Genomic DNA, 752,818 nt, shown 5'->3' with positions numbered 1-752,818 from the left:
AATATTCATCTTACAACATATAGAAAGTGTGAACATCTTCATGAGAATAAACTCCAAAGTCATCTACATTACCTTAATTATCGTTATTCTGTTGTTAGTGACGAATAATACCTCTTATTATTGGTATACGAAATCACTGTTAACAGAAGCATTATCGATGAGGATGGAGTCGACGGCCAACCAAATACGAACTTCCATTGAACTATCAGAGGAAGGATCCTTCTTCGTGGAAGATTTAGTTGGAGAGAATCTGCGCTCTGTCGCCGTATTCGCCGCGAGCAAGCTTGATCCAGATATCGATAAAGTATCCAATGAACAATTGGTTCAGCTTGCCAAACAAGCGGGGGTCGATGGTTTTTCGCTGATGAAGCGGAGTGGTGTTGCAAACGATATCATGGTTGGTAAGTCTTCAGAACCCAAAGAACTTCAAATCAAAAGCACCATCCCTTTCGGCTACTGGTTTACTGCCTTTGATCAATTGATGACGAACCATAAGGTTACGATTCCCGAAGGTCAGAAGCTGCAGAATTTCTGGTCCGGTATTTACGAGGTTCCAGCATCCGGCTCAAGCAATGTCAGTAAATTTGGTTACTATTACGATGGTTCAACCAATTATATTATCTGTGTGTTTGTGAATGCTGATAAAATTCAGCGCTTTAAAGAAATTGTAGGTGCAGATACGGTAGTAAAGAAAACGCTTGCGGCTAATCAGGATATTTTGGAAATTTCCGGTTTGCATGGGGTTACATTTGGTACAAAGCCAATTGAGTACAAAGGCAGTGACGGTACAGCTTTCATTTCGGTGTATGATCGGCCGTTGCTGTTCGGTACGTACAACATTAAGAATGACAAAGATTTGAAATATTATAAAGAGTCCATTGAAAACAATAAACCGGTTAGCATTGTGGAGAGTTGGAATGGTAAGCCGATCCTCAAAACATTCGTCTACGTTCCCGTTAAGAAGAAACTGACCGAAGTCCAACGAGAAGTTCCTTATGTCATCTCAATTACGTCAGATTATCAATCGATTCAAGAGACTTTAAATAAACAGCTCGTTCAGCTTATGCTTATCGTTGTTCTGTTTACTGTTTGCAGCTGCATTTTTATTTATTTTGTATTCCGATTTATTACCAAAAGCCGAGAAACCGCGGTTCAATCTACGCAAGAAATGTACATTCAAAATGTGGATTTGATGTTTGCAACGATTCGCAGTCAGCGGCATGACTTTTTAAATCATGTACAGACCATGTATGCGCTTCTTGCGAATGGCAAGAAGGAAGATCAAATGAAGTACATGAAGGAATTGCTGGAAGAAATTAACGAAGTAAATGATATTATTCGTATTGGCCATCCGGCGATTGCAGCTTTGATTCAAGCGAAGTTTGCGCTTGCTATGCGTACGAAAATTGATTTTCATTATGAATTTACGGGACTTGATGGCTTAGCACTAGGGGTCAAATCCGTTGATCTCGTGAAAATTATCGGGAATTTGATTGATAATGCTTTCGACGAGGTTAATAAGTTCCCGCCAGGCGAACGTGAGGTCAGTGTGAACGGTTGGTCAGAGTCGAATCAAGTGACGATTTCCGTTTCCAACCCTGTACTGCCGGACTTCCAGGTCGAAGACTACAATCAAATGTTTACGATTGGCTACAGCACCAAAGGTGATGGTGAACATCAAGGATTAGGTCTATCGGTTGTAAAAGAGCGTATTGAGCACTACAAAGGCACGATTGAAGTGTCTGTGGAGGATGGCTGGATTTGCTTTAAAATATCAATTCCAATGCAGTAAATAGAAAGAGGCTGCCCCTAGGTCATTCAATGACTTTCGGGACAGCCTCTTCTTTCTTTAAAGAACGGGATACACATAAAGCTTAAATGGGATTAATAAGGTGATTGCCAAAAGCAGCCAACGGAATACGGTTTCGCTCGTAGATCCAGTATCAATGGCAATGAATTTCGGCAGCAGACGGATTTTCATAGGAAGAGGCCAAAATAGTTGAATGCCTCGTTCATTGAGCAAATCAATGAGGGGATGAGATGCGTAAGACACAATGAAAACCCAGAAGTACAAGGACGACATCGGCAATGAGATCATCATCAGCAGAAGAATAAAGATAATGGAGTGGGTTAACGTCCGATGGCGCACCTTCAGGATTCGAAGCAGGGCAGATAACGGGAATAGAACTTTGGCCATCGTCGAGCCCGGTTTGTCGACATCAGCCAGCGTCCCTGCTAAGCAGCCCAGCAGAAGGGCTCCAGCCGTGTCCCAGGAAAAGAAGTTTACATGTTGATACGCGAGTACGAGTTCTGCCGAGATGAAACCGGCAATACTGTGTGTTTTTTGCAGCATAAGTTAACCCCTAAGTCTAAATTATTTATAACTGTATAGCATTCGAAGCCGAAACGATTTTTTAGTCGGAATCCGCTCACACAAAGCATATGCAACAAACAATGTATCACATCCTAGTGAATGATGGGGCCATTTCTTTTGAAAAGGTAGGAGAAATGCGAGATTAGGGTGTTTGGAACTAGGAGCAGTTACCTACCATGAGTCAATAAGGAGGGGCTAACTAGTCTATGAGCACTTTTTGAATATAGTTTTATACGTTATAATAGACATATAGTTGAAATAGTGAAGGGGCTAACTCCGATGCCAGTCTTTAATGCCATGGAAACGATCGTCGTCAATATGTTTGATGAGTTTCAGAAAAAGTATGAATTGAAATGCGATTGCAATAAGTGTAAAGATGATATGCTAGCTTTGGTTTTAAACAAAATTCCGTCCAGATATACATCAAGTGAAAAGGGAACGTTATTCGTAAAAGGATTATATATCAATCCGCAGCTGCAGTCCGATGTCATGCGTGAATTAATGGAAGCAGCGAATATCGTCGCTGATCATCAGCATCATGAAGTCTAGCAGCAATGTTGAATAGTGAGCTGGTCTCCATTTCGGGGGACTGGCTTTTTTATATGGCATGTCATTCGACAATATAGTATAATTATCGACGGGTTTCCGTATATTTCGAACATAATTCGTTAACATTGTCGAATGAAAAAAATACTTTGACTAAATCCGAGTTATTTAGTAGGATATACAAAAAGAATGTTCTATATAAAAATATTTTCATCAAGGGGAGAGATTCATATGAAAAAAGCTTTAATTTCCATGTTTGCTGTTACAGTACTGCTAACAGGCTGCGCAACGGCAAAGACAGACACGGCAGCACCTAACGCTGAAGCAACGAAAGCAGCTACAGCTAAGTCAGATAAGAAAGTCATCCTTATTACGCCAGAGAAGATTGGTTTGAATCCATTTTTCGCGCAAGAAGATGAAGGTGTTAAGAAAGCTGGTCAAGAGTTTGGTGTTACAGTAAAAACGGTAGAATCCACCGATGCAAGCGCAATTGAGCAAAATTTACGCGCTGCTGTTGCTGATAATTATGATCTCATCATTACAAGTTCCTTCGAGTCTGAAGATGCTCTTAAGAAAGTAGCAGCTGAGAATCCGAAGAAATCCTTTGCTATTATTGATACGGTTGTTGATCTTCCGAACGTTCGCAGTGTCGTTTTCCGTGAGCACGAAGCTTCCTACTTGCTAGGCGCAGCTGCCGGTCTTGCAACTAAGAAAAATGTCGTAGGTATGGTTGCGGCACTTGATATCCCGCTCATTAAGAAGTACACGGTCGGCTTCCAAGAAGGTCTGAAGTCAACGAATCCTAATGCTAAATTCATCGTTAACTACGTAGGTAGCTTCACAGATCCAGCCAAAGCGAAAGAATTAGCGTTAACGCAATTCTCACAAGGTGCAGATTTCATCGCTGCCGCTTCTGCTGTTGGTGATCTAGGCGTGTTCGAAGCTGCGAAAGAAAAAGGCTTCTTCACTTCCGGACAAGATATCGACCGTACAGTAACGGATCCACAGCACATCGTCCTTTCTCAATTAAAAGGAACAGATGCTGTAGCCTACCAAACGGTGAAAGATTTCGTTAATGGCTCGTTTAAATTCGGATCCGTTGATTACGGTTTGAAAGAAGACGGCGTTGGTCTTACTTTCGTGACCAAAGATAGCAAATCAACGTTAAGTCCGTTCATTGGACAAGACGTCGTGACGAAAGTTAAAGCGATTCGCGATGATATCGTTTCTGGCAAAGTGAAAGTTGAGAATCCAGTTAAATAATGAGTACGATCATTTCATATTGACCTTGGGAACTGTTTACGGAGACGTAAACAGTTTCCTCATGTCTAGACAGAGGAGCGAAAAACCGTCATGCTGCTTCAAATGCGTCAAATTACGAAAACATATGGCAGTTTAACAGCGAATTCAAATGTTGATTTTTCGCTGCGTCAAGGTGAGATTCATGCATTAGTGGGGGAAAATGGAGCTGGAAAAACAACGCTAATGCGTATTTTGTACGGCATGGAGCAGCCAACGGCTGGCCACATTCTTTTGAATGGCGAGGAAGTGGCCTTCACGAATCCTACGGATGCGATCCGTCATCGAATTGGCATGGTGCATCAACATTTCATGCTCTTTCCTACTTTTACAATCGCCGAGAATATCGTTATTGGTAACGAACCTAAGTCAGGGCTCAAATTCGACCGTAAAAAGGCTGTTAAGCAAGTGGAGGCGTTGTGCGAGCAGTATCGCTTGCCGATTGATCCGAATAAGAAAGTGGCGGACATTCCACTTGGGATGCAGCAGCGTGTGGAAATTTTGAAGGTGCTGTATCAGGGTGCGGACATTATTATTTTGGATGAGCCTACGGGTGTATTGACGCCGCTTGAAGCGAAGGAACTTCTCGTTATTATGAGAAACTTGGCCAACCAAGGGAAAAGCTTCATTATCATCACGCACAAGCTTCATGAAGTGATGGAAATCGCTGACCGGGTTACTGTTCTTCGTGACGGGAAAGTTACGGGGGAGCTGGATGCAGGGGCAACCAATGTAGAGGAATTGTCCAAGCTGATGGTGGGCAGAGAGTTGCTGCCGACGACCAAAAGCGATGTGAAGCTGGGTGAGACCGTTCTACAGGTCAAGGATGTTTCGATTATGGGGGACAAAGGCAAACCTGTGCTAGATCAAGTCAGCTTTCAGGTCAAGGCTGGGGAAATTGTTGGCATCGCAGGTATTTCAGGAAATGGTCAATCCGAACTCATTCAAGCTATTTCAGGACTCCAGTTAATTGACCGCGGGGAAATTCGATTGCTTGGCGACAATCTGAAAGGGCGTTCTGTACGGGAAATTAGAGACATTGGTCTTTCACATGTCCCAGAGGATCGTTATCAATGGGGTGCAGCGAAAGAAGGCACGGTCTTAGAAAACGGAACGATGGGGCATCACAGAACCCTCAGCCGTAAAGGTTTTTTGCAAGGAACAGAACTTCGACAAATGGTGGGTGGCTTCATTCAGCAATTTCAGATTAAAGCAGGCTCACAAGATGCGAAGGTGAAGTATCTATCCGGCGGTAATTTGCAAAAGCTGATCGTAGCGAGAGAAATTGCACAGAAACAACCATTTTTAATTGCAGCAGAACCTACTCGTGGCGTTGATATTGGAGCTATGGAGCTCATTCACGAAGAATTGCTTCGCAAACGTAACGAGCAAGGCGCAATATTGTTGGTATCCTCAGAGTTAACAGAAATTCTCAAGCTTTCGGATCGTATTCTTGTCATGTACGAAGGACGAATAGCTGGCGAGATTTCTGCAGAGAACGCAACGGAGGAGCAGATTAGCTTGTGGATGGCGGGAGGAGTTTCTCATGCTTAAAAGTCGTTTCCCTATGAGCGCTTGGGTCCAACCGCTGCTTGCCATCATCATCGGATTATTGGGCGGTGCCATTGCGATTTCTTTGATTGGCGGATCCGTTATTGACACCTATGCACAGATGTGGAAAGGTGCTTTTGGTAATTTCTTTTTCATTACGAATACGTTAACCCGGGCGACGCCGCTGATTTTGGTAGGGTTAGGCGTATCGATTGCTTTCCGTGCAGGATTTTTCAACATGGGATCAGAAGGACAGATGATTCTTGGCGCATTATCCAGTGCAATGATCGCTCTGTATTTGCCTGGGCCTGCGCTATTTAAATTGTTAGCGGCTATACTGGGCGGAATCATTGCCGGTGGCATTTGGTCGGCTTTTGCAGGGTGGCTGGATGCCAAGTTCAGAATGAATTTGATTATTACAACGCTATTGATGAATTATATAGCTGCTTTATTTGCTGGCTATATGGTCGCTTATCCTTTTAAAGATAAAACAGGCTCAGCCGCTCTCGCTCAAACAATGATGATTGAGAAAGGGGTCTGGCTGCCCAAATTATTTCAAGGGATGAGTATTCACGGCGGATTTATTATTGCGATTGCACTCGCTGTTCTCCTCTATTTGTTTATTAAATATACAGTTGCCGGTTATGAAATTCGGATGTTAGGGTACAATCCGCTTTTTGCTGGATATGGGGGCGTAAATAGAGGGAAAGTAATGCTGACCAGCATGTTTGCCAGTGGAGGTTTTGCTGGGCTAGCTGGCGCTATTGAAGTACTTGGCATGCAGTATCGCTACACAGATGGAATGATAACGAATCCTGGTTATGCGTGGTCTGGCATTATGGCAACGCTGCTATCCGGCGCTCATCCATTAGGTACAGCCATCGCGTCTGTTCTTCTTGCAGCTTTGCAAACCGGAGGTATGGGTGTTGAGCGAAACACGAGCATTCCATTAGAGATTTCAAGTGTTATTCAGTCTTTGCTCATCTTGTTCGTTACTGCGAAGTTCAGCTATACCCTTTGGAAACGACGGAAAGGAGGTAAAGGCGATGCAGCATCTTCTTGATGTGTCTTTATTCAGTTCGATGATTCGGATGGTGGCGCCCATCCTGCTTGCTGCACTCGGCGGGGCAATTTGTTCCAGGGTTGGCTTGTTTAACGTGGGCTTGGAAGGTTTCGTGTTAGTTGGGGCATTCTCGGCGATTGTGGGCAATTTTTACACAGGAAATGTTTTGGCAGCTGTTCTTATTGCCGTTGCGGTGACGATGCTCTTTTCATTGATTTTTGCTTATATTAGTATTCATTTGCAAGCGAATGTCATCGTTGTTGGTATTTCGTTTAATTTCCTGGCGCTGGGGTTGACTGCATTTAGCTTGCGAGCGATTTTTCATGTCAAAGGCGCTTTCTATGATAAAAATATGATCGGACTGCCGAAATGGGATATTCCGTTCATCAAAGATATCCCCGTAGTTGGGGAGATTATTTCCGGGCATTCACCGCTTGTCTATTTGGCCTTTATCCTTGTATTCGTCCTACAGTATTTCCTGTTCAAGTCCGTACTAGGATTCCGCTTGATCGCGGTTGGGGAGAATCCAGTTGCCAGCAAAAGCATTGGCATCAAGGTAAATCGGATGCAATACTTGGCAGTGCTAATCTGCGGGGTGCTCTGTGGATTGGCTGGGGCTCAGCTTTCACTGGGGCAAGTGACGATGTTTACGGAAGGGATGACAGCTGGAAGAGGGTTTATTGCTCTTGTAGCCACGATGTTGGGCCAAGCTAATCCAATCGGTGTCATGGCTTCCAGTTTGCTATTCGGTTTGATGGATGCGTTTAGTATTCGATTGCAGGGCTTCTCCCTGCCAACCCATTTTACACAAATGCTGCCTTACGTTGTGACACTGCTGGCGATGCTTTTCTTCCGGAGAAGCAATTATTTGGCTGATGCACAGAAGGCGAATGGCAGTTCCAGATAAGGAAGTAACGGAGGATGACAGATGCACAAAGATAGCAAAGCAGAGCGCATCAAGCGCATGAATATTCCTGCAGTAGAGGTTCCCGAGGAGATTGCAGACAGAGTTCCGCCAGGGCAGGTTGTGACGGAAAGATTTCCGATTCTTCACGAAGGTGAAGTGCCGAAGTATGATATGTCCACGTGGTCGTTACGTGTGTTTGGTGAGGTTGCGGAGGAGAAGTCGTTCAGCTACGAAGAATTGCTCGCGTTACCGCGAACACAAATCGTATGCGATATTCACTGTGTAACGCGTTGGTCCAAGCTGGATACAGCTTGGGAAGGAGTACTCTTTCGAGATTTCCTTAAGTTGATCAATGTGAAACCAGAAGGTAAGTACGTCATGCTGCATGCAGATAATGAGTATGAAACGAATGTTCCACTCGAAGACCTTATGGGCGATCATATTTTACTTGCCATGAGCTTTGATGGCAAACCGCTTACGCCTAAGCATGGTTGGCCGCTACGTCTTGTAGTACCTCATTTGTATTTCTGGAAAAGCGCGAAATGGATTCAGGGCATCGAATTCATGAAGGAAGACCGTGAAGGATTCTGGGAGCGCAATGGTTTCCATAATGTAGCTGACCCTTTTGAAGAACAGCGATTCTCAGGGGAAGCCATTCCGATTCCGGAAGACGAGTGGGTCAGAAAGGAGTTCGATTAATTTGAAATTATCCATTTTACAGGTAAATTCAGAGGATTTGAGTCCATACGCGATTGTCTGTGGAGATCCATTTCGAGCAGAAGCGATCGCACGCAAGCTGGACAATGTTCGCGAGCTGGCATTTAGCAGAGAATATCGGACTTTCGTCGGCGAAGCATCTGGCGTAGCGATAACCGTGGTCAGTCATGGCGTTGGATCTCCGGGAGCCGCTGTCTGCTTTGAAGAATTGATCAAAGGCGGCGTAAAGACGTTGATTCGCGTTGGAACAGCGGGCTCTTACTCGGCGGACGTTCCGCCAGGAAGCTTGGTAGTGAGCACAGCAGCGGTTCGGGAAGACGGCTTAACTCGTCAGCTAGTACCGCTAGGCTTTCCCGCTGTAGCCGACTCAGACGTTGTGCAAGCGTTGTTTGAAGCTGCAAGTGAGACAGACGGTCTTGTGAAGAAGGGGATTACGGTTACGCTCGATGCCTTCTTCCAAGGTGTGGAAGAATTCCCGCATCAGAAATATAAGCGGGCAGGCGCTTTGGCCGTTGAGATGGAAATCTCTGCGTTATACGTCATTGCATCGCTCCGCGGGGTGCGTGCGGGTGCGATAGTCGCATTGGATGGTTACGCAGATGCGGATCTTAGAGAAGTGTATGACCCACACACGGATGTGGTTACCGGTGCCGTTGAGCGGGAGATTGAGGCTGCTATTCGTGCCATTGTCAAGCTGAACCAGTAACATGTGTGAAATAGAAAGAGGCTGTCCCGCGCTTGGGACAGCCTCTCTTTTATGAAGCTCAAGTGATTAGCGGGAAAAACTCCAGTTATTTCAAGGATTTTCAGCTTTTAAATACAAATAACTGGAAAAAATAGGCTTAATCCACACCAACTCCGCTACTTCCTGACGCAATTGTGCCCATTAACAGGATAAATTCCATTTATCCCCTCTAATAACTGTATTACTCAAATAAATAGCGTTAGTATTTCCCGTTAATCTAGGGGCACGTTCCCCAAACTAGTCCCTCATTCACCCCGTTTCAATCTAAAGACTGAAGCATCTATTTCCTTATCTGCGATTAGAATCGAAAATATGCTTGAACTGATTAAACTTATCAACTGCTTGTGCACGCGATTTGACGCCTAATTTTTCGTAAATTTTGCGAACATAATTATCGACAGTACGCTTGCTCATATGGACTTCGTCTGCCATCTGTTCGTTGGTTAAGCCTTGTACAATCATCGTCATCATGTTCACTTCATCGTCGTCCAGTAAATCCGTCTGATGTAAATTCCCACTGGATACTCTCATTTTGTGAAAAACAGGTACAGGTACTACAGTGAAATTCTCCATCAAGAGGGTTACTAGGCTCTTAATAAGCGTCCCGCTGGATTCCTTTGAAATGACTGCGCTAACCTCCAGCCCAATCAGATGATTGTAGAGATGGGATAATTCGATGCCTGAGAAGATCACGAGATGTGTGGCCGGATATTTTCCTTTGATAATTTTGGCAACTTCATCACCGTACTGGTCTGGCAAATTAAAGTCTAGAAATACAATGTCTGGCACATGCAAATCCATGAGTTCTAGGCACTGTTTGGCATTACCAGCAATCCCAACAATTTGTACACCGTCAATCTGCTTCAAAGTACTTGAAGTTGCCTCAGCCATTAAGGGGTGATCATCTACAATTAAAATTTTTGATTGCTTGTTCATGCAGTACTTCCTTCCTAAGTAGGTATGGGAATTCGAATGGTGAGCTCAACGCCGCTTCCTTTATCTGATAGAAACTCTAGATGTCCACTCAAATGTAGGACTCGGCTTTTCATCTGTTCTAATCCAAAGCCAGAGTTGGCAATAGTTAGAAGTCTTTTGTCCTTGGCGAGGGCTTGTGGATCTATCCCAATCCCATCATCCTTATAAAATAAACATAAGTAATTCTCAACGACAGTTAATTTAATGATGACGTTAGAAGCATTGGAATGCTTCTTGGCATTGTGCATAAGCTCTTGAAAGATACGGAAGATGTGCTTCTTGATGTCGATATCAAGCCTTTCAATCATCATTGAACCTTCGACTTGGAAATCAGTTTCATATTCGTTTAACCCAATATCCAGATCCAATGTTGCTTGAATGGTTTGGATTAATCCAATATTTTGAAGCAGGTGTGGGTTTAGCTCAAAGCAGCTTTGACGCAAGCTTTCATTGACCAAGTCCAGATGCTTGATAGCTTGAATCACCTGCTGGTGATCTTCGTTATTATTGATAAAAGAAATTAATCTTCTACGCACTAATAAAATGTCCTGCATAGTCGTGTCATGTAGATCCGTAGCAATTCTATATCGCTCTTGTTCCTGCAGCTCAAAAAGCGATTTGCGAAGCCAAACAACGTCCTGTCCAGCTTCCTCATTAGGAATCTGAGAAGCTAGATCATGTAATTTGACCGTTAGCTTGCGGATTAAATAGATGTTTTCCAAGCTTACAGCCAGATAAGAGATGATCAGACTTAACCACTGACGTTCCTCTAGACTTAGCAGGGTATTCGTCTTTTTCCTTGCCGTGACTAAATAGCAGGAATACTCTTCGTTCTGATTAATAACAAAAATAGAATACTTCGAGTCATCCAAGCGATTTTCACGCAGATATTGCTCGATTTCGTTTAAATCCAAAACTCCCTCGCCAATCGTTTCCATGGAATTCGGATATTGAAAAACGATAGCTCCACCGTAGACGTTGAGTGTACTTACGATATCTACTAGAATGATATCTTTTAATTCGCGAAAACTCGTAATTGTCCGCAAGTTTCTGGCAATTTTCTTGAGTGCAAGCTGCAAGTAAAACTTTTTTGGAAACATGATGGCATCCAGCTTGGTTACAAAATATTCAAGTACATAAAGCAAGAAGGAGATCGTTGTTAAAATAAATAAGAAGCTTAACGACATATTTTTCACGGTAACTTCTTTGCTGAAGATCAAGGCGATCATAAGAACAATTAGTATGCTTGGCACCATCGAAATAAGCGTCGTATACAGTATTCGGCGAAGCAAAATATGAATATCAAACAATTGCTTGGTTACGATCATATAAGTGAATGATAACGGAAATAACACGACAAAATATCCGGTGTAAAGTGGTTTAACAAGCGGCGCACCTGTGAACAAAATAGGTAGAAAGGAAAGAAAGGCTAACGGTGCGCTAGAAATAAAGAGGGCGAACCAGACAAGTTTAATGATGGCTTGAATGGAAGAATTCTCCCTGTGATACTTGAAATACACATAAAATAGCAATCCGATATTAAATAAGAATCCGCACATGAATAAAAGCAGGACAGAAATATAGTCTAGTGTATAAAACTTGTATGTGTCCAGCGGCGTGAAATAGATGCATCTTCCAATGAAACTGAGCAGCATAAAGCTATACACATATTTCAAATAGGTGGTCGGCAGTGAAACTCCGCTCTTTTCTTTGAAAAACAGCGTCAGAAAATGAACGAAAATAAACGGCATGATCATTACAAGATTACTGATCAGCACTTTCGCCAAACTATCTCCGCGAGCGGACGGAGGGATGCACATGAAAATGATGCCTACAATGAGAAATACAAGCGACAGTATACGAGCTGATTTGGAATAGGGAATTTTCCACAAAATCATAAATGAGATGCAGAGACAAATAATTTCTCCAAACAAAGAGATAAAGTCGAAGGCTGGCTGAACGCGCTCTTCTAATGAAATCGTTACTTGCTCGCCATCCCTAGTGAAGGTAATCGTATCAGCTTGCTCGATCGTGGCCCATTTTCGGACGATTTTATTTTCGTTTGGATCTTTTCCGTTCACGTATATAATTTTGTCGCCAATCTTAAGCCCCAGATCCGACTGAATTTGTTCAATTTGAAAGGATTTGATACGCCATTCCATTTGTTCATTTCTTTCTAATTGAATGCCAAAAAACGTGTGCTGAAAGGTAACATATAAAAACCAGACCTGCATGCCTAGTAAACAAAATGATAGAAGAATTTTATATAATTTGTGATTCAACCACTATATCTTCCTCTCAATCACTGCTATAATAGCAGTTGTTACTTAACTTAGGTTAATAAGGGGGTATGTGTATGATTAGTGCAACATGGTCACCAGATTTATCAACAACAATTGCTTCACTGAAAAAGTTGGATGTAAGCGAGAGATTGTCTGCACTTAAAGGTCTGACTGGTGTCTCAGATCACGAAAAACAGACAATTATGAAAACGTTTACCAATTCTAGGAAAAACGAACCAAAAGAAGATTTTTGGTTTTAATTCATATCATCTTTACTTGATTTTACCAAATCTCTCAAAAAGATTGCAATTAGATTTTTAAAATCTAGCTGCAATCTTTTTTTTGCGCAAAAAAATGTGCGTTTTTTTGAGAATTAGAGGTGTATTTACGAAAATAATTATTGCGCTGATATTCCGAGCGCTTCGATATATGATGTAAGTAGGTGATTTTCCAAAATCATGTAAATAAGGAGGGATTTCATAATGAATAACGAACAGTTTGAATTTATGTTTGATACGGTGTTAACGGATGTTGTTAATCAAACCTACAGCACGCTTTCCCTGCCCTCAAAAGAACAAATCCAAATTTCCATGAAAAAGATGATGGATATCATTGAAGCCAATCATCGGTGGAATACAGGGAATGAGCGATAAGAAGATGAATCGGTGGAGTACTTACGAGCCTCTCGCTGCTATACTTTCAGGTAAGCAAATCGCCGACCTCGTCGTAACGGGTCATGCTCATTCCCGCTTTGGGGAACGCGTTACGCATGAAAAAACGAATCTCGAAGAGGTTAACTTATTTGTACGAAAGAAACTTGAAGACGAACGTATTAGGCTCAGTGACCGCAACGAACCGACGATGTTTATCATTGATGATGATGTGGAAATGGTTGCTGAATTTGAGTTGATGGAAGAAAAAGAGCTTCAATCAGGCCATTCACAATATAAAATGATCGTCGTTACCTTCTTAGGGCGGTTATCTGATAACAATGAATATACGGATTTACAATCTTAATATAAATTTCTAAAATGGTTGGGCAGAGCGGATCTGTCTGATCATTTTTTTTGTTAAGAGGACTTTAGAACTAAATCAGTGTTGGTTGAAGAAGGATTTTCCAATTCATTGTCGAAAATAAATGTCGAAAACAATCGAAAAGATGTTGACGACAAAGGGGAATATCATATGTTGCATAGTGTTCGTTGGTTCAGAAAACACTTGGTGGTTCGTATTGTAGCCGCTGTCATGATCGTAATTTTGGCATTATCTGCTGGTTATATCACAATGGAATTTCGAAACGCCAAGCATGCGGGGATGGAGGCGATATCTAGTTACGGTATTCGGCTTTCAGATAGCTATACCAAAGGAATGGACATTGGTCAATTAGAACAGTTTTTGAAAGATCCTAAGGAAAATGATCTCTATTGGCAAATCAGACAGCAACTGGACACATATCGTACGCAAATTGGAGCGCTGTATGTCTATGTGGTGCGTTTCGATGATCAGAAGAGGCCTCTTATAATGATTGATGGACAACCTAAGGGCTCGGATGTCGCTTCTCCAATCAATGAGGAGACAGACATCGCTGCAACGGAAGTTGAGACGCTGTTGAAGGGTGATTCGGCAAGCTCAGCGATTATCGATAATCCGAAATATGGCAAATACATTTCAACCTATTCACCAGTGAAAAATAAAGAAGGCAAAGTCATTGCTGTTCTTGGGATAGATACCGAGGCAGGCGTGACGGAGCAAATATCCTCCAGTGTCCTGAAAAGCAATCTGCCGATTTATGGACTGATGCTGGTTCTCACAATTCTTGGACTTGGACTCGTCATGCTCGTTGTAACCCGCGCCCTTCGTCCGCTGCATTGGATTGGGGCAGGTGCGGAGAGCATAGCTAAAGGTGATTTTTTAAGCGCAAGGAAGCAATTAACTGCTAACCCGGTGAACTCTATTGACGAAATTGGTTCGGTATATCGAGCGATGATGAAGATGTCTAACGACATCAACGATATGCTCCGTACGATTGTATCCAATGTTTCGCATACATCAGAACAGTTTGTGGTAACCACTCAGCATTTCAATGTACAGGCTCATCGTTTGCTGGAGATGAATACGAATGTGAATACGTCACTGCAAGTTGTAGCGGATGGTGCGAATACCGTACAATTCAGTACCAATGAGAGCGCTCGCTCCATGGAAGAAATGGCAACGGCTATTCACCGGATATCCGAAGCTTCTTTGACCGTTGCTGATGCTTCTGGCAACGCGCTGCAAAGTGCGCAATCGGGGCAAGCGATCGTTCAGAACATGAATGGACAATTCGTGACGATCACTACAACTACGGATGAAGCCCTTCGTCGAGCGGTTTCCCTTCGTGGTCATTCGAAGGAAATCGGTATTGCCTTGTCTTCCATCTCCGATATCTCGGAGCAGACGAAATTGCTGGCCTTGAATGCTTCAATCGAAGCTGCGAGAGCCGGAGAACATGGAGCAGGTTTCGCGGTAGTAGCTGGAGAAGTACGTAAGCTAGCGGATAACGCAGCAGATTCGGCTAAGCTTATTGCGTCTTTATTGCAGAATATTCATCGTGAGATTGAGCGCATGGGAGAGGCGATGGAAGCAGGGCGGAGCGAGATTCAGACGGGCGCTGACCTTACTATAAAAGCGGAAGAGTTTTTCCGTCATATTGTGGAACAATTCCGCTTCGTATCTCAGCAGATTCAAGAGATCTCTTCGGTAACAGAAGAAATGTCCGCTGGTTCCGAGGAAGTCGCGGCCTCTGTTGTCGATATCGCGCATATTGCGAAATCGTCATCGGACGGCACCACGAATATCCATAAGCTGACCCATGAACAGCTCAAAATTGCTCAGGAAATCGCTGATTCAGCAGATGCGTTAAGCGGACTCACAGATGAAATGCGGAAGTCTATCGAGCAAATCAAGGTATAAGTTAGGTATAATCAATTTCGGTATGAAGCAATTGGTCGTCAAGTTAGATGAGAAGAGGCTGTCCCGAAAGTCATTGAATGAATGACTAAGGGACAGCCTTTTTGAGCTTTTGGGAGCCTCTTTAGATGGACTGGAATTACTACCGCTAAATCGCCCAATAACACACTACAGACATGAATAAATGGAATTTCTCCTGTTAATGCGGCTGATTGAGCTTGGAAACAAGGTGAAAGGAGAAAATTAACGGGAAATTTTCCAGTTATTAGATTTATCTAGAGGGACTTGATTGAAATAAAGGGAGTTTTTCCAGCTATTCGATTCAGCTCCATAAGAAAGAGGCGATCCCAAATCATCCAATGATTGAGGGAGCGCCTATTTCTTTCTTCTTAAGGTTTTACTGACTTTCCTTACTCACCCAAAACGTCACAACGTCACCTTGCAGTCCTTTAGTCCCAGGCTGAGGATCTTGCTTAAAGACCGTTCCGCTTTGGGAAGTGCTTGCTTCGATGACATATTTGTAACGTATTCTCAAAGCTAAGGCTTGTTGTTCGGCATCAGCAAGTGTTTTCCCGACCAAATTGGGGATCTCTACCTCCACAGGCTGCTCATTGGTATCCCCACCAGATTTCGTTGGGATAGGCGTAGGTGAGGGGGTACTTGGCTGTGGAGTCGGAGTAGCGGTTTGCACAGGCGTACTGACAACCGGCTGCTTCTCCTCCGAAGATGGCCAAAGAATCCAACCAGCAATAACAACAACGAGAACGGCTGATGCTCCGATACCAACCTTACGTAGCCGGCTCTTTGTGTCATATTGCTCAGTTTCTTCTTCCTCATCCATGTCCTCCTCCACGTGGGCGATCTCCTGAGCCTTGTGGGACCGGGAAGGACGCTGAATGGATGCAGCTAAGGTTTCTTCCTTAAAGCTGGATGGCTGCAAGCTGCGCAAGCCAAATACGAAGGAAGACAAGGAGGCTTGGCCTTGGCACATGAGCTTCACGAGCTTAATAAGTGCAGCTTTCTGCTCGGGAGTCGCAGATGGGATAGGCGTGCGCTCTAACTGCGTATGGATCACTTCAAACGGGGTTGTGCTCGGCTGTGTACCGCTAAAGAGCTGAAGCATCAGACGGCATAGACCGATAGCGCCTTGTGTCTGCGCATCCCCCTCGTCCCAATAATTGATAACAGTAAGCTTATGGTGATCGTCTAACCACAAGTTTTCGGCGGCAACGGAAAATCCAGTTATCCGCTCCTCCAAGGCGTCCAGCAGGGAGACACCCAGATCTGCAATCATGGCAATATTTTGATGGAACGTCCACGGCTTCTTATTGATTATGCGGGAAAATAAAGACCCAGGCTTTGCTTGTAAAATAATGGTTACAGAATCTTCTTCTACGGAAGTGTCCAGAATATGCTGAAAACCGTCATGGATGAAAGCAGCCTTGTGATGAAGGGTTCTCATATAATCTGCGCCAATCTGTCCGGGAGCAAGTTTTATGTTATAAAGAAGAACTTTACGAGTCAGAAATACATCTTCTCCATCATGAAGAGTGCCCTGAGGTAAACTGATGATCCGGGTTCCCGGTATGTATCGTGTACCCATCTTGTTATGCATGGAAAATCCATCCTCTCTTGATGGCATCATTTGAGCATTGCCTATATTATATATGATTCGGTGAGATATAGGAATTTTGGTAGTCTGTTCGTAAAAAAGAACACGTAAAGCCGAATTTTTTGGCTATATCAAATCAAAATTGTTCGGATTAGAAGGGGTGAAAATAGGAGTATAGTCGAGTTAAGTTCCTGAGGTGAAGCTAATTACTTCATTGACTTTACTGTACACCTTTTCGCCCAGTTTTGGAACAAGGCTTTAGCAAATTAAACGAGAATTTTATAATTCTTAGCTTATCTAGGCTACAATAATTACGAAAATAATGACAAGACCCAATTCTGCTGAAAAACAGTGCTGTTTTTCGGTTTTTTTCTATTTCTATTGAACTAAAAGTCTATGATTCAAATTGCCTAGATGGTATGATAGATTACAGATTATTTTACAATATGATCCAAAATGAGGGGGAATTATGGTGAAAAAAGTCGCAATTTTGGGTGGCGGCGTCGCAGGAATGAGCGCAGCACATGAATTAATTACAAGAGGTTATGAGGTATCGGTCTATGAGTTTAAGACTATACCCGGCGGGAAAGCAAGAAGTATGCCTTTTGTAGGAAGCGGTGTCGATGGGAGAAGAGATCTTCCAGGTGAGCATGGCTTCCGGCTGTTTCCACGTTTTTACAGACATGTGATTGATACTTTACAACAAATACCCTATGAAAACGGAACCGTGTATGATAATTTAATGGAAGTGACGAGGCTGGATATTGCGACTTTTACAGCACCTTTGCTCCCTCTGCTCGCGAAAATTGAGTTTAGCCTTGATAACTTCCTGGTTGTTATCCGCGATCTTTTTGATAATAATTTGGGCTTGACGATGGATGATATGGAGCAATATGGACGAAAGCTATGGCAAGTCATGACTTCTAGCGAGGAGCGTATCCGCGAGGAATATAATCTGATCGATTGGTGGACGTTCATCGAGGCGGAGCAGCAATCCCCTGCTTTCCAGAAAATATTCGCTGGTTTCACCAAAACCCTTGTAGCATGCCAGTCCAAGATCGCTAATACACAAACGGTGGGTCCAGTAGCCGCACAGATGACACTAGACATCACGACACCAGGTACAAGCTTTGTTCGACTTTTGAATGGTCCTACGAATGACAAATGGGTGAACCCTTGGTTATCCTTTTTAACTGAAAAAGGTGTTGATTATCATTTGGCTGCCAAAGTTGAGAGCATCGATTGTGTCGATGGTGTCATCAGAAGCGCGAAGGTAACGGAGAACGGAGAAACTTTCGACGTCGAAGCGGATTACTACATTGCCGCATTCCCGGTAGAGGTGATGGGGAAATTCATTACTGACGCAATGTTAGAAGCAGACCCAACTCTTGCTGGTGTTCAGAAGTTGGTTGATTCTGTGGCTTGGATGAACGGGATCCAGTATTATTTGACAAAGGATATTACAATTACGCATGGTCATGTGATTTATTTGGATGCTCCTTGGTCGCTCACATCTGTTTCACAGAAACAATTCTGGCCAGATGTTCATCTGAGCGAATATGGCGATGGCAAAGTTCAAGGCGTGCTGTCAGTAGATATTTCTGATTGGGATACACCTGGGATTCTATACGGTAAGCCAGCCACGCTTTGTACAGCTGAAGAGATTAAAGAAGAAGTCTGGGCACAGATGAAGAAAAGCTTGAATGTGGATGGAGCCGTTATTTTGGAAGACGAAGTCCTGCATTCCTGGTTCCTGGATACGGATATTCAGTTTGATAACCCTGAACATGCCTGTACGAATATGGAGCCACTGCTTATTAACCGTGTCGGGACTTGGGATGACCGCCCAGAAGCATATACGGCCATTCCGAATTTGTTCTTAGCGGCTGATTACGTTCGTACAAATACGAACCTTGCCACGATGGAAGGCGCAAACGAAGCAGCGCGTCGAGCGGTTAATGCGATTCTTGAACGAGATGGTTCGAAGGAAAAGCCATGTAAAATATGGGACATGTATACCTTTGAGCTGGGGCATCTCGATATATTGAAGCCTTATCATGTGCATGACAAGCACCGTTTTGAGAAGGGACTTCCTTGGGACGGCAAGATGATAGGTTGGTAATACATAGTAGGCAATCAGGTAATACATAGCAGATAATACATAATTCCAGGCCAACGCGCTCCTTGATTGCTAAGGGGCGTTTGTCTGTGGAAGTACCTGGCAGCAAGTTTTACTAGGAGGATTTTATGTTAATTTTGCCGGAATATGAATTGATCAGACAGATTTACCAAGGCGACCGGACCGTGCTGTTCCGTGCCATCCATAAGCCGACTATGGAAAAAGTAATTATCAAAACCCTCCGGTCGGATTTTCCGGTTTCTGCGGATGTAGCACGACTGAAGCGAGAATATGAAATTGGCAAAATGCTTGATATATCCGGTATTGTGAAACCGCTGGGGCTGCCGAAATATCAGAACAGCATAGCGCTTGTTCTGGAGGACTTTGACGGCGATACCTTGTCGGCTTATTTTCCATTGTTTCGCCAGTCGCTTCAGGCGTTCTTAACGGCAGCCATTCAATTGGTCAAGATCGTCGGAAATATTCATCAGCGTTACGTCATACACAAAGATATTAAGCCCAGCAACATTATTATTAATCCCGACAAAAAGATTATGAAGCTAGCGGATTTCAGCATCTCGTCCTTTACTAGAGAGCGACAGGAAATGCTAGATCCAAATCAGCTTGAAGGAACACTAAGTTATATGTCCCCAGAACAAACAGGCCGAATGAATCGGATTATCGATTATCGCTCTGACTATTATTCCCTGGGGGTTACTTTTTACGAAATGCTCACGGGCCGGCTTCCTTTTCAAACAGAAGATCCCGTGGAGCTTATTCATTGCCATTTTGCTGTAACACCCGTTTCTCCGGACAATATCAGGATGGACATTCCAAAGCCGCTAGCCGAAATTGTGATGAAACTCTTAGCCAAAAATGCAGAAGATCGTTATCAAAGTGCTTATGGGATCATTCAGGATCTTGAGCATTGTCTGATGATGGTCAAGGCGCCAGATGAAATCCAGAATTTCACTATTGGCCTCTACGATATGACCGATATGTTCCAAATACCGCAGGGGTTATATGGGCGTTCGCAAGAAATTGAAAAGCTGCTGCACGTCTATTCGCGTGCTATTCACGGCTCAGTAGAAGCAGTCTGGGTAACAGGGGAGTCCGGTTACGGCAAATCGTTCCTCATTGCAGAGACGATGAAGATGGTGATGAAGGACAATAGTTGGTTCTTGGCCGGACGTTTTGAACCTGGTAAACAACATGTCTCTTATCATGCGCTATCGAGAGCACTTCGGCAGCTGGTCCGTCAGCTTCTGACGGAGAAGGATCAACAAATTGAAGAGTATCGCGTGCAATTACTCAAGGTGCTTGGAACGAGCGGTAGAGTATTAACCGATCTCATTCCAGAGCTTGATCTGCTGATTGGCGAGCAGCCTAACGCGAAGCAGTTGCCACCGCAAGAAACGCAAAATCGTTTGCATTTTCTATTGCAGCAGTTTCTACTCATCTTTTGCTCAAAAGATAGACCAATCGTCCTGTTTCTCGATGATTTGCAGTGGGCGGATGCAGCCTCCTTGCAGTTCATTGATCTGCTTTTAAACGACTCGCAGATGCGGCATTTCCTATTCATTGGTTCCTATCGAAGCGAACACGACACCAATTGGTTATCTTCCACGCATGTTCAACTGCTCGACAAGCTGCCAGAGCGGCTTGTTTCCGAACGCATAGTGCTCAAGGCGCTGGAAATCAGCGATGTCAAACAATTGGTTGCGGAGTCGTTAAAGACGGAAAACCAGCAAGTAGCGGAATTGGCACAACTGGTCCTGCAAAAAACAGGGGGCAACCCTTTTTTCGTTAAGCAGTTCCTAACGGCCTTATATGAACAAAATTTGCTAGCCTACAGCTATGAAGCCAATCGGTGGATCTGGGATATGAATGAAATCCAAAGGCTGCGAATTACCGACAATCTCATGTTCCTTTTGGCTGAGAAACTGCTGCGAATGCCGTCCAGAACGCAATATTTATTGCGGCAGGCAGCTTGCTTGGGGGCAACCTTCGATCTCGAGGCGCTTGGGATCATAGCGATGACGTCATTTGAAGAAGTCTTGCAAGAACTGGAAATTTCTATCCAGACAGGTTTGATCATCCCTGTTGGAACGGATTATAAGTTTTACACGGATTCTCAAGGCAATTCAGCGGCTCAGGACATTCGCTTCATGTTCGTGCATGATTCCATTCAGGAAGCTGTATATGGTTCGATCGAACAATCTGATTTGGCTGAGACACATTTGCACATCGCACGCAGGCTGCTGAAGTGTTTGCCTGAAGCACAAATAGAGCAGCGCTTATTCGATGTCATCAACCATATGAACTTAGGTTCTGATTTATTAAAAGAGCGTCAAGAGCTTGTCAGTCTGCTTGAGTTTAACTTGCGAGCCGGCCGCAAAGCCAAATCCTCGAATGCCTATCGTTCAGCGCTGCAGTATTACAACAAAGCTCTGGCGCTGCTGAATCTGGTGGATAATAAGGAGATGGAGGATCTCAGTTTCTCGATTCGGCTTGAGAAGTCCGAGGTACTCTATTTGAATGGCCAAGCGGATGAAGCGGAGACTTCCTATGAGCAACTGCTCCTGGATGCCCGAACGAATGAATTGAAGCTTGAAGTGTATAACTTACAAGTTATTCTGTACACCAACGTAGGGAAGCAGCACAAAAGTGTCGAGGTTGGCTTAAAAGCCCTCGCTGAACAAGGAATTCGCATACCTAGTGAACCAACGAGCGCGAACATTTTTCTAGCCTATCTTAACCTTAAAGCGAAAATTGGGCGCAAAAATACGCTGCAGTTGTATGATTTGCCAATCATGGAAGATGAATACCGCTTCAAGCTGATGAGTTTGATGATGAGTATTGCCGTTTCTGCTTATTTCGTAAATACGAACTTATTCGTACTTTTCATGTTCATCATGACCAAACACGCTTTGAAATACGGCAATACACCAGTTATGGCCTACGTGTACGGCTCCTATGGATTAATCCTGGGTTCTGGCTTCGGAGACTATCAGCTTGGTTACCAGTACGGACAGCTTGGCGAGAGATTGAATGCCCGTTTCCAATCGCATCAATACCGCAGTAAAAGCCACTTCTCCTTCGGACTGTTTGTTACACCTTGGGTCAAGCCGCTGCAGGTTAGCTTGGAGCATCTGAATGAGTCATTCAAAAGCGGAATCGAAGACGGAGATCTCGTTTTCGCAGGTTATGCGCTGACCTATCAGGTGCTGGCGAAGGATTTCCAAGGCGTAGCGCTGCCAGAAGTACAAGAGGATCTGAACAAAAACTATCGTATCCTGGAACAGACCAACCATCATGACACGCTGCTTATGTTAGAAATGCTGCGCATGGTGATTCAGAATCTGGAAGGAAAAGGCGGTAATCCCTTGATCGTCGGCACAGATGAAGAAGCGGAAGAGCGCTTTGTCCAGAAGCTGATTATCCATCCGAATCAAGTGATTTTACATGAATACAAAGTTAAAAAAATGATGCTGTATTACTTGTTCGGTCAGTACGATGCTGCTCTAAAGACTGGCAAAGAAGCTGAACCCATGCAGTCTGTCTCTTTCGGATTGTTCCACATTCCTGAGAACTATTTCTACTATACTTTGTCCATTGCTGCTGTCTATAAGGATGCTACCATTTTTGAGCAGAAGACTTTCGCCAAGATGGTGGTTAAAATGCAGCGCAAAATGGACAAGTGGGCAACCCACTGCCCGGAAAACTTCTCGCATCTTAGCTCCTTGATGCGTGCGGAGTGGAGCCGTGTCACGGGGAACTTCCAGAAAGCTGAGCAGGACTATGAATTGTCCATACGGCAAGCAAGGGAGCAGGGCTTCATCCAGCATGAAGCGATCGCCTGCGAGCTGGCGGGAAGGCTGTACAAAGATGCAGGCCGGGAGAAGATCGCTAAAACGTACTTCATTGATGCGTATTATGGCTACTTAAGCTGGGGAGCCAAAGCCAAAGCGGATGAGCTGAAGCTGCGCTATCCGAACTATCTGACCTCACTGAAGGAGCAGCAGGACTGGAGTACGACGAATATTAGCGATTACTCACTGCAGGCGCTGGATTTTATGACTATCATGAATACATCCAGGTCCTTATCCAGTGAAGTTAATTTGGAGCAGTTGATCAAACGATTAATGGAAATTGTAACTTATTCATCAGGTGCAGAGCGTAGCATCCTTGTTCTGAAGGAGAAAGAAAGCCTGTATGTCGAGGCGGAAATGCTTGCAACCGAAGGCAAAGATTCCTGCACAGTGAGTTCGGTTGCGCTGGAAACACGGGAAGATCTCCCAGCCGCGGTTATTCATTTCGTTGCAAGGACCAAGGAAGGCGTCGTTCTGGATGATGCCGCGAACAACGGAATCTTCACGCATGATCCTTATATTCGCGCAGCTGAAGGCAGGTCGATTTTCTGTGAGCCTATTCTGCATCAAGGCAATCTCGTTGGTGTTTTTTATCTGGAAAATAATTTGATCCGCAATGCTTTTACGTCCGACCGCCTTGATATTATCAAGCTGCTGTCTGCTCAAGCGGCGATTTCTATCGAAAATGCCAGACTTTATAACGATTTGGAGTCAAAAGTCAAAGAGCGCACGAATGAATTGATCCTGATGGAGACCTCGCGACGCGACTTGCTGTCCAATATTTCGCATGATTTGGGTACGCCGCTGACTTCCATTCAGGGTTACGTAGAGGCGATTCTGGACGGTGTGATTCAGGAGCCGGAAGAACAAAGAAAATATCTCTCGGTTGTGCATATGCGCATTGTCGGTATCCAGCGATTGATTACCGATCTCTATCAGCTGAGCCGTTTGGAGACGAAGCAGTTCCACTTCCAGCTTGCGCCTACCTCATGTCAAACGATGGTGACCCAGTTATTTGCCAAATATGAGCTGGATTGCGCCAATGCAGGAATCACCTACACGCTGGATATGGCGAACTCGGAAGATGAAGAAATGCTGTTAACCGTTGATACCGATCGCATCGAGCAGGTGTATGCAAATATTATATACAATGCCATTAAGTTTTCAGCCAAAGGCGGCTTCATTCATGTGCATGCAGACATCAAAGGTGATCCGCGCGAGCTTGTGATCAGAGTTACCGACACGGGCGTGGGGATTAGCGAGGAAGACTTGCCGCATATTTTTGAAAGGTTCTACAAGGTTTCCAAATCACGCAGCACATCTGGCGGAAGCGGGCTTGGTCTTGCTATTGCCAAAGAGATTGTCCAATATCACGGAGGGCAAATCTGGGCTGAGAGCCGGCTAGGTAAAGGCTGCAGTATCTCATTCTCTTTGCCTGTACACCGGATTTAACGAACAAGGAGCTAAGGTGCTTGCTAGCGCTTAGCTCTTTTGCTTTTGTATATACCTGTTCGATAACGATCACGTTACACGTTAGCGTTTTAGAGGCGAATCGTCACACGAGAGTTGATAGGCACGAGGGATGCTAGCTCAAGTACATCCTCATTATGCATTCGGATGCATCCATGCGAGACGCGTTTGCCAATGGAGGAGGGGGCATTCGTGCCATGAATGCCATAATGCGGTCTGCTCAGCCCCATCCAGAAGGCGCCAAAGGGTCCGCCTGGATCCGCCTGTTTGTTGATAATCGTATACTCGCCTACAGGTGTTCGGGTTACCATCCGGCCGATCCCAACCGGGAATCCCCGCACAACGCGATTGACATCGAGCAAATATAATTGGAAGTCGGACAGGTCGATAATAATGCGATAATTAGGCATAGTTATTCACCTCAGTTTAGCTTATGTGGGTATATAGGAAACGAACAGGGCGCTTAAACTTTTTCGAAAATAAAATGGACTTGTGGTATACTGCTTTAGTTAGATTAGATATCAGTCATCCAAGGGAGCTACAGTCATGCAATCTTTTTTACAATTCAATCCAACGAAATTATGGTTCGGCAAAGGGCAAATAGAGCAGCTAACGAAGGAGCTTGGCACTCCGGGTAAGAAGGTACTGCTCGTGTTTGGCGGCGGAAGCATCAAGAATAATGGCGTCTACGAGGCTGTTAAACAACAGCTTGACCATATGCAAGCAGAAGTGTACGAAATGTCGGGTGTTGAGCCGAATCCGCGGCTTACGACAGTGAAGAAGGGGATCGAACTGTGCCGGGAGCACGGAATTGAGCTCATTCTGGCTGTGGGCGGAGGCAGCGTGATTGACTGTGCCAAAGCGATTTCCGTTGGCGTTTATTATGAGGGAGACGTTTGGGACATTATTACGCGCAAAGCGGTCCCTGCCAAAGCACTGCCGTTCGGAACGGTGCTAACCATAGCCGCTACGGGTTCCGAGATGAACAACATTTCCGTCATCACACACTGGGATAAAAATGAGAAACGTGGCTGGAGCAGCTCGCTTGCCTATCCGGCTTTTTCAATTCTGGACCCGGAGTTTACGTATTCGGTGCCTCTAGACCAAACGGTGTACGGCATAGTAGATATGATGTCTCATGTGCTTGAGCAGTATTTCCATCTCACAGAGAACACGCCAATGATGGACCGTTTCATGGAGTCGGTGCTCTTGACGGTCATAGAAGCTGCGCCAAAACTGCTTGAGAACCTGCATAGTTATGAGCACAGAGCAACAATCATGTACGCGGGAACCACGGCTTTCAACGGGCTGTTATCAAGCGGAACCGATGGTGGAGACTGGGCATCTCACCAGATCGAGCACGGCTTGTCCGCCGTCTATGATATTCCGCATGGCGGAGGTCTTGCCATTATTTATCCGAACTGGATGAGACACTGCGCGGAGGCTGACCCATCACGGATGAAAAAGCTAGCGATGGCAGTGTTCGGTGTTGATGGGGCAGGTAAAACGGATCACGAAATTGCCTACGAAGGCATTGAGGCGCTGCGTCAATTCTGGAATTCACTAGGTGCACCGAATTGTTTGGCGGACTATAACATTAGTGATGCTAGGCTTGAGGAATTAATTCATAAGTCCTTCATGAAAGAGCAAGTGGGAAGCTACAAAATCATGACGCGAGATACGGTCAGAGAAATCCTGACGAACTCCTTATGATGAAATATTATTTATTCGTGCTGGCTGGCGCGTGCAGTTTCGGATTGTTATCCACATTTGTTAAAAAAGCTTATGAATCAGGCTTCCATGTGGGGGAAGTGGTTGGCAGCCAGAATTTGTTTGGTGTACTGATGATCTGGCTATTAGTTCTCGTTACTGCCAAATCCAATCGAGGCGGTTCAGCGGAGACCAAGAAGTATAAAGTGGCACCGCGGCAAGCGATATCGCTTATGGCGGTTGGAACAACTTCCGGATTAACCGGTATTTTCTATTATGCAGCTTTGCAGTATATCTCGGCTTCCTTTGCCATTATTCTGCTGTTTCAATTTACATGGATTGGTATTCTACTTGAGGCAATAACGGAGCGAAAGCGTCCGGGGAAAGATAAAGTATTTGCGCTCATTATTTTGTTTGTCGGAATCATCATGGCGAGCGGATATCTGAGTGGGGGTCATGAAACACCATCCTTGATGGGGATTGGTCTAGGACTTCTCTCTGCTCTGACTTATGCCTTGTTCATTATGTTTAGCGGCAAAGTTTCTAGCAGCGTTGCGCCAATCACACGCAGCGCTATCATGCAGTCAGGATCGTTAATCTTGGTTATGCTGGTGTATCCGCCGCATTTTCTGTTCAACGGATCCTTGCATGAAGAGCTTCTGCCTTGGGCGCTGCTGCTTGCTTTCTTCGGCGTCGTTATACCGCCACTGTTTTTTGCTATTGGGGTCCCGCGCATTGGCGGTGGACTGGCCACAATTATGAGTGCGGCTGAATTGCCGACTGCGGTCATCATGTCTTTCGTTGTGCTTCATGAAACCGTTAATGGCGTGCAGTGGCTCGGTGTTATTATTACAATGCTTGGGATAGCTCTGCCAGAGCTCATGAAGTTACGGAAGCGGCGGAGACAAGTGGGTGTGAATTAGAATAAGGTGAACTCTGCATCGTGATGATGAGGGAGTTCACCTTTTTTTTAGGCATCAAAGTATGATTTTTTAGATATTGTATGATTTTTTAGATCCGTTTTCTGATGAAAAGTGCGATCTTGTTACGTTATTTGCGATTTACCCCTGATAGCCGCGGGTGCTAAGCTGTGACTAGTCAGGAGGAATGAAGATGAAGAAACGAAGCAGCAACCCCGCATTGCTAATGATGACACTACCCGGACTCGTCTTATTGATCGCCTTCCATTACTTGCCTATCGGCGGTATTTTGATTGCTTTCAAAGATTTCAGCTACTCGGGTGGAAGCTTTCTAAAGAATTTCGAGAACAGCTCCTGGGTTGGGCTCAAAAACTTCGAGTTTTTCATCCAAACACCGGATGCGTACATCATCACACGAAATACCATCTTGTACAATCTGGTGTTTATCGCGCTGGGGACAGCAGCGAGCGTATTTCTCGCTATTGCTCTTAATGAACTGAGGCATCGCCGGGCGGCAAAAATATATCAGACGTTTATTTTGCTTCCTTATTTTTTATCGTGGATTGCCGTCAGTTATCTATTCTTTGGCTTTCTAAGCGCTGATAAAGGCATTATCAACAGCATGATTCTTCAGTCGCTCGGCGCAAAACCTGTGGAATGGTACAGTCAGCAGTCGTATTGGCCTTACATTTTAGTATTCGCGAACCTATGGAAGTACGCAGGTTATAACGCGATCGTTTACTTGGCGGCCATCACAGGTATCGATCCGGATTACTATGAAGCGGCATCGCTCGACGGAGCCTCCAAATGGCAGCAAATCCGCCATATTACCATCCCGTCCATCTCAACAGTAATCACGCTCATGGTACTGCTAGGTATCGGTCGCATGTTTTTTGCCGACTTTGGCCTCTTTTACCAAGTTCCGCTTAATTCTGGTGCGCTCTTTGAGGTCACAAACGTTATCGACACCTATGTGTACCGTGCTTTGATGAACAGCGGCGATATCGGAATGTCAGCAGCAGCCAGCACCTTCCAGGCGTTCGTTGGATTCGTGCTTGTCGTATTGTCCAATTGGATTGTCCGCAGAATTGATAAGGAAAAAGCGATTTTCTAGAAAGGGGAAGACAACGAATGAAGTCGTCAGGAGGCCACATCAATGCCATCCCGAAGCCCGTCAACGCCGTTTTTCATCTTGTCTTTATACTAATTAGTCTTACCTGCATCATACCGCTCATCCTTGTTGCCGTTGTTTCCATCACCGATGAAAAGAGTGTAGCCGCAAATGGGTATCGTTTTATCCCGGATTATATCTCGCTTGAAGCATATCGGTATCTGTGGCAGCAGGGGAATGTTATCCTTCATGCCTATGGGGTTACGCTGTTCGTTACGGTGGTGGGGACAATGATGAGCCTGCTTATTACCGCCATGTTTGCTTACCCGCTATCGCGGAAAGATTTTGCTTATCGGAAGCTGTTCGCTTTCTTGGTGGTATTTACCTTATTATTTCACGGCGGCATGGTTTCCTGGTACCTGGTTACAACGCAAATCCTGCATTTGAAAAATAATATTTGGGCGCTAATCGTTCCTTATCTCTTTAATGGCTGGTACGTGATGATTTTGCGAACGTATTTTGCAACCACGATCCCTGACGCCATTGTGGAGTCAGCCAAAATCGATGGAGCTGGCGAGTACCGTATTTTCTTCTCCATCATTCTTAGGCTCTCGCTGCCTGGGCTTGCGACAGTAGGTTTGTTCAGCGCTATTGTTTATTGGAACGATTGGTGGCTGCCGCTGATGCTCATTCACGACGACAAAATCATGAATATGCAGTACCTCATGTACAAAGCGCAGAGTATGTCGGACTTCCTTTCCTCAGCTAACGCACAAAATTATGGCGCTACGATGGGGATCGCACCACCCTCCTTAACACTGCGAATGGCGCTTGCCGTCATTGGAATCGGTCCAATAGTGCTGGCGTATCCATTTTTCCAAAAATATTTCGTTCAGGGTTTGACCATTGGGGCAGTGAAAGGCTAATCTAAGGCTAATCCCAGGGAACTGGATAGCATATAAATGACTCAGGGAGGTTTTTGAGCATGTTAAAGGGGATTAAGGTGACTCAGCTCACCGTAACAGCAATTGTACTGATGTCTATGCTAGTGGCAGGATGCAGCAATGGGAGCAAGCCGGCAGGAGAAGCGAGCACTCCTAGCACGAGCACTACAACGACACCAGATAAGAAAGCGCTTGCGCCTTATCAGATTGATTGGTATATCATTGGGCCAGGACCTCAGCCGGACGGCGAGTTAGTAGAAGCGGAAATCAACAAAATCACGCAACCCAAAATCAATGCAACGGTTAAAATGCATATCATCCCCTTTGCCGACTATGATGCAAAAATGACAGCCCTGCTTGCCACAGGCGAGAAGGTCGATCTGATGTTTACGTCAAATGGAAATATGAACTACAATACGCTGGTCGGTAAAGGCGGGTTAGTCGATATCACGGATAAATTAGATACGCTGGCTCCTGATGCCAAAAAGCTGCTGTCAGATGGGTTCCTGCAAGCAAGCGCTATTAAAGGGCGCACCTACACGATGGCAGCTAATAAAGAGAAGGGCTCCTGGCTCGGTTTCCTTGCTAACAAGACGATGATGGAGAAGTACAAGATTGACATTAGCAAAATCAATTCGCTGGAAGAGCTGGAGCCTGCGCTCAAAACGATTAAAGAGAATGAGGCTGGTGCTATCCCGCTTCTGGCTCCAGGTGCAAGCCGCATACCGAACTTCGTTAACCGCAATCTTTGGAACGTTTCACCTATACAATCGATTGTGCTGAAAAAAGACGCCAGCGGGTATACGTTAGAGCTTGATGAACCCGAGTATTTGAAAACGCTTAAAACGTTGAATAAATTTTACCAAGCCGGCTATATTTCGAAGGATGCTGCTGTTATGAAGGCGACAAACAGCGATCGCGCCAAGTCTGCGTTTATTTTCGGACAATTGAAACCGTATGTGGATGTGCAGGTATCAAATGCTTATGGAGCACCGTTTATTTACCATAACTTCGGCAAGCCGATTACCACAACGAATGATTTGGTCGGCTCCATGATGGGCATTCCAACGAACTCCAAAGATCCGGATCGCGTGTTGATGTTCTACAATATGATGTACACCGACAAGCAGTTAATCAATCTCGTGGGTCGTGGGATCGAAGGGAAGCACATTGTGAAGACGGCTGAAAACAGGATAGAATATGCGCCAGGAACGGAAAATGGGAAAAAGTCCGGTTACAATCCCAATGAGACATGGGCATACGGGAATCAATTCCTTACGTATTTGATGCCTGGTGAGCCGGATGATATTTGGGAGCAGTTCAAGAAGTTTAACGGCGAATCCGAGATCATGCCGGACCTGGGTTTCAACTTCGACAGTTCAGCACTGAAAACAGAGGTTGCTGCCATTAAAAACGTCGAAAGTGAATTCCGTCCGATTCTGGAAACGGGCTCCGTTGATCCGGATTCAACGATTCCGAAGTTCAAGGAGAAGCTGAAAGCGGCAGGAATCGATAAGGTTCTCGAAGAAATGAATAAGCAATATGCACAGTGGAAAACCGCTAACAAGAAGTAAAAATCAGGGAACAAGAGGGAGAACGAATGAAACTGCCAAATCGCATGTCGGAAAGCCGTTATTTCTCCAGCTTGTTCCTTTATTCCTCGACGCTAACTGCTGTGATCGTGCTTGCTGTGACCTATATTCTATATGTCAATTTCGTTCATATTGAACAGAAGAAAATCTACTCGTATTCGGAAGAATCCTTATCTCAAATTAGTTCATCCGCAGATGCCATGCTGGAAAATGCGAAAATGGCGATTGCCCAAATTTTGCTCGACCGAGATATGCCCAAAGTATTTTATCAGTCAGAGACGGACCCTGTTGAAACGAAAACGATTACTGATCGGATTAATTTAATCGGCTCCATGCCTTTTCTGCATTCCGTGTATCTCTATAATGGAAAACTTGATTTATATTACACCTCTACAATTGGCTTGCAGAAGAGTGCCTACTTCGCCGATCAAGGAATCGTTGAAATCATGAACGATTATAACAGCAACATGAATTTGAAACCGATTACACGTACCATCAAAAATGCGTCAACTGTCGGTAACATGGACTATAATGTGTATTCTTTTATCTATTATGAAAATTCCGGTTCGGGAAGGGGCAGCGCCATCATTCTGAACATTTCTGATACTTGGATGAAAAAGGCCATTGCCACAATAGATAAAAGCCAAAGCGGAGGCATCATCATCCTTGATTCAGGTGGCGTGCTGGTTAGCAGCATTTATAAGGATCAAATGCTCAGCGACTTGTCGCATCAGGCTTTCGTGCAGGACATTTTGCATGCGGGGGAGAAATCGGGTCATTTTATTGGGGATGTGGATGGGGTGAAATCATTAGTGACCTATGCGTCCTCCGAAGCGCTTGATTGGAAATTCGTCCGGTACACCCCTTATAAGGTTGCGGTAAAAGAAGTCGACAAGATGAGAAGCAGAACGCTGCTGCTTTGTTCCATACTTATTGCGCTTGGACTTTCGCTGGCTTATCTAACTTCCCGTCGATTGAATCGTCCATTCGCTGAGATGTTGAAAAAGTTGGGGGTTCAGGATCAAGCGATAAGAGAAAATTCCTACAAGGCTAAGCAAGAATTTATGAAGCAATGGGTCATTGAGGGGGGATCGTTTCCTCCGAATGTGCTGCAGAAGCGCTTTGAGAGCCACGAGATCAAGCTGAATTTACAGGATGAAGTGCGAGTGCTGCTTTTGAAAATGGATCGATATAAGGACATAAGCCGTCAATTTGAGTGGAATGATAGAGGGTTATTGCGATTTGGGATGATGAACATTGCCTTGGAGATTATGAGCAAACAGGTTCCTTGCGAAGCGGTGGATTCTGGTGAAGATCATGTGATCCTACTCTTTCACTGGCTCCCAATCGATGAGCTCGAAAAGGACATTGCACAAATTGGGCAGGAGATTAAGAAATATCTCAAATTCTCCGTAACTTCGGCTGTAAGTCGAGTGGGCAAGGATGTGACGCTGATCCAAAATTGTTATTTGGAGGCGCAGGAAATCTCGAAATTTCGGGTATTTGCTGGATGGGAAGCTCATCTTGACGCCGATCAGACATCGGAAGCGATGAAACGATCCTACCGGTATCCGATGCAGAAGGAAGAGCTTTTGACTGATGCTCTGATGCTTGGCAAGATGGAGGAAGTTAAACAGCTCTGCCAGTCTATTTTGGATTCGACGGAAGGATATTCGTATAAAGATCTGAATTTAACTGTGCTGCGATTGTTTTTCTCCATCAATATGGTGGTAGATACACTTGAGAAGGCTTCCGGCTATAGCTTCGGCATTCCGTTTAATGAAATGTTTGCGCACTTGGCAGAACTGGAAAGGTTATGCGATATTAGCGACAGCTTCATGGAGATGTTCGGTCAAATGGAAGGTAAGCTCGGGGAGAAGAAAAGCGCCAAGTATGAAGAGCTGATCCGCAAAATATATGCCATCATTGACGTTGAATATCGCAAGGAAGATCTGTGCTTAGATCATATTGCAGACATTTTAAATATGTCACCGGTTTATCTCGGCAGGTTGATCAAGAAACACACATCAAAGTCAGTGACGGACTATATCAATGAAGTTAGAATAGAGAAAGCTGCAGAAATGCTGGAATGCAGCGATAGGCTCATTTCTGAAATTTCAAGCGTCACAGGATTTGCCAGCACAAGTTACTTCGGTCGGGTGTTCAAGAAGATTCACGGCATTACCCCTAATGAGTATAGGCAAAAAATGAGGGCGGCAGCGAGTAATTTGTGAGTGTGCCGTTCATGGAGGCGATGAGGAATGGTATCGCAAACGGGTGCAGACCTAATAAGCAAAACAGCACTTGTCACAGGAGGCAGCCGTGGGATTGGCAGGGGCATTGCTTTCGTGCTCGCAGAGCGTGGGTACGATCTGGTTATTAGCCATTGGCAGGACGAAGTGAATGCGAAGGAGACTTCAGAGCTTATCAGGCATACGTTCGGTCGATCCTGTGAGGTGTTTGAAGGAAATCTGGCAGAGGAGAACGAGCCGGTTAAGCTTGCAGAGCAAGCGATTCATGTTTTGGGTCGCATTGATGTTCTGGTGAACAATGCAGGTATTACGCTTTTTAAAGCCATCGATAAGATTGATATTCTTCACACGAATCGGCTTCTCCATCTGAATTTTCGTGCGCCGCTTCTTCTCATGCAAGCCATCAGTCAGCATATGATTGAGCTGGGGATTCAAGGAAACATCGTGAACATTACCTCAACTCGCGCAGAGCGCGCCTATGCGCAAGATGCTGTGTACGGCGGTGTTAAAGCGGCTTTGGCAAGGGCGGCAGCATCCGCTGCCATTGATCTTGCTCCTCATGGCATTCGGGTCAATTGCATCGGACCCGGAGCAATTGATACAAGAGATGGAAGTTTGGAACCGCTTCACGTCGTCAATCCGGGTGTACCGCTTAATCGTTCGGGCACACCCAAAGATATTGGCAGAGCAGTCGCTTGGCTGGTGTCTCCGGAAGCCTCTTACATGACGGGCACGACGCTGCGTGTGGACGGCGGACTTATTCTGCCAGGTACCCCTCATTAGCTTAATAACTTAAGGGAGATGAACGAAAGTGTCACAATTACAAATTCGCGATGTACGCGTGATCTTGACTGCTCCGGATGGTATTAATCTTGTTGTTGTTAAAGTGGAGACGACTGAACCTGGCCTATATGGAATCGGCTGTGCTACGTTCACCCAGCGTCATTTGACTGTGGCGAGCGCGGTTGAGCGGTACATGAAGCCGTTTCTTGTGGGGAAAGATCCGCGTCGTATCGAAGATATATGGCAAACGTCCATGGTCAGCTCTTATTGGCGCAACGGCCCTGTACTGAACAACGCTATTGCCGGCGTCGACATGGCACTGTGGGATATCAAAGGCAAGCTTGCGAATATGCCTGTGTATGAGCTGCTCGGCGGTAAATGCCGCGAAGCAGCGGCGGTTTACCGCCATGCGGATGGACGAGATCCGCAGGAAGTCGAACAAAATGTTCGCGCTTTCATCGAGCAAGGCTACCGCTACTTGCGCTGCCAGATGGGCGGTTACGGCGGTCGCGGCCATCAATTGCATTCGCCGGAGAATGCGCAGCCCGGCGTGTATTTCGACCCGCAAGCGTATTCGCGCAGCGTGCCTCGTCTGTTCGAGCACATGCGCCTGCAGCTGGGCAACGAAATTGAACTGCTCCATGATATCCACGAGCGGCTGGTGCCGATCGAGGCTGTTCGGCTGGCGAAGCAGCTTGAGCCGTACAGGCTTTTCTTCCTCGAAGACGCGCTGCCCCCTGAGCAGCTTGATTGGTTTGAAAATCTGCGCAGCCAGTGCGCTACGCCGCTTGCGATGGGCGAGCTGTTCGTGCATCCGGCGGAATGGATGCCGCTTATTTCGCGGCGTCTCATTGATTTCATACGCTGCCACATCAGCGCCATCGGCGGTCTGACGCCGGCTAAGAAGCTGGCTGCGCTTTGCGAAGCTTTCGGCGTGCGAACCGCTTGGCACGGGCCGGGGGATCTTTCTCCAGTGGGGGCAGCGGCTAATATCCATCTCGATTTGGCCAGCCCGAATTTCGGGATACAGGAATGGACCGAATATTCCGAGCAGGCGAGAGAAGTATTTCCCGGTTGCCCTGAGGTTCGAAACGGCTATGTCTACGTCAACGATAAGCCAGGGCTTGGGGTCGACGTGGACGAGAGCAAGGCTGCACTGTACCCTTGTCATGATAAGCTGCCGGCCTGGACATTAGCGCGAATACCGGATGGTACAGCCATTCGGCCTTAATGAATGGAGTGAGTGCGGTGGAAGTAAAGAAACAGAAGCCCCTCTATGTTTGTGAACAGGTGGAAGTTGACCGTTCTCCCTCGTTTGACGATCTCGTTTGGGAGGGACTGCCTGCGATCAGCCTTTGTGACATCGTGACAGGAGAACGCCCAAGATTGTCCACGGATGTTAGAGTATGTTGGAACCGATGGCGTGCAGCCATCTATTTCCGGTTCACATGTGAGGACGATCACGTCATAGCTACCATGACGCATCATGATGATTCCCTCTACGAAGAAGATGTCGTGGAGGTATTTATTTGCGAAACGTGCAAGCTTTCGGCATACAAAGAGTTCGAGGTCTCTCCGGTGAATGTGAAATTTGACGCCATGATTCACTATGATCCTGCCCATCCGCCCATACGGGTAAATCGAGAGTGGCACGCACTTGACTGGAAAACGGAGACTCGCGTTAGGCCGGGCAGTTATGTGTCCATTTGGGAATTGCCGCTCCACAACTTTGGGGGAGGTGTTCCCTCAGTAGGGGATGTATGGCGGCTGAACTTCTTCCGCATCGACCGAGGGTGTGGCTGGCCGGATGAGTTCTCGGCATGGTCGCCGGTGGGCACGATGCAGTTCCATACGCCGGAGAAATTTGGCTTCATGCAGTTTGCTTGAGAGCTGTTTTCGTGTAAAGTTAAATGTGAGTACCTTAACTGATGTCATTTTATATGAATCTATCGAAAAGGCGAGGTTGATGAAGTTGGATTTGAAAACGGAACGATTGGAACTGCATATGGTGGATATCTCGGGTTCAAAGTTTAACAAAGTGAAAGCGGAGCGTCTCGTTTTTGATAATGTGAACTTGGCCAGCACGAACATTCATAATGCAAATATGAGTGAGATCGAGCTCGATGATATTAATATGCAAAAGTCAAAGATCACGAATACGAATCTTTCGAGTACGCGTATTCATAATGCCAACTTCACCAATGTTCAGATGGAGAATGTCCATCTAGTTGATACCTCAATTACGAAATGCAATCTGAAGAACACGAGGATAGAGAACTGTGATTTGACCGATGTTGAGCTTACGAATTGTGAACTCAGAGGCATGAAAATCAATGGGATTCTTGTTGAAGATTTACTCAAAAACTATTCAGCCAACTAATAAGTCAGGAAGATCAGCAGGAGGTACGAATGCCATTCTTACAGCGAATTACCTTGGATTGGTCTGAGCTGCCCGAAGCGGATAAGGAGCAATTTCCGTTTAACATTAGGCCCATTCGACAAATTGATGAGCTCAGGTTTCGCTCGAATGTTACCTTTTTTATAGGGAATAATGGTTCGGGGAAGTCTACGCTGCTGGAGGCAATCGGTGTCTCCTGCGGCTTTAGTGTGGTCGGGGGCAGAGATTTAACGATCAAGAAAGAGAAAGATAATGAATCGCTAGCCAATATCATGAGACTGTCCTGGCTCCCCAAAGTTAGCCACGGACTTTTTTTCCGTGCGGAGACCTTTGATACGTTTGCGGGTTATATCGATGAGCTTGCGAAGGATCCGTATATTGGATTTCAAGCTTACGCGCCATATGGGGGCAAATCCTTAAATGAGCAGTCACATGGACAAGCATTTTTAACCTTTTTCCAAAATCGGTTAGGCCGCAAAGGGTTGTATTTACTGGATGAGCCTGAGTCGGCGCTTTCACCACAGAACCAGTTGGCTTTCCTAAGCATGATTCGGGATTTGGAGAAATCAGGCAATGCGCAATTTATTATCGCGACGCATTCTCCGATCATCATGGCGTATCCAGGCGCGCAAATTTTGCAGTTTACTGAAACCACTCTCGAGCCTATCTCGTATGAAGATACGGATCATTTCAATTTAACGAGAGATTTCTTGAATCATCGGGAGCGGTATTTTCGGGCTCTTTTCGATGATGGGGAAGCGGAGGAGTAATCATGTCTTTTTTTAAGAAAATGATGGCTAAAGTAGGGATTGGGAACATTGAAATTGATACGCAGTTTCATACGGAGTCCTTCATTCCGGGGCAATTGGTAGAAGGGGTCGTCGTTGCCAAAGGCGGCAGTGTTGAGCAGAAAGTAGACAAAATCTATTTTCAAATCATGACAGAATACCTCAAGCCCGCACAGAACGATGCGAATCGGATGCACAGAGAAACGGTTGTGATCGCGAATATTCTGCTCGGGGAAAGCTTCGTATTTGAACCGGGAGAATCCGTCGAAATCCCTTTTCATTTTGTGCTACCGCATGAGACGCCTATTTCTATTGGTGTAAGCCCGATCTGGATCCGTACAGGGATGGATGTGGATAACGCGGTTGATCCATCCGATCGTGATCCGATTGAGGTGCTGGCCCACCCGCATACGTCGGTTATTTTCGAGGCGCTGGAGGAACTTGGTTTTCATTTACATAAAGCAGAGAACGAATATTATCCGCAGCGCAATTATCATCTGCCTTTTATTCAGAACTTTGAGTTTGTACCTTATCAAAATGGTGAATACCGAAGTACCGTTGATGAGCTGGAACTTGTCTTTTATCCGGATGAGAACGGCGTTGAGGTCCTTCTGGAATTTGATCGCAGAGCGCGGGGCTTTGGCGGACTTTTATCGGATATGTTCGATACCGATGAGTCCCATCATCGTTATTATTTCAGCACTCAGGAGCTGGAAGAGGGCGCTGAATCAGTGGCGAATCAGTTCCGTGGTATTTTTGATGATTTGTTAGATGTGTAAAAGCTGTGAAAAACCCTTCTCTCCTTGGCAATCAAGGGGTAGAAGGGTTTTTTAGTATTTAAGCCCCTTATGTAAAATGCTGAAGACGCAGGTCTTGAGCAAGTCTTCGAGCTTTTTAGAAGATCGGTACTCTTGCTTTGTTGCCGTCTTTTGAATAAATAATGGCTTCGGAAGTGAATAAATCGACGCTTTCTATGGATTTAATTAAGTTCGTCATTGTTAATCGGTTGTTTTGTAAAGCATTCAGCAGTGCAGGGAGTAATTTGTGGTCTGTACCAACGAAATTTACCAAAACGGATTTCTTGTTAAACAAAATGCTCATGCGCATTCATTCATCCCCTAAGAAGTATTTTAATAAAGTCTATGAGTCAGTCTTTGAAAAAATCTTGAAAAATGTGTTCGAAATGTGAATGTTTTTTCAAAGATTGTGTAGGACAAAGAGCAACTTGATTAGAATAACATGCCCAGTATGAGAAGTTGGTCGAAACCTAGTGTCAGAAAATGACTTTATTTGTAGAGCGCATAGTGTCCGATTGGTGGGAAAATGGGAAATGAACTGTGGATGGGAACTACAAGGCGTTATTTCTGCGAAAAGTTGAAGATTCGATGATGAAGGGGAACTAGGGGGAGCTATTCTGGGGTTTTTGCTCAAGAAGGGCATGTCTTGGGGCGAATAAGACCCTGTAGTTCCGCTTGCGGGCAAAAGAGGCTGGATATTGCGGAATAAGGGACCGGAGTTCCCTTTGCGTGGAGTGTTGCTGAGGATGGTTTGCAGGTGAATAGTTGTGGAGTGATGTGCGTGGAGCGTTTGTTTAGAGGGTTTGCTGTGGAGTAGTTCGCTTGAAGTGATTATTTGTTGGAGTGTTCGTTTAATGTGTTGTTGTAGATAGTGTACTCGATGTGTTACAGAGAGAGTTAGCTGGGGAGGGCGCAGGAAGGATGTGCTATGGAGGAAATACCAGTAAACAGAGCAAAGAGGCTGCCTAAAAGGTTCATCTAAAGGGCAGCCTCTTTGCTCTGTTTAGTTGCCGTAGAAGTCAACTTCCGTTATGGAGTTCCACCCGTTGCCGGATGAATTACCGTGACCGACGATACGGACGTAGCGGCCAGCTGTATCTGGAAAGTCGTACGTCACCTGCGATAACATTGTGCTGCTTACTTTGTTCGTCAACAGAGTTGTCCAGTTCGTGTTGTCGCTAGAAATTTGGACGTCAAAGGTTGTCGTGCGGATGTCGCCTTGATGGAAGGCGATGGAAGCATAGGCGATGGTTTTGGTGGCACCCAAATCATACTGAATCCATTGGCCATCGCCTTGAGAGGACCAACGTGTGCTTAAGTTGTTGTCTAGTGTATTCGTGGCGACATTCCCGTCGTTGCCGCTATCGCTAACGGTTGAAACCGTCAAGAGGGATGGCGTTGGCGTCCCGCCCGTGCAGGATGTGTAAGTAGTCACCCCAGCAGTGTACATATTACCGGCAGGCGTGCGAGTATTGTTGCAGGCTTTGGCAGAACCGCCGTTAACCAGCACGATATTCGGGGTAGCGTTATCTAAATTGGCCGTATTGTTGTAGAAGTCATTGTTATAACCCCAACCCGGTGAACGTTCGTGCACCTGGAAGGCGTCGACGATGATGGAGTTACCATTGCGGTTAACGATATTATTGCGAATGATGGAATTATTGCCTTTGACATCCATAAAGCTATCTGCCGCATTGGCGCCGCTGATGCCTATACCGTTGAAGGTGCTGTTCTCTACAATGGTGCCAGTTGTGCCTTCTTTGATGTCAACGGATTCAGCGGTGACGTTAGGTCCAATCGTTACATTCGCAATACGATTGTTATTCGCTTCCTTGACGTAGGTTCCCCATTTGCCGACATCAGAACCAACGTAAAGTCCTTCGCCATAGTCGGCAGTAACTTGTCCGGTGTCGTGTACACTGGAATTTTGAATGACGTTGTTAGAGCTGCCATCACGGTAATGAACGCCTTCTTCACCAATATTGTAGACTTCGACACCTTCAATTAAGCCGTTGTTCGCATTGTCAATCATGATGCCTTTCTTGGCACTCGTAATCTTCAGGTTCTTCACTTGGGTGTAATCCCCAGTCAGGTAAAGCGTGTAGCCGCTCGAAGTTCCTCCGCCATTCAGTATGGCTTTGTTGGTGGCGCTGGCACTTTCAATCGTGATCGGACTCGATGCCGTGCCGTTTACACTGGATACGAAATTGCCCGTGTAGGTTCCTGCGGCAAGTATGATCCGGTCGCCGGGGGCTGCATTCGCCAGTGCCGTTGTTAGGCATGAAGCTGTACTGCAGTTAACGGTTGCTGCTCCAGCTTGCGCTGGTAGTGCAAACGCAGCTAGGATCACCGAAACGAGCAACAGGCGGGTGGATCTCCTCCTAAACACGTTGGATAAGTCGGCTGGTCTCATTAAAAAATAAGTCATTACCTCATACCACCTTTCCCATCATGTAATCGCTTACAAATCAAACGATAGCACACAGCCTCAATTATTTCAAACATTTTCATACATAAAAAATAGAAAAGAAACATCCGCGCCTGCATGACACAACGAAAAAGAGGCCCTGAGGCCTCTCGCAGCGCGTTACGCATGTGCTAATTGTTTAATCTCAAGCTTAGTCGTAGTTAAATATGTAAGCTCCGGCGTCGCAAACCTTTCCGCTAACTGCCGAAGGCGCATATAAATTGTTCTTAGTATTACGCAATCCATCTGAGTGATCAGACAGCGGTTCGCGATGAAATCGTGCATGCTTACTTTGATTAGATCGTCGCTGCGCCGCAAATCGGTGATCTTTTGTTTAGTTGGATGACCGAAATGAACGACATATTGCGTTTGGAGTATAGCACTTTGAAACAACTCGACACATCGCTTTGATACGTGTACTTGCTTTTTTGCCCCGAAGGCATCCGTGACCGTGAGCAGTTGCTTTTTGGCGTCTAAGGAGCTCCTTTTTAAATAAACAATTTCGTGGGCCTCGATGCCCTCGACCAGCAGGCGGATAATAATCGCGTCTTGCGCATTGGTACAGCCAACCTCAATGTGTTCAATTTTCTCCAGTGTAAGAATACGAAATCAACTTCCCTTCCCAAGTGAAAATGATTTTCTGTAAATGTTTCATGCGGCTTTCAGTAATAAGCAACTATATAAACTATGCAGGTGGCGGGAAGATTTATGCCGGATTACAAAAAAAATAAATTTTCAGAAAATTAGCAGGGAATGTCGACTACATGAAGAATTTGGATGATAACTTTATGAATATAGTCGTGGGGGGATGTCAACGTGGCGAATGAAGAGATAGATTTGAAGAAGGTTTTAGGGTTAAAAGACGCGATTGGTATTGCCATTGGTCAAATTATTGGAGCGGGCATCATGTCCATTACAGGGATAGCCATTGGATTAACGGGGACTGGGGTACCGCTTGCATTCTTGCTTTCCTCGATTTTTATGCTCATTATTACGATTCCTCTTGCGGTATTAGGTTCTGTGCTGCCCACAACAGGCGGTATGTACACCTACACAAGCCGGCTGCTGTCTCCGAATGCGGGGTTTGTTTATCTGCTCTTATTCACCTTCGGTCATTTGACCATTGCGGTCTATGCGATCTCTTTCGCCCAATACTTACAGGGACTTATGCCGGAGGCGCCCGTTATGTTAGTCGCGTTCATCATTCTCACATTTTTCTATCTTATTAATTTGTTCGGCGTGAAATTTATGTCCTCTTTGGGTAAATGGTTGGTTGTGATCAAACTGCTTTCGCTGCTTGTCTTCATTATGTGGGGAGTCTCGGAAGTGGATTACTCCGTGTTTCATCCTACAGAGATGATGCCAGGTGGATGGACGGGGCTGCTGACGGCAGTAGGGATGACTTCCTTCGCTTCCGGCGGCGCTTATGCCGTTGTTGAGATGGGAGGGGAGATGAAGCGCCCTCATCGGGATATTCCGCTTGCGATCCTGATTAGCAGTGGGATCGTTGCTCTTTTGTACATTGGCATAGGCATTGTAGCGACGGGTGTTTTGCCGGTTAGCGAGGTTGCGGGAGAGTCTCTTGCTGATGTCGCCAGAGCGATACTACCCAATCCGTTGTTTCTGTTCTTTATCGTTGGGGGAGCGATGTTCGCGTTAGCTTCAACGTTGAATGTGACATTCTCTTGGGTGACGAGGGGGATGCTCGTTGCCTGCCGGGATGGTTGGCTGCCTGCGGCATTTGGTGCCGTCAATCGCAAATTCGGCACACCGCATTGGTTGCTGACCTTCTACTATATCCTCGGCGTCATACCCATCGTGACGGGCATTTCCTTAACGACGATATCTCAGCTTGGTGTCGGTATCTTGCTCTTTTCTAGCATTTTCCCTGTCCTCTCGGCTGTTCAGCTGCCACGCAAGCACCCGGAACTTTACCGTAAAGCTCCATTCACCATGAAGCCAACACTGCTATATATCATTGTCGCGATAGCTGTTATTTTACTTGTGTACCAGGCTTATTTACTGCTCAGCCGGCTGTCAACTCCCTTGATTATCGGGAATATCGTGTTATTCGCAGCTTCTATTCTTTATGTGAAAATTGTTGGCAGACGAAGACGTGGTCGATTAGAAATTAATTTAACGCAATAATAGCTTTTAATTCCTTGGCAAATTCCCTGGATGCGATGGATTGATGCCGATTTTTTAATCGGATGGAGCAGAAAACGACATCCATGTCTTCTCCGGTGATTTCTAAGGCAATTGTGTTGCCTGTAAGTATGTAGGGGTCATATTTCAAACCGAGTTCGGTATAAAAGCCAATGGCAATGCCCTCGGCAATCACGCGTTTTGCCGCTTCCGAGTTTCCAAGTTTGAATAAAATGTTCGGTTCCCCGTACTTTTTGAGCTTTTCGATTAAGTACTCGGAATTGAGCAGAATAGGCTGATTCGCTAGTTCCTCAATGGAGATGCTTGTCCGATGAGCGAATGGCGAATTTTTGCCTACACAGGCCATGATTCGGTTATCCATCAGCTTTTCTACAGTTAATTGCTTATTGTTCTCTTCATGCTGCTTGGACAAAGCGATTAAACCCATGTCGACGTTGCCAGAAAGAACCTCTTGTTTGATCTGCTGGTAATCAAGCTCAAGCATTTCTAACTCAACCTCAGGGTGTTTTCCTTTGAAAATCGCTAACGCTCCTGGGAGCACGCTTAAGCACAGACTGGGTACGGACGCAATGGAGAGGACTCCGGTGAGCTCTTTGTCATGATGATTGACAGACTCCCGGAGTTCCTCGACTTTGCTTATGATTTCTTCTGCTTTACTTATGATCAACTTGCCTTCCTCGGTAGGTGCGGCGCCAAAACGTGAACGGTTAAAAAGCTTAACGCCAAGTTCCTCTTCTAAAGAGACGATGGCTTGTGAAATATTCGGTTGGGAAACATGCAGCTTCTCAGCTGCAAGGGAAATAGATCCTGTTTGGTTGATTTCGATCATGTACAGCAGTTGTTCGATACGCATAATTCACCCTTCCCCTGTAGGATATATAGGAGTAAATATATCCCATACATCAAGGGAAGGCAATGATAGTGAAGGCCTATTTTAATAGGAAGGGACCTCTGCGTTTAGTTTGTTGCTTTCGCGAATTTGTGCGTTATAAACGAAGCGGGAAAGCACAACGCTGATTTCATATAAAGCAAACAAAGGCACTGCAACCATCAGATGTGAAATAAGATCAGGCGGTGAAATGAGGCTGGCCGTGATAACGAGCACGAGGTAGGCGTACCGGCGAAATTTGTGCAGCAGCTTCGGATTAAGAAGCTTGATTCGCGTCAGGAACATCACGACGATAGGGAGCTCGAAAGCGATGGACAAGGGGAGCACGATGTTCAGCATGAAGCCGAAATATTGAGCAACGCCATAGGTTTGGGTTAAACCAAGGTTTTCCGTAATCCGAACCGTGAATGTCATACACATCGGGAATACGACGAAGTAGGCGAAGGAAAGACCGATCATAAAACAAAGAAAGGTATAAGGAATATAACGCAGCGTAGCGCTTTGCTCTTCCTTGGTAAGACCCTCTTTAACGAAACCCCATAATTGAAATAGGATAAAAGGCAGCGTGATCGTCAGCGAAATGACGAAGGCGATCATCATATAGATGCGAATGCCATCCATAGGGGAGAAGACATGCCAACTCATATCAGAAGCCGGGGGTGTTTCTTTGAAGTAAAGGAGAATTTTCTGGGCTGCGAGAAAGCCGCCGATCATCGTAAGAACAAGGACGACCAAAATTCGAATGATGCGCGTACGAAGTTCGGACAAATGGTCAACTAGTGACATCATTTCTTTTAGTTGCATAGAAGGCGCCTCCAACTCTCAGTTTGCCTTACGAACCTGCCAGCATGCGCTTGAGCTCAACGGTGTGGAAGCCATCCGACATTTTCGTATGTATATCCATGATTAATTGAATATCTTCAAAAGAATATTTGCGAACGCCACCCTTGCTCCTCTCCGGAAAAATAAGTTTCCGATCCTCGTAGTAGCGAATTTGTCTTTCTGATAATCCGGTTAATTCACTGACTACTCCAATTTGTATCACTTTCTTTTGCGTCATCTTCGTTATCATCGTCATCCAACCTCCAGTTATGTAAGTTAAACTAACATGCAAGTGACGTAAACATAAGTAAACTCTATCATTTCGGCAAAAACAGATCAAATAATCCATTTTTATCCTAGTATAAGTTTAATTTATGTAATGTTATCTTACACAAAGTAATGACGAAACCGTTTTCCGTTGGTATGTTTGATGTGCGGTTATCCAAACACGAACGAGGAGATGGGAGCATGGAGAAGACACCGATTAAAGAAGATCAAATTACACGCAGACAATTTTTGACTACAGTCGGGAAAGTAGGAGGGTCAGCCGCACTTTTCAGTGTAATGGGTACATTAGGTTTGTTATCCCCAGAGACAATGAAAGCAGCCGACTATACGCCTCCTTCAGGCTGGGATCTCACATCTACCAATCGCAACGGCAAGAAAGTGATTATTCTAGGCGGAGGGATTGCAGGTTTAACAGCTGCTTATGAACTTGGAAATGCGGGGTATCAATGTACCATTCTAGAAGCTAGAGCTCGTGCGGGTGGTAGAGCGTGGTCGGTTCGCAGAGGAACAGCGGTCACAGAAATTGGCGGCAGCAAGCAAGTGGCCCGCTTTGATAATGGGATGTATTTTAACGCGGGGCCGATGAGGATTCCTCAGTTTCATGTAACGTTGGATTATGCCCGTAAATTTGGCGTAGCACTCGAACCGTTTAACAATGTGAACGAAAGTGGTTACTATTACAATGAAAATGTTGGCGAACTTTCAGGTGTGAAAATTCCGAAGCGCCAAGCCAAAGCAGATGTGAGAGGTTATGTAGCCGAGATGCTGGCCAAAGCCGTTAATCAGAAGGCGCTGGATCTCCCGCTGACAACAGAAGAAAAAGCGAAGCTTGTCGCGTATTTGAAATCCGAAGGGGATCTTAATGCGGATCTGTTCTATAAAGGTTCGGAGCGGGCCGGATACACCGAGGAACCAGGCGGTAAATTCGACTCAGGCGTTCGAAAAGATCCTTTTAGCTTAAAGGCTATCATTAATTCCGGTTTCGGACAATATTTTAGCAGCGAATATTCCTATGATCAGCAAATGATGATGTTCCACCCGGTTGGCGGGATGGATATGATTGCCAAAGCTTTTGAGAAGCGTGTCAGCGACAAAATTGAATTCCATTCCGAAGTGCAAGAAATTAAACAATCATCCGATGGCGTAACCGTTCTGTATAAAGATTTGAATACGGGTGCTGGCAAAGAGATTTCTGGGGATTTCTGTATCTGTACGATTCCGCTCCCTGTTCTCAAAGATATTAAGGCTGATTTCTCCGCTGAAATGAAGACCGCTATTTCCAAAATTGCGTACGCATCTGCAGGTAAAATCGGTCTTCAATTCAAACGCCGCTTCTGGGAGGAAGATGAATTCATCTACGGCGGAAGCTCGCTGACGAATATGGATATTTCCAGTATCTATTATCCGCCTACCGAATATTTTGCCAAAAAAGGGCTGCTGCTAGGCTACTACGCCTTCGGCGGCAATGCGGATAAACTTGGTAAAATGACACCTGCCCAACGTGAAGACCACGCTTTAAACCAAGGTGCCAAAATTCATCCGCAATATCATAAAGAGTTCGAAGCCTCGTTCTCCATTGACTGGAAGAGGATCAAATATAATCTGGGCGGATGGGCTTCGTATACGGCGGATGACCGTAAAACCTACTATCCGACGTTGTGTAAGCCAGACGGCCGCATTTATTTGGCAGGGGAGCACATCAGTTATATTACCGCTTGGCAAGCAGGGGCTATCGAGTCTGCCAGAAAAGTGGTCACCGAGATTCATGAGCGCGTCATGAAAGAGTAGACAAAGAGGAGCGATGAACGATGATCTTAACTAAAAAAGTGAAAACAATTGCAGCTGCCACCATAGGTTCATGCCTCATTTGTGTTAGCGCTTATGCAGCGGGAGCTGAAAAGACGAATAAATACGCAGCGGAACCAATTAATGAAGTCGAGTTCTACGGCAATCCGAGTTCCTCAATTTCTGCGGGTGTATCCGTCCCGGCCGGTTCTTCCTATCTATTTACAAGCGGTACGGTGCCGCCGGTTATTAATAAAGACGGCAAAACCGTCTATGAGCGTTATGGGGATACCAAAACGCAAGGTATCGGTATTTTGAAAGAAATTGAGAAGCAGTTGAAGGAGAAAGGTTTAACGCTTGCCGATGTCGCCTATCTGCGTGTTTATGTGACGGCTGATGCCGCCAAAGACAATAAATTTGATTATCAAGGCTGGTTTGATGCTTATGCCCAATTCTTCGGAACCGAAGCAAATCCGGTTAAACCGGCACGTTCCACAGTTGGTGTTGCAGGTCTCGTCAGCTCTGACTGGCTAATCGAAATCGAAGCGGTAGCGGTATATCCGAAGCATCATAACCAAGACTAATGAAACGGAGTTGATGATCTATGCTGCAAAATATTGGGTTTCCAGGTCTGATGTTAATCTTAGTTGTTGTGCTGGTGCTTTTTGGACCTTCCAAGCTTCCGGAGCTTGGTCGCGCTGTAGGCCGCACACTGCATGAATTTAAGAGTTCTGCCAGGGAGCTTGTTTCTGATGGCAAAGAAACGGCTGACCATATTGAGAAGGATGATAAGCTGCTTGATAAAGCGAAGGCTTAACCTTCAGCACGAGTAAAAGAAACGGATAAACAAAATCAATAAACAAGACCAGAAAAACCTGTAACTGCGGTCCTCATCATTTGTGAGGGAAGCAAGTGCAGGTTTTTGTTTATGCAAGAGAATGAAGCGGCCAACAAATTGGACGTCTCCTAGCAGGTTTCATCCAAAGAAACGAGAGGGGATTAAAAAGTCGGGGTTATGGGCATGTATGAGAATGAATGCTCTCGCTTCACTTTTGCATATCGACAATGTGAGGTTTGTGTGGGATTATGTAGGGTAGTGATTGGGGAGATGAGGGGGCGGCGACGGTGAGTACTGCACGTGGAATCGCACTGGTGACAGGCGCATCCAGCGGATTCGGCTTATTAACATCAATAGCGCTGGCTCAAAAAGGGTACCAAGTGATGGCGACGATGCGTGACTTGAACAGAAGCGATTCTTTGCTGCTGTTAGCTGAAAAGGCAGGTGTAAGCTCATCTATCGACACCCTGATCTTAGATGTAACGATTCAGACATCGATTGAGCGGGCTATTTCTGCTATCATGAAGAAGTATGGACGAATTGATGTGCTGATTAACAATGCCGGCTTCGCTGTTGGCGGATACGTGGAAGATGTCCCGATGGAAGCATGGCGGTCCCAACTGGAAACGAATGTGTTTGGGGTCATTGCCACTACCAAGGCTGTTCTACCTATCATGCGTGCTAGTCAGTCAGGCTGCATCGTTAATGTGAGCAGTGTGAGTGGGCTGTCGGCCTTTCCTGGGTACGCACCGTACAGTACATCCAAGTTCGCGATCGAGGGCTTTAGCGAATCCCTTCGTTTGGAAATGTTGCCATTTGGCATTCGTGTACATCTTGTTGAACCGGGAGCTTACCGCACGGAGATTTGGCGAAAAGGTTTCGAAGCTATTCATACGACTGAAGCATCGCCATACTGGCAGCAGCTCAGCAAGGTGCTGGCTTATTCACGGAAAGCGTCCATGACTGCGCCCGATCCACAGGAAGTCGCAGACGTAATCGCGCGGCTGGTGGACAAGCCCGGGGCTAAGCTTCGCTACCCGCTTGGCCGTGGCGTGCAGATGGGGCTGTGGGCAAGAAGTTTTTTGCCATGGAAATGGTACGAAGGTCTATTAAAACGGTTGTTGAAATGACAGCAGCAACAGGGAGTCCAGAACGCAGAAAACCAAGGAGTGAAATGAATGTCTCGCAAGTGGGAACGAATGGTCAGTAAAAATGCTAAGAAAATAAATAAGGACAGGTCCAAAAGAGGGATTGCCCCTATTTCAACAGATCCTGATCGGGCTGAAGTATTTAAGGGCAGAAGCATTATGTTAGCTTTGTTTTTTGTACTGATTTCCGTCTTTCTATTGTTGACCTTAACTAAAACGAGTGGGGACAAAATGTATTGGTATACAACCTGCGCTTATATGGTTGTTGGTTTGTTCGTTTATTTCATTCGCCGGCCTTATCTGAAGGTGAGTAAGACGAGTCTTTCGAAGCGTGGTTTTGCCAGAGAACTGGTGCTTAGCTCGGATAACATTAACGAGATCGTCTATGCGCCTGGGCAAGTAGTGATTCATCTAAAAGGCAAGTCTCCGCGCTGGGTTTACAACAGAACGCTGAATCGTTTTGATGTGGCAGCAATGGCGGGCAAATTGAAGAAGTTCGCAGAGCAGAATCAAGTTGCTTTTGTAGATAAAACCGTGTAGACATAAGAAAAGAAGCTATCCCAAAAGTCAACAAGACCCAAGGGATAGCTTCTTTTTTTGAACTTGTAAGACAGCCGATTGTGCTTAATCATACTTTTCCTCGTCGACTCGGAGAACATTATCCATGATCAAATCGGCTTCTGTCTCAAAGTTGAGGTGGAGCGGTGCGGGGAGATGGTCCAGGATGTCCTGGACCATCTCCATATCCATCAGCTCTTCAATGGTTTGTGGACGTGGATCTAACGCTTGGACCCATTCGCGGAAAGCATCGATGAATAGATAAAAAGATGATTGGAATTGGTCCGCGACCGCTTCCTGCTCATCGTTTCGCGAGGCCGACATGGCGTTCCAGTTGTTGATGGTCGTTTGCAGGGCTTGTTCAACGTTAGGATTCATGTGATCTCCTTTGACAACTCGTTTATTCGCAATATAGCGCTGCGAATGGAGTTCTGTCAAGGGCATGAAACACATATGGAAATAAGGCGGTCTTCGCCAAACTCTGGCTCTAGTAGAACTTTCATACCAATGCTTGTGTAGACGAGCGAATGAGCAGCTCCGAAGGCAGAATCATCTTCCGATGCTCCTGCGCCGCTTCACCTTCAATGCGCTCAATGAGCAGTTGCATGCCAAGTGCCCCGAATTGGTACGCAGGCTGCGAAGCTACGGTCAAGAAAGGATTTAAGACGTCTGTGTGGCCAAAATCGTCGAAACAAACGACAGAGAGATCACGAGGAACCTGCAGTCCGCGCTTTCTCAGTGCTTGAATGGCGCCGATTGCCAGCATGTTGTTGGCTGCAAAAATGGCAGTAGGAGGTTGCTCGTGATGGATCAAAGCATCAAGCGCAGATTCGTCTTGAAAATCGCGGAAGTTTCGATGAATCACAAGCGAATCCTCTACACCGAGCCCGCTCAGCAAATGCGCTTCGCGATATCCTGAATACCGTAATCGGGCAGTAGAGACGTCAGGGGTACCGTTAATCATAGCGATACGACGATGCCCGAGCTCGATCAAGTGCTCGACGAGCTTTCTGGCACCTTCTTTGCTATCGCCAAGTACAAGATCAGCTTCAATCCCCGGGATTTCACGGTCAAGCAGGACGAAAGGGATGTTATGCTTTTGCAGCTGCAGCAAGTTCTCAAGCGAGTGATCCCCGGTCGGAGCGAACAGGACGCCATCTACGCGAGTAGATAACATCATATCGACGTAGCCTTTTTCCTTCGCATAGTCCTCATCGCTATTGGCGAACAGCAGTCGGTATCCAGCCCGTAATGCCGCATCTTCAGCCCCGCGGGCCAGTGTCGTGAAGAACGGGTTCCTAATATCAGTTATGAGCAGGGACAGAATTTTCGTCTTTTGAAGCACCAGGCTGCGAGCCATGGAGTTCGGAATATAGTGGAGTTCTTCCATGACCTTCTTCACGCGCTTACGCGTGGCCTCGCTGATGCGGCCCGTGTTATTGATAACTCGGGAAACGGTCATAGCCGAAACGCCGGCTTTTTCAGCGATATCATAAATTGTAATCAAATAGCTTCACCTTTTCATTCATGTATTTGTCTATTGTATAGAAATTAAAGATTGACAGCAAGGTTTAAAGTTGATAATTTTGAGTTATCGATAACACTTATTTTTAGAGGAGGATTTGAATATGCTAAAAGGAATACCTTCCATTTTGTCGCCTGAGTTATTGAAGGTGTTGATGGAGATGGGACATGGTGATGAAATTATTCTAGCGGATGGAAACTTTCCTGCAGCAAGTCATACGAATCGTCTGCTTCGCTGCGACGGCCATGGCGTCCCGGAATTATTGGAAGCGGTTTTATCGTTGTTTCCCCTGGATACATACAGTGAACAGCCGGTTGCATTAATGGCCGTTGTCCCAGGTGATCAAGTCGAAACGCCGATCTGGGGCGTATACGAAGAACTTATTCAAAAGCACACAAAACCTGAGATTGAGTATGTAGAACGATTTGCTTTTTATGAAAGAGCTAAAAGAGCCTATGCCATTGTAGCAACAAGCGAGAAAGCGCTATACGCGAATGTCATTTTGAAAAAAGGTGTCATTAGCTCTTGATTTGAATTACCGATAACTCTAAATTTTACGTGAATCAGGACAGCATAAATTGAAATAACCTAATACCGAGGAGGATAGCAAAATGGCAAGCAGTAACCACAGATGGAATCAGGAATTCCCTAAGATTGGGATCAGACCAGCGATTGACGGCAGAAGAAAAGGGATTCGCGAATCCCTAGAAGAGCAGACGATGAACATGGCTAAAGCCGTTTCCGCACTCTTGAGTGAAACTTTGAAGTATCCAAATGGCGAGCCTGTCGAGTGTGTCATTGCAGACACTTGTATTGGCGGGGTGGCTGAAGCAGCTGCGGCAGCGAACAAATTCACGAAATCCGGTGTAGGCGTGTCCATTACGGTTACTCCTTGTTGGTGCTATGGAACAGAAACGATGGATATGGACCCGTCCACTCCGAAAGCGATTTGGGGCTTTAACGGTACAGAGCGTCCAGGCGCAGTTTATCTGGCTGCTGTTTTGTCTGGTCACGCGCAAAAAGGTATTCCTGCCTTCGGTATTTACGGGAAAGATGTGCAGGATGCCGGTACGACGGATATTCCGCAGGATGTTCAGGAGAAATTAATTCGCTTCTCTAAGGCTGGACTTGCAGCCGCTTACATGAAAGGCAAATCGTATTTGGCGATTGGCTCCGTTTCCATGGGAATTGCAGGTTCCATCGTGAATGAGGAATTATTCCAGAATTATCTTGGCATGCGCAACGAGTATGTGGATATGTCGGAGCTTGTTCGCCGTATTGACGAGGAAATTTTCGATCCGGAGGAGTACCAGTTGGCATTAAGCTGGGTCAAAGAGAATTGCGCAGAAGGACCGGATAAGAATCCAGCCGCCATCCAAACAACCCGTGAAAGAAAAGATCAAGATTGGGAGACCGTTGTGAAAATGTCCTTGATTGTCAAGGATTTGATGATAGGCAATCCGCGTCTGAACGATCTTGAATTTGGCGAAGAAGCACTTGGTCACAACGCGATTCTCTCTGGTTTCCAAGGTCAGCGCCATTGGACAGATCATTTCCCGAACGGCGACTTCATGGAAGCCATCCTGAACACGTCCTTTGACTGGAACGGCAAACGCGCGCCTTTTTTAGTTGCAACTGAGAATGACAGCCTTAACGGAGTAGCGATGCTTTTCGGTAACCTGCTGACGAATACAGCGCAAATTTTTGCTGATGTAAGAACCTACTGGAGTCCTGACGCCGTTAAACGGGTAACGGGGCACACATTAAGCGGTGCAGCCAAAGACGGCATTCTTCACTTAATCAACTCAGGTCCTGCAGCACTCGACGGTACCGGTGAGATGACGCGTGACGGTCAGCCTGTTATGAAGCCTTTTTGGGAAATCACCGATGAAGAAGTGGGCAAATGTCTGAAAGCGACATCTTGGCGTCCAGCTTCCGTCGAATATTTCCGCGGTGGCGGGTACTCGACAGACTTCCTGACGAAAGGCGGAATGCCGGTAACCATGTCCCGAATCAACCTTGTGAGGGGGTTAGGGCCCGTCCTGCAATTGGCCGAAGGCTACTCGGTGGATCTGCCTGAGGACGTTCATCAGACATTAGATGAGCGCACGGATTCAACATGGCCGACAACTTGGTTTGCTCCTATTTTGACTGGAGAAGGGTCATTCACAGATGTGTACTCCGTTATGGATAACTGGGGTTCGAACCACGGTTCAATCAGCTACGGTCACATTGGCGCAGACTTGATCACGTTGGCAGCTATTCTGAGAATTCCGGTTTCCATGCATAATGTGGCCAAAGAGCAAGTGTTCCGTCCGCGCGTTTGGAGCAATTTCGGAACGTCCGATCCTGAGGGGGCAGATTTCAGAGCGTGCAGCGCCTTCGGTCCTTTATACAAGTAAGAGGATTTGAGGTGGCCTTGTAAGTACGCACCCTTTGAATATCGGCTAGCAGTGGCAGATCGATGCTGGGGCGGTGGAACGGCTCACAGCTTACGGTAGAAGAGTACAGAGAGATTCAAGGCTTGGAAAGTGAAGCTTACCGCGTGAATTTATTGCAGCAAATGAAATAGAATTGTAGGTTGGCAAACCCGTTCTCATCGGTATCCGATGGGGCGGGTTTTTATGTGTTGGTTTGTTTTGGTTGCTTTGGAGAAGTGATGGCTGCTTTGGAGGGGGGATGGTTGCTTTGGAGGAGTGATGGTTACTTTGTTAAAGAGTTGTGGTTAAAGTGGCAGCTACAAGCCCAACTCATTGGACGATTTCCAATGAAAACCCAATTACAGGTGCTAATTCGTCCTTATCGTTGGACAAAATCCAACCAACAGACGATTTTAGCTTGTTTTAGCCTCATTTTTGTCGATCACGTTGGATTTCATCCAACGAGACGAGAAAATGACCCATCTAAAAGCCGTTCCCATTGGAAATCATCCAATGAGAACTGAATGCACGGGAATATCTAAGGTATCGGAGACCCAAAACGGTGTGTGGCTTCGATCTTCCACTCGTGAAACAAGTGTGAAGAATTAGAAGTAGCAGTCAACACCAAGTAGAACAAAAAGGGAATGGATATGGGGTGGAAAAACGTAGCGCCCGTATTTGAAATCGTGTTCCAACCATAAAAACCAATTCAAAGTAACACGATTTCAAAAAACGGTTGGAACCCCATATCCAATTCCCACCCCACGCGCAAACGTTGAAGGTTAGGCTCAGTCATTGACACTGTGTGTTACTCGTACACTCTGCAGGCGTACTCACTCACTCTATCGGTCTAATCATTCAACATGTGGGTCACACAGTTACATCCGACACAATAACCGTAATAAAAACCATAGAAAAGCCAATTGTTGTACAATAAAATGAAGAGGATGCATGAAACGAATGCCGAGGTGACCCATGGTAAATATTTTAGTTGTCGATGACGAGCCGATGATTTGTAAGGGTGTTGCAACGATTTTGAAGCAATCCAAACTGGATATTGGCGAGGTTTTTATTGCCTATAACGGATTTGAGGCGCTCGATTTCATCCATTTGGAGAAAATTGACCTCGTGTTTACTGATATTCAGATGGAAAAGATGAATGGCATTGAATTAATTGAGAATATATTCATGGAAGATCCATCGATCCCGATTGTCATTTTATCCGCCCATGGCGAGTTTGAATATGCCCAGAAAGCGATCCGTTTCGGCGCTAAGGAATATTTGGTTAAGCCAATTACGCCGCCCCATCTAATTGCTGTAACAACGAAGCTGCTGAAGGAAAAGGAAGAACGGCAGCAGCATTTTTCCAATTGGGAAGGCAACCGAACATTGGCCGACATTACAACGCTCGAAATGAACTATTATTTGAGCGAGATTGTTACGGGGACCATTCATGAATCTGAAGTGCCCGATATCAGGGAGAAGCTCGGAAATCGTGTGTCAGGTACGCATTACAGCATGTTGGTGATCAAATTATTTTTGAACCGTGGCGGCATTAGAGATGAGGAGATTGCGACACTGAAAGACCGTAGTCTTCTGAAGTACGCCGCATTGAATATTATCGAAGAGACCGCAAGCCAGTGGAACCACCTTGTTTTCAATACGCACAATTCCACTTTTTCCTTATTGATGCAAATCCCTGAGGAGGAGAAGCAAGGAACGAATCAGATGTTGATGGTTGCACAAATGGTGAATGCAAATTTGCAGAAATATGTGAATGTCAAATGCCAAATCGGCATCAGCCGCATTCAGGAAGGCATCATCAAGTGGCCGGTCATCTATAAAGAAGCGATGGATAGCTTGACGTGGGGCGAGACGCAGAAAGACCACTATATGTTTTACATAGAGGATATCGGGAAGACGACGAATGAGCAGAATTTAACGAACACGCAGGTGGACGAGGCGAATAATCGCATAGTTTTTGATACGAAAACGTATATTGACCATCATTTCTGCAATAAAGGGCTGAAGCTGCAGGACATCGCAGACAGTGTGCATTTGAGCCCCAATTATTTGAGTTATCTGTTTAAAAGAGTGATGGGCCAGGGAATCTGGGATTATGTGACCCAGCTGCGCATGGAAAAAGGGAAACAGCTGATTCTCACAACAGATAAACGCCGATATGAGATTTCGGAGGAAATCGGGTACGAATCGCCGGAGCATTTTAGCAAAATATTTAAAAAGCATTTTGGGATGAATATTTCGGAGATCAAAGTGGCGGGACCGTAATATGCGACATGATAAGCGTAACAAGGCACATCGCTAGGCTGCCGGGGACCCCTTATAATCGGAATTGTAGCAGCAAACGTAACTAACATGATGTTGAAAGGGGAACCAACGATGAGAGGTAAAAAGACATCCGCAATCAGTGCAATTGCACTGACTGTCCTACTGGCAGGATGTGGCGCACCATCAGCAACAACGAGCACGCCAAGTGCTAGCCCGGCTAGTCCGGCCGCAACAGGGTCAACGAGCGCCTCTACGGCAGCGCCTGCCGCCAAAAAGGTGACCATCACCGCCCAAGGCTTCAAGCCGGACCAGAAGGAGAAAAATGATCAACTGGATCAACGGATCGCCCGCTTTAAAGCGAAGAATCCCAATGTTGAATTTAAGAAAGACGACTGGCAGTACAATCCGCTTGAAATCGGAATCAAAATGGCTTCGAACAGTGCTCCGACCGAATACACAACCTATGCGACGGAAGGTAAAGTGCTCGTTGACAAGAAGTGGGTAGCGGACATTTCCGACTCCATGAATGCCTGGGAACATGCGAAAGACATGAATGATCTCCTCTCCAAACCGTTCGTTGTGAATGGAAAAACGTATGGCGTTCCGATCGATGGATACGTGATGACGATTACGCTAAATAAAAAGCTGTTTAAAGAGAAAGGCGTCGAACTGCCGCCAATGGATTGGACGTGGGATGACCTGCTCGCAGCTGCGAGAAAAATCAACGACCCAGCCAAAGGTATCGCAGGTTTTATCCCCATGGGGAAAGGTCCGGAAGCGGGTTGGAACTGGACGAATTTCCTCTATGCCGCAGGCGGGGATGTACAGAAGCTTGATGGCGGCAAAGTCGTAGGCATTTTCAATTCAGACGCGGGTTTGAAAGCGCTTGAATTTTATAAAAAGCTGAAAGATGAGAACTTGATTCCGCAAAACTGGGCACTCGGCTACGGCGATGCACTGAGCGCATTCTCGCAAGGACGCGGTGCGATGGTGATGTGCGGAAGCGGCAATGCTGCGGACGCTGCGATTAATGAAGGCGGCATTTCCAAAGAAGACATGGTCGTGTATCCGATGCCAGCATTGACCAAAGGCGGCAAGCATACAGGCGTTCTCGGCGGCAACTACCGCGTAATCAATCCGAAGAGCGACAAAGATCAGCAGGCTGTAGCTTTCAAATGGATTACAGATGAGTACTTTACGGACGATTTCTTAAACTCCACGAAAAAAGAAATTGAGGACCGTAAAACGAAAAACCGCGTGTATATTCCACAGCCAATTAACTACTGGAAAGATTCCTCCGATTTCGGTAAAAAGTACACGGACTTGTTAGCGAAATATGACAACGTCTTCAAATACGATCCGCAGCTGCTCAGCCTCTGGGACGGCAAGCCGGAAGCCCAGTACGAAGCTCAAAAGTATTACACAGAGATGGCCAATGTGATCCAAAAAGTGTTCACAACCAAAGAGCTAGATTTGAAAAAGGCTCTGGCAGATGCGTCGAACAAAGTGCAATCAGAAGTATTTGATAAAGTGAAAGTCGAATAGCGACCGGAACAGTCGGATCTAAGCTGCCTTTGCGGTTTAGGTCCGATTTCATAAGGAGTGTTGGAGATGGATGCAGAGTTAAGTGTACAGCCTGTCGCAGCAGCAAGCACGATCAAGAGGAAGATCAATTGGTATTTGTGGGGAACGCTCTTCATCATCCCGGAAATTGTGCTATTTATTATTTTCTTGTGGGTCCCGATTATCAAAGGTATTTTCTATAGCTTCTACACGATTGATTTTGTGGACGGCAATCATTTTATTGGCCTTGCAAATTATCTAAGTATTTTTCAGGATGAGCTATTGCTGATATCTGTCAAAAATACCTTGTTTTATATGGCGCTTGGTATCTTGATTGGCTTCTGGGTTCCTCCGCTAATTGCTATCGCTGTTTCGGAATTGAAGTGGTTCCAAGGGGGAGCGCGCATTATTGGATACCTGCCAAGTGCGATTCCCGCTATCGTCCTATACGGCATGTGGCAGTGGTTCTATGATGCAGTAGGTCCGATCAACTCCTTTTTACAAACATTAGGTATCCCTCAGCTGCAATTCTTCAGCCCTAAGCTCGCCATGGGTTCCATTGTATTGCTTGAAACGTGGCAAAGCTTTGGGGCGGCTACGCTCATCTATATCGCTGCTATCGTAGGAATCCCAAGGGACATTTATGAAGCGGCGGAGATCGACGGGGCCAGCGTGTGGCAGCGAATTCGCTACATCACATTGCCAAGTATCCGCACTTTGATGCTGCTTCTGCTGCTTCTGCAGGTGATTACAACGTCGCAGGGCTTCCAGGCGCAGTTATCCATGACCGATGGCGGGCCGAACAATGCTACATTAACGTACCTGCTATGGCTTAATCATACGGCATTCCGTGATCTTGATTTTGGCAAAGCAAGCGCGATGGGCAGCTTCATGTTTTTTGTCTTAATCCTGTTGTCCGTATTATACAATCTGCTGCAGCGTAGAGGTGAGAAGGCATGAAGCCAGAAGAACGCGGCATTATTTCTAGATTTGATATGAAAAAAGGCACGGTACGCACGGGCTACGCCCTCATGGTGGTGCTGCTGCTTGTGATGGGTGTAACGATGTTGTACCCGTTTTTCAACACGTTTTTTGGTTCATTGAAAACGCGGGAGGAATTTTTCGCTTTCCCTCCAACCTTCCTCCCGAAGAGTTGGGTCTGGACGAACTATAAGGACGCTTTCACCGGATTTGATCTGCCTCTGCTGACATTCCTCAAAAATACCGTGATCATCTATGTCGGCAACGTCATTGTTTCCCTGCTGTTGATCGGATTAGCGGCGTATGCACTGTCTCATTTAAAAGTTCCTTTTAAACGATGGGTAACGCTGTTTTTCTTTTCTACGCTCCTCATTCCGCCGGCCACGTACGTTGTACCTAACTTGCTCAATCTGAAAAGCCTCGGTATGTTGAATACCTACTGGGCTTTCTGGCTGCCGGCAGCGGCTAACGCGTATTTCATGCTGCTGCTCAAAAACTTCTTTGACGGCATTCACAAAGAGATTCTCGAAGCTGCGAGGATAGATGGCGCAAGCGAATTCAGCTCTTTCATCCGGATTGCTGTTCCGCTTTCTACACCGATTATCGGTACGCTGTTGATGCTATCCTTTTCGGCAACGTGGAACGATTTCTACTGGCCTAGTCTCGTGATGACGGAGAGAGGGATGTATCCACTCGCTACTGGGATTTATCTATATGTCGTATACTCGACATCGGTTATCCCGTGGAGTGTTCGCTTTGCGGTATTGACGATGGCGATGCTGCCGCCGGTGGTGTTTTTCCTCGTTTTTCAAAAATTTATCATTCGCGGCATTTCGGTTTCCAGTGTAAAAGGATAAGCGAATAACGTCCATCAGAACGATTTCTGGTGGCGTTTTCTTTTGCTTAAAGGAGAAAGTCTCCGCGATCGCGAAACTAGGTGAAAGCAAGGGATATCGGGCGAATGACCCTGATGAATAGCTGGAAAGGAAAGGGAATCAGTATGCGAACAATGCTGCGTAATATGAATCTGATGAAAAAGCTGATCGTCCTGCTCATCTTATTCGTCGTCATCCCGATATTGGTCTTGGATCTGGTTGTCGCCAAAAAGCTGGAGTCCATTACAGAAGAACAAGTGGGCAATGCCCTGCTGCAATTAGTGCGGGGAAGCCACTTGACGCTGGATAGGGAAAGCAGCGATTTTGAGGAAAAGACGGAGAAAATTATGATTTCCCAGGAGATTCAACAGCTCGCAAGCATTCCATCCTCATCGGAATATGAGCGGTTTGAGATCTTCAAGACGCTTGATAAATATTTGAGCAATTATTCAACGAATGCGATTCGCTATTCCATGTTCTTTTCGGACACGGATAAGCAATATTCGTTCGTGCCGAATTCGGATATTTTGAACAACGGGATCTTTTATGCAACGGATTTGAATGCGCTCTCTTGGTACAAATCGGTCAGTCAAGCGAAGGGAAAAGGGGTTCTTCGCGTTATTGACAAGTTCGGCTATAATCCGAATAACGTGAAAACCGTTGCTTATTTGCGGCAGCTCAACAGTATCTATAATGGCGAGACTGTCATCGGTTACTTGCTTGTGTCAGGTATTGAGTCGCCTTTGCAGCAGGATTTCTCGCCGTTTGATAAGTATGCGGATGGCCAAGTCATGCTGCTTGACCAAGAAAACACAGTGCTCGCAAGCAACACGGAGAAATTCCAAATCGGCTCCAGTGTGGCTGCTGCAGCAGATAAAGTAGAGGGTGTTTATAAGCTGAAGGAAGCTGGTGTGGAGTATATGCATGTGCTCCATACAAGTGAGGCTACAAACACGAAACTGCTCATGAGGGTGCCCGTTCAATCCATTATTATCGATCATATCAGTGTGCAGCGCCTCGTGGATTGGATTATGTTTATTTATTTTTTCATTTTATTTTTGGCGAGCATGTATTTTATTCAATCCATCTTGAAGCCGATTTCGAGGCTCGCTCGAATTACCAATTCGTATCATCCAGGCAGACCGCTGGCGATTTCCATGCATTCGGAGAGTAAAAATGAGATCGTGCTGCTCAGCAACCATTTCATTCGGATGACCGACCGTTTGAATCAGACGATTTATGATCAATACGAGCTGGAATTAAAGCATAAGGAGATCGAACTCTCGATTCTTCATACGCAAATTAATCCGCATCTTCTGTATAACACGTTGGAGTCTGTCTATTGGCATACTTTTATGGAAGGTGCTACGGAGTCAGCCGAAATGATTAAGGATTTATCGCTTATCATGCGGATCGGGCTGAGCAAAGGAAAGCTGCTGATTCCAGTTATGGAGGAAATGAATCACGCGGAGGCTTACGTCCGCTTGCAATTATTCCGCTACGAGTACGCTTTCCAGGTGCATTGGGACATTGAGGAGGAGGCCAAAAAGTACCTCGTGCCGAAGGTCATCCTGCAGCCAATCATTGAGAATGCCATTCTGCATGGCATTAAACATATGAGTCAAGACGGGGAGTTGTGGATCAGTGTGCGAGTGCGCAAGGGTCTCATTCTTATCAGCGTAGAGGATAACGGTTACCGGCAGGCGGATATCGAGATGCTAAATGCTATTCTAAAAGGCAAAGAAAACAATCGCGGGTTCGGCATTATTAATGTTCAGAAGCGGATACAGCTGCATTTTGGCAGCAGCTACGGCTTGCATTACAGCCGTAGAGAAGATCAAGGCGTGCGCGCCTGGATTGAGATTCCGGCGATCCTTGATGAGAACGAATGGAAGCAGCCTCCGGCGTGAGTCTTGGGTTGCAGGTGATGCAATCGTCCAACCGTGCAATCTCCAACCACTTTGCGTCGAGGGAACTACAGGCTGCTATTTCCCAGAAAAGGCAGGCTTTCCGACTATGATGGGAACTGCGTTCCTTTATTAGGCCAATTTCATGTGGAAAACGTGCCAAGGAGGAGAAATAAGGAGCTGTAGTTCCGCTCCGGGAGGACATAGCTCGAATTCCTCTAGAATAGAGGCCTCCAGTTCCTCTGAGAAAAGATGTAGCGAAAGTTATCGCTAGATGACCTGAAATTCACCACAAAAAGAACCCAGCGGTATCCAGATACCGCTGGGTTCTTAGGTGTGAGGCTATGTTTAAGTTTAGTTTTGCGGAAAACCAAACTCGCTATTCGTTGATGTGTTGGGATCAGTAATATCCACATATTGATCGACCGTATCCAGGACCTGGCTCAACTGCCAGCGGCTAAAAATAACATGGTCTGAAGAGATAGCATTATAAGTGCTCTCTTCTTTACTAATCTTAAAGCCTCGGTAATTCTCATAAATGGTTCTCATTCTGATCTCTCCCTCGCTTTGATGTATATCTTAAACTATCATCAAACGCGGATTTTTGGTAGAGGTGTAAAATGATAGATATTGTCAAATCTTGGCTTATTTCATGTAAATATCATGAATTGCTTCTATTTTGCTGCCTATAGACGGTTGGGGGCATCCCAATATGCTTCTTGAACGCTTTAGAAAAGCTAAATAAATCAGGATAACCAACGGAATTCGCAATTTCTGAAAGGGTATAGGCCGTTTGCTCCAATAGAAGTTTGGCTTCATTCATTTTCAAGCTTTGAAGGTACTGCATCGGTGTAACCCCGTAGGTTTGTCCGAATTGTTTGGTGAAATGAGTTCTTTCCACGCCAACATGCTCTGATACTCGCTGTACAGTGATTCCCTCGGCGTAATGGATTTGCATATAGGAAAGGCCCATTTGCAGCCAGCTAAGCGCGCGGTTTTCATGATTAGCGGCGGGGCGGTGCATGCCGGACAAGGAATCGAAAACTTGATAAAGATGATTAAGCCTCGTTAAATCCGTTGCCGGACGTTCACCTTCGCTGACTGCGCTTATGAAATTCCACATCAGACTGGTGGCTTGCTCTGTGCCTGCGCTTGAGAGATGAGGCGAGTGGGGGCTCAGCCCTATGCGTTCCAACAGATGAAGCGACTGTTTCCCGTCAAAAGCCACGAAGATTTTCCGCAGCGGATTGCTCGCGACCGTCACATATTCATGCGTCACCTGCGGAAATAAGCAAAATATATCTCCTTTGCCAAGTGAAAAGGTTTGATTGTTCTGAACAAACGTTCCTTGGCCATCCAAAACGAAGATTAAATAATAATAGGGCGTTGTCCTAGGACCGATATGATAATTTGATTTTGCGATATTATGACCAATACGAATCGGCCAGACATTGCCGGCTTTTTCAAATTCAGAAGGTGTAAAATAATAAATTTCCAGATATTCATGATGATCTTCACGCATGTTTTTCCTCATCGACTACACCTCTTTTTCACATGCCCAACATACCTTATATTCATGAAGGAAGCAGATCCCCAACTCCATAATAAGATCAAAACCCACAAATTGACAAGTTAAAAATAACGCGAAATGACATTGACCCATGCCGTAGTTCGTTGTTATGATACTAATACATTCTATTCCTACCTTTTTTGTAGGATATTGACCAGACAACTGGAAATAGCAACATATCAAATAACATCAAGTCGACAGGAGAGCCTGAGATGACACTTCATAAAGAGATTGAATTTGGTTGGTTTTTGCCGACATCAGGTGATGGCAAGTACGTTGGAGTAGCCCCGGAGCGAGAAGCTACGTTAGATTATTTAATCGATGTTGCGCAAACGGCAGAGCGATCTGGATTTGAATTTGTCCTGATCCCAACCGGCGGCGCTTGCTTGGACGCTTGGGTTGTGGGCTCTGCCGTGATGAGTCATACGACTACATTGCGCCCGTTAGTTGCGGTACGTCCTGGACTTGTTGCCCCTGTTCTGGCAGCACGTATGGGAGCCGCATTGGATTTGCTTTCCGGAGGACGGGCCATGATTAACGTTGTAACCGGATCGTCCGTGCAGGATTTGGAGGAACTAGGAGATCCATTAGCGCATGCCCATGATGAAAGATACGAGCGTGCTAAAGAGTATGTAGAGGTTATGCAGCAGGCTTGGACGCAAACAGAAGTCCTCGCGGCTTCCGAGTTTGCGGATACATCGAAGGGTGAAGCGGTTAAAGAGAACAAACTTTATCAAGGCAAGTACTATCAATTCAATCGTCCCGTTTCGTCCCCTTTAACGATTCAAAAGCCTCATCCACCTTTTTACCTAGGAGGAAGTTCTCCGGTTGCGAAGCGATTGGCGGTTGAGACTGCTGACACCTATCTCATGTGGGGAGAGCCGCATGATTGGATCCGTGAGCAGATCAATGAGATAGAAACCGTTCGGGCCGAGTATAAGGCAGAAACAGGTGTCGATCGTCCTCTTCGTTATGGATTAAGAGCACAGGTGCTCGTTCGTGATACGGAAGAAGAGGCTTGGGCAGCAGCTTGGGAGAGTATCTCCAAGGTATCGCCGGAAGCCATAGAGAAAGCGCAAGCGGCGTTTGCCAAAACAGATGCTACGAATCAGCAGCGGCAGAACGATTTAAGAGAGCTTTCGAAGGACCAACAATTCGTTGTAGGACCCAATTTGTGGACCGGTTTATCGCTGGTTCGCTCCGGCGGTGCCATCCTCATTGTAGGTACAGCCGACCAGGTCGCGGATCGTTTGATTGAATATGCCGAACTCGGTATCTCGTCGTTCATCCTGTCTGGTTACCCTCATCTGGAGGAGGCCGAGACATTCGGTCAAGCCGCACTTCCTTTATTCCGGGAAAAATGGCAGTTAAAGCTGGCAGAAGCCGAAGTAGCATCCAACGTGTAAATGAAGCATCAGCTTTCATGAACAAACAATCAGGAGGTCTTTCCATGAAAAAATATAAAAAAAAGAGCGGGTTCCTCGTAGCAACGGTTACACTGTTATCCATTCTTACGGCAGCTTGCGGATCAGCTACGGACACTGCATCGACACCAGGAGCATCAACTGGGGCTAGCGCCACCGCTGCTTCAGGCAAACCTGTTACCATTAGCTTCCTGCATTGGCGTGGAGAAGATGTGAACTCCTTGAACGGCATTATTGCCAAATTCCAAGCTGAGAATCCGACCATTAAGGTCGAAATGCAAACGATGCCCTCGGAACAGTACCAATCCACAGCCCAAGCCAAGCTGGCAGATGGTTCTGTAGGTGATGTTTTTACATCCTTCCCTGGCGCGCAGTTCGAAGCGTTATCCAAAGCAGGTATTTTCTCGGATTTATCCTCGGAAAAGTTTCTAAGCAATTATAATGATACCCTTATTCAAGTGGGCAAAAAAGACGGTAAACAAGTGGCTGTGCCTTACCAGCTGGTTTACAACGATCCGATTTATAATGTCAAACTGTTCCAAAAGTTTAATCTGACTCCGCCCAAGGACTGGGAAGGCTTTCTAGCTTTATGCGAAACGTTGAAAAAGAACGGCATCATTCCGATTGCCTTCGCGGGTGCGGATATTGGCCCTGGGCAATTTATGAATACGATGGTCATGAACAATGAACCAAGCACGGATATTTTCACCAAAGTTGAAGCGGGTCAAGCGAAATTAACCGACGAGTTCTGGGTCAAAACTTTAACTCAGTTCAAGGAGCTTAACGATAAAGGCTATCTACAGCCTGATGCGCTTGGGACGAAGGACGCGGCAGCGGGGGCTCTTTTTATACAAGAAAAAGCAGCCATTCTGGCTAGTGGATCTTATCAATTAGCGCAAAATAAAAAGCAAAATCCGAATCTGGAGCAAAAACTGCTCGCTCCAATTACGGTTGCTGCAGATCAAGCAAAATTCGAAGGCGTACACACCAGTACATTTATGCTAGCCGTAAATAGTAAATCCAAACATCCGGCTGAGGCTAAGAAATTCATTGAATTTCTGAGTCGCAAGGAGATTGCGGGTACTTATGCGAATGAGACAGGGCAAAATGTAACGGTCAAAGACGTTCAGTACACAACCCCTGAGCTTCAGGTAGCGACAGAGTGGGCAGGTAAGAAAACACTCTTCCAGCCTCGCTTCAGCATCACGAGTGCTGATAATCAGAAGGCCGTTACGAATTCGATTCAGGCCGTGCTCAGCGGTAAATCACCTCAGGATGCTGCGAAAGAAGCGCAGGCTATAATCGATCAGCATCTAGTCAAATAAGATGACACATAATCGCCGTGTGCTATGGCTGTTCCTTCTGCCGGGAACGCTGCTGTACTTGTTCTTATTCGTGGGGCCGACATTAACCGGATTGTTTTACTCGTTTACAGATTGGGACGGCGTATCGCCGTCCTATCAGCTTGTCGGAATGAACAATTACGCCAAAACGCTGCACAACATTGTCTTCCAGAAAGCGCTCTGGAACAATACGAAATTCATGCTGACGGTTGTGATTGCCCAAACGCTAGTGTCTTTGGCGCTAGCCATGCTGCTTGTGAAAAACACTAAAATTCACGTGCTCCTGCGTGCGCTTTACTTTTTCCCGACTATCCTCTCGTCTGTGGCGGTGGGGTTGATCTGGTCGTTTATGTACGATCCGTCCCTTGGACTTATCAACACTTTGCTGAGCCAAACAGGGCTTGGGGCATGGGGGCAAAACTGGATTGGCGGGGTCAAAATCGCGCTCTACGCCATTGCAGGCGTTCAAGTCTGGGCACATGCCGGGCAAATGATGATTGTATTTATTGCAGGCTTGCATGCGATTCCAGAAGAGTTGTATGAGGCGGCGAAAATGGATGGGGGCACCAAGTGGCAGGTATTCCGTAAAGTAACCTGGCCGCTTCTGGCTCCGTCAGCGACGATTGTTGTTGCTTATACGACAATCCAGTCGTTTAAAGCTTTTGATTTAATCTTTACCATGACGGATGGCGGCCCTAATTATGCTACCGAAATTTTGACCACCTACATTTATCACACGGCTTTTGCTAATTATTCGTTTGGCATGGCTTCTGCCGGTTCTGTTTTGTTCCTGATTTTGTTGTCTATTTTGACGATCCTGCAGTTCAAAGCGCTGCGTGCGGATCGTGTTTCGTATTAATCCAAAAGAGGTTAACTAATATGGGAATGAAATGGTTCGGTCGCGTTGTGTTGCTGCTGTATGCAGTCATCATTACAGCACCTCTATATTTTGTTTTTATTTCGTCGTTTAAGTCGACGCAGCACTTTTTTGCTTCGCCGCTAGGGTGGCCGAAGCCATTCACACTTGCTAACTTCACGTCCATGTTCAAAGGCCAGACGATCGGCAAGTATTTTTTGAACAGCGTAGAAGTGACGCTCGGCACGGTGCTGATTGAGCTGCTGTTAGGCAGCTTGATCGCCTATGCGATCTTCCGATTGGGCGGTAAAATCGCAGCAGTTTTGTTCGCATTGTTCATTGCAGGACTCATCGTCCCGTCTCAAGTGAACATGCTGCCCATTTATTCGTTAACGCACAAGCTTGGCTGGTCAGACAGTTTATATGGCTTAATTCTCGTCTCTGTCGCCATGCTGATGCCTCTAACAGTCTTCATGCTGAAAGGTTTCATGCAGGTTCTCAGCAAAGAGATTCTGGAAGCTGGCAGCATCGATGGTGCAGGCGAGTGGAAGTTGTACTCACGCATTGCACTGCCTTTGTCGGCGCCTTCACTCGCCGCTACGGCGACCTTCTTGTTCGTCATGGTATGGAATGATCTGCTCATTCCGATGCTGCTCATCAACAGTAAGTCGAAGCTCACGCTTCCGCTTGCCATGCTGCAGTTCCGCGGTGAATACGTGACGGATTACCCGATGTTGTTAACTGGCGTTGTGATTACAGCGGCACCGATGGTTGTCCTGTTTTTGTTCCTGCAGCGTTATTTTGTTGCTGGCGTGATGGCGGGGTCATTGAAGGGGTAGGCAGATGACACAAACTTACCATAGGGAAAATATTCAGTGCCAAACGGCTGCGGGAAGTTGCATCATTAAGTCTTTAATAGCAGACATTAACAGTCAAGGATTGAGGCTTGACTGTTTTTTGCTATTCTGTGCTTTCTTGTGTTACAGTTAGAGATGAGGTGATGGACGATGTTTAAATTGGGTATTTTGGACCAATCACAAATAGGGGAAGGCCGCACGGCGGCTAGTGCGTTGGCCGAAACGACAGAGCTGGCGCAAGAAGCGGATAAATTGGGATATTCGCGCTATTGGGTTTCGGAGCATCATGCTTCGCAAGCGTTAGCGCATTCAAGTCCAGAGGTGCTTATTGCACATTTGGCTGCCAAAACTAATCGTATACGATTAGGATCAGGCGGCATTATGATGCCTCATTACAGTGCTTATAAAGTAGCAGAGAACTTCCGATTGCTGGAGGCGCTTCATCCGGGGCGGATTGACGTCGGTCTCGGCCGCGCACCAGGCGGTATGCCGATATCCACACGTGCTTTGCAAGAAGGAAAATACACAAGTGTAGATCAATACCCTCAGCAGGTTGCTGATCTAACGGGTTACTTGTATGACTCGCTGCCGCCGAGCCACCGTTTTGCGGCATTGCACGCGTCACCAATTATTGAAACTGCACCTGAAATTTGGCTCCTAGGTTCTTCCTACGATAGTGCCCGAATTGCTGCTGATCAAGGGGCTGCTTTTGGTTTTGCGCAATTTTTTGGCAATGCAGACTGCGAGCAGGCTTTGCGTATTTATCGTGAGCACTTTAAGCCATCGATCCTTAATGAAAAAGCGCACTCCCTAGCAGCAATTATGGTTATTTGTGCAGATACGGAAGAAGAGGCCAAACGTCTTGCTTCCAGTTCGGATCTGTTTTTCCTGTCACTTGGCCGCGGCGCACTGCTGCCATCCTTTCCTTCTGCAGAGACAGCAACGAATTATCCCTATACGCCTGGGGATCTCGCAATGATCCAAGAGCGTCAGCATAAGCGGGTCGTCGGTACACCAGAGCAAGTCAAAGCGCAAATGATTAAGCTTAACGAAGCGTATCAAGCTGATGAATTAATGGTCGTTTCGCCTATTCATGATGTGGCAGCGAGAATTCATTCCTACAGGTTATTGGCTGAAGTATTTGATATGAAGGGCTAATCTATTTGGTTTTTAGCGCAAAAATTTGCGTTTTTTTGCTCTTGCCTTTACACTTAAACCTAAAATGGAGTGGTGAAATGAGCAAGAACAGAGTTTGGAATAAAGGAAAACGTAATGGCGGCGGTGGGCCGGCACCTGGAACCGGCTATAAAGAGAAGATCGCTGAGGCAGCGAAAGCGGAAGGCAAGAATCCCGAGATTGATTACAACAACCCGATCAATCAAGTTCGGCCAATGAAACGTGAGAACTGGGTCGAGCGACCTGTTCGCGTTATCCGTGAACAACCAAAAACATAAATAAAAAACCTATTCGATCTTGTTAGGATCTGGATAGGTTTTTTTGTTTGGTTTTAAGGCATAAGACTTCTAACATAATGAAAGGCATCGTTCATGGTTTCATCCGTAAGCTGCTCTAACGAGATGTCAACGCCTGGTTTTACGCGGTGAAGCTTCTCCAGAAATGATTTGGTTTGGAAAATTCCTTCGCCGGAACGCACGGACTTGAGATTACCGTCTTGAACAACAACATCTTTCAAATGCGCAAGAACGATGCGATCTCCGAATGCTGCAAATGCGTCATCCAAGAACTTCTCTTGTGCATCGATGGCCGTTGGTGGAAGCAAATTGACGGGATCAAATACTACGCCCAAGTTGCTTGATGGAACTTCTTTTAGAATACGGACCATTTTTTCTGTACTGGATAATGTGTGCGTGAAAACAGGTTCAAGACCAATGTGAACACCCCAACGCTCCGCTTCCTCGGCTAATTCCTCAACGGTTTGCTTAAGAAGTTCCCAACCGATGGCTTCATAACGCTCAGGATCCTGCGTGAGATAAGTAGTGAGATCAGCCGTTTCCGTTGCTACGATAGACGTTCCGAGATCTCTCGCGTAACGCAGATGTTCTTTGAATCTGTTGATTTCATGGCGACGCTGCTGCGGATCTGGATGAATCGGATTGATGTAGCAACCGAGTACGCCAATGCGGACGCCAGCGCGCTGGAACTGTTCGCCAATATGGCATGCGAGCCCAGGGCTGAGTTTGCCCAAACTTGTGTCGATATCGCTGATAGCTTTGCTAAGAGCCAACTGCACGAAGTCGATGCCTCGACCGCGCAGCTTCTCTGTTAATTGACTCAGTGGCAGATGACCAACCGTGTGAGCTAGCGTCCCGATTCCCATCTATCTCGCCATCCATCCGCCGTCCACGCATAATACGTGTCCGTTCATATAATCGGAAGCACCCGAGGACAAGAAAACGACAGGCCCTTTGAGGTCTTCAGGTGAGCCCCAACGGCCGGCTGGGATGCGCTCTGTAATGGATTGCGTGCGCTTCTCATCTTTCAAGATTGGTGCTGTGTTATTCGTCGTCATATAACCAGGTGCGATGGCATTGACTTGAATGCCTTTGCCAGCCCATTCGTTGGCTAATGCTTTGGTAACACCTGCGATTGCATGTTTGCTGGCTGTATAACCAGGCACGTTGATGCCGCCTTGATAAGTCAGCATGGAAGCGATGTTGACGATTTTGCCGCTGCCGCGCTCGATCATGTGACGTCCAATCAGCTGGCACAGGAAGAAAGCGGAGTTCAAGTTCAGGTCGATGACATCGTGCCAGTCTTCACGAGAGTGGTCGACAGCTGGTGTGCGACGAATAATTCCCGCATTGTTCACAAGAATATCGATACCGCCATAAATGCCGACAGCTCGGTTCACGACATCCTCAAGGATGTCTTCGTTGCTTAAATCAGCCGCGATCAGCTCAGCTTTACCGCCTAATGCGCGAATCGATTCAACGGTTTGTACGCTTTCGGAAGAAGATACAGCAATGACGTTAGCGCCTGCTTCTGCAAGCCCAATTGCCATTGCTTGCCCTAGTCCGCCTGAAGCTCCGGTTACGAAAGCTGTTTTTCCTGCTAAGTTAAAAAGTGTCATGCAACATACTCCTTTTCACTAGTGAGTGACGATTTGGATACCGGCATCACGGTATTGCTTGGCCGTTTCTGCAGGCAGGTTACTGTCGGTGATAATCATGGCGACTTCCGACAAAGAGGCAAACGTGCGCAGGGCACATTGGCCGAATTTGTAATGATCAGCAACGCCATAGACGGTTGCACTGGAAGCAATCAACGCACGTTTGTAGTCGGCGTGATCACTCGTATAAATCGTAAAGCCGTGCTGTAGATGAACGCCGGTCGCAGAAATGAACGATTTCTGAATGTTAAGCGAATTCACATAGGCAACAGCTTCTGGCCCAGCGAGCATGTTCCGCGTTCTGTAGCCGCCAGGTACAACGAGCCGGATTTCTTCCTTATGAACGAGCTCGGAAATAATGTACAAATCATTGGTCACAACAGTAAGCGGCTGATTGTCCAGCCGCCTAGCAATTTCAAGCGTTGTACTGCCGCCGTCGAGGGCAATGATGTCCCCTGGCTGAATGTATCGAAGGGCGATCGTCGCTATCTCCGATTTTTGATCGGCATGTTTGACGATCGGCTCCTTCGTCGAAAGAATACCCAGTTGATCGCTTTGAGCGAGCATAGCGCCGCCATGTATGCGGACAAGCAGCCCTTTTTCCTCCAGCTTGGCTAAATCTTCACGAATTGTTTTGCCTGTTACGTCCAGTCGTTCACTGAGTTCGTTAACCGTGACTTCTTTCTGTGCCAGGAGTATTTCCATAATGGTTTCGTATCTACGTAAAGGGTTCATCGATGATCATCACTTTCCAAATGAGAGATTACCGATTATTTTAAATCTTTCATAGCCACGGCGTCCATATCGTCGAACATTTGATTTTCGCCAGCCATGCCCCAGATGAATGTATAGTTATTAGTGCCTACGCCGCTATGAATGGACCAGCTTGGGGAAATGATCGCTTGCTCATTGCGCATTACAACGTGACGCGTTTGTTGCGGCTCTCCCATCATGTGGAAAACAACAGCATCTTCCGGCATATCGAAATAGAAGTAAACTTCGGAACGGCGGTTATGTGTATGAGATGGCATCGTGTTCCACATGTTGCCTGGTTTGAGCAGGGTCATACCCATAACGAGTTGACAGCTTTGAATGCCATCCAAGTGGATATATTTGTAGATTGTACGTTCATTGGAAGTATTGATGCTGCCCAGATGAGCTGGAGTAGCTTCGCTAATTGCTGCTTTGACAGTTGGGTATGTTTTGTGAGCAGGCGTTGAATTGAAGTAATATTTAGCTGGATTAGCGGCATTTTCGCTGGCAAAAGTAATGTCCTTCGAGCCTAGACCGATGTAAATGCAATCCTTGGGATCCATGTTGTAAACAGTTCCGTCAACGGTGATTGTTCCACGGCCGCCAACATTGATGATACCGATTTCACGACGCTCTAAGAAATAATCAGCCGCCATTTCTTTCTTATCCGCTTGCAGCTGCAAGGAACCTGTAATCGGCAGAACGCCACCAATGATAAAACGGTCAACGTGGGAGTACACGAGTTTAATTTCATTTGCTACAAATAAATCATTGATTTGAAACTCGGATTGCAAGCGCTCTGTGTCAAATTGTTTAACTTCGTTAGGGTGTGATGCGTAACGGATATCCATGTGATAATCGCTCCTCGGAATGGTTTATTTGAGTTGATATAGGTTCATATAGGTTTAATTTACTCCAATAAGCAGGATTAAGCAAGTGTTTTCGGAGGATGTAACAAATCGTTCCCATGAAGTGAATAAAGAAGAAAGATTAGGGAAAAAACAACCCTACAGGAGGTTATGTCTATGGATAAAAATCATTATTTCGACCACGTCTGCAACGATACAATCCCGACCAAGCCTGAGGAAGAAAATACGACGCCAACCGATTTGGTCAGTGAGGCCGTCGAGGAGATTATGGACAATATCAAAAGCGCCTTCTCGACCAACGAGCGGGATTAAGAGAAAGGACGATGCAGGGCTGCTGCTTCGTCCTTTTTTCGTTTTGTTAGCTGTGGGGGTAGCTGAGCGCAGCCGTTGATGGGAACTACAGGGCGCTATTTCAGTGAAATGCGCCCATTTTTATAAGGAAGGGGAACTACGGTCCGCTATTTCAAGGTCTTTGGCGGAAATTCCGCCTAAAACATTGAAATAGCGCCCTGTAGTTCCCCAAGGTTTAACCCATTGTCGCTTTTCTGCGAAATAGCGCCCTGTAGTTCCGCTAAGGTGGCAGTGTCCGCCACCTCAGCTCTTTTCTTGAGGCTGCACGCCCCCTCGATGCTTAGTGTGACCAGTGATTTCATCAGCGCTCACACGCTCAACCCCTCCAAAAGTCTCACATAGCTCGCTCTTAAACTAGCATAAACAATGGAGGGGGGCGATTGCCGCCCTCTCAAGCATCCCGTCGGTGAGCGCAGCTGCTGATGGGAACTACTGTTCGCTATTTCAGCGAAATGCGCCGTTTATGCAAAGAAGCGGAACTAGGGGCCGCTGTTTCAAGATATTTGGCGGTAGTTCCGCTACTGACTCATCCGCCACTGAACAGGCGTCATCCCAATGATGCGCTTAAACACAGTGGCGAAATGCTGGGAGGACGCGTAGCCCAGCCTATTTGCGATCTCGGTAATTGTAGCGGTGCTCTCAGCCAGCAAGCTGCAAGCTTTTTTGATCCGCATCCGCTCGATATAACTCATTGGAGGCAGTCCGGTGTACGACTGAAAAGTCCGGAAAAAGTGGGAGGGACTGACGCGGACAATGCCCGCCAATTCTTCAACGTCCGGCCGCCATTCAGACTCATCCTCGATGCGGCGAAGCAGCAGGTCGAATTGATCCGTTAGATCGTCCGCAAGCGAAACCATTCGCTCATTCGGCTGCACGAGGGCAAGCAGCAATCCCAAAATAGCCTGCCGAATGGAGGTGGAACGAAGCGGGCTGCTGCTGTTTATTGCATCGCCCAGGTTCCGGAAGCCTTGAACGGCTTGCAGGCCGAGATGGCGAACTCGCGGGAGCATCTGCAAAGCGCTGGTGAAGCTCTCGCTTTCATGCCAAGGAAGCCGAAGCCAATCCTCCCGCTGGGGAGGTGTGACGATGAACCACCAGAACCGGCTCGGTTCTATGACATTAAAGCCGCCGCGATGCAGCTCGCCAGGGCAAGTGTGGAACACATCGCCGGCCTTGGTTTCATAGACTTTTCCATCTAGTTCCCAACTCGCTTTCCCGCGTTCTACCAGAACAAATTCATACCCATCATGTTTATGATAGGAGAGGGGAAGTGCCGATTTGATTTCATCGAAGCCGAAAAGGACCAGCTCTGGAACGTCGATAATCTTCTCTTGTATAGCAGCATCATAGGTCCAGCGGGGACTAAGTTTAGCAACCACAATAAAGCCTCCTTTTCCGAACGTGTTCTTATTTATCTTCTATGTTTCTCATACTACTCAGCAGGTCTATGAACGTCAATGACGAGCGGAAACCGTATGATAAAAGCAAGACGAATAAGGAGGCATGTTGACATGACCCTGCAAGCAGAAAGAACTTACAAAATTACAGATCAGGATAAGGAAACTTTTGAACGGGATGGCTATTGGATTTCGCCGAAACTTCTGGACGATGGCCAGATTGAACGACTTCGTGAAGCGCACGAACGAATTTGGAGCGGTGATTATGATGGGGACGGACTTCCGATGAACCATTATCGGGCAAATTCCAACCCAGACGCCCTGCGTAAGCTGGACAATGGCTGGTGGATTAATGATGAAGTTCGTCGTACCGTCACAGATCCGTTGATCGGCGAGCTGACAGCAGACTTACTTCAAGCAGATGAAATACGTCTGTGGCATGATCAGGTCATCTATAAACCAGGTATCGGGGATAAAGCCACAGCGGTAGGCAACGTGGGCTGGCATCAAGATTATGGCTACTGGCAGTGTTCCAGCAATCCGGGCATGGTGACCGTGTGGATTGCGCTTCAGGACACTGACTTGACAAATGGCGGGATGAAAACGATCGTTGGTTCGCATAAATGGGGGCTGATCCCGGATAGCAACACGTTCTTCAATCCCAACATGGAAGAGCTCAGGGATAAATACGCAGCTGGCCGCGATTGGGTGGAAGAGCCCTGCATTTTGAAGGCAGGGCAGGCTAGCTTTCATCACGGACTAACGTTCCACGGGTCCGGTGCGAACACAACGACGGAGCCTCGCATGTCAGTCGTCGCACATCTGATGCCAGGCGGCACAAGCTACCGAGCAGGTGTTCAGCGGCATGACAATATCCGGCTGTTAGGGCCGCGCCCGCAGCAGGGTCAGCCTTTTGCGAACGCGTATTTTCCCGTATTGTTCCAGCGTTAATCGCCTCTGTAAATTCGATCCATCACGCTGCACAATAGGCTCATCATCTCGTCGATCTCCGCTTTGGATACAATCAAAGCGGGCATCAGACGAATGGTACTCGGACTAGACGCGTTAATCAGCAAGCCAGCATGCAGGCAAGCGGATACCAACTCGGCACCACGCGGCTCAGGAAGATCAAAGGCTAGCAGTAATCCCTTTCCGCGGATATCGGTTAGTCCATAGCGCTCCTGAATCCCATGCAGCTGTTGCAGCAAATAAGCACCTTGTTCTGCAGCTTGCTGAGGAAGTTTGCGCTGAAGCACCTCGCCTACGACAGCAAGGCCCACGGCCATTGCGAGCGGTTGCCCTGTGTAGGTTCCACCCTGGTCGCCTGCTTCAAAAAGGTTATACGTTTCTTTCGCGAGCATCGCCGATAACGGAAACCCGCCGCCAATTCCTTTGGCAAGTGTGAGAACATCCGGGAGTACACCGTAGTGCTCATAAGCGAACATGGTTCCAGTCCGCCCAATTCCGGTTTGGACCTCATCAAACATGAGCATAATCCCTTGTTCATCGCATAACGTGCGGAGTTCCTGAATGTAGGAGGGAATTGCTTCATATACCCCACCCTCGCCTTGGATGAGCTCCACTAGAATAGCGCAAGTATTCGGAGTAATCGCTTGCTTTATTGCTTCAATATCATTAAAAGGTACTTTCACAAAGCCGGGCAGTTGGGGAGCAAACATGTGCTCCCAGCCGGCTTTTCCTGTTGCCGCTGTAGTCGCCAATGAACGCCCGTGAAAGCTGCGTTTCGTTGTAATAATTTCGAAAGCGCCATTTTTTCTGACAGCCCCATACTTACGAGCAAGCTTAATCGCACTTTCATTCGCTTCCGCCCCAGTACTGCCAAAAAACACTCGCTCCAGTCCCGATAATCCCGTTAACAGGCGAGCAAACTCAACCATCGGCTTGTTGTAAAAGCCTGGACTTGCATGAACGAGCTTGCCAGACTGCTCTAGCAAAGCATCGCTGATGACTTTAGGAGAATGGCCTAAGCTGGTAACCGCCCACCCCCCGATAAAATCCAAATATTTGTTTCCGTCTGTATCCCACAGGTACATCCCTTTGCCATGCTCCATGACGACCTGAGGCCTGTTGGCAATAAACAGAATGGACGCATTCGCCTCTTCCAGCCATTCATTCGTAACCGTTTTTACTTTTTCCATGCAAGGACATCCTCCCTAATAAAAATAAGAAATAATGAATAATTATACACATATACGTATTTTTATTCAATACGTAAAATGCCATGATTGTCCATATTTATTTGGCGAAGGTACACCCTGCGTGTAAGGTATGCCTAATTGGCTGCAAGAGGATTTTCTTTTTATAAATAGGCGGTTACAATGTCGTTAGGAATGACAGCATGTTTGTGGAAGGGAAGGAGACAATTATGCCTGATAACGCATCGTTATTTCCGGCTCTTTTGATGGGAGCGAATGGTCACCCGCACGTGATGGCGTACTATTTTAAACAATGGCTAGGCTTTGAAATGCCCTTTCACCGCCATGATGCCACCGAGATTATGTATACAATCCAAGGTTATTGCGAAATCGAGATTCAATCACAGCCGTCACATACCGAGAAGGTCGCACTTAAAAAAGGTGAATTTATTATTATCAACGCCAACGTCGCCCATCGTTTGCTCGTAGACGAAGCTAATCCATGCAGAATGCTGAATGTAGAGTTTCGGTTCATACCTAATAAAGGGGTATTTCCGTCCATTCAGCAATTGGCCGCCGAAGATGATCTGCTGTTCGCTTTATTGGCGTCAGAAGCTCCCTATTTGGTGCTGCGGGATGGGGACGAGGTTTACCATATTATGAAAAGCTTAGTGTTAGAGCTCGATAAAGCAGCAAACAAAAGCGACTTGATGGTTCAGCTTCTGATCACACAGCTGCTGATTCGAATTGCGCGAGTTTGGCGTGAAACGGTCAATAGTGGTGAGGCGCAGAGTGAAAGATATGTCAAAATTTCGATGGAGTACTTGCATCAGAACTATGATCGCGACATTCAAGTGAAGGATATTGCCGGGGCCGTTAATTTGCATCCTGGGTATTTGCAACGAATTTTCAAATCCCTGACGGGTCAGACACTAATGGCGTATTTAACCGGTATTCGGATGGAAAAAGCCAAGATGCTGCTACTCGAAACCGATGTGCCCATTTCCGATATTTGTGATTACATCGGCGTAGGAAGCCGGCAGTATTTTCATATGCTTTTCAAAGATTATACGGGGCTGACTCCAACGGATTTTCGTAAATCGATGTATGCGGAGAAACGGAATTATCCAGAAAGAAGTTAGAATTTTTGACAAAAGTGAGATGAGGAAGTTAGAAATTTGATAACGGTTTCTCTTTCGTGCTTGATACAATGTGAAAGGTAGAGAACACGATAGAGAGGGCGATATACATGTCATTTAAAGTAGCTTTTATTGGAGCAGGAAGCATCGGATTTACACGCGGATTACTAAGGGATTTATTATCAGTTCCTGAGTTTAAAGATATTCAGGTCGCTTTTACAGACATTAATCAACATAACTTGGACATGGTGACGGAACTGTGTCAAAGGGATATTACGGAGAATGGACTGAACATCCAAATTCAAGCAAGCACGGACCGCAGAGAAGCGTTGAAAGACGCAAAGTATGTCTTGTGTACGATTCGTGTCGGGGGTCTGGAAGCATTTGCAACCGATGTAGATATCCCGCTCAAATATGGCGTAGATCAGTGCGTTGGGGATACATTATGCGCTGGGGGCATTATGTACGGTCAACGTGGAATATCGGAAATGCTGCGCATTTGCGGGGACATTCGCGACGTAGCTTCACCTGATGTGCTGCTGCTGAACTATGCGAATCCGATGGCGATGCTGACATGGGCTTGCAATACTTACGGCGGGGTGCGGACGATCGGGTTATGTCACGGCGTGCAGCACGGACATCGTCAAATTGCTAACGTGTACGGTTTGAAGAAAGAAGAAGTTGATATTATTTGTGCAGGCATCAATCATCAAACTTGGTATATACAAGCCCGCCATGAAGGCAAGGATCTGACACAAGGTCTGCTTGAAGCGTTCGAGAATCATCCGGAATATGCCCGCACAGAGAAAGTGCGCATCGACATGCTTCGTCGTTTCGGCTATTACAGCACAGAATCCAATGGGCATCTTAGCGAGTATGTGCCTTGGTACCGCAAGCGTGCTAGCGAAATCCAAGACTGGATCGATCTGGGGAGCTGGATTAACGGTGAAACCGGCGGCTACCTTCGCGTATGTACAGAAGGGCGGAACTGGTTCGAGACTGATTTCCCGAACTGGATGAAGGAAAAGGCGACGGTTTACACTGCGGAGAAACGCAGTGAAGAACACGGTTCTTACATCATCGAAGGACTTGAAACCGGACGAGTATATCGCGGACATTTCAACGTAGTGAACAATGGCGTAATCTCGAATTTGCCGAACGATGCCATCATTGAAGCGCCAGGTTATGTGGATGCGAACGGCATTTCGATGCCGCATGTTGGTAATCTTCCATTGGGACCTGCTGCTGTATGTAATGTTAGTATTTCTGTGCAGCGTCTTGCAGTCGAAGCGGCTGTGCATGGAGACGATAAATTGCTTCGTCAAGCATTCATGATGGATCCTCTCGTTGGGGCTGTCTGCAATCCGAAAGAGATTTGGCAAATGGTGGATGAGATGCTCGTTGCTCAAGAGAAGTGGCTGCCGCAGTACGGAACTGCGATTGAAGAAGCCAAAGCTCGCCTTGCCGCTGGCAATCTTATCCCAACCCGAGGGGGCTACGAAGGCGCAGCACGTTTGAAGGTGAAAACGGTGGAAGAAATGAAGCTGGACCGTGAAGCAGCTAACAAAAATGCAGGCGAAGCAGACAAAGGGAAAGATCGCGCAGCTGTTTCCTCGTAACATGTCGTGTGATGTTCGTTTATTTTCAAGTATGTTCATTTGGGTTCTTTTGGGTTATAATTAGTTTTGCTAAGTGAAGGGTCGCTTGCGGCCCTTTTTTATTTATCTACGATTGCTCAAATGGGAGAGGGGAAAGTCAGATGTCGAATATTGGCGTATGGGAACCGGCTGAGCCGGGCGTTAAACGCTGCATTTTGAAAGCTGAAGTTGGGTTAATGATGATGGAGGTTCACTTCGAGCCAGGAGCCATAGGGTATCAGCACAGCCACGTGCATGAACAAATGTCCTATTGCTTACAAGGCAAAATTGAGTTTACGATAGATGGTGTTGTGACGGTCATCGAACAAGGACAAACGGTTTACATCCCTAGCGGAGCGCAGCATGGCGTAACAGCTTTGGAAGCATCTGCTTTGCTGGATGTATTTACACCGATTCGTGAAGATCTTGTGAAACGTTAACCAGTTGCTCTTGCGACTGGTTTTCTTTCTTTTGATATATGAATGCGTTTACATAAGGAAGGGGAGGAGGCTAACGATGGGGAGAAAAAGCCGCCGAGCTTGGACCTGGTTCTATAGGAGCTTGTTTTTGCGCGATCGACCTTTGACTGTCAAACTACTTGTGTATTCTGCTATGCTGGTCGTAATTCCGCTGCTTATCGTCGGACTCATTTCGTATCAGAAGTCATCGGAAGTGCTGCGCGAGGAAGCGAGTTTAAGCAACGAACAGATCATCGAACAGGTGAAGCTGCACATCGAATATTATATTCGAGATTTCGAAATCGACTCTATTCGGATGCAAAATCACCCCTCGATGCAGCAGTTTCTTCGTATGACGAGTGAGCAGGAAGTGAGCGAATCGGGCATTCGCGAGCCGATGATGCAGCTTCTGAAAGATACAGCCTACTCCCGATCGGACATTTCCCGGATCATGCTTATTATGGAAAATCAAACGGTGCTAGACACGAGTATGAACAAAAATGTGACACCAGCACTGCAGCTGATACAGGAGCCATGGTTCGCCAGTGTGCCTGCTAACAGCGACATTATGCTCATTATTCGCCCGCCTTCTGAGCGATATGAGCTGGAGGATGTGCCGGTCCTGTCCATTGTGAAGCGATTGGTCAGCCCCAATACATTAGAACCTGTAGCTACTCTCATCATGGAAGTAAATTTCAAGCGTATTCAAGAAATTGCTGAACGAGTAACGATTGGAAGAACGGGTTATTTATCGATTCTGGACCCGAGTGGAAGGTATATTTATTCCCCAGAGTATGCGGAAATTGGTCATTTGGCGGCGTGGGATCAGCTGGGTTATATTCTGCAGCAGGAGAGCGGTTCCTATCAGGCGTTGACTGGCGATAAGCCTTTTTATACGTTTAGCCGATCGTCCTATTTGAATTGGCGACTGGTAACGACAATCCCTGAGCACGAGCTGACGCGTGGAACACAGTATATCCGGCAAACCATTTGGTGGACGGTCGCTGTGACACTCGTTATCGCTTATTTAATCGGGATTGGCTTTGCGACAAGCATCGTCCGCCCCGTGCGGGCTTTGCAATATTTTATGAAACGGGTAAAAGAAGGGGATTTCCAGGCACGGGCTGACATCGAATCGAAGGATGAGATCGGTCAGTTGACGAATGATTTTAATAAAATGGTGGAAAAACTGCAAATCTTGCTTGATGAGATTTATTATTCCCAGCTGCGTGAGAAGGATCTCCAGCTTCGCCAGAAGGAAACCGAGCTTAAAGTGCTCCAATCCCAAGTGAACCCGCATTTTCTTATGAATGCCTTGGAAACGGTGCGGGGGATGGCGCTGGAAAAAGATATGACCGACATTTCGGTGTTAGTCGCGTCCTTGGCGAGGCTGCTGCGCTACAATTTGAATCATGCGGGAGCAACGAGTTCTGTGCAGCAGGAAATTCACATCTGTGAGATGTATTTGCGGATACAGCAGTACCGTTTCGAGGAGAAGCTCAGTTATGAGTTTCAAATTCCACATTGGGCAGAGAATCAGACCATTGCGAAGTTTGCCCTGCAGCCCTTGGTTGAAAATTGCGTGATCCATGGCATCGAGACGAGCGACCGTCCGGTTCATATTGTTATAGCTGCTAGACAGATGGATGGACATCAATTTGCCATCGAGATTCAGGATACCGGGATGGGGATACCGGCAGAAAGGCTTCGTGCTTTGCAGCTCGATTTGCTTCAGAAGGACATGGTGGCAGCCGTTTCACAGATAGGGATCGTGAATGTGCATCGGCGCATCGCCTATTTATTCGGGGAAGCTTACGGATTGGAACTGGAAAGCAGCGCAGGAGAAGGAACGACCGTTAGCTTGAAATTGCCGCTGGGACTTGGGCTGAGGGAAGGGGCATAGGGACCGTGTACAAAATCATTCTCGCCGACGATGAAAAATGGGTTCGCATTGTGCTGCGCAAGGCGGTGGAGCAAACGAAGCTTCCTGTTACGATTGTGCAGGAGTGCGCCAACGGCCTTGAAGCGTTGGATGCGGTGCAAAAGCATGCTGCAGATTTAGTAATATCCGATGTGAAAATGCCGATTATGGACGGCATCGGGTTGGCTGAACAGATGGCGCTGATGACAGCCAATCTGGTGCTTGTGAGCGGTTATGACGATTTTCAATTCGCGCAGAAAGCAATACGCTACGGGGTCAAAGATTACCTGCTAAAGCCGGTGGAAATGGAGGCGATGGCGGATTGCTTGGAGCGATGGATACAAGGCAGAGAGCTGTTGAAGGAGGCGATGGGAGACGCGAATGCTTCACTTCAGACGGAGAAGGCGGAAATGTCTGCCATCGAACAAGTGCAGCAGTTTGTAGCTGCTAATTTAGCGAAGGAGATTACATTAACCGATGCGGCAGCGTTGGTTCATCTGAATCCTAGCTACTTGAGTCAGTTGTTTAAGCAGCAAACGGGTGGCAAGTTTGTTGATTATGTCATCGTCATGCGGATGGAAGAAGCGAAGAGGCTGCTGATCAAAACAGCTTTGCGCGTATCCGAAATTGCGGAGAGGCTGGGGTATGGCGATATTGCTTATTTCAGCAATACGTTTAAGAAGCTGACGGGTTGCTCTCCATTGGAGTATCGGAAAAGTGGAGGGAAGCCGTAACAGAATCGAAAGGAACCTGAGAGGGACTCAGGTTCCTTTTGGCTTTGTGTACTTGGTCTAAGAAGGCGATTTTGTCCTGTTTGCGGCGATATAGATGGAGTTTCTCCTGTTATTATGCGTTCTGTTACTTTCCGGCGGAGATTAACAGGAGTTTTTCCATTTATTTGGTAAGTGAAATCGGGTGGACAAGATTCGGAGAACAAGATTAAGAGAAGAGAACAAACGGCTCTACTTTCTAGCCTTCTCAATGGCTTCCAGCGTTTCTTTGTACTCTGTGCGGTATTTCTCGATAACTGGTTTTACCGCATCCTGCCATGGTTTGAGATCAGATACGTCGGTGATCGTGACTCCAGCCGCTTTGACTTTGGCCTCGGAGTCTTTCTCGAATTTATCCCATTCGGCTTTCTGGGTTTTGACGGACTCGAGTGCTGCTTTTTTGATCAGCGCCTTGTCGTCATTGCTCAGCTTATCCCAAGCGACTTTGGAGATCAAAAGCACTTCCGGCACCCGTTGATGCTGATCAAGAATGAGATTTTTTGCCTGCTGAAAATGATTGGAGGAGAAGTAGCTAGGATAGTTGTTCTCAGCGGCATCGATAACACCTGTCTGCAAGGCGTTGAACACATCCCCATACGGCATTGGTGTCGCATTCGCTCCAAGCGCATTCATGAGATCGATGTTCACTTTGTTTTGAATAACGCGAATTTTCAGCCCCTTTAGATCTGCGATGCTTTTGATCGGCTTCTTGGAGTAGAAATGACGCGCTCCGGAACTGTAGTAGGCAAGCCCTTTCATACGCGAGGATTCCAAGCTATCCAGCAGTTTTGTGCCTTGCTCACTCTCAAGGAACTTCCATTGATGATTATCATTGTCGAAAATATAAGGCAAGCTGAACACTTCATATTGTTTGTTGAAGCCGCCAAGCGCTCCGGTGCTGACGCGGGTAAACTCAATCGCACCCAATTGCACCTGTTCAATAACCGCTTTCTCTTCACCGAGCTGGGAAGCTGGGAAGACATCGATTTTGATGCGGCCATCGGAAGCTTGGTTTACGAGTTCGGCGAATTTCTTATCGCCAAGTGTCGTCGGATAATCAGCAGGATGCGTTTCTGCTAGACGAAAAGTCAACTTAGGGCCATCGGCTTTCTTCGTTGCTGCCGGGCTAGCTGCTCCAGGTGCCGTAGTTGAGGAACTGGTTGTCGGAGTGCTTCCGCCGCCGCAAGCGACTAGCAGTAGACTTGCACCGAGCATTGTGCTAAATGCGGTTATATATGATTTTTTCATTTTCATATGGGTGATCACTCTTTTCATCGATTTAGTTGGTTATTTCATAAGATTCGGCAGCCACATCACTAGGCCAGGGATATAGGTCAGGATCATGAGAACGACGCACATGACATAGAAGAAGGGCATCATCGCTTTGGTGCCTTCAGATATGGAGATATTCCCGATAGCCGAGCCGACGAATAAAACGGTTCCAACAGGAGGCGTCAGCAATCCGATGCCTAAGTTTAACATCATAATGATACCGAAGTGAACAGGATCCATCCCAAGAGCGGTGACGACAGGCAGCAGAATCGGTGTCATGATCAGGATGAGCGGAGCCATATCCATAGGTGCGCCAAGCAAGAGCAGCAATACGTTGATGATCAGCAAAATAACAATGGGGCTATCGGTGATGCCAAGCATCCAATCCGTTAGCATGCCGGGAACTTTGAGAAAGGCGAGTACATAACTGAACGTAGCGGAGGCGGCAATGAGGAAAAGCACCATCGCGACTGTTCGGAACGTGCGTTTCAGGATGATCCACATCCGGCTGATCGGAATATCACGGTATACGAGAAAGGTTAGGATAAAAGCATACAAACACGCTAACGCGCCGCTTTCTGTAGCCGTGAACCAACCCGTGAAAATTCCGCCAAGAATGATGACAGCTGTCAAAAGAGAAAGCAGGCCGTCGCGCACAATTTTGGGGATGTCGCGCATCGGGACGGCTTCGCTTTTGGTATAGCCGCGTTTAATGGCAATGAAATAACTTGTAATCATAAGCGATACGCATAGGATCAAGCCGGGAACGATGCCAGCGAGAAAAAGCGATGCAATTGAAATGCCGCCTCCAGCTGCCAAAGAATACAGCACGAGATTGTGGCTTGGAGGAACGACGACGCCTTGAATGGCGGCAGAGACAGTGACACCTACGGCATAGTCGGTGTCGTAGCCTTTTTTCTTCATCATGGGAATCATGACGGAGCCAATGGAGGAAACATCTGCAATGGCGGAGCCGGAAATGTTCCCGAAGAACATGCAGGCAACGCAGTTGACCATGGCTAGACCGCCGCGAATGCCGCCTACGAGAACTTGGGCGAGATTGATGAGGCGCAAAGCCATTTGGCCTTCGCTCATGATTTGGCCGGCCAGGATGAAAAACGGGATGGTCAGAAGCGAGTATGAATTCATCCCTTGAATCATCGTCTGACCTACCGTAGCCAGCGGGACTTTCAGGTAAAGCAGAGTAAGCAGTGAAGAACCGGCTAAAGCTAGCGAGATCGGGAAGCGCAGGATGATCAGACCAACGAAGACGATGCAAAGAATGAGTATGGCAATGGTCGGATCCATTAGTGGTTGCCTCCTTCCTGAAGATTAACATGCCGCTTCGTATCGATCCCGAACAACTGCAGCAGCGCGTAAGCACAGGTCATAACGCCTGTTATCGGCATGATGACATAGAGTGTGCTGTTCGGCAGGCCTGTGGCTGGCAGTTCAGATTCATTCATCATGACGGTGAAATCCCAACCATAGAACACCAGATAGATGCCAAAGGCGAGAATGACCAACTCGATCGCTTTATCCAAAGCTTTGTTAATGGGCGCTGGAAGCTTGTGAGTAAAGGAGTCAATGCCAAGATGAAGCTTTTCTCGAAAGCCAATCGCGATGCCCATGAAGGAGAACCAAACGAGCAGCAGCATGGTCACTTCTTCTGACCAGAAGAATACGAAATCGAACAGCTTGCGCGTCATCACCTGCACAGTGACGATGATGATCATGCTGAGCAATCCGATGAGAGCGGCTGATTCGATGAACGTATCGATGCCTAGCGCTATTTTGCGAAGTAACCGCATCGTCAAGCGACCTCCCTTCTTTTGTTTTGTAAGTGCTTTCATTTGGGTTGACTTAAGTATAGCCTTCCAGAGTTTGAGCTGGAACGCCATTGCTTTTAGGTTTTTTTGTAGTTTTTTTAGGAGATTGAGGAAAGTGTGGGGTGAGAATGGAGAGAAGTTGAGGAGATGAGTGAGGGAGAATGGAAGGGAGGGGAGTGAAGTTGTGGAGATGAGTGAGGGGGAACGGGGGGGAGAGTAGTTGTGTAGATGAGTGAAGGGGAATAGAGGAGAGAAGTTATGGAGCGAGATGAGAAGTGAGGCGAGGTGGAGAGGCGGACAGATTACTTAAAAACAAGATGTTTAGTTCAAAGGTTGGTGCTGTTTTGAGAACCAGTTAAGCCTTGTGGGTTTTATGCTATGGCTAAGATTTTTGGCAGCGGTACTTGGTGTCGCATCGCACTATGTTGCATTTTGTACAACCATATGGGTGTCTATTTGGCTCATTACTTCTCTATGTTGTAGTTTGTACAACCATTTCGCATGAAATAGGTATTTCTTTGTTATTTAGAGCTCGAATGATTGTATGTTGTACAATGAAGATAAAATTTCAGCGTAAAAAGCGCCTGCATGTTGTATGAAATGCAACGTGAAGTTGGCTTTTATGTGTTCATCGTGGAGGTGAAGCTGCTCCACCTATTGGTGCAGATCACTATTTCCTCCCCCAAAAAAAATCTCATTGGACATATTCCAATGAAACCGCCTCTTGGCCGCGTAAATTCTACTTTTCATTGGACGTATTCCAATGGGAGGACTGATTTCAGCGCTTTTTGAGGTCATTTTCTTAGTGTCTCTTGGATTTCATCCAATGAGATGATACATTCTGCGCTGAATTTGCCCAGTTCATTGGATTTCATCCAACGTCCAGCAACGATTGTGTATAATTCCAGCTTGAATCAACCTGCAAAGGTACTATTATACTCTACAGGCGAGTGATCCACACAGATACACCTGACCTGACTTGACCTAGCCGCCCCGCCCGCCCCTCACTGACAGCACGCACTGCACTCACTCACGCACTCGCTGCACCGCACTTACTCACTCATCACTCACTCACTCACTGCACTCACGCACTGCACGCACTGCACGCACTCACTCACTCACTCACTCACTCACTCACTGCACTCACGCACTGCACGCACTCGCTGCACCGCACGCACTCACTCACTCACTCCCCAATTCACACAAAATGCAAACCCATATAAACGGCTACGCCCCATATCATGCAAGCCGACACTTTATTCAATCTCGTGATAAAACGCCCGCTTGTATCGTGTTTACCAACGAGCCGCCCTGCAAAGGCTAATCCAAAAAACCACAACCAAGACACACACACGATGCTGATGAGGAACACCCATTTCTCCCCGCCAGCATAGTTCAAGGAATTTGTTCCAATAACGCCGACTGTATCCAAAATAGCGTGAGGATTCAGCAAGGAAACAGATGCCGCAAACAGAATTTGCTTTTTCGGCTGGCGGACTTCCATTTGCTGTGAAGAAGAAGCGGTGCTCGGCTTGCTGTGCCAAAGCACCCAGCCCATGTAGAGCAGGAATAAGCAGCCAATTCCGTACAATGCCGCTTGCAGCCATGAAAAGGTTAGCACGATAAGGGAAACCCCAAAAACCGCTGCGAGAATAAGGAAGGTATCACAGAGGGAAGCTGTGAGAATAACTGGCAATGCCCCAAAGTAAGAGCGCTGGCTGGCGCCTTGATTAAACACAAAAACATTTTGCACCCCAACAGGTAAAATGAGCCCAAAGCCCAAAACAACCGCATGCACTATCGTTTGTAACAAAATCATCGCCCCTATCTAGCTGTCGAATTCTTTCTTAGTATAGAGGGAATCTGATCGTTGTCTCCGTCCAAATGGATGGAATTGACCCCAACCAAATGATATAGTGGAGCTGTAAGGAAGGAGGCAACGATGGATTGGAAACCTGATTTATCATCTGAAACTCCGTTATATCAACAGATCAAAGAGTTTATAATCCATAAAATATCGCTGGGGGAATGGGCCGTTGGTACCAAAATTCCTTCACAGCGGGCTTTGGCTGAGCATTTTGGTGTGAATCGCAGCACGGTTGTAACGGCAATCAGCGATTTGATTGCTGATGGATTATTGGAAGGCAACACCAAAGGGGGAACGAGGGTTATTAATAACTCTTGGAACCTGTTAACCGCTTCCCCTCCTCCAGACTGGAGCTCGTATGTACAAGCTGGAGCACACTATCCCAACCAGCCAACGATCCAGCACATTAACCGTGCTGAGTTTCAAGAAGGTATCATTCGGCTTGGGACCGGAGAGCTTTCACCCGATTTGCTGCCATCTGAACAGATGAAGGAGATTTTCGCCGAAAGCTCGACGAATTCGTTCCTCTTGGGCTACGAAGAACCGAAGGGGAATCTTTATTTACGCAAGCAGCTCGCAGCTTACCTGCAAGGAATTGGCGTCAATACTTCGCCATCGAACATCCTGATAGTCTCTGGAGCTCTCCAAGCGTTACAGCTCATTTCCATCGGATTGCTGCCGCGGGATTCTTCCATACTTTTGGAAAAGCCATCGTACTTGTATTCTGTCCATGTTTTTCAGTCAAACCGCATAAAGCTTGTAGGCTTACCTATGGATGAAGATGGCGTGCTTGCGAATCAGATTGGACGTTACAAAAAGGGCTATAATGCTTCGCTGCTCTATACGATACCAACTTTCCATAACCCAACAGGCACTTTGATGCCCGAGAGCAGGCGTCAGGCGCTAATGAACGCTTGCGCCGACGAAGGTCTCCCGATTATTGAAGATGACGCGTACAGGGAGCTTTGGTTCGATGAGCCGCCGCCTCTGCCTCTTAAAGCGAGGGATCCACATGCATTGGTCCTATATCTGGGGACGCTGTCCAAGACGTTAAGTCCAGGTCTTCGCATTGGTTGGGTGGTTGCTCCTGAGCCCGTGATCGATCGATTAGCGGATATCAAAATGCAGAATGACTATGGTTCGAGCTCTGTCTCTCAATGGGCTGCCGCGGAGTGGTTGGGAAGAGGCTTGTATCAGAAGCATCTTGTTACGATCAGAGCGCAATTGATATTGAGACGTGACAGTACGGTGCAGCTGCTCCAAACTTACTTCGCTGGTATTGCCAGTTGGTCGGTACCAACGGGAGGTTTCTATATTTGGGTTCAGCTGACCGTCGACGTTCCGATGCAAATCCTATTTGAACGCGCTTTGAAAGAGGGTGTTTTGTTAAATCCCGGTTCGATTTATAATCGACATACAGGCAACTATTTACGAATCTCTTACGCCTATGCCAAGCTGCACGAGCTTGAATGGGGCCTTAAGTGTGTAGCGATTTTGATCCGAGATTTGGTTGATAAAAAAAGATTGGAAAGGTGAGCGAGAGATGTCAACGAATGACACGCGAACAACGAAAGAAGAAGAGCAATCAGACCTGCCTAAACTTTCAAATCCTGCACTTCGTGCACTCGCAGGTGCCGGATATTACCGGCTTGAACAGCTTAGCAAGACGACTGAGAAAGAAATTATGAAGCTGCATGGCATGGGACCGAAATCGCTCGACCCGCTTCGCCGTGCACTAGCCGAGAAGGGACTGACATTTGCAGATGAATCTTAAGAGCAGTAATCCCAAGCAAATAGCCGCTGAACAGGCAGTCGAATATATTCAGGATGGGATGACGGTAGGCTTAGGCACAGGATCCACGGCTTATTGGGCTATCCAACAGATTGGCAAGAAAGTTCTTAACGGACTTCAAATAAAGGCAGTAGCAACCTCCATACAATCAGAGAACTTGGCGAAGGAGCTTGGAATTCCGTTGATCCCTTTTTCTGAAGTAGAGGAGATAGACGTTACGATTGATGGCGCTGACGAAGTAGACGGTGCCTGGAATCTGGTGAAAGGCGGCGGAGGTGCGCTGCTGCGTGAGAAGATTATTGCTTCTTCCAGCAAACAGCTTATTATCGTTGTTGATGAAAGCAAGGTTGTCACTCATTTGGGGAAATTCCATTTGCCAGTTGAAGTTGTGAAGTTCGGTTTCGAGCTTACACGCAACAAGCTTAGCGCGCTTGGATGCGAACCAAAGCTGAGAATGGTAGACCAGCAACCTTTTACGACAGATAATGGCAACTACATTCTTGACTGTGATTTTAAGCAGATTAACAGCCCAAGTGAATGCCATGACGCCATTAATAACATCCCAGGTGTTGTCGATAATGGGTTATTTATTGGGATGGCTGCGAGGGTCATCGTTGGTTATCAAGACGGATCTGTGAAAGAGCTGAAGCTTGTCTAATAACTAGGAATGGTGGGAGAGTGGGAGATGTTGTTGAACAAGGCAGTTTGTGTAACCGGAACGGACAGAGGGATTGGGCTTGCAATGACGGAGGCTCTTTTGCATCAGGGATTTACCGTTTATGCTGGAGGCATTCTGGGAAATAATGAAGAGCTCAGCAAACTCGCCGTACAATTTCCGAATCAACTGCACGCTTTCAAGCTGGACGTGGGATCTGACGAGAGTGTAGGGGAAGCAGCCCGTTATATTAAAAGTAAAACAAATCAGTTGGAACTTTTGATCAACAACGCTGCCATTCTCGGAGATACGGCGAAAACGATTGAAGATGATCTCGATTTTGAAGAGATTCAGAAGGTGTACAATGTGACAGCTCTGGGCGCCATTCGGATGTCAAATAGTTTGATAGAACCGCTCATGAATGGCGGCAAGCTGATTGTTAACATTTCCTCTGAAGCGGGCAGTATCACGAACAGCCATCGAGATGCATGGTTCGGGTATTGCATGGCCAAATCAGCTTTGAATATGGGCTCTACCGTCGTTCATAACAAAATTCGCAAAGAAGGCGGGCGTGTCCTGCTGATCCATCCTGGATGGGTCAAATCCTTTATGAGCGGTGAGTGGAATCCAGCGGGCACCTTTTCTTCGGAAGAAGCCGCCGCGAATATTTTGAAGCGGATTGAAGAGCACAAGGACAAGCAGTTGGAGCTGCCGCTGTATATCGAAGCTGACAGTGGAAGAGAGCTGCCCTGGTAAATGGGAGAGGAGAAGGACATATGCGTGAGATACAAACCATGTTGATTGGTGATAACACGGATGCTCCTTGGCATCCACTGGAGCCTGCTCGAAAGCAGCTTGCCGCCATTCTAGGCAGCGAGTTTGCGTTAACAGCTACGGAAGACTATCAGACCTTCGCTGAACTTGACCACAACCAGTTTCCATTGTGTATTTCCTATACGGACTGCTGGAAGCGGGATCTGACACCGCAACAAACCGCGGGTCTGCTGCGCTATGTGGCAGGGGGAGGCAGCTTGCTGGTTATCCACAACGGTATTTCACTTCAGCGCAGCTACGAGCTGCTGCAGATGATCGGCGCCAAGTTCACCGGTCATCCTCCTTACCAGCCTTTAGCTTATTATGCTTCAGCGGCAAGCCATCCGTTATTGGAAGGTGTCGAGAATTTCAACTTGGAAGAGGAGCCTTATCTGTTCGAATTTGATCCTTTTACGACGAAAACGGTTTTTATGGAGTTTGAATTTGAAGGGAAAAGGTATCCCGCGGCATGGGAACACACTTACGGTCTAGGGAAGGTTGTGTATCTGCAGCCTGGGCATCATGCCCCTTCTTTTCAACCCGCATCCTATCGGCGTCTCGTGCTGAATAGTGCGCGTTGGTTGAGCCGTCAGGCGTAGATAAAAGCCGCTTAAATCGCTGTTTTTCCATATACTCCCTAGTTGGGAATTGTGCTACAATAGGCCAAAAGAGTCGCTAAAGGAGTGAGGATGTTGGAACATTATTTGTTCAAGCAGTTGGCATTCGTTAGAGATCAAGTCTTGCAAGCAGTTGAAGAGGTTTCGGAAGAGAAAGCAGATCAGATTCCGGATGGATTCCGCAATTCAATCCGTTGGCAGATGGGGCACATTTATGTCGTGATGGAAAGGTATGCTTTTCAATACATGGAGCTTCCTCTTCATTTACCGCAAGGGTTCAAGGAGCAATTTGAGTACAAGACTTCTCCTTTAACTAGGCCAGCAGGCATTGTCGTTCCTACTCTCTCAGAGCTGAAAATGTTGCTAGGAAGGCAGATTGAGAGAATTCAGAGTGAACTAGGTGACCGCTTGCACGACAACGTGACGCCTTATACAACTTCCGCAGGGATGAGACTCGAATCCTTAGAGCAGTTCCTCAGCTTTAATTTATATCACGAAGGCATGCACTTAAGTGTTATCAAAATATATAAAGTATTATTATCGAAATAAATAACAGGTAGACGAATGGAGGATCCTCCAATGCTGAGGTTCATCAAGTTCGCAAGACCTCCCTGCTAAGACGTAACCTTACGTTGTTCACGAGCTCCGCCGATCTGGTTGTGTCCACACACCCAATCAGATAACGGAGAGGAGCTCCACATGAACAAGACAATGAATATACGAATCCTATTTGCGCTTCGCTTTTTTTCCAGTCTCATCCCAGCCTATGTCATCGAGAGGTTGTACTGGGAGGAGCGGGGCATGACGATTCAGATGGTCGTGTATACGGAAATAATATTTGCCCTGACCATCGTGCTGCTTGAAGTTCCAACAGGTGTACTAGCAGACAAGTGGGGCAGGAAAAAAATGCTCGTACTAAGCGCCCTGCTAGGAAGCTGCGAGTTTCTAATTTTGATCGTTGCGACGGAGTTTTGGCATTTTGCGCTTGTTGTCTTCTTGGCCGGTATTTCTCGTTCGGCAAGCAGCGGCTCCGAGAACGCACTGTTGTATGATACATTAATGCAGCAAGGGAAGGCAGCCCAGTTCGAGAAGCTGCTTGGACGATTGAACGCCTGTGATTTGCTCTCAGCTATCCTTGCGGCACTTTGCGGAAGCTTGCTCGCTGGGAAATTCGGACTTGAACTGAACTACTGGCTATCGCTAGTCAGTTCTGGCATTGCCCTGGTATTAGCCTTCCTGCTGACCGAGCCGCCGATGGGGGGAGAGGGCGCGGAGGATACCGAGGGTGCCATTCCTTTCAAAACGTATGTTACGGCATCGCTGCGTTTTTTCAGAAAAAATCCTAATGTTTCTCTCGTTATGCTTTCTGGCATGGTCACAGGTGCTTCGATGAGTTACATTGAAGAGTTTTGGCAGTTGTACGCGAACCGATTAGGAACCCCGGTCTACTTTTTCGGGATACTGTCATCTGTTATTATGCTTTTGCAGCTGCCTGGCAATTTAATGGCCTATGCGCTTTTGCGGCGAATTAGCTATAGGAAGCTGATCGTCTTTATTACGGCGATCATCTCGATCGGCTTCCTGTGTGTTTCTATAAGTCATAATTTCATCGGACTGGCAGCCATGCTGATTATCTGCTTATTCGCAGGCGTCATGCAGCCGCTTGCCTCTGGTTATTTGCATCACCGCATAGACTCGAACATGAGGGCAACGATCGATTCCTTCCAATCGCTGGGGGAGAATGTGCTGAGCACGTTCGCAGGGCTTGGCTTTGGCTATTTCGCTGCTCGTATTGACGTATTTGGTGGCTATGGGTTTATTGCTGGGCTTTGTTTTGTTTCTTTTGTCTGGCTCGTTTGTGCTTCTCGCACAGTTAAACAAATATAAAAGCGAAAAAACGGAAGTCCTTGTGACTTCTTTTTTTTGTTTATTTTTATTTTGAGGAGGATGAGCATTGACTGGACAGGGCTAGCGCGGTAAAGTAAAAGTAATCGGTTATCCAATTTATGGGGAGAGGGTGTAACGCATGACCACTAGCGGGAAGTTCGCATGGACATGGACGATTCGGGAGGAAGTTCTGGAGGAGTACGTCCAAATGCATTTGGCGCCTTGGCCAGAAATTATGGAAGAACACAGTAAAGCAGGAATCAGGGATTACTCCATTTTCCAAAATGGCAATCAATTCTTCTATGTCTTTCTATGCGATGATGTGGAAGCCGCTTTTGCCTACTTGGCTGAAAGTGAGCCTTGCAATCGATGGAACGCGATTACGAGCAAAATGGTTGTTGGATCCTTTGATTTCCGTGAAGCCGTACCGATTCAACCGATGCGCGAAGTTTTCTTTTTGAAATAGTACATAACTCATAGAAGAGGCTGTCCCAGAAGTCATGACAATGACGGAGGGGTAGCCTCTTTTTGCGGTTTATCGCTTGCAGTCTTCTATACTTCTTTGCTGCGGACCCAGCAGCCGTTATGATGCCAAATTCGACTGGATATGAGGTGCTATCGGACTGAGGGGGCGTTATGTTTGGATTTTGTCGCTGTTTGAGGCCAGTTCATGGTCAGTAGCGGCTCCTGAGTCCGTTAGATGCTCCTCCTCTTTCTAAAGCAGCAAATAGAGTCATCTCGGTCCGTTAGCTGACAGGAGCTGTCCGTACTATCTCTTCTCTACGAGGATTTCGCCTGCTGAATCACAGCTTCGATATAGGCTCTAAGTGTTTTGATAAAAGTCCGCATAGCATATCCGACATATCTGTCACTGCGGTAAATCAGACAAATATCTTGAGAGGGTGTAGGATGCCGCAGACTCACGACCTTAATGTCCGGATTGGGAAGGGTATCCAGCAGCAAGCGTGGCAGCACACATGCACCAACTCCGCTCTGCACCATTTGGAGAAGGGAAGATAACGTTGTTGTTACCATATGTGGCTGCAGAGTAAATCCTTGATCTGTGCAAAAGCGATCGATCAGCTTGCGACATTGATGGTCGGTAGGGAACAGGACCATTTTCAAGTCTATTAGCCTGCTTAGCGGGATGAAATTCTCGTTAGCAAGGGGATCATTCACACGGACGGCCAGTGAGAATTCTTCGTGAAATAGAGGGATGGATGTGAGTCGTTCATCGCTAACAGGTCCGATGGTGACTCCAACATCGATGCTTCGGTCCAGAACCTGTTCGGTTACTCGCGTGGTTTCCAAAAGTGAAAGCGAAATAGTGGGATAGGTTTGATGGAAATTCAGCAGCAAGGCATTGAACATAAGGTCCGCATCCCCAGGTAAGACACCGATGGATAGTGAGCCGCCTTGCATTTGCTTCAAGTCAGCAATAGCATCGCTCGCTTGCTTCAGATGCCCGAACACAGCCGCACCATGTTCTTGCAGAATGGCACCGGCTTCCGTGAGAACGATGGTTTTGCCCACTCGATCGAAAAGGAGGACGCCTATTTCTTCTTCCAATCTCCTAATCTGTTGACTGATGTTGGGAGCACTGACGCCCATCTTATCGGCGGCTCTCGTGAAGTGAAGTTCTTCACATATCGCCATAAAATACTGCAGCTGCTTTAACTCCATAGCTCACACTCGCTTTCAAAGGCATTGCTGAAGGCAGTTTCAATCCTTATTGTTGCTTCATCTTCTTTCTCTGTCAATGCCTAATCGTTAACTTATACTTAACGTTCCGGTAAGTCGCACGGCATTGATGGTACCTCCCATGAAATCTATACTAAAAGCATATAAAATGCTTCTCAATTCTAAGGAGGTTAACCCTATGTCAGAAACCATTATCGGTACGGCAAAAACAGTACATCAAGTGGCACTTCACAAGGTGCAGAGCATTTCAGAAGAACTATTTGATCTACAACCAGATTCGTATAATAACACGATTCGCTGGAACGTGGGACACATGATTTATTGGATGGATGCCTACATGAAGCTTGGTTTCTCGAAGGATTCGGCCATACCCGAAAGTTATGCAAGTTTCTTTAACTCCGGTACATTACCGGCTAACTGGAATCAAACACCACCGTCGAAAGTTGAACTCATCGAGCAGTTATCTGCCCAACTTAATCAAATAAGTGAATTATCCCCTGAGAGTCTTGAGGCACCGTTTGAAACACCACTGCAATTTGGACCCCTCACGTTTCATAAGGTGGGAGAGCTTCTCAACTTTGGAGTTGTTCATGAAGGGATGCATCTTGCAACCTGTGATTGCTTACTTAAGGTGATTGAAAATAATTCCAAGTAAGCGAGTCAGGTATTCACATATGAAGACAAAAGCCGAAGCATGGCTCAGCTATGCTTCGGCTTTTTGTAATGAAGTAATCTCAGCTCTCCGTAACAACCGGGAACGAAATCTCAACCTCCGTGCCAACGCTGGGAACGCTGCGATAAATGAGGCTGGCTGATTCACCAAAATAATGGCGAATGCGCTCAAGTACATTTTTCACACCGTAACCGCTGCCCCCGATTTTACTTCGGCTAATTCCCATCATGATGTCTTCGATCTGTCGCCCATTCATGCCTACACCATCGTCCTTAATGAGCAATTGTATGTTGTCTTGTACGAACTTGCCTTGTATCGTTATGGTTCCCTCGCGCCCAGCGCGTCCAAGAATGCCATGGAGGATAGCATTTTCAACGAGTGGCTGGAGAGTGATCTTGGGTATGGCATACTCAAGTAGTTCATCCGGCACATCGATCTGGAAGTTGATTTTATTTTCAAAACGAATATTTTGAATCTGCACGTAGAACGAAACATGCTGCAGCTCCTCGCGCAGCGAGATGATATCTTTGCCGCTGCTCAAACTTACTTTATAGAAACGAGCTAGCGCTTTGACTACTTTTTTGATATCCGTGTTCAGTCCGCTGTCAGCCATCCAGTTAATGAGATCCAGAGTATTATACAGAAAGTGCGGGTTAATCTGCGATTGGAGCGCCTTTAACTCCGCATTTTTCACTTCCTGCCCGAGCCTGTAGTGCTCCTTATTCATGGAGCTGATCTGTTCAACCATGTAGTTGTAGGTTTGAATCAACTCGCCAATTTCATCTTTCCCCTGAGTCTGTGCAAGTGCGATCAGATTTCCATTTTGCACATCCCTTAGACGGCTCGTTAATTGCGTAATTCTCCTCGTTACGGAGAACGAAAATAAATAAGCGAGCAGATACGCGATTGCGCTGACGATTAGTAGAATCACAAGTAAATCATTACGCAGTTGATGGCTTTGCTGGACAACTTGATCCAGCGGAATAACAGTGAGCATTCCCCAATTGGAAGGGAGCTGCCGGTATAGGTAGTAATTATTTTTGGTCTGCCAAGTGATGGAGACCTCATCTCCGGCGCCGATGGTATTCGGCAGCTCGACTGTGGTGTCAGCGACGGGTTCGGAGGAGAGGACAATTTGATGATTTTGATCAACCAGGAAAGTGGTACTATTCTTGACAACGTTTGCTTTTCGCAGCATAGACCGAATGGTCTCAGCTTGCACATCAACTCGAAGCTGTCCAATAGGCACAGAGTAATTGTTCGGATCCAGGATACTTCGAACCACATAGAGAGAGGAATCGTCATGCGTCGCATTTTTACCTAGCTCAGGTGATGAGCACCATAGGTATTTGGCATGAAGCTCTTTCAATCGGTCAAAGCAGGGACTCTGAACGGTCTGATCCATGGGCAGGAAATTCTCGGTTTCATTGGAGAAAATGAATGTTTTGGGTACATACAAAATAACTCGCGAGATATCGAGACTATCTTGCATGGACCTTAGCAACTGTTTGAGATTACTGTAATCTTGCAGTTCCCGATTGATATCTTGTGTTGCATTCGGATCTAGTAGAATACCCGAGATGGTGGAGTTAGACACCAAAATATTCGTTGTTTCGGCTATTCGCTGTACCCTGTAATTAAGAAAGGAATACGTTTGATCAAAGCCCATCTTGGCGGAGTAAGTCACATGATTAATAATGATGTCGGACATTTTGTCCGAGGCGATGAACTGATAGAATCCCAGAGGCAGCATGATCAGCAGCAGGTATGTGTACATAACCTTATGACGCAGCTTGGTGTTATACAGCCATTTACGCAGAACTTGAATGAAGGAAAAGATCATGGCTGACAACGCTCCCGATAGTCGGAAGGGGTCATCCCTGTTGATTTGCGAAATATTTTGGCGAAATGCTCCCCGTCCTTATAACCTACTTGTGAAGCTACATCCAGCACCTTCAGTCGATTGTTGCGCAGCAAATCTTTCGCTTTCTCCATACGATATTCCGTTACGTACTGCTTAATTGTTTTTCCAGTTGCTTCTTTGAAAATCGAAATGAGATGCGAAGCCGTCATCTGCATGTGGTCGCTCACGTCCTGCACCGATAAATCGTCGTCCGCAAAATGAAGATGGATATAACGAGTAATCCGGGAGCTAGTGGATGACATGCCACCGTTACTCCGCTCGATAAGCGCGTATTTCAGCTCTTGAAGCTTAGTGCTTGTCACTCGCTGAATATCGTCCAAATAGTGGCACTCTTGAATGAGCTTCCAAGGGACATCGTTTTCTTCTGACGCATCGAACAGTCTCATATTTCGGCTTTGGGCAAATTTGTCCATTTCCAGAATGAAACGGTAATACAGTTCTTTCACACTTACAATCAATGTTCCTGGATGCTGACGAATATCAGATGTAACGGTATGCAGCAGTTGATCAAGTTCATCGAAATTTTCTTCAATCAACGCTTTTTGGAAAGAGTTCAACTGCTCAGGCGGGGCTTGATAGTGCTGGGAACTTGCCTCGCTGCCATGATGATCATGAAGGATGATCGAACAGGGCTTATGAAAAAAAGACGCTTGTAAGCGAAGGACCGCGCTTGTGTAGGATTCCTGCAGTCTTTTGGCATTCGGCACTATTTTCCCAGCAGCCATGGAGAAAAGCTCATATTCACGCTTCAATACGAGTGATAGCTCATAGCAAATTTGATGCAGAGTATGGTTATCGATGTCGTCATTGTAATGTGAGAACAAGTGGATGATGACATGGTGATCATCTTTGGGTGCGTATAAATAAGGTTTGCCGCAAGGGGCTAATAGGGTGTCCAAGATGATCCCTAATTGATCTTTGGAAGGTAGTGGTGACACAAGCTTAATCATGACCGTCACTGCTGGCCCTTGCAGGGCAGCCTCAAAATCTGCAGCTGCAAGGCGATTGTGCAGGTTCTCATCGTCGAATCCTCCACGTATAAGCTGCAGAGCTGCTTCTTGCTTGATGTAGCTTTTGTTTTCTCTGGCTACCGAGTCATTAACGAGATGCCGCTGCTCTTCCTGACATAAGGTAATCGCAGCACGAAGGGCTTCTTCCAGCTCTTCAATATCGATCGGCTTCTCTACATAGCTAACGGCTTTTAACGTGATCGCTGCTTTTAAATAATCTTTATCGGCATAACCGCTCATAAATACAATTTTGCACTGGGGGTATTTCCGGCGAAGGTGAAAGGCAAGCTCAATGCCATCCATCCGTGGCATGCGTATATCTGTAAGGACAATGTCCGGTTTGATCTGCTCAGCAATCGCTACAGCCTCTAGACCGTCAACGGCTTCGAAAAACTCCGTAATTCCGAGTGACTGCCAAGCAATCGACTTGCGAATGCCATCTCTAGTAAATTTCTCATCCTCTGCAAATAGAAGCTTCATTGTAGGGCCCCCTTTTATGTAGCTATAGATTATCGCAATTTGGACGGCAATACTACTACCTGAGGAGGGGATCTGCAAAACTTACAGGGAATCGATATTTTGTCGGGTTATCACGTCTTATCGAACCTGATAATTTAGATACAGGAGAGTTAACCAATAACCGACACACAACCAGAATCGAATGGGGGAATGTAGAGAGATGAGAACAGGGCTCCTGTATCGAATGAAGTCCAAAAAAACACTCTTGTTCATGATTGCGCCTGCAGTCTTGTACTTCTTGCTTTTTAGCTATGTACCGATGGCTGGGATCGTTCTTGCCTTCAAGCAATATCGGTATGATCTAGGCATACTAGGCTCGCCATGGGTCGGATTTGAAAATTTCAAATTCTTTTTTATGACGGGAGACGCCTTCAGAGTCACACGCAATACGATGCTTTACAACGCTGCATTTATTCTAATCAATAATGTCCTGCAGATTGCTGCTGCTATTTTCATGGCCGAAATCGGCTCCAAGCTGTTTCGTAAAACCGCGCAAACCTTGATGTTTCTGCCGTATTTCCTATCGTGGGTGGTAGTAGGAGCTGTTGCGTATAACTTGTTTAATTACGAGCATGGTACCGTCAATACGCTGCTGCGCATGCTGCATATTCCTGAAATCGATATCTACACAACTCCGGAATATTGGACCTATATTCTCGTGTTTTTCTCAGCTTGGAAAACAATTGGTTACGGCGCTCTCTTCTATATGGCCTCTATATTGAGTATTGATCGCGAGACCTATGAGGCTGCTGAAATTGATGGCGCGAATGTCTTCCAACGAATACGGTTCATAACGCTGCCATCGCTGCGTCCAACAATTACGATTCTTGTCTTGCTGGCCATTGGCGGGATTTTCCGTGGAGACTTCGGCCTCTTTTATCAGCTAGTAGGCAATAATGGGCTGCTCTATCAAACAACGGATGTTATTGATACGTATGTCTATCGTTCTTTGCTGGTAAACAATGAAATCGGGATGTCATCCGCTATTGGATTCTATCAATCGATTCTTTGCTTTGTGACCATTATGCTCACGAATTTCCTCGTGCGTAAATCAGATAAAGATAACGCGCTTTTCTAAACTTACAGCATTTTGCGGGGTGAACCTATGAATACGACGAGTGTCAAAAAAAGCCGCATCGACCAGCGGACGTTGGATGTAGTGGGCTATGTGTTTATCAGCTTGATTTGCTTAGCTTGCCTAATCCCATTTCTACTCATTATCAGCGGATCGCTGACAAGCGAATCCTCCATTACAAGCGATGGCTTTCGCTTATGGCCGAAAGAATTTTCTTGGGACGCCTATACCTTCGCACTGAAGCATCCTGAGCAGTTTGTTAAATCCTATTTATTGACAATCGCTCTAACGGTTACAGGTACGATTATAGGGTTGTTTATCTCCGCTATGGCTGCCTATGTGCTGCAGCGTCAAGATTTTGAATGGCGTGGTGGATTTTCTTTCTTTTTCTACTTTACCACGTTGTTTAATGGCGGTCTTGTTCCATGGTACATCTTAATGGTTAACTATTTGCACATGAAGAATACGTTCTGGTCTTTGCTCTTGCCACCGCTATTGAACGTGTTCTACATTATCATCTTACGCACTTTTTTACGCAGCATCCCTGATGCAATTACCGAGTCAGCGAAAATCGATGGCGCAGGGGATTTTACGATCTTCCTTCGATTGATTTTGCCGCTCGCGAAGCCGGGACTAGCCACCATCGGTCTGTTTACGGCGCTGAATTATTGGAATGATTGGTTTAACTCGCTGCTGTTTGTCCAAAATGAGAAGCTGTACACCCTGCAATATTTGCTCTACAAAATGCTTGGCAATCTCGAAGGAATCCGTAAGGTGATGGCCATTACTGGTATGCAAGTGACCGAATTACCTGGGGAAAGCCTGAAAATGGCGCTTGCCATTCTTGTAACGGGACCTATTATTTTCTTGTATCCGTTTGTCCAACGCTATTTTGTGCAGGGCTTAACTGTTGGTGCTGTAAAAGGGTAACCCCGGGAAGTCAATTCCCGGTTATCATATAGGTATTCATTTGTTCATAAGGGGAGAATAAAATGGTAAAATCCAAGAAATTTGCTAAGCTCGGTTTGGCATCGCTTTTCGTGATGGGGACCGTGCTTACGGCATGCAGCACCAAGGAGACAGCACCGACACCGGCTGCTTCTGCGGCACCTCAAGCAAGCGCTTCCGCAACTTCTAACGGACTGGATACGAGCAAGGAAGTTAAGCTTAAAATGGTTTTACTCGGCTCTAAACCCAAAGCGTTCGATGAGGTTTATGGTGAAGTCAATAAATTGATGAAGCAGAAAATTAATGCCACCCTGGATGTGAGCTTCCTCGACTGGGGCGAGTATCAGCAGAAATATCCGCTCATGTTTGCAGCGAATGAAGACTTCGATCTCGTGTTCTCAGCCACTTGGTCCTACTATGCGCAGCAGGCTACCAAAAATGGCTTCATGGAATTAACGGAAGATATGATTAAGAAATTCGCTCCGAAAACGTGGGCCGAAGAGCCCAAAGTAGCGTGGGAGCAGGCGAAAATCAACGGTAAAATTTATATGGTTCCGCAAAATAATTTCGAATACAGCTATCATATCGTTGGCATTCGCGGAGATTTGCGCCAGAAATACAATCTGCCTGAGCTAAAAACGTACGATGACTACGTAACTTACATGAAAACGATTGCTGAGAAAGAAAAAGATTTCAAACCAAGTATTGGCGTCAGTGAATTCAATGCCGTAGAATTGATTCAACCAAATGAGTGGAACTTCGTCGTGCCGCAGCTGCCAGTCACGTATAAAGTGACGGATCCATCCAGTAAATTATTCAATTATGTTGACACACCGGAATTTGCTGAGTTTGCTAAGAAAATGAATGAAACACAAAAAGCAGGTGCCTGGTCCAGAGACGCCATTGCCAACAAAGTGGATAAAACCCAAGCATTCAAAGACGGTAAATTAGCTTCCGTTGAGTGGAACTTAGGAACATTGCTGCGTACCAAATCTGAAATGCAAACCACGCATCCAGACTGGAAAGTAGAATTATATGATTTGAGTGCAGACAAAAAGCGTCTATCTAATCCATTTATCAATAACGGAATGTCTATTCACGCTGGTTCCAAGAATTACGAACGTGGTTTAATGGCGATTGATTTGCTTCGTTATGATCCTGAAATTCATGACCTTACGAACTATGGCATCAAAGGCAAGCACTATGAGCCAGTGGGTAACGATCAATTCAAACCGCTGCCAGCTTCTGCTGATTTCCCGCCGTCCGGTACGGATCCATGGGGTTGGAACTCCTTGCATGAGCGCCTAGATTCCACAGTTGCCGCTGAAACGCAGAAATTCACTGAAAACTGGAAGAAAACGGTAACGGTGAATCATCCGTTAGAAACGTTTACCTTTGATGATAGCAAGGTGAAAAATGAGGTTGCAGCAGTAAGCAATGTGATGGATACTTATGGTAAGCCGTTGTTCTATGGTTTAGTTGATCCGAATGATGCAGCACATGGCTTGAAAATATTCAATGATAAGCTGAAGCAGGCTGGCATTGATAAGATCGTGGCAGAAATGCAGAACCAAGCCAATCCTTTGATTGGAAAAAAATAAGTCAATGATTGTTCCGCTTCCTGGCATCAGGAGGCGGAAATTGGCTTTTACAGGTCGAAATCCAAAAATATCCAAGAGGTGAACAGCTTGTCACACAAATATCCGCCGGTTAGTCCGAAGCTGCCTGTATTCATGCATGGCGCCGATTACAATCCAGATCAATGGCAGCATGATCCTAAGGTGCTTGAAGAAGATATTCGTTTAATGAAACTTGCCAAATGTAATGTAATGGCTATCGGCATTTTTGGCTGGTCCGCTCTTGAACCGGAAGAAGGCGTGTTTACCTTCGAATGGTTGGACCGTGTGCTGAATGCCTTTGCCGAGAACGGCATCTACGCCTGGCTGGCAACGCCAAGCGGGGCAAGACCGGCATGGATGGCGGAGAAATACCCGGAAGTACTGCGTGTTGGCGCTAATCGCGTGCGCAATCTCTTCGGTGCGCGCCATAATCATTGTTATACATCTCCCGTGTATCGTGACAAAGTAGCGCTGATGAATCAGAAATTAGCTGAACGGTACTCGCAGCATCCAGCTGTTGTAGGTTGGCATATCTCCAATGAATATAGCGATGATTGCCATTGCGACTATTGCCAGGACGCATTTCGCGGGTGGCTGCAAAGCAAGTATGGAACGCTTGATGCGCTGAACATGGCATGGTGGACAAGCTTCTGGAGCCATACCTATACAAGCTGGTCGCAGATCGAATCTCCGGCACCACACGGCGAGAAGCTTGTGCATGGCATGAATCTGGATTGGAAGCGCTTCGTGACAGACCAGACCGTTGATTTCTGCCGTCATGAAATCGCACCACTGAAAGCTATCAACCCAGAGCTTCCAGTTACAGCCAATCTCATGGACGCTTACGAAGGATTGAACTACTGGAAATTCACGGATGTGCTGGATGTGATCTCATGGGATGCATATCCGACTTGGCATCATGCGAAGGATCAAAGCAGCCTGGCAGCCTGGTTCTCGCTCAATCATGACATGTTCCGTTCCTTGCGAGGCGGACAACCGTTTCTGCTGATGGAAAGCACGCCGAGCTTAACGAATTGGCAGCCTGTTTCCAAATTGAAGAGACCGGGCATGCATCTGCTATCCTCTTTGCAGGCTGTCGCTCACGGCTCTGATTCGGTTCAATATTTCCAGTGGCGTAAAAGCAGAGGCGCCAGCGAGAAGCTTCATGGCGCTGTTGTTGATCATGTCGGGCACGAGCACACTCGCGTATTTCGCGATGTTGCAGAGCTTGGCGGCCACCTTGAGAAGTTGACGGAAGTCCTAGGGACGACAGTTCCAGCGGAAACCGCGATTATTTTCGATTGGGAGAATCGTTGGGCCGTTAAAGATTCACAAGGTCCGCGCAACATGGGAATCAACTATGAGCAGACGGTACTAAGTCATTATCAAGCTTTCTGGGATCAGGGAGTTCCTGTTGATGTCATTGATATGACTGGCGATTTTAGCAAATACAAGCTCGTTGTTGCTCCAATGCTTTATATGGTTCGCCCGGGCGTCGGAGAGCGGATTGAGCAATTCGTTGCTGGCGGCGGTACTTTCGTAGCTACATACTGGTCAGGGATCGTAGACGAGAACGATTTGTGCTTCCTTGGCGGGTTCCCAGGGCCGCTTCGTCAAACGCTCGGCATTTGGTCAGAAGAGATTGATGGGCTTTATGATCATGATGAAAATCAAATCATCTGCTCGGAAGGGAACTCGCTAGAACTCACAGGGTCCTTTAAAGTACGAGAGCTGTGCGAGCTGATCCACTTGGAAGGGGCAGAGGCCCTTGCAGTCTATGGGGATGACTTCTATGCGGGCAGGCCAGCCCTGACGGTTAATCAATTTGGGCAAGGAAAAGCGTACTATATCGCAGCTCGCGCAGAGCAATCGTTCCAGAGCAGCTTCTATAAGCAGCTTATAAAAGAGGCGAATATCGAGCCAGCTTTACGAACGGATCTGCCTCACGAGGTTACAGCGCAAATTCGAACAGATGGCGATAGTGAATTCATTTTCTTGATGAATTTCAGTGACCAAGATCAGGTGATTATGCTCGATGAACGTACCTATTCGGATATGCTTGCTGTTGATGGCACAGCTGGTTCTGGCGCCGTCAGCTCAAGCCTAGTGCTTCAGCCATACGGGGTGAGAGTTCTGAAACGAAGCAAGGTGTAGACAATTAATTGGGTGTTGGGAATTAATCCCAGCACTCTTTTTTTATAGAGTTAAAGGGAATGACACCATCAACCGCGAAGAATCAGTGCAACAAGACCTTACATAGGAAGAAAAGTGGTGACCTTACATGAAGACGGGCTTCCGCCTCTGGTTCGATGAAATCCGCAATATGCGGATCAAAGCGAAGCTGTTTCTGCTTATTACCATTACGATGGCTGTTAGCTCAAGCATTTCACTCGTAGGCTTACAGATCGGCTTTTCGATGTATGATCAGCAAATTTACGAGAAATCGTCACAAGTTCTGAATCTTTCCTCTACGTTGATTGAGAATGAACTGAATAAAGTGGAGCGGCTGACGTTCAGCATCATGTCGGATGAGCAGATTCAGCAGCATCTGATTGTGATGAATTCGAATGAATCGGATTATATCCGCATTCAATCCCGCGCCAAGCTCGTAGACCGGTTAGTGCAGTATATCAACTCAGAGACGTATATTTCAGCGGCTGATATTACCGATGTGAATGGAAACAGCTACTCCAGTGGAAATTTGACAACGCTTTCTCCGGAGCGGAAAGAGCTGATCCAAGAAACATCGGATCGCGGAGCGGGCAGCTTGGGTTGGGTGAATCCGGATGCGCAGGATTACAGCCTCATTGCGACGAGGCAAATCCGATCCTCCGACAATTTGGAGCTCAAGAAGCTCGGCAGCCTGGTGCTGCATGTCAATTTGGACAAGATGGTGAATCAATATGCCAGAGAAGCTGTGACCCGAGACGGCGAGCTCATAATTGTCTCCAAGGGGACTTTAGTATACCCGAGATCTGTGAGCATGAAATCATTGATAAGCGAAGACAGTCCAATAGGATCTTCCTTGAGGGGATTTCGTATTCTCGAACAGGATGGAGAGAAATATTTCGTGTCGCATATTCATTCCGACTATTTGGGCTGGACGTACTACAACACGCTGCCGTTCCAAACGATTTTCTATAACCTTACGCTGATGAAAAATTGGATGATCGCCGCATTCCTTATTTCTTTTTTTCTGCTGGTCGGATTCGGTATGGCGGTTGCGCGAAGCGTCACGCGTCCGATCGAAGGCTTAATAAGCAATATGCGAGGGCTTCAAATCGGCGATTTGGAAAATTCCGAGCTTCCGCCGATTGCGCCGATTTCTCAGCAGATGGATGAAGTTGGACTGCTTCAGCGGACGTACCGCATGATGATTGTGCGGATTCAGGAATTGATCAAAGAAAACTATACGAAGCAGATCATTATCAAAGAGACCGAATTCCGATCCTTACAGGCACAAATCAACCCGCATTTTCTGTATAACACGTTGGAATCCATCAACTGGATTTCTAAGATGAATGGGCAGAAGCAAGTTTCGCAAATGGTGGAATCGCTTGGTTTCCTGCTTCGTTCATCCATTAGTTTAAAGCAGGATATGATCTCGATCGAAGACGAGCTGAAGCTGGTGCAGCATTATATCACGATTCAAAAGGTTCGCTTTGAGGAGCGGCTTGACTTTCAACTGGACGTTCCTGACGCTTTGAGAGGTTATTGCATTCCGAAATTGACGCTGCAGCCTTTGCTGGAGAATGCAATTAAGTATGCGGTCGAAGTTATGCTCGAACCCTGTATCATCCACATCACGGGGCGGGAGGAAGGCGATTCTGTTCTTCTGCTCGTTGAAGATAACGGCCCCGGTATCGATGAGGCTTACTTAGAACAAATCCTGACGGGCGAACGCCAATCCAGAGGCACAGGCATCGGTCTGAAAAATATTGACGAGCGGATTAAGCTATCGTTTGGCGAAGAGTTTGGCATTCAAGTAGAAAATCGTACGGATGGCGGCGCACGTATTACCATTCGGATACCGATGACGAAAAGAGGGTAACGACCTATGTACAAAGTGTTACTGGTTGATGATGAACGGATGATTCTGGAAGGGATTTCATCCATTGTGGATTGGAAATCTGTCGATACCGAGCTAATAGGAACTGCCCGCAACGGGATAGAAGCCTATGCCTTTGTCTGTGAGCACGAGCCCGATATCGTCATCAGCGATATTCGGATGCCGGGTATGGACGGCTTGCAGCTAGTCGCCAAAGTCAAGGAAACGCATCCCCATACGCGTTTTATAATGCTCTCCGGTTTTGATGAATTCGAATATGCGCAAATTGCCATGCAGCATGGCGTTAAGCATTACTTGTTGAAGCCGTGCAACGAGAACAGCATTTTGAAAGCGCTCAGTGAACTTGCTGCTGAGTACAAACAGGAAGAGAGCAAGGAAGGTTTCATCGAGTCGATGAAAGCCAATTTACAGAAGGTGCTGCCGCATGTCAAAGAGCAATTCTTGAAGGAATTCGTGACGAATAAATCGTATGGCAGCCGAGATTGGGAATATTATCAGGATTTATTCGGACTGCATGTCAGTGGAAGGAAAGTTCGTTTGTTGTTATTCCGGCTGGAGGACAAGTTCGAATATGAGCATTTATTTGCCGTGAAAAATATTGCCGAAGATATTCTCGATGAACCGCTCCTAAGTTCGACTATTGCGGAGCAAATATTGGTGATGATCGAGGATACGGACGATATGAAGCGGCTGCAGGAGCAAATTGAAGAGATCCGGCGCATTTTTATGCTGTATTACAAAATAGATACAACCGCCGCTTTAAGTGAAGCTGGGGAAATCGGGGAAGCCAGAAAGCTCTATTTGCAGGCGATTGATTGCTTAAGCCATCGGTTCTATTTAGGGGAAGGCGGGCTCATCACGATGCGCGACATTCTGGGTTCTGCGCAGCCGAGCAAAGCCCAGTTTGTCTTCGATGAAGATCGTATTCTATTTCCGATTCGCGCAGGAAATTGGGAAGAAGCTGAAGCGAGTATTGAAGCGTTTCAAGTTCTTCTTGTGAACTCCCGATTAGATATTCAGACGACGAAATCGTATGTGATTCAAAGCTTTATTTCCATGACAAGATTATGTGCAGAACCGCAAATGCACCAATATATGGGGCTGATTGGCCATATTTCACAGCTGGAAACCCTGCAGGCCAGCATCCAACTGCTGAAGCAAACTGCTTCTGAAATTACACACGTGATTTTCGAACAGAACAGAAACAAGCATTCCCAGGTCATTCAGAAAGTGATCGATATTGTGAATGCGGAGCTTTCGAACGCCGAGCTGTCGCTCAACTGGGTAGCGCACAAAATGCTGTATATGAACCCGGATTATTTGGGGAAATTGTTCAAAAAAGAAACGGGCGAGCGCTTCTCTAACTACGTCGTCACAGTGAGGATCCGCAAAGCCATGGAGCTTATTAAATCGAATGATGATGTCAAAATGTTCGAGCTAGCTGAGCAATTAGGCTTCGGCGATAACCCGCAGTACTTTTCGCAGGTGTTCAAGAAGATTGCTGGCTGCGCTCCTTCCGAGTACAAGAAGCTGACCTTGTAGCCTCGTATTCACTGTTTTTTGAACATTTAACGCGGTAAATTAGATTCAACTTTTGCTCCTGCAAGCCCATAATAAGAGTTGTGGGGCGCAGGGTACACAGGAGGACGCTAACAATGAAACGCAGACTATTCCCAGCCATGCTTCTAATTCCCATGATGTTCTCCCTAATAGGATGCAGCGCGAAACAGCCATCTACGGATGGAAACCCGAGGACCATTGAGACTGAGAATAGCAGCGCCAAGCAAGAAGTTAAGCTGCGAATTGCCTGGTGGGGCGGTCAATCGAGACATGATTACACGTTGAAGCTGATTGCCATGTATCAGGAGCTGAACCCGAACGTGAAAATTGATACGGAATATGCCGGCTTTGATGATTTCTGGAAGAAGCTAGCTCCGCAAGCGGCGGCCAATCAATTGCCCGATATTATCCAGATGGATATCTCGTATCTGACCCAATATGCGACGAAGGATCAATTGGAAGACCTGTCTGAGCTGGCGAATAATGGCACGATCGATGTGCGATTAGCATCGCCCGAGACAATTGATTCCGGACGAGTCGACGGGAAGTTATACGGCATACCGTTAGGTGTGAATGCGATGGGTACCACCTACGATGCAGCGATGCTGAAGGAGGCAGGGGTATCTGCCATCCCGAAGAGCTGGACTTGGTCTGATTTGGAGCAAATCGCCAAGCAGATGAAGGCAAAAGGCAAAGTGCTCGATCACATGCGCTTCGATCAGTTTTTTCCTTATTATCTGCGCACGCAAGATCAGCACTATTTTAGCCAGGATGGTACGAGTCTTGGATTTAGCGATCCGCGATATTTTATAGATTACTTCACCATGTATCTTCAGTGGTACGAGGCGGGCTATATGCGTGACTGGGGCAAAGAGTCATTGTCCAAGCTGACGCCCGAGGAGAATCCGATTGCTCTTGGAGACGGTTTCATGACGATGGCGTGGTCGAATCAATTCACGTCGCTGCAGGAAGCCGCCAGGAAACCTCTTAATTTAACCGGACTGCCGGGACCGAATGGGAAACTAGGGCTGTACTTGAAGCCCACCATGCTGTTCTCCATCGCCAAAAGCTCCAAGCAAAAGAGCGAAGCGGCCAAATTCATCTCATGGTTTCTCAATGATTTGGAGGCCAATAAACTGATCAAAGGCGATCGGGGAATTCCTATTTCCTCGAAGGTCAAGGACGCGTTGAAGCCAACGCTCTCTGAAGAAGAATTGAAAGTGTACGATTATGTGACTTGGGTGGAGAAGAACAGTAGTCCTATGGATCCGCCTGATCCGATCGGGTCAGCAGAGGTTAGCAGGCTGCTCCGTGATATGCAAGAGCAAATCCTGTTTCGCAAGATCACGGTGGAAGAGGCAGCTGCCAAATTCATGAGTGAAGCCAACGCCATTTTAGCTAAAAATAAGAAATGAACCTGGATGAATACGACACGCTGTACATGTATAAAAGGGTGACGCTCTAGCAGTCGCCCTTCCAAATACACAGAAAATGACAAGCATAAAGGAGTGGAATTATGAAACTACGTGAAAATGATCACATAGTCGGCTATGTGTTTGTCTCACCTTTCATTCTTGGATTTTTGATCTTCACGCTGTTTCCCATGTTTTCATCGCTCTACTTCTCATTCACGGAGTATGATTTATTGTCTGCGCCGCGATGGGTAGGATTTTCGAATTACGAGAAGATGTTCACGAATGATGACAAAATCATAGATTCGATTCGTGTGACGCTAACCTACGTGCTCACATCCGTTCCGATGCGTCTAATCATCGCGTTATTGGTAGCCATGCTGCTCAATCGAGCTGCAAGAGGAATAGGGTTATACCGGGCTACGTATTACTTACCTTCGCTCATTGGCGGAAGCGTAGCCGTATCTATCATGTGGCGTCAAATTTTTGGGGACAAAGGGCTGATCAATGCCTTCCTGGGCAGCATAGGTATCCATACCACGACCTCTTGGATTGGCTTGCCGGCTACGGCGCTTGGTACATTGGTGCTATTGTCCGTCTGGCAGTTCGGTTCTTCGATGCTTATCTTTCTTGCGGGGCTCAAAAACATCCCAGGCACTTACTACGAGGCGGCAAGCGTGGATGGAGCGGGACCTGTTCGCAAATTTTTTCACATCACACTGCCCTTGTTAAGTCCAATCATCTTGTTTAATCTCATTCTGCAAACGATTTCGGGCTTCTTAACCTTCACGCCGGCTTATATCATTTCGAATGGTGAAGGCGGACCGCTTAATAATACACTGCTATATTCGCTGTATTTATTCCACCGGGCATTTGTTTTCTTTGAAATGGGCTATGCCTCAGCAATGGCTTGGTTCATGCTCATCTTAATCGGGCTCATCACCTTGGTTATTTTCAAAACATCAAAATATTGGGTTCATTACGAGAGCTAGGAGGGATCTGACATGGTTTTTCGAGCGAAAAATATGAAAACAGTGCTCTATCATTTAGTCGTCTGCCTTATCGCGCTTACAGCGATTTATCCGATTCTCTGGCTGGTCGCCAGCTCTTTTAAGCCAAATGAGGAGATCTATACAACAGCTACCTCTCTGATCCCCAGCAGGCTGGAGTGGGGCAACTATGTGTCCGGTTGGAAGGGATTTGCAGGCATTACGTTTGCAACCTTCATGAAAAATAGCTTCATTATCGTCATTCTTTCGACCATCGGCGCCGTAGCTTCATCCGCTGTTGTTGGATACGGCTTCGCTCGCATCAAGTTTGCCGGGAGTAAGTTCTGGTTCGCCATGGTGATGCTGACGCTGCTGCTGCCGCAAGATGTAACCATTATTTCGCAGTACATTTTATTCGCCAAAATCGGCTGGTTATCGAGCTTTAAACCGATTATTGTGCCGCAGTTTTTCGGAATTCCGTTCTTTATTTTTCTAATTATGCAATTTATCCGCACGATTCCGCCTGAGCTTGATGAAGCCGCAAAGATGGATGGCTGCAGCAAATACAGCATTTTCTACAAAATTATTATTCCACTTATCGTCCCGGCTCTCGTGACATCGGCAATCTTCTCCTTCTACTGGAGATGGGACGATTTCTACACGCCGCTGCTCTATTTAAATAATGCTGAGCTTTACCCGGTATCATTAGCTCTAAAGCTTTTCTTGGACAGTGAGTCCTTAAATAACTGGGGCGGCATGTTCGCCATGTCGACGCTATCCTTAGTCCCGATCTTCGTTGTGTTCATGATTTTCCAGAAATACATTGTTGATGGAATATCGACGAGCGGCTTGAAAGGGTAACGAGCATGAGCACTCACTTAATGAATAACCGTCTACAGGGAGGAAATGAAGAGATGCCAGCTTTACAATTCGATCCAGATGAAATTCGTCAAGTCATTGACCGCGTTGTGCATAGAACGTTCCGTATGGACTTTAATTGGGATTGGCCGGGTGGCGTAGCTTTCTACGGTGTGAGTGAAGCTTATGAAGCGACAGGCAATAAAGAGTATCTTCATCTGTTAAAAGAATGGGTGGATGAGAAGCTGGAGGATGGGCTGCCCAAGCTGTCCGTTAACGGCATCTCGATCGGTCACTCTTTGTTAACCTTGTACAAGGAAACTGGGGAAGAGCGCTATATAGAAATCGCAACGCAAATGGCGGACTTTCTGAAGCATGAGGCGGAGCGGTTTGGAGAGGGCATTTTCCAGCATACGGTGAACTCGGAGACGTACAATTTCCCCGAGCAGGCATGGGTGGATACGATGTTCATGGCGGGTTATTTCCTAGTGCGTATCGGCTCGATGCTGAATCGTGAGGATTACTTCGAGGATGGCTTGAAACAATACCACGGTCATGAAAATGTGCTGCAGGATGCGGCAACGAACTTGTATTACCACGGGTGGGATAATCTGGCGCAAAATCACATGTCAGGCATCTATTGGGCACGCGGCAATTCATGGGCGGCCATTACGATGGCGAGGGCATTGAGACTCGTCCATGTGACGCATCCCTCTTTTATGATTATTGAAGGTTCTTTGCGTGATCAATTAAGCGCACTCGTGCGTTTGCAGGATGAAAGCGGGTTATGGCATACCGTTCTGACGGATAAGGATGCGTATTTGGAAACATCCGGTTCGGCTGGTATCGCGGCGGCACTGATTGGTGCAGGTCCGCTATACAATAAATATACAAACAAGTCGATTAAGGGTATTCTTGCGCGCATCACAGAGGACGGTACTGTTGCAGGCGTATCTGCTGGCACAGCGGTCATGCGGGATAATGAGGGCTACAAAGGGGTTCCTTACAAACGAATTCAGGGATGGGGTCAAGGTCTGGGACTCATCTTCTTATCTTCCTTGCTTAACCGCAAGGACTGGTAGAGGTTAAACATGATGAACATCCATATGAAATTTGATTTTGGTCCTGAGCAAAGTGGTGCGAAAGAGGGTTATACGAAAATTAGCCATGATTCTTTCTATCATGAGAGTAGTGGCGGGGGCTTTGGCTTTGTGGCAGGCTCTGAGGTATATGAGAGAGATCGCGGTAGATCGGGAGCGCTTCGTCAAGACTTTTGCATTCCCGCCCGCGCTGTGTTCATCGTTGATTTGCCGAATGGCAATTATACGATTCATACGCTCATGGGGGACCTGATTACAGCGACTGCAACGGGTTTGAAGGTAGGACAGGGAAGGCTACTACTGTCGGAATGCCAAACGGCAGCGGGCGAATTCGTGTCTAACAGCTTTAGCGTCCATGTAACAGATGGACAATTAAGGCTTGCTTTCTCGGGCGTTGCACCTCGTATTAACGCGTTAGAGATCATTTCGGCGCCTCAAGCGGCTACTTTGTATTTGGTTGGCGACTCCACCGTAACGGATCAGCCGCAGGATGGATATCCCTACACAGGCTGGGGGCAGATGCTCCCGCTTTTCATCAAAGCCGATGCTGCGGTGGCGAATTATGCGCTGTCAGGACGCAGTTCCAAGAGCTTTCTGAATGAAGGGAGTTTTGCGCCGATTCTTGATGCGATGACAGCGAATGATTACTTGTTCATTCAATTTGGGCATAACGATCAAAAGCTGGACGAGGAGCGTGCGACGTCACCATTTACAACGTATAAAGAGCATCTAATGATCTATATTCAGGAAGCTCGGACGCGGGGCGCTGTGCCAATTCTAGTTACGCCTGTGCAGCGGAGATTTTTTGATGGAGCGGGTCAAATCACCGACACGCACGGTGACTACCTTACGGCGATGAAGCAGTTGGCGGAAGAGGCGGACGTTATTCTTATTGATTTGGCGGAAGAAAGCAAGCAATTGTTTGAGACGCTGGGTCCTGAGGAGACCAAATCCTTGTTCATGTGGGCTTGGCCCGGGGAGTTTCCTAATTTCCCAAAAGGGGCTGAGGATAACACGCATTTCCAAGAAAAAGGCGGCATCGCGATCGCCGAATTAGTCGTTTCCTGTATCCGCAAGCAGCAAATACAGCCACTTTGGCGCTATCTTCGATAAGCGTTGGATGAGCTTGGAACCAGGTGGACCCGTCTGAGAAGACGTGGTTTGCCTGGTTCTTTGTGTTTAGGTGGAATTCGTTATTTTCTGGGAAATAATTCTGACAGACGCAGGCTAGTGGAGAATTCCACAATGGCAGATCATAGAGGAACTGCGGTCCTCTATTTCGAGGACATGGTGCAATTTCCGCGAGGGAGCGGAACTACAGGGTCTTATCCGACCGCCGTGACAGCTATTTCGGTCGAAATCGGCGAAATAGCGGACCACAGTTCCAGTTCCACCCGGAAAACAGGCGTTTTTTGAGAAATAACGCCCTGTAGTTCCAACTAAGCCATACGGGAGCTCTCTATCCGCTGCTATCCAGTCCATTTTACTTGAAAGCGATACAAGTCTGTAGCATTTATACGAGTCTTGCATATTTTAAACATAAAGCATAGTCCTTACGAAGAGATGGTGATAGGTTTGGAGATTCGAAACTGGCTACTTGCGCATAACGGAGGGATATACGAATGAAACGTCTTCATATTGTTCAAGTGATTTCTAATTTTCCGGATGCTCAGAAGCTGCCGCCTACGAATCAGGGAGGGACAGAGAAGATTGTTCATGAACTGACCGAAAGTCTTGTGCAAAGAGGCCACCAGGTGACGATTTTCGCGACGCAAGGCAGTCGGACAAGCGCTAAATTGGTTCCTTTTCCGATGGGTCTTCGTGATCAGGGGATCGCCAGTTATGTTTTGCGAAATATGCCGCCAGACGTAGATGTCATCCATGATCACACATTCACTTCTGCTCTAGGGATTCGAAAGCTGAGCATTCCAACGGTTTGCACGATGCATCTTCCTGTGAAACAACGCGTGAAGCACCCGGTATATGTTTCTAAACGAGCGAAAACAGTGATGGGCAATAATCGAGGGGACTTCGTCTATAATGGCATTAATCCAAGTGAGTATGAGTTCAGTACAAGGAAAAGCAACATCATGGTGTTCATGGGACGAATTTTACGGGAAAAAGGAGTTCTGCATGCCATCGAAATCGCGGAGAAAACAAACCGCAAGCTGATCATCGCCGGTCCAATTAAGGATCAAGCCTTGTTTCGCAAGGAAATCATGCCTCGTATTCAGAACAATCCTAATATTAAATTCGTAGGTCCTGTCGGGGGCAAAAGAAAACAAAAGCTGCTCAAATACGCAGCTTGTCTCTTATTTCCTACGGTCTGGGAAGAACCCTTTGGGCTTGTTATGATTGAAGCGATGGTGTGCGGTACGCCTGTGCTTGCTTTAAATCGTGGCGCCGTCCCAGAGGTCATGGCGGGGTTCCCTGAGCTGATATGCCGCTCCGTTCCCGAAATGATTGCCAAAGTTAAGCAAGGGCGCTACCCCGATCCTGCTGCGCTTCGCAGTTATGTGATCAGGCGGTTTGCCACATCCCTTATGACGAGCAGATACTTAGCTATTTATCAGAAAGCGATGAAAAAATAATTAGATTTGCCACGCGCGCATGCCCTAAGGGTATGCGCTTTTTGCACGCTCCTGCCTATGGGTGAATACACTGGAGTACAATTCCACAAACGGGCAATGGGGAGGAAAACAGATGAGAAGGAAGTTAACGGTAAAGCGAGATCAACGTGACTTTCGTGACTATTTTTACCGAAGCGTCAATTATGTTCGTGAATCTCAGCTGCCCCGCAGAGTCGACTTACGGAGTAAGCTTTCTCCAATTGTCAATCAAGGGAATTTAGGTTCTTGCACGTCCAATGCCATTGTAAGCGGACTGCGTGAATATTGGCTTCGTCAGGAAAGCGATTCATCGCTTCGGTTATCCCGGCTTTTTCATTACTGGCATGAGAGACAGCTAGAAGGCACGGTAAACAGGGACTCTGGCGCAACAGTCCGCGACGGTATGAAAGTGCTTCAGAAAACCGGTGTTTGCCCGGAAAGCGAATGGCCTTACCAAATTGCCAAATTTAAAGAGAAGCCTGATGCTGAGGCTGAGCAAACGGCAGGGAATTATCGGATCGGCAGCTATCATCGTATTCATGATCTGGCAGGAATCAAAGCGGCTTTGGCGGATGGTCAGCCAGTTGTTTTCGGGATCTATTTATATGCTTCCTTCGAAAGCCTAGCTGTTCTCAAGACCGGACGGGTTCCGTATCCAGACCGTAAAAAAGAAATGCTGCTGGGCGGGCACGCCATGCTGGCTGTTGGGTATAGGGATGGCAAGAAGAAGGGACAGGGTGTGGTGATCGCCCGAAACTCTTGGGGAAAAGGCTGGGGTGACCAAGGCTACTGTTATTTGCCCTATTCGTTCTTCAAAAGTAATCTTCTCACCTTTGATTATTGGACCGGCAAATAGCGTGTGCTTCTAGGAGGGATTAAGCAGTGAGTGTTGAAGACGCTAATAAAATCATTGCCTTTTTATCTGCGGCCTACATGGCAACAGAAGATCCGCAAGCAAGAGAAGAATTTCACCGGTTAGCGAATGAATTGAGGAAAGCTTCTAACCAACCAACACAATAGCAACAATTTTATCCGAAATGATCTGAAACAAGGGGCGGCTCGCATGCCAAAAGAAGATAACCTCAAATTGCTGATATTAGTGCTTTTTGTCCTTCTTACGCTAATTCTCCTCATGATGTATTAAAAGGATTAAAAGCAAAAACAGCCGGTACACGAGAACTCGTTCTCGTGAGTATCGGCTGTTTTTGTGCTTCAATTAGAAGCCTTTGTATTGTGGTTCTTCGTTCTCCAATTGCTGCACCCTGGAGGAAACTTGATTCACGATGTCTTGCGCGGCCATCGCGGCTGTTTCATACAGCTGTTTAGCTTCTTGATTCTCTGTGCTTAACGCAAAGGTCTCTAGGCTGGCTTGCGCGCTTTTGAGGGAGGCTAGTGTTGTTTTTACTTGAGCAGCTACAGTCATGGTAGACACCTCTTCATTTGAATTTGGATTGCAACCCAAGAGAACATCATGATTTCACTTGTTTGCGATCATTAATATGCCCTGTCTCTTCTTTCTCATAATTGACAATTAAATACAAACCAATTCAATGATAGCACTCGCTTATTTTGCACATAATGACTTTGTTTGGAGCACTACGAAGGAGAGGGGAACAGGCCCATGGCAGATTGGGTACATATCATTATTAGAGCGTTCAGCGCGCTAGTTATTTTGTTTGTACTGACACGAATCCTTGGGAAAAAACAAATATCTCAGTTGACTTTCTTCGAATATGTGATTGGAATCACGCTTGGTGACTTGGCGGGTGTCATTTCAACAGATGTAGAAAGCAACTTCATGCATGGGATTATCGCCATATTAGTATGGTGTCTTGTGCCTTTTATATTGGAGCTGCTGACACTCAAGAGCAAAACGCTGCGCATGTGGTTTGAGGGCAAAGGCACAGTGCTCATCAAAGATGGGAAGGTTCTTGAGGATAATTTGAAAAAAGAAAGATATACAGGGGACGAGCTTCTCGAGCAGCTCCGGACAAAAAGTGTATTCCGGCTGGCGGATGTGGAGTTTGCGATGCTCGAATCCAGCGGTGATCTGAGTGTTTTGCTCAAAAGTGAGATGCAGCCTCTGACGCCCAAACATCTAGGGATGAAGCTCGGAACAGAAAAACCGACCCAGACGGTCATTATGGATGGTGTGATCCAAAAGGAGCCCTTGGCTGCAGCAGGCAAAGGAATGGGATGGCTGCAAACGGAACTGGATAAGCTAGGAGTAACGAAAGAAAATGTGTTTCTTGGCCAAGTGGACACCAATGGGGAATTCACCGTTGATCTCTATGATGACAAGCTGCAAGTGCCTCAGCCGAGCGAAAGACCAGCTCTTCTAGCAACTCTGAAGAAATGCGAAGCGGATCTGGAGCTGTATTCCTTAACAACGAACCATCCTGATGCCAAAAAGATGTATCAAGATTGTTCCGTGATGATGACGAAGGTCATTCAGGATCTTCATACCCTGTTAAGATCCTAATTAAGCAGGAGGGAAAGTATGGCCAACAATAAGAAGAAAAATCTAACAATGACCCAACAGGAATATCAGGAATTAGCCAAACGAATAGAGCCCAAGAGACCTGTTTTGAAAAATTGCTGGAGAGCTTTTTTAGTTGGCGGCACGATTTGTTTAATTGGCGAATGCTTTATGCAAATGTTTATCAGTTGGTTTGGGTTTACAGAAAAAACAGCTGGCAACCCGACGGTGGCTGTCCTGATTATTATTTCAGTCATTCTTACAAGCTTCGGCATCTACGATAAAATCGCTCAGTGGGCTGGCGCGGGCAGTGCTGTTCCTGTTACAGGGTTCGCGAATTCCCTTTGTTCGGCTGCGATTGAGCACCGTGCTGAGGGACTGGTTCTCGGTGTAGGCGGAAACATGTTTAAACTAGCGGGTTCTGTCATTGTTTTTGGCACCGTGGCTGCTTTCATTGTGGGCCTCTTGCATCTAATCATAATGGGTGGGGGTTGATTATATGCTGAAAGGGCATCAAAGCTGGGTATTCGAGAACCGTCCTGTGATTCTGTCAACAGGGACAGTCGTTGGGCCTGATGAAGGCGAAGGCCCCCTTGCTGAGGATTTTGACATCGTGCATGGCGATCTGACCGTCGGCCAGAAGACGTGGGAGAAAGCAGAGAAGGCGCTGCTTGAGGAAGCCGCGCAGCATGCGCTCGATAATGCCGGACTCACGGGCGGCCAAATTCAGTTCTATATTGGAGGCGATCTGATGAATCAGATCATCTCCAATACGTTCGCGGCACGCACGCTGGGCATGCCGTATCTTGGCATCTTCGGCGCTTGCTCGACGTCGATGGAAGGGCTTGCGCTCGCCGCGCAGCTGCTCGACTCTGGCGCCGCCAATTATGCCATGGCAGGCACCTGCAGCCACAACTGCACGGTGGAGAAGCAGTTCCGCTATCCGACAGAATACGGATCGCAGAAGCCGCCGACAGCGCAGTACACCGTGACTGGCGCTGGGGTGGCGGTGCTTGGGAAGACGGGGGATGGCCCCGTCATCACTTCGGCAACGATCGGCAGGGTTGTGGATATGGGAATCACGGACCCTTTCAATATGGGCGCAGCGATGGCTCCGGCTGCGGTGGATACCATTCAGGCTCACTTTCGCGATTTGGGCCGTGAGCCGGGGTATTACGATCTCATCGTAACCGGGGATCTTGCTGCGGTCGGTTCCGAGATTGCACGTGAACTTTTTGAGAAGCACAAGGTTCCGATTGAACAAACGACGTATGATGATTGCGGCTTAATGATCTATCAGCGGGACAAGCAGAATGTGCAAGCAGGTGGCAGCGGCTGCGGCTGCTCAGCAACCGTCACATATGGGCATCTCCTCAAGCGTATGAAGAAAGGGGAGCTGAAACGCATCCTTGTTGTTGCCACAGGCGCATTGTTGTCTCCGCTCTCCTTCCAGCAAGGAGAAAGCATCCCGTGTATCGCGCATGCAGTTTCTATTGAGTCTGGAGGGTTGTACGCATGAACTTTTTTTGGGCTTTTGTCATTGGCGGCGCTATCTGTGTCTTCGGTCAGCTCCTGATGGATGTTGGGAAGCTGACGCCGGCACATACGATGAGTACCCTTGTCGTTCTTGGTGCTATCGCAGATGGTTGCAATTTGTATGATCCATTCATTGAATTTGCGGGGGCGGGAGCGACCGTGCCGATCACCAGCTTCGGTAACGCCTTGGTCCATGGGGCGCTAGAGGAGCTGCATAAGGATGGCTACATTGGGATTATAACCGGGATTTTCAAAGTAACCAGCGCGGGTGTCTCGGCAGCGATTATTTTCTCGTTTATTGCCGCTGTGTTTGTTAAGCCAAAGGGATAATAAGATCTTCCAAGAGGGAGCGCCTGGGCACTTAATCCATATTGGATTCCAGAGATAGGAACAGGATTTCCCTCGAAAAAAGCCAAGGAGCTAAGCGCATTCAAACCGCTTAGCTCCTTTTTCAATTGCCCAGTCAAAGTGCTGATGTGGTGTCCCGTCCGACCCCAGCCCCACAAACTGCAAAAAGTACAGCAAATGATCTCACTTTTGCCGTTTCTACGATAAACATGTAAAAAGTACATGTTATTCATGGCTTTTTACCCGACATACGCAAAAATCATCCATTTAGCTGCACTTTTTGCAGGAGATAAGTCCAAATCAGAGACTTTCGCCAAATTTAGCTGCACTTTTTGCAAGATCTGTATGGCACAAGACATCCGTCTACACTCCGCTAACCAAACTCGCGGCGCCCGCAACAACATTCCCCGCCTCGCCTGCGCATACTGTTCAACCAATCAAAAGATACCCACTTTTTTCCTTTCTCAAACTCCGCTCAAACCCTAATAAAGTCGCCAAATCCACATGGGTAATTTTAACAAATAAATTTAGAGGAATTACAAGTATACGGACGAAAAACTTTGCTGTAAACTGGATTTACGCACTTTTCTCTTCTATTTTAAGAATTACGGTCTTTTTGGCGATTTTTTGCCTGACGGTCGTGATAAGATGAGGTTTTAATGCAATGCAGCAAACGCTTACGAAAACTAAGCTCATGCTTACAACGTAAGTATTCTAGTGATAACCATCAGCGCTTACGAAGTAAGTTTTCTTACGAAAACTCAGCAGTGCTTACGAAGTAAGTTTTCTTATGAAAACTCTAAGGAGGATTAAGTCATGGAAACTGCCACCCATCATCATGTAGAAGTTTTAACAAGACTGAAGACGAATTTAGAATCATGCATTCTCGGCAAGAGCGCTGAGATTGAATTACTTTTGACTGCAATGCTGGCCGGCGGTCATGTGTTGCTCGAAGATGTACCTGGTACGGGCAAGACCGTGCTGATCAAAGCTCTCGCCCGTTCCATTGACGGCCAATTCCGTCGCATTCAGTGTAATCCCGATTTATTGCCTTCCGACATTACCGGTGTTTCCATATATCATCCCAAAGAAGAGAAGTTCCTGTTTCGTTCAGGACCGATTATGACGAATATTTTACTAGTCGATGAAATTAATCGCGCAACGACCAAAACACAGTCGGCTCTGCTGGAAGCGATGGAAGAGCAGCATATTACGGTAGACGGCGATATCCATGAGCTGCCATCTCCTTTTCTCATGCTGGCCACCCAAAATCCCATTGATTTCGAAGGCACATACATCCTGCCGGAAGCGCAGCTTGACCGCTTTATGATTAAGCTAAGCTTAGGTTATCCGAGTGAAGCTGCTGAGAAACAGATGATTGCGTCCCAGAGCAAAGCACATCCGATGGAAGCCTTGCATGCCGTGATGGATACGACCGAAGTATTAGCAGCACAGGAGCAAGCTCGTAATGTACATATGGATGAAGCGGTCTCGGATTATTTAGTCAATATTACCAGAAAAACGCGCGAGCATCAGGCTGTATTTCTAGGTGCAAGTCCGCGTGCTACGCTTTCACTTGTACTAGCTTCCAAGGCATATGCGTTCCTGAAAGGCAGAGAGTATGTCATTCCTGATGACATCAAGTACCTTGCGCCTTTTGTGCTCGGCCATCGCATGATTCTTCATTCCGAAGCCCGCATGGATGGAGCTACCGTTAACTCCGTGCTCGGTTCGATTTTTGAGCAGGTCCGCGTGCCAGTTCGATTGGAGAAGTGAGCCTATGACTCGACCGGTATTCAAACGATTCGGGGAACGCCCCCGGTTTCCGGCTCCTTTATGGCTACTGATCTCCTGCTTCACGGCTAGCTTATTCTTCATGTTATTTCAAGGGGGCAAGCTCGCCTCCATGCTTTTTATTATCATCACCCTGTTGTCGATCTATTTACTCTCAGGCAACTGGAGCGGAATCAGGCGCGCTCAAGGTACACGCAAGCTCTCCCTTCCAGGGCAGGACGCGCAGCTTGAAGCAGGTCAATCGCTGCAAATCGGCATTGGCGTACAAATTCCTGGTTTTTGGCCGATTCCTTATATGATCATTAAAGATCAGTTCATCCGTCAGAGCGGCGAAGAAACCATCTTCGAAGCTTCGCTGATTCCGGATTGGAAGCGGCGAGGGGAACTGTTGTACAGCACACCTCCGCTGAGAAGGGGATACTACCGCTTTGGTGATACGGAATGTCTCACTGAGGATATTTTTGGCTTCTTCCAGCACAAAGGACGCTTGGAACTGCAGCAATCGATTACGGTGTATCCACAAACCGTTGCGATTCGGGAATGGGCGCAATTCCATCAAATGCTCAAAGGCATGCAGCATCATTCCACGACGACCAGAGCGCACCGGGAAACGACGCAAATCAACGGTGTCCGTGAATATATTTACGGTGATCGCTTATCCCGTATTCACTGGAATGCAACAGCGAAGACAGGGACTTGGAAGTCTAAGGAGTTCGAGCGGGAGTCACTGCCCAAAACGATCATTTTATTGGACAGATCAGCTCGTGCTTATGGTGACGCTGCTGAATTTGAACTAGCTGTCTCTGTGGCAGCATCCTTGTTCCGCTATGGAGCCGGCCGCGATTTGGCGCTGGGATTGCTTTCGATTGGGAAAGAATCCACCTATTTTGAACCGAAACAAAGCCAAAATCACCACAAGCATATTCTAAAGCATTTGGTTGGGGTTGAAGCTGATGGCTTTCACTCTTTGCAGCAAATATTAAAAGAACATGCGCGGGAGCTGCCCGCTGGCTGTTTCTTTGTACTTATTTCCCCGCAAAAGGGTTCTGTCATGATGCAGGTGCTGACGCAGCTCGAGCATCTCCAAATGAATCCTTGTCATATGTGGATTCATGCTGAGCCTTCACATGCGTTCAAACTGCAGGGTGCGGTTCAGGAAAGTGCAAAGGACGATTGGATAAAGGCGATTCGCTCACAAGGTTACATGGGGTATGAGGTAAGTCAATTAACGGATTTGCCTAACCTATTGGGAGGGGCGAAACGATATGCTTAGCTCATTCTGGAAAAGAATTGTTTTCACCGACTGGGAAGAGCGCATTAGCGCGCTGCTTACAGGCATTTATTTGTATCAATTTATTATTTGGATCATGAAGGAAGACGGCTTATGGCTCCCTGAAACGGTCGTTTTTGCCACAGGAACATTAAGTCTAGTCGCGGTTACGTATCTGATCCCGCATCTTCGCCACATCTGGCGCGTTCTCATTCAGTTTGGCTTGGTTATCGCTCTTCACGTCATTGGGATGGGTTACCATTTCGTTGCTGTGCAGGTGACGACTTGGAAAGGCGCGCTCCGCTGGATCGCATTAAACGCAGGTCAGCTAGAGCCGTATATTTGGTTTAGCTTAGGAGCTTGGCTGACTTATTTGTTTGCCATGTGGTCAGTGAAATCCAGGCTGCGGATTTTCGTTCTCATCGCTGTCAGTATTTTGTTCTTTGCAATACGGGATTCTTTCAGCACAATTTTCTTATGGCCGCAAGTAGCGATGGTTATTTTCTGCGGATTCTCACTACTGATGGTTCGTCACTTCGCTAAACTGAAGAAACGGGCACCTGTTATTTGGGAGACAATTACTGACTATCCTTCATCGCTTCTGCTTCCAGTGGGGCTGATTGTGGGTGTCATAACGCTTGTTGGGTTATTGGCTCCTACGGTAGAACCAGTCTTAACCGATCCTTATACGGCTTACAAAGTCAGTCGGGGAGAATCCGTACCTCTATTAGGAAAAGGGGTAAGCGTCACGGCGTCAACCGCAGATACTTCATCGGGCTACAGCAGAGATGACAGTCGGTTAGGCGGAGGATTTCAATTTGACTATACGCCTGTCATGACGGTTGAGACTAGCAAACGCAGCTATTTCCGTGGCGAGACGAGAGCTCAGTATAATGGAAAAGGATGGGAGCTTAGTTCGAATGAGAAAAAGCTTCCAATGAATCGGGTCAATTTGAATCCACTGCCTCTTGATCCAAGGTTTGATCTCTCACTTCTGAAAACGCAGGAAGTCACACAAACCGTTGTTATGCAGAGAGAGGATGTTTTTCCGGTTCTCTTCGGCGGGTATGCCATCCAGCGTCTGGTGGAAGTGAATCAAGGTGAGAATCCGTTCCAGCGAATTTTATGGTCGCCTCGGCAGTCTGAGCTGCGCTTCACAGGCAGAACGAACTACCCCAAAGAGTATGCCATTATTACTCAGGAGCCTATTTTGGATGTAGCTCAGTTGCGAGAGGTCAAAAGTGACTTTACGAATAAACCGGAATGGGCGGAATATCTGCAAATACCGGCGGATCTACCGGAACGCGTCAAACAACTTGCGATCGATATCACCAAATCAGCGACAAATCCTTATGATAAGGCCAAGCTCATTGAGGCTTATTTATCGGAGCATTATCCGTATACGAACACCCCGGACGAAAGCAAAGGGAAAAGCAAAGACTTTGTAGATCGTTTCTTGTTTGAAATCAAACAAGGATACTGTGATTATTATTCCACATCCATGGCTGTGCTTACGCGTTCAATCGGGCTTCCGACCCGCTGGGTTAAGGGGTACTCATCAGGGACCTCACCAGAGTCTGATCAGATGCGTGAATTGGGTATTTTGAGTCAACTGGGTGAAGACATCGATGCGGATGCTGCCGGCACTTATACAGTCCGGAACTCCGATGCTCATTCCTGGGTTGAAGTGTATTTTGAGGGGTTCGGCTGGATTCCTTTTGAGCCTACTTCCGGTTTTGCGCTTCCGAATGTGTTCCCTGAGGAGACACCTCCACCAGTTGATCTCTCGACAGAGAGCGATCCGGTTACGGTGCCTGAAGAAACAGAGCAAGCTCCAAGTTTTACTTGGCTATGGTTGACATTAGGTGGAACTGGTGCAGCTCTTGTGATTGCTGCTGGTGCTGTGTTCTTCCTCAGAAGCAATTATTGGCGGACATGGCGCATGCACAGAAAGCAATTGAAAGCCGTTAATTTTAATCAGAAAATTATTGTGGAATTTGAGAAGCTTCTGCGGATGAGCAGGCGTAAGGGCTACACAAGATTAGAGCATGAAACGATGAGAGAAGCGACTGCTAGGTGGTCAAGCCAAAGCAAGTGGATGAAAAAAGATTTGGAAACTGTACTAGAGCTGTTTGAACGAGCAAAATATAGCCAAAGTGTTTCTACCGAAACCGATTATCAAACCGTGAGTCAATCGATTACGAAATTGAAAGAACAAATGAAATAGGTGAAGAGAGCCACTCCCCCTTCCAGGGGGGTGGTTTTCCCTATGAGAGGAGCATTGTCAAATGGCTTTTATCGATTGTCATTTTTATTCAGATTCCCTTGGTGTCTCAGCTTCTATGTATGTTATCTTGCCGCAGCCGGCACAAAATCAGATCGGGATGGCCTCAGCGAGCTATGGGACTACAAAGCATCCTACGCTTTACTTATTACATGGCTTATCTGACGATCACACCATATGGATGCGGAGAACGTCCATCGAGCGCTATGCGGCCAAGTTAGGGATTGCCGTTGTCATGCCGGCTGTTAATCGCAGCTTTTATACGGATATGGCAGCAGGTCCGAAGTATTGGACGTTTATTAGCGAAGAATTACCAGCAATTGCGAGATCCTTCTTCCCGTTGGCAGAAGAGCGCGAATTGAATTATGCTGCGGGTTTGTCCATGGGTGGATATGGCGCGATGAAGCTGGCTCTTACGCATCCGGACCGGTTTGCAGCCGCTGCCAGCTTGTCTGGATCTGTAGATATTTCGCATAGAGCATTGAACTTTCCAGATGATTTCAAGTTGATTTATGACGATGTGAAGACGATCAAAGGTAGTAAGAATGATTTGTTCTATTTGGCAGAGCAGGTGCATGCCAGCAAGGGGCCGAAGCCGAGCTTATTCCAGTGCTGCGGTACGGAAGATTTCCTATATGAAGATAATATCCGTTTCCGTAATTATTGCAGGGAATTGGGTCTAGACTTGACCTATGAGGAAGAGCCTGGAGAACATGAGTGGGGCTACTGGGATCGTAAAATTCAAAATGTCCTTAACTGGCTGCCGCTTCCAGCCCGCACCTAGTGGGAAAATATGTTCTTTTCTTTTTGCAACAAACGGGTCACTATGGTATAGTTTCTCGTATATGTCGAGGAAGCAGTGGAGGGAAATGGTTTGCTGAAAAAGCTCGTACCCAGACAGTCCGTGCATACAATCTATGATATTGATGCCAATCATCTATGGGGATTTGGTGTTCGCGGTATCATTACCGATCTCGATAACACACTCGTAGGCGCGCGCGATCCGCATGCGACTCCAGAGTTAATAGAGTGGTTGAACCGATTGCAGAAGATGGGCTTCAAGGTCGTCATCGTGTCCAATAACAATCATGGGCGCGTAGCCGCCTTTGCGGAGCCGTTAGGCATTCCATTCATTCACAGAGCCAAGAAACCATGGAACGTTTCATTTCACAGAGCTATGAAGCTGCTTGGTACGAATGCGAGACAAACAGCGGTCATAGGCGATCAAATGCTGACGGATGTACTTGGCGGCAATCGAATGGGGCTTTACACGATTCTGGTAAATCCGATTTCCATTAATGACGAAGGTTTTTTCACACGAATCAACCGGCGTATTGAGAAATGGGCGAATGCCAGGATGAAGAATTAGGAGGTTTCATGAGTATAGAAACGATTAATCATTGTGCGGGATGCGGCGTATTGCTGCAAACAGAAGACAAAAACAAGCTCGGATTTATTCCAGCTGAAGCGCTGCAGAAGGAACCGGTTATTTGTCAGCGCTGCTACCGGATCAAGCATTATAACGAATCTTCAAGCATCACGCTGCAGCAGGACGACTTCCTGAAATTGCTTGGACATGTCGGTCAAACCAAGGCGCTAGTTGTGAAGATTGTCGACATTTTTGATTTTGAAGGCAGTATGATCAGCAGTTTGAGTCGTTTTATCGGCACGAATCCGGTGCTGCTTGTCGTCAACAAGATTGACTTGTTGCCGAAAGTGACGAATGCCAACAAGATCATCAACTGGGTGCAGCGTAGAGCCAAAGAGGCCAACCTTAAGGTTGTTGATATTGTGCTCTGCAGTGCGAAGAAAAACATCGGCTTCGATCGCGTGATTACGGCTGTGCAGGAACACCGCGGCGACTTGGATGTGTATGTTGTTGGTGCTACGAATGTCGGCAAATCGACGCTTATTAACCGTTTAATCAGCGATTACAGCGATTTGGAAGCGGAGCTTACGACATCCCAGTACCCAGGCACAACGCTGGATTTGGTCAAAATCCCGCTTGACGATGGCCGGTTTATCGTAGATACGCCAGGGATAGTATACGCGCATCGTTTAACCGAGGTTGTGAAGAAACGTGATTTGGCCCGTATCATGCCAGATAAGCCGCTTAAACCGGTTGTTTTTCAGTTGAATGAAGAACAAACGTTGTTCTTTGGTGCGTTAGCTCGGTTTGATTTTATAAAAGGGGAACATCAGTCGTTCACTTGCTACACGTCCAACGCGATCCAAATACATCGCACGAAGTTGGAGCGGGCAGATGATCTGTACGCCGATCACAAAGGCGTCATGCTTGCGCCTCCGAATGAAGCGGACTTGGACGAGCTGCCTCCACTTGTGAAGCATGGGCTTAACATTCCAAAGGGGAAACAAATGGATGTGCTCATCTCTGGTTTAGGTTGGATTAAAGTGAACAGCCTAGCTGGCTCACAGCTTGCCGTTCATGCACCGAAGGGGATCAAGGTTATCACACGCGAGTCATTGATATAGGGGGACCAGAGGAAACCATGGAGAAGAGCCGGGCGATTGATAGTCATACGATTCTATATGGGGTATTCGGAGATCCAATTCGGCACTCCCGTTCTCCCATTATGCTGAATCGCGCTTTTCAAGAGGCAGACATTAACGCAGTTTATGCTGCGTTTCATGTCCGTCCTGACGAACTTGGGGATGCAGTCCGTGGAATTCGGGCACTGGGGTATCGCGGGATTAATGTCACGATTCCACATAAAGTAGAAGTTATGCAGTACCTGGACGTCATTGACGAGGGAGCTCGGGTCGTCGGCGCGGTAAATACAATCGTGAATGAAGATGGCAAGCTCATCGGCTACAATACAGATGGTATTGGCTATGTACGGTCGCTCAAAGAAGAAACGGGTATCGATCTGTTGGGGAAAAACGTTCTTGTACTCGGAGCAGGCGGAGCTGCTAGAGGTGTTGCTTATGCGCTCGCCAAAGAGGGAGCAGGCTGCATTTATATTGCTAACCGAACCAAAGAGCGTGCTTTGGAGCTGGCGGACACAATCAGTGCTTTTACGAAAACAATCGGTCTTGGGCTTGATGAGATCTCGAATGTCGTTGATGAAGTGGCTTTCGTATTGAATACAACCTCGGCTGGTATGCATCCACACACGGACGAGCTGCCGATGCCGGTTGAACTTTTAAGAGAACATCATCTCGTTAGTGATTTGATCTACAATCCGCGAATTACAAGGTTTCTTCGAGAGGCTGAAACTCTGGGAGCCCGCATTCATGGCGGACTGGGTATGTTTATTTATCAAGGGGCTTATGCTTTTGAATACTGGACTGGTAAACCTGCGCCCGTTGCGGCGATGAGACAGGTGGTAGAACAGTCGTTAGCTGAATAAGAATGAATAGAGGGACATCAATGTTAACAGGCAAACAGAAACGTTATTTGCGCTCGCTTGCGCACCATGTAGATCCGATTTTCCAAGTAGGAAAAGGCGGCGTGAACGAACACTTAATCCGTCATATCCAAGAAGCACTGGAAGTTCGTGAGTTGATCAAAGTTACCGTGCTAAACAACAGCGGGGAAGATCGTGCTGAAGTAGGCGCTGAATTATCCGAGAAATCCGGTGCTGAACTCGTACAAGTGATCGGTAAAATCGTCGTGCTTTACAAAGAATCGCGTGATAAGAAAAAGATTGAACTGCCGAGCTAAAGAGGTGTAAGCATGCTTGTCGGAATTATGGGTGGAACCTTTGACCCGATCCATACCGGTCATTTGATCGCTGCGGAGCGGGCGAGGGTGGAAGCAGGTTTAGACGAAATATGGCTGATGCCGGCTAATGTGCCGCCGCATAAGTCCAATGCGCCGAAGGCCACTTCGCAGCAGCGCTGGGAGATGGTTTGCCTTGCTGCGGAAGGGAATCCTTTTTTTCGTCCGATTGATATCGAAATCACCAAAGGCGGCGTATCCTATAGTATCGATACGATTGAATTGCTGCGCAAAGAATATCCCACTACAGAATTTGCTTATATCATAGGTGCAGATATGGTTCAGTATTTGCCGCAGTGGCATCGCATTGATGACATCGTGCGGCATATTCGCTTTATCGGTTTAGCCAGACCTGGCTACGAACTGGATATAGCGCATATGTCGGCTAACATCCGCTCGCAAGTAACAATTGTCCCTATGCCGCTTGTAGAAATTTCATCCACAGCTATTCGCCAGGAACGAGGGCAGAAGCGATCGGTCCGGTATCTTGTTCCAGAAGTCGTGAACGGCTACATGGAGGTGAACCAACTGTATGAAGCGTGAGAAGCTGATCGCCGCAGTGAAAGAACAGATGCCCGAGAGGCGCTGGCTCCACACACTTGGTGTCATGGAAACAAGCGTCATGCTTGCCGAGCGATTCGGCGGAGATCCTGTCAAAGCTGATCTTGCAGCTATTTTACATGATTATTGCAAGTATTGGCCTGTGCAGGAGCAAGCTAAGATTATTCGCGAGAATGGGCTGCCGCAAGATTTATTGGATTTTGACAAGGAACTTTGGCACTCCCATGCTGGGGCGTTCATTGCCCAGTCGCAATTCGGTATTCAGGATGAGGAGATATTGGATGCTATTCGGTATCATACCTCAGGACGCGAACGGATGACGCTGCTCGACAAAATCGTATGTTTAGCGGATTATATGGAGCCAGGCCGTGAATTTCCAGGGGTTGAGCTCATCCGCGAAGAAGCCAAGATCAGCTTGGAGAAGGCGTTAGTTGTCGGTTTTGATTCTACAATTCGGTTTTTAATTGAAAAAGGAAAACGAATTTATCCGCTTACCATTTTGACACGAAATGATTTGATTCAACAAATAAACACCTAACTTATGGAGGTTGATTGAATGAGTAAAAGCCCAGAGGAAGTTTTAGCATTTGTCGTTGAGGCGGCTGAGGACAAAAAAGCAGCGGACGTGGTGACTCTTAATTTGCAAGGTGTATCCATGATTGCGGATTACTTCGTTATTTGCCACGGAAATTCGGAAACACAAGTGCAAGCGATTGCGAGCGAAGCTAGAAAGAAAGCTCATGAATACGGCGTTACGATCAGAGGTTACGAAGGTATTGATACGGCAAGATGGGTTCTGCTTGATTTAGGAGATGTTGTTCTGCACGTTTTCCACCGCGATGATCGCGAATACTATAACATCGAAAGACTTTGGTCCGATGCCAAAGTTGTGGAGCGCGTATGAGACTGGAAGCAGGATCCCTCGTTACCCTTGAGGTAGCGAGGGAAGTTCCGCCCAACGGTTATTTCCTAAGCGATGGCTATCAGGATGTCCTTTTACCGTATGCGGAGATTGTGGGCAAGATCAAACCGGGAGAGCACGTGGAAGCCTTTTTATTCCATGATACGCAGGACAGGCTGATGGCTACCATGAAACGTCCACTCATCCAGATGGGCGAAGTGGGGCTACTCGAAGTTGTCGATATTCACCCGAGATTTGGTTATTTTCTTGAGATGGGATTGGGGCGCCATTTGCTTCTTCCGTACCGTCATGTGCCAGAATTGGAGGAAGTGCGACCTCAAGTAGGGGACAAGGTGTTTGCAACGTTAGCTCACGACCGTCAAGGACGCTTAATTGCGAAGTTGGCTCTGGAGGACGATTTGGCTCCACTCTGTGTGCGTGCTCCTTCAAGCTGGAGCAATCGCTGGGTGAAAGCCCGTGTGTACAGACCGCTGCAGATGGGCACTTTCGTTATTTGTGAAGCTGGCGTTCTCGGTTACGGGGTAATCGGGCTTATCGTTCCTACGGAGAGAACTCGTTTACTTCGTGTTGGTGAGCTTGTTGATGTACGCGTCGCTTTCGTTCGCGAAGAGGATGGCCGCGTGAACCTGTCGATGAGACAGCCGAAGGAGAAAGGCATGGATGAAGACGCTGAGAAAATTCTTAGTGTTCTAGCGTCACGTCCTGGAAATGCCATGCCATTTTCAGATAAAACGTCTGCTGATATCATTAAGGAGCGGTTTGGCCTAAGCAAAGCGGCATTTAAGCGTGCGCTTGGCAAGCTGATGAAAGACGGGCTCATCTATCAGGAGGACGATTGGACCTATCTGAAACAAGAGGAGAATCCTAGTCACGATGAGCTATGAGAAATTTGCCTATACGTATGACCGACTAATGAACAGCATGCCTTACGAGGATTGGCTTCGTTTCGTCAAAGAGAGCTTTGAGCGGTTTGGCGTAAAGCCGGTTTCGATCGTTGATCTCGGCTGCGGTACTGGCAATTTGACGATTCCGCTGGCGCTGGAAGGTTATCACATGACAGGAATTGACTTGTCGGAGGATATGCTGGCTGTAGCTGAACAGAAAGCAGGACAACAGACTCAACTGGCGCGCAGTGGGTCCGTTCGCTTGCTTCAGCAGGATTTGCGGGAGTGGGAACTGGGGGAACCGGTTGATGCTGCTCTATCATTCTGTGATAGTCTGAACTATTTGCTAGAGGAAGAGGACATCGTAGATGCTTTCCGCCAAACCTATGAAGGGCTTAAGCCCGGAGGGTTATTCCTGTTCGATGTGCATACGCCTGAGCAGCTGTTTGCTTATGCGGAGTCTCAGCCCTTTTTCTTGAACGAAGATGATGTAGCGTACATTTGGACAAGCGAATTGGATGAGGAAAGAGTTCAAATCCAGCATGATTTGACCATCTTTGTCAAAGAGGAAGGCGGCAGGGAACTATTCCGGCGCATTGATGAAACGCATGAGCAGCGTGCTTATGCGCTTGATTGGCTGGAGCAGATGCTGCGAGCGGCTGGCTTTCGTGAAGTGCACAAGGCTGCTGACTTTACATGGGATCAGCCTACCAAACTGACAGAGCGGGCTTTCTTTATTGCGAAGAAATAACAGCATAAGGAGCCCCGCCGCTTGACAGTACGGCATTATTTTACATATAATCAAAGCTAATCAGATGATCACAAAGCTTGGAAGAGGATTAGTAACTTGTACAACATCTCGCAGAGAGCCGGTAAAGGGTGGAAGCCGGTAGATGTCCGTCTAGTGAACTCGCCTTGGAGCTAGATGGTGAATCGCCACGCACGTGGGCGCTAGCCGGATCGTTTCACCCGCGTTAAGGGGCAGAGTGAACACAGGCAAAGTATGCCTTGTGTTAACTAGGGTGGTACCACGGGAATCTAACCTCTCGTCCCTAGCGATATCCGCTAGCGATGAGGGGTTTTTTGGCGCTTATAGCCGTACACAGGGAGGAAATTTCAGATGACACAGGAAACGAAAGAAACAAAGGAATTACAAGGCTACAATCCGCAAGCGATTGAGCCCAAATGGCAAGGTTATTGGGATGCCAAGAAAACTTTCAAAGTGCTGGAAAACTCGGATAAACCGAAATTTTATGCGCTCGATATGTTTCCATACCCTTCAGGAGCCGGTCTGCATGTAGGTCATCCGGAAGGTTATACGGCAACGGATATCGTCTCCCGTTTTAAACGGATGAGAGGTTACAACGTTCTTCACCCAATGGGCTGGGACGCGTTCGGACTTCCGGCTGAGCAATACGCGCTGGATACGGGGAATGACCCTCGTGATTTTACGAAGAAAAACATCGATACGTTCCGCCGGCAAATTAAATCGCTCGGATTTTCCTACGACTGGGATCGCGAGATCTCCACGACAGATCCGGAGTATTACAAATGGACACAATGGATTTTCATCCAACTGTATAACAAAGGACTTGCTTATGTAGATGAAGTACCTGTGAACTGGTGTCCAGCTCTAGGAACAGTACTTGCCAATGAAGAGGTCATCGACGGGCTGAGTGAACGTGGAGGCCACCCGGTCATCCGTAAACCGATGCGTCAGTGGATCTTGAGAATTACGGAATACGCTGAGCGTTTGCTTGAGGATCTGGAGGAGCTTGACTGGTCAGAGAGCATTAAGGATATGCAGCGCAACTGGATCGGGAAATCGACTGGGGCTGAAGTTCAATTTGCTATCGAAGGGCATGAAGAGAAAAGCTTAACTGTATTTACAACACGTCCAGATACTTTGTTCGGAGCGACTTATTGCGTACTTGCACCTGAGCACGAGCTTGTCGAGCAAATTACAACGGACGGGCAAGCGGCAGCAGTAAAAGAGTATCAAGAAAAGGCATCCCGCAAAAGCGATCTGGAGCGTACAGATTTGGCGAAAGACAAAACAGGCGTATTTACAGGTGCTTATGCGATTAACCCAGTAAATGGCGGGAAAGTGCCGATCTGGATCGCTGACTATGTACTTGGCGGTTACGGTACGGGAGCCATCATGGCTGTACCTGGACACGATCAACGTGACTGGGAGTTTGCGAAACAGTTTGATCTGCCGATTATTGAAGTCGTGCAAGGCGGCAATGTGGAGAAAGAAGCTTACGCTGGTGATGGTGCTCATGTGAATTCCGGACCTATTGACGGAATGAACATTGAGCAAGGGATCAGCCATATGATCGCTTGGCTTGAAGAGGGCGGCAAAGGCCGCGGTAAGGTCACTTATCGTTTGAGAGACTGGTTGTTCAGCCGTCAAAGATACTGGGGAGAGCCGATTCCGATTCTTCACCTGGAAGATGGCACGATGAAGCCAGTGCCGGTTGACCAGCTTCCACTTCTGCTTCCTCAAGTTGATGAAATTAAACCTTCGGGCACAGGGGAATCACCGCTTGCGAACGTATCGGAATGGGTGAATACGATCGATCCGGAAACGGGGATGAAAGCTCGCCGCGAGACGAATACGATGCCGCAATGGGCTGGCAGCTGCTGGTATTACCTGCGCTTCATTGATCCGCGTAATGATCAAGAGTTCTGCTCACAAGAGCTTCAACAGCAATGGCTGCCAGTTGATCTATATATCGGCGGCGCAGAGCATGCGGTACTTCACTTGCTGTATGCCCGTTTCTGGCATAAAGTGCTTTATGATCTTGGATTTGTTCATACCAAAGAGCCGTTCCATAAGCTAGTAAACCAAGGGATGATTCTTGGCGAAAACATGGAGAAAATGAGTAAATCACGCGGCAACGTTGTAAATCCCGATGATATCGTGAGTGATCAAGGTGCGGATACATTGCGTATTTACGAAATGTTCATGGGACCACTTGAAGCGACCAAACCTTGGAATACAACGGGTGTAGACGGAATTTACCGCTATTTGAACCGTGTGTGGAGGCTGTTTGTGGATGAGAACGGTCAAGTTCAATCCAAAATCAGCGCGGATGAAACGCTTGGAAGTGACACGTTCAAGCGAACATGGCATCGTTCCATCAAGAAGATCACAGAGGATTTCGAAGCGCTGCGGTTTAACACGGCGATCAGCCAAATGATGATTTTCGTCAATGAAGCGTACAAAACAGAGCGTTTACCGCTTGAAGCGATGAAAAACTTCGTTCAGATGTTGTCTCCGCTTGCGCCGCATTTGGCGGAAGAACTGTGGGAGAAGCTTGGTGGCACAGAGTCGATTACGTATGAACCATGGCCGACTTATGACGAAGCTTGGACCGTCGATAATGAAATTGAGATCGTGGTACAGGTCAACGGCAAAATTGTGGACCGTGTGTTGATCTCAAAAGACACCGATGAAGCTGCAATGGAGAAAATCGCTTTTGATCTTGACAAAGTCAAAGAAGCGACCGCCGGAAAGGCCGTTCGCAAATTGATTGTTGTAAAAGGGAAATTAGTGAACATCGTTGTAGGCTAATCAAGAAAAAGACTATTGAGAAGACTGCTGCTTGATTGTTAATTGCTGCTCAGTCTTCTCAAGGTCTTCTTGATATTTGGTGTGGGTAGCGCGTATAACGCGGGAGAAAACACCGGAAAGTTCTTCATCCAAAATGCGCAATCCTTCGGCCGTAATACCGCCGGGCACGGAGACGCGTTTTTGCAGGGTCACAGGGTTAAGTCCGCCTGTCGTCAGCAGTTTACCTGTTCCAAGCGTCATCTCACTAGCAAGCAGAGTTGCTTCTTCAGGGGAGATGCCTGTTTCTTCAACGGCTGCATCGATAAAGGACTGAATGAAATTGGCAAGAAAGGCTGGACCGCAGCTGGATAGGTCTGATGAGATGCGTGTATAATTTTCAGAAACTCGTATAGGAGACGAGATATGGGCAAATAAGTTTTCAAGCCATTCTTTATCCTCAGGTTGCATCCGATTACCGTGAATACAGAGTGTAGCACCGCTCAATACATAGTTCGTAATACTTGGAATGATTTTACTTATTTTGGCCGGCAGAAGGCTTTCCAAATGCTTGATCAGCACAGGACTCGTGATGGATACGATGAATTGGGAAGGAAGCAAGTCCTCTTTAATTTCATCAATAACCTTTTTAAATTCAGAAGGCTTCACACAGAGGAAAATAATATCGCTCTCCAGCACGACTTCTCTATTCGATTGGGCTACCAGAAGCCCAGGGTATGTCTCCGCAAGAAGCTCAACTTTACGTATTGTTCGATTTCCTGCAATTATTTCCTCCGGATTGAAAGCCCCAGAATGAATGAACGCTTCAATCAGAATACTTCCCATACTCCCAGTACCGATGAATCCTGCTTTCATCTAGTAATCCCTCCCGAAAAAAATCAGTCACTTTCATTAATATTTATAGAACGGGGTCAGTTTTGGATGCCATTCGGATGCTTTTTCATGTATATGCATGCTTCTCAGCCATTATGAAAGATTAGCATGTTTTTTACTGTGCAATTTTTATTTTCAATGTTAGGAGGGAACTTGTGACTGTATTTCGATATCGAAAATTTCTGTATGTTTCTATGATTGTTTGTTTTGTCTTCTTTGTCGTGTGGCCTTATGTGACAGGAGGACGTTCATCGATGATACAGACGGGTTTTGAACCGGTGAATGCGCAAATAGAAGCTCTCATTGTGGAAGGGGAGGAAACAGCACTGGCGGCCTCATCTGCTTCTGCAACTCGGTCAACCCCTGAAGCCTCCGCTGCCCCTAAAGTCTCAAGCCCAGACGTAGCCCCGGCTACTTCAACTACAAACATACCTGCAGAATCGCCGTCATCATCTCACGGTTTGTTGGATTTGAATACGGCAACACTTCAGCAATTAAATGATTTGCCTGGGATCGGTGAGAGCAAGGCAAGAGCCATTCTGGATTACCGTATGAGCAAAGGAAAATTTAGGAAAGTTGAAGAATTAACAGAGGTGAAGGGCATTGGGGATAAAATGCTGGAAAAGCTGAAGCCTCTTGTTTACGTAACTTCAATATAGTCCTTTCTTTCATTTTGAGATGAAGTATGAGAGAATACTAGAAATGAAAAAAGGAATATAAAGGACACATGGGAGGGGGAGCTTACGATGAGCGTCCGTAAAGATTGGGACACTTACTTTCTAGATATTGCCTATATGGCTTCCACGCGCTCCAGATGTAATCGACGGCACGTAGGGGCTGTGCTCGTTCAAGGTAAAAAGCTGCTCGGAACTGCTTACAACGGCGCTCCGATGGGGGTAGCTGATTGTACAGAAGCAGGCTGCATGCTTGTCGAAGAAATCGAGCTGAAAGTAGTGGAAGAGGTAGAGGAAGTCGTGCGCAAGCAGCGCTGTATCCGCACCATCCACGCCGAGCAGAATCTTCTTCTGTTTACAGATCGCGAAGATCGCGAGGGCTCTACCGTCTATGTCACCGATCAGCCCTGCTGGACTTGTGCAAATATGCTCGCAAACAGCGGTGTGACCGAGATTGTCTTCCATCGCGGTTACCCGAAAGATCATGAGAAAGTCATTCAGTTAATGTTGGCTAGAGGCATCAACTTCCGATCCATGGAAGGGTACGAGCCTCCACCAGGTACAGTATCTGACGTCGTGAATTAGATCCAATTAAATCGATAGTGAGGAAGAACCTCATTTCAGCAGCAGCCTATTCAAAAGGCTCATCTGAAATGAGGTTTTTTTAGTCTGAAGGGAGGAATCTGCTCAAAATGAAACGACCAGTTGTTCTTGGATGCTGTCTGTGGATAACTGGCTACGTGCTCGCGCTCTATAGCGAGCTGCCGTGGCTGTCGATGACGACGAGCGCGCTAATGCTTGCCGCGCTCGTCGTCATCCAGCTGCTGCGGCTGCCCGGCAGACAGCCGCTGTGCGCTCTCCTGCTGGTCGGAGCAGCCTACGGCTACTTCCAATGGACCGACCAGCGCAACGTCACAGCCCTGCTGCCCCACGCGCAGCAGGCAAACCCGGACGGCCGCGAAGTCACGCTGCTCGGCCGATTCAGTTCCCCTGTCACCGTCGATGGCGACAGGGTCAGCTTTACCGTGGAAGCGGAGTCTATCCGCTTCCAGGAGGACCGCGCTTTCCCGCTCGGCGGGGAAAGCGTACAGGTCTCGCTGCGCTTGCTGGCGCAGGCGCAGCAGGAGGTGGCGTCGGCGTGGCGCCGAGGCGACGCCCTGACGCTCACGGGGACGCTGCGCAGCCCGTCCCCGGCACGCAACTTCGGCGGCTTCGACTACCGCCGATATCTGCGCCTTCACCACACCCATTGGCAGCTTACAGCCAAAGGGGTGGATCAGGCGCAGGTGCAGCCTGCGGCTGCACGCTTCAGCGCAGTTCAGCTGCTGCGCTGGAACGACATGCTGCGGGAGAGCCTGAGCCGCCGCATGGACCTGATTTTCCCCGCGCCGCAGGCGGGGTTCATGAAGAGCATGCTGATCGGGTTGACTGACGATCTGGATCCAGAGCGCTTCCAGCAGTTTTCGGAGCTGGGACTTACCCACATTTTAGCCATATCAGGATTGAATGTTGCTGTGTTTCTAGGCGCTTGCTTCTGGGGCATGCGACGCCTAAAGCTCTCCAAAGAAACTTACTTGCGCATATGCTTCTGGTTGCTGCCCTTCTACATTCTGCTGACAGGAGCATCCCCTTCCATTGTAAGGGCGGGGCTTATGGCCATGGTGGCACTGTACGCGGCAAGGAAAGGAGCAACGAAGGATGTGTTGCATAGCATGGCGATCGTCGCCTGGATCATGCTGATCTGGAATCCTTATTTCTTGCTGGACGTCAGTTTTCAGCTTTCTTTTCTAGTCACTCTTGGACTTATTCTCGGTGTGCAGCGTGTAAACAATTTGCTGGAAGGATGGATGACCTCAACTGTTTTAAGAAACACAGCATCCATTACACTAGTTTCGCAATTCGTTTCCTTTCCAGTATCGATCTATTATTTCAATCAATTTTCCTTGCTTTCCTGGTTGGCTAATGCCGTTCTGGTTCCAATTATCAGCTTGGTTGTCTTTCCTGCTGGCATTGTGGCAGTTCTAGCGGGACTTCTCTATTTGCCGGCAGGGAGAGGGATGGGGTGGCTCATATCTTGGTTCAATGAAGCCATTTTTTGGTCGACAGACAGGCTGCAGCAGCTGCACCAATTTAAACAGATTTGGCCTACTCCGAGCTTGGCGTGGATTGTTTTTTATTACCTGCTCCTGATTGGCATTTATGGATTTTGGCGGAGATGGCTTCTCGTGAATAGGAGTGAGCCCCCGATTAGGTTAGAGATTTTAGAAGATCGATCAGGCGGGAAAAGGTTAATAGGCTTATGGCTTGCTGTAGGAGGCTTCGTTATTCTATTGTGGATTGGTTATTCTCCTGATCGACTCGAGAGGACTGGACTTGTTCAATTTATGGATGTAGGTCAAGGGGATGCCATATTGGTTCGGACGCCGTATGGCCGGAATCTTCTTATGGATGGCGGGGGAACAATTACGTTCAGCAAAGCTGGCGAGGGTTGGAAAGCGCGAAAAGATCCTTATGAAGTAGGAAAAAAACTGCTGGTTCCTTTGCTCAAAAAACGTGGTGTTCATCAATTGGATTTACTCGTGCTGTCACATGAAGATGCCGATCACAGCGGTGGGCTTCAGGCTGTTATCGAACAAATTCCGGTTAAGCAATTTATGTTCAACGGTACCTACAATCCGAATAAGGGCATAGAGAAGCTATTCCGAACAGCTATAGATCGTAAATTTGCGTTGCTTGCTGGAGAGCAAAGCGATTGGATTCAAGTGGATCCTGTAACCCGACTACGGGTGCTGTATCCTTTTATAGAAACAGTGGAATATGCAGAGGTTGTGGAGGATCAAAACGAGTTTTCCGTTGTAATCCTGCTGGAAATGATGGGGACGAAGTGGCTGTTTACGGGGGACATGGGGAAAGATTCGGAGCTGGCACTGCTGAGTCGTCTGAAAGAGAACAAGGAGCATGGTGATCGTCTCGATGTTTTAAAAATAGCTCACCACGGCAGCAAATACTCATCTTCGCAGGAATGGCTGGATTATTGGCAGCCCCGAACGGCTGTAATTTCAGTAGGAGCCGGAAATCTATATGGTCATCCTGCACCAGATGTCTTGGACCGTTTAAGCAATATGGGAACGCAAATATTTCGAACGGACCAGATGGGAGAGGTGCAGTTAGAAGTGCGTAAGGAAGGCATAGTTTCGCGTACCAAAATGAATGAAGCAGACTGAAAAGCAATCGTCTTCCCTGTATGATCATTAAGGCTTAGCCTCCGGGCTCTTTGATTGCTGCCGATCAGTCTCGTTTGGCTGCTTCCAGGGCGGGTCTCCGTTTTTGTGAAGGAGCTGATTAATGAAATAAGTACCAAGTGGTACTACAAAAGCTAAGATTGTACAGATTAAAACCAATCCAGAAGGCATTACGCCTAAAAATGTTGACCACATGGCGGACTACTCCTTTGTTGATTCGAAAATATTGCCAATCCGTCGGATAATCACTTTGACTTGTACGTCGACCTGTGCTTGGGTAAACAAGTTCTCACCCGTTTCCCAATTCTCAGCAAGCGGTTTCCACATTTTATTATGATCCTGGAATAGATAAGGACCTAGGCCGAGTGCGTCTTTTTTGTAGGAATGCTGCAATTTTTTGATTGTTTTATTGGTCGTGGATGTAAGCTTGTCTTCCAAGCTTTGCTCTAGCGCCTCTACGGTTTTCCCGTCAGAAGGATCGATGTTGGTGATAGACTTATCCAAAGTTCCTTCGGCTGTAATTTTAATTGTAAATTTCATATGCCCCGGACTTGTTTGTTGGACGTAAAACTTTCGATTGGAGCGTTCAACTTTAAAGCCGACGATTTGATCATTGATGTTGGATTCAAGGATTCCGCCTTTCACTCGTTTCGTAATAAAGTTTAGTCCTTGGGTTTCTTCTCCGGTTAAGAAACCGAGCAATTGCTTGGAGGTTCCGTCGAATAAGGCGCTTCCATTTAGAGTTACGCCCCCATCTTCCTTTTTAATTGTCTGTAAGACAAAGCTCTCATGTTTAATTAAAAATTCGTGCACATCGCCAATCCGTGATTCGGGAAGCATATAATTCGTTTTTTGATTGTTCTTGGCTATCGAGGAGATATAATCAATTGGCGTTGATTCATTGTTTGGGAAAATGCCGAGTATGTCGGAGGCTTTCCCATCGGCGATCAGAATTTGCACACCACGCCGCATTTGGCTATTTCGCAGGAAAAAATCAAGCACATCGGGAAGATTCGATTTATTTTTAGCTACATCGCTAGAAATGATGATCATTCGCAAGTGTTCAAAATAAGGGGTTCTGCTAGTCCTTCCTGATATTCTAGAAGCAATTGCTGGCATTGAATTTTCTGTCGTAGCGATATTAAAATAAGCCTGTCCGGCATGCGGATTCATGTTGTTGCTTTGCCCGGTGGTACTGCCGCTGCTTTGTTTTAGGCCGCCGGGTACAATCATTTGATAGGTACCTTTGTATATATTTTTTGAGTTATCCCTCTCCGGTTTGTCAATAGCGACTCCAACGACAAAGCCTCGTTGATTAATTTCCACGCGGTCCCAACAGCCTGTCAGAATTGACAATGTGCAGCCGAGACACAGCGTGCAGAGAATTTTCTTAGGATGCATCACTCTTCACTCCTCGAAGCTTGGCAACTGCATGAATGAGTATTGGAAACAGAATGCTCACCACTATACCTGTGTAACTAATGAGGGTGCTCATTTTACTAAAATCAGATAAATTTTTCGGGTACATACACAATAGATAGATGATTGGACTAAGGATAAATACCCATGTCTTATGCTTAGGCTTGGTAAATAAAGAACGAAGGCCATAAATCGTACAATCATAAGCCATTACGGTTGTTGTAAACACAGCCATAATCCAGATGGTAAAAAAGATGGATTCAAACCGTTCAAAGAATTCTCCTGGAATCGTCATTTCCTTAGCAAGTTCTACGGCAGGATAGGTGATTTCCGGCAGTGCGAGTTGAGAAAAAACACCTACACAGACAAGATAAATGGATGTATAAAGCACGAGAGGGATAAGCACTCCAATAGCAACTGCTTTGGGAGCATCTTTTGGTCGATTCATCATCGTAATGTAGAATAGGATGACTTCAAAGCCTAAAAGTGAGAAAGCGGTCGTTTTCGTGGCAGAGGCTAACGATTTCCAGTCCGTCGTAAAAAACGGTTTTAGTTCTTTCACATCGACCATGCCAAGGCTAAAGAGGAGAACGAGCACCGTGACAAAGAGTACGATCGGGATAAATAAAATATTTAAACGAATTAGTCCTACGCGGCTGCCGCTAACGGCATATACGTTTACCATTAAAAAAGCAAAGGCAATGACCTCTACAGGCGTTGTTTCAAATAAGTATTGTTTGGCAATATTCGCGATAGCCCTAACTTCAAAAGCGCAAAAGGAAAGAAAGTAGAGTGATAAGAATAAAATGGCAGCAAAGGCAATCGGCTTTGTAACCGCGGCAGTTGCATAGGCATAGTAACCTTGAGTGCTGAAATGCGTTGCAATTTTGGCGAGTATCCAAGCGACCCCGATGGCAAGTATGCCTGCTGAGATCATAGATATCCAACCGTCCGATCCTTGGACTGTTTTCGCTAACTCGCGTGGGAGCATCAGAATGCCAACGCCAATAATCATTGATGTCACCGTAATGGAAATATCCAATAAGCCGATCTCTTTATCCCCGTATTCAAAAGACTTCATTCTTTATTTCTCCTTAACTTTCATTCTGTCCTCGTTATTAGTTTGAAGCATTTGCGGCCGTTTCTTCATGAAGTGAAGAGGAGCACGCAGGACGAGATCTTTCCAGTCGCGAATGAACAGAGGCGCAAAGGGTGTGGAGTACGGAATTCCAAAGCTTTTTAGATTAACGATATGGATGTTGATCATGATATAAGCCAGAATGATGCCGTACAATCCAAGGAATGCCGCGAACAACATGATGCCGAATCGCATGACGCGCAGGGATATGGCAAAGGAATAGGAAGGCAGCGAGAAAGAGGCTATGGCAGTGACAGCAACAACAATAACCATGACGGGACTAACCATACCGGCAGCCACCGCGGATTCTCCAATCACTAAACCGCCTACGATTCCGATCGTTTGGCCAATGGGTTTAGGCAAGCGCAGCCCTGCTTCTCGTAACAGCTCTAATGTGAATTCCATGACGAATGCTTCGATAACGGCTGGAAACGGCACGCCTTCTCGCGCCCCGGCAATAGAGAAGGCAAGTTTGGAAGGAATCATCCCATGGTGAAATTCAAGTAATGCAATATACAGCGCAGGCAGGAAGGTGGCAATAAAAGCTGATATTAATCGCAGAATCCTAGTTAGCGTTGAGATCAACCAGTTTTGATAGTAATCCTCAGGGGATTGCAGGCTGGATGAAAACGTAATCGGCAAAATGAGCGAAAAGGGATCACCGTCAACTAGAATGGCGACACGTCCTTGGAGGAGAGCACCGGAAACTTTGTCAGGTCGTTCTGTATTCAAAATGACTGGGAAGGGGCTTAGAAAACTATCCGTGATCCATTGCTCCAAATAGCCGGAACCTTCAATATCGTCTATATCAATACTATTGATGCGCCGCACAACCTCTTTTACTAGATCCGGATGTACGATATCAGCAATATAGGTGACAACGACTTTTCTTCTGGCTCTTCGGCCGATTTGAAAAGTGTCAAAAACAAGATTGGTTTCTTTGATTCGTCTTCTGAGCATCGCGGTATTTGTTCGTAAATCTTCTGTGAAACCGATCCGCGGTCCACGGATGATGGATTCCGTCTGCGGTTCCTCAATACCTCGGGATTTCCAGCCGTTGCTAGTAACTATGATGTACTGAGATAGATTGTCCAATAAAATCAAGGTGTTTCCGGAAAGGATCTCTAAAAGTGCTTCATCGAGGAGTTCACCTGTTTCGATCTCAAAAGAAGTTAGAATTTGCTGCGTCAAGGTGTTTAATAGCTCCAAGGCAGAGCCTACAGGCTGCAGGGCGGAATGAAGCATCGGATTAATAAGCTGTTCATTAACAAGCGTCGTATCTACAAGTCCATCAATGCAGACGATTGCGCAAGGATACTCTTCTTGGCCAACCGTAAATTGTCTTATAATCAGGTCGCTGGGCTGGTGCAGCAGTGTTCTTATCGTATTTAGGTTATCCTGCAGAGTAGGCAGCATGACTTTCGTTTGATCTGAAGATGACGTTTTGGATTGGGATTTCGTTATGCTGCTGTGAGACATGCGTCTTCTTCCGAATAGTTGTTTGAACACGGCAAGCCCTCCGCTTATAAGTAGCTTCTCAGTAATATTTACCACTTTAGTTAGAAATAAACGGTTTTTGTATGGTACTACACAAACATAGTACTTTTCGAACTTCGAAAAAGGCTTAGAATGAAGAGTAATTTGACCAAAAGCAGAAAGGGGATGAGCGAAATTCATCCGCATGGATTAAACTAACACGCTTCTTTTACGTCTAAGAAGTGTATTTATTCGTGAAAGTTTGTTATTCTGGAAGTTGCAAACAGCCTTTATATTTTTTATTCTAAAATACTGCAACATTATGAGACGTTGCTGCGTCTGTAAGATTGCAAGAGGGAGGGATCCCAGTGGTAGCACCCGAACTGGTTAAAAGAGCTCAGGCCGGTGATCGTGATGCACTCATTACCCTATTGCGAGAAATTGAGTCTCACGTCTATCGAACCGCTTATTATATTTTGAATAATGAACAAGATGCCCTCGATGCTTCACAGGAGGCGCTCCTTCGGATTTATACCAAAATTAATTCATACGAAGAAAAGGCGTTGTTTAAGACGTGGGTACAGCGGATTGTAACGAACATCTGCATCGATAAATTTCGCAAGGCGAAACCTACGGTTTCTATTGATGAGCATGATATGACGTTTACTGCAGAGCAAAATGTTGAATATGAAATTATGTCTGGCTATTTAGCCAAAGATATTCGAGAAGCAATCGATAAGCTTCCCGAGCACCATCGGTCTGTTGTTGTACTCCGTTATTTGCAGGACTTTTCGTATCATGAAATTGCCGAATCTTTAAATTTACCGCTAAATACGGTGAAGTCTTACTTATTTCGAGCTAGACAGCAGTTACAATTGTTGCTCCAAGAATATCAGAAAGGAGGTGTTCGGGGATGATTTGTCAAGAGGTGATGGAACTTATGCAAAGGCAGCTGGATGGAGATCTGAACTCGCAAGAGGAAGCTGAGCTCCGTGCTCATTTAGCCTATTGTCTGGACTGTGTACAAGTGTTTGAACGTTTACAAAGATTATCGGGTGAGTTGGCCCAATTACCGAAGGTAGTTCCTCCATACAGCTTGGTCGATGCCATTCTGCCGCAGCTAGATGAGATTGATAAAGAAGCCGCGGCGTCCATTACCGACAAGGCAGCTGTCTTCAGCGCAGAAGTTAGCCATATCGAACAAGGACAGCGCAAGAAACTCCCTTGGACACGCCGATTTGGATCGCAGTTCTCTTGGAAATTCGCAAGTGGCGTCGTTGCCGCTGGACTCATTATTGGTTTCTTTGGCTTTAACATGAAACATCCTGTCATGGATAACGCCGATGGTTTGCTGCCGATGGCAGCTACTAAACAAGGGGCCGAGCATCAGGAAACGAGTACTCCAGAAGTGAAGTTGAATCGAGAAGCACCAGATCAGAAGAAAGTCTCAGGTAATCCAGGCGCTAACGAGTCGCCTGCTCCAAATGCTGATGTTTCTACATCTAACTCGGGGGCAGGTCAGGAGTCACAACCTTCAGGGTCAAATGTAGCAGTACCACAAGCTACAACGAATGCACCACTGGAAAAGCCGGATACCATTAGTCCGTCCACGCCCGCGGAGTCTAACAACACATCCCGCATGGGTCCTTCAACTTCAGAGCCAGAACGCATGAAAGATCCAGATCCTTCAGGCGGTAATGAGCAGAAAGCAGCGGGTCAGAATCAAACGAATCCGAATCCGGCGCCTATTGCTGCTAATAAAGCTGAGAATGATCAGAAGACAGCAACTACACAGCCTTCACCAACACCTACTCCAACTCCTAATGCAAAAAGAGGGGCAGAGAGTGATGCAGGACCTGGCGTATTTGCTTTAACCGTACCGGTCACTGATAATTTCATGAAGTCTGCAACAGGGAAGTTGACAGCGGCAGTTGAAGATCATCACGTGGTGATCCGGAATAGCGAAACTCTGGAGATTGTATTCGAGTCCAAGCAAGTTTGGAAGACTGAGGATCAGATTACATTGGTAGAGTGGTCCAAGGATGATAAATTATTTTATCAAGTCCAAAGTGGGGGCACACTTCATACGATTCGCATCGATGTGATGCTCAAAAAGGAAGAATCTCCTTAAAAAACTGAAATGAACGCACCATTAGCGGGGCTCTTGCGTATGTTATACAAAGGGAAGCAGGAGTGTGCTATGGGGTTCGCCCACACGGTCTAAGGTTTCTAGAGCCTTGAGCCGGTGTTTAAATAGACAGACAAAGGGATTACTTCAAGGTCTTAGGACTTTGACGTAATCCCTTTGTTGTTGGTAAAATGAAGGCGAGGAGTGAACGCCAGCTATGGACGCAAAGAGAGCATTGAAAGATATACAGGCAGGGCGGCAAGCACCCGTGTATTTGTGCTACGGTCCTGAGAAATATAAAATGAGAGAGTTCATACAGGTGTTAACAGATTCACTCATTGAGCCGGAGCATAAGGAATTTGCTGTGAGTAAATTCGATTTAAGTGAGATTTCGCTTTCTTCTGTACTTGAAGATGCGGAGACTCTTCCTTTCATGGTGCCTAAGAAGCTTGTTATCGCCAAAAACGCGTTGTTTTTTACAGGAGCCAAGGAAAGCACGAAGATAGAGCATCACTTAGACCGACTAACCGACTATTTGAAATCGCCTGCCGAGCACACGGTTGTTGTGTTTACCGTAGATGCGGATAAATTAGACGAGCGCAAAAAGATTGTAAAAGCGCTCAAAGACATGGAGGCGGCTGTTCCTTTCCTATCGCTAAGTCCAGAGGAACTGCAGCACTGGGTGGCTGCTAGGGCGCGTCAGCGTGGGTTCTCGTTCACCGGGGAAGCAACGGACCAACTGATTCTTTATACAGGGGGAAATTTGCAATCGTTGTCGGCAGAAATTGAGAAGATCTCTTTGTATGTGGGGGCTGGGAGCGAGGCTACAACGGATATCATTGACCAGCTTGTTGCTCGAAGCACGGAGCAGAACGTATTTATTCTCATTGAAGACATTGTGAATGTGAGATTGGAGCGTGCCTTCGTCATCTTGGAGGAGCTGCTGAAGCAACGGGAAGAGCCGATTAAGATTGCCGCTCTTATTGCAAGGCAATTTCGCATCATGCTGCAGGTCAAAGAGCTTAGCAAGCAAGGTTATTCCCAACAGCAAATGGCGTCTCAGATTGGACTGCATCCATTCGCGGTGAAGGTGGCTGAAGGTCAGTCGCGTAAATATAGTATTGAGAAACTGAGCGCTATCATGTCCCAGCTGGCTGATCTTGATTTTCAGATGAAGACTGGGAAAATAGATAAAGTGCTAGGTTTAGAAATGTTCCTTCTTAGGCTGGCTGCCTAGGGAGGTTTTTTTACGTAAAAGGAAAAAAGCCCAATTCTCCGAAGAGAACTGAACTTTTGTTTTTATGTCCTGTATTACGCTTGGGCCGTAAGAGCGTTCAGCTTTTTAGCCAGACGGGACTTCTTGCGGTTAGCGGCATTTTTATGGATTAAACCTTTAGAAGCTGCTTTGTCTAACTTTTTGGAAGCGTTAATTAGAGCTTCTGGGCTTACAGCTGTTTCGAAAGCTTTCACAGCAGTACGCAGAGCGGACTTTTGGGAAGCGTTACGAAGACGGCGCTTTTCGCTAACTTTTACTCGTTTAATAGCGGATTTAATGTTTGGCATGAAATTCACCTCCTACTTACAAAACACGGTTCAACGTTACATTTGTATGTTTGCTGACAACTTTAAGTATTCTACCATGCAACTATTGAAAATGCAAGACCTGTCAATAGGTTTTCAGTGGTTTTTGCATTTGCATAACCGCCCTAGATTCGTCACACACTAAGAGATGCAAGGCACCTCAGAAAGGGGAACTTCTATGGACTTAAGCTCTTTCACAACACATACGGATCTTGCGCTAGATGCAAGGGATATGGCTCATGCAGCGAATCAAGGGCAGCCAATACCTGGTATTGAACAGGAGTCGACTCGTGAAAATGGGATACGCGTTACCAAAATCAATGTGAAAAATGAAGAAGGCTCCAAAGCCCTGGGCAAACTATTAGGACATTATATAACAATAGAAGTTCCTGCACTACGGGAAAAAGACAGCCAATTGCAGGACCGGGTGGCGACGAAGCTGGCTCAGGAATTTGAGCAGTTTTTACGGGATATCGGAATTCCCCAGAACGCCAAAGCGCTCATAATTGGGCTCGGCAATTCCAATGTCACTCCCGATGCGCTCGGACCCCTTGTTGTTGAGAATATCATGGTTACTCGGCATTACTTTGAACTGATGCCTGAGGATGTAAGTCCTGGTTATCGCCCCGTCAGTGCAGTAGCTCCTGGGGTATTGGGTACAACGGGGATTGAAAGCAGTGATATCGTGCTCGGGATTGTAGAAAAATCCAAACCAGATTTCATCATCGCGATCGATGCGTTGGCGTCCAGATCGCTCGATCGGGTGAACACGACCATCCAAATTGCAGATACAGGTATTCATCCGGGTTCTGGTATCGGCAATAAGCGCAAGGGGCTAACAAAGGAGAACCTCGGTATTCCTGTGGTCGCGATTGGCGTACCAACCGTTGTTTATGCCTCGACGATAGTCAATAACGCTTTCGACCTCATGCAGAAGCATTTTAGCGAACAGACAAACAATACGGGACAGATCCTAGGGCTGCTGGACAACATTCATGAAGAGGAGCGCCTTCAGCTCGTCAAAGAAGTGCTGAACCCTGTAGGCCATGATTTGTTAGTCACTCCTAAGGAGATTGACCAGTTTATTGAGGACATTGCCAATATCATTGCCAGCGGCTTGAATGCTGCTCTGCATGATGCGGTAGGCGTCGAGAATGTAGCGGCTTATACACACTGAATGAACCAGAACTGTCTCTCGCGACCATCGTGGGAACAGTTCTTTCTTTTGCCTATTTTTATCCCAAACTGGAAGGAAAAAGATGGCAGACGTCGAAGTAACTGACGATCACCATAAAATAAGGAAGTGGTTCTGTGAGCAGCACGCAGCTGGCAAAGCTATTCATTGGGTCATCTGCTGAAAGCATTGAAGTAGCAGAGGCTTTGCAGTCTAACCTCCATTTCTCCTGTGATGTCACAGTTTGGAGCCAGTTATTATTCCCGCCTTCACATACAACTTTAGCGCCTCTAATTAAGCAGGCTCAAGCAAGTGATTTTGCTATCTTTGTGTTTCAACCCAATGATTTAACGTTATTGAGAGATTCGGTGGTCAGTACCGTTCGCGATAACGTTATTCTGGAGCTGGGTTTATTCATCGGACAAATTGGCCTAGAAAGAACCTATTTTCTGATTCCGGAAAAAGAAGACTTACATATTGCCTCTGACCTTTTGGGATTGACACCGCTTACCTTTAAGGCCGATCATCCTTCAGGCTTGATGGCGGGTCTGGGACCGGCCACCTATACGGTGAAACGAATGCTGAAGGAGTTAGGATTGCGAATCAAATGAAACCTAAAATCTTTATTGGTTGTTCGTCTGCAAGTCTACTATGGGCTGAATTCTATCAATCGCAGCTAGCTTCCACGGCTGATGTCACCGTCATTAACCAAGGCGTCCTGACGGCATCCCAGCATAAATTAAAAATGCTGAAAAAGCATATTGAAGAAACGGACTTTGCCCTGCTGATTCTGACTCGTGAGGACATACAGCATGGGGTGACCTATGCCAACCTGTTGGTACTCATTGGTCTTTGTATTGGTGAACTAGGGCACAGCAGGACATTTATTGTGATGTCGAGCGACGGTGAGCTGCCCGATTATCTCGAAGGTTACAACCCGCTGCGACTCGATGACACGCAGATCAATAGAGAGATTGGGGAATTGGCAGGCCCTCATCTGTATCCAATGAAGAGCAGCATTGCTGCGCATAAGAAACGTATGAAGCCATCGGATATGAAAAAGAATGATGCCATCCGCAGTTTCCTCTTTGATGCGCTTGATTCACTGAGTGTCTCCAACGTGGATTATGACCGTGTTCTAGACAAATTCCATAAGACATTTGATACCAATTGTGGTATAATTGAGCTTCAAGAAGTGACGGCGGCAACATTGTTTGAGCTTCTGGATGACGGCGTTACTTTGCAGCAGTTTGGCCGTGCGGGGCAGGTTAGCAATAATCACAGCTTTAACGTGAATGACGCTACCAGTTACCTAGCGGAATGTTACCGCGGCCAAGATACGAACATCTACCTCGGGCGAGCCAAGGATAAAGAAGATGGTGAGTTTGAATATATATATTGCGTGAAGCTGCATCCAACGATCGTTTCCTCCATACATTTCAAAACAAGAGCGGATATCCCGCAGCGCAATCACCATCAAGTCATGATGGAGTTATCGGAAAGAAATGCGAAGCTCGTGTCTTCACTCAAATCCATTGTGAAAGGAAGGATTCTCTATGCTGAAGCACATGAAGAAAGTTCGTAACCGACTAACCGCCAAACATACACCCAAAACTACCGATAAGAGCTTGCTCAAAACATATAACGGCCCCACAGTTCTGAATAAACCAAGCGGGGTAACAATCGTAGCCAAAGGATCATTCGATTTCGAATCCCTAGCTTAATCCTATTTGGAAGATCCAAGAACCCCTTGATGGGGTTCTTTTTCTTTTTTTATTAGCCCAGCCTGAGGGTGCACTTTATTTTATGTTCTAGGGTGTATGACAGGACAGCGATTTCTATTGTTTGTAATCGCGCTGAGAGAGGACTCAGATGTATAACGGCAGTTCATGATTCCAGCTATTTCAGGTGTGGTGCATTAATGGAGAGTCTCCGTGAAACTGGGTAACTGAGCGATGGAGCATCCCCGCGGCCTTGGGCAAAGTGAGTAGTGCGGCATCTCCGAGGATCTGAGCGGGTTGCAGATTGGATTACTTTTAAGTAACGCCGATTTCTCCAGCTAATTTCTATGAATGTGCTGCTTACACTCACATAACTGGATTTTCTACCTCTAATTTCGCTGATATTGGAAGATTTAGGGTGGGTGGCGATGTTTTAGCTGGAGTTTTTACCGTTAATTCGTTCCCCGCCACTGAGAAGCTCCGATTAACGGTAGATTTTCCAGCTATTTCAGCTGTGATGCCTTAATGGAGCGTCTCCATGGAACTGGGTAACTGAGCAATGAAGCGTTCCTGCGGAACGGTAGATTTTCCAGCAATTTCAGGTGTGATACCTTAATGGAGCATCCCGCGGCCTTGGGCAAGCGAGCAATGGAGCGTCTCTGCGGATCTGGCGAGTTGTCGATTGGATCACTTTAAGTAACGCCGATTTCTCCAGCTAATTTCTGCGATGTGCTGCTTTTACTCAAATCGCCTTTATGTCATAGCAGGATCACCCAAAAGGTGTCAGCGACTCAATCGCTGACGCTTTTTTCATTCCCTATTGACTAGACTATCAAAAAAATCTATCGTTTCGGGTTCTATCGACGGGGCTCGTTTCATAGATTGAATTAAGATAGTTTAGGAGGAATCAGACTATGAAATGGACTTCAGCCACACTCAATCTCAGCCATGTTCGCAAAACGTTTCAGAGCGCCAGTTCCGTCGGAAAAACGTTCTTTATTCTCAGCACGGCAACGTTAGCCATTTTTGTTCTAATTGGTGTAGGGGGCTATTTGCAGAATAAAGTCATAACGACCTCGCCGGTTTCGTCGATGAAAAGTTTAGCTGCGTCCGTCACCAATCAATTTTTTATCGATATGCTCGGCATGGAAGTGCCTCATCTAAATAAAGACCAGAAGAAATTTACATTCTCTCAGCATAATGTCTTCCATTTTGCTTTCCAGTTCCTGACGGACATTAATCCAAGCGATCCGAAGAGTTTGGTGGCCAGCGAAGTACCTGGTATGGATACCAACAAATCAACTGTTCTGGTGAAAGGGAGCGAAGCGAACCCAAGCGACCCTGTTGATTACAACCCTGTCTCCACCAATCTGGAGGCAGAGGCCAAAAATCCCCCGAGCTCAACACCTGAACCTACACCTACAGGAACTACAACCCCTGTGGTCAGTCAAACAGGTCAGCCGCCCAAATCAGCAGGAGACAATGTGGCTTTCATTTACCAAACTCATAGCAATGAATCTTTCCTGCCGGAACTCAAAGGAGTTACGGATCCAGACAAAGCTTACAGCGATAAAGTTAATATCATTTCCGTCGGCCAACGGCTAGCGCAGAATCTTGAAAAAGACGGTATAGGAGCCGTTCATTCACAAACTATATATCCAAGCACGGTTAAAAATTTCGAATATCCATATTCTTATAAATATTCCCTTAAGACTTTGCAGGAAGCAGCCGTCAAGCATCCAGATTTACAGTATTATTTCGATCTCCATCGTGATTCGGCTGCCCGTAATAAAACAACCGCGACAATCAATGGCAAGGATTACGCACAGGTGTATTTCATAATCGGCGGCAAGAATCCAAATTGGAAAAAGAACGAGGAGTTCGCCAACAAGATTCATCAAGTATTGGAAGCTAAACATCCTGGAATCTCCAAAGGAATCCATGCCAAAGAAGCAAGTGAAGGCAATGGCTTATACAATCAGAACTTTTCGCCAAACAATATATTGATTGAGGTAGGCGGTCCTTACAATACACTCGAGGAGTGCTACCGCACGACGGATTGGCTAGCCGAAGCGATTTCAGAAGTCATTTTGAATGCGAAGAAAGTGGATGCTCCTGCGGCAAGTCCCAAACAATCTTAAGCTGCTCGAAAAAAATAAAGCAATTTCATGGAATGAAATTTAAAGGAGGCTTTATCATGAAGCTGAGGCACTTTTATATCAAGGTGAGCTTGTTCGGATTGCTGCTGCTGTTCTGCATTTTATTCGGTGTCAGCTTAGCATCCAGCGGGATGGAACGTATACAAGGTCCTCAGCCTTCTGCTAAAGCCGCTGTTCAAGAGCCAGTGAAGCCAGCGGGCAAGGGGACAATAGCAGCAGCTGCGAGTGGTCAGAAAGCAACCCCATCTGCCGCCCCAAAAGGTGGCACGGGAGCACAAGCAAGTGCAGGTGCAACCTCAAACGTGAAGCCTGAAACCGATAAGAAGGCAGAACCCGTAGCGGATCACGACAATTCTTTGAATCATGTGGGCAATAAACTCGGAGACTTGCTGCAGATTGCATCGCATCATGGAATTAAGCTGTTCGTGTCGATATTTGACGCTATACTCGGCAAAGGATAGGGCTGTACATTGCCGCAACTTCCCACAACTGCTATAATGAAAATTATTTGCATGTTGTGGGGGTTATTACGTTAGCATGACTGACATTCGCGAAAGACAATCAAGAATTCGAAACTTTTCAATCATCGCTCATATTGATCACGGCAAATCAACACTTGCCGACCGCATTTTGGAATATACAGGTGCTCTGTCGTCCCGTGAGATGCAAGAGCAGGTACTTGACCAAATGGATCTGGAGCGGGAACGCGGGATTACAATCAAGCTGCAGGCGGTAAGGCTAAGTTACCGTGCGGATGACGGCATAGATTATATCCTCAATCTGATTGATACACCAGGACACGTCGATTTTACGTATGAAGTTTCCCGAAGCTTAGCGGCTTGTGAAGGGGCTTTGCTGGTAGTCGATGCTGCACAAGGTATTGAAGCTCAAACGCTGGCTAACGTGTATCTAGCCCTGGAAAATAACTTAGAAATATTACCTGTTATTAATAAAATCGATTTGCCAAGCGCCGATCCCGACAAAGTGAAAAAGGAAATCGAGGACGTAATCGGGCTCGATGCCAGTGAGGCGGTACACGCTTCTGCGAAAGCAGGCATTGGCATCAAGGAAATCATCGAGCAAGTTTGTCAAAAGGTGCCGGCTCCGCAGGGCAATCCGGATAATCCGCTCAAAGCGTTGATTTTCGACTCCCACTATGACGCTTACAAAGGTGTTATCGTGTATGTGCGTGTTGTGGATGGTTCGATCAAGGCAGGTTCCAAAATTAAGATGATGGCAACCAACAAAGTGTTCGAAGTCATTGAGGTCGGAGCTTTCAAACCGAGAATGTCCTCGGTTCCATCGCTCGAAGTCGGAGATGTTGGATTTATCGTTGCCGGCATCAAAAATGTAGGAGACACGCGTGTCGGGGACACAGTAACCGAAGCGGATCGTCAAGCGCCAGAAGCGCTGCCAGGCTACCGACGGATCAACCCGATGGTATTCTGCGGACTGTATCCGATTGAAACAACGGATTACAATGACTTGCGTGAAGCACTTCAGAAATTGGAGCTTAATGATGCATCGCTTCGCTTCGAACCTGAAACTTCGACAGCGCTAGGATTCGGCTTCCGCTGTGGATTCTTGGGGCTGCTGCACATGGAGATCATTCAGGAACGTATTGAACGTGAGTTCAACATTCCGCTGATTACGACGGCGCCAAGCGTTATCTACCGCATTACATTAACGAATGGCGATGTGATGGATATTGATAATCCATCGAATTATCCAGATCCACAGCGTATCGATTTCGTTGAAGAGCCTTACGTGAAAGCTTCCGTCATTGTACCGAATGATTATGTAGGTACGATCATGGAGCTGTGCCAAGGCAAACGCGGCGAATACTTGAATATGGAGTATTTGGATACCAATCGTGTCACATTGACTTATGATATTCCATTGTCCGAAATCGTTTATGACTTCTTCGATATGTTGAAGTCCAGAACCAAAGGGTACGCGTCCTTCGATTACGAGTTGTCTGGATATAAGAAGTCGAGCCTCGTGAAAATGGACATTTTGCTCAACTCCGAGCAGGTCGATGCGCTCTCCTTCATTGTTCACCGTGATACCGCCTATCACCGCGGCAAAATCATTTGTGACAAATTGAAGGATTTGATTCCTCGCCAAATGTTCGAAGTGCCGATTCAAGCGGCTATCGGACAGAAGATCGTAGCTCGTGAAACCGTGAAAGCAATGCGTAAAAACGTCCTTGCCAAGTGTTACGGCGGTGATATTTCGCGTAAGCGGAAATTGCTTGATAAGCAAAAAGAAGGTAAAAAGCGCATGAAGCAGGTCGGCAGTGTTGAAGTGCCGCAAGAGGCATTCATGGCTGTACTCAAAATAGACGAATAGTTTGCAATGAATAAGAAGCTGGGGTGGCAGAGTACTCTGCCCCTTGGCTTCTTATCAGTTGATAACCTTGACAGACACGCCTGTCCATAAGGACGACGCAATCGGCTGTCCAGGATAGAAAGGAAATACCCCTATGTTAGTTACTTATGCAGCTCCAACTGCTGTGTACATTCATATCCCATTTTGCACAAACAAATGTCATTATTGCGATTTTAACTCCTATGTTCTCAAAGGCCAGCCAGTCATGGAATATTTAGACGCGCTGGAACGCGAAATGGAGCTTACCGTTAAGAATAATCCGCCAGCAAAAGTAGAAACAATCTTCGTAGGCGGTGGCACACCGACTGTATTGCTGCCTGATCAAATGGAACGTTTCTTGCGAATGGTCCGCACCTATTTCCCGGCTGACGCGGCAGAAGTCGAGTTTTCGATGGAGGCTAACCCGGGAACAACGGATGAGGATAAGCTGGCCGTCATGAAAGAAGGCGGCGTCAACCGCATAAGCTTTGGCGTGCAGTCTTTTAATAACGACCTGCTTTCGGCCATTGGCCGAATTCATAATACAGATGATGTGCATAGAAGCATCGAGAATGCCAAGAAGCTTGGTTTTAATAATTTGTCCATCGATTTAATGTTTGGTCTGCCCAAACAAACCGTCGAGATTATGCAAGCAACCTTGGATGAAGCCCTATCGCTCGATCTTCAGCATTATTCCATTTACAGTTTAAAAGTGGAAGAAAACACTTTATTTCATACGTTGTTTAACAAAAATCAGCTGCCGCTGCCAAGTGAAGATGAAGAAGTCGATATGTATGAGCTCATCATGAAACGTTTGGAAGCAGCAGGATACAAGCAATATGAAATTAGCAACTTTGCGAAGCCAGGGCGAGAAAGCAGACACAATACGATGTATTGGCGCAATCGCTCTTACTATGGTCTTGGTGCAGGCGCGCATGGTTATATGAATAGACAGCGTCATGTTAATGTGAAAGGGATTCAGCCTTACATCGATGCCACTAAAGTTGGCTTGCCAATCACGGAGCAATTTGAAGTCACGCGGCAAGAAGCTATGGAAGATTTCATGATGGTCGGTCTGCGGCTGCTGGAAGGTGTTCGAAATGTCGATTTCCAAGAACAGTTTGGCGACACAATCGAAGCGCACTTCGGGGAAACAATTAAAGGCTGGGAACAGAAAAAACTGCTGGAGCAAACCCCGGACGGGTATCGTCTCTCCAAACATGGCATCCTGCTGGGCAATGAAGTGTTTGCCTCTTTCTTAACTTAGGTCACTATAGGGCTTTACTCTGAGCCGGGCAAAAAATCCCTTGTGCAAATATACGCTATGTTGTATATTTATACATGAATCCACAAGCGTTTCAGCGGTTTGGCTGTGATGACGCTAGCGTGGGTTTTGTGCATTTTTGTTGCGATTGGTGGGATGACAGTGAATTCATCAACTACAGTGTCCGTTAGGAAAGCATCGATAATCGATATCGAGAAGCTTTATGAAATTATACAAGGCTATGCGAAGCAGGGCATTATGTTGCCGCGTACCAGAGAAATGTTGGAGGAGCAAATTGACTCCTTCGTCGTTGCTGAGCACGATGGTACATTAATAGGCTGCGGCTCCCTTACAAGGCTTGGGCCAGATCTTGTTGAGATTCGCTCACTAGGCATGACCCCAGGCTTCAAAGGACAAGGAATTGGCGGCAAGCTGGTTGATTTCTTGGTTGAAGAAGCAAGAAGCCAAGGCATTGTGAAAGTAATGGCCCTAACGTATGAAGTTGCTTTTTTTCAGAAAAATGGTTTTACGCTGGTACCAAAAGAGATTTTTCCAGAGAAGGTTTGGAAAGATTGTATGCATTGCAAAAAACAGTATTGCTGCGATGAAATCGCCGTACTCAAACGATTGGATTGACTTGACAACAGACCTTAGGGTCTGTTATTTTTGTATTAGGATTTAGCACTCACTAAATACGAGTGCTAACGAAAGTGATCATAGAGCGATTGTGAAGAGGAGGGGTACTTGATGTTGACGGATCGGCAGCGCATGATTTTGAGTGCTATCATAGATGATTATGTTCGTTCAGCAGAGCCAATTGGTTCAAGAAGTATTTCGAAACGAGGCAATGTCGGTTTTAGTCCGGCTACGATTCGTAACGAAATGTCCGATCTCGAAGAGATGGGTTACTTGGAGCAACCTCATACGTCCGCAGGCCGTATACCCTCACACAAAGGTTATCGTTACTATGTCGATCATTTGCTCCAGCATGGAACTTTACATGAGAATGATTTGAATTCAATGAAGGGTACCTTTGCGCAGCGCATTCAAGAGATGGAAGGAGTCATCCAGCATGTCGCTGGTGTGCTGTCTTCTCTGACGAATTATACGTCGATTGTGCTAGGGCCGGAGGTATTCAGTACGACGCTGAAGCATTTGCAGATCATCCCTCTTACAGAGACGACCGCTGTTGCCATCATTGTCATGAATACAGGGCATGTGGAGAACAAAACGATTACGATTCCTGAAGGTATTCGAATGTCTGACATTGAGAAGGTTGTCAATATTCTGAATGCCAAGCTGCAGAATGTACCGCTAATTCAGTTTAAATCCCGACTGTATAATGAAGTTGCCAGCGAGCTCGGCAAATACGTGAATGGCTATCAGGAGCTTCTTTCGGTCGTTGAGAGCGTGCTTCAAAGTGATGAGAAGGATCGCGTGTTTCTTAGCGGTATGACCAATATGCTGACACAGCCTGAGTTCAAAGATGTCGAGAAGGTTAAAAGCATTTTTGATTTATTGGAAGAAGCACCTACACTTATCAAGTTGTTTACTCCGTCAAATGAAGGCATGGAGATCAAAATCGGTGCTGAAAATAGTATTGAAGCCATTAATAATTGCAGTTTAATAACGGCCTCCTATTCGATTGGCGGCCAACCTCTGGGTACTATAGGGATCTTAGGGCCAACGCGAATGGAATATGGTAGAGTCATTAGTTTAATGAATCATTTATCGAAGCAAATGGAAGACGTGCTGGGACGTTGGTACGGCAAATGAGCGGTATCAAGACGGGACACAGCGAGGGCGAAGAGCGTTACTCTACATTAGTTAACAATGCATCAGCCGTTAGGGCTATTTGTTCTGCGGTTGAGGGCACACTGGGTCCTAAGGGACTTGACACCATGCTGGTTGGCGGGCAAGGCGATGTGATTATCACCAACGACGGGGTCACCATTTTAGAAAAAATGGACGTTTCCCATCCCGCAGCCAGATTGATGATTCAAGTTGCGCGGAGCCAGCAAAGGCAGATTGGCGATGGCACGACGACAGCGACAGTCCTTGCGGGTGCGCTGGTGCAAGAAGGTGTCGCGCAAGTGACGCGCGGCGTACCGGTCGCCAAGGTCGTCAGCGGGATGCTGCAAGGCATCGAGCTGGCGGTAGAGAGCCTAGAGCGCCGAAGCCGCGCGATTACGGGTCTGGGCGATGCTGCCCTGAAGCGCATCGCGATCACGGCAGGCCGAGAGCAGACCGATATCGCGAGGCTCATCGTTCAAGCCGCCGAAGCGGTCGGCGAGGCGAAGCTTCGCGAAGACGGGTATCGCTTCGCAGACAGCGTGATCGCCCATGAAGAGGCGAGCAGCGAGGTCTGGACCGGCATTCTGCTGAACCAGAAGCCGATGAACCTTCATCTCGACCAAGAGCGCCGAGATGCCCGAATTCTTGTGCTGCATGATGCTTTGGAGCCTGAGGCGGTCAGCGAGGAATCGCTGGTCACCGAGGCAGGCTTCCAGCGCTACATGCAGCTGAGAGAGATCTTCCGCAGCAACCTTGTGTCGCTGCTGGAGCTTGGGGTCGGACTCATCGCCTCCGACCGTGGGGTAGACCCTGAGGCGGAGCAGTTCTGCTCCGACCATGGCATTATCGTGCTGCAGCGCTTGTCCCGCAGGGACTTGCAGCATCTGAGCGAGCACACCGGCGCTCGGCCGGTGCGCCGCACGGCGCTGCGCAAGAGCGCGCCGGAGCTTGACGCGGCGCTAGGCCGCGCGGGCTACGCCGCGTACGACGAGCGCCTGGGGCGCGTACGCGTAGCCGGTGGTCACGGTGAGCAGCACGTGACCGTGATCGTCGGCGCCGCGACGCGCGAAGCGGCGCATGAGCGCTCGCGCATCGCGAAGGACGCCGCTTCGGCTGTGCAAGCCGCCGTGCGCGGCGGGTACTTGCCCGGTGGCGGCGCCGCGGAGATGGCAGTCGCTCATGATCTGGAGCGCGTTCGCGAGACGATGAAGGGCATGGAGGGCTTCGGTGTGGCCGCTGTCGCGGGAGCACTGCGCAAGCCGCTGGCTCAGATCGTTGTCAACGCGGGTTACAATCCGCTTGAGAAGGTTGAGGAGCTCAAAGCAGCGCAGATCGCGCTCGAAACCGACAGCCTTGGAATCGATTGCGACACGGGTCAGGTAACGGACTTCGTGGAAGCCGGCATTGTAGACCCCGCAGATGTGAAAATTCACGCGTTGCAGGCTGCAGGAGAGGTTGCTGCTGCTGTACTGCGTATTCATACAGTTATTAAGATGAAGCAGCCTTTTGAAGAAGAGTAAAGCTGGGCAAACTGACGATAACGAAAATTTGTTGTATTATGTTGAGGAGGTGAAGGACAATTGAGTACTGATAACAAAACAGATGAGCAAGACGTGAACACTACATACGCAGCCGACAACGAGCAAACCGCTGATAACCAGGAAGATGTGGCAGCTCAAGACACTCAAGCTGAAGCTTCTCCAGAAGCAAGTGAGCTAGAGAAGGCGCGTGTACAAGCCGAAGAAAACTACCAACGTTTATTGCGCGTTCAAGCGGACTTCGACAACTTCCGCCGCCGCGCTAGAGCGGAGAAGGAAGATTTTGCTAAATATGCTTCACTGAAATTGATTGAGCAGCTTTTGCCGATTGTAGACAACTTCGATCGCGCGTTAGCGTCAAGCAAAGAGACGAAGGATTTCGACGCATTGGCCAAAGGTTTGGATATGACGTACCGCGGAATGGATCAACTGCTGACGGCCGAAGGCTTAAAGCCGATCGAAGCCGTTGGTCAGCCGTTCAACCCCGAATTCCACCAAGCGGTTATGCAAGTTGAATCTGACGAGCACGAGGAAGGCATTGTCGTTGAGGAGCTTCAAAAAGGCTACATTCTTAAAGATAAAGTCATCCGACCAGCAATGGTGAAAGTTAGCGTGTAGATCTTATCATTTTAAAAATAAAACGATCTAAATCTATTTAAAATGCTCTCCAGGAGCAAAAGGAGGAAGCTTTAACATGAGTAAAGTTATTGGTATTGACTTAGGTACAACAAATTCTTGCGTAGCTGTTATGGAAGGCGGAGAAGCCGTCGTAATTCCTAACCCGGAAGGTAACCGCACGACACCATCCGTTGTAGGTTTCAAGAAAGATGGCGAGCGCGTAGTCGGTGAAACTGCGAAACGTCAAGCGATCACAAACCCTGACAAAACAATCAGCTCCATCAAGCGTCACATCGGTACGAACCACAAAGAAAACATCGATGGCAAAGACTACACACCACAAGAAATTTCGGCTATTATTCTTCAAAAGCTGAAAGCTGATGCAGAAGCTTACCTGGGCCAAACAGTCACACAAGCTGTTATTACAGTTCCAGCTTATTTCAACGACAGCCAACGCCAAGCTACGAAAGATGCTGGTAAAATTGCTGGTCTTGAAGTACTTCGTATCGTCAATGAGCCAACAGCTGCCGCACTAGCTTATGGTTTGGAGAAAACAGAAGATCAAACGATTCTTGTTTATGACCTTGGTGGCGGTACGTTTGACGTGTCCATCCTTGAACTTGGCGATGGCTTCTTCGAAGTTAAAGCTACAAGCGGTGATAACAAGCTAGGTGGAGATGATTTTGACCAAGTCATCATTGACTACCTCGTAGCTGAATTCAAAAAAGAGCAAGGCATTGATCTTAGCAAAGATAAAGCTGCTGTTCAACGTTTGAAAGATGCTGCTGAAAAAGCGAAAAAAGAGCTTTCTGGTGTACTAACGACAACTGTTTCCCTTCCGTTTATTACAGTAGCTGACGGCGTGCCTCAGCATTTGGAGTTAAACCTTACTCGTGCGAAATTCGAAGAAATTTCCGCACACTTGGTAGAAAGAACACTTGGACCAACTCGTCAAGCTTTACAAGATTCCGGGCTTTCCACTAGCCAAATCGACAAAGTCGTTCTTGTCGGCGGATCCACGCGTATTCCTGCGGTTGTAGAAGCGATCAAAAAATTGACAGGCAAAGAGCCTCACAAAGGCGTTAACCCGGACGAAGTTGTTGCACTTGGTGCAGCTGTTCAAGCTGGTGTTTTGACTGGTGAAGTAAAAGACGTTGTTCTTCTTGACGTAACACCACTTTCCCTTGGTATCGAGACAGCAGGCGGCGTGTTCACGAAAATGATCGATCGTAATACGACGATCCCAACAACGAAATCACAAGTGTACTCCACTTATGCAGATAACCAAACTAGCGTAGAGATTCACGTGCTTCAAGGTGAGCGCTCCATGGCTAGCGGCAACAAAACACTGGGCCGTTTCATGCTTGGTGATATTCCTCCGGCTCCACGCGGCGTTCCGCAAATCGAAGTTAGCTTCGATATCGATGCGAATGGTATCGTGAACGTGTCTGCATTGGATAAAGGAACTGGCAAAAGCCAAAAAATCACGATCACTTCTTCCAGCGGCTTGAGCGATGCAGAAGTTGAACAAATGGTGAAAGACGCGGAAGCACATGCTGAGGAAGACCGCGCTCGTAAAGAGCTTGTTGAAGCTCGCAACGAAGCGGATCAACTCGTATATTCCGTTGACAAAACGATCAAAGATCTTGGTGACAAAGTAGACCAAGGCGAGATCGACAAAGCAAATGCTGCCAAAGAGAAAGTTACAGCTGCTCTGGCTGGCAACGATCTTGAAGCAATCAAAACAGCAACGGCAGAGCTGACAGAAGTGATCCAACAGCTTTCTGTGAAGCTGTATGAGCAAGCTTCCGCGGGCCAAGGTCCAGATGACGGTGCAGCAGGCGGCGGCGCTGGCGAAGCTCCTAAAGGCAGAGAAAATGTTGTTGACGCAGACTACGAAGTTGTTGACGAACCAAAAAAATAAACATATCCTATAGTAATGCTGGATGTGTAGAAACGTACGAGTCAAAGCCAAGGGGGTTCCCCGTGGCTTTGACTTTCCGTTTGTAGTCTTGAACATGGGAGTGGAACAATGAGTAAACGTGATTATTATGAGGTGCTCGGGGTCGACAAGGATGCTTCGCAAGAAGACATCAAAAAGGCTTACCGTAAAATGGCGCGTCAGTATCACCCTGACGTGAACAAAGCTGCTGATGCGGAAGATAAATTCAAAGAAGCAAAAGATGCTTATGATGTGCTGAGCGACGATCAGAAGAAAGCGCAATATGATCGTTTTGGTCACGTTGATCCGAACCAAGGGATGGGCGGCGGTCAGGACTTCAGTGGCGGCTTTGGCGATATTTTCGATATGTTCTTCGGCGGTGGCGGCGGTGGAAACCGTCGTAACCCGAATGCGCCGCAGCGCGGAAACGATTTGCAATACACGATGACAATTGAGTTCAAGGAAGCGATTTTCGGTAAAGAAACCGATATTCATATTCCGCGAACTGAAAATTGTGATACGTGTAGCGGTTCTGGCGCAAAGCCAGGAACGAAGCCAGAAACTTGTGGCGGCTGTCATGGCAGCGGTCAACAGGAAGTTGTACAAAACACGGCGTTCGGCCGTATTGTGAATCGCCGCGTATGTACACAGTGTAATGGCTCGGGTAAAATCATCAAAGAAAAATGCGGAACGTGCCACGGCGCTGGAAAAGTGAAAAAACAACGCACCATTCACATCAAGATTCCAGCTGGTGTGGACGATGGCGCACAACTTCGTGTTTCAGGCGAAGGAGAAGGCGGAACTCGTGGAGGCCCGTCGGGCGATCTTTACGTGGTTATCCGCGTGAAATCGCATGAATTCTTTGAGCGCGAAGGCAATGATGTTTATTGCGAAGTGCCACTAACCTTTATGCAGGCAGCACTAGGCGATGAGATCGAAATCCCGACGCTGACAGAGAAAGTGAAGCTCAAAATTCCGGCAGGAACACAAACCGATACGTATTTCCGCTTAAAAGGAAAAGGGGTTCCACACCTGCGCGGCTTCGGTCAAGGTGACCAGCATGTGAAAGTGATCGTGGTAACGCCAACGAGCTTGAGCGATGATCAGAAGGATTTGCTGCGCCAGTTTGGCAAGCAATCCGGTGAGCATACGCATGAGCAGAGTCAATCGATTTTTGAACGTATGAAAAGAGCCTTCTTAGGCGATTAATTTTGTATCTCTCTTGTAAGAACTTTTGTAAGACTTCTGCAAGAACTGGAACACTCCCTTGACGGTTTCACAGATCCTTCATCTGTTGAAAACGCCAAGCGGAGTGTTTTTTGTTTTGCTTGTTAACACTCAGATAACAGTATATGGAATTTTTTACATAGCGAATATGTTAAGATAACTTCCTCTTAATCTATGAAAGTTATGCTAGATCTCGTGAGATATTAATATTTGGAGGGAATACACCTTGAAAAAAAGCTTGAAACAAATCATGGGTTCCGGTCTAGCAATTTCCTTACTAGCGTTAAACGTAGCAGGCGTGGCATCAGCTGCTGAAACGACTCCGACTACCGTACCAGCGGAGCAACCGCAATCCAAAAATTTGATTGTACTTATCGGGGATGGAATGGGTCCAGCTGAGGTAACAGCAGCAAGATACTACTCCAAAAAATTTCTAAATAAAGACCGCCTAGAACTTGATGGCGGATACTATGTTGGTAAAGCAACTACATACTCGCAACCAGGTCCCTACACGACGGAATCCGGTGCTGTAACTGACTCAGCAGCAGCAGCTACTGCCTTCTCGACAGGTAACAAAACGTACAATAATGCAATCAGCGTGTCCAACGGCGATGTTGCCAAGCCTTATGCTTCGATTATCGAAGCAGCAATGAAGCAAGGCAAAGCTACAGGTCTTGTTTCTACAGACAATATTACTGGAGCAACACCTGCGGTATGGGCATCCCACGTTCGTCAACGCGGCAACCAAAATGCCATTGCCACACAATACTTAGCTAGCGGAGTTAATGTTATCTTCGGCGGCGGTAAAACAAACTTTGTTGCAAAAGATGAAAAAGGCAAGCGCACTGACAAAAATATCATTCCTGATTATGAAGCAAAAGGCTTCAAAACAGCGTTTGATAAAGCTGGCTTAGATGCAATTCCAGCTACAGCAGACCACGCGCTTGGACTTTTCGCAATGAATGAAATTCCATACGTATTGGATCGCGATGCAAATACACCTAGCTTGCCGCAAATGACGCAAAAAGCGCTTGATATTTTGTCCCAAAACAAAGATGGTTTCGTGCTATTGGTTGAACAAGGACGTATTGATCACGCGGGTCACGCTAACGATCTGCCAGCCAACATTCAAGAAATGCTGGAGCTGGATGCAACTTTCAAAACATTAGTAGATTTCGCTAAAAAAGATGGTAATACATCCGTTGTTGTGTCTGCTGACCATGAAACAGGTGGATTATCCTTGGGGATTAACAATGTGTACGAATTGAACGTAGACTTGTTTAATAAACAAAAGCATTCCTACGAGTACTTGGATGCAATTTTGAAAACAGCTCAAACGGCTGACGATGTTCGTAAAATCGTTGCTGATAACGTTGGTTTCACAGACTTGTCAGACGAGGAAATTGCTTTGATTCTGAAAGGTGACGGCTCTTCCTACGGACGCGCTGGCGGTTACAACGCTGTAGTATCCAAGCGTTTGGCTATTGGCTGGACAGGACATGGTCATACTGGCGTAGACGTTGGTGTGTGGGCTTACGGACCGATCGCTTCTTTGGTTAAAGGCGACATCGATAATACGGACATTGCAAAAAGCGGTGCAAAAGTAATTGGCGCTGACTTGACTGCAGCAACGAAAGAATTGCAAGATAAGTACTTGTACCCATTGTTCAAAGTGACTCGCGACAACAAAACTATGTTTACTGCGAAATCACTTGCTGAAGCATTAGACATTCAAGTTGTTTGGGACGAAGCGACGAAATCCGTTACGCTTTCCAAAGACAGCCAAAAGTTGTCCGTACTTGTTGAAACAGGTGCTATCACGGAAAACGGCAGTGCAAGCACACTTGTTGGCAATGTTGACAATGGCAAGCTATACCTGCCGCTGGAAGCCTTCAATAAGCTGACTGGTAAAACAATGACATGGGATTCAATCAATGAGCGCATCGTGAAAAACTAAAAAGCTCTGGCAAAGAAAGGACAGGGGATCACGCTTCCCTTGTCCTCTTTTCCTATCTTTGACCTATGAATTTGGAGGACAGCTATGATTGAGTTGAACAATATTTCAAAGTCTTTCACGATGCATGGCCAAAAGCTGAAGATACTAAGCGTTCCTTCGTGGCGTATTGAACAAGGGGAACGAATTGCTTTACTCGGCCCGAGTGGAAGCGGGAAAAGCACACTCCTGCACTTGCTCAGCGGCGTCATGGTTCCTGACGAAGGTGAAATACATGTGAACGGTTTACCGCTCCATACATTTTCACAAGGCAAAAGAGACCGTTTCCGTGCGGAGCATGTCGGTTACATTTTTCAGGATTTTCATTTGATCTCATCATTGACTGCCAGACAAAATGTGGAGCTGATTGTCCCGCATACCTGGAGCAAGAAGCAGACAAAAGACCAGCTCGATGACTGGTTCGAGAGAGTCGGCTTGAAGGATCGCCAACATCATATGCCTTATGAGCTGTCGAGGGGGCAGCAGCAAAGAGCCGCCATCATTCGTGCCATCTTGACGAAACCGCAGCTTGTGCTCGCGGATGAGCCTACCGGCAGTTTAGATTGGGAAACGGCTGGCGATGTCATGTCGCTATTGCTGAACATTTGTGAGACGGAGAAGCTCACACTCGTTACCGTTACGCATGATTTGCATTTGGCGGAAATGTACCCAACACGTGTTCATATTGGTGAGATCAATGAGGTATCAAGGAGAAGCGCTGTATGAGATTAGTGGCTTTAGTCTGGAGAAACATGCTTCATCGTAAGACACTTTCACTGCTTACCATTTTATCGGTGACGATTACGGCGGCTCTGGTCGTCTTTTTGCTGCTTTGCAGCGAAGGGCTGGAGCAGGGGGCTGAGAAGGGCTATGGTCCCTTCGAGGTAACGATTGGCGCCAAAGGAAGCGCGTCACAGCTTGCTTTGAACACCTATTATCATGTAGGCGCTCCTACTGGAAATGTCCCCTATACACTTGTGGGCGAGCTTCAAAAGGATGAATCCGTTGACCGCGCCTATGCGATGACAACGGGGGATAACTATAACGGATTTCCTATCGTAGGAATTGAACCTGGTTATTTTGCTTCCCGCTATGGAACGGAGAAGCAGATGGCTGAAGGGAAAATGTATGGGAAGCTTGGCGAAACCATTATTGGATCGCACATTGCGAGCTCGTTAGGCCTTCATATCGGAGATAAATTTCAAGGCGCACACGGCTTGATCAAAGGGCTCGAGGAAGCAGAAGGCGAAGATCACGAAGATGAATCGGCTGAAGAGGAGCATCATCACAGCTTTACATATACCGTAGTTGGCATCTTGCCGCCATTATTCACTTCTGATGATAGAGCTGTTTTCACTACCTTGGATTATGCTTGGGCTGTGCATGAAGGGCAGGATGCTGAGCATCGAGAAGTCACTTCCATTCTCATTAAGCCAAAAACACTGATTGGTGCACAAGCGATCAAAACGAAATACGGACAAATGAACAATGTTCAGGCGATTTATACAAGTAAAGCAGTGGCAGATGTAGTGAATGTCATTGACAAAGGAACTGGGGCGCTAACTGTTGTCACGATAATCTGCATTTTGCTTGCCGCAGGCACCATCCTTCTGTCGCTTGTTGCTGCTGTGAATGAACGGAAGAAAGACGTTGCTTTACTGCGTTTAATTGGAAAATCCAAAGGATTTATCTGGTCTTCACTGATTGGAGAAGGACTGCTGCTAACGGTGATTGGTCTTGTTTGCGGGATACTGGCTGGCCATTTTGGCGGTTATTTGAGCCGCGAAGTTGTATTTGAATATACAGGTCTACAGCTGCAATCTTTTCAGTTCATGCCAGGAGAATGGTTGTTAATCGCAGGAACATTAGGTATTGGCGTTCTTGCTTCAGCTGGTCCGGCGCTGCAGGCTTATCGAGTAGACCCTTTGCAATTATTTAAGTCATGAAGTCTGAGGTGATGAAAATGAGAAAAATGCTGTTCACGTCTGTTTTGGTTGTCGTCTTGCTCGTTTCAGGTTGTGGTCAAAAGAAAACGGACACGGCAGGTCAATCGTTCGGCAGTATAGATCAGACGACGATCGCGAGCTCCGTGCCTTCCGCGACGCCAGCTCCAAGTACACAACCGGTCTCATCTGCTTCGCCGGACAAAGCAGTTCCGTCCGCATCGCCAAAGCCTGAGACAGAAGCTGTAGAAACAACAGCCGTTAAAGAAACGCAGCCTACACCGCTTCCGACTCCCAAAGTCTCGGAGCTGCCAAAAGCTGTACAAAGCGCGCCTCCCCAAGCTGATGCTGCGAATGTCAAAGCGGATGTCACGCCGTCGCCCAGCATGCAACCGAAGCCTACAGCAGGAACCGAACCAAGTAAAGCTGTAAAGCCTTCGACGCCATCTTCCAATGAAATAAACTGGGACCAGTTTTTTGACAATGAGAAACAGGATACGCCTTCGGATCGCTTCTGGGATATGAGTGGTAAAACGGTGCAAATCAAAGGCTTTATGGGTGAAGTACTCTCCTTTGATAAGCATTGGTTTCTGCTGATTCCCAAACCAGGGGCAGAGTGCCCTTTTGATAATGGGGATGAAACCTACTGGAATAAGATCATGATCGTATTCGTGCCTGATGATGTCAAACTTCGATACACGTCGGGTCCGCTGCTCATCACAGGCAAGCTGGATGTAGGCGTGAAGCTAGATGAATCGGGCTATAAGACGATGTTCCGACTCTATGATGCGTCATTCGAAAAAATAAAGGAATAGCTGATTTCGCATAATAAAGATTCGTTTAGGCAAACTAAAAACTGGATTTTACTATGATAGCTTTTAGGAGGTCAACCATGAATGCGAAGCAAAACCAAGGGAAGCATAGTCAATTACCAGTTGCCAAAAACGAGGATGTAGAATTTGCGGCTGAGGTAGCCGATAAGGACGATTTCGAAGCTGCTGAACGGGCGAAAGCCGCAGATCATAGACAGGAAGACAATTAACATGGCGGAAAAAGCAATACTTGCTTATTTTCATTCACCAGAGCAAGCCGAAGGTGCAGCAGCCAAGCTAAAAGCGCTCAGGGCTGCTGATGTGCAAGTGGACCGGTTCAATAATGATATTGGCCGCGGCTTTGAATCTGCGATGGCGGATAGTATGTTAAGTGTAGACGGGGATATGAAGTCAGTAGGCCTAGATATCATCCTGGCTGCAGTTATTGACGACTCTGTCTATGATCAAGCTTGCCGTGTGATTGAGAGTGCCGGCGGTTCCATATAACACAACAAAAGCATCTGTTACCCGTGTATGACGCGAGGAATAGATGCTTTTGTAGTTTTGGAATACATTAATGGACATTCATCAAGCGAATGAGCTGATCTGGCGTGTCTGTAATAATACTTGTGACACCGAGTGCCAGCATACGCTTCATCACCGGTTTGTCATTGACCGTCCAAACGTAAACTTCTTTGTCATGCGAAGCGGCTTCTTGCATGAATTCCTCGTTGACCAGCGGGAATGCCGCAGAGATAACGTCAACATCTTGATTTTCCCAAAGAGAAGAAGTATCTGATTTTTGGCTAACAATTAGCCCTGTTTTTATATGAGGATTCATTTTCTTAACGGTGTGAAGCAACCCGGCATCAAAGGATGTTACGGTACATTGTTTTTCAAACCCATGAGCGCCAATGATTTCAACTGCTTTCTCCGCAAGCCGCACCCCGTGCCCATTGTTTTTCAACTCTATATTTAGTTTAATCCGGTCCTTAGCCAGCTCGATCACTTCATCAAGGGTGGGGACGCGGTCACTATTAAATTTTGGACTGAACCAACGGCCAGCGCTGACGGTCTTGAGCTCAGTTGAGGTGACTTCCCACATGTTTTTGTTGATTCCCGTCGTGCGTTGAACACTGTCATCATGCATGAGCATAACGACTCCATCCATCGTTTCTTGCACATCAAGTTCGGCGAATCCAGCTTTATCCGCAATGGCTTGGCGGAACGCGCTCAGCGTATTCTCAGGCGCTTTCTTGGAGCTGCCGCGGTGAGCGGTCACTTGGCTGTAGTTGTCAGCCAGCAGGGTGGCACTAGCAAAAGGTACTGAGAGCTCCAACAAGGCAATAATAAGAAAAATAAGTAAAGTTCTTACCATGGAAAGACTCCATTCTAGGATAGTATAAGGGTGGTTATGGCCATTGATAATTGCTGTCCACCTGTAATTAAATGTACCACGAATTTATTAGGAGATTATTAAGAAAATAAAAAATTATAGCGCTTACATTCAGGTTATTTTACCCAAGAAGCGAAGTGTAGTACAATGATCCTTGTGAAAATAGCCCTGATGGGCTTATTTTTGCGAAGGTGATAACCGATAGGAGGAGCTCTACCGATGCTTTGGCAGGAATTAACCGTACATACGACAGAAGAAGCAATAGAAATGATTACGAACTTTGTTCATGAATTAGGCGCTGGGGGCGTCTCTATTGAAGAATCAGGGACATTAAACAAAGAACGGGATACGTCATATGGTCAGCTATACGAAACGCCTTTCAATGATATCCCGGAAGGAAGAGCTGTGATTAAAGGCTACTTCTACCATGGGACAGACATGGAGCCCGTGATGGCGAATTTAAAGGCTTCGGTCGAACAGCTCAGCGATTTTGATATTGATACAGGCAATCCAACTTATGAATTAAAAGAAGTGGATGATGAGGATTGGGCGCACGCTTGGAAGCAATATTTCAAACCGATTCGAATTACAGACCGTCTAACGATTAAACCGACCTGGGAAGAGTACACGGCTTCACCTGGTGAACTGATTTTGGAGCTTGATCCCGGTATGGCATTCGGAACAGGTACACACGCGACAACATCACTATGCTTGAAAACGCTGGAGAAAGTGCTTAAGCCAGGGGATGATGTCATAGATGTTGGAACGGGTTCAGGGATATTATCCGTTGCAGCTGCAAAGCTTGGGGCTAAACATGTCCTTGCGGTAGATTTAGATCCTGTAGCAGTTACAAGCGCTGAGGATAATACGAAACAGAATGGACTCGAGACTAACATTACGGTGAAATTGAGTGATTTGCTTGGCGTCCTGAAAGAAAGCGAAACAGAAGGTGCTGACAAGCTAGGCGTCACAATTCCAGTGCAGCTGGTCGTCGCTAACATTTTGGCAGAGGTTATTGTTACTTTCGTTGATGATGTTTATGAAGTTCTGCAGCAAGGTGGCTATTACATTACGTCTGGTATTATTACCGCTAAGGAAGAGCTCGTCGAAAAAGCGCTGGTTGCTGCCAAATTCACAATTGTAGAGAAAAACTATGATTCGAATTGGGTTGTGATCGTAGCTAGAAAGCTGTAGGTGTTCACCCATGGGAGGATTATTGTTTTATGACTGGAATACCCTGCCTTTCGTTATTCTGGTCCTCGTGCTTTCGTTCACGATTCATGAATTCGCACATGCGTATAGCGCTTATAAATTAGGAGACTCTACGGCTTATCAATTCGGCAGGGTTTCCTTGAATCCGATGGTTCACTTAGACCTCTTCGGGACCATCATGCTGCTCATTGCCGGGTTCGGTTGGGCGAAGCCGGTGCCTGTCAATCGTGGGAACTTCAAAAGCCCCCGTTTAATGGGGATTATCGTTACCGCCGCAGGACCGATAAGCAACTTGATTCTTGCATTTATCAGTTTATTTGTATTTGTGTTATTTCAGAAATACGGCTGGCTCGAAAGCATGTCAACGGGAAGCGCCAGTGCTATTCTAATCTTTTTAAAATTGATGGTGAGCACGAACCTGACTTTGTTCTTGTTTAACCTCATTCCAATTCCGCCGCTCGACGGGTACCGTATTATTCAGGATCTCGTGGATTTGAGATACACAGAGTCTTTGCAAAAGTTTGAGCAGTGGGCATCGGTTATTTTCCTGCTTGTTGTATTCGTCAGACCGCTGCGTCAGGTTACATTAGATCCTTATTTAGGATTAGGGAATAATATTATCGAGCTGTTTGCCAAGCCGATCGCGTTTATTCTTGGGATGTAGCAGCCTAGCTGCCAGTTTCATCCCTTTGTAGCTTTTCTGATCCAAAAAAGGTATGATGGTGAGTGGAAGATTCACTTAGGAATCCAATTTACATGGAAATGAACGAAGATAGAGAGGCTTTGACTATGCAGCGTTATTTTCTCCCGCCGGAGCAGTTCCATCTTAGCAGTCAGACCGTTACCATTGAGGGTGACGACGCACATCATCTGATGAGAGTGATGCGGGCAGCTATCGGAGACGAGGTTATTTGCAGCAATGGCTTGGATCGCGAAGTGCTCGTACGGATTTCTCAGTTAGATAAGGGGCTTGTGACCGCGGAAATCGTGGAGGAGCTGCCTATGAACGCTGAATCAGCGGTTCAGGTTTGGATTGCTCAGAGCCTGCCCAAAGGCGATAAGATGGAAACGATTATTCAAAAGGGGACCGAGATCGGGGCAGCCCGGTTTCTTCCTTTTTTATCAGAGCGTACGATTGTGCAGTACGATGCCAAGAAAGAAGCGAAGCGAACAGAACGTTGGCAGAAGATCGCCAAAGAAGCCGCTGAGCAAGCACATCGAAATCGTGTGCCGCAGGTAGAAGCCGTTTATTCGTGGAAGCAGCTGCTGCAGCAAGCCAAGGAAGCGGATGCTGCTTGGATCTGCTACGAAAAGGAAGATGGGCAGCAGTTGAAGCCAGCCATCCAAGAAGCGCTTGCCGCGGGTAAATTGGGACAAGGAAGCAAAGTCGTTATTGCAGTAGGGCCGGAAGGCGGATTTACGGAGCAAGAAATTAAGCAGGCTGAAGAGGCTGGTTTCCGTTCCGTATCGCTAGGGGCTCGTATTTTACGCACGGAGACTGCTGCTATGGTAGGTCTTACGTGCCTTTTCTATGAAACCGGAGAGATGGGAGGATAAGCGTTATGGCAACGGTAGCGTTTCATACATTAGGATGTAAAGTTAATTTCTATGATACAGAGGCCATTTGGCAGCTTTTCAAAAATGAGGGATACGAACAGGTTGATTTCGAGCAAACGGCAGACGTTTACGTCATCAATACCTGTACGGTAACGAATACGGGGGATAAAAAGAGCCGCCAAATGATTCGCCGGGCGATTCGCCGCAATCCAGAGGCGATAGTTGCCGTAACAGGCTGTTATGCGCAAACTTCTCCGACTGAGATAATGGCGATCCCTGGTGTGGACATGGTTATCGGTACACAGGACCGGGAGAAGATTATTCCGATTGTGAAGCAATTTGAAACGGATCGTCAACCGATTAATGCGGTTCGCAACATCATGAAAACACGTCAGTTCGAAGAATTGGATGTGCCTGATTTTGCCGATCGGACAAGAGCTTTTCTGAAAATTCAAGAGGGCTGCAACAATTTCTGTACATTTTGTATCATTCCGTGGTCTCGCGGGCTAATGCGCAGTCGTGACCCTCTGAGCGTTATTGCACAGGCGGAGCAGTTAGTGGCTGCCGGCTATCAAGAAATTGTCCTGACGGGTATTCACACCGGCGGTTATGGCGAAGATATTGAGGATTACAGCCTGGCTAAGCTATTATGGGATTTGGACAAAGTCGAAGGCTTGAAACGTATTCGTATTTCTTCGATTGAAGCCAGTCAAATTACAGACGAAGTGATTGAAGTTTTGAAATCCTCGGACAAAATGTGCCGTCATCTGCATATTCCTTTGCAAGCAGGAGATGATCGTGTATTAGCGCGCATGCGCAGAAAATATACGACAGCTGAGTTTGCAAGCAAAATCGAGCGCCTGCATGAAATTATGCCGGATGTTGCCATCACGACTGACATTATTGTAGGATTCCCGGGTGAAACCGAGGAAATGTTCCGCAATGGCGTAGCCTTCATGGAACGCATGAAATTCTCTGAGATGCACGTCTTCCCATACTCCAAGCGGACAGGAACACCAGCTGCGCGGATGGAAGATCAAGTGGATGAGGAAATCAAAAATACGCGTGTTCACGAATTGATCGATCTTTCTGAGAAGATGCAGCTTGCTTATGCTCAGCAGTTTGTAGGTCAAGTACTGGAAGTAATTCCAGAACGAACTTACAAAGGCGCGCCAGACAGCGGCTTGTACATGGGTTATTCGGATAACTATGTGCAGCTTGTTTTCCAAGGTTCCGAAGACATGATTGGCCAAGTTTGCCGCGTGAAAGTTACGGAAGCAGGCGTGAATGAAAGCAAGGGTCAATTGGTACGCGTGTTAGAAGCAGCATCCGTTGTAAACTTGTAGACATATTTGTAGTCGATAACATCTACCTCTAAGCGCGGTCTCTCATCCTGATATGGCCGCGATAGAGGTTTTCTCTATTAGCAGAGCAGCAGGCAGTGAACAAAAAATAATTGATGAGGTGCATCAAATGACTTTGAATGCGAAAGAAATTGCCAAATATATCGACCATACGCTTTTGAAACCAGACGCAAGTACAGCAGCTATCCACAAACTATGTGAAGAAGCAGCTCAGCACCAATTTTTCAGCGTGTGCGTGAACTCTCAGTTTGTAGGCGTCGCTAGCAAAGCGTTGGAAGGAACTGGCGTGAAAGTGGCTGCAGTTGTAGGCTTCCCGCTTGGCGCAAGCTTGAGTGAAGTGAAAGCATTTGAGGCTGCGAAAGCAGTGGAGAACGGTGCGGCTGAAATCGATACCGTACTTCCGATTGGTTTGCTGCTTGAAGGTCAATATGATGCTGTACGTTCAGACATTAAACAAGTCGTAGATGCTGTCAAAGGAAAAGCGATTGTTAAAGTGATTATGGAAACGGGCTTTTTGAATGATGAACAAAAGGTAGCGGCTTGCAAGCTTTCAGAAGAAGCAGGAGCTCACTTTGTAAAAACATCCACAGGCTTCGGCCCTGGCGGTGCTACAGTTGAAGATGTACGACTTATGCGCGCAAACGTATCAGATACAATTGGTGTCAAAGCATCGGGCGGCGTAAGAGATTTGCAAGCGGCTGTTGCGATGATTGAAGCTGGAGCCACTCGTTTGGGCACTAGCTCAGGCGTAGCTATTGTGAACGGAACTCAAGACGCTTCCACATACTAAGATAACAAAAGGGCAAGGCGATCAGTGAACAGGCGACATTGAATATTGTCTGTGAGCGAGCAATTTGTGACGAAGCATCATCCGCCAGCAGGGCTGAAAGGCTGGCAAGCTGATGGATGAAGGGGTAAAAGAGAACGGCGCCTCCCACATTGAGCAGGATATGCGACCAAGCGACGTATCGCCCGGCGCGGGAGGAACTCATCCCGGCGATCAGTGCCGTCACACAGGTGCCAACATTGGCACCGATTGTGATGGCAATGCCCAGCTCGACGGGGATGCCTTGAATCGCGGCGAGGCCCATCGCCATCGCGATAACCGCTGCGCTGCTGTGCACCAGAGCGGTAACGGCTGCGCCGGCGAGGATGCCCCACAGCAAGCTCTGCCTGGCTTCCGTGACAAACCAAGCGAAGAGCCCACGGGACTGCAGCGCTGGCCCGATCGTTTGCATGATCTCGATGCCGAGCAGCACGAGAGAGAAGCCCGCCACCGCCAGCGATCCGTAGCGGACGCTGGGCAGCCATTCGCGCCCGATGGCCGGGGCGGCTGATTCTTGCCCTTGCGCCTTGAATCGCGGCAAGGGGCCGGCCAACCAGCTCGCCATCCAGATGGCGGCGCTCACAAGCAGGATCGGCACGCCGATCCCCCCGAGGCTGAGTCCGATCAGCTCGGTGGTGAGGCAAGTGCCGATGTTCGTGCCGAGAATGACGCCGAGCGTTCTCGGGAAGGTCAAGACGCCTGCGCCGACAAGGCCGATGGCGATGACCGTAATGGCGGTGCTGCTTTGCAGAGCCGCCGTGAGCACGGTGCCGGTGATGAGGCCACGCACCGGCGTTCGGGTAAACCGCTCCAGCCAAAGCTGGAGGCGGGGGCCTGCCCACATTTGAAGCGATGTTTCCATCAGCTTCATGCCAAGCAGAAATAAGACTAACCCTGCAAGCACAGGTAGGATAATGGTAGTCATCATCATAGCATTCTCCCTCGCAAATGAACTTTTCATTATCACTCAATATATGTGACCGTACAGACAAGCATGACAAGCACCAGAGAGACGGAACGTATCACACAAAGGACGGCTAACTGACATATGGCAGCAGTATTTTTACATAAGAAACGTAAAGCTCGTTTAGAGCAAGGTCACCCATGGGTGTACAAAAGTGAGATTGAGCGGGTAGACGGCGAAGTTGTGCCGGGGCAGCTCGTTCCAGTGCAAACGCATCTGGGTCAATATTTGGCGACGGGCTATTACAATGAAGCTTCGCAAATAACGGTCCGAATTGTATCGTATAAGCCGCTTGAAGCCATGACGACGGACTTTTTTGTTGAGCGGTTCACACGCTGCTTGCAGCATCGCAGCCGTTTCGTGAAAGAGGCGAAATCTTACCGGTTAGTCTACGGTGAAGCAGACTTTTTACCAGGGCTTATTGTGGATAAGTTCGAGGATACGCTGGTTGTGCAAATTCTCACACTCGGGATGGATCGCTGTCGGGAGCAGATTGTTGCTGCACTCGTCCAAGTTGTAAAGCCGACAGGCATCTTCGAGCGCAGCGACGTGTCGATCCGCGAGCTGGAAGGCTTGGAACAAACCAAAGGCTTATTGTACGGCGAATGTCCCAAACATGTGGATATTCTTGAAAATGGCCTGCGCATCCGAGTGGATATCGAAGAAGGCCAAAAAACAGGCTACTTCTTCGATCAAAGAGAAAATCGTGCAGCCATTGCTCCGTTGATGACAGGCTGGGGCCATCGCAGCGGCATCGAGCTGCAAGAAGTGGAGCACGAGGGCGCTGTCCAAACGCTGCCAGTTAATGCGAACGGCAAAGTCGTGATATTCCCTCACTGGGATGGCGCCTCCGTGCTGGAGTGCTTCTCCCATACCGGCAGCTTTACCCTCAACGCGTGTAAATTCGGCGCCAAAAAAGTGACCTGCCTGGACATTTCCGAGCATGCCATTGAAAGCGCGAGAACAAATGTTGGTTTGAATGGTTTCCAAGACCGTGTGGAATTCGTTGTCGCGGATGCATTTGAATATTTGAGAACCCAAGTTAGAGGGTTGGATGAACGGAAAGTGCGTGCTAACGCTGGAAGCTCCGCTCAAGGGAAGAAGATCGACACGTCTAAGCCGGTCGCAGAGGGCGGCAGGACTTGGGATGTCGTCATTCTGGATCCCCCGGCTTTTGCCAAAACCAAAAGTGCAGTTGAAGGCGCATGCCGCGGCTACAAAGATATTAACCTGCACGGCATGAAGCTTGTGAATGAAGGCGGGTATCTGGTTACGGCAAGCTGCTCGTACCACATGCATCCAGAGCTTTTCCTGGAGACGATTCATGCGGCGGCGATGGACGCAGGCAAGATCTTGCGTTTGGTTGAATTCCGCGGGGCGGGCATGGATCATCCGCGCATTCTCGGTGTGGATGAGGGGCATTACTTGAAATTCGCGATTTTTGAGGTGCGAAGCAAATAAGTAGGGATGAGCGGGGCCATTGTGGTCTCGCTTTTTTTAGTTTGAGGTGCAATACCTATTCGGCTCCACGCATTCTTTAGCTGGCCAGACTGTTGAGTTACGGAATATGATAAATATTTGATTGTAATGTTATACAACTTAGTGCTAGTCTCACCGCCCTAATTTGTAATATAATGGTTAATATGGGAGAGTGGTGAGGTGGGTCTAAACGAAGATATCGTGGCATTGAAAGAAGAAGTTGCAAAAATACTTGATGGTTTTAATAATAAAATGCTCAAAGAAATCACCAAACCTGAGATTTATTTGAATCATTTAAAACAAAGGATTAATTTCTTAAACTGGACTTCTAGAAAATATAACTTACTATCCGTTGGAGATCCTGAAACTGTACTTCAAAGAGATGTTTTTTATTGCGAATTTGGATTTAATGTGGGCAGTGAGCAGCAAGAAAATCGTCCTGCAGTAATTCTGCAGAATGATCGAGGTAATGCGTCTTCCAGGACAACAGTCATAGCGCCAGTTTCAACACATAATCATTGTGCTTTCTTTGAAGACAGAGGAAAGAAATATATAAAATTTACTAACGACATTGGAGAGGAAATAACTAAGAAACTTGATTACTATGAGATTCTCATTATCCTAGAAGAGGAATTTGGCGAAAGAGTTAAAGGCTATATAAATGTAGCTCAGATTAAAACGATTAGCAAAAAGAGACTGAGCAGAGTTCCCGTCGGCAGGATAACCACAGGTAATTTTGAGGTAGTTAAGCGAGCAATAAATAGGTTGATTTAATTTGACTAAGGATGGAATTATTGTTAAAATTATTTTTACAACGAAAGTTGATGACTCTAAGCGATGCTTGGAGCAGTAATCTACAAACAAAATATGAGAAAGTACAATGTGCTTTCCAAAAAGGACTCCACTTTAGTGGAGTCTTTTCTTCTTTTAGTTCAGTTCACTTTCCTAATTGTTGCCATCCGGAAAGCTTAAATACAAGAACTGGGGCTATAGAGAGGGAGAGCGTAACTTTCATTTTTATAAACAAATGTAATCACTAAACTTCCGCTGAAACATTTTACTTATCACAATGAAAGAAAACACGAATTGGATGAAGATGCCATATCCGAATATGATGAAGAAAAGCAGTTTCACGCTGCACATCGAAAGGAAAATGACGATATGGCATCGGTAACCGGGTTGGACGGCATTGTGGCAGCAGAAACAGAATTGTCCTTGGTTGATGGAAAAAACGGGGTCTTGGTTTATCGCGGATATGAGGCGAAGGAGCTTGCCTTGCATAATAGCTTTGAGGAGGTTGCCTATTTACTGTGGCATGGGGAACTACCGTCCACGGAGGCCCTGAACGCTTCACGCAAGCATTGGGCGGAACAACGCAGATTACCTGCCGAACTGAAGGCAGTACTGAATTTGCTGCCTTTAGAAAGCGACGTGATGAGCGTGCTTCGCACAGCTACCTCTGTTTTAGGCACCATTAGCCATCAGGAGGCTGAATGGCCACTGGATTTTGAGAGGATTCTCGCTAATACCCTCATGCTGCCAACCATTATTGCTTATCACTATCGACGATCGCAAGGGCTGACGCCAATTGAGCCTGATCCGCAGTTAGATCATGTTGCCAATTATTTGTATATGCTGACAGGTACCGTCCCACAGCAAATTCATGTGAAAGTATTAACAGCGTATTTGATCCTCGCTATGGAGCATGGGATGAACGCTTCCACATTTGCCGGACGTGTTGTGTTATCGACACAATCAGACCTTGCTTCTGCGCTCTGTGCTTCCATAGGCGCAATGAAAGGACCTCTGCATGGTGGGGCGCCATCGGAAGTGCTGCACATGCTGGATGCCATTGGAAACAAAGAGAATGCGGAGTCGTGGCTGCGTGAAGAGCTGAAGGCAGGCAGAAAGCTGATGGGCTTTGGTCACCGCATTTACAAAACAAACGATCCTAGAGCGGAAGCACTTCGGCACCTCATGACTGAACTGGCTGCGGAGGATCCATGGTTCGATTTGGCCATCCACGTAGAAAAAGTAGCTGTCGAGCTGCTGAATGAATATAAGCCCGGCCGAAAATTGTACGTAAACGTGGAATTTTATGCTGCGGCTGTGATGAGAGCAATTGCTCTTCCGACGTCGCTTTTCACGCCGAGCTTCACACTTAGCAGAATGGTAGGATGGACAGCTCATTTGTTGGAGCAAACAAGCTGTAATCGTATTTTTCGGCCGCAATCGGTTTATATCGGCGCATTGCCGGTGTCGCTGCGAAATCGCTCCTAATCAGCAATAGATTTTCAAGTGAAAAGCCATCTTCCCTGTCATGACTACTCATGTAATTGGGGGGAGGCTTTTTTGTTAAGCCATCGTAAGCCCATCATCTGCCACGCCTCTTTTCTACCAAAAGTATGATAGAATAGATAAGATTGATATCTTTAGAGATCAGCTTGAAGGAGGCCCTGTATGTCTATTCGTTTCGTGATCGGCAGAGCCGGCAGCGGAAAAAGTGAACGTTGTTTAGTAGAAATGAAGCATCAGTTGGCGGCAGAACCAGAAGGTGACCCGCTCGTGTTATTGGTGCCGGAGCAGGCGACCTTTCAGGCTGAGCATGCCATTGTGTCAGATCCCGGTATTCGGGGGATGATTCGTGCTCAGGTGTTAAGCTTTCACCGTTTGGCTTGGCGTGTTATGCAAGAAGAAGGCGGTACAGCGAGACTGCCGATTGATGATATGGGTAAGAAACTGCTGCTTACAAGCATTTTACATAAACAGAAAGAAAAGCTCCGCTTATTCGGCCACTCGGCTGAGCAAATGGGTTTCGTAGATCGTTTAAACCAACTCTTTACGGAGATGAAAAGATATTGTGTATCGGCTAAACAGCTCGAAGAGCATGAGCAGAAACGGGCTTCTGTACTTGGGGAGAGCGGTCTGCTTCGAGATAAAATGCATGACATTCAGCTGATATATCGCCAATTTGAATCGGAGCTATCCCGGCAGTATTTGGACGGTGAGGATTATTTGACATTGCTGGCGGAGCAGATCCCGAATTCCGCTTATTTGCGGTCTGCATCTGTGTGGATCGACGGTTTTCATGGTTTTACGCCGCAGGAGTTTGCCGTACTTGGTGCGTTATTTGCGACCTGTAAACAGGTGACTATTACGCTGTGTCTTGACCGGGAGCTGCAAGCCGGGGATACACCGGATGAGTTGGATTTATTTCATCCTACAGCGACGACGATGGTTCGGCTTCAGGAGCTTATTTGGCAGCTCGGATTGCCGTCAGCCGAGGTTCATTTATTGGCGCCGGATCGTTCGCCACGTTATGACGATAGCCCGGTACTTGGGTATTTGGAGCGCAATTTTGACCGTCGGATTGGCGGAGGGGCTCAGCGTTATAAACCGGCTGCAAATGAGAAGATAAGCGATCAGCTCGTGATTGCAGAGGCTGTCCATCGCCGTGCTGAGGTAGAAGGCGCAGTGAGGGATATGCTGGATTTGGTTCGTGAGCATGGCGTACGTTGGCGTGAAGTTGCTGTCATGGTTCGTAATATGGAAGGCTATCAGGATTTATTAAAAGCGGTACTAACGGATTATGAAATTCCGCACTTTTTTGACCAAAAAAGGACGGTACTGCATCACCCGCTCGTTGAATTTATTCGTTCAGCGCTGGAGGTTGTTCAGCATAATTGGCATTATGATGCCGTATTCCGCTGCGTCAAAACGGATTTGCTGCTGCCGAGTGAAGCTGCCGACCAGAGAACGGAGCTCGATAAGCTGGAGAACTATGTGCTTGCATTCGGTATCCAAGGCTACAGATGGACGGACGGCAAGCCATGGAGCTACAAATTCCGGGCCAACCTGGAGCAGGCTGATGAAGGTGTTCAGGAGCAAACGGCTGAATTAGCTGCATTGAATAGAAGCAAAGAGTGGGTGGTGAGGCCGCTTCTCGCTTTTGCCAAACGTCTACAGCAAGCAGGTTCTGTTAAAGAGCAAGTTGAAGCCCTTTATGAACTGTTGATTGCTGTACAGGCTCCTGAGAAATTGGAAACATGGAGTCAGCAAGCGATTCAAGACGGCAAACCGGAAAAAGCACGTGAGCATGGCCAAATGTGGAACAGTGTCATGGAGATGCTGGATCAGTTAGTCGAGACGATGGGGAACGACGACCTGTCCCTTGAGATATTTAATAGCCTCGTTGAGACAGGCATGGAGAGCATGAAGCTTGGACTGGTACCACCCTCGATGGATCAATTATTGATCGGAAGCATGGATCGGACGCGGTCAAGCGGTATTCGTTATGCTTACATTTTGGGTGTGAACGATGGCGTTATCCCTGCGCAAATGCTGGAAAAAGGAGTCCTGACAGAAGCAGAACGTGGTGTTCTGATGGAGTCTGGTCTCCCGATGGCAGACGGAAGCCGGCGCAAACTCCTAGATGAGCAATTTATCGTATACACCTCTTTAACCGTACCAGGTAAAAGATTGTGGATGAGCTATCCGCTGGCGGATGAAGAAGGCAAATCGCTTCTACCATCCGAGTTGATTAAACAAATGCGTCAGTTATTTCCCGGGACCGAGACACCGCTATTGCTTGCAGAACCGGCTGCTGAATCTCCGGAAGATGAGCAGGCTGCCTATATGGCACACCCGAATCAGGCCATTTCCTATTTGGCGGTACGCATGAAGCACTGGATGTTAGGCGGCCGTATGGCGGATCTATGGTGGGAGACCTACAACTGGTATGCAGAAAAGCCTGAGTGGCAGATGAAGCTGCAATCGGTGGTTCAGGCGCTTCGTTATACGAATAAAGAGAACAAAATATCTTCCAAAACAAGCAAGCTGTTATATGGACAAAATCTGCGGGCGAGTGTCTCTCGTATGGAGAAATATGTGGCTTGTCCTTTCTCCCACTTCGTATCCCACGGCCTAAGGCTGCAGGAAAGGCGAGTGTACCGGCTGGATGCTCCAGATATCGGGCAATTGTTTCATGCAGCATTGAACCAGTTTGTTCAAAGACTGCAGCAGGATCAGCTTGATTGGGGGTCTCTGTCGGCAGAGGAGTGCATGGAGCGTTCCGCTCAGGTAGTGGATGAACTTGCGCCAAGACTGCAAGGGGAAATTTTGCTTAGCTCCAGCAGATATGCCTATATCGCAAGAAAATTGAAGCAAGTCGTGGGCAGAGCAGCTGTTGTGCTAGGTGAACATGCGAAGCAGGGTCAGTTTGAACCATTAGGTCTGGAAATTGACTTCGGTCCAGGCAAAGAACTGCCGCCTTTAACCTTTGATTTAGAGAATGGCTGCACCATGGAAATCATTGGGCGAATCGACCGAGTGGATCGGGCGGATGGGGAGCAAGGCGTATTGCTGCGAGTCATTGATTACAAATCAAGTTCGACCTCTTTGCAGTTGTCTGAAGTGTATTACGGGCTGTCCCTGCAAATGCTCACCTATCTGGATGTCATCATTACCCATGCGGAACGTTGGCTGGGTATTGCAGCGAAGCCAGCAGGCGTGCTTTATTTCCATGTGCATAACCCGATGCTTCAGCAAAAAAATGCCTTGGACCCTGCGGCCGTAGAGAAAGAGCTGCGGAAACGTTTTAAAATGAAAGGTTTGATCACGGCAGATGCTGAAGTTGCTGGATTGATGGACAGTGAGCTGTTGAAAAGCGCGGGTCACTCGCAATTAATTCCAGTGGCTTTGAAGAAGGACGGAAGTTTCTATTCAAGCTCCTCCGTCGCCACAGATGAACAGTGGGATACGCTCAGGAAATATGTGCGTAAGCAGGTGAAAGGAATCGGAACGAGCATTACCGATGGTCATGTGGACATTGCTCCCTATCGACTAGACAAAAAAACAGCCTGCTTGCACTGCTCTTATAAATCGATTTGTCAGTTTGATCCGTTGTTTGAAGGCAATGAAATCCATGTTCTGAAGCAGCGTGGGAAAGACCAGCTCTGGAACGAATTGGAGCAAAATGTTAACCCGTGATGAAGATGGAAAGGAGTGCAAAACGAAGTGAATAATCAACAACAGCCTAAGCCTGTGGGCAGTACTTGGACGGACGATCAATGGGACGCCATTACTCTCAAAGGTCAAAATATGCTCGTTGCCGCTGCGGCCGGATCAGGTAAAACCGCCGTACTTGTGGAGCGGATTATCCGGCGAATTTCCGATGAGTGGGAGCCCATCGATGTAGACCGATTACTGGTCGCAACCTTTACCAAAGCGGCAGCTTCGGAAATGAAGCATCGCATACGCGAAGCGCTGGAGAAAGAGCTGATGAAGCAGCCGCACTCGCAGCATTTGCGCAAGCAGATCGCGCTGATGGGGCGCGCCTCGATTACAACGCTCCACTCCTTCTGCTTGGAAGTTGTGCAGCGTTACTTCAGCCTCATTCGTCTTGATCCCGGCTTCCGAATAGCGAATGAAACGGAAGCAGAGCTTATGCGTCAAGACCTGCTCGGCGAGATGTTAGAGGAGTATTACGCGGAAAGCGGAGAGAACAGCGCCTTCTGGCGGCTGGTCGATTCGTTCAGCGGCGAGCGGAATGACGACGCGATCATGCAGCTTATTCAGAAGCTGTATGATGTGTCGCGCAGTCATCCGTGGCCGGAGCATTGGCTCAGAGCGACGGCATCGATGTTCGGGGCGCCGGAGCCCGCACCGCAGGAGGTGCCGGATGAGGCCGCCGCCGTTATGCTGGAGGCGCTGCCTTATGTTGCTGCTGCGTCAGCGCCCGCAGACTACGCGATCTGGGAGCAAAGTCTAATCCGCGACCTTGCTCTGGAGCTCGAAGGAGCCGCTGACTTACTGCGGCAGGCGATAGAAATCGCCGATTCACCAGGCGGGCCAGCTCCTTACTTGGACAATTTACGAGAAGATTTGCTGCTCGTAAATAACTTACTAGAAACGACTACCTATCCGTGGTCCGTTCTGTATCTTGGTTTTCAAACCGTCGAGTTTGGCAAGCTCAAAGCATGCAAAGGCGACGATTACGATAAAGAGCTGCAAGAAGAAGTGAAAGAACTGCGCAATAAAGTCAAAGAGCAAATTAACAAAATGCAAGAAGAGCTGTTCGGCCGAACTCCTGAGCAGTTTCATCAGGAAATTGCCGACATGGCACCGCTTCTACATACTTTAGTAGATTTGGTTGCGGATTTCGGACATCGTTATCAAGCTGGTAAGCAAGCTAAAGGTTTAATCGATTTCGCTGATTTGGAGCATTACTGCTTACAAATTCTAAGCGCACCAGGCTCCATTCCAGGTGAATTAATGCCTTCAGAGGCAGCTCAGGCTTATCGGAAGCAATTCGCTGAAGTATTGCTCGATGAGTATCAGGATACGAATCGTGTGCAAGAAGCGATTGTGGAATTGATTTCGAACGCAAACCCAGGTAATCGGTTCATGGTCGGCGATGTGAAGCAAAGTATTTACCGGTTCCGACTTGCGGAGCCAGGTCTTTTCCTTGAGAAATATAAAGAGTACCGCTCCAACAAAGCGGAGCCGCAAGAAGCGCCGTCCGCGGGCGGCAGAATAGATTTGGCGCGCAACTTCCGCAGCCGGATTGAAGTCGTGGACGCAGTTAATTTTATTTTTAAACAAATGATGAATGAAACCGTCGGCGAAGTCGCATATGATGAGCGGGCTGAGCTTGTATATGGAGCGGGTTATCCGCCCTCTTCCTCAGATTGTTCGGTTGAGATGTTGATCATCGATCGCGCAACAGATGTGCCTGACCCGGGCGAAGCCTATTCGACGGATTCAGAAGAGAATGAGGAAATGAATGCTGAAGCTTTACCCGAGGGTGCTGTTATTGATCCCGTTTTGGAAGCGCAGGAACTGGAGACCGCACAATTAGAAGCGCGAACCATTGCTCGCCAAATTCAAGATCTGATGGGGGCCGGCGGGAAGGAAGCTTTTCAAGTATTTGATAAAAGAACCGGTGGTGACCGCCAAGTCACGTACCGGGATATCGTCATCTTACTGCGCGCCACACAGATGTGGTCGCCGATTCTCATTGAAGAACTCAAGAAAATGGGCATACCTGCTTACGCCGAACTAAGTACGGGGTATTTTTCCGCGACAGAAGTAGAAGTCATGTTATCTCTTCTGAAAGTCATCGATAATCCGTATCAGGATGTGCCGCTTGCTGCTGTATTGCGGTCACCGGTGGTGCAGCTAACAGCCGAGGACTTAGCACTGATTCGTATCGCAGATAAGTCGGTGCCTTTCTACGACTCTGTCTTGCAGGCTGCGAGCGAAGCGAAGACCGAAGAGAATGAGGTTTTGCTGCAAAAGCTGAACTATTTCCTGGAGCTGCTGGAAGCATGGCGGACTGAGGCCAGACAAGGCTCTTTGGCGGATTTAATCTGGCATATTTACAGACAAACAGGTTACTACGATTTCGCAGGTGGTTTACCGGGTGGCGTGCAAAGACAGGCTAACTTAAGAGCTTTGTATGACCGTGCCAGACAATATGAAAGCACATCCTTGCGCGGGTTGTTCCGCTTCCTCCGTTTTATCGAAAGAATGAAAGAAAGCGGTGGGGATCTGGGCACAGCACGTGCGCTTGGGGAGCAAGAAGACGTTGTAAGGATCATGTCGATTCATAAAAGTAAAGGGCTCGAGTTCCCTGTCGTTTTCGTGGCTGGCATGGCCAAAATGTTTAACCAACGAGATCTGAATGATTCCTTTCTTCTGCATAAAGAGCTTGGATTTGGCCCGCGGTTTGTAGACACATCACTACGTGTAAGCTATCCAACCCTGCCTTCCCTTGCCATTAAAAGAAGAATGAAGCTGGAGCTGCTTGCGGAGGAAATGCGGGTGCTCTATGTAGCCCTGACAAGAGCCAGAGAGAAGCTTTATTTGCTCGGTACAGTCAAATCACTGGATAAGCTGTTGCGCGGATGGGGCAGGCATCTGTCCAGAACGGAATGGTATTTGCCTGATTTTGAGCTGGCGAAAGCCAAAAGTTATCTCGATTGGGTAGGCCCAGCCCTGCTTCGGCATCCGCAGGCGAGCCTATGGAGAGAGCGACTTGGCCTAAGTGAAGCTTCTTCAGGGGTGCGATTATTGGATGATCCTTCGGCATGGAAGCTGACCGTCATCAAGCCCGAAAGCTTGCTAGCGGATGAAGCCTTAGAAGAGCACAACATGGCTCCTGACGGAGATCGAATGGACAGCATTCGCCGGATTGAGGCCGTGACGACGTCAGGTGAGTGGCAGGATTGGTTAGATGACCGGTTATCCTGGTCGTATTCCTTCCCAGAAGCGCCTAAACTTTTTGCGAAGACAACGGTATCCGAAATGAAGCGTTTGTCAGAGCTGAATCGAATCGCGGATGAGATGGAAATGCCGGCAGCAACAGAAGTTGCAGTTCCAGGAGTGGCGACGTCATCTTCCAGCAACGGCAACAGCAACGGAAGGTCCATGATTTGGCGCAGGCCTAAATTTATGGAAGAGAAGAAGCTGTCAGCAGCGGAAAAAGGAACGGTTGTCCACGCTGTCATGCAGAATCTTTCCTTGCAGGAAGGGCCGACAGAGGAAAGTATTCGAGGGACACTTCAAGATATGTTAAATAAGCAAACGTTGACTACGGAGCAAAGTGAAGTTGTGGATATTCCGGTTGTGCTGCGCTTTTTCGAGACAGAGGTTGGACAGCGGATGCTTCAGGCCAAGAATGTACAACGCGAGGTACCCTTCAGCTATGGACTGCAAGCCGATGAGGTTTACACGGGAACTGATCGTTCAACGAGCGGTGAAACGGTACTGATTCAAGGAGTCATCGATTGTTTGTTTGAGGATGAACTTGGCCTCGTTTTGGTTGATTATAAAACAGATGCGGTAAAAGGTAACAGCGATACGGAGTTAAAACTGCGGTATGAGCGGCAAATTTCCCTGTATACGCGTGCCGTGGAACATATTTGGAAGCGTCCAGTTCATGGAAAGTTTCTGTATTTCTTCGATGGAGCGAAGCTGCTCGAAATGTAAGGTGGAGGATGAAGCATGCGAATATTACACACGGGTGACTGGCATTTTGGCCGAACGCTGGAAGGGCGAAGCCGTCTGGAGGAGCAGTCTGCTTTTGTGGACGAGCTGGTAGGTATCGTACAAGACCAAGAGATTGATTTGGTCTTGATTGCAGGTGACATCTATGACAGTGTCAATCCTCCTGCAGCTGCGGAACAGCTTTTCTATGAAAGTATTGCGCGTCTCGCAGATGGAGGGAAACGTCATGTTGCCATCATCGCAGGCAACCATGATCATCCGGACCGAGTCGCTGCAGCGGCACCGCTTGCGGGCAAACAAAGCATTACTTTGATCGGCATGCCTGTGCCACAAATCCAGTCCATAGGAATCGCTCGAACTGGGGAGATGGCGCGTCTTATTGCACTTCCTTATCCATCGGAGTCGCGTCTTAAAGAGCTTCTATCGGAAGCTGCGGAGGAGGAAGCGCTGCGGAGCAAATATTCCGAACGAGTTGGAGCGCTTATTCGTAAACAGGCCGCTTCTTTTGAGGCTGGAACTGTTAATTTAATCATGAGTCACCTCTATGTGCTTGGCGGTCTTGAAACAGAGTCAGAGCGACCGATACAAGTAGGCGGCGCGTATACGGTAGATACAACTGCCCTGACAGCAGGGGCACAGTATGTGGCGCTAGGCCATTTGCATAGACCGCAAAATGTCAAAGCAGCTTCGCCTATACGCTATTGCGGATCTCCGATCGCTTATAGCTTCTCGGAAGCCGGACAAGCCAAGTCTGTCACTGTGCTCGACCTACAGCCTGGGCAGGCGGCTGAGCCTAAGGAGATTTATCTAACGTCAGGACGTCCGCTCGTCAGCTGGAAAGCCAAAGAAGGTGTAGGACAGGTTCACCAATGGCTGGAAGAGAAGCGGGATGCTGCGGCTTGGATTGACCTCGAGATCAACATGACGGAAGCGATGTCCATAGAACAAATTCAGTCGCTGCGCAAAGCCTATGACGGTTTTATTCATATTCGTCCCATTTACCCGGAGATGGAGGCTGTCAGGACCGCAATGCCGAAGGCGGATCTGTCCATGGAGGAGCATTTCACGCGCTTCTATTCTCGGCAAACCGGAGGTGCCCAGCCTGAGCCTGAGCTGATCCGGCTGTTCTTGGAGCTCCTGCAGGAGAAGGATTTGGCAGATGCGTCAGGGGAGTAGGAAGCGCCTGGGTGGGCTGATTTCAGACATTTACGTGTAAAAAGTGCAGTAAATTCGCGGAATTCCGGTGGGTTAGGTAGCTATCATGTATTTTGTACATCAAAACGATGAATGTTGCCCCTTTGTTAAACCAAATCTGCACTTTTACTGTGCTTTTTGCATGATTATGGACTTCATTGCACTTATGAGTAAAAATTTACTGCACGTATTACATCTTGTACCACTAGGAGGACCTGAATATGCGTCCAATTGAGCTGCAAATGTCTGGGCTCCAGAGCTATCGAGAACTGCAAACGATTGATTTTAACCAACTGGTAGGAGCGGGCGTATTCGGTATTTTTGGACCGACGGGAAGCGGGAAATCGTCAATTCTCGACGCGATTACGTTATCTTTGTACGGCAAAGTAGAGCGAGCCAGCGGAGGTACGCAAGCGATCATGAATCATGCGGAGCAGACACTGTTCGTTTCTTTCACTTTTGAGCTCACGAATGCAGCGGGCACAGAACGTTATCGCGTAGAGCGGCAATTCAAGCGTGGGACGGAGATGTCCATTAACGGAACGATTGCCAGACTGCTCCATTTGCAGGATAAGGAGACCATTGTACTTGCGGACAAAGCAGGCGAAGTTAATCAAAAAGTGCTGCATATCCTCGGATTATCCATGCAGGATTTTACGAGAGCGGTCGTATTGCCGCAAGGGAAATTCGCCGAATTTCTGACTTTGACGGGCAAAGATCGCAGGCAGATGCTGCAAAGACTTTTCCACTTGGAGCAATATGGGGATCAGCTGAGCGCTAAGGTAAGCTCCAAAGTGAAAGAAACGGATAGTAGGGTGAAACAGCTTGCAGCCGAACAAATGGGCTTAGGAGATGCTTCGGAGCAAGCTCTGCAAGCAGCCAATGAGAGGCTTCAAGAAGCTGAAAGTGAAGCCGTGAGAAGCCGCCAGCATTTGAGCGAGCAAGAAAAGGGTTACGAGGAGCACAAGCAGATTTATCACTGGCAGCAGGAGCAAATCGTGCTGGAAGCGGAAGCGCAGAAACTGCAGGAGCAAGAACCTCAAATCCGTGAGAAAGAGCTTCTAATCGGGCATGCGGAGCTAGCTGAAAAAGTTAAACCCTATCTGGAGCAGCATGAATTAGCAGTTAAGGACGTACAAACGGGACAATCGAAACTAGACACTTCGAAAGTGATCCAGCAAACCACAGAGGCAGCTTACCAGCTCGCAACGGAACAATACGAACAAGCTCAGCAAGAGCTTTCGTTGAAGGAAGGTCCTCTGTTACTCCGGTTAGACCAGTTACAGCAGGCGCTCGTTATTCAGCAGGAGTTGGATCTTGTTGGGCAGCAGGCCAAGCTTGCTCAGCAGCAAGAAAATGAAGTGAAAGCAGCGTTAGCAGCGCTGGAACTAGACATTAAGAAAAGCAATGAGACGAAGCAAAAAGCGGTTTTGAAACAAACAGAACTGAAGGAACAGCTCAGGCAAACGGATACCAATACAGCGATTACTCAACTGTTGCATAAAGCACTTCAGGAGAAAAAAGCGATTGAACAGCTTCAGCTGCAAAAGGAAGGCGCTCAAAAAGCGTTCGATGAGAGAGTTCGTTCGCATGCTGCGCTTGAACATAATCATTTGCAATTAGCAGATAAGCAGAAAGCACTGATGGCAAAGCTTCACATATGGCTTGAGCGTTCAAATGAAATCAGCTTGGAGGGGCAGAAGCAGAGTGACTCTTTCAAAGGTTTTATTCCTGCCTTGCAAGCCCTGTTAGAGCAGATGAAGCTGCGTTGGAAAATGCAAGAGCGCCATGCTCTGGCAGCGATATTGGCAGGTGAGTTAGGGGATGGAGATCATTGTCCTGTGTGTGGAGCAACTGAGCATCCTTCCAAGCTCATTCCAACAGCAGGAGCGGTTACTGGAGAAGAAACCGAGCTGCAGCTTCAACAGGGAGAAGCGCTGCTTCAAAGAGTCAAGGAGCGCATGTACACCCATCAGCAGCGATTACATAGAGTGGCAGCTGTTAGGCAGCAAGCTGTTGAACTAGCGTCGCAACAATCACGATCTCGTTTGGTTGAACTTGAAGTAGTGGGACAAGCATGGAAGGAAGCAGCAGCAGGACTAGAAGGAACAGCAGCTCTGCGTGAGGCAGAGTTGCATGAAGGATTTGAACTCTCTGGTTTACAACAGAAATGGATGGAAATGGAAAATGATGCGAACTCAGTTGTGTCCCGTGCCGATGAGCTCGAGCAGTTATTCCAAGTCTTATTAAAAGAGTATCATGCCCATGAACAACAGATTGTGCAGGTGACTGCTCAGCAGCAAGCGGCTGCAAGTCTATTAACGGAAGCAGAAGCTAATCTCACAGCTGTTCAATCAACGATGAACGAACAAATGAAGATATGGCAACAGACATATACCGAGCTTTCATGGGATGAGATAGATCATCAGTTGGAAGAGCGGCTTGCCAAAGAAAGGCTCGCTGAGGAGCTTCGCGGACGCATCGAGAAGAGCATCCCCTTTTTGGATGAGCTGATTGTGAAGATCGACGAACTCCAGCGTGCCGCAACGGAGCACGATCGGACCGCACTGCAGCTGCACGAGCGGCTGCAGGGGCTTGCGCAGCTCGCTGCCGACAAGTCGCGGCAGCTGGCGCAGCGCGCGCCCGGCGCGGCTGTGCCGCAGCTCATCGCGGAGGCGACCTCCGCGCTTGAGCAGCTGCGTCTCGCCGCGCAGCAAACCAAGCTCGCGCACGCTGCGGCGCAGCGCGAGCAGTCCCTGGCGGCGCAGCGCTATAGCGCCGCCGCCGAAGCCGCTGCCGCTGCCGCGCGGCAGCTGGCACAGACGGAGCGCGCGCTGCATGGCGCGCTCGCGGAGAACGGCTTCGCGTCGCGCGAAGCCGCAGAAGCGGCGGCGCTGGCGCCTGAGCAGCGCCGCCTGTGGGCTCGGCTCGCGGCGGAGCACCGCGAGCGCGAGCAGGCGCTGCGCGCCCAGCTGGCGCAGCTGGCAGCGAAGCTGCAGGGCCGCGTGCTGAGCGCGGACGCGTGGGCGCAGACGCAGGCGCTGCTGAGCGCCGCGAAGGCCGCCGCGGAGGCTGCGCTTGAGTCGCGGGCCAAGGCGGCCCAGGGCGCAAGCGAGCTTGCTGCGCGGCATGCGCGGTGGTGCGAGCTCGAGGCGCAGCGCGCCGAGCAAGCGAAGCAGCTGGAGCGGCTGGGCAAGCTGCAAGCCGTGCTGAAAGCGAACGCCTTCGTCGAGTATTTGGCCGAAGAGCAGTTGATGCAAGTCAGCCGCGCTGCTTCTGAACGGCTGGGTGAATTAACACGGCGACGTTATGCGATTGAAGTCGACTCAGGCGGCGGGTTTGTCATCCGTGATGATGCCAACGGCGGCGTCAAGCGACCGGTTAGCACGCTGTCAGGCGGCGAAACCTTCTTAACTTCGTTAGCTCTAGCGCTCGCACTCTCCGCGCAAATTCAGCTCAAAGGCGAATATCCGTTGGAATTCTTCTTCCTGGACGAGGGCTTCGGCACTTTGGATCAAGAATTGCTGGATATGGTCATTGGCGCTTTGGAAAAGCTTCACATGGACAGTTTAGCGGTTGGCGTCATTTCTCACGTACCTGAACTGCGTGCTCGTCTAGCCCGCAAATTAATCGTTCAGCCAGCGGAGCCATCTGGCCGCGGGAGCCGTATTGTGCTCGAAGAGCAGTAGACGCTTTTTATTCCTGCGTGTTAGGTAAAATCATCAAGCCGATTCGTACAAGTTGGCATACACTGCTACATCTTTTACGAAGAGGAGAATGGTGAATGGCTACATTTCATGAGGCTCTGAAACATAAGAATAGAATTTCACCAGTATTGTTGAAGCGTGCGGAGGTTGTCGCTGTTGGTGTTGGCTATATGGACCCAAGCAAGCCTGGACTTGGCTCTGGCGTCATTGTGTACACCCAGAAGAAAATCGTTCCCTCTAGCATGACCAGCCTCAAAGGAGTGCTTGCCAAAGCGGGTTCGACAGTACCTATTCGCTTCGTTTCTTCTGGGGAATTCAAGCGGCATGATGCAGCTCCCAAACCGAGAGCAGTGAGAATAGGCGGCTATCAAGGCAAGCATCGTCCTATTCCCGGAGGTGTAAGCTTGGGGAAAGTGGATCCGGATTCCACAGGAACGGGCGGCCTCATCGTCACGAAGAACAATCAGTTGTATATCTTGAGTAATAACCATGTTCTTGTCAAAAATAACTCCTCAGCGACTACCATTATCGTACAACCAGGCCCAGCGGATGACGGTCAAGCACCTAGAGAGACCATAGGAAGCCTTTTTGATTTCACCAAGTTAGTCCCGAACGGGATCAATTTCCAGGATTCAGCGCTTGCTAAGCCAACTACGAACAGCTTGCTGAATCCAAGATATATGATTAGCGGATCCGGTCGCCTTGTTACAGTTCCAGGTCATATATCGACTTATCCTGTCGGGCTGCAATTAATGAAGTCAGGTCGTACAAGTGGGTTTGCCAGAGGAAAGATTGAAGCTAATCATGCAGACGTGCGAGTGAGTTATGGAGGAACATTGGGCGATCTGACATTCCGTAACCAATTGGTCATTCGTGGAACTAGAGGACCTGTTTCTTTACCGGGGGATTCCGGCTCCGTATGGCTGCGCTCCAGTGACCGCTTTGCTGCGGGGCTTAATTTCGCTGGGAGTGATAGTGGCATGATTTCGATCAGTAACCCAATTCATGTCGTCATGTCCCGCTATGGCGTGCGCACCGCAGTTCCTGCTGCCAGAGGTACTTTCAAAGCAGGTGTCGTTAAAAGACTTGCGGCGCGGGGAAGCCATGCGCTCGTAAAGCCCCTTTCTGCCGGACAGGGCAAGCGAATTCGCGCCGTGAGGGCCACAGCAAAGTAAGTACACAGACGAAGTAGATAAAGAGCAGGTTTGGATGCATGTCCTATCCTGCTCTTTTTTTTCAATAGATGCTACTTTCTGGACGTGAGCACGTATCAAGTATAGGAGTATTGCCACACCACTTACCATAAGGCTGAAGGGAGTCACTTTTTCTTGAAAAAAATGAAAAAAAGAATCAGTATCATGACGATTGTCGTAGGCGTATTAGCAGCCAGTTTCGCTAGCTCGCCTGCGCCTGCACATGCAGATATCGTATGGGATCACTGGCAGCAAGCAGAGTCGTTAGTTGCCCGCGGCAATAAAGCGGAGGCGGTCTCGCATTGGCAGTTTCTTGCAAATCACTATGCTAGCATCGGAGATTGGGAGAATACAGCTCTGTTCTACGGGAAGTTAGATTCTTATTTCGATGCGATAGGAGATTATGACCAAGCTATTCACTATTACGAGCTGGAAAATGAGTACTGGCTCAAAGCAGGCCGAGATTGGGGAGCTGTTAAGCTGCAGAGAGCCGATCAAATCCGAACAACAGTTGAGCTATATAGACAGGAACGTGATCAGTCCACCATTCGGGAGCTTGCTTTACCTTCAAGCGGTAAGCTGGCCAAGTTTGAACCAGCATACGGTACCTATCTAGGGATTTATTCGGAACAGGATCCCAAAGTAGGTAACATGTTTACGAAGACAGAAGCTGTATATGGCAAAAAGCATGCGATTTATTTGGCCTATGCGCATTGGGGGCAAAGCTTTCCAGCGATGTATGCGAAAAGAGCCAAAGATGCAGACGGTGCGCTGCAAATTGCATGGGAGCCTGATGATGGCTTGGACCCGGTAGAGGATGGCGCGTATTTACGGAAATGGGCGCAAGAGGCAAAAGCGGCGGGTATCCCAATCTTCTTGCGTTTTGCTGGAGAAATGAATGGGGCTTGGGTCAAGTGGCACGGGAACCCCGCTCAATATATAGCGAAATTTCGTATGCTGCATGATGTATTTGCGGCTGAGGCGCCGAATGTAGCTATGGTATGGAGCCCTGGTGATGTGCCTGCGAATGATATCGACCCGTATTATCCGGGTGATGCCTATGTAGACTGGGTGGGTGTCAGTTTATATATTGAACCTTATGAAAATGGGGACCCATCGCTGCCTTCCATGTTAGCTACAAGCAATGTAGAGAGACTGACCAGGCTGTACAATACGTATTCCGATCGTAAACCGTTAATGCTTAGTGAAACGGGAGTTCCGCACTACCAGCATGCGGCTGGGGAAGATTTTACAGAATGGGCAAAGTTGAATCTGCAGAGGCTATACGAAATTATGCCTTACAAATATCCGCGACTGAAAGCCATTACTTACTTTAATGTCAATCAGGGGATGAACAATGCCAAAAACGATTATTCCCTTTCCAGTTCGTCTGATATCCAGAATTACTATAGCAAACTGATTGCAAATCCGTATTTGCTCTCCAAAGTGAGCGATTCAGCTCAGCCGGTAGATCGGGTAGGTTATGTGCCAGTCGATGCTGACCATCAATCATTTACGAAGAAAACGAAGTTCGTTCCTTTTATTAAAATACCCGAGGTCTACATTGGGAAAGTCGAATATATCCTCAATGGACGATTAACTGCCACGCAAACTGAGCTGCCATATGGTTTGGAGCTGCGTGCAGGAGAGGTGCCTGAAGGCTCTGTCCTTCAGATACGTGTGTTGAACAAATCCGGTAAACAAGTCTCGCTGCGTACCTTTGGTGTATCGTCTCAGGTGTCCGTGGACATTGACGGAAAAGATCAGGTTTTCGAGCAGGCTCCAGCCATCGTAAACGGATCTACACTAACACCGCTTCGCGCCATCTTTGAAGCCATGGGAGCGACGGTGGAGTATGAAGCAGCGACTAGAACAGTCAATGCGAAAAAAGGGGGCACAACCGTGCGCTTGACGCTTGACCAGAAAACGGTGTATGTGAACGGTAAAGCCATGCAGCTGGAAGAGCCGGCTCGGCTGGTAAACGGCTACACACTTGCTCCAGCTAGATTCGTAGGGGAAACATTTGGCGGTAAAGTAGCTTGGGATGGCAGCAGTCGAACCGTCACTATCGCAACTAAATAGTTCTGCATAGCAAAAAAGGCTTCAGCCTTGACATGTCGTCAAAGCTGAAGCCTTTTTTACTATGCAACCTTATACGCCTTGAAGAGCTTGCTCTACTTCTTGAACAACCGACAGGGCAGCTGTGCGTGCGCTCGAGAATGCGCGTTCAGCTAGTTCTCCTTTGCCCGTACAACCGTCACCGCAGAAGTAAAAAGGCACATTTTCGACGCGGATAGGGAGGAGATGGTTCGTCGAAATGTTTTTCACGCTGGATACCATGGCTTTCTTGGACACCCTTTTCACCGCGGTAACATCGCGCCAGCCCGGGTAATGCTTATCGAACAAAGCTTCCATCTGCGTGTTTTTACTTTCGAGATAAGCCTTGCGTTGTTCATCACTTTCGAATTGATCGCTCAAGTAAGCGATACCCTGCAGCAGCTGCCCGCCTTCAGGGACTAATGTGTGATCCGTTGCGGACACATCACTGATGAAGAGCTTGTTGTCCATATCGCTAATATAACTGAACGGTCTTGCAACCACTTTGCTAAGTCCTACGTCGTATACCATAACTTCTGTAGCTGTGTTGGATTCGTAAGGTGCCAAGAATGGCTCCCATGCCGTGCCTTTCAACAACTTGACGACTTGCTGAACCGGCATTGCGAAAATCACTTTATCAAAGGATTCTTCGCGGTTTTTCGTTTGAAGCACGAATTTCCGGTCAGCATAACGCAGGCTTTCTACGCCTTCTTGAATAGCGATTTCCCATCTGCCTGATGAGGTGAGCTTTTGCTTAAGTTGGTTGGTGATAACAGCCCAGCTTCCTAGAATATAGTTAACCGGCTTCGAAGAAAGGAACAGGTTATGGTAGTACTCGCTGATCACTGCACCGGATACATTGCGTGCATCTTCAGGGGTGATGAAAAAGTTGGAGCAAACGAGATGTTCCCACAATTCTTTGACATCTTCATCGGCATTGGATTCAGCAAGATAATCAGCTAGGGTAGCATAATTTTTTAGGTTATGGATGTTCGCGATAATGGCGGCAATTTCACCAACGAATCGAACTTTCTGCGCAGTGCTAAGTAAATCCGTTTTCAGGAGGTTGATGGCATCTAGTGGAGCTGTAGTAAGTTGATTGTGCTTCGCATAAACAACTTTCCGTTTATCTACTTGCTTGGATGAGAAAGACAATCCCAGTTCCCGCTCCATGTTCGTGATGGTATGACGATCTATTCCATAAATGGCATGTGCGCCGTAGTTGAGTGTGAATCCTGCTTTTTCATAAGTAAATGCACGGCCGCCAAGTTGCGGGCTGCGCTCAAAAAGAATACCTTCGATATGCGGGTTCTCCGATAAATAAGCGGCCGCGGTTAATCCGGCTAAGCCTCCACCAATAATAGCTACTTTCATTTTGTGTTCCTCCTTGGGGACTGGTTCTACTTGCAGTGGTGTATTAGGCTCGTTTCCACGAATGCCTACCCACATCCAAGCTAAGTTGTTTTTCATCATATCGACTAAATCTGAGTGCTCTTGATTGCACCATGTTCGAATCGTGCCGTTATACATACATACGAGGAGTTCTACTTTTTTCGGTTCAGGCAGCCAATGCAGCAAGCTCTCAGAGAGTACGTTCAAGTGGCGCTGTTCTTCCGTTTTTACGGTTTCATTTTGCAAGGATAAGGCTTGTAAACTTCGTATTAAGAGAGGTATCACGCGAATGTTAGACGATAAGTCTAAAAATAAGCGGTTGATATGTCCTTCAAGCGACTGCACCTTGGAAGGAGGCATCTGTACCCATTCTTGAATCAGTTGGATCTGTTTGCTGAAAAGGTCAGCAATGATGGCGTCTTTACTTTTGAAATAATGGTAAAAAGTTCCCTTGGAAGTCCCCGTTGCTGTGATGATGTCGTCAACAGATACGTTCTCGTAGCCCTTTTCCATAAACATCGATAAGGCGACGTCCATCATGACATCACGCTTTTTGCGGGTGGTGGCCCTCATGAATTGGCTCATCCGCTCACTCCATTCCAACCATCGATTTATTCCTATTATATGCAAAATTAGACCGATAGTCTACAAGTGAATTGACCGATGTATTAATTGTTCGCAGGAAAAAATAATCTAAACAATTGTTTACCGTGTGATGGTGATATACGTAGTCTATACTTCTAATTAGAACCACATGAGAGGATGAATTTTACACTTGACTAAAGAAGAATTAGGCTGGAATTTGTTTTTTGAAAAAGCATTCGAACCTTACCTTGAAGAAGGGTACCAAGCTGGGCGGGTATCCTTGGAACATAAACATATGTACCGCGTTCAAACCGAATCTGGTGAAGCATTAGCAGAGGTTTCAGGGAAGATGCGACATCTTGCAGTTCACCGTGAAGACTATCCCGCTGTAGGCGATTGGGTTGTTGTCTCTGTGCGTGAAGAGGAGCAGCGAGCGACGATTCATGCTGTTCTGCCGCGTAAGAGTAAGTTTTCCCGGAAAGTTGCCGGTCAAGTCACAGAAGAGCAAATTGTAGCTACCAACGTGGATACTGTCTTTCTGGTTACTGCTCTAAATCTGGATTTTAATGTTCGGCGTATTGAACGGTACTTGGTATTGGCCTGGGAAAGTGGTGCTAATCCCGTAATTATCCTTAGTAAAGCAGACTTGTGCGAGGATACGGAAGCACTAGCGGCTGAGGTCGCTGCTGTTGCTGTGAGCGTACCTATTCATATCATCAGCTCTGCCGTAAACAGAGGACTTGAAGAATTAGCTGCCTATGTGGCACCTGGACAAACCGTCGCACTGCTTGGATCTTCAGGCGTGGGCAAATCGACCCTGGTGAACCGCATTTACGGGAAAGAAATTTTGGTAACGGGAGATATCCGCGAAGGCGACGACAAAGGGAAGCATACGACAACACACCGCGAGTTGATTACACTTCCTGGAGGCGGTATCCTGATCGACACGCCAGGTATGCGCGAGCTGCAGCTTTGGGATGCGTCTGAAGGTTTGAGCACGTCCTTCCAGGATATTGAGGAGTTTGCGCAGCAGTGTTATTTCCAGGATTGCAAGCATGAGAATGAACCCAAATGTGCTGTCAAGGGCGCTTTGGAGGACGGCACACTTCCGCAAGAACGGTTTAACAACTATGTGAAATTGCAGAAGGAACTGGCTTATTTGGCGCGCAAAGAAGATAAAGGTCTTCAAGCAGCTGAGAAAGCGAAGTGGAAGAAGATTCATCAGTCTTTGAAAAGCCAGATTAATCGCTAAGAAATCAGTGCAAATCAATCATGCGAGTAGCCTTTTGCCTAGAGCTGAATATGCTGTAGGAAAAAGGAGGCATGAGCCCATGAAACATCCCGAAATTCATGAGATTTGCAAAAAACATATGTACCGTTATGTCAGTGTAACAATGACGAATGGAGCTGTTTACGATGGCATTGTCGAAAATGTAGATGATGACAATCTATACTTAGCTGTACCAATCGGCGGTATGGATCATGAACAGATGAGAGCATTCCTGCCCTATGGAGGTTATCCGTATCCGTATTATGGCTACCCGTATCCTGGGTATGGATATGGCTTTGGACGTAGGAGATTTGCAAGGCAAGTACTGCCATTAGCTGGTTTACTAGCTTTGTCATTGCTTCCTTATTATTAATAGAAAACCAATTTCTTGTCGAGAAATCCCTCCGTTTCACGGTGGGGTTTCTTTTTTTTGCTAGTATTCCTTGGAATAGGACGGATTGGGTTGGATTTTTTCGCCCATTTCCGATAAAATTAAAGGTATAGATGATTAAGAAGTGGAGGGGACTAGCCGATTTATGAGTGATTGTATTTTTTGCAAAATTGTTGCGGGGGAACTGCCCTCGAAAAAAGTGTTCGAGAACGATGAAATTGTAGCTTTTCATGACATCCAGCCAGCCTCGCCGATTCATGTACTTATTATTCCTAAGAAGCACATCCCATCATTAGCTGACGCCCAAGCGGAAGACTGGACTACTATTGGGCAAGTACAGGCGGTTGCCGCGCAAATTGCTAGAGAACTAGACATTGAAGAGTCAGGTTATCGTGTCATTACCAATGTTGGTGCAAATGCAGGACAAATCGTTCACCATATCCATTATCACTTGATGGGCGGGGCGCGTTTAGCTCCTTTAGGGGTCCATAATTAGGGTCAAGTTTCTAGAAACCTAACTATTCGATTGACACCCTAATTACTATCACCTATAATGAGATTTGATGAACCGTTTGATCCTAGATGGTCTGTTCGGAGGGAGGGAAATCTGTTGTCAGAAACTCGAGTTCGTAAGAACGAAACTATAGATGCTGCACTTCGTCGCTTTAAGCGTTCCATCGCTAAGGATGGCATTCTAGCAGAAGTTAAGAAACGTAAACATTATGACAAGCCTAGCGTTAAGCGTAAGCTTAAATCTGAGGCTGCTCGCAAGAGAAAGTTCTAGGAGGCAATATGAGCTTAAGCGATCGATTGAACGAAGATATGAAGCAAGCGATGAAGAGTCAGGACAAGTTCAAACTCTCTGTAATTCGAATGGTTAGATCAACAATTAAGAATTCTGAGATTGATCTGAAAAGATCCTTAGATGACAATGAAGTGCTTGACGTACTAACTCGTGAAATCAAACAGCGTAAGGATTCCCTCCAAGAATTTACGAAGGCCGGCAGAGATGATCTGGCCGAGAGCCTGAAGGCTGAACTTGTTATTCTAGCTGAGTACATGCCGCAACAGCTTTCTGAGGAAGAAGTGAAAGCCATTGTACAGCAGACCATCGAACAAATTGGTGCTTCTTCCAAAGCGGATATGGGCAAAGTGATGACGGCATTGATGCCTCAGGTTAAAGGACGCGCTGATGGGAAACTTCTTAATCAGTTGGTCCAACAATTATTGGGATAATACTTAAATATGTTAGTATGACAAGACCGAGCGGATCATGATATCCTCTCGGTCTTTTTATTTTCCTGCAAAACGAAACAGTTCATGGCATATGACGTACATATTAGTGATAAGGAAGAATCAGGAAAGGAGTGAAAGATGATGTTTGCAGAAAACTTATCGACCTTTCTGACCCATCCAATTACAGCGACCGTGTTGTTGATGGTCGGCATTATTGGAATCGCTTTAGAACTTCTTTTCTTCAGCAGCGGTTTACTTGCACTGGCAGGCGTCGCTGGTTTTGGACTATATTTTCTTGGGTTTTATTTGGCGGGATTTGCTGGGTTCGGCGATTTGGCCGTGTTTGGCATCGGGTTAGTGCTGCTTATCTTGGAACTGGTCGTTCCTAGCTTCGGTATTCTAAGTGTGCTGGGTGCCATTTGCCTCTTTGGCGGGGTGCTGCTCGCTTCTTCGAACCCTATGGATGCCGCGGTCATGCTGGGAATAGCGTTATTGGTAGCCATTATTGTTATTGCGTTTGCCATTAAGACGTTTAAGCACCGCGGAGTGTGGAATCGATTTATTTTGAAGGAGCAGCTAACAACGGACAAGGGCTTTACCTCCAGCCCAGACAGAACGCATCTAATAGGGCTCACAGGACAATCGATAACGCCCCTAAGGCCTGCTGGCACAGCGATCATTGAAGGAGAACGAGTAGATGTCGTGACGAATGGGAGCTTTATTTCGAATGCGAAGGAAATCATTGTTGTAGACGTTGAAGGGGCTCGTGTTGTTGTTAAAGAGATTGAAGCTAATCAGGCTACTAATTCTTAGGAGGAAAAATCAATGAATATTGAACCAGGGCTCTATTTGGTACTTCTTGCGGCAATCATCATTATTGTGCTTTCGATACTGCTCAGTGTTGTTCCGGTCATGTTGTGGATTTCAGCGCTTGCATCCGGAGTGCGCATCAGCATTATTACTTTAATTGCCATGAGGCTGCGCCGCGTTACACCAAGCAGAATCGTGAACCCGATGATTAAAGCGACCAAAGCCGGTCTTGATTTAAGCATTAATCAGTTGGAAAGTCACTTTCTTGCAGGCGGTAATGTCGACAGAGTCGTTAATGCCTTAATCGCGGCTCACCGGGCCAAAATTCATCTGGAATTCGAGCGCGCGGCAGCTATCGACTTGGCAGGCCGTGATGTGCTGTTAGCTGTACAAATGAGCGTCAATCCGCGAGTGATTGAAACGCCCAACGTTTCTGCGGTTGCTAAGAACGGGATTGAAGTCAAGGTTATTGCGAGAGTCACGGTACGCGCTAATATTGAGCGTTTGGTCGGCGGCGCCGGGGAAGAAACGATCATTGCTCGCGTTGGCGAGGGGATTGTCACCACGGTTGGTTCCAGTGACTCGCATAAAGACGTTTTGGAGAATCCGGATCTGATTTCCCGCACTGTTCTAGGCAAAGGTTTGGATGCCGGAACGGCTTTTGAAATCCTGTCCATCGATATTGCAGACGTAGATGTAGGGAAAAACATCGGTGCACATCTGCAAACGGAACAAGCGGAGGCTGATAAACGCATCGCCCAGGCGAAAGCCGAAGAAAGACGTGCGATGGCGGTTGCAGCCGAGCAGGAGATGAAAGCTAAGGTCGTAGAGATGCGTGCTAAAGTTGTTGAATCGGAATCGCAAGTGCCTCTAGCCATGGCAGAAGCACTGCGCAGCGGCAAACTCGGCGTTATGGACTATATGAATCTCAAAAATATTGAAGCAGACACTCAGATGCGCTCAACGCTCGGTAAAGTTAACGACGGCAAGAGCGAGAAAGACTCCTAGCCCATGAGGTGATTGCGTGGAACAGCTTATTGCATTTCTATTTAAACATTGGTATTTAGTGATTATAGCCATAACCTTTTTGTATCAACTTCAGAACAAAGGGCGCCGAGCGAGTCAAAAAGCGCAGCGAATGGGCATGCCAACATTCGGCGAGTCGCCTAGCCAAGCTCAGCGGCGTCCTGAAGCAGGGGAACTGGAGCGGAAGATAGTTGAGCCATCCCAACTATCAGGAGGCTTACGAGACGAGTTTGGCCGTCCTAGCGCGGAGTACAAGGCAGCCTCTACTCCAAAGGCGAAAGTCTCTCCATTCAATTCTCCTAAGCAGACAAATTTAGATAGTTCATCTATCTATGCAAGCGATCTTACACTCGCAAGCCCTTTCCCAGAGTCACCTAGTCAAGACCAGCTTCTGCAAGGCGTTGTGTGGGCTGAGATTCTTGGTCCTCCCAAGTCAAAAAAGCCTTATCGCAGATAACACATGAAGAAACAGGCGCCCCCTCGAGCAATCGGGAAGGGCGCTTTTTGTTTTCCAGTTTTTTCACATAAATCCGGCGCAAACCGCATAATTTGGTAGAAAGCTATGCGACTTTTCTGTCGTTATGATCATCTAGTTAGAGGGGGTAGTGCCCAGCTATGCGTCGCTTGAGCCGCAAATGGAACCAGTTCACGGCCAAAATTCTGGATCTCCCCCAGGATGTGGTGCAGGACTTGCCGCGCATCACGATGATCGGCAACGTACAGCTTTATGTGGAGAATCACCGGGGCGTGCTCCATTTTTCCAGTGAAAACCTAAAGCTTGAATTAACAAAAGGGACGCTAGAAGTGTTCGGTAAAAACTTGGTCATTCGAGCGATTCTCTCGGAGGAAGTTTTTATTGAAGGCTTGATCGACGATGTCAGATACATGCCATAGATGAATGTGTGGGAAGGGGTGCTGGGTTATGAAACAATCGATGTTCATTGCCCGTTTGCGCGGGTACGTGCGTATTCAAATTCGGGGAAATGGGTGTGAAAGGTTGATTAATCCCATGATGGAGAAGTCGTTCTCCATTTGGGATATTCAAGCTACCGAGGATGGCAAGCTAGAGCTTAATATTATGATTAAAGATTTCTTCAAACTTAAGCCGCTGCTCAAACGGACAGGCTGCCGGGTGCATGTCCTAGAGCGGTACGGGCTTCCTTTTTTTATGGAAAGATTGGGGCGTAGGAAAGTTTTTCTGGGTGGGATCGCTGCCTTTATTATCGGAATATACATATTGACATCCCTAGTTTGGCAAATCACGGTGGAGGGCAATGACCGCATTTCCGAAGCGGAAATATTACAGGCTGCCTCCAAACAAGGCATACATGTGTATCAGTGGAAATTCAGACTGAAAAAGGCTGAGGATCTATCTCGGGACATTCAAGGTATGCTCCCAGGAACGGCGTGGGTTGGCGTTGAGATTCGCGGTACCCATATTACGATTAAAGTCGTTGAAGCGACAATACCGGATAGACAGGAACTCAAGAATCCACGGAATTTAGTTGCAGCCAAAAATGCGCTTGTAACTGAGATTTTATCCGATAAAGGAAAACCGATGGTGAAGCCCAATACGTATGTGAAAAAAGGGGACGTGCTTATCTCGGGCACGATCGGAGATGAGCAGAACAGCCAAGTGGTCGTTGCGAGTGGCAAGGTAAGAGGTATTGTTTGGTATACCTCCCGAATTGAATCGCCGCTTACGAAAACCTATAAAGCATACACGGGAGAGTCAACGAATCGCAATTATATGGTTTTCGGTACGAGAGCTTTACAAGTCAGTGGCTATGGGAAGCTTGGTTACGAGCATTTTGAAACGATTCCGGAGCGTAAAACACTGGCTTGGCGTTCTTTCACACTACCTATCGGCTGGTTGCATGAGAAGGTTATGGAAGTTGAAGTCGTAGAGGAACCTATTGATCCTGCGATCGCCAAAAAGACAGGCCTGGAGCAGGCTAGAGCGAAGCTACTCGCAGCTGCAGGGCCTGATGCTAGACTCGCAGGTGAAAAAATTTTGCATGAAAAATCAGAGAATGGTAAAATTTATATAGACGTGCATTTTGAAGTCGAAGAAAATATCGCCGAAGAGCAACCAATTGTCATACGAGGAGAATGAGACCTGTTGGTAGAAAACGCACAATCCGTCAAGCTAACTTTGAAAAACCCAGCCGAAGGGCTGGCATTGTTTGGTCCGCAGGACAAATTTCTGCATGTGATTGAGAGAGAGATTAACGCGCAAATTTTTACGCGCGAAGCCGAAATAACGATTCAAGGTCCGGCTGCGGAAGTGAACTCGCTTCAGCAGCTTTTTGAGGTTCTTCTGCAGCTCATCCGCAATAACTATACGTTGACAGAGCGAGATGTCCTGTATGCCGTAGAGCTAGCCAAGCAGATGAAAGCGGATCAATTGCTGGATTTGTTCAAAGGTGAGATTACGTCTACGCATCGTGGCAAACCGATTCGCGTCAAAACAATTGGACAGCGGAAATACGTAGAGACGATTAAGAAGAAAGATATCGTTTTTGGGATTGGACCTGCGGGAACTGGCAAAACGTATTTGGCTGTCGTGCTCGCGGTTACACGCCTGAAAGAAGGCGCTGTCAAAAGGATTGTTTTAACGCGGCCAGCTGTTGAAGCAGGAGAAAGTCTTGGCTTTCTGCCTGGTGATCTACAGGAAAAAGTTGACCCCTATTTGCGCCCATTGTATGATGCTCTTAATGATGTCTTGGGACCTGATCAGGTAGCGAAATCATTAGAACGTGGACTAATTGAGATTGCTCCTCTAGCGTATATGCGCGGGAGGACCTTAGACGATTCATTTATAATTCTAGATGAAGCCCAAAATACGACACCTGAACAAATGAAAATGTTTCTGACACGGCTCGGTTTCGGATCCAAAATGGTCATTACCGGTGACGTGACACAAATTGATTTGCCACGCGGCAAATCGTCAGGACTTGTAGAAGCTGCTCGTATTCTCGATGGGATTGAGGAGCTTGGCTTTATTTACTTTGATGAGCAGGACGTTGTGAGACATTCACTCGTTCAGAAAATCATTGTGGCCTACAATGCTGAGAAGGAAAAGTAACTGTGCTGGTTTGTCAGGTAGAGAGGAATGACCTTCCGTGATGAAAAATGAAGTGCAAATGAAAGGTAAATTTCATTACCAGCTGAACGGATGGAAATACAGTACCGGCATTCGAATACTGTTGTTTCTCTTGCTGGCTTTAGTTTTCTATATATCTCTTTATGCTAAGCTCGTGCCACAGGTTTATGACATTGAGTTAGGAACAACCAGTGAAACAACGATCTATGCGCCAAGACAAATTGAGAACGCTATAGCGACGGAACAAGCGAAGGAAGATGCGGCGAAGCGGGTTCAACCTGTTTATCGCATCGTAAATCTCAAGAATGATGCAATGATTGACGCCATTTATGATAAATTATTACAAATTAATGCCGATGAAGAAGTGAAATTTGATGACAAAGTAAGCATTTTCCGTCGTGTGATTCCTCAGTTGATCAGTGATTTGGAAAATCAGTCGATCAAATCGCTCAGTACAAGCGGTCAGTACAACGAAACACTGATTGAGCAGATCCAGCAAGGTCTAGCTGAGCAGCAGTATCCGCTGCCTGAGGAGTCTTACTTCAAGCTTCCGAGGTTGACCAAGGATGACTTGACGGCGATGCGTCCTGTAACGAAGGATATCGTTACGAAATTGATGAACGATCAAATTCTTGATGCTCAGACGGCAAGGGCTAAAGTCGCCGAAATGGTGAACACTTCGAACCTGGCTAAGAATACGATGCGTGAAATGGTTACAGAGATTGCAAGGTCCGTTATCACGCCGAATAAGTTCTTTGATCAGAAGGGTACTGATGATGCCAAAGGACAAGCCAGAGAGAATGTTAAACCCGTGTACATCAACAAAAATGAAGTGCTCGTCAAGGTCGGGGATGTTATCACCGAAGAGATTTATGCAAGATTGGACAAACTGGAATTGCTCAAAAGCAAAGCGAATCACTTGCCGCAAATTGGTTTAGTGATTCTCTCCGCCTTATTGTCTTTTGTCGTTTCGATGTTCGTCCGGCAGAGCTTGCTTGCGATTAAATACAATAATTCTCAGCTTGTGATGCTGATCTTGATTTTCATTATTAATATCACGTGTATGAAAATCATCTCACTTGTCCAAAACTTGGACTATCCGTTTATCGGTTATCTAGCTCCGACCGCATTAGGAAGTATTCTGATTGCCATTTTATTGGATGCTCCGCTGGCTTTTATTTCATCGGTCTTATTCTCTCTGATGGCAAGTATTATTTTTAATGCGGAGCATACGCTGCTTTTTGACTTCCGGTACGGATTAGTGTCTCTGGTTATTTGTTTCAGTGCTGTATTCACGATTCAACGTGCAAGTCAGCGCGCTACGATTTTGAAAGCGGGCTTAATGATTGCCTTTTTCGCCATGCTTACGATCACTTCCATGCTGCTTATGGAAGATCATTTTCAGCAGCGCGAAGCGATCATGTCCCTTTCATTCGCTGCTGCGGGTGGATTGTTAACCGTTGTTTTCGTTATTGGCTTGCTGCCGTTCTTCGAGGTTGCTTTCGGAATTCTTTCGCCGCTGAAATTGGTGGAGCTTTCGAACCCGAATCATCCTTTGCTGCGGAAGCTGCTTACGGAGACTCCTGGCACTTATCATCACAGTGTTATGGTCGGTAATTTATCAGAGGCCGCGGCTGAGTCCATCGGCGCAGACGGACTTCTCTGCAGGGTCGGCTCTTATTATCATGATATCGGGAAGACCAAACGTCCGAGTTATTTTATCGAAAATCAGACCAATATTGAGAATCCGCATGATCGCATCGATCCGAATTTAAGTAAATCCATCATTATCGCCCATCCGCGTGATGGCGTCGAAATGCTCAAGGATTTCAAGATGCCCAAAGCGATTCGAGATATTGCCGAACAGCACCACGGTACAACCCTGCTGCACTTTTTCTATCATAAAGCGGTGAAACAAGCCGAAGAAGAAGGCAGTGAGAAGGAGATTCGCGAAGAGGACTTCCGTTACACAGGGCCCAAAGCGCAGTCGAAGGAAGCCGCTATTGTAGGGATTGCTGACAGTGTTGAGGCAGCTGTTCGTTCACTGCGCAATCCGACCTTGGAGCAGATTGATTCCATGGTGCACAAAATCATCAAATCCAGATTAGACGATGGTCAATTCAATGAGTGTGACATCACGCTGAAGGAATTGGATAAAATCGCCAAAACATTGAATGAGACCTTGCTGGGTATTTTTCATGCGAGGATTGAGTATCCAAATGAACTGTCGCCGAAGAAAACAGGGACATAAAGAAATGACAGGAGGGTGCCGCATATGGCAAGTATGGATTTAACGCTAGAGTGGAGCAGCGAGCAGGAAGTGAAAGAAATCACGCCAGCTTTTATAGAGAAAGTCGAGGAACTGCTGCGGTTAGCCGGCGAGCTTGAAGGTGTTACAGTTGGTGAAGTTGCTCTTACGTTCGTCGATGATGAGGCGATCCAAGAGCTGAACAAGCAGTATCGCGATCTGGATAAACCAACGGATGTACTGTCTTTTGCCATGAGCGAATTCGGTGAAGACGAGATTCAGATTAACTATGAAGATAATGAGCTGAATAGCGCTGAGGGTTCCCAAGATGATGAAACGGCGTCCGAAGCATTCATTGAACCACTTGGGGATATTATTATTTCGGTGCCGCGTGCGATTGCTCAGGCTGAAGACTATGGGCATTCCGTAGAACGGGAACTTGGCTTCCTGTTCGTTCATGGATTCTTGCACTTGATCGGATACGATCACCAAAGCGAAGAGGAAGAGAAAATTATGTTTGCTAAGCAGGAGGACATTTTGCAGAAGGCAGGTTTAACCCGCTAATGACCAACGGCTTCCGTAAATGGCGCAGAAGCTTCCGATATGCCTACGAAGGAATCAAATATGCCTTAGATACGCAGCGCAATATGAAATTCCATTTTTGCGTTGCTTTTCTTGTTTTATTGGCTGCTTTGTTTGCACGATTGCCCAAAACGGATATCCTGTTTATCTTGTTAGCCGTTACCTTGATGATTGTTACAGAGTTGATTAATACGGCTGTGGAGAAGACCGTGGACCTGGCGATGCCAGACCGCCATCCGTTAGCCAAAATCGCTAAGGACGTCGCCGCGGCGTCCGTCTTGGTGTCTGCTGGTTTTGCCGTCATCGTTGGGATGATTGTTTTCTATGAACCAATTGATCAGCTTCTACGTGAATCTAGGACGCAGGATACGCAGATTTCCGCTGGGACGATCTGGGTACTCATCTCCTTGGTTATTTTGACCGTTATTGTTATCGAAACACGTTTCTCGGACAAAGGGAAATTAGTTCGCCCAAGTTTGTTGACGGCGATTGCTTTCTCCATATCGACCGTTATTGTCATATTCGTCACACAGACAATTGTCGCGCTGCTTGCTTACACGCTCGCTGCACTTATATTTATTATGCTGTACGACAAGAAGACTCGCCCATTTCCAGCGCTTTTTCTAGGCGCACTTATTGGCACAGTTGTCACAATCCTAGCTTTATCCTGTCTAAACATGTTATAACGTTACTAATACAGAAAGAAGGATGATGGCCATGAATCAACAAGAACTCATTCAACACGCTAAAGAAGCGATGAAGAGAGCCTATACGCCATATTCCCATTTTAACGTTGGCGCGGCTCTTCTGGATGCGGATGGTCATGTTCATTATGGCTGTAATGTGGAGAATGCCGCATATGGTCCTACGAACTGTGCTGAGCGAACTGCGCTTTTCCGCGCAATTGCAGACGGGCACAAAGCAGGTTCCTTCCGAGCCATTGCCGTCATGGGCGACACGGAAGTTCCGATTTCGCCTTGCGGCGTATGCCGGCAGGTACTAGTTGAGTTATGCGAGCCGGATATGCCGGTTTATCTCGGTAATCTCAAAGGTGATTTTGCAGAAACAACGGTTTCCGCTTTATTGCCTGGCGCTTTTACAACGAAAGATTTGCATTCAAATGGAGGATAATTAGAAGTGGCTAAAAAAGAATTTAAATCAGGCTTTGTCGCAATCATCGGACGACCGAACGTTGGGAAATCAACGCTAATGAACCAAATTATCGGGCAAAAAATCGCTATCATGTCAGACAAGCCTCAAACAACCAGAAACAAGATTCATGGTGTGTACACGTCAGCAAATGGCCAGATCGTATTCTTGGATACGCCGGGTATTCATAAACCGACTTCCAAATTAGGTGATTATATGAGTAAAGTTGCTCATGGCACCCTTGGAGAGGTAGATGCTGTGCTTTTCCTGGTTGATGTGGTTGACGGAATTGGCGGCGGAGACAGATATATTATTGAACAGCTAAAGCACGTGGAGACACCGGTTATTTTGGTCTTAAACAAAATTGACCTTGTACAGCCAGAGGCGCTGCTTGCTATCATTACACAGTACAAAGATCTATATAATTTTGCAGAAATCGTACCCGTTTCCGCGCTTAAAGGCAATAACGTAACGACGCTTTTGGAGCAAATCATTAAATATTTGCCCGAAGGACCTCAGTACTATCCAGCCGATCAGATTACGGATCATCCAGAGCAGTTCGTGTGCGCGGAGCTTGTTCGCGAGAAAATACTGCATTTGACCCGCGAAGAAATCCCGCATTCCATTGCTGTCCAAATTGAAGATATGCGTGTTGAACCTAACGGTGTTGTGCATATTTCAGCGGTTATCTTTGTTGAACGCGATTCCCAGAAAGGTATCGTAATTGGCAAGCAAGGAAGCTTGCTCAAAGAAATCGGCAGGCAAGCCCGCAGAGATATCGAGACACTGCTTGGCTCCAAAACCTTTTTAGAACTTTGGGTGAAAGTTAAGAAAGACTGGAGAAATCAAGACAGAGTGCTGAAGGATCTAGGGTTCCGCCACGATTAATTTGAGATTACCTAAGTGTTCCAGTTATTTCTCCGCATAGAGAAGCTTTCTCTGCACATCCTATGAACATCACGTTCGATGGGGAGGATGCTGAACATGAAAGACTTTTCGTGGACGTATTTTTCAAAGACCGGTGATGTAGACGCCTACCTTTTGTACAAACAAGTTACCGGGCAACCCGGCATGGACACGGATGTACAGGAAGAGGATCAAAGTAATGAAGAGCCGCTCGAAGGTCTGAATTTGTAAGTGAACGATTCGTAAACTCAGAGCGGCATACATGGGGGAAATCATTTGCTGCGTAGTGTACAGGGGATCGTACTCCGTAGTATGGACTATGGAGAGGGGAACAAGATCATTAGTCTGTTCACCCCCGAGCTGGGTAAGGTTGGAGTCATGGCTCGGGGTGCGAAGAAAGTGAAAAGTAGACATGCCGCCGTTACGCAGCTTTTTACGTACGGCGATTTTGTTTTTTTCAAAACGCGTGGTCAGATGGGATCTTTGAATTCTGCCGAAATTATCGAAGCTCATCACGCTTTGCGAGAAGATTTGCACATGTCTGCCCACGCCTCTTATTTGGCCGAAATGACGGATCGTATGCTAGGTGATGAAGAAGGCAGCACGTATCTGTTTGAACAGCTGAAAGCAGGCTTAATGGCGATTGAAGAAGGCAAGGATATGCAGATCGTAGTTCACCTCTATGAAATGAAAATGTTTGAGTTAGCTGGTTATTTGCCTGTGACGGACGCTTGCGTTTCTTGCGGTGAAACATCAGACATCACACACTTCAGTCCTGCTATGGGCGGAACTTTATGCAATAGATGCCGATATAAGGATACCGTCGCCATTCGTGTTGGGGAAGGCGCACTCAAGCTGCTTAAATTATTTCCGCGAATGGATATGCGCAGACTCGGCGCGGTTCAGGTCAAGGATGAAACGAAAGCACAGCTTAAAACATGTATGAGGACTTATATGGATATACATATTGGAGTGAAATGGAAATCAAGAGACTTTATCGAACAAATGGAAAAATACAATATATGAACTTGGTCTAATTTGACATGTGTTGTTCGCTTTGATATGATGTGGTGGAAAACACCTCGCCTTTGTGCTGTCCGCATATCGGTGAGTTTTTTTATGCTTACGTTCTGTTCAAATCTACTTCACATACGAATGCTAATGTAGGGCCTGGTCCCTGCTGATATGGTTGAAAGGGGCTAAGGGAAAATGGATCATCCATTACCTACTCGGGTTTATGTCGTTTCTGATTCAGTTGGGGAAACAGGGGAGTCTGTGGTACGCGCTGCTGCTATGCAGTTTCATCCGGTTCCAGTGGAGATTGTGAGAGCGCCGTTTATCCATGATATTGAAGGCATCGATAAAGTGATTAATGCGATTCGCATTCATGGCGGCATCGTTGTCTTTACCTTGGTCATACCGGAACTCCGTGACGATCTTATTGCGAAAGCAAAAGAGCATGGTATCCCGCATATTGATCTTCTTGGACCCGTGGTGAACACCTTAGGGCAGGCGCTGCGCCAAGAGCCGCGCAGACAGCCTGGTATGATTCATCCGCTCGATGAGGACTATTTTAAAAAGGTTGAGGCGGTTGAGTTTGCCGTTAAATATGATGATGGCCGAGATTTTAGCGGCATACAAAAAGCAGACATCATTCTTCTTGGCGTGTCCCGAACCTCCAAAACTCCTTTATCCATGTATTTAGCTCACAAAAGATTTAAAGTGGCTAATGTACCTTTAGTGCCAGAAATGCAGCCTCCTGCCGCTATCTATACCGTTGCAAAAGATAAAATCATCGGACTTCGGATCGATCCGGATAAGTTGAATGTTATTCGCCAAGAACGGCTTCGCACACTCGGACTTGCAGAAAATGCAACCTATGCGAATGTGGAACGTATAAAAATAGAACTGGCCTTTGCTGACAAAATTATGAGCAAAATCGGTTGTGTGATTTTCGATGTTTCAAATCGCGCTGTCGAAGAAACGGCAAGTTTGGTTATGGATCATATTGAACGGGTTCAATAAGGTTTTATGTTTCTACTTGCAGGATTTTTTAGAAGTTCATCGTATATAATAGTACGGTGAGATTTCGTTAAAAGGGCGTGGGCTGAACCGTATGGGTGCGAGGAATATAATCGTTGATGCCGATGCTTGTCCCGTTAAAACTGAAATAGAAGAAGCAGGCAGGCAGTTCGGTGTACAAGTTGTGCTAGTTGCTTCGTTTGATCATCGGATGAAAGAGAATCCAGGTGTTAAGGTCGTACAAGTGGATCGCTCCGATCAATCTGTTGATTTGTACATCGCCAATCAAATTAAGTCTGGTGATATTTTGGTGACGCAAGATTTCGGTCTTGCAGCGCTCGGGTTAGCGAAAGGTTCGTATTGTTTGACGAATCGGGGTCAGGAATATACGGACAGCTCAATAGATTTCTTATTGGATCGTCGTCATACTTCAGCAAAAATGCGAAGATCGGGCAAGCATTCGAAGGGGCCAAAACCCTTCACAGACGAGGATCGCAAATATTTTCTACATGGTTTGACAAAACTTTTAAAAAAATTGCAGGAAATCGAAATTGAATAGCGAATAGTACTTAGTCGGAAAAGCGACCTGAATTGTGGGTGGAAATAACATGAGGTACGGACGCATACCTGAAGAGGTCATTGAGGCTGTACTGAAACGCCATGACATCGTCGATGTGATTGGCAGGCACGTACATTTGAGTAAACAAGGGCATTATATGAAAGGGCTATGTCCTTTCCATTCAGAAAAAAGTCCTTCATTCACAGTTACGCCGGAAAAACAAATCTATCGTTGCTTCGGGTGCAATGTAGGCGGGAATTTAATTCGTTTCGTTATGGAAATAGAAGGCCTAAGTTTCTCAGAAGCCATTACTAAGCTTGCGGAGGAAGCGGATATCCCGATTACATGGGAAGAAGCGTCCGAGGAGCAGAACGAACAGCAGCAAGAGAAAGCAGCCCTGCTGAAAGCTTATGACTTTGCAGCTAAACTTTATCATTATATCTTAGGCAATACAGAGCAAGGCAAAGTGGCTAAAGGGTACTTGGCTTCAAGAGGTATTTCTGATAAGCTGATCGATACGTTTCAAATCGGTTATGCTCCTGCGATGTGGGATACGTTAGTTCAACAACTCGTGAAACGTGAGTTCGATCTTACGTTGATGGAAAAGGGCGGATTAATTTCGGCCAAACACGAAGGAACAGGCTACGTTGATAAATTCAGGGAGCGCATTATGTTCCCTATTTGCGATGCTACCGGCAAGGTCATTGCGTTTGGCGGGAGATCAATGGGCGATGCTCAGCCCAAGTATCTAAATAGTCCTGAGTCTACTCTTTTTAATAAAAGCAGGACCATGTACAATCTTCACTTGGCTAGACCTAATATGCGAAAACTGCAGCAAGCGGTCCTTTTTGAAGGCTATGTAGATGTTATTAAAGCTTGGGAAGCAGGAATTAGCAATGGGGTCGCTACGATGGGGACTGCACTGACCAAAGAACACGCGGCGCTGCTGAACCGTAACGCCGACCAAATCGTCGTATGTTACGATGGCGATAATGCAGGACAATCGGCTGCTTTCAAAAGCATTCCGATCCTGGAAGAGACAGGAAGCCGAGTTACGGTAGCGATGCTGCCGGATGGCAAGGATCCTGATGATTATGTGAAACAATATGGTTTTGACCGATTCGTGCGGGAGATTATTGAACCTGCCGTACCATCGATGAAATATAAGCTTTTGTACATCCGCAAAAATTTTAAGTTGCATGAGGACGGTGACCGACTTCGTTATCTGCAATCCGCTGTGAAGTTAATCAGTGAATTACACTCTCCGATGGAACGCGAACATTACTTGAAGCAGTTGGCTTCTGAATTCCCAGATTCCTCTTATGAGGCGATGAAGTTAGACCTTCACGAAATCTTGCTGCAATCGGAAAAAAACCGACCGGATGGGGATAATAAACCAATTCTGTGGAATAATGTTATGAATAATGGGAGAACAGCGGAACGAACACGCAAGAAAACGCCTTCGCTTTTGCCAGCTTATCACAATGCTGAACGATTGATTTTGGCTGTTATGATGCATGATCGCGATGTTTGCGGACATGTCGAAGAACAGTTAGGAGATCAATTCAACGTTGAAGCTCACGCAGTCTTAGCTGCTTATTTATATGCTTACTACGCTCAGAATGCTGAGCCGGATGCAAGCCGATACATTGCCATGCTGCAAGACGAACAGCTGGAGAGCTTGGCCAGTTCCATCGTTATGATGGGAGCGGGTCATGGAATGAACGAACAAGTGATTGACGACTATATTCGCCAAATTCGTAAAGTTCCAATGCAAGAAGAGATTGAACGCAAGAAAGAAGAACGTGTTCGCGCCGAGCGCGAAGGCGACCATCTTCGAGCAGCACAAATTGCAGTTGAAATTATCGCCCTAGAAAAACGATTGAAGTCAACGTAGAGCTACTGAATTGACTAGGGAGGAGGGAGTCCGTACTATGGCGAATGATCAGCGTACAGAACTAGAGACAGAGTTGACCTTGGACCAGGTGAAAGACCAGCTTATAGAGCAAGGTAAAAAGCGGTCTTCATTAACTTACAAGGATATTATGGAGAAATTAGCTCCCTTCGATCAGGATCCTGAGCAAATCGATGAGTTTTTTGAGCAGCTATCGGAGCAAGGGATCGATGTAGGGAATGAATCGGATGACGATTCCATGAATCCTGAAGAAAATGATCGCGATGAATTTAACTTCGATGATGATCTGGCTTTGCCGCCAGGGATTAAGATTAATGATCCAGTTCGGATGTATTTGAAAGAAATTGGTCGTGTGCCTCTTCTTTCTGCGGAAGATGAAGTGGGTTTAGCCAAGCGGATTGAGAACGGGGACGAAGAGGCGAAGCGACGCCTGGCAGAAGCGAACCTAAGACTCGTAGTAAGTATCGCCAAAAGATATGTAGGCCGCGGCATGTTGTTCTTGGATTTGATCCAAGAAGGGAATATGGGACTTATTAAAGCTGTTGAGAAGTTTGACCACACGAAAGGTTACAAGTTCTCTACCTATGCAACTTGGTGGATTCGTCAAGCTATTACGCGCGCGATTGCAGACCAAGCGAGAACGATTCGTATTCCTGTACATATGGTCGAAACCATCAACAAATTGATTCGTGTTTCCCGTCAATTGCTGCAAGAGCTTGGGCGCGAACCTACGCCAGAAGAAATTGCAAAAGAGATGGACTTAAGTACGGATAAAGTACGTGAAATTATGAAAATCGCACAAGAGCCTGTATCTCTGGAAACACCAATTGGTGAAGAAGATGACTCGCATTTGGGAGATTTCATTGAAGACCAAGAAGCGCTAGCGCCGGCAGATGCTGCTGCTTATGAACTTCTGAAAGAACAACTAGAGGACGTATTGGATACGTTGACAGAGAGAGAAGAGAACGTGCTTCGCTTACGTTTCGGTCTTGATGATGGTCGTACACGCACACTAGAAGAAGTAGGAAAAGTATTCGGTGTTACACGTGAACGGATTCGTCAAATTGAAGCAAAAGCATTGCGCAAATTGAGACATCCTAGCCGTAGCAAACGCCTGAAGGATTTCTTGGAATAAATCGCTGTGAGAAGGGCCCTGCCAGTTTCGGCGGGGTCTTTTTTATTTGAAAAGTACTAAAACCTAAGCATGAAATCACCGATAAAGTAGTAGGAAGGTGAGAGATGATATGGATACAGATAAACGAAAAGTAATAGTCAGAGAAATTGATCATTGGCGGAGAAGCAAATTGCTTCCTGAACATTATTGTGATTTTCTGATGAATTTGTACATGGATGAAACAACCCCGAAACCTGCTTCTATCATGGGGGTTTCTGCCTCTTCAATTGCAAACAGTTCTTGGAAAATATGGTTAGTCATTATGGCGGTCATAGCCGCTCTGGCCTTATCTGCTCTTAATTTTAACTCTTTTGGAATGCCAATGCAAATTGGAATTTCCGCACTTTTTGTCATCGTTTGCTATGCGTTTGCGTATCGTCAATTTCATAAATCCCCAGTGATTTCTTATCTGCTTTGCGGTGTTTCTTCTATAGCTTTGCTGCTGCTGGGACTATATTTAATGGATATGTATGAAGTAAGTTCTCCTTATACATATATCGGTTATTTAGCTTTTTGTAGTGTAGTTTGGTTAATCAACGGTGTCATAGGGAAAATGGGAATTTTCCAATTTTGTGGCTGGATAGGACTTGTTGGAACTTACGGTTGGCTGCTTTTGCAAAAAATGAACATGCCAGGTTGGTTCTCTCTTGAAATTAGTTGGATTCCAGTTAGTATTGTACTTATATGGATTGCTTGGCTTGCGCATCATACCAATAAGCAAGCAGCAAGTGTGCTTTTAGTTGTTGGCGTTTTGGTTTGGTTTATTCCTGAAGCGATGACATTTCTTACGGATGTTGATATGAGTTCCCGCGTCATACAATTGTCGTTTACAGGGAAATTAGTTTCTGCGGGCGCGGCATTTTTCTTGCTGCGTAAAAAATGGGTAGAGTGGGTTGTTTAACAGATGGTAAAATTATCAAAAAGATTGCAAATGATTGCAGATCGTGTACCTCTAGGATCAAAGGTTGCGGACATTGGGTCCGATCATGCTTTGCTGCCGACCTATTTGGCGCAACAAGGCATTATTGTGTTTGCCGTAGCAGGTGAAGTCAATCCAGGTCCGTTCGAGGCGGCAACACGTCAAGTGCTTGAGAGCGGTTTGTCTAAAAAAATAAGTGTAAGATCCGGTGACGGCTTGGCAGTCATTGAACCAGGTGAAGTGAATGTGATTACGATTGCCGGTATGGGCGGCAGTTTGATGGCAAGTATTTTAGAAGCCGGTAAACAGAAACTTGTTGGTGTTACACATCTGATTTTACAACCGAACGTCGGGGAAGATCAGGTCCGCAAGTGGCTGCTTGCAGAGGGCTGGAACTTGGATGCGGAAGCCATACTTGAAGAAGATGGGAAGATTTATGAGATTTTGACGGCAACTGCTGGTCGTATAGTTGTAGGCGAGAACTCACAGCAAGCTCTCTATGCTGAACGTACTTTGACAGGCGGAATTGTCGTGAGTAAGGAGCGTCTGCTCCAGATGGGGCCGTATTTACTTGAGGAAGCTCCCGAAGTGTGGTTCAGCAAGTGGGATAGCGAATTGAAGAAATTGGCGATGATTGAAGGGCAACTTAAGCTTTCAACAGCGGAAGCATCCGCGGCAAAAGCAGAGCAAATCGCCCAAGAGATCAAGGAGATAAAGGAGGTACTCGCTTGTTTGCAAAAGGTCAAACCGTAATTCAGTTGTTTGAACAGCTGGCACCCAAGCATTATGCGATGCCTGATGACAAAATTGGCTTACAACTGGGCTCTTTGCAAAAAGAGATCCAGAAGGTGTTAGTAGCCCTCGACGTCAATGATGAAGTGGTGGAAGAAGCGATTCGCCTTGGGGCTAATCTCATTATTGCTCATCATGCGATCATTTTTAGAGCGCTTGCGCATCTTCAGACCGATACTCCAGCAGGCCGCTTATATGAAAAACTAATCAAAAACGACATTGCCGTCTATATCGCACATACGAATTTGGATGTGGCGGAAGGCGGCGTCAATGATATGATGGCCGATAAGCTTGGCCTCAAAGAGCTGACTCATCTGGAGGATGTGCATACAGAGAAGCTTCAGAAGCTGGTCGTCTTCGTGCCTGAGACGCATCATCAAGCCGTGCTGGATGCCCTCTTCACCGCGGGAGCGGGGTGGATCGGGCAGTACAGCCACTGCAGCTTCAACATCCCCGGAACGGGGACGTTCCTTCCGCAGGAAGGGACTCACCCGTATATCGGGGAAGCAGGGAAGCTAGAACGCGTACAAGAAGTACGCGTTGAGACGATCGTAACCGCCAGCGTCCAGCGCAAGGCGGTACAGGCTATGTTGAAGGCCCACCCTTACGAGGAGGTGGCCTATGATCTCTACCCGATGGATCTCAAGGGTAGAGTATTCGGTCTTGGGCGCGTGGGCAAGCTGCCGGCGCCAATGACGCTCCGCGAGCTGACGGAGCTCGCGAAGACGGCATTCGACGTGCCGATGGTGCGCGTCGTCGGTGATTTAACACGGCCCATCCGCAAGGTGGCCGTGCTTGGGGGTTCCGGCGGCCGCTATATGCGGCACGCCATGTTTGCTGGCGCCGATGTGCTGGTCACCGGCGACATTGACTACCATACCGCGCATGATGCACTCGCGGCAGGTCTTACTCTGATCGATGTTGGACATAACGTCGAGAAGATCATGAAGCGCGGCGTGGCGGATTATCTCGCCGCGCAATTAACCAAAACGGATACACAAGTGCTGGCATCCGAAGTGAATACGGAACCTTTCCAATTCATCTAGGAAATACCCAGTTGTAATTCGTAGTCATTCCTAGTATACTATCAAATGCATCGGAAAGTTTGACAGACAATCGCTGGCTGTGGGTAAGCCACAGCGAGAGGAAAGTCCGGGCTCCATATGGCAGGGTGCTGGATAACGTCCAGTCAACGCGAGTTGAAGGATAGGGCCACAGAAATGGACCGCCGATGGCTCATCTTCGGATGAGATCAGGCAAGGGTGGAACCGTGGTGTAAGAGACCACGAGGTTCTATGGTGACATAGATCCTGGTAAACCCCACTTGGAGCAAGACCTAGAGGAACGCTAGCCGTCTTCGAGACAGCAGTCTTCGCCTGAGACGCGTTCGGGTTGGTCGCTTGAGCTGTGCAGCAATGTATGGCCTAGATAGATGATTGTCGCTTCAATGGTGGCAGGGGACAGACGCCCGTTATGACCACCGGAAGTACAGAACCCGGCTTACGGCAAACTTTCCATACTGTCGGTTACCCGCTTGGCTTCGGCTTAGCGGGTATTTAATTTAAACAAAAAGGCCACCCTAGGTATCGAGAATTCGAAACCACAGGCAGCCTTTTTTTAATTTGTTATTTATTTTGCTGTTTGCATAACAACTCCTGCATATTTCTTGGAAACAAGATTCATCTGCCGAAACCAATGGGATGGCCAATCGAAACCGATGCTCGGTTGTTCTTCGGCTTTTTGAACAGCTTTGACAACATCAATTAGACCATACCCGAAATATTTGTCATGACCCTTGGTGCCAATATCTTGCGCTGTATCCCTCATAATTTGATATACTTCCGTATTTTTCAAATTAGGATTTGTAGACCGGATGAGAGCTGCTAGTGCCGTCACGTGCGGGCTCGCCATGGAAGTACCTGATAATGCAGCATATTGATTATTTGGATAGGTACTGGCAATACTCACGCCTGGCGCCGTCACATCGATATAATCTCCATAATTAGAAAAGGGAGCTTTGTTGTTCTCAGAATCGCTGGCTGCGACAGCGAACACCTCCGGATAAGCGGCCGGGTAGCCCGGGCGTTCCGTGTTGTCATTTCCGCTCGCCGCGATTAAAGCCACGTCCTTGTCGTACGCATATTTGATGGCATCATGCAGAAATCCAGAGTCTGCATAGTTGCCTAAACTTAAATTCATTACTTTGGCGCCATGATCTGCAGCCCAGATAATGCCCTGAGCAACGGAATACGTGCTGCCTGCTCCTGTTTGATCCAATACTTTTACAGGGAGCACTTTGTTATACCAGCTAATTCCAGCTACCCCCAAATTATTGTTAACTAGAGCAGCGATGACTCCTGTCACGTGAGTTCCATGTCCAACATCATCTTGCGGTTTATCATCTCCACTGATCACATTATAGCCTGGCAGAAGCTTGTCCTTGAGATCTGGATGCTGTAAGTCCACGCCTGTGTCTACAACAGCCACAATCACATCCTTGGTGCCCCTGTTCACCTGCCAACCTTGTTCAGTCTCAATAAGTGGCAGATTCCATTGATAACGACTATACAAATTATCATTCGGTTTAAAATTCGGCGCAATGCTCGTTGTTTCATCAGGGCTTGTTGTATCTGTGCTGTCTGTGTAGTCACTTGAATCCTTATTATCGGCTTCCTCTTGATCATCGTAGTAATCATTGGTCAAATACAAGAAATGAGGCTCAACATAAGCAACATCCCATTTTTTAAAATAGGCCATCAAAGCTTTAGCTTCCATGCCTTCCGTACGGAAAACATACGTATAGCCTAGTTTTTGCATCGAATTGGCTTTGATTTCTGATTTTATTTGAGACAGCTGAGCATCGGTAGGGTCCTTTTTGAACTTAACGACAACTTCGTTCTGATGATAGTGGCTTGTGCCTTGATTATCCTCTGGATGATCCACCACTTTGTCTTTTAACGTATCGGTATCTACAGACTCAACTTTCCAACGATTTTCGTTCGGATAAGGCTCGAGACGTAAATTTTTCATCTGATGGTCGGTTACCTGATGAAGAATATCCTGATGAATAACACCAATAAGCGAAGAGTTACCGTCTGTAGATGGAGTTCCCTGAACGAAAAACACTTGCTGTGCAGCCCCAAATTTCGGGGACTGATAATGCTTGCCAGATTCCGTAGCTGCTTTTGCTTCTGCTAAATAGGTACTTGCTTGTTCCTTGTAGGAAGAGGGAATTTCTCCGACTTTTATTCCTTGATCTAAAGTCTGTTTATTTTTTGACCAGATTAAAATATCCATTTTTTCATGCTGAGTCTTCATATCTCCGAGCACTTGAGCCGCTGATTCACCTGACTCAATTTGGGATATCATTTTTGTGTAATCAATCGAGCACTGGGATCGGCACAAATCGTCCGTTAACTTGACATCCTGCTGCAGCAAGGACAACTTCTGATCTGTCTCGTACTTCGCGCTGTAAATTTCAGGACCAGGTGTATTCTCATTGTTAGAGTGGTGGGGAAATAGAACGATACCTAAACCAAGAACTAGACTAATAGAAGATAAATAACGCCACATCGATAGTCCTCCTTCTTAACTCGTTTCTCCGCTTCTGTCAGCAAACGCAGTATCTTAGATTAGAGTGAGGTTCTGAGGATACTTTTATGCATGGAATCGGGAGTTTTACATATACCTTTTCAGGTTAATTTATGGTAGGATAGGAATAGCGCAATTAGAGGAGGTCTTCATAAATGGCTGTTTTTAATGTAAAAAATATTTGTGATTCAACGCGTACGAAGCTAAAAGAAACTACCGCCAAAATGGAGCTGTTTCTGAATCAACATTCGCTTTCACAACTCAATGTAGAGAATGATCCTGCTATGGATGAATTTTATCGTGGTTATCTCCAAGATACGCGTCATCTATTAGTTTTCTGTGAAGTGGCATATGAGAAATTGGGCGTAAGTTTGAGACGTCCAACTTTTAACGTTGATTTTTCGGAAAAAGTTTTGTATGAGGTATATCATACTTGTGTGAATACATTTTTCTATCCTAAGAATGAATGTTATTCCGAGGATGGCCGCTATGCTTATACAGGACAAGATGCCATCCGTTTCCGTAAAAAGCCTTCTCGTGAAGTGCGTGATTTAACGATTGAATTGTCCAAAGTATTCGAAGAGCTTCGCGAAGATCTGGCCTATTATGAGACAGATTACATCACGCAGCGCCGTATGCAAGGTGAAAAAGTATAATTGTAAGGCCAAAATACAAAAGATATAAGGGATGCGGCTAGCAGCGCATCTCTTTTCTTTTAAAAGGGGACATGGTGCATGCAGCGTGAACAGTTAATCAACCACTCGATCTCGATTATTACATGCAATCAACATCCTCGCGGAGGTTACATAGCATCTCCACTTTTCCCTCCTTATGCATACAGCTGGCTGCGAGACGGGACGTTTATAGCAAATGCAATGGATCGCGTAGGCGAGACGGATAGCTCAGCACTTTTTCATAGATGGGTTGCTGGAGTCTTGAAGAACAAACGTTCGTGTGTAGATACACTTATACATAAACATGAAAACAAAGAGTGGATCGATCGTTCTGAGTTTTTGGGAACTCGCTATCATCTGGATGGCCGGGACGATGTTTCCGAATGGGGTCATTTCCAACTTGATGGATATGGGGCTTGGCTGTGGGGACTTACTGAGCACGTGAAAACGACCGGAAATAAAGGGCTGTTGGAAGAACTCAGGGAGAGTATTGAGATTACAGTTGATTATTTGATGACGTTCTGGCACTATCCGAACTTCGATTGCTGGGAAGAGTTTCCTGACTATGTTCATCCTGCAACACTAGCCTGTGTATATGGCGGATTGAAGGCACTTGGAGAATTAGAGGAGCGTTCTGATTTGCTAGATAAGGCATCTATGGTTAAGGATTTCATTCTTAGTCATTGCATCTATGAAGGCCGCTTCGTGAAGTCTGTGCATTGTCTAGATGAAATATGGAAACCGGCTTTAACAGGTGTAGATGCAAGTTTGCTATGGCTTGCAGTACCTTTTGCTGTGTGCGAAGTTGATGACCCTATTATGCGGAATACGGTAGAAGTGATTGAAAGTGAACTGAAACATGGAGGCATTCAGCGCTATGTGGAAGATCGTTACTATGGCGGCGGTGAATGGCTTCTGTTGACGGCATGGTATGGATGGTATCAGAAGGAGCTTGGAAACCGTGAAGAGGCACAGCGGTGTCTGGAATGGATCATAAGCAAAGCTGACCACCTGGGACGCCTTCCCGAGCAGGTTCCTGATCAACTCAGAGAGTCTTCCGCGTATTCGGAGTGGCTCAGTAAATGGGGGGAACCTGCGCTGCCGCTGCTTTGGTCTCACGCGATGTTCTTGGTGCTATCTGACAGTCTTGCCTGAGCATAGCTCACCCCAATAGCGGGTAAATTGTTAATGGGGTGATGACTATGCCAGATGTAAAATGTTCAGTTGCCAACTGCGAATATTGGACGCAAGGTAACAACTGCAACGCAGGAACCATTATGATTGAAATAGATCAGCATGCCAACGCGAATTACAATGAAGAGTTTGCAGGGGAATCATTCGATACCGATCATCATGATGCAGCGAGCAAAGCCGCGAACACTTGCTGCCACACCTTTCAAGCAAAGAAGAAGCAGTAATCATGCGCCAGCATGGAGGCAATTTGGATAAAAGCACCAAGGAGCGGTTCCAGCTGGATCAACTTCGGACCGAAAGTGGTCTGAACAGCAAGGAAGAATATGCAACCGAGATTACAGCGCCCTCGCGGAGAATTCAATATGCCGAGCCCTATCAAGCGAAACGTGCAGAGGTCCAGAAGTCGGATGTTACCGATGAGGAGATCGATGATCTAGTTGAAGCTGTTACGCGAAATAAGGCGGTTGGCTATATCGCTTTATTCGTTGCATTAGCTTCACTCTTTGTATGGCCTGTATTGCTTGGCGTATCGGGCATTGTGTTAGGGGTTATTGCATTCCTTATGGGCAACAAGGGAATCGGTACCTGGTCTGTCGTGCTTGGTTTTATTGCTGTTGCTGCCTATTTTTTACTGTTTCCATTTTATTCTTAATGTTGGAGAAGAGGCTGTCCCTGTAGATAACTAGGGATAGCCTCTTTCGTATGTAACCGAATCGTATAGCTGGAAAAGGGGCGCTCCCCAAGTTCAAAAAAAGCCTTTCTCTCGGTCATTAAATGATTTTCGAGACAGCCCCTTTTCATTTTCAGAAGAAAATCGGGTATATTCGTGTTTTAGATGGATAATTAGCGGTTTAAGACTCGTTATGGCATCATTTTAAACCCTATACTCCCGTTTGCTCGTACTATTTGGCTTCAAGAGTCATATTCGCACCTTTGAATGATTACAGTATTATTATATAATGAAAAGTGATAATTCAAATTTAAATTAAAATTAAGGGAGGTGTACCTACTCTCCTTGGTGCGGAAACCGTGCTTGACAGGGGATAGGTAAGGTATTGGAAGATCCTTTGCCCGAAACGTTAATTAGCTTTCTATTAATGTTTGGACTGGTGTTACTGAATGGTTTTTTTGTCGCAGCTGAATTCGCAATGGTGAAAGTAAGAGGTAGTCGAATTGATTCACTTGTAGATGAAGGTCGCCGTAATGCGAAATTCGCACAAGGAATTATGAACAATCTCGATGCGTACTTAGGTGCTTGTCAGCTCGGGATTACACTTACTTCGTTGGGACTTGGTTATGTCGGGGAGCCGACCTTTGCAAAAATTTTGGAACCACTATTCGCTCCGCTGAATTTGCCAGATTCGGTGTTCCACACGATTACCTTTATTATTGCCTTTTCATTGATGACTACTTTGCATATTACACTGGGTGAACAATTCCCCAAAACATATGCAATTCGTAAAGCTGAGCAGATCACATTGCTTTCCGCGGGACCGATGGTCTTATTTTACAGAATCATGTATCCATTTATTTGGTTGCTTAACGGGATATCCAACTGGATGCTTCGCCGCGCAGGCATTGAGCCGACAACGGAACATGAATCGGCGCATACGGAGGATGAAATCCGTGTCCTCATGAAAGAAAGTCACAAAAATGGACTTATAGATAATACAGAGCTTACGCTTGTTGATAATATATTCGGATTCGCCGAGACAACAGCCAGAGAAATTATGATTCCCAGAACCGAGATGGAATGTTTGTATGCTGGACTTTCCTATTCAGAGAATCTAGCGATAGCGATTAAGGAAATGCGTACGCGCTACCCGGTATGTGATCCGGACAAAGACAACATCATTGGCTTCGTCCATATCAAGGATTTGCTCAAGCCGGATGCGAACTTGAAAGGAATCAAGAAAATTATTCGCCCGATTACGACGGTGCCGGATTCCATTCATATCAGTGATTTGCTGAAAATGATGCAAAAAAGAAAAAGTCAGATGGCGCTGCTAATTGATGAATACGGTGGAACATCAGGACTTGTAACTCTGGAAGACATCATGGAAGAAATCGTTGGTGAAATTCAGGATGAGTTCGATGAGGAACGTCCAACGATCGAAATCAAAGATGAGCACACGTTTTCCATTGATGGTCTGCTTTTGATTGATGAAGTGAATGATTATTTCGGGCTTGATATCGAGTCGGATGACTATGATACAATTGGCGGCTGGATCTACTCGCAGACAGAGATTCCGCCTAGCAAGAATCAACAGGTGAGTTATAACGATGAGTTCTTGTTCATTGTAGAAGAAACAGATCACTTGCGAATCTCAAGATTGATTGTTAGAAAAATGACGGAACAAGATGAAATTCTACAACAGAATATTTCTTGAATAGATAGAGGGACAGTCCAATGACTGTCCTTTTTTTATTTTCAGGAAAATTTAGGATGGTCGGAAGGGCACAAAACGTGTACAATAAAAACAACGAATGATGATAAGAAACGAGGTCTGACGGATGAACAGCACGAACAGCATTGATCCAAGAGTGATGAAGGAGCTGCTGCAGCTTCAAGTGATGGGGAAAATTAGTTTGTTATCCGGGGATTCCGAAACATCCAGTACGGACGATTCCAGTGATTTCAGCTCATTGCTGAACACATTGATGGGACAAGTTTCTGGTTCTGGGCTAGACAGTCAGTCCTTGATTAATCCTACGTCAGCAAATAACGTGCCAGGATCCCTGGGCGCTTTGAATAAAGCCTATACACCGCTCCAGAGCTGGAGTCAATCCACTTCTACATCACAGTTTGACACTTTGATTCAAGAAGCTAGTGCCAAATATGGGGTCGATGAGTCACTGGTGAAGGCTGTTATTCAACAGGAATCCGATTTCAACCATCAAGCGGTCTCTCCCGCTGGCGCCAAAGGCTTAATGCAGCTTATGGATGGCACGGGACGCGGCTTTGGCGTGACGAATCCGTTTGATCCTAAACAGAATGTTGATGCAGGTACGCATTTCCTAAGCAATCTGATTCAGAAGTACAATGGGAACGAAAGCGTTGCTCTTGCTGCTTACAATGCCGGTCCAGGACGTGTGGATCGCTTGGGCATCAAGAATGATCAGGACCTATCTAATAAATTGCACCAATTACCGAAGGAAACGCAAGCGTATGTCTCTCAGGTTTTGGGTCATAAGATGAAATTTTCACTGTAAGCGGCAATTTCAAGGAGCTGATTTTCGCATGAGTCATGCGGAGATCAGCTTTTTGTGTTCTAGTGCATGCTTGAGTTATGCGCGGTTTTAGGCTTTAATGATGTAAGGAAATTATTTCGATTGCGCAGCTGCAGGGCAAGGAAAAAGGGGAATCAGCAAGATCATGTTATATCTGGATAACGCGGCAACTACGCCGCCATATAACGAAGTTATCGATACGATCGCAGAAGTGATGAAAGTGCACTATGGAAATCCATCCTCCATTCATGGATTAGGTGTGCAAGCAGAGAAGCTGCTGCAGAGCGCTAAAGAAGTGATTGCGGGAGCTTTGGGCGTCATGCCAGCTAGTATTATATGCACATCCGGAGGAACGGAGAGTAATAATCTAGCAATTCGAGGTGCTGCCTATCAATATCAGAATCGGGGCAAGCATCTCATTACAACTCAAATTGAACATCCTTCCGTGAAGGAAGTTTTCCTTAGTTTGGAACGCGAAGGATTTCGCGTAACGTATTTGCCTGTTAATCGGAATGGCTGTCTAGAAGTGCAGACGCTTCAAGAAGCCCTATGTGAGGATACCATTTTGGTTAGCGTGATGTATGTCAATAATGAAGTAGGCACAATTCAGCCGATTCAAGCAATCGGGAAGTTACTTGCCAAGCATCCGAAAGTGGTATTTCATGTAGATGCTGTGCAGGGCATCGCTAAGCTCCCTTTTTCCATGAAGGAATGGCGCGTAGATTTATGCAGTGTTTCTGCGCACAAGTTTCGCGGACCCAAAGGGGTTGGCTTTCTGCTTCGCAGAGAGGGCGTACAGCTCAGGCCGCAACTCGTTGGCGGAGGGCAAGAAAATGGATTTCGCTCAGGAACGGAGAACGTTCCGCTCATCGTTGGGATGGCCAAGGCGCTACGCTTATCCATGCAGAATTTGCCGGAGAAGCTGGAACATAGATATCGTCTAAGACAGCATCTTGTTAACGGTATTCTTACAATTCCCGAACTAACGTTAATGGGATCTGAACGTCATGAGGAGATGGCACCACATATTGTTCATTTTGCTTTTACCGGAATGAAAGCGGAAGTTGTCGTACATGCCTTAGAGCAAAGACAAGTCTATATTTCAACGAAATCCGCGTGTGCTTCGGATGCATCTGATCCCAGCGAGGTTATGCTGGCTTTAGGTTGTACGCGTGAGCAAGCGGTCAGCGGGCTCAGAGTCAGCTTTTCAGATGAGCATCAAATAGAAGATATGGAACAATTTTTGCTAGCACTTAGGGATGTTGTGAATGAACTTTCTCCCATGTTAAGCAAATCAACAGCCAGAAAGGGGCAGCAAAAATGAAACCGGATTGTTTAATCTTGCGTTTTGGTGAATTGACACTGAAAGGCAGGAATCGTAAGCGTTTTGAACGCAGCGTTATCACGCAAATTCGTAAAGTTTTAGGGGCATTTCCTGATTTGAGGTATATTCCGGAGTATGGGCGCGTATATGTGGAGCTAGGGGGAGCGGCGTACGAAGAGGCTTCAACAGCATTGCAGCGTGTATTTGGACTTGCATCGTTCAGTCCGGCCTACCACGCACCGATGGAGTCTGAGGCCATAAAAGAAGCTGCACTGCGCATCATGCAAAATTTGCCTAAAGCTCCAAAGACCTTTAAGGTGAATGTCCGCAGGGTGAATAAATCTTTTCCGCTAGACTCCCAACAAATGAATTATCTCGTCGGTGGTTACATTCTTGAAGCAATTCCTGGTCTGCAAGTGGATGTTCGTGATCCAGAAGTCGAGCTTCGAGTGGAAATTCGTGAAGACCAGGTACTTTTGTATGCAGAAGTGATTGAGGGAGCGGGAGGATTTCCGGCAGACACAAGCGGAAAGGCACTGCTGATGCTTTCTGGAGGGATTGACAGTCCTGTAGCGGGTTGGTTAGGGATGCGAAAGGGGCTTACCATCGAAGCGATACACTTTCATAGTTATCCTTATACAAGTGAACGTGCAAAGGATAAAGTGATAGAACTGGCTCATCAGCTTGCTGGGTACACGGATTCTATCAGGCTGCACCTGGTACCTTTTACAGAAGTGCAGACGTCCATACACCGTGAATATAAGGATAATTTATTAGTTACGCTAATTCGAAGGGCCATGTATCGCATAGCTGAGCAAGTTGCTGATCGTGAAGGTCTAAGTGCGTTAGTGACCGGAGAAAGCTTAGGACAGGTAGCTAGTCAAACACTGCCAAGCTTGAATGTCATTGGACGCGTTGTCACCTTGCCGATTTTGCAGCCGCTGATGATGATGGACAAGCAAGAAATTATACGAATTGCCGAAACGATCGGCACGTTCCCGATTTCGATTTTACCGTATGAAGATTGCTGCTCTTTATTCCTTCCTCCTTCTCCGAGCACCAATCCGAATCTGCAATTGGTAGAACGAATCGAGAACAGCATGGACTTTTTGCCGGAATTAATCCAGAAGGCTGTGGAACAGACGGAAACAATTGAAATTGTACATGGTCAAATGAAGAAGGTGCCCGATCAGCATTTCTTCTAAATGCTTTTCCGGTGCCAAGCAGTTGGTGACTTCATCACCACTCTTCACCAGCTCGCCATGCACTCCGGGAGGGAAGTAAAGCATGATTGATGCGCTCATTTTGTTTTTACAAATTATGTTGATCAATATTGTGCTTAGCGGCGATAATGCGGTAGTTATTGCACTCGCGAGTAAAAATCTTCCCGTTGAACAGCGTAAGCTAGCCGTGTGGTGGGGCGCTTTCGGAGCCATTGCTTTGCGGTTGGTGCTGACGTTAGTGGCTGTAAGCCTTCTCGATATTCCCTATATTCAAGCGGGTGGATCGATCTTATTATTCTGGATTGCCATCAAATTGCTGACTGATGATGACAGTCATGCGAATGTGAAAGAGGCTTCGACGCTTGGCAAAGCGATTTGGACGATTATCGTCGCGGATTTCGTGATGAGTCTAGACAATGTGCTGGCGATTGCGGCCAAAGGCAATGGTAACAATACAGTAATCATATTGGGAATTGGACTCAGTATCCCTATCATTATTTGGGGAAGCACGCTGGTTATGAATTTGCTGCACAAATATCCGGTTCTTGTTCTTTTGGGGGCAGGTATCCTCGGCTATACGGCCGGTGAAATGTTTGTAAAAGACGAGAAAATGATCGATTGGTTCCTTCACGATTACGAATTTCTGCATGTTTGGATCCCGATTGTAGCATCTGCGCTTGTCATCGTGGTTGGTGTATCAGTGAAGTGGCTTAGGGTCATGCAGTTAAAAACAAGAAACGAATAGGAAATAGAAACCGCCTTGCTGGTCTTACACAGCGAAGCGGTTTTATTTATAGTTAGGGGAACTTCAGATCAGCGACTTGGTACGCTAAACCAGTTATCGCTGCGGAAGGCGTACGCTGCGCCAAACGTGCCAAAAGCTCCAGCCATAAATAAGCAGAAACACAATAATAAGCATGGTTGAGAAGCGGTACATGAGTGCGTAGCTCCCACTGACATTCGCTAAGGCGCCAAGAACCATGGCTCCAAGTCCTATGCCCAAGTCGTTGGCGGAAAAGAAGGTGCCGTTCGCTGCACCGCGTCGATTAGGGGCTGCGCGAGCAATTGTCCATGCCTGCAAGGCAGGCTGTATAGAACCAAAGCCGATACCATAGCATAAGGCTGCTACGGCTAGGCTGAGCTCAGTGTGAGCGTATGAAAGCAGGAGCAGTCCAGTTATCGTGAAAAGTGCGCCCGGCAGTAGCACCCATTCAGGACCTCTGCGATCAAAAAGCACACCGGTAATAGGCCGCACAATAAGCACCATCGAGGCATTGCATAGAAAAAACCAACCTACATTTGAAATGCCGGCTTCATGGCCAAACAAAGTAATGAAAGTCACAATCCCTCCATAACAAATAGCCGTACACAGCAGCAAAGCTGAGGGGAGCAAAGCCGTGCGTTCCCATAAACGGTCAATGAGTTTCGGGCGCTCAGCCGACTTTTCGAGAGGTACAGGTTTAACATAGGAAATAAAAAGTGAACTAAATAAGGAAAGGACGGCTAGCAGCGTCGAAATCAAAAGAACACGATGGAATCCATACGTTTGCATGATCCATAAACCGGTGAGCGGCGCAAGCGCCATGGCAAATGTATTGGATAATCCGTAATAACCCATACCTTCACCGCGGCGTTCGGGCGGAATGATATCAGCGATTACCGTTCCTAAGGATGTCGTTGATATGCCCCAACCAATTCCATGAACGAAGCGGGCTGCTAGAATGAGGGTAATGACAGCCATGTACGAATAGCCTGCTATCGTCAGCGCGCAGATAGCTAATCCTACGAGCAAGACGTGCTTTCTACCCAGCAGATCAAGAGCTCGGCCGGCAAAAGGACGGGTTAGAAGGGATGAAATCGTAAAAATACCGATGACGAGCCCAACTTGCAGGTCATTGCCTCCTAACTGCGATATATGCGTAGGGATGGTTGGTATCAGCATTTGAAAACTAAAAAACAGCAGTAAATTGGATAGCGATGTGACGAGAAAAGCTTTCGTCCAGAGCGGTTTCCGTTTTTTCTTTTCATTCTCAGACAAAGATTTCATGTGACCTCCCATGTTGGATGTAGGCAAACCAGTAAGATAGAGGGAAATCAGGCAGCACGCCTTTCAGTATGCCCAGAGGAAGCTAATTGAACGCAACATGTGCTATTCGCAAGAGGAAGCGGGCTGTGGTTCTGTTTGTAGCGTCTGGCGACTATCCCGAATAGTTATCTGTGGATAAGTCTACGTAGAGGCTTCAGTGGCCCGGCAGTGGCCGCAAATAGCGTACAGGCTAGCAATTTGGGGCAAGGTACGATAAACTACTTGTTGAATGGTGTCGAAACCGACATCGAATTGACAAGTGAAATAGGAGGGAATTCTTATGGCTAGAAATAGCTATTCCATCGGTATCCTGTTAATTGGCCTGGCCGTATTATTGCTTCTTGGGAAATTAGGCGTTATACACTTTATTTTTTCCTTCTTCTGGCCTCTTGTTTTGCTTGCACCCGGACTGCTCTTTCACATCTTGTACTTTAACCGCACGTGGCCGGCGGGCGTACTCGTCCCTGGAGGAATCTTGACGACGTATGGCTTGATGTTCTTTTTCTGCAACATATTTGGTTGGGGGTCCATGAGCTATCTTTGGCCTGGATTCATACTGGGCGTAGCCATTGGATTGTATGAGCTCCATCTGTTCGATCGTGGAAGTGACCGAGGGGTTTGGATAGGTGCACTAGTGCTTGGCATCATTTCAGTGGTGCTTTTCGGAATCACGTTGCTTGTCAAATTAGGGATATATGTAATCGCTTTGATCCTTGTTGCAGCGGGGCTTCTTATGATTTTTCGCAGGAAAAATGTGTGGTAATTTGTATGTGTTTTATGTAAATGTTTGACGTTGCTTGTCATTTGCCTTGCATAATGTCGAGAAACTGCGTATAATAAACATAAATGTCAAGCGTCGGCGCTTTTGTCCGACGCTTGTTTTATGAACAGAGACGAAAATTATAGGGTAGAGAGGGTTTGACATTCATGCAAGCAAGAGAAAAGATCCGCAATATTGCAATTATCGCTCACGTTGACCACGGCAAAACAACACTCGTAGATAAATTACTACAACAATCCGGTACATTCCGTGACAATGAAGCGATCCAAGAAAGAGCGATGGACTCAAACGATCTCGAAAGAGAGCGCGGTATTACCATTCTTGCAAAAAATACAGCTATTAATTATAAAGATTACCTAATTAATATCGTAGATACACCAGGACATGCCGACTTTGGCGGTGAAGTAGAGCGTATCATGAAGATGGTTGACGGCGTTTTGCTCGTTGTTGATGCCTTTGAAGGTACAATGCCGCAAACAAAGTTCGTTCTTCGTAAAGCCCTTGAAAGTAACCTTAAGCCTGTTGTTGTCGTTAACAAAATTGACCGTCCGAACGCTCGTCCAACGGAAGTTGTGGATGAAGTTCTTGACTTGTTCATTGAACTTGGTGCAACAGATGAACAGCTTGATTTCCACGTGGTTTACGCTTCTGCGTTACAAGGGACTTCCAGCCTTGAGGCTGATAAACAAGATCAGAACATGGAAGCTATCTATGAAACGATCGTTCAGCATATTCCTGCTCCAACCGAAGATGTGGATCAACCGCTGCAATTCCTCGTTACACTGATGGATTACAACGAATACTTGGGTCGTATCGGCGTAGGTCGTGTGAACCGCGGTAAAATTCGTCAAGGCCAAACAGTTGCAGTTATGACTCGTGAAGGCGGACAAAAGCAAGCAAGAATCGAGAAACTTTTCGGATTCACAGGCTTGAAACGTATTGAGATTGAAGAAGCAGCAGCAGGAGACATCATTGCTATTGCCGGTATCAAAGATATCAACATTGGTGAAACGGTAGCAGATCCTGCGAATCCGGAAGCTTTGCCAGTATTGAAAATCGATGAGCCTACTCTACAAATGACATTTATCGTGAACAACTCACCTTTCGCAGGTCGTGAAGGTAAATGGGTTACTTCCCGTAAAATTCGTGAGCGTCTATACAAAGAACTTGAAACAGACGTAAGCTTGCGCGTTGAAGATACTGACAGTCCTGATGCTTTCATCGTATCTGGCCGCGGTGAGCTTCACTTGGGTATTTTGATTGAAAACATGCGTCGTGAAGGGTTTGAATTGCAAGTATCCAAGCCGGAAGTTATCATCCGTCTAGTTGAAGGTCAAAAAATGGAGCCGATCGAGCGTTTGATCATCGACGTTCCAGAAGATAGCATGGGTTCCGTTATGGAGAGCTTAGGTTCACGTAAAGCGGAAATGGTTAATATGATCAACAACGGCAGCGGCAACGTTCGCCTTGAATTCTTAATTCCAGCACGTGGTTTGATCGGTTACAGAACGAACTTCTTAACATTGACTCGCGGTTATGGGATTATGAACCATGCTTTCGACAGCTATGGTCCATACCAAGGAGCAAACGTTGGTGGACGTCATGAAGGCGTACTTGTATCCAGTGAAACTGGCGTTACCACGCTGTATGGTATTCTTTCCGTAGAAGACCGCGGTATCCTTTTCGTTCACCCGCAAACGGAAGTTTATGAAGGTATGGTCGTTGGTGAGCACACACGCGACAACGACATCATCGTAAACATCTGTAAAGAAAAAGCGGTAAACAACATTCGTTCCGCGAACAAAGAAGAAACAGTAAAAATGAAAACTCCTCGCTTATACTCTTTGGAGCAAGCTCTTGAGTATCTGAATGATGATGAGTATTGCGAAATTACGCCGAAATCCGTTCGTATTCGTAAAAAGATCTTGAACAAAAGCGAACGTGAACGTGCTGAGAAGCAACGTAAAACGGCTGAAGCTAACGTCTAGTTCACAAAGAGTTCTTAATAGGGGAAATGTCAGCCGCCCGGCTGCATTTCCCTTTATTTATTTCCGTAATTGAGCGATAATGAGGAAGTTGACTTTACTTTTTTAAGCGAAATGGAGTGTATGGTATTGACAGCATTAAACGAATGGTTTGGAAATCACATTTACATCACCTATTTGTTAATCTTCATATTCATGTCTTATGTGTATAACAAAGTTTTTCGCACTCGGAAATTACCAGTCCTTAAGACAGCCGTAGTTTACTTGCTTATGGCGATCGGCTCGATCATGCTGCTAGGTTTTCAGCTGGTGGGATTGCCAATTGTACTTTGCTTGACCGTAGCAATTTCACTTATGTTTCTAGTTCGGATCCGTTATTTTATTGAAAAAAGAAGCGGGAGCCGTAATCCGGAATGACAAGATACTGGCTAACTCCAATTGTCAATTATTCGCCAATCGTGCTTGGTGCTGATCGTATGGATTGTACGCCGCTGAAAGCTTTGGAATCGTTCCGAGAGTTGGCGAATAGGAGGCATCCCAGATTGCTTGCGATGTTCAAAGCAAGTCTGCTGTTAAGCGATGATGAGGAATTATGCGGCTCAGAACTACTAGAACTTGATTTCGAGCAGTCTGAGGCGATCAGTTTTGATGGTAAGCCCTTTCATCTCTCGCATTGCGCAGAAGCCTTTCTTGATCGTCTGCTTACGCGTAAGGAAGCTCTGGAGCTAGTCTCGTCTTTGCATGAATGCGATGCAGATCCAGATCAAAGCAGTTGGAAGAATCAATGGCTTCGCTGGTTGGAATCAGGATATGATGTCATATTACTTAGAGAGGATGGGCATTAAGATGAATCTCCAAGATACGTTTTTTAATTGGCTGCAAATGCAGATTGTCAGCGAAGCTAGACCAAGTGATGAGGCTGCCAAAGAAACGCAAGATTTTTTCGCAATGATGCTGCATGAGGACCATGGCGTTAGCGATATTGAACTTGTTGACGAAACAGATCCAATGAAAATTCATATTTCCTACGTACGTGAGGGGAGCAAAAGCAAGATGAGCTTCGATCGGGAATCCGCCGAGAAACTATTGGATGATATTAATGCCAATCCCATTTACAATAATCAATAGGCTGGAATTTTGGACATAACTTTTTTAATCCGACGTACAATAAGGTATATCTGGGTTAAAAAGGAGTGTTCGCATGACCTGAAAATAGATACATAAGGGTGGAACGCTTGCCACCAGCTATGCTATACTGTAAGTGTAAGTAGCGTTTTCAACCACCTAGTAGGAGGCGCAAGCGATATGGCTGAACACATCACAGCTTTACCGGAGCAATTGATTGAACGCGCCCCAATGATGACAACAGTTGAATATGAGAAAACTTTTGCGTGCCGAGTATCCGTCAAGCCACCCGGCCAAGTTTTTGATGCGATAAAAAAAGCCTAGATCTGCTGTGTGCAGTCAGGCTTTTTGTTATCTTTCCGCGAATTATGGATTTGGATTCCCGGCCTGGTTCGCGTCATTAGGTCCTGTATTGTCTTGGGGATTGCGAATATCACGCGGCAGTTGAGGCATAGCCCGACCCATGATATCCGCCATTTGCTCAGCGAACCCGGTAATCGGCCTTCCTGCTTTTACGTTATCCCGAATGTTGCGCAGCCGTTGATCGAGATCAAGATCTGCTGTTACGATGGCATTCACACCGTAGGGATCTTTCTTGAGTGCTTCTGCAACTGAATATTTGACGGTGCCGACTCTCGAACGATCCAAATCTTTTTTGAGGTTGATGCCAACGACAGCGGTATTGCCGAAAACAACACAATGCGCACTTTCAACTTGCGGGATACTGGTGGCTAGGCTTTCCAAGCGATCCGCAACGGCTTTAGAATCTTTTATCTCTAGCTTTTGTGGAGCAATTTGTTGTACCTTTACTTGTCTTTGATTTGTATCTTGAGAGGGGGCACCGCTTTTCGGCGCTTGACTACAGCCAACCGCGAGGGCCAGTACCAACGAAAATACGCACAATAGTCTCACTTGAATCGATCCTTTCCTTGAATCTCGCGTTTAGTTTGTCCTGCACAGCTAGGTTGTATGTATGAAATATAACCAATGATCTGACGCCAAATCTGGGAGGGGACACACCAATGAAAAAAATTTACGTGTTAGATACCAATGTACTGCTTCAGGACCCTAATGCATTATTCGCTTTCGAAGATAATGAAGTAGTCATACCCGCCGTGGTGTTGGAGGAAATCGATTCTAAGAAACGAAATGCGGATGAAATAGGCCGAAATGCGAGACATGTCTCCCGATTACTTGATGGCTTAAGGACGAAAGGCACCTTATCTGACGGCATAAGCCTTGAACGAGGCGGAAGCATCAAAGTAGAGCTTAACCATCGAAGTTTTGCGAAACTGCAGGATACTTTCTCAGAGTTAACCAACGATAACCGCATACTCGCCGTCGCGCTCAATTATCATCTGGAAGAGCAGGCGAATGATATTCCAAGACCTGTAGTCATTGTTAGTAAAGATACACTGGTGCGGATCAAAGCTGATGTGCTTGGCATTCCTGCACAGGACTATTTAACCGATCGCATTGTAGCTCAAACTGATATGTACACAGGCTGCATAACCTTATATGTTCATCCGTCTGTGATTGACGAATTTTACTCATACCGTTTCTTAACCGTAACATCCTTGAATTTGACTTATATGCTTCACCCGCATGAATTCGTTATCTTACGGGATGAGTTGGGTTCTTCTAAGTCCGCTCTGCTGAAAGTAACGACAGATGCCAAAAAACTTGAGCCGCTCTTTATGAGTAACGATCCCATCTGGGGAATTGCCGCGCGTAACGCGCAGCAGCGCATGGCTCTTGAGCTTTTGCTCAATGACGATATCCCGCTCGTCACCCTTACTGGGAAAGCGGGTACTGGTAAGACGCTATTAACGCTAGCTGCGGGACTGATGAAAATTGAAGATGACCGCAAATACAAAAAGCTGCTTATTGCTCGGCCAGTTGTTCCTATGGGCAAGGATATTGGTTATTTGCCTGGTGAAAAAGAAGAGAAGCTGCGCCCCTGGATGCAGCCGATCTATGATAATCTCGAGTATTTATTCGATACGAAGAAACCGGGTGATATTGAGAAGGTGCTGGCTGGTCTCGGCAGCATTCAAGTCGAAGCACTCACTTACATTCGTGGGCGTTCCATCCCTGGGCAATTCATCATTATCGATGAAGCGCAGAACTTATCCAAACACGAGATCAAAACGATCGTTTCTCGAGTAGGCGAAGGCAGTAAAATTGTTTTATTAGGTGACCCGGACCAAATTGATCATCCTTATCTCGATGCATCAAGTAACGGATTAACCTATGTCGTTGAACGATTTAAACAAGAGGGCATCAGCGGTCATATTACGCTGGAGCGAGGCGAACGTTCACACTTGGCCCAGTTAGCGGCCGATTTGCTCTAACACAAATAAACCCCCTCTTTCCAGATTGTCTGGGAAAGAGGGGGTTATTTTGTGTTAGGCGAGCACTTCGATGCGGCATCGATAAGCCTTGGCGATGCCTTGCATAAGCTCTTCAAGCTGACGATCGACAACATAAATGTCACGCCCATGATCCTTGTATAGCGCGAGCATATGCTCTTCCATTTGGAGTGATGCTTGATCGAGGTCCGCTTGCTTGCAATCCTCCGCAAAGCGGAAAGAGACGACGAGCTTTGCGTACAAGTAGTTATTCTCACCTTCGCTCGTAAATCCATAATCACTGAAAAGATCCGTTAACTCGGCATCAGGAGGCAGTAGGAGCAAGTCCATCTGATCCGTATTCACGTTGAGCCCGGCCATAACCTCAATAACAGTGAATTTCTCAGCTTCTGTGCTGACAATTAACATTTCGTTGTCTTGATCGAAAAGGTGTGCTTTGCCTGTTAGAGCCTTTTCAATCTGAGCATAAAATTCAACCAACTTACCATCAGGTACATCCATTAAAAGACCGATTTTGGGTTCCATTGTTACGTCCTCGCTTTATTTAATGATCCATAGCTAGTTTACAGGGATAATTTGAGTTTCACAACTGCCGTACCATTTTTCGTTTCTACACTGACGACATCCAAGTAGCTAACGATTTTTTTCGGGACGAAGCCAAGTTGGAATTCCTTTGAGAAATCTTCAATTGTGGTATCGGGCAGCTGGAAGTCATTGAATTCAAGTTTATCCACGGCAAAGCGAACCTCATTCATATCGGGATTTTCCTTCAATAAGAACCGTCCTTGGATTGTGATTTTGATTTGATCCTTTTGACCTCGAGCTATGATAGAGCCGTCTGCGAACTGAAAATTCAAATTTTGTAACTGCTCATTTTTGCTATGCAGATAAGCGTTGAAGTCCGCATCGCTGATCGTAATAACTGGATTTTTAATAGAAGATAAGTCCATAAATTTATTTTCTTTCGTTACATATTGCGGAAGCTCCCGAAACGCCGCGGACAAATTGGTTAAATACTCACGGAACAAAGGAACGCCTTCTGATTTCCATTGATCATTTAAACTCTTGATTTGTGCTTCGATGACACTGGCTTGAGCACTGACAGCGAGTTGTTTGTCCAATTCTTCTTGGAGCTTTACAAGTCTTTCTCGCTGTTCAAGATATTTATCTTTGGTCTGCTGCAGCTCTACACGGGAAGTTTCCAGCTCGCTTTTTAAGCTTTTTAACTTATTAAATGAATCTGTAAAAGCTGTTAAGGCGCGATGATCGTTGGATATGATCATTTGTAAGTACTCGAACATCCGTAGAGCATCCGTAAAAGAACTAACGGAAAACAGCAGCATCCAGATCGAATCTCGGTCTCCTGTGTAATAAGCCCTCATCACATTGGCGGCATGTTTGCGCGTGCTGTCAACCTTACTGCTTTGCTTCGTGATGTCTTGCTCATTTTGCTTAATTTGCAGGACGATTTTGGCGTCTTGCTCATTAAGTCGACTTACTTCCTTATCGATTTCAAAAATTGTAAGTCCTTTCTGGACGAGTTCCTTAGTTTCGTCGACTCCTGGCTTATTCTCTTCAGCAAGCACGGTTTGGAGCGGCAGCGTAAGTTGTATCATCAGCAGCAGGGACATCATCATTGTTACGAATCTATGTGTCATTGAACGCATTCTCCCCCTATGAACAGATTATCATATTTCTATTAGATGAAGCACAAAAAAATACTTACCTCGGGGGACGAAGTAAGTATTTCCTATCTTGTCTTATTTTTTGGGAGGTGCTATGAGCTTCAAGATCTCATCAAAGCTTTTGACATTCTTCGGTACTTCTTTCGTTAAAGCAGTCGCTTGATTGATTGCGTCGTACGTTTGGTGTAGGACGATGTGATTATCTTGAGGTTTGCCATCTACGGTCATCTGAAATACAACATCAATGGATTGGTCTCGAATAAAACCGGTGTCGTCGATAGCCACGACCATTTTACTTGGAGCCTTTAGCTGAATGGCAGCAGGCTGCGATTTTTTGAGCTGATCCGCTTTGTCGGCCGTTAAGAAGCCGTTATTTTGAAGAGTTCCGATAAACTCAGGTAGCTTAGTTTGAAAGACGGTATTGATGTCTTTTTCATTTTTACTTGTAAGCTCAACACTAATGGATTTGGCTGAGGATCCGTCTTTCAGTTTGACAGGCTCCTTGGCTTCTTTGTACCATTTTGGATCAATGCCGCTAAAAACTAGATTGCCTAATGAAGTAGAGAGCTGTGAAGTGTTTTTGAGTGTATCTAGCGTTAAAGGACTCTTGCTGGCTTGGCTCATTTGCTGCAAATCAATTGCATAGTACTCGTCAGCTGTCTTATTTAATGCTGGCATATTAAAATACATTTTGCTATCTTTAATGAGAATTGGTATCTCGAAAGATGACGTAGAGCCCTTAGGGGTTATTTTCAAATCAGTTTGGAATTGGAGCGGTTCTACATTGCTGATTCCTTTCCAATCCATCGTGCTGTCTTTGACCAAAGATAAAAGGCCAGTGGTTAAAGCGTTAGATGATTTCAATAAGCCGTCTCCGATGGCAAGCGTTGTGCTGCCTTCAAAGGTGTAAGATTTCATTTCCTTTTGTTTACTGAGAGATTGTTCCAATGTTTCTTTTACTTTGGTGTTGTCTGTACAAGCTGTCAACGATAGCAGGCTGATTGCTGTTACCGCTGTAAGGGTTATCCACTTCTTTGACATGCGTGTTTTGTCTCTCCTTCCATGATCCTAATTCATTATAATGGTTTCCAGCTGCTTTGTCTTTAAGTAAAGAAATGGAGGTAGGTTCAATTTGGAACTTAAACTCGGTCATCCGGACGTGGTTTCAACCATCATTCAAGCTATTCATTCCACAGAAAAACAAGCGATTACATTCCGTGACTATATGGACCTATGCCTTTATAGTGAACCACACGGGTATTATCGAAATGAAAGCCTCAAAATCGGGAAAGAAGGCGATTTCTATACTAGTTCCTCCATCGGCTCTGTCATGGGCGAAATGATAGCCTCCTTTATTGGAGATGAGCTTCAGAGACGGGACATTCTGGACTCAGAAACGCTGCATCTGGTTGAATGGGGCGCGGGAAATGGTCGAATGGCTCGGCACCTTTTGGATGAATTAAAAAGAAGTACGCCAGCTGTTTACGATCGTGTAACCTATACGATCATTGAAACTAGCGCTTATCATCGTGGGCTTCAGCGTGCTGCTCTGACAGAGCATGAAGATCTTCTTCGGTTTACAACTGAGTTGGCATGGATGGATGAGGAACCTCAAGAGCATATGTTCATTATTGCGAATGAGCTGCTCGATGCTTTTCCTGTCCATCGAGTTCGTTATAAAGATGGGGCTTTTCAAGAATCTAATGTCACGTGGCAGGGGCAAGATCGGGTTTTCGCGGAAGTCTGGCTGCCTATTAAGTCCAAGCCTCTATTAGACACCTTAGAACGCATAACGGTTCAATGGTTAGATGGTCAAATTGGTGAGATGAATGTTGAAAGCAAGACGTGGATTTCACGAGTATCTCGGCGAATGACTAGCGGCAGCTGCCTTATTATTGACTATGGTGACATTGAGGCTGAGCTATTCGCTGCTCACAGGCAGTTAGGCACTTTGATGTGTTATCGAAAGCACCAGGCGCACGAAAACCCGTGGATCTATCAAGGGGAACAGGATCTAACTTCCCATGTAAACTTTAGTGCACTGCAAGCAGCCGCGCAGCAGAGTGGTTTTGCACAATGCCGTCTTCAAACGCAAAGGGAGTTTCTAGTGCAACGTGGTATTTTAGAAAAACTGCAAAATCATTACGATCCCAATCCCTTCAGTGAGGTCTCCAAGCGCAATAGGGCTATAAGGCAACTGCTGCTTAGCGATCAAATGAGTGAACTGTTCAAGGTGTTTATTGCTGTGAAATGAAAAAAGGTGAACCGATGGATAACCGTCGGCTCACCTTTTTGTTTGTTTGTTGTCGTTTTTGAACTAAACGGACATTTTGAAAAATGACCAGTACGTAAACCCACTGAAGGAAATAATCATATATCCCCAGAACAACAATATGTAAGTTCGTTCTGACAAGCGCATATAGCCTAGAATGACGAATACAGCTGTTTGGAAAAAGAAAATCAGAGACATAGGTATCATATCGCCAGCTAAACTCATCAGTGCGATAACAAGTGTCCAAAAACCTAGAACCCGAAACATGCGATCCATTCTCGTAACATCCCCCTCTCGTACCACGTTGCACTTTAACTACAACACATTATACCTTTTGAACTGAATAGTGTAAACCGTCAAACGGTGACGAAATTGCAAACATTTCATCATATAGATGTAGTATGCCTTTTTATCGGAATCCCATGTATGAGTGTCAAAAAATTTGGCAATACCATTTAGTATCAAATAGATTCTATGAACTCTAGTACGGGCATAGAAATAGTAATAATGGCACGAATCAATTTATACACGGGTACTCACGAATTGATTCTTCTTTATTCATACTGGAAGATGTCCCTTTGAATCAGGGGTTCACCTCTTTCAGTTCGTTGCATCTGTACATTATGTTAGGAGGTTTAACCTTATGTCGGCTATAAGACAAGATGCTTGGAGCGATGAAGACGATTTGATCTTAGCGGAAGTGACTTTGCGTCACATTAGAGAGGGAAGTACGCAATTATCTGCGTTTGAAGAAGTTGGGGAACGTATTGGACGTACGGCTGCAGCATGCGGTTTTCGATGGAACAGTTTTGTGAGAAAAAAATACGAAGCAGCCATCCAAATTGCGAAAGCGCAGCGCCAAAAAAGGACACAGCTTAAGAAACATGCTGCTGTATCCATCTCGGGATCATCTTCCATTGGTTTGTTGGATGCTCCGGAGTTGTCGACGGGTAAAACGGAAGTTTTTACAGAAGAAACGTTATCCATTGATGCAGTGATCAGGTTCTTGAGACAATGGAGAAATACGTATCAAGATATGAATCGTCATATTAAAAACTTAGAAAAAGAACTGCAGGACAAAGAAGACGAATTAGATAGACTGGGCAGAGAAAATAATAAGCTCAATAAGCAAGTGAACGAAGTTGAAACGGATTATCGGGTTGTCAATGATGATTACAAAGCGCTGATACAAATCATGGACCGTGCACGGAAGATGGCGTTTTTGGTGGAAGAAGAGGAAGAAGAGAAGCCGCGTTTCAAGATGGATGCGAACGGCAATTTAGAAAGAGTAGAGTGAACTGGCCTGCTCCTCCATTGGAAGAAGAAGCTTCAGCTCAAGGTGAATCCTTGGACTGAGGCTTTTTTGTTGTATAATGAGGACGTAAGCTATGAGTGGAGGAACTAGAATGCGAATTATGATAATCGGAGCGGGCTCATTGGGGCTTTTATTTGCTGCAAAGCTGTCCTCTTTTTGTGAACATATGACGGTAATTACAAGAACGAAAGTACAAGCCGATCATCTTGCGCAGGAAGGCATATTGCTAGACGGAAAAAGCGAACGTCTTAGGACAACTCGCGGTGGTTTCATAGAATTTCACTATTACCAAGAAAGCGATAAGTCTTTGACTAGTGGGATAACTCCTGTCCAACCTTTAGATTATATATTTCTCATGGTCAAACAACCTGCAATTACGAAAGAACTTACGCAATTTATAGATTCTAGGCGTTCAGAGAGCACTTATTTAGTTAGCTTCCAGAACGGAATTGGCCATGAGGCAGTGTTAATCGGAGGGCGTAGCAAGAAAAAGCTGCTGCTTGCTGTGACGACAGAGGGAGCTAGACGAGAAAGTCTCACGGAGGTCTCTCATACAGGTCATGGTATAACGTACATAGGCGCATCTGAACACATAAATCTTGATCACGAAAATTCTACGCACCATTTGTTAGTAAACTTGCTCGAAGAGGCAGGATTTCAGACGTTGATGTCGAAGAAGATGGAAGAAAGAATATGGAGTAAACTGATAATTAATGCTGTGATTAATCCCCTTACAGCTATTCTGCGTGTGAAAAATGGGGAGTTGTTGCAGTCAGCGTGGACAAAAGAATTGATGCAAGACCTTTATCGTGAGGCTTGTCTAGTGGCTGAAGGCAAAGGCATCAAGCTGCCAGACGAGTTATGGCAAACCATTATAACGGTTTGTGAGGCTACAAGTAGGAATCATTCATCTATGCTTCAGGACATCGAACAGTCCAGACCAACTGAAATAGACCGAATTAACGGAAGCCTATTGCAGATGGCGAAGGAACTGAGTCTCGATCTTCCTGTACATCATACTGTGTACCGATTAGTGAAAGCACTAGAATAATTAGGTGGTTGAAGATGATGGATGTTCTGATGAGTTGGATTTCTACACTTTATGCAGTCCTGGCTGTTGCGCCTTTTATTACTTTTGTTTTATTATGGTTTCTAGTGTTTTACTTTCTTCGCGACAAGAAGATGACGACTAGGCTGACCATGGATGTTACGACCTTTTTTCTGCTTGGTTCGGTTTCTTTGATGTGGAATCAATTATTTCATACGAACTTTGGGTTCTGGATGATCGCACTTATTCTGCTAATCGCTTTTGGCATTATTGGTGGTTATCAAACACACTTGAAAGGTAAAACGGACTTGTTGAAAGTAGGCAGAGTGGTCTGGAGGATTAGTTTTTTAGGGCTTTCGACGCTTTACATTTTGCTTTTTTTGGTTCACATTGGCAAAAACTATATATTTTCGACATAAAATAAAGTCTCTTTTGTTGAAATTTCACGAACAAAGAGACTTTTCTGTTGTTCTTTGTAATATTTATTTGAGATTTGTAGAAAATAACAATGAAAATCGTCTAGATTTTATTGACCGATGGTTGTATAATTAGAATCCGGAAGACACTATATATTCGAATGTTTCTAACATTTATTCTTACTAAGGTAAATTAAGTATGGACAAAGCGTCGTTATATGTTATAATTCCTTGCGTAGAGTCTAGTAATTTTTTTTACCAGAGGTTGGCGTGAGATATTATGACATGTCTGAAGCGGTTTCATTTATTTTCGGGTGAAAGGTGTTAGGTTGATGTTAATAAAACTATCAATCATGCCTAACCATAGATATTCTAGACATACATAATTTTAGAGGAGGCGTTTTATGAAAGCGACAAAGTGGGTTACAACAGCAGTAGCATTAACGCTTATGGGTAGTGTAGCAATTGGTTGCGCGAAAAGTGAGGAAAAACCTTCTGCATCCCCATCTGGAGACACGAAAGGTACTACTGCACCAGCTTCCAACAAACCGCAAGAAATTAAAATCAACTTTACTGCAGAGCCGCCGGTAATGGATAGCTCCAAAGCAACTGCAAATGCTGCTTTTACATTTATCAGCGCATTTAACGAAGGTCTATATCGTACTGACAAAGACGGTAAAGCACTTCCTGGTCTTGCTAAAGATGCTCCGAAAATTTCTGCTGACGGTTTGACTTACACAATCGACATTCGTGATAACGCGAACTGGTCTGATGGTCAACCGGTTAAAGCACAAGATTTCGTTTATTCCTTTAAACGTACATTAGATCCTGCTACAAAAGGGCAATATAGTTTCGTAGTAGCTTGGATTAAAGGTGGAGAAGCTGTTACTAAAGCTAAAACTCCTGAAGAAGTAAAAAAAGCTCAAGACGCTCTTGGTGTGAAAGCAATTAGCGACAAGCAACTTGAAATCACGCTTGAGAAACCAGTTACTTTCTTTACACAAATGCTTGCGTTCGGAACTTTCTTGCCACAACGTGAAGATTTCGTAACAAAAGCTGGCGATAAATACGGGGCGGAAGCTGACAAAGTTATCGGTGCAGGTCCATTCATCCTTAGCAAATGGGATCACGGTCAAACACTTGAGCTTGTTAAAAACGAAAAATACTGGGATGCAGCTAACGTGAAAATCACGAAAGCAACAGTTAACATTGTAAAAGATTCCAACACGGGTCTTAACCTGTACGAAACTGACGCTGCTGATTTGACTGAAATCAACCGCGATCAATTGAAACTTTACGCTGGTAAGCCAGACAATCTGCCTAAACCAGAGTTGACTAACTCCTACTTGATGTACCAAACGAAAAAAGTTCCTGCCTTGGCTAACAAGAAGATCCGTCAAGCGCTAGGTATGGCAATTGATCGTCAAGCTTACGTTGATACAGTTCTTGCTAATGGTTCCGTACCTTCAACAGGTCTAGTACCTGGTGGTACTTCTGATGGTGCAGGTGGCGACTTCCGTAAATCTGCTGGCGATACGCAACCGAAATTCGATGCAGCTAAAGCAAAACAATTGCTTGCTGAAGGTTTGAAAGAAGCTGGCTTGACAGCTCTTCCAAAAATGAAAGTGAATGCAGATGATACTGAAACTGCAAAAAAATCACTTGAGTTCATCCTTGCACAATGGAAACAAAACCTTGGATACGAAGCAGAAGCGAACCCAGTTCCACACGCACTGCGTATCGAATTGTCTTCCAAACATGACTTCGACATCGTTCTTTCCCTATGGGGCGCTGATTACAACGATCCAATGACATTCTTGGATATGTGGGTAACTGGTGGAGAATTTGATGAAGGTGATTACAGCAACCCTGAGTATGACAAACTAGTTAAAGCTGCTCAAGCAGAAGTTGATCCTTCCAAACGTGCAAAATCTTTGATTGATGCTGAGAAAATCCTGATGGATGATCAAGGTGTTGCTCCACTTTACTTCCGTACTCGCGCTTACTTGAAAAAGCCAAATATCGATGGATTGATTCTTCCTTCCTTCGGTCAAGAGTGGGAATTGAAATGGGCTTCTGTTAAGTAATTATCGAAATATAAAGTTTTGAATCTAAGGAAGGGGCCGTTCGCACCTCGTGGGAGCGGCCTCTTCTAAATTTCTTAGAGCTTTAAATTATTAAAGGAGGAGCAATATGGTCAAGTTCATTCTTCGCCGTTTCTTATACGCGCTTATCACGTTATGGCTGATCGCATCATTTACATTCGTATTGATGAAAAACTTACCAGGGAATCCACTAGGAGAAGGCGCTGAAAAGATTCCTAAAGCAACGAGAGATATGCTGATGAAGCAATACGGATTAGATAAGCCGTTATGGGAACAGTATTTGACTTTCATGAACAATATCATCCATGGCGATCTAGGAGCTTCCTTTCAATTCCCTGCACACAAGGTTACAGATATTATCAGACAAGCATTCCCATCTTCCTTGGAGCTTGGTTTGATTTCAATCGCAATTGCGATTATTGTTGGTCTAACATTAGGGATTATTGCGGCGCTTAAACATAACAAAGCAGGCGACTACACCGCTATGTTTATCGCAATTTTGGGAGTTTCCATCCCATCATTCGTTCTAGGTCCATTGCTTTCGTATTACGTTGGCGTTAAATGGGGTATTCTTCCGGCAGGTTTGTGGAAAGGGCCAAGCTATCGTGTTTTACCGGCCATCGCGCTTTCTTTCGGAACCATTGCCATTTTGGCTCGTTTGATGCGTACATCGATGTTAGATGTTCTTAATCAGGACTATATCAAAACGGCAAAATCAAAAGGTTTATCCAACTTTACGGTTGTCGTGAAACATACAATTCGAAATGCGATTTTACCGGTTATCACGATTATCGGCCCAATATTTGTAAACGTTATTACAGGTACCCTTGTCGTTGAACAAATTTTCTCAGTACCAGGTTTGGGTAAACATTTCGTTTCATCCGTTTATTCGAACGATTACACCATGATTTCTGGATTGACGATTTTCTATTCGGCCATTCTTATTTTGGTTATCTTTATCACAGACATTGTGTATGGTTTTGTAGACCCTAGAATTCGTCTTGGGAAAGGCGGGAAATAACTCATGCAAACTCCGAATAACGCAACAGAGACTAGCTACAAGTTTGCACCCGTTGCAAAAGAAACATTAACTGGCGAAAGAATCGTAAGACCTTCGCTTAACTATTGGCAGGACGCTTGGAGACGACTTAAGAAAAATAGACTGGCTATGGCTGGCTTAATTATATTGGTTGCTTTAATCGTACTAGCGATTATCGTTCCATTTGTTTCAAGCTACGATTATCAGACGCAGGATCTTAAAATAAAAAATATATCTCCTAACGCTCAACATTGGTTCGGTACAGACGACTTTGGTCGTGATGTCTGGACACGTGTATGGTGGGGAACTCGTATCTCATTATTCATCGGGATTGTAGCCGCGTTAATTGACTTAGTTGTTGGTGTTATCTATGGTGGTATTTCTGCTTATTACGGCGGAAAAGTGGATGAAGTGATGCAGCGTGCAATTGAAATCGTTTATGCGATTCCATTCTTGTTGATCGCAATTCTCCTCATCATGGTTATTGGTTCAGGTATTTCTTCAATTATTTTGGCTATGGCAATAACGGGTTGGGTTCCAATGGCTCGGTTGGTACGTGGTCAGATGCTCACGCTCAAAGAACAAGAATTCGTACTTGCTTCTCGTACACTTGGTGCATCGCCAATGAGAATCATTTTGCGCAGCTTGATTCCGAATGCGCTGGGGATCATCATTGTACAAATTACATTCGTAGTTCCATCTGCCATTTTTACTGAAGCATTCTTAAGCTTTATCGGTCTTGGTGTAAAGCCGCCGCTGGCATCGCTTGGTAACTTGTTGTCTGACGGCGCCAACTATATTCGGTTATATCCGCATCGCCTCATTTTCCCGACAATCGTATTCAGCTTAATCTTGTTAAGCTTCAACTTGCTCGGCGATGGGCTTCGTGATGCGCTTGATCCAAAAATGCGCAAGTAAGAAGGGGTGAATAATGATGAGCACCAATAACAATTTGCTTGAAGTGAAAGATTTGCGAGTTTCATTCCGCACATATGCGGGGGAAGTTCAAGCTGTTCGCGGCGTATCTTTTTCTTTGAAAAAAGGTGAAGTGTTGGCGATTGTAGGTGAATCCGGTTGCGGTAAATCCGTAACGGCACAAACGCTCATGCGTTTAATTCCTACTCCGCCTAGTTATATAAAAAGCGGCTCTATCCTGTTTGACGGAAAAACAGATATTACGAAACTTTCCAACAAACAAATGGAAAAAATTCGCGGATCCGAAATCGGTATGATTTTCCAAGATCCGATGACTTCTCTTAATCCGACGATGAAAATCGGCGATCAAATTACAGAAGGTCTTATCAAGCACGAGGGATTAAGCAAAAAGGCAGCTACTGAAAAAGCGATTGAAATTCTTAAGCTTGTTGGTATCAACTCGCCTGAAGGCCGTATCCATCAATATCCGCATGAACTCTCAGGTGGTATGCGTCAACGTGTTATGATCGCGATTGCGCTAGCTTGCTCACCTAAGCTTCTTATTGCGGATGAGCCAACAACAGCTCTAGATGTTACGATTCAAGCTCAAATCATTGATTTGATGAAAACAATTTCCGTGAAGACGGACTCATCTATTATTTTAATTACGCATGACCTCGGTGTTGTAGCGGATATGGCGCAGCGCGTTGTGGTTATGTACGCAGGTAAAATTATCGAGCAAGGAACAGTAGATGAAATTTTCTACAATCCGCAGCATCCATATACATGGGGCTTGCTACGCTCTGTACCGCGTTTGGATACAAATGCGAATGAAGAACTTGTACCGATTCCTGGTACACCGCCAGATCTATTTGCACCTCCCAAAGGTTGTGCATTTGCAGCAAGATGTCCATATGCAATGAACCAATGCTTGGAAGTAGATCCGGAACACACTACGCTCTCCGAGACGCATAGTTCGGCTTGCTGGCTGTTGCATCCTGATGCGCCGAAAGTTGAACGTCCTGTAGGAGTGGGAGGTCATCAACATGTCTAATGCCGATAAACCAATTCTGCAAATTCGCAATATGAAGAAGCATTTTAATCTTGGCAACGGGAAAGTGTTGAAAGCCGTTGACAATTTTTCGATCGAAATCAACCGCGGTGAAACGTTCGGTCTCGTAGGGGAATCCGGATGTGGTAAATCCACGGCTGGTAGAACGATTATTAAGCTTTATGATGCAACAGAAGGCGAAGTTATTTTCGACGGCGAAGATGTCCATAAGCTTAAGGGCAAAAAGCTGAAAGAATTTAACCGGAATATGCAAATGGTATTCCAAGATCCTTACGCATCCTTGAATCCGCGTATGACTGTTGGGAATATCATTGCCGAAGGTATCGATATTCATGGTTTATACAGCGGCGCTAAACGTAAAGAACGCGTAATGGAACTGCTTCGCGCAGTAGGTCTCAATGATGAGCATGCGAACCGTTTCCCGCATGAGTTTTCCGGTGGTCAACGTCAACGTATCGGGATTGCCCGTGCGCTTGCGATTGAACCGAAATTCATTATTGCGGATGAGCCGATCTCGGCATTGGACGTTTCCGTACAAGCTCAAGTTGTTAACTTGTTTAAGAGATTACAGAAGGAAATGGGTCTGACTTACTTGTTTATCGCGCATGATTTGGCGATGGTTAAGCACATTTCTGACCGTATCGGGGTTATGTACCTTGGTAACCTTGTTGAAGTTACAACTTCGGATGATCTTTATGCGAAACCTTTGCACCCGTATACGCAATCGCTGCTTTCGGCGATTCCGATTCCAGATCCGGAGATCGAGCGTACACGTGAGCGCATTATTCTTCAGGGAGACGTGCCGAGTCCGCTCAACCCACCAAGTGGTTGCCCGTTCCGTACACGCTGCCCGCAAGCGATGCCGCAATGCGCGGAATCCATGCCGCCAACCAAAGAAGTGGAACCAAATCACTTCGTGGCTTGTCATTTGTACTAAGCTATTATCAGCCGTCCCGAAAGGGGCGGCTTTTTAACATTTACCTGCTCAATTGTAATTAATTGAAATACAGTTTTGACGATTTTCTGCCTACCGTGTACAATCAAAGATAGCTGTTTTATTTGGTATGAAGAGGGGACGCTAGTCACATATGCAAATGGAAACTTTTCATTGGAAAAAGAGTCAGAAACTAGCTGAGGATTATATTCAACAATCAGCAGAAGCTGCACCATTATTTCCATATCATTTTGGAAATCAAGAAGATTGGCAATCTCGCGTTAAGTGGTTAGACGAAGGGCATTCCGCACGGAAGGCTGACCGCGGCCGTCTGGTGGAAGTGCTGAAAACATACAACGTGAGAGTTGGTAATACCGGGGCTGCCTTGGATCAGATTACTGCGCTCGCTAACCAAGAGGCACTTGCCATTGTTGGAGGACAGCAAGCAGGGCTGTTCGGCGGATCGCTGCTCGTTCTATACAAAGCCATCACGATTATTCAGCTTGCTCGTGAGTGGAGCTCTAAATTAAATCGTCCGGTTGTTCCTATTTTCTGGATCGCTGGCGAAGACCATGATTTCGACGAAGTAAATCATATGTACGTCCTGTCAAATGCGCAGCAGGTTGACAAATTTAAGGTGGACCACCCAACTGGGAAGCGCACGTCTGTCAGCAAGCTCCCACTTGAGCCTGAGGCGTGGAAGGATGCCTTGGCGGCGCTGGACCAGTCTTTGATGGACTCGGAGTTCAAAGCTTCCCTGATGGCGAAATTAGAAGGCACTACGGAAGGCAGCGCAACACTGTCTGATGCTTTTGCACGTTGGATGGCTGTCTTGTTTGGCGAATATGGTCTAGTTCTGATTGATTCAGACGAGCCTGCTCTACGCGCAATAGAAGCTGAGATGTTTGAACAGCTTGTACGGCAGAACGAAGCTCTCGCAGCATCGTTAATGAAGAGTCAAGACGATGTGCAAGGAGCAGGATACAGCAGTCAAGCGGAAGTCGTGAACGATGCCGCTAATCTTTTCGTTTATGCAGGAGGGCACCGTTTGCTTCTGCATCGTGAAGGTGAGTATTTTACCGATAAGAAGAAGGAATATCGCTTCACCAAAGAGCAATTGCATGATTTGGCCGTAACGAGCCCTGAGCAATTGAGCAATAATGTCATGTCCCGACCGCTTATGCAGGAGTTTTTGTTCCCTGTGCTGGCAAGTGTGTTAGGTGCTGGTGAGATTGCCTACTGGGCTCTTACGAAGCAGGCATTTGAACAGTTTGGCATGAAAATGCCGATCGTTGTTCCGCGTCTGGAGTTTACCTTGATTGAAGGTACCGTTCAGAAGCAAATGCACAAGTATGATTTTAGCTTTGAGGATGTTCTGTATCGTTTTGAGCAAAAGAAACAGGATTGGCTGGATGCGCAAGATACATTGCGGCTCGCTGATCAGTTCAATAAGGTGAAAGCCGAGTTTGAGACCAGCTATGCACCCCTTGTTGAATCACTCGCAGCCATTAATCCAGGCATCAAAAAGCTCGGAGATACGAACTTGACGAAAATTATTGAACAGATAGAATTCCTGCAAAATAAAGCTTCGGATGCTTACAAAACACAGTTTGATGCGACCTTGAGACAATTAGAGCGCATTCGATTAACCATAATACCATTAGCAAAGCCGCAAGAAAGAGTGTATAATGGGTGTGTTTATATGAATCGGTATGGGAATGATTGGCTGCGTGCGCTTGTCGAGACGCCGATCTCCGTGGACGGTTTGCACCGTGTTTATTATTTGTAGGAGGAAATATACATGACAACTGTTGAAAAAAGTATTGTTACCGATATGACGTTGGCACCTGAAGGCCATTTGAAAATTGATTGGGTTCAGGCGCATATGCCTGTTTTGAACCGTATTCGTGAGCAATTTGAAAAAGAACAGCCTTTCAAAGGACTGAAAGTAACCATTTCCTTGCATTTGGAAGCCAAAACAGCTTACTTAGCGAAAGTGGTAAAAGCGGGCGGAGCGGATGTTACGATTACAGGCAGCAATCCGCTGTCTACACAAGATGACGTATGTGCTGCGCTTGTAGAGGACGGCATTACGGTATTCGCGAAATACAACCCTAGCCCGGAAGAGTACAAGGAATTGTTGATTAAAGCGCTGGAAACGAAGCCTGATCTCATTATTGACGATGGTGGGGACTTGGTATCCATTCTTCACTCCGAGCGTAAAGATCTTGCTGCTCAAGTTCGCGGTGGTGCTGAGGAAACGACAACAGGTATCCTGCGCTTGAAAGCAATGGAAAAAGAAGGAAAATTAGAATTCCCGATGGTTGCTGTTAACGATGCTTTCTGCAAATACTTGTTCGACAATCGCTACGGTACAGGTCAATCCGTTTGGGACGGCATTAACCGTACAACGAACCTGGTTGTTGCTGGTAAAACGGTTGTTGTTGTCGGCTATGGCTGGTGCGGTAAAGGCGTTGCGATGCGGGCAAAAGGTCTCGGCGCAAATGTTATCGTTACTGAGATCGATGCTATCAAAGGCGTTGAAGCTTACATGGATGGTTTCGCGGTAATGCCGATGGTTGAAGCAGCGAAACTGGGTGATTTCTTCGTGACAGTAACAGGGAACCGGGATGTTATCCGCGGCGAACATTATAAAGTCATGAAGGATGGCGCTATTCTTTCAAATGCAGGCCATTTCGACGTAGAAGTCAACAAGCCTGAACTTGAAGCACAATCTGTGTCTAAACGTACAGTTCGTCGTAACATTGAAGAGTATCAATTGACAGATGGCCGTAAAATCTATGTGCTGGCTGAAGGTCGTCTTGTGAACTTGGCAGCAGGTGATGGACATCCAGCTGAAATCATGGATATGACGTTTGCGCTGCAAGCGATGTCTCTGAAATATGTGAATGACGAATATAAGAATTTGGGTAAAACGGTTGTCAATGTGCCATACGTACTGGATGAGCAAGTAGCAAGATTCAAACTGGAATCGCTTGGCACAAGCATTGATTCCTTAAGTGACGAGCAAAAGCTATACCTGGACAGCTGGGCAGAGCATTAAAAAATAAGAGAGCCTTTCAGACCGCTTTAGGGTGGTTTGAGAGGTTTTTTTATTTGTAAAGATTATGCAACAATTCGAGTTCGATATCCGTTTATAGGGTGTATAACCTATATTTGGTAGCGAGGGGATGGCAAGATGGGGGTCGAAAAGTGGGGGCAAAAGGTTTCAATGCTGCTAGCGGTATGTGTATTGGTGGGCTGTTTTTTGGCAGGATGCAGCCAATCATCCAGAGATGAAACAACAGCGTCTTCAGACCAAAAAATGAGCTCAAGCAGTGGGGCGTTGTCGAAGATGGACGCGCCGCGCGTTGAAAGTCAACAAGCAGCTGCTCCTGCTTCTGAGGCACAGACAGGGAGTGACCTCAAGGGGAAAGCCGCAGGCGCTTTGACGGCTGAGCCGCAGCCTGACAGCAAAGATGCTGCGATAACTGTTATGCCGGCCATTGGCAGCGATGAGGCAGCAGGTTTTAATCGTAAGCTGATTTACCGTGCTAATTTGGTTATGCCGGTAGAGGACTACGGGAAGGCTCAGACGGCGCTTAGAGACCTTGTGACTTTGAGTGGAGCCTACATCCTGCAGTTTTCGGAGAACGCCAATACAGGAGAGAGAGGCGGCACGTATACCATCAAAGTGGCGGCAAGTGGTTTTGTTTCTCTGTTGGATGGCTTAGAGAAGATTAGTCCATCTCTGCAAAGGAACGTTCAGGGGCAGGATGTAACCGAAGAATACGTGGATCTCAGTTCACGCTTGAAAGCCAAACAGCTGGTTGAAACGAGGTTGCTCGGTTTTATGGAGAAAGCTTCAAAGACAGATGATTTGCTGGCATTCTCGAATGAACTCTCGAAAGTGCAAGAAACGATCGAGCAGATCAAGGGTAGAATGAGGTATTTGGATCAAAATGTAGCGTACTCCACGATTGAAATACGGATGTATCAACAAACAGATAAGAAGCCGCTTCTTTCGGATCCAAGTAAACTCAGCCTGAACGAACGCATCCAAAAAGCGTGGAACTCTAGCCTAAATGTACTAGTAGCCGTGCTGCAAGGTATACTTGTATTCCTGGCGGCAGCATTCCCGATCATCGTTATTGCGTTGTTGATCGGTATTCCGATTTGGGTATACAGGCGCAAAAGAAACAAGCAATTGGAAGCGATGCGAAATCAACTCAAAGAACAAAATGCATCTTTGAACTCACTTGAAGATGAGAAACAAGGAACAAAAGACGCAGAATAGACCTAAAAATGAAAATTTTTTCACAAATCCTGCTCAAGAAGCAGGATTTGTTGCGTTATTGGCGAATTAACTTTAAAAAGTGGTGAAAAGTGGTACGAAGTGGAGGGAAAGGGGGGCGCCATGCTATGTTCATGGGGGAATATCAACATAGCATAGACGAAAAGGGTCGTATGATCATCCCGGCCAAGTTTCGTGAAGCCCTTGGCGAATCCTTCGTTATCACTCGCGGTCTAGATCAGTGCTTGTTCGTGTACCCTCGCTCCGAATGGACTGTACTCGAGCAAAAGCTGAAGGCATTGCCGCTGATGAAATCAGATGCTCGTGCATTTACCCGCTTTTTCTTCTCCGGTGCAACGGAGTGCGACCTTGATAAACAAGGTCGGGCTAATATTCCAGGCAATCTCGTCGATCATGCCAAGCTTGAAAAAGATTGCGTCGTAATCGGTGTTTCCAACCGAGTAGAGATTTGGAGTAAGCAAATTTGGGAAAGCTATGCCAATGAATCGGAACAATCATTCAATGAAATAGCTGAGAAACTCGTCGACTTTAATTTTGATTTATAGATGGTTTAAAGACTACGCTTACGAAGAAAGCTTTGCTAAAGCAAAGCTCTAGGAGGACACCAAGATGTTTCATCATGTGACGGTACTAAAAGAAGAATCAGTTGAAGGTTTACATATAAAGCCTGATGGCGTATACGTGGATTGTACGATGGGCGGAGCAGGGCATAGTTCCCTGATAGCTTCTAAATTAGGTCCTAATGGCTTACTGATAGCCCTTGACCAAGACGATGTTGCTCTGGCTAATGCTCAAACCGTACTCGCTCCCTACTTAGATCGTGTGAAAATCGTAAAAAGCAACTTCAGAGATTTAGAGCAGGTGCTTATGGATGAGCCGAGAGCACTACGTGATGGGAAACCGCAAGTTGATGGGATTCTCTTCGATCTTGGCGTATCTTCCCCGCAGCTGGATGATGGAGAGAGAGGTTTCTCTTACCATCAAGATGCAGAGCTAGATATGAGAATGGATCGTGAAACGGAATTAACCGCCAAAACGATTGTTAATGAATGGGCTCCTGAGCGAATTGCGAAGATTTTGTTCGAATACGGGGAAGAGAAGTTTTCACGACGTATTGCAGGCGTCATTGCTGAAGCTCGTACCAAGGGACCTATCGAAACTACAGGTGAGCTTGTTGAGCTGATCAAGGAAGGAATTCCTGCAGCAGCGAGAAGAACAGGCGGCCACCCTGCTAAGAGGAGCTTTCAAGCGCTGCGCATAGCTGTTAACGATGAGTTGGGTGCTTTTGAACAGGCTTTGGAGCAATCCGTGAGATGTTTGGCACCAGAGGGCAGAGTAGCGGTTATTACTTTCCATTCGCTCGAGGATCGTATCTGTAAGCAGTTTTTCGTTAAAAATGTGGAGAAATGTACGTGTCCGCCAGCGTTTCCGATGTGTGTTTGCGATAAAGCCGGTGATCTTAAACTCGTAACACGTAAGCCGATCATTCCAAGTGAGCATGAACTTGAGGTGAACCAAAGAGCAAGATCCGCCAAATTACGTATTGCAGAAAAGCTTTGACACAAAAGGAGGAAGTTGATATGCCATCTTACATCCAGGGGAATTTAGCGCTTGACCAGAAACGAACGGTTCCTGCAGCTAAGGTTAAGATTAAGGAGACAACGAAGGTTGTTTATCGCAATAAATCTCTGCCGACCCAAGAAAAAATGTTGTATCTGTTCACGGTTCTCCTCTGTGTCCTTGTCGCAGGAGTGATCATTTGGCGGTACGCGTCCATCTATCAAATGAATGCAAGCATATTGAAAATGCAAGGAGAAATTCGCGAGATTCAAGCTCAGAACAGCGCTTTGAAACAGGAAGTAGAGAAATTGCAAAGCCCTGATCGCCTCAAAGATGAAGCCGTTCGTCTCGGGTTTAATTTAGATGATGAGAAGAAGGTAAGCTTGGTGACTCCAGCCAAACCGAAGACAAGTACAAGCAGCAGCAAAAATACTAAAGCTGCTTCTAAACCGTAACGGGCAGGTATTGATATGACAAAAAAAATTAAGCTGCGTTCTTTACTCATTGGAGGGTTCTTCACCCTTCTTTTTGTTGTCCTTATTGCTAAAGTCTATTGGATTCAAGTGGTGGATGCCTCTTGGTTGCTAGCACAAGCCGAAGAAAAATGGGAGACGGACCGAATCATTGCGCCAGTTCGCGGGACCATTCTGGATCGGAATGATAAGGTGCTTGCTGAAGAAGGAACCGCCTACACGGTTACACTTAATCCCAAAATGATCGATAGCCTGCGTGCATCGGATGATATTTCCAGGGGTTTGGCGGATATTTTGAAAGAGTCTGATCCAACCAAGGCGACGCTTGAAAATAAGATTCGAGAGCTTGCAACGAGAAAGAAACCAGATGGCAGTGATTTCGCTGTCAATGTCGAAATACGCAACGAAGGTTGGAAAATTGACAAGGAAAAAGCGGATCAAGTTCGTGATTTCATTACAACGATGCAAACGCGATTGAATAAAACGGCGAAAGCGAACATCGGAATCGGGATTATCGAAGAAAAGAAACGGTATTATCCAGGTGAAACGCTAGCTTCGCATATTCTAGGCTACACGAACAAAGAAGGTAAAGCTGCACTTGGTTTAGAACTGAAGTTAGATGATACGCTTAAAGGTGTCCCTGGTAATCTAAGCTATGAGAAAGACGGCAAAGGCGTGGAATTGCCAGATGCAAAAGTTGATTTTAAACCGGCGGAAGACGGCAATAATGTACGCCTCACCATTGATAAGAACATTCAATTCTATTTGGAGAGCGCGCTGGCCAAAGTCAATGAGAAGTGGCATCCCAAAAGCTTAACGGCTATTGCCGTCGATCCCCAAACAATGGAAATATTAGGTATGGCCAATACACCGACTTTTAATCCGAATAAGTACTGGACCATCAACGATCAAAGTGATTTTAAAAATAATGCCGTTGCTTCTCGTTATGAGCCTGGCTCGACTTTCAAGATTGTCACTTTAGCCGGTACGGTAGAAGAGGGATTATTCAATCCTAATGAGATGTACCAGTCTGGTATGATTCGTGTGCAGGATAGAGAGCTGCATGACCACAACCGTGTTGGTTGGGGCAAAATTTCTTATCTCGATGGACTTAAGCGTTCTAGTAACGTAGCTTTCGTGAAACTAGGTATTGAGAAACTCACACAACCTAAACTGCAAAGTTATATTGAAAAATTCGGATTTGATACAAAAACGAATATCGACATGCCGAATGAAGTATCGGGCCTTATCGATATGAAATACCCTTCTGAATTTGCAACAGCCACCTACGGACAAGGGAAAGTCGTCGTAACGGCGATTCAACAAACAGCAGCCTATGCAGCTATGGCGAACGGCGGCAAGTTAATGTGGCCACATATTGTGAAAGACATTGTAGACCCCAAAACAGGGAAAACGATCCAATCCTTTGCCCCGCAAGTCGTGCGTCAAGTCGTAAGTGAGAAGACTGCTGCTACGGTTAGCGGATATCTGGAGCAAGTCGTTTCTGACCAAGATATTGGGACAGGTAAGCTGGCCTTCATGGAAGGTTATCGCGTAGCCGGCAAAACAGGTACAGCGAACTTGGTACTTCCTGGGGAAAAGACGTATTCAACGAATAAGTGGGTTATCTCTTTTATTGGATACGCACCCGTTGAAAATCCCAAAATACTCGTTACTTTGATTGCAGATCAGCCAGATCTTGACGGTAATTACCATTTGGGCGGACAAGTTCTAGCGCCGGCATTCAAAGATATTGTTGGTGAATCCCTGCAATATATGGGGGTTAAGTCGAGCAAGCAAACGCAAATGGTGCCCAAAGAAGCGAATAAGTTAAAGGTGCCTAATTTCATGGAAATGACATCTGTGAATGCAAAAGCAGCGGCCAAGGAGAGCAACTTAGCTTTGGAAGTTTTCGGCAAGGGAGACAAAGTTGTCGATCAATTCCCCAAACCGGGAACTGAAATCTTATCAACGCAACGAATATATGTGGCCATGCAAAACGTTAGTGATATGCCCCTCCCTAATCTAGTGGGTCGATCTTTGCGTGATGCTGTAGAAGCTTGTTCCTTCTTCAAAGTGGACTGCCAAACCTCTGGTGAAGGTTACGTCTCGGATCAAACGAGCGCAGGAGAGGGTGAAGGACGCAGTGTAACGCTGCAGCTTAAACCGCTAAGCGATAAATCAGCAATAGCAAGTACAAAGTAGCCTTAAAGCGATAGGCTTGTTCTAAGCCCTGTTTGTCCCGAATAGTCATGTTAGGAATGAGACTGACTTATTTGGGAAGGGAGATTGAACGTTCATGCGTGCTTCTAACGTTACTGTTCGCCGCAGATTGTTTACTGCGCTCATCATTGGCACGATCATTTTCACTGCACTTATTCTCCGCTTGGCTTACGTCCAGCTATGGATTGGACAAGACTTGGCGAATAAAGCGGAGGATAGCTGGAGGAGACAGATTGAGTTTGCGCCGAAAAGAGGAGAAATACAGGATCGCAACGGGATCACTTTGACTTATAGCATGAGCACGCCTACGATCGTAGCGATACCTGTACAAATTCAAGATCCTCAAAGTACGGCGGCTAAACTAGCAGAAGTGCTGCAAGGAAATGCGGATGATATCTATAAGCAAATTACGAAAAAAACGTCCCAAGTCGATATCAAGCCGTCTGGACGAAAAATAACGATTGAGAAAGCGCAGGAAGTTCGCAATTTGCACCTTCCGGGGGTTGTCGTCGCAGAAGATAATAAACGATATTATCCTTTCAGCAGCTTGGCGGCACACATCCTTGGTTTTGCTGGTATAGATAAAGGTCTTACAGGGATTGAAGCGAAATACGATAAGGAATTGACGGGAATCCCAGGCAACATTTCGTATATGACAGATGCAGCAGGCAGGCCTCTAGCAGGGACAACGGATAAGTATACGAGTCCGAAAGATGGGCTCAACGTTAAGCTGACGATTGATAGCCATTTGCAGTCTGTGATGGAAAGAGAATTGGATCAGGCGATGGTCCAGTATCAAGCACAGAATGTCGTCGCAATTATGATGGACCCTAACAATGGAGAGATATTGGCCATGGGCAGCAGACCGACCTATGAGCCAGGCAATTATAAGAATTATCCGACGGAGACTTACAACAGGAACTTGCCTATTTGGAAAACGTACGAGCCTGGTTCGACATTTAAAATTATTACGCTTGCTGCGGCTTTGGAAGAAAAGAAAGTGGATCTTAAGAACGAACCATTCTATGATCCTGGTTTCATCGAGGTTGGAGGAGCAAGACTGCGCTGCTGGAAACGTGGCGGTCATGGCAGCGAAACGATGCTTCAGGTCGTTCAAAACTCTTGTAACCCAGGCTTTGTTGTTATGGGGCAACGACTCGGCAAAGAGAAGCTGTTTGACTATATCTCCAAATTTGGCTTTGGCAAAAAGACGGGCATTGACCTCGGAGGGGAAGAGAACGGGATTATGTTCAAACCTTCTCAGGTTGGCCCAGTAGAACTTGCTACTACCGCATTCGGTCAAGGGGTTTCTGTAACGCCAATTCAACAAATTACCGCTGTATCTGCGGCGATTAACGGTGGTAAACTGTTTAAGCCTTATGTAGCCAAATCGTTCTCGAACCCAGACACGGGAGAAGTCGTTAAAGTTACTGAACCAGAGCTTGTCCGCAATGTGATTTCCGAGGGAACCTCGAAACAGGTGCGAGAAGCGCTCGAAAGCGTTGTAGCGCTTGGTACAGGGCGCAATGCCTTTATCGACGGTTATCGGGTCGGCGGCAAGACAGGGACCGCTCAGAAGGTTATCAATGGTCGCTACTCACCGGATGAGCATATCGTATCCTTCATCGGATTCGCCCCGGCGGATAATCCCAAAATTGTTATTTATGCGGCTGTGGATGATCCCAAAGGGATTCAATTTGGTGGCTTGATCGCAGCGCCTTTAGTTAAGAACATGATGGCTGACGCTTTGCGCTATATGAAGGTAGAGCCGAATAAGCAGCAGCTCGATAAAGAATACCGATATGGGGAAACGCCGGTTGTTGAGGTGCCGGACTTGGTTGGAGCGTCAGTTGATGATATATTAGAAGATCTGAACATGAATTTTAAGCTGGCGAAGTCCGGCAACGGGAAATATGTCATCAGCCAGGCGCCGAAAGCAGGCACACGGGTGGACCAAGGTTCAACGATTCGAATCTTTTTATCGAACAATGCCCCGCCTCAATAGGGAGTTATCTTTCCACTGAAAAAAAAGATTTGCAAGTAAGACATGTTTAGCTTTTCCATATGCATAAAATTGTCCATAATAGATAGGAAAAATGTTAAGGAGAGGGTTGCTCATGAAACTGCAGGAGCTTGCTTCCGCACTGCTCATTACCCACATACATGGAAATGCGGATACAGAGATTACGGGGATTGAAGCAGACTCTCGTAAAATAAAACCAGGTGATCTATTTTTGTGCATCCCTGGACTAACGGTTGACGGCCATGATTATGCCCCAAAAGCCATTGCGCTTGGGGCTTCTGCGCTTGTCACCGAAAGAGTGCTGGACTTAGCTGTTCCCCAGTTGGTGGTGAAAGATGCCAGATATGCGATGGCTGCACTGTCTGCTCATTTCTACGGATATCCGAGTAAAGAATTAAAGTTAATCGGAATTACAGGGACCAATGGCAAAACGACTTCTACCTATTTGCTAGAACAAATATTGCGCGATCAAGGTTTTACCACGGGTCTAATGGGCACGATTCAAATGAAAATCGGTGATGCCTACTTCGAGATGGAGCGTACAACACAAGAATCCGTTGATCTCCAGCGCAGTTTCCGCAGCATGTGCGAGGTAGGGACGGATTATTGCATCATGGAAGTTTCAAGCCATGCTCTAGAGCTTGGACGTGTGAAAGGGATTCATTTCCACTCTGGCATTTTCACGAACCTGTCCCAGGATCATTTGGATTACCACAAAACAATGGAAGCTTATGCAGCAGCCAAAGGACTTTTATTCTCCCGATTGGGCAACGGCTTTTCAGGCAATTCCAAGGATCGTCAATATGCGATTCTGAATGCGGATGACGCCGCATCGGCAACGTTCGAGAGACTTACTTCCGCACAGGTTATTACATACGGGATTGAGCAGCCATGTGATGTTCGGGCGACTGACATTCGCATTACGGCAAAAGGCACAGCCTTTAAGCTAGTCTCCTTTGCTGGAGAAATGTTCTTCCGAATGAAATTGGTCGGCAAATTTAATGTATACAATGCACTTGGTTCAATTGCAGCGGCACTAGCTGAAGGTATTTCTCTTGAAGCGATTAGGGAGAGCTTAGAAAGTATTGCTGTTGTTGATGGACGGATGGAAGTTGTGGATGAGGGCCAGGATTATTTGGTTCTGGTTGACTACGCCCATACGCCGGATGGACTTGAGAACGCACTGTCTACGGTTCGTGAATTTGCTGAAGGCAAAGTCATTACTGTATTTGGTTGTGGAGGAGATCGTGACAGAACGAAGCGACCTATGATGGGGAAGGTTACAGCAAGCTATAGTGATTATTTGTATGTGACTTCAGATAATCCTCGTACGGAGAACCCGGATGCGATTCTTCAGGACATTGTTCCTGGTCTGGCGGAAGTCAATTATCCCGAAAATAACTATGAATTGATTCCAGATCGCAAAAAAGCGATACAAAAGGCTATTGATGGGGCAGGCCCCAAAGATGTAATATTGATAGCGGGAAAAGGCCACGAAACGTATCAGGATATCATGGGGGTCAAGCATGATTTCGATGATCGTTTGGTGGCTAAGGCTGCGATAAAGGGGAGAATGCAATGATCCAGCGTACATTAGAGCAAGTTGCACAAATGTTGGGGAGTGAGGTTCGAGGGACAGAAGCGGCCTTGAGCATTGCAGGCGTCTCAACCGATACCCGCTCGATTCCGGCAGGCAGTCTATTCATCCCGCTGATTGGTGAAAAGTTTGACGGGCATGCTTACGCAGAGGAAGCTTATCATAAAGGGGCGGCGGCTGTTTTATGGCAGGAGGATCATGGTGAAGCACCAGAGGGTGTTCCCTATATCCCCGTGTCAGATACGCTGGCAGCCTTGCAGCAATTAGCTAAGGCCTATCGGAAGCAACTGACTGTACGCATCATAGGTATAACAGGCAGCAACGGCAAAACAACGACCAAAGATCTGGTCGCAGCGGTTTTGGGCAGTACGTATAAAGTGCATAAAACCAAAGGAAATTTAAACAACCATATCGGATTGCCGGTTACGCTGCTACAACTCGAGGAGACGACGGAATTTGCCGTTGTGGAAATGGGAATGAGCGGCCGAGGCGAGATCGAGCTGTTAAGCGATTTGGCCGAGCCGGATGCCTCCATCATCACGATGATCGGCGAGTCCCACATGCTTCAGCTGGGATCTAGGGAAGAAATTGCCCGGGCGAAAGTGGAGATTGTAAGCGGCATGCCAAGCGGCAGTCTGCTTGTGTACAACGGTGACGAGCCACTAATTGAGATGGCCCTCGCGGAACGCAGCTTGCCCGAAGGGTTTCGCCACCTCCGCTTTGGACACAGTGAGGACAATGCGAAACACCCGACTGCGATCCGTATGGATGCAGACGGCGCGCACTTCCAGATCAATTCATCGGGCTATCCGGAATTGTACATTCCTTTGCTCGGCACGCATAACGTCATCAACGCGTTAGCAGCCATCGCCATCGGCGAAGCCTTCGGCGTTCAGCCGGAAGCCATCGCAGCGGGGCTCCGCTCGCTGGAGATGACAAGCATGCGCATCGAGAAACTGACGGCAGCCTCTGGGCTGACCGTGCTGAACGATGCGTATAATGCCAGCCCGGCCTCCATGCGGGCAGCCATTACACTGACCGAGCAGCTAGGCGGCTTCGGTCGGAAGTTCCTCGTGCTCGGCGACATGCTGGAGCTTGGCGAGCACGAAGAGCAGTTCCATCGCGAAATTGGCGCGATGGTATCTCCGGAACGTGTAGACTATGTCTTCACGTTCGGTCGTTTGGGCCGCTTCATCGCAGAGGAAGCGGCGGTGCGCCTTCCGAAGGACCGCGTGCTGGCCTTCGAGGACAAAGAGCTGCTCGCGAGCGAACTGGCAGCTATGGCACAGCCGGAGGACATTGTGCTTGTGAAGGGCTCGCGCGGCATGCGTCTTGAGCAAGTAGTGAATGCTTTACTATTATGAAACAGTAGATCGTTTTCGGATAACGGAAACGAGCAGGGGGAACCAACGTGGAAAACGCAATTTTATTAACGATGGGCGTTGCATTTGTGCTTGCGCTTATTATGGGGCCGCTTTGTATTCCGATATTGCGGCGCATGAAATTTGGCCAACAAATCCGTGAGGATGGCCCACAGGGACACTTGAAGAAACAAGGGACACCAACGATGGGCGGCATCATCATTCTGATTGCCCTTGCACTCGCAAGCCTTCGTTTTGCTGATAAAAATACAGATCTTCTTATCTTGCTAATTGCCTCACTGGGCTACGGCCTTGTTGGTTTTCTAGACGATTACATCAAAATTATTTTCAAACGCTCGCTGGGACTTACAGCAAAGCAAAAGCTGTTCGGGCAACTGCTGATCTCGGCTATTGTTTGCTACCTGCTTGTGAGGGAAGGACATAGCACGGACTTATATATCCCTTTTGTAGAGTTCCACTTCAATCCTGGTTGGTTGTATTTCCCTCTGATGGCGATTCTCATGCTTGGCGCGTCTAACGCGGTGAATTTTACGGATGGGTTGGATGGTTTGCTCGCAGGAACAAGTGCTATTGCATTTGGCGCGTATACGGTGATTGCGATGAACAATACACAACCGGAGGCAGCGATTTTCTCAGCGGCAATGGTTGGTGCGGTGCTTGGTTTTCTCGTATTCAATGCTCATCCAGCGAAAGTGTTTATGGGGGATACAGGCTCCCTTGGCATCGGCGGCGGTTTAGTCGCTGTTGCGATTCTTACGAAAGCAGAGCTGCTTCTGGCGGTAGTCGGCGGAGTGTTTCTGGTTGAGATTTTATCGGTCGTTATTCAAGTCGTTTCTTTCAAGACCAGAGGAAAGCGTGTTTTCAAAATGAGTCCGATTCATCACCACTTTGAATTAGTCGGATGGTCGGAATGGCGTGTCGTAATCACATTCTGGGTTGTAGGTCTTGTACTTGCTGCACTCGGATTATATATGAATGAGGTGTTGTAGAACATGATGCATCCGCGGGAATATCGTGGACTTGAAGTGGTTGTTTTGGGCTTGGCTCGCAGTGGTGTCGCTGCGGCTAAGCTTTTTCATCAACAAGGAGCCCTGGTCACTGTCAATGACAAAAAAGAGCGGAGCGCATGCCCTGAAGCCGACGAATTGGAGGCTCTGGGTATTTCTGTTGTATGCGGGTTTCATCCGGAGTCCTTGGTACATGAGGGCATTGCACTCGTTGTCAAAAATCCGGGCATACCGTATTCCGTAGACCCGATTCGCAAAGCCTTAGAGCTTGGCATCGAAGTCGTTACAGAGGTTGAGGTTGCCTATCAGTTCTGTGAAGCGCCGATCATCGGGATTACAGGTTCAAATGGGAAGACTACAACGACGACATTGATTGGATTAATGCTGGATGCAGCTGGCTTGTCGCCTGTAGTGGCGGGAAATATCGGGCGTGCTCTTACAGAAGCGGCGCCAGAGGTTACGGCTGACAATTGGATGGTTGTAGAGCTTAGCTCTTTTCAACTGAAAGGGACGACTTCGTTCCGTCCGAAAATTGCGCTGTTTTTAAATTTGTACGAAACTCATCTGGACTATCATGGTTCGATGGATGACTATATGGCCTCAAAAGCGAAGCTGTTTGCCAATCAAACGGAGGAAGATACGGCTATATTAAATTGGGATCAACCTGTATGCCAATCGCTTATTCCTACGTTAAAAGCGAAGCTTTTCCCATTCTCCAGGAAAGAAGCATTGTCTTACGGTGTTTATTATGACCAGTCATCGGGCAGCCTTGTTTATGCGAATGGCCAGGGTGAAATTGTGCCGATTATGCCAGCACGCGAAATGGGAATGCCAGGCAGCTTTAACATTGAGAACGCATTGGCGGCAGCGGCAGTAGCCCTCACAGCAGGCGTAGAGCCACACATTATCGCAGATGTGCTTAGAAGCTTCAAAGGCGTAGAACACCGTCTAGAGTTCGTGAGAGAACTAAATGGAGTCACTTTCTACAATAACTCGAAAGCGACAAACGCAGTGGCAACGATTAGCTCGATTGAAGCCTTCGAGCAGAAGTTAGTTTTAATTGCGGGAGGCTTGGATCGAGGCTCTGATTACATGGAACTGCTGCCTACGTTCCGTGAGCGAGTGAAAGGGATTGTCACACTCGGGCAAACAAAAGAGAAAATTGCTCATATTGCTGAGCTGGCAGGGATTAGCCGCATTCAAACCGTCGATACTGCTAAGGATGCAGCGGATGCAGTTTCGCAAGCCGTTCAGCTTGCTTGGCAGATGTGCGAAGCGGGAGATATCGTCCTACTTTCACCAGCTTGTGCAAGTTGGGATATGTTCCCCTCCTTTGAGGACAGGGGACGCATGTTTAGGGAGTCCGTGCATAACCTTTAAATAGGGCTTATCCACATGTGTTTGCTGGCAGGTGACGGTTGTCTCCTGCTCGGCTATTCATCCTTTGGATGTGGCCCAGAACACATAAAGAGGTGTCTGTTATGGGTAAATCACGTTCTGCTCCTGATATTTGGATTATTATCCCAACCTTGCTGCTTTTGACAATTGGCATTATTATGGTTTACAGTGCGAGCAGTGTACTTGCCTTTCGGGAATTCGGCGATTCCTTGTATTACCTCAAAAGACAGTTGATCTTTGCTGTTTTAGGGATAGTTGCGATGTTCTTTACCATGAATGTAGATTATCTCGTTTGGAAAAAGGTCGCAAGAATTACACTATTCGTTTGTTTCTTCATGCTTATTATTGTGCTAATTCCCGGTATCGGGGTTGTGCGCGGTGGAGCTAGAAGCTGGTTGGGGATTGGCGCCTTCGGTATACAGCCGTCGGAGTTTATGAAGATGGGGATGATTCTGTACTTATCTAAATTGTTGTCTGAGAATCAGTCCAAAATCGCGCAATTTACCAAAGGGTTGCTGCCCCCGCTAGGAATTATGGGGTTAGCTTTCGGTTTGATTATGCTGCAGCCTGATCTTGGAACCGGCGCTGTTCTGGTCGGAGCCTCTCTGCTTATCATTTTTATCTCAGGCGCGAGATTGCTTCATCTTTCATATCTAGGTATGATAGGGATTGCTGGTTTTATTGGACTCATCATTGCTGCTCCGTATCGGTTGAAACGAATTACTGCTTTTCTAGACCCATGGCAGGATCCGCTTGGTGCAGGTTATCAATCTATTCAATCTCTCTATGCGATTGGTCCCGGTGGCCTAGTAGGTTTAGGACTTGGGATGAGCCGTCAGAAATACAGTTATTTACCTGAGCCCCAAACCGACTTTATTTTCTCCATCATCGCAGAAGAACTTGGTTTTATTGGCGGCACTTTGGTGCTTTTATTATTTACCATACTAGTATGGCGCGGAATGCGGGCAGCTATTACAGCTCCGGATACTTTTGCGAGTTTAATTGCTGTTGGCATTATCGGCATGATTGCTGTTCAGGTTATTATTAATATTGGTGTAGTCATCGGTATGTTTCCAGTTACTGGTATTACATTGCCATTCATAAGTGCAGGTGGTTCGTCATTGACGCTTATGCTGACATCAGTCGGCATCCTGCTCAATATATCCCGTTATTCGAGGTGACAAGGGAATGAAAACAATTGTCTTCACCGGAGGAGGCTCCGCAGGACATGTTACGCCTAACATTGCTCTGATGCATAAGCTGAAAGAGTTAGGTTGGGAAATTAAATACATAGGCTCGGCAACAGGCATCGAGAAAGACATCATCGAGCGCGAAGGTGTTCCTTTTTACCCGATATCATCTGGGAAATTGCGTCGATATTTTGATCTCAAAAATTTCAAAGACCCTTTTAGAGTGATGAAAGGTGTGTATGAATCTTATAGATTGCTCCGTCGCCTGAAGCCCGCCATCGTCTTTTCGAAGGGCGGGTTCGTTTCCGTCCCGGTGGTTTTGGGCAGCCGTATGAACAAGGTACCTGTCATTATCCATGAATCCGACATGACGCCAGGACTTGCTAACAAAATATCGATTCCTTTGGCAACGAAAGTTTGTGTAACCTTTCCAGAGTCTATGCAGCACGTCAACAAAGAAAAAGCAGTTCTTACCGGGTTACCCATTCGCGAACATATACGAAGCGGGAAAGCCTCCCAAGGCTACCAGCTTTGCGATTTTCATAAACAGAAACCTGTTATTTTGATCATGGGGGGAAGCCTGGGCTCACAGGTGATCAACCAAGCAGTCAGAGGAAACCTGCCTCGTTTACTGGAACAATTTCAAATTGTTCACCTGTGCGGGAAAGGCAACATTGCGGCAGAATTGGCAGGTACGCGTGGATATAAACAGTTTGAGTACTTGAATGAAGAACTCCCGGATGTATTAGCCATTACAGATCTTGTGATTTCCCGTGCAGGGGCTACATCTATCTATGAGTTTTTGGTATTGGAAAAACCAATGCTGCTTATTCCGTTATCTTTGCAAGCGAGCCGTGGTGATCAGATTCTGAACGCCAAGTCGTTTCAGAAAGCCGGCTATGCGGATGTTATGCAAGAAGATGAACTTACAGCAGAATCGCTGCAAACGCGCTTGGAGGCTCTCTACGCAAACAGAGAAACTTATAAAGCAGCTATGCAATCCCGTAACGACAGCGACGCTGTTGCTGCGATCGTTAAATTGATTGAATCCTACAGCTTATCGCGTTAGTTTTTCGAAAGCGAATAGGCGATTGTCACACTCTATCCGATTTTACATAAACTATACTATAACCGTGACAGACACCTAAGGCTTGATATGGCGCCAAAGTTTGAAGCCCGGCCATCTTCGACTTGGTCCGTATTATTGAAATTATGGAGCTTAAGATTTGCCGATAATTTCGCCCTATGTTCTGTGAAGGAGGTTTTCCCATGCAGCAGTTAATATCCGACTTAAAGGCAGCAAATATTGGCGAGATTCGAACGAATGAGCGACTAGCCCCTTATACGACTTGGAAAATCGGTGGTCCGGCCGATTGCCTTATCCTCCCAAACACGAAGGAGCAGGTTGCAGCGGTCATCCGCTTCCTGCATCAACGTGGAGTACCATGGACGATTATCGGTCGAGGCTCTAACTTACTTGTCAGTGACAAAGGAATTAGAGGGGTAGTTATCAAACTTGGCTCTGCGCTGGAAACTTTGCGCTTTGATGGTGCAACCGTTTATGCGGGCGGTTCCTATTCGTTCATTAAATTGTCTGTGCTAGCGGCCAAGGAAGGTTTAACCGGACTGGAGTTTGCTTCGGGCATTCCCGGTTCTGTGGGAGGCGCCGTCTACATGAATGCAGGGGCTCACGGGTCCGATGTGTCACGCATACTCAAGCAGGCTGAAGTCATCCTGGACACAGGGGAATTGGTCACGATGCAGGCAGAGGATTTGCAGTATGCTTATCGGCATTCTATTCTGCACACTCTACCCGGCATAGTCACAGAAGCTGTCTTTGAATTACAGGTTGGAGAACGCAAAGAAATCGCGGGAGCCATGGCGGCTTACCGGGATCGGCGTCTTCGCACACAACCGCTTCAATTAGCTTGTGCTGGAAGTGTTTTCCGCAACCCCGCAGGGGGATTCGCCGCAAAGCTCATCGAAGAGGCTGGCCTGAAAGGCAAACGTGTCGGTGGAGCACAAATCTCCACGCTGCACGCCAATTTCATTGTGAACACCGGAGATGCTAAAGCCGAGGACGTTCTCACTCTCATCGCAGAAGTACAGCAGATCGTACAGAATCAGTACGGCATATCGCTAGTACCGGAAGTTTTGGTGATGGGTGAGAGGTAAATCGGAGGTGGAACTTTGGAGAAGCTCGTTATCGAAGGTGGAAGACCTCTCACGGGAGCCATCCAGATACACGGCGCTAAAAACGCCGCATTACCAATCTTAGCAGCATGCATCCTGGCTAGCGGCACTCATACTCTAAACAATGTTCCTAATTTGCTCGATATCGACACCATGCTGCGCATTCTACGTGCGCTGGGCTGCCGTGCCGAACAGCAAGGGGATACGGTATCCATTACAACATCCACAGCTAATTCCTCGCATATTCCAGAAGAATTGATGGGGCAGATGCGTTCTTCCATCTTTCTAATGGGACCGCTGCTCGCTAGATTTGGCAGTGTCACCGTGTATCAACCCGGAGGCTGCGCAATCGGCGAACGCAAAATCGATTTGCACCTGAAAGGGCTGCAGGCTTTAGGAGCCAACATCGAAGAATTCGCAAACAAAATTGTTTGCACAGCCGAATCACTTCATGGCAGTGAAATCGTTCTTGATTTTCCGAGCGTCGGAGCTACGGAAAACATCATGATGGCTGCTGTGAAAGCGGAAGGCATCACAACGATTTATAATGCGGCCCGCGAACCGGAGATTCAGGATTTGCAGAACTTCCTGAACGCCATGGGCGCCGACATTATTGGGGCAGGAACAGATACCATCACCATTCGTGGTGTGGAAACTCTTTCACCTTGCACCTATCGCATCATCCCTGACCGTATTGTGGCCGGAACCTTTATGGTGGCTGCTGCTGCAACGAAAGGGAGCATTACCTTAGAAAAGGTTAACCCTGCTCATTTAACCTCTGTGATCCATGTCCTTAAGCGCGCAGGTGTTCAAATCATCTCTGACGGTGATATAATACATGTAAGCTGTCCGACTAGACCGAAGGCCGTCGAACGTATTGTGACTTCGCCGCATCCATCCTTTCCAACTGACTTGCAATCACAGGTCATGGTGCTGCTATCATTAGCAGACGGGATGAGCGTAATGAAAGAAACGATATTCGAAGGTAGATTCAAACACGTAGATGAATTGTCCCGTATGGGGGCAGATATCCGTGTGGATATGAGTTCAGCCTTTATTCGAGGCGTTCCTAGGTTATATGGAGCGACAGTGGAGGCGACGGATTTGCGTGCTGGCGCAGCACTTGTTATCGCCGGTCTGGCTGCGCATGGTACGACGATCGTTGAGCAAATTCATCATATTGATAGAGGCTATGATAGAATTGAACATATGCTTTCAAGATTGGGTGCTTCCGTGCATCGACAATCTCCTGTTCCAAGTGAGTAAGCGAACAATTGAATGATTTCCGCGCATCCCTTCCTGGATACAGGCGGGGATTCACGGTTTCATGCGACTGGTTACATACAAGACTGTAAATTTTAACCTTCATTCGAAACTATTAGGTGGTGCCCATCTTGTCTGACGACCGCAATGTGCCCGCTCTGCCGCCCGTTCCAAAGCCACGAGCCCGTACCAATAGAAAATTGCTCATCTTCTTATTTATTTTTTTCATCATTATATTAGTCATTTTGTTCTTTCAGTCTTCTCTAAGCCGTGTAAGTGTCATTGAAGTTGAAGGAAATGAGCTCATGACCTCAGAAGCCATTGGACAAGCTAGTCAGGTTGCTGTTGGGGACCGATTTTTTGCTTTCAGCTCCCAGTCGGTAACACAGCGTATTTCATCTCTGCCCATGATTAAGACAGCAACGGTGAAGAAGCATTTTCCAGGTAAAGTTTACATTACCGTGCAGGAATATCCCAAGGTTGCTTTCCAGATTGGTGCAGATGGCAAAAAGCAAGCTGTGCTTGCTGATGGGGCTATCGTCGAACTGCCTGCTGATAGCAGTGTCCCGCTGGATATGCCCATTTTGACGGGGTGGACGGACGGTGATCCGAATAAAGCAGCACTTTGTAAAGTGCTTGGAGAAATTCCGGCGAGTGCGCTCTCGGACATTTCTGAAATCAAACCGGACCCGTCGGAGCCGTATCCCGACAAAATCAAGCTGTACACGAGATCCCAGTTTGAAGTGTACACGACGATTGCGTACTTACCTGAGAAAATTGACAATCTGCCTGCTTATATAGCAAGCTTACAAGAGGATCATATTACTAGCGGCGTTATCAAAATGCTAGAAGTAGAATATCATGCTCCTTTCGAGCCAAATGAAGACACGAAGAATGATACGAATAATACGTCCGGGCAAAAGGCTGGAAGCAACGCAGCTGTAAGTCCAACGCCCGATCCTAACAAGGATGGGAGCAAGCCGACACCTAAGCCGACGCCAAAAGCGACCCCGAAACCGTAATCCCAGAAATAGCGCGTCCTTCCTGATAAAAAAACGGTTTAATGGACTACTCAACCATGAAAATTAATGTTAAAATTAGTTTTATGGTTAAATAGAATTCTATTAGCCAATTGAAGTGTACAAGCAAGTACTAGACTAGATTTATCCCTATCTATTGAAAATTAACTGTTTAAAAAAACGACTTTGTTTCCGTTAAAAAAAATGTTGAAAAAAGAGGGAATATGGCGGTTGTGTGGAATACGTATTTATGTAATTGTAATGTAAACACAATATTATCCAAGTTATAGGAGGTGCCAGGGGCTTGAGCAACAATGATATCATTGTTAGTTTAGACATCGGTACATCCAAGGTTCGTGCTATTATTGGGGAAGTTGTTAATGGAACCATTAATATAATAGGTGTGGGATCTGCCGAGTCAGAGGGTATTCGTAAAGGCGCAATCGTTGATATTGATCAAACGGTTAACTCCATTCGGAGCGCTGTTGATCATGCTGAACGTATGGTCGGCGTACAAATTTCCGAGGTTTACGTAGGAATTTCAGGTAATCATATTGCTCTTCAATCGAGTCACGGTGTTGTCGCTGTTTCCAATGAAGACCGAGAGATCGGGGAAGAGGATATTGATCGTGTTATTCAAGCGGCAAGAGTCATCGCATTACCTCCCGAACGTGAAATTATTGGAGTCGTACCTAAGCAATACTTAGTTGATGGACAAGAAGGCATTAACGATCCTCGCGGCATGATCGGCGTTCGCTTAGAAGTGGAAGCAACGATAATCACAGGCGCGAAGACGGGGATACATAATCTGATCCGTGTTGTGGAAAAGTCCGAACTTAAAGTCGCTGGCCTCATCTTGATGTCGCTTGCCTCTGGACAGTTAGCTCTTTCCAAGGATGAGAAAGCAGTTGGAACAGTACTGGTTGATGTTGGTGCAGGTGCAGCGACGATCGCTGTGTTTGAACAAGGGAATCTGACAGCCACATCAACGATTCAAATCGGCGGTGAGTATATCAGCAATGATATCTCGATAGGCCTTCGTACTCAGCTTGAAATCGCAGAGAAAATAAAGCTGAAATACGGTTGCGCATCGGTAGATGACTCAGCCCCCGATCAAATGTTTAAGGTTACACGAATGGGAAGCAATGTGGAGAAAGAGTTTTCGCAGATTGATCTCGCGAATATTATTGAGCCCCGCGTTGAAGAAATTTTCCAAATGATACGTGCAGAAGTGCACCGTCTGGGATATGGCGATTTAGCTGGTGGGTATGTGCTCACAGGCGGAACCGTTTGTATGCCAGGTGTACTCGCTATTGCACAAGCTCAACTCGCTACGTCTGTTCGTATTGCCGTTCCTGATTTCATCGGAGTGCGTGATCCTTCTTACACAAGTGGTGTTGGTATCATACAATTCGTCTCCAAGTACATGAAGAACCGGAATTCCGGTTTCTCGAAGAAAGTGGCATCAAAACCAGTAACAAAAAAATCCTCCGAGAGCTCAAAACCTGGTATTTTGGAACGTGTAAAAAGTTTTTTCAGTGAATTTATTTAGTGAACGCAACGTTAGGGGGATATGACTCGCATGTTTGAATTTGATATGGATATGGAACAGTTAGCTCAAATAAAGGTCATCGGTGTTGGTGGCGGCGGTAGTAATGCAGTAAATCGAATGATCGAGAACGGGGTTAAGGGTGTTGAGTTTATTACCGTTAATACGGATGCTCAAGCTTTACATCTCTCCAAATCGGTGCATAAATTACAAATCGGGGACAAACTGACGCGTGGTCTTGGCGCAGGCGCAAACCCAGATGTCGGGAAGAAAGCGGCAGAAGAGTCAAGGGAGATGATTCTGAACACGCTTCGCGGCGCAGACATGGTATTCGTTACTGCAGGAATGGGTGGCGGTACTGGAACTGGAGCTGCACCTGTCATTGCTGAAATCGCAAAAGAAGTGGGCGCATTAACGGTTGGTGTTGTTACTCGTCCGTTTACATTTGAAGGTCGCAAACGTTCTTTACAAGCCGAGCAAGGGATTGCTGCATTGAAAGAGAAAGTGGACACGCTTATTATTATTCCTAATGACCGTCTTTTGGAAATCGTAGATAAGAAGACGCCTATGCTCGAAGCTTTCCGCGAAGCGGATAATGTCCTTCGTCAAGGTGTTCAAGGGATCTCCGACTTGATCGCGGTTCCTGGTTTGATTAACCTGGACTTCGCCGATGTGAAGACAATCATGACAGAACGCGGCTCCGCCCTGATGGGAATTGGAGTGGCAACTGGGGAAAATCGTGCGGCTGAAGCAGCGAAAAAGGCGATTTCCTCGCCACTACTGGAGACGTCGATCGAAGGAGCTCGTGGGGTTCTGATGAACATCACAGGCGGTGTGAACCTCAGCTTGTACGAAGTCAACGAAGCGGCAGATATCGTGGCATCAGCTTCCGATATTGAAGTGAACATGATTTTCGGTGCTGTTATTGATGACAAGCTCAAAGACGAAATTCTGGTAACTGTTATTGCTACTGGTTTCGAACATAGAGTTTCACCGCATGCTCAACCAGCCAAACGTCCCGTAGCTGGGCAACAAGAGCAGCCACAATCCTCGTCATCCGTTTCTTCTGACCGATTGAACAACCTCAAACCATTTGGCTCACAGCCATCCAACGATCAATTGGATATTCCGACGTTCCTGCGCAATCGCGGGCGGAATAACGACAAATAATTACACGAAACTTGTAAAGAGACCGAAGTCCTACGCTATGTAGGAGCTTCGGTTTTTTGTTGTTTTGAAGGCTTTTCTAGTTAGCCAAAGGCCGCGTCAACTGACAAAAAAAGTAGAAGCCTACTAGCAAGTTTAGACAGACTTTGAACTAGGATTGCCCTATACTGATTTAGAACCTTAAAGTTTCGTCAGGAAAATGGTTGAAAAAGCATCTATCATGGAGGTGAGGACATTGTGATCGTCTACGCGGATCTCATTTTCCTGCTGAACTTTCTGATGGATGCGGCCATGCTGATCGTAACGGCCAAAACGCGGAAAATATCGTTCAAGTGGTGGAGAATCGTAGGTTCGTCGTTCTTAGGAGCCTCCTATGTCGTCATTATGTTCTTGCCGATGCCTTTGTTTCTTTTTACATTTTCTGTGAAATGTATGTTTTGTATAGGGATGATTATGACTGCTTTTGGGTTCGGTTCTTTACAAAATTTATTAAGAAACCTCGGAACGTTCCTCTTAGTAAATTTTGCTGTCGCTGGCGGGATGTTTGGTATCCACTATGTCCTTGCTTCGTCTTCTGATGTGATGAAAGGTATTGTATTTACCCAATCGGGTGTGGCCATGTTCCAAATACAAATTGGCAGTGTGCTCTTTGTTCTCTTGTTACTTATTCCTTTGCTATGGTGGTTCAGAACTGTGCTGCAAAGTTCAAAACAACGCGAGGTGCTGACCGCCTATGTGGCGGAGGTTACGATTCATGTAGGCGACTACACGGCCTCTTGTAAAGGATTAATTGATACTGGAAATCAATTGTATGATCCATTAACGCGCACCCCTGTGATGGTGATGGAAGTGTCGGAATGGGGCGATGTACTGCCTGTAGAGTGGCTGCAGCGGATTCGGTCGGCTGATGTTGACCAAATCATTAGCGGTTTGGGTGTAGAAGAGTTTATTTGGCAGGACCGCTTGCGTCTAGTACCTTATAGAGGCGTCAATCGGAACACCCAATTCATGCTGGCCATTAAACCGGATAAGGTGGTGATTACCCATAATAGTACGCGAATTGAAGCATCCAAGGTGCTTATCGGACTTGACGGAGGCAAGCTTTGCAGTGACGGCACCTATCAAGCGATTATTCATCCAGCATTAATTTCTGCTGGTTAGCGCTTTCATTGCATCTTCGACGTCGTCTGTTCTGCATACGCAAAACTTAGCTTATGCTTACGAAGTAAGTTTTCCTACGGAAAACTCTTAGGAGGAAACTAACATGCTCTTGAAGTGGAAAATGCTCTTTCAACTAGCGTACTATCGAATTTTGATGCTCCTTGGTCTTAAGGGAGAAGAAATCTATTACATAGGTGGAAGTGAGGCTCTACCACCACCGCTAACGAGAGAAGAAGAAGAATACTTATTGGAAAAGTTACCGTCCGGGGATGCCGCTATTCGAGCGATGTTGATTGAACGCAACCTGCGGTTGGTTGTTTATATAGCCAGGAAATTTGAAAATACAGGGATCAACATCGAGGATTTGGTTTCTATAGGCGCTATTGGTTTGATAAAAGCCGTCAATACATTTGATCCGGAGAAGAAGATTAAACTTGCTACATACGCTTCAAGATGTATCGAGAACGAAATTCTCATGTACCTGCGGCGTAATAGTAAAATTCGTACAGAAGTATCTTTTGATGAGCCACTGAATATCGATTGGGATGGCAATGAACTGCTATTGTCTGATGTGCTTGGAACAGAAAACGATACGATTTACCGCAACATTGAAGAACAAGTGGACCGAAAGCTGCTGCACAAAGCGCTTGATAAGTTGAGCGAGCGCGAGCGAATTATTATGGAGCTTCGCTTTGGTTTACAGGATGGCGAGGAAAAAACACAAAAAGACGTTGCTGATTTACTTGGTATTTCGCAGTCCTACATCTCCAGGCTGGAAAAACGGATTATTAAAAGGCTTCGCAAGGAGTTTAATAAGATGGTGTAAGGAAAAAGAGAGCAATGGGATGAGGTCGCGATCCCACCTCTCTTTTTTTTGTGAAAAATATTTTTGGGCTGGCGATGTCGAAATTATTCAGGCGTCACAGGGGGGAGCGAGTCGGAGGCCTTTTGTCAAGTGGCAGAACAGGGGGCTCGGCAGGAATAAATCACTCACTCAGGGGGATAATTAACATTAATGTTTCTCCTTGGGAGGTAATCACGGTGACCCGAAATAAAGTTGAGATATGTGGTGTTGATACCGCCAAACTGCCTGTTCTGACCAATGCTGAAATGCGCGAGCTGTTCGCTGATTTGCAGACCAAGCAGGAGCGATCGGCAAGAGAGAAATTGGTGAATGGGAACCTCAGATTGGTTCTAAGTGTGATCCAGAGGTTCAACAATCGCGGAGAGTATGTGGACGATCTCTTCCAAGTTGGTTGTATCGGTCTGATGAAAGCCATTGATAACTTTGATTTAAGCCAAAATGTCAAATTCTCAACCTATGCTGTACCGATGATTATAGGTGAGATACGCCGCTACTTACGTGACAACAACCCGATTCGCGTTTCTCGTTCCTTAAGAGATATTGCTTACAAAGCACTGCAAGTCAGAGACAGCCTGACGAATGCGAACTCGCGCGAACCTACGATTTATGAGATCTCCGAGGCGCTGAATGTCCCCAAAGAGGATGTCGTATTTGCGCTCGATGCGATTCAGGACCCGGTCTCGTTGTTCGAACCGATTTATCATGATGGCGGAGATCCGATTTATGTCATGGATCAAATCAGTGACGAAAGAAACAAGGACATGTCCTGGATTGAAGGAATCGCGCTTCGTGAAGCGATGCGCAAGCTGAATGCGAGAGAGAAAATGATTCTCTCCATGCGCTTTTTTGAAGGTAAGACACAGATGGAGGTTGCCGATGAGATTGGCATTTCCCAAGCACAGGTTTCGCGACTTGAGAAATCAGCCATCTGCCAGATGCAGAAACATGTGAAATCGTAATTTCTATACATAAAGACCGGAGCAGCTGTGACAAGCTGTGACGGTCTTTTTTTGATATTCAGGACATTTTGCCCACACCGCACATATACTAGTACAAAATCAGTTAAAATCCTATGGATTCGTGGTGAAAAGCCTCATGAAAATATCTGATTTCCAGACGAAGGATGTCATCAATATCGTGGACGGTAAAAAGCTCGGTCAAATCAGCGATCTGGAGCTGGATTTGCTGCAGGGACGGATCGAATCGATTGTCGTGCCGAACCAAAGCCGATTCTTCGGATTGTTTGGTACAGGAACAGACGTCATCATACCATGGAAACATATTGTGAAAATCGGCGCAGACGTTGTGCTCGTGAAGCTCGAAGATGCCAGGTCGTATCGTCAAACCGATGAAAATGAAGGTGTCTATGAGTTCAACAGACAGTTCCGTAACTAACTTATGACACACGAATGCAGGCTGATTCCCCACAAACAGCCAAGAGACAATCGTGTGTCTTTTTGTTTTGTGCTAAAGTAGAGAGAGATGAATGCAAGGGAGTGGAAAGATCGTGGAACCATTTGTGAAACAAGTCAAAGAGGGGCAGCCTGCACTCTTTACAATAGCGAGTTGGATGGACCAGTATGAGGAGCTAACGGCAGGTTTTACGTCACGACACGGCGGGGTGAGTGAAGCGCCCTATTCAGCGCTGAACTGTGGTCTGCATGTGCTGGATAAACCTGAGCACGTGATCAGGAACCGTGAGCTGCTGGCTGAGGCCGTCGGTCAGCCGTTCGATGCGTTTACCTATGCTGAGCAGGTACACGGCAACGAGGTGACTATTGTATCCCTTCAGGAGAAAGGGATAGGCAGAACGTCGAGAGAATCAGCCATTCAAGCGAAGGACGGCTTCATCACGAAGGAGAAGGGGATCGTGCTCTGTGCGCAGTTTGCAGACTGTGTTCCGCTGTTTTTCTACGATCCGGTTCAGCATGTCGTGGGTCTTTCCCATGCCGGCTGGAAAGGGACCGTGCTAAACATTTCCATGGCTACAATATCCTTAATGACACATACTTTTGGTAGTCAGCCTAAGGACATCAGGGCAGCTATAGGACCGTCCATTGGTGTTTGCTGCTATGAGGTAGATGATACCGTAGCAACACGTGTCTATGCGGTGCTGGAAGAGATGAGTGCAGCGCCAGATGAACAGCTCACAGTTATCCGTGGCAAAGAAAACGGCAAGTACATGCTGAATTTGCAAGAACTGAACCGAAAATTGTTGGTACAAGCAGGAATTATGTCGTCCCATATCGAAGTAACACAGTTATGTACGAGTTGCCGTTCAGATGACTTCTTTTCCCATCGAAAAGAGGGCGGTTCAACAGGTAGAATGGTTGCTTGGATTGGTCTTCGCTAAGGAGAACAAGCAAGCAACGTTTGGAATTGAGGTGTTTACATATATGAGTTTACTAGCGCGTAAAGAAGAAGTTGAAGCTCGTGTTGCCGCAGCTTGCCAGCGGTCAGGACGAAATGAGCATGAAATCAAGATTATTGCTGTGACCAAATATGTGTCGTTGGAGACGACCCGAAGTGTACTGGATGCTGGGCTGCTGCAGATCGGGGAGAACCGCTGGCAGGATGTGAAACCTAAGTGGGAAGCCCTGCATGATCGGGGAACTTGGCATTTCATAGGTCATTTGCAAACGAACAAGGTGAAGGATGTCATTGGCAAATTCGGTTACATTCATTCACTCGATCGGATGTCGTTAGCCAAAGAATTGGACAAGCAGGCTGCGGCGCTTGGTATGAAAGTTAACTGTCTGCTGCAAGTTAACATTTCTGGAGAAGAGTCTAAGTATGGCATGGCCCCTGAGCATTTCTTCGAATTTGCTGAAGAAGTCAGCAAACTGCAGCATATACATATCTCCGGTTTAATGACGATGGCGCCTTATGAGATGGAAGCCGATGCAACAAGACCCGTGTTCCGGGGTTTAAGAGAGCTGAGAGACCAACTAAATGAGCGAAACATTTTCTCCTACGAGATCAAGGAATTATCCATGGGAATGTCAGGGGATTTTGAAGTGGCGATTGAAGAAGGAGCTACTTGGGTGCGACTAGGTACTGTTCTGGTTGGAAAAGAAGCATAAAGGTTATATAGGATTGAAGAAGCGGATAGGAGGGAATTATAATGGGAGTTTATAACCGATTTATGAATTTTCTTGGCTTACAAGAAGAGGAAGAAGTTGTGGAGCGTGAGCGAATCGTGGAAACACCGGAAGAACCTGAAACCAATCCTTATGAATTACGTAATAAAAATAAGGCGAATGTCGTCAGCATTCACTCACAGAAGAACGCGCGTGTTGTGCTGAGCGAGCCTAGAACGTATGAAGAAACGCAAGACATCGCAGATCATCTTCGTTCTCGAAGAGCGGTGGTTGTCAATCTTCAGCGAGTTCGCGGTGATCTAGGCATACGCATTGTAGATTTTTTAAGCGGAACAGTATATGCTTTGAATGGGTCTATATCCAAACTGGGACCGAATATCTTCCTTTGCACCCCTGATACAGTTGATATTCATGGCCACATCTCAGAGATGATGGGTGAGGAATAGGCGCATATCCTAACACAGAGGTGGATGCGTACGTGGATTACGTTCACTATTATCTTAGTATTTTGATGGAAATTTATTATTTCATGATTATCGGTTACTTAGTACTATCCTGGTTCCCTAATGCACGAGGTAGTTTTATCGGAGGTCTGTTGGGGAAATTAGTTGAGCCGTACTTAAGTCCTTTCCGAAAAATAATTCCAAGCATCGGGTTCATTGACTTGTCGCCAATCGTTGCCCTTATCGCCCTGCGATTCGTGGTTATGGGGATTATTGCTGTTCTAGATTTCATTGTAGGGATGTTTTAAAATTGCCTAAAGAACTCTATAGTCATTTTCATTCAGACGAACATTACTTTGTAGATAAAGCCTGGGATTGGGTGGAGCGGGCAGCACAGAACCACGCCGTGAAGCTGACTGATTACCTGGATCCCAGACAAGCTTTCATTTTAACCTCATTGGTGAATCGGCATCCAGATGTCCAATGCCGGTTCGATGGCGGCTATCCAGATGCGGAACGCAAAAGGGCGTTAATCGCCCCTGATTATCGGTCTTTGGATGAGGAAGATATGGAGATGGCTGTCCTCTCCGTTTCATCCGGGGACGGCAAATTTCTAACATTAGAACATGGGGATTACATGGGCGCCATTCTTGGACTCGGCATGAAGCGGGACAAGGTTGGCGATATTCATGTTATAGAGGGTGGCTGCCACTGCTTAGTTACCCGTGATGCTGCGGACTATTTGCATATGAACCTATCACAAGTTCACAGAGTGCATGTCCAGACAGAGCTGCTGCCGCTGGATAAACTGGAGTTAGCCTCTGTGAATCTGGATGAGCTGACGTTATCTGTGGCCTCCATGCGGATGGACGGAATTGTAAGCGATGTATTCAGGCTTAGCCGTGCCAAAGTACTTATTCCTATTCAAGCTGGGCGCTGCCGTGTCAATTGGAAACCGGAAGAAGATCCAAGTAAGCCGCTGAAAGAAGGCGACATGGTTTCTATGCAAGGGTTCGGCAGATTCAAGGTGCTTGAAGTCGAAGGTGTAACGAAAAAAGGTAGGATTCGTGTGAAGATCGGCAAGTTTGCGTGAACGTGGATAAATTATCCACGAACCATGCAGGAATTGCTAATTTTCTGTCGAACTGATTCAGTATAGATGTGCGTATTGCTGTGCAAAACGCAAAGGAGGGGCACTGATGCCATTAACACCGTTAGATATACATAATAAGGAATTTTCCCGCTCTTTTCGCGGATACGATGAAGACCAAGTCAATGAATTCCTCGATCAAGTCATTAAAGATTACGAGGCATTGATTCGTGAGAATAAAGACTTAGCTAATCAAACGGTGGCCCTGCAAGAACGTCTGGATCATTTCACGAACATCGAAGACTCGCTAAGCAAAACAATTATTGTTGCCCAAGAAGCAGCGGATGAAGTTCGAAGCAACGCCAAGAAAGAAGCACAGTTGATCTTGAAAGAAGCTGAGAAGAACGCAGACCGGATTATTAACGAATCCTTGACGCGTTCACGCAAAGTTGCTCTTGAGATTGAAGAGTTGAAGAAACAAGCATCGATTTATCGCACGCGCTTCCGGACACTGCTGGAAGCTCAACTAGAGCTTTTAAACAATGAGGGCTGGCAGAGCATGCAGTTTGATCAAAAAGAAGAAGCTTAAGAAGATGGCAGCTAGGTAGCTGTCATATTGACTATGCCCAGCGAATTCGGTATACTCCTGTTAAAAGTATCTCAGCAAAGCTATGACTGGAACGAGTAGGACGTTAAAGCAGTGTCAGCGAATTAGGGTATTGGTGTGAGCCTAATCTCTGCAGCGTGCCGAATATCCCCCAGGAGCGTCTCTTGAATGAAGTAGAGAGAACCGGGTCATGCCGTTACACATGATCGAGTGAATAAGCGAAGAATTGTGCGCGATTAGCGCGTGTTTTCGGTGGCTTATTAACGAGGGTGGTACCGCGAGCAGAGTTTCTCGTCCCTTTAGGGGATGAGGGGCTTTTTTTGTTTTTCTGGAAGATAAAATGGGTGAAGGTAAGAATGGAGTGGTGGAAATGGATTATGGCAAAACATTAAATTTATTACAAACCGATTTTCCGATGAGAGGGAATTTACCTCAAGCGGAGCCTAAAATTCAAGAACATTGGGATGCCGAAGACATCTATGCCAAAGTGCAGGAGAGTCGCAAAGGCAGAAAGAAATTCATTTTGCATGATGGGCCTCCATACGCAAATGGGGATATTCATATTGGACATGCACTTAACAAAGTTTTGAAAGATGTGATTGTTCGCTTCAAAACGCTGCAAGGCTATGACGCTCCTTATGTGCCAGGCTGGGATACACACGGCTTGCCGATTGAGCAAGTGATTACAAACAGCGGAAAAGTCGATCGCAAGAAAATGACGATTCCTGAATTCCGTGAATATTGCAAAGAATATGCGCTGCAATCCGTGGAGAAACAGAAGAGCCAATTTCAACGTCTAGGTATTCGAGGCGACTGGAAAAATCCTTATATTACGCTGCAGCCGGAATACGAAGCGGGACAAATCCGTGTATTCGGTAAAATGGTGCAAAAGGGTTACGTTTATAAAGGTTTGAAACCTGTTTACTGGTCCCCTTCCTCCGAAAGTGCGCTGGCTGAAGCGGAAATCGAGTACAAAGAGAAAACGTCCTCATCCATCTATGTGGCGTTCCCAGTTAAAGACGGAAAAGGCAAGATTCCACAAGATGCAGCAATCGTCATCTGGACGACGACAGCTTGGACCCTTCCTGCCAATTTGGGAATCTCCCTGCATCCGGAATTTGATTATGCCGTGGTGCAAGCGAATGGGAAGAAGTACGTGCTTGCGAAAGGCTTGCTGGAAGCAGCGGCCAAAGAAATCGGCTGGAGCGATTATGAAGTGTTGTCTACCGTGAAAGGTAAAGAGCTGGAGTACGCTACTTGTCAGCATCCTTTCTATGATCGTGAATCACTAGTGATGGTCGGTGAGCACGTAACGCTTGAAGCTGGTACAGGTTGTGTCCATACGGCTCCGGGTCACGGGGAAGACGACTTTGCAATCGGTCAGCGCTATAACCTCGGTGTCCTTTGTCCTGTGGATGACCAAGGTCATTTTACAGCAGAAGCACCTGGATACGAAGGTATGTTCTATGAAAAAGGCGGCAAACTGATCATTGAGAAGCTGCAGGAGTTAGGCTTGTTGCTCAAAGCAGGGGAGATTCAGCATCAATATGCGCATGACTGGCGCACGAAGAAGCCTGTCATTTATCGCGCTACGGAGCAGTGGTTCGCTTCGATCGATAAATTCAGACAAGAGATGTTGGATGAAATCAAGAAAGTGACATGGACACCAGAGTGGGGAGAAGTTCGCCTGCACAACATGATCGCCGATCGTGGAGACTGGTGTATTTCAAGACAACGTTCATGGGGTGTGCCAATCCCGATTTTCTACTGCCGCAGCTGTAATGAACCGCTCGTGAGTGAGCAAACGATCGAGCATGTTGCACAGCTATTTGAGCAAGAAGGATCGAATGCTTGGTTTATCAAAGAAGAGAAGGATCTGCTTCCTGCGGGAACTTGCTGCTCGAAATGTGGTCATGGCGAATTCCGTAAAGAAACAGACATCATGGATGTTTGGTTTGATTCCGGCTCCAGCCACGTGGCAGTGCTAGAAGCTCGTCCTGAGCTTCAGTGGCCAGCAGATCTATATTTGGAAGGTTCTGACCAATACCGCGGTTGGTTTAACTCCTCTTTGATTACAGGTGTAGCGACGAAGGAGCAATCTCCGTACAAAGGTATTCTAAGTCACGGTTTCACACTGGACGGAGAAGGACGCAAGATGTCCAAGTCCATTGGGAACACAATTGATCCTAACGTGGTTTGCGGCAAATTAGGCGCTGATATCCTGCGCTTATGGGTGTCCTCTGTGGACTACCAGTCAGACCACCGGATTTCGGACAATATTTTGAACCAAACGACGGAAGTTTATCGTAAAATCCGTAACACGATGCGTTTCTTACTCGGGAACTTGAGTCATTTCAATCCGGAGACAGATCGTGTAGCTGTTGAAAGCTTGTCTGAGCTTGACCGCTATGCATTGATCCGTTTGAACCGTATGGTCGAAAAGGTTATTAAAGCTTACGATTCCTATGAGTTCAACGTTGTTTATCAAACGATTCATCATTTCTGTGCAGTTGAGATGAGCTCCTTCTACTTGGATATCATCAAGGATCGCTTATATGCCAATGCACCGCAAGATCCTGCACGAAAAGCTTCACAAACGGTGTTGTATGCTTCATTAGTGGCAGTGACTAAGTTAATTTCGCCAATTTTGGCTCACACGGCGGACGAAGTGTGGAAGTACATTCCTGGTGTAGAATTAAGCAGTGTTCAGTTGGCTGAGCTGCCAGAAGTGGATTCGAGCTTGTACAATGAGGAATTGGAAAATAAATGGAACAGCTTCCTCGATGTTCGCGATGAAGTGCTGAAAGCACTTGAAGATGCGCGTAAAGAGAAAGTTATCGGCAACTCCCTAGGGGCTGCAGTGCACTTATATCCAAGTGAAGCTACGTATAGCTTGCTTACCCAGCTTGAACAGTTGGATCAACTGTTCATCGTGTCGGCTATAACTGTGCATCAGCCAGGTACATGTGCGCCTGAGGGAGCACATCAGACGAAGGATTTGGCTATTGCCATTGTTGTTGCAGACGGCGAGAAGTGCGAGCGCTGCTGGATAGTGACTCCAGAGGTTGGGCAAAGTAAAGAACATCCAACCCTATGCGTCAGATGTAATGATGTGGTTACTGCTCATTACCACGAGTAAGTAAGGAGCAGGAGCAAACGAGCTTACGCTGCAATAGCGAAGCTCGTTTGTCCTGTTTATTTTAGAGAGGCTCGTCATCCAGGGAACGGTTTTCCGGCTCAAGAAAAGGGTCGCCTTCCTCGCTGTGCATATAATCTTGGTAAGCTTTACTACGCACAATGGTGACATGTTCACCATATAAGTCCGTGGCTACGAAGCTTTCGAATGATTCAACATAGCCGACATTCTCATCAGCTTCAATATACATTTCGTCGTAACTTCCAACGTTAGGGTCTTCTGCGAATGCAGGAGTATTGGAGGTACCCCAGCTTTCAACGATTTGCCAAGCGTCCTCACCATCAAATTCGGTTTCGTCATCACGTTCGTCAAAGCTTGTCCGGCCAAAAGGCGGATAAAGAACTTGCTCCTCAACAGGTCTTCTGAAGGATTGTTCAGGATCAGGCACATGTTCTTTGCAGTAAAGTGTGGTAGGGATAGCTTGCAAACGCTCAAAAGAAATCGGGTTATGGCAAAAGACGCATTGACCATAATCTCCTTGTTCCATATGAGCTAAGGCTTCATCAACCTGTCTCAAATGAAATTCAGCGTGCTCATTGAGCGAGATATCTTTTTCACGTTCGAAAATCTCGGAGGCCACGTCAGCTGGGTGATTATCGTACATGGATAGCTCACCTGTGCTGTCTTTGAAAGAGTTGGCTAGGCCAAAATGATCGTTCGTGGCAAAATGTTGTTCAAGACCAAGCTTTTCCTCCAATAATTGCAGATATAATTGTTTTGATTGTTCTTCGGTTAAATGGCTCATAGGTCGTACAGCTCCCTTCTTACAGCTGATCCTTACCGTTATAATGCCGAGCAGCCGCGTTTTTTAGTGAGGTAATTCCTTGAAAATAAGGGACATTTCTTGCTTACGGATATATGTGAATGTTTATGAAGTGGGTTTTTGCAGAGGCAAAGCTCTTAGGAGGAAAAGATTATGAAGTATTTGAAGTATTATTTCTATGCGCTAATCGTGTTTATTTTGGATCAAGTGACCAAATGGTTCATCGTAAAAAGGATTCCGCTCGGCGAGGAAAGGTCTGTACTAGGTGAGTTTTTCATGATCACTTCGCATCGAAACCGGGGGGCAGCATTCGGTATTTTACAAGATCAAAGATGGTTTTTCATTATCATTACGACTTTTGTGTTGATCGGTATTGTATGGTACATGCGCCGGACTATTCGTGAAGGTAAAACGTTGTTGACATGCGCGCTTAGCTTGCTTTTAGGCGGAGCTATCGGAAACTTTGTAGACCGCGCGCTATTCGGCGAAGTGGTCGATTTCCTCCAGGTTACTTTTGATTTCAGCTTTTTCGGTAAGGACATTTATTACATTTATCCGATTTTCAATATCGCTGATTCCGCCATCGTGATCGGGGTTATCCTCATTTTCTTAGATTCAATTCTGGCATGGAGAAAAGAGAAAAAAGGAGCAACTCATGAGCACAAATCAGACCTCGTCTGAAATAGCATCGCAAGATGTTATGGAATGGACAGTTGACAAAACGTATGCAGGTGAACGGATCGATAAATTCATCACGGAAGCCTTGGAAGAAGATGTGTCCAGAACCTTGGTCCAGCAATGGATCAAAGACGGGCATGTTAAGGTAAATGAGAAAGCGATCAAGCCAAACTATAAGCTTTCAGAACATGATGTCATCATGCTGCAAGTTCCAGAGCCGCAAGGCGTCGAGCTTATTGCTGAAGACATTCCGCTAAATGTCGTGTATGAAGATGCGGATGTTATCGTGATCAACAAGCAACGCGGGCTCGTGGTACATCCAGCGCCAGGGCACTATTCAGGTACATTAGTTAATGCCTTGATGCATCATTGCAAGGATCTTTCCGGCATCAATGGAGAGCTGCGTCCCGGTATTGTACACCGCATCGATAAGGATACATCAGGCTTGATTATGTCAGCCAAGAATGACAAGGCCCATGCCAGTCTAGCTGAGCAATTGAAGGCACATACCGTTAATCGCAAATATATCGCGTTAGTCCATGGGAACCTTCAGCATGATCAAGGGACGATTGATGCGCCGATTGGACGCGATTCACATGATCGTAAGATGTACACGGTGACGGAGAAAAACAGTAAGCATGCCGTGACACACTTCGTCGTGATGGAACGTTTCGGTGATTTCACGTTGGTTGAGCTTAAGCTTGAAACGGGGCGAACGCACCAAATTCGCGTGCACATGAAATTCATAGGACATCCGTTGGTCGGAGATCCGATGTACGGCAAGAGCAAAGGGATGTTGATGGATGGACAAGCGCTCCATGCCGCGATTCTAGGCTTTGAGCATCCACGGACAGGGGAATGGCTGCAATTCGAAGCCCCGATTCCAACGGACATGGATCACCTGTTGCAAACTATTCGAACATCCTAGGGTTCATCTGATGGGGAGAGGAGCGAATCATATGGAGCATCTAATTAATCCACAAGTAAAAGATATTCAAATTTCGGGTATTCGTAAAATCTCCAATCTGGTCAGCACCATTCCAGGTGCACTGACACTGACGATCGGACAACCAGATTTCCCGACGCCGCGGCATATTATTGAAGCGGGGCAGAGGGCGCTGGACGAAAATAAAACCGTCTATACGCAAAATCCAGGCCTGCTGGAGCTTAGAGAAGCGGTATCTCACTTTGTCAAAGTGAAATATGCTCAAACGTACCGTGCAGCAGATGAAATTATTGTAACTGCAGGGGCAAGCCAAGCTGTGGACATCACACTGCGAACCATTCTTACGCCGGGCGCGGAAGTCATTTTGCCAGCTCCGATTTATCCAGGGTACGAACCTTTGATAAGACTTGCTGGCGGGGTTCCCGTCTATGTGGACACAAGGGAGAATGGCTTGAAATTAACAGCCGAGCTGCTAGCGCCATATCTTACGGATCAAACGCGCTGCGTGATCTTGTGCTATCCGTCGAATCCGACAGGACAAGTGTTGTCCAAGCAAGAATTGAATGACTTGGCGGAGCTGCTGGAAGACCGTGAATTGTTCATTTTATCAGATGAAATATACAGTGAGCTCGTCTATGGGGAGTCGCATCAATCCATTGCGACGATCGGCAGGCTGCGGGACAAAACGATTGTCATTAATGGCTTATCCAAATCACATGCTATGACAGGATGGCGGATTGGCTTCACCTTGGCGCCTGCTAACATCACTGAGCATATGGTCAAGGTACATCAATACAATGTCACCTGCGCCAGCTCAGTAAGCCAGTACGCGGCGTTGGAAGCATTGACAGCTGGGATTGACGACGCACTCCCGATGCGGCAAGAATACGAAGCACGTCGGGACTATGTCTTCGACCGTTTGGTGGCAATGGGCTTTGAGCTTGAGAAGCCAGATGGGGCGTTCTATTTATTCCCGTCCATCGCCAAATTCGGATTATCTTCGCAGGACTTCACCATGAGACTGCTGCAAGAAGAGCATGTCGCGGTTGTGCCTGGGGATGCTTTTACCTCTTACGGGGAAGGGTTTATCCGTATTTCCTACGCTTACTCGCAGGAAGTATTGGAAGAGTCGCTGAATCGTGTGGAACGCTTTATCAGCAAATTGTAAGAAAAAAGAGGTGCTCCCTCGGTCATTGGATGACTTGGGACCGCCTCTTTTTTTATGGAGCAGAATCGAATAGCGGGAAGCGGTAGTATTTCCCGTCCATCTACAGAGGTAAAAAAAAGGCTGGCCCTCGGTCATGAAATGACTTTCGGGATAGCCTTTTGGTATTAATCTTACTGCGTTTTAAAGTTGAAGTAAGCGGTAATGGTATGAATAGCGACTTCAATCGCGCGCTCATCCGGGTCAAGCTTGCCATTGTGCAATCCGTGAGGGGTGTCTACCCCTAACCAGAACATGAAACCGGGAATTCGCTCCAGAAAGTAGCCGAAGTCTTCGCCAGTCATTGCTTCTGTACATTCCACAAGCTGAACTTGATCGTTTGTTCGCAGCCACGTCATGAACTCCCCAGTCAAAGCAGGATCATTAAAGACTTGACGGTAGTTTGAGCCGTAATCGATCGTTACTTGGCATTCAAAGGAGCTTTCGATGCCAGCGGCGATACCTTCGATCCGTTTCTTGATCTTGTCCATTGAAGCAGCGGAAAGCGTGCGAATCGTGCCTTCCAAGCGTCCCTTTTCGGCGATGATGTTCTGCTTCGTGCCAGCTTCCATTTTGCCGATGGTAACCACAGCCGAATCCAGCGGATTCACATTACGGGACACGATGGTTTGCAGTTGGCCAACCATTTGCGTTGCCGCGATAATCATGTCATTCGCTTGATGCGGATAAGCCGCATGTCCGCCTTTGCCGAGGAGGTCGATGAACAACTCCGAAGTGTTGGCGAACAAAATCTCAGGCCGCGTGGCAATGGTACCAACAGGGTACTCAGGTGCGATGTGGAGGGCAACCATTTGATCCGGCATCCAATCCTGCAGTTCTTCCGAAGCTAGCATGGGCATTGCGCCCCCAGGACCTTCTTCAGCCGGCTGGAACAAGACAACTAGATCATCTCGCATAGGCTGCTGCACAAAATGAGTGATAACACCCATGCCGATTGACATGTGAAAATCATGTCCGCAGGCGTGCATGTATCCCGGATGCTGCGAAGGAAACGGAAGAGAGGTCTCTTCCGTAATTGGCAGCCCGTCCATGTCCGCGCGATAGCCAAAACGTTTGGTCGGATTTGTTCCTTTGATATAAACCAAAATGCCTGTCCGCCAAGTCCGGATGTTCATCCGATCCTGAGGCAATTTAGCAAGTTGGTCTAAAAGCAATTGCTGCGTCTTGAACTCTTGAAAACCCGGCTCCGGGATTTGGTGAAGCTCACGACGCAGTGCAATGAAAGGACTAGACATAGCTGTTCCTCCAGATGGTCTTACAGGGTACGCAGATCTTGTAAGATTTCTGTTTTGGATTTTGTTTTATCGTCAACTTTCTTGATAACACGAGCAGGAGCTCCTGCAACAACGGTGTACTCTTCTACATCTTGTGTAACGATAGCGCCAGCAGCTACTACGGAACCTTTTCCGATGCGTACGCCTTCCAAGATAACCGCATTAGCGCCAACAAGTACATCATCTTCGATTACGCAAGGTTGTGCGGAAGGAGGCTCAATTACGCCTGCAACAACTGCGCCTGCACCGATGTGACACATTTTACCGACTTGCGCTCTGCCGCCAAGAACAGCGTTCATGTCGATCATTGTGCCGTCGCCTACGGATGCACCGATGTTGATGAGCGCGCCCATCATGATAACCGCATTGTCTCCGATATGTACTTTATCGCGAATAACCGCACCTGGCTCGATACGAGCATTGATCCCTTTCAGGTCCAGCATAGGAATTGCGGAATTGCGGCGGTCAGCTTCAACCACATAATCAACGATTTGTTCTTTGTTTGCTTCAAGCACAGGGGAGATTTCGCTCCACTCGCCAAACACGACGCCGCTTCCGCCGGAAATGAAGGATTGGCTGCCTTCGCCGAATTCAATGCCTTCCAGGTTTCCTTTTACATATACTTTAACTGGCGTTTTTTTCTTGCTTTCTTTAATAAACTGGATGATTTCTAACGTATTCATTTCACTCATGGTGACATCTCCTTAAAATTAAATTGACTCTCCTATATTATCAGATAGGGGGCGACGTGAAAAGGACCGCGTATCGAGTCGAATCAACTCGAATGCGCGGCCCCCTATTTATGAGATGGCTTTTGAGGCAAATTGGCTGTTATACAGGTCGGCATAAAAGCCGTTTTGAGCTAAAAGCTGTTCATGCGTTCCCTGTTCAATCACCGTTCCGTGATTCATCACAAGAATGAGATCAGCGTCGCGAATGGTGGATAAGCGATGGGCAATGACGAAGCTCGTGCGGTTCTCCATCAGATTGTTCATTGCTCTTTGAATGGAGACTTCCGTCCGAGTATCTACTGAGCTGGTTGCTTCATCTAGGATCAGAATAGCTGGATCCGCTAATATCGCTCTAGCGATGGTAAGCAGTTGCTTTTGACCATGCGAGAGATTGGAAGCTTCTTCATTTAAAATGGTGTTGTAGCCGTCCGGCAGCGTTCGGATGAAGTGATCGGCATACGCCGCGCGAGCCGCATTCACGATATCTTCCTCGGAGGCGCCGTTTCGGCCGTACGCGATATTATCGCGAATCGTGCCGTTGAACAGCCACGTGTCTTGAAGGACCATACCGAACAATCCCCGAAGGTGGCTGCGTGACATTTTACGAGAATCAATGCCGTCAATGGCTATCGTTCCGCCTTTTAACTCATAGAAGCGCATGAGCAGGTTTACAATAGTTGTTTTCCCCGCGCCGGTAGGGCCAACGATGGCCACGGTTTGACCTGGCTCCACTTCAATATTCATATGATCAATGAGCGGCTCATCCGTTTTATAGGAAAAAGCAACCTCGTTGAACTTCACGTGCCCACGCACATGCGTTACGGACTTACTGGCCGTCTCCTCCAGCACTTCTTCAGGTTCATCCAACAGCTCGAAAATACGTTCCGCGGCAGCGATTGTGGACTGAATAACGTTTGCGATGTTAGCAACCTGCGTAATGGGCATCCCAAATTGTCCGGAGTACTGGATGAAAGCCAAAATATCTCCAATTTTAATCGAGCCATTCGTTACCATGATCCCGCCAATGACGCTGACAAGCACATATCCGATATTTCCGATAAATGACATGAGGGGGAATATCATGCCGGAAATAAATTGCGCCTTCCAGCCTGAATGATACAATCGATCATTGATGTCATTGAATTTCTCGATAGATTGATGTTCACGCCCGAAAGCTTTGACAATGGTATGACCCGTATACATTTCCTCGACGTGGCCATTGAGCTCGCCAAGCGTTTTTTGCTGCCCTTTGAAATATTTCTGCGAACGGGAAGCTATCATTTTCGTTCCAATAATACTTAAAGGCAGTGTGATAATGGTTACCAAAGTCAACAAAGGGCTAATCGTAAGCATCATAATAATAATCCCGAGCAAAGTGACAATGGAGGTAATTAGCTGTGTTAAGCTCTGCTGCATGGTAGAAGAGATCGTATCCACGTCATTCGTGGCGCGACTCATCGTATCTCCATGACTGCGAGAATCAAAGAAGGAAAGGGGAACCCGAGCCAGCTTGTCGCTAATATCTTTGCGGAGGTTAAACACAATTTTCTGTGTGACACCTACCATGATCCTTTGCTGGATAAAAGTTAAAACAGAACTGAAAACATAAAGTGCAGCTAATATCAAAACAATTTGCAGCAGTGCATCAAAATCGATGTGTGCGCCAGGCACACCTTTCAGCTTAGCCATGGAGCCTTCGTATAGCTTCGTCGTCGCGTTCCCCATGAGTTTGGGACTAACGATGCTGAAAACCGTACTGAGTACGGCAGCTATAAAAACAGAAATGATGGATACCCGGAAAGGTTTCATGTAGCTGGAAAGCCTGCGCAAGGTGCCTTTGAAATCCTTTGCTTTTTGAACGGGCATACCCATCGCACCCATGCCGCCTCGGCCAAAATGAGCTGGATTCACACCCTGGGAGGAAGGGCGCTGCCCGTTCTTCGGTTGATCGCTCATGCTATTTCCTCCTCTGATAGCTGGGAAGCTACGATTTCTTGATAAACGCCGCAGGTGCTCATCAGCTCGGCATGTGTGCCGATCCCGGCAATACGTCCGTCTTCTAGCACGATAATGCGGTTGGCATCCATGATCGTGCTGACACGCTGAGCTACGATGATTTTGGTAGCTTGCGCGGTTTCAGCCTTAAGTGATGCTCTTAGTCTAGCGTCGGTTTTGAAATCAAGTGCAGAGAAGCTGTCATCGAAGACGTAGATTTCCGGTTTGCGAGCAAGGGCTCGGGCGATAGCCAACCGCTGCTTTTGACCGCCGGATAAATTCGTGCCTCCCTGAGCGAGGACTGATTGATAGCCGTCTTTCAGATCAGCAATGAAATCAGCGGCTTGCGCCGTCTGTGCAGCTTGCTTAATCTCTTCATCTGTCGCCGTCTCGCGTCCAAACCGGATGTTGTCAGCGACAGTACCGGAGAAGAGCGCTGCCTTTTGAGGGACGTATCCAATTTGCTGTCTAAGGCTGTCTAGCTTCAATGTAGGCAAGGGATGACCATCGATTGTAATGCTGCCTTCATTAACATCATAAAAGCGCAGCAGTAAATTGATCAGTGTCGTTTTGCCAGAACCTGTGCCTCCAATAATGGCTGTGATCTCACCTGGCTCTGCGCGGAATGAAATATCACGGATCGCAGGTTGCTCGGCACCTGGATAACTGAAGGTTACATGCTTAAATTCAATCGCAGCTTGATCGGAAGGGAGGGTCATTGCCTCTTTGGTATTATGAATCGTTGAGGTCAACGTCAGAACTTCATTAATACGCCCTGAAGAAGCGGATGCTCTTGGAATCATCATGAAAATCATCGTCATCATGAACATCGAAAACATAATTTGCATCGCATATTGAATGAAAGCCATCAAATCGCCAATTTGCATCTGATTGCTATCAATACGTATTCCTCCATACCAAAGGATGACGACAATCCCCAAATTAAAGACCAACATCATGATCGGCATCATAGTTGCCATGATGGTATTCACTTTGATGGCCGTTTGCGTATAATCCAAATTTGCTTTTTCAAACTTCATCTGTTCATGGCCAGATCGGTTAAAAGCGCGAATGACTCGGATACCGGTCAAATTCTCGCGAAGCACGAGATTGATGGCATCGATTTTGACTTGCAGCACTTTAAATAGAGGGAGCCCTTTGAACATGATTCCTATGATGGCTAATGCGAGAATCGGAATAACAGAGATGAGGACAATTGCGAGATGGGCATCCTTGTAGGTCGCCATGATGACACCACCGATAAGCATGGTCGGTGCGCCAATGAACATCCGCATCATGACAATGACTTGCTGAACCTGAGCGATATCATTGGTGGTTCGTGTTATAAGGGAGGAAGTGCCGACCTTATCAAATTCATGTAATGAAAAGCTTTCAACATGGCTAAAAAGCTTGCTGCGCAAATCTCTACCGAATCCAGTAGCTGTCCGTGCTAGCAAGTAGCTGGCGATCATAACGCAAACCATCGCGCCCATAGCTACCAAAAGCATGTAAGCCCCATATCGTAGAATATAGGCAACATCACCATGTAAGACCCCGACATCCACAATGTCTGAGAGCAGAGTAGGGAGATACAATTGGGATAGTGACTGAAGGAGCATTAAGGCAATGATGGCTACAACTGAAAATTTGTACGGGTTTAAAAGTTTAAACAATTTGAACAAATGTTTTCCTCCTTAAAGAATCGTGAGTAAGTGTCACAGTTTGATTTTGATATGTAAATTATAACACATGATAAAATATCTGTTCAAAAAATCAATCATGTTCATATTGACTTATTGTGTCGAAAGTGGCATAATTCTTTTAATTACATATGTACCTTTAAAAACAGTCCAGAGAGGCTGGCAAGGTAGTCGATAAGAAAAGACGGGATAAACCGAATCGCGGATTCAGTTTATGAACAAGCTTGAGGATGTGCGCATCCTTATGCCCCGCTCTGTATCTTTATGCACGCTAACTCCTTGCCAATGAATGGGCAAGGAGTTTTTTGGTGTGTTTTAACCTGGCCAAAACTCAGCTAATGCTTACGATGCCAGTTTTCCTACGGAAAACTCTTAGGAGGCGAATCAAATGAACGAAGCAGCCGAACACACGATTATAGACGAAATGGGAATTCGCCGTGCGCTTACGCGGATTGCGCATGAGATACTTGAAAAGAATAAAGGGGTAGAAAATTGTACCCTAATTGGGATTCGGACAAGAGGCATTTATTTAGCGAAGCGAGTCGCAGAGAGAATCTTAGAGATCGAAGGCGTGCCCGTTCCTGTTGGCGAGATTGATATCACCTCTTATCGAGACGACCGGGTCAAAGTGAAATCGGTCGAGAACGTCCAAGAAGGCGGCCGCATCCAAATTCAAGATCGTAAAATTATACTGTTCGATGATGTCCTGTTTACAGGGCGCACCGTGCGGGCAGCCATGGACGCTTTAATCGACTTGGGCAGGCCGCAAATGATTCAATTGGCTGTGCTTGTGGACAGAGGGCATCGCGAACTGCCGATTCGACCAGATTATGTAGGAAAGAACGTGCCTACCTCCAAAAGTGAGAGCATTGAAGTGCTGCTAACGGAAATCGACGATAAAGACGGCGTCATTATACTTCAACAGAGGGGGAAACAGGAGTGAGCATGGTGAGTACACAAACGAAACATTTTCTAGGATTAAAAGGGGTTAGCGCAGATGAGATCACAAGCATCCTTGATCGCGCGGCTCACTGGGAGCAGAATCCTGCGAGAGTGACCAATCAATTTAACGGTAAATTCGTCTCTAACTTATTTTTTGAAAATAGTACAAGAACACGCTTCTCTTTCGAACTGGCGCAAAAACGTCTAGGCGCGGATGTGCTTAACTTCTCAGCAGCGGAGTCCAGCGTACAAAAAGGTGAGTCGATCTACGACACCGTACGCACATTGGAATCCATGGGCATCGACGCCGGTGTCATCCGCTTGAAACCGAACGGCGTGCTCCAGGAGCTCGCAGAGAAAATCAAAATTCCGCTCATTAACGCGGGGGACGGTAACAACGAGCACCCAACGCAAGCACTGCTCGACTTCTACACGATGCGTAAGCAGTTCGGCGCCATCAAAGGGCTGACCGTCTCCATCGTCGGGGACATTCTGCACAGCCGCGTGGCACGCTCGAATCTGTGGGGACTGCTCGCACTAGGCGCGAAAGTACAATTCTGCGCGCCAGCTAGCATGCAGGCTCCAGAACTCGCCGAGTTCGCGCCGTATGTGTCCTTCGACGAAGCGCTGAAGGCAGACGTTGTCATGATGCTGCGTGTGCAGCTGGAACGCCACGACTCAGGTCTGCTTCGGTCCGCGGAGGAATACCGCGAGCAGTATGGTCTAACCGTGGAGCGCGCAAGCCGCATGGCTCCTCATGCGATCATCATGCATCCGGCTCCGGTAAACCGCAACGTGGAACTGGACGATGAACTTGTTGAACATGAAAAATCAAAAATTTTCACTCAAATTGCTCACGGTGTGCCGATCCGTATGGCCGTCATCGAACGAGCTTTATCATAAAACAGGGGGATTTCACCACAATGGGCATTTGGATTCTAAATGGATTTACAGTTGACGCAAATAATGTACAAGCGAAGAAACACATTTTAGTTGAAAATGATAAAATCGCTCAGGTTCTGGACGCAGATGGCGGTTCAGCTCCGCAAACAGAAGGGCATGAAGTAATCGACGCAGCAGGCAAATTGGTAACACCTGGCTTTATCGATATGCATGTTCACTTGAGAGAGCCTGGGTTTGAACATAAAGAAAACATTGCAACTGGAACACGTTCCGCAGCAAGAGGCGGGTTCACAACGATTGCTTGTATGCCAAATACAAGACCCGTCATCGACACCGTTGAGACGGTGAACTACATATTGGATAAAGCGGCTACAGAAGGCGTCATTCGTGTCCTGCCCTACGGTACGATCACGAAAAACGAGCTTGGCCGCGAGTTGACAGACTTTGCCGCGCTGAAAGAAGCGGGTGTCATTGGTTACACAGATGACGGCGTAGGCGTACAAAGCGCGCAAATGATGAAGGATGCAATGACGCTTGCGGCATCCATCGGAATGCCCATCATCGCTCACTGCGAAGATGATACGCTTGTTGTCGGCGCTCCAGTCAGTGAAGGATCTTTCGCGAAGAAGCATGGGCTGAAAGGCATCCCGAACGAATCCGAAGCGATTCACGTTGGGCGCGATGTGCTGCTGGCTGAAGCAACGGGTGTTCACTACCACGTGTGTCACGTTTCCACAGAGCAATCGGTTCGCTTGATCCGTCACGCGAAGCAGTTCGGAATTAAAGTGACCGCAGAGGTATGCCCGCATCACCTTGTGCTGTCGGATGAAGATATTCCAGGGCTTGATGCGAACTGGAAAATGAACCCGCCGCTGCGCACACCGCGCGACGTGCAAGCGGTCATCGAAGGTCTCCAAGACGGCACAATCGACATTATCGTTACGGATCACGCCCCGCATTCGGAAGAAGAGAAAGAAAAGGGCATGATGCTTGCGCCATTCGGTATTCTTGGTTTCGAAACAGCCTTCAACTTGCTGTATACGAAATTTGTCCTGACAGGCGAGTGGACGTTAGGCTTCCTGGTAGATCGAATGACGAAAAAACCTGCTGATGTATTCGGACTTCCATACGGAACTTTGAATGTAGGCAGCGTAGCGGACATTACGATTGTAGATTTAGAAACAGAGCGTGAAGTTCTCAAAGAAGAGATTGTTTCGCGCAGCAAAAACACACCGTTTATCGGATGGAAACTGAAGGGCTGGCCAGTTGTGACTATCGCTTCAGGAAAAATCGTTTATTCATAAAAACGACACGATCGATCTGTACGGCAACCCGAAAATCGTGTATATTTATACAAACTGATCATTTTTTATGCAGAAATACGTATGAATGATAGTAAAGAATTAGCATGACATCTGCGGTTCGTAGAATCGTTGACAATAGTGAAGGAGCTGAACATACATGCAGGCAAGATTGTTGCTGGAAGACGGCACGCTTTTTACAGGAAAATCGTTCGGTAGTGAAGGAGAGTCCGTGGGTGAGGTAGTATTCAACACGGGGATGACAGGGTATCAGGAGGTTCTTTCCGACCCTTCCTACTGTGGTCAAATCGTAACGATGACGTATCCATTGGTGGGGAACTACGGTGTGATTCGTGATGATTTTGAATCCGTACGCCCATTCATTCATGGCTTCGTCGTTCGTGAGCATGAAGAGATTCCAAGCAACTGGAGAGCTCAATACACGCTTGGCAGCTTGCTTAAGGAATACGGCATCGTAGGCATCAGCGGCATCGACACGCGTATGTTGACTCGTAAGATCCGTCATCACGGTGTTATGAAAAGCTTGCTGACAACTTCCAACAAATCCGTTGCTGAGTTGACTGAAATCCTGCGAGGAACTTCCCTCATGACGGATCAAGTTGCTCGTGTCTCCACGAAAAGCGTGTTCGGAGCACCGGGTCACAAAGAGCGCATCGTGCTCGTTGACTTTGGAGCAAAAAGCGGAATTATCCGCGATCTGAGCAAACGCGACTGTGACGTCGTTGTTGTGCCTCAAGATGCAACAGCAGAACAAATCCGCCGCCTTGCACCAGATGGTGTCCTGCTCTCTAACGGCCCTGGGGATCCAAAAGATGTTCCTCACGCTGTCGAAATGATTAAAGGTTTGCTTGGCGATATCCCGCTTTTCGGAATTTGCTTGGGTCACCAATTGTTCGCACTCGCTTGCGGCGCTGACACTGACAAACTGAAATTCGGACACCGCGGTGGTAACCACCCTGTTAAGGATTTGGCTTCTGGCCGCTGCTATATTACATCGCAAAACCATGGCTACACTGTTAAAGATGAGTCCGTCGCTGGTACTGATCTTGAAGTGACGCACATTAACAATAATGACCGTACAATCGAAGGTTTGAAACATAAGAAATTCCCAGCTTTCTCGGTTCAATACCATCCGGAAGCCGCGCCTGGACCTTTTGACTCCAGCTATCTGTTCGATGACTTCATCTCGATGATTCGTCAACACAAACTTGATAACCCCGAGCAGCCGCGCCAAGCGCAAATGCTGGCTCAGTGGAAAGCGTCCACGGCATCGACATCTGTAAGTAAAACTTACGAAGCAAGTTTTGCTGACGCAAAACTCTAGGGAGGAACGGTAATATGCCTAAAAATAATACACTCAAAAAGATCCTCGTTATCGGTTCCGGTCCGATCGTTATCGGTCAGGCTGCGGAATTCGACTATGCGGGAACGCAAGCTTGCCAAGCATTAAAAGAAGAAGGCATGGAAGTTATCCTGATCAACTCCAACCCGGCTACGATCATGACGGATACGAACATGGCAGACAAAGTATATATCGAACCCATTACACTTGAATTCGTTACACAAATCATTCGTCAAGAGCGTCCGGACGGCTTGCTTCCGACTCTAGGCGGTCAAACAGGTCTGAACATGGCTGTAGAACTTGCTCGCGCAGGAGTTCTTGAGAGCGAAAATGTGAAGCTTCTAGGCACGCAGCTTACTGCGATTGAGAAAGCGGAAGACCGTGATCTTTTCAGAGACTTGATGAGAGAACTAGAGCAGCCTGTACCGGATAGCGTTATCGTAACAACAGTTGCTCAAGCGGTAGATTTTGCTAACGAAATCGGCTTCCCGATCATTATTCGCCCAGCCTACACACTTGGTGGTACTGGCGGCGGTATCTGTAACACAATGGAAGAGCTGACTGAAATCGTAGCTTCCGGAATTCGTTACAGCCCAATCGGACAATGTCTCGTTGAACGCAGTATCGCAGGCATGAAAGAAGTCGAGTATGAAGTCATGCGTGACGCGAATGACAACTGTATCGTTGTATGTAACATGGAGAACTTTGATCCGGTTGGCGTACATACAGGAGACAGCATTGTAGTAGCGCCAAGCCAAACATTGTCGGATCGCGAATATCAAATGCTTCGCTCCGCTTCCTTGAAAATCATTCGCGCTTTGAACATCGAAGGCGGTTGTAACGTACAATATGCGCTTGATCCACATAGCTTCCAATATTATGTCATCGAAGTTAACCCGCGTGTAAGCCGCTCTTCGGCGCTTGCATCCAAAGCAACAGGGTATCCGATTGCCAAAATGGCAGCTAAAATTGCGATTGGTTACACGCTCGATGAGCTTGTGAATCCAGTTACGGGTCAAACGTATGCTTGCTTCGAGCCAGCACTTGACTACATCGTGTCCAAGATCCCGCGTTGGCCATTCGATAAATTCACGGCTGCTAACCGCAAGTTAGGTACACAAATGAAAGCAACTGGCGAGGTTATGGCCATCGGACGTACATTCGAAGAGTCCATTCACAAAGCGGTTCGCTCGTTGGAAATTGGTGTACATCGTTTGTTCCTGAAGGAAACTGACCTCCTCGATAAAGAAACGCTAGAATCCCGTTTGCAAAAACCTGATGATGAGCGCTTGTTCTTACTAGCTGAAGCTTACCGCAGGGGCTATTCCGTGGAACAATTGCAAAATTTGACGAAAATTGACTGGTGGTTCTTGAACAAACTTGAAGGTTTGATCAAATACGAGAAAGAAATCGCAGCAAGTGAATTAACGGCTGAGCTGATCTTTGAGATTAAGCGTAAAGGCTTTACAGATCGCGCAGTTGCTGAAATTCGTACACTTGCAGGCTGCACAACATTCATTAACGAAGCGGATGTAAGAAATTATCGCTTGAAGCAAAACATTAAACCTGTGTACAAAATGGTTGATACTTGCGCAGCGGAGTTTGAAGCTTCGACGCCATACTACTATTCAACTTATGAGCAAGAAGATGAAGTAACAGAAACAACGAAAGAGAAAGTGGTTGTACTTGGCTCTGGTCCGATCCGTATCGGTCAAGGGATCGAGTTTGACTACTCGACGGTACACGCTGTATGGGCGATTCAAGCTGCTGGCTACGAAGCGGTTATTATCAATAACAACCCAGAGACAGTATCCACGGATTTCAATACATCCGATCGCTTGTACTTCGAGCCATTGTTCTTCGAAGATGTTATGAACGTAATTGAACGCGAGAAGCCAATCGGGGTTATCGTACAATTCGGTGGTCAAACCGCTATCAACCTGGCAGCTCCTTTACACAAAGCAGGAGTTCGCATTCTAGGTTCCGACCTGGAAAGCATTGATACAGCGGAAGATCGCAAGAAATTCGAAGCTCTGCTAAGCAAGCTTTCAATTGCTCAGCCTCCAGGCGGCACAGTAACTTCGGTGGATCAAGCGGTTGGAACGGCTGCGAAGTTCGGCTATCCGGTTATCGTTCGACCTTCCTATGTCTTGGGTGGACGTGCAATGGAAATCGTCTACTCCGATGAAGAGTTGCTAAGCTACATGGAATATGCCGTGAAAATCAACCCTGAGCATCCGGTTCTGATCGACCGTTATATGTTAGGTAAAGAGGTAGAGGTAGACGCGATTTGTGATAGAGAAACGGTCCTAATCCCTGGGATTATGGAACACGTTGAACGTGCTGGTGTTCACTCCGGCGACTCCATCGCTGTGTACCCGCCGCAATCGCTCTCTGATCATATTAAAAAGCAAATTATCGAGATTACGACAAAAATTGGTCTAGAGCTTAACGTAGTTGGCTTGGTAAACATCCAGTTCGTTATCCACAACGATCAAGTGTATGTAATCGAAGTTAACCCGCGTTCCTCCAGAACGGTGCCATTCTTAAGTAAAGTAACAAACATTCCGATGGCCAATGTGGCAACACGCGTTATTATGGGACAAAAGCTGACGGATATGGGTTACCAAAGCGGTCTATGGCCGGAAGATAGCTATGTCTCCGTGAAAGTACCGGTATTCTCCTTTGCGAAACTTCGCCGCGTAGACACAACACTCGGACCTGAGATGAAATCAACAGGTGAGGTAATGGGCCGCGATACGAACTTTGCTAAAGCTCTCTACAAAGGCTTAATCGGTGCAGGCATGAAAATTCCAGCAGCTGGTTCCGTTGTTGTAACGGTTGCTGACAAAGACAAAGAAGAAGCAATTGAGATCTTGAAAGGGTTCTACCGTCTTGGCTATAAAATCATTGCGACTGGCGGAACGGCAACAGCTATTGAAGAAGCTGGGCTTCCAGTAACAACTGTGCATAAATTGAGCGAAGGCTCACCAAACATTTTGGACTTGATCCGCAGCGGGGACGCGCAGTTTGTTGTAAACACGCTCACCAAAGGTAAAACGCCTGAGCGCGACGGTTTCCGCATTCGTCGTGAAGCTGTAGAGAACGGTGTGGTTTGTATGACATCGCTCGACACAGTAAGAGCACTCGTTAATATGCTCGAAGCCATCAACTTCTCCTCACGCGCAATGCCAGTTCATGTCTAAGAAAGAGGTGACGGACTTGTCAGTATTAACTCGTACGGATGTTGCAGGACGCATTATGGTCGCGCTCGATTATGCGAATGCGGCAAGCGCCGAAGGGCTGCTGAAGCAGCTCGAAGGGATTCCTTGCTACGTGAAGGTGGGCATGCAGCTGTTCTATGCTGCAGGTCCAGCTTTCGTCGCGAGCCTGAAAGATCGCGGCTATAAGGTGTTCCTCGATGTGAAGATGCATGACATTCCGAACACAGTCAAAGGCGGGGCAGAAAGCGTAACGCGCCTAGGGGTGGATGTCTTCAACGTCCATGCTGCCGGAGGCAAGGACATGATGGTAGCTGCCTTGGAGGGTGTCGACAAGGGACTAGCCGCAGGCGCTGCACGCCCGATTGTCATCGGCGTGACGCAGCTGACCAGCACCTCTCAAGCGGTGCTGAACGAAGAGATCGGCTTGACCGGTACGGTTGAGCAAGCCGTCATTCGTTATGCCCGCTTGGCGCATGCCGCTGGGCTGCAGGGCGTCGTCGCGTCACCGCTAGAGGTGACGGCGATTAAAGCGGCGTGCGGTGACGGCTTCGTCACCGTAACGCCGGGCATCCGCCCAGTAGGCGCGGATGTAGGCGACCAGTCGCGCATCATGACGCCAGGAGAGGCGTTCGCGCAGGGAACGGACTACGTCGTGATCGGCAGACCGATCACAGGCGCGGCAGATCCAAGGGCTGCGATGGAATCGATTATTGATTCCATCCTGTAGCACCTAACAACGGAAGGAACGGTGGAAGAAACATGAGTCAACTCGAAACGATTGCGAAGCATGTCGCGGCTTCCTTATTAGATATTGAAGCGGTCGCTCTTCGACCGCAACAACCTTTTACATGGACATCGGGCTTGAAATCCCCGATTTATTGTGATAACCGTCTGACGATGTCTCACCCGGCTATTCGCGAAGCAATCGCTGACGGTTTCGTCAGCTTAATTCAAGAGAAGTTCCCGGATGCTGAGGTTGTCGCTGGTACGGCAACAGCTGGCATCCCTCATGCTGCATGGGTAGCTCAGAAGCTGGGTCTTCCGATGATTTACATTCGCGATAAAGCGAAAGGCCATGGCAAAGAGAACCTGATTGAAGGTTCTGTGAAACCAGGCCAAAAGGTCATCGTTATCGAGGACCTGATTTCTACAGGCGGAAGCTCTTTGAAAGCAGCAATTGCTGTTAAAGAAGCGGGAGCTGTTCCACTAGGCGTACTTGCGATTTTCTCCTACCAATTGGACAAGGCAACGGATGCTTTCCAAGCAGCAGAGATGCCGCTTCACACGCTTTCCAACTACTCTACGCTGCTTGAAGTAGCATTAGAGAAAGGTGCAATCCAAGCTGAGGATATGGCATTGCTTCATTCATGGAGAGAGAACCCTGCAGCGTTTGGCGTGTAGAGGAACCTCGAAGTTTATTAGGTACAGCTAGCTGGTTACCGCATCGGCGGCGCCGCATTTGGATGGCTATCTCGCCATTCGCGTATAAATGAAATAGGAAAGAAGCCCTACCTTTTCGAAAAGGAGGGCTTCTTTTTTTGTCTTTATTCCTTCGGGCTGGTCAATAGTTCGATGAATGTTTGCAAGGGTTGGGAGATCCACTTTTTGGGGTGGAGCAGCAATTGGATATCTAACTTTAATTCTTCATGTGAAAAAGGCAGGGAAACGAGCTTATGTTGTTCGAGCTCGCTCTGAACTACAATCTGAGGCAGCAGGGCAATGCCAAGTCCATTCATGACGCATTGTTTAATCGCTTCTAAATTCCCTAGCTCGAAGCCGATTTGAAGCGGAATGGCGTGATCTTTGAGCAGCTTTTCAAACATGCCCCGATAAATGCAGCTTTCTTCTGTCACAATAAATTCAGTTTGCCTAAGATCGGTCAGACCAATGTGGTCTAGCTGTGAGAGCGGATGAGTCAATGGAGCAACGAGCATTAATGGTTCTTCTTTTATCTTCGTACAAGTCAGGAGGGGATCAGCTGGATATCGGTCCAACAGCAAACCCAGATCATAATCGCCTTCTCTGACTTTGGTGATAAGCGACGCTTCGCTGTCAGGGTATAATTGAATGTTAAGTCCGGGATAAAGCTGCTTCAAAGCTTGCAAATAAGGAGGCAGGTAATAGGCAGCAAGTGAGTTAATCGTGCCAATCGTCAATGTACCTGTGACCTGGCTTGCGACCATTTCTTTGGACTGATCATAGAGATCAAGCATCTGTACAGCCAGCTTCAGCAGGCTTTCACCAGATGAGGTTAACCGCAGCTGCCGGCCATACCTTTCAAAAAGGGGCACTCCGTATTCACGCTCAAGCTTCTGAATTTGCATGGTAATGCTGGACTGTGCATACCCTAATTCTTCGGCGGCTTTGGTAAAGCTTTTTCTTCGGGCAACCTCGCGAAAGGTGCGGAAATACGTTAAGTCCATGGCAGCCCCCTAGTTTTACATCAAAAATATTGATGAGTAGTATCACTTATTATAGCTAACTGTGATGATATATTCCATGCTAAAGTGTATGTACAACATCAAATTAACGGGGAGATGGCTCTTATGTTAAAAGAAAAAGATTTGCATGGTGTATATGTTCCTATTATTACGCCTTTTGATGAGGAGGGCGAATTGGATGCTGCCTCTCTTTATAATCATGCCTACAATTTGTTTCAAGATGGGATTGATGGACTTGTTGTTAATGGTACGACAGGGGAGTCACCGACGATTACAGGTGATGAGCTTGGCGTCATGTTTGCGACAGCTCAAGCTGCTCGGGATGCAGCACATGTGCAGGTACCACTCGTCGTAGGTACAGGTACGAATGATACGCGCTCCACGGTGCGTAGAACAGAAGAAGCTGGAAAACTTGGTGCCGACGCAGCTTTAGTTGTGGTACCGTATTATAATAAACCTAGCCAGCAAGGGATTATTGAACATTTTCGCCGAGTTGCTAGTGTCGGTGTGCCTGTGATTTTATATGAAGTGCCGCATCGCACAGGGGTGAAATTAGAGTTGGATACCATTAGGGCCATTCTCGAACTAGAGGGTGTAATTGGAATGAAAGACAGTACACCTAACACACAGGTAGTCTCTGAGCTTGCTGGAATGGGCTCGAAGCCGATTCTGTGCGGAGAAGATTCACTGTTGTATAATGCTCTTCAATCTGGAGCAAAAGGGGTAATGAGCGCATCTGCGAATGTGGAGACAGAGCGGTTTGTAGCGTTTTACCGATATTTTCTGGCAGGTCAGCAGGAGAAAAGCAAGGAGCTTTATGAAGAATTGCTTCCACTAATTCGTCTTCTTTTCCAGGAGCCGAACCCAGCTCCCCTCAAATGGCTGTTAGCACAGCAAGAGGTCATAGAATCGGGAACGCTTCGGCTGCCGCTTTTGCCAGTAACAGAAGGTCTGCGCGCTAAGCTTGCATCTTATTTGTAATAGGAGAGTTGACTGAACTATGACTCGAACAAGAGTATTTACAGGCTCACCCTGGGAGCCAACGGTAGGTTATTGCCGGGCAATCAGAGTAGGAAATCGCATCGAGGTAGCTGGAACAACAGCGATGAAGGATGGGGAAGTAGTTGGCGAAGGCAATGCTTATGAACAAGCGCGCTTTGTGCTGGAGACCATAGAGAAAGCACTCATCGAGCTTGGTGCTGCCATGTCGGATGTTATACGTACACGCATGTTTGTGACGGATATTTCTTTATGGGAAGAATTTGGCCGTGCGCATGGGGACTATTTCCGGGACGTTCAGCCTGTGGCGACAATGGTTGAGGTGAAAGCATTAATTGATCCTAGGTTAATGATCGAGATTGAGGTTGAGGCGCTGAAGACCGAAGGTTAATGGGGCATCCAAGCAAGTTTTGAATAGAATAGCGCTTTTCCATCTTGTTATCGGGTAGCATGTCCCTGACAAGAGGAAGAAGCGCTATTCGCATTACTTACTGTTACCTGTTAACCTACCCGTTTACCAAGAATAATCAGGTCTCGTTCGATGCCATCAAGCTCGGCAATACCGGGCAGATGCGCCCAATTTTCAAAGCCAAATTTACGAAAAAGCTGCAAACTAGGTTCATTATGGCCGAAAATAAAGCCGAGCAAAGTTTTAAGTCCTAGCTTGGGACAAGCCTCCAAAGCCTGCTCCATGAGGTATCGGCCAATTCCTTGGCCGCGGCATGCTTCGTCTATGTAAATACTCACTTCAGCTGTAGCATTGTAGGCTGGGCGACCATAAAAGGATTGAAAACTAAGCCATCCGCATATCCCGCTGCTATTTTCGAGTACCCATAAGGGACGGAAGTCGGCGGAGTGTTCGTGAAACCAGCCTTCACGACTAGCTGTCGTAACAGGTTCCGTATCTGCGGTGACCATACGTCCTGCGATAGTTGAATTATATATGCGTACAATGTCCGCGAGATCTTCCAAGTTGGCATCGCGAAGAGATAAATTGGTTATGCTCATGGTGATTCTTCATTCCTCTCATGCTTTCTCATTTCGTTCGGCTAGCTTCAGCCAGAAGCGGCTGATTGTCTCCGTTCCCTTATCCCAATTGATCAAATGGAAATGCTCATTAGGTGCGTGCAGGTTCTCGCCTGGCAAGCCGAAGCCCAGCAGAACAACAGGGGCATCCAGCACGCGGCCCAACACTTCCACGATTGGAATCGATCCGCCGCTTCGCGTGTATACGGGCCAAACGCCATAGGTATCTTCATAGGCTTCAGCGGCAGCAACCATCACAGGCTCATCGATTGGCGTAATGAACGGATTGCCGCGCAATTGACGGTCGAGGGTTATTTGAACGCCAGGCAAATCTTGGGCATGAATATGGGCTTCAACGGCCTCCATGATTTCATCCGGTACTTGCGCGGCAACTAGACGGCAGGCAATTTTGGCCGAAGCACGGTTAGGGATAATCGGCTTGATGCCTTCTCCTTGAAAACCGCCACTCACGGAAGTGATTTCCAAAGTGGGTCTCGACGTTGTTTGTTCATAAAACGAGAACCCTTTTTCCCCATACAACTTGTCTACCTTTAGATCTGTACGGACCTTATTTTCATCAGGCTCAACTTGTTTAAATGCCTCACGTTCCTTATCTGAAAGCTCAATCACTCGATCATAAAAGCCTTTGACAGCTACTTTGCCATCCGCATCATGAAAGGAGCTCAGCAGCTTCGTTAGAGCGTGAATCGGATTTTGCACAGCACCGCCAAATAATCCGGAGTGCAGATCACTGTTCGCACCATCGATCGTAATCTCGAAACCAGCAAGGCCGCGCAGGCCATACATGAGCGCTGGTTTGCCAGGTCCATGCATCTGAGTATCCGAGAGCGTAATCGCGTCGGCTTGTAATTTATCTTGGTACTTTTCTACAAATGGAGGCAGGTTTTTACTCGCAATCTCTTCTTCGCCTTCAATGCAGAATTTCACATTCACGGGGAGGCTGCCTTGTGTGCGCAAGAAAGCTTCAACCACTTTGACATAAAGCAGGAGTTGACCTTTATCATCTGTGCTGCCACGAGCAAAAAGCTTCCCGTCACGAATGACTGGCTCGAAAGGCGGGGTGTCCCATAGATCCAGTGGTTCAGCAGGCTGAACGTCATAGTGACCATAGATTAGCACCGTTGGTTTACCCTCTGCATGCAGCCAGTCCGCATAAACGACAGGGTGGCCGCTTGTTGGCATAATTTCAATATTTTCTAGGCCAGCTTTCCTCAGAGATTCAGCCGTCCATTCTGCGCAGCGCTTCATATCAGGTTGGTGTTCGGCAACAGCACTAATACTTGGAATCCGCAGAAACTGCATCAATTCCTCTATGTGTTGATCCCGTTGCTCTTCCAAGTAGGTTTTGATTGTTTCAATCATGTCGGTATTCTCCTTCTTTGTAAGCAATTCTAAATAAACTACTTCTCTTAACTTCCCCAAAGGGAGGTAAAATCCTGCAAATACATGCTAATAAATGACGCTGTTTCACATTTTACAGGAGAGTTGCATGCAGCTTAAGGAAGCGGGTATTATTGTAAAGCCGAATAAATGGAACCATTACGGTTAAGGAGGAGAACATATGCAGCTGGTTTGTAAAACAGAACGAATGTCCTTGGTTCGTTTAGATCCAACTTCCGCTCAGCTGGTGCTTGATTATGTGAATCGCAATCGGGCTTTTTTGAAGGAATGGGAAACCGAACGCAATGAGTTGTATTATACGAAGTCGTATCAAGCTGATTTGCTTGAAAGTGAAGTTAAATTAATCGAGGACGGGCTGTTGCAGAAAGTATGGATGTTATATGAGGACAGGATCATTGGGTCTATTTCCTTGAGCAATATTGTTAGAGGTGCTTTTCAATCCTGCCATTTGGGTTACCGAATGGATGGAAGTCTCGTCAATCGCGGATTTATGACTGAGGGTGTACAAGCGATGATTGACTATGCTTTTGAGGTTATGGGGCTGCACCGCATCGAAGCCAATATCATGCCGCGTAACACGGCTTCATTGAAGGTTGTGGAGAAGCTAGGTTTTTATGATGAAGGCTTAGCGGTCAAGTATTTGAAAATTCACGGTGTTTGGGAGGACCATATTCATATGGTGCTGCGAAATACTGCTATGGAATAAAAGCTGTCGATTTATGAAAGAGGCTGTCTTAAAAGTCGGAAATGACTTTCAAGATAGTCTCTTTTTGGATAAAATAGGTATTTTGTTGCATGACATTTTTTTACAAAAGATAGTATATTTTAATAGATTCATACAAGAGAACGTTCGTGCTCAAAAACTTTCAGGAAATTTTCAGTTTCATGGAACTTTTTGAATCCGTCTACCGTCTAATTTATCATACAGCTGATTTGGAAATGAAAGGAAGAAGTACCATATGGCGAATTGGTTTCGCAAAGAAAGCACAGCTGAGCCTACTTCTACTGAGGAGAAGGCGGACCTCTTCGAGATGCAAGCATCTTCGCGCGCACTGAGTCATTCGCCGCTATTAACGGTTTCCGGTGTGCATCGCTCCTTTCAAGTTGGCGGCGAGCGATTAGAGGTACTCAAAGGGATTGAGATGGAACTCAAACCGCTACAGCTTGTTATGCTCAAAGGGCGCTCAGGCTCAGGTAAAACAACACTTTTGAATTTAATCGGGGGGCTTGATCAGCCTAATGAAGGAGAAATTATGTTCTTGGATCATGCTTTTCATTTAGGAAGTGACGATGAGCGAACGTTAGTTCGCCGCAAGGAGATTGGCTTTATTTTTCAATCGTATGCTTTAATGCCGCTGTTGTCAGCTTGGGAGAATGTGGAGCTTGCGCTCCGCATGGCAGGTGTTCCTCGGTCTGAATGGAAAGAAAGAGTGGCTTATTGTCTGGAACTCGTCGGGCTTGGTAAGCGCATGTACCATCGTCCTTTTGAACTGTCCGGCGGTGAGCAGCAGCGTGTTGCGATTGCCAAGGCGATTGCGCACCGGCCATCATTGATTTTGGCCGACGAACCGACGGCTGAGCTGGATTCCCAGATGGGGGCACAGATCATGTCCGTTTTCCGGAGTATGATTGCAACAGAGCAAGTAACGATTTGTATGACGACCCATGACCCTACGATTTTGGAGGTTGCCGATCATGTTTACGAAATGGTGGACGGGAAATTCGTCTCCTAGCTGGAGAAAGCCCGTAACTGCACTACTTTTATGTTCTACACTTATACTATCTTCCGGCTGTACACTGCTGCCGAAGGAACAAGAGGAAGAGGCACTTCCGAGCATTAACCCGCCCAAGCTTTCCAAGAAGCCTGAATACACGGTGAAAACAGAAACACTTGAGACGAAAGTAAGAGGGAGCGGGCGTCTTATGGCGCTGCAGGAAGAGAAGCTGTTCTTCTCTGAAGATATGACCTCCAAACGGATTAGTGCTATTCTCGTGAAAAATGGCGATACGGTTGAGAAGGGTCAGCCAGTTGCTGAACTGGATGTTTCGGATATGGATAGCGATCTGAAGCGCAAGAAGCTAGAAACCCGCAAAGATGAGCTAACGATGATCGAAACGCTGCGGAAAGCGGACGAAATGACGCCCGAGCAGATAGAGCAGGCCAAGATTGATTTTGAACTGAAGCGGGAGGAGCTCACGAAGCTAGAAACGCAAGTGAGTAAAGCGAAGCTTCTCGCACCGTTTAGCGGAACGATTGTGACGGTTACAGCGAAGAAAGGTGACACCGTGAAATCGGAGGAGTCCGTTGCAACTTTGGCGGACTTGAATGAATTGACAGTGGCAGCAAGCATAAGTGCAGACGATGCGAAGAAAGTTTCCATTGGAATGGATGTCCAAGTGGATATTAACTCTGCTGGTCAGCACAAGGGGAAAGTCAAGCAGCTGCCGAATCCGCAAGCGACAGGGAATAATAATGGCAACTTCCCGGGCGGCGGACAAGATGGCAAACAAGATTCCATTGATCAATATTTAGTCGTTCAGTTGGATGAATTCCCCAAAGGAATGAATCGGGGAACACCACTTAGTGTGACGATCATTACACAAAGAAAAGAAAATGCGACTACGATACCTCTGGCTGCGCTTCGTTCCTATTCGGGCCGGAATTATGTGCAAGTGGTTGATAATCAAGGAAATAAGAAGGAAGTTGATGTGGAAATCGGTCAACAGACGTCAACGGATGTAGAGATTGTAAAAGGCCTTACCGCCGGACAGAAAGTAGTGGGTCGCTAATGTCTATCCCCATGCTGCGGTTTTTATTTCGAAAAATGTGGAATACCCGCTGGCTGACGCTCAGCACATTACTTGGTTTGATTATGGCTGTTGCTTTCACCACCAGCATACCGATGTATGCGGACGGATCGCTGAAGCGTGTCGTAGCCAAGTCGCTTGAAGAGAAGAGCAGTGGACTTCCGGCAGGCTCTGTGCTCATGCGGTATCAAGCGGTAGGAACAGAGCGTGCAGGGTTAGACGAGCTGAAAGACGTCAATGAGTACATAGGACAAGAAATTCCCAAAGAAATTGGATTTCCCATTGAGACGTTCGCCAAGAGCTACACGATCAAAGCAGCTCAAATAACGCCAGTTGATGCCTCGAAAGTAGATCCCAGCAAGCGACGGCAAATGGCGCTTACCTCGTGGAGCGAGCTGAATAAGCACGTTGAATGGTCCATTGGCCAAATGGCTTCGGATCAAGTACAGAACGGGATTCTGGAAGCTGTTGTTTTGGATGAAGCCTTATACCGGAATGATTTGCACATCGGCGATGTGTTTAATTATTCGGTCTCTGGTGCAGGCGGCAGCCAACTGCTTAAAGTAAAGATTGTTGGCTCATTCAAGCCACAAAATGAAACGGATGCCTATTGGTTTCAAGGTTTAGAGGGGCTACTTAACTCACTTATCGTAAGTGATGATGTGTTTATGAAGACGTTGCTAACAGAGAAGAAAATTCCGCTTCAGCTCGCTAATTGGTATTATGCTTTCGACTTGCGGGATATTCAAACCAGTCAACTGTCTCCGTTAGATCACCGTCTGGAGAGGCTGGACATTAACCTATTCCAGAAACTCAAAAATACGAAGGTCGATGTTTCATTCAAGCCGATGCTTGCTGAATTTAAGGCACAAAGCTTGCAGATGCAAATCCTACTCTTCACGTTAGCAGCACCTATGATTGCTATGGTTTTCTATTACATTGTTATGAATGCCAGACAATCGCTTGATCGGCAGCGGGGAGTTATTGCCACTCTGCGAAGCAGGGGGGGCAGTACAAAGCAAATCATAGGGATTTACTTTCTGGAGGGATTATTGCTAGGAATCATAGCGTTAGTCGTAGGGCCGTTCATGGGTTGGTTCATGGCCAAGAGCATAGGTTCTTCCAGTGGATTCCTAACCTTCGTTGACCGGAAATCAATTCCTGTCAGCTTTACCAAGGAAGCATTGCTGTATGGCGGGCTTGCTGTGCTCATCGCGATACTGGCCAGTGTAATTCCTGCGATTCTGTTCGCTAAAGCTTCGATCGTGAACTATAAGCAGCTCCTTGCACGATCTGATCGATCTCCGCTTTGGCAGCGTTGGTTTATTGATATTGTGCTGCTCGGAGTTGTTGGTTATGGCTTTTACTTGTTTGATCAGCGTCAAGTGTTGTCTGTGCAGACTGGCTTGACGACCGATCAGCTGCAAGTACATCCGTTATTGTTTTTCGTGCCAGCACTCTCGATTTTCGCGTTGGGATTATTCTTTTTACGAGTTTTCCCATGGTTGCTGCGCTTTTTTGGATGGCTTGGACGAAGGTTCCTGCCGGTACCTCTCTACTTAACGCTTGTGCAGCTTTCCCGGTCAGCCAAATCCTACTACCCGTTAATGCTATTGCTGATTCTTACATTGGGACTCGGAGTATATAATTCTTCGGCCGCACGTACGATTGATCTGAATTCCACAGAGCGAACGCTCTACCAATATGGAACGGATGTGGTGCTGCAAACTGTGTGGGAAGGTTTCTCCGATGATCTACCTAAGGATCCTAATGCAGGAGGAAATTCGGGCGGCGCTCAAGGTGGTGGCTCAGGAGGTAATAACGGCGGAAACGCAGGTTCCGGTAATGGTGGAGCTGGTGGTAATGGGGGTCAAGGAGGCCAAGGTGGTCAAGGCGGTGGAAATCCTGGAGAGGAAACACCATCGAAGATTCGTTATGTGGAACCGCCGTTTCAAGTGTTTCGCGAGCTTGAAGGCGTTCAAGCAGCGGCAAGAGTTCTGCAAACCAAAGGAAATGTCGTGGTTTCTGGGAAATCGACAGGCCAAGGGCTCGTCATGGGCATTGATAATGTCGATTTTGCCAAAGTTGGATGGTTTCGCCCTGATTTATTTCCAGCCCCTCCGTATCAATATTTGAATTTGCTTGGCAGCTATGAGCAAGCCGTTATTATTCCTTCTAATTATGCAAGCAAGTATGCGCTGAAAGCTGGTGATCTGCTCTCAATCACAATTAGCCAGCAGCCTGTGGAATTCGTAATTGTGGGTATTCTTCCTTACTGGCCAAGTCAGTACCCAGATCAGATGCCATTTTTCATTACAAATTTAGATTATGTGTATGATCAAGCACCTATTGTTCCTTATGAGGTTTGGTTGAAAATGAAACCAGACGCGAAAGTAGCGCCAATTGTAGCTGCCTTGCAAGAAAAGGGGATCGAACTGGCTTCTGTCAAGGATGTTCGCAATGAGCTCATTGTTCAGAAGAAGCTGCCGGCCAGAGGTGGTGTGTTCGGGATTCTAAGCTTAGGCTTTCTTGTATCTGTCTTTGTGTCCTTAATTGGCTATATGTTGTACTGGTTCTTTAATCTGTCAAGCCGAGTTGTGCAGTTTGGGGTTCTTCGCGCAATGGGGCTCTCCCGTAAGCAATTGACTGGCATGCTGCTGCTAGAGCAAGGCTTTACAGCAGGTTTATCGATTGCGTTAGGAATTGCAATAGGTAAACTTACGAGTTATTTCTTTTTGCCTTTCTTACAAACTTCTCAGAATGTGAAGACTCAAGTGCCGCCATTTCGGGTAGTTTTCGATTCCAAAGACACTTATCAGCTCTATTTCGTTGTTGCTTTCATGATGGGAACAGGAGCTTTACTGCTGTTCTTGCACATTAGAAGGCTGCGAGTTCATCAAGCTGTGAAGCTCGGGGAGGAGAAATAGAATGATTACTTGTGATGGTTTAGTCAAAATTTATAAATCAGACGAAGTTGAAGTTGTCGCTTTGCAAGGATTGAACATCCAAATTGACGCTGGTGAACTCATGGCCATTATCGGGAACAGCGGAAGCGGCAAGTCCACATTGTTGAACATTTTAGGTGGCCTAGATCGTCCTTCCGCAGGTCAAGTGAAAGTTGGCGATTGGGATTTATTGAAAATCACAGATAAGCAGCTAGTTGAATACAAGCGGCATACCGTCGGCTTCATCTGGCAAAATAATGCCCGAAATCTCGTTTCATATTTAACTGCGCTCGAGAATGTAGAAATGCCGATGATGCTCAGCGGGAAGTATGATCCCGCCTATGCCAAGCAATTGCTGGAATGGGTTGGGCTTAGCCATCGACTGAACAATAAACTGCAAGAGCTGTCAGGAGGCGAACAGCAGCGTGTAGCCATTGCCATTTCACTGGCAAACCGTCCAAGGCTGCTGCTCGCCGATGAACCTACGGGGTCCGTAGATTCGAAAACAGCGGATATGATACTTCATATTTTTCAGCGGCTGAATAAAGAATTGGGGGTTACGATCGTCATTGTTACCCATGATTTATCCATGGCTGGGAAAGTGGGGAGAGTCGTTGCCATCAGGGATGGTATGACTAGCTCAGAGTTTATTGCGAGGAGTCCGTCACTTGTAGGCACGAATGGTATTTCAGGCGGGTTTGCGAATAAGGATCATGAAGAGTTCGTTGTATTGGACCGAGCAGGACGCTTGCAAGTTCCGAAAGCTTATCTGAATGCCTTGCAAATCGAGGGCAAAGCAACCATGGAGTTTGATGGGGAGAAAATTATGATTAAAGCGCCAAAAGCCATGCCGGCTTATGGGGGCAAGGAAATGAATTCACATGCTGACGGAGGTAAATCCAAATGAAATTAATTACACGTAAAATGGTCGCTACATCTTTGACCCTGGCCATGGTCGTACCCCTTGCAGTTGCTTGCACAAAGGGGGAGAAAGCTGACGATAAACAGGAGCGGGTGCTCAAGATCGCTACCTCTATGGGTTTCGGCGATGATGAGTATTTCAGACAACAGTTTACGGAAATTTTTGAGTTCGCGAACCCGAATATTAAGATTGAAATGATTCCAACGATGGACGACAAGTATCGGTACGGCGGCGTACAGCCTGGCGAGAAAATGCCAGATCCAATGGAGAAGCTGAAAGAGGTAATGCAGGGAGATAATCCTCCTGATGTTGTAATGGTTGGTTATGAGCAGCTGCCAGACATCATTGAAAGCAATATGCTGACTCAGTTGGATCCGCTAATTACCAAAGATAAATTCGATACAACCGGAATTGTACCTGCTGTCATTGACGGTATTAAGAATGCTGGCAGCGGTAAGTTGTATGCACTTGCACCAACGTTCTCGTCTTCTGCCTTGATTTATAATAAGAAAATGTTCACAGATGCTGGGGTTGATTTTCCGAAAGATGGTATGACGTGGGATGAGATATTTGACCTTTCCAAACGGCTTACCAAAGGCGAAGGGGAAAACCGTTTGAACGGTTTCTCATTCTCAACACAAGCTCAAGGTGATTTGTTCTATGGCTTGCAAATGTACACTGCTCCCCTTCAACTCAAAATGTTTGATGATGCTGGAGAGAAGATGACGGTGGATACGGATCAGTGGGAAAAAGTATGGACGAAAATGGCGCAGCTGCAAAAAGATAATGTGTTCCCTGAGCTGATGGATCCACAGAAGGGGATGAATCGGAAATTCGATCAAGAAAATCCTTTTGCCTATGACGATTTCATGTCGAACCGCTTGGCCATGGGAATTATTAATTATGGACAAATCCAACAAATTACGAATGCGAACAAAAATGCTGCCAGCTACAAAGGATTTACACCTATTGATTGGGACGTTGTAACAATTCCTTCTCATCCTGAAGCGAAAGGAGTAGGCGGTTCCATTTATATGAATGGTATTATGGGGATTAACGCAAAAGCACAGAATCCTGAAGATGCCTGGAAGTTCATTAAATTCGTGAATGGCGATGACTGGGCAAAATTAAAATCATACAGCTCTTATAACTTAGTTGCCCGTTCCAAGTATTTGAAGCCTAAAGACGGCTTGGACTTCCACATGGAAGCTTTCTATAATGTCATTCCTGCGCCATCGGATAATAACATGAAGATTTATCGTGATAAGCCGAACATTTACCAAGTCCAAGAAATTGGGCACCAAATGTTTAATAACGTTTTACAAGGGAAAACGACAGCTCGTGAGGGGCTCAAAGAGTGGCAAACCCAAGGCGATGCGATGTTGAAGCAAATGAAGGAAAATCCAGGTCAAATGCCGAATCCTATGTCTATGCAAGCTGTGCCTGCCGGTTAAAAAGCTCAACTCTATGATGATATTTACAATCCATGAAGGAGGCAAAACACAACATGAGGATCAAGTTCGGTTATAAATATGCGGCTACTATTGCTTTGTCTGCTACGATGGCATTTGGTGCTATGACGCCCGTTTGGGCAGATAGCAATCCAACCGCGATAACGATGGCGATAGGTAAGGTGCCGATTACCAATAACAGTTATTTTGAATTAAAACAAATTCATGTCTTACCTGATCAAAGTGGAAAAATCGCGACTTTCACGATTACCATTCATAACGAAGGCAGCAGTGAACTGCAATTTATTGATTACTGGGCTAGGTTAAAGAGTAAATCTGGCAATCAATACTCAGCGCGCTTGCTGCCTGCTGATAAAGATAAGAACCGGGTAGCCCCCGGTTCTACAACCGATTTAACGTTCTATGCGACGGTGAATCCAAGTACGAACCTGCAGGACCTCGTTGTGCAATTCATCAAGTGGGATTTCAGCCAAACGAATTTCGAACGGGTGCTTGGTGAGGTAGCCGTACCGGATAATTATACAGATGTCATTCCTTCTGATGGTACAGGCACTATTTCAGTTGGCGGCGTTGAAGTACATGCGTCTATTAAAAAGTTCATTAGCAACAAAAATGAAAAATACCATGTTCCCACTGTCTACTTGACGCTAGAGAATGCAGGTAGTCATGCTGTGACTATTCCAGCTTACTTATTCTCAATAAGGACACAGGATGGTCTCCTGTATCCCTTGGAAGCCAAAGGTCTGAAAGATTTGAAAATTAATCCCAAAGAGAGCAAGGAAATTCAACTCTCCGGTTCCATTCCAGTAGCGGTAACCGCGGATGCTTGGCAGCTGGCTGTTGCGGACACGATTGCGGATTTGAAACTTAATGTAGCTGTAGCTAATTTTCAACTACCAGCAGTAAGTTCTCAGGAAGGCGGATCCATTGGCAAGGAGTATTCTTTCACCAATAAGTCGGGCGTTTACACAGCTCAGCTTGGCGGCCTTCATCGCCTACCTTGGGAGGATCAAGATTTATTGACAGCCGATTTAGTTCTTAGCAATAAGGGAGATGAGTCGCTTCCAATTCCGAAGTTGTCTGGTTACTTCCTGCTGGACGATGCGGTCAAAATCGATGCGAAGCTTATCCAGACGGCTAAAGTGATTGGGCTTGGTGCAGGTACAAGCATTAATCTGCAGCTAGCTGGCAAATTACCGTATACGTATGAATTCTCTCACGTGAAGCTTGTACTCCAAGAGAACGAGGGAGAGGCACCAGCTACGGGTACAGACACTACGGGTACTACGAGTACTGCAGCAACTGACGTGCTGGAGTTCTCGACACAAGCTGAGCTTCAAGCAGTTCCTACCGTTGGACTGGGCGAAACCTATTCGTCGACAGACGTTGGGCGTAAAGCGAAATATGCGATTAGGAACGTATCGACCTATGAGGACAAAACGAGTATCATGTACTCAGCAATGGTTGAAGTGACAAATTTAGAGAAAAGATTCACGAACGCATCCAAGCTTGTCGCGAATTTCCGGTCGCCAGACGGTACAGTATTCCCTGCTTCTGTTGCGGAAGTGAAGAACAAAGTTTCACCATCAGGAAAAGCGCTGCTTAACGTCTGGGCGCCTGTGCCGAAAGGTTTTTCTACGGAGAATATGAGCTTACTCCTCGGTGAAGCCGTAACGGATGGCAAGCTATCGGAAGGCGACAAGGCAGTAGCTGATTCCTACGTTAATCCAGTTTCGTATTCGCTGCCAGCGGAGAATACGAAAGTGGCAACTACACTTAAAAACGTGGACTTATTCCCTTATTCCATTAGTATTGATAAAATTGCGACGAGTATTGAGAATCAAGTATTTACACTCAAATTCAACTACGAGTTAACAAAAGAGAAGTTGACGGAAATTAATACCGAAGGTCATAACTTACTCCTTGTCTTCGAGGATGGTGGCGGTCTTAAACGTTTTGAGAAAAAATTTGATTTTAAAGACTTTGATGTCTTCAATGGAGATTCAACTGCCGATGAAGATACGAAGATTCGACTAGGGAAAAGAGAGAATTTCAAAATTTCGATTTCGGATCCCGGACTTATTTTTAATACTAAATTTTTAGAGAAATATACACTTAGTGTATACGACGAGTTCCAAGGGCAGAGAAAATTAATTGCTTCTCAGAAAGCCGATTGGTTTATTACAACAGATTAAACATACTTCAAGGGTTGTCTCAAATGGTCTGTAAAAACCTATGAGCAGCCCTTTTTTTGCGTTCAGTCATAAGAAGTCATAATTGGATTGCCCTATTTATGACCAATATATGACTGAAATATGACTTCACTCACCTGTTTTTATACATAGTGCGAGATATAATAAATCCAGACCGAAAAAAAAAACATAAAATTTTCAATACTATTTTATGTTTTGTTAAGAAATTCCAAGTATGATGGTTGAGTGAGCATTTCAGAGTATTAAAGCTGGTGATAGGGGAGAAGTGAGAATGATTAAGTTAACCGAGTTTTCAATGAAAAATGTAGCAGCGATTTTCATCCTCATGCTGCTGTTGGTCGTAGGTGGGACGTATTCCACAACGACGCTCAAGGTAGAAAGCTTTCCAGACATTACTTTTCCGGTCGTCATTGTAAGTACTACATACGTAGCGCCTCCAAAGGATGTGCTAGACGAAATTACGAAGCCGCTCGAAAAGGCGGTAGCAGGATTAGACGGGCTAAAAACGCTCAGCTCAAGCTCGCAGGATAATTACTCACAAATTATTTTGGAGCTGGATCAGGATAAGAAGCCTGAAGACGTCAAGAAGGACGTTGAGAGTCTGATTTCCAATGTGAAGCTTCCGCAGGGCTCTGAGAAGCCGAAAGTGTTAACAGCCGGATTCGCATCCGAACCAGTTTACTACTTAGCTGTATACGGCGACGAGAGTATGAACCAAGCAGAGCTGGATAATGCGTACAAGGATACAATTTTACCAGGCTTAAATGGGCTTAAAGGGGTCGACCATGTAGACTCTGTCGGTAACCAGGACGCTGTGCTCACGATTAAGATGGATGCGCCAGCGATTAACAATTACGGCTTAACGCCGGCAGATGTTTCTGGAGCGATTAAGGCAGCATTGGTATCTAGTCCAGCAGGTACAGTAGATTTCAATGGTAACCAGCAGATGGTTCGCGTCAAAGGTGAAATGGATAGCATCTACAATTTAGACAATTTGAAAATCACTACGAAAACAGGCGATACTCTGCTTCTTAAGCAAATTGCTAAAGTTGAAGCCATTAGCGAATCCAAGTTTATTGCCAGATTAGACGATAAACCAGCGATCGGTGTGCTTCTGTACAAAACCAAAGCTGCGAATGCGGTAGAATTTGCAGATAGCGCAGATAAGCTAATGACAGAGTGGACGCAGACACTGCCTGGCGTCAAGTTCCACAAAATTTATAATTCAGCCAACGATATTAAAGATTCTATACACGGAATGGTGCAAGAAGGCGGTTTAGGCGCAATTCTGGCATCGGTCATGATCTTACTGTTCCTTCGTAATATACGGATGACATTGATCGTACTCGTTTCCATTCCTCTATCCATTCTCGTCACGTTGTTAGTCATGGGGCCACTGGGAATTTCACTGAATATCATGACACTTGGCGGTATGGCGATCGCGGTTGGTAGGGTAGTTGACGACAGTATCGTTGTTATTGAAAATATTTATAGTCAGCTGCAAATTGCTCAACAGCGTAACGAATCCGTTATTCGGTTAGCAACTAAACAAGTATCGAGTGCGATTACTTCCTCAACGATTACAACAGTAGGTGTATTTGGTCCGATCGGCTTCGTAAGCGGGGTTGTCGGGGAAGTCTTCCGTCCTTTTGCAATTACGCTGGTTGTAGCATTATTATCTTCCTTAATTGTTGCTTTAACTGTTATCCCAATGTTGGCGAAGTTAATGGTGCTTAATTCCAAGAAACTTACCAATCACGATGAGAATCATGTTGGTCCTATGGGTGAGAAATATAAAAAAGCACTCATCTGGTCTCTGAATAACCGCATCAAAACGCTTTTGATAGCCGGTGTAGCTCTTATTCTTTCTATTGTTATTACTGTTCCGAATTTAGCGGTGGCCTTCATGCCAAACAGTGAAGCTGTTAAACAGGGTGCCATTGATATCAAAATGCCTCGCGAAACATCCATTGAGATGATGAATGAAAAATCCAAAGAGCTTGAAAAAGATTTGAAACAGCATAAAGATAAATTGGGCAATCCTGCTTTCAAATATATCGAGACTCTAGTAGGTTATATCCAAAGCAGCGATCGGTATGCGTATAGAGCAATGATGTTCTTTGAACTAACCGCAGACACGGATGCGACAGAGGCTGTCAAAACCTACAAAGAAGACATGTTGAAATTGATGCCTCCTGGCTCGGAAGTCAACGTTCAGTTGTTTACGGGTGGACCTCCAACATCAACAGGTGCTGACTTTTCTTACTCGCTCAAAGGTGATGACCAGCTGTATCTCCAGCAAGCCGCACAGATGGTAAAAGAAAAGCTGAAAGAATTTCCAGAATTGAATGATATCGAAGATAGTTTGAGTGATTCCAAAACCGAAGTTGAGATTACAGTTGATCAGAACAAGGCGCGTTTATATGGACTATCTTCAGCGCAAATTTTGCAAGCTGTTAATTCTTGGATTGCGGAAGAAAAGCTGGGAGATTTGAAGTTTAATAATGTAACTTATGCAACCAAAGTTATGCTCAATCCGATTTACAAAAATTCCGTGGATAAACTAGGTACATTCCTGGTTAAAACGCCAACGGGTCAAACGATTCAGTTAAATGAAATCGCTCGTATCGAGCAAATTGACGCACCAAACAGCATTAGTCGTGAAGATGAAGAACAAATTGTAAGTGTGAAAGCAAAAATTGATAGCACGGATAAAGGCGGCGTAAGCCAAAAAATAACGGCTGAATTGGCGAAGCTGGAGCTGCCGTCTGGGGTCTCTCGTGAAGTCAAAGGGGTTTCAGATGATATCAACAGAAGTTTTATGCAAATGTTTATCGCGATCTTTGCATCCATTTTCATTGTTTACATCGTCATGGTAATCGCATTTGGTAACGCGCGAGCGCCGCTAGCTATTCTTTTCTCACTGCCACTTGCGGCAATTGGGGGACTTCTAGGGCTCCTGATTACAGGCGAATCCATCAACGTTACTTCACTCATCGGGTTCCTCATGTTGATTGGTATCGTTGTAACTAACGCGATTGTACTCGTAGACCGTGTACAGCAGCTTAGGGAGCAAGACTATTCCATTCGTGACGCACTTATTGAGGCAGGGATTACACGTTTAAGACCAATCATTATGACGGCAGGTGCAACGATTATTGCTCTCTTGCCACTGGGATTAGGCTTATCCAAAGGAACCATCATTTCCAAAGGATTGGCGGTCGTTGTTATTGGGGGCCTTACAACGTCAACGTTGTTAACACTTGTTATTGTACCGATTATGTATGAGTTTTTATTTAAAAAGAAAGATCGCCGTTGGTTCAATAGAAAAGGGAAATCATCATCCATACAATCGGAGCAAGCACCATCTGCGCTTCAATAAGCTGAATTGGGGAAAAGGAGAAAATGAATATGAAACGTCAGTTGTTTACAATTAAGCAAAGTGCCAAGTTATTCGGTGTCGTCGCGCTCAGCGCGGCGATATTCGCAGGATGTTCCGCATCACCTGCTGCAAGCCCAAGCGCAACGCCGGCAAACGCTGCCGAGCAAGGGGTTAAGGTCGTGAAGACGGCTAAAATTACCAAACAAAAAATTGGTAATCCCGTTGAGCAAGTAGGAGACATTGTTTCTTCCGTCCAATTGGATGTGGTAGCAAAGTCCGGTGGGGAAGTTATTGAAATTCTTAAGAAGCGCGGAGATAAAGTTGAAAAAGGCGAAGTGCTGTTCCGCTTGGATCCGACCGATGTTTTGATTCAAAAAGACTTGAATGCTGTGAGTATTAAGGGGGCTCAGGCTGGACTTGTCGAAGCCAAACAGAAGACATCCAATGGCATTGCAGATGCCAAAGACGCGGTTTCGAAACTAGAGACAGCCGTTAGCGATCTTGAGAAAGCCTATAATAAGGCTCGTAATGAATACGATCTAGGTACGGCAACGAAAACGCAGTTAGAACAGGCCGAAACAGCTCTAACGAATATGAAAAAAGATCTGGAGAGCGCACGTAGATCCCTGAAAACTGCGCAAGAAACGAATTCACTTGCGCAAGTGGAAACTAGCTTAGAGTCAGCACAGGTCAGCGCGCGCAGCATCGATAGAACACTAAGTAATCTCGATGTAAAAGCGCCTACTTCCGGTGTGATAACGGACCTTAACGTGACAGTTGGTGAAACTTTAGCGCCAGGCGGCCGCGTCGGTGAAGTGCAGCAGACGAATCCGATTAAAATTAAGTCCCAACTGACTGAAGCATCGGCGGCTCTCGTTCGAGGGAAAGGTGAACTTATTTTCTACATACCCGGCGTTACGGACAAAGCCAGCGCTAAAGTAACGTATTTATCTGATGTGATCAATGGACAATCGAAGGCTTATGATCTGGAGTTAGAGGTCCCGAATCCTGATGGCAAGTTGAAACCGGGATCCAAAGCTCAAGTCGAGCTTACCAAAGATGATGAGCAAATCGTACCGGTTATCCCGAGTCTTAGCATCGTCCGCGAAGGCGGTGACAGCTTTGTTTATATCGTAAATGGTGAAACGGTTCAGAAACGCAAAGTTGGACTTGGTCGTTTAAATGAAACAAATCAAGAAGTGTTATCTGGTGTTAAGGAAGGCGAGATGCTCGTAATTTCTGGACAGCACCAGCTCAAAGATCAAGATAAAATTAAAGTGAGCAACTAGCAGGGGCTCAAGGAGGAGAACTACGTGAATAAGAAAATGAAGAGATCGCTTGCCACCATTGTACTATCCGCTGCACTTTTAACTACCGCTTCTTTTCCTGCATGGGCTGCGGAGGGTGTGAGCTCGGCAGTTTTCGCTCAAACAAGTACGAACACCAGCTATTCGCTGACAGATAAAGTTGAAGTGGAGATTAAAAGCATTCTCAACGAGCATGAAACGGATACAACGAAGCTAGGAGCAGTCATTCGCATCAAAAATACAACTGATAAAATAACGCGTGTGCCTGATTTTGAATTGCGCGTTCGTATGGCGGATGGTATTGAATATACGCTGCAACCAAGTGCTAGAAATCCAAAATCTATTCTGCCAAAGACACAGCAAGAGATTAGTTTTCTGACGAATGTAGAACGTAGTGATGATGCTGAACTTAGCGAGCTTAGCTTTGTAGATGTTGATATGGAAGTGTATCCCAAAAAAGAGACAACACTGCTGAGCCTACCAGTTGACACGGCGCTTGTGTGGAAAGGCAGTGACAGCACGATCACCAAATCTTCCGCACTTCTGAAGTGGGGCGAGGCTTTCACACTGCCATCTCTGAGGTCATCTGTAGGTTTCATCCCTGTGGATATCCATAAGGAAATCACAGCCAAAGGCGTATCGACGGTTGTGCAAATTCAAGTAGTAAATCCAACGAATGAACGTCTAACAGTTCCGAATTTCGGAATCGACGGAAAAACAGAAAGCAAGGTATATTCTGGGAATCGTGCGGAAGCTACCGTTGTGCTTGATCCAGGTGAGAAAAAGTATATCCATATTGTCATCCCAACCGATTTGGACGCAGAATTCACGAGTTTGAATGTCGTGACGCCTGAGAGTTTCTTCGCCTTGCAGGGCGATGGCAAAATACAAGAAGAAACTTACCGTGTAGGGCGTGCGAACATTTTACTTCCTATCGGAGCAGCCACACAAGGTGTTATTCCGGCTCCAACCTACACGTTAGGAACGCCAGTCAAGCTCGACTCAACGAATAAATTTGTGCCGTCGAATGTCGATGTGTCGCTCGTTGAGCTGCATGTCACAAACAATGAAGATGATGGGTTCAATACAGCAGTGGCCAAATTTAAACTAACCAATAACAGCGATCGTCCGATTCCTATTCCAGCGATTCAAACCGAGCTTGTAAGTAAAGACGGTTATGCTTATGGAGGCAAAAGACAGGCGGAGACAGCTCTTAGCGTTGTTCCTAAGGCTTCCTATGTTGTCAGCTACTCCTATTCTCTTCCTGCTTCAGAAACAGGCGAGGGCTTGAAGATGAACCTTTACAGCCAGCAGGCAAGCGGTGAGACGACGTACAAATCATTGCTCGCAACGGCGAAAGTACCCGTTCAAACAAATGATCTGACGAGTAAAGTTCTTAACGTATACCCGTACGAGATCACGATTAGGGACTGGAGCCTCACAGCTATTTATCTTGCTGCATTGTCATTCGATTACAAGTTGAAATTGGATCTGGACATCCAAACGGATAAACAGGTGACAGTGGATAAGTTTAACAGCAAACTTTCCTTCGAACTCTTTGATAATGTCGGTAATCCGATTGGGAAAACGACGACAGACTTATCAGGTGAAGGAAGAATGTACAGTGGTTCGAACACCATTGACTTTAATGCAAGATCTAGTCAACTAGACTTTCCGATTCAAGTCAAAGTATATGAAACATTTACGAACGAATTTGGAGAAACGGTCAAACGTTTCCTGACATCTTTCAAACAATAATGCGTTTATGGATAAACCGCTTGGTGGTGCATGAGGCACCGCTAAGTGGTTTTTTTGTTTTTATTGCGCAGTCAGGATGTTCATAAGGTGTGACTCATAAGTCTGCCTAGTTTTGGATAAGATAGGTTTATCGATTCAAATAAAACGGAGTGATTGCGATGAACTGGATATATTGGGCAAAATTATATGATTCCAAGTTTCAAGCGGGCTGTCTGGCGAAAAGAATGGAAGAAGACTGGTGGATTTACGGGTATGAGTGTCCACAAGAAGTAGAAGTTTTCAAGTCGAAGAAGGGACGTTTCGGCGTTCGTTACAATACGTAATTTCCTGCATTTTATCTAAAAATTAACGCTTGACTTACCACTCGCGCTTAGTGTATATTTATTTTTGTCGCTGTTGAGCGGCACACATGACGCGGGGTGGAGCAGCTCGGTAGCTCGTCGGGCTCATAACCCGAAGGCCGCAGGTTCAAATCCTGCCCCCGCAACCAAATTTTATTTGGGCCTATAGCTCAGTTGGTTAGAGCGGTCGGCTCATAACCGATTGGTCGGGGGTTCGAGTCCCTCTGGGCCCATACGATCAAAACCCTTGATTTATAAGGGTTTTTGTTATTTCTAGACATGAAACAAGCCTCTCATTCTCATCATGATTCTGATGGAAATGAGGGGCTTGTGTTTTGAATGCCTCGCAAGCAGATCAGATTAACAATGTCACGGTTCATGTTTGTAATCCCTACCTAAATGCTTGCGTATGAACTTCAGCATGCCGATATTCATCAGGTAGACGGCAATATATACGGGGAAGGAATAGACAAGCCTCCAGCCTTTGTAATGAAATACGCCAGCCCATACGGATAGTCCCTCTAGGCCCGTTGTAATTAGGGCGCAGACAATCAGATACAGGACGAGTCTCATCCCTTTTATATTCCATCGATCATAGAAGTAAATGATCACATAGGCGGAAGGTGGGTAGCAGAACATATACAAAATAACATCGAACCATTCATACTTGATTGAGTCATTGACATCATACAAGTCCAGTGGCGTCGTGGCTATGCTCAAATCGACCACAAGTCCAAGATAGAAGTTGAACAGGAACACATACCAAATCACGATCGACGGAAACCGCCGCTTTAAAAGCAGCATAACCAACATGGATACCAGCGAGGCTGCAATAATGAACCATTCATTCCGATCGAAGGGTTCGGGTGGGACTAATATCATGATGCGCTACCTCCATTCTTGCGTAATGGATATAGCTGCAATAGCCAATCGAACATTTCAGTCAGTATGAGAATACCTGCGTAGGCCAGAATGTTATACAATCCTTTCCAACCCGTATAATGCAAGTAACCGAGGCTCTTAAACAGGAATGTTATAAAAGATAATACAAGGGCGCAAATAAGTAGGCTCAGTAGACGTCTGCCCTGCATTCTCTTCACATTTGTCATGTAATAAAAATGCCAAGCTATGATCATTGGAAAAATAATAATTTGACTGATTCTCATCATAGTGACATCCATCGGCTGTTCGGATATATCTTTTAAATTCAAATTGATGTCAATGATATAGATGGATTGCTGCAGCATGACCGAGGCGAACATAATAATCGCTATCAGTTCAATGGCGTGAAGTCTACGCCTAAGTTTGGGCCATGAGAAGACCAAGAAGACGATCTCAACTAACAGAACCAGGTATAAAATGATCGTAACGAACATCGGGGTCCTCTTTCATAATTAGGTTATATTGGTAAAGTATTTGTGCTATGTGATTTTTTTATGCTTGTATATCTTATTTTGTAAATTAGTTGGTAAGAGTCGTCAGCGCATGTTATTTTATTTTTATAACATTATCTTACGATCAATCATTCAAAAAAACTTGCAAAGGAGCTGCTTGTTATGTGCCGTAATATAAAGCCGCTTTTTAATTTCAACCCAGTAGCTACAGATACTGAGATTCAGGCAGCATCTCTACAATTCGTTAGAAAAATTTCTGGTTTCACCGCACCTTCCAAGGCCAATGAGGAAGCTTTCAACCGAGCTGTTAATGAGATAACGCTGGCTGCACGTCAATTAATGGATTCACTAGTAACTAATGCAGAGCCGCGCGATCGAGAAATCGAAGTTGAGCGTGCCCGCGCTAGAAACGCCAAACGATTCGGAACCGTAAAAAAACTGGAGTCCTGAACAAAAAGGCTTTTACCTTCTTAGGTAAGAGCCTTTTGTTACTTTCCTTTAATAAGCAACTCATTTGAAGTGTAGCAATCTATTGTCTACGAGCATATGATGTAACAAACTAGTAGAAATTAGGTGATAGAAAGTGACTAAAGGTTTTGATTGTTCAACACCTTTAACGGCGCAAACCGCCGCAGCTTTCGTCAAAGATGGATACTCGTTTGTGGCCAGATATCTCGTCCCGAGCGGGTATAAGGCTTTAACGAAAAGTGAAGCGCAGCGGATTAGCCAAGCAGGTTTGGAAATCGTATCTGTTTTCGAAACTACGGCAAGTCGAGCTCTCGGCGGAAGAAATGCAGGATTAGCTGACGGGGCTACCGCAGTACAGGTGGCTCATCAACTGGGACAGCCCGCAGGAAGCTGTATATATTTTGCCGTCGATTTTGACGCGACAAGCGCTCAAATGGCTACGGTAGTTGCCTACATCCGAGCGGCAAGTGAAGCGACCCCAGAGTACACCACAGGGGTATATGGATCGTATGCGGTTATGGAAGCCGTGAAGAAGGCAGGGGCCTGCTCGCGGTTTTGGCAAACCTACGCTTGGAGCGGAGGTAAAAAATCTACTTTCATAAACATTTATCAATATTTGAATGATGTTTCAGAGAATGGTATCCAGATCGATCATGACGAATCGTACGGTAGTGAAGGCTGGTGGAACACGCTGCCACCTGTGACCTATCCACTCTCTACGCATGATGCCAATGTCATCATACCTTTTCTGTCTGCTGGCTATGAAGCGACAACTTCACTTCCAGCTCGAGCGGAATTCAATCGCTTAGCCAATGAGCTGCGCAAGGCGTCTGGTCAGCCGCAGCAGTAAAATCAAAAGCCCGTTCACTCTCGTTTCATGGGAGAGTGAACGGGCTTTTGTCATTGCATGACCGCGCTGCGAATGTACCAGCGCGAATCAAGCGATGCTCTTTCGAGCCGAAAGAGCATACGCCTGTGTGCAGGCGCGGAAGCACGTGCCGGTGTAACCGTAACGTCGACCGCAGCCTCAAGCTCAAGGAGCTGGGATACGTCCCGCTCCGGGAACTTGGACAGGCGGCGCATGCTGCGCACGTGCATCGCCTGTTCTTGCCCTGTGGTGACCTGCAGCAGCTGCAGGTCACCTTGGTTGGCGCCGCTGATCCAGACGTCAATCAGCGCCCAAGGCGAAAGCTTGCTGATGTAGGACGTCAGCAAGCCGGCTGCCCGGTGCACCATGACCTGGTGCGCCGGATCCGAGGAGTGGGAGCCGTGCGTCACACTCCCGAGGAAGTGAATACAGAAATGACCATCGAAGTCATTTCCGGGAATGCCGTCTCCGCCATGCGGCATGCCGTGCATGGAGCCGGCCAGCGTGCGGCCGTTGAACCTTACGAGGACCGCTTTGCGGTCCCAGCTCCAGGCGCCGCCATAAATCGTTTTGAGCGTCGCTGAGTCGCTCTTCGTCAGCGGCTGGACATCCGCATGGCTGGAGCCTGCGCGTCGCTGCCCTTCAAAGCTAAGGCCGCTTTCCACGTCGGTAATCGTGAATTTACTATATTTAGGGATGACTTCGCTTGCGTCTTGCCAAGTTAGGATTTCGCCATAGTGCTGGGCTCTAAGCGCTTGAACTTGTGTGCGAAGCGTTTCTTGAACGCTAGTCGACACTGCATAGATCGATTTGGTCATAGGATCAACCAACTCTCCGTTTACCGTGACGCCGTAGTTTAACGTCTGCCCCTTTTTGTGATAGATGAGGGTGGTATCAGGCGGCAATGCTTCGGTATAAGCAGGCCCAGCAGTTAGTTGCTCAATTTCTCGTTGTAACTTTTTATTTTCAAAAGATGATTCTGATCGGTAGGCTGCATGAGGCGATGCCTGGACAACCAGCAGGAAAGTATTCATATTCGTCGTTTCCGGAGAGCTAAGGGCTTGGACATAGGAATGGCCAGGACATAACGAACTAACGGACATCACAGAAAGCAACAGGGTGCAGATCAACGTTCGGAGCAAGCGAGTTGCTCGGGCATGATGCATAGGTAAGCTTCCTCCTGAATTGATTTTAGTAGCGGTCCACATTTGAATTGCAGAATAAACGCCACAGTCAAGTTTTTGCTAATTGCCATAAATTTATGAACAATTGATCGACATCATCTGTCAGAATTGCATTTGTGTTAAAATATAGCAGTACTTAGGAGAGGGAGGTTAACTTATGCAACCAAGTGAAGGTAAGGCATTTGAGCTACATATAGCAGAGAATCGGATTGTCAGAGGAGATTTCTATGGAGCGGCGTCACAGCCGGCTCTGGGGACAATTATCATTTGTCATGGGTACAAAGGGTTTAAAAACTGGGGAATGTTTCCATATGTGGCGCACTCGTTAGCCGCTGATGTAAACGTGTTGGCAATCAATTTCTCTCACAATGGCGTTGGCGAGGACCTGCTTGATTTTACAGAGCTTGAGAAGTTCGCACGTGCTACCTATTCCAGAGATCTTGAAGATTTGGATGAAGTTGTGAAGGACATTCGGCGCAGCGAAAGTTTTGCTGGTTCTGCTGCCGGGGAGAAACCGATCCTGCTTATGGGCCATAGCAGAGGTGCGGGGGTCTGCCTGATTTACGCGCTCGATCATCCCGATCAAATTGCCGGTGTCATTAGCTGGAATGGCATTTCAAATGTCGATCTGCTGACAGAGGATAATAAAAAAGAGATGCGCACAGCTGGAAGAACATTCACGTTAAACGGTCGTACGAAGCAAAATATGCCATTAGATCTTGAAATCCTTGAAGATATGGAAAGCAATAGGGGGCGTTTTGATATTATAGGCAGAATTAGCGGCGCAGCGTTCCCAATTGTGTTAATTCAAGGCACTGAGGATGGAGAGAGGCTCATTCGAGGCTCAAAACAGATGGTCGAACATAATCCAGCTATCCAGTGGATCCGAATTCCTGAGGGCAATCACACCTTTGGTTCTGTGCATCCATATCAAGGAGAGTCCGAGCCGCTGAAGCAAGCCATCCAAGAGACCCTGACTACGATTCGAGAGATGTTAGGATAAAATAACACATGTTAACGAATAGACAACTTGGCGTAACGATACTTATTACTATTCTTGGACTCGCTGCCGCATATGTGCTGCATATCGCTCTGGCGATAGGTTTTTCATTTGGACTGATAACATTGGTAGTCATCGTTTGGCGAAGCGGAGCCGCCTTCAGGGGCATCCTGCGAAGTATGTGGGAGGGTATCAAGCATACCAAAGAGGTCATGTGGATTCTCGCATTAGTTGGCGTTGTAATCCCAACATGGACAGCTAGCGGGACTATTCCCTATATGATTGATCTAGGACTTCGAGTTGTGGATCCTAGCTTCTTTCTTACATTTTCATTTGTTCTTTCTGTGTGTATTTCCATGCTGCTTGGCACCTCTACGGGAACGCTAAGCTCGGTTGGAATACCACTAATTGGTCTTGCTTTGCTGCTCCAAATCCCATTGCCGATGGTTGCAGGGGCCCTTGTTTCCGGCGCTTTTGTAGGCGATCGAACTTCGCCTTTTTCAAGTGCAAACCGTCTTGTAGCATCTTCTACAGGTGTTTCCGTCAAAGACTTATTTAAAGCGCTGCTGCCAACTACGATTGGGGCTGGATGTATCACATTCGCTTTTTTCTTGTTTTGCGATATGAGTCGCGAGTGGCATCACGGGGAAAAAGATTTGCTTCGCGAGCAATTTGGTACTGGTTTTAACTATAGCATTTGGTTGTTATTGCCTGTGCTCCTATTATTACTTTCGATTCTCCTGAGGTTTAAAACCAGAAACGGATTTCTCCTTTCCATCGCTAGTGCAATAGGAATTGGCATTATTTTTCAAGGAGTTACTTGGAATCAGTGGCTGCATGCGATGTGGTTTGGATACCATTCCAGTCTGTTTGACTCGCTGCAAACCAAAGGTTTGTTCAATATGGTTGAGCTAATTGTACTTATCGGACTTGCAGGAGCGTTCAATGGTATTTTAGAGGAAAATCGAGTTTTAGAGGCTTATATGCAAAAATTATTGGGAGGTAGCTCGACTTCCTTATTCGCAGCTACTTTTCGAACCGCCTTATTTGGCTTAGGACTCGGCATGGTTTCGTGCACACAAACCCTTCCGATCATGATGTCAGGCAGGAGTTTGTTACCCTTCTGGGAAGAACGCTTCCCGCGCAGTCAGCTTGCCAGAGTTGTCGCCGATTCTAGTCTCATTTTGGCTGCTATGATTCCTTGGAATATGCTGGCCATTGTATGTGGAACAATTGTAGGAGTGCCAGTTGAGCAATACGTCAGTTATGCGCCGTTTCTTTGGGCTTTGCCAATATGTACATTAATTTGGTCGTATGGGTGGAGGGACCGTAGGAAAGTCGTCGGAAATTGAATCGAAGGGGAGTTGTGAAATGTCTACAACTTATTTTATTTCAGATCATCATTTTGGTCATAAAAACATCATTGACTTCGAAAACAGACCCTTCTCAGATGTTGACGAAATGACATCGAATATGATTGCCAAATGGAATGCGGTCGTCCGTAAGGAGGACAAAATTTTTCATTTAGGCGACTTTTCTTTTTTGAATAAAGAGCGCACTCAGGAGATTGTTTCACAGCTGAACGGGTACAAAATCCTCATCCTCGGTAATCACGATCGGGGGAGACCGAGAACCTGGTGGCTTGAAGCTGGCTTCGATGAGGTAAGTGAGTATCCTCTCATTTATATGAATTTCTTTTTTCTCTCCCATGAGCCGATGTATATGAATAAACAAATGCCCTATTTGAACGTTCATGGCCATATTCATGGTCAGAAATATGAGGGGCGGCATTATTACAATGTGAGTGTGGAACAATTGGATTACACGCCTGTTTCTTTTGAGCAGATTCGTGATTCAGTTGTGGTGGATGAGGAGCAGGCGTAGATGTAGAGTAGTTAACGTAATAGAATAGAACGCACATGAGAGTAGGCACCTGAAATGATTCGGGTGCTTTTCTGTGTCTGGTGTCGAAGAAGCAAGTTTTAAGGATGATAAAAGGTGGGAATAATGAGATTAATTGTTCGAGGAGGTTGAACTTATGTTAAACGATAATAACGCGTATTTAAACGAGGGTGAAATCGAAATCATTTTGAATGCGATTGACTTATCGAAGGATGCCCTGTTGAAAGTGTATACGAAGGATTGGCTTGAGACAAGAATTAGTGACATAACAAATAAGCTCGATGCCCAGCAGAAGGAACTTGAACGGAATCGGAGTGAATGATAGATGAATGAGTAGAAGCCCGTGGAAACGTATCCTCGGGCTTTTTTCCTATTATAAAACCAATGTAATTCAATATCAGTAACGAATAGCAGTAACGATATAGCTACTTCTTCTTTTTCCTGCTACCTTGATTTGGTTTGTTATCTTTTTGATCTTTTAAGTGATTTTCTTGTTGTTGGTTGTTTGCTGACATGATAGTTTACCACCTTTAGAGTTATTTTGAAGCACTAGTATTGTGTGCATTTGAGGTGGGGGCAATTCCTGCGGTGTTTTAAGATGAATGCTAGGAGCTCCTCGTATTCGGAAGAATGGAAGCGGACAAGGGGGGAGTAGCTTTTTTTCACTATGTCGGCAATAACTAAAGCATCTTTTTTGTCGTTTTTAGAGTGTGTATTGTCGCGGTTTTCTTTTTGGGCTTCCTGAGCAATGTCTACGCCAACTGGTTAAAGATAATGATTTTCAATGAGTTGATTTTGCTTATCTTGTGATTTAAACTTCATAGTAGAGCGCCTTCATGGATGGGATTTTTTAGGCAATGACCTCGTGCGTAACCCCATCGTACCGAGGCGCTCGTTTTTTTACAAAGCTGAAATTTATCCATCTACAGGAATCTAACGGGCAGTTATCTTCAGTTAATTATGTTAAAATGTGGTTTATTGTCGTGGTGTAGTTACGATAACTCCTAAAACTAGACGGGAGGGATTAATATTCAAACTATATATGTCCGAGTTCGACATTGGTCATTTTGGTATGGAGTTTATGGATTCTGCATCAAGAGTTGTAATGATGAAATTGCACTTTATTCTGATCAAGATCAAAAAAACTATCTAGGTTATTTTGAACTTACAACCGAGACAGGTTTAAAAAACCTATTGAGATACGATATGGATATTATAGGCGATGATAAAGAATATTGTGACGATATTGAAAATTTCATAAGTGGAAACAAAGATACTCATTACTCTTTCATTTACCCAAGAAATTTAGAAGATGTTTCCAGACAAGTTTCTCATTTTGCCCCTTCGAATATTGATGGTTATAAACCTGTATATATTGATATGTGGACGAAATTATCTAAATCGTGGGACATTGATGAGATTAAGAAAAATGTGAGAATACTTGCAAAAGATTTTTTAGACTTGAATATAAAAAATGTTGAGATGATTGATGTTCCAACGTATGAAGAAACAAAATTGTCATACGAACAAGATTATAAGGCTTTCATGCAGGAAAGTTGACTGAGCTAACGAGAAAGTATAACGCATGAGCTGCACTGAAGCAGCTCTTTTTTATTTCATTATTAAAGTAACGGACAGTTTACGCTAATACGTTATTGCTCAAACTCTTCTGCAGACACATCAATTTTAGATGAAGAGGTAAACAAAAAAAATGTTAGAACTCTAATACTATGGTATAATTTAGACACATGAAAACATCGGGAGAGATTGAATTTGTTACCTTTATACGGAAAAATTTCCGTTGCTGTCTTTATTATAATTATCCTGTTTAGTGTTTTTTTAATGCTTCGTTTCCAACAATCAAAACCTATTTTTAGTGAAAGAGTTCAGTGGACACTTTCACCAATAATGGTAGTGTTATTAATTTTATCTGTGGTGTTTGTACTCATAGCTAAAGACCAGAAACATAGATCTGAAATTGCAAACTACATTAAAAATAAAGGGGCAGTGGTAATTTCAATTGAATCTTCGAGTAAGAGTCTAACACCGTTTAAAGATCTGGATAAAGGTAAGGCACACCCCAAGGATGATTACTACATCGTCACATACTCTTTGGAAGATAAATTGAAAATGGCATGGTTCAAAGGAGATAACTCTCTCTACAAAGGGACACCAACGACTGAGAAGGAAAAATGGATTTTTGACGGTCCATAAACTCTACAGCTGCGATATCATAGTCTGATCGTTGAACTAACGAAAGAACGTTATTTGAGTAGATGTAACAAGAATGAAATCTTATTTTCATATGGCTTTAATGAATCAAGCCTATAATAAAACTGCCCCCCTTTTAAATATAAACCTGAGACCCTCAGCCCGTTGCTGTGGGTCTCTTTTTTGCTATTCAACTAAGGGGCAGAATAGTTACAAATAAAGCGAATAATTCTAATGCTTAGAATAACTTCATAAATACGTTTTTTGGGTACACACTTGTGGATATCAAATGAAGTAAATTGCCGATTTCCACCTGATTTTAAGTGAAGAGTAGATTTTTTACGCAAGAAGAAGGAGGTAGGAAAATACTTCCTAGACAAGGATATAGAAGTGATTTTGCTTTAGAAGGGGATTTTTTAGAGACAGGGATTGAGTTGAGAGTCATCCACCCTGAGTTCGAAGATGAGAACGGAGACATAATTATTAATGAGACACGTTCTGTATTAGAATCAGGCACCGCCAGAATGTGGATAATGTTTCCTAAAGCGCGAGAGGAAAGACATATTCATGATATTAAAGTAGGTCTTAAAGGATATTTCATGGAGGGACCAAGACGTGTTGCTGAAGCAGGGATTATAGAAATTATCGGTTTATTTACAAACCCTAAAACTGAATAGAGATGGCTTTTATGTTACGCTAACGAGAAACGTTAGTTGAATAACAACAGCGGCAGTCTAAGACTTTATTTTTGAAGTCTTGTTCTGCCGCTGTTTCTTTTAATAGATCAGTCTAAAACTTATTTTTCAAAAGCTAACCATTCTTCAATTATTAAATCAAAGGCTCCAGTCAAATTCTTTATGTTCCTAGAACAATAAGTTCAAGGGTGAATACCTATGGCTTATTGTTCGATATTTTAGTTTGTAAATGAAGTTACAGTAATTATTTCACGACGTATTTTGAACTATGATAAAGTATTTGGTACCCAATGCGTACCCAAGTAATAAAAAAACAAAATAATACATGCACTTTTTGAAGACTGTACTAATAAACAAAACCCGCATAGCACAGGGCTATGCGGGATTCTGTTATATATGACCTGTAGTGGGCTCGAACCACTGACCCCTACCCTGTCAAGATAGTGCTCTCCCAGCTGAGCTAACAAGTCGTTTTTGTGAAGACAATTAGTAATATACCAAGAATTTTTAAGTGTGTCAATACATATGATGGTTATTTTGTAAACGATTAGCTCCTCCAAAATCGAAAAAGCTTTGAGAGAATATGGTAAGTTTTACGCTTCTTTTTGGACCTGGGCATGAAGGAATATTCACTAGATGAAGTTTCTAAAGTTGTTATATGACCTTTACCCAGAAGCATGGATAGCTCATCGTTAGTTACGCCTTGCGTTGTCATGGATTTGTCAACCTTTCTGCTCAATCATGTCACTAATATATCAAAAAAGTAGTCGCTTTGATATAGGACTTTCATATTAGCGGAATTTATGGTAACTTGGTGTCATTAGAGTTTGGGAGGAACAGGCATGACAAAGCAGCAACATCGATGGAATTTGCGTTTGAAGAGCAGTAATGTGTATCTAGGTACCGTATATTTGGGTGATCCGCTTCCTGAAGTGGAAGATGTGATTATGATTGGCGAAAAGAAATATACGATTCTTGAGCTTGGAAGTAATCGTGATGCAAGCGATGTATTTGTAGAAGAAGTGAAAAAGAAGTAACTCATGACAAAAAGCGCTGTGTAGGTGGGGTCATCCATCTAAACAGCGCTTTTCATTTTTTGCATGAACTAAGTAATGTTGTAAAGGGAAGCCAGGCAATCCACGAACATTTTGTTATATTCCTCACGGGTATAGTCTTTATTGCAGGCAATGTCTCTTCCTAGGAATTGAAACCAGGTGATTTCAGTTTGCGCTTTTTTGTATACAAATTTGTCGTGCTGAATGAGGAAGGTGTCATTCTCGTAATAAGGCACGTTGTCAAACTGCAGCGTTGTTTCACCTTTTTGTTCGCTAACTAATGTAGCCAATAGAATAAGCATGCGGTACGGATCACGGAAAATTTCGTATTGTGGGTCAGTCATGGTTACCACTCCTTTTGTATGTAAGGGATAAAGCCATCATACTAAAGAGGTAATCTGAAGAGAATATGCGAGTTAAAAGTCGTGAGGATATCAAAGGAACAGATGACAATATTGAAGAAAAAGAAAAAAGACTGATGGTCACTCTAAGGAGGATCGAGTGAAATCAGTCTTTTGGAGTTTGCTTTTACATCAGAAAATTAACGTTTAAAGCTGGAAAGTTGTTGTTCAGCGATTTGTACCAAACGCTTCGTGATGTTTCCGCCGATCGCGCCAGCATCACGAGTTGCCAAATTACCGTTGTAGCCAGAAGGGGAGAGAGGGACACCAATTTCCTGAGCGACTTCAAACTTCAGTTGATCTAGTGCTGCTTTTGCTTGTTGTACGACCAAAGTGTTGTTACTAGCCATCCAAAATCATCTCCTTTTTTATGGTACACAAGTATTATTTGAATGTTCAGAAAATTTATACTTACAAAATATAAAATATCTATAAAATCAATAAACCCCCAGCCAGTTGACTGAGGGAGGATTTATTATAAATAAGGAGCAATTATTCCTCTTCAGATGCAGCAGCTTCTTCAATAGCCTCTACAACTTCTTCAGCCGCCTCTTCGTTCACCACTTCTTCTGTGGACTCTTCAGCGATTTCTTCTTCGTTTTGGGATACAACTTCTTCCTCTTGGCTCATTCATTGTCACCTCCTCATGTTATGAATACTCTCATTTTATCCGCTTCTATCAGGGTATACAAGAGGTTGAAAGGGCTTTCAATAGATTTAATGAAACCTTAATATGTTTGTCATATACTGCTGAACTGGGATTGCAAAAAATCACGGTTTTTACCTAAAAACGGCTTATTTTCGCCGGATTTCACTAATGAGCATGTTTTATTTTTCTATGAATATACATGAGGCAAGCAGCGAAAGTTTATGATTGGATAAGCTGAGCTGATGCTTACAAAGATAGTTTTCTTACGAAAACTCTTAGGAGGAGTCCGAATGAACCGGTCGGATGTTATTTTGGAATTACAGTTAGTACCTGAGCTGCTCAAACAAGCTGAAGCTATCTATGTAGATGCGGTATCTGAGCTAAGCTGGGCCAAGCACGAACTATTGGCGAAGGAATGTGAGGTTATTGGCGATGGCGTGGTCACGGGGAAAAATGAGCAACAGCGCCAAGCTGAAATGTGGCCTTACACGAAAGATTTGCAGCAACAAGTATTACGAATGGAAGATGCGGTAGAGCATACGAAGGTAGAGTTCCATTTCTACAAGCGTAAACTTGAGAATCTTCAAATCATAGCCAAATTGATGACCATTTTATAAGGGGAAATAAATGATGAAATGCCTGCGATCGAATGATTGCGGGCTTTTTACTATTTCTGAACAAATATGAAAATTTTATTCTTGTCATACGGTTACAGCAGAAGTCAGTTGTGCATCCTAAGGGTAGATTATGTAAAATGCTAAGTTTTCGGGAGGACAAACTGTTATGAAATCATTAAAAATTGTTGTGACTGTGAGCTTGGGACTGCTCGTGCTTACTGGCTGTCAGAGCGTGAAAAGCACAGCGACAGCAGAATCCGACTCCTCGCCGCCTCTACAGGTTACATTAATTGGAGCAAGTGGACAAGCGGTTGGGAAGGCGCAATTGGCAGCAGTTCCAGATGGGGTACAAATTGATCTTCAAGTAAGCGGTCTAACGCCTGGTGCCCATGGTTTTCATATTCATGAAAAATCCGCTTGCGATGCGCCGACCTTTGACTCGGCAGGTGCACATCTTAATCCGATGCATAAAGAGCATGGTTTTCTTAATCCCAAAGGTGTTCATGCAGGGGATCTTCCTAATCTGGTTGTGGATGAGCAAGGAAATGGCCGTTTGAGTACGGTGACCAAATCCGTGGTGCTGCTTCCTGACAAACCGAATTCGTTATTTAAGCCAGGAGGAACTTCACTCGTCATTCATGAGAAAGCTGATGATCTGAAGACAGATCCATCCGGTAATTCTGGTAAACGAATCGCCTGCGGTGCCGTGAAATAAAGGAAGGAGCAATCTTGACAACATGATCAAAACACAGGATCTCAAGCTGCAAATGGATGAACTCACCAAGCAAAATGATTTGGTGTTAATTGAGCTCGAACAAGTAAAGAAAATGTTGTTAGGCGGATCCCAGAACTCGCAAGGTGGCCAAAATCAGCAGCAGCAAGCTTCGGACTCTGGTCAACAGCAAGCGCAGGGAGAAGATCCAGCACAAAGTCAGGATCAAGCTCAGAGCCAAGGTCAGGGCCAAGGACAAGATCAGGGCCAAGCTCAGAATCAAGGCCAAGGCCAAGGACAAGGACAAGGACAAGGACAGGGACAGGGTCAGCAAGCCGGACAAAACGGTGCCAGCGGCCAACAAGTCTCAGACTTAGCCAATGAATTATTGAAAATTAAGGATTTGGTTGAAAAGCTTGAACAAAAAACATCCCAATATGTCAGCAGCCAATCTAACAATGGCACATTAACAGAGAAGGACGCTGTCAACTTGATTCTGACATTAATGAACGGCATGGTCGATTGGGCAAGCGAATTTGTATCATCCAAAGCATCCTCGAGCGGACAGCTGCAGTAATTGAAGATGTCATCACCCAAGTATAGAGGCTATCCCAACAAGTTCAAAAAAAGGCGCTCCCTAAGTCATTGGATGACTTGGGATCGCCTCTTTTTTATGGAGCCGAATAGAATACAGGGAAAAACTCCCGTCAATCGTCCGCATGAACAGGAGAAATTCCATGTATTCCTGCCTGTAGCTGAGTTATTAGGCGATTTAGCGGTAGTAATTCCCGTTCAACTAAGGTGGTGCTGACTCAAAAGTTCAAAAAAAAGGCTCTCCCTAAATCATTAAATGACTTTCGGGAGATCCTTTTCTTCTTTTTGTCGAAATACAACCTTTTTAATTTGTTTTTTCGGTGATACGTTTTATCGATTCTTTAGGCGATTCGACAATATGCACTTATTTACATAATCGAGTCTGACCGATAAAGTAAAGAAGAGTTATACAGAAAGAGACAAACCATAGATGGGGTGTAGTGTATGAGAGAGATAGATATTCATCATCTGATGAATCAACTCGGAATTCAGCCTGATCAATTGCGTAAATGGATGTCTGACCAAGGCAATGCAGGCAAGGTGGAAGAGTCTCGCAAAGCCGATCATTATTTGATCACGCCAACTCCTTCGAGCTTCATTTCAACTCCTACACGGAACTCCAATTCGGGATAGAGAGCTTGCCATGTACGCCATTCCTCTTCGACCGTTCCAAAGTGATGTGATCGATACTTCAGTCCGAAGGCGAGAGGATCCAGCTTGTTGTCTCGTAATTTTTTCAAAAGCAGGACTATTTTTTCTTGAATGTGTTGGCAAATTGCTGCTTCATATTGGGGGAGATGTTCGATTTCGAGGGAGCCTAATGCCGATTCTTCAATGACACCTCTCATTTTAATATGCATATCCACATAGGCCGGGCCATTCTTGGGAGTGCGAATATGGTAATTTGAATTAATATTATCCACCGAAACGAAAAATTTCGAACCCTGATAGGGCGCTCCAATTTCAACTTTATTTATACTCGCCTTCATGATATTAAAGAGCCTGGTTTCACTCGGGTTAAGTGTGAGCCTAGGGTTCTTCTTATCAAAAACGACCGCAGTGTTAATGGTAAAATGGTTATTAGCCGATTCCACAATAGGGAGAATGGGATCTAATCCTAGTTCTTTTTTTTTGCGATAAAAGTTGAATAAGTACTCAGATACCACATAACCCGATTCTACCCCCGTCTTACCAAAGCTTAGCAGCAAGGAGTTGCCAGGCATCCTCTCATGAGAAATTTTTGTTCCCAATACAGCTTCTGCTGAAGGTTGTCCAACAGCAACCCAGGACACGAGTTGGATATCTCTGCGACGATTGAGCCAGTCTAACTCGTTGATCCCATTTTCCTTCAAAAACGAATAGCCAAAAATAATGATTTTTGCATGACCGAAATCCAGTTCTTTATCGACCTTAGACTTCAATAGTCGAACACCTTCGGTGATGGAGTTGGCATCCTGTGTAATCAATTCGTATTGTGCAGAACTATAATCGAGGCTGCTCCCAGGGACGGCTAATTTGAGGGAAATCCGATATTTCATATCTTTTTTTTCAGATTTATCAATCCCGATGGAAACAACGAAAAATCGTTTGTCAATATCCTTGAAGCCGCAACCTCCGCACAGGCACAGGAATAGGCATAAGAGCAAAAGGATGATGAGCCATTTTTTCACGCGATTTTCCTCCTGGCCAAAATAACAATGATAATCACCAAGGCAATTTCAGAAACCAGTCTTATATTTAGATAAAGAGTGCCAAAATTGAATAGGGAATTGTCGTTGAAGAAGTAGCTGAGCAAAAAAGTGATCCCACCCATTGCGGCGACTACGGCCCAAGTGAAGTAGGTTTTTTCTTTCTGGCTGGGAATCAGCTCTTTAAAAAATTCTACACCCACATGCCAATGGATAAAGGAACCAGCCAAACTAATATTGGTATACAGCAGCATGAAAATAAATAAGACCCTTTCTACTAAACCAAATTCTACACGCATAGAATCTGAGGTTGAAATCCAAGGGTATATGTAAGTATTTACCGCCATGGTGCCATGGTAACCCACTGGAATCAAAAAACTTGCTAGCAAAACACAGGTTCCAACAATCGGAATTGTCCAGAGTAAGGGAATTTTTTTATTTGGCTTAAGGAGCCTGTTGAAGATAACTAAATTCGTATATCCAGTGAAAATGTAAGTGCCAGCTGATATTGAATCCCACGTTGGCCTATTCAGTATATGGGTAGCTATTTCGAAACAAGCATCATAATGCATAGCTTCATTCGTTACAGCTTTATACAAGACCCAGGCAATAATGGGGACATTGGTAACCAGCAATATTTCCATGCAGAAAAGAACGGATTCTGATTTTAAACGGGCAATCATGCCAACAACAATCACGAAAGCTAAAACAATTAGCATCGACGAAATATCGGGATTAATATACTTTTTGGTGATCTCGCTAAAGGCAATCAATGTTATCATCCCGGCTAAAAACCAATTGGCAATAAAATAGATCAAAATGAAGATACACACCCATCGCGGCGCGTGTTTTTTTAATATTTCCGGGAAACCCTGTCCAGGGAACTTCGAAATACTTTTGACGAAAACATACAGGAGGGTGAAACCGATCGGAACAGATAAGACCAGCGACATCATACTTCCTTCGAATCTGTGTGCAAGAAGAATACGAGGGACAAAGAGGATGATGTTCGCCAGCATATTTAATAAAACTAAATAGTAAAAATAACGGATCATCGGTGCAATCTCCCCACTCAGGTAGGACTCGCCCTATTTACGATAGAAAAATAAGCGTAAATAGGGAACGCCAAAGCTTCTTAAATTTGACATATAAGCCGTCATGCCAATGAGCCCAAGCACAACTCCCGTGATGCCCAACATGGACGCGAGCAGGACAAGGGGATATTTCATGATTCTCATCGCGAAGCTCATTGAATTTATGGGAACGACAAAGTTGGAGATCGCTACCGTGGATACGATAATAATCATGATATTGCTGATTAAGCCTGCGGAAGTAGCAGCTTGTCCTAGTATTAATCCGCCAACTGTAGTAGCTGTGGAACCTACAGATTTCGGTAAACGGATGCTTGCTTCAAGCAGAAGCTCCATTAGGATCAGCATGAGCAGGACTTCGACATAGGCCGGATAGGGCACAGAAGCTCGGCTGCCAGCGATGGACAGGGCGACTTGGACTCGGAATATTTCTGGATTGTAGGCGGTAAGCGCGACGTAGGCTGCAGGTAAAATTAAACTCAATAACAAAGCAATGTAACGCAAGATAAGCAGGAAATAGCTAACTAAAGATAGCTGATAGTTATCATCCATAGCCGAGTAGAAATCATAAAACACGACGGGCAAAATCAGAACAAATGGCGTTCCTTCGAGCATTAATATGACTTTTCCTTGCGATATATTGAGAATGGCTCTGTCAGGACGCTCTGTCGTTAGGAAGGTGGGAAAGATAGAAAACTTCTGTTTGTTTAACAGTTGAGTTAGCTCATTAGCTGATTGCAAGGTGTCAACCTTGATCTCATCAATCGCTTTTCTTACTTGATCAAGTATCTGATGGTCGACTTGCAAATCGTCATACATCATGCATAGCCTAGATTTGGATAACCGTCCGATCTCCAGACACTCCACGCGCAATGAGTTGTTCTGGTAACGGAAGCGGATCAGGTTGATATTCGTATCAATGTGCTCGCAAAAGCCCGTTTGTGGTCCTTGAATCGTTGCTTCCACTTGTGCATCACTGAGTGCAGCGGCCTTTATTTGGGCGGCATTGAAAAGCAGGATGCGTTCTCTGAACAATATGGCAATATGGCCCGCTGTAATTTTGTTCAGAGCATCAACATTGGACGCAGGTCGCACGCAGCCAGGAAAAGAGAGTAAATAATTTTCATATTCGGCTTCCTGTTTCATCTGGAAAAACGGTTGGATGATATCGTCTCTGATTAAGGTGCTGTCACAAATATTGGTGATAAATAAAATTTCGACCTGAAAATGATTGGATTGGATCAAACGATGCTCCAAATCGTCGGAAGGGCCAAGTTTATCTAATAGCCATTGCTTGTTCTGGTTCATTGGATTCAGGGATATCCTTCCTTTCAAAGCAAAGTTTTCCTCTTAGTCTGTCTCTGGAGTGCGAACCCTATCCACGGCTTTAGGCAACTGGTTTATTTAGGAGGCGAAGAGGGTATGCTTGGAATTAGTCTGGCTAGAAGGCCAAACCTCACATAAGGAGGGAGCAAGTTCTGTGAAAAAGCTTGCCATCATTCCAGCATACAATGAAGAAAAAAGTATAGCGCATGTCGTGGCGGCTATTCATTGTGCACAACCTGAGATGGATATTGTGATCATCAATGATGGATCCAAAGATCAGACATCGCGGGTTGCTCGAATGACACAGCAAGCAACGGTGATTGATTTACCCGTCAACCTAGGCATCGGAGGGGCTATGCAGACGGGTTATTTATATGCGCTAAGGCATGGGTATGACATCGCTGTGCAAATTGATGCAGACGGCCAGCATGACCCTGAGGCGCTGTCTTATATTCTAGGGCCAATTGAAGAGGGGCAGGTAGATTGCTGCATTGGCTCTCGATTTCTGGTGAAAACAAGTTATCGATCAGCCTGGAACCGAAGAGTAGGCATTCTATTTTTCACATGGATGATTGGGTGGATGACCGGCAAAACGTTCACAGATCCAACCTCAGGATTCCGTGCGGTGAATCGGCCTATCATTGAATTTTTTGCCGAGGAATATCCGGAGGATTACCCAGAGGTTGAAGCTATTGTGCTGCTGGTAAGAAAACGCTTTAGAGTGAAGGAAGTATCCGTGCTGATGCATGCAAGGAAAGCAGGGCGATCATCCATTACGCCAGTCAAATCGCTCTACTATATGCTTAAAGTATCTTTAGCTGTATGTATTTCAAGAATCCGTGATGTGAGTTGATCGAAGATGAATGTCTATTTAATGGCCGTAGCCTGTTGCTTAGTGTTTATATTCATTTCTGTAGAACTGATACGCAGGCAGAAGCTGCAGGAACAGTATGCCATTCTGTGGCTAATACTTGGATTTATGATGGCTTTGTTCAGCCTATTTCCAAGCTTACTGGATGTAGTATCACACAAGCTGCATGTTCATTATGCGCCTTCTTTATTGTTTCTAGTGGGATTGTTATTTTCACTTGCGTTTATTATGCATTTGACACTTGTCATTTCGAAGCTTCATCGTAAATTAACCCGGCTAGTTCAAGAGGTAGCTCTGTTAGAGGAGCAGTTACGTGGAGGTGGCTCAAAATGACCCTGTTACAGCAACCACTAGTCGTTGTGTGCCTGAATGTCGTTTTGCTAGTCTGCGGTCAAATTGTCTGGAAAATAGCGCTTACCCGAATGCCGCTAACGGGACTAACTAATTTAGGAGCTGTTTTGATGCAGCCCTATATTCTGGCAGGATGTTTGTTATATGCAGTGGCAACGCTGATTTGGTTTTATGCATTAAGCAAATTCGACCTCAGTCGTGTCTATCCGCTACAGTCTATAGCTTATGTTTTTGGAGCGTTGTTCGGTTGGTTGATATTTAAAGAATCATTTTCGTCCTCGCAATTGGTGGGGCTGTTCTTGTTGGTGGGAGGCGCTTTTCTACTGGCGAAATAAGAGGAAAAAGGGGGAGTCACGAAATGAAACGTGGTATTGGGGTCTTGTTGTTTGTCATCATGGCAGTGGCCTTGTATCTCCGCCTGCACTATGTGCTTGAAGCGGAGTATCCCCCACTTGAGTGGGATCAGCTGGAGTATACGAAGACAGCTGTGCAGCTATTAGACAAGGGCATTTATGCCTATCGGGATACCGTGCCCAATTCACTCGTTACACCGGGTTTTCCGTTGTTTCTAGCGGCTATTTTTAAACTTACAGGCTATGAGTCGCTGGAATCCGCATTTATGGTTGTTCGTGTCTTGAACTGTTTTATTGCATTGGGTGCTATAGGGTTCCTATTTCTAATAGGCAAAAGACTGTTTCATCCGTTAACAGGACTTATCGCAAGCGGCTTTGCCGCGGTATATCCGTCCTACGTTTGGTCAACCTCTCTGATATTGACGGAGGTACCGTTTTTGACGGTTTTTACAGCCTTAATCTATGTTCAGGTGCGAATGATACAGGATAACAAGAGGAAGGATCATCTATGGATGGGGCTGCTGCTTGGCCTTTGCGTACTTATACGACCGAATGTGCTGCCGCTTGGCCTCTTACCTTATCTGCTGCTTTGGGGAAAAACGAAGAAAATCGACATCACCTATGCTTGGTACGCAGCTGTTGCATTTGTCTGCGTAATGATGCCTTGGTGGATTCGGAATTGGCTGAGTTTCCATCAATTTATTTTCATCGCCAAAGGGGAAGCGGGCAATCCGTTCCTGGGAGGAACGGACCCGTACTTCCGAGATTCCATTGATTGGGACCATATCGATAAAGATCATCAATTCGCAGAGGGAATGAAAAGGATCAGAGATGGACTGATCACAGAGCCGCGATTATGGCTGAAATGGATTACAATTGGAAAATTACAAGTGTTTTTCAAAACGATGTGGGTCGGACCTTATCCGTTTTCCGTCCCTGCTTGGTATATGTCCATGATGACGCATCTACACACCTTTGTGATCAGTGCGGGGAGCATTGCCATGATGACTTTCATCCGCAACCAAGCAGTCCAATACCTTGCCGCTGCATTTCTCGTTATTCTAGGTGTTCATATGGTATTTATTCCAGTTAATCGTTATGTGTATGCCATGCTGCCATTTCTGATGCTGGCGAGTGCGCATGTGATGACTCAAATCGTCTACCTGATCAGACATGCTGTGACTACCTCTCTCCTGCAGCGGAGGGGGATTTGAACACGACTTGTTTTGCGCAATATTCGATGATTTCACTTCTTCGCACAATGCCGATAAACTTATCGGAATCATCAACAATCGGCACGAAGTTTTGCACTTTGGCTAAATCAATGAGATCTACCATGTCTGCATGGATATGAACGGGTTTATTTTGGACGCGCAGGGGAACCTCAGAAAGCAAATGACGGTGGGCGTTCTCGAATGAAACACCTTCTGAATTTTTCAAGAACCATAACAAATCGCCTTCGGTAACGGTACCTACATAATGACCATCGTCGGATAAGATCGGCACCGCCGTGTAACGGTGATATTCCATACGCTCAAGTGTTTGACGAAGTGTTGTTTGTAAGGTTGTTGTAATAACTTCGGATTTTGGTAAAAGGAAAAAAGCGATATTCATCATTCACACTCCTTAAAGTTTTCAAAAGAAAACTGACGTTGCTAGCAAATGCATGGAGTTTTTCGCAGGAAAACTTTCTTCGTAAGCTAACACTCCTATTGTATCAAAATTTACGAATAGAATCTAAACCTGTGTTGGATGCTACAAGTGAGGTGAGCAGAATGAATCGAGCACTTGTAACAGCATTGCTAGGAATTGGTACCGCACAGGCGATAAAAATTCCTCTTACTTATATGACGGCGAAGAAGTGGGATTGGTCGCAACTCATTCAAACGGGTGGAATGCCAAGTTCGCACTCCGCGGGCGTGTCGGCTTTGGCTACTTATATCGCTATGAAAAGAGGGCTTTCTGCCATTGATTTTGCCATTACCTCTGTTTTTGGAGCCGTCGTCATGTATGATGCCATGGGAGTGCGTCTTGCAGCAGGGGAAATTGCTGTAGAAGTCAATGAAATTGATGAGCAAGTGGAGCGATTAGCTAAGCAGCATCCAGGCTTATACCATACCCGCAGACGTAAAGCGTTGAAGGAAAGGCTTGGGCATTTGCCGCGGGAAGTTTTGGGCGGTGCGATTTTGGGGGTAGCAATTGGGGCTTCCAGTTATCTGCTGGAGAAAAAAAAGTAGACTTTGGGCGCATGTGGACATCTTTTCATGAATGAGATAAGATCAAGGAATATTCATTGAAAGGAAGAAAGTCCACATGGAAATCATTCGCGTTACACATCAAGATCAACTGAAAGAATGTTTTAAGGTTCGTTTCAAAGTATTCGTAGACGAGCAGCAAGTGCCAGAACACTTGGAGATGGACGAGAAGGACGAATCGCCGGAAGCCTGCCATCATTTTCTTATTCTAGACGGCGAACAACCTGTCGCCACAGGCCGTTGGTATGAATACCAGCCCCAAACTGCCAAGTTGCAGCGCGTAGCTGTTTTGAAAGAATATAGAGGCCAATCCCTTGGCAAGCAAATTATTCTAGCCATGGAGCAGCAAGCCCGCGAATTGAACTGCACGTCATCCATTCTCGATGCGCAGTGTCAAGCAGAGGGGTTCTATGATCAACTGGGATACAAAGTCATCTCGACAGAACCCTTCTACGATGCAGGGATTCTGCACGTAAGAATGAAAAAGCCGCTGTAAATACAGCGGCTTTTTCTATGTCGATGTTATTGCGCCAAAGGGAAAGTGATGATGAATCTTGTGCCGGTTCCAAGCTCACTTTCAACCTCCAGCGTTCCTTGGTGATCTTGTACGATTTTGTAGCAGATCGATAAACCAAGTCCTGTGCCAGATTCTTTCGTCGTAAAGAAGGGATGGAAGATCTTTTCTAACTGCTCACCCGGAATCCCAGGACCATTATCTGCAATTACGACGGTCACGTTTTTGGCATCAGACGTCAATTGCATGTGCACGACACCATTTTCTTCCATAGCTTCACAGGCATTTTTAACGATATTGAGCAGTAATTGAATCATTTTATCTTGATCCATCAAAACAAGAAGGGGATCCACCGCTTCTTTGTAGTGGATTTGATGACCGAATCGGGTTGCTTCCGACTCCATCAGTGCAATGACCTTGAGCACACACTCGTGTAAAGAGTAAACTCGGAAATCGATGCTATGCGGCTTGGAGAATTGCAGGAATTCACCGGTTAAGTCACTCATGCGATCAATTTCTTCCATAATCAAGCTGTACCAATTTTCGATATTGTAACCGTTTGCTTTCGAGATTTGTAAAAATCCTTTGACCGTTGTAAGGGGGTTCCGTATTTCATGAGCCATGCCAGAGGCCAATTCGCCGATGACTCTGAGCTTATCGGACCTAAGCATGTGTTCTTCACGGTTTAACCACGACTCACGTTTCTTCGTGAATAAATTATTCTCAGCTAATAGGATTAGATCATCTTTCGTCAAGCCATCTAGCGGGTAGGAGGCAATTCCATATGTAATTTGAATCCCGGTTAACTTAGGCAGCTCAGAATCAAGCTTTAGCTTTAACGAGGAATTGGCTGATTGGTCTGCAACCAATGGCATCACCACCGCGAATTCATCACCGCCGTATCTTGCGATAAAGAGCGCATCTTTAAACAAGATTTGGAGGAGCTCAGCCATCTGCTTCAGAATAAAGTTTCCAGCCTGAAAGCCGCGGCTTGTATTCATCGCCTTCAAATCCGTACAGTCGATAAGGATCAGAACCAATCCCTGCTTCTGACGAATGAGCTGTTCAAGCCGGCGATGGGATTCTTCGTAGTTGTAAAGGCCTGTTAACGAATCCTGCTGCGAAAATAAATATCGTTCTTTCTTTAATCGATCAGCCTGTTTGAGAGTGGAGTATGTCGCTTTCGTCAGTAAGGCAACAGTCGTGAAATGCAGCAAGCATTCAACGACATAAATCCAAAGCAGGTCATAGATCCCTTTAATGAGATACACATTACTTAGAAAAATGAGCGCGTAGGAGGCGGCAAGCACCCACGATTTTTTGCGATTTTCTTCTGTATAAATATCATAGAATAGCGTTAGTATGTATAGAGGGAGAAGCAAATTCAAATGGCCGATGTAATGTATAAGGCCAATGGTCAATAAGCGAAGCCAGGGCATTGCAGCATGTTTGGCTTGAAAACGGAAGCTAGTCATGTACAGTAAAACGAGAAGGATTTGTAAAGGAGTATTAATGGAAGTGTGAAGAATTGTCGTATATAGCATAAATACAAATGCGTAAGCAAAAAGAATCCAATTGATTATCAAAATATCATCTCCTGCAAGTAACGATGTCCAGTATTAGCACTATGGAGACATGTTCTCTGTCTGTTTACCCAAATCCTGCTTTCAAGCAAAAAGAATAGGAAATAAACACGGATTTTCGACGAAAAAAGAACCTTTAGGGCATTGGAGTCCTAAGGTTCCGTGATGAACATTTATTCTGGAAGATCCATAATTTCGTGCTGGACAACGAATTGCATGCGACCGGTTTTACCAATGAAGTCGCTCATGTTGTCAGCATAATGCATGAGGTATACCCGCTGCTGGATATGCTCTGGTAACGTTAGCAATTCTTCGAGCGTAGCGTGTATGAAGCCCTGGCCGCTTAATTGACAATCATGAAAGATGGTATGGCAGTTTCTTTTATCAATGACTTCGTGAAGGAGCAGTTCTTCGCTGAAACGGGTATCTGCGCTATAGAAGATGCGGTCGTTGATAAACAGCGAATAGCTAGGTTTGCGGGGAATATGCAGAGTTGGTACAAGTTCAATGGCTAAACCCGGACCTATGACAACAGGCACTTGTTCCTCAATCACAATGACGTCAAAATAATCTTCGAGGGAATGATAACCGTCTTCCGGATTATACATGCCGCCTTTCAGCGTGTTCTCCCATAAGACGTTTGCGATCGCTTTGGTCAGGTACAGCTTTGTTTTCTTCTGATTGCTTTCATATAATAAGCGGAAAGCCATTTCTTCCAATCCGCCAACGTGATCGGCATGAATATGTGAAATAACGATGCCATCGATTTGATCGGGTTGTATTTGTATGTCGTTAAGCGATCTTGGCGTTGTTGAACCGCAGTCGATGAGTATATTCAATTCGTTTGAACGGATTAATGCGCTTGTATTATAAAATGTTTTGGCAAAAGCACTGCCGGTTCCCAACATTTGAATTTGCAAACTCATTCAGCCGCCCCCATTTTTCGACAAAAAACATCTTTTTCTAATGTAGCATGGGAGGTTGCTCGATTTCAACCATTATATGTCTGACATATAAGCTTAAAGTACGATGCTTACCTATTTTATTTTATCTAAGGTGATGATATGGCGATGATTTGGTATTTGATTGGCGCGCTAATCGTGACGATTGGCTTGATTTTGATAGGTATTTCTACCTATGTTGGCTGGCAGTTAACACATCCGAAACGAAAGATCGTCGATGAGTTTCCAGAGCAATACGGCTTGCAAAAGCAGGATATTACATTTCCTAGTCAGTTGCAGGATGTTGCGCTGGATGGATGGTTTTTCAAATCTCCTTTCGCACCTGCTGGTGAGTTGGCAACGACGGTTATCATGTCACATGGGTATGCGGGTACACGACTTGAGAAGGGACTGCCGGCGCTTGCCTTAGCGAAGGCTATTGTTGATGAAGGTTATCATGTACTTATGTTTGATTTTCGCAATTCGGGCAATTCCGAGGGCAATTTGACGACCGTGGGCTACTTGGAGAAGCAGGATGTGCTTGGTGCAATTAAATGGGTGCAGGAGCATGTCCCTGGTAAAATTTGCCTGCTGGGTTTTTCAATGGGAGGGAGCACATCGCTTTTGGCGGCTGCGGAAGAATCCACCGTTGCGGGAGTCATTACGGATAGTGCTTTTAGCCAGCTAAGTCCTTACTTGAGAGATAATTTGCCGGTGTGGTCGAAGCTGCCGAGGTTTCCATTCACACCTCTGATATTGGGGATTTTGCCAAGGTTGATCGGGATTAATCCCCGTCATGTAGATGCGCTCGCTGCAGTCGACCGTATTTACCCTAGGCCAATTCTTTTCATACACAGCAAGGATGACGATGCCATTCCATGGTCGAATAGTGAGGGGATGTGGCGCCGGCATCCGGACGTTTTTGAGCTGTGGCTTACACAAAAAGCGGGGCATGTTGGGTCCTATCATTTGCAGCCAGAGGCGTATAAACAGCGTGTTCTATTATTTTTATCAAAATTATAAAATCATCGCAACTCTTTTTAACCTTCGGAGTATAAAGATGCAGACATAAAGTTTACTAACGAGAGCTGGAGGTTATTTAAAATGAAAGTTGTTCAGCGGATATTTACGTTGATGCTGGTGTTTTTTGTTCTAAGCACGGCTGCAGTGGTGGCCTCATCGATATGGGGGGATTTTAAGGGTTACAACATTGCACGTCTGGTCGTCAACGATACGACATCGGAGTTCGGGGAGTCGGACGTTCCGCCACTTATTGTTGAAGGGAGTACTGTTTTACCTTTGCGCGCTGTTAGCGATGCCTTGCAAGCGTTGGTGAAATGGGATAATTCCAACAAGACGGCCTATTTGTACAAACCGAACGTGCACTTGTTCTTTACAACGGAAGTGCGGAAAGATTCTGCTATTGTTCCATTCGGCGTTGTTGAGCGTGGTAAGCAAGCGGATTTCATTGTATTTGCACAGGTCGATAATTTGAAAACAAGCATTAACTCTGTCCAAGTTTCCATCGTATCGCCAAGCGGCAAGAGCGTAGTTACACCTGTCGTGAAATCGATCACGGATTCCAAAGAATCTTTCTGGCTGAAAGTGCCTTTGTATGGCGTATCCTTTGACGAAGCGGGCACTTATGTTGTTAAATTTGCGATGCAAGCGACAGGCGCTAGCAATTATTCCGTCGTTTCCGAGAAGCAAATTCAATCCGAATAGGATAAGCTCATAAGAAAGTGGTTTGACCTCTGAATATGAAAATGTTAGGATGATTACGTAAGTAATTATTCGACGAAATGAGGTTCTGCCTGTGAGCGATGAGAAGCACGATCATGTACACGGCCCGGACTGTGACCACGATCACGAGCATGGGGAAGATGTTTTTATCGTAACGGACGAGAACGGTGAAGAGCACGAGATGGTTATGGTTTATACCTTCCAATCTCAAGAGCAAGCTTATGCAGTATTGCTTGATCGCAATGATCCTGAAGCGGACGGCGTAATTTTCCGAGTTGAGGAAGATGGCGACGATGCTTTCTTAGTCAACATTGAGGATGAAGAAGAATGGGAACGCGTAGTGACCATTTACAATGAAATCGTAGCTCAAGAAGGCGAAGAATAAGAGCTATACATAAGAAAGGGCTGCCCATGAAGTAGGTAATCTACTGTAGGGCAGCCTTTTCACTATGGATATAAAACGGGGCTGTCCTGGAGGTTGGAATTAACCTTCTCGGACAGCCCCGTTCGTGTAAGATTTCATTTTCGAGGATTGAAGTACATGATTCTGCCATTAAATAGATGAAGTTCAGCTTTCAGCAGTTTACCAAGGTATTTGCAGAACTCATTGCCTTTGCTCTTGTCGCCATGTGTGGCGTCGTCAGGCAATACAACTTGGACATAATGCCGATCTTCCTCTTGATTCTTCTCACTGCCGACACCAATCACAATATATTTGTATAAAGGATTGATACCTTTCAGATAGAACCATTTTCCTTCGCCTTCCGGCTTCGTCTCAATGGTATAAGGGAATCCGGCCTCATCATATTCCCAGCCAAGCTGCTTGGCTGTTAGACTGAGCTGCTCACGGTAATGCAGAAGCTTGTCCTTCAGTTCATCCAAGGTGAGTGCGGATACTTGGGAACCTGTTACGAATTTTATATAAGCGCTTTGAGCCATTCCTTGTTCACCTCATTCGCTAAACATCACCAACATCATAGCATCATGTAAACGGTTTTACAATAACTTCCTATCACTCAAAACGCTAGAATATCGCTTGTGTCTCAACGATAACCTTGACATTTTGAACACTGCGATCCTCAGGGCCTTTGACTGGAAGTCCAACCTCAACATGCTCGACGATGTAATCAATAAGTTCTTGCGTGATGACTTCACCTGGAAGTAAAATCGGAATTCCCGGTGGATATACATAGATGAATTCAGCGATGATACGGTCGGCGGAATCTTTGAACGGCAGAATTTCGGTCTCGCCATAGAAAGCATCACGCGGCGTTAGCGTTAATTGAGGAATAGCAGGGACTTTAATAACAACCTCTTTGACCTCGACAACGTCGTCATTCATATGCGAGAGTTTGCGCAGAGCTTCTAGTAGAATCTCAATGTTCTCTGGCGTATCACCCGGTGTAACGAGGCAGAGGATGTTGTACATATCACTCATTTCGACTTCGATATTGTAGTGCTCACGCAGCCAATTCTCGACTTCGAAGCCCGTGATCCCAAGCTTGCGTACATGGACACATATTTTCGTCGGATCATAAGTAAAAGTAGCTTCTCCGCCTAGAATTTCTTCCCCGAAGCAGTAAAGGTTCTCAATTTCATTGATTTGCTTTCTGGTGTACTGAGCAAGGGCAATTGTACGTTCCGCCATTTCAGTGCCATTCAAAGCTAAATGCCTGCGCGCTGTATCTAGCGAAGCTAGCAAGATATAAGACGTAGAAGTCGTCGTTAACATGGAGATAATCGTTTGGATCCGCTTAGGATTTACGCGATTGCCTTTCACATTCAAGACGGAACTTTGTGTCATGGATCCACCTAGCTTATGAACGCTTGTTGCTGCCATATCGGCGCCTGCTTCCATAGCGGACATTGGTAGCTTGTCATGGAAGTGAATGAGCACGCCATGCGCTTCATCAACAAGGACAGGCATGTTATAGCTGTGCACCAGATCAACGATCTCTTTTAGATCCGTACATACACCATAATAAGTTGGATTGATAACTAATACAGCTTTGGCATCAGGATGCTTCTCAAGCGCTCTGCGGACAGAACGGGTTGGAATACCATGGTCGATTCCTAAGTTTTTGTCACGTGCGGGCTGGATAAATACCGGCTTAGCGCCGACGAAAATAATCGCGGCAAGAACGGATTTATGTACATTTCGCGGAACGATAATTTTATCGCCTTCGGAACAGACCGTCATAATCATCGTCATGATGGCTCCACTTGTCCCTTGTACGGAGAAGAACGTATGGTCTGCACCATAGGCGTCCGCAGCCAGCTTCTGGGCTTCCTCAATGACACCCATCGGTTGATGGAGATCATCCAGCGGTGCTATATTGATGAGGTCGATGGACAGGGCATTGTCCCCAATAAAGGAACGAAACTCCGGGTCCATGCCGACTCCTTTTTTGTGGCCAGGAATGTGAAACTGAATCGGATTTTTTTCAGCATGCTCGAGCAATGCAGTGAACAGGGGGGTACGGGTATGATCCACCTGATTATCGCTTCCCTTCTATCGTGGATTGCTTGTCGAAAGATGCAACAAACAAAATGAGTATATCAAACTAGAGATTTCATGCAAGCTAATTTTTTGAAAATAGTTTGTGCTAATTGGGGAAAAACTAACAATACTTGTTAAAATACGTCCAAATAAGGAGAAATCACATGATTTTGTTGCAAAAATGGCGGAAAAACCAGCTGTTTTCCCCATTTGTGATCGAATTGTTAATTATTATGTTTATCGTCGAATTTGTGAAGGGCGCACTGCTAATTACGATATTGCCGGTCTACATGAAAACAGGGCTCGGGGCTTCGGCCTTTATCATTGGATGGACGCTTGCGGCTCAATATATTGGCGATAATGTGCTGCGCACGCCTGTCGGCTGGATCATTGATAAGCTCGGTTATCGTACAACTATGCTCACAGGTGTGCTGTTGACCTTTGTTTCTGTCATCCTTATGGCAACAACTTCCCAATATATTTGGATGATTGTCGGCTGCACGCTGCTTGGCTTTGGTACAGCCCCGCTATGGCCATGCGTGATTACAGGGACGACGGAAGTGGCAGGGGAGGATGGCAAGGCGACGATCATGAGCGTTGTTTATATGGCATGGTTATCGGGCGTTGGTCTTGGGCCGGTGGCCATTAACTTTTTTGTAGGTGAAAATCGGTACACGATTGCATTTCGTTTATTGATCGCATGCATGACAGTTGTAGTGCTCGTAGCGCTAATGCTGCCTCGGAAAAGTTCAGTGGGGATAGAGAAGGCAGTAACACACGCTAAACCTGAGAAAGCTCCACTCGTTGAGCGAGTTTCGGCCTATCTAGGTGAAGTAAGGCGATCACTGTCTGTTAGCCCACTCATGTTTCCCGCTATGTTCGCACAGACGTTTGCTCTCGGCATATTGACACCTATTCTGACTCTGTATGCAAAAGAGGTGCTTAAGCTTTCCTCCTTTGAATACAGCATGTTTCTGGTTGCAGGAGGAGCTGTTACGGTCATATGTTTAGTACCCATGGGGAAATGGGTGGACCGCCGCGGCATACGTCCGTTTTTGATCACGGGTTTCACCATAAGCGCTGCAGCTCTGCTACTGTTTACATATGCCAAGTCTATGACCATACTGTATGTATTGGTTGCCCTGCTTGGAGTTGGCTACGCTTTTATCATACCGTCCTGGAATGCGCTGATTGCTTCGGCCATACCCCCTGAGAAGAGAGGGGCTGTATGGGGCTTCTTTCTAACGATTGAAGGGCTTGGCATGATTATCGGGCCGATCGTTTCCGGCAAGCTATGGGATGTCTATGGCTACCATGCGCCATTTTTGATGAGCGGTTCAGTCCTCGTACTGTTACTTGTTCTTCAAATGTTCATTTCCATCCCCAAAAAAGGTATGGTACGATAAGGGAAAATGTTTGGTTTGGAGGCTCATAAGCATCATGAATAAACAGATTGGAATCATCATGCTGTTGTTGATGACCATTTTCGTAGGTTTTGGCATTATCATTCCCATCCTGCCGGAAGTAGTCAAAGGAGCCGGCTCTGAGTATCATAACGCGTTGTTGCTATCGGTTTACTCTGCGGCTTCCTTCCTGATGTCTCCGATTTGGGGCGCGCTCTCGGATCGTATTGGACGCAGACCGATTATCTTAATTGGCTTGCTGGGCTTTAGTATTAGCTTTCTGATTTTTGGATTCGCGGACGGACATTTGTGGATCATGTACGTGTCTCGCATCTTGGGGGGCTTATTCTCAGGAGCTGCAACGGCCTGCGCTGTTGCTTACGTGGCGGACATTACAACGGCCGAGAATCGGACGAAAGGCATGGGAATGGTGGGCATGTCGATCGGTTTAGGTTTTATCTTCGGGCCCGCGATTGGAGGGATTCTAAGCCGTTGGGGGACTTACGTGCCTTTCTTCGCAGCTTCAATCCTGGCGTTTGCCTCGTTCCTTTTTGCTTTTGCGATCCTCTCGGAGTCGCTGCCAGCGAATAAGCGAACTTCAGTGAAGGAGAAGGCTCCATCGAGGTGGAAAGCATTCTCTGGAGCATCCAAGTATTTGTATGTGTTATCCTTTTTCGTTTCATTTACACTCGCTGGCCTAGAAGCGACGCTGCAGTATTACCAAATGGACAAGATCGGCGCAACGCCATTTGATATCGGCATGATGTTCCTTGCCAGCGGCATCGTTGGCGCCTTGATCCAAGGCGGTGTCGTTCGCCGCTTGGTCAAACAGGGTGCCGAGCAGAAAGTGATTGGCATCGGCTTATTGCTCTCAGCAGCTGGTTTCTTCCTGCTGCTGTACTCCAGCAGCGTTGTCACCGCTGCGATTTACTTGTCCGTATTCGGCGCCGGGAACGCGCTGATACGCCCTTGTGTGACGTCGCTGATTACGCAGCGTACGAAAGTGGGACAAGGCGTCGCGACGGGCCTCAGCTCCTCCATGGACAGCCTGGGCCGCATCGCGGGCCCGCTACTTGGCGGAGCGGTGTTCGCCATCGCGCATTCCTTGCCGTTTATTATCGGCGGCGTGCTTTGCTTGGCGGCGATTCTGCTGCTGCAGCGCTTCGTGCTTGTTGATCGTCAGACGCGGGTTCAACAGCAAACGGCTTAGCACCAATAAAAAGCTGTACACTAGCTTTCTCAATGGAGAAGGCGGGTGTACAGCTTTTTTTGAATCCTTCATGTTTTTGCAGCTTCCAAGGAACTACAGTTCGCTATTTCATTGAAAAGGTATATTCTTCACAGGCAAGCGGAACTACAGTCCGCTATTTTACCGATTTCACCTGAACAACACTCCATGGAGGACAAATAAGAGCCTGTAGTTCCTTTCAGAAAGAGAAACAACCATTTTTATCCAAAATAGAGGACTCCAGTTCCTTGTCAGAACGCCATAGTCCCATTCCTTTTGTTAAATTACCGCCTAGTAGCTGTAGTTCAGCTACCCCTAGGATTTACGTGGCGCTAATCCATGCAAAATGAAGTTAATCGTATAATCGATTTCCTTCTCTTCATCCCACTCGGATTCCGGTACCAATAAAAATCGGGTAATCAAAAGGCCAATAATGCTCGAAACAATCAGCCGCATACTCGTAGGAGCAGGGATCTCAATGAGCTGGCCTCCCCCTTGAAAGTGCCGGATTGCTTTATAAGCTTTTTCCAGCACCATATCAGCTACGGTTTCCTTGAACTGTTCTCGGAGCTCCTTGTGAAACGGGATTTCGTGCATGAAAATTTTGATCACAGGAAAATGCTTGCGGGCAAATTCTAGTCGGTTGACCGTAATGGCACGCAAAAATTGTTCCACGGTGGGATAGTCGGCTTCAAGCACCTTGGTAAAGTCTTTTACAGCAAAGGGAGCGATAAGCTTCGTCATCATCGGAGCAACGATCGAGAGCAGCAGCTCTTTTTTGGTTTTATAGTGTCGGAAAATCGTTCCTTCCGCTACGCCTGCTTTCTGAGCGATCTCGCTGGTTGAGGAGCCGGCAAACCCTTTCTCCGAGAAAATTTCCACGGCCGCTTGCACAATTTTGATTTGCTTATCGGTCATTTTCTCTTCCTCGTCGTTTAGGCGCAGCAGTTCTTTCAGCCATGGATCGATTGCAATGTCGGACACGGCATTCACCTCCTCGGTTAGTCGTCGCATCCAACTATTATATCTTACGATGCTTCCGCAGTGCCAGTATGTTCAAGATCATGAAGATGAACGTGAAGGCTGCAAGAACGGCGACGTCCATCCAGATGCGATCCCATCCCGCGCCGCGAATCATAATATTGCGCAGCGCGTCAGCGCCGTATTTTAGGGGCATGACGACCCCGATCCATCGCAGGTATACAGACATCGTATCCAAGCTGAAAAGGCCTGAGAAGAACACCTGAGGGACGATAATGAGCGGTATGAATTGAATCATCTGGAATTCGTTGTTTGCGAAAGCGGAAATCAGAGTTCCGAGCGAAAGTGCCGCTAGCGCGAGCAGAACAGTAATCAACAGGACATACCAGAAAGATCCGACCATCATTAAACCTAGAACACTTGTTGCAAACCAGGCAATTAGTGTTGCTTGCAAGGTTGTGAATATGCCGAAACCGAGAATATAACCGACGACGATTTCCCAGCGGCGCAGCGGAGTAGCGAGGAGACGCTCCAGCGTTCCGCCAGTTCGTTCCCTTAGGAACGATACACCGGAGAGCAGGAAAACGAAGAAGAATACAAAGAAGCCAATCAGCACCGGACCAAAATTGTCAAAAGCGGCCATATCAGCTGAGCCATGCAAATAGGAGATGACGGGAGCCTGCAAACTAGTGTTGGCCGGGATAGCGGATTGCAAAGCTTTTTGCATCAGAAATAATACGGCTTTGTTTTTGCTGGGGTCACTACCCTCTAGAGCGAGCTGAGCAGCTGCTCCATTCATGGTAATAACCGCATCCAAATGGACCGCTTCAAGTTCAGCTTGTGCTTCTTCAGCCGTATAGCTCGTAACTTCCGCATTCAATTCCTGAAGCTTCTGAACGAGCGGAGCGGGAACATTCACGGCGCCTAGCTTAGGGACATAGGTGTCCCCATTAAACACTAATGACATCATGAACAGAATGAGCATTGGTGCGACAAGCATCATCATAAGTGTCCGTTTATCATGGAAAAATTGCCGTAAAATCCGAATGACGATGGCCCGAATTCTCATGCTCGCGCACCTCCATAGAATAAGAATGCTTCTTCTATCGTCGAAGAGGAGGTCGCTTGTTTCAATTCATCCGGCGTTCCTACGGCAGTCAGTCGACCGTCGCGAATCATTCCGAGCTGATGGCATTTATCGGCCTCATCCATGACGTGCGTGGTGAGGAGGATCGTGGTGCCTTTCTGACTTAAAGAGGAGAGTTCCTCCCAAATCGATTTACGCAAGACAGGATCGATGCCTACCGTAGGTTCGTCTAGAATTAGAATGGCCGGCTCATGCAAAAGCGAGATCGCAAGCGATAGGCGGCGTTTCATGCCCCCGGAGTAGTTCGATACTTGCTTTTTCAAGTGATCTCCCAGATCTACGAGCTCCATCACATCCAGGATGCGTTGTTTACGCTTTGCGCCTGCGAGCCCATATAAGGCTGAGAAAAACTCCAAATTCTCCTGTGCCGTTAATTCAGCATACAGAGCATCAGACTGCGCCATGTATCCGATGTTAGATAGCATAGCCAACTGCGGCATGCGCTCTCCGAGCACCTCGACTGTGCCGGAAGAGGGGGCATCAATACCCGCAATGAGCCGCACGAGTGTTGTTTTACCAGATCCGGAAGGGCCGAGAAGTCCGAAAATCTGCGCTTTAGGAACTGCCAAGGTGATGTCCTGCAAAACAACTTTCTCTCCGAACTGCTTGCCGACATGCTGCACTTCGATGGACGTGTTAATAGCCATAGACCGGCACCTCTTTCTGAGTGAGTAATCACTCATTATTCATTCAAACTCATCATACGTCATCTGTATGTCGTTGTGAAGTGAGTAATCACTCATTAAGCAAAAAATAATAGCGAAAAGAAAAAAAGACTGCTCCAATGCCATCTTAGATGACATTGGGCAGCCTTTTTCATGTGCACTTATTCCTTAGCTTTCATATCTTTCTTGTGGTCAACCCACTTCTCAATGGATGGGGTTAACTGATCTTTAATGGACGCGACGAGCTTGTCCTTGGAAATGCCTTTGGACTGTGCGATTTCGGTGAGCGATTTGCCGGAGCGAAGCTGGGCATGTAGTTCATCCTTGCTCAGTCCGAGCGTTTTGGCGAGTTTTTCCGTGTCGGGCTTCAGTCCGAAGCGGTGCCACTTGCTTCTGCCATGGCTGTCCAGGAGGTTCTTCTCGTTGAGGATGAACTTCAAATGTTCGCCGAGCTTTTGCTTCATATGCTCGCCCTGGTCGGCTGTCAGCTTGCCATCCTTCACGGCTACTTCAATCTTTCCGGTACGGAGCTGCTGTAGCTTTGCCGTGAGGTCGGCTTCGCTTACGCCTTTGTCGGCTGCTGCTTCCACAATACTCTTACCGCTCTTGAGCGATTTCACGAGCACTTCTTTGTCAACACCAATGACATTGGCAGATTCCTCGATAATCGGCCACTTGCGGTTATGGCGCCCGTGCCCTTTCTCATCGGTTTGCTGAAGAGAAACGATCTCTTGCCCATTAGCGGATGGTGCCTGAGCCGAAGCGGATAGCGAAGGGAGCACAGCAGCTCCCAAAACGAACGAGAGGGCCATCGTGCTCACCAGCAGTTTTTTCTTATAAGGCTGATTCATGTGTAGGCCTCCTTTCCCAAAAAATAGGAATTACAGAACATAGTCTGTGCAGGAGGGATTAATTTTAGTTTAAAATAAGCTTAGTTTTACATAAAATTTCCACAATTCGAGTTATTTCGCATCAACAGCTAGTTGATACAGAGGAATCAGCTTCTCGAACGTTGATTTAATCAACGACTCAAGTTCATCAGGTTTTGTAAGCACCGGATCTTGGAAATGAAGGTTTCTGCCGATCAGCAGTTCAACTTTTTTGACATCGCGGAAACGTATCAAAGCGTCATTCCAAGCATTGCGGTCTAAATCAGCCAGCGGTGTGACATCCTTTTTCATATGATCGAAGGAGAGAACGAAATCGGCTGGTATTTCCTTTTGAATGCGATCGATCTGATTCATGTACGTAGTGGCGATATTGCTTTTATTAGGGAGCTCATAGATGAGTGCAAGCCAGATAAATACGCGATCATCAAACAGGCCGACCTGGAAATGAGGAACTTGCTTATAACCTCTTTTATTCGGGCAGATGGCCATCCAAGTATCCACTGGCGGGTTAATTTTGCGTCTTAAATGCTTGGCAATATGTAAAAACATTTCGGTTCCGGCAAAGAGCGAGAGATCCTGCGCCAAAGAATCGCCTAACGCTTTAAACTTAGGTTGAATGCGCTCGCGAATGGCTTCCATTCGTCCATCCAAACCTTCTATGGCAAATGTATCGAAATCATGCTGTGTAAATCCAGTAAAGCTCATAGTTAGGTGCCTCTTTTCAACTTACGTTTTTCAATTATTTTAAATTAAAAGAGTGAGCTCTGCAATGTTTTACGAGTTTCGTAGGATGGAAGTAGGAAGAATGTCCCATTTTGTCAGAAAAAGGAGGAATAAATAAGAGTTTGCCGAAATATGTGGAATAATCTATTGGAAAAGACAGGAGAATTCTGCTATGAAAATGAAGAAATGGTCCGCGGTCGTACTATTGGGCTCTTTAATGGGAACTTGCTTTACGGCAGGCGTCTATGCAGAAGATGTTCTGCAACGTGTGGATGCGTATTTAAGAAATGATTTCAAGGTAGTTGTTAACGGGCAGCAAGTGAAGCTTAATAACCCGCCGTTGATTTATAACAATAGCAGCTACTTGCCAGTGAAAGAGATAGGTAACTATCTAGGGGCAGTCGTCAATTGGCAGGAAAGCACCAAAACGATTTATATGAATCCGCGCATCAATCCCGGCCAACCTGCTGAGGGGAATGAGACAGGGTACACGGAAATTGTGTTCCAATACCCCTATGTGCAGTACTTTGAATACCGAGGTGCCACCTATCCAGTGGTCACGAATATGACGGAACAGACGTACTATCGATTAGTGGATGTGGAACGAATGGGAGTGCCAACAGCCGGATTACGCAAAGCAAAGGAGAAATATTCGCAAGAGCTGTATGTCGGAGAGGAAGAATTGAAGAAAGCTTGGGGGAGCCAGCCCCCGCAAGTATCGTATTCGAATACGGATGGTGTTCCCATTACAGGAGAGAATGACCCAGTCAAGCTAAAAGCACTCAAAGATTATGTGGAAGACTTCCGATTCTACGAAATCAATAAGATGCCGTTTATCTCGAGTCCTATCGTTATTGATGCTCTGCCTGAACTCGATACTTACAGCTATTTGCTTACTGAAAACGGGCATTACTTCCGCACGACACTCAAGCTGACTCAAGTTAATGGTATCAATAATCAGCTTGGTTATGTGGTGGGAAGTTCCTCCAAGGAGGATATCGAGGTTACAAAAGTAAATAACAACTAAACTAATTTACTCCGGATTGTTTTTTTAAATAGAAGATGGCAATTTGCGTACGATCGCGGAGATTCAGCTTGCTAAGAATTTCAGTTATATAATTTTTGACCGTGCCTTCGCTCAGGAAAAGCTCCTGGGCGATTTCTTTGTTCGACAAGCCCTCTGATATTTTCTCGACCACCGCTTGTTCGCTGGCCGTTAATCCGTATTCTCGTAGTGTGGTAGAAGCGGGTGCGCTTGGTGCGGGAGCGGGACTAATGAAGGTTGCCAATTTCTTAGCAATGTCAGGATGTATTAGCAAATTGCCTTGCTCAACCATTTTTATGCCTTGAATGATACGGTCGGGGGAAATGTTCTTCAGTAAATAGCCGCTGGCTCCGTTGCGAATCGCCTGAACAATAAATTCATCATCGTCAAATGTCGTTAAAATTAGAATAGAAATCTCGGGATTTGTTTGTTTGATCTTGCGTGTTCCCTCCACGCCATCGCAGATGGGCATTCTAATATCCATCAGGATGACATCGACTTGAACACCACTTTGGATAATAGCTAAGGCCTCATCGCCATGGGTGCACGTTCCAACAACAGTAATATCTTTGTCAAGCCCGATAATTAATTGTAAGCTTTCTCGTATAAATGGATCATCGTCAGTAATAAGAACATGTATCATAGTTGTTTCAACCCTTTCTTTCTTCGTTTGCCTTAGTGTGTTTGGCGAAAAGTGGGCAAGACCGTTGTCACCGTAAACCGGGAATCCATTGTCACAAGAAGCTGACCGCCTATAAGTTTGCTTCGCTCTTCCATGCCCGTCATTCCGAGTCCTTTGGCGGTTTGACCAGTAGGAACCTGCCCGTTATTCGAAACGCTCATTGTAATTTGCTTGGTTTCATAAATTAATTGAATCTGTACAGATGTAGCACCGCCGTGACGAATCGCATTCGTGATGGCTTCTTGGGCGTTGCGGTATAGAATGAAGGCTAGACTAGGATAAAGGACATAGGGCATACCCTGAATATCAACCTCGATCGCGATGCCTTTCTCTTTGGTCAATCCTTCAATAAGCCGATCAAGGGTAAACGACTGCATGGAATCGTCATCCGGCTTCAGCTTACGTACAGTTGATCGTAGTAGTTCCATGCTTTCAGTTAGCTGGTCCCTAACGGAGGTTAACATCTCCATGCCTTTACTCATGTGCGTTGGCATAATCCGCAGCCCGGCTTCCATCATCATTTTGAGACGAATCAATTGGTGTCCCAAATCATCGTGAATATCTCGTGAAATCCGGTTGCGTTCATCGAGCTGAGCAATATTCTCAACCTGTCTAGCGTAGTCCAATAACTGCATGCGAGCTTCATCGAGTTCATAATGCTGTCGCCGCAGCTGATCATAAAGCAGTTCGATGTCCACTTTGTTTTGTGCCACTTGGTTCATATGCCGAAGCAGCAGCGCCAGGGTAAAAAAGAGGAGATTAGCTAGCACGTAATAGCTGCTAGATTGGCCCTGTAAGCTCAAGTTTAGTGCGATCAATTGAACACCTAAGAAAGAAAGTCGGATATGACGATGGAAGGCAGGAAGATAAGTTAGCAGAGTGGAGTAAAAGATGATGAATAATAAGCCGTCAAACGTATAGCAAAGCCATCCGCTAAACCCGATTTCGACCAATAGCATCCCTATAGATTTCTTGAATATCGTTCTCCTCAGCTCTGCGACCCAAAAGAATAGAAGAATAAAGAACACATAGGTGCCATTTGACGCGTAACTTTCGAGATACATGGAAGAAATCGCTGGAATGAGAATAAGTATGTAGCGGGTTATAAGCAGTAAAGGTAACAAGTGATTCCCTTCCTTTTCAAGCGTATAGCCAAATTATAGCATAATTGGCAAGTGAGTTGACATGTTTAAAGAAGCGTTTATGACTTTTGTCACCTTGTCAGATGACTTAATCTACCTGTAAATGTATGTTGATTGAAGTACAATAAGTGTAATTCAAGCCGTCGAGATAAGGGAGAGGATCCAAGTGAGCTTTATACAAATTAAGAATGTTGTAAAAAAATACAGTAATCAAATATCCGTTGATCATTTGAATTTATCCGTTCAGCAAGGTGAAATATTCGGGTTGCTGGGCCCAAACGGAGCAGGTAAAAGCACCACAATCAAGATGCTAAGCGGCTTACTCAAAATGGATGGAGGAGAAATGATTGTAGACGGGTTGTCCGTTGCAAAAGACACGCTGGAGGTTAAGCGACTCATTGGTCTTGTTCCACAGGAGCTTGCCATCTTCGAAAGTTTAAGCGCTAGGGAAAATGTTACGTTTTTTGCCAGACTTTATGGCTTAAGAGGCGCTCTCTTGCAGAACCGTGTCAAGGAAGCGCTGGAATTCGTCGGGCTATCAGATCGGGCTAGCGATAAGCCGAGTGCTTTTTCGGGTGGGATGAAAAGGAGATTGAATATTGCTTGCGCAATTATGCACCATCCTAAGCTCATTATTATGGATGAGCCGACCGTGGGAATCGATCCGCAATCTCGGAATCACATCCTGGAGTCGGTCAAAACCTTGAACCGTATGGGTTCAACGATCATTTACACATCACATTACATGGAAGAAGTATCGGCGATCTCGACACGTGTCGGCATCATGGATCACGGACATTTGATTGCTTGCGGTACGCAAGAGGAGCTTCGTAGCAAAGTTGCACAGGATAACAAGATTATACTCCAAGTAGCAAATTTAACGGATGATGCGGTTAAGGAACTTCGTGAACATCCTAGAATCAAGCAGGTGAACGCCCAAGAACAAGCGCTTGAATTGCTTGTTGGATCGTCGCAAGCTTATTTGCAAGATATCCTGTTCATTTTATCCAAGCACAATGTCAAAATTCAATCACTCGCGCAGGTAGAACCGGATCTCGAGGCATTATTCCTGTCGTTGACCGGTAGAACTTTACGGGATTAGGGGGAGAGCGCGATGCAATTATGGATTATTGCAAAATATGAAGTTTTGCGAATGCTTCGCATGCGATACGTAATGGCCATCCAGTTTGCGATGCCTCTCTTGCTCATTTTCATCTTGGGATCGGCACTTTCTGGAGCTTTCAAAGTGGAAGATCGGACTATCAATCCCGTGAAAGTGGACGTTGTACAAGGAGATTCGGGTGAGCTGAAATCGAGCATAGAAGGCTTTCTGCACTCGCCTGACATTGGGAGTTTGCTTCAAACCTCAAATGTGCAGACACGCGATGAAGCTGTCAACAGGCTTAAATCAGGGGACTCTGAATTTGCGCTTGTTATCCCTAGTGATTTCAGTTCACGTGTGATGACGGGGAAGGAAGCAGAGTGGGAAATGATTCTTGGGAACAATTATGAGCAGAATTTGACCGCTCAAATGGTACTTCGTTCTTTCTTGGATAGCGTGAACCACAGACAGGCAGTCGGGATAACGATTGGCCCTGAGGCAGCAGCTTCCATGCAGAATCAAGGTTCATCTGATCATGTCAAGCTAGGCAATCTAGCAAAGGGTAATTCCCAGTATTCCGCTATGCAGTATTACGCCGCATCGATGCTGGTCATGTTTTTGTTATATTCCGGTTTGTCCACGGCGATGACACTGCAGGGTGAAAAGGATAAACATACGCTAGCCCGTCTGAATGCGATGCCGGTTCGTGAGTATACAATTTTACTCGGCAAGGTGCTCGGCAACACCTTTATTGCGATTTGTCAGGCAGCGATCATTGTCGGAACGACCGTTATTTTTTATCATGTCGATTGGGGAAATTCGTATGGGGTACTGGCACTAATCTGCTTTTTCGTCATCATAGCGTCCATGAGTCTCGCTGTTTTAATAGCTCTGATTGTGAAATCGTCCAAAGGGATCTCAACCATTTTCCAAATGATGGTGATGGTAATGTCCTTTCTAAGCGGAGGCTTTACACCGCTGCCTGATGGATTACTCCATCAGCTTGGTAATTTTACGCTGAATCACTGGGCTATGCAAAGTATGTATCGCATCATGCTGGGCAGTGAACCCTCCGTCTTAGGGCATCATTTGTTAGTCTTGGGATGCATTAGCGCTGGCATATTGCTCATTTCTTTCATCGTTTACCGAAAGGCGGGATATCATGAATAGCTTGTATATCGCCTATAATATGCTTCGCCGCACGCTTTTGCAAAAGCGGGGTTTGCTCATGTACCTCATCATCCCGGTAGGCGTAGTTTCCTTGATTATTGGTGTACTCGGACAGCAGCAGGAGCACCAGGTTGATATCGCTTATATCAATATGGACCGCGGACCGCTAGGGGCTCACTTGGTTCAGGAGTTGACAGGGTTGCCCGATTACAGTCTGAAGGAACAGGCTTCCAGTGCCGACTTGAAGGAAGATGTTACGAAGCAAAAGGTCGGAGGTGCGTTCGTCATTCCGGAAGGATTCAGTGAAACGTTATTGCAAGGTTCCGCGCCGCAAGTAGATATGTATCAGCTCAGTGTGAGTGAAGCGACCATTACGTTGAAAATAACGCTGAATAGTATCCTTGCAGGCTATCAAGGAACTGTTGATGTTCAGCGGAAACAAGGACTTCAGGACAAACCGCTTCAGGACGCCGTGGAGAAGACATTAACCCAGTTGGAGAAGCATCAAGTTAAGGCGCGTGTTACGGATCTGAACTTGTATGTGAATCCGAATATGCATCTCGTCATTGGCTTTATGCTGATGTTCATGATGGGAGTCATCAACAATACGATTTCCGTCATTATGGAGGACCGGAGAATGCGGACCATGGCAAGGACCTTCACGGCTCCAGTTCGCTCCATCGAAATTATGCTAGGCAATTTTATCGGCAGCTTTTTTGTAGGAACCTTGCAAGTGCTTGTTATCTTGCTCATTACCCGTTATGTGGCGCTATATGATTATGGGCTGCCATTCTTCTCACAATTTGTCATGTTGGAATTTTTCTTATTAGCGAGTATGGGGATTGCCAGCGCAGTCGCAGGTTTGGTGAAGAATGCGTCCAATATGAGCATGATCAACTCGTTAATCGTTACCCCTACCTGTATGCTAGGCGGCTGTTTCTGGCCCATTTCTCTGATGCCGGAGTGGATGCAGAAAATTGCCAATTTCGTTCCCCAGAAATGGGTCATTGAAGCAATCCAGCTTATGGCTTCGGGGCAGTCTTTGTCCCACATGTGGATGCACATGGGTGTGCTTACCCTGTTTGCGCTGATTCTGCTTGGCGTCGGGACCGTGATCTTGAGACCCGAGGATGCTGAGGTGGGTTAGACCATTCTTAATACGGGATTCACCAAACCACTCACTTAAACGTGTATACGAATAAAGGGCTGCTGGCAGAGTTGCCAGACAGCCCTTTCGTATTTGAAGTGGATTAGATAACGAATGCACTAGAAATAATAACTAATAAAATAAAGAGAACCAAAATTGCAGCAGCGGAATTATAACCGCCAACACCAGCTACACCAGCTCCATAACCCATCCAAAATCACCCTTTCGTTTATTCATTCTGTTCGTTTATCTTACAGAGATAGCATATGGTGTTCCCCCTAGGAATGAATGGGCTAATGGGCTAGTAAGGGGATGATTGTGCTCCTGTACCTATTCGATCGATAAATGTAAAGAGAATATGTTACAATGGAACGATTGATTCAAGTTATTGGACAGGGTTCAATTATTAATAACACGTGAAATGAAGGAGAGAACGGGAATGGCCGTTACGGCGAACGAGGTTGCAGAATGGATGCTGGAGCAGTTGAAATCCGCAGGGATTTTACATCAGAAAGAAGCAGTTGACTATATTATTAGCCATTATGGAGAATCCTTTATTTATGTCAACGAAAATGGGAATCAAGCGATATCCAAAGAAGTCAAAAAAATATTTAAGAAACTTCATGGCGGCAAAGCAGCCTGGGAGCGCGACGGATTTTTCTGGGGATGGCATTAAATTGGATACTTCTGCATAGCGGAATCCGCCTTCCATTTTTTGCTAGGCTGACGCCGCGATCAAACAGGCATCAGCTTTTTTTGTACGTTTTTCCTTAAAAAAATGTCAATAATCCAAGTTGCTAAAACATAGAATTCATAATAAGATAAGGATAAGAAGATAAGTTGTCTGAATATTTAAATAAAACAAACGCACCAATTATGGAGGGGATTGCCGTGAGTAAGAGTCATGAAGTGGAGTACTGCAACCTAGAGTTACGATTTGATCGCCGGCTAATCCGGAACTTCATTAAAGCGCTCATTCAGGAAGGTTATTCTCTGTATTGGAACGAAAGTGAGCTGCAGTTCATCATTTCCATTCGTACAGGACGGAAGCTGATTAAGCTGAAGTTTGAGCGAATTGGTGAAAAGTATAAAATCGTGGGTAATTATTCGTTCAAAGATGAGAAGCTCGCGGAAATGATGGAAAAATTGATTGGTGACACACGCGGTCATGCGGTAGTAAAAAGATTCAAAGATCGGCAAATTCTCATTGAGAATATTATGTTCGGGGAAATTATTCGCATGGTTGAAATTAGCGGCATCGAACATAAAGTGCTGTATCAGAAGGAGCCAGCCGTGACAGTAGAAGAAGTCATGCAAGCGCTGCGATCCAAGCGTACAGATGAACGAATTCCTATTTTGCGCATGGAACTCGATTATGAACTGGCCACCTTACATGATGCTATAGCATCTGGGGATGCCAAAGCGATTATGGAGAGTAAAACCAAGTTGCTCGAAATGCGTCAAGAAATGCTCTTATTGGAGATGTGAGAATGAATAGTGGATTTAAATAAGAAGAGAGCCTGTATTTATACATACGGACTCTCTTTTGTGTTTCTTCGTGTTTCTGAAAAAGGATAGGCGTATTTACTTGGATTTTTTGCTTAAACTAACAATAGACGGCTCCTTGGAAAGGGAGTTTTTTAGTTGAAAAAGACTATTGTTAACGTGTGCACGATTGTGATATGCTTCTGATAGAGGTGAAGGAATGAGCGTAACGATTAAGGATATAGCCAAGCTTGCGGGTGTGTCCCATACGACTGTTTCCAGGGCGCTTAATAATAGTCCGCTTATTCAAGAGGAAACGAAAGAACGTATTCGCCTCATAGCCGAGCAACTAGATTATACACCCAATTACAGTGCAAAGAGTTTAGTGCTTGATCGGTCGTATAATTTGGGACTGTTCTTTACCACACTGAGTCAAGGAACTTCAGCAGGCTTCTTCTATGAGGCCATTCGCGGCGTCAACTCGGTCATTCAGGACCGGTACCAACTGATTGTCAAGGGGATTGATGATTATTCGAGCTTTCAATCCATTACCCGCAAAAGCTTTGACGGGATCATCATTGTCTCTCAAAGTGATGACGACCAGTCCATTATTGAACATATCGCAAGTAAAGGGATCCCGCTTGTCGTTCTCAATCGGCCAGTCTCTACGGCTGGCGTGCTGAATATCCTGTCTGACGAAGAGCAGGGCGCCTTCCTGGCTTGTTCCTATTTAATCGAACAAGGCCACACGCGCATCGCGTTGATTGAAGGTCGTAAAGGTTTTAAATCCGCCCAAAATCGGAAAGACGGCTTCGAAAGAGCCATGAAGCATTACGGAATAAGCACTCCGCCTATTTACAGAGTGCCAGGCCTCTATGATCTCGAAAGTGGTCATAAAGCTATGCAGCAATTTCTTGCTTTGGAAGAGCGGCCAACCGCTGTTTTTAGCTGTAATGATGAGATGGCGCTAGGCGCAATGAAAGCGATATCGGAAGCCGGCATGCAGGTGCCAGCGGACATTTCCGTGGTTGGGTTCGATGATACAGTGTTTGCTGCCTACGTCACGCCTGCCCTAACAACTGTCCGTCGGCCAATTGAACAAATTAGTAAAGAAGGGGCTGTACGGCTCCTAGGTAATATTGAAAATAAGCAGCACGAGACAGAGCAGGTGCTTTTGAAGACAGAGCTCGTCGTGCGGGAGTCCGTAAAGAAGCTGTCCACATAAAGAAAGAGGGGAATACGCGATGAGCATATTAAGAGAACTGTTAAATGATATTCCGATCCCGCAAGTAGTCAAAATTCGTCAGAAGTTCGACCGCACGATTCTGGAAAATCCAGAGCAAGAGCTTGCAGAGAAACTTGCAAGCAGCGGAGTTATGGAGACTATTCTTCCAGGTCAGCAAGTTGCTGTAGCCGTAGGGAGCAGAGGGATTGCGAACATCGCTGGATTTACCAAAACGACGATTGATGCCATTAAGGCCAAAGGCGCGTTCCCGTTCATCGTGCCTTGCATGGGCAGCCATGGCGGAGCAACGGCAGAAGGACAAACAGATGTGCTGCTGCACTTCGGCATCACGGAAGCGTCGATGGGCGCTCCGATTCGATCCTCTATGGAAGTCGTGAAAATTGATGAACTTCCCAACGGTTTACCGGTTTATGTAGATCGCATCGCCTCGGAAGCGGATGCAATCGTCGTAATTAACCGCGTGAAGCCGCATACAGCGTTCCGAGGACGCATTGAGAGCGGCATCATGAAGATGATCGCGATCGGGTTAGGGAAGCAAAAAGGCGCTGAAGCCTGCCATCAGCTTGGCTTTAAGTATATGGCGGAGAATGTGCCGGCCATGGCTAATCTGATGATTCAAAAGCTGCCAATCGTATTCGGTGTTGCTCTCGTTGAGAATGCGTATGACGAAACTTGCCGTATAGAAGTGCTTCCTGCCGCTGAAATCGAAGAGCGCGAAGAACAGCTGTTGATTGAAGCGAAGGCGCGACTTCCGAAGATCTTGTTCGATGAGATTGATGTGCTAGTCATTGATTATATCGGCAAAAATATTAGCGGCGACGGCATGGATCCTAACGTAACAGGCCGCTACCCGACGCCTTATGCGCATGGTGGCCCGGATGTTGCGAAAATGGTTGTTTTGGATTTGACACCAGAAACAAAAGGAAATGCAAACGGGGTAGGAACGGCCGATTTCACGACTCAACGCTTAGTTGATCAAACAAACCTGGAGTTTACGTATGCTAACGGACTAACCTCCACCGTATGTGCGCCAACGAAGATCGCAACAACGCTGGAGAATGATTTCTATGCTATCAAAGCTGCCGTAAAAACTTGCAACATTCTAGATTACACGAAGTGTAAGCTGGTTCGAATCCAAGATACGCTTCATCTTGGCGAAATCGAAATTTCCGTGAATTTGCTCGACGCCGCGCGTGTGCATCCGGATATTGAGATTTTAACGGAGCCATATGAGCTTTCATTTAACGCAGAGGGGAATATTAGCAAATGACAGACCAATTAAGTACCCTCAAGCCTTACATCATCGCGGCTGATATTGGTACGACAAGTACCAAAACGTTAGTTATTTCACGCGATGGGAAAGTTCTTGGGTCTCACTCCATTGAATATCCTCTGTTTACACCGGCTGCTGATCGCGCCGAGCAAGACCCGGACCAAATTTTTGATGCTGTTGTGCAAGGGATTGGCGAAGTTGTTCGTAAGGTAGGCGTCAAGCCTGAGCAAGTGCTTTGCGTCTCCTTCAGTTCAGCTATGCATAGTCTCATTGCTGTTGATAAAAACACGATGCCGCTGACCGCTTGTATTACCTGGGCTGACAATCGCAGTGCCATGTATGCGGCTGAATTAAAGCGCAGCGGTCTAGGGCAGCAGATTTATTCGCGAACAGGCACGCCAATCCATCCTATGTCTCCACTGCTTAAGCTAATGTGGTTCCGAGATAATGAACCAGGGCTGATGAAAGAGACGTACAAGTTCATTGGCATCAAAGAATATGTCTTCGCGAAGCTTTTTGACCGTTATGTCATTGATCATTCCCTTGCCAGTGCGACAGGATTATTCAATCTGGAGAATTTGGATTGGGATGCGGAAGCGCTAGGCCAAGCTGGGGTTACACCGGATCAGCTTTCAGAGTTAGTGCCAACAACCTACCGCGTTGAGGGGCTTAGTGCTGCTTACGCTTCTGCGATGGGACTAGCCAAGGACACGCCGTTTATTGTCGGAGCCTCCGACGGTGTCTTGGCCAATCTGGGCGTTGGCGCTTTTGAGCCTGGCGTTGTTGCTGTCACCATTGGAACCAGCGGCGCCGTGCGCAGTGTAGTGACGAAGCCGCAGACAGACCCGGAAGGCAAGCTGTTCTGCTATGCGCTAACTGAAAAGTTCTGGGTCGTTGGCGGACCGATCAATAATGGCGGCATTGTTTTCCGCTGGGTAAGAGACCAGATTGCTACTGCCGAGGCTGAAGAGGCGCGCCGTCAAGGGATCGATCCTTATGATTACCTGACCGAGCTGGCTTCTCAAGTGAAAGCGGGATCTGATGGGCTGTTATTCCTGCCGCTGCTTTCAGGCGAGCGCGCGCCGTACTGGAATGCGAATGCGCGCGGCGTTTATTTCGGGCTTTCACTTAGCCATGAGAAGAAACATATGATTCGCGCTGCTCTGGAAGGCGTCATGTTCTCCATTCAAGCTGTCGCAACATCGCTTGAGCGGATTATGGGGCCAGCTGAGGTCATTCGAGCTTCAGGCGGTTTCGCTAGATCCGAATTTTGGCGCCAGATGATGACGGACATGCTCGGCACTTCCGTTACGGTGCCAGATTCCATCGAAAGCTCTGGAATTGGGGCTGCACTGCTTGGTTTACTTGCTATGGGCGAAATCGATGATTTGGCTCATGCGCACAATTGGATTCAGGTTGGAACGGCTCACGAGGTGAATGAAAGCAATTATCGCGTATATCAACAATTGACATCTATTTATACAAGCGTATATCATCAGTTAAAAGATCAATTCGACGCGATAACCGCCTTTCAAGGTCAGCACCTTCGGAGCCCTCAATCATAAATAGCTTAAGCAAGCATAATGCTAGAGGGGATGAAGACAAATGAATTTATTCGATCTTTCAGGGAAAACAGCAGTAATTATTGGCGGTAACAGTACACTTGGAGGTTCAATGGCGATTGCTTTGGCCGGTCATGGCGCGAAAGTAGCCATTGTCGGACGTAATCAAGAGAAGAGCGATCAAGTTCGTCAAGAGATCGAAGCGATCGGCGGCGAAGCTCAAACTTTCCAAGCAGATGCAACGAAACGTGAAGATTTGGAGCTTGTGCTTAAGGAAGTTATCGCTTGGTCTGGCCGTGCAGACATTTTAATGAACTGCCCAGGGAAAAATAGTGCTACGCCTTTCTTTGACATTTCCATGGAAGAATGGGATTCTATTATGGAGGTAAATTTGAAAAGCGTCGTGCTAGCTTGCCAGGTGTTTGGGAAATATATGATTGATCGTGGCGAAGGCGGAAGCATCATCAATATTTCGTCTGTATCGTCTGATCCGCCTCTATCACGTGTATTCACTTACTCCGCTTCTAAAGCAGCTGTTAATAATATCACGCAGAACATGGCGCGTGAATTCGCTCCGAGCCGTGTGCGTGTGAATGCGATCATTCCTGGTTTTTTCCCAGCTGAGCAGAATCGTAAGATTTTGTCGCCTGAGCGTATCGAGTCCATTATGCGTCATACGCCAATGAACCGATTCGGTGAGGCATCTGAGCTACAGGGTGCTGCTGTGTTCCTTGCTTCTGAACAAGCTTCCAGCTTTGTTACAGGCTCTGTTTTAAGAGTAGACGGCGGTTTTGGCGCGATGACGATTTAAATATTTATATATCGGAAGGGTGTATGAGAGACGTGTCTAAACAACAAATTGGTGTAGTTGGATTAGCGGTAATGGGGAAAAACTTAGCGTTAAACATCGAGAGCAGAGGTTTCACTGTATCCGTATTTAACCGTTCTGCCGAAAAAACAAAAGAGCTTCTTGAAGAAGCAGCAGGCAAACAACTAGTTGGTACATACACGGTAGAAGAATTCGTACAATCTTTGGAAGTTCCGCGCAAAATTTTGATCATGGTCAAAGCAGGCGGTCCAACAGACGATACGATCAACCAATTGCTGCCGCACCTTGAAAAAGGTGATATCCTGATCGACGGAGGCAATGCATTCTTCCCTGATACGCAGCGTCGTAACAAAGAACTTGAAGCACATGGTATTCGTTTTGTTGGTACAGGTGTTTCCGGCGGCGAAGAAGGCGCGCTTAAAGGTCCATCGATTATGCCAGGCGGTCAAGAATCCGCTTATAAATTGGTTGAGCCTATCCTTACAGCCATTTCTGCCAAAGTTGGCGACGATGCTTGCTGTACGTATATCGGACCAGACGGTGCTGGACACTATGTAAAAATGGTGCATAACGGTATCGAGTATGGCGACATGCAATTGATCTGTGAAGCTTACCAACTCTTGAAAGATGTCTTGAATGTAAGCACAGAAGAGCTTCATGAGATCTTCACAGAGTGGAACAATGGCGAACTTGACAGCTACCTGATCGAAATTACACGTGATATCTTCACGAAATACGACCCTGAAACTGGCAAACCAATGGTTGACGTTATCCTGGATTCCGCTGGTCAAAAAGGAACAGGAAAATGGACCAGTCAGAGTTCTCTGGACCTTGGCGTGCCGCTTTCCATCATTACGGAATCCGTATTCGCCCGTTTCATCTCTGCGATGAAGGAAGAACGCGTAGCGGCTAGCAAAGTACTCAAAGGACCTGATGCTCCAGCTTACACAGGCGATCGCAAAGCATTTATTGAAGCTGTGCGTCAAGCGCTATACGCAAGTAAAATTTGCTCCTACGCGCAAGGTTTTGCTCAAATGAGAGCAGCTTCTGATGAATATAAATGGGATCTGAAATATGGCAACATCGCAATGATCTTCCGCGGCGGCTGCATTATTCGCGCTAGATTCCTTCAAAATATTAAGGATGCGTATGACCGCGATCCGGGACTGAAAAACCTTCTGTTGGATACTTACTTCACAGATGTGGTTGAAAACTATCAACAATCATGGAGACAAGTTGTTGCAGAAGCTGTAACTCGCGGTATCGCGGTTCCTTCTTTCGCATCGGCACTTGCTTACTACGATAGCTACCGTACAGAAAGATTGCCGGCTAACTTGCTGCAAGCGCAGCGTGACTATTTCGGCGCTCACACGTTCCAACGTGTGGACAAAGAAGGTTCCTTCCACTTCAACTGGATGGAAAACTAAGAGGGCAGGGGCGTTACGCCTCTCCCTGCAAACCGTAAGCCGCTTCGCGCAGCCACATTTTCAGACGATCGGCTTCTTGATCGAAGCCGTTCCTTCTGTGAATGAGCATCAAGGAGACTTCGGCAAAATAACGGAAATTTTTTAACAATCGTGGTTGAGCAAGACCTTGCATGCGAGGGTCTTCTTCAGCCACTTTTTTCTTAATAAACTCCAATATCCAAACAACATCCTCTTTGCACAAAACATAGCTCGGGTGTAAGATTTGCTCCAGTTTGCCTTGCGTGTGGTTGGAATAGGCAACAGTTGGGTTCAAAACTTCATCTCTCCTTGTCGGCAGTAGGTTTCTCTTAAAATCTTAACTGTTTGTGTTGGAATTTATTCACACTACTATATGATTTTCAATTGGATTGTATTCATGGCTATTCGGCTATGGTATGATGTTGGGAAAGTTTGTATGAACAGCATATGAGAAAAGGGGATCAACGTGACTACAAGCAATCTTGTAATTGTAGGTTTCATGGGGACAGGCAAATCAACCGTCGGGAAGCTGCTCGCTGAGCGTCTGGGATGGAAGTTTCAAGACTCAGATGCCGTGCTTGAAGAAGCGCAGCAGACGAGCATTGCTGATTTGTTTCGTCAACATGGGGAAGCGCATTTTCGTTCATTGGAGAGTAAAACTCTTGAAAGTTTATTGGCTCATCGTGGGCAAATTGTGGCAACAGGCGGGGGCGCTGTGTTAGCTGAGGAGAATAGAGCGTGCATGCTGCGTAATGGCTTTGTCGTGGCGCTGACAGCTTCACCTGAGGCCATCATTCATCGCGTAAGCACCGATATAAGTCGCCCTTTGTTGCAGGGGAACCTGGAAGAACGCGTTCACACCCTGCTTGAACAGAGGAAATCGGCGTATGATTTCGCGCATACTGTGATTGATACAACGGAGCTAACAACGGACCAAATTGTAGATTTAATTATTCGGCAAGCTAATCTTTAAGAGGAGGGACAAGCTTTGAGCTTAGTCCTCCCACTCCAACATACCGCCAGTCATGTTCTTAAGACCTTTATAGCCTTGTGCTTCCAAAAAGCCAAGTGCTCGTCCGCTGCGATTGCCGCTGCGGCAAACTAGAATCACTTCGTCCGCCTGCGGGATTTCGCTTAATCGCTCCGGCAGTTGGCCTAACGGAATATGAATGGCACCTGCAATCATGCCTTCAGCCACTTCTTCGTCTTCCCGAACATCGATGATTGCCAACTTCTCGCCACGGCTTAATCTATCTTTGACGGCGGATGGTAAAATCGTATCCATCGTAGTACCTCCTTATTTTGAAATGCGGGGTAGAATCCCCATCACAAGTAATGATAGAAACATTAAGACAAGATGTCAAACCTCGGGCATCACCGGGAGTTGTTAACATGTTAACTATAGGTTTAGCTGGTATTCTTGGAGCACTTGCGCGCTTTGGACTCTCCACGTTATGGAACCCGACAACCGCGACACTTTTTCCTTGGGGTACTTTTATCTGTAATTTACTTGGTTGTGTATTGCTTGGTTTTATTACCTATACAGACAGGCTTCCGATACCTGTGAAACTTCAGCTGCCAATTACGACGGGGTTCATTGGCTCTTTTACTACATTCTCTACGTTTAGCTATGAGACGGTACATATGTTTCACCAAGGACATCCGTTCCTCGCTCTTATTTATGTGCTTGGCAGTTTGTGGGGAGGACTTGCCTTTACTTGGTTGGGTGTCCGATTCGCATTGCGTTCTCATAGGGGGGAGCAACTTTCATGAGTACTTGGTTATGGCCGATATGCTTAGTAAGCATTGGTGGATTTTTGGGGGCAATCAGCCGATATGGACTTGGCACGTACATGGCGAGAAGGTTCCCAAGTGCTATTCCGTATGGTACACTGACAATAAATCTTCTGGGCTGTTTTTTAATAGGAATTCTTATGAGATACCATGCGTTTGACGATTGGAAGCTATTGATTGGGACAGGTTTTATGGGAGCTTTCACTACATTTTCTACGATGAATTTGGAAAGCGTTAAGCAGCTCCGCACAGGGCTATGGAAAGCTTGGATGATCTATACAATGCTCAGTTATACCGGTGGAATTCTATTAACATTCATCGGATATTACATATAAACACATGCGAAGGAGATATTAACCACATGAAAGCCATTGTGAAACCTACTGCAAACCTACAAGGAGAAATTAACGCGCTTTCCTCCAAAAACTACACAACTCGCTATTTGCTAATCGGTGCACTTGCGAATGGAACAAGCACGATTTATTACCCAGCACATAGTGAAGATAGTGATGCTATGAGACGCTGTGTACAAGATTTAGGTGCTGTCATTGAAGAAGATGATGAAAAAATCGTCATTACAGGCTTCGGTAATAATCCTAAACACGTGTCTGAGCTAAACGTAGGAAACGCTGGAGCTGTTCTGCGCTTTTTGATGTCTACAGCAGCATTTTGCCCGGATGTAACATTCGTTAACACGTACCCTGAATCATTAGGTAAGCGTCCGCATGATGATTTAATCGAAACTTTGCAACAAATGGGTGTTGAAGTACAACATTCTAACGGTCGTTTGCCGATAACTATTAAAGGGGGCAAACCTCGTGGCGGGAAACTTACGGTTTCCGGCAATGTCAGCTCGCAGTTCCTAAGCTCTCTCTTATTCATGACACCTCTGCTTGAAGAGGACAGCGAGATTGAAGTGCTTCATGATTTGAAATCCAAAATTATTGTGGGCCAAACGCTCGAAGTGCTTGAACAAGCTGGCATTGTTGTTCATGCAAGCGAAGATTTGATGCACTACCGGATTCCTGGTGGACAATCTTATCAAGCCAAAGAGTATGTCATTCAAGGGGATTATCCTGGTTCTGCGGCCATTCTGGCAGCTGCGGCAGTTACGAACTCCGATGTGCGAGTTCTTCGTCTAGAAGAAAATAGCAAGCAAGGCGAGAAAGCTTGTGTCGATGTATTACGTGCTATGGGTGTTAATTTAACGCATGATAACGGTGTTGTGCATGTTCGCGGCAACCAAAAATTGATCGCAGGGGAGTTTGACGGCGATCACTTCACAGACGCTGTATTAGCGATGGTTGCGGCAGCTGTTTTTGCTGAAGGGACTTCTCGTTTCTACAATGTCGAAAATTTACGTTACAAAGAGTGCGACCGAATCACTGATTACTTGAACGAGTTGCGTAAAGCAGGCGCTGACGTGGAAGAACGTCAAAGTGAAATTATCGTCCACGGCAAGCCGGAAGGAGTTACTGGCGGTGTCGAGATCAATGCTCACTTCGACCATCGCGTCATTATGGCTTTAACCGTCGTTGGTCTTCGTTCCGAGAAGGGCTTGACTATTCGTGATGCTCATCACGTGGCCAAATCTTATCCGCAATATTTTGACCATTTGCGTTCTATCGGTGCTCAGGTTGAACTTGTGAAGGAGTAATTTCATTCCATAAACAAGGATCGGGTGAGTCAGCATGAGGATTATTTGGCAGGGGCTAAAGGTGACGTTTGGATTATTCCTCGTTGCAGGACTTGTGTTTGCCAGCAGTGTTTTTGCTGTATTGCTATATGCCAAAGCTACGGGGAAAGAGCCGGCCTTATTTGCTGCTAGCCCTATTGTGCCTATGGCTAAGCCAGCCGCACCTGTTCAAGCAGTGGAGGTTTCTTCGCCACAACCAACGGTCCAGACAAAAAAATCAGCAATGATTGATGCGCCTGTTTTTGCTCAACTGCCTGAACTGCCTGCAGGTTGCGAAATAACGAGTTTAACGATGCTGCTGCATTACTATGGAATTACCAAAAGCAAGATGGAACTTGCTGCCGAGATGCCAAAAGATAATACACCTATTAAGCTTAATGCGGACGGATCACCTGCTTATTGGGGAAATCCGAACATAGGCTTTGTAGGTGATGTTACCCGGAAGCAAAGGGGATTTGGTATTTACCATGCCGGTCTTTTCCCGCAGCTAAAGTCCTACATCCCTGAAGCCATCGATATTACAGGTGAGTCCTTCGAGCTATTTGAACAGCAGGTGGCAAGTGGGTATCCAGTCATTACATGGACGACAATCGATTATAATATTCCCTATAAATGGGTGACTTGGGACACTCCGATAGGACCTCTTCAAACGACTTATGCAGAGCACGCTGTATTATTGGTCGGGTTCGATGAGAATAATGTATACTTGAATGATCCATTAAGCGGTAAGAAACAGCTGCAAGTGAACAAAGCGCAGTTTATCGATAGTTGGACCGCTATGGGGAAGCAAGGCCTTACTTACTTGAAAAAATAGGAGGTACTACTGATGACTTTTGAAAATCCGTCCAGAGAGCACATTAAGGAGATTCTTGCGAATGCAGGTAACATTGCGGTCGTAGGTTTATCCGATAAACCTGATCGCACGTCTCATATGGTCGCTGCTGCCATGCAGAGCAGAGGATATCGGATCATTCCAGTTAATCCGAATGCAACGGAAATTTTGGGTGAGAAATGCTACGCTTCTTTATCCGATATTCCGGAGCCAGTAGATATTGTCAATGTATTCCGCCGGGCAGATCAAGTCGTTCCTGTTGCGGAGGAAGCCGTGAAAATCAAAGCTAAGGTCTTTTGGCTACAGCTTGAAATCGTGAATGAAGAAGCAGCCCGTATCGCAAGTGAGGCTGGCTTAGAAGTCATTATGGATCGTTGTATTAAAGTTGAGGATGCAATTCTTAATCCACGAAACAACTAATTTCAAACTCAAAAAAACCGCTTTTCTCAGACCGTTATGGTGAGAGAAAAGCGGTTTATTTACGTTACAGCTTACGCTTTTAAAACATCGTGATCGACGTAACGAGCTCCATTCAATTCACTGATCACATTAATAGCCACTTTGGCGCCATCTCCGGAAGTAACAATGGTGTGCATGGAAACACCAGCAATTGTGCCAGCTGCCCATACACCTTTGAGGCTTGTGTTACCTTGTGCATCAGCATCGACAACGGTTTTGATACGAGGCTCTGTACCAGGCTTCGTTTGAATGCCTGAGACTTCTGCAAGGTCAACAGATAATCCAGTAGCAAGAATGACATACTTACCTTCATATGTACCATTTTCTGTTGTTACTTGAAAGCCCTCGCCAGCTTGACTTAATTGAGTAGCTTTTCCTTGTACGAATTCAGCGCCGAATTTAGTCGCTTGTTTCTTCCCGATTTCAACTAGATCAGGACCTGTAATGCCATCTACACCATAATGATTTTCAATCCATGCGCGTTTTGTCACGCTTTGGTCACTGTCGATAACTAGTGTTGATTTGCCAGCCTTAGCTGAGAATAAGGCTGCACTTGCTCCAGCAGGTCCTGCTCCAATAATAATAATGTCATAGGCCATGTCCGTATTCCTCCTTGTAAAGAGTATGGGGTACTAAGAAATTATGGCATATTAATTTCCTGTTAGTCAACTTATGTGTTTAGAAAGTATGTTATCTCATTTCAAACCATTCCTCGGCTCACAAAATAAAAATAAATAAAATACGGTGGAGCGGAGAGAATAAAAGAGGCTCCAAAAAGGTGACCAAAAACTAGAAATTTGAAGGAGGATTTACACATGTATAACAACTTCAACAATAACAACAACAACAACAACGGTACATCATCATTCGGAAACTCTTCTCAAGGTATCCAAGGTGTACAAGCTTCCCACAGTAATCAAGCAGCACAAGGTTATCAGAGCAACACAAACACGTCCCAATATCAAGGTTACCAAAAGCAGTATCAACCAGTAGGTTATGTACAGTCATTCTATTCTCAACCGGTTTCTAGCAGTGCTGCTCAAGGTTATAGTCAAAACAACACTCATAACCAAGGCTACAATCAAGGTCATGCTGCTACAGAATCTTTCCATATGGCGAACTACCGGGAGAACCAATCTGGCAATAACAATCATTTGCGCAGCGATTCTTCCATAACATCGCACTATCAACCATCCAGCTTTCAAAACGCTTATTCTACCTATAACAGGACGAATAACCAAAGCAATACAATCACCTCTAACTACTCTCAACCGTCAACCCATTCCTACAGTCAGCCAGCGGTTACGAGTCAATACACTAACTCTTCGCAAATGAACCAACAGCCTAATGCTCAAAGCTATGTTTCGCCTAACGCCTACCATACGGCTAATTATCGCGGAAACCAGCCAGGTCACGATGCTTATCTGCGTAGTGATTCGTCTGTGTCTTCTACACAATCCTACCAGCCCAGCTACACATCTCAACAAAGCACACAACAAGGCTTTCAGCAGCAAGGCTATCAACTACAAGGACAACAAGGACAACAAGGACAACAAGGACAACAAGGTCAGTCAGGTTATCAAAGCTACCAACAACAAAACACACAACCATATAACCAAACTTTCAGCAGCACTGGCATGGGACAGCAATACGGAAATAATTTCTCTAACTAATTGCCTTACGCATATTAACATTCATAAGCGGGTCGATCCTCGACCTGCTTATTTTGTTTTGACAAACAGGCAAACAAGCTATACGATTTGATAAGAGAGGTTTATGCTCACCATGTAAGTTTTTTGGAGAACACTAGGCTTTGGCTTACGATGTTGGTTTTGTTTAAAGCAAAACTTTTAGGAGGTAGCATACGTTTGAACTGGATGGGGAACTTACAACAGCTTGGCCGATCATTAATGCTGCCCACCATTGCGCTTCCTATTGCTGCTGTGCTGCTTAGTCTGGGGAATCTACCTTGGGATGGGATTCATGCATCCGGCTTTGGGGATATGCTGCTGTTAGCGGGGAATACAGTCTTTGACTATATACCCATCATATTCGCTGTTGGCGTGGCGCTTGGTCTAACAGAAAGTGCCGGAATTGCCGGACTGTCTGCCATGCTGGGCTATTTTATGTTTACGAGGCTCATCGAACATTCACTTGGATCCCATTTTCAGTTGGGTGTACCAGGCGGGATCTTAATCGGCTTGCTTGCAGCTATTATTTATCATCGCTGTAAAGAGATCAAGCTACCTGAATACATACAATTTTTCGGTGGTCCTCGGATGGTGCCCCTCATCATGGGGATGTGCACGCTCATTGTGTCCTATGTCATGATTGTGATAGGACCATTTTTGGAAGATGGGATGGGCAAGCTTTCGAATTGGCTGCTTGGTCTTGGAGGGTTTGGTGCATTTGTTTACGGGATCGCACATCGATTGTTAGTACCGTCAGGATTGCACCATATTTTGAATAACTTTTTTTGGTTTCAAGTGGGCGCTTACAAAACGCCATCGGGCCAAATGGCTTACGGGGATTTACCGCGTTATTTCGCCGGTGATCCTACGGCTGGCATGTACATGGCCGGCCTATACCCGATCATGATGTTCGCTCTTCCTGCCATTGCATTTGCCATCATTGGGGAAGCACGTGAGGATTTGAAGCCGAAGATTAAGGCGACATTTCTGACAGCGGCGCTAGCCTCTTTTTTGACAGGCGTCACGGAGCCAATCGAGTTTGCTTTTCTATTTGTTGCACCTTATTTGTTCATTATTCACGCTATTTTATCCGGCGTGGCCATGTGGTTGGCTTATGAGCTGCATATTCAACATGGTTTTTCATACTCAGCAGGAGCCATAGACTACGTTATTAATTTGCATTTATCGCATAATGGCTTGCTTCTAATCCCGATTGGGATTGTGTATGGACTGGTATATTACTTCATGTTTCGCTGGGCGATTAGAAGGTTCCAGATCCCGACGCCAGGCAGGGAAGAAGGTTCTTCACTCGAAGAGTGGGCAGGCGATATTCCGTATCGCTCACCATTAATTTTGCAAGCCCTAGGTGGGAAAGACAATATTAAGAAGATTGAAGCCTGCATTACCAGATTGCGCCTTACGCTTGTTAATGATCGATTGATTGACATCACGGCATTACGACACTTAGGAGCTGCAGGCGTCATCCGTCTTGGAGGAGGCAATGTTCAGGTCGTGTTCGGGACATTCTCAGAGCTAATTCGTGAAGAAATTATGAAAGTACTGCGCAAAGACATCCATGTGGTACTGTTTACTTCGCCGATGCAAGGGCGCATGATCCCAATTGAGGACGTGCCTGACCGCATATTTGCCTCGCGCTTGGTGGGGAACGGCGTTGCTTTCATCCCTGAAAAAGGAGAGCTGGTCTCGCCTGTTGCAGGTACCATTATGCATATTTATCCGACCATGCATGCTCTTGGCATTTTGACGGATGAAGGATTAGAGGTCTTGCTCCACATTGGTATTGATACGTCAAGTTTGCCGGGGAAATGCTTTAATGCCGTGGTAAAAGAAGGCGATCGTGTAGAACCAGGTCAGCTTCTAGTTAAATTTAATTATAATAAAGTTAAAAAGTTTGCTTCATCTTTGGCGACACCGATGATTATTACAAATCCGGATCTTGTTAAGTCTTGGAGCTTTGCTCCGTTCAAAGCTGTAAAAAAAGGCCAAGGTTCTGTGATGTCCGTCGTCTTAAAGCCTACTAAATCTACGGGGGGGATGAACGGATGATCAGAGGGATAGGCGCGTCTTCAGGCATAGCAATGGGTCAGGCTTTTGTCATTCCTACGTGGGAGTGGGATTTTCCTGAGAAAATGATCGATGTGACAGATTTGGCTTATGAATTTGAGCGATTGTATGATGGCATCCGCTCTTCTAAAGATGAATTAGAGTTAATTAAGCAGGAAATCAAGGAAGTTGTCGGGCAAGATCAGGCGTATATTTTTGATGCCCATTTGGCGATTCTGGAAGATCCCATTTTTATGAATGAAATTCAGGGGATTATTGAGCTCCAGTACAAAGCCGCCGAAGTTGCGGTGAAAGAAGTTATCGATAAATTTGTCGGAATGTTCAATATGATCGACGATGAGTACATGAAGGAGCGGGCGCTTGATATCAAAGATGTGGGGAACAGGCTTCTGAAGCATTTGCTTGGGGATACCAGCTCAACGGTTCCGCCTATTGATCATCCTTATATTTTGGTCGCAAAAGAGCTTACACCTTCGCAACTGGCCCATCTAGATCCGACTAAAGTGCTAGGGCTTCTAACCATTCTAGGAGGCACGCATTCGCATGTATCCATTATGGCGAGAGCTATGTCTGTTCCGTATGTTTTAGGCTTGGAAGGGAAGCTTCTACGCCCGATTCAAAACGGTGATTTCTTGATCATTGATGGTCAAGAAGGCACCTTGTATATCAATCCAGATAAGCTCACGATTGAGCGTTACCAAGCTCGCAAAAAGAATTGGCTCGAATTCAAAGAGAGTTTACAGGAAATCGCAGATGTTGCGCCTGTCACTGTGGACAACAGCTACGTGAATCTGCATGCTAACATCAACTCGGTCATGGAGATCGATCAGGTTTTGCGCAACGGGGCTTCTGGGGTAGGTTTGTTCCGTACGGAGTACTTATATATGGACCGCGATTCGCTGCCTGGCGAAGATGAACAGTTCGAAGTGTATCTTCATGCTGCCAAGCAATTAAAAGGTCGTCCTATTGTCATCCGAACTCTGGATATTGGTGGGGACAAAAAGCTCGATTACATGCCGCTTCCCAAAGAAGATAATCCGTTCCTTGGATACAGGGCCATTCGGATCTCGCTGGATCGTAAAGATCTTTTTATGACACAGCTAAAAGCTATTCTTAGGGCAAGTCATTACGGGAACGTGAAAATCATGTATCCAATGGTCACTTCACTGGGTGAGGTGCGTCAAGCCAAGGCCCTTCTGGAGAAGGCGAAAGCTGAACTCAGTGCCCAAGGGGTTCCTTACAATGCCAAAATTGAAGTTGGTTTAACCATTGAAGTACCTGCTGCAGCTCTTATTGCAGACGTGCTGGCCAGTGAAGTTAATTTTATGAGTATCGGAACCAACGACCTTGTTCAATATGTGCTTGCTGTAGACAGGATGAACGAAAATATTGCGCACTTATATAATCCTTATCATCCGGCTGTAATCAGACTGCTTAAACATGTTATTGATGCTGGCAAAAGTGTGGGCATCCCTGTTGGCGTCTGCGGTGAAATGGCGGGGGACGTCCGCGCACTTCCTATTTGGTTGGGACTCGGTATTGAAGAACTGAGCATATCAGTACAAACTCTTTTACAAGTCAAACACCGTTTATTAAGCAGTGACGCTAAGAAATGCAAGGAATTGGTAAGTGAAATTTTAGTTTGCAAAACAAGCGATGAAATTATTGAGCTGCTAGCGCAAACCGAACAAACAGAATCCATTGTAGGAGGTAGTTAACATGGAATTGAAGGGTACGAAAGTATTGGCATTTGTTGATGAAGAGTTTGAAGATTTGGAGATGTGGTATCCCGTTTTGCGTTTGCGTGAGGCTGGTGTTGTCGTAGATATCGTCGGGCCAAAAGCGAAAACTGTATATCATGGTAAATATGGTGTGCCGATTACAACAGATTATGCTTTTGATGAAGTGCAGTCCTCGGATTATATCGGTCTGTATGTGCCAGGAGGCTGGGCACCTGATAAATTGCGCCGTTATCCAGATGTGCTTCGCCTTACACAGGAGTTTCATGCCGCGGTGAAGCCGATTGCTCAAATTTGCCATGCCGGCTGGGTGCTTATCTCAGCGAAAATCGTAAATGGCTACACAATGACCTCAACGCCAGGCATTCGAGATGACCTCGAAAATGCAGGAGCAACATGGGTTGATGAAGAAGTAGTGGTTGACCGTAATATCATTTCAGGGCGTCGTCCGCCAGATCTACCGGCATTTTCCAAGCGTTTTGTGGACGAGCTCGTGCAATATCATAACCATCAGGAAAAGTAACAGGACGCTTCCATTCGTGGCAAAAACTACTACTCTTCTTTCGGCAGGAAATCGTATAGAATCGTAGAATATCTTTATTACAAGAAATTCATGTTCATGCCGCCTGCCAGTGAAGGAGTGTTAGAATGCAAAAGTTTTGTAAGTGCGGACGCACGATGAACCTTCGTCTGCGTACGGTTATTTATCAAAGTAAAGTCGATATTGAAAATGTACCTATTTATTCATGTGAGGCTTGTGGGCGAAGTGAAGTTGTTCCTCATGTTAAACCCGAGCTTACCGGTTTAATCGGCAAGCTGGGGAGTAAGCCTGAGAAACAGCAGTTGTTTTTTCATGAGCTATCGGAAGTGGCTTTCTTGCTGCTCAAGGTAACCGAGAAAGAACATATGAACGATTCCATGGAAAAGATTGTAGAAGAACGTATTAATGAGCTTCTGGACATCTTACTGCTGGCACAATCGCTTGGTGACGAGCCGTGGGCAGAAGAAATTCGCAAACGGCTATCTCAGATCACGCAGAGCGCAATTTCGACATAAGCAGGATGCGGCCAATCCCTTGCGGATTGGCTTTTGTACATATTTGTACAACTTTTGAAAACAAAATGAAATTATTTTCAAAGTATTTTCATTTTTCATTGCAAGATGGATTAATTTGTCGTATCATAACGGTAATATACTAGGCTCGCAGAATACTTTTGAAAATGGAGAGAGTAACCGTGACCGTAACCATTTATGATGTAGCTAGAGAAGCAGGCGTATCCATGGCAACCGTTTCCAGGGTTGTAAACAACAATCCGAACGTGAAGCCGCAAACGCGCAAGAAGGTTTTTGAAGCCATTGAACGTCTCGGCTACCGCCCTAATGCGGTGGCAAGAGGATTGGCAAGCAAGAAAACGACAACCGTTGGTGTCGTCATTCCCGATATTTCGAACTCAATTTTCGCAGAAGTGGCACGCGGAATTGAAGATATTGCGAATATGTATCATTACAATATTATTTTGTGTAATGCGGATAAGAAGAAGGAAAAAGAAATTCGAGTCATTAACACGCTTTTGGAAAAACAAGTCGATGGCTTGCTCTTCATGGGTGGCGTGGTGACAGAAGATCACATTCAAGCTTTCCGTACCTCTTCCGTTCCCGTTGTATTGTGTGGAACGAAGGATGAGGCACAAACGATGGCTTCCGTGGATATCGATCATGAGAAAGCTGCATTCGATGCGGTTAACGTGTTAATCGCAGCTGGACATCGCGACATCGCAATGATTTCCGGAACGCTGCATGATCCAGCTAATGGATTCGCGCGCTATCAAGGGTACAAGAGAGCCCTCGATGAAGCAGGAATTGAGCTGCGCGATGAGTATGTTCGTATCGGCAACTATCGATATGAATCCAGTGTCGACGCTGTTAAATATTTCTTGGAGCTTTCACCTCGTCCAACCGCAATTTTCTCGGCAACAGACGAAATGGCGATTGGCGCCATTCACACGATTCAAGATAGCGGACTTAAAGTACCGCAAGATATCGCTGTAATCAGTGTAGATAACATTCGCATGGCTTCCATGGTAAGACCTACACTTACGACAGTTGCCCAACCGATGTATGATATCGGAGCAGTGTCGATGCGTCTACTGACGAAGTTGATGAACAAAGAATCAACAGATAACATGCAGGTCATTTTGCCGCATGAAGTAATTAACCGTAACTCTGTTACGCAAGCCTAGTGAACTTAAGCCTCTAAGCGAGCTATTCCTTTCGAGGATGACGCCGCTTAGAGGTTTTCTCCTTTATACATAACTGAAATGAGGATCGATGACATGACTTGGAATAAACTTGCACTAATCGGTGCGATGAATGAAGAAATTGAACTGCTTGTTGCGCATATGTCGAATGTGCGTGAAACGGTGAAAGCGGGAATTACCTTCAGAGAAGGGACGTATTTCGGAAAAGAAGTCGTCGTATGCCGCACTGGCGTAGGGAAGGTTAACGCTGCCGTAACCACTCAAATTTTGATTGATAAATTTGGTGTTGAAGCTGTTATATTTACAGGTGTTGCTGGCGCATTGGATCCTGAACTGAACATCGGTGATCTTGTTGTTTCCAGTGAATGCATGCAGCATGATATGGATGTTACACCGCTCGGTTTCGCGCGAGGCATCATTCCATATGAGGCGAAATCTATTTTTGAAGCAGACAGCAAGCTGGTGGAGTTGGCGGTTGCTTCGGGTGAGAAGCTCTTTGCTGGTAAAGTGAAAAAGGGGAGAGTACTCTCCGGCGACCAGTTTATTGCTAGCCGTGAAGTAGTAGCTAGCCTTAATACGGAGCTTGGCGGCGTTTGTGTGGAAATGGAAGGGGCATCCGTTGCACAGGTTTGTTCCATGAATGCAATTCCATACGTCGTGCTTCGCTCGATGTCTGATAAAGCAGATGGCTCTGCTCATGTGAACTTTGGGGAGTTCACGGTTCAAGCATCTGAGAATTCTTATAAGATGGTTGAGGATATTGTGAAGCAGCTGTGAGAGACTGAAGCTGAAGAGTTAGCTGGGCAATAGGGATGAACGTATAGGGGAATTATCGTTGGGCCAATAGTGAATGCCAACTGGTGACGTTATCGGGAACTATGCTCCCTTATTTATGCAATAATCAACGATTATGCCAATCAGAGGGAACTCTGTTCCTCTATTCATAGCTTTCTCAGGCGGATAGGTGGTATCGGCAACGCTTAAGACCCTGTAGTTCCTCAGCGAACCTGAAAATAGCCTATTCGAATTAAATAGCGTATTGTAGTTACTCTATTTGAAAGCTGCTAGCGGAAGGTAGCCTGTTTAAACGGGAACATGCAAAAAAAGAGTTAAGCAGGTATACCTTGCTTAACTCTTTTTTGCATCCTATTTCAAATACATCATAGAAAGATCCTTCGTTTGTCGGTTCTTTTCTGTTATGACCTGGCGCCTCGGAATCGGCGCCCAAGCATCCACAGGGTCCAGCCACGTATTCACGAGCTGGACCGGGCTCTTGCTCTGCCAGGCGTCCAGCCACGCCTGGGGAAGCTCCAGCTGCGGCTGCGCCGCCAGCTGGGGCAAAACAGCCTGCTCGCTCATCGCGAGCCAGAGCAGGCTCCAAGCCCGTGGTACGACACGCCAGATGTCGTACCCACCGCCCCCGAGCGCAACCCACCGCCCTTCGCACCATTGGTGCGCAAGGGAGTGGATGAGCTCGGGCATAGCCTTGTACACGCGCATGGAGCAGTGCACATGCGCGAGCGGGTCGAACGCATGGGCGTCGCACCCATGCTGCGAGATAATGATGTCCGGCTGGAAGCGGGCAATCGTCTCGGTTAGCACCTCGCCGAAGCATTCCAGCCACGATTCATCCTCGGTGTAAGGTTCCATCGGGACGTTAATGCTTGTTCCGAACGCGTCGCCTTCTCCGCGTTCGTTCACGGCTCCCGTACCGGGGAAAAGAAATTTCCCCGTCTCATGAATGGACAGCGTGCATACCTGGGGATCGGCGTAGAAGCTCCACTGTACGCCATCCCCATGATGCACGTCCGTGTCGACGTACAGCACCTTCGCGCCGTACGTCTCTTTGGCGTGCGCAATCGCCGCTGAAGCGTCGTTGTAGACGCAGAAGCCCGCGCCTTTGCTTTGCAGCGCGTGGTGCAGCCCGCCGCCCAGATGAAGGGCGTGCGGGGCTTGCCCGGACATTACCAGGTCTACTGCGGTAATGGAACCGCCAACAATCTTCGCCGTGATGTCATGCATCCCGGGGAAGAAAGGCGTGTCATCGGTATCGAGTCCGAAGCGTGCCGCTTCTTTGACCCAACGTTCCTCTGGCACGGAAGCGCTAAGCGCTTTCACAGCTTCGATGTAAGCCGGTGCGTGAACCCGCAGCAGCTCGTTGTCTGTGGCAACGCGAGGCGAACATAGCGCGCTGTCTGGAAGCGCACCGGCTTTGCGAAGCAGATCGACCGTCATGACAAGCCGGTCTTGATTAAAAGGGTGATTCTCATTGAATTTATACTGAATTTCTTCGTCATCATAGATAAAGACAGGATTTGATGCCTTCTTGTTCATATCCCACATTCCCCCGAATGAGCTAACATGCGTGCCTGAAGCCTTAGAAATCCAAAGATTCGTCTGTCTTAGTACATGAATCGCTGTTGAAAGCGAATACGATCAAACTGCTCTATGGAAGATATAGGAACTTGCTTGCCTATACGAACCATTAAACAATTGGCTGGGTGCGAACAGATCTCAGGATCATCCGTAGCGAACCAGATCATATCGACGCTTTTCATTAACTTCTCCATCATTTGCCGGTATTCCCAAACGGTGAGCTTGCTATTTTCCAAGTCCCAATGCCAATAATACTCTGTAGTAAAGCATATGACATTCTCCATCTGTTCGTCCTCGAAAGCAAGGCGAATCATCCGTTTGCCGAGCCCCATTGTGCGATAGTCATCCGCAACTTCTATAGCACCGAGCTCTATTAAATCTTGCATATGTCCTTGTGACCACCGCTCAATTTCATCTGGATAATGGAAGGTGACATAACCGACAATGGTAGTGCCGTCTCTGGCTATGATGATTCGGCCTTCCGGTAATTCTGCAATTTCAACTAGTGCTTCCAGTTGTTCCTTAGGTCTGCGGAAGGCATCTAATTTGTTATGCATGATGAGACTCTTCAAGCTGTCAGAAGAAACAGGACCTTCTATCATAATTTCTGGTTGATCGGGAGCTGCGCGCAAGCGAGATGAGTGATATATTTTGGTATGCTGCATAATCTTAGCTCTCCTTTTGAAAAACAGCATGATGAGTGATTCCTTTTCCGTTCGGTCATAGTCCCTTTATACCAAATTTTATTTGGAAATAAAAGCGAACTTAGGCGTAGGCGAAAAATTCTTCGTGTGATATAATAGAATATGTCAAAAATCGATCACATTTTGCTCGAAAACATCAGTAAAATGAAAGCGGTTTATCTCGTGAGGAGGGTTTTACGTACATGGATCAAATGAAAGTTGAACTCGTTGAAGCGGTAGCTGCAAATCCTAATATGAAAAATTATGAGGAAACACACGCTAATTTTGACTGGAAAGACATCGAAAAGAGCTTCTCTTGGTACGAAACTGGCAAAGTGAATATGGCTTATGAAGCTATAGATCGACATGCTGAATCATCGAGGAAAGATAAAGTTGCTCTGTATTACAGCGACAATCAAAGAGAAGAAGCTGTAACATTTGGACAGATGAAAGACAGATCCAATCAATTCGGTAATGTGCTTCGTGGTCTTGGTATCGGCAAAGGTGAGCGCGTCTTTATTTTCATGCCACGTACGCCTGAGCTGTACTATGCTTTGCTTGGAACACTGAAAGTTGGAGCTGTTGTAGGGCCTTTGTTTGAAGCTTTTATGGAAACTGCTGTGAAAGATCGTCTGGAAGATAGTGAAGCTGTTGCGATTGTGACGACGCCAAGCTTGCTTTCCCGGGTTCCTTCGAGTGAACTTCCTAACCTGAAACACATCATTGTAGTTGGTGAAAATGTGGAGCCTGCAGAAGGCCATGTTGATTTCTACAAAGAGATGGAAAAGGCTTCAACTGATCTTGAAATCGAGTGGTTGGACCGTGAGGATGGACTCATTATTCATTATACATCGGGTTCAACAGGCAAGCCGAAAGGTGTTTTCCACGTACAGAATGCAATGATTCAACATTATTATACGGGTAAAATCGTACTGGATCTCCAGGAAGACGATATTTACTGGTGTACAGCTGATCCAGGCTGGGTAACAGGAACTTCTTACGGCATTTTTGCTCCATGGTTGAATGGGGCTACGAATGTAATCCGTGGTGGGCGTTTTAGTCCTCAAGATTGGTACAATACGCTGCAAAAATATAAAGTAACCGTTTGGTACAGCGCACCGACAGCCTTCCGCATGTTGATGGGCGCAGGTGATGATGTTGTCTCCGGTTTCGATCTTTCTTCGCTTCGCCATGTGCTGAGCGTTGGTGAGCCATTAAATCCGGAAGTCGTTCGTTGGGGACTCAAAGTGTACAACCAACGGATTCATGACACGTGGTGGATGACCGAAACAGGTGGACAACTCATCTGTAACTATCCATCCATGACGATTAAGCCGGGTTCCATGGGACGTCCGATTCCGGGCGTTGAAGCGGCTATTATTGATGATGCAGGGAATGTCTTACCTCCGAACCGGATGGGGAATCTAGCCATCAAGACACCATGGCCGTCAATGATGCGCAAGATTTGGAACAATCCTTCCAAATATGAAGAGTATTTCAGATTGACAGGCTGGTACGTATCTGGTGATTCAGCTTATCAGGATGAAGAAGGATACTTCTGGTTCCAAGGCCGCGTTGATGATGTAATTAACACGGCTGGTGAGCGGGTAGGTCCATTCGAGGTTGAGAGCAAGCTTGTTGAGCATCCTGCGGTCGCAGAAGCAGGGGTAATTGGCAAGCCTGATCCGATGCGTGGCGAAATCATCAAAGCGTTCATCGCGCTACGTGAAGGCTTCACACCATCGGATGAGCTGAAAGCGGACATATCCAAATTTGTGAAAGAGGGGCTTTCTGCCCACGCTGCTCCACGTGAAATTGAATTCAAAGACAAGCTGCCGAAGACGCGCAGCGGCAAAATTATGCGCCGTGTCCTCAAAGCTTGGGAGCTTAATCTCCCAACAGGTGACTTATCCACGATTGAAGACTAATAGAAAAGAACCTAGCGATGATCATCATCGCTAGGTTCTTTTTTTAGTCATTATAGGCAATGGAAGCAGATGCTTTGGACTCACCTGAGTCATTGACAGCTGTTACTTTGTAGAAGCCATTGTAAGCCGCTGCATAATAATGAAATTCTGTGCCGCCGTCTACCGAGCCGAGCTTGGTATAGGTGCCTTTTTCCTTATTGCTATAGTAGACGTTGTATTTCTTGACTTTCTCTTTCGAAGCATTTGCTTTCCAAGAGAGCGCAATGCCTGCTCCGTCTGCTTTGGCTTTAAGTCCAGTTGGAGCGCCTGGTGCATCTTTCACTGGGGTAGATGGCGGTTCAGTTGTGCCAGCAGGTGAATTGGTTGAGCCAGGAACTTGTGTGCCCTCTTCAGAGGGGACGAATAGGGAATCAAGCGAGCTTCCGTCGGTATAGGCCGAACGACTTGGTACGGATTCTTTACCGGCAACATCGACAGCAGTCACGTAGTATCCCATTAAACTTGATGCAGGAATTGTATCAACAAACTTTGCATCCGCCCCGGCCAAAACAACCTTGCCGCCTAATAGTTGGAACTTGCCGCGGTTATCTGAGCGATAGATGCGGTAACCAACGATATCCGCGTTCGTGCTTGGTTGGAATGTAATGGAGGCTGTTTCTCCGGACTTCGTTGCTGTTATGTTCGTTGGAGCGGATGGCTCTTTGCCGTCATCAACCCTTGGGTCTGTTTCTGAAGGAGCATCGTCATCATAATCGGTCGGTTTGTAATTATCGATTGACTTTCTGCTCTTCTCAGGAAGCTTGTTCATAGCATCTTGGACCTCTTTGAGCAGTTGGGAAATCGATTTTTGCCGTTTAATAACCGTTTTTTCTTGAACGAAATCTGCCGGCGTTTGATCCTGTGCCATGTAATTCAAGCCGTTATAGGAGCTGATTTTCATCCGCACCATGACATTGTCGACTTCCGTAGGCACATATTTTTTGTTGAAAATATCAGTCACTTGAAGGTTCGAACTCATCGTTAATTCGCTTGGCAGCTTGCCAGACAAGCTGGACACGGTAGCTGACACGATACCATCAGGTTTGGCGAACGTTTTGGTAGGGAAGAGCTCAGGTTTCTGTTCAATCGTCTTATTCATGATTAAGGCCCAAACATCTTTGGCGTGATTCGTTTGCAGCGTTTTGGCAGAGAGCTTATTAATCGGCTGGTCATAGCCAATCCAAACGCCCACAGTAATGTCCGGTGTAAAGCCCATGAACCATGCATCGGCATCATCTTGAGTAGAACCTGTTTTACCTGAAATCTCGATCTTGCCGTAAGACTTATATTTCTTCATTAAATCGGTAGCCGTACCTTGGCTAATTACCGTTTTCATCATATCCGTAATTAGATAGGCACTTTGTGGGGAATAGACTTGTGTTGCCTTTTGATCATGTGAATATATAACTTGACCGTTCGAATCTTTGATTTCACGGATCATGAATGTTTCATTGTATTGTCCTTTGTTCGGAATAGAAGCGTAGGCTCCTGTCAATTCTCTGACAGAGGTACCGCGACTTAGCCCGCCAATTACGCCGGTTTGCGCGTAGTAATCTTCTTTTTGAATCGAAGTGATCCCCAGCTTTTTCGCAAAATCCCAGGCGTCGTTAATACCGACTTTATTCAAAAAGATATCAATAGCAGGGATGTTGTAAGACTGGTTCAATGCTTTTCTGGCTGTCATCAATCCGTGGAACTTATGATCCCAGTTCTCTGGCAGATGGAAGCCTTTGACGCCGTCTTTTAGAATAATTGGAATGTCATCCACAATACTTGCCGGTTGAACAGCTCCTTTTTCTAAGGCAGGAATGTATGCGGCGATAGGCTTCATGGTTGAACCAGGCTGTCTATACGCTTGTGTAGCGTGATTCAGCTGTTCGTCGAAGAAGTTCCGCCCTTCGATCATTCCCTTGATGGCACCAGACTTAGAGTCAATCATAATCGCGCCAACTTGCTCAATGCCTTTTTTGTCATCGGTTGGGGCAAAGTTTTTATCGTTGCTTGAGATTTCGTGCATGGAATCATAAATGGTTTTGTCGATTGTCGTATAAATTTGATAACCGCCGCGTAACAGCTGGGTATGTATGCCTTTCAAAGCTTCATTATAAGCGGCCTGATTTTTGGTTGGATCAAGGTCTGGCTTTTGAATTTTCAGCAAAATGTCGGCTGCTTCCTTTTCCGTCTCAATCATCAGATACGGATAGGTTGTGTAAGCTTTTTGAGCCGCAGATGGCATAGACGCTTTAAGATCAAATTTGATGGCAGTTTGATATTGTTCATTCGTTATTTTTTCTTCTTCCAGCATTCGTTTCAGCACAAGTTGTTGCCGGACAACAGCCTTTTTGAAGCCATCTTCATCAAACTCCGGTTTACTTGTAAATGCGGAGTACTGAGAAGGGGATTGCGGTAGTCCAGCTAGATAGGCTGCTTGGGCTACATTAAGCTTGCTTAGATCATCAATGTCGAACAGACCTTTTGCAGCAGCTTTAATCCCATATAGGTTGTAACCTGTTGAGCCATTCCCGTAAGGAATTTTGTTCAGATAGGCGAGCAAAATCTCATCTTTGGACATAAGGCGTTCCATTCGCAGGGCGAGCAGCAGCTCTCTTGCTTTACGGCCATCATCTCGATCAAGCGTTAAGAATACCCGTCTGGCGAGTTGCTGCGTAATCGTACTTCCTCCGGTTTGGACTTCTTCATTGAGCAACTTCTGCGTGACGGCCCGATAAAGCCCGCGGAAATCGATTCCGTGATGCTTGTTGAAGTCTTTGTCTTCAATTGAAAGAACAGCATCTAACAAAACTTGCGGAATATCATCCAATTGAGCAAGACGCCTGTCTTCTTCGGTTCGCAATTGCCCAATGACGGTATCGTCATTAAAGTAAGCGAAGCCGGTTACGGCATTTTCCTGCATCTGCTGGCGAATGGCTTCTTCGCTGCGGACAGGATCTTTCTTAACCAGTGCACTGACATATCCAAATGCCGCGGAGCCGCCAACGATTCCTGCTAAAAAGACAGAAATGAGCGTCCATTTTAACGTGATTCCTATTACTTTGAAGGTCGTTCTTACCCAAGGGCGATTCATTTTGGCGAAAAAATTGCGCATAAGTTCCAATATCCTCCTTACATGAACCCTAATAGTATACCATAATTGCCCTGCTAGCGGTAATGATGTGTCGAAGAAAGGTGGTTGCATCGTTTGACAATGGCCGGAAATCTATGATATAAATTGAATCAAATGCGTAGATTGATCAGCAGTAGGTAGCTTGTGGATGCTTTCAGAGAGCCGGTGGAGGGTGCGAACCGGTACCTGCAGGTTAGTGAATTACGGTCAGGAGCAGTAAATAGGAACATACAGCAACAGAAGCTGTATTAGTAGTATTTACCGATTAAACCCCGTTACAGGTTCTTGAGTGAAAATAGTTAGCCGTACACGGATGATTTTCCTATAGATGTACGTAACTGCTGTTTTAATTAGGGTGGTACCGCGAGTCAAGTCTTCTCGTCCCTTGTGGATAAGAAGGCTTTTTTGTATGCCCACATAACAAAGGAGATGGATGAATATGTCGATTTTGAAGGATTTGGAGTTTCGTGGATTGCTTCATCAAATTACGGACCGCGAGGGCTTGGACAAGAAGCTAAGCGAAGAGCGAGTCGTGCTGTACTGCGGATTTGATCCGACAGCGGATAGTCTGCACATCGGTAGTTTGCTGCCTATTTTAACTTTGCGTCGCTTTCAATTAGCAGGTCACGTTCCTCTGGCGCTCGTAGGGGGAGGCACGGGGTTGATTGGCGACCCAAGCGGCAAAGCGAATGAGAGAACCCTGAATGGGCCAGAGACGGTTGAAGCGTGGTCGCAAAGCATTAAAGATCAGCTATCTAGATTTTTGGACTTTTCATCAGCTATCGAAAATAGCGCGGAGCTGGTCAACAATTATGATTGGCTTGGGTCCCTGAACGTTATTGAATTCTTGCGCGATGTAGGTAAAAATTTTACGGTGAACTACATGCTTGCTAAGGATTCCGTTGATTCAAGGATTACAAAAGGGATTTCTTTTACGGAATTCAGTTACATGATCCTGCAGTCTTACGATTTCTTGAAGCTGAACGAAACCAAAAACTGTTCTTTGCAAATTGGTGGAAGCGACCAGTGGGGCAACATCACAGCCGGCCTTGAGCTTATTGGCAAAACGACGGAGAGCAGAGCTTACGGCGTAACATTACCGCTTGTGACCAAAAGTGACGGACAAAAATTCGGTAAAACAGAAGGCGGAGCGATTTGGCTGGATGCAAACAAAACATCCCCTTACCAGTTCTACCAATTCTGGCTAGGCACGGCAGACAATGATGTTATTCGCTTCCTGAAGTATTTCACTTTTATTAGCCACGAGGAAATTGAGCGCTTAGAAGTTGAAGTGCAAACACAGCCGGAGAAGAGAGAAGCGCAGAAATTGCTTGCTCGTGAAGTAACGAAGCTTGTGCATGGGGGAGACGCTCTAGAAAGCGCGATTAATATTACAGCGGCCTTATTCAGCGGCAATATCCAAGAACTATCTCGCACAGAGATTGAAGAAGCCTTTAAGGATGTTCCATCTTCGACCGTAGAACAAGAGGATGTGGCTTTGATAGATCTGCTTATTTCCGTAGGGGCTGCACCGTCCAAACGCCAAGCTCGCCAAGATATTGAAAGCGGAGCTGTGACAGTTAACGGGGTCAAAATAACAGAGCTTGATGCGGTTGCCAAAGATCTGGGCAGGCTCGGAGAGTCTTACATCGTTATTCGCCGCGGCAAAAAGAACTACTATCTTGCGCAGTTTAAATAGAGACAAAAAAAACCCCTTAGGGAAATCCCTGAGGGGTTTAGTTTTATTAACGGCTGTAGAACTCGACGATTTGTTTCTCGTCAATTTCTTGTGGAAGCTCAGCGCGCTCTGGCAAACGGATGTATTTGCCTTCTACTGCTGCATCGTTGAACTCAAGGTAAGTTGGCAAGTGGTTACGGTTAGCAATAGCTTCTTTCACTGCGGAAAGACCTTTGCTTCTTTCGCGAAGCGCGATAACGTCACCTGTAGATACGATGTAAGAAGCGATATCTACTTTTTTGCCGTTCACAGTTACGTGACCGTGGGAAACAAGTTGACGTGCGCCTGCACGAGAGTTGGAAAGACCAAGACGGTAAACCAAGTTGTCCAAACGGCTCTCAAGCAAGATCATGAAGTTCTCACCGGAAATACCTTTAAGTTTGGAAGCTTTATCAAACAAGTTGCGGAATTGCTTCTCGTTCAAGCCGTACATGTGACGAAGTTTTTGTTTTTCATTTAATTGAACGCCGTAACCGCTCATTTTTTTACGTTGTCCTGGGCCATGTTGACCTGGAGGGAATGGGCGTTTCATGTCTTTGCCGTTACCACTTAAAGAGATACCAACGCGGCGGCTTAATTTGAACTTAGGTCCTGTATAACGTGACATTTAGGAAAAACTCCTTCTTTTTAACAAATAGTTTAGTAGATAGCATCTAGATGTCAGGGTGAAGACAAGTGCCTGTTTTTGCTTACGAACCATAATGTGATTCCCTGACAAGAGTAGTTCAGCCGCTGTCTTGGCAGGAGCAAAAGCAGTGAGGGTGATCACAAATGGCATTCACCGAAATCATGTTGTTACTCGACTTCTAATTTTATTAAAAAGCGGGGCAAGTGTCAAGTCTCAATCCGTTAGAACAAATTGAAAATGTCGTGCAATAACAGTCGAAAAATAGTATGATAAATGAGGTAACATTTAGCCTGGATCAAAAGGACTATAGTTTGTTAGTGAGGAGAGCCTATGAGTGAACCACTTCGTAGTATGAAACAACATAGCCAGGCAGAGCACTTCGAAGAGTTTCTTCGCCAAGGACTTGTTCTTTCTAGCAACTTTTCCTATGGAGAATTCAATGCTGATCAAGCGCTGCAAGATGCGTTTGAGTATTGGGTTTATCAATTTGGACAAGCGATGCTACCGCACCAAACCGCACTGTTGTGCGTAAATAGGGATCTTCGTGTCATGAATGCCTGTTTAAATAAAGCCCCGTTTATGGATGAATACTCGCAAACAGGCATGTCTTGGGACAAGGCTGAGCGGGAGGACAATCCTCTAGCAAGGTGTTTAGCAATTCCCCAATTACATGTAATGACTGGCGAAGAAATGAACATTTCTAGGCAGAATTCTATTACAGCTGCCGCCATTCCGATCTTGGACCCACAAAAACAACCCATTGCCTATCTGGGACTATTCTCCCATTTTCTTACAGAGCCTGACGGGCTTGCCCAATGGCTTTACACCTTATCGTTCTCCTTCCTTAGTTGTGTGCAAAGCATTGAGGATCGTCGCAGATACGACCAACTGCTGCTGCAGAATCATCAAAGAGAGCTTGATTTTAAAAAGCATGACATCTTGTTTGAGGCGTCAAAGAAGCTGCATGCCAAGATTGATGTCGACTCCGTGCTGACGGAGGCAATTGAATGCATGTACCGCGTATACCCTCATATTCAAGTTGATTTGCTGCTTTCACAAGACAATGATTCAACCAATCTGTCTGTCAAGCCATTGAATTTTCAAAGTATAGAGAATGATATATGTACACGTGCTTTCATGGAAAGCACTGTGGTCTTTGAACCGACTAAGGGCAGCGAAGGCCCAAGCACGGGCAAAGTAGCGGCGCCTTTATCCGGTAAACAGGGCGTGTACGGAGTCTTATATATGCAATTCGAGCATGATTTGATTACTGCGACCGATTTACAATTCATCTCATTGCTCGCGGATACGGCAGGTTCAGCATTTGAAAATGCGAAGCTGTATGAGCAGTCGAATGTCATGATTAATGAACTTCGTTTAATTAACGAAATCACCAAACAACTTAATCAGAGCTTGCGATTGAACGAAATTTTCAGTTCAGCTTCCAGTGAGATTTTAAGCATCTTCGGCGCTGATTTCTGCTGCATTTTACAAACAGATCATGATTCGGACAAATTAATTGTACAAGCAACGAATCTGCCTGCGTTATTCCATGAGACTTTTACGATGGATCAAGGCTTCTCCGGGCAAATCTACAGGACCAAAGAACCAGTTATCATTTCGGACTATCTGTCAACCAATAAGGTGAGATCGAAGACCATGCTGTTAAGTAACGCCAGGTCGCTCATCGGGTCGCCAATTTTGGTGAACGGCCGCGTAGAGGGCGTCATTCTTGTGGCGCATAGCAAGCCGAATTTCTTTTCTTATGATAATTATAAATTGCTGCAAGTGCTTTCCGGACACATTGGTTTGGCCATGACGAATGCCTCTTTGCATGCGGAAGTGAAACGGATGGTTATTACGGACAATTTAACCGGTCTCTATGCCCGTCACTACTTGGATGAGCAAGCGAATTTGTTGCAAAAGAAGGATTTCTGCGGCTCGTTAATCGTGGTAGATATCGACAATTTCAAACGTATTAATGATACGCATGGTCATCAAATCGGCGATAAAATATTGATTCAGGTGAGCCAAATTATTAAGACCTGTATTCGTGAGAGTGACATCGCCGCTAGATGGGGTGGAGAAGAGCTTGCCGTTTACTTGCCTCAGGTGGCCAAAGATCAGACGATTCGCATTGCAGAGCGCATACGTACGAGAGTCCTTAAAGAAACTAATCCGCAAGTTACAGTTTCCTGCGGGGTGTCGGATTGGAACTGGGAAGAGGATAAGATTAGTGTCGAATCTTTGTTCTATCGGGCAGATATGGCACTGTATCAAGCTAAAAATAGCGGGCGTAACCAAATTAAAGTTGGCTAACTCTCAGTACGAACCACTTGTCCTTGGATAGGTGGTTTTTGCTTTTCATAATGTTGCAAAATAGAGGGTAGACTAGCTTAAGACACGTACACTTTTGCCCGACTTTTCTCTTCTCGAACTAACGGTAACATGTTACAATGGTTTGGTTAAGGGAAGGATGGTCGAAATTTGTCAGTGGCTAACAGAAAGCGGATACTTACAATTCTAATTATTTTAGTTTTAGTCGTTTTTTTGGTTTATTTTTTCTTTTTTAACCCCATAGGTATTAAGCTCGCTCACAGCAATATGAGACAGCTGTCTGATCATTTGAGGGATCTTGGCTGGCCCGGCAAAATCATCGGAATGGCTTTGATAGTTGCTCAAACTTTTTTTCCCTTTATTCCGTTTGTGCTGGTAGCCGGGACGAATGTTGCGATCTTTGGGATTAAAGTAGGATTTCTCGTGAACTATATCATGTCCTGTTTAGGAGCAATTGCCTCTTTTTATTTTGCTCGTTATTATGGACATGCTTGGGTTGAGAAGAAATTAGAACGATTTCCGCTTGTTACTCAGTTCAGCCGCCGCATGGAGCAGCGTGGATTTATCTATGTGCTATTAGGCAGATTGATTCCGATTTTACCGTCATCGGCAATTAACTTTGCTGCAGGACTCACTAGAATACGGTTTACGCAATTTCTATGGGGCACATTAATTGGGAAACTTCCAATCGTTTTTTTAGAATCCATGATTGCTCACGATTTATTTCATTTTCACAAATATAAAGGAAGACTTCTCCTTTTGCTCGGTATTTTAGTCATTTTAATTCTTATAGGTAATGGCGTGAAGCGGGTGCTGGCACCCAAATCCAAATAGGAACTGTTGGAGAATGCAGGAAATTTTCTAGTTGCGCTTTGTCACCTATCCAAGTTATCATATAGAAAGCAAGGCGACCAACTCATACGTTAATTAAATGGAGGAATGAAATATGCCAAGTGCTAATAACGCCGCAATTGTTGAAATTTCACAAACAGCTAATAAATTTAGATCATCCATCGTTCTCCAATATGATAATAAGTATATCGATGTGAAAAGTATTTTGGGGTTGTTCACAACTCTACTTAGCTCCAGCAAATATGATTTGCATGTTCATGGTCCAGACGAGCAAGAAGCGAAAGTCGCTATGGCCGAAGTTTTCGCTAAGCATGACCTGGGAGTTAATGTTGTAGAAGACTAGTTTAGTGCCTAAAGAAGGTACTCTCAGAATCTCTGAGGGTACCTTCTCTTGTATATTGGAGCAATTTCGCTTAATATAGATACATATAAGGACGGATGACTATGCGTATAGGGGGAAGTGGAATGTCTTCATCTGATCTGTTGTTGGACATGAATCAAAAAGCGCTTAATCTTCTTCAAGAAGATGCAGATAAAATCGAAAAGCTGATCGAAGTACAAATGGAAAATTTGACAACACGTCAATGCCCGTTGTATGAAGAGGTTCTAGATACGCAAATGTACGGTCTGTCTAGAGAAATTGATTTTGCCATTCGTGCGGGACTTATTTCCGAGATGCCAGGCAAGCAAATTCTCAATAAGCTTGAACGTAACCTTGCTCAGCTATATGAAGCGCTGAATAACAAAAAGTAACCCATCATGCGGGTTACTTTTTTTGTTATGCGTATGTAGAGAGAGTTAACTGAACGTTAGACGAGGAAGAATACGACGCCAAGGATGATGTAGACAAAGAGCAGGAGGAGACCTTCATACCAATTGGTTGAGCCATCCTGTGTGATCGATTTGGTTATGAAGACGGCTACCCCGATGGCGGCTATCTCATAGGTCGTGAATACGATATTCATTGGCGTGCCGCTCATGATGAAGCTGATCAACACGAGCACTGGAGCTACGAATAGCGCAATTTGTAAGGAGCTGCCGATGGCAATTTCGACGGCTGCGCCCATTTTATTTTTCATCGCCATCATAACGGCTGCACTGTGTTCGGCTGCGTTTCCGATAATCGCTACGAGGAAGGCTCCGACGAAAAGCTCAGAGAATCCGAATTTGTGAGTAACTTCATCTAAGGTGCCGACTAGCCACTCGCTCGTGAAAGCAACCATGACAGTGGATAGAACCAGGAAGAGAATGGAGGTTGATTTGGACCAAGCAGCCTCTCCGTGCTCAATTGCTTCATCAGAAAGTACGCTTTTGTGAGTAACCATGGAGAACAGAAGCCAGAGCAGGTAGGCGGCTATTAGTATAATCGATACAATCATGCTCATATTGGATGTCTCATTCGTCGTTAAGCCTCCTGAGAAAATCGCAGGAATGAAAAGCGCCACGACGCCTAGGATCATCAAGGACGAATTGTGAGAAGCCAGCTTTACGTTAAACGTCTGCTCTTTGAATTTGAGTCCGCCTGCAAAAATACTAAGTCCGAGTACCAGCAGGAGATTCCCGATGATAGCCCCGGTAAGGCTGGCCTTAACGATATCGTACAAGCCGTCCTTCACAAGAAAGATGGCAATGATTAGCTCGGCTGCGTTACCAAACGTGGCGTTAAGGAATCCACCAACCCGTTCGCCTGCATAATGGGCCACGCTTTCAGTCGCTTTGCCTAGGAACCCAGCGACGAAGATAATCGCGATACAGGCAATGACGAATTGCAGGGTTGTATCCATATGCGCGTAGTGCGCAATCCCTGTCAATACAAAAGAAATGATTAAACCCGCATAAAACAATTTTCCTTTCAATGTACACCCTCCGACTCTTGAAATATTGGTACTTTTTTACTTCTTTTTACTATACCCACTTTGCCTGATAAAGTAAATTCGATTTGGACATTTGCAGCAGTTCTTGCTTTCATCTATTGAACTTATTACAATAGATTTATACCAGAGTGGAGAAGTTTGGCATTCCATTCAAAGAACCCTATAATAGGAGTTGATCCATATGTCCGAAGACAATCAAACCGGTTTAATTCGTATTTCTGATGATGTAGTATCCACTATAGCAGGTCTTGCAGCTCTTGAAACAGCTGGCATAGCAGGAATGTCAGGTGGCATTTCAGAAGGCTTAGCTAAGCGCTTGAGCGGTAAAAACGTGCAACGAGGCGTATCAGTAGAGGTAGGTCAAGTGGAAGCGGCCATCGATTTACGCGTTATCGTCAATTACGGTTCCCGTATTCAGGATGTATGCAGGGATCTCCAAGAGAACGTTCGGGAAGCTGTCGAAAATATGACAGGCTTAAATGTGGTTGAAGTGAACGTTAAAGTAGAAGGCGTTGCTTTCAGAGAAGATGAAGCTCTAGACGATCCTAATCGTGTAAAATAGGAAAAAGACCCAATCGAAGTTTCCTATCGATTAGGGTCTTTTTTTGGTAGCAGGTTCTTCTTTGCGTGTTTGTTCCCGAGATATGCTGAGTATAATACCCATACTGATCAGTGAGACCATCATAGAAGATCCCCCTGCTGATATAAACGGAAGGGTTACCCCAGTTAGAGGGATGGTGCCTGTGACGCCTCCAATATTAACAAAGGCTTGAAAGCCGAACATCACCATGATACCGACACCCGCAAGCATGCCGAACATATCCGGACTGCGAACAGCAATAAGGATGCCCCGCCAAATGAAGAAAATGAAAACAAGTATGAATAAAGCACTTCCTATGAATCCTAATTCCTCACCGATAATGGCAAAAATAAAATCGTTATGAGCCTCAGGTAAATAGTGCAGTTTCTGAATGCCTTGTCCAAAACCAGCCCCGCGCAAGCCGCCATGTCCGAATGCGTACAAGGATTGGACAACTTGATGCCCAGAGCCCTGGGGGTCTGAAAAAGGGTCCAGAAACGAAGTCAAACGGTCAATTCGATAGTTAGTGCCCTTGGCGCCGCCTTTTAACATGTATAGGGCTACACCGATTGCACCAAGGGTCAGTAAGCTTGTCCCCAGCAAGAAGATATGCTTCAAATTTGAACCGCCAACCATAATCACAATCGCCGAGCAAATAAAAAGAATCATGCATGAACCAAAGTCCGGCTGGAGCATGATCAGAAAACAGACGAAGCCAACAACAATTAAGGCAGGGAGCAGTCCCTTTTTGAAATTGCGGAATTTTTCGTCCTTGTTGCTGATTAATGAAGCCAAATACAGGATGACAATCAACTTGGCGAACTCTGTTGGCTGAATGCCGAATTTACCAAGTGTGTACCAACTGCTGGCCCCGTTAGCACTGGTTGTGAAGATAACGAAGATCAAGGCAATCACGATCATGAAGAACGCAGGGATGACAAGCTTTTTGAGCTTCGTGTAATGGAGATTCATGCAAAAGAGCATGCCGATGGTTCCAATTCCAACTGCAATTAGCTGCTTTTTCGTGAATGCCCAGGGATCTCCGTAGTAGGCGCTTGTCATCGAGCTTGCGCTGAAAACCATGGCCAGACCGAAGCATACAAGCACAAAGGTTAATAGAAGCAGCAGAAAATCCGGCGTTCCTCTTCGAGGTGGATTCATGCTGTATCCTCGCCTAGTCCGCCAACGCTTGCTTCAGCTGATCCAATTTTTGTTTGGAAAGTTTGAGCACGGATTCAGGAATTGCTGAATCGTAGTCCAAGCCATGTGGGAATGTTTCTCTGCCTATGTATGCATCCTCTAGAAACAAAATCGCGTAAGGAGATTCCAGTTTGCCCGTTTCTACACGTGCATTGACGCGTAAGAAGTAGACGGAGTTGCTTGCTTTATCTTCCATTTTGAAATCATAAGTAGCACGAGTGTATTCCCACTGCCAGCGCACGAAACCAAGCTTCGTCGTTACTTCATCCAGGTGAGCCAAATCGCTTTTTAAGCCTTTTAGGCCAGTTGCTTCAATAATCACTTATAACGCCTCCATATTGTACGTATGCATTCTTTATTCATGATAGTATGTTTCTAATGGTTCTGCAAGTCGATAGCTTCGTCTAATTTCTAATATTTGATGGCACTTTGGAGATGAAACTAGAGCATTAATTTGGTAGAATAGGTTCAATCACCAAGGCAAATAGGAAATACCAAGATATAAGGACGAGCGGAGGATTTATCTATGATTGATTTTCAAGCGGACTTACAAGCCATTTATGAAGAAATGGTTGGCTGGAGGCGCTATCTGCATCAAAACCCTGAGCTCTCCTTCCATGAATACAAGACGGCTGATTTCGTAGCGACTCATCTTCGCAGTTGGAATATCGAAGTTCGCCAAGGTGTTGGCGGCAACGGAGTTGTCGGACTGCTTCGCGGCAGTGGAGACGGACCAACGGTTGCTCTGCGTGCTGATATGGATGCTCTGCCTATTCAAGATGAGAAAGACTGCTCGTACACGTCGCTTACCAAAGGGGTTATGCATGCTTGCGGGCATGATGCCCACACATCAACACTGCTCGGAATCGCGAAGGTAGCTAGTAAGCGCCGGGCTGAGCTGAAAGGAAATTTGGTTTTCTTGTTCCAGCATGCGGAGGAGATCACCCCTGGCGGCGCAGACTCCATGATCCAAGATGGAGCCCTGGAAGGTGTTGATGCTGTGTTTGGCGTGCATTTGTGGACACCATTCCCAGTAGGCAACGTTTACTCCAAAGCGGGTCCATTGATGGCAGCTCCCGACGAATTTACAATCCAGATTCAAGGTAAAGGCGGCCACGGTGGATTGCCTCATCAAACGATTGACAGCATCTACGTTGCCTCGCAATTAGTTGTGAATCTGCAATCGATTGTAAGCCGTCAAGTAGATCCGATCGAACCCTGTGTCGTAAGCATCGGTTCCTTTCACGGAGGGACGAGCTTCAATGTCATTGCAGAAACGAGTGCGTTAAGCGGGACTGTCAGGACCTTTAACGCGGAGCTTAGACTAGATGTCAAGCAGCGCATCGAACGGATCGTGCAGTCCACTTGCGAAATGTTCGGAGCTGCCTACGAAATTGATTACAAGCTGGGCTATCCTACGGTAGTTAATGATGCGAACGAGGCTAGTCGATTCTTTAAGGTAGGTACGGCCCTATTTGGGGCAGAAGCTACGCAGGAATCTCCACTTATTATGGCCGGAGAAGACTTCTCTTATTATTTGCACCATAGACCGGGTTGTTACATGTTTGTAGGCGCGGGCAATGTAGAAGCGGGCATTGTACATCCGCATCACCATCCTAAATTTGATATCGATGAGAAGTCTATGCTGAATGCAGCTGAATTGCTGCTAGGAATGGCTTTGGATTATATGGCATGAATGCCGTAGCCCCTTTGGAGAATGCTAATGTCTGCAAGATAACTCTAGGGGAGGGATCATTGATATGGCTGGTAAAACAGTTCGAGAGATTATGAGCAAAGATTGCGTGACAGTGACTTTGCAGGATAATGTATACGAAATTGCTTTGAAAATGAAACAGCACGATATCGGATTCGTTGCCGTTGTTGATGGTAGGAAGCTCATTGGTGCTGTTACCGACCGAGATTTGGTAGTTCGCGGATATGCGGAAAAGCATTCAGGTTCAACGGCCGTTGAGAAAGTGATAACGAAGGATATTGCAACGATAGATCCGAATACTTCAATTGAAGAAGCGGCTAAAATCATGGCCAAAAATCAAATTCGGCGTCTGCCGGTGGTTGAGAACGGTGAGCTCGTGGGCATCGTAGCCATCGGGGATTTGGCTGTACGCGGTAGTTTCGAAGATGAAGCTGGTCAAGCACTTGGTAAAATCTCTTCTGATAAAACGCCGGTTGGAGCTAGATAAAACGCATATTCTGAGTAATTAGGACCGGGAATCCGGTCCTTTTTGTTCGTTAAAATAGATTATCTGTCAAAGTTCGCAATAAGGTAGTCAATCTGCGACAAGATGCGGACTGCATAAGTATGCTACATTGATAACGTATTCAATTTCGAATCTGACAAGAAAAAGGTGATTACATATGGAAAAGGTTAGGATTGGTATTATCGGTCTGGGCAATATGGGAACTGGACATGCCAAATATTTGGTGAAGAACGAAGTAAAAGGCGCTGAGTTAACAGCTATATGTGAATTCAGAGCAGATCGTTTGGAATGGGCGAAAGAAAACCTAAGTCAGGACATCCAATTATTCGACAATCTTGATGCATTCCTGAACTCAGGCGTTATTGATAGCGTACTGATTGCGACGCCACACTATGATCATCCCGAAGTAGCGATAAAAGCTTTTAAAGCTGGACTTCACGTATTGTGTGAGAAACCGGCTGGCGTTTATACAAAACAAGTGCGTCAAATGAATGAGGCAGCTAAAGAGTCAGGCAAAGTATTCAGCATGATGTACAACCAACGTACGAATCCTTTATATAAAAAGCTAAAAGATCTCGTAGAATCTGGTGAACTCGGCGAAATCCGCAGAACAAACTGGATCATTACGAACTGGTATAGATCCCAAAGCTACTACGATTCAGGCGGCTGGCGCGCAACATGGGCTGGTGAAGGCGGCGGGGTTCTGATTAACCAAGATCCGCATCAGCTTGATTTGTGGCAGTGGACGATTGACATGATGCCGAAGCGTGTTCGCGCATTCTGTTACTTCGGGAAACACCGCAATATCGAGGTAGAAGATGATGTAACAGCATTCGTTGAGTACGAGAACGGCGCAACTGGGTTGTTCGTTACAACGACAGGAGAAGCTCCGGGAACGAACCGTTTTGAGATTTCCGGTGATCGCGGCAAAATTGTCATTGAAGATGGCAAGCTGACATTCTGGCGTTTACGCGTTTCCGAAAGAGAATTTAACGAAACGTTCAAAGGTGGGTTCGGCCAACCAGAATGCTGGAAAATCGACATCCCAATCGAAGGCAAAGAAACAAGTCACATGGGGATTACACAAAACTTCGTAGATGCAATTCTACATGGTACGCCACTTGTTGCTCCAGGGGAAGAAGGCATCAAAGGCTTAATGCTTTCCAATGCGATGTTGTTATCCACTTGGACAGACAACTGGGTTGACCTGCCGATTGACGAAGAGCTTTTCGAACAACATTTGCAAGACAAAATCAAGAATTCTACTGCTAACAAAGAAGCTGGATATAAGACGTTCGACGTTTCCGCTTCAAGATAAATCACACAAACCATTGACCCTGTCGAAACATGGGTAAGATCGTGGAGGAATTCGGATATGCAAAAAAGCGATGGAATGAATTATGCACCAAAAGGTAAGCCGAACATCGTCGTGCAAAAAGGGGAGTTCGTCTTCGCAGCTATTGCCTTAGATCATGGTCATATCTATGGGATGTGTAATGGTTTGCTGGAAGCTGGGGCAGAACTGAAGTGGGTCTATGACCAAGATCCTGCGAAAGTAGCAGCTTTCATTGCGAAATACCCACAAGCGAAAGCAGCTTCTTCGGAGCAAGAAATCTTCGATGATGCTGAAGTAAAGCTGATCGCTGCGGCTGCCGTTCCTTCGGAACGCGGGCCATTAGGTATTCGGGCGATGGAGAAAGGTAAAGACTACTTTACGGACAAAACGCCATTTACCTCGCTGGATCAGCTTGCCGCTGCCAAAGCAAAGGCAGAAGAGACTGGCCGTAAATATGCGGTTTACTTCAGTGAACGTCTGCACGTAGAAAGCGCTGTGTTTGCTGGACAATTGATTGAAGAAGGCGCTATCGGACGCGTTGTTCAAGTGATCGGTCTTGGGCCGCATCGACTGGGTGCTGCAGGCCGACCTGATTGGTTTTTCCAAAAAGATAAATATGGCGGTATTCTGTGTGATATCGGCTCTCATCAAATTGAACAATTTCTACATTATGCGGGATGTAAAGATGCTACCGTTGTAAGCAGTAAAGTGGCGAATTACCATGCGAAGGATTATCCTGAGCTGGAGGATTTCGGTGACGCTACACTCGTTGGAGATAACGGGGCGACGAACTATTTCCGTGTGGACTGGCTAACACCGAGCGGTCTTGGGACATGGGGCGACGGACGCACGCTGATTCTGGGAACAGAAGGATATATTGAGCTTCGCAAATATATTGACATCGCGCGTGATCCACAAGGAGATCAGTTGTATCTGGTCAATCAGCAAGGTGAGAAACACTACAGTCTTCATGGACAAGTAGGTTTTCCTTTCTTTGGCCAATTGATCCTTGATTGCATCAATCGGACGGAGACTGCGATGACGCAGGCTCATACGTTCAAAGCAGCAGAGCTCTGCTTGCTTGCACAAGAGAAAGCAATTCGCGTTGAATAGAAGTTATCAAACGGGTAGTCAGGCGATCGTCGCCGGGCTGCCCGTTTTGCTTGTTCGTCAATAAACGGATATGCCCAGGTAGGTTTAAATCCCTTCCTTTCTTTTCATACTAGAGAGAAAGGAGATGGCAACCAATGAAAGTAGATCCTACCCGTCCTCTGATCGTACAAAGCGACTTGTCTGTCTTATTGGAGACGCATCATCCTGAATTTGAGTCGGTTCGGGGGGTTCTCTCCCGTTTCGCGGATCTTATCAAAAGCCCGGAGCATCTGCATATGTATCGGATTACACCTTTATCTTTGTGGAATGCTACGGCTGCAGGTATGCCAATCGAACAAATGTCAGCTTGCCTGCAGCAGCATGCGAAATTCGGTGTTCCTTCTTCCGTGCTTAGCGGAATTCGTAAATACGCAAACCGATATGGCATTCTACGCATGGAAGACGTCGGTAACGAACTCTATCTCGTCAGTGATGATACGGTCGTGTTGAAAGAAATACGGGCGCACGATTCGCTGAAAAAATATTTAGAAGATACCCGCGGCGAGCGGGCTATTGCTATTTCTCCGGCTTATCGCGGCGTGTTAAAACAAGAATTGATCAAACTCGGTTATCCAGTTGAAGATTTGGCCGCCTACCGAAGCGGTGAATTTCTTCCTATTCAACTGCGCGATGAAGAAACAATCGAAGAGCCTTTCCAGCTGCGCGATTATCAAAAGAGTGCCGTTGATGCCTTTCATCGCATCGGAGAAGGGGGAAGCGGCGTTCTTGTGCTGCCTTGTGGGGCAGGCAAAACCGTGATTGGCATCGCCGCAATGGCAAGATGCAACTGCGCGACGTTGATTCTTACGTCGAATGTCACATCTGTCAAGCAGTGGAAGCGGGAAATTTTGAGCAAAACAGGGCTGAAAGAAGACCAGGTTGGCGAATATAACGGAACGACGAAGGATGTACGGCCAGTCACTATAGCAACGTATCAAATCCTAACACATCGTGGGAATAAGAAAGACGACTTCGCTCATATGCGATTGTTCAGCGAAAGAGAATGGGGATTAATCATTTATGATGAAGTGCATCTGCTGCCAGCTCCTGTCTTTCGGGCTACGGCGGACATTCAGGCGACCCGCAGACTCGGTTTGACCGCTACCCTAATCAGGGAAGATGGCCGAGAGGAAGATGTTTTCTCCCTAGTAGGGCCCAAGAAGTTTGATATGGCTTGGAAGGAACTTGAGTCGCAAGGCTGGATTGCTAAGGTTACATGCCAGGAAGTACGTGTTCATCTATCTGAAGGCGATCGCGATCTGTATGGAGCTTCTGGCGCCAGGCAGCAATTCCGGATTGCAGGCGAAAATACGGGTAAACAACAGGTGATAGATCACTTGCTGCGACTTCATGTCGATGAACCAACATTAATTATTGGCCAATATATTGATCAGTTAGAACAGATTTCATCTCACACTGGTGCCCCGATGATCAGCGGTTCTATGGCGTATGAACAGAGAGAGGAACTGTATGATCAATTTAAAAAGGGGCAGCTGCCGCTATTGATTGTCTCCAAGGTTGCTAATTTTGCTGTAGATTTGCCAGATGCCGCGGTAGCTATCCAGGTATCGGGCAGCTATGGTTCTCGGCAAGAGGAGGCCCAGCGGCTGGGGCGCATTCTTCGCCCGAAGAGCAGTGGTGCGAATGCAGCCGTATTTTATTCCATTATTAGTGAAGATACGAAAGAGCAGGATTTTGCCATGAAGCGTCAACTGTTTCTGGTCGAGCAAGGGTATGAATACCGCATTACACGTTGGAGTTCTGAGACGAAAGATCGAAAAGGAGAACAGCATGAGATATGAGCAAGTAGTAAGTCGAATGCCGGAGGCGCTGAAGCAGCTTATTTCTAGCCAAACTTGGTGTTCTTCTTACATCAAAGAAGGAGTTGCGTTGCCTGAACTGCTGACTAACCGAAACTATCTCCTAAGATTGCTCTCCCATCTGTCCGTAGATGAGAAAAATACGCTCCGCCTTATTCTTTCCGCGTTTGGCTGTGAATCGTTCACGAGCGCTGCGCTTGAGAAGCAAGCAGGCCTTCGGATGGCTGGCGCACAAGTAGCCATTGGCTTGGTAGGTCTTAGACGCGCAGGCGTTATTGCCGCTTTCCGCAAAGCCTGGGGAGAGCGGCTTTTTGTGCTGCCTGAGGACGCTTTTGACGCATGGCAGGGACTGCTTTTTCCTTCTGTAACGCTTGAGACTGATACGGATGAAGGTACGCTAGAGCCGCTGCCAGCAGGGGTTATCCAAACGAATGGTTCACAGCAGGAAGAAATAAGCGTACACCCGAGAGGTCTTGCTCAGCAGCTTTTTCATTTTATTGTGGCCTGTTCGCAGCAGCCCTCACTTCCGCTAACCAATAAAGGGACCTTACATAAAAAACAGATAGTGAAGCTCACCGAGCATCTTGCTCTTCCGAACGATCTGCTTCGTGCTGCGGGTATTACTTATGCGTTCAGGGATATTTACGATGATGGCGCAGTACTAATGCTAGAAATGGCTATACGCATGGGTTTCATTGCGGGGAATGGTGATCAGCTAGTCGTGTGCAAGGAGCCTTTCCTAGCTTGGTTGGATGGTCCCTATGAGAGGCAGCAGAGGACGCTCTATGGCGTTTGGAGTCAATTGCTGCTTCCTGCCCCCGTCTGGCTACAGCATGGCTTAGCGCTGATGGAGAGGGCAGAGAGGGGTGGGTGGGTTGAAGTAGGTGCCGTAGTGAGAGCGATTATGACATGCTGCGCGGAGAGCGGTCAGATGAAAGAGGCTGATTCTCTTACTCATGCCCTCCTTTCTGGCTGGATTGAGCCGCTGTCGAGCTTCCGTTTTGTCGAGCTTGCTGCAGGCAAAGAAGGCGGCATTTGGTTTCGATGGCTGATTTCACCGAAGAGCGAATGGGAAGATGAGGCTGTGGAAAAACCGTTGAAGACTCCTTCGTTTTATGTGCAGCCTGACTTTGAAATTCTGCTGCTTCCAGACGCATCGCTCCGTACAGAATGGGAGATCGCGGCGTTCGCCGATCTTAAGCAAACGGATCATGTCCGTACTTACCGTATGACAAAAGAAGGCTTTCATCGCGCCTGGGAAATGGGGCAAAGTAGTGAAGAGATCATCTCCATGCTGCAAGAGAATGCTTATTATGAAATTCCTGAGCCAGTAGCTGTGACCCTTCGTCAATGGGGTGAGCAGACTGGCAAAATTCATTTTGAAGAAGTAACACTGCTTCGCTGCCGTTCGAACGAAATCGCAGATGCCCTGCTCAGAAACGAGAAATGCCACCCTTTTCTTAAGAATCGTATCGGCGCCGTTGACTTCATCGTGCCCAAAGCGCATTTTGCTCAGCTTACTAAATGTTTAGAGAATATGGGATATAACCCTAAAAGCAGCCGCAAAGAGGCAAATAATCTTGGCATCAACGCAGAGAATGCACCAGGAAATCAGACGTCCGGTTTATGTTATTCCAGAGATTCGATTCAACTTTATGAAATGGATGCCGAGCTGCCGGAAAGAGATGGCTTGTACCCGGATATGGCGGATATCCCGTTAAGCTGGCTGCAAGATTTCCGTTTGTACCATGGTTCCACGCGCAAAGAAATGATTCGTAAGGCCATTGAATGGAAGAGCTGCTTGCAGCTGCGCAAAGAGGGGGAGAGCCGCTTCATAATCCCTCGAAATCTGCGGGAAGAACGCTCAGGCTGGATCTTGGAAGGTCTAGAAGAGCTACAAGAGATTGCATGGTCTGGTGAGGACTGGGAGGAAATGAAATTGATTTTGCCAGGAGTTAATGACGAGGGAGTATAGAGAAAAGGAAGAAACTCTTGAGGAACTGTGGTATAGTAGAAATGTCAGATACTCTTTAAGAGGAAGGAAGTTGAACATAGGTATGTTACAGACAATGGAAGCAGAAACGATCGATATGTCGGCCGTTCTTATGCAGGCCTATGACATGGGTGACATGATTAATTCCTCTGCTGAAGTGGCAGATTATTTATATTGGAAGAACGCTGTTGAGAACAGTGCGGAAGTGAAACAGCTTAAAGCCGTCTTTGCAAGAAAGAAAGATGCTTTCGAAGAGTGTGAGCGTTTCGGGCATTATCACCCGAGCTATCATGAAGCTTTGGCTGCTGTGAACGAGGTTCAGGACAAGTTGCATCAAGTCGAGGCTGTTCGCAGATTCAAAGAAGCGGAGGATCGATTGGACGATTTATTGTTCACCGTGTCCACGACGATCGCTCACGCCGTATCTGATTCTATCAAAGTTCCGAGCAATAACCCGCTCCCAACCGGCAAAGGATGTTCCTCCGGTGGAAGCTGCAGCGGTAATTGCGGTTAATCGATGCTACAACTGGAAATCGGGGCGGATAATTCCGACCTCGGTTCCTTGCCAGTTATGAACAGTAGGCGTGTGGAAAGCAGCAAGCTGACTGACTTCGGCTGCCGAAAGCAGATCTAACTGCTTCAGCGCTTCAATAACAGCTGGATATAGCGCTCGTTGATTACCGTCTTCAATTTTTAGCACCAGACCGAGCCCCTTATCAGGAACCGTTAGTGCGAAAATGCCCTCAGCACCCATTTTGCCGATGATTCGGCCCTGCGTGACTTCGATTAATTGCGTATCGAAGCGATCGCTGCCTGCTAGGTATTGAGGATATTTTCGCACCGCGGCGACAATTCTCTGGCAAGCGTTTGCACGGAGCTCGGGCAGCGCTTCCGGGCTTCCTAGCCTTGCGAAAGCAAGGGCGAGATGGTTGATTGGCATGCCGAATACCGGCACTCCGCAGCCATCGACTCCGAGCTCCATCTGCGATTTCGGGATGTCAGACATGGCGCATACCGCGTCCAGCATGAGCTGCTGCACAGGGTGCTGCAGGCTCATATAGGTATCCGGCGATGCGCCGAGATGCGCACAAAGCGCCAGCATGCCTGAATGCTTGCCCGAGCAGTTGTTATGCAGCGTGGTCGGCGCTTCTCCCCGCTCGCGCATCGCTTGTGCGGTCGGCGCGTGGTAGGGCTCATGAGCACCGCATTGCAGGTGCTCATGATGGAAACCGAGCTTGCCCAAGATACCTTGGGCAGCGTTCACGTGCTCAGCTTCCCCGTTGTGGGAAGCGCAGCACAAAGCAATTTCGGCATCTCCGAGGCCGAAATGTTCTGCCGCGCCGGATTCGATGACCGGCAGCGCTTGAATGAGCTTCGCCGTCGAACGGGCGAAGGTTAGGAGCTGCGGATCGCCTGCTGAGTGCAGCAGCGAGCCCTTGGTGTTAACAACCGCGAGATGAACGCGGTGAATACTTTCCGTTATGTTTCCGCGGTACACGCGGACAATGGTGTTAGAAGGCTTCATATAAGGGTATCACTCCATACTAGGATTATTGAAAAGAGGTTGCAATCATGATGATTGAGCGTAGCGGGTTAATCATTTGGGTTAACGATATCAAGGCCGCCAGAAACTTAGAAAGATTCGGTTCGCTTCATTACATATCCAAAAAAATGAATTATGCCGTTCTTTATATACATGCAAGCAAAGTTGAAGAGACGACACGCAGCTTGCTTAAGCTGCCCTACGTCAAAAAAGTAGAAAAGTCTTATCGCAACGAAATCAAAACCGAATACAGTAGTGATGTGCCGGACAAAACTAGATTTTACACCCTTTGAGGCTGTAGTGCAAAACGAAAGCTTCGGAAGAAGCTTTTTTTATTTTTTGAATTTTTAGATAATAAGCATTTTTTCAGGAATTCACAAATATTTATTAATAATTTTATATATTCTTACATGGGAAAAGAAGTTATAATCAAGTAAACTATAACTTACATACATTCATGGAATAGGTACGCGGACTCATTTTTGTAGGAAAGGGGGTGTGATCATGAAAGACAAAGTAATGGGGAGATGGAGTACTTATGAACCATTCTTCGTGCAGCTGGGTGACAAGAAAGTGGCGGATGTCGTGATCACGAATCATGCGAAGCTGAGATGGAGCGATCGTGTTTCTAGCGAAAACAACTCACTGGAGGAAATCTGTGCTTTTCTATGGGAAAAGCTTAAAAATGATAACATCGTCCCTTATTATCGAAATGAAGAAGATGTTTATTTGATTGATGATGACCTAGTCGTTGTTGCAGAGTTTTCTCACCTGGAGAATGAAACGGATCTAGTGGGCAATCCGCTGCATAAGATGATCATCGTCACCTTCCTCGGAAGAATGTCCGAAACCATGGAGCTCCGCGATTTGAAATCATATTATTCTTGGCTTAGGCATTCACGGCGCATGACGTTGATCAAGAACAGCCGCAAGCGCCGATAACTGGCTAATAGCTGGATCTAGAGCGTGTCCATCGTGGCATGCTCTTTTTTATGTCTGAATGGACTGTGCGCGCGCAATTTCATATAATGGTAGCAAAGAGAGGCGGGTTTTCATGGCACTTAATTTTCATCAACTTCACATTTTTTATACCGTTGCGGAAAAAGGAAGTTTTTCACATGCCGCCGGAGCGCTTCATATGACCCAACCTGCCGTTACGATGCAGGTTCAATCGCTTGAGGATTATTTCGGCGTGAAGTTATTTCACCGCAGCACCAAGAAAATTGAACTTTCTGAAGCGGGAAGAGCTCTGATGCCATTTGCTAAGAATAGTATTGAGCTGATCCGGGAAACGGACGTTGCGATGTCCAAGTTTACCAAAATGATTGAAGGCCGGCTGCAACTTGGCGCGAGTTTGACGATGGGTGAGTACATCTTACCTCGTCTCCTGGGCCCATTCAGTAAAGATTACCCGAACATCTCCGTTTCCATGAAGGTTATGAATACGACACAGATCCTAGATGAGGTTCTTGGGCATCAGCTGAATTTCGGGCTTGTCGAGGCGCCGATTCATCATCCGGATGTTCATACGGAAGCGATTCTAAGCGATGAGCTTAAGCTCATTGTGCCAGCAGACCATCCCTTAGCAGACATGGAACTCGTTACACTCGAAGAAATGTTGAAATATCCATTTGTGCTTCGTGAGCAGGGTTCCGGGACTAGACGAGTAATGGAAGAGGAATTCGCCCGCTGCAATATGGATTGTTCCACGATGAAGATTGTCATGGAGCTAGGCAGTACGGGCGCTATCAAATCAGCCGTTGAAGCCGGGCTTGGTATATCCATCCTCTCGCAGTCTTCGGTTAAGCATGAAGTGACCCTAGGGCTGTTTAAAGTGAAGACGATTGAAAATATCAGGTTTGAACGCAGCTTCTATGCGATCTACTTAAATTCCACACTGCTTCCTATATCCGCAGTAAGTTTTATGACCTTTTTACGGCAGGAAGAATTGAGCCGTTTTCTGTAAAATGACGGTGAAGGAAAAGGGAATAAAGGAGGGACAGAAATGACAGTGAAAATGGAAGCGGATTTACATACGCATACTACGGCTTCGGACGGGACACAGCGCCCTGCTGCTAATGTGCAAATGGCCCATGAAGCTGGACTGGCGGCAATTGCCATCACGGATCATGATACCGTTTCTGGGGTGGATGAGGCGCTTGCAGAGGGGGCGAAACTCGGCATTGAAGTCGTGCCAGGGGTCGAGATCTCAACCGTTCAGGGTGGTCAAGACATTCATGTGCTGGGGTACTATATTCAGATCGATGATGCTCAGTTTCTCACAAGATTGGCATCATTGCGCGATACCCGCAATACGCGCAATGACATGATTATTGAGCGCTTGCAGCAGTTAGGCTTGGACATTACGATGGATGACGTGCTCAAAGAAGTAGCGAATATTAAGCGCAAAGGGGATACCGTGGGAAGACCTCATATTGCTGCTGTGCTGCTGAACAAGGGTTATGTTTCCTCTATAAGTGAAGCTTTTGACAAGTATTTGGCTACAGGTGCTGCCGCATATGCCAATCCGCCACGGATCACACCAGAAACGGCTATTGCGTGGATTCACGAAGCAGGTGGCAAGGCCGTTCTTGCTCATCCAGGCATATACCATGATGATGCACTCGTTGAGGCTATTACGCAGCAAGGATTAGACGGCATTGAGGTATACCATTCCGACCACACGCCGGAAGATGAAGCGAGATATCTTGCACTTGCCCAGCGCACAGGACTTCTCATCACTGCAGGCTCAGATTTCCACGGCGAACGGGGCGGCGTCGTATTTCATGCGCCTATCGGCTCCAAGCGAATTGGGATTGAAGTTTTGCAAAGCCTACAAACCGAGAAGGAGCAGCGTTAATGCAAAAGATTCGCAAAGCCATCATTCCTGCGGCTGGTTTAGGGACACGATTCCTGCCAGCCACGAAAGCGCAGCCGAAAGAAATGCTGCCCATTGTGGACAAGCCTGCCATTCAATACATCGTGGAAGAAGCCATTGAGTCTGGGATTGAGGATATCATCATTGTAACTGGCCGCAACAAACGTGCGATTGAAGATCATTTTGATAAATCTGTTGAACTCGAAATGATGCTCGAAGAAAAGGGCAGTACACAATTGTTGGACATTGTACAGTCTGTCTCTAATCTAGCAAATGTCCATTATATTAGGCAAAAGCAGCCCTTAGGTCTCGGTCATGCCATCTATTGCGCGCGTAAATTTATTGGGGATGAGCCGTTTGCCGTACTTTTAGGCGATGACATCCTGCAATCTTCTACACCTGGACTCAAACAAATGATAGAGATATATGAACAGACAGAAACATCCGTTATCGCTGTACAAGAAGTGCCTTGGGAAGATGTAAGTAAATATGGGATCGTATCCCCTGCTACGAACTATGGCAGCTATCGTATGATTGAAGATTTGGTCGAGAAGCCTGACCGTGACCAAGCGCCTTCGAATTTAGCGGTAATCGGCCGTTACCTCATCATGCCGGAAATATTCGGCATCTTGGAACGCCAGGAGCCAGGCCGCGGAGGAGAAATTCAATTGACGGATGCTCTCCGTGTCCTGAATAGAGTGCAGCAAATGTCCGCTTATTTGATGCAGGCGAACCGTTACGACGTTGGTGACAAATTCGGATATATTGAAGCGACTATCGAACTTGCCCTCCAGCGGCCAGATTTGCAGAATCAAATGAAAGCATATCTCCTCAATCTGGCTAGAAAGCTAGAAGCGGAGTAAAACAAAAAGAACCTAGTGCAGGAAGGCTGCGCTAGGTTCTTTTTCTATTTAATAGAGAGTTTCATTTGCTTGATGTCCTGTTCATCTGGTGTCACGAACAGCGTTTTCTGATTCACATAGATCACGAATCCAGGTTTGGAACCATTCGGTTTATGGACATGTTTGATCGTTGTATAGTCAACAGGAACTTGACTGGAATGCTTGGCTTGGCTGAAATAAGCGGCTAATTGGGCAGCCTCTCGCAGCGTTGTCTCGGAATAGCTGTCGCTCCGGATGACGACATGAGAGCCAGGAATGTCCTTCGTATGCAGCCAGGTATCCGATGAAGAAGCAAGCCGATTTGTTAAGAACTCGTTTTGCGTATTGTTTTTGCCCACATATATCGGAATTTGCTCACTCGACATATAGCACGCCAAAGCAGGTTTATCTTTTTTCTTCTTTTTGCGCTGCTTCTTGTTACGGTCGCGTATATAACCTTGTTCCATGAGTTCATCGCGGATTTCTTCGATATCCGTCATAGAAGCTACGCCTAGCTGCTGCAGTAAGGAGTTCAAATACGTAATTTCCTGATGCGTTTGTTCGATTTGTTCTTCGACAATTGCGGTACTGTTTTTCATTTTTGTGTATTTTTTAAAATAGCGCTGCGCATTTTCAGACGGGTTCAACAAGGGATCCAATGGAATTGTGATCAGAGCCTGATCTTCATCATAGTAATTGATTGTCTCAAGCTCGCGATCCCCTTTGTTCACGGCATGCAGGGAAGCTGTCAACAGCTCACCAAGTATCCGAAATTTGTCGGCATCTTTGGAATCGTCAACAGTCTCTTGCAGTTTTTCTACTTTTTTAACATTTTTATTGCGTTCATTCTGTAAAAAACGGAGCAAATCCGCTACGCGCTGTTTGACGGTATCTCTTTCGGCTTTGTCTCCATAGAACAACTCCAAGCATGCACTAGGCGACCGGAACGTCTTGGACGTGCCTTCAATGTGCGTGAGCGGTGTCATGGCGAAGAACAATTTGCCGGTACTTGTCTGCTCGGTAATGACAGGTTCGTAGCGGTGCTCTCGCACTGCTGTCATAATACCGTCAAAAGAGTGCCATAAATCGCTGATATCGAACATTTGTTCGTTGTCACCATTTTTGTGACTGCGATATACAATCTCTTTGGCAATTAATGGGCTCAACCCGCTGAATGCAGCGACTAGCCTTTGCTCGGGTTTATCCGAATTCGAGGACTCGTCTCCAGACATTGGAGCCATCGTATCAAGGAAGGTAGCCTTATCCACGTTAAGTGGGTTTTGCTTATCCTGCGCTGGCGGCGTGACATACTTGCTTCCTGGCATCACAACTCGGTAGGAGGAGATGGCAGGGGTTACGTGATGAATGCCGTCCACAATGGTGTCAGTTGCCGGATCTAATAGAATGATATTGCTATGCCGTCCCATAATCTCCACAAGGATCTGTTTGGTGCTCATATCGCCTAATTCATCTCGGTGGCGGATTTGAAACCGGACGACACGTTCCATACCCATTTGTTCCACGGCTTCAATAACCCCGTTCTCACAGTGCTTGCGAAGGAGCATGCAGAACATCGGAGCATCCATCGGATTTAACGATGTTTGCTCGGTGAGCTGGACCCGTGGGAAGGTGGGGTTCGCTGAAAGAAGAAGCTTGAGATTTTGCCCTTGTGCCCGGATTTGCAGGATAACGTCATTCTCGCTGGGCTGGTGAATTTTATTAATGCGGCCTCCAACACACGATTGTAATTCATGAACAATCGCGTGCAGGACTAGTCCGTCTAAAGCCATGATACATACAACTCCATTCTAGGTGAAAACTTTGCTAATCTCTATGATGCCATACTTTTCACAAAAACTTAAGTCTTAGCCACCGGGAAAGATGATTTCAGGGATATTTTCCGGCTTGTCTGAATACATTTACGTATGAGTGAGAGGCAAGATCAAGTGGGAAGTGGGAGGGAGAAGGGCGAATGAGTCAGAATAAGTGGTACCAGTTGACATCGGAAGAAGTCCTGCAGCTACAGCAGGTGGACACGCAGCAAGGGTTGCCCTGGGAAGAAGCCTGGAAGCGGCAGGGAGAAGCAGGTCGCAATGAGCTGACTGAAGGGCATCGCGTCTCTCCGATTACGCTGCTATTGAATCAATTCAAAGATTTCATGGTGCTGGTGTTATTAGGGGCGACTCTGATCTCTGGCTTGCTGGGCGAATATTTAGATGCGATCACGATCGTTGTTATCATTGTCATGAACGGTATCCTTGGCTTTACCCAAGAATTCCGCGCCGAACGTTCGCTGCGCGCACTTAAAGAACTATCAGCACCGAATGCGAACGTGTGGAGAGAAGGCGCCATTCATCAAATACCAGCTCGTGATTTGGTGCCTGGCGATATTATTTTGCTTGAAAGCGGGGACCGGGTTCCAGCAGATGTTCGTTTCCTGGAAACGAATGGCGTTTATATTGAGGAATCAGCACTAACAGGCGAGTCGGTGGCCGTCAGTAAGCAAACAGCAGCTATTGCGCATGATGAAGTACCGCTTGGGGATCAGCGCAATCTAGGGTTTATGGGGACGATGGTTTCAAGAGGCACGGCGAAAGCCATTGTCGTTCGAATTGGAATGAATACGGAAATGGGTAAAATCGCAGATTTGATTCAAAATACGGAATCCATGGAAACACCGCTTCAGCACCGCCTAGAACAGCTTGGTAAGATACTGATTATTGTAGCAATCGCGCTAACTGTTCTCGTCGTCGTGGCCGGTATTATGCATGGACAACAACCTTATGCCATGTTCTTGGCAGGAGTGAGTTTGGCCGTTGCCGCAATCCCGGAAGGCTTGCCTGCTATTGTGACTATTGCTTTGGCACTTGGCGTGCAGCGAATGATTAAACGCAAAGCGATTGTAAGAAAGCTGCCTTCTGTTGAAACATTAGGATGCGCTTCAGTGATCTGCTCCGATAAAACAGGAACACTCACACAGAACAAAATGACCGTTACACACTTATGGGTTGGCGGTGATGTGCTGGAAGTGACGGGTGACGGCTATACACCGGTAGGGGACATTCAAATTGGCGGGCAAAGCGCAGATCTGCTCAAAAATCCTTCCTTAAGCAGGCTGCTCCATGTGTCCGTGCTATGTAATAACGCAACCTTATATGAGGAAAAACAGGAATTGAAACGGAAGAAAGGCAAGGATACCAAAGAGAACGTCGTCTCTGTCTGGAATATCAAAGGGGATCCGACCGAAGGAGCGCTAGTTGTTTTGAGCGCGAAAAGCGGTATCACGCAAGAATCGCTTAGTGATAAATATAAGCGGATCGCTGAATTCCCTTTTGACTCTGAGCGTAAACGGATGTCAGTTCTTGTGACTTCGGAAAATGGGCGCATGGCTTGCACCAAGGGAGCTCCTGACGTTCTGCTCCAGCACTGCAGCTACATTCTATGGGATGGCAAAGTCATTCCATTCACGTCTACGCTTAAGCAAAAAGTAATGGCGGCCAATGAAGGCATGGCAAGATCCGCCCTACGGGTGCTTGGCATCGCCTATAAGGAGTTAAAAAGCACGGATCGCTACGACGATTATGAAACGGTGGAAACGGGCTTGATCTTCATCGGGCTCACAGGCATGATTGATCCACCTCGTAAAGAAGTGCGCGAAGCCATCTCCAAATGCCGCAAAGCAGGCATTAAAACGGTTATGATTACCGGCGATCATCAGACGACGGCAGAGGCAATTGCCAAACAGCTCGGCATGATTCAGGGCAGTAGCGTTAGCTTGAGCGGGCAGCAGCTTGCCTCCATGTCGGACGAGGACCTGGAAGCCAGGGTTAATGATACTTACGTATATGCAAGGGTATCCCCTGAGCATAAGCTGCGTATCGTCAAAGCCTTGCAGCGGAAAGGACATGTTGTCGCTATGACAGGTGACGGGGTCAATGATGCTCCGGCGATTAAAGCAGCGGATATCGGAATCGCGATGGGGATTACGGGGACGGACGTTTCGAAGGAAGCTTCTTCCTTGATTCTCAGCGATGATAATTTCTCCACGATTGTCGCAGCGATTGAAGAAGGACGGGGGATTTACGAAAACATCCGCAAATTCATCCGATATTTGCTGGCATCCAATGTCGGCGAAATCATGACGATGTTTATCGCGATGATGGCAGGTTTGCCTTTACCTCTGGTACCGATCCAAATTCTCTGGGTGAATCTAGTGACGGACGGGCTCCCGGCGATGGCACTTGGTGTTGACCAAGCCGAGAAGGATTTGATGCAGCATAAGCCACGCTCGTCCAAGGAGAACATCTTCGCCAGACGGCTCGGCTGGAAAATCATCTCCCGCGGAATTCTCATCGGCGTTTGTACCTTGGCGGCCTTCTGGCTCGTGCTGCGGGTGGATCCTTCTGATGCCGCAACCTTATTGAAAGCGCAAAGCGTCGCATTCGCTACGCTGGTAATGGCTCAGCTGATCCATGTGTTCGATTGCCGCAGTTCTCGCTCCATTTTTCACCGCAATCCATTGCAAAATCGGTACCTTGTTCTTGCGGTATTATCCTCGCTTATCTTGATGCTCGCAGTTATGTATGTGGATACGCTTCAACCGATTTTCAAAACGGTTCCTCTCGGCTGGAAGGATTGGATTCTTGTGCTGATCGCCGCTGGTATTCCGACCTTTCTCATGGGGCTGGGCAGCGTACTTTCACCGAAGCGTACCAAAGGTTCTCGTCCCGCTTCTTATACGTCATCCAAGGCAAGTTTCAGATAAGTTTAGATGTGAGGCTGTCTCTAGGGTCTTTAAGACCTCTGGGATGGCCTTTTTCCTATTTAACGGAACTAAAAACAGGAGAAAGGGCTATGCATTCAATCATTTTTGCGCTATGATATTGGCTAAAACACACATTTGGAGTGCTGATTACAATGAAATTCACGAAATTGCATGGTTTAGGCAACGATTTTATTGTCATAGCTGGTGAAAAAGAACTTCCTGCCGATGTGGATCAGCTTGCGATCCGGTTGTGCAATCGCTTCTTTGGGATTGGCGCTGACGGCTTAGTATATATTCTTCCTTCTGAGAAGGCAGATTTCAAAATGCGCATTATTAACTCCGACGGATCTGAAGCTGAGCAATGCGGCAATGCGATTCGTTGCGTGTCTAAATATGTTTACGATCACAAGCTCACTAATTCAACAGAGATTACTGTTGAAACTTTGGGAGCGGGCGTTCAAAAGGTCCAACTGAATGTGCAAGAGGGGAAAGTTGCGACGGTCCGAGTGGACATGGGGCAGCCGATTTTGCAAGGACTCGAGGTTCCTACGACGGTAGATGAGGCCAAAGTCATCAATCATCCGATTGAAGTGGACGGCAGAGAATTCCGGTTTACAGCTGTTTCGATGGGGAATCCGCACTGTGTCATTTATGTGGATGATGCGGTTAATTTCGACCTTGCCGTATGGGGGCCGAAGCTGGAAGTACACCCGATGTTCCCGCGTAAAATTAATGTGGAATTCGCTACGGTGAAGAATCGCGCGTTCACGGATATGCGTGTCTGGGAACGGGGGGCAGGTCCTACGCTTGCTTGCGGAACCGGTGCTTGTGCAACGCTGGTTTCTTCCGTTCTTAATGGGCTTACTGACCGTCAGGCTACGGTTTCGCTGAAAGGCGGCGATCTGTTCATCGAATGGAACGAAGAGGATAATCACGTTTATATGACGGGACCTGCTGAAGAAGTGTACCAGGGGACGCTGGACTAGCACGGTATTAGAATTATTGATTAAGGTTTGTCTTAATATCTCCCATCATTTGTGATACAGTATAACTACATTTTTTTAGTAAGCGGGGAGATTATGATGAAACTGGATCTTCGATCGACACTGCAGCAGGACATTTTGACTGGTGACGGCGCGATGGGGACTTATTTATATCAGATGGGATTTCCGGTAGGCATTTCTTATGAAGAGCTGAATCTACTCAGACCGGAAACGGTCGCTGAAGTGCACCGCCGCTATTTTGAGGCAGGTGCTCGACTTATTGAAACGAATACGTTTTCGGCTAACCGTGAAAAATTATCTAAGTATGGGTTAGAAGGAGATGTTGAAGCGATCAACCGTGCAGGGGTAGAGCTTGCTCGGAGGGTTGTCGGAAATGAAGCTTATGTTGTTGGGGCGATAGGTTCGATCCGTGCGGGCAAACGCAAAAATGTTCGCACCGCCGATGTCGAAGAATCGCTGCATGAGCAGATCTCCATTCTGCTGGATTCATCGGTTGACGGGCTCATGCTCGAAACCTTTTATGACTTGGAAGAGCTTCAGCTCGCGCTGCGCATCATCCGCAGCATGAGCGATCTGCCCGTGATTTGCCAGTTCGCGAATGAAGGAACTGGGAGCACGCAGGACGGAGTTCCGCTGCAGGAGGCGTTTCTGCGTCTGCGTGACGAAGGTGCTGACGTCATCGGCTTCAATTGCCGCGTCGGCCCGAACGGGATTCTCCGCTCGATGGAGAAACTGACCCCGCTGGCCGGCGTGCCGTTCTCCGCGTTCCCGAACGCGGGACTGCCCGACTATGTCGACGGGCAGTACACGTATGCGGCGACGCCCCAGTACTTCGCCGAAAGCGCGCTGCGCTTCGCGGACCTCGGCGCGCGCATCATCGGCGGGTGCTGCGGCACCACGCCGGAGCATATCGCCGCAGTCGCGAAGGCGCTGCAGGACTACGTGCCGGCAGCGCCGGGCACGGCAGGTCCTGCGCGCGCTGTGCGCGTGCTAGAACCAGCGCCGGCGAAGCCTGCGCCGCCGGCTGGCAAACCTTCGCTGCTGGAGATCGTGAAGCAGCGAAAAACCGTCATTGTCGAGCTGGATCCCCCGCGGGATCTCGACATCGACAAATTTATGCAGGGCTCGAAGGCCCTGCAGGATGCGAACGTCGACGCCATTACGATGGCCGACAATTCACTCGCGGTGACGCGGATGAGCAACCTGGCACTCGGCCACCTCGTGCAGGATAAGCTTGGCGCGCGTCCGCTGATTCATATCGCGTGCCGCGACCGCAACATGATTGGGACGCAGTCCCATCTCATGGGGCTTCACGCGCTGGGCATCGACCATGTGCTGGCCGTGACCGGCGATCCCGCCAAATTCGGCGATCTCCCTGGGTCCAGCTCCGTTTACGACCTAACATCCTTCGAGATTATCCGGATGATTAAACAGCTGAACGAAGGGATTGCGTTCTCCGGCAAACCGCTGAAGCAGAAGGCGAACTTCGTGGTGGGGGCTGCTTTTAATCCGAATGTCAAGCATTTGGACAAGGCCGTTCAGCGTTTGGAACGCAAGATTGAAGCTGGCGCCGATTACATTATGACGCAGCCCGTGTACGACGCTAAGCTGATTGAACAAATCTATGAAGCGACCAAGCATCTGAACATTCCGGTCTTCATCGGGATTGCACCGCTCGCGAGCGGAGGGAACGCGGAGTATTTGCATAATGAAGTGCCAGGCATCCGATTGTCGGATGAAGTTAGAGCGCGCATGAGTGGACTGAAGGGTCCAGAGGGCCGTGCGATGGGCGTGGAGATTGCCAAAGAGCTGCTGGATGCAGCTATGCCTTACTTCAATGGCATCTATCTGATGACCCCATTTCTAGCGTACGAGATGTGTGTTGACCTGACAAAGTATGTGTGGGAAAAGTCGAATCGTCATGATTTCCACTTGTACCCACTTTCAAAATGAATTAAAATAGGGTAATGGATGTGATTAGGATGATTTGCAGTATGACCGGATTCGGACAAGCGAATCGTTCTTTTGCGGGATACAATGTGTTTATCGATGTGAAATCGGTCAATCATAGGTATAGTGAAGTGTCGATTCGAATGCCGAAGGAATGGGCGGTCTTTGAAGACGCTTTGAAGAAAACGGTGCTGCAAGCTGTGAGGAGAGGGCGCGTTGACGTCTTCGTTACAGCGGAACGTGAAGCGGCTTCCACCAAGAGCGTCACGGTTGACTTCGCTTTGGCAGATGCGTATTTGCAGGCTGCAGAGGAGTTGAAGGGGCGTTATGGATACGCCGAACAGGTCGGTCTCAAAGATTTATTAAGACTACCTGATCTCATTCAGATGAAAGAGCTTCGTAAGGAGCCAGATGAAGAGATCGAACAGGAATTGTGCGCCTGCTTGCAGGAGGCCGTTGCCAAATTATCCGATATGCGGATGCGAGAAGGAGCATTTCTGGAACAGGACATTCGTGAGCGTCTGGTTGAGCTGAAACGGATCCATGCGGAACTGGAAGCTTTAGCGCCTGGAGTCGTGCAAGATTATGCGGCTAAGCTTACGAATAGAATTCAGGCTCTTCTGCAGGATCAGACGCCTGTGGATGAACAGAGGCTGGCGACAGAAATTGCGATTTTCGCAGACCGATCTAACGTAGATGAGGAATTGACTCGTCTGAAGAGTCATTTTGGGCAATGTGATCAATTGCTTTCAGAGAAAGAGCCTGTCGGACGAAAGCTAGACTTCTTGATTCAAGAAATGAACCGGGAAGTGAACACGATCGGATCTAAGTCGAATCACTCGGAGCCTACGGCTAGAGTCATTGCGATGAAGGCAGAGCTTGAAAAGATGCGCGAGCAAATACAGAATATCGAGTGAAGCGGCATGAAGCTTCGCGAGGAGGAAGCCCTAAATGGCTATCAAATTAATTAATATCGGGTTCGGCAACATCGTATCGGCGAACCGCATTATCTCGATTGTGAGTCCGGAATCGGCTCCGATCAAGAGGATCATTCAAGAGGCGCGTGATCGTCACATGCTGATTGACGCTACATATGGTAGAAGAACCCGTGCCGTTATTATCACGGACAGCGATCATGTGATTTTGTCGGCAGTACAGCCAGAGACGGTAGCGCATAGACTTTCCAACAAGGACGATGATCATGACGAGTAATACGAACACTCTTGAGCGTGAGAGAGGTATTCTGATTGTTTTATCCGGCCCATCTGGTGTCGGTAAAGGTACCGTGTGCGCCGCGCTGCGCAAATGCTCTCCTGATATTGTATATTCCGTATCGGCGACAACCCGTTCTCCAAGACAAGGGGAAGTCGACGGTGTCAACTATTTCTTCAAAACGCGGGAGCAATTCCAACAAATGATTGATTCGGATGAAGTGTTGGAATGGGCAGAATACGTAGGTAATTTCTACGGGACACCAAGACGTTTTGTTGAAGAAACGCTGCGCTCTGGCAAAGACGTCATTCTGGAGATTGAAGTTCAGGGTGCTTTGCAGGTGAAGCAAAAGTTTTCCGAAGGCGTGTTTATTTTCTTACTGCCTCCTTCGCTGGATGAGCTTGAGAATCGAATTGTCACGCGTGGTACAGAAACGGACGAAGTTATCTGCAGTCGCATGTCGATAGCGATTGACGAAATCCGTTTAATGGAACACTACGACTATGCCATTGTGAATGATCATGTAGAATCAGCTTGCTCCAAAATACAAGCGATTCTTACGGCTGAACATTGCAAAAAAGAGCGTGTGTATCCCAAAATCGTACAATGGATAGATGAGGTGAAATAAATGTTATACCCTTCAATTGATAAATTGCTAGATATCGTAGACAGCAAGTATTCGCTAGTTGTCGCTGCATCCAAAAGAGCGAGATCTCTTCGCGACGGCGCAAAATCAGATTTGAAAGGCCAAAAAGCTCATAAGCATGTTGGTGTGGCGCTTGAAGAGCTGTATGGCCACTACATTGGCTATGAGAAAATCGAGCCGACAGAGAACGAAAACGAGAAATAAATCGCTTACCCAACAACCCTTTGTGGTTGTTATTTTTTTCTCAGAATAGCAGATAGAAAGGGGGATACCCATGAGTGTTTTGCAGGGAAAAACAATTGTACTTGGTGTGTGCGGAGGGATTGCTGCCTATAAAGCCGCTGCGCTCACGAGCAAGCTGACTCAAGCGGGAGCCGTGGTTCGTGTCATTATGACAGAATCCGCTGTTCAATTCGTGGCGCCGCTAACGTTCCAGGTTCTGTCTCGTCATCACGTATTTGTGGATACCTTTGATGAGAAAGATCCTTCTGTTGTTTCCCATATTAACTTGGCGGATAGTGCCGATCTCGTGCTTGTTGCACCAGCGACAGCGAATACGATCGCCAAAATAGCGTTAGGGCTAGGCGATGACATGCTCAGCACAACGCTGCTGGCAACGACTGCGCCGATCTGGATAGCGCCCGCGATGAACGTGCATATGTACGAAAATCCAGCTGTGCAGATCAACATGCAAACTTTGCTTAGCCGTGGTGTACGTTTCATCGAGCCAGGTGAAGGACAGCTTGCGTGCGGGTATGTCGGCAAAGGCCGACTTGCGGAGCCGGAGGAGATTCTTGCTGCGGTGGAGCGGCATTTTAAGGGAGAAGTACGCCGTCTTGAAGGACAGCGCGTGCTTGTGACGGCCGGAGGCACCGTAGAACGTATTGACCCCGTTCGTTATATTACGAATGATTCTTCCGGTAAAATGGGTTATGCCATTGCTGAGGAAGCTGTGCGTTTGGGAGCCAAGGTGACTCTGGTCTCGGGTCCTAGCGCATTACCTGTACCTGCTGGTGTTGAGCTGGTATCTGTTCAGTCCGCGCTGGATATGAGAGAAGCGGTCTTATCCCGTTTTGAGGAAAGCCATGTGGTCATCAAAGCTGCTGCGGTCGCTGACTACCGCTCGGCTGTTATTGCAGATCAAAAAATCAAGAAAAAATCGGATTCAATGACGCTTGAGTTGATTAAAAATCCAGATATTTTACAAGAACTGGGTACGCTGAAAAAGCATCAGTTCGTTATCGGCTTTGCTGCGGAAACGGAGCGGCTCGATGAGCACGCGCTCGACAAGCTGAAGCGTAAAAATTGTGATCTGATTGTCGGGAACGATGTATCGCAGGAAGGGGCCGGCTTTAGCGGAGATACGAATGTGGTGCGTATTTTTGACCGAAACGGGCTCGTAGAAGCGCTACCTATCCTGAGCAAGAAAGATGTCGCACGCAGACTGCTCGAGTTGACAGCGGATCGTTTACCAACTAAGGCGAGTGAATCCTGATGTACGCGAAGGTCATTGTCGATGTTCCTGCGAAACAAACGAACCGTGCGTTCGATTATGAAGTTCCCTCGGCTCTGAGGAAGTGGGTCGAGGTGGGGAGCCGTGTGGGCGTACCTTTCGGGCCACGAGTGCTGCAAGGTTTCGTTGTGGAACTGCAAGAGAACACACAGCTTGATGTGAAACGGATTAAACCCATACAGAACGTCCTGGATTTGGTGCCTCCTTTGACAGATGAGCTTGTGATGCTTGGCAGATGGATTAGCCACATGTATTTATGTCACGAAGTCACAGCTCTTCAAGCTATGCTGCCCGCTGCACTCAAAGCGAAGTATGAGCGGGCGATTGGGGTTGGTGAGGAGTTTGGTGAACAGTCGCTCTTGGACATGCCGGATTTGCAGGCGATTGTAGCCTATGTGAAGTCCAAGGGGTCTGTTCCGATGGATGCGTTGATGGAACGCTTTGCGGCAGACGGTGCCCTCATCAAGCAATTGCTTGGCGCGGGTATTTTGACGGAAGTCCAGGTGGTTAAGGACCGAATGAGCACGAAGAAGGCGCTAACGGTATTTCCCCCTGCGGATGGCAGCGGGCTAGAGCAGGCCCTTTCTGAGCTTCCGGCGAGAGCCAACAAGCAGCAGGAAGTACTGCGGTACTTGATGGAGCATCCTCACGCCATTCGGCTTACGGAACTGATGGAAACGGTGGAAGTAGGCGCTTCAACGGTTAAAAGCTTGGCCGATCGCGGATGGATTGAGCTGCGCGAAGTCGAAGTCATGCGCGACCCTTATGCGGGTCGTGCTTTTGCGAGGACGAAGCCGCTTCCGTTAACAGAGGAGCAGAGCCGTGTTTTTGCGGAAATTCGCGCTGCTGTCGCTGAGGAGCGCCATGAGGTCTTTCTTTTGCATGGCGTCACAGGCAGCGGTAAAACGGAAGTTTATTTGCAATCCATCCAGCAATGCCTGGATATGGGGAAAGAAGCGATCGTGCTCGTACCCGAAATTTCGCTGACACCGCAAATGGTGGAACGATTTAAGGGACGATTCGGTGATCTTGTTGCTGTGCTGCACAGCCGGTTATCGAATGGGGAACGATACGACGAATGGCGCAAAATTACGCGCAAGCAAGTGAAAGTGGTTATTGGAGCTCGCTCCGCAATCTTTGCTCCTTTTACCCAAATAGGACTTATTATTATTGATGAGGAACATGAGTCTTCTTATAAGCAGGAAGAGAGTCCCAAATATCATACGCGCGATGTGGCGGTTAAGCGTGCAAGCATGCAGGGATCCGTCGTTGTGCTCGGTTCAGCGACACCTTCGCTAGAGAGCTTGGAGAGAACGAGGCGCCGACAGGATCGGGCTGAACCCCCCTACAGATTGCTCACGATGAAAGAGCGGGTGGCCAGCAGGCCGATGCCTCCTGTTGCCATTATCGATATGCGCGAGGAACTGAAAAGCGGAAATCGCTCGATGTTTAGCACAGCGCTGTATAAAGCCATTGAAGATCGGTTACACAAGAAAGAACAGATTGTTTTGCTGCTGAACCGGCGAGGGTATGCGACTTTCGTCATGTGCCGTACCTGCGGGTACGTCTCCACATGTCCGCATTGCGATATTTCGCTGACGTACCATCAGAGCTCGCGTATGCTGCGCTGCCATTATTGCGGCTATGCGGAGCGCGAGGTAACCGAGTGTCCTAGCTGTCAATCCAAGCATATTCGCCATTTTGGCACAGGCACACAGCGTGTCGAAGAGGAACTGGGCAAAATATTCCCAGGTATTCGCGTTATTCGAATGGATGTCGATACGACGACAGAGAAGGGTTCGCACGAAAAGTGGCTGACGATGTTTCGCGAGAAGCAAGCGGATGTGCTGCTTGGGACGCAGATGGTCGCAAAAGGGCTCGATTTTCCCGATGTGACCCTAGTTGGGGTTATTGCTGCAGATACCGTACTGAATATTCCGGATTTCCGTTCGGCGGAGCGAACCTTTCAGCTTCTAACACAAGTAGCGGGGCGTGCGGGCCGACATGAAAAGCAAGGGGAAGTGTTCGTCCAGACTTACACGCCTGAGCATTATAGCGTACAATACGCAAGTCAGCATGACTTTATCGCTTTTGCCAACCATGAGTTGGATGTACGGGCAAATTTAGGCTATCCGCCTTACCAACGATTGATTTTGGTCACTTTTTCACATGAGCAGGTACCGCTTTTGGTGCGCTTCGCGGAAGCATTTGTCACGAGGCTTAAAGAGATCGCGCTTGAGTATTCTACGAAACAAATAGACCTGTTTGCAGATGCTGTTTCCAGGGACAATTCCTTCCAAATGGACGTGCTGGGCCCAGTCGCATCGCCTATTTCCCGAATCAAAGATAGATATCGATTCCAATGCGTGGTAAAATATCGTGGGGAAGATCAGGCGGCAGAAATTGTTGGCCGGACGGTGGCCTGGTTTGAAGAGCGCTCATCGAAGGAAAAGCTGCTGATCAGTGTGGATGTTGACCCGCAATATTTGATGTAAGAAATCCCAAATAGAGAAGACTCAAAGGTAGGTGCACGTTATGGCTATTCGTATTATTGTCAAAGATCCAGATCCTGTGCTACGGGAAAAAGCAATCACTGTGACCAAATTTAATTCCAATCTGCATAAATTGCTCGACGATATGGCAGACACGATGTATGAGGCAGAGGGCGTAGGCCTTGCAGCTCCACAAATCGGTATTCTCAAACGCGTGATTGTAATGGATTGCGGCGAAGAGCATGGCGGATTGATCGAAATGGTCAACCCAGAAATCGTTTCTTCCAGTGGCGAACAAAACGGACCGGAAGGCTGCTTAAGCATCCCTGGGCTCCGCGGCGATGTTTTGCGTCCGATGAATGTTACGGCCAAAGGCCAGGATCGCAACGGAAATCCAATAGAAGTTACGGGCACTGAGCTGCTGGCTCGCTGCATTTTCCATGAAATTGATCACTTGAACGGGATTCTGTTTACAGACCTGGCAACCAAAACATACACTAGCGATGAAGAGGAAGATTCTGAGTGAATATCATTTTCATGGGTACACCGGATTTTGCAGTGCCCTCCTTGCAGACTCTCTTGGAGGAAGGCTATAACGTGACGACAGTTGTCACACAGCCGGATCGGCCGAAAGGACGCAAACGCGTCCTGACGCCGCCGCCGGTGAAGGTGGAAGCGGAGAAACACGGCATTCCGGTGCTGCAGCCCGAGAAGCTGCGTCAAGCGGATTCTGTGGAGCTTCTGCGCCAGCTGAAGCCCGATTTGATTGTGACAGCTGCTTATGGTCAGATTTTGCCCAAAGCTGTTCTTGATCTGCCGCAGTATGGCTGCATTAATATCCATGCGTCCTTGCTGCCTAAGTACCGCGGCGGAGCACCGATTCATCACGCTGTGCTCCGCGGCGAAGCAACGACAGGAGTCACGATCATGTATATGGCCGTTGGACTGGATACGGGCGACATGATTTCCCGTGTGGAGCTTCCAATTGAGGATACCGATACGACAGGGACTTTGTTCGAAAAACTAAGCATCGCCGGCAGCGAGTTGTTGAAACGCACCTTGCCGGATCTACTGGCAGGACGTATTCAGGCTGTCCCTCAGAATGAGGCTGATGCGATCTACTCCCCGAATATCCGCAGGGAGGACGAGCTGATTGACTGGTCGCGTTCAGCGGTGGAGATTTGGAATCAAGTGCGTGGCCTGAATCCTTTCCCTGGGGCTTACACCCTCTGGAATGGGGAAGTCATGAAGGTTTGGGAGAGCACGAATCCGAAGGAAACAACAAGCCGCAGCTTCGCAGAAGCTCCTGCTCCCGGAACGGTTCTTGGCAGCAGTGAGCACGGGATTGAAGTGATGACCGGCGAAGGTACGCTATGGCTGACCCATATTCAACCATCTGGCAAAAAGGCGATGCCCGTCTCTGAATTTATTCGCGGCGTGCAAATCGCAGTAGGTACGACATTCGGCAGTGTGGGCGAAGATCAGCCATAACTTAACAAAAATGAGGTATTCGATTTGTCAACGCAAAAACCAAACCGTCCGCAACATCGATCCAACCAAACACAAGGGGCTCGTAAGCCCTTGTCATCAAAAACCTCCGGGGGCGCTGCGAAGAGCAGCGCTGTTAAGCATTCTGCCCGCGAAGCGGCGCTGGATGTATTGATTCGTGTTGAAGAGAATCAATCGTACAGCAACCTTCTGCTCAATCAGGTTTTGCAGAAGCATGCGCTTGAACGGGCTGATGCGGGGCTGGCGACTGAACTTGTATATGGAACCATCGGACGTAAAAATACGATTGATTTCTTTTTGGAGCGTTTTGTGAGCAAAGGGCTCGCGAAGCTGGAGCCATGGGTCAGATGCTTGCTGCGGCTGAGCTTCTACCAGCTGCATTATTTGGACCGCATCCCTGATCATGCGGTCGTCAGCGAAGCGGTCAATATCGCGAAGCGCCGAGGCCACCAAGGCATCTCGGGCATGGTCAACGGCGTGCTGCGCGCAATCATCCGCAGCAAAGATGAGCTCACGCTTCCGGCGGCGCTCGGCGACGTGAAGCGCATCGCGCTGGGCCACTCCCATCCGGAGTGGCTCGTGCGCCGATGGATCCGTCAGCTAGGTCCTGAGCTGACGGAACAGATCTGTGCGGCGAACAATGAGCCGCCGCACGTGAGCATTCGCGCGAATGCGAGGCATCGCAGCCGTCTGGAGCTGCTGGAGCAGCTCCAGGGCAGCGGCCTCAGCGCGGAAGCGTCAGAGCTGGCCCCGGCCGGCATCCTTGTGCAGGGGGCCGGGAACATGGCGTTGTCCCCCGGTTTCTTGCAGGGGGACTTCTCGATTCAAGACGAGAGCTCCATGCTCGTCGCCGAAGCTCTTGAGCCGCATCCAGGCATGATGGTGCTGGACTGCTGCGCCGCCCCTGGCGGCAAGACCGCTCACATCGCGGAGAAGATGGATGATAGCGGTAAGATCTGGGCTTGTGATCTGCATGAGCACAAGCAGAAGTTGATTGCAGACCAAGCAGAGCGTCTGGGACTGTCGTCGATTCAGACGCTGGTGATGGATGCTGCGAAGCTGGACGAGCATTTTGCGGCGGAGTCGTTCGATCGCATCCTGCTCGACGCGCCGTGCTCCGGCTTAGGCGTTATTCGCCGCAAGCCGGACTTGAAGTGGGCGAAGCAGGAAGCTGAGATCGAGGCGATCAGCGAGCTGCAGTACGCGATTTTAAGCCGGGTCCACCGACTGCTGAAGCCTGGCGGCGTGCTGGTATACAGCACATGTACGATTGAGCATGCGGAGAATGCAGGCATGGTAGAGCGTTTCCTCGCGGAGCATCGCGATTTTGAGCTCGCGCCGCTGCCGGCGGAAGCATTCGCGAGCATTGACCCTGCGGCTGCTGCCGCTGGGATGGTGCAAATTCTGCCGCAGCAGTATCATTCGGACGGCTTTTTCATAGCGCGGCTGCGCAAGCGTGCGTAGCTCCAAGAGGGGGATGTGTGTTCGTCCCCGCTTTGTGATAAAATAGACAGGATTAGCAATAAAGCTGGAACAAATAACAACAGGTTGTGATAAATAGTGTCTAATAAACCGTATTTGAAAGAAAAACCATTTGTATATGATTTAAACTGGGATGAGTGGCAGAGCTGGGTAAAAGAAAACGGCGAGTCCTCATTTCGAGCTGGGCAAATTTTTGACTGGCTGTATATTAAGCGTGTGTTTAGCTTTGACGAGATGTCCAACTTGCCGAAGGCGCTGCGCGACAAACTGAAGGATCAGTTTGAATTCGTTACACTGTCTGAAATTGCGAAGTATCAGTCGCAGGACGGTACTGTCAAGTTCTTATTTGAGCTTGAGGATAAGAATGCAATTGAAACGGTCGTCATGAAGCATAACTACGGCAACAGTATTTGCGTCACTACGCAAGTAGGCTGCCGGGTTGGCTGTACCTTTTGCGCGTCTACGCTAGGTGGTCTTAAGCGGGATTTGAGACCGGGGGAAATTGTCGCTCAGGTCGTTAAAGCTCAGAAGCTGCTGGATGAGACGGGGGAACGCGTTTCTTCTATCGTGATCATGGGAATCGGTGAGCCATTTGAGAATTATGAAGCGACGATGAATTTCTTGCGCGTGATGATTCATCCGAAGGGCTTGAACATTGGACAACGTCATATCACGGTTTCGACAAGCGGAATTGTGCCAAACATTTATAAGTTCGCAGATGAGAATCTACAAGTTAACTTGGCGATTTCTATTCATGCTCCGAATGATGCGCTTCGCTCGAAACTCATGCCGGTCAATCGCAGATTTCCTTTCGTTGATTTGATCGAAGCATGTAAGTATTACATTGCCAAAACCGGCAGACGCATCACGTTCGAATATGCCCTCATGGGGGAAGTGAACGATCAGGCTGAACATGCAGAGGAACTGGCGCAAGTGTTGAAGGATATGCCGCTTAGCCACGTGAACCTGATTCCTGTGAATTTCGTGGCCGAGCGGGATTTCAAACGTACGCCTAGGGACGATATTTTCACCTTCCAACGTATTCTTGAGAAGGCCAAAATTAATGCCACCATACGTCGTGAACAAGGCAGTGACATCGCTGCTGCCTGCGGACAACTGCGCGCGAAGCATATGGAGAGCAAGTCATGAGGTGAAATCAGGATGAAGATGGTAAGCCGTACCGACATCGGTAAAGTCCGTTTAGTGAACGAGGACCGCGCCGCCATACAGCATGAGCTGAATGGCCTTTCTTTGGCTATTGTCGCTGATGGTATGGGGGGACACCAGGCTGGCGATATCGCCAGCCAAATGGCAATTGATATGATCAGTAATGAACTCCAATCCATTCACTGGGGAATGCCCGTTGACGCATGCAAGCAAGTGCTGAAGGAAGCGATCGAGAAGGCGAACGAGAAAGTTTATGAATTTGCCTCTGGACAAGAGAGCTATCATGGCATGGGGACGACAGTTGTCGCCGTGATTGCTTCCCAGGAGCTGCTGATTATCGGTCACATCGGTGACAGCCGTGCATACAAGATTGCCGGCGATTCGATTACTCAGCTAACGGAAGACCATTCCCTGGTGTATGAGCTTGTGAAGAACGGGCAGATAACCCTTGAAGAAGCGGATCATCATCCCCGCCGTAATTGGATTACCCGAGCGCTGGGCACAGAGCCTAGCGTAGAGGTAGATTTATACGAGTATTCGTGGCGGCCTGGGGATACGATTCTGATCTGCTCTGACGGTTTAAGCGGATTAGTGGATTCTGGTGATATCTTACGAATCATCAAATCGCATGCTGAGCTGGAGGCTGCTGCGGAACACTTGATTCAAAGCGCGCTGAGTGAAGGTGGAGACGATAACGTAACGGTTGTTTTACTTGCGCACGATTCTGATTCGGACGAAAAAAGGGGTGATGGGAATTGATCGGTAGAAAGCTTGGGGGCCGCTATGAAATTCTAGACCGTATTGGCGGAGGCGGCATGGCTTTAGTTTATAAAGGGCATGATCTTTTATTAAATCGTAAAGTGGCTGTAAAAGTACTGCGACAGCAGTATGTACATGACGAAGAGTTCATTCGTCGTTTCCGCAGAGAAGCTCAAGCAGCCGCTTCCCTTTCTCATCCTAATGTCGTCAGTATTTATGACGTGGGACAAGAAGAAGATGTGCATTACATTGTCATGGAATACATAGAAGGCACTACTTTGAATGATTTAATTAAGGAAAGAGCACCATTGCAGGTGGAAGACGCTGTGCATTATGCCAGCCAAATTGCCGATGCGCTCGATCACGCTCATCATAATGAAATTATTCATCGGGATATTAAGCCGCACAATATTTTGATCGGTAAAAACGGCCGCGTCAAAGTGACGGATTTCGGTATCGCGCGGGCTGCTACGTCTTCCACGATTACACAAACGGGAGCCGTTGTCGGTTCTGTGCATTATTTCTCGCCGGAGCATGCGAAAGGTACCAACACGGGCGAAAAATCCGATTTGTATTCCCTCGGTATCGTGATGTATCAAATGCTGACGGGCCGCCTGCCTTTTCTTGGGGAAAGCCCGATTTCTGTGGCTTTGAAGCATTTGCAGGAAGATGTGGAAGATCCTCGTAAAGCAAACCCTCTCATTCCGCAGAGCGTGGAAAACATTATTCTAAAGGCCATGCGCAAAAAGCCCGATGAACGCTACCAGTCTGCGAAGCTGATGATGGCGGATCTGGATACGTGCTTACACCCGGATCGCCGGAATGAAGCGAAAGTGGCTTTTTGGGATGCCGATGGCATGGACGAGGAGCGTACCTTGGTTATGCCAGCCATTCGTGCGGATCAGCTTGCGAGCTTCGATGACGACGATGAGCCTGAAAAGTCATCTTGGCGCGAGGAGCCTGCTCCCAAGAAGGGGAAGGGTTGGATTAAGCCGATTGTATGGATCGTCATTTTGCTGATGATTCTTGGCGCTTTGTGGTACGCTATTGGATATGTGAAAGGGATGTTTGCCATTGAAACGGTGGAGGTTCCTAACGTGGTGAACAAAACGCTAACCGAAGCGCAAGCTGAGTTAACAGCTGCCAAGCTAGGTTCTACCGTGGAGATCGATGCGGAGAGCAAAGCACCTAAAGATACGGTTATCCGTCAAAATCCTAGCGGTATGCGAATGAACGTCGGTACCAAGGTGACGCTGTATGTGAGTAAGGGCGCTCCTAAGATCAAGATGGAAAGTTATATTGGCCAGCAACTCAAGGACGCGAAGCTGAAGCTGCAAGCGCTTGGGATTAACGATGATCAGATTACGTTCACCCAAACGACGACGGATGATCCGCCGGACACAATCCTGAAGCAAACGCCTCTAGTCGGAGATGAATTTGAGCTGGATAAAGCAGCAATTACTTTCGTCGTAAGCAAAGCGAAGGAAACCTTCAAAATGCCCGATCTCGTTGGCATGACGGAGGCTGAAGCGAAGGCGCAAATCACTAAGCTGAACCTCAAGCTGCCTGCAAACGGCATTACACGCGAGAAAAGCTATAAGGTTGCCAAAGGGAAAGTAATCAAGCAATTTCCATTTGATAAAAACACGGATGTCTCCGTTGGCTCCGAAATCTCTTTGATTATTAGCGATGGATTGCCGGAAGATGCTGGACAGCTAACCGTCAGTGTCCCTGTAAAGCCGACCACGGAAGGCAAAGATTCCGAGTTTAAAATAATCGTTAGCGATGCGCAGTATGAGAACTTCGAATACAAAACGGAAAAAGTATCGAAGCCTCAGAATCTGGATGTCAAAGTCATCGTTTCTCCGGATAAGAAAGCCGTCATTTTGATTAAAGAAGGAGACAACTTGGTTAACTCCATTACGCGCACCTATCAAGATTATTTAGATCAAAAGAATGGCAAGAACGTCTCGCCGAGTCCTAGTATCTCGCCTTCCTCATCGCCTAAACAGCAAAACAACGGGCCGGCTATTCCGGTTGGGGGCAATGGGCAAGGTCAAACAGGTGGCGCTGCCTCCAAACCACCTACTGGAGGCACAAATTAATGCCGCAAGGAATGATTGTTAAAGCTTTGAGCGGTTATTACTATGTTCTGCCCGAAGGGGCGGAACTTCAGGATGTTAATACGATTACTTGTCGCGGTAGAGGCGTGTTTAAGAACAGGAAGATAACGCCTCTTGTCGGGGACAGGGTCATGTTTGAGGAGACCGAGAATGGGGAAGGGACTGTTACTGAAATCCTGCCCCGCTCTTCAGAACTGATCCGTCCTCCGATTGCCAATGTGAACGTGGTTGTACTTGTATTCTCAGTTACAGAGCCTGTTCTGAATTTACAGCTGCTAGATAAATTTCTTGTTCATATTGAAAACACAGGCATCGAGGTTGTACTTTGCTTCACCAAAAGTGATTTATTGTCAGAACATACGCATCCTGCCGCGCCCAAAGAAATGACGGTTGCGGAGCTGGAGCGGATTACGAAGCTCTACGAGGGGATCGGTTATACCGTGCTTAAGACGAGTTCTCGCCAGAGAGTAGGTGTGGAGTCGATTCTGCAACATCTCGAAGGCGCGGTCAGCGTTTTCGCCGGGCAATCCGGTGTAGGCAAGTCCTCTTTGCTCAATGAAATGATTAGCGGTCGCAACTTGGAAACCAATGCAATTTCTCAACGTTTGGGCCGAGGGAAGCATACGACCCGCCATGTTGAGCTGCTTCCTTTGAACAATGGCGGTCTCGTAGCGGATACGCCGGGATTCAGTCAGCTCGACTTCATGGAAGTCGAGGCAGAAGGGCTTAGCAGCTGCTTCAAAGAGTTCGCTGAAGTAGCGGAGGGCTGCCGGTTTAGGGGCTGTCTGCATCTGCATGAGCCGGATTGCAAGGTTCGTGATGCCGTAGCCGAAGGAACGATTGCCGCTTCGCGGTATGATCATTACTTGTTATTTTTAGGGGAAATCAAGGATCGGAAGAGGAGGTATTAGGAACGAATGGTACACGTAGCACCTTCTATTTTATCAGCTAACTTCGCTAGACTTGGTGAAGAGATTAAAGACGCCGAGCTTGGCGGAGCAGATTGGATCCATGTGGATGTCATGGATGGCCATTTCGTGCCCAATATTACGATTGGACCACTTGTTGTTGAAGCTATACGCCCAGTGACGAAGCTGCCGCTGGACGTCCATTTGATGATTGAGGAGCCTGACCGCTATATTCCTGACTTTATTAAAGCAGGCGCAGACCTCATCTCCGTGCATGTAGAGGCTTGTACGCATCTGCATCGGACGCTTCATCTGATTAAGCAAAGCGGCATCAAAGCAGGGGTTGTTCTTAACCCTGCGACCCCGATTTCGCTTATTGAACACGTGCTCGATGAGCATCTGGATCTTGTTCTTATTATGACCGTCAATCCGGGCTTTGGGGGACAAGCGTTCATTCCCGGCATGCTGAGCAAAATCCGCGCACTGCGCGAGCAAGCGAACGCTAAGGGGTTGAGCGGCCTGCACATTGAAGTGGACGGCGGTATCAACGAGGTAACAGCTCGCCAAGTGATCGAAGCGGGAGCCGATGTGCTCGTCGCAGGCAACGCTGTATTTGGTCAGTCCGACCGCGCCGATGCGATTAAACGAATTCGGGGGTAGAGGAGAACGGGACGATGAGATTTCTCTGGCTGTTTCTGTACAGTCTAGTTTGCGCCGTGCTTCTTGCGTGTTTTTCTAACATACACGATTTCACGAAGTATATTTTTTCACTCGGTGCTTTGTATCTGGGGATGCGTTTCTTCCGGCGGTTTGAGGGACTCGGATTTCGAATCTGGTTCATCGTGATCGCTGTGATCTTGTATTTCATGTTCAACTTAATTTATGCGCTATACACGCAGACGGGTATAACTGCACCTTAGCTGCATACATATAGTTACAAGAGCGATGCGCTCTTGTAGCTTTTTTTGCTTTCTGGAAGCAATAGATCGGAGAAAGTAAAATAGAAGGTACTTTTTCACGACTGGGGCATATACTGTTGTAATGATGTTAGTGCTCACGAAGTCGAAGTCAGTCTTCGGGCATGTGTCCGTTTGCTGACTAAACTCTAAGGAGGGGTAGAGAATGAAGTTCTACACAATCAAGCTACCAAAATTTTTGGGTGGGTTCGTGAAAGCTGTACTTAATACGTTTAGCAAAAACTAAAGTTAGCTAACACATACGAAGTCCCAATTCCCAGAAATGCAAAAAAAGCACCGGAAGGTGCTTTTTGTCTTTTTACATAAAGTATAAGTATCCGAAAATTAAACGCGAGCCACTTTACCGGACTTCAACGCACGAGCACTTACGTAAACCCGTTTTGGTTTACCATCAACGAGGATGCGAACCTTTTGAACGTTAACTCCCCAAGTACGCTTATTTTTATTGTTAGCGTGGGACACGTGGTTTCCTGATTTAGGACTTTTACCTGTAACGAAACATTTGCGGGACATGTTTGACACCTCCTTCGGCAGTATACAAAGCAGCCTGGGTGGCAAGCCTAAGCTTGACATGACAGCTTTCCTCAAATTTAGACTTTGCTTCTTGCGATTCTTATAATAACCAGCAAAAACACACTTAAATATAATAGCATAGCAAAAGGAGCAGAGTCAACGAATTACCTTCTTTTTTGCCGTTTATTTATTAAGTATGTTATAGTACAATGAAGATTAGCCCACCTTTCCGAATACATAATCTTTGACGATTTGGCGTCGACTTTGCTAAAGCAAAGCTGGAATGGGAATACTTACATAATTAGTTGCTAAAGTGAAACATGAAGGAGTTGTACAATAATGCCAATTGAACTCACAACCGAGTTTGGAAAAGTGTATATTACCAATGAAGTGATTTCAACTCTGGCGGGATCCGCTGCGTTAGATTGTTATGGACTTGTTGGCATGGCCACTAGAAAGCAATTGAAAGACGGAATAGCAGAACTGCTAGGACGGGACAATTTAAGCCGCGGTGTCGAAGTTCGTCGTGAGAACGGGCGACTCGAGATTGATCTTTATATTATTGTCAGCTATGGAACCAAAATATCCGTAGTTGCCGGCAATGTCCAAACAAAAGTCAAATATATTTTGAACGATGTCGTAGGGCTTCATGTAGACGATGTGAACATTTTTGTTCAAGGCGTTCGTGTAGCCAAATAAAAGCCCGATAACCAGGAAGGGGAATCACTTTGAGTAAGCGCTTTATTTCAATAAATGGAAATGACTTCACTGCCATGGTCTTGGCGGGTGCGGATAACCTTCGCAGAAATGTAGACAAGGTTAATGGATTGAACGTTTTCCCTGTACCCGATGGAGATACCGGCACCAACATGAATTTAACACTCACAGCTGGTTGTGAGGAACTGAAAAAGAAGCCATCCTCTCATATTGGGAAAGCAGCTGATGCATTGTCCAAAGGGTTACTGATGGGCGCCCGGGGTAACTCTGGGGTTATTCTGTCACAGCTGTTTCGCGGATTCGCGAAGCATGTGCACGATCTTGAGAATGTGAATGCACAGCAATTCGCGGCTGCGTTGCAGCAAGGGGTAGAGACAGCGTATAAGGCAGTCGTGAAACCGGTAGAAGGCACGATTTTGACCGTGTCCAAAGAAGCAGCCAAACATGCCACGCAGTATAGACGCGGCGGCGATCTGCTCGATCTTATGCAGGAAGTTTTGAGCAAGGCGAACGAAGCCCTCGCTAGAACGCCTGAGCAGCTTGCTGTGCTCAAGCAGGTTGGGGTGGTAGATGCAGGAGGCCAAGGGCTTGTCTGCGTCTATGAAGGCTTTGTCACAGCGTTAAGCGGGGGGCTGCTTCAGATAGAAGAAGACTACGCAACGATGGATACAAGGCTTGATACAGTTTCAGTAGTTCCAGGCTTGAACCTGGCCAAAGAAGTCCATGCACATCTTCCGGCACAGGCGCACTTGGCTACGGAAGATATCGAATTCGGTTATTGTACAGAATTTATGCTAACGATTGAACCTGGCAAGGTGGCAGGGCTTGTTTTCGACGAAGGCAGGTTCCGCGAGCAGCTTAGCAAACTGGGAGATTCTTTGCTTGTCGTTGCCGATGAGGAACTGGTCAAGGTGCATATTCATGCCGAATATCCAGGTGAAGTCATGAACCAAGCGATGAGTTTCGGCGCACTAAGCCGCATCAAAATTGAAAATATGCGCGATCAGCATTCACATATATTGGAAGAGATGACCACGGAAGGTTACGAGGCAGCTGTTCCGACTGCTGTAACAGAAGCAGAACCAGGCAAGCCATATGGCTTCGTTGCAGTCGCTTTGGGTGAGGGCATTACAGAGATTTTGTCCAGTGTAGGCGTTGATGTCGTATTGTCCGGTGGACAAACGATGAATCCGAGCACAGAGGATATCGTGAATGCGGTTAACAGCATTCATGCGCAAACGATCTATGTGCTGCCGAACAACTCCAACATCATCCTCGCAGCGCAGCAAGCAGCTGATCTGGTCGACAAAACGTTGATCGTCATTCCATCCAAATCCATTCCCCAAGGTCTTGCAGCCATTCTGGCGTTCCAAGAGAAAGCAGATGCCCAAACGAATACGGAAGCGATGAATGCCTCACTTCGTCGTGTGAAATCCGGTCAAGTGACGTATGCGGTGCGTGACACGAACATGGACGGTATTGACATCAAACAAGGGCATTTTATCGGTATTCAAGATGGCCGGATTGTGTCTTCACAGCCAAGTTTGATGGATGCTTGCAAGAAGCTGCTCGAAGAGATGATTGATGAAGGCAGCGAGATCGTAACAATCCTCACTGGAGAAGATGCTGTGAGCGCAGAGACCGAAGAACTTGAGGCTTTCATTCAGACGGTTTATCCTGAGATTGAAGTCGAGCTTCACCCTGGCGGACAGCCATTGTATGCGTACCTGTTCTCTGTAGAATAAACGATCATCCCTTAGGTGGATTAAATTCGGGAAATGGAGTGAGCCCTGTTGACACATATTCGTATTGTAACGGACAGCACGGCCGACATACCTCTGGCAATTAGACAAGAGCTTAATATTGAGATGGTGCCGCTTAAGATTCATTTTGGAGAGGAACAATTTTTGGATGCGGTGACGCTGAAATCCGAGGAGTTTTATCCTAAGCTGACCTCGTCACCTCATTTTCCTAGAACTTCACAACCGTCTCCTGCGGAGTTCCTGAGCTTGTATCAGAGTTTGCTAGAAGAGCCGAATACGGAAATCATTTCAATTCATTTATCTTCTGCACTGAGCGGAACGTATCAGTCGGCTTTGCTAGCCTCAACGATGCTGGAGGAGTCTACCGGCAAGGTACATGTGGTTGATTCCCGCACGGCTTCTTATGGTATCGGCGCTCTTGTTGTGGCTGCGGCGAAAGCGGCCAAAGCTGGGCAAAGCTCAGCTGAGATTATAGAGTTGGTACAAAGGATTAGAGAGAACTTTTACATATATTTTCTTGTGGATACACTCGAATTTCTGCAAAAAGGTGGAAGAATCGGCAAAGCGTCGGCATTGTTTGGTTCTCTGCTGAATATTAAGCCTATTCTCTCGATAGATGGTGAGGGGGAAGTGGCGGCAATTGATAAGGTTCGGGGTCAAAAGAAAGCGATCGCGCGCATTCTGGAGCTGCTTGCGGCTGACGTGCCGAATCGGCGTATTCCGTCCATACATATTGCCCATGCCAACAATTTGGAAGGCGCTCAGCTGTTGCGAGAAGTCATTACGCAGCAATTTGAAGTGGAGCATGTTGATTATATTACACTGGGGCCTGTCATTGGCGCGCACGCTGGACCCGGTACGATCGCAGCATTCGTCAGTGCGGTGTAAGTGATGGATTTAAATCAAGTTGTCGTACGCGAAGTCCATGGAGTCGGCGCTCAGAAAGCACTTGAGCTAAACGCCATGGGCATTTTTACGGTTATGGATTTACTGGAGTATGTGCCATTCCGGTATGAGGATTACACCGTGCGCGATCTCGCTAGCGTGAAAGACGGCGACCGTGTCACGGTGAAAGGATATATCATTGGGGAGCCGGTGCTGCAGCGCTACAGCGGCAAGTCTCGACTCTCCTGCAAGGTGATGGTCGATGACTTTCTCCTGACGGCGGTGTGGTTCAACCGCCACTTTTTGAAAGATCGCTTGCGGCCGCAGCAGGAGATTATCCTAACCGGCAAATGGGACGGCAAGCGGAGGCAAATGAGCGTGTCCGATTCCGAGTTCCCCGGACAAGGCGATTCGAATACCGGCACCATTCAGCCGGTCTATTCGGTTGCAGGCTCAATTACGCAAAAGTGGATGCGTAAAGCCATTCAGCAGGCGCTGACACAGTACAGCGCCATGGTCACTGAAGTGCTGCCGCCGGGCATTACCGGCAGATACGGGTTCATGCCGCGCAGCAAGGCGCTGGCTGTCATCCACACGCCGAGCGGTGTGGAGGAAGGCAAGCAGGCGCGCAGCCGCATGGTGTATGAGGAGCTGTTCCTATTCCAGCTCAAGCTGCAGGCTTACCGCGCGGTGACGCGAAGCCGCGCGGACGGGGTGAAGCAGCAGGTTGACCTACCTGCTGTGCGCGCCTTCGTGCGCGCGCTGCCCTTCCAGCTGACGGAGTCGCAGAAGAAGGTTGTGGGCGAGATCCTGCACGATATGCAGGAGCCGTACAGCATGAACCGGCTGCTGCAAGGCGATGTCGGTGCAGGGAAGACGATCGTCGCGGCCATAGGCCTCTACGCGACGTTCAAGGCCGGCTACCAAGGCGCGCTGATGGTGCCGACGGAGATCCTGGCGGAGCAGCACAAGCGCTCGCTGGACCGTTTGTTCGAGCCCTACGGGCTGCAGGTTGCGCTGCTGACAGGCAGCTCGACAGATCGTAAACGGCGGGATCTGCTCGCTTCCTTGCAGATGGGCATGATTGATGTGCTGGTAGGGACGCACGCGCTTATTCAAGAGGACGTCTACTTCCGCCAGCTGGGGCTGGTCGTGACGGATGAGCAGCACCGTTTCGGGGTGAATCAGCGCAGCATTTTGCGGCGCAAGGGGATGAACCCCGACGTGCTGACGATGACGGCGACGCCGATTCCGCGAACGCTGGCGATTACCGCTTTCGGCGACATGGATGTGTCGACGCTGCGGGAGCTGCCCAAAGGGCGTAAGCCGATCAAGACGTATGCTGTCCAGCACGCTATGCTGGAGCGAGTACTTGGTTTCATCCAACGCGAGGTGGCGGCAGGGCGACAAGCGTATGTGATTTGTCCGCTCATCGAAGAGTCGGACAAGCTGGACGTGCAGAATGCCATCGACGTCCATATTCAGCTGCAGCAGCATTTCCCGCATATGCGGATCGGTCTGCTGCACGGGCGTATGAGCGCGCAGGAAAAGGAAGCGATTATGCGCGCATTCAAAGAAGGGACCGTGGAGGCGCTGGTGTCGACGACGGTCATCGAGGTTGGCGTGGATGTGCCGAATGCCACGCTGATGGTCATCTACGACGCCGACCGCTTCGGCCTGTCACAGCTGCATCAGCTGCGCGGGCGGGTTGGACGCGGCGAGCACCAGTCCTTCTGTGTGCTCATCGCCGACCCGAAGACCGAGGTCGGCAAGGAGCGCATGAAGGCGATGACCGAAACCTCCGACGGCTTCGAGATTGCCAGGCGCGATCTGGAGCTGCGCGGGCCGGGGGACTTCTTCGGCACGAAGCAGAGCGGGCTGCCGGAGTTCCGTGTCGCCGACATGATGGCGGACTTCGAAGTCATGGAGCAGGCGCGTGATGATGCTGCCGAACTCGTTGGCGATTCATCGTTCTGGACAGGCGCTTCCTTCATCCCCTTAAGAGCTTACTTGGAGCGTGCTCATATTTTTGATAGCGAAGTGCTGGATTAATCGTTTGGAAGCTTACTATGAAACAAAAACGCTAGGATAGACTGATTTTTTGTCAGTCGTGATCCTGGCGTTTTTTTGCAGGCAGAATGTTAATTATATGCTAATTGAGGTTAGTTTCGTACCTGTCTATTGCCGATCAGTCTTAGTAGAATAAAGGTAGAGGCTTAGTGGGCTCACCGCTCGAAAGAGGACCTTGGGAGCGCCTAGCATTTTAATTGCGAAAGGTGTGTAGGAAATGACAAATCCGATTATTCAAGAACGAACAGAGCGCACTCAGTGGTTTTTGCAGGATCGATTCGGTATGTTCATTCACTGGGGACTGTATGCTATTCCAGCTAGGGGAGAATGGGTGCGCAATGCGGAGCGTATTTCGGTAGAGGACTATCAAACGTATTTCGATGACTTTGATCCTGTTCGTTATGATCCTAAAGCTTGGGCGCGTGCAGCCAAGCAAGCAGGCATGAAGTATGCGGTATTGACGGCAAAACATCATGATGGTTTTTGCTTATTTGATAGCGCTCTCACGGAATATAAATCAACGAACACCAAGGCTGGGCGAGATTTAGTGCGCGAATTTATTGAAGCTTTTCGGGCGGAAGGTTTGAAGGTGGGGCTCTATTATTCGTTAATTGATTGGCATCATGAGGACTACCCGGCTTATGGAGATCGTCACCATCCGATGCGGGGGAACGAGAGCTATGCAAGAAATCCAGAGACGTTCGACCGATATTTGGCCTATATGCATGGGCAAGTCAAAGAACTGCTCACGAATTATGGCAAGCTGGACATCATGTGGTTTGATTTCTCCTATGATCAGATGAAGGGGGAGACCTGGAAAGCAACAGAGCTGATGGCGATGATTCGGTCTCTGCAGCCGCATGTCATTGTAGACAACCGATTGGACGCGAGCGGTGAAGAGGGCGGAAGTATTTATACGAACAATCCACTTAGCTATTCGGGCGACTTTGCTTCACCGGAACAAATCATTCCACCGCAAGGTGTGACGGATCATGAGGGCAATCCCATTCCATGGGAGGCTTGTATCACGCTGAATAATAACTGGGGCTATGCAGCTCAGGATTTCCAGTATAAATCCCCGACCACCGTCATTCGAAAACTGGTAGAGTGCGTCAGCAAAAATGGTAATTTGCTCTTGAATGTTGGTCCTAATGCGCTCGGCGAGATTCCACAGGAGTCATTGGACATTTTGTCAGAGATTGGCGACTGGGTGCAAAAAAATGGGAACAGCATTTATGGCTGTGGGCAAGCCGCTTGGCCGAAGCCGGAATGGGGCAGGTACACGCAAAAGGGCAATCTGCTCTATGCCCACTTGTTCGAAGAAAGTGTAGGTCCCATTAACTTGAACGGTTTGGCTGGTAAAGTGAAGAAAGCTAGGCTGCTATCGGATGGCTCCGAGGTGTTCCTAAGCCGCCCTTGGAATGCTGCTCAGTACCCGGAGGATGCGTTCATTAGTTTCGGTAGACCAGAACACTCCAGCTATCCGCTTCCGGATAAGAGAGCGACTGTTGTGGAGCTTACGTTACTTTAATTTTTAAATTAACATTTGACCACGCCCCCATTCGATTTTAAGATAATAGTAGTTCTATTATTATTTTGGAAACGAAGGTGCCATCATTTGACTTATTTTCTTGTATATTTACTGCTGATGAATATCATTACTTTCATAGAAATGGGTCACGACAAGGGGCAAGCCAAAAAAGGCGGCCGCCGAGTCCCGGAGAAACGGCTGTTTATGTTTGCTGCACTCGGTGGCGGAATCGGCGGTTGGCTTGGCATGCGGGTTTGGCGGCATAAGACGAAGCACACCTCATTCGTTATTGGCATGCCGCTGCTTGTAGCGCTGAATTGTATCTGTGTTATTCTGATCGCCATTTATATGTAGTCAAGTTTGTGTTCGTTCCCTCATATGTATAAAGCATGACGGGACATCGGAGGTACGAACATGAGTTATCAGCTGTATGGCATCGATCCTGCGTTGATTGAGCGAGTCAAGTTCAAATTAAGAAACCCAGTGATTAAGGAACGCCTTATCATGCTGCTGCAAAGCGTTACGAAAGCTGATTTGCAGAATCGTACGAAGGTCACACAGCTCATTGGGATAGCCTCTGGCATTCTCGGCGAGAACCTGACCGGATTTCAGACGAATCAGATTTTGGAGTTCATTCTTTCTCAAAAAATCGATCCCTCGAACACGTTTCACTTGATTAAACTGTGGTCCATGTTTCGATAAGTTAGCCCAAAAATGCCGCCTGCAAGGTCTAAGCGACCTAGTCAGGTGGTATTTTTTTACTTTCCAAAAAAACCACTTGCATAACGAATACGTGTTCGGTATATAATAAGTAACACGAATATATGTTCGCATATGGTGGTGGAAAATATGAGTGTTCATGGAAGAATTGAGACAGAAGAGGATGTTCAAATTATTAAGGAATATACGCTGCTGCCCATTTTACTCGATATGTTGGCAAGGGATATGGAGGAACTCAAGGTTTATAAGGATAAAATTGTGTACAATCATATTCTTTTTTACCTCAGAGAGGTGGAGACCGCCATTTATCCTCAATTACAAAGTATTAAGAGTGTTATGAAGAAAAGAGATATTAAAGTGATTCATACCGAAATGAATGCCTTAGGGATTAACGTAGAGTACAAAGTCCGAGGCTACATCCATCACTTCACGATGCTTCGCAGCTTAGTTAAAGCAGAACTCATGACTACGCTGATGAATATGCGGGGGGGATTACGGTGAATAAAGGGAAGGAGCGGACGATATTTCTGGCGGATTGCCAGAGCTTCTACGCAAGTGTAGAGAAGGCGGATTATCCGGGAGTCAGGGATAAACCGGTTGCGGTCGCCGGAGACCCTGCTTTGCGTTCAGGTATCATTCTGGCTGCTTGTCCCATCGCCAAATCATTTGGTGTTTCCACAGCCGAGCGGCTTGGGGAAGCTCTCAAGAAATGTCCGGAACTGGTCGTTATGCGCCCACGCATGCAGCATTACATTGATGTTTCACTTATGATTACTAAAATATACGAAGAATTTACCGATCTCGTAGAGGTTTTCAGTATTGATGAGCAGTTTCTAGACATTACGGCAAGCTTGCCTATTTTCGGGGACCCAGATACGATTGCGATGGCGATTCAGCGCAAGGTGCTGCAGCAAACGGGAGTGAAGGTCCGCATAGGAATTAGCTCGAATAAAATACTGGCGAAGATTGCAACGGATATTTGGGCCAAAAAGAATGAAAACGGCATTTTCACGCTGCGCCCGCCCGCTGTAGAGGAGCATTTATGGGCGCAGCCTGTAAGTAAAATGTTTGGTGTCGGTTCACGGATGACCGCACATTTTGCCAGACTGGGCATGTATACAATCGGTGATGTGGCTAGAACGCCGCTGCCGGTGCTCAAGGACAAATTCCGTGCACGCTTCGGCAAGCAATCCGATATTCACGCGGAAGTGATGTGGCGAACAGCAAATGGGCTGGATGATAGTCCAGTTACGCCTGGTACGTTTGATACGCCTCCGAAGTCTATAGGCCATATGATGACTCTCCCTAGGGACTATGCGGAATCCGCTGAGGTGGATACCATCCTGCTCGAGCTTACCGAAGAGGTATGCCGCGATTGCCGGCGCAAGGGATATATGGCGTCCATTGTGACCGTTAGCTGCATGTGCAGTCCATTTGACGCTCCGACAGGTTTTTCACGCCAAATGAAGATGCCCGATCCTACGAATCATACAAGAACCGTTTTTCAAGCCGTTAAGCAGTTGTTCTACAAGTTCTGGGACACGATGCCCGTCCGCCGTGCCGGTGTGATGCTCAGCCAATTTGTTGATGATGATACGTATCAGCTTACGCTTTTTGAGGATCAGGTCAAGGCGAGGGCGCTTGAGAAAGTAACCGACAGCCTCAAGGACCGCTTCGGCAACGCAGCGATTGTGCGGGCTTCCTCGCTCACGACAGCCGGTCAAGCACAGAACAGAGCGCTCAAAATCGGGGGGCACTATAAATGAGTAAGAAACTGGAAAAGAACGGTTTATGGGAATCCAGCAGGATGATGCTGCCGCAGCACCGGGAAGCACTGCAAAATTTGCGCAGCGACAAAGCTGTTCCGGCGAATCGTCCTACAGCGGAGGACATTGGCATTATGCGAGATTACGTGCTGCTGCCCTTGATGCATGGGATGATCAAAAGAAAGGCCGCCCAGATAGAAAGATCTGCCGAAACGCTTAGACAGCTCTATTCACGCGCTGCCCACGCGCTTGCAGCCCAAATTCTAGCTGATTTAAGTGAAACCAAAGCGAAAATGATGCACAGAAGCATTCAAATATTTGAAGAAGAGAAGAATGATCGGGCTATTCACTACCGCTATGTTTGCCGCGGGCATGAAGACACGCTGATTATTGCGAAAGACTACATGCGGGCTGAAATGAGCGTGCGAACGGCCAGATACATTGATCACTTCGTCGCAAGCATGTACAAAAAAGGTGACGAACTCAAAACTTAGTCCATGATGTACACAAAGAAGATATGACGCAACGCGCAGCCCGCTGGAGAAACCCTCCTCGGGCTGCGCGAATTGACGTGAGTATCTCTTTTTCACATAATGGAGAAGAGAGATTGTAACGTTAGACAGCGGGAAGTGGGAAATAGAGACTCTCGCTAGGAAATATCAAGGCAAAGGATGTGCGGCCATGTGCGGACGTTATACAATAACCGTGACAATAGAGGAGCTGATGCTGCGGTATGATATTTATTACAAATATCCTGCGAGATACAGCCCCAAATACAATGTGGCGCCCGGTCAGCAAGTCATGGCGATCGTGCACGACGGTGAGAAAAATAAGCTAGGCGAGCTGCGCTGGGGGCTCGTTCCGGAATGGGCGAAGGACGAGAAGCTAGGCTATTCGATGCTGAATGCAAGGTCGGAGACGCTTGCGGACAAGCCTGCGTTCCGCAAACCTTTTGAACGCAAACGCTGCTTGATTCCGGCAGATTCCTTCTATGACTGGAAGGGAACGGGGAAGCAGAAGCAACCGATGCGGATTATGCTGCGCAGCAAAGAGGTCTTCAGTATGGCGGGGCTGTATGACACCTGGACATCTCCGGATGGCACCCGAATATCCACTTGCACCGTGATTACTACGGAAGCGAACGAAATGATGGTTGATATTCATGAGCGCATGCCGGTTATTTTACCGCGCGAGGCAGAAGCGCTTTGGCTGGACCGCAGCATAACGAACACCGATGTGCTGCGCCCGCTGCTGAAGCCATACCCGTCTGACGACATGTATGCGTACCCCGTGTCTAGCCGGGTGGGCAACGTGCGCAATGATGATGAGTTATGCATAGAACCGTTAAGCCTGCTGCTGTAGGCGGATTGAGAGAATGGGAGAGGTAAAATGAGAATACGTATGGTTCTAAGCATCACGCTTGTATTTGCTATTATTTTCGGGTTGAACGGTTACATCGGCTGGCACGGTCAGGTCTTTCTAACGAATCAGTTGGGTTCTTGGTTTCATCCTGGCATATACTGGGTTGTCTTCTGGATTGTTGCCTTGTCGTATCTACTAGCATGGGCCGGTTCCAAAGTACTGCCTGCTGGAATGAAAATGGTATTGAAAGTTGTCGGTTCTTACTGGTTTGCCCTCATGCAGTTCGGTTTTCTGCTGCTGCCGTTGACGGACTTGGCCGCAGGAGTGCTTCATCTGGCATCTGTACCTGCTGCTACATTTACGCCTATCCTTGGGTGGATAGATGTAGTGATCATTGTTCTCGTCATGATTCGTGGTTCCTATAATGCGCGAAGCCCTATTGTAAGAAAGTATGAGATTACGATTCCGAAACAAGCAGGCGACTGGGAACAGCTACGCATCGCCGTGGCTTCTGACATCCATTTGGGATCAATAGTGGGTAATCGTCATTTGCGAAAGCTGGTGAAGCATGTCAATGGCTTAAAGCCGGACTTGATACTTCTGCCAGGGGACGTTATTGATGATGATATTCGACCGTTTATCCGCTATGATATGGGTACAACGATGCGAGAACTGCAAGCTCCGCTTGGCATTTATGCCGTATTAGGCAATCATGAATACATTGGTGGTCACATTCCTGCCTTCATAGAACAGATGGACAAAATCGGTATTCGTGTACTCATGGATGAAACTGTGCATATCCAAGATCGGTTGTATCTCGTGGGCCGAAAAGACAAGGCGGCCGAACGAACGGCCGAAGGGCGAAGAGCACTTGCGTCGCTACTCGAGGGGACTAATCTTGGCCAGCCTATTATTGTCATGGACCATCAGCCGTATCATTTAGATAAAGCGGAAGCCGCAGGCGCTGATGTCATGCTTTCAGGACACACGCACAGGGGGCAAATTAGCCCGAATCACCTCATAACAAGAAGACTTTTTGAACTTGATTGGGGCTACTTAAAGAAGGGGAATCTGCACGCCATCGTTTCCTCAGGCTTTGGTACGTGGGGGCCGCCGGTTCGTCTAGGGAGCCGTTCCGAAATCATTGAGTTAATCATTCATTTTAAAAGCAACGAGAGAAAAGAGGAGTAATCTATCATGCAAGATGCGGAAAAAAAACAAATTACACCGGCTGAACTAGCTGCAGCTATGCTGCAGTTTACAATGAAAAGCATCGAAAATAGCTGGGATACCCTAAGGCCGGCAGTTGCCGCTTATTTACAGGATCCGGTTTTAACACAAGATAAAGAAGATGAACTCATAAAAGAGATTTACATAGCGGCTTTGGCGCTAGAAATTTATTGCATCCCTCATGCTTTCGATACGGAAATTGCTGGCTTGGTCAAATCGGGAATGGGAGAAATAATGGCTTCAAGCAACTTATCCGAGCACCGATTGTCTGAATCCATTAGTCATTACTATCTCCCTCGTTTGGCAACCGTGGAATTGTCCACAACAGCGGATCTGGCTATGGCGCTCGCTCAAGAAGCTGCAAGTATTCTATATGACCGCTTAGAGCTTCCGCTCAAGCCAATTGACCCGACAAACAGCTTGTTGTGGGTCAAGCTGTTTCCGTTTCTCGTGCAGCATGTAGGGAAATGGCCGATTCTATCTACGAACTTCGAAGTTATTCAGGAGCGGAGGTAGTTATGGCGATGATGGCACAGAAAAGAGTTACCGTTTATCTATTATCCGGCTTCCTAGGGAGCGGGAAAACGACCTTATTAACCAAAGCGATTGATCATTTTACCGAAGCGGGTCGAAAGCCAGCCGTCATCATGAATGAGATCGGTGAAGTGAATTTGGACGGGCAGCTGGTTGCAAATGAAGTGCCGATGTCCGAGCTGTTGGGCGGCTGTATCTGCTGTTCGAGTCGAGGCGATCTGGCAACAGCTCTTCACGAGCTAGTAACTGGAGAACAGCCTGACTTGATTTTCATAGAATCGACAGGTATCGCGAATCCAATGGAAATCATTGATGAAGTAACAGATGCTTCGCTGATTATTCCAGTGGAGCTCAAAGCCGTCATCACGGTTGTAGATGCTCCGCAATTGCTGGAGCTTAACCGGACAAGCAGGGGCAAAACATATCGCCTCATGAAGGAACAAATCCGCTGCGCGAACTTGCTTCTTCTGAATAAAACAGATCTGTTGACGGGAACAGCACTTGAGGAAGTGGATGCGCTTGTGCGCGAATGGAATCCATATGCCACTAACCATTTTACAGTTTTTAGTCAGATTGATATGAGACTCGTTGAAATGCTCGAAGAAGAGGGACGTGAGGCAATTCATTTGCTTGATGAGCAGGGTTCACATGATCACGAAGCAGATAGTCGTACTTCACACGAAGAACATGAACATGAACATGATCATGCGCACGAGCACGGTAGCCACCATCATCATTCTCATAGTCATGTGATGGCGTATACGCATTTTTTTGAACGAGCCGTAGATAGTAACGCTTTCGAAGAGTTTGTCAGTAAGCTTCCCCAAGAGGTGTATCGTGCTAAAGGAATTCTTAGCTTCTCTGATACTTCAAGCCGGTTCTTATTTCAATATGCGTACAGGGAAATGGATTTCGTCAAAATTACGCCAAAAGGCGAGGTGCCTGACGTTGCCGTATTTATTGGGGAAAACTTCTCTAGAAATGCCGTACGAGATGCATTGCTGAAACTGGAATCCATGTTCGATAGTGACACCAAATCATAAGTGTAATTTTCAAGGAGAATCCCAGCACTTGAAGCTGTGGGTTCTTTTTGTTGTCAGAAAATGCGTTATTAATCATAATTATTACTATTATGTGCTATAATGAGTGGGAGGCAAATTGGACGAGATTGTCGAAACCTGGATGGTCAGCTACTTGACGTAGGATGCCAATTTGCTGCACTATGTTAATAGAACAATTCATGACAGAGGAGTAATGCAAGTGGGCACTCATACACATACGATTGACGAGATGCTGAAGGCCATGGCTCAGCAGGGCTGGAGAATTACAGAGCAGCGCAGGAGTTTGGCAACATTATTTGCGGAATCTGGAAGTTATTTATCGCCAAAAGACGTTTATGAATACATGAAAATCAAATATCCAGGTGTGAGTTTCGATACGGTGTACCGCAATCTTCGACTGTTGAGTGAGATGGGCGTGCTGGAGCAGTTTCATTTGGCTGACGGTTTGAAATTTAAAGCGAGCTGCTTGTCCCACCATCATCACCATATGATCTGTGTGGGTTGCGAGAAGACGGTGACATTCGAATTTTGCCCGATGAAGCTAGTCAAGGATTTGCCGGAGAGCTTTGAAATTCAAAGTCATCGGTTTGAGATATTTGGTTATTGTGCGGAATGCAAGCCGTCGGCCGTTGCTGCACCAATCGAACATTGATAAAGTCATGGAACTTTCGTTCCGTGATTTTTTTGCGGAAAGAACTGCCGGAAGCGCACCCTATGGGGTGCGTTTCTCGGTTTATTTGCTTTTGGCTACGTGAAGCAGTTCAGGTACAGTAACAAAGGTGTAGCCAGCTGCCTTGAGCTTCGTGATTAACGGCCCGATGGCCTGAACGGTGCCTGATAAATCTTGGCTTTCAGCTCCACCCGAGTGCTGCAGGATGATAGAACCGGGCTTCGTTTGCTGCATAATATTGCTCAGCACCTGCTCAGAATTCAGTGATTTCCAATCGAGGGAATCGACATTCCAGTTCACGATTAAATAATGATGGTCAGCAACCCATCTGACCTGCTCCTCATTAATTGCTCCGTAGGGAGGGCGAATAAGCTTAGGGGCGTAACCAATTAAGCCTTGCAGCACATTTTCCGTATTCATTATCTGGTTTTGGAATTTGTCTACTGATAATTTTGGTAAGTTCGCATGGCTGTAGGAATGATTGCCAACGACATGGCCTTCACGAACAATTCGTCTAATCATGTCAGGGTGGGTACTAGCCTGTGAACCCAGCACGAAAAAGGTTGCCTTTACTTGGCTAGCTTTAAGAGCGTCAAGCACCTTAGGCGTAAACCTTGTGTCAGGCCCATCATCGAAGGTTAGGGCGACCTTCTTCTCCTGGCCAGATCCGCGCAGTTTGAAGGTGTCTGGATATTTGACTACAAGTTGTGAAAGTGTAAGTTTCTTCTGAGAAATTCGGACTTGGCCTGAGTTTTTTTGAACGGGAACGGAGGGCTTCTTAGAACCGGATCCTTCAGGATGCGCGGCTTTCTTTGGGTTGCTTCTAGGTGACGGGCTGGGTGTCGCGGCCGTTGGCGCAGATTTAGGTGGTACGGTAGCCAGAGGTGTTGTCGTCGGCACTGGTGTTAATGCTTCTATGTTCCTCGGGCTAGGCAAAGGTTCAAAATCAAATACGCTGTCATCGAGACTGGACTCTATTGTTGCTTCTTGCTCACCGATATGTGCATTTTGCGCTGAGTGCTGATCTTGATATAGCTTGCTTTTGGGCACACCGCATCCAGCAGCTAGCAGGCAAACGATGGCAGCGGAGCACACCCACTTGGTGGTCATGGCAATCCCTCCGAGCATTATGATATGCTCTAGCTTTTGTAATGAAGGGACAGCCTATCCTGTGAAATAAAGGAATAACATCTATTGGAAACCATGGACATGAACTATTTGGAGTCATAGACCGTCATTACATATACTTAAACCGGAAAACGTGAAAGGAGCGAAGATGAGGACATGATAACCCTGCTGAACAACAAAAAAATAGTGATTTTGATCGTTTTTGTGCTGTGCGCAGGTTGTTTTCATGAAAAAGCCTCAACTCTGCCAGCAGCTAACCAAACGAATAAACCAGACAGGCAAACTAGCGGACTATCGGTCATTCCTGGAGTAAATATACAAGTGCATGATGAAAATGCACATAAGCAGAGTGTCGCTACCAAGGCCATTACATTTGTGGATGAGATGCAAGGTTACGGTATCAAGTCTGATAACGGAAAAGCTTCGCTCATGCAAACAAACGATGGCGGGATGACTTGGAAGGCTCAGAGTGGAATAGCCACTTCACCAGCGCAAAATAGGCTTTCTTTTCTGGATGCTCAAACAGGATGGTTGCTGACAAATGAATCAAAAGACCGAGGATCGGAACTTAGCTTAACCGCGGATGGAGGTCAAACATGGGAAGTGATAGCCAAGGATCTGCCGGTGCTTGGGGAAGCGAAGGAGATCGTGTTTTTCCGGTTCTTTGATCGACAAAACGGATTGATTGCCATTCGAAACGGCAAAGATCTGGTACTTCTTCGTACGCAAGATGGGGGAATCACTTGGTTGGCATCAAATCGTATCGCTTTGCCAAGTGAAGGTGTCGTTACGTTTCTTTCATCCTTAGAGGGATGGTTTATTGGTTCTAGCTCATTCCCAAGTCCAAGTGAAAAAAACAAGGCGGTTGTAACGTTTTACCATATGACAGACGGGGAATCATGGGAAGAAGCGGGGAAAATGTCGACGCCTCTCCTGCCGACGGCACTGTCTTTTGTAGATGCAGGACTTGGTTTCGTGCTGCTGCAGTTGAACCAGACAAATCTTGCGCAAGAGCAGGTGCGGCAACTGCTTCGTACAAGTGATGGCGGCAAAACATGGAGCCAGCACGCGTTTCCCGCCGCGTTCCAGCCGGTTGATAAGAGCTTACAAGTTAGCTTCCTTACATCAAACAGCGGCTGGCTCTGGGATGCCCGAAATGTATGGAAAACGCAAGATGGAGGCTTGAATTGGCAGCTGTTAACGCCTTAGAATTTCAAATGATTCTCTGATACGTTACGATATCAAGGAATTTGCCCCATTTGAAACCAACCTCGCGAAAGTGAGCGCACTGGGTGTAGCCATTTTTCGAAAACATATGAATACTAGGTTTGTTATCTGCGCAAATCGTAGAGATTAAAGAATGAAAACCTTGTTCTTTCGCGAACATTTCAATATGTTGTATGGCGGCCGAGCCGAGCCCTTTGCCTACGCAACCAGGCTGCAAATAGATCGTCACTTCTCCAGTGGTGGCATAAGCTTGCTTTTTCTTGTGAGGCATTACTTGAACATAGCCTTGGAGTTCTCCATCCAAGGTAATCACAAAAGTTTGAAACCGCGGGTTCGGATGAATAACACTTTCTGTGAACTCGATGATATCAACAGGTTCCGTATGAAAAGAAGCGGTCGAATTCATAACGAAGTAATTGTAAATTTCCATTAAAGCGGGAATATCTGAGGTTTCTATTGGTTTATACACAATCGTAGACATATAAGACTCCTTCTCTTCTTTTTCAAATAGACATCTAGCATCATTCCATGTATCTTAGATATAATATCTTACTATTAAAAGAAGATAAAGTTGAACATCGCAAATAGGGGGAGTCACATGTCGGGCAGTTCAGGTTACATTCTCGTGATTGTTATAGGAGTCATTGTACTTGCAGGTCTTACATTTATGAATCTTCGCAAGATTAGCAAATCCACAGCTGACTTGACGCAGCTCAAAAAAAGAACGCTTCTCTGGAGTGAAATCTCGCTGGCGTTGTTTGTATTGCAGTTGTTCTTCCGTGACCGCCAGGGCGGATTCTTGCTATTCTTTGGAATTCTGACTCTATTTACAGGGGCTCACTACCTTGGTGTACTGTATTATTCGAGAAAAAGAGGTAAATAACAAAAGGAGAGAGGCTTTCCTAAGTAGTCAGGGCTACTGGTGGAAAGTCTCTTTTTTATGGGGTGATTACTCTTTCCAGCTTGTTGGTTGTGTTTTCGTTGGCAATTTCAGCTTCTGGTACCACTTCTTCTTTTTCTTTTGTTCTAGTAACGTTCGTAGTTGCAGCATAACGAGCTTCGCCCTGTCTTCATCGGCATATTTGTCTCGTAGACGTTCAAAAATTGTAGGATCTTGCATTGGATTTGGATACCTTCTTTTCTGACTGTAAGATAAATGCGAAAAAAGGAGAATATACGTTCTTGTTTGACTATTATAGCATATGAGTTTTCGAGATGCTAGTCCACTAGCTCCATGAGGAAATTTCTCGCGGGGGCTATTTTTATTTGCCTTTTTTAGGTAAGCGTTTAGTTCGAATCCCCTGGTCTTCGCATTAAATGTAGAGTACCTAAAGATAAAGAGGTGAAGACAATGGCTCGAGCAAAAGCAGTTCGTAACCCTGATTTCATTTTGATTACTTGGGCAAGAAATCCGCTTACCCCAGGTGCTGCGCGCAGAATCACCGCCTCTCGTGTGATAGGAAATGCCTCGCCTTGTACGTTTACGTTAGCTCCTGGCAGGCTGTTAAATAATGCGTTTGCCTGTTTGCTGGATGCAGATATCGGTTTCAGAGTGGTGTATCAGAATAATACGTCGAGAAATAGCGGCGTAGTGCTGTTGCGTCGCAATCGTTAACTTCATAGCTGATATAAGTGATTGAAAGCCACCGCGAGGTGGTCTTTTTGCTTTTTTGCATTTTTTGCTTATCAAAATACGGCTCACTCTCGTGGACATGCAAAGTAAGGAATGGTAAAATTTAACCATTATTACTTTGGGGGTTAAAGCGGATGAAAATAGCTTTTATTTCAGATATACATGGAAATGCAGTCGCTCTTGAAGCGGTTTTAAACGATATCAAGCAAAATGAAATAGATAAAATTTATGTGCTAGGCGATCTTTGTTACCGAGGACCCGAACCCAAACGATCTCTAGAATTAATTCGATCTTTGAATACTGAAGTGATTAAAGGCAATGCAGACGAGTGGGTGGTCCGCGGCGTTCGCGAAGGGGAAGTTCCGCAAAAAGTGATCGAATTAATGAACGTCGAGCGTGATTGGACCTTTTCCAAACTTGAAGCATCTGATATTGCCTATTTAGCAAAACTCCCAACATCAATTAATTGTGAGGTCAATGGAATTCGAATAAACGCTTTCCATGCAACACCGGATAGTTTATTTGAAATCGTCCTGCCAAACGTCGATGACGCTGGATTGCAGAGCAGCCTGATGAGCTCACAAGATGCGCAGATCTATGTGTATGCACACATCCATAAAGCTTATATAAGACACTTGAATGGTAAGGTTCTAATGAATGTTGGAAGCGTTGGGCTTCCGTTTGATGGGGTCACTAAAGCTTCTTATGGTCTGATTGAAATTGAAGAAGGTAAACTGAAAACATCGATACAACGTGTTGATTTTGATGCGGAGAGAGTAATTGAACTTTATAGGGATGTAGACTATCCTAATGCAGAAATGATGTCGGGGATTGTTCGAAATGCTAGAGTTTGAGTCGTTAATGACCGAGAGACAGCCTTTTTTGAGCTTTTAGGAGCGCCTCTTCAGATTAACTGGAAATACTACCGCTATTTCGTGGTGTAACACAGCTACAGCATGAATAAATGGATTTTCTCCTGTTAATATGGACGGTAGAGCTTGGAAACAGGGCTGAATGAGCTAATTAACGGGAAATTTTCCAGTTATTAGTTTTCAAAAGCAAGGGCTTGCCAGAAATAAAGGGAGTTTTTCCAGTTATTCCATTGGCAATGCATACGCCAAATATACCGTGTACACTGGCTCAATGTGTATTACGGAAATTAAACCATAAAGTAGAGTCGGCTGCTTAGCAGTCGGCTTTGTTTTGGTTATCGAATGGATTCCTACCAAACGATTGGGAAAAAAAGCAGACATATAGCTGCTATTGAAAGAAAAGTGGTGAGAGTCCGCGGTAATTTTTTGTTTTTTTCAGATTTAAACCAGCCTCGAAATTGAAATACATTTCTGTACAAGATAAATAAGATAAGTAAATTACCAAGCAGATAATATAAAAAGTAATTGTCAATTTTAATTCTAAAAGGAGAATAAATAAGTTGTTCTACCCATCCTAATATTCCATAACCAATAGCCAGAAAAATAACTATTCTAACTAATTCCAACAAAAACAAAATGGGTTTAGTCAAAGTTATCAACTCCAAGAATTATTTATATACTAATATATAGTCTATTCTATTTATTCCACCAATTTCCAGTTTCAATAAACTGAATAAAGCCTCGTGGGGACATTATAACCCACAAGGCAACTTGTATAAACGATAGATTCCTCTTATCTACTATTAATTTCCATCTAAACTTGCGCGGCATGTCTCGGGTGTTGTTTCTGCCTTGATGCGGTCATTCATATTTTCAACTTCACCTGAAGTGCCTAAAATTTTTGTTGTTAAATTCTGACTAAGATCATTTCTTTCATCTGTAGATTCATGCTCATTCTTTTGTGTCATTCTGCATCATCTCCATTTCACTGTTAGTTGGTATCAAAATAAAAAGACTTCATTACACCTGGAGGAGGCTAGGTGGTTAGAAGTCTTTTTTTGCAAGCTTACTTGTACATCAAAAACTTAACGTTGAAAACCTTGGAGCTGTTGCTCAGCCATTTGTACTAATCTTTTCGTAATGCTGCCACCAATAGAGCCTGCATCGCGAGTCGCGAGATTTCCATTGTAACCGTCTGGTGAAAGAGGAATTCCTAGTTGTTGAGCTACTTCAAATTTCATTTGATTTAAAGCTGCTTTTGCTTGAGGAACCACTAATGTGCTATTGTTTGCCATGGAAAAAATCACTCCTTTTCTTGGTGTAGTCATATCATTTGGAGTGGAAGGAATTCTTATGCATCCAAAATCAAAAAAACTTTTCGTCTGAATTGAAAATTACTGCTATAATGCCCTTGTTAGGTTAACTATGTACTGCTTTACACGGAGGATCGAATGTTATCTCACTTTAATGATCATAGTCTTCTTTTACATGCATTTGAAAAATCTCCAATCGGAGTGGCTTTTTTAACTTTTGATGGAAGCCTTTTTAAGGTTAATCCCTCTTTCTGCAAAATGTTAGGATATAGTGAAAATGAACTAATAAATCTTGGTGTTCCATCTGTCACTCATCCTGAAGATTTAGAAGCAGATCAGGAATTGTGGCGCCAAGTGGTGCAAGGTGAAAGTGATGGTTACCAATTAGAAAAAAGGTACATTCATAAGTCTGGGGCCATAATGTGGGGGCTTCTAAATGTTACTATAGTTAAGAACCAACAGGGATTCAATGCTAATAGCATACTCATCTCCCAAGTTGTAAATATAACAGAACAAAAAAAGAAGGAAGAAGAGCTCAAGAGGATTGAAGAACTACACAATCTTATTTCCGAACATTCACAGGATGTTATTTTGCGTTTAACGCCAGGCGGTATTATCTCATATGTCTCGCCAGCTATCCGTAACCAACTCGGTTATGAGCCAGATGAACTTATCGGAACATCTGCCTACGATTATTGGCATCAAGAAGATTTGAACTCTAACTGGTTAAAATACGGTTATTATAATAATTCGGATAGCAGAATATTTGTTTATCGTGTTCGGCACAAAAGTGGTCATTATATATGGCAAGAAGCGCACTCTAAGAGAATAAGAAATGCTGCAGGAGAGATTCAACATGTTATCAGTATGGGGCGTGATATAACAGAACGGATGCAATCTGAAGAATTAATCCGCAGGTCCGAGAAACTTTCCTTAGTAGGCGAACTTGCAGCTGGAATCGCTCATGAAATTAGAAATCCTTTGACTAGTTTACGAGGATTTATGCAATTGTACGTGAAAGAGGATATTGAAGGTATTAAGAAAATGCGCAATGAAGTCATGATATCAGAAATTGATCGAATCAATGAAATTGTAAGCGAGCTTTTGGTGTTAGCTAAACCTTCAACGGAGGCAACTGAATTAAGGGACGTGGTACATGAGTTAGATCACGTTACACGATTATTTGAAGGACAAGCAAACCTGTACAACGTTCAAATAAATAAAGAGTTGGATGCCAATTTACCATTCATTCAGTGTCAACGCAGCATCAATCAAGTATTTATCAATGTTTTGAAGAATGCTATTGAATCCATGCCTAAAGGCGGACAAGTGACAATAGAAGCCAAGCAAAAGAACGATGAACTACACATTCGAATTAATGATACAGGACATGGAATCCCACAAAATGAAATATCCAAGATTGGAAATCCTTTTTTTACTACAAAAGAAACAGGAACAGGGTTGGGATTAATGGTCTCGATGAGGATCATCCAAAATCATCAGGGGACTATGCGAATTGAAAGTGAAGTTGGGAAAGGGACTATGGTGGAAGTTATTTTGCCAATAAATGAATAATCATAGTGACCCATAAAATAATAACGGCGACTGCTTGTGCAGCCGCCTCATGTGAGTAGACAGCAAGAGCCTTTGTTGGGTTCTGCTATAATCGGAAAAAGCCTTGAAATATAAGCTATGCGACGCGCGGCAGTGTATAAAGCGTGACGCTCTCCCCAGGCTGACAAAGTCGCAATAGCTGTTGTGGTTTCACGTTCAGCTAGGTCACGGAGAGATATAGTCCATGTCAATTGAGAATTGATTTTTCTCACGGTACAATTGGTTTTTATCCGCTGAATACCAGTTGATATCTACCTTGTTGCTATCATTATGAAAGGTTAGCAGCATCAGCATAGCGTATCCACCGTATTGCGAGTCCAGGCCTTGCGCATCCGTATGCAGTTGATTCACCCGATTGCCGTGCACGCCCGTGTCTACCCGCTTAACGATGTCCGGATAACCGATATGGCCGGACAAAACAAAGATGACATTCTTATGCTTGCTGGCAACTTCACTCCAGATCTCGTCGCCATTTTTGGCATCGCTAAGTTGCTTGGAAGCGTAGTCAAGGTACTGGTTGGAGAGATGCTCCCCGTTCCAGTACATATAGGCATGCGTCGCAAGAATAACATTTTTCTCAGGATGCGCAGCAATTTGCTCGTTGACCCAATTCAAAATACTTTCATTTGGTCCATATGCGAGACTGAAAATCATATATTGCTTGTTGCCTACCGTGACATTATAGTAGACATTGCTCATATCTCCTACTTTGTATGCGCTGCCAAAATGAGGCATAGAAGAAAATTTAGCGTAAGGGAAATATTGGTTATAAAGAACGGCTTCGCGGTTCAGTTGCATTGGAAAGTCATGGTTCCCCGGCAGAGGCATATAGGGAACGACGCCATCCAGGATGTTGTAAGCATTCTGTGCGACCTGCCACTGTGCCCCACTGTCCCATCCATCCACGATATCCCCCAAATTCATCACAGCCTTAATATTATAGGAGGACTTGTTATTCTTAATCCAATTCATCATATTGTAGAATTTATTTGGATACGATTTGGCAAGAAATTGCGTATCCGGTAGAACAACCATACTGTAATCGCCTTGAGCCAGTGAAGGGGCAATCCAATCTGCGAATGACGAAACATCGTTTCTATGCGGCGATTTGTCTGCATAGACGCCATTCACCATCTCTTTAAACTGCCAACTGCCAAGCAAACCTGCTTGATTCGCAGGTTCGGTCACCATGTTAGCTCCGATTTGTTGTTCGGTGCGGACAGTTGACCACATGCGAAGAGAAGCGATTTCGCCTTTGAAATATTGCGTGTTTCCTGCACGATAATCGCCGCCAATCTTAAGCGGCATCGCCGGAATGTCCGGTTGGAAGGCGGCGTTGGTTCGAGTCGCTACCAGCACGCCGTTCATATAGCATTTCACCTTATCCGTAGTTTCATCGAACGTCATGGCGACATGTACCCATTTGTCCTGACGCAAATTTACGCCAGTAATGACGATGTCCTGATCATTTGTGTTGTGGTTCAAATTCTTCTTCCAATAAAGTCTAGGCTCTCCATTTGCGGTCACTTCAAAGTTGACATAAGGCAGATCGTAGTCATAGTAGCCTGCAGCCATGAAATTGCTGGCAATAACGCCGCCCAGATTACCTTGTGAAGGGAGCTTGATCACCGCCTCGAAGGATCGCGGGATATCCGGCAGCTTATTTTTCATGGCATATTGTATGTTGCTGTTTGCAAAGCGAACACCAGCAGCTTTGAATGCAAGCGGAAAGCCCTCCGTTGTGATCTTAATCGGATTCGTAATTACGAAATCGTTGAAGGTAGTAGTGGTTGGCGAAGTGCCCGTATCATCGCTTAGCAACCAAGCATGAGCTAAGCCAGGCTCACTGCCTGTCAACGCAGTCGTTACGTATTGACTAATCTGTGCGGGTGTCCGCATCTGATTCCACAAACGGATCTCAGATATTTCTCCGTTCAGCCACATACTTTTTCTGTAATCCGTACCTACAAACATCGGGAGTGAAGAAGGCGTATTGTTAGGTGCAATAGTGGCATTGGTTCTCTCGAACACTTTTGTACCATTCTTATAGAATATAATCTTCTTGTTCGCAACATCGCGTACAACGGAGAGCAGTATCCACTCATTCGTTGCCACGTCAACACCTGTTACGTATAGATCGTTAATGTCTCTTCTTGTACCTTGCGCATCATAATATTGTTCCCAATAGCGAAGTCGATTGTCTACGGTTAGCTCTAACGACCAACTGTTTTGGCTGCCGTCTTTATAATTGCCGAAGATAATTTGACGCTTATTTACATTTGGCAGCAACTTGACCCACACTTCCATGGTCGTTGGAATGCTCTCTATGGGCTTGTCCATGATGCCATAGTTGCTTGTCTGAAAAGCAAGGCCTTCACGTACAGCAGTACTTGTAGCGGCAGATAAGGTTCCTGTCAAGAATATCATGAAAGCGATTACTAAAATGGCTGGAATGCTGCGCCTCATCATACGTTTAACCTGCAACATAAAAATATCCTCCTCAATTGGATTCAAATTTAAATGTATATTAAGCTCATTTGGATCACTTACGTTCTCGCGTGGCAGCAGCTCCGGAAACTGCGCAAAGCTAGACACACCTATCCAGAGGAGTCGAGCCACAGACTGACCCCCGCACAGTGCTTGCAACAAGTGACAAGTTGTGAGCGTATAGGAAAAAAATGAGTTTGCCAGCGGAAATTAAAAACCATGAACAAATTTGATGAAATGTAAAGTCATACCAATTGTAAGCTGTAGAAGTGCAGAAAATCAATATAAAAATGCAATACTCCATATAAAACCAATAAATAATGCAGCTATATGCTGTTTAAAGCAAATAAAAACAAAACAAAAACCCGATCCCGACAAGGGGTCTGCACTATCGATGGGAATATGACTGCATAGAATCCTAAATTTGGATAAAAATATTTTGAAGGGGATGGATGTTTTAAAAAAAGTCGGGGTGGTCAACTTGTTGCAAAATCTGATTAAAAAGATTCTTGTATTTCTGTTGATTGTTCCTTTGCTTTCGGGATGCTGGGATCGCCTAGAAATTGAAGATCGTGCTGTCGTTCTAGCGATTGGAGTTGATGAAGCAAAGCCTGGTGATGAGAAGGAAACCAGCAATGCAACGCAAATTCTTAACCTGAATCCTAGAACAAATAAAAGATTACTTCGGATTACGGTTCAGATTGCCGTTCCAGGAAGGATTCCGCTCGGTACAGGCAGCGAAGCTGGCAGTCCATCCGGAGAAAAGCCAGTTTGGGTACTATCCAGTGTTGGATATACAATTGAAGATTGCTTAATGAATTTACAGCAGCAGCTCGCAGATCGGTTGTTCTATGGCCATTTGCGGGTCATCGTGCTTTCGGAAGCAGTTGCTAAAAAAGGGATTCAGAACGAAAATGATTTCTTTCGCCGTCAACCGCAAGTTCGAAGAACGGTCTGGATGGTTGTCTCGAAAGGGGAGGCAGCGGATATCATGCATGCCATGCCCCAATTGGAAAGGGTACCTACACTTTACTTGCTCGCCACTTTGGATCATGCCAGGGAAATGGGCAAGCTGCCTAACAATTTCTTAGGCGTATTTTTCAGTCAATCTTCGGCTAAAGGACAGGAAGGTTCGGTTCCTTATGTGCAGTTAAAGAAAGAGTCCAATATCGAACTCTCCGGTTTAGCTTATTTTCGGGACGATAAAATGGTGGGCACTTCGACTGCCCTGCAGATCGGCCATTATATGTCGATTAAAGAGATTAACCCTGGCGGGTATAGTGTTATGCATGAATTACCGAGTGGCACAAGGGTTATATTTAAAGCGACACATCGGACATCAAGAATAACCACAACCATTCAAAATGGAAAAGTACACGTCAACATAAATTGCCAGATGGAAGGGGATTTAGAGGAGAAATCAGACAAGCATTTCAGCATTACCAACGAAAGCCTTAAAAAATTGGAGGTCAAAATCGAGAGAGATGCCAAACAAGGATTTGAAAAATTCATTCAGCAAACCCAGATGGATGGCAGCGACATTTTCGGTTTCGGTGAATATGTTCGTGCTACACAGCCTGGTTATTGGAACAAGCAAGTCAAGACCAAAGAAGAGTGGCAGCGTCAGTACGTAGACATAAACATCGATGTTAATATGTTCGTCAAGATCAGGAGGATCGGTACAAAGAGCCAATCAAGAAATTTGGAGGTGACAGAAAGAGGATCAGAAGAAGTTGATTAAGATGGATATGGAGTTGCAGAAGGATGAATTTTAGAGGACTTTTAATTATTGTGAAGAATAGAAATATTTGTAACAAGTAATTGAAAGGACTGATTAGATGAATTCAATTGTTATTATAATCGTTATGTTCGTTATTTTTTGTTTAATTGGCATGTTTAGTAATAAGAATAGAAGAGGTAGCTCTACCCATCATCACAATCATAGTGCTAATTTCTTTAATAATAATTCTTCTGGTCATGATATTGATCGACACCACCACAATCATCATAACAACCATAGTCATACTCATCACGACCACCACCATAATCACCATCACCACAATGATTCCTCCAGCGGAGGAGGAAGTGACAGTGGAGGTGGCAGTGATAGCGGAAGCGGGAGTAGCAGCAGCGATTAGTTGTGTGAGTCAGACTGCCTCTCTTATATTTCGGAAGTGAAGTGGATGAATAAATTTCTTCATCACCTCTAATAAGGGTACAATTTAGGGTTTTAGACGACGATTAGGGTTTTAATAGAAGAAGTTGTATCTTGTACTTCTAAAATTTGGAAGTTGAATAAAAAAAGCGCAGCCTTTTGGGAGGCTACTACTGTGGGGCACAAAGAACAATGAGAGAAACTGCCGCAAAGTAAAATACGGGCAGTTTTTTCTAATTGTTCTTATTATAAAAAAAGTCACCCTTAATTTTAATCTCAGGGTGACTTTTTTTATGGTAATTGAAGGTGACACATGACATGAGTAAGCTGCTGGGTGCTCAATATATAAGATTCAAGTTTAAAGATAATGCGTGGGCACATAGCAGGAATTTGTGGATATTATTTCTAGGTGTTATAAAAAGGTATTTAACCCGGTACTGAATGAGTCGAACACTGTTCGACTTAATTGTTCAGCTATTTTGAAAAATGCAGATCGGGTATCCAGTGGTACAAATTCACAAGCATAAACATAGCTGCCGTCACTGACCTTCCGAATTCTTTATTACGGATGCTGGCTATCCAAACAATCAATTTGGTACATTCGTCCAATCACTCACTAGTTAACGAACATATCTTATACCGTAGTGACAAATCACCAGAAGGGAATGAGTATACATGGGCGCAGTAGGTTATGGTGGTAGTTGTGCAGGTTATGGTAACAATGCAGCAGCTGTTTTGGTTCTTTTTATTCTTTTGGTTATTATCTTAATGACTTTTGCAATTTAAACCAATATCTAAAAAACAAAAACGGTCTTATCGCGAAATAGATGCGAATAGAGACCGTTTTTTTCATTGATCGCTTCATAAAAAAAGTAATCCTTAATCTTACCGGGATGCTGAGGTATAGGGCTGATATCCTTGTTTGTTGCGCAGAACTAATAGACCTATAAAAAGAAGGACGCACAAACGCCATTCTCACACACCGAAACACTCCCGGTGAGATTATGTTTGCCGTGGCCATGGATATGCGAACATACGATCTCTTTTTCCTTTTAACGGATGACGGGAGTGTTCGCAATTGAAAGATGAAAATACGAACGAAGATAAGAACTGCTACTCAAACATGAACTTGCATTGATTGAGGGTAACATGTTATTTGAGAAGCAGAGGAAGGTTCTGCAGGAGAGAATTACTGTAAAGGATGTTCAAACCGTTCATGATGTAAAGAGCGGCCTAACCAAAAGTGTAGTTGTTCCAATTGATAAGCTGGTTACGACGAAAGTTGAGGAATCTGATATTAGGATGATCGATAATCTTCTTCGCCTGGAGGAAACATTGACCCGGGTGCAGGATAAAAATTTGAAAAAATTCTGAAATCAGATGAATTTTTGTTCAGCTATCGATACATAAAATTGTTGGTGAGTAGGAAAAACATGGAGGCCGTGAGGTGATGAAAATAATAGCTGAATTGCTTATTAATGAAGAAAAATTTTAACTGCTCAAAGAAAGTCATCAACAATAGACGAAATGAAATAAATTTGGTCACCAAGTGTCAAAAATACTCTCTGCACTATATGGATTCTTCATACTGTTATACACAATAAAAACCCTTATTACATAAGGGTTTCAGAAAACTGTCCTATAAATTAATACGACGGCCCTTTTACAGGCCGTCTCATGGGAGAGGAGAAACCGGACGAAGAGCTTATGGGGAAACGTAAGTCTTCTCCGCGGTTGTCTACGACATTCTCTGATGTCGATAGTTCAAGGATGACCGTTTTACAGGAAATTTATACATGGCAGGCACAAAATTTTTGTGTCAGAATAGGGCTTGTGGTACGATAGCAACAGAATGAACCAGTCAGAAGGGGAAAAGCGCAAGATGAGAGTGATTTCAGGCACTGCCAAAGGCAGGTCGTTAAAGGCGGTACCCGGTACCAGCACACGGCCAACAACGGATAAAGTGAAAGAAGCGATCTTCAGTATGATCGGTCCTTATTTCGATGGAGGACAGGTACTCGATTTGTTCGCAGGCACGGGCGGGCTAGGTATCGAGGCGCTGAGCCGCGGGATGGATAAAGCGGTCTTCATTGATATCGAGAAGAAGAGTATCGATACGATCCAGCACAATCTCCAAGTGGCCGGTCTCAAAGATCAAGCCGAGATTTACCGGACAGATGCGACTCGGGCACTGAAGGCGTTAGCAAAAAGGGAGCAGCAGTTCCAATTGGTTTTTCTAGACCCGCCATATAAAATGAAAGTAATCGTGGATCTGATCAACACTATGGAAGTACAAGCTATCGTTGAAGCGAACACCACGATTGTCGTGGAGCATGACTCGAAGGATGTTCTAGACGACGTCATTGGCGGATTTAAGCAACAAAGAAGAGCGGACTATGGAGACACCGCTGTTACAATTTACAAGCAATCTGTAGGGAATGAATAGGCTTTTGAGAGGAGATGACAGCATGATGAAACAAGAACACGGCATTACTGTAGCTGTATATCCGGGAAGTTTTGACCCGGTGACATACGGCCACCTTGATATTATACATAGAGCAGCGAAGGTGTTTGATAAGCTCATTGTTGCCGTACTGAATAACACATCCAAAAACCCTCTGTTCACGTTGGAAGAAAGAATGGATCTAATCCGCAGAGTAACGAAGGATCTGCCGAATGTAGAGGTGGATGGGTTCAGAGACTTAATGGTGAACTATATGAAGCACCGCAATGTGCGTCTGATTGTGCGCGGTCTTCGGGCTGTTTCTGATTTTGAATACGAGCTTCAAATGGCTTCAACGAATCACAAGCTTAATTCGGATGTGGAGACTTTCTTTATGACCTCGAAGCCCCAATATTCCTACTTGAGCTCCAGCATCGTCAAAGAAATTGCCCGGTTCCATGGGCCTGTTGTAGATTTAGTTCCACCCGAAGTGGAAGAAGCGCTTCAAAATAAATTCCCAAGAGCTTAAACCGCTATCTATTGTGCTCTTTTTCGAAATGTACTTACAAAGGCAGATAGGATTAGCATGGCGATGATCAGAAGAAGGAATTGAAAAAGTGTAATGCCCCATAAAGCCCATATCGAGCCGCCGTTCAGCTGAGATGCGAATAGTGTGTTCGTGTTTGATGTTTGATCCAACCAGAGAAAGCTTGGTTCTGTATCTAGTTCTGTATTTATTAGAAGGAACTGTACAGGTTTCCAGAGTAGGATGGTACCTACAAAGGCGAGGATGGCGTGCAAGATACGGGACTGGAAGAAAAAACGGTACCGTGCCTCTGTTTTTTGGTGAAAACTAGCAACCTGTGCATGAGCTGACAAACCTCCCCAGCCAAGGAATGCGCTGATAAGGGCCATTTGTGGAAGTAAGGAAACACCTTGGACTTGGCTCCAGGAATAGGCTCCAAGATGAATCTCCATCAATCCCGTAATCCATTGTGGTGAGGTATCTGTGTGGACATTCACAAAGCGTAATAAGAAGGAAATCAGCGGTTTAATGGCCTCTGTAAGATGGGTAATGGTAACAACATTAATCAATACGGAAAAGATCATCATATATCCGCCGATCAGCATTAACGTTTGGACAGAGGAAAGCACTGCATCGCCTAGGAGCTTGCCGAAAGCACGGCCATCGTGCAGATAGGCTTGTCGCATGGTCGAGAGGGCTAGTTTCCAGATGGAACCTGATGACGACTTACGATCAGAATTCAGTAGATCATCAGAAGGCTGTTGAGATACTTTAGACAATCGCATCAAGAAACCTGTGGTGATGGAAGAAGCGTAATGGACGATCGCAAGTACAAGACCAAGCTTCGCACTGTGCAGAAAGCCGATCCCCACAACCATAATTAAGAACAAAGGGCTGCACAGGTGAGATAGCGCTGTTAAACGTTCCGTCTCATCTCGCGAGATGAGTTTTTTTTCGCTGAGGGTGGCAGTAATTTTGGCTCCGCTAGGAAATCCTACAATGAGGCCTGATGCTAAAGCCCAACCACTCACTCCGGGCAACCGGAATATCACTCTCATTAGTGGGTCAAGCAGAACGCCTGTCCCTTGAATGACACCAAAGCCAATCAACAGCTCGACCATAATGAGAAAAGGCAGCAGTGCCGGAAAGACAAGTTTCCACCAGATCGTAAGTCCCTCAAGCGAAGATTGAAACGCTTTGTCAGGGAAAAGTATGATAGACACAACTACAAGGGCAGCCAGAGAACCCAGTACCAGCGTCGTCAGTTTGGGAGTGTAGCTTACTTTTGAAGGCTGCATGGTTTCACCTCATCCTTTAACATGCTTCATTTGTACGCGAAAAGACAGAGGTTTAGACCAAGCTTTCATTCTTGTCAGGTGGAAGAGAGTCATTACTTGTAGTAGGCATCAGGAAGGGGAACCTGCATGGAAAACGAAGATGAGAATCGAATTCAAACGTGGTCTAATGATTCCTATCGATATCCGAGAAGATCGTCCACGAGACGTTATTTAGTCTCAGCGCTTGTCGGAATTGTGATTATTTACTTGTTGTTCTTTGTGCGTTTACCATTTTTTATTTTCATGCCGGGAACAGCGGAAGAAATTAAACCGATGGTGACAATACCCAGAGGCTCTGATTCGGAAAAAGGAACGTTGATGCTCACGACAGTACGTGTGGCAGATGCCAATATGGTTAATTATTTAATTGGTCTTGTACATCCTTATGAAGAAATTCAGCCCAAAACGAGCGTTTTACGCAAAGGTGAGTCCGAGCAAGAGTATACACAGCGTCAAGAATATGTCATGTTAACCTCCCAAGCGAGTGCCATTCAAGCAGCGTACACGCATGCGAAAGTTCCTTTTCACATCAATCACGAGGGCGTTATGGTGCTGCAGACCTTGCCAGGCTTATCGGGAGAAAAGGTGCTCAAACCCGGCGATGTGCTTTTGAAGGCTGGGGAGAAAGACGTGAAAGTGGCTCAGGATTTACTTGATGCGCTGAAAGGGAAGAAAGCCGGGGAATCCATCACCATTACATATGCTAGGAATAAGGTGGAACAGCAGGCGTCATTGGCGTTAGGAGCGCTTCCTCTCCAGGAAGGCGAAACGGGTGAACCTCGTGCTGGCATTGGCGTCGTTCCGGCTGATATGCAGTCAGTTAAATCAGATCAAGAAGATCAGCAGGTCTCCATTAAGGCTGGAGAAATCGGGGGGCCTTCGGCTGGTTTGATGTTCTCGTTAGAGATTTTTAATCAACTAGTTCCAGAGGATATCACAAAAGGCTATCGCATTGCAGGAACAGGGACCATAGAAACAGATGGCACTGTAGGCCCAATTGGAGGCATTCAACATAAGATCATTGCCGCGGATAAAGAGAAGGCGGACTTTTTCTTTGCTCCCAAAGATGTGACGTACAAAGATGGAACCAAAGTCACGAATTATTCAGATGCCGTGCAAAGAGCAAAACAAATTAAGACAAAAATGAAAATTGTTGAGATCGGTACGATGGATGATGCCCTTAAATATCTAGCGGCGCTGCCTCCCAAGTAAGCTCTCAGGAATGAATACAAATAGATTTATAATTGACAAGAGGCAATAAAACTGGATATAATAATCTTTGTTTGTTTGGGGTGAAAAAGATGCAGATTCGTTTTAGAGAGCTTTCTCTTAAAGGACAACCGGTCCATATGACAGAAGTGATGGATTTGACGACTCCTTTTGAAGGGCGTCAAGATGTTCTTGGTCATGGTCCAGTACGTGTCGATCTTCTTGCATCGCATGAAGATGGAGTAGTAAAAGTTAACGGAACGTTAACGCTAGACTTGGAGTTAAGCTGTTCACGATGCTTAACGCACACTAATCAAACAATCGAACTTCCTTTTGAGGAAGTCTTCATGCAAAAGCCAGAGGAAGAAGACCCGGAACTTGACGAGGATATTCATTTGGTAGTTGGAGATAAAGTCGATTTAGAGCCGTACGTTGTAGAAAATGTAGTGGTCGGTATACCGTACATACCACTTTGTGACGAAGCGTGCAAAGGTCTCTGTCCCGTGTGTGGAGAAAATCGCAATCTGACAGATTGCGGCTGTAAGCAGGAGAAAATTGATCCTAGGCTTGCAGGTCTCGCGGACTTTTTTAACAAAGAATAAGGCAACGCCCGAAATTCGATGAAGGAGGTGTTTTGAATATGGCAGTACCTCAAAGGAGAACGTCCAAAACTCGTCGCGACAAGCGCCGTACTCACTTTAAATTGGAAGTTCCAGGCATGGTGAAATGTGAACAATGTGGAGAACTGAAGCTGGCTCACCACGTGTGCAAGTCTTGCGGAACTTACAAAGGTAGAGATATCGTAAAAGCATAAGAATAAGCATAGTACTTCATCCTAGTGTGAGGTGCTATTTTTTTTGCTTTCTTTTTGGTTCTAAATTTAATATACTACAGTTTAGTATCTGGTAATAAGATGAGATCTCACGAGATAAGGTGGTGCTAGCCATCGAACGCCTTCCTAAACGACAAAGGCAGCAGCAATTGCTTCAAGCAATTGAAGCAAATCCTTTTATGACTGACGAGGAACTGATGCGAACGTTTCAGGTTAGCATCCAAACCGTCCGGTTAGACCGATTGGAACTAGGTATTCCTGAGCTGCGGGAACGCATGAAGCACATGGCTGTCAAAACGTACGATCAAGTGCGTTCACTGTCCATTGATGAAGTCATTGGTGAAGTGATCGATTTACAGCTGGACAAAAGCGGTATTTCGATTTTTGAAATTAAAGAAGATCATGTTTTCTCAAGAACCAAGATTGCAAGAGGACATCATATATTCTCACAAGCAAACTCCCTCGCCGTTGCCGTTATCGACGATCCGATCGCCTTGACAGCCTCAGCAGATATCCGGTTTATACGTTCTGTAAAGCTAGGAGAGAAATGTATCGCCAAAGCCTATGTGCGTTCTGTTTCCAAAGGGAAAGCAAGAGTTGAGGTGTCTTCCTACGTTGGCGATGAGGCTGTGTTCCGAGGTAATTTCGTGATCTTTCATTCGAAGAAAGAGCAACATCTAGAGAGGGAGGATAAGCTGCATGCGGATCGCGATTGATGCCATGGGCGGCGACAATGCCCCGAAGATTGTAGTGGAGGGTGCGCTGGCAGCGGCCAAAGAGTGGAAGGATGTACATATCATTTTGGTCGGTAACAGCGCCGCAATTGAAGCCCACCTCACGGAGAGGCCGGCAAATATAAGTATCCGTCACACGGAGGAAGTTATTGAAGCGGAAGATGAGCCTGTGAAAGCCGTGCGGCGCAAAAAAGACGCGTCCATGGTTGTGGCAGGTAAACTAGTACGTGAGAAAGAAGCGGAAGCTATGATATCCGCTGGGAACACAGGAGCGTTGATGACGACAGGCTTGCTCGTGGTTGGGAGAATCCCAGGCATTGAGCGTCCCGCTCTGGCGCCGATGATCCCGACAATGGATGGCAATGGTGTGCTTGCCTTAGATTTGGGTGCGAATATGGATGCTACACCGGAGCAATTGCTGCAGTATGCCATCATGGGCAGTATTTACCGCTCCAAAGTGCATGGTATTGCTAAGCCGCGAGTAGGCCTTCTCAATGTAGGAACCGAGGCTGCCAAAGGGAATGAATTAACCAAAACGGCATATCCTTTAATGGAGAATGGGCCTATTCATTTTGTGGGCAATGTCGAATCTTCTCAAGTCCTGCGCGCCAAATGCGATGTTATCGTATGCGACGGTTTTGCGGGGAATATTATGCTGAAATCGATCGAGGGCGCTGCGTCCGCCATCTTTTCGGCACTGAAACAGGAATTTACAAAAACAATATTTACAAAGCTCGCAGCAGCTGTTCTGAAGCCGGGCCTAACTCAATTTCGTAAAAAATTGGACTATAATGAGCACGGGGCAGCACCATTCTTGGGGATTGATGGATTAGTCCTGAAGAGTCATGGTTCCTCTGATGCAAATGCCATTAAAAATGCAGTTCGCCAAGCTAGAATAGCTTTGCAAAATGATTTGGTTGGCACGATATCTGCCGAAATAAGCCATGGGAAGAGAGATACAACAACATGAACCTAATACCAGTTGGGGTACTTGGTACAGGTAAATATGTACCTGATCGTATATTAACGAATCAAGAATTGGAAACGATGGTTGAGACGAACGATGAATGGATCGTAACAAGAACCGGCATCCGTGAAAGAAGGATTGCAGCGGAAGGACAAGCAACGTCCGATCTTTGTTATGAGGCTTCTTTGATCGCTCTGGCCAACGCTGGCATTACTGCGGACCAACTTGATTTAATTATCGTTTCCACTATTACACCGGATATGTCATTCCCATCAACGGCTTGCATCCTTCAAGAGAAGCTAGGCGCCAAAAGGGCAGCGGCATTTGATTTATCTGCAGCTTGCTCGGGCTTCGTATATGGACTAGCTAATGCTTCCAATTTCATAGCAACAGGAACTTATAAATACGCCTTAGTAATTGGCGCAGATTGCTTATCCAAGATAACAGATTATACAGATCGCAATACGTGCATTCTGTTCGGCGACGGTGCAGGAGCTGTTGTGATCGGCGAAGTGCCTGAAGAGAGAGGCTTTAAGTCTTTTGAACTTGGTGCTGACGGTACAGGCGGACCACTGCTGAAAATTGAGGGCGGGGGATCACGCAATCCTGCTTCGCAAACATCGATCGATCAACGTATGCATTACATCTACATGGCTGGCGCTGAAGTTTTCAAATTCGCTGTGCGGATTATGGGGAACGCAGCAGATGAAGTTCTGCAAAAAGCAGGTTGGGACAAATCGGATATCGATTTACTAGTCCCGCATCAAGCAAACATGCGAATTATTCAAGCTTCTTTAAACCGACTAGAAATGACTGCAGATAAATGTATGATTAATCTTGATAAATACGGAAATATGTCGGCAGCCTCCATTCCTGTAGCGCTTGCAGAAGCAGCAGAACAAGGCCGATTAACGGAAGGCGACCGTCTCGTGCTTGTTGGTTTTGGCGGAGGTCTAACTTGGGGCGCAACCGCGCTCGTTTGGTAGTCCAACCCATTTCATAGATCTAATTCATCTATATTATTTAAAATCTATTGCCAAAGGGGATCCTATTCTCGTATGGGTAAAATTGCTTTTGTTTTTCCTGGCCAAGGCTCACAGTCAGTTGGGATGGGTCATGATTTATACACGAATCATCCGGCTGCTCAAGCTTATTTTGACCGCGCAGATGAAGCGCTGGGCTTTGCTTTGTCTGATCTGATCTTCCAAGGTCCAGAGGACCAGCTGAAGATCACCTACCACACGCAGCCTGCTCTGCTGACAACAAGCCTTGCTTGTTTGGAAGCATTTAAGGCTGCGGGCATTACGCCAGACTATGTCGCTGGACATAGTCTCGGTGAATACAGCGCGCTCGTCGCAGCCGGCGTGCTCGCTTTTGAAGACGCGGTCCGCACGGTGCGGGCCCGCGGTGAGTTCATGGAACAGGCCGTCCCTGGCGGCCTGGGCGCAATGGCGGCCGTGCTTGGAGCCGAGCGCGAAGCGCTTGCGGAGCTGTGCAAGGCCATCACAAGCGGCGGCACTGTCGTCGAGCTCGCCAATGTGAACTGCCCGGGACAGATCGTCGTCTCGGGCAGTAAAGAAGGCGTGCAAGCGGTTGTTGAACGCTGCAAGGAAGCTGGCGCGAAGCGGGCCATACCGCTCGAAGTGAGCGGACCTTTCCACTCTTCACTCATGAAGCCGGCTTCAGAGCGTCTCGCTGAGGTGCTTGCTGCCATCGAGATGAGTGAGGCAGCTGTACCTGTAGTTGCCAATGTTACGGCACGTCCTGTTACGTCTCCAGCCGATATTCGCGGTTTACTTGTCGAGCAGGTGTACTCCCCTGTATTATGGGAGGATACGATTGCTTACTTGATCAGCGAAGGTGTAGATACGTTTATTGAGTTGGGATCAGGAACGGTGCTTGCCGGTCTGATCAAAAAGGTCGATAAAACGGTCAAAACCGTTTCAATTGGCGGCCAAGAGGCATTGGCGAAGTATTTACTGGAGGTGCAAGAGCATGCTAACAGGTAAAGTAGCACTGGTAACCGGGGCATCCCGAGGAATCGGCCGAGCGATTGCCTTGCATTTGGCTGAGCATGGGGCAGATGTTGCTGTGAATTATGCAGGAAGTGAAGCCGCTGCTGGAGAAGTAGTAGCAGCGATTGAAGCAATGGGGCGCAAAGCCATTAAACTTCGTGCAGACGTAAGCAGTTATCAGGAGTCTGAAGAATTAGTTAAGCAAACCATTGAAAAGTTTGGTAAGATTGATATTCTTGTGAATAATGCAGGTATCACAAGAGACAATCTAATCATGCGAATGAAGGAAGAAGAATTTGATCAAGTCATTGCTACGAATCTAAAGGGTGTATTTAACTGTGTTAAAGCTGTTACACGTCCTATGATGAAGCAACGATTCGGTCGAATAATTAATATATCTTCTGTAGTTGGTGTGCTCGGAAATCCGGGTCAGGCCAACTATGTAGCAGCCAAAGCCGGCGTTATTGGTTTAACCAAGGCTACGGCGAGGGAGCTTTCCACTCGGGGCATTACCGTGAACGCGGTGGCGCCTGGTTTCATCGAAACCGATATGACTGACAAATTGTCGGCCGAGATGCGCGAGCAAATGTTAAAGCAAATTCCGTTGGAACGCCTTGGTCAACCTGAGGAAATCGCGAAGGTTGTTCGTTTCCTTGCGTCCGATGATGCATCCTACATGACAGGCCAAACACTTCATGTGGATGGCGGCATGTACATGTAAGATTCACCAAAAAGAGAATCTCCAAATTGCCTACTGGCAATCTGACTAAGATTCTCGTATAATACCAAAGAGGAGGTGAACCGGATGTCCGACGTATTGGATCGTGTTAAACGAATTGTAGTCGATCGTCTAGGGGTTGATGAAGCTGAAGTCACCCTCGAAGCATCTTTCAAAGAAGATCTTGGTGCTGATTCTCTCGATGTAGTAGAATTAGTAATGGAATTAGAAGATGAGTTCGATTTAGAAATTTCAGATGAAGATGCTGAGAAGATTACGACAGTAGGAGAAGTTACGAATTACATAAAATCTCATACGTAATAGTCTACAGAGTCCCGTTTCTAATCAAGACGGGACTTCTCTCCATTCTCACCCATTAAAAAATGAAGATTCACTACTATAGAAGGTGGTACAGATGAAAAGAGTTGTAATTACAGGTATGGGCGTAGTTACTGCCCTTGGTCAAGATTTGGATACGTTTTGGGGCAATTTGACGTCCGGTAAGTCCGGTGTCAGCTTGATTGAGAATTTTGATGTAAGCGAATACCCAACACGCATTGCAGCGGAAGTGAAAGATTTTAAAATTGAGGATTATGTAGATCGTAAAGAATCCCGTCGGATGGACCGTTTCGTACAGTTCGCCGTTGCGGGCGCTCTAAACGCTCTGAAGGACGCAAACTTGAATCTGAAGGAAGATACGGATCCTGAACGCGTTGGAGTTTCTGTAGGCTCTGGAATCGGTGGTTTGAACACTTGGGAAGAGCAGCATAGAATACTTTTGGAAAAAGGTCCAAAACGTGTATCTCCGTTCTTTATCCCAATGATGATCGCGAATATGGCTTCTGGCCACATCTCGATGGTTACAGGGGCTAAAGGACCGAACTCCACAGCGGTTACAGCTTGTGCGACAGGAACGCATTCCATTGGTGATTCCTTTAAAATGATTCAACGCGGCGACGCGGACGTAATGATCTGCGGAGGAGCAGAGGCGACAATTACGCCGATTGGTGTGGCTGGTTTCTGTGCGCTGCGCGCGATGTCTACTCGTAATGATGAGCCGCATTTGGCAAGCCGTCCGTTTGATACGGATCGTGACGGTTTCGTTATGGGCGAAGGATCAGGCGTCTTGATTCTGGAATCCCTCGAACATGCTGAGCAGCGCGGGGCGCGCATTTATGCGGAAGTAATCGGCTATGGGATGAGCGGTGATGCTTATCACATGACAGATCCGGATCCGGATGGAGCAGCACGTTGTATGGTGAAAGCGATCAAGGATGCTGGCATTGCACCAGACGAGATCAATTACATTAATGCACACGGAACATCAACACCAGTTGGTGATAAGTCAGAAACAACAGCGATCAAAAAAGCGTTCGGCGATCATGCCTACAAAGTAGCGGTTAGTTCAACGAAATCGATGACAGGACATCTGCTTGGGGCTGCCGGAGGCGTTGAAGCCGTAATCTGTGGTCTGACAATCGCTAACAGTTTGATTGCGCCTACGATTAATCTGGTAAACCAAGATCCAGAATGTGATCTGGATTATGTACCAAACCATGCACGACAAGCAACAGTTGATATTGCGATGTCCAATTCCTTTGGTTTTGGCGGTCACAATGCAACGATTATTATGAAAAGGTTCCAAGCATAATTTGCCTGCCTGCGAAGAAAGATAACGAAATAGCATTCTCTCTGGGTGGTGAATTAAGCAATGAACCGCAATGTTAAGGAATTACAGCAGCGGATTGGTATCACATTTCGTAAATCAGAGCTGCTGAAGCAAGCTTTTACCCATTCTTCTTATGTGAATGAGCATCGCATTGCTGGACATAAAGATAACGAGCGTCTGGAATTTTTAGGAGATGCCGTTTTAGAATTAACCGTTTCGGAATTTTTATATGATTCTTATCCTGGGCGTTCGGAGGGCGAGTTGACGAAGCTGCGAGCATCCATTGTTTGTGAGCCGTCACTTGTTACGTTTGCTGAAGATCTGGATTTCGGTGCTTTTGTGTTACTGGGCAAAGGAGAGGAATTGACTGGCGGACGTAACCGCCCAGCTCTTCTTGCTGATGTTTTTGAATCCTTCATTGGTGCTTTATATTTGGATCAAGGCATAGATGTTGTAAAAGGTTTCTTGAAGAAATATGTATTTGCCAATATCTCCAGTGAAGGTAAGTTGCTCGTTATTGATTACAAGACTCAGCTGCAAGAGCATACTCAGCACCACGGAATGGGTTCTCTGGAATACCGAATCGTGAATGAGCGAGGACCTGCTCATGAGCGTGAGTTTGTAGCTGAAGTACACATGGATGCCGACCTTCTAGGAACCGGAGCTGGACGTTCCAAGAAAGAAGCTGAGCAGCAGGCTGCTGCGCAAGCTTTGTTGAAATTGAATGTGACCGTTCAGCGGTAAGTCATATAGCACAAAGAGGCAGCTGCGGCTGCCTTTTTTGTTTTTTTCTCTTATTTTTAGAAGGGATATGTTACAATAATTTCTGAGGTGAGACCATGTTTTTAAAACGGATTGAATTATCCGGGTTTAAGTCTTTCGCAGACCGGACGGAGCTGGAATTTGTGCGCGGTATCACCGCGGTTGTAGGTCCGAATGGGAGCGGGAAAAGTAATATTTCCGATGGTATCAGGTGGGTACTGGGGGAACAAAGCGCGAAGTCTTTGCGTGGCGGTAAAATGGAGGATGTTATTTTTGCAGGTAGTGATGCGCGCCGGGCTGTCAATTATGGCGAAGTATCGCTGACACTGGATAACACTTCACAATCGCTTCCGCTTGATTTTAATGAAGTAACGGTTACTCGCCGCGTACATAGGAGTGGGGAAAGCGAATATTTAATCAACAAGCAGCCCTGCCGCTTGAAAGATATAACGGAATTGTTCATGGATACGGGAATCGGGAAAGAAGCCTATTCCATTATCGGACAAGGACGTATTGAAGAAATTTTAAGTACGAAATCAGAGGATCGTCGAGGTATTTTTGAAGAGGCTTCGGGGATTGTTAAATATAAATCGCGTAAAAAGGAAGCAGAGAAGAAGTTAAATGATACCGAGCAAAATCTTCTCAGGATTCATGACTTGGTTTCAGAGTTAGAGGATCAGATCGAACCTCTACGGGAGCAGTCGGAGAAAGCGATTCGCTACAAAGAGCTGCGCGAAACGCTCAAAAGCAGTGAAATTGCTATGTATGTACATCAGATTGATCAGATATATCTCTCTTGGAATGAAGCTTCGCAGAAGCTGGAGAAGCTGGTCAAGGAGCAAACAGAGCTCTCAACCATCGTGAATCAGCATGATGCGCATTTGGAGAAACACCGGTGGGAAACTCGCAGGCTAGAAGAGGAACTAGAGAAGCTGCAGGAAAGCTTGCTTGTGCTGAGCGAGGAATTCGAGAAATGCGAAGGACATGGTGAGGTACTCAAAGAGCGAAAGCGAAACTATGTGGCTAATCAGCAGCAGCTTAGCAGCACGATTGCCTTGCAGGAACAACGGAAAATAGACAAGGAAGCAGAACTTAGCGAACAGCGTGAGAAAATCATTCAAATTGGTGCTCAACTCTTTGAGTTTCAGGCTAAGCTGACGGCTGAAGAACAGCGCCTGCTTGGGGTTAATGGAGGAATTAGCTCTTCGCCAGAAGATCAGCTAAAGGGTGAACTCTTAGAGACCTTAAATCGGATGGCGCAAGCAAGGAACGAAATTCGTTATGCGGAGCAGCAAACGGAGAGTATCGGACGCAGGCTGGAAAGGCTTGATGATGAGCGCCAGAAGTGGGCAGATCAGCGGGAGAAAATCACTGTTCGAAAGCAGGAATTAACGGCAAAGCTTGAAACGACTGTTAAAGAAATTGAAGACATCAGACAGCAGTATGTCCAGCTGACGCAAAGCTTGAAGAATAAGCAGGGCTTGCTTGATGATGCTTTAGGCATGGTCCGCAAGTGGGAGCAGAAGCTGGATGCGTTGACATCACGCCGCGACACCATGAAGGAAATGGCCAACGATTACGACGGCTTTATGCAAGGTGTTAAAGAGGTGCTTAAGGCGAAAAGCCGCAAGGATTTGCGGGGAATCCGCGGTGCTATTGCTGAACTCGTGAAGGTGCCGGCAGATGTGGAGATCGCGATTGAAACCGCTTTAGGCGGGGCTTTACAAAATATCGTGGTCGAAACTGAAGCTGATGGACGTGAAGCGATTTCTTTCTTGAAACGTCGTCAAATGGGACGAGCAACGTTCTTGCCGATGAATGTCATTCGCGGGCGTTCGATTTCGGACAACGAGATCAGCTCTCTAAGATCGGCAAAAGGCTTTATAGGTATCGCAGTAGATCTGGTGACATTCGACTCTACCTATCAGAATATTTTCTCTAGTCTCCTTGGTAATGTGGTTGTTGCCCAAACGTTAGAAGATGCGAACCATATTGCTGCAAAAGCACAATATCGTTATCGGGTTGTAACGCTTGAAGGCGATGTAGTTAACCCCGGTGGATCGATGACGGGGGGAAGCTTGCAGAAGAAGACGACGAATCTGCTTGGCCGTCAACGCCAAATCGAAGAGCTGGATAATGAAATCAAACATTCTGAGCAGCAGCTCAGTGGTTTGCGTAGTCAATCCAGCGTGATGAAGCGTGAAATTACGGATGAGATGATGGCCGTCGAGCAGCTTCGCCAGCAAGGTGAGCACAAGCGTATTGAGGAGCAGCAAGTTCGTGCGGAATTAAATCCGCTGGAGGCAGAGAGCCGCACGGTGGAGGAACAGCTTTCCCTGGATAGCCAAGACAGGGGGGCTTTGCTTGAAGAGCAAACTGATCTTGCACGCAGGAAAACGGAGTCCGAAGCTGCGCTTGCAGAGTTGCAGCAAGAGGAAGCTTCCTTGCAGCAAGCGATTCGAGATGCTGAGCACTCACGGAAAGCTAGCGAATCCGAGAAAGAAGAGCTTCAGGGCCAACTGACGGATCTCAAAGTGAAGGTGGCATCGATTTCCCAAGAGAAACAGTCTCTTCAGGATCAGCAGCGGCGGTTGCAGCAGGATCTTAGCGAGTCCGATCGTGAGATGGAGATGAACCGCGGGCTTCTGCAGCAGCTGGAACAGGACATGAGTGCTACTGAACAGGAAACCGTTCTACAAGTAGAATTGCTTAATGATCTCAAACTGAAGAAGCAGCAGTGTACAGAAAGCATAGATTTCAAACGTGCGGAGCGAACCGAATGGTTACATAAGCTTGAGCAGGGTGAGAATGAAACGCGGGCACAGCGCGTACAGTTAAAACAAGTGGAAGAGAGCTTGCATCAAACTGAAGTGCGTGTCACACGTCTGGATGTTGAACTCGAAAACTTGTTGAAAAAACTTGGCGAAGAATACGAGCTAAGCTACGAGTTAGCCAAAGAGCGATATCCAGTTCCCGAGGATATCCAGGGCACGCAGACTAAGGTGCGTGAGATCAAACGCGAAATTGCTTCGCTCGGCGATGTCAATCTCGGGGCGATCGAGGAATATGCGAGGATCTCGGAGCGTTATGAGTTTTTGAACGCGCAGAAAAATGATTTGATCGAAGCCAAAACTACGCTTTATCAGGTCATTCGTGAGATGGATCAAGAGATGTCCAAGCGCTTTAAGACAACCTTTGATGCGATTCGATCGCATTTTGGCGTTGTATTCTCCAAATTGTTCGGCGGGGGACGGGCAGATCTGATCCTGTCCGAGCCGGAAAATATGCTGGATACCGGGATTGAGATCGTCGCCCAACCACCAGGCAAAAAGCTGCAAAATCTACAGCTCTTGTCGGGGGGAGAGCGCGCGCTTACAGCGATTGCGTTGTTGTTCTCAATCATTCGCGTAAAGCCGGTTCCTTTCTGCGTATTGGATGAGGTAGAGGCTGCCTTGGATGAAGCGAACGTATCCCGTTTTGCGGAATACTTGCGCGAGTTCTCCGAAATGACGCAATTTATCGTCGTTACACACCGTAAAGGGACGATGGAAGAGGCTGATGTTCTTTACGGTGTAACCATGCAAGAGGGCGGCGTCTCCAAGCTCGTTTCTGTTCGATTGGAAGATGAAGAAGCGGAAATGTCCGCATCATAATAAGTTTAAGTTATCCTTGGGAGGAACTATGAGTTTTTTTAAACGATTAAAAGAGAGCATTTCTAGCAAGGCCGAAGCGGTAACGAATAAGTTCAAAGAGGGACTAACGAAAACGAGAGATGTGTTCGTTGAGCGTGTTGACGACTTATTCAGTCGCCGCAAGAAGATTGATGAAGATTTCTATGAGGAGCTGGAAGAAATTCTGATTGGCGCCGACGTAGGCGTTAATACCGTTCTTAAGCTCATTGATCAGCTTCGCGCAGAAGTGAAGAAACGTAAAATTGAAGATCCCGCTGAATTGCAGCCGATTCTTTCTGAGAAATTGATCGAGCTGTTGAAAGGCGACGCCGATGCAGGCTTGAATTTAAACCCTAATGGCTTATCTGTTATCTTGTTTGTAGGTGTCAATGGGGTTGGGAAGACAACGACAATCGGCAAGATGGCGCACATGTTCAAATCTCAAGGGAAGAAAGTGCTAATGGCTGCTGGTGATACGTTCCGTGCCGGTGCGATTGAGCAGTTAGAGACTTGGGGCCAGCGTGTCGGTGTTGACGTGATTAAGCAGCAATCCGGAGCCGATCCTGCAGCGGTTATGTTTGATGCTGTCCAAGCAGCCAAAACCCGCGGCGTTGATATTTTGCTCTGTGACACAGCAGGTCGCCTGCAGAATAAAGTGAATCTGATGGAAGAGCTAAACAAAATTTACCGTGTTATCCAGCGCGAAGTGCCAGATGCTCCTCATGAGGTCATTCTTGTGCTTGATGCAACGACGGGCCAAAATGCGCTCAGCCAGGCTAAGCTATTCGGAGATAAAACCGGTCTGACCGGATTAGTGCTCTCCAAGCTAGATGGGACTGCCAAAGGCGGTATCGTTGTGGCGATTCGTCAGGAATTATCGCTGCCAGTGAAGTTCGTCGGTCTCGGTGAAAAAATGGATGATCTTCAGCCCTTCGACTCCGAGCAGTTCGTTCATGCCTTATTTGGCAAATGGATTGGCGAGCAAAAAGAAGAATAAGGACGAAATTCTCCTCAGCCACTAGTTGGTTAGAGGGGGATTTTTTTGTTTGAGAACTGACAAGGTAAAATGCTTGACATTCATCCTGGAATTCAGTATGATAGGTTCTGTTGTGCTGGTGTCAAGGGTGCAACCTTTACGGAGGTGGGTTCATGACTGTCGATCAAATGCTTGCGAAAACAAATCGCATTAATCTGCTATTTGATTTCTATGAACCACTTTTAACCGAGAAGCAGAGAACGTTCCTTCAATTATATACGCATGATGATTACTCGCTCGGAGAGATTGCCGAGAATTTCGAAATAAGCCGCCAAGCGGTATATGAACATATAAAACGAGCAGAGTTGACTTTACAGGAATATGAAGCTAAGCTGCATTTGTTACATAAGCATGAACAACGCATGAAGCTGCGCGCCGAGCTGGATGTTAGGCTAGATAGCTGCGATCCAGAGCTAAAGAGGAAAATGGCCGAGCTTTTTGATACAATAATAGGGATCGATTAAAAAAGTCTAAGCAGGAGGTGAAGCGCATGGCATTTGAAGGATTAGCAAACCGATTACAGAACGTATTCGGCAAGCTGAGAAGCAAAGGTAAGCTGACGGAAGAAGATGTAGGCGAAGCGCTTCGCGAGGTGAGACTCGCTCTGCTTGAAGCGGACGTTAACTTTAAAGTGGTGAAAGACTTTGTTGCTAAGGTGAAGGAACAAGCTATCGGACAAGAAGTGCTGAAGTCCTTTACACCAGGCATGGTCGTTATCGATATTGTTAACAAAGAGCTCACAGCATTAATGGGTGGCACACAGAGCAAGCTTGCTCGCTCCAATCGTCCGCCAACTGTCATTATGATGGCAGGCTTACAAGGGGCAGGTAAAACGACGACGTCTGGTAAACTGGCGAAGTTGCTCGTTAAGCAAAATCATAGACCGCTGTTGGTTGCGTGTGACATTTATCGTCCCGCTGCAATCAAACAGCTAGAAGTACTCGGTGAACAGTTGAAAGTGCCTGTTTTTTCACTAGGAGATCAAGTAAATCCTGTTGAAATTGCTAAAGCAGGACTTCAACATGCGAAAGATAACGGCAATGACTATGTGATCATTGATACAGCAGGTCGCCTGCACATTGATGAGAACTTGATGGATGAATTGAAAAATATTCGTTCAGTCGTTGAACCTGATGAAATCCTCCTTGTTGTAGATTCTATGACGGGTCAGGATGCTGTCAACGTAGCTGAGAGTTTCCATCAGCAATTGGAACTCACAGGTGTGGTACTAACCAAGCTTGATGGCGATACCCGCGGTGGCGCGGCGTTATCTGTCAAGGCAGTTACAGGTTGTCCGATTAAGTTCGTAGCAAGCGGCGAGAAGATGGACGCGCTAGAACCATTCTTCCCGGATCGTATGGCGTCAAGAATTCTTGGCATGGGCGATATGCTCACATTGATTGAGAAAGCGCAAGCTGGTATCGATATGGACAAGGCGAAGGAAATGGAGCGCAAAATGCGCAACGCCGAATTCACTTTCGAGGATTTCCTTGATCAAATGGAGCAAGTGAAGAAGATGGGGCCGCTTGATCAAATTCTGGAGATGCTGCCAGGCGCGAACAAGATCAAAGGCATGAAGGATATGAAAGTCGACGACAAACAGATGGCTCGTGTTGAAGCAATTGTGAAGTCGATGACGAAGGAAGAGAAGCGCAAACCTGAGCTGTTGAATGCCAACCGTCGCAAACGAATTGCACTAGGCAGTGGTAACTCGGTTCAAGAGGTCAACCGTTTCATTAAACAGTTTGATGATATGCGCAAAATGATGAAGCAGTTCTCAGGCATGATGGGGCCGAAAGGCGCCAAGGGCATGAAGAAGTTAGGCAAGGGATTTAAATTTCCCTTTTAAATCATGTTTTTTATTCTAAGTAGGAGGTGATTTTTCATGGCAGTACGTATTCGTCTTAAACGTGTAGGCGCTCATAAAGCTCCTTTCTACCGTGTGGTGGTTTCGGATTCCCGTTCCCCGCGTGATGGTCGTTTTATCGAAGAAATCGGAACTTATAACCCGATCGCAGAACCAGCAGCTGTAAACCTTGATGAGGAAAAAGCGCTGAAATGGCTTCAAACTGGCGCTCAACCGTCCGATACAGTTCGCAGCCTGTTTTCCAAAGCAGGTTTGATGACTAAGTTTCACGAGCTGAAATTGCAGAAGTAATCTGTTATCTTTCGGAGGGTGGGTTCATGAAGGATCTTATCACCGTTATTGCTAAGGCTCTTGTTGATCATCCGGAAGAAGTACGTGTCGTTGTCGTGGAGAAGGATGACAAAATTGAGTACAGGCTGTCTGTTCACCCCGACGATGTCGGTAAAGTGATCGGGAAGCAGGGCAAGATCGCGAAATCGCTCCGCACAGTCGTCACGTCAGCAGCAGTGAAAGAAACGAAGCGGGTAGCCGTTGAAATCGTTTCATAAGAAAGTAGGTTAGGATTCAGTTCCTAGCCTTTTTCTTGTATGGTCTTGAAAGGTAAATTATAGTGGAGGTTGGGCAAGCGCAAATGACCGAGAAACTAATAACTGTTGGTTTAATCGCAAACACGCACGGGATTCGTGGAGAATTGAAAATAGTTCCAGAAACTGATTTTCCAGAACGTTTTGATAAAGGAAATTCTTTAATTATCGTTGATCCTCAAAATAAGCAAACGCCGGTGACGGTTCAAACCTCCCGCTTACATAAAAACGTATTTATCGTCCAATTTGCACAGTTCAGCAATATTAATGAGGTTGAGAAATTCAAAGGTTCACTGCTAAAAATCGAAGCTAAGAATCAACAGCCCTTGGAAGAGGGAGAATATTATTACCACGAGATCATTGGCTGTAAGGTCGTAACGGAGGAAGGCCAAGAACTAGGACTTGTTTCTGAAGTTTTGACACCTGGCGCCAACGATGTTTGGGTTGTGAGCTTGCCTAAGGGCAAACAGCTTCTGCTTCCTGTGATTGATGATGTGGTTCTGGATGTAGATATTGCTGCCAAAACAATCCGGATTCATTTGATGGAAGGACTAATGGAATGAGAATTGATGTATTAACCTTGTTTCCAGAAATGTTTGACGGGGTATTTTCGTCGAGCATTTTGGGGAAAGCTCGTGACAAGGGAATTGTTAGTCTAAACACCGTGAATTTTCGTGAGTACTCCAATAACAAACATAATACCGTCGACGACTATCCCTACGGTGGTGGCGGTGGAATGGTTCTAAAGCCGGAGCCAATTTTTGCGGCAGTGGAGGATTTACCTAAGCATCAAGAGGCCGGACAGGAACCTGCAAAGCCGCGTGTCATTCTCATGTGTCCTCAGGGTACGCCGTTTTCACAGAAAATTGCCGAAGAACTCTCGAGCGAAGAGCATCTTGTGTTCATTTGTGGTCACTATGAGGGCTACGATGAACGCATTAGGCAGTATCTCGTGACTGATGAGCTATCCATAGGTGATTATGTATTAACTGGTGGGGAATTGCCTGCTATGGTCGTTATAGACAGCGTAGTGAGGCTGCTGCCAGGTGTACTGGGCAATGAGATGTCAGCGGTGACGGACTCGTTCTCCACAGGCCTGCTGGAGTACCCTCATTATACAAGGCCGGCTAAGTTCAGAGAGTGGGAAGTGCCTGACATGCTTTTATCAGGACACCATGAGAACGTGAAGCGCTGGCGCCGCAAGGAATCCATCCTTCGTACCCTTGAGCGTCGTCCTGATTTGCTTGAAGGTAGAGAGTTGTCCAAAGAAGAAAAGGTTTGGATCATGGAATGGCGAGAGAAAAACAAATGAAGTAGCCCCCAAAAACTTCTCTATTGAATTTCTCTTCTGACTATGATAATATATATTCTGTTGTGAATTTTTCAACAGTTCGAGTCTGGTGGTCCTCTACGCATAACAACTAAGACATACTTTTTAGATAAGCGGAATGAACACCTGTGTGGAAGGAGGGAGTCAACTATGAATCTTATTCAAGAGATTACGAAAGAGCAACTCCGTACGGATATTCCTAATTTCCGTCCAGGAGACACACTTAAAGTACACGTAAAAGTTATCGAGGGTACACGTGAGCGTATTCAGCTGTTCGAAGGTGTTGTTATTAAACGCCACGGCGGTGGAATCAGCGAAACGTTTACAGTTCGTAAAATTTCTTACGGTGTGGGTGTGGAAAGAACTTTCCCATTCCATTCTCCGAAGATTGAGAAGATTGAAGTGGCTCGCCGTGGTAAAGTTCGTCGTGCGAAACTTTATTATCTGCGTGGTCTTCGTGGTAAAGCAGCAAGAATCAAAGAAATTCGATAAGAAAACGGGGGGCTTGTTCAGGCAAGTCTCCTTTTCATTTTTGTAGGGCAATCTAATACATATAACCAAAACTGGAAAAGAGGCAATCAGTGATGGAACAGAATGAGCAAGATCAGCCTAGAATAAGCTCAGTTACAACCGCGGAAACTACACCAGCAGCACCTGCTAAAACAGCAAAAAGCGAAACTTGGGAATGGATCAAAGCGTTAGTAATCGCGGGAGTGCTCGTTATTATCATTCGCTGGTTCCTATTCTCACCTTTCATAGTCGACGGTGACTCCATGCGTCCGAATTTTTTAACCGGCGAACGACTCATTGTCAATAAAATTGTTTATGACATTCGCGCACCGAAACGGGGAGAAGTTATCGTTTTCCACGCACCGGAGGGGAAAGATTACATTAAACGTGTGATCGCACTACCAGGTGAAACCGTTAAGGTAACAGGTGATAAAGTATTTATTAATGGTCAAGAGATCGATCAGGCATTTATCAAGGAAGCTATCGAACAAGCGAATAAAGAAGGACATGCGTATAATACATTGTCGGATTTCCCTGAAACCAAAGTACCAGATGGGGAGCTTTTTGCAATGGGAGACAATCGTCCGAACTCGAAAGATAGCCGTGCTAAAAGTGTAGGCTTCGTTCCATTCGAAAAAGTCGTTGGCCGTGCTGAAGTCATTTTCTGGCCGCTGAACAAAATTAGTTTTATACATTTTTGAGGTGAAATAGAATGACCATTCAATGGTTTCCCGGTCACATGACCAAAGCTCGAAGGCAGATTGAAGACAAGCTTAAGCTAATTGATGTCGTCATTGAGCTCTTGGATGCCCGCGTACCGCTTTCCAGCCGGAACCCGATGGTAGATGAAATTTTGAAGGGCAAACCTCGGTTGGTCCTTTTGAACAAAAATGATTTGGCGGATCCCCAAGTGACAGCGCAGTGGGTTAAGTATTTTGCAGATCAAGGTCTGCCTGCTTTACCAATTGATGCAGCCACTGGAACTGCGACCAAAGAAATTTTACCGCGCGTAAAACAGCTGTGGGCACATAAAATTGAACGTCAAATCAGCAGAGGGATTAATCCTCGTGCTGTAAGGGCACTCATCGTCGGCATTCCTAACGTTGGGAAATCAACGCTCATCAATCAGCTGGCGGGTAAGAAAATCGCAGCCACGGGCGATAAGCCAGGTGTTACCAAAGGTCAACAGTGGATTAAAGTCGGAACTGAAATGGACTTGCTGGATACGCCAGGTATTTTGTGGCCGAAATTCGAAGATCAATTGGTAGGTCAACGACTTGCAGCGACTGGTGCGATCAAAGAAGAATTGCTGCATTTGGATGATATTGCGCTTTTTGTTGTGCGCTACATGGTTGAACATTATGGTGCAGCTCTTCAAGAGCGATTCGGAGTAACCGACCTTCCAGAGGATATGGAGAACGTACAGGAAGTGGTTAAGGTAATGGAAGCAATCGGTCGAAAACGCGGAGCCATTGTAAGCGGTGGTAAAGTGGATTTAGATAAAGCTTCCTTAATTATCATACGTGATCTTCGAGCAGGTAAAATGGGGCGTATTTCCTTGGAAAAGCCTCAGTGATACAAAGTAATAGCCACTTCAGACCTAGCTGGCAAGGCGGGACTGTAAGTGGTTTTTTGCTTTTTAGGCAGAAAAAAATGGGTATAGCTTGACGAAGCGGCAATCCCTTATAATGATGAGATGGAAAGGGGCGAAAGTCATTGCTGGAGCACGAAAAAGAAGTATGGGAGCAAGGATTCAGCCTTGTTGCCGGGATTGATGAGGTAGGAAGAGGTTGTTTATTTGGTGATGTCGTTGCGGCAGCAGTGATTCTTCCTCAAGGCTATGTATTAGAAGGAGTCAATGATTCCAAGAAACTCTCTGAGAAAAAACGGGATGCCCTCTATGAACAGATCATGGAGGAAGCTCTGGCTGTAGGGGTTGGCATCGTTGATGTTGATAAGATAGAAGCTATTAATATTAAACAAGCTGCTAGATTGGCTATGAAGATGGCTGTCGAGCAGTTAAGCCAAATACCGGATTATTTGCTTGTGGATGCTGAAATCGTAGATTTGGACATTCCACAAACGGCTATTATACATGGAGATGCGTTAAGTCAATCCATTGCAGCGGCATCGATTATCGCCAAAGTGACGAGGGATCGGATGTGTGTTGATTGGGATGAGCAATATCCTGAGTATGGACTTGCTGTACATAAAGGCTATGCCACCAAACACCATAGAGAGATGCTTTTGCGCTATGGTCCGACGGTTCTTCACCGAAAATTATTTATACGCAAAGTGATGGCGCAGCTGGAAGAGAAAGAAACGCAGCCGCAGTCTGAACAGTTGGAACTGGATTTCATCTGACCGCATCTTATTAAGAAATCGCTAGAAGCAGCCGATAATATACATAAGTGTTAGAGAGACTTGAGGTGAACGGGATGAACATTAGTGGTTTAATTCGCAGTCTGGTGGGTGATTTAACCGCTTCGGATAGCAAAGTGCTTGAACTAAAAGTTGGACAAGTTGTGAAAGGCGTCGTTCTCCAACTGCTTAGTGATCAAGAAGCATTTCTTAATATAGGCGGTGTACAGGTCAGAGCCAAGCTGGAAACACCTCTTAAGCAAGGAGATGTGACTTACCTGCAGGTTCAACCGGAATCAAGCGGCGGACAAATTATGTTAAAGCCGTTGACGGCATCGGGCGTACAAATCACAGAAGATTCTTTGGGTGATCTTCTTAAGGCCTTTTCCGTTAAGGACACGGCAGGCAATCGGCAAATGGTGCAGCACATGCAGCAGGAAGGTGTTCCTGTAACCAAGGAATCCGTTAAAGCATTTGAAACTTTGATGAGTAGCGTGCCTGAAGGTGTGAATAAGGAAGAGTGGGCGCAAGCCGCAGTTCTTGCCTATAAAAAAGGATTACCCCTTACACAGGAAACGGTAGGAGCTTTGAGGCAGGTTACTTCCGGTCCTACCGTAGGGAAGGTGCTGGAACAGCTGGAACAGCAGGCAGCAACCTTGCTCGAGCAGGAGCCGCAGCATTCTGCGGCCGACACCGCGAAGCAAGTGGTCGCGCTGCTAAAAGAGCTGCGGGCTTCCGCCGCAGCTGTCTGGCCCGCGCGGCCGCCGGAGGCGCCGGCCGCGGCCACGGCTCCGCCAGCTGCTTCGCAGGCTGGCGCCAGTGCGGCGGCGGCTCCCGCAGGGCCGCCGGCAGCTGGCAGCGCGCCTGTGGCCGCTGCCGTAACAGCACCGCCCGCTGCAACGCCAGCGGGCGGGGAGCTTGTCGCCGCCCCGGCGCAGCCGGCGGCGGAACCGCAGGCCGCCCGCGCCAGGGCGGCGGCCGTGCCAGAGGCTCAGGCGCGCAGCGCTGAGCCTTTGAGAGAAGGCGAACCGCCGGTGGCGGGTTCGCCTGTGCCCGTGCAGCAGCCGCCTGCGAAGCAGAAGGCGGCGGAGCCGTTAGAGGCGCGTAGCAGCGCGCCTCAGGAGCCAGAGGCTGATCCAGAGCCTAACTGGATCAGCAGGATGCTCAAAGCCGTCGGCGTTGAGCATGAGGCTCATCTGGCAGCGAAGCTGGATGAGCGTGGAGAGATCATGCAGCGCGGCCGGCTCCCTAAGGACGATCAGCTGCCGAATCTGATCGCCATGACGACTCAGCAGGATGATACAGCTAAGCCTGCTGCTACAGAGACACTGAAGAGCCTGCTTTTACAGCTCACAGCTTCTAGCGATACACCCGCGCCTCTGAGAGAGGCAGCGCAGCAAGCGCTTGGGCAAATCACGGGTCAACAGCTGATGTTGACAGGGGATAAATCCGCCATGTTTGCCCACATGACCCTATTTGTACCTTTTATGGATGGAACAGGTCAGCAATCTGCAGCGATTCATATCCAATCTCGCAAAGGCAAACGCGGTGAAGTAGATGCAAGTAACTGTCGCTTGTTATTCGATCTGCAGATGAAAATCATGGGAAATACATTAGTCGATGTACACGTCGTAAATAAAATCGTTTCACTAACGATTCATAATGATCATCCGGCATTAGCGCCTATGATGGAGGAGTCCAAGGAAGAAATAACATCGGCGATGAACAAGGCTGGCTACCAGTTTATTTCATTGAAGTGTTCACCCTATCCACAGCCTGTCATAAACGAAGATGAGGGAAAAGTGAAGGCAGTGACAGATGGTCGAGCAGATCTTCGAGCTCTGTACCTCCCAAAAACGTACAAGGGAGTGGACTTTCGGGCATGACCAAGCAAAGGAATACGGCTGGAACACCTGAACCCACGCCGATCAAAAAGGCAGTAGCGCTTCGCTACTCCCCTGAAGCACAGAAAGCTCCTACCCTTATTGCCAAGGGCAAAGGGCATGTGGCCGAAGCTATCTTACAAAAAGCCAAGGACAACGGAATTCCTGTTCAAGAAGATTCTTCACTAGTTGAGGTGTTATCCAAGCTGGACCTGGATCAGGAAATTCCTCCTGAGCTGTATCAGCTGGTGGCTGAAGTGCTAAGTTTTATCTATCGATCTGATAACCGGATGCGATCCCAGAGGGGCGGATAATGAAGGGACAAGGCAAAGATAACAGAAAAGAGCTGGGCAAGCTTGGTGAAGATGCGGCATTGGCATTTTTGAACAACATGGACTATCGGATCTTGGAACGGAACTGGCGCTGCCGCACGGGAGAACTCGATATCATAGCAGAGCAGGCAGGTACGCTCGTATTTATTGAGGTTAGAACAAGACGTACTACTGGGCATTACGGGCTTGCCAAAGAATCCGTTGATATCCGCAAGCAACTTAAAGTGAAAGAAACGGCACAATTTTACATGCATCGCTTTCAAAAATATGAGAATTCCGTTCGTTTTGATGTCATCGCTGTCGAAATAACCTTAGACGGAGTTACGCCTCAGATTGAACATATTCAAGGAGCCTTTTGAACCCGATCGTTGTTAAGACGAACGGGGCGAAGGCTCTTATTTGCGTCAACCCTCTTGCTCTTTTTGCTGCTTATCAAGATTCCGGTATTGGATGGCCTCAGCTAAGTGATGGGACAGAATACGATCGCTCTCTTCTAAATCTGCAATTGTAAGGGCTAAGCGAAGAATCCGATCATGAGCTCTAGCACTAAGTCCAAGCGCCTCAAAGGATGCACTTAGCAGTTGCTCGCCTTCAGCAGTTAAATGGCAGATTTGCCTCATCCGGTTCCCACTTAATTCATTATTATGCTGAATGCCAGTCCCCGCATAGCGCTCTTGCTGTCGCCTATGAGCAATTAAAACTTTCTCCAACATTTCCGTGGATGATAAAGGATTATTTATTGTGTGTTCCTTTAGTTGAGCATAGCTTGGTTTAGGTACCTCGACATGGAGATCGATACGATCGAGGAGAGGACCCGATATTTTGGAGCGGTATTGAACAATTTTCGCATGTGAACATATGCAAGCATTTGCTTCGTTTTCAGCTCCGTAATAACCACAAGGACAAGGATTCATTGCAGCAGCTAAAATAAACTGCGAAGGAAATGTGTACACGGCTCGTGCTCTAGCTATTGTAACGAAGCGCTCCTCAAGTGGCTGTCTAAGGACTTCCAGTGCATTTCGTGTAAACTCCGGCAGCTCGTCTAGAAATAGAATTCCCCGGTGAGCTAAGCTGACTTCGCCTGGTTTCGGTATGGTTCCACCTCCGACTAGTCCTGCAGCCGATATGGTGTGGTGAGGAGATCGAAAAGATCGCGTGCGCATCAGCGAGGAGCGATCTATGAGCTTACCTGAAGCACTGTATATTTTGGTGACCTCAAGCGCTTCATGATCTGACATGGGGGGTAAAATGGAAGGCATGCGCTTTACCAGCATGGTTTTTCCGGTTCCAGGAGGGCCGATTAAAATGATATTGTGCATGCCAGCTGCAGCTATCATCATCGCTCGTTTGACTTGATGCTGCCCGTTAACATCGGCATAATCGTCGACATCAGGGTGAGTTGTCGAAAAATTTGTCGAATCTCTATGCTGGCTACTCGTATTCATATTATATAAATACTGTTGATGAGATTGCCTACTCCAATTTCTAAAATCTGAGAGATTGGTTATCCCGCAAACTTCCATACCATCTATTAGTGCGGCTTCAGAGGCATTGGAGAGAGGGACGCAGACTCGGTTGATGCCTAACTTTTTCGCTGCATGCGTCATGGATAACACGCCTGGGATGGGTCTGAGTGAGCCGTCCAATGCTAATTCTCCCAAAAATAAAGTCATCTGCAAGGATTCACTGCTCACCTGACCCGTAGTTAGTAAAATAGCAACAGCAATAGCCAAATCGAAAGATGAGCCCTCTTTGCGCAAGTCTGCTGGTGCTAGATTCACAGTGATACGATCCATCGGGAAAGTAAATCCGCAATTTTTGATAGAAGTGCGAACTCTCTCCACAGATTCTCGGATGGCGGAGTCCGGAAGCCCCACCAAGTTCATCTGGGGCAAACCGTTTGAGATATCTACCTCTACTTCAATTGTTCTTCCTTCTATTCCTTGCAAGCAGGCGCTCCAAACTTTGCCGTACATACAATAAAACACCTTCCTCTCCTTGAATAGAGCAGCAGCTTAAACTACTGTTCATGAGGATAAAAGGTGCTTCCTTATTGATCCGCTTAATTTCCTCTATTGTATAGAAAATGGAAAATTTACGCAATCCAAAAATGGTTTAAGAACGTTTTAAATAAAATCAATATGCACATACTGGAAGATGAGGTGATGATATGCAGGAGAAGCCGTATTTTTGTCCAAACTGCCGTTCTAATCGTATCAAATTCAGCGTGATTACCAGCTATGCGCAGTCGTTTCTGAAGGATGCTTTGTCCGGAAATATAACGGAATTCAATGATCCTGACGCAATTCCTGAGGAAGAACCGATGATTCAATGTCTTGTGTGCAGTTTTACAGGGAATGAATTGCGATTTATCAAACAAGCAGAGCGCGAACCGCGTATGAACACGCCGACAACGCCACATTATTGACAAATAAAAAGTTGGACGTATTTTTCAAGTTTTGAGAAATACGTCTTTTTTATGAGGAATTTTGTCATTTAAACACATATGAGGGCGTTTAATGGGGATAAGTGATAGCTAAAGTTTTTCAGAGTGAAAGGAAAATTTGAATGGATTAACGAAAAAAATAAGGAAACTGTCGAAAATTAGTGATACAATGGTTAGGGCTTGTGAAGAAGTGTGATACTAATTCCGGCAGCAAGATTTATTTCGTGCACAACACACATAGGAAATTACACTTTTTCCCCTGTATAGCACGTATAGAAAGTCCATACTGATAGGAGGATTTTAGGAAATGAATATCCATGAGTATCAAGGCAAAGAAGTCCTGAGACAGTACGGAGTCAGCGTTCCTAACGGGAAAGTTGCTTTCACCGTAGATGAAGCTGTTGCAGCTGCAAAAGAACTCGGAACATCCGTCGTCGTCGTTAAGGCGCAAATTCATGCCGGAGGTCGCGGTAAAGCAGGCGGCGTTAAGGTAGCTAAAAACCTCGACGAAGTTCGTACATATGCTAGCGAAATTCTTGGCAAAGTGCTTGTCACTCACCAAACAGGTCCTGAAGGTAAAGAAGTTAAACGCCTTTTGATCGAAGAAGGTTGTGACATTAAAAAAGAATATTATGTTGGTGTTGTTGTTGACCGTGCTACAGGCAGCGTCGTTCTGATGGCGTCTGAAGAGGGCGGTACGGAAATTGAGGAGGTTGCTGAGCATTCTCCTGAGAAAATTTTCAAAGAGGTAGTTGATCCTGCGATCGGTCTTCAATCTTTCCAAGCTCGCAGACTTGCTTACTCAATTAACATTCCTAACGAGCTAGTTAACAAAGCAGTTAAATTCATGCTTGCGCTTTACAAAGCGTTCGTAGAGAAAGATTGCTCCATCGCTGAGATCAACCCATTGGTTGTTACTGGTTCCGGCGACGTTATGGCTCTTGATGCTAAATTGAACTTCGATTCTAACGCTCTTTTCCGTCATAAAGACATCGTTGAACTTCGCGACCTTGAAGAGGAAGATGCGAAAGAAATCCAAGCTTCCAAATATGATTTGAGCTACATTGCTCTTGACGGTAACATCGGTTGTATGGTTAACGGCGCAGGACTTGCGATGGCTACTATGGACATCATCAAGCACTACGGCGGAGATCCTGCTAACTTCCTTGACGTAGGGGGCGGTGCTACGAAAGAGAAAGTTACAGAAGCATTCAAAATCATCCTGTCCGATGAGCAAGTTAAAGGGATTTTCGTTAACATCTTCGGCGGTATCATGCGTTGTGACGTAATTGCTGACGGCGTTGTTGCTGCAGCTAGAGAACTTGGTCTTTCCCGTCCGCTTGTTGTTCGTCTTGAAGGAACAAACGTGGAACTTGGTAAAAAGATTCTTAACGAATCCGGCTTGAACATTGTTGCAGCTGACTCCATGGCAGACGGCGCTCAAAAAATCGTTGCACTTGTGAAATAAATGAAACCCGTGCGGTTTTTAAATAATATAGGGGATGTGAACAAAAGATCATGAGTATTTTGGTCAATAAACATACAAAAGTCATTACTCAAGGGATTACCGGCGCTACGGGTTTGTTTCATACCAAAGGCGGTCTTGAATACGGCACACAAATGGTTGGTGGCGTAACCCCAGGTAAAGGCGGAACAAAAGTAGACATCACACTGGAAAACGGTGAACTTGTTCAACTTCCAGTTTTTAACACAGTCATCGAAGCAAAAAATGCAACTGGTGCAACAGCATCTGTTATTTATGTACCACCTGCTTTCGCAGCAGAATCCATTATTGAAGCCGTTGACGCTGATCTTGATCTCGTTATCTGTATCACAGAAGGTATTCCGGTGCTTGACATGGTTAACGTGAAGCGTTACATGGAAGGCAAAAGAACAGTTCTTATCGGACCTAACTGCCCAGGCGTAATTACACCAGGCGAGTGCAAAATCGGTATCATGCCGGGTTACATCCATACACCAGGTCACGTAGGTGTTGTTTCCCGTTCCGGAACACTAACTTACGAAGCTGTTCACCAATTAACAACTCGCGGTATTGGACAATCTTCCGCTGTTGGTATCGGTGGAGACCCTGTAAAAGGTTCCGAGTTCATCGACATTCTCAAACGTTTCAATGAAGATCCAGACACTTATGCTGTTATCATGATCGGTGAGATCGGTGGAACAGCAGAAGAAGAAGCGGCTGAGTGGGTTGCTGCCAACATGACGAAGCCAGTTGTTGGTTTCATCGGCGGTAAAACAGCGCCTCCAGGAAAACGTATGGGCCATGCCGGTGCGATTATTTCCGGTGGTAAAGGTACAGCTGCTGAGAAAGTTGCAACTATGGAAAGATGCGGAATCCGCGTAGCGGCTACTCCATCTGAAATGGGTTCAACACTTGTTAGCGTCCTTGAAGAAAAAGGCATGCTTGACAAAGTTATCACAAAAAAATAGTCTCATCTTTTCGAAGGTAAGCAACCTTCCATCTCCCTTAAACAGGGATTTGGGAGGTTTTTTGTTTTTCTAGCTTTGCAAAGATTTGTCATTCGAGTAAGGAGTGTATATACTAATGGATAATCGAATCATTTTATTTGGCCTTCATGAACTTGAAGGGGTCGGCTGGAAGACTATGCTTCAGCTCGTTAATCGGTTTCCAGACCTACAAGTTTTATTTGAGCTCTCCGCATCGGAAATTGCTGCTCAAGGTATTCGTGCTTCCGTAGCTGAGGGAATTGCCTCGCAATTTACTCATGCCTTCATTGAGGAAAAGCTTCAATTATATATGAAGCAATCCATTCAAATTCTCACTATTTTGGATGAGGAGTACCCTCAAATATTGAAAGAAATTGCGCAGCCCCCTTGGGTTCTATATGTGAAAGGTAAACCTGCCCTACTGAATGGACGACTCTTAGGAATGGTAGGTACCCGTACGCCAACGCTTTATGGGAAAAAGATTGCAGAGGAATGGGCAGCTGCACTTTCGCGAGCTGGATTCGGTATTGTCAGCGGATTAGCAAGAGGAATTGACAGCAAAGCTCATATCGGTGCTTTACAAGGAAAGTCAAAAACGGTAGCTGTTCTTGGTTGCGCTATCAATCAGATCTATCCGCGTGAGAATGCTTTATTATTTCAAAATATTGAGCAAGAAGGAGTTATCATTTCTGAATATCCGATTGGTACAGGGATGAAACCTGGTATGTTTCCGCAACGAAACCGCATTATAGCGGGATTGTCATTAGGCGTCACAGTCGTTGAGGCCGCTGAGGACAGCGGATCGCTGATAACAGTAGAGTTTGCCCTCGAGGAATCACGGGATGTATTCGCTATTCCAGGGCCCATTAATTCCCGTGTTAGCAGTGGAGTTCATAGGCTTTTAAAGGATGGGGCGAAATTAGTTACCCGTGTGGAAGAGATTGTAGACGACTACAACTATATGATAAGTTCAGATGAAAAGCGTGCATTAAACAAGCCGTTGACATTATTTTCACTTTCGGACGAGGAAGGCGAAATTTTCCGTAAGTTGTCGAATGAACCCATTTCGATTGATGCCCTAATGGAGGACGGACAATTTACGTTTGGACATTTGCATGGAGTTCTGTTATCTTTACTATTGAAAAAGGCGATTAAACAGCTTCCAGGTTCTACCTACATCCAAGCATAGGCTATTCAAGGAGTTTTTCTTCTCGCCAATAGACTTAACCTTGAAACTAAGAGGGGAGGAAGGACGATCATGGCAGATTCATTAGTGATTGTTGAGTCACCAGCTAAAGCCAAAACCATCGGCAAGTATTTAGGCAGCAAATTTATCGTAAAAGCCTCGATGGGTCATATTCGCGACCTTCCGAAAAGCCAAATTGGCGTTGAAGTAGATCGTAACTTTGAGCCTAAATACATAACTATCCGTGGTAAAGGTTCTATATTAAAAGAATTAAAAGATGCTAGTAAAAAAGTGAAAAAAATATATCTCGCAGCTGACCCGGATCGTGAAGGGGAAGCAATTGCTTGGCATTTAGCGCATTATTTGGATGTTGGTCCAGATGAGCTGTGTCGTGTTGTGTTTAATGAAATTACGAAGGATGCTGTGAAGGATGCTTTCAAGACACCTCGCCGCATCAATCAGGATCTTGTTAACGCACAGCAGGCTAGGCGGATATTGGATCGACTTGTAGGTTATAAAATAAGCCCGTTACTTTGGAAAAAAGTAAAAAAAGGTTTATCGGCTGGCCGTGTACAGTCCGTCGCGGTCAAACTGATTCAAGATCGAGAGAATGAAATTAAAGCCTTTGAGCCTGAAGAGTACTGGTCCATTACAGCACTGTTGGATGCGGGAAAAGCAGGATTCGAAGCGAAGTACCACAGCATTAACGGCGAGAAGAAAGAACTTCACTCGCAAGAGGATGTTAACGAGATCTTGGCCGCAATGGGCAACGGGAAGTTTACTGTCAAAGAAGTGAAAGAGAAAGAGCGTGGACGCAATCCATCTCCTCCATTCATTACGAGCTCCATGCAGCAAGAAGCGGCACGTAAATTGAACTTCCGGGCGTCCAAGACGATGTCAGTGGCGCAGCAATTATATGAAGGAATAGATTTGGGGAAAGAAGGAACGGTTGGTTTAATTACGTACATGCGTACGGATTCAACACGGATTTCACCCGTCGCCCAAGAAGAAGCTAGAGAGTTTATTCAGACGAAATACGGCGCAGCATTTTATCCAGAAACACCCCGCGTTTACACGAAAAAGAATGCAAACACACAAGATGCGCATGAAGGAATCAGGCCTACCTCTGTGCTACGCGAACCTGAACAATTGAAAGAGTTCCTTAGCAGAGATCAATATCGTCTTTACAAACTCGTATGGGATCGTTTCGTTGCTAGTCAAATGGCATCAGCCATCCTAGACACGATGACCATCGATTTGACAGCAGGTGAAACTGTATTCCGGGCGAATGGCTCCAAAATGAAATTTGCCGGATTTATGAAGGTCTATGTTGAGAGCAATGATGATGGAACGACTGAAGAGGATAAATTGCTTCCGCCATTATCTAAAGGTGATGTTTTGGACAAACAAAGCATTGACCCGAAACAACACTTCACTCAGCCGCCTCCACGGTATACGGAAGCCCGTTTAGTGAGAGCTCTAGAGGAAATGGGCATTGGCCGACCAAGTACGTATGCACCGACGCTGGAAACGATACAGAAGCGGGGTTACGTTGCGATCGAAGACAAGAAATTCGTTCCTACTGAGTTAGGCGAGCTTGTCATCCAATTAATGCAAGAGTTCTTCCCAGAAATCCTCGATGTTGAGTTCACCGCACATATGGAAGAGGAACTTGACTTTGTAGAAGAAGGCAAAGAAGATTGGGTAAGAGTCTTGGATACTTTCTATACTTCCTTTGAGAAACGGCTTGAATTTGCCGAAGAAGAAATGAAGGAAATTGAAATTCAAGATGAAGTGTCTGATGAAATCTGCGAGAAATGCGGTAAGCATCTTGTTTATAAAATGGGACGCTTCGGTAAGTTCCTGGCATGCTCTGGATTCCCGGATTGCCGTAACACGAAGCCAATCATTAAAGATATCGGCGTCACATGCCCAACCTGCCATACAGGTAAGATTGTAGAACGCAGAAGTAAGAAGGGCAGAGTATTCTACGGCTGCGATCAATATCCAACTTGTGATTTTGTCTCGTGGGATAAACCGGTTAATAAGCCTTGTCCGGTTTGCAGCTCGATGATGATCGAGAAAAGAAGTAAGAACGGCATCAGCATTCAATGTACGAAATGTGACCATAAAGAAGAAGTGAATGAAGATCAGAATGACGATATGAAAGATTAGAGGTGTCCGATTTTGCCAGAATACCCAAGAGTAACAGTCATCGGAGCAGGACTCGCTGGTAGTGAAGCAGCTTGGCAGATTGCACGACAAGGTGTTCCTGTTACTTTATACGAAATGCGTAATGTCCGTAAAACACCAGCTCATATAACCGATCAGTTTGCAGAGCTGGTGTGCAGTAACTCCCTTAGATCCAATGGTTTAACGAATGCAGTTGGCGTATTGAAAGAAGAGATGAGACGAATGGACTCCTTGATTCTCTCCTGTGCTGACCAGCATGCTGTACCAGCAGGTGGAGCTTTAGCTGTTGACCGTGATGGGTTCTCACAAGCTGTTACACAAACGCTGCGGAACCATCCGCTAATTGAAGTCATCAACGAGGAAGTTCAAGTTTTGCCGGAAGGCATCACCGTCGTAGCCTCGGGTCCGTTAACTTCACCAGATTTGTCTAACCAGCTTAAAGGACTGATGGGTGAGGAATACTTGTACTTCTATGATGCGGCAGCGCCGATCTTAGAGAAAGATTCCATTGATATGAATAAAGTTTACCTGGCTTCTCGTTATGACAAAGGTGAGGCGGCCTACCTTAATTGTCCAATGACTGAAGAGGAATTCGATGTTTTCTACGAAGCCTTAATAACGGCAGAAGTAGCAGAACTTAAGGAATTCGAAAAAGAGATCTATTTCGAGGGCTGCATGCCCTTAGAGGTAATGGCTAAGCGCGGCAAGCAGACGGTGTTGTTCGGGCCAATGAAACCGGTTGGACTGATTAACCCGCACACTGGAAAGCTGCCACACGCTGTCGTACAGCTTCGTCAAGACAATGCCGCGGGAACCTTATATAATTTGGTTGGTTTCCAAACCCATTTGAAGTGGGGCGAGCAAAAACGCGTTCTGTCTTTGATTCCTGGCTTGGAACAAGCAGAGTTCGTCCGTTATGGTGTTATGCATCGCAATACTTTTATCAATTCACCGAAGCTTCTTGAGCCGACTTACCAGTACAAGCATCGTGAGAATCTGTTTTTTGCAGGACAAATGACAGGTGTTGAAGGTTATGTGGAATCTGCCGCATCCGGTTTAATCGCTGGACTTAATGCGGGTCGAGTAGCAAAAGGCCAGCCTTGCTTGGTACTTCCTCAGGAAACAACGTTAGGCAGCATGGCAAATTACATTACGACAGCTGATTTTAAACATTTTCAGCCGATGAATGCTAATTTCGGATTACTTCCACAACTTCCGGAACGAATTCGGAACAAAAAGGAAAAATACGAGAAGCTGGCTAATCGGGCAATTGAGAGTATTCAGAATTTTTCGAAAACAATAGCTGAATAGGTTGTAATCTAACTATTTAGTGTGTTACTATAATAATGTTTTGAATTATTATTCATTCGTTTTCTCATACATTTACCTCTAGATGCGGTCTAATTTGTGAAATTGACCTCGCTAGAGGTTTATCTCTTTTTATTAGGTCGAAACCAAGTCAAGAATTTGTTTACACGGTGTATGATTCCATTGGAGGGGTGAGAAGAGATGGATGCCAGTCAAGCGCAATTTCATGCGACAACTATTTTTGCCATTCGTCATCAAGGTAAAGGTGCAATAGCCGGAGATGGTCAAGTCACTTTTGGCAACAGTATGATTATGAAGAACAGTGCCAAAAAGGTGAGGCGTTTACATAGAGGGAAAGTTATCGCTGGTTTTGCAGGATCAGTAGCCGACGCGATTACCCTTTTTGAAAAATTCGAAGGCAAGCTCGAAGAACATCATGGTAATTTACAGCGTGCAGCAGTCGAACTCACGAAGGATTGGCGGCAAGACCGTGTATTACGTCGATTAGAAGCTATGATGATTGTTATGGATGCTACTGGTTTATTGCTTCTCTCAGGCAATGGGGAGGTTATTGAACCCGATGATGGTATTCTGGCAATTGGTTCTGGCGGCAGTTTCGCATTGGCTGCTGGAAGGGCATTATATCGTCATGCACCAGCGCTCAGTGCCAAAGAGATTGCACATGCTGCACTCACAACAGCCGCTGAAATTTGTGTGTTCACGAATCATAACATTATTGTCGAAGAAATCGAGTAAGTCAGAATTGATTACGCACTTTTTTAGGAGGGTACCCGAATGGCAAACAGCTCCCTAACACCTAAACAAATTGTCCAGGAATTAGATCGATACATTGTAGGTCAAAAGAAAGCAAAAAAATCGGTTGCTATTGCTTTGCGGAATCGTTATCGGAGAAATCTGGTGGATGAAGCTATGCGGGATGAAATTGTTCCCAAAAATATTTTGATGATTGGGCCAACAGGCGTAGGTAAGACTGAGATTGCCCGCAGATTAGCTAAATTGGTTGGAGCCCCTTTTATTAAAGTAGAAGCAACCAAATTCACAGAAGTAGGTTATGTCGGCCGTGACGTCGAATCGATGGTAAGGGATTTAATTGAAACCTCTATTCGTATGGTTAAATCGGAACGCATGGAAGCTGTGAAAGACCGTGCAGAGATGTTAGCTAATGAGCGAATTGTTTCTCTATTGGCTCCGAGTCCATTACGCACCAAATCGCAGCGTAATCCGTTTGAAATGTTGTTTGGGGGCCAGAATCAACCCGAGCAGGAAGAAAGTGCGCCTGATCCAAATCTAGCGACTAGAAGGGCCCAGATCGCAGATCAATTGACTAGTGGTAAATTAGAAAACGAGATTGTTGAGATTGAAGTGGAAGACTCTTCACCTTCCATGTTGGATATGCTTGCGGGGCAAGGAAACGAGCAAGCAGGCATGAATATGCAGGAAATGTTCGGTAGTCTGATGCCCAAAAAAATGAAGAAACGCAAGCTTCCCGTGAAGGAAGCAAGAAAAGTTCTAACCCAAGAAGAAGCCCAGAAGTTGATTGACATGGATGATGTTATCCAAGAGTCTATTCATCGCGCTGAGCAGTCGGGGATCATATTTATCGATGAAATCGACAAAGTAGCCAGCAGTTCCCGCGGAGGAAACGGGCCAGATATTTCCCGTGAAGGCGTACAACGAGATATTCTCCCTATCGTTGAAGGTTCTACAGTTGTAACCAAGTATGGACCGGTGAAGACGGATTATGTCTTATTCATTGGTGCTGGGGCGTTCCATATCGCTAAGCCCTCGGATTTAATTCCGGAGCTTCAAGGGCGCTTTCCCATCCGAGTAGAATTGAGTGATTTAACGCTTGAAGATTTCGTTTCTATTTTGAAGGAACCCAAAAATGCACTAACGAAACAGTACACGGCTTTGTTACAAACAGAAGGTATAACAGTTGAATTCGCTGAGGAAGCTATCCACGAAATAGCCCGAATCGCAGTAGAAGTCAATCAGAATACAGAGAATATCGGAGCACGTCGTTTGCACACGATCTTGGAGAAATTACTTGAGGATCTTTCCTTTGAGGCCCCAGAGATTACATTGGAATCTTTCGTAATCAATCCAGAATATGTACGCGAAAAGTTGAGCGACATAGTTCAAAATAGAGACTTGAGTCAATACATTTTATAATGAGCGATTGCAGGGTTACGTAAGTAGGAGGCAGTTACATGAGTTTATTAAACAAAACAAGAAGGCTAAATCGATTGCTGCAAAAGGAAGCAGGGAATGCGGTTAGCTTTATGGATATGGCAGAAGTTCTTCGTGATATTGTTATAGCAAATATCTATGTGGTTAGCCGTAAAGGGAAGATTCTAGGTTATGCAACAACAAATGATCCCATTTCATCTGAAATGAATCAGGCGATCTTGCTTGAACGTAGATTCCCTTCTGAATCCAACAATCTTCTATTGAAGATAGAAGAAACGACGTCGACGTCAGAACCAAGCAGCCCGTATTATTATTACACTGAACAAATGAAAGACATGTTCCCATACACCCACACGACGCTGGTACCTATTATAGGTGGTGGCGATCGATTAGGAACATTAATTCTAAGCCGCAATGAAAGCCTATTTATTGATGATGACTTAATCTTAGCTGAATATGGTTCGACAGTAATCGCTATGGAGATCTTGAGAGAAAGAGCGGAAGAGATCGAAGAAGAAGCAAGAAGTAAAGCTGTCGTTCAAGTAGCTATAGGCTCTTTATCATTTAGTGAGATGGAAGCTGTAGAGCATATTTTTGAGGAATTAGATGGCAAAGAAGGGCTTTTGGTTGCGAGTAAAATCGCTGATCGCGTTGGAATTACGCGTTCTGTTATCGTGAATGCACTACGTAAGCTGGAAAGTGCCGGAGTTATAGAGACACGCTCGCTTGGTATGAAGGGCACTTATATCCGAATTTTAAATGAACAGTTAATCCAGAGTATCGAACAGATCAAGACAAAACTATAGTCGAAATGATTGAAAGCCCTGTCTGCAAAAAGATAGGGCTTTTTTCTTATTGTAACTTAAGCTAATATCTTAGATGATTAGAAAGGTAATGAACTTACAAAATTCTACAACAGGAAACTTTTTCTATTTATTTTGTGAAAATAATGTCGAAATAAGAAGGAATACTTACTTTCTTTGTGGAAGTATAGTGTCGAATACTCTATTGAAAGGGGGTAACGTGTATGTCTTTGTTGGACAAACCCAGTTGGAACATGATGGAACGTTCGCTCGACGCTTCGACGCTTAGACAAAAAGTGGTAGCGAACAACGTCGCCAATGTGGACACACCTTACTTTAAGCGGTCAGATGTATTGTTTGAAGAGTTATTGCAAGGTGAAATGAATTCATCAACGCCCTCTATAGAAGGTTATCGGACAAACCCTAAGCATTTCTTTATAGGCAAATCGACAAATTTACCGAATTCAGAAATTAAAACCGATGAATCGACAGCAATTAACAACAATTTGAACAATGTCGATATGGACTATGAAATGTCTTTAATGGCTAAAAACCAACTGAAATACAATACGATGATTCAGCAAATGAACAGTGAATTCAAAAAAATGCGTACAGTAATAGGGGGGAAGTAATAACCAATGAGGCTTACTAACGGATTTGACATCAGTTCATCAGCGCTGACCGCACAACGTTTAAGAATGGATGTCGTCTCTTCAAATATTGCTAATGCGGATACAACACGTGCTAAGTTTCTGGACGGGAAATGGGTTCCTTACACGAGGAAGTTAGTTGCATTTGAAACAAAGTCACAACCGAGTTTCGCACAGTCTTTGCAATCGGCAATGGGAGACGGAACAGGCGAAGGGGTTAGAGTTAACAAAATTTTCGAAGACCAGTCGCCGCTGAAACAAGTATATAATCCATCACATCCTGATGCAGATGCAAATGGATTTGTTTACATGCCCAATGTTGATGTACTTAAAGAGATGGTTGATATGATTTCTGCGACAAGATCTTATGAAGCTAACGTTACCGCGCTTAATGCAAGTAAATCAATGATAACAAAGGCATTGGAGATCGGTAGATAATTAATCGGGAGGTTGCAGATGATTGACAAAATTAGTTATAGTCCATTAAATATCATGAGCTCAGTTCAACCCAAAGACAATTCAGGCGAAGGGGCTGCCGATCTTGGTAAGCGATTTGGTTCTTTTCTGAATGAAGCAATGACGAATTTAAACACTCAACAACAACAAGTTGATCAGCTTAATCAAAGTTTCATTAAAGGAGAGCTTTCAGACGTCCATCAGCTCACGATTGCTTCCGAGAAAGCATCGTTAGGTCTGGAACTTACCGTGCAGGTTAGAAATAAAGTCCTTGAAGCATACCAAGAAATGATGAGAATGCAGCTATAATTAACGAGATGCTGCTAAAACTTTGGTTCGATGGGGTGACGGAGTGAACGAGAATCTCCTCCAGTACTGGGAAAAAGTTAAACAGTATTGGAATCGATATAGTAGAACTACAAAAATTACATTTATCGCAACGGTTGCCCTTCTAATTCTTACTGCTGCAATTATAAGCGTTAATTTATCTAAGACGGAATATTCCTTAGCATTTACCGAACTTCAGCCAAGTGACGCGGCTGCGATCAAAGGTTATCTAGATACAGCTAAAATTCCATACAAGCTTAGTGCTGATGGTAAAAGCATCGAGGTGCCTACAAATGAAGTTGCAAACGTGAAACTCGGTGTTGAGTCACAAGGTTTAAACAAAAATGGTTCTCTAGGATTCGGTGCTTTTAGCAACAGTAGTTCATTTGGCATCACAGATAACGAATTTAAAGTGAAATATTTAAATGCGATTCAAGGTGAGTTGCAGCAGCTTATTAATTCCAATCAAGCCATTTCGGGTTCAAAAGTTCTTATTTCACTTCCAGAGGATGGGCCCTTCTTGCAACAGCAGGAAGAGAAAGCGACAGCTTCTGTTGTTCTTCAAATGAAACAAGGCTACACACTAGATCAAGGTAAGATTGACACCATCTATAACTTGGTTTCACACAGTATCAAAAACCTTCCTGTCGAGAATATCACGATCTCAGATCAGTATGGGCAAAGCTTAGTTTCTTCCAAATCAGGAGGTCAGTCCTCTTCGAGCTTAGTGACTAGTCAGTCCGACATTAACGATAAGTTTCAAAAAGATCTGCAGAGAAATATTACGAACATGCTGGGAACTATGTTTGGACGCGATAAAGTAAATGTGAGTGTATTCTCTACCATGAACTTTGATCAAAAGAAGAGTAAAGAACAGCTCGTCTCCGCGCCAAATCAAGTGGATCAAAAGGGCTTGGAAATTTCCTTGCAGGAAGCTAGCGAGTCTTACCAAAATAATGGCGCAGATACTGGCGGCGTTCCTGGTACTGGCACGACGGATGTACCTGGTTACCCAGGAGCGTCAAACTCAGGGAAATCGAATTCAGAGAAAAACACGAAGACAGTAAATTACGAAGTGAATCGGATTACGAACGACATTGTTGCGACACCGTACATAGTAAAAGATCTAAGCATTAATGTCGGAATTGAACCGCCGGTTAAAGATGATCCGACTTCTTTGACTGCTGAAACTAAAACTGCTGTACAAACCGCTTTGGTTAGTATTGTTAGGACTGCACTTGCAGATAACAAAGCTACATATACTGACGATGAATTGCAGAAAAAAGTTACAGTTCTTGCACATTCTTTTGCACGACCTGCAGATACACTTGCTTCCAAAACAACGACGTACTTAACTTACGCTGGTTTGGCCTTAGCGGCGCTTGCGATTGGTGCGATTGCTGGATTTGCAATTAGAAGACGCAGAAAAGCTGCACAGCAATTAATGGATCAAGATCTGAACATAGCAGCGAATAAAGCTGAGCTTCCAACGATTGATATTGAAAATGTAACTAATGACAATCAAGTACGTAAGCAGTTAGAAACTCTTGCGAAAAAGCGACCAGAAGACTTTGTCAATCTGCTTCGAACTTGGTTAGTAGACGAATAGAGGTGCACTTGTATGGCCAAAGCTGCTCTAAACGGGTTAACCGGACGACAAAAGGCAGCCATTCTTTTGATCAGTTTAGGCCCTGAGGTGTCTGCTCAAATATTTAAACATTTACGAGAAGAAGAGATTGAGCAGTTAACACTAGAGATTGCGAATGTAAGGAAAGTAGATTCTTTCGAAAAAGAAGCGATTCTGTCTGAGTTTCATCAGATTTGCCTTGCACAAGAGTTCATTTCACAAGGCGGTATTGCTTACGCTAAAGACATCTTGGAGAAGGCGCTTGGTTCTCAGAAAGCACTGGATATTATTAACCGATTGACTGCTACTCTGCAGGTAAGACCTTTTGATTTTGCTAGAAAAGCAGACCCTGCTCAGATCCTTAACTTTATTCAAAATGAAAATTCACAAACCATTGCACTAGTTTTGTCCTATCTGCAAGCGGAGCAAGCTTCTATCATCTTGTCTTCGTTGCCTCAAGAAAAACAAGCAGATGTTGCCAAGCGTATCGCATTGATGGACAGCACTTCTCCAGAAGTAATCAGTCAGGTTGAACGTGTACTCGAGCAAAAGCTTTCGTCTACGGTTACACAGGACTACACAAATGCTGGAGGTATTGCATCTATCGTTCAAATTTTGAATGGTGTTGATAGGGGCACAGAACGGACGATTCTTGATTCTCTAGAAATCCAAGATCCTGAATTGGCTGAAGAAATTAAGAAACGGATGTTTGTCTTCGAGGATATCGTCAATATTGATAATCGTTCTATTCAGAGAATTATTCGTGATATTGAAAATGCTGATCTGCAGCTTGCGCTTAAAGTTGCGAGTGAAGAAGTTCGTGATGTTCTATTCAAAAACATGTCCAAACGGATGGCAGAGACGTTCAAGGAAGAAATGGAATTTATGGGGCCTGTTCGTTTGCGTGATGTTGAAGAAGCACAAACAAGAATTGTTGCTACAATCCGCCGCCTAGAGGAGTCTGGTGAAATCATCATTGCACGTGGTGGAGGAGACGATATTATTGTCTAATATCATTAAATCATTTGCTTATTACGCTGTAGATGATAAGAAATTGGTTGAATCAATCTCGCCATTTCACCTTAATGCAGATCTTGATGTGAGTAATCAACTGACTCCTGAGCAACAGCAAGAATTAACTGAAGCAACGAACTTGAAAGATCAGATTCTACAAGATGCTGAAGAATTTGCTAGTGAGCAAATCGAGCTGGCGATGCAGGAATGTTCGGCACTCCGAGAACAAACGCAGGAAGAGATTAATAGCTGGTGGCAAACACGCCGTGCAGAAGATGAAGAGCTTGTCGCCTCATTCAAGCAAACTGGCTTTGAAGAAGGTTATCAACAAGGAATTGCTCAAGCTGAAGAGGCACTTAGGCAGGAATACAGTGAAATGCTATCGGAAGCTCAAGGTATTCTAGAGCAATCATACAAGCTTAAGCAGCAAATCATTCAGGAATCTGAACCTTTCTTGATAGAATTAAGCACATCAATTGCTGAGAAAGTCATCGGTAAACAATTAACCTTAAATCCAGAATGGGTTGTTGAGTTGATTCAAAACGTTCTGTCGCGTAGACGTGAAAAAGGAATCATTGCTTTATGTGTAGCTCCTTCTCAATTCGCATACATACAGGATGCACGTGAAGAATTGCTAACATCTATCGACTCACAAGCTGAATTGCAAATTATTCCTGATTCTACGGTGCAAGATCGTGGATGTGTCATTCGTTCGTCTTTTGGAAGCATTGATGCCCGAATTGATACACAACTGAAAGAGATCAAATCAGCCTTGCAACAGTTGGCCACTCAAAGTGAGGGTACAGGATCATGAACAGCCCACTACCAAAAGTCGATAAATACAAAGAGCATTTGCATTCGATCGACCCCATTCGTGTTAATGGAAAAGTAACACAAGTGATCGGTTTGACGGTTGAATCAGAAGGACCAGATGTGAGCATTGGCGACCTTTGTTACATTTATCCACATAAATCCACTAAGCCTTTGAAAGCGGAGGTCGTTGGTTTCCGCAGTAATAAAGTGGTATTGATGCCGCTGGGCGATTTGGATTCAATTGGACCTGGATGTGATGTTGTAGGTACTGGAAAACCACTTACTGTTCAAGTAGGCCATGAACTGCTTGGTAAAGTGTTAGACGGATTAGGACAACCTCTGGATGGTTCATTTCTGCCTTCAAGAATGGCTCAATATTCTACGAATAATGCGCCGGGAAATCCGCTAAATCGCCCGCGCGTGCTGAATCCAATCTCCGTAGGTGTACGTTGCATCGATGGATTATTGACAATTGGTAAAGGTCAGCGTGTTGGTATTTTTGCAGGGTCTGGTGTTGGTAAGAGTACGCTGATGGGAATGATTGCCCGTAATACATCTGCAGATGTTAACGTCATTGCACTTATCGGTGAGCGGGGCAGAGAGGTCATGGATTTTATCGAAAGAGATCTAGGTCCTGAAGGACTAGCAAGATCAGTCGTTATTGTTGCAACATCTGATCAGCCTGCGCTCATTCGCATCAAAGGAGCAATGATTGCGACAAGTATCGCTGAGTATTTTCGTGATCGCGGTCTAAATGTGATGATGATGATGGATTCCGTCACACGGTTTGCCATGGCACAACGTGAAGTTGGCCTTGCTGTCGGAGAGCCTCCAGCAACCCGAGGCTATACGCCATCGGTTTTTGCCATGCTTCCGCGTCTATTAGAGCGATCGGGTACTGGTCCGAAAGGATCCATTACTGCATTTTATACGGTGCTAGTTGACGGTGATGATATGAATGAGCCAATTGCTGATGCGGTGCGAGGTATTCTTGATGGTCATATAGTCCTAAACCGCAGTATTGCCAACAAAGGTCATTATCCTGCCATTGATGTCTTGTCCAGCGTAAGCCGTGTAATGAAAGAAATTGTGCCTTCTGAACACATGGAAGCTGCTGATCATTTAAAGCGACTTCTATCTATATATAAAGATTCGGAAGACCTTATTAATATTGGGGCGTACCAAAAAGGTTCTAATCCAAATATTGATGTCGCCATGGATCATATTGAAGCCATATGGGACTTCACGAAGCAAAAAACCAGTGAAAAACTAACATATGAGGAAGCTCAAGAACGTTTAATTCAAGAATTCTATAAGGGATGAGGGTTCTAAATGCAATTTCGTTATTCTTTCCAGCAAATTGTCGATTTAAAAAACAATGAACGAACACAGGCAGAGTGGATCTTATCTGAGGCAATGGGTCAACTACGGAACGAAGAAACGAATTTACATGGATTATTTGAGCAAAAAGAGAACCTGCATGAGGAAATGGTAACAGCCTCTTGCCATTCAGTATCTATTTCAAAGATGCTTATGATGCAAACTTATATGAATCATGTGGACCAGCAAATTGCACGTAAACATCAGGATGTTCAGCAAGCTAAACATATCGTGCTCAAAAAGCAGGAACATCTTTCGGAAAGAATGATCGATGAGAAGGTGTGGTCGAAAGCTAGGGAGAAGGCATTCGGCCAATTTCAATCTTTTGCTGCCAAAAAAGAGCAGGATGCTCTGGATGAAATGGCAACAAACCGGTTCAAACGACTCTCTTATTGAGATAGGTAAAGGAGGAGCAAGGAGATGGCCGATACAAGCATTGAAGGTGCATCTTATAGTGCGCTGGAGCGGTTTCTGATATGGTTTGTCATCCCCTTTGTGTTTACGGCTGTCTTGCTTTTCGTGTTACTGTCAATCTTTGATTATGATATCAAAAGCAGTATTCAGAAAGCGTTGCATAACACTCCGGTGGTTGGAGCAATTGTTCCTGCACCTAAAGAAAAAAGTGTTGTAAGCGGAAGTGGTAAAGAGACAACTCCTGAGCAAAGCATCAAAACCAAGGATGAAGAGATTACGAAGTTGAATGCCAAATTGGCAGAACTTCAGTCCGCTTTGCAGAAGGCTGAATCAACAACTGAGCTGAAGGATCAATCACTCAAAGATGCAGGAGCAAAGATAACTGAACTTGAAGAAAAGTTAAAAGACAAGACGCAAACAGAAGAAGAGTATGCGAATCAGATTACTCAGCTTGCCAATATGTATGCAAAAATGACGCCGAGCAAGGCGGCTCCAATCATTGAAGCCCTTACACCGAAAGAAATGGTCTTAATTTTCTCCATGATGAAAGCGGACAGCCGCGGGGCAATCCTGGAGAAAATGGATGCTGCTAAGGCAGCGGAAGCATCGATGGGACTTAAAGACGTTACTCCTGTAAGAGATAAAGAGATTGCCGCTTTGCAAGAAAGATTAGCAACGAATGGGGCAAGTACAGCTAAAGCGACGACATCTGTGAGCAAAACGGATTTAGGTCAAACTTTTGCTAATATGACTCCAAAAAGTGCTTCAAATGTGCTAATTGAAATGAATAAAGCAAATCCCGATAAAGTGTTAGCTATCCTAAGTGGTATGGATAATGCTTCCCGTTCCAAAGTGATGTCAGCATTGTCTGATGCGAATAAGGAAATCGCTGCTTCAATTTCAGCAAAACTTGTTCAGTAACTGACGTTGATCTCAGGAGGGAGGTGAATAAATTAAAATGGATGTACAAATACAGACTACACCTACTGCAAATCCTGTATCTACTTCGGCGAATAAGGCGGGAGCGACGGGAACAACTTCTAAAGAAGGCTTCAATCAAGTCTTGGACGGTCAATTGGCTCAAGATAATACAGTTAATGATGAAGTAAATCCTGCTGATCCAGGACTTTCTCTAGGCATGTTGCTCCAGATGCTTCAGAGCTTGGTAGCACCTATGCAAGGCACTGCTGTGCAGGATGTAAAACCGGATGAGCAGCCACTTTCTGAAGTTGTTTTGGAGGCTATGAATAGTAATCCAGCACTTGCTGAGCAGTTATTGCAGGATCCGAAGGTGCAGCAATGGTTTGAAAATGCAGCTCAATTACTGCAAACGCTCAGCGGAGCTCAATCAACTCCAATGGTTAATCTGCCTAGTACCTTAAATCTTCAAACAGCTGAAATTTCCAGCCTGCAAGCTCAGAATACATTATTAGCATTAGCATCTTTGTCAAAGCAGCAGCCTGACAATCCGATTGCAAAGTTTCTAAATCAAGATCTACAGAAAGTCATCCAACCATTACTACCTGAATTGATGACGAATTTGAAGGATCAAACTGCGGATTTTGTTACAACTGAGAATGCTGCTGCAGCAATGGAAGGCATATTGAATAAGAAGGAAGTCGCTTCTACAGATAAGCCAAGTCATCACAAGTTTAGTAGTAAAAAGACAACGGATCAGAACATTGAGATGATGAACACTGTGACTGTTGTACAACCAGCTAAGTCGAAATTGGAGCTTCTTGCTCTGCGAAGTGGTTTTCTAACCACACAGGTTGATGCATCTTCTACATCAGGAGATACGCTGCCGAGTCTTGTAGATCTCCCGACTGATTCTGAAGCTACTACCAGCTCCGTGGTTACAATTGCTGATTTGCAGAGAACACAGCAGTCACAGGCGGTTGTTGATAAAACAGTTGCTCCAACGTTGAATGCTGCTAATTTCGCTGAAGAAATGACGGATCATGTTCTGAAAAACATGAAGATCACGCTTGCTGACGGTTTCTCTGAAGCTAAATTATCGTTGTTTCCAAAAAATCTAGGGCATATCGATGTGAAAATATCGATGCATGATGGTCAGCTAATCGCCCAGTTTGCTGCCGAATCCGCAGCAGCTAAGCAAATGCTAGAAAATCAGCTGCCACAACTGAGACAAGCTCTGATAACACAAGGTTTGCAAGTCGAAAAGCTTGAAGTTACGCAAAGCCAAAACATGCAATCCAGCATGTTCCAGGAACAGCGTCAACAACAAAACTTCGAACAGTTTCAACGTCAAAATAAAAATAAATCCGGTGGCAATGAAGTAGAATCACTGGATTTCGATCAAGAAATTGATACCGTGGCACAAGTTAGGCCGGCAGTTCATGGAAATTCCTTTGACGTAACTGCCTAATTGTGCGTCCATTTCATGCAGTTGGAGGTGAAAGTATGGCTGCTAATCCTGTCGTAGGCAATGTTTCGGATCTAATCAATGCAGGAAAAAATGCTAAAACGAAAGAGAAAGACAACAACACATTAGGAAAAGACGATTTTCTCAAAATCTTAATTACCCAGCTTCAGAATCAAGATCCAACACAACCCTTACAAGACAAAGAGTTCATTGCCCAGATGGCTCAGTTCACTTCCGTTGAGCAGTTGACCAATATGGCGGGTGAAATGAAACTAATGCGTCAATCATTAGGATTTGTTTCAGGCTTGATTGGTAAATCGATCACTTGGGATGAAACGGACTCTACTGGAGCGACTGTCGAAAAGTCAGGCGTTGTTGATTCCATTACGTTCAAAGACGGCAATCAATTTGCCAACGTGAAGGGAGTGGAAATTTCTCTGGATAAACTCAAGAAAATTGAGGATGTCGGAGAAACGAAATGACAGAGAGAATATCCATAGGGCAGCTTTATCCTAATGCGGTTTCTCCTGCGTCTACGAGACGAACACCTGTACAGCAACCGATATCCACATCCGGGTCCGGTAATCCTACATTTCAAAAGCTTCTTCAGGAGCAATTTGTTCGTTTCAGTCATCATGCAGAAGTTAGGCTGAAAGAGAGAGGCATTCAACTGAAGCCGGAGCAACTAGACAGTCTTAGCAAGGCAATCGATAAAGTTGCTGCAAAAGGTGCGAAGGACGCACTAATGGTTTTAGGCGGAAATGCATTGATTGTCAATGTTCCTAACCGAACTGTTGTTACGGCGCTTGACGGGAACGCGATGAATGAACATGTTTTTACGAAAATAGACAGTGCAATTATTATCTCTTAACAGACGGGCTCGACCGAGAAGGAAGCCTGGAGCTGTGGATCGAAGGAAGCAGCTCATGAAAGACGTTATTTTAATCCGATTAGGAGGCTAGCAAGATGTTAAGATCTTTATACTCTGGTGTTTCAGGTATGCGTGGTTTTCAAACAAAGTTAGACGTTATCGGTAATAATATCGCAAATGTAAACACCATCGGATTTAAAGGCAGCCGTGTTATGTTTAAAGACATTCTTAGCCAAACCGTTTCCGGCGTTAGTGCTGCTGATGAGAACCGTGGCGGTGTGAATGCTCAGCAAGTGGGTTTAGGAGTTAGCGTCGCTTCAATTGACACCATACATACACCTGGTAGTGCGATGACGACGAATGTTCCAACGGACTTGCGTATTAACGGAGATGGATTTTTTGCAGTAGGTACCGCTGATCAAACGGATGCTCCTTATTTGACGAGATCTGGAAACTTCACTTTAGACCCAACTAGGAACCTTGTGAATGCTGAGGGCCTACATGTAATGGGAGCTGAAGGTGCTGGCCCAATCGTACTCGGTGATGATATCGTATCCTTCTCCATCTCTCAAAACGGTGATATCATCGGTGTTGACTCCACGGGTGCTACAGTTGCAACTGGCCAAAAAGTCGGCGTTGTTAAAGTCGTTAACCCGTCTGGTCTAGAGAAAATTGGTGGCAATCTGTATCGTATGACAGCGAATGCTAATCCGGAAGGTGCAATTGAAATTGTTGCTCCGGGCAATACAGAAACAGGAACTGGTACACTAATTTCTGGGCAACTAGAAATGTCGAACGTTGATTTGACTGGTGAGTTCACTGAGATGATCATTGCACAACGTGGTTTCCAAGCGAATTCCCGTATTATCACAACTTCGGATGAAGTGCTTCAAGAGGTCGTTAATCTTAAACGGTAATTTTCTTTGAAATGACAGAGGGGAGCTAGCCTCCCCTTAACCTGATGCAGGAGGAGAAGCATGATTTCTCTCACTCGTTTAAACGGTAAAGCCATCATCCTTAATGCTATTTTGATTGAATCGATTGAAGAGACGCCAGACACCATGATTACCTTGACGACAGGCAAGAAAATCACCGTTCTTGAGAAAGCAGAGGTTGTGGTAAGCTTAGTGCGGACCTACATGCAGGAAATTGGCTCAGTACGAGCGACGATTATGTCAAGGGATGCGGAGGGTTCGTAATTGTTTAAGAATAAAATTTTCATACTGATCGTATCGATTTTAATTGCCATTACTTTAATTTTGACCGCTGCCTTCGTTTTGTGGAATTTTATGGAGAAGAATAATCAATCCAAGGATCCTGCCGTACAAGCACAGGATGCTGTAGCAAGTGTGAAACCGACGAAAGCACCATCTGCTGAAGCGGTGAAGGCAAACACGGCAATTATCAAAGATATTTTGACTAACTTGTCAGGCAGCCAAAACTTCATTAAAATTAGTTTCGCTTTTGAACTTGAAAACGCAAAAGGTAAGACTGAATTTGACAGCTTGTTGGACTCCGCAGTGAAAGGGACGATCGTTCAAACACTAGGAGATCTTACAAAGGATCAAATTGAAGGAAGTAAAGGGTCAGATAACTTAACGGCTACGTTAATGAACAAATTGAACCCACTGCTTCACGAAGGTAAGATAAAGCAAATTTGGATAACTGATAAAGTGCTTCAATAAATTCGCTATTGATTTTGCTAAAAGGAGGTGACTCTAATGGTTGATGTTTTGTCGCAAAATGAGATCGATGCCTTGTTGGCTGCATTGTCCTCTGGCGAAATGGATGCGGATGAACTTAAAAAAGAAGATACGCAGAAGAAAGTAAGGGCTTATGACTTTAAAAGGGCTGTACGCTTCTCCAAGGACCATATTCGAAGTTTGACTAGGATTCACGAAAACTTTGCACGGTTCTTAACAACTTACTTCTCAGCGCAGCTCCGTACGTTTGTACAAATTAGTGTGGTCCAGGTTGAACAATTGCCTTACGATGAATTTATTCGTTCGATCCCGAAAATGACCATTTTGAACATCTTTGAAGCGGAGCCTTTAGAGGGTCGGATGGTGCTTGAGGTTCATCCCAATGTTGCATTTGCTATGTTAGACCGCTTGTTAGGCGGTGCGGGTACAACCCCTACGAAGATTAATGCTTTAACTGAGATTGAAACGATTGTCATGGAACGTATTTTTAGCAGGGCTTTCGACAGCCTGCAAGAGGCATGGAAAACAGTCATTGATATTCAGCCTAGATTAGAGGCACTTGAAACGAATCCACAGTTTATGCAGATTGTTTCTCCTAATGAAACGATCGCACTGATTTCACTAAGTACCAAAATTGGTGACACCACAGGGATGATTAATCTATGTATTCCGCATGTGGTCATCGAGCCGATTATGCCTCGACTTTCTGTACATCACTGGTTTGTTTCGCAGAAGAAGACGAGAGCACCTGAAGAAGTGGAAGCACTTCAATCCCGCTTGGAAAAAACCAAGCTACCCCTCATTGCAGAATTGGGTTCGTCCGAAATTTCCATACGAGATTTCTTAGGCTTAACTGTCGGCGATGTTATCCCGCTGCATAAATCCGTCGAAGAACCGCTTCAAGTCAAAGTGGGCGAGAAGCTGAAATATCTCGGTAGCCCTGGTACCTTAAAAGGAAAGATGGCTGTTCAAATTACAGATATCGTAAATGAAGGAGAAGAAGATTATGACGAATAATAGAGATTATTTGTCCCAGGAAGAGATCGATGCTTTGTTGAGACAGTCTTCGGACGATAGTTCAGCCACTTCTTTTCATGGGTCTCCTCAAGTTGAAGATTTTTTATCTTCATTAGAACAAGACGCACTAGGTGAAATTGGTAACATCACGTTTGGCAGTGCAGCTACCGCTCTTTCTACCTTGCTTGGTAAAAAAGTCGACATCACGACGCCGAAGGTTTCGATTATCAGTAAAGATGAATTGCAAGAGCAATTTCCAAAACCACATGTAGCTGTACATGTCAACTATGTAGATGGCTTCGATGGTATTAACCTGTTAGTGATCAAGACTCGCGATGCCCAAGTTATTGCTGATTTGATGATGGGTGGCGACGGTACTGGTGGAGATGAACATCTCAGCGAAATTCACATAAGTGCTGTGCAAGAAGCGATGAATCAAATGATGGGATCTTCGGCAACATCGATGTCTACCATATTTAATCGATTTGTCAATATCTCACCTCCAGGAATCGACATATTAAATTTGTCGAAAGGAGAAGGAAAACTGCCCGACGAGGACGTATTTATAAAGATATCGTTCCGACTAATCATTGGCGACCTTATTGATTCTAATATCATGCAATTACTACCTGTTCCTTTTGCCAAAGAAATGGTATCGATCCTCATGGGTGGCGATTCTGATTCTTCGATGGAAGTTGCACCTGCTGCTCAAGCACCAGCGCCTTCACCAGCGCCAATGCAGGAAGTACATACACCGCCCCCTGCAGCTGCTCAACCTGTGTATGAGCAACCAATGTATCAACAACAGCAGCCTGTGTATGAACAACCTATGTACCAGCAGCCGATGCAGCCACCAATGCAACCGCCAATGCAACAACCGATGGGCCAGCCGATGTATCCACCGCAGCAACCCATGTATCAACAGCCACCTGCAGCATATGGTGGAATGCCAAGTCGTAATGTCAATGTTCAGCCTGTACAGTTCGGGAATTTGCAATCAGGTGCATTAGGACATACGGATGATACGAACCTGAATTTACTACTGGATATACCGCTCAAGGTAACTGTAGAATTAGGCAGAACACACAAGGTGATTAAAGACATCTTGGAACTCTCCCAGGGATCGATTATCGAATTGGATAAGCTAGCAGGTGAACCGGTAGACATCTTAGTTAACAATAAGTTGATTGCCAAGGGAGAAGTCGTTGTCATCGATGAAAACTTTGGGGTTCGTGTAACCGACATTGTGAACCAGTGGGAACGAATTCAAAAGTTACAATAATTTAATTTTAGGGGGACTTTATTCATGGCTAACCGTATTCTAATTGTTGATGATGCTGCATTTATGAGAATGATGATTCGTGATATTTTGACAAAAAATGGTTACGAGGTTTGTGGAGAAGCAAATGATGGTGCACAAGCTATCGAAAAATACAAAGAGTTGAAACCGGATCTCATTACAATGGATATCACAATGCCTGAGATGGATGGGATTCAAGCATTAAAAGAAATTAAAAAGATTGAACCAAGCGCTAAAGTAATCATGTGTTCGGCGATGGGGCAACAAGCAATGGTTATTGATGCAATTCAAGCTGGTGCAAAGGACTTTATCGTAAAACCTTTCCAAGCAGACCGTGTTATTGAAGCTATTAAAAAGACTCTAGGTTAAGCCGTCTTCGTTCGGTCGAGTCTTACATACACCGAAAGGAATGTGGATATGAGAAGACTCCGCTCGAAAAGACTGCTAACAGGACTACTTAGTTTAACCGCAATGTTGTATACAAGGTCCGTCGGTTTTGCCGAAACAGAACCCGGACAAGGACTTCCAACATCGGATTATCCGAGTACCGATCCAACGGGGACGTTTGGTATGATTTTCAAGGTCATATTCTTCTTGGTTTTAATTATTCTCCTTTTCTATGTACTTGTTAGGTATGTAGCGAAGAAAAATAAAGGAACAATGTTTGGGAACTCAATTCGATCTATAGGTGGAGTTCCCCTAGGCCAAAACAAATCAATTCAAATCGTTGAAATTGGACATTCGCTCTTCGTGGTTGGCGTCGGAGACAACATCCAGCTACTGGATAAAATCAATGACGCCGATGAAGTAGCATACATCACTGAGCTTCTGATCTCTTCTCGGGATGATCGAATGGGATTCGGAACTGTTAGCAAGTGGATCAGTAAACTGCCAATTAGAAAAAAAGATATCGAAGAAGAAGTGGAAATTACTTCAACGTTTCAGCAAGTATTTCACGATAAGCTGCAGCGTGTAACGAATCGTAACCGAAATGTGGAAGAATGGCTTTCTGATCAAAAACAAAAAGATCGGTTGAATGATGAATGAAACAAAATAAAATAGTTGTTACACTTCTCATTGTGTTGGTTTCTGTGTTTTTACTCTCTTTGACAGCATCAGCTGCGGAGGCCGATCCGAACAATCCGATTCCAGGTTTGAACGTAAACATTGGGACTGGAGGAACTGCCGGTGGGTCTTCCAACACAGTCACGCTTTTGCTGTTGCTAACTGTTTTGAGCCTTGCACCATCTTTTCTCATTCTAATGACTAGTTTTACACGAATCGTAATCGTGCTCGGTTTCGTCCGTACTTCACTTGGAACCCAGCAGATGCCACCCAACCAGGTTCTAATCGGACTCGCTCTGTTTTTAACCTTTTTTATCATGTCTCCAACTCTAGGAGAAGTTAATCAAGTAGCCCTCCAGCCATACATGAAGGGTGAAATTAATCAAACGCAGGCTTTTGAAAAGGCATCATTGCCTATGAAGAAGTTTATGTTCAAGCATACGCGTCAGAAGGATTTAAAATTATTCTTAGATTACACCAAAGCAAAGGCACCTACAGGCGTAGAGGATATTCCGATTACTTCACTAGTTCCAGCTTATGCGATAAGCGAGTTGAAGTCTGCTTTCCAAATGGGATTTATGATATTCATTCCGTTCCTGGTCATTGACATGGTCGTTTCCAGTACCTTAATGGCAATGGGGATGATGATGTTACCGCCTGTTATGATTTCATTACCATTTAAGATTCTACTTTTTATCTTGGTAGATGGTTGGTATCTTGTAGTGAGATCATTACTTCTAAGCTATAGTTGAGGATCAAGATATCGGAGGTTTCCTAAATGGGTTCGGAATTTGTAATACGAATTGCTGGTGAAGCTGTTTATACGGTGCTTAAAGCAAGCGCTCCTATGCTTGTAATTGGGCTTGTAGTAGGTCTGATTATTAGTATTTTTCAGGCGACAACCCAGATTCAAGAACAAACGCTGGCTTTTGTTCCCAAAATCGTCGCTGTATTGCTGTCTATCCTCATCTTTGGGCCGTGGATCATGAACACATTGGTTGATTTTACGTTCAATTTACTCAACAACCTTTACAAATTCGTTGGATAGGTTGTGAGCGCGATGACATTAGTTTTTCAGGCAATTCCTATTTTTTTGCTTATCTTTTGTCGAATTACATCGTTCTTTGTCGTGGTGCCTATTTTATCTTCAAGAAATGTGCCCATGATGTTCAAGATCGGTCTTTCCGTATTCATCTCATTCCTTATTTTTGCGAGCATGGGGTTGGATAAACCGATTCCCATGGATGGTGAATATGTTCTTTTGATTATTCGTGAAATGCTGATCGGCGTTTTACTTGGTTTTCTTGCCTACATCTTTTTTACGGTCGTTCAAACTGCAGGTTCTTTTATGGATATGCAAATTGGCTTTAGCATGGCAAGTGTCATTGATCCGCTAACTGGAGTTTCATCTCCAATGTTAGGTAATCTCAAATATATGATTGCCGTTCTGTTATTTCTTTCATTTGACGGGCATCATTATCTCCTTAGAGCAATCATGGATAGCTACATGTGGGTTCCGCTGGACAACCAACTGTTCGCTCGGATGTATAACGGTGAAATATCTGATTTCTTGTTTCATTCTTTGTCCAAAATGTTTTATCTTTCGTTTCAACTTGCTGCGCCGATTATTGCCGCTCTTTTTTTAACAGATTTAGGTTTAGGCCTGTTAACCAGAGTTGCTCCGCAGTTTAACATTTTTGTTATCGGTGCACCGCTTAAAATGATGCTTGGCTTTTTCTTACTCATCGTTTTATTCCCGGAATTAATATCGCAATTTCAATATTTGTTCTCAACCATTTTCGATAACATGGAGAAGTTGCTCCAAATCATTAGCGGACCACAGCAACCATCTCCCTAAGTAGGAGGAAAGCCGTGTCCCAACAACGTCGTTTACAACTTGATTTACAATGGTTTGCTGGGGAGAAGACGGAGCCGGCTACGGCGAAGAAAAGGCAGGATGCACGCAAAAAAGGGCAAGTCGCGAAAAGTATGGACTTACCTGCGGCACTTATTCTACTCTTTTCATTCATATCGTTTCTAATGTTTGGCGGCTTCATGAAAGAGAAGATGATGAACATCTTTCGAAATGTGTATGAGAATCAGCTGACGATGGATGTTACAGCTAGCAATGTTCAAGTGCTTTTCGCTGACTTGGTCAAACAAGGATTTATCATTTTAAGTCCAATTTTTCTTTTAGTGATGATCATCGCGATTATTGGAAACTATGCTCAAATCGGATTTATGTTTATCGGTGAGCCTTTGTTGATGAAATTCAACAAGATTAATCCCTTAGAAGGATTTAAACGAATTTTCTCTTTGCGGACTGTAATGGATTTTTTGAAATCTACATTAAAACTGACAATTATCGGCTATGTGGTTTACACGACATTAATGGGAGCAAAGGCTAGACTGTTAGGTTTGGGACATACTCCGCTCGAAAGTACGTTTTCCTTTATCGCGTCTCTTACTTTAAAGCTAGGCATAAAAATAGGCGCAGTTCTTATAGCTCTTGCTATTTTTGACTATATCTATCAAAAGTATGAATATGAGAAAAGTCTTAAAATGTCAAAACAGGACATTAAAGATGAATACAAGACAAGTGAGGGAGATCCCCTTATCAAAGCAAAGATCCGTTCGAAGCAGCGTCAGATGGCGATGCAGCGAATGATGCAGGAAGTTCCCAAAGCGGATGTCATTATTACCAATCCAACTCACTTTGCAGTTGCCCTGAAGTATGATTCCACCAACATGCAAGCCCCTACCGTTATTGCGAAAGGCGCTGACTATGTAGCATTGAAAATCAAAGAAGTTGCCAAGACCAACGGTATTATCACGATGGAAAACAAACCGCTTGCTCGTGCGATCTTTGCACAGGTGGAAATAGGAGATTCGATTCCGGCTGAGCTGTTTCAAGCTGTCGCAGAAGTATTGGCGTATGTATATAAAATGAAGGGTAAGACGAATTAGATAGAAGGGAGGTACAATCTAGTGAAAGTCAAGGATTTGTTCGTTCTTATAGGCATTATTGGTATTGTTTTAATGATGATTGTACCAGTTCCAATCCCTTTGTTGGATTTTCTACTAATCATTAATATCTCGATTGCTTTGATGATTATCTTGGTTGCCATGAACACGCAAGAAGCCTTGCAATTCTCAATTTTTCCATCCTTACTATTGATCACAACGTTGTTTCGATTAGCGCTGAACGTTTCTACAACTCGAAACATTTTGTCTCATGCAGAAGCAGGCGACGTGGTCAGAACTTTTGGTTCTTTCGTAGCGCAAGGAAATATCGTCGTGGGATTTGTCGTATTCCTTATCCTTGTCTTGGTTCAATTCATCGTAATTACCAAAGGTTCTGAGCGCGTTGCCGAGGTTGCGGCGAGATTTACGCTCGATGCGATGCCAGGTAAACAAATGAGTATCGATGCCGATTTAAATGCAGGTTTGATTAACGAAGTACAAGCCCGGGAACGCAGACAAAAGATTGAACGAGAAGCAGATTTCTATGGCGCCATGGATGGTGCCAGTAAATTCGTAAAAGGGGATGCTATTGCTGGTATTGTCATCTTGGTCATTAATTTGATTGGTGGCTTTATTATTGGGATGACGATGAAAGGCATGGATTTCTCGGAAGCCCTTCAAACCTTCTCGATTCTGACGATTGGGGATGGATTAGTTTCCCAAATTCCTGCATTACTGATTTCAACGGCTGCTGGTATTATCGTTACAAGAGCATCTTCTGAAGGGAACTTAGGCCATGATGTTACCAAGCAATTAACTGCACAGCCTAAACTTCTTTATATTGTTGCAGGTACTTTAGTGATGCTAGGGATTTTCACACCAATCCATTGGTTTACGACTTTTCCGATTGCCGGGTTGTTGGTTTTCGCCGGTTACAAAATGCAAAAAAACTTGGAACGAGAAGCTATCAAGGAAGAACAATTGGTGGAAGAGCAGCAAATTGAGGAAGTTCGAAGTCCGGAAAGTGTTATCTCCTTACTGCAAGTCGATCCGATTGAATTCGAGTTTGGTTACGGCTTAATTCCACTCGCCGATACACAGCAAGGCGGAGATTTACTTGACCGAATTATATTGATTCGTAGGCAATGTGCACTTGAATTAGGGGTAGTCGTACCTGTTATACGGATACGTGACAATATTCAATTGCGCCCCAACGAGTATATCATCAAAATTAAAGGCAATACAGTAGCACGCGGCGAACTACTGCTTAATCACTATCTGGCTATGAGCCCAGGAATCGATGATGATTCAATTGCTGGGATTGAGACAACCGAGCCTGCTTTTGGATTGCCTGCAATCTGGATTGATGAAAGTACCAAAGAGCGAGCTGAGTTATCAGGATACACGGTCGTTGATCCACCGTCTGTAGTGGCCACTCATCTTACAGAAGTTATTAAGAAACATACACATGAGCTTCTTGGTCGCCAAGAAACGAAAGCGCTCATTGATAATGTTCGCGAATCCTATCCTGCACTTGTTGATGATCTTATTCCTTCCGTTTTGTCGATTGGTGATGTTCAAAAGGTGTTAGCGAAGCTGCTTAAAGAGAAAATATCCGTTCGTGACTTGGTAACTATATTGGAGACACTTGCCGATTATGGCACGTATACGAAGGACCCTGAGATCTTGACAGAATATGTAAGACAATCATTATCAAGACAAATCACGCAGCAATTCACTTCATTGGGAGATTCATTGAAAGTGATCACTGTAGGTCCGTCAGTGGAAAAGAAAATCGCTGATTCTGTGCAGCAGTCCGATCAGGGAAGTTATTTAGCACTTGATCCATCCTCATCTCAAATAATTTATCATCGCGTAAGTGAACAAGTAAGTAAATTAATTCAATCCGGTCAACAACCTGTTATTTTAACATCACCAACGATTCGAATGTATTTGAGACAACTGCTTGAAAGAACACTACAAGATATTCCTGTTTTATCGTACAGCGAATTAGAGCCTAGCGTAGAAATTCAGAGCATGGGGGTAGTCAATTTATGAGAGTAAAAAGATATGTCGTTGATTCCATGCCTGATGCACTACAGAAAATTCGCACGGATCTAGGGAAGGATGCAGTGATACTCAATACCAAAGAAATTCGCACAGGCGGATTTCTTGGTATGTTTGGAAAGAAAAAGATTGAGGTCATAGCTGCCATTGATAATACCAGTTCAAATTCAGCCGGAGCGTCAAATAAGGTATCACCTCAGCCTCTTCAACATCAACAGCAAAAACAACAGCCTTTGGTTTCTCAAATGTATGCGGCAAAATCGCAACCTCATCAGTCTGATTTTCCGGATGTGCCAGATGTGCTCGCTCATGTTTCAGTGGCGAATGAACCCATTGCAGTAAAATATGCTGTGAATACACCAACAACTGTAGCCCAATCGCCGCATCAGACGTATACACCAGCTTCAGTTCATGCTCCTAATAAGATTAGCTATCAAAAGGATGAGCAGCTTATTGAGGAACTCAAGCAGATGAAAGAGATGATGAAGAAGCTGACACAAGCTTCTGACGTGTTCGCACTTCCTGAGCCATTGCAAAAACTTGAACAGCGTTTAAGCGATCAAGAAGTTGTTCCAAAGCTTATTCGTCAGATTATGGATGAGACTCTCGCTGATTTTCAGCTTGCCGATGAGCCAGTTACAGATGAGAATGCTATACAAATTGTAAAAGCTAAGCTTGGTCAGGTTTTCCAGTCCGAACACAGCAAGAAAATCGCACCGGACACGCGCGTTGTGCATTTTGTAGGCCCGACCGGTGTAGGTAAGACGACCACTATTGCCAAGCTTGCTGCTGAACAAGTGCTGAAGTATCAACGGAAGGTTGGATTTATTACTTCAGACACGTACCGAATAGCGGCTATCGAACAACTCAAAACATATGCCACGATTTTAAACGTTCCGCTAGAAGTTGTCTTTTCACCGCAAGATTTGGTAAAAGCATTTCAAAATCTAGCAGATTGCGATGTTATTTTCATGGATACAGCCGGCCGCAATTTCCGTAATGAAATGTACGTCTCAGAGCTCAATTCCTTGCTCAAGACACAAGGGAGTAGCGAGACCATTCTAGTTCTTAGTCTAACAACGAAATATAGAGACATGAAGGCAATCACGAACAACTTTAACAAATTTAAGCTGGATAAAGTCATTTTCACCAAAATGGATGAAACGGATTCTTACGGAGCTATTGTTAATATTGTCCATGAGTTCTCTCTTCAAATTTCGTATGTGACCAATGGTCAAAGCGTGCCGGATGACATCACGGAATTGAACGAGTGGCAAATCATTGATTTGTTATTGGAGGAACCTAGAGGATGAAGGATCAAGCAGAAGGGTTGCGGAACCTGGTTCAAATTCAGAACGATAAAGGCACAAAAACTACCAGGATTATTACCGTGACTAGCGGAAAGGGCGGCGTAGGGAAATCGAATGTTACGCTTAACTTTGCTTTAGCGCTTCAGTCCCAAGGTTATAAGGTCCTTGTTTTTGATGCTGATATAGGACTTGCTAATATTGATGTGTTGATGGGCATTTCCTCTAAGTACAATTTGTATCATTTATTGAAAAAGGAAAAGACCATCTGGGAGATCATCCAAAAGGGTTCAAATGATTTGGATTTTATCGCAGGCGGCTCTGGCTTCAATGATTTGCTTCGTTTAACGGAAGATGAATTGGATTACTTTGCAGAACAGGTTATGCAGCTTAACGGTTATGTGGACTTCATCATTTTCGATACGGGTGCTGGTTTGTCAAAAGAAACATTGAAATTCATTCTTGCGGCTGAGGAAACTTTCGTCGTAACAACGCCAGAACCAACTTCGATTACAGATGCTTACGCGATTATCAAAATGGTTAATTCGATGGGTCACGATGTATCTTTCAAACTAATCATAAACCGGGTGACAGATCGGAAGGAAGGCAAGCAAACAGCGGACAAAATCGCTTTAGTAGCGAAACAATTCCTAGGAATCCAGATTCCTACACTAGGGTTCGTGGAAGATGATGCATCCGTGTCAAAAGCAGTCAAAAAGCAAGTTCCTTTTACGGTTGCTTTTCCCAACTCGGCCGCAGCTAGGAGTCTCCAGTCACTTGTGGACGATTATATCAAAGGTTATCGCGTCGTTGATACTACTTCATCCGGTGTCAAGGGCTTTTTGAATAAAATGATGAAACTTTTGAAATAGGAATTTCGACGAGTTATGTCGAATTAGCTCATAAAGGGAGGGAAACAGCATGGCACTATATAACATACTAGTTGTAGATGACTCCGTCTTTATGCGAAAAATAATAAGCGATCTGATTTCAGATAATCCTCAGTATAACATCATTGGAACAGCCAAGAACGGACAAGAAGCTATTGAGCAAGTGAAGCTTTTGCGACCTGATGCCGTCACAATGGATGTAGAAATGCCTGTGATGAATGGTCTGGATGCGTTACAGCGCATTATGGCTGAGCAGCCAACTCCGGTAATTATGATTAGCTCCTTAACCGAGGAAGGGGCATCAGAAACGATTAAAGCGCTTGAATGGGGTGCTGTCGACTTTATTCGAAAGCCATCGGGTTCCATCTCTTTGGACTTATATAAAGTAAAGCAGCTGCTGCACGAAAAGCTGCAAATGGCTGTTCGAACCAAGTTGAGATCATTTCAGCCCATTCAACCAGCTCTCGTGACACCGAGAAGCCATATAACAACGCCTCAACTTAATAAAGTCGGTATGTTGAAGCAGCTAGACACGAAGAAACCTTTAGCGGAAAGTTCAACGAATTTTGAGCATCTTGTTGCAATTGGAACTTCAACAGGTGGTCCACGAGCCTTACACCAAGTGATATCGAATATCCCTGCGGGGTTTCCTGCTCCAATCCTAATTGTTCAACATATGCCGCCTAATTTCACGAAGTCATTAGCTCAGCGTTTGAATGACATCTCTCAGATCCAAGTTGTTGAAGCAGCGGAGGGAGATGTGCTCAAAACGGCAACGGCTTATGTGGCACCTGGAGGTTGGCATATGATTGTATACAAAGATGTTAACAAAACCTACAAAATTAAACTAACAAAAGATGATCCTCGTTCTGGCCACCGTCCTTCGGTGGATGTCATGTTTGAGTCCTTGCTTGGCCTGAATGAGTTGAAGAGGCACATCGTTCTGATGACGGGGATGGGTAGCGATGGTGCGAGAGGAATGCTTTCCTTGAAGCAATCGGGAGCAGTGACAACCATTGCCGAGTCCGAAGAAACGTGTGTCGTTTATGGTATGCCACGAGCTGCTGTAGAAATGCAGGCGGCTATGTATGTAGTTCCACAGCAAAGTATTGCTGCCCGCTTGACGCAATGTGTACTTCCTTAAATGATGGAGCAAAGCAAGCAAGCTATTTAAAGATTCTATTGGAGGTGTGTGGTTTTGGAACTTAGTCAATATTTATCCATGTTTATCGATGAGTCGAAGGAACACTTGCAATCTTTGAATGAGAACTTACTAAGTTTAGAAAGCAACCCTCAAGATATTAGCATTGTACATAATATTTTTCGTTCTGCACATACGTTGAAGGGCATGTCTGCAACAATGGGATTTGAGGATATCGCTTCTCTCACACATGAAATGGAAAACGTTCTGGATTTGGTCCGTAACAGTAAAATCGAAATGAATCCTTTCATATTTGATTGTATATTTAAAAGTTTAGACTCACTAGAATCTATGGTAGAGGACATTATTCAAGGCGGTACTGGCAAAGCTGATGTCACTCCGATTGTAGCTGCTCTACGATCCATTGTGACTGGTGAATACAAAACAGCTTCCGCAACAGTAGCTGCAGCAGTTAAGGAACCAGCTAAGGGCATTGAAGTAGATGAGTTTCAATTTTCTATCCTTCAGCAATCTATTGATGCTGGTTTTCTTGTTTTTTACATAGAAGTTAACGTCAATGAGAACTGTGTCTTAAAAGCCGCGCGTGCTTATATGGTTTTTGATGCCTTGGAGAGAATGGGTGAGGTCGTCAAAGCGACACCGTCTGTTCAAGAGATTGAGCAAGAGAAATTTGATCGCTCATTCTCGCTTTATTTTATATCACAAGTTGACCAAGCAACACTAGAAAAAGAGATTCTTAGCGTTTCAGAGATTGAATCAGCTGTAATTATTACGGTAGACTCTGAGTCATTGGTCGAGTTATCTCATCCTCGCAGTGAAGTTGAGGCAGCAAGACAAGAAATCGCTGCCGCTGTAGCTGCTGTTGAGGTGCCATCTCCTGCAGTTGCTGTTGTGAGCACACCGACTGCGGTAGAACCAGCGGCTGCAGCTTCGAAACCGACAGCTGGCGGCGCACCTGTTGCAAGCCGTACAATTCGCGTGGATATCGAGCGGCTAGACGCATTGATGAATCTTTTTAGCGAATTGCTGATTGATCGTGTGCGATTGGAGCAGCTGGCAAGTGAAGTTAAGCGCAATGATTTGACCGAAACTGTTGAACACATGTCAAGAGTAAGCAGTGATTTGCAAAATATTGTTCTAAAACTTCGCATGGTGCCTGTCGATTCCGTATTCAATCGCTTCCCGCGGATGATAAGGGATTTGGCGAAATCTCTAGATAAGAAAGTAGATTTAGTGATAACTGGTGCAGAAACCGAATTAGACCGCACTGTTATTGATGAGATTGGTGACCCGCTTGTCCACTTGCTGCGCAATGCTGTCGATCATGGAATTGAGTCAATCAGTGATCGTCTAGCTGCTGGAAAAAGTGAACATGGAACCATCCAACTTCGTGCCTTCCATAGCGGTAATCATGTATTCATTGAGATAGAAGAAGATGGAAAAGGCATTTATAGAGAGAAAGTATTAAAAACGGCTCTGAAAAATGGGCTTGTCACGGCTGAGCAGGCTGCAAAGTTGACGGATAAGGAAGTTTACAACTTACTGTTCGCTTCAGGCTTCAGTACAGCCGAAAAAATTTCTGATATCTCTGGTCGAGGCGTGGGACTTGATGTTGTGAAAACCAAGATTCAAATGCTAGGTGGACATGTACAAGTCGACTCAAAGCCTGGTGTAGGCAGTAAATTCTCAGTTCAGCTCCCGCTCACACTTTCTATTATTTCGGCTATGTTAGTTCGACTTGGCAGTGAGAAATATGCGATTCCGTTATCTTCGATCGTGGAAACTTCTGCGATTCAGAAGAGTCAGATCCGCAACATACATGGTAATAAAATGGTGGATTACCGCAAATCAGTTATTCCTCTAGTATCTTTGAGTACATTGTTTGAAGTGCCGGATTTCAATGAGGATCTTGAAGAGGAAACAGAAATTGTCGTTGTTCGCAAAGGGGACAAACAAGTTGCACTGATGGTTGATGAGTTTATTGGCCAGCAAGAGATTGTTCTCAAAACATTAGGCAAGTATTTAACAGGACTGTTTGCTATCTCAGGCGCTACGATTCTTGGAGATGGGCAAGTAGCTTTGATTATTGATCCAAACGCATTGATTAAATAACTACATAATTCTAAGGAGGATATTACAATGGGAGAAGAAAAAAAAGTAATTGTCTTCGCACTTGGAGCGGAAGAGTATGGCGTGGAAGTCGAGAAAGTCAGAACGATTGAAAGAATGCAGCCTATGACGCGTGTTCCCAAAGCACCTGATTTTGTTAAAGGTGTAATTAATCTGCGCGGTGTTGTCATTCCGATTATCAATCTGCGCTCACGTTTTGGACTTGAAGAGCAAGCGATTTCAGATGCTTCTCGTATTATCATCGTATCAGCAGGTGAATTTGAAGTGGGCTTGATCGTAGATTCAGCTAATGACGTTATTGACCTGGATACGGATAACATTGATACTCCACCAGAAATTGTTGGCGGCATCAAAGCGAAGTATCTCGATGGGATTGCGCGCGTCGGTGAGGAAAGATTGCTAGTTCTGCTTAATTTAGAGCAGGTTTTAAACCGCGACGAAATTCTTCAGTTAGAAAGATTAGGGGAATAGCTTGTGGACGTTTTTAGCCAATTAGCAGAATTTCAAATGGACGTTCTCAAGGAAGTTGGTAATATAGGCGCGGGGCATGCTGCTACCGCCCTATCTACGCTATTGGATAAACCAATTGATATGCTTGTACCCAAAGTCAGGATGCTTCCTTTTGAAGAAATTTGTGAAAGTGTTGGCGGGGCTGAGACGGTTGTTCTTGCCATTTTCTTACGGGTAGAAGGAGACGCTCCAGGAAATATGTTCTTTATTCTCAATTTAGATGCTGCCAAGAATATGCTGCGGGATCTGATTGGATTGAAAATTGAAGATCAAGAAGAGTATTCGGAGCTAGAGTTATCGGCTTTAAATGAAATTGGCAACATTCTTGCAGGTTCTTATCTTTCTTCTCTTGCTGATTTTACTAACTTGAACATGCAGCCTACAGTGCCAGCATTAGCAATCGATATGGCAGGTGCCATATTAAGTTATGGTTTATTGCAATTTGGCCAAATGGGCGATCAGGCACTCCTCATCGATACCAAATTTTTGGAAGGGGAAAATGAAGTACAGGGACATTTCTTCCTAATTCCTGATCCGGAATCGTTTGGCAAAATATTTTCGGCATTAGGAGTAGATTCTTCATGACCCAGGATAATTTGATTAAAGTTGGCATGGCTGACTTGAATGTAGCTCACCTTACAGGTGTGTTGAAAACTACAGGTTTAGGCTCATGTGTAGGCGTTACGCTTTATGATAGCCGCGTGAAAGTAGCTGGTATGGCACATGTCATGCTGCCATCCTCAGAAATTGCCCGCGAAGGTTCCTTGAACATTGCGAAATATGCGGATACCGCAATACCTGAGTTGATCGCCAGAATGGAGCAGCTGGGTGCCAGCATTAGTAAGCTTGAAGCTAAGCTCGCCGGCGGCGCTCAGATGTTTGCATTTGCTGGAAATAATGATACGATGAGGATTGGCCCGAGAAATGTAGAATCTTGTAAAGAAATGTTGAATAAATACAGAATTCCAATTCGTGCAGAGGATACTGGAGCGAATTACGGCCGAACGATAGAATTTCACAGTGAAACCGGTATTCTAGTCATTCGAAGTGTCCAATTAGGAGTGAAAGAAATTTAATGATGATTGGTACCATTCGGATAAATTTCGTAGTAGCAGGGTTGGCAGGTTTATTTACTTTTGGATTATCCATTGGCCATAACTTGTTGTTAACTTCCTGTCTAAAAAGTGTTTATAGTTTTCTTATTTTATTTATTCTTACCTTTGGCTTTCGATGGGTACTAGGCCTAATGATTGGGGCTGAACATGCAGCAAGCCAATCCCAAGATGCGAATATGACGCCAGATTCATCGGTTGGTCAAACGTTGGATATGACGACTCCAGAAGAAGATGAGGAAACACGTGAATTGTTGAAAGCTAACTTAGGCAATAATCATGCGCCGTCATCAGCTGACATGCAATTTTCACCACTGAATCCACCTAAGTTAGTCACCAAGAATAATCTGGACCCTGAACAACTGGCGGGTGCCTTAAGGCGAATGTCAGAAGACTAAGGATGGTGAAACGTAAATCATGATCGAACAAAAGCAATCACAACTAGCGAATTTCGACTTATGGAAGCAGTGGAAAGAAGAAGGCTGGGTACCCGCTAAGCAGGCACTGATTGAGAGTTACTTGCCTTTAGTCGATTATGTTTCTGGACGTCTAGCCATTGGACTACCCAAAAGCGTCTCGAAAGAGGACCTGTCCAGCTATGGCGTGATGGGTCTTATTGATGCCGTGGAGAAATTTGATTATGCCCGCGGATTACAATTTGAAACTTATGCATCTTGGCGAATCCGAGGCTCCATCATCGATGGCCTAAGGCAAGGAGATTGGGTCCCGCGCTCTGTTAGAGAAAAGGCCAAAAAGGTTGAAGATGCCTACCAAAAGCTTGAACAACAGTATCTTCGTTCTGTGACGGATGCCGAGATCAGCGCATACTTGCAGGTCAGTGAGCAAGATTTCCAACAGATGCTTCAAGATATTTCTATTACGACAGTGTGTTCGATTGATGATCCAATTCGGGAAGAAGATTCGGAAACGCGGCTCTCCTTGCTTGTTGATGAAAAAGCCAAAAATCCGGAGTTTCAAGTGAACGAGTTTTATCTCAAAGAATCGCTTGCCAAAGCTATTGAACGCTTAACGGAAAAGGAACGTACCGTGGTTTCGTTATTTTATTTCGAGGAACTCTCTTTAAGTGAAATCGCTGAGGTTATGAGCCTTTCTCCTTCACGCATTTCACAACTGCATTCAAAAGCGATACTTCGGTTAAAGGGTGTACTTAGCCGATTTAAGAATCAGCTGTTTCAAGATACTTAATATAAACTTGCTTAAGTTGAAGGGTGGAATTCCATGCTTGAGAGGAACATGCCTTTAGATTATTACATCAGTATTTCCATCTCGGATGATAAATTGTCAGCATTTTTACTTATTAATAATATAGATGATACTTTAATAGTAACAGCTGCTCAATTGGAAGAATTAGTTCAGAAAAACCGGATTATACATGGATTGAATCGACCATTGCTAGCTCAAATAGCTGCGAATCCTAAATCTTTTTATCAACAAAAGTTAATTATCGCTACAGGGACAAAGGCAGAACTAGGTGCAAACGGCTATATTTCTTATATTTTTGATTTTGATGAGAATGACAAAAAACCTCAAGAGCTGGATGACGGCAGGGTAAATTATAAAGAAGTGGTATCCCTACATAATGTAAGAAAAGGACAGCTTATTGGGGAGCGATTCTTGGCTACCGAGGGCACTCCGGGACGTGCAGTAACCGGTGAGACGATTTTTACGAAAGCTGGGAAAGAAGCTCGTTTTAAAATAGGAAAGAATGTTATTGCAGACGCCGAGCAAAAGGGGCTTTATGCTCTGATTGATGGGATGGTTGTCAAAACAGATCGAGATAAGATTAACGTATTTCCTGTGTATGAAGTCAATGGAGATGTAGATTATCATATTGGAAATATTGATTTTATCGGTACAGTTGTTGTCCGTGGTAATGTTTTGCCTGGATTTAAAATCCGTGCTGCGGGCGATATTCGCGTCACTGGAGGCGTAGAAGCCGCAGAGCTTGAAGCAGATGGCTCGATTGAGATAAACGCTGGTATTGTAGGTCAAAATAAAGCCTACGTGAAAGCCGGTAAAAATGTAAAAAGCTCTTTTATTCAAGATGCGACCGTTGAAGTGTTAGGTGAATTAAAAGTTTCACAAAGCATAATGCATTCAACTATTCGAGCTGGCAAAGCAGTTAGCTGTAATGGTGCTAAGGGACTTATCGTAGGCGGCACGATACAAGCAGGAGAACGTGTGACTGCACGTACAATCGGGAACTCCATGTCAACCACAACTGTCATTGAAGTTGGTGTATTGCCTGAACTCCGGAATGAAATGATACATTTGCGCAATCAGCTGCGGGTATTTATGGAGAATTTGGACAAAACGGATAAAGCTCTTTCACTGTTGGATTCATTAGCTGCTGCTGGACAACTTACTCCAGATAAATTAGCTATGAGAGTTAAGCTGAATCATACGAAAAAGCAAAGTATTGAAGAGCAAAATACGATCAAGGAACGTATTCTTGAAATAGAAAAATCTTTAGAAGACTCTGAACAAGCGAAGGTTGAAGTCTTGTCGACCGTCTACGGTGGAACGAAGATTGTCATTGGCCGTTACACGAAGTTTATCAAAGATTCGACTAACCGCATGACGTTCCGCTTGAGCGACGGAGATATTTCAATGAGTGCTTATGTGTGAGTGAAGGAGTGAGCAGGCGATGAGTTTGAAAGCCATCGATTTACAGTTCGCTGTGCACAAAAATGATGAGGCTGGGATTCGCCAAAATCAATTGATGCAGAAACCTCGCCAAGATGAGACGATTTTAGAGAATCAGTCTGCTCAATCTACAGAGAGAGACAGACACCGCAGCAGTAAGCTTGAGGAAAGTGCTAGAACTGATATTCATGATCACGGTGGGAAGAAGCAACAGATGGCTGAGAGGAAGTCTAAGGATAAAAAGGCTTCGTCCACAGCCTCATCTGAACCTGAACATCAACCGAATCATCCGTACAAAGGACATCATATTGATTTATCCTTATAATGCGTTATTTCATTGAATAGGAAAAGGTGAACATAAGTGGCTATGCAGCCGTGGATGTATGTCGTGCTTTTAGGGCTGGTAGTGATTGTTTATGCACGTTTTCTGCCAAAGGAACAAGTGGCATCTTCCGATAAGATGACTGTCGTTCAGGAGATCGAGGAAACGATAGAACACTTTGCCGCGGAGATGGATGAGCAGAATCAATCGCTGCTTGATCTATTTTCGAAGACCAAACAAGATTATGAGGTTGAGCTTGCGAAACTGGCAGGCAGGTTGGAAACTTTGGAGAAGCAGAAGCATGAGCTGTCACAAGAGTTGACTAAAGTGCATGTCAAAGATCAAGGAACTTTAACTTCGTTTGAGGAACAGCAGGCAGCCGAGGGAGAGACTCAGATCATGAATTCTACTGTGGTCCTAGAGCCACCTGTTTTGGAAGAAGAGCCAGTTTATGCAGGTTTGAGTATGAAAAGCCGATATGCTGAGCTATTTACTTTGCATGATCAGGGTAAAGGCGTCGAAGCTATTGCTAAGAAATTAGGGATGAATAAAGGTGAGGTTAGTTTGATCCTACAGCTTTCCCGACAGGAGGAGCAGACCCGTGCTTAGGAATCGTTCGTATATTTTAGGTATTGGAACAGGGATCATTGTTGGGGCCTTGCTGCTGCAAATGATGTCAGTTCGGGCGAGCGCACCGGGCAACTCTGGATTAGCTCTTGATGAAATGGATCCTCAGAAGTTGAAAGAGGAAGCTGCTAAGTATTATCAAGTATTTGATTTAGGCACAAAAATGTATACGCAAGCAGAAATGGATGCATCTGTTCAAAAAAAGGTGAAGGAAGAAGCGGACAAGTTAGCCGCGGCTAAACCTCAAGAGCAGCCTCAAGAGCAGTCGAAAGTAGAAACGGTAGTTAGAACGGTTATCTATGTGCAGCCTAATCTTGATGCAACGGCTGTTAGCGAGCTTCTTGTGAAATCCGGTCTTATTAGCGATCGCAAAGCATTTGCCACTGAACTTGAAAAGCAAGGTGGGAACACCAAGTTGCAAGTTGGCTCCCACGTTTTTGAAGGGCCGATGGATATGCAGAAGGTTGTATTGAATCTCATAACAAAGCAGTAGTAGACACTCAAATTGATCTATATTTTGAGGTCTTTTTTTATTAAAAGATCCTTATTTCAACACGAAAATACGTTATCGACAAAAGGTTGCATAGGGATTTCAGTTGTGGTATATTTATTCACGGTGTTAAAAACTCACGCCAGTCAATTTGTATATTGGTGCTTACATTGGTAAGTTATATGCAAAGATGCGACAGGCGGCGGATACCAAATAAACCATTTTAGAGGAGGGATTGGGGATGGCAGTTATCTCCATGAAACAGCTTTTAGAAGCTGGCGTACATTTCGGTCACCAAACACGTCGTTGGAACCCGAAAATGGACAAGTACATTTTCACAGAAAGAAACGGAATTTACATTATCGATCTACAAAAAACGGTTAAAAAAGTTGAGGAAGCTTACAACTTTGTTAAATCCGTATCTGAAGATAATGGTACAATCCTTTTCGTAGGAACTAAAAAACAAGCTCAAGATTCCGTTGCTGAAGAAGCAGAACGTTGCGGAATGTACTTCATCAACCAACGTTGGTTGGGTGGTACGCTTACTAACTTCCAAACAATTCAAAAACGTATTGACCGTTTGAAAACTCTTGAAAGATGGGAAGAGGACGGTACATTCGAAGTTCTACCTAAGAAAGAAGTTATCATTCTCCGTAAAGAGAAAGATCGTCTTGAGAAATTCTTGGGCGGAATCAAAAACATGAAATCCTTGCCTAGCGCACTATTCATTATCGATCCACGTAAAGAGCGTATTGCTGTTGCAGAAGCTCGTAAATTGGGTATCCCAATCGTTGGTATCGTTGATACAAACTGTGATCCGGACGAGATCGACTACGTGATCCCAGGTAACGATGATGCGATTCGTGCAGTTAAATTGCTTACAGCGAAAATTGCTGACGCAGTTATCGAAGCACACCAAGGCGAACAAACAACAGCTTAATTTATAGGAATGAGAAAAGGGTGGTTGGAAGGTGTAACAGCCTGTCACCACCCTTTTTTTAAAGCAAAGGCGTTACATATTAAACCATAAACGGGAGGTTTCTTTCAATGGCAGTTACAGCAGCACAAGTGAAAGAATTACGTGAAAAAACAGGCGCAGGAATGTTGGATTGCAAAAAAGCGCTTGAAGAAGCAAATGGTGATATCACAAAAGCTGGCGAATTGCTTCGCGAGAAAGGTCTTTCCGCGGCAGCTAACAAAGCAGGTCGTATCGCAACTGAAGGCGCAGTAGAATCTTACATCCACGCTGGAGGTAAAGTTGGTGTTCTTGTTGAGATCAACTGTGAAACTGACTTCGTAGGTAAAACAGAACAATTCAGAACTTTCTGTAAAGATATCGCTATGCATATCGCAGCGGCTAACCCAACTTATGTTCGTCGTGAAGAAGTGCCAACAGAAGCTTTGGAAAAAGAAAAAGAAATTCTTCGTAACCAAGCTCTTAACGAAGGCAAACCAGAGAAAATCATTGACAAAATGGTTGAAGGACGTATCGGTAAATACTACGAAGAGTTCTGCTTGATGGAGCAACAATTCGTTAAAGATCCAGACAAAACGATCGACCAATTGTTGAACGAGAAAATCGCTGCAATCGGCGAGAACATCTCCATTCGTCGTTTCGTACGTTTCGGTCTTGGTGAAGGCCTTGAGAAGAAACAAGAAAACTTCGCAGAAGAAGTTATGTCCCAAGTTAAACTATAATAGCTATTTCAAAAAGATGGAACACTTGGTGTTCCTTCTTTTTTAGCCAATAAGTTTGTTCATGCATGGAAACGGAGGTTATACAAGTTGGGTCAACCTTTTTATAAAAGAATAGTGCTCAAATTGAGCGGCGAAGCTCTGGCAGGACAGCAAGGGTACGGCATTGATTCAGAAGTCATTACCTCCATCGCCCAGCAAGTGAAAGACGTTGTTGAATTAAACGTGGAAGTCGCTATCGTTGTAGGTGGCGGCAACATCTGGCGAGGTATCGCCGGCAGCGAAAAAGGTATGGACCGTGCGACTGCGGACTATATGGGGATGCTTGCGACCGTGATGAATTCCTTGGCTCTACAGGATGCTTTGGAAAATATAGAAGTGCCTACAAGAGTACAGTCATCCATTACGATGCAACAAGTGGCAGAGCCCTACATTCGCAGAAAAGCGATTCGTCACCTAGAAAAGTCGAGAGTTGTCATTTTCGCGGCGGGTACAGGGAATCCATACTTCTCTACAGATACGACAGCGGCATTAAGAGCAGCTGAAATTGAAGCGGAAGTCATTCTCATGGCCAAAAATAAAGTGGATGGCGTTTACTCCGCAGATCCATTCAAAGATCCAACAGCTAAGAAATTCGAAACGTTGACCTATATGGAAGTTATCAGTAATAATTTAGGTGTCATGGACTCAACCGCATCTTCCCTATGTATGGATAACAACATCCCGTTAGTGGTGTTCAACATTACAGAAAAAGGGAATATTAAACGAGTGGTCCTTGGCGAGAAAATTGGGACTACAGTTAAAGGGAGTGTCTAATCGATGCCACAAGCAGTGAAAAAGAACGCAGAAGACCGGATGGATAAAGCCATCGGCGCACTTAAAAGAGACCTAACTTCGCTACGTGCTGGTCGTGCTACGCCTTCTTTATTGGATCGTATTCAAGTGGAATATTACGGAGCAATGACACCTGTGAATCAACTAGCGAATTTAACTACTCCTGATTCACGTACTTTGCTTATTCAACCGTGGGACAAAAGCTCCATGTCTTCTATTGAGAAAGCAATCATGAAGTCCGATTTGGGCTTAACACCATCTAATGATGGTATCGTAATTCGAATTGTGATCCCGGCATTGACGGAAGAGCGTCGTACGGATCTTGTTAAAATGACCAAAAAATTCGGCGAAGAAGCCAAAGTGGCTATTCGTAATATTCGCCGCGATGCGAATGACGAGATCAAGAAGCTTGAAAAAGCAGGGATCTCGGAAGATGAATCCCGTAAGCATCAAGAAGATATCCAGAAGTTTACGGATAAATTCGTAGCTGAAGTTGAAAAAGTTTTGGCTGCTAAAGAAAAAGAAATCATGGAAGTATAAGATAGATATGCCCCCGGGTAGTCGCTGGGGGTTTTTCATCTTTCCCTAGTTGGGAGGAACAACTGTGCTCAAGCGATTTAAGCAATGGTTCGGAATGAAAGATCAGCAAGCATCTGCTGCTATACCAGAAATTGAATTGGACAAAGTGCCAGCGCATGTCGCTATCATTATGGACGGAAATGGCCGCTGGGCGAAGCAAAGAGGTTTGCCACGCGTAGCCGGGCACCATTCCGGCATGAAGAATGTAAAGAAAATTACGATGGCAGCTAATGAGATCGGTGTTAAAGTATTGACGATGTATGCTTTTTCCACGGAAAATTGGAAGAGACCCAAGGAAGAAGTGGAGTTTTTGATGAAGCTTCCACAAGAGTTTTTTCCTTTGGAAATTGAAGAGCTAATCGAGAATAATGTTCGTATCCGGATGACGGGTTGGAGAGAGGGCTTGCCTGACTATACATTAAACGCTATAGAGGGAGCTATCGAACGGACAAAAAATAATACAGGACTCATTTTGAACTTTGCCTTAAACTATGGTGGACGTAAAGAAATGATTGCTGGTGTGCAGGATATGATTCGTGATGTTCAAAGCGGCAAGCTGCAGACCGAAGAGCTCGACGAAACTCGTTTTTCATCGTATATGCTTACTTCAGATCTACCAGATCCCGATTTGTTAATTCGCACGAGCGGTGAGTTGAGACTTAGCAATTTTCTGTTGTGGCAATTGGCTTATTCAGAGCTTTGGTTTACTGATGCTTATTGGCCGGAATTCACAGAATCTTTATTTTTGCAGGCCATCGCGGAATACCAACGCCGTGGGAGAAGATACGGAGGACTGTAAGTGATCCTTTCGATTTCTCCTTAACGGTGGCGGTTTTAACGAATTGCTGCCGGATTTGAAGTTGTTCATCTAGGAGGATTCAACTTGAAACAAAGGATCGTTACAGGGGTTATTGCTGGGCTTGTTTTTATTACGCTGTTAGTATTAGGCGGCTACTGGTATGCAGGTTTAATCGTACTGCTTTCGATTCTTGGCTACCGGGAATATTTGCAAATGAATGGCTACATGAAGTATAAGTTAACAAGTGCTGTTGGATTAATAGCACTGTTGTATATTACAATTCCTTGGGAATTCGTTGGGATAAGCTCTCCAATTTCCACAAGTGCGATCATTTGGTTTGCTATGTTTTTACTTTTATTTATAACGGTAGCTTCGAAAAATAAAATCACAATTGACCAAGTATCGGTCATTTTGTTAGGCGTTGTCTATATTGCTTTTGGCTTCTATTATATGATCGCGGCACGTTTAGCAGAGCACGGCTTGTTTTGGACAATCCTAGTCTTCGTCTGTATTTGGGCTTCGGATTCTGGTGCATATTTCGTTGGCTCCAAGCTGGGCAAGAATCTTCTGTGGCCTCAAATTAGTCCTAAGAAATCAATCGAAGGCGCAATTGGCGGCGTTGTTATTTCTATGATCGCAGCGTTCATATTTGCTTGGTTTGCCCCGGAATTACTGGGGTTTGGCAAAGCGTTGGCACTTGGTTTTATCATTGCTGTTGTTGGACAAGTAGGCGATTTGATTCAGTCTGCGTATAAGCGTGTTAAAGGAATCAAAGATACGGGAACCTTATTGCCCGGTCATGGCGGTGTGCTGGATCGGATGGATAGTTGGTTAATTGTGTTTCCATTTGTTTATTTGATTGGAATAATACCTATGTAATTGTCATGGGCGAGGTGCTTAGTCATGAAACGGATTGCCATTTTAGGATCAACGGGGTCTATCGGTACACAAACCTTAGATATCGTTCAACATGCCCCAGAGAAATTTCAAGTTGAAGCTTTATCTGGTGGCTATAATACGAAGTTATTGATTGAGCAAGCTAACCAGTTCAAACCGAAACTTGTTTCCGTTGCAACGAAGGAATTAGCAGACGAAGTTCTGATGAACGTATCGGCGGGCACGAAGGTTGTCTACGGTGAAGAAGGACTTATAGAAGTTGCCGCAGCGACAGACGCTGATTTAGTCGTCACTGCTTTGGTTGGAAGCCAAGGTTTAAGGCCGACACTTGCTGCAATAGATGCTGGTAAACACATCGGACTTGCGAACAAGGAAACGCTAGTGAGTGCAGGGCACATTGTAACAGAAGCTGTACGTAAAAAAGGTATCGCTGTGCTGCCTATTGATAGTGAGCATTCAGCGATTTATCAATGTCTAAACGGTGAAAACAGATCGCAAGTTTCCAAAATTACAATAACAGCATCTGGCGGTTCCTTTCGCGAGCGTACTCGCGCTGAACTAGAGGGTGTTACCGTTGAACAAGCCTTACAGCATCCGAATTGGTCGATGGGCGCTAAGATTACAATCGATTCAGCCACGATGGTGAACAAAGGTTTAGAAGTCATTGAGGCACACTGGTTATTCGACCTGTCTTATGATCAAATTGATGTTCTGATTCATCCGGAAAGTGTCATTCACTCCTATGTTGAATTTGTGGACAACAGCATCATTGCTCAACTTGGCAACCCCGACATGCGTGTTCCGATTCAGTATGCATTAACGTATCCTGACAGATACACGACACCGACTAAGAGGCTTGATCTGGCAGCGATTGGTAAACTGCATTTCCGTGAGATGGATTATACAAGGTACCCTTGTTTACGGATGGCATATGAGAGTGGTAGACAAGGTGGAACGACACCGACGGTTTTCAATGCAGCTAATGAAATGGCTGTTGCTCGTTTCCTCAAAGGGGAAATCACTTTTCTACAAATTGAGCAAGTCATTGAAGCAGCGTTACAGAAGCATGAGTCTTATTCTAATCCTGAGCTGGATCTCATTCATGAGCAGGATCAATGGGCTAGATCATTCGCGGAGTCTATTCAATTTTAATGCGTTAAGAGCTTAAGTCAGTGCGTGTGGCTCGGCTCTTTTTTTCTCTGGTGACAGGTACGTCTAATTCATTCTCCCTGCTCGTATACTGTGCTAAACGGGCATAGCTTGTATTCAGCGGTTCAATAATGGTAATCTAAGAACATGCTGTCCATGAAGGAGGAAATACGACTTGTCAGCCATAGAAGTTGGATTGAAGGTTATATTGATGTTTTTCGTTCTTGTTTCGATTCATGAATGGGGGCATTTTTACTTTGCAAAACGCGCAGGCATCTTAGTTAGAGAGTTTGCCATCGGTTTTGGACCCAAGATTTTCTCATATAAAAAAGGGGAAACTCGCTATACGCTTCGCTTACTACCGATCGGCGGTTTTGTTCGGATGGCTGGAGAAGATCCGGAAATTGTTCAAGTGAACCCTGGACAAACCATTGCCATTAAATTAAATAAACAAAATGAAGTGTCTTCCCTTTTTCTCGATCAATTAGACCGTCGCTCCAATGTTATTTTGGGTGTTGTGGAACAAATAGATCTAGAAAGAACGCTACAAGTTTCGCTCGATGTGGATGGAGAAAGAGTAACTTATCCCATTGACCGTGAAGCGATGATGGTTACCAAAGGAGTCGAAACACAGATCGCGCCATACGATCGGCAATTCGGATCAAAAACGGTTGGAAAACGGGCGATTGCAATTGTAATGGGACCTGTGATGAACTTTCTTTTGGCGATCGTGTTGTTCCTAATCGTTGCAATCATGTCTGGTGTCTTTACGAATGTAAAGCTGGATTCCGTGCTTGCCGGTAAGGCGGGAGAGAAGGCAGGTTTGCAAAAAGGCGATATTATCATCTCGATTGATAATCAGCCGATTGGCGATGACCGCGAGAAACTGGTAACGACGATTCAATCATCTGCCGGGAAGCCAATGACTTGGGTAATCGACCGCGCTGGGAATCCGCAGACTCTTCAGGTAACACCAGAAATGGAAGCCGGTTCAGGCAAATTAGGTGTTGTGATCTCAGGTGACCGAAGAAGTGCTTCATTTGGTGAAGTAATAAGTGGAACTTATGAGCAAGTTGTTGGGACAACAATCGGAATTGTAACTGGACTGCAGAAGCTAGTGATGCTGCAATTTAAACTCGATGATTTAGGTGGTCCTGTTCGAACAGCTCAAGTGTCTGCCCAATTTGCCCAAATGGGAATAACTGTTTTTCTCTCGTGGATGGCTACATTAAGTTTATATCTTGGGATATTTAACTTGTTGCCGATTCCTGCTCTTGATGGAAGCAGACTGTTATTTATGGGGCTAGAGGCACTACGCGGGAAGCCCATTGATCCCAACCGGGAGAGCATGGTTCACTTTGTCGGGTTTGCGCTGCTCATGCTGCTTATGGTGGCCGTAACGTATAATGATATTTTACGTTTAATTAAGGGATAGTTCTAATGATCTAGGAGGGTTTATGTCAAACGATAAGCAGTTTGTTAAAGAGATTACACCACAGGGGGAAGATTTCTCCCGTTGGTACATAGATGTGATCAAAAAAGCGGATCTGATGAGCTATTCTCCTGTTCGAGGCTGTATCGTGTTTAAGCCGGACGGCTACGAAATTTGGGAAAACATTCAACGCGAGTTGGACAGCAAATTCAAAGAAACGGGTCACAGGAACGCTTATTTCCCTCTATTTATCCCAGAAAGCTTTTTCCAAAAGGAAAAAGAGCATGTTGAGGGCTTCAATCCTGAATTACCGTGGGTGACTGAAGCAGGCGGGGAGAAGCTAGAAGAACGTTTGGCGATCCGCCCTACTTCCGAGACCATGATCGGGCATATGTACTCCGAGTGGATCAACTCGTATCGTGATTTGCCTTTGCTGATTAACCAATGGGCGAATGTGGTTCGTTGGGAGAAGCGTACACTGCCTTTCCTGCGTACAACGGAATTCCTATGGCAAGAAGGCCATACGGCGCATGAGGATGAGCAGGATGCTCGCCGCGAAACGATGCAAATGTTAGACGTATATCGTCAATTTGCGGAAGATTTCTTGGCTATCCCTGTTATCGTTGGTCAAAAGACGCCTTCCGAGAAATTCGCTGGCGCAATTGATACGTTCTCCATTGAAGCGATGATGAAAGATGGAAAAGCCGTGCAAGCGGGTACTTCCCACTATCTGGGTACAAACTTTGCAGTAGCTTTTGATATCAAATTCTTGGATCGCGAGAATCAACATCAATTTGCACATACGACTTCATGGGGCGTAAGTACTCGTCTCATCGGAGCGCTGATCATGGTTCATGGAGATGACAGAGGTCTGGTTCTGCCGCCAAAAGTCGCTCCAACACAAGTTATCATGATTCCAATTGGTCCTCCAAAAACGCGGGATCAAGTTATCGCGCGAGTAGACGAGCTATACGCTGATCTTAAAAAAGCAGGTGTCCGCGTGAAAGTGGACGATCGTGCTGATCAAAGCCCAGGCTGGAAATTCAATGAATATGAAATGCGCGGCGTACCGATTCGCGTTGAATTGGGACCACGCGATATGGAGAATGGACAAGTTGTGCTTGTATCTCGAGTAAGTGGAGAAAAGAAAATCGTACAACAAGCGAATTTTGTCGAAGAAGTGCAAAATTTACTTGCTGAGATCCATCAGCAGATGTATGATAAAGCCAAGCAGTTCCGTGATGAGCATTACATCGCTGTGGATTCTATTGATGAATTCAAGACTTTCCTGGAAACAAAACGTGGTTTTGCTTTAGCGGGATGGTGCGGCTCTAACGCATGCGAGGAAACAGTGAAACAAGAAACTGGTGCGACAAGTCGTAATATTCCTTTCACACCTACTGAAACGAAGTCAACATGTCTAGTTTGCGGCGATGCTGCTAAACATACGGTCGTATTTGGCCGCAGTTACTAATTACTACAATAAGGGCAAATGGAGGCAAGTCATCCATTGCCCTTCGTATTTTTATGGGGAGGCTGTTCATGAGTAATTTGGCTGATAAACGGAATCGCTTTGAGCTTTTGATGCAGCAAGCGGAGATTCCAGCCGATGTCGTGCGATCATTTTTTACGGAAGGCTATATCGATCAAGTAGAAATAAGTCGGAAGAATCGCGACTGGACTTTTTACTTGGTGAAAAATGAGTTAGTGCCTCAGAACATTTACCGCTCTTTTTGTAAAATGATTCAAGAAAAATTCGCGCAAATTGCGAAGATTCGTTTTATTTGGAAGTTTGAAGGGGCGGAGCCGGCTGCTTTGGTAGATGAATACTGGAGCTTATTTATGGAATGGCTGCAGCGCGAAGTGCCCTCCATTAACGGCTGGATGGCGAAAGCCAAATATGAAGTACAAGGGCAATCACTATCCCTCATTATGCTGGACGCGATCGGATTAGAGCTTGCCAAGAAGAAGAATATTGATGCCTTCATTCGTGACTTTTTCCATAACTATTTCCAAACGGAATTAACGGTTAAATATGCGATCAGCGATTCAGCCGATGTAGAAACAGAATACAATAAGTTTGCCAAACAGCGCGAGCAAAGTGAAAAGACGATTACACAAGAAATCATGATGTCGATTGACATGGAAGAAGAAGAATCTTCCTTACCGGATGATTTGAAACTTGTCATGGGGTACGACATTAAGGAAGTACCGACTCCGCTGAAGGATATTAAAGAAGAAGAGAAGAAAATTACGGTTCAAGGGACTGTTTTCGGCTTAGATGTTAAGGAATTAAGAAACGGTAACACGTTGTTTACTTTCAATTTAACGGATTTTACGGACTCCATGGCGATGAAGGTTTTTGCGAAATCCAAAGACGATGTGAAGATTATGAGCTTGCTTCAGAATGGAACTTGGATCAGAGCTAGAGGCAAGGTTGAGTATGACCGATTCATGCAAATCCCTGAGCTCGTTATGATTCCAAATGATTTGACGGAAGTCATGGCACCCAAGGATCGAATGGATGATGCTGCTGAGAAACGTGTAGAGTTCCATTTACATACTACGATGAGCACGATGGACGCTTTAACTCCAATTGATCAGTATGTGAAAATGGCTGCAAAATGGGGACATAAAGCCATTGCAGTCACGGACCACAGCAATATTCAATGTTTTCCTGATGCGGGTAAAGCTGCCAAAAAACATGGGATTAAAGTGATTTACGGCGTTGAAGCTAATGTAGTGAACGACTCTGTTCCCATCGTCATGAATGGCAGAGATATTGACTTGAAGCAGGCGACATATGTTATTTTCGACGTTGAGACAACAGGTCTATCTGTCACGAATAACCGAATCATTGAGCTTGCTGGCGTTAAAATGCAAGATGGCAAGGAAATCGATCGTTTTGCAACGTTCATTAATCCACATGAGAAAATCCCTTATAACATTCAACAATTAACGAATATTACAGATGATATGGTGGTTGGAGCGCCTGATATTGAGGTGGAGCTTCCTAAGTTTGTAGAATTTATTGGGGATTCTGTCCTTGTAGCACATAACGCGCGCTTTGATATGGGGTTCCTACAGGCTAATTTGAATCGAATGGGATTGCCTGATGTTACGAACTCTGTCTTAGATACATTGGAACTGGCCAGATTCTTGTTCCCGTCAATGAAGAATCACCGATTGAACACGTTATCCGATAAATTTAAAGTTGGCTTGGATAACCATCACCGTGCGATTGATGACTCCATTGCTTTAGGATTCGTGCTCTATCATTTAATTAATGAGGCTAATGATCGACAAATAACGAGTCTCGCCAAATTAAATGATTACGTGGGTAAGGATTTGTCGAATCAACGCCCATTCCATTGCTGTGTCTATGCTCTTAACGCAGTTGGCAAAAAGAACTTATTTAAACTTATTTCTTTATCCCATACGACCTACTTGCAAAGAGGAGCTACGATTCCGAAGAGCGTGTTAGTCGAGTTTAGAGAAGGACTTCTTATTACGTCCGGTTGTGAAAAAGGGGAGTTCTTTGAGGCTGTTCTTAACAAAACGATCGAAGAAGCCGAACAAGTTTCAGAGTTCTATGATATTTTAGAAATCCAGCCGGTAAGCTACAATATGCACTTGGTTGAAAAAGGACTTGTTGGCAGTGTTGAGGATCTCGAGAATGCTGTACGCCGCGTTTGTGAAATCGGTTATAAAACAGGCAAACCAGTTATTGCAACAGGAAATGTTCATTACCTGCATCCTCGAGAGAAAGTGTGCCGGGACATCACCATTAACGGTATTACAGGTTTTAGTCCGCTTAAATCGATGAAGAAGCCAGATGCTCACTTCCGTACTACGAAAGAAATGCTGGAAGAATTTAAATTTCTGGGTGAAGAGAAGGCCATGGAGGTTGTTGTGCGCAGCACGAATGAACTGGCTGATCGGTTCGAAGCGATTGAGCTCTTCCCTGATAAGCTGTTCACGCCAATTATTGAAGGCGCAGACGACGAAATTCGTAGTACCTGTTACTCTACAGCGAAAAGCATCTACGGCGATGAGCTCCCAGAGGTTATCGTTGCCAGGTTGGAAAAAGAGCTTGTTCCAATCATCAAATTCGGTTTCTCTGCGAACTATTTGATCTCAGAGCGGCTGGTTAAAAAGTCTAATAAAGATGGCTACCTTGTAGGTTCAAGGGGATCTGTAGGATCTTCCGTAGTTGCCATGATGCTTGGTATTTCCGAGGTTAATCCGCTTCCTCCGCATTATATTTGTGTCTCGTGTCAGCATAGCGAGTGGTTCCTGGACGGTAGTGTTCCGAGCGGATTCGATCTCCCGAACAAGGTATGCCCGGATTGTGGCGGAAACCTTAAAGGAGACGGACATGATATTCCCTTCGAAACATTCCTAGGCTTTAAAGGGGATAAGGTTCCCGATATCGATTTGAACTTCTCTGGTGAATATCAACCGATTGCTCATAATTACACGAAAGAAATTTTCGGAGAGAAATGTGTTTTTCGTGCGGGTACCATTGGTACAGTTGCAGAGAAGACGGCTTTTGGTTTCGTGAAAAAATATGAAGAAGAGCAAGGTCAGAAATGGCGGGGCGCAGAGTTGAACCGGTTAGCTGCTGGTTGTACTGGTGTTAAGCGGAGTACAGGACAGCATCCAGGTGGTATTGTTGTCGTTCCTGATTATATGGAAGTGGATGATATCACGCCTGTTCAATTTCCCGCGGATGATAAGAATTCAGAGTGGAAAACAACCCATTTTGACTATCATGCATTTGATGCCAATCTGCTCAAACTAGATATTCTCGGGCACGACGATCCGACGATGATGAGGATGCTGCAGGATTTGACGGGGATTGATCCCACGACGATTCCGATGAATGATACCAAAGCGATGAGCATTTTTAACTCAACGGAAGCGATTGGCGTAAGACCTGATCAGATCCGCTCTCCAGTAGCTACGTATGGCGTTCCAGAAATGGGAACTAAATTTGTGCGTCAGATGCTCCAGGAGACCCAACCGACCTCGTTTGCCGATTTACTGCAGATTTCTGGTTTGTCTCACGGAACAGGTGTTTGGTTAGGTAACGCGCAAGAGCTGATTAAAAAGGGAATATGCAATATTAAGACCGTTATTGGCTGTCGGGATGATATCATGCTATTCTTAATTTATAAAGCAGGTATGGATGCGGGGTTAGCATTCAAAATTACGGAGAGTGTGCGTAAAGGTAAAGGTCTCACGGATGAATGGAAAGAAGAGATGAAACGCTGTAATGTGCCTGCCTGGTATATTGAATCTTGTGAACGGATTGAATATATGTTTCCAAAAGCGCATGCTGCTGCTTACGTCATTTCTGCTGTTCGTACAGCCTTCTTCAAGGTTTATCATCCAATTGCTTACTACGCCACATACTTTAGCGTTCGTGCGGCTGACTTCGATCTCGAATTGTTGTGCCAAGGGTATGACGCAATCCTGAAACGATTGATTGAAATTGAAGAAAAAGGTTTTCAGGCGCTTCCCAAAGAAAAAGCCATGGTCTCCATTCTGGAGATGTCGCTGGAGATGACGTCTCGTGGCTTCAGCTTCAAGCCAATTGATATCTATCGCTCGGATGCGACGCGATTTACGATTGATGGAACCGCATTGATTCCTCCATTTGCCGCGATGTCAGGTATTGGCGAGAACGCAGCCAAAAATATTGCAGCAGCCAAGGACGAGGGAGATTTCCTCTCCGTCGAGGATTTCCAGAATCGTTCTAAAGCTTCCAAAACGATCATCGAGCTATTAACGTCGATGGGGTGTTTCCGAGGTATGCCGGAATCTAATCAGTTGTCACTTTTCTAGATTTCAATGTTTATCGCAGTTGAAAAAATAGCTGTCAAGTGAAAATCATTAACAAGTTTGCTATTGTAATGCAAAGATTGGTTATGGTATAATTTTTATTGGCAATAATGAGGATATCATCTTGTGATTAAAGAGTGGGGAAACCCACTCTTTACATTTTGATATAGGACTTTTCGGGTTATAACTGGGGAAAGTCAATTTAGGAGGTACATTTATCTGTGGTTACACAAGCACACATCAAATCCGTCATTGAGGACATGCTGAAGGATTTCATTGAACAAAATGGATTTGAACTCGTGGATATTGAATATGTCAAAGAGGGCAGCAACTGGTTCCTTCGCGTCTACGCTGACAAAGAAGGCGGAATTGATATAGATGATTGCGGCCGTATCAGTGAATACCTTAGTGTTCAATTGGATGAGAAAGATCCGATTGCTGATGCTTATTTCTTGGAGGTTTCTTCACCAGGGGCTGAACGTCCATTGAAGAAGACGCAAGATTATTACAAGGCCGTGAACAGTCACGTATTTGTTACGACCTATGAGCAGATCGAAGACTCCAAGGAGTTTGAAGGATTATTAGTATCCTTTGACGAACAAGATCTCATCATTGAAATTGGCAAAAAGAAAGTTACAATTCCGTTCACGAAGGTAGCAAGCGCTCGTTTAGCTATCGTATTTTAGTGACCGTTACTTATTGAAGGGGGGGACTCAGTTCAAATGAACACGGATTTCATTGAAGCGCTGTCGGAAATTGAACGTGAGAAGGGTATCTCTAAAGAGTTACTTATCGATGCAATTGAAGCAGCGATGATTTCAAGTTATAAGCGTAATTTCAACACAGCGCAAAATGTACGCGTAGATATCAATCGTCATACTGGTCTCATTAAGGTGTTTGCACGCAAAGCCGTAACTGAGGAAGTACTCGATCCAAGATTGGAAATTTCGCTCCACGCTTCGCGTGAAATTAATCCTAATTATCAACTGGAAGATATTGTTGAAATTGAAGTTACACCTCGCGATTTTGGTAGAATTGCTGCTCAAACAGCAAAACAGGTCGTAACACAGCGTATTCGTGAAGCTGAGCGAGGATTGATTTACAATGCGTTTATTGATAAAGAGGAAGATATCGTTACAGGTATCCTTCAGCGTCAAGATCAACGCAACATTTATGTTGATTTAGGTAAAGTGGAGGCTGTGTTGCCTTTAACTGAACTCATGCCAACAGATAAGTTTAAACAGGGCGATCGGATCAAAGCGTATATCACCAAAGTGGAGAATACGACTAAGGGACCTCAAATCATTTTGTCCCGTACACATCCTGGTTTGCTTAAACGTCTGTTTGAACTCGAAGTGCCTGAAATCTTTGATGGTGTCGTCGAAATTCGTTCAGTGGCTCGTGAGGCAGGATTCCGTTCCAAGATCGCTGTTCACTCACGCAATGCTGAGGTTGACCCAGTAGGTTCCTGTGTTGGCCCCAAAGGTTTACGTGTTCAAACGATTGTTACTGAGCTGCGCGGCGAGAAAATCGACATTGTTCGTTGGATGGAAAGCGTGGAAGAGTACGTGGCCAATGCGCTAAGCCCTTCCAAAGTTCTTGAAGTTCAAATTCATGAAAATGAAAAGATGGCACGCGTCATTGTTCCAGACTATCAACTATCATTAGCCATTGGTATCAAAGGGCAAAACGCCCGACTTGCTGCTAAGTTGACTGGCTGGAAAATCGACATTAAGAGTGAAACACAAGCGGAACAAGAATTTGGCCGAGTGAAAACTTATACAGAAGAAATGCATCAAGATTCAATCAGTATCGATTAAGTTTTTGTTTGGAAGCAAGGGGTGATCGGAATGAAGCAGAGAAAAGTCCCTCTGAGAAAATGCGTGGCCTGCCAGGAAATGATGCCGAAGAGGGAATTGATCCGCGTCGTCAAAACGCCTGAAGATGAAATTCTCATTGATCTTAAAGGGAAAAAGTCCGGGCGCGGTGCCTACTTATGCGGTAAGGTTTCTTGTTTTAAATTGGCAAAGAAAAGCAAAGCCTTGGATCGAGCACTTAAGCATGCCGTAAGCGCTGATATTTATGACCAACTGGAGCAAGATTTTATTCGGGTTGAAGATGAATTCCTCTCCTCCAAAGAGGAGGAATCAGAAGATGAATCCTAAATTTTTTAACCAATTGGGTCTGGCGATGCGGGCAGGAAAGCTTGTTACCGGCGATGAAGGCGTCTTTAAAGCTATTCGTTCGGGAGAAGCCAAACTTGTCATTATGGCGGAGGATGCTTCGGCCAATACACGTAAGAAATTTCAGGACAAATGCCAATTTTATGGGGTAACTCTCATGGAAATCGCAACGAAGTATGAATTGGGCCGCAGCATTGGTAAAGAGATGCGTGTCACCATAGGTGTATTGGACGGAGGCTTCGCGCAGATGCTGCAGAAAAGTCAAGAAAATCCTGCGGAGGTGGAACATATTGACCAATAAACAACAAGATAATAAAGACAAAACCCGCGTATACGAATACGCCAAACAGCTCAACATGAGTAGTAAAGAAATCATCACCATCCTCAAACGTTTAAATATCCCTGTTAACAATCATATGAGTGTAATGGAAAATGACGCGGTTAGTTCCGTGGAGAAATTTTTCCGTGATATAAAAGCTAATGCGGCTGCCAAACGAGCAGCTACGGACGGAGGAAATGTGAGTTCATCAACGACGAATCAGAATCCTGCATCGCAGGCTCCAGCACAAGAGAATAAAGGTGCAGCAACGGGGGCTTCTAAGCCTGTTGCTTCTTCAGAACAATCAGCCAACAATACAACTAGTGGTGCAGTGACACCACAACCAACAACGCAACCAACAACAACTACGCAATCTACATCCAATGCGACAAGTCGCCCATCTCAGCCTCAGCGTGATGGACGTCCTCAAGGCTCTTCGCAAGGCGGCGGACAACGTCCAAGCGGCCAAGGCCAAGGTGGACAACGCACAGGTTACCAAGGCCAAGGCGGACAACGTCCAAGTGGTCAAGGTTCTTCACAAGGCGGGCAACGTACCGGCTACCAAGGTTCTTCACAAGGTGGGCAACGTCCAAGTGGGCAAGGTTATCAAGGCCAAGGTCAAGGCGGGCAACGTACTGGCGGCTACCAAGGCTCTTCACAAGGTGGGCAACGTCCAAGTGGTGGAGGATCAACAGGCGGGTATAACAGCCAACGTCCGAGTGGTCAAGGCTCCTACCAGGGTCAAGGTCAAGGCGGAGCTCCACGCACGAATAGCAACTATGCAGGATCACGTCCTAATCAAGGTGCAAGTGCATCTACTGGCGGAGGACAAAGCGCCAATAGTGGCCGTCCGCAAGGAGCGACCCCTAACCGTAGTGCAGGACCAAATCGTCAAAACAAACCTTTTGACAACCGTAACAATAACCAAAGCGGAAGACCGGTTATTCAAGAAGCTAAGCCACAGTTCCATGTTGGCGCAACGGCAGCTGAATTGGATGATGCAGCAGCGAAAGCTGGTGTGATTACAACTAAGAAATCCAAACCAACGCCTAAGCGTTTTGATGATAACCGCTCTGGCGGCAACCGTGGGCCATCCGGCAACAACCGTGGCAACCAACGCGGCAATAACCGCGGTAGATATCAGCAAGAAACCGTTAAGAAAGAGAAAATTGATAACACACCTAAGAAAATCATCGTTCGCGGCAGCATGACGGTTGGTGAAACAGCCAAATTGCTTCACAAGGATGCTTCTGAAGTTATCAAAAAATTATTGTTCCTAGGAACAATGGCGACGATTAACCAAGAACTTGATTTGGACGCTATTCAATTGATTGCAACTGAATTTGGCGTTGAAGTTGAGATTAAAATTAAAGTTGAAGAAGACAACTTCGAGACGATTGAAGAAGTGGATGATGAGGCAGATCTGCTTGAGCGTCCACCAGTTGTTACGATTATGGGTCACGTTGACCATGGTAAAACGACACTTCTTGATGCTATTCGTAAAACAAGCGTTACCGAAGGCGAAGCTGGCGGAATTACGCAGCACATCGGGGCGTATCAAGTTGAAGTTAATCACAGAAAAATCACGTTCTTGGATACACCAGGTCACGAAGCATTTACAACAATGCGTGCCCGCGGTGCACAAGTTACGGACATTACGATTATCGTTGTAGCTGCAGATGACGGTGTAATGCCACAAACCGTAGAAGCGATTAACCACGCTAAAGCGGCTGGTGTTCCAATCATTGTAGCTGTGAACAAGATTGATAAAGAAGGCGCAAATCCTGACCAAATCAAACAAGCACTTACAGCTTATGAATTGGTTCCGGAGGAGTGGGGCGGCGACACAATTTTCTGTGAAATTTCCGCGAAACAACGTATCGGACTTGAAAATCTCTTAGAGATGATCTTGCTCGTAGCGGAAGTACAAGAGTACAAAGCTAACCCGAACAAACGTGCAAGAGGAACAGTTATTGAAGCTGAGTTGGATAAAGGAAGAGGCCCAGTGGCTCGTGTCTTGATTCAACATGGTACGCTTAAAGTAGGAGACAGCTTCGTAGCTGGTGTTCATTTCGGCCGTATCAGAGCAATGGTGAATGATAAGGGCAAACGCTTGAAAGAAGCAGGTCCATCTACGCCAGTTGAGATCACAGGACTAACGGATGTTCCTCAAGCTGGAGATCCATTCTTGGTGTATGAAGATGAGCGTAAAGCGAGAGATATCGCAGATCGTCGTTCGATTGCACTGCGTCAATCCGAGATGACGGCTAATTCACGCGTGACATTGGATGATCTCTTCAAGCACATCAAAGATGGCGAAATCAAGGATTTGAATGTCATTATCAAAGGTGACGTTCAAGGATCTGTTGAAGCACTGAAGAGCTCGCTTGAGAAGATCGAAGTGGAAGGCGTTCGCGTCAAAATCTTGCATAACGGTGTAGGGGCGATTACGGAGTCTGATATTATTCTTGCTTCGGCATCCAATGCGATTATTATCGGCTTCAATGTTCGTCCAGAGTCAGCTGCTAAAGCTACAGCAGATCAAGAGAAAGTTGATATTCGTCTGCATAATATCATTTACAACGTTATTGAAGAAATCGAGCAAGCAATGAAAGGCATGCTGGATCCAATCTTCAAAGAAGTTGTTCTTGGTCAAGCTGAAGTACGTAACGTGTTCAAAATTACGGGTTCAGGAACAATTGCTGGCTGTATGGTTACATCAGGCAAAATTGCTCGTAACGCTCAAACTCGCTTGATCCGCAGCGGTATTGTCGTTCACGAAGGCAAAATTGATTCCTTGAAACGTTTTAAAGATGACCAAAAAGAAGTCGCACAAGGTTATGAATGTGGTATATCTCTGGAGCGTTATCATGATATTAAAGAGGGCGACATTATCGAAGCCTTCATCATGGAGTCCGTTGAGAGGTGATAACAAATGGCTAGAGTGCGTGTAGGTCGAGTAAGTGAGCAAGTCAAGAAAGAAATAAGCCAAATCATTCAATCCGAGTTAAAAGACCCGCGAATTGGTTTCCTAACCGTTACGGGTGTTGAAGTAACCAATGATCTTTCTATAGCGCGTGTATTTCTAAGCGTTATGGGTACGGACGAACAGAAAGAGGCCACTCTCAAGGCGCTTTCTGCAGGTTCCGGTTACATCCGTTCCGAGCTTAACAAACGAATTCGGTTACGGAAGATCCCAGATTTACAATTCAAGTTCGATGCGTCTATCGATTACGGCAGTCATATCGAAAACTTGCTTCATAAGCTAAACAAGGAAGGAAATCCAAATGTATGAGTAACAGAATGATACATGCCACCGAATACAGCGAGCAGCTGGAAGCAGCAGCTAAGTTTATCGAGCAGCATGATGATTTCTTGGTGGTATCTCACATCCAGCCGGATGGGGATGCCGCCAGCTCTACATATGCGATGGGTTGGCTTCTGAGTCAACTTGGGAAGACTTTCACCATGATGAATGAAGGTGCAATGCCTTCTAAATTCTCTTATTTATGGGGAAGCGATCAGGTACTTGATTTTAGCAAAGAGGTCCCAAGTAGACGTTACAAGACCATAATAAGTGTTGATTGTGCTGATTTCTCCAGAATAGGTAGGGTCAGCACTCTTTTTGATGAACAAGCCCAGTTGCTCAATGTTGATCATCATCCAACCAATGATAGATTTGGTTCGTGTCACTTGATCAAACATGATGCGGCCGCGACTGTTCAGATCTTGTATGATTTAGCCATACATATGAACATGAGTTTGAATTTAGCTTTTGGTGATTGTATTTACACAGGATTGCTTACAGATACAGGTGGCTTTCGTTACTCGAATACTTCGCCGGAAGTTATGCAAATTGGAGCGACCTTGCTTGCTTTAGGCGTGCAGGGGGCCGAAATTGCTGAGCAAGTATTAGAGCGAGTGACGTATTCGCAAATTGTTCTTCTTCAAAAGGCGTTATCTACCCTATCCTTTGCGCATGAACGTAAGCTAGCCTGGCTCGCAGTATCTCTAGCTGACTTAGAGTCTACAGGGGCTTCTAGTGAAGATCTAGATGGCCTTGTTAACTATCCTCGTAATGTAGAAGGCGTTGAAGTGGGGATGCTATTTAAAGAGAAAGCACCCGGTGTAATTAAAGTAAGTCTGCGCTCTTCAGGACTTGTCGATGTTGCAGCGATCGCTCAATCCCTTGGTGGAGGCGGTCATGTGCGTGCATCAGGCTGCACAATCCAAGGAACAATTGAAGAAGCTGTAGCAAGAATGGTTCAGGAAGTAGGGAGCAAGCTGATATGACGTTAGAGGGCATTTTGCCTGTTTGGAAACCAGAAGGCTTCACATCTCATGATGTTGTTGCCAAAGTCAGAGGCATACTTGGAATTAAACGCATCGGCCATACCGGAACATTAGATCCCCAAGTGACAGGCGTACTGCCGCTTTGTATTGGACGAGCAACCCGAATGGTTGAATATATACAGGAACTGCCGAAGGAATATGAAGCGATTATTCGAATCGGCCTTTCAACAGATACAGAAGATATGACTGGCAACGTGTTAGAGGAAGTTCCTCTTGTACAATTGGAAGAGACGGTTGTCCGCGAAGCTTTGCTTCGATTTGTTGGAGAGATCGAGCAGACGCCTCCAATGTTCTCGGCTGTTAAGGTCGACGGGAAACGGCTGTATGAGCTAGCTCGTGAGGGCAAAGAAGTTGAGCGCAAATCTCGTAAAGTAACCATCCATCAGTTAGACATTCTTCATATGGATTTGCAGCAGGAGCATCCGGAAATTCATTTTCGAGTTTCTTGCTCTAAAGGGACCTATATCCGAACTTTATGCGTTGATATAGGCAAAGCTTTAGGATATCCTGCGGTTATGAAAAGTTTAATTCGGACTTCCACCGGTAGTATCCGTAAGGAACAGTGTTTGACCTTTGAGCAAATCAAAGACTTGAAAGCACAAGGCCTGTTAGAAGGCTATATGATTCCTATGGATCAAGCCATATCTCATATTCCGTCTGTTGAGCTTTCCGAACAAGAAGCCACTCATGCGCAGCAAGGAAAAAGGATTGCAATGGCTGAGAGTCGTATAATAGGTGCAGCAGTGGGTTCTCAAACTTTGCTTCGTGCTTATTCTCCGGACAAAAGGTTTCTAGGGCTATTTGAATGGCAAAGCGCCAGCCAAATCCTGATCCCTTCAAAAGTATTTCTTTAACCCATTACCTTCAGGGACAGGTTGAAATGGATAGGTGAATTGAACTTATATGCAAATAATACCAATATCATATCCCATAGATTTTGATACTCCACATGTTTTTGTTGGAGAGCAGGTAGTGGCTATAGGTGATTTTGATGGTGTGCATTTGGGACACCGAGAGGTCATTGGACGAGCCTTACTTACCGCCAAAAAGCTTGATCTACCAACGGCTATCATGACCTTTCATCCGCATCCTAGAGCGGTAATGGGGCAGGATAAATATATTGATCTCTTGACACCAATGAAAGAGAAGATGGAGATATTTGCCTCGCTGGGTGTCAATCATACCTACATTGTTACCTTCGACGCTTCGCTAATGCGGCTGACCCCGGAACTATTCGTGGATCAAGTATTGGATCGGCTTGGTGTGAACAGTGTCATTTGTGGTTTTGATTTCACTTTCGGCTATCAAGGCAAAGGCAACCCGGATTCGCTTTGTGAATTGAGTCATGGGAAATTTTCTGTAGAAGTGGTGAGACCCTTTCAAATGGACGGCGAAAAAGTTAGTTCAACACTCATTCGTGAATCATTGCAACAAGGGGATATTGACACAGTTACTAGACTGCTTGGTCGTCCCTACAGCATTAGCGGTATTGTGATAGATGGAGAAAAGCGGGGAAGACTGTTAGGGTTTCCAACGGCTAATCTTCAATTGGATGAGGCTTATGTCATCCCTACCAATGGTGTGTATGCGATTAAAGCTTCCGTCAATGGGGAAACCTATAAAGGTGTCATGAATATTGGCGTGAAGCCAACCTTCGCTACTGGGGAATTGAAACCATCATTTGAAGCTCATTTGTTTGATTTCTCTGAGCAAATTTATGGTGAACACATGAAGGTAGAACTTATTGCTTTCCTTCGTCCAGAGCGTAAATTCTCGTCCATTGACGAACTGGTTGCACAAATCAAGGTCGATGCAGAAGCTGCAAGGAATAAATGATAACTTGCGCAGTAGAAACAAACATTTACTTCTACTGTGCGATTATGTTATACTGATTAACGTTGCCCAGAGGACAATTCCTTGGCATGAACCTTAGCTTGGATAGACGCTATCATCGGCGATTTCTAGGCTTACGGGGATACAATAGAATTTAGGAGATGAACAATCATGGCATTAACACAAGAACGCAAAACACAACTGATTCAAACTCACAAGGTACACGATACCGATACGGGTTCACCTGAGGTACAAGTAGCAATCCTTACAGAGAACATTGTTAACCTTACGAATCACCTTCGTACACACAAGAAAGATCACCACTCCCGTCGTGGTTTGCTTAAAATGGTTGGACAACGCCGTAAGCTTCTTGCATACGTGAAGAACAAAGATGCAAGCCGTTATAGTGCTTTGATCGCGAAACTTGGTTTGCGTCGTTAAAACCGACAATGAGAAGCAACCTGTTGCTCCTTTGCTGGGCTTGATAAAGCTTGCGCAGAGAGTGGCATCGAGGTTGCTTTTTCTTGTATTTTTAAAACGGAAAAAGAAGGAAATACTAGACACTACGCAGAAATAGAGGATGACTCAAGTGCTAGGCATTTTGCTCGATACATACAGAGTCTAAAGTTTGAGGTTATTGACCTCCTTTTCTGTGAATGCGCATCAAGACACATAATGAATAAGAAATTTCCTTAGGAGGATTTTATGGAGAAAAGGGTACAAATGGAACTTGGCGGTAAACCGTTCATTCTTGAAACGGGCAGACTTGCCAAACAAGCCAACGCAGCAGTTACCGTTCGCTATGGTGATACGGTTGTGCTAAGTACAGTTACAGCATCCAGTGGACCGAAAGACCTGGATTTTTTCCCGTTAACTGTGAATTATGAAGAAAGACTGTATTCCGTAGGTAAGATTCCAGGCGGATTTATTAAGCGCGAAGGTCGCCCAAGTGAAAAGGCTATTCTTGCGAGCCGTTTGACGGATCGTCCGATTCGTCCGCTCTTCCCAGAAGGCTTCCGTAACGACGTTCAAATCGTGTCCATGGTCATGAGCGTGGATCAAGAGTGTCCACCAGAAATCGCGGCAATGATCGGAACTTCCGCAGCGCTTGCAATTTCTGATGTTCCTTTCAACGGCCCTGTTGGCGGTGTAATTGTTGGACGTGTGGATGGTCAATTCGTTATCAACCCAACGGGTGAGACAGCGGAGAAAAGTGATCTACATTTGACTGTTGCTGGAACGAAAGACGCAATCATGATGGTTGAAGCAGGCGCCAACGAAGTCTCTGAGGATGTTGTGCTCGAAGCTATCATGTACGGACATGATGAAATCCGCAAAATTGTTGCGATGATCGAAGAGTTGGTTGAAATCGCAGGCAAGCCAAAAATGGAAGTTAAACTCCATGCGGTTGACGCTGAAGTAAACACGGCAGTTCGCGATTTCGCTCAGGCAAGACTGGTCGATGCCATCAAAATATCGGAGAAACATGCAAGACAAGAAGCAATCGATGTTGTGAATGCTGCAGCGGTTGAACATTTCACAGCTTTGTATGCGGAAACACCGGGATTGTTAGGCGATGTTAAAGAAACGCTTTATGATATCGTTAAAGAAGAAGTTCGCCGTTTGATTACACATGACAAAGTAAGACCAGATGGACGTAAATTGGAAGAAATTCGCGCGATCGACTGCGATATTGACTTGCTGCCGCGTACACACGGTTCTGGCTTGTTCACACGTGGACAAACTCAAGCGCTAAGCATTTGTACACTAGGCGCACTAGGTGATGTTCAGATTCTGGATGGCCTGGATCTTACAGAAACGAAACGCTTCATGCATCACTATAATTTCCCACCGTTCTCCGTAGGTGAAGCAAGACCGCTTCGTCCACCAGGTCGTCGTGAAATTGGACATGGTGCACTAGGAGAGAGAGCTTTAGAGCCGATCATTCCTAACGAAATTGATTTCCCTTACACGATTCGTCTTGTATCTGAAGTGTTGGAGTCCAACGGATCTACATCCCAAGCAAGTATTTGTGCAAGTACATTAGCGCTTATGGATGCAGGGGTTCCAATTAAGGCACCAGTTGCTGGTATCGCGATGGGTCTGATCAAAGATGGCGATCATTTCTCCATTTTGTCCGATATTCAAGGGATGGAAGATCATCTTGGCGATATGGATTTCAAAGTTGCTGGTACAGCAGAAGGTATTACAGCGCTTCAAATGGACATCAAAATCGATGGTATCGATCGCAGCATCCTTCAGCAATCTTTGCAACAAGCCAAAGAAGGCCGTTTGCATATTTTAGGCAAAATGGTTTCACGTATCTCTGAACCGAAGAAAACTCTTTCCGAGTACGCGCCGAAAATTTTGACAATGAACATCAACCCAGATAAAATCCGTGATGTTATCGGAGCTGGCGGTAAAATCATCAACAAAATTATCGAAGAAACTGGCGTGAAAATTGATATCGAACAAGACGGCCGTGTCTTCATTGCTTCCTCTAATCAAGCAATGAACGAAAAAGCACGTTCCATCATTGAAGGTATTGTGCGTGAAGTAATCGTCGGTGAAACGTATCTTGGAACTGTAAAACGCGTAGAGAAATTCGGAGCTTTCGTTGAGATTCTGCCAGGTAAAGAAGGACTGGTTCATATTTCTCAAATCTCCACAGAACGCGTAGCGAAAGTGGAAGATGTCGTTAACGTTGGCGATCAAATTACAGTGAAAGTAACTGAAATTGACCAACAAGGCAGAGTAAATCTTTCTCGCAAAGCTACATTAACTTCGCAAGTCCCGGCTCAAACTTAGGCCGAGTGACTTGTGAAGTCCCTTTTTCATAGGTTGAGTTATGGATAAAGAGTCAGATCAATCTGTCTCTTTTTTGCTATTCAGTCAGGCATGGACATGCCCGGTTCTACTCTTGTCCCTTTCTGCATACACTCAGGACATGAGGAGAAGGGGGATCAGTCTATGCGCTACAAGAAGTGGCTTCTACTGGGAAGTTTTTTTGCTGTGATCATACTTGCCTTAGATACTATCCCTAATGTAGGTACTTATATTCAGTCCGTGAAAAATGGACAAAGTCCCTATGTATTCGGGACAGACTGGGAGGACGAAGAAGCGCTGCCAGTTTTCGCAATGGAGCCGGCTAGTTCTAACCCATCTGATCCGCCTAAAAGCATTAATTTATTAGATACAATTAAGCAAGAAGCTGAGAAACGTAAAATTGCTCCGATCGATGCGAAAATAGATCCAGTGTGGAAAGCAATTCCAGGCTATAACGGGCTTGAAGTTGACATTGCAGAAACACTTAAGCTTGCTGAACATAAGTTGACACCTGGCAAAATCAATTACGTCATGAAAGAAGTCTCTCCAAGTATCCAGCTAGATGATCTGGGACCGAATCCAATCTATAAAGGCAATCCCAAAAAGCCCATGGTATCGTTTATGATCAATGTTGCATGGGGCAATGAGTATTTGCCGAGCATTCTTGAGACGCTGCGCAAAGAAAACGTGCACGCCACATTTTTTCTCGACGGTTCTTGGCTGAATAAAAATGTAGAGATGGCGAAAACCATCCAGAATGCAGGTCATGAATTATCTAATCATGCTTATTCACATAGGGATATGAGAAATGTCAGCCGAGGTAAGGCCGTGGAGGAAATTTCCAAAACCGAGCAATTGCTCAAGCAGCAGCTAGGTGTGAACAACACGCTTTTTGCGCCACCTTCGGGCTATTTTAACCAAGAAACAGTGCAAGTAGCTGCCGAGTTTAAACTAAAGACGGTACTATGGACCTTCGATACGATTGATTGGAAAAATCCCGGGGCTGACCGAATTTTGCAGCGGCTATCTTCCAGTGTCGAACCAGGCTCGCTCATTTTGATGCATCCGACGCCTTCTTCCCGCGATGCACTGCCAGGTATGATCCGAATGATCAAAAATAAGGGATTAACCATGGGTACGGTAACGGAATTGCTTTCCTCAAAACGGGTGGATGAAGCAAACCAAATTGTCAAATGAGGAGCGGACAACCTACAAAGTTGAGTCGCTCGCACATTTTTGTTAGACTGAGGAAGTATAATTTGGAAATGGGAATTTACGGGCTTCATTTTGAGGAGGAAACTTAGTGATCAAATATCGCTTACATAATGGCTTGAGAGTGGTTATGGAACAAATCCCTACTTTTCGATCGGTTACGTTCGGAATTTGGGTGAAGACTGGCTCGCGTAATGAGTCTCAAGAACAAAACGGCATTTCGCACTTTATTGAACACATGCTGTTCAAGGGCACGGAACGTCATTCAGCAAAGGATATTGCCGAGATATTTGATGGAATTGGCGGAAATGTCAATGCATTTACCTCCAAGGAGTATACTTGTTATTATGCCAAAGTACTCGATGAGCATTTGCCGCTCGCTATGGATGTGCTTTCCGACATGTTCTTTAATTCCTCCTTTGATGAAGGGGAGCTGGAGAAAGAAAAGGGAGTCATATATGAAGAAATTTCTATGTACGAAGATACACCGGATGATTTGGTCCATGATTTATTAGCGAAGGCTTCTTATGGAACTCATCCATTAGGTTATACGATTCTTGGTACAGCTGAGAATTTATCCAAAATGAAGTCCGATGATCTTCGTACTTATATGAAGAAACATTATAATACGGAGAATACCGTGCTTAGTATTGCTGGCAATATTGATGACAGTGTTCGCGAGCTGATTGAGAAGCATTTTGGCGGTTTCGCACAAGAAGGTGTGGAAACGAGTTATGATGCGCCGGATTTTGTTGGAGATTTGATGTTCCATGCTAAAAAAACAGAACAAAATCATATCTGTCTCTCACTGCCAGGTCTGTCCCTGCAAGAGGAAAACCTGTACCCCATGGTGCTGCTTAATAATGCGATCGGCGGGGGGATGAGTTCCAGACTGTTTCAGGAAATCCGTGAGAAGCGCGGCTTAGCTTACTCCGTATATTCGTATCATTCTTCGCATATCGATAGTGGAATGTTTACTATTTACACAGGTACTGCTCCTAAACAAACAGAAGAAGTGTTGAAAGTAACGATGGAGTTACTGCATGATATTGCGGTAAAAGGCATGCTGGAGTCTGAGTTGAAAAAGGGGAAAGAACAGCTGAAAGGCAGCTTGATTCTTAGCCTTGAGAGCACGAGCAGCCGCATGAACCGTTTTGGGAAAAATGAGCTGATGACCGGTAAGCATTACAGTCTGGATGAGATGCTCCAGCGCATTGACAGCGTACAAATGGAGCATATTCAAGCGTTAACCAAAACGCTATTTTCGAAGTCTTTTGCCCTTTCTATGGTAGGGAATTCGGATGACGTCATCAGCAGCTTCAGGAGGGATCAGCTTGTCTCTCTCTAAGTTTGATGTCCAAATAAAACGAGTTTCCGGGCAGGAGGATATCCTCTTGCCTCAGAAAATGTCTGCAGCCGCAAGTGGTTTTGATCTTCATGCCGCTGTTAACGAATCTGTTATTCTTGCTCCAGGAGAGCGCCGGCTTATACCTACTGGCTTTGCACTTAGCATGCCGCCTGAGCTAGAAGCTCAGATCCGCCCTAGAAGTGGTTTGGCTTTCAAGTATGGCATTACGACGCTGAATTCACCAGGAACCATTGATGCTGATTATCGTGGTGAAGTGAAGGTTCTGCTGATCAACCATGGACAGGAAGCGTTCACGATTGGGCGTAATGAGCGTATTGCACAGATGGTGTTTCAACTCGTACCTCAGATTGATTTAGTGGAAGTTGAAGAGTTGACGGAAACGGAGCGAGGCTCTGGCGGCTTCGGTCACACTGGAAGATAATAAGTAGAAAGAAGAACCTCTGTATAGGGGTTCTTTTTTTGTTTCAAAAAGCAGTGGCACCCATCCTTAGGCGAACGCATACTATAACGTATCGAAACGGACCGAGAAAGGGGTGTAAGCAAAGAATGCTTACTGGGATTTCGGTTGCTTTCATGGGTGGAGACGCCCGGCAGCTAGAAGTAATTCAGAAATTTACCGAGCTTGATGCGTCAGTGACATTAATCGGTTTTGACAATCTCGGGAGGCAATTTAGCAGTGTTACGAATGCTAAACTAGATCCCGTCCTGCTTCAAACGGTTGATGTTCTTATTTTGCCGGCTGTAGGTACGGATGATTCGGGACAAGTGGAATCTATTTTCTCAAGTGAAGAGATGAGATTGACGGACGTTCATATTTCTTCGCTACCGAAGCATGCCAAAGTGTACACGGGAATGGCCAAAAGTTATTTGAAAAGTCTTTGTGCCGCACATGGGATTGGCGTTGTGGAGTTATTTGATCGGGACGATGTCGCGATATACAATTCCATTCCGACAGCTGAGGGCGCTCTGATGATGGCGATACAGAACACGGATATCACCATTCATGGTTCTGTATGTATGGTATTAGGTTTTGGTCGCACAGGTTTCACCATGGCCAAAACTCTGCAAGGTTTAGGGGCTACCGTTAAGGTAGGGGTAAGGAAACCAGAGCATTTCGCGAGGGCATGGGAGATGGGTTTTCAGCCTTTTTATACGAAAGATCTGTATCCGGAAGTGGGGAATATTGACTTGCTTTTTAACACAATTCCGACTATGATAGTCACAGCGCAAGTTATTACCAATATCCCACATCGCGCGCTTATCATCGATTTGGCTTCTAAACCTGGCGGAACGGACTTCCGATTTGCCGAGAAAAGAGGCATTAAAGCGATGCTGGCGCCCGGATTACCTGGCATCGTCGCCCCCAAAACAGCTGGCCGCATTATGGCGAACACATTAAGTCAGCTGATCGAGGAAGACTTCAGAGACAGGAGCGATGTGGAATGAATTGGCAAGGGAAAACAGTCGGTTATGCGTTAACCGGTTCTCACTGTACGCTGGAAGAGGTAATGCCTCAAATTCAGAGATTTGTAGATGCAGGTGCACGCGTCATTCCGATTGTATCCAATACGATCATGACAACGGACACACGCTTCGGTAAATCGGCGGATTGGCAGCAGCAGCTTAAGGACATAACAGGCAACAACATCATTTCGACAATTGTAGATGCAGAACCACTAGGTCCATCCAAGCTGCTTGATGTGATGGTTATTGCACCGTGCACTGGAAATACAACTAGTAAGCTAGCAAATGCGATGACAGAAAGTCCTGTACTTATGGCAGCGAAAGCGCAAATGCGGAACTTACGTCCGTTAGTTTTAGCTATTTCAACCAATGACGGACTGGGTTTGAATGCGATGAATATCGCTAAGCTTCTGATTACGAAGAACATTTATTTTGTTCCTTATGGTCAAGATGCACCTGGAGCTAAGCCAAATTCGTTGGTGGCTCGAATGGACTTGATTATGGAAGCTTGTGAATCTGCGTTGGAAGGCAAGCAATTGCAACCCATGATTATTGAGAGATTTCAATACTAATTTCATATATAAATCTTGAAGGGGAGAGACCAGCTCATGTCCAACCAGAAGCTTTTCAACATCGCAGTCGTCGGAGCAACAGGCGCAGTAGGTGAACAAATAATCCGTCTATTAGAACAACGGAATTTCCCCATCAAGGAATTAAAATTGCTTTCTTCCGCTCGCTCAGCGGGTGTAAAGATCCCTTTCAAAGGTCAAGATGTAACCGTTCAAGAAGCTACCCCTGATAGCTTTGAAGGTGTAGATATTGCCTTGTTTAGCGCCGGCGGCGACGTTACTAAAGCATTAGCTCCGCATGCGGTTAAAGCAGGTGCAATTTGTATTGATAACACAAGTGCTTACCGGATGGATCCGGACACACCTCTGGTTGTTCCAGAAGTGAATGTTGACAAAATCAACGAGCACAAAGGTATCATTGCAAATCCGAACTGTTCCACGATCCAGATGGTTGCAACGCTGAAGCCTTTATACGATCGTTATGGTATTTCTCGTATCATCGTATCGACGTATCAAGCTGTTTCTGGAGCGGGCGCGAAAGCTATTCATGAAATGTTGAGACAATCGAAAGAGGTACTTGCAGGAAACGATGCGAAGCCGGACATTTTGCCAGTTGGCTCTTTGCCGGTGAAGCACCAAATCGCATTTAATGCAATCCCCCAAATCGACAAATTCCTCGACAATGGATTTACCAATGAAGAAATGAAAATGATTCTTGAAACGAAAAAGATTATGGGTGACGAGTCCCTTGAAGTGACTGCCACTTGTGTGCGTATCCCAGTTGTATATGGACATTCAGAGTCCGTTTACGTGGAATTGAAGGAAGATTTCGACGTAGAAGAAGTGAAGACATTGCTTGCGAATGCTCCTGGCATCGTGTTAGTTGACAATCCGGCTGAGCAGCAGTATCCATTGGCAACAGATGCAGCAGGCAAGCTGGAAACATTTGTTGGACGCGTACGCCGCGATTTGAGCAACCCAAAAGCACTGAATATGTGGATTGTTTCTGACAACCTGCTCAAAGGCGCTGCTTGGAATGCTGTGCAAATTGCTGAATATATTGCTATAGAACAATAATCAGCATAACTGCGATCAAGTTGCAGTGAATATGGGGGAAACTCATGCGAATCCTTGTACAGAAATTCGGAGGTACCTCGCTTTCCACCGCACAAGCTAGAGAACACGTTATTGGACATATTCAAGATGCACTAATTGATGATTACAAACTAGTTGTTGTTGTTTCGGCGATGGGACGTAAAGGGGAACCCTATGCGACTGACACGCTCTTAGACCTTGTTCGTAAGAATGGGGAGGGGCTGCCGGCGCGGGAACTCGATATGCTAATGGGCTGCGGAGAATTAATTTCTGCGGTACATTTGTGCAGCTTATTGCAGTCTAGAGGCATAAGCTCGACAGTTTTGACGGGTGGGCAAGCTGGCATCCTAACCAATGACGATCACGGTAATGCTAAGATCGTGGCTATGCAGCCTAACCGTATTCTAGAGTTACTGGAACAAGATATGGTTGTTATTGTTACAGGTTTTCAGGGTAAAACTAGCGAGGATGAGCTGACTACGCTGGGTCGTGGAGGTAGCGATACTTCAGCGACAGCATTAGGAGCGGCACTGAAAGCTGAAATTGTTGATATTTTCACCGATGTGAATGGGATAATGACAGCGGATCCAAGAATCGTCGAGGACGCTAAACCGCTTATTCGCGTCAGCTTTGCCGAGATTTGCAATATGGCGCATAATGGTGCTAAAGTGATTCATCCGCGTGCAGTAGAAGTCGCTATGCACGCTAATATTCCGATCCGGGTTCGATCCACGTTCACGAAGGAATTAGGCACTTTGGTTACAGCTTCAGACAGTATCCCGCATGATTTGAATCAAGTGAAAGACCGCTTTGTTACGGGGATAGCCCATTTTACGAATATTACGCAAATCTATGTGGCCGCTGTTGAAGGGCAATTTGATCTACAGCTTCGTGTTTTCAAAACGATGGCGCAGAACCAAATCAGTGTCGATTTTATCAGTGTGAATCCTTCGGCAGTTGTATATACCGTGTTTGACCACGAAGCTGAGCGTGCTGTTAAGCTGCTTAGGAGCCATGGTTATGAACCCCAAGCTTTAAGTGGATGCGCTAAGGTATCCGTGATTGGCGGGGGGATGAACGGTGTGCCAGGAATTATGGCGCAAATTGTAGAGGCTTTAACGGTAGAAGACATACGGATCCTGCAATCAGCCGATTCGAATACGACGATTTGGGTGCTTGTTCAAGGTGAAGATATGATTAAATCCGTTAAGGCATTACATCATAAATTTGGTTTAAATAAATGAATATGAGATTCAGGAGGTGCAAACGGTGGATTTTGGAAGAGTAATCACAGCCATGGTCACTCCGTTTGACGAGCAATTACAAGTCAACTGGGACCAAGTAGAACCGCTAATCAATTATTTGATCGAAGAGCAGCAGTCTGATAGCCTCGTAATTTGTGGGACCACAGGTGAGGCGCCTACATTAAATGACGAGGAGAAGCTGAAGCTTATCGAGCTATCCGTTCGTTATGCAAGGGGGCGTTGCAAAATCATTGCAGGCACTGGAAGCAATGACACTGCACACACCATCCATTTCTCCCAAAAGGTTGAGACACTCGGAGTAGATGCTTTGCTCATCGTTGCTCCTTACTATAACCGCCCATCACAAGAAGGGCTGTACCAGCATTTTAAAGCCGTTGCTGAATCCGTTAAAGTTGGTATCATGCTTTATAATGTACCGGGACGTACTGGCGTCAATTTGGATGCTGAAACAACCATTCGTCTTTCTCATATTTCGAATATTGTGGCAACCAAGGATTGTGCGAACACGGATCAATTAACCCGTATTCTTAACGATGCAGCCCCTGGTTTCCTAGTATACAGCGGGGATGACAGTAATGCCCTGCCAGCAATATCGGTTGGTTGTCATGGCATTATTAGCGTAGCGAGTCATGTGATTGGAAAAGAAATGCAATCTATGGTAAAGTATTATTTAGAAGGTAACATTCAGCAAGCGGCAGAGCTACATCGTAAGCTGCACCCTGTGTTTATTGGCATTTTCCGTGTTCCGAGTCCTGCACCAATTAAGCATGCTCTTGCACTGAAAGGCATTCAAACAGGTGGCGTGAGACTTCCGCTAGTTCGCGTATCCGAGCAAGAAGGACAATTCATCCAATCACTTTTTGTATGATAACGCCTAATGAATCGGTGCTCCGGCATCGGTTTTCTTTTTTTGGGGAAGCTATTGTAATCGGTATTAACTTGTATTTGTTGTTTTTTTTCATGTATAATGGTTGCAAGTGACTAGTTCGGTTTTTCATTTAAAATTCGTCGTCCAATCTTAGAAGGAGGTATATTCTTGTCCAAAAAAAATATTGATAAACTTTTGATCTTCGCTCTTGGCGGCGTGGGCGAAATCGGAAAAAATATGTATTGCGTTCAGTATGCGAACGATATCATCGTCATTGATAGTGGTTTGAAATTTCCTGAGCAGGACATGCTCGGAATCGATATTGTCATTCCAGATATCGGATACTTAACGGAGAATCGGGATAAAGTACGCGGCATTATCATTACTCACGGCCATGAAGATCATATCGGCGGCTTACCTTATGTGCTTAAGCACCTTAATGTTCCACTGTATGCTACCAAGCTTACAATGGGTCTCATTGAGGCGAAGCTGAAGGAAGCGAACTTGCTCGGTACGACGAACCGGATCCTCATTAACGCGGATACCGTGCTTTCTTTAGGCACTCTTACAGCAACATTCTTCAAAACCAATCACAGTATTCCTGATTCTGTTGGTGTCGCTCTGGATACGCCGGAAGGCGTCGTTGTTCATACAGGGGATTTCAAATTTGATCAAACTCCTGTGAATGATCAATATGCTGATTTGCACCGTATGGCAGAGATCGGGAAGAAAGGCGTTCTTGCCTTGCTTTCTGACAGTACCAACGCAGAACGACCTGGTTACACAGGTTCAGAGCGCAGTGTAGGCGTTGAGATTGAAGAAGTGTTCCGTAAAGCTAAACAGAGAGTTGTCATTGCTACTTTTGCATCTAACATTCATCGTGTACAACAAGTGTTTGATGCAGCGGCTGCAACGAATCGTAAAGTTACCGTTATTGGTCGAAGCATGGTAAATGTGGTATCGATTGCAAGCGAATTAGGTTACTTGAACATTCCGGATGGCATGTTGATTGAGCCAGAAGAAGTGAACAAGCTTGCTGCTGATCGGGTTGTCATTCTTTCCACTGGAAGCCAAGGCGAGCCGATGTCTGCACTTACAAGAATGGCGCGTTCCACCCACCGCAAGGTTGATATTTTACCAGGTGATACGGTCATTATTGCAGCTACGCCGATTCCAGGGAACGAACGCGACGTAGGTCGTACCGTCGATGAATTGTTCCGTATTGGTGCTAATGTTATTTACGGACCAGGTTCAGTAACCGGTGTACACGTATCAGGTCACGGTAGTCAAGAAGAATTGAAGCTTATGCTCAATTTGATGAAACCGAAATACTTTATTCCAATTCACGGTGAATATCGCATGCTGCGTCAACATGGAATCCTTGCTGAGTCCGTGGGTATGGCGAAAGAAGATATTTTTATGTGCGATATCGGTGACACGGTAGAAATTCAAAATGGTGTTGCACGCAAAGGATCTAAAGTTCAAAGCGGCAACATTCTGATTGATGGACTGGGCGTCGGGGATGTAGGCAACATTGTGTTGCGTGACCGTAAGTTACTGTCTCAGGACGGTATTCTTGTAGTCGTAGTTACTCTCAGTAAACAAGATGGCAAAATTCTATCCGGACCGGATATTATCTCTCGCGGATTCGTATATGTACGTGAATCAGAGGGCCTCTTGGAAGAAGCCAATCGTATCGTTACCAACACATTAACGAAGTTAATGAATGAAAATGTAAATGAATGGGCATCTTTAAAAACTAACGTAAAAGATGTTCTCGGACGCTTTTTATATGAACAAACCAGAAGAAGACCAATGATCCTTCCAATTATCATGGAAGTCTAGGCTCGAACAGTCACTTGAACCTATGCAAATAGCAAAGCTCTCTCCATCACTGGAGGGAGCTTTTTTCAGTTGGTTCTTAAGATGACATCATGCATGAAAGGAACCAAGATTATTCATACTATGGGAGATTATGATCCATGCAGGTAAGGATAATTAGTCAAACATGAAGGGGGACTTATTGTGGCATCATCAACAGAACCGACGAAGCAGCAAGAACCAGTAACAGAGGAAGGTAAGAAAAATCCGATCCTCGAAAATATTCAGCAATTAGGCCAAACCAATACGATTTCGGGTGAATCGAACATTTTTTGTCTTACCATTATCGGACAAGTGGAAGGCCATATCGTTCTACCGCCGCAGAATAAAACAACGAAATATGAGCATCTCATTCCACAACTGGTCGCCGCAGAGCAGAATCCAAAAATTGAAGGCGTTATGATCATTTTAAATACAGTGGGTGGAGATGTTGAGGCTGGGTTAGCGATTGCAGAGATGGTGGCGACCCTTTCGAAGCCTTCTATTGCGTTAGTGCTAGGGGGAGGGCACAGCATCGGTGTCCCTATAGCCGTTTCAGCAGATTATTCCATTATTGCCGAGACAGCAACGATGACCATTCATCCGATCCGATTAAATGGTTTAATTATCGGAGTTCCGCAAACATTTGAGTATTTGGACAAAATGCAAGAACGTGTTGTGCGATTCGTAACGAAACATTCCAATATAACGGAACAAAAGTTTAAAGAGTTGATGTTTACGACAGGCGAGCTGACAAGGGATATCGGGACAACGGTCATTGGCGAGGATGCTGTGAAATACGGTTTAATCAACCAAGTCGGCGGGATCGGTGATGCCATTCAAGAGCTCAACAAGCGCATTGAATCGAAGAAGGCAGCTATGGGTGGTGGCATGGTACAATGATTCATTATTCGGTCGTGCCGATGGATGTCATTTTTGAAGGGGCTGATACCTATGAGCCCAAATTCATGGATATTGATCTGGGTGGAATCAAGATGCAAATTGAGCCTCTTAGCGGCTTTCAAGCACGCATTGTTAGGCTGTACAGCTGTAACCCACAGGATTATTTAAAAGAGCAATATGCGCCAGGAACCATAATTTCTTACAGTCCAATTGTGGAGTCTTCACTCACTTAAAGCGTTGTTCCTGTATCATCCCTCAAGCCAAATATGGTATAATGTGGACTTGGGGGTGACAAGCGTGGCGAAACGCAAGAAGAAAGGTAAGGCTTTAAAAACTAGCTTGTTATTCGAATTGTACGGAATTCTCATTTTGATTTTTTCCGTCATTGCACTTGCCCATCAAGGACATGTCGGGAACTCACTGATTTACCTTTTCCGTTTCTTTGTTGGAACATGGTATTCGTTGGTGCCTCTCATTTTCATATATGTGGCCTTATATGCCATGATCAAACGTGCTTGGCCACAGATGGTGACGCCTAAGAAAGCAGGCATTCTGCTGTTCATTCTTGGTCTGCTGATAAAAAATCAGATTGATTTATTTGCTCAGTTATACCCAGATGGCGGATTTACGTCAGGTAAAATCATTTCTTCTACATGGAGCGCCATGTTGGAGGGGCTGCATCCGACGGACGCAGGGAAGGCTGCGCTTGAACACGGTATAGGCGGCGGGATGATCGGCGCCACGCTGTATAGTATCTTGTACTTTTTATTTGACTATTTGGGTGCAAGATTGATTCAGTACGCGTTATTTGTAATAGGTTTTATTCTGGCTACTGGCATTTCTTATGTAGATATCGGGAATGTAATCCGCGGTAGATTCAGCAATGTCGGACAAAATTTCAAAGACAGAATGAAAGAATGGCTGCAGGATCGAGAAGGGCGTCAACCAGCGCAAGTTGCTACGGCCTCGGCCTCAGGTGCTAGTGTCAAAAAGGTAAAGAGACAAGCTTATGTGCCTGTTGACGATGAGTTCGATGAAGAAGTATTCCAGCCTGCGAAGCGCAAGAAATCACCGCTTATTATGGAGCTGCTGCGACCGATTAAAGAAGGTCGGAAGAAAGCTACAACAGCTGCAAACGATGAGAGTGAAGATAATCTTTTACATAATGAAGAAGCAGCGGAAGCTTCCGAGCAAGTTGTTTATCAATCGAATGAAGGACGAACTGCTAGCGAAATCTCTTCGGAAGATCAGCCTGTTACACCAATCATTCGTGATTTCCAGGAGCAAGTTTTCCAAGAAGCACAACAATCAGTTAAACCTGCCGCGGCTGCATCTACAACTGTGTTACCTAAGACAAAGCCAGCTTCTGCTGGTGATGCAGTTGCTGACGACGAGCCTGTGACTCTAGAGTTTCAAGATCAGGTACCGGTCGTTCAAACCCGGCCGTATGAAATGCCTGCACTCGAGCTACTATCGAAGCCAGCAGTTGGCAAAGGCAGTGAGATGTCTGACTACAAAGCGAATGCCAGGAAGCTAGAAGCTACCTTGGAAAGCTTCGGAGTTCGTGCCAAGGTTCTCGAGGTCGTAAGAGGACCTGCGGTAACACGGTATGAAATTCAGCCAGATGTCGGGGTGAAGGTGAGTCGCATTGTATCCTTAACCGATGATATAGCGCTGGCGCTCGCTGCTAAGGATATTCGGATGGAAGCTCCGATTCCGGGCAAATCGGCGATTGGGATTGAGGTTCCAAATCTAGAGGTGTCCATCGTAACAATGCGAGAAGTGATGGAAACGTCTGCTTTTCAAGAATCCAGCTCACGCTTATCCGTTGTACTAGGAAGAGATATTTCCGGACAACCTATCGTCGGGAATTTGGCTAGAATGCCCCATCTACTGGTAGCTGGTGCCACAGGATCAGGTAAATCCGTATGTATCAACGGGATCATAACGAGTATCTTGTACAAAGCTAAGCCGAACGAAGTCAAGTTTTTGATGATTGACCCCAAAATGGTTGAGCTCAATGTTTACAACGGAATACCGCATCTTCTAGCGCCGGTTGTTACAGACCCGCGCAGAGCTTCTCTAGCTCTTAAGAAGATCGTTGTCGAAATGGAGAAACGATACGAGCTGTTCTCGAAGAGCGGCACGCGAAACATTGAAGGATATAATGCGATGCTAATCGAGAGCGGCACGGCAGCTCCACTGCCTTACTATGTTGTCATTGTCGATGAGTTGGCTGACTTGATGATGGTTGCGGCTAATGACGTGGAGGATTCGATCTGCCGATTAGCGCAGATGGCTCGTGCAGCAGGTATTCACTTGATTATTGCTACACAACGGCCTTCCGTTGACGTTATTACGGGAGTAATCAAAGCCAATATCCCTTCGCGTATTGCATTCGGTGTTTCCTCGCAAGTCGATTCACGGACGATTTTGGATATGGTTGGTGCGGAGAAGTTGTTAGGTCGAGGCGATATGCTTTATTTACCTGTTGGCGCATCCAAGCCGGTACGTATACAGGGAGCTTTTTTATCCGATCAAGAGGTTGAGCATGTTGTGACCTTTGTACGTACGCAAGAACAAGCCAATTACCAAGAAGAGTTGGTACCGCAAGTTGAAGAAATGCCTGAGCAGCAAAATGAATTCGAGGACGAGCTGTATGATCAAGCCGTCCAAATCGTGCTAGAAGCGAAACAAGCTTCCGTTTCCTTATTGCAAAGACGCATGAGAGTCGGCTATACACGCGCAGCAAGGCTTGTTGACGCTATGGAAGCCAAGGGAGTTGTCGGCCCTTATGAGGGAAGCAAACCCCGTGAGGTCTTGATGTCTATTGAGCAATATCAGCACAATCGAATTAGTTGACAACGGATATAGGATGAATACATGGACACTCTCTTTCAGGAGAGTGTTTTTGTTTGCATAAACAAAGACCCCCTTTCTCATAATAAGCTAAGAAAAGTAAGAAAAGGCTCTTATTTGAAAAGTGAGGTTGAGAAGGGGAATGAATAAACGATTAATTGTGCTAACTTTTTGTATTGTCTTCGTATTGGTTGTTGCATTCCAATTGAAAGGAAAGTTCAACCCGCCAGCAGAAGAAACGTTCAGCAAAAATGAGATACGTTATGGAGCTACGGGAGCAGACGTCAATGAACTGCAAGGGCGTTTGAAATTCATCGGTTTTTATGGCGGTAATATAGACGGTGATTATGGGTATAAAACATTAACAGCTGTGAAACGTTTCCAAGGCGAATTTGGGATGACGGTAGATGGCATTGTAGGGGCAAAAACAAAGCTTAAGCTTTGGGAAGCCACGAAAAACTGGAAACCAACAGCGCCAGCGACCGGAGGAAACACAGGTGGTGGTGGAAGTACCGGTGGTACGGACAATGCGACTTCCGACCAGAAGCCAGCTAATCTCGTTCCTTCAAATAACCTTGGGCTCTCCGATCAAGATATTAATCTTATGGCTAATGCGGTGCACGGTGAAGCTCGCGGAGAGCCGTATATCGGACAAGTTGCCGTGGCAGCGGTCATATTAAATCGCGTAAAATCACCGAGTTTTCCAAACACGGTTTCAGGAGTTATTTTTCAGCCTGGCGCCTTTACGGCAGTAGCAGACGGTCAAATCTGGCTAACTCCTGATGAATCAACAAAAAAGGCGGTAAGAGATGCTTTGAGTGGCTGGGATCCGTCAGGCGGTTGCATCTATTACTTTAACCCGGAAACCGCGACGTCCAAGTGGATCTGGTCTAGAACACAAGTTAAAACTATTGGCAAGCATATTTTTTGTAAATAATTTCGACCTGGACAAGGAGAAGGGACCTGCATTGGTTGCTTCTCCTTCTCGTATAGGAATATAATGGAACTATTACGATCTTAGAAGGGAGACAGACCTTTGAAGCATATACAATTTGAGCGCAGTACACTAAATCATATACGTTTGCATGTGCTGCCGACAGATCGGTTCAAAACGTTTGCTATTTCCGTGTACATAGGCCGTCCCTTAGATGAAGAAACGGTTACGAATACCGCCCTTACTCCTTTTGTTTTACGCAGAGGAACTGAATTACGGCCGGAAACGCAGCAATTTCGAGAGTATTTGGATGATCTGTATGGCGCAGGTTTTGGGTTTGATATTTACAAAAGAGGCGATTATCAGATTGTGCAGTTGCGAATGGATATTATTAATGACCGTTTCGTGAAGTCAGCGCAATCACTTTTGAAGCAAGGACTTGATTTTGTTGGAGAAACACTGACACGTCCTGCTCTAGAAGGTAATCATTTTCGCAGCAAATATGTAGATTCCGAGAAACAAACGCTCCAGAAGCGTATTGAATCCGTCATTAACGATAAAATTCGCTATGCGGCTGAGCGCTGTATTGAAGAAATGTGCAGTGACGATCCGTATCGTCTTCACCCATTGGGTAAAATAGCTGATCTTGACCGCATCAATTCCGAACAGCTTTACGAACAGTATAGACAGTGGCTTCAATCTCAGCCAATAGATATCTATGTGGTTGGTAACACAACGCTAGCTGAAGTTGAAGGAATCGTAGCAAGTGCATTCAAGATTGAACGTAGTCAAGATGTTGGTTACGTAACTACGGCTCCGCGGGGCGCATCAGGTGAAGTGAAGACCATCGTCGAGCGGTTGGACGTTAATCAAGGTAAATTGAACATGGGTCTGCGCACGAATATTTCTTATGGTGATGAGCTTTATCCCGTAGCCCTTATGTATAATGGTGTTCTGGGTGGGTATCCGCATTCCAAATTGTTTATCAACGTCCGTGAGAAAGCGAGTCTAGCTTATTATGCTTCTTCTCGTTTTGATGGGCACAAAGGCATATTAACGATTCAATCCGGTATCGAAATGGCCAATTATGAGAAAGCGGTTGATATTATTCGCAAGCAGCTAACGGCTATGGAGCAGGGAGATATTAATGATATTGAACTAAGCCAGACCCGAGCTATGATTGCGAATCAGCTTCGCGAAATTCAGGATTCCGCTTTTGAATTAATTTCTTTTGATTTTAATGCGATCTTATCTGGTAAAGAGCGTACAGTAGCGGGCTTAATCGAGTCCGTGGAACAAATCGATATTCCGGCGATTGCCGAAGCTGCTAAGCGGGTTCAACTGGATACGATTTACTTTTTACGGGATCAGAAGGGAGAGTAGGCCATGAAAGTTATTCCTTATCCACACCTGGGTGAAACGATTTATCACGAAGTGCTCGATAATGGGCTTCATGTGTTTGTTCTGCCCAAGGAAGGTTTCCAGAAAACCTATGCGACATTCACAACGCAGTATGGTTCAATAGATAACGATTTCCAAGTTGAAGGTAAAGAAGCTGTTCAAGTTCCCGATGGTATTGCCCATTTCCTTGAACACAAAATGTTTGAAGAACCTGAAGGCGATATTTTCGCCACTTTTGCTTCAAATGGCGCTTCAGCTAACGCTTTCACCAGCTTTGACCGAACAGCGTATTTATTCTCGTCTACCGACAATTATTTAACAAATTTAACGACATTAATTAACTTCGTGCAAAATCCTTATTTTACAGATGAAAATGTAGAAAAGGAAAAAGGGATTATTGGTCAAGAGATCAAAATGTACGAAGATAACGCGGATTGGAGAAGCTATTACGGATTAATTGAATCCTTATATGCGAAACATCCTATTCATATTGATATCGCGGGGACCGTAGCCTCGATTGCCAAAATTACAAAGGAAACTTTGTATGAATGCTATAACACTTTCTACCACCCAAGCAATATGAGCTTGTTCGTTGTGGGTGGAGTGAATGCTGAAGAGGTAATTGCACTTGTCAAGGAAAATCAAGCCGGCAAAACGTTTCCACCTCAAGGCGATATCAAAAGGTTCTTCCCGGATGAGCCATTAGATGTGAAGGAAGCGCGCAGAGTTACCTTGCTCCCAGTATCGATGCCGAAATGCTTAATTGGCTTCAAGGAGCAGGCGCCAGCAGTACAAGGCAAGGATTTGCTGACCAGAGAATTAACGACGAAGTTAATGCTGGATGTTCTGTTCAGCTCGAGCTCAGATATTTATCAAGCGCTTTATGATGAACAGCTTATTTCTGATAATTTCGGCCATGAATATAATTGCAGCGATGGTTATGCCTTCTCTATCCTGGGTGGCGACACCAAAGATCCTGATCAACTTATTGCCCGTATTCGTGAAGAAGTTGAAAAGCGGAAGAGCGCAGGCCTTGATGAGGTTACTTTTGAACGCAGCCGCAAGAAGAAAATCGGTAATTTCCTGCGCATGATGAATTCTCCCGAATCGATTGCCAATGAGTTTACGAAGTATCGGTTTAAAGGAATTGATTTGTTTGACATTTTGCCCGTCTATGAGCAAATTACGCTTAATGATGTTAATCAACGTTTCAGAGAGCATTTTGATTGGAGTAAGCTTGCTATTTCGATTGTCCAAAGTCGTGAGAAGTCGTGACCTTTCCCAAGCCGTTTAGTGAGCAAACGGTTCTCATTACGGGAGCCAGTCGAGGGATTGGAGCAGCAATCGCTGAGCGTTTCGCCGCGGTAGGGATGAAAGTGGTCATTCACTACCGCGACTCTCATGAAGCGGCTAACGAAGTAGCCAGAACTTGCATGAAGCATGGTGCGAAGGTTCTGACCGTGTCAGCGGATGTCAAATCCCGTGAACAAATCATGTTAATGAAGGAAAAACTAGAACAAAAAGAAATGATTCCTGATATCATCGTGAATAATGCTGGCATCGCTCATTATGGGCTATTGTCAGATCTAAGCGAAGAAGAATGGGATTCTGTCATGGACGTGAATCTAAAGGGAGCTTTTCTCTGCTCTCAAGCCTTTATGAAGGCAATGATTTCTCAGAAATATGGCCGGATTATCAATGTTTCTTCGATTTGGGGAATCTCTGGGGCATCTTGTGAAGTTGTTTATTCAACGGCCAAAGGTGGGCTGAATGCGTTCACTAAGGCATTGGCTAAGGAGCTTGCCCCATCTGGTGTGACGGTGAATGCCGTTGCGCCTGGCGCTGTTGAGACAGAGATGATGTCCGGGTTTCAAAGCGAGGAGCGGGACGCGATTGCGAACGAAATTCCGGCAGGCCGTTTTGCGATGCCGTATGAAGTAGCTTCGCTCGTATATTTCTTGGCACTTCCTGAATCGGGCTATATTACGGGTCAAATCATAAGCCCTAATGGTGGATGGCTAACTTAATGTCATTGTAAGAAGCACGCATAATTCTAGGGGGAGAAGTGAATATTACTTATGTAATAACCATCTCTCATAACTCAAAGGAGGCTTCTTACAATGGCTACAGTACTTAAAGTATTTGACAAGTGGAAAGAGTTCCTGGCTGAACGTGTTAGTCAAGCTGGACATGCAGGGATGAGTGACGAAACCATCTCGAAACTCGCTTTTCAAATTGGTGAATTCCTAGCTGATAAAGTTGATCCGGAAAATGAGCAGGAACGTGTGCTCAAAGAGCTGTGGGATGCTGGGGATGAGCAGGATAAGCGTACGCTTGCCCGCCTCATGGTAAAATTAGTGGACAAAGGTTAATAAGCGTTTTACAATTCAATAGGGTACTATGTGAAAGCCTCCTTCTTTCGGAGGCTTTTGCACGCTTTCTTAGGTAGAAAGGAATCGAATTTATGATCATTAAACGTTCTATGCTTATGATTTTGCTCTTATCTTTCATTATTGCTGGTTGTGGAAATCGAGGAATTCCTGTCATTAAACAGGAGTTATTGGATAAGAAATTGTCTGTCTTGATGCTTTCGAGCGTTAATTTATCTCCAACCGCCAAGCAGTCCGTAGGGAGTGCACTCCAAAAGTGGCGGGATGCCAATTATATTGCTTATGATTGGATTAACGACTTGAGTGCCGTGGATGATCGTGTGCTCACGAAATTGAAAGCAAGCTCGTACGATTACATATATGTTATCGGCAACGATTTGTTCCCATCGGCAAATGGGGTGATTCAGCAAGGCCTAAATCCGGGTAAATGGACATTATTACAGAGTCAGTTGGATGTGAACGGGAATGCGAGTTCAGCCATTGACCAAGCTGCTTTATTGCAAATTGATTCTCAGCAAGTTGATAACTTGAAGAATCAGTGGATTCAAAATCTCCTAGCTCAGAATGTCACTGTGGAGTGGCTAACGCGAAGCGATCGCCCAATTCCATCTGCATGGGCACCTTCGGAAGAAGCGGATCATATTGTTTTGCTTGACAATAATGAACAATGGTTCCAACAATTAGCCTTCCAAACAAGACAGCATTTTGCAACTTGGATTATTTTCTATTCTCCCGCAACAGAAGCGCAGCTGCAGAAAGCAAAAACGCTAGGCGTATCTGCAATTGATGTCTCAAATTCATTATCTGCTGAGCTTAACTGGCCACAAATTCTAGATAATCGACTGCTTACAATGACGAATAAGTCATGGCAGAAAGGTCCCTTGAATTATAATGAAAAAGAGCTTACAGAACTTAAAATGAAATAAATTAATGCCGGATTACAGAAGGAAATTGGCGAAATTTGTAGAATTTATTTAAAGAGCTAATAAAAGGAACGTTACAGATATTGCGATGAGGTGGAAGGATTGGACGTTAAAGAATGGTATATGGAGTATAAGATTCACAAAAACCGTCCCGGGTTATTAGGGGATATCGCTTCCTTAATGGGGATGTTGGATATTAATATTGTGACCATTAACGGTGTTGAAGATCGTACGCGTGGTATGCTTCTTCAAACCAATGATGAAGAAAAAATTGACTTAATGGGTAAAATGTTGAGAAAAGTAGATAATATTACTATTACGGCATTGCGTCCCCCTAAGCTCGTTGATATTTTGGCTGTTCGTCATGGTCGTTATATTGAACGCGATTCGGATGATCGCAAAACATTCCGTTTTACACGAGATGAGCTAGGGTTATTGGTTGATTTCCTCGGTGAGGTTTTCAAGAGGGATGGTAACCATGTAATTGGGCTTCGCGGCATGCCTCGCGTTGGCAAGACGGAGTCGATTATTGCAGGAAGTGTTTGTGCCAACAAACGTTGGACATTCGTCTCATCCACTCTACTTAGACAAACGGTTCGCAGTCAATTATCTGAAGACGAGATGACCCCTAATAATGTTTTCATTATTGACGGAATCGTTTCCACCATTCGATCGAATGAGAAGCATCATAGCCTTTTACAGGATATTATGGCAATGCCTTCGACGAAGGTAATCGAGCATCCGGATATATTTATTCGCGAATCTGAATACACTTATAATCACTTTGATTATATTATTGAGCTTCGTAACAGTCCTGATGAGGAAATCAATTATGACTCATTTACGTACACGTCCGAACCATTTTAGGGTTTGTAACGTCATTAACTAATAAGATTCCCGTGAGGAGGTGACCATTATGTCTGATCTTGGATACATTTTACGCAAGACACGATTGGAAAGAAAGATCTCGCTTGACGATTTGCAAGAAGTTACGAAAATTCGTAAACGCTACCTTGAAGCCATTGAAGAAGGAAACTATAAAGTGCTGCCAGGAAGCTTTTATGTCCGAGCTTTTATCAAAAGCTATGCAGAAGCAGTAGGGCTGGATCCAACGGAAGTGCTGAATATGTACCAAACAACGAATCCTTCTCCAGTCGTGGAAAAGCCGGTAGTAGAAACGATTCGCAAGAATCGAACGAGTGTTCGTAACACGGAGAAAATGAGCCGTTGGGCTTCAAGCGTCATGTTTATTTGTTTTATTTTGCTCATTTTCGGAATTGTGTACTATTATACATATAAGAACTACAAGGGAACACCGGCAGGGGAAAAGCCTTCTCAAACGCAGTCTCCGAGAATTACGGATACCACGAATCCCGGGGCAGGAACGACTCCGACTACTTCAACGAATGCTTCCAGTGAAGGTAAAGTGGAACCTCTTCCGACCCCAACACCGGCACCAACACCAACGCCACCAGCGGTACAGGTTAAATTTAGCAGCAATGAAAAAGGTGTAGATAACTACATAATTACAGGTACTGCGAATTTGAACATTCAGATGAAAATAAACGGTTCCTGCTGGATTCGAGTTGATGCTCTAACAGATGGGGGCGGCAAGGACATGTTAAGACAAAAGCTTTACAAAGCAGGCGATACGGACGCCTTTGATTTGACAAGTTCCGCCTATCTGAATGTTGGGGCAGCAAGCGCCCTAGAGCTTACTGTGAATGGCACCGTGGTTCCAGTTGGTGATACGCCTAATCCAAAGCGTGTACAGCTGAACTTGCAAAAAAACTAGCATTTTGGCAGTTCCTGCGCTTTCCCGGGTAATGAATTCATTTCCTCAAGAGACATCCTAAGCCGAGGGGCTGCGGGATGTTTCTTTTTATAAAACTTCTTGCTATAATGCTATTGTATTTTGATGGAAAGGGTGTTTGGTCTAAGATGAGTTCAGAAAGTTCGTTTGATATTGTATCCAAGGTGGATATGCAGGAGTTGAATAACGCTATTCAGCAGGCGGAAAAAGAGATTGCAACCCGCTTTGATTTTAAAGGCAGCAAAAGCAGTATCAAGCTGGATAAAGATCAATTAGTCGTTACTTCCGATGACGAGTTTAAGCTTCAGAATGTCCTTGATATTCTGCATGCCAAAATGACGAAACGCGGGATCTCGATCAAAAATCTCGAGTACAGCAAGGTAGAACCAGCTGCCAGCTCAACGGTAAGACAGAAAATCAGCATGAAACAAGGTGTCGATCAAGAGAATTCGAAAAAAATCAACATCCTGATTCGTGATTCTAAGCTTAAGGTGAAAACGCAAGTACAAGGCGATCAAATTCGGGTAACCGGCAAGAGCCGCGATGATTTGCAGGCTGTTATCGCTCTGCTGCGCAAGGCCGATATTCCTCTTGACTTACAATTTGTAAATTTAAAATAGGCATACATACTATGTTATTGAATGAGAAGCCCCCTGTAGCAAGGGGGTTTTTACATTTTGACACCCTATAGGGCTTGTATTATACTTGTATGGAGTGTTTTTAGGACTATTGGAGGTTGTTTCTTTCATGACAGAAAAGGTTAAAGTAGTTACCCTCGGATGCGAGAAGAATATGGTCGATTCCGAGATTATGGCTGGATTAATACATGGGCGTGGTTTTCAGCTTGTAGATAACAAGGAAGATGCCACTGTCATTATCGTGAACACTTGCGGGTTCATTGATGCAGCGAAAGAAGAATCCGTGAATACAATTTTGGATATGGCAGAACTGAAAGAAACAGCAAATCTCAAAGCGCTTATCGTATCCGGCTGCTTAACACAGCGTTACAAAAAGCAACTGCTCGATGAGATGCCAGAGATTGATGGAATCGTGGGAACGGGAGATTTTGATAAAATCAATCATATCGTTGACGAGGCGCTGCGCGGGAAGAGACCGGTTCTTGTTGGGAATCCGGTATTTAACTATGATGCAGACCTGCCAAGGCTTGTTACAACGCCTAGATATACAGCGTATGTGAAAATCGCCGAAGGCTGTGATAATGCCTGCACATTCTGCAGTATTCCAATCATGCGCGGAAGTTTCAAGAGCAGAAGCATGGATTCCATTGTAGCAGAAGTAGCGAACCTGGCTTCACAAGGCGTGAAAGAGATTAGCTTAATTGCTCAGGATTCTACGAATTATGGCACGGATTTATATGATAGCTTCATGCTTCCTACGCTTTTGAATAAAGTGAGTGAAGTAGAAGGTATTGAGTGGGTACGCCTGCACTATGCTTATCCTGGCTTCTTTAGTGACGAGTTAATTGAAGTGATGGCGACGAACCCGAAAGTGTGTAAATACATTGATATGCCTCTTCAGCACAGCGAAGATTCCATTCTTAAACGTATGCGTAGACCTGGCCGTCAAAAGGATACCCGTGAGTTGGTTCGTAAAATTCGCGAATCGATCCCGGATGTTGCGCTTCGGACTTCACTTATTGTAGGTTTCCCAGGAGAAACGGAAGAAGATTTCGAGAATTTGAAGCAATTTGTTCGTGATGTTCAGTTCGATCGTCTAGGTGTGTTTGCATATTCCAAAGAAGATGATACACCAGCAGCACGTTTGCCGAATCAAGTACCTGATGAAGTGAAAGAGTATCGTGCGAATGCGATCATGGAAATCCAAAGAGAAATTTCGAATATCCGCGGCGGACGCCGTATCGGTCAAGAAATCGATGTGTTGATTGAACGGTACGATGGTAGAAGTGACGTTTATATTGGGCGTTCTCAATTTGATGCTCCAGAGATCGATGGAGAAGTATTCGTATCGAATGGTAAGCTTACGATCGGTGAACTAGCCAAAGTTCGCATTACCCACTCTTATGAGTTTGACTTATCTGGGGAGGTAATTGCATGAACCTGGCCAACCGCATCACCGTGGCGAGGATTTTACTAGTACCAATCATCATGTTTTTCCTGTTGATTAAGGTGAAATTTCCTCATATACGGATAGAGGAGTTTAGCATTACGTATAATCAAATTATTGCTGCATTGATTTTCATTATTGCAGCGAGTACAGATAGTTTAGATGGTTATATTGCCAGAAAACGCAATTTAGTAACCAATTTAGGCAAGCTGCTTGATCCCTTGGCGGATAAGCTGCTTGTTACAGCTGTGCTCGTTTCACTAGTGGAAATGGATAAAGTAGATGCTTGGATTGTCATAGTCATAATCAGTAGAGAATGGGCTGTAACAGGTCTTCGCCAAATTGCTCTGCTGGAGGGCACTGTGATGGCGGCTAGTAAGTGGGGAAAAGCAAAGACGGCAGCTCAGATTACAGCCATCATAGCGCTACTTATCAATAATTTTCCGTTTACGTTTGTGGACTTCCCTTTTGATGTAATAGCAAGTTGGGCAGCGGCCATCATTACGGTCTACTCAGGAATCGAGTATTTTGTGAAAAATAAACATGTGATAGACTTTTCAGAAAAGACACAATAGGGCAACCTATTGGTTTTTTTCTATTCTAGGAGGATGCTTGAATGAAAGCAGAAATCGTTGCTGTTGGAACAGAGCTCTTGCTTGGACAAATCGTAAATACAAACGCTCAATTTATTTCCAGAGAGTGCGCTGCGATTGGCGTGGACATTTATTTCCAGACGGTAGTTGGCGATAATGAACAGAGACTGCTAGCAAGCCTCAAGTTAGCCGCCTCCAGAGCCGATGTCGTCATTTGTACAGGTGGACTGGGACCAACACAGGATGACCTAACCAAAGATGTCTTAGCGGCGTACGTAGGCCGTCAGTTGATCCTTCATGAACCGTCGATGAACGCGATTACCCAAATGTTTCAATCTCGCGGGATACATATGGTCGAAAGCAACAGGCGCCAAGCGTTAATGCTCGAGGGCAGCGATCCTTTACATAACGAAACAGGGTTAGCGGTAGGCGTTGCCTTCACGTTTGAAGGGACACATTTCATTCTTCTTCCTGGACCGCCAAAAGAAATGAAGCCCATGTTTACCAAATATGCGATTCCTTGGTTGCGGACGATGATGAAAGATGAAGTTCCGCTGTACTCCAAAATGCTCAAGTTTGCCGGCATCGGTGAATCTAATTTAGAGCATCAATTAATTGACTTGATTCATGCCCAATCGGATCCGACCATAGCTCCATATGCCAAAGAAGGCGAAGTGACGATTCGGTTAACGACTCGTGCGCATTCCGCAGAAGAAGGCGAAAGCAAACTATTTGCGACTGAGCAAGAAATTAGAAACCGTTTAGGTCAGCATATTTATGCGGATCAAGACGTTCCGATTGAAACAGTTGTTGTGAAAATGCTGGAAGAACGCAAGTTGTCACTTGCTGTAGCAGAGAGCTGTACAGGTGGTTTGCTCAGTGATTTAATCACTTCTATCCCAGGCAGTTCCAATTCTTTTCTGGGGGGAATTATCTGTTATTCCAATGCGCTAAAACATAAGCTTCTCGGTGTTCCGATGGAGATACTGGAAGGAGAAGGTGCTCCAGGTGCTGTTAGCAGCGAGACAGCGGTCATTCTAGCGGAAAGTTTGCTAACGAGTACCGGAAGTGACTTCGGCATCTCCGTTACCGGCGTAGCGGGTCCTGGCACGTCTGAAGGCAAGCCTGTTGGGCTTGTTTATATCGGCTTTGCGCAAAAAAATGCAGAAACTGAGGTCATTACGCTGCAGCTTTCGGGTAACCGGGAATCGATTAAACACAGATCCGCGAAGAGCGCTCTCTACCACCTTTGGAAGCAGTTGAAAGAAAGCTAGAGTTCGCATATAATGAGAGAAGTGTTAACGGAAGAACCGTAACAAAGCGATAACTTTGTTGCGGTTTTTTGTTTGTTCGCGAAAAAGTCGAATGTATGTTCGAAAAAGTACTTGGCAAACACCCCGAAACAAGTTATCATATACCTATAATGATAGAAGGAAGTGAGTGTTTTGACAGACCGTCGCGCAGCACTTGATAATGCATTACGACAAATTGAGAAACAGTTCGGTAAAGGCTCCATCATGAAGCTTGGAGAGTCAACGCATATGCAAGTTGAAACGATTTCAAGCGGAGCATTAGCCCTTGATATTGCTCTTGGAATAGGTGGATTCCCACGCGGAAGAATTATTGAAGTATATGGACCTGAATCCTCAGGTAAAACAACAGTAGCTTTACATGCGATCGCTGAAGTTCAAAAGGTTGGCGGACAAGCTGCATTTATCGATGCAGAGCACGCCTTGGATCCTTCTTATGCAAGTAAGCTGGGCATTAACATAGATGAGCTGTTGCTTTCTCAACCAGATACAGGTGAGCAAGCCCTTGAGATCGCTGAAGCCCTTGTAAGAAGCGGCGCGGTAGATATTATCGTTATTGACTCTGTAGCGGCACTAGTACCTAAAGCAGAGATCGAAGGCGAAATGGGAGATTCACACGTGGGTCTGCAAGCACGTTTGATGTCTCAAGCACTTCGTAAGCTTTCAGGTGCGATCAACAAATCGAAGGTTATTGCGATTTTCATTAACCAACTGCGTGAGAAAGTCGGCGTTATGTTTGGAAACCCGGAGACAACCCCTGGTGGTCGTGCACTGAAGTTCTACTCTTCTGTCCGACTGGATGTTCGTCGTATAGAAACCATCAAGCAAGGGAATGACATGGTCGGTAACCGTACGAGAATTAAGGTCGTTAAGAATAAAGTAGCGCCTCCGTTCAAACAGGCGGAAGTGGATATTATGTACGGTGAGGGAATTTCACGCGAAGGCAGTATCATTGATATCGGGACAGAGATGGATATCGTGAACAAAAGCGGAGCATGGTATTCCTACGAAGGCGAGCGCTTAGGCCAAGGCCGTGAAAATGCCAAGCAATTCTTGAAAGATAACAAAGCCATTGCGGAAACAATCGAACAAAGAATCCGTGGAAACAGCAATTTGATTGTTGCTGTTGGGCCAAATCTTGACGAAGAAGAAGACGATGAATTAGAAGCAGCTTTCGAGTAAGATTCGAATATATCATATCGTGAAAGCACCTTAACCCTTAGGTTAGGGTGCTTTCGTGCATGAAAGGGGCTAGAAAGCTTGGAGCAGGAACAGGAAGAACAACAGATTTCCATTATCACATTAGTGGAGAAGCAGAAGCGGGGAAGGCACCGCTATAATATATTTTTGAATGAAGAGTACGCTTTTTCCGTACATGAAGACATTCTAGTTAAGCATCGGTTAGCCAAAGGAGAGAGCGTCCAGCTACAAGAGTTAGAGAAGATCATTCAAGATGAAGAACGGAATAATGCTTATATTAAAGCTATACGCGTTATTGGCCGGCGACCGCACTCATCGAGCGAATTGAAACGCAAACTCAAAGAATCAGGTTATGAACCTCTCATTATTGACTGGGTCATTGAGAAATTAGCCTCACAAAAATATCTTAATGATGAAGAATTTGCTAAAATGTGGACGGACAGTCGGATCATTTCTCAAAAGAAAGGTCGTAACCTTGTTCGTCAAGAGCTACAGCAAAAAGGCATCGACAAAGAGTTCGTTAAACATGCCATGGAGAACATCAATCCTGAGGATGAAATAGCTGGAGCGATGAAAATTGCGCAAACGAAATGGAAGCAAACCTCAGGCGAAACTTTTGATAAGAAAAGAAAGACGGCTGCCTTTCTAATGCGTAGAGGATTCACGGGAGCTGTCGTGACTAAGGTATTAGGACAGTTAAGCAGCGGGTCGAGTGATGAGGACTTTGAGATTCTTGAGGATGACTTCGATGATTAATATTGTTAAATATTGACTGTAATTAGTTAATATCATGAAGGAATAAAGGAGTATGGAGTTGGGCATGATGATCTTCTCATGGACTATCGCTTGACAAGCTTCTTCGACAAAAGATAAAATAACAGTGTATATTTTCATAATGTATTCAAAATCATACTAATTTCATTGATTTTGAGAGGACAGATGTAAAAACCGCCAATTTTTACACTGTTGATTATGGATTATTAGCACTAGAGTGCCTCTAACGCACAGTGCGCATTCATTTAAAAGCCATACTCTTTTTATTTTAGAGTATGTATGACTAGCCAAACAATTAAAAATCGGATTAAAAAACCGAACGGAATCCCAGGCTAACACCTTGGAGAAACCAACGAGGAGGTGAACAAGATGACTTTCATCTGGATCGCGATCATTCTCATTGTTGGAGCTGCATGCTTAGGGATTGGTTATTTTATCCGTAAATCTCTTGCAGAAGCGAAAATTTCCAGTGCTGAAACAGCCGCTGAGCAGATTAGAGAAGCTGCTAAGAAAGAAGCAGAAGCACTGAAAAAGGAAACGGTTCTGGAAGCGAAGGACGAAGTACACAAACTTAGGTCCGAAGCTGAAAAAGACATTCGTGAGCGTCGGAATGAAATTCAACGACAAGAAAGACGACTGTTACAAAAAGAGGAATCGCTGGATAAAAAATTAGAATCTCTCGAGCGTAAAGAAGAGCAAGTTGCCAACAAAGAGAAGCGGATCGAGGATACACAAAATCAAATTGATCAGCTTTATAAAAGCCAGGTTTCGGAGTTAGAGCGTATCTCAGGACTAACAATGGAAGAAGCGAAAAGCATTATTCTTACCAATGTTGAGCAGGAAGTACGACACGAAACTGCACAGCTTATTAAAGAAATCGAACAACAGGCCAAAGAAGACGGCGATAAGAAAGCCCGTGAGATCATCACGCTCGCCATCCAACGTTGTGCCGCAGATCATGTTGCTGAAACGACAGTTTCAGTTGTTTCATTGCCAAATGAAGAAATGAAAGGCCGGATTATCGGTCGTGAGGGACGTAATATCCGTGCACTAGAAACATTAACGGGTATTGACCTTATTATTGATGACACGCCAGAAGCAGTTATTTTATCTGGATTTGATCCAATTCGTCGCGAAATTGCTCGTACATCCCTAGAGAAGCTTGTTGCAGATGGTCGTATTCATCCAGCACGTATTGAAGAGATGGTTGAGAAATCCCGTAAAGAAGTGGATGAACGAATCCGCGAATATGGGGAGCAAGCCACGTTTGAAGTTGGAGTTCACGGATTGCATCCTGATTTGATCAAAATTTTAGGTCGACTGAAATTTAGAACAAGTTATGGTCAAAACGTGTTGAAGCATTCCATGGAAGTAGCTTATCTGGCTGGTCTGATGGCCGGGGAGCTCGGGGTAGACGTAACTTTGGCGAAACGTGCCGGGCTGCTTCATGACATCGGTAAGGCGCTTGACCACGAGGTTGAAGGATCTCATGTCGAAATCGGTGTTGAGATTGGTAAGAAGTACAAGGAGCATCCAGTCGTCATTAACAGTATTGCTTCCCATCATGGCGATGTAGAAGCAACGTCAGTTATTGCGATGTTAGTCGGAGCAGCAGATGCCTTATCCGCGGCGAGACCTGGAGCACGCAGGGAAACGCTCGAAACATATATTAAGCGTCTAGAGAAGCTCGAAGAAATCTCGGAATCTTTTGAAGGTGTTGAGAAATCATACGCCATTCAAGCAGGCCGTGAAGTACGTGTTATGGTTCAACCTGAGAAAGTGGATGATACCGAAGCGTTCCGCCTAGCCCGCGATATTACCAAAAAAATCGAGGGTGAACTCGATTATCCAGGACATATTAAGGTTACGGTCATTCGTGAAACACGAGCTGTTGAATACGCTAAATAAGAGTAACCAATGCGAAAAGTGGCTGATACAGCCACTTTTCCTTATTTTATAGGCAGATCGGTCGGTTATATCCTAACCTTCCACGCATCTACGTTAATAAAGGAGCTATAAATTTGTTATGAAAATTGTATTTATTGGAGATATTGTTGGATCCGTTGGACGTAAAGCGCTTAAAAATGTCATGCCTCGTTTAAAGCAAGCACATCCTCATGCCGTGTTCATTGCCAACGGAGAGAACGCTGCTGCGGGGAAAGGGATAACATCAGCCATAGCCAAAGAAATCTATGAGATGGGCATTCAGGCCCTTACAATGGGCAATCATACATGGGATCAAAAAGAAATCTTCGATTTTATCGATCGGGACGAGAAAATGGTTCGTCCAGCCAACTTTCCACCAGGCACGCCAGGTAGGGGACATACAGTCATAAAAGTGAAAGATCAGGAACTGCTGATCATCAATTTACAAGGGCGCACGTTCTTGCCGCCAATCGATTGTCCGTTCCGCAAAGTGGACGAAATTCTTGAAGCAGATAAGAAAAAGCACAAATTTATATTTGTAGATTTCCATGCTGAAGCAACTTCTGAGAAAATTGCAATGGGTTGGCATTTGGACGGTAAAGTATCGGCTGTCGTAGGTACACATACACATGTGCAAACGAATGATAATCGCGTATTGCCGCAAGGTACAGCTTATGTGACAGATGTAGGGATGGTAGGTCCACGCGATGGCATCTTGGGTGTGGAGCGAAATGCTGTGCTTCAGAAATTCAAAACTCAGCTGCCCGTAAGATTCGTTACAGATGAAGGGAAATGGCATTTCCATGCTGTTGTTATAGAATTGAATGATCAAACAGGTCAAGCGAAAGCTATCCAGCTGATTCGCTACGATGAAGATCAAGTTTTCATGGATTAATCGTTATTCAGAAAATTTAGAGTATTTAGATGAAAGAGAATGTCATGTTTGTGCTGCCTCGAGAATATGATGATTAATGGAACTATCCATCATTCCCGAGGAGGTACTATTCATGGATGTATTAAAAGTTTCAGCAAAATCCAACCCAAACTCCGTTGCAGGTGCTTTGGCAGGTGTGTTGCGTGAGCGCGGGGCGGCTGAGCTCCAAGCGATCGGTGCAGGCGCCTTGAACCAAGCCATCAAAGCAGTAGCGATCGCAAGAGGATTTGTGGCGCCCAGCGGAGTTGACTTAATTTGTGTACCAGCCTTCACAGATATCGTGATTGACGGGGAAGATCGGACGGCCATTAAATTAATCGTTGAGCCGAGGTAATGAACGTAACCATACATATTAATGCACGCAGCCTGTTTACGTTGTAGACAGGTTTTTTATTCTACCCCAAAACCTCTGATAAGAGGTTTTTGTCTTGTTTAGCGATAGATAAGGAGGCTGGATGGATGAAGATCATGGATGGTCATTGCGATGCGTTAACAAAACTGTATGTGAATCCAAAGCTCGATTTTGGCAAGGAAGATCAGGAACTGGATGTCAGTTATCCGAGATTAAAGCATGCGGGTGTTAAGGTGCAGTGTTTTGCCATTTATTTATCCGACTCTATCCAGCAACCGACATTTGATCATATCTTGCAGATGGTTGATATTTTTCAAAGGAAAATTGTAAGTCATTCAGGCATGAGGTTTATTCAACATGTGAGGGACTGGCATGAAGTAGAAGCTGGGGATCAAATTGGCGCAATTCTGACACTTGAAGGTGTGGATGCTTTAGGGGGCAACTTGACCCATTTAAGAATCCTATACCACCTAGGTGTACGAAGTGTAGGATTAACTTGGAACTACGCGAATTGGGCTGCAGACGGTGTAATGGAGCCTAGAAAAGGCGGTTTCACAAGAAAAGGCAAACTCATGTTAAGAGAATTAGAAACTATGGGTATAATAGCAGATGTGTCACACTTATCGACTACGGCATTTTGGGAAATGGTTGAGGTTTATCACAAACCTTTTATTGCTTCCCACTCCAATGCTCAGAAAATTTGTCCCCATCCAAGAAATTTATCAGACGATCAAATTAAAGCTATCATTCAATGTCAGGGACAAATTGGCCTTACGTTTGTGCCTTACTTCGTCGATAGCATGAATCTGGCTGTTCCTATCGCTGGTTTGCTTAAACATATTGATCACGTCTGCTCGTTAGGGGGAGAGAGACAAATTGGTTTTGGATCGGATTTTGATGGGATTGAGCAGTGGATCAAAGGGTTAAGACATGCGGGCCAATACGAAAATTTAATAGAGGCGCTATGCAAAAACTATAAGGAAGCACAAGTAGAAGCATTTCTGTTTGGAAATTGGCGCAATTTCATGCTCGGGAACCTGCCGAAATGAAAAATGAAAATCGATCTAATATTGATATGGATTCAATCTAAAAACTCTATCTTTTAGAATCGTTGGTACCCCTTGCATTTTGCTCCATAAAGGCATAGAATTTGGTTGACAAGTGAAAGAATTTTTTTATTGCATTATCTATCTTACTAAACAATTGAGCTTTTAATGTCTTCGAGCAGCTACAATCAAAAGGAGTGGACGTACGGTGATTAGTCAGTTATCTTGGAAAATCGGAGGTCAACAGGGTGAAGGGGTCGAAAGTACTGACCGTATCTTCTCTACTGCATTGAACCGTCTCGGTTACTATTTGTATGGGTACCGTCATTTCTCTTCACGGATTAAGGGGGGACATACAAATAACAAGATTCGCATCAGCACCAAGCCGATTCGCGCAATTTCAGATGATTTGGACATTCTGGTTGCATTTGACCAGGAAAGTATCGATTTCAACGCTCACGAGCTTCGTGACAATGGTGTAATCGTTGCAGATGCCAAATTTAACCCTGTTTTACCTGAAGGAATCAAAGCACGTCTGTTTCCAGTTCCCATTACTGCAATTGCAGAAGAACTAGGAACATCTCTATTTAAGAACATGGCCGCATCAGGAGCCTCTTGGGCATTGCTCGGTTTGCCGCTTGATGTGTTTAATAAAGCTGTTGAAGAAGAGTTCGGTCGTAAAGGCGCAGCTGTCGTTGAGAAAAACATTGAGGCTGTTCGCAAAGGTGCTGAATCCGTACTTGAATTGGCTGGCGGCCCAATCGCTGACTTCCAATTAGAGCCGGCTGACGGCATGCAAAAATTGTTCATGATCGGTAACGATGCAATCGCACTGGGAGCTGTAGCTGCTGGCTGCCGTTTCATGCCTGCATATCCGATTACACCTGCTTCCGAGGTAATGGAATACTTGATCAAAGCACTTCCTAAATTCGGCGGTACAGTTATCCAAACCGAAGATGAGATCGCAGCTTGCACAATGGCAATCGGCGCTAACTACGCTGGTGCTCGTGCACTGACAGCTTCTGCTGGTCCTGGTCTGTCCTTGATGATGGAAGCAATTGGCTTGGCGGGTATGACGGAAACTCCGGTTGTTATCGTTGATACGCAACGCGGCGGTCCAAGTACAGGTCTACCAACGAAACAAGAGCAATCCGATTTGAACGCAATGGTATACGGTACACACGGTGAAATCCCGAAAATCGTATTGTCCCCTAGCACAATTGAAGAGTGCTTCTATGATACAATTGAAGCTTTCAACCTGGCTGAGAAATACCAATGCCCAGTTATTCTGATGACAGATCTTCAGCTTTCCTTGGGTAAACAATCCGCTGAAATGCTGGACTACAACCGTATCGTAATCGATCGCGGTGCTCTGGTAACAGAAGCTCCTGAGCTAGAAGCTAATCAATTGTTCAAACGTTACGAGTTCACTGAGAATGGCGTTTCTCCACGTGTCATCCCAGGCGTAAAACATGGTCTTCACCATGTAACTGGGGTAGAGCATGACCAAACAGGTCGTCCTTCTGAGAGCACAGAGAATCGTCAAAGAATGATGGATAAACGTCTTGAGAAGTTGAAACACATTCAAGTAACAGATGCGATCAAAGCAGATGCTCCTCACGAGAACCCAGATCTTCTGATTATCGGTATGGGATCCACGGGTGGAACAATTGATGAAGCAAGACGCCGCGTTGAACAAGAAGGTATCAAAACGAACCACGCGACTGTACGCTTGATTCATCCGTTCCCAGCTGAACAGCTGAGACCGCTTGTTGAAAAAGCAAAAACGGTAATCGTTGTTGAAAACAACGCGACAGGTCAATTGGCTGATCAAATTAAACTGCATGTTGGTCATGCAGATAAAATTAAAAACGTTCTGAAGTACAACGGTAATCCGTTCCTTCCAGCAGAAATCGAACAAAAATGTAAGGAGTTGACTTTAGCATGGCAACATTAAAAGACTTTCGTAACAATGTAAAGCCAAATTGGTGTCCAGGATGCGGAGACTTCTCCGTACAAGCAGCTATTCAACGTGCAGCGGCTAATGTTGGTTTGGAGCCTGAAGGTTTAGCAATCGTATCCGGTATTGGTTGTTCCGGACGTATCTCCGGTTACATCAATGCTTATGGTTTCCACGGTATCCATGGTAGATCTCTACCAATCGCACAAGGTGTGAAAATGGCAAACCGCGACCTTACAGTCATTGCTTCCGGTGGTGACGGAGATGGCTTCGCAATCGGTATGGGTCACACGGTACACGCGATTCGTCGTAACATCGATGTTACTTATATCGTTATGGATAACCAAATCTACGGTTTGACGAAAGGTCAAGCATCTCCACGTAGTGCGGAAGGCTTCAAAACGAAAAGTACACCACTAGGTACAATTGAGTCTGCTATTTCTCCTTTAGAAGTAGCTATGGCTGCTGGTGCAACATTCGTAGCACAATCTTTCTCCAGTAACTTGAAACAGTTAACAGCTGTTATCGAAGCTGGTTTGAACCACAAAGGGTTCTCCTTGATCAACGTTTTCAGCCCATGCGTAACTTTCAACAAAGTTAACACGTATGATTGGTTCAAAGAAAACATTGTTGACCTGGATGAAATTCCGGACTATGACTACACAAATCGCGTAATGGCAATGACCAAAATCATGGAAACAAACTCCATGTTGACAGGTATCATTTACCAAAACAAAGATAAAAAGAGCTATGAAAATTCAATCCCAAGTTTCGCTAAAGAAGGACTATCGAAACAAGATCTTCAACTTTCAGAAGCAGACTTCAACAAAATGCTCACTGAATTCAAATAATGGGTTGACCTTGAGGGCATATGGAGATAATCCGTATGCCCTTTTTGCTGAGCGGCAATACTGACAACTATACTAATTCAAAGGATGATATCGCATGAAAACAGTTCCCGTTGGAGTATCAGCTAGACATATTCACCTATCTGAGGCGCATATTGCCATTTTGTTCGGAGAAGGGTACGAGCTGAAGGAATTTAAAGAGCTCTCACAGCCTGGCCAATTTGCAGCCCAAGAAACAGTGACGATCGTTGGGCCTAAAAACAAGATGGAGAAAGTGAGAATTCTCGGTCCAGCACGACCATTTACCCAAATTGAAATTTCACGCACAGATGCCTTTTCATTAGGTGTTAACCCGCCGGTACGTGAATCAGGCCATATCGACCAAACACCTGGTCTCCGCGTAATTGGCCCAGCAGGTGAAGTAGAACTTGAGCAAGGTGTGATTGTAGCAGCCAGACATATCCATTTCCACACATCAGATGCAGACAAATGGGGCATTCAAGATAAACAATTGCTGCGCGTCAAAGTAAATGGCGAAAGACCGTTGATTTTTGAAAATGTAGTTGCCCGCGTATCCGAACAGTTTGCTTTGGACATGCACATTGACACGGATGAGGGAAATGCAGCGGGTGTCAAAACAGGAGATGTAGCAGAAATTCTTGACTAGATCAAGAAAGCTATTTGGACGGTTGTACACCGTCATACCAATTTCCTTTTGTACTAAATAGGCATGTGATGTTATAATAAAAGTTGCGTAATTATTTGTGAATTACGTAAGTTTTACCAACGCAAACTCGTAGGAGGAACGAAAGTGGCTAACCAAGTGAAATCCGACAAGGATTATTCTCAATATTTTCAGCCTCCTTCACTGTCAGATGCTAAGAAGCGCGGAAAAGAAGAAATCGCCGTTCACTATGACTTCCATATCCCTGAGGACATGCAGGGGTTCGGCAAAGATAAATATTATTTGATTCGCACTTACGGATGCCAGATGAATGAGCATGATACAGAAGTAATGAGGGGCTTGCTTGAACAAATGGGTTATCAGACGACGGAAGACAAGTACCAAGCAGATGTCATTCTGTTGAATACTTGTGCGATCCGCGAAAATGCGGAGGATAAAGTGTTCGGTGAGCTAGGACACTTGAAGGCTCTTAAAGCACAGAAGCCAGGACTTGTTCTTGGGGTTTGTGGCTGCATGTCGCAAGAAGAAGCTGTCGTCAATCGGATTATGCAGAAGCATGCTTTTGTTGACTTGATTTTTGGAACACACAACATTCATCGTTTGCCTGGCTTATTGAAAGATGCTTTCTACAACAAAGAAATGGTTGTTGAAGTATGGTCCAAAGAAGGCGACATTGTCGAAAACTTACCGAAGAAGCGGGAAGGAATCCGTGCTTGGGTGAACATCATGTTCGGCTGCGACAAATTCTGTACATACTGCATCGTTCCCTATACACGCGGCAAAGAGAGAAGTCGCAGACCGCAGGATGTACTTGCTGAAGTGAGGGATCTAGCACATCAAGGGTTTCAAGAAATTACGTTGCTTGGACAAAACGTCAATGCTTATGGCAAAGACTTTGAAGATATTACTTACTCCTTCGCTAATTTGATGGATGATATCCGTAAAATTGACGTTCCAAGGATTCGATTTACAACTTCGCATCCAAGAGATTTTGATGACGACTTGATCGAAGTTTTAGGCAAACGGGGCAATTTAGTCGAACATATTCATCTGCCAGTACAAGCCGGGAATACCGAAGTGCTGAAACGGATGAGCAGAAAGTATTCCAGAGAGCATTATTTGCAGCTAGCCAGCAAAATTAAAGCGACGATGCCGGATGTCGTCCTGACTACGGATATAATCGTTGGTTTCCCTGGGGAGACCGATGAGCAGTTCGATGAAACAATGTCTTTATACGAAGAAGTAGGATTCGATTTCGCGTTTACATTCATTTATTCGCCGCGCGAAGGCACACCTGCTGCTGGAATGGAAGATAATGTTCCGATGGAAGTAAAGAAACAGCGCTTGTATCGTTTGAATGAGCTCGTGAATGCTCACAGTAAAGCGAGTAACGAGAAATTGCTTGGACAAACGGTCGAAGTACTCGTTGAAGGCGAAAGTAAGAATAACGCTGATGTCCTTGCCGGGCGCACACGAACGAACAAGTTGATTCATTTCACCGGTTCCAAAGAGCTAATCGGGCAAATGATCGATGTACAAGTGACGCATGCGCAAACATGGATTTTGAAGGGTGAAATTGTTCAGAAGCCCTTGAAATTATCCATTTAATATCTTTCTTAATATAGATAGGAGTGTGAATGAAAGTGTCCCAATGTGATCACCAACATGATAACCAGCCTCATGCTTTTAAAGTTGAGGAATTTACGAATACGGAAATGATCGTTCGCGAAGATATTTTGGACAAAGCCAAAGAACTGGCTACTTTGTTGACTACTTCGAATGAAGTACAGTTCTACCAAAAGGCTGAGAAGCAAATCGCTACAAACCCGGATATTCAAGTTTTAATTGGCTCCATCAAAAAGAAACAAAAAGAGATTGTTGCGTTCCAGACATTTAAAAATGAGAAAATGGTTCAAAAGATTGAGAATGAGATTGAAGTTCTGCAAGATGAATTAGACGGAATTCCAATTGTAAGTGAGTTCAAACAAACACAAGATGACATTAACTATTTACTACAGCTGGTGATGTCGGTCATTCGTGATACGATTTCTGATAAAATCAATGTAGAAGCAGGAACTTCAGAAGCACCGACATCTTGTGACTAAGATGACAGATGACTTCCCGTGGGTTAGCGAGAATCGCCCTCAATTCAGGCCTTAGCTTGATGTGAGCGGCGATTTTTTCCAAAGGGACCAATAGGAAACATGAAGGAGAGATTGTCATGCTTACCGTACGTAATCTAAGTAAAGTATATCCGCCAGACAATCAAGTGCTTTCTCAAGTTAGCTTTCAAGTAGATCAAGGTGAATTTATTGCTGTTATTGGAAGTAGCGGAAGTGGCAAAACAACCTTACTGCGCTGTATCAGTCATCAAGAAAAGTGGACAAGCGGCCAGCTGATCTATAACTCCAATGATATCTCCAAACCCGGGCCATGGGAGCGCTTTAAACTAGGAAAGGACTTCGCTTTCTTAGAAGAGAAACCTGCGCTGAATCGAAATAAAAGCGCTGTCAAAAATGTGATGATGGGCAGAGTGTTTCAAGCGCCATTACGAGTTATTACAGGCATGACATCCAGAGATGAGCATGTAGACAGCATGGATTATTTAGAAAAGGTTGGTCTGCTTGATAAAGGGGACAAGAAGGTTGGTCAGCTTAGTGGCGGTGAGCAGCAGCGTGTGGCAATCGCCAAAGCTTTGATCCTTGGACCTAAAGTGCTTGTTGCTGATGAGCCAGTTTCTGGACTCGATCCGAAATCCACGGAGTACATTCTTCAGGATTTGAAATCACTATGTAAAGATAGGAATATGAGTGTAATTGCTACGCTGCATAAGGTAGAATTAGCAGAGCGATTCGCAACACGTATCTGGGGCGTTGCAGAGGGTAGAATTGTGCTCGACATCCCTGCTAGATCGTTAACGATGCGTGAGAAAAAGCTTATATTTGGTGAAGTATGATCCAGGTCTTATTCGTATGTTTGGGAAATATTTGTCGTTCTCCTATGGCAGAGGCTGTTTTTCGTCACCAGGTGAAACAAGCTGGACTTGAACATGTCATTGCCATTGATTCAGCAGGTACAGGTGATTGGCATATCGGTCATCCGCCACACCAAGGTACAAGGGATATTTTAGATAAAAATCAGGTTGATTACAAAGGCATGCAAGCGAGACAGGTAAAATCGGATGATTTCGTACAATTTACTTATATCATCGCCATGGATGAGAGTAATGTTCAGAATCTAGCTGCTTTCGCACCTGAACCGATAGAGGCTGAGAAGCGCGCGTCAATTCACAAATTATTGGATTTTGCACCCGAGCGGAAGGATAAAAATGTGCCTGATCCGTATTATACGGGAAATTTCCAAGAAGTTTTTGAAATGGTTGAAGAGAGCTGCGCCAGTTTACTTACGTATATTGTGGATAAGGAACAACTTACATAAAGGCAGTAGAAATAAAGGTGAGATGAATTTGTTCTCTGCCTTAGAACAACGGAGCCCGCAATCCTGCGAGGCTCCTTTTTGGCTATTTTGCACGAAAAAATTGTAAAAACAAATAAAAAGACGGGAAAACGCAAATACAATTCCGAATTTTTGCTACATAATGTATCTTGTGATGGAAGAAATATAGGTAGTGACTGGAGGAAGAAGCTTGAAAAAAAGGTTGAACTGCATATCCAACAAGTTTCAAAAGATGGTATCTTCTGCCCTGATTGCCAGCATGGTTCTAACTTTCACAGCCCCTACGGAAGCAGTAGTGGCCGCAGGAGAGGAAACAATCTTGTACCAAGATGATTTCAACGATCTCAGTGCAGATGGGTGGACGACATATGGGGGCTCCTGGAATGCTTCAGACGGAGCCTACCATACCAGCAAAGGGGCAGGATTCAAGGCCATTGCAAACGGAACAACCTTCAGCAACTTTGCGTATGAAGCCGATATTTCCTTCAAAGATGGCATTAATTCGGATAATGCTGGACTCATTTTCAGAGTCACTAACCCAAGTGTCGGAGCGGATAATCTGCAAGGCTATTATGCGGGAATTACAGCAAATAATCTCGTTCAACTGGGGAAAATGAATAACAATTGGAAGGAACTAGCCTCCGCCCCTTTTACCGTTCAACAAAATAAAGTCTACCGTATGAAGGTGGAAGCCAAAGGTAGCAATATTGATATCTACATCGATGGCAATCGTGTACTTAGTGCTGTAGATTCCACGTTTGCTCAGGGCTCTATTGGAGTCAGGTCCTTTTGGACGAATGCGACCTATGACAATTTAAAGGTTACGGATCTAGGCGCAAGGGCTGTAGAGTCTATCTCCCTGAAGCAGAGTGCCATCACGTTAAAGGTTGACGAGAAAGAAACGCTTGTTCCTGAGTTTAAGCCGGCTGATGCAAGTAATCAGGAAGTATCCTGGAAGTCCAATAACTCTGATGTAGCAACTGTGGATAGCAATGGCGTTGTAACGGGGGTTAGAGAAGGACTTGCAACAATTACCGCAACCGCTAAGGATGGCGGAGCTACGGCATCTGCGGAAGTGACGGTTCAAGCCATTGCTTATTTTAAAAACCCGATCGTTCCTGTTTCCAACAGCGGCGGTGGTTCAGCGGATCCGAGCATTGTATTTAAAGATGGGTATTATTACTATGTTAAATCCAACAGAGATGCGTCCATATCGATTTCGAAGGCTAAAAGATTGCAGGATATCGGTTCAGTCCCCAGAGTGACGGTCTATTCGCCTCCAATCGGTCAACCCTATTCCAAAGAACTATGGGCGCCCGAGCTGCAATATCTGGATGGCAAATGGTACATCTACTTTGCAGCAGATGACGGTGCAAACGAAAATCATAGGATGTATGTACTGGAAGGAGATTCACAAGATCCGCAAGGGACGTTTACGTTAAAAGGTAAAATATCGGACAGTACGAATAAGTGGGCTATTGATGGAACCGTTCTTGTCAAAGACGATAATTCCAAATATTTTGTATGGTCAGGGTGGGAAGGCGATGCCAATGTGAAGCAAAGCATTTATATCGCTCCCATGAGCAATCCTTGGATGATCAGTGGTCCGAGAGTTCAAATCTCTACGCCAGATCAAGCCTGGGAGCGTATAGGTACTCCTTATATCAACGAAGGACCGGAAATTTTGAAAAAAGACGGTAAAATATGTATCGTATATTCCGCGAGCGGCAGTTGGACGGATGATTACACACTCGGCATGTTAAGCAATACGGATGGGAATGTATTGAACCCTGCATCCTGGAGCAAGTCTGGCCCTGTTTTCAGTAAAGTGCGACAGCCTACGGGCCTGGTCATAACACATTCACGACTTCGCCTGACGGCAAAGAGGATTGGATCGTGTATCACGCCGATCAATTCTCCGGTGGAAGCTGGGGAAATCGCAGTGTCCGAGCGCAAAAGTTTACTTGGAAGGAAGACGGTACTCCGAATTTCGGAACGCCTGCCCCATATGGCGCTTCCATGGAAGAGCCTTCTGGCACTCCGAATGTCATAAGATATAAATATGAAGCTGAACATGCACTCCTCGGCGGCTCGGCAATCGTAACTGCTTCTGATAATGCATCAGCAGATAAAGTAGTCGGTCATTTGGATCAACCTGGGAAAGATTACGTAGAATTCACGGTTGATGTCAAGGAAGCTGGCGATTACTCACTCATTGTCGTAGCAGACAATGGCACTGCCGGAGGTGCTTCTGCGCAGCAGGAGGTATCCGTAAATGGCGGTACGGGTCAGATGGTGACTTATAAAAACTTTGGTTGGAAAGGTTTTAATCCGGTATCAATGGATGTTAGCCTGCATGCAGGAACTAACAAGATCCGATTAACCAGCAAACTGAATTTTGCGCAACTGGATTACATCGTTCTTGAGCCTCTGGAGAAGAGTGACGTTTCTGTACCTGTAGCAAGTATTCAACTTGATACTCAAGCCGTGACGTTAGGTGCTGGAGAATCTGCTTCCTTAACAGCATCTGTCAGACCACTGATTGGAACGAACAAAACCGTCGTGGTGACTTCAACGGCGCCTGAAGTGGTAGCGGTTACACAAAACAGTAAAGATACAGCTACTGGAAGCACCATGCTGACCGTGAAAGGACTGAAAGCAGGTACGGCAACAATTCGAGTTGTTAGTGCCGATAATGGCTCAGTACTTAGTGAATGTAACGTTACTGTCCGTCAAACGCCTGGAGAACCGGATTTATCGAAGTTCACCGTTGATTCCTTTGATAGTGAGGTGCTCGACCCAGCATGGTCGATTTTCCAGGAAAGCAAAGGCAATTGGAGTTTGACGCAATCGCCGGGTTCAATGACGATTCATACGACGCCTACGGATGTCTACCAGGATAACAATAGTCAAAACAATGTATTCCTGAGAGATGTGCCGGCCGATGGTGATTTTGAAATCGTTACGAAAGTTACAGCACCTATTGCCTTAAATCATCAGCAGGGCGGCCTCTTTGTTTGGCAGGATGCGGATAATTTCGTAAAGCTTGCTCATGTCTATGCGAATGGGAAAATTATTGAAACCGCTTATGAGCTTGCCGGCAGTTACAAGAAACCAGGCAATGAAACGGCACATCCCGGCGTCGATACATTGACACTCAAAATTAAGAAGATGGGGAATGTCTATACGACCTATTATTGGGATGGATATGAGTGGATTCAGGCTTCCAATCCCGTCACTGCGAATTTAAAAAATATCAAAGTCGGATTATTCGCAAACAATATTGTTGCGACAAACAATCGGATAGATGCCCGTTTTGATTATTTCGCTGTCAGATCCATTCAGGGTGGGGTTGATCTTGATCAGAAGAAGTTGACACTTGAATCAGGGAAGACTTCCCAGCTCCACAACTTGGGAGCTAGCGGCGAAGAAGTGACTTGGAGCTCGAGCAATCCGGAGATCGCTTCCGTCAGCAGCAGCGGAGTAGTAACGGCATTATCGCCGGGCAGGGCGGTCATTGAAGCGGTATCAACTAGCGGCGACTTCCGCTCGCAAGCTACAGTTACGGTGCCGAACTCCGAGCCTGTACCAGAGATCCTATATACGAACGATTTTAGCGGATCGTCAGTTGAAGGATGGTCTACGTACGAAGGAAATTGGACCTTATCTAATGGAGAGTACGCGGTAAACAGCGGTCCCGGCTATAAAGCAGTGCTTAACAGCAAAAGTTTTACTGATTTCGTACTTGAAGGTGATGTGCAAATTACAAGTGGCAACGAAGCAGGATTCATTTTCAGAGCATCGAACGCTGCTAATGGTCCAGATCATGTAGACGGATACTACTTAGGAATTAATGCTTCAACGCAAACAGCCGTACTCGGACAAATGTCGAAAGGCCAGTGGCAAGAACTTGCTTCCAAGAAGCTACCAATCCTTGCGAATGAGTGGTACCATCTAAAGGTCGTTGCGAATGAAGATCACATTCAGGTTTATGTGAACGATAATCCGCTTAACGTCCATGGGTATCCGAAATTTGATTTGTTGGATGCATCGCATATGGCTACTGGAAACATAGGACTTCGCACATGGAATGCGGATGCCAGATTTGACAACATCAAAGTATCTTCCTATCACGAATCGATAACGGGGCCAACGTATACCAACTCCGTGTTGCCGAATATTGCGGACCCCTTCGTACTGCAGCATGACGGGAAGTATTATTTGTATGGGACGAATACCTCAACGGAGGCTAATAAGCCAAGGGGATTCAAAGTATACACCTCAAGCGATTTGGTTAATTGGTTGGAGCAAGATGAGTTGGCGTTAAAACAGTCTGATTCATGGGGGACCAGCGGCTTCTGGGCACCTGAAGTGGTGGAAAAAGACGGGACCTTCTACATGTACTATGTAGTCAATGAAAGGCTGGCAGTAGCCACAAGCAGCTCTCCTTTAGGGCCGTTCGTACAAGACGTCAAGCAGCCGATGCATCTGAACACGCCGGAAATCGATGCACATATTTATACAGATGATAATGGCAAAAAGTACATCTACTTCGTCAGGTTCAACCAAGGCAATGAAATTTGGATGGCTGAACTGAGTGAAGACATGAAGAGTATGAAGGAAGATACGATACAATTCGTCTTCCGAGCAACCCAAGATTGGGAACGCAGTCAAAAGCAGCCAGTTGCAAGTATTAACGAAGGACCGTTCATGATCAAGCATAATGGGACCTACTATTTGACATATTCCGGTAACCATTTCGAAAGCCCTGATTATGGCGTTGGTTATGCAACCGCTCCGACTCCAATGGGGCCATGGACGAAATATACGTATAATCCCATCATGAAATCCAACACAATTGTGCCGGGAGCGGGACATCATTCCTTGATCTATTCACCCGATGGTACGGAATTGTTTATGGTGTACCATACGCATTTCAAGGCTGGCACAACGGAACCGCGCAAACTTGCGATTGATCGTGTTCATTTTGTACCTCAAGCTAGCGGTATTGATGCGATGGAAGTGTGGGGACCGACCATTACTCCTCAGCTTAAGCCTTCCGCAGAGCAGACGACAGAGGAACCGGCAGCTACGTTAAAAGGGGCAAGCAGTGTGCAAGCTGGACACTCCTTCGAACTCATGTACGGCTTAAGCCATCTGAGTGTCACACAAAGTATTTATGCACAGGACATCACGGTCACATTCGATCCTGCAAAAGTAGAGTTTGTTGATGCAGAGCCCTCTCAGCAGGGAATAGCCATCGCCGGTAAAAACGAAATATCTGGTCGCGTGCGCATCTTGCTTGCGAACATAGGAGCAGGTAGTGCCACTCAAGCTGGTGGTGGTGATCAATTGAAACTCCGATTTAAGGCGAAATCTTCCTCTCAACCTGCCGTAATCGGGCTAACGAATGTGATCATTTCGAATGGCTTGGGGGAGGAAACCACACTCGGGAATGTATTCATGAGCATAGACATTCAAGCAGGGGATCGAGCAGCGCTGAGCGCCGCTATAGCATCAGCGCAAGCTAAATTTGATGCTGCAGTGGAAGGAAACGAAGTGAACCAATATCCTTTGGGATCCAAAGCTGTATTGCTGTCAGCGATCGACAAAGCAAACTCGGTTCTGAACAATCCGAATGCATCCCAACAGCAGATCGATCAAGCAGCAACAGAGCTTAATATCTCGCTGCAAGCCTTTATCGATTCGGTCAATACTACACATCCTAGTGATGTTAACAACGATGGGCACGTTGCGATCGGCGATCTTGGCATCGTGGCTGCTGCTTATGGAAAAACTTCCAATGATCCAAATTGGAGCGAGTACCGAAAGGCAGATATTAACGGTGATGGGAAAGTAGATATAAATGACTTGGCAGAGGTTGCTCGAATGATATTGAATTAACGTGAAAAAGGCGTGCAAATGGATAAAACCAATTTGCACGCCTTTTTCAGTAGGATTGTTATAAAGAGACTAGCCCTGTGCGCGTGAGGCATTCTGATATAGCGTCAAGCATAACTGGATAAATTGGAATTACGATATTGATAGGGCCAAGTTCAAACAATCCGCTTCTGTTATGAACGGTTGCACCTTTCACATAAATACGGAAATGATCGGAACCCGAAGATAAATGCGTAGTCTCTTGGTTACCCGATCGAGCATTTACGAAAGACATGGCTTTGAGCGAAGCATTCTCATAGGGAACAATACTGATGATGTTCTCCAGTTTAAAGTAATAATTAATATGTGGCTTGAGAAGAATCAGTTCTTTGGTCGTGATGGTCAAACCATAATCCTTTTTCTTATGAGACATTTTCAAGTCGCCGTCTAGCGATTTAATCTGAATGAAATCCGAACTCATGGCAAAGCCCTCCTTCACGAGTCATGATGATCGCTTGTCTTAACAGGATAACATAGATCATCATGCTTGTTAAATGGAGGGACTTGGTTGTTATTTTTGCTGAAAAAGAATTGAGCATTGTGTGCCCTGATTTATCGCACTACTGAAGGAGATTTTCCCGTTCATCATTTTGATGATGCTCATAACGACGACAAGCCCGAGACCGGTTCCTTGTTCTTTGGTTGTATAAAACGGCATACCCAGTGAATCTAATTGTGACTTGCTCATGCCAACCCCAGTATCGGTGATGGAGATTTGAACGCCGCTAGGCTGCTTGCAGGTGCTTAATGATATGTGGCCGCCATCAGGCATGGACTCAATCGCATTTTTGACCAAATTAATTAAGCATTGCCGAAGTTTCTTGGATTCCCCTAGGATGAATAGAGGGTCGTCAGTCTCGTGAACGATATGTATCACAACCTGATGATCGGTAGCAAGTGGCGTGATGAATCGAAGCGTTGCTTCCAATTCTTCCTTGATGTCCAACTGTTCCTGCAATCCGTTAGACGGTTTGGCATAGTTCAAATAATCATTGATGATGGTATTCGCCTGGTCTACGCCGGATAGGGCTAGCTCAATGTACCGCTTCTGGTCATGCAGCGGCAGCTCCTTCTGATCCAACAACTGCAGAAAGCCGCGAATGGAGGTTAACGGATTGCGAATCTCATGTGAGATCGTAGCCGCTAATTGACCAATCATTCTATCTTTTTCAATCGCAATAATTCGCTGTCTATGAAATTCATGTTTCTTCACATGGAAAACTAAAAAGATGATGAACAAAAGGGAAATAAAAGTAAACGAAATGGTGTATAAAACATACAGAGAGAAGTAAGATCGTATGTAGGTCGCAAGCATGGCATACAATACTTCGTACACGGCCAGTAGGCCCATTGCATATGTTAGTTTGAGCTTAAGGTTTAGTTGATTAACTTTATGTCTAATGTAATAACTGCCGAGCAAGATAAAGGCACTGCTTAGCAATGCAGGTTCCCAATAATAATTAAGGATTAACATACAGCCAATATTAAAACTGATCCATGTCATTGCAGCGGGAACAAATCCAGCGAAAATAATGACTGTTGTCAAACTTAGAGGGAGAAAATGAAGCGAATAGATGAAGGGATCAATATCTTCAAAATTCCAATAAAAGAAAAGTAGAATGGTGAGCAGAATACCAAATAGTAGATTGCGCTGCTGCTCTTTGTAGATGAATAGAGGTGCGAGAACCTGATGGATTAATGTAGCACTCATGAGGTAGAAGAGACCATGCAGTTCATGGGAAACGATTGAATGGAGCAAACGATTGCCATCCTTTCCATATGTACGACATTATCTTAGTTATTTCTACATTATCTCACATAATTAGACCTTATCAAGAGAAAGGGTCTATTTTGGATGCTAAAGATTTGCTAAAGATTTGATAAAGACTTATGGTGTTAACGCTATTAACCACTGTATAATAGGAGTTGACATCAATGCAAGCGTTTACAAATTCATAGGATTTGAAAACGAGGAGAGATGAGGATGAGGGCGTGCTCACAGGTTTGCGGTGTTGTCTTTAATCCGCTTGATGAAGATTATTTGAACGTTTGTGACGAGTGTGAGCATGTCGAGAACCATGAAATTGAAACAGAGCAGGAGAGGTTAAAGGAAACCAGCTATTATTTGGGAAAATGCGGACTCATTATCGATTATCTGCTCTGAAGCGTCCTTGTCTAAAAAAAGGTTGATTACCACCAATTTCTTGTTACAATGAAAGTAGATTTACTATTCATACTATTTATTCTTTATGCTGTTCATTTTTGAAAGGAGACCTTGCATGGTAACTTTACCTAAATTGAACGATCTCGGCTTCTTCGAGATAAGACTGGAATCCATCGGCGGTCTCGGCGCTAATCTGGCAGGTAAGATGCTGGCGGAAGCGGGAGTTGTTGGGGTGGGATTGAACGGGGTTAGTTTTTCTTCCTATGGTTCTGAGAAGAAAGGATCAGCAGTGAAAGCGCACATCAGGTTTTGTGACATGGATACGAGAATACGGGATACTTCGCCTGTAGAACGACCGCATGTTGTTGGTGTTTTTCATGAATCGCTCTCCAAAACTGTAAACGTTATCAGTGGCATCTACGAAGATAGTACAGTATTAGTAAACTCAACGAAAACACCCGATGAGCTCAAGGAAAAGATGAAGTTAAGAGGCGGTACCATTGCGGTTATCGATGCCATCGGTATTTCGCTGGAGGAGAAAAATCGTGTCAACATGGCCATGCTTGGGGCCTTGTTCCGGTTATGTGATTTCCTTGATCCGGATGTGATGCGAGGCGTTATTCGTAAATCGCTAGAGAAGAAGTACCCACTGGCTGTTGCACCCGCCTTACGAACGTTTGACCGTGGATACAACGAAGTCAAGTTCCAAACGTATGCGCTTCCAGAAGGGGAGACAATGCCTGATTTCGTACGCTTCGACACGCCAGTTCTTGGTTACGAAACGCAGACGATCGGCGGGGTTATTTCTAATCCAGGCAATAGTATTCTTAAGGATTTAAGTATTTCCCGTGCGGGGATGATGCCGCATTTCCATGAAGATAAATGCATTCACTGTGCTTCTTGCGATAATGTTTGCCCGGATTTCTGTTTTGTATGGGATGAGCTCCCTGACAAAAAAGGGCGTCCGCAGATGTTTCTGCAGGGCATTGATTATCAATACTGTAAAGGTTGCCTCAAATGTGTACAGGCTTGTCCGACCGAAGCGCTCACTGATGAGCGGGAAGAAGACGGATATGCCGATATTCACCGTATGCCACATCGCTTCAATCTAGCTATAAACTCTTAGAGAGTATTTATGGGAGAAGGGTGGAACTACTCGTTATGTCCATTGATATTAAGAAGGAATTAGGGCAGGCCAAGGTTGAACAGCGCATTGTATACGAGTCAGGTAACGAGATGGCGGCTTATGCAGCCCATCAGATTAATTATCACGTCATGGGATATTTCCCAATTTCTCCATCGACCGAAGTAGCCCAATTCCTAGATCTAATGAAGTCCAACGGACAACATGATATTGTGCTCATTCCCGCTGACGGAGAGCATGGATCTGCAGGTATATGTTATGGAGCCTCAACTGCTGGCGGCCGCGTATTTAACGCGACAAGCGCCAACGGTTATTTGTACATGTTGGAACAAATGCCAGTGCAATCAGGCACACGTTTCCCTATGGTCATGAACTTGGTATGCCGGTCTGTCTCCGGTCCACTCAACATCCATGGGGATCATTCCGATCTCTACTATGCCTTAAACACAGGCTGGCCGATTGTGATGTGCCGGGATCCGCAAGCGGTTTACGATATGAATATTCTCGCATTAAAATTGGCTGAAGACCCGGCGGTGCGCTTGCCGGTATTGGTGGCTTCGGACGGATATTTCACATCCCATCAGAAACGCAGAGTCCAAACTTTTGCTAATCGGGAAGATGTGCACGCTTTTGTCGGCGAGAAGCCACAAGGTTTCCCCGATACGTTAGATCGGAATAACCCGATCACGGTTGGTCCTTATATGAATGAGCCGGATTACATTAATAACTGCTATCAGCAGTCTATGGCAATGTACAACGCCGAAGAGGTGTATGACCGCATTCGGCAGGAATATGCCGAACTGACTGGCCGTGACTATCCGATACTCGAACTGTATCAGATGGAGGACGCGGAAGTCGCGGTGTTCCTGATGAATTCGGCTTCCGAAATCATCAAAGACGTCGTCGACCAGCTCCGCGAAAAGGGCATTAAAGCCGGATCGATTGCGCCGAACATGATCCGTCCTTTCCCTGCCAAGCAGATCGCAGATGCTTTGCAGCATGTGAAGGCGATCACCGTCGGCGATCGCGCGGATTCCTATGGCGGCCATGGCGGCAATATGGTCAACGAAATTAAAGCGGCGCTGTTCACACACGGGAACAGAGATACGCTTGTCATAAGCCGCATATACGGCTTAGGTGGCAAGGACTTTTATGCCGAAGACGGGCATAACCTGTTCCAATTCGCCATTGATGCGGTGCAAAACGGCAAGGTGGAAGTGCCCTTCGATTATTACGGCCACACGCCTGGTGATCCGGCGAAAGCGCCGAAGCGGGTACTGACACCGATGAAGTACGAGGATTTGAAGACGGGACTCATCACCGTTACACCGGATGAGACTTCAGGCAAGCTGAATGTTAGGATTCCGCCACTGCGCGCACTAACCAAGAAGCCGAAGCGGATTGCTCCTGGGCATGGCGCGTGTCCGGGCTGCGGCATTTTCTCAGGCTTAGAGTTGTTCTTCAAAGGAATCGAAGGCGATATTGTTTCGATCTTCCACACAGGCTGTGCGATGGTCGTCACGACAGGTTATCCTTACTCGGCGCATAAGGCGACGTATATTCATAACCTGTTCCAGAACGGTGCTGCAACGCTGTCAGGGGTTGTTGAGATGTTCTGGGAGCGCAAGCGTCGTGGAGAACTCGATCATCTAGGTTTGAAGGACGATTTCACCTTCGTCATGATTACAGGCGATGGCGGGATGGATATCGGCATGGGGCCTGCCATTGGTGCAGCGCTGCGCAATCATAAAATGATTATCCTCGAGTACGATAACGAGGGTTACATGAATACAGGCGCGCAGCTGTCCTATTCAACACCGATGGGTCATCGGACGTCGACTTCGAACGTTGGGAAGCACCAAGGCGGGAAGGTGTTCCACCATAAGGACACAGCACAAATTATGGCGGCTACGCATATTCCTTATGTGTTCACGGGATCAGAAGCCTATCCGCAGGATCTTGTGAAAAAGGCGGCGAAAGCACAGTGGTACGCGCAGAACGAGGGTTTAGTGTACGGCAAAATTCTCATTGCTTGCCCGCTCAACTGGCTGTCTGATGACCAAGAAGGGTCAAACATTGTAGGCGCTGCGGTAGATTCCTGTTTCTTCCCGCTATATGAAGTGGAACATGGAATTACGAGCCTTACCTATAACCCCGAAGATAAGAACAAGAAGATTCCTTTATCTGATTGGCTCAAGACGATGGGGAAAACGAAGCATATGACGAAGCCGGAATATGAGGGCTCGCTCAAATCTTTCGAAGTCGAAGTTGAGCGCCGTTGGAATCGCTTGAAGGCCAAACACGAGAACGCTTATTTGTAATAGCAATCATATGAACGAGGCACGTTCACCCTGTGCGGTGAATGTGCCTTTTTACTGGAGGAAACCAAATGCCTTATGTCCTGCAAAACAAAAACACAGACCAACTCTTCACCTGCATGCTGGTCAATCATTATGGACTTGCTTATTATGGCGTAAAATTCTGGGCGGAGCAGGAGGAGGCGAATGAGCTTTCGCAGGATTTCCTTCTCTCCATAGAGGGAGCTGTGCCAGAACAATGGCAAGTGATTGAACTTGAAGAAGGAGAAATGAAGCTCTGTAACGTGAAATTGAGAAATGACCCTAACCTCTCTGTAGGCTGGCTATCAACAAGAAAACCTGAGGTGCGCAAATTGGAAAATTAAACCTCGTCGTCAATAGGCATGCAGCCATGCGGCGTCCGTAATCTGGCGACAAAAATCGCAACCTTTCGCCTATATTCGCTCTTCAGCCCATGAAACTATAATAAGGTTATGTAAGAAAAATATGACATCATGAGAGTGAGGTTGAGGCGATGAAAAAATGGACGTTGGTTGTTAGCTTGATTGTTTTGGCGCTTACTTTTATTTTACCAGCAGCTATTTCAGCAGATGTAGGTGCTTCGACCCAAGCACAGATCGTTTCGGGAGTAAGCTTCCGAGATCAACCGAACACGTCAAGCCAAGTCATCCGGATGCTGAAAACGAATGAAATCGTGACGGTAACGGATTACGTGACAACCAATTGGTACAAAGTCAAGGATGCACAAGGTGCAGTGGGCTATGTATCGACGAACAGCAAATACATCAAAATAATCAGCAATGCAGAAATCATTTATGGTGTTAACTTTCGTACGCTTCCGTCATCAGAAAGTGGATCCAAAGTGATTCGTATGCTTAATAAAGGCGAAGAAGTTCTTATTACAGATAAGGTCAGCGACAGCTGGTACAAAGTTCTGGATGCAAATGGTACAAGCGGTTACGTAAGCACTAGCAGCAAGTATATGATTGCTGATTTCTCCGTGGTTGTTCCTAACATGCCCGTTGCGGATGAGGTCGAGGCGGTCATTTCAGCAGGCAATGTTTACTTAGGCACGCCTTACGAGTTTGGCTCCGATCGCAACGATCCAACGACTTTTGACTGCTCAGATTTCGTACAAACGATGTTCTGGGATGCACTTCGTCTCTCCGTTCCAAGTGATTCAGCGTCGCAAGGCACTTTCGTGCGATCTTTAGGACCTGTTAGTACAGATTGGACGAAATTAAAGCGTGGGGATTTAATGTTTTTCAGTTCCTATAAAGGAAGCAAGCCTTCTGATTATGATAATATCGAACCGTTCAAAGAGCCGATTACCCATGTAGGGATTTATCTGGGGAATGGGAATATCCTGCATACGTACTCCGTTGAATCCGGCGGTGTTCGTGTGGATACGATCGATGGCAAGCAATGGGAAAATCGCTTTTTGTATGGAGGAAGCGTTTTACGATAAGTGATGGTTCGATCATTGGAATTTTGCTATATACTATAGATAGGGGCGGATGCATGAGGCCAGCATCCGCTTCTTCCTGATTCTAAGGAGAAAGGAAGAACCTTATCTTTGAAACCCTTGAGAGCAAATCACCCACTGGAATTTCGGAACACGACGGAAAGAGGACTAAACTTGGATACGGTTCATGAAAGAATCCTGCATTTCATGCGTCTTGACCCGGCAGGTACCTACAAGTTTATCATTGGAACGGATTGTCAGGTGCACTCAGGCCACACCAAATTCATCACAGGTGTAGTGATTCAGCGGCTTGGAAAAGGAGCGTGGGCATGCTATCGTCAAGTGATTGTCCATCGGGCTTTACATTCGATTAAAGAAAAGCTTTCGATGGAAACAACACTCAGTGAAGAGATCGCAACGTACTTTGACGAGGCTAAACGAGAGGATATGGAGAATATTGTTCTTCCTCATCTGTACCAAGGCGCCTCTTTCGATATGTACATCCATATTGATGCAGGCGATGATGAGAATAAGAACAGGACGGCCAAATATGTGCAAGAGATGGTAACGCGAGTAGAGTCTGTCGGGATGGTTCCTGTCATTAAACCGGATTGTTACGTGGCGTCGGCCTATGCGAACAGGTTTTCTAAGAAACCTTATCAACCCTTGTACGAAGATCGTGAGGTAAAGGATGGCAGTTTATAGAAGAAATTGAACCGTTAGTTCTACATGATCATTATGATCATAAGAGCTGACGGTTTTTTGTCATTACGTCATCTCGCTGCTAAAATGTCCAGCGAAAAAAGGGTTTCTAACTCTTTTTAGCGAAATAAATGCTTAGACAGCCTTAGAGAGAGGAGAACGAATAATCATGAGTAAAACATTTATTATAGAGGCAGTTATGCTCGCTGTGCATGGACAGTTAATGCTGCCAGGTCAGCCAGTTACCTATATCATTCCTTATACGAGTATTCAAGAGTTATATGAATTGCAGGCCGGAAGCGAGCCGATCATGTTAGAGGAAGAAGATGATGGTTTCGTCAAACAAATGATTGGCGAGCTGATCGCGTTCTTCGAGGAATCTTTTAATAAGAAAAAAATTGAAAAAGCACTTGTTGCTCCATGGCGGAAAAGTCCTCCGCTGCCTATCAATGAGCATGTCACCTTAATGATCGTGTTAGCCATTGATACGGAGGTGTATGGCGAGCAATTTGACCCTATTGAAACGGAGCTAATCCTCACTTCAATGAAGGAGCAAGCGCCCATATTAACGGATCAGTTCGATCTAATCGAGCGGTTGATTCAAGCCGAAATTCCTGTTCAAGCGTTTGATGTGGAGGACTTCGAATTCGCGGTGGAAGGTGACAATCAAGTTTAGTGAAAGGAGCTGGTGAATACAATTATGCGAGTTAAAGATCTTGAGGAGCAATTGGCCTTATTGCCTGCATACTGGTTTCCTGGTCAAGCTTGGACGAGTCGTATAGGCGCGGGTGGAATGAATAATACAACAAGATTCATTGATGTGGCGGGCACCTCCTATGTGCTTCGGCTGTACGAAACTCATCGTGATATCGATAAAATTATTTTTGAGCATCGCATTCTGCTTGCTTTAAATAAACGAAAGAATCAACTGCCTTATCGAATTCCAGCGCCAATCGAACTGCCAGACGGTGGAACCGTTGTCCAGCTGGATGATAACCAAGGAAAGCTCGCGGCGTTATTTACCTTTACGGACGGAATGAATCCCACGTGGGTGAATGCTCAGCAATTGCAGCATTATGGAGAGGCTGTTGGTCAGTTATCTGCTGTTTTGGGGACGGTAGCTGTCGATTTGAAACCGGTTTACCCACCTTACTATGAGATTGAAAATATTCATCCTCGCTGCACGCCGGATGCGATTCGTGAGTTCTGTATGCATCCACCGGAACCTTTTTTCGTGCAGCGCGAGGAGCTCCTATATATTTTTGAACGATTTTCTGCGTTATATCAAGCGATTCCTTCCCTGCGCAAACTGCCGCATCAGCTTGTGCATGGCGATGTTAATGGTTCAAACATGCTGGTGGATGAGCAAGGTCAAATTACTTCCGTACTCGACTTTGAATTTATTACGCGAGATCTTCGGGTGATGGAAATGGCGGTCTGCTTGTCGGACTTGATTGATCCCGCGCTTCCAAAAGCGGAGCTGAAACGAAATTGTGCCGCTTTCTACAAAGGCTATCAACAATTCGTCCAGCTAAAAGAAGCTGAAATTCAAGTGTTGCCGTTATTGATTGAGCTGAGGAGACTAGATGTATTTATTCACTTCCTGGGACGGTATGCAGACGGTGTGGATCCGCAAGGCGTGCTGATTGATATCATTCAGAATACCTTTGAAAAGACAAAATGGCTGCAGGAACATAGCATGGAGCTTGTACTTTCTTTACAAAATAAGCAATTAGACTAGAGGCACTGTACAACCATAAGCATCACCACGGGAATACCCTATAAGTACCAAATGAAAAGGTGGTGCTGGTGGTATGACAAAAAGTGCTTATCTAGGCAATGTACGTGCAATACCAAATTGCGGCCGTTATTGTACGAATGTATGTACACGGTTGTTTGTAGTTGGCCGGAATCAATGTATAGTGGATTGTTTACGCTGTGCGGGAATTCGTGGAACTGCAAAGTCAAAAGCGTTATTAACAAAAAAAGAAGTCTACAAACCAAAAGGCAAAGGTAAATGCGGCTGTGGCTGCGGTAAATGCAAGTAAATCCTGAAACTGTCGAGGCGACTCGACAGTTTTTTTGTAGCTGGAAAAGAGTCTGAAAGAGCTTAGTAACCTCAAGGTAAGTAAGACACGTTTTTTTCAGCTCTTTTTTTGTTGTCAGGGTTCGCCTATACTGTACTAAGAAACCAAACTTTGGTGAAACTTTAATAGATGCTTACAGCGTAAGTTTTCTATGCACATTTTGAAGGAGGACTCACATGGTTTATCAAGCAAGTTCAACGCGTTATGCAGAAATGAAATATAATCGTTCCGGAAAATCGGGACTTAAACTGCCAGCGATTTCATTAGGTCTGTGGCACAATTTCGGGGGATTGGACATTCACGAGAACGGACGAGCTATGCTGCTTCGTTCATTTGACTTAGGAATTACACATTTTGATTTGGCTAATAACTACGGCCCACCTCCTGGTTCGGCTGAAGAAATGTTCGGCAAAGTACTGAAAAGTGACCTTGGCGCTTACCGTGATGAAATGATTATTTCGACAAAAGCCGGTTACCACATGTGGGAAGGACCATACGGAGAATGGGGATCTAAGAAAAATCTAATTTCTTCCCTGGATCAAAGCTTGAAACGTATGGGCCTAGATTATGTTGATATTTTCTACTCGCACAGACCAGATCCGAACACGCCTTTTGAAGAAACAATGGGTGCTCTAGATCAAATCGTTCGTCAAGGTAAAGCCTTGTACGTTGGTCTTTCTAACTATACAGCGGAACAAACGAGAGAAGCGGTAACGATTCTGAAAGGTCTTGGAACACCGCTATTAATTCACCAACCTTCTTACAGCATGCTGAATCGTTGGATCGAGGGTGGACTGCAAGATGTGCTGGATGAGTTCGGTGTCGGCAGCATTGCGTTCTGTCCGCTTGCTCAAGGCTTGCTAACGAACAAATACGTAAGTGGAGTACCTAGTGATTCACGCGCTAGCGGGAAAAGTCAATTCCTGAATACGAAGGACATTACGGAAGAGAAGCTGAATCAAATTATTCAATTGAACGAGCTGGCTGCTAGCCGTGGTCAAAGTTTAGCCCAAATGTCCTTGGCATGGGTACTGCGCGGCGGACGTGTCACTTCAGCGTTGATCGGCGCAAGCCGTGTATCGCAAATTGAGGAAAACGTTGCAGCTTTGAAAAACCTGGAGTTCGCTCCGGAAGAACTCGAACAAATCGAAAAAATCCTGAAGTAAGCTTCAGGATTCCAATCGTTTATCAATCGCTTCGGACATCGTTCGATCGGTCAGATGCGCATAAATTTGCGTCGTCTCCGGTGAGGCGTGCCCAAGCTGCTCTTGCGTTTTGTACAAATCGTTCTGTAGGTAGTAATCCGTGGCGAACGAGTGTCGCAGCTTATGAACGGACAAATAGGGTTTGCCAAAACGCTTCGCATATTTGATAACGAGCTCTTGTATGGCTCGCTTGGTCATACGAACGCCTTCTTTTTTGCCATTAGCTATGGCAAGGAAGAGGGCTTTTTCTTTTTTTAGCGGCTTATATTGCGTCTGTCGAATAGCTAGATAATTCGTTAGCGCCTCAATGGCATCCTGACGGAAGTAGACAGGCGTTTTGAACGTATCGTCATTTTTACCTTTGCGGTAGACATGAGTGAGCTTCTTCTTCAGATCGATATCATCGACATTCAGATTAAAAACTTCGGACACGCGCAGGCCGGAATTCAAAATCAACGTAATGATGCAGATATCTCTAATTTTGTTGCGTTCATATGAGTATATAGCCTGCTTATTGGAAGCTACGTCATGCTCATATCCGTTTTGGACATAGTCGATGAACTGGGCAATTTCCTCTTCCTGCAGCAGCTTGCCTTCCAGCTTGGCAGCGCTATCCTTAGGCCTATGGGACCGCTTAATTTCCACCTTGGCCATAACATTTCGCTTTAGCAGCGGGTAGAAATCCTCATCTTCGGCAATTTGGCTTAAATAATGGAAAAGGGATCGAAGTGCGGAAAGCTTCCGGTTAATCGTCGTCTTGACGTTAGCTTGTTCTCTTCGTGTAGCAAGGAACATGCGGAAGTTATCAACGCTGTCCATATGTAATTTCTCTAAATCTTCAATCGGTACTTGATTTATTGATGGGGCCGTGCTTAACCCTTCAGCTAGCAGCCAGGATAAGAAGATTTCATAATCGCGCACGTACTCCAGCAATGAGGAAGGCGAAAGATCCGGCAGCTTATAATTAATAAATTTCTCGATATACCAGGGCATGGAGGGGATTCTTTTTTCTAATTCATGGCGGTCTTTGACTTTAATAATGTTCATAGGCTCTAGTCACCTCTCTCGCGTATGCATGCTGTAAGTATAGCAGTGGGAGAAAGAAATTGGTAGAAGAAGGATGGTTCTGAGCCCTTACACCGTATGTTATGATGTCTAGATCCAAACTTTATGGCGCACTTATACGTCCTACCACATAGAAGACACATTTTAATTCGCGTGTATCAAAAGGAGCGTCTTTACACTCATGACCCTACAAGTAAATCTGGAGAAATTGTTAATTACGTGTATAACGGAACATAAGGAACACGTCTACCGCTTGGCATACAGCTATGTGAAAAATCAAGAGGATGCGCTTGATATTGTGCAAGAAGCTATCCATAAGGCGTTCGCCTCGGCGGAGTCGTTGAAAAGCACCGCATCCATGAAGAGTTGGTTTTATCGAATTGTCGTGAACACCTCGCTGGATTTCTTACGGAAACACAAAAAGCTGCAAGTCGTGGACGAAACGATGCTGGAAGCGATGGATTCTGGCAGTGAAGATGTATATGCCAATATGGACCTGGAAATCGCACTGGAAGAGCTCCCGACCATGTATCGCAGCGTGATTACGCTTAGGTTTTTCGAGGATTTGAAAATTGATGAAATTGCCGAAGTGTTGAATGAAAATATTTCGACCATCAAAACTCGCCTCTATCAAGCGCTGCGGCTGCTTCGTATTCGTATGACCGAAGAAAATCTAGAGGAGGTCCGCTAAGATGGATAGGAAATTAGATGAGATGAAACAACAATATAGGGATATTCCGATCCCAAATGAGCTTGATTTTATCGTAAATAAAGCCATCAAACAACATACAAAGAAAAAGAGTAGTTTCAAATGGGTTGCTGCTGCTGCAGCCGCGGTGGTTATTCTGGTAACTAGCATCAATGCAAGTCCTGCTTTTGCTCATGCGCTGTCGGAAGTGCCGCTGGTTGGGAATTTAATTAAGGTGCTCACGTTTAGAGAATATATATTTAAAGACCAGACATATGAAGCCAAATTGGAAGTACCTGCAATTACGGATATGAAAAATAAGGATCTGCAGGAATCGTTGAATAACAAATATCAGGAGGAAGCGAAAAAGCAGTATCGTGACTTCATGACGGATATGGAAAGTATGAAAGCAGCAGGCACTGGAGGGCACTTGGGCGTAAACAGCGGCTATGTTGTGAAAACCGATAACGATCGTATTTTATCCGTAGGGAGATATGTGGTTAATACGGTGGGGTCATCTTCAACTACCTTTCAGTTTGATACGATTGATAAAAAGAAAGAGATTCTTATCACGCTGTCGAGTTTGTTCATAGATGAGCGTTATATTGATGTGATCAGCGAGAACATCAAGGCGCAAATGATGGAACAGATGAAATCAGATCCGTCTAAGGTGTATTGGGTGAAAGGCTCCGCGGCGCAGATGAGCGAGGTTTTTCAGAAAATAAACAAAGATCAAAGCTTTTATATTAATGAGAAGGATCAACTTGTTATTTCTTTTCAAAAGTATGAAGTTGCGCCTGGTTATATGGGCGTTCCTGAATTCATTATTCCGACCGGTGTGGTATCCGATCTTCTAGTGAATAAAGACGAATATCTGCGATAAATCAAGTTGCTAAGGATGAGAGGAATAAGATCGGCTCATTTTACTAAAATTAATCTTGTATGGAAAATTCGAGCTGGGGGTTCTTTTATGCCACAACAAGGACAACAAAGTCAAGATAAGCAAAACATTGAACAAATTAAACAGTTTGCACAAAAAGCGGAGCAAGCGGCTGAACAAACCCTGCAGGTAGCTCAGGAGCTTCACTCCCAGGCTACCGCGGCTGCCCTTTCAGAGGCGGAGCAGGAGATTCAGCAGCTGCAAACTCAAATTAAGGATGCGCAGCAGAAATCAGAGACCCTCAAGCAGGAGCTTGATACGCTTCAACAATCTGGGAATTAATTGAAAAAAGGTATTGTCTGTACATGACATGATGTGTTAAGATGTGGAAAATAAACGGAAGGGCTTCTAGGGATCCGAATCCACGCGGATGGCGAACCAAGCGAAGCCGACACGGATGAAGTCGTGTTACACCGTAAGGGATAAAAGACCTTCGGAAAGTTCCGCCTGCATAGGCGAAACTGACCGAAGGTCTTTTTTGCTGCAGTGTGAGAAAGGACGGTGGAGCTGATGGAGTCGATTCGCGTTGAGCAGTTAGGGAAGTCATTTCGGATGAAGAAGAAAGAAGAAGGATTCATTGGCAGTGTTAGGGCGCTCGTTAGACCGCAATACACGGAGAAAGTAGCCGTTGAAGGCGTTACCTTCTCTGCTGTCCAAGGAGAAACGCTAGCCTTCCTCGGTCCAAACGGAGCGGGCAAGTCAACGACGATCAAGATGCTGACAGGGATCTTGCATCCATCCACTGGAGAAGCGGAAGTGTTAGGCTGTTGTCCCTGGAAGGAGCGAAACAAGCTTAGCTACCAGATCGGTTCCGTTTTCGGCCAGAAATCGCAGCTCTGGTATCACTTGCCGCCGATCGATACCTTCGAGCTGATGAGTCGTATTTATGAGCTGCGGCGAAGTGATTATATCAAGCGGCGTGACGATCTCATCGAGCGATTCGAGCTGGGGCCTTACTTGCACACAACAGTTCGCAAGTTGTCGCTAGGCGAGAGGATGCGATGTGAAATCGCGGCTTCCTTACTGCATCGTCCCCAGGTTTTATTCTTGGATGAACCGACTATCGGCTTAGACGTTGTTGTGAAGCAGCGTATCCGAGAGCTTATTCTGGAGCTGAAGCGAGAAGAAGGAACAACGATCTTTCTGACGTCGCATGATGCGGGTGACATTGAGCGATTATGCGATAGAGCCATTGTGATTAATCATGGACGTATCGTGTTCGATAATCGCGTTCAAGTGATGAAGCAGCGCTTCATGACCCACAAGACCGTACGTCTTGTGCTTGAGGATGAACCAGGCGAGATGAATCTCGAGGGTGTGACTGTGCTCGAGAAGAACGGTACGGGACTCTCTTTATCGGTGGATACAGGGCTAACGACGATTGAAACTGCCTTGTCGCAGATTATGGCGGCTCACCGCATAGTTGATGTCACCGTAGAAGATCCGCCTATGGAGGATATTATCACTCGTATGTATGGGGACTATGGCAAGGGAGGGATGGAACTTGAACTCCTGGAGCAAATCGGTTAAATATGTGTTTATCGGCAAAATCACGCTGCGCAATCAATTTGCGTATGTCGCAGACTTTCTCATCCGTTCATTATTCCTGCTTTTGATCCTGTATATCTTCCTTCAGTTGTGGCAGACGACATTCCATGGTGAAGGAACAGAAACGATTGCTGGCTACAGTTTCAAACAAATTATGTGGTATCTGGTCGTTACCGAATCCATGATTCTGGCTAGTCCCAGCTTGTGCACGCGGGTGGAAGAAGAAGTGAAAAGCGGCGATATTGTGTTTAAATTCGTTCGCCCGGTTAATTTTGTCGTGTTCCATTATGTCGAGTACATGAGTGAAGCAGCGATACGGTTTATAGTAAACGGCATACTTGGTACCATTTTGGGACTGTTGATCATTGGCACACCGCATTTTGGTTATGGCTTGTTATGGCTTCCGCTCATTGCGCTTTGCGGTTTCACCATCAATTTCTTGTTGAATATGGTATTAGCGCTTTGCGCTTTCTGGGTGGAAGAGACTCGGGGACTGGAATTTGTGTACAACAAATTTCTATTTACCATTGGCGGCATGCTGATGCCACTAGAGCTATTCCCTGATGCACTGCAGCAGGTAGGACGCTGGCTCCCTTTCCAAACGATTGTGTATCTCCCAGCCAAAACAACGGTTGCTTTCGAAGCCTCGAAGCTGGCAGGAGCCATTACAACTCAGCTTATTTGGATGCTAGTGATTGGTGTTATCGTCTTCCTCGTATATCGGAAAGGAGTGACAAAGCTCAATGTTAACGGTGGATAGTAGCAGTTTGAGAGCAATCAGTGAATATGGTCAGCCTGGGAAGATCAAGCGAATGCTTCGATTCGTGTGGGAGTGCTGGAAGCTCAATTTGGCGGGAGCCATGGAATTCCGCTTGAGCTTTCTGCTTACAGCCGGCATGATGATCATCAATAATGTGGTTTGGATCGTATTTTGGGGTATTTATTTCAGCCGATTTCATGTATTGAATGGATGGGGACTGCAGGATGTGATGATGCTGTGGGCCATTGCAGCAGGAGGTTTCGGGGTGATGGCCACATTCTTTGGCAATGCGAGCCGGATATCGAATCTGATTGCAACAGGGCAGCTTGATATCTATTTAACTCAGCCAAAGCCTGTGCTGCTGCATGTCCTCATTAGCCGCATGTCGGTTAGTGCCATAGGTGACGTCTTATTCGCACTTATGATTTATATTGCTTTCGGTGATAAATCGGGTCTTGGATTTTTAAAATTTGCACTCGCGATGGTATTGTCAACGTTGATATTTTTATTTTTCACGGTCATTGTAAACTGCCTGGCATTCTGGTTAGGCAATACGGAAGGGCTTAGTTTTCAGTTGTATAATGCACTCCTAACTTTTACGACATATCCAACCAGCATTTTTAAAGGTCTAGGTAAAGTAGTTCTATTCACCGTGCTGCCAGCAGGATTTATTAGCTACTTGCCGATTGGTTTGTTGCGCGAAGCTGACTTGCTGTTTATTGTAGCTGCCATTGGTATCACTCTAATACTTTGCATTGGTGCAATAACCCTTTTCTATGGAGGGCTCAGAAAGTACTCTTCTGGCAATATGATGGGACTGAGGCGGTAAAAGGCATAGGATAGGCACGAGTGGCGCATGCTAATTAGGTGGCAGACATATTACGTAAAACAAAGGAGTCGATAGGAATGTCAAGACGCCGGCGCGGTCCCGTACCGAATCCGAATATGCAAAGCCAACCTAACGGTATGATGCAGTCATCTTTTCAACCAACACCATCATATCAGCCAAACGTGCAACAAAACTTGATGCCGCAAGCGCGCAACGATCAATCACAGTACCAGACTTATCAAGGCGGAATGCCAGTTCCCGGTTCTTCCGGCGATATGGGTGCCCCTTATGGTCAACGAAACACGGGTATCAATCATGCGGATGCACGCAATGTTGGGTTCCAAGGTGGGTACACAGGTTATGGACCGAATGGTCAGCCTACACAATATGGAACGTTCATGCGAGATGGGACGCAGTATGGGGCAGGACCTCATACCATTGATCCGAATAAGGCGATTATTCAAGCCGTTCATTATGGTGATGGCGCCATTAGCAGCGTACAATTTCAAGATGGCAGAGTCGTGGATATTGCGAATGCGATAGCGATGACGGAAGCTGGATTAATTGAAGATGTGAACACTGGGCGAAATCGAGAAGGGGAGAAGACGCTAAGGTCTTATCCGGATGGAGATCCAAGCAACAACTTATCGAATTTACCACGGTTCTAAAAGGGATGGCATCAAGCAGTTTGCTCTCGAGCAAGCTGCTTTTCATTTTTTCAAGATTTTATTAGAAAAAAATCTCATGAGGTGTCACATCATGTTATTGCCAGTTGTCTTAACAGTGGATGGTTCTTGACCGTTTTTGATATCGAATGGTTTATTTGGATTTGTTTCATAATACTTAGAACAGATTGAATTCTAAATCAAAGAGAAGAGGCTATTATGCAAAGTTATACCATGGACCCACAGATTAATAACATCGAAGATTTGTATATAACCTATAAATCTCATTTATTTTCAATTGCTTACCGGATGCTTGGTTCTAGCTCTGATGCTGAGGATATGGTTCAAGATTTGTTCATCGGCATGCATGGCTATCTGAATGAAAATATTAATAATATGAAGTCGTACTTAAGCAAAATGATGATCAATCGGTGCCTGAACGAACTAAAATCTGCCCGTAAGAAACGAATAAGCTACGTCGGAAATTGGCTTCCAGAACCATTGGTACAATTAACCGAAGAAAGCCCGCTTGATAGCATTGAGCGTCAGGATACGATTTCCTATGCCTTTCTTGTTCTTATGGAAAAGCTTACGCCATTGGAACGAGCCGTGTTTATTTTAAGAGAAGCTTTTGCTTATGAACATAGTGAAATTGCCGAAATGTTTAATAAAACGGAAGTTAATTGCCGTAAAATTTACAGCCGGGTTAAGAAGAAAGTAGATTTATCTACGGAAAAAAATGACTACTTAATGATGCATCCCGCTCAGGAACAGGAACTGGTGACGCGATTTATCTCGGCAATTTCCAATGGCAATGTTCAATCCCTCGTGGACTTATTAACCGAGGATGTCATCCTGATTGCGGATGGCGGAGGAAAAGTGTCGGCTGCGGCTGTACCTGTTTACTTGAGAGAACGTGTGCTTAAAATATTGCAGGCGCTCTCGTCAAAATTCCCTGAGACTAAGGCCCAACTCGTTGAGGTCAATGATCAGCAGGGGATATTGTTAACAAAAGACGGCGTGCCATCTGGCGTCATTTCTTTTGAGTGGGATGCCTATAAGATGGCTGTACAGCGAATTTTCATTGTTTTGAATCCAGATAAGTTGAAACATTTGTCACCGTTATCCAAATAAATATAAATAAACTCCGAAACCTTGCTAGAAGCGGGCTTCGGAGTTTTCTCTATTATGCGGAAACTTTACGTCGTTTCTTAATCGTGCCAATCAGCCATAAGGTTAAAGGAATGGCAATGTAGACGAACGGGTAAAAAATGCTAATCAGAAACTTGTTCTTGAGCGTATAGGAAATCTGGATATTGTAAGAGCTATAGACGATAAACGATAGTAAAATTAACGCGACGCCACAAGCAATATATTTCCAATTCTTAATGCCCGTCCACTCCGACAAACCGTAACTTAGAATGAATAGGCAGACCGCTAATTTAACAAAAGCTCCAAATACCCATAATGGAATGTAAAGCGCATCGATATTCTGAATGAAATTGAGGATGGATACAAATTTGGTGAGTGAATACACAGGAACCACCAGATGAGCAGCAACGTCTGGGCCTGTAACGAATAAAAGAGCAAGAGCAGCTAAAACACCCCATATCATCGAAACGGCCGTTCCCCAAAGAATCGCTCGTGCGGCTGTTTTCTTATTTTCAGTGAAAAAAAACAGCATAAGTATAATCGATGGATCAACCATGTAGCTATACGAAGAAAAAGTGCCTTTTAGAATTTGCTGCCAACCTGAATCCGAATAAATAGGTAATACTCGAGTTATATCCATGTCCTGAGGATTTAGAAATAGCTGAATAAACAAAGTGAAGACGAAGATGGGGCCTATGACCTCTGCACAGCGGCTGATGGTTGTAAGGCCCCCTCTGAAAACGGCATAAGTAGAGAGAGATAACATAAACAATAAAATGATGATCATAGGAGTGTTGTGCATCAAAACTAGATTCATGAATTCGGCATTCCCTTTGGCGATCGTTGACATTTGCAAGAACCAAAGCAAAAAGTATACGGTGACGATTATTTTCCCAATAATAGTGCCTAAAAGGTCTTTCATGAAGACTACTAACGTCTTGTCCTTATTTTGCATACAAACACGGAGCATCACCCAAGTACTTGCCATCATTACCAATCCTCCAAGCAGGATGGAAATCCAACAATCCTGCCGAGCATGTTCCGCGGCTAGATGGATAGGAAGGTAAGAAACGACGATGATGGAAGAGATACATACGAGCCAAAACATTTGATAACCGCTTACTTTCATGTTCTCACCTCTTACAGTCCTCGTTTTACTTGCCCCCCGGTCGCACCGATGGATTTAAGCTGGATGTTCACTTGGATTGTCACCTTGATTTGCTTAAAGTTTTCATCCCAATCCTCTTTATTCAATCGCCACCATGTTGGATATTTATGATGTAAGTAAGCGCCGATGCCGAAAACGTCAGTGCCCCAATTCTGAACTTTATTCAAAGTAAGCTGTAAATCCTCTCTGACTTGCTCATTCAGTTGGTTCTGTACTTCAAGCATGTTGTCTAGTTCTGACATGTCGAGTTGGGTCGTGTTCTCAAGTAAATAAGCTTGTGCCCTCACCTTTACTAAGACATCCTTAGGCGTATTGCCGCTCGTCGATGTAATTTCGCGCTTATGATGAGTCAATCTGAAAGATAGGTTTCCATTCCCATCCTTCCATGGAATCGTCAACTCTCGCATCCCATCTTTACCAGACATCCAAGCTGATCTGCTGCCCTCCGTATCATCCAATATGCCACCTATTTTAAGTTTTTTGTTCAAGACAGCATAACCAGATAGTGCGGCCAATTGATCTTTTCTATTTTTGTTCGCTTGCGTATTGTTTATTTGAAGAACTGGAACGATCGTTCGATGTTCCTGAGCAACACTATCGATAATGAATTGCCGTGTAGAGTAGTTCTTCAAACCATTGATATGGAGTTCTTTTCCGGCAGCTATACTAGAGAGATGTTCCAATGGATGCTTCGTCATCAGGAATTCTTTGGCGTTTGTCCCTCTAACCATGATAGTGATATCTCTTTGATTGTTTGCAGGATCCCTTCCAAGTTTATCAAATAAATTGCCCACATCGTTCTTACTGAAAAATTCTTCGCTGATCGCAACCACAATGCGATGACTCGTCAGTAATCTCCTTGACATCTGTCTTTGTATTTTTTGATTGGCCTCTAGCACATCCCTACCTTTTGCCGACATGACGAGGAAACTGTCCGAATCTGCCGATCCGCCTCCTTTGGAGGAACCATTCATTTGAGAAGGAATGGCGATTTGGTGGCTAATTTCGATGTTGCCATTCTCGACATGATCAATTGCAGTTCCCATTACGAAAGCCAATTGATTGGGTTCTACAAAATCGGTGCAGCCTGATGCGAACAGAATAAGGAGGAGGGAGGAGCATATGACGATGACAGCGCGGATCATGTTTGGCGCCCTTTCTTATTTTGAGCGTTCTTAAACCGATAAGGATAACGGACAATGACATCTTTAAACCTTTTGGCATCAAACGGTGCGAGCGGGCTCAAAAATGGCGTTCCAAAGGATTCAAGTGTTACCAGATGAATCAGCAAAAAGATAATGCCAAAAGCGAAACCGACAAAGCCGAGCCAACCGGTTATGAACAGCAAGAGGTAGCGTATGAAGCGGAAGGGGAGTGTGGCACTATACCTCGGAATGGTGTACGCCGCGACACCCGTCAAGGAAATAACGATGATAATCGGCGTAGAAATAATACCGGCTTCAACGGCCGCTTGTCCGATTACCAACGCACCAATAATACTGACGACAGGTCCGAGTTGATTGGGCAGGTGAACGCCAGCTTCTTGTAAGCCGTCGAAAATAAACATCATAAGGAATACTTCGATGACGGTCGGAAACGGACTGTTCTCTCTTGCCGTTGCAATTCCAATCATGAGGGAGCTTGGGACCATTTCCGGATGAAACGTCGACAAGGCGACATAGATAGCTGGTAATGTAAATGAAACGAACGTCAAAATATATCTGATTATACGTGTCAGAAAAACAAAAATGAACCTCTCGAAATAGTCGTCAGCCGATTGAAGACCTGACCAAAGTGTTACCGGGAGTATTAGGGCAAACGGAGTTCCATTTGTTAAGAGCGTTATCTTTCCCTCAAGTAGACTTGCTGCCACGATGTCGGGCCGTTCGGTATTCTGAATTTGTGAGAAGATGGAGAAGGAATTATTCTCAAGACACTCCTCGAGGTAAGCGGAATCGAGCACGCCTTCCAGCTTAATTGAACTCAGCTTATCTCTAATCTCAGCCAATACTTTCTCGTCCGCCAGTTCCTTCAAATAAGTAACGACAACCTCAGTCTGCGTATAAGTCCCAACCGTAAAAGACTCCATCTTTAGACGAGAGTGAACAATTCTTCGCCGAATCAACGTCGTATTCGTTCGAATATTCTCGACGAATCCTTCCTTAGATCCCCGTAGAGTCGCTTCTTTCTTTGGCTCTTGGATACCTCTGGTCTCGTATCCTTGCACTTGTGCAATTAGCGCGGTTGCCGCATCATCTACCAATATTGCTAAACTGCCTTGCAGGATATGCTGGACAAGATTTTCTAGCGTACAATCCGTCTTGACGTCCGTCAAAGGAATCCATTCCTGGCTAAACATGCCTGCAAGGGACTGAATCCGATCCATTCCTTGCGGTAGACCGCTGAAAATCAGCGGTTTCAGAACGTTATCCTCGATACTTTGCAGGCGAGTCATGCCATCTATGTATACAAGTAGAAGTTTCGTTTCATCTTTTAACTGAAAGGAACGTATAACGACATCCGAGCAATCACTGAACTGTTCTCTAAGATAGGCTTCATTGACTTCGATTTTCCTGCTAATTTCGTTCATCGAGGATCACCCCCGTGCATAATAGTCGTTGGATATTATTAACAAAGAGTTAATTCCTTATGCAGAATGTACTTAGAATTTAAGGCATTCCATAGTAGTCATCATCGGACGGCTTGTTTGTCACACTTAGTGAATGCCAATTGTCTTCATTATGTAAAACCAAACAGGAAGGAGTGATGACGAGGTGAGTCCCAGCCATTGTCCGGTTTGCTTGTTAGGCGTTGTTGAAACAATTGGATATGTCGAGTTAATAGAAGGTCCACTTGAGTTTAAAACCGGACGAGTTCCTCCATCCAATACATCGGTTATCACGATTTGGAAGTGCAATAACGAAATATGCAACCATGTTGGCATGGGAACAGATCAGGGATCCCTGACTCAAGGTAAAAAATTATTGCGTGAACTGATCGTATCGCTGCAAAAAAGAAGTCAATCCGCCTCACAATCTCAAATTAAAGAGACCCACATAAACGATGTCACACATTGAAGTCGCCAATTGTCTTTATAGTGTTATGAAAAAAAACAACAAACAGTGGAGGTACACAAAATGACACAACGTATAAATTACATGCAACAGTCACCGGAATTTACTAAGAAAATGATGGATTTCAGCAACGCAGAGAAGGAAAGCGCCATTGAAGAGCAGATTCTACATCTGGTTCACATCAGAGCTTCACAAATGAATGGATGTGGATTCTGCGTGGATATGCACGTCAAACAAGCTAAGATCCATGGTGAAAGCGAGCTTCGACTTTATCACTTGCCAATTTGGCGGGAATCCACGTTATTCGCACCGCGTGAACGCGCTGCATTGGCATGGACTGAGATTTTAACCAAGCTGCCTGAACATGGCGTGCCTGATGAAGTCTATGACCGAGTTCGCGGCCAATTTTCAGAAAAAGAGCTTTCAGATTTAAGCTTCTCGATCATGGCGATCAATGCATGGAACCGAATTAACGTTGGTTTCAGAACAGTTCCAGGATCGGCAGACGCTGCATTTGGTTTAGCGAAAGCTGGACTTAAGTAAAAATTAACTTAACTCAATTATTAAATGTATGTACAACCCATCATTGTACCCATCTATCAAATTTGAGTCATAAAACTAGGAGGATATTATTATGAAAATTGTTGTAATTGGCGGTAGCGGACTTATTGGGAAAAAACTTGTAAACAACCTGCGTGAGCTTGGTCATAATGTGGTGGCGGCGTCACCTTCCTTAGGCATCAACTCCGTTACTGGCGAGGGCTTGGCTGAAGCGATTAGCGGCGCAGAAGTTGTCGTTGACGTTTCCAATGCACCATCATGGGAAGATCAAGCCGTGCTCGATTTCTTTGAAACGTCAACTCGTAATCTTCTTGAGGCTGAAGCCGCTGCTGGCGTGAAACATCACGTTGCATTATCCGTTGTTGGTACGGATGGCCTGCTTGAAAGTGGTTATTTCCGCGCGAAGATGGCGCAAGAAGAGATGATTAAGGCATCCAAAGTTCCTTATACAATCGTTCGTGCAACTCAGTTCTTCGAGTTCGTCGAAAGCATTGCCCAATTCTCCACGGAAGGGCAAACGGTTCGTATGCCGTCTGCGTATATCCAACCGATTGTTTCCGATGATGTTGCTGCCGCGCTTGCGGACTATGTCGCTGAAGCCCCAGTGAATGGCATTGTTGATTTAGCTGGACCAGAGCGCATGGGTCTGAACGAACTGGTTCGTCGATTCCTTACCGCGAAGAAAGACGCGAGAGAACTAATTACAGACGAAAATTCACGCTACTATGGCGTGTTGTTGAAGCAGCACTCTCTAGTCCCACTGGGCGAGGCGCGTATCACTGCAACGCGTTTTGAAGATTGGCTACAAGCTTCGAATTAATCTGCATAACCTCTGTAAGAGGAGAACCGCTTGTTGGCGGTTCTCTTTTTTTTCCCTTTAAATAGATTCTTCGATTATGTCACGAATGGTTGTCGCCAGTTGCCTTATAAGTGTCAATCCGAAACGCTCATCCCATACACCAGGAGGATACCCGAATGAAAATAGCGATTATTGGCGGTGGATTAGCTGGATTAACAGCTGCGGCTTACTTAACTGAGAATCCACATGTAGAAGGAACATTATTCGAACGCAGTCCACAATTAGGTGGTCGAGCTTTTACTTATGAGAAAAATGGATTTACATTGAACTATGGCGCACATACGATCTATGGCATCGACCGTCATACATTGTCGTCCATGGAACACGAATTGCGCCTGACCTTTTCCTCTAAGCAAGTTGATAAACGCAAAGTCGTTTATTCGAAACATAATCATCTAACAACCGCACCTATTGATGCTATTAATCTTTTAAGAACAGATCTTTTAAGTACCATGCAGAAAGTAAGATTTGTCGGCGAGATAACGGCGATTATTGCTAATATTCATAACTTAAAAAACTACAACACCTTGGGTGAGTATCTAGAAGCGTCCAACGCGGATGATGATGTGAAAGAGTTATGGGAGCACTTGGTTTGTTCTAATTTCTTCATTGCTCCTGAAGATGCGCGCCATGTATCCGGGGCGGTGATTAGTGAGTATTATCACAATCTCTTCCTATCATCCAAACCTGTCAATTATGTGCTAGGAAGTTGGTCTGTTATTACCAATCAATTGAAAGAGAAGATAACTAGTTCTGAACATTGGGAAATTGCTATGCAGGAAAGTGTAGAAGAGCTCCAGTTTGAGGATCAGAAATTTATTCTGCAAACCAAAAATCGTCGGCAAGCCTTCGATAAAGTTATTTTTGCCATGCCGGTTCAACACGTTATCAAATTTCTCAAAGGCACAGCCTGGGAGCCGTTCCTTGCACCTTATGAATCCAATACGGCAACTGAAGTCATGATTTACGATGTTGGATTAAGCCGAATTGTTGCTAGACCTTTCACTTATATTAGCGACATGGATAACAAAATATTTATCAGCGATGTGTCCGCAACGGATCATACACTTGTTCCTGAGGGTGGGCAGTTGCTGCAGGGAATCGCATATTTGAAAGATCATTATGATAGCGAAGAGCAGCGCAAAGCCTACTTGGATGACAAGAACACACAGATGGAAGCTCTCTTCGATCAGCATTATCCAGGTTGGCGTGAAGTTACCGCGGTGAAACGCGTTTCCAAGAAAGCAATGGTCTCCAGCGTCAAAAATGTTACGACAAATACGTTATTACCCACTCGTATAGATCATGTTCCTTTCTATTTTTGCGGAGATGGCTGTGAGGGGAAAGGTGAGCTTGCAGAACGTGCTTTCTCAAGCGCTAGAAGTGTCGCGTTATCGATTGTTAATGAAATTCAAGAAGCTTTACAAACGGTCTGATAGAATCTGGCAATAGAAAAGAGAAAAGAGAAAAGAGAAAAGAGAAAAGAGATGTCACACATCGAAGCTACCAATTGTCTTTATAGTGTAAAGAAAATAAGTGAGATAATTACACTGAGGGGTATATAAAAATGACACAACGTAAAAATTATATGCAGCAATCCTCAGAGCTTAACGGGTTCATTCATTAAGGCAGGAAGATATTTCGTGTACGGACAACTCATCCCATATTTGAAAATTTGAGTCATAAAACTAGGAGGAAATAAAGATGAAAATTGTAGTAATTGGCGGTAGTGGACTTATCGGGAAAAAACTTGTAAACAATCTGCGTGAACTTGGTCATAATGTGGTGGCAGCGTCACCTTCCTTAGGCATCAACTCCGTTACTGGTGAGGGATTGGGTGAAGCGATCAGCGGCGCGGAAGTTGTCGTTGATGTTTCTAACGCACCATCTTGGGAAGATCAAGCCGTACTCGATTTCTTTGAAACGTCAACTCGTAATCTTCTTGAAGCTGAGGCTGCTGCTGGCGTGAAACATCACGTTGCGCTCTCCGTCGTTGGTACGGATGGCCTCCTTGAGAGTGGTTATTTCCGCGCGAAGATGGCACAAGAAGAAATGATTAAAGCATCTAAAGTTCCTTATACAATCGTTCGTGCAACTCAGTTCTTCGAGTTCGTCGAAAGCATTGCTCAATTCTCCACGGAAGGACAAACCGTTCGTATGCCGTCTGCGTTTATCCAACCAATTGTTTCCGATGATGTTGCTGCCGCGCTTGCGGATTATGCAGTTGAAGCCCCAGTGAATAGCATTGTTGATTTAGCTGGACCAGAACGCATGGGTCTTGACGAACTCGTTCGTCGATTCCTAGTTGCCAAAAAGGACACAAGACAGCTAATCACTGACGAAAATTCACGCTACTATGGCGTATTGTTGAATCAACATTCCCTCGTTCCACTCGGCGAGGCACGCATCACTACAACGCGTTTCGAGGATTGGTTGAAGCGCACTTCGAACTAAGAGGAATAGCAGCAAATGAAAGGAGGCCCGCAGCTTGCGGGTCTTCTTTTTTGTGCCTCCTAAATCGGAACCAGAATTTATGAATCAATTTGAATTGACATCGAGTATACTCCAGGTACTATTCTTGGAACTAAGCGAAGGAGTTTACAGCCTGCTGCTTACAATTTTATTACCATGGAGGAAACTACAGATGCAGAAGAAAATGAACGAATTAACGATACAAGCTCCTATTCAATCAGGATTTGGTCCTAGAACGACGGCGCTGGAGGCGCTAGGGGGAGAAGATTTGAGCGGCAAAGTCGCTATTGTGACAGGAGGTTACTCAGGTCTAGGTCTAGAGACCGTACGCGTACTTGCAGAAGCTGGGGCAACGGTTATCGTACCCGCACGGACGCCAGAGAAGGCTAAGGATGCAGTTGCCTATATTCCTGGTGTGGAATTAGAATCTTTGGATCTTCTAGATCCTGCTTCTATTGATGCTTTCGCAAATCGCTTCCTTGCTACCAATCGTCCCTTGCATATTCTTATCGATAGCGCGGGGATCATGGCATCGCCGCTTGCGCGTGATGCAAGAGGATATGAAGCTCAGTTTGCAACAAATCATTTGGGGCATTTCCAACTTGCAGCAAGATTATGGCCCGCTTTAATTAAAGATGAGGGAGCTAGAGTCGTATCGGTGTCATCGCGTGGTCATGCAATTAGCGGCATTGACTTCAATGATCCACTTTTTGAAACTCGTGATTATGAAAAATGGACAGCCTATGGACAATCCAAAACAGCCAATGCTTTGTTTGCAGTCGAGCTGGATAAGCGCGGTAAATCCTATGGTGTTCGTGCTTTTTCCGTTCATCCAGGATCGATTGTAACTGATTTGTCTCGCAATTTATCCGATGATGAAATGCGTGCGATGGGTGCGCTGGACGAGCAAGGACAGCGAGTCTTTAGCGAGTATAACGATGAGTTGAAAAATATTTCTGAAGGTGCAGCTACCATTGTCTGGTGTGCAGTGAACAAGCAATTAGAAGGCAAGGGTGGCGTCTATTGCGAGAATGTAGACATTGCGCAAGCTGTGCCCGCGGATAACCCTCGGGGACCAGGAGTTAAGCCTTGGGCGACGAATCCAGAGTTCGCGGAGCAGCTTTGGCACCTTAGTGAAAAGCTGACTGGTATCAAGTTTCCGGTATAGGTAAAAAAAAGACCGTTCTCTGGTTTTCGAACCAAGAGAACGGTCTTTTTTGTCACAGAATGACACCCTCAATTGTCTTATTTATGTCTAGACCGTATAACTTTGCTCGATCTGCAACCAATCTGCAACCATACGAGTACAGATCGGGAATAAATCATCTTAGAGAGGTGTCACATGAAAGGAAATTCCTATTACTGGCGAAAACTGCATTCATTACTCGGGGTGATTCCCCTCGGAGGCTTCATTCTAGTCCATGTCTTGATTAACTTTCAATCATTCGAGCGCGGACCGGAAGGATTCATGAACGGTGTGCATTTGGTCAACAGCCTGCCCCTTAAACCTTTGCTTGAAATCTTTGGAATCTACATTCCCATCCTGTTCCATGGTGTTTATGGCCTGTATATGGCTTATCAATCCAATCTTAACCCTGGCAAATACGCATACAGTCGCAACTTGGCGTTTACCCTTCAACGGATAACTGGGGTAATTACGTTTATTTTCGTTTTCTGGCATTTCTTTAATACGCGGCTTCAAGTTTACTTAGGGACGATTACTCATGATGACCTTGGTTCAACGATGCATCAAATTGCCACGAATCCCATCTATTTCGTTCTTTACGTCATCGGGGTGTTGTCTGCCGTATTCCATTTCAGCAATGGCTTATGGGCTTTCATGATTAGTTGGGGAATTACGGTTTCACCACGCTCACAAAAAGTTTCCTCTAAAATTTGTATGGGGGTATTCGTCCTTGTTTCACTGCTGTTCCTTCTTTCACTCATAGCCTTCAGGGGCGATGAATTTCAAGGCACAGCTAGTCTTGTTTTAGCTTTACTGTAAGCTGAAAAAAAGACGAGGGGGAACTGCAGGCCGTTATTCCGCTTAAAAAGCACATACTCCACCAGTTGGAGGAACTACGATCCGCTATTTTGCCGGTTTCACAGGAAAAACATGCTGCGGAGGCTGGATAAGGCCCTGGAGTTCCGCTCTGAGAGGAGAAAGCTCACTTTCCTCGAAATAGAGGACTCCAGTTCCCTCTAGTAGAGCTTTAGCGGGAGCTCGCTAGTAATTTGTTTCTGTCTGATGAGTTGGAAGTTGGCTGTAATGTGAATTGTTAGATAAGATGGGTGTGGGATTAGTAAAGTAGCTAACGCTGAACCTGACGGAGATTGATCCGTCAGGTTCTTTTGGCTTGTGGGAACTACAGCCGTTATTTCTTTGAAAAGATACATAGTCCACCAGTTGGAGGAACTATGGTTCGCTATTTCATCGCTTTTACAGGAAAGTTAAATTAATCATTGCGAATAATGAGATAAACGATCAATCCGATGAGTGGAAAAAATAACATAACTAATAGTACGATGATTGCAAATTCTGTGCTTTTGCCTCTCCTGACACAATCCCGATACGCCCATACGCATAATACGATGTGTGCCAAAAATAACGCAAAGGAGATAAAGATGAAAAACAATATAAATCCTGAACCGAGTGCAAAACTAGCGTTACTTGACAAGTTGCCGCCTCCTTGTTTCGAGTTCATACTTTATACGATATCGGGGTAAGGAAATGCTCAGTTTATGAATTTTTAATATGTGGTTTAGATCCAGTTTATCTCAATTTATTATCTTATTGTTATAACTATTACAGGGGAGGCTATAGGATAATGAAATTGATAAACATGACGCAGAAGAAGTGGCTACTCAGCTTGCACATTCTATTTTCAGCCATTATGCTCGGTACAAGTGTAACATTTCTTATTTTGAGTATAACGGCAGTGAGTTCCAATGATTCAGGATTAATACTTTCCTGCTATAAGGCCATGCATGTTTTGTCCACAACTTCTGTAAGAGCCTCATTTATTGGGACAATAGTGACAGGACTTCTATTATCCGTATGGACTCATTGGGGCTTGGTGAAATATTACTGGATCATTGCGAAAGAAATACTTAGTTTAATTGCACTTATCCTAGGACCGATCGGCATGTACATATGGACGCTTCAAGGAATTACGCTGATAACTGAGGTGGGAGCCGGGGCAGCAAATCAAGGGGCTATGGTAAATAACACGATCTCGTTGTTCATTGGCATAGGTCTACAAATTATTTCGTTAGTTGCCATGTTTCTGCTTTCCGTTTTTAAACCTTGGGGGAAGCGAGCAAGATAGGCTCGCCGCTATTTCACGATCGAATTAATAGCTCTTTGGTCACATAAGCAAGTAAAAGATTTTTAACTGTTTCAATTTGTGCATTATCGATGAATAACCGATCTAGCAGAATACCGCCTTCAATGGTAGCCATAATTAGAGCTGCAGTCTTGTTTGGATCAATGTCTGGATTAAGCTCTTTATTATCGATCCCGGCAGTAATTTCGTTTGATAGGAATATTATTAATGTCTGCATAGCGGTTTGCGCTCTTTCCAAAAGCTTGGGCGATTGTCCATCATCAGCTTCCGTACTCGTATTCATGATCGGGCATCCTCCAGGAATCGCGGGATTCTGAGCGAGAGTAAAATAAGCATGGATAAAAGACTTAAGTCGCTCAATTGAAGATGATTCTACGCTAACTGCCTCATAGAGATATTGCTGAAGTGTACGAAAGCAGTGGTCAAAAGCTAGAAGTGACAACTCCTCTTTATCCTTAAAGTGATTATATATGCCACCTTTTTGCACACCTGATGCTTTCACAATTTCGGAAAGAGGCGTAGAGACGAATCCATGTTGATTCATCAAAATAGCGGTTTGTTCGATAATATGTTTTTTGGTTTTCTCGCCTTTATTCATCATGAGCACCACCTCATTTTGTAGGTCTCATTAAAAAAGACAGACCGTTCATTTTATTATACGTTATGTAGACTAAATGTCAACTTCGACTCAGCTGGAGATGAAATATTTCATGTATTTAATGGTAAATATGTAATAATATCTATCCGATATTGAATGGTTACCTTCCATATATAGTTTGAAAAAAAATGTAACAAATTAATTAATTCAGCACGATTTTCGTTAGATCCTGCCATTTGACGAATACTCGTAAACCCAGTTATATTGTGAAGCGAGCGAACGAGGCAAACTCGATTCACTTAAATACAGCAAATATTGAGGAGCCTTATCTCTTATGAGTGCAGACAACAGAATACAGCGTGCGGCAATTAAGCAAAGCAAAAATTTAGAATGGTTTAACACAATGCCAGGGGAACAAATGGCGATACGAATCCATAGCAGTCAGGTTGGCGGAGCAGTGACCGTCATGGAAGCACGAGTGCCAGCCTTAAGCGGTCCGCCGAAGCATTTCCATAAGGATCGGGAAGAAATCTTCGAAGTCCTAGAAGGAACGTTCCGTTTCACTTGTGGCGAAGATGAATTTGATGTGACACCAGGAACAAGTGTTGTCGTACCCCGCGGACTTCCGCATTCATGGGCGAATGTCGGTTCTGAGACGGCACGTATTTTATTTACATTCGCTCCAGGTGGAATTGATGAGTTTTTCGTCAAAATAGGGAGTACGCCACCTGAAGGTTGGCGAGAACTATCAGAACGTTATGACACATGGATTGTCGGGCCTCCATTATTAGTCTCACAAGACTGAAAAAAAGACCGATTGGTATAAAATGATTCTTTACCGATTATTCTTATTATGTTAAGGTTAATTAGAAGGTGGAGGAATGGGATGACTAGATCCTAAAAGAGTCCACTCATTTTTTTGGATATTTGAGAATGATTATTCTCATTAAATAGAAAGAACCGGCAAAAACAATCAGCATTTAAAAAGGAGAATGAAACCATGACTAATACACAAAATAACAATTCGAATGACTTGCTTGAGCTCGTACTCGAGGCAGCAGGTGGACTTAAACGCTGGTCGACTATGAAAACACTTACCGCAAAGCTTGCGGCAAGTGGCCCATTCTGGGAACTCAAAGGGTATCCAAACACTTTCTTGGAAGAAACATTGGTAGCCGACGTTCAACGTCAACATACGATGTTTAGCCCTTGGATCGATCCAGATCATAAATTGATCTTTGATGTTGAACCTGAACGTGTCACTCTGCAGGATGCCGATGGCCTAACTGTAGACAGTCGTACGAACCCACGTGGCTCATACGAAGGATACGATATGTTCACGCCTTGGGACAAGCTGCAAGTCGGTTATTTCCTTAGCTATGCGATGTGGAATTACCTTACAACACCGTATCTATTCACATTCCCAGGTGTCGAGACTCGCGAGATTGAACCTTGGGAGGAAGATGGTCAGACATGGCGCAGACTGCATGTGACTTTCCCTAAATCCATCGCTACCCATACTGCAGAACAGACTTTCTATTATGACGAGAAAGGCATGCTTCGTAGGATGGACTACGCGGTGGATGTGAACGGTGATGCAGTCATAGCTCACTACATCGAGGAGTACAAAACCTTTGATGGCATAGTGTTCCCTACCCGCCGTCTTGTCTATCCTCGTAACCCAGACGGAACGGCTGATCGCAGCTTTATCCCGATTATTATTGATATTCATGATATCACGGTAGCTTAAATAAGGTTTGTTAAGATGAAGATCCTTCCCTATAAGTGGAGGGTCTTTTTGATGTATAACAGTAACAGCTATCTGAAAATGAGATGTCCAGTATCTGATTTTCGTATTATACAAGATAGAAGATTCGTTGTAAGATACATGAGCGGACCGAGAAACAAGAAAGTTCAATAGCGTCTAAAAAGGACGCATTTTTTTAAAAAAATTAACTACCTTTTAATAGGTAGAAACGGAGAGTGGAGAGAATGAGTAATCAAAGAAAAGTGGTCGTAATTACAGGTGGAAGCAGCGGAATTGGGAAAGCAGCAGCCATTGAACTAGTAAAAAGAGGAGCAAGCGTGGTCATCAATGGCCGTCGTGAGCAAGAGTTAGTTAAAGCTGCAAATGAAATCGATCCGACAGGTACGCATGTCGCTTATGTTGCTGGTGATATTTCAGACCCCAAAGTAGCTGAACGTTTAATTGGTGAAGGACTTTCGCGTTTTGGACGTATTGACACTCTGATTAATAATGCTGGGATTTTTATTGCAAAACCATTCACCGAATATACGGAAGAAGAATTTGCATCCATACTTTCTGTCAATGTCGCAGGATTCTTCCACCTCACGCAACGTGCTTTAAACGAGATGTTGAAAGAAGGTTCAGGCCATATTATCAACATTACAGCGAGTGGGTTCATCGAGCAGCCAATTAAAGCCATTCCAGCTCTACTGCCCGCGTTGACCAAAGGTGGCTTGAACGCGGCAACGAAATCGCTAGCTATTGAGTATGCAGACAAGGGTATCCGCGTAAACGCTGTTGCACCAGGAATTACAAAAACGCCAATGCATCCTGTTGAGACTCATGATTTTCTTTCTAAACTGCACCCTATGGGCCGGATGGGTGAAATGCAAGAAATTGTTGATGCCATTGTATATTTGGATTCAGCAAATTTCGTTACTGGTGAAATCCTTCACGTCGATGGCGGTCAAAACGCGGGTCAGTGGTAAGCAAATCTAAATAAGCGAGTCCGTGGATAGGATCGAACATAAAATATGAAGTTTGGAGCGATATCTGTGAATATTTTCAAAAAAATATTTAATAAGGAGTCTACGCAAGTGACAACATCCAAAGTGAATTTGGCAGTTATTTATTACAGTTCGAATGGTACCAATTATCAATTAGCGCAATGGGCCGCTGAAGGAGGACTTCAAGCAGGTGCAGAGGTCAAAGTTCTGAAAGTACCAGAAACTGCGCCACAATCCGTTATTGATAGCAGTCCGCCTTGGAAAGCTCATCTTGAGGAAACCAAGCATGTTCCTACCGTGTCTTTGGCAGACCTAGAGTGGGCAGACGCGATCATCTTTAGTATGCCCACAAGATTCGGTAATCTACCAGCTCAAATGAAACAGTTCATCGATACGACAGGAGGACTTTGGGCACAAGGGAAAACAGTGAATAAAGTCGTGAGTGCCATGACTTCCGCTCAAAATCCGAATGCAGGACAAGAACAAACGATTCTTCAATTATATACCTCCATGTACCATTGGGGAGCGATTGTGGCTGCGCCAGGCTTCACGGATCCTTCGGTCTTTGTTGCAGGTGGTAATCCGTACGGGACAAGCGTAACCGTTGATCAAAATGGAGCGATTAAGGAAGACGCGCGCGCTGCTGCCCAGCACCAAGCAAAACGCGCTGTGTCCGTTGCTAAATGGGTAAAAGCCGGTTTAGAACAATAAAATAGAAAAGTCATAGTCTATTAATAATCCCAGTGCCGTCTTGGCACTGGGATTATGTGCGTTATTACCAACGGATAACAAGGATGTAGAGGCGAAGATGACCATTCAGCTTAGAATATTTTTGGTGGAAAAATGGGAAATTAGATCTATCCGTGTTTTCTGTAGGAGGCTGTTCAGTGAAATGGTTTAGGAAATGGATGCGCACGAAACCTGGGTATCCAATTATACCTGAGGAACTTCAAACGGAAGATGTAGAGAATCTCGGATTAACCAAGGATTTAGAGCACAACGAATTGATTCTTAAACGTATATTCCACAACAGCTCTGATATCGTATTCCGTAAAGTTCAAAAGGCTGGACAAAATCATTGGCTTATCATCTACTTTACAACTCTTGTGGATGAAGAGTTGATTAATGATCATATTTTGAAACCAATGATCACTACATCTGAAAAACAGGAAGATATCTTAAAGACCGAATGGCTCGACGATCAGAGTATCTCAATAGGTGTGACGAGTGTTACATCCCAGATTACTGACCTAGTAAAACAAGTGCTAAATGGTCATGCAGCTGTGCTAACCATAGAGAATTGCGATGCGATGATGGTCAAAGTCAGTGCTAAATCACAACGAAGCCTAGACGAACCATCATCTGAACCTGTAATTCGCGGCCCTCGGGTTGGATTTATCGAGAATATTTCACAAAATATCGGGTTAATTCGCTCCTTAATTAAAACTTCAAGATTAAAGATGGAATCTTTTACAATTGGGGAGCTTTCACAGACTGAAGTTGTTATTACTTATATTGAGGGAATAGCTTCCGAAGCAGTCATTGAAGAAGTTCGAGAGAGGGTATCTCGGATCAAAATTGACGGAATTCTTGATTCAGGGTATGTGGAGGAATTTATTGAGGATAGTCCGTACTCCCCTTTTCCACTCGTGCATAGTACAGAGCGACCAGATGTTGTTGCTGCAGAGCTATTGGAAGGGAAAGTAGCTATTCTTGTCAATGCATCTCCATTTGTACTAATTGTTCCTATGAACTTCTGGACTGGCCTTCAGGCAAGTGAGGATTACTACATTCGCTGGCCGATTGCTACTTTTGTAAGGTGGATTCGATTCCTTTTCATCAGTATCGCGATCTTTGCTCCTCCTTTATATGTAGCCATTACGACCTTTAATCAAGAAATGATTCCAACTAATCTGGTGCTGAGCATTGCCTCCTCAAGAGAGCCTGTCCCTTTCCCTGCTGTGATCGAAGCTTTTTTAATGGAAATTATATTCGAAGCGTTACGGGAAGCGGGAATTCGATTACCCAAACAAATTGGGCAAGCGATTAGCATTGTTGGGGCTTTGGTTATCGGTCAAGCGGCAGTGCTGGCGGGGATCATTTCCGCACCAGTTGTTATCATTGTATCCATCACGGGGATAGCCGCGTTTACGATTCCTCGGTATAGCTTCGCCAACGGAATTCGATTACTACGATTCCCAATGCTGCTCTTGGCTGGTACGCTTGGGCTGTATGGCATTGTGCTTGGACTAATGGCTATCGTGTTACATATCGCGTCGCTTCGTTCGTTCGGCATCCCTTATTTCACTCCGGCAGCCCCAACGACTTTCTCGGAATTAAAAGATGTCTTCATCCGTGCACCTATATGGGCGAAAACTCGTCGGCCTGCGGCAACAGGATCTAACAATTTGGTACGTGAACCAGCAGGTCAGAAGCCAAGCCCGGAAAATGGCGAGAAAGGGAAGGGAGCTTCAGAATGAAACCATTCCTTTGCATCGGTTTATTATTCCTTGTATTGATCACAAGTGGTTGTTGGGATCGTACGGAAATTAATGATCTTGCGTTTATTATGGGAACAGCATTTGACATAACCGATGATGGGGAATATATCTTATCCCATCAAATTGCGGTGCCTTCTTCTGCTCAGGGAGGGCCAGGCAGTGGGGGAAGTAACAAAGAGAAGTTTTTTGTGATATCTGCGGTTGGTAAAAACATTAATGAGGCGTTCTACCGGCTTCAGAAAAAGAGTTCGCGCAGGCTGTTTACCGCACATCGAGTTGTTATTTATATCGGTGAAAAGTTATCCAAACACGGGATTGAAGACATTCTGGATATATACACACATGATTCGAAACAACGATTAAAAACGTACATGATGGTTGTGAAAGGCGGAGAAGGCCGGGACATTCTGAAAGTAAAATATCCCTTCGAACAAGTACCCAGCGAAGCCATTAAAGAAATGGAAGCTTTAAAAAGCGAACTGGCGATTACATTGCGAGACTTTTTTCTAGCATCGTCAGGTGAAGGAATCGCTCCTGTACTCGGAGTCATCATGGCGGATGGAATAACAGAAGGATTAAAAGAAGACCATATTTTTAAGCTGGCTGGATCAGCCATATTTAAGGATTTCAAATTAGCCGGTTTTCTAGATGAGAATGAAACTAATGGATTTCTATGGGCGACAGATCGCATGCAGTATGGCAGCTTGAATGCCAGTTTGCCAGATAATGGGGGGATGGTCGGATTTATTCTGGCAAAGACCGATCGTATTGTTACCCCACAGATAAGTGGCGATAAGATCAAATTTAGAATAGTGATATACGCAGAAGGGAATATTTGGGAAAATAATACAAATTTAGATATTCGTATACCTGAGAATCTTAAACTTGTGCAGACGGCCTTAGAGAAATCGGTTGAAGAACAAGTCAAGGATACGATATCCAAAATCCAGAAGCAGTACAAAGTAGATAGCGTGGGTTTCGGGCGAGAAATTTACCGTGATAAGCCGAAGCAATGGAAGATGTTGAAAGAGCAATGGGACTCTAAGTTTCAGGATATAGACGTTTCGATTAAAGTTAATATAAATATTTTAGGCAGCGGTATGGCAGGCCCTCCTTTATATTTGGAGAAAAAGGAGATCATAAAATGATTACCCAAATCATCGTATTTGTATGTTCAATACTCATATGGTCATTCATCAGAATCCGATCTATGCTAGGTAGGCAAAAAAATAGGGAAGCAGCCGTTTTTGGAAGTATACTTGGCGTATCAGCAATAGCTGGTTCGTTATTACTAGCGCGGGTAAACATCCCAAGCATGATTGTCCCGTTCAAGATGATGTTTGAACCTTTCGGAAAAATGCTTTTAATGCAATGAACGGGTCACTTTTCGTTTGATCGTGTCAATCATGAGAAGCAGCAAGGGGATTAGGCTTTGTGTGATAAACCCTATGCTTGGGTAAATGAAAGTAAGATACGTTTGAAGCTCCGCGCTATTTTTGAGAACCCAAACCGAACCAACAAGGGTTAAAAGAGTTAGCGGAGCAACGATATCACGATAATTTCGGATGCCGAAAATTTGGCTAATACTAAGAGCCAAGATGAACAGCGTCACTGAAACTTTCGAAAAGCTGCCAATGACCCATATCATGACCGTGATTGCTTCTAGACGTTCAAATGAACCTTCAATACCAATATATTGCATGACACTTAAATATGAATAGTTGAGTTGACCTGTTAGGGAACCGAGGACCAAAAGCGTAGAAAAAACAATAATAAAAATAAAAATGAAAATGGCTAAAAGCGCAAACAAGGAGACCTTGAGCGCTTTTTTGGGTTGATTCAAATAAGGAAGAAGCCATCCTAAAATAAACAGTTGATTCATAAAGGCTCCTCCCGGTAGGATAGCTCCTTGTAAGACCGGCAGTATGCCGTCTCCTAGAATTGGTTTTAGGAGTGCGGGATCTGCGGCACCGATCGTTAGAACTAAGAGTGGAACTAGAAAACACAATTTCAGTGGTGTAAGAAACTCAGAACATCTTCCGATGACCTCAATTCCCATATAAACGGCTAGACCGCAAAGGATCAATAACGTCAGACTTCCCACAATGGACGGACTTCTGGGTAATAGCAGCGCTTTAATGAAAAAGGTGTGCTGTTTGGTCATAATCGAAAGCGACATAAACCAAAAATAAATGTAATAGAGTCCTAAACATCTTCCTAACCATTTTCCAAGGATTTTCTGACTATATTCGATAATGGTCAAACCTGGATAACGTTTCGCGAGTAAGGTCATAACCCATATGCTTAATAAACCCGTTGACATAGCAGGAAACACCGATAACCACGCATCTTGTTTGGCGTACATGGCCATCAGTCCGGGCAGTGTTAAAACAACGGTGGAAGCGACAAAAGAGAATAGTAAAATACCTAATTGATTACTCGAGATTTTTTCTGTACTTTGCATCGTTACACTCCCTCTCCTAACCTCACAGAGGTTGCTCCAAGTATTGACTTATCGCTATTCATTTATACGTTTGGGGAACGTACGAGAGGGGAGGATATCCGATATTTGAGTCATCCTTTAGTTGAAGTGAGCACGCATTGCGGATAGGAAAGCTGACAAGGCAGGTGTGATTAAAGCGTCCCTGCGTCTGATGAAGACCGTTGTAACAATGGCATGCTTGCCTGGAATCGCATGGGTGCGGATTCGTCCTTGTTCTTCTGGTTCGGCTGCGATCGTCTTGGGCAGAAGCGAAATGCCTAAACCTGCGCCGACACAGCCGATAATCGTTTCAGGAGAACCGAAGTCCATCAGTTTAACAGGAATTAGTCCTTCTTCTTTGAGCAGCAGATTTAATTTTGCTCGGTAGGCACAGCCGCTGCGTAAGACAAGAAGCGGGCGATCCTGCACATCATGGACGGATTGGATGGGCGGGTGGGACGCCGAGGTGACTAGTACCAGTTCTTCATCAATGACTTTTTCCTGAATCAGATCAGGATGTTCCACGGGACCTGCTACAAACGCTCCGTTAATCTCATAATGAAGCACGGCATGGAGATGCTGCTCGGTAGGTCCCGTTGTTAAAGTGAAATCGACCGCAGGAAACTCCGTATGATATTTGGTGAGCAGCATGGGTAGCCGAGCGGAGGCAGTTGTTTCCATTGAGCCTATATGTAGGGGTCCCGCAGGCTCGGAGGAGTCTCCAACGGCAAGGCGGGCTTCCTGAATGACATGCAATATTTTCTCCGCATAAGAAACAAGAATTTGCCCGGAAGGCGTTAACGTTATGCCTCGATTGTGACGATAGAAGAGCTGTGTCTGCAAATCAGCCTCCAGCTGTTGTATCTTATGTGTGACGTTGGATTGAGCAAAATTTAATTTATTTGCCGCTTTGGAAATGCTGCCTTCGTGCGCTGTGGTAAAAAACACTTTGAGTAATTGAATATCCATGTAGACCTCCTGATTGTATGGCACTAGCTATCTGATATTGAGATATTTCATGTTGTTATTCTGCATTATACATGATAAAAGAATACCGTGCATGTTGACACACTACCTACCGAAAGATAGAATTTACGTATGGATAAAAATAAAAATACATCAGAGTTTATTTTGGATACGGCTCAGTCGCTTGTGCAGCAATTCGGATTTAACGGATTTAGCTATTCGCATATCTCAGAGAAAGTAGGAATTCGTAACGCCAGTATTCATTACTATTTTCCTAACAAAGACGATCTAGGCGAAGCGCTGATTACACGGTATCAAAGACATTTTATCGCTAACGTCGCACTTATCGATTCCGAGACACAGAACAGTTTGGACAAGCTCCGCAAATTTACGCTGCTTTACAGTGGCCCTGTCCAGGAATATCGTACTTGTCTGAGTGTCATGCTTTCTACAGATCTAGGTACATTGTCAGGCAAAATACAAGATGGATTAGTTCAATTCTTCACGTCGACTTTAGAATGGCTGGAACGTGTGCTGGAACAGGGACGGAGCGAAGGGCAGTTAAAGTTTGAAGGAGCAGCAGATGTGCGAGCTCATCAATTTCTGGCGTCACTCCAAGGTGCTCAACTGCTTGCAAGAAGCTTTAGTGATGTTTCAAAGTTTGATTTGATTGTTGATGGGTTGCTATCCGCCTTAACTTGAATAAAGGAGGCGGATTTTTTCATTTCATTAAATACCCTTTAGCAGGTAAATATTAAGTTTTAAAATCGTGCATCATTTATTGAGAAATAAAGAAAAATAATGAAGGTAAATGTGCCGATTATAAAACTATAATGAATAATGAAATGAGGCAAATTCAATGAAAACTTTGGTCATCGTTACACATCCGAATTTGGAAGCATCCACGTGGAATAAAGCTTGGGTGAAGGCCTTGCAAGAGCAAAGTGATTACACGATTCATGAACTATATAAAACGTATCCTGACGAAAATATCGATGTTTCAAAAGAGCAGAATTTGATGGAATCACATGACCGGATTATATTTCAATACCCGTTTTATTGGTATAACACACCGCCATTATTAAAGAAGTGGTTTGATACCGTATTGTTATACGGCTGGGCGTATGGACCGGAAGGCAAACTGGCAGGAAAAGAAATCGGAGTTGCGATCTCGACTTATGGCACCAAAGAGTCGTATTCAAAAGGCGGATTCAATCGCTTTACATTGGAAGAATTGTTACGCCCGGTAGAGGCGCTTGCTCATTTTATCAGTGCTTCTTATCTGCCGCATTTTGCTCTAAGCGATACTTCTAGCGTGACAGATGAACGAGTCGCACAAAGCGCGAAAGATTATGTTCAGCATCTCAAAACAGTCAAACCAGGTGTGATGGTTTAGGCATGCTCGCTGGAATGGAATAACTGGAGTTTCTCCAGTTATTCATGGTGCAGAAAGAGGCTACAGATAGAATAACTGGAGTTTCTCCTGTTAAATCAGCCGCTGCGCCCGATTTTAGGCGAAACTTGAGGAAATAGCGGGAGAATTTCCAGCTATTCGCCTGGTACCAGCTGATTTAAAGCAAATTAGCTCCATAATTTCCAGTTAAAAATTGGGGATAAGCACGGGGTGGGAGAATACCAGCAGCCGCGAGAGCAAGCCGTTACCCCCGAGTCTAGGTAGGTAAAAGATGGAAGCAGGCATGGTAGCAGGACCACATAAAGGAGTCAGCGATTTGATCGCTGGCTCCTTTTTAGTAAATAGAAAGTATAAGTTTATACTTTTGCTTCGCTTGATTCATGCTTAGAAACACCCTCTTTTTAATTGAAGCGTTTCAACACAAGAAATTGTGATACAATTACAATTGTTTCGTAATGACAATGAATCTTTAATAAAGAGAAAGGAGGGGTTTACATGCTTATCCGATTGAATAAAACGCTCGAGAAAGCAATGCCATTTATCACACCAACGGCTGTCGCAGTAGGGCTAATTGGCAGCGTTTGGCTGCACAATCTTAGTTTTCTAGTACCATGGATATTTGCAATGATGACGTTCTTCGGTAGTATTGGCTCTAATTTTAAAGATTTACAGAAGGTGATGATGCATCCTCTGCCGATTATTGCTAACTTTATCATTCTGCATCTTGCCATGCCGTTACTTGGGTGGGGAGCTGGCTCGCTGTTCTTTCCAGGTGATGACTTGACTCAGACTGGTTTTGTTCTCCTATTCGTTATTCCTACCGGCGTAGTCAGCTTGGTGTGGGTTACCATATACGGAGGAAATATAGCGCTTACTTTGGCGCTTATCTTGCTTGACACGCTGCTATCGCCATTCATTGTGCCACTTAGTCTATCACTTATCGTTGGAGCGAAAGTACATATGGACCAATGGGAAATTATGAGAGGGTTATTCCTCATGGTCGTAATTCCATCATTGATTGGCACGTTCCTTAATCAGTGGACCAAAGGTAAAATTAAAACCACATGGGGACCACGGCTCGCACCTTTTTCAAAAATAGGACTATTTGTGGTCGTCGCTATTAATTCTTCGGTCATAGCTCCTTATCTAAAGAACATGAACGGGCAATTGGTTAAAATTATTGTAATCGCTTTCGCAAGTGCTACCATCGGGTATTTGGCAGGTTGGCTAGTGTCACGAATGATGAAATGGGAACGTGAAGTCACAATAGCCTTAACTTTTAATTCCGGGATGCGAAATTTAAGTGCAGGCGCGGTGCTAGCTATCAGCTTTTTTCCACCTCCCGTGGCGCTTCCTGTTGTTGCGGGTATGCTGTTTCAGCAAATTCTGGCGGCCGTATTTGGACAGCGTCTAGCTAAGAGTTACGGAATTAATGGTCACACAGCCAAAGCTGCCTAATTGAGATCGTACGTGAAATTGACAAAAGCCTCCAGGACCACTCTCAAAGTGGGCTGGAGGCTTTATTGCTACTCATTTTACTGAATCATAGTATAAGAAAAATGCTGATCAAGTGCAAAATTAATGGCACCGAGAGCACCCCCGACTTCGGGTAAAACAGCCGTGTCCACCGCTATGCCGGCAGAGAGGGCCATCATGGACCGCTGCTTCATGACTTTCGTAGCGGTTTGGACATAAGTGCTGCACATGCTAGGTATGGAGCCTCCGAGAATAATGGCCTCCGGGTTCAGTAAATTAACCAGATTGGCCAAAGCGATGCCGAGATAAGTAGCGGCACGATTGATGATGCGTATCGCCAAAGCATCGCCTTGATCTGCGGCTAAGCAAACGTCCTTAGCCTGCAGAAGCTGGAGGTCGTTTCCTGCTATAACTTGGTTAAGCGTACTTTCTTCATGTCCAGAACGGAGTTGCCTGCGCGCTTCCTGTTCGATGGCAGAAGCCGTCGAGTAGAGGTGTAAACATCCGTTATTCCCACATGGACAAACAGGTCCATCTGGTTCTACGGTAATATGTCCGAGCTCACCTGCTCCGCCGAAAGAACCTGAAACCAGCTGGCGATCATTGAAGATGCCAGCAGCAATACCAGAGCCGACCCCAACATAGATCATGTGTTTATAGCTGCTTCCTGAACCAAAACGGCATTCGGCAAGTCCACGTGCACGGTGCCTGTTTATTGCTACGGTGGGCCAACCAAGCTTGGTGCTTACCATATCCTCAATCTCCACGTTCGACCAGCCCAAATCGGAGGCGCTTTTAATAATACCTCGTCTGGTGTCGACAAGACCGGGGACTCCAAGACCGAACAATTTGATTACGCCAATATCCAATTCCTTAACAAACTTTGCGGTATGATCCGTTAATTCCTGGATCGCGATCTCTGGTAATGGGGAGCTGACTGGTATTCTCGTCAGATGTAGGACATTCCCCAGTAAATCAAACACACCAAGCGTCCATACTTGATTATCCAAATCAGCTCCCATAATACCAGGTGATCCTGGGACAAGTTCGAGCGAAATAGCAGGTCGGCCCCCTGTTGAAGGGGCTTTTTCGGTTTCTTTGACAAGATTACAATCCATGAGCTCAGAAATCGTGGAAGAAATTGTAGCTCTGCTTAATTCCGTAACTTTCGTTAGTTTAATCCGTGGCATGGAGCCGTGCATGCGCAAAGCTTGAATGATGCTGGTTTTAGTACCCTTTTGATCACTTTTATATGGACTTAACATGAGTCTCACCGTCGCTATTTCATTATGTAATTAAACCGATTATACCTGAACCCATACGAATAGTGGTAATGACCTTACTTTAATAAAAATCAGAACAAAGATCAATGATTTTCTAATAAATTAAGGTTGTATTAATATAAAATAGAGTACTTAATTTAAATCTTGACATAAGTTACAGATATAATTTATGATATCCTCATACAATTGTAAGCGCTATTACGGAGAGGGCGGGATGGTAACGATGATCGTTTTAGGCGGTAATATGTATGATGATTCAACCATTGAGCATTTTTTGAAAGATGCAGCAGCTATTGGTTATGAGGGCGTCGAGATTCGTGGTGTTGGTGAATTGAAAGACAGTCATATCTCACAAGAACGAGCGGAGCAGATTAAAGGCTTGCTTGCGGGTTATCGTCTTACACCGACCAATCTTTCGCTGTTTGTCGGAAATTTCGCATGCAACACGGAAGAAGAGAATGAAGCCGAATTTCTGAAATGGGAGCGCTATCTCCATTTTGCCTCCATCATTGGATGCGGCATGATGCGATTGAACCCTGGATTTCAGCATTCCGATGAGGTGTCCAAGGAGGATTATGCGAAGGCTGTTACATGGTTCAAGCGATGCGCCGATGCGGCAAGCAGTCGGAATATCCGGGCGGTTATTGAGATGCATCATGGCACGCTTTGTGATCATGCCGATTCCTCCATTGCTTTTGTAGAAGCGGTAGGGCGCAGCAATGTCGGACTAATCATGGATCCAGTAAATTTGTATCAGGTACCGACTGATTACGGAATAGAAACGATTAAGCGGTTAAAGCCATACCTCTTCAACGTTCATATCAAGGATATTGTGAAATTAGAAGGCAATCAGTATCCCTGGGCATTCGAATATAGTGATTATGTGCCGCACATTGGTCGATACCACAGGGTCATACCAAAGAGGAGCAAGCAGGAGGATCAATACTTCTGTCATAGGCTCATTAATCAAGGCGGGATTGACTGGTACGAAGTGTTTCGCGGGCTGGAACAAATCGGGTACAGCGGTTATCTCACCGTTGAAAGCGTGAGCAAGCCTGGCTCTGACCTTCCCGTACATACCGAATTGGCTGGGCAATGCTACAACGATGTGCAGCATCTGCTTAGAGTCACGAAATCTAACGTTAACATATAAAAAATTCGTTGAGGGAGTGTAGGCTGCTGTGGAACAATCGGATAAACCTTATTCATTTTCCCTGTTTGTGAAGCATTGGAAGGATTTGACGGCTCCCGAGCTAGCCAGTTTTGTAAGCCGGACCGGATTTGATGGCATCGAGCTTCCGATTCGAGCTGGATTTCAGGTAGAGCCAGAGACAGCTAGGACAACACTGCCGGAATTTGCCAAGGGGCTAAGCGAGCAAGGGGTTAAAATTTTTAGCGTTGCTGCTACAACAGATGAATCGATATTCGCCGCATGTTCGGAAGCGGGGGTACCGATGATCCGAATCATGATCAACATCGATCAGGATGGCTATAAGGCGACGGAAGAAAGGACCAAGCGGAAGCTGGAAGAGCTTGTCCCCCTTTGCGCCAAGTATGGAGTGAAGGTAGGTATTCAGCAACATTACGGAAACTATATCATCGATTCGAATGGCATTATGAAGTTGATGGAACCCTTAAGTTCCGATCATATCGGTGTGGTCTGGGATGCAGCGCACGATGCCTTCGCGGGGCAGCAGCCTGAATATGGATTGGACATCGTTTGGTCCCATCTGGCAATGGTGAATTTGAAGAATGGCTATTTTATGCGAAGCAATGGCCCCGAGGCCGAAACAGCGGAGTGGAAGCGGCATTTCACGACGGGACGGCATGGCATGGCACACTGGCCGAGGATTGCTACCTATGTGAAAGAGCGCAACTATGCTGGTGTCATCTGTTTGACAGCAGAGTATACCGATTTGGCCAACAAGGACCGCTACATCACGGAAGATCTTGCGTATGCGAAGTCGCTTTTTAAGTAAAAGGAGGTGCAATGTGAATGGCAGCTCAGAGTGAAGTGCATAGCGTGAGTCTATCAGAAGTAGTCCCGCAGAGCAGATGGAAACATGTGCTGCATGGACTTAGACGAGATAAATTTCTGTATGTGTTAATTGCTCCAGGATTATTATTTTTCCTGATCTTCAAATATGTCCCTATGTGGGGTGTTGTCATCGCCTTCCAAGATTACTCGCCCTACCTAGGGGTATCTGGCAGCGAGTGGGTCGGCTTTGAACATTTTATCCGTTTTTTCTCAAACCAAGACTTCTACCTCTTATTTCGAAATACAATGGCTATTAGTTTGCTCAGTCTCGTTTTCTTTTTCCCGCTGCCGATTTTACTTGCTCTATTATTGAATGAACTGCGGAGTGCAGTCTACAAGAAATGGATTCAATCCATTGTCTATATGCCGCACTTTCTTTCATGGGTCATTATCGCAGGGATTACTTTCTTACTGTTATCGCAATCATCGGGAATTATTAATAAGATGCTAGTCAGTTTAGGGTTTGCCAAATACGATTTTCTAACGAATGCAAACAGTTTCTGGATACTGCTTACGGTGCAGAACGTCTGGAAAGAGGCTGGTTGGGGAACGATCATTTTCCTTGCCGCTATCGCGGGAGTCGATCCAGGACTTTATGAAGCGGCTAAAATGGACGGAGCGGGCCGTATGCGGCAAGCTTGGCACGTAACGCTGCCTGCAATTCGAAGTGTTATTATCATTTTGTTCATCCTCAAGCTCGGGCACATTATGGACGTTGGCTTCGAGCAAGTATTTCTGATGATGAACGGAGCCGTTTCGAGTGTGGCCGATGTATTTGAAACGTATGCTTACCGGCTAGGCATCCAGCAGGGGCAGTTCAGCTTCAGTACCGCCGTCGGATTGTTCAAATCTGTGGTTGGATTGATTCTGGTTATTGCAGCCAATAAGCTGGCTAAACGATTTGGTGAAGAAGGCGTATACTAATCTCCGCAACTAGGGGAAACGGGGTGAGAATAATGAGTCGAAGATTAGGCGAACGCCTATTCGATACGGTGAATATTATTGTACTCGGTATTATAGCGATCATTACCATTTTTCCGCTTTATTATGTCTTTGTTGTTTCGTTTACGGATCCGGCAGAGTACATTCAAAAGCAAGGTTATCTCTTATTTCCGCAAAAATGGACACTCGATTCCTACAAATATTTGTTGTCTACGTCAGCCTTTCAACATGCAACGATGATCAGTGGTTTCCTAGCTACTGTTGGAACTGCTCTTAGCCTTGTGGTAACTGCCGCCCTTGCTTATGGTTTATCACGAAAGCGATTGCAAGGCAGAAGACTGATCATGTTATTGATTTTAATAACCCTTTTATTCAGCCCAGGACTGATCCCGCCTTACTTGTTGGTTCGTGACTTGGGATTGATTAACAGTGTCTGGTCATTAATTCTACCGGTGCTGACAAGCGGGTGGTACGTCATTCTTATGAAAAGCTTCTTCGATAGTATTCCTGTTGAATTAGAAGAATCCGCAATCATTGACGGTTCAACGGATATCGGCGTTTTCTTCCGAATTGTCCTTCCTTTGTCTCTACCTGCTCTTGCCGCATTTGGACTATTCTATGCAGTCGCATACTGGAACACATTCTTTAGTGCGGTTCTATACATCAATGACTACACCAAGTGGCCGCTCCAGCTCGTGCTTCGCAATATGTTAATCGATTCATCGACTCAAGCCGGGGGAGCGGCTGCAGCAGAGATGATGGCTGAACAAAACATCCCTACCGAAACTTTAAAAATGGCAGCTGTCGTTATCGCGACGTTACCCATCCTGTGTGTTTATCCGTTCCTGCAAAAGCATTTTGCCAAAGGCGTCATGCTGGGTTCGGTGAAAGGATAATCTTTTAAAATGAATGAGGAGGGTCTGTATGAAAGAAAATGAGAGGTCAATGACGAGCAAAGCGGTGCCAGTATCTCTAGCCTTCATGATGGTAACATCGGTCCTGACCGCCTGCTCAGGCGGAGCAGCACCAGCTTCAACAACGGGAACAGGAACTGCTGCAGATAGCGGTCCACCAACAGAAATTAGCATTTTTACGGAGTTTAGCACACCGGAGCCACCCGCAGCGGATAATCCGGTAACCAAGGAATTCGAGAAGCGTACGAATACCAAGTTGACGATTACGTGGGCCTCTCCTAATGCATGGGAAGAGAAGCAGAATGTCATGCTGGCTTCAGGCGATATGCCTGATTTGATGAAAATCAAGGACATGAAGCAAACGCAGGCAATCACGATGATCAAGCAGGGAGCTTTTTGGGATTTGACGCCATATTTGAAGGATTATAAAAATTTATCCGCTTATCCGAAAGAGATTATGGACAGTGTGAAAGTAAATGGCAAACAATATATCCTGCCATCGGTTCGCCCCCTTCATGGAAGCAGCTTCTTCAATATCCGCCAAGATTGGTTGGATAACGTAGGGCTGAAGATGCCACATACCATGGATGAGTTCTATACCGCCATGAAAGCATTTGTCGAGAAAGATCCAGACAAGAATAGCAAAGCTGATACATATGGGTATAACGGAAAGAACTGGGAGAAGGTACTTGATGTTTTTAATAAAAGTAATGGCAAGTGGAAAGAGCAAGATGGCAAACTGATAGATACCGATTTAGAACAGGGAACAAGAGAAGGACTCGTTTATCTGAACAAGATGTATAAGGATAAAATATTGCCTGAAGATTTCGTTGCTATGAAAACAACGGACTTTGAAAACATGGCGAAAGCAGGCAAAGTCGGCGTTCAAATGGATACCACGGAGGGTGTTTTCCGAGCTACGGAAGGTGCGCAAAAGCTTGATCCGAAAGCGGATTTTGTCGCTATGACGTATCTGGAAAGTGCTGCAGGTAAAATGGTTTCTACAGGCTCAGGATTCGCAGGGCTGTATGTGATTCCGAAAAAAGTACCAGAAGCCAAAATGAAGAAAATCCTGGCCTTGATGGATTACGGCGCGTCTGAGGAAGGTTTCGAATTGGCTTGTTATGGACTTAAAGATATCCACTTTACGGTGGTAGACGGTTTCAAAACGGCAACAGATCAAGCGGTTAAAGACAGTGTATCACAAAGCTCTTTCGGTAAAATTTTCGAAAGATTCGATCCTTACTTATGGGCTTATCGTGTAGGCATGCCGAAAGCGACTTTTGAGCGTAATAAGAAAATTATTGATGAGCGAGCGAATTATGGTGTATCTGATGTATCCATTGGTCTAATGTCTGATACTGATTTGAAATTGGGGCCAGATTTTAAGAAGAAGATGGATGATATGAAGGTCAAAGTGATTATGGGGAAAGAACCAATCGAATCATGGGATGCCATGGTAAAAACGTTTAAAGCAGATGCCAACTACATGAAGATAATAGATGAGTTCAATAAGTCCTATCAAGACAGGAAAAGCGGTAAATAAAGAGAAGAAGGAGTGGAGCATGCATGCTGCGTAAATTGCGCTTAGCCGTTGTCGGATTGGGACGTGTGTCGAAGTCCCATCTTCCGGCCATACGGGAGCAATCTGATCTCATAGAATTGGTTGCGCTTGTCTCTCGCGATGAAGGTAAACTGCGGCTTGAAGCCGAAAAGTGGGAAGGGGTGCATACCTATACTTCCTATGATGACGCGGTCAATGATCCGGATATTGACGCATTCTTGCTGCTGCTACCGCACGATATTCACGCGGAATATTCGATTAAGGCGCTTCGTGCCGGCAAACATGTACTGGTAGAAAAGCCTATGGCGATGAATGTGCAAGAAGCAGAGCAGATGGCTGATGCGGCGGAAGCTAATCAGGTTACTTTAATGATTGGGCAAAGCAGGCGTTTCTATCAACCGGTGATGGAATCCATCCGCCAGGTGAGAAACAAAGCCATTGGTGAATTGATTAACATCAATGCCATGCTATTGGCGCATATGGATAAGCCAGCAGCAGACTGGTGGAAGGATGAGTCGAAAATCGGTGGATTTATTATTCCACTGTGGGGAAGCCATATTCTTGATTACATTCAGTGGGCTTATGGCAGAGCACCTAAGTCGGTCTATGCACAAGGACATTCGAATAACCCGAATTGGTCAGGTGAAGACGAAGTAGCGATTTCCATGAATTTCGGAGAAGGCCAGATGGCGAATGTGTGGATGTCATTTAACGCAGGCTGCCGCCCTACCGATGAAGTGGGCCTTACTGGAAAGCGGATATGGTCGACACAGAACAGTATTTATGAGCGATATTTAATCGGTTCGAACGGCTTATTGCATTTGAAAGATGAATATGAGCTTAGTTTGAATGGAGAGAAGCTGGAATCCTGTGAGTCTACATTTCCTAATTTCAAATGGCAGCTTGAGGAATTTGCCCTTGCTATTCGAGAGGGACGTGAACCACTTGCCTCGGGCCGAGAGATCATTCAGGTCATGAGGGTTATGGATGGATGTTTTGAATCGATGCGCACCGGTCAGGTTGTGCAGCTCTAAGCTTTAGATCGCCTAAGGAAAACGAAGGGGGACTTATGCAATGAAGTTAAAAACATTGGTGCTTTCACCGCAATCTCGGTTAGATGAAGTGTGTTCGGAGGCTTGCCGTGCACGAATAAATGATTATTTTGAACCTGTGTGGAATGAGACAGGACGTGACTATACACAGGAAGAGCTCTCAGAGCGAATGGCAGAGGCAGAAGTGATTATTTCCAGTTGGGGTTCACCCAGCTTGACAGACGAAATGCTGCAGAAAGCCGTCAAGCTTCGTGCCATCGGGCATGCAGCAGGTACGGTCAAGAACCTTGTACCTAAGCAGATTTTCGCACAAGGGGTTAAAGTTTACTCAGCAGCACCCAGGATCGCACTTAGTGTGGGCGAATACTGCTTGGCAGCGCTGCTAACTTCTCTTAGGTATTTGCCTGAATTTGATTCCGCTATGCGGGAGGGGAAATGGAAAATTGCTGGATTGAAGGGTAGGGAGCTCACTGGAAGCACAGTTGGCATCATTTCTGCCAGCTCTACGGCTCGCGCTTTTATTAAACTGCTCGCGCCATTCCAAGTTGATGTTCTCATCTATGATCCTTATTTGAGTGAAGAAGCTGCGGCTCGGCTGAATGCAAAAAGGGCAACACTGGAGGAAGTTATGAGCTGCCCGATTATTTCGGTACATGCACCTAAGCTTCCCGCTACGGAAAGAATGCTGACGCGTGAATTGCTCGCGCTTATTCCAGATGGTGCCGTCTTCATCAACTCTTCTAGAGGCCCTGTGGTCGATGCGCAGGCATTCATGGAAGAGCTGCAAAGCGGAAGATTCTTTGCTGCGCTAGATGTTTTTGATAAAGAACCTCTAGCTGTTGATCATCCCATACGGACGCTTCCGAATGTACTGCTTTCGCCTCATATTGCAGGAGCCTCTGTGCAGGGACATCTTGCGTTGATGGAGGAAGTGGTCGAAGACATCATCAGAGGACTGCGGGAAGAGAAGACCATGTATGAAGTGAATGAGAAAATGTGGGAAGTTATGGCCTAGCTGATGGCAGAAATCTTTTATATATGGAAGGAGAGGTATGCAAATGGTCAGAAAAATGTCCGTTCCTCCTATGGAGTTGGTCGATTATGATGGTCCCGGAACGCAGATGTGTGCAGTTATGGACGCCATTGGGGAGATTAGTGTAAGGCGGGCCTTGATTCCAGAACCCAAGGAAGGCGAAGTAAGGGTTAAGGTCAAGTGGGTAGGGATATGCGGAAGTGATGTGGAAGTATTCCGAGGTGCGCGAGAACCTGAATTTATCTCGTACCCTACGAGACTAGGACACGAAGTTGCTGGGGTTATTGATCAAGTTGGCCCTAATGTGATTGGGGTCAAGAAAGGCGATCATGTTGCTTTACGGTATGTTTGGGGGGCTTTTGCGGAATATGTTGTCTGTACGCCTTTCTCGCTCAAGGTATTGCCCAAAGAACTGCCGTTAATCGAGGGATCACTCATTGAAGTGCTTCCGGGGATTATTCATGCTGCAGAGCTTGGTGACATCTCACCTAATAAAAACGTATTAATTACTGGGCAAGGCGTCAGCGGGCTGGTGATGACGCAAGTCATCCATATGTTTAGCCCGAGAAATTTGGTCGTAACCGATTTGTTTGACGAGAAATTAGCGCTTGCACGCAAATATGGCGCCACCCATACGTATAAAATCCCGCATGAACATGCGGATACGATGGATATCGTGGGAGCTGACTTTCCAGACGGCTTTGATGTAGTCATTCCTTGTCTCCTAGAAGGAGCGGGTATGGTAGATGCTATTAACGCAGCAGCACAGAATGGACGAATTGTCATGTATGGGTGCATTGGTACTTGTCACAAGCCGGTTGATTTCTTCAAGGTACATAAAAAACGGCTGGATATCCTTTCAACGGAGCCCAAGCGTGACATTGATAATCGGCGTTACTTCGATGAAGGACTGCGACTAGTTCTCGACGGATTAGTTAACACCGAAGAGATGATTACTCATGTCGTTCCACTTGCGGAAGTCGCACGGGCTTTCCAGTTGAGGAATGAACATAAAGGAGATACCATTCACGTTATGATTGACTGTGAGGTCAAATAGGATTGGAATAGGTGAAATGAGGGGCTAAGCGGCTTATATGTGCTTAGCTCTATTTTTGCTGTAATGGTGTGAAACAACGTTGCAGAGAGGTGTGGGGCCAGCCGAGGCAGCGGCTCTGAGAGCGGCGTGAAAGACGTACCAGCTGGAAGTGGTGCGCACAGACATTTAACGGACCTCATAGCCGTTATTCTCGTTAAATCTCGCCGTTCTCAACTCTAATTGACTCCAGTGTCGTTATTCCATCAATTCACCCCCAATTTTCATGCAATTATTGTGAATAGCTGCACTTGTGTCCGTTAGAATTTCGTAGAGCCATATTTCGTCCCAATAAGGTCTGCTCTGTCCGTTAGCAATTGTTCACCAGCGCCTAACAACGTTACAGTAGGCGAAGAGGGCAAGAAGTAGCAGTTAGCGTCGAAAAACAAGCTTAAAAGTTGGTGGGGAGTGCACAACCCCTAGCAATTGTTAGCCGAAAGGATGTTTGACAACGTTAAAGTGGGCGCAGAGGGCAAGAAGTAGCAGTTAGTGTCGTAAAACAAGCTTAAAAGTTGGTGGGTAGTGCACAACCCCGGCAATTGTTAGCCGAAAGGATGTTTGGCAACGTTAAAGTGGGCGAAGAGGGCAAGAAGTAGCAGTTAGCGTCGAAAAACAAGCTTAAAAGTTGGCGTGGAGTGTGCAACCCCGGCAATTGTTAGCCGAAAGAATGTTTGGCAACGTTAAAGTGGGCGCAGAGGGCAAGAAGTAGCAGTTAGCGTTGTAAAACAAGCTTAAACGGTTGCTAGTCAGCGAGCAACGCCAGGCCGAAAGGAAGAAAATTTATGCAAGCGCTCACAATACTTTGATATACTGAGAGTAAATTTATCCAAATGGCTTAGAGGTATTAAGGAGGAAATTACCATGCGTAAATGGCTTGTACCGGATACGAATGTTAGACATAAAGTTTTTATCCGAATGCTCATCCCTTATCTTCTGTTTATTTGTATGCTGCTAGGCATAGGTTATATCGTCTACCGAGAAACCATACATGTGATGGAGAAGGATGCCACGGAGAATCATCGGCTCGTTCTGGAGCAAAGCAGAGACATTCTTGAACGAAGAATGGATGAGATTATCTCGATGGGACGTCAAGTAGCCGCCAATACGAAAGTCATTCAATTTATGACGGTGACGGATCCATTTCAGGGAGCCAACACCTATTCCGTCCTTGATACGAATAAAAGCCTGTACGATTTCAAGCTTTCAAATAACTTTGTCTATAACTACTATATTCTTTTTAAGAATAGCGACCTTGTGCTAACACCGGGTTCTAGCTATACCATGGATGAATTCTTTAGCCGAATAGCTGTGTATGAGGGTGGAGATACAGAGAAAATGCGGAAAGCTTGGATGCAGACCTACCATTCGCGCTCATTTCTGCCTTCTGAACAAATGAGTATTGGAAATAGCTCCTACCAAATGATGACATATTTACAATCACTAGGTCTACCCAGTAATCCGCAGGCGGTCATCGCGGTTATGATTGATCAAGCTGAGATCCGCAAGTTATTTCAGGGACTCAACTTAACGGAAGGCGGATGGGCTTATATATTGGATGATCAGGGGCGCATTATGAGTACGTTATCTGGTGAAAATACCGGACTTCCCATCCAGTTGGCTGATCTGAAGGAAGACCATGGCATTGTTGAGCAAAAGATGAACAATCAATCGATAATTATTACTTATACCAAATCAAGCGTAAATGGCTGGACGTACATTGTAGGCCAACCGAAAGTCATTCTTTTAGGAAAAGTTCATTATATTCAAAAGATTATTTTCACTTTAACGCTGCTTTTTCTAGTGATTGGTGTTTCTATGGCCTATTTTCTTGCTTACCGGAATAGCAAACCGCTCCGAAACCTGGCTCAGTCGCTTAAAGACCTTGTTGGAGGCGGAGTGAAACAGCATGATGTGTATGGCTTTATAAGTGAAGCCGTGTCGGGACTGGCGATTTCTAACCGAAAGCTGCAATCCGAATTGGAGCTGCAGGTGCCTTTATTACGGGCATCGTATTTCAGAAGGCTTATGCAAGGGCAATTTCTGTCCACACGGGATGCGGATATCCTGCTGAAGCATCTAGGCTTAGGCATGGAAGACGAAGATAGACAATATGTCGTCGGTCTCATTCGAATTCAAGGTTATGACAATGGATATAATGAGAGGCTGCTCAAAGATTTGGATCGAGTCCGCTTCGCATCCGCAGAGCTCATAAGGGAGCTTGTAGGCTCAGACGGATTTGCCTATGATGTGGCGCAAGATCAAATTGCCGTATTGCTAAGTGTGTATTCGCATGATGCCAACAAGCATCGTGAGAACATAACGAGAATAATGGAACAGGTCTGTCAGACGATGAACTTGCGGTTTCAGATTGTATCCGATTGTGGCATCGGAGGGTTCTGTGATCGCGTGACGACAATCTCTCGCTCGTATGAGCAGGCCAGAGAAGCTTTGTTTGCCTTAGTTCGATCAGATAAGGATGGATTGCAATGGTTCGATGAGCTCCCGGCGGCGCTGAATGATTACCATTATCCGCAGGACATGGAAGGTCGGCTGATGAATGTGGCATTGGCTGGTGAACAAGATGAGGTTGCGCGTCTATTACAAGCATTGTATGCGGAAAACTTTGAAAACCGGCATCTTTCAATCACTGTGCTTCGATTATTCATTAGTGAGCTGTGGGGGAATCTCGTCAAGCTTCTTCGACAATTAGGAATGCAAGCTGAGGAGGTTTATATCCAAATTCAGCGTATAGATGGGGCAGAGATTTCCTATGAGAGCTTGCAGCAACATTTTGCAGCGGTTCGTCTAGCTTATTCGAAAATTTGCCAGCATGTCATCGAACAGCGTTCCAGCCGAAACATTGAATTGCTTGATAATATTCGCATGCTGCTTCAGCAAGATTTTGCTGACAAAGCGTTATGTCTGGATGAAGCTGCTGATCGGCTTCGGGTATCGAAGGTGTATTTGTCACAGTTCTTCAAAGACCAAACGGGCATCAACTTCTCCGATTACTTGGAGCAATTGCGTATGGAGCAAGCGAAGCATCTGTTGAGAAATTCAAGTTATGCTATTCAAGAAATTGCAGATCAAGTAGGCTACTCCTCATCCAATACATTTTGTAGGGCGTTCAAACGTCTGCATGGCGTCAGTGCAACGGTATATCAAAGGTCTGTAGAAGTGAATTTATAACGAAAAAATAATATTTGCACATCCATCAAGCGATTGCACATACTCAAATCCTAAGGATTGCACAGGCATGAAACGTTTTCATATATACATTCCACTTGGGGAGCCCTTACATTAAGGTTATACAACAACGAGGGGAGGTTACCCAATTGAAAACGGTGGCAAGTGCGAATACGTTGGCCAAAGCTAATACAGGAATTAAACGAATGCCCTTCTTAAAGAAGCTGCATCGCAGTTGGCAGTTGTACGTTCTACTAGCACTGCCTGTTCTTTACATTCTCGTGTTCAAGTATTATCCCATGTACGGCGCGCAGATTGCTTTCAAAAATTTTATTGCTTCAAAAGGCATCACAGGCAGTGATTGGGTGGGGTTCAAACATTTCATTAGATTCTTCAATTCGTATGAATTCGGCACCCTTTTAAAAAACACATTAGTTCTTAATTTCTACAGCTTGCTTGCCGGTATTCCTTTCCCAATCCTACTGGCACTAGCCATTAATAACATCCAAAACAAGTGGTTTAAGAAATCGGTACAGATGATTACGTATGCCCCGCATTTCATCTCTGTGGTCGTTATGGCTGGAATTATTCTTGTGCTTCTGGATCCAGAAAAGGGGATTGTCAATTTACTCCTTGGCGTATTTGGTTTTGAGCCCATACACTTCATGGCGAAGCCAAGCTATTTCAGTTCTGTCTTTGTCTGGTCAGGGATATGGCAAAATGTTGGTTTCTCTTGCATCATTTACTTGGCAGCGCTTTCAGGTATTGACCCGTCTCAGCATGAAGCAGCGGTTATTGATGGTGCAAGTAAATTTAAGCGGATATTGCATATCGATATTCCTGGCATAATGCCTGTGATCATCATTTTACTTATTTTGAACACAGGGCATATTATGGATTCAGGCTTCGAAAAGGTCCTGCTGCTGCAAAATCAACTAAACCTTAGGACGTCAGAGGTCATTGATACTTATGTGTATAAGGTAGGTCTTGCTTCACAAGCTATGAATTACTCGTACTCAACGGCTATTAACTTATTTAAATCGGTTGTTGGACTAGCCATGCTCATTATTGTCAATCAAATTGCGAAACGTGCAAAGCAAGAAAGCTTATGGTAACGGTGTAGCAGGGGAGGTGCAGGGAAGCATGAAAGAGTCACATATTCTCGAATCACGAGGTGACAAATGGTTTAATTGGATCAATATGCTGCTGATATTACTGTTTCTTGGAGTTATTTTATATCCGCTAGTGTTTGTTGTAAGCGCTTCGATTAGTTCTCCTGACGCTGTGATCTCGGGTAAAGTTTGGCTTTGGCCTGTACAACCAACCCTAGATGGCTATGCGGCTGTTTTTAAGCACAAATTGATTTGGAGTTCTTTTCGGAATTCCGTTTTTTATACGGTAGCAGGCACATTTCTTAGTGTTGTACTGACTATTGCGGCAGCCTATCCACTTTCCAGGCGTGATTTATTCGGTAAAAACTGGTTTATGCTGCTGTTTGTTTTCACGACCATGTTCTCCGGAGGGCTCATTCCTTCTTATCTTCTGGTCAAAGATCTTGGAATGCTGAACACGGTGTGGGCCATGATTATTCCTAGTGCGATGAGTGTTTTTAACATTATTATTACACGAACCTATTTCAAAACGACACTGCCGGATGAAATGCTCGAAGCAGCCCAGATCGACGGTTGCAACGATTTCCGATATGTTTTCTCAATCGTCCTGCAGCTGTCAGGTCCCATTATTGCCGTAGTTGCGCTTTATTCCGCGGTTGGGTATTGGAATCAATATTTTAATGGTCTACTGTACCTTGATAATCAGAAATTATATCCTTTGCAATTAGTCTTAAGAGAGATATTGGTGCAAAACGAAGTCGATGCTTCCATGCTGGACATGAAAGAAATAGCGGCTCAAGAAGGTTTGCGCGCACTTTTGAAATACTCATTAATTGTCGTTTCATCTCTGCCATTACTGCTCGTTTATCCGTTTGTACAAAAGTACTTCATTAAAGGCGTTATGATTGGCTCTTTGAAAGGATAAATAAGGGGAGGTTGTTTTTGGAATGAAAAAAATATGGGGTATGGGTTTAAGCGTTCTTATTGCGAGTGGGGTTGTGCTTGCCGGGTGCGGAGATAAACAAGCAGATGCACCTGCAGAAACGACAAAGGATCCGGTGAAAACCAGTAATGTCACAGCAGCAGGAGAACTGCCGATAACCAAAGAGAAAACGACGATTAAAGTATTAGTGAAGGGCTTCCCAGGTGTAAGTGATTATGCGAACAATGAGTTCACGAAATATTTGGAGGAGAAAACGAATATTCATATTGAATGGACCGTTGCTCCTGAGAAGTCAGCTGTGGAAAAATTGAACCTTGTACTTGGCAGCGGCGATCTGCCTGATGTCATTATGGGTTTCGGGATTTCCCCTACCCAGCAGCTGATCTATGGCACACAAGGAGATTTCCTTGATCTGGCGCCTTATATTAATCAGTACGGTGTTGAGACGAAGAAAATGTTCGGTATCGTTCAAGGGGTTAAGGATGAGATTACAGCTCCTGGCGGTAAAATCTATGCTTTGCCTCAAGTGAATGAGTGCTATCACTGCTCGATGTCGCAGAAAATGTGGCTATACAAGCCATGGTTAGATAAGTTAGGTCTCCAAATGCCGAAAACAACAGACGACTTGTATAACGTATTGAAAGCATTTAAGACAAAGGATCCCAATGGAAATGGAAAAGCCGATGAGATTCCTTTGTCGGGAGCAGCGGTTGGGCCAAACGTAAATATTGATTCGTTTATCATGAACTCCTTTGTTCTTGACTCTGGCATCACTACGCGGTTATTTGTTGACAATGGAAAGGTCACGACATCGGTCAATACACCAGGCTGGAAAGAGGGTCTGACCTTTCTCCACAAGTTATACGCTGAGGGCTTGATTGCTCCGCAATCGTTCACACAAGATCGGGATCAAGCGAAAGCGATGGGTGAGAACCCGGATATTAACATTCTGGGCGGCGAAGTTTCACAGCACAATGGCATATTCACAGCTTTTAACGGTCCGAGCGGCAGATGGCTGGAAGTTCAATCCGTTCCTTCCTTGAAAGGACCAGCAGGCGTACAAACGACACCGTGGAAATCAAGCGTACTGCAAGGCTATTATGTCGTAACACGCACAGCCAAAAACCCAGAAGCGGCATTCCGATTAGGAGACCTGCTTTATAATACGGAGATGACGTTACGTCAAACGATTGGGCGGCCAGGAACGGAATGGGATTATGCAGCAAGCGGAGAGCTAGGCATCAATGGAAAACAAGCGATTTGGAAGACGCTCCCAAGTGCCATTCCGACTAATGCAGCGAATAATATCAATTGGAGCGGGCAATCCGCACCATCGCTTCGCTCCAACGATTTCCGGCTTGGGCAGATGGCAGATCCGAAAAATCCGCAGGAAGTTAAGCTTTTTACAGAGACTCGAAATAACTATGAGCCATATAGACAAAAGCCGGAGTCCGTTCTTCCAGCGTTGTTTTTCTCGAACGACCAAGCTACAGAGCTAGCTGATCTAGAGAAGACTTTGACGGATTATATCAACCAAATGATCGCTCGTTTCACAACAGGTGACGCTAATATTGACAAAGAATGGGACGGTTATGTGAAGAAGCTGAATGATATGAATCTGAAGAAATATCTAGACATCTATCAAAGTGCTTATGATGCGAAAATGAAGAAATAATGTTCTAGCGAAAAGCATGGAGCGATCCATGCTTTTTGAATATTCCATATAGGCAGGAGGAAAATGCGATGCCATCAAAACCAAACATGATTTATATTCTGGCCGACGATATGGGGTACGGCGATATTTCCTATCTGAACAAGGATTCCAAGATTAATACCATACATTTTGACCGAATGGCAAAAGAAGGGATCGCCTTTACAGATGCTCACTCTTCTTCGGCTGTATGTACGCCATCTCGTTATAGTATTTTGACTGGAAGATATAACTGGCGTTCATCTCTCAAGAAAGGCGTTCTGAATGGATTCTCCGCTCCTCTCATTGAAGAAGGTCGAATGACAGTCGCCAGTTTACTTCGTGAGCACGGATATAGGACAGCTTGTATTGGCAAATGGCATTTGGGCATGGAATGGGCGAAAGCAGGCGACGGAGAGAGTGAAATTGATTATCGAGAGCCTATTCGTCATGGACCGATATCGCATGGATTTGACTATTACTACGGGATTAGCGCTTCGCTGGATATGCCGCCGTATGTCTATATCGAGAACGACCGGGTTACTCAGGTGCCGGATCGCATCACCCGTAACGACGATCCGATGGCTTTTTGGCGGGAAGGGGCTACCGCACCAGATTTCGAGCACCAGCAAGTACTGCCTGAACTTACAGCCAAAACACTGGAATGGATTGAGCAGTACAAGGATGAGCCATTTTTCATCTATTTTCCGCTGCCTGCTCCGCATACCCCCATCCTTCCATCAGAGGCATTCGCTGGTCAATCTGGCACGAATGCTTATGGTGATTTCGTACTCATGTGTGATGATGTGGTCGGTCAAATCATGAATAAACTAGATGATTTACATCTGTCCGAGAATACGATCGTCATCTATACAAGTGACAATGGCTGCTCGCCCAAAGCTAATTATGAAGAGCTTGCGACATTTGGACATCATCCAAGCTATGTTTATCGCGGTCATAAAGCGGATATCTATGAAGGCGGCCATCGGATCCCGCTGATTGTGAAATGGCCGGGGCACATACAAGCTGAGCGCATAAGCGATGAACCCGTCTGCCTGACAGACTTGCTAGCAACAGTTGCAGACGTATTGGACGTTACTTTACCCCCGAACGCGGGTGAGGATAGTGTAAGTAATCTGCCCATCTGGGCTAATCTTCCTTATGAGCAGCCCTTGCGGGAAGCCATTGTTCATCACTCCATTCAGGGGGCATTCTCTATCAGGCAGGGGAAATGGAAGCTGGAGCTATGCCCGGGTTCAGGCGGATGGAGCTTTCCGAAGCCTGGTGAGGAGCCGGCCGGATCGCCGCTGTATCAATTGTATGATCTAAGCGAAGATATTGGTGAAACGAATAATGTGGTTGACGCTCATCCTGACATCGTGCAGGCTATGAAGCTTGTCCTTGAAAGATATCAGGAGTCAGGGAGAAGTACCGCTATTTCATCTTAATAGGCGTTTCGTTGTGATTGGATAGGAAGAGATCGCCGCTGGCGGTCTCTTTTTGATGGAATGTGGTCAATAAAATTTGATTTCTTAGAACGTGCGTTCTATAATGGGCATACATCTTACGACAGAAGAGCAGCGCAAAAACCCATATAAAAGGAGAGTAAGGATGACAGAATTCTGGGAATCCAGTTTTATCGAAAATCAAAGGATGTGGGGATTTCAGCCTGCAGACTCAGCCATCTTGACCAAGGACTTCTTCCTGGAGAAAAAAGTCAAGGATATATTGATACCTGGTATCGGGTACGGTAGGAACGCGAAGGTTTTTATCGACAACGGCATACAGGTAACAGGGATTGAGATTTCCAAAACAGCGATTGATTTGGCAAGACAAGAAGGGCTCAATCTTGCTATTTTTCATGGATCAGTGGCTGATATGCCTTTTGAGGACAAGCTTTATGACGGCATATTTAGCTATGCGCTTATTCACTTATTGAATGAAGGCGAGCGAGCGAAGTTTATTCAAGATTGTTATAACCAGTTAAAGCCGGACGGATATATGATTTTTACGACGATTTCAAAAGAAGCGCCAATGTTTGGAAAGGGTCAACAACTGGGTAAGGACTATTATGAGACTAACGCAGGTGTAAAAATGTTTTTTTATGATGCAGACTCGATAACCCAAGAATTCGGGAAATACGGGCTGATAGAAACTTCGGAAATTGTTGAGCCACATAAGAATGTGGAAAATAAACCGCCATTTACATTTCTCATGGTCAAATGTAAAAAAACGTCTGAATAGCATGTTTAATAAAGGTTTTTAACTATTTGGAGACGAATACACTTACTATCACTCGATTGAATTAGGGGATATTTACTCATGAAATTAAAAGAATACTTAATTGATTCCTTCATGAATTTAACATCCGATGGGATTGTAATCGTCGATATAAATGGAACTGTATTAGACGTGAATAAGAAGTTTGAAGAGCTGCACGGCTGGATGAGGGAAGAAGTTATTGGACATATATTGCCAACGACACCTCATGACTTTAAAGAGGATGCTCTTCGATTGTATCAGTCCTTAATAAACGGTGAACAAATCAAAGATTTTGAAACGATTAAACTAAGAAAAGATGGAACGAGCTTTATTGCGAATGTGTCAGTCTCGCCTTTGAAAGATAACGATGGATGCGTAGTTGGCTTCATTGGTTTGGAAAGAGACATTAGTGAGAAGAAAAGAGTGGAAGAAGAGCTTCTTGAGCGAGAGAAGCAGTATAGAAGGCTGCTCAAACTGAATCCGGAACCTATCGTTTTGCATAAAGACGGGCTCATCCAGTTTGTGAATGACGCTGCTTGCAAGCTGTTCGGCGGAACTTCATCCGATGAGTTCATTGGAAATTCGATCTATGATTATTTCTTTCCGAAGGATAAGGATGTCATCGTAGATCGAATTGATCAGATTATGCAGATGGATAACTACAGTGATTTCGTCGAGCGAACGATGCTCAAGAAAGATGGCACTTTTTTTGACGCGGAGATATCCTCCATTTATGTTTACAAAAATATTGGGTATCCCGTCATGCAGAGTGTCATTCGCGATCTTACAGAGCGCAAGAAGTCGGAAGAAGCGATTATCCGATCAGAGAAGCTGTCGCTTATTGGTCAACTGGCAGCAGGGATCGCACATGATATCCGAAATCCCCTAACTTCCTTAAAAGGGTTTGTCCATTTATTAAAGGCTAAAAATGCCGATTATGTGGATGTCATGATGGAAGAACTCGAACATATCAATTATGTCGTTAATGAGTTTATGACGCTGGCCAAACCTCATCTGAATTATTACATGGAAAGTAATCCCAGTGAGCTTGTTCAAAGTGTCATTTCGTTTCTACAGCCCCATGCTCATCTGTATAATGTTCAAATTCAAACGAATATGGATCAAGACATTCCTGTCATTTATTGTATTCCCGACCAAATTAAACAAGTTTTAATTAATATATTGAAGAATGCGATAGAGTCCATGCTGAATGGTGGTTTAATTCAAATATCAGTTAGAAATGATGCCAATCATAAATTGATTATTAGTGTCCAAGATCAAGGTGTTGGTATTTCGGAAGATAAGCTCACTCAGTTGGGGGAGCCATTTTTCACGACCAAAGTTAACGGTACGGGTCTAGGGTTAATGGTTTGCAAACGTATTATACATAGTCATAATGGAGAGTTGTCTATTCAAAGTAAAATTAACCATGGAACTACGGTGCACATTGAGCTGCCTATAACAAAATAACGATGGCATTCGAATATGATCCCCTCAGGTAGACAGTGAGAAGCAAGGCACTGCTGTTTACTTCGAGGGTTTTTTTCAATTTCAGCTGGCGCTGCCTTCGGTGTATGCCTGGTTGAACATTCCGCATTCTTGCTTTATCATATGAGGAAAGGATTTACAATAGCAATTTTGTAAGCGTTACCAATTTATGTGAGCCACAATCAAGCCCCTATTTGACACGGAGAAAAGGAGATAACCATGCGATTCTTACAAGGTAACATATCGGCCAGGTTCAAGGTGATTTACGGTGTATTTTTCCTAATCATCATCTCATCTACCGTGTGGCTGTCCTATTTAAGCTCAAAAGGAGGCATGGAGGATCAGCTGCGACGCACGAATACAGCGCTGCTCCATCTGAGTCAGCAGAAGATTGAAATGATGCTGCATGAAATTGATACAAGCACGATTAATTTCGTGCAAGAGCCGGATGTCGAGTTTTTCCTGAATGGCAGATACGCGAGTGATGAGCTGCGGCTCAATTATTTCCGCATACTGAATGCTCGGTTTAAGACGTTGATGTTTGCGAACAGCAATATTTCTTCGTTTTATTTGTATTCCTTAGCCAACAAGAATTTGTTGACGGATGTGACGTACTCTGATGAATCCAGCTTCTACGATATGGCTTGGCATGATGCTTATGTGAGCATGAAAGGCTACGGCGAATGGCTAGACACCAGGAAGGTGACGGAAATCAGTTCAGGGCTGCAAATTGAGAAAAATATGATTACCTTGGTGCGCACTTACCCGCTCATTAGTTTGCCGCAGTCTCGGAAAGGCGCCATTATTGTCAATGTCGCGGAAAGTACGCTCTCCAATCTGATTCAAGATGTAGATCAGCAGAGGGCAGGTCAAACGCTAGTCATTAATGACCAAGGGATGATTATATCCTCGCAGAACAAAGAGCATCTATTCCACTCCTTCAGCACGATCCCCGGTGCACCGAAATTGAGTGATTTTAAGGAAAATGGCTATGTCACGACGCACTCAAAAAGTGGAAGCTACACAACATTTTATCTAACTTCTACTTATAATGGCTGGAAATACATCAGTATCGTCCCTGACCCTGAGATGAACCGTCCGCTAATGATTGTTCGCAATCTACTGCTAATCGTAACAGCGGGTATGTTCTTGCTGGCTATTGTGATTGTGTTTGCAGTAAGCAATTACACGTTCCGGCCTCTTGAGCTTTTCTTCCATTCCGTAGCGGGTAAGAAATCGGTTCGTTCCGGTGACTTAACGTACATGGAGCAATTTTTCAAACAGATGATATCTGACAACGAATCTTTGCAAAAACAAATGAATGACAGCTTGCCTGCGTTGAAATGGCGTCTGATCATGAGTCTGCTGATGGGGGATAAAACAAATTACGATCGGATGAAGCCGTATTTCCATACGCTGGGTATAGACTTATATCATACACAATTCCTTGTACTTATTATTGAGCTAGATCGCATCGAAGAGAATCACACTCCACGGGATGTGTACTTATTTACTTACGCTATTAGCAACGTTGCGGATGAATTAATTGCCGGCGTATGCAAAGGGACTTCTGTTGAATTAACCGATGGCCGAGTGACCGTTATTATGAGCTTCGAATCGGAGGATTCTCAAGGCAATCAAATTCAAGCTTTGCAAGTGGCTGATCTGGTGAAAAACTATGTAGGGCTTCATTTTAAACAAACGGTAACCATCGGTGTAGGCAGCCCACACTCGCATCTCGAAGGTATCCAGTCTTCGTATGAAGAAGCGCAGAATGCACTGAAGTACAAGTTGATTATGGGTGATAACACTGTTGTCTCCATCGACGATATCGCGGGCAGCAATTATAATGAGAAATTTTACCGGATCACAGCGCTAATTGATTCTGTCGTCAACCTCGTTCGGGAAACGGATAAAATTAAGCTTCGCTCGCAAGTAGATAAAATATTTGGCGAGGTCGTGGCAAGCAATGTTCCTCCTGAGTTAATTAAGCAGATGTGTATTCAGATCATTATGAAATCCATTAAGGTCATATCGGATAAGGGTCTTGAGATCAAAGAATTTCTGGATCCGAAGGAGAATATCTATGACCGGATTGAGTGCTGCACGAAGGTTGCTGACTTGAAGAGTTATATGTCGGGCTTCCTGCATCAGCTCATTGTGCGCACGGAAGAGAAACGACTCGCCAAAGGTCACCACGATACGATTGGACAGGTTCTAGCTTATGTTGAAGAACACTATATGGATAGTGATCTCTCGCTGAATCTGTTGGCGGCGCAATTCGAGTTAAGCGTTCCTTATTTAAGCAAGCTCTTCAAGGAAACAACGGAAACGAATTTCATGGATTATCTGATCCAGATCCGTATGGAGAAATCAAAGGAGCTGTTGCTGGGCTCAAAACAGAAAGTTAACACGATTGCTGAGTGTGTAGGGTACAACAATGTTCAGAGCTTTATACGTATTTTTAAGAAATATACAGGCCAAACCCCAGGTGATTTCCGGGAAAATCTTAAAAAAGGCGAAGATGATAAAAATGGCGAATTGGAATCCGGTTAAAAAAGGTGTGTATGTTTAAAAATTGTCTATATGCGAAATCACCATTAAAGCGCTACCATGAAGGTGCAAGTCATCGACCTGAGAGGAGGTAGGACATGAAATCACGAACCGTCGGGGCCACCACCGCACAAGCGAATGCTGGAAGGAAGGAGCAAACGACTAAGCTTAAACTGGCTTGGAAGTATCTGAAGCGGGACAAATATTTGTATCTATTGCTTCTTCCCATCTTTGCTTACTATGTCACATTTAAGTACACACCGATGTTTGGTGAGATCATTGCCTTCAAGAATTATCGATTTGCTGATGGGATATGGGGGAGTCAGTGGGTTGGCCTGAAGCATTTCAACAGATTGTTCACGAGTCCAGATTTCTTCGTTGTTTTAAGGAACACGCTTTTGCTGAATGTATATAGTATCGTTTTCGCTTTCCCCGTTCCAATTGTACTCGCTATACTTCTCAATGAAGTCCGATTGGAATGGTATAAGCGAACGATTCAGAATCTTCTGTACATTCCACACTTCATCTCCTGGGTCGTGCTTGGCGGCATTGTTATCGCGCTGCTGTCTCCATCCACGGGGATCGTCAACATTGCTTTGGTGAAGCTGTTCGGCATTGAGCCGATCTATTTCATGGCAAGCAACTTCTGGTGGCCGATTACGTTCATCCTTTCCGGGATATGGCAGAATGCGGGTTGGGGAACGATTCTTTACCTCGCGGCCATGGCTGGCATTGACCCTCAGTTGTATGAAGCTGCGAAGATTGACGGAGCGAGTAAGCTTCGGCGCATCTGGCACGTGACACTGCCGGGTATCCGATCCACAATCGCCATCCTGCTGATTCTGCGTGTGGGTCAGATGATGGATGTGGGATTCGAGCATATCTTCGTCCTGCAAAATAAGGCGGTTTCAGAAGTCGCTAACGTAATTAGTACCTATGTGTACCATGTTGGTCTAGAAGGGTCGCAGTACAGCTATACGACAGCGCTTGGCCTGTTTCAATCCATCATTGGCTTGATCTTGGTTGTAAGCGTGAATCGATTAATTAAAGCCTTAGGTGAGAATGGGCTATGGTAGGAGGGAAATGCAGTGTCCAGAAGTCATAGCTCGTCAGGAAGGCTGATTTATGGTGTCATCTATGTGTTTCTAGCGGTACTTGCCATGTTGACCTTATTCCCATTCATTCATGTGCTATCTACCTCATTAAGCAGTTCTCGGGCAATTATGTCAGGTGAAGTCTTTTTATGGCCAAAGGAAGTCACATTCACTTCTTTTAACAACCTCATTGAAGACGGTCAACTGTTTAATGCTATGAAGAACACGGTACTTATTACCGTTGTAGGGACTTCCATTAACATTGTAGCAACTATCATGGCGGCTTATCCATTAAGTCGCAAGCGACTCAAGGGCAGGAATGTTCTGCTAATGATTATAACGTTCACCATGCTGTTCGGCGGAGGGATCATTCCTAACTATATCCTCATCAAAACGCTGGGCATCATGAACACCTACTGGGCACTTTGGCTGCCTGGGTTAATCAGCACGTACAATTTTTTCGTAATGAAATCGTTCTTTGAAGGCTTGCCTCCGGAACTGGAGGAATCTGCAGCGATAGACGGAGCAAATGATTTGTACATTATTTGGAAAATTATTCTTCCGCTCTCCATGCCGATTATTGCGGCGCTAACGTTATTTTATTCGGTGACCTGGTGGAATTCGTATATGAATGTTCTGATGTATATCACGAATTCAGGGAAGCTGTCATTGATGGTGAAGCTGCTGCAAATGATTGATACGACAAGCCAAAGTCTGCTCAATACGAATGCGACCAACGGGAGCGAAGGAGCTTCTATACAAACGATGGTAACCCCAGAGGGATTAAGAGCTGCTGCGATCATTATTTCTGTGCTGCCGATCCTATGTGTGTATCCATTCTTACAGAAATATTTTGTGAAAGGTGTCTTGATTGGTTCGATTAAAGGTTGATAGAAAATCCATTCTTCTTGCAGGAGGCGAAGATTTGATGATTAAACAAAAGCACGTAGCTCTAACGCTAGTCGCTTCTTTATTCGCAATTGCAGCTTGCTCCTCACCAAGTAGCTCAGATAAGGAAGGCAAGGCTTCAGGAGAGAATAAGAAGCTCGAGGTCAGCGTATCCATCCTTGACCGCGGCCAAGTAGCGAGTGATGAAGGCACCTATGAGAGTAACCGGACAACCAAGTACATCAGTGAGAAATCGGGCATTAATGTGAAGTGGGTACCGATCCTGCGGACAGAATCTACGAAGAAGTTAAATACGCTTATCGCTGCTGGCGAAGCACCGGACATGATGTGGGAATTCGGCCGGGATTACATGGCGACTTTGAAAGAGCAGGGAGCTATTCAGCCTATCGATGAATACATAGAGAAATACAGCACCTCTTACAAAGCTTATTTGAAAGCGCATCCGGAGCTGAAGCCATACACCATGTTTGATGGCAAAACCTATATGGCGACAAGCGCTCGGGGCATTGATGCGATTGCCAATCACGGGATGTGGATTCGCCAAGATTGGCTCGATAAGCTAGGCTTAAAGGCGCCAACGACGATGGATGAGATGGTCGAAGTGATGCGTGCTTTCAGAGATAAAGATCCTGATGGCAACGGTAAAAATGATACGTTGGGGGCTTCATTCAACTATAACTACGCAGGTATCATTCAAGCGATGTATGCATCCAACAAAGGCAACTGGTATCTGGATAATGACAAACTCGTGTACGGTGGATTAACAGATCGCTATACAGATGTACTTGCCCAGATGAAACTCTTCTTCGACGAAGGGTTAATTGACAAGGAATATATTACTGACAAGAACTTTCAGAAGGAAAGACAGCTGTTCGTGACAGGTAAAACAGGCATCTATTTCGCTAGCTGGAATATTGGCGCAGAATACCGTGAATTGAAGCAAAATGTTCCTGCGTCAAAGCTTGTGCCATTTGAGCCGGTATCAACCAAATATGGGAAGTTCGGCTTGTATCAAGAACCGCCTGCCAACCGTTTGATTGTGTTCAATAAGGATATGAAAAATCCCGAAGCAGCAATCAAATTACTGGACTGGTGGATTGACAAAAACTGGTTCGATGTTAGATTCGGCACGGAAGGTACGCATTACAAGCTGGTTAATGGTGTTCCTCAAACGATTGATGCCGAGAAAAATAAGAAGGAAACGATCTATGCGCCAGAATATGCCGTGCTCGATCAATGGAGTCCTAAACCTGAGGATTTCGCGGTAATGGCAGCAACGGATGCGATTTCTCAGGAATATGCCAAGGTGCAGGGTGAATCCCTCAAGGTAGCTATGAAAAACAAATACAGACGCGATATTCCGTTTAACCCTACCTTCCCTGAACTGAGCGAAACCTCGACTTCATTCGGCCCCTTGGCGGATGATATTGAAACGAAGGTGATTACAGGCGGTGCGCAATATTCGCCGCAATGGGGAATGGAGCAGCTTCGCAAGGAATGGAAACGTCTGGGCGGGGATAACGTTGACAAGTTAGCACAAGATTGGTATCAGAACAATGTGAAAGGCAAGTAACTTTTCATAGATGGCTAAACAGCCTCCCGATTCGAACAGGAGTCGGGGGGTTATTTCATACGAATAAGGAGTGTAATTTCCCAATGACAATTGATCCTAACAAAATGCTGCTCGAACAGCTTGATAGCTGGCATGAGGAGTATACGCCTGAGCTCCGGATGGTTCGCAAGCCTTTCCATACACCGGGATATCACAGCACGTTGAAAAATGTAGCATTTACTCATCCTACTTTGGCAGCTTGTGTCTACGCGCTGGGACTGCTGGACAGCCGTCAGCCTGTTCATGTTGAACGAGCACAAGGGATACTTGAACAAGTGATTAGTCTGCAGGACCAGAATCCTGAGCATGCTACCTTCGGCATCTGGTCTTGGTTCTACGAGGAGCCGCTCGAAATGATGGCTCCACCGGACTGGAATTGGGCCGACTTCTGTGGGAAGCGGCTGGTGCTGGCGGAGCAGCGGCATTCCGATTTACTGAGCTCGGAGCTGCGCGAGCAGATTCGGCATGCGCTTTTTTGTGCGTGCGACGCCATTATTAAGCGTAATGTTGGGCCTAGCTATACGAACATTGCGATTATGGGCGCTTTCGTTACTTTGCTCACCGGTGAGGTCTACCGCGAAGCAAAGTACTTGAATTACGGTCTGGAACGGCTGCGACTCTTCCGTGAATACACGAAGCAGCTGGGAACTTTCCAAGAGTATAACAGCCCGACCTATACGATTGTTGCGATACAGGAATTGTCCAGCATTCATACGGCAACCCAGGTTGCGGAAGCGAAACAGCTTAGCTCGGAGCTGCTAGATGTCGCATGGGGTCTGGTGGCTGAGCACTTCCATGCCCCTAGCAAGCAGTGGTCTGGTCCGCATAGCCGTGCCTACAATACGTTGATGACGCCAGAAATTTTATCTTTCATACAGATTGCCAGCCACGGTGAGCTCAGCTTCATGCCAGAGGAACAGTTGAAGTACAATCTGGACTGGTACGGGAATGACATCTGGTGTCCTGTGAAGTACATACCGGCTTTCAAGCGAACAGAGACGGCGGAACTTGTGCAGACGATTAGCAAAGACGAGGCCGGACATATCGTTAACCAAGCAACGACGTATATGGAAGGGCCTGTTAGTGTGGGAACATTCAGCAAGGATGTGATGTGGAATCAGCGTCGCAATTTGCTAGCTTATGTACGTAATGGTGACGCATCCACCTATATACATTTGCGCCTCCTGAACGAAGGTTATGACTATTCTTCCGGTATCTATGCCAGTGTTCAAAAGGGGAAAGATGTGCTGTTCGGAATCGGCTTTTGCACGAATGGCGGCAATACGCATATTGGACTCGATCCAATTGACGGGACTATCGAATCAGCGGACTTAAGAGTACGTTTCGAGATTGGAGGAAGCCTGCATGAAGTGAGGGCAGAAGCTGTTTCGTGTGAAGCCGAATCAGTCGTCATACATATAGCGGAGCAGTTACTGCACGTAAATAAAATATTCGCAGCCTTCGACGGGGAGCAGCCGGGCTGGGAGCTCGGGAAGGAACAGCATAAATGGTTCCTTGATTATGTGATCTACGCTGGTGAGCGGAAGAGGTTTGATTTTGTTAGCATGCAGGAGGCGCTCCTGCTGTTTGCATGGCGTTTGGGCGAAGAGACGGATGAGCTCGAAGCTACAGCTTCCGTTATCCAAGGGGGAGATAGCTCAGCGGTACAAGCGGAATTCTATGCTCCGAATCGCTCTGTCCTCCAATTAACGTTACCGCTCAAACCTGCTGAGAAGGCGGAAATGCTGCGGCCTCGGCCTTAACTTTTCATGATAAGAAATGGAGTGATCACAGATGGCTAAAGGATCTACGATTCGTAATGAGTTTCATCCATTTAACGATGCTTATACGGGCCGAGCTATGACTCGTTTGACAGCACCGGAACAAGTGAATCATCATCCCTATTTCTATTATAAAATGATCACAAACGACAATCGCTACCTCATTTACGCAAGTGAGCGTGAGGGAACTCGGCAGCTGTACCGAATGGATCTGAACGATGGATCGGCCTTGCAATTAACGGAAGGACCGGATATCCACGATTTCAGCTGCAGTCTGACGAGTGATGATAACTACTTGATCTATTGCAGAGATCAGCGGATCATGCAATTGGATATGACCACGCTGAAGGAAGAGGTCTTGTATACGTCACCAGCAGGATGGAAATCCAATGCGAATCCTGGACTCAGCTCAGATGACAAGTATCTCGTTCTGGTTGAAATCAATGAAAAGGATATCGTGCCAAGTAAAGGGGACTGGTCCAACTTCGAGCCTCAATGGGCAGCGAAACCGCACTGCCGAATCGTCTACTTGGATATTGAACAGCGGACTAGCCATATCGCGCATGAGGAGCTGAACTGCTGGCTGGGTCATCCGCAAATTCGTCCGCACGACCCATCGACCCTTTTATTTTGTCATGAAGGTCCTGGGCATCTGATCGACGCCAGGCTCTGGCTAGTCCAAAAGGACGGGACACGGCTGCGCTGCGCGAAGGAACAAACGCATGACGAGCTCATCACGCATGAATATTGGCTTGCCAATGGTTCCAGATTTGCCTATGTGTATCGGCACAAGGATGATCTCTATCACGAGAGCATTCGGTTCATGGACTCGAATACGTTGGAGGAAGAAATCTGGATGAATTGCTCCAAGTATTGTCACTTTATTTCGAATGCTGCTCACACGCAGATCGTAGGGGATGGGCAATTGCCTGAACAGCATTTCATTTATTTAGTGGATGTAGCCTTGAGGCAAGAACAGCGGTTATGCTCCCATGGAACTAGCTGGAAGTCATACGGCAACACACAGGATGCCCACCCGCATCCGACTTTCTCGCCCGATGGCTCGTTTATCATATTCACTTCGGATTGGGAGGGAGTTCCCTGTCTATATAAAGTGGATCTGTGAAAATGCTTCAGGCAGCCGGCCAATCAGAACGGCTGCCTGAAACTTTTATTTGACATTAGTTTGACGTCAAACTATAATTCAGATATGAAACCAAGAGATGCTGTATCACTCATATCCAAGATTAGAGAAAAGACGAATCGTTATATTATATCCGAGATGGCGAAATATGGGGTCGATGATATTGCGATTTCACATGGAGATATTATCTTTGCGCTGTTTCATTCGCCTAGATTGACTATGGCGGATATCGCCAAGAGAATTGATAAAGATAAGTCTACAGTGACTGCACTTGTTGACAAATTGGTCCGTCTCGGCTATGTGACGAAAGAAAGGGACAGCGTAGATTCAAGGGTCGTATATGTTGCCTTAACGCCACGAGGGGAGGAACTGAAGCCTGTATTTGAAACCATATCACAACAAATGTTAGAGGTATTTTACTTTGATATTTCGGATCAAGAAAAAGAAGAATTGCTGCGAATTTTAATGAAAATTCATCATAATTTTTAATTTTTTTTGGTCAAATAGTTTGACGTCAAACTAAATGAAGTGGAGGAGTTTTTCATGAAAGATTATACGAAAACATTGCCGGATCATAGGGTGAAATACATCGGAGAAAATGATCTTTTCTTAGAAATATTCGAGGGAGATGCCCTTCCAGAGGAAACGCCTGAAAGACCTCCACTTTTATTCGTACACGGTGCCTACACAGGCAGTTGGATGTGGAGCAAATACATTCCTCATTTTATAAGCAAAGGTTGGAACTGTTATGTAATGAATTTGAGAGGACACTATAAGAGCAGAGTACTCGATTTGACCAATGTATCGTTCGAAGATTATTTGGAGGATATGAAGGAGGTTCTGGCCGAGTGTTGTGTTCCTCCGATTCTCATAGGCTTCAGCATGGGGGGAATATTGAGCCAGAAGCTGGCTGAAACGGTCGAACTCGCGGGCTTGGTGGTGATCGATACAAGTATAAGCAAAGAAGTTTATGAAGCTGTGCCCTACAAAGAAATTGCACAAATGACACCGGGAACCTTCATGCCTGCTCCAATCCGAGATGATTATTCAAGTATAGATGAATCAGTCGATGACATTGATTTTCAGAGAAAGTATTTATCGATGGAGTCCTTGGAAGCATTTAAGGCCTTTTATTATGAGTTAGGATCAAACGGTGGAATTTCGATAGATAGCAGTAGGATAGCTATTCCTAGTTTGGTTATCAAAGCAGTAAATGATGAGGAGGATGACAAACGGGGGAAGGTAACGGCCGAGCATCTCCATGCAGCATATATGGGGCTGTGGCATACGACTCATACCGGACTGCTTGTTGGACAAAGATATCAGGAGGTAGTAGATCGAATTACTATATGGTTACTAGGGATGTATGACTAATGACACAGGTTATTTTTAAGTAAATATTACTATTGCTTCTCCCTGAACAATGGAGTAAATTGAACAAATACGCTTAATTCTTTAGATTAAAGAAGCGGGGGAACCAAGTTTCCTGGGGTGAGTACACTTATCTTGTGTTAGGGTTACCTTTCAACCCGAATCCGTCAGCTAACTTCGTCAGCGTAGAAAGAAAAGGATAGAAACATTAATTGGAACCATGTTACATGAGGTTCTATTCCCTCGCTTCCTTTTTCTCTTCTAGAGAAAATAGGAGGAACTAGTCATGCTGCTTCGGCAAGTAACCAAAGAATTGAAGAATTTTTTCCCGAGGAAAAGATCCAACGATTCTGTACAGCGTCAACATGAAATTTTTCATTTAAAACAACGGTTAGAGGAATTCAATATTCAATTTCCGAATTTGGCTTACCAACCATCAGGCGTCGAGACACAGACATTAATGGAAATAAGCAAGACGGTTGCTGAGAATAATGAGCTGCTCAATCAACTAAGTTTAGAGAAGGAATTAGCGGTTGAACAATTACTGGCCAGTCGCATCAGTGCTTCTCCCCAGATTTTGGAGGATCATCACAACTTTATTGTAGCAATGGCGTATATCCTCAGTGGTCCGTATCCTTGCCTCAGAGAGTACATCAGCAGCAGTACAATTTAACTTTGTTCAACAATAGAGAAGGAGCTTGCCTGGCGGCAGCTCCTTTTTCATTTATTGTCGCGTATAGATACGGCCAAAAAAGCGCTTGATAAGCTCGGAAACATGTTGACTTTGCTCTTCGAGAACAAAATGCCCTCCACATAAAAAATGAGTTTCCACGCATGTTAATAATTTTCCAAAGGTTAGAGCCCCTTCAATCGTAAATATAAAATCATTTTTTCCCCAGGTAATGAGGGTAGGTGGTTGGTATGTTCGCAAGTATTGCTGCCAAGCAGGGTATTGTTCCACATTTTTGCGATAATCGTAGCCGAGTTCCAACTGAATTTGGTCATTGCCCGGGCGATCCAAGAAAAATTGGTCCATTGAATAACCATCAGGACTGATCAGGTATGGCTGGCATACGCCTGCTACATATTGCATTTTCGTAAAATCAAAGGTTACTAGCTTGGCAAAGGCTGCTTCGGTTGCGGGATTTCGATCGGCCCAAAGTGCTTTGAAAAGATCAAATGGTTTCCCTAATCCGTTTTCACTGACTACGGCATTCTGAATAACGAATCCAAGAATACGCCCCGGATTGCGAATGGCTAGTCTGAACCCGATAGGACCTCCATAATCATGGGTGTACAAAATATAATGAGAAATGCACAGATGATCAATAAGCTTTTCGATCAAAATAGATAGATTCTCGAAGGTGTAGGAATATTCTTCTACGGTAGGCATGCTGCTATTGCCATATCCTAAATAATCAGGAGCAATGACATGAAATCGGTCAGAAAGATGAGGAATTAAATCCCTGAACATATGGGATGAGCTTGGAAAACCATGAAGTAGGATGATGGTTGGATTGTAAGGACTCCCGGCTTGGCGAAAAAATAGATCCCAACCATCAATCTTCATTTTTTTATAAAGCACCATGATTTCAACTTCCTCTCCGGCGAGCTCATACTGTTCCCTAACAAAAATATGTGAATATGACGTATTTAAGTACTTAGGAGCTAGAGGACGTGGTACAATTTAGCATAAGGTAGCTAGTAAGTTTTCATATTCATTCAACCGGTATTCATCCAAATGAGAGGGAGAGACCAGCCATGAAACAAGAACTACTGAATGAGCAATCGAGCAACCAGACTTCCCGTACACCAATCATTACCGAACTAAAGGTTATTCCAGTTGCAGGGCACGATAGTATGCTCTTCAATCTTAGTGGGGCTCATGCACCTTTCTTTACACGTAACATCGTCATTCTCAAGGATAATGCTGGGCATACAGGTGTTGGTGAAGTGCCAGGAGGCGAGAATATTCGCAAAACGCTTGAAGATGCGAGCGCACTGCTTATCGGTCAATCGATCGGTCAGTACAATAACATTCTTTCGAAGATTCGCAAGAAGTTCGCTGATCGAGATATGGGTGGACGCGGGTTGCAAACATTCGATCTTCGCATCACGATCCATGCTGTTACGGCCTTGGAAGCCGCACTGCTGGATCTCTTGGGACAATTCCTTGGTGTTCCTGTTGCTGCATTGCTAGGAGAAGGTCAACAGAGAGATAAAGTAGAGATGTTAGGCTACTTATTTTATATAGGTGATCGGAATCGAACGAATCTCCCGTACCTGGGAGCAGAGGATGCTGAGAACGAGTGGTTTCGACTGCGCCATGAGGAAGCGCTTACACCTGAGGCCGTAGTGAAGCTAGCGGAAGCGGCTCATAGTCGATATGGGTTTAATGATTTTAAGCTGAAAGGCGGCGTATTACGCGGTGAAGAGGAGATTGAAGCGGTCATAGCGCTGGCGGAACGGTTCCCTGAAGCCAGAATTACACTTGACCCTAATGGGGCATGGTCTTTGGCTGAGGCGATTTACCTATGCCGTGATCAGCATCATGTATTGGCATATGCCGAAGACCCATGCGGTGCCGAAAATGGGTATTCAGGCCGTGAAATCATGGCCGAGTTTCGGCGTGAGACAGGCCTTCCTACGGCAACAAACATGATCGCTACTGATTGGCGCCAGATGGGGCATACGATTCAGCTGCAGTCTGTTGATATTCCGTTAGCGGATCCGCACTTTTGGACGATGCAAGGTTCTGTTAGAGTAGCTCAAATGTGTCAGGAATGGGGGCTGACGTGGGGATCTCACTCGAATAACCATTTTGATATTTCGCTTGCGATGTTTACCCATGTGGCAGCTTCTGCGCCTGGCAAAGTAACGGCTATTGATACGCATTGGATTTGGCAGGATGGTCAGCAGTTGACCAAGGAGCCGTTTCAGATTGTTGGGGGCATGGTGGATGTTCCGAGCAAGCCGGGTCTAGGCGTAGAAATAGACATGGACGCTATTGAAAAGGCGCATCAGCTTTACAACAAGGAAGGTTTGGGAGCGCGTGATGATGCGTTGGCCATGCAATTTTATGTGCCAAATTGGAAATTTGATCACAAACGACCTTGCCTTTTGAGGTAGTTGATCTACAAAAGCGTGGAGAAATGCGCGAAAGTGTGTCACGCATGGCTATTTGGGAACTATGGTCCGTTATTCCGATGAAAATGCCCATTTTCACAATGCAGGGGGAACTGCAGTCCTTTATTTTGCCAATTTCACGTGAGAAACGTGCCATTGAGGGGAATTAAGACCTGTAGTTCCGCTCATAGTGAAAACAACTCGTTTTCCTCCAGATAGAGGACTCCAGTTCCCTCAACCAAGACCATAGCGGTATTTCAGCTAGTTTTAATGAAATCTGTTCTTGACAGATAAGGTAGAAGTTGGTTGTTTGGCGAATTGAGAGATGGGATCGTGCAGGTAATGAAAGGTAGCAAGAACCAAGCCCTGACGGACTTAGATCCGTCAGGGCTTTTTATTGTGAGATGTCCTTATTCTGTCGATGTACTACCTTTGCTGATAGCAGTGGGCTCCATCTTGTCATTGTAAGCTATTGCATACCATGGTTCTGTCGCTGATTCAGCAGGCACTTGAATTTCTATCTCCCACGGAGCTTCATAGCTGACGCCAAGAAGCTGATTGCGTTGGTAAATGGCGATAGCAAAGGGAGGTTCACCGCGCTCATTCTCAAGCTTAGGATTAACAATAACCGTTTGTTTGCCAATGGGAAGAGATTGGCCTAGAACTGGCGTATAGCGGTATTGAATTGGGTCAACGCCTGACTCAACCTTGCTTAAGAACCAATCGGATGTGATTAGCCTCTGATACAACCCATCCATGAATGGATTCTCTCCGATATCGTACACATAAGTGCCATTCGTTCGGATCGCTTGAGCTCGGCTGAAGTTAAAGTAGGTGATTGCTTTAACCTGCGGAAACAACCGCGGCAGCAACCCGTACATATACCCCATTTGGCCTTCGGCCCAGCTCCAATACGTTTGGTTCGTAGGTAGATAGGTATGAGCAATTGCACCCTCTGAAATCATAATAGGCTTATGACTATAGCGCTTGTAGAGAGGGGCGAAGGTATCGAGTACAGTCCCTTTGAGCTGTTCTTTATCTGCTGAATAGGGTGTGTTGTACAAGGAGAACCCAACCCAGTCTACATAGTCGTCACCTGGGTAGTAGTCATCGATTGTATCCGCTGGCGAGAAATTAGGCGACCAAACCATCGCGACATTAGGAGCTTCTTCGGCCATGATGTCGTGAATAAGACGGAACTTCTCTCTATATTGCTGAGGATTCCCGTGCCAAGGCACCCATGCGCCATTCATCTCTGAAGCATAACGCAAGAAAATGGGAATGCCTGAGGCCTTGGCTTCCCGCGCAAAACGACGGACGTACTCATCATCCTGTACATCGTCCAAGCCAAAACGCGGCTCCCAACCGATCTGGAGTGCTCCGCCTAGCTCCTTTACTCTTTCGGCTGTCCGCGCCGGGAAATACGTGTTCGTATCGGTCTGTAGCTTCCGCCATCCAACATAAGCCAAATAAAGGGCGTGTTTTCGTCCGTAAACATCTTCAATCTTCGTAACATCGTAGCCGACCCTGCGATCTGCCCCTAGCATCCCAATATAAGCTCCCGATGCGGGCTCGTGCTTTGCAAAATTGGAAGATTCTGCAATCGAAGGTACACGGATATAGAGCTCCATTATCGCTGAAGGAGATTGAATAATAGGCCAATTATCCGTTAGTGGTGATATGGAAGGAAGCCCGACTGAGTAAGCCGCGATCCGATCTCGGTAAACAGAAGCGGCATCAGTATAGCCGGATTGTGCGGATTTCTTCTCTTGGTTCTTCCAGTAGGTTACAATATCTGGCTGTTTGGGCTTTGGAGTTGAGGAAGGGAGAGTCCATATAGCAGCAGGTTCTGAGCTACTTTGCTCGAGGTCATTTAAGTGCGTATCGATGACAAAGAAAGTGACCGCAATGCAGCTTGCCAAGCCGATGGCGCCTATCGTCCAGACAACCTTTTTAAACATGATCGAGGTTCCTCTCATAGGGAAGTTGTAAACATCCGCGAATTCAATACGTTAATTGTATGCCCAAACTTGGGAGGCGGTCAATGCAAGTGTCACGTCAGAATGGGGATGAGACCTCTTCATAAATCTTAAGGTTTTCTTACAAGACTCTTTACGAATAACCTTTATCATAAAGGATGTCGTCGATGACAACCACCCAATAAAAGGAGAGTTACCTATGAGAAAACTAATTCTATCCGCATCACTTGCTACATTAATTCTAACTACTGCAGCCACAGCTTTTGCCGCAACGAATCCCGATGAATCGGCTCCTCCTGTAGTACCATCTGTTCAGGCACAAACGGATGATTCGAATGTCATTGGATATATCTATGAGGTAGAGAGCAATGGGACCTATAAGAAAAAGCCACTGACACTAGGGGAATTCAAAAGTACTAGATTAGAGCAAACGCTCGGCATTTACAGTAAATCGATCAGCTTAGGTCAAATGTCTCAAGGACAATATGATGAAATTAGTGCCCGATTAAAAACGGAATTCGCGAACTGGGACGGGAAAACAAGCACAATTTCCTATGTTGGCATGGATGGAAAAACCTATACAGTGCCGCCATTTAAACAGTGGAATCCAGGAGACCCAGGGGTCGGCTAACGATACGTAGACAAACAACAACAAGGACGCAGGGAAATCAACTGCGTTCTTTTTAATATAAACCTTAAGAAAAACTTATGAATTAGTTAAAAGAAAGTTTAACTATTGGTGTTACCCTAACGTTAGCAAATAGATAGGATCGGAGAATTAGAAGGATGAAAACGATTTTGGTTGTAGATGACGACAAGGAAATTGCCAATTTAGTTTCGATTTATATGCAGAATGAAGGGTTTCAAATCTTGCAGGCGTATAGCGGTGAACAAGCGTTAATAGCACTGGAGGAGAATGCGGTCAGCTTGATCATCCTCGATGTTATGATGCCGGGTATAGACGGAATGGAAGTGTGCCGAAAAGTGAGGGAGAATAGAACGATCCCCATTCTCATGTTAAGCGCGAAGACACAGGATATGGACAAGGTGCTGGGATTAATGAGCGGTGCCGACGATTATATGATTAAACCTTTTAACCCATTAGAACTAGCTGCACGAGTGAAATCGCTTCTTCGTCGTTCTTTTCAATATAACGCCGTACCTCATACGGATGCTGAACATGTGTTGAAAATACATGCCATTGAAATTAACAAGACAAACCATAAAGTGACCGCGGATGGCAAGGATGTGCCCTTGACGAATCGGGAGTTTGAGATCCTTCATCTCTTGGCCGTTCATCCAGGGAGAGTTTTCAGCGCGGAGGAAATCTTCCAGCTCATTTGGCAGGAGAACTATTATTTCTCCAATAACACCGTTATGGTGCACATTAGCAATCTTCGTGACAAATTGGAGAAAGAGCTAGGGTATAAGTTGATACAAACCGTATGGGGAGTCGGATACAAAATTGAAAAATAACCTGTACAAACGAATCGTTACTAAACTGATTATTATGCTAACAATCAGTGCGGCGAGTACGCTGATCTTTCTTTTTAGCATCTATGCGACTTTAAGAATCTTATTGAACCACGGTGTTAGAACCCTTTGGCTATATTTTAATATTATTGATGAAAAAATCGGTATTCAAAGCTGTTATTTCCTTTTAGGATTTCTGTTTTTTATAGGTATTATCCTGATTTTAAGCTTTAAACCTATTCATTCCTTTATACGAATCATAGAGAGTGTTAAGGAAATTGAAGCAGGTCATTTCGATCACCGGATTGCGATAAAATCAGATGATGAGTTAAGTCAATTGGCTATTGGGATTAACCGAATTGTTGATAAGCTGCAACGTTCTCAGCTAGATGAGCTAAAAGCAGAACAAACAAAAAGTGAACTGATTACGAATGTGTCCCACGATTTACGTACGCCGCTTACTTCTATACTTGGCTATTTACGATTAATCGGTGAGGATCGTTACAAGGATGAGGTTGAGCTAAGGTATTACACCGACATCGCTTATACAAAGTCACGCAGACTAGAACGAATGGTGAATGATTTATTTGACTATTCACAAATGAGTTATGGACAGAACCGATTAAATCGCTCAAAAATCAATATAACCGATCTCATCGGACAGTTAGCGGCAGATTATTCGTTCCAGCTGCGCGAAGCGAAGATGGAAATGCGATTGTCATATCAGGAGGGGATCGCCATGATTCTTGCTGACGGAGATAAGCTGATGCGCGCTTTGGAAAACCTGATATCGAATGCGATTCGATATAGCAAGTATGGGAAGTTCATTGATGTCAGTGTGAAACAGAGTGCGGACCATGTTATTTTACACATTATGAATGATGGAATGCCTATTGCTGCTGCTGATTTACCTTATATATTCGAACGCTTCTACCGGGCAGAAAAGTCTCGCTCGGAGCATACCGGCGGTTCCGGACTTGGTCTAGCCATTGTAAAGAGCATTGTAGATGCGCATGAGGGAACGATTACTGTTTCTAGTAATGAACAACAGACCGTGTTTGAAATTAAGCTGCCTTTGTACATCTAAATCACAAGTTACACCTTATATAAGAGCTGTTCCAGAGGTTGAGAGAACCTAGGGACGGCTTTTTGTCTTTACAATTACTTATCTTGGTGCTAACACAGCAAAAATAATTCTAAGTTAAATTAAGTGTGTGGGAACGGTCTCACACACAGAAATGAGGTCACAGCATGGAGCATACGATTAAGGAAATTGCCCTTCGCGCCGGTGTATCCAAATCAACGGTATCTCGGGTGATATCTGGCAAGGGCTATACCAGCTTGGAAGTACGCAATAGAGTGCTGCAGCTGATTGAAGAATTACAATATAAGCCTAATGCCGTAGCAAGGGCCATGGTTTCACAAAGAACACATAACATTGGCGTTCTCATTTATCGCCGACATCATCCAATTGCATCCCATCCGTTTTATGGAAAAATCCTTGATGCAATATTAATGACTGCTGCAAGCATGAATTACTCGGTCTTCGTGACGACGGATCATGAAATGTCGCTGCGTTCGGCAGATTTTATGATGGAGAAACGGGTGGACGGGCTGATCCTTATTAGTCGTTTGCAGCAAAATGTCATTGATTACATCGCCAATTTCGGAGTTCCCTATGTCATGGTGAACGGCTCCACGGATGTCGATGGGGTCATGCACATTGTGAATCAAGACGAAGAAGGCGGCCGAATGGTCGCTGAGCATCTCACTGATCGGGGTCATCGTCACATTTTCGTGATTGCCGGGCCACAGACGCATCGCAGCCACAATTTGAGGCTGAAGGGTTTCAAAAATCACTTGAGAGAATTAGAGATTCCGTTCCCAGCAAGTTCGATCTTGCAGGCATCGACGTCCACCTTTGGAGAAGGGTACGAGTTAATGCGCGCCCACTGGGAGGAGTTTCGTGCAGGCGGGTTTACATCACTATTCGCTACCAACGATATGATAGCGCTAGGCGCTATGAAGTTTATGCTGGAACAGGCGGTCCGCATTCCTGAACAAGTAGCGGTTGTAGGCTTCGACGATATTGATTTTGCCACTATGTTTTCACCTTCTTTGACAACGATCAGAGTCAATACGGAGGAAATGGGAACGCAAGCTTTCAGCTTGCTCGACAAACTTATCCGGCAGGAAGCAAACATTGAGAATCCCCAGCAACTGGTACCCAAGCTTATTATTCGTCAATCGACCCAAATATGATCCATTGAAAGGAGTGGTTAGTCCGCATGCGTTGGTATTTAAAAGCGATAGGTCCACGTAAAATCGTGGAATTTCTTATCCTAGTTGTGTTCGTCATCTTTTTCTTGGGCCCACTGCTTAATCTAGCCATTCTGGCTTTCACAGGCAAATGGACGTACCCCGATATCTTGCCGCATGAGTGGTCGCTGAAATGGTGGGCATTTGTGTTCCAGCAAGAAGATATTGCGAAATCGATCGGCTTGTCTTTCGTCATCGCAACGATTGTAACGGCACTTTCCATTGCGCTGTGCATTCCAGCGGCGTACGCGTTTGCACGCATAAGATTTCCGCTGAGTAAGTTTTTCTTGTTTTCCTTCCTTCTAACACATGCTTTTCCGAAAATGGGACTTTATGTTTCGATTGCTGTGCTGTTCTTCAAACTTGGACTGATGAACACGTTAATAGGTGTTGTTTTGATCCATATGATTAACGTTCTCATGTTCATGACCTGGATTCCAACGGCGGCCTTCCGTAATGTGCATTTGGCTCAAGAGGAGTCTGCCAGGGATGTAGGGGCGAGCCCGTTTCGAGTGTTTCGCAGCATTACGCTGCCCATGGCTATGCCGGGAATTATCGTAGCTTCTATTTTTACCTTCCTTAATTCGCTCGATGAAGCGCAGGGCACATTCCTGGTGGGCATCCCTAACTATAAAACGATGCCGATTGTTATGTATTCGATCATCAGCGATTATCCAGCTTATGCAGGTGCGGTATTTTCCATTATTTTAACAGCACCGACGATTATTCTCTTGCTGGCTGCACAGCGCTTCGTGAGCGCAGATGTTATGTCCAGCGGTTTCCAACTTAAATGACGACAGATCTATTCATAAATAGAAGGGGGCACACATGGACATTCAGCTTTCAGTTCAACAATTGACGAAACGCTATAAAACAGGGGAAGGCGTAACAGGAATTTCTCTTGATGTTCGCAAAGGTGAATTAATCACATTGCTTGGCCCTTCAGGCTGTGGCAAAACAACCGTTCTTCGCAGCATTGGAGGCTTCTTAGACCCAGATTCAGGCGACATTCTCATTGAGGGGAAAAGTGTCCTTCACGCGCCTCCTGAGAAACGTCCGACATCCATGGTTTTTCAAGGCTACAATCTATGGCCGCATATGACGGTGTACGACAACCTCGCGTTCGGCCTTAAAATACGCAAGTTTAAAAAGGCGGAAATCGATCAAGCCGTGAACGAAGTGCTGCAGTTGGTTCGTTTGCCTGGAGCCGAAAAAAAATATCCGGGTGAACTCTCCGGTGGTCAACAGCAGCGTATTGCGGTTGCAAGATCTCTGCTCCTGAAACCAGCTGTTCTTCTGCTCGATGAGCCATTCTCTGCATTAGATGCGAAACTTCGTCACGAGATGAGGGAAGAGCTTCGGGAAATTCAATCGAAAACAGGCCTTACGATGGTGTTTGTTACCCATGATCAGGAAGAAGCTTTATCGATCTCAGATCGTATTGTCGTTATGAATCAAGGGAATATCGAGCAAATCGCTTCACCACAAGAAATCTATGATGAACCAAGCAGTTTGTTTGTTTCTCAATTTATCGGCAAAATGAACTTTTTGAAAGGGGTGATCGCTTCCGAACGCGTTACGATTGGGCATCTAAGCTTTCCAAATTCAAAAAATCTGTCCGGGCATGTACAACTTGCTGTTCGACCTGAAGATGTGATCATAGAAGGGGAACAAGGACAAGGCCTTCCGGGTGTGATCAAACAGGTGATGGTGCTTGGTCATTATGCTGAAGTATCCATTGATTTACCTCAATACGGAACCATCCGGGCGTTTCAACCAAGGGATTCTGTCAAGGATCTCCATACAGGGCAACAGGTAAAAGCAAATTTTGCAAAAGTGATTGCATTTTCACAAAATTAAACCCAATCCAAGGAGGCAACACCATGTTAAGCAAGAAATCCACGATTACACTTGTAACTTTAATGACCGCTACAGCCGCTTTCATCTCGGGGTGTGGTAATTCGGCGACAAATGCAGGTTCAGCTGCTCCAAGCAACGCACCAGTTAAAGCAACGGCAGACAGCAAACAACCAGTTGAATTCAACTTCTATTTTACCGGCTCGCAAAATGTGAAAGATCTATGGGATACGTTGATTCCTATGTTTGAGAAGCAAAATACAGGCGTGAAAGTGAAACCGGTATATATTCCTTCCGGAACTGGCGCACAACCAACTTATGACCGTATCATGGCTGCCAAACAAGCAAATAAAGGTTCTGGCGATATCGATTTGTATGAAGATGGCTTGTCTAATGTTACACGGGGACAAAAAGATGATCTGTGGGATACCCTAGCCCCTGACAAAATTAAAAATCTAGCTAGTGTCGATGAGAAAACGTTAAAAGATATCTCTAATCTTGCTATTCCTTACCGCTCATCTGCCGTTGTATTGGCTTACAACAGCGATAAAGTAAGTGCTCCTCCCAAAACGTTGGATGAACTGTACGATTGGATTAAGAAAAATCCGTCCAAATTCGCTTATAACGATCCATCTACTGGTGGCGCTGGCAACTCTTTTGTGGCAACTGCGCTGTACAAATTCTTGCCAGAAGAAGCGATTCATAACTCCGATCCAAGTGTTGAAAAAGGTTGGGATCAAGGGTTTGCTCTGCTGAAGGAGCTCGGGAAATCCGTCTATGGTAAAGGCATTTATCCTAAGAAAAACCAAGGAACTTTAGATTTGCTAACGAGCGGCGAAGTCGATATGATTCCAGCTTGGTCAGATATGGTGCTTGAGCAAGTCGCGAAAGGACAACTTCCGAAATCAACAAAAATGACACAACTTACACCTGGATTTAATGGCGGACCAACCTACTTAATGGTACCAAAGCTGTCTGAGAAGAAAGACGCTGTGTATAAGTTCTTGGACTTCGTTCTTTCACCTGAGGCACAAGGTGTGGTTGTAGACAAAATGCATGGCTTCCCAGGCATTAAGCTTTCTAACATGTCCAAAGAAGTGCAAGATTCATTCAAAGGTGCATCCGAAGGATTCCGCTCGTTCAATATCGGTGAACTAGATAAAGATATGACGAAGCGTTGGCAAAGTGATGTTGCTGCACAATGAGTAAACAAATGAAAATGGGGATATTCGGATTACTTCTGGTTATCCCCTCTTTTTTATTACTGTTCGTCACTGTTGTTATTCCGATCATCATTTCCTTCAAAGAGAGTTTGACCAATAAATCCGGCGGTTATGATTTGTCCAATTATACGTATTTATTCACGGATAAACTGATGCGCTCCAACATTATTTTCACCCTAGAAGTGACGGTTATTTCCGTTATTCTCGTGTTGATAGTCAGTTACGCTTTGGCAGCTTATATGAGATTCAACACAGGTACGATGGTAAAATGGATACGTAAATTGTATATGATTCCAATCTTTATCCCATCTGTTATTGCTACCTATGGTTTAATTCAATTGCTTGGCAATCATGGTTGGGTTTCCCGGATGCTGCTTCTAGTTAACGGTGGGGAGATGCCGCGTATTATTTTCGACATGAAGGGGATTATTATCGCGAATTTGTGGTTTAACATTCCTTTTACGACGATGCTGCTCGGATCAGCTTTATCCGCGGTTCCTAATGCAATCATTGAGAGCGCGAAGGACGTAGGGGCACGCAAATTGCAAATCTTTGTACGTTTCATTTTGCCGCTTACGTATAAAACATTGCTCGTTGCAGTTACTTTTGTATTCATGGGTGTAATTGGATCGTTTACCGCTCCATTCCTTATTGGACCGAATGCTCCACAAATGTTAGGAGTGTCTATGGAACAAGTTTTCGGTGTGTTCCAGGAGAAGCAATTAGCTGCGGCGATCGCCTTCTTTACGTTCTTGCTTTGTTCCGTCATGGGGTATTTTTACATTCGGAGTATGATTACGGAAGAGAGTGCTAGAGCGAGATAGATCAGCATAATGCAGAAGAGGAGGTGCGCAGCATGAAGGACAGATTTCCACTCATCACTGCCCATAGCGGCAGCATGAATACGTTTGATCATACGGTGCATTCCGTGCAAATGGCACTTCAGAATGGTGCAGATGTCGTAGAGGAAGACATCAGAGTGACTAGAGACGGTGTTCCAGTTTTGGCTCATGATGATGAATGGTTGACCACGGAGGGGGAACACATTTCCCTTTCCCAGTTGACATATGGAGAATTAAAAGAGCTGAGGTTTGAAGTCACGCAAGGGGAACAACGCAAAACGATTCAACTCTGCAAGTTGGAAGACATGCTGCCCCTTATCCAAGCATCGGGTAAAAAGGTAAATTTGGATTTGAAAGTTGACGAAAGTATTGAACCGACTACAGCGTTAGTAAAAAAATACGGATTGTTAGACTATGCTTATCTATCCGGTTGTGAGGCAGATCGCGCGCTGTTGGCTCAGAAGTTGAACCCGGAAATGCGTAGGCTACTGAATACCAACCACAACTTGTTCCGAACACTTCCATATAGAGATGCTTTGGTGCAAACGTGCGAGGAAGCTCGTGCAGCTTCTTGTTTCGGTATCAATTTCCACTATAGTATCGTGAATGAAGAGCTAATGGATTATACGGCTTCCTTAGAGCTACCAGTTTATGTGTGGACTGTGAATGAAGAAGAGTTGATGCGCAAGTACGCCAATCTAGGCGTTGCATCCATCACAACGCGCAATCTTGCTGCTTTAGTGCAATTGAAGAGCAGCTGGGGATTATAGCACATGGATGATCAGAATCTCATCGTGCTGTTCCGAAATCTTTCACGACGCACAAAATGGCAGCAACAAAAACAAATTGAGCTTCAATTCAACAATTACCATTCCCAGGGGATGGTGCGAATCGGCGATCTCTTTTATATGTCCTCCGTTGAACTTATCGAAGCGCCAATTAGAATTGACACACCTAATCACCGTTATGATCGTACACCTGGCAAGGGGATTGGCCACTTATTCGTATTTGATTTCCAAGGGAAGCTTGTGGATGAGATTACATTGGGTGAAGGAGATATTTATCATCCAGGTGGTATTGATTATGATGGTACTCATATTTGGGTGCCTGTCGCCGAATATCGCCCTCACAGTCAATCTATTGTTTACCAAGTAGATCCTGTCACTTTGAAAGCAGAAGAATCGTTCCGAGTTCAGGATCATATCGGAGGATTAGTGCGTGAAGGCCAGAGTGGAAAGCTAATCGGCAATAGCTGGGGTTCGCGCAAATTCTATGAATGGGATCTAAGCGGACAGCAGATGCTGGAGAAAGACAATACGAGTCATTTTATCGACTATCAAGATGGTCATTATGTAGGTGACGGAAAAGTGATTCTGAGCGGTATCTCTGAGCTCGTCAATCCTGCTAGCCAATCCAAGCCGTACGAGTTAGGTGGATTAGCCCTGATAGACCTGAGAACGCTGACGGCGGTTCATGAAATACCTATTACTGAATTTTCTCCGCAAGGTCATGTGATTACTCGTAATCCGGTGTTTCTTGAGAGCGCTGGTCAAGTGATTAGACTTTATGCCGTCCCTGATGATAACAGCGGGTCCCTACTAATATATGAAACATGCGTAACATAATGAAGAAGCACTCATCAGAGTGCTTTTTTCATGTATCAATAGGATTTGCTATCCGGGTTCCGCCTATGCGCCGAACTCGCAGGTATCTGAAATTGAGATGTTCAGTATCATGAATCAATATTATGCAGGATGACATGACTCATAGTATGATGAGTGGGCGGTTGACTATCATAGAAAGAGAGGAGCTGACACTCTATCTACTAAAAGGTAGAACACAATGAGCAATCATAAGAATACCGCAGAGATTATTTTAGACACAGCCCAGTTCATCGTGCAAGAAGTCGGATTTAACGGATTCAGCTACGCACATATTGCAGAGAAAGTTGGGATACGAACGGCCAGCATTCATTATCATTTTCCTAACAAAGAGGATTTGGGAGAAGCGTTGATCACTCGGTATCACAAACATTCTATGACTGCAATTGCTCAAATCGACGTCGAAACGCAGAACAACCTAGAGAAATTGCGTAAATTCATCTTGATTTTCGACGGTCCAGTCCAGGATTACTGTACATGTTTAAGTGTCATGCTTTCTACTGAATTGGCTACTTTGTCAGAGAAAGTTCGGGACAGGTTAGCACAATTTTTCACCGCTAATTTAACATGGCTGGAACGCGTGTTGGATCAGGGGCGCAGGGAAGGGCATATTAAATTTGAAGGTGCCGCGGATGTGCAAGCCCATAAATTTCTCGCTTCTCTTCAAGGAGCACAATTGCTTGCAAGAAGTTTTCGGGATAAAAGTAGATTTGAAGTGATTGCCGAAGGTTTAATTGCAGGTCTAATCTAAAATTAGTATTTTTCTTTTGTACTTATCTACCTTTTAATAGGTATGCGGATTGAATGAATGAATGAATCAGCACTTTCGACTAGGAGGCGTTAAGAATGATATATGAGCTGCGGATTTATGATGTTAACCCTGGGAAAATGCAGGTTATTTTAAATAGATTCAGGGATCATGTTATCGATTTATTTAGCAAGCATGATATGAAAATAACGCTTTTCTGGGAAGATTTAGATGAATCAAGCAACCGACTCTATTATGTTGTTGAACATGCCTCCTTAGAGGAGCGTAACCTGAACTATGAGAGATTCCGCAACGATCCTGCGTGGATTGAAGTAAGACGAGTCTCTGAACTTGATGGACCGCTAGTTAAGAAACAAGAAAGTATCTTTATGAAAGATGTCCCCTTTTTCGCAAACAAATAATCCAACTATGAATAGGAGCAAATAAAAATGAAAACTTTAGTTATCGTAACTCACCCGAACATCGAGGCATCCAATTGGAACAAAGCATGGGTAAAGGAATTGCAAAAGCATGATGATATCACGATCCATGAATTACACAAAGAGTACCCAGACGAAAATATCGATGTAGCTAGAGAGCAGCAATTGGTTGAATCGCATGATCGAATCATTTTCCAATACCCGCTATATTGGTACAGCACACCGCCTTTACTGAAAAAATGGTTCGATACTGTTTTGCTATACAACTGGGCTTATGGGCCTGAAGCAACGAAAACAGTGGGTAAAGAAGTTGGCTTTGCAATTTCGGCTTATGGTACGGAAGAGTCTTATCAAACAACCGGGTCCAACCGTTTTACAATCGAAGAAATTTTGACACCAATGCAAGCACTCACTCGCTTTATTAGTGGCACCTATCTGCCTCACTTTGTTCTAAACGATACTTCTGACGTGACGGAAGAAAGATTAGCACAAAGCAGCAAAGATTTCGTAAATCATATTAAAACTGTGAAGCCAGCTGAGGTGTTGACGAAATGAGTGAATTGGCGATTGACGTTTATATGGATACTAGTTGCCCTTGGTGCCGTATGGGAACGACTAGTCTGTTAACCGCTCTAAAGCAATTGCCAGAAGGTAAAAAGGCAACCGTTCGATGGAATGCTTTTCAGATTAACCCTGGTATTCGTGCTGAGGGAGAAGATTATCGTCAAGTGATGATTGGCCGCTTGGGCGGGGTTCCTCAATTTGAAGCTAGAAAGAAGCAATATGACGATAACGGGAAACATTTTGGTCTTAAATATAACATGGATCTTGTTAAATATACGCCGAACACAGTGTTATCCCATCAGTTAATAGCAATGGCGCCAGAGCACTTAAAGGTGCAATTAATTGAGAAAATATATACGTCTTATTTCGAAGAAGGCATTAATATAGGCGATGTAAATGAACTTGTGAAAATAGGAGCAGCTATCGGAGTCGGTGACGCCGCGGACCTGAAGGAGCGCCTTACACAAGGTGAAGAGCTAGGTAAAGTTGAATCAAGTCAAGCTACTGCGCAGAAACTCGGTGTCAGAGGGGTTCCATTCTTCGTTATTAATGAAGAAGTCAGCTTATCTGGTCTGCAATCACCTGCTGACTTTGTGAAATTGTTTGAACAAATGTAAGTCCACTTGAGCAATCAACATCCAGAAAATCATAAAGGAGAATAACCAATGACGATACAAGGAAAAGTAGTAGTGATTACTGGCGGAAGCAGCGGTCTCGGGAAGGCTATGGCAATTGAGATGGTGAACCAGGGTGCGAAAGTCGTCATCAATGGGCGCCGTGAAGAGGCATTAGCGGAGGTTGCGAAAGAAATCGATCCAACAGGAAAAAATGTGAAGTTCGTAGCTGGTGATATTGCCGATCCTAAGGTTGCACAGCGTTTAATCGAAGAGGGATTAACTCACTTCGGACGCATTGATACACTTGTTAATAATGCTGGTATTTTCATGTCTAAACCGTTCACGGAGTACACGGAAGAGGATTTTGCAACGTATTTGTCCACGAATGTCGTTGGATTCTTCCACGTTACGCAACGTGCGGTGACCGAGATGCTGAAACAAGGATCAGGACATATCGTGAACATTACGACAAGTCTGGTTGATCAACCGTCAGTGAACGTTCCTTCTGTACTTGCCTCGTTGACGAAAGGCGGCTTGAAGTCGGCTACCAAATCATTGGCTATCGAGTATGCAGCTAGTGGTATTCGCGTGAATGCTGTTTCCCCGGGTGTCATCAAAACACCTATGCACGCTGTTGAAACACATGAAGCGCTAGCTAGTTTACATCCGATAGGTCGTATGGGCGAGTCCAAAGACATCGTCGATGCCGTCTTATACCTGGATTCAGCCAACTTCGTTACTGGTGAAATCCTTTATGTGGATGGTGGGCAAAACGCAGGAACTAAGTAAGACAAGCCAATCATGTAACTGAAGCAAAATTAATAACAAATTAGAGATCTTATTTTAATAGGAATGGGGAGAATATCGATGCCAATCGTAAATATCCAAGTGACCCGTGAGGGCACGACGCCAGATCGTCAGTCTGTTACTGCAGAAGAGAAGGCCGCGCTTATTAAAGGGGTTAGTGAGGTCTTGCTCAACGTTTTGAACAAACCGTTAGAATCTACTTTCGTTGTTATTGAAGAAGTGGACACCGATAATTGGGGTTGGGGTGGGCTACCTGCCTTGGAATATCGCAAGAAACTTGCTGAGAAAACGAAATCATAACTAGCGTTTACGATCATAAAGCTATCGAAAACATCGCCAATGAAACCGGCGGTGTTTTTTCTTTTCGAACATGGCGTGTAAGATTTACAAAAAATCTAATCCTTTTTTACATCAGGTGAACAAATGCAAGCTATGATATAGAAGTACACCCGAGAAATTGAAGGAGGACTATTCATTGAATATCAACACGTACGCATGGGAAAAAATGATGTCTCAAAATACGATGAAATATGACCAAGTCATGAAACCTGAAAAAATAAAAGTAGAAAATGAAACTAGCTTTTTCACGAAATTGCTGCCTAAAAGCCTTATAGGTTAATACAGTGAAAGCTTGCTTAATCGTACATACATAACCCTCGAAGGTTAACTTCGGGGGTTTTTTGGCTAATTTTACCACATTGGCAGGTGTATTCTGAAAGATGACGAATAGATAATCCAAATACGAAGTTAGGTGGTGTCCGTCATGAAAGTTCTTGTTACCGGTGCCGCGGGCAATGGTGGTCAGGCGGTGTGCAGAGCCTTAGTTCAAGCAGGTTATTCCGTTAGGATGGCAGATATTATGCCTCCTATTGCGGACGATTTAAGAGAACTCGAATTCATTCGGTGCGACACAAGATCCCCTGGTGATATTCGCTTAGCCGTGCAAGGAATGGATGCGGTTGTTCATCTAGCAGCATGGCACTGCGCACATCAACCGCCTGTAAGTGATGAAACTATTTTTGCTGTAAATGTGGATGGTACATTTCATGTGATGGAAGCCTGCAAGCAAGCCGGCATTCAATCTATCGTCTATGCTTCTTCAATGGCCTATGGATGGGGATCGGTCTACGGAGTTAGTAAAGTGATTGGTGAAGATTTGTGCAAAACTTATCATGAAATGACAGGCGCCTCGATAGCCATGCTTCGTTACCATGAGTTTATTCCTCGGCCCTACCTAGAGTTCGGCGCACGTCTGCTTCGCAATGGTGTGGATAGAAGGGATGTCGCTGAAGCAACCGTTGCTGCTGTTCAGGCTGTTTTGGAGAAGAGAGTAGGGCTATTTCGTACAATTGTACATACGAATCATGGTATGCCGACGGAGGTCATTCAAAACTTTAGGCAAAAGGGTCCTGCATGGTGCGAGTCGCAAGTTCCAGGCGCCATCCATTTACTGAACAAATATGAGATCGAATTACCTGAGCAAGTAGAACAACATGACCTATCTCAGGCCGAAGAAATGCTGGGTTGGAAACCTCGTTATAACTTCCTTTCGTTTTTGAAAGACTTGAAAGCTCGTGATGAAAAAGGTATCGATGTATCGAATTTGAAGGTGCCTTCTGAAATTCCGGCCATTTAATACCGACTAACGAAATAAAGAGACCGGGACCTTATGAAGCTAGAGGTCCCGGTCTTTCTTTTAACCGATAACAGTTTCAATAAACTTTATTAACGCAGAAACATCCGTCAAGTTCTTATTGCATTCATGACCATTCATACATAAATAGTTACCAACTGCTTTATAATAATCAGGCGTCGTGTGAGCGGGCCTTTTTTTGGAGATTGCCGTAAATAAAGCAAGTTCTTCATACCTATTGCATAAAAAGCAAAAGCTCTTCTTGTTCGTAGGGGTGTATTTGCCCTCTATCCCAACGAATTGCCCGTTTAGCTGATAAACAATGAATAGCTTATTCGTGGATATATCAACCCAGCTAAGATAGGTGATATACCGAAAGTCTATGGCTAATAAATCAGGCAGCTTTAGTTTTTTATTTTTGGGAAATAGTTTCAGAATCTGCTTTGCACTAATTTGCGGGAATTCCACTAAATAAGGCTCTAATGCCTTTAGATGTTTTTGAAAATCGTCTGCTGTCCGCAGTTTGAAAATGGTTTCCAGCATTTGTTTCTGGTTGTCTGAAGCGTCTGGAAATAATTCAGAGATTTTCGATTCAGCACTATATCTAACGGATTCCAACACTTTCGGATCTGCGTTCGTTCGTATCGCGTGCTCCAGAATCCCTGCTTGTTTCTTAATATCATTGAATTGATGATTGCTTATAAATGGTTCACACATGTGGAACAGCCCCTCATTTTATTATTAGTAAAATTAATAAGGTGCAAAGCCAAATCGTGGAACCGATAGATGCTCAATTAGGCGATATTCGTATTGCTCATTTCTCGCCCATGCAAAGTATCGCCTCCAAAACAGGCTTTGCATGAGACTGTGCCAATCTGGCAATCGTATATTGCCATCGAAACCAACTCCTTATACCTGCGATAATGATTATTATAAGAAAAATAGCCCCGTTTTTCAAAGGAAAGTCTAGTATAATCAAAAATTACCCGATATGAGACGAAGGAGCTGCCACTGGGCAGCTCCTTTTTATTAACTGCCGAGGGCATTTGTGTTGGGGAGGGAACTAGGGGTCGCTATTTCCACGAAAAGCTGAATTTTCGAGGTGTGAGAGGAACTGTGTTCCGCTATTTCGTCATATTCACCTTATAAACACGCCGTGGAGGGCGAATAGAACCCTGTAGTTCCGCTCCAGAGAGAAGAATACTCCCTTTTCTTCGAATAGAGGACTCTAGTTCCTTTGAGAATAGGTTTAAATGGAATTGCAGTCAACCATTCGAGATTTGCTGTGGTTTTCAAAATTAACGGTTGATTCCCAATATTGATCAGTGGAATTCCAGATTTTGATGATGAGTTTGAGTTTTGATGATTTATTGTTTGTAAGGGTTTACATATGATGTGTGTATTGGCCTTCACGCTAGTTAGCATTGATGCCTAAGAGTTTCATGAGTTCCATGATGAAGAAGGGGGGATGTAAGTTTGAACAAGGTATTCAAAGTATCTTTGCAGCGGAAGATCAGCCTGATGCTCGCAGCAGCTTTAATGTTCTCGGGTCTACCTGCGAGTCTTTCCACGGCCGAAGCGATGGGTGAGGCGGCCGGAACACCTGGTGGCGTAGACGGCAAATTGCTGAAATTGTGGCTGAAAGCAGATCCATCGAGTATGACCCTCACTGGAAATGGGGAAGTAACGAAATGGAAGGACAGCAGTCCGCAAGGCAACGATTTCATCAATGACGGGACGGTCGGTGACAAGAGTCCCCGAACGAAGCCGAAGTATGTGGCATCCAATCCATCACTGAATTTCCAACCATCTGTACAATTCATCCGTTCAGGCAACGGAAGTCTCTTGTTGGACAAAGATGGCTTGTTTGCTCAGAATGAACAGGTATCCCAGGCGAGTGCTTATGTCGTTGCAGGCGGGATTACATTACCTACTCAGACATCCCAGATTTTCTATGAAAATTTACAAGGAACAGGGAAATTCGGGGCTTATATTCCTTTCTTTTCAAGCACCTCACAAATCCTATGGGATTCAGGTTCTGTTACATCTGGTAATCCACGTCTCACGACGGGTTATCAAGTTCCGCCGCTTTCATACAACAGTTGGGGCTTCCACTATGAATCACAGCCATCCGTTTCAAATAGCGTTTATCAAGCTATTACCTTAGATGGACAAACGATTGCCAAATCATCGCAGACACGCCTCGCCATGGTTGGCAATGGAAGCAGCCCAATGTCTCTCGGTTCAGCAGTCACCGGAGGATCTGGGTATGATGGACAAATCGGCGAGATGATCGTTTTTGGTGAGTCGCTTAGTGATATACAGCAAGATCAAGTGCAAACCTACTTAGCTCTCAAATTTGGAACACTGCTGAAAGGAAAGGACTACGTGTCCGCAGGTTCGTCGCATCAGATTGTATGGCCAACTGCGGCTAATGCGGCATTTGGCCATAACATAGCAGGGATCGCCCGAGACCAGCAAGGCGCATTAACTGAGGAGACAAGCCGAAGCAGTGAAGGCCCGGCAGCTTCTCAGGTCATCATAAGTGCTAAAGCAAGCTTAGCAGATAAGCAGTACCTTCTCTGGGGTGATAACGGAAGTACCTCGCCATCGGTGCCCTACGGGGTTGGGTTCAAGAAGTCGGCGCGGACGTGGAAAGTCCAGAACACCGGTAGTGTCGGGACTGTACAAGTTGCTTTCCCAGAAGCGATGCTACCGCTAGGAGGATTGCTGTTATCGAGTACAAGCGGTGACTTCAGCGATGCGGTTTCGCTGCCTTTGACTCCTGTGCAACTGCACGGAGGCGTCTATTATGCGGCGGATGTGGCGCTGGCAGACGGATCTTATTTCACTTTTGCAGAGAAAATGCCGGAAATCCAGTTAACGAGCCTAGATGTGTGGGCAGGCAGCCAGAAGCTAGGGATGAATCCACCATTTTCATCTTCCAAGATGAGCGGGTATGAGGTGATTGTCCCACAGGATGTCAATCCTGTCCGGTTAGAGATGCAAGCTGGCAACGGCATTGCGACAACAGTGTCTCTGACGAATAACGATGGAATGAATCAACCCGTAAGTGATTTTGGAAATGTGGCGCTAGCACCTGGGTTGAATAAGATCAATATTCGTTTATCACAAGGCGATGCCACGAATACCTATGCGATTCAAGCCTACAAGCTATCTGCCAAAGGCACGAATGGTCAAATACCGATGAACGCAAGCACGGTCACTGCCAGTTCCTATCAGCCGAACACAACGAATATTCCAGCGAATGTAGTGGACGGTATTTGGAATAATGATGTTCGGTGGTCAGCTTCAGGACAAGGTGAGTGGCTGCAGTTCGATTTGGGCCAACCAGAGAAGATCACGTATCTGAATATTGCTTTCTTGAATGCACTCGACCGTCAAACTCACTTTGAGATCATCGGCTCGAATCAAGCAGATTTCCAGAATCCGACTGTGCTTCTCCCCAAGCGGACAAGCCGCGTTCTTAAAGTCAGCGATGAGAGTATTCAGCCTTATGTGCTAAGTAATCCGGCATCTGTGCGGTATTTGCGGTTGGTCGGCTATGGCAATACTGCTTCGGGAAGTTCGGGCAATTGGAATAGCATTACGGAAGTTGAACTCTACACAGGCACAGCGCCAGATGTAGATGAGCCCACTACGCCAAGCGGGCCGCCTCAGGCAGGTGATAAACCAGTGGAGCCGCTTCCTCCCGTTCAGGTGATTAAAGTCAATTCCTCGGATGACCTGCAGGCTGCACTGGATCAAATCACGAAAGGTACAACGATCGAGTTGCAAAATGGCACCTATCAACAAGCGGGTCCGTTCGTGATCAAAGATAAAAAAGGCACGGCAGCACTTCCGATCCGTATTGTTGCAGCAGAGCAAGGTAAGGCAGTTATTGCCGGCGACAGCTACATGCATATCGAAAACTCTGAATACGTCGAAGTTGAGGGGCTTTCCTTTCATTCGGGCGGCGGCTCGGAACATGGTGAGGATACGCTGCGGAGCAGAGCAGTACCAGAAGACAGAATCGCCAGTTTGACTGGCCTGCATCCTGGTGTGCAGTTGTACGATTCCAGCAATATCACGATTTTGCGAAATACATTTGCTTTGGATGAAACAGGTCAGAAATTCCGGTTTACGAAAGTCGAGAGCAACGTCAGCAAACAAATCTGGTGTGTCATCGGTGTCGAGAATAGCTGCCGTTATGGCGCCAATTATGACCCGAACGGAGCCGTCTACACGGGAGAAACTTCGCAAACGCCGAACTCTACGCTGCTCACGGACAGTGGGTCTGACCGACACTTTATTCGAGTTGAAGGTACGAGCAGTCACAACCGTATCGCGTATAATGATATCGGACCGAAAACCGGATTTGGTGCAGTAATCACCTATGATGGCAAGGACGCGGTATCGCAATACGATGTGATTGAATACAATCACTTTCATAATATTGGCCCGCGAGTTACGAATGGATTGGAAGCGATCCGTCTCGGGCTCTCTGGATTATCTTTGGCCCCCGGACATGTCACGGTTCAATACAATTTGTTCGATGGATTAAACGGTGAAGACGAAATCGTCTCTGTGAAGAGCAGTGACAATACAATCCGCTATAATACGGTCCTCAATTCTTACGGAGGGATGGTCGCCCGCCATGGACATCGCAACAGCTTCTATGGCAATTTCATCATCGCAGATGGCAAGAAACCGGGTACAAGCGGTTTCCGGATTTATGGCAATGATCACAAAATCTATAATAATTACATGGAAGGGCTTACCGATGATGCTGTTCAGCTGGATGGTGGAACGGAAGACGCAGGACCGGATGGAGGCACGAATCCTGTTATACGATGGGGCACTGGGGCGAGCGATTTCGCGGAGCTAAGGAGCCTGACACCTGAGAGACAGCAGGAGCTGCTGCGGGGACATTGGAGACAATACAATGTGCAGGTTTATAATAATACATTCGTAAATTTAAGCAACAAAGCATCTGCCGTAAAAATAGCTCAACGCACGTTCCAACCAACAGGAACACAGATTTATAACAATTTAATCTTCAGCAACGCAGGGACTATTTTCAATGAGACGAAAGATATCACAGATGCCGGTCGGCCAACTTACGTCGGCAATATGACGGATGGGATCGCTGCGGTGGCAGCGAATGCAACTGTTGTAAGTGCCACTTACAAAGGCGATTTGAAGCTAGTCCGTGGAAGTGACGGATTAATCCGTATATCGCCGCTAAGCCCTGCAGTTGATGCGGCTAAAGGATCGTACATAGCTTCCGACGATATGGACGGTCAAAAACGGATACATACCGCTGATGTCGGAGCGGATGAGTACGAACCGGCTAGCGAAGTGGCGTTTCGGCCGCTTACTGCCGCTGATGTCGGTCCTGCTGCAGGGCGAAACCTGCCGCCGGAAGAGGGGACGCCGGACTTAAGCAGCCCCGACGATCCTACGACACCTGCGTCAACACCTGCACCCTTGCCGAATCCAGTGCCTGAACCGACCAACCCGCAGCCTTTGAATCCTGCAACTCCTTCAACAACAGTACCGCCGCAGGAATCCTTTGCGGACGTGTCGAAACATTGGGCATCGGATGCAATCTCCCGAGCTGCTGCCAAAGGCATTGTGAACGGCTACTCGGATGGGAGCTTCAAGCCCGATGAGCCGATGACAAGATTGCAATTTGCTGCAATGCTGGTTCGTGCGCTAGGCTTGAAAGCTAAACCATCGAAACGGACATTCACCGATCAGGCGGAAATTCCGGCATGGGCAGAGGGAGAACTAGGCGCAGCGCTGGAAGCTGGAATTCTCCAGGGGTATGAAGATGAGTCATTGCGCCCAAATGTCGCCATGAACCGGACAGAAATGGTTGTTATGCTAATAAGGGCTTATTCGCCAAAAGGAGACATGTCACTCCCCGTCACATTTAGCGATAGTTCGCAGATTCCAGACTGGGCATTAACGTCCGTTTCGCAAGCGGTTTCCTTAGGACTATTAAACGGTAGAGAGAATCAAACCTTCGCGCCGTTTGTTACAGCGACAAGGGCGGAAGCCGTTACAATCGTCATGCGTATGTTGGATCGAAAGTAGTTTCTGTTTATAAATGGTACATGGTATGCAGCAGATTTGGCCTCCCGGAATTCCGGGGCTGATCTGCTGCATTTGGTGCTTTATACATTTGAATAAAGAGGGGCTTGGGAACATGAAAGGTATTTGCCAACTAAATAAAGAGAACTGGGGCAATGATTTGGATTTGAAGTCTATTATCCAAGAGGCTGAAGCTGCACGTACTTCTCCAAGTGTACATCTCACAGAAGCGAGAGCTCTGCAAAGCCCTGGGAATGAGCACGATTATTATTCAAACGGCGATTACTGGTGGCCGAATCCTAACACTTCAGATGGCCTGCCGTATATTCGCCGGGATGGTGAAAGCAATCCGGATAATTTCCATGAACATCGGATCCTGTTAAGAAGGATGCGGACTTTGGTCGCTTTATTGACTTCCGCTTACCGCATTACGGGAGAGCAACCGTATGCAGCGAAAGCCGTACAGCTGTTAGACGCATTTTTTGTCAACGAGAATACACGAATGAATCCGCATCTGCTGTATGCTCAAGCCATTCCTGGTGTAAGCAACGGACGAGGGATCGGGGTCATCGATACGCTGCATCTAATTGATGTGGCGGCGGCTGTTCATGTGCTGAAAAGTGAATACACCTCTTTGCCGGATCAAGAGGTTCTACATAAGGTTACGCTATGGTTCGCTGACTATTTGCAATGGATGAACGAGCATCCGCAGGGGGTGGAGGAAAGAAACGAACCCAATAACCACGGGATTTGCTGGTTCGTGCAGGCTGCGGCGTTCGCGAAGTTGACTGGTCATCAAACGTTGCTGGATTGGTGCAGAGAACAATACAAGAGCCGCTTGCTCGTGGAACAAATGGCAGTAGATGGCAGTTTTCCAAGGGAATTGTCTCGTACAAAACCATATGCCTATTCGCTGTTCACCTTGGATAATTTGGTGACGCTTACGCATATCCTCTCCACGCAGGAAGATAACCTATGGGAGTTTCAGCTTTCAGATGGCCGTGGCGTTCGGAAAGGAATCCATTATCTTTTGCCCTATTTGGAAAATAAACAGTTGTGGCCCTATGGAGCAGATGTAGAATACGATGATGATTGGCCAGTCGCGATGTCGTTCTTATTGTTCGCTGGGCATGCTTATGGTTCTGAAAGGCTGCTTACATTATGGAGAACGCTCGATCAGAACCCGCAGCAGGCAGAGGTCAGACGAAATATGGCGATTCGGCAACCGCTGCTTTGGCTATGAGTTGATAGAACGACAAGACGGGTCCACCTATTTTCGATATAATAAATGAAAGCAGTTACATCAAGGCGATAAGGGGTTAGTGCTAATGAAGTTTAATCGGATCCGGTTCAATAAACGCAGTGTCATCGTTACTTGGCTTACTTCTTATATTTCGGTTCTTCTCGTTCCGATTATCATTAGCGGAATTTTATATGCGGCTTCCTGGCATGTGGTCGAATCGGAGGTGAATCGCGCCAACACGAACGCACTGAAGCAGATGGAATTGGCAATCGACAACAGCCTAGGCGGTATTGAGCGATTGAGTTTGGAAATTTCGCTTAATAAACAAGTGAACGCTTTTATTAATACTTCGCAGCCGCTTACGGATAACGATTACTACGATTTAGTCACGATCTCCAATGATTTGCGGGTCTACCAGACGGCTAATGAGTTCATTGAACAAATCTATCTGTATTACAAAAATAGCGACACTGTCATATCCACGCGCAATCGGACAGATAGCCGACAGTTGTTTCAAATGCTGGACGGCCAGACGCTCAAAGGCTATGAGGCGTGGAAGACATATTTAGATCAACGTTACATTCAGGCCTATACACCGGTTACGATAACGGAAGATGATAATGCGTATAAAGCTGTTCTGTTTGCCAAGTCCGTTACGCTTGCGAATCGGGATCAGCCTGGGGCTGTGCTCCTGTTTGTCATGAAGGATTCCAAGCTGCTCGCCAATCTTCCGCCATCCGAAGCGACGTCTGTCGCCGTGCTCGATAAAGAGAATCGGCTAGTTGCTTCCAGTGGACTAGAGCAAACTCCTGACTTTCTCACCTATGATAAGTTCACGGGTGAGAACGGACTTTTTTACGGTGATGTGGCTAAAGAAAAAGTCGCAGTATCGTATACGACCTCGGCTAGGACAGGATGGAAGTACATGTCAATGATTCCTGCCGAGCGCTTCGACGATAAGATGAAGTATATGAAAAGCTTGGTGTATGCAAGCATTATTCTTAGCCTTCTTCTGGGCGGGTTGGTTACGTTCTTGTTCCTGCGTAAAAATTACAATCCAATTCATCTGCTCATTCGAAGTTTCTCGATGAAAGCAGGGATATCGTTTGCAGAGGGGACCAACGAGTACGGCTTTCTGCAAGATGCGCTCAACAATACCTTTGCGGAAAAAGAGCAGGTTGACCGCCGGCTGCACCAGCACCGTGACGCGATTCGTTCCCATTTCTTGCAAGGGGTGCTGAAAGGGAACCTGGAGCAAGACATTCCCGTGCATGAATCGCTTTCTGCTCACGATATTCGGCTGGATTCCCCGCATTTTGCCGTACTTTTGTTTCATATTGATCATTTTGGCAAATTTCAGGAAGATGTAGCGATAGATCCGCAGAAAGTAAAATTGATGCAGTTTATTCTAATGAACGTTGTCGAAGAAGTGATTGGCCTTCAGAACAGAGGCTTCACGACGGAGATTGACGATGTGCAAGCATGTATCTTTAATTTTGGCGTTCAAGAACCGGATATGGATGAGCTGCAGCGAGTTGCTGAGTCAGTGAAATTATTCCTGCTTGATCATTTTCATGTGCATTTGACGGTATCGATCAGCGCTATCCATGAAGATTTGTTTAGTATTGCTGAGGCGTATCAAGAAGCGTTGTCAGCAATGGCTTACAGACTTGTCAAAGGGAGTGGAGCTATCATTCGTTACGACGAATTACCGAGCTCCGAGGCTGTCCGGCAGGCCGGAAATTACTATTATCCACTGCATGTAGAGCAGCAATTGATTAATTTCGTCAAGATAGGCGATTATGAAAAGTCGAGTTCGATCATTGAGCATATTATTGAAACAAATGGCTCCAATTCCGTTTTGTCGGTGCCGCTCGGCAAATGTCTGATGTTCGATCTTGCCAGCACGATGCTGAAAACAATGAATGAGATCGGTTCGCAAGGGAATAAAAAGTCCTTCATGGAACAATTCAACCCTGTGGAACGTTTATCAGAATGTGAAACCATGAAAGAAATGAAAAGAGAAATTCTCTCGATCCTCGAACAGGTCTGCCAGTCCATCCAAGCTGACCGCAAGCAGGAGTACAGTCCACTCGGCGAGCTTGTTAGTGCTTATGTTAAGGCTAATTACGCCGAGGAAAACTTGAACATTTCAATGATCGGAGAGAAGTTCGGCATTACGCCTTCCTATTTATCCAAGCAATTTAAAGCTCAAACTGGTGATGCGCTGCTTGATTTCATAAGCCGGACACGTTTGGAAGAGGCCAAAAAGCTGCTAACCGAACAGCCCCTGTCCATTATGGAGATTGCTCGGAAGGTCGGGTATAACGATATCAATACGTTCAATCGGACGTTTAAGAAATTCGAGGGTATTACACCTGGTAAATACAAAGAACTGAAGCCATTGTGATCTGATTTGTGGGAGTCGTACAAGCTTGCTTGCGCGGCTTTTCATTTTTTGAATAGCTATTTTGGATTCTGATGATTGTATTTTACGGATTTTAGAGGGGGATTTGCAGTTTTGACGATATTCAAAAGGGCGCTTTGCCATCCATACTTAAGCCATGGTGCAGCGAGATGAGAATTTGCACTAGATCATACGAGGGGGATTACCTATGAGGAAACATTCCAAGAGAAAATCAATTAGTCTGGCGCTAAGTGTTGTAGTAGCATCCAGCATGTTCGTCGCTTGTTCCAAAGTGAATACAGGAGCGCCAAGTGAAACAGGAGCGGCAAAAACGACAGCAACACCATCCAGCGCAGCAGGACAATACCCGATTACAACACAAGAAACGTTAACATCCTGGGAGCAGATCGACACGAATCTGGCGTCATTCGTCCCTAATTTGGCTGAAGCGCCTTTCGGTAAGCGATTAGAGAGCGAAACAGGCGTTAAGGTGAAGTATACGCATCCAGCAGACGGTCAATCGAAGGATCAATTCAACCTGCTTATCGCTTCAAACAATTTGCCGGATGTCATTGAATACAATTGGGGCGGCGGCGGAGCTGCAGCCTATCCAGGCGGACCTGAGAAAGCGATCACAGATAAGGTCATCCTTCCTCTGAACGATTTAATCGATAAAAATGCGCCAAATTTAAAGAAATTGCTTCAGCAGGATAAAGAGCTGGACAAAATGATCAAGACGGATAATGGCACCTATTATGCATTTCCTATGATTCGTCCAGACAACGGCTTAGTATTCAGGGGACCGATGATCCGCAAAGACTGGTTGGATGAGTTAAACCTTCAAGTGCCTACGACGATCGACGAGTGGTATACGGTTCTTAAAGCTTTCAAGGAGAAAAAAGGGGCAACAGCACCGTTTTCAGCTCTGTACAGCAATGAATTGAATATCCAAGATGCATTCATTGGTGCTTTCAAAACAGCAAATCGCTTCTATATCGACGATCAGGGCAAAGTGAAATATGGGCCAACAGATCCTCAATTCAAAGATGCACTGGCATTGCTGCACAAATGGTATGCAGAAGGCTTGCTGGATAAAGATTTTGCGCTGAACACGGACTCCAAATCGCTGGACACCAAATTGATGAGTGATGCCTCGGGTGCAACTGTTGGCTTATTGAGCGGAGGTATGGGCAGATGGATGGATACCGGCAAAAAGAAAAATCCGAAGTTCCAACTCGTTGCGGCTCCTTATCCTACTTTGAACAAAGGCGAGTGCGCTTTCATAGGTCAACGTGACTTTAAATACAATCCTGTAGCAAGTAAAGCAGTATCAGGTGATTCTAAACATGCGGAGCTGGCTGTCAAATGGATGGATTACGCGTATAGCCCAAAAGGCAGCATGCTCTTTAACTTCGGTATTGAAGGCGAAAGCTACGCCTTGGATAATGGTGTACCTAAATTTTCTGAGAAAATCACGAAAGATCCTAAATATAACCTGCAGCAAATGGTTTCCCAGTACACGAAGCCGAATGGTCCATTCCTAGGTGATAGCCGGAAAAGTTTCAATACGTTCAAAGAGCAGGATGAAGCAATCAAAATTTGGGAACAAACAGACGCAGTCAAGCACGTTATGCCGCTCTTCTTGACGCCGACAGCCGAGGAAAGCAAAGAATTGGCCAAATTAAATACAGCTATTACGAGTTACAAAGAAGAGATGTTTGTTAAATTTGTGATGGGTAAAGAGCCAATCGACAAATTCGATGACTATGTGAAACGGATTAAAGAGATGGGAATCGACAAGGTCACCCAAATCTATCAAGGTGCTCTAGATCGATACAATAAGCGATAATTAATCTGCGGCGACTCTAGCAGAGGAAGGATGTTCGTTCCGACCCTCTGCTAGAACAGCGCCATGGATGGAGAGGGTGATGCTATGAACACAATGATTTCCAAGACCAAGCCGATGACAACCCTTGGAGAAAAAAGGAAATTAAATTTCGGGATTTTTCTGGATATTCGCAAAAACAAACTGCTATATGTCATGCTGCTGCCTGTTCTGCTTTATTATGTTGTGTTTCACTATGCGCCAATGTATGGGGCTATCATAGCATTCAAGGATTTCTCCCCGAGACTTGGCATTTGGGGGAGTGATTGGGTCGGATTTGAACATTTCCGTGAATTCTTTACTGGACCTTACTTTTGGAGAACCATCAAGAATACCGTTTTGATTAGTTTCTATCAACTGTTATTTGGATTCCCGGCGCCGATTGTTTTAGCGCTTTTGCTCAACGAATTGAAGCATGCTTTGTTCAAAAGAACGGTACAAACGATTACGTACATGCCGCACTTTATCTCTTTAATTGTCATTTGTGGGATTCTTAAAGACTTCACATCCAGTGAAGGTGTGATCAACGATGTTGTCGCTTTCTTCGGTGGAGAACGGCTGACGTTCTTGCTTGAACCGAGCTTGTTCCGTACCGTCTATGTCTCCTCAGGCATCTGGCAAAATATCGGTTGGGGGACGATCATCTTCCTGGCAGCTTTAACCGGGATTGACCAAGAGCAGTACGAAGCTGCGAAAATCGACGGCGCTGGCCGATGGAAGCAAATGACGCATGTCACACTGCCAGGACTTATGCCCACCATCATTATTCTGTTGATACTCGATATCGGACGGATGATGAATGTCGGCTTTGAAAAAATCATTCTGCTGTATAATCCGGGTACTTACGAAACAGCTGACGTTATTTCCTCATACGTTTATCGCGTTGGTCTGCAAGATTTCAATTATAGTTTCAGTTCAGCGGTGGGCTTGTTCAACTCGGTCATCAATTTTGTCCTGCTCATTTCATCCAACTGGTTAAGCCGCAAATTTAACGATACGAGCTTGTGGTAAAAAGGAGAGAGAGATATCATGCTGAACAAAGTGAGCGTCTCTGAGAGATGTTTTGATTATATCAATACGGTGCTGCTGCTCCTGTTGATGGTGCTTACCGTATATCCGCTGCTTTATGTAGCGTTCGCTTCAGTCAGTGATGCCGGAAGCCTGATGGGGCACAAAGGGATCTTATGGCGTCCCATCGGCTTCTCGCTTGATGCTTATACGAATGTCTTCCGCAATCCGATGATTATAAAAGGCTACGGGAATACGTTATTTGTCGTGTTGATGGGCTTAGCACTTAATATTACTCTGACCGCATTCGGAGCTTATGCTCTCTCGCGCAAGAGCTTACAGTATCGTAAACCACTTATGTTGTTCATCATTTTTACGATGTTTTTTAGTGGAGGGTTGATTCCCCTTTACTTGACGGTCAAGGGAGTGGGGCTAGTTGATTCCTTGTGGGCGCTTATCATTCCGCAGGCAATCAATACATTTAACCTGATTCTGATGAAAACCGCATTCGAAGCCATTCCAGATGCGCTTGAGGAGTCGGCCAAAATGGACGGAGCGAATGATTTCGTTATTTTATTCCGAATTGTACTGCCACTTTCCATGCCGGTAATTGCCGTGATGCTGCTGTACTACGGTGTGAGCCATTGGAACTCCTGGTTCAATGCGATGATTTTTCTGCAAGAGCGTTCGCTCTATCCGCTGCAATTAGTGCTCAGGGAAATCCTGCTGCAAGGGGAAGCCAACGCGAATACGGGCGCTTCGGATGGGGATGCGGCAATGCTTGCCGCTACTTTGAAGTATGCGACGATTATCGTTGCTACCGTGCCGATTTTGTTCGTTTATCCATTTTTGCAGAAATATTTTGTCAAAGGTGCTCTAATTGGTGCCATCAAAGGATAAAGATGGGGGTTTTGGCGTGAAAGAAAGCAACAGCTCAGCGGTTCACTTGGATGTAGATTGGGAACGTTTCATGGCAGCTAACGATATGGAATGGGTAGTAAAGCCTGTTAGCTGGGATGAAGGGGCTTTCCTTGGCAACGGTCTACTTGGCACAATGGTATATGGGGAGGAACATGCAAGCAAACGGCATGTACTCCGCATGGTCACCGGGCGCACGGATGTGACGGCAATACGAACGGACAAACCTGGATTTCCTCCACGTGTTCCGCTCGGTGAGCTGGATCTGGAATTGGCAGGGAGAATCTATCATCCGACGCAAATGCGGGTTAGCTTATGGCATGCTGAATTGCAGGCAACGCTTACGACAACGAGCGGAGAGGTCAAGCTTCGCTCGCTTGTACACAGTCTCTACCCAGTGATAGCCGTGGAAATCGAGACGACAGTTGGCGAAAGCGATGCAAGATGTGAATGGTATGCTTATCCGGAAGTTGATCCTGTTCTGAAAAATGCGGACGGCGTGAATTTGAATCAATATATGCCGGAGACTGAAGTGGAACACACGGAAGTAGAGGACGGCATACATGTGTGCACACAGCGCTATTCCGGCGGGGATGGCTGTGTGACTGCCTGGAAGGATGTGCAGGTATCACCGAATCGCCGTATCTACTGGCTATCCATTGCAAGTGGGCATAATGAATCGGCAATTGCTGAAGCGGTAGAGGCAGTGAAGCAGGCTTCTACGGCAAACTTTGAAGAATGGGTGCAGGCTCACCGTGATTGGTGGCACCAGTATTATCGTCAGAGTTTCGTTTCGTTGCCGGATGGCCGTCTGGAAAGCTTTTACTGGATTCAGATGTACAAATTGGCATCGGCAACCCGAGCAGACAAGCCACTGATCGATAATCAAGGGCCGTGGCTCACGTCCACACCATGGCCAGGTGTTTGGTTTAATATGAACGTGCAGATGAGTTATTCGCCGGTGTATACAAGCAATCGATTGGAAATGGGAGAATCGCTTGTTCGTTCATTAAAGGACAACTGGGATAACTTAATTCTGAATATACCGGAAGATTGTCGGCATGATTCGGCTGGATTAGGGCGCAGCTGCAGCTTCGATTTACGGGCTCAAGTCGAAGATGAGGTCGGAAATTTAACTTGGATTTGCCATAGTATATGGCGGCATTATCGATATTCCATGGACGAAAAGATGCTGGGAGAGGTTTTATTCCCGATTTTAAAACGCAGCGTAAACTACTACAGGCATTTGTTAGAGGAGGGAACAGACGGTTTCCTTCATCTGCCGCCGACGATTTCACCAGAATACGGCTCTTTCATGCGGACCACAGTAAGGGATTGCCATTATGATCTTTCCTTGCTTCGCTGGGGATGCGAGACATTGCTTCATATCTGCCAAAGGCTGGAGTCGAAGGATCTACTAATTCCGGAATGGGAAGGCATATTGAAGAAGCTAGTTCCGCTTCCCGTCGATGAGACGGGATATATGATTGGACAAGAGATGCCGCTTGCTTACGGGCATCGTCACTTCAGCCACTTGCTGGCGATTTTTCCACTGCATCTCGTAGGAGGAGAAACGGAAGAGGAGCAGGCCTTAATCGCAACTTCTTTGCGTCATTGGTTGGCCAAAGAAGGTGATCTTCGCGGATTCAGCATGACTGGGGCAGCCTCAATTGCCGCTGTTCTTGGTTGGGGGGATGTGGCGATGCGATTGCTGCAATCGCTACTGCTTATCATCAAGCCGAATACGATGTACAAGGAAGCGGGACCGGTTATCGAAACACCGCTGGCTGGAGCGGAGTCGATTCACGATATGCTGCTTCAGAGTTGGGGCTGCAAGCTACGTGTGTTTCCGGCTGTGCCAGAAGCTTGGACGGAGCTGGCGTTCCATGATTTGCGCGCTGAAGGCGCTTTCCTTGTCGGCGCTGTTCGCAAAGATGCCGTCACGCAGTGGATCAGAGTGAAGAGCTTGGCTGGGGAGCCATGTCTGATCAAGACGGGGTGGAAGGGGCTTGTTCACTGGCACATTATCGGTTGTGACCAAGTGGTTCGTGTAACTGGAGAAGCGTTCATCGACGGTGAAATATCGCTTGAGTTGGATGCCGGTGAAGCGGTTATTCTTTATCAAGGCGAAGTCGTACCGGATCTGCGCGTGTGTTCAGTTGAAGGAACAGATAAAGTAACGCGTTATTTTGGAGGACATAAGCCTTGGCGGCTTTATGGCTTTCATTCGGGCGAGTCATGATGGACGGCTTGTTCGCTTAAGTGTCGATAACAGCGTACAACACCCGCAAAATGTGGATTGATTCCGCATTGCGGGTGTTTTTGTTTCGGAAATAAGGGTCTATTTTCAAAATTTTTCAAAATTGTGATGGGCAGTTGTGATTTTAATGATGAATTTAAGAAAGTGATGATTATCATTCCAGGGATTGGAGGGTAAGATTGACATTGAGTGCGCACTCAACAGTACAAATGTAAGCGTTTTAATTATGAGTTTGGAGAGGGTGTGTATTAATGAAAGCAGGCCGTTTTCTATGTGCAGTACTCTTGTTAACGAGTTTATTGTTCACGATGTTCCCCCAAGCTGGCTTCGCACTAGACACGAAATTGACGATTCCATCGTCGAATGTCACGGCAAGTGCTGATGACGGCAACGTTGCAGCCAATGTAGTTGATGGTAACTTGGCAACTCGATGGTCGGCAAGTGGAGATGGGCAGTGGATTCAGTTTAAGCTGAACGCCGACATGAAAGTCGCATTCATCAAGATTGCTTTTTTGAATGGCGACACAAGGACATCCAGCTTCGATATTCAGACATCGACCGATAATATCAGTTTTACAACGATTCAGGCGAACGTTACGAGCAGCTTGAGCGCAGCTTTGCAGACGTTTGATTTTCCCGATGCTGATCCTGTCCGGTATGTACGAATCGTGGGTCACGGGAATTCCGTTAGCGCCTGGAACAGTTACTCTGAAGTGGAGATATACGGGGATTCCTCAAGCGCTCCTCCTCTTAGCACCAAATTTATAGTCCCCGGCTCAGCGTTGTCTGCTAGTTCGGATGACGGGAACGTCGCTGCCAATGCGGCAGATGGAAACCTGACTACTCGCTGGTCGGCGAGTGGCGATGGCCAGTGGCTCCGGATTGATTTGGGAACGAAGTCGACAGTCGCTTATTTGAAAATGGCCTTCATAAATGGCGATACGCGAACATCCAGTTTTGACATTCAAACGTCCCAGGACGGCATTGCGTATACGACAATCCAAGCGAACGTAACGAGCAGCCTGACCACTGGACTGCAAACTTTTGATTTCCCCGATACTGCTTTAAGCCGGTATGTGCGAATTGTCGGCCACGGAAACTCCGTCAATGCCTGGAATAGCTATACCGAAGTCGAAGTTTATGGATTCGTGCCTGTCTCCACAGCTGGCGAATTTGCACTTGCGCTGAACTCAGCGGTTCCTGGTTCGACCATTGTTTTGGCAAATGGTAATTATGCGCAAACGACTGAATTCGTTATCAATGGGAAAAACGGCACAACGTCCAGCCCCATCCGGATTAAGGCAGCTAATCAAGGCCAGGCGATCATTTCCGGGGGCGCTGCATTGCAAATAAAAAATAGTTCGAACATCATCGTTGAAGGGCTAAAGTTTGCGAATTTGGGTAAAACAGGGCTCCTTTTAGATGGCTCTAACAACATCCGGGTTACCCGAAATAGCTTCGCCCTGCTGCCAACGGGGGCCGGTTTAATCTGGCTGCAAGTTAGTGGCGTCAACAGCCACCACAACCGGATTGATCACAACGATTTCGGGCCCAAAAGCGATACAGAACCGCTTATTGCCTACCAAGGTGATAACAACGGGCATATCTCTCAGTATGATGTGATTGAATACAATTATTTCCATGGCATCGGTCCATGGGTAGACAACGGCAAAGAAACGATCAGACTCGGACTATCCGGTATTTCCTTGTCTAATGGCTACAATACGATCCAGTACAATTTATTCGAAAATTGCGATGGAGAGCCTGAAATCGTTTCGGTAAAAAGCAGCAACAACACAGTGCGCTATAACACTTTTAAAACGTCAAAGGGAGGACTGACTTCCAGGCACGGTCATAACAACTCGTTTTACGGAAATTTCTTTCTTGGCGACGGGGTGGAGTCTGAAGAAGGAGGAATCCGTATTTATGGAAATGACCATAAAATCTATAATAACTATATGGAGAATTTAACGGAGGCGGCAATCTTCGTAGATAGCGGCAATTATGATGGTGGTACGGGAGGTTATCCGGCTAATCCGTCTGATGACGATTTGAGGGCACAGTGGAAAGTATACCGCGCACAGATTATGAATAACACGATCGTGAACAGTTCCACAGGCATCGTTATTGGGAATGCGGGCAAAACCTATGCTCCACAAGACAGCACGATTGCTAACAACATTGTGAGAAATACGACGGGTACTCTTTACTTGGAAAATGTAACCACTAATACGACATTCCAAGGTAATATGGGGTATGGCAGTACGTTAACCAATAACGCCTCACGCACAGCAGCGCAGATTCGTTCTATTAATCCGTTATTCACCACCGTAAATGGTTTGCAAAAGCTTTCGTCTACCAGCCCGGCGATCAATGCTGCCGTGGGCAATTATCCATTTGTAACAGAGGATATGGACGGTGAAGCGCGTTTAACTGCTGATGTTGGAGCAGATGAACAGTCTGGAAATGCTGTATTTGTGAATCATCCGTTAACGGTTGCGGAGGTAGGGCCTTTATCTCCGTGATAGCCTGGGTGATTTGTGCCTATAGTGAGTCTAACGGACACAATGAGATGCTCAACCACCCTAATCCCTGTAACGGACCTATACGCCGTTATTTTGTTTATTTGGCTGGATTTAAGAAGCTAACGGACTGAGGTGCCGTTATCTATTGAATTTGTTGCTGATTTCAGTGTCTTCTTGTCCATTAGCGACACATGGGTCCGTTAGCTGCAATTCCTGTCCCAAAAGCAGCAAATAGAGTCATTTCAGTCCGTTAGCTCACAAAAATCCCGACGAGTTCTTCCTCGCCGGGATTTTTGTGTTTATTCTAATCAGCCTGCTGGTCCCCTTTTAGAAGCGATCAAAGCTTACGAACTCTCCCACAGGCTTGCGGTAGCCACGCGGTCTGCGTTTCTCTAAGTCTTCTTTCCCTATCGTGAGGAGTAGGGCTGGAACATAATTATCGGGAATATGCAGGATTTGGCGCATCATTTCGGGGTCAAAGCCAATCATAGGGCATGTATCCCAGCCTTTTTCTTTGGCAGCAAGCATAAAGAGTTGCGCAGAGAGACTGGCATTACGGATCGCTTCGTCGCGCTTAAAGTCATCTCCTCGATTTTCATAAAAATTCGTAACATCTTCCACCGTCATGTCATATTCCTGTTTGCTGATTACCCCAAGTTGCAGTAAACCTTCGTTCAATCTAGCAGCGTCTTTATAAGCATCAAGGTTACCCAATATGAGAATAACAGCTGAAGCCGTTTGAACTTTATATTGTTTATAAGCCGCTTTGTAAACCTCATCTTTTGTAGTTGGGTCTTTAACAATGATGTAGTGAGCATGTTGCAGGTTAAAAGCAGATGGAGCAAATTTCACCGTATTCAGAATGTCATTCAAGTCTTCGTTCGGGATTTCAATATTCGGGATGAATGCATTGGCCGATCTACGTTCTTTAACAATTGTTGAAAAATCACTCATTGATGTATGCCTCCTATATGATCTACTAGACTTATGTATACACGAATCATATGACTATGTTTACAAGAATGTCAATCGTCAAACCATCAAAATATCAAAATAGCTTGCTTCTATTTTTAGTATATTGTATACAATAAAGGAAGGATATTACAGTGAAGGAGAGGGACAAATGAAGAGTATAACTATTACTGGCGCCCGTGTTCATAACCTCAAGGAAATCAATATCTCCATCCCCAAAAACAAGCTAATTGTCGCAACAGGTGTCAGTGGATCAGGCAAATCCAGCCTAATGTTCGATATCATTTTCGAGGAAGGACGCAGAGAATATCTGCAATCAATTGGGATGTTCACGGGACTCGAAGACGAGCGAAAGTTCGACAGCATTTCTGGTATAGGGCCAACGGTCGCTGTACAACAAAGTATTGTGCGTCAAAGCAATCCCCGGTCAACAGTCGGTTCGAGGACGTATCTTCTAGGTCTTCTTAGTCAACTTTTTACCAGTGAAGGCCAAATGCCTTGTTCCAACTGCAAGACAATTATGGGGAACGGCTTGACCTCCTGCAGCGAATGCGGGAGAGAGAAGGAACGGCTGGGACGAGTCTGCTTTTCCTACAACAATCCTAATGGCATGTGCATGAGATGCTCCGGACGCGGCGCTTACTATCATGTCAATATGGAGAAATTGGTGCCGAATGACCGGACAACGGTACGCGAAATGTTCGAATCGATCGGTGTAACGCCGGGTATCGGCAGAGTGCTGGAGCGAAATCTTAAATCCCACATGGATATGTCGTTCTCGGCATTGTCTGAGGAGATGAAAGATGAAGTGATGAATGGTCACTATATGAATAAAAACAGTGCCAATCAAAGCTTTTGTCTGTCCCGGATATTGCAAAATCGTCATAAGAAAGGCGAATATTTGAGTGGTCTCTACGATCTGATCACTTGTCCCGAGTGCTTTGGATTCCGCATCGGTCCAGATGCGCTCAGCGTTGTTATCAACGGAAGGAATTTTGGAGAAGTTGGCAAGATGACGCTTGTGGAAGCGAAAAACTTTTTCGAATCTGCTCTGGAACAAAGGGAATATACGCAGTTCGGTATGAATCTGCTTAGTGATATTCTGCGTAAACTCTCATCATTAGTCCATGCCCGCTTGGGGCATCTTTCCCTTTACAGGGAGATGTCTTCCTTAAGCGGCGGAGAAATTCAAAGGTTATTTCTTAACTCCCATCTGGAATCGAAGATGGAATCTATCATCTATATTCTAGATGAGCCGACGGTAGGTTTGCATGAATCGGAAAAAGTCGAGATACTCAAGTCGATTTATGCGCTCAAGGAATTGGGTAATACCGTCATCGTAGTAGAACATGACAAAAGCACAATCGAAATGGCAGACTACATTATTGACATCGGGCCTAAAGCTGGGATCGAAGGCGGGCAAGTCATCTATGAGGGCAGTTATGCAGGTTTACTGCAATGCCAAAATTCGTTGACAGGGCAGTATTTGTCAGGGAGAGCCAACATGCCGACTAGATTATTGAAAACCAACATCTTCAGGGATGATGTTTTTACCCCAAGGTTGACCATCCGGCATGCTAGAACGAACAATTTGAAGGATGTGACTGTATCGTTCCCACTTGGTGTTCTTGTTGGTGTCGCTGGCGTTTCCGGTTGTGGGAAAAGCTCGCTCATTTCCGATACGCTAATCCCATTCTTGAGAAGCAATTTCCGCGAACACTCGACAAACAGCCGAGGGGCGAATATGGAAGACGACCAGAGTGACTTCCAGGACGATTTTACGTTTATCGAAACGAAAGCGGAAGGACTGGACGGCCTAGAATACCTTTCAGGCTTCACGGAAGTCTCACAAGCGCCGATCGGAAGAAACGTGAACTCGAGCCCGATTACTTATATTAAAATCTGGGACAAAATCCGTAAGTTGTTTGCCGATCAACCCGAAGCAAGACGGCTCCAGCTGTCCGCGGGGCACTTTTCTTTTAATTCGGAAGGCGCCTGCCAGGCGTGCAGCGGCAGTGGTCGTAACGCGATTTTTCCAGGTGCGCATATGAAGATCTATACGACGTGTGGCAAGTGTAAAGGCAAACGCTACAAGGAAGAGGTGCTGAAAGTTCGGTACAAAGGCAAAACGATTTCGGAGATTCTTGATTTGCAAGTGTCGGAAGCTGTTTCCTTCTTTAAGGAGTATCGGGTAATCGTGAACACGTTGGAAGTTATGAAACGAATCGGCATGGGTTATATTACGCTCGGCCAGCCAACCTCGACGATGAGCGGAGGAGAAGCCCAAAGGCTCAAGTTAGCAAAGGAAATTGGCAAACAAAGAAAAGGCAATATCCTCTACGTCATGGATGAACCGACTACCGGTCTAAGCTTATATGACACGGCCCAACTCATCAAGCTGTTGAATGAGCTTGTCTCGAAGGGGAATTCCGTCATCGTAATTGAGCATAATCTTGAGGTTCTGGAGGTTTGCGACTGGCTTATCGAGCTTGGTCCAGAAGGAGGAGCAAAAGGCGGGAGGGTCATAGCAGAAGGATCGCCGCAATCGTTGAAGAACAATCCGGGTTCGATTACCGGCAAATATTTTACATTGAAATTTTAGCTCGAGGCAACATTCTTTACCCCTCCCTATTTTTTCTCCCCTATGAAAAAACGTTTCTCTAGACCCACACAAACTTCGGTTGATATTATTAACAAGCGCAACGAAAAGCCGAGGGGAGCTCAGCGGTATGATGGAACAAGAGATGAGATATGAGAATTTGAAAATGGGAGAACGGGGAGCTATCATCAGCATTGTGGCCTACATATGCCTTTCTGCTTTGAAGTTAATCGTTGGACATATAGCAGGTTCGGAGGCTTTGAAAGCGGATGGTTTAAACAATGCGACGGATATTGTGGCATCGATTGCCGTGTTAATCGGTTTGAAATTGGCTCAGAAACCAGCAGATGAAGACCATCCATATGGGCATTGGAAATCCGAGACAATTGCCTCTTTAGTCGCATCCTTCATCATGATGGCAGTTGGTCTGGATGTCTTTATAACGGCCATAAAATCGATTTTTCAAGCGAAAGAGCAGGCGCCGGATCTCATTTCTGTGTGGACAGGAGTTTTCTGTGCGACTGTCATGTATGTCGTGTATCGCTATAATAAAAATCTTGCCCAAAAAGTAAAAAGTCAAGCCGTTATGGCCGCAGCAAAAGATAATTTATCCGATGCTTTTGTTAGTATCGGGACCGTCATTGGCATCATGGGTTCCCAATTTCGTTTGCCGTGGCTTGACCCTTTGACCGCGGTATTGGTTGGAGTTATTATATGTAAAACCGCATGGGACATATTCCGTGAAGCCTCTCATTATTTATCAGATGGTTTCGATGAAACAGCTATTCAAGCTTTCAAAGATACGGTGCTGCAAGTCGAAGGCGTTGAAAGTGTGCAAGACCTCCGCGCTAGAAACTACGGAAGTAATGCGGTTGTTGACGTTGTTCTTTCGATCAAGGCAGATTTGGAATTTCAAAAAGCCCATGATATTGCTACCAAAGTAGAAAATGAATTAAAGAAGACGTCCGAAGTTTTTGAAGTCCATGTTCATTACGAACCAGCTAAGTGATTTAAGCAAATAAAAACCACACGCGAACCGCAGCTTTTATTGTTAATTGTCCAGGTTCAATTGAGCTTTCAACCGCGCTTGCAGCAAATTTGGCCGTCATGTAGGGTACAGGTCCTGCTGTCCGCGAAGGTTCCTGTACGTGAGAAGGAACCGATCCAAGGGTCACACCGAGCGTATTAGCGATGGTAATAGCTTTTTGACGAGCATTTTGTATGGCAATTGACAATGCTTGATTCTCATAAAATTCTGGATGTGCTATAGTAAACTGAATGCTAGTAACATTATTCGCGCCATTTGAAACGGCAGTATCAACAAGGTTTCCTGTCTGAGCTACATGATCCGTCGTGATTTGTAGGAGATGGGTGATTTTATAACCTCGAAAGATTTGTTTGCCATCCACATAATCATGAACGATTTCTATACGATATTCATGCGTTTGTATCTTTTCTCTGGGTATATTAAGACTCATCAAGGATTGGATAACGTTGCTTATGGCTTTGGCGTTTTCCGTCTGAATGGCTTGCAAGTTAGGTCCATCTGTCACAACGCCAAGCACGATCACAGCCCGGTCAGGTGCTGCAGTCACGTTCCCCTCACCTAGGACTTCTATGGTGGATGAATGGTTTGAACGCGTAGGGAATGCTGATCTGTTAATAGGATACCCGTACATGGAAGGACTCCTTTCTAGTGGCAGTCATTACCCAATGTATGAGGATTTCACCTGAAACATAACGGGACGCTTGCGGGGGCTTTGTAGAGAAATGATCATTAAATTTGGATTGACAATGTCAACGTGTGTTATCATTGATATCTAGCTACGAATAAGTTAAATGCTAAACGATTACTTGGAGGGAGAATTCATTAATAACGTCGTCCTGAATGATGCAATGACCATGTTGAAGGAAACAAGCCGTACTTTTTATATACCTATTAATGGTTTGGATTTAGGCTTGAAGGAGGCTGTAACATCAGCCTATCTGTGTATGCGAGCTATAGACGAGATCGAGGATCATGATGATCTCGCTGATCCATTGAAAGTTCAATTATTAACCGGGATACATAAAGCATTTCAATCCCCACAGCCAATTGCTGATATACAACATGTATTATCGCCGTATAAAGCGGTATTGCCAGCTGTAACCATGCAGCTTGATGAGTGGGCGCAACTCTGTCCATCTACGGGAGCACCTATTGTATTTTCGTACATCGCGAAGATGTCTTTAGATATGGCAGATTGGGTTCAAAAAGGGTGGAACATCCATACGGAAGAGGATTTGGACCGCTATACCTATAGCGTTGCGGGTATGGTTGGAGAGATGCTTTCCGAACTATGGTTGTGGCATGACGGGACTGAGTCCGATCGCACGAAGGCAATTGGCTTCGGAAGAGGACTGCAGGCGGTTAATATCCTCCGAAATAGAGGAGAGGATCTGAAGCGCGGCGTTGACTTTTTCCCAGATGGCTGGGGATTCAAGGAAATGCAGCAATACACACGCCGCAATTTACAACTTGCTGATTCCTATATCGCTGACCTTAAGGAAGGTCCGGCATTGAAATTTTGCAAAATCCCATTAGCGCTTGCTCATGCTACGGTTAATCTCATCGCTGTTGGCGGTAACAAATTAACAAGAGATGCCGTTCTCAAAATTGTGAGCCGAGTATCTGGCTAAACGGATTCATCATAGGATAGAAAAAAAGACTACATTCACCAGGAGGAGGAAGGTGAGTGGAGTCTTTTTTGTGTTTGCATCTAAGACAAAATATTAACGTTGGAAACCTTGAAGTTGTTGCTCAGCCATTTGGACCAATCTTTTTGTGATGCTGCCACCAATAGAGCCTGCGTCGCGAGTCGCGAGATTCCCATTGTAACCGTCAGGTGAAAGCGGAATTCCTAGTTGTTGAGCTACTTCGTATTTCATTTGATTTAAAGCTGCTTTTGCTTGAGGAACCACTAATGTACTATTGTTTGCCATGGATAAATCACTCCTTTTTTTGGTGTACTCCTATCATGCGGAGTGTAAGGAACTATTATGCATGCATCTTTTGCAAAGGGGATTGGTAATTTTATCCTTGTCTGATTTTCTAAGTGTAAAATAAATTTCTTGATATAAATAAAAATGATATGCTACACTATTTCCATAATATCTCAATTTTATCCCATTATCTGTTAATAGGGTAGGTGAACATGGCATGTCAAACCCGTTACGCATTGGAGTTGTCGGTGTCTACCATGAAACGAACACTTTCGCTCCTGTACAGACGAATTGGAATGATTTTCAACACTGCTTCACGCTTGGAAGGGAAGCCTTCATGGATGTATTCGAGCATACCCGAACGACGATGGGAGGCGTTATCGCGGCATCAGAGGAAGAGAAAGTTTCGCTTATCCCAGGGCTGTACACGTCGGCTACACCGAACGGCATTGTATCGGAAGACGCGGCTCAGCTGATTTTGGAGCAGTTGACGCGTTCAATTGCACCTGATCTTGATGGAATGGTCGTAATTCTACATGGAGCTATGGTTTCCGAGCAATGCTTCGACATGGAGTCCGCCATACTGGAGGCTATCCGTAACGTGATAGGTGAGCAAATACCGATAGCGGTTACTGTAGATCTTCACGCCAATCTTGGTGCGAAGATGGCTCGATTATGCAACTTACTCGTCGGATACGATACTTACCCGCATATTGATGCCTACGAGCGCGGAGAGGAAGCGCTGCATCTGCTGGTTCGTCAGATTCGCGGCGAAATCCAGCCTGTCATGGCCATTGCCAGACCCAACATGCTCGTTGTACCGCAAAAGATGATTACGACAAAAGGGATCATGAAGACAATCATGGAAGAAGCCTTCCAAATGGAGCAGGACCCTGAGGTTCTTAACGTGACTGTCTGTGGTGGATTTCCGTACAGTGATGTGCCATTCGCTGGCATGGCTTTTGCGGTAACGACCAATCAGAATGAAGCTTTGGCACACCGTTATGCGGTGAAGCTGGCTAATCTTGCATGGTCACTTCGAGAAGAGTTTCTGGTTCAAGAAGCTGATGTCGAGCAAGCGATTAGACTTGTCATGGAGGCCAAAGAGGGACCCCTCATTTTAGTTGAAGCATCCGATAATGTAGGGGGAGGAGCCCCGGCCGATGGCACTCATTTGCTACCTGAACTATTGAAGCTTCCATGCCAGAGTTTAATCGTTATTCGTGATCAGGAAGCTGTTTCAATCGCGTGCCAGCAAGGAGTTGGTAGTGAGATTTCATGCGTTATAGGTGGGAAAAGTGACAACTTGCACGGAAAACCAGTGCCAATTGAAGGAAAGATCAAGCTCCTGTTCGATGGTAGGTACACGCATAGAGGCCCGTATATGAAAGGGACTCTGGCTTATATGGGAAAAACAGCTGTCATTGAAGTTAATCAGGTTACGATTGTTCTCACAGAAGAAAGAGTCCCCCCATGGGATATCGGCCATGTCGAATCGATCGGCCTGAGCCCGAATGATTTTCATCTTATCGTCGTTAAATCGGCCGTTGCCTGGATAAGTGCATTCGGTCCTATCGCCAAGCAAGTCATCGAAGTAGATACCCCAGGATGTTGTACCACCTCACTTCATCGTTTAACCTACCAGCATGTCCCACAAACCGTATTTCCATTTCATTTCCTTGATAAGGAGCATGCCTAATGAACCGATACTTACAATCCGTAGAGAAATTGCAGGAAGCGAGAACTTATGTGGCAGGAGGTGTGGCAAGCAGCCTCCGAGCATCCATGAAACCGACGCCACTGTATGTGCAAAAGGCATTCGGAGCAAGAATTCTGGATGTGGACAATCACGAATATATCGACTATATGCTGGCTTATGGGCCTCTGATCCTCGGTCATGCTCATCCTGCTTATAACGAGCAAATTTATGAAGCGATGCAAAATGGAAGTACATACGGTTTACAGCATGATGGTGAGATCCGCCTCGGCCAACGATTAACCGAAATACTTCCTTGCGCAGAACAAGTAGCATTCAGCGGATCGGGAACAGAAGCGGTCATGCTAGCTCTGCGATTAGCTCGAGCTTATACAGGCAAGACCAAGACGGTTCGTTTTTATGGTCATTATCATGGTTGGTCAGATGCGATTTTCACTTCTTTTCCGAGCCCTGATTTTTCTTCAAATGGCCATTCAGCAGCAGCATCAGGGATTATCCAGGGAACTGGAGGTCAGAGCCAGAATAGCCTGCAGGATCTCATTGTGCTGCCATGGAATGATCCGGAAGCTTTGGAAGAGACACTAACGAAACATCAACATGAAATCTCAGCGGTGATCACGGAGCCGGTTATGTGTAATTCGGGATGTATTTCACCTTTGCCCGGGTACATGGAGAAGATGAGGGAATTAACTTCGAAATTCGGCATCGTACTCATTTGGGATGAGGTGATTACGGGATTTCGGCTAGGTTTGGGTGGCGCTCACGAGCGATTCGGCATTGATCCAGATCTAGTAACGATCGGCAAAGCGATGGCAGGAGGGGTTGCCTTAAGCGCGGTGGCTGGTAAGAGAGACATTATGCATCTAATCGAAGAAGGAACGGTCATGCATCTGGGTACTTTAAACGGCAACAGCCTGGCAACAGCCGCGGGACTCGCTGTGATCCAAGAGTTGTCGAAATCTGAGGGGCAAGCCTTCAAGGACATGGATCGTACTGCGACGATGCTGACAGAGGGGATTCGCTCGATTCTTAAGGCTAATGGGCTCCAAGCCGTTGTGAATCAGCAAGGGCCAGTATTCCATCTGATGTTTATCGATCGAACCGAAGTCGCTGATTTCGATACATTCAATCTTCGAGATTCCCAGCTTTATACACGTTTTGCCGAAGAAATGCTGCACGAGGGTGTTCTTGTTCGTCCGAATGGGCTTTGGTATGTGTCAACGGCACATGGGGAGAAGGAAGTTCTGGAGACACTGGCTGCTGTAGAACGGGTTGCACAACGAATCGCGGCTTACCGATGAATAACAGAATGGGGAAGAAGGAGGCGGGAGCAAGTGTTATATGTGAGTCAAACGTTAACCGAACCTCATTTGTTTACATCAGGGATCGAAGGCCCAGCTTGTGATAAACAGGGGAATGTGTATGCTGTGAACTATGCTAGACGACATACGATAGGGAAAGTAACACCTGAAGGGGTCAGTCGTCTATTTCTAGAACTGCCTGCAGGTGCTACAGGAAATGCGATTCGCTTTCATCGAGGCGACATGTTCATCGCCGACTATACCGGGCACCGTATTTTGCGAGTGGACATGCAAACGCTTCAAATTGACACATTTGCGGAGCAGCCCGCCATGAACCAGCCCAATGACATTGCTGTTACGAAGAATGGCATGTGGTTTGCGAGTGACCCGAACTGGAAGCAATCGAGTGGGATGTTATGGCGTATCGCTCAGAACGGCATATCTACCCTATTGGAAGCCGAAATGGGCACAACGAATGGCATTGAGGTCAATTATGATGAGCGGAGTCTGTACGTGAATGAAACCGTTCAGCGGCGGATTTGGCAATACGATCTCATAGGCGGATCTGATATTTGCAATAAACGGTTATTTCATGAATTTGCCGATTATGGATTGGACGGTATGCGCTGTGATATCGAAGGGAATCTGTATGTTACGCGATATGGAAAAGGGACGATTGCCGTTCTTTCGCCGCAAGGTGAACTGCTGAGGGAAGTTGCTCTTAACGGCAAACTATGCACAAATGTCACATTTGGCGGAGCAGATGGACGCACCTGCTATGTCACCATGGCGGATGCGGGAACGATTGAAAGCTTTCGAACGGAGACACCAGGAAGATGCTGGGCTCTTTGGAACGACAATGATGAAAGGAGTGTTGAAAGTTGAAACAACCTATTGCAACCGATGGAGCAAGTGGCAAGCCCTTTTCTTCCGCAATACAAGCGGGAGGTTTCGTGTTCGTGTCCGGTCAAGGAGGACTGGACCCCGAGACAGGACAGGTTGTGAGCCCGGATTTAAGGGCTCAGACCTTACAGACACTGGAGAACATTCGACATATCTTGGAAGCAGCAAATGCCACATTAGAGGATGTGGTGAAAGTGAACGTGTATTTGAAAGAACGCTCCCATTATCAAGCATTCAATGAGGTGTACGGCAGCTATTTTGCCTATCCCTATCCGGCCAGGACGACCATTTATTGTGATTTAAATTTTGATATTTTGGTAGAAGTCGATGTTATCGCACTTTCTCCAGTAAGGAAGGATGATTGATGAGTATAACGGATAAATCGAGCCAAACCGTCAAATCAGCTGACCGTGTGCTGGATATTTTTGAATTGTTCGGGGAAGTTGAAGCAAGAGAATTAAGCTTAATGGACATCACACGCCAGTTGGAACTCCCAGCGAGCAGTGTTTTTAAAATTTTGCAGAATTTGGTGCATCGTGGTTATTTAGACAAGGATGAGAACGGAAAAACGTTTCGACTTGGTTATAAAATCTTTCAAATTGGTGCCAAATATGCGCAGCAAACGAACTTAACAACAGAGTTTCAATATATTGCGGGGCAGATCGTTTCAGAAGTGAATGAAGCTGTTTATCTTGCGATTCGAAGCGATAGGAATATCCTGTATATTGCTGAAAAACAAAGTACACACCATGTGCGCTTTATCTCGCATCTGGGGATGAAGCTGCCGCTTCACACTACTGCGATGGGCAAATTATTCTTAAGTGCTATGACGGATGACGATGTCGTGCAGCTGTACAGAGAGCAAGAACTTGGTCTTCTGACCGATCATACGATTTCTGATCTCAAGAAATTAGTGGGGCAGCTCCAGGAGATTCGCCAGGCAGGAGTGGCTTACAGCGAGGGGGAAGCGGTACAAGGTATCCGTTGTGTAGCTGCCCCCATCTATAATGCTAATCAAGAATTGATAGCTGCTATGAGTATTTCTATTCCGACGAACAGATGGAAGGAAGATACATGGAGCCAAATGACAGAGCTTGTCGTGCAAGGGGCGAAGAAACTTACTTCGATACAGTATTATCAAGCTACCTAACTTTCCGTGAATTGTTTCCGTAACTCTAGCGGCGTGAACCCGTTCATTTCCTTAAATACTTTATCAAAATAATTCACATTACAGAAACCCGTGCGCTCAGCAATTTGCGTAATCGTGAGGTCTTTTTCAATCAGTAAGCGTTTGGCCATGTCTACCCGATAGCGATTGATATAATTCATCGGAGTAAGTCCCGTGACCTTTTTGAACAAACGGGTAAAGTGAAAAGGGCTCAAATTGACCAGTCCACCGAGGGTGTCAGTATAAATCTTTTGCGCATAACAGGACTCTATGAAATCAATAGCAGGTTTGAGACGTTTGTATTGGTCAAAGCTTTTGTTCAAGTCTTTCGATAGAGACAACTCTTGCTGAAAACCGCGAAGCATAGGAATCATCATGCGATACAGAGAAGATTTAATGATGAGCTCACAGCCAATCTCTTGTGCCGCGTACTCTTTGAATGCGAGTTCAAAATGGGTCGTCAGGTCGTTCCATAACGGATGTGAGGGGAGGATGGGCTCCAGGATGGGAGCTGTCTGTATGAAGCGGGCGAATACATGCTGTAGTTCGGAATGCTCAAAAGAGCCAGATAGCAAGGACATATCGAAGATCATCCCGTGGATGGTGCTGCTCTTGCCGTTCAGGGACTGCATCGAATGAATCTTGCAACTATTAATAAATAAAATAGCCGGTGCTCGTACGACAAAGGTTCGATTATCGATATGAATTTGCGCTTCACCTTCCATAAGCTGAATAAACTCGAGGTGATCGTGCCAATGAGGTCTGACCAAGTGAAAACAACTAATGACTTCGGTCATTCGGAGAGGGAAGCGCCTACCTTCGAAGGGTTCAATTTTCTTCAAAGCATCCAATGCAGCTCACCAGCCTTATCTATTAGATGATTCTGAGTATATCATAGTCTCTAACGCACCGAAACGATGAAAAGAGCAAAATCTTGTAATGAAAGCGCAATTTCTTCTATAGAACCGGCTATCTAAAATACGCGATAATAAAATCAATAAATGGGTTCATAGAGGAGAGAGCAAATTTGACAGGCAAGATGGCGCTGCATGTTCAGGAACATTTACCAGATCTGTGGAAAGAGGGAGCACTGTTTGCTTTCTCTGGATACGACGGACAGACGGATTCGAATTCGCAATTCGTAGCAACAGTGGGGGCTAAAGAGATCAGCCTGCTATTTCATACGCCAAAGCGCAGATGGCTGCAATTTACCATGCCTCATTCAGGTGAGGTTCGCATCGCCACAGGAGATGTCATGGTAACCGAAATGGAGGAGGGCCCGCTGCTGGCGGTTTATCAGAGCTGGCATACACTCGTTGGTCTGGCTCCTGTGGCCGTCGATATCCAGTTAAGCTTTGAAGAAGAAGGGGGAGGCAAAGCTTGGGCAGAAGATTCCCTTGTCATCACGGAGGCAGCTAACGGAAGGGATGTCATCGTACTGCTCAGAGACAAGGAACGATGGGCATTAGCTTACGGAAGCCACCTAGATGAAGCGGTCAGCCGGGTAAGGAAGGGGCTTACCGTCGACGCGTGGGAAGAAACGGAAGCGAGACTGAAATTTTATCAGCGAGTGCCCAAGCAGGATGACCCGTTGAAGGAACGTCTGCTTCTGAAGTGCTTTAGCGTGATGAAAGTCAATACGCTTGCACCTGAAGGTGTCATACGTCAGCATTGGTCCACGCCTGACCGTGTTCCTCACCAAGCAATGTGGCTGTGGGACTCCGTATTTCACTCGTTTGCGATGAATGTGCTGAACCCCGAGCTGTCATGGGAGTTCCTGAAATCCGTCTTAGATACGCAGCGTGAAGATGGCATGATTCCTCATACTAGCAAAGTTGATGGATCAGGTTCTAGCATGACGCAGCCTCCCTTACTCGCATGGGGTGTTTGGGAGAACTACCTGCATACGAAGCAAAGCATCTCTTTACGTTATGCGCTCCCTATCCTGGAACGTTATCTAGATTGGGATATCACGAACCGTGACCGAAATGAGAATGGGCTGCTCGAATGGATGATCGAAGGCAATCCGCTTTGCCGCTCCGGAGAGTCCGGTATGGATAATTCTCCACGGTTTGATCGTGCTGCGGTATTGGATGCTGTTGATTTCTCTGTCTTCGCCGCTCAAGATGCTCATTATCTCGGATTAATCGCAGCCGAGCTTGGAGAGACGGAAACAGCAAGGCGTTGGCAGCAAAAAGCGTCTGATCTGAACGATCAGATTCAAAATCTGCTCTGGGATGAGAGAGAAGGATTTTATTATGATCGTGATATGGACGGAAGCTTCTCTAAGGTGAAGGCCGTAAGTGGATTTTTACCACTGCTCCTAACTCATATGCCTCATGAACGTACAGATCGACTAATTGCCATGCTGCAGGATCCAAGCCATTTCCAAACCAGATTCCCTATTCCAACAACAGCGGCTACTGAAGAAACGTACGGCACAGATATGTGGAGAGGTCCTGTATGGATGAATATGAATTACCTAGTCTATATCGGTCTTAAGAAGCAGGGGAGAGCAGCGGAAGCAGATCAACTTGCTCAGCAAAGTATCCAGATGGTGCAAAAATACTATGAACAATACGGGGTTATTTTTGAGTATTTTGATTCTGCGGACCTCGTGCCTCCACCAGAATGCGATCGAAAGGGGCCACCGACTGGTACGTATAATATTCGTCAAAAGATGGACGTTGTCAGAGATTTTCATTGGTCGGCAGCTTTGACAGCTTGTCTATTAATGGAACAGGCATAGGGGGAACCATTGTGGCGCAGTTAAGCGGAAAAGTGATTCTAGTAACAGGGGCGCTTGGCAAGCTGGGAATGTCAGCGGTCAGGATGTTTCTTGAGCGAGGCGCCAAAATCGTAGCGACTGATCTAGCTACACCCGAGGATGCCAAACAAAGGTTGAGCGATCCAGCCATTGCATCGTTTCTCCCAAGTGACTTATTGTACATTCAATCCGATGCGCGAGATGAGAAACAGGTCACAACTACGTTAGAAAGCATTCAGAAAGAGTGGGGCCGCTTGGATGGTTTATATCACAATGCGTACACACAAATATCTAAACCCGCTCTGCAGCTCTCTTTAGAGGAATGGAATCAAGTACTTCTAGGAACTTTGACGAGTACCTTTCTGATCAATAAACATGCTCTTCCACTTCTGATTGAATCGGGAGGCGGCGTGATTCTGAATGCTTCCTCTGTCTTAAGCCATAAGGTGAAACCGACTTGTCTCGCTTATGGTGCTGCCAAAGCAGGCGTCAATCAGATGACCCGAGTCATCGCTGCTGACTACGCACACATGGGTGTTCGAGCTAACGCTTTGCTCCCAGGTGATATCAAAACGGAAGAGGCATTAAGCTCACTTCCGTCTTCCTTCAAAGAAGCCGTTGCCAAGATGACCCCGCTTGGCCGTTCGGGAACGCCTGACGAAGTATCGGAATTGGCTGCCTTTCTGCTGTCTGATTCCGCATCCTATATAACAGGCGCATTGCTTACGATTGACGGGGGATTTGCGCTATGACCGATTTCTTGTTTCACCACGGAACACGCGAAACGTTAAAACGCCATGCGGATGAGGGGTATGCGGTAGTGGTTCCACTTGCCGCTACGGAGCAGCATGGGCCTAATCTTCCAGTATTTACCGACAGTTTGATAGGAGAACATCTGGCATTTGAAGCCTGCAAGCAGGCTGCGACGTCCACGAAGCTTCTATTAGCCCCAACGCTTGTTGTGGGGTGCTCACAGCATCATTTGGCTTTTGGCGGCACGCTATCGTTCACTTCGTCTACTTATCTTCTCATGTTGAAGGAAATAGGCGAAAGTCTAGTAAGCGGTGGCTTTCGTAAAATCATCTTTCTCAACGCACATGGAGGCAATGAGCCCATGATGCATCAGGCCGCTCAGGATCTAGCCGTGCAGCATGATATCTGGACGGCCTCCGCTTCCTATTGGAGTTTATCTCGATCAGCCCTTACAGAGCTTCACGCGCAAGAAATGGGGATGGTCCCGGGGCATGCCGGAGGCTTCGAAACCTCCCTTATCGCATCGCTTACGCCGGATCTGATCCGAAATGAAAGCATAGATCGCCCAGCACATTCGCAGCGGTCTTGGATTAATGCCGGCCCACCAGGATCTTTCGTCGGCAAACACAGTTACTTAACCGGTGTGGATGGTTATACGGACTCTGCTCACCAGGCTGATGCAGCCAAGGGAGCCATGTACATGCAAGCAATCATTGAATCGACGGCACAATGGCTTGTGCAAGTCGGCAATTGGATGAATGAAGGAGTGGAACTGGCCCCATGAGCGCACGGACTGAGCGGAAAAAAGTAGCTGCCATCATTACGGAATACAGGCAAGACTCCCATGCGGAAGTGATCATCGGACGGCTGCTGGGTATGTTCGATTATACGTCGCAGATCGATGTTGTATCGCTGTATCTGGATCAAGTTCCTGCTAATGATACTGGCATGGCACTAGCGCAAGAGCGAGGTATTCCAGTCTACGGTTCCATTTTGGACGCAATTGCAGCTCCCCATGTTGGGAGTCCGATTCATGGCGTTCTTTTGATAGGCGAACATGGAGACTATCCATGGAACGAGAAACGTCAAAAAATGTATCCACGCCGCTACTTTTTCGAAGAAACGTTCCGTGCTTTGGATCTATTGGAGCTGAACGTACCTATATTTAATGATAAACATCTGTCATTTTGCATGCAGGATGCGGAGTGGATATACAGTGAGCTGAAGGAGAGAGGACTGCCTTTTCTGGGGGGATCCTCTATTCCGCATACCCCACAAGTGCCAGCATATTCTCCAGAGAAGCTAAATCAAGTGCAGGAGATTTTCGTAGTCAGTTGGCTTGGCACTGAATCATATGGCTTTCATGGCATAGAGGTGCTGCAGGCCGCAGCCGAACAAAGAGCTGGCGGTGAGACCGGAATCCGCTCGGTTCAAACGCTGGAAGGCAGGTCGGTGTGGGCCGCAATGGATCGGGGAGAGGTTCCCGAGGATCTTATGATGCAGGCGCTTGGCTCACTAAGAGATGTACTGCCTGGGCATCCGAGGGATCACGTTGATGTGCCCGTTTTGTTCATAATTACCTATACCGATGGTCTCAAAGGTTATGTGCTTCAGCTTCAGCGGTTCATACGAGAGTGGGGACTTGCTTTCCGTGAAGGTAATGGAGAGATGACAGCTGCTCGCTGTGAGAGTGGAATGGGGCGTCCTTACAGCCATTTTGAGAAGCTGACACAGCTGATTGAGCAGATGGTGCTGACGGGCCGCTCACCTGTGTGTGCGGAACGGACATTTCTGACAACTGGAATGATCAATCTAGGCATGGAATCTCTGTTTCTAGGAAGGAAGATAGAGTCACCGCAGCTGTGTTCTATCTCCTACCCAAATTGAACCAAGGAGGAGACCACATGAGTGCTTTTTCACATTTATACTATTATAAGCCCAAGCAAGCTCTACCTCGTCAAGCGCCTCGCATCGAAGCGGATCTTTGTATCTATGGAGGTACTCCAGCTGGTGTAGCAGCAGCTATTCAAGCAAGCCGTATGGGTCTGAAAGCGGTAATTGCCGAGTTCAGTCAGCATGTAGGCGGAATGACGTCAAGCGGACTCGGGCGTACAGATGTAGGAAACACGATGGCTATTGGGGGAATTTCCAGCGAGTTCTATCAAGCATTAGGGCAGCACTACGGCAGCGATGAGCCTGATGGAAGAACATGGGCGTTAGAACCTCATGTGGCGGAGCGGATTTTCACCGAGTGGTTACAGGAAGCAGGAGTACCGGTGTATTTTGAGCAGCATTTAGAAGCCGTAGAACTGCAATCAGGACGCATCACGCAAATCAAAATGGAAGACGGAAATGTCTATACAGCTCCAATGTTTATAGATGCTTCTTATGAAGGAGATTTGCTCGCACGAGCTGGCGTTTCTTATCATGTGGGTAGAGAACCCGGCACCGTGTACAAAGAAATATTGAATGGTATTCATTTTGGTCATCCCAAACATAATTTTACGGCTTGGGTAGACCCGTATGTGAAGGAAGGGAAGATAGATAGCGGACTGCTTCCAGGAATAACCGATGCGCTGCCAGGCGTGCAAGGACAGGGAGATGATTCCGTTCAGGCGTACAATTTCCGAATCTGTTTGAGCAGCAACCCGGATAATCAGCTTCCTTATCCAGAGCCGCCTAACTACAATCGCGATGAATTCGCTCTACTGGCGAGATATATTCGAAGCGGCGTCTGGGATGCCTTGAAGCTCAACAAGGTGATGCCGGGGGGCAAGAGTGATCTAAACAATTGGGGCGGAATTTCGACCGATTATATTGGACGTAACTATGCTTGGCCAGAGGCGGGCTATGCGGTTCGCGAGGAGCTGTTTCAACAGCATCTTCACTATAATATGGGAATGCTTTATTTTCTGGCGAATGATGACACGATTCCAGCAGCCATTCGAGCGGAGGTTAGAACGTGGGGGCTTCCAGCTGATGAGTTTACCACAACGGGCGGCTGGCCGCATCAACTCTATATTCGTGAAGCGAGGCGCATGATTGCAGACGTTGTTATGACCGAACATCATTGCCGTCATTATCGAACAGAGGAGGATTCAGTGGGGTTAGCCGCCTACACCATGGATTCGCACAATTGCCGGCGATTGGTACTGGACGGTCGGTGCATCAATGAAGGGAACGTTGAAATCAGTCCAAATGGGCCTTATCCGATTTCGTATCGAGCGATCATTCCAAAAGGAGAGGAGTGTACCAATCTCGTTGTGCCCGTATGCTTGTCTTCCTCGCATATCGCCTATGGGTCTATTCGAATGGAGCCAGTGTTTATGATCCTTGGCCAATCCGCGGCCACGGCTGCAGCACTAGCGCTGCAGCACCAATGTGCCTTGCAAGATCTGGATTATGGACTGCTGCGAAAACAACTGCTGCTAGATGGTCAAATCCTTCACATGAATGCATAAAGAGATGTGTCATTGATTCAAAATTGTTCTTAATGGGAGGTCATACTCATGAGCAAAAAGACAACCGTTATAGGAATTATGGTAGCATTATCTCTTCTCACAGCCTGTTCAACAGGCAAACCTGCGGCAACGGTAACTAGCGACACAGGAGGAACGACAACAGCAGCCCCCTTGAAAGATGTTACGTTGAAAATTGGTTTACCCGGCGGTTATGACATCACTAGTCAGAAGATCATTACGAATTTCCAGGCTAAGTATCCGAACATTAAGCTGGAAATCGAAGAAACGCCTTGGGCGGATTTTGTCACGAAAATCGTTACTCGCATTGCAGGGAATAATCCCCCTGATCTTTGGCTGCAAGAAAACGCGGTTGTGCTTGGTTACGGCAAACGAGGGGTTGCTGAGAATCTTGAGCCGTACATCAAACGCGATCTGAAGACCGATGACTACGTGAGTGCTCTTACATCCGCCAAGTTAGATAACAAAATTTATGGGATTCCGCATGGCATCAACCCAGGGGCGCTAGCTTTTAATAAGCAGATTTTTAAAGAGAATAACATTCCTTTTCCGACAGACGACTGGACTTATCATGATATGATCGAAACCGCCAAGAAGTTGACGAAAGATACGAACGGGGATGGCAAACCGGATATTTATGGCTTCCAGGCAGGAAGCAATATCACCTTAGGATGGCTTCCTTGGATGAGGGCATACGGTGGTTCCGCTCTTGACTCGACATTAACCAAATCCAATTTCACAGATGCCAAGTCGATTCAAGGACTGACGGCTTGGGCGGATACCATTAATAAGCTAAAGGTTAGCCCTACGAGAGAAGCCGCAACTACCGGCAAATTTTTCGAAAATGGGAAAGTAGCCATGACATTTTTCCAGTACGCAACCCAAGTCTCTCTCAATAAAAATAAACCAGACCTGGATTGGGACACCGTCAAAATGCCGATTGGTATGGATGGCAAACGCTTCGTTCCCATGGTCGTGAACCAATGGATCGTGTATTCCAAGGCGAAGCCCGAAGTGAAGGAAGCCGCATGGACATTCCTCAAGTACTATCTAAGTGATGAGGGTCAGACCTTGCTGTCAGAAAGCGGCACAAGCTTGCCTGTTAAGAAAACAGCGCTGGCTGAACTCGAGAAATCCACGAGTAAACCGGTCAATAAGAAGGCTTATACCAAAGGGATTGAAGAAGCGGGAGGTACCCTGGATGAGAACGCATCCTGGAACGAATGGCGCGCAGCAGCCGGTCCGATCTTGAACGATATTATGGATGGTAAGCGAACACCGGAAGAAGGCGCTAAAGAAATTCAGCAGAAAGTCCAAGGCGTACTCGACGAAAACAAATAAACCGGATTGGACTTGAAAAGAGGTGCTCCGATGCGCAAACAAGGCTGGTGGGGCTTCGCCTTCACTGTACCTTTTGTCCTGCAACTGCTGATATTCTTCTTGTTTCCCTTCGTATTTTCACTCTATTTAACCTTTACGAAGTGGGATTTATTCAACCCGCCGCAATGGATTGGACTGCGTAACTGGAACCAATTCCTGCACCTGAAAGTCTTCTGGCTTTCGATGCGCAACGTTGGCTATTTTGCTGTATTGTTCGTGCCGCTGCAGACGTTCACTGCGCTTATTCTGGCCTACCTGCTCAATCAGCAAATTCGTGGCAAATCCTTGTTCCGGATGATTTACTTTCTCCCTGTGATCACGCCATGGGTCGCAGGGGGGATGATCTGGCTGTGGATTTATAACAATGAATACGGCTTGTTGAACTGGATTCTACACATACTGGGACTCCAGCCAATCGATTGGATACGCAGCGGGAAATGGTGGTTAGTCATTGGCTCTATCGCACTCGTGAACATCTGGAAGGGTGCCGGGTATTCGATGGTCCTCATTTTGGCAGGCATGCAGAATATATCTGAAGAAATGCTGGAAGCAGCACGCATGGATGGAGCGACAGGTTGGACGTTGTTTACCAAAATAACGATGCCCATCGTGTCCCCTATGGTGTATATGGTCATGATCCTCTCCACGATCTCTGCTTTCCATGCTTTTGATGTGTTTCTAGTCATGCTTGGTGACGTCATTTCTGTAGCCGACCGTAATATGGTGCCAAACATCTTGATTTACCGTGATTCCTTCCTGAATTTCAAAATGGGCAGCGCATCGGCGATGGCTTGGGGATTGTTCCTCGTTATTCTGGCCATCACCATTGTACAGAAGGTAACGGAAAAGAGGTGGGTGCATTATGAATAATTCCTACACCAGTCTGAAAGTTACTGCTTATGTGATTTTGGGAATTGGGTCTGTTCTCATGCTTGTGCCTTTCCTATATATGCTTTCGACATCATTGACCGCAGCAGGCTCGGAGCTAACCTTCCCTCCCAAATTAATTCCGGAACCGTTCGTTTGGAAAAATTATGAGCAAGTATGGATTGAGGTAAACTTTCTGCAGTTCACCCTGAACAGCATCTTTGTCACAATCATGGATTTAATCGGAACCGTTGCTTCCTGTGCGATTGTAGCCTATGGATTAGCATTTTTCCAATTTCGTGGCAGGAACCTTATATTCTTAGCGATGCTGGGCACGATGATGCTGCCCTCCCAAATCACAATGATTCCAACGTATTTCATCTGGAAATCCGTTGGTGCGCTCGATACGTACTATCCGCTCATTTTGAGGAGCTTCCTCGGTGGAGCTTTTGGCATCTTCCTGCTGCACCAATTCTATAAAACCTTGCCTAAGGAACTCTACGATGCAGCTTGGGTAGATGGAGCGAATCCATGGAAAATCTTCTATAAGATCTATCTTCCCTTGGCAAAGCCTGCCTTATCGGCACTAGCTGTATTTACCTTCATCAGCGCTTGGAATAACACGTTAGAACCGCTTATTTACTTACAGGATAAACAGATGTTTACGCTGCCTCTCGGGCTCCTTTTTCTGAAAAACGAAGTTCAAAACAGGATGACGCTTGTCATGGCTGGTGCCGTCATCACCATTGTCCCCGTCCTTGTCGTCTTTTTATTTGCTCAAAAATACTTCGTCCAAGGCATCGCTTCAACTGGATTGAAAGGCTGACTTAACTGAGCTCCAACGAATAACCCGAATGCGGGAGAAGGAGAGTGACTACAGCTATGTCCAAACCATCATACCAATCGAATGAAATGGAAGAAGCAGCTATCTCAGCGGACACAGAGGCAACAACGGGAACAGAGGAGAAGGAAGGACAAAAGGAGCCATTACTAAGCCGAAGGAAATTATTAGCTACGCTAGGAATAGGGGGAGTTGCTGCTGTTTCTGGCGGTTTATGGGGAATAGCAGGTAAATCCACTGCTTTTGCCAGTGATCAAACCGTTACTAGTTCCGTATACGGCGTCGGCGTGGCGATCAGAAAACGTAGAGCTGAGTTACTTGAGATTCTGGACATGAATTTCTCCGTCGCCGTCAAGCTGGAGGAGCTGAGGGTAGAGCTTGAACCTGATCCGGCACTAGCTTATTACGTAACGAACGAGATGCAGGAGGGCTTCTTTCGTTATGACCCGAACGACAGTACATCCGTGGATAATACGGGAACCGTACTTGTGTCCACTAACGGCAAACGCTTCAAACGGATCTATGGAGATACGCTGATTGCTTCCTGGTTTGGTACGAAAGCAGATGGCGTAACGAACGATACGCTGGCTTTGCAGACGGCATTAAATGCAGCTTCTGGTCACAAATTGTTTATTCCCAAGCAGCGGGTTGGTTTTTACTTAACAGGTCAATTGTTCATTCCAAGCCAAATTGCAATTGAATTTGAGCCGGGAACTATCATACAAGCGGTAGATACGCTCAGCAGAGTAGGGCCAGTCTATGAACGATTAATTCGTATCAAAACCGTTAAAGACGTGTATATCAACGGCAATGGTTCCACGTTGCGTATGAACAAGGCCGCGTATACGACAGGCGAACAAGCCCATATCTTCGACATCAGCGGTTCAGAGAACGTTGTACTCGAGAATATTAACGCCAACGACAGCGGCGGAGATGGCTTCTACATCGGATATTTCGAATCGACAGTGGCCTTCTGCCGAAATATTGTGCTTCGTAACTGCCGTGCGGATAATAACCGAAGACAAGGACTCTCCGTTATCTCCGTGGATGGTCTCACGGTAGAGAACTGCCGTTTCTCCAACACGAAAGGAACAGCTCCGCAGAGCGGAGTCGATATTGAGCCCAATGGTCAGCTAGATCTGCTCAAAAATATTCGTTTCATCCAATGTGTGGCGGATGGGAATACAGGCCGAGGATTCCTCGTCACTTTGTTGAAACCTACAGCAGCGAGTGAGCCGATTGATATCGTTTTTGATAAATGTAAAACCAAAGGGAATTCATTTGGTTACTCCATGAACTACGGAGGAGATGCTGCCAAAGCTGTGCAAGGCGAAATCAAACTGATCGATTGCATCGCTGAAAGCGAGCAATATGGCGGATTCTCTGATTTATCCTTCTCAGCAGACAGCGCGAAACGTTCCTATATACGGTGCCGGGCAATTAACTGTAATACGGTTAACCAGCCTGAGGACCCCTATGGTTATGGCTCATCGTTCATTCTCACAACGGTGCCGTCACAAGTCAGAACCGTCATTGGAAATGCGGTCTATACGGAGTGCGAATCCGTTGATACACGTCAGGTACCGCTGATTAAACGTGGATTCTCTCTGAAGAAAAACAATGCGGAATTATTGCGGAACGTAGCGTATATCAACTGCAACGTCAAAGGCGGAGGCCAAAAACTCTATTCAATAGCACCCACAGCCGAAGATCTCTATGCGGCAAAACAACCGCTGCCTATTCAAGCTTATTCCTCTTCGGGATCCGTTACTTTCGATTACATAGGCTTTAAAATCACCAACGCTGGCTCATCCGGTGAGGTCAATCTGACGCTGCCAACAGCTAAAGCTTCTGTCACTTATACTTTTTTTGTAGAAGCGCCATATCGGTTTAATCTGCAAACACAGCCAGGGAAGTCGATTCTAACACCAAATGGAGGGAAGTCCTCCATTGGAACCGACGTGCAAGGCAATTCTATTGTACTGCTGGGTCGTTCAGACGGTCAGTGGGAGATTGTAAGCATGGTAGGGGATTGGCTGTTATAGCATCTTGTGGTAAGATTTGACTAGACAACTGAATCGTATTGAACACTAGGGGTGCTGTCATAGCTGAGAGAGACTTAGGTCTTAACCCTTACACCTGATCTAGGTAATGCTAGCGAAGGGAAGTGGTTGTATGTCGTTTGGATTCCTATATCATAACGCGGCCGCTTTCTATCAGAGAGCGGTTTTTTGTTTTTTGTACTGCTAGGAGGAAGGAGGAGATTAAGTGACAAGCTTGGCAAAGGAACTTGATGTTGTAATCCAGCAAGTTGAAGAACGTCAAGTGGAGTTGATCCAATTGGTGGAACGTTTGGTACGGTTCGAGACGCCAGCACCCCCAGCAAGAAATACAGCTGAAGCCCAAGGTTTTATCGCTGAATTCCTGCAGGAAAGAGGCTTTGAGATCGATCAGTGGGAGGTGTATCCCGGGGACCCGAATGTCGTTGGCATCCTGAAAGGACAAGCACCTGAGTTGTATAAAAGCCTTATTATCAATGGCCACATCGATGTGGCTGAGGTCAGTTCGGATGAGCCTTGGGAAGCTGGACCCTTCACGCCGCTTGTCCGCGATGGGGTAATCATAGGCCGGGGTGTGGCGGATATGAAGGGTGGGCTCGCCGGTGCGCTCTTTGCCGTTCAACTGCTGGGAGAAGCGGGCATCCGACTGCCAGGGGACCTCATCTTCCAATCGGTGATTGGGGAAGAGGTGGGGGAGGCGGGGACGCTCGAATGCTGCAAACGCGGGTACCGGGCGGACTTCGCGGTCGTCGTGGACACGAGTGATTTGCATCTCCAAGGACAAGGAGGTGTCATTACCGGATGGATCACGGTGAAGAGCCAACAAACCTGGCACGATGCCACCCGCAAAAGTATGATCCATGCAGGCGGCAAGCTGTTTGGGGCAAGCGCCATAGAGAAAATGATGAAAGTTGTACAAGGGCTGCAAGAGCTGGAACGGCACTGGGCCGTTATGAAGAGTTATCCCGGCTGTTCGCCAGGTACTACTACGATTAATCCTGCTGTAATCGAAGGTGGCAGACATGCGGCTTTTATAGCCGATGAGTGCCGGTTGTGGATTACCGTCCATTTCTACCCGAATGAGACTTATGACGAAGTCATCCAAGAAATTGAAGCGCATATTGACCGAATTGCGCAAAGCGATCTTTGGCTGAGAGAGAATCCTCCTACATTCAACTGGGGCGGTTCTTCGATGATCGAAGACCGCGGAGAGATCTTCCCCTCACTTGAGGTGGACCCCGATCATCCTGGTGTGAAAGCTTTGAAAGCTTTCCATGAGCTTGTTTTGGACAAACCGGCGATGATCGATGTCTCGGCGACGGTTACGGACGGCGGTTGGTTCGGTGACGCGGGGATTCCGGCTGTCATCTACGGGCCTGGTCGTTTGGAACACGCGCATGCGGTCAATGAGCAGGTTTCCATCGCACAGCTGATTGATTTTACCAAAGTGATGCTGAAGTTCATCTATGCATGGTGCCGCACGGAACGATAGGTATTTAACTATATACATAAAAAAGGGGAACCGATCATGACTTTTTCTAAGCGCTTATATGAAAGATTGCAACCGGTATGGCGGAGTAATCACACCCACCCGTTTGTTCAGGAAATGGGCAAAGGCACGCTGGATTTGGAGAAGTTTCGCTTCTATATGATTCAAGATTATGTGTATTTAAAAGATTACGCCAAACTGTTTGCACTAGGAGCGGTAAAATCCGACGATTTGGCGGTAATGGGCATGTTTGCAAGCCTGCTGAACGCGACATTGAATGAAGAAATGTCCCTTCACAGAGCTTATGCGGCTCGGTTCGGCATCACGGAGGAGGAGTTAGAGCAGGCGAAACCATCCCCTATTACACTAGCTTACACACATTATATGCTGCATACAGCGCAAAACGGATCGTTAGCAGAACTAACTGCAGCGCTCCTTCCATGCATGTGGAGTTACTCCGAAATTGGCAAAGAGTTAAGCCGATTACCTGGGGCCAGCGAACACTCCGATTATGGAGATTGGATTAAGATGTACAGCTCGGAAGAGTTCGGGGGCTTAGCGCAGTGGTGTATCGGGCTGCTGGATCAGCTAACGGAAGGAAAGCCGGAATCTGAGTTAATGAAGCTGGAAGAAATATTCCTTAATACGACGCGATATGAATATTTGTTCTGGGAGATGGCTTACCGTATGGAAATGTGGCCTGCAGAATAGTTTGGAGTTAGTTAGGAGATTGCCACGCGGCAACTCCTTTTTTTGTTCACCCAATTGTTTTTTTAATTTTTATCTTGACTAACATATATTCTAATATTAGAATAACTAATGTTATATAAAATATATATAGGGGTGGATCACATGCATATTTTGTCCATTGTTCTTCAAATTGTTTTAGGAATCGGGTTTCTGCTGTTTGGTTTCATGAAGTTTGGCAAACAGATGGCAGATGAGTTCAAGAGATATCGGCTATCGTCGGGAATGAGGATTTTTACTGGTTTAGTAGAAATTCTGTCGGCCGCTATCATTATTATTGGCATTTGGGTTAGTCCGTATGCTTTAATTGGTGCTATTCTTATGGCAATCACTATGTTTGTTGCAGCTCTAGTCCACTTGGTTCGCGTGAAAGATCCAGTTGCCAAAGCAATGATGCCTATCATTTTGTTCATACTAGCTGTTATTGTCATCATTTTGAACTAAGACCTTCGATTTTTCTAATTGAAATTCCTACAGAAGTCGAATATCCTTGTGTATAAGAAAGCAAGATAAGGTGGTTGAAGGATGACTGAACGTGATCATGAGGGCAAAGAGCTAGATTTAAGGCTAATCCGCGTTATAAGAAACATGGTAAAAGAATTGTACGGCAGTATGGAGCGCAGCATTGATAGCTATGACCTGAGTATCGAAACTTTCCAAATTCTTGAGTTTCTATACAATAAAGGTCCGCACCCTATACAGAAAATCAGTGACACCTTCTCCATTCCAAGTGGGAGTATCACGTATGTGGTAGATAAGCTTGAGAAGAAGGGTTACGTAGAACGTCTTCCAATCCCGGGTGATCGCCGCAAAGTCAATGTGGCTTTGACCGGAGAAGGAAGGAGCTACTTTGACACGATTTTCCCGCATCATGTACAAGCGATCTCTGACAATTTGTCCTTTGTGACGGATGAAGAGAAGCTCGAGCTCATTACGCTGCTTAAGAAAATCGGGTATGGGATCAAGAATCGTCAAAGTGATGCAAAGGAAAATGAGACTGAGAATGACTCAGATCCATTAGCATGATGTAAAAAGGTGACTCTCTCTCCAGAAGGAATGGGGGTCACCTTTTCATTTGGCAAAAATATATCCTAGTATTATTATATATAATAATATAATATATATGAATACGATAGATAGGGAGTGATGAGAATGAACATTCAAGTTCTTGGACCAGAATTTCAAGGAAAAGAAGCATTCGACGGAGGGAAAATTTTCGCCCAGAAACCATTAGGATTTTCTGGTCAAGGAGCTACCACCGTTCGGCTTGGCCCTCTTTTTTATTGGTCATGGGGGCACGCGCTGAAAGAAGGCGGAATCGGCTTTCACCCTCACAAAGGCTTTGAGATTCTTTCTTACGGTATCAGCGGTAAAGGTACTCACCGCGACACACTCGGCACGGAGAGTACGCTTGAATCTGGTGATGTTCAATTAATGCAAACAGGTTCGGGCATGCAGCACGCTGAGAACGTCACCTCGGGGTTTGAAGGCTTTCAAATCTGGCTGGAACCCTATCTCAATGACGCACTGAATCGCAAACCGATATATACCTTCTTCCATAGCGGAGAGTTCCCCCGTATTTCGCAGGAGGGTATAAGCGTGAAGACGATAGTAGGGGAAGGTTCTCCGATTCAGAAACTCGTAACAGATGTAAAGATGTACGATATTGAAGTTGAAGTTGGGGCAACTTACGTTCACCGGCTAATGCCAAACCGCACATTCGCAGCATTAGCATTTCGCGGTGAGAAAGGTTCCTTATGGACGACAGACGATAATCGTGTTTCGTTTACAAATAAAGACTTTTCCATCGTTCAAGCTGAAGGAGAAGATGAAGTAGAAGTGAATGTTCGCGCTGAGGGTGAGAAGCTCCGAATGTTTATTATTGAAATTCCGACGAATGTCGAATATCCTTTGTATAATAAAGCAAGATAAGAATAAGGGACGGAGTAACAGCGATGTTGCTCTGTCCTTTTTTTTGTTTACTGCCGTTTACTGCTAACCGCTCTGTATGGACATTTCGTATAGGTTTGGCTCGATTCGGAATAATAGCATTGATTGTGCTAACTAGGAGGATCTTGCATGGGCTGGTTAAAAATAGGGAAATTCAATACACACAAATATCCTCCTAGTATGCAAAATCGTTTGCTGGAGGAAGACAATCATACCCAATTCACAGCAGATATCGAGCAAAACGAAAAGTTGCTGCAAGAAACATTTCAGGATTGTGCTGACCTGGCATACAGAAGGATCGATGTTAACCAGAACATGCATTGGCTCATTGTTTACATAGATAACTTAATCGACAAGAAAACACTTGAAGAGAATGTTATTAAACCACTGTTAACGAGCGTAACCAGTGATACCTATCCGAAGGAATTTGGGGATCTGAAAAGTGAGATGATCTCTATTGGTACCACGAGTAGCACGACAAAGGTATCTGAAGTCATTTCTAACATCCTCGAAGGTCATGCTGCTATTCTTACGATGGACAGTAGTATTGTGACAACAGTATCAATTCTAGGTACATCCAAGAGAAGCATTGACGAAGCGTCATCCGAGCCCGTTATTCGCGGTCCAAGGGATGGGTTCATTGAAGATATTTCTACTAATGTTAGCTTGATACGATCCAGACTCAAAACTTCAAAGCTCAAAATTGAATATATTACCCTAGGCGAGCTTTCCAAGACTCGAATCGCCATTACCTATCTAAAAGGGATCGCACTCGAAACCGTTGTTGACGAAGTCAAAGCAAGATTGAAGCCAATAAAACTGGATGGTGTCCTAGACTCAGGGTATATCGAAGAGTTTATTGAGGATCAACCGTATTCGCCATTTCCCCAAGTCCACAGCACAGAACGCCCAGATGTCGTGGTTGCGGAATTACTTGAAGGCAAAGTAGCCATTCTTGTTGACACAACCCCTTTTGTAATCGTGGTACCAATGACATTCTGGACAGGACTCCAGGCGAGTGAAGATTATTATATTCGGTGGCCAATCGCTACGTTTGTTCGTTGGATACGATTCCTCTTTATCATTTTTGCCATATTTGCGCCCGCCATGTACGTAGCTATTACGACTTACCACCAGGAGATGATCCCCACGAATCTCGTGTTGAGCATTGCCTCTTCACGGGATGCCGTTCCTTTTCCAGCGATGATTGAAGCTCTATTAATTGAAATTATCTTCGAAGCTCTAAGAGAAGCTGGCATTCGTCTGCCTAAACAGATTGGCCAAGCTATCTCTATTGTTGGTGGTTTAGTCATTGGTCAAGCCGCAGTTCAAGCAGGATTCATCTCTGCTCCTGTCGTCATTATCGTGTCCATTACGGGGATCTCCGCATTTACGATACCGCGGTACAGCTTTGCCAATGGGATCCGTTTGCTTCGTTTTCCGATGTTATTCTTAGCTGGAACGCTAGGCCTTTATGGCATTGTTCTAGGACTTCTAGCCATTATGCTGCATGTAACCAACCTTCGTTCCTTCGGGAGTCTTTATTTTTCGCCTGTTGCTCCGTTTAAGCTTGCGGCTTTGAAGGATGTCCTAATCCGGATACCGATTTGGGCCAAATTCCGCCCTTCACTTAGGCCTAATCAAGAGGGGGAGCAGAATTAACAATTCTGAGGTTAAGGAGATACACCGATTGGGGGGCATGAGATGAGAATACCAAAATACATGATTCTTCTAATCCTCATCTTCATTAGCGGGTGTTGGGATCGTATGGAAATGAATGATATTGCCTTTGTTACGGCTACTGGCCTAGACCTGGCGGAGAACGGGAACATCATCTGTTATCTGCAAATCGCAGCGCCTACCTCTTCCAAAGGTGGAATGAGTGGAGGAGAGAGCAGTAATAATCAAAATTCTTATGTTATTTTCGCAGAAGGAAAAACAGGGAACGAAGTCCATCAAAAGCTGCAGAAGAAAAGCTCGCATAGTTTGTTTTACTCTCACCGCAGCGTAGTGTTTATTAGTGAACGCTTGGCGAGACATGGAACTGAGGATTTATTGGACATCTTTACGCATGACCCAAGAAATCGTTTGAAGGCCTATATCATGGTTGTAAAAGACGGCGATGGGAAGAACGAGAGGAAGATGGAGTCCCTTTTAAAACAAATTCCAAGTGAAGTGTCCAAAGAATTACAACTTTCGGGAGATGATGTAGCGGTAACCTTACGAGACTTTTTTATTTCATCCGATAGTGAAGGGGTTCATCCTGTTGTAGGCCTAATTGAACCTGAGCTCGGCGCCATTCAGAGCCATAAGCAAATATATAGAGTTGCAGGAACTGCTTTCTTTAAAGATTATAAACTATCTGGTTTTTTGGATGGAGATGAAACCTTAGCGTTTATGTGGGTGACAGATAAGCTGAAGTTCGGCAGAATCACGACCAATTTACCGCATGTTTCCGGGGATGTTGGGATGATGTTAATCCACACCAAAGGTAAAATCATTACGCAAACGGAACAGGACTCGGTACATTTTAAAATCAAATTGGAAGGTCAAGGAAGTTTGGTCGAGAATACGACTGCCTTGGATATCAATGATCCGAACAATCTGAAACTTATTAAGAAGACGCTAGAAGATACGGCCAAGAAACAAGTTCAAGATTTTCTAGCCAAAATCCAAAAGAAATACAAAGTGGATAGCGTGGGTTTCGGACAAGAAATTTATAAGAATAGTCCTGACAAATGGGCACTTTTGAAGAATGAATGGGACACGCAATTTGCTGAGGCAGATATATCGGTTGAAGTTCATTTAAAGCTAAATGGAGCGGGAATGGTACATTCTTCCTTCTATGAATAGGAGATTTATGAATGATCTTACAAATAGCGATTCTTATTATTGTGATGCTCGGCTGGACTTTCTATAAAGTTCAGACATTTCTAAAGAAAAACCAGCCGAAAGTGGCTGGTATATATAGTTGCTTAATGGGGATATGCACAATCCTAGGCACTTTCATGCTTGCTCATATTGATATTTCAAGCACGACAGTTCCTTTGAATATGATCTTTCAGCCGATTGGCAAATTTTTTCTGAAAAATTGAATGCTAACGCATGAACTTCTTCAAGCGCCTCTTCGTTGTATCAATCATGAGCAAGGCTAGGGGCAATAATAAATGTGAAAATAAGGCATAACTAGGATATGTAAAATTAAGATAGTTTGACAAGTCAGTCGAATAATTGACAAAGACTGAAATCGAACCGAACACTGACATAATCGTTATAGGGATGATAAAGTCCTTATAATTTTTAATGTTAAAAAGATGACCTAAGCTTAGACAGATGACAAAAAACGTCACTGATATTTTAATAAAACACCCCATCACCCATATCGCTACCGCCAAAGCCTCTAAGCGCTCAAAGCTTCCTTTCAAACCAATATACTGAATGACACTTAGGACTGGAAATGTCAATTTTTTCGTCAACGGCCCAAAGACCATAATTAGCGGCAAAATGGTAATGGCGAGAAGGCCAGAGATGGTAAACAACGAAACGAATGAAGCTTTGGTTGCTTTCTTCGGTTGATTCAAAAACGGAATAAGCCATCCCAATATGAAAAATTGACTTAAGTAAGCAGTCGGGAAAAAGGACCCTTGAAGGACGGGAACGATTCCTTTGCTCAGTATGGGACGGAGCCGCTCAGGATCTGACTCAGTGAGCATGAGGACCAAGAGAGGAATCAATAAAACAAGAATGAGCAAGGAGAGAGACTCATTACATCTTGCGATAGCTTCGATCCCCATATAAACGGCTATCCCGCATAAGACTGCCAACGTTAGACTGATAACGATGGATGGAGTTCTCATGAGCAGAACCGTATTAATAAACTGTATATGTTGATTCAGAATGATGAAATCAAAATTAAGCCAGTAATATATATAATAAAGCCCTAAGCATTTGCCAGGCCATTTACCAATGATATGGCAGCTGTATTGAATAATCGTTTGGCCTGGGTAGCGTGTCGATAAAGTAGTCATGACCCAAATACTTAATGCTCCGACCATAATCGCAGGAAAAATCGTTATCCAGGCATCTTGCTTCGAAAGTGATGCCATCAAACCTGGTATGACAAGAATAACTGTCGGCGCTATAAAAGAAAAAATCATTAAGCTTAATTGAGTTCCTGTTATTTTTTCAGTCGACTCCATGGGTGATCTCCTTGCAAATCAGATCTTTCCAGTATTCCCCTGTAACCTGTAATAAATAAGTAAAGGACAAGAGCATTTCCTTGCATGGAGGAGTGCTCTTTTTCTATTAACTCATCGATGAATCTAATTTAAGAATAAAAATATAGCTATATTCAGTAATTATTTATTGAAAAACGATAAATTATATGGTAAATTAAGAAACGAAAATAACGAAGTGAGGTGCAAGTTATGAAACGGGGATCAACGCTTTTTTTAAAGATTGTCTTAATTCTGATTGGAATTCCAGTGCTGGCATTGTGCATATTTTTGGTGCCAAAGATAGCGAGTTATGCCGTAGAATTATATCCTGATCATGCTTATTTGAAATATTTAGTTTCAATCGATTTGTATGCAACGGCAGTCCCATTTTACTTTGCTCTGTATCAAGCGTTTAAACTATTAGGCTACATCGACAAGAGCAAGGCTTTCTCTGAATTTTCTGTTCAAGCTCTTAAGATCATCAAATACTGTGCAATGGTATTCAGTGGCTTGTACGCGATTGGTTTGCCGCTTTTCTATCTCGTAGCAGAGAAAGACGACGCACCAGGCATCATTGTGATCGGATTGGTCATGATTTTTGCTTCCATGGTCATTGCGGTTTTTGCAGCTGTTCTCCAGAAGCTTTTGAAAGAAGCTATCGATATAAAATCTGAAAATGATTTGACGGTCTGAGGTGAACCCTATGGCGATTATTATTCATATAGACGTGATGTTGGCAAAAAGAAAAATGAGCGTAACCGAACTTACGGAGCGGGTGGGCATCACAATGGCTAATCTCTCCATACTGAAGAATGGAAAGGCCAAAGCGATTCGGTTCTCAACCTTAGAGGCGATTTGTAAAGCTTTAGACTGTCAGCCTGGCGACATTTTAGAATATCAAGATACGGGCGACATGGCAGAGGAGGACTCACATGGAGATTAGCAATTTTGTAATCAAAAATTTGGCAAACCCTCATGAGTTGGAGAGAATGTATAGAAAAGATCCTGAAGCTTTCAGAAATTCCTTCTCGCAGGCTTGGGAACTAAACCCCGATTCACAGGTTCTTGCCATTTGGTTTGAGAGGCTGAATTTCAAGGAATCTACGAATACAGTGAAAGCATCGTTGTTTCAAAAGGATTTCTTATCCATGGGCATTTTGGCCATTCTGGCTGGGCTAGTCACCAGAATTATTTTTCAGTTTGCCGAACAGCAATCTATCGCTCATTTGAACATAGTTTTTGGTATTCTTCCTTTTGTGGCCGCTTATTTTGTAACCAATAAGTTCCCTAGAAAAAGTATTCTTTTCATTCTTGCTGCGTTATTCATCATCTCGGGAGTTTATCTTAATTTGCTGCCACTTGAGCAAAAGGACAGTATTATCTTGGCTTATATACACCTTCCCATTTTCTTATGGATATTAGTAGGGCTAGCTTTTACTGGAAATGAATTTGGCAAAGGAAGTTCAAGATTAGCCTTTCTCAAGTTTAATGGGGAATTCGGCATACTCTACGCCATTATGGCAATCAGCGGAGGAGTGCTAACCGCGTTAACGATGCAGTTATTTCGATTTGTGGGTTTGGATATAGCGGAGTTCTATTTTAGAAACGTCGTGCTGTTTGGTGCAGCAGCGCTCGCCATCGTGGCTGCATACCTGGTGTCAAGAAATCTCAAGCTTGCTAAAAACATTGCGCCTTATATTGCCAAAATTTTCAGTCCTCTTGTATTGGTCACGTTGTTAGCCTATCTTGGAACGGTGATTTGGGTTGGGAAAAATCCATTCATGGATCGTGATTTTCTCTTATCCTTTAATGGTGTACTCCTCATTGTTTTGACTGTCACCATATTCTCGATTACGGAGAGTGGCAAAGAAGAGAGAAAGAGCATTTCTGATTATATCAATTTTGCGCTAATTATCCTTGCGCTTATCATTGACAGTGTGGCTTTATCTGCCATCGTGTTCAGGCTTTCTTCGTACGGGATTACGCCCAACAGGATTGCTGTTCTTGGAGTAAACATCCTTGTCTGGGCTAATCTGATATGGATTATGATTTCGTATCTGCGTTTTCTGCAAAATAAAACAGGACTTTCCGCGATACAGGACGCCGTAACCAAGTATTTGCCGATCTACGGACTGTGGGCAGCTTTCGTTGCCTTTACGTTTCCTCTGTTTTTCTAGTTGAAGACTTCATCCACATCAGATTTTATTGCGAGTAACCTCTTGCATGCTGTAAACTTGTTAGTTAATAGCCTGTTTAATAGGAGAGGTGTACAACCATGGAATTTTTATTATTGTCACAAGACGTAACACAGCATTACTGTAGGAAAATTCTAATGCCTGAAGGGGCTACCGAAATATTGGTGAACATCGCCAATAAATTGAACAATGATCAAAAACTTTTAGATATTTATATGGACTTTTACAAACAAAATATAGAAAGTGGTCACTGGACGACAGTTTGGGAACCATTGACTATTCATCCTTACGTAGAAGAAACCTTCGGTCAAGAAGCTTCCCTGTTTTATCTGCATGCAGCATTACAGAGACTGCCTCTAGCGAAGCAGAAGTATGCCGAGTGGGGACTAAGTGAAGAGTTATTTGTAGAAACCTTAAGGGATATCGGGGTCTGGGTACAAAATGCCTATAATCTTGTGGGCTACTATGCGATTAGAAATTTCAGTTGGATCTGGAGGCATATAGAAGCCAGAATGTTTCGGATTGGCGGTATGCAATTTATAGCTACCAAATTTTCTGGAGTCGTCAAAGGCTTTTATAATGCCAAGGAAGAAAGCTTTGTCCTCTTATGTGGCGAAGGAATGGAATTAAGAGCAAACGGTGATATGCAGGGTGTTTGCAAAAAAGAGAAAACTTCCGATGGGTTTGTGACGAAATATGAGGAAACGGAACAATATTTCATTGGCCATCCGATTACTCCTATTGGTAAAGGCTCGCAGGACCAAGTAAAGCTTAAAAGGGACGAATGGGAAAAAGTCCTAGACAAGGATGATACTTTGCTTGAAATCCACATTCCAAGAGATACTGCTTTTAATATGGAATCAATCAAAGACACCTATTCAAAAGCGAAGGAATTTTATGCCGCCTATTTTCCGGATGTCCAGTACAAAGGTATGGTTTGTCATACATGGCTCTTTACTCCCCAACTTCGGGAGATGCTGCCGCCAACCAGTAATATCATCAAGTTCCAGGAGCAATTCTACCTGTATCCGACCGCGGGTTCAGTACGTTTCCTATGGAATTTCGTGTTTAATGAATTAACGGAAGTAAAAGATGCCCAACCTGACACATCATTAAGGAAACAAGTTCTTACTTACTTAGAAGAAGATAAAGAGATCTTTGATATGAATGGGATCTTTCTTGATATTTGCGGTGATTTTGGATCAGTAACCTATAAGAAATGATAGGCCATCTTGCTATAGAATCAGATATGAAAAGGAGTACTGACTACTGTCGGTACTCCTTTTTCATATCTGGGAATTTATGAATGGAAGAAATGGGGATAGGGAACCTTAGCTAAAGAAGGGGGATTCTGGATGGATCAACACCTACCAAGTTTCTCGGCAATCATTCGAGGAAGACTGAACGATTCACCTGATCTTGTGATAAAAACATACACGGTTCAGGATCAAATCGAAGTGACCTGCATGTATTTGAATACGATAACAGATCAAAAGCAGATCGATAAATTGGTCATATCTGGCATTTTGACGCCGTATTTCCCGCTCATGGTTGACCAAGATCCCTTTCATTGGTTACTAGCAGCATTCAAACAAGCGGATATTAAAGAAGTGAGCGGAGCGGATACTTGCGTTAAAGAATTGCTCAAAGGGCAATGTATTGTGGCTTTGCCCG

Annotated in this window: 711 protein-coding genes, 3 tRNA genes, 1 other RNA gene, 4 pseudogenes, 2 riboswitches and 3 other annotated features (1 of these 724 only partly in view); of the genes and pseudogenes, 601 read left to right on the top strand and 118 right to left on the bottom strand. The window is 45.7% G+C overall.

What is annotated here, in order from left to right; all coding sequences use genetic code 11:
* The coding region (locus GQF01_RS08015; protein ID WP_235959085.1) for a sensor histidine kinase at positions 1-1,792 on the top strand (1,792 nt) is incomplete at its 5' end.
* A gap of 57 nt (positions 1,793-1,849) precedes the next feature.
* Here GQF01_RS08015 and GQF01_RS08010 read toward each other — a convergent pair.
* On the bottom strand, positions 1,850-2,353 hold the full coding sequence (locus GQF01_RS08010; RefSeq protein WP_161406249.1) for a metal-dependent hydrolase: 504 nt from the start codon (positions 2,351-2,353) through the stop codon (positions 1,850-1,852).
* 300 nt (positions 2,354-2,653) lie between these two features.
* Here GQF01_RS08010 and GQF01_RS08005 point away from each other — a divergent pair, with 300 nt between their 5' ends.
* The 7 genes from GQF01_RS08005 (at position 2,654) to GQF01_RS07975 (ending at position 9,163) form a co-directional block, all read left to right on the top strand.
* Positions 2,654-2,923 (top strand): late competence development ComFB family protein, encoded by a 270-nt coding sequence (locus tag GQF01_RS08005; protein WP_161406248.1) that lies wholly within the window; start codon positions 2,654-2,656, stop codon positions 2,921-2,923.
* A 228-nt stretch (positions 2,924-3,151) separates the two neighbouring features.
* Complete coding sequence (locus GQF01_RS08000) at positions 3,152-4,183, top strand: BMP family lipoprotein (RefSeq protein WP_161406247.1); 1,032 nt, start codon at positions 3,152-3,154, stop codon at positions 4,181-4,183.
* Between the two features lie 90 nt (positions 4,184-4,273).
* Positions 4,274-5,773, top strand: a complete 1,500-nt coding sequence (locus GQF01_RS07995; protein ID WP_161406246.1) for an ABC transporter ATP-binding protein — start codon at positions 4,274-4,276, stop codon at positions 5,771-5,773.
* Positions 5,766-6,833 carry an ABC transporter permease gene (locus tag GQF01_RS07990; RefSeq protein ID WP_161406245.1) on the top strand — a complete coding sequence of 356 codons (1,068 nt, stop codon included), beginning with the start codon at positions 5,766-5,768 and terminating at the stop codon, positions 6,831-6,833. Before GQF01_RS07995 ends, GQF01_RS07990 begins: the two co-directional genes overlap by 8 nt.
* Entirely contained in the window at positions 6,817-7,740 is a 924-nt protein-coding gene (locus GQF01_RS07985) for an ABC transporter permease (RefSeq protein WP_161406244.1), read from the top strand. Before GQF01_RS07990 ends, GQF01_RS07985 begins: the two co-directional genes overlap by 17 nt.
* A 21-nt stretch (positions 7,741-7,761) precedes the next feature.
* Complete coding sequence (locus tag GQF01_RS07980) at positions 7,762-8,439, top strand: sulfite oxidase-like oxidoreductase (RefSeq protein WP_161406243.1); 678 nt, start codon at positions 7,762-7,764, stop codon at positions 8,437-8,439.
* Position 8,440: 1 nt separating this feature from the next.
* Positions 8,441-9,163 carry a nucleoside phosphorylase gene (locus GQF01_RS07975; protein ID WP_161406242.1) on the top strand — a complete coding sequence of 241 codons (723 nt, stop codon included), beginning with the start codon at positions 8,441-8,443 and terminating at the stop codon, positions 9,161-9,163.
* A gap of 327 nt (positions 9,164-9,490) precedes the next feature.
* Here GQF01_RS07975 and GQF01_RS07970 read toward each other — a convergent pair whose 3' ends face one another.
* Both GQF01_RS07970 and GQF01_RS07965 read right to left on the bottom strand, forming a co-directional pair.
* Positions 9,491-10,138 carry a response regulator transcription factor gene (locus tag GQF01_RS07970; protein WP_161406241.1) on the bottom strand — a complete coding sequence of 216 codons (648 nt, stop codon included), beginning with the start codon at positions 10,136-10,138 and terminating at the stop codon, positions 9,491-9,493.
* 14 nt (positions 10,139-10,152) lie between these two features.
* Positions 10,153-12,339, bottom strand: coding sequence for an ATP-binding protein (locus GQF01_RS07965; RefSeq protein WP_161406240.1), 2,187 nt, complete (start codon positions 12,337-12,339; stop codon positions 10,153-10,155).
* A 194-nt stretch (positions 12,340-12,533) separates the two neighbouring features.
* Between GQF01_RS07965 and GQF01_RS07960 the strand changes: the two genes are divergently transcribed.
* From GQF01_RS07960 to GQF01_RS07945, 4 genes are all read left to right on the top strand, one after another.
* A complete protein-coding gene (locus tag GQF01_RS07960) occupies positions 12,534-12,719 on the top strand; it encodes a hypothetical protein (RefSeq protein ID WP_161406239.1) in 186 nt (61 codons plus the stop codon).
* A gap of 222 nt (positions 12,720-12,941) precedes the next feature.
* Positions 12,942-13,112 carry a hypothetical protein gene (locus GQF01_RS07955; protein ID WP_161406238.1) on the top strand — a complete coding sequence of 57 codons (171 nt, stop codon included), beginning with the start codon at positions 12,942-12,944 and terminating at the stop codon, positions 13,110-13,112.
* Complete coding sequence (locus GQF01_RS07950) at positions 13,102-13,476, top strand: hypothetical protein (RefSeq protein ID WP_161406237.1); 375 nt, start codon at positions 13,102-13,104, stop codon at positions 13,474-13,476. Before GQF01_RS07955 ends, GQF01_RS07950 begins: the two co-directional genes overlap by 11 nt.
* A 168-nt stretch (positions 13,477-13,644) precedes the next feature.
* Positions 13,645-15,411 (top strand): methyl-accepting chemotaxis protein, encoded by a 1,767-nt coding sequence (locus tag GQF01_RS07945; RefSeq protein WP_161406236.1) that lies wholly within the window; start codon positions 13,645-13,647, stop codon positions 15,409-15,411.
* A 394-nt stretch (positions 15,412-15,805) separates the two neighbouring features.
* Here GQF01_RS07945 and GQF01_RS07940 read toward each other — a convergent pair whose 3' ends face one another.
* A complete protein-coding gene (locus GQF01_RS07940) occupies positions 15,806-17,023 on the bottom strand; it encodes a Stk1 family PASTA domain-containing Ser/Thr kinase (protein ID WP_161406235.1) in 1,218 nt (405 codons plus the stop codon).
* Between the two features lie 466 nt (positions 17,024-17,489).
* On the opposite strand from GQF01_RS07940, the gene GQF01_RS07935 reads away from it, so the two are divergent.
* The 3 genes and pseudogenes from GQF01_RS07935 (at position 17,490) to GQF01_RS37080 (ending at position 24,463) form a co-directional block, all read left to right on the top strand.
* Positions 17,490-19,142, top strand: coding sequence for a hydroxysqualene dehydroxylase (locus GQF01_RS07935; RefSeq protein WP_161406234.1), 1,653 nt, complete (start codon positions 17,490-17,492; stop codon positions 19,140-19,142).
* Between the two features lie 125 nt (positions 19,143-19,267).
* Positions 19,268-23,956: pseudogene (locus tag GQF01_RS07930) on the top strand (AAA family ATPase); the annotation flags it as partial.
* Positions 23,957-24,010: 54 nt separating this feature from the next.
* Positions 24,011-24,463, top strand: coding sequence for a sensor histidine kinase (locus GQF01_RS37080; protein ID WP_407945399.1), 453 nt, complete (start codon positions 24,011-24,013; stop codon positions 24,461-24,463).
* Between the two features lie 89 nt (positions 24,464-24,552).
* Here GQF01_RS37080 and GQF01_RS07925 read toward each other — a convergent pair whose 3' ends face one another.
* Entirely contained in the window at positions 24,553-24,891 is a 339-nt protein-coding gene (locus tag GQF01_RS07925; RefSeq protein WP_161406232.1) for a L,D-transpeptidase, read from the bottom strand.
* Positions 24,892-25,027: 136 nt separating this feature from the next.
* Between GQF01_RS07925 and GQF01_RS07920 the strand changes: the two genes are divergently transcribed.
* The 12 genes from GQF01_RS07920 (at position 25,028) to GQF01_RS07865 (ending at position 37,758) form a co-directional block, all read left to right on the top strand.
* Complete coding sequence (locus GQF01_RS07920; RefSeq protein ID WP_161406231.1) at positions 25,028-26,194, top strand: iron-containing alcohol dehydrogenase; 1,167 nt, start codon at positions 25,028-25,030, stop codon at positions 26,192-26,194.
* The gene (locus GQF01_RS07915; RefSeq protein ID WP_161406230.1) at positions 26,191-27,114 is read left to right on the top strand and encodes an EamA family transporter; all 924 of its coding nucleotides are present in this window, start codon (positions 26,191-26,193) and stop codon (positions 27,112-27,114) included. The genes GQF01_RS07920 and GQF01_RS07915 overlap by 4 nt, the downstream gene beginning before the upstream one ends.
* Before the next feature lie 190 nt (positions 27,115-27,304).
* Complete coding sequence (locus tag GQF01_RS07910; protein ID WP_235959082.1) at positions 27,305-28,225, top strand: ABC transporter permease; 921 nt, start codon at positions 27,305-27,307, stop codon at positions 28,223-28,225.
* A 17-nt stretch (positions 28,226-28,242) separates the two neighbouring features.
* Positions 28,243-29,148 (top strand): carbohydrate ABC transporter permease, encoded by a 906-nt coding sequence (locus GQF01_RS07905; RefSeq protein ID WP_161406228.1) that lies wholly within the window; start codon positions 28,243-28,245, stop codon positions 29,146-29,148.
* A 59-nt stretch (positions 29,149-29,207) separates the two neighbouring features.
* A complete protein-coding gene (locus GQF01_RS07900) occupies positions 29,208-30,740 on the top strand; it encodes an ABC transporter substrate-binding protein (protein WP_161406227.1) in 1,533 nt (510 codons plus the stop codon).
* Positions 30,741-30,766: 26 nt separating this feature from the next.
* The gene (locus GQF01_RS07895; RefSeq protein WP_161406226.1) at positions 30,767-32,992 is read left to right on the top strand and encodes an AraC family transcriptional regulator; all 2,226 of its coding nucleotides are present in this window, start codon (positions 30,767-30,769) and stop codon (positions 32,990-32,992) included.
* Positions 32,993-33,019: 27 nt separating this feature from the next.
* Positions 33,020-33,793 (top strand): SDR family NAD(P)-dependent oxidoreductase, encoded by a 774-nt coding sequence (locus tag GQF01_RS07890; protein ID WP_161406225.1) that lies wholly within the window; start codon positions 33,020-33,022, stop codon positions 33,791-33,793.
* A 28-nt stretch (positions 33,794-33,821) separates the two neighbouring features.
* Complete coding sequence (locus GQF01_RS07885; protein ID WP_161406224.1) at positions 33,822-35,024, top strand: enolase C-terminal domain-like protein; 1,203 nt, start codon at positions 33,822-33,824, stop codon at positions 35,022-35,024.
* A 17-nt stretch (positions 35,025-35,041) separates the two neighbouring features.
* On the top strand, positions 35,042-35,680 hold the full coding sequence (locus GQF01_RS07880) for a carbohydrate-binding family 9-like protein (RefSeq protein WP_161406223.1): 639 nt from the start codon (positions 35,042-35,044) through the stop codon (positions 35,678-35,680).
* Positions 35,681-35,759: 79 nt separating this feature from the next.
* Entirely contained in the window at positions 35,760-36,173 is a 414-nt protein-coding gene (locus GQF01_RS07875; RefSeq protein WP_235959261.1) for a pentapeptide repeat-containing protein, read from the top strand.
* A 29-nt stretch (positions 36,174-36,202) separates the two neighbouring features.
* Positions 36,203-36,961, top strand: coding sequence for an AAA family ATPase (locus GQF01_RS07870; RefSeq protein ID WP_161406222.1), 759 nt, complete (start codon positions 36,203-36,205; stop codon positions 36,959-36,961).
* 2 nt (positions 36,962-36,963) lie between these two features.
* Positions 36,964-37,758 carry a sporulation protein gene (locus tag GQF01_RS07865; protein WP_161406221.1) on the top strand — a complete coding sequence of 265 codons (795 nt, stop codon included), beginning with the start codon at positions 36,964-36,966 and terminating at the stop codon, positions 37,756-37,758.
* A 115-nt stretch (positions 37,759-37,873) separates the two neighbouring features.
* Here the strand turns inward: GQF01_RS07865 and GQF01_RS07860 are convergent, their stop codons facing one another.
* The 3 genes from GQF01_RS07860 to GQF01_RS07850 form a co-directional block, all read right to left on the bottom strand.
* Positions 37,874-38,086, bottom strand: coding sequence for a hypothetical protein (locus GQF01_RS07860; protein WP_161406220.1), 213 nt, complete (start codon positions 38,084-38,086; stop codon positions 37,874-37,876).
* A gap of 693 nt (positions 38,087-38,779) precedes the next feature.
* The gene (locus GQF01_RS07855) at positions 38,780-40,204 is read right to left on the bottom strand and encodes a discoidin domain-containing protein (protein WP_161406219.1); all 1,425 of its coding nucleotides are present in this window, start codon (positions 40,202-40,204) and stop codon (positions 38,780-38,782) included.
* Positions 40,205-40,363: 159 nt separating this feature from the next.
* Positions 40,364-40,636 carry a hypothetical protein gene (locus tag GQF01_RS07850; RefSeq protein WP_161406218.1) on the bottom strand — a complete coding sequence of 91 codons (273 nt, stop codon included), beginning with the start codon at positions 40,634-40,636 and terminating at the stop codon, positions 40,364-40,366.
* A gap of 423 nt (positions 40,637-41,059) precedes the next feature.
* Here GQF01_RS07850 and GQF01_RS07845 point away from each other — a divergent pair, with 423 nt between their 5' ends.
* Positions 41,060-42,391, top strand: a complete 1,332-nt coding sequence (locus GQF01_RS07845) for an APC family permease (protein ID WP_161406217.1) — start codon at positions 41,060-41,062, stop codon at positions 42,389-42,391.
* Here GQF01_RS07845 and GQF01_RS07840 read toward each other — a convergent pair.
* The 3 genes from GQF01_RS07840 to GQF01_RS07830 form a co-directional block, all read right to left on the bottom strand.
* Positions 42,375-43,262, bottom strand: a complete 888-nt coding sequence (locus GQF01_RS07840) for a LysR family transcriptional regulator (RefSeq protein WP_161406216.1) — start codon at positions 43,260-43,262, stop codon at positions 42,375-42,377. The two genes, GQF01_RS07845 and GQF01_RS07840, sit on opposite strands and share 17 nt — an antisense overlap.
* A gap of 81 nt (positions 43,263-43,343) precedes the next feature.
* A complete protein-coding gene (gene tatC / locus GQF01_RS07835) occupies positions 43,344-44,102 on the bottom strand; it encodes a twin-arginine translocase subunit TatC (protein WP_161406215.1) in 759 nt (252 codons plus the stop codon).
* Between the two features lie 28 nt (positions 44,103-44,130).
* Positions 44,131-44,358: a MerR family transcriptional regulator gene (locus GQF01_RS07830; RefSeq protein ID WP_145657875.1), complete on the bottom strand. Its 228-nt coding sequence runs from the start codon at positions 44,356-44,358 to the stop codon at positions 44,131-44,133.
* A 161-nt stretch (positions 44,359-44,519) separates the two neighbouring features.
* Here GQF01_RS07830 and GQF01_RS07825 point away from each other — a divergent pair, with 161 nt between their 5' ends.
* The 5 genes from GQF01_RS07825 to GQF01_RS07805 all read left to right on the top strand — a co-directional run bounded on the left by GQF01_RS07825 (position 44,520) and on the right by GQF01_RS07805 (position 48,719).
* Positions 44,520-46,196, top strand: a complete 1,677-nt coding sequence (locus GQF01_RS07825) for a flavin monoamine oxidase family protein (RefSeq protein ID WP_328803414.1) — start codon at positions 44,520-44,522, stop codon at positions 46,194-46,196.
* Between the two features lie 20 nt (positions 46,197-46,216).
* A complete protein-coding gene (locus GQF01_RS07820; protein WP_161406214.1) occupies positions 46,217-46,777 on the top strand; it encodes a RidA family protein in 561 nt (186 codons plus the stop codon).
* Positions 46,778-46,797: 20 nt separating this feature from the next.
* A complete protein-coding gene (gene tatA / locus GQF01_RS07815; protein WP_161406213.1) occupies positions 46,798-47,010 on the top strand; it encodes a twin-arginine translocase TatA/TatE family subunit in 213 nt (70 codons plus the stop codon).
* A 308-nt stretch (positions 47,011-47,318) separates the two neighbouring features.
* The gene (locus tag GQF01_RS07810) at positions 47,319-48,161 is read left to right on the top strand and encodes an SDR family oxidoreductase (protein WP_161406212.1); all 843 of its coding nucleotides are present in this window, start codon (positions 47,319-47,321) and stop codon (positions 48,159-48,161) included.
* 48 nt (positions 48,162-48,209) lie between these two features.
* A complete protein-coding gene (locus GQF01_RS07805; RefSeq protein WP_161406211.1) occupies positions 48,210-48,719 on the top strand; it encodes a hypothetical protein in 510 nt (169 codons plus the stop codon).
* Between the two features lie 84 nt (positions 48,720-48,803).
* Here the strand turns inward: GQF01_RS07805 and GQF01_RS07800 are convergent, their stop codons facing one another.
* Positions 48,804-49,115 (bottom strand): hypothetical protein, encoded by a 312-nt coding sequence (locus tag GQF01_RS07800; protein ID WP_161406210.1) that lies wholly within the window; start codon positions 49,113-49,115, stop codon positions 48,804-48,806.
* 121 nt (positions 49,116-49,236) lie between these two features.
* The gene (locus GQF01_RS07795; RefSeq protein ID WP_161406209.1) at positions 49,237-50,244 is read right to left on the bottom strand and encodes a LacI family DNA-binding transcriptional regulator; all 1,008 of its coding nucleotides are present in this window, start codon (positions 50,242-50,244) and stop codon (positions 49,237-49,239) included.
* Positions 50,245-50,365: 121 nt separating this feature from the next.
* On the opposite strand from GQF01_RS07795, the gene fucU reads away from it, so the two are divergent.
* The 8 genes from fucU (at position 50,366) to GQF01_RS07750 (ending at position 60,300) form a co-directional block, all read left to right on the top strand.
* A complete protein-coding gene (gene fucU / locus GQF01_RS07790; protein ID WP_161406208.1) occupies positions 50,366-50,791 on the top strand; it encodes an L-fucose mutarotase in 426 nt (141 codons plus the stop codon).
* Between the two features lie 82 nt (positions 50,792-50,873).
* Positions 50,874-52,664 carry an L-fucose isomerase gene (locus tag GQF01_RS07785; protein WP_161406207.1) on the top strand — a complete coding sequence of 597 codons (1,791 nt, stop codon included), beginning with the start codon at positions 50,874-50,876 and terminating at the stop codon, positions 52,662-52,664.
* 179 nt (positions 52,665-52,843) lie between these two features.
* Positions 52,844-53,206, top strand: a complete 363-nt coding sequence (locus GQF01_RS07775; RefSeq protein ID WP_161406206.1) for a hypothetical protein — start codon at positions 52,844-52,846, stop codon at positions 53,204-53,206.
* Positions 53,207-53,657: 451 nt separating this feature from the next.
* Positions 53,658-54,971 (top strand): response regulator transcription factor, encoded by a 1,314-nt coding sequence (locus GQF01_RS07770; RefSeq protein WP_161406205.1) that lies wholly within the window; start codon positions 53,658-53,660, stop codon positions 54,969-54,971.
* A gap of 111 nt (positions 54,972-55,082) precedes the next feature.
* Entirely contained in the window at positions 55,083-56,516 is a 1,434-nt protein-coding gene (locus GQF01_RS07765) for an ABC transporter substrate-binding protein (RefSeq protein WP_161406204.1), read from the top strand.
* A 66-nt stretch (positions 56,517-56,582) separates the two neighbouring features.
* The gene (locus GQF01_RS07760) at positions 56,583-57,494 is read left to right on the top strand and encodes a carbohydrate ABC transporter permease (RefSeq protein ID WP_161406203.1); all 912 of its coding nucleotides are present in this window, start codon (positions 56,583-56,585) and stop codon (positions 57,492-57,494) included.
* On the top strand, positions 57,491-58,372 hold the full coding sequence (locus GQF01_RS07755) for a carbohydrate ABC transporter permease (protein WP_161406202.1): 882 nt from the start codon (positions 57,491-57,493) through the stop codon (positions 58,370-58,372). Before GQF01_RS07760 ends, GQF01_RS07755 begins: the two co-directional genes overlap by 4 nt.
* Positions 58,373-58,485: 113 nt before the next feature.
* A complete protein-coding gene (locus tag GQF01_RS07750) occupies positions 58,486-60,300 on the top strand; it encodes a cache domain-containing sensor histidine kinase (RefSeq protein ID WP_235959077.1) in 1,815 nt (604 codons plus the stop codon).
* A gap of 351 nt (positions 60,301-60,651) precedes the next feature.
* On the opposite strand, the gene GQF01_RS07745 is transcribed toward GQF01_RS07750, so the two are convergent.
* Both GQF01_RS07745 and GQF01_RS07740 read right to left on the bottom strand, forming a co-directional pair.
* Positions 60,652-60,846, bottom strand: coding sequence for a hypothetical protein (locus tag GQF01_RS07745; RefSeq protein WP_161406200.1), 195 nt, complete (start codon positions 60,844-60,846; stop codon positions 60,652-60,654).
* A 112-nt stretch (positions 60,847-60,958) separates the two neighbouring features.
* A complete protein-coding gene (locus GQF01_RS07740) occupies positions 60,959-61,831 on the bottom strand; it encodes an AraC family transcriptional regulator (protein ID WP_161406199.1) in 873 nt (290 codons plus the stop codon).
* A 248-nt stretch (positions 61,832-62,079) separates the two neighbouring features.
* Here GQF01_RS07740 and GQF01_RS07735 point away from each other — a divergent pair, with 248 nt between their 5' ends.
* The 6 genes from GQF01_RS07735 to GQF01_RS07710 all read left to right on the top strand — a co-directional run bounded on the left by GQF01_RS07735 (position 62,080) and on the right by GQF01_RS07710 (position 67,801).
* Positions 62,080-63,273: an LLM class flavin-dependent oxidoreductase gene (locus GQF01_RS07735; RefSeq protein ID WP_161406198.1), complete on the top strand. Its 1,194-nt coding sequence runs from the start codon at positions 62,080-62,082 to the stop codon at positions 63,271-63,273.
* A gap of 44 nt (positions 63,274-63,317) precedes the next feature.
* The gene (locus GQF01_RS07730) at positions 63,318-64,616 is read left to right on the top strand and encodes an ABC transporter substrate-binding protein (RefSeq protein WP_161406197.1); all 1,299 of its coding nucleotides are present in this window, start codon (positions 63,318-63,320) and stop codon (positions 64,614-64,616) included.
* 1 nt (position 64,617) lies between these two features.
* On the top strand, positions 64,618-65,493 hold the full coding sequence (locus tag GQF01_RS07725) for a carbohydrate ABC transporter permease (RefSeq protein WP_202556118.1): 876 nt from the start codon (positions 64,618-64,620) through the stop codon (positions 65,491-65,493).
* Positions 65,494-65,513: 20 nt separating this feature from the next.
* A complete protein-coding gene (locus GQF01_RS07720) occupies positions 65,514-66,329 on the top strand; it encodes a carbohydrate ABC transporter permease (protein WP_161406196.1) in 816 nt (271 codons plus the stop codon).
* 168 nt (positions 66,330-66,497) lie between these two features.
* Entirely contained in the window at positions 66,498-67,505 is a 1,008-nt protein-coding gene (locus GQF01_RS07715; RefSeq protein WP_161406195.1) for an LLM class flavin-dependent oxidoreductase, read from the top strand.
* Positions 67,506-67,582: 77 nt separating this feature from the next.
* Complete coding sequence (locus GQF01_RS07710) at positions 67,583-67,801, top strand: hypothetical protein (protein ID WP_161406194.1); 219 nt, start codon at positions 67,583-67,585, stop codon at positions 67,799-67,801.
* A gap of 53 nt (positions 67,802-67,854) precedes the next feature.
* On the opposite strand, the gene GQF01_RS07705 is transcribed toward GQF01_RS07710, so the two are convergent.
* The 4 genes from GQF01_RS07705 to kduI are packed head-to-tail and all read right to left on the bottom strand — an operon-like array spanning position 67,855 to position 71,081.
* On the bottom strand, positions 67,855-68,685 hold the full coding sequence (locus tag GQF01_RS07705; RefSeq protein WP_161406193.1) for a sugar phosphate isomerase/epimerase family protein: 831 nt from the start codon (positions 68,683-68,685) through the stop codon (positions 67,855-67,857).
* Positions 68,686-69,438 carry a 2-dehydro-3-deoxy-D-gluconate 5-dehydrogenase KduD gene (gene kduD, locus GQF01_RS07700; protein WP_161406192.1) on the bottom strand — a complete coding sequence of 251 codons (753 nt, stop codon included), beginning with the start codon at positions 69,436-69,438 and terminating at the stop codon, positions 68,686-68,688. It lies immediately after the preceding gene.
* A gap of 18 nt (positions 69,439-69,456) precedes the next feature.
* A complete protein-coding gene (locus GQF01_RS07695; protein ID WP_161406191.1) occupies positions 69,457-70,212 on the bottom strand; it encodes a DeoR/GlpR family DNA-binding transcription regulator in 756 nt (251 codons plus the stop codon).
* Between the two features lie 35 nt (positions 70,213-70,247).
* On the bottom strand, positions 70,248-71,081 hold the full coding sequence (gene kduI / locus GQF01_RS07690) for a 5-dehydro-4-deoxy-D-glucuronate isomerase (RefSeq protein WP_161406190.1): 834 nt from the start codon (positions 71,079-71,081) through the stop codon (positions 70,248-70,250).
* Between the two features lie 174 nt (positions 71,082-71,255).
* Between kduI and GQF01_RS07685 the strand changes: the two genes are divergently transcribed.
* Positions 71,256-71,411: a hypothetical protein gene (locus GQF01_RS07685; RefSeq protein ID WP_161406189.1), complete on the top strand. Its 156-nt coding sequence runs from the start codon at positions 71,256-71,258 to the stop codon at positions 71,409-71,411.
* 557 nt (positions 71,412-71,968) lie between these two features.
* On the opposite strand, the gene GQF01_RS07680 is transcribed toward GQF01_RS07685, so the two are convergent.
* Positions 71,969-72,829 (bottom strand): AraC family transcriptional regulator, encoded by an 861-nt coding sequence (locus GQF01_RS07680; RefSeq protein WP_161406188.1) that lies wholly within the window; start codon positions 72,827-72,829, stop codon positions 71,969-71,971.
* Between the two features lie 132 nt (positions 72,830-72,961).
* Between GQF01_RS07680 and GQF01_RS07675 the strand changes: the two genes are divergently transcribed.
* Complete coding sequence (locus GQF01_RS07675; RefSeq protein ID WP_161406187.1) at positions 72,962-73,798, top strand: phytanoyl-CoA dioxygenase family protein; 837 nt, start codon at positions 72,962-72,964, stop codon at positions 73,796-73,798.
* Here the strand turns inward: GQF01_RS07675 and GQF01_RS07670 are convergent.
* Positions 73,795-75,006: an aspartate aminotransferase family protein gene (locus GQF01_RS07670; RefSeq protein ID WP_161406186.1), complete on the bottom strand. Its 1,212-nt coding sequence runs from the start codon at positions 75,004-75,006 to the stop codon at positions 73,795-73,797. The genes GQF01_RS07675 and GQF01_RS07670 overlap by 4 nt on opposite strands.
* 227 nt (positions 75,007-75,233) lie before the next feature.
* Here GQF01_RS07670 and GQF01_RS07665 point away from each other — a divergent pair, with 227 nt between their 5' ends.
* The 5 genes from GQF01_RS07665 to GQF01_RS36830 all read left to right on the top strand — a co-directional run bounded on the left by GQF01_RS07665 (position 75,234) and on the right by GQF01_RS36830 (position 80,892).
* On the top strand, positions 75,234-76,145 hold the full coding sequence (locus tag GQF01_RS07665; protein ID WP_407945392.1) for an AraC family transcriptional regulator: 912 nt from the start codon (positions 75,234-75,236) through the stop codon (positions 76,143-76,145).
* A gap of 107 nt (positions 76,146-76,252) precedes the next feature.
* Positions 76,253-77,761 (top strand): alpha-glucosidase/alpha-galactosidase, encoded by a 1,509-nt coding sequence (gene melA, locus GQF01_RS07660; RefSeq protein WP_161406185.1) that lies wholly within the window; start codon positions 76,253-76,255, stop codon positions 77,759-77,761.
* Between the two features lie 140 nt (positions 77,762-77,901).
* The gene (locus GQF01_RS07655) at positions 77,902-78,219 is read left to right on the top strand and encodes a cupin domain-containing protein (protein WP_161406184.1); all 318 of its coding nucleotides are present in this window, start codon (positions 77,902-77,904) and stop codon (positions 78,217-78,219) included.
* A gap of 76 nt (positions 78,220-78,295) precedes the next feature.
* A complete protein-coding gene (locus tag GQF01_RS07650) occupies positions 78,296-80,140 on the top strand; it encodes a sensor histidine kinase (protein ID WP_161406183.1) in 1,845 nt (614 codons plus the stop codon).
* Positions 80,141-80,145: 5 nt separating this feature from the next.
* Entirely contained in the window at positions 80,146-80,892 is a 747-nt protein-coding gene (locus GQF01_RS36830) for a response regulator transcription factor (protein ID WP_161406182.1), read from the top strand.
* Positions 80,893-81,120: 228 nt separating this feature from the next.
* On the opposite strand, the gene GQF01_RS07640 is transcribed toward GQF01_RS36830, so the two are convergent.
* The 4 genes from GQF01_RS07640 to GQF01_RS07625 all read right to left on the bottom strand — a co-directional run bounded on the left by GQF01_RS07640 (position 81,121) and on the right by GQF01_RS07625 (position 85,842).
* Complete coding sequence (locus GQF01_RS07640; RefSeq protein ID WP_202556117.1) at positions 81,121-82,176, bottom strand: TRAP transporter substrate-binding protein; 1,056 nt, start codon at positions 82,174-82,176, stop codon at positions 81,121-81,123.
* A gap of 39 nt (positions 82,177-82,215) precedes the next feature.
* Positions 82,216-83,508, bottom strand: a complete 1,293-nt coding sequence (locus tag GQF01_RS07635; protein ID WP_161406180.1) for a TRAP transporter large permease — start codon at positions 83,506-83,508, stop codon at positions 82,216-82,218.
* Positions 83,508-84,011: a TRAP transporter small permease gene (locus tag GQF01_RS07630; RefSeq protein WP_161406179.1), complete on the bottom strand. Its 504-nt coding sequence runs from the start codon at positions 84,009-84,011 to the stop codon at positions 83,508-83,510. The genes GQF01_RS07635 and GQF01_RS07630 overlap by 1 nt, the downstream gene beginning before the upstream one ends.
* A gap of 1,216 nt (positions 84,012-85,227) precedes the next feature.
* Positions 85,228-85,842 (bottom strand): LysE/ArgO family amino acid transporter, encoded by a 615-nt coding sequence (locus tag GQF01_RS07625; protein ID WP_161406470.1) that lies wholly within the window; start codon positions 85,840-85,842, stop codon positions 85,228-85,230.
* 129 nt (positions 85,843-85,971) lie between these two features.
* Here GQF01_RS07625 and GQF01_RS07620 point away from each other — a divergent pair, with 129 nt between their 5' ends.
* The 8 genes from GQF01_RS07620 to GQF01_RS07585 all read left to right on the top strand — a co-directional run bounded on the left by GQF01_RS07620 (position 85,972) and on the right by GQF01_RS07585 (position 92,126).
* Positions 85,972-87,432, top strand: a complete 1,461-nt coding sequence (locus tag GQF01_RS07620) for an aminotransferase-like domain-containing protein (RefSeq protein WP_161406178.1) — start codon at positions 85,972-85,974, stop codon at positions 87,430-87,432.
* Between the two features lie 7 nt (positions 87,433-87,439).
* Positions 87,440-87,670, top strand: coding sequence for a DNA-directed RNA polymerase subunit alpha C-terminal domain-containing protein (locus GQF01_RS07615; protein WP_161406177.1), 231 nt, complete (start codon positions 87,440-87,442; stop codon positions 87,668-87,670).
* Positions 87,660-88,346 (top strand): ribose-5-phosphate isomerase RpiA, encoded by a 687-nt coding sequence (rpiA, locus tag GQF01_RS07610; RefSeq protein WP_161406469.1) that lies wholly within the window; start codon positions 87,660-87,662, stop codon positions 88,344-88,346. Before GQF01_RS07615 ends, rpiA begins: the two co-directional genes overlap by 11 nt.
* Positions 88,347-88,373: 27 nt before the next feature.
* Positions 88,374-89,099 carry an SDR family NAD(P)-dependent oxidoreductase gene (locus tag GQF01_RS07605; RefSeq protein ID WP_161406176.1) on the top strand — a complete coding sequence of 242 codons (726 nt, stop codon included), beginning with the start codon at positions 88,374-88,376 and terminating at the stop codon, positions 89,097-89,099.
* A gap of 20 nt (positions 89,100-89,119) precedes the next feature.
* The gene (locus tag GQF01_RS07600; RefSeq protein ID WP_161406175.1) at positions 89,120-89,755 is read left to right on the top strand and encodes a ThuA domain-containing protein; all 636 of its coding nucleotides are present in this window, start codon (positions 89,120-89,122) and stop codon (positions 89,753-89,755) included.
* Positions 89,756-89,845: 90 nt separating this feature from the next.
* Complete coding sequence (locus GQF01_RS07595; RefSeq protein WP_161406174.1) at positions 89,846-90,322, top strand: DinB family protein; 477 nt, start codon at positions 89,846-89,848, stop codon at positions 90,320-90,322.
* Positions 90,323-90,472: 150 nt separating this feature from the next.
* Positions 90,473-91,660 (top strand): MFS transporter, encoded by a 1,188-nt coding sequence (locus tag GQF01_RS07590; protein ID WP_161406173.1) that lies wholly within the window; start codon positions 90,473-90,475, stop codon positions 91,658-91,660.
* A 139-nt stretch (positions 91,661-91,799) separates the two neighbouring features.
* The gene (locus GQF01_RS07585) at positions 91,800-92,126 is read left to right on the top strand and encodes an L-rhamnose mutarotase (RefSeq protein WP_161406172.1); all 327 of its coding nucleotides are present in this window, start codon (positions 91,800-91,802) and stop codon (positions 92,124-92,126) included.
* A gap of 314 nt (positions 92,127-92,440) precedes the next feature.
* Here GQF01_RS07585 and GQF01_RS07580 read toward each other — a convergent pair whose 3' ends face one another.
* Positions 92,441-93,343, bottom strand: a complete 903-nt coding sequence (locus GQF01_RS07580; RefSeq protein ID WP_161406171.1) for a LysR family transcriptional regulator — start codon at positions 93,341-93,343, stop codon at positions 92,441-92,443.
* A 196-nt stretch (positions 93,344-93,539) separates the two neighbouring features.
* On the opposite strand from GQF01_RS07580, the gene GQF01_RS07575 reads away from it, so the two are divergent.
* Positions 93,540-94,016 carry a DinB family protein gene (locus GQF01_RS07575; protein WP_161406170.1) on the top strand — a complete coding sequence of 159 codons (477 nt, stop codon included), beginning with the start codon at positions 93,540-93,542 and terminating at the stop codon, positions 94,014-94,016.
* A gap of 79 nt (positions 94,017-94,095) precedes the next feature.
* Here GQF01_RS07575 and GQF01_RS07570 read toward each other — a convergent pair whose 3' ends face one another.
* A complete protein-coding gene (locus tag GQF01_RS07570) occupies positions 94,096-95,877 on the bottom strand; it encodes a cache domain-containing sensor histidine kinase (RefSeq protein WP_161406169.1) in 1,782 nt (593 codons plus the stop codon).
* A complete protein-coding gene (locus tag GQF01_RS07565) occupies positions 95,874-97,448 on the bottom strand; it encodes a response regulator (protein ID WP_161406168.1) in 1,575 nt (524 codons plus the stop codon). The genes GQF01_RS07570 and GQF01_RS07565 overlap by 4 nt, the downstream gene beginning before the upstream one ends.
* A gap of 199 nt (positions 97,449-97,647) precedes the next feature.
* Between GQF01_RS07565 and GQF01_RS07560 the strand changes: the two genes are divergently transcribed.
* The 15 genes from GQF01_RS07560 (at position 97,648) to GQF01_RS07490 (ending at position 114,746) form a co-directional block, all read left to right on the top strand.
* Positions 97,648-98,565 (top strand): ABC transporter permease, encoded by a 918-nt coding sequence (locus GQF01_RS07560; RefSeq protein WP_161406167.1) that lies wholly within the window; start codon positions 97,648-97,650, stop codon positions 98,563-98,565.
* A gap of 27 nt (positions 98,566-98,592) precedes the next feature.
* A complete protein-coding gene (locus GQF01_RS07555; protein WP_161406166.1) occupies positions 98,593-99,492 on the top strand; it encodes a carbohydrate ABC transporter permease in 900 nt (299 codons plus the stop codon).
* A 62-nt stretch (positions 99,493-99,554) separates the two neighbouring features.
* A complete protein-coding gene (locus tag GQF01_RS07550; RefSeq protein WP_235959074.1) occupies positions 99,555-101,111 on the top strand; it encodes an ABC transporter substrate-binding protein in 1,557 nt (518 codons plus the stop codon).
* A 132-nt stretch (positions 101,112-101,243) separates the two neighbouring features.
* On the top strand, positions 101,244-103,283 hold the full coding sequence (locus GQF01_RS07545) for a beta-galactosidase (protein WP_161406467.1): 2,040 nt from the start codon (positions 101,244-101,246) through the stop codon (positions 103,281-103,283).
* 127 nt (positions 103,284-103,410) lie between these two features.
* Positions 103,411-105,180: a sensor histidine kinase gene (locus GQF01_RS07540; protein WP_161406165.1), complete on the top strand. Its 1,770-nt coding sequence runs from the start codon at positions 103,411-103,413 to the stop codon at positions 105,178-105,180.
* Positions 105,181-105,186: 6 nt separating this feature from the next.
* The gene (locus tag GQF01_RS07535; RefSeq protein WP_161406164.1) at positions 105,187-106,740 is read left to right on the top strand and encodes a response regulator transcription factor; all 1,554 of its coding nucleotides are present in this window, start codon (positions 105,187-105,189) and stop codon (positions 106,738-106,740) included.
* Positions 106,741-106,853: 113 nt separating this feature from the next.
* A complete protein-coding gene (locus GQF01_RS07530; protein WP_161406163.1) occupies positions 106,854-108,173 on the top strand; it encodes an ABC transporter substrate-binding protein in 1,320 nt (439 codons plus the stop codon).
* Positions 108,174-108,274: 101 nt separating this feature from the next.
* On the top strand, positions 108,275-109,162 hold the full coding sequence (locus tag GQF01_RS07525; protein ID WP_161406162.1) for a carbohydrate ABC transporter permease: 888 nt from the start codon (positions 108,275-108,277) through the stop codon (positions 109,160-109,162).
* A 33-nt stretch (positions 109,163-109,195) separates the two neighbouring features.
* Positions 109,196-110,020 carry a carbohydrate ABC transporter permease gene (locus GQF01_RS07520; protein WP_407945398.1) on the top strand — a complete coding sequence of 275 codons (825 nt, stop codon included), beginning with the start codon at positions 109,196-109,198 and terminating at the stop codon, positions 110,018-110,020.
* Positions 110,021-110,073: 53 nt separating this feature from the next.
* Complete coding sequence (locus GQF01_RS07515) at positions 110,074-111,099, top strand: glycoside hydrolase family 88/105 protein (protein WP_161406160.1); 1,026 nt, start codon at positions 110,074-110,076, stop codon at positions 111,097-111,099.
* Between the two features lie 12 nt (positions 111,100-111,111).
* A complete protein-coding gene (locus tag GQF01_RS07510) occupies positions 111,112-112,230 on the top strand; it encodes a rhamnogalacturonan acetylesterase (protein WP_161406466.1) in 1,119 nt (372 codons plus the stop codon).
* A gap of 132 nt (positions 112,231-112,362) precedes the next feature.
* Positions 112,363-112,533 carry a hypothetical protein gene (locus GQF01_RS07505; RefSeq protein WP_161406159.1) on the top strand — a complete coding sequence of 57 codons (171 nt, stop codon included), beginning with the start codon at positions 112,363-112,365 and terminating at the stop codon, positions 112,531-112,533.
* 206 nt (positions 112,534-112,739) lie between these two features.
* Positions 112,740-113,708, top strand: a complete 969-nt coding sequence (locus GQF01_RS07500; protein WP_161406158.1) for a glycosyltransferase family 4 protein — start codon at positions 112,740-112,742, stop codon at positions 113,706-113,708.
* A gap of 112 nt (positions 113,709-113,820) precedes the next feature.
* Positions 113,821-114,582 carry a C1 family peptidase gene (locus GQF01_RS07495; RefSeq protein WP_161406157.1) on the top strand — a complete coding sequence of 254 codons (762 nt, stop codon included), beginning with the start codon at positions 113,821-113,823 and terminating at the stop codon, positions 114,580-114,582.
* A 26-nt stretch (positions 114,583-114,608) separates the two neighbouring features.
* On the top strand, positions 114,609-114,746 hold the full coding sequence (locus GQF01_RS07490; RefSeq protein ID WP_161406156.1) for an N-acetylmuramoyl-L-alanine amidase: 138 nt from the start codon (positions 114,609-114,611) through the stop codon (positions 114,744-114,746).
* Positions 114,747-114,942: 196 nt separating this feature from the next.
* Here GQF01_RS07490 and GQF01_RS07485 read toward each other — a convergent pair whose 3' ends face one another.
* Positions 114,943-115,149 carry a DUF1657 domain-containing protein gene (locus GQF01_RS07485; RefSeq protein ID WP_161406155.1) on the bottom strand — a complete coding sequence of 69 codons (207 nt, stop codon included), beginning with the start codon at positions 115,147-115,149 and terminating at the stop codon, positions 114,943-114,945.
* 198 nt (positions 115,150-115,347) lie between these two features.
* On the opposite strand from GQF01_RS07485, the gene GQF01_RS07480 reads away from it, so the two are divergent.
* The 18 genes from GQF01_RS07480 (at position 115,348) to leuS (ending at position 133,126) form a co-directional block, all read left to right on the top strand.
* Complete coding sequence (locus tag GQF01_RS07480; protein WP_161406154.1) at positions 115,348-116,208, top strand: DUF421 domain-containing protein; 861 nt, start codon at positions 115,348-115,350, stop codon at positions 116,206-116,208.
* Positions 116,209-116,226: 18 nt separating this feature from the next.
* Positions 116,227-116,700 (top strand): stage V sporulation protein AC, encoded by a 474-nt coding sequence (gene spoVAC, locus GQF01_RS07475; protein ID WP_161406153.1) that lies wholly within the window; start codon positions 116,227-116,229, stop codon positions 116,698-116,700.
* A gap of 4 nt (positions 116,701-116,704) precedes the next feature.
* Positions 116,705-117,724, top strand: coding sequence for a stage V sporulation protein AD (gene spoVAD, locus GQF01_RS07470; RefSeq protein WP_161406152.1), 1,020 nt, complete (start codon positions 116,705-116,707; stop codon positions 117,722-117,724).
* Positions 117,721-118,071: a stage V sporulation protein AE gene (gene spoVAE, locus GQF01_RS07465; protein ID WP_145657083.1), complete on the top strand. Its 351-nt coding sequence runs from the start codon at positions 117,721-117,723 to the stop codon at positions 118,069-118,071. Before spoVAD ends, spoVAE begins: the two co-directional genes overlap by 4 nt.
* 834 nt (positions 118,072-118,905) lie before the next feature.
* Positions 118,906-119,865, top strand: a complete 960-nt coding sequence (locus tag GQF01_RS07460) for an AAA family ATPase (RefSeq protein ID WP_161406151.1) — start codon at positions 118,906-118,908, stop codon at positions 119,863-119,865.
* A 4-nt stretch (positions 119,866-119,869) separates the two neighbouring features.
* A complete protein-coding gene (locus tag GQF01_RS07455; protein ID WP_161406150.1) occupies positions 119,870-121,156 on the top strand; it encodes a DUF58 domain-containing protein in 1,287 nt (428 codons plus the stop codon).
* On the top strand, positions 121,149-123,380 hold the full coding sequence (locus tag GQF01_RS07450; protein ID WP_161406149.1) for a transglutaminase TgpA family protein: 2,232 nt from the start codon (positions 121,149-121,151) through the stop codon (positions 123,378-123,380). Before GQF01_RS07455 ends, GQF01_RS07450 begins: the two co-directional genes overlap by 8 nt.
* A gap of 61 nt (positions 123,381-123,441) precedes the next feature.
* Positions 123,442-124,221 carry an alpha/beta hydrolase gene (locus GQF01_RS07445; RefSeq protein ID WP_161406148.1) on the top strand — a complete coding sequence of 260 codons (780 nt, stop codon included), beginning with the start codon at positions 123,442-123,444 and terminating at the stop codon, positions 124,219-124,221.
* Between the two features lie 90 nt (positions 124,222-124,311).
* A complete protein-coding gene (locus GQF01_RS07440) occupies positions 124,312-124,806 on the top strand; it encodes a YqeG family HAD IIIA-type phosphatase (protein WP_202556115.1) in 495 nt (164 codons plus the stop codon).
* Between the two features lie 8 nt (positions 124,807-124,814).
* Positions 124,815-125,930, top strand: a complete 1,116-nt coding sequence (gene yqeH, locus GQF01_RS07435) for a ribosome biogenesis GTPase YqeH (RefSeq protein ID WP_161406147.1) — start codon at positions 124,815-124,817, stop codon at positions 125,928-125,930.
* Between the two features lie 17 nt (positions 125,931-125,947).
* Positions 125,948-126,808: a shikimate dehydrogenase gene (gene aroE / locus GQF01_RS07430; protein WP_161406146.1), complete on the top strand. Its 861-nt coding sequence runs from the start codon at positions 125,948-125,950 to the stop codon at positions 126,806-126,808.
* Positions 126,809-126,828: 20 nt separating this feature from the next.
* Positions 126,829-127,122, top strand: coding sequence for a ribosome assembly RNA-binding protein YhbY (yhbY, locus tag GQF01_RS07425; protein WP_161406145.1), 294 nt, complete (start codon positions 126,829-126,831; stop codon positions 127,120-127,122).
* A gap of 12 nt (positions 127,123-127,134) precedes the next feature.
* The gene (locus GQF01_RS07420) at positions 127,135-127,722 is read left to right on the top strand and encodes a nicotinate-nucleotide adenylyltransferase (protein WP_161406144.1); all 588 of its coding nucleotides are present in this window, start codon (positions 127,135-127,137) and stop codon (positions 127,720-127,722) included.
* On the top strand, positions 127,712-128,278 hold the full coding sequence (gene yqeK, locus GQF01_RS07415) for a bis(5'-nucleosyl)-tetraphosphatase (symmetrical) YqeK (protein WP_161406143.1): 567 nt from the start codon (positions 127,712-127,714) through the stop codon (positions 128,276-128,278). The genes GQF01_RS07420 and yqeK overlap by 11 nt, the downstream gene beginning before the upstream one ends.
* A gap of 18 nt (positions 128,279-128,296) precedes the next feature.
* Positions 128,297-128,644 carry a ribosome silencing factor gene (gene rsfS, locus GQF01_RS07410; RefSeq protein ID WP_161406142.1) on the top strand — a complete coding sequence of 116 codons (348 nt, stop codon included), beginning with the start codon at positions 128,297-128,299 and terminating at the stop codon, positions 128,642-128,644.
* Positions 128,641-129,546, top strand: a complete 906-nt coding sequence (locus tag GQF01_RS07405) for a CvfB family protein (protein ID WP_161406141.1) — start codon at positions 128,641-128,643, stop codon at positions 129,544-129,546. Before rsfS ends, GQF01_RS07405 begins: the two co-directional genes overlap by 4 nt.
* Positions 129,536-130,297: a class I SAM-dependent DNA methyltransferase gene (locus GQF01_RS07400; RefSeq protein ID WP_161406140.1), complete on the top strand. Its 762-nt coding sequence runs from the start codon at positions 129,536-129,538 to the stop codon at positions 130,295-130,297. Before GQF01_RS07405 ends, GQF01_RS07400 begins: the two co-directional genes overlap by 11 nt.
* Positions 130,298-130,366: 69 nt before the next feature.
* Positions 130,367-130,603, top strand: a binding site (T-box leader).
* 63 nt (positions 130,604-130,666) lie between these two features.
* Positions 130,667-133,126 carry a leucine--tRNA ligase gene (gene leuS / locus GQF01_RS07395; RefSeq protein WP_161406139.1) on the top strand — a complete coding sequence of 820 codons (2,460 nt, stop codon included), beginning with the start codon at positions 130,667-130,669 and terminating at the stop codon, positions 133,124-133,126.
* 12 nt (positions 133,127-133,138) lie between these two features.
* Here the strand turns inward: leuS and comER are convergent, their stop codons facing one another.
* A complete protein-coding gene (comER, locus tag GQF01_RS07390; RefSeq protein ID WP_161406138.1) occupies positions 133,139-133,978 on the bottom strand; it encodes a late competence protein ComER in 840 nt (279 codons plus the stop codon).
* Positions 133,979-134,151: 173 nt separating this feature from the next.
* Between comER and GQF01_RS07385 the strand changes: the two genes are divergently transcribed.
* From GQF01_RS07385 to GQF01_RS07375, 3 genes are all read left to right on the top strand, one after another.
* Positions 134,152-134,655 carry a ComEA family DNA-binding protein gene (locus tag GQF01_RS07385; protein WP_161406137.1) on the top strand — a complete coding sequence of 168 codons (504 nt, stop codon included), beginning with the start codon at positions 134,152-134,154 and terminating at the stop codon, positions 134,653-134,655.
* An 87-nt stretch (positions 134,656-134,742) separates the two neighbouring features.
* Positions 134,743-135,255 (top strand): deoxycytidylate deaminase, encoded by a 513-nt coding sequence (locus GQF01_RS07380; protein WP_161406136.1) that lies wholly within the window; start codon positions 134,743-134,745, stop codon positions 135,253-135,255.
* Between the two features lie 107 nt (positions 135,256-135,362).
* A complete protein-coding gene (locus GQF01_RS07375; RefSeq protein WP_161406135.1) occupies positions 135,363-137,894 on the top strand; it encodes a DNA internalization-related competence protein ComEC/Rec2 in 2,532 nt (843 codons plus the stop codon).
* Between the two features lie 219 nt (positions 137,895-138,113).
* Here GQF01_RS07375 and GQF01_RS07370 read toward each other — a convergent pair whose 3' ends face one another.
* From GQF01_RS07370 to GQF01_RS07360, 3 genes are read right to left on the bottom strand one after another with little or no spacing between them, the layout of a single operon-like run.
* Positions 138,114-139,313, bottom strand: a complete 1,200-nt coding sequence (locus GQF01_RS07370) for a Ger(x)C family spore germination protein (protein WP_161406134.1) — start codon at positions 139,311-139,313, stop codon at positions 138,114-138,116.
* Positions 139,303-140,412 carry a GerAB/ArcD/ProY family transporter gene (locus tag GQF01_RS07365; RefSeq protein ID WP_161406133.1) on the bottom strand — a complete coding sequence of 370 codons (1,110 nt, stop codon included), beginning with the start codon at positions 140,410-140,412 and terminating at the stop codon, positions 139,303-139,305. The genes GQF01_RS07370 and GQF01_RS07365 overlap by 11 nt, the downstream gene beginning before the upstream one ends.
* Positions 140,413-140,415: 3 nt before the next feature.
* A complete protein-coding gene (locus GQF01_RS07360; RefSeq protein WP_407945391.1) occupies positions 140,416-141,978 on the bottom strand; it encodes a spore germination protein in 1,563 nt (520 codons plus the stop codon).
* 335 nt (positions 141,979-142,313) lie between these two features.
* Here GQF01_RS07360 and GQF01_RS07355 point away from each other — a divergent pair, with 335 nt between their 5' ends.
* The 3 genes from GQF01_RS07355 (at position 142,314) to holA (ending at position 145,310) form a co-directional block, all read left to right on the top strand.
* Positions 142,314-142,862 carry an RNA polymerase sigma factor gene (locus GQF01_RS07355; protein WP_145657049.1) on the top strand — a complete coding sequence of 183 codons (549 nt, stop codon included), beginning with the start codon at positions 142,314-142,316 and terminating at the stop codon, positions 142,860-142,862.
* Positions 142,859-144,076 carry an anti-sigma factor gene (locus GQF01_RS07350; RefSeq protein WP_161406132.1) on the top strand — a complete coding sequence of 406 codons (1,218 nt, stop codon included), beginning with the start codon at positions 142,859-142,861 and terminating at the stop codon, positions 144,074-144,076. The genes GQF01_RS07355 and GQF01_RS07350 overlap by 4 nt, the downstream gene beginning before the upstream one ends.
* A 214-nt stretch (positions 144,077-144,290) precedes the next feature.
* Positions 144,291-145,310, top strand: a complete 1,020-nt coding sequence (gene holA, locus GQF01_RS07345) for a DNA polymerase III subunit delta (RefSeq protein WP_161406131.1) — start codon at positions 144,291-144,293, stop codon at positions 145,308-145,310.
* 74 nt (positions 145,311-145,384) lie between these two features.
* Here the strand turns inward: holA and rpsT are convergent, their stop codons facing one another.
* On the bottom strand, positions 145,385-145,636 hold the full coding sequence (gene rpsT, locus GQF01_RS07340) for a 30S ribosomal protein S20 (protein WP_028557986.1): 252 nt from the start codon (positions 145,634-145,636) through the stop codon (positions 145,385-145,387).
* A 196-nt stretch (positions 145,637-145,832) separates the two neighbouring features.
* Between rpsT and gpr the strand changes: the two genes are divergently transcribed.
* From gpr to GQF01_RS07240, 20 genes are all read left to right on the top strand, one after another.
* Positions 145,833-146,831 (top strand): GPR endopeptidase, encoded by a 999-nt coding sequence (gene gpr, locus GQF01_RS07335; protein WP_161406130.1) that lies wholly within the window; start codon positions 145,833-145,835, stop codon positions 146,829-146,831.
* A 134-nt stretch (positions 146,832-146,965) separates the two neighbouring features.
* Positions 146,966-147,439, top strand: a complete 474-nt coding sequence (locus GQF01_RS07330; RefSeq protein WP_161406129.1) for a nucleotide-binding protein — start codon at positions 146,966-146,968, stop codon at positions 147,437-147,439.
* A complete protein-coding gene (locus tag GQF01_RS07325; RefSeq protein ID WP_161406128.1) occupies positions 147,436-148,413 on the top strand; it encodes a TIR domain-containing protein in 978 nt (325 codons plus the stop codon). The genes GQF01_RS07330 and GQF01_RS07325 overlap by 4 nt, the downstream gene beginning before the upstream one ends.
* A complete protein-coding gene (locus GQF01_RS07320; protein ID WP_161406127.1) occupies positions 148,397-148,552 on the top strand; it encodes a hypothetical protein in 156 nt (51 codons plus the stop codon). Before GQF01_RS07325 ends, GQF01_RS07320 begins: the two co-directional genes overlap by 17 nt.
* Before the next feature lie 911 nt (positions 148,553-149,463).
* Entirely contained in the window at positions 149,464-150,690 is a 1,227-nt protein-coding gene (gene spoIIP, locus GQF01_RS07315) for a stage II sporulation protein P (RefSeq protein ID WP_161406126.1), read from the top strand.
* A gap of 56 nt (positions 150,691-150,746) precedes the next feature.
* Entirely contained in the window at positions 150,747-151,169 is a 423-nt protein-coding gene (locus GQF01_RS07310) for a DUF3679 domain-containing protein (protein ID WP_161406125.1), read from the top strand.
* Between the two features lie 76 nt (positions 151,170-151,245).
* Positions 151,246-153,060: a translation elongation factor 4 gene (gene lepA / locus GQF01_RS07305; RefSeq protein WP_161406124.1), complete on the top strand. Its 1,815-nt coding sequence runs from the start codon at positions 151,246-151,248 to the stop codon at positions 153,058-153,060.
* Between the two features lie 133 nt (positions 153,061-153,193).
* Positions 153,194-154,345 carry a radical SAM family heme chaperone HemW gene (gene hemW, locus GQF01_RS07300; protein ID WP_161406123.1) on the top strand — a complete coding sequence of 384 codons (1,152 nt, stop codon included), beginning with the start codon at positions 153,194-153,196 and terminating at the stop codon, positions 154,343-154,345.
* A 153-nt stretch (positions 154,346-154,498) separates the two neighbouring features.
* The gene (locus tag GQF01_RS07295) at positions 154,499-154,978 is read left to right on the top strand and encodes an N-acetyltransferase (RefSeq protein WP_145657855.1); all 480 of its coding nucleotides are present in this window, start codon (positions 154,499-154,501) and stop codon (positions 154,976-154,978) included.
* Positions 154,979-155,089: 111 nt separating this feature from the next.
* Positions 155,090-156,118, top strand: a complete 1,029-nt coding sequence (hrcA, locus tag GQF01_RS07290; protein WP_161406122.1) for a heat-inducible transcriptional repressor HrcA — start codon at positions 155,090-155,092, stop codon at positions 156,116-156,118.
* Positions 156,115-157,656: a TCP-1/cpn60 chaperonin family protein gene (locus GQF01_RS07285; protein ID WP_161406121.1), complete on the top strand. Its 1,542-nt coding sequence runs from the start codon at positions 156,115-156,117 to the stop codon at positions 157,654-157,656. Before hrcA ends, GQF01_RS07285 begins: the two co-directional genes overlap by 4 nt.
* 60 nt (positions 157,657-157,716) lie before the next feature.
* Entirely contained in the window at positions 157,717-158,292 is a 576-nt protein-coding gene (grpE, locus tag GQF01_RS07280; RefSeq protein WP_161406120.1) for a nucleotide exchange factor GrpE, read from the top strand.
* Positions 158,293-158,368: 76 nt separating this feature from the next.
* Positions 158,369-160,216: a molecular chaperone DnaK gene (gene dnaK / locus GQF01_RS07275; protein ID WP_145657021.1), complete on the top strand. Its 1,848-nt coding sequence runs from the start codon at positions 158,369-158,371 to the stop codon at positions 160,214-160,216.
* Positions 160,217-160,324: 108 nt separating this feature from the next.
* Entirely contained in the window at positions 160,325-161,443 is a 1,119-nt protein-coding gene (gene dnaJ, locus GQF01_RS07270) for a molecular chaperone DnaJ (RefSeq protein ID WP_161406119.1), read from the top strand.
* 244 nt (positions 161,444-161,687) lie between these two features.
* Positions 161,688-163,418, top strand: coding sequence for an alkaline phosphatase (locus GQF01_RS07265; RefSeq protein WP_328803410.1), 1,731 nt, complete (start codon positions 161,688-161,690; stop codon positions 163,416-163,418).
* 84 nt (positions 163,419-163,502) lie between these two features.
* On the top strand, positions 163,503-164,180 hold the full coding sequence (locus GQF01_RS07260) for an ABC transporter ATP-binding protein (RefSeq protein WP_161406118.1): 678 nt from the start codon (positions 163,503-163,505) through the stop codon (positions 164,178-164,180).
* Positions 164,177-165,400, top strand: coding sequence for an ABC transporter permease (locus GQF01_RS07255; RefSeq protein WP_161406117.1), 1,224 nt, complete (start codon positions 164,177-164,179; stop codon positions 165,398-165,400). Before GQF01_RS07260 ends, GQF01_RS07255 begins: the two co-directional genes overlap by 4 nt.
* A 17-nt stretch (positions 165,401-165,417) precedes the next feature.
* Positions 165,418-166,212 carry a hypothetical protein gene (locus GQF01_RS07250; protein WP_235959071.1) on the top strand — a complete coding sequence of 265 codons (795 nt, stop codon included), beginning with the start codon at positions 165,418-165,420 and terminating at the stop codon, positions 166,210-166,212.
* A gap of 77 nt (positions 166,213-166,289) precedes the next feature.
* Positions 166,290-166,439: a YfhD family protein gene (locus GQF01_RS07245; RefSeq protein WP_161406115.1), complete on the top strand. Its 150-nt coding sequence runs from the start codon at positions 166,290-166,292 to the stop codon at positions 166,437-166,439.
* A gap of 1 nt (position 166,440) precedes the next feature.
* Entirely contained in the window at positions 166,441-166,716 is a 276-nt protein-coding gene (locus tag GQF01_RS07240; protein ID WP_145657014.1) for a hypothetical protein, read from the top strand.
* 67 nt (positions 166,717-166,783) lie between these two features.
* On the opposite strand, the gene GQF01_RS07235 is transcribed toward GQF01_RS07240, so the two are convergent.
* A complete protein-coding gene (locus GQF01_RS07235) occupies positions 166,784-167,587 on the bottom strand; it encodes a glycerophosphodiester phosphodiesterase (RefSeq protein WP_161406114.1) in 804 nt (267 codons plus the stop codon).
* A 237-nt stretch (positions 167,588-167,824) separates the two neighbouring features.
* On the opposite strand from GQF01_RS07235, the gene prmA reads away from it, so the two are divergent.
* From prmA to deoC, 5 genes are all read left to right on the top strand, one after another.
* Positions 167,825-168,799: a 50S ribosomal protein L11 methyltransferase gene (gene prmA / locus GQF01_RS07230; protein ID WP_161406113.1), complete on the top strand. Its 975-nt coding sequence runs from the start codon at positions 167,825-167,827 to the stop codon at positions 168,797-168,799.
* A 10-nt stretch (positions 168,800-168,809) separates the two neighbouring features.
* Positions 168,810-169,481: a site-2 protease family protein gene (locus GQF01_RS07225; protein WP_161406112.1), complete on the top strand. Its 672-nt coding sequence runs from the start codon at positions 168,810-168,812 to the stop codon at positions 169,479-169,481.
* 125 nt (positions 169,482-169,606) lie between these two features.
* Entirely contained in the window at positions 169,607-170,374 is a 768-nt protein-coding gene (locus GQF01_RS07220) for a 16S rRNA (uracil(1498)-N(3))-methyltransferase (RefSeq protein WP_161406462.1), read from the top strand.
* 5 nt (positions 170,375-170,379) lie between these two features.
* Complete coding sequence (gene mtaB / locus GQF01_RS07215) at positions 170,380-171,720, top strand: tRNA (N(6)-L-threonylcarbamoyladenosine(37)-C(2))-methylthiotransferase MtaB (RefSeq protein ID WP_161406111.1); 1,341 nt, start codon at positions 170,380-170,382, stop codon at positions 171,718-171,720.
* A gap of 127 nt (positions 171,721-171,847) precedes the next feature.
* On the top strand, positions 171,848-172,528 hold the full coding sequence (gene deoC, locus GQF01_RS07210; RefSeq protein ID WP_161406110.1) for a deoxyribose-phosphate aldolase: 681 nt from the start codon (positions 171,848-171,850) through the stop codon (positions 172,526-172,528).
* On the opposite strand, the gene GQF01_RS07205 is transcribed toward deoC, so the two are convergent.
* Entirely contained in the window at positions 172,491-173,492 is a 1,002-nt protein-coding gene (locus tag GQF01_RS07205; RefSeq protein WP_161406109.1) for a Na/Pi cotransporter family protein, read from the bottom strand. The genes deoC and GQF01_RS07205 overlap by 38 nt on opposite strands.
* Before the next feature lie 120 nt (positions 173,493-173,612).
* On the opposite strand from GQF01_RS07205, the gene GQF01_RS07200 reads away from it, so the two are divergent.
* The 9 genes from GQF01_RS07200 (at position 173,613) to GQF01_RS07160 (ending at position 193,191) form a co-directional block, all read left to right on the top strand.
* Positions 173,613-174,989 carry a class I SAM-dependent rRNA methyltransferase gene (locus tag GQF01_RS07200; RefSeq protein ID WP_161406108.1) on the top strand — a complete coding sequence of 459 codons (1,377 nt, stop codon included), beginning with the start codon at positions 173,613-173,615 and terminating at the stop codon, positions 174,987-174,989.
* Positions 174,990-175,208: 219 nt separating this feature from the next.
* On the top strand, positions 175,209-175,781 hold the full coding sequence (locus GQF01_RS07195) for a type II toxin-antitoxin system PemK/MazF family toxin (RefSeq protein ID WP_328803409.1): 573 nt from the start codon (positions 175,209-175,211) through the stop codon (positions 175,779-175,781).
* A gap of 387 nt (positions 175,782-176,168) precedes the next feature.
* The gene (locus tag GQF01_RS07190) at positions 176,169-177,287 is read left to right on the top strand and encodes a citrate synthase/methylcitrate synthase (protein WP_161406461.1); all 1,119 of its coding nucleotides are present in this window, start codon (positions 176,169-176,171) and stop codon (positions 177,285-177,287) included.
* Between the two features lie 180 nt (positions 177,288-177,467).
* Positions 177,468-180,995, top strand: coding sequence for a helicase-exonuclease AddAB subunit AddB (gene addB, locus GQF01_RS07185; RefSeq protein ID WP_161406106.1), 3,528 nt, complete (start codon positions 177,468-177,470; stop codon positions 180,993-180,995).
* A 27-nt stretch (positions 180,996-181,022) separates the two neighbouring features.
* Positions 181,023-184,997 (top strand): helicase-exonuclease AddAB subunit AddA, encoded by a 3,975-nt coding sequence (addA, locus tag GQF01_RS07180; protein WP_161406105.1) that lies wholly within the window; start codon positions 181,023-181,025, stop codon positions 184,995-184,997.
* A 15-nt stretch (positions 184,998-185,012) separates the two neighbouring features.
* The gene (locus GQF01_RS07175; protein WP_161406104.1) at positions 185,013-186,191 is read left to right on the top strand and encodes an exonuclease SbcCD subunit D; all 1,179 of its coding nucleotides are present in this window, start codon (positions 185,013-185,015) and stop codon (positions 186,189-186,191) included.
* Between the two features lie 239 nt (positions 186,192-186,430).
* Positions 186,431-189,898: an AAA family ATPase gene (locus GQF01_RS07170; RefSeq protein ID WP_161406103.1), complete on the top strand. Its 3,468-nt coding sequence runs from the start codon at positions 186,431-186,433 to the stop codon at positions 189,896-189,898.
* Positions 189,899-189,993: 95 nt separating this feature from the next.
* A complete protein-coding gene (locus GQF01_RS07165) occupies positions 189,994-191,091 on the top strand; it encodes a chymotrypsin family serine protease (protein ID WP_161406102.1) in 1,098 nt (365 codons plus the stop codon).
* A gap of 162 nt (positions 191,092-191,253) precedes the next feature.
* Positions 191,254-193,191, top strand: a complete 1,938-nt coding sequence (locus GQF01_RS07160) for a stalk domain-containing protein (RefSeq protein ID WP_161406460.1) — start codon at positions 191,254-191,256, stop codon at positions 193,189-193,191.
* Positions 193,192-193,260: 69 nt separating this feature from the next.
* On the opposite strand, the gene GQF01_RS07155 is transcribed toward GQF01_RS07160, so the two are convergent.
* Positions 193,261-195,183 carry an FAD-dependent oxidoreductase gene (locus tag GQF01_RS07155; RefSeq protein ID WP_161406101.1) on the bottom strand — a complete coding sequence of 641 codons (1,923 nt, stop codon included), beginning with the start codon at positions 195,181-195,183 and terminating at the stop codon, positions 193,261-193,263.
* 190 nt (positions 195,184-195,373) lie between these two features.
* On the opposite strand from GQF01_RS07155, the gene rsgA (GQF01_RS07150) reads away from it, so the two are divergent.
* From rsgA (GQF01_RS07150) to rnpB, 26 genes and pseudogenes are all read left to right on the top strand, one after another.
* Positions 195,374-196,435: a ribosome small subunit-dependent GTPase A gene (gene rsgA, locus GQF01_RS07150; RefSeq protein WP_235959068.1), complete on the top strand. Its 1,062-nt coding sequence runs from the start codon at positions 195,374-195,376 to the stop codon at positions 196,433-196,435.
* 79 nt (positions 196,436-196,514) lie between these two features.
* Positions 196,515-196,826, top strand: a complete 312-nt coding sequence (locus GQF01_RS07145; RefSeq protein WP_145656995.1) for a hypothetical protein — start codon at positions 196,515-196,517, stop codon at positions 196,824-196,826.
* A 163-nt stretch (positions 196,827-196,989) separates the two neighbouring features.
* A complete protein-coding gene (locus GQF01_RS07140; protein ID WP_161406100.1) occupies positions 196,990-197,340 on the top strand; it encodes a histidine triad nucleotide-binding protein in 351 nt (116 codons plus the stop codon).
* A 114-nt stretch (positions 197,341-197,454) separates the two neighbouring features.
* The gene (gene rpsU / locus GQF01_RS07135; RefSeq protein ID WP_029195880.1) at positions 197,455-197,628 is read left to right on the top strand and encodes a 30S ribosomal protein S21; all 174 of its coding nucleotides are present in this window, start codon (positions 197,455-197,457) and stop codon (positions 197,626-197,628) included.
* 8 nt (positions 197,629-197,636) lie between these two features.
* On the top strand, positions 197,637-198,080 hold the full coding sequence (locus GQF01_RS07130) for a GatB/YqeY domain-containing protein (RefSeq protein WP_161406099.1): 444 nt from the start codon (positions 197,637-197,639) through the stop codon (positions 198,078-198,080).
* A gap of 141 nt (positions 198,081-198,221) precedes the next feature.
* Positions 198,222-198,893: an NfeD family protein gene (locus GQF01_RS07125; protein WP_161406098.1), complete on the top strand. Its 672-nt coding sequence runs from the start codon at positions 198,222-198,224 to the stop codon at positions 198,891-198,893.
* A gap of 12 nt (positions 198,894-198,905) precedes the next feature.
* On the top strand, positions 198,906-199,898 hold the full coding sequence (gene floA / locus GQF01_RS07120) for a flotillin-like protein FloA (RefSeq protein ID WP_202556111.1): 993 nt from the start codon (positions 198,906-198,908) through the stop codon (positions 199,896-199,898).
* Between the two features lie 16 nt (positions 199,899-199,914).
* Positions 199,915-200,373: a hypothetical protein gene (locus GQF01_RS07115; protein WP_161406097.1), complete on the top strand. Its 459-nt coding sequence runs from the start codon at positions 199,915-199,917 to the stop codon at positions 200,371-200,373.
* A gap of 158 nt (positions 200,374-200,531) precedes the next feature.
* Positions 200,532-200,810, top strand: a complete 279-nt coding sequence (gene yqfC / locus GQF01_RS07110; RefSeq protein WP_157321660.1) for a sporulation protein YqfC — start codon at positions 200,532-200,534, stop codon at positions 200,808-200,810.
* A 28-nt stretch (positions 200,811-200,838) separates the two neighbouring features.
* A complete protein-coding gene (gene yqfD / locus GQF01_RS07105; RefSeq protein ID WP_161406096.1) occupies positions 200,839-202,032 on the top strand; it encodes a sporulation protein YqfD in 1,194 nt (397 codons plus the stop codon).
* Positions 202,033-202,038: 6 nt separating this feature from the next.
* Positions 202,039-203,004 carry a PhoH family protein gene (locus GQF01_RS07100; protein WP_161406095.1) on the top strand — a complete coding sequence of 322 codons (966 nt, stop codon included), beginning with the start codon at positions 202,039-202,041 and terminating at the stop codon, positions 203,002-203,004.
* A gap of 40 nt (positions 203,005-203,044) precedes the next feature.
* Complete coding sequence (locus GQF01_RS07095) at positions 203,045-205,273, top strand: HD family phosphohydrolase (protein ID WP_161406457.1); 2,229 nt, start codon at positions 203,045-203,047, stop codon at positions 205,271-205,273.
* 33 nt (positions 205,274-205,306) lie between these two features.
* Positions 205,307-205,834, top strand: coding sequence for an rRNA maturation RNase YbeY (gene ybeY / locus GQF01_RS07090; RefSeq protein WP_161406456.1), 528 nt, complete (start codon positions 205,307-205,309; stop codon positions 205,832-205,834).
* On the top strand, positions 205,834-206,538 hold the full coding sequence (locus tag GQF01_RS07085) for a diacylglycerol kinase family protein (protein ID WP_145656986.1): 705 nt from the start codon (positions 205,834-205,836) through the stop codon (positions 206,536-206,538). The genes ybeY and GQF01_RS07085 overlap by 1 nt, the downstream gene beginning before the upstream one ends.
* A gap of 1 nt (position 206,539) precedes the next feature.
* Positions 206,540-206,983 (top strand): annotated as a pseudogene (locus GQF01_RS07080) (cytidine deaminase); the annotation flags it as partial.
* A gap of 6 nt (positions 206,984-206,989) precedes the next feature.
* Positions 206,990-207,889: a GTPase Era gene (era, locus tag GQF01_RS07075; RefSeq protein WP_161406093.1), complete on the top strand. Its 900-nt coding sequence runs from the start codon at positions 206,990-206,992 to the stop codon at positions 207,887-207,889.
* Between the two features lie 96 nt (positions 207,890-207,985).
* Positions 207,986-208,138: a YqzL family protein gene (locus tag GQF01_RS07070; RefSeq protein WP_127451872.1), complete on the top strand. Its 153-nt coding sequence runs from the start codon at positions 207,986-207,988 to the stop codon at positions 208,136-208,138.
* 45 nt (positions 208,139-208,183) lie between these two features.
* A complete protein-coding gene (gene recO, locus GQF01_RS07065; protein ID WP_161406092.1) occupies positions 208,184-208,933 on the top strand; it encodes a DNA repair protein RecO in 750 nt (249 codons plus the stop codon).
* A gap of 183 nt (positions 208,934-209,116) precedes the next feature.
* Positions 209,117-209,932 carry a pyruvate, water dikinase regulatory protein gene (locus GQF01_RS07060; protein ID WP_145656981.1) on the top strand — a complete coding sequence of 272 codons (816 nt, stop codon included), beginning with the start codon at positions 209,117-209,119 and terminating at the stop codon, positions 209,930-209,932.
* Between the two features lie 91 nt (positions 209,933-210,023).
* Positions 210,024-210,488: a YaiI/YqxD family protein gene (locus tag GQF01_RS07055; RefSeq protein WP_145656980.1), complete on the top strand. Its 465-nt coding sequence runs from the start codon at positions 210,024-210,026 to the stop codon at positions 210,486-210,488.
* A gap of 49 nt (positions 210,489-210,537) precedes the next feature.
* On the top strand, positions 210,538-212,385 hold the full coding sequence (gene dnaG / locus GQF01_RS07050) for a DNA primase (RefSeq protein ID WP_161406091.1): 1,848 nt from the start codon (positions 210,538-210,540) through the stop codon (positions 212,383-212,385).
* A 37-nt stretch (positions 212,386-212,422) separates the two neighbouring features.
* The gene (rpoD, locus tag GQF01_RS07045) at positions 212,423-213,538 is read left to right on the top strand and encodes an RNA polymerase sigma factor RpoD (protein ID WP_127451881.1); all 1,116 of its coding nucleotides are present in this window, start codon (positions 212,423-212,425) and stop codon (positions 213,536-213,538) included.
* Positions 213,539-213,647: 109 nt separating this feature from the next.
* On the top strand, positions 213,648-214,478 hold the full coding sequence (locus GQF01_RS07040) for a hypothetical protein (protein WP_161406090.1): 831 nt from the start codon (positions 213,648-213,650) through the stop codon (positions 214,476-214,478).
* A 3-nt stretch (positions 214,479-214,481) separates the two neighbouring features.
* Entirely contained in the window at positions 214,482-215,249 is a 768-nt protein-coding gene (locus tag GQF01_RS07035; RefSeq protein WP_161406089.1) for a tRNA (adenine(22)-N(1))-methyltransferase, read from the top strand.
* The gene (locus tag GQF01_RS07030; RefSeq protein ID WP_161406088.1) at positions 215,225-216,334 is read left to right on the top strand and encodes a Nif3-like dinuclear metal center hexameric protein; all 1,110 of its coding nucleotides are present in this window, start codon (positions 215,225-215,227) and stop codon (positions 216,332-216,334) included. Before GQF01_RS07035 ends, GQF01_RS07030 begins: the two co-directional genes overlap by 25 nt.
* A 54-nt stretch (positions 216,335-216,388) precedes the next feature.
* Positions 216,389-216,806: RNase P RNA component class A (gene rnpB / locus GQF01_RS07025), an RNA gene on the top strand.
* A 111-nt stretch (positions 216,807-216,917) separates the two neighbouring features.
* Here rnpB and GQF01_RS07020 read toward each other — a convergent pair.
* The gene (locus GQF01_RS07020) at positions 216,918-218,861 is read right to left on the bottom strand and encodes a S8 family peptidase (RefSeq protein ID WP_161406087.1); all 1,944 of its coding nucleotides are present in this window, start codon (positions 218,859-218,861) and stop codon (positions 216,918-216,920) included.
* 173 nt (positions 218,862-219,034) lie between these two features.
* Between GQF01_RS07020 and GQF01_RS07015 the strand changes: the two genes are divergently transcribed.
* The 9 genes from GQF01_RS07015 (at position 219,035) to GQF01_RS06975 (ending at position 227,270) form a co-directional block, all read left to right on the top strand.
* Entirely contained in the window at positions 219,035-219,535 is a 501-nt protein-coding gene (locus GQF01_RS07015) for a YpuI family protein (RefSeq protein WP_161406086.1), read from the top strand.
* Positions 219,536-219,613: 78 nt separating this feature from the next.
* The gene (locus tag GQF01_RS07010) at positions 219,614-220,708 is read left to right on the top strand and encodes a glycoside hydrolase family 15 protein (protein WP_161406085.1); all 1,095 of its coding nucleotides are present in this window, start codon (positions 219,614-219,616) and stop codon (positions 220,706-220,708) included.
* A 47-nt stretch (positions 220,709-220,755) separates the two neighbouring features.
* Positions 220,756-220,971 (top strand): DUF1540 domain-containing protein, encoded by a 216-nt coding sequence (locus GQF01_RS07005; RefSeq protein WP_161406084.1) that lies wholly within the window; start codon positions 220,756-220,758, stop codon positions 220,969-220,971.
* Positions 220,972-220,973: 2 nt separating this feature from the next.
* A complete protein-coding gene (locus GQF01_RS07000) occupies positions 220,974-221,399 on the top strand; it encodes a hypothetical protein (RefSeq protein WP_161406083.1) in 426 nt (141 codons plus the stop codon).
* 445 nt (positions 221,400-221,844) lie between these two features.
* Positions 221,845-223,137: a hemolysin family protein gene (locus GQF01_RS06995; protein ID WP_161406455.1), complete on the top strand. Its 1,293-nt coding sequence runs from the start codon at positions 221,845-221,847 to the stop codon at positions 223,135-223,137.
* Between the two features lie 124 nt (positions 223,138-223,261).
* Positions 223,262-223,960, top strand: a complete 699-nt coding sequence (locus GQF01_RS06990) for a lytic transglycosylase domain-containing protein (RefSeq protein ID WP_161406082.1) — start codon at positions 223,262-223,264, stop codon at positions 223,958-223,960.
* A 163-nt stretch (positions 223,961-224,123) separates the two neighbouring features.
* The gene (locus GQF01_RS06985) at positions 224,124-225,302 is read left to right on the top strand and encodes a cysteine desulfurase family protein (protein WP_161406081.1); all 1,179 of its coding nucleotides are present in this window, start codon (positions 224,124-224,126) and stop codon (positions 225,300-225,302) included.
* Entirely contained in the window at positions 225,299-226,507 is a 1,209-nt protein-coding gene (thiI, locus tag GQF01_RS06980; protein ID WP_161406080.1) for a tRNA uracil 4-sulfurtransferase ThiI, read from the top strand. Before GQF01_RS06985 ends, thiI begins: the two co-directional genes overlap by 4 nt.
* Positions 226,508-226,589: 82 nt before the next feature.
* Entirely contained in the window at positions 226,590-227,270 is a 681-nt protein-coding gene (locus tag GQF01_RS06975) for a TerC family protein (protein WP_161406079.1), read from the top strand.
* Positions 227,271-227,363: 93 nt separating this feature from the next.
* On the opposite strand, the gene GQF01_RS06970 is transcribed toward GQF01_RS06975, so the two are convergent.
* Positions 227,364-228,572, bottom strand: a complete 1,209-nt coding sequence (locus tag GQF01_RS06970) for an MFS transporter (protein ID WP_202556109.1) — start codon at positions 228,570-228,572, stop codon at positions 227,364-227,366.
* Between the two features lie 319 nt (positions 228,573-228,891).
* Here GQF01_RS06970 and GQF01_RS06965 point away from each other — a divergent pair, with 319 nt between their 5' ends.
* From GQF01_RS06965 to GQF01_RS06940, 6 genes are all read left to right on the top strand, one after another.
* On the top strand, positions 228,892-229,374 hold the full coding sequence (locus GQF01_RS06965) for a LiaI-LiaF-like domain-containing protein (RefSeq protein WP_161406078.1): 483 nt from the start codon (positions 228,892-228,894) through the stop codon (positions 229,372-229,374).
* Between the two features lie 164 nt (positions 229,375-229,538).
* A complete protein-coding gene (typA, locus tag GQF01_RS06960) occupies positions 229,539-231,380 on the top strand; it encodes a translational GTPase TypA (RefSeq protein WP_161406077.1) in 1,842 nt (613 codons plus the stop codon).
* A 126-nt stretch (positions 231,381-231,506) separates the two neighbouring features.
* Positions 231,507-231,794, top strand: coding sequence for a YlaH-like family protein (locus GQF01_RS06955; RefSeq protein ID WP_268894327.1), 288 nt, complete (start codon positions 231,507-231,509; stop codon positions 231,792-231,794).
* On the top strand, positions 231,791-232,222 hold the full coding sequence (locus tag GQF01_RS06950; RefSeq protein WP_161406075.1) for a hypothetical protein: 432 nt from the start codon (positions 231,791-231,793) through the stop codon (positions 232,220-232,222). The genes GQF01_RS06955 and GQF01_RS06950 overlap by 4 nt, the downstream gene beginning before the upstream one ends.
* Before the next feature lies 1 nt (position 232,223).
* Positions 232,224-232,505 (top strand): hypothetical protein, encoded by a 282-nt coding sequence (locus GQF01_RS06945; RefSeq protein ID WP_161406074.1) that lies wholly within the window; start codon positions 232,224-232,226, stop codon positions 232,503-232,505.
* A 177-nt stretch (positions 232,506-232,682) separates the two neighbouring features.
* Positions 232,683-232,826 carry a hypothetical protein gene (locus GQF01_RS06940; RefSeq protein ID WP_161406073.1) on the top strand — a complete coding sequence of 48 codons (144 nt, stop codon included), beginning with the start codon at positions 232,683-232,685 and terminating at the stop codon, positions 232,824-232,826.
* Positions 232,827-232,868: 42 nt separating this feature from the next.
* On the opposite strand, the gene GQF01_RS06935 is transcribed toward GQF01_RS06940, so the two are convergent.
* Positions 232,869-233,390, bottom strand: a complete 522-nt coding sequence (locus GQF01_RS06935; RefSeq protein WP_235959063.1) for a YhcN/YlaJ family sporulation lipoprotein — start codon at positions 233,388-233,390, stop codon at positions 232,869-232,871.
* A 134-nt stretch (positions 233,391-233,524) separates the two neighbouring features.
* Here GQF01_RS06935 and GQF01_RS06930 point away from each other — a divergent pair, with 134 nt between their 5' ends.
* Positions 233,525-234,856, top strand: coding sequence for a PhoH family protein (locus tag GQF01_RS06930; RefSeq protein WP_161406071.1), 1,332 nt, complete (start codon positions 233,525-233,527; stop codon positions 234,854-234,856).
* Positions 234,857-234,910: 54 nt separating this feature from the next.
* On the opposite strand, the gene GQF01_RS06925 is transcribed toward GQF01_RS06930, so the two are convergent.
* The 3 genes from GQF01_RS06925 to GQF01_RS06915 all read right to left on the bottom strand — a co-directional run bounded on the left by GQF01_RS06925 (position 234,911) and on the right by GQF01_RS06915 (position 237,600).
* Positions 234,911-235,399, bottom strand: coding sequence for a hypothetical protein (locus GQF01_RS06925; RefSeq protein WP_161406070.1), 489 nt, complete (start codon positions 235,397-235,399; stop codon positions 234,911-234,913).
* Positions 235,400-235,437: 38 nt separating this feature from the next.
* A complete protein-coding gene (locus GQF01_RS06920; RefSeq protein WP_161406069.1) occupies positions 235,438-236,532 on the bottom strand; it encodes a coiled-coil domain-containing protein in 1,095 nt (364 codons plus the stop codon).
* 102 nt (positions 236,533-236,634) lie between these two features.
* On the bottom strand, positions 236,635-237,600 hold the full coding sequence (locus tag GQF01_RS06915) for a hypothetical protein (protein WP_161406068.1): 966 nt from the start codon (positions 237,598-237,600) through the stop codon (positions 236,635-236,637).
* Positions 237,601-237,691: 91 nt separating this feature from the next.
* On the opposite strand from GQF01_RS06915, the gene GQF01_RS06910 reads away from it, so the two are divergent.
* Positions 237,692-238,813, top strand: coding sequence for a class I SAM-dependent methyltransferase (locus tag GQF01_RS06910; RefSeq protein WP_161406067.1), 1,122 nt, complete (start codon positions 237,692-237,694; stop codon positions 238,811-238,813).
* Positions 238,814-238,876: 63 nt separating this feature from the next.
* Here the strand turns inward: GQF01_RS06910 and GQF01_RS06905 are convergent, their stop codons facing one another.
* A complete protein-coding gene (locus tag GQF01_RS06905) occupies positions 238,877-239,107 on the bottom strand; it encodes a DUF2626 domain-containing protein (protein WP_029196536.1) in 231 nt (76 codons plus the stop codon).
* Positions 239,108-239,474: 367 nt separating this feature from the next.
* Between GQF01_RS06905 and GQF01_RS06900 the strand changes: the two genes are divergently transcribed.
* From GQF01_RS06900 to ileS, 38 genes are all read left to right on the top strand, one after another.
* Positions 239,475-240,128: an RsfA family transcriptional regulator gene (locus tag GQF01_RS06900; RefSeq protein ID WP_161406066.1), complete on the top strand. Its 654-nt coding sequence runs from the start codon at positions 239,475-239,477 to the stop codon at positions 240,126-240,128.
* A 109-nt stretch (positions 240,129-240,237) separates the two neighbouring features.
* Entirely contained in the window at positions 240,238-241,197 is a 960-nt protein-coding gene (locus tag GQF01_RS06895; protein WP_161406065.1) for a ketopantoate reductase family protein, read from the top strand.
* A gap of 14 nt (positions 241,198-241,211) precedes the next feature.
* Positions 241,212-241,613, top strand: coding sequence for a DUF3397 domain-containing protein (locus GQF01_RS06890; protein WP_161406064.1), 402 nt, complete (start codon positions 241,212-241,214; stop codon positions 241,611-241,613).
* 401 nt (positions 241,614-242,014) lie between these two features.
* On the top strand, positions 242,015-243,697 hold the full coding sequence (locus tag GQF01_RS06885; RefSeq protein ID WP_161406063.1) for a peptide ABC transporter substrate-binding protein: 1,683 nt from the start codon (positions 242,015-242,017) through the stop codon (positions 243,695-243,697).
* A 106-nt stretch (positions 243,698-243,803) separates the two neighbouring features.
* Positions 243,804-244,736, top strand: coding sequence for an ABC transporter permease (locus tag GQF01_RS06880; protein WP_161406062.1), 933 nt, complete (start codon positions 243,804-243,806; stop codon positions 244,734-244,736).
* 3 nt (positions 244,737-244,739) lie between these two features.
* Complete coding sequence (locus GQF01_RS06875) at positions 244,740-245,672, top strand: ABC transporter permease (RefSeq protein WP_161406061.1); 933 nt, start codon at positions 244,740-244,742, stop codon at positions 245,670-245,672.
* A gap of 16 nt (positions 245,673-245,688) precedes the next feature.
* Positions 245,689-246,723: an ABC transporter ATP-binding protein gene (locus tag GQF01_RS06870; protein WP_161406060.1), complete on the top strand. Its 1,035-nt coding sequence runs from the start codon at positions 245,689-245,691 to the stop codon at positions 246,721-246,723.
* Positions 246,716-247,678, top strand: a complete 963-nt coding sequence (locus GQF01_RS06865) for an ABC transporter ATP-binding protein (RefSeq protein ID WP_161406059.1) — start codon at positions 246,716-246,718, stop codon at positions 247,676-247,678. The genes GQF01_RS06870 and GQF01_RS06865 overlap by 8 nt, the downstream gene beginning before the upstream one ends.
* Positions 247,679-247,835: 157 nt before the next feature.
* Positions 247,836-249,464: a bacillithiol biosynthesis cysteine-adding enzyme BshC gene (gene bshC, locus GQF01_RS06860; protein ID WP_235959055.1), complete on the top strand. Its 1,629-nt coding sequence runs from the start codon at positions 247,836-247,838 to the stop codon at positions 249,462-249,464.
* Between the two features lie 12 nt (positions 249,465-249,476).
* Complete coding sequence (locus GQF01_RS06855; RefSeq protein WP_161406057.1) at positions 249,477-250,739, top strand: adenosylhomocysteinase; 1,263 nt, start codon at positions 249,477-249,479, stop codon at positions 250,737-250,739.
* 135 nt (positions 250,740-250,874) lie between these two features.
* A complete protein-coding gene (locus tag GQF01_RS06850) occupies positions 250,875-251,972 on the top strand; it encodes a DUF4349 domain-containing protein (protein ID WP_161406056.1) in 1,098 nt (365 codons plus the stop codon).
* Positions 251,973-252,097: 125 nt separating this feature from the next.
* Positions 252,098-252,535, top strand: coding sequence for a division/cell wall cluster transcriptional repressor MraZ (gene mraZ, locus GQF01_RS06845; protein ID WP_161406055.1), 438 nt, complete (start codon positions 252,098-252,100; stop codon positions 252,533-252,535).
* A 64-nt stretch (positions 252,536-252,599) separates the two neighbouring features.
* Positions 252,600-253,550: a 16S rRNA (cytosine(1402)-N(4))-methyltransferase RsmH gene (gene rsmH, locus GQF01_RS06840; RefSeq protein WP_161406054.1), complete on the top strand. Its 951-nt coding sequence runs from the start codon at positions 252,600-252,602 to the stop codon at positions 253,548-253,550.
* Between the two features lie 20 nt (positions 253,551-253,570).
* A complete protein-coding gene (ftsL2, locus tag GQF01_RS06835; RefSeq protein WP_161406053.1) occupies positions 253,571-254,005 on the top strand; it encodes a cell division protein FtsL in 435 nt (144 codons plus the stop codon).
* 15 nt (positions 254,006-254,020) lie between these two features.
* Positions 254,021-256,228 carry a penicillin-binding transpeptidase domain-containing protein gene (locus GQF01_RS06830; protein ID WP_161406052.1) on the top strand — a complete coding sequence of 736 codons (2,208 nt, stop codon included), beginning with the start codon at positions 254,021-254,023 and terminating at the stop codon, positions 256,226-256,228.
* A 94-nt stretch (positions 256,229-256,322) separates the two neighbouring features.
* Positions 256,323-258,251 (top strand): stage V sporulation protein D, encoded by a 1,929-nt coding sequence (locus GQF01_RS06825; RefSeq protein ID WP_161406051.1) that lies wholly within the window; start codon positions 256,323-256,325, stop codon positions 258,249-258,251.
* 112 nt (positions 258,252-258,363) lie between these two features.
* Positions 258,364-259,851: a UDP-N-acetylmuramoyl-L-alanyl-D-glutamate--2,6-diaminopimelate ligase gene (locus tag GQF01_RS06820; RefSeq protein WP_161406050.1), complete on the top strand. Its 1,488-nt coding sequence runs from the start codon at positions 258,364-258,366 to the stop codon at positions 259,849-259,851.
* Entirely contained in the window at positions 259,848-261,230 is a 1,383-nt protein-coding gene (locus GQF01_RS06815) for a UDP-N-acetylmuramoyl-tripeptide--D-alanyl-D-alanine ligase (protein ID WP_161406049.1), read from the top strand. Before GQF01_RS06820 ends, GQF01_RS06815 begins: the two co-directional genes overlap by 4 nt.
* A gap of 71 nt (positions 261,231-261,301) precedes the next feature.
* Positions 261,302-262,237, top strand: a complete 936-nt coding sequence (gene mraY / locus GQF01_RS06810; RefSeq protein ID WP_161406453.1) for a phospho-N-acetylmuramoyl-pentapeptide-transferase — start codon at positions 261,302-261,304, stop codon at positions 262,235-262,237.
* A gap of 3 nt (positions 262,238-262,240) precedes the next feature.
* Positions 262,241-263,635 carry a UDP-N-acetylmuramoyl-L-alanine--D-glutamate ligase gene (gene murD, locus GQF01_RS06805; protein ID WP_161406048.1) on the top strand — a complete coding sequence of 465 codons (1,395 nt, stop codon included), beginning with the start codon at positions 262,241-262,243 and terminating at the stop codon, positions 263,633-263,635.
* 101 nt (positions 263,636-263,736) lie between these two features.
* Positions 263,737-264,834 carry a stage V sporulation protein E gene (gene spoVE, locus GQF01_RS06800; RefSeq protein ID WP_161406047.1) on the top strand — a complete coding sequence of 366 codons (1,098 nt, stop codon included), beginning with the start codon at positions 263,737-263,739 and terminating at the stop codon, positions 264,832-264,834.
* A gap of 7 nt (positions 264,835-264,841) precedes the next feature.
* Complete coding sequence (locus tag GQF01_RS06795; RefSeq protein ID WP_161406046.1) at positions 264,842-265,912, top strand: undecaprenyldiphospho-muramoylpentapeptide beta-N-acetylglucosaminyltransferase; 1,071 nt, start codon at positions 264,842-264,844, stop codon at positions 265,910-265,912.
* A 200-nt stretch (positions 265,913-266,112) separates the two neighbouring features.
* A complete protein-coding gene (murB, locus tag GQF01_RS06790) occupies positions 266,113-267,018 on the top strand; it encodes a UDP-N-acetylmuramate dehydrogenase (protein ID WP_161406045.1) in 906 nt (301 codons plus the stop codon).
* Positions 267,019-267,033: 15 nt separating this feature from the next.
* A complete protein-coding gene (murA, locus tag GQF01_RS06785; RefSeq protein ID WP_145656926.1) occupies positions 267,034-268,302 on the top strand; it encodes a UDP-N-acetylglucosamine 1-carboxyvinyltransferase in 1,269 nt (422 codons plus the stop codon).
* Between the two features lie 128 nt (positions 268,303-268,430).
* A complete protein-coding gene (locus GQF01_RS06780) occupies positions 268,431-269,321 on the top strand; it encodes a cell division protein FtsQ/DivIB (protein ID WP_161406044.1) in 891 nt (296 codons plus the stop codon).
* A gap of 301 nt (positions 269,322-269,622) precedes the next feature.
* Positions 269,623-270,870: a cell division protein FtsA gene (ftsA, locus tag GQF01_RS06775; RefSeq protein WP_161406043.1), complete on the top strand. Its 1,248-nt coding sequence runs from the start codon at positions 269,623-269,625 to the stop codon at positions 270,868-270,870.
* A gap of 30 nt (positions 270,871-270,900) precedes the next feature.
* The gene (gene ftsZ / locus GQF01_RS06770) at positions 270,901-272,037 is read left to right on the top strand and encodes a cell division protein FtsZ (RefSeq protein ID WP_161406042.1); all 1,137 of its coding nucleotides are present in this window, start codon (positions 270,901-270,903) and stop codon (positions 272,035-272,037) included.
* Positions 272,038-272,271: 234 nt separating this feature from the next.
* Entirely contained in the window at positions 272,272-273,195 is a 924-nt protein-coding gene (gene spoIIGA / locus GQF01_RS06765) for a sigma-E processing peptidase SpoIIGA (protein ID WP_161406041.1), read from the top strand.
* A gap of 103 nt (positions 273,196-273,298) precedes the next feature.
* Complete coding sequence (gene sigE / locus GQF01_RS06760; protein WP_090816111.1) at positions 273,299-274,021, top strand: RNA polymerase sporulation sigma factor SigE; 723 nt, start codon at positions 273,299-273,301, stop codon at positions 274,019-274,021.
* A gap of 215 nt (positions 274,022-274,236) precedes the next feature.
* Positions 274,237-275,019, top strand: a complete 783-nt coding sequence (gene sigG, locus GQF01_RS06755; protein WP_145656918.1) for an RNA polymerase sporulation sigma factor SigG — start codon at positions 274,237-274,239, stop codon at positions 275,017-275,019.
* 136 nt (positions 275,020-275,155) lie between these two features.
* The gene (locus GQF01_RS06750) at positions 275,156-275,455 is read left to right on the top strand and encodes a YlmC/YmxH family sporulation protein (protein ID WP_161406040.1); all 300 of its coding nucleotides are present in this window, start codon (positions 275,156-275,158) and stop codon (positions 275,453-275,455) included.
* Between the two features lie 112 nt (positions 275,456-275,567).
* On the top strand, positions 275,568-276,413 hold the full coding sequence (gene pgeF / locus GQF01_RS06745) for a peptidoglycan editing factor PgeF (RefSeq protein WP_161406039.1): 846 nt from the start codon (positions 275,568-275,570) through the stop codon (positions 276,411-276,413).
* A gap of 43 nt (positions 276,414-276,456) precedes the next feature.
* Entirely contained in the window at positions 276,457-277,143 is a 687-nt protein-coding gene (locus tag GQF01_RS06740) for a YggS family pyridoxal phosphate-dependent enzyme (RefSeq protein WP_161406038.1), read from the top strand.
* 41 nt (positions 277,144-277,184) lie between these two features.
* Complete coding sequence (locus tag GQF01_RS06735) at positions 277,185-277,607, top strand: cell division protein SepF (protein WP_145656910.1); 423 nt, start codon at positions 277,185-277,187, stop codon at positions 277,605-277,607.
* Between the two features lie 65 nt (positions 277,608-277,672).
* The gene (locus tag GQF01_RS06730) at positions 277,673-277,912 is read left to right on the top strand and encodes a YggT family protein (protein WP_145657840.1); all 240 of its coding nucleotides are present in this window, start codon (positions 277,673-277,675) and stop codon (positions 277,910-277,912) included.
* A gap of 2 nt (positions 277,913-277,914) precedes the next feature.
* Positions 277,915-278,697, top strand: coding sequence for a YlmH family RNA-binding protein (locus tag GQF01_RS06725; RefSeq protein ID WP_161406037.1), 783 nt, complete (start codon positions 277,915-277,917; stop codon positions 278,695-278,697).
* A 106-nt stretch (positions 278,698-278,803) separates the two neighbouring features.
* Positions 278,804-279,283, top strand: a complete 480-nt coding sequence (locus GQF01_RS06720) for a DivIVA domain-containing protein (RefSeq protein ID WP_145656906.1) — start codon at positions 278,804-278,806, stop codon at positions 279,281-279,283.
* A 73-nt stretch (positions 279,284-279,356) separates the two neighbouring features.
* Positions 279,357-279,603, top strand: a binding site (T-box leader).
* A 68-nt stretch (positions 279,604-279,671) separates the two neighbouring features.
* Entirely contained in the window at positions 279,672-282,440 is a 2,769-nt protein-coding gene (gene ileS, locus GQF01_RS06715) for an isoleucine--tRNA ligase (protein ID WP_161406036.1), read from the top strand.
* A 61-nt stretch (positions 282,441-282,501) separates the two neighbouring features.
* Here the strand turns inward: ileS and GQF01_RS06710 are convergent, their stop codons facing one another.
* Positions 282,502-283,242: a TraR/DksA C4-type zinc finger protein gene (locus GQF01_RS06710; protein ID WP_161406035.1), complete on the bottom strand. Its 741-nt coding sequence runs from the start codon at positions 283,240-283,242 to the stop codon at positions 282,502-282,504.
* A 171-nt stretch (positions 283,243-283,413) separates the two neighbouring features.
* Between GQF01_RS06710 and lspA the strand changes: the two genes are divergently transcribed.
* From lspA to GQF01_RS06695, 3 genes are read left to right on the top strand one after another with little or no spacing between them, the layout of a single operon-like run.
* Positions 283,414-283,941, top strand: a complete 528-nt coding sequence (lspA, locus tag GQF01_RS06705) for a signal peptidase II (RefSeq protein WP_407945390.1) — start codon at positions 283,414-283,416, stop codon at positions 283,939-283,941.
* A 19-nt stretch (positions 283,942-283,960) separates the two neighbouring features.
* Positions 283,961-284,866 carry an RluA family pseudouridine synthase gene (locus GQF01_RS06700; RefSeq protein ID WP_407945397.1) on the top strand — a complete coding sequence of 302 codons (906 nt, stop codon included), beginning with the start codon at positions 283,961-283,963 and terminating at the stop codon, positions 284,864-284,866.
* 31 nt (positions 284,867-284,897) lie between these two features.
* Positions 284,898-286,052: an aminotransferase A gene (locus GQF01_RS06695; protein ID WP_161406033.1), complete on the top strand. Its 1,155-nt coding sequence runs from the start codon at positions 284,898-284,900 to the stop codon at positions 286,050-286,052.
* Between the two features lie 170 nt (positions 286,053-286,222).
* On the opposite strand, the gene GQF01_RS06690 is transcribed toward GQF01_RS06695, so the two are convergent.
* The 4 genes from GQF01_RS06690 to GQF01_RS06675 all read right to left on the bottom strand — a co-directional run bounded on the left by GQF01_RS06690 (position 286,223) and on the right by GQF01_RS06675 (position 291,791).
* The gene (locus tag GQF01_RS06690; protein WP_161406032.1) at positions 286,223-287,344 is read right to left on the bottom strand and encodes an N-acetyldiaminopimelate deacetylase; all 1,122 of its coding nucleotides are present in this window, start codon (positions 287,342-287,344) and stop codon (positions 286,223-286,225) included.
* A gap of 20 nt (positions 287,345-287,364) precedes the next feature.
* Positions 287,365-288,075, bottom strand: a complete 711-nt coding sequence (gene dapD / locus GQF01_RS06685; RefSeq protein ID WP_161406031.1) for a 2,3,4,5-tetrahydropyridine-2,6-dicarboxylate N-acetyltransferase — start codon at positions 288,073-288,075, stop codon at positions 287,365-287,367.
* 108 nt (positions 288,076-288,183) lie between these two features.
* The gene (locus tag GQF01_RS06680; RefSeq protein WP_161406030.1) at positions 288,184-290,070 is read right to left on the bottom strand and encodes an ABC transporter ATP-binding protein; all 1,887 of its coding nucleotides are present in this window, start codon (positions 290,068-290,070) and stop codon (positions 288,184-288,186) included.
* Positions 290,067-291,791, bottom strand: coding sequence for an ABC transporter ATP-binding protein (locus GQF01_RS06675; protein WP_161406029.1), 1,725 nt, complete (start codon positions 291,789-291,791; stop codon positions 290,067-290,069). The genes GQF01_RS06680 and GQF01_RS06675 overlap by 4 nt, the downstream gene beginning before the upstream one ends.
* Positions 291,792-292,197: 406 nt before the next feature.
* On the opposite strand from GQF01_RS06675, the gene pyrR reads away from it, so the two are divergent.
* The 7 genes from pyrR to pyrE all read left to right on the top strand — a co-directional run bounded on the left by pyrR (position 292,198) and on the right by pyrE (position 300,943).
* On the top strand, positions 292,198-292,752 hold the full coding sequence (pyrR, locus tag GQF01_RS06670; RefSeq protein WP_161406028.1) for a bifunctional pyr operon transcriptional regulator/uracil phosphoribosyltransferase PyrR: 555 nt from the start codon (positions 292,198-292,200) through the stop codon (positions 292,750-292,752).
* 2 nt (positions 292,753-292,754) lie between these two features.
* Positions 292,755-293,654: an aspartate carbamoyltransferase catalytic subunit gene (locus GQF01_RS06665; protein WP_202556184.1), complete on the top strand. Its 900-nt coding sequence runs from the start codon at positions 292,755-292,757 to the stop codon at positions 293,652-293,654.
* Positions 293,655-293,674: 20 nt separating this feature from the next.
* Positions 293,675-294,958 carry a dihydroorotase gene (locus GQF01_RS06660; RefSeq protein ID WP_161406026.1) on the top strand — a complete coding sequence of 428 codons (1,284 nt, stop codon included), beginning with the start codon at positions 293,675-293,677 and terminating at the stop codon, positions 294,956-294,958.
* A 157-nt stretch (positions 294,959-295,115) separates the two neighbouring features.
* Positions 295,116-296,300: a carbamoyl phosphate synthase small subunit gene (locus GQF01_RS06655; protein ID WP_161406025.1), complete on the top strand. Its 1,185-nt coding sequence runs from the start codon at positions 295,116-295,118 to the stop codon at positions 296,298-296,300.
* A gap of 14 nt (positions 296,301-296,314) precedes the next feature.
* Positions 296,315-299,524: a carbamoyl-phosphate synthase large subunit gene (gene carB / locus GQF01_RS06650; RefSeq protein WP_161406024.1), complete on the top strand. Its 3,210-nt coding sequence runs from the start codon at positions 296,315-296,317 to the stop codon at positions 299,522-299,524.
* Between the two features lie 55 nt (positions 299,525-299,579).
* Entirely contained in the window at positions 299,580-300,269 is a 690-nt protein-coding gene (gene pyrF, locus GQF01_RS06645) for an orotidine-5'-phosphate decarboxylase (protein WP_235959224.1), read from the top strand.
* A gap of 32 nt (positions 300,270-300,301) precedes the next feature.
* Positions 300,302-300,943: an orotate phosphoribosyltransferase gene (pyrE, locus tag GQF01_RS06640; RefSeq protein ID WP_161406022.1), complete on the top strand. Its 642-nt coding sequence runs from the start codon at positions 300,302-300,304 to the stop codon at positions 300,941-300,943.
* A gap of 143 nt (positions 300,944-301,086) precedes the next feature.
* On the opposite strand, the gene GQF01_RS06635 is transcribed toward pyrE, so the two are convergent.
* Positions 301,087-301,965 (bottom strand): LysR family transcriptional regulator, encoded by an 879-nt coding sequence (locus GQF01_RS06635; RefSeq protein WP_161406021.1) that lies wholly within the window; start codon positions 301,963-301,965, stop codon positions 301,087-301,089.
* A gap of 123 nt (positions 301,966-302,088) precedes the next feature.
* Here GQF01_RS06635 and dapA (GQF01_RS06630) point away from each other — a divergent pair, with 123 nt between their 5' ends.
* Entirely contained in the window at positions 302,089-302,964 is an 876-nt protein-coding gene (gene dapA, locus GQF01_RS06630; RefSeq protein ID WP_161406020.1) for a 4-hydroxy-tetrahydrodipicolinate synthase, read from the top strand.
* Positions 302,965-302,983: 19 nt separating this feature from the next.
* Complete coding sequence (locus GQF01_RS06625) at positions 302,984-303,373, top strand: RidA family protein (RefSeq protein ID WP_161406019.1); 390 nt, start codon at positions 302,984-302,986, stop codon at positions 303,371-303,373.
* 110 nt (positions 303,374-303,483) lie between these two features.
* On the opposite strand, the gene GQF01_RS06620 is transcribed toward GQF01_RS06625, so the two are convergent.
* Together GQF01_RS06620 and GQF01_RS06615 are read right to left on the bottom strand one after the other, a co-directional pair.
* Positions 303,484-303,990, bottom strand: coding sequence for a GNAT family N-acetyltransferase (locus GQF01_RS06620; protein ID WP_161406018.1), 507 nt, complete (start codon positions 303,988-303,990; stop codon positions 303,484-303,486).
* Positions 303,991-304,008: 18 nt separating this feature from the next.
* A complete protein-coding gene (locus GQF01_RS06615; RefSeq protein WP_161406017.1) occupies positions 304,009-305,391 on the bottom strand; it encodes a dipeptidase in 1,383 nt (460 codons plus the stop codon).
* 199 nt (positions 305,392-305,590) lie between these two features.
* Between GQF01_RS06615 and GQF01_RS06610 the strand changes: the two genes are divergently transcribed.
* From GQF01_RS06610 to GQF01_RS06555, 13 genes are all read left to right on the top strand, one after another.
* The gene (locus GQF01_RS06610) at positions 305,591-306,136 is read left to right on the top strand and encodes a GNAT family N-acetyltransferase (RefSeq protein ID WP_161406016.1); all 546 of its coding nucleotides are present in this window, start codon (positions 305,591-305,593) and stop codon (positions 306,134-306,136) included.
* Between the two features lie 325 nt (positions 306,137-306,461).
* Positions 306,462-307,163 carry an ABC transporter ATP-binding protein gene (locus tag GQF01_RS06605; protein ID WP_235959221.1) on the top strand — a complete coding sequence of 234 codons (702 nt, stop codon included), beginning with the start codon at positions 306,462-306,464 and terminating at the stop codon, positions 307,161-307,163.
* Positions 307,126-308,220, top strand: a complete 1,095-nt coding sequence (locus GQF01_RS06600; RefSeq protein WP_161406014.1) for an efflux RND transporter periplasmic adaptor subunit — start codon at positions 307,126-307,128, stop codon at positions 308,218-308,220. Before GQF01_RS06605 ends, GQF01_RS06600 begins: the two co-directional genes overlap by 38 nt.
* The gene (locus GQF01_RS06595) at positions 308,220-311,165 is read left to right on the top strand and encodes an ABC transporter permease (protein WP_202556103.1); all 2,946 of its coding nucleotides are present in this window, start codon (positions 308,220-308,222) and stop codon (positions 311,163-311,165) included. Before GQF01_RS06600 ends, GQF01_RS06595 begins: the two co-directional genes overlap by 1 nt.
* Position 311,166: 1 nt before the next feature.
* Positions 311,167-312,090 (top strand): ABC transporter ATP-binding protein, encoded by a 924-nt coding sequence (locus GQF01_RS06590; protein WP_161406013.1) that lies wholly within the window; start codon positions 311,167-311,169, stop codon positions 312,088-312,090.
* Positions 312,087-313,559 carry an ABC transporter substrate-binding protein gene (locus tag GQF01_RS06585; RefSeq protein WP_161406012.1) on the top strand — a complete coding sequence of 491 codons (1,473 nt, stop codon included), beginning with the start codon at positions 312,087-312,089 and terminating at the stop codon, positions 313,557-313,559. The genes GQF01_RS06590 and GQF01_RS06585 overlap by 4 nt, the downstream gene beginning before the upstream one ends.
* 53 nt (positions 313,560-313,612) lie before the next feature.
* Complete coding sequence (locus GQF01_RS06580; protein WP_161406011.1) at positions 313,613-315,772, top strand: hypothetical protein; 2,160 nt, start codon at positions 313,613-313,615, stop codon at positions 315,770-315,772.
* 289 nt (positions 315,773-316,061) lie between these two features.
* A complete protein-coding gene (locus GQF01_RS06575; protein WP_161406010.1) occupies positions 316,062-319,172 on the top strand; it encodes an efflux RND transporter permease subunit in 3,111 nt (1,036 codons plus the stop codon).
* Positions 319,173-319,201: 29 nt separating this feature from the next.
* Positions 319,202-320,461 carry an efflux RND transporter periplasmic adaptor subunit gene (locus tag GQF01_RS06570; RefSeq protein ID WP_235959052.1) on the top strand — a complete coding sequence of 420 codons (1,260 nt, stop codon included), beginning with the start codon at positions 319,202-319,204 and terminating at the stop codon, positions 320,459-320,461.
* A 24-nt stretch (positions 320,462-320,485) separates the two neighbouring features.
* Entirely contained in the window at positions 320,486-322,237 is a 1,752-nt protein-coding gene (locus GQF01_RS06565) for a hypothetical protein (RefSeq protein WP_161406008.1), read from the top strand.
* A gap of 158 nt (positions 322,238-322,395) precedes the next feature.
* Positions 322,396-322,560: a hypothetical protein gene (locus GQF01_RS35880; protein WP_164484139.1), complete on the top strand. Its 165-nt coding sequence runs from the start codon at positions 322,396-322,398 to the stop codon at positions 322,558-322,560.
* Between the two features lie 90 nt (positions 322,561-322,650).
* Positions 322,651-322,727: transfer RNA gene (locus tag GQF01_RS06560), tRNA-Met, on the top strand.
* A gap of 10 nt (positions 322,728-322,737) precedes the next feature.
* A tRNA-Ile gene (locus GQF01_RS06555) sits at positions 322,738-322,811 on the top strand.
* A gap of 136 nt (positions 322,812-322,947) precedes the next feature.
* On the opposite strand, the gene GQF01_RS06550 is transcribed toward GQF01_RS06555, so the two are convergent.
* Both GQF01_RS06550 and GQF01_RS06545 read right to left on the bottom strand, forming a co-directional pair.
* Positions 322,948-323,460, bottom strand: a complete 513-nt coding sequence (locus GQF01_RS06550; protein WP_161406007.1) for a hypothetical protein — start codon at positions 323,458-323,460, stop codon at positions 322,948-322,950.
* A complete protein-coding gene (locus GQF01_RS06545; protein ID WP_161406006.1) occupies positions 323,457-323,954 on the bottom strand; it encodes a hypothetical protein in 498 nt (165 codons plus the stop codon). Before GQF01_RS06545 ends, GQF01_RS06550 begins: the two co-directional genes overlap by 4 nt.
* A 180-nt stretch (positions 323,955-324,134) precedes the next feature.
* Here GQF01_RS06545 and GQF01_RS06540 point away from each other — a divergent pair, with 180 nt between their 5' ends.
* Entirely contained in the window at positions 324,135-324,422 is a 288-nt protein-coding gene (locus GQF01_RS06540; RefSeq protein ID WP_161406005.1) for a DUF2277 domain-containing protein, read from the top strand.
* Positions 324,423-324,555: 133 nt separating this feature from the next.
* On the top strand, positions 324,556-325,290 hold the full coding sequence (locus tag GQF01_RS06535; RefSeq protein WP_161406004.1) for a DUF1906 domain-containing protein: 735 nt from the start codon (positions 324,556-324,558) through the stop codon (positions 325,288-325,290).
* Between the two features lie 50 nt (positions 325,291-325,340).
* Here the strand turns inward: GQF01_RS06535 and GQF01_RS06530 are convergent, their stop codons facing one another.
* Positions 325,341-326,474 (bottom strand): hypothetical protein, encoded by a 1,134-nt coding sequence (locus GQF01_RS06530; protein WP_161406003.1) that lies wholly within the window; start codon positions 326,472-326,474, stop codon positions 325,341-325,343.
* Between the two features lie 175 nt (positions 326,475-326,649).
* Between GQF01_RS06530 and GQF01_RS06525 the strand changes: the two genes are divergently transcribed.
* From GQF01_RS06525 to GQF01_RS06510, 4 genes are all read left to right on the top strand, one after another.
* The gene (locus GQF01_RS06525) at positions 326,650-327,495 is read left to right on the top strand and encodes an alpha/beta hydrolase family protein (RefSeq protein ID WP_161406002.1); all 846 of its coding nucleotides are present in this window, start codon (positions 326,650-326,652) and stop codon (positions 327,493-327,495) included.
* 8 nt (positions 327,496-327,503) lie between these two features.
* Complete coding sequence (locus tag GQF01_RS06520) at positions 327,504-328,844, top strand: Na+/H+ antiporter NhaC family protein (RefSeq protein ID WP_161406001.1); 1,341 nt, start codon at positions 327,504-327,506, stop codon at positions 328,842-328,844.
* A 19-nt stretch (positions 328,845-328,863) separates the two neighbouring features.
* Complete coding sequence (locus tag GQF01_RS06515; protein ID WP_161406000.1) at positions 328,864-329,376, top strand: metallophosphoesterase; 513 nt, start codon at positions 328,864-328,866, stop codon at positions 329,374-329,376.
* Positions 329,377-329,530: 154 nt separating this feature from the next.
* On the top strand, positions 329,531-329,716 hold the full coding sequence (locus GQF01_RS06510; protein WP_161405999.1) for a hypothetical protein: 186 nt from the start codon (positions 329,531-329,533) through the stop codon (positions 329,714-329,716).
* 287 nt (positions 329,717-330,003) lie between these two features.
* Here GQF01_RS06510 and GQF01_RS37145 read toward each other — a convergent pair.
* A pseudogene (locus GQF01_RS37145) lies at positions 330,004-330,216 on the bottom strand (hypothetical protein); the annotation flags it as partial.
* A 384-nt stretch (positions 330,217-330,600) separates the two neighbouring features.
* On the opposite strand from GQF01_RS37145, the gene GQF01_RS06505 reads away from it, so the two are divergent.
* The 3 genes from GQF01_RS06505 (at position 330,601) to GQF01_RS06495 (ending at position 332,282) form a co-directional block, all read left to right on the top strand.
* Entirely contained in the window at positions 330,601-330,954 is a 354-nt protein-coding gene (locus tag GQF01_RS06505) for a hypothetical protein (RefSeq protein ID WP_161405998.1), read from the top strand.
* A gap of 213 nt (positions 330,955-331,167) precedes the next feature.
* Complete coding sequence (locus tag GQF01_RS06500) at positions 331,168-331,608, top strand: hypothetical protein (protein WP_161405997.1); 441 nt, start codon at positions 331,168-331,170, stop codon at positions 331,606-331,608.
* 320 nt (positions 331,609-331,928) lie between these two features.
* Positions 331,929-332,282, top strand: a complete 354-nt coding sequence (locus GQF01_RS06495) for a hypothetical protein (protein ID WP_235959049.1) — start codon at positions 331,929-331,931, stop codon at positions 332,280-332,282.
* 415 nt (positions 332,283-332,697) lie between these two features.
* Here the strand turns inward: GQF01_RS06495 and GQF01_RS06490 are convergent.
* A tRNA-Val gene (locus GQF01_RS06490) sits at positions 332,698-332,770 on the bottom strand.
* Positions 332,771-333,142: 372 nt separating this feature from the next.
* Between GQF01_RS06490 and GQF01_RS06485 the strand changes: the two genes are divergently transcribed.
* The gene (locus GQF01_RS06485; RefSeq protein ID WP_029196081.1) at positions 333,143-333,337 is read left to right on the top strand and encodes a hypothetical protein; all 195 of its coding nucleotides are present in this window, start codon (positions 333,143-333,145) and stop codon (positions 333,335-333,337) included.
* A 68-nt stretch (positions 333,338-333,405) separates the two neighbouring features.
* On the opposite strand, the gene GQF01_RS06480 is transcribed toward GQF01_RS06485, so the two are convergent.
* The 3 genes from GQF01_RS06480 to GQF01_RS06470 all read right to left on the bottom strand — a co-directional run bounded on the left by GQF01_RS06480 (position 333,406) and on the right by GQF01_RS06470 (position 334,386).
* Complete coding sequence (locus GQF01_RS06480) at positions 333,406-333,699, bottom strand: hypothetical protein (protein ID WP_161405996.1); 294 nt, start codon at positions 333,697-333,699, stop codon at positions 333,406-333,408.
* Positions 333,700-333,896: 197 nt separating this feature from the next.
* The gene (locus GQF01_RS06475; RefSeq protein ID WP_161405995.1) at positions 333,897-334,106 is read right to left on the bottom strand and encodes an alpha/beta-type small acid-soluble spore protein; all 210 of its coding nucleotides are present in this window, start codon (positions 334,104-334,106) and stop codon (positions 333,897-333,899) included.
* 142 nt (positions 334,107-334,248) lie between these two features.
* Positions 334,249-334,386 (bottom strand): hypothetical protein, encoded by a 138-nt coding sequence (locus GQF01_RS06470; RefSeq protein ID WP_161405994.1) that lies wholly within the window; start codon positions 334,384-334,386, stop codon positions 334,249-334,251.
* Between the two features lie 309 nt (positions 334,387-334,695).
* Here GQF01_RS06470 and GQF01_RS06465 point away from each other — a divergent pair, with 309 nt between their 5' ends.
* From GQF01_RS06465 to GQF01_RS06455, 3 genes are all read left to right on the top strand, one after another.
* The gene (locus tag GQF01_RS06465; RefSeq protein WP_145656799.1) at positions 334,696-335,022 is read left to right on the top strand and encodes a hypothetical protein; all 327 of its coding nucleotides are present in this window, start codon (positions 334,696-334,698) and stop codon (positions 335,020-335,022) included.
* Positions 335,023-335,188: 166 nt separating this feature from the next.
* Positions 335,189-335,737, top strand: a complete 549-nt coding sequence (locus GQF01_RS06460; protein WP_161405993.1) for a superoxide dismutase family protein — start codon at positions 335,189-335,191, stop codon at positions 335,735-335,737.
* Positions 335,738-335,759: 22 nt separating this feature from the next.
* The gene (locus tag GQF01_RS06455; RefSeq protein WP_161405992.1) at positions 335,760-336,311 is read left to right on the top strand and encodes a hypothetical protein; all 552 of its coding nucleotides are present in this window, start codon (positions 335,760-335,762) and stop codon (positions 336,309-336,311) included.
* 583 nt (positions 336,312-336,894) lie between these two features.
* Here GQF01_RS06455 and GQF01_RS06450 read toward each other — a convergent pair.
* The 3 genes from GQF01_RS06450 to GQF01_RS06440 are packed head-to-tail and all read right to left on the bottom strand — an operon-like array spanning position 336,895 to position 340,415.
* Complete coding sequence (locus GQF01_RS06450; protein WP_161405991.1) at positions 336,895-337,998, bottom strand: Ger(x)C family spore germination protein; 1,104 nt, start codon at positions 337,996-337,998, stop codon at positions 336,895-336,897.
* Complete coding sequence (locus tag GQF01_RS06445; RefSeq protein WP_161405990.1) at positions 337,995-339,071, bottom strand: GerAB/ArcD/ProY family transporter; 1,077 nt, start codon at positions 339,069-339,071, stop codon at positions 337,995-337,997. Before GQF01_RS06445 ends, GQF01_RS06450 begins: the two co-directional genes overlap by 4 nt.
* 33 nt (positions 339,072-339,104) lie before the next feature.
* On the bottom strand, positions 339,105-340,415 hold the full coding sequence (locus GQF01_RS06440) for a spore germination protein (RefSeq protein ID WP_161405989.1): 1,311 nt from the start codon (positions 340,413-340,415) through the stop codon (positions 339,105-339,107).
* 172 nt (positions 340,416-340,587) lie between these two features.
* Here GQF01_RS06440 and GQF01_RS06435 point away from each other — a divergent pair, with 172 nt between their 5' ends.
* From GQF01_RS06435 to GQF01_RS06420, 4 genes are read left to right on the top strand one after another with little or no spacing between them, the layout of a single operon-like run.
* On the top strand, positions 340,588-341,286 hold the full coding sequence (locus tag GQF01_RS06435; RefSeq protein WP_161405988.1) for a glycosyltransferase family 2 protein: 699 nt from the start codon (positions 340,588-340,590) through the stop codon (positions 341,284-341,286).
* Between the two features lie 6 nt (positions 341,287-341,292).
* Positions 341,293-341,637, top strand: a complete 345-nt coding sequence (locus tag GQF01_RS06430; protein WP_328803406.1) for a DUF2304 domain-containing protein — start codon at positions 341,293-341,295, stop codon at positions 341,635-341,637.
* Positions 341,634-341,990: an EamA family transporter gene (locus tag GQF01_RS06425; protein WP_161405986.1), complete on the top strand. Its 357-nt coding sequence runs from the start codon at positions 341,634-341,636 to the stop codon at positions 341,988-341,990. The genes GQF01_RS06430 and GQF01_RS06425 overlap by 4 nt, the downstream gene beginning before the upstream one ends.
* A gap of 23 nt (positions 341,991-342,013) precedes the next feature.
* Positions 342,014-343,222: an ArnT family glycosyltransferase gene (locus GQF01_RS06420; RefSeq protein WP_161405985.1), complete on the top strand. Its 1,209-nt coding sequence runs from the start codon at positions 342,014-342,016 to the stop codon at positions 343,220-343,222.
* Here GQF01_RS06420 and GQF01_RS06415 read toward each other — a convergent pair.
* Positions 343,191-343,622, bottom strand: a complete 432-nt coding sequence (locus GQF01_RS06415; RefSeq protein WP_161405984.1) for a CBS domain-containing protein — start codon at positions 343,620-343,622, stop codon at positions 343,191-343,193. The two genes, GQF01_RS06420 and GQF01_RS06415, sit on opposite strands and share 32 nt — an antisense overlap.
* A 161-nt stretch (positions 343,623-343,783) precedes the next feature.
* Here GQF01_RS06415 and GQF01_RS06410 point away from each other — a divergent pair, with 161 nt between their 5' ends.
* Entirely contained in the window at positions 343,784-344,245 is a 462-nt protein-coding gene (locus tag GQF01_RS06410) for a divergent PAP2 family protein (RefSeq protein WP_161405983.1), read from the top strand.
* 76 nt (positions 344,246-344,321) lie between these two features.
* Positions 344,322-344,759 carry a GNAT family N-acetyltransferase gene (locus GQF01_RS06405; protein WP_161405982.1) on the top strand — a complete coding sequence of 146 codons (438 nt, stop codon included), beginning with the start codon at positions 344,322-344,324 and terminating at the stop codon, positions 344,757-344,759.
* Positions 344,760-344,785: 26 nt separating this feature from the next.
* Here GQF01_RS06405 and GQF01_RS06400 read toward each other — a convergent pair whose 3' ends face one another.
* Together GQF01_RS06400 and GQF01_RS06395 are read right to left on the bottom strand one after the other, a co-directional pair.
* Entirely contained in the window at positions 344,786-346,363 is a 1,578-nt protein-coding gene (locus GQF01_RS06400; protein ID WP_235959042.1) for a sensor histidine kinase, read from the bottom strand.
* Positions 346,364-346,533: 170 nt separating this feature from the next.
* Positions 346,534-347,286, bottom strand: coding sequence for an MBL fold metallo-hydrolase (locus GQF01_RS06395; RefSeq protein WP_161405981.1), 753 nt, complete (start codon positions 347,284-347,286; stop codon positions 346,534-346,536).
* A 144-nt stretch (positions 347,287-347,430) separates the two neighbouring features.
* Between GQF01_RS06395 and GQF01_RS06390 the strand changes: the two genes are divergently transcribed.
* The 3 genes from GQF01_RS06390 (at position 347,431) to GQF01_RS36580 (ending at position 349,429) form a co-directional block, all read left to right on the top strand.
* Positions 347,431-348,324 (top strand): alpha/beta hydrolase, encoded by an 894-nt coding sequence (locus tag GQF01_RS06390; protein ID WP_161405980.1) that lies wholly within the window; start codon positions 347,431-347,433, stop codon positions 348,322-348,324.
* An 81-nt stretch (positions 348,325-348,405) separates the two neighbouring features.
* The gene (locus GQF01_RS06385; RefSeq protein WP_161405979.1) at positions 348,406-349,026 is read left to right on the top strand and encodes a stalk domain-containing protein; all 621 of its coding nucleotides are present in this window, start codon (positions 348,406-348,408) and stop codon (positions 349,024-349,026) included.
* Between the two features lie 91 nt (positions 349,027-349,117).
* Positions 349,118-349,429, top strand: coding sequence for a DUF1292 domain-containing protein (locus tag GQF01_RS36580; protein ID WP_127452090.1), 312 nt, complete (start codon positions 349,118-349,120; stop codon positions 349,427-349,429).
* Between the two features lie 134 nt (positions 349,430-349,563).
* On the opposite strand, the gene GQF01_RS06375 is transcribed toward GQF01_RS36580, so the two are convergent.
* A complete protein-coding gene (locus GQF01_RS06375; protein WP_161405978.1) occupies positions 349,564-349,983 on the bottom strand; it encodes a DUF1885 family protein in 420 nt (139 codons plus the stop codon).
* 85 nt (positions 349,984-350,068) lie between these two features.
* Positions 350,069-351,538 carry an aminotransferase class I/II-fold pyridoxal phosphate-dependent enzyme gene (locus tag GQF01_RS06370; RefSeq protein WP_161405977.1) on the bottom strand — a complete coding sequence of 490 codons (1,470 nt, stop codon included), beginning with the start codon at positions 351,536-351,538 and terminating at the stop codon, positions 350,069-350,071.
* Positions 351,539-351,708: 170 nt separating this feature from the next.
* Between GQF01_RS06370 and GQF01_RS06365 the strand changes: the two genes are divergently transcribed.
* Complete coding sequence (locus GQF01_RS06365) at positions 351,709-352,950, top strand: MFS transporter (RefSeq protein WP_161405976.1); 1,242 nt, start codon at positions 351,709-351,711, stop codon at positions 352,948-352,950.
* Between the two features lie 34 nt (positions 352,951-352,984).
* The gene (locus GQF01_RS06360; RefSeq protein ID WP_161405975.1) at positions 352,985-354,157 is read left to right on the top strand and encodes an MFS transporter; all 1,173 of its coding nucleotides are present in this window, start codon (positions 352,985-352,987) and stop codon (positions 354,155-354,157) included.
* 333 nt (positions 354,158-354,490) lie between these two features.
* On the opposite strand, the gene GQF01_RS06355 is transcribed toward GQF01_RS06360, so the two are convergent.
* The 5 genes from GQF01_RS06355 to GQF01_RS06335 form a co-directional block, all read right to left on the bottom strand.
* A complete protein-coding gene (locus GQF01_RS06355) occupies positions 354,491-355,093 on the bottom strand; it encodes a TetR/AcrR family transcriptional regulator (protein ID WP_235959193.1) in 603 nt (200 codons plus the stop codon).
* Positions 355,094-355,196: 103 nt separating this feature from the next.
* Positions 355,197-356,225 carry an ABC transporter permease gene (locus GQF01_RS06350; protein WP_161405973.1) on the bottom strand — a complete coding sequence of 343 codons (1,029 nt, stop codon included), beginning with the start codon at positions 356,223-356,225 and terminating at the stop codon, positions 355,197-355,199.
* Complete coding sequence (locus GQF01_RS06345; RefSeq protein ID WP_161405972.1) at positions 356,222-356,950, bottom strand: ABC transporter ATP-binding protein; 729 nt, start codon at positions 356,948-356,950, stop codon at positions 356,222-356,224. Before GQF01_RS06345 ends, GQF01_RS06350 begins: the two co-directional genes overlap by 4 nt.
* A gap of 179 nt (positions 356,951-357,129) precedes the next feature.
* Positions 357,130-357,819 (bottom strand): hypothetical protein, encoded by a 690-nt coding sequence (locus GQF01_RS06340; RefSeq protein ID WP_161405971.1) that lies wholly within the window; start codon positions 357,817-357,819, stop codon positions 357,130-357,132.
* A gap of 111 nt (positions 357,820-357,930) precedes the next feature.
* Positions 357,931-358,563 (bottom strand): YktB family protein, encoded by a 633-nt coding sequence (locus tag GQF01_RS06335; RefSeq protein ID WP_161405970.1) that lies wholly within the window; start codon positions 358,561-358,563, stop codon positions 357,931-357,933.
* 190 nt (positions 358,564-358,753) lie between these two features.
* Between GQF01_RS06335 and GQF01_RS06330 the strand changes: the two genes are divergently transcribed.
* Positions 358,754-359,608: a stalk domain-containing protein gene (locus GQF01_RS06330; RefSeq protein ID WP_161405969.1), complete on the top strand. Its 855-nt coding sequence runs from the start codon at positions 358,754-358,756 to the stop codon at positions 359,606-359,608.
* Position 359,609: 1 nt separating this feature from the next.
* Here GQF01_RS06330 and GQF01_RS06325 read toward each other — a convergent pair whose 3' ends face one another.
* Complete coding sequence (locus tag GQF01_RS06325; protein WP_161405968.1) at positions 359,610-360,269, bottom strand: response regulator transcription factor; 660 nt, start codon at positions 360,267-360,269, stop codon at positions 359,610-359,612.
* 32 nt (positions 360,270-360,301) lie between these two features.
* Entirely contained in the window at positions 360,302-361,432 is a 1,131-nt protein-coding gene (locus GQF01_RS06320) for a sensor histidine kinase (protein WP_161405967.1), read from the bottom strand.
* 184 nt (positions 361,433-361,616) lie between these two features.
* Between GQF01_RS06320 and GQF01_RS06315 the strand changes: the two genes are divergently transcribed.
* Genes GQF01_RS06315 through GQF01_RS06305 form a run of 3 tightly spaced genes read left to right on the top strand, consistent with a single transcriptional unit; the run spans position 361,617 to position 364,869 of the window.
* Entirely contained in the window at positions 361,617-362,552 is a 936-nt protein-coding gene (locus tag GQF01_RS06315) for an ABC transporter ATP-binding protein (RefSeq protein ID WP_161405966.1), read from the top strand.
* A 12-nt stretch (positions 362,553-362,564) separates the two neighbouring features.
* Complete coding sequence (locus tag GQF01_RS06310; protein ID WP_161405965.1) at positions 362,565-363,722, top strand: ABC transporter permease; 1,158 nt, start codon at positions 362,565-362,567, stop codon at positions 363,720-363,722.
* Complete coding sequence (locus tag GQF01_RS06305; protein WP_161405964.1) at positions 363,715-364,869, top strand: ABC transporter permease; 1,155 nt, start codon at positions 363,715-363,717, stop codon at positions 364,867-364,869. The genes GQF01_RS06310 and GQF01_RS06305 overlap by 8 nt, the downstream gene beginning before the upstream one ends.
* Positions 364,870-364,972: 103 nt before the next feature.
* Here the strand turns inward: GQF01_RS06305 and GQF01_RS06300 are convergent, their stop codons facing one another.
* Positions 364,973-365,080 (bottom strand): YjcZ family sporulation protein, encoded by a 108-nt coding sequence (locus tag GQF01_RS06300; protein WP_145656775.1) that lies wholly within the window; start codon positions 365,078-365,080, stop codon positions 364,973-364,975.
* A gap of 228 nt (positions 365,081-365,308) precedes the next feature.
* Between GQF01_RS06300 and GQF01_RS06295 the strand changes: the two genes are divergently transcribed.
* The 7 genes from GQF01_RS06295 (at position 365,309) to gndA (ending at position 372,691) form a co-directional block, all read left to right on the top strand.
* On the top strand, positions 365,309-365,545 hold the full coding sequence (locus GQF01_RS06295; RefSeq protein ID WP_161405963.1) for a DUF6953 family protein: 237 nt from the start codon (positions 365,309-365,311) through the stop codon (positions 365,543-365,545).
* 215 nt (positions 365,546-365,760) lie between these two features.
* Positions 365,761-366,357 carry a hypothetical protein gene (locus tag GQF01_RS06290; RefSeq protein WP_127452115.1) on the top strand — a complete coding sequence of 199 codons (597 nt, stop codon included), beginning with the start codon at positions 365,761-365,763 and terminating at the stop codon, positions 366,355-366,357.
* Positions 366,358-366,574: 217 nt separating this feature from the next.
* Entirely contained in the window at positions 366,575-367,579 is a 1,005-nt protein-coding gene (locus GQF01_RS06285; protein WP_161405962.1) for a LacI family DNA-binding transcriptional regulator, read from the top strand.
* Between the two features lie 19 nt (positions 367,580-367,598).
* Complete coding sequence (locus tag GQF01_RS06280; RefSeq protein ID WP_161405961.1) at positions 367,599-368,870, top strand: nickel pincer cofactor-dependent isomerase, group 22; 1,272 nt, start codon at positions 367,599-367,601, stop codon at positions 368,868-368,870.
* A complete protein-coding gene (gntK, locus tag GQF01_RS06275) occupies positions 368,867-370,438 on the top strand; it encodes a gluconokinase (RefSeq protein WP_161405960.1) in 1,572 nt (523 codons plus the stop codon). The genes GQF01_RS06280 and gntK overlap by 4 nt, the downstream gene beginning before the upstream one ends.
* Positions 370,439-370,478: 40 nt before the next feature.
* Complete coding sequence (locus GQF01_RS06270; protein WP_161405959.1) at positions 370,479-371,246, top strand: SDR family oxidoreductase; 768 nt, start codon at positions 370,479-370,481, stop codon at positions 371,244-371,246.
* A 32-nt stretch (positions 371,247-371,278) separates the two neighbouring features.
* On the top strand, positions 371,279-372,691 hold the full coding sequence (gene gndA / locus GQF01_RS06265; protein WP_161405958.1) for an NADP-dependent phosphogluconate dehydrogenase: 1,413 nt from the start codon (positions 371,279-371,281) through the stop codon (positions 372,689-372,691).
* Positions 372,692-372,704: 13 nt separating this feature from the next.
* On the opposite strand, the gene GQF01_RS06260 is transcribed toward gndA, so the two are convergent.
* Positions 372,705-373,004 (bottom strand): hypothetical protein, encoded by a 300-nt coding sequence (locus tag GQF01_RS06260; RefSeq protein WP_145656767.1) that lies wholly within the window; start codon positions 373,002-373,004, stop codon positions 372,705-372,707.
* Positions 373,005-373,175: 171 nt separating this feature from the next.
* Between GQF01_RS06260 and GQF01_RS06255 the strand changes: the two genes are divergently transcribed.
* The gene (locus tag GQF01_RS06255; protein WP_161405957.1) at positions 373,176-373,682 is read left to right on the top strand and encodes a shikimate kinase; all 507 of its coding nucleotides are present in this window, start codon (positions 373,176-373,178) and stop codon (positions 373,680-373,682) included.
* Positions 373,683-373,703: 21 nt separating this feature from the next.
* Here the strand turns inward: GQF01_RS06255 and GQF01_RS06250 are convergent, their stop codons facing one another.
* Positions 373,704-373,994, bottom strand: a complete 291-nt coding sequence (locus tag GQF01_RS06250; protein ID WP_145656764.1) for a rhodanese-like domain-containing protein — start codon at positions 373,992-373,994, stop codon at positions 373,704-373,706.
* Positions 373,995-374,101: 107 nt separating this feature from the next.
* Between GQF01_RS06250 and crcB (GQF01_RS06245) the strand changes: the two genes are divergently transcribed.
* The 5 genes from crcB (GQF01_RS06245) to GQF01_RS06225 are packed head-to-tail and all read left to right on the top strand — an operon-like array spanning position 374,102 to position 377,451.
* Positions 374,102-374,482: a fluoride efflux transporter CrcB gene (gene crcB, locus GQF01_RS06245; protein ID WP_161405956.1), complete on the top strand. Its 381-nt coding sequence runs from the start codon at positions 374,102-374,104 to the stop codon at positions 374,480-374,482.
* On the top strand, positions 374,479-374,838 hold the full coding sequence (gene crcB, locus GQF01_RS06240) for a fluoride efflux transporter CrcB (protein WP_161405955.1): 360 nt from the start codon (positions 374,479-374,481) through the stop codon (positions 374,836-374,838). Before crcB (GQF01_RS06245) ends, crcB (GQF01_RS06240) begins: the two co-directional genes overlap by 4 nt.
* A 26-nt stretch (positions 374,839-374,864) precedes the next feature.
* Positions 374,865-376,160, top strand: coding sequence for a 3-phosphoshikimate 1-carboxyvinyltransferase (gene aroA, locus GQF01_RS06235; RefSeq protein WP_161405954.1), 1,296 nt, complete (start codon positions 374,865-374,867; stop codon positions 376,158-376,160).
* A 34-nt stretch (positions 376,161-376,194) separates the two neighbouring features.
* The gene (locus GQF01_RS06230; protein WP_161405953.1) at positions 376,195-377,013 is read left to right on the top strand and encodes a C39 family peptidase; all 819 of its coding nucleotides are present in this window, start codon (positions 376,195-376,197) and stop codon (positions 377,011-377,013) included.
* Positions 377,014-377,025: 12 nt separating this feature from the next.
* Positions 377,026-377,451, top strand: a complete 426-nt coding sequence (locus GQF01_RS06225) for a CoA-binding protein (RefSeq protein ID WP_145656761.1) — start codon at positions 377,026-377,028, stop codon at positions 377,449-377,451.
* Positions 377,452-377,522: 71 nt separating this feature from the next.
* On the opposite strand, the gene GQF01_RS06220 is transcribed toward GQF01_RS06225, so the two are convergent.
* Positions 377,523-378,089 (bottom strand): FAD-dependent oxidoreductase, encoded by a 567-nt coding sequence (locus GQF01_RS06220; protein WP_161405952.1) that lies wholly within the window; start codon positions 378,087-378,089, stop codon positions 377,523-377,525.
* Between the two features lie 216 nt (positions 378,090-378,305).
* On the opposite strand from GQF01_RS06220, the gene GQF01_RS35875 reads away from it, so the two are divergent.
* The 7 genes from GQF01_RS35875 to GQF01_RS06190 all read left to right on the top strand — a co-directional run bounded on the left by GQF01_RS35875 (position 378,306) and on the right by GQF01_RS06190 (position 386,040).
* Positions 378,306-379,163: a hypothetical protein gene (locus GQF01_RS35875; RefSeq protein WP_202556097.1), complete on the top strand. Its 858-nt coding sequence runs from the start codon at positions 378,306-378,308 to the stop codon at positions 379,161-379,163.
* A gap of 195 nt (positions 379,164-379,358) precedes the next feature.
* Positions 379,359-381,248: a glucose PTS transporter subunit IIA gene (locus tag GQF01_RS06215; RefSeq protein ID WP_161405951.1), complete on the top strand. Its 1,890-nt coding sequence runs from the start codon at positions 379,359-379,361 to the stop codon at positions 381,246-381,248.
* Positions 381,245-382,984: a phosphoenolpyruvate--protein phosphotransferase gene (ptsP, locus tag GQF01_RS06210; protein WP_161405950.1), complete on the top strand. Its 1,740-nt coding sequence runs from the start codon at positions 381,245-381,247 to the stop codon at positions 382,982-382,984. The genes GQF01_RS06215 and ptsP overlap by 4 nt, the downstream gene beginning before the upstream one ends.
* A gap of 1 nt (position 382,985) precedes the next feature.
* The gene (locus tag GQF01_RS06205; RefSeq protein ID WP_161405949.1) at positions 382,986-383,528 is read left to right on the top strand and encodes a type 1 glutamine amidotransferase domain-containing protein; all 543 of its coding nucleotides are present in this window, start codon (positions 382,986-382,988) and stop codon (positions 383,526-383,528) included.
* A gap of 125 nt (positions 383,529-383,653) precedes the next feature.
* Complete coding sequence (locus GQF01_RS06200; RefSeq protein WP_161405948.1) at positions 383,654-384,061, top strand: hypothetical protein; 408 nt, start codon at positions 383,654-383,656, stop codon at positions 384,059-384,061.
* 179 nt (positions 384,062-384,240) lie between these two features.
* Positions 384,241-385,245 (top strand): catabolite control protein A, encoded by a 1,005-nt coding sequence (ccpA, locus tag GQF01_RS06195; protein ID WP_161405947.1) that lies wholly within the window; start codon positions 384,241-384,243, stop codon positions 385,243-385,245.
* 93 nt (positions 385,246-385,338) lie between these two features.
* Complete coding sequence (locus GQF01_RS06190) at positions 385,339-386,040, top strand: 5'-methylthioadenosine/adenosylhomocysteine nucleosidase (RefSeq protein ID WP_161405946.1); 702 nt, start codon at positions 385,339-385,341, stop codon at positions 386,038-386,040.
* Between the two features lie 369 nt (positions 386,041-386,409).
* Here GQF01_RS06190 and GQF01_RS06185 read toward each other — a convergent pair whose 3' ends face one another.
* Positions 386,410-387,597, bottom strand: coding sequence for an acetoin utilization protein AcuC (locus GQF01_RS06185; RefSeq protein ID WP_161405945.1), 1,188 nt, complete (start codon positions 387,595-387,597; stop codon positions 386,410-386,412).
* Between the two features lie 68 nt (positions 387,598-387,665).
* Positions 387,666-388,304: a GNAT family N-acetyltransferase gene (locus tag GQF01_RS06180; RefSeq protein WP_161405944.1), complete on the bottom strand. Its 639-nt coding sequence runs from the start codon at positions 388,302-388,304 to the stop codon at positions 387,666-387,668.
* A gap of 221 nt (positions 388,305-388,525) precedes the next feature.
* Between GQF01_RS06180 and acsA the strand changes: the two genes are divergently transcribed.
* Positions 388,526-390,250: an acetate--CoA ligase gene (acsA, locus tag GQF01_RS06175; RefSeq protein WP_161405943.1), complete on the top strand. Its 1,725-nt coding sequence runs from the start codon at positions 388,526-388,528 to the stop codon at positions 390,248-390,250.
* Between the two features lie 43 nt (positions 390,251-390,293).
* Here acsA and GQF01_RS06170 read toward each other — a convergent pair whose 3' ends face one another.
* A complete protein-coding gene (locus GQF01_RS06170) occupies positions 390,294-393,395 on the bottom strand; it encodes a transglycosylase domain-containing protein (protein WP_161405942.1) in 3,102 nt (1,033 codons plus the stop codon).
* A gap of 128 nt (positions 393,396-393,523) precedes the next feature.
* Positions 393,524-393,802: a binding site (T-box leader), on the top strand.
* A gap of 50 nt (positions 393,803-393,852) precedes the next feature.
* Here GQF01_RS06170 and tyrS point away from each other — a divergent pair.
* Positions 393,853-395,112 (top strand): tyrosine--tRNA ligase, encoded by a 1,260-nt coding sequence (gene tyrS, locus GQF01_RS06165; protein WP_161405941.1) that lies wholly within the window; start codon positions 393,853-393,855, stop codon positions 395,110-395,112.
* Between the two features lie 46 nt (positions 395,113-395,158).
* Here the strand turns inward: tyrS and rpsD are convergent, their stop codons facing one another.
* A complete protein-coding gene (gene rpsD, locus GQF01_RS06160; protein ID WP_145656736.1) occupies positions 395,159-395,758 on the bottom strand; it encodes a 30S ribosomal protein S4 in 600 nt (199 codons plus the stop codon).
* Between the two features lie 351 nt (positions 395,759-396,109).
* On the opposite strand from rpsD, the gene GQF01_RS06155 reads away from it, so the two are divergent.
* From GQF01_RS06155 to GQF01_RS06140, 4 genes are all read left to right on the top strand, one after another.
* The gene (locus GQF01_RS06155) at positions 396,110-398,098 is read left to right on the top strand and encodes a sensor domain-containing diguanylate cyclase (RefSeq protein ID WP_235959040.1); all 1,989 of its coding nucleotides are present in this window, start codon (positions 396,110-396,112) and stop codon (positions 398,096-398,098) included.
* Between the two features lie 285 nt (positions 398,099-398,383).
* Positions 398,384-398,950 carry a TVP38/TMEM64 family protein gene (locus GQF01_RS06150; RefSeq protein ID WP_235959028.1) on the top strand — a complete coding sequence of 189 codons (567 nt, stop codon included), beginning with the start codon at positions 398,384-398,386 and terminating at the stop codon, positions 398,948-398,950.
* Between the two features lie 112 nt (positions 398,951-399,062).
* Entirely contained in the window at positions 399,063-399,311 is a 249-nt protein-coding gene (locus tag GQF01_RS06145) for an HPr family phosphocarrier protein (RefSeq protein ID WP_127452161.1), read from the top strand.
* A gap of 122 nt (positions 399,312-399,433) precedes the next feature.
* The gene (locus GQF01_RS06140; protein ID WP_028558177.1) at positions 399,434-399,721 is read left to right on the top strand and encodes a YlaN family protein; all 288 of its coding nucleotides are present in this window, start codon (positions 399,434-399,436) and stop codon (positions 399,719-399,721) included.
* A gap of 56 nt (positions 399,722-399,777) precedes the next feature.
* On the opposite strand, the gene cax is transcribed toward GQF01_RS06140, so the two are convergent.
* Positions 399,778-400,824 (bottom strand): calcium/proton exchanger, encoded by a 1,047-nt coding sequence (gene cax, locus GQF01_RS06135; RefSeq protein ID WP_161405939.1) that lies wholly within the window; start codon positions 400,822-400,824, stop codon positions 399,778-399,780.
* 199 nt (positions 400,825-401,023) lie between these two features.
* Here cax and GQF01_RS06130 point away from each other — a divergent pair, with 199 nt between their 5' ends.
* Positions 401,024-401,404, top strand: coding sequence for an Asp23/Gls24 family envelope stress response protein (locus GQF01_RS06130; RefSeq protein WP_161405938.1), 381 nt, complete (start codon positions 401,024-401,026; stop codon positions 401,402-401,404).
* Positions 401,405-401,434: 30 nt separating this feature from the next.
* On the opposite strand, the gene ftsW is transcribed toward GQF01_RS06130, so the two are convergent.
* Both ftsW and GQF01_RS06120 read right to left on the bottom strand, forming a co-directional pair.
* Positions 401,435-402,583: a putative lipid II flippase FtsW gene (gene ftsW / locus GQF01_RS06125; RefSeq protein ID WP_161405937.1), complete on the bottom strand. Its 1,149-nt coding sequence runs from the start codon at positions 402,581-402,583 to the stop codon at positions 401,435-401,437.
* A 13-nt stretch (positions 402,584-402,596) separates the two neighbouring features.
* Positions 402,597-402,944 carry a YugN family protein gene (locus GQF01_RS06120; RefSeq protein WP_161405936.1) on the bottom strand — a complete coding sequence of 116 codons (348 nt, stop codon included), beginning with the start codon at positions 402,942-402,944 and terminating at the stop codon, positions 402,597-402,599.
* A gap of 204 nt (positions 402,945-403,148) precedes the next feature.
* On the opposite strand from GQF01_RS06120, the gene GQF01_RS06115 reads away from it, so the two are divergent.
* From GQF01_RS06115 to GQF01_RS06085, 7 genes are all read left to right on the top strand, one after another.
* Positions 403,149-404,318, top strand: coding sequence for a M20 family metallopeptidase (locus GQF01_RS06115; protein WP_161405935.1), 1,170 nt, complete (start codon positions 403,149-403,151; stop codon positions 404,316-404,318).
* A 64-nt stretch (positions 404,319-404,382) separates the two neighbouring features.
* Positions 404,383-404,823, top strand: coding sequence for a CBS domain-containing protein (locus tag GQF01_RS06110; RefSeq protein ID WP_161405934.1), 441 nt, complete (start codon positions 404,383-404,385; stop codon positions 404,821-404,823).
* A 175-nt stretch (positions 404,824-404,998) separates the two neighbouring features.
* Positions 404,999-406,159, top strand: a complete 1,161-nt coding sequence (locus tag GQF01_RS06105; protein WP_161405933.1) for a Gfo/Idh/MocA family protein — start codon at positions 404,999-405,001, stop codon at positions 406,157-406,159.
* A 57-nt stretch (positions 406,160-406,216) separates the two neighbouring features.
* Positions 406,217-407,290 (top strand): Gfo/Idh/MocA family protein, encoded by a 1,074-nt coding sequence (locus GQF01_RS06100; RefSeq protein ID WP_161405932.1) that lies wholly within the window; start codon positions 406,217-406,219, stop codon positions 407,288-407,290.
* Positions 407,291-407,424: 134 nt separating this feature from the next.
* Positions 407,425-409,131 (top strand): DNA repair helicase XPB, encoded by a 1,707-nt coding sequence (locus GQF01_RS06095; RefSeq protein WP_161405931.1) that lies wholly within the window; start codon positions 407,425-407,427, stop codon positions 409,129-409,131.
* On the top strand, positions 409,121-411,124 hold the full coding sequence (locus GQF01_RS06090) for a helicase-associated domain-containing protein (RefSeq protein WP_161405930.1): 2,004 nt from the start codon (positions 409,121-409,123) through the stop codon (positions 411,122-411,124). Before GQF01_RS06095 ends, GQF01_RS06090 begins: the two co-directional genes overlap by 11 nt.
* A 94-nt stretch (positions 411,125-411,218) precedes the next feature.
* Complete coding sequence (locus GQF01_RS06085) at positions 411,219-411,656, top strand: YlbF family regulator (RefSeq protein ID WP_235959018.1); 438 nt, start codon at positions 411,219-411,221, stop codon at positions 411,654-411,656.
* 6 nt (positions 411,657-411,662) lie between these two features.
* On the opposite strand, the gene GQF01_RS06080 is transcribed toward GQF01_RS06085, so the two are convergent.
* The gene (locus GQF01_RS06080) at positions 411,663-412,667 is read right to left on the bottom strand and encodes an asparaginase (protein WP_161405928.1); all 1,005 of its coding nucleotides are present in this window, start codon (positions 412,665-412,667) and stop codon (positions 411,663-411,665) included.
* Between the two features lie 47 nt (positions 412,668-412,714).
* Here GQF01_RS06080 and GQF01_RS06075 point away from each other — a divergent pair, with 47 nt between their 5' ends.
* The 5 genes from GQF01_RS06075 to galU all read left to right on the top strand — a co-directional run bounded on the left by GQF01_RS06075 (position 412,715) and on the right by galU (position 416,426).
* Positions 412,715-412,978, top strand: a complete 264-nt coding sequence (locus GQF01_RS06075) for a YlbG family protein (RefSeq protein ID WP_028558190.1) — start codon at positions 412,715-412,717, stop codon at positions 412,976-412,978.
* A 211-nt stretch (positions 412,979-413,189) separates the two neighbouring features.
* A complete protein-coding gene (locus GQF01_RS06070) occupies positions 413,190-413,627 on the top strand; it encodes a hypothetical protein (RefSeq protein ID WP_161405927.1) in 438 nt (145 codons plus the stop codon).
* Between the two features lie 112 nt (positions 413,628-413,739).
* Entirely contained in the window at positions 413,740-414,651 is a 912-nt protein-coding gene (locus GQF01_RS06065) for a selenium metabolism-associated LysR family transcriptional regulator (protein ID WP_161405926.1), read from the top strand.
* Between the two features lie 39 nt (positions 414,652-414,690).
* Complete coding sequence (locus GQF01_RS06060) at positions 414,691-415,545, top strand: PHP domain-containing protein (protein WP_202556093.1); 855 nt, start codon at positions 414,691-414,693, stop codon at positions 415,543-415,545.
* Positions 415,545-416,426, top strand: coding sequence for a UTP--glucose-1-phosphate uridylyltransferase GalU (gene galU / locus GQF01_RS06055; RefSeq protein ID WP_161405925.1), 882 nt, complete (start codon positions 415,545-415,547; stop codon positions 416,424-416,426). The genes GQF01_RS06060 and galU overlap by 1 nt, the downstream gene beginning before the upstream one ends.
* 44 nt (positions 416,427-416,470) lie before the next feature.
* Here galU and GQF01_RS06050 read toward each other — a convergent pair whose 3' ends face one another.
* A complete protein-coding gene (locus tag GQF01_RS06050) occupies positions 416,471-418,234 on the bottom strand; it encodes an Rqc2 family fibronectin-binding protein (protein ID WP_161405924.1) in 1,764 nt (587 codons plus the stop codon).
* A 182-nt stretch (positions 418,235-418,416) separates the two neighbouring features.
* Here GQF01_RS06050 and GQF01_RS06045 point away from each other — a divergent pair, with 182 nt between their 5' ends.
* The 19 genes from GQF01_RS06045 (at position 418,417) to spoVM (ending at position 439,177) form a co-directional block, all read left to right on the top strand.
* Complete coding sequence (locus GQF01_RS06045) at positions 418,417-421,209, top strand: calcium-translocating P-type ATPase, SERCA-type (RefSeq protein WP_161405923.1); 2,793 nt, start codon at positions 418,417-418,419, stop codon at positions 421,207-421,209.
* Between the two features lie 152 nt (positions 421,210-421,361).
* A complete protein-coding gene (gene dapF, locus GQF01_RS06040; protein ID WP_161405922.1) occupies positions 421,362-422,195 on the top strand; it encodes a diaminopimelate epimerase in 834 nt (277 codons plus the stop codon).
* A gap of 96 nt (positions 422,196-422,291) precedes the next feature.
* Positions 422,292-424,166 carry a bifunctional homocysteine S-methyltransferase/methylenetetrahydrofolate reductase gene (locus tag GQF01_RS06035; RefSeq protein ID WP_161406447.1) on the top strand — a complete coding sequence of 625 codons (1,875 nt, stop codon included), beginning with the start codon at positions 422,292-422,294 and terminating at the stop codon, positions 424,164-424,166.
* A gap of 29 nt (positions 424,167-424,195) precedes the next feature.
* On the top strand, positions 424,196-425,080 hold the full coding sequence (locus tag GQF01_RS06030; RefSeq protein ID WP_161405921.1) for a YicC/YloC family endoribonuclease: 885 nt from the start codon (positions 424,196-424,198) through the stop codon (positions 425,078-425,080).
* 34 nt (positions 425,081-425,114) lie between these two features.
* A complete protein-coding gene (gene remA, locus GQF01_RS06025; protein WP_009672664.1) occupies positions 425,115-425,375 on the top strand; it encodes an extracellular matrix/biofilm regulator RemA in 261 nt (86 codons plus the stop codon).
* Positions 425,365-426,003 (top strand): guanylate kinase, encoded by a 639-nt coding sequence (gene gmk, locus GQF01_RS06020; RefSeq protein ID WP_161405920.1) that lies wholly within the window; start codon positions 425,365-425,367, stop codon positions 426,001-426,003. Before remA ends, gmk begins: the two co-directional genes overlap by 11 nt.
* On the top strand, positions 426,004-426,225 hold the full coding sequence (gene rpoZ / locus GQF01_RS06015; RefSeq protein ID WP_161405919.1) for a DNA-directed RNA polymerase subunit omega: 222 nt from the start codon (positions 426,004-426,006) through the stop codon (positions 426,223-426,225). It abuts the gene before it with no gap.
* Positions 426,226-426,295: 70 nt separating this feature from the next.
* Positions 426,296-427,516: a bifunctional phosphopantothenoylcysteine decarboxylase/phosphopantothenate--cysteine ligase CoaBC gene (gene coaBC / locus GQF01_RS06010; RefSeq protein WP_161405918.1), complete on the top strand. Its 1,221-nt coding sequence runs from the start codon at positions 426,296-426,298 to the stop codon at positions 427,514-427,516.
* Positions 427,516-430,029 carry a primosomal protein N' gene (gene priA / locus GQF01_RS06005; RefSeq protein WP_161405917.1) on the top strand — a complete coding sequence of 838 codons (2,514 nt, stop codon included), beginning with the start codon at positions 427,516-427,518 and terminating at the stop codon, positions 430,027-430,029. The genes coaBC and priA overlap by 1 nt, the downstream gene beginning before the upstream one ends.
* Before the next feature lie 40 nt (positions 430,030-430,069).
* A complete protein-coding gene (gene def / locus GQF01_RS06000) occupies positions 430,070-430,552 on the top strand; it encodes a peptide deformylase (protein ID WP_145656673.1) in 483 nt (160 codons plus the stop codon).
* An 11-nt stretch (positions 430,553-430,563) separates the two neighbouring features.
* Positions 430,564-431,517 carry a methionyl-tRNA formyltransferase gene (fmt, locus tag GQF01_RS05995; RefSeq protein WP_161406446.1) on the top strand — a complete coding sequence of 318 codons (954 nt, stop codon included), beginning with the start codon at positions 430,564-430,566 and terminating at the stop codon, positions 431,515-431,517.
* A gap of 90 nt (positions 431,518-431,607) precedes the next feature.
* The gene (gene rsmB / locus GQF01_RS05990; RefSeq protein WP_235959009.1) at positions 431,608-432,999 is read left to right on the top strand and encodes a 16S rRNA (cytosine(967)-C(5))-methyltransferase RsmB; all 1,392 of its coding nucleotides are present in this window, start codon (positions 431,608-431,610) and stop codon (positions 432,997-432,999) included.
* 96 nt (positions 433,000-433,095) lie between these two features.
* A complete protein-coding gene (rlmN, locus tag GQF01_RS05985) occupies positions 433,096-434,166 on the top strand; it encodes a 23S rRNA (adenine(2503)-C(2))-methyltransferase RlmN (RefSeq protein ID WP_161405915.1) in 1,071 nt (356 codons plus the stop codon).
* Positions 434,167-434,178: 12 nt separating this feature from the next.
* Complete coding sequence (locus tag GQF01_RS05980) at positions 434,179-434,943, top strand: Stp1/IreP family PP2C-type Ser/Thr phosphatase (RefSeq protein ID WP_161405914.1); 765 nt, start codon at positions 434,179-434,181, stop codon at positions 434,941-434,943.
* Positions 434,940-437,048, top strand: a complete 2,109-nt coding sequence (gene pknB, locus GQF01_RS05975; protein WP_161405913.1) for a Stk1 family PASTA domain-containing Ser/Thr kinase — start codon at positions 434,940-434,942, stop codon at positions 437,046-437,048. The genes GQF01_RS05980 and pknB overlap by 4 nt, the downstream gene beginning before the upstream one ends.
* A complete protein-coding gene (gene rsgA / locus GQF01_RS05970; RefSeq protein ID WP_161405912.1) occupies positions 437,048-437,977 on the top strand; it encodes a ribosome small subunit-dependent GTPase A in 930 nt (309 codons plus the stop codon). The genes pknB and rsgA (GQF01_RS05970) overlap by 1 nt, the downstream gene beginning before the upstream one ends.
* Before the next feature lie 6 nt (positions 437,978-437,983).
* Entirely contained in the window at positions 437,984-438,634 is a 651-nt protein-coding gene (gene rpe / locus GQF01_RS05965) for a ribulose-phosphate 3-epimerase (RefSeq protein WP_161405911.1), read from the top strand.
* Between the two features lie 14 nt (positions 438,635-438,648).
* The gene (locus GQF01_RS05960) at positions 438,649-438,894 is read left to right on the top strand and encodes a hypothetical protein (protein WP_161405910.1); all 246 of its coding nucleotides are present in this window, start codon (positions 438,649-438,651) and stop codon (positions 438,892-438,894) included.
* Positions 438,895-439,096: 202 nt separating this feature from the next.
* Positions 439,097-439,177 carry a stage V sporulation protein SpoVM gene (spoVM, locus tag GQF01_RS05955; protein WP_014652194.1) on the top strand — a complete coding sequence of 27 codons (81 nt, stop codon included), beginning with the start codon at positions 439,097-439,099 and terminating at the stop codon, positions 439,175-439,177.
* 98 nt (positions 439,178-439,275) lie between these two features.
* Here the strand turns inward: spoVM and rpmB are convergent, their stop codons facing one another.
* Positions 439,276-439,464: a 50S ribosomal protein L28 gene (rpmB, locus tag GQF01_RS05950; protein ID WP_127452218.1), complete on the bottom strand. Its 189-nt coding sequence runs from the start codon at positions 439,462-439,464 to the stop codon at positions 439,276-439,278.
* Between the two features lie 339 nt (positions 439,465-439,803).
* Between rpmB and GQF01_RS05945 the strand changes: the two genes are divergently transcribed.
* The 15 genes from GQF01_RS05945 to GQF01_RS05875 all read left to right on the top strand — a co-directional run bounded on the left by GQF01_RS05945 (position 439,804) and on the right by GQF01_RS05875 (position 453,755).
* A complete protein-coding gene (locus tag GQF01_RS05945) occupies positions 439,804-440,163 on the top strand; it encodes an Asp23/Gls24 family envelope stress response protein (RefSeq protein ID WP_127452220.1) in 360 nt (119 codons plus the stop codon).
* A gap of 29 nt (positions 440,164-440,192) precedes the next feature.
* On the top strand, positions 440,193-441,926 hold the full coding sequence (locus GQF01_RS05940; RefSeq protein WP_161405909.1) for a DAK2 domain-containing protein: 1,734 nt from the start codon (positions 440,193-440,195) through the stop codon (positions 441,924-441,926).
* A 48-nt stretch (positions 441,927-441,974) separates the two neighbouring features.
* On the top strand, positions 441,975-442,832 hold the full coding sequence (locus GQF01_RS05935) for a DegV family protein (protein ID WP_161405908.1): 858 nt from the start codon (positions 441,975-441,977) through the stop codon (positions 442,830-442,832).
* Positions 442,833-444,881 (top strand): ATP-dependent DNA helicase RecG, encoded by a 2,049-nt coding sequence (gene recG / locus GQF01_RS05930; protein WP_328803403.1) that lies wholly within the window; start codon positions 442,833-442,835, stop codon positions 444,879-444,881.
* Between the two features lie 235 nt (positions 444,882-445,116).
* Complete coding sequence (locus GQF01_RS05925) at positions 445,117-446,430, top strand: alpha-L-fucosidase (protein WP_161405906.1); 1,314 nt, start codon at positions 445,117-445,119, stop codon at positions 446,428-446,430.
* An 87-nt stretch (positions 446,431-446,517) separates the two neighbouring features.
* A complete protein-coding gene (locus GQF01_RS05920; protein ID WP_145656647.1) occupies positions 446,518-446,784 on the top strand; it encodes a DUF1294 domain-containing protein in 267 nt (88 codons plus the stop codon).
* Between the two features lie 60 nt (positions 446,785-446,844).
* Positions 446,845-447,132, top strand: a complete 288-nt coding sequence (locus GQF01_RS05915) for a stage VI sporulation protein F (RefSeq protein WP_161405905.1) — start codon at positions 446,845-446,847, stop codon at positions 447,130-447,132.
* Between the two features lie 147 nt (positions 447,133-447,279).
* Positions 447,280-447,651 (top strand): hypothetical protein, encoded by a 372-nt coding sequence (locus GQF01_RS05910; RefSeq protein ID WP_161405904.1) that lies wholly within the window; start codon positions 447,280-447,282, stop codon positions 447,649-447,651.
* Positions 447,648-448,916, top strand: coding sequence for a DNA polymerase IV (locus GQF01_RS05905; RefSeq protein WP_161405903.1), 1,269 nt, complete (start codon positions 447,648-447,650; stop codon positions 448,914-448,916). The genes GQF01_RS05910 and GQF01_RS05905 overlap by 4 nt, the downstream gene beginning before the upstream one ends.
* Entirely contained in the window at positions 448,913-449,410 is a 498-nt protein-coding gene (locus GQF01_RS05900) for a hypothetical protein (protein ID WP_161405902.1), read from the top strand. Before GQF01_RS05905 ends, GQF01_RS05900 begins: the two co-directional genes overlap by 4 nt.
* 187 nt (positions 449,411-449,597) lie before the next feature.
* Entirely contained in the window at positions 449,598-450,278 is a 681-nt protein-coding gene (locus GQF01_RS05895; protein WP_161405901.1) for an SOS response-associated peptidase, read from the top strand.
* Positions 450,279-450,305: 27 nt separating this feature from the next.
* Positions 450,306-451,469, top strand: a complete 1,164-nt coding sequence (locus tag GQF01_RS05890) for a metallophosphoesterase (protein ID WP_161405900.1) — start codon at positions 450,306-450,308, stop codon at positions 451,467-451,469.
* A gap of 6 nt (positions 451,470-451,475) precedes the next feature.
* Positions 451,476-452,024, top strand: a complete 549-nt coding sequence (locus GQF01_RS05885) for a hypothetical protein (RefSeq protein WP_161405899.1) — start codon at positions 451,476-451,478, stop codon at positions 452,022-452,024.
* A gap of 2 nt (positions 452,025-452,026) precedes the next feature.
* Positions 452,027-453,085: a CobW family GTP-binding protein gene (locus tag GQF01_RS05880; RefSeq protein ID WP_328803401.1), complete on the top strand. Its 1,059-nt coding sequence runs from the start codon at positions 452,027-452,029 to the stop codon at positions 453,083-453,085.
* Between the two features lie 211 nt (positions 453,086-453,296).
* Positions 453,297-453,755, top strand: coding sequence for a Fur family transcriptional regulator (locus GQF01_RS05875; protein WP_161405898.1), 459 nt, complete (start codon positions 453,297-453,299; stop codon positions 453,753-453,755).
* Positions 453,756-453,836: 81 nt separating this feature from the next.
* On the opposite strand, the gene GQF01_RS05870 is transcribed toward GQF01_RS05875, so the two are convergent.
* Entirely contained in the window at positions 453,837-454,883 is a 1,047-nt protein-coding gene (locus tag GQF01_RS05870) for a polysaccharide deacetylase family protein (protein ID WP_161405897.1), read from the bottom strand.
* A 204-nt stretch (positions 454,884-455,087) separates the two neighbouring features.
* Between GQF01_RS05870 and GQF01_RS05865 the strand changes: the two genes are divergently transcribed.
* Positions 455,088-456,110, top strand: coding sequence for a WD40/YVTN/BNR-like repeat-containing protein (locus GQF01_RS05865; RefSeq protein WP_161405896.1), 1,023 nt, complete (start codon positions 455,088-455,090; stop codon positions 456,108-456,110).
* A 4-nt stretch (positions 456,111-456,114) separates the two neighbouring features.
* Here the strand turns inward: GQF01_RS05865 and GQF01_RS05860 are convergent, their stop codons facing one another.
* The gene (locus GQF01_RS05860; RefSeq protein ID WP_161405895.1) at positions 456,115-456,609 is read right to left on the bottom strand and encodes a GNAT family N-acetyltransferase; all 495 of its coding nucleotides are present in this window, start codon (positions 456,607-456,609) and stop codon (positions 456,115-456,117) included.
* A 117-nt stretch (positions 456,610-456,726) separates the two neighbouring features.
* Between GQF01_RS05860 and GQF01_RS05855 the strand changes: the two genes are divergently transcribed.
* Complete coding sequence (locus GQF01_RS05855) at positions 456,727-457,011, top strand: hypothetical protein (RefSeq protein ID WP_145656621.1); 285 nt, start codon at positions 456,727-456,729, stop codon at positions 457,009-457,011.
* 66 nt (positions 457,012-457,077) lie between these two features.
* Here GQF01_RS05855 and GQF01_RS05850 read toward each other — a convergent pair whose 3' ends face one another.
* Positions 457,078-457,248, bottom strand: a complete 171-nt coding sequence (locus tag GQF01_RS05850) for a hypothetical protein (RefSeq protein WP_161405894.1) — start codon at positions 457,246-457,248, stop codon at positions 457,078-457,080.
* A gap of 231 nt (positions 457,249-457,479) precedes the next feature.
* Between GQF01_RS05850 and GQF01_RS05845 the strand changes: the two genes are divergently transcribed.
* Together GQF01_RS05845 and GQF01_RS05840 are read left to right on the top strand one after the other, a co-directional pair.
* Positions 457,480-457,743, top strand: coding sequence for a hypothetical protein (locus tag GQF01_RS05845; protein WP_161405893.1), 264 nt, complete (start codon positions 457,480-457,482; stop codon positions 457,741-457,743).
* Between the two features lie 152 nt (positions 457,744-457,895).
* Positions 457,896-458,615, top strand: a complete 720-nt coding sequence (locus GQF01_RS05840) for a metallophosphoesterase family protein (protein ID WP_161405892.1) — start codon at positions 457,896-457,898, stop codon at positions 458,613-458,615.
* 368 nt (positions 458,616-458,983) lie between these two features.
* On the opposite strand, the gene GQF01_RS05835 is transcribed toward GQF01_RS05840, so the two are convergent.
* The 3 genes from GQF01_RS05835 to GQF01_RS05825 form a co-directional block, all read right to left on the bottom strand.
* Positions 458,984-459,283, bottom strand: a complete 300-nt coding sequence (locus GQF01_RS05835) for a hypothetical protein (RefSeq protein WP_161405891.1) — start codon at positions 459,281-459,283, stop codon at positions 458,984-458,986.
* A 153-nt stretch (positions 459,284-459,436) separates the two neighbouring features.
* Positions 459,437-459,601 (bottom strand): hypothetical protein, encoded by a 165-nt coding sequence (locus GQF01_RS05830; protein ID WP_161405890.1) that lies wholly within the window; start codon positions 459,599-459,601, stop codon positions 459,437-459,439.
* A 117-nt stretch (positions 459,602-459,718) separates the two neighbouring features.
* The gene (locus GQF01_RS05825; RefSeq protein WP_328803400.1) at positions 459,719-459,961 is read right to left on the bottom strand and encodes an alpha/beta-type small acid-soluble spore protein; all 243 of its coding nucleotides are present in this window, start codon (positions 459,959-459,961) and stop codon (positions 459,719-459,721) included.
* A gap of 123 nt (positions 459,962-460,084) precedes the next feature.
* Here GQF01_RS05825 and GQF01_RS05820 point away from each other — a divergent pair, with 123 nt between their 5' ends.
* Positions 460,085-461,521: a PAS domain S-box protein gene (locus tag GQF01_RS05820; RefSeq protein WP_161405889.1), complete on the top strand. Its 1,437-nt coding sequence runs from the start codon at positions 460,085-460,087 to the stop codon at positions 461,519-461,521.
* Positions 461,522-461,725: 204 nt separating this feature from the next.
* Here the strand turns inward: GQF01_RS05820 and GQF01_RS05815 are convergent, their stop codons facing one another.
* Entirely contained in the window at positions 461,726-464,047 is a 2,322-nt protein-coding gene (locus GQF01_RS05815; RefSeq protein ID WP_161405888.1) for a LamG-like jellyroll fold domain-containing protein, read from the bottom strand.
* 481 nt (positions 464,048-464,528) lie between these two features.
* Between GQF01_RS05815 and GQF01_RS05810 the strand changes: the two genes are divergently transcribed.
* Positions 464,529-465,788, top strand: coding sequence for a Ger(x)C family spore germination protein (locus GQF01_RS05810; RefSeq protein WP_161405887.1), 1,260 nt, complete (start codon positions 464,529-464,531; stop codon positions 465,786-465,788).
* A 142-nt stretch (positions 465,789-465,930) separates the two neighbouring features.
* Here the strand turns inward: GQF01_RS05810 and GQF01_RS05805 are convergent, their stop codons facing one another.
* Positions 465,931-466,107 (bottom strand): hypothetical protein, encoded by a 177-nt coding sequence (locus GQF01_RS05805; protein WP_161405886.1) that lies wholly within the window; start codon positions 466,105-466,107, stop codon positions 465,931-465,933.
* A 770-nt stretch (positions 466,108-466,877) separates the two neighbouring features.
* On the opposite strand from GQF01_RS05805, the gene GQF01_RS05800 reads away from it, so the two are divergent.
* The 4 genes from GQF01_RS05800 to coaD all read left to right on the top strand — a co-directional run bounded on the left by GQF01_RS05800 (position 466,878) and on the right by coaD (position 469,174).
* Entirely contained in the window at positions 466,878-466,988 is a 111-nt protein-coding gene (locus GQF01_RS05800) for a hypothetical protein (RefSeq protein ID WP_161405885.1), read from the top strand.
* A 363-nt stretch (positions 466,989-467,351) separates the two neighbouring features.
* Positions 467,352-467,576: a hypothetical protein gene (locus tag GQF01_RS05795; RefSeq protein WP_161405884.1), complete on the top strand. Its 225-nt coding sequence runs from the start codon at positions 467,352-467,354 to the stop codon at positions 467,574-467,576.
* A 508-nt stretch (positions 467,577-468,084) separates the two neighbouring features.
* Complete coding sequence (gene rsmD / locus GQF01_RS05790; protein WP_161405883.1) at positions 468,085-468,648, top strand: 16S rRNA (guanine(966)-N(2))-methyltransferase RsmD; 564 nt, start codon at positions 468,085-468,087, stop codon at positions 468,646-468,648.
* 22 nt (positions 468,649-468,670) lie between these two features.
* Positions 468,671-469,174: a pantetheine-phosphate adenylyltransferase gene (gene coaD / locus GQF01_RS05785; protein WP_161405882.1), complete on the top strand. Its 504-nt coding sequence runs from the start codon at positions 468,671-468,673 to the stop codon at positions 469,172-469,174.
* Positions 469,175-469,182: 8 nt separating this feature from the next.
* Here the strand turns inward: coaD and GQF01_RS05780 are convergent, their stop codons facing one another.
* Positions 469,183-470,469: a nucleoside recognition domain-containing protein gene (locus GQF01_RS05780; RefSeq protein WP_161405881.1), complete on the bottom strand. Its 1,287-nt coding sequence runs from the start codon at positions 470,467-470,469 to the stop codon at positions 469,183-469,185.
* A 126-nt stretch (positions 470,470-470,595) separates the two neighbouring features.
* Between GQF01_RS05780 and GQF01_RS05775 the strand changes: the two genes are divergently transcribed.
* From GQF01_RS05775 to GQF01_RS05650, 26 genes are all read left to right on the top strand, one after another.
* A complete protein-coding gene (locus GQF01_RS05775) occupies positions 470,596-471,720 on the top strand; it encodes a SepM family pheromone-processing serine protease (RefSeq protein WP_161405880.1) in 1,125 nt (374 codons plus the stop codon).
* Between the two features lie 32 nt (positions 471,721-471,752).
* Complete coding sequence (locus GQF01_RS05770) at positions 471,753-472,319, top strand: YceD family protein (RefSeq protein WP_235959007.1); 567 nt, start codon at positions 471,753-471,755, stop codon at positions 472,317-472,319.
* Between the two features lie 38 nt (positions 472,320-472,357).
* A complete protein-coding gene (gene rpmF / locus GQF01_RS05765; protein ID WP_145656583.1) occupies positions 472,358-472,531 on the top strand; it encodes a 50S ribosomal protein L32 in 174 nt (57 codons plus the stop codon).
* 119 nt (positions 472,532-472,650) lie between these two features.
* Positions 472,651-473,265, top strand: coding sequence for a transcription factor FapR (gene fapR, locus GQF01_RS05760; protein WP_186456240.1), 615 nt, complete (start codon positions 472,651-472,653; stop codon positions 473,263-473,265).
* Positions 473,249-474,253 carry a phosphate acyltransferase PlsX gene (gene plsX, locus GQF01_RS05755; RefSeq protein WP_161405878.1) on the top strand — a complete coding sequence of 335 codons (1,005 nt, stop codon included), beginning with the start codon at positions 473,249-473,251 and terminating at the stop codon, positions 474,251-474,253. Before fapR ends, plsX begins: the two co-directional genes overlap by 17 nt.
* Entirely contained in the window at positions 474,250-475,236 is a 987-nt protein-coding gene (locus tag GQF01_RS05750) for a beta-ketoacyl-ACP synthase III (RefSeq protein WP_161405877.1), read from the top strand. The genes plsX and GQF01_RS05750 overlap by 4 nt, the downstream gene beginning before the upstream one ends.
* 72 nt (positions 475,237-475,308) lie before the next feature.
* A complete protein-coding gene (gene fabD, locus GQF01_RS05745; protein ID WP_161405876.1) occupies positions 475,309-476,259 on the top strand; it encodes an ACP S-malonyltransferase in 951 nt (316 codons plus the stop codon).
* Positions 476,246-476,986, top strand: coding sequence for a 3-oxoacyl-[acyl-carrier-protein] reductase (fabG, locus tag GQF01_RS05740; protein WP_145656571.1), 741 nt, complete (start codon positions 476,246-476,248; stop codon positions 476,984-476,986). Before fabD ends, fabG begins: the two co-directional genes overlap by 14 nt.
* An 84-nt stretch (positions 476,987-477,070) precedes the next feature.
* Positions 477,071-477,304, top strand: coding sequence for an acyl carrier protein (gene acpP, locus GQF01_RS05735; protein ID WP_028558238.1), 234 nt, complete (start codon positions 477,071-477,073; stop codon positions 477,302-477,304).
* Positions 477,305-477,398: 94 nt separating this feature from the next.
* Complete coding sequence (fabF, locus tag GQF01_RS05730) at positions 477,399-478,634, top strand: beta-ketoacyl-ACP synthase II (RefSeq protein ID WP_161405875.1); 1,236 nt, start codon at positions 477,399-477,401, stop codon at positions 478,632-478,634.
* 60 nt (positions 478,635-478,694) lie between these two features.
* Entirely contained in the window at positions 478,695-479,396 is a 702-nt protein-coding gene (rnc, locus tag GQF01_RS05725) for a ribonuclease III (protein WP_127458426.1), read from the top strand.
* A gap of 95 nt (positions 479,397-479,491) precedes the next feature.
* Positions 479,492-483,067 (top strand): chromosome segregation protein SMC, encoded by a 3,576-nt coding sequence (smc, locus tag GQF01_RS05720; RefSeq protein ID WP_161405874.1) that lies wholly within the window; start codon positions 479,492-479,494, stop codon positions 483,065-483,067.
* A gap of 28 nt (positions 483,068-483,095) precedes the next feature.
* Entirely contained in the window at positions 483,096-484,082 is a 987-nt protein-coding gene (gene ftsY, locus GQF01_RS05715) for a signal recognition particle-docking protein FtsY (protein ID WP_145656565.1), read from the top strand.
* 152 nt (positions 484,083-484,234) lie between these two features.
* Positions 484,235-484,585: a putative DNA-binding protein gene (locus tag GQF01_RS05710; RefSeq protein WP_161405873.1), complete on the top strand. Its 351-nt coding sequence runs from the start codon at positions 484,235-484,237 to the stop codon at positions 484,583-484,585.
* Positions 484,586-484,611: 26 nt separating this feature from the next.
* Entirely contained in the window at positions 484,612-485,970 is a 1,359-nt protein-coding gene (gene ffh / locus GQF01_RS05705; protein WP_161405872.1) for a signal recognition particle protein, read from the top strand.
* A gap of 36 nt (positions 485,971-486,006) precedes the next feature.
* Positions 486,007-486,279 (top strand): 30S ribosomal protein S16, encoded by a 273-nt coding sequence (rpsP, locus tag GQF01_RS05700; RefSeq protein ID WP_127458431.1) that lies wholly within the window; start codon positions 486,007-486,009, stop codon positions 486,277-486,279.
* Positions 486,280-486,305: 26 nt separating this feature from the next.
* Positions 486,306-486,536 carry a KH domain-containing protein gene (locus GQF01_RS05695; RefSeq protein WP_145656559.1) on the top strand — a complete coding sequence of 77 codons (231 nt, stop codon included), beginning with the start codon at positions 486,306-486,308 and terminating at the stop codon, positions 486,534-486,536.
* An 83-nt stretch (positions 486,537-486,619) separates the two neighbouring features.
* On the top strand, positions 486,620-487,135 hold the full coding sequence (gene rimM, locus GQF01_RS05690) for a ribosome maturation factor RimM (protein ID WP_161405871.1): 516 nt from the start codon (positions 486,620-486,622) through the stop codon (positions 487,133-487,135).
* Positions 487,132-487,884 (top strand): tRNA (guanosine(37)-N1)-methyltransferase TrmD, encoded by a 753-nt coding sequence (gene trmD, locus GQF01_RS05685; protein ID WP_161405870.1) that lies wholly within the window; start codon positions 487,132-487,134, stop codon positions 487,882-487,884. Before rimM ends, trmD begins: the two co-directional genes overlap by 4 nt.
* Before the next feature lie 168 nt (positions 487,885-488,052).
* On the top strand, positions 488,053-488,394 hold the full coding sequence (gene rplS / locus GQF01_RS05680) for a 50S ribosomal protein L19 (protein ID WP_127458434.1): 342 nt from the start codon (positions 488,053-488,055) through the stop codon (positions 488,392-488,394).
* Positions 488,395-488,486: 92 nt separating this feature from the next.
* Complete coding sequence (lepB, locus tag GQF01_RS05675; protein WP_161405869.1) at positions 488,487-489,113, top strand: signal peptidase I; 627 nt, start codon at positions 488,487-488,489, stop codon at positions 489,111-489,113.
* Between the two features lie 11 nt (positions 489,114-489,124).
* Complete coding sequence (gene ylqF, locus GQF01_RS05670) at positions 489,125-489,988, top strand: ribosome biogenesis GTPase YlqF (RefSeq protein WP_161405868.1); 864 nt, start codon at positions 489,125-489,127, stop codon at positions 489,986-489,988.
* A gap of 140 nt (positions 489,989-490,128) precedes the next feature.
* Positions 490,129-490,776 (top strand): ribonuclease HII, encoded by a 648-nt coding sequence (locus GQF01_RS05665; RefSeq protein WP_161405867.1) that lies wholly within the window; start codon positions 490,129-490,131, stop codon positions 490,774-490,776.
* A gap of 74 nt (positions 490,777-490,850) precedes the next feature.
* Positions 490,851-492,659 (top strand): hypothetical protein, encoded by a 1,809-nt coding sequence (locus GQF01_RS05660; RefSeq protein WP_161405866.1) that lies wholly within the window; start codon positions 490,851-490,853, stop codon positions 492,657-492,659.
* The gene (locus tag GQF01_RS05655; RefSeq protein WP_161405865.1) at positions 492,656-492,970 is read left to right on the top strand and encodes an EscU/YscU/HrcU family type III secretion system export apparatus switch protein; all 315 of its coding nucleotides are present in this window, start codon (positions 492,656-492,658) and stop codon (positions 492,968-492,970) included. The genes GQF01_RS05660 and GQF01_RS05655 overlap by 4 nt, the downstream gene beginning before the upstream one ends.
* Positions 492,970-493,347 (top strand): YraN family protein, encoded by a 378-nt coding sequence (locus GQF01_RS05650; protein ID WP_161405864.1) that lies wholly within the window; start codon positions 492,970-492,972, stop codon positions 493,345-493,347. Before GQF01_RS05655 ends, GQF01_RS05650 begins: the two co-directional genes overlap by 1 nt.
* 45 nt (positions 493,348-493,392) lie before the next feature.
* On the opposite strand, the gene GQF01_RS05645 is transcribed toward GQF01_RS05650, so the two are convergent.
* Positions 493,393-494,964, bottom strand: a complete 1,572-nt coding sequence (locus tag GQF01_RS05645; protein WP_161405863.1) for a YifB family Mg chelatase-like AAA ATPase — start codon at positions 494,962-494,964, stop codon at positions 493,393-493,395.
* A 194-nt stretch (positions 494,965-495,158) separates the two neighbouring features.
* On the opposite strand from GQF01_RS05645, the gene GQF01_RS05640 reads away from it, so the two are divergent.
* The 106 genes and pseudogenes from GQF01_RS05640 to GQF01_RS36820 all read left to right on the top strand — a co-directional run bounded on the left by GQF01_RS05640 (position 495,159) and on the right by GQF01_RS36820 (position 605,619).
* The gene (locus tag GQF01_RS05640) at positions 495,159-495,416 is read left to right on the top strand and encodes a hypothetical protein (RefSeq protein ID WP_161405862.1); all 258 of its coding nucleotides are present in this window, start codon (positions 495,159-495,161) and stop codon (positions 495,414-495,416) included.
* Between the two features lie 325 nt (positions 495,417-495,741).
* Positions 495,742-496,902: an ADP-forming succinate--CoA ligase subunit beta gene (gene sucC, locus GQF01_RS05635; protein ID WP_145656506.1), complete on the top strand. Its 1,161-nt coding sequence runs from the start codon at positions 495,742-495,744 to the stop codon at positions 496,900-496,902.
* Between the two features lie 50 nt (positions 496,903-496,952).
* Positions 496,953-497,885 carry a succinate--CoA ligase subunit alpha gene (sucD, locus tag GQF01_RS05630; RefSeq protein WP_127451108.1) on the top strand — a complete coding sequence of 311 codons (933 nt, stop codon included), beginning with the start codon at positions 496,953-496,955 and terminating at the stop codon, positions 497,883-497,885.
* Between the two features lie 115 nt (positions 497,886-498,000).
* The gene (gene dprA, locus GQF01_RS05625; protein ID WP_161405861.1) at positions 498,001-499,092 is read left to right on the top strand and encodes a DNA-processing protein DprA; all 1,092 of its coding nucleotides are present in this window, start codon (positions 498,001-498,003) and stop codon (positions 499,090-499,092) included.
* A gap of 69 nt (positions 499,093-499,161) precedes the next feature.
* Positions 499,162-501,264, top strand: coding sequence for a type I DNA topoisomerase (gene topA / locus GQF01_RS05620; protein WP_161405860.1), 2,103 nt, complete (start codon positions 499,162-499,164; stop codon positions 501,262-501,264).
* A 12-nt stretch (positions 501,265-501,276) separates the two neighbouring features.
* Entirely contained in the window at positions 501,277-502,593 is a 1,317-nt protein-coding gene (gene trmFO, locus GQF01_RS05615) for an FADH(2)-oxidizing methylenetetrahydrofolate--tRNA-(uracil(54)-C(5))-methyltransferase TrmFO (RefSeq protein ID WP_161405859.1), read from the top strand.
* Positions 502,594-502,791: 198 nt separating this feature from the next.
* Positions 502,792-503,346, top strand: a complete 555-nt coding sequence (hslV, locus tag GQF01_RS05610) for an ATP-dependent protease subunit HslV (RefSeq protein WP_161405858.1) — start codon at positions 502,792-502,794, stop codon at positions 503,344-503,346.
* Positions 503,347-503,385: 39 nt separating this feature from the next.
* The gene (hslU, locus tag GQF01_RS05605) at positions 503,386-504,783 is read left to right on the top strand and encodes an ATP-dependent protease ATPase subunit HslU (protein WP_161405857.1); all 1,398 of its coding nucleotides are present in this window, start codon (positions 503,386-503,388) and stop codon (positions 504,781-504,783) included.
* A gap of 38 nt (positions 504,784-504,821) precedes the next feature.
* Complete coding sequence (gene codY / locus GQF01_RS05600; protein ID WP_161405856.1) at positions 504,822-505,607, top strand: GTP-sensing pleiotropic transcriptional regulator CodY; 786 nt, start codon at positions 504,822-504,824, stop codon at positions 505,605-505,607.
* A 221-nt stretch (positions 505,608-505,828) separates the two neighbouring features.
* A complete protein-coding gene (gene flgB / locus GQF01_RS05595) occupies positions 505,829-506,236 on the top strand; it encodes a flagellar basal body rod protein FlgB (RefSeq protein WP_161405855.1) in 408 nt (135 codons plus the stop codon).
* Between the two features lie 6 nt (positions 506,237-506,242).
* Positions 506,243-506,692, top strand: a complete 450-nt coding sequence (gene flgC / locus GQF01_RS05590; RefSeq protein ID WP_161405854.1) for a flagellar basal body rod protein FlgC — start codon at positions 506,243-506,245, stop codon at positions 506,690-506,692.
* Positions 506,693-506,710: 18 nt separating this feature from the next.
* Entirely contained in the window at positions 506,711-507,019 is a 309-nt protein-coding gene (gene fliE / locus GQF01_RS05585; protein ID WP_145656487.1) for a flagellar hook-basal body complex protein FliE, read from the top strand.
* A gap of 43 nt (positions 507,020-507,062) precedes the next feature.
* Positions 507,063-508,646 (top strand): flagellar basal-body MS-ring/collar protein FliF, encoded by a 1,584-nt coding sequence (gene fliF, locus GQF01_RS05580; RefSeq protein ID WP_161405853.1) that lies wholly within the window; start codon positions 507,063-507,065, stop codon positions 508,644-508,646.
* A 12-nt stretch (positions 508,647-508,658) separates the two neighbouring features.
* On the top strand, positions 508,659-509,675 hold the full coding sequence (gene fliG, locus GQF01_RS05575; protein WP_145656483.1) for a flagellar motor switch protein FliG: 1,017 nt from the start codon (positions 508,659-508,661) through the stop codon (positions 509,673-509,675).
* Positions 509,668-510,492: a FliH/SctL family protein gene (locus GQF01_RS05570; RefSeq protein ID WP_161405852.1), complete on the top strand. Its 825-nt coding sequence runs from the start codon at positions 509,668-509,670 to the stop codon at positions 510,490-510,492. The genes fliG and GQF01_RS05570 overlap by 8 nt, the downstream gene beginning before the upstream one ends.
* Positions 510,489-511,814 (top strand): flagellar protein export ATPase FliI, encoded by a 1,326-nt coding sequence (gene fliI, locus GQF01_RS05565; RefSeq protein ID WP_161405851.1) that lies wholly within the window; start codon positions 510,489-510,491, stop codon positions 511,812-511,814. The genes GQF01_RS05570 and fliI overlap by 4 nt, the downstream gene beginning before the upstream one ends.
* A gap of 9 nt (positions 511,815-511,823) precedes the next feature.
* The gene (fliJ, locus tag GQF01_RS05560; RefSeq protein WP_161405850.1) at positions 511,824-512,267 is read left to right on the top strand and encodes a flagellar export protein FliJ; all 444 of its coding nucleotides are present in this window, start codon (positions 511,824-511,826) and stop codon (positions 512,265-512,267) included.
* A 24-nt stretch (positions 512,268-512,291) separates the two neighbouring features.
* Positions 512,292-513,206, top strand: coding sequence for a MotE family protein (locus GQF01_RS05555; RefSeq protein WP_161405849.1), 915 nt, complete (start codon positions 512,292-512,294; stop codon positions 513,204-513,206).
* Positions 513,207-513,243: 37 nt separating this feature from the next.
* Positions 513,244-514,674 (top strand): flagellar hook-length control protein FliK, encoded by a 1,431-nt coding sequence (locus tag GQF01_RS05550; RefSeq protein WP_161405848.1) that lies wholly within the window; start codon positions 513,244-513,246, stop codon positions 514,672-514,674.
* A 35-nt stretch (positions 514,675-514,709) separates the two neighbouring features.
* A complete protein-coding gene (locus tag GQF01_RS05545) occupies positions 514,710-515,153 on the top strand; it encodes a flagellar hook capping FlgD N-terminal domain-containing protein (protein ID WP_161405847.1) in 444 nt (147 codons plus the stop codon).
* Positions 515,150-515,542, top strand: a complete 393-nt coding sequence (locus tag GQF01_RS05540) for a TIGR02530 family flagellar biosynthesis protein (RefSeq protein WP_161405846.1) — start codon at positions 515,150-515,152, stop codon at positions 515,540-515,542. Before GQF01_RS05545 ends, GQF01_RS05540 begins: the two co-directional genes overlap by 4 nt.
* 95 nt (positions 515,543-515,637) lie before the next feature.
* Positions 515,638-516,459: a flagellar basal body rod protein FlgG gene (flgG, locus tag GQF01_RS05535; RefSeq protein ID WP_161405845.1), complete on the top strand. Its 822-nt coding sequence runs from the start codon at positions 515,638-515,640 to the stop codon at positions 516,457-516,459.
* Positions 516,460-516,519: 60 nt separating this feature from the next.
* Complete coding sequence (locus GQF01_RS05530) at positions 516,520-516,741, top strand: flagellar FlbD family protein (RefSeq protein ID WP_145656465.1); 222 nt, start codon at positions 516,520-516,522, stop codon at positions 516,739-516,741.
* The gene (locus tag GQF01_RS05525) at positions 516,742-517,227 is read left to right on the top strand and encodes a flagellar basal body-associated FliL family protein (RefSeq protein ID WP_161405844.1); all 486 of its coding nucleotides are present in this window, start codon (positions 516,742-516,744) and stop codon (positions 517,225-517,227) included.
* A 36-nt stretch (positions 517,228-517,263) separates the two neighbouring features.
* Complete coding sequence (fliM, locus tag GQF01_RS05520) at positions 517,264-518,262, top strand: flagellar motor switch protein FliM (RefSeq protein ID WP_161405843.1); 999 nt, start codon at positions 517,264-517,266, stop codon at positions 518,260-518,262.
* Positions 518,234-519,544, top strand: coding sequence for a flagellar motor switch phosphatase FliY (gene fliY, locus GQF01_RS05515; protein WP_235958999.1), 1,311 nt, complete (start codon positions 518,234-518,236; stop codon positions 519,542-519,544). The genes fliM and fliY overlap by 29 nt, the downstream gene beginning before the upstream one ends.
* A 24-nt stretch (positions 519,545-519,568) precedes the next feature.
* The gene (locus GQF01_RS05510; RefSeq protein ID WP_127451060.1) at positions 519,569-519,931 is read left to right on the top strand and encodes a response regulator; all 363 of its coding nucleotides are present in this window, start codon (positions 519,569-519,571) and stop codon (positions 519,929-519,931) included.
* A 48-nt stretch (positions 519,932-519,979) separates the two neighbouring features.
* Entirely contained in the window at positions 519,980-520,609 is a 630-nt protein-coding gene (locus GQF01_RS05505; protein WP_161405842.1) for a flagellar biosynthetic protein FliO, read from the top strand.
* Positions 520,606-521,379 (top strand): flagellar type III secretion system pore protein FliP, encoded by a 774-nt coding sequence (fliP, locus tag GQF01_RS05500; RefSeq protein ID WP_161405841.1) that lies wholly within the window; start codon positions 520,606-520,608, stop codon positions 521,377-521,379. The genes GQF01_RS05505 and fliP overlap by 4 nt, the downstream gene beginning before the upstream one ends.
* Positions 521,380-521,405: 26 nt before the next feature.
* A complete protein-coding gene (fliQ, locus tag GQF01_RS05495; protein WP_127451055.1) occupies positions 521,406-521,675 on the top strand; it encodes a flagellar biosynthesis protein FliQ in 270 nt (89 codons plus the stop codon).
* A gap of 12 nt (positions 521,676-521,687) precedes the next feature.
* Positions 521,688-522,485 (top strand): flagellar biosynthetic protein FliR, encoded by a 798-nt coding sequence (gene fliR / locus GQF01_RS05490; RefSeq protein ID WP_161405840.1) that lies wholly within the window; start codon positions 521,688-521,690, stop codon positions 522,483-522,485.
* 14 nt (positions 522,486-522,499) lie between these two features.
* Positions 522,500-523,594 (top strand): flagellar biosynthesis protein FlhB, encoded by a 1,095-nt coding sequence (flhB, locus tag GQF01_RS05485; RefSeq protein ID WP_161405839.1) that lies wholly within the window; start codon positions 522,500-522,502, stop codon positions 523,592-523,594.
* A 21-nt stretch (positions 523,595-523,615) separates the two neighbouring features.
* The gene (flhA, locus tag GQF01_RS05480) at positions 523,616-525,649 is read left to right on the top strand and encodes a flagellar biosynthesis protein FlhA (protein ID WP_161405838.1); all 2,034 of its coding nucleotides are present in this window, start codon (positions 523,616-523,618) and stop codon (positions 525,647-525,649) included.
* Entirely contained in the window at positions 525,646-526,971 is a 1,326-nt protein-coding gene (gene flhF / locus GQF01_RS05475) for a flagellar biosynthesis protein FlhF (protein WP_161405837.1), read from the top strand. Before flhA ends, flhF begins: the two co-directional genes overlap by 4 nt.
* Positions 526,968-527,837: a MinD/ParA family protein gene (locus GQF01_RS05470; protein WP_161405836.1), complete on the top strand. Its 870-nt coding sequence runs from the start codon at positions 526,968-526,970 to the stop codon at positions 527,835-527,837. Before flhF ends, GQF01_RS05470 begins: the two co-directional genes overlap by 4 nt.
* Positions 527,838-527,886: 49 nt before the next feature.
* A complete protein-coding gene (locus GQF01_RS05465) occupies positions 527,887-528,999 on the top strand; it encodes a protein-glutamate methylesterase/protein-glutamine glutaminase (RefSeq protein ID WP_161405835.1) in 1,113 nt (370 codons plus the stop codon).
* A 54-nt stretch (positions 529,000-529,053) separates the two neighbouring features.
* Entirely contained in the window at positions 529,054-531,129 is a 2,076-nt protein-coding gene (locus GQF01_RS05460) for a chemotaxis protein CheA (RefSeq protein WP_161405834.1), read from the top strand.
* Between the two features lie 27 nt (positions 531,130-531,156).
* On the top strand, positions 531,157-531,618 hold the full coding sequence (locus tag GQF01_RS05455) for a chemotaxis protein CheW (protein WP_161405833.1): 462 nt from the start codon (positions 531,157-531,159) through the stop codon (positions 531,616-531,618).
* 36 nt (positions 531,619-531,654) lie between these two features.
* Positions 531,655-532,242 carry a chemotaxis protein CheC gene (locus tag GQF01_RS05450; RefSeq protein WP_202556162.1) on the top strand — a complete coding sequence of 196 codons (588 nt, stop codon included), beginning with the start codon at positions 531,655-531,657 and terminating at the stop codon, positions 532,240-532,242.
* Positions 532,239-532,733 carry a chemotaxis protein CheD gene (locus GQF01_RS05445; RefSeq protein WP_161405831.1) on the top strand — a complete coding sequence of 165 codons (495 nt, stop codon included), beginning with the start codon at positions 532,239-532,241 and terminating at the stop codon, positions 532,731-532,733. The genes GQF01_RS05450 and GQF01_RS05445 overlap by 4 nt, the downstream gene beginning before the upstream one ends.
* Positions 532,733-533,167, top strand: coding sequence for a hypothetical protein (locus tag GQF01_RS05440; RefSeq protein WP_161405830.1), 435 nt, complete (start codon positions 532,733-532,735; stop codon positions 533,165-533,167). The genes GQF01_RS05445 and GQF01_RS05440 overlap by 1 nt, the downstream gene beginning before the upstream one ends.
* Positions 533,168-533,186: 19 nt before the next feature.
* Positions 533,187-533,975: a FliA/WhiG family RNA polymerase sigma factor gene (locus GQF01_RS05435; protein WP_161405829.1), complete on the top strand. Its 789-nt coding sequence runs from the start codon at positions 533,187-533,189 to the stop codon at positions 533,973-533,975.
* A 33-nt stretch (positions 533,976-534,008) separates the two neighbouring features.
* Entirely contained in the window at positions 534,009-535,418 is a 1,410-nt protein-coding gene (locus GQF01_RS05430; RefSeq protein WP_161405828.1) for a DUF342 domain-containing protein, read from the top strand.
* A gap of 19 nt (positions 535,419-535,437) precedes the next feature.
* A complete protein-coding gene (locus tag GQF01_RS05425) occupies positions 535,438-535,761 on the top strand; it encodes a hypothetical protein (RefSeq protein WP_161405827.1) in 324 nt (107 codons plus the stop codon).
* A 36-nt stretch (positions 535,762-535,797) separates the two neighbouring features.
* Positions 535,798-536,367 carry a hypothetical protein gene (locus tag GQF01_RS05420; protein WP_161405826.1) on the top strand — a complete coding sequence of 190 codons (570 nt, stop codon included), beginning with the start codon at positions 535,798-535,800 and terminating at the stop codon, positions 536,365-536,367.
* Positions 536,360-536,878 carry an endolytic transglycosylase MltG gene (locus GQF01_RS05415; RefSeq protein ID WP_161405825.1) on the top strand — a complete coding sequence of 173 codons (519 nt, stop codon included), beginning with the start codon at positions 536,360-536,362 and terminating at the stop codon, positions 536,876-536,878. Before GQF01_RS05420 ends, GQF01_RS05415 begins: the two co-directional genes overlap by 8 nt.
* A gap of 238 nt (positions 536,879-537,116) precedes the next feature.
* On the top strand, positions 537,117-537,815 hold the full coding sequence (rpsB, locus tag GQF01_RS05410; protein WP_145656420.1) for a 30S ribosomal protein S2: 699 nt from the start codon (positions 537,117-537,119) through the stop codon (positions 537,813-537,815).
* 107 nt (positions 537,816-537,922) lie between these two features.
* Entirely contained in the window at positions 537,923-538,573 is a 651-nt protein-coding gene (gene tsf, locus GQF01_RS05405) for a translation elongation factor Ts (protein WP_161405824.1), read from the top strand.
* Between the two features lie 87 nt (positions 538,574-538,660).
* Positions 538,661-539,386 carry a UMP kinase gene (pyrH, locus tag GQF01_RS05400; protein WP_145656416.1) on the top strand — a complete coding sequence of 242 codons (726 nt, stop codon included), beginning with the start codon at positions 538,661-538,663 and terminating at the stop codon, positions 539,384-539,386.
* A gap of 3 nt (positions 539,387-539,389) precedes the next feature.
* A complete protein-coding gene (gene frr, locus GQF01_RS05395) occupies positions 539,390-539,944 on the top strand; it encodes a ribosome recycling factor (RefSeq protein ID WP_157321196.1) in 555 nt (184 codons plus the stop codon).
* 94 nt (positions 539,945-540,038) lie between these two features.
* Positions 540,039-540,782 carry an isoprenyl transferase gene (locus GQF01_RS05390; RefSeq protein WP_161406443.1) on the top strand — a complete coding sequence of 248 codons (744 nt, stop codon included), beginning with the start codon at positions 540,039-540,041 and terminating at the stop codon, positions 540,780-540,782.
* 84 nt (positions 540,783-540,866) lie between these two features.
* Positions 540,867-541,661 carry a phosphatidate cytidylyltransferase gene (locus GQF01_RS05385; protein WP_161405823.1) on the top strand — a complete coding sequence of 265 codons (795 nt, stop codon included), beginning with the start codon at positions 540,867-540,869 and terminating at the stop codon, positions 541,659-541,661.
* A gap of 24 nt (positions 541,662-541,685) precedes the next feature.
* On the top strand, positions 541,686-542,831 hold the full coding sequence (locus tag GQF01_RS05380; RefSeq protein WP_161405822.1) for a 1-deoxy-D-xylulose-5-phosphate reductoisomerase: 1,146 nt from the start codon (positions 541,686-541,688) through the stop codon (positions 542,829-542,831).
* Positions 542,832-543,003: 172 nt separating this feature from the next.
* Positions 543,004-544,263, top strand: a complete 1,260-nt coding sequence (gene rseP / locus GQF01_RS05375) for an RIP metalloprotease RseP (protein ID WP_161405821.1) — start codon at positions 543,004-543,006, stop codon at positions 544,261-544,263.
* 22 nt (positions 544,264-544,285) lie between these two features.
* Positions 544,286-545,734 carry a proline--tRNA ligase gene (gene proS / locus GQF01_RS05370; RefSeq protein WP_161405820.1) on the top strand — a complete coding sequence of 483 codons (1,449 nt, stop codon included), beginning with the start codon at positions 544,286-544,288 and terminating at the stop codon, positions 545,732-545,734.
* Positions 545,735-545,802: 68 nt separating this feature from the next.
* Complete coding sequence (locus tag GQF01_RS05365; RefSeq protein ID WP_161405819.1) at positions 545,803-550,110, top strand: PolC-type DNA polymerase III; 4,308 nt, start codon at positions 545,803-545,805, stop codon at positions 550,108-550,110.
* 218 nt (positions 550,111-550,328) lie between these two features.
* Positions 550,329-550,793, top strand: a complete 465-nt coding sequence (gene rimP / locus GQF01_RS05360) for a ribosome maturation factor RimP (RefSeq protein ID WP_328803399.1) — start codon at positions 550,329-550,331, stop codon at positions 550,791-550,793.
* A 36-nt stretch (positions 550,794-550,829) separates the two neighbouring features.
* Positions 550,830-551,927 (top strand): transcription termination factor NusA, encoded by a 1,098-nt coding sequence (gene nusA, locus GQF01_RS05355; protein ID WP_145656402.1) that lies wholly within the window; start codon positions 550,830-550,832, stop codon positions 551,925-551,927.
* 30 nt (positions 551,928-551,957) lie between these two features.
* A complete protein-coding gene (gene rnpM / locus GQF01_RS05350) occupies positions 551,958-552,272 on the top strand; it encodes an RNase P modulator RnpM (RefSeq protein WP_145656400.1) in 315 nt (104 codons plus the stop codon).
* Positions 552,262-552,591 (top strand): L7Ae/L30e/S12e/Gadd45 family ribosomal protein, encoded by a 330-nt coding sequence (locus GQF01_RS05345; protein ID WP_145656398.1) that lies wholly within the window; start codon positions 552,262-552,264, stop codon positions 552,589-552,591. Before rnpM ends, GQF01_RS05345 begins: the two co-directional genes overlap by 11 nt.
* Positions 552,581-555,538, top strand: coding sequence for a translation initiation factor IF-2 (infB, locus tag GQF01_RS05340; RefSeq protein WP_161405818.1), 2,958 nt, complete (start codon positions 552,581-552,583; stop codon positions 555,536-555,538). Before GQF01_RS05345 ends, infB begins: the two co-directional genes overlap by 11 nt.
* A gap of 6 nt (positions 555,539-555,544) precedes the next feature.
* Positions 555,545-555,904: a 30S ribosome-binding factor RbfA gene (gene rbfA / locus GQF01_RS05335; RefSeq protein WP_161405817.1), complete on the top strand. Its 360-nt coding sequence runs from the start codon at positions 555,545-555,547 to the stop codon at positions 555,902-555,904.
* Positions 555,901-556,902, top strand: coding sequence for a DHH family phosphoesterase (locus GQF01_RS05330; RefSeq protein ID WP_161405816.1), 1,002 nt, complete (start codon positions 555,901-555,903; stop codon positions 556,900-556,902). The genes rbfA and GQF01_RS05330 overlap by 4 nt, the downstream gene beginning before the upstream one ends.
* Entirely contained in the window at positions 556,899-557,816 is a 918-nt protein-coding gene (gene truB, locus GQF01_RS05325) for a tRNA pseudouridine(55) synthase TruB (protein ID WP_161405815.1), read from the top strand. The genes GQF01_RS05330 and truB overlap by 4 nt, the downstream gene beginning before the upstream one ends.
* Before the next feature lie 118 nt (positions 557,817-557,934).
* A complete protein-coding gene (locus GQF01_RS05320) occupies positions 557,935-558,798 on the top strand; it encodes a bifunctional riboflavin kinase/FAD synthetase (RefSeq protein WP_328803398.1) in 864 nt (287 codons plus the stop codon).
* Positions 558,799-558,966: 168 nt separating this feature from the next.
* Entirely contained in the window at positions 558,967-559,236 is a 270-nt protein-coding gene (rpsO, locus tag GQF01_RS05315) for a 30S ribosomal protein S15 (protein WP_161405813.1), read from the top strand.
* Between the two features lie 264 nt (positions 559,237-559,500).
* The gene (gene pnp / locus GQF01_RS05310; RefSeq protein ID WP_161405812.1) at positions 559,501-561,603 is read left to right on the top strand and encodes a polyribonucleotide nucleotidyltransferase; all 2,103 of its coding nucleotides are present in this window, start codon (positions 559,501-559,503) and stop codon (positions 561,601-561,603) included.
* Between the two features lie 162 nt (positions 561,604-561,765).
* Positions 561,766-562,818 carry a polysaccharide deacetylase family protein gene (locus tag GQF01_RS05305; RefSeq protein WP_235958989.1) on the top strand — a complete coding sequence of 351 codons (1,053 nt, stop codon included), beginning with the start codon at positions 561,766-561,768 and terminating at the stop codon, positions 562,816-562,818.
* Between the two features lie 106 nt (positions 562,819-562,924).
* Positions 562,925-564,181: a M16 family metallopeptidase gene (locus GQF01_RS05300; RefSeq protein ID WP_161405811.1), complete on the top strand. Its 1,257-nt coding sequence runs from the start codon at positions 562,925-562,927 to the stop codon at positions 564,179-564,181.
* Positions 564,135-564,623, top strand: a complete 489-nt coding sequence (gene dut, locus GQF01_RS05295) for a dUTP diphosphatase (RefSeq protein WP_161405810.1) — start codon at positions 564,135-564,137, stop codon at positions 564,621-564,623. Before GQF01_RS05300 ends, dut begins: the two co-directional genes overlap by 47 nt.
* Before the next feature lie 125 nt (positions 564,624-564,748).
* The gene (gene dpsA / locus GQF01_RS05290) at positions 564,749-565,648 is read left to right on the top strand and encodes a dipicolinate synthase subunit DpsA (protein ID WP_161405809.1); all 900 of its coding nucleotides are present in this window, start codon (positions 564,749-564,751) and stop codon (positions 565,646-565,648) included.
* Positions 565,645-566,238, top strand: coding sequence for a dipicolinate synthase subunit B (locus GQF01_RS05285; RefSeq protein ID WP_161405808.1), 594 nt, complete (start codon positions 565,645-565,647; stop codon positions 566,236-566,238). The genes dpsA and GQF01_RS05285 overlap by 4 nt, the downstream gene beginning before the upstream one ends.
* 36 nt (positions 566,239-566,274) lie before the next feature.
* A complete protein-coding gene (locus tag GQF01_RS05280; protein ID WP_161405807.1) occupies positions 566,275-567,312 on the top strand; it encodes an aspartate-semialdehyde dehydrogenase in 1,038 nt (345 codons plus the stop codon).
* A gap of 44 nt (positions 567,313-567,356) precedes the next feature.
* Positions 567,357-568,574: an aspartate kinase gene (gene dapG, locus GQF01_RS05275; RefSeq protein WP_161405806.1), complete on the top strand. Its 1,218-nt coding sequence runs from the start codon at positions 567,357-567,359 to the stop codon at positions 568,572-568,574.
* 25 nt (positions 568,575-568,599) lie between these two features.
* Positions 568,600-569,463, top strand: coding sequence for a 4-hydroxy-tetrahydrodipicolinate synthase (gene dapA, locus GQF01_RS05270; RefSeq protein ID WP_161405805.1), 864 nt, complete (start codon positions 568,600-568,602; stop codon positions 569,461-569,463).
* 168 nt (positions 569,464-569,631) lie between these two features.
* Positions 569,632-571,308 (top strand): ribonuclease J, encoded by a 1,677-nt coding sequence (locus tag GQF01_RS05265; RefSeq protein WP_161405804.1) that lies wholly within the window; start codon positions 569,632-569,634, stop codon positions 571,306-571,308.
* 177 nt (positions 571,309-571,485) lie between these two features.
* Positions 571,486-572,226 (top strand): ClpP family protease, encoded by a 741-nt coding sequence (locus tag GQF01_RS05260; protein ID WP_407945396.1) that lies wholly within the window; start codon positions 571,486-571,488, stop codon positions 572,224-572,226.
* A complete protein-coding gene (locus GQF01_RS05255; protein ID WP_161405802.1) occupies positions 572,223-572,459 on the top strand; it encodes a YlzJ-like family protein in 237 nt (78 codons plus the stop codon). The genes GQF01_RS05260 and GQF01_RS05255 overlap by 4 nt, the downstream gene beginning before the upstream one ends.
* Before the next feature lie 64 nt (positions 572,460-572,523).
* Complete coding sequence (locus GQF01_RS05250; protein ID WP_161405801.1) at positions 572,524-575,088, top strand: FtsK/SpoIIIE family DNA translocase; 2,565 nt, start codon at positions 572,524-572,526, stop codon at positions 575,086-575,088.
* Between the two features lie 139 nt (positions 575,089-575,227).
* Complete coding sequence (sleB, locus tag GQF01_RS05245; RefSeq protein ID WP_161405800.1) at positions 575,228-576,022, top strand: spore cortex-lytic enzyme; 795 nt, start codon at positions 575,228-575,230, stop codon at positions 576,020-576,022.
* A 99-nt stretch (positions 576,023-576,121) separates the two neighbouring features.
* Positions 576,122-577,402 (top strand): EF-P 5-aminopentanol modification-associated protein YfmF, encoded by a 1,281-nt coding sequence (yfmF, locus tag GQF01_RS05240; RefSeq protein WP_161405799.1) that lies wholly within the window; start codon positions 576,122-576,124, stop codon positions 577,400-577,402.
* Positions 577,403-577,405: 3 nt separating this feature from the next.
* Positions 577,406-578,695 carry an EF-P 5-aminopentanol modification-associated protein YfmH gene (gene yfmH, locus GQF01_RS05235; protein WP_161405798.1) on the top strand — a complete coding sequence of 430 codons (1,290 nt, stop codon included), beginning with the start codon at positions 577,406-577,408 and terminating at the stop codon, positions 578,693-578,695.
* Positions 578,692-579,447, top strand: coding sequence for an elongation factor P 5-aminopentanone reductase (ymfI, locus tag GQF01_RS05230; protein ID WP_161405797.1), 756 nt, complete (start codon positions 578,692-578,694; stop codon positions 579,445-579,447). The genes yfmH and ymfI overlap by 4 nt, the downstream gene beginning before the upstream one ends.
* 93 nt (positions 579,448-579,540) lie before the next feature.
* Entirely contained in the window at positions 579,541-579,792 is a 252-nt protein-coding gene (locus GQF01_RS05225) for a DUF3243 domain-containing protein (RefSeq protein WP_127450964.1), read from the top strand.
* A gap of 116 nt (positions 579,793-579,908) precedes the next feature.
* Positions 579,909-580,736 (top strand): hypothetical protein, encoded by an 828-nt coding sequence (locus GQF01_RS05220; RefSeq protein ID WP_161405796.1) that lies wholly within the window; start codon positions 579,909-579,911, stop codon positions 580,734-580,736.
* 120 nt (positions 580,737-580,856) lie between these two features.
* Positions 580,857-581,600 (top strand): DUF3388 domain-containing protein, encoded by a 744-nt coding sequence (locus GQF01_RS05215; protein ID WP_407945395.1) that lies wholly within the window; start codon positions 580,857-580,859, stop codon positions 581,598-581,600.
* 49 nt (positions 581,601-581,649) lie between these two features.
* Positions 581,650-582,528 carry a helix-turn-helix domain-containing protein gene (locus tag GQF01_RS05210; RefSeq protein ID WP_161405794.1) on the top strand — a complete coding sequence of 293 codons (879 nt, stop codon included), beginning with the start codon at positions 581,650-581,652 and terminating at the stop codon, positions 582,526-582,528.
* Between the two features lie 146 nt (positions 582,529-582,674).
* Positions 582,675-583,166: a YajQ family cyclic di-GMP-binding protein gene (locus tag GQF01_RS05205; RefSeq protein ID WP_161405793.1), complete on the top strand. Its 492-nt coding sequence runs from the start codon at positions 582,675-582,677 to the stop codon at positions 583,164-583,166.
* Positions 583,167-583,293: 127 nt separating this feature from the next.
* Positions 583,294-584,622 carry a 30S ribosomal protein S12 methylthiotransferase RimO gene (gene rimO, locus GQF01_RS05200; protein WP_161405792.1) on the top strand — a complete coding sequence of 443 codons (1,329 nt, stop codon included), beginning with the start codon at positions 583,294-583,296 and terminating at the stop codon, positions 584,620-584,622.
* Positions 584,619-585,206: a CDP-diacylglycerol--glycerol-3-phosphate 3-phosphatidyltransferase gene (gene pgsA / locus GQF01_RS05195; RefSeq protein ID WP_145656341.1), complete on the top strand. Its 588-nt coding sequence runs from the start codon at positions 584,619-584,621 to the stop codon at positions 585,204-585,206. Before rimO ends, pgsA begins: the two co-directional genes overlap by 4 nt.
* A 41-nt stretch (positions 585,207-585,247) precedes the next feature.
* Positions 585,248-586,498, top strand: a complete 1,251-nt coding sequence (locus GQF01_RS05190; RefSeq protein ID WP_161405791.1) for a competence/damage-inducible protein A — start codon at positions 585,248-585,250, stop codon at positions 586,496-586,498.
* A gap of 171 nt (positions 586,499-586,669) precedes the next feature.
* Positions 586,670-587,716 carry a recombinase RecA gene (gene recA / locus GQF01_RS05185; RefSeq protein WP_161405790.1) on the top strand — a complete coding sequence of 349 codons (1,047 nt, stop codon included), beginning with the start codon at positions 586,670-586,672 and terminating at the stop codon, positions 587,714-587,716.
* A gap of 78 nt (positions 587,717-587,794) precedes the next feature.
* Complete coding sequence (locus GQF01_RS05180) at positions 587,795-588,490, top strand: regulatory protein RecX (protein ID WP_161405789.1); 696 nt, start codon at positions 587,795-587,797, stop codon at positions 588,488-588,490.
* Between the two features lie 387 nt (positions 588,491-588,877).
* Positions 588,878-590,416, top strand: a complete 1,539-nt coding sequence (rny, locus tag GQF01_RS05175; RefSeq protein ID WP_161405788.1) for a ribonuclease Y — start codon at positions 588,878-588,880, stop codon at positions 590,414-590,416.
* 118 nt (positions 590,417-590,534) lie between these two features.
* Positions 590,535-591,329, top strand: coding sequence for a TIGR00282 family metallophosphoesterase (locus GQF01_RS05170; RefSeq protein ID WP_161405787.1), 795 nt, complete (start codon positions 590,535-590,537; stop codon positions 591,327-591,329).
* A 112-nt stretch (positions 591,330-591,441) separates the two neighbouring features.
* Positions 591,442-591,702 carry a stage V sporulation protein S gene (locus tag GQF01_RS05165; protein ID WP_028558349.1) on the top strand — a complete coding sequence of 87 codons (261 nt, stop codon included), beginning with the start codon at positions 591,442-591,444 and terminating at the stop codon, positions 591,700-591,702.
* Between the two features lie 125 nt (positions 591,703-591,827).
* Positions 591,828-592,769: a dipeptidase gene (locus GQF01_RS05160; protein ID WP_161405786.1), complete on the top strand. Its 942-nt coding sequence runs from the start codon at positions 591,828-591,830 to the stop codon at positions 592,767-592,769.
* Positions 592,770-592,974: 205 nt separating this feature from the next.
* Positions 592,975-594,723 (top strand): 2-oxoacid:acceptor oxidoreductase subunit alpha, encoded by a 1,749-nt coding sequence (locus tag GQF01_RS05155; protein ID WP_161405785.1) that lies wholly within the window; start codon positions 592,975-592,977, stop codon positions 594,721-594,723.
* Positions 594,711-595,577 carry a 2-oxoacid:ferredoxin oxidoreductase subunit beta gene (locus GQF01_RS05150; RefSeq protein WP_161405784.1) on the top strand — a complete coding sequence of 289 codons (867 nt, stop codon included), beginning with the start codon at positions 594,711-594,713 and terminating at the stop codon, positions 595,575-595,577. Before GQF01_RS05155 ends, GQF01_RS05150 begins: the two co-directional genes overlap by 13 nt.
* 94 nt (positions 595,578-595,671) lie before the next feature.
* The gene (gene pduL / locus GQF01_RS05145) at positions 595,672-596,241 is read left to right on the top strand and encodes a phosphate propanoyltransferase (protein ID WP_161405783.1); all 570 of its coding nucleotides are present in this window, start codon (positions 595,672-595,674) and stop codon (positions 596,239-596,241) included.
* Positions 596,242-596,397: 156 nt separating this feature from the next.
* Positions 596,398-597,867, top strand: a complete 1,470-nt coding sequence (gene miaB, locus GQF01_RS05140; RefSeq protein ID WP_407945394.1) for a tRNA (N6-isopentenyl adenosine(37)-C2)-methylthiotransferase MiaB — start codon at positions 596,398-596,400, stop codon at positions 597,865-597,867.
* A gap of 29 nt (positions 597,868-597,896) precedes the next feature.
* Positions 597,897-598,364, top strand: a complete 468-nt coding sequence (locus GQF01_RS05135; protein WP_161405781.1) for a RicAFT regulatory complex protein RicA family protein — start codon at positions 597,897-597,899, stop codon at positions 598,362-598,364.
* A gap of 116 nt (positions 598,365-598,480) precedes the next feature.
* Complete coding sequence (locus GQF01_RS05130; RefSeq protein ID WP_161405780.1) at positions 598,481-599,215, top strand: phosphonate ABC transporter ATP-binding protein; 735 nt, start codon at positions 598,481-598,483, stop codon at positions 599,213-599,215.
* Positions 599,212-599,697, top strand: coding sequence for a low molecular weight protein-tyrosine-phosphatase (locus tag GQF01_RS05125; protein WP_161405779.1), 486 nt, complete (start codon positions 599,212-599,214; stop codon positions 599,695-599,697). Before GQF01_RS05130 ends, GQF01_RS05125 begins: the two co-directional genes overlap by 4 nt.
* Positions 599,698-599,947: 250 nt before the next feature.
* Positions 599,948-602,173, top strand: a pseudogene (locus tag GQF01_RS36825) (family 43 glycosylhydrolase); the annotation flags it as partial.
* Between the two features lie 8 nt (positions 602,174-602,181).
* On the top strand, positions 602,182-605,619 hold the full coding sequence (locus tag GQF01_RS36820; RefSeq protein WP_328803421.1) for a family 43 glycosylhydrolase: 3,438 nt from the start codon (positions 602,182-602,184) through the stop codon (positions 605,617-605,619).
* 58 nt (positions 605,620-605,677) lie between these two features.
* Here GQF01_RS36820 and GQF01_RS05110 read toward each other — a convergent pair whose 3' ends face one another.
* A complete protein-coding gene (locus GQF01_RS05110) occupies positions 605,678-606,076 on the bottom strand; it encodes a hypothetical protein (protein WP_161405776.1) in 399 nt (132 codons plus the stop codon).
* Between the two features lie 90 nt (positions 606,077-606,166).
* Positions 606,167-607,366: a sensor histidine kinase gene (locus tag GQF01_RS05105; protein ID WP_161405775.1), complete on the bottom strand. Its 1,200-nt coding sequence runs from the start codon at positions 607,364-607,366 to the stop codon at positions 606,167-606,169.
* A gap of 273 nt (positions 607,367-607,639) precedes the next feature.
* On the opposite strand from GQF01_RS05105, the gene GQF01_RS05100 reads away from it, so the two are divergent.
* The 9 genes from GQF01_RS05100 (at position 607,640) to mgrA (ending at position 616,701) form a co-directional block, all read left to right on the top strand.
* The gene (locus GQF01_RS05100) at positions 607,640-607,819 is read left to right on the top strand and encodes a hypothetical protein (protein WP_161405774.1); all 180 of its coding nucleotides are present in this window, start codon (positions 607,640-607,642) and stop codon (positions 607,817-607,819) included.
* 115 nt (positions 607,820-607,934) lie between these two features.
* On the top strand, positions 607,935-608,945 hold the full coding sequence (locus GQF01_RS05095; RefSeq protein ID WP_161405773.1) for a 2-oxoacid:acceptor oxidoreductase family protein: 1,011 nt from the start codon (positions 607,935-607,937) through the stop codon (positions 608,943-608,945).
* A gap of 35 nt (positions 608,946-608,980) precedes the next feature.
* Entirely contained in the window at positions 608,981-611,284 is a 2,304-nt protein-coding gene (locus GQF01_RS05090; protein ID WP_161405772.1) for a thiamine pyrophosphate-dependent enzyme, read from the top strand.
* A 68-nt stretch (positions 611,285-611,352) separates the two neighbouring features.
* A complete protein-coding gene (locus tag GQF01_RS05085) occupies positions 611,353-611,646 on the top strand; it encodes a hypothetical protein (RefSeq protein ID WP_161405771.1) in 294 nt (97 codons plus the stop codon).
* Positions 611,647-611,795: 149 nt separating this feature from the next.
* Positions 611,796-612,749 (top strand): C40 family peptidase, encoded by a 954-nt coding sequence (locus tag GQF01_RS05080; RefSeq protein ID WP_161405770.1) that lies wholly within the window; start codon positions 611,796-611,798, stop codon positions 612,747-612,749.
* Between the two features lie 171 nt (positions 612,750-612,920).
* Positions 612,921-613,451 carry a ribonuclease H-like YkuK family protein gene (locus tag GQF01_RS05075; protein ID WP_235958972.1) on the top strand — a complete coding sequence of 177 codons (531 nt, stop codon included), beginning with the start codon at positions 612,921-612,923 and terminating at the stop codon, positions 613,449-613,451.
* A gap of 166 nt (positions 613,452-613,617) precedes the next feature.
* A complete protein-coding gene (locus GQF01_RS05070) occupies positions 613,618-614,124 on the top strand; it encodes an ADP-heptose synthase (RefSeq protein ID WP_161405768.1) in 507 nt (168 codons plus the stop codon).
* 12 nt (positions 614,125-614,136) lie between these two features.
* Positions 614,137-615,189, top strand: a complete 1,053-nt coding sequence (locus GQF01_RS05065; protein WP_161405767.1) for a phosphotransferase enzyme family protein — start codon at positions 614,137-614,139, stop codon at positions 615,187-615,189.
* Positions 615,190-615,711: 522 nt separating this feature from the next.
* Positions 615,712-616,701 (top strand): L-glyceraldehyde 3-phosphate reductase, encoded by a 990-nt coding sequence (mgrA, locus tag GQF01_RS05060; RefSeq protein ID WP_161405766.1) that lies wholly within the window; start codon positions 615,712-615,714, stop codon positions 616,699-616,701.
* Positions 616,702-616,704: 3 nt separating this feature from the next.
* Here the strand turns inward: mgrA and xerS are convergent, their stop codons facing one another.
* A complete protein-coding gene (gene xerS / locus GQF01_RS05055) occupies positions 616,705-617,787 on the bottom strand; it encodes a tyrosine recombinase XerS (protein ID WP_161405765.1) in 1,083 nt (360 codons plus the stop codon).
* 199 nt (positions 617,788-617,986) lie between these two features.
* Between xerS and GQF01_RS05050 the strand changes: the two genes are divergently transcribed.
* From GQF01_RS05050 to GQF01_RS05015, 8 genes are all read left to right on the top strand, one after another.
* Complete coding sequence (locus GQF01_RS05050) at positions 617,987-618,496, top strand: RNA polymerase sigma factor (protein ID WP_161405764.1); 510 nt, start codon at positions 617,987-617,989, stop codon at positions 618,494-618,496.
* A gap of 1 nt (position 618,497) precedes the next feature.
* A complete protein-coding gene (locus GQF01_RS05045) occupies positions 618,498-619,376 on the top strand; it encodes an RsiV family protein (protein ID WP_161405763.1) in 879 nt (292 codons plus the stop codon).
* 87 nt (positions 619,377-619,463) lie between these two features.
* Positions 619,464-619,715, top strand: a complete 252-nt coding sequence (locus GQF01_RS05040; RefSeq protein ID WP_161405762.1) for a hypothetical protein — start codon at positions 619,464-619,466, stop codon at positions 619,713-619,715.
* A 228-nt stretch (positions 619,716-619,943) separates the two neighbouring features.
* The gene (locus GQF01_RS05035) at positions 619,944-620,963 is read left to right on the top strand and encodes an ABC transporter ATP-binding protein (protein ID WP_161405761.1); all 1,020 of its coding nucleotides are present in this window, start codon (positions 619,944-619,946) and stop codon (positions 620,961-620,963) included.
* Positions 620,938-621,741: an ABC transporter permease gene (locus tag GQF01_RS05030; protein ID WP_235958963.1), complete on the top strand. Its 804-nt coding sequence runs from the start codon at positions 620,938-620,940 to the stop codon at positions 621,739-621,741. Before GQF01_RS05035 ends, GQF01_RS05030 begins: the two co-directional genes overlap by 26 nt.
* Positions 621,725-622,570: an ABC transporter permease gene (locus tag GQF01_RS05025; RefSeq protein ID WP_202556087.1), complete on the top strand. Its 846-nt coding sequence runs from the start codon at positions 621,725-621,727 to the stop codon at positions 622,568-622,570. Before GQF01_RS05030 ends, GQF01_RS05025 begins: the two co-directional genes overlap by 17 nt.
* A gap of 77 nt (positions 622,571-622,647) precedes the next feature.
* Entirely contained in the window at positions 622,648-623,238 is a 591-nt protein-coding gene (locus GQF01_RS36230) for a DUF3892 domain-containing protein (RefSeq protein WP_235958955.1), read from the top strand.
* 216 nt (positions 623,239-623,454) lie between these two features.
* The gene (locus GQF01_RS05015; protein WP_235958946.1) at positions 623,455-624,369 is read left to right on the top strand and encodes an RNA polymerase sigma-70 factor; all 915 of its coding nucleotides are present in this window, start codon (positions 623,455-623,457) and stop codon (positions 624,367-624,369) included.
* Positions 624,370-624,421: 52 nt separating this feature from the next.
* Here GQF01_RS05015 and GQF01_RS05010 read toward each other — a convergent pair whose 3' ends face one another.
* From GQF01_RS05010 to GQF01_RS05000, 3 genes are read right to left on the bottom strand one after another with little or no spacing between them, the layout of a single operon-like run.
* Positions 624,422-625,516 (bottom strand): GerAB/ArcD/ProY family transporter, encoded by a 1,095-nt coding sequence (locus GQF01_RS05010; protein ID WP_161405759.1) that lies wholly within the window; start codon positions 625,514-625,516, stop codon positions 624,422-624,424.
* Between the two features lie 11 nt (positions 625,517-625,527).
* The gene (locus tag GQF01_RS05005; protein WP_161405758.1) at positions 625,528-626,700 is read right to left on the bottom strand and encodes a Ger(x)C family spore germination protein; all 1,173 of its coding nucleotides are present in this window, start codon (positions 626,698-626,700) and stop codon (positions 625,528-625,530) included.
* Entirely contained in the window at positions 626,697-628,145 is a 1,449-nt protein-coding gene (locus GQF01_RS05000) for a spore germination protein (RefSeq protein WP_161405757.1), read from the bottom strand. The genes GQF01_RS05005 and GQF01_RS05000 overlap by 4 nt, the downstream gene beginning before the upstream one ends.
* Positions 628,146-628,356: 211 nt before the next feature.
* Between GQF01_RS05000 and GQF01_RS36225 the strand changes: the two genes are divergently transcribed.
* The 7 genes from GQF01_RS36225 to GQF01_RS04970 all read left to right on the top strand — a co-directional run bounded on the left by GQF01_RS36225 (position 628,357) and on the right by GQF01_RS04970 (position 634,526).
* Positions 628,357-628,632, top strand: coding sequence for a hypothetical protein (locus GQF01_RS36225; RefSeq protein ID WP_235958943.1), 276 nt, complete (start codon positions 628,357-628,359; stop codon positions 628,630-628,632).
* A 60-nt stretch (positions 628,633-628,692) separates the two neighbouring features.
* Entirely contained in the window at positions 628,693-629,172 is a 480-nt protein-coding gene (locus tag GQF01_RS04995) for a carboxymuconolactone decarboxylase family protein (RefSeq protein WP_161405756.1), read from the top strand.
* A gap of 91 nt (positions 629,173-629,263) precedes the next feature.
* On the top strand, positions 629,264-630,010 hold the full coding sequence (locus GQF01_RS04990; RefSeq protein WP_161405755.1) for an SDR family oxidoreductase: 747 nt from the start codon (positions 629,264-629,266) through the stop codon (positions 630,008-630,010).
* 155 nt (positions 630,011-630,165) lie between these two features.
* Positions 630,166-631,485 (top strand): FAD-dependent oxidoreductase, encoded by a 1,320-nt coding sequence (locus GQF01_RS04985; RefSeq protein ID WP_161405754.1) that lies wholly within the window; start codon positions 630,166-630,168, stop codon positions 631,483-631,485.
* A gap of 268 nt (positions 631,486-631,753) precedes the next feature.
* Positions 631,754-632,503, top strand: a complete 750-nt coding sequence (locus tag GQF01_RS04980) for an SDR family oxidoreductase (protein ID WP_161405753.1) — start codon at positions 631,754-631,756, stop codon at positions 632,501-632,503.
* A gap of 190 nt (positions 632,504-632,693) precedes the next feature.
* Positions 632,694-633,689: an oxidoreductase gene (locus tag GQF01_RS04975; RefSeq protein WP_202556085.1), complete on the top strand. Its 996-nt coding sequence runs from the start codon at positions 632,694-632,696 to the stop codon at positions 633,687-633,689.
* 174 nt (positions 633,690-633,863) lie between these two features.
* Positions 633,864-634,526: a succinate dehydrogenase cytochrome b558 subunit gene (locus GQF01_RS04970; protein ID WP_161405752.1), complete on the top strand. Its 663-nt coding sequence runs from the start codon at positions 633,864-633,866 to the stop codon at positions 634,524-634,526.
* Between the two features lie 451 nt (positions 634,527-634,977).
* On the opposite strand, the gene GQF01_RS04965 is transcribed toward GQF01_RS04970, so the two are convergent.
* On the bottom strand, positions 634,978-635,199 hold the full coding sequence (locus GQF01_RS04965) for a PLDc N-terminal domain-containing protein (protein WP_407945389.1): 222 nt from the start codon (positions 635,197-635,199) through the stop codon (positions 634,978-634,980).
* 150 nt (positions 635,200-635,349) lie between these two features.
* Here GQF01_RS04965 and GQF01_RS04960 point away from each other — a divergent pair, with 150 nt between their 5' ends.
* On the top strand, positions 635,350-635,850 hold the full coding sequence (locus GQF01_RS04960) for a hypothetical protein (RefSeq protein WP_161405750.1): 501 nt from the start codon (positions 635,350-635,352) through the stop codon (positions 635,848-635,850).
* Between the two features lie 13 nt (positions 635,851-635,863).
* Here the strand turns inward: GQF01_RS04960 and GQF01_RS04955 are convergent, their stop codons facing one another.
* Positions 635,864-636,469: a TetR/AcrR family transcriptional regulator gene (locus GQF01_RS04955; RefSeq protein WP_235958940.1), complete on the bottom strand. Its 606-nt coding sequence runs from the start codon at positions 636,467-636,469 to the stop codon at positions 635,864-635,866.
* Positions 636,470-636,800: 331 nt separating this feature from the next.
* On the opposite strand from GQF01_RS04955, the gene GQF01_RS04950 reads away from it, so the two are divergent.
* The 6 genes from GQF01_RS04950 to GQF01_RS04925 all read left to right on the top strand — a co-directional run bounded on the left by GQF01_RS04950 (position 636,801) and on the right by GQF01_RS04925 (position 642,869).
* The gene (locus GQF01_RS04950; RefSeq protein ID WP_161405748.1) at positions 636,801-637,271 is read left to right on the top strand and encodes a cupin domain-containing protein; all 471 of its coding nucleotides are present in this window, start codon (positions 636,801-636,803) and stop codon (positions 637,269-637,271) included.
* Between the two features lie 195 nt (positions 637,272-637,466).
* The gene (locus GQF01_RS04945) at positions 637,467-638,216 is read left to right on the top strand and encodes a hypothetical protein (RefSeq protein ID WP_161405747.1); all 750 of its coding nucleotides are present in this window, start codon (positions 637,467-637,469) and stop codon (positions 638,214-638,216) included.
* 242 nt (positions 638,217-638,458) lie between these two features.
* On the top strand, positions 638,459-639,202 hold the full coding sequence (locus tag GQF01_RS04940; RefSeq protein WP_161405746.1) for an SDR family NAD(P)-dependent oxidoreductase: 744 nt from the start codon (positions 638,459-638,461) through the stop codon (positions 639,200-639,202).
* Between the two features lie 45 nt (positions 639,203-639,247).
* Complete coding sequence (wrbA, locus tag GQF01_RS04935) at positions 639,248-639,931, top strand: NAD(P)H:quinone oxidoreductase (protein WP_161405745.1); 684 nt, start codon at positions 639,248-639,250, stop codon at positions 639,929-639,931.
* 176 nt (positions 639,932-640,107) lie between these two features.
* Entirely contained in the window at positions 640,108-641,700 is a 1,593-nt protein-coding gene (locus GQF01_RS04930) for a spore germination protein (RefSeq protein ID WP_161405744.1), read from the top strand.
* On the top strand, positions 641,697-642,869 hold the full coding sequence (locus tag GQF01_RS04925; protein WP_161405743.1) for a Ger(x)C family spore germination protein: 1,173 nt from the start codon (positions 641,697-641,699) through the stop codon (positions 642,867-642,869). Before GQF01_RS04930 ends, GQF01_RS04925 begins: the two co-directional genes overlap by 4 nt.
* 215 nt (positions 642,870-643,084) lie before the next feature.
* Here GQF01_RS04925 and GQF01_RS04920 read toward each other — a convergent pair whose 3' ends face one another.
* Positions 643,085-644,185 (bottom strand): GerAB/ArcD/ProY family transporter, encoded by a 1,101-nt coding sequence (locus GQF01_RS04920; RefSeq protein WP_161405742.1) that lies wholly within the window; start codon positions 644,183-644,185, stop codon positions 643,085-643,087.
* 117 nt (positions 644,186-644,302) lie between these two features.
* On the bottom strand, positions 644,303-645,172 hold the full coding sequence (locus tag GQF01_RS04915; RefSeq protein ID WP_161405741.1) for a LysR family transcriptional regulator: 870 nt from the start codon (positions 645,170-645,172) through the stop codon (positions 644,303-644,305).
* Positions 645,173-645,301: 129 nt separating this feature from the next.
* Between GQF01_RS04915 and GQF01_RS04910 the strand changes: the two genes are divergently transcribed.
* The 3 genes from GQF01_RS04910 (at position 645,302) to GQF01_RS04900 (ending at position 648,041) form a co-directional block, all read left to right on the top strand.
* Positions 645,302-645,871, top strand: a complete 570-nt coding sequence (locus GQF01_RS04910) for a TetR/AcrR family transcriptional regulator (RefSeq protein WP_161405740.1) — start codon at positions 645,302-645,304, stop codon at positions 645,869-645,871.
* Positions 645,872-646,028: 157 nt separating this feature from the next.
* Positions 646,029-646,565 carry an NAD(P)H-dependent oxidoreductase gene (locus GQF01_RS04905; RefSeq protein WP_161405739.1) on the top strand — a complete coding sequence of 179 codons (537 nt, stop codon included), beginning with the start codon at positions 646,029-646,031 and terminating at the stop codon, positions 646,563-646,565.
* Positions 646,566-647,078: 513 nt separating this feature from the next.
* Entirely contained in the window at positions 647,079-648,041 is a 963-nt protein-coding gene (locus tag GQF01_RS04900; RefSeq protein ID WP_161405738.1) for a bile acid:sodium symporter family protein, read from the top strand.
* A gap of 77 nt (positions 648,042-648,118) precedes the next feature.
* Here GQF01_RS04900 and GQF01_RS04895 read toward each other — a convergent pair whose 3' ends face one another.
* The gene (locus tag GQF01_RS04895) at positions 648,119-649,249 is read right to left on the bottom strand and encodes an ROK family protein (protein ID WP_235958937.1); all 1,131 of its coding nucleotides are present in this window, start codon (positions 649,247-649,249) and stop codon (positions 648,119-648,121) included.
* Positions 649,250-649,556: 307 nt separating this feature from the next.
* On the opposite strand from GQF01_RS04895, the gene GQF01_RS04890 reads away from it, so the two are divergent.
* From GQF01_RS04890 to GQF01_RS04775, 24 genes are all read left to right on the top strand, one after another.
* Positions 649,557-650,495, top strand: a complete 939-nt coding sequence (locus tag GQF01_RS04890; protein ID WP_161405736.1) for a sugar phosphate isomerase/epimerase family protein — start codon at positions 649,557-649,559, stop codon at positions 650,493-650,495.
* Between the two features lie 28 nt (positions 650,496-650,523).
* Entirely contained in the window at positions 650,524-651,321 is a 798-nt protein-coding gene (locus tag GQF01_RS04885; protein WP_161405735.1) for a sugar phosphate isomerase/epimerase family protein, read from the top strand.
* Positions 651,322-651,338: 17 nt separating this feature from the next.
* Positions 651,339-652,304, top strand: a complete 966-nt coding sequence (locus tag GQF01_RS04880) for an ABC transporter permease (protein ID WP_161405734.1) — start codon at positions 651,339-651,341, stop codon at positions 652,302-652,304.
* A gap of 32 nt (positions 652,305-652,336) precedes the next feature.
* Positions 652,337-653,218, top strand: coding sequence for a carbohydrate ABC transporter permease (locus GQF01_RS04875; protein ID WP_161405733.1), 882 nt, complete (start codon positions 652,337-652,339; stop codon positions 653,216-653,218).
* Positions 653,219-653,246: 28 nt separating this feature from the next.
* On the top strand, positions 653,247-654,782 hold the full coding sequence (locus GQF01_RS04870; RefSeq protein ID WP_235958934.1) for a type 2 periplasmic-binding domain-containing protein: 1,536 nt from the start codon (positions 653,247-653,249) through the stop codon (positions 654,780-654,782).
* A gap of 23 nt (positions 654,783-654,805) precedes the next feature.
* Positions 654,806-655,834, top strand: coding sequence for a Gfo/Idh/MocA family protein (locus GQF01_RS04865; RefSeq protein ID WP_161405732.1), 1,029 nt, complete (start codon positions 654,806-654,808; stop codon positions 655,832-655,834).
* Positions 655,835-655,874: 40 nt separating this feature from the next.
* Positions 655,875-656,867 (top strand): hydroxyacid dehydrogenase, encoded by a 993-nt coding sequence (locus tag GQF01_RS04860; protein ID WP_161405731.1) that lies wholly within the window; start codon positions 655,875-655,877, stop codon positions 656,865-656,867.
* 43 nt (positions 656,868-656,910) lie between these two features.
* Positions 656,911-657,942 carry a zinc-dependent alcohol dehydrogenase gene (locus tag GQF01_RS04855; protein ID WP_161405730.1) on the top strand — a complete coding sequence of 344 codons (1,032 nt, stop codon included), beginning with the start codon at positions 656,911-656,913 and terminating at the stop codon, positions 657,940-657,942.
* 897 nt (positions 657,943-658,839) lie between these two features.
* Entirely contained in the window at positions 658,840-661,167 is a 2,328-nt protein-coding gene (locus tag GQF01_RS04850; RefSeq protein WP_161405729.1) for a helix-turn-helix domain-containing protein, read from the top strand.
* Positions 661,168-661,286: 119 nt separating this feature from the next.
* Complete coding sequence (locus GQF01_RS04845) at positions 661,287-662,279, top strand: ABC transporter permease (RefSeq protein WP_407945393.1); 993 nt, start codon at positions 661,287-661,289, stop codon at positions 662,277-662,279.
* A 28-nt stretch (positions 662,280-662,307) separates the two neighbouring features.
* Entirely contained in the window at positions 662,308-663,201 is an 894-nt protein-coding gene (locus GQF01_RS04840; RefSeq protein WP_161405728.1) for a carbohydrate ABC transporter permease, read from the top strand.
* Positions 663,202-663,223: 22 nt separating this feature from the next.
* Positions 663,224-664,894: an ABC transporter substrate-binding protein gene (locus GQF01_RS04835; protein ID WP_161405727.1), complete on the top strand. Its 1,671-nt coding sequence runs from the start codon at positions 663,224-663,226 to the stop codon at positions 664,892-664,894.
* 68 nt (positions 664,895-664,962) lie between these two features.
* Entirely contained in the window at positions 664,963-666,357 is a 1,395-nt protein-coding gene (locus GQF01_RS04830; RefSeq protein WP_161405726.1) for a sulfatase family protein, read from the top strand.
* Between the two features lie 163 nt (positions 666,358-666,520).
* Entirely contained in the window at positions 666,521-667,153 is a 633-nt protein-coding gene (locus GQF01_RS04825) for a class I SAM-dependent methyltransferase (protein ID WP_161405725.1), read from the top strand.
* A 78-nt stretch (positions 667,154-667,231) separates the two neighbouring features.
* Positions 667,232-668,641 (top strand): PAS domain-containing sensor histidine kinase, encoded by a 1,410-nt coding sequence (locus GQF01_RS04820; protein WP_161405724.1) that lies wholly within the window; start codon positions 667,232-667,234, stop codon positions 668,639-668,641.
* 237 nt (positions 668,642-668,878) lie between these two features.
* A complete protein-coding gene (locus GQF01_RS04815) occupies positions 668,879-671,215 on the top strand; it encodes a helix-turn-helix domain-containing protein (protein WP_161405723.1) in 2,337 nt (778 codons plus the stop codon).
* 95 nt (positions 671,216-671,310) lie between these two features.
* A complete protein-coding gene (locus tag GQF01_RS04810; protein WP_161405722.1) occupies positions 671,311-672,288 on the top strand; it encodes an ABC transporter permease in 978 nt (325 codons plus the stop codon).
* Between the two features lie 12 nt (positions 672,289-672,300).
* Positions 672,301-673,197 carry a carbohydrate ABC transporter permease gene (locus GQF01_RS04805; RefSeq protein WP_328803396.1) on the top strand — a complete coding sequence of 299 codons (897 nt, stop codon included), beginning with the start codon at positions 672,301-672,303 and terminating at the stop codon, positions 673,195-673,197.
* Positions 673,198-673,234: 37 nt separating this feature from the next.
* Complete coding sequence (locus GQF01_RS04800; protein ID WP_161405721.1) at positions 673,235-674,788, top strand: extracellular solute-binding protein; 1,554 nt, start codon at positions 673,235-673,237, stop codon at positions 674,786-674,788.
* Positions 674,789-674,871: 83 nt separating this feature from the next.
* Entirely contained in the window at positions 674,872-676,590 is a 1,719-nt protein-coding gene (locus tag GQF01_RS04795; protein ID WP_161405720.1) for a hypothetical protein, read from the top strand.
* 31 nt (positions 676,591-676,621) lie between these two features.
* Positions 676,622-677,734, top strand: a complete 1,113-nt coding sequence (locus GQF01_RS04790; RefSeq protein ID WP_161405719.1) for an oligogalacturonate lyase family protein — start codon at positions 676,622-676,624, stop codon at positions 677,732-677,734.
* An 84-nt stretch (positions 677,735-677,818) separates the two neighbouring features.
* Positions 677,819-678,241: a MarR family winged helix-turn-helix transcriptional regulator gene (locus tag GQF01_RS04785; RefSeq protein ID WP_161405718.1), complete on the top strand. Its 423-nt coding sequence runs from the start codon at positions 677,819-677,821 to the stop codon at positions 678,239-678,241.
* 54 nt (positions 678,242-678,295) lie between these two features.
* Positions 678,296-679,126: an alpha/beta hydrolase gene (locus tag GQF01_RS04780; protein WP_161405717.1), complete on the top strand. Its 831-nt coding sequence runs from the start codon at positions 678,296-678,298 to the stop codon at positions 679,124-679,126.
* Positions 679,127-679,186: 60 nt separating this feature from the next.
* Positions 679,187-679,323: riboswitch (cyclic di-AMP (ydaO/yuaA leader) on the top strand.
* Positions 679,324-679,409: 86 nt separating this feature from the next.
* Complete coding sequence (locus tag GQF01_RS04775) at positions 679,410-679,796, top strand: hypothetical protein (RefSeq protein WP_161405716.1); 387 nt, start codon at positions 679,410-679,412, stop codon at positions 679,794-679,796.
* A 51-nt stretch (positions 679,797-679,847) separates the two neighbouring features.
* Here GQF01_RS04775 and GQF01_RS04770 read toward each other — a convergent pair whose 3' ends face one another.
* Positions 679,848-680,711, bottom strand: coding sequence for an alpha/beta fold hydrolase (locus tag GQF01_RS04770; protein ID WP_161405715.1), 864 nt, complete (start codon positions 680,709-680,711; stop codon positions 679,848-679,850).
* Between the two features lie 173 nt (positions 680,712-680,884).
* Between GQF01_RS04770 and gudD the strand changes: the two genes are divergently transcribed.
* A complete protein-coding gene (gudD, locus tag GQF01_RS04765) occupies positions 680,885-682,252 on the top strand; it encodes a glucarate dehydratase (RefSeq protein ID WP_161405714.1) in 1,368 nt (455 codons plus the stop codon).
* Between the two features lie 44 nt (positions 682,253-682,296).
* Complete coding sequence (locus GQF01_RS36575) at positions 682,297-682,419, top strand: hypothetical protein (RefSeq protein WP_268894326.1); 123 nt, start codon at positions 682,297-682,299, stop codon at positions 682,417-682,419.
* A gap of 240 nt (positions 682,420-682,659) precedes the next feature.
* Here GQF01_RS36575 and GQF01_RS04760 read toward each other — a convergent pair whose 3' ends face one another.
* On the bottom strand, positions 682,660-684,210 hold the full coding sequence (locus tag GQF01_RS04760; protein WP_161405713.1) for a glycoside hydrolase family 26 protein: 1,551 nt from the start codon (positions 684,208-684,210) through the stop codon (positions 682,660-682,662).
* A 217-nt stretch (positions 684,211-684,427) separates the two neighbouring features.
* On the opposite strand from GQF01_RS04760, the gene GQF01_RS04755 reads away from it, so the two are divergent.
* From GQF01_RS04755 to GQF01_RS04670, 18 genes are all read left to right on the top strand, one after another.
* Positions 684,428-684,859: a hypothetical protein gene (locus GQF01_RS04755; protein ID WP_161405712.1), complete on the top strand. Its 432-nt coding sequence runs from the start codon at positions 684,428-684,430 to the stop codon at positions 684,857-684,859.
* Between the two features lie 155 nt (positions 684,860-685,014).
* Positions 685,015-685,704 carry a response regulator transcription factor gene (locus GQF01_RS04750; protein WP_161405711.1) on the top strand — a complete coding sequence of 230 codons (690 nt, stop codon included), beginning with the start codon at positions 685,015-685,017 and terminating at the stop codon, positions 685,702-685,704.
* Entirely contained in the window at positions 685,694-686,788 is a 1,095-nt protein-coding gene (locus tag GQF01_RS04745; RefSeq protein WP_161405710.1) for a sensor histidine kinase, read from the top strand. Before GQF01_RS04750 ends, GQF01_RS04745 begins: the two co-directional genes overlap by 11 nt.
* Positions 686,789-686,952: 164 nt before the next feature.
* Entirely contained in the window at positions 686,953-687,963 is a 1,011-nt protein-coding gene (locus GQF01_RS04740; protein ID WP_161405709.1) for a LacI family DNA-binding transcriptional regulator, read from the top strand.
* A 26-nt stretch (positions 687,964-687,989) separates the two neighbouring features.
* Positions 687,990-688,814: an ABC transporter permease gene (locus tag GQF01_RS04735; protein ID WP_161405708.1), complete on the top strand. Its 825-nt coding sequence runs from the start codon at positions 687,990-687,992 to the stop codon at positions 688,812-688,814.
* 34 nt (positions 688,815-688,848) lie between these two features.
* On the top strand, positions 688,849-689,880 hold the full coding sequence (locus GQF01_RS04730; RefSeq protein WP_161405707.1) for an ABC transporter ATP-binding protein: 1,032 nt from the start codon (positions 688,849-688,851) through the stop codon (positions 689,878-689,880).
* A gap of 23 nt (positions 689,881-689,903) precedes the next feature.
* Positions 689,904-691,082: an extracellular solute-binding protein gene (locus GQF01_RS04725; protein WP_161405706.1), complete on the top strand. Its 1,179-nt coding sequence runs from the start codon at positions 689,904-689,906 to the stop codon at positions 691,080-691,082.
* The gene (locus GQF01_RS04720) at positions 691,079-691,924 is read left to right on the top strand and encodes an ABC transporter permease (RefSeq protein WP_161405705.1); all 846 of its coding nucleotides are present in this window, start codon (positions 691,079-691,081) and stop codon (positions 691,922-691,924) included. Before GQF01_RS04725 ends, GQF01_RS04720 begins: the two co-directional genes overlap by 4 nt.
* Before the next feature lie 32 nt (positions 691,925-691,956).
* Positions 691,957-692,712, top strand: a complete 756-nt coding sequence (locus tag GQF01_RS04715; protein WP_161405704.1) for a glycerophosphodiester phosphodiesterase — start codon at positions 691,957-691,959, stop codon at positions 692,710-692,712.
* A 3-nt stretch (positions 692,713-692,715) separates the two neighbouring features.
* Entirely contained in the window at positions 692,716-693,567 is an 852-nt protein-coding gene (locus tag GQF01_RS04710) for a DUF6454 family protein (protein WP_202556083.1), read from the top strand.
* A gap of 217 nt (positions 693,568-693,784) precedes the next feature.
* Positions 693,785-694,354 (top strand): TetR/AcrR family transcriptional regulator, encoded by a 570-nt coding sequence (locus GQF01_RS04705; RefSeq protein ID WP_161405703.1) that lies wholly within the window; start codon positions 693,785-693,787, stop codon positions 694,352-694,354.
* 95 nt (positions 694,355-694,449) lie between these two features.
* Entirely contained in the window at positions 694,450-694,773 is a 324-nt protein-coding gene (locus GQF01_RS04700) for an NIPSNAP family protein (RefSeq protein ID WP_161405702.1), read from the top strand.
* A gap of 27 nt (positions 694,774-694,800) precedes the next feature.
* On the top strand, positions 694,801-695,346 hold the full coding sequence (locus GQF01_RS04695) for an NAD(P)H-dependent oxidoreductase (RefSeq protein ID WP_161405701.1): 546 nt from the start codon (positions 694,801-694,803) through the stop codon (positions 695,344-695,346).
* On the top strand, positions 695,343-695,972 hold the full coding sequence (locus GQF01_RS04690) for a DsbA family oxidoreductase (protein WP_161405700.1): 630 nt from the start codon (positions 695,343-695,345) through the stop codon (positions 695,970-695,972). The genes GQF01_RS04695 and GQF01_RS04690 overlap by 4 nt, the downstream gene beginning before the upstream one ends.
* A gap of 48 nt (positions 695,973-696,020) precedes the next feature.
* Complete coding sequence (locus tag GQF01_RS04685; protein WP_161405699.1) at positions 696,021-696,761, top strand: SDR family NAD(P)-dependent oxidoreductase; 741 nt, start codon at positions 696,021-696,023, stop codon at positions 696,759-696,761.
* Positions 696,762-696,839: 78 nt separating this feature from the next.
* Positions 696,840-697,079 carry a tautomerase family protein gene (locus tag GQF01_RS04680; protein ID WP_145656181.1) on the top strand — a complete coding sequence of 80 codons (240 nt, stop codon included), beginning with the start codon at positions 696,840-696,842 and terminating at the stop codon, positions 697,077-697,079.
* Between the two features lie 175 nt (positions 697,080-697,254).
* Entirely contained in the window at positions 697,255-697,398 is a 144-nt protein-coding gene (locus GQF01_RS04675) for a hypothetical protein (RefSeq protein WP_161405698.1), read from the top strand.
* Between the two features lie 144 nt (positions 697,399-697,542).
* The gene (locus GQF01_RS04670; RefSeq protein WP_161405697.1) at positions 697,543-698,415 is read left to right on the top strand and encodes an NAD-dependent epimerase/dehydratase family protein; all 873 of its coding nucleotides are present in this window, start codon (positions 697,543-697,545) and stop codon (positions 698,413-698,415) included.
* Positions 698,416-698,475: 60 nt separating this feature from the next.
* Here the strand turns inward: GQF01_RS04670 and GQF01_RS04665 are convergent, their stop codons facing one another.
* On the bottom strand, positions 698,476-699,129 hold the full coding sequence (locus GQF01_RS04665; RefSeq protein WP_161405696.1) for a FusB/FusC family EF-G-binding protein: 654 nt from the start codon (positions 699,127-699,129) through the stop codon (positions 698,476-698,478).
* Positions 699,130-699,888: 759 nt separating this feature from the next.
* Here GQF01_RS04665 and GQF01_RS04660 point away from each other — a divergent pair.
* The 8 genes from GQF01_RS04660 to GQF01_RS04625 all read left to right on the top strand — a co-directional run bounded on the left by GQF01_RS04660 (position 699,889) and on the right by GQF01_RS04625 (position 716,757).
* A complete protein-coding gene (locus GQF01_RS04660; protein ID WP_161405695.1) occupies positions 699,889-704,514 on the top strand; it encodes a chondroitinase-B domain-containing protein in 4,626 nt (1,541 codons plus the stop codon).
* A gap of 112 nt (positions 704,515-704,626) precedes the next feature.
* A complete protein-coding gene (locus GQF01_RS04655; RefSeq protein ID WP_161405694.1) occupies positions 704,627-705,754 on the top strand; it encodes an alginate lyase family protein in 1,128 nt (375 codons plus the stop codon).
* 85 nt (positions 705,755-705,839) lie between these two features.
* Positions 705,840-708,164 carry a helix-turn-helix domain-containing protein gene (locus GQF01_RS04650; RefSeq protein WP_161405693.1) on the top strand — a complete coding sequence of 775 codons (2,325 nt, stop codon included), beginning with the start codon at positions 705,840-705,842 and terminating at the stop codon, positions 708,162-708,164.
* 205 nt (positions 708,165-708,369) lie between these two features.
* Positions 708,370-710,010 carry an extracellular solute-binding protein gene (locus GQF01_RS04645; RefSeq protein ID WP_161405692.1) on the top strand — a complete coding sequence of 547 codons (1,641 nt, stop codon included), beginning with the start codon at positions 708,370-708,372 and terminating at the stop codon, positions 710,008-710,010.
* Between the two features lie 114 nt (positions 710,011-710,124).
* The gene (locus tag GQF01_RS04640; RefSeq protein WP_235959162.1) at positions 710,125-711,057 is read left to right on the top strand and encodes an ABC transporter permease; all 933 of its coding nucleotides are present in this window, start codon (positions 710,125-710,127) and stop codon (positions 711,055-711,057) included.
* An 18-nt stretch (positions 711,058-711,075) separates the two neighbouring features.
* Entirely contained in the window at positions 711,076-711,954 is an 879-nt protein-coding gene (locus GQF01_RS04635; RefSeq protein WP_202556081.1) for a carbohydrate ABC transporter permease, read from the top strand.
* Positions 711,955-711,970: 16 nt separating this feature from the next.
* A complete protein-coding gene (locus tag GQF01_RS04630) occupies positions 711,971-714,214 on the top strand; it encodes a glycosyl hydrolase family 95 catalytic domain-containing protein (RefSeq protein ID WP_161405691.1) in 2,244 nt (747 codons plus the stop codon).
* A gap of 269 nt (positions 714,215-714,483) precedes the next feature.
* Entirely contained in the window at positions 714,484-716,757 is a 2,274-nt protein-coding gene (locus GQF01_RS04625; protein WP_235958930.1) for a chondroitinase-B domain-containing protein, read from the top strand.
* A gap of 327 nt (positions 716,758-717,084) precedes the next feature.
* On the opposite strand, the gene GQF01_RS04620 is transcribed toward GQF01_RS04625, so the two are convergent.
* The gene (locus GQF01_RS04620; protein WP_161405690.1) at positions 717,085-717,711 is read right to left on the bottom strand and encodes a nitroreductase family protein; all 627 of its coding nucleotides are present in this window, start codon (positions 717,709-717,711) and stop codon (positions 717,085-717,087) included.
* 169 nt (positions 717,712-717,880) lie between these two features.
* On the opposite strand from GQF01_RS04620, the gene GQF01_RS04615 reads away from it, so the two are divergent.
* On the top strand, positions 717,881-720,331 hold the full coding sequence (locus GQF01_RS04615) for an excinuclease ABC subunit UvrA (RefSeq protein ID WP_161405689.1): 2,451 nt from the start codon (positions 717,881-717,883) through the stop codon (positions 720,329-720,331).
* A 130-nt stretch (positions 720,332-720,461) separates the two neighbouring features.
* Positions 720,462-721,337 (top strand): cation diffusion facilitator family transporter, encoded by an 876-nt coding sequence (locus GQF01_RS04610; RefSeq protein ID WP_161406431.1) that lies wholly within the window; start codon positions 720,462-720,464, stop codon positions 721,335-721,337.
* Position 721,338: 1 nt separating this feature from the next.
* On the opposite strand, the gene GQF01_RS04605 is transcribed toward GQF01_RS04610, so the two are convergent.
* Complete coding sequence (locus tag GQF01_RS04605; RefSeq protein ID WP_161405688.1) at positions 721,339-722,007, bottom strand: SIMPL domain-containing protein; 669 nt, start codon at positions 722,005-722,007, stop codon at positions 721,339-721,341.
* A 160-nt stretch (positions 722,008-722,167) separates the two neighbouring features.
* On the opposite strand from GQF01_RS04605, the gene GQF01_RS04600 reads away from it, so the two are divergent.
* On the top strand, positions 722,168-723,007 hold the full coding sequence (locus GQF01_RS04600) for a squalene/phytoene synthase family protein (protein WP_235958924.1): 840 nt from the start codon (positions 722,168-722,170) through the stop codon (positions 723,005-723,007).
* A 93-nt stretch (positions 723,008-723,100) separates the two neighbouring features.
* Here the strand turns inward: GQF01_RS04600 and GQF01_RS04595 are convergent, their stop codons facing one another.
* On the bottom strand, positions 723,101-723,310 hold the full coding sequence (locus tag GQF01_RS04595; RefSeq protein ID WP_127450781.1) for an alpha/beta-type small acid-soluble spore protein: 210 nt from the start codon (positions 723,308-723,310) through the stop codon (positions 723,101-723,103).
* Positions 723,311-723,527: 217 nt separating this feature from the next.
* Here GQF01_RS04595 and GQF01_RS04590 point away from each other — a divergent pair, with 217 nt between their 5' ends.
* Genes GQF01_RS04590 through GQF01_RS04570 form a run of 5 tightly spaced genes read left to right on the top strand, consistent with a single transcriptional unit; the run spans position 723,528 to position 728,381 of the window.
* Positions 723,528-725,009, top strand: a complete 1,482-nt coding sequence (locus GQF01_RS04590; RefSeq protein WP_161405687.1) for a M81 family metallopeptidase — start codon at positions 723,528-723,530, stop codon at positions 725,007-725,009.
* Positions 725,009-726,328 carry an aspartate aminotransferase family protein gene (locus GQF01_RS04585; RefSeq protein WP_161405686.1) on the top strand — a complete coding sequence of 440 codons (1,320 nt, stop codon included), beginning with the start codon at positions 725,009-725,011 and terminating at the stop codon, positions 726,326-726,328. The genes GQF01_RS04590 and GQF01_RS04585 overlap by 1 nt, the downstream gene beginning before the upstream one ends.
* A gap of 33 nt (positions 726,329-726,361) precedes the next feature.
* Entirely contained in the window at positions 726,362-727,213 is an 852-nt protein-coding gene (locus tag GQF01_RS04580) for an SMP-30/gluconolactonase/LRE family protein (protein ID WP_161405685.1), read from the top strand.
* Complete coding sequence (locus GQF01_RS04575) at positions 727,210-727,596, top strand: RidA family protein (protein WP_161405684.1); 387 nt, start codon at positions 727,210-727,212, stop codon at positions 727,594-727,596. Before GQF01_RS04580 ends, GQF01_RS04575 begins: the two co-directional genes overlap by 4 nt.
* The gene (locus GQF01_RS04570; protein ID WP_161405683.1) at positions 727,596-728,381 is read left to right on the top strand and encodes an IclR family transcriptional regulator; all 786 of its coding nucleotides are present in this window, start codon (positions 727,596-727,598) and stop codon (positions 728,379-728,381) included. The genes GQF01_RS04575 and GQF01_RS04570 overlap by 1 nt, the downstream gene beginning before the upstream one ends.
* Here GQF01_RS04570 and GQF01_RS04565 read toward each other — a convergent pair.
* Positions 728,378-729,196, bottom strand: coding sequence for a helix-turn-helix domain-containing protein (locus GQF01_RS04565; protein WP_161405682.1), 819 nt, complete (start codon positions 729,194-729,196; stop codon positions 728,378-728,380). The two genes, GQF01_RS04570 and GQF01_RS04565, sit on opposite strands and share 4 nt — an antisense overlap.
* A gap of 230 nt (positions 729,197-729,426) precedes the next feature.
* Between GQF01_RS04565 and GQF01_RS04560 the strand changes: the two genes are divergently transcribed.
* The 17 genes from GQF01_RS04560 to GQF01_RS04480 all read left to right on the top strand — a co-directional run bounded on the left by GQF01_RS04560 (position 729,427) and on the right by GQF01_RS04480 (position 747,827).
* Positions 729,427-731,148 carry an amylo-alpha-1,6-glucosidase gene (locus GQF01_RS04560; RefSeq protein WP_161405681.1) on the top strand — a complete coding sequence of 574 codons (1,722 nt, stop codon included), beginning with the start codon at positions 729,427-729,429 and terminating at the stop codon, positions 731,146-731,148.
* Between the two features lie 11 nt (positions 731,149-731,159).
* A complete protein-coding gene (locus GQF01_RS04555) occupies positions 731,160-731,918 on the top strand; it encodes an SDR family NAD(P)-dependent oxidoreductase (RefSeq protein ID WP_161405680.1) in 759 nt (252 codons plus the stop codon).
* Positions 731,915-732,703: a creatininase family protein gene (locus GQF01_RS04550; protein WP_161405679.1), complete on the top strand. Its 789-nt coding sequence runs from the start codon at positions 731,915-731,917 to the stop codon at positions 732,701-732,703. Before GQF01_RS04555 ends, GQF01_RS04550 begins: the two co-directional genes overlap by 4 nt.
* Positions 732,700-733,806: a hypothetical protein gene (locus tag GQF01_RS04545; RefSeq protein ID WP_161405678.1), complete on the top strand. Its 1,107-nt coding sequence runs from the start codon at positions 732,700-732,702 to the stop codon at positions 733,804-733,806. The genes GQF01_RS04550 and GQF01_RS04545 overlap by 4 nt, the downstream gene beginning before the upstream one ends.
* Positions 733,807-733,823: 17 nt before the next feature.
* Positions 733,824-735,380 carry an FAD-dependent oxidoreductase gene (locus tag GQF01_RS04540; protein WP_161405677.1) on the top strand — a complete coding sequence of 519 codons (1,557 nt, stop codon included), beginning with the start codon at positions 733,824-733,826 and terminating at the stop codon, positions 735,378-735,380.
* A 48-nt stretch (positions 735,381-735,428) separates the two neighbouring features.
* Positions 735,429-736,739, top strand: a complete 1,311-nt coding sequence (locus GQF01_RS04535) for an ABC transporter substrate-binding protein (RefSeq protein WP_161405676.1) — start codon at positions 735,429-735,431, stop codon at positions 736,737-736,739.
* Positions 736,740-736,769: 30 nt separating this feature from the next.
* Complete coding sequence (locus tag GQF01_RS04530) at positions 736,770-737,648, top strand: carbohydrate ABC transporter permease (protein ID WP_161405675.1); 879 nt, start codon at positions 736,770-736,772, stop codon at positions 737,646-737,648.
* Entirely contained in the window at positions 737,641-738,471 is an 831-nt protein-coding gene (locus tag GQF01_RS04525) for a carbohydrate ABC transporter permease (protein ID WP_161405674.1), read from the top strand. Before GQF01_RS04530 ends, GQF01_RS04525 begins: the two co-directional genes overlap by 8 nt.
* 56 nt (positions 738,472-738,527) lie before the next feature.
* Positions 738,528-740,531 carry a right-handed parallel beta-helix repeat-containing protein gene (locus GQF01_RS04520; protein WP_161405673.1) on the top strand — a complete coding sequence of 668 codons (2,004 nt, stop codon included), beginning with the start codon at positions 738,528-738,530 and terminating at the stop codon, positions 740,529-740,531.
* Positions 740,532-740,568: 37 nt separating this feature from the next.
* A riboswitch (TPP riboswitch) is annotated at positions 740,569-740,669 on the top strand.
* A gap of 94 nt (positions 740,670-740,763) precedes the next feature.
* Entirely contained in the window at positions 740,764-742,038 is a 1,275-nt protein-coding gene (locus tag GQF01_RS04515) for an acetylornithine deacetylase (protein ID WP_161406429.1), read from the top strand.
* A gap of 36 nt (positions 742,039-742,074) precedes the next feature.
* Complete coding sequence (gene tenA, locus GQF01_RS04510; RefSeq protein ID WP_161405672.1) at positions 742,075-742,746, top strand: thiaminase II; 672 nt, start codon at positions 742,075-742,077, stop codon at positions 742,744-742,746.
* A 141-nt stretch (positions 742,747-742,887) separates the two neighbouring features.
* Positions 742,888-743,226, top strand: coding sequence for a DoxX family protein (locus GQF01_RS04505; protein ID WP_161405671.1), 339 nt, complete (start codon positions 742,888-742,890; stop codon positions 743,224-743,226).
* 81 nt (positions 743,227-743,307) lie between these two features.
* Positions 743,308-743,808, top strand: coding sequence for a MarR family winged helix-turn-helix transcriptional regulator (locus GQF01_RS04500; RefSeq protein WP_161405670.1), 501 nt, complete (start codon positions 743,308-743,310; stop codon positions 743,806-743,808).
* 126 nt (positions 743,809-743,934) lie between these two features.
* Positions 743,935-744,714, top strand: coding sequence for a pirin family protein (locus GQF01_RS04495; protein WP_161405669.1), 780 nt, complete (start codon positions 743,935-743,937; stop codon positions 744,712-744,714).
* A gap of 198 nt (positions 744,715-744,912) precedes the next feature.
* Positions 744,913-746,394: a spore germination protein gene (locus tag GQF01_RS04490; protein ID WP_235958922.1), complete on the top strand. Its 1,482-nt coding sequence runs from the start codon at positions 744,913-744,915 to the stop codon at positions 746,392-746,394.
* A 42-nt stretch (positions 746,395-746,436) separates the two neighbouring features.
* Positions 746,437-747,585 carry a Ger(x)C family spore germination protein gene (locus GQF01_RS04485; protein WP_161405667.1) on the top strand — a complete coding sequence of 383 codons (1,149 nt, stop codon included), beginning with the start codon at positions 746,437-746,439 and terminating at the stop codon, positions 747,583-747,585.
* Between the two features lie 11 nt (positions 747,586-747,596).
* A complete protein-coding gene (locus GQF01_RS04480) occupies positions 747,597-747,827 on the top strand; it encodes a hypothetical protein (RefSeq protein ID WP_161405666.1) in 231 nt (76 codons plus the stop codon).
* A 3-nt stretch (positions 747,828-747,830) separates the two neighbouring features.
* On the opposite strand, the gene GQF01_RS04475 is transcribed toward GQF01_RS04480, so the two are convergent.
* Entirely contained in the window at positions 747,831-748,931 is a 1,101-nt protein-coding gene (locus GQF01_RS04475) for a GerAB/ArcD/ProY family transporter (RefSeq protein WP_161405665.1), read from the bottom strand.
* 228 nt (positions 748,932-749,159) lie between these two features.
* Between GQF01_RS04475 and GQF01_RS04470 the strand changes: the two genes are divergently transcribed.
* The 5 genes from GQF01_RS04470 to GQF01_RS04450 all read left to right on the top strand — a co-directional run.
* Positions 749,160-749,642 (top strand): DUF2975 domain-containing protein, encoded by a 483-nt coding sequence (locus GQF01_RS04470; protein WP_161405664.1) that lies wholly within the window; start codon positions 749,160-749,162, stop codon positions 749,640-749,642.
* Positions 749,643-749,652: 10 nt separating this feature from the next.
* The gene (locus GQF01_RS04465) at positions 749,653-749,892 is read left to right on the top strand and encodes a helix-turn-helix domain-containing protein (RefSeq protein WP_161405663.1); all 240 of its coding nucleotides are present in this window, start codon (positions 749,653-749,655) and stop codon (positions 749,890-749,892) included.
* Complete coding sequence (locus GQF01_RS04460; RefSeq protein ID WP_161405662.1) at positions 749,882-751,126, top strand: DUF4153 domain-containing protein; 1,245 nt, start codon at positions 749,882-749,884, stop codon at positions 751,124-751,126. The genes GQF01_RS04465 and GQF01_RS04460 overlap by 11 nt, the downstream gene beginning before the upstream one ends.
* 98 nt (positions 751,127-751,224) lie before the next feature.
* Positions 751,225-752,367 (top strand): acyltransferase domain-containing protein, encoded by a 1,143-nt coding sequence (locus GQF01_RS04455; RefSeq protein ID WP_161405661.1) that lies wholly within the window; start codon positions 751,225-751,227, stop codon positions 752,365-752,367.
* 132 nt (positions 752,368-752,499) lie between these two features.
* Positions 752,500-752,818, top strand: partial view of a spore germination protein gene (locus GQF01_RS04450; RefSeq protein WP_161405660.1) — the 5' end (the start) only. Its footprint extends 1,106 nt past the window's final position; the window shows 319 of its 1,425 coding nt (coding positions 1-319); it begins with the start codon at positions 752,500-752,502; its stop codon lies beyond the right edge, outside the window.

It is taken from the genome of Paenibacillus silvestris (genome assembly GCF_009882985.1).
Lineage (GTDB): Bacteria > Bacillota > Bacilli > Paenibacillales > NBRC-103111 > Paenibacillus_E > Paenibacillus_E silvestris.
This window is presented reverse-complemented; position numbering and strand designations above follow the sequence as displayed.

What these genes read in the sequence shown, in the direction of transcription:
- GQF01_RS08010 (WP_161406249.1), bottom strand. Translation starts at nt 2,353, where the DNA reads ATGCTGCAAAAAACACACAGTATTGCCGGTTTCATCTCGGCAGAACTC.
- GQF01_RS08005 (WP_161406248.1), top strand. Translation starts at nt 2,654, where the DNA reads ATGCCAGTCTTTAATGCCATGGAAACGATCGTCGTCAATATGTTTGAT.
- GQF01_RS08000 (WP_161406247.1), top strand. Translation starts at nt 3,152, where the DNA reads ATGAAAAAAGCTTTAATTTCCATGTTTGCTGTTACAGTACTGCTAACA.
- GQF01_RS07995 (WP_161406246.1), top strand. Translation starts at nt 4,274, where the DNA reads ATGCTGCTTCAAATGCGTCAAATTACGAAAACATATGGCAGTTTAACA.
- GQF01_RS07990 (WP_161406245.1), top strand. Translation starts at nt 5,766, where the DNA reads ATGCTTAAAAGTCGTTTCCCTATGAGCGCTTGGGTCCAACCGCTGCTT.
- GQF01_RS07985 (WP_161406244.1), top strand. Translation starts at nt 6,817, where the DNA reads ATGCAGCATCTTCTTGATGTGTCTTTATTCAGTTCGATGATTCGGATG.
- GQF01_RS07980 (WP_161406243.1), top strand. Translation starts at nt 7,762, where the DNA reads ATGCACAAAGATAGCAAAGCAGAGCGCATCAAGCGCATGAATATTCCT.
- GQF01_RS07970 (WP_161406241.1), bottom strand. Translation starts at nt 10,138, where the DNA reads ATGAACAAGCAATCAAAAATTTTAATTGTAGATGATCACCCCTTAATG.
- GQF01_RS07965 (WP_161406240.1), bottom strand. Translation starts at nt 12,339, where the DNA reads ATGGAATGGCGTATCAAATCCTTTCAAATTGAACAAATTCAGTCGGAT.
- GQF01_RS07960 (WP_161406239.1), top strand. Translation starts at nt 12,534, where the DNA reads ATGATTAGTGCAACATGGTCACCAGATTTATCAACAACAATTGCTTCA.
- GQF01_RS07955 (WP_161406238.1), top strand. Translation starts at nt 12,942, where the DNA reads ATGAATAACGAACAGTTTGAATTTATGTTTGATACGGTGTTAACGGAT.
- GQF01_RS07950 (WP_161406237.1), top strand. Translation starts at nt 13,102, where the DNA reads ATGAGCGATAAGAAGATGAATCGGTGGAGTACTTACGAGCCTCTCGCT.
- GQF01_RS07945 (WP_161406236.1), top strand. Translation starts at nt 13,645, where the DNA reads ATGTTGCATAGTGTTCGTTGGTTCAGAAAACACTTGGTGGTTCGTATT.
- GQF01_RS07940 (WP_161406235.1), bottom strand. Translation starts at nt 17,023, where the DNA reads ATGCATAACAAGATGGGTACACGATACATACCGGGAACCCGGATCATC.
- GQF01_RS07935 (WP_161406234.1), top strand. Translation starts at nt 17,490, where the DNA reads ATGGTGAAAAAAGTCGCAATTTTGGGTGGCGGCGTCGCAGGAATGAGC.
- GQF01_RS37080 (WP_407945399.1), top strand. Translation starts at nt 24,011, where the DNA reads ATGGTGACCCAGTTATTTGCCAAATATGAGCTGGATTGCGCCAATGCA.
- GQF01_RS07925 (WP_161406232.1), bottom strand. Translation starts at nt 24,891, where the DNA reads ATGCCTAATTATCGCATTATTATCGACCTGTCCGACTTCCAATTATAT.
- GQF01_RS07920 (WP_161406231.1), top strand. Translation starts at nt 25,028, where the DNA reads ATGCAATCTTTTTTACAATTCAATCCAACGAAATTATGGTTCGGCAAA.
- GQF01_RS07915 (WP_161406230.1), top strand. Translation starts at nt 26,191, where the DNA reads ATGATGAAATATTATTTATTCGTGCTGGCTGGCGCGTGCAGTTTCGGA.
- GQF01_RS07910 (WP_235959082.1), top strand. Translation starts at nt 27,305, where the DNA reads ATGAAGAAACGAAGCAGCAACCCCGCATTGCTAATGATGACACTACCC.
- GQF01_RS07905 (WP_161406228.1), top strand. Translation starts at nt 28,243, where the DNA reads ATGAAGTCGTCAGGAGGCCACATCAATGCCATCCCGAAGCCCGTCAAC.
- GQF01_RS07900 (WP_161406227.1), top strand. Translation starts at nt 29,208, where the DNA reads ATGTTAAAGGGGATTAAGGTGACTCAGCTCACCGTAACAGCAATTGTA.
- GQF01_RS07895 (WP_161406226.1), top strand. Translation starts at nt 30,767, where the DNA reads ATGAAACTGCCAAATCGCATGTCGGAAAGCCGTTATTTCTCCAGCTTG.
- GQF01_RS07890 (WP_161406225.1), top strand. Translation starts at nt 33,020, where the DNA reads ATGGTATCGCAAACGGGTGCAGACCTAATAAGCAAAACAGCACTTGTC.
- GQF01_RS07875 (WP_235959261.1), top strand. Translation starts at nt 35,760, where the DNA reads ATGAAGTTGGATTTGAAAACGGAACGATTGGAACTGCATATGGTGGAT.
- GQF01_RS07870 (WP_161406222.1), top strand. Translation starts at nt 36,203, where the DNA reads ATGCCATTCTTACAGCGAATTACCTTGGATTGGTCTGAGCTGCCCGAA.
- GQF01_RS07865 (WP_161406221.1), top strand. Translation starts at nt 36,964, where the DNA reads ATGTCTTTTTTTAAGAAAATGATGGCTAAAGTAGGGATTGGGAACATT.
- GQF01_RS07860 (WP_161406220.1), bottom strand. Translation starts at nt 38,086, where the DNA reads ATGCGCATGAGCATTTTGTTTAACAAGAAATCCGTTTTGGTAAATTTC.
- GQF01_RS07855 (WP_161406219.1), bottom strand. Translation starts at nt 40,204, where the DNA reads ATGACTTATTTTTTAATGAGACCAGCCGACTTATCCAACGTGTTTAGG.
- GQF01_RS07840 (WP_161406216.1), bottom strand. Translation starts at nt 43,262, where the DNA reads ATGCGTATCGAACAACTGCTGTACATGATCGAAATCAACCAAACAGGA.
- tatC (WP_161406215.1), bottom strand. Translation starts at nt 44,102, where the DNA reads ATGCAACTAAAAGAAATGATGTCACTAGTTGACCATTTGTCCGAACTT.
- GQF01_RS07830 (WP_145657875.1), bottom strand. Translation starts at nt 44,358, where the DNA reads ATGACGCAAAAGAAAGTGATACAAATTGGAGTAGTCAGTGAATTAACC.
- GQF01_RS07825 (WP_328803414.1), top strand. Translation starts at nt 44,520, where the DNA reads ATGACGAAACCGTTTTCCGTTGGTATGTTTGATGTGCGGTTATCCAAA.
- GQF01_RS07820 (WP_161406214.1), top strand. Translation starts at nt 46,217, where the DNA reads ATGATCTTAACTAAAAAAGTGAAAACAATTGCAGCTGCCACCATAGGT.
- tatA (WP_161406213.1), top strand. Translation starts at nt 46,798, where the DNA reads ATGCTGCAAAATATTGGGTTTCCAGGTCTGATGTTAATCTTAGTTGTT.
- GQF01_RS07805 (WP_161406211.1), top strand. Translation starts at nt 48,210, where the DNA reads ATGTCTCGCAAGTGGGAACGAATGGTCAGTAAAAATGCTAAGAAAATA.
- GQF01_RS07800 (WP_161406210.1), bottom strand. Translation starts at nt 49,115, where the DNA reads ATGAATCCTAACGTTGAACAAGCCCTGCAAACGACCATCAACAACTGG.
- fucU (WP_161406208.1), top strand. Translation starts at nt 50,366, where the DNA reads ATGCTAAAAGGAATACCTTCCATTTTGTCGCCTGAGTTATTGAAGGTG.
- GQF01_RS07785 (WP_161406207.1), top strand. Translation starts at nt 50,874, where the DNA reads ATGGCAAGCAGTAACCACAGATGGAATCAGGAATTCCCTAAGATTGGG.
- GQF01_RS07770 (WP_161406205.1), top strand. Translation starts at nt 53,658, where the DNA reads ATGGTAAATATTTTAGTTGTCGATGACGAGCCGATGATTTGTAAGGGT.
- GQF01_RS07765 (WP_161406204.1), top strand. Translation starts at nt 55,083, where the DNA reads ATGAGAGGTAAAAAGACATCCGCAATCAGTGCAATTGCACTGACTGTC.
- GQF01_RS07760 (WP_161406203.1), top strand. Translation starts at nt 56,583, where the DNA reads ATGGATGCAGAGTTAAGTGTACAGCCTGTCGCAGCAGCAAGCACGATC.
- GQF01_RS07755 (WP_161406202.1), top strand. Translation starts at nt 57,491, where the DNA reads ATGAAGCCAGAAGAACGCGGCATTATTTCTAGATTTGATATGAAAAAA.
- GQF01_RS07750 (WP_235959077.1), top strand. Translation starts at nt 58,486, where the DNA reads ATGAATAGCTGGAAAGGAAAGGGAATCAGTATGCGAACAATGCTGCGT.
- GQF01_RS07745 (WP_161406200.1), bottom strand. Translation starts at nt 60,846, where the DNA reads ATGAGAACCATTTATGAGAATTACCGAGGCTTTAAGATTAGTAAAGAA.
- GQF01_RS07740 (WP_161406199.1), bottom strand. Translation starts at nt 61,831, where the DNA reads ATGAGGAAAAACATGCGTGAAGATCATCATGAATATCTGGAAATTTAT.
- GQF01_RS07735 (WP_161406198.1), top strand. Translation starts at nt 62,080, where the DNA reads ATGACACTTCATAAAGAGATTGAATTTGGTTGGTTTTTGCCGACATCA.
- GQF01_RS07730 (WP_161406197.1), top strand. Translation starts at nt 63,318, where the DNA reads ATGAAAAAATATAAAAAAAAGAGCGGGTTCCTCGTAGCAACGGTTACA.
- GQF01_RS07725 (WP_202556118.1), top strand. Translation starts at nt 64,618, where the DNA reads ATGACACATAATCGCCGTGTGCTATGGCTGTTCCTTCTGCCGGGAACG.
- GQF01_RS07720 (WP_161406196.1), top strand. Translation starts at nt 65,514, where the DNA reads ATGGGAATGAAATGGTTCGGTCGCGTTGTGTTGCTGCTGTATGCAGTC.
- GQF01_RS07715 (WP_161406195.1), top strand. Translation starts at nt 66,498, where the DNA reads ATGTTTAAATTGGGTATTTTGGACCAATCACAAATAGGGGAAGGCCGC.
- GQF01_RS07710 (WP_161406194.1), top strand. Translation starts at nt 67,583, where the DNA reads ATGAGCAAGAACAGAGTTTGGAATAAAGGAAAACGTAATGGCGGCGGT.
- GQF01_RS07705 (WP_161406193.1), bottom strand. Translation starts at nt 68,685, where the DNA reads ATGGGAATCGGGACGCTAGCTCACACGGTTGGTCATCTGCCACTGAGT.
- kduD (WP_161406192.1), bottom strand. Translation starts at nt 69,438, where the DNA reads ATGACACTTTTTAACTTAGCAGGAAAAACAGCTTTCGTAACCGGAGCT.
- GQF01_RS07695 (WP_161406191.1), bottom strand. Translation starts at nt 70,212, where the DNA reads ATGAACCCTTTACGTAGATACGAAACCATTATGGAAATACTCCTGGCA.
- kduI (WP_161406190.1), bottom strand. Translation starts at nt 71,081, where the DNA reads ATGGATATCCGTTACGCATCACACCCTAACGAAGTTAAACAATTTGAC.
- GQF01_RS07685 (WP_161406189.1), top strand. Translation starts at nt 71,256, where the DNA reads ATGGATAAAAATCATTATTTCGACCACGTCTGCAACGATACAATCCCG.
- GQF01_RS07675 (WP_161406187.1), top strand. Translation starts at nt 72,962, where the DNA reads ATGACCCTGCAAGCAGAAAGAACTTACAAAATTACAGATCAGGATAAG.
- GQF01_RS07670 (WP_161406186.1), bottom strand. Translation starts at nt 75,006, where the DNA reads ATGGAAAAAGTAAAAACGGTTACGAATGAATGGCTGGAAGAGGCGAAT.
- GQF01_RS07665 (WP_407945392.1), top strand. Translation starts at nt 75,234, where the DNA reads ATGCCTGATAACGCATCGTTATTTCCGGCTCTTTTGATGGGAGCGAAT.
- melA (WP_161406185.1), top strand. Translation starts at nt 76,253, where the DNA reads ATGTCATTTAAAGTAGCTTTTATTGGAGCAGGAAGCATCGGATTTACA.
- GQF01_RS07655 (WP_161406184.1), top strand. Translation starts at nt 77,902, where the DNA reads ATGTCGAATATTGGCGTATGGGAACCGGCTGAGCCGGGCGTTAAACGC.
- GQF01_RS07650 (WP_161406183.1), top strand. Translation starts at nt 78,296, where the DNA reads ATGGGGAGAAAAAGCCGCCGAGCTTGGACCTGGTTCTATAGGAGCTTG.
- GQF01_RS07640 (WP_202556117.1), bottom strand. Translation starts at nt 82,176, where the DNA reads ATGAAAAAATCATATATAACCGCATTTAGCACAATGCTCGGTGCAAGT.
- GQF01_RS07635 (WP_161406180.1), bottom strand. Translation starts at nt 83,508, where the DNA reads ATGGATCCGACCATTGCCATACTCATTCTTTGCATCGTCTTCGTTGGT.
- GQF01_RS07630 (WP_161406179.1), bottom strand. Translation starts at nt 84,011, where the DNA reads ATGCGGTTACTTCGCAAAATAGCGCTAGGCATCGATACGTTCATCGAA.
- GQF01_RS07620 (WP_161406178.1), top strand. Translation starts at nt 85,972, where the DNA reads ATGGATTGGAAACCTGATTTATCATCTGAAACTCCGTTATATCAACAG.
- GQF01_RS07615 (WP_161406177.1), top strand. Translation starts at nt 87,440, where the DNA reads ATGTCAACGAATGACACGCGAACAACGAAAGAAGAAGAGCAATCAGAC.
- rpiA (WP_161406469.1), top strand. Translation starts at nt 87,660, where the DNA reads ATGAATCTTAAGAGCAGTAATCCCAAGCAAATAGCCGCTGAACAGGCA.
- GQF01_RS07605 (WP_161406176.1), top strand. Translation starts at nt 88,374, where the DNA reads ATGTTGTTGAACAAGGCAGTTTGTGTAACCGGAACGGACAGAGGGATT.
- GQF01_RS07600 (WP_161406175.1), top strand. Translation starts at nt 89,120, where the DNA reads ATGCGTGAGATACAAACCATGTTGATTGGTGATAACACGGATGCTCCT.
- GQF01_RS07595 (WP_161406174.1), top strand. Translation starts at nt 89,846, where the DNA reads ATGTTGGAACATTATTTGTTCAAGCAGTTGGCATTCGTTAGAGATCAA.
- GQF01_RS07590 (WP_161406173.1), top strand. Translation starts at nt 90,473, where the DNA reads ATGAACAAGACAATGAATATACGAATCCTATTTGCGCTTCGCTTTTTT.
- GQF01_RS07585 (WP_161406172.1), top strand. Translation starts at nt 91,800, where the DNA reads ATGACCACTAGCGGGAAGTTCGCATGGACATGGACGATTCGGGAGGAA.
- GQF01_RS07580 (WP_161406171.1), bottom strand. Translation starts at nt 93,343, where the DNA reads ATGGAGTTAAAGCAGCTGCAGTATTTTATGGCGATATGTGAAGAACTT.
- GQF01_RS07575 (WP_161406170.1), top strand. Translation starts at nt 93,540, where the DNA reads ATGTCAGAAACCATTATCGGTACGGCAAAAACAGTACATCAAGTGGCA.
- GQF01_RS07570 (WP_161406169.1), bottom strand. Translation starts at nt 95,877, where the DNA reads ATGATCTTTTCCTTCATTCAAGTTCTGCGTAAATGGCTGTATAACACC.
- GQF01_RS07565 (WP_161406168.1), bottom strand. Translation starts at nt 97,448, where the DNA reads ATGAAGCTTCTATTTGCAGAGGATGAGAAATTTACTAGAGATGGCATT.
- GQF01_RS07560 (WP_161406167.1), top strand. Translation starts at nt 97,648, where the DNA reads ATGAGAACAGGGCTCCTGTATCGAATGAAGTCCAAAAAAACACTCTTG.
- GQF01_RS07555 (WP_161406166.1), top strand. Translation starts at nt 98,593, where the DNA reads ATGAATACGACGAGTGTCAAAAAAAGCCGCATCGACCAGCGGACGTTG.
- GQF01_RS07550 (WP_235959074.1), top strand. Translation starts at nt 99,555, where the DNA reads ATGGTAAAATCCAAGAAATTTGCTAAGCTCGGTTTGGCATCGCTTTTC.
- GQF01_RS07545 (WP_161406467.1), top strand. Translation starts at nt 101,244, where the DNA reads ATGCATGGCGCCGATTACAATCCAGATCAATGGCAGCATGATCCTAAG.
- GQF01_RS07540 (WP_161406165.1), top strand. Translation starts at nt 103,411, where the DNA reads ATGAAGACGGGCTTCCGCCTCTGGTTCGATGAAATCCGCAATATGCGG.
- GQF01_RS07535 (WP_161406164.1), top strand. Translation starts at nt 105,187, where the DNA reads ATGTACAAAGTGTTACTGGTTGATGATGAACGGATGATTCTGGAAGGG.
- GQF01_RS07530 (WP_161406163.1), top strand. Translation starts at nt 106,854, where the DNA reads ATGAAACGCAGACTATTCCCAGCCATGCTTCTAATTCCCATGATGTTC.
- GQF01_RS07525 (WP_161406162.1), top strand. Translation starts at nt 108,275, where the DNA reads ATGAAACTACGTGAAAATGATCACATAGTCGGCTATGTGTTTGTCTCA.
- GQF01_RS07520 (WP_407945398.1), top strand. Translation starts at nt 109,196, where the DNA reads ATGAAAACAGTGCTCTATCATTTAGTCGTCTGCCTTATCGCGCTTACA.
- GQF01_RS07515 (WP_161406160.1), top strand. Translation starts at nt 110,074, where the DNA reads ATGCCAGCTTTACAATTCGATCCAGATGAAATTCGTCAAGTCATTGAC.
- GQF01_RS07510 (WP_161406466.1), top strand. Translation starts at nt 111,112, where the DNA reads ATGAACATCCATATGAAATTTGATTTTGGTCCTGAGCAAAGTGGTGCG.
- GQF01_RS07505 (WP_161406159.1), top strand. Translation starts at nt 112,363, where the DNA reads ATGGCAGATCATAGAGGAACTGCGGTCCTCTATTTCGAGGACATGGTG.
- GQF01_RS07500 (WP_161406158.1), top strand. Translation starts at nt 112,740, where the DNA reads ATGAAACGTCTTCATATTGTTCAAGTGATTTCTAATTTTCCGGATGCT.
- GQF01_RS07495 (WP_161406157.1), top strand. Translation starts at nt 113,821, where the DNA reads ATGAGAAGGAAGTTAACGGTAAAGCGAGATCAACGTGACTTTCGTGAC.
- GQF01_RS07485 (WP_161406155.1), bottom strand. Translation starts at nt 115,149, where the DNA reads ATGACTGTAGCTGCTCAAGTAAAAACAACACTAGCCTCCCTCAAAAGC.
- GQF01_RS07480 (WP_161406154.1), top strand. Translation starts at nt 115,348, where the DNA reads ATGGCAGATTGGGTACATATCATTATTAGAGCGTTCAGCGCGCTAGTT.
- spoVAC (WP_161406153.1), top strand. Translation starts at nt 116,227, where the DNA reads ATGGCCAACAATAAGAAGAAAAATCTAACAATGACCCAACAGGAATAT.
- spoVAD (WP_161406152.1), top strand. Translation starts at nt 116,705, where the DNA reads ATGCTGAAAGGGCATCAAAGCTGGGTATTCGAGAACCGTCCTGTGATT.
- spoVAE (WP_145657083.1), top strand. Translation starts at nt 117,721, where the DNA reads ATGAACTTTTTTTGGGCTTTTGTCATTGGCGGCGCTATCTGTGTCTTC.
- GQF01_RS07460 (WP_161406151.1), top strand. Translation starts at nt 118,906, where the DNA reads ATGGAAACTGCCACCCATCATCATGTAGAAGTTTTAACAAGACTGAAG.
- GQF01_RS07455 (WP_161406150.1), top strand. Translation starts at nt 119,870, where the DNA reads ATGACTCGACCGGTATTCAAACGATTCGGGGAACGCCCCCGGTTTCCG.
- GQF01_RS07450 (WP_161406149.1), top strand. Translation starts at nt 121,149, where the DNA reads ATGCTTAGCTCATTCTGGAAAAGAATTGTTTTCACCGACTGGGAAGAG.
- GQF01_RS07445 (WP_161406148.1), top strand. Translation starts at nt 123,442, where the DNA reads ATGGCTTTTATCGATTGTCATTTTTATTCAGATTCCCTTGGTGTCTCA.
- yqeH (WP_161406147.1), top strand. Translation starts at nt 124,815, where the DNA reads ATGAGTATAGAAACGATTAATCATTGTGCGGGATGCGGCGTATTGCTG.
- aroE (WP_161406146.1), top strand. Translation starts at nt 125,948, where the DNA reads ATGGAGAAGAGCCGGGCGATTGATAGTCATACGATTCTATATGGGGTA.
- yhbY (WP_161406145.1), top strand. Translation starts at nt 126,829, where the DNA reads ATGTTAACAGGCAAACAGAAACGTTATTTGCGCTCGCTTGCGCACCAT.
- GQF01_RS07420 (WP_161406144.1), top strand. Translation starts at nt 127,135, where the DNA reads ATGCTTGTCGGAATTATGGGTGGAACCTTTGACCCGATCCATACCGGT.
- yqeK (WP_161406143.1), top strand. Translation starts at nt 127,712, where the DNA reads ATGAAGCGTGAGAAGCTGATCGCCGCAGTGAAAGAACAGATGCCCGAG.
- rsfS (WP_161406142.1), top strand. Translation starts at nt 128,297, where the DNA reads ATGAGTAAAAGCCCAGAGGAAGTTTTAGCATTTGTCGTTGAGGCGGCT.
- GQF01_RS07405 (WP_161406141.1), top strand. Translation starts at nt 128,641, where the DNA reads ATGAGACTGGAAGCAGGATCCCTCGTTACCCTTGAGGTAGCGAGGGAA.
- GQF01_RS07400 (WP_161406140.1), top strand. Translation starts at nt 129,536, where the DNA reads ATGAGCTATGAGAAATTTGCCTATACGTATGACCGACTAATGAACAGC.
- leuS (WP_161406139.1), top strand. Translation starts at nt 130,667, where the DNA reads ATGACACAGGAAACGAAAGAAACAAAGGAATTACAAGGCTACAATCCG.
- comER (WP_161406138.1), bottom strand. Translation starts at nt 133,978, where the DNA reads ATGAAAGCAGGATTCATCGGTACTGGGAGTATGGGAAGTATTCTGATT.
- GQF01_RS07380 (WP_161406136.1), top strand. Translation starts at nt 134,743, where the DNA reads ATGAGCGTCCGTAAAGATTGGGACACTTACTTTCTAGATATTGCCTAT.
- GQF01_RS07375 (WP_161406135.1), top strand. Translation starts at nt 135,363, where the DNA reads ATGAAACGACCAGTTGTTCTTGGATGCTGTCTGTGGATAACTGGCTAC.
- GQF01_RS07370 (WP_161406134.1), bottom strand. Translation starts at nt 139,313, where the DNA reads ATGCATCCTAAGAAAATTCTCTGCACGCTGTGTCTCGGCTGCACATTG.
- GQF01_RS07365 (WP_161406133.1), bottom strand. Translation starts at nt 140,412, where the DNA reads ATGAAGTCTTTTGAATACGGGGATAAAGAGATCGGCTTATTGGATATT.
- GQF01_RS07350 (WP_161406132.1), top strand. Translation starts at nt 142,859, where the DNA reads ATGATTTGTCAAGAGGTGATGGAACTTATGCAAAGGCAGCTGGATGGA.
- holA (WP_161406131.1), top strand. Translation starts at nt 144,291, where the DNA reads ATGGACGCAAAGAGAGCATTGAAAGATATACAGGCAGGGCGGCAAGCA.
- rpsT (WP_028557986.1), bottom strand. Translation starts at nt 145,636, where the DNA reads ATGCCAAACATTAAATCCGCTATTAAACGAGTAAAAGTTAGCGAAAAG.
- gpr (WP_161406130.1), top strand. Translation starts at nt 145,833, where the DNA reads ATGGACTTAAGCTCTTTCACAACACATACGGATCTTGCGCTAGATGCA.
- GQF01_RS07325 (WP_161406128.1), top strand. Translation starts at nt 147,436, where the DNA reads ATGAAACCTAAAATCTTTATTGGTTGTTCGTCTGCAAGTCTACTATGG.
- GQF01_RS07320 (WP_161406127.1), top strand. Translation starts at nt 148,397, where the DNA reads ATGAAGAAAGTTCGTAACCGACTAACCGCCAAACATACACCCAAAACT.
- spoIIP (WP_161406126.1), top strand. Translation starts at nt 149,464, where the DNA reads ATGAAATGGACTTCAGCCACACTCAATCTCAGCCATGTTCGCAAAACG.
- GQF01_RS07310 (WP_161406125.1), top strand. Translation starts at nt 150,747, where the DNA reads ATGAAGCTGAGGCACTTTTATATCAAGGTGAGCTTGTTCGGATTGCTG.
- lepA (WP_161406124.1), top strand. Translation starts at nt 151,246, where the DNA reads ATGACTGACATTCGCGAAAGACAATCAAGAATTCGAAACTTTTCAATC.
- hemW (WP_161406123.1), top strand. Translation starts at nt 153,194, where the DNA reads ATGTTAGTTACTTATGCAGCTCCAACTGCTGTGTACATTCATATCCCA.
- GQF01_RS07295 (WP_145657855.1), top strand. Translation starts at nt 154,499, where the DNA reads ATGACAGTGAATTCATCAACTACAGTGTCCGTTAGGAAAGCATCGATA.
- hrcA (WP_161406122.1), top strand. Translation starts at nt 155,090, where the DNA reads ATGTTGACGGATCGGCAGCGCATGATTTTGAGTGCTATCATAGATGAT.
- GQF01_RS07285 (WP_161406121.1), top strand. Translation starts at nt 156,115, where the DNA reads ATGAGCGGTATCAAGACGGGACACAGCGAGGGCGAAGAGCGTTACTCT.
- dnaK (WP_145657021.1), top strand. Translation starts at nt 158,369, where the DNA reads ATGAGTAAAGTTATTGGTATTGACTTAGGTACAACAAATTCTTGCGTA.
- dnaJ (WP_161406119.1), top strand. Translation starts at nt 160,325, where the DNA reads ATGAGTAAACGTGATTATTATGAGGTGCTCGGGGTCGACAAGGATGCT.
- GQF01_RS07260 (WP_161406118.1), top strand. Translation starts at nt 163,503, where the DNA reads ATGATTGAGTTGAACAATATTTCAAAGTCTTTCACGATGCATGGCCAA.
- GQF01_RS07255 (WP_161406117.1), top strand. Translation starts at nt 164,177, where the DNA reads ATGAGATTAGTGGCTTTAGTCTGGAGAAACATGCTTCATCGTAAGACA.
- GQF01_RS07250 (WP_235959071.1), top strand. Translation starts at nt 165,418, where the DNA reads ATGAGAAAAATGCTGTTCACGTCTGTTTTGGTTGTCGTCTTGCTCGTT.
- GQF01_RS07245 (WP_161406115.1), top strand. Translation starts at nt 166,290, where the DNA reads ATGAATGCGAAGCAAAACCAAGGGAAGCATAGTCAATTACCAGTTGCC.
- GQF01_RS07240 (WP_145657014.1), top strand. Translation starts at nt 166,441, where the DNA reads ATGGCGGAAAAAGCAATACTTGCTTATTTTCATTCACCAGAGCAAGCC.
- GQF01_RS07235 (WP_161406114.1), bottom strand. Translation starts at nt 167,587, where the DNA reads ATGGTAAGAACTTTACTTATTTTTCTTATTATTGCCTTGTTGGAGCTC.
- prmA (WP_161406113.1), top strand. Translation starts at nt 167,825, where the DNA reads ATGCTTTGGCAGGAATTAACCGTACATACGACAGAAGAAGCAATAGAA.
- GQF01_RS07225 (WP_161406112.1), top strand. Translation starts at nt 168,810, where the DNA reads ATGGGAGGATTATTGTTTTATGACTGGAATACCCTGCCTTTCGTTATT.
- GQF01_RS07220 (WP_161406462.1), top strand. Translation starts at nt 169,607, where the DNA reads ATGCAGCGTTATTTTCTCCCGCCGGAGCAGTTCCATCTTAGCAGTCAG.
- mtaB (WP_161406111.1), top strand. Translation starts at nt 170,380, where the DNA reads ATGGCAACGGTAGCGTTTCATACATTAGGATGTAAAGTTAATTTCTAT.
- deoC (WP_161406110.1), top strand. Translation starts at nt 171,848, where the DNA reads ATGACTTTGAATGCGAAAGAAATTGCCAAATATATCGACCATACGCTT.
- GQF01_RS07205 (WP_161406109.1), bottom strand. Translation starts at nt 173,492, where the DNA reads ATGATGACTACCATTATCCTACCTGTGCTTGCAGGGTTAGTCTTATTT.
- GQF01_RS07200 (WP_161406108.1), top strand. Translation starts at nt 173,613, where the DNA reads ATGGCAGCAGTATTTTTACATAAGAAACGTAAAGCTCGTTTAGAGCAA.
- GQF01_RS07190 (WP_161406461.1), top strand. Translation starts at nt 176,169, where the DNA reads ATGGCATCGGTAACCGGGTTGGACGGCATTGTGGCAGCAGAAACAGAA.
- addB (WP_161406106.1), top strand. Translation starts at nt 177,468, where the DNA reads ATGTCTATTCGTTTCGTGATCGGCAGAGCCGGCAGCGGAAAAAGTGAA.
- GQF01_RS07175 (WP_161406104.1), top strand. Translation starts at nt 185,013, where the DNA reads ATGCGAATATTACACACGGGTGACTGGCATTTTGGCCGAACGCTGGAA.
- GQF01_RS07170 (WP_161406103.1), top strand. Translation starts at nt 186,431, where the DNA reads ATGCGTCCAATTGAGCTGCAAATGTCTGGGCTCCAGAGCTATCGAGAA.
- GQF01_RS07165 (WP_161406102.1), top strand. Translation starts at nt 189,994, where the DNA reads ATGGCTACATTTCATGAGGCTCTGAAACATAAGAATAGAATTTCACCA.
- GQF01_RS07160 (WP_161406460.1), top strand. Translation starts at nt 191,254, where the DNA reads ATGAAAAAAAGAATCAGTATCATGACGATTGTCGTAGGCGTATTAGCA.
- GQF01_RS07155 (WP_161406101.1), bottom strand. Translation starts at nt 195,183, where the DNA reads ATGAGCCAATTCATGAGGGCCACCACCCGCAAAAAGCGTGATGTCATG.
- GQF01_RS07145 (WP_145656995.1), top strand. Translation starts at nt 196,515, where the DNA reads ATGAAACATCCCGAAATTCATGAGATTTGCAAAAAACATATGTACCGT.
- GQF01_RS07140 (WP_161406100.1), top strand. Translation starts at nt 196,990, where the DNA reads ATGAGTGATTGTATTTTTTGCAAAATTGTTGCGGGGGAACTGCCCTCG.
- GQF01_RS07130 (WP_161406099.1), top strand. Translation starts at nt 197,637, where the DNA reads ATGAGCTTAAGCGATCGATTGAACGAAGATATGAAGCAAGCGATGAAG.
- GQF01_RS07125 (WP_161406098.1), top strand. Translation starts at nt 198,222, where the DNA reads ATGTTTGCAGAAAACTTATCGACCTTTCTGACCCATCCAATTACAGCG.
- floA (WP_202556111.1), top strand. Translation starts at nt 198,906, where the DNA reads ATGAATATTGAACCAGGGCTCTATTTGGTACTTCTTGCGGCAATCATC.
- yqfC (WP_157321660.1), top strand. Translation starts at nt 200,532, where the DNA reads ATGCGTCGCTTGAGCCGCAAATGGAACCAGTTCACGGCCAAAATTCTG.
- yqfD (WP_161406096.1), top strand. Translation starts at nt 200,839, where the DNA reads ATGAAACAATCGATGTTCATTGCCCGTTTGCGCGGGTACGTGCGTATT.
- GQF01_RS07095 (WP_161406457.1), top strand. Translation starts at nt 203,045, where the DNA reads ATGAAAAATGAAGTGCAAATGAAAGGTAAATTTCATTACCAGCTGAAC.
- ybeY (WP_161406456.1), top strand. Translation starts at nt 205,307, where the DNA reads ATGGATTTAACGCTAGAGTGGAGCAGCGAGCAGGAAGTGAAAGAAATC.
- GQF01_RS07085 (WP_145656986.1), top strand. Translation starts at nt 205,834, where the DNA reads ATGACCAACGGCTTCCGTAAATGGCGCAGAAGCTTCCGATATGCCTAC.
- GQF01_RS07070 (WP_127451872.1), top strand. Translation starts at nt 207,986, where the DNA reads ATGAAAGACTTTTCGTGGACGTATTTTTCAAAGACCGGTGATGTAGAC.
- GQF01_RS07060 (WP_145656981.1), top strand. Translation starts at nt 209,117, where the DNA reads ATGGATCATCCATTACCTACTCGGGTTTATGTCGTTTCTGATTCAGTT.
- GQF01_RS07055 (WP_145656980.1), top strand. Translation starts at nt 210,024, where the DNA reads ATGGGTGCGAGGAATATAATCGTTGATGCCGATGCTTGTCCCGTTAAA.
- dnaG (WP_161406091.1), top strand. Translation starts at nt 210,538, where the DNA reads ATGAGGTACGGACGCATACCTGAAGAGGTCATTGAGGCTGTACTGAAA.
- rpoD (WP_127451881.1), top strand. Translation starts at nt 212,423, where the DNA reads ATGGCGAATGATCAGCGTACAGAACTAGAGACAGAGTTGACCTTGGAC.
- GQF01_RS07040 (WP_161406090.1), top strand. Translation starts at nt 213,648, where the DNA reads ATGGATACAGATAAACGAAAAGTAATAGTCAGAGAAATTGATCATTGG.
- GQF01_RS07035 (WP_161406089.1), top strand. Translation starts at nt 214,482, where the DNA reads ATGGTAAAATTATCAAAAAGATTGCAAATGATTGCAGATCGTGTACCT.
- GQF01_RS07020 (WP_161406087.1), bottom strand. Translation starts at nt 218,861, where the DNA reads ATGTGGCGTTATTTATCTTCTATTAGTCTAGTTCTTGGTTTAGGTATC.
- GQF01_RS07015 (WP_161406086.1), top strand. Translation starts at nt 219,035, where the DNA reads ATGGCTGTTTTTAATGTAAAAAATATTTGTGATTCAACGCGTACGAAG.
- GQF01_RS07010 (WP_161406085.1), top strand. Translation starts at nt 219,614, where the DNA reads ATGCAGCGTGAACAGTTAATCAACCACTCGATCTCGATTATTACATGC.
- GQF01_RS07005 (WP_161406084.1), top strand. Translation starts at nt 220,756, where the DNA reads ATGCCAGATGTAAAATGTTCAGTTGCCAACTGCGAATATTGGACGCAA.
- GQF01_RS07000 (WP_161406083.1), top strand. Translation starts at nt 220,974, where the DNA reads ATGCGCCAGCATGGAGGCAATTTGGATAAAAGCACCAAGGAGCGGTTC.
- GQF01_RS06995 (WP_161406455.1), top strand. Translation starts at nt 221,845, where the DNA reads ATGTTTGGACTGGTGTTACTGAATGGTTTTTTTGTCGCAGCTGAATTC.
- GQF01_RS06990 (WP_161406082.1), top strand. Translation starts at nt 223,262, where the DNA reads ATGAACAGCACGAACAGCATTGATCCAAGAGTGATGAAGGAGCTGCTG.
- GQF01_RS06985 (WP_161406081.1), top strand. Translation starts at nt 224,124, where the DNA reads ATGTTATATCTGGATAACGCGGCAACTACGCCGCCATATAACGAAGTT.
- thiI (WP_161406080.1), top strand. Translation starts at nt 225,299, where the DNA reads ATGAAACCGGATTGTTTAATCTTGCGTTTTGGTGAATTGACACTGAAA.
- GQF01_RS06975 (WP_161406079.1), top strand. Translation starts at nt 226,590, where the DNA reads ATGATTGATGCGCTCATTTTGTTTTTACAAATTATGTTGATCAATATT.
- GQF01_RS06970 (WP_202556109.1), bottom strand. Translation starts at nt 228,572, where the DNA reads ATGAAATCTTTGTCTGAGAATGAAAAGAAAAAACGGAAACCGCTCTGG.
- GQF01_RS06965 (WP_161406078.1), top strand. Translation starts at nt 228,892, where the DNA reads ATGGCTAGAAATAGCTATTCCATCGGTATCCTGTTAATTGGCCTGGCC.
- typA (WP_161406077.1), top strand. Translation starts at nt 229,539, where the DNA reads ATGCAAGCAAGAGAAAAGATCCGCAATATTGCAATTATCGCTCACGTT.
- GQF01_RS06950 (WP_161406075.1), top strand. Translation starts at nt 231,791, where the DNA reads ATGACAAGATACTGGCTAACTCCAATTGTCAATTATTCGCCAATCGTG.
- GQF01_RS06945 (WP_161406074.1), top strand. Translation starts at nt 232,224, where the DNA reads ATGAATCTCCAAGATACGTTTTTTAATTGGCTGCAAATGCAGATTGTC.
- GQF01_RS06940 (WP_161406073.1), top strand. Translation starts at nt 232,683, where the DNA reads ATGGCTGAACACATCACAGCTTTACCGGAGCAATTGATTGAACGCGCC.
- GQF01_RS06930 (WP_161406071.1), top strand. Translation starts at nt 233,525, where the DNA reads ATGAAAAAAATTTACGTGTTAGATACCAATGTACTGCTTCAGGACCCT.
- GQF01_RS06925 (WP_161406070.1), bottom strand. Translation starts at nt 235,399, where the DNA reads ATGGAACCCAAAATCGGTCTTTTAATGGATGTACCTGATGGTAAGTTG.
- GQF01_RS06920 (WP_161406069.1), bottom strand. Translation starts at nt 236,532, where the DNA reads ATGACACATAGATTCGTAACAATGATGATGTCCCTGCTGCTGATGATA.
- GQF01_RS06915 (WP_161406068.1), bottom strand. Translation starts at nt 237,600, where the DNA reads ATGTCAAAGAAGTGGATAACCCTTACAGCGGTAACAGCAATCAGCCTG.
- GQF01_RS06905 (WP_029196536.1), bottom strand. Translation starts at nt 239,107, where the DNA reads ATGGATCGCATGTTTCGGGTTCTAGGTTTTTGGACACTTGTTATCGCA.
- GQF01_RS06900 (WP_161406066.1), top strand. Translation starts at nt 239,475, where the DNA reads ATGTCGGCTATAAGACAAGATGCTTGGAGCGATGAAGACGATTTGATC.
- GQF01_RS06895 (WP_161406065.1), top strand. Translation starts at nt 240,238, where the DNA reads ATGCGAATTATGATAATCGGAGCGGGCTCATTGGGGCTTTTATTTGCT.
- GQF01_RS06890 (WP_161406064.1), top strand. Translation starts at nt 241,212, where the DNA reads ATGATGGATGTTCTGATGAGTTGGATTTCTACACTTTATGCAGTCCTG.
- GQF01_RS06885 (WP_161406063.1), top strand. Translation starts at nt 242,015, where the DNA reads ATGAAAGCGACAAAGTGGGTTACAACAGCAGTAGCATTAACGCTTATG.
- GQF01_RS06880 (WP_161406062.1), top strand. Translation starts at nt 243,804, where the DNA reads ATGGTCAAGTTCATTCTTCGCCGTTTCTTATACGCGCTTATCACGTTA.
- GQF01_RS06875 (WP_161406061.1), top strand. Translation starts at nt 244,740, where the DNA reads ATGCAAACTCCGAATAACGCAACAGAGACTAGCTACAAGTTTGCACCC.
- GQF01_RS06870 (WP_161406060.1), top strand. Translation starts at nt 245,689, where the DNA reads ATGAGCACCAATAACAATTTGCTTGAAGTGAAAGATTTGCGAGTTTCA.
- GQF01_RS06865 (WP_161406059.1), top strand. Translation starts at nt 246,716, where the DNA reads ATGTCTAATGCCGATAAACCAATTCTGCAAATTCGCAATATGAAGAAG.
- bshC (WP_235959055.1), top strand. Translation starts at nt 247,836, where the DNA reads ATGGAAACTTTTCATTGGAAAAAGAGTCAGAAACTAGCTGAGGATTAT.
- GQF01_RS06855 (WP_161406057.1), top strand. Translation starts at nt 249,477, where the DNA reads ATGACAACTGTTGAAAAAAGTATTGTTACCGATATGACGTTGGCACCT.
- GQF01_RS06850 (WP_161406056.1), top strand. Translation starts at nt 250,875, where the DNA reads ATGGGGGTCGAAAAGTGGGGGCAAAAGGTTTCAATGCTGCTAGCGGTA.
- mraZ (WP_161406055.1), top strand. Translation starts at nt 252,098, where the DNA reads ATGTTCATGGGGGAATATCAACATAGCATAGACGAAAAGGGTCGTATG.
- rsmH (WP_161406054.1), top strand. Translation starts at nt 252,600, where the DNA reads ATGTTTCATCATGTGACGGTACTAAAAGAAGAATCAGTTGAAGGTTTA.
- ftsL2 (WP_161406053.1), top strand. Translation starts at nt 253,571, where the DNA reads ATGCCATCTTACATCCAGGGGAATTTAGCGCTTGACCAGAAACGAACG.
- GQF01_RS06830 (WP_161406052.1), top strand. Translation starts at nt 254,021, where the DNA reads ATGACAAAAAAAATTAAGCTGCGTTCTTTACTCATTGGAGGGTTCTTC.
- GQF01_RS06825 (WP_161406051.1), top strand. Translation starts at nt 256,323, where the DNA reads ATGCGTGCTTCTAACGTTACTGTTCGCCGCAGATTGTTTACTGCGCTC.
- GQF01_RS06820 (WP_161406050.1), top strand. Translation starts at nt 258,364, where the DNA reads ATGAAACTGCAGGAGCTTGCTTCCGCACTGCTCATTACCCACATACAT.
- GQF01_RS06815 (WP_161406049.1), top strand. Translation starts at nt 259,848, where the DNA reads ATGATCCAGCGTACATTAGAGCAAGTTGCACAAATGTTGGGGAGTGAG.
- mraY (WP_161406453.1), top strand. Translation starts at nt 261,302, where the DNA reads ATGGGCGTTGCATTTGTGCTTGCGCTTATTATGGGGCCGCTTTGTATT.
- murD (WP_161406048.1), top strand. Translation starts at nt 262,241, where the DNA reads ATGATGCATCCGCGGGAATATCGTGGACTTGAAGTGGTTGTTTTGGGC.
- spoVE (WP_161406047.1), top strand. Translation starts at nt 263,737, where the DNA reads ATGGGTAAATCACGTTCTGCTCCTGATATTTGGATTATTATCCCAACC.
- GQF01_RS06795 (WP_161406046.1), top strand. Translation starts at nt 264,842, where the DNA reads ATGAAAACAATTGTCTTCACCGGAGGAGGCTCCGCAGGACATGTTACG.
- murB (WP_161406045.1), top strand. Translation starts at nt 266,113, where the DNA reads ATGCAGCAGTTAATATCCGACTTAAAGGCAGCAAATATTGGCGAGATT.
- ftsZ (WP_161406042.1), top strand. Translation starts at nt 270,901, where the DNA reads ATGTTTGAATTTGATATGGATATGGAACAGTTAGCTCAAATAAAGGTC.
- sigE (WP_090816111.1), top strand. Translation starts at nt 273,299, where the DNA reads ATGCTCTTGAAGTGGAAAATGCTCTTTCAACTAGCGTACTATCGAATT.
- GQF01_RS06750 (WP_161406040.1), top strand. Translation starts at nt 275,156, where the DNA reads ATGAAAATATCTGATTTCCAGACGAAGGATGTCATCAATATCGTGGAC.
- GQF01_RS06740 (WP_161406038.1), top strand. Translation starts at nt 276,457, where the DNA reads ATGAGTTTACTAGCGCGTAAAGAAGAAGTTGAAGCTCGTGTTGCCGCA.
- GQF01_RS06735 (WP_145656910.1), top strand. Translation starts at nt 277,185, where the DNA reads ATGGGAGTTTATAACCGATTTATGAATTTTCTTGGCTTACAAGAAGAG.
- GQF01_RS06730 (WP_145657840.1), top strand. Translation starts at nt 277,673, where the DNA reads ATGGAAATTTATTATTTCATGATTATCGGTTACTTAGTACTATCCTGG.
- GQF01_RS06720 (WP_145656906.1), top strand. Translation starts at nt 278,804, where the DNA reads ATGCCATTAACACCGTTAGATATACATAATAAGGAATTTTCCCGCTCT.
- ileS (WP_161406036.1), top strand. Translation starts at nt 279,672, where the DNA reads ATGGATTATGGCAAAACATTAAATTTATTACAAACCGATTTTCCGATG.
- GQF01_RS06710 (WP_161406035.1), bottom strand. Translation starts at nt 283,242, where the DNA reads ATGAGCCATTTAACCGAAGAACAATCAAAACAATTATATCTGCAATTA.
- lspA (WP_407945390.1), top strand. Translation starts at nt 283,414, where the DNA reads ATGAAGTATTTGAAGTATTATTTCTATGCGCTAATCGTGTTTATTTTG.
- GQF01_RS06700 (WP_407945397.1), top strand. Translation starts at nt 283,961, where the DNA reads ATGGAATGGACAGTTGACAAAACGTATGCAGGTGAACGGATCGATAAA.
- GQF01_RS06695 (WP_161406033.1), top strand. Translation starts at nt 284,898, where the DNA reads ATGGAGCATCTAATTAATCCACAAGTAAAAGATATTCAAATTTCGGGT.
- GQF01_RS06690 (WP_161406032.1), bottom strand. Translation starts at nt 287,344, where the DNA reads ATGTCTAGTCCTTTCATTGCACTGCGTCGTGAGCTTCACCAAATCCCG.
- dapD (WP_161406031.1), bottom strand. Translation starts at nt 288,075, where the DNA reads ATGAGTGAAATGAATACGTTAGAAATCATCCAGTTTATTAAAGAAAGC.
- GQF01_RS06680 (WP_161406030.1), bottom strand. Translation starts at nt 290,070, where the DNA reads ATGAGCGATCAACCGAAGAACGGGCAGCGCCCTTCCTCCCAGGGTGTG.
- pyrR (WP_161406028.1), top strand. Translation starts at nt 292,198, where the DNA reads ATGAACGAAGCAGCCGAACACACGATTATAGACGAAATGGGAATTCGC.
- GQF01_RS06665 (WP_202556184.1), top strand. Translation starts at nt 292,755, where the DNA reads ATGGTGAGTACACAAACGAAACATTTTCTAGGATTAAAAGGGGTTAGC.
- GQF01_RS06660 (WP_161406026.1), top strand. Translation starts at nt 293,675, where the DNA reads ATGGGCATTTGGATTCTAAATGGATTTACAGTTGACGCAAATAATGTA.
- GQF01_RS06655 (WP_161406025.1), top strand. Translation starts at nt 295,116, where the DNA reads ATGCAGGCAAGATTGTTGCTGGAAGACGGCACGCTTTTTACAGGAAAA.
- carB (WP_161406024.1), top strand. Translation starts at nt 296,315, where the DNA reads ATGCCTAAAAATAATACACTCAAAAAGATCCTCGTTATCGGTTCCGGT.
- pyrF (WP_235959224.1), top strand. Translation starts at nt 299,580, where the DNA reads ATGGTCGCGCTCGATTATGCGAATGCGGCAAGCGCCGAAGGGCTGCTG.
- pyrE (WP_161406022.1), top strand. Translation starts at nt 300,302, where the DNA reads ATGAGTCAACTCGAAACGATTGCGAAGCATGTCGCGGCTTCCTTATTA.
- GQF01_RS06635 (WP_161406021.1), bottom strand. Translation starts at nt 301,965, where the DNA reads ATGGACTTAACGTATTTCCGCACCTTTCGCGAGGTTGCCCGAAGAAAA.
- dapA (WP_161406020.1), top strand. Translation starts at nt 302,089, where the DNA reads ATGTTAAAAGAAAAAGATTTGCATGGTGTATATGTTCCTATTATTACG.
- GQF01_RS06625 (WP_161406019.1), top strand. Translation starts at nt 302,984, where the DNA reads ATGACTCGAACAAGAGTATTTACAGGCTCACCCTGGGAGCCAACGGTA.
- GQF01_RS06620 (WP_161406018.1), bottom strand. Translation starts at nt 303,990, where the DNA reads ATGAGCATAACCAATTTATCTCTTCGCGATGCCAACTTGGAAGATCTC.
- GQF01_RS06615 (WP_161406017.1), bottom strand. Translation starts at nt 305,391, where the DNA reads ATGATTGAAACAATCAAAACCTACTTGGAAGAGCAACGGGATCAACAC.
- GQF01_RS06610 (WP_161406016.1), top strand. Translation starts at nt 305,591, where the DNA reads ATGCAGCTGGTTTGTAAAACAGAACGAATGTCCTTGGTTCGTTTAGAT.
- GQF01_RS06605 (WP_235959221.1), top strand. Translation starts at nt 306,462, where the DNA reads ATGCAAGCATCTTCGCGCGCACTGAGTCATTCGCCGCTATTAACGGTT.
- GQF01_RS06600 (WP_161406014.1), top strand. Translation starts at nt 307,126, where the DNA reads ATGTTTACGAAATGGTGGACGGGAAATTCGTCTCCTAGCTGGAGAAAG.
- GQF01_RS06595 (WP_202556103.1), top strand. Translation starts at nt 308,220, where the DNA reads ATGTCTATCCCCATGCTGCGGTTTTTATTTCGAAAAATGTGGAATACC.
- GQF01_RS06590 (WP_161406013.1), top strand. Translation starts at nt 311,167, where the DNA reads ATGATTACTTGTGATGGTTTAGTCAAAATTTATAAATCAGACGAAGTT.
- GQF01_RS06585 (WP_161406012.1), top strand. Translation starts at nt 312,087, where the DNA reads ATGAAATTAATTACACGTAAAATGGTCGCTACATCTTTGACCCTGGCC.
- GQF01_RS06580 (WP_161406011.1), top strand. Translation starts at nt 313,613, where the DNA reads ATGAGGATCAAGTTCGGTTATAAATATGCGGCTACTATTGCTTTGTCT.
- GQF01_RS06575 (WP_161406010.1), top strand. Translation starts at nt 316,062, where the DNA reads ATGATTAAGTTAACCGAGTTTTCAATGAAAAATGTAGCAGCGATTTTC.
- GQF01_RS06570 (WP_235959052.1), top strand. Translation starts at nt 319,202, where the DNA reads ATGAAACGTCAGTTGTTTACAATTAAGCAAAGTGCCAAGTTATTCGGT.
- GQF01_RS35880 (WP_164484139.1), top strand. Translation starts at nt 322,396, where the DNA reads ATGAACTGGATATATTGGGCAAAATTATATGATTCCAAGTTTCAAGCG.
- GQF01_RS06550 (WP_161406007.1), bottom strand. Translation starts at nt 323,460, where the DNA reads ATGATATTAGTCCCACCCGAACCCTTCGATCGGAATGAATGGTTCATT.
- GQF01_RS06545 (WP_161406006.1), bottom strand. Translation starts at nt 323,954, where the DNA reads ATGTTCGTTACGATCATTTTATACCTGGTTCTGTTAGTTGAGATCGTC.
- GQF01_RS06540 (WP_161406005.1), top strand. Translation starts at nt 324,135, where the DNA reads ATGTGCCGTAATATAAAGCCGCTTTTTAATTTCAACCCAGTAGCTACA.
- GQF01_RS06530 (WP_161406003.1), bottom strand. Translation starts at nt 326,474, where the DNA reads ATGCATCATGCCCGAGCAACTCGCTTGCTCCGAACGTTGATCTGCACC.
- GQF01_RS06525 (WP_161406002.1), top strand. Translation starts at nt 326,650, where the DNA reads ATGCAACCAAGTGAAGGTAAGGCATTTGAGCTACATATAGCAGAGAAT.
- GQF01_RS06520 (WP_161406001.1), top strand. Translation starts at nt 327,504, where the DNA reads ATGTTAACGAATAGACAACTTGGCGTAACGATACTTATTACTATTCTT.
- GQF01_RS06515 (WP_161406000.1), top strand. Translation starts at nt 328,864, where the DNA reads ATGTCTACAACTTATTTTATTTCAGATCATCATTTTGGTCATAAAAAC.
- GQF01_RS06510 (WP_161405999.1), top strand. Translation starts at nt 329,531, where the DNA reads ATGTTAAACGATAATAACGCGTATTTAAACGAGGGTGAAATCGAAATC.
- GQF01_RS06505 (WP_161405998.1), top strand. Translation starts at nt 330,601, where the DNA reads ATGGATATTATAGGCGATGATAAAGAATATTGTGACGATATTGAAAAT.
- GQF01_RS06485 (WP_029196081.1), top strand. Translation starts at nt 333,143, where the DNA reads ATGACAAAGCAGCAACATCGATGGAATTTGCGTTTGAAGAGCAGTAAT.
- GQF01_RS06480 (WP_161405996.1), bottom strand. Translation starts at nt 333,699, where the DNA reads ATGACTGACCCACAATACGAAATTTTCCGTGATCCGTACCGCATGCTT.
- GQF01_RS06475 (WP_161405995.1), bottom strand. Translation starts at nt 334,106, where the DNA reads ATGGCTAGTAACAACACTTTGGTCGTACAACAAGCAAAAGCAGCACTA.
- GQF01_RS06470 (WP_161405994.1), bottom strand. Translation starts at nt 334,386, where the DNA reads ATGAGCCAAGAGGAAGAAGTTGTATCCCAAAACGAAGAAGAAATCGCT.
- GQF01_RS06465 (WP_145656799.1), top strand. Translation starts at nt 334,696, where the DNA reads ATGAACCGGTCGGATGTTATTTTGGAATTACAGTTAGTACCTGAGCTG.
- GQF01_RS06460 (WP_161405993.1), top strand. Translation starts at nt 335,189, where the DNA reads ATGAAATCATTAAAAATTGTTGTGACTGTGAGCTTGGGACTGCTCGTG.
- GQF01_RS06455 (WP_161405992.1), top strand. Translation starts at nt 335,760, where the DNA reads ATGATCAAAACACAGGATCTCAAGCTGCAAATGGATGAACTCACCAAG.
- GQF01_RS06445 (WP_161405990.1), bottom strand. Translation starts at nt 339,071, where the DNA reads ATGATCCGTTATTTTTACTATTTAGTTTTATTAAATATGCTGGCGAAC.
- GQF01_RS06440 (WP_161405989.1), bottom strand. Translation starts at nt 340,415, where the DNA reads ATGAACCAGAACAAGCAATGGCTATTAGATAAACTTGGCCCTTCCGAC.
- GQF01_RS06430 (WP_328803406.1), top strand. Translation starts at nt 341,293, where the DNA reads ATGAATGTCTATTTAATGGCCGTAGCCTGTTGCTTAGTGTTTATATTC.
- GQF01_RS06425 (WP_161405986.1), top strand. Translation starts at nt 341,634, where the DNA reads ATGACCCTGTTACAGCAACCACTAGTCGTTGTGTGCCTGAATGTCGTT.
- GQF01_RS06420 (WP_161405985.1), top strand. Translation starts at nt 342,014, where the DNA reads ATGAAACGTGGTATTGGGGTCTTGTTGTTTGTCATCATGGCAGTGGCC.
- GQF01_RS06415 (WP_161405984.1), bottom strand. Translation starts at nt 343,622, where the DNA reads ATGAATATCGCTTTTTTCCTTTTACCAAAATCCGAAGTTATTACAACA.
- GQF01_RS06410 (WP_161405983.1), top strand. Translation starts at nt 343,784, where the DNA reads ATGAATCGAGCACTTGTAACAGCATTGCTAGGAATTGGTACCGCACAG.
- GQF01_RS06405 (WP_161405982.1), top strand. Translation starts at nt 344,322, where the DNA reads ATGGAAATCATTCGCGTTACACATCAAGATCAACTGAAAGAATGTTTT.
- GQF01_RS06395 (WP_161405981.1), bottom strand. Translation starts at nt 347,286, where the DNA reads ATGAGTTTGCAAATTCAAATGTTGGGAACCGGCAGTGCTTTTGCCAAA.
- GQF01_RS06390 (WP_161405980.1), top strand. Translation starts at nt 347,431, where the DNA reads ATGATTTGGTATTTGATTGGCGCGCTAATCGTGACGATTGGCTTGATT.
- GQF01_RS06385 (WP_161405979.1), top strand. Translation starts at nt 348,406, where the DNA reads ATGAAAGTTGTTCAGCGGATATTTACGTTGATGCTGGTGTTTTTTGTT.
- GQF01_RS06375 (WP_161405978.1), bottom strand. Translation starts at nt 349,983, where the DNA reads ATGGCTCAAAGCGCTTATATAAAATTCGTAACAGGTTCCCAAGTATCC.
- GQF01_RS06365 (WP_161405976.1), top strand. Translation starts at nt 351,709, where the DNA reads ATGATTTTGTTGCAAAAATGGCGGAAAAACCAGCTGTTTTCCCCATTT.
- GQF01_RS06360 (WP_161405975.1), top strand. Translation starts at nt 352,985, where the DNA reads ATGAATAAACAGATTGGAATCATCATGCTGTTGTTGATGACCATTTTC.
- GQF01_RS06355 (WP_235959193.1), bottom strand. Translation starts at nt 355,093, where the DNA reads ATGACCGATAAGCAAATCAAAATTGTGCAAGCGGCCGTGGAAATTTTC.
- GQF01_RS06350 (WP_161405973.1), bottom strand. Translation starts at nt 356,225, where the DNA reads ATGAGAATTCGGGCCATCGTCATTCGGATTTTACGGCAATTTTTCCAT.
- GQF01_RS06345 (WP_161405972.1), bottom strand. Translation starts at nt 356,950, where the DNA reads ATGGCTATTAACACGTCCATCGAAGTGCAGCATGTCGGCAAGCAGTTC.
- GQF01_RS06340 (WP_161405971.1), bottom strand. Translation starts at nt 357,819, where the DNA reads ATGAATCAGCCTTATAAGAAAAAACTGCTGGTGAGCACGATGGCCCTC.
- GQF01_RS06335 (WP_161405970.1), bottom strand. Translation starts at nt 358,563, where the DNA reads ATGAGCTTTACTGGATTTACACAGCATGATTTCGATACATTTGCCATA.
- GQF01_RS06330 (WP_161405969.1), top strand. Translation starts at nt 358,754, where the DNA reads ATGAAAATGAAGAAATGGTCCGCGGTCGTACTATTGGGCTCTTTAATG.
- GQF01_RS06325 (WP_161405968.1), bottom strand. Translation starts at nt 360,269, where the DNA reads ATGATACATGTTCTTATTACTGACGATGATCCATTTATACGAGAAAGC.
- GQF01_RS06310 (WP_161405965.1), top strand. Translation starts at nt 362,565, where the DNA reads ATGCAATTATGGATTATTGCAAAATATGAAGTTTTGCGAATGCTTCGC.
- GQF01_RS06305 (WP_161405964.1), top strand. Translation starts at nt 363,715, where the DNA reads ATGAATAGCTTGTATATCGCCTATAATATGCTTCGCCGCACGCTTTTG.
- GQF01_RS06300 (WP_145656775.1), bottom strand. Translation starts at nt 365,080, where the DNA reads ATGGGTTATGGAGCTGGTGTAGCTGGTGTTGGCGGTTATAATTCCGCT.
- GQF01_RS06295 (WP_161405963.1), top strand. Translation starts at nt 365,309, where the DNA reads ATGGCCGTTACGGCGAACGAGGTTGCAGAATGGATGCTGGAGCAGTTG.
- GQF01_RS06285 (WP_161405962.1), top strand. Translation starts at nt 366,575, where the DNA reads ATGAGCGTAACGATTAAGGATATAGCCAAGCTTGCGGGTGTGTCCCAT.
- GQF01_RS06280 (WP_161405961.1), top strand. Translation starts at nt 367,599, where the DNA reads ATGAGCATATTAAGAGAACTGTTAAATGATATTCCGATCCCGCAAGTA.
- gntK (WP_161405960.1), top strand. Translation starts at nt 368,867, where the DNA reads ATGACAGACCAATTAAGTACCCTCAAGCCTTACATCATCGCGGCTGAT.
- GQF01_RS06270 (WP_161405959.1), top strand. Translation starts at nt 370,479, where the DNA reads ATGAATTTATTCGATCTTTCAGGGAAAACAGCAGTAATTATTGGCGGT.
- GQF01_RS06250 (WP_145656764.1), bottom strand. Translation starts at nt 373,994, where the DNA reads ATGGATACGATTTTACCATCCGCCGTCAAAGATAGATTAAGCCGTGGC.
- crcB (WP_161405956.1), top strand. Translation starts at nt 374,102, where the DNA reads ATGTTAACTATAGGTTTAGCTGGTATTCTTGGAGCACTTGCGCGCTTT.
- crcB (WP_161405955.1), top strand. Translation starts at nt 374,479, where the DNA reads ATGAGTACTTGGTTATGGCCGATATGCTTAGTAAGCATTGGTGGATTT.
- aroA (WP_161405954.1), top strand. Translation starts at nt 374,865, where the DNA reads ATGAAAGCCATTGTGAAACCTACTGCAAACCTACAAGGAGAAATTAAC.
- GQF01_RS06230 (WP_161405953.1), top strand. Translation starts at nt 376,195, where the DNA reads ATGAGGATTATTTGGCAGGGGCTAAAGGTGACGTTTGGATTATTCCTC.
- GQF01_RS06225 (WP_145656761.1), top strand. Translation starts at nt 377,026, where the DNA reads ATGACTTTTGAAAATCCGTCCAGAGAGCACATTAAGGAGATTCTTGCG.
- GQF01_RS06220 (WP_161405952.1), bottom strand. Translation starts at nt 378,089, where the DNA reads ATGGCCTATGACATTATTATTATTGGAGCAGGACCTGCTGGAGCAAGT.
- GQF01_RS35875 (WP_202556097.1), top strand. Translation starts at nt 378,306, where the DNA reads ATGTATAACAACTTCAACAATAACAACAACAACAACAACGGTACATCA.
- ptsP (WP_161405950.1), top strand. Translation starts at nt 381,245, where the DNA reads ATGATCAGAGGGATAGGCGCGTCTTCAGGCATAGCAATGGGTCAGGCT.
- GQF01_RS06205 (WP_161405949.1), top strand. Translation starts at nt 382,986, where the DNA reads ATGGAATTGAAGGGTACGAAAGTATTGGCATTTGTTGATGAAGAGTTT.
- GQF01_RS06200 (WP_161405948.1), top strand. Translation starts at nt 383,654, where the DNA reads ATGCAAAAGTTTTGTAAGTGCGGACGCACGATGAACCTTCGTCTGCGT.
- GQF01_RS06190 (WP_161405946.1), top strand. Translation starts at nt 385,339, where the DNA reads ATGACTTGGAATAAACTTGCACTAATCGGTGCGATGAATGAAGAAATT.
- GQF01_RS06185 (WP_161405945.1), bottom strand. Translation starts at nt 387,597, where the DNA reads ATGAACAAGAAGGCATCAAATCCTGTCTTTATCTATGATGACGAAGAA.
- GQF01_RS06180 (WP_161405944.1), bottom strand. Translation starts at nt 388,304, where the DNA reads ATGCAGCATACCAAAATATATCACTCATCTCGCTTGCGCGCAGCTCCC.
- acsA (WP_161405943.1), top strand. Translation starts at nt 388,526, where the DNA reads ATGGATCAAATGAAAGTTGAACTCGTTGAAGCGGTAGCTGCAAATCCT.
- GQF01_RS06170 (WP_161405942.1), bottom strand. Translation starts at nt 393,395, where the DNA reads ATGCGCAATTTTTTCGCCAAAATGAATCGCCCTTGGGTAAGAACGACC.
- tyrS (WP_161405941.1), top strand. Translation starts at nt 393,853, where the DNA reads ATGTCGATTTTGAAGGATTTGGAGTTTCGTGGATTGCTTCATCAAATT.
- rpsD (WP_145656736.1), bottom strand. Translation starts at nt 395,758, where the DNA reads ATGTCACGTTATACAGGACCTAAGTTCAAATTAAGCCGCCGCGTTGGT.
- GQF01_RS06155 (WP_235959040.1), top strand. Translation starts at nt 396,110, where the DNA reads ATGAGTGAACCACTTCGTAGTATGAAACAACATAGCCAGGCAGAGCAC.
- GQF01_RS06150 (WP_235959028.1), top strand. Translation starts at nt 398,384, where the DNA reads ATGAGACAGCTGTCTGATCATTTGAGGGATCTTGGCTGGCCCGGCAAA.
- GQF01_RS06145 (WP_127452161.1), top strand. Translation starts at nt 399,063, where the DNA reads ATGCCAAGTGCTAATAACGCCGCAATTGTTGAAATTTCACAAACAGCT.
- GQF01_RS06140 (WP_028558177.1), top strand. Translation starts at nt 399,434, where the DNA reads ATGTCTTCATCTGATCTGTTGTTGGACATGAATCAAAAAGCGCTTAAT.
- GQF01_RS06130 (WP_161405938.1), top strand. Translation starts at nt 401,024, where the DNA reads ATGTCCGAAGACAATCAAACCGGTTTAATTCGTATTTCTGATGATGTA.
- ftsW (WP_161405937.1), bottom strand. Translation starts at nt 402,583, where the DNA reads ATGAATCCACCTCGAAGAGGAACGCCGGATTTTCTGCTGCTTCTATTA.
- GQF01_RS06115 (WP_161405935.1), top strand. Translation starts at nt 403,149, where the DNA reads ATGATTGATTTTCAAGCGGACTTACAAGCCATTTATGAAGAAATGGTT.
- GQF01_RS06110 (WP_161405934.1), top strand. Translation starts at nt 404,383, where the DNA reads ATGGCTGGTAAAACAGTTCGAGAGATTATGAGCAAAGATTGCGTGACA.
- GQF01_RS06105 (WP_161405933.1), top strand. Translation starts at nt 404,999, where the DNA reads ATGGAAAAGGTTAGGATTGGTATTATCGGTCTGGGCAATATGGGAACT.
- GQF01_RS06100 (WP_161405932.1), top strand. Translation starts at nt 406,217, where the DNA reads ATGCAAAAAAGCGATGGAATGAATTATGCACCAAAAGGTAAGCCGAAC.
- GQF01_RS06095 (WP_161405931.1), top strand. Translation starts at nt 407,425, where the DNA reads ATGAAAGTAGATCCTACCCGTCCTCTGATCGTACAAAGCGACTTGTCT.
- GQF01_RS06090 (WP_161405930.1), top strand. Translation starts at nt 409,121, where the DNA reads ATGAGATATGAGCAAGTAGTAAGTCGAATGCCGGAGGCGCTGAAGCAG.
- GQF01_RS06085 (WP_235959018.1), top strand. Translation starts at nt 411,219, where the DNA reads ATGGAAGCAGAAACGATCGATATGTCGGCCGTTCTTATGCAGGCCTAT.
- GQF01_RS06080 (WP_161405928.1), bottom strand. Translation starts at nt 412,667, where the DNA reads ATGAAGCCTTCTAACACCATTGTCCGCGTGTACCGCGGAAACATAACG.
- GQF01_RS06075 (WP_028558190.1), top strand. Translation starts at nt 412,715, where the DNA reads ATGATGATTGAGCGTAGCGGGTTAATCATTTGGGTTAACGATATCAAG.
- GQF01_RS06070 (WP_161405927.1), top strand. Translation starts at nt 413,190, where the DNA reads ATGAAAGACAAAGTAATGGGGAGATGGAGTACTTATGAACCATTCTTC.
- GQF01_RS06065 (WP_161405926.1), top strand. Translation starts at nt 413,740, where the DNA reads ATGGCACTTAATTTTCATCAACTTCACATTTTTTATACCGTTGCGGAA.
- GQF01_RS06060 (WP_202556093.1), top strand. Translation starts at nt 414,691, where the DNA reads ATGACAGTGAAAATGGAAGCGGATTTACATACGCATACTACGGCTTCG.
- galU (WP_161405925.1), top strand. Translation starts at nt 415,545, where the DNA reads ATGCAAAAGATTCGCAAAGCCATCATTCCTGCGGCTGGTTTAGGGACA.
- GQF01_RS06050 (WP_161405924.1), bottom strand. Translation starts at nt 418,234, where the DNA reads ATGGCTTTAGACGGACTAGTCCTGCACGCGATTGTTCATGAATTACAA.
- GQF01_RS06045 (WP_161405923.1), top strand. Translation starts at nt 418,417, where the DNA reads ATGAGTCAGAATAAGTGGTACCAGTTGACATCGGAAGAAGTCCTGCAG.
- dapF (WP_161405922.1), top strand. Translation starts at nt 421,362, where the DNA reads ATGAAATTCACGAAATTGCATGGTTTAGGCAACGATTTTATTGTCATA.
- GQF01_RS06035 (WP_161406447.1), top strand. Translation starts at nt 422,292, where the DNA reads ATGAAACTGGATCTTCGATCGACACTGCAGCAGGACATTTTGACTGGT.
- GQF01_RS06030 (WP_161405921.1), top strand. Translation starts at nt 424,196, where the DNA reads ATGATTTGCAGTATGACCGGATTCGGACAAGCGAATCGTTCTTTTGCG.
- remA (WP_009672664.1), top strand. Translation starts at nt 425,115, where the DNA reads ATGGCTATCAAATTAATTAATATCGGGTTCGGCAACATCGTATCGGCG.
- gmk (WP_161405920.1), top strand. Translation starts at nt 425,365, where the DNA reads ATGACGAGTAATACGAACACTCTTGAGCGTGAGAGAGGTATTCTGATT.
- rpoZ (WP_161405919.1), top strand. Translation starts at nt 426,004, where the DNA reads ATGTTATACCCTTCAATTGATAAATTGCTAGATATCGTAGACAGCAAG.
- coaBC (WP_161405918.1), top strand. Translation starts at nt 426,296, where the DNA reads ATGAGTGTTTTGCAGGGAAAAACAATTGTACTTGGTGTGTGCGGAGGG.
- priA (WP_161405917.1), top strand. Translation starts at nt 427,516, where the DNA reads ATGTACGCGAAGGTCATTGTCGATGTTCCTGCGAAACAAACGAACCGT.
- def (WP_145656673.1), top strand. Translation starts at nt 430,070, where the DNA reads ATGGCTATTCGTATTATTGTCAAAGATCCAGATCCTGTGCTACGGGAA.
- fmt (WP_161406446.1), top strand. Translation starts at nt 430,564, where the DNA reads ATGGGTACACCGGATTTTGCAGTGCCCTCCTTGCAGACTCTCTTGGAG.
- GQF01_RS05980 (WP_161405914.1), top strand. Translation starts at nt 434,179, where the DNA reads ATGAAGATGGTAAGCCGTACCGACATCGGTAAAGTCCGTTTAGTGAAC.
- rsgA (WP_161405912.1), top strand. Translation starts at nt 437,048, where the DNA reads ATGCCGCAAGGAATGATTGTTAAAGCTTTGAGCGGTTATTACTATGTT.
- rpe (WP_161405911.1), top strand. Translation starts at nt 437,984, where the DNA reads ATGGTACACGTAGCACCTTCTATTTTATCAGCTAACTTCGCTAGACTT.
- GQF01_RS05960 (WP_161405910.1), top strand. Translation starts at nt 438,649, where the DNA reads ATGAGATTTCTCTGGCTGTTTCTGTACAGTCTAGTTTGCGCCGTGCTT.
- spoVM (WP_014652194.1), top strand. Translation starts at nt 439,097, where the DNA reads ATGAAGTTCTACACAATCAAGCTACCAAAATTTTTGGGTGGGTTCGTG.
- rpmB (WP_127452218.1), bottom strand. Translation starts at nt 439,464, where the DNA reads ATGTCCCGCAAATGTTTCGTTACAGGTAAAAGTCCTAAATCAGGAAAC.
- GQF01_RS05945 (WP_127452220.1), top strand. Translation starts at nt 439,804, where the DNA reads ATGCCAATTGAACTCACAACCGAGTTTGGAAAAGTGTATATTACCAAT.
- GQF01_RS05925 (WP_161405906.1), top strand. Translation starts at nt 445,117, where the DNA reads ATGACAAATCCGATTATTCAAGAACGAACAGAGCGCACTCAGTGGTTT.
- GQF01_RS05915 (WP_161405905.1), top strand. Translation starts at nt 446,845, where the DNA reads ATGAGTTATCAGCTGTATGGCATCGATCCTGCGTTGATTGAGCGAGTC.
- GQF01_RS05910 (WP_161405904.1), top strand. Translation starts at nt 447,280, where the DNA reads ATGAGTGTTCATGGAAGAATTGAGACAGAAGAGGATGTTCAAATTATT.
- GQF01_RS05900 (WP_161405902.1), top strand. Translation starts at nt 448,913, where the DNA reads ATGAGTAAGAAACTGGAAAAGAACGGTTTATGGGAATCCAGCAGGATG.
- GQF01_RS05895 (WP_161405901.1), top strand. Translation starts at nt 449,598, where the DNA reads ATGTGCGGACGTTATACAATAACCGTGACAATAGAGGAGCTGATGCTG.
- GQF01_RS05890 (WP_161405900.1), top strand. Translation starts at nt 450,306, where the DNA reads ATGAGAATACGTATGGTTCTAAGCATCACGCTTGTATTTGCTATTATT.
- GQF01_RS05885 (WP_161405899.1), top strand. Translation starts at nt 451,476, where the DNA reads ATGCAAGATGCGGAAAAAAAACAAATTACACCGGCTGAACTAGCTGCA.
- GQF01_RS05880 (WP_328803401.1), top strand. Translation starts at nt 452,027, where the DNA reads ATGGCGATGATGGCACAGAAAAGAGTTACCGTTTATCTATTATCCGGC.
- GQF01_RS05875 (WP_161405898.1), top strand. Translation starts at nt 453,297, where the DNA reads ATGCAAGTGGGCACTCATACACATACGATTGACGAGATGCTGAAGGCC.
- GQF01_RS05870 (WP_161405897.1), bottom strand. Translation starts at nt 454,883, where the DNA reads ATGACCACCAAGTGGGTGTGCTCCGCTGCCATCGTTTGCCTGCTAGCT.
- GQF01_RS05860 (WP_161405895.1), bottom strand. Translation starts at nt 456,609, where the DNA reads ATGTCTACGATTGTGTATAAACCAATAGAAACCTCAGATATTCCCGCT.
- GQF01_RS05855 (WP_145656621.1), top strand. Translation starts at nt 456,727, where the DNA reads ATGTCGGGCAGTTCAGGTTACATTCTCGTGATTGTTATAGGAGTCATT.
- GQF01_RS05850 (WP_161405894.1), bottom strand. Translation starts at nt 457,248, where the DNA reads ATGCAAGATCCTACAATTTTTGAACGTCTACGAGACAAATATGCCGAT.
- GQF01_RS05845 (WP_161405893.1), top strand. Translation starts at nt 457,480, where the DNA reads ATGGCTCGAGCAAAAGCAGTTCGTAACCCTGATTTCATTTTGATTACT.
- GQF01_RS05840 (WP_161405892.1), top strand. Translation starts at nt 457,896, where the DNA reads ATGAAAATAGCTTTTATTTCAGATATACATGGAAATGCAGTCGCTCTT.
- GQF01_RS05830 (WP_161405890.1), bottom strand. Translation starts at nt 459,601, where the DNA reads ATGACACAAAAGAATGAGCATGAATCTACAGATGAAAGAAATGATCTT.
- GQF01_RS05825 (WP_328803400.1), bottom strand. Translation starts at nt 459,961, where the DNA reads ATGACTACACCAAGAAAAGGAGTGATTTTTTCCATGGCAAACAATAGC.
- GQF01_RS05820 (WP_161405889.1), top strand. Translation starts at nt 460,085, where the DNA reads ATGTTATCTCACTTTAATGATCATAGTCTTCTTTTACATGCATTTGAA.
- GQF01_RS05815 (WP_161405888.1), bottom strand. Translation starts at nt 464,047, where the DNA reads ATGTTGCAGGTTAAACGTATGATGAGGCGCAGCATTCCAGCCATTTTA.
- GQF01_RS05800 (WP_161405885.1), top strand. Translation starts at nt 466,878, where the DNA reads ATGGGCGCAGTAGGTTATGGTGGTAGTTGTGCAGGTTATGGTAACAAT.
- GQF01_RS05795 (WP_161405884.1), top strand. Translation starts at nt 467,352, where the DNA reads ATGTTATTTGAGAAGCAGAGGAAGGTTCTGCAGGAGAGAATTACTGTA.
- rsmD (WP_161405883.1), top strand. Translation starts at nt 468,085, where the DNA reads ATGAGAGTGATTTCAGGCACTGCCAAAGGCAGGTCGTTAAAGGCGGTA.
- coaD (WP_161405882.1), top strand. Translation starts at nt 468,671, where the DNA reads ATGATGAAACAAGAACACGGCATTACTGTAGCTGTATATCCGGGAAGT.
- GQF01_RS05780 (WP_161405881.1), bottom strand. Translation starts at nt 470,469, where the DNA reads ATGCAGCCTTCAAAAGTAAGCTACACTCCCAAACTGACGACGCTGGTA.
- GQF01_RS05775 (WP_161405880.1), top strand. Translation starts at nt 470,596, where the DNA reads ATGGAAAACGAAGATGAGAATCGAATTCAAACGTGGTCTAATGATTCC.
- rpmF (WP_145656583.1), top strand. Translation starts at nt 472,358, where the DNA reads ATGGCAGTACCTCAAAGGAGAACGTCCAAAACTCGTCGCGACAAGCGC.
- plsX (WP_161405878.1), top strand. Translation starts at nt 473,249, where the DNA reads ATGCGGATCGCGATTGATGCCATGGGCGGCGACAATGCCCCGAAGATT.
- GQF01_RS05750 (WP_161405877.1), top strand. Translation starts at nt 474,250, where the DNA reads ATGAACCTAATACCAGTTGGGGTACTTGGTACAGGTAAATATGTACCT.
- fabD (WP_161405876.1), top strand. Translation starts at nt 475,309, where the DNA reads ATGGGTAAAATTGCTTTTGTTTTTCCTGGCCAAGGCTCACAGTCAGTT.
- fabG (WP_145656571.1), top strand. Translation starts at nt 476,246, where the DNA reads ATGCTAACAGGTAAAGTAGCACTGGTAACCGGGGCATCCCGAGGAATC.
- acpP (WP_028558238.1), top strand. Translation starts at nt 477,071, where the DNA reads ATGTCCGACGTATTGGATCGTGTTAAACGAATTGTAGTCGATCGTCTA.
- fabF (WP_161405875.1), top strand. Translation starts at nt 477,399, where the DNA reads ATGAAAAGAGTTGTAATTACAGGTATGGGCGTAGTTACTGCCCTTGGT.
- rnc (WP_127458426.1), top strand. Translation starts at nt 478,695, where the DNA reads ATGAACCGCAATGTTAAGGAATTACAGCAGCGGATTGGTATCACATTT.
- smc (WP_161405874.1), top strand. Translation starts at nt 479,492, where the DNA reads ATGTTTTTAAAACGGATTGAATTATCCGGGTTTAAGTCTTTCGCAGAC.
- ftsY (WP_145656565.1), top strand. Translation starts at nt 483,096, where the DNA reads ATGAGTTTTTTTAAACGATTAAAAGAGAGCATTTCTAGCAAGGCCGAA.
- GQF01_RS05710 (WP_161405873.1), top strand. Translation starts at nt 484,235, where the DNA reads ATGACTGTCGATCAAATGCTTGCGAAAACAAATCGCATTAATCTGCTA.
- ffh (WP_161405872.1), top strand. Translation starts at nt 484,612, where the DNA reads ATGGCATTTGAAGGATTAGCAAACCGATTACAGAACGTATTCGGCAAG.
- rpsP (WP_127458431.1), top strand. Translation starts at nt 486,007, where the DNA reads ATGGCAGTACGTATTCGTCTTAAACGTGTAGGCGCTCATAAAGCTCCT.
- GQF01_RS05695 (WP_145656559.1), top strand. Translation starts at nt 486,306, where the DNA reads ATGAAGGATCTTATCACCGTTATTGCTAAGGCTCTTGTTGATCATCCG.
- rimM (WP_161405871.1), top strand. Translation starts at nt 486,620, where the DNA reads ATGACCGAGAAACTAATAACTGTTGGTTTAATCGCAAACACGCACGGG.
- trmD (WP_161405870.1), top strand. Translation starts at nt 487,132, where the DNA reads ATGAGAATTGATGTATTAACCTTGTTTCCAGAAATGTTTGACGGGGTA.
- rplS (WP_127458434.1), top strand. Translation starts at nt 488,053, where the DNA reads ATGAATCTTATTCAAGAGATTACGAAAGAGCAACTCCGTACGGATATT.
- lepB (WP_161405869.1), top strand. Translation starts at nt 488,487, where the DNA reads ATGGAACAGAATGAGCAAGATCAGCCTAGAATAAGCTCAGTTACAACC.
- ylqF (WP_161405868.1), top strand. Translation starts at nt 489,125, where the DNA reads ATGACCATTCAATGGTTTCCCGGTCACATGACCAAAGCTCGAAGGCAG.
- GQF01_RS05660 (WP_161405866.1), top strand. Translation starts at nt 490,851, where the DNA reads ATGAACATTAGTGGTTTAATTCGCAGTCTGGTGGGTGATTTAACCGCT.
- GQF01_RS05655 (WP_161405865.1), top strand. Translation starts at nt 492,656, where the DNA reads ATGACCAAGCAAAGGAATACGGCTGGAACACCTGAACCCACGCCGATC.
- GQF01_RS05650 (WP_161405864.1), top strand. Translation starts at nt 492,970, where the DNA reads ATGAAGGGACAAGGCAAAGATAACAGAAAAGAGCTGGGCAAGCTTGGT.
- GQF01_RS05645 (WP_161405863.1), bottom strand. Translation starts at nt 494,964, where the DNA reads ATGTACGGCAAAGTTTGGAGCGCCTGCTTGCAAGGAATAGAAGGAAGA.
- GQF01_RS05640 (WP_161405862.1), top strand. Translation starts at nt 495,159, where the DNA reads ATGCAGGAGAAGCCGTATTTTTGTCCAAACTGCCGTTCTAATCGTATC.
- sucC (WP_145656506.1), top strand. Translation starts at nt 495,742, where the DNA reads ATGAATATCCATGAGTATCAAGGCAAAGAAGTCCTGAGACAGTACGGA.
- sucD (WP_127451108.1), top strand. Translation starts at nt 496,953, where the DNA reads ATGAGTATTTTGGTCAATAAACATACAAAAGTCATTACTCAAGGGATT.
- dprA (WP_161405861.1), top strand. Translation starts at nt 498,001, where the DNA reads ATGGATAATCGAATCATTTTATTTGGCCTTCATGAACTTGAAGGGGTC.
- topA (WP_161405860.1), top strand. Translation starts at nt 499,162, where the DNA reads ATGGCAGATTCATTAGTGATTGTTGAGTCACCAGCTAAAGCCAAAACC.
- hslV (WP_161405858.1), top strand. Translation starts at nt 502,792, where the DNA reads ATGGATGCCAGTCAAGCGCAATTTCATGCGACAACTATTTTTGCCATT.
- hslU (WP_161405857.1), top strand. Translation starts at nt 503,386, where the DNA reads ATGGCAAACAGCTCCCTAACACCTAAACAAATTGTCCAGGAATTAGAT.
- codY (WP_161405856.1), top strand. Translation starts at nt 504,822, where the DNA reads ATGAGTTTATTAAACAAAACAAGAAGGCTAAATCGATTGCTGCAAAAG.
- flgB (WP_161405855.1), top strand. Translation starts at nt 505,829, where the DNA reads ATGTCTTTGTTGGACAAACCCAGTTGGAACATGATGGAACGTTCGCTC.
- flgC (WP_161405854.1), top strand. Translation starts at nt 506,243, where the DNA reads ATGAGGCTTACTAACGGATTTGACATCAGTTCATCAGCGCTGACCGCA.
- fliE (WP_145656487.1), top strand. Translation starts at nt 506,711, where the DNA reads ATGATTGACAAAATTAGTTATAGTCCATTAAATATCATGAGCTCAGTT.
- fliG (WP_145656483.1), top strand. Translation starts at nt 508,659, where the DNA reads ATGGCCAAAGCTGCTCTAAACGGGTTAACCGGACGACAAAAGGCAGCC.
- fliI (WP_161405851.1), top strand. Translation starts at nt 510,489, where the DNA reads ATGAACAGCCCACTACCAAAAGTCGATAAATACAAAGAGCATTTGCAT.
- fliJ (WP_161405850.1), top strand. Translation starts at nt 511,824, where the DNA reads ATGCAATTTCGTTATTCTTTCCAGCAAATTGTCGATTTAAAAAACAAT.
- GQF01_RS05555 (WP_161405849.1), top strand. Translation starts at nt 512,292, where the DNA reads ATGGCCGATACAAGCATTGAAGGTGCATCTTATAGTGCGCTGGAGCGG.
- GQF01_RS05550 (WP_161405848.1), top strand. Translation starts at nt 513,244, where the DNA reads ATGGATGTACAAATACAGACTACACCTACTGCAAATCCTGTATCTACT.
- GQF01_RS05545 (WP_161405847.1), top strand. Translation starts at nt 514,710, where the DNA reads ATGGCTGCTAATCCTGTCGTAGGCAATGTTTCGGATCTAATCAATGCA.
- GQF01_RS05540 (WP_161405846.1), top strand. Translation starts at nt 515,150, where the DNA reads ATGACAGAGAGAATATCCATAGGGCAGCTTTATCCTAATGCGGTTTCT.
- flgG (WP_161405845.1), top strand. Translation starts at nt 515,638, where the DNA reads ATGTTAAGATCTTTATACTCTGGTGTTTCAGGTATGCGTGGTTTTCAA.
- GQF01_RS05530 (WP_145656465.1), top strand. Translation starts at nt 516,520, where the DNA reads ATGATTTCTCTCACTCGTTTAAACGGTAAAGCCATCATCCTTAATGCT.
- fliM (WP_161405843.1), top strand. Translation starts at nt 517,264, where the DNA reads ATGGTTGATGTTTTGTCGCAAAATGAGATCGATGCCTTGTTGGCTGCA.
- fliY (WP_235958999.1), top strand. Translation starts at nt 518,234, where the DNA reads ATGAAGGAGAAGAAGATTATGACGAATAATAGAGATTATTTGTCCCAG.
- GQF01_RS05510 (WP_127451060.1), top strand. Translation starts at nt 519,569, where the DNA reads ATGGCTAACCGTATTCTAATTGTTGATGATGCTGCATTTATGAGAATG.
- GQF01_RS05505 (WP_161405842.1), top strand. Translation starts at nt 519,980, where the DNA reads ATGAGAAGACTCCGCTCGAAAAGACTGCTAACAGGACTACTTAGTTTA.
- fliP (WP_161405841.1), top strand. Translation starts at nt 520,606, where the DNA reads ATGAAACAAAATAAAATAGTTGTTACACTTCTCATTGTGTTGGTTTCT.
- fliQ (WP_127451055.1), top strand. Translation starts at nt 521,406, where the DNA reads ATGGGTTCGGAATTTGTAATACGAATTGCTGGTGAAGCTGTTTATACG.
- fliR (WP_161405840.1), top strand. Translation starts at nt 521,688, where the DNA reads ATGACATTAGTTTTTCAGGCAATTCCTATTTTTTTGCTTATCTTTTGT.
- flhF (WP_161405837.1), top strand. Translation starts at nt 525,646, where the DNA reads ATGAGAGTAAAAAGATATGTCGTTGATTCCATGCCTGATGCACTACAG.
- GQF01_RS05470 (WP_161405836.1), top strand. Translation starts at nt 526,968, where the DNA reads ATGAAGGATCAAGCAGAAGGGTTGCGGAACCTGGTTCAAATTCAGAAC.
- GQF01_RS05465 (WP_161405835.1), top strand. Translation starts at nt 527,887, where the DNA reads ATGGCACTATATAACATACTAGTTGTAGATGACTCCGTCTTTATGCGA.
- GQF01_RS05455 (WP_161405833.1), top strand. Translation starts at nt 531,157, where the DNA reads ATGGGAGAAGAAAAAAAAGTAATTGTCTTCGCACTTGGAGCGGAAGAG.
- GQF01_RS05450 (WP_202556162.1), top strand. Translation starts at nt 531,655, where the DNA reads ATGGACGTTCTCAAGGAAGTTGGTAATATAGGCGCGGGGCATGCTGCT.
- GQF01_RS05445 (WP_161405831.1), top strand. Translation starts at nt 532,239, where the DNA reads ATGACCCAGGATAATTTGATTAAAGTTGGCATGGCTGACTTGAATGTA.
- GQF01_RS05440 (WP_161405830.1), top strand. Translation starts at nt 532,733, where the DNA reads ATGATGATTGGTACCATTCGGATAAATTTCGTAGTAGCAGGGTTGGCA.
- GQF01_RS05435 (WP_161405829.1), top strand. Translation starts at nt 533,187, where the DNA reads ATGATCGAACAAAAGCAATCACAACTAGCGAATTTCGACTTATGGAAG.
- GQF01_RS05430 (WP_161405828.1), top strand. Translation starts at nt 534,009, where the DNA reads ATGCTTGAGAGGAACATGCCTTTAGATTATTACATCAGTATTTCCATC.
- GQF01_RS05425 (WP_161405827.1), top strand. Translation starts at nt 535,438, where the DNA reads ATGAGTTTGAAAGCCATCGATTTACAGTTCGCTGTGCACAAAAATGAT.
- rpsB (WP_145656420.1), top strand. Translation starts at nt 537,117, where the DNA reads ATGGCAGTTATCTCCATGAAACAGCTTTTAGAAGCTGGCGTACATTTC.
- tsf (WP_161405824.1), top strand. Translation starts at nt 537,923, where the DNA reads ATGGCAGTTACAGCAGCACAAGTGAAAGAATTACGTGAAAAAACAGGC.
- frr (WP_157321196.1), top strand. Translation starts at nt 539,390, where the DNA reads ATGCCACAAGCAGTGAAAAAGAACGCAGAAGACCGGATGGATAAAGCC.
- GQF01_RS05390 (WP_161406443.1), top strand. Translation starts at nt 540,039, where the DNA reads ATGAAAGATCAGCAAGCATCTGCTGCTATACCAGAAATTGAATTGGAC.
- GQF01_RS05380 (WP_161405822.1), top strand. Translation starts at nt 541,686, where the DNA reads ATGAAACGGATTGCCATTTTAGGATCAACGGGGTCTATCGGTACACAA.
- proS (WP_161405820.1), top strand. Translation starts at nt 544,286, where the DNA reads ATGTCAAACGATAAGCAGTTTGTTAAAGAGATTACACCACAGGGGGAA.
- GQF01_RS05365 (WP_161405819.1), top strand. Translation starts at nt 545,803, where the DNA reads ATGAGTAATTTGGCTGATAAACGGAATCGCTTTGAGCTTTTGATGCAG.
- nusA (WP_145656402.1), top strand. Translation starts at nt 550,830, where the DNA reads ATGAACACGGATTTCATTGAAGCGCTGTCGGAAATTGAACGTGAGAAG.
- rnpM (WP_145656400.1), top strand. Translation starts at nt 551,958, where the DNA reads ATGAAGCAGAGAAAAGTCCCTCTGAGAAAATGCGTGGCCTGCCAGGAA.
- GQF01_RS05345 (WP_145656398.1), top strand. Translation starts at nt 552,262, where the DNA reads ATGAATCCTAAATTTTTTAACCAATTGGGTCTGGCGATGCGGGCAGGA.
- rbfA (WP_161405817.1), top strand. Translation starts at nt 555,545, where the DNA reads ATGGCTAGAGTGCGTGTAGGTCGAGTAAGTGAGCAAGTCAAGAAAGAA.
- GQF01_RS05330 (WP_161405816.1), top strand. Translation starts at nt 555,901, where the DNA reads ATGAGTAACAGAATGATACATGCCACCGAATACAGCGAGCAGCTGGAA.
- truB (WP_161405815.1), top strand. Translation starts at nt 556,899, where the DNA reads ATGACGTTAGAGGGCATTTTGCCTGTTTGGAAACCAGAAGGCTTCACA.
- rpsO (WP_161405813.1), top strand. Translation starts at nt 558,967, where the DNA reads ATGGCATTAACACAAGAACGCAAAACACAACTGATTCAAACTCACAAG.
- pnp (WP_161405812.1), top strand. Translation starts at nt 559,501, where the DNA reads ATGGAGAAAAGGGTACAAATGGAACTTGGCGGTAAACCGTTCATTCTT.
- GQF01_RS05305 (WP_235958989.1), top strand. Translation starts at nt 561,766, where the DNA reads ATGCGCTACAAGAAGTGGCTTCTACTGGGAAGTTTTTTTGCTGTGATC.
- dut (WP_161405810.1), top strand. Translation starts at nt 564,135, where the DNA reads ATGACGTCATCAGCAGCTTCAGGAGGGATCAGCTTGTCTCTCTCTAAG.
- dpsA (WP_161405809.1), top strand. Translation starts at nt 564,749, where the DNA reads ATGCTTACTGGGATTTCGGTTGCTTTCATGGGTGGAGACGCCCGGCAG.
- GQF01_RS05285 (WP_161405808.1), top strand. Translation starts at nt 565,645, where the DNA reads ATGAATTGGCAAGGGAAAACAGTCGGTTATGCGTTAACCGGTTCTCAC.
- GQF01_RS05280 (WP_161405807.1), top strand. Translation starts at nt 566,275, where the DNA reads ATGTCCAACCAGAAGCTTTTCAACATCGCAGTCGTCGGAGCAACAGGC.
- dapG (WP_161405806.1), top strand. Translation starts at nt 567,357, where the DNA reads ATGCGAATCCTTGTACAGAAATTCGGAGGTACCTCGCTTTCCACCGCA.
- GQF01_RS05255 (WP_161405802.1), top strand. Translation starts at nt 572,223, where the DNA reads ATGATTCATTATTCGGTCGTGCCGATGGATGTCATTTTTGAAGGGGCT.
- sleB (WP_161405800.1), top strand. Translation starts at nt 575,228, where the DNA reads ATGAATAAACGATTAATTGTGCTAACTTTTTGTATTGTCTTCGTATTG.
- yfmH (WP_161405798.1), top strand. Translation starts at nt 577,406, where the DNA reads ATGAAAGTTATTCCTTATCCACACCTGGGTGAAACGATTTATCACGAA.
- GQF01_RS05225 (WP_127450964.1), top strand. Translation starts at nt 579,541, where the DNA reads ATGGCTACAGTACTTAAAGTATTTGACAAGTGGAAAGAGTTCCTGGCT.
- GQF01_RS05220 (WP_161405796.1), top strand. Translation starts at nt 579,909, where the DNA reads ATGATTTTGCTCTTATCTTTCATTATTGCTGGTTGTGGAAATCGAGGA.
- GQF01_RS05215 (WP_407945395.1), top strand. Translation starts at nt 580,857, where the DNA reads ATGGAGTATAAGATTCACAAAAACCGTCCCGGGTTATTAGGGGATATC.
- GQF01_RS05210 (WP_161405794.1), top strand. Translation starts at nt 581,650, where the DNA reads ATGTCTGATCTTGGATACATTTTACGCAAGACACGATTGGAAAGAAAG.
- GQF01_RS05205 (WP_161405793.1), top strand. Translation starts at nt 582,675, where the DNA reads ATGAGTTCAGAAAGTTCGTTTGATATTGTATCCAAGGTGGATATGCAG.
- rimO (WP_161405792.1), top strand. Translation starts at nt 583,294, where the DNA reads ATGACAGAAAAGGTTAAAGTAGTTACCCTCGGATGCGAGAAGAATATG.
- pgsA (WP_145656341.1), top strand. Translation starts at nt 584,619, where the DNA reads ATGAACCTGGCCAACCGCATCACCGTGGCGAGGATTTTACTAGTACCA.
- GQF01_RS05190 (WP_161405791.1), top strand. Translation starts at nt 585,248, where the DNA reads ATGAAAGCAGAAATCGTTGCTGTTGGAACAGAGCTCTTGCTTGGACAA.
- rny (WP_161405788.1), top strand. Translation starts at nt 588,878, where the DNA reads ATGACTTTCATCTGGATCGCGATCATTCTCATTGTTGGAGCTGCATGC.
- GQF01_RS05170 (WP_161405787.1), top strand. Translation starts at nt 590,535, where the DNA reads ATGAAAATTGTATTTATTGGAGATATTGTTGGATCCGTTGGACGTAAA.
- GQF01_RS05165 (WP_028558349.1), top strand. Translation starts at nt 591,442, where the DNA reads ATGGATGTATTAAAAGTTTCAGCAAAATCCAACCCAAACTCCGTTGCA.
- GQF01_RS05160 (WP_161405786.1), top strand. Translation starts at nt 591,828, where the DNA reads ATGAAGATCATGGATGGTCATTGCGATGCGTTAACAAAACTGTATGTG.
- GQF01_RS05150 (WP_161405784.1), top strand. Translation starts at nt 594,711, where the DNA reads ATGGCAACATTAAAAGACTTTCGTAACAATGTAAAGCCAAATTGGTGT.
- pduL (WP_161405783.1), top strand. Translation starts at nt 595,672, where the DNA reads ATGAAAACAGTTCCCGTTGGAGTATCAGCTAGACATATTCACCTATCT.
- GQF01_RS05135 (WP_161405781.1), top strand. Translation starts at nt 597,897, where the DNA reads ATGAAAGTGTCCCAATGTGATCACCAACATGATAACCAGCCTCATGCT.
- GQF01_RS05130 (WP_161405780.1), top strand. Translation starts at nt 598,481, where the DNA reads ATGCTTACCGTACGTAATCTAAGTAAAGTATATCCGCCAGACAATCAA.
- GQF01_RS05125 (WP_161405779.1), top strand. Translation starts at nt 599,212, where the DNA reads ATGATCCAGGTCTTATTCGTATGTTTGGGAAATATTTGTCGTTCTCCT.
- GQF01_RS05110 (WP_161405776.1), bottom strand. Translation starts at nt 606,076, where the DNA reads ATGAGTTCGGATTTCATTCAGATTAAATCGCTAGACGGCGACTTGAAA.
- GQF01_RS05105 (WP_161405775.1), bottom strand. Translation starts at nt 607,366, where the DNA reads ATGAGTGCTACATTAATCCATCAGGTTCTCGCACCTCTATTCATCTAC.
- GQF01_RS05100 (WP_161405774.1), top strand. Translation starts at nt 607,640, where the DNA reads ATGAGGGCGTGCTCACAGGTTTGCGGTGTTGTCTTTAATCCGCTTGAT.
- GQF01_RS05095 (WP_161405773.1), top strand. Translation starts at nt 607,935, where the DNA reads ATGGTAACTTTACCTAAATTGAACGATCTCGGCTTCTTCGAGATAAGA.
- GQF01_RS05090 (WP_161405772.1), top strand. Translation starts at nt 608,981, where the DNA reads ATGTCCATTGATATTAAGAAGGAATTAGGGCAGGCCAAGGTTGAACAG.
- GQF01_RS05085 (WP_161405771.1), top strand. Translation starts at nt 611,353, where the DNA reads ATGCCTTATGTCCTGCAAAACAAAAACACAGACCAACTCTTCACCTGC.
- GQF01_RS05080 (WP_161405770.1), top strand. Translation starts at nt 611,796, where the DNA reads ATGAAAAAATGGACGTTGGTTGTTAGCTTGATTGTTTTGGCGCTTACT.
- GQF01_RS05070 (WP_161405768.1), top strand. Translation starts at nt 613,618, where the DNA reads ATGAGTAAAACATTTATTATAGAGGCAGTTATGCTCGCTGTGCATGGA.
- mgrA (WP_161405766.1), top strand. Translation starts at nt 615,712, where the DNA reads ATGGTTTATCAAGCAAGTTCAACGCGTTATGCAGAAATGAAATATAAT.
- xerS (WP_161405765.1), bottom strand. Translation starts at nt 617,787, where the DNA reads ATGAACATTATTAAAGTCAAAGACCGCCATGAATTAGAAAAAAGAATC.
- GQF01_RS05050 (WP_161405764.1), top strand. Translation starts at nt 617,987, where the DNA reads ATGACCCTACAAGTAAATCTGGAGAAATTGTTAATTACGTGTATAACG.
- GQF01_RS05045 (WP_161405763.1), top strand. Translation starts at nt 618,498, where the DNA reads ATGGATAGGAAATTAGATGAGATGAAACAACAATATAGGGATATTCCG.
- GQF01_RS05040 (WP_161405762.1), top strand. Translation starts at nt 619,464, where the DNA reads ATGCCACAACAAGGACAACAAAGTCAAGATAAGCAAAACATTGAACAA.
- GQF01_RS05035 (WP_161405761.1), top strand. Translation starts at nt 619,944, where the DNA reads ATGGAGTCGATTCGCGTTGAGCAGTTAGGGAAGTCATTTCGGATGAAG.
- GQF01_RS05025 (WP_202556087.1), top strand. Translation starts at nt 621,725, where the DNA reads ATGTTAACGGTGGATAGTAGCAGTTTGAGAGCAATCAGTGAATATGGT.
- GQF01_RS36230 (WP_235958955.1), top strand. Translation starts at nt 622,648, where the DNA reads ATGTCAAGACGCCGGCGCGGTCCCGTACCGAATCCGAATATGCAAAGC.
- GQF01_RS05015 (WP_235958946.1), top strand. Translation starts at nt 623,455, where the DNA reads ATGCAAAGTTATACCATGGACCCACAGATTAATAACATCGAAGATTTG.
- GQF01_RS05010 (WP_161405759.1), bottom strand. Translation starts at nt 625,516, where the DNA reads ATGAAAGTAAGCGGTTATCAAATGTTTTGGCTCGTATGTATCTCTTCC.
- GQF01_RS05005 (WP_161405758.1), bottom strand. Translation starts at nt 626,700, where the DNA reads ATGATCCGCGCTGTCATCGTCATATGCTCCTCCCTCCTCCTTATTCTG.
- GQF01_RS05000 (WP_161405757.1), bottom strand. Translation starts at nt 628,145, where the DNA reads ATGAACGAAATTAGCAGGAAAATCGAAGTCAATGAAGCCTATCTTAGA.
- GQF01_RS04995 (WP_161405756.1), top strand. Translation starts at nt 628,693, where the DNA reads ATGACACAACGTATAAATTACATGCAACAGTCACCGGAATTTACTAAG.
- GQF01_RS04990 (WP_161405755.1), top strand. Translation starts at nt 629,264, where the DNA reads ATGAAAATTGTTGTAATTGGCGGTAGCGGACTTATTGGGAAAAAACTT.
- GQF01_RS04985 (WP_161405754.1), top strand. Translation starts at nt 630,166, where the DNA reads ATGAAAATAGCGATTATTGGCGGTGGATTAGCTGGATTAACAGCTGCG.
- GQF01_RS04980 (WP_161405753.1), top strand. Translation starts at nt 631,754, where the DNA reads ATGAAAATTGTAGTAATTGGCGGTAGTGGACTTATCGGGAAAAAACTT.
- GQF01_RS04975 (WP_202556085.1), top strand. Translation starts at nt 632,694, where the DNA reads ATGCAGAAGAAAATGAACGAATTAACGATACAAGCTCCTATTCAATCA.
- GQF01_RS04970 (WP_161405752.1), top strand. Translation starts at nt 633,864, where the DNA reads ATGAAAGGAAATTCCTATTACTGGCGAAAACTGCATTCATTACTCGGG.
- GQF01_RS04960 (WP_161405750.1), top strand. Translation starts at nt 635,350, where the DNA reads ATGAAATTGATAAACATGACGCAGAAGAAGTGGCTACTCAGCTTGCAC.
- GQF01_RS04955 (WP_235958940.1), bottom strand. Translation starts at nt 636,469, where the DNA reads ATGATGAATAAAGGCGAGAAAACCAAAAAACATATTATCGAACAAACC.
- GQF01_RS04950 (WP_161405748.1), top strand. Translation starts at nt 636,801, where the DNA reads ATGAGTGCAGACAACAGAATACAGCGTGCGGCAATTAAGCAAAGCAAA.
- GQF01_RS04945 (WP_161405747.1), top strand. Translation starts at nt 637,467, where the DNA reads ATGACTAATACACAAAATAACAATTCGAATGACTTGCTTGAGCTCGTA.
- GQF01_RS04940 (WP_161405746.1), top strand. Translation starts at nt 638,459, where the DNA reads ATGAGTAATCAAAGAAAAGTGGTCGTAATTACAGGTGGAAGCAGCGGA.
- wrbA (WP_161405745.1), top strand. Translation starts at nt 639,248, where the DNA reads ATGAAGTTTGGAGCGATATCTGTGAATATTTTCAAAAAAATATTTAAT.
- GQF01_RS04925 (WP_161405743.1), top strand. Translation starts at nt 641,697, where the DNA reads ATGAAACCATTCCTTTGCATCGGTTTATTATTCCTTGTATTGATCACA.
- GQF01_RS04920 (WP_161405742.1), bottom strand. Translation starts at nt 644,185, where the DNA reads ATGCAAAGTACAGAAAAAATCTCGAGTAATCAATTAGGTATTTTACTA.
- GQF01_RS04915 (WP_161405741.1), bottom strand. Translation starts at nt 645,172, where the DNA reads ATGGATATTCAATTACTCAAAGTGTTTTTTACCACAGCGCACGAAGGC.
- GQF01_RS04910 (WP_161405740.1), top strand. Translation starts at nt 645,302, where the DNA reads ATGGATAAAAATAAAAATACATCAGAGTTTATTTTGGATACGGCTCAG.
- GQF01_RS04905 (WP_161405739.1), top strand. Translation starts at nt 646,029, where the DNA reads ATGAAAACTTTGGTCATCGTTACACATCCGAATTTGGAAGCATCCACG.
- GQF01_RS04900 (WP_161405738.1), top strand. Translation starts at nt 647,079, where the DNA reads ATGCTTATCCGATTGAATAAAACGCTCGAGAAAGCAATGCCATTTATC.
- GQF01_RS04895 (WP_235958937.1), bottom strand. Translation starts at nt 649,249, where the DNA reads ATGCCACGGATTAAACTAACGAAAGTTACGGAATTAAGCAGAGCTACA.
- GQF01_RS04890 (WP_161405736.1), top strand. Translation starts at nt 649,557, where the DNA reads ATGGTAACGATGATCGTTTTAGGCGGTAATATGTATGATGATTCAACC.
- GQF01_RS04880 (WP_161405734.1), top strand. Translation starts at nt 651,339, where the DNA reads ATGGCAGCTCAGAGTGAAGTGCATAGCGTGAGTCTATCAGAAGTAGTC.
- GQF01_RS04875 (WP_161405733.1), top strand. Translation starts at nt 652,337, where the DNA reads ATGAGTCGAAGATTAGGCGAACGCCTATTCGATACGGTGAATATTATT.
- GQF01_RS04870 (WP_235958934.1), top strand. Translation starts at nt 653,247, where the DNA reads ATGAAAGAAAATGAGAGGTCAATGACGAGCAAAGCGGTGCCAGTATCT.
- GQF01_RS04865 (WP_161405732.1), top strand. Translation starts at nt 654,806, where the DNA reads ATGCTGCGTAAATTGCGCTTAGCCGTTGTCGGATTGGGACGTGTGTCG.
- GQF01_RS04860 (WP_161405731.1), top strand. Translation starts at nt 655,875, where the DNA reads ATGAAGTTAAAAACATTGGTGCTTTCACCGCAATCTCGGTTAGATGAA.
- GQF01_RS04855 (WP_161405730.1), top strand. Translation starts at nt 656,911, where the DNA reads ATGGTCAGAAAAATGTCCGTTCCTCCTATGGAGTTGGTCGATTATGAT.
- GQF01_RS04850 (WP_161405729.1), top strand. Translation starts at nt 658,840, where the DNA reads ATGCGTAAATGGCTTGTACCGGATACGAATGTTAGACATAAAGTTTTT.
- GQF01_RS04840 (WP_161405728.1), top strand. Translation starts at nt 662,308, where the DNA reads ATGAAAGAGTCACATATTCTCGAATCACGAGGTGACAAATGGTTTAAT.
- GQF01_RS04835 (WP_161405727.1), top strand. Translation starts at nt 663,224, where the DNA reads ATGAAAAAAATATGGGGTATGGGTTTAAGCGTTCTTATTGCGAGTGGG.
- GQF01_RS04830 (WP_161405726.1), top strand. Translation starts at nt 664,963, where the DNA reads ATGCCATCAAAACCAAACATGATTTATATTCTGGCCGACGATATGGGG.
- GQF01_RS04825 (WP_161405725.1), top strand. Translation starts at nt 666,521, where the DNA reads ATGACAGAATTCTGGGAATCCAGTTTTATCGAAAATCAAAGGATGTGG.
- GQF01_RS04820 (WP_161405724.1), top strand. Translation starts at nt 667,232, where the DNA reads ATGAAATTAAAAGAATACTTAATTGATTCCTTCATGAATTTAACATCC.
- GQF01_RS04815 (WP_161405723.1), top strand. Translation starts at nt 668,879, where the DNA reads ATGCGATTCTTACAAGGTAACATATCGGCCAGGTTCAAGGTGATTTAC.
- GQF01_RS04810 (WP_161405722.1), top strand. Translation starts at nt 671,311, where the DNA reads ATGAAATCACGAACCGTCGGGGCCACCACCGCACAAGCGAATGCTGGA.
- GQF01_RS04800 (WP_161405721.1), top strand. Translation starts at nt 673,235, where the DNA reads ATGATTAAACAAAAGCACGTAGCTCTAACGCTAGTCGCTTCTTTATTC.
- GQF01_RS04795 (WP_161405720.1), top strand. Translation starts at nt 674,872, where the DNA reads ATGACAATTGATCCTAACAAAATGCTGCTCGAACAGCTTGATAGCTGG.
- GQF01_RS04790 (WP_161405719.1), top strand. Translation starts at nt 676,622, where the DNA reads ATGGCTAAAGGATCTACGATTCGTAATGAGTTTCATCCATTTAACGAT.
- GQF01_RS04785 (WP_161405718.1), top strand. Translation starts at nt 677,819, where the DNA reads ATGAAACCAAGAGATGCTGTATCACTCATATCCAAGATTAGAGAAAAG.
- GQF01_RS04780 (WP_161405717.1), top strand. Translation starts at nt 678,296, where the DNA reads ATGAAAGATTATACGAAAACATTGCCGGATCATAGGGTGAAATACATC.
- GQF01_RS04775 (WP_161405716.1), top strand. Translation starts at nt 679,410, where the DNA reads ATGCTGCTTCGGCAAGTAACCAAAGAATTGAAGAATTTTTTCCCGAGG.
- GQF01_RS04770 (WP_161405715.1), bottom strand. Translation starts at nt 680,711, where the DNA reads ATGGTGCTTTATAAAAAAATGAAGATTGATGGTTGGGATCTATTTTTT.
- gudD (WP_161405714.1), top strand. Translation starts at nt 680,885, where the DNA reads ATGAAACAAGAACTACTGAATGAGCAATCGAGCAACCAGACTTCCCGT.
- GQF01_RS36575 (WP_268894326.1), top strand. Translation starts at nt 682,297, where the DNA reads ATGGCTATTTGGGAACTATGGTCCGTTATTCCGATGAAAATGCCCATT.
- GQF01_RS04760 (WP_161405713.1), bottom strand. Translation starts at nt 684,210, where the DNA reads ATGTTTAAAAAGGTTGTCTGGACGATAGGCGCCATCGGCTTGGCAAGC.
- GQF01_RS04755 (WP_161405712.1), top strand. Translation starts at nt 684,428, where the DNA reads ATGAGAAAACTAATTCTATCCGCATCACTTGCTACATTAATTCTAACT.
- GQF01_RS04750 (WP_161405711.1), top strand. Translation starts at nt 685,015, where the DNA reads ATGAAAACGATTTTGGTTGTAGATGACGACAAGGAAATTGCCAATTTA.
- GQF01_RS04740 (WP_161405709.1), top strand. Translation starts at nt 686,953, where the DNA reads ATGGAGCATACGATTAAGGAAATTGCCCTTCGCGCCGGTGTATCCAAA.
- GQF01_RS04735 (WP_161405708.1), top strand. Translation starts at nt 687,990, where the DNA reads ATGCGTTGGTATTTAAAAGCGATAGGTCCACGTAAAATCGTGGAATTT.
- GQF01_RS04730 (WP_161405707.1), top strand. Translation starts at nt 688,849, where the DNA reads ATGGACATTCAGCTTTCAGTTCAACAATTGACGAAACGCTATAAAACA.
- GQF01_RS04725 (WP_161405706.1), top strand. Translation starts at nt 689,904, where the DNA reads ATGTTAAGCAAGAAATCCACGATTACACTTGTAACTTTAATGACCGCT.
- GQF01_RS04720 (WP_161405705.1), top strand. Translation starts at nt 691,079, where the DNA reads ATGAGTAAACAAATGAAAATGGGGATATTCGGATTACTTCTGGTTATC.
- GQF01_RS04715 (WP_161405704.1), top strand. Translation starts at nt 691,957, where the DNA reads ATGAAGGACAGATTTCCACTCATCACTGCCCATAGCGGCAGCATGAAT.
- GQF01_RS04710 (WP_202556083.1), top strand. Translation starts at nt 692,716, where the DNA reads ATGGATGATCAGAATCTCATCGTGCTGTTCCGAAATCTTTCACGACGC.
- GQF01_RS04705 (WP_161405703.1), top strand. Translation starts at nt 693,785, where the DNA reads ATGAGCAATCATAAGAATACCGCAGAGATTATTTTAGACACAGCCCAG.
- GQF01_RS04700 (WP_161405702.1), top strand. Translation starts at nt 694,450, where the DNA reads ATGATATATGAGCTGCGGATTTATGATGTTAACCCTGGGAAAATGCAG.
- GQF01_RS04695 (WP_161405701.1), top strand. Translation starts at nt 694,801, where the DNA reads ATGAAAACTTTAGTTATCGTAACTCACCCGAACATCGAGGCATCCAAT.
- GQF01_RS04690 (WP_161405700.1), top strand. Translation starts at nt 695,343, where the DNA reads ATGAGTGAATTGGCGATTGACGTTTATATGGATACTAGTTGCCCTTGG.
- GQF01_RS04685 (WP_161405699.1), top strand. Translation starts at nt 696,021, where the DNA reads ATGACGATACAAGGAAAAGTAGTAGTGATTACTGGCGGAAGCAGCGGT.
- GQF01_RS04680 (WP_145656181.1), top strand. Translation starts at nt 696,840, where the DNA reads ATGCCAATCGTAAATATCCAAGTGACCCGTGAGGGCACGACGCCAGAT.
- GQF01_RS04670 (WP_161405697.1), top strand. Translation starts at nt 697,543, where the DNA reads ATGAAAGTTCTTGTTACCGGTGCCGCGGGCAATGGTGGTCAGGCGGTG.
- GQF01_RS04665 (WP_161405696.1), bottom strand. Translation starts at nt 699,129, where the DNA reads ATGTGTGAACCATTTATAAGCAATCATCAATTCAATGATATTAAGAAA.
- GQF01_RS04655 (WP_161405694.1), top strand. Translation starts at nt 704,627, where the DNA reads ATGAAAGGTATTTGCCAACTAAATAAAGAGAACTGGGGCAATGATTTG.
- GQF01_RS04650 (WP_161405693.1), top strand. Translation starts at nt 705,840, where the DNA reads ATGAAGTTTAATCGGATCCGGTTCAATAAACGCAGTGTCATCGTTACT.
- GQF01_RS04645 (WP_161405692.1), top strand. Translation starts at nt 708,370, where the DNA reads ATGAGGAAACATTCCAAGAGAAAATCAATTAGTCTGGCGCTAAGTGTT.
- GQF01_RS04640 (WP_235959162.1), top strand. Translation starts at nt 710,125, where the DNA reads ATGACAACCCTTGGAGAAAAAAGGAAATTAAATTTCGGGATTTTTCTG.
- GQF01_RS04635 (WP_202556081.1), top strand. Translation starts at nt 711,076, where the DNA reads ATGCTGAACAAAGTGAGCGTCTCTGAGAGATGTTTTGATTATATCAAT.
- GQF01_RS04625 (WP_235958930.1), top strand. Translation starts at nt 714,484, where the DNA reads ATGAAAGCAGGCCGTTTTCTATGTGCAGTACTCTTGTTAACGAGTTTA.
- GQF01_RS04620 (WP_161405690.1), bottom strand. Translation starts at nt 717,711, where the DNA reads ATGAGTGATTTTTCAACAATTGTTAAAGAACGTAGATCGGCCAATGCA.
- GQF01_RS04615 (WP_161405689.1), top strand. Translation starts at nt 717,881, where the DNA reads ATGAAGAGTATAACTATTACTGGCGCCCGTGTTCATAACCTCAAGGAA.
- GQF01_RS04610 (WP_161406431.1), top strand. Translation starts at nt 720,462, where the DNA reads ATGGAACAAGAGATGAGATATGAGAATTTGAAAATGGGAGAACGGGGA.
- GQF01_RS04605 (WP_161405688.1), bottom strand. Translation starts at nt 722,007, where the DNA reads ATGTACGGGTATCCTATTAACAGATCAGCATTCCCTACGCGTTCAAAC.
- GQF01_RS04600 (WP_235958924.1), top strand. Translation starts at nt 722,168, where the DNA reads ATGCTAAACGATTACTTGGAGGGAGAATTCATTAATAACGTCGTCCTG.
- GQF01_RS04595 (WP_127450781.1), bottom strand. Translation starts at nt 723,310, where the DNA reads ATGGCAAACAATAGTACATTAGTGGTTCCTCAAGCAAAAGCAGCTTTA.
- GQF01_RS04590 (WP_161405687.1), top strand. Translation starts at nt 723,528, where the DNA reads ATGTCAAACCCGTTACGCATTGGAGTTGTCGGTGTCTACCATGAAACG.
- GQF01_RS04585 (WP_161405686.1), top strand. Translation starts at nt 725,009, where the DNA reads ATGAACCGATACTTACAATCCGTAGAGAAATTGCAGGAAGCGAGAACT.
- GQF01_RS04570 (WP_161405683.1), top strand. Translation starts at nt 727,596, where the DNA reads ATGAGTATAACGGATAAATCGAGCCAAACCGTCAAATCAGCTGACCGT.
- GQF01_RS04565 (WP_161405682.1), bottom strand. Translation starts at nt 729,196, where the DNA reads ATGACCGAAGTCATTAGTTGTTTTCACTTGGTCAGACCTCATTGGCAC.
- GQF01_RS04550 (WP_161405679.1), top strand. Translation starts at nt 731,915, where the DNA reads ATGACCGATTTCTTGTTTCACCACGGAACACGCGAAACGTTAAAACGC.
- GQF01_RS04545 (WP_161405678.1), top strand. Translation starts at nt 732,700, where the DNA reads ATGAGCGCACGGACTGAGCGGAAAAAAGTAGCTGCCATCATTACGGAA.
- GQF01_RS04540 (WP_161405677.1), top strand. Translation starts at nt 733,824, where the DNA reads ATGAGTGCTTTTTCACATTTATACTATTATAAGCCCAAGCAAGCTCTA.
- GQF01_RS04535 (WP_161405676.1), top strand. Translation starts at nt 735,429, where the DNA reads ATGAGCAAAAAGACAACCGTTATAGGAATTATGGTAGCATTATCTCTT.
- GQF01_RS04530 (WP_161405675.1), top strand. Translation starts at nt 736,770, where the DNA reads ATGCGCAAACAAGGCTGGTGGGGCTTCGCCTTCACTGTACCTTTTGTC.
- GQF01_RS04525 (WP_161405674.1), top strand. Translation starts at nt 737,641, where the DNA reads ATGAATAATTCCTACACCAGTCTGAAAGTTACTGCTTATGTGATTTTG.
- GQF01_RS04520 (WP_161405673.1), top strand. Translation starts at nt 738,528, where the DNA reads ATGTCCAAACCATCATACCAATCGAATGAAATGGAAGAAGCAGCTATC.
- tenA (WP_161405672.1), top strand. Translation starts at nt 742,075, where the DNA reads ATGACTTTTTCTAAGCGCTTATATGAAAGATTGCAACCGGTATGGCGG.
- GQF01_RS04505 (WP_161405671.1), top strand. Translation starts at nt 742,888, where the DNA reads ATGCATATTTTGTCCATTGTTCTTCAAATTGTTTTAGGAATCGGGTTT.
- GQF01_RS04500 (WP_161405670.1), top strand. Translation starts at nt 743,308, where the DNA reads ATGACTGAACGTGATCATGAGGGCAAAGAGCTAGATTTAAGGCTAATC.
- GQF01_RS04495 (WP_161405669.1), top strand. Translation starts at nt 743,935, where the DNA reads ATGAACATTCAAGTTCTTGGACCAGAATTTCAAGGAAAAGAAGCATTC.
- GQF01_RS04490 (WP_235958922.1), top strand. Translation starts at nt 744,913, where the DNA reads ATGCAAAATCGTTTGCTGGAGGAAGACAATCATACCCAATTCACAGCA.
- GQF01_RS04485 (WP_161405667.1), top strand. Translation starts at nt 746,437, where the DNA reads ATGAGAATACCAAAATACATGATTCTTCTAATCCTCATCTTCATTAGC.
- GQF01_RS04480 (WP_161405666.1), top strand. Translation starts at nt 747,597, where the DNA reads ATGATCTTACAAATAGCGATTCTTATTATTGTGATGCTCGGCTGGACT.
- GQF01_RS04475 (WP_161405665.1), bottom strand. Translation starts at nt 748,931, where the DNA reads ATGGAGTCGACTGAAAAAATAACAGGAACTCAATTAAGCTTAATGATT.
- GQF01_RS04470 (WP_161405664.1), top strand. Translation starts at nt 749,160, where the DNA reads ATGAAACGGGGATCAACGCTTTTTTTAAAGATTGTCTTAATTCTGATT.
- GQF01_RS04465 (WP_161405663.1), top strand. Translation starts at nt 749,653, where the DNA reads ATGGCGATTATTATTCATATAGACGTGATGTTGGCAAAAAGAAAAATG.
- GQF01_RS04460 (WP_161405662.1), top strand. Translation starts at nt 749,882, where the DNA reads ATGGAGATTAGCAATTTTGTAATCAAAAATTTGGCAAACCCTCATGAG.
- GQF01_RS04455 (WP_161405661.1), top strand. Translation starts at nt 751,225, where the DNA reads ATGGAATTTTTATTATTGTCACAAGACGTAACACAGCATTACTGTAGG.